We start from the raw sequence: 922,746 nt of genomic DNA, 5'->3' as shown, positions 1-922,746 counted from the left end.
GATGGTACGCAAATGGGACCTTTCTATGAAGTAGAATCTTCTTCCGATGCCCGCGCGCTGAAACCGGGAGAATCCCTGCGTTATCAACAAGTGACCATGCATTTTGAAGGCGACCGCAAAGCCATGGAAGCCATGGCTGCACAGCTCTGGCAATTACCTTTACACGATGCCGAAAATTTTCTGCATCACAAATAGCTTTTTCATATGGACATCATCCGCATCTATAAAACTTCTGCTGCCTTGCTGGTTTCCTACCAGGATCAATATTATACGGTAGCTGCCAACTGGAATACCTATGTAAACAGAACCGGCCTGTTTGATTATGTACTGGCTGATTTAAAAGGTAAAACACCTGTACCTGCTGCCATTGCAGAACAACTATTAACGGCTGACTTACTCCCCCCGATTGGTGTACAGGAAGTATGGGCCGCTGGCGTTACCTATTACCGGAGTCGTACCGCGCGCATGGAAGAATCGGAAATCTCCGGTGGCGCTACCTTTTACGATAAAGTGTATGTAGCAGAAAGACCGGAACTATTCTTCAAAGCCACGCCACACCGCGTTTCCGGCCATGGGCAAACCGTGTATATCCGTGAAGATTCTTCCTGGGATGTACCGGAACCGGAACTTACTTTGTTCATCAGCAGCCAGGGTACCATTGAAGGTTATACCATTGGCAATGATATGAGTTCCCGTAGTATAGAAGGCGAAAATCCCCTGTACCTGCCGCAGGCAAAAGTATATGAGAAATGCGCCGGACTTGGCCCCTGCCTGATGGTACCCAGTGTACCTATTCCACCGGATACCGTGATCAACATGGCTATTTACCGCAACAACGAAGTACAATACGCCGATAGTGTGCCCATTAGTCAAATGAAACGCAGCCACCAGGAGTTAGTGAATTTCCTTTACAAGGGCTGTGCCTTCCCGGAAGGTTGCTACCTGATGACGGGCACCTGCCTGGTACCGGATAATAGCTTCACGCTGCAAGACAACGATCGTGTAGAAATCAGTATAGATCATATTGGCCGGCTGGTCAACGAAGTGCAGACCTGCCGGCTATAACCCATCATCAAACCCGCTTTTATGGATTCCACTACGATTGATGTAAAGAAAGGGGCCACCGCGGCCCCTTCCGGCAACAGCTCCGTGAAAGTTGCTACTGTACTTATTATCAGCCTTTTCTTCCTGTGGGCGCTTACCGGCAACCTCATTCCTGTACTCATTCCTCACCTGAGAAAAGCCTGCCAGCTGAATGATTTTCAATCCGCCTTCATTGACGCCGCTTATTGGATCAGTTACTTTTTCTTTGCCCTGCCCGCCGCATGGCTTATGCGTAAATGGAGTTACAAAACAGGAATCATCACCGGGCTGTTAATAGCCGCTGCCGGTGCCGTATTATTTTTTCCTGCGGCAGAATGGCGCTCCTTCGGGATGTTCCTGTTTGCCCTGTTCCTGGTAGCCGCCGGTATGACCTTCCTCGAAACAGCGGCCAATCCCTATATTACCATCATGGGATCGCCGGAAACGGCCGTGCAGCGGCTTAATTTCGCACAAGCGTTTAATGGGCTGGGCGCATTTGTGGCGGCGTTTTTTCTCAGCAAGGTTATTCTCTCCGGTAAAGAGTTTACACATGCGCAACTGAACAGTATGCCGCCGGATGTGCTCAATGCCTACCTGTTGTCTGAAGCACGTTCCGTACAAGTGCCGTATCTCGTTATTGCCGGTGTATTATTACTTACTGCGGTACTGTTTATGGTGGTGCGTTTTCCACCCATCCAGGAAGAGCATAGTGATGGCCTGCAAATCAATTTTCGTGTATTCAGACACGTGCATTTTCGTTGGGGCGTGATCGCGCAATTTGCGTACGTAGGCGCGCAGGTATGCATTTCCAGCTTCTTCATCCGGTATGCGGGGTATAGCGGGCATATGCCGGAAAAAGAAGCAACTACGCTGCTGGGCATCCTGTTGTTATGTTTTATGATAGGAAGATATGCCGGTACTTTCCTGATGCGGAAAATTGCCCCCCGTCGTTTATTGTTGTGGTATAGTATGGCCTGTGTATTACTACTATGTTATAGTGTAGGCGTTGGCGGTAGAACTGGTGTATACCTGCTGCCTGCCGTGGAATTTTTTATGTCGATTATGTTTCCCACCATTTTTTCGTTAGCTATCCATGATCTGGGCAATGAAACCAAATCGGCATCGGCCTTCCTGGTGATGTCTATTGTGGGCGGGGCATTGATACCGCTGGGTCTGGGAGCCGTTAGTTATTACAGTAATGTGCAGCTGGGTTATATTGTACCGTTGATTTGTTTTGCGGTAGTGGGTTATTATGCCTGGCGACATGCACTCCCGGTTATTAAACAATGATGCCACAACAGGCCACGCCTAAAGCGTGGCCGTCGTGGCTATGTGAAAGGTTAAACGGTTACTCCGACAACAATTGTTCGACGGTTTTGCGGGTGAGGCCAAAATAAAATTGCTGGCCACTATGATATTGTTGTCTTAATTCAAAGTTTTCGAAAGAAGGGCCACCGGGAATATTGATGTATGCGGATGGATCGCCGTTGGCGCCACTCCAGTATTTGGCGCGCCCATTCACTCTTGTCTGTAGCGAAGGATCTACGTGTGCCGCTGCTACCCGCCAGTATTGTGTTAATTTATAAAACGGGCGATAGCGCCAGCCCCATTTAGCGGTATAGGCCGGTGTTTCCGGCCAGGCACTCAGTTCATTTAATGTTTCATCGGGTTGTGCCATCACGATTACATCGCCGCTATGATTGCGTAATAATTGTGGTAATGGATAAGCCGCCTTCTCTATAAAATTAATATCCTGGTAGCCCGCGTATAATTTACGGGCATTCACGATGGAATCCCGCAGGAACAAATTTCTCAGGCGGGAATAATTGCCCATGGTAGCCGTTACCCCACAACGCTCCATCACCGCGCTGCCTGGCTGCTGAAATACTTCTATGCACAGTTCTTCCGGCCGGCTGCTATGAATACTCAACCGGAGATAAGGATGCGCTCCATGGATGAATTTCTCCATAAAAACATAGAGGTACAAAATGGTATTCCCCGGATGTTGGGCATCTGCAACGATCTGGCTCAGTGTATCTGTTACGATTACACCGCGCGTGCCTGCACCCGCTAAAAACCTTGCGGGGTCAGCGGTTTCACCGGCCCACATCAGCTTGCCCCATTTACCATCAACCTGCGAAGCGGATATTTCACTGAATTCCATTTTTCCATTTACTATCGGCTCAATAGCAATATAGTTGATATGGTAAATGATACGTTGCCATTCATAACCTATCCGTAACAATCCCCTGGGACCGCCATCATTGCCGAGCCGGGGGTTCTCAATAGCAGCAGGCCAGAGCGCCACCACGATCCCGTTGCGGATACCCCATACCGGCGGGCTTTCCGCATGCTCCGGCCGTATCCATTCCGTAGTAGCCTGTTGCGCGAAAAGTCCTACCGGTATACTAACGATCACGAGTATACTAAAAATCCGTCTGCTTAGCCTGCTGATACCACAGGGGTGGATGGCGTTTTTCATCTTACAAAAACCTGATATGACAAAATAGTTTACCAGCCTGGATTCTGCACCAGGTTAGGGTTTTTATTGATTTCCGTTTGTTGTAACGGCCATAAGTAATGCTTAGGCGATACAAACACGCGTTTTTCTATGACTGTTCTTTTATAAAAATTATCGTCGTTGAGTGCAGCACCGGCGCCAATGTTCATGCCGTGTATTTCTTTGTTGTCTATATCCCCGGCGGTTTTCCAGCGATGGGTATCAAAGTAGCGATGCGCTTCAAAAGCCAGTTCAATACGGCGTTCATGATGAATACGTTCCCTCATTTCGTTCTGCGACAAGCCGGTGGCGAGTCCTGGTAAACCAGACCGGTCGCGGATCGCATTTACATATTTGTATACATCTGGTACCGGGCCATCTGCCTCATTGAGGGCTTCTGCATAGTTTAAATATACTTCACCCAAACGATAATAGATCCAGGTATTTAGCGAGAACCTGTTTTGGAAGATATCGGAGGTAGGGTTCACCATTTTCTTCATCAGGTAACCGGAGATGCAGTAATCGGAACCAGCCCTCCTTCTGCCGTCCAGCCCCTCATTCCAGAATTGTATGCCACGATTTTTCCAGATGGCGCCATTAAAATTGATGCTTGCATAAAAGCGGGGTTCCCGTTTCACGTACATATTCCGCACGCCGGCAGGATAGTAATCTTTCGGATGTTTATCAGTTACATAACCGGTTTCCACATATCCGGATGCGGCATTGATAATAGGTGAACCATCTGCCTGGTAGCCGGTTATAGGGCGCAGCCCATTTTCCATTTCATAATCGTCTACCAGTTCCTGGGTAGGGCAAAAAATGGAGTAACCACCATAACTGATTGGGTTGCTGCAGCGTTCAAAATGCGAGTGTTCACCAGCATTACGGGCAAACAATACTTCTGCATTATTCCGTTCTATAAATACTTCCTGGTAATTGCGCACCGGGTCGTTAGAAGCAGAGCGATACAGTTTATAGCCGTTGGCTTCTGCCCCGTCTATACAAAGTTTAGCAGCTACTGCGGCGGCTCTCCATCTTTCTTTATCATACCCCGGAAAAAGAGAGGTACCGTCTTTGTCTTTGATACCGGTGTAATCAGGGTTCCCATTCCACAGAGGGCTGGCCATGTACAGCAGGGCTTGTGCCTTTAAAGCCATGGCAGCGGCTTTGGTAATGCGGCCGTATTTATCGGGTGTAACGCTCCAGTCCAGCAACCCGGCTGCCTTATCACATTCGGAAGTAATAAAGCCAATCACTTTATCGATGGGGGCGCGGCGTATTTTCGTATAGTCTTCACTGAGGGTATAAGCGTGATCACCAATGGGTATTGGGCCATAAATGCGGGCCAGCATAAAATGATAAAAGGCTCGTAAAAAAGTAGCTTCTCCTATCCATTTTTTCCGGTCTTCTTCCGGCATGGGCACCAGTGCTACATTTTCCAAAAATATATTGGTTTTACGGATGCCTTCATACATATATCCCCAGATATCCGGGTAGTAATCGTTGGCGCTCCAGGCGCCTGAATTCAACAGGTGTGAATAGGCGCCGAGGAAAGTGATCTCCATTTCATCACAGGCGCCAGTAAAGGGATTGCGCTGATCCCAGTCTGCCGCCCCCAACATTACGGGAATATTGCTATAGGCGGAAGAGAGAAAGGCTTCAGCATACTTTCTTTCTGAGAATACTTTTTTAATATCCAGGTCTTCATCCGGCGCCTTTTTCAGGTAGTTTTTGGAGCAAGATGGCAGCAGGAGCATGCTCAGCAGCAGCAGGCAAAGTTGTTTTGATAAGATGGCAAATATATTTTTCATCATGGAATGAGTTAAAAGGTGAGCTGGGTACCAAAATTCACGCTACGCTGCAAGGGATATCCGCCGGTACCATATTCTGATTCCGGATCTATGGCTTTTATTTTATCCCAGGTTACCAGGTTGAAGCCGTTGATAAATATTCTTATTCCCTGCAGGCCTGGATTCCGTCCTGGTTTCAGGTGAATGTTATAAGCCACTTCGGCGCTTTTCAAACGCAGGTAGGCCGCATTTTGCAGGAACAAGGTAGAGGTGCGGTTGTTGTTGGGATTTTCCAACGGCGATACCCGCGGGTATTTGGCGTTGGGATGGTCAGGTGTCCAGCGGTTATCATAGTATTCATGCAGGATATTGAAAGTACCGAGGCCCATCTGGAAGGCGTACATCGAAGGACCATCTACAAAAAGGCTGGCTTGTGCTGCGCCTGTGAAGAAGAAACTCAGTTCAAATCCTTTGTAACCAAAGCTGGCGCCGGCGCCGTACACTATTTGCGGCGTTCTTGGATAGCCGATAGGAACGCGGTCGTAGTCATCAATCACATGATCCCCATTCATATCCTGGTATTTGATATCACCAGGTTTTACCCGCTCCATGAAATTTTGCTTCGGACTTTTGTCGATATCTGCCTGATCTTTAAAGAAGCCCAGCGCTACCAATCCCATGGGCTGATCGATGGGTTGGCCTACAAACGACTGGTAGTCGTACTTCGGAATGGGATCATCATTTTGTGTGCAGATACTACGGGCATAGGTAAACGTACCCCTGATGTTATAATAAAGTCCGCCGCGGGTGGTACGCTTTACTTCCAGCATTGCATCTACGCCGCTGTTCTTTGCTTTACCCAGGTTCGCATACGGCAGGATGCCCGGGTTATAACCCGTTACCCGCGGAATCACACCGCGCTGAATTAAAATGCCGGTTCTGTTTTCTTTGAATCCATCTATCTGCAGGGTGATGGCGCCATTGAGCAATTCGAGATCCAATCCCAGGTTAGATTTAGTGGCTACTTCCCAGGTGACATTATCATTTCCCAGTTGCGCTTCATCGAATCCCTGGTAGAAGCGTTGGTTATCTCCGAAGAGGTAAGACTGGCCGTTGCGGTTAATGGTAGTGAGAAACAGGAAGCGGCGGATGTCTGTACCGATGCTGATTTGGTCGTTACCCACCTGGCCGTAGGAGCCCCTGATTTTGAGGTTTGAAATAGCTTTGATGGGCCAGAAATTTTCGTTGCTGATCACCCAGCCTGCTGATACGGAAGGGAAGAAACCATATTGTTTTCCTTCGGGAAAATTCTCGGAGCCGTTGTATCCTGCATTTACTTCTGCGAGGTAACGGTTTTTAAAATTGTAGGTGATGCGTCCGGCGAGGCCCTGGCGGCGATAAGGCAGGTTGTTAATGGTGCTATTGGCCGTTAAATCGATGTATTCGCGGCGATTACCGAGGATCATGCCTGTTACGTTATGCGCGCCGAAGCTGCGGTTGTAGTTCACCGCCAGCTCCGTATATACGGCACGGTTAGCCCGGTTGATGACCCTGTATCCCATGGGTTGTTCTTCCCGGATGATGGCATATTTGTCGTTGCCGCTGTTGTCTTTGCCCAGGTATTGCTGAATGGCGTACTGTTTATTTCTTTCTGTGGAAGCAAAGTAAGTATGATCGTAGGAGAACATACCCCGTACGGACAGGCCTTCTGTGACGAGTGACGACAAGTCCCATTTACCGCTGAACGTACCTTGCAGCGTATTCATATCCTGCCGGGTGTAACCCGCGCGGGTAACGAATCCCCAGGGATTGTTCTGCAGGTACGACGTAGAGGCGCCGGCAATAGAGTTATCCGGATTTACTTTTGGATAGTTAATGGGAGAGGTAATTTTCAGGGCGTCAAAAATATCAGGCGCACGGGTGCCCGGGTAGTTACCTTGTTGAATCACGCCACCAACGCCCAGTTCCAGGCTGATGGTTTTGGATACATTGATATCTACATTGGAGCGGAAGTTATAGCGCTTCATTTGCGCGTTGGTTTTGTACGCATTGGCAGGATCCTGTTTGTAGATACCATTCAAAATCGTATAGCCAACATTGGTATAGTATTTTATGATTTCATTACCGCCGGTTACGCTGAGATTATTGATGCTCTGGAAGGTATTTTTCTTCAGTACTGCATCGGTCCAGTTAACATCGGGGTAGAGATACGGGTCGGAATGATCTTTAAATTTTTGCAGTTCTTCCGGTGTATATTTTAGGGGAAGATTATCATTCCCCAATGCTTCATTTATCAGGCCGGCATATTCGCCGCCGTTAATATAATTGGGCAGGCGCAGGGCGGTGAGACTGGCATTTTCTGTACGGAATATAACTTGTGGCTTCCCGGTTTTCCCTCTTTTGGTGGTGATGAGGATAACGCCGTTGGCGCCTCTCACGCCGTATACGGCGGTAGCAGAGGCATCTTTCAGGATAGAGAAGCTTTCAATTTCCTGGGTGTTGAGATTGTTGATATCCCGTTCTACGCCATCTACGAGGATCAGCGGACTTCTGTTGGCCCAGGTACCGAAGCCGCGGATAAATACGGCAGCGCCATCGTATCCGGGTTCGCCGGAGCTCTGGCGGGTAATGATGCCGGGCATACTGCCGGCTAATGCATTTGATAAAGAGGGTGTAGCAATGCGCTGCAGGTTATTCACCGGTACGCTGGAAATGGCGCCTGTTACAGAGATTTTCTTCTGCTTACCAAATCCAACTACTACCACATCTCCCAGGGTGCTGGATTGCTGCTTCAGGGCAACATTTAATTCCGTTTGATTACCTACTGGTATTAGCTGGGTTTCATAGCCCACGTATGTAAATACCAGTGTTACATTTGGTTCTACTTTAATAGCGTAGGTTCCATCGGGATAGGTAGTAGTACCTACCGGTGTACCTTTTACCACTACATTCACTTCCGCCAAAGGCTTGCCGGTGGCGAATGCGGTGACTTTCCCGGTGATTACTTTTTGTGCGGATACGGTATAGATGATCGTGAAAAAAAGGAACAGGAAAACCAGGCCTGCTTTTTTAAGGCATCGCGACATGGATGGTCTTCCTTGCTGGGAAGCTTTCATAAACGTGTGGATTTTGGTGATTTTCTTTTACTTAATCGTTTAAGCAACAAAACCTTACAATCTGTCTAACGGGAAATGCCTGTCTTATGAGTCCCTGAAAAAGATGTGTACTATACGGATAACGGTATTTTTTTTCCATTCACGATGGCGTGGGTAGCGGGGATAGCGCCATAGGCCACCTGCAGCGAGGGAATACCTTTTTTCCAACTGACGGTACCGAAGCCTTTCTCTGTGGCGAGGAAACTGCTGAAATCCCCGATGCGTGAGTCGATGTAAAGGAGGTTTTCTACCGCATCGTAGCGCAGGCCGGTGAGTCCCTGCAACAGTCCGTAGCTGGACATGGCCCGGGCGTACCAGTGGCCGCATTCGTATTCATTGAAAGGATTGCGCACCGTGCCGTCGTAGCGTTGTCGGCAAGCCTTTACTATCTCCAATCCTTTTGCTACCTCTCCCTGGAACATCAGGTGAGACGCCACCTGGTATTCGATGCCGGTCCATACTTCATTGCTGTATACAAACGGGAGCGACAGCATGCCACCTTTAGGCCAGGAGCATAGCAGTAGTCCGCCTTCGTTGCCGAGGGCATAGGTAGAGCGTTGTGGGTTTACGTGCTGGCTTAAATCTTTCTTGAGGTTATAGCGGTGTACTGCCAGTAAATGACTTTTTGTTTTTGCAGGATCTGCGGGTTCTTCCATGCCGCATACGCGGGCCATCCAGCTGCCGAGAATACCGTCTGACAAACAGCCATCGCCGTACTGGTATTTAGGTCCTTCTTTTTGTAGCAGTGCCACAGCCTCCTCTGCATACTGCGTACTGAAAGACTGTGCCTTTACGGGATCGGGCGCATTTAGGCCGGTCCATTGAATTTTTTGGATGAAGTATTCCCCGTTGTAGAGAGTGGTTTCCAGTTGTTGTTTTCCTTTCTGATAAAGCGCAGTGTAGGTGGCCACATCTTTACCCAATGCAGTGCCCATTAATGTAAATGCCTGCAAAGCACCGAGGTAGAAACTGGTACACATCCCGGTGGCACCCCAAAATTCAATGTCATAGGTGTTGTGATGGGGTTCTTCCACCAATCCCTTGCCGCGGGGATCCCAGGTGCGGATGCAGTAGTCCATGCTTACTTTCACCAATGGATACATTTGTTGCAGCCATGCAGTGTCGCCACTGATGCGCCATTCGCGGTATACTTTCATGATACCGCCCAGTTGTCCGTCTGCTGCGGAGTGAAAATTATGTACCAATGGGGAAATGGGGATGTTGGCCCTGAATCCCTGGTGGCCTTCGTTATTTTGATTTTCGTGGAATTCGGTGTGGCGTAAACTTCTTTCCAGCCGGGGAAATAAATGTGGTACGGCCTGTGCGTAATTCCATACGTGGGTGCAGGTACCATGGCAACTCCCCCAGTTATCGCCGGATCCTTCCCAGCACCAGAAGCGGCCATCGTATTGGCGCATGACCGTAGCTGATTTCAGGATGGTGAGATTGGCGGCCACTGCTTCTACTACTTCCGGTGGTAACGTGCTTTTATAGAAAGTGTCGGTGAATAATGCGGTTTTTTTATACAGGTCGGCATAATTCATCTTCCAGTAATCTGTTACTTCGTTTATATTCTTAAACCGGTTACTGTACCAGGGTTTGTAATAGTTGCCGAATGTGCTGGTAGCGTTATCGCCTATACGAAGTTTTGAATCGGGTACATACCAGGCCATCATCAGGCGGATAAATTTCTTTTCACCGGGCTTCAGCCGGAAAGGCACAAAGAGGGACGCACCAGGAGCGTCCTTGTCGACCGGCGGCGTATTCCGCGTGTTGCCATCTTTCAAGGTATTCCATACCATGGTCAATGGATCAAACCAGCCACCGCGGAACCAGCAGTGATCGACCACCGTTTCCGGTTCGGTAGTGAAAATGGCAAAGTGGCCTTGTTTCTCCACCGCTTGCTCTGGCGCTTCCTGCGATAAAATAAATCCATTGGGCATGGCTTTCACGGTGTGCCCGGTATCGGCTTGTCGCATAAAATTGCGGGCATTATAAGAGAAGATATAATTTTCTGTTTTGCTGCCGGCGTTGGTGAAATGATATTCCATTGCGCCTATTGGCATGCTGGCATGGTCTTCATCGCCGGGAATGAAAGGACTCCAACCTTTTACGACCACTTGTAGTGGAATGGCAGGATCTTTCAGTTGTATATCGGCAAAGGGAAAGCGGGCTTTCATAGTGGCGTCCTTAAAGCGGGGCAGTCCCCAGGTAGCGCCACCCGTGCCGCCTAAGCCGGCATCGCGTTGTCCAAATTTTTTCCAGTCGGGCACCGCACCTTCCAATACGCGGGCTGCGCCGCCTTTGATGCTGATAGCAGCAAACATGGCGGGTTCGTAAAACATTTCCGGGTTGTGCCGGATAGACATATGAGAGATAGCGCCGGTGCCTTCCAGGCAAAACATGCCGGCGCCAATACCACCAATGGGAAAGGCGATGCGGTTATTATATTTTCCTGCGTAGGCGTCATTAAAGCGGCGGCCATCAGCTGGCGAGGGTGTGGGCTGTTCTGTTGTTTCATCTTCCGTGGTGGGCTTTCCCAATGCTATTGCTGGCAGTGCAGAAATTCCCAGGCAGGCTACGCCCATATTTCTCAGAAAAAAACGTCGGTTGTTACTTTTTTTCATGTATCTGTGGTTTTATAAAAGCTGCCGGCAGATGTGGTGGCCGGCTATTATATAAGTGCAGCTCCGGAGCTGGCGTGTGCTACTTCTTCCCTGTTTTTCATACCCGTGGCACCCATTTGCTTAAACGTTTAAGCAAATGGACAATAAAAAAAATTACTTTATGCAATGAAACTAAAATAATTTATCTGAGCATCCAAATTTTTTTTGAGATCAGGATCGTTGTTTCAGCATTACTTCGGTATCAATACCATCTTCATTGATTTCGATAATCCGATAGCCGAAGAATTTATAATCCATTTCCAGGGTAGCCGCCTCTTTTACAAATTGTACAGAAACGGCTGGTGTCACATACTGTTGAATATGCCCCTGCGTTTGTTCATCATCGAGGTGAAGATGTCCGCAGAAAATGTATACGTTGTGTGGATGTTGCTTCAATACGGCGGCAATATCATCGCGGCCTTTCAGCGGATAGGCGCGGTCTACTTCTGCCTCAACGCCGAGGATAGGATGATGTACAAACAGGATTATTTTTTTATTGGTCTGCATTTCCTGTTTGAACCATTCCAGTTGTGCAGCACTGATTTCTTCTGAGGAAGAATCCAGGAAAATGTGTTTGTAGCCGTCGTGTTCCTCTGAATAGTACATCTCCTCCCTTCCCGATGGCAAAGGGTTGTAGTAGGTAATTACTTCTTTGAATTTGTCGTGATTACCCAGGGTAATCTTTACACTACCGGCATATTGCCGCAACAGATCGAAGGTAAAAGTATGCGAAGCTTTATCTCCTATATCGCCGCCAATCACCACATTTTTAATACCGGCAGCGTGTACTTCCTGTAGCATATTTTTGATGTCTTCCCTTACATTCACGGGAAAATTTGCGAGCCCGGCTTCATCGAGGTGGGGATCTGTAATGTAGGCGATCACATTTTTCATATGAGTGGATTATGATTAAATATAAGAATTCCTTTTCTAAAAAAACAGGCAGCCGACCCACAATAATGTAGGTCGGCTGCCTGCTTAAATTTTCGGATTTTTACTTAAACCAGGCGGCATAGTCCTGCACAAAAGCTTCCGCTGTGCGTGCCGGTTTCCGAAGAATATCTGACACCGCACTACTCACCATTGCGGCCCCGCCATTGCGTTGCACTTCTATGTACGCCATAAACGTTTGTACCGCCCAGGGAGGTAATCCTTTTTGCTCCAACTGTTGCCGGCCTTCTTCCAGCGTGAGCGGGATATACGTCACCAGCTCCGCTGTCAATGCACTCAGCATTGTTGCCAACTGTGCATAATTGATGGCCTCCCCACCTGTAAGCATATACGTTTTCCCGTCATGACCTGCCGGTGTTTTTAAAATCGTACCCGCTACTTCTGCAATATCTCTCACATCAATATATGCCCGCTTTCCATCGCCGGTAGCTTCCCCAATCGTACGCTGCGTTTTCACCCGCTGGGAAAATTCTCCCAACCAGTTTTGCATAAATCCTGTAGGTCGCAATATGGTCCAGGGAATACCGGCCGCTTTCAGATAATCCTCCACGGCGCCATGCGACGCGGCAATAGCAGAACGGTCAATGCTGCTACCCACCGCAGCAGAAGAGAGCTTCACAATATGCGTCACGCCTGTTTCCGTGGCCACCTGGATAACCTGTTGCTGCTCTGTCACGAAATTAGCACCCATACCCGATGACAAAAACACCGCACTACTATGATCCATCGTTTTGTATAAACTGGCTTTATCAAACATATCTGCTTCTACCCACTCCACAAAAGGCAGTGCTACTGCCCTACTTTTATTACGCGTCACGGCAATAGCCGGGATACCCGCCGCTGATAGAAATTTGAGCAATGCACTACCTATCTTCCCGGTAGCCCCAAATACGGTGACATACTGATTGTTTTCCATTTTATTGATTTAATTTAGTAGGCCAAAGTTAACCGCCTGCTGCCCCCACCGGTTAACGCAAAAGGAAGTTTCATCAACGCAAAAAGAAGTTTTATGCTCAACAGTTGCCACACAGGTAGTACCAGTTCTGCCCCCGTACAGGAAAAGCAGGTTCGCCTCCATGACGGCACCGGGTTTCAGATCCAACTGGAAGAATTATCCCTCCGGGAAATTGATTTTCGCTGGGGGAACTACCATAACCCTGCCTCCAAAGTGATGACCTTCCAACCCGCTAAAAAAGCCATTGTATCTCATTTCCGGCTACAGGATGATACGCCCGCTGCGGCTGCCATACCGGAAAAACAATTTGTGATATACCGGGAATCACCAGCCTCTTATGAATTAACGGTAGCAGCTACCCCTCACAAAAACCGTTTATTTTTTGAGCTGATGTTCTCAGAAAATTTCTATCAGCAACTCTTCACAGAAGAAAGTCCCTTTATGCGGCGCTTCCTGCAGGATGCTACCTTTAACCAGCCCTCCCCTGCCTTCACCGCTCAAATGCTGCCTGCCATGCAGGGTATCATTAACAACCTGCAACAAGCTCCTTACCAGGGTCATCTGAAAGCAGTATACCTCGAAGCCAAAGCCATCGAGCTATTTCTGCTGCAAGTGAAACAACTGGATGATATACATCTCCCTCCAAAAAGCACCTTGCCGGCAAAAGATATAGCAGCCCTATACGCTATCCGCGATTACATCACCCAACATTTTGACCAACCATTATCACTCATACAACTGGCGCGCAAAGCCGGTATCAACCAGATGAAACTTAAAACAGGTTTCAAAGAGTTATTCAACACCACCGTATTTGGATACCTCAGCGATATCCGGATGCAGGAAGCCAGACGATTATTACAAGAGGAGAAACTATATGTGAGCGAAGTGGCAGACAGAATTGGATATAAACATCCACATCATTTTACAGCGGCATTCAGGAAGAAGTTTGGAGAGCTACCAAGGGATATACGGAAATAAAAAATTAGCGACAGTAGTATATTACGATAGCAACTACTATCCCGGTTACTATCATACCAATTACGCCGTCTATATCATTATCGTCGAGGAGTACTTCTTTGTATGTTCGTTTTCTTCCGGTAAATATCCATCTGAAGAAAGCACCAGGAATGGCGAAGATAATGAAAACGAAAGCCTCGATGACTATTTCCAGGAGATGATGCATAGCTAAATATTCATGCTGAGAAACTTATTTTTTGGAAATCAGCTGAGTGTCAATGACAGGAATATCAATAACATCGACACTACAAACTGTATATAAAAAAGATATAGACAAACATTCCCTGTCTTCAATAATAAATTCATCTTCTGCGGCTGCTCTTTACTAATAGGGCTGGGGATGATGTACTTTACACTTCTGACATGCTTCCCAATAGAGAAAAATACATATCCCAAGGATCGACCATGCGCCCGGTCGTAAAAAATGATCCTTAACATAAGGAAAAAACATGTCAATATTATTGCCGTGTTTAAAATGAGATCCATACTAATGATTTAAATATGTAACGCAAGTTCCTGCACTAGTCCGGCTCCCTTGCTGATACTCCCTACATTGGCGTATCCGTTACTTGTACTTTTCAAAGCGACAAAATCAAATTGTCGCAAATATTTATCAGGATTTGTCTGCCTTTTTATTAACTGTACTTTTTTCAATTAACATATCCAATGTGCTTCCATTTCTTCTTTACTGTCAGTTCAAAAGCCTCTGTCATTCCATCATCTCCGAATAGTCCCAGGAGAACGATAGATTCAAATATTACCTCGGATAAATTGCATGGGTAAATATTGGATTAGTTAAAAAAGTGATTTACTTTCGATATCTCGTCACTAAAATATCCATTAATAATCCTTCCATCTCCTTATATAGTATTTCAATACTTTCAGCTGGTAACTCATCTGCCAGTTCAAATGCTATGGTCTTCTCCTGAAGAATTTCCCCAGATGACCGGATAATTAAAAACTCCAGATGCCAGTTTTGATCTGCCTTGTCAAGGGAAACTGTCAGTGTCGGACCATGATCTTCCGTGGTATACCCCTCCAAATTATCCTGGTACATTAAATCTATTACTTCCACAATATACTGGACTCCTTCATTCAGATAGTGATTTTCCTGCCTGACACTGATATCTCCCATATCTTTATCCCGAAGCCGCGCCTCAAAACTAACAACCAGGTTATTAGTGAGAAAAGATAATCTATTATCCAGTTCCGGCATACTAAACGCCTTAAATACGACTCCAATACTTTGATAAAAACCTGGTAACAGCTCCATTAAGTTCTCCTCTTCATGGCTATAATATTCTGCATCCAATTTATCCAGTATCGAAACAGAAGTATCATTATGGAAAATAGCCAGGTCCCCGGAAAGCATCTTTTGCATAAAAACGTCTTCCGGATCTTTATCTGCATTTACTATTGCGAACGCACGTTCAACAATCGCCATCTTTTTAAATGCTCCTACATGCTTCAACGCCGCCACAGTTGCAGCGGCGAATATTCCATATCGATTTGTAAAATACTGATGGAATCCACCATTATATACCTGCCCTTCCAGCACTATCAGCAAGTAAGTCACGCTATGCTGAACTGACAGGTTCATAACATACTGATACCAGCTATCATCCTCCAGTTCAAACCATTCCTCCCTCAATCCCTCTATAGCGATAGAAAATGCCTGATGAACTTGTCCTTTACCATCCATATACTATTTTTTACATCAATCACTTACCGGATCATTATTGGCAGATTAAAACGATCCAATCTCAATGCAGCTCTTCTATACTTTTTCAAAATAAAGGGCGAATTATATGCTGCTAAATATGCAAACACTTTGTAGCTTCTTCCTACTACAAAATCATACCTCAACAGATGATCAGATATAATCAATTCCATCATTATATAATCAGGAATATGTCCGAAGTCGCCCTTTAGTCTTGATAATATTTTAATATTAACAATGGCGACCTTATCATCTCTTTTTCTTTCAAGCTGGTATTTTGGATTTATCACGTTAACAGTATCAATACTATATACTTTTGCCGTGAATTCATGCGTATAACTCTCTTGTTCTTTAACTGTGGGAGATTGCGCATATAGGCAGGATATAGTAAAACAGATAAGCAGCAGTATAAGAATTCTTCTATGCATAATTAAAGCCCTGGTCTGAACAGGTATGGCCGTAGCAGCAAATTATCATGATAAATACAGGCATTATCAAAGATTTATGAAGGCTTCTCTTGTTGGCATATATCCTATAAACATACACATAATACATGTGCGTCAACAACGAAAACCTGGTATCAGGATGAAGGTATAAAAATATTCACACCTTATAAAACAAATCCACCATTTCGTTATGCGAACTACTAATACAACGGATTCTGCACTATCTTCGGATCCGTCTGTGTTTCTATATACGGAATCGGCCATAAATAATCCCTTCCCGGGTTAAACGTCCGCACTTCTACTACACGCATATTCGCCCTATTCGCCACCTGGCTGTAATCCGCGATGCCATTGGCATCTATCACCGGTGCACTGGCCAGTAATCCTCTCGGTACGCGGCCATACAACGGGCCTTTCATCACTTTCTCTGCAATCTTCCAACGACGGATATCAAATAAACGGAAACCTTCGTATGCTAACTCGTACATCCGCTCTTTGCGCACAGCAGAACGTAATTCCGCTTGCGTGGCAGTTACAGGTATTGCAGGCATGTTTACACCAGGCCGTTGCCTTACCGCGTTAATCGCCTGAAACGCGGAAGCATCCAGCTCTCCGGCTTCCATCTTCGCTTCGGTATAGGTAAGTAATACTTCGGCATAGCGGATCAGCGTGAGGCTCATAGTAGACTGACGCATGTTGTCTTTATCTTTCAAATCTATATACTTACGCCAGCAATAGCCGGTGAAAGAAGCGTAAGCATTCACTGCGTCCTGGTTCACAATACGGGTGGCAGGAGTAGTGTTATAATTCCAGCACATGAGGCTGTCTTTATGCGTTTCAAACTGGTAGTTAAAAAATATGGACCCCGGTAATGCAATCGTGTAGGCCAGCCTGGGATCCCGGTTCTCAAAAGGATGCGCCGGATCATAACGGGGCGATTTATCGATGGTTAGTCCGTCGGTGCATTCATAGCTGTCCACTAAAGATTGCGAGGGCACTTTGTTGGAAGCACCGCCGGCATTGCGGCATAGAATAGGATAAGGCCCTCCCCAGTTGATAACGGGTAATTGATATTGCAGGGCAAGAATGACTTCGGCGGAATTTTTATTATCATAAGAAAACAAGCGAGGGAAATTATCTTCCAGTTTATACACGTTCAGATCTATCACCGCTTTGGCTGCGTCGGCAGCTACTTTCCATTTCTCATTGTACAAAGCTACTCTGGCTTTAATAGCCAGTGCAGCACCCTTGGTAGCCCGACCGGCATCTACAGCAGTGTAGGTAGCTGGTAGCGCAGCAGCGGCGCTGTCTAGTTCCTGGAAGATAAAATCAAGTACTACCTGTTTATCACTACGTGGAATTTGCGCTGTTTCCAGTGTAAGCGTATGCGTTACCAATGGTACGCCACCGAATAAGGAAATAAGTTGTTCATACATGTAGGCACGGACAAACTTTGCTTCGCCTATGCTGCGCCTGAACAAAGTAGCATCTGTGACAGATTTCACTTTATCCGCGTTGTCGAGGATATAGTTACAGCGACCAATCACCTTGTAAAAATCCGTCCACAGCCCTTGTGTATAGGTGTTGTTGGCGTCATGGTTGCCGGTACCAATTTTCTGCAAGTCGCTGGCATTGCGTTCATAACCAATATCAGTGGCGGCATCCAGCATGAAACTGATGTTTGGGCCTTCCAGCTGCCCCGGGTCATATTCGTCCATCGGCTTGTTCATGGCGCGGTACAGGCCATTGACGGCCAGCAGCAGTTCATCCTGGTTTTTGAAATAAGCGGCATCAGAAGGGCCGTTAAGCGGACTTTTATCGAGATAATCTTTATTGCAGGCTTGTGCGGCCAGCAGTGTGATCAGGAGTATGTAAAGAAGATAATTTCTCATAACGATGGTTTTAGAAATTTACATTAACACCAAAACTGTAGACCTTCATCACAGGATAGTTATCCGCCACACCCACGGCGGTTTCTACGTCATATCCTTTCCAGAATTTATTGGCGGTAAACAGGTTTGAGCCGTTTACAAAAACACGAAGACTACTGAGCTTCATCGATTTGGTCAGGTGAGGGGGCAGGGTATAACCAATTTGCAAATTCTTCAAACGCAGATAGGCAGCGCTTTTCATCCAGAAACTGGAAATCTGTTGGTTGTTGGTACCACCGAATACCAATCGAGGAAAAGCGGCGTCTTTATGTTCCGGTGTCCAGTAGTCTTTGAACCTTTCCTGTGCAGTACCACCTACAGAGCTTACATAAAACGGCATGATGCCGGCGCCATAAATCAGTCCGTCTACTTTACCTACACCCTGCAGAAATAAGCCAAGGTCGAAGCCTTTCCAGGCAGCATTCAAACTTATACCATAGGTATAACGGGGAATGGTGTTGCCCAGAATTACTTTATCGCTTTCATTGATGATGCCATCACCATTCTGATCTTTGTACTTGATATCTCCCGGCGCAATGGTGCCGAATTGGGTAGCATGTTTGGCTACTTCATCAGCATCCCGGAAGAAGCCTTCTGCCTGTAGTCCGAAGATGGCATTCACGGGATAACCTTCCCTGCTCACGGTAACCGCCGATTGATTAATACCGTGCATGTCTACCACTTTATTTTTTACATCCGATACATTTACACCGATATTGTATTTAAAATCTTTGATGGCGCCGTCGTAGTTAACACCCAGTTCCCAGCCTTTATTGCTCACTTTACCTGCGTTCTGGTAGGGTGCTTTCAGGCCGGTGATCAGCGGGATATTCAGCAGCAGGAGAATATCTTTTGTTTTGCTGCTATAATAATCTGCTGTTATAGAGAGATGTGAAAACAAGGTGACATCTAATCCTACATCACTCATCTCGGTAGTTTCCCAGGTGATATTTTTGTTCGCCAATGCGTCCATTGCGGCGGCATTTACAATTTGTCCGCCGATGGTATAGGAGCTAAGATTCACCACCGTAGCCGATGGGTAAGTGCCTATGTTCTGATTCCCCAGCTTTCCCCAGGAACCACGCAGTTTCAGTTCATTCAACGCAGGCTTCAGCGCCGCCATGAAATCTTCTTCTGAAATACGCCAGCCGGCAGATGCAGAAGGGAATACGCCCCACTTCCTGCCTTCTGCGAAACGGGAAGAACCGTCGTTACGAATATTCATTTCCAGCAGGTACTTTTCTTTATAGTTGTAATTCACCCTGCCGAAAAAAGAGCGCAGCGACCATTCCGATCCACCCCCTCCATTTTTCATATTGCCCGCGCCGCCGGCGTCCAATACCGGGTAATCGGGTAATACGTAGTTATCGCGGGAGGCAGATAATATATCCTGCCGGTAGTTGTTTTGCTCAGCACCGGCCAGTACTTTTACATCATGCTTACCCCAGGCTTTGTGAAAGGTGAGCGTACCACGCATATTGTTGTAAAACTCGCGCTGACTGCTTACCTCCAGTGCGCTGATCTGTGGATTCCTGTTAGCCAGCGTACCATCGGGATGATAGGTTTGCAGCGCTTTGGTAAATTTATTCGTATAGGTTTGTACGTATTTGGGCGCGATATTAAAAGAGGCGGTCAACCATTCTACCGGCTGATAATTAATGGTGGTATTAATGCTACCCCAGGGAGCGCTTAGCTTCTTTAATCCCCCTTCTTTTGCGGAAGCAGCGGGGTTGTTGCCTACCCATCCATCGCCACGGGTGCCGTTGGAGTTAACAGCCAGCTGATTGGGCGAGATGTTATTCATATAGGCAAAGATGGCGTCTACACCAGCGGAAGGTTCTGTAGTAACAGGACTGATATATTGCAGGTCAAACTGCATATTCAGCTTTTTAGAAAAAATGATGTCGTTGTTAGCGCGAATGGTAAGGCGCTTAAACTCAGATTGTTTAATCAACCCTTTCTGATCAAAATATCCTACCGACAACAACATTTTCACTTTATCGGTACCACCGTTTACGGTTAAGAAATGACTTTGCTGAAAGCCGGAACCGGTAAGCACTGCTTTCTGCCAGTCTGTGTTAGGTAACGAATCTGAACTGCCGTTGCCTTGCCGGCGGTAGCTTTCCAGCAATGATTCCGCGTAGAGTGGCGTACGGCCTGAGTTTTTATAGGCTTCATTCGCCAATAACATATAGTCGAGTGCGTTAGTCAGGTCTGGCAAGTTGGTGGCACGTTGCCAACCTGCATAATTGTTATAGTTGATGGAAAGTTTGCTGCTCTTGCCTCTTTTGGTTGTTACCAGTATCACGCCGTTAGCGGCACGGGAGCCGTAGATTGAAGCGGATGCAGCGTCTTTCAACACGGTAACAGACGCAATCACATTGGGATCGATGTTGTTAATAGATCCTTCTACTCCATCTACCAGTATCAGCGGATCCGGGTTTTTCAATGTTCCCCAGCCGCGGATGCGGATGGAGCCGCCATCGCCGCCGGGTTTACCATTGCCTTGTGTGATGGTAACGCCGGGCATGGTGCCTTGCAGCCCCGCAGAGGTTTGTCCTACCGGCCTGGCCGCCAGTGTTTCACCGGATACGGTGGCTACGGCGCCGGTGAGGTCTACCTTTTTCTGCGTGCTATAGCCTACTACCACTACTTCTACAAGCGACTTAGGCGTAGGAGATAACCGGATATGAAAAGTAGATTGCTCCTTTACCGGCTCCTGTACGGTTTGATAGCCGATGCTGGAAATCGTGAGTACATCCTGGTCGTTGATATTGTTAATAGTAAAATGTCCGTTAACATCTGTTTGTACGCCTTTCGACGTAAACTTCACGCCAACGGATACACCGGGCAAGCCCATGCCGGTGCTATCCGTGATGGTACCGGTGATGGTTTTACCCGGTAGCTCTTTTCCATTTACGGGCGCCGCTTTAGCGCCAGCGGCGCTTTTTTTTATCACTACGGTACCGTATTTAATCAGGTAAGTGAGTGGCAGGTCTTTCAGACATATCTTCAGGGCCTCTTCCAACGTTTTGTTTTTGATATCTACACTCAGCGGCGGCGTATTTTCCAGTAGTTTTTCATCACAGATAAACTGGTAGCCGGTTTGTTTACTGAGCAAATCAAATACCTTGTCTAACGGCATTTTACTGACCGATAGTTTTACGGTTTGTGTTTGTGCATGGGCGGTGAAAGCACCTGCCAGCAACACGCAGCCAAGCAGCCATATTTTGAGTGTAGCCGACATGCGACTCCTCCTTCCCTGGGAGCGGGAAATGGTAAGCAATTCCATATTATCTTTTGGTTGAGTTTTACATATATTCAGGCAGGTGTTGAACGTGGAAACACCGCTGACAATAACTATTTCATTTCTGCCGGCATCACCGTGATACGATTCCCGATGGTGCTGAAATGTACCATCCCGGTTTGTTCCAGCAATTCCAGCAGTTGTGCAACATTTTCTTTGCGGGTCATGCTGCCATATAATTTAATACCAGATAAGTCTCCTTTGTAGGCAATCTCTACATCGTACCAGCGGGCTATTTGCCGCATGATCATCGGTATATCTGTTTTGTGAAATCTGAATTCACCGTTTTTCCAGGCTACTACGTCTGAGATATCCGGGCGACTGATACGAAACGCCTTACCCACATCATCTATACTGGCCTGCTGTCCAGGTTGCATCAGCGAAGTAGCGTTACCTTGCGATACACTCACCGCACCTTCCAGCAGCGTAGTTTTCACGGGGCCTTCATCGGTATAAGCCATCACGTTGAAGTGCGTGCCCAATACTTTTACGGCCATACCGCTGGTGTGCACCATGAAAGGTTGTTGGGCATTTTGCGCCACTTCGAAATAAGCTTCTCCTGTGAGGGTAACCGATCTGCTGTTACCGGTAAATGCTACCGGGAATCGCAGGGAAGAGGCGGCATTCAACCATACCTGGCTACCATCCGGTAATTCCACCTGGTATTGGCCGCCTTTAGGGGTGCTGATGGTATTATATTGCGGCGCTGTCGTTGCATGGTTGCTGCCGGCAGCATACGCTAAACGGCCGTGTTGTAGTTTAATAATACGGGTACTCCCCTGTTGTCTCAAAGCGCCATTTTGCGCGCTATCGAGTTCTATCACACTGCCATCTGCCAGTGTCAGTATCGCCTTATCTCCTGCCGGGATGGTGGCGGGCATTACGTGATCTGCAACAGTGGTTTTAACGGGGATACTCCGGTACCACCAGGCGCCTGCCCCCAGCACTAACAGGAATATAGCGGCAGCGGCCAGTTTATAGAGAATATGAATACCGGGAGATGTGGAAGCAGTAGCCGGCAATTCCGCTACAGATTCTTTTCCCATCGCTTCTCGTATAGACGCTACCGTTATTACCTCGTTGAAAGCCTGTTGTACATCTTTTTTAGGTGTGGCCGTATAGCGATCCTCTGCCAGGATAGCGGCAATCATATCACCCAGTGCCGGTTCATGGTCTGTCTTCTGCACCTGTGCCTGCAAACATTGCAACTCTTCCGGGGTGATGTGATCGCCCAGGTACTTTTCCAACAATGTTTTTAATTCCTCGTTTGACATAAAACCAGATAACAGATCAGCACACTCTCATGAAGGGCTGTTATAATAAAGACGAAAAAAACAGGCGTCCGAATCCTTGCCTCCCCAACTTTTTACTTCCCTAACCACAGCAATAATAAGATCCCGGTAAGGTGACCGGCTTTGGCCGACAAGTGTTTCCGGATTGCGGCAATAGAACGGGCAATATAGTTCTTGGAGGTAACGCGTGATATGTTCATCTCCCGCGCAATTTCATCATGCGACATGCCCTGGAAGCGACTCAACCGGAACGCCAGCTGCATCTGCGTTGGCAACCGGTCGATCGCTGCATTCAACTGTATTTCTACATCCTTGAATTCCAGTTTATCCTGCGCGGAAGGGAGATCTGATGGCAGATACACATCCTGGCCGTTTTCGGGCACTGTAGGCAACACGCGCTTACGGAATTCATCCAGGATCATGTTTTTGGACATGGTATATAAAAAGGCATCAAAGCGGTTGACAGCCGTTAACCGCTCCCGGCTCATCCACACCTTGATAAATATTTCCTGTGTGAGATCCTCCGCTTTGGCTGCTGACTTCACAAACTGCAAGGTGTTGGCGTACATCTTCTCCCAATAACGGTCAAACAATAGTCGGAAGGCCTGTTGGTCTCCGGCAGCCACACGCTGCAACAGCTCTCTTTCAGTATGTAAGCTATCTTTCAGCAAGGAAGGTCATGGAATTTATTACAAAATAATCATTTTGTGGAATTACCTCAGTTTATGCCCGCTATTCCTAAAGACGGGAAAAAATAGCTTCCGAATCCTTCCGGCTCATTATTTTTTTTAACGGGGGATAAATAACACGGCATCGGCCACCACCACGCCCCCGGTTTTATGGTTGTCTATTTCCACATACGCACTGTTGCCAGCCGGTAAATCATAAGTGCCCAAATTCACCCATTCCCCGGAAGTTTGTCCCAGCACTTTCACCGTAGCCGCCGCTACCTGTTTTTCGGTTACCCGTTTGCCGTCGCTCACTTTTACCTGCATATTGCCATCTATTCCAGGCACACGCGGTACGTACGTGTACACATCGTATTTACCTGCTTTCTTCACTTCTGGTGTAAAGCGCACTGATTTCGCCACCGCTCCCTTGCTGTCGTCTGTCAGGAAAGTGGCGCCATATCCCCCATGGATGAGCGTTTTCCATTCGCCCGTAATGGTTACATGGGCGGCGTCATTATCATCTACCAAAATCTCCGGTGTGCTGTTATTCGCCAGCGGATCTGCTGTTAACAATTGTTGCACTTTCTTTACATCTGCTTCCTGTACGGAACGGTTTTGATCAATCGCCACTGCCGCTGCCGTGGCCGCGGATTGACCCAGCACCATAAATACCGGCTCCATACGAATAGAACCATAGGCAATATGCGAAGCCGATAAACATACCGGCACCAGTACATTGCGTGCATCGGTAGATTTAGGGATAATAGACCGGTAAGCAATGGGATAAGGACTCAAGTTGCCAATCTCCACATCGCCTTCATTTTTTACCATACCGTTTACGACTATACGCTGGCAATTATGCGAATCCATACCATAAGCGGCCATACCTACGCCATCAACTACTTTCTCTTTGCCCTCGCAATTGGCTTGCGTCATCACGTAGTCGCCGATCATGCGCCGTACTTCCCGTACGTACATTTGAGGCGACCAATGGCCATTGTCGGTATATTCGTCTTTCGGATAGCCCCAGGTAAGCATTTCCTCCCGCAGGTGGGCCGGTACCCGTAGATCATGTCCAATAAAATATAGCAATCCTTTCGTGTATACTTCGTGATCATGAATGATTTTCCGGCGGGTAGCATAGTCTGCTTCCGGATAATTGTAGTTCATCCCGATCATATCGGTGGAAAAAGCGCCTTTATTGTTGATATCCGTTTTACCATTGGGCATCAGGTCCAGCTTCAGCATGGGCCCCAGGCTTTTAGGCTGGGTATGTTCCAGCAGGCGGATTAATAATTCATACTTAGTGGGATCATATCCTTCCGGCGCGGTAATCGGGATCCGGTTGTTGGGCTGATTACTCAGGCAAATCCGGAAGTTGTAGGCCTGTACAAATTTATCGCCGGAGCCATGATCCGCGAGGGTGCCGCTGCTGATGCCCCAGAGCAGGCCACTTTCCGGCTTACCAGGTGTTTTGTAGGGATCAATGCCATCAGGAAACTGGTGCATGTCCCGGAGCTGCACGCCGTTATAGGTTTCGTTATACTGGCTGTTAGCTTCCCGGCCCACTGTGTAGGGAATGCCAGCTTTGGCCATCAGGTCGCCTTCGTAGGAGCAGTCAATAAACATTTTGGCTTTCACCACGCGGGTATCAGCGCCATTGATCACGATTTGCCGGATATACCCATTTTCCTTTTGTGCGCTGCGGATGGTATACTCATACAGCACGGGCACTTGGGCGCTGCGGATGTATTGCTGGAAAATATTTTCCGCTACACCCGGCTCAAAAATCCATTGTTCCAGCTGGCCATAGTGCTTCCCGATGCGACGGTAGAAGTCGCGCGATAACCCCGTAATCGCATACTTATTGCCGATATCGGTGTAGCCCAGTCCCCCGGTAGTAAGGCCACCTAAATGCTTGTCCGGCGATACCAGGATAACAGACTTATGTAATTGTTTGGCTGTATAAGCGGCAATAACGCCGGCGGAGGTACCTCCATATACACAGATATCCACTTCCACAGGAGGGGTGGCATATACCGCGTGACCAGCGGTTAACAGGCCACAAATGCCCAGTAGCCTCCATTTCAGGGAGGAAAAGATCTTGGTGCTTGTTTTCATACGCAGAATGACCATTTGGAAGGTCTTATATCCTAAAGACGAAAAAAATAGCGGTCCGGATTCGTGGGAGGAAAAATAAATTTTGCCCGGGGAGATATCAGGCGTTCCAAATTATGGCTTGTTAAGTATCTTTGTGCCCTTCAATGATTCGCAGATACCGCAACAAATAACTAAAAGATTTTAATATGACAGCAACATCTGTATTGCTAGACGGGAAAGGTTTATCCAAAGAAATGGAAGCTGCTTTAAGTGTCAGGGTAGCGAAAGTGATTGCCCAAACAGGCGTAGTACCGGTACTGGCAACGATCCTGGTAGGTAATGATCCTTCTTCTGAAGTATATGTAAAAATGAAAGGCAATGCCTGTGAGCGAGTAGGCATGAAATCCCTGCGGGTACATTTACCGGAAGCAACCACCACGGAAGAGTTGCTCGCTGAAATTGAGAAATTAAATAACGACGATCAGATTTGCGGTATCCTGTTACAGCACCCGGTTCCTCACCAGATTGATGAAAGGGCCTGTTTCGATAAAATCGCTATTCATAAAGATGTTGACGGCGTTACCTGTTTAGGGTTTGGCCGTATGTCGATGAATGAACCTGCCTATGGTAGTGCTACTCCGGCTGGTATCATGGAACTGTTGAAACATTACAAATTACCTATTGCCGGCAAACATGCGGTGGTAGTGGGTCGTAGCCCTATCCTGGGTAAGCCTGTTGCCATGATGCTGCTGAATGAAAATGCTACCGTTACTATCTGCCATTCCAAAACCAACAATTTACCGGAGCTGATCAAACAGGCCGACATTGTGGTGGGTGCAGTAGGCAGACCAGAATTTATCAAGGCGGAATGGATTAAAGACGGCGCTATTGTAGTCGATGCCGGCTATCATAAAGGCGGACTGGGTGATATCGAAATCAATAAAGTGAAAGATCGTGCCGCTGCTTACACCCCGGTACCCGGCGGCGTTGGTCCAATGACCATTGCTACCTTAATTGCGCAGACAGTGGCATCTGCCGAAAAGAAAATTACTGCTTAATAACACAACAACGATTAACGACGCTACCGGCAACAAACCGGTAGCGTTTTTCTTTGTCGCTTTATGCCAGCTATATTGGCGTATTAACCCCCGCTCCAAATCAGGATATCCGTTTAAGTTTGCAGCAGATAAAACATGCTGTTATGAGAACTGCACTCCTCCAAGATATTGATCACACCGGCAGCACCTTACTTCGACTGCTTTCGGCTTTAAGTACCGAACAATTGAATACGCTGCCTTTCGAGGGTAGCTGGACCGCCGCACAGCTGGCAGAGCATATCTGGAAAGCGGGCGACTGCAGCCTGCTCTATGGCCCTACCGCCCCTACTGACCGGATACCGGATGAAAAAGTAGATGCTATCAAGGCCATGTTCCTGAACTTTAGCTTTAAGATGCAATCGCCTGAAATGATACAGCCTGGCAATGACTATCATACCCGGGAAACCGTACTCGGTAACATTCACCAGGTATGGGAAAAACTTACAAATGCCGCTAACACGCTGGATTTAGAAGAGGAGTGCACCAGCTTTGAAGTGCCGGGGTTTGGGCCGTTCACACGGTATGAGTGGATACAGTTCATTAATATTCATACGCAACGACATATACACCAACTGCAAAATATACAATCGCATTTATTGCGCGCCTGATGATCCGGTTAAACGGTGCTTCATCCTTTCTATTTGCCGCCGGTGACGTAGTATATGAACAATAGCATGTTCCATCAATTGCTCAATATCGTACCACTGGCCCCAGTTCGTCAATATTTTTTCCGACTGGGCCATGCGTTCCAGCTCATCATCTTTTACTGCTCCCAACACCTGTGTGGTAAAATGAAAGGCGTCCTGTATAGTAGCAATAAACAAGGTAATGGTGGCATGCAGCGTTTTCTCCGGTTTCGTATAGGCATTGCCTTTAAAACGGTGAATATAACCAGCGTAGGAATACATGGAATTGGCGACATGTGCCAACACCGTTTGAATAGAGCGACAATCCGGGTTTTGCGTAACCGGGTCAACAATGGCCACCAACGCTGTATCCGGAATATCCATGATACAAAGAATCAGTTCCCCTATGGCTCTTTCATATTCATCTAGTAAAGCGCCAACAGCGCCTTGTCTATATACTTTATACATGTTGTGCCGTTCCTTTAACGGAACAGCACAAAATTAATTATTTAAAGTTAATCCCCAATCCTACCTGTGCCTGCTGTGTTTTCCACTGATAGCGATCATCAATGTTATTCACATTAGATAACCCATATACATACCGCGCATACACATGTAAAATATCAAATGTAAAAGTAGCGCCGGCAGTAATGCCCAGGTCGCTGCGTTTAAAAGCCGATTGATTATAAGTGAGCAGGTTTTCATTGGCATAAAACAAATAACTGTACTCCGGACCCGCATTGATGGTGATCTTTTTATTGATGTTATAACGCAGCAACACCGGCAGCGTGAGGTAGCTCAGTTTAATATTTTTGTTGGCCTGGTCATTACTGTTGTGAATATAGCGGGAGCTGAAATCATCGCCACGTTTGGGTCCTGCCTGTGAAAATAATAACTCCGGCTGAATACCCCACTTTTGTGTAAAATCATAGATGGCAAAAAAACCGATTCTGCCCCCCATCGTGTAGTTCGATTTAATACCTTCTCCATTCAGCTTAAACATATTCAGATCAGCTTTAAGGCCATAATGCAATTGCTGTGCGTTGGCTACGGCAACCGCCGCGCACAGGATAGTGATAGCGAATAATCGTTTTTTCATAGTGATCAATTTGACCGTAAAGAAACGAATTGATCACATGGCTATTGCAGCGCCAAAGCTACTAATAGATGATCCTGCTGTTTTTCACTATCATGTACGGAAATTCCTCGGCCAATCAAAAAGGCTTAAAGCTGCAAATTCACTTTTTGCCCGGTTTTTACTGCTTTATAGATGCCGTCAATGATTTTTAAGTCCTTCAACGCTTCTTCTCCGTTCACAGGTACCACCGGTTGTTTGCCTTCCAGCAGGATGCCCGCCATTTCTTCCATCTGCACGGTTTGATGGGTAACATGCGGCTGCGTTAACTCTCCCTTATTGGTGCGTCCCTTAATAGGACCATAACCGGTAGATGGCCACAATTCAGCAAACCCCTTCTCCCCGTTCAGAAAGAAGCGGTCCAGGTTGTTCATGTTATAGGTAGACAGGCACGACGCCACCGCGCCACTGGGAAAGCCCAGCTGGAATTGAATCGTTTCATCCACACCAGGCTTAAATTTCACCGGGTCTGTTTTGGTTTCCTGCGCCGTTACCCACACCGGTTCTTCTCCCACCATATAACGGGCGCCGTTAATCGCATAAATACCAATATCCATCATAGCGCCGCCACCAGCCAGTTGCTTGTTCAACCGCCACTGCGTGGGGTCGCCAATACGGAAACCACATTGCCCCTGGAAAAACAGGATCTTTCCCAGCTCCCCGCTATTTCTCATCCGGATGATCTCCAGCGTTTTGGGCTCAAAGTGCATCCTGTACCCTACCAACAGCTGTACTCCGGCCTTTTTACAGGCATCGATCATTTCCTGCGCTTCCTTTGCATTCACCGCCATGGGCTTCTCACAAATTACCTGCTTACCGGCAGCGGCTACACGTATTACCTGGTCGTGATGCAAGCCATTGGGCGTGGTAATATATACCGCATCAATGTCGGGGTTGTTTTTGATCTGGTCGAAGTTGTCGTAGTTATAACAATTCTTCTCCGGGATACCGAAACGGCCCTGCCAGTCCTTTATTTTAGCGGGGGTACCGCTGATCACCCCGGTAAGTTTTGCTTTTACACAAGCTTTCATCGCTTCTGCCACCCGGTTGCCATAACTACCCAATCCCATGATGGCTACTTTTAGAACAGGCCCATCATAGCGGTTAGCACGGGCAGCCCAGCCAGCCAGTGGCATTAACGGCATCACAATAGCAGAAGCGGCAATTTTTTGCAGGAAATCGCGACGTGAATTCATAACGGGAATATTTTGGGTTTCAGATAGAATAATAATACAAAAAATATTCTGCTATGTAGCGGATTTTGTCTTGGGACAGGATTATACTGATTATACTGATTTTCTGTTTGATTGTAAAAGATTAGGGGAGATATAAGCCGCTTGCTTATGTCTCCCCTAATCTTTTATATCCAATAAAATCAACAAACAAAATCAGTATAATCAGTATAATCCTGTCCCAAGACAAAATCCGCTACTGTTTCACATCATACAGGATCACAAACTCCACTCTCCTGTTCTTCGCTTTACCGGCTTCTGTATCGTTGGTCGCAATAGGATCACGGTCAGACAAGCCCCAGGTAAACATCCGGTCGTTGCTCACATTAAAACTGTTCAGCAATTGTTTGGCGCCGGCTGCACGTCTTTCTGATAAATCACGGTTATAAGTGGCGGCACCGGTATTGTCGGTATGGCCGGTGATCAGGATCTTTGTTTTGGTATACTTGTTTAGTACTTCCGCAAAATGACCAAAAGTAGGCTTCACACTTTCATTCACCTGGTCAGAGGCGGTTGCAAAAAGAACATTGTTGGGGAAAATCACTTTGACACTATCTTTGATAATGCTTACTTCCGCTTCATTCAACACATTTTTCAGCTCTACATACTGCTTGTTCATATATACCTGCTGACTACTGGTTTTCTTTGAAGATGCGCAGGAAGCCATTACAACAATGGCCATCAGAGCCAGCAAACAATAGCGTGAGGTCAATAACATTCTTTTCATGATCAGACGTATTAGGCCACAAAGGTATGTAAAATAGGCATTATCAAGCTGTTGCGGGGACAATCTATCATATTATCAAAACAGGATATATATCAAAAAACCCGGAAAATGTCATTTCTTTGACCCTTATCTTTATCAAACAGTAACAGCAACAGCGGGTAAGCTACCTTTACTACTGCTGATTTTAACGGTGAACAATACATGAAAAAACTACTGCTATTTGTTTTTTTAGCTTTTTCGGGTGCAATCACTTTTGCACAAACGTCAGAAAAATCCAAAGTTTTCTGGCAGGAAAGTTTTAAATCCAACAACCTTCCCAATGGATGGAAAAATGTGGATTCCAGTAAAAAGGATCTCAACTGGATTGTAACGGATCAGCCCTATCCCGGCTCCTATCAATACCAGCAACAGGCGCCGCCCATTGCTTCCCGCAGCCGCGGGTATCACCTGCAATTCCAGGCAGGCTACTTTGTAGACGAAGACCAACCATCGTGGGTGAAAAAGAAAGAATATCCGGACACCTGGGTACAAACCGGCGCTATCGACTGCGCCAGCAAATCTTCTGTGATATTGCGCTTCCAGCATACCTTCCGGTACAACAGCGAATTTGCTGCTCCCGGAGCCGCCCTGCTGGTAGGTGTTAGCACCGATGGCATAAAATGGACCGACTACAACGTCATGAACAATATGCCCGCCGCCAATGATATGTTTATCCCGGTTAACCAGGAACTCAATATCACAGCAGTAGCGGCGCATCAGCCCCACGTATATATCCGTTTCTACTGGAAAGGATTTTATAGCTGGTATTGGATGATCGATGATATTGAACTGGCAGAAGCCTATAAAAAAGACCTGGCTATTACCCGCCTGACTTCCCACCAGGAACAAAAAAACACCTTCACCAACGCCGATGCACTGGCGGTGACCGTTAAAAATACGGGTATTGAAACCGTAAAAGCTGGCTTTAAGGTAAGTTGTAAAATAGATCAGCATAGAGAGATCAGTACCGCCGTACCCGCCGGTAAAAAAGGACTGGCGCCAGGAGAAGAAGTAACCGTGAAATTTCCAGCCACTGATTTAACAGACCGCACCATGCACGCACTCACTTTTGTGTTGCAGGACGCCGGCGATGAAAACGCCGCCAATGATACGTTGCGTGCACGGGTGAATGCCAAAGAATCACATATCGGTAACCTCACTGATTTTAAAGGCAGCGGCCATGAATTTGATATCAAAGCGGGCTTATCGGCTTTTAAACTGATTTTCTATACAGATGATATCTTCCGTATCTGGATGGCGCCGGACGGCGAATTCAGCAACCCTGCCGGCAATGACATCGTGGTAGATTACACACCCGGTAAATCAACGGTAACGGCAACGGATAAAGGAAATTACTACCAGGTAAAAAGCAAATCTTGCGTAGTACGGGTATACAAGCAGCCATTGCGCTTTGCCATGTATGATGAAAATGATACCCGGGTGATCTGGGAAGAAGCAGCGCCCTTATCTTTCGGCGCCAGCACTACCCAAACCATGCATCGCCAGCCGGAGGAATACTTCTATGGCGGCGGTATGCAGAATGGTTACTTCTCCCACCGTGGCCAGGAAATATTAATCGAAAAAGGCAATGGATGGGATAATGGCGGCAGACCCAATCCTGCCCCGTTCTATATGTCCACCGCCGGCTATGGCGCCTTCAGAAATACCTTTGATGTAGGCCGCTATTCCTTCAAAGAGGAGCTACAGTTTGCACATAATGAAAATCGTTTCGACTGCTTCTATTTTTACGGGCCTTCTTTAAAACAAATCCTCAACGGCTATACGCAGATCACCGGACGTCCCTTCTTAATGCCCCGCTGGGCACTGAGCCTGGGCGATGCCAACTGCTACAATCGCGGTGGCACCGGCACAGACTCCAAAGCATATAAAGGCACCGGTACCACCGGTACTACGCCGGACGTAATTCAACTGGTAGCTGACAAATACATTGAAAACGATATGCCCCGTGGCTGGATATTGCCCAACGATGGCTACGGTTGTGGCTACACGAAACTGGATTCCACCATTATGGAATTACATAAACGTGGCTTCTACACCGGCTTGTGGACAGAAAACGGTGTAGATAAAATGGCGAGAGAAGTAGGTACCTACGGCTCCCGCCTCGCCAAGCTCGACGTAGCCTGGGTGGGACCCGGCTATAAATTTGCGCTGGATGGTTGCAGGGCTGCCTACGAAGGCATTGAAAATAACAGCAATGCCCGTGGCTATATCTGGAGCGTAATGGGTTGGGCCGGCACCCAGCGGTATTCCACGGTTTGGTCTGGTGATCAGTCGGGCAACTGGGAATACATCCGCTTCCACATCCCTACCATTATTGGTGCGGGACTGTCTGCGCAAAATGCCGCCACCGGCGACGTAGACGGTATCTTCCGTGGCAGTGATTCCACCTATGTTCGCGACCTGCAATGGAAATGCTTTACACCGGTATTTATGGTGATGAGTGGCTGGGCAAAGAAAAACAAACAACCCTATTTGCAAGGTGCTGAAAATACAGCCACCAACCGCAAATACCTCCAGCTGAAAATGCGGATGACGCCTTACATGTATACCCTTTGTGCGGAAGCACATGCTACCGGCATACCTGCTTCCAGGGCGATGGTATTAGAGTTTCCGGAAGATGTGGTGTGCAAAGGTACCCAAACGGAATACCAGTTCATGAACGGGCCTTCCCTGCTGGTAGCACCAGTATATAAAAGCGAAGGAAAAAGAGACAGTATCTACTTGCCCGCCGGCACCTGGTACGACTACTGGGATGGTACCGCCTATAGCGGTCCTACCGTGATCAATAACTACCATGCCCCGCTGGATAAATTGCCGCTGCTGGTAAAGCAAGGTGCGATCATTCCAATGTATCCAGTCATGAACTTTGATGGAGAAAAGAAAACGGATACACTTACACTGGATATTTATCCTTCCGGCAAATCTTCTTTTGACTTATATGAAGATGATGGACTGACACGTGCCTATAAAACCGGCGCTTTCGCCCAAACCCTGCTGGAAGTAGATGCTACCAAAGGCGTACAGGTAAAAATCAATGCCGCCAGAGGCGCCTTTGATGGCATGCACGCAAAAAGAATCTATCTGCTGGATATACATCAACCGGCGAAACCTAAAAAAGTAACCGTGAACGGACAATCCGTAAAAATATTCACCGATCAGCAGGCATTCGATAAAGCCGCCACTGGCTGCTATTTCAATGCTAACGAGAAAAAAGGTATCCTGCATATCAAAACCAACTGGCTCAGTACTACTGCTGCGCAGGAATTACGAATTACGAATTAGGAATTACGGATTTGTGGGTAGATAGTAAACGAGAAAGTCAACTTCTCGTTTACTATCTACCCATAATTCATAATTCCCTATTATATTTATCCCCATCAATCTACTCACAAATCCGTAATTCGTAATTCGTAATTCGTAATTTTTTATGAAAGGTCTTATTCTGTCACTGGGTGCGCCTAATGACAACGCCGGCAACCTCAGTACCATTGCACAAGACAGGCTCAATGCCGTATTGCAGATTTACCGTTACAATCCTCAATTCATGATTGCCTGTACCGGCGGCAAAGGCGCACATTTCAACGAAACCGACCATCCCCACTATTACTACTCCCATCGCTATCTGCTATCGCATGGCATTCCGGAAACAGCCCTCACTACCCCGGTCGATTCCGTGAATACTATAGACGATTTTGTACAGGCGAAGGCACTCATCTATAATATGGCGCCGGACATCCTCTGGGTAGTCACCTCCGATTTTCATGTAGCACGGGCTACACTCATCCAGGCGCAACAGGTAAACTATCCGCATACCATTTTCTGGGGAGCGCCCTCTACCCTTCCTGCACCAGCATTACAGGCATTGCAGGCACATGAGCAAAAAGCTATCGCCCGTTTACAGGCAGGGTAACCCGAAAAAATAAATGATTATCTTGTATCACTATGAACACCGTTCCACTGATACAAAGCATACTGGGCTTACTGGCGGGCATTGGCCTCATTGTATTGCTCACCGCCCGGTTCAGGATACATGCCTTCTTTGCTTTATTACTCGCCAGCCTACTCACTGGTTGCATTTTGGAATTGCCAGTAACGGAAATCATTGACAGCATCAAAGCAGGTATCGGAAAAATCATTGGTTCATTAGGATTACTGATTGTACTCGGCACTACGCTGGGATTAATACTGGAACATAGCGGCAGTACTACGGTACTCGCTAACTATGTATTGCGTCTCACCGGTACCCGCCGCGCTTCCATGGCCATGAATATTATTGGTTACCTGGTAGGTATGCCCATCTTTTGTGATTCAGGATTTATTGTATTGAGCGGGTTAAACAAAGCACTGGCCAAACGTTCTGGTATTCCTATGGTGGTGATGGCTTCTTCATTAGCCACCGGGCTCTATGCCGTGCATTGCCTGATGCCGCCGCATCCCGGCATTACCGCCGCTACCGGTACCTTACAGGCGGAAACCGGGAAAGTGATGTTATATGGTTTATTGATTGCTATTCCGGCTTCTATCAGCGGATATTGTTGGTCGGGGTTTGCCGGACGCAGGGTAGCCGTTTCGGTTAGTGAGGACACCACTGCTACTGCCGATGCCGGAAAGGGGCCTTCCGTATGGATGGCAGTGCTGCCCGTGGCGTTGCCTGTTTTACTCATTGCCATCCGTTCACTCAGCGGGCTTGAAGTAAGCCACCCTTCCCCCGCGCTGCAGCTCCTGGCCATCCTGGGGATCCCGGAAGTAGCGTTGAGCACAGGTATCCTGCTGGCGTTGACCCAACTGAAAAGTAATATGGGAAAAATATTAGTGGAAGGAGCAGAAAAAGCGGCCGGCATACTGATTATTATCGGTGGCGGCGGCGCCTTTGGCGCCATCCTTGCCAAAGCAGATATTGGTAGTCATATAGCACAAAACCAATCTATTGCCGCTATGGGGTTACTCCTTCCCTTCCTCGTCACGGCATTACTGAAAACTGCCCAGGGCTCTTCCACTGTTGCGGTGATTGCGGCAGCAGCTATTATGCAGCCGTTGCTACCACTCATGGGCCTGGATACCGCCAATGGGCGTATTCTTTGTGTATTAGCCATGGGGGCTGGTTCTATGATGATATCACATACCAATGATGCCTACTTCTGGGTGATATCGAAATTCTCCGGACTGGAGATTAAGGAAATGTTGCGCGTATATAGCACCGGAACCATTGTAATGGCAGTGTTGTCTATGGCAGGGGTGTATGTATTGTCCTTGTTACTGTAACTATTTTCCCCTGGCAATTACGTCGCCATCCGTTGATCCTCCACCTCAGGGAGCGGCAATTTTTTTGCAGTCAGGTGATGACCGCAGACAACGAAGACCCACACCCAGCGGGCTATTTACAATAATTTACATTGTTTACATTTTAATTTACAATCCTAATCCTTCCAGCTGAAAGGATTAAAGTAGGTTCGCTGTATCATCAAATTTCAGTATGAAAAATCAAAGAGATGCCTTTAGCGGATCTGATTTATCAGGAGATAGATCTTTGTTAATTAAAACTACAAAAAATATGAAAAAAGCTATTTATGCGCTGATCTTACCGCTGGTAGTGGTAGGCGGACTAGTATTTGCCAATCGCGCAATCAAAAATGAAAATGCTAAAAAACCAATCCCAAAACCACTCTCTGCGGAAGAAATGAAAGCAGAACGGTTAAAATGGGAGGCTACCCCTGCCGGTATAATGTTCAAAAAATGGCAAGTCTCTCCCGAAGGCCAAAAAGTGCTTGCGGGTGCTGCTAAAATAAGCAAGCCTGTACGTGATTTTACCAATATGGAGGCGGTTGTAACTTCTCTTACTCTTCCGCCAGGCTCCCGGTTAGGTTTCGGAGTGATGACCAGGATTAATGGAGACGATTATATTCTTAGTTTCGGGCTGGAAAACGCTAATGAATTTCAGCAATTGCGTAGCCTGAAAGTTAACGACAAGATAATTATAAGAAGCCACAACGTATCGTACGCCCCCAAGTATACATATCCAATAGTAGCGGGCGACTATGTAGAAAGAGATAGTAAACTACTATATAAGCGTCCCCCTCACAAAGGTGGTTGCTGAGTATAATTTACTTCATCGGGCCTGAAGGTCTTCGTGGTCTTCAGGCTTTTTTATGCTTCCATCTTTTCGTTTTACACTACTCAAATATTTGTTTTTGCCCTGGCATACGCTCCTAATGTTTCAACGCCTGTTCCAAATCATTCAAAATATCCGTTATATCCTCCAACCCGACACTCATGCGGATCAATCCATCAGAAATACCTGCTTTCTCCCGGTCTTCTTTCTTCATGCCGGAATGCGTCATGGAAGCCGGGTGAGAAATCAGCGTATCCAAGGTACCCAATGACACTGCACGCAAGCACATTTGCAGGCGGTCGATGAACCGTACGGCCGCATCAAATCCGTTTTTCAGTTCAAAACTCATCACGGCGCCGGGGTGGCGCATCTGCCGGGCGGATAATTCATAATCCGGGTGTGAAGTGAGGCCATTGAAATTAACGGCAGCAACCGCAGGGTGCGCCTGCAGGAACTCCGCTACCTGCTGGGCATTGCTGCAATGTTGCTTCATGCGTAGCTCCAGTGTTTTAATGCCTTGTATGAGCAGGAAGGTATCGAAAGGATTGGCAGTGCCTCCTAACAACTTCGCTGTTTTATTTATTTTCTGCATGGCGGCCAGGTCCTTGCCCAGCAGTACACCGCCGATGGCAGTACCGTGTCCGTTCAGAAATTTGGTGGTAGAGTGGAAAACGAAATCGGCGCCATAGCGGAAGGGCTGTTGCAGGTAAGGTGTGGCAAACGTATTGTCTACACTTACTTTTACGCCATGGGCATGGGCAATGTCGCAAATGCCGGCAATATCCACGCAACGCATGGAGGGATTGGCCGGTGATTCAATATGAATCATGCGGATATCCGGACGCGTTTGCAGGAGCTGTTCTACTTGTGGCAGGTCGTGCAAATCGGCTATCAGCGCTTTTACGCCGAATTTCGGGAGGAAATCAAACAGGAACTCATGGGTACCGCCGTAGAGGGAATAATGCGTTAATACGATATCTCCGGATGCAATATTAGCCAGGAACAGGGTAGCCATTGCGGCTTGTCCACTGGCATGAAGGATGGCTTTCAGCGTCAAAGGGCTTCCATCTTCCTGTACAATACCAAAAGATTCCAGGGCCGCTATCAGCTGCTCCGCCACGGTAACTGTTGGATTACCAAACCGGGAATAAATATACCCCGGCGCGGTACCGGAAAAACGGTCCATGCCTTGCTGCGCATTGTCGAATGTAAAAGTAGAAGTAGCGTAAACGGGTACCAGGTGGGCATTTTCGCCCATACCAGCCTGCGCGGCATGAATAGCGGCAGACGCCATGGCGGTAAATTGCGGATGATTTTCCATCTTGTAAATTAACCGTTTCCCCTCTTTATATCCAACAAAAAAATACGCCGTGGAAAGAAAGCGCTTGCTGGAAAAGCGGAAATGATATAATATTGATGAGATAAAATACCGCACAGACATTGATTTCAACAGAGGACAGGCTTCTTTTTTTTCAAATTGCAGATGGAGATGAAACAGCCTTCCGCTCCTTATATCATCGTTACAATGCCGTACTGCTGGGGTCTGTAAAAAAGTTACTGAAATCAGATACCGCAGCAGAAGAAGTGATGCAGGAAGTTTTCCTGAAAGTATGGCTGGTACGGCACACCTTACGGGATATCGACAATCCCGGTGGCTGGCTGTATACACTGGCCACTAACTATTCCCTCTCCGCCCTCCGGAAACATGCCAGAGAAAGAAACCGGCAGGATGATATAGAAGAAGTGGCGGACCAGGAAGATGCTTCCGCCGGCATTTACGCGAGAGAACTACAGGCCCTTATTAAAGAGGCGGTAGAAAAATTACCTGCTTCCCGCAGGGAAGTATTTATGATGAATACCCAGGAAGGCAAATCCCGTAAGGAAATAGCCGATACCCTGGCCATTTCTGAAAATACTGTCAAAAACCAGTTGGTGACTGCCCGCAAATTTATACGCGAATACCTGGAAAAGCAAACAGGCACGCGACTTCCTATCCTGCTGATTATACTCCTATCCAGGTTTTTTTAATTTTTTTTCCAGACGCATAGTACACTTGTTATTTCCTGGCGTCTAAGGAGCAAAAGAAGGGATTGTATCGTGGAAGCAAAAGAGTATTACCGGTTTTTATTGCATCGTTATTATAACGGTACCGCTACCGCCGCGGAAGAAGAAGAATTGTTTGCCGCACTGCGTGCAGATGAGGACGAAGACGCATGGAGTTCATTAATCAGCGAACTCCATGCGTCTGCCGTGCCCGATCCTGCCTATAATCCCGCGCAATATGAAGACGTTATTCAGGCCATCCTTCAACCGGCAATACCGGTAAGAAAAATCCGTTCGTTCCGCTGGTATTATGCCGCTGCTGCCACTATATTACTGCTGATAGCAGCAGGCGGCTACCTGCTGCAACGCCCGGCTACCAAAGCGCCGGCAGCAGTGCTGGCCACCAATGCCAACGATGTAAAACCAGGTAAAAATGGTGCTATACTCACCCTTGGCGATGGCAGCCAGGTGGTACTGGACAGCCTAAATAATGGTATCATCAGCACCCAGCAAGGCACCAAACTCCTGCTCCAAAACGGGCAGCTGAGCTATGACGCCTCCGGGGCCGGCACCGTTAATTATAATACCATGGCCACCCCACGGGGCCGTAAATTCCAACTGCTGCTACCCGATGGTACACATGTATGGATGAATGCTGCCAGCACCCTCACCTTCCCTACTGCCTTCACCGGCAACACCAGGAGTGTAACACTTTCCGGAGAAGCTTACTTCGAAGTAGCGGCCCGTCCAAACGCACCCTTCATCGTAAAGTTGAATAATGAAACCGCCGTTGAAGTACTCGGCACACATTTCAATATCAGCGCTTATCACGACGATGCCAACATCAGCACCACCCTGCTGGAAGGCGCTGTACAGGTAAACGCACAACAACAAATCAGGCGGCTGCAACCCGGTCAGCAACTGGATATCAATCAAACTACCGGCACAGCTACCCTCAACAAACTCGTAGATACCCTCGCCGTCATTGCCTGGAAAAATGGGATCCTGAATTTCCAGGATAAAAAACTGGCCAATGTTATCAGCATCATTGCCAGGTGGTACGACATTGAAGTAGTATATGAAACAGTGCCACCGGATATCACTTTTGTGGGAGAAATCAACAGCGATGTAACACTCGCTGCGGTACTCAATTTCCTGCGGGAATCAGGCATCCACTTCCGGTTAGAAGGTAGAAAATTAATTATAAGCGCATAAAAATCACCAGATCAGACAACCAAAAAGAATGTTATAGAAAAACAGTGAACTGACGTTCCACCATCAACGCAAGACTACCTGTAATAAAAAAGCCGAAGGTGTTTCGACCACCTCCGACCCAAAGATTACAGCTGTACAAAGCAGTTGAATATTCCGGACAACTATCTATTTACAAGCCAAATCAATGCAAAGCTATGCAAAAAATTGCTCTTTGTAACCAGGCCCGCTATGTACCTACACCAACAAAAGTACTGGACCGGCGCTGGTTTTCAACCAAAATGCTGTTAGTTATGAAACTGACGTTTTTATTACTTACCACCGCACTATTACAGGTACACGCTGCCGGATACGGACAGCTGATTACCTGGTCAGGCAAAAATGTGCCGGTGGAAAAAATCTTCCCCGTTATCCGGGTGCAATCCGGCTACACCGTAGTAGCCAGCAGGGAAGTATTGGAAAAAGCCAATCCCGTTACCATGAAGGTGGAAAACGCGCCTATACAGGCTTTCCTGGACCTGATGCTGAAAGGACAACCACTGAAATACGAAATCGTGAACAAATCGATTTTCATTTCACCCAAAGTAACCACTGCGCCTGATAATATCGTTGCCGCACCGCCAACAGATGTAAAAGGAAAAGTAGTGGATGAAGCAGGCGCCCCTTTACCCGGCGTATCTGTAAGGGTAAAAGGTACCTCCCAGGGCGCCAACACCAGCACTGATGGCACTTACGCCCTGCACATCACCGGCGAAGGGCCGCATGTACTGGTATTCTCTTACCTCGGTATGACACCACAGGAAGTAACCGTTACCGGCAGCGCTACTTTCAACATCGTGATGAAAATGTCCGTAGAACAACAAACAGAAGTGGTAGTAGTGGGCTATGGTACCCAGAAAAGAAGCGACGTTACCGGCGCTATCGCCTCCGTACCCAAAGAACGCCTGCAGAACCTTCCCGTTACAAACGTTTTGCAATCGATTCAAGGAACCACTCCCGGCGTTAATATCGTGAGCAACAGTAGCAAGCCAGGCAGCTCTCCTGCCTTCTATTTACGCGGCCTTAAATCCATCAATGCCAGCAATGCTCCCTTAATTGTATTGGATGGAATCCCCTTCGCCGGTTCTTACAACGATATCAATCCAAATGATATCGCTGCCATCGACCTGCTGAAAGATGTATCCGCTTCCGCCATCTATGGCGCCAGAGGTGCTAACGGCGTCATCATGATCACCACTAAAAAAGGTAAAACAGGTAAAGCCGTAATTTCCTACAACGGCTACGCCGGCCCGGAATACCAGGCCAACACCGTTAAACAAATGAATGGCGAACAATACCGCACCAAAAATCACTGGTACAATATCCAGGCAGGACGTCCCGATGCACCCGACTTGCCTTACCTGTCTGAACAACAAAATTTTGCTGCCGGTAAACCGGAAGTAGACTGGCTGAAAGAAATCGCGCAACAAGGATATATCCACAGCCATGAACTCAGTATCTCCGGCGGTACCGACAACGTGAAATATTACGTTTCCGGCACTTACCTGAAAGAAGAAGGCACGATCAAAGGATTTCAGTATAACCGCGCCAGCATCCGCGCCAACATCGACGCAAACGTGACACCGTGGATGAAAACAGGGGTGAATATGTTTTTCGTAAACAACAACCAGGACGGCGGAAAAGCCACCCTGTTTGATGCCAACGCACTCAGCCCGTATGGTACACTGTACAATGCTGCTGGCGACTATGAAGTATATCCCATTGCACCGCAAACATTGTATATGAGTCCGCTCATCAACCTGTACAATCCGGGACTGGACCGTGGTAAAAACATCACCAGCAGCGGTTATGCGGAAATAGCACCGCCTTTCCTGAAAGGATTGAAATACCGCGTAAATGCCTCCTACTCTTTCCGGCCCAACCGCACCAGCGACTATTCCGGGCGTAAAATGGGCGACATGCAGGGAACCGCTAAAGTGTATAACGAAGAAAATAAACAATGGATTGTAGAAAATCTCCTGACCTATAACCTGCGCGTGAAAAAACACCAGCTGGATTTCACCGCTTTATACAGTGCACAACAAGACGAACAATTCACCTCACAACTGGATGCAAATTCCTTTGTGAATGATAACCTCGACTTCAACAACCTGAAAGCGGCACAGGTACAAAAAACTACCACATCTTATACCGGTAGTTCCCTGGTATCACAGATGTTCCGTGCCAATTACAACTACGACAGCCGCTACCTCTTCACCGCTACCATCCGTCGCGATGGCTACTCCGGGTTCGGCGCCAACAACAAATATGGCGTGTTCCCCTCTGTTGCTGCCGGCTGGAATATCCAACAGGAAAAATTCATGGCGGCTATTCCTACCATCTCTCAACTGAAGCTGAGAGCTTCTTATGGTAAATCCGGTAACCAGGCAGTAGGCGCCTACCGTACGTTAACAAGGCTCAACACCGCCAACTACGTATATGACGGCGTTACCTCCATCGGCCTGGTGCCTAACACACTGGGTAATCCAAACCTAAAATGGGAAACTACCGCCGGGTTAAATGTGGGTATCGACTTCGCCGTACTCCATGATCGTCTCAGTGGTAGCATCGAAGGCTATAGCACACATACCAGCGACCTCCTGCTCAGCAGGAAAATCCCTGCTATCAACGGCTATACTTCTGTATATGATAACATCGGCGAAACTGCCAACAAAGGATTGGAAATTTTGCTGAACAGCCGCAATATTGAATCAGAAAACTTCACCTGGCAAACTTCTTTCAATATCTCCTTTAATAAAAATAAAGTAGTGGCCCTGTATGGTGATAATAAAGATGATATCGGCAACAACCTGTTTATTGGTAAACCAATGCTGGGTGTTTACGATTATACAATGACAGGCATCTGGCAGGTAGGTGAAGATGCGAAAATAGATCCGGGTGCAAAAGCAGGCTACATCAAATTTAAAGACCTGGATAACAGCGGTAAAATAGACGCCGCCGACCGTTCCTATCTTGGCACACAATTACCAAAATATGTAGCCGGTTTAACCAATACCTTCCGCTACAAAAATTTTACGCTGAACATCTTTGTACAGGATGTACATGGCGGCATGCGCCCTAACAGCATCCTCGACAACAGGGACCAGGCCGGCATCGTTAACCTGCCTGCCGACATTCCCTACTGGACTTCCGACAACAAAATCAACACCAACCCGGCGTTGTTTTACACGAATCCTAAAGGATACAAATACGCGCAGGATGCCTCTTTCGCGCGTTTGAAAGATGTAACACTGAGTTATAATTTTGATAAACACACTTTACAACGGTACAAAATTTCGAACCTGCAGGTATATATCAGCGGCCGTAACCTCGCCACTTTTACCAAATGGCAGGGCTATGATCCGGAAACAGCGCCTTCTTCACTGGCTACCTCAGGAACCACCAAAGACCTGCGTTTAGCGAATGGACAAGGGCCTGATCAGCAGAGTTCAAATTTCTACCCGCTTAACACCACCATCATCCTGGGGGTAAATATCAGTTTATAACCTAAAAAGATATGACGATGAAAAAGAGTCTATATATATACGGAATGCTGGCAGCGGGTGTGTTCATCACCTCCCTGTCATCCTGCAGCAAAAGCTTTCTCAACGAACAACTGAAATCGGATTATGCACCAGCCAATACCCTGGTAGATCCACTCGGCTTTGAAGCCGCCAGCACCGGCCTGTTAAGCAATGTACGCAACGACTATGGCGATGTACAGGGATTACTGGCTACCTTTTACGTAGGCACCGATATGGCGATTACCGGCCAGCCCAATACCGTGCAGGCTCCTTACGAAAACTACCAGAACCTGAATTCACAAACCGGTTCCCTGGTAAGCATCTGGAACTATGGTTATAAAGTCATCAATACCGCCAATGTAATCATTGCAGCGGCAAAGAATCCTGCTGCCACCCTCTCCCAAACGCAACGGGATTTTTATACCGCCGAAGCCTGCTTCTTCCGCGCCTATGCATACAACCATCTCTCTATCCTGTTTGGTGGTGTGCCACTGATTACCGCACCGGTATCTGTGCCACGCACCGATTATACACGGGCTACAGAAGATGCCGTAATCCAACAAATCATCACTGACCTTACCTTTGCAGAAGCACACCTGCCAGACCCGGCGACTGTGATCAAACAAGGACGTATCAATAAGTTTGCGGCTACACAGTTACTAGCTGAAGCCTATCTCCGCGCCAACAAACCAGCAGATGCAGAAGCAGCCGCCAAGCGTGTTATCGACAGCAAATTCTTTACCCTGGTCACCAGCCGTTACGGCGTAAAAGCCTCCCAGCCCGGCGATCCGTTTGCTGATATGTTTACCTACGGCAATATGCGCCGCAGCCAGGGCAATACAGAAGCTATCTGGGTATTGGAACAAACATATAATGTAACCGGTGGCGGTTCTACGTTCGACCAGCGTCGCCGCGAATGGGGACCTTTCTACGTAAACGTATCCGGCATGAAAGTATGTGACTCCCTCGGTGGACGTGGCATCGGAAGAATCCGCCCTACCAACTGGTGGACGTATGAACTGTACGAACAAAAAGATATGCGTAACTCTCCGTACAATATCCGCCGCAACTATTACTACAACGATCCCGCTTCTCCCAAATACGGACAACCGGTAATCGTAAGCGGATTCGATACCATACAGAACATCTACGCACATACTACCAAATGGTACGAGTTCCAGCCACAAGATATCCAGGGTGCACAATCGTACAAAGACCGCATACAAATGCGTTTGGGAGAAACCTATCTCCTGATGGCAGAAGCACAACTGCTCCAGGGGCGCCCCGGCGATGCATCCACCAGTATCAATGTAATCCGCAACCGCGCCAAAGCGACGCCTGTACAGGCCGCTGACGTCACCATGGATTATATCCTCGATGAAAGGGCACGGGAACTGACCGCAGAAGAATTACGCCGCCTAACGCTAATCCGTACACGAAAATTGGTGGACCGCGTGAAGAAATACAACCCGAAAGTGGCACCTACTATTAGCGACTTCAACATACATTTGCCTATTCCACAATCGGAAATAGATGTGAACAAAGACGCCGTACTGCAACAGAACGACGGATATGGTAAATAATCAGCGCTGAACAATGAATAAACATACCTTTATTACATTCCTTTCTGTACTCCTGTTTTTACAGGGGTACGGACAGGAAGGAAGACAAGTACTTCCTTTCAACGACGGATGGGCCTTCAGAAAAGGGACGCTCACCACACCTGCTAACGCCACAGATACCAACTGGACGAATGTCGCTGTGCCGCATACCTGGAACAATAAAGACATGCAGGAAGGAAAAAATTTCTATGCCGGCGATGGCTGCTATAAGAAAATTTTCACCGTAGCTTCTTCCCTGAAAGGGAAAAGATTATTTCTCCGTTTCGATGGCGTTGGCTCCGTAGCTACGCTCTACGTCAACAATCGCCTGATTGGTGAGCACAAGGGGTCTTACGCCGCCTTCTGCTTTGAAATCACCCATTCTGTGAAGTATGGGGAAGAAAATACGATTGTGCTCAAAGCCAACAACCAGGCCAGGGAAGATGTATTACCCATCAACAATTTTCTATTCGGCATTTTCGGTGGCATCTATCGCCCGGTGAATCTGCTGATTACGAATGATATTAATATCACCACCACCGACTACGCCTCCTCCGGCCTCGCCATCACCCAGGAAAATGTAAGCGATAAAAACGCAGACATACAGGTAGTCGCTAAAATTGAAAACAAACAACCGCATCATACTAACGTACAGGTACAAACGGAAATCAGGGACCGGCAAGGAAAGCGTGTAGCCATCACCGTTAAAGAAGTTATACTCAGTCCACAAGGTATCAACATCATCCGGCAGGTCCTGCCGGTAGCGCGTCCACACCGCTGGAACGGCGTAAAAGATCCATATTTGTACTCGCTCACCACGTCCATCTTATCCAAAGGGCAAACACTCGATGCCGTTACACAGCCATTTGGCATTCGTTGTTTTGAAGTGATCCCGGGCAAAGGCTTCTTCCTCAACGGCCAACCCTACGCCATGCACGGTGTTACCCGCCACCAGGAATGGCAGGACTGTGGTAACGCCCTCAGTAACCAGCAACACAAAACAGACCTGGATCTGATCCGCGAAATAGGCGCTACTACCATCAGGTTCGCGCACTACCAACAATCAGACTATCTCTATTCGCAATGTGATACCATGGGTTTTGTGATCTGGGCAGAGATACCGTTTGTGAACAACTTCTCCGGAAAAGAAAGTGAAAATGCCCGGCAGCAACTCACAGAGCTCATCCGGCAAAACCGCAATCATCCGGCTATTTATGTATGGGGCATGCACAATGAAGTATATGCCAAAACACCGGATGAACACGTGGCCGTATTAACAAGGCAACTAAATGACCTGGCTAAAACAGAGGATCCCGATCGCTATACTGTGGCCGTGAGTGGCTACGGTGAAATGAATCGCCCGGCTAACCTGGCGGCCGACATACAAGGCATGAACCGCTACTTCGGCTGGTATGAAGGCAAAATAGATGATATTGAACCATGGGTAAGTGGATTGGAGAAAAACTATCCCGACTATAAACTAATGCTTACCGAATACGGCGCCGACGGCAATATCAATCAACATACAGATAGTTTGAGTACAGATTTCGATCCTGTAAGCGGCCAGTTTTTCCCGGAAACTTATCAAACTGCCACCCACGTAAAACAGTGGTCGGTGATAGAAAAACACCCTTATATTGCTGCCTCCTATTTGTGGAATATGTTCGAATTTGCGGTACCCATGTGGAACAGGGGCGGCGTTAATGCCCGGAATCTGAAAGGATTGATTACCTACGACCGCAAACAGAAAAAAGACGCATTTTACTGGTACAAAGCCAACTGGAATCCTGCGCCCATGATCTACATTGCAGAACGCCGGAATAATACGAACCGGCCCGCACAGGTAAAGGTAGAAGTATTCAGTAACCTGGAAAACATCACACTGACCGTCAACGGCAACCAACCGGTAACGGGCCACCCGGGCGCCAATAAGCGGGATTTCATTTTCGATAACATTACGTTGCAAACAGGGGTAAACACCTTGCAGGCATCGGGCATTCATAACGGTAAAGTATATACCGACACCATTACCTGGACGCATTAACTGATTACTATGAAGAAACTTTGTACGGCCGCAGCCAGCGCATTGCTGTTGTTACAACTACACGGACAGGCACAAACGGCCACTCCAGGAAAAGATACCATTCCATTGGTCCATGGCGCCCACCGCACTGGCAACAGAACAGATGCTGATATGGCGCGCTGGAGAACCCTCCGCCTCGGACAGTTTATCCACTGGGGACTCTACGCCATTCCCGGCGGCGAATGGAAAGGAAAAACTTATAACGGCGCTGCAGAATGGATTCGCTCCTGGAAGGAAATGCCGCAAGCTGATTACGACAACCTGTATAAACAATTCAACCCGGTAAATTATCAACCGGAACAGTGGGCGCAACAAGCCAAAGACATGGGCGCCGGCTACATGATCATCACCACCAAACATCACGACGGCTTTTGTTTATGGCCCAGTAAGTATAGCCGCTACACGGTAGCTGCATCTCCCTGGAAAAAAGATATCATCGGCCCCATGGTAAATGCATATAATAAACAGGGCATCGACGTATATCTCTACTTTTCTATCATCGATTGGAACAACCCGGACTGGCGCACGTCGTTGAAAACGCCGGAAGATAGCGCGGCTTATGGTCGCTTTAAAGTTTTTGTAAAGAACCAGTTACAGGAGTTATTGGTAAGATATCCCACTATTAAAGGTTTCTGGTTCGACGGTACCTGGGACAACTCCTGGAAACAGGACGGCGCTTTCTCTGATGAACTGGAACAATATCTCCAGAAAATTCATCCGGGGCTGATCATCGGCAGCCGCCTGCGCGCCGATGAAAAAGGCGCCCGCCACTTTGATAGCAATGGTCACCTCATGGGTGACTACGAACAGGGCTGGGAACGTAAGCTACCTGCGCAGTTCGCCGATATACACGGCAACGACTGGGAAGGCGTGATGACCATCCCCGAAAATCAATGGGGCTACAATGCCAAATGGGCCGGACACATCAAAACATCGAACGAATTAATTGAGATGCTGGTGAAATCCACCTCCCTGGGCGGTAACTTCGTCATCAACTTTGGTCCTAAAAGCGATGGTACTTTCCGTACAGAAGAAGTACAATGCATGCATGAAATCGGGCAGTGGATGAGAGTAAATGGAACGGCTATACGCGGTGGCGGTTACGCGGGGTTCGAGAAACAGGACTGGGGATACTATATCCGCAAAACCGGTACCGACAGCGTTTTTATGGTGGTATGCAATGTACCCGTATCCGGTAGTTTGCGCGTAAAACTACCAGCCAACACCACGCTCACACAGGCCAGTTACCTGGAAAATCCCGGTGTAACCCTGACGCCGGAAGTGATTGGTGCGCATGAATACTTCCTCCACCTGGATACCAATAAGCATTTCCAGGCACCGGTAGTTATCCTGCTAAATACCAGTAATACAACTGCAACAGACAACGGACATTTTGAAAAGGCGAAAACATAGCGATTTTTTGTCTTGTACAGGATTATACTGATTAAACTGATTTTTGTTTTAACCTCTTTTTTAATCAAAAAAACAATCAGTTTAATCAGTATAATCCTGTACAAGACAAAATCCGCGGCAACAACAAAAACCAACAATAAAATACCGGCAGCCCGCAAGGCTGCCGGTGTCGTTTTCATCCAATTCCGTTGCTCAACTTTTCGCTACCTTCGAAAAAAATTCAAGTTTATGATAGCATTCTTAGGCATGGGCCTTCTGGGATCAAATTTCGTGAGGGCGCTTATCAAAAATGGCGAAACGGTACAGGTATGGAATCGCACCACCGCTAAAGCCACTGCGCTGGAACAATACGGCGCCAAAGCATTTGCCGATGTAACAGCCGCTGTAAAAGGAGCCCATCGCATACATATTACACTTAAAGATGATCATACGGTAGATGAAGTACTGGCGGCAGCCGCTGCCGGACTTACACCGGGTGCCATCATCATTGATCATACTACTACCTCCGCCGATGGCGCCATTCAAAGAACCCAAGACTGGGCGGCCCGTGGATTTACTTATGTACATGCTCCTGTATTCATGGGTCCATCCAATGCATTGGACGGTACCGGCTACATGCTGGTTTCCGGTGACCAGGCCATCATCAACAGCATCCTACCGGCGCTTGAAAAGATGACCGGCAAAGTGGTTAATTTCGGTGACACAGTGGGTAAAGCGGCTGCCATCAAACTGGTCGGCAACAGCTTCCTCGTAGGTTTAACGGCCAGCCTCTCTGATACCTTATCACTGGCCAAAGCATTGAATATTCCCAACAGCGATGTGGCTGGTTTGTTTGACCTCTGGAATCCGGGTGCAGGCTTACCTGTCAGGCTGCAACGCATGACCAGCGGCGATTACAGCAACCCTTCCTGGGAACTGAGTATGGCCAGGAAAGATACCCAGCTGTTTATAGATGCCGTAGAAAAAGGAAATGGCCACCTGGCGGTATTACCGGCTATTGCAGCAGAAATGGATCGCTGGATAGCGAAAGGGCATGGTAATGAAGACTGGGTTGTGATTGGGAAAGATGGCGTTTTGTAAAAATAATCGCATAAAACGCAAAGGCTGTCTCCATAGTTAGGGACAGCCTTTGTGATGATTATTTATTAATCAGTACTTACGTGTTCTTATCCAGCAAGAGGCTTATCATGTCTTGCAACATCAGTTGCGCTTCCGGAGTTTGAATCATAAAATTGGAGAAGATGATTCTTCCCTCCTGGTCTATCAGGAAGTTACTGGGTGCTCCTCTTACAGGCAGGTTTGTGCGGGCTGTTTCTTTGTCTCGCAACGCTGTAAAAGTATACTTACTGGATTTTAGAAACGGAATAACATATTCGTCCTGTTCTGCCAGTATATTCACTCCTATATAATTGACGTTATCCCGGTTGAAATGTTTCAACACTTCTTCGAAGTGAGGGAATTCGCCCCTGCATGGCCCGCAGCCGGGAAACCAGAACGTAAGCAGTACTACTTTTCCACTGTAGTCCTTCATGGTTTTTTTACCAGGTTCCATATAAGCGTCGAAAGAGAAGATGGCAGGTTTGGAGGTATTGAGTAACCTGGATTTAATATCTTTTTCAATCGCTTCGTTTGTTTTACCGGCTTGCCGTCCGTAGCTGTATAGCGGTTCTTTCATCACACGGGCCGGCTCTTTAAGGTAGTACTTCATCAGCGTATCATATCCCTGTTGCGGATTTACAGCCGCTGCAGCTTTCGCTTTCGCCAATGCTACAATACTAATGGTTGGCCCCCAGCGCTTGGCTTTCAGGTTGCTAAGCAAGGTGATGGCGGCAGCATTCTTGCCTGTCTGTAGCAGTTCATCTGCTTTCAGCAACTGTTCTGCCATTAATTTATTTTTTGCAAACTCGTCTTTTGTAGAGGCTTCAATACCTGGTGTTGCCGCCAGTTCTCCTGCCAATGCCGCCGCTTTTTCGGGGCTATTGCTTAGCAATGCATCAAAGTAATCACTCATACCTGACGCCCCCCATCTTGATTTATTGATAGGATAATGCTGCTTCATATCTTCATAAATGGCTACTTTCTCGTTAAAGTCTGTAGTGCGTAAAGCTTTCCAGTAAAGCGCCTGGGCGCCACGGTCGCTCTCCGGAAATTTGGTTCTCAACTCCTTCAACAGTGCTGCATATTTAACAGGATCTTTGGTTTCAAAATGGTACATGTAACTAAACAGGTAGTCTGGGTTATCCGGGCTTGCTTCATAAGCTTTCCGTTGAAATTCAGCGGCCTGATCAAACTCGCCCCATCTTTCTGCGTCAATGGCCAGTTCTGCGTAAGCGACCGATAACTTAGGATTGAGAGCTACCGCTTTCAACAGGTAGGGACGGGCTGCCGGGCTTTCCTGGTTAGTATACAAAGTTCCCATGCCGTAGTAGATGCCAGCTGATTGGGGATACTTTTTCATCCAGGTTTTATAATACCGCAGCGGGAGCGTGGTGTCGCGGTTCATTGATTGATTAAATTCATCAATAGCAGCAATATTATCCGGCTGCTTGCTAATCACTGCCACAAGGCTATCCACCTTCTTTTGGTTGATCTGCTGTGCGGCAGTTATACATGGAATAGCCATCAATGTTATTGCGATGGCTGTATTTCTGGAATAAAGTTTCATGACTGATTTTTTTAGGATGAATATTTTTTAAGACCAATCACCAGCCCTGGTTTTGTTCAGGAACTTTACCAGCCGGATATTTTTGCAGCTGCGATTGCGGGATTGGGAAATAATACATTTTGTCGCTCCAATGGCGCTGTTCCAGCGGAACCGTTTTGTAACTGCGTACTCCATTCGTTTCGCTGATCTGCATGGCCGTAATAGCAGTACCTATCATGGTGGCGCCAGTACCCCAACGACGGATATCATTGAACCGTTGCCCTTCAAAAGCCAGTTCCACAGTGCGTTCACGTACATAAGTATCCCAGGTGAGTTGTCCGGATGGTATTACGGGCATGCCTGCACGCTGACGCAGCAGGTTGATATACGTGCGGGCTTCTTCCGGATTGCCAAGTTTCAATTGGCATTCGGCGTAGTTGAGATATATCTCCCCTAAGCGCAGCATGATACAGTTTTGATAATTATTATTAGTTCCATTGAAGATGTATTTCGGATTAAGGAACTTCCGCAACATGTAACCTGTAATGGCGGTGCTGTAAGTAGCCGGATTATACTTTGATCCCAGCTGCAGGTCCATGGTTTCATTCATCCAGTTGGTGCCATCATAAATAATGCTGGCATGAAAACGCGGATCCCTATTGGCATATGGGTGTGCCGGATCAAATTTCGGCGATTGATTCCAGGGCAACCCATCTGTCATCAGGTACTGATCCACCATATTCTGGGTGGGGCAATCTACCAGGCTACTGAATCCTGTAAAAAAAGCCGCATTATCGTATGCATCCAGCGAATGTACTTGTCCACTTAAATCACCGGCAAACTCTTTATTGAAAATCACTTCCTGGTTGTCGTCGTTTTCAGGGTAGAACATGGCCCCGTAGTCCGGGAACAGGCTATATCCTCCTTTATCTATCACTTCTTTTGCAACAGCCGCAGCCCCCTGGTAGTCCTTCTGGTTCAGCAGCAGCCGGCATTTCATGCCTAATGCAGCATACCTGGTAGCACGGCCCGCTTCCGTTTTGGGATAAGTAGCAGGTAACAAAACTGCCGCCTGGTTAAGATCATCCAGCATCAGCTTTACGCAATCATCCGCAGTACCTCTTGGCACGGTAAGGTCATCGGTGAGTGACAATACTTTTGTTATAATTGGAAAGCGACCAAAAATGGAGTAGAGATCCATATAATGCAAGGCGCGCAGGAAAAGCATTTCACCTTTGATCCGTTGTTTCCCGGCTTCACTGAGTGTCATATCCGGCAAATGTTCCAGCACATTATTACAGTTCCTGACCATGGTATAGGTATTAGTCCATACATCGTCGTAAATACCGGTAGATGCCGTGTATTGCCCGGTATTGATCAGGTTGGATTCAAGAAAAGATCTTGCTGACTTACCTTCATCGGTGATGTCCATGGGCATCCAATTGCCGGCATCATCATAAATACTATGAATACCGTCATATGATTCCAGCACCACACGGCTGATCAGTGCGCTGTCTTTCCAGATGTTACTGTCGCTATAAAGATTCAGCGGCCCTTTGTTCAAAGCCTCCTTGTTGCAGGCAACCACCCCCATTATCAGTGTTCCTGTTATATAGGCAATAATTTTTTTCATGTCAGTTCAGATTAGAATTGCAAAGAAATACCGGCTGTATACGACTTCATCAACGGGTCACGTACCTGTCCGGCGCTTTCTGGATCAAACAGTTTGAAGTGAGTGAACGTGTATACGTTGTTGGCGGTCACGAAAATTCGCAGGGCATTGGCGTGAATAGGTTTTAAGATGCTTTGTGGTAAAGCATATGCCAACTCAATATTTTTCACACGCAGGTAGGCCGTGTTGCGCAGCCAATAATCGGAATCCTCCTGGTTGTTCTGGTTATTGTACCACAAGCGGGGCCAGGACGCACCTGGATTTTCTGGTGTCCATCTGTCAAGCTTGGCGGTTGTTGCCGGTAAACTGTTGTAAGCGTAGCCTTTAACATTTCCTGCGCCCTGCAGGAGTACATTTAGTTCCAGCCCATTATACTTTGCACCGAAACGAACACCGTACTGAATTTTTGGGAAAAGTTCAGCACCCATCAGTACACGGTCTGCTGCCGTGATCTTACCATCGCCATCTATGTCTTTATAGCGTATGTCTCCTGCTTTTGTATCCGGGTACAGTGGTGTGGGACCTTTTACCACTTCATCGTCCGACTGGTAAAGCCCGTCAGCCACATATCCCAGCCCATGCTGGCCCACCGCGTTATAGAAATAACCGATAGATTTTCCACTTACTCTCTGCCAGTCAGGAATACTTTGGGATTCGGGATAGTGTATTACTTTGTTTTTTGCGAATGTGATGTTCGGTGATACATAGTAACTGAATTTGCCAATATGCATCGTGTGTGTCAGATTAAGTTCTATCCCCCTGGTATCAACAATCCCATCGTTGGTAGACGGCAGCCCGATACCGATGACGGAAGGCACCTGCGCTGCAGGCGGCGCCAGGATATCCTGGGTACGTTTATAGAAATAATCCGCCTCTATGGTCAGCAGGTCGCCCTTAATATGCATTTCCAGGCCTGCATTGGAAATATTGGCGCGTTCCCAGGTAAATACCGGGTTAGGTAATACGCTGGGGCTAAGTGTCTGGTAATAGGTGGGCGATGCGCCTCCCAGTGAATACCCCGCCGTACGGCCAAGATTATAGGTAGTCAGAAATTGATAGGGATCTACCCGGTCATTACCCAACTGTCCCCAGGAAGCACGTAGCTTAAGGAAATCGATCTTATCTGCTATTCCCCGCATAAATGGTTCATCTGATATTACCCAGCCTGCAGAAAAGGAAGGGAAGAAGCCAAACCGATGATCTGGTGGAAAGATGTCAGATCCATCGTAGCGGAAGTTAAACTGAAACAGGTAGCGGGTATCGAAATTATAGTTCAGTCTTCCCACCAGGCCCCTCCTGGCGTTCTGCGTAGCTGAGCCGGCATTCGTAACCCTTGTCGGGTCGCCAAGACTCAGTTCTGACAAACTTGAAGATACAAATCCATTCCGCTGGGTATTGAAATTATCAGATTTCCCATTTGTTTGCGTGTACAACAAGGTACCGGATACCTGGTGTTTACCGAAGATATTATCGTACTGCAGGCCGCCCTCCAGTGTAACGCTCTGCGTTTGTGTAAAGTATTCCCTCAGGAAGGGTTCCGTTGGATAAGCTGCCACTTTCGTATAGTTGCCGGAGGAACTGATGGAGTACATGTCGAACGGCGTGGCAAAACGTTTACCAAAAGTATAGAGTTTATCGTAGGCAGCATTCCCTTTCAGAGACAGCCCTTTAATAAAAGGCAGATCATACTGCAAGGTGGCTACTGAGTTGAAGATATTGGTATTGGTAGACCAATAACCGGATTGCCCGACAGACTGCTGATAAGCGTTGCCGCGTTGCTCCGGCACATAGGCGTATAGTCCGTTGGAAAACCTGTTTACACGGGTTGGTGGTGTACCATAGAGATTCTCTATTACATATTCTGTGCTGTAAACGGCTTCCCCGTCTGTATTAGCGAATGAACCGTTGATATTCAGGGACACTTTCAGATCACGTGTGATGTTTGCATCCAGGTTGCTGCGCAGATTGTATCGCTTGTAACCTTCCACATTCACCAGGCCATTGTTTTTCGTATAGCCACCGGAAAGATAATAGCGGACCTTTTCTGCGCCACCGGAAATAGCCAGGTTGTAGTTCTGCTGCCAGAGGGATTTCGCGAGAATTTCATCCACCCAGTTTGTATTGGGGTAATGATCTGGATCAGTACCATCTTTATATTTCTGCAGCATCTCGTCAGAGAAGCCCATCCCCTGGCCTGGATTAAAAACATCTTCATTCTTCAGTGCCTCATTATATAGCCTGGCATAGTCATATGAATTCATTTGTTTGTAATACTGGGTGGGGCGCTGGTTAATGGCATTCGCGGTAAATGTAATAGTGGATTTACCCAGGCTCCCTTTTTTAGTAGTAATCAATATTACCCCATTTGCTGCACGCGCTCCATATACCGATATGGCAGATGCATCTTTCAACACGGAGATGGTTGCTATGTCGTTCGCATTCAGGTCATCCAATCTTCTGTCTGGTATACCATCAATCACCACCAATGGAGTAGAATTGTTAAAGGTACTTAGACCGCGTACGAACAAGGTGCTGCCGGCGCCGGGTGCGCCACCGGATTTCAGCGCATACAGTCCGGGCAACTGGCCTGAGAGCATGTCTGACACCGCAACACTGGCGTGATTCTGCATCAGCTCTTCTGATTTCAGCGTAGCCATGGATTCTGTTTTAGCACGCTGCGTAGTGGTACCATAGCCAACAACAACAGAGGCATTCAGCTCCTGCAGCTCGGGTTTCAGGGCTATACGCAGTGTTACTGCACTTCCGTCCACACGTAGGCTGTGCCGGTAACTACCGTATCCAATAAAGCTGACGGTAAGCTGGTATTCGCCGGGGGGCAGGTTTTTAAAACTGAATGAACCATCTTCCGCAGTAACGGTGCCTTTATTGAAAGGCCTGATAGCAACAGTGGCGCCGAAAATTGGCTTTCCCTGTTCATCCACCACTACCCCATTAATGCCACCATTTACGATCGGTACAACAAAAACAGTATTGGCAGGCGGCTGTCCGATGGTTACCAATTTGTGTTCCTCATCGATGTACCAGGTAAGTGGCTGTCCTTCCATTATAACCGACATCGCGTTTTTGAGCGATGTTTTCTGCAGACTGGAAGTTACTGGCAGTGCAGCTTTTAGCTGCTGTGCGTCATAAAAGAAATGGTAATTGCTTTGCTTTTTAATGTTGGCGAGTACCTGTTCCAGGGGGGCCTCTTTAACGGATATGGAAATATCCTGTGACAGACTCTTAGCGCTCACATGCAAACACATTACCAGGATCAGGAAGAAATTGATCTTCATAATGAGCATCGTTTTTTTTAGTAGGGAACGGGCAAAAAAATGCCGGTAGCAATTTGTTAATTGCATAAATTTGTCTTGTTTGGGTGAAGAGATAAGCGTTCTTGGTCGGATGACTATCGACGAACCCGAATAAATGAACAGAAGCGTTGCAACCGCTTCTGTTTTTGTTTTTTAAGCGTTGTGTTGTTGTTTAAGTGCTGTTTTTTTTCATAATAACAAATGGTTGATTTTTGGTTGATGCTATTTTGGTTGGTATACGATTTAGTGCTGGTTGTAACAATATCGCTGTGTGTCGGCTTTGATTTCCTAGTCAGTGATGGTTACCGTTCTCCCTTTGATGGTATAATTAATTCCACTATGTTTTAAAATACCCATGGCTTGCTCCAATGTTACGCTCCTGGGTATTTCTCCTACGAACTGATGTGATTTGGTTTTAGTTTCAATAACAATATTTATATCATACCACCTTTCAAGCTGCCGCATGACGGCGTCAATATTTGCTTTATTAAAAGAAAAGTAACCATTTTTCCAGGCCATGGCCGCATCGGTGTCAGCACTTTGCAACACTTGCCAGCTGTTCCTGTTATGTTGTAATTGCTGACCTGGTAGCAGTACGGCTGATTTATCACCAGCACTTACCTTCACCTTTCCTGTAATCAGCGTGGTACTGATCATTGTTTCCTCTTCATAACCGCTGATGTTGAAGCTCGTACCCAATACCTGCACCCGTTGGTTCCTGGAGTTTACAACAAATGGATGATCGGCCGCACCTGCTATTTCAAAGTAAGCTTCTCCCGATAGTGTTACGGTTCTCTCCTGGCTGCTGAAAGCAGAAGGGAATGTAAGCTCGCTCATAGCATTCAACCATACTTTCGTACCATCCGGAAGAATAATACTGTATTGTCTGCCCTTCGGTGTGATCAACGTATTGAGCACCTGCTCACTGCTATTTGCCGTTCCTCTGAAGGCCAGCAGTCCACTATCCAGTTTCACAATACTCATACCGCCTTGTTGGGACACTATGCCATTGCTGGCATCAGACAGCACAATTGTTTTACCATTGCTCATCCGCAGAATGGGTTTACCAGCAGCCGGCACAATCGTTGCCACTGGTTGCTTCACCGTTGATACCCGCTGCTGCCTATTCAGCCAAAAGCCTCCTGCTACCACCATTACGGCAACAGCAGCAGCATATTTCCACCAAGTACCGAAGCCCTTTCCAGGAGCCGGATCTATTGGTATTACCCTGCCGGTGGCGGGTCCATCAGCACTTAATACCCGCTGCAATACCGGTTCCCACTGTTGTGGATCCACTCCTTCCCCAATGAGAGCATCCGTATTTTTTTGCATTTCCAGGTCAAAGACTTCACGGTTAGCTTCATTTAAAAAGAACGCATGCAGTTCTTTTTCTTCGTCCTCTGTGAGCACTGTATCCTGACTCTTTTTTATCAAAAAGAATATTCGCTCTTGCATATATGGTTTTCAAAACTAATAGATAGAATTACAGGCACGCTATAACAGCGTTATATAGATAAGAATGAAAAAAAGGGAAATGGTACCTATCGAATAAAAAATATTTTTTTGGGGAAACCGGGAAAGTGCTAGCTAAGAACAGGGGGCCCGGCGAAAGTTAATGGGGAAGATTGCTTACAGGAACGGAATTGACTTCCCCGCTGCCTGCAAAAACTGCCTGATATTATTGAGTGCGGCGCTTAAAGTATTTTTCACATAACTCTGCGACAACTGTAGTTGATCTGCTATTTCCTGTGTTTTGAGGCCTTGTTCCCTGCTCATCAGGTATATTTTCCGGCGTTGGGGAGGAAGCAGTGCTATTGCTTGTTTGATGAGATGAAGGGTTTCTCTGCTGGCCACCAGTTCTTCCACCTGGTTAGTTGTTGCTTCCGGCAAAGCATCATGAAGGGCCATCGTCATACGGGCGGCTGCCTGCTTATGAAACCAGGTAAAGCATTCATTGCTGGCCACGCGCATAATCCATGCCCGGAGGTTTTCAATGCCAGGTAATTTGTCCCTGCTGATCCAGATACGGATAAATGTTTCCTGTATTACCTCTTCCACGCTATCGGGGTCCCGTATTACTTTCTTCACATAGGGAGTCAGCCATGGCAGCACCGCAAAGAACAATTGCCTGAATGCGTCCCCATCACCTTCCGCTATATTAACAAGTGTTGTTGTATCAATATGAAACCTGGTACTATCCAATATTCCTCCATTAGTCTGGTGCTAATTTAATAAAAAAGAGGGTCGATTTATACAGAAAATACCGTTAGGCTGGTAAATAGCCGATGGATGCTGTTTTAGTGTGTTAAAGTTGAGCACTTATTGGAAACTCGTCTTTTAATCAAAAAATCAATCTAAATTTTCCCTTTATGTATAATAATGCAGCCGGCGCCTCAAATAGTTTTGAGACGCCGGCTGTAGGCTATGCTAAAAGAAAAAATTAATCTGCCTTCAGGCTTACTCTATACTCACTTCCCACAAACGTTTCCGTTTTAGGCTCGGTAATCACCTGTATATTCATACTACCGGGAGCCGGCGCGGTAAGTTTATAATGAATAATCGCCTCATGATCTGCGGTAAAATCAATGCGGGTTACCTGTAACACGTAGCCACCGGTTGACTTTTGTCCGGCAGACAGTACCACACTGTTCACATGGTCATTCACTGGTGTAGTGGTAAAGCTAATGGTACCATCGGTGGCGGGTAAGTCACCGGCATGTGCTTTTATGGTATTGATAAAGTCTGCTGCTTTTTTTACCATGGCTGCCGCTTCTGCTTTGGTGATAAATGCTTTAGGACGGAAATGACCGTTTTCCAGCGTTACTACTTTAGATTTAACAAGAGATTGAACGGCATTGAGGCTGTTCCCTGAAAAAGACTTTTCATCTTTTACTACTATCCACATCATGTTTTCCGGGTATGGGCCGGTATGCTGAATGGCCTCGTGCAGTGCCAGTGCAAATTGCTCCCTGGTAGCAGGTGCTTCGGGATTTAAATTGCGACCAGATTCAATACCGTTATTACCGGCAATGATGAGCGACTCCGCATAAGGTGCTTTGTCGTTGGCCTTTTTAAAATAGTCGCTGGCTTTGGGCGCCTTGATAAAGCGGATATTGTCGATATTCAAACCCAAACCTTTTACGATCAGGTCAATACCACTGCCAAAAGATATGCGTGTTTGAGGTTTTGGGGCGGTATATTCCGTTACAGGTTTGTCTTTGCTGTAAAGGTCCTGGGTGGTTAGGGTCAGGAGAAATACCGGTAATGCTACGGCCGTGTAAAGTTTCATATAAGCAGGTTTTATTCAATGCACCGAAATTAGGCATTTATGGGAGGTTTAAAAAATCTCCGGATTAATAAGACAACGTTCGCACCCGCGTATCCCTCCATTGTGATTTAAAAAAGGTATATTTAGTCATCATCCCCTTACTATAAACATTCCGATACTGTACCAGCAATGAAAGAAAACACCCTACCCTTTAAAAAAATTTTGTACGGGACCGGTTTGTCCCTGACGGCAGGGTGGTTATCCCTGGTACCCGCAAAGGCCGCTCCACTGCTGTACGCCGCAACAACAGATACCTTTATGGTAAAAGGTACTGTTCAGATTGTAAACAACGCTACTGGTAAGATAGAAGGACTGCCGGCCACCACTATCATGGTAAAAGGTACCCGCATCGGCGTTCTATCCGGTGGCAACGGAGACTTTCAACTCCAACACCTTCCCGAACAAGATACCATCACACTGGTATTTTCCTCTGTCGGTTTTTTTAATAAAGAAATTACCATCATCAACCGGCATGCAGAAAATGAAATGAACCTGGGGAACATTACGATGAATGTCCGACCAGCTATTGGCTGCCCTGTTATAAAAGGAGAAAAACCTATCAAAAAACATTAACGCTTACTTTTTCGGCGTATTCAATACCTGTAGCGCTTTATATGTAGCGTTATGCAAAATAGTGAGGTGATCTTCCGCCGGCATAGGTACAAACGTTACTGCCGCTTTTTCTGCCTGTAGCTTTGCTGCCAGGGCTTTTGCATCATCTTCCATCTGCTTGCCTTCTGTACCCACGGCAATGAAAATCTGCGCATTGGCAAAAGGAGGTTTTATTTTAGTGAGTAGCGATTCATTATCCCACCACAAACTGGGACTAATAATCACATACCTGCTGAACAACTGCGGGCGTTCAGCCAGCACCGTAGTTGCTAGTAATCCGCCTAATGATTGTCCGATCAAGGTAGTAGTATCATTGGTCCGGAAATGCTGCTTTACATAAGGCTGTAGCTCCTTTTCCAGGAAACGGATAAACGGCGCGGCATGTCCCGTGCTAGGATATGCTTTTTTATCTGCTTCAATGGTGGTAGGAAAAGTGAAGTCCCGCTTACGATCTACATTGGCGATACCCACCACGATGGTAGGTGGCATTTGTTGTATCATTGTTAAGAACTGTACCAGCCCTGTAATATGCACAAAGTCTTCGTTAGCCGATCCATCCAGCAGGTAGATCACCGGGTACTGTTGTTGGGTATTTTGCTGATATCCCTCCGGGAGATAGATATTCAGTGTACGTGTTTCGTTAAGTTCATTGGAACGAAGCTGCTGTACCTCGCCAATGGAGAAAGGAGTGGTTTGTGCGTGGGCGGTGCTAATAAACAAGATGCCAAACAATAAGAATACCAGGCGCATTTTTTTCCTTCAAACTTACGTATAAAATCCCTTAACAATGGCATAACATGCCCCGGTTATATTTGTATGTCCTGATACCATGATGAAAGCGTGGACCTTTCTAATTCCAACAACACTTTACTATGCAACAGATGAAGCGAAGAAAATTCCTCGGCAACTTTCTCAAAGCCGGCAGCCTGCTCCCGTTTGCGGGTGGTGCAGCGTTGCTACAGTCGGCCGCCGTTCCCGGAGAACCGGCACCACTGGCTTATCCGGCAAGCAATACCCCCGATCGTATTATACTAACGGTAACGGATAAACCGGCTACATCGGTAACCCTGAACTGGCGTACGGCCAATGCTGCCGGCGGGCATTTTGCGGAATATGCTGTGGCAGATGCACATCCGTCTTTTGCCACCAACGCCACCCGTATAGCTGCTGATGCCCGCAGCTTCCGGTTTGAACAGGTAACCGCTGCCCATCACCGGGTTACCCTGCAACAACTGCAGCCGGCCACAACTTATACTTACCGCGTGGGCAACGACACCGGCTGGAGTGAATGGATGACTTTTCGTACAGCCGCCACCGATAGCAGCCGTTTGTCTTTTATCTACCTCGGAGATGCCCAGGTAGGCATCCGCCCCTTCTGGAGCCGTGTGATCCGCAAAGCCTATGCGCAATTACCCGATGCACAGCTGATTATTCATGCCGGCGACCTGGTAAACCGCGCCAACAGCGATGAAGAATGGGGCCAATGGTTTGAAGCAGGTGGCTATATTCATGGCAGCATCCCTGCTATCGTTACACCCGGCAACCATGAATACACCCATGAAAATGACCAACCACATTTATCAGTGTACTGGAAAGAACAGTTTGGCCTGCCGGCCAATGGCACAGGAGATGAATACCTCGATGGCAGTGTATATTATACAGATATCCAAAACGTACGTTTCATTTCACTCAATACCATGATGATGGAAGATGCCACCAGCGAAACACAAATACGCCGCCAAACCGCGTGGCTGGAAAACGTGCTGAAAAATAATCCCTGCAAATGGACCTGTATCACCATGCACCACCCGGTGTTTTCCACTAAAAAAGGACGCGATAACAAAGCGGTAAAAACCTGGTTCAAACCACTCTTCGATCAATACAAAGTGGATATTGTATTACAGGGACATGACCACGCTTATGGCAGGGGCATGCAAAAGGTGGCGCCGGGAGGCACCATGTACCTGGTGACCGTAAGCGGATCCAAAATGTATGAGTATGACAACACCATCGAATGGACCGATGTAGTTACCGGCGATATTCAGCTATACAGCCTGATCACGATTGATAACGATACCTTGTCGTTCCGCTCCTGCCTGGCCACCGGGGAAGTTTTTGATGCCTTCGACCTGGTGAAGCAACCCGGGCGTACCAACCGGCTGATAAACCGCAAGCCCTAACAACGACACCTATACGTAAATCGGCTTCTTTTTATCATGTACCACGGGAATACCCATTTTTGATACGTTTTATCGAAACAATGAGTCATTTGGGATAACAGCCGATCCGTATTACGGATAAATTAGCCAGGAAAAATTGCGCTGACCGTTCATGAAATTCGTTGCTATTATTTCCACGCTATGGCTGGGTCTTTCCTTAGCCACCCTGGCACAGGGGAAAAAAAGTACTACCCCTGTGCCTTCTTATCACCCGAACCGCTCTCCACTGGCACCCAGGCCCTACCTGGCACTTCCCCTGGGCGCTATCACGCCCAAAGGCTGGCTGCTCCATCTGTTGGTACAACAAAAAAATGGCGCCACCGGGCAACTGGATCAGCTATATCCACAGGTAATGGGCCCACGCAATGGTTGGCTGGGCGGCGATGGCGATCAATGGGAACGGGGTCCCTACTGGATAGACGGCCTGCTTCCACTGGCCTATATCCTGAAAGACACCGCCCTTATTGCCAAAGTAAAGCCCTGGGTGGAATGGTCCGTTAAAAGTCAGCAACCAGACGGCTATTTCGGACCGGCCAAAGACTATCCCGCGGAACCTGGCATCCAAAGAGACAATAGCCGGGACTGGTGGCCTAAAATGGTGATGCTGAAAGTATTGAAACAATACTATGAAGCCACCGCCGATCCCCGTATTATTCGCCTGCTCACAAATTACTTCCACTACCAGTTAAAAGAACTCCCGCAACACCCACTGGACCACTGGACCTTCTGGGCGCGTTACCGGGCCGGCGATAACCTCATGGTAGTGTACTGGCTTTATAATATCACGGGAGATGCTTCCCTGCTGGATCTGGCCACGCTGTTACACCATCAGACATTTGACTATACCAACGCATTTCTGCATACCTCCCTCCTGTCTACCACAGGCAGCATCCATGGTGTAAACCTTGCCCAGGGCATGAAAGAGCCAATGATCTACTATCAGCAGCAACCAGATCAACTATATATAGAAGCCACCCGTAAAGGATTGGAAGACCTGCGCCGGTTCAATGGCACAGCACAGGGCCTCTATGGCGGTGATGAAGCATTGCATGGCAACAACCCTACCCAGGGCGCAGAACTTTGCACTGCCGTGGAAATGATGTTTACACTGGAAAGTATCCTCGAAATAAGTGGAGACGTGAGCTATGCCGATCAGCTGGAAAAAATTGCGTTCAATGCGTTGCCTACGCAAATATCGGCCGACTTTATGACCCACCAGTACTTCCAACAGGCCAACCAGGTAATGGCTACCCGTCATATCCGCAACTTCGATGTGAATCACAGCGGCACAGACCTCTGTTATGGACTACTCACCGGTTACCCCTGCTGTACGTCCAACATGCACCAGGGCTGGCCCAAATTCACACAAAACTTATGGTATGCCACCACCGACAGTGGAGTGGCGGCTCTGCTGTACGCACCCAGTGAAGTAAAAGTGTATGTGGGCGCACAAATACCGGTTACCTTCAAAGAAGAAACCAACTATCCCTTCGAAGAAAGTATCCGGTTCACCCTCAGCAGCCCGAAAAAAATAAACTTTCCTTTCCACCTGCGCATACCCGCCTGGTGCAACAAAGGCATCATCAAAATAAATGGCAAGATATGGCAGGAAGCTACCGGCAACCAGGTAGTGAGGATTGCGCGGGAATGGTCACCCGGTGATGTCCTGACCCTGGAACTCCCCATGCACCTGTATCAGCAAACCTGGCAGGAAAACTCCCTGTCAGTTGAACGCGGCCCGCTCACCTATGCCTTGCAAATCGGCGAAGCAGAACAAGTCATCAACAATACAACAGATCCGGCCGAATACGGTGAAACCTACACGGAAATACGCCCCACAACACCCTGGAACTATGGCCTGATGAATGGCCCGGGTCATGGTCAATATAAAATAGAAAAAGCCGCAGTAATACCCGTGGATCCATGGTCCTCCAAACAGGTGCCCATCTCCATAAAAACAACCGCCAAAAGAATCCCTTCCTGGCAATTGTATAATGACATGAGCGGGCCTATTCCTAATATTTCGTATGGTATGGAAAGCGAGGCTAAAGAAGAGGAAATAACACTCATTCCCTATGGCTGCACCCGATTACGGATTTCTGAATTTCCGGTGTTGGGAAACCGGTAGACATAAAAAGGGACGCTTCATCAGCGTCCCCACTTTTTAAATTTATTTATTTTTATGCTGCAATTTTGTTTGCATGCTCGTCGTCAGGTTTAGATCTACTTCAAACTTGGACTCTGCTAAAACAAACAGGCTGCGGATCTTGTAGATATTCTCCAGCTTGGATAATTTACTGAGGTTAAACTGCTCATAGGCTTCCATATCTGCCACCAGTACTTTCAGCAGGTAGTCAAACTGTCCGTTCATCTTATAACATTCCATCACTTCGGGGAAAGAGTTGATGGAATGCTCGAAGGCCAGCAGCCGATCATGGCCATGCTCTTTCAGCGTTACGCTGGTATAGGCCACGAGGTTTTTACCCAACTTATTCCTGTTCAGTACAGCTATATAGCGTAATATATACCCTTCTGCTTCCAGTCGTTTTACTCTTTCAAAAATGGAAGTAACTGACTTACCTAACCTGGAAGCAATCTCTTTATTGGTTGTTCTGGCGTCTTCCTGCAATATGTCCATTATACACATATCAATCTGGTCAGGTATGAAACTCATGCGCGTATTTTTATCAAAAATAGGGGAACTGTCACGGATTTAGGAAAAAAAATCTGTGGCAACCAATTTTTTTAGTTTTCTTTTCGCTTTTCTCCGGCTTGTCGTCGTTACACCTCTACATGGCATAATTTGCCGTTACAGAATCAAACCACGTTTGGAAGACATACATCATCCTTCCATATTTTTTATTCATTAAACTCATTTTTATATGAGAGAAAGTATTGTACTGCCGCTAAAAGCGGTGGGCATGGATGCTATTGCCCTGGTAGGCGGGAAATCTGCCTCGCTGGGAGAAATGATTGCCAACCTCGACAAAATGGGTGTAGCCGTACCCGATGGATTTGCGATTACCACTACCGCCTATTATGAATTTATGAAACAAAGCGGGCTGGAAAAATTTATCGCCGAACAGGTAGCCACGGTCGACTTTAACGATATCCTTACCCTGCGCAGAGCTGGGCAAAAAATAAGACAAGCCATCAGCAACACCCGGTTCCCTCACGAACTGAGCGACCACATCATTGCCGCCTATCATGAATTATCACAGGAATACGGGCAGGAACAAACGGATGTTGCCGTAAGATCTTCCGCCACCGCCGAAGACCTCCCGGACGCCTCCTTCGCCGGGCAACAGGAAACCTTCCTCAACGTTAGAGGTCCTGCCGCATTAATTGATGCCGTAAGAAACTGTTTCGCGTCTCTCTTTACCGACCGCGCCATCAGCTACCGGGCGAACTTCGGCTATGATCATTTTAGTATAGGCTTGTCTGTTTGTGTACAAAAAATGGTCCGCTCCGATCTCGGTGCTTCCGGCGTAGCCTTCTCCCTAGATACCGAATCCGGGTTCAAAGATGTAGTAGTCATCAACGGCTCTTTCGGATTAGGTGAAATGGTGGTACAGGGCGCCGTATCTCCCGATGAATTCATCGTATTCAAACCTTGCATGCAAGCCGGCTATACACCCATCATAGAAAAAAAGCTGGGCGTGAAAGACAAGAAAATGGTGTACGGAGAAAGCAGTGATGAAAGAACGAAAATTATACCGGTAGAAAAAAAGCAACAGCAACACTTTTGCTTAAGTGATGCACAAATCATGCAACTGGCTACCTGGGTACGCAGCATTGAAACTTACTACTCCGATAAAAAAGGCCGCTGGTGCCCGATGGACATAGAATGGGCTGTGGACGGTCTCACCAATGAATTGTACATTGTACAGGCTCGCCCGGAAACCATTCACTCCCGGAAAGATCATAGCCTGATCACCTCCTATTCGATTGATCATACCGACACCGCTAAACAATTATTAAAAGGTATTGCCGTAGGCGATAAAATTGCTGCCGGTAAAGTGAATATTCTCTTTTCCCTCGACAACCGCTTAATTACCGGTAGTGAATTCAAACCCGGCGATGTACTGGTTACCGACATGACCGACCCCGACTGGGAACCGATCATGAAAATGGCTTCCGCTATTGTAACCAATAAAGGCGGACGTACCTGTCATGCTGCCATCGTGGCGCGTGAAATGGGCATCCCAGCTATCGTTGGTTGCGGCGACGCCACCGAAAAATTAAATGATGGCCAGGAAATCACTGTCTGCTGCGCACAAGGCAGTGAAGGCATCGTATACGAAGGACGGTTGCCGTTCCGGGAAGAACAACTGGATCTCACCAAACTCCCCGCTATACGCACACCGCTGATGCTCAACGTTGGCTCTCCTTCTATGGCCTTCCAGTTTGCACATCTGCCTAACAAAGGCGTGGGTCTTGCCAGGGAAGAATTCATTATCAACAACTACATCAAAGTACACCCGCTGGCGTTACTAAAGCATAAAGAACTGCACGATGCAGAGCTCTCTGCCAGTATCGCCCAACTGATACAAGGCCACGATAACGAAACAGACTACTTCGTCAACAAACTGGCCTACGGCGTGGGAAAAATTGCCTCGGCATTTTACCCGGAAAAAGTAATCGTGCGCTTCTCCGATTTCAAAAGCAACGAATACTTCAATCTCCTGGGTGGTAAATACTTTGAGCCAACAGAAGAAAATCCCATGATCGGCTGGAGAGGCGCGTCCCGCTATTATTCCCCGCAATACAAACCTGCCTTTGAACTGGAATGTAAAGCCCTGCTCAAAGTAAGACAAACCATGGGGCTCAAAAATGTAGTAGTGATGATTCCTTTCTGTCGCACCGTAGAAGAACTCCAACTGGTACTGGCAACCATGGAAGAATTTGGATTGCGCCGCGGCGACAACGGATTGGAAGTATACCTGATGGCAGAACTCCCCTCCAATATTATGATGGCGGAAGAATTTTCCGCTTTCATTGATGGATTCTCGATAGGATCAAATGATCTGACGCAGCTCACACTTGGTCTCGACAGGGATTCCTCCCTGGTGGCCAATCTTTATAATGAGCTAAACCCGGCAGTACAACGGCTCATTGCGCATTTGATCAAAGTAGCAAAACAACAGAAAGTAAAAGTAGGTATCTGCGGACAAGGACCATCCGATTTTCCGGAGTTCACAAAATTCCTGGTACAACAAGGCATTGACAGTATTTCAGTTACACCAGATGCAATCATAAAAACGGTGAGAGCGATTCATGAGGCGGAAAAGTAAGAAAAGTTAGATGCTGATGAAACCCTGTATAATACAGGGTTTCATCATTTTAACAACCTATTCTTCCAACTGGATAGAATTGATCACCTCCATCACCTTCCTTACAAACAGTTTTCCTGCTGCATCTTCCTCTTTCGATAAAAACTTATATAATGATTCTAAATTTCAAAAAACTTACCTTTTACCTCGGCATATTAATCACCTCCATAAACTGTTTCATATAGGCGTCTCCGATAGGAACATTATAAGTTCCTGTAAAAATACGTTGTCGTTCTATGCTATCTATTTTATCCAGGGAGATGATATAAGATTTATGTACCCTGAAAAACCGGAAGGGCGCCAGGATTTCTTCAAAGCTACGAAGGTTTTGCAGCGTAAGAATTTTCTGTTGGGTAGTTTGAATGGCAACATAATTACGCAATGCTTCCACGAAAAGAATGTCTTTTACATCTACGCGGACAATACGTTTATCGGTGCGCACAAAAATATAATCCGTGCCGGCAGGTTGTGAAATAGCAGGCGTAACTTTGGCTTGTACCCGTTGCACAGCCCTGGCAAAACGTTCAAAAGATACTGGCTTCAGGAGATAATCTACCGCTTCCCGGTCGAAGCTTTCTACGGCATATTCATCATAGGCAGATACAATGACGATCTGTATTCCCGCTGGCGCCAGTTGCATAAACTCTATGCCGCTGAGCTCCTGCATTTGTATATCCAGGAATACCAGGTCTATTTTTTCCTGCTTTAGAAAAAGCAATGCTTCCTGCGGATGCAAAAATGTTTTTACCAACTGCAGATCCGGCGTTTTATTGATAAAGGAAACCATTACCTGCGCTGCCAAAGGCTCATCGTCTACCACGATACACTTTACTGCCATATCATTACCAGTTAATCACTAAGTTACTATAATATTCATCTTTCTGATCTACCACCTCCAGCGTATGTTTGCCGGGATAAATCAACTGTAAACGCTTACGCACATTATCTAACCCAATACCCCCTGTTTTATCACGCTGTTGCCCTAATACATGGTTATGCACCCGGAATACCAGTTGCTGCGGGTCGCCCATCAGGGTAATGGTAACCGGTTTATCCGGGCGGTTACTCACACCATGCTTAAATGCATTTTCTACGAAAGGTACGAGCAATAAAGGGGCAACTATCTTATCTGGCAATGCTTCCGGGAAGTCAAATACCACCCCTTCTTTGCAGCCGGTACGTATGCGTTGTAAAGTTACAAAGTCCTGCAGATAACGCACCTCTTCTCCTATAGGAGCACGGTATGAAATATCGGACGATTGATTGACCATATAGGCCAGCAAATCAGTAAGGGTTTTATGCGCAGTAATCACTTCCGGTGAATCCATGAGTGCCAGCGAATAAATGCTGTTAAGACTGTTGATCAGGAAATGAGAATTTAACTGCATCTTCAGAAAACCTGATTCCGCTTGTTGTTGCTGTTGTTGTAAAGTAGCTCTTCGTTTATCTTCCTGTAACCATAAAATAAAAAAGCAATAAGCGAATGCTGCCAGCAGGATAATAACACCACTCCACAAACCATTCACGAAGTAGGTCCCGAAAGATTGGTACAGCTGTACCTTTTCCTTATTAACATAATGGTAGCCTCCATTTAAGATCGTATCCCGGAAAAAGGTATCCGCTATCACATATTTCAGTACAATGCTGCCAACCATTAATGGCAATACCGCCATCAGCAGGTGACCCCAATTATTATGTTGCAGGAAAGGAGGTACCACCCAACGCAGATATACATAACATACCAGGAAGTTGAGTATACCAAATAAGCCATAATTAATATGGAAGCTATGCATTATCAGCGGGGTACGTTTCACCAGGGTGATGGCATTCAGTCCGTATACCAACAGCATCCATACCAGCAGTAAGGCAAAAAACTCAACGATATGTTTACGGACATTACTCATTTGCGGGCCATCTGATTATTTTATCCTGGGAAACCAAACCGGTATTTTCTCCTGTCACCAACATCGTTATCACTTCCCGCTCAATATCAAGCCTAATCAACAGGCTACCGGGAACATCCTGCAGTTCCTTTAACTTTCTGTCCACCAGGTATTGCAGGCGCGATGCATCCACCAATCCTGCCGGTTCTTCACCGGTTATGTCCAGGGTAATGGACTGCGTAGCGCTACAAAGATTACGTAGTGTGATGTATCGTTCAAAATTCAACAATTCTTTTTTCAAACTCACTTTATCCTGCTCCATTGCCTTATCATACAACATATATCTCAGCAGATCCGACAATAGCAACATCGCCTGTGTCCCTTTCTTTTCGCGGGTTTGAGGATTTTCCAACAGCGGTCCCAGTTGTTGCAGGTTATACAATAACTGCCTGGATCCTTCCTGCATGCGTTCATACCGGCGCCGTGCCTGGGCAGCGGTAGTAGCCAGTAGCCGGTCGCCCGGCGCGGCATTTCGCCATTCCAGGAAGAGCCGGTAACCATAGGCCAGTAGCGCTACCCCAGTGCCTAGTTGTATGGTCAGGGGCAAATACTGCATAAAGGTCATGGGCTTCGGCAGTGGCGCGTTCATGGAAAGCATTCTCAGTGGAATAGCCCGGAACAATACGATATCGGGAAAAAGAAAATAACCAATAAGATATTTAATAACAGAAAAACCCAGGATCGATGCAATGGTATATAATGCCATCCGGGTGTACTGCCGCTTTCTTACTACCGTAGGCAGGAGCACAAACACCAGCAGGTAAAACAACTGGAAATTAATACAGCCATACAGCAGGTATTTTACACTGGTCCATTTCAACAAATGCGCATTCGCCAACGCACCCTTTATCTGTGGGTATATATATAGCAGTAGGAGGGCCATCCAAACAGCCAGGTGGGCAAAATAGCGGTATGTTTTATTGTGTCGCATATACACTTACAACATTGAAGATAATATTTACCACCACCGTTTCAGCATAAATAGGCGCTTATTTTTTTCGTACCTGTTTAATGCCCGTTCGTACTCACAAAGCCCCTAAAAGTACTTACCTGTGGCTATTTCACGCATATTTCAGCGCTATGGCGTTAAAATTATTTCATCCATGTAAAAAGTCGGAATGTACTTTCTGCTGCCGGGTATGTCCATTATCTGGGAAATTAAATAACAGGATAAGTACTTTGGATTTTCATTCTTGTTCGGGACCGTTCACATATCGTAAAAATCAACCAACTATTGTATGAGAAAGTCATTTTTATTTATCCTCCTATGCATGTCGGGCATGTCTGTATATGCACAACAGGTATTAAAAGGAACCGTGAAGGACGCGGTATCCCACCAGCCGGTGCCCGGAGCCACGGTAAAAGTAATTGGTGCATCCAAAGGAGCTACCACCAACGACAAAGGAGAATTTGAGCTCAACGTGCCCGCCAACGCACAACTGCAAATCACTTCTATTGGTTTTGAAAATGTAGTGGTAGCTGCCAGCCTCGTAAAGGCCGGCCCTGTACTGATGCAAATGAGGGCCATCAGCCTGGTGGATGCTGTTGTAGTAGGCTATGGTACGCAGCAAAAATCCAAGGTGACTACTTCTATTTCCACGGTAAAAGCCGATGCTTTATCGCCGGAAAAAAACATTGCCAGCGATTTCGGAAAAGCGCTGACGGGCAGAGTAGCCGGTGTATTTGTGGCATCCAAAGACGGAAGCCCGGGCGGTACTCCCAATATCCTCATCCGGGGCGCACAATCGGTAAACACTACCGGTACCAATCCCCTCATTGTGATTGATGGATTGATTGTAGACGGTAACACCATCTCTATCAATAACATTAATCCGCAGGATATTGAATCCATAGAGGTTCTCAAAGATGCGGCATCTGCGGCGATATACGGCGCCAGGGGTTCCTCTGGTGTGATTATTGTCACTACCAAAAAAGGAAAACTGAACAGCAGACCCACTTTAAACGTCAACATGTACACGGGGGTAAACAATGTGCCAACCTCCCGGCATATGCTCAATACGGATGAATATAAATCTGCCTTCAACGATTCCCGCAACAACCGGATAGGCGATATTGATGCATTACTGGCCAACCCGGACGGCCTTCCCCCTGCCAGAATCAGCCAGCTAAAAAATGAAAAAACAACGCTGCAAAACCAGCTGAATGGCTTGCAGATGGCTAATCGCAGCACCGACTGGTTGGAGCGTATCAAAAATAAAAATGCACCTGTCAATAATATGCAGGCCAGTATGAGCGGCGGCAGTGATAAAAATAATTATTACATGTCCCTTGGCCGCTATTCCGAAGCAGCCAGCATGGGTGCCGGTACCTTTGAAAGATATACCGGTCGCCTGGACCTCACCCAACAAATCAACAACTGGCTTAAAGTGAATGGTAACATCAACATTACACAATCTGTCAGAAAAAATATCAGCTTCCCTTTAGTATCTGCATTCAACGCCCGGCCTGATACCCCGGAAGATCCGGTGCTCAACCCGGACGGCTCACTGGGTTACTATGTAGGCCAGCAGCAACATCCATTGGGCGTGATGAGGGATAACAACAACAAAGATAAAAACAACGTGTACCTGGGTAGCCTGTCTGCCGACGTAAAATTGTTAGAGGGTCTTTCTTTCCGTTCCTCTTTCAACGCTACCAAATTTAATGATCTCGCCATTACCTTCTATCCTGCCTCCGGCTACCTCGGCGCCTTCAACAATGGTGTCTTCAAAAACCTGGGCGTGGATAATTTCTCTTATAACTTCGATAACTATTTCACCTATACGAAAAGAATTCACCACCTGGGTATCAATTCTACCCTGGGTTATACCTTCTATAGCAATGAAATGAATAGTTTCGGTTATGATCTCAATGGCTTCCCGAAAGTAGATGGTATTACGGGCGGCGGATCCGGCGCCACTTACGGCAGCCCATTTAGTATTGGCAGCAATAACATCAACAACAAAGAAGTATCTGACGCCTATTTCCTGCGCACCGGTTTCGACTGGGAGGGTAAATACCTGCTCAATGCCTCTATCCGCCGCGATGGTTCTTCCAAGTTAAGTGGCCAATACCGCTACGCCTGGTTTCCTTCCATTTCCGGCGGATGGGATATCGCCCGTGAAAACTTCCTGGCCGGCAACCGTTTCATCAACCAGTTAAAGATCCGCAGCAGCTACGGCATGAGTGGTAACATCCGCCCACTGCAATACTTTGATGCACAAAACCTGCTCAATGCTACCTCCTATATGGGTAATTCCGCCCTTATACTCGGCACCATCATTGGTAACCCTGGTATACGCTGGGAGCGCACCAAACAGGCAGATGCAGGAGTAGATGTAGCCCTGCTCAACAACCGGGTTACTTTTACGGCCGACTACTACAATAAAACCACCGATGGTTTACTGAGTAGCAACAATGTTTCCTATATCTATGGCGCAGGCAGTATTCCCGATAACATTGGCACCATCCGCAACTATGGAGTAGACCTGGAACTGGCGGTGAGCAGCCGCGCCAGCGCCGCCTTCTCCTGGAAAGTGGAAACCAATATGAACATCAACCGGAATATACTCGTGTCATTAAAAGACTCCCTCACCAACTACGGCGCCTTTGTTTTTGGTGGCCCGCAAACCAAAGCCAAAGTAGGGCAATCAGTGGGGTCTGTACAGGTATATGAATCATTAGGCGTAGATCCTCAAACCGGTGATATGATGTATAAAGATCAAAACAAAGATGGTAAATGGGATAGCAATGATCTGATCACCATCCCGGTGGCACTACCCAAATTCACCGGGGGCACCAATATTACCCTGTCTTACAAAAAAATCACGGTATCCGCTTTATTCAACTACGTGGTAGGCAACAAAGTATATGACTTCTATGAGCAAACACTTCGCAACTATAGTTTAGACGCCTATGGTGTAATGCCTAATAAATTTGATATCATCAACAAACGCTGGAAGCAAAAAGGCGATATCACGGATGTACCGAGAGCGATTACAGGCCCACACGGCGCCGGACAAACCACCGACTGGAACTCCCGGCCCTCCACCCAATTCATATATGACGCCTCTTACGTACGCCTGCGCAATCTTAGCGTAAGCTATGAGTTGCCAACAACTTTACTGTCGAAAGCTAAAATTACACGGGCACGCATCTACGCATCTGCACAGAATGTATTCACGATCACCAAATATATCGGGTTTGACCCCGAAGCCGCTGCGAACAACGGCGTTGTTAGCACCAACGTGCCCAATCCTCGTTCCGCTGTTATTGGTATAGATCTTTCATTTTAATACGCCACCACATGAAACAACATACTTTATTACATATCGCGGCTACCTGCATCATCGGCTTATCTGCCTGCAGCAAGCAACTGGGTGAAGTAGTCCCTAATACAAAGATTGCCTTTTCACAAATCAACAAAAATAACCTGCCACTGGTGATCAATGGCGCCAAGCTGGCCCTCACCAACAACAATGCATTTTATGCCTACTACGGGCTGCAGGATATTATGAGCGATGATTTTCAGTCGGTGGGTTTCATCCCGTATGAAAGCAATAACATCCCTTCTAATGACAACGCCCTGGTACCCGTTTATAAACAACCTTACCAATGCATTGCCAATGCCAATATGGCCATACAATATGCGGTACAGTTTCCCGGCGACAGCAGCATTAGCGCGGCCCTCGGCGAAGCCTACCTCCTGCGTGCATACTCCTATATGCTCCTCACCGAAAGCTTTGGTGATGTAGTTATCGTATACGGTGGCGAAGATCCCAGGAGCCGCCCTCCCCGCAACCCGGTAACGGAAGTAAATCAGCTGATTGAAGCGGATCTTAAAAAAGCAATCGATCAACTACCCGCCTATACAAGCCCGGTAAGCGGTTCCAAACAAGGCGCACAACTGCTGCTCGCCAGGTATTACCTGAACCAGGGCAGTTACGACAACGCCTTGTTGATGGCTAACGCAGTGATTAACTCCGGGAAGTTCAGCCTGCAATCCAATTTTGGCGATATTTTCAAATCGGCTGTAAACAGCGCCGAAGCCGTTTACAAAATCAATGAAACCAGCACCAGCACGTTCTATGGCCTGCCCAATTTGTACGGACAGGGAGGTAGCGGGCTGGCAGGTTCCGGCACTACCTGGGCCGACAGCAACCTGGTAAAATCATACGACCCAACAGATACCCGCAGGAACTACTTTGTTCGCGCCAAAGGCAGTTCTCTGGCAGATACCGTTTACTTCCTGAACAAATTCCCATCGGAACTCACGCCCTCCTACCCGGTATGCCGCTATAGTGAAGCATTTCTTATCGTGGCAGAAGCAAATGCCCGCAAAGGCGTAGTTGATGTTACGGCATATAACCAGTTACGCACCGCAAGGAAAGCCAGCACTGCTAATAACAGCGACTTTGCCAGCCCGGCCGCTTTCCTCGCTACTATTGAACAGGAAAGAAGAAGAGAGTTCATCGGAGAAAGACTCAGATGGAGCGATATGCAACGCTTTGGTAAAATGAATTCCTGGCTGCAATCATTCGGACAACCCATTACACATGTATTGATGCCCATTCCATCCAGGGAGTTTTTCATTAATCCGAACCTGTCACAAAATGCCGATTACAGTAAATAAAAACGGAAATCAAATAAATTAAAATTAATAACGATGAAGAAAACAGTAGTTAAATTTTGCGCACCGATGATGCTATTAGCCGCTCCGGCAGCACTGATGGCGCAACAAAACAAAATAGTAAAAGCCATTACGGTAAAAGGTAGTGTGGAATTCACTGATCCTAAACAGAGTGTTAACAAAGTATTCCTGTTAAAAGATAACCTGAAAGGAAAACCGGAAGTGGTAGATTCCTGCGTAGTAGGGAAAGACAATACCTTTTCCTTCCATGTCAAACAGGATCACCAGGGTATTTACCAACTCAATGCCATGAACTGGGATCATGCTAGTTTCTGGAGCGATGCGGATGTAAAAGTAGCGATGAGAGGTTACGATACTGCCAGGTACAAGGTAAAAATCCCCCACTACAATTATGTAGAAGGATCTTACGATAATAATTTCATCAACCTGAGTTCATTGAACAATGAACTTAACTACCGGCGGTTGATCGATGAATATAACATGGAATATTATGCCAAGAAAGCAACGGATACTACCTGGTACGGTTATATGAAAAATACCAAAAAGTATAACCCGATGAGAGAAGATTACAAAATGCGGGAAGAAATTTTGATTAAATCTTATGCAGACCGTCCGGTAATCATAGCTGCTATCCGGGGCATGGCAGGTACTGAATCTGGTGAAAAATATGATAACGCTATGAAAATGCTGGATGCATTGATGGTCCGCTACCCATGGTTAACAGAAGCCAAAGATTTAAAACAAACCATCATCACCAACAAAGCACAAGCCATGCGCCTGAAATCAGGTCAGCCAATGCCGTCCGTAAAATATCCGGATGCAAACGGTAGCCTGGCAGGATTGGAAAAATACAAAGGCAAATACCTGCTGGTAGACTTCTGGGCAAGCTGGTGTGGACCATGCAGACAAGCCATTCCAAAGGTAAAAGAACTGTATACCAGCTACAAAGATAAAGGATTTGAAGTGGTAAGTATTTCTATCGACACCGATAAAAACGCCTGGAAAAAAGCCATGAAAGAAGAAGAAATGCCATGGGAACAAATGCTGAGCGATAATAAAGATAAAACCATGGAACAATTCCAGTTCTCCGGCATCCCTACCATGTACCTGGTAGATCGCGAAGGTAGAATTATGGAGCGCTTCACTGGCTTCACCGAAGAAGCAGCCACTAAAATAAAGGAAAGTCTGAACAACGGCACCAAGGCAGCAGCACCCGCTCAAAAAGCCGCATCTATGTCAATGACCAGTTTCTAACGATCATACACCAACCATGACAAAAAACACCCTCCTGATGGCCGGCAGCTTGCTGCTGGCCTCTTTTCTCCCGGCAGCGGCGCAGAAAAGCTACAAAGTAACTGCTAATATCAAAGGACAGGGCGACTATCGTCTCTCCCTTTCGTATGTAACAGCAGACGGTCATAAAACAGATACCGTCATCTCCCGTAATGGTGACCAGTTCACTTTTTCCGGCAATGTAAGCGAACCCGTAATAGCCACTTTCATGAGCCGTCATCCGGCCAATAAATTCGAAATTGTAAAAGGCGGAATGTTTATGCCTGCACCTGGCCTGGAAATTATCTTGTCGGACAAAACGAATGTGCAGATCACGGGAGATGCAGAAGAATTATACAAGGCAACCGTAAAAGGCGATAAAGCCAATGAAGAAATGAACGCATTCCGGCAAAAAGAAATGCCGCTGATTGAAAAGGTATGGGAACTACGTAAAAAATCTGCCGGGATGCGCAAGCCGGAAGACAGTACCGCCAAAAAAGCCGCGATAGCGGAAATGCTGGCAGCCAACGAACAACTCACCGCCATGCAGAAAGAATTCGTTGCCACCCATCCCAAGTCATTTTTGAGCGTTAGCCTGCTCACCAGGCTGCAAGGCGATTTTGACCCGGTAGCTTATGAACAGGCATTCAATAAACTAAGTGATACTTACAAAGACACTTACCTCGGTAAATACCTGTCTTCCCGCATCACAGGTGCCAAAGCCACCAGCGAAGGGGCCATCATCAATTTTACCAAAAAAGACAATCACGGCGACCCGTTTAGTTTAGCCTCCCTCAAAGGGAAATATGTGCTGCTCGACTTCTGGGGTAGCTGGTGCGGTCCCTGCAGGGCCAGTCACCCTCACCTGAAAGAAGTATACGCAAAGTATAAAGACAAAGGGCTGGAAATAGTAGGTATTGCAGATGAAAAATCAGATGACATCAACGACGCCAAAGCCGCATGGCTAAAGGCGATTAAAGATGACGGCATCAACTGGATACAGGTTCTTAACAACTACGACAGATCCACCAACAACCTGGCGATGTCATATGGTATCACCGGTTTCCCAACTAAAATACTGCTGGATAAAAACGGCAAAGTATTATTTAAAATCATTGGTAGCGGCGGTGATGAACTGGATCAGAAATTAAAAGCCACTTTAGGCATGTAAAAAAATAAAGGTGTACCGGCATTACCCGGTACACCCTTTTATCGTAAGCCCCCTCAGGCATTACCTTCCTGTTATTTCACCGGCGTAAGCTCCAGCACTTTCACTTCAAACGGCGCCAGTTCAATAGTAACATTTTCCTCGCTATCCATATTCCCCATCCCCGTATTAGTGACTACATTAAACACCGAAAAACGCGTATGATAGTCTTCCGGCAATTCCAATACCTCTTTTAACCGGAAGGTAATTTTTGCCGTTCCGGCAGATGGATTCCGCCATGTCAGCGTTCCTTCTTTATGATTCCAGGCCGCAAAGCCATATACTGCTGCTTTACCAGGGTCGCCGCCTATCCAGTGTATATCGGATAATACATCCTGGTGTTGCGCAGACCACTTCATGCCCTTCGCCAATACATTCCAGCCGGCCGTAGTCACCAGGTGCGGATTAATATACAATTCCTGCATACCGGTGCCGTTCCCAAAAAATGTCCATACATCTTCCGCCAAACCAGCATCATCATTGGCAAAGGAAGCACCCAGGCCGTTTTCATTATTCACTACAATGCCATGATACATCAACGCATTGAGTGGATACAGGCGGGAACGCTGTACTACATTCTTATATACTTCCGCATCGCGGTAATTGATCCATTGCTGTCTTTTTGTACCTGCACCCAGTAGCCCCATGTCTTCCCCCGCTCTCCAGATGGCATCGCCATAATTCAGCCAATAGGGAGAAGGCCACGTACCTACGGTCAGGTTAAAATACAGATCCGGCTTTATTTTGCGTAAGTCCGTGATCACCCGCAGGAAAGATTCCACGTCTTTTGCATATTTCTCTCCTGCTCCTCCAACGCCATTGCCAGCGCCTACACCGTCAAATTTGAAACTCACCACCCCCTGGTGTTGCACAAAGCCGGTGGTCAGCTTCCTGAAATAATCGAAATAATGCGGGTCAGCCAGGCTTAAACCATTGTCGTTCGGCGTAAACGGTAAATGCAGGGTTTTAATACTGGCCAGGCGACTGATCTTCTCCTGGTCATAACCTCCCCAGGGAGATACCCACACACCCATCGCTGCGTGATACTGCCGGGCCAATGCTTCCATCTTTTTAAAGCCATTGGGTAGCTTGCTACTGAAGTACCAGAGACGGTTATAATCGTCCCAGCCACTATCCCATAAAAAAGCATTCAGCTTTGCCTTACGTTTCACCACCAGGCTATCACCAAACATTTTGATGCGATCCAACGCATTGGCTTCTGTAATTTCGCGGCCATCATATCCTACATCATACCAGGAATTATAATGCGGAAACACCCGGTAAGGCACCGCCCTTACTTTCTCGAGGTAAGTTAAAAAACCCCGCCGAAGTTGCCCCGCAGGCGTAACACCCCAGGCTACACTAACATTAAAACCGTCGCCAGAGCGCAGTGTGGCCGAAGCGGCTACGCTGCTCTGCGTAACAGTTGAACCTTCCTCCTGGTGCGCCATCGGGTGCTCCAGGGCAAAAAACAGGTTGTCTACCAATACCGGTGAACCATCTACCGAACCGGAAAGCACCGGTTTAGCCGCAGCTGGAATATTTACCAGGGATAAATCTTTGATCGCATGTTGTGGATCCGTGATATGAAAATGTTGCTGAATAAAATTGCAGTTGTCGTGTAATACAATGCGCCACACGATATTGAGCTGATGCGCTTTGTTGAAAAGCCCAAACACCAGCTGTTTTCCCGGCAAGCGGTCTATGCCACTGATTGCTGCCGGTGTTGCGGCCACGGATGCTTCCCGCCGGCTCGTTACGGTGAAATCTGATGGCAATAAGGCCGTACCATCATCCAATTTTAAAACAAACAACTGGTTAGCATCGAAATGCACCTGCGTGGACGATAGTTTATCGCGAAACGTTACGGGGCCTAACTGTGCTTTAACCGTTCCCAGGTTTACTTCGAGGACCTCATTTCCCAATATATTCTTTCCCGGTACTATCACCGCTTTTGCCGGTGCCTTGCCCGCATAAAACACCTGCGCCTGTACAGGCAACTGCATGGCCAGCAACAGGGCAACCGCCAGCCCGCTGATGAGATTTTTTTTCATGATTCATCTGTTGAACAGGATAATGTTAACAGATTTTACCCAGAAATACCGGAACAAACGATTGCGCAATTTAATTGGCTCAATATGCCATTCAAATTGTCGTGTTTACCCCGTATAAAAGCAAGGGATACCTGCTACCTTTAGCTTACTAAACCACCATACCATGCAACCCATTACGCTGGATCATGACATAGAAGTATTTTATGTAAAAGCAGACTCCTTTCCAATGGGCATTAAGCCTGCTTTCGAAAAGCTAACCACCCTGCTCGGAGATATGACCGGGCGGCAGCTATATGGTATCTCCCGCCCGGAGAATGGAAACGGCGTTGTATACAGGGCTGCAGTAGCCGCACAAACACCCGGGGAAGGGGCTAACTATGGCCTTGATAGTTTTATCATCCGGAAGGGCACTTATATCAGCGAAGTATTACGGCATTACGAACAACATATCATGGAAGTCACCCCCACCTTTGCCCGATTGCTGGATACGCCTGGTATTGATCCGCAAGGCTATTGCCTGGAAGACTATTTCAACGACACCGACATACGGTGTATGGTGCCGTTGAAATAACTATTACCAACGCAACACCTTACCATCTTTGATCACCATCACCGGCGTAAACAGGCTGGCCAGGTTCGTGTAAGGATCTGTGTTAGTAACCAGCAAATCGGCGCGTTTACCTGCACGCACTACACCGCGATCCTGCAAACCGGTAACGGCAGCACCGTTGAGCGTAGCGCATTGAATAGCGGCAGCGCGACTTAAGCCGCATTTGCTTACCAACAATTCCAGTTCCTGTTCCAAAGGCACCGCCTCATTTTTTTCAGGATATATCCAGTCGGTACCAGTAACAATCTTCACGCCCAATTGGTGCGCCATGCGGGTAATAGTGAGTGCATTCCACATTTTATTATTGGTGGCATGAAAGACCGTGGGATCCAGGAAAATATGCTGCTGCTGCATACCTTGTAGCAACTTCTGCTGCACCCCGGTATCCAGTACAAAGTTCTTATAGATTTGTTCCCATGCTTTGCTGACGTTCAGGGTATCTCCTTTTAGTTGCTGAAAACAAAGGTCTGCCGCATGGGATAAACTATTCACACCGGCGGCCACGCCATCAGCGGGTTTGGCGGGAAACACCGTGCCATGGCTCCATACCTGTATGCCCTGTGCGTGCGCTTCTTTGGTAATAGCTGCCATTTGTTTTTTGGTAAGATCGGCATACACTTTAATGCCGGTAACGCCCGCCCCTTTGGCTTCGGCGATCGCCAGCCTCAAATCCGTTTCGGGTGTAATAGCGCGGTACCAGGGCGTTGTGCCCAGGTCTTTGTCACCACGGGAACCACCTTTCATCATCTCAAAATAACCAGGACCAGCAAACTGCGCAGCATAAAAAATATCCGGCCCCATCAGCTGCCCTGTGGCCGTTTTCCTTTTATACTCTGCCAGGAAAATGGCATCACCAGCCATATCCCGCACGGTAGTAATACCATGCCGGATCATGTTTTCCAGGATACTATCTGCTTTCAGGTGCATACCTTTCTGATCATCCATATCTACCGTAGCCAGGTGTACGTGCGCGTCCATCAGCCCGGGTGTGATAAACTGACCACTACAATCAATGACGGTTAATTTTTCAGTGGGAACGGCACCATCAAAAATCAGTTTTTCGATGATCCCATCGCGTACTAATACAGATCCCTTCCGGGGCTTTACCGCAGCATCGCCGTCGATGATGGTGGCATTTTTCAGCAATAACTGCGCACGGGTGTGCGGCGCGAAGCCAAGCAACGCGAGTAATAACAATATACCTTGTTTCATAAAAAATATTTACAACTTTTCCAGGTCGGCGATTTCAATATGCTGCTGAATAATGGTACCGCTTTTGTCAACCAGGAAGGTAGCCGGCAATGATTGTACTTTGTATTGCTTTACAAAATCGCTGTTCATACCATGAGGACTTAACAACTGGGTCCAGGGAATATTATCTGATGCAACGGCTTTCTCCCATAGTTCTCTTTTCTCATCTACAGAAACAGATACAAAGCCTATTCCTTTCTTGCTGAATTTTTCGTACAGGGGTGCGAGTTTGCGGTTGGTGGCGCGGCAAGGTGTACACCAGGAAGCCCAAACGTCCAGTAATACGTATTGATGTTGTTTAAACAAACTATCCAACGCGATATTACTGCCATTCATTGCAGGTAAAGAAAACACCGGTGCTTTTTTTCCGGTCATGTTAAACGCGGCCGCGGCTTTTTGCTTCTCTGATAAAACCTGATAGGTGCTTTGGGCGGCTGCTTGCTGCTGAAATGCCGGCACTAATTTTTCAAGGTTATCCGGTGACCAGGCAAACGCATAATAGTAGCCCATCCAGGCACCGGCTAAATTACCCGCATTGCTCAATACAAAAGCCAGTCTTTTTTGCTGCACTTTTTCCGCATACCGGTTACTTTCGGCGTTGGCTTTTAATTTTTCATCGAGGTTAGGTGCAGTTTCATATTTATGTCCCCATTCATTCCAGGCTTTTTCATCGGGCCTGATGGCTTTTTCAAAATCGCTCCATTTCGTTTGTAGCGCACCACCGTTTACTAACACAGCAGAATCTTTAGTAACATTGATAGTCACCTTCTCCCCTTCTTCTAATAATACCGCATCTACAAAAGGCTTGCGTAAACGCACGGAATATACACCGGCGCCAGTTGGCAAGGTGTAAGTAACTTTTCCGCTGGAAAGCCGCAGTGTATCTATCAGTTGCCGGGTAGGCCACTCCCGGTAAATGGTCACTTTTTCATTCTCTGCATGTAACGCAGTGGTAAATGTTAACTGCTGTGCGTGGGTGGCAGTACCGAGTAATAGTATGGCGGAAAGAGCACTTAAAAATTTCATATCCGTTTTTTTTAAAAAGGCTGACTAAAAAATTCATTTTTAGCCAGCCTGTGAACAGGTGATTACCTGGGATTTTGTATAATGGCTGGGTTTATGGTAATGATCTTTGGCGCAATCTGCAGCAGGTAGCGGGGATCATTCGCGGTCAGCGTATAAGTAACGCCTTTATAACTGCGGGTCAGCTCCTTTTTGAAGCGGGGATCACGGTTTAACCTTTTCAGGTCAAACCAACGTACCCCATGATACATCAACTCCCTTCTTCTTTCCTGCAGCACCTGCACCAGGGCTTCTTCTGCTGTATTAGCCGTTAGTGCGGTGTATTCCGTTGGCTTAAACCTTTTCTGGCGAAGGGTATTTAGCAGGTTGATGGCTTCGTCTTTATCATTGCTGCGGGCCAGGCATTCTGCTTTTGTTAACATCATTTCAGGCACACCTATGCTGTAATTGATATAGTTACCAAAGTAATCAGGATATGGATTTACAGGAGCAGTAGAATTCCTGAGAATTCTTGTAAACGAATATACATAGCGCAAGTCCTTCTCTCCTAAAATCCCGAGTAAATCCGGGTTAATCATAAAACGCGTGATAACGCCACTCTGGCTCGTAGTCCGGGAAAGAATATTCTCCGGGTTGGCATCAACTGTAGGCTGGCCTTTTAAACCACTATATGGTTTTGCAGGATTAATGAAGCTGATGGTATTGTAATCCAGCAAAGTATTTTTTAATGCCAACGCTGCTGATGCCGCCTTCTGTGCCTGCTCATAGTTACCCATAAACAGGTATACCCTCGCCTGTAACGCATAAGCACCTGCCTTCCCAGGATGCACATAATTCCTGCCCATATCCGGCAATCCACTTTCTGCCAATGCTTCCGACAAATCCCTGATGACCTGGTTAAGCACTTCCTGTACAGTAGCCCGTTTCGTTTTAGCTTCCAGGTCCGGTGTTAACAGTATAGGCACTGCCAGATCGGTATTGGCGGTAGCTGCCTGGTAATCATTACCAAACAGATTGGCTAAGTGGAAGTAACAAAAAGCGCGGTGAATCTTTGCTTCCGCGGTGAGACGACTTACATCGGCAGGTGTACCACCCGTAGCAGTACCTATCTCTTGCAACACCAGGTTACAGTTATAGATATTACGATACAAACCATTCCATTCTCCATCATCTTCTGTTGCCTTGAACAAATCTTTCACCCAGAGATAACTACGCGCGCTACGTCCATCACCCAGTAAGCCCATCCCGTAATCTGTATAGGCTACATCATCCGTCATCATTTCTTCATTTCCATAGCAGGCATCGGCTATCAACGGATCATTCATAAACAGTTCATATTCTGCCACTGTTTTCGGCAGGAATTTCCCTTTAGGGGTTACGTCCAGGAATTTTTTGCAACTGCTGGAAAACAGCGCCAGCAACGTTATTGAATATATCGCTAATTTTTTCATGAGCTCTTTTTTTACAGTTCAACACGAATGGTAATCGTTGTTACCTTAGGTTCCGGTAAATAATAACCTCCATTGAGAGGGTCTATCGCTTCCGGATCTATACCATACTTATTCTTCTTCCATAAAGCCACATTGTTCATCTGTGCAATCAGGTGCACACCTCTCAGGAAAGAACCTTTCAGTAAAGAAGCCGGTAAATTATACCCCAGCTGTATTTCACGTAAACGGATATAGTCGCCCGGAATAATGCTATTAGAAGAATACTGCATGGCACGTTCCCTTCCATCGTAGAAGTCTGCCGGATCAAAAGACGGCGTGATCGCTGCAATATCTGTTTTGGCTTCATCGCCTGGTTTACGCCAGCGGTCCCTGACCTGGTAATTCAATGCATTAGAGAAAGAATAACCGTACATATCCGGCATTTCACGACGAAGTACATTGCCAAAATTGAAAGTGGTTAACGCACTCGCAAAAAATCCACGATAAGTAAATACGTTGGTAAAACCACCGGAGAAAGGTGCCCGGTAAGTACCACTATGTACCAGTGAAGAGAACTGCGCTACTTTTACTTTCTCTCCTTTATCGCCATATACCTGCGGGTTACCATGATCATCCAGTCCTGCCCATTGATAGCTCCACAGGGATTCCCGTGCATATCCTTCTACATATTGCGTAGTGCCGGATACCCGGTTCAACTCAGGATTGGCATCCGGTATTTTATTATCCAGGATCACATTTTTATTATAGGCAGCATTCAAGCGGCTGTTCCATTTGAATTGCCTGGTTTCAATAATATTGCCCTGTATAGCCAGCTCAATACCTTTGTTCCTCATTTTAGCCGCATTAATTTTCATATTGGTAAATCCTACGGTAGGATCCAGTGTAGTGGTACCCAACAAGTCATAACCATATTTATTGTACACATCTGCACTTACCTGTAAGCGCCCTTCATACATTGCCAGGTCTACTCCCAGGTTAACGGTACGGGTTCTTTCCCAACGCAACTTTGGGTTATAGCTGCTTACCCTGGCATAAAATTCATTGAGTTTTGCTGAAAAGAAACGGTTAGCTACCAGCAATGGTGTAGTGGTACGATCAAAGTTACCGGTGAGACCCACGGAACCACGCAACTTCAGCATGCTGACATTATTAATATGGAAAAACTTTTCCCGTGCCATATCCCAGGATCCACCTAAAGACCACAACGGCGTACGGCGGTATTTAGGATCGGCGCCAAACAAGTTCGACTGATCCACGCGGTAACTACCGGTAACAGTATAGCGATCATCATAAGTGTAGGCGCCAGTACCATAGTAAGATCTTTCTCTTGTATCGTTATACGAAAACAGGTCATTCCGGGTGGCATCATATATAGGAATAGCATTCCCATTCCACCATCTGAGGTTATTGCTCAGTAACATCTTCTGATCGATCGGTTGCCAGGATTGTAAATCATCATTATATCCAAATTTGGTAGCGGTAAACCCTTCGTTCACGTAACGTTTTACCTCCGTACCAGCAATAAAATTCACAAAGTGCTTTCCCTGAAACAGGTTGGTATAACTCAACTGTGAACGAAAAGCCCAGTTGTTGTTGGTATATTCCGACTGATTCAAACGATCGCCCTGTGGCAGGTTATACACCGCTTTGTTATTGGCATCCAGGGTAGTAAACTGGTTAATATAATTACGGTTATCATAGGAATACTGTGATACGAGATCGCGCCCACTCTGCTTCATACGATCATACAGGAATCCGGCATTCAGCGTCAGGCCTTTGATAATTTTCCATTCACCACCTACATTGGTTCTCAATCCAAAGTTTTTACTCCGATTGTTAGATAACCTCGCATCCTGTAATAAATTCCGGCCATTCTCTGCATAGCCCAGGGGTTTCAGCTCATCATTCGCCGCTTTATTGAAACTCGTATAGTCGTACAGGTAGTTCCCACTACCATCTACCAGTAACTGGTAAGGCGCCAGTTGTTGTATATCTCCGCTGATATTTGGCGCCGTCTTCAGATCCTGGAACACGCCATTAATATCTACATTGAAGCGCAGGTTGGGATTCAGTTCAAAATCGCCGCGGGTATTCAGTTGCATAGATTCAGTTTTATCCGTGATATACACGGATTTCCCCTTATCATAAGAACCGGATACCATGAAGCGATACCCTTTACCACCGCCGGAAAGCGACAGGTAATGGTTTTGGCGTACACCCGTACGCAACAACAAATCGCTCACCTGCGACCGGTTAGAAATACTGCCCAATGAATCCTGTTTACGTTTAAATTCCGCATCAGTAATCAGGCCTTTATTCAGTTGGAAGAGAAGGTCAAAAGAAGGAGAATAACCACTGGATGATCCTTCAAAAATCTCTGGTATAATGAATCCTTTATCATACAGCTCTTTATCATAATCCACCAGGTCCGCGCTATTGGCGCGTTTCAGGGTGGAATAGTCCGGGCGCTGGGTAAAGTACATATTGGTAGCGTAGTTCACTTTCAGTTTTCCTTCTTTCCCTCTTTTGGTGGTTACCACAATTACGCCATTGGAAGCTCTCGCTCCCCAGATAGCAGCTGCGGCAGCATCTTTCAGCACATCCACTTTTTCCACATCATTCATGTTATCTGGTAACTGGTTCACCGGAAACCCGTCCACAATAATTAGCGGCGCACTACGCTCTGTTTGTATGGCGCTGCCACCACGCACCTGGATATTGATACCATTCTGCTGACGATCTTTACTGGTACCGGAATAACCCGTTGCCAACGTTAATCCAGGGATGCTTCCCTCCAGTAAACTGGTGAGTGACTGGCTGCTTCTGCGTTGTATTTCCGCACTGCCAATCTGGGAATAAGCGCCGGTAGTGTTCTTCCGGGCCAGCGACTGGTACCCGGTAGAAATCACTACTTCCGGAATATTGCGCAGGGACTGGCGCAGGGTTACATTCACCATGCTTCTGTCGCCTGCTTCCAGTTCGCTCGTTTCATAACCCACGCAACTGATGCTCAGCTGTGCTTCCGCGGTTTTGAGCTTCATGGAAAAATATCCTTTATCATCTGTGATAGCCGCATTGGTGCTACCTGCTTCGCGGATGGTCACCCCTGCATTGTACACAATGGCATCGTTTTCATATAGGCCAACACGTCCACGAATACTGCGTTCTGCCTGGGCTGGCGTAGCAGGCGTTACCCGGCTTACACTGATCATATTATCATTCCTGCGAAACGCATAATGATAATTCGCTGTCAGGTATTGCAATACTTCCTCCAGTGATTTTTCTCCCGCAGGAATGGTGATCACTTCATTGGAATGAACAGCAGAACCCGCGTAAAAAAAGCGGACTTTGTACAAGGCTGATAAGCTGCGAAAAGCCTTCTCAGCGGGCACTTTTTCCAACACCACTTGTTTCTTCATCTGCGCTTGTGCAGGCATTAGCGCCAGCGTAAGTACTAACACCATCATCATCGCAAACAAGGCATGAGAATGTCTACTCGTTATCCTCGCGGATAACCGGCAAATACGTAAATACATAATACTACGAATGGTTTTGGTTGATTATTTAATTAATACATTGGTTGAATCAACGAATTGATATTGCTTGTTTAAAGTAAAACACAGTACATCCAATACGGCTGGCAGTGCGTCATTTTTAAATCGTCCTGAAAAAACTTCCTTTTGTAACGTGCTATCGCTTATCTGAATCTGAATATTATAACTGGCCTCGAGTTGCAGTATCACATCGCGTACCGGGGTGTGATCAAATACCATTTCCTGTGCTTTCCAGGCATTCAGGGTGGCGGCGGTAAAATGTTGCTGCTGTTGTTTGTTTTGGTGAGACGGATCTATCAGCAGGCTTTCGGTAGGCTGCAAATAAGCCACCAGTGTACGTGTGCCGTTCCGGCTGTTTTCTACCATCACCTTTCCCGTTTCTAATAATACGTGCAATTTGCCATTGGCGGCTGTCATCCGGAATGCGGTACCCAAGGCAGTAACGATGTAATCGCCACCCGTTACGGCGAAACGATGCATTGGATCCGGGGATATTTTAAAATAAGCGGTCCCATTCAACACCATGCTGCGGGTGGTTTTGCCGAAGGTGCTGTCCAGTTGTAAACTGGCGCCACTTTCCAGCAGTACATAGCTGCTATCCGGCAATACAATTCCTTGTATGGCACTACTGGTATTGCTGTAGTATAGTTTAACCGGCGTTGCCACTGTTGCCAGGCCGGGTTGCGTAACCGCCGGCGCAGGCCGGAAGTACCAAACGGCAACAACTATCAATAGTACTGCGGCGGCAGCGGCAGGATAATACCAGCGTATACGGCGCACCGGCGTGGCTGTTTGTAGCAACCATTCGTCCATTTTAGCCATCGCCGCTGGTTTCTCCTTTTCTGCTACTAACAGCCAACCAGCGGCTTTCACCATGTCAGTGGCCTCCCGAACAATAGCTGCCTGCTCCGGATGAGCGGCTATCCAGTTATTCCAATAGCGTACATCGTCTTCATTCGTATGAAAACAATAATTAATAAAAGACGGCTGTCCTATTAATCGTTCTACTGAAATATCGGCCATGCAGGGATGCTTTTTCTATACAGAGGGGAAAGCGGGTTGGATTTACCACAGAAAAAAAATATTTTTTTTACCCACCTCCTGCCGGAGTTGTACAATCGCCCTGTGGGTAAGATTATAGACCGTACGGAGACTGGTATTTTTGGCATCTGCAATTTGTTGGAGGGACATATTTTGGAGGAAACGAAGCTCAATGACCTCCCTTTGCGCCGGGGTTAATGTTTGTAAGGCCTGTTGGATGCGGTTAAACTGTGCAGTGAAAATATCGGTATCTTCCTCCCCGTCGGCGGAAAGGTTAATCAGGCTGCTAACGTCTGTCAGCTTCTTTTTCCGCCCCCATTGCTCAATTAAACGACGTTTAAAGGCGGTGAGCAGGTAAGCCGATACGTTGATATCGGACGATAAATTGGCGCGCTTCTCCCAGAGATAAATAAAAAAATCGTGCAGATGATCTTTCACGAAAGCCGTGTCACCATCCAGCCATTTACAGCCCCAAACAAACATGCGCGAATAATATGTATCATATAATTCGCGGAATGCAGCTTGTTCACCGGCACAAAATTTCTTCCAGATATCGCGTTCATCAGGCATACCACTTCGCTCCTCAGGCGTTTCTCTCTTACTTTGGTTGAGGCCAAAGATATATAAAAAGAGCAGAAAGCTTAAAGCAGAAAGCAAAAAGCTATTTTAGCGGATGATCAACGCGGATTTTGTCTTTGTACAGGATTATACTGATTATACTGATTTTTGTTTTTTTGATTCTAGAAGATAGGAAAAGATCTTAGCGGGTATATCCTCGTCAGGGTTCCTATATTTTTCTAAATATAAAAATCAAATATAAAAATCAGTATAATCAGTATAATCCTGTACAAAGACAAAATCCGCATTGATCATCCGCTAAAATAGCTTTTTGCTTTCTGCTTTAAGCTTTCTGCTCTTTTATAATTTCTCTTTCTTCCTTATTTCGGCAAACAATGCCTTAAAGGTGTTTACGTTGTCCATCGTTCCCGGACGTACGCCTTTACGCCCGTAATAGCCATCTATAAACTCTTTGGTATTGACCCACATAGTTTCAAATATGCCGGGCATACGTTCCGCCAGCGTACGGGAGAAATCGGCCTGCAGCCCATTTTTGCGGGCGGCATATACCTGCTCCAACTGCGCCATTGCAGAAGATACTTTACCACACGAAGAAGGCAACACCTGGAATCCTTTCACCGCAAAATAGGCAGGCGTAGGAGGTGCATCTTCATACTTCCAGTCACAAATCATAATATCTTTCGGTATCATATCTATCGCCCTGGCGGTATTGTTCATACTTGCCTGCCAGGCCAGCAGGTTGGTTTCCTTACCATCTATCAGGCGATCACTCCACATCCACATCTGGCATTTTTTTTCTTTGAGATGCTGATGCAGGGCCGTTACATAGGCCCCAAATAATTCCGCCGGGTCTTTGCCACCACAGCGTGGACATTTATTGTACCCGATAATCCAGGCTTCATCCAGGCCCACGTGAAAAGCATCCGCACCTGATACATCAATCAGCTCATCTACCAAAGGAAAAATGACTTTCAATAAATCCGGATGCTGTGTACAAAGGCATTTACTGTAGAAATCGAACATACCACCATTTTTCCAGGGCACCGGCGGATTATAATCCGGTGATTCGTCCAGCTGTGGATACTTCTTTAACAGCGGTCCTATCTCCGTTTGTTCTGATTGATGCGCCAACAGGTTCATTGTCGGAATAAACCGGATCCCCGCTTCTTTGCAGGCCTGTACAATCTGTTTCAGATCATCTTCGGTAATCCCGTTCCACTCCGCTACTTCGGGATCAGATTTAAATTTGTAGGCCAATTCAATTCTCAATGCCAATGTATTCACTCCTTCTGCTACCAATGCTTTTTTAATAAAATCACAGAGCAATGGTACGTCCTGTCGTTGCGGTACACTCAACAATAATCCTTTTACCGGAAGCACATTCCATTTAAAGGGAGCGGGTTGCTGTGCGCGTGCATGAAAGAGCGTTAACAGCAAACATCCCACTAATATTATCTTCTTTAACCTCATCATATTTATTCCCCAATTACTTTTCGAATCCTGTTATTATTTCTGTCCAGTACGTATACAACACCGTTTTTATCTACCGCTACACCGGTAGGTGCATTAAACAGTGCGGAAGCACCCGCACCATCTGCAAATCCGGCGGTACTGCCACCAATATAAGTAGTCACATCCCAGGTGTTGGCGGTGATTTTACGAATGCATTGGTTGGTGTTCACAGAAGAACCGTCGCCGGTACCATTACCCGCTACAAACAGGTTGTTGTTTGCATCTACGGCAATCGCCCATGGATAATCAAAACGCGCCGCAGCGCCTGTTCCATTCACCAGGCCAGTTTGGTAAGCGGCACCTGCAATCACCGTAGGCTCCCAGGTATCAGCAGCAAACTTCTTAATCATAGAAGTACCATTCTCTGATACATACAGGTTGCCTTTATCATCTACGGCTACATCTACGGGATAAACAAGGTTCTTAATAATCTCGGTGGCAGTACCTGCAGGTGTTACCTGGAAAATACTCCCGGAACCACGGGCATTGGCATAATAGATATTGCCATTACGTTTATCAATACCTATTCCCCAGGCCTCTCCCCACGCAATCAGGGAAGTAGTACCATCGGCGGTCACCCTGCGGATGGTCCAGTCGGCCGGATCTGCTACAATCACGGTACCGTCTTTGTCTACCGCCACGTCCAGGGGGAGTGAGAACTGTGCAGTTTCTCCCTTACCTTCCATATAGCCCCAGTTGCCATTGCCTGCCAGCGAAGTCACGGTACCATCCGGCGCTATCTTACGTACCCGGCGGTTATCGCCATCTGCTACGTACACGTTACCAGCAGCATCTACATCCAACCCACATCTTTTACCAAAATTGAAAGAGGAGAAAATGCCTTTTCCATCTGCAAAACCCGCGGCCCCATTGCCGGCCAGCGTGCTTACTTTATAAGAGGTAATATATCCAAATTCCTTTGCTGTGGTAGTTGTTTTTCCATTAATGGTGACGGTGATTTTACCACTACCTGCTTTTTCCGGTATTACCATGAGGATATGATCGCCGATAACTCCTTCTACCAATGCTTTTACACCATTTACGGTCACGCTTACCGCGGCGGTATCCGTGGTGAAATTGCTGCCGTAGATGAGCACTTCTGTGCCCGCGGCTCCCGATTCAGGCGTAAATTTATCTACTAAAATCGGGGCATTGTTGTCGTGCACAAAACCCTTGTCTTTTTTACAGGCAGCTGCTACCACTATCAGCAACAGTATTTGCAAACGATATAATATAGTTTTCATTCGTTCTTGTTTAAGTGAAACAGTGACAGTTACCAACCCGGATTTTGTGTGAAGCCTGAATTGTGGCCACTCACCTTGTCGATCTCGCTTTGCGGAACAGGCAACCAGTAATTTTTACTTGCATCAAATACGCGTTTCTCTATCACGGGATAAGTATAGGTAACATTTCCGGTACCGGAAACGGCTACGCCATGTACATCTTTATTATCTACCTGTTCAGCTATTTTCCAGCGGCGAACATCCCAGAAGCGATGATCTTCCAGCGCCAGCTCTATCCTTCTCTCATGACGGATTTTAGCGCGCAAAGATGCCTTATCACCACCACTGAAAGCTGGCATCCCGGACCGGGCACGTATCGCGTTCAGCGCATTGTATACATCTGCCTGCGGGCCTGTAGCCTCATTCTGTGCCTCTGCATAGTTGAGATACAGTTCTGCGGTTCTGATCAGCACCCATTTACGATCGCTTCCACCGGTACCGGAAAACAGATCCACCGAAGGCAGCAGGTATTTACGCTGCCAGTAATTAGTGGAAATTTGTCCGGAACGGGGTGCATCCGCACCATTGGGATCAAGGACCTTTCCTTTCCAGGTAGCGCCAGGATACAGGATGGTAGCATAAAAGCGGGGATCTCTTCCCTCGTAAGGTCTTTGCGCAACATAGCCGGAAGCAGGATCCGTAATTGGCAAACCGGTAACTTTCATTTCATAATCATCTACCAACTCCTGTAAGGGTGTAACGTTGCCATAACCGTTGGCACTGCGGGGATTCATTTCGCGGTCGATGCCACCATCGCCGAAAGCACCGGGCGCCGGGCGGCTCCAGATCACTTCACGATTAAAATACTGCGTAAAAATATCGCTGTAGTTATCGTTCAGCGTATAGCCGTTGATGACAGCCGTATCTAATGCAGCGCGACACGCTACCGCCGCCTGTTGCCAGCGGGTAGCGTCATTGCCGGGATTAAACAATGGGCTGGCATAAAACAAACGTACACGTCCTTCCAGTGCCATGGCAATCATTTTGCTGGCACGCCCCCAGTTAGATGGCCGGTCGGCATAAGTAACCGGCAACAACGCACCGGCTTCCTGCAGATCTTTCAATATGCTGGCAGTTACTTCGTCGATGCTGTTACGTTTATAGTAAAGGCTGGCCGGATCATCAAAAGGACTCTTTTCCGTCAACAACAAAGGTAATCCGCCCCAGGAACGCATCAGCTCAAAGTAATAATATCCACGTAACAGCAACACTTCTCCTTTGAGGCGGCCACGGCGTTCCGGATAGTTAGGATCCATGGGCACCAGGTCGTAGTTAGCCAGGAATTTATTGCAGGCGCGGATTTTTCCATAATAACTGCTCCACAAATCAGACATCGGGAAATTCGACGGACTCATAGATCCGGTGTTGAAATTACCTGCATCGGGATAAGAAGCAGAGTTATCAATACTCTGGTTGGTTTCATCTGTAGCACTGTTTAAACCCCAGGCAGACCCTGGTTTAAACATATTCGGTAAGCTCTGGTAAATGGTATTGACAAAGCCTTCCGTATTTTCAATATTGGAAAATACTTCCTTTTCTGTGATCAGGTCACTGGGCTTCCTGTCGAGATAATTTTTACTGCAGGCAGTTGCACACAGCAGCACGGCAGCGATCCCTGTTTTTATGAATACCTTTTTCATCATTATAATTTATCTCCCGTGATTAAAGATTGATTGTAATACCTGCGTTATATATACGCATAATCGGATAAGGTTGCCAGCCCCAGCGTCCGCCGGTGTTGGATTCCGGATCTATACCCAGGTCTTTTACATTATCCCAGCTAATCAGGTTCATACCATTCACATAAATGCGCGCGCTCTTTATTTTTACTCTTTTCAATAAATGAGCAGGTAAGCGATAGCCGATTTCCGCATTCTTTAACTTCACGTAATCTGTTTTTCTGATCCAGTACGTAGAGCTCACGAAATTATTGGCCATGTTGCTTTCTGAAAGGTGCAGGGCCGGGAACGTTGCGTTGGCAGCATTTTCCGGTGTCCATCTGCCCTCGTGAATAGGACGATAGCTTTCGCGGTAGTTGGCGGTGAGCTGCGAAGAATAGATCTGACGGCCACCCGTAGCACCCTGGAACAACACACTCACATCTATCCCTTTATAATCAATGCCGAAGGTGGCGCCGAAATAGCCGGTAGGAACATTCAACATCGGTAACATAGTTCTGTCGGCCTCGTCAATTTTGCCATCGTCATTGAGATCTTTGTATTTGATATCACCAGGTATCAATGGGGCAAAGGTTTGTCTGGGGCTTTTATTGATTTCGTCCTGGCTCTGGAACAGTCCTTCTGCAATATATCCCAGGTCGTAGCCGATAGGCAGTCCTATCTGGCTCTGGTAAGGGTAGGCCAGCTTGGGTTCATCCAGTTCCAGGATTTTATTTTTCACAAACTGGTAATTCAGTTTTGCAAATAAGCCTACCTGTCCCGCGTTGGCGTTGAGATTTAATTCTGCTTCTATCCCTCTGTTCTGGATACGTCCCATATTTCTGTTCAGGTCTGCTGTAATACCCATATAACCGGGGATAGTGCGGGCCGCTACGAGGATATCTTTACGCAGTTCATTAAAGAAGTCCACAGAAAATTTCAGCTGATCTTTCAGGAAGCCGGTTTCTATGCCAAGGTCTGTTTTGGCGGCCTTCTCCCAGGTAATGGCGGTATTGCCAATCCTGTTTTCATAATAGCCCCCTACGCCGGAAGCCACGCTACCAAAGGTAAATCCACCACCACGGGAGTAGTCAGATAAATACAACCAACGACCTCCGTTCACCTGGTCGTTACCCACATATCCGTGTGAGAATCGCATTTTCAGGAAGCTGAATGCATGTTGATCTTTCATAAAATTTTCCTGGCTTACTACCCATGCAGCAGAAATGGCAGGGAAAAATCCATAGCGCTTGCCCGAAGGGAAGTTCTCAGATCCATTGTAGCCGGCATTGAATTCCAGGTAGTATTTGGTGGCATAGTTATAGGCAATTCTTCCCACATACCCTTCGTATACCCGTGGCAGGTTGCCCGACTGGGAACGATAGTTACGGTTAAAGAGAAGCAAACCGCTGACAGCATGTTTACCGAAATCGCGGTCGTACATGAGTTTCAGGTCGTAGTAGTAATATCTTTCTCCGCTGGAATAGCCAGAGCGCTGTAAGCTGGTAGCTTTGCGGTGTTGGGTATAGGTGCCGTCTCCACCGGGAGTGGATTTATAGCGCCAGGAATCAAATTCCTGGTCCAGTGCAAAGTTGATATCACCATAGTTTTCAAAAGTAAAGAGACCTTTTACTTTCAGGCCGGGCGTAATAAAATCCAGCTTACGCGTCAATGCCACACTACCATTGGTGCTATGCCAGTAGGCATCGAGGTAGCCGTTGCGGGTGATGATGCCATAAGGATTGTAAAAATCCTCGCGCATGGTGCCGGAAGCTATACTACCGTTGGGGTTGAGCCGCGGCGTAAGGCGATTGGTCATCTGTGATAATACCACCCAGAAAAATTCATTATTACCACGGTCGCCGGAAGGACTGGTTCTGTTCTCCAGTCGCGATGCCAGGTCTACCTGCAGCGTCGTATTTTTATCCAGTGTAATATCTACGTTAGAGCGGAAGTTGAAACGATCGTATTTATATTTGATGCCATAAATGTTCTCATTGGCGTGGTTGTAAATAGGCTCCTGGCGCAGGTAAGAGCCGGAAACAAAATATTTTACATACTTGGATCCACCGCCGATATTAATATTCAGTGTTTTCTGCGGCGAATTTTTCCGGATCATTTCACTGTACCAGTCGGTGTTGGGGTAATCATATGGTTTCAGGCCGGTTTTATAATATTCCAATTCCTGGTCCGTAAATACAGCAGGCATGCCATCATTTTTAGCAGCTTCATTTTCCAATACTCCAGACTCATAAGAGCTGAGGAAGCGGGGGAAATTGGTAGGCTGCTGCAAGGCGTATTGCATGTTTACCTGGATATTGGGAGGTCCATCCTTTCCACGTTTGGTGGTCACCAGTACGATTCCGTTGGCGCCTTGTATCCCATACAAGGCAGTAGAGGAGGCATCTTTCAGGATAGAAACGGATTCTATTTCATTGGGGTCCAGCTGGCCAATATTAGCATCCCCCCTGGGCAAACCATCAATCACCACGAGCGGGTTAGTGGCGCCGGTAGTACCAATACCACGGATGAACAGCTGCGAATCATCACTACCCGGGCGACCCGAATGTTGTGCCGTGATCAATCCCGGAAGCCTTCCGGCCAGGGCATTGGATAAGTTAGCCACCGGGCTTTGTTTCAGCTCTTTTGTTTGGATGCTGGATACTGCACCAGTGATACTCTGCCTGGTTTGTTTTTGTCCGTAGCCCAATACCACTACCTCGTTGAGGCCCGATTCCGCCGCCTTCAGCCTGATTTGTAACTGGGTATTCCCTTTTACCGGTACTTCTTTGGTTTCATACCCGAGATAGGAAATCACCAGGATACCATTTTCCGGTACGGTCATTTTAAAATTACCATCCACATCGGTAGCAGTTCCTTTACTGGTACCCTTCAACTGCACACTCACGCCGGGTAACTCCTGACCATTTTCCGCCATTACCTTACCTGATACTGTTATGTCCGCCCTACTCTCAGAGATAGCCACCAGTCCACCTTCCAGCATTTTATAGCGAAAGTTTTTGTCCAGCACCTGGTCCAGGATTTCAGGAAGGGTGGCTTCTTTGAAATTCACATCTACCTTTTCATCTTTCGGAAAGGTTTTGTAGTTGTACAGGAAACGGTAGTCGCTTTTGGTTTCCACCCACTCCAGCAGCTTATGCAAGGCAATTTGCCGGCTGTTAAGCGTAAACCGACTCTGTGAATGCACATCGGCACGCGCCTGTAGAATGAAAGCCGTAATCAGGATGAGGCAAAGCTTCATACACAAGAATGTTTTTCTCACTAAATAGTTGGAAAGGGCTGTTTTTAAACACAGCGTTTTTTTCATACATTTGAATTGAACGTTAGACATTTGAAACAATAAAATCCCGCACGGACTATTTGTTTCGTTCCATGTTTAGCTTTTAAAAGGGAGGTGTGGCGACACTTCCCTCTTTTTTTGGCGGAAAGAGTGTGTTATACAGGTTCCAGTGGAATCGGTGTATTGTTTTTCATCGTGTTACTGTTTTTGTGATCTGGTTGATTAATGATGTATGTAAATAGTATCTCCTTTTATCGTATAATTAAAATCGGCCGTTACCTGTAATGCTTTCAGGACGTCGGTGACAGTTTCTTTCTTAAAAGTGCCCTTGAATTTATAATCTGACGGGAACGTATCTGTTAATATAATTTTGCGATTGTACCAGCGGCTCATCAGCTTTACCAGCTCCGGGAAGGTTTTATCTTTAAACTCCAGCCGGTCGTCCATCCATACCAGTTCACTGACCTGCTGACTGCTCACATTAGGGGTTACTTTTTCCACGATGAGTAATACATCGCCCCAGTCTACCATACGCCCGTTTACCGTCCCTTCATGGGTCCTGGTTGTCTTCTTTTTCAGGATGGCCTTTTCACCTGGCTCAAGTACCAGGCTGTTACCGTTGCGGCTAAGGGCTACGCGGCCTTCTACCAGTGTGGTTTCTATGCTACCTTCTCCCTCATACGCTTTTATGTTAAAGCGGGTGCCAAGCACCTGCACATTCAGATCGGCAGTGTGAATCACAAAAGGATGCGCCGCTTTTTGCGCTACCTCGAAGAATGCTTCTCCTTTCAAATACACTTCCCGGCTGCTGCTACCAATGTTGGCGGGATAGGTAAGATGACTGCCCACATTGAGCCATACCTGGGTGCCGTCTTCCAGCGACACCTTTTTCCGGATACCTTCCGGCGTGTCCAGCACCAGCTGACGATTACTTCCGGGCGCCCACATCCATATGGCGGCACCTGCTACCAGCAACAATACAGCCGCGGCGGCCGCCATTTTCCACCATGTAGCGGAAGAACGACGCACCATCGTAGCCGGAGCCTCCTGCCACGCTCCTTCCTGTTTCAAACGATCCGTAATATCCGTGTACATCCGCAGCAAATCCGGCTGCACATCACCACTATCAGGTATCTGAGCAGATCTGTATTTTTCATACCAGGATTCCAGCGCCGCTTGTTCGTCTTCCGTACAATGGCCCTGCAGGTATTTTTCCAATAATCCTATCAGTTGTTGGTCACTCATTATTTTGGTTGTCTGCTGATATAGACACGGCATTTATCACCTACCCTACCCCCATCCTGAAATTTATTTTTACCCTTTTTTACCGGGAACCCCCTATTTTTTTATATCTTTTACGCTTTATAGGCAGCCGGATACCAAAACAATACCGGCGTAAGTGGTAAGCATGACGGAGTATATTGCATTACAGGATGAGGCATTAATAGCACTACTGGCGAATAACGACAACAAGGCATTCGAAACCTTGTACCAACGTTATGCTGCCACCCTGTACAATCATGCATACAAAAAATTTCCGGTACCTCACTTGCTGGAAGACATGCTACAAGACATTTTCACGACCCTTTATAAAAAACGCGCTACACTTACCGGCATACAAAATCTCTCTGCATACCTTCACGGCGCCCTGCGCAACCGCATCCTCAATGAATTGCGTAATTCGCTGCTGCATCAGCAGCATCATCAACATCTCCCCGTAACCAAAACAGCAGAAAATGACCATGCATATGATTACAAACTGCTGGAAAAAAGATTTACACAGGCACTGGACAAACTCACAGAACGTAGCCGGGAAGTATTCCTGCTCAGCCGCCGTGACCACCTGTCCAATAAAGAAATTGCACAACGTTTAGGCATTTCCGTGAAAGCGGTAGAAAAGCATATGGGAAAATCACTACAGGTGATGCGTGGGGAATTCAAGGACTATGGCCTGCTGCTGGTGGCACTCTCTACCGTTTTTTATCATTGATAGCAGAAAGCGGAAGACATAAAGTAAAAAGCCATTGTAGCGAATAAACAGTGCGAACAGGATACTCGCAACAATCATCTGCTACAATGGCTTCTTGCTTTCCGCTTTATGCTTTATGCGCTTTATGAAGCAATACCATCGCTAACAACATCAAAGCTACGCCGGCCCATTGCCAGCCATTTACCGGTTCCTGTAATACCAGGTGAGAACAAACAATGGCCACCGGCAACTCCGCCGTCATGATCACCGCACTGATACCCGCCCCAATTTTGGGAATCCCCTTCGCAAATAATAACGGAGGGATAATGGTACCGAACAATGCCAGGAATAAAGCCCATTTCAACAGCCCCGTATCAAAATGTGTACTCGTCAGCAACGGTGCAGCATTCACCAGCAAAATACCAGCCGTAGATCCCGTCATAATCACCGCACCTTTTTCTAATGGCGCTAATTGTTTTCCTACCCGGCTATTGGCAATTACATACACCGCGTACAAAAAGGCAGATGCACCGGCATAAAGCAATCCCTTAATGGACAACGCCAGTGAGCCTCCGGTGGCCAGTCCGCTGCCCAGCCAGGTACCTGTGAGAATCAGGGCGGTTGTGGTCAATTGCAGCCAGGAGGGCCGCTTTCCGAATAACAACCATTCAAGCAACAGCCCTATCCAGGTAAACTGCATCAATACCACAATGGCTACGGAAGCCGGAATATAAGCCACAGATATATAGTACACGAAACTGGTGAAACCAATGCTGGCGCCGGTTAACAACAAGCCACCCCACTGCCGCGCATTCATGGCAATTGTATTTTTACGGCATATCCACCATAGTATCCATAATACCATCATGCCTGTAAAGGCTTGTGTAGCGGATATCTCAGCGGGCGTATACCCTTCGCGGTAAGCTAATTTTACAAATGTAGAAAGTATGCCAAAGCTGCACGCCCCGGCGAAAACCATTAATATATACCTGGTCATTATTTTCGCTTAAATAAAAAAGAAAATGGGAATTAAAGGGCACGAAAAAATAACCAGGTCAAACAGACTTAGACAGATATAACAAACCTGCTGCTTCCGACAGGCGGAACAGCGGCTAAGCAGAAGAAATGCTGGTTATTTTTCTTAGAAAACAACAACAGCAGGAGGAGGTGTACTGGAATAAATGCGGTGCATATGGTTTATATTATTAAAGCAAGATAGATAAAAAATCGGGTTCTTCCTATGTTACAATAAAAACGCCACCATTATTGGAACGGTGGCGTTACTAGTAAAAGTCGTTCCCCGTTAAAGGAAAGGCCGGGGATCAAAAATTACCTTCAGTGAGGTAACCTTACCTGCATCCAGGTGGTACCAGCCGCAGCCAAAAACGGTTTTACCTTCCATGGTGAGTGAATAGAACAGGCATACATCTTCCTGGTCTACAAACACCTTCTGTACGTCATATTTCAGCTTCATTTTCCTCATATCCCCGAAATAAGCGGCGGCTCCCTGCCGGGTGCCCAGTACGCCTTCAAAGGTCATATCTTCTTTTGCAAAATGCTCCGCAGCATCGAAATCTTCCTCGTTAATGGCTTGTATCAGGGAAAGCACCACTTTCGCATTATCAGATACCTGGTTAATCTTTTCCATCATACCTTTACTTTTACCCATTACTGCGAAAAAATCGTACCGGTACTTTTATGGGCAGATATGGGCATTTCAGGGTACAAAATTCCGCAATCGGGGTATCTGTCGCGGTGTAGGCTACTCATTTAATGCATAAAAAGGGGCGCATCCGAAGATGCTGCCCCGTTCAAATCTACGACGGATTGTAAATTATACTTCAGCCACCCGGACTTTTTTCCCGGCTGGCGCTGACTTCTTCTTCCGGCCTTTTCCCCACCAGATAATAAACCCGGTAACAGGTAAAGTAGCACCAATCAGGCTGGCAAAAAACGCCAGGAACTTACCCGGTAAGCCCAGTATGCTGCCTACATGAATGTCATAATTCATACGCCGCAACTTGCCGGCGAAATCCGCTTCGGCATATGACTGTTCATATAGTTTGTTGCCGCTAAGTGGTTCCAGGGTATGCTGATCATATGCGTAACGACGGTTGTTGTAATATTGCCCCCTGGAAGGATACACGATCACGGTTATCGTCGCCTCGCTTTTAGTGGTATCCGGCAGGCCAAGATAAAAACCGGCTGCCTCCGGATGCTTGCCAATAGTCTTTTTCCAGGAGATATCCATCTTTTGCCCCAGGTTGTCAAAATGATGTTTCCCTGCCTGTAAGGAATCTGATTTCAGTTCCACAAACCCAGGGAGGCTTTTACCCCCGGAAGTAGCCCAATACAGCCCTTTACTCCACCATTCCAGTCCGTACACCATGCCGGTCACCCCAATTGCGAAAAGGAGCAACAATGCGTAAAAACCCAGTACATTATGTAAGTCGTAGTTGACACGTTTGGTACTGGCGCCCCATTTTATTTTAAAGCTTTGGTTGCGGGTACTTTTATTCCATTTTTTGGGCCACCACAATACCAACCCGCTGATCAGGGTAATTACACAAACCAGCGTACTGTAGTTGATAATCGGGCGCCCTATTTTGTACGGCAACCAAAGAAAGCGATGCCCATTCAATACCCAACGAAAAAAATTCACCTCTCCCTCTTTGCGGGCTACCTTGCTGATCACCGCGCCGGTATAGGGATGCAGCTTCAGCGTAGAGCCGCCACGTCGTCCGCCAATATTCGCTTCTACCGCTTTACCTTCTTTATACAGGAGGTATCCTACCGATTTCCCGGGATACACTTTTTCCGCCACCGCCATGGCCTGCGAGGGCGTAATCAGGGCCTGTGATTGTACCGGGATATTGGCCTCCGGTTCCATCCAGCTGGTAATTTCTTCATTAAATACATAGATGCAACCGGTAATACAAATGATCACAACAACGATGCCGGACACCAGCCCCAGCCACAAATGCAGCCAGGCGGAAATGCGGTAAAACAACGACCGGAATTGGGTTTTCTTCCTGGTCGATTTTTTTGAACTATTCATTTTCTTCCCTGCTTAAACAGATGATTAATATTCCACTTTGGTAATCGCGGTAATTTTGCCTCCTTCTACTGTTAAACCACGTGTAGCCGTTGCCGTTGCAATGTCTACTTTATATACCCAACTGCCGGTAGTGGTATTTAAACCGATGTAACCGGTTTTCCCATTGGTCGACAATGTATTATTGTTATAAGCGGCCGAGGTACTTAAAATCTCAGCAGGCGCACCATTCACCCAGGTAAAGGTTTTCCGCACCACGTTCACCATGGCCATGCGCAGGCGCCCGCTTACGGCATTGGGTTGCTCATACATCATCAGCAAAAACACGTTATCGCCCAGGTAAGTTTGTGTGGCCACATGATGCCCACCAGATGCCTCTTCCAGGTTGAAGAAATAGTTTTTGTCAAACTCCTTTGCACCTTTCAGCACCCGTAACACAGCAGAAGGTTTGGTAGTGGTCACTTTCCCATTGTTGGTAGCAGCAGCAGCCGAAAAACCATATACATCCCCATTTTCCATTACGCCTAAACCATTGTTGAAATAAGCGCCCAGGTAACTGGTACGGTTATCCCGGATGATGTGCTGTAGTTTCAGCTCCGGGTAAGAAAATACGGCTATCCAGCTGCTGTCGGGGTACTGGGTGCCAAAGGCATCATTGCAACATCCCCTGATACTCATATACGGTGCAAACACTTTATCTCCCACTTGTGTAAACCAGGTAAAATGCGCCCGTTCTCCATTGGCGGCCAGCTTCACGATGTTAACGCTGTCGTTCCCCACAATTCTTGATTTCAGCGCATCAATGCGATACATGGTAGCGGTTTCATTGGCGCCGCTTCTCGGTATTTTCACCAGCAGCAGTTCATCATTCACGCGGGTAAATGCCTGCACGGTTTCTGTCTGGAAATTGGACGTTTTCACCAGTTTACCGGCCGGGGTGAAACGATAGGTAGTCACGGCGCCCGGGTTTCCCTGTCCGTACAACAAACTAAAAAAACGTCCCTTATGTGTCAGGTAATAACGATAAGATCCGTCTTGCTCTTTACCGTTATGGGCGGTGGTAATAGATCCGCCACCCAAACTATCTGCGGTGAGCAGGATGTCTGCGATGCCCGTAGTACCTATAGGCGTTACCGTTACCACATATTTGGACAGTCCCTGGAATTCCCCTTCTACAAAATCAACACTCTCCAGCTGGTCTTCCTTATCACATGAAATACCCGGCAAAGCCATGCTGCCAATCAGTAATATGCATTGGGTTATTTTTCTCATTCCTTTGGTTCTTTGTTTTATTTACTGATAAAATATCTCAGCTTGGCATAGAAGGCACGACCTGGTTTCTGCAAACTGAAGTTATCATAGAGCCTGTTGTCTACCAGGTTCTTACATTCTACGGCGATATTGTACCGGCCATTCGCCAGGCTGTATACCATGTTCACGTCCTGGCAAAACTGCCGGGGAATTTCCTGTTTTTCAGCGGCCTGTCCGGGCCAGGAGAGATAGTAAGTATGTACATACAGGAAGTTGTAGCCCAGTGTAAGGGTATTACCTTTTTTCAGCACATTCCGGAAAAACAGTGAAGCATCTGCATTCCCGAAGAGATACGGCATATTCGGAATGCGATCCCGGTACAGCGGACTCACGTTCTTCTGCTCTTCTTCATACTTTGTATTGTTACGCAGATTCTGGTAGGTAACATTAAATCCGGCGGTAAACAACTGCAAAAACGAGTACCTTACTTCTGCATCTACCCCCATATTGGTAACGGCGGCCTGGTTGAAATTGGTTTGCTTACCGTGATTATTCTGCAATCCAGGGCGGATAAAATCCTTTGCATTACGATAAAGGAAATTAGCGTCGAAGCTGAAACGATGTGCCTGCCGGATATGTGTTTGATAGTTTACACCAAAATTAAAGTTGTCACTTGTTTCTGGTTTCAGGCTTAGGTTACCATCCAGGTTCACCACATCTCCAAACAACTCTTCCGGCTCCGGTAAACGGAAACTTCTTTCAAATGATGTTTTCAACTGTAGTGCCGGCAATAAAAAATAAGTAGTGGCAGCGCCATATCCCAGCTTATTAAATTTCGTTTCCATCTGCTGGTAGGCAATATCTCCCCAGTTACCACTGGGATTATAAGCAAGCGAAAAACGGTTACGCTGCTGATAATTTTTTACAAACAACGACGTATTCCATTTCTCATTATAATCGAATTTATAGCCCAGCCCGAGTATATTTTTATTCACTTTTTTGGGCTGCCGGTATTTTTCATCTGATGGGAACAACTCATCCGTTCCTTTGCGGTTGAAGGTGCTGTACACATTATTCAGTACAAAGGAATGATGTGCATCCAGCCGGTAACTCAGGTTAGCGGTACCTAAGCCGTTGTTATTGGAATATTGATACATGCTCCGGTCTCTTTCTCCGCCGGCATGTGGCACATATTGTTGATACCAGTTATAGCGACGGTCCACCGTGTCTATGTTATTCTCCTTACCCAGGTTATAATTACCGGTTAAGCTGAAATTCAGTCCTTTTACAAACAGGTCTTTCACCTGGTATTTTATGCTGGGCATGATGATATTACCATGGCGGTGCCAGTTTCCAAAAACAGTGACCATTCTGGCGCCGGTTTGTATTTCCGCATAGTTTTGCCCCATGGTGATACCGAAGAGTAATTTATCTGCATACTTCTTTCCTACCACCCCTACGTTAGCCATCACTGTTTCATTATGATAAGTATCGTGAAACCGCCGTACCCATTGACGGGGATAATATTCACCGGTTACCAGGTCGGCTACGTCAACGCGTACACGATAATTATTATCGGAATAATTCTGAAATGCATTCAGTTGTACGGTAAAGCCGGATTGGGAAGTATAACCTGCATTTACGGCGGAGCGGTGTGTATTGAAGGAGCCAAAGGAATAAGATGCATCCACATAGCTACGTTTGCTGTTGCTGGTAACAATGTTGATAGCGCCCCCCAGGGCATCAGCTCCAAGCCATACCGGCACCACGCCTTTATATACTTCTACCCTTTCTGCCAGGTTGATAGGAATATTATTCAACTGAAAAGAAGAGCCGAAGTTATCCATAGGAACGCCGTCGAGAAAGAACTTTACCTGGCGGCCGGTAAACCCGTTGAGAGAAAAGTTCATCCGGGAGCCCAGGCCGCCGTCTTCGCGCACCCGTATGCCCGAAACGCGGTCCAGTGCATGAGAAATATCGAGCGTGGAATTGTACAGTTTTTTAGCGTCAATCGCGGTAACATTGAAGGCCTGCCGGTTCACTTCCTGGCTGGCGGAACGCCCGATTACTGATACAGCATTTATTTCACTTACTGCCGGCATCAGCGTAAGCTGAAGCTGATTATGCTCTCCCGCTTTTACTTCTGTTTTCCGGGCTATGGGAGAAAATCCCACCATGGAAATACGCAACATATATTTACCTGGCTTTACCCGGGTGATCGTGAAATATCCCGCAGCATCTGCCACGCTGCTGCCGTGGCCAGGTTCCAGTTGTACGGACGCACCTACTACTGCTTTACCAGCAGCATCTTTAACGTATCCACTCACAGTAGTGGTAGTATCTTTTCGGGCATAGGTGTAGAGGACAAGGCATAACAATATGCTTGTCAGCAATAGTTTTCTGATGTACATTTTAAATGGTCTTTTAAATTTTTCCCGTACGGCAATAGTCACCCGCAGGTGCCTGTTGTCCTGTGTTTGCTTAATTCCGTGTGTATGTGTAGAAAAGGTATAGCCCCGCCCTGTAGCAGGCGTTCACATACAGTAATGACTATAGGTATTTAATTGCTGTGGCAAAAGTATCAGAAAAATTAACAAACCATTTTCGACATCGGGAATTTTTAATGACGGGAATTTTTCCGGATTGCGCAGGGAGAATAATACGTTGATGCGTATACGTTATTATTCCTGAAAATAATCAGGATAACGTACTAAAATTACCAGGTACAAAAAACAACCTTAACATATAACTTATAAACAATATAAGTTCATATTGTTTATAACCCCGTTAAAAATGTGCGTTTCTTGTGAAGATCTTCCATGGATAACTTTAAACTTCTCGTAAAACAACTATGTTGTTAACAAAGAATTTACACTTGATAATCTGCATTCTTCTACCTTGAATGCAAACAGTAAACTATGATCTGCACCCCATTTTGTATTCGAAAACCTGGAAAACTATGGAAATGACTACTACACTACCCAGGACAACCAGTCAGAGTGCTGAAGCAGCGGAAACAACGGAACGGATTATAAAGATTGTTAATTCCCTGGCCATTGGAGCCAGTTTACTTGCCCTGGTATTGGGCTGCTTACTCTATTATATGACAGGGTATAAAAGCATCCTGTACCCGGCACTGGCAGAAAGCGCCTGTTTTATGTCTATCCTGCTAATTACCCGGTACAGCAAACCGGAATACGGGCAGCAGCTCATGTTCCTGCTACACAGCCTGTCTATTTGGTATTTCGGTATTATATTAGGGCCTGCTTCCCAGATCTACCTGTTTGCTCCCTTCCTCGCGTTTTGTGTATTCCTGGTATTTCACCGGCCACTGGCCCAGGTCATCGTTTTAACCACCAGTGCAGCCATGCTGTTGCTCATTGAAATGAATTACCGGCGGGGCATTATTCCGCCACTGGTATTAACGAAAGACACCGAAGCCGGCCTGCACTGGCTGGTGATACTGGCCGCCACCTTCCTGAACGGCACCGCCCTGTATTACTTTACCCGGGAAAGCCGCTTTCAGAATAAACAGCTGCAACTGCTGGTGAACCAACTGGACAAAACCAACCAGGCCATGCGCATCTACGTGCGGGAAACCACCCATGAAATCAGGTCACCCCTGAATGTTGTGAACAGTATCCTGCAAAACTATATTGAAACTGCCGACAGGGGCAAACGAACCGTCCAGGTAGGCATTGCCCACCTGGAAGCGGTTCACTTCGCCTGCCAGGATATGCAGCTCGTGATGAGCAACGCCCTTGGCTGGTCAAAGATTGAAGCCGGGAAAGATGAAATCAGTAAATCTCCCTTCCTGTTCACCGATTGGATACAACAACTCTGCGATACCTATGAATATCTCGCCAAAAGAAGATCCGTACATATTAATATTGCCTTCAGCGATAACCTGCCCGAATATATCCTGGCAGATAAATCAAAACTTCGCACCATCATCGTTAACCTCCTCAGCAATGCCATTAAGTTTACCACCTTCCGGTCTATCATTACAGTACAGGCAGTGATGAAAAACAACCAGCTCCGCCTGTCAGTAACGGACCAGGGAGCAGGCATTTCGGCAGATAAAAAGGAACATATTTTTGATCCGTATGTAAGCGAACAGGGACAACAAACGGAATCAAGCGGACTGGGACTTCCCATTGCGCGACACCTGGCACGTATGATGGGGGGCGACTTAACCGTTTCCGATAACACAGACGGCGGCGGCAGCATGTTTACCCTGCAACTGCCTGTAGAAAGTATTGCACCGCCGCCCAGCGCTAATACAGTAATCGACTACTCCTTACTCAGCGGCCTTAAAGTATTGGTAGTCGACGATGACCATCTCAACCACCTCGCATTTTCACTGGCACTCAAACGCATGGGCATTGAGGTAATCCTCGCAGACTCAGGCCCGCAAGGCTTTACCAAAGCCACTTTGCATCAGCCCGACGTAATCCTGATGGACATGATCATGCCACATGTAAGTGGCATAGAAATGCTGGCGAAATTTAAAGCCGACAGAACACTCCGGCAAATTCCGTTTATCCTGGTATCCGGCAACTGCTACAGCGAAGTAAGGGAAGAAGTTATCGCTTCCGGAGCAGATGGCTTTTTAAGCAAGCCCGTAAATATGGAACAATTGTATAACACCCTGAAAGAACTTGTCGTGATGGCATAAACATTACTCCTTACCCGCCAAAACGTTCGCATAAAAATCAGGCACAGGACTATTGCGGATCCCTGTAATGGTAGCTTCCACCGGATAGTCTACCTTACGGATCTCCGGTATTACCCCGTCGACGCTAATCGTTAACTGCAAATAGGTCGCCAGCCGGTCCGGCTCTTTAGATCTGCCCACTGATCCTGTATTCAGCACCATCTTGCCTGCCAAAGGCAATGGCCGTATATACGATATATGCGTATGACCCGTGATTAATACATCTGCCTGAAAATCGTTTAACATACTTAATATATCCTCCGCATCATGCTGCTCATAGATATACTCATCATTACTCCGGGTACTGCCATGCACTAACAGGAAGGTAATACCATGGAAATATAATTTTATAAAACGGGGTAAATCGGCCAGGAACGCTTTGTTGGCAACTGTAATACTATCTTTTGTATACTGGATAGCAATGTTCCGTGCAGCCTGCTCCTCTTTACTGTGCTTACTAAGTGGCACTACCGGATGATCATACGCAATACGTTCATCATGATTCCCCATGATCACCGGCATGTGCCGGCTCCTGATCAGCGTAATTACTTCATTGTGCCAGGGCGCAGCATCTGTTAAGTCGCCCAAACAATACACCTGGTCTGCTCCGGATAACCTTATATCCTCCAGCACCGCCCTCAACGCCGGCAAGTTGGCGTGAATATCGCTGATGATCGCTATTTTCAACATACTAATGATTCATTGATCGGTTACAAGATTACATCATTCTTGCCCCTGTGTAATAACCGCCTGTAAAAAAACACAACGTTTACCCTAAAAAACACCAGTACCTGTTTTCCCCAACACCGCAAGAACCGGGTTTTCTACCGCGCAACACGGGGGTAATTTTACCATTCAATATAAATGATGACAGATGAACAATATACATCAACGCCTGCTATCGCACAACTGGTCCGCTACCACGGAACAATTACTGGAGCAAGGCTACGCCCTCGCGGAAGGCATGCTCTCAAAAACGGAATGTGATGCCCTGATCCAGGATTACAACGCAGACAATACTTACCGGAAAACGATTGTCATGGAACGATACCGCTTCGGCAAAGGGGAATACAAATACTTTCAATATCCGCTGCCACCGCTGATTACCGACATCCGGGAAACCGTATACGCCTTTATTGCGCCGGTGGCGAATAAATGGATGGAGGTATTACAGATCGATAAAAAATTCCCCGCCACACATGCGGAATTAAAAACCTACTGCCATGAAAATGGTCAAACCAAACCTACTATCCTGATATTGAAATATGGGGCCAACGGGTTCAACACCCTGCACCAGGATCTGTACGGCGACATTTACTTCCCAATGCAGGTAGTACTGTTTTTAAATGAGCCGGAAGAAGATTATACGGGGGGAGAATTTGTACTCACCGAACAAATTCCCAGGGCGCAGTCTAAAGCCAATGTGCTCAAACCTAAGCGGGGCGACCTGTTGATATTCACCACCAACTTCCGGCCGGTAAAAGGCAGCAAAGGCTACTACCGCGTAAATATGAAACATGGGGTTAGCCCGGTACACAGTGGTAACCGGCATACATTAGGCATCATTTTCCACGATGCGCTGAGCTGATAAAATGAAACAATATGGTGTATCATGAAAAAATATCACGGATACAACTGGGTAAGCTGATTCACCGGGGAGCCATCAAACTGGGAGGTAATCAGTCGCTCAAAATATACGGAACCCTTTCCTGTGCCTCCGGTAAGCGCATGAAAACATCCAATCGTGTTTTCTTCGCAGATGAAGCGGAAGCCTGGCAAAACGGGTACCGTCCCTGTGGACATTGTATGCGGGTGGCCTACAAAAAGTGGCTCGAAAGATAATATTATTCTCCCCAGGCGGTCAGCATCAATCTACGCGGGCCGCCATCATTGCGGTGCTCACATAAATATACGCCCTGCCAGGTACCCAGTGCCAGCCGGCCATTCCGGATCGGGATCATCACCGAACTACCTAACAAACTCGCTTTCAGGTGAGCCGGCATATCGTCCGGTCCTTCATCGTCGTGCAAATAAGCCGGATCGTTTTCCGGTACTGTTTTGCTGAAGTACATTTCAAAATCCAGTCGCACTGTGGGATCTGCATTTTCATTGATCGTCAATGCCGCTGAAGTATGCTGGATAAATACCTGCAACATCCCTGTTCTTATTTCCGCGAGTTGTGGAAATGCCTGTACCAGTTCGGCTGTGATCAGGTGAAATCCTCTCTTTCTTTGATGTAGTTGTACCGGTTGCTGGAATATTTTCATACGGATTGATTTAAAGTAATGATGGTAATACGTCTGCTTTCCTAACAAAGTCTACCATACGTATTATTAAATATTTAATTCGAATACTCTCACATTTTTTATTATCTTCATATTTCCCGCCAAGTGACCGAACGAATGAAAATCCATTATCTTTTAAAATTTTAACCATGACAAAGCCGCAAAAAATAATGATTATTGATGACGACGCGGATGACCGAAGCTTCTTCCAGGAAGCCATTCACAACATCTCACCCGTAATAGAAACGCATATTTGCGACAGTGGCATCCAGGCACTGGCCATGCTGGAGGAAAACAAAATCCAGGCGCCGGACTTTATATTCCTCGACTTTAACATGCCGTTGATGAATGGGAGGGAATGTTTGATAGAGCTAAAAAAAATACTGCAACACAAAATTACCAATATCATCATCCTCAGCACTTCTGATATGAAAGAAGATATGGAAGATGCATTACGTTTAGGTGCTAAACTATTCCTGACCAAGCCTAATACTTTCCAGGAACTATGCAGCATGTTAAAAGGCGTATTGGAAGGTAGCTGGCAAAAGTTATTCTCCCATACTGCGGGTCCGGATACACAAGCTTAACTGACCTTCATCACGCTTTTATTATACTTATTCCTATACTCTAATGGTGACAACCCGGTAGTTTTCTTAAAAATAGTTCTAAAAGCTTTGGTATCAGAATAACCCACTTCCCACATTACTTCATTGATATTTTTTCGACTGCTTTCAAAGCCTTTTTTTGCTACTTCTACTTTAACCCGCTGAATATATTCAGATACTGTGTTGCTGGTTGCTTTTTTAAATCGTCTTTCCAGGCTGCGACGGCCTACAGCAAACATGGTCGACAATTGTTCCACTGTGATCTTTTCCTGGAAATTTTGCTCAATAAATTCCTGGGCCTGTTTCACCGATTCATCCTGGTGCTCCCGCTGTCCTTTGAAGATGGTAAAGGAAGCCTGGCTTTCGCGGTCTATTTCTATCTCAAAATATTTAGACGCCAGGATGGCCATGTCCCGGTCAGTATATTTTTCGATCAGGTAAATCAGGAGGTTCCAGAATGAGTTGGCGCCACCGCTGGTATAGATGCCATGTTCATCGGTGATAATTTTTTCAGATACCAGTTCCACATCCGGGAACATGCTCCTGAAATCATCTGCTGCCAGCCAGTGAGTGGAACAACGCCGGCCCTGCAATAACCCGGTAGACGCCAGCAAAAAGGCTCCTACACATAAACTGGCTACCTCTGCTCCCGCTTTATGTTGCTGTACTATCCACGGATAAAACGCCTGGTTGTCGCTAATGGCTACTTCCCGCTCTCCATTCACCGCCGGGATAATAATCAGGTCCGCCTTATGAGGTTCTGTGATCAGCACATCCGGCGAAACACGGAAAAGCCGGTCGTATACCTGCGCCTCTTTAGTCAATCCCACCAGCTTCACATTAAACAAGGCAGGCCTTCCCAGGCTTTCCAGGAAATCATTCGCCTTGGTAAAGGCAACAAAAGACCCTTCAATACAACTGAGCGCCACCGCGCCTTTTGGAACAAGAATAGATATCTGCTTCATATACCAAATCTAAGATAAAAGAATGTCGGAATCAACCCTTTTTAAGTCGTGCCGCCCCCCATCATCATTTTAACCGGCAACTTACTTTTGAATCAGCGAAGGTAACCACCTTAAACTGTTATAAAAATATGAAAAAGACTAAAATCATTTACTGGATCTTTACCGGTATCTTATCTGCTTTAATCTTGCTGGGCGCCATTCCTAACCTCCTGAGCGCACCAGAGGCACAAACTGTGTTTAAACACCTGGGCTATCCCATGTACCTGCTGCCCTTCCTGGGACTGGCTAAAATACTGGGAGTCATTGCAATTCTTATTCCCCGCTATCCGCGACTGAAGGAATGGGCCTACGCAGGTCTTTTCTTCGATCTCACCGGCGCCATGTACTCTGGCTTTTCCGTAGGCGATCCTGCTTCACAATGGGCTCCTATCCTGGTGGGTTACATCCTGATTTTTGGGTCCTATATCTGCTATCATCAATTAGCGGCCGCCAAAGAAAAAAGCAGTCGTCAATTTAATATAGCATAAGTGATTTCATACGCCTGGACGTCTGCCCCTTTTTCTTAACTAAAGAAACAATAGCTGAGGCTGAGCCTCAGCTATCTGGCTCCTTACAGGGCAGAACGGTTCTGCATTTATCCGAAATTCGTCCGGATGTTGTACATTGTTTCAGGTGGCAACAGGCCCCTTACCTAAACGATCACACAACCTCTTTTTATTCAATCACTTACTACATCTTAGTCAGCAATATTATGAGTAAAATTATTTTTGACGGCGGCCTATCATTGGATGGCTTTTTTGCCGGCGATAACAGGAGTCCCGCCAACCCGATTGGTGACAATGGCCCCACCATTCATAACTGGATGTACAAACAAAAAGCATTTTGGAAACACATCAATATGGAGGGCGGTGAGGAATATGGTACTGACAGCAAATTAATTGATGACGTATTTGCCAGAACAGGTGCTTACATTATGGGCAAACGAATGTTTGAAGAAGGCGAAGTCCATTGGAAAGAAGATTTGTACAAAGCCGATGTATATGTGCTGACCCACGAAAAACGGCCCCCCTGGGTACAGAAAGGAACCACTACTTTTTACTTCATCAATGACGGTATACAAAGCGCATTGGAAAAAGCAAAGCAATCCGCCAAAGGAAAGGATATCAGAATACAAGGTGGTGCAAATACGATTCAACAATTTCTCAATGCCGGACTTATAGACGAATTTTTCATTCACATTGCGCCGCTCTTCCTGGGAAGTGGCATCCGGTTGTTTGACGGCATCGACAAAAATAAATATGATATTCAAATTATGGAAGTAATTCCATCGGACCTGGCTACACACCTGAGATATAAATTAACCAGGAAATAGCGGGGCTTCGTAGTAAGAGGTATCCGCTTTGCGTGATGCACCATCGGGAAAATTTAAAACGGCTGCCTCATGATCAGGAAGGCAGCCGTTTATTGTTTTACGCTTCTGTAGCAACGGCCACTGGCGCAGCGCCTGCACCCCGTGCTATTTTATTTTTCACCACTACACTTACGCGATATACCAGGAAAATACAAGGGACCGTGAGCCCCACTACCACCCAACCCAGCGTATCATAATTGGTCAGCGGGCTGAATTTATCTTTTTGCGATACAATCATACCGCCAATTACCGCGGCAATGCCACCTGCAATTTGCTGCAGGGAGGAGTTAACACTCATAAAGGCGCCCCTGTCTGCCAGTTCGGGAATACCGGTGGTGAGCGCGGTAAAAGGGATCATACGCCCCATGATACCACCCATCATCAGCACGTTGATGCCCATGACGATCCACAGTGGTTGCGGCGATAAATGCGTATAAATAATCACAATCACCATCATGTATACCGCTGCCGCCGCGAACAACTTAAACTTATCTATCTTATCACTTACCTTTCCTAATACCGGCATGATGAACAGGCTACCAATGCCGGCTACCATAAACAGCAACGGTAATTGCTCCGCAGTAACATGCAGGTTATTGATGGCAAACGCACTACCGAAAGGCATCATCATAAAACCGCCGATAGACATCAGCGCAGTAGCGGTGAAGCCTATACGATATTCTTTATTCATGACCGTATGCAGCAAATGTTTGAAGGCGCTCTTATCCCGCTGCACCGCCAGGTGCGCAGTAATGGGTTCCAGTTGTATACCGATTACCAGCATCACCAATACAGCAATACCAGCAATCATAAAGAAAGGTGCTTCCCAACCCCATGCATTGGCCAGGTATAAACCAATAGGAATGCCCAATACCTGGCTGGCGCCGAAAGCCATCTGTACAAATCCCATTACCCGGCCGCGCTGTGATAAAGGAAACAAGTCTGTGATAATAGCCATAGAAATAGATCCCATTACGCCGCCAAATAAACCGGTGATGACGCGTGCCGCCATCATCGTATAATAGGTGTTGGCCAGGCCACAACATAATGTTCCCAGGATAAAGCCGCCGTAAAAAAACAACAGCAGTTTTTTGCGGTCGAAACGGTCCGCAAAACCGGCAGTAAGTAACCCGGATATACCGGCACTGAATGCATAGGCAGATACAATCAAACCAAACTGGTTAGGCTTGATACTCATCGATTTCATGAGCATATCGCCAAGTGGCGACATCACCATAAAATCCAATACAACGGTGAACTGTGTGAAGGCCAATAGGGCAATCACCAATTTCTGGTGGGCGGAGAAGGCAGGTGCTTGTTGTTTCATATAAAGGATATTAATACATATTAGTCTTCTAACTCTGCGCATTGGTAGGCGCAGGCATTTACCAGGGCAATTACGCGGTCGGTCACCGGCGCTGTGGCCACTACCCGCAATACACGGTCTACATCTTCCAGGTCTACTGTCCATTTGCTAATGCCCGGCTCCAGGTCCAGTACCTGCGCCACTTTCCGGCGATCTTCCTGGTTGTTGATGTTAGTTCTGAAAATGAGAATGTAAGCGATAGACATATTTATAAGCAAGCGCTCATTTATTTAATTAAGCAAAAAAATAGTTAAACAGATAGCCCTTTCAACACACAATCAAATGTTTCTTTCATCACCTGCTCAGAGAACTTAAACTTGCGTCCATCCAGGCTTTTTCCTTCATTGTGAAACTTAATCAGCGAATACAACGGCGCAAAAGCCACAGACCAGTATACTTCCAGCGACATCCGTTTTATGTCACCCCGGATAATAGCATTCTCCACAAAATTGCCCATATTCCGTTTAAACTCATCCCCAATAAATTCCACCATTTTATCCTTATAGGTAGAGTTGCGAAGTTGTTCAAAAAAAGCAGCCGACTTATGATTATCCAATGAAAATGCCGCACGGTTTTGCCATTGCTTCCATAATCCGTCTTTAAACGACATGGTCGGATCAAATCCTTTCAGGGTAGCACGGGTCATCCTAAGCCCTTCTTCTATGCTGATACTGGTGAGCAGGTCTTCCTTGTCCTTATAGTAGATGTATATAGTAGCCGGAGATACCCCTGCTGCTTTTGCCAGGCGGTTGATCCCGAAGTTTTCCAGCCCATCGCTGGCTACCATGTCGATAGCAGCTTCCCGGATGGCCTGCACCTTATTTTCGTCTCTATATCTCATCTGGCACAAAGATAAGTGAGCATTTGCTCATTTAAAAATATTTTAGCTGTTTTTTTTAAAATTGAGGGCAAAGTCTACAATTTGTAGCGAACGAATTACATATAAGCCCTAATTATTTGAGTGATATGCTGCGCGTAACGTAAGTACAATGTCGTATACTATAAGATCCGTATAACTACCGACAAACCGCCCCCTGGCATGCACTAGTTTTGCTGCACTTCCAACACGTTATTTATGATGCCATCACCATTACCAACCGCCGTTGTAACAGGCGGCAGCAGCGGAATCGGATTCGCGCTTACGCAAAAATTACTGCAAGAAGGGTATCATGTATTTGCCACCTCCCGGTCCGGGAATATTGCCGGCATTGTACATCCATCCTTAACCGTTATTCCATTGGACATTACCGACTTATCCATGGTACAGGCGGCCGCTGCTACCCTGGCAGCTTCCGGCAGGAGCATAGACTTGCTGGTTAACAATGCCGGCGCGGCGCCGGATGTATATAACCTGGCACCTGAGTTTCATGCCTTTACGCAAACCTTTGCCACCAACGTGACCGGGCTTGTTTTTTTCACAGAAACATTACTGCCGCATCTTAGTCCGGGTGCACAGGTGGTAATGATGTCATCGGCGATGGGACTAATTAAAAATGCAGGCATCAATGGCCCTGCCTACCGGATGTCGAAAGCGGCGGTGAATATGTACGCAGCCATGTTGGCGAAACGATTATCAGAAAAACAGATCCGGGTAACAGCTATGCACCCCGGCTGGGTAAAAACAAAACTGGGTGGAATGAATGCTACCCTTACTCCCGGCCAATCTGCGGAAGCAATTTATACCGGTATCCGCAACAATACCGCTACCGGGCAGTTCTGGAACACGGATCTCAATGGTGTGGAAACCTTTTAACTAACGGAACAGGCTACACGTAAATAGTGCAGCCTGTCATTATTTTTTTAGGGAGATGGATACCGCTGCAGTATCACATCTCCCTAAACTATTCTCCTTCCCCCCGGCTAATGCGAGGCATCCGGTGGCGTTAATTTCTTTGATAGGCCACCATCTACTGTAATTTCTTCGCCGGTAGTAAACGTGGCGTCAAATGCCAGGAACAACACCGCTTTGGCTACCTCTTCTGCCCTGCCATTACGCTTTAGTGGCGTGATGGCTGCCCCTAGCTTTTCAAACTCCTGCAGGGTTTCTTTCGATACCCCCGTTACCCCCATCGTGGGCGTGTGGATGAATCCCGGACTCACCGCATTCACGCGGATACCACGGGGCAGTAACTCCGCCGCAAACCCTTTTACAAAAGCAGCCAACGCCGCCTTCGCGCCTGCATATACACTCATGCCTGCATAACCAGACTGGTTCGCAATAGAGGTGGTAAACACAATAGCTCCATGATCCTTTATCAACGGCGCCAGCTGCTGCACGGTAAAGAAAGCCCCTTTGGTATTGATGTCAAATGTTTTGTCGTAAGATGCTTCCGTTACCTGACCATATAACTCCAACAGGGAAAAACCAGCGTTAATAAACAGGAAATCAATTTGTCCGAATTGCGCGGCTACCAAGTCTGCCAGGATACGGATATCTTCCAGGTTGGCGGTGTCAGAGGCAACTACCTGTACCGCCGGTCCTAACTCTGTTTGCGTGGCGGCTATATTTTTTGCATTATAACCGGTGAGCAATACTTCTGCGCCGCCGGCTATCAACATCTTTACGGTAGCCAATCCCATGCCATGGGTACCGCCGGTTACCACTACTTTTTTTCCTATATACGGTGTTGTCATGTTATTTTCTTTTTGATGAACAATACCGCAAAGGGACATCGTTTCATTCAGCGGAACAATAACGGTAAGAATGTTCCGGTATAGAAAATTTTATCCGGATAAGAAGTAGATAATGAAAGTACAGCAGCTACCACCAGGCAGTTTGTTGAAAAAATGCCTGTGGGGTTTTTCCGGTAAATGCTTTAAAATCTTTGATAAAATGCGCCTGATCAAAATAGCCAGCTTTATAAGCCGCGTCTGTTAAACTTTCCTTTCCATCAAAATGATCGAGCAAACGTCGTAATCGTACAATGGCAGCAAACTGTTTGGGGCTACAACCAATATGGCGCCGGAAACGCTTTTCAAAGGCATCCTGACTGATAAATAAATCGGCTGCCAGTTGCTTGATTTTGATATTGCCGTAACTGTTTTTAATTTGTTCTACGGCATGACGCACCAGTACATCTGGTGCCTGCATGTTTAACACGGATAACAGGAAAGCTTCTACCACCGCAATTCTTTGGGCATGATTCGCCGCTTCTTCCAGCTGTTCCTCTACTTCCCTGATCTGTTGCAAACGGATTAAATCATCCAGGGGCTGCTGGGCTTCAAACAATTCATGCAAGGGTGTTTTAAAGAAAGCGGCAGCGCCACCTTCCTCAAATAATACCAGCAAGTTACCGGTATCGGGTTCGTATTTCCACTGCCTCACGGATTTGCGCAAACCTGATAAACCAGCACCTGGCAAAGGATCGGTGAGGGTGGGCGTAACACAGGCCACACTTCCTTTAAACCGGAAACTCATCACCACAGACGTATCCGGCAAAGTGCTGTTCTCCATCCCGTCACTGCTTTCTATAATCAGGAAAGCTTTGACGAAAGGCTTCAGAGCAGCAACAGGCAGATGACGTTCCATTTTCATATAACACCCGGTTTCTGGAATAAAGATAGGCAATAATTAAAGCACTGCCTGTGCACTCATTCCCGTTTAACCGCAAAGGTTGTTAATAGCAGCATATTGCAACAGCATAATGGTTTTCCCGTCTCTGATCTCGCCGGTACGAATCATATCCATGGCCGCAGTAAACGGCAGTTCCAATACTTCGATATTTTCCTGCTCATGTTCCAGGCCTCCGCCCGCATGCACCTGCTGCTCTTTGGAATAGGCCGCCACAAAGAAATGCAGGATCTCCGTCACCGAGCCTGGCGACATATACGATTCAAATACCTTGCGCACATCAGTGATGTTGTATCCGGTTTCTTCCATCGTTTCGCGGCGTATACATGCTTCGGGATTGTCTTCATCCAGCAAACCCGCACAGCATTCTATCAGCATCCCACTGGGATTACCATTGATGTAGGTGGGCATACGGAATTGCCGGGTGAGTATCACGGTTTTATTTTCTTTATTATATAGCAAGATGGTAGCTCCGTTGCCCCTGTCGTATGCTTCGCGCTCCTGTCGTACCATCACGCCATCAGACCCCTTTATTTCATAAATCACTTTTTTCAGAGTATACCAGTTATCAGACAGGATCACCGTGTCAAGGATATTTATCTCTTTCATATTCAATTGATCGTTTTTGATCGTTTTTGATTATTTTTGATCAAGTTAAAGCTTTAAAATGAATTTCCAATTACGCAAGCAAAAAATTCTGGCCCAGCTGGCTACAAAGGGAGAAGTAGATACCAAAGACCTGGCCCGGGCATTAGGCATTTCGGAAATCACCATCCGCCGCGACCTGAACCTCTTATCAGATCAGGGACTGCTTTATCGCACCCACGGCGGCGCTATCCCGGTAGAAGCGCCGGAAATGCCACATCGCTTCGTTAACAAAGCCGCCGCCAACCTGGCCGCAAAAGATAAAATAGCCGCCAAAGCCGCCAGCTATATTGAAGAAGGAGATATCATTTTCATGGACTGTGGCAGCACCGTATTTCGCTTATGCCAGTTCATTAAAAACAAACGGATCAAAGTCATCACCAACTCTATGCCCGTAATCAGTGAACTACAAAACAGCCAGGTATCGCTCAACATCGTTGGCGGTGAATACGATGCAGAACGGCAAGCCATTCACGGCAGCATGGCCATAGAACATATCCGCAGATACCAGGCAGGCAAAGCATTTATTGGCGTAGACGGCTTATCCGCACAAGGCTTATTTGCCCACAGCGAAAAAGAAGCTGCCATGGCATTGGCCCTCGCCGCACAAAGCACACAAACCTACCTGCTATGCGATGCCGGTAAAATAGATAAGCCCTCTTATCTGCAATTTGCGCCGTTGGAAATAGTACATGCTATTGTCACCAATGCCGATCCTACACAGCTGAAGTATGCGAAGAAAAAAGGCGTAAAAATAATAGGGGTTTGAACCGATAATGAATTGACTACTCCAATACCCGCGACAACGCCGCCTGGTAATCCGGGTGATCCGTCATGTTGTTGTGCCCCTGCCCATGCAAGGTAATCAGCGTATCTTCCGGCTTCAGGAAGGGTTTCAACTTAACCGCTGATGATTCGTAATAGATCACCTCATCCCGGTCACCGTGGAAAATAGTAACGGGTACCGTAACATCCTGCAGGTAGTAATATGTAGGGAATTTATAGCGTAGCAAAAAAGAAGGGAGAAAAGGATAATGATGAGCCGCCATATCTGTCATGCTATAATAGGGCGCCTGTAAAATCAATCGCTGCGGATGGTTGGTGGCGGCCAGTTTCGCCGCCATACCCGTACCAAGCGAATAACCAAGTAGGGTGATGAGATGTTCCGGGTACCGCATTTTCAGTTGGTCATATACCGTTTGTACATCTTCATATAACTGGTTTTCACTGGTAATATGCCCCTCGCTTTTACCATAACCGCGATAATCCAACATCAACACATCATATCCCAAACGGGTATACGTAGTAGCTACGTTTCCCCAGGTATTGAGTGCCCCGCCATTACCATGAAGATAAAAAACCAGCCCTTTAGCGCTATCTCCCGTAAACAATAATCCATGTAACCGGGTACCATCCTGCATGCGGAAGGATTGTTCCTCAAAAGGCGCCTGAAAATGAAAGGTGTAATCAGCGGGCAACCGCTGCGGAAAGAAAAGCAAACGTTCCTGGATAAAATAAACAACGATACATATACCGAGGTATAGCAGCAATAATATAGCGCCGGTCTTCCAGAGAATCTTCATCTTACTAATATACAAACAAAGTCACTCCTTCCCTCAATGAAAATAATGCTTCAATACCTGGTCGGCGGTTAATGCACCGGTGGTCATATTCAAAGAATCTATTTTCGACAATTCCTGCTTTGCCAGCGAAATGGTGCTGCTTTCCAGCATACGTTTCATAATCGGCTGTTTCGATGCAGGCAACGTATCACGCAGGTATTTTTCCATCATCAGGTTAGCAATAGGCACCGCAAAGGCAGATCCCATGCCGGCATTCTCCACAATAACGGCAATGGCAATACGCGGATGCTCGCGGGGTGCAAACGCCACAAACACTGAATGGTCTTTGAGGTCCACTACTTTACCATCTACGATCCCCCTGTTTTGTGCAGTACCGGTTTTACCGCATACGTCAATACCGTCCATATGCGCCCCTCTTCCTGTACCATGTTCTATCACATCTTCCATTCCATAAATCACCGCGCTATACGCTGTATCAGATACATTACCTACCGCATGCTTTTCTTTGAATTTCTTCAGCAGGTCAGTATTGTCCTGGTCTATCGACTGCACCAGGTGCGGTAAATAATAGAAACCCCTGTTGGCAATCAAACACATGGCATTGGCCATTTGTAGCGGCGTAACAGCTACCTGCCCCTGTCCCATTCCTACATACAATTCAGAGCAGGAGCTCCAATTGCCGTGATATAACCGGTTCAATACGGCGGTATCTGCCACAATGCCGGGGTTTTCTCCGGGGATATCAATACCCAGTTTATGCCCCAGTCCAAACTTCGACATATACTCTTTCCACTTGGTGTGTCCGTTTTTTACGCCGCCCCATTTGCCGGCGTCTACTTCCAGCCGGTACAGGTGCATAAAATAGGAGTTACAGGAATGCGCCATTGCAATACGCAGATTGGCAGCGTGCCCCGCTTCTGCGTGCATGCAACCTACTCTGTGGCCACAGGCGTAATACCCGCCGGTACAGGGATATCCAAAGGCGGGTGTAATCAATCCTTCATCCAATGCCACAATGGCCGTTAAAGGTTTCATGGAAGATCCCGGCTGATAGGTAGCTTGTATGCCCCGGTTCAGGAACGGTTCTGTAGGATCGGTGAACAGCTTGCTCACATTGCGGGTGCGGGAACTACCCGTTAACAGGTTTGGATCAAAAACAGGCCCGCTCACCATAGCCAGTATACCACCGGTTTGTGGATCAATGGCAACAATGCTGCCTATCTTATTACGCATCAGCTGCTCGCCTAACACCTGCAATTCAATGTCGAGTGATAGCCGCAGATTCTTCCCTGCAATCGCCGCGGTGTCATAAGCCCCGTTTTCCAGTGCACCCTGCGGACGGTTCAGGTTATCTTTGATAATGTATTGCGTACCCCGTTGTCCCATTAAAACAGACTCGTAGGTTTTCTCCAACCCGGTAAGACCAATATAATCACCCGACTGGTAATCGCTGTAATTTTTCAACTTCAGCATGGCCGGCGATATTTCACCAATATACCCCAATATGTTGGCCGCTGCTTTATAGGGATAGGAACGTATAGGCCGCTGCACCAGCTCAAAACCGGATTGAAACAAGTACATACTTTCCTGTAAACGGCTGTAAGTGGTAGCCGACAACAACCCCGCGAAAACGGAAGGACGTACCCGCCCGTTCTTCTTAACGGCATCGGCTATACGCGATTTGAATTCATCGATATCTATTTGCAGGATATTGCAGAGATAGGCGGTATCTATCTTTTTAACAGCCGCCGGGATAACTACCAGGTCATACAAAATATCATTACTCAGAATACTCCGGTTCTGCCGGTCAAAAATAATTCCCCTGCTGGGGTATACAATTTTTCGGGTAACGGCATTGGCATCGGCCAGTCGAACATACTTTTTTTCTACGACCTGCAAATAAAGTAAGCGGATGATCAGTATCAACGTTAATCCTGTGACAATGAGCATCAGGACACGTTTTCTGGGTTGATTGTAAGCGGACATGGTAAGTAATGACGGGCGTCTTTTAACATCACAAAACTATTTCATAAAAACAGCTTTATGTGAAAAAATAGATGAGCGGCCATTACACCGGATGAAAAGCAGAAAGCAGAAAGCAGAAAGCAAAAAGCTATTGAAGCGAATGATCCAAGCTTATTAACATCCGCTATAGGAAATCGCCTCAATAGCTTTTTGCTTTCTACTTTCTGCTTTCTGCCTTTTTATAGATTCCATTCACGCCATCCCAGCTATAGCTAAACGTAGCTTTTATTTCCTTCATGACAGGGTCTCCGTTCTTATCCGTCTTCTCTGTCGCCTCTCCATCTAATATGTCACAGCGGATGATATCCGGTTGCCCGTTCTTCTCTGCCGGGAATGTAAATGTTTCGTCGTGATAATAAGCTCCTGCATCTCCTACACTCATCCTCGAAGGCAATGGTACCAGGCGGCTGTCATTCAGCCATGCAAAATAAAAGTAGTTGCTTTCAATGCCGCAAGCTTCTCCACCAAACGTGAGTACCACAATATTTTGTACATTGGATAATCCGAGGCCACTCATGACTTTCGCGTCACCAAAATTCGCGCTTTCCCCGTCAAAGATCTTAAAGGCACTCATCGCTTTCACCTGGCCGGCCTGCACTATTTTCAGCTTTACTAAAAAATACTTCATCAGTGTTTTCACGCCATCTTCTACCACGGTGCTGTCCATACGACGATCAATCGCATATATATACTTTGTATCTCCCCTGCGCAATTGCCGGAAGGAAATAAGCCCCTGCCAGAGATAACCTTCTTTATCTATCCCATCTTTTTTATACTTAACCTGTATCCAGGGTGCAGTAAGCCCTTTCAGGTTCAATAGCTTATCGGTAATTTTCACTACCGTAATTTCTTCACCGGTTAACAATGTATCTACCGGCGCCTGTTTCGTGTCGGCGCTGATACGCACAAATGCAGTATCTGCAAAAATATAACGGGTGTCATTTTCCGCCAGGCTCCAGGTACGTACATCATCCTGGGCAAAAGAGGTCATGGTGATGCAAGACAGGCAACAAACAAACAGTACAAAGAAAAGCTTTCTCATGAGGTATCTCCAAATTTGAGCCGCAAAAATAAGGGTTTATGCGCTGAAAAAAGAAAGGCCCCTATTTCTCAGGCGGACAAACCTGCATCAGGTACACTGCGCTGCTGGCCTCGTACGATTGTAACACCCCGCCTACACAGGGAATAGCATAGTTGCGGTAGGTAAGATTTCTTTCCGGATCCCGGTTGCGCCAGGCGGCATCAATATTTTGGCGTATCCAGGGCAGCCACTGCGTTTGCTTTCCGGTAGTAATCAATGTCATCACATACTGCCCGAGAATCGCTTTTAATACCCCCTGCTCGTTCCAGTCGCCCTCCGCCGGCAATATCCCTTTAACGCCCATGTTTTGTTGCGTATACCTGGCTGCCAGGTTAGCCTGTTGCAGGTATTCCATTACACCGGTAGCCTTATACAGCATCACGGCCGCCCCGATAAAAGTACCCTGGTTATAGGTATAATCCGACCAGCCCTTACGGCCATTTAGATAATTGTCGGCCACCCTGCCGGTGGCGGTATCAAACAGGTGTTGTGCTCCCCAATGATATACCGTTTTCGCCCGTTGTAAGTAACTGCTGTCACCAGTGCCCTGGAACAAGGTCATGGCAGCAATCACCGTAGGAAAATTGATGCAGGCATTTTTACCACTGTGCTTAAAGTCCCAGAACATCCCACCACCTGCAGGATCGTAGGAGCCTTCCCATACCCGCTTAAACCCCGCCACTGCCAATGGCAGATACGCTTTATCTCCCATGAGCTGATGCGCCCGGGCCAATGATATCACCCACCACATGATATCATCATAAATAAACCATTCTTTCGTATTGTTCCAGTTGTATTTATCGTAACGGCGGTAGCCTCCCTCAAATATATCCCTCACCCTCTTCCGGTCTGCCGCTGCATGGGTACGCTGATATACATTCATCGCCATATCCCAGTAAATCGCCTGGGTCCAGATGGCACCGATACTTTTCCGTTCTGTATTGGCATAATACAGCTGGTCCGCTTCACTGTAGAAATACTGATTAAAGGCCGCATAAGCTTTGGCTGCATCTTTCTTCGTAAAAGACGACGGCGTGTTATAGGCGCATAACAACAAAGCCGTGAAAATTATACCGGTTACCTTTTTCATACGATTGGGTTAAAGTAGCTTTTAGCCATTAGCTTTTAGCATTTAGTAAAGCGAGGACCAATATATTAATTTTCGCTGCATTTACTAAATGCTAAAAGCTAACGGCTAAAAGCTATCTTATTGTTTATCCCACCATACGCGGCTGCTCAGGTCGTCCGGGCTGCCCATCCGTTGCACGGCTTCATCATAATGTTGTTTGTTCAACAATGCTTCCCGGGAGGGATATCCATGCCGGCGGGGTATTTGTCCGTCGCGGGTTTGCGCATTGGCAGGTGGCAGCAATTTCGGGAAACCGGTTCTTCTCCATTCGTGCCATGCTTCCCAACCGTTGAGGAATAAGGCGACCCATTTCTGTGTTCCAATCTGCTCCAGCGCTTTCGCCGGATTGTATACTACATTCGGAGATGCAATGCAGGCCGCATAAGCGGCATCGGTATATACGCCAAATTGTTGCATAGACGCCTTAATACCGGCCAGGTAATAGCCTTCTGTTTCTACGTCACCACCTGCTATCCATCCCAGTTTCACCGCTTCTGCCAATGCAAACTGTACTTCGGCGGCGGTATAAAAGTAAACCGGTGTTTCCGGCTTGCGCATCGCTGCTCCCAGCAGGGACATGGAAGAGAAATTGGTATTAATTACGCCATAGGTTTGTCCGTGATACAAGCCATCACCGGCTTTATCTGCAAACTTTGGCAAACGGGGATCATTGTTGGCCTGCAGGTTATCTACCAGCGTGCTGGATAAGGCATAGGGGTTGTTGTCTACCCGCCAGCTGAAAGACCAGTAGCTTTCATTGTTCTGATCTCCTGCCAGATAGTTATACACCACGTTATCTTTGTTATCCAGGATCACCCCATCCGTGAGTGCGGCATTAAATTCTGCTTTCCCCTTTACGGCATCTATTTTGGAAAGGCGCAGTGCCATTACCAAACGCATGGTGGCCGCAAATTTCTTCCACCTGCCAGGATCACCACCAAACAGGATATCGCCTTTTACGTTGACGCCACCATCAAACTGGGCGGCTGCTTCTTTTAGTTCTTTAAACAGGTCGTTGTAGATATCCTGCTGTTTATCATACGCGGGAGTAAGATTATCACTGCCTTTCAGGGCATCCTTGTAAGGCACGTCGCCCCAGCGATCAGTCAGGTGCAAAAAGAAATAGGCCCTGATAATGCGGGCTACTGCGAGCTGGTTGGCATTGGAACCAAATGTAATAGCCTGCAGCTTCGTGGCCGGATCCTGGTTAGTCTTTATCACCACCTGCACATCATTTAACGGTCCCTGGTAATAACCGAAATCCCAGTTACCTTTTACGTATACTCCTTCCCGTTGGTAAGTCATTTCCGCCAGGTGCTGGGAATACAACGGCGCCTCGCGGATAGGGCTACCACTGCTGCCTCCAATGGTGGCCGCCATATCGCGGATAATATTGGTAATCATATAGCCCGTATAAGGCCGCTTCGGCATGTTGGGATTGGTGTTAATATCCCCGAAATCGCCCGGCTTACAACCATATACGGTCAGTAATAGTAAAACTATATAGGTAATTGATGAATGCTTCATAAGTCAATGTTTGATGGTTATAATACCAGTTTCAGGTTAAAACCAATGGTGCGGGTAGCCGGCACCTGTCCTCTTTCTTCCCAGAAACTTTCCAGCTCGGAAGTATCAATGCCTTTCAGGGCGGTATAAATCAACCAAGGATTTTGCGCATATAAGGCCACATTCAAACTGTTTACCCCCAGGCGTTTAGTCCAGGGTCTGGCAGCGAACGTATAGCCCAAACGCAACTCCCGCAGCTTCACATAGCTGGCATCATAAATGAACGGTGGCGCTACTTTGTTAAACAGGTAAGTCCAGTAATACGTACGTGCTTCCACGTAGCCATTAAAAGGGGTACCATCTGCCAGCACGCCGTCTGGCTTAATACCACCACCCTGCGCTACCGGCAGGCGCCAGTCGTTGCCTTTATCATTGGTACCTACCGTAGATGGGTCCAGGCCCGTTCCCAGCAGGAACATCTTGGTGAGCGACAAAAACTTACCACCTACCTGGTAGTCGATGGAGAAAGTAAAGTCAAAGTTTTTATATACAAAGGTACTTCCCAAACCACCCGTAAACTTAGGCAGAATAGATCCCAGTGGCTGGTTTTCGTTGGTCAGGTACGCGCCGTTGGCGTTTACAATCGGTTTGCCGTTAGACGGACTTTCAATATTCTTACCATTGGCATCTTTTGCCTGGTAGTACTGGAAGGTAGGGCCTACCAGCAATCCCCACTCTGCTCCCTTGCGGTGATCGAGTTCCAGGCGCAGCCCATTTTCTCTCGACGCGGCGAGATAGTTGTCCATGTTGGCCGCCAGGTCTATTACTTTAGATTTGTTGGTAGCGGCATTCGCATACAAATCCCAGGAGAAATCCCGCTTGCGTATAGGCGTGGCAGTAATGGCAATGTCCATTCCCTTGCTCTGAATTTCGCCGAGATTGGTCAGGTAACTGTTGTAACCATTCGTTTCACTGATCTGCAAATTAGCAATCTGTTTGGTGTTTTTATTCTTGTAGAAGCTAACATCTACCCCTAAACGATTATTCAGGAGCTTCAGTGCTACACCGGCTTCAATGCTGGTGCTCAGTGATGGCGACAACCGTGGATCTACCAGTTGATCCGGGGTATTCAACGCTGGTGAGCCATTGTAGGAATTTTGCAGGTTATAGCCGGTATTAATAGCAAAGATGCCCGCATCAGAACCTGCTTGTGCTACCCCCAACCGCACTTTACCAAAGTTCAGCCAGTTGCTTTTAGGCAGCAGCTCCGTGAAAATAAAGCTACCGGATACGGAAGGGTAGAAATAATAATTCTTCGCCGTAGGCAAGGTAGAGGACCAGTCGTTACGACCGGTAATATCCACATACAGTAAACGCTTATACCCTACGGATACTTTACCATACACACTTCTTATTTCCTGCTCAAAATAATCGTTGAAGGCGTTGGGGCGCTGAATAGAAGCGGTAATGGCGTACAGGTTAGGTACACTCAATCCACCTACGGTATTGGCTTCATTGCGGGTCAATTTATAATGGCGGATGTTGCCCCCCACTAATCCGTCAATGGAAAAATCGCGCAACTGTTTGTTATAGTTTAGCGTCATTTCATAGTTGAACTCACGGGGCAGCGACTGGCCGGACTTATACATATCCTGTTTTACGGTGCCGGAGGCGATGCGGTCATCGTAATCATCTACCATGATATCCGCGCGTATCAGCGATTGCAGCTTCAGGTTAGGTAATATTTTATAATTGAAACCGGCATTACCAAATACACGGAAATTGGCGTAGCGACGATAGCTTTCATAATACACGCTATAGGGGTTATCGCGTTTACGGGGACGTAAGGTGGTGGCGGAGTCATTGCCGTTAGGACCTACAATATTCCAGGTGCGGTAGGTACCGTCGGCCGTTTTGTAATCGCGTAATCTTTTCATGTCTACAGAGCGCTGAAACTCCTGGTTAAACTGCGCCATGATACTACGTTGATTGGAGTTACCACCGTCGTAAGGTTCTGCGATCTGTTTGGTACTCACTACATTGATATCTGCAAAAACAGAAAACTTGTCGGTCACATCAAAAGTACCGGCAAAATCAATGAAGTTACGTTTACGGTTGGCATTGGGATAAATCAGGTCACGGTATTGATTGGCGTAAGACAAGCGATAGGACGCTCTTTCAGAGCCACCGGAAAAAGCCACGCTGTTATTAAGATTGATACCGGTTCTAAAAAAATCACGGACATTGTTGGGATGTGATTCGAAGGGGGTAAGCTTTCCGAAATCTTCTCCGGGATACCAGCTAAACCATTCCCGCACCATGGTACCATCCATTTTTGGGCCCCAGCTTTGGTCCATATAATACTGAACCATTTTCTGACCGTCAAATTGTTTCCAGGTAGCGGGATGTTTGTTGGCGTCATAGTGAAAAACATCGAAGTTCATGTTATCGCCGGCGCCATAGATATTCTGGTATTGCGGGATCACGGATAATTTTTCAAACGCAGTACCGGAATTCACTTCTACCCGCATGGGCTGATTACGTTTGCCTGTTTTGGAAGTCAGCAATACCGCGCCGGCAGCCGCGCGGATACCGTATAAAGCGGTAGCCGCTGCGCCTTTTAGTACAGAAATAGATTCTATATTATCCAGGTTGATATCGGTATGGGAAATGATGGTACCATCCAGTACAAAAATGGGAGAGCCTCCACTTAAGCTATTAGCACCCCGTAAACGTATGCCCGCGTCGCGAAAAGTGGAGCTGGGCGCGCCTACCAGTTGAGCGCCGGCAATTTTGCCTGCCAGGGCTGTTTTCAGGTCGGTGAACTTGGCATTATCGACCTGTTCTCCGCCAATTTTCTGGATGGCATATCCCAGGGAACGTTCTTCTCTTTTAATACCCAGTGCGGTCACCACTACTTCTCCCAGTTTCTGAAAATCACCTTCCATGTTTACATTCAGTGTACCTTCTGCTGTTACAATTTGCTCCTGCTTTTTCAAACCGGTGATGCTGAACTGCAAGGTAGCCGGGAGATTCTTCAGCTTAATGGTATAGCGGCCGTTTTCATCAGTGATGGTACCATTGCCGGTGCCTTCTTCCAGTACGGTAACGCCGGGCAGGGGGCCGGTTTTATCGCTGACAATACCACTGGTTTTGCGGACTGGTTTGGTAGCAGGAGCAGCGGGTGTTTCTCCGGGAAGAATCACAATCACGCCGGATTGCTCGTTGACTACCGTTTTGGTATTTTTCAGGATGCCGGCTAATATTTCCCGTAAACTCTTGTTGTCATAGGTTTGGTGATTAACGGTGAAAGTCTTTAGCTGGTTGGCGTTGTAGGCAAAATTAAGCCCGGTAATTTTTTCAATTTCTTTCAGGGCGTCCAGGGCATTGCCTGCCGGGATGGCCACATGTGGTATTTTCTTATCTAGTGCGGGGCTGGTTTGCCCTAAAACGTTGCTGCTAAAGGCCAAAGGTAGTAGCCATAGCAACAACCGGAGTACTTTTGCCTTAAATAATTGGCAAATAGGTATCCTTTTTCTAATTTTAGAAATGAGAATCATGAGCTTACATTTTATGTGAGAGTTTTCAGCAGCATTCGTTAGGGCGAATGCTGTTTCATTTTACATACAAGTGGATTTTGTTTTGTTGGTCTTTACTGCTAAACCGTACATTACTTATTTTCTCTACAATCGAGAGCACGCTCTGCAAAGGCATGCCGGCATTAAAGGTGATTGTCCGGAGTGAATCATCGGATAGGGTATACTTATCAAACTCCACCCCATAGATCATCTCCAGTCGCTCCAGTATATTAGACAATGGTTCTTCCCGCATTACAATACGTCCACTGGTCCATTCATCGCCGGCCAGTCCGGCTTCATGGCTGCTGGTAAAACGATAGTCTTTGCTGCTGATCAACACCTGGTCTGCCGGCAGCAGTTGACAAAATGTTTGCTGTGCTTTGCCCACGCCTACCTTACCTGTTTTCACGGTGATCTTCACGGCAGCACTGTGTACATACCTGATCACATTGAAAGAGGTACCCAGTACGGTAGTCACGATGCTATCGGTCAATACTTTAAATGGGCGGGCAGGCTGTGGTTGCACATTGAAAAAGGCTTCTCCTTTGTGAAGGGTAACGATGCGGTCTTCTTTATTGAAATGGTTGCTAAAACTGATTTGTGAATTGGCGTTGAGGGTTACTACAGAGCTGTCTGGTAACAACACCCGTTTCTGTTCTTTAATACCGGTGCTGATCCAGGTAAGGGATACTTTTTCTTCCCGGGCGGGTCCCTGTAACGCATAACGGAAACCTAGAAAAAGAAGTACCGCGGCGGCGGCGCTGCCGGCAATACGATACACCCAGGTAAGCGGACGAACCCTGGCTTTTGCCGGTGCGGCATTAGCGAGGATAGACTGTAGTAAGCGCTGCTTTGCCTGCTCTTTCTCTGCTTCAGAAGCAAAGGGCGCGGCCTTATTTTGTTGACTCAACTGGTCCAGCCAATCGGATATTTTCTTATCATGTTCCCCCATAGTAACCCGTATGTGTATACGAAGACAACTACGCCATCCTTTTTTGATCAGACGAAAACAGCAATTAACATTTCATTAACAATATTATTTATTTGCGCAGCAGCCGTCGTTTTACGTTGTTGAGTTGATTACGCACGGTATGTTCAGACAGGGAGAGCTGGTCGGAGATTTCTTTAATATTAAGGCCATCCATCAGATAGAGGCGGGCAACTTTCCTCATTTTATCGGGGAGTACTTCCAGGTGGTACAGGAGCCGTCGTACATACTCTTTTCGTTCCATCACGGCATCTTCCTCCGCAACATTCCCCATGTTGTTGAGCAGCGCCTGATAGTGGGCATTTTTTACCGCATTGGCTTTCAGGAAATTGTAGATCCGGTTTTTTAAGCTCCGGAATAAGTATCCTTTTACGTTAGTATCTATCTCAATGGTTTCCCGTTTATCCCATATATGCAGGAAAAGCTCCTGCAGTACGTCTTCCACATGATCTTTATTACCCAGGATCTTCCAGGCGTAGTCATACAACGCTTCCCAGTGGCGTAAGTACAACTCCGTAAAGCCTTCTATGCTGCCAGTTTTAACCAGGTGAAACAGTGCTATGTCTGTTAAATAGGTAGTCATATTAATTGAATGATCGCACCTGACGAAATTACTTTTATCCGCTAAACCGGTAAACGGCAAGCGTATTATCAAAACATTAATTCAGTTGGAATGATTAATTTATAGGACCCGGAATGGCGCGGATATTGCTTTTCATAACGTCAAAAATACATTTTGGCTGTACACTTATCTTTTTGAAAATTAATCAAATTGTAAGAAGAATACCAAAAAAAATTACGAATTACAGATTACGGATCAACTGAAGATAATACCCGGCAATATCTCCCCGCCAATTCGTAATTCGTAATTCGTAATTCTTGCCTTAAATTCGTTATATGTCAACAACCGGAACCCGAAATCTGTTAGAGCGTGTGAAAACATTTTCACTGTATATTATTGGAGATCCCCTGCACTTCACCCTTGAAAACCGCATCTTTAATGCTATTTGTGCTATCTCACTGATCATCATTGGATTTAATGTGCCATATAACTACTTTACAGGGCTCACAACTACCTCGCTGATTTTTTTGATGCTGGTCATTATTTTTACCGGTATCTATTATTTATCAAGAGTAAGGAAGATGGTAGATCTGTGTATTGCCATTGCCGTAGTCATGATCAACATCGGTTTCGCAGTAAATTATTTCTATAGCGGTGGTATCAGAGGCGCCTCCCTCCTCTCTTTTACCCTGGCCTTCTTCCTTACCATGCTGATCTCCCCTGCCAAACAATACTACTGGTGGATAGTGTTAAACCTCGTTACCGTACTGGGACTTATCATCTACGAATATTACCATCCCAACCTGATTGCGGATGTTTACCCTAAGCGGGGCGACATCTTCGCAGATATGACACCCACTTACATTATTAACGTAGTGGTTATTTTTGTAGGTACTGTTTATTTAAAAAACGCCTACAATAAGGAGAAGAAAAGAGGGGAAGAAAAAACCCGTTCCCTGGAAATCATGAATACAGAGAAAAGTAAACTGTTCTCCCTCATTTCCCATGATCTCCGCAATCCACTGGCATCTATACAGTCTTACCTGCAACTATTGCGGGAAATAGAAATAGACCCGCAAAGCAAAGTACAGATAGAAACAGAACTGCTGTATGTTGTCAACAGTACGCAGGAAATGCTGTATAATATATTAGTATGGTCTAAAACCCAAATGGATGGCCTCAATGTAAACCTGGCTCCTATAGAGGTAGCTGCCGCCATACTACCTATTCTCAAAATCAATAAAATGGCGGTAGCCAAAAAGAATATCAGCCTGGACACCAATATAGATGCATCCATTAAGGTAATGGCCGACCTCAACATGTTGCAATTAATTGTACGTAACCTGGTAGGCAACGCGTCAAAATTCACGCCTGCAGGAGGTGCTATCTATATCCTCACCACCCGGAATGGCGGCAAATGCCGTATCGAAGTAAAAGACAGCGGCGCCGGCATAGATCCCTCCCGGCAACTGGATATCTTTTCGCTGAAGGTAAGGTCTACCTTTGGTACGGATAATGAGAAAGGAATTGGATTGGGACTTTTCCTCTGTAAAGAATATACGATGGCGCAACAGGGAGAAATCTGGTTCGAAAATAATAAAGAAGGTGGCAGCTCCTTTTACCTGGAGCTACCACTGGCTGATTAATTATTCTGCTTTCAGGCTATTCACAGGGTTCGCTAATGCGGCCCTGATAGCCCGGTAACTCACGGTAAGCATCGTAATCAGGATGGCAATACCAGCAGCAGCAATAAATACTGTCCAGCTAATCTGCACCCGGTAAGCGAAATCCTGTAACCACCGGTTCATCATAAACCAGGCAAGCGGTGTAGCAATGACAATAGCTACGAATACCAGTTTCAGGAAGTCTTTCGATAACATCGTTACAATACCCACTACAGAAGCTCCCAATACTTTGCGAATACCTATTTCCCGGGTACGCTGCTCTGCCGCATAAGTAATCAGTCCCAGCACACCCAAAGCCGCAATCAGCACCGCCAGCACCGCAAAAGATATAAAGATCCGGCTGGTACGCTGTTCTGCCAGGTATAACCGGTTAAAGTCATCATCCATGAAAGAATAAACAAATGGTTGTCCACTCATACCATCCTGCGCTTCATAACGACGTTTCACCTCAGCGATGGTACCCTGCAGATTACCCGTACGCACCCTAAACACCATTTTACGATGATACTCACCCAAACGGAAAATAATAGGCGGTATCTTCTTTCTTAAAGAGCCGGTATTGAAATCCTTCACAACACCAACAATCTTTAACGGCAACATGCCCTCATTGTTGGCATAGAGATATTTGTTCTCCAGGTCTGTAATTCCCAGCAAACGCGCAGCGGTTTCATTCATCAGTAACCCGGTGGTATCAGAGGGCATCTGCGGCGAAAAATTTCTCCCACGCGCCATTTCCATCCCCATGGTTGGAATATAATCCGCATCGATATACCATTCATTCAAACCCGTTACCTGCCCGTTGCTTTTCGCGGCATCTTTGGAATAAATGCTGGTGTTCATGGCAATCTCCGTAGGCAGGTTGGCCGTCATAGTACCCGCTTCCACACCGGGAACTGACAACACTTCATCCCGGAAGCTTTTGGCATGAGTACCTAAAGAAGCTGTATTTCCCAATACCAGCATCTGCTCTTTGTTATATCCCAGTTTTTTATGACGGATATAATTCAACTGGTTGTTGATCACCAACGTACCTACAATTAGTAATATGGCTGCCGCAAACTGGAATACCACTAAACTGTTTCTTAGCCAGCTACCTTTAAAACCTGTAGTCAGCTTTCCTTTCAATACTTTCATAGGATCAAAGGCAGATAGGAAAAAAGCGGGATAACTACCGGCCAGCAAACCTATCACGGTTGCGGTTACCACGAGGAAAGGCAACAGCCAAACCAGGTAAGCCATTTTCAACGTAATATGTTTATCTGATAACTGGTTCAAAAAAGGCAATAACAACAGGGCCATCGCCAACGCAAGTATCAATGCAAAAAAACTGGTCAGGATAGATTCTGTCAGGAACTGAAACACCAAGGCAGAACGTTGGGAACCTAATACCTTCCTCACTCCTACTTCTTTGGACCTTCCGGCAGAGCGGGCAGTAGAAAGATTCATAAAGTTCACGCAGGCAATAAGCAGGATAATAATCGCTACCACAATGAAAATATATACATACTGTATGTTACCGGAAGGCTCTACCTCATTGGCTAAAGGAGATTTCAAATGAATAGCAGGCAAAGCAATAGGTGCATACCTGAAATGTCCGCCCGATTTTTCCAAATCGGCCATCGTGCTCCCCGTCATTTTCTGCAGGGAAGTTTCCATATACTTCCGTGTTGTTTTACTGAGATAGTCACTCAGCTGCGCAGTGGTAGCACCGGGACGCATTAATACATACGTGGTATAATTATCTGCCATCCATTGGGTATTGCGACTATCTTCCAGCTCAGACATGGCACGCACAAAATCGAAATGCAGGTGCGACTGGTCGGGCACATCTTTCATCACACCGGTTACCTGGTAGGTATTGGTATTATCGGTGAGCAACGTTTTTCCCAGCACATCAGTACTGTTAAAATACTTGCGGGCCATCCGCTCAGAAATCACGATGGAATGTGGTTGTGTCAATGCCGTTTTGGGATCACCGGCCAGCAGGGGTAAAGTAAATACATCAAATAAAGAAGAATCGGCAAAGCTGGCGTTCTGCTCTACCAGGGTGGAAGTACCTTTTCTTACCAGGATATTACCCTGCTGAAAAAAACGTACGTAATTTTCTACCTGTGGGAAATCCTGCGCCAAAACAGGCCCTAACTGACTGGGAGAATATCTTTCGTGGAACGCATTCCCATTCACTTCGAAATCTGCATCCAGCCGGAAAATACGATCCGCTTTTTCATTAAACCGGTCGTAACTCAATTCATCGGTTACAAATAATGTAATCAGCAAACAAGTAGCCATCCCAATGGCTAATCCAAAAATAGTAATCGCAGAAAAACCTTTGCTTCTCCAAATATTCCGTAATGCGATCCGGAAGTAATTTTTAAACATAGTGTAATGTTATAGCCGTTCAACGTATAGACACGTGATCCGGCATATAGTTGCTCCAATAAAATGCCGAAACAAAAACACTATGGTTATCAAGTAATTACAATCAACTACGCCCCACCAAATGCCCGCTAACAGCACATTTCATGTCCGATTCCGGACAATACTACCGGCTGATAGGCCGCGCTCTCAGGGCCGTCCAGGTATCATCAATAGAGATGCTGGTAACCGCCTCCAATCCTGCTGCCTGAAAAGCTGTCCATACCGTTTCCCGCTTGATATCACTTTTTATACTACCGGTGCCTTTGGGATAACAGGCCCAGAAAATACAATCCGGTTTACCGGATGCAACATGCACCTGTACCAATTTTTCAAGCGCCGATTGTTGCGTGGCAAATACCTGCACAAACTCATAGGCGCCCTTCTTTTTAGCAGCGGGTTTGGTATCGTAAGCTACATCGCCAATAAGGGCAATATATTCATCAGGTGCACCCACTATCAAAGCAGTAGCAGCTTTATGAAAGTATAGTTTCTTTAATACAGGAGTTCCGGGCATTTCGTTAGCATTTCAAATATAAATATAAGCAGAAAGCAGAAAGGCGAAAGCAAAAAGCTATTTTAGCGAATGATCAAAGCGAGTAAATATTCGCCACGGTCATTCGCTAAAATAGCTTTTTGCTTTCGCCTTTCTGCTTTCTGCTATAAAAACATCCCACCGGAGGCTTCAATACGTTGCGCAGTAATCCAGCGGGCTTCTTCTGTGCAAAGAAATGCTACGATACCACCAATATCATCAGGCACGCCCGTGCGACCCAGCGCTGTTTGTGCAGAGATATGTGCAATGGCCTGTGGCGCATGATCAAATACCGCTTTGGTAAAGTCGGTTTCAATAATACCTGGTGCTACTACATTGGCGGTAATACCACGCACTCCTACTTCTTTTGCCAGGTAGCGGGTAAATACTTCAATAGCACCTTTCATAGAAGCGTAGGCCGCATAACCCGGTGTAACAAAACGTGCCAACCCGGTAGAAAGATTGATGATACGGCCGTTGTCTGCAATAAAAGGCAATGCCTTCTGGGTAAAGAAGTATACACCTTTTAAATGTACGTGATACAAATCGTCAAAATCAGCTTCTGTTGTTTGCGGAATCAGGGAACCACGATCAATACCGGCATTATTAACCAGGAAGTCAAATGTGCCGCTACCGGTTTTTGTTTGCAGATAGCCGGATACGGTATCGAAGAACCCGTCAAAAGCGGTTGTATCCGCGGTATCCAGTTGGAAAGCAGCTGCTTTTCGGCCTAACGCCTGTATTTCTGTTACTACTTTTTTAGCTTCTGCCTGGTTGCTTTTATAAGTGATAATGATATCATGCCCGTTTTTAGCAAGATGTAAAGACATGTTCCTGCCTAAACCACGACTACCGCCCGTTACCAGGGCTACTTTAGTTTTTGCTGTCATTTGTTGTGCTATTTTTTTTGATAACACAAATGTCAGTCATTCCATTGGACCGGTTATGGTGATAGTTTAAGTATTTATAACGAAGCCGGCCATTTGACCTCATATCAAATGGCCGGCTATACAATCAGCGGTTATTATTCCGCCAGCAATAAGTCTATTTGTTGCTTTAATTTATCGGCCAGCTCCGGGCCTTCAAATCCAATGTTGCTGAACTGAATATTACCCGCCTTATTGATCAGGTACGAGGCCGGAATAATATTAAACCGGAACTGGTCTCCGATAGCAGGATCAGTGTTGTAATACACCGGGAACGTATACTTTTTATGTCCGCTCCAGCCCTGCGCATCCGCCAGTGTATTTTTTGCACCACTGTTGGTAATCATAAACACTATATCCGGGTGATGCTGGTATTGCTCATACAACTTTTGCAGATACGGCATTTCCTGCATACAAGGCACACACCAGGTGGCCCAGAAGTCTATCAGCACAATTTTACCTTTGAGCGATGTTGCAGACACCGGCTTTCCCTGCATATCCACGAAGCTGGCCAGCGATGGCGCGGGCCTGTTAATCCGCTGCCGGGTTACTTTCTCCAACAAACGTTGCTTCCGGAATGCTTCCAATGCCATTAGCCCGGCTGTATTGTTGGTTTGTTGATAATAAGCCGCCACCTTGTCCAATGTTTCCTTATCTGCCTCAACTCCTATTGCAGCTTCCATGTATTGATTTGCAGCAGCAACATGTCCCTGTTTCAAAGCGATCCATCCTAATATGGATGACAGGTGTCGACTCGCTTTGCGAATGGTAGCCTGTCGCGTGCTATCATCTACCGCAGGATAGATATATCCTGTTTCCGGGAAATAACGGATCACGCCCACCGGAAAATCCCCCACACTATCCAGTGCTTTTTGCGCATAATAACGGGCAGTATCCAATGCCAGGTTGTTATCCAGCAGGGTTTGTGCAACCTGTTGCCAGGTAGGTCCCCGGTAGGGATCTTCCTTTTCGTTTGTCAGGAAACGGGCATGATATAAGGCTTTGTTGCTGTCTTTTGCTACGGTGTAATATTGAAACAACACTTCGTGCATACCGGTGAAAGATGCCGCATTGCCGGCTGTTTCCTTTTTTAATTCCCGTTCAAAAAAAACGATTTGCCGGGCAGTATCCTTTCCTTTTGCCACGGCGGCTGTCACCAGCTCCCGTCCCGGTGCGGAGTCAGGGTAACGCTCCCGGACTACGTTGCGGATGGAATCCAGCCGGCTATTTTCGCCGATGATCAGGTACCCCATGGTGACTTTGTTGAGGTTCCCGCTGTTTGTTGGTGCTGCATTAAACCGATCTGCTATTACTTGTTGCGCTTGTGTTCTGAACGCCGCTTTGGCTTTATCCGTGGTGGCTTTGCTGATTTCATATGCCAGTAAACGCAACTTTGCTTCGTAGTTATCCGGGTAACGTTGCAGTTCTTCTTTGTAGCACGCGGCCTGTTGGGCCGCCAGTAGCGGCGACTTCCCCATTTGCGCGCTCATACTATATCCCTTGTAAAGCGATACATCGGGTACCGGTACTTTATTTTTATACACTGCTATTTCATAATGCCGGTCTTTTGCAGGCTTATCTGTTGCGGTACTGCTTTCCAGGTAAAAAGTGGCAAACGTGCTGTAGTTGGCCAATACAAAGGAAGTTGTCCATTTGCCACCATGCCGTTGCATGGGCATTCTCCACGGTTGGTTGTAAAAATTAGAATAGGAGAACACCACCGTAACAGGACTATCAACCGCCGGAATACCTGCGCCCGGCGCACCTGGATCATAGGTGATCGTCACCCGTTGACCACGTTCGGGGTAAGCAGGTGTAATCACCACCCGCTGTTGTGCTATAGCGATCTGCGTTGCCAGCAATACCGGCAAAAGCAGGAAAACAAAGTATTTCATTTTGCTACGGTTATTTGTACCCCTCATTCTGGGTCAGGTTCACATTGGTTCTGATAGCATCAGATGGAATAGGATACAAGGTATCCGTTGACTGCCAGTTCGCTCCTTTCAATGGCCCCAATACCGCGTCTGATCTTTTGGTACGTTTCAGATCAAACCAGCGATGTCCCCACTCTGCAAAGAGTTCTACTTTACGCTCCTGTTCAACCGCCAGTAGTAAAGCCGGTTGTGTAAGCCCCGTAGCAAGGTCGGGTATGCCGGCACGTTCACGAACTGCGTCCAGGTCATCACGGCCTTCATTTAATTTACCTTGCTGTATGCGGGCTTCTGCGCGAATCAGGTATTGCTCTGCTACCCGCATCACCATGGAGTATTCGGTAACGGTTCCCGCAGTACCCAATCGTACTTTATATTTGTAAGGGAAATAATAGGTAGCACCAGCCGAGGTTTTCCGGAAGCCGGTCCAGTTGGCAAGGCGTTGATCTCCCGGCTCAAATTTGCGGATCAGCTGCAGGGTATCCAACCGGAATAAGGCGCTGGCTGTAGCATTGGGGGGTGTAGAGGTAAATCCTTCCCAGGTATTGCGTCCCCCGCTTAGGTTCACCGGTTGCAGTTGCCAGATAGCTTCCTGGCTGTTAGCGAGGAATACAGTATTCAGGTCTTTCAACAACGTATAACGGCTATTATTGATCACGAGTGAAGCAGTGGCTTCTGCCTGCGCCCATTGTTGATTATACAGATAAACCCTTGCCAGCAATGCATTGGCGGCCGCTTTATTAGGGCGTACCCGCGTACCGGTGGGATAATCATCTGCCATCAGCGTCACAGCCGATTTCAAATTGCTGATAATAGTATCATACACGGCGGCCCTGGGTGCACGGGGCTTCACGCCATTTTCTTTGTAATCTGTGCTGGTAATCATCGGTACATCACCATACATATTTACCAGGTAAAAATATAAGAAAGAACGTGTAAAATAAGATTCTCCCAATAACTGGTTTTTCACCGCCGGCGATAAATTAGTAGATGTGGAAATACCTGCTATACAGGCATTCATCTGGTAAATGTAACTATACACATCTGCAAACATGCGCGTTACAAACGTACTACTTGGTATCAGTCTCGTTTCCCGAAACACGTCATAGTCGGCATAGGTGGTGTAATAGTACATTTCATCCGACTGCATGGCCGGCAAATAATTCATCAGCACATTGGCAAACTGGTAGTTGTAGGCATTCATGGTGCTATACAACCCGGTAACAGCAGCCGTGGCAGTTTTATCATCCGTAAAAACCAACCCCGACACCAGCTCATTTTTTGGTAAAGGCGTATCTACATACTTACTGCAGGCAGCAGTTCCTATGATGATCAAACCGGCTAAAAATATATGAATACGTTTCATGTGATATCTTTTTATCTGCTAAACAGAAATAATACTTTATAAACCCAACTGTAATCCGATTACATAAGATTTCAGCGGAGGCATTACCATACCCTGTGTTTCAGGATCCATTCCTTTATAGTTGGTGAAGGTGAGTAGGTTTTGCGCCAACGCATAGACGCTCAGGCTACTGATTTTCCATTTCTTCACGAACTTTGAAAAATCATATTTCAGGGAAACATTTTTCAAACGGATGTAAGAGGCATCGCCCCAATTAGCCGTAGAAAGACTGTAATTACGATAGTCTGTAATCCCCGCTACCGTGGTAGCTCCGGGAACCGTAGTGATATCTCCTTTTTGTTTCCAGCGGTCCAGTGCCCGAAGGTCCTGGTTAGCGAAGTTGCCAATAGCGGGAACATTATAGCCATAGTTAATACCAGGGCCTTCCTGTTTCACAAACTGGAACAGGAAATCCAGGCTGAATTCCTTCCAGGTAAAACCATTCGATATACCGCCATAAAACCGCGGATCACGGTTGCCCAATATCACGTAATCAACAAATTCCGAAGGTGCAGCATTACCGCTGTTGCTAAAAAAGTTGGGCCGGCCGGTTTCCGGGTTAATACCCAGGAACTGGTAACCTTTTACCACAGATAAGGGCTGTCCTATTACGTATACATCTTTATAGGCAGAGGCTTCAATATCTGGAAATGATTTGAGTTCATTTTTACTCACCGTCAGGTTCACGGATGTTTTCCAGGAGAAATGCGGGCGTATAATATTGGACGTATTTATTTCAAACTCCCAGCCGCGGTTCATTACACTGGCCGGCAGGTTGGCCGTAATGGAAGGAAAACCTACCTGTGGACTCAACTGTAAATCCACCAGCTGATTATTGGAAATATTATAATAATAGTTGGTATTGAAGAAGATGCGGTCGTTCAGGAATCCCAACTCCAGGCCGATCTCTTTTTTATGGCTTTCTTCCCAGCGGTACAGGGAATTAGGAAGACGGGATGGCGTCAATCCCGGCACACCGTTATAAGGGAAATTAGTAGAGCTCCAGCTATCCAGGTATTGATAGTCTCCTACTTTATCATTGCCGGAGTTACCGATGCTACCCCGGAGTTTACCAAAACTCAGGAAGTGCAGGTTTTTCATAACATCTTCCTTGCTGAATATCCACGCGGCACCTACTGCACCGAAGTTACCAAAGCGGTTACCCGGCCCAAACCTGGTGGAACCATCGCGGCGGAAAGAAGCATTAACGATATACTTTTCCTCCCAGTTATAATTTACCCGGCCAAATACAGAGGTATAACGATAAAACGCATATTCCGACGGACGGGGTGTAATCAGGCCAGCCGCTTGCTGGTCTTCCAGCAACGCATCACTGGAAAAACCATCTGCAATTACCGATTGCCCTTGTGTGATACTCTGCTGCCAGCTGCTTCCCAGCAACACCTGCAAGTTTCCTTTAGCAATGGTTTTATTATAATCCAGTTGTGGTTCTACGATATAGGATCCAAAGCTGGAGTTGCCAAAGTAAGACTGGCTACCGGTACCTTCTCTGGGATTAAAGCTGGCATTTGGTGTAATCCGCATCTGTTTCATATCTGTGCGGGTATATCCCAGGTTGGCTTTTATATTTAAACCAGGCAGCAATGTATACCGGATCACACTGTTAGCCACCAGGTTATTGCTGCGCACTTCTGATTTACGCAGCAGGTAGGCCGCCGGATTCTGTTCATTGGAAAACCAGTACAGTTTACCAACAGAATCATACAACGGATAATTAGGTGGCAGGTTATAAAACATCACCAGGTCTGTAGGCAGGGAATTATCTACACTGGCGGAGTAATTGACAGACGCCATGACATTGAATCTGCCGTTCGCGCCGGAATGGTTGACGTTTATATGTCCGGCGCCGCGCTGAAACCCAAGGCTACCTGGCATTACTGTTGTTTCCTTATGCCAGGTACCGCTCAACAGGAATTGTGTTTGCTCATTGCCTCCTGATACAGATCCCTGTGCTTCGGTAATATGGGCGTTATTCCCCATAAAAAATTTCTGCCAGTTGGTGGTTTGTTGCTGGTCCCACACGGTGAGATCCGGTGCGGTTTCTGCGTCATAGGGTTTATTGTCATTCTTAAACGCTTCCTTCCGCATCGCTACATACTCCGGTGTGCTCAGCATGTTCATCATATGCACCGGCTTACCTAATCCCGTATATACGTTAAAGTTAGTCTGCGTTTTACCGGCCTTTCCTTTCTTCGTGGTAATGAGGACCACACCATTTGCGCCCCTGGAGCCATAGATAGAAGTGGCGTCTGCATCTTTCAATATATCAATCCGCTCTATATCTGCCGGATTAATAGACGCCATGGGACTTTGGTTCCCATTAGCAGAAGTAAATTGGTTGATAGGATCTGCATAAAAAGGTACGCCATCTATTACGTACAGCGGATCGTTGGGATGCAGGATAGAGCTTTGTCCCCGGATCAGTACTTTAAAATTGGAACCGGGCAATCCGCTGGAAGAATTAATAAACACTCCGGATACGCGGCCCTGCATAGCGCCCAGGGCGTCCAGCACAGGTTGCGAAGCAATGTCGCCGGCTTTGATACTGGCCACAGATCCGGTATTATACCGCTTACTGGTAGTACCATAGCCAATTACCACGGTTTCATCCAGGCTGCTGGTTTGCCGTTTTAAAAATAGCTGATAAGGATTGTTATGGGCCACCCGGAATGTCATGGGCTGATATCCTACATAAGATACTTCCAGTTCATCTCCCAGGCTGGCTACAATAGAAAAACGGCCCTCCTCATCGGTAACCGTACCAGTACGGGTGCCTTTCACTTTGATGGTCACCCCAATGAGTATATTGCGTGCTTCATCTTTGACAACACCTGTAACCGTGTGTTGCTGCGCGCCTTCATCTACCATATGGGTAGCCGGTTTCTCCGTGGCGGGAAGCTTTTGCTTAATAAAAATGGTTCTGTCTTTCAGGGTGTAATCCAGCGGTTGGCCTTTAAACACTTCCTTCAGAAAGTCTGCCAGCGGTTGGTGATCCGCCTTCACCGTTACTGGTTTGGCTACTTTCAGCATATCCCTGTCATAAAAGAAGAAATAGCCGGTTTGTTGTTTTACGGAGGAAAAAATATCCTCCATCGGTGCGTTTTTCACCGACACCGTCACTGTTTGCGCAAAAGCACCTGCTGATACTTTCAAGGTCGCCACCATCATGAGAACAATCGTTAATCTCATAGTAAGTGCAATTTTGGTTGGGAAAAGTCCGGGCATAGAAAGGACTTTTCCATGATAAGTCAATTGCATAAATTTGCATTTGTTAGGATGGATAATCTGTATTCGAGTATGTACACGCTTAATGCGGCTATCGTCCGGACATTTTTCCGGGGGTGGGTCCAATCACCTCCGGCTTTTTTTTGCCCGGACAACCGCGTATAAATGCTAAAGTTGGTGGTGCATAATATTCAGTTGACATCGCTAAAATAAATCCCCTATAGCTATGGCTCCACAATAATACTGCGTCCCTGGACGCGGAAATGGATGCCGGTATTTTCTAATCCTTCCAATACATCCGACAGCGGAAGATTCCGTTGAATTTCGCCCCGGAACCTGCGAACAGGAATATTACCGGCATAAACAATGGATACATCATACCACCGCGCCAATTGCCGCATAATGGTGGGGATGTCTGCATCATGGAAGTAAAATTCATTCTTCTTCCAGGCCAGGATGGCTGCTGTATCGGCTTTAGCCACTATATTCAGCTGATCAGGCCCGGTAACCTGTGCCTGCTGCCCCGGTAATAATACCCTGGAAACCTGTCCCGTATTTACTTTTACGGCACCCTGTATCAGGGTGGTTTGAACGCCCGGCTCATCCGTGTAGGCGTTTACGTTAAAGCTGGTACCTAATACTTCTATGGTAGCATGACGGCCAGCCTTCACCAGGAATGGCATTTTCGCTTTTGCCGCCACTTCAAAATAAACTTCTCCTTTTATTTCCACTTCTCTTTTTCCTTCGGAAAATACCGTAGGATAAGTAATAGCAGCAGCTGCATTCAGCCATACCTGCGTACCATCCGGCAGTGTAAGGCGAAACTGTCCACCTCTCGGCGTGGTAAGGGTATTGAGGGTGGCTGACGCAGAATAGTCCTGCGTATTATATTGTAACTGCCCATTTTGTAAACGAATCAGGGCGCCCTGTTGCCTGATCACCTGTTGACCATTACTATCCAGGGGAACCACTGAACCGTCTGCCAGCGTCAGCGTGGCTTTGGTAGATCCCGGCAATATCCGGGCAACGGGTATGGCGGATCCCGTTGTCGCCGGAGCTGCCTCACGATACCAATATATACTGCCCGCCAATAAGAGCAACACCGCAGCAGCGGCACTCCACCACCAATGGGCACGGGATGACCGCACTACTTTGGCTGCGGGAAAATGCTGCGCACTAAAGGTGGCCCAGGCGGCGGTCATATCAAATTTTTCGTACTGCGCCAGCTTGTTCCGGAGTATATCCGGATCCGTTAGTCGTTCAAACAAACGCTGGTTATCCGCAGACGCAGCGATCCATGTCCGCAGCTCATCTTCCTCTGCAGCAGTCAACAACTCCCGGTGATACCGGGATACCAGGTACGCGATTCGTTGCAATATTGGATTGGTTTCACTGTTTTGATCTGTTGCCAATTCGTTCCTTTACTATAGAAACAACGAAAGTTTATTTTCGATTAAAGCTTTTGGAAAAAATATTTTCCGGGTCAACAGATCCGTTAATAATTATGGTAATGTTTCATCAGGGCTATATACAGACCCAACAACGGTAATATATTCTTTTTAATCAGGCTGCTCCGGATGAGTTTAAGCGCCCTTAACTTCTGCGCCCGCACCGTGTTATAAGAGATGTGCAAGGCATTGGCAATATCTTCATTCTTCTGACCTTCGAGATAACTCATCTTAAAAATACGCCTGCACTGTGAAGGTAAACCTTCTATTTCCTCATACAGCTGCTGAATAATTTCTGTTTCCGTTAACACCGGGTCAAAACCACTCATCTCCTCAACAAACGCCGCTTCCTGCAAATAAGAAAACTCCTTTTCTCTGACAGAAAGCCGTTCCCGGCTCTTCAGAAAATTAAGGCCCGCGTTTTTCGTGGCAATAAAAAGAAATGCTTTGATATTGGTGGCAGAAGTAAAATCACCCCGTTTATGCCATAGCTTCGAAAAGGTTTCCTGCACGAGGTCTTCTGCCTCTTGTTCGTTATCTACAATCGTAAAAGCAAAATAACAGAGCGCCCGGTAATGCTGATTAAATATGTATTGGAACGCAGATTGTTCTCCTTCAGCAAATTTTTGCAGTAATAAGTGCTCATTCTTGGTATACTCGGCTATCATCCCCTCCTCCTGACAATATAAACGATGATTTATCGGAATAAAAATACCGATAAAAGCTGAGTATTCATAGCCGTCCCGGAAAAACAAGCACAGACAGGCTTCACACGGATGTAATGATATTGCTGATAAACTCATTGTACTCGTCTTTCATCGGCAGCTCCATATTGCAGTGCAATTGCCGCCTTTTCACGATCACTGGTACCTGTGCCTTTATATCAAACCCTTCTTTTGCCACCTCCGCCCAATAAATACCGCTGCCTCTCTTCTGCCACTGTGGTAACTCATTAAAGTTAACACCCAGCGAAAACAACAATTCATTTTTCTCCGCGGTACTCAACCGCTCTATCTGCTGCGTGGCATCTGCCTTGTTGGCTCCCTCCTGCCGCAAACGCCAGTAACAATGGGCATTCAGCGAGTTGCGGTGCGCATCCTCATTACGCCAGCGAAAATAATCGATGACCAGGCTAGCATTAGGCAATTCGGAAATACGACAGTCGAAAGCGGCCACACCTCCCAGCAATACCGAGAATTGTGCGCTGGCTTCACCTGCCAGTATGGAAATGAATTTCCGGCGCTTGCGGGAAAACGCGGATTCATTCAAATCAAACAATAACGATATCTCATCGCTTTGTGTATATCCATAAATAACTTTAAAACCGCAAGTCATCAGGTGCTCCGTGGTAGCAATCATGTAATCACGGAAACGCGTGTCGAAAGGCGCCTCAAAAGAGTGTGTCTCTTTAGTAAGCCGGGTAAAGCCACGGCCATCAAGCCTTGCTACCATGTACATGCCGGGTACTACATGCGCGTCATTGGCGGTTTCATATACACGCATTTTGGCATCTAACTCATCAAATTTCATCGGTCCAGGGTTTAACAACAAATGTATCGTTTATAATAGCTACCACATATAATTCATCAAAGCCTTCCTGCATGGAAGGTAGTTCCAATCGCTTATAAGTACCACGGACGCCCACTTCCGGAATTAACGCTTTACCAGACCGATTGTTATTGCGCTGCAAAGCATCCATTAAGCCTGATTGGAAATAGTATCCCGTCACTTTAAATTTATGCTGCCTGGCAAGGGTAATATATTTCTCCCGGTCGGCTTTACCAGGGTTGGTGTTGTCTACTACAAATGCCTGGTGCAGGGAAAAGCAATACTCCAGTAACTTCCCTTCTTTATTCCGTGTATGCAGCTGATCCATCGAGATCCGCAAATGGGTATCGAAAAAATGTTGCTTGTAAAAAGTGGATTTGCCGGTGGCCTGAATGCCACAAAAAATAACTGCTTCCATAGGTAATATCTTTTCCGGGATCATCCCTACATCAGATCAGGGCACAAAAACAGCACAGAGGTATTTATCTCCCTAAAAATTACTTTCCTGTAATCTCATATACACAACGACGTTGCCCTTCAGTAATGTGTTCTGTACGTACAATAACGGCGTGTTTCCCGAGTACGGTACTGAAAATTTCCTGTTCCAGCTGGCAAAAATAGCCGCAGCATTTTGCAGCCGCCTGAATAGGACAATGATTTTCTATCAGCAACAACGTATCTCCTTCTTTTTTAAATTCTGCCATATACCCTTCGCGTTTGCGGATATCGGCCAGCAAGATCACTTTACTTTCCAGGTTTTTGCAGTCTTTCAGCTCTTCCTGGTATTTCTCCAGTGTACTTTGTGCGGTAGCTTGCAGTACTTCTCCCATCTTGGCTGGTTCCAGGGTTTTACTCATGTTACAGAGTAACTTCAATGCCAGGTCCTGGTGACGGTCCGGGAAACGTGCATTGCCGGCTTCCGTTAGCCCCCATATCTGCTTGGGTCTTCCCCTGCCCTCAGATATAGTAGTGGCAGTTACCAACCCTTCATTTGCCAGTTTGAGCAATTGAAAACGCGCACCTTCCATGGTTACCTTCAACTCGTCTGCTAATGCCTGCAACGGTTGTGGCCCCCTGGTTTTAAGTATCCATATCGCCCGCTCATTGTCGGCAAAATTATTATTCATAATAAACAAAGTGTTTATTTGGTTTATTCAGCAAAGATACTATCTTTGTCTCAGAAATACGATGAATAGTTCCGTACCACCATACCGGTGCTGCCGCGTGTATACCGTGCGCAGTAGCTGTATGCGGGGCACAGCGGACCACTACCTCCGGCAGGGCCCTCCGGAGGGTAAAATAACACATACGAACCAACAATTGCCGCTGCGGGGTTCCCTGCAGTACCAGGCAACATGTGCATACTAAAACATAAATAACAACTCCATGAAAATAGCTATCATAATCGGCAGCATCCGGCAGGGACGGCAATCCCAGAAGATCGGCCATTATCTGCAACATAAACTGGCGGCGCAAAACCACCATATCGACCTGGTAGACCTGGCCGCCATATCGCTCCCTATGCTGGAAGAGCGGGTAGGCAAACATCCGCAGCTGCCGGCGGCCGTACAGGATTTAAGTAACCGCCTGCATGCCGCCGATGCCTTAATCATGGTCACACCGGAATACCATGGCAGCTTCTCCGGTGTACTGAAAAACGCACTCGATTATTTTTACAGCGAATTCTCGAGAAAAGTAGTGGGCATTGTTACCGTCAGTGCGGGCAAACTCGGTGGTATCAACGCCGCTACACAACTGCAACATGTCATCCTCAGCCTTGGCGCGTTCCCGCTTCCCACCAAATTACTGGTACCGGAAGTATATGGCGCCTTCAACGAGGCACAGGAACTTACCAGCGACATCACCACCCGATCGGCACAAAGATTTATAGATGAATTCCAATGGTTCGCCAGCGCTATCTGCGAAAAGAAACAATCCGCAGTCGGCATTTAAAACAATCACGCTACAGCGGAGAATACGGGCATTCTCCGCTGTATGCATTTAAATGAACTATACCGTTAAAAAATTAATATCTTGCTAAATATTTCTACAATATTTGCAGAACGCAATCGTCTTCAAAAAAGGAAATCCTGTTTTTTAGCCACACCCTGCAAAAAATATATTATCTCGTAAGATGAAACAAGACGCTGGTACTAAAAAGAAAGAAGCCGGCATATTCAGTCTGCTACGGCCATACATGGGGATGGTTGCTTTGCTGATACTGTTTACGCTGTTGAGCAATGGCCTCAATTTATGGCTGCCCAAAATTATCGGAAACGGCATCGATGCTTATGAACATGGCACGTTTCAGCTTAACCCGCTACTGATAAAATTCGGCGTCGCCATTTTTATCATCCTGGTGTTCACCTATCTTCAGAATATCATACAAACATATGTGTCTGAAAAAGTGGCCCGGAATCTCCGCACGCAAATATCCAACAAGATATCCGGCCAAAGCTACGCATGGGTGGAACAAGCCAACCCTTCCCGGTTGCTCACCAACCTGATTGCGGATGTAGACTCCATCAAATTATTTGTATCCCAGGCCATCGTATCACTGGTATCCTCCCTGTTTATCATCATCGGCGCCAGTATATTACTGATCACAATCAACTGGAAACTGGCACTGGCCGTGATTGCTACACTCCCGGTAATTGGCGTTACCTTTTTCCTGGTATTACGTAAGGTAAGAGCCGTGTTTATCAAAAGCAGGGAAGTAATGGACTGGCTCAATAAAGTCATCAACGAAAGTATACTGGGCGCAGCCCTTATCCGCGTAGTGAATTCCCAGCAACTGGAATATGAAAAATTCCTCGATGCCAATACCAAAGCCATGAACTTTGGCCTCACCATTATCCGGCTCTTCGCCGGACTGATTCCCGTGATCACCTTTACCGCAGGCCTCGCCGGGCTGATCATCCTTTCTCTCGGCGGACATTTCGTGATCACGAATTCCATGAGCCTCGGCGATTTTGCGGCGTTCAACAGCTACCTCGCCATGCTCATTTTCCCGATCCTCGTTATCGGGTTTATGAGTAATGTGATTGCCCAGGCCACCGCGTCTTACCAAAGGATCAGCACCGTGATCAATATGCCGGATGTGATGCCATCCGGTACCATTAATACACCTGTTAAGGGAGATATCCACTTCAGCAATGTATCTGTCAACTACGGTCAGAAGCCCGTGCTGAAAAATATTTCCTTTTCCGTAAAAGCAGGATCGAAAGTAGCCGTGATAGGACCTACCGCCGCTGGCAAAACCCAGCTGCTCTATTTACTCACCGGCCTCATTAAACCAACCAGCGGAGAAGTACTGATAGACGGCCAACCCGTTACCGCCTACAACTCCGAAGCTATTCACAAACAAATAGGTTTCGTATTCCAGGATAGTATCATCTTTAACATGAGCATCCGCGAAAACATCGCCTTCAATGAAACGGTAACTGATGCCGCCATGGAAAAAGCACTCGATACTGCTGCCTTAAGGGAATTTACGGAATCACTCCCCGAAAAACTGGATACCATCGTATCAGAAAGAGGAACCAGCCTTTCCGGCGGACAAAAACAACGTCTTATGCTGGCCCGCGCACTGGCCATGAATCCTACTATTCTCTTGCTGGACGACTTCACAGCAAGAGTAGACACCAATACGGAGAAGAAAATACTGGACAATGTACAGTCAGCATACCCAGGCATCACCCTGTTGTCAGTAACACAGAAAATTGCCTCCGTAACGCATTATGATCAGATCATCCTGCTCATGCAAGGTGAAATTATTGCCAGCGGTACCCATCATGAACTGATCAATTCCAGTCCTGAGTACATCCAGATTTTTAATTCCCAACAAAGTACCAGCAACTATGAATTACAATCTTAATAAATATACCGGCAAGGAACATAAAACGTCCAACTATACGGCATTCAGAAACCTGCTGCAACTCATTACGCATGAGAAAAAGAACCTGTACATTGCGTTGCTGGCAATTGTACTGAATGCAAGCCTTAACCTCTCCGGCCCACTGCTGATTGGTTATACCGTGGATCATTATTTAGTACATAAACAATATCATGGTGTACTGCTGTTCTCCGGCATACTCCTCTGTATGTACCTCGTGGCATTTGTCACCAGCTACTTCCAGACCAAACTGATGGGAGGTGTGGGTCAGCGTACCCTCTTTACCCTACGCAATTCTATCTTCAGTAAAATACAACAACTGCCGGTAGCTTTTTTTAACCAGAACAAGGCAGGAGATCTTATTTCCCGGGTAAATAATGATACGGATAAACTCAACCAGTTTTTTTCTCAATCACTGATGCAGTTTGTCGGCAATATTATGATGATGATTGGAGCCGGTGTGTTCCTGATCATCATCAATTATAAAATAGGTATTGCCGCGCTGGCGCCGGCGGTGCTCATCCTTTTGTTTACCCGCGTATTATCACCCTGGATCAAAAGAAAGAATGCCGCCAACATGAAAACCGTGGGCGGCATGAGTGCGGAAATCCAGGAAAGCCTGAGCAATTTTAAAGTGATTGTTGCCTTCAACCGCCGCGATTATTTTAGAAAACGCTTTGACGAAGCCAATACCCAAAACTATGAAACAGCTATTGGTGCTGGTTTGGCCAACAACGTCTTCCTCCCTTTCTACGCCATGTGCGCCAGTCTGGCACAACTACTGGTACTTACCGGTGGTATCTACCTGATTGCACAAGACGAATTCTCGATAGGGCTCCTGGTAAGCTACCTCGCGTATGCCAACTATTTCTATAACCCATTAAGACAACTCGCTACCCTTTGGGCAAACTTCCAGGTAGCCATGGCCGGATGGGACCGGATCTCTGAAATACTGGTGCTGGAAACAGACCTGGTAACCGTACCGGCTCCTGCTACATCCATCCCCAATGCACCGCTGCTGGAGTTCAAACACGTACACTTTGGCTATCCTGAAGGCAGGGAAATACTACATAATATCAGTCTTACCCTGGAAAAAGGAAAAACCTATGCCTTGGTAGGCCCTACTGGTGGCGGTAAAACAACCACCGCCTCTCTCATTGCACGCCTGTACGATCCCACACAGGGAACGGTATTGCTGAATGGGAAAGACATACGCAGTTACGATGCCAATGAACGCTCCCAAAAAATCGGGTTTATTTTACAGGAACCATTTTTATTCACAGGTACCGTAAAAGAAAATATTTTATACGGCAATCCGCAATACAAGGAGTATTCTAATGAGCAGCTCACGGATGTCATTAAGGAAGCGAACCTGGAAAAACTACTGGCCATCTTTGAAGAGGGACTGGAAACAAAAGTAGCCGCCAGCGGCGATGGTGTAAGCCTCGGGCAAAAACAGCTAATTGCCTTTATGCGGGCCGTTCTGCGCAAACCAGACCTCCTGATTTTGGATGAAGCCACCGCCAATATTGATACAGTAACCGAACAATTACTGGGTGAAATACTGGAGAAATTGCCAGCTACTACCACCCGTGTAATTATTGCCCACCGGTTGAACACGATAGAAAATGCAGATGAAATATTCTTTGTGAATTCAGGAGAAGTTACCCGTGCAGGATCGCTGCAAAATGCGATGGAGAAACTATTGCACGGCGTAAGAGTTAGCTGATACCATTACTTAGGGTAGCTATCCTGTAGTACCCGATCTATATATACATATTCCGGCAGCGATTGTAACTTTTGTAACAGCGTGGCCGGAATTTTTGTTGGTCCCAATAGCGCTCCCGCTACTTGTCCGGCGATGGAAGCGTTGGTATCTGTATCACCACCGGCTGCCATGAGGGCATCAAACATCTCCTGCATGCCGGTTTGCGCTACGCGCGAAGCCGCAAATAAAGCCAGGGGCACGGAGTTAACCACATAACCATTATTGCCCAATGCGGCCACCTCCTTTATTCCTGCTTCCTTTCCCAATTGTTGTATCCCGATCAACCGATCCCGTATGCGCGTATCCGGTAGTTGGGGTATCACAATATCAAAGAGATCAGTAGTGATAGTCCAGGCGCCTGACAATGCCGCGCGTATAGCCAATACCACTGCCAGTGCACCAATGTAGGCTTCCTCGTGTTGATGGGTAATGCGGCAGGCGTCCCTGATATCCTCACGGGAACGACTATCCCAAAATGCAAAAGGAGCTATTCTCATAGCTGCGCCGTTGCCAGCACTATATTCCCCACTATTGCCGGCATAGCGCCAGTGTATACCTGCCGCTAAATCCCGCATGGCTTTTAAGGTACTGGCCCCAATACCTGCTATGCTGCCTGCTTTAAAGTATTGCAGAAATTGTGCAGCCAGGGCATCTGTATTTTTATCGAGCGATAATATTTCGCAGGTAGCCAACGTGAGCCACGTGTCATCGGTCAACGTCCACCGGGGCAGTGGAGCTGATATTTCTCCCAGGTAAAAAGTCCTTGAATTGGGCTGTGGGGGCGTATTTTCAAAGCAGCTTCCCCAGGCGTCGCCAATAGCGCCTGCTAAAATACAGCCTTCAAATCGTGCCCGCTTGCTTAATGTCATATGGTAAAATACGGTTATTCCGGGTGCCTTTCCCCACTCATACCAGCTTTTTTCGGTATATTCACTGCATGTCAAAATTTAAAGATGTAGTGGTAACACTATCAAAAAAGCACCCGCAAACAAGTGAACCGGTACAAGCGGGGCACACGTTTGTGATTGGCGTATTAGGCAAAAAAACTGCCTTCTACGAAATCGCCACCGAGGCGCTGAACAACCTTCACAATGATGATCTGCAGAAAGCGTTGTTCCAACTCCTCCACCCACAAACCCCACATCACTAATTAATTTATTTCCAATGTTGAATTCGCCTGTACAGGGTTTTCAGCATTGGGAAAAATTTTGTACTATTTGGTAAAGAATATACCTTTACCTGTAAATTCATGTAGCATGTCAGGCAGACCTAAGATATTTGATGAGCAGGAAGTGATCAGTAAAGCTGCGGACCTTTTCTGGCGGCAAGGGTACGAAGCCACTTCCACAGAAGACTTGCTGGCAGAAATGGGCATTGGCAAAGGCAGCTTTTACCTCGCTTTCAAAGGAGGTAAAAAAGAATTGTTTGAAAAAGCCCTGACCCAAAACAGTGAAAAAGCGATCACCCGCTTTAAAAAAGAAGTGGCGGAAGCCGCCGATCCGATCGAATATATCCGGCAATTCTTTCGCAGCATTACCGATAGCCCCAAAAAAATACATCAACGCGGCTGTATTATGGGCAACACCGTAGCCGAGTTGTCGAATACCGACCTGCTCCTGATGAAAAAAGCCGCCCATCACCTGCAGGAACTGGAAGGACTTTTCCATCAGGCACTCCTGCGCGGGAAAGAACTGGGCACCCTGCATACCAAACAAGATCCCGCACTGCTGGCCCGTTTGCTGCTCAATAACTGGAATGGCCTGGGCATCACCCGCCGGATCTATCCCGATAATGAAGCCCTCGGGGAACTCATAGAAATGCAATTAAAAATCCTGGATTAACCCAGGTACTTGTGCGAATAACATTTTATAAACGCATACTTAATTTTGTACCAATCAGTACAATATAAATACTTCAGCATGGAAAAAGTAACACCACTCACCACATCTACCGCTTTATTATTTGCCATCGCCAGCGGATGCGCCGTTGCCAACGTATACTACGCCCAGCCATTACTCAACACCATGAGCCAGGATCTTCAGATCCCGGAGGCAGATGCGGGTATCATAGTAACCGTCACCCAAACCGGTTATGCAGCCGGCCTACTGTTGCTGCTGCCACTGGGCGACTTGTTCAATCGCCGCAAACTGATTGTAACCCAGCTCCTGCTGGCCATGGCAGCACTCGGACTCGTTGCCTGGGCGCCTACACGCCTCCTCTTCTTCGTAGGAATGGCCGCCGTAGGCATGCTGGCAGTGGTCACCCAAACATTGGTAGCCTATGCGGCCACGCTCGCAGCACCGGCTGCACGCGGACGCATGGTAGGATTGGTCACCAGCGGCGTAGTCCTCGGCATCCTGCTGGCCCGCACCATTTCCGGCACCCTGGCCGATCTTGCAGGATGGAGAGCCGTATATCTTTTCTCTGCGACGCTCATGCTGCTCACCGCCATCGCCCTGTTCCGCGTGCTGCCCCGTGAAGATCCCCATAAAGTGGTAGCCTCCTATCCGCAACTATTGGCCTCCGTTTTTCAACTGATGCTGCAGGAACCCATACTACGCACCCGCGCCGTGCTGGCGGGATTTATCTTCGCCTCCTTCAGCGTACTATGGACTTCCCTGGTGTTACCACTCAGCGCACCACCTTATGGATTCAATCATATAGTGATCGGCCTGTTTGGACTCATCGGCGTAGCCGGCGCACTGGGCGCCGCCAAAGCCGGACAACTGGCCGACCAGGGCCGCAGCCAATGGACTACCGGCATAGCCCTCACCCTACTCCTCCTCTCCTGGATACCACTTGGCTTCACGACCACTTATCTCCCTGCACTCATCATCGGTATTATAGCGCTGGACCTCGCGGTACAGGCAGTACACGTCACCAACCAAAGTCTTATTTATCAAATTCGCCCGGAATCGCGAAATCGCCTTGTAGCCGGATACATGCTTTTTTACTCCATTGGAAGCGGTATTGGGAGTATTGCTGCTACAACTACCTATGCTCATGCCGGCTGGACAGGCGTATGCATACTGGGCGCCGCTATCAGTGCCGGGGGACTCCTCTTCTGGGCCATCACCGTTCCCCGCACCCGCACGCATAAAAAAGCAATAACTTTAGGGTACCGTAAATAACCCATGTCATGCCACATATTCCCATTTACCAGGTAGATGCCTTCACAGACGAATTATTCCGCGGCAACCCGGCAGCGGTGTGCCAATTGGAAACCTGGCTACCCACCGATATCCTGCAGAAAATTGCCGCCGAAAATTTCCTGCCGGAAACAGCCTTCTTCCTACCCACCGCGCAGTCCGGGCATTATGAACTCCGTTGGTTCACACCCGAAATAGAAATGGATCTCTGCGGACACGCCACCCTCGCTACTGCACATGTGCTGTTCAATCATCTGGGCTGGGACTTCCACCAGCTGACGTTTCATACACAAAGCGGCGAGCTGGTTGTCAGCAAAAATAACCAGCTACTCACCCTGAACTTCCCGGCAAGGCCGGCCACCACCGCCTCTCTGCCGCCGGAAATTCTCAAAGGCATCGGTGCATATCCGATGGAAGTGCTGAAAGCCCGCGACTATATACTCGTATACCACGATGAAAATATAGTGCGCCAGCTACAACCCGACAAAGCCATCCTGGACCAGATCAACCTGGACCCCGGCGGTATTATCGTCACCGCAAAAGGAAAAGAAGTTGATTTTGTGTCCCGTTTCTTTACCCCACAGGCCAGCATCTTCGAAGATCCTGTTACCGGATCGGCGCACTGCTCCCTTATCCCCTTCTGGAGTGCACAACTCGATAAGAAAGAAATGATTGCTTTACAGGTATCTGCAAGAACCGGGAAATTGTATTGCGTAAATGCCGGAGATCGCGTATTCATTGGTGGCCACTGCAGAACCTATCTCGAAGGAAATATTTTTGTACCTTAAACAAATGACACGCTACCTTATACCGCTGCTGATATTACTTTGCTGTACCACGTTAGCCCCTGCACAAAGCCTGCCGGCGATAGATAATACCGTAAACGCTTTTATGACCAAATACCAGGTGCCCGGTATGGCCATCGCAGTGACCCATCATGGAAAGCTGGTATATGCCAAAGGTTACGGATACGCGGATACCTCACACCACACGGCAGCAACCTCCAATAGTCTCTTTCGCATTGCCAGCGTATCAAAGTGTATAACAGCTACGGCTATACTAAAATTAGTGGACGCAGGGAAATTGTCACTCGACGCAACCGTATTTGGAAAGAATGGTATACTCGGTACTACCTACGGACAAGCACCGTATGCGGAAAATCTGCGGAAAATTACGGTACGCCAACTACTGCAACATACAGCCGGCGGCTGGACCAACAACGGCACAGATCCCATGTTCAGTCATCCCGACTTATCTGCCAACGAACTGATTTCCTGGACTATCACCCATCAACCGCTGGAAAATACACCCGGTACTGTATATGCCTATTCCAACTTCGGCTATTGCATACTAGGCAGAATCATCGAAAAAGTGTCCGGTATGCCTTACGATGCCTATGTGAAAAAAGCCGTACTGCAACCCGCGGGCATTACCGATATGGAGATTGGCGGCAACACCCTGGCACAGCAAAAAACAAACGAAGTCACTTATTACGGTCAACATAGCGAACAACCCTACATCTACAACATCACCCGTATGGATGCACACGGCGGGTGGATTGCTTCTGCCACTGACCTGGCCCGCCTACTGGTACAGGTGGATGGATTTCCTTCTCCCAAAGATATCCTCTCTGATAGCGCCATCACCGCCATGACTACCGGCTCTGAAGCTAACCCGGGCTATGCCCTGGGCTGGGCGGTAAATCCTTACCACAACTGGTGGCATTCCGGCTCGCTCCCTGGTACCGCCAGCGAAATAATCCGCTCCCATCACGGATTTACCTGGGTAATGCTTTGCAATACCCGTACGGACGATAGCTTCTTCAACGATCTGGATGGTTTACTGTGGGGCGCCGTCAACGATCCGGCAACCCCATGGCCTGCAGCAGATCTTTTTACGGGTAAATAATGACTACTTAACAGCGGCCCACAAAATAGCCTGCTGTAACAACTGCGTATAAGCCGGGTTATGCAATAACGCGGGACTATGCCCCATAAAAATGTAGATATTCTTTGCTTTCACCTGCTCATTGGTCCATACCACAGGATGATCCCCCATTTTCCGGTCTGATGCCGGCATATAGGTAGCCTCATCTACACTGGCCAGCACATGCACCGCACCCCTGGGGCTTTTATCATAGGTATACCATTCTTCTTTTTGAATAAGAAAGGTCGAAGGAATGCCTTTCATCACCGGGTGCTTTTTATCTTCCACCATAACGTTACCATCCGCAAAATCCGGGATGTAGTTAGTAAAACGGATCCCGCCCATAAAGCCGGAAAACCAGTTCCACATGGGGAAACCGTCAAATTCTCCCAGCAATGTGGCATGATGCAGTCCTACCCAGCCGCCACGCCCGCTGGTAATATATCGTTCAAAAGCAGCTGCTGCAGCTGGCTTCCAGCCATAAGGCGCATAATCCAGCTGTATAAACAACTGGAACTGTGCCAGGTATTCATCGGTGATCACGTCGGGAGTTTGAATGTATTGTACTTCAAAATGATGCGTGGCCGCCAGTTGATCCAGCCACGTACGGGCTGCCGCCGAAAAGGCCACGTGATGCCCTCCGTTTTCATACAACACCAATGCCCTGAAAGCAGGTTGATGGGAGGATGCTCCGGACAACACCGGCCATAACAATAACAGGGAAAAAAAGTGTATCCGTAATAAGCGGGTAACGTTGTTGAACATAGCGGATAGTTATGTATACCCAAGATAATGTTATTCCCTTGTCCTTGTATGCCAAAAGAATTTATCAACATTATGGGCATTAATCCACGCAATTAATGCTTTGTTAACGCTGCTGTTAGGGCTGTCCGCTTTACTTGCAGCTTATTCCGGTATAATGTACCGGTATAACAAGAGGTGAATGCAAAACCTATGGAGAATCCGGACTGGCCGGGTTCTCCAATTTTTACCGTCACCCGGATTCCACGTTAATAAAAACAGTACATATGAAGCGTATCTTAACGGCTTTCCTGCTGCTGATAGCAGTACCCGCCCTGGCACAATTAAAACACAGCAAAGCATCGCAGTACCCTACTTACCACGGGTTGATCATGGCCGGCTACCAGGGCTGGTTTCGCGCCGCCGGCGATGGCTCCGGCGTCCAACACTACGCCTATGGTGATGAAACCCGCAGCGGCATTGATATGTGGCCGGATGTCAGCGAATATGAAAAAACATATGCCACGCCCTTTAAGCTGGCCAACGGACAGCCCGCCCATTTCTTTAGCTCTTACGATAAAAGCACGGTAGACCTCCATTTCAAATGGATGCAGCAATACAATATCGACGGCGTTTTTATGCAACGCTTTTTTAACAACGCCAAACTTCACGACAGCATCTCCGGCACTATTCTAAAAAATGCTTTTGCGGCGGCTTCGAAATATAAAAGAGCCATTGCCATTATGTATGATCTCTCCGGCCTGAAAGCATCCGGGGAAGATTGTTCCGCGATTATTGAAGACTGGAAATACCTGGTAGACCAGTTGAAAGTGACTAATCAGCCGGGAGCCAAAACTTATCTACAGGAAAATGGTAAACCAATTGTGGCGATCTGGGGCATCGGTTTTCCGGATCGGCCTTACCAGCTCCGCAATATTGGGCTGGACCGGCTGATTAACTTCCTAAAGAATGATCCGGTATACGGAGGTTGTGCCGTGATGCTGGGTGTACCCACTGCCTGGCGCACCCTGCAGGCTGATTGCCTGCCCGACCCCTACCTGCATACCATCATAGAACAGGCAGATATCGTGTTGCCATGGACCGTACAACGCTATTCTCCGTTGTTACACAACGACATGGACCGGTTCCGCGACAATACCATTGCCGACCTGGCCTGGTGCCGCGCCCACAAAGTGGAATACGTTCCCTGTGTATACCCGGGATTTAGTTGGCATAACCTGAGTCGCTACGAATTTCCGGACGATGTAAAGCCCTCCGGGTCAATTCCCAGGCAAGGCGGCCGCTTTTATTGGCAGCAAATCACCACTGCACTCGGCGCCGGTGCAGATATGCTCTATGTAGCCATGTTTGACGAGGTAAATGAAGCAACGGCCATCTTTAAAACGACCAACCAGCCCCCTGTCAGCAATACCACTCCCTTTATTGACCTCGACGGTAAACCCTCCGATCATTATTTATGGTTAACGGGAGAAGCCGCTAAAATGCTGCGCAATGAAATACCGGTCAGTGTAACCATGCCGGAAAGAAAATAAAGGGGCACAAAAAAGGCTGATTAAAGTATCCTTTTAATCAGCCTGGTTATTCTCTATCATTATGAAACAAGCGTATTATCAATACGTTATTTAATCACCTGTACTCCCAGGTATTTACTTTTCGTTAACAAATAAACACCACCCAGGTAAGAAGCAATGCCTACCAACGCAAACATTACCAGCATCCAGATAATTTTACGCCGGTTGCCTTTACGTCTTTCATCCCTGGTCAGGATCATCTGCTCTAATTCCAGCCAGCATTTGCCTGGATCACCGCATTTGAAACGCTCATCCAAACTGCCTGATTTTATCATTTTCTGATAAGCCGCTGCTACTGATTTGGCGTTGGGTATATTGTCCATTAACGCTGTCAACTCTATGGTTTCCGCATCCGCTACGCGCCTGGTTACCGTTGGCTTTTCTGGCAACTTTCTTAGCCCTATACTATCTGCAATCATTTTAAAATAAGAATTCATAATAATGCCTGCATGATTAAAATTGATCTCGGTAATGTATGTACGATAAGTAAGCATGCATAGTTTTAATTTTCCTAAGAAAAACCATTTAGCTATGGTGGACACCGTTTTATCATTTATATACTTTATTTACTTAAATATTGATACCCAGGCAGCTATCTCCTGAAATCCATCACACTAATATGGACACCTAACCATAAAGCCATAAACCATTTACCAACAAGCATTTCCGGGAATCACCCCCCTCAATCCCGCCACTACAGATTTCCTTTAGGAATTATCCCTATTTTTAGCCCATGAAAGTGCTGATTATAGAAGACGAACCTGCGCTCAGAACCAGTATACAGGAATATTTGGAACACCAGGGCTATATCTGTGAACTGGCCGCCGATTTTAAGCAGGCCATCGATAAAGTCAATGAGTTTGACTACGATTGTATTGTAGCAGATATTGGTCTTCCCTTCGGAAACGGACTGGATGTGGTAAAGGAGCTGAAATTACTGGAATCCAAAGCGGGCATCATCATTATCTCTGCCAAAGATTCCCTGGAAGATAAACTCAGTGGCCTGGAACTGGGTGCAGATGATTATCTCACCAAGCCTTTCCATCTATCTGAATTAAATGCCCGCGTAAACGCCATTTTACGCCGTAAAAACTTTGATGGCAATACCACCATCACGTTCGCGGAAATTGTAATCAAACCCGCCTCCAAAACAGTGCTGGTACACAATAAATCTATCACCCTCACCGGCAAAGAATACCAACTATTGCTGTACTTCATCGCCAATCAACACCGGGTAGTGACCAAATCCGCACTGGCCGGACATCTGTGGGGAGATGAATACGACCAGGCCGGCTCCTACGATTTTATCTATACCCACATCAAAAATCTCCGTAAAAAAATGCTGGAAGCTGGCGGAGAAGATTATATCAAAACGGTTTATGGCACCGGTTACCGCTTCGGATAAACCCCGCCCGTAATAAATAAATATACACCGCTATCATGAAGTTGCTGACCAAAACAACCGTTTACTTTTTACTGATCATGTTACCTGTTTTTACAGCAGGCGCTTTCTTCTTCTATACTAAATTCAATAAGGAGATAAAACATGAAACAGATGAAGAACTAATCAACGATAAATTACAGTGGATGCGTTACCTGGATACCGCCAGTGTTAACAATCCCGTTTTCAGCATCCATACACCGGAGTTTAATTTGCAGCCAACAGAAAATACGGCACAAAAAAAACATAAACTAAAAGGCATCAATATTTACCAGGAACCGGAAAATACCTACGCTCCCTTCCGGCAACTATCGCAGGTCATCACCCTGCACAACCAGAACTATGAACTCACGCTGCGCAAGTCGCTCATTGAAAAAGATGACCTGATCAAAAACGTAGCTTATGTAATGCTCACCGCCTTCGGAGGATTATTGATCTTTGTACTGATCACTAACTGGCTGATCAGCAGAAGCGTATGGAAACCATTTTATCACTCCCTCGATAAAATACAACGCCTGCAGTTGAATAAACTGGAGAATACCGTATTTGACCGCACCGCCACACACGAATTTAACCAACTCAATGCGGCACTGAATAATATGACGAGCCGCATTCACCAGGACTATACCAGCATCAAGGAACTCACAGAAGATGCTGCCCATGAAATGCAGACCCCACTTGCTATTGCACAAAGTAAACTGGAATTATTATTACAGGATGATACCCTTTCTGAAACACAGCTCAATGGCATCCTGATGAGCTATGAAGAACTGCAACGCTTATCCAGGCTTAATCACAACCTGCTGCTGCTGGCCAAAATAGAAAATCAGCAATACCCGGTTACCGAACAGCCAGACCTCTGTACCGTAACAGAAAAATATCTACTGCTTTTTGAAGAATTAATCCGGGAGAAGGAAATCAGTATCCATAAAGAAATGACAGACAATGCCCCCTGGCCCCTGCACCCGGCACTCACCGATATCCTTGTGAGTAACCTGCTCGGCAACGCTATCAAATACAATTATCCCAAAGGCAATATTGATATCCGGATCACCGCGCAAACGTTCGTCGTCACCAATACCAGCGAACTACCGGAAATCCCTGCCGCCATGCTGTTTCAACGCTTCAAAAAACAAACTACCGGTTACTCCAATTCCAATGGCCTGGGACTCGCCATCGTAAAAAAAATAGCAGATTCCTATCACCTGCAGATCCGCTATGAGTATAGCAATGGACAACATACCTTTACCGTAACAGCATAATTGCTCAGATTTACTCCAGATTCACTGCTTTACTTTGTGCAGTAAATTATAAGCGCCGTTATATGAAACAAATACTACTGGCCATCACTGTACTCAGCACAGCCCTTCCATTGGCTGCTCAAAATCGTGTAGCCGCTCCCGTTAAGGACACCGTCAAACCTGCCCCGGCAGACACCATCAGCAAAGTGTCCGATCTCAACGAAGTGATTATTACTTCTACCCGTAATAACAGTCGCATTGAAGACCTACCCATGAAAGTAGAAGTGCTGGGTAAAGAAGAAATGCTGGAAGAAAGCGGTATCAAACCAGGTAACGTAGCCAGTATCCTGGGCGACTTATCCGTTATACATATTCAGAACACCTCTGCAGTGAGCGGCAACAACGCCATCCGTATGCAGGGACTGGATGGCAAATACACCCAGTTGCTTCGTGATGGTGTGCCTGTGTATGAAGGCCTCAGCGGCAACTTCGGCGTACTCGCCATTCCGCCATTGGATCTCAAACAAATAGAAATCATTAAAGGATCAGTATCCACCCTGTACGGTGGGGGCGCTATTGCCGGCATCATCAACTTCGTAGCCAAAACACCGGGTAGCAAACCCGAACTCACCATCCTGGCCAACCGCAGCACCCTGAAAGAAACTAACGTAAACGCTTTCTATGCAGAACGATATGGCAAAACAGGACTGACCCTCTTCGCCGGCGTAACTACGCAAAATCCTGTAGACGTCAATAAAGACGGCTTCAGCGACGTACCCCGCCTGCGCCAATACCTCCTCCATCCCCGCTTCTTCTGGTACATCAACCCACAAACTACCCTGGTAGCAGGTTATACCGGTACCATCGAGAAAAGAGAAGGCGGCGACATGCGGGTACTGGAACATCAGGCCGATAATACGCACCAATACACAGAAGTAAATAACAGCGATCGCCACAGTGTAGACCTCCAGTTTACCCGCAAAAACCTGGGCGGCGGTACCCTCGCCATCAAAGGCGTGGGTAGCTTCTTCCACCTGCAAAACGATCAGGGCACCTTTGCCTTGCTGGGTAATCAAACCAGCACCTACGCAGAAGCTTCGTACAACAAAAAAAGCGGCAAACACGACTGGGTAGCAGGACTCAATAACACCGGCGAAATTTACCGTCGCGCCACCGGCGACAGCACCCTGTTAGGCAACTACACCTACAACACCATGGGCGCCTTTATACAGGACGGCTACCACATCACTGATCAGCTCCTGGCGGAAGCCGGACTACGCGCCGACTACCATAACGTATTCGGATGGTATGTATTGCCCCGCCTGGCCTTTGTATACAAACCGGTAGACGACCTTTCCCTGCGACTGAGCGCTGGTACCGGGTATAAATCACCCGCTATCTTTACCGCACAAACACAAACCATCGGCTACCGTAACCTGCTGCCACTGAGCGCAGGTGTAAAATCAGAAAGAAGCCAGGGCATCAACTTCGATGGCAACTACCGCGCCTCATTGGGTAAAGTAGAAATGACCATTAACCAGGCACTCTACTACACCCATATTAAAGACCCCATATTGCCGGTAGCCAGCGCCTCCAATTCAAACATGCTCATGCTGGAAAACATGCCTTACCAGGTAAACAGCCTTGGTACAGATACTTACCTCCGCTTTGCATTGGATCACCTGGAATTATACCTGGGCTACAACCACACCGTTTCCCGGTATAACAACACCGGATCCGTTAATATTCCTTTTGCACCACAGGATAAATTCGCCAGCACCCTGGCGTATGAAATAGAAGGCAAATGGCGCTTTGGCATTGAAAACAGCTGGATAGGTAACCAATACGATTACAACAACCAGAAAACACCTAACTATTGGTTCTGGGCCGCTATGATTTCCCGGCAGTTTGGAGAACATATCACCCTCGTACTGAATGGTGAAAACATCTTCGATGCCCGTCAGGGTAAAAATACGCCGCTCTTTACCGGACCAGTTAGCAATCCATCCTTTGCTAACCTCTGGGGACCTATCGATGGCCGTACCATCAACATGTCCGTAAAATTTAATTTATAGATAATATTGAGAACGGCGTACCTTTGCGATCCTAATTTTCTGTATTAAGATGAAATTCGCAAAAAACAGGTACGCCGTTTTATTTGGCTTCGGCACCCTGCTCCTTATACTGTCATTCCTCGTAAGAACTGCGCTGCTGATCTGGATTTACCCGCAATCCGGCCTCCACTTTTCTGATGTACCGGTTATTTATGGTAAGGGTTTGATATACGATATCGGGGTGGCTTTGTTCTTTACTATCGCCTACGCCTTCTATCTGCTGATATTGCCGCAGCGACTGAATAACACTTTATTCAACCGGCTGTTTACCTATATCGGCTGTTTCCTGGCCCTCATGATCCTCATATTTTCCTTCTTTGCAGAATTCACTTTCTGGGGAGAATATGCCGGTCGCTTCGACTTTATTGCGGTAGATTATCTCATCTACACGTACGAAGTAATCAGCAATATCAACGAATCTTACCCGCTGCCCCTGCTGATTGGAGGCGTATTGTTGTTTACCTTGCTGCTTACCTGGGGCCTTGCCCGCCGTGGTACTTTCCGCCGGAGCTTTCAATCCAATACCTCTTTCGGGAAAAGGCTTTTCACCTTTGCAGGCCTCCTTGGGTTATTATTGCTGCATACTTTTCTGATCAGCAACACCTGGGCTGAGCAAAGCAAAAACCGCTATGCACAGGAGCTCTCCAAGGCAGGTGTGTACTCATTTGTATCTGCCTACCTCAACAATGAACTGGCATACGACAAATACTATTTACAGGAAGATAATAACCGTGCTTTTGAACACCTGCGTACCCTGCTGCAATCACCCGATAGCCGCTACCTGGAAAACGGCAACAGTATACTCAGAAGCATTACAGATACCACCACAAAGGTGTCGCCCAATGTGATCATGGTGACTATCGAAAGCTTCAGCGCCGACTTCATGACACGCTTCGGTAATACGCAACATATCACACCAGTACTGGACAGCATCGCCAAACAGGGTATCTTGTTTACCGGGATGTACGCCACGGGCACCCGCACCGTGAGAGGCATGGAAGCCCTCTCCCTCGCTGTGCCGCCTACACCCGGACAAAGTATTGTACGCCGCAAAAACAATGAAGGCCTGTTTTCTATCGGGCAAATCTTTGAACAGGCCGGCTACGAAAGCACCTTCTTCTATGGCGGCGACGGATACTTCGATAACATGAACAAATTTTTTGGCAACAACGGCTATGATATCACCGATCGTCTCCGCAATAAATTTGTGCACGATGAAATCACCACTACCCGCACCAATATACCAGACAGCGACGTGCATTTTGAAAATGCCTGGGGCATCTGCGATGAAGATATTTACAACGCTGCCATCAAAAGCGCGGATGCAAAGTATGCCGCCGGAAAGCCGTTCTACGACTTCATCATGACCACCTCTAATCACCGTCCTTACACATACCCTGCCGGCAAAATAGATATTCCATCCGGTACCAGCCGCGAAGGCGCCGTGAAATATACCGACTATGCCATCGGGGAATTCCTGAAAAATATCAGCACCAAACCATGGTTTAAAAATACGGTAGTCATCTTTGTAGCCGACCATTGCGCCAGCAGCGCCGGCAAAAATGAAATTGAAATCAGTAAATATCATATCCCCTGCATCGTGTACAATGTGCCAGGGGTTGCACCACAGGAAATCAACGCCATGTGCTCCCAGATCGATATTTACCCTACCCTGCTCGGTTTACTGCATTGGAGCTACAATAGCAAGCTCTATGGTAAAAACGTGCTGGAACCAGGCTATCAGCCACGTGCCATGGTGAGCACCTACCAGAAACTGGGCTACCTGGAACCCGGCAAGCTGCTCATCCTCAGCCCGCAACAAAAAGCTGAATGCTTCAACTGGAATGAGGCCCACAATGAGCAACACCCTGCTCCGATGGACAGCTCCCTGCTCAAAAATAGCATTGCCAACTATCAAACTGCTTACTTCCTGTTTAAAAACGGGGGAATGAAAAAATAATAAAATAAGGCCGGGGTAATAAAATACCCCGGCCTTATTTTTAAACAAATTATCAGGAAACCCACAAAAATTTCACCCTATTTCTGCACTTAATTCCCTAAATTTATTTTTCCGGTATTCTTAAGATTGTTTTTGTACCCACCGGCACGCATAATCTGGCCTCTTTTTTAAGTTGCATTCAAATGATGTATAAAAGCACTGTCCCTGTTGACAGCCATACCGCATTTATGTATTTGTTGGAACAGCAACCGAAACTATAAAATTAATATTATTCATGCTGGCTACTACTTTTACAGATCCCTTCCGTCATGATCCTGCCAATGGGGAACTGAAAAACAGTGCGCAAGGCCATGAACAAAATATACACCAGCAATTACTGGAAATAATTGGTCGCATACACGTGGATTTTCCCGCATGTCATCATTTGTCCGAAGCATATGAACGCCTGCTGCCAGCCCTGCTTTCACTGCTGAATGGTACACATGGTTTTGTGGGAGAAGTCACCAAAAGCCGGGAAGGCGGCATTCGCCTACAACCGCTGGCCGTTATCAATCCCCTGCCCGAAAGCGAAGGGAGTGTGGTAGCCGCGTTGCAGGGAGTGGCACATACCGGCCAACCACAAATCAGCCACCTCAATAACACCGCTACTTTTATCGGTTTGCCGGTGATTTTTCAACAGGAAATATTGGTAGTCATTGGCCTGATCAGCCCCACCACCGCCTACACGAAAGATACCCTTCTTTTCCTCCAGCCACTGCTGCAGGTATTGGGCTATCACCATGTAAACGCGCAGGCCGTTCGTCACTATCAACAACTGAAACAAAACCATATTGCCCTCAAATCAGAATGGGAAGCACTCATGCTGACACTGGATGATATCGTGTTTGAAATGAATGACCAGAAAGCTTTTACCAAAATATGGTGCAACCAGGAAAGCCTCCTGTTTCGTCCACGGGAAGAAGTAATTGGCAAAACCATTTCGGAAGTACTCGGCCAACACGCCGTTGCTTTTAATCGCCTGGCAGATAAAATTCTTCGCACAGGAGAATCACAACAATATATCTACCCCGATATCCGGCACGACCTGGAACATTGGTATGAAATAAAAATGACGCTGATCAAAAGCCCCGGACCCAAACGCATACTCATCCTGATCAGAAATATTTCTGCCAGGGAAAGACAACACCTGGCCTACCAGCAGGCACAGTCAGAACTTAAACGGAGTAACCAGTTGCTGGGTATTTGTCAGCAGATGGGAAAAATGGGCGGCTGGGAATTTAATGTGGTTACCGGAGAAATGTACTGGACCCGGGAAGTATATGCCCTGAGAGAAGTGCCAAACGATTACCCTGTTACGCTTCAGGGCGCAGCCAGTTTCTATCATCCGGACGACCAACCCACTTTCATCGCCGCCAGGGATCGCCTCTTCAATGAAAAGATTCCCTTTGACCTGGAAATACGCCAGGTGTCTGCCAAAGGGAAAAAAACCTGGGTGCGTTCAGTAGGCAGGCCGGTATATAATAGCAACGGTATCCTCACCCACTTCCGGGGCATTATCATGGATATTACTGACAAAAAAGATACAGAACTGGCGCTCACCACCGCCAGGGATAACGCACAAAAAGCAGCACAGGCCAGAAGCGAATTCTTATCTGTGATGAGCCATGAAATCCGTACCCCTTTAAATGCGATCATTGGCATTGCCAACATACTGGAGGGCAGCCCGGTGACGGAAGATGCAGATATCATTCATAGCCTGCAATTCTCCGCCAACCATTTGCTGGGCCTCATCAATGACATCCTCGACTTCAGCAAAATGGAATCCGGAAAAATTGAGTTGGAAAAAATCCATTTCGATCCGGCCACGCTGATACAAGGCATTTGCAACAATTATCTGCCATTGACAAAAGCCAAGGCGATTGCCTTACACACACATATCGATAAAAGGCTGCCAGCCCGCATTACCGGTGACCCGGTACGGCTGTCGCAGATCATCAACAACCTCCTCAGCAATGCCATCAAATTTACCAAAGAAGGCAGTGTAACTGTATCCGTGCAACAGGAAGTAACGACTGATAATTACTGCCGGATTTCCTTCCAGGTAAAAGATACCGGGATTGGTATTGTACCCGAAATGCACGATAAAATATTTGAAACCTTTGTACAGGAAGATTCCGCCACTACCCGCCACCATGGCGGCACAGGATTGGGACTCGCCATCACTAAAAAACTGGTCACCTTGCACAACAGCGACATTACACTGGAAAGCAAAAAAAATGAAGGCACCTCCTTCCGCTTTGAGATAGATTTTCCCGTGCCGGAAACCAACGCCAACCTGCTCCGGCAAAAAGAACCGCATACACCCGGATTCCTGGAAGGTATGCGCCTGCTGGTAGTAGAAGACAATGCCATTAACATCCGCATTATTGGCTTGCAACTGAAAAGCTCCGGCGTCACCATCGTTACCGCCAACAACGGCCGGCAAGCACTGGAAAAAATGCAGGAGCAATCATTCGATGGCGTCGTCCTCGACCTCCATATGCCGGAAATGAATGGCTATGCCACCATTCCGCATATCCAACACCTGCAACCCAATGCATTCATTATTGTACTGACCGCCGATGTAATGCCCGAAGTAAAAGAACGCCTGGCGCAGCTGCAGGTAAAAGATATGCTGCCCAAGCCTTATGCCGCTGAAGATCTGCTGCATATGCTGGCGCAATACAGCAAAGTATCATCGCCACGGGATTGATGTGTTTTGTAGTACCTTCGCGCCTGCACAAAAGCCAACAATATGCTTACATCTTCTTTGTCGGCCCGCGATCTCGACGTGATCTGGCATCCATATACACAAATGCAAACAGCGCCTGCGCCCATTGGGATTGTACGCGGACAGGGCGCCCTCCTTTTTGATGAACAAAACAATGCCTACCTGGATGCTACTTCCAGCTGGTGGGTAAATATACACGGTCATGCACATCCGCATATTGCACAGCAACTGGCCGCCCAGGCGCTACAATTGGAACATTGCATCTTTGCCGGATATACGCACCCGCCGGCAGTAAACCTCGCCGAACGCCTGCTGAAAATCCTGCCGGATAACCAACGCCGCGTTTTTTACTCCGACAACGGATCCACCGCCATTGAAGTAGCACTGAAAATGGCCATACAATACTGGGATAACAAAGGAATCCGCAAACAAAAAATACTCGCATTTAAAAATGCCTACCACGGCGATACCTTTGGCGCCATGAGCGTGAGCGGCAGAAGTGTATTCACCCGCGTGTTCGACGACCTTCTGTTTGACGTTCATTTCATCGATGTCCCCACCGCGGACAACATCTCCCAAATTATAAATACTATTGCCGCGCTACAACCGGAAGATATTGCCGCCTTTGTTTTTGAGCCATTGCTGCAAGGCTCCGGAGGCATGATCATGTATGAAGCGCCCGCGTTCGAACAACTACTGCAATACTGTGCAGCCCAACAGATACTGCTCATTGCTGATGAGGTAATGACGGGCTTTGGCAGAACCGGTAAAAACTTCGCCATGGAATATGTGCACACACAGCCGGATATGATTTGTTTGTCCAAAGGGCTTACCGGCGGCAGTATGGCGCTGGGCGTTACCACCAGCACCGCAGCAGTGTATGAAGCCTTTCTGTCCAACGACAAGCTAAAAACGTTATTCCACGGCCACTCTTTTACGGCCAACCCACTGGCCTGCACCGCTGCACTGGCCAGCCTGGATCTCTTTACCGATCCTGCCTGCGCCGCCAACCGGCAACGGATACATGAAAAGCATGTGGCATTCCTGGCAGAACTGCAACAGATACCCGTCATCAAAAATCCCCGGCTATTAGGCACCATTCTCGCGTTCGAAATTATTACTACTAACGCCGATGGTTACACGAATGCATTGGCAGATCACCTGCATCGCTTTTTCCGGGAAAAAAGAATCATGCTACGTCCATTAGGTAACACCTTGTATATACTGCCTCCCTATTGTATTACCAACGAACAACTGGACCAGGTTTATGCCAGTATCCGGGAGCTGATACCAACGCTTTAATACGCATAAAAAGGGCCGCAACTATTTAGCTGCGGCCCTTTTCAAATGCATTCACCTGTATCGTTATTTTACCGGCACAGCAATTTTAGTATCATCCCACTCAAATACCACGGCATTACCAGGCAATGTGAAAGTGAGTTTTTCAGCGGGTGTAGACAGCGCTTCGCGCTTTACTTTCACCGCTACCACGTCTTCACCTTTATTCTTTTCATAATCGTACGCACCCCATTGTCCCAGTTTACCATTGAGGATCACAGTCCAGGTTTTAGGATCCGGAATAGAGAACAAAGTGTAAGTACCCGCTTTAACAGGTTTGCCGCCAAAAACCACATCTTTACTGAAAGTGATTTGAGTAGCTTCATCTGCACCAGTACGCCATACTTTACCAAATGGTTCCAGGGTACCAAAAATTACGCGGCCGTTTTTAGACGGTTGTCCGTAAACTACTTTAATACCGTTGGCTTCTGTTGTAACGTGAGGGCTTTTACGCGGTTTTTCCTGTGCAAAAACGAGGCTGGTAACGGCCAAAAATAAGGTTGCCAAAAAGAAATGTTTCATTTTGTTAGTTTTTTCTGGAATAAGAAGAATTTTTCAAGAAAGCTTTATCCTTTAAATTAAACCATTAAATCTGTTGTAAACAAAACATTGGGATCAATGGTAAAATAACTCCATATTATTTCTTCTCACAGCTATTGCTCAGCTTCGTCAAACCAGCTTCCATGGCAGGACCATAAATCCGGTCGGTCACAAAGCCCCTTAATTTCCACCAGGGCAGCATGCCCAGCTTAATTTCCATATGCCAGAATATAGCCGTACCGGTGCCATCAGCCGTAGGTTTCAGCTCTATGCCACCATGTACTGGCCGGGCATTTTTAATGTCCAGCAGGTAATGTATACCTTTCGTAGAATCGCTATCCAGGATGGTTACCTTTCCACTGCTTTCTTTACCCTCCCAGCTGTACCAGGCGCCAGTGCCCGCTGCGGGTGAAGAAAATACCAGGTTAGCTGTAGTATCCGGCCGGGTCCAGGGATTCCAGGACTCCCAGGCCTTCAGGTCGCCCACATGGGCATACACCACACTGATAGGGGCCCGGATCACACCGGTACGCTCCACTACGCCCGTGGAAGGGAATAATAATGACAACAAAAAAATCATACTGCCCAAAATAACTACACTGAGCAGCAATAGCTTAATAAAACGCATAAACAGAAATTACAGCTAACGAATGCATGCCCAAAGCCGGCATGCTTATGATCTGGCGGCCGACAACCGCTTTATATTCTCTAATCCTTTTTCAAAATCTTTCCCTATCCACTTATCCATCATCAGCCCCATGACCTTTCTCAGCGGATGCTGACCAGTATTACAAACCATGCCCCAGGTAACCAGTGTGCCCCCGGCAATGGCATCAAAACGAAAATAGCCCCTGGCAACGCCCATGGCCATAAAATCGTTATCAGTGGCAATGTATTGATCCTCCCTCGATTCCGTCACAGACATATGGCCCCGTCCTACATTACGGTTATTACTTTCCCAGCTGTATCCCGCACCTACTCCACTCTCCTTTTCACCATACGTGATCTTCGTGGCAGGGTCCAGCTCCTTCCAGGGCGACCATAACTCCCAGTTACGGACAACATTCACCAATGGGAAAATAACCCCGGGCGCTGCCGGCATTACCAGGGAACGCTCCACTTTAACAGTGGGTGACAGGAAAAAACTAAAAATGAAAAGCCCCAGCACAAGGACGATAAATGCACCCAGAATAATGAAAAAGGCTTGCATCTGACTGGATTTTAGATAGCACAAATCTACTAAAATCAGACTACTCCCATTTGAATACTTTCACGGCTACCGCATACACGATAATACCCCATAAAGTCAAAATGGCAATATCCCAGCCCACATGCCACAGATGCTGCCCCTCAAAGGCCACTTTACGCAACGCATCAATCAGGTAAGTGAGCGGCATTATTTTACAGATAGGCTGCAACCAGCCCGGGAAAGAGTCGATCGGGAAAAAGGTGCCCGCCAGCAGGAACTGCGGCAAGGTAACAATATTCGCCAGCGGTGGAATGGTGCTTTCGTTCTTGGCTAAACTACTCACCACAAAGCCAAAGCCCATAAATACCAGCAGCCCGAATACGGATAATACCAGCATTTCCAGGAAAGTGGCAAAACCGTGCACCAGCGTAAACCCAAAGGCAAAATGCCCCAGTGCAATGATCACCACAGAGCTGATCAGCTGGAAAATCATCCGGCTCAGCGCTTCTGCCAGTACAATATAGGTGCGCTTGATCGGAGTAGCGAAGAAACGCTTGAGTACCAATGTTTGACGCATATTATAAAACAGGAAAGCGGTGCCAAATACGGCGGCACTCATGAGCGCAAAGCCCAGCTGTCCGGGTAAAATAAAGTCGATGGTCTTGAATTCACGTCCGGGGATCTCTGTTTGCTTGAAAACAGCCACAGATGGACGTTTATAACTTACATCATCCAGTTGGGTGGTCACACTCTTCAATATCCCCATCAGGATCATTTTCTTACCGGCATCAGAAGCGGTGGAAGTACGGATATTGACCTCATAATGGGGTACGGAATCATTCCCAGGAACCGGCACTATATTTAAAATGGCTACCAGTCTGCCTTTCTTCAGATCATCCTCCATTTCGGCTGCTGGCTGAGTGGTGACCAGCTTCAAAGTACCCGCCTGCTGTAACCCCTGGTAAAACTTGGTAGTAATATCGGTTTGGCGGTCTACGCCTACTTTTACAGAAACAGAACTCCCCCCAATAAACCCAAACACCAGGATAAATACCAGCGGGAACCCCAAACTAAACACCACGGCGGAAGGACTGCGGAATATACCCCTTAAACTTCCTTTCGTTATAGCCAACATGGCCCTCAACTGATTGTACTTAGCTCCTTTCATCCTATTTTCTAAAGTTGCAGGCAAAACTACAATAAAAATGCAGAAGCTAAAAGCACAAAGCACAAAGCTATAAAAGCGAATGACCGGAGCGTATGAGTTTAAGTACTCGCTCCGGTCATTCGCTTTTATAGCTTTGTGCTTTAAGCTTTCCGCTTTCTGCTCGTTTTAGAAACTGGTATATTTAAACGGCAACATCCTGGCCTGTATCCGGCCATGCAGCTGCTGTACATCTTTTAACTCCTGGTACAATTCGTAGTTTGTGCCCAGCTCTTTTTTCACCATGCTGGTACGGGCTTCTGCGCCTAACCCTCTCAGGAAACGGCCAATCTTGTTCTTTTTGGCTTCCGGATATTCCCTCAAGCGATAATCAGACAGCTTAGCCAAATGGGCAGCACAAGCCAGTGCTTCTTTTACACCACCAATACGGTCTACCAGTCCCAGTTCTTTTGCCTCCAGGCCGCTCCATACGCGTCCTTGTGCAATGCTGTCTACCACCGCCGGGTCCAGCTTTCTACCCGCTACTACGCGTGATTTGAAGGAGGCATAAGTGCTGTCAACCCCATTCTGGATAAAGCGCTTCTCTCCGTCTGTCAGCGGACGCCCCATGCTGCCCAGGTCAGCATACTGTGCGGTTTTCACCCCATCAAAAGTAACACCCAGCTTATTTTTAAAGAAGTCCTGCATATTAAACATCACACCAAATACGCCGATAGAACCGGTTAAGGTATTCGGTTCCGCAAAAATGCTGTCGGCCATACAGGAAATATAGTAACCGCCGGAAGCAGCGTAATCCCCCATGGAAACAACTACAGGTTTTACTTTCTTTGCCAGCGACAACTCCCGCCAGATCACTTCAGAAGCCAATGCACTACCTCCACCGGAATTCACACGGAACACGATGGCTTTTACACTTTTATCTTCCCTTACCTTACGGATTTCGCTGATATAATCTGCACTGGCAATATTAGTCCCCCTGTCGGATTCTCCATCTACGATATCTCCTTCCGCGTAAATCAGGGCAATTTTTCCATCAGCGGTACTGATTGGTAAGTCTGCTGCTACATTGTATTTTCCGAGGGAAACAAAATTGATGGCATCATCTGCTTTGGTAGCGGTTTTGCTTTTCAATTCTGCGGTTATTTCATCATCATATTTCAAACCGTCTACCAACTTATATTTCAGGGCATCATTCGGTTCCTGGATCATATTTTCGTTAGCATAGCCATGCAACGCAGCAGTATCTATATTACGCGCCTTACCAACGCCTGCCAGGAAATGACCATATAACTCACCCAGGAACTGGGTAGTCTGAACACGGTTAGCCTCAGTCATCTGCGTTTCACGTAAGGGTTCTGTGGCACTTTTAAATTTACCACAGTAGAAAATTTCAGGCTTTATTTCCAACTTTTCCAGCAAACCTTTTACAAAAGGTATTTGCGTGGAGAAACCCGTGAAATCCAGTCCTCCTTTGGGATTGAGGTAAACTTTATCGGCAGCAGACACCAGGTAATAAGCCCCCTGGCCAATTACTTCGCCATACGCATATACGAATTTACCTGATTTACGGAAGCGAAGCAGGGCATTACGCAACTCTTCTGTACTGGCAAAACCACTGGGGTTACCGTTTACTTTCAGATAAATACCTTTGATATTATCATCATTGGCGGCGTTTTCGATTAATCGCACGGCCTGAAACAAACCGGGAGTTTCTCCTTCGTCATCCTGCAGGAAGGTGCCCAGCGGACTTGACATCGTTTGTTCCTTGTACGATTGACCGGTTTCCAACACCAGGACAGAATTGGGGCTAATGGTGATTTGATTGGGGGCTAAAGCCTTGCCTAACATCACCAGCAATACGATGACGCATATACCCGCAAATGCAATAAATGCAAGCAGGGCGGCCAGAAAAACTTTGAAGAAACGCATATTCTTTTGTTAAGATGAAACTGAGGTGGAAAGATACATTTTTTCAAAAATAAGGAATATGGCTACTTTTGGGATTCGAAATCTACATGAATACAGCAATATTACTTATAGGTGGCAATTTAGGCGACCGTACCGCGAACCTTGAAAAGGCGGTACAACTAATCGCCGAAACAGCCGGCGAGGTCGTAAAGATCTCCTCCTTATACCAGACCGCTCCATGGGGAGCCGTAGACCAGCCTGATTATCTGAATCAGGGGGTAGCAATCCGTACAACAATGGATGCACTAACGTTACTGCATACACTGTTGGAAATAGAAAGAAAAATTGGTCGGATCCGCCAGGAGAAATGGGGTTCCAGGGTCATTGACATTGACCTCATCTTCTTTAACGACAGTATCCTGTCGTTGCCGGATTTAAAAATACCTCATCCACAGATGCAGCTACGGCAATTTGTACTGGTACCTTTACTGGAAATTATTCCGGACTATGTACATCCCGTGCTGCATAAAACCGTAAAGGAACTGGCGGAGAACTGCCCGGATACTTTACCCGTTAACCGCTACCAGCTTCCCTAACGGACTGGCTAGCTTACACACTAAACAAAATATTCATGCATTATAAATTTATTACGGTAGAAGGAAACATTGGCGCTGGCAAAACTACATTGGCCAATATGCTGTCTGCTCATTTTTCTGCCAAATTAATCCTGGAAGAATTTGCAGACAATCCATTTCTGCCGCTGTTCTATGAACGCCCCCAGCAATACGCCTTCCCGCTGGAGTTGTTTTTCATGGCAGAACGTTACAAGCAACTCAAGGAAATGCTGCAGTCAAAGGATCTTTTCAGTGATGTCATCATCTCCGATTATCTCTTTATCAAAAGCCTGCTATTTGCAAAAGTAAACCTGCCGGAAGAAGAATATGCCTTGTACCAGAAGTTATTCGATATTATTAATCCGCAATTGGTACAACCCGATTTGCTGATCTTCCTGAATGCCCCGGTAACCAAGCTGCAGGAAAATATCAAACACCGCAATCGCACCTACGAACAACAAATTCCGGATGAATACCTGATGAGCGTACACGACACCTACATGCAGTATATCAAACAACATCCTGTACGTACACTTGTGGTAGACACTACCAAAGTAGATTTCATCCGTCAGCCGGACGATTTCAAAAACCTGTTGGCGGCGCTGGAAAAGGAGTATGCCCCAGGGGTGCACTATTTGAAACTGGAGCAGAAAGCATAAAGCAGAAAGCAAAAAGCTATTGTAGCGAATGATCAAAGCGTATCCGCAACTGTCATTCGCTACAATCGCTTTTTGCTTTCTGCTTTACGCCTTCTGCTTCCCAGCAATAGCTGTCGCGGCTACAAAGCCGCTGGTCCATGCGTGCTGAAAGTTGAAGCCACCGGTAATACCATCTACATCCATCACCTCTCCGGCGAAATATAAATCAGGCACCAGCTTACTTTCCATGGTAGCCGGGTCTATTTCACTGAGGGTAATCCCCCCACAGGTCACAAACTCTTCTTTGAAAGTTGTTTTACCTTTTACCGGGAATTCCATGCTCACCAACAGTTTCATCAAACGATTCTGGTCTTTTGCCGGCAGGTCGGCCCAGCGCATATCTTCGGGGATGCCTACCTGTTGCAGCAAAAACTGCCAGAGCCGTTGTGGTAAGCCGAAAGGATTTTTATGATGCAGTTTTTGTTTTCCTAACTCAAAACGCAGATGTTGCCAGTCTTCCCGCAGGCTATTCTCATTATACTGTGGCAGCCAGTTCACAATAGCAGTAAATGTATACTGTAACTGCTGCAGCTCCCGGGCGCCCCAGGCAGAGAGTCGGAGTACAGCAGGACCGCTCATGCCCCAGTGAGTAATCAGCAGCGGACCTTGCTCCTGTAGTTTGGTGCCGGCAATTTTAACATGTGCGGTATGTGCCACGCCCATCAGGCTGGTAACAGGATTCCCCGGCATATTAAAAGTAAACAGGGAAGGCGCCGGAGGCACTACGCTATGTCCACTCTGCAACAGCCAGGCGAATTTATCCGCCTGCGCATATCCACCAGCGGCAATACACAGGTAATCGGCTGTGAGAGTGCCACCATTTTGCAGTTGCAGCTGCCAGCCACCGCCAGGGCCTTTCTTAAAGGAAGTTACTTCGGTATTGGTACGGATACTTAAGCGGTATTTATCTGCCTCACGCAACAGGCAGTCGATAATCGTCTGGGAACTATCTGTCACCGGGAACATACGGCCGTCGTCTTCTGCCTTCAGTTTCACCCCTCTTTCCGCAAACCAGTTGATCGTATCTGTCACAAAAAAGCGGGAAAATGATTTTTTGACAAAATTTTGCCCCCTTGGATAACGTTTAGCCATATACGTAATATCCGGTGCGTTGTGGGTCACATTACACCTGCCGCCTCCACTTACCTTCACTTTGGATAGTAGCTTGCCTGTTTTCTCCAACAGCACTACTTCCAGCTGCGGGCAAAGTCGGGCTGCATTTACCGCACAAAAAAATCCGGCAGCTCCACCGCCTGCCACCACTAAACGTTTTTGTTCTGAACTCATTAAAATCTTGTTAAAACCATGGCTTGAACACGCAATAATAACAAACCTGCGATTAATTACCGATTAATCTTCCGAAGTTTATATTTTTACATATATTATACTGGCTCAAAATATATTACATGCAACCGCACCTGAAGAAAAAGAGACATCACCTGAAATGGATGATCCCTGCCGTTCTGTTGACCGGCGCAATGAGTGCACTGGCTATACTACCTTCGCCCAACGATTGGTCCGATCGCATAGTAAAGGCATTACAAACATTCGGCGCCCGTTACCCTGCCGAAAAAGTATATCTCCACCTGGATAAAGACTACTACGCTGCTGGTGAAACCATCTGGTTTAAAGGCTATATCACCCTGCAGGGAATGCCTTCCACCACCGCCACAAATCTTTATGTGGAGTTGCTGGATAAGAATAATAACGTTGTACAAAAGAAACTGTTTGCGGCCGGTAATGCCGGATCTCCGGGCAACTTCGACCTGCCGGAAACCCAGAAACCCGGCGTATACCAGCTCCGTGCTTATACCGCCTGGATGCTCAACTTCGATCCCGCTTTCAGCTATAGCAGAACCATACAAATATTTGATCCTTCCCAAAAAACGGTTGCTCCGCCCGATAGCGTTACTACGCCCGACTTTGCCGTACAGTTTTTCCCGGAAGGAGGTAACCTTATCGCCGGTCAGCCTAACGTCGTAGCGTTCAAAGCGATCGACAATAACGGCTACCCCACTGAAGTTACCGGTACCGTGAAAGATGCCAAAGGCGCCAACCCGGTAGCCCTCAAATCCGTACACGACGGGATGGGTACCTTCGATATCACCCCCGCCAACGGACAGGATATTTTCCAGGCAACCATAAAAAATGCCAAAGGACAAACCAAAACATTTGCCCTCCCCGCGCCCGTTACCACCGGCGTTTCCCTGAAAGTATTCAATAAAGGCAGCCGCATCTTCTACCAGGCCGTTCCTGCGAATGTAAGCGACACTGCCTTCAACGACCTCGTAATCGTTGCCCAGATGGGCTCCCAGCTGGTATACAAAGCCACCCTGGATATCGGCGAAGGCCGTATCAGCGGCTTTATCCCGGCAGACCACCTGCCCTCCGGTATCTTACACATCACCCTCTTCGCTAAGTCCGGTCTGCCGCTCTCTGAAAGGCTCTCCTTCGTCCGCAAAAATGACCTCCTCCAAATGGATGTACTGGATGCCGACACCCACAAAGAGCCCAGAGCCAAAAATGCCATAGAAATACGCCTGCCGGATTCTATGCAAACCAGTATCTCTATGTCTATCACAGATGCAGATGCCGTACCGGTAGATAAAAATTCCAATAATATCGTATCTACCTTCTTACTCACCTCCGATCTGAAAGGCTACATATACAACCCTTCCTGGTACTTCCGCAACGAAGCCGATTCCACCCTCCGTGGCCTCGACCTCGTGATGATGACCCATGGTTGGACACGATTCAGCTGGGAAAAAATCGTGAAGAACGAATTCCCGGAAATCAGGTTCCCTTACGAACAAGGACTGCTCATGAAAGGACAGGCTACCATGTTGAATGGCCGCCCAATGCCTACCGGTAAACTGGATATGATCATCCGCCTGCCAATAGACAGCTCCTCCATGTTTGCTTCCGCTCCTATCAACGAGAAAGGAGAATTCGAAATTGCCAACATGGTATTCCCGGATACCGCCTACATCTACTACCAGGGAAATGACCTCGTGAAAAAAGGAGTAGACGTAAACGTGAAGTTCGATAACCACTTCTTTGAACGTCCTACACAAATTAAAATACCTTATCCACTGCGTATACCACCTGCAGTAGATAATAATGCACTGAAACAATTCCTCACCAGCGCCTCAGAAGGCAATAAGGTAAACCGTTCTATCAACAATAAAATGGTATACCTGAAAGAAGTAAACGTAAATGCAGCCAAAGTAAAACCGGAAGAAACCACGGAGAAACGTTATACCTCCGGTATGTTCTCCGGCGGCGATGGCTACACCTTTGACCTCACCAAGGAAAATCCGATTGCACTCAACGTATTCCAATACCTGCAATCAAAAGTAGCAGGCCTCCAGATTACCGGCGACTACAACAATCCGTCCCTCTCCTGGCGGGGTGGTAAACCAGGCTTATACCTGAATGAAATGCAAACAGATGTGAGTATGCTGAGCACCCTCTCCATGCAGGATATTGCGCTCGTTAAAGTATTCCGTCCTCCGTTTATGGGTGGCTTTGGCGGCGCTAATGGCGCTATCGCAGTATACACCAAAAAAGGCGGCGATAACGCCCCTAAAAACGATCCAAGTATCCGCGGTTTCAAATTGTATAAAAAGGCCGGCTATACCATCGTAAAACAATTCTACTCCCCGGACTACTCCGTGAAGAAAGAAGTACATGCTTTACCTGATAAACGCCTCACCCTCTACTGGAACCCGAACGTAGCAGTGGATACCCTCACGCATACTGCGAGAATACAATTCTATAACAACGATTTCACCAAACGTTTCCGTCTGGTAGTGGAAGGTATTGCGGATGATGGTAGCGTAGGCAGACTGGAACAGGAATTATAAAAGCGGATTTTTGTCTTTTCCAGGATTATACTGATTATACTGATTTTTAGTTTTTTTGATTATAAAAGATTAGGGAAGATGAAAGCGAATATCCGCATTCATCTTCCCTAATCTTTTATAATCTTCCAAAATCAAAAGTAAAAATCAGTATAATCAGTATAATCCTGGAAAAGACAAAAATCCGCTTTTATAAAATCAACAAGGGCGTCACAATCCCCACAGAGAAACGGAAGTTATCATTGTTCACCATGCCAAATTTCGTTTGTGCGTAATTGCTATAACGGTACACCCGTCCTATCATATTAGCATACACTTTTAAATTGACGGTCTTAAACGGATATACCTCTACCCCCGGTATATATCCCCAGGCGGTACGCAGCTTTTTATCTTTGTTAGGATCGGGATTGCCATCCCAATAAGCAAAATCCACCATCCCGGTTAAGGCCAGGTGTACAATGCGACTCAGTTTAATATCCACACTCAGCCAATGGCCCATGTACCGGACACCCTGCACCGCTTTCTTATCGGGTGTAAAGCTGCTAACTAATAACTTACGATCCAGGTTCTCCAGGCTTAATTTAAAATCATATTGCAGCCGGAAATTATGCAACGATAACTGGTTACCGAAAGCAAAATAATTCATGTACTGGTGCGTAGCTTCTTTAAAAATACTGTAAGACCAGATAGTACTAAACTTGCCATCAAATAAATTGCCCCGCCAGTTAATCACGGCAGCGAAAGGAAATTTACTTTCAGTAATACCGGGAATGGTGTCGTATAATTCCTTGAATGTTTTGGTGCGGCTGTTTAATATCTGGAAAGTAAACTCATTGTTCTTGTCTGGCAGAAAGCCCACCCCGGCGCCGGTCAGGAAGTTATCTGCATACTCAATGATGTCTGAGTATTCATAAATGTCAATAGGGTTTAAATCAAATTCATAACCGCCCCAGTCGGCACATAACTTACCGGCATATATTTTCCATTTCTCATTCGGATCAAAACGTACATATGCCAGGTCGGTGGATCTGCTGAGATTATCAACTGATTGCGTGGCGGGATCACGGGTATAGCGGTCGCGGAAACGGAAATACAGTTTATCCGATACTTTACCTTTGATTTCCAGCCGGAACTGTTCATTCACAAAACGGGAACCAGTATACGTTCCATTTTGGAAATCATTGCGGAAGGCAACACGCATATTGGCAAGCACATCTACGTTATTCAATAAAGATTGCTTGCTGACAGGAATCAACGGGGTATGCAGGGTATCATTTTTTGCTTCCTGCTGCTGTGCAGATGCAGTAATAGCGCACAATAGCAGGCACGCCATCAGCCATTTGAGGATATGCATAATCAATAGATTTCGGAAGTAACCAGCCTGTATATTGTATTACCACAATATTCCTGCGAGGACGAAGCCCACTGCTACAGAAACCGCCACGCTCACAATACCAGGTATCATAAAACTATGGTTCACCAGGAATTTACCAATATGTGTACTGCCGGTACGGTCAAAGTTAATGGCCGCCAGCAGTGTAGGATAGCCGGGTAAAACGAAGTCACCATTTACCGCCGGAAACATGGCTACCAGGTGAGGAGGAATAATGCCAAGCGATAATCCCAACGGCATCAACGCCTTGGTAGTAGCGGCCTGGCTAAAGAGCAGGATGCTCAGGAGGAACAGGGCAATAGCAAATGTCCAGGGAGCAGAACGAACCATGTCTCCCAGCGTATGTTCTATAATGTCGGTATTGGTTTGCATAAACGTAGCACTCATCCACACTACGCCAAAAATAGACACCACTGCCTGCGCACCGGAACCAAACAAACTTGCTTTGGCTACGGCTGCAGTAGAGGTTTTACACAGCAGCATAATAGCCGCGGCAGCAGCCAGCATCACCAGTTCTATCACAGCAGCCATTTTGATATTACCTGCCCCATCTACAGACAGGTTGCTGGTACCAGGACCAAAAGAAGGCAACATGGCCGGGAAAGCACCTACCAATACAATCAGCAATACTGCTAATCCAAAAATCAACACGGATGATTTTGCACCAGGTAACAAAGGCGCTGCTGCAGTAGCCGAATCTGCATTAATACTGGCCGCAAATTCAGGGTCTTTCATTTTTTCGAGAAACAGCGGATCCTGGTCCAGCTCCTTCCCTTTTTTCCAACATACCACCACGCCTGCCAGCGTGCCAATCAAGGTAGCCGGAATACATACTTTCAAAATTTCCAGGAGCTCTACCTTACCACTCAATATCGTTAATAACGCCGCGGTAGCAGCAGATATAGGGCTGGCCGTAATGGCCAGGTGGGAAGAAATCACCGATATACTCAAAGCCCTTTCCGGACGTATTCTTTTTTTGGTAGATACTTCTGCAATAATGGGCAACAGCGAATACGTGATATGCGCAGTACCCGCAAACAACGTAAACATATAGGTGACCAATGGCCCCAGTAATACAATCAGCGAAGGCTTGCTGCGCAATATTTTTTCGGCCAGCCGTACCAGGTAATCCATTCCCCCGGCTGCCTGCAAAGTAGCTGCCGTGCTCACCACCGCGAGAATAATCAGCATCACATCAATCGGCGGATCGGCAGGACGCATCCGGAACAGGAATATATAAATGGCCAATGCCACCATTCCCATCACTCCCAGGCCGATACCTTTCATACGGGCACCTACGAGGATAGCCCCCAACAAAATTGCAAATTGTAACCAGATCATATGAAGCGTGTATATCTGATGATTAGCTGTTCCTACACTGCAAACCGGCTCCAACAAAGCAATAGCGCCGGAACTAAAACAGGCAGTCAGCCGGCATAACCGGGCGACTGCCTTCGTACTTTATTGTATAAATTGGGGTCTGATCAGGTTGTCAAAAGTGAAAATCTCATCCCACTTCTCTTGTGTTACCCACTTCTTTTCCTTTACTGCCAGGTCATGCACAGATTTGCCTGTTTCCAGTGCTTCCCTTGCAATCGCAGAACATTTTTCATAACCGATAATAGGATTCAACTGTGTAACAATACCAATGCTGTGCATCACCATTTCTTTGGTACGGTCTGCATTGGCAGTGATCCCCACCACACATTTATCTTTCAACGTTTGACAAGCATTATTCATATAAGTGATGGCCGTAAATAACGCAAACGCGATAGTGGGCTCCATTACGTTGAGCTGCAATTGTCCGGCTTCGGCGGCCATAGTGACCATCAAATCGGCGCCAATCACATAAAATGCGGTTTGGTTCACCACTTCCGGGATCACTGGGTTTACTTTACCAGGCATAATAGAAGACCCGGGCTGCATAGGCGGCAGGTTAATTTCGTTTAAGCCTGTACGTGGGCCGGAAGATAATAACCGCAAATCGTTACATATCTTGGAAACCTTTACCGCAGTACGTTTCAGCACACCGGATAATTGTACATACGCGCCGGTATCATAAGTAGCTTCAATCAGATCGCCTGCCAGGATGAGCTCCAGGCCGGTGATAGTGGCCAGGTGTTTGGTTACCAGTTCTGCATATCCTTTGGGGGCATTTACACCGGTACCAATAGCGGTGGCCCCCATATTGATTTCAGAGATCAGGCGTTTGCTTTCTTCCACGCGTGCCAGCTCTTCGTTGATATTGGTAGCGAAAGCTTTGAATTCATCGCCCATGCTCATTGGCACCGCATCCTGTAATTGGGTGCGTCCCATTTTCAGTACGTTCTTAAACTCTTCTCCCTTGGCAGCAAAGGCATCTGCTAGTTGTCCGAGGGTTGCTTTATACCCGGTGAGTTTATTGATGAGGGCTATACGAAAAGCAGTAGGATATGCGTCGTTGGTAGACTGGGAACAGTTTACATGGTTGTTCGGATGACAGAATTCATATTGCCCCTTTTCTTTGCCCATCATTTCAAGCGCCACATTGGCTATCACTTCATTGGCATTCATATTCACAGAAGTACCGGCTCCGCCCTGTATCAGGTCGCTCAGGAACTGGTCGTTGAACTCGCCGGCTATCACGCGATCGCAGGCCTTAATAATATGTTCTGCAATATTTTTATCAAGTACGCCCAGGTCGCGATTGGCCATGGCTGCACCTTTCTTTACATAGCCCAATGCCTGTACGAAAATGGGTTCTACCTTCAGGGGAATACCCGTAATATGAAAATTCTCAATTGCACGCAGGGTTTGAATACCGTAATAAACGTTTTGTGGTATTTCTTTTTCACCAAGGAAATCATGCTCAATTCTCTTTGCCATATTTAAAGTAATTTAGGCTTGAAAGTTAAACGCATTTACAACAATGAAACAATGCGAATTGTTTTATTTTATCTTAAAGAGGAGCGCTTTTATTAGTATTTTACTTGTTGTTCACGAATTGTAATTCATAAATTTCCATGATCTACCGCCTTTCACTGTTTGGTTTTCTATTTTTATTTTTCGGGAGAAATGTTGCTTTTGCCCAACACCTCCAACCTCATTTTAACCCATCCGAATATGCAGAACTATTGAAAATGGTGGACCGGCTGGGCGATACCCCCTGGACGAAAGTAAAAAGCAGTCCTCCCCGCGATTGTGAACTGGTATATCGTGCCGCCGAATCAGGACTGGTGAATCGCTGGGATCTGTGGAAACGAAAAGATGGTGTGGGTATTATTGTGATCCGGGGCACTGTAGGCAGCAGCACCTCGTGGCTGGAAAACTTTTATGCGGGCATGATTCCGGCGCAGGGTACTGTTAAACTCAACGACAGTACTTCCGTTCCTTATAAAGTAGCCGAAGATCCCAAAGCCTATGTGCATGCGGGATGGATGCTGGCCGTGGCGGCTATGGGACCGGACATGATCCGTAAAATAAACGAGTACTATCAGCAAGGCATACACGAATTTATCATCTTCGGTCATAGCCAGGGCGGCGCCATCTCTTTCCTGATGCGTTCCTATTTTGCCTATACCGACAGACTGCCAAAAGACATCGTATTTAAAACATACGCCAGTGCAGCACCCAAGCCCGGTAATCTTAACTATGCTTACGACTATGATTATATTACACGGGACGGCTGGGGTTTGCGCGTAGTCAATACGCGCGACTGGGTACCGGAAACACCGTTTTCCCTGCAAACCACCCGGGACTTCACGGCGGTGAATCCTTTCGCCAACATAAAGGCTTCGATGAAAGATCAGAAATGGGCGGTTCGTTGGGTACTTAGTTATATGTATGGTCGGCTGGATCGTCCTGCGAAAAGGGCTTCGCGGCGTATGCAAAGGGTATTGGGCAAATTTGCCTATACCCGTGTAAAAAAGATACTGCCGGAGTATCAGCGCCCGGATTTTGTAACCAGTCACAATTATACGCCGGCAGGTACGCCTGTTATTCTATATCCCGTAAAAGGATACGATGAAAATTTTCCGTTTGATGGCAAAAACATTTTCAGGCACCATATGTTAGAGCCGTACCGGTGGGAGCTGGAACAGATTTACCACGTAGATGCCCATTAATCATTACCGCTCTTCTCCCCGGTAAACCAATGTTCTTTATCTCTGAACAATACGTTGAAAGTAGTGAGTGAGCCGTAGATACGGGTGATGTATTGCTGCATATTTACCTTTTCTTCATCAGTGAGCACTTTGTGGCTGTTGATATTTTGCTCAAGTACACGGAGGCGGTCACGTAGCATTACTATTTTATGGAAGAAGGTATCAATCGGCAGCTCTTTCGCTTTCAGCGATGGGTCGCCAGGCTGAAGAATAAGGTTACCACCTTTCCAACGATCACCCAATGGCACTACTTCTGCAATGCCTCCCCATAAACGCAGAATTTTCAACAACGATGTTTCCACCTCTGAAGCGGTTTCCACTTCCGGGGTGGTGTTTTCTGCCACCAGTACTTCAAAGAGCGGATCTGTTTTATCGATCATCTTAATGCCATGATCCATAAAAGTAACACGGTACTGGGCGTATTTTACCGCCACAATTACACCAGGGCCATAATGAGCATGCTGTACTCTGGAGCCAACGCCGAGGGTGAGTTCTTCCATCTTTTTTCCTCAAACATAAAAAATTCCGGCAAAAGGAATAAACTAACATTTGTTAGGGGATATGGGAAGGGAAGCATTTACTATTACCGCTGCTAAAAACAACCGATATGACTCCTGCAGCCAAACTGATGTGTGGCCTTATTCTCATCACCATTCCGACTATTGAATTCGGGGGCTATTTCCTGTTAAAAATACGCAGTGGCCAAATGAAACAATTGCCACTCACCCCTTTCCAACAGTCCATGTTCCGTGCAGGACATGCCCATGCAGGAGTGTTGGTAATATTATCCCTGGTTTGTCAGTTATTGGCAGATGAGGCGATGTTGGGCGCCACCTTGTTGTGGTTGGTACGAATAGCGATTCCTTTCAGCACCCTGTTGATTAGCGGAGGGTTTTTCACGGCGGCAGCGGGCAATGCCCGCACGCAGCCTAATCAATGGATTGGAATACTGTATGCGGGGGTGATCCTGTTGGGGTTAAGTATCATTACACTTGGGTTAGGATTGCTATAAAAAAAGTGAGATGAGCTATTGCTCATCTCACCTAATAACTATTCTTTTACTTTATTCAGAAAGTAGGACAATTTAAATAGTAGTTCGTCCTGTAAACCGGCACGCAGTTTGGCTTCATCATCGGTGATACCTAAGCGGCGCAAGCGCTGATAGTATACATAAGAACCGCCGATGAGTTCAAGGCATTCTGTTATTTTAGTTTTCACTTCTGCCTCTTTGGAGCGTTTTTCAAATTCTTTTTTAGTGAGAATTTTATCTACGAAGTAGAAGTTGTCTTTATCTTCTACCCACTTCTTGCCTTCCCTGTGTTGTGGCTTATACACTTCGAGGTAGCAGTTATCCAGCTTCAACACATCTCCAAATTCTGCGCGTATATCTATCACCGTTGGTTTCTCTGCAGCGGGTTTAGCCAGGCGTTTTTTGATGTGATTGCTGATGGTAACACCCAGTTCATCGCTGCTCATCAGGATCTGGTTCAGTTCTGAAAATTCCAGGCTGATGGTGATGCGGGCATAGCCTCTGCCGCTTTTTATCTTACCAAATAAACTAGGGGTGGTTTGTTCATCAAATATGATGTCTTCCACCTGTACTTTGGTAATAGTTTTATAGTTAGGTGTATACCCTTCTTCCAATGGGGTAGCGCGTTTGTTTACCAGGCGGGAAGGTTCCTGGCGGCGTGCAAACTGTATGAATTCATCAATAAAACGCAGCTCCTGTTTTTTCAGTTTAGCATAGAGTTCATGCGTAGTATGATTATGTATTTTACTCAGCAGCATCAGGTCATTCCAGCTATCGAAATGCTGCATTTTTTTCAATTCATCCAGGATATCTCCTGCGTCCATATTACGACGATAGAAGAGTTCTCCAATGAGAAACAATGCGTATTCCTGGGCCGGGTATCCCAGTTCAGGTAATACGTCGTAGGGACTGCGTTTCTGGTCGCGTCCACTTTCTAAAAGATCAATATCTGACATAACCGGTGCCAAAAGGTACTTACGTGCTGCCGCACGCAGTTTCTTGCTCACATAATCTACCAACTGATCACTTACGTGTCCATGATGCACAAAGTCGTGCAGTATTTGCACAAAGCGCCGTGAAGCAGGCAATCCAAATTGTGAAAGAATATCGTTTTCCATGTCCAGCACGTCCTCAAAACCAGGCTCCTCCTTTCCAGGCTTCACCCGTTGATCCATTTGCTGGTAACGCTGATAGTACTCCTGCAACTTCAGTTTAAGCTGATCCATAATGTATATACAATTAAATATTAAACACTTATTTTAAACACTCCTATAGCGCAACCGAATTTCAAAAAAATTTTCGCGCTGGTTAACATATCCAGCCTAAACAGGCCGCAAATTGCCGAAAATACGGGCGCGCGGATGCTTGAAAAACAACATATAGTTGATTACCAACAACTTATAAAAATGGGAATGGAATGGGAAAGTGCGCAAAGATACGATATTTTTTGAAGGAGCAAAAAGCTGGAAGAAGAAAGCGGAAAGAGAATCTGCGCGTATATTCAGTTGATTTTTGATATAATACCTAACCCCTTATGTTTCAGGTAAGAAACAGGTGAAACCTATACCAGGAAAGAGAATGGAACAATCACAACCGGGCACTTGTAAGCCCCTCCGCACTCTCCGGTTATCCCACTTTTTCATTTGGCAAATTATTCACATGTATAATACTCTGAAAATTTTTTATTCAAAGTATTTGGAATTTAAAAATAGTTTCGCTTATCTTTGCACTCCCAACAACGGAAATACGGTGGTTGTAGCTCAGTTGGTTAGAGCATCAGATTGTGGTTCTGAGGGTCGAGGGTTCGAAACCCTTCAATCACCCAAACGTTTAAAAAGGCTTCTGTAAAAAGAAGCCTTTTTTGTTTTTATACCTGCTCCAAAATAGCTTCGCGCTTGTTTTTTTACCTAAAAGCCATCAAAAAACCTCCTTTCTCCCGGAAGAAAAATATTATCTGAAAAAACATCGAAAAAAATTTCTTTAGTAGAAAAAGATTCTCTTATATTTGCACTCCGAAAAACGGGGTAACCGTTGAAACACGGTGGTTGTAGCTCAGTTGGTTAGAGCATCAGATTGTGGTTCTGAGGGTCGAGGGTTCGAAACCCTTCAATCACCCAAAATTTAAAAAGGCTTCTGTAAAAAGAAGCCTTTTTTGTTTTAAGGAATCGCATGGAATATGCCCACAGCAAAATGAAAGTTGTTATATTGACAACTCATTCTGCAACGCACTATCCAAGAAATAAAAGCCTGCAAACAACACCACCAGGTCATCTGCCTCCAATACACCGGTTACTTCAACAACACCTTCAAACGCTTTGTCAATAATGTTATGCCTCCTGGATAAAGTAGGATCAATGTGAAAAGAATAAGTGCATTCCATCCCTTCCCTTCTTATCTGGTATTTATAGTATCCCCATGTATCTCTGTCGAACAACGAAGAAAACACGCTGAGTTTCTGAAAAGCATATCGCTGGTCATTTAGCAGTATGGTGCCTCCATTTCGTAACGACTTCCATCCATCATGCCTGTATTCACCAACAATTTTATCCGTGCAGGCATCCACGATACACATGCGTTGAAATAACCGTTCTCCGGCACGCATTACCTTCATCCGTATTTCACCGATATTAAAAAATCCTTGCCAGGCATTGCAATAAACTTCACCGACTAACTTGTCTGCTGTATTATACACACTGAATAAATGATACTTGCCAGTATTAATAAACCCATTATTGGGACCGTCAACAATAACTCTTTTAGTGAAATAATACTCCATAGATAATAGGTATTGATGATAACTCCCCTAAATTTAACCACAGTTTTTACTTTTTCAAGTACTTGTTTTGCATCGCAATACCCTACATTTGTGCAAACATGAAAATTAACTACCGATAATGATCTTTTTCCTCCCACTTCTCGCTGCATTTATTGGCTGGCTCCTCAATAGCCTTGCTGTCACGGTGTTTTTCCGCCGTGTTTTTCCCAAAAAACAAGCTCAACTGGCGAGCAGCATCGGCGCTATGGTAGGCAAACAATTGTTCTCTTTTGATGATATCAAAAACAAGCTCACTGATCCCGAAAAGATCAAAAAAATTATCCCAATGGTAGAAGCACACCTGGATACTTTTTTACGGGAGAAGTTACCTAAAGCAATGCCTGTACTCTCCATGTTTATCGGCGATAGTATCGTGAACCAGATCAAAACTCACCTGGTAGCGGAATTGGATACCCTGTTTCCTTTAATGATCGGTCAATACCTCGATAATGTGCAACAGGACCTGGACCTGGAAAAAATTGTTTCTCAGAAAATTGCCGGCATCTCCGCCACACAATTTGAAACTGCCGCCAACAACCTGTTGAAAAACGAACTGCAAAGCTTCAAACTCCTCGGCGCCATCAGTGGATTTATTACCGGGTTAATCTGCATAGGCATCTCTGTTATAACCCACATACAACAACTCTGTTAAGTAGTGTTAAAGCGCCTGATCTGTTAACTACTGTTAAGACCTCTTAGCGGCTGTTTTTGCAATTTCCTGCGGATAATCATTCCGCTCATCACAATCTCAAACCATTCATACCAGTACCCCGATACATTTGTCCTTATCTGAGAAGAAAGTCCGGATAAAAAACGATAAGGATGAAAAAAAGCTACGTAGTACTTGCTGCTATACTGTTGTGGCACACAGGCGCTTTTGCACAGGCGCCTAAAACAGCAGGTACCCAGCAGGGACCAGGACAACAAGGACGACCCAACATGCCACAGATTGGCCACTTATACGGCAAACTGGTAGACGCCAAAACGGGGAAACCCATCGAATACGCTTCCGTTACATTACTCAAACAACGGGACTCCTCACTGATTACCGGCATGCTCACCAAGCCCAACGGCGATTTCAGTCTCGAAAATCTTCCCTTCGGTCCGGCAATACTGCGCGTTAACTTCATGGGCTATACGAGCCTCCAGAAAAAAGTGCAGATCACGCCACAAACGACGGAACAGGATCTTGGCAATATAAAACTGGCACAAAACGTAAAAACATTGCAAAGCGTAGAGGTAACCGGGCAAAAAAGCGCGTTTACCATGGGCATTGATAAAAAAGTGTTTAACGTAGATCGTAATCTCAGCAGCGTAGGCGGTACCGCACAAGACGTACTGAAAAACGTACCGTCTGTAAACATAGACCTGGATGGTAATGTTACAGTACGGAATGCCGCACCTAATATTTTCGTAGATGGCAAACCATCTACCCTCACCCTGGACCAAATCCCGGCAGACGCTATCGAAAGTGTGGAACTGGTAACCAATCCATCTGCCAAATACGATGCGGAAGGGATGTCAGGTATTCTGAATATTGTGCTGAAGAAAAACCGCAAATCCGGCTTCAACGGCGCGGTGAACGCAGGCATCGGTACCGGCAACAAATACAACGGTGGTGGCAATATCAACATCCGCCAGGGAAAATTCAATGTGTTCGCCAACTACAACATCAACGCCAACCGTAACTGGGCCGATGGTACTACTAGTCGTAGTAACTACCGCAACGGCGCCGCCGCAGATACCAACTACCTCTTCCAAAACAGCAACAGTACCAGCAAACCACTGTTTCAGTTCGGACGATTCGGATTAGACTATATGCTCGACAACCGGAACACCATTTCCGTGGCACAAAACATCGTAGCCGGCGATTTCAAAAACACAGAAGACCTGCGCAGTACCTTCTCCGATAAAACACATACCATCACTGGTATCAGCGATCGCTTAAACAATAACAATTTCAACTTCCGGAACTACACTACCACGCTGAGTTTCAAACATACTTACGCCCAACCTAACAAAGAATGGACGGCAGACCTCAACTATAATAAAAGCTCCAATACCCGCAACGGCGACTACCTCACACAGGCACAAGACCCACTCGGCAAGGCGATCGGGCAAGCGATGCTGCAAAATAATACCAGCAACGGTAAAACCACTTTCATGACTTTCCAAACAGATTATACCAATCCGATTGGGAAAAATGGCAAGCTGGAACTGGGGGCCAAAGCTACTATACGCAACTATACCAGCGCCTATAATGTATACGATAAAGACACGATCACCGGAGAATTTGTCAACAACCCGTTGCTATCCAACAACTATAAATACAATGAAGAAATATATGCCGGCTATGCCAACTTTGCCAATACCATTGGCAACTTCGGTTACCAGGCAGGCTTGCGTGTAGAACAGTATGTATATGCCGGAGAAAATGAAGGCACTAAATACAAACCTACCAAAGCCGTACCCGGATTGTATCCCAGCCTGTTCCTCTCCGAAAAATTAAAGCATGACCAGGAGCTGCAGCTCAACTACTCCCGCCGTGTTAACCGGCCTAATTTCTTCCAATTGATTCCCTACCGCGATTACAGCGATCCGCAAAACCAACGCGAAGGAAATCCGAACCTGAAGCCGGAGTATACCAACAGCTTTGAATTTTCCTACGTAAAGAACTGGGCGAACAGCAATTTCCTCGGTAGCATTTACTTCAGGAATACTAACAATATGATTTCTACCATCAGTACCCCTATTGGCGCAGATACCCTGCTGACACAGTATATCAACGCCAACAGGAGCAACTCTTACGGTGCGGAATTCACCATGAAAAACCAGATCATTAAAGGATGGGATGTTACCAGCAATGTAAACCTGTATCAAACAGACATGAAGGTAAATACCAACGGACATAACTTTGATAACAATGGTTTTAGCTGGTTTGCGAAAATAAATTCAGAAACTAAACTGCCCGCTAATTTTACCTTCCAGGTAAATGCTACTTACCAGGCGCCTACCATTGCATTGCCCTCTTCCGGCGGTGGTGGCGGCCGTGGCGGCGGCGGTGGTGGATTCAACCAGATACCATCTTCTGCACAGGGTACCATCAAAGGCTTCAGCACGGTAGATGTAGCCGTGAAAAAAGACTTTCTGAAAAACAAAGCCGCTTCTGTAACGCTGAGTTTATCAGATGTATTCAATACCCGTCAGTACGAGCTGAACCAGTCGTCGCCTGAGTTTGCACAAGATTATATCCGCAAACGCGAATCACGTATCCTAAAACTGAACTTCAGCTACCGCTTCGGTAAATTCGATGCGTCACTGTTTAAAAAGAAAAAGAAAGATCAGGGAAGCGACTCGCAAATGGGTGATCCTATGCAAAGCTTCTAAAAAGAAATAGAAGAAGGTGAATGCAAACCACAGGCCGGTTAACCACGCTGTAGCGGGGTTGCCGGCCATGTTTTTTTAGCTACCACTCATCATATTTCGCTGATGTTTACACTTTCGCCTGTTACTTTTATGGTGTTGTTGTATCACTTGTAAAGTTGCTAAATCCACGCATGCGAAGTTTTCTATCACTCATGTTCGTGTTGATTGTTATGTCTTATAACGTCAACGCACAAACGACAATTCCGGCGGCCCTGAAAGTCACCGGAAAAGTAGCGGATATTGTCACCGCAAAACCCATCGAATACGCTTCTGTGGTATTGCTCAAACAGGCCGACTCCACCATGGTTACCGGCGCTTACACTACTCCCGCAGGCCAGTTCACGCTGAATAATATTGCTCCCGGCATTTATATTTTACGCATCACCTTTATGGGATACGAAAAACTGGAAAAAGCCATCCGGGTAACAGAAGGAAAAAATACGCTCGCCGGCACCCTACGCCTGCAATCGGCCGGTAAGGTATTGAATGCCGTGGAAATCAAAGCAGAAAAACCTGCATTCTCCATGCAGATAGATCGCCAGGTATTTGATGCCGGCAACATGATCAATGCAGAAGGAGGCACGGGAACGGATATACTAAAAAATATTCCCAGCGTTGATGTAGACATCGACGATAACATTACCCTGAGAGGAAAAAGTGTAACCATCTACGTAGATGGCAAACCTTCCCCTTTTGGCGATGCTAAAACAGCCCTGCAAATGATTCCTGCAGAAAGCATTGATCGCGTGGAAGTAATCAATAACCCTTCGGCTAAATTTGAAGCAAACGGCAGCGGTGGTATTATCAACATCGTGCTGAAAAAAGATAAAGCCATCGGGTATAACGTGATGTTCAATGCCGGCGGCGCCACCCGCGGTGAAGCCAATGGTAGCGTCAATGCCAGCCTTCGGATGAAGCGCTTTAACTTCTTTGGCAACTATAACGGTCGCTACGAAAACGTGAACGGTAGCGGACTAAGCTCCCGTCAAAACCTGGTGCCCGACAGCAGCCATACTTCCTTCTTCTCCCAATCCAGCAAAAACGAAAACACCAACAGCAATAATGGCGGCCGCTTTGGATTTGACTATTTTATGGATGACCACAATACCTTCACCATCTCACAAGGTATTAACAACAACAGGAGCAATAATGAGGACAATATCTACCTCAACTACATGGATGAAAAAAAAGAAACCCTGCGTTATGGCAACCGGAATAATACCAGCGATAACCGCAGCAGTAACAATAATACCAACCTGAACTATAAACACACCTTTGCTAAAGAAAACCAGGAATTAACAGCCTACATCAGCTACAGCGGTAACAAAAGCAATGGCAACAGTGGCTATAATACCCAGTATCACTACACGGGGGTAGATACCCTGCCAAACGCCGATAAACAACGGAACACCAGCAATAATGGCAACCGGTTCTGGAATATACAATCCGATTATACCTCTCCCATAGGGAAAAAAGGTAAGCTGGAAGCGGGCGTAAAAGGCACCATGCGGCATATCGACAATAACTACGTGGCTACCTTATACGACTGGACCACCAAAGATTACCTCGTAAGCCCGGTGTTATCTAACCAGTATAATTATGAAGAAGATATTTACGGCGGCTATCTCAACTTCGCAAACGCCATCGGTAATCTTGGCTACCAGGTAGGTGTGCGGGCCGAACAATCGTTCCTGAAGGGCTACTCTGTGACCCGGGATACCACGGTCAACAACCGTTTTTTTAACCTGTTTCCCAGCGTATTCCTGAAATATAACTTACCGAAAAACCAAAACCAAAGCCTGGTATTCAACTACTCTACCCGCATTGATCGGCCCAATTTTGACCAGTTACTGCCGTATATCAATAACTCCGATCCCCAAAACATCCGGACCGGTAACCCGGAACTGCAGCCAGCCTTGTCGCATAAATTTGAAATGAGCTACTCTGTATATTATCCTAAAACCAATAATTACCTGAGTACCAGCACTTACTATGCACAAACCAACGACAACATTGACCGCATCAGTACCCTGGACACTATTTCCGGCGTTACTACCACCAAACCCATGAACCTGGCTACCCAGCAAAATATTGGTGGCAACGTATCCTATAGCTTAAATCTCAACAAATGGTGGAAAATATGGGCCAACCTGAACCTGGAATATAATAAACTCACCAGCATTACGGTGAATAACGAAAATTTCAGTTACGGCCTAAACGGCAATACCCAATTTCGTTTACCCGGCAGGGTAAGTATTGAGTTGGGCGGCCACTTCCGCTCTCCACGGATACAACCCCAGGGTACCTTTAAAGCCATGAATGGTATGGACCTGGGCGTTCGCAAGGAATTCCTGAAAACAAAGGCGCTCGTAGTAGCCCTGAATATTTCCGATATCCTGAATACACAGCAATTCAACTCCCATTACCAAACAGCTACGTTCATACAGGACTATGATCGCAAAAGGGCCACCCGCTTTATCCGGCTGAATGTCCGGTACCGGTTTGGCAAAATGGACCCTAACCTGTTTAAGAAAAAGAAACCACAACCGGAAGAAGAAGAAAAGAAAGACGAGGAGAAAGAAAAACCGAAGGAAGGAACAGGAAGATTATAACAGGAGCAGAAAGCATAAAGCGGAAAGCATAAAGCTATTAAAGCGAATGACAAGAGCGAGTATACGCTTATATCATTCGCTTTAATAGCTTTATGCTTTCTGCTCTTCCAACTACTTCTTCCCTGCCAGCATGGGCACAAAAGAAAAGTTATCGAACAGCTCCTGTTCGTTTTCTGTATCGCTTATTTTAGTAATCCGTAGCATCCGCTGGATTTCCTGTCCTCCTACGGGGATCACCATTTTACCCCCTATTTTCATCTGCTGCAGCAGTTTTTCCGGGATATGCGGTGCGGCCGCAGTTACCAGTACCTTATCGAAGGGGGCATAAGTAGATAGGCCTTCGTAGCCGTCTCCGTAAAACAGCCGGAGATTGGGATACTGGGACTTAAAAGGAAATACCTTTACCTGGTCAAACAGTCTGCGTTGCCGTTCTATGCTAAAAACATTGGCTTTCAGTTCTGCCAGTACACAGGCCTGGTAGGCGCTGCCGGTACCGATTTCCAGCACTTTTTCATAAGGCTTTACTTCCAGCAACTGGGTCTGGTAAGCTACCGTATATGGCTGTGAAATGGTTTGTCCCTCTCCGATTGGGAAAGCCCTGTCGTCATAGGCTATACTTTCAAAAGCCGTATCAAGGAAAAAATGCCTGGGAATATTGCCGATAGCCGCCAGTACACTTTCATCTGTAATACCTTTCTGACGGATACTATCAACTAACTGTTTGCGTAATCCTTTTTGTTTATAAGTATCTTCATACCGCCTCATGGCCGCAAAATTAACCATTACGGGACGATTTTCAATGTATTTTGAAATCTGTAATTTCCCACATTCGGTTTTTTATTTTTACTTTACAATCCATTTTAGCATTTACGGCTTACAAAATAAGAACCATGGATATCAATATTCAAAACAAAGTATCGCAATGGCTCAACGGGAATTACGACGCTGAAACCGTTGCCACACTGAAGAAAATGCAGGAAGGTAACCCCGATGAACTAAACGACGCCTTCTATCGTAACCTCGAATTTGGTACTGGCGGCTTACGTGGTATCATGGGCGTAGGTACCAACCGCATGAATAAATATACCCTCGGTATGGCCACCCAGGGCTTTGCCAACTACCTTAAAAAAACCTTTACCGGTGAAATTAAGATAGCCATTGCACACGATAGCCGCAATAATGCCCGCTTTTTTGCAGAAACCGTTGCCAACGTGTTTGCTGCCAATGATATCAAAGTATTTCTGTTCGAAAGCCTCCGGCCTACGCCAGAATTGTCTTTCACCATCCGCCACCTGCAATGCCACGGCGGCGTGGTACTCACTGCCTCCCATAATCCCAAGGAATACAACGGCTACAAAGCTTATTGGAATGATGGCGCCCAGCTGGTACCACCACACGATAGCAACGTGATCCGCGAAGTGGAAAACATTGCTTCCCCCGATGAAGTGAAATGGACCGGCGGTGAATCCAATATTACCCTCATCGGCAAAGACGTAGATGCCGCCTACCAGCAGGAACTGGTAAGCCTGTCTATCAACCCGGACATCATTAAAGCACAACACGATCTTAAAATAGTATATACGCCTATTCATGGCACCGGCATTACCCAGGTACCTGCCGTATTGCAACAATATGGCTTTACCAATGTAAACATCGTACAGGAACAGGCTACCCCGGATGGTAACTTCCCTACTGTAGTATATCCTAACCCCGAAGAATCGGAAGCCATGAGCCTTGGCCTGAAAAAGGCAAAGGAACTGGATGCAGACATACTGCTGGGTACTGACCCTGATGCGGATCGTGTAGGCATCGCCGTGAAAGACCTGAAAGGAGAATGGATCCTGCTCAACGGGAACCAAACCGGTGTACTGCTGTTCAACTACATTGTGGAAGCACGCAAACGCAAAGGCCTGGCTAAACCCAACGATTATATCGCCAAAACCGTGGTGACCTCCGACCTGATCGATGTATTTGCCGCTAAAAACAATATTACCTGCTATAATGTACTCACCGGCTTTAAATGGATCGCTGACCTGATCCGTCGTAAAGAACCACTGGAAAACTTCATCTGTGGCGGGGAGGAATCATATGGCTATATGATAGGGAACAACATCCGCGACAAAGACGCCATTTCTTCCGTCGCCATGATTTGCGAAATGGCCGCTGTTGCACGCAGCCACGGCAAAACCTTGTTCGAAGAACTGATCGACATCTACGTACGTTACGGTTATTACAAGGAAAGCCTGATCTCTATTACCAAAAAAGGAATGAGAGGCGCCGAAGAAATTGCGGAGATGATGCGTGGATACCGCGAAAACCCACCGGTAACCATCAATGGTTCCCCGGTAGTAACGCTCTACGACTACCAGTTACAGCAAATCAGGGATATCAAAACCGGCGCTGTCAAAGCACTGGACTTGCCTAAATCTAACGTATTGCAGTTTGTACTGGCAGATGGCAGCAAAATATCTGCCCGTCCTTCCGGTACAGAACCTAAAATTAAATTCTATTTCAGCGTAAATGCACCACTGAATAGCGCGGCAGACTATGATAAAGTAACGGCTGAACTGGATCAGAAAATAAATGGTATTATCCAGGACATGCACCTGAAATAAGAATTACGAATTACGAATTACGAATTACGGATTTGTGGGTAGACCTAAGCATATCCTTAGCCCGTAATTCGTAATTCGCAATTCGTAATTTTTATGAAAAAACCACTGTTGATCCTGATCCTGGCGCTGTCATTCCTTTGCAGCACGGCACAAAAAAAAGTGCCTTTCTTTGCCATTCCGGATACTACTGTTAACGCCCACGTATGGCTACTAAGCGGCACCACCGTTGCATTATACGGGGCCAGCCTGGCAGCACTCAACACTGCCTGGTATAAAGGCTATCCCAGGTCCAACTTCCACTTTTTTAATGATATGGCAGAATGGAACCAGGTAGATAAAGCAGGGCATGTTTTCAGTGCTTATTTTATAGGAAAATACAGCCGGGAGATGTGGCGCTGGTCGGGGCTTCCCAGGAAAAAACAAATCTGGATTGGCGGACTTAGTGGCCTGGCCTTTCAATCAGTGATTGAAGTACTGGATGGCTATTCTTCTGAGTGGGGATTTTCCTGGGGCGATATGGGCGCCAATGCTATTGGCTCCGCCTTGCTGATCAGCCAGGAGCTGGCCTGGGATGAGCAACGTATTCAACTGAAATTCTCATCGCACCCGCAGCGCTACGATGATCCGGTATTACGGGAAAAAGCAGACCAGCTTTTCGGCCAATCCTACTGGGAAAGAACATTGAAAAACTATAACGGCCAAACCTATTGGTTGTCTGTCAATCTATATTCCTTCAATAAAAACAGTCACCTGCCCCAATGGCTGAATATCGCCGTTGGATACGGCGCCCAGGGCATGATCGGTGGCAGGGATAATACCTGGACAGATAACAATGGGCATTATTACGACTACAGCCATCTTTCGCGCATACGGCAATTCTACCTTTCGCCTGATGTGGATTTTACCAAAATTCCCACCCGCAAAAAGAGCATGAAAGTATTGTTCCAGGTATTAAACATGGTAAAATTCCCTGCACCAACGTTAGAAATTAACTCACAGGGACATGCGAAAGTACATGCAATCTATTTTTAAGGCAGCTTATTCAAAATAGGCGGAAACAATTTCCTCCCCGTTCATTTCTACCAATACCATATCCTGTAAGGTAGTGGCGAGAGAATAGCCTACAAAGTCGACCGATAGCGGGAAAGATTTGTGCTTACGGTCTACCAGCACGGCCGTCTGGATTTTTTTAGGCAGGAATTTCAATAATGGTTTCAATGCATACAGCATGGTGCGGCCAGAATTGGCCACATCATCTACTACCACGACTACTTTATCGTTAAAATCAATGTCTTCAGATACCGCTACCTCTCCCGGATTTTGTTTATCCAGTCGCAGTTCTATAATATGGGTTTTCAGGGGAGATATCTGCTCCAGTATTGCCGCTATTTTATGCGCAATGATCACGCCCCGGTCCCAGATGCCGGCCAGGATAATATCCGTACCATCGCTGTTCAATTCATAAATTTCGTAAGCGATACGTTCAATTTTCTTTTGAATGATATCCTGCGTTAGAATGATATTCCTGTTTTCCATAGTTGCAAAAATAAGTAATTCACTATTAGCTTTTAACTATCCAAAATCAGTCATCGATAAAAAGTCCAATATACTAAAAGCTAAATGCTAACAGCTAATAGCTAAAAATGGCCTAAATTAGGGAGTCAAATCTGAGATAATGCGAATTGTACAAGAATTATTATTTGTAATCCTCTTCGGGGCAGCCCTGTATCTTTTTGCCCGGAAGGCAGGACAGATAAGGAAAAACATATTGCTGGGAAGAGATAAAGACCTCAGCGATCACCCCGATCTTCGATGGAAAAACCTCCTGCTGCTGGCCTTCGGACAGAAAAAAATGTTCCGTAACCCGCTGGTAGCTGTCCTCCACTTTTTTGTGTATGCCGGCTTCCTGATTATCAACCTGGAAATACTGGAAATTATCCTGGACGGGATACTGGGCACGCATCGTTTATTCGTTCCCGTATTAGGTAGTTTATACCCGGTATTAATCAGTCTTTTTGAAGTATTGGCTGTATTGGTACTTACCGGCTGCGCCATTTTCCTGGTACGCAGAAATATTTTGAAACTGAAACGCTTTATCAGCAAAGACCTGGATGGATGGCCGCGTTCCGATGCCAACTATATCCTGATCACAGAAATTGTGTTAATGGCTTTGTTCCTGATCATGGATACCGCCGATCAAACCCTGCAGGCAAGAGGCGTTGCTCATTATATTCCTACCGGTTCTTTCTGGGTATCAGGCATGTTCACACCATTATTCAGCGGCTTGTCTGATGGTACACTGGAAGCCATAGAACGTGGTTGCTGGTGGCTGCACATCACAGGTGTACTGGCCTTCCTCAACTACCTCCCCTACTCCAAACACCTTCATATTATACTGGCCTTTCCGAACGCTTACTACGCCAGCCTGGAGCCTAAAGGCGAAATGGAAAATATGCCTGCCGTACAACATGAAGTACAGCTAATGCTGCAGCCGGAACTGGCCGCTAACGCCCCCGCTGCGGATGCCATGCCTAAGTTTGGCGCCAAAGACGTGATGGACCTGACCTGGAAAAATTTACTCGATGCCTATAGCTGTACAGAATGTGGCCGTTGCAGCGCCGCCTGCCCTGCTAATATCACCGGTAAACTGCTGTCGCCCAGGAAAATCATGATGGATACCCGCGACCGCCTGGAAGAAGTAGGCCGTAATATTAAAGCCAATGGCAGCTTTACAGACGATAACAAATCCCTGTTACGCGATTATATTTCTGAAGAAGAACTCCGCGCCTGCACTACCTGCAACGCCTGTGTACAGGAATGCCCCGTGAGCATTAGCCCACTGGACATCATTCTGCAACTACGCCGCCACCTGGTGATGGAAGAATCCAGTGCCCCGGCAGAATGGACCGGTATGTTCAGCAACATTGAAAACAACATGGCGCCGTGGAAATTCAGTATGGACGACAGAGATAAATGGGCAACTGAATAAGCTGCTCCCGTCCTCATTTTCACTATTACTTTAAAAAAATCAGCATGCATATTAAAACAATGGCAGAATATGCCGCAAATGGAGAAACCCCTGAAGTCCTTTTCTGGGTGGGTTGTGCAGGTAGTTTTGATCAGCGCGCCCAAAAAATCACCAAAGCATTTGCCACCATCCTCGATAAAGTAGGCGTTCAATTTGCCATTTTAGGAAAAGAAGAAAGCTGCACCGGAGATCCTGCGAGAAGAGCAGGAAATGAATTTATTTTCCAGATGATGGCCCAGAATAATATCCAGCTCCTTAATATGTATGGTGTAAAAAAAATAGTAACCGCCTGCCCACATTGCTTTAATACACTGAAAAACGAATATCCGGCCCTGGGCGGCAACTATGAAGTCATTCACCACACCTCTTTCCTGCAATCGCTGATCGACGAAGGAAAAATTAAGATGCAGGAAGGCGGCACTTTTAAAGGTAAAAAAATCACTTACCACGACTCCTGCTACCTCGGTCGGGCCAATAATATATATGAAGCGCCCCGTAAAGTACTCGAAACACTGGATGCAGAGCTGGTAGAAATGAAGCGCTGCCGCAGCAAAGGCCTATGCTGTGGTGCCGGCGGTGCACAAATGTTCAAGGAAGAAGAAAAAGGTACTGCCAGGATCAATTTCGAACGTGGACACGAAGCGGTGGCCACTGGTGCATCCGTCATTGCCGCCAATTGCCCTTTCTGCATGACCATGCTCACAGATGGCGTAAAAGAAGCTGGTAAAGAAGAAGACGTAAAAGTGCTGGACATAGCTGAACTCATTGCCCAGAGCATGAAATAAAAATTACGAATTATGAATTACGAATTACGGATTTGAGCGGGTATATCCGATGTTATCTCCCCACAAATCCGTAATTCGTAATTCATAATTCGTAATTGTTTAAATTTGTACCATGAATACTAACAACATCTTCCCTTCAGGCTTTTCTCCAGCCTCCAGGGTGTGGATATACCAGAGCAACAGACCGTTTAATGAACAGGAGACAGTCGAAATCAATGAACAACTGAACCAGTTCACAGCGCAATGGAATGCACACGGAGCACCCGTAAAAGGCTGGGGACAGGTAGTCTTTAACCAACTGATTGTGTTGATTGCAGACGAAACGAACACAACCGTAAGTGGTTGCAGTACTGATAGTTCTGTTCGGATCGTCAAAAGCATCGAAAAACAGTACGAAGTAAATATGTTTGATCGCCTACTGCTGGGCTTTATCGTAAAAGATAAGGTACAGCTCCTCCCTATGGCCCAGGTAGCCTATGCGCTGGAAAAAGGCTATATCGACGAAAACACCATTTACCTCAACAATACCGTACTCACCCGGCAGGAATTAGATACCCACTGGCTGCAACCGTTGAAAGACAGCTGGATAGCTAAAAAACTGGCGGCGAAAGCTTAATACAATCTATTATTGATAAAATGGCCCTGTAACAATGCAGTTGTTACAGGGCTTTTATTTTTAAGGCGACTGCTGACATTCTGTCATTTTGTTGTTTTTATTACCTATTTTTGCCTTCCTAAATTTTTTGTCAGGATGCTGGATCTGGATACCAAAGTGCATGATGAAAGTCGCCAGGGAGAAGCCTTTTCTCCGGTAACGACAGGCACCCAAACATATACTAAAAAATTCTACATCGAAAGCTATGGTTGTGCGATGAACTTCAACGATAGCGAAATAGTGGCGTCTATACTCGGAGCAGAAGGTTATGGCCCTACCCGTAATACGGAAGAAGCCAACCTGATCCTCCTCAATACCTGCTCTATCCGCGAAAAAGCAGAGCAAACCGTACGTAAACGTTTAACCGAATTCAAAAAGCTAAAGCAACAAACACCAGGCATGCTGGTAGGCGTGTTAGGCTGCATGGCGGAACGTATCAAAGGCAAACTGCTGGAAGAAGAAAAACTGGTAGACCTGGTAGTAGGCCCCGATGCCTACCGCAGCCTACCGGCGCTGATCGCTGAAGCAGGTGCCGGTCAGAAGTCCGTCAACGTGTTATTGAGCCGGGAAGAAACCTACGGCGACATCAGCCCCGTACGACTGGATAACAACGGTGTTACCTCCTTTGTATCTATTATGCGCGGCTGTAATAACATGTGTACTTTCTGTGTAGTACCATTTACCCGTGGCCGGGAACGCAGTCGTGATGCCTACTCCATCGTAAAAGAAGCCGAAGAACTGTTTGCCAGCGGCTACCGCGAAGTAACCCTCCTCGGCCAGAACGTGGACTCCTACTACTGGCATAGCGACGATGGACAGGAAACGGTAACCTTTGCCATGTTGCTGGAAAGAGTAGCCCTCATCAATCCTTTACTCCGCGTACGCTTCAGCACTTCTCACCCTAAAGATATTACAGATGAAGTACTCTTCACCATGATGAAGTACGATAACATCTGCAACTATATTCACCTGCCGGTACAAAGCGGTAGCTCCCGCATATTGCAACTCATGAACCGCACGTATACACGTGAATGGTACATGAAAAAAGTAAACCGTATCCGCGAGCTGATCCCCGACTGTGGCCTCTCTACCGATATCATCACCGGTTTCTGCACAGAAACAGAAGAAGACCACCAGGACACCCTCAGCCTCATGGAATTTGCAAAATATGACCTGGCTTACATGTACTTCTATTCTGAACGCCCTGGTACCCTGGCAGAACGCCGCTATAAAGATGATGTACCGGAAGAGGTAAAGAAAAGAAGGCTGGCAGAAGTAGTAGAATTATACCGCGGCCACTCACAGGCCACCATGGAAAAAGAAGTGGGCAAAACCTTCAGGGTATTGGCAGAAGGTACTTCCAAACGTTCTGATGAAGACCTCTTTGGCCGTAATGATCAGAATAAAGTAATCGTCTTCCCGAAAGAAAACTTTAAAAAGGGCGATTATGTTTTGGTAAAAGTGGAAAGCTGTACCTCCGGTACTTTAATTGGAAAAGCCGTACAATAGCAGTGCTCCGGTAACGGAGATGATATTTTTAACCATCAAACACATGAACAACCGCTTATGGACATTCAGGCTATAAAAAACAGGTTTGGCATTATCGGTAGCAGTCCGGCACTCAACTATGCATTGCAGGTGGCTGTCCAGGTAGCTAATACTGATCTCACTGTATTAATCAATGGAGAAAGCGGGGTGGGTAAAGAGGTGTTTTCCCAAATCATTCATGCCCTCAGCGCACGTAAACATAATCCTTTTATAGCCGTTAACTGCGGCGCCATTCCGGAAGGAACCATCGACTCAGAGCTGTTTGGCCACGAGAAAGGCTCCTTTACCGGTGCAGTCGACAGCCGCAAAGGCTACTTCGAAACTGTAAACGGCGGCACCATTTTCCTCGATGAAATTGGAGAAATGCCCATGGGCACACAGGCACGCTTGTTGCGTGTACTGGAAACCGGCGAATATATCCGTGTAGGTTCTTCCAAAGTACAAAAAACAGATGTACGCGTAGTAGCCGCCACCAACCGCGATTTGCTCGAACGTACCCAACAGGGTAAGTTCCGCGAAGACCTCTACTACCGCCTCAACACCGTACCTATCCGCGTTCCCGCCCTGCGCGACCGCAAAGAAGATATTCCCTTATTGTTCAGGAAATTCTCGGTAGACTTCTCTGAAAAATATAAAACCCCCTCTATCCAACTGGATGAAGAAGCACGTAACATTCTCGTAAACTATCCCTGGAGAGGTAATATCCGCGAACTGAAAAATATTGCGGAACAAATTTCAGTATTGTCGTCTGACAAGCTCGTAACTGCCAACGACCTGAAACGCTTCCTGCCAGAGCAACCGGAGATAAACCGCCTGCCTATGCTGGCAGCACCGCAGCCTAACAACGATTTCAATAGCGAAAGAGATATCCTGTACAAACTTTTCTTCGACATGAAAAAAGATGTCACCGAAGTAAAGAAAATGTTCTTCGATATTCTCCAGAATCCGAATATGCCACACCCTTCTGAATACCCGGTAGATAACCACGTGATACACAGTTATGCATCACCTGCGGAAATGACACCTTCTCCGGGTCCGGGCATGGGCAATACACAGCCTATTATCCTGGCCGATAATAAAATTGATCATCACGAAGAAGTAGAGGAAACGTTATCCATTGCCGACAAAGAGAAAGAACTGATTGTGAAAGCGCTGAAAAAACATAAAGGCAAGCGTAAAGATGCCGCCCTTGACCTGGGCATCTCCGAAAGAACACTTTACCGCAAACTGAAAGAATATAACATTGCCGAATAAACGAATTTAATATCAGCATAACAATGATAACCAGTATCAAAGCATTTATATCCATCGCATTGCTGACTGTACTAGCCGGTTGCAGCGTAAAATATTCTACCACCGGCGCCAGTATAGAAAAGGAAGCAAAGACGGTGAATATCCGTTTTATTGAAAACAGGGCGCCCATTAATAACCCCACTTTAAGCCAGAAACTGACACAGAAACTGCGCGATAAAGTGACCGGTCAAACCAGTTTAACACAGGTAAACGAAACAGAGCCGAGAGCAGACTACGAATTTAAGTCTACCATCACCGGTTACTCGTTTTCCAATGCGGCGGTAACAAATGTAGACCAGGCGGCTACCTCGCGTTTGAATGTGACCGTAAACGTTACTTTTATTAAACGTGTAGGCGATAAAAAAGGATTTACCCAGTCATTTTCCCGTTCTGCCGAATTCCCGGCTACCCAGTTGCCCAGCACCGTAGAAAATAACCTGCTGGAAAACAATATCATTCCGGGTATTACAGATGATATCTTTAACAGGGCTTTTGCCAACTGGTAAGGTGTAGTCGTTTTTTTTATTACATTAGCAACCTATGACGGCAAACAGGATTATAGCGCATGTGTTTCTTCAGCCCTCCCTTCATTTAGTAAATGAAGCGGCGATGGAACAATTGGTAGCGGATCACCCGTATTTTTCTGCTGCCCGCTTGCTGCTGGCCAGGAAAGTGTTCCAGAAAACCGGCGACCTTCAAAGTCCCGCCGTGAAAAAGGCCTTGCTTTATACCAACCAGCATCATTACGCGTACCAGGTGATTTCAGAAGAACAAGTATTACAGGAAGTAGAGAACAGGATTGCCCCGGCCATCCAGGAAGATACATTACCCGTTGAAACAATCACTGCTCCCGTAGCAGTAGCCGATACCCCTTCCCTTGTGGAAGAAATAGCAGCCACCACTGCTTTACCCGTGGTGGAAGACCGTATTCCGGCGGTCATCCCGGAAGATGCGCTCCCCGTTGAAACGGCGCCATTACCCGAAGCAACAACTGCTGTTACAATCGAAACAGCTTTACCTATAGAGGAAAACCATGTTCCGGTGACCATTCATGACGAAGTGGTGCCAGTGGATATGTCAACATCAGTAGCAACCGAAATAGCCGCTACCATTGCCTTACCGGTAGTGGAAGACCGTATTCCGGTGGCTATTCCTGAAGATGCCCTTCCAGTAGGTGCTACCCCGGAATTTACTACTACCATCGCTGATGAGGAAGTACACCATTTTTCTGCTGTTACGGAAGATGTGGTGGACAATGCCACTACCGCCGCTGCAACAGTGATCACGGAACTACCGGAAACACCTGCGCCGGTAGCAGCACAAGCCCCGGTTGAAGCGGAAGCCGAGGTTGATGCAGAAGCAGCGCTACCCATTAAAATCTTCCCGCTAACAACCGCTACAGAAGAAACGGAACTGATTTTTCAACCACTCTATACAGACGACTATTTTGCCTATAAAAGATTGAAAAATCCGGAAGAAGCAGATGAATTGAATGCGCAGGGCGCCGCTGAAATGAAGAGCTTTACCTCCTGGCTGCGGCAAATGAAGGATAACTTTGTTGGCAAAACCAGCAAAGACTGGTACCACCAGCAATTACACCGGATTTATGAAGAAGAGGATGAACCGGAAGTTTCTGAAACCGTAGAGAAAATGGCGATGGACTCGATTGTGTTTAACAACGATATCGTGTCTGAAACCCTCGCGGAAATCTGGGTACGTCAGCAGCAATATAGCAACGCGATTAAGATATATCAAAAATTAAGTTTGCTTAATCCCGACAAAAACGCTTATTTTGCGCAAAAGATATTAGAATTAAAGTCACAAACAGACAAAAAAAATAAACAGTAATTTACTATGTTGATAATTTTTGGTATCCTGATCATATTAGCCTGTGTGTTGTTAGGCTTCTTCGTGCTGATCCAGAACCCTAAAGGTGGCGGACTCTCCGGCGCACTTGGTGGTGTTGGTAATCAGGTGATTGGGGTGCGTCAGACGACTGACGTATTGGAAAAAGGTACCTGGATCCTGGCTATACTGATTGCTGTATTGTGCCTCACTGCTCCGTTTTTCATTGGTAAAAGCAGCAAAACTCAAACACTGGCTCCCAGTGCAGTAGAAAAAGCAGGTGCAGGCGCGCCAATTACACCGTCAGCTCCTTCAGCTCCGTTACCAACTGGTGGTGCAACTCCAGCTCCAGCTCCGGCTCCCAGCAAATAAGCAATTTATTGAATAATAATATTTGAAACCTCGCCGTTAAAAGCGAGGTTTTTTTTAATGGCGACTGACGAGTATATTGAAGAACCTTACACATCACGACTTTCGCTCATTTGTAACGACCAATACTATCTATGGCTAAAAAAAGCAAAGCATCCAGCGCAAAATCCATCTGGATAAGACGGATACTGGTAATAGCCGGCTGCCTGGCCGCCGGAGCCCTGGTATATACTTCTTACCGCGTATTTGGTCCCAACACCAAAGCATTCGGCGATAATAAATATTTCTACATACGTACCAACAGTACCTACAGCAATGTGCTGGATGGCCTGGAAGAACAGGGCATTATACGTAACCGCAGCAGCTTTAACTGGGTAGCTCAAAAAATGGACTATCCTTCCCGTGTTAAAGCCGGCCGCTACAAAATCACCAGGGGCATGAGCAACTTCGATATTGCCCGCCTGCTGCGCTCTGGTAAACAATCACCGGTAGTACTCGTGATCAATAAACTACGCACCAAAGACGATTTTGTCAGAAAGGTAAGCACCAACCTGGAAGCTGATTCCGGTGTACTCCGTTCCCTCATGCACGATGCGGTATACCTCCGCCAGTTTGGCCTGGATACCAACACCGTAATGTGTGTAGTAGTCCCCAACACGTACGAATTTTACTGGAACACCAGCGCAGAAACCGTCTTCAAAAAACTGGAAAAAGAAAGAGAAGAATTCTGGACACCGGAAAGAAAGGAAAAAGCAGATAAACTCCACCTCACCGAAAACCAGGTCACCATACTGGCCTCCATTGTGGAAGAGGAAAGTAACAAAAACGATGAGAAACCACTCATCGCCAGTGTATACCTGAACCGCTTCCGTAAAGGCATGCGCCTGCAGGCAGATCCTACGGTGAAATTTGCATTGCAGGATTTCGGTTTGAAAAGAATACGGGAAAATCATACCCTGTACGATTCTCCGTATAACACTTACCGTTATGAAGGTTTCCCGCCGGGCCCTATCTGTACCCCATCTGAAAAAACGCTGAACGCTGTTTTAAATACTCCGGAAACAGACTACCTTTATTTCTGTGCCAGGTCCGATTTCTCCGGATATCATGCTTTCGCTGCCACCTACGCAGAGCACCTGGTGAATGCCCGGAAATACCAGGCAGAATTGAATAAAAGAGGATTCTAAAATATGAATTACGAATTACGAATTACGAATTACGGATTGGTGGGAAGATTGTAAACGTGAAGATTAACGTCGCTGCTATCTCCCCACCAATCCGTAATTCGTAATTCGTAATTCGTAATTTTTAATTCTTAAACATTGGCTTTCAAACCCGAAAACATCATCTTTCGTTCCCGCCCCTACCGCCGACTGGTAGAGCGGACCAAAACCCTGATCCTTCCCGGATTTGAAGGGCTGCCGTTATATGATGTACTGAAACATTTCGGGCAGGAAACCAAAAACAGGGGCCTGGGCGACCGCGCCAGGGCTATCTCCTTCAACTTCCTGCTGGCCATTCCACCCTTTTTCATCTTCCTGTTTACACTCGTACCCTATGTACCGGTAAAAAACATTGAATCCACCCTCTACGACCTGGCGGAAGACCTTACACCTAACTACAACACCTATATGATTGTGAGAGGAATGATCCACGACTTCCTCTATACACATCGTAATGGATTGCTCTCTATCGCCTTCCTGATGGGTTTTTTCTATTCTTCTAATGGTGTAATGGGTATACTCCGCTCCTTCAGCAAAATTCAGGGCGCAGGGTTCCGCAAAAGAAAATGGTGGCAAAATCGCCTGATTGCATTGCAATTAACTGCTATCCTGGTGGTATTGCTGCTCATCACCGTAACACTGATTATTGCCCAGGGTGCCACCCTGCGCTGGGTATTCAACCACATCGGCATTAAAAGTACCTGGCTCAGAAACCTGATTGATATAGGCCGCTGGGTGGTGATTGTAATGCTGTTTTACTCCGTAAATGGCTTTCTGTACCGTATTGGCGCCGCCACTACCCGCAGATGGAAGTTCATCACCGCTGGTGCTACGGTGGCTACCATTTTCATGATCGTAGTAACAGTGGGCTTCTCCTGGTTTGTTAACAACTTTGGCAACTACAATAAAATTTATGGCTCTATCGGTACCATCCTGGTACTCATGCTCTGGATTTTCCTCAACTCCCTCATTCTCCTGATTGGTTTTGAACTCAATGCCAGCATCAGAACCGTCAGTGACGCAAGACAAGAAGATAGAAAAAAGCAACTGTCTGCTAATCAATCTTAAGCATTCCGGTACGGGTGTTATACTTACCAGATATTTTTATTTTATATTTTTTTATTATATTTTACTTGATTATTTGCTATCAGAAAAGCAAAACGATACTGCCGCATTTTACTATATTTAATCAGGACCTGAAAAACATTTGTTATGATCAAGGCCAGCTTTTATTTATCCTGTATTGCCGTTTCATTATGCGCTTTCCAGCCCAACATAGAAACACCGCTGGAACCGGGCGCACTGCTGCCAAAGTCTGATGTAAGCCTGATGGACATTTCCGGGAAGAAAATCACCCTGGCAAGTGCCAAAGGCAGTAATGGATTGCTGGTTATTTTTGGCAGTAATAGCTGCCCATATATCATACGCAATGAAAGCAGGCTCCAGGCCGTTTGTCACCTGGCGCGTAAAAACAATATTGGTGTAGTGATCGTCAATTCCAATGAAGCGGAACGCCACGACCGGGAATCTTATGCCGCTATGCAAAAGTATGGCACTGCACAAAATTTCGCCTGGTATTATGTGGTGGATATGAACGCGGTACTAGCCAATGCTTTTGATGCCAACCATACCCCTGAATGCTATCTCTTTGATAAAAACAGCCGGCTGGCTTATAAGGGAGGAATTGATGATAGCCCCGGTAACGCGGAAAAAGTGAAAGTAACTTTATTGCAAAATGCCATCAATGAACTATTGGCAGGGAAAGCCGTTACAGTTAACAGCTCCAGCAGTTTAGGCTGTAATATAAAAAGAAACCTGTAGGTGATTTACCAGGTAGTGAATGTTGGGAGATAAATACCGCCATCCCCTACCTGGTATAAAATATCTTCCCTATTGCCCCACGAGGAATACGGCGTTACTAAACAATAGCTTACCATTTTCCCAGAAACTTCTGAACAACGGGTTATCTGCCAGGATCACCACAGATCCGCTACCCATCTCTTTCACACCAAACAACAATCCATCTTTCAATTGCTTCCGGGTGTCTGCTCCCACAAAACCACTCAGGTAACTATCTTTCTTCAACACACCTACGTTCCAGCCTCCGCTTTCTATAAACTCGTATAAGTGTGCATCCTGTTTCAGCGTGTAGTAGGAACCGTTATAACCGAAAGCTAAAGGATGTGTGGTATCCAGTTGTACTTTATAAATAGCACCCGGAATAAACTGTTTGATACTCTCTCTTTCGCGGTTAGCATAAGGTTTCAGGGCATTGTAGGTATCGGCTGCAGTTCCTTTTTCTTTACCTTCTTTATCCTTCTCTTTCTCTTCTTCTTTCTTCAGCTTAATACCCCAGTCTGCACCGGCAATCTGTGCGGCGGCGCCTTCCAGCGCTATCAGCTTACCACCATTATTCACCCAGTCTTTTAAACGCTCTGCGGCAGCTTTATCACCAAATACTTTGTAGTCGCCATCTGTTAATATTAGCACATCTGTTTGTTCCCAGTTGATATCGCTCATATTTCGTTGATTCACCACCGTTAGTGGGAAATCCAGTTGCTGTTCAAAGAAATGCCATACTTCCCCTACCCCCAGTGAACCAATGCCATCGCCTGCGAGCAGTACTACATTGGGCTTTCTGATAAACCTGATTTTGTCGGAACCAAAATCAGTTCCTTTATCTACAAAACCACTGCTTACCGCATCCAGGGTAATTTTAAACCGGTTGGCCTGGGTAGTTATGTACTGGTCAAACTGATCGCCTTTGCCGGCATTACCGGAACGGGTAATGATCAGCGTGCCGGCCGGGAAATCTTTCCCACTCACGGTAAACGGCGCTTCCGTAAATCGTACCTTGATATCGTTTTGCAATAATGCAGATAAGAATTTCACATCTCTCACACTATTCCACTGCGCCAGGTAAGCATAAGGCTTCTGTGCCATCAGCGCCGTATTATTACGCATCACCGGTGCACCGGCAGCTGGTGTCAGTGGCTGTTTCACCGCATAAGACGTTAACCCGTATGCATAAGGCAAAGCCCAGGCAGTAATATCATAGGTTACAGAATCCGTGAGGTGAGATACTGGTTCAAACAATACCCGCAACATATTGGAATGTGGCTGAAACATGCTGATCACCATGTCTTCTTTGTCAATGGTAAATGTTTCGGTTTTGCCGGTGAAATAATTGAACCCGGCAGCAGTACCTGTATTGGCGCCATAGCCAAAAGCAATATTGTTTTTGCGCAACAGCTCCGCCAGTGTGTTCAGCTTTTCGGTATTACCACCCGCTTTTACCACGTAGGCTTTATATCCACCCTGTGGCGCTTTTTCTGCTGCTATAAAATAGTTGTTGTACTCACTGATAATTTTTGGCGCATTCTGCGAAGCTACTTCTATGGTAGACATCCCAGTGGTATAGTGATGCGCAATCCGGTCAGACAGCGTTAATGTATCCCCGTCTTTTTTCAGTACTGCCACACCAGCGTGGCCACTTCCGCCCTGCTCATAGGTCATACCCAGGGAGCCATTGTACATCGGATAGGTATCACCATAGCTGGGATAGAATAAATCAAAGCGTTCTTTGGTAAAATACAACCAACCCTGCTGATCAAAATACTTCGCATTATTCTTACCGATCATCACCTGCAACTGGCGCTGCCAGGGCGTTACGGCATCATGAAAAGGTTCTGCTGCCGGCGCGAAATAATACGGCGCCTCTATTTCCTGTTCGTGGAAATCTACGTGCAGCTGTGGCATCCATTCATTATATTTTGCCACCCGCTGCTGCGACTCTTTTTGTGTTTGCCAGGCCCAGTCGCGGTTCAGGTCAAAATAATAGTGATTGGGTCTTCCACCGGGCCAGGGTTCATTGTGTTCCCTGGAATAAGGGCTCACATTGGGTTTTACGGCACGGCTGGCGTTGTAAAAATTCACATACCTGTCGCGTCCATCGGGATTCAGACAGGGATCAATGATAACAACCGTATTCTTTAACCACTCCTGCGTTTGTGCATTCCCGTTATTCACCAGTTCATACAGCGTTTTCATCGCTGCTTCTGTAGATACCGCTTCATTACCATGTACGTTGTAACTTAACCATACAATGACCGGCTGATTGGCCGTGGTATTGTTACGGGCATTAGACATGTCCAGGCTATGCTGACGGATCTCATCCAGCCGGGAAAAGTTCTCTTGCGAGGCCACGATAGCCATAATGAGTGGTCTGCCTTCATAGGTAACGCCATATTGCTCGAATTTCACATTCTTAGCCGTAGCGGCTACCTGTTTAAAATAATCCACCACCCGGTAATGTGGGGTAAATTGGGTCCCCAGGGGATAGCCAAGGAATTGATCAGGCGTTGGTACCTGGGCTGATGTAGTCATAAAGCCCAGCATAGCGAAAGCCAGTAATAGATATTTGCGCATAAAAGCCCGCGATTAGATGCCGTAAGTTAGGAATTGTTTTCCGGTTATGGAGGTGTCGGAAAGCGTTAAAATATCTTCCGGCTCCTGCCAGCGTCATTAAAATATTTTAATTTCCTATAGTTGCGGGCATGTCTTAATTTAGACCCAAACACGATAACCCATGCGTTTCCTGATCCTGCCAGGGCTGCTGGTATGTATGCTTCATACTGCCTGTGCCCAACAAACGATAGACGATTTACACCCATACGACTACACTACTGAGAAAGATATCAAGGTGTTACATGGTGCGGTGGTATCGGCGCATCCGCTGGCCAGCCGGGTGGGTGCAATCATATTGCAGCAGGGAGGTAATGCCGTAGATGCGGCCATTGCCACACAACTGGCGCTTGCCGTGGTATACCCCGGCGCCGGTAATATCGGCGGTGGTGGTTTCCTGGTAGGCCACCTGAAAAACGGGCGCAATATTGCCATCGACTTCAGAGAAACCGCTCCGGCAAAGGCGCAGCGCGATATGTACCTCGATTCACTCGGCCAGCCCATCACCCAGCTAAGCCTGGATGGCCACCTGGCCGCAGGTATCCCGGGTACGGTAGCCGGCCTGTTTGCCTCCATGAAATACGCCAAACTGCCCTTCAGTAAACTGATTGACCCAGCTATCCGCCTGGCAGAGAAAGGGTTTGTGATCACTGCCGCTGATGCCGCACTCCTGAATGAAACAAAAGCTGATTTCGAAAGACTCAATACCGCCAAAACAGCCTTCGTAAAAGATATTCCCTGGAAAGCCGGCGATACGCTGATACAAAAAGAGCTGGCACATACGCTCACGCTTATACGAAATAAAGGTGCCGCCGGATTCTATGAGGGGGAAACAGCCGCCAACATCGTAGCCGAAATGAAACGCGGCCACGGCATCATTACCCTGCAGGACCTGAAAAATTATAAAGCTAAAGAACGTACCGCCGTGGCCTTTAACTATAAAGGCTACACGATTGTAACCATGCCGCTCCCCTCCAGTGGCGGCATCTGTTTGCAACAACTGATGGGCATGGTGGAAAACTACCCCTTGTCGCAATGGGGATTCCAGTCGCCCCAGGCCATACAACTCATGGTGGAAGCAGAAAGACGGGCATATGCCGACAGGGCCCAATTTCTGGGCGATCCGGACTTTGTAAAAGTACCCGTAGCGAAACTCACGGATAAAAAATACCTGGCAGCACGCATGCAGGACTTCACCCCGGGCAAAGCCGGCTCCAGTGAGCAAACCAAAGCAGGCGTTTTCCCGGAAAGCGAGGAGACCACGCATCTCAGTATCATCGACGAAGCCGGCAACGCTGTTGCTGTAACCACCACGCTCAACGGCCACTTCGGCAGCAGAACCGTGGTAGGTAAATCCGGCTTCCTGCTCAACAATGAAATGGACGACTTCAGCGTAAAACCCGGCGTTCCCAATATGTACGGACTGGTAGGCACAGAAGCCAATTCCATTGCACCCGCCAAACGCATGCTCAGCTCTATGACCCCTACCCTGGTACTCCAGGGCAACGAGGTATTATACACCCTGGGTACTCCCGGCGGATCCACCATCATCACCTCTGTATTTCAAACCTTAATGAATACACTGGAATTTGGTTTGTCGCCTTCAGAAGCCATCAACAAACCCAAATTCCATCATCAATGGCTGCCGGATGTAATCGCCGTGGAACCTGGTTTCCCCGACAGCACCATCCAAACCATGCAGAATATGGGCTATAAAGTGGTAAAACGCGGCCCTATAGGACGTACCGAAATCATCAAACGGGCGCCGGAAAGCCGCTACCTGGAAGCCGCTGCGGATAAGCGCGGGGATGACGGCGCCGCCGGATATTGAGAAAGCTATTAGCAGTTAGCTTTTAGCAGTTAGCAGTTAGCAAGCGACTATTAGCCTGACTTTTTGTTTACTTTTACTTTTGGGAGATATAACTCCCTACAACAAAATCGGATCATGTCTATCCAATCTATTTATTTACAAAGTGCATTACAACGGCTGGAAATACACCGCCAACTGGGTCTTAAAACCATAGAAAGACTCAACGGCGAACAGTTGCAATGGCAACCGGAAGGACAGCCTAACAGTATTGCCCATATCATCAAACACCTGCATGGCAACATGTTATCACGCTGGACCGACTTCCTCACCACCGATGGAGAAAAGCCCAACCGTAACAGGGACCTGGAGTTTGAAGACAGCCACCAAACGGCCGAAGAACTGCGACAGTTGTGGAACACGGGCTGGGACTGTATGATGAATGCCATCCGCAGCCTGCAGGAAACAGACCTCGACAGAACCGTTTTCATCCGCAATGAGCCACATATCGTGATAGATGCCATTAACCGGCAACTGGCACATGTACCTTATCATGTTGGACAAATCGTGTACATTGGTAAAATGATCCTGAAAGATCAGTGGGAAAGCCTGTCCATCCCCAGAGGTGGATCTGAAGCCTATAATAAAGCAAAAACAGGGAACAAATAATTCATGAAAATACGTATTGCCTTCACCGTTATTACAACACTATTGGTGCTCTCTGCCTGCCAGGGTAAAAAAGCCAACGACCTGCTGATGAACAAAAAGTGGCGGGTATATGATGTGAGAATCCCACCGGAATCTCCTATCAGCAACACCCAGTATATCCAGGCCGAAGATCTGAAAAAAGGCTACTACCGCGATGCCTACTACCAATTCCTCGACAATAATGTTTTTGTAGCGACCATCGCCAATAAATCAGATACCGGTAAATACTTTATCCTCAGCAATGGCGCCATGATTTCTGTAACGGCGAAAAATGGAGACCGTAAAGTGGAAAACCTCGTGACTATTACCAAACTAACGGAAGACTATTTCGACATGCAGGTCACCTCTACAGATTTCCAGTTTATCTTATGTACTAAAAAAGAATAAAGGCCTATGTTGTCTACCCACCATACCCCAGGCAGAACAGTAGTACAGGAAGGCCGCACCTGCCTGTTCTTCTCCGGTTTCGCTTACCTGGGCCTGCATCAGTTACCGGCCTTCAAAGCGCTGCTGATACAGGGCATAGAGCAGTATGGTACGGTATTCCCTTCTTCCAGGGCAGGCAACTTACGGTTATCGATATACGAAGAGATAGAACATGCGTTGTGTACCCTGCTACATCAACAGGCAGCAACAGTGTTCTCTTCCGGCTACCTGGCCTCACAGGCCGCGGTACAATATGGCGCAAGCCGCGGAGAATTATTATATGCTCCCGGCACCCACCCTTCCTTATGGCATCCTGCAGTGGCGCTTCCATCACTCAGCCGGGAAGACTGGATCACCCAAACCATTGAAAAAATAAATACACATCCGGACCATCACTTCGTGATAGTTACGGATACCGTGAATCCACTTACCAGTACTATTCATTCTTTTCACTGGCTGGAAGCCCTGCAACGCAAAGTGTTGGTCATTGCCGATGACTCTCATGGTATTGGCATATTAGGACCCATCGGAGAAGGCAGCATTCATTTTTTACCGGTATTACCACCCGTACGTTACCTGCTCACCGCCTCGCTGGCCAAGGCTTATAGCGTACAAGGCGGTGTAGTGGCGGGTCATGCGGCCGATATCATGGCATTAAAAAAACAACCGTTACATGCGGGCAGCACGCCCATGATGCCTGCCAATGTATACGCCTGGCTACATGCCGGTGAGTTAATACAAAAAATGCGCAGATCACTGCAACAAAATGTTGCTTATTTACTACACCTGACGGCCGGTTCGGCGGTACATAATCCGCATGGATTACCGATGTTCATATTACCAGAGGGAGAAGCTATTGTGCAATATCTGCTGGAACGGGATGTGATTATTTCGAGTTTCCCTTATCCACAGCCACATAGTCCGGTGGTGAACAGGGCGGTGGTATCGGCCTTGCATTTGCAGGAGGATATGACAACGCTGCAGCGGTTTCTGAAGGAATATAATGTTTTATAATGCTTCTTCCGCTAGCACTTCCTTCTTTAGCGTTTATGAATTTACAAATATCAATAATAAAAAGTCATTAGAAAACGTGGTAAATAGTCTAACCCCTTCCGATCTCCAAGCTGTAGTATAACGAGTGTTTTTTATACACTTGACTCGTTCATTAAAAGCCTTAAACTTAAACGGATGCAAAACTCCGCAAGGTTGCTTGCGGAGTTTTTACTAAATTTATACCCAACAGAAAGATTAAAATGTACTACTATAATTTATGCAATCATTCTCCGGTATACTCTTCATTATAACCATCACTGCCTTTTTTACTGATCTTTGGAAAACTTCTATAAAAAGAAATTGTAAATGCCACAATCGTTATACAGCCATTTATCACACCGTACTTATCAATATGACGTTGAGAAGTCAACTGGGTAAAAATAAAATACTCTCCAACCAACACCCCATACAAAATTACAATAAAGTAGATCAAAGGAACTTTAAAAGCGTAGTATAATGGAGCCGATAAAAATAAAATATTTAATATCGGAAGTGGTAACATTATCAATACAAGAAAGATAACTCCTTCTATACTTACAGATGTAGATACGCTGGAGGCGTCATAAGTCAAGATAGTAAATACAAGATAGTATACAAGATACTTAATCAATATAAACCATACAATATTTCCATAGGAAGCTTTAAACATAATACTTACTGTCTTTTCTCATTAACTAAGTTAAACTGATCATCAAATAAAACAAAATTAAGATAGGCTTAAGCTAAATATAGCGATCCGGCCCATGATTTAGCTAACAATCTTTTTTAGGAATTGAAGTAATTAAAGTAGCAAGTTATCTTTATAAAAAGAGGAAGAGACATAATAATGTCTCTTCCTCTTTTTATATCAACGTTCTATAAACGATTCTACTTACTTGTCTTTGTTGTTTTCTGCATTCTAATCTCCACCAAATAAGTTCCTGCTTTCATCAAACGGAATGATATGATAGGATTCACACTGCCTATCTTGGTTGTCAGGCTATTATCTACTGATAAGAAAGCCGAAGGAAGACGATAATACATCAGGAAATTCCATTGGGTTCCATTGGCGTAATATCTGCTCAGCGGAAATGGTGCAATCTCAAAATTACAAATCATGGAAGTATCGGTGTACTCTATCGGATGAAACCGTGCATAATTCTCAAAAATAGGGCGATCACCACGTTTAATAATTTCTCCCTTCTTTGGATTAAATGCATTGCCATTCTTATCCGCTAATTTTAAGATAACAGAATTACCACTTTCACTTACACGCGTGATGGTCATACTAGGTTTCGGCATGGGCACGGTTTTAGAACCATCATCCGGGAACAAATTACAACCAGTAGACGTATCAGTCAGCAATGGCCCGTCAACGGTGAACATTTTACCAATATTCTTATACACCTTTGATCCGGTAACGTTGGATACTTCTACATCGTACTCGTAATTTACATCCACCGGTAAACTATCTGTAGCACCATTAAATACAAACTGCCCGCTTTCCAGAAATGTAAACGGCTGCAGTGTTTTTTTCTCACGCTTTTTGTTCACCTGTTCAATGGTAGTATCTACAGCAGGATCAACTGCTGCATTATACACCCACACGGGATATTGCTTAAAAAATTCATCCGCATGTTTCTTGGTATCTGCTCTGCGGACGTCCAACAGTTTCACGCTCATTGGGCGTGTACTACCATCCGGCAGGATAGCGGCAGTTTTCTGGAAAGGGGTACCACGTTCTATTTTAATGGGTGAATCTGGCACGTACAACTCATCACTCAAAAAACCTTCATCGATTTTCTTACACCCTACCACCAGCACACCTAGTAGCGCTGCTGCTCCCAGCAATTTTTTCAAATTATATTTGTCAAACATACTTTTAAGTTTTTTGATGATCATTATTTCCAGTAAAACACGTGACGATTTTCGAGTACATGCAATACCCCGGTTTTAGTGATGATGCCACTGGTTTGTAATACATTGATCTTATCTTTGTCATCATCAGGATATTTTTCCGGCAGCGGATCCGGATCAAGACCATTAATAATCTTGGCAACCGTCATGTAACGTACACCAGCAGATAAAACATCAGAAAAATCAGTAGATTTTACAAGTCTAAAATAAAACGGTTCACCTACTTTATTCTGATAGAAACTAGCGTCCAATGAAAGATCTGCTCTTACAATAGACCCATTAAAAATATATGCCGACAGTGAATCCCTTAACTCCGGTGCTTTCAAACTATCAAGCGTGTATTTAACGTTTTCATCATTGGTCGCCTTTTGTAACGCGGTTGTCCGTTTAGCTAACAATGCCTTAATTGCGTAGTCAGTCGGTGCTACAAAGGTGACATTACTATTAATGGTTTCTTTTAATCCTGCTTTATCAATCAGCAATATCAGCGTATCAAAAAGCGGATTCTGTTTCAGATAGTCATAGGTCGTAAGGTCCGTATGGTCATTAGTGGGGCTACCACCAATGAAATGGTCATCTTTTTTGCAGGCTGTAAACAGGAGTGCGATCAGCACTATCGCCCATCCTGCAGACTTATCCCATATTTTCAGTTTTTTCATGTCGATGCTTTTAAAAAAGTTCAAAATGTTAATTCACTTTACCCAACCAGAAATCATTTTGGGTAATCACGCTGTTATTGAGAAACAAGGCGCGTCCTACCGGCCACTTCCAACCACCCGCATCATACCGGCTTTTTGGAAAGCTACTCCCGGCGTTCATATCCTGCTCAGTTAGGAAACCGGTGCGAACCAGGTCATACCAGCGTTGCCCTTCTGCATATAATTCCCTGGTACGTTCGCGAGACACTTCTTTTTTAATATCATCTATATCATCGGCCGTCAATGTGGTGGCATGTGCACGATCCCTTACTTTATTAATATCCAGCAACGCAGCGCCCATATTTCCCTGATCGGCATAAGCTTCGGCGCGCAACAATAATAAATCCGCATAGCGCATGATAATGATATTCGCGTCAACCGCAGGATCTGTAAAATTGCCCGGATTTCTGTAGTTGATATTCTCTCCGTTAGGTCCGGCAAATTTGCAAATCACCGCATTGTATTGGTTATCTGCATTCAAACTCGAAAAGTAATATTTAGGGCGAACATCAGCCGTATCCCAATCATACAATTCACTGATCAGATCTATATTAGGAGCATCAGATTTATTCAATTTATTCTGGATAAACGGCGTTTTCAAGATGTAATAGTAGAAACCTTTTGCCACCTGTTGTTCCCCATTTCCCACCTGCATATTGATTTCAAATACACCCTCTGTTGACTTTCCATGAAAAATTTTTGGATATTCTGTCGCCGGCGGCAAATCATATTGTCCGCTGTTCGCCACAGAATCTATCGCAGCAATAGCATTGGTCAAATCCGACGCTACCTGGCCTTTATTCAGAAAGTTCCTCCACATGTATGCATGCGCCAGTAAACCCAATGCAGCCCCTTTGTTGGCTCTTACCGCTCTCTCGCTACCTGATTGATAAGCCATTGGCAATAAACGGATAGCATTGCGGAGATCGCCAATCACGGTGTCCAATACCGCTTTTTCATTCACACGTGGCAAATTCACTGCACGTGCAGGATCTTCGTCATATTTGGTTACCAGGGGCACATCTCCCCATATACGCACCATGTAGAAATAAGCAAACGCACGTATAAAGTAAGCCTCACCCAGGAAACGATTACGCGTACGGGTAGCATTATCTGTGAACTGAGCATCCGGGATGTTAGGAATATTATGCAACATAATATTCGCCTGCGTCACTATTTTATAATAAGGCGACCAGTTGTGATAAGGATCCAGGTAAGAACCTATAAAATCAGCTGTATTAAACCCATCTCCCCCTTTTACCAGTGCACGCACATCATATAAGTTGAAGTCGGTAAACTCAAATGCTGGTATAGAGCCATACGCAAAATGCGACAGATTCTGATCCCAGTCTGTATTCGTAGTCAATGCCTTGCGTATTAATGCATATCCGCCCGCTACGCCTTGTTCAGCATCCCGCTGGTTTTGCCAGAAAACCGTATTATAAGGTGAGTTGATAGGATCCTGATTCAGTAACTTCTTACAGGATACGAACGGCGATAATGCCAATCCCGTTACCACTACTGCACATATATTTTTAAGAAAATTCATAACTGCTGCTTTTAAAAATTAAAAACCAATATTTACACCCAGGGTGAACTTACGCGGTATAGGGTAGCCTCCACCGGTATAAGTACCCTTTTCGTCCACCGCTTCTGCATCCGGTACACTGGATTTCTGGAACATCTTCACGTTATCAATCACTCCATATATCTGCACTTTATTCAGTTTGGTGCGCTCCAGGAGTTTAGGACTAAAATTGTAGGCCAGATTCAGATATTTAATACGCAGGTAAGAGCCATTTTCTACGAAAGCAGAAGAAAAAGGCAGGAATTGATAATAGTAGTGCTCATTGTAAGGAATGACTTCTCCATATTTACTGTTGTCTCCTTCTTTACGCCAGCTATTAACACCATTGGGATCAATAGCCGCAATCTCTGCATAAGCAGTCGTTAAACCGATCAGGCGATCAGACATGAATTTGTTGTAAATATCACGCTTCAGGGTGAAAGTCATGTATATCTGCGCACTCCACGGACCATAAGAAAATGCGTTGGTAAAACCACCGGTACAACCTGGATTGGGGTTACCACTACGTACTTTATCATTCCAATCCCACACGTCATAATCTCCATTCTGATCTACCCAGATGAAATCACCAGCTTGTACCGTGTGATTACCATTCCAGTAAGTCAGCTTTTCACCGGTGTAAGGGTTAAAAGGAATATCCTTCGCATTGGCATATACGCCCTTACTTTGTATCATGTAAAATTCATTGATCGGTCTTCCTTTAGTCAGGATATAAGTCATACCGGTATTGTCATCGTTTACCACCAGGTCACGGTTACCATTTGGCAATGCTGCAATCTGGTTTCTGATAAAGGATAATATCAGCGTGGTATTCCATTGGAATTTGCTCTGAGGCGGCATAATACGTCCCTGGATAGTAAACTCTACCCCGGTATTACGGATATCCACCGCGTTAGTATTTACCTTATTATATCCGGCAGTAGACGGCAGCAATAAGTCAAATAATTTTTTGGAAGTACCACGGTTAAACGCATCTACCGTAACGCTTAAACGACTATTGAAGAAACTTGCATCAATACCGACGTTCGACTGTATCGCCTGTTCCCAGGTTAAGCCCTTTTGTGCCACACCATCCGAGAAGTTAGGCGTTACCGCATTTATACCGTTGTAAGTTCCTCCGGTAGAACCACCGTAAGTACCCTGGTTAATGCTATAAGTATTAAATGGCATATAGTAGCCATTAGGTAAGCTACCCGTTACCCCATAGCTTCCACGGATCTTCAGGAAGTCCATCCATTTTTTGGTGGGCGCCATGAATGGCTCTTCTGAAATATTCCAACCAGCAGAAAACGACGGGAAATATCCCCATCTGCTGTCTGCACCAAAGCGGGAAGAAGCATCCGCACGATAAGCCAATGATAACAGGTATTTCTCCTTATAATCATAGTTAATACGGGAGAAGAAAGACAACATACCAGCTGACTGATAATCGGATCCGGATACAAGGCCACCGTACACATCTCTGTATAACAGGTAATTCAGATTATATCCCTGTACCACTTTCACATTGTCATTACCCAATGATCCACTACCAATACCAGTATACTCATTTCTGACGTTGTTTATCGTATTACCTAACAGTACATTCAGGTGGTGATCCCGGTTGATAATATTTGTATTGAAGTTCAGGGTATTATCCAGGTTCACATTTTCATAACGTGATTTGCTGCTTTGTGCAAAAGATAATCCGGCAGTATTCAATTCTCCCGGGCGGAAGATATCACGCGTATTTACACTCGACTGAATTGATCCTACAGAAGAAAAACGGAGCTTCGGCGTAAAATCGTAGTTCAGTGTGAGGCTGGCGGTAATATCATCATTGAGATTCTTATCACGGCCGGAAGTTAAGTCACCGGTGAAGTTCTTCTTGTCTACATCCGACAGATTAAACAGGGAAGATGCATACTGGCCTTTATACAACGGGATGATGTTTTCACCAGGAAATACACCTCTACCGCGGGATCTGTCGCCCCGGCTTAAGCGGAACAGGGAAGATATATTCAGTTTTGGTGTTAATTTCACGCCCATCGCACCAGAAACGGTATAACGTTTAAAGCCGGTACCTTTGATAGTTCCTTCTTCGTTATAGTAGTTACCACTTACACGGTAGTTAATGGTTTCAGAAGCGCCTGCGGCAGACAGGTCATAGTTTTGGATCAGTGCATTCTGATAGAACATATCCTGCCAGTCAACTGCTCCGCTGAAAGCCGGATTCAAACTATCTGTCAGCATCAGTGGTAAGGTACCATTGGCTATCTGATCATCAGTCAGGTATTTTTTCAGGTAATCCATTTTAAACCATCTTTCTTCTGCACCACCATATACCGTTTCAAACTTTGGTTTCTGAATCAAACCAGCATAGGTAGAGAAGTTAATCTGTGGTTTACCTTGTTTACCACGTTTGGTTTTTACTATTACTACGCCATTCGCACCACGGGAGCCATAGATAGCCGCTGCAGAAGCATCTTTCAGGATGTCGATAGACTCAATGTCATTTGGGTTGATGCCTGCAATGTAGTTGGTACCGGTGTTATCGAATGCCGCCGCATCATCCATAGAGATGGGAATATCATCAATTACAAATAACGGAGAACTTAAAGTACGGGCAGCATTAGCGCTACGGTTGATAGACGTATTTCCTCTTACCACAAAAGAACCACGTACACCTGGCTCTCCGGTAAAGTTCTGTACGTTCAAGCCGGCTGCACGTCCTTGTAACAATGCATCAAAGCTGGGAGAAGGTAAGTTTTCTATGTCTTTACCTTTCACGCTGGAAACCGCTGCGGTTACCGTTTTACGCTTTACTTCCTGGTACCCGATTACCACTACATCTTTTAAACTCTTCGCATCGGGTTTCAGGCTGATACGAAAAGAAGTTTTACCTGCTATCTCTACAGTTTGTGTTTCAAATCCAATAAATGAGGCAGAGAGTTTGTTGGAATTACCTTTCAGGGTAAGGGTAAACTTTCCATCCGGAGAAGTAGCAACACCGTTGTTGGTACCCACCTCTTTTACAGATACACCGGGCAATGCGCCCCCTTTGTCGTCTGTAACGGTTCCCGAAATTTTCCGCTCCTGGGCCCATACCTGTAGGCATAGCAATCCCATGAGCGCTAATAGTAGCAACTTTTTGTGCATAGATTCTGGTTTAATAAATTACGCTGGAATAATCAGATCGGCTAACGCTAATGCTAATGATACCTGTGCTTGTTCACTGTTGAATAAATAACGATTGCTTTTTTGGAACTTGGTTAATAGAAATTTGTATTGAAAAATATCCTGGTTGAATGATTGATAAGCAAAACACTGATGTACTCTTTGATACGCTCTGATCGGATTTAGAATGAGTTTAATAATTTGTTTTTCGGTTGACCTAAACTTGCTACGATTGCAATACTACTTATTCACTGTTACGGTACTTTGTTCACTTACTTTATTGTTCTGGATGGAAATTATAATTGTTAAAGTTTTCCTAATAGGAAAATAAAAACAACTGACAGAATAATGACAATTTGCTTTATACGATTAAAAAATGAGCTAAACACGATAAATATATGATAATTAGCATTCAAGAAAAGAAAATTCCTCTATATGCGTCAATTTACATTAAAATAATATCACAAAACAACAATTTAATACCATTAAATTTTATCTCAGGTAGACAATTCCATGATATTTACTTGTCAAGCTACAGATTGTTGTTCACTTTCGCTGCCATACTCACTGTTACCTATATACGAAAACGATTGGCGGCGGAATAATTTCCCCCCTGCTTGCCTCACTCATTATTAATTCATAATGATCGTGTTGTAATATGGCCCTGATTGACAACTATTAATTATTTTTGCCGGATAAACTTTGCAGCCTGAAAAAAGTACGGAAAATATTATCTGTCGTGTTACTATGTTTGTTAGGCCTCGTCATTCTCATTGGAATACTGGTTAACATACCTGTGGTACAAAACTTCCTCGTGGGAGAAGTCACCAGCCGCCTGGCTTCACAGCTGAAAACAAAAGTACAGATAGACAGGGTCAGCTTCCGGCTGTTTAACAGCATGCAGCTGGAGGGCGCACTCATAGAGGATCAACACCGGGATACCCTGCTTTACGCCGGCAAATTACAGGTACGCATTACCGACTGGTTCTTTTTCCAGGATAAACCCGTCATCAAATTCATTGGCCTGGAAAATGCACAAGTCAACCTGCTACGGTCACGCAAAGACTCTGTCTGGAACTACCATTTCATCGAAGCAGCCTTCGGCTCCTCCACCCCGGATACCAGCCATACCCCCTCCCCCGGTATTTCCCTGGACCTGAAAAAAATTGATCTTAAAAACATTCAACTCAACCAGGTAGACGCCTGGGTAGGTGAAGATATGCGGGCATCCGCCAAACGCATCTACCTGGACGCCAAAAACCTGGACCTGCAAAAACATAATATCGATATACAGGAACTCACCCTTACTGAGCCTTACTTCGTCATCAGCAGCTATGCCTCCTCTCCACTCCGGCATAAAAGACACCATACCCCCGATAACTCCGTTTCCGATACCAGCCATCAATTACGATGGAATGGCGCTAACTGGAAACTCATGGTAAAAGAAATTAATATAAAAAACGGCATCTTCGGAGTAGATAACCCGGACGATAGCACGAAAATAGAACCCGGATATTTTGCCCCCCATCATATCCGCTTCAATGAAATTAACCTGTCGCTCACCAACACCAGCCTGGTGAAAGACAGCATCATCGGGGACCTCAACCTCACCACCAAAGAACGCAGCGGCTTCGAAGTAAAAAAACTCAGCAGCCGGTTTAAAATGTCGCCCGTGGAAATGGAGTTCTCCCAGCTGGACCTGGAAACAAACCGCAGCCACATTGGCGACTACTACGCCATGCAATACAACGACATCAACGATATGAGCGATTATATCAACGATGTATTTATGCAGGCCCACTTTAAAAATTGTAAACTTTCTTCCGACGATATCGCATTTTTTGCTCCGCCCCTTTCCTCCTGGAAAAAAGAAATCACCCTCAACGGAAAGGCCCGTGGCCCTGTCAGCAACCTGAAAGCATCCGAAATTGAACTGGAAGCCGGCAACACCACCCGCATGAAAGGAAGCTTCGAAATGCGCGGCCTGCCGGATATCTACGAAACCTTCATCGATTTCCATGCAGAAGAACTGGTCACCACCGGGAAAGATGTGATGCAAATCATGCCCATCGTAAAAGATATCGTGAATACCGTCCGGATCGATCGCCTCACTGCCATCCGCTTCCAGGGTAGTTATACCGGCTTTATCAACGACTTTGTGGCCTATGGCCAATTCCAGACCAACCTGGGCAAACTCAATTCGGATCTGAACTTCAAAACCAGCCGTGATGTGCCCGTTTACTCCGGAAGCCTCACTGCTACTAAATTTGATATCGGTAGCCTTTTTGATAACACCAACCTCTCCACCATTTCCCTGGATGCAAAAGTAGACGGAGCCGGGTTTAACTTCAAAACGCTGAAAGCCAGCGTAGACGCCAATGTGCAGGAAATTTCCCTCTTCGGATACAATTACCAGCACATCAAAACAAAAGGGGAAATGAGCCGCAAATTCTTTAATGGCTCCCTCACCGCCAATGATCCTAACCTCGATTTGGATTTTGCCGGTACCATCGACTTCAACGAAGCCCTGCCTGTATTCAATTTCAATGCAGACGTACGCAAAAGCGACCTGAAAGCATTACATATCACAGAAGATTCTGTTACCCTGCAAGCCAAAGTAGACCTGAACTTCGCAGGCAGCAACATCGACAACTTCGACGGCATTGCCCGGATGTATGAAGTATTTGTATTTAAAGATAAGCGCCGCCTGGAATTCGACTCCCTCAATGTGTCGTCTCATATGGTAGACAACCAAAAAGTACTGGAATTTGCCGGCAGCGAAATTTCCGGCTTTGTAAAAGGCCAATACAGCTTCCTCCAACTGCCGGACGCTTTCCACCTGCTGCTCTATAAATATTACCCCAGCTACTTCAGTGCGCCTATGCATATCAGCGATAACCAAAACTTCTCCTTTGCCTTTAACCTGGGAGAAGTAGACAAATTGCTGAAAGGCTTTACCCAACAGTTTTCCGGCTTTAACGACAGTAAAGTTACCGGCGCCCTCAGCACCATGAATGGCGGCAATCTGGCATTAAACATCGATATACCGGAAGCCGGCTACCTGAATTATCATGTACAGGATTTGCAGGTAAAGGGAGATGGGAACTTCAACAAAGTCAACATCAGCACCAGTATAGGCAAGGTGCTCTCGGGCAAAAATGTAATCCTCGAAAATCCATTGATATTGGCCAGTTCCGGCCATGATACCTCTTTTGTAAAGGTAGACCTGGCCGCAGAAGATACTTCTTCCCTCGATGGTTTCTATGCCCGGATCATTACCGTACCAGAAGGGCTGAAAATAAATTTCCTCAACAGCGCCTTCACGGTAAATGAGCGGCAATGGAATGTAACACCCGGCAATGAAGTTTACTGGAGCAAACACTTTCTCACGGTAAAAAACCTGCGCGTTACCCGCAACGACCAGAGCATTACCATTGAAACCAATGAGTATAATCCGGACGAATCGAAATTTATTGTTACACTCAAAAACATAAACCTGGCCGACGTCATCCCGGCACAACTTATCACCACCCGCATCGAAGGTATTACAGACGGTACCATCAACATCGCCGACCCTACCCAAAACCTGGACATCAACACCGCGCTCAGAACAAGGGAACTGCGTATCGATAATGATTCTATCGGTATTTTAAATGTGGATGGTAGCTATCATCACCAAACCGGCATTGCCACCTTTAATATCCAGTCAGATAATGAAGGGAAAGCATTCCTGGCCCAGGGCAAAGTAGGCCTGCTGGCCGCTAACCGGGATATAGATGCCAACATCAAACTCAATGGCACCTCCATCAGCCTGCTGAATAAATACCTGGCCGGATATGTATCCCAGCTAACCGGTAGTGTAGCCGGTAGCCTGAACATCAGCGGTACCACTACACTTCCCTCCGTAAAAGGAACGCTCACACTGGATACCCTCGGCGTCAAGGTAGATTACCTGGGCACCCATTACCGGATTCCTAAACTCACGGTGAATGTAGATGATAACCTGATAGAATTCGGCAACTTCGTACTAATCGATAAAAACAACACCAAAGGCAACGCCAGCGGCTATATCAGCCATGACCACTTCGACAAACTCAATTTCGATTTTGACGTAACCGGTCGTGGATTCGTATTCCTGAATACCAGCGCCGCCGACAACGACCTGTTTTATGGAGATGTGATCGCCGATGGTAAAGTATATTTTTCCGGACCGCTGAATGATATGCAAATGCATATCCTCGCCCGTCCCATCAAAGGCACCCATTTCTACCTCCCGATGTCCGACAGTAAGGATATTGGTAAATACGACTACATTACTTTCAAAACTTACGGAAAAGAAATAGTAGAAAAGAAAAAGAAGAAAGACAACACCAAACTCACTGTAAAACTGGACATCGCCGCCAACCCGGATGCACAGATAGATGTCATCCTGGATGCCACCACCGGCGATATTATTTCAGCTAATGGTACCGGTAACCTGCAAGTCACCGTGAACACGGAAGGCGACTTTTCCATGTTTGGTAACTATGAGATCAATAATGGATCTTACAACTTTACTTTCCAACGCCTGACGAGCTGGAAATTTGATATCGAGAAAAACAGTACCATCACCTGGAATGGTGATCCATCCGAGGCCAGGGTAAACATCATGGCGAAGTACTCGTTGCCTAAGGTGAGCCTGTACAACCTGGTCGGACAAGGTACCAATGCACAAAACGATAAATTGGCGACCCGCACTGAAAAAGTAGATGTGGAAATCAACCTGCGGGGCGCATTGCTGAAACCAGACATTACCTATTCCATTCAATTGCCGGAAGTAGGTAGCCTGGCGTATGAAAGTGGTGTGGCTGCTCACCTGAAAGAAATTAACAATGACCAGAATAAGGCTTTATTCCAGGTATGGGGGCTGCTGTTCTCCAACCAGTTCCTGCCGGATGATGCCTCTTCCACGGCTGCCGCCAATGTAGGTATTACCGGTAAAAACAGCGTGGGACAAGCGCTCTCCGCGCAGGCACAAGCCATTTTGAATAATATTACCGGCGCCTTACTCAAAGGCAGTGGCATCGGCGTAAACGTAAATTATCGCGCCTATAACGTGGGCGGTCCATTGGATAATTCTTCCGTAGACCGTAACCAGGTGAGTGCCGGTATTACCAGTAACCTGTTTAATAATCGCTTCCGTTTGTATGCAGGCGGGGACTACGACTGGGGTAAAACCGCTACCTCTGCCAATACCAACCGGTTTGCGGGCGACTTCCGTATAGAATACCTGCTTACGCCCGATGGCCGTTTCCGTATTAATGCGTTCAGCAAAACGGACTACGACGTATATAACCTCAACAACCGTACGAAATCTGGTGTGGGCATTTCTTATATCAGGGAATACAATCGCTTCAGTGAATTATTTGGCGGCAATCGCCGCTCCCGCACACCATTGATGGATTCGCTCCGCAAGGCAGCGGCCCTCAAACAAGAGCAGGAAGACGCCGAGAAAGTAAAGGCAGACACTACCACCACTAAATAGCAACCGCCCGAAAACAGCAAAGGAGCAAAGCCTGTCTGTGCAAGCGTTGCTCCTCTGTGTGGTTTAAATGATATTGCCGTATTTTCAGATACGGCAACCTCTTACGCGGTTCACCAATGAATCGTCTTATCCTTTCAGGATCTCGTGTCCTAATTTATCTCTTTTTGTTTTCAGGTAAATTTCGTTATGCGGATTGGGATGAATTTCGATCGGCACATTTTCCACTACTTCCAAACCATAACCGCTTAACCCGGCGCGTTTACGCGGATTGTTGGTTATCAGGCGCAGTTTGCTGATGCCCAGCTGACGAAGGATTTGTGCCCCCACGCCATAATCGCGTTCATCCATTTTAAAGCCCAGCTCCAGGTTAGCTTCCACGGTATCCATTCCTTCTTCCTGCAGCTTATAAGCTTTCAGTTTGTTCATCAGGCCAATACCTCTTCCTTCCTGGTTCATATATAATATAAGGCCTTTCCCCTCTCTTTCTACCATTTGCATCGCGGCATGCAGTTGTTCACCACAATCGCAACGCAGGGAATGAAGGATATCGCCGGTTACGCAGGAAGAGTGTACCCGCACCAGTATTGGTTCATCTTTTTTCCAGTCGCCCTTCTTCAACGCCATGTGAATTTCACCGGAATTGATTTGTTTGAAGGCAATCAGTTCAAAATTGCCGTATTTGGTGGGCATCTGCACTTTTACGCCTTCTTCTATCAGCGTTTCGGTGCTGAGGAGGTAAGCGATCAAATCTTTTATGGAGATGAGTTTCAGGTCAAACTTGTCGGCTATTTCGCGCAGTTGCGGCAAACGGGCCATGGAACCATCTTCATTCATGATTTCCACCAGTACACCGGCAGGTTCGAATCCAGCCAAACGGGCCAGATCGATGGTTGCCTCGGTGTGGCCGGAACGGCGTAATACACCACCGGTTTTTGCTTTCAGCGGAAATATATGGCCGGGTTTACCCAGGTGTTCCGGTTTGGTAGTTGGATCGATCAGTGCCTGTACGGTTTTGGCCCTGTCGTGTGCGGAAATACCAGTTGTACAGCCATGCCCCAGCAAGTCAACCGATACGGTGAATGGGGTTTGATGCAAGGCCGTATTATCCCGTACCATCAGTTCCAGTCCCAGTTCCTCGCAACGTTCTTCCACTAATGGAGCGCATATCAGCCCACGTCCGTGGGTACTCATAAAGTTGATAATCTCAGGTGTTACATTGCGCGCTGCTGTTATAAAGTCACCTTCGTTTTCACGGTCCTCGTCATCTACTACGATCACCAGTTTACCGTTTTTTATATCTTCTATTGCTGCTTCTATTTTATCTAACATATTAAATTCCCTCCGGGTCAGTAATGTTGAATTGCGCAAAGTTACGACATATACATGTGAAAAACTGAGGCAAGGGGTTCGGGTTTTGAGACAAAATACCTACTGTAATTATGTAGGTTATACTCACTAACTTTCACATATAAAAAATTAGCATCATCTTTGATTGCCGCATACATTTAAAACCCCATAAAGTTCACTCTGGTTAAAGGTTTCATTCATTATTAATAACGTCAATTTGAGAATTTATAATTTTTAACCGAAATCTTGAAAATTTCGCTTGCGAATCCGCAATCAGCTAGATGCCATGCAATTTTTTGTTGACACGTTGAGATATTCACAGTGTACTTAACAATTTGTTAATTTCAAGTTAAAATTATAAGAAGAAAATTACCCACCTTTGCGGCTGATTCAACAACATCTTTGCTTTATGGGGTTTAAAAAATTACTCTTAACAACATTAGTTCTGTTTGTTTCCATCCTCACTTTTGGCCAGGTTACAACTGGTAGCATGACCGGTTACGTAAAAGACGAAAAAGGAGAAGGATTAATTGGTGCAACAGTTAAAGCCGTACACATTCCATCTGGTACTATCTATGGTACAACCACGCAGGATGGCGGCCGTTACAACATCCCTAACATGAGGGTAGGTGGACCATACACCATCACCGTATCATTTGTCAGCTTCCAGGAACAAAAGGAAGAGAATGTAAGCCTGCCATTGGGCCAGACATTCAAAATTGACTTTAAATTGCAGTCCTCCACTACCGCACTGAAAGAGCTGGTAGTTGTAGGTAAGCAAAGCACCACCTTTAACAGTTCCCGTACCGGTGCTGCTACTTATATCTCCAGAGAGCAGTTACAGAATCTGCCATCTTTAAACAGAGGTATACAGGACTTCACCAAACTGACTCCTCAGGCAGGTAAAGGCCTCACTTTTGCCGGCAGAAACAACCTCTACAACTCCTTTACCGTAGATGGTTCCCTGTTCAGCAATGCCTTTGGTTTATCCGATTTACCAGGTGGCGCTACCAACTCTCAACCTATCAGTCTGGATGCGATTGATCAGATCCAGGTGAACCTGGCGCCGTATGATGTTAAACTGAGTGGTTTCACTGGTGCAAACATCAATGCTGTCACCAAATCTGGTACTAACGAGTTCTCCGGCTCTATTTACACCTTTATCAGAAGCACTGACCTCACTGGCGGTAAAGTAAAAGGTGCAGATGTTAGTAACGATCAATACAACCTTAAACAATATGGCTTCCGTGTAGGTGGTCCGATTATCAAAAATAAATTGTTCTTCTTCCTGAATGGTGAGTTGGAAAGACAAAGCACTCCAGGAAGCAACTTCCGCGCTAACCGCGGTACCGATGGCCCTGGCATTTCCAATGTGAAGGCATCTGATCTGGACCAGGTTAAAACTGCCCTACAGAAATTAGGCTATGATCCTGGTGCTTATGAAGGCTACGAGTTTCAACAGAATAACGAAAAGATAACCGCGCGTATCGACTGGAACATCAATTCCAAGAATAAGTTCAACTTCCGTTATTCTTACATGAACGCATTCCGGGATATCAATTCGAGTACTTCCAACTCCAACACCGGTCGTGGTCCAAGCCAAACCAGCTTACTGTTCCAGAATACCAGCTACCGTCAATACAACAAGATCAATTCTTATGTAGCGGAACTGAACAGCTCCATCTCCAACAAAATGTCTAACAACCTGTCTGTAACCTATAGCAGGTTCCGTGACTACCGTACTGCACCAGGTGGCTTGTTCCCTCTGATAGACATCGAAGATGGTAATGGTAAAAACTACATCTCTGCCGGTTCTGAACCTTTCAGCGCAGTGAATAAACTGAGCCAGGATCTGGTACAATTTGCCAATAACTTCAACCTGTATTCAGGTAAACATACCTGGACATTTGGTATCGCTGGTGAATACTTTAAATTCAGCAACGCATTTGCTCAGTTCTACCTGGGTCAGTTCCGTTATAAAGACATGACCTCTGCACTGGCTGCACTGGGTGGCGACCAAACGGTTCAACCTACATTGTACCAGCTGTCTTATTCTGCCATCAAAGGTAATCCGGCTCCGTCTGCAGACTTAAGCGCAGCTACCGCTTCTGCTTATGCACAGGATGAATTCCAGATCAAAGACAACTTCAAATTAACTTATGGAGTAAGATTTGATCTTCCTTTCTACCCTACCAAACTGGATAAAAACCCAAATATTGATGCGGTATCATTCCGTAACGGTGAACACCTGGACGTAAGCGTTCTGCCTAAAGCCAAACTGATGGTTTCACCTCGTATCGGTTTCAACTGGGATGTTAAAAATGACCAATCCTTACAGATCCGCGGTGGATCTGGTATCTTCACTGGTCGTATCCCTTATGTTTGGGCTGTTAACCAGGCTGGCCAGAATGGTTTGCTGTATGGTAACGACAAAATCACCAACTTTGCTGGTGCAAATGCCCGTCCATTCAATCCTAATCCAGGTGCATACATTCCAGCAAATCCGTCTGCTCCAAACAGCGTGCTGATTAACGTAATGTCTCCTGATTTCAAATACCCACAGATCTGGCGTACGAACCTGGCAGTTGACGTGTTATTACCAGGTAAAATCCTGGGTACCTTCGAAGGTATCTACACGAAAGATATCAACGCAGTATACCACAGAGATGCGAACCTCGTAAATCCAACCGGTAAATCTGTAGGACCAGGTGCCCGTGACACTTTCCCTACGACTACTAACCGCGTAAGCCCGAAAGCAACCAACGCTATCGTACTGGATAATACCTCCAAAGGCTGGTCTTACTCTTTGTCTGCACAGTTCTCCAAAACATTTGACTTTGGTCTGTATGCTTCTGCTGCTTATGCTTACCAGAATGCAAAAGACGTTACTTCCAGCCCAGGATCTCAGGCTGCCAGTGCGTTCAATGGTAATGCTATCGTGAACGATCCAAACAACCCGGTATTATCTTACACCGGATTCCTGGTGAAACACAGAGTAGTAGCAACCCTGTCTTACAAAATTCAGTATGCGAAAATGCTCGCTACTACGGTATCTGTTATCTACGAAGGATCTCCATTCTCTGATGCATTTAGCAATACCCGTATCAGCTACGTATATGCTGGTGACATGAACCACGATGGTTCTACCACTAACAACGACCTGATCTACGTTCCAAAAGATAAAAACGACATCATCCTGATTCCAAGCAAAGTACCGGCTGGTGCTCCTGCTGATACCCGCACCCCAGATCAAATCTGGAGCGATCTGGATCAGTTTATCTCCAAGGATAAATACCTGAACAGCCGCAGAGGACAGTTTACTGAAAGAAATGGTGGTCAATATCCATGGTGGAATCACTTTGATGTGAAATTGATCCAGGATATCGATTTCGCTAAAATTGCTCCGAAAAGCAAAAGCAAATTGCAGGCAACCCTCGATATCATCAACTTTGGTAACCTGCTGAACAGTAACTGGGGTGTAGCAAAAACTGTTGCGAACCCTGCTTTCTTAACCTACCGTGATAGCAACGGTCCAGGTGGACAAGCCCGTTACTCTTTCAACAATATCAAGAGCCCATTCATTGACTTCACTTCTGTGTTGTCCAGATGGCAGATGCAGGTTGGTGTAAGATATATCTTCAACTAATCTGTTATAAATTGACTTTAACAAGAGGGCGTCCCATCAGGGACGCCCTCTTCGTTTTATAATAAATCTACCTCCCTCCCCGTTATACCCCAAATCCTGACCCTTGATACGTATTCTTATCCTGTCACTCACTTTCCTGTTGCCACTCCAACGCCTGCACGCGCAAAATATCGTCGCCAACCCGGGCTTCTCCGATGTCAACATCTGCACAGAATACAACTTTCCCTGTGCTCCCAGTGCCTGGGAATCCGTAGCTCCCAATACCAGCAAAATTATGTACACGGAAGACAGGGGCAACCGTTACATTACCCTCACCCTCTATAGCAGCATTGATCCCAACTTCCGCTCCTATAGCGAAACACAGCTACTATGCCCCCTGCAGAAAGGGAAAGAGTACCGGTTGAAATTATATACCCTGATGGAAGAAGACCGCCCCTACCCACTTCCCGGCGTATTATTTGACTCCGGTCCCATACACCGCTGGACACCCCGCCCTTTGGCCATGCCCGCTACATTGTACTTTTCAAGAGACTCCGATAAACACCCGGAAAAAAAATGGACCGTACTGGAAAAAACATTTGTGGCTCCAGCCGATGCCCGGTACATGATTATCGGCAACTTCGATTCCATCACCAACAACTATCCCCGCAATGAAGCGTTTTACCTGAACATCGATAGCGTATCACTCATACCCTTATCCGGTGGTAGCTGCGCGAATACCAAAGAAACCGCCGCGAAACTATACGCTATGCACGACCGCCATCACTTTATTTCACCGGACAACGACCTGCAACCCGTGGAAACACCCAAACTACAAACCGTTTTTTATAATCCCGGCAGTTGTGATACCCTGGTGCTGAAGACCGACTTCTTTCTCCCTAAAAGCAAAAATATCAACCCCAACTATGCCGGCCAGCTGGAAACAGCGCTCAAGCCTACAGGGGCCGTACTACGCCGCAAAATCAAACTCACCGGATATGTATTTAAAAACCCCAGTGAAAAATACAACGAGGTGATGGCGCAAGACCGCGCACAAGCAGTAGCCAGCTTCCTGGTATACAAAAAAGGCTTCAGCTTCGACGACTTTATCATTACCGGTATTGGGAAATTACCTCCCGATGGCGACTCCACCGAACGCGTGGAGCTCGTAAATTGCCAACCAGCCGAAGAGGTAACGGTATCGGTTACACGTACGGATACCCTACTCATCCCCGACCTCCTGTTTCAGGTAAACAGCCATGAACTGGAAAATAAAATGCAACAATCCCTGGATAGCCTCATCGATAAAATTCCCTCCGGAGATCATATATCCATCAGCGTTACCGGACATACCGATAATACTGGTACGAATATCTACAACCAGGAGCTATCTATGCGCCGCGCCTTTACCGTAGCAGATTACGTACGCAATAAAAAACCAGGCAGCAATATCTCTGCAGTAAATGGAATGGGAGAATCCATGCCCGTAGCCGATAACCGCACCCCGGCAGGCCGGCGAAAAAACAGGCGGGTAGAAATTGTGATCTATTACCTGTCGGAATAATTCCGTAAACCACCATCGCCAACCGTTATGGTGGCTTACCCGGCTAACAAAAACGGAATTTTTTCCGGCTATTTTCTATCTGAAATTTTCCCGATTGCGTAAACGGGCCGGAATGCTTTTGTCTAATTTTGCTCCTCGGAAATCAATACTCCTACAGCAAACCAGGAAAGCATTTACATTATCTAAACGGCTATGCACAATTCATTCAACGCAAAATTATTGGTGCTACTCTTCTCCGGATGCAGCATCACCGCTCCGCTAGTAGCGCAACAACGCAATCACCACAACGAACATAAAAAAGACAGCATCCCGGCTACCAACACCGACCAAAAAGTTTTGGGCGAAATTGTAGTAACCGCCAGCAGGAAACCCGTTTCACTCGATAACGTTCCTTCTTCCGTAACCGTTATTACCCGCAAAACACTGGAAAACGACCTGAGAATCAATACCGATGTAACAGACATCCTGGCAAAGGAAGTACCCGGACTGGCCCCGGGCACACAAACCAACAGCAACGTGGGGCAATCACTCCGCGGACGTTCGGTACTGATCATGATTGATGGCATTCCACAATCCACACCACTCCGCAACGGAGAAGTAGATATGCGCTCCATAGACCCGGCCGTACTGGAAAGAGTAGATGTGCTCAAAGGCGCTACCGCCATCTACGGCAACGGCGCTACCGGTGGTTTGATCAACTACATTACCACTACACCAAAAGAAGATAAAATACTGTCCGGCAGAACCAGCATCAACACCACCGGCTCCCTTACCAACCTGAAAAATAGTGTAGGCGGCCGCGTTGGCCAGTTGTTGCAGGGAAAATATAAAAAGTTCGATTACATCGTGAGTGGTGTAGCCGAAGAAACCGGCGAATACAAAGACGCCAAAGGCAAGCTGGTAGGGCCTAACTATAGCCTGGGAGAAACCAACAGCTATAACGTATTTGCCAAAACCAGCTATCAGATTAACAGCCGGCAACGCTTACAGCTGATGTACAACTACTACCGCAGCCAGCAAAACTCCAACTATACCGTGGTAAACGGCGATATTGCCAAAGGTATTCCTTCTTCCGGCGTACTGGGGCAACCGGCCGGTGTACCTACGGGTTCCAGAGGAAATCATAACCTGCACCTCACCTACCAGGCCGACAGTCTCATAGGTGGTACCTCGCTGAATGCCGATGCCTACTACACTTCCCGCGACGATATCTTCTATGTATCCTTCGGCCGCTTTGAAGGCGGCGATGGACAATCACATACACTGGATAAAAAGAAAGGATTGCGCCTCCTGCTCAGTTCTCCACTGTCCAACAAATACGATTTTTCCGGAACCCTTTCCTATGGTGCTGATCTGCTGAATAATGTCACCTCACAGCCACTGGTAGATGGTCGCATATGGGTACCCAAAATGAACATGCTGAACTATGCCCCTTTTGCAGAAACCCAGTGGAATTTGTGGCAAAACCTCATCCTTAAAGCAGGCGTAAGAATAGAAAAGGTGCATGTAAGTGTGGACGACTATAACACGCTGCCCCTCACCAGCAACAATGGCACTGTACCTCCCAGCATCCGGGTAACAGGTGGCAGCCTGGATTATACAGCTACCCTGTTTAATGCCGGGATCCGCTACAACCGCCTTCCCGCTTTCATGCCCTACGTGAGCTTTTCACAGGGATTCTCGGTAGCAGATGTAGGCCTCGCATTGCGTGATGCAAAGGTAAATGACCTCAAAAAGATTAATACAGAAGCCGTATTAGTGAATAACTATGAACTGGGCTTTGTAAGCGAACATCAAAAATTCCGCTTTGAACTCAGCGGCTTCCTCAGCACCTCCAAACTCGGTGCAGACATGATATTTGATCCAAATACCGGTCTGTTTAATGTAAGCAGAACACCTGAACGTATATACGGTTTTGAGGCCGCTATCACCTACCAGCCCCTGCGTAACCTGGACATCAGCGCCAGCTATAGCTACGTGGAAGGGAAAGCGGATACTGCCAAAACCGGCGGACAATATAACGTATACCTCAATGGTAGAAGAATTGCACCACCTAAAGTAACCGGTAGCATTAACTACCGTCCACTGAAAGAACTGGAGCTCCGGCTGCAATACATGGGCATCAATGGAAGGGATCGTTTTGAGAAGAATGCCAAAGGCGTGTATAATGGTAACGAAGGCCGCGTGAAAGCCTACAACCTGTTTAACTTCAACGCCAACTATAAAGTAACGCCACGCACCATGCTGACATTAGGCATAGAAAACCTTTTCAACGAAGATTATTTCCCGGCCCGTGCACAATGGTTTATGATTCCCAATCAATACGCTAAAGGAAGAGGTGCTGCGTTTAATATAGGCGTTATCGTTAACTACTGATAAAAGAAAGGCAGTTGTAAAAACACATCCATAGCAATTTTCCAGGTGGCGGTATCGTGCCGGCCACCTGGAATCTCCAGGTAAAAAACATCTTTATCTGGCTTATATCCCTTCGCCAGCAACTCTTTCACCAGGTCCCGCGTATCATCAATGCTGTCAATTACCCCATTCTGATTCCTGTCGGCCGTTTCATCGGCAGTCCCACATTCAAAGAAAAACTGCTGCCCCGGATGCCGATGGCCCTGCCGGATCAACTGATGCATGATACGATGTTGATGATCGTCGTAACCGGCTCCCAGCGGCCTGCTCCGCCACCACAATGCACCTGAAAACACGCCTGCCAACTGGAAAAGATCGGGATAACGCCAGGTAATATCCAATGCTGATAAGCCTCCCAGGGAGAAGCCGGCAAAAGCCCGCTGCCGGAGCTGCATAGCGGGATACTGCTGTTGCAGAAAAGGCAGTAACTCCCGGAGAATAAAACGGGTATAATTTTCCGCTAAGGCCCCCTGGCCCTGGTAATCCAATATGCCGGCAGTACCATATTCCGCCCGGCGTTGCGCACCGGCGTGAATGCCTGTTATCAACACCCCGGGAGGAATTTGCCCCAGCATATTGCCCAGTTCCTGTCCGTCGTTTACCAGCAATAACACGGTGGGGGCTGCCCCGCTGAAATAAGTATCCAGCACTACTTCCCGCTGCAGGTACAAAGAATTGATATAATGTTGACACGTTTGCACGCCAACAATTTACCAATAAACCAATAATCTTCTTTAAATTTAACTAAATGCTTCCCGTGACCGAAAACTATTTGAAATGGCATTCTCCCAGCCTGGGAAAGGAATTTGAAATGCTGGTATTCGGCGACAGCGGATATCCGTTACTCCTCTTTCCCACCTCTATGGGACGCTACTATGAAAGCAAAGATTTTGGCCTGATTGAAGCCATCCGCTGGTTTATTGAAGAAGGCAGAATCAGGGTATATTGCCCCGACAGCATCGATGTGATGAGTTGGTATAACAAACAAATCACCCCGGAACAAAGAGCGTATAATCATACCTGTTATGACAAACTGCTCATGGAAGAAATTCTGCCCCGTATGGAAGCGGAAACCGGGCAACAACGGATTGTAGCCGCCGGCTGTAGTTTTGGTGGGTATCATGCTGCCAACTTCGCCTTCCGCCACCCGGAAAAAGTTTCTTATTTATTTAGCCTCAGCGGTGTTTTTGATATCAAACCCCGCGTAGATGGCTATTACGACGATAACATTTACTTCAATAATCCAACAGATTACCTGCCCGACAATCAGCATGCTGATCTATGGCGCATGGGCATTGTACTGGGCGTAGCTGACCGGGATGTTACCCGGCCGCAAAACGAACAATTATCAGGATTACTGGCAGCAAAAAAAATCGCACACTGGCTCGACATACGGCCGCAAACAACGCACGACTGGCCCGTATGGCGGGAAATGCTGCCACATTATATATCACTTATCAAGTAAGTTCTGTATGAAAAAAATAGGCATCCTCTTCGGACAGGAAAACACTTTCCCTCAGGCTTTTGTAGATCGCATTAACCGCATCAATCCGCCTGGTATCTTCGCTGAATTTGTCACTATCGATAAAGTAATGCAGGGAGGAGATAGCGGCTATGCCGTTATCCTGGACCGTATTTCACAAGATGTGCCCTTCTACCGGGCTTACTTAAAAAACGCAGCGGCCGCAGGCACGGCTGTTATCAATAATCCCTTCTGGTGGAGTGCGGATGATAAATTTTTTAATAATGCTTTGGCAGATAAAATAGGCATCCATGTGCCTAACACCGTACTGCTCCCCTCCTATAAGTTACCGGACGACACCACCGATAAATCATTCCGTAACCTGATTTATCCGTTCGACTGGAACACCATTTTCGACTACGTGAGCTTCCCCGCCTACATGAAACCATACGCCGGCGGTGGATGGAAACATGTGTACCGGGTAGAAGATAAAGAGGATTTTTTCCATAAACACAGCGAAACCGGGCAACTGGTGATGATGCTGCAGGAGGAAATTAATTATAGCCAGTATTACCGCTGCTTCTGCATTGGCGGTAAGCACGTTCGCATCATGCCTTACAATCCCAAGCACCCGCATGAACGACGCTATGACGCCAGTTATGAGCCGAGCCCTGAACTGGCCGCACAAATCACCGAACAGGTATTGGCATTGAATCAACACCTGGGTTATGATTTTAATACCGTGGAGATGGCCGTGCGCAGTGAAGTACCTTATGCTATAGACTTTTGCAATCCTGCTCCGGATGCGGACCTTCACTCTATTGGCGAAGAACATTTTGAGTGGGTGGTAGAAACCAGTGCGCGTTATGCTATTGAAAGAGCCATTGCACAGAAGCCCGGAAAAGATAATCTTACCTGGGGCAAGTTTGTGCAACGCAGTCCGGCAAAAACAACTAAACCAGCCGCCACTCCTGAAAAAAAGAAAGCGGAAGCTCCTAAACCAAAGAAATCCGCTGCAGAAAAGGCGCCCAAAACCACCGCCAAAAAAACAACCGCTAAAAAAAGCGCTGTTAAAAAACAACAAAAAGAAAAATGAGACCGTTTACTGCACTAAATTTGTTCTGGCTTTTAGCTATTAGTTGTTAGCTGTTGGTAAATGCAGCAAAGACCATCATATGCTTACCTTCGCCGCATTTACCAACAGCTAACAGCTAATAGCTAAAGGCTGCTAAAAAGTATCCGCTATGTTAAAAGCCTTTACGCTGGGAATTGAAGAAGAGTACATGGTCATTGATCCCGTTACCCGGGAACTCAGGTCTCATGAACAAAAAATAGTTGAACAGGCACATAAAGTAATCAGCGACCAGGTAAAGGCTGAATTTCACCAGGCAGTAGTGGAAGTAGGTACCCGCATTTGCGCGAATATAGACGAAGCCAGATCCGACGTAGCCCTGCTCCGTCGTACCATTGCACAAATTGCCGGCGACCTGGGATTCAATATCGGCGCTTCCGGTACCCACCCCTTCAGCAAATGGGAAAAACAACTCATCACGGATCATCCCCGCTATTTCGAAATCGTGAACGAAATGCAGGATGCCGCCCGTTCTAACCTCATCTTCGGGCTACACGTGCATGTAGGCATGGAAAACCGGGAAATGGCCATTCATATAGCCAACTCCGTTAGATATTTCCTGCCGCATATTTTTGCCCTCAGTACCAACTCTCCTTTCTGGGAAGGCCGTAACACCGGTTTTAAATCGTTCCGTACCAAAGTATTTGATAAATTTCCGCGCACAGGAATCCCCGATTACTTCGCCAGTATTGAAGAATACGATAACTATATCAAACTGCTGGTAAAAACCAACTGTATAGATAACGCCAAAAAAGTGTGGTGGGACCTCAGGGTACATCCCTTCTTTAATACCGTGGAATTCCGCATTTGTGATGTGCCGCTGACCATTGACGACACTATCATGCTGGCAGGGCTTTTCCAGGCAGTATGCGCCAAAATATACAAGCTGCGCATGCAGAATCTTAACTTTATCATCTACAACCGCGCCCTGATCAATGAAAACAAATGGCGGGCCTCCCGCTATGGTATTGATGGCTACCTGATTGATTTTGGGAAAGAAATGGAAGTCAATACCCGCTCCCTCATCTTCGAACTGCTCGACTTTATTGATGATGTAGTAGATGACTTAGGCAGCAGGGAAATCATACAAGCCACCACCCGCATCATGGAAACTGGTACGGGCGCCGATAAACAACTCCAGGTATTTGCAGACACCAACGACCTCGTAGCCGTAACAGACTTCATTCATGATCAGTTTCTGCAGGGCTGCTAATAAGCGATTTTTTGTCTTATCCAGGATTATACTGATGATACTGATTCCCATTTTTTAATCTTATAAAATAAGAATCCGTATCATCAGTATAATCCTGGGCAAGACAAATTCCACGTATTTCGTAATTTTGCGGTATGCATCCAATTAAAAAAAGCTGGAAGGTAGCTGTGCTGGATATGTACGAGGGTGTTCCTAATGAAGGGATGCGCTGTATTCGTGAAATATTAACGAAATATGCCAGCATGCATACGCTGGACCTCCAATTCGATGAGTTTGAAGTACGGCAGCAAATACAGGTACCAGATACGTCCTACGATATTTATATTTCTACCGGAGGCCCCGGCAGCCCGGTAGCCAGTGAAGGCAGTGCCTGGGAAACCGCCTATTTTTCCCTCATCGATGAATTATTGGAATGGAATCGCGTACAGCCTGTAAAAAAGCCGGCATTCTTCATCTGCCACTCTTACCAGATCATGTGCCGGTATTATAAACTGGGCAATGTATGCAAACGTAAATCACCCGCTTTTGGCGTTTTTCCTGTGCATAAAAGCGCCGCTGGTTTGCGGGAAAAAGTTTTCAGCGCACTCCCCGATCCTTTTTTTATTGTGGATAGCCGCGACTGGCAAGTGATAGAACTGGACTACGAAAATTTGCAGGCGATGGGCGGACATGTACTAGCACTGGAAAAAGAAAGGCCGCATGTACCCCTGGAAAGGGCTACTATGGCCATCCGGTTTAATGAGCATTTCATAGGCACCCAGTTCCACCCGGAAGCAGATGCCGCCGGCATGCACATGTACCTTCAACAGGAAGAAAAGAAAAAACAAGTGGTTAATCACCACGGACTGGAAAAATATAACAGCATGATCAGCCAGCTCACTGATCCGGACAAGATTATGCTTACACACGACCGCTTCATTACCGCCTTCCTGGACTATGCTATTTATGGCGGACTGTCTGACCGGCTGGCGGCTATTGAACGCCTGGTACAGGTGGCCTCCCACACAGATAATGAGCACTCGTTCTTTTAATTAAAAGACATCATGATCCCATTTATCAGAACAGCATATAACGAACAATTTACCACCGCCAAATACCGGGATTTTTTAGACGGTATCGCGGCGGATACGGGTGTGGTGCCTGCATTCCGGATTGCGGAAACCCCGGTGTTTGTGCCGGCTACCCTCGGCAATAAATTGGTACAGGCCTGCGAGGAAATTGTCAATGTTATACTTCGCCCCGACTTCAAAACCATTACCCAGGATGCCATTCCGGCGGCCATGAAATTACCGCGCGAAAATGAGCATCCTCACTTCATTGTGATCGACTTTGCAGTATGTAAAACATCCGACGGAGAACTGATACCACAATTGATTGAACTACAGGGATTCCCTACCATGCTGGCTTTCCAGGAAGTGATGGCCCGCCGCTTTAAAACACATTTCAATATCCCCACCGGCTTCAGCAATTTTTTCAACGGACTGGATGAAGCGGCCTATTATCAACTGCTTCGTGAAATGATCGTAGGGCCGTATCAACCGGAAGAAGTGATATTGCTGGAAGTAAAACCGGAAGCGCAAAAAACCCGTATTGACTTTGCCAGTACCCAAATAAATCTGGGTATTCCTACCATATGTTTAACCGCTTTAATACAGGAAGGAAAGAAATTATTTTATTTGAAAGATGGCGTTAAAATGCCCATTCAACGCATCTATAACCGCATCATTTTTGATGACCTGCAACGGCAATCCGCGGCACTGGGCGAATATGTAAACCTCTTCCAGGACCTGGATGTAGAATGGATCACGCATCCCAACTGGTTTTACCGGATCAGTAAATACATGATGCCTTTTATTCATAGTGAATATGTGCCTAAAAGCTGGTTCCTTCATGAACTACCCGTTATCCCGGCCGACCTGGAAAATTATGTATTAAAACCACTCTTTTCCTTCGCCGGGCAAGGTGTATTGATAGATGTTACCCAGACGGATATCGACAACATAAAAGATCCTGAAAACTGGATCCTTCAACATAAGGTAAAATATGCCCCTGCTATTGAAACGCCCACCGGTCCTGCCATCTGCGAGATAAGAATGATTTACATCTGGCTGGACGGCGCCGCACGGCCCGTATTGGTGCACAATCTTGCCCGTATCAGCAAAGGCAAAATGATTGGCGTGGGTTATAATAGTAAAGATACCTGGGTGGGAGGCAGTACTGCCTTTTTTGAAGAGCTGAAAGCATAAAGCAGAAAGCAAAAAGCTATGGTAGCGAATGATTAAAGCGGATATAATATTCGCAATGTTCATTCGCTACCATAGCTTTTTGCTTTCTGCTTTATGCTTTCAGCTTCTACAACTCAAACTCCTCAATTAAAGGACCATGGCTGTATTCACTCCTGCTGCCTAATCCAATCGCCAATTCCTGGTTCTCACTGTTTTTTACGATCAGGAAAGGTTGTCCGTATTTTTGTTTACCGGCAAAAATTACAGCCACCTCTGTACAGGAAAAAACATCTGACTGTTGCAGTGTAATTTCTTTGTTATCGTCGAGTACATTTTCCGTCTTGCGACTGTCTTTCTTCAAGCGTAATTGCCTGCCAACATACCGTTGCTTCAGCCACTCATAATTGGCATTAATGATGACGGGCGTATTCGCGAGGTTTTCGGCAGGCACCTGGAAAAGGAGCAGTTTACGATCTTCATCACGCAGCGTGAATATAAGCGTATTTATACCGCCATCTAGGCTTTTACGATCGTAGTCAACAATGCGGAATGTTTTGTTCTCTACCGCTTTGTAGGGCGTATAAAAATGGCCGCCTTTGAGCACACTTTTATAAGGTACTTCTACCACTGCTTTCACCTTAATGTTGTCCAGGAGACTGTCTTCTTTATTTCTAACCGCCCGTCTCGGGTTGAGCTTTAAAAAGGTGATATCCTGCCCTATCAGCGTAAGCTGTGCAATGTTGGGCGAAAGGCGCTGAAAGGCAATGCTGCTGTCGTAAGGAACTAAAGTCGGCTTCTTCTCTGTATCCCTGTATTTGATTTGTGCGGAAGCGCTGCAAGCCGCTACCATCAGAAAGCACAGGGCTAAATGTTTCAATTTCATATGATCAAAATATACGCAAATATAGAATGTATTAAATATTTTCATCTTCTATGCGGGTAAATACCGGCATAATTAAAGATAACGACGAGTTCACAAATACATTGCGTAGTAGCACTCTAACTTGGCAATAATAACATATTTTTATGTGTATATGTCAACTTAATACCTATCCTTATGTTTAGTAACCTGGCCATAGATGTGGCCCTTGGCCTTATTTTCATTTACCTGCTCTATAGTTTGCTGGCCTCTGTTGTGCAGGAATTAATCGCCCGCATCTTTAATTCCCGGGCCCGTGTATTAACCAAAGGCTTACGCCGGATGTTGGAAGAAGATGACCACAGTAAAGACCTGGGCTGGTTCGGAAAGTTTACCTTTTTCAACTGGTTTTATGAGCTGGGTTGGAGCGTTGTTTATTTTTTTGCTCCTTTTCACCGCAGCCCTTTTCTGAAACAGTTTTATGGCGCTCCGTCCATCCGGCATCTCGGGGAAAACAGCGCTGCAGCGAGGCCGGCTTATATCAGCCCGCAAATTTTTTCCCAGACTATGGTGCACCTGTTGCGTAGCAGTATCAAGGTGATCAGTAACAGGCCTGCCACCACAGAAACAGGCGCCTCATCCACTGCAACAACACCGCAGCTCACTGACGCAGCAAACATCAAATCCGCGCTTACACAAAATTATCTCCAACTGGCGCCCGATGTACAGGATCACTTGCTGCAACTCTTTGAAGATGCGCAACAGGATATCCCGGCATTCCGGGTGAACATGGAAAGCTGGTTCAATGAAACCATGACCCGCGCCAGTGGCTGGTATCGCAAGCAAACACAAACCTGGTTGCTATGCATCGGCATTGGCATTGCAGCTTTGTTTAATGTAGACTCCATTGCCATTGCGCGCATTTTAATGAAAGATAAAAACGTTCGCACGGAAATGGTACAATTGGCCAGCAGCCGGACGCCTGCCTATACAGCTATAACTGATACGCTTATACGTAAAAACATGCTGCATAAAGACAGTGCCTTTTTCCATGCCGATACTTCACTTCGTGTATTCGTAAACGATACCTCACTGATAGGCGTATATGCCATGCTCCGCAACGATGCCGGCGATGCCAGGAATGTGCTGGGCATTAGCCGGGGCTGTATCACCGACAGCAGCAGCGGACACCCGGTTATACGTTGTGGCTACACCCATCCTTTCCAACAAAACGGCGGCCTCGTTTTCGCCGGCTGGTGTATTACCGCACTCGCCATTTCTTTGGGCGCACCGTTTTGGTTTGATTTGCTGGGAAAAGTAGTAAAGTTCAGAACAGCTACACCTCCGGACGATAAAACACGTTAGCTTATACTGCTACCCGTACTAAAGAAGATGTTGTAACTTTGCGTATCTCCTCACTTCTTTAAACAATACTATGAAACGCACCAATTATTCCTCCGGAGCCATCTGGGAAGGTAAAGTCGGCTATTCAAGGGCTGTAAGAGTAGGCAATATCATTGAAGTATCCGGTACCGTGGCAACGGACAACGACAAAGTAGTAGCAGAAGGTGATGCGTATGAACAAACAAAGTTTGCACTGGCCAAAATTGAATCGGCCCTCATCAATGCCGGCGCCACCCTACACGACGTAGTACGCACCCGCATGTTTGTAACAGATATATCCCGGTGGGAAGAATATGGCAGGGCCCATGGCGAATTCTTTAAAAGCATTAAACCCGCCACCTCCATGGTAGAAGTAAGTAAACTGATTGATCCCCGGTACCTCGTGGAAATTGAGGCAACCGCTATTATTGAGCAGAAAGCATAAAGCAGAAAGCAAAAAGCTATTGTAGCGAATGAATAGTGCGAATATATCCGCTTTAATCATTCGCTACAATAGCTTTTTGCTTTCTCTTTTATGCTTTCTGCTATTTATACAATTCTGTCCATTTCAGCATTCCACCTACCAGGTTTTTGGTATTGGAGAAGCCCATAGAGTCCAGCAGCATGCAGGCCTGACCGCTGCGGTTGCCGCTACGGCAGTAAACAATCATTTCTTTATCTTTCCAGTCTTCGATTTCTTCTACATCCATCTGTTGAATGAAACCTAATGGAATATGTTTGCCTCCGATATTGAATTCTTCGCGTTCATGAGGTTCTCTCACGTCTAATATATAGAGCTCTTCGCCGTTATCTATGCGCTGTTTCAGCTCTTCTGCGGTGATATTTTGCATGTTATAGGAATTTAAAATCAAATCAAATTACGTCATTTTCTGTTATTCCTGGTTGGCCGGTTTCGCGGTGGCAGTGCTATCCACTACCGGCTTGGTAGCTGATAACCAGAAGTCTACGCTCTCTCCTGCCCTTAGCATATTGAAATCGCCGATTTCATTTTTGCGGGTAGGCACCTGCTTAATAATATAGGCATTAGCGGTATCTGTTACATTAGGATCAATGATCACCGTACCTGCATTCAGGTTGCTGGCACTCAGGATTTCGCGGGCTTCGGCATACGTGAGTCCGATGAAACTAGGCACCGGGTTTTCCACACTGCCAGTACCGCTACCTAATATCAGGGTAATGTTGCTACCTTCTGCAACAGGGGTACCTGGTTTTATTTTCTTGCCATTCAGCAACTGTTGCAATACAGAGTTGGTGGCAATATCCGGGCGATAAATAGTATCTCCTACATTGAGGCGCATGCTTTTCAGCATCATTTCAGCACTACGGAAAGTCAATCCTTCCAGGTCCGGCATTTTCACCATAGGCGCCACTACTTTATTGACGGTCAGGTAAATAGTTCTGCCCACTTTCACCTGCGCACCTTTATCAGGTGTTTGGGCATATACGGCCAGGGCAGGGATAGAGTCCACATAGATGGAGTCTCTTACATCCGCTTCAAAACCGGCTTTTTCCAGCAGTTCAATGGCTTCCTTTACATTTTTTCCATGTACATCGGGTACTGTCAGCTGTTGGCCATGTTTGGTAATAAAGCCCAGCATAGAAAAGAACAGCAAGGCCAGCGCAAAAAACATAGCGATAACTGCTAACAGATTGACGACAAATGAACGTTTGGTAATAAAGTCGAACACGATAAATATATTAAGTGTGATAATCCTTATTTCATGCTCTCTTCCAAAAGCAAGCCATAAAATTCCTGCAGGGTTTTGCCTGCCGCCCTAACCTGCTGTGGTACCAGGCTATTTTCTGACTGTCCGGGCATGGTATTTATTTCCAGGAAATATAATTTCCCGGTACCTTCTTCATAGATAAAGTCTACCCGTACAATTCCTTTACAGTTCAACTTATTATACAATACAGCAGATATTTCCTGTACCTGCCGGGCTACTTCAGCAGCAACGGGCGCTGGGGTAATTTCGTTGGATACACCCGGCGTATATTTTGCCTCATAGTCGAAAAACTCCTTGCTGCTAACCACTTCAGTAATGGGCAGGGTAGTAATAGCGCCATTGGAGCGATACAGCCCCATAGTCAGTTCCCGGCCTTTAATAAACTCTTCAATCAGTATCTGGCAATCCTCGTTAAACGCTTTATCAATGGCTGGTTGCAGTTCTTCCGCCGTTTTTACCTTAGACATGCCAATGCTGCTGCCACCTTCTGCCGGCTTCACAAAAACAGGCAGGCGCAGTTGCTGCAATATTTCAGCGGTATTATAAGGCTGATCACGGAAAATATGCACCGATTTGGATACATTCACCACGTTCAGGGCATCTACCACCTTGTTACAATAGCTTTTATTGAATGTCAGGGCTGACGTCACCATACCGCAGCTGGTAAAAGGAATACCGAGCATTTCAAAATATCCCTGCAAACGGCCATCTTCTCCCGGTGTACCGTGAATACCAATGAATACCGCATCAAAAGTGATTTTCTGGCCATTGATGGTTAAAGAAAAATCATTTTTATCAACCGCTATCACTTCTCCTCCGGCACTGGTATAGCTCCAGCTATCCCTGGTAATAATAATCTTGTAAACATTATATTGGTTACTATCCAGGTTATTTTCAATTGTTACTGCACTCTGAACAGATATCACATATTCCCCGGAATATCCACCGGCTACCAAAGCTATATTCTTCTTCATAAGATATTTTACAATAAGCGGGTAAAGTTAAAGGTTATTTGTTAATTGTCAAGAGACACGACCTGCTCTCGTGTTGCTGTTCAAATTACATAAAAAAAACCGTCACCACCAAAGCGGGAACGGTTTTTTAAGCTTCTTTAAGAATATATTAAAGATGCAGTTTCGCCTGCTTTCCAAGCAGCTCTTCTACGGTTTCCTGGTACATCTCGTCCGGAACGCAGCAATCTATCGGGCAAACCGCTACACATTGCGGTTCTTCATGAAATCCCTGGCACTCTGTACATTTATTGGGTACAATATAGTAGGCGTTTGCATTAACAGGGGCATTCCGTTGTTTAGCATCCATTACTGTTCCGTCCATCAGGGTATAGGCGCCTGTTAATGTGGTACCATCAGCCATCGCCCATTCAACACCTGCTTCGTAGATCGCGTTATTGGGACATTCTGGCTCGCAGGCGGAGCATCCGATACATTCATCTGTGATCTTAATTGCCATTGCGTAAGTTTTTAGGTGAGGGACTGGGGCATTATCAGGGTTCAAATTACATAAAAAAACCGTCCCAGCCGGAGCTGTGACGGTTTTTTAAGCTTCCTTAAAATTATATTAAAGGTGCAGTTTCGCTTTCTTTCCAAGCAGCTCATCCACTGTTTCCTGGTACATTTCGTCCGGAACGCAGCAATCTACCGGGCAAACGGCAGCACATTGTGGTTCTTCATGAAATCCCTGGCATTCTGTACATTTGTTGGGCACAATATAGTAGGTATCTACGCTGATAGGGGCATTACGCTGATCAGCGTCCATAACACTACCGTCCATCAGGGTATAGGGGCCTTTTACAGTGGTGCCATCGGTCATGGCCCACTCTACACCGCCTTCATATATCGCATTATTCGGGCATTCCGGTTCGCAGGCGCCACAGTTTATACATTCGTCTGTTATCTTAATTGCCATAGTGTAAACTTTTTGGTTAAGTAGTAAGCCATTAATTTTGTGTGACAAAAATAAAATTTTCCCGGTTTAATCAAGTCAATTATTTATATAGTTTCATGAACATAGCAGAAAAAGAAGCCGCATTGGTGCGCCTGGGGCAGTATCTGGCGGAAAAAAGCCCGGAATTGGAAGCAGTGAAAGAGCGTGCTTATATTGCAAATGGTTGGTTTATCCCTTCCTTTATAGACAATGCCCTGGACAATATCACCCAATATTTCCTCTCTCCTGCCCCCTTACAGCAGTGGTTAGCAGGCTATCCGACCGTGGGCAACAGCCGTACTCCTAAAACCGTGGGAATCGTATCTGCCGGTAATATTCCCCTGGTAGGCTTCCACGACTGGCTTTGTGGCTTCATCAGCGGACACCGGGTAAAAATGAAACTTTCCGGTAAGGATGAAATCCTGATGAAACACATCCTGGAGAAGATGAGCGAATGGTACCCGGAAGAAGCCCATCAAACAGAAATACAGGACATGCTGAAAAATTGTGATGCCTACATTGCCACCGGCAGCAACAATTCTGCCCGGTATTTTCACTACTATTTCGCCAAATATCCCAACATTATACGCCATAACCGTACTTCGGCCGCCATACTAACCGGCAAAGAAACACCGGAAGAATTATCCGCACTCGCAGATGATATCATGCTGTACTTCGGGCTTGGGTGCCGAAACGTTACCAAAATATATGTACCGGTAAACTATGATTTTGTACCGCTGCTGAAGGCTTTGGAGAAATACAGCTACCTGGCCGATCATCATAAATACAAGAATAACTACGATTATAACCTGGCACTGCTCCTCCTGAATGCCAGCCCATATATGACCAATGGCGCTATACTGCTGCAGGAAAACACGTCCCTGTTTTCCCCGCTCAGTGTATTGCACTACAGTTATTATATAGATATGGCCCAGCTGCAACAGGAGCTTTCCGGTGAAGAAGCGCTGCAGTGCCTCGTAGGACAATCATTTACGCCCTTTGGCAACGCACAACAACCTTCCCTCAGCGACTATGCAGACGGGGTAGATACGATGAAATTTTTCCTGGAAATATAGCAGGAGAGCAGAAAGTACAAAGCTATTGAAATGAATGACGATGGTGGACATACGCTTTAATCATTCGCTTCAATAGCTTTGTGCTTTCCGCTTTTTGCTTTCTGCTTCCTAACAAATTGTCGCATTTACTTGTTATATTGACATAGATGCTGACAAGGTTGTCAGCCAGACATTAAGCCGCGTTTAACGATTACGATAAAAATGTGTTAAAACAAATCATGGGTATACCGTTTCATTCTTCCCGCAGGTTAAATTTGTAGTAAGGGCATGTAAATTGATCATATCCCGGCGTTATTATCTCATTAATTATCACGCAAACACACTATAATATGAAATTCAAGCAAATCGTTACAACTGTTCTTATCAGTGCTGTAACTGCCGCTGCCTCCATATTTGTGTATGGCAAATATATACAGCAAAGGCAACCTATGGTTTTCCAGAATGGCACAGAAGTCCCCGTAAATTACGCGCGCTACATGCCAGGTACAACAGGCAATGTAAACGCAACCCCACCCTCTGATTTTACGACTGCAGCAAAAGCAGTGGTTCCCGGTGTAGTGCATATCAAAACAAAAATCAATCCCCGTCAAGTCACGAATGGCAATAACCTTCAAAGAAAGCGCAGCATTTTACAAGATCTTTTTGGAGATGAATTTTTTGGAGATGAATTCAATGGCGGTGGCGATGGCCGCAGATACTACATTCCCGGCCAGATGGCATCCGGCTCCGGTGTGTTGATTTCTTCCGATGGTTATATTGTTACCAATAACCACGTGATTGCAGATGCTGATGAAATCAGTGTCACCCTCAGCAACTCCACCAAAACATTCAAGGCCAAGCTGATAGGTACGGATCCCAGCACTGACCTGGCCGTGGTTAAAATTGAAGCTTCCGGCCTCCCCTACCTGATTTATGGTAATTCCGATAACGTGGAAATTGGTCAATGGGTACTGGCAGTAGGTTATCCACTGAACCTGGATGCTACAGTAACCGCGGGTATTGTGAGCGCCAAATCCCGCTCTATTGGTATCAACAAAAGCGGGGGTAAAGTAAACAGCGCCATCGAATCCTTTATACAAACCGATGCTGCCGTGAACCAGGGTAACAGTGGTGGTGCGCTGGTAAATACTGCCGGTGAGCTGGTGGGTATTAACTCCGCCATCGCCTCACCTACCGGGTCTTATGCAGGGTACTCCTATGCCATCCCGGTAAACCTCATCAAAAAAGTGGTGAACGATATCCTGAAATATGGTAACGTTCAAAGAGCTTACCTCGGTGTAAAATATGCTCCTTCTTCTCTCATCGCCAATATGAGCGACGAACAACTGAAAGATGCAGGTATCAGAAGAGATGTAAATGGCGTACAGATAACAGAAGTAATGCCTAACAGTTCTGCAGCTGCTGCCGGTCTTCGCACAGGTGATGTGATTACCGCCATCAATGGCGTGAAAATCCCTACCACTTCTCAACTGAGCGAACAAGTGGCCCGGTACAAACCAGGCGACAAAATTTCCATCACCTACCTGCGCGACAACAAAGAAGTTACCGCGGAAAATGTAGTTCTGAGAAACCTGAAAGGTAATACAGACCTGGTGAAGGTTACCACGCTGGATCGCCTGGGTGCAGATTTATCTGAACTGGACAAAGAACAGGCTGCCCAACTCGGTGTAAATGGAGGTGTAGTGGTAAATGATATAGGTAACGGTATCCTGAAAAAACAAACTACCATGGCCCCAGGCTTCGTTATCCTGAAAGCCGGCAACGTTCCTGTTACCTCTGTGGATGCGCTGAGTTCTGCGGTGGAAAAACAAAAATCTCTCAAACTGATTGGCTTCTACCCTGAAAAAGGTAGCAGCATCTATTACTACAATATTACTACCGGTGCCGGTAGCGAAAATCTCTAAGCTTACTTTAGAGGGCTTCAAAAATTTAAAAGTCCCGTTCCCGGATAAACCGGGGCGGGACTTTTCCATTAAGTCGTACATGCATTGCCTGGAAAAGCATATCATGCAATTAGCCAATCTATGAAAACCCATTATGAAAATAATATAAGTATATGACATTACTTTCCACGATTCCGTGAAAGCAGAGAAAGAACCAGCGAATGATAGAAAATGCATGTTAAATGCGAGGAAACCTGGATTATTCGTTACCCAAAATGACGGAAACAGCCCTTAACAAGCGTCTTTTAACACACTAAAAGCAACAGGCCCACGCGAAGCGCAGGCCTGTTAATATAATTTTTCCAGCTAACTGCTATAAGTTAATCACTCCTTTCAGCTGGGTAAAGAATTCATCTTTTTTACGGGAAGAGATCGGAATATTCTTCTGATCGCTCATCACCACGGCTGTTCCCAGGCCTTTGATGATTTTTACGATATGGTGAATATTGATGAGGAAAGACTTATGCACCCGATAAAATCCTTTATCAGAGAGCATTTCTTCGTATTCCTTCAATGATTTTGAAATAAGATGGGAAACATTGTTGATGAGCTGAATCTTGGTATAGCTATCAAATGCTTCGCAATAGATAATGTCTTTCAAATCAATCACATTATACCCATCGTTGACAGGAATAACGATTTTTGAGAAAGCGTTATCATTGTTTTTGACATAATCTTTCAGGATAGATGCCAATTCGTTGAGCCGGCCCTTCTTGCTCTTTTTTACCTTTTCCAGGGCATCTTCCACCTCACTCACCTTGATTGGTTTCAACAAATAGTCCAGTGCTGCAAACTTAATGGCCTGCAGGGCATATTCCTGAAACGCGGTGATAAAAATGACTTCAAAATTCAGTACAGGAAACATTTCCAATAGCTGAAACCCATTGTGTGGTGGCATCTCAATGTCAAGAAACAGTACATCAATGGGGTTATTCTTAATCATTTCTGCCGCCTCATTGATATTCTGCGCTTCACCGACAACCGTTACATCCTTGCAGTAGTTCTCCAGTATATTGCGTAAAATATGAATGTTGCGGACTTCATCGTCTACAATGGCAGCTTTTATATTACTCATAACATCTTAACAATGGGAATCAGTATTTCAACTAAGGTACCTTCCTTATTGCCGAAACCAGATTTAAATTTATCAATAATTTCTAACTTTCCAACACTTCCATTAAAAGATTTTATAATCTGCAACCGCTCCTTAATCACGCTAAGTGCGGTAGACTCATGTTTAATGAGCCTTGAACTTTTAATGCTATTTGACTTATCCCAGCCTATACCGTCATCATCCACGGAACAATATAAGAGATCATCTACAATTTCCAGCTTAATTTCCAGGTAACCGCTAATATTCTTTGGTGCAAGGCCGTGTTTAATGGCATTTTCCACGATGGGCTGGATAATCATTGGTGGAATGTAGATGGTATACTCCTTCAGGGCATCTTCGAGAATGAAATGATACTTAAAGGAATGTGCAAACCTTATTTTCTCCAGTTCCAGGTACCGTGTCAGGAACGCGATCTCTTCTTCCAGCGAAATATAGGATTTACGGGAGTTATTGAGCATCTGCCGCATCAGTGTGGCAAAATCTGCCAGGAAATTAAGGGCTTGTTTTTCCTCTTTCTCCAGGATAAGATGCTGCACGGAGTTCAGGGAATTGAAAATAAAATGCGGGTTCATCTGGTTGGTCAGCGCTTTGGCTTCCAACTCTGCGATGCGCCGGTTGTATTCCGTTTTTCGCTTTTCTGCCTGTTTAATACGCCGGATGATGTAACGCAATCCTACCAACACCAGCAGCAGTCCTGCCAGCAGCAGGATGCCTCTTGCCCACCATTGCTGATACCACCGGGGCAGGATATTCACATCTATGTTCAGCGTGCTGGACCAGTCGCTTTTGTATTTGCGGGCCCTCACCATCAATTTATAGCTACCTGGTTGTAAATCAGGGAACGGGATAATGTTCGACATGGTAGTGATCCACCCGTTAGTCGTATCTCCCGAAAAATTATACTGGTATTCCACCAGCTCCGGCAGATCAAAAACGATGGTACCGAATTCTGCCTCAAAAGAAGCCTTTCTTTTATACAGGTGCAGGAAAGCATTGGCTGCCAGGAAGGTACTGTCGCCGTAGCGGATATTATTCAGGTAGATCACCGGCGGAACCGTGTCTACCGGGATATGATCCGCATTGAAATAGCACAGCCCATTGGAGGTGGCTATATACAGGATATCATGATCGGCGTATACCCCACGGATATCGTCAGACATCAGGCCATCGTTGGAGGTGATATTACGTGTAATGGATTGTGTTTTCACATCAATCACAGATACGCCGCGGTTGGTAGCCACATACAGGCGGCCCACGCCATCGTAGTAGAGTTGCTGGCAAATATCACTGGCCAGGTTGTTGGCGGAGGCAAGATGTTTCACTATCGCATCATGCTGCATCACATAAATTCCCTGGTCGCTGGTACCAATCCACAGAGCGCCGTTGATCCACTTCAGGTCTTTGATATTTACCTTACGCAGGGTATCCGGACCGGCAGGCTGCAGCTGCTTTTTGCCATCTGTGCAAGCATAAAGTCCGTTGTTGGTTCCAACATAGTAATCGGAGTCATTGACGCTGGCGATGGAGGTGACCAACATATCCAGGTCGCTGATGGTATAATCATCCAGGGCGATTACCTGGTTTTTCGCTGCCACCCTGATTTTGCCGGCGGGCGATATATCTACATCCTTCAGCATTTTTATACCTTTCAGGAGAGATGTTTTATGCGTCCCGGTATTAAAATCATACAGTCCGTTATCGGTGCCTATAAGTACATGATCGTCTTTTAGCGGCATCATGGTTAACAGGCTATTGCGCCCGGAACTGGTGTCTATTGTATACTGATTGCTGATGTGGCCTTCCCCATCCATTGTATTGAGCACGCCTGCACTTTGCCCGATTAGCAGCAGGTTATTCTTTTTATCCTTGCTGACGCTGAAAATGGAATGCGAGTAAAGGCCATTGGTATTATCGAGATAGCTGAAATAAAAATTTTTATAGGGGATATTATACACGCCATCTCCAAAGGTGGTAATCCAGATGTTACCATCCCGGTCTTTCAACAGGGAGGTGATGTAGTGGTTGTCGAGTAACTTGATCTTCTTTTTTTCGTTTTTAAAATATCCCTTCAGGAAAAACAATGCGCGCTGGGTACCTACCCACAGGTTATCATTGTCTACGCACATATGGCTGATATCATCATGGATCCCCCATTCTGCTCCGTTAAAAAAGCACAGGGCATGGGAGGCGGTATAGGACCAGATGGTATTCCGCATAATAACAATGGCGCTGTCTTTGATGCGGGCGCGCAATCCCGGGTCATCTAACGGATACGGACATACGGGATCTATTTTCTGACCAGTGTTAGCGGGATCAGTCAGACTTTCCAGGTGAAAAAAGGCATCCAACGGGTGGAAGATGTTGTAATTTCTCATCATGAAAAGCAGATCCGCACCGGATTTGCCGAATTTATCGTAGGTGGTTTCTTTACCGTTGTACTGAACAATCCGGTTGTTGGTATTCAGGAACCAGATGAGCCCTCCTCCTTTACCTTCAAAAGCATACTGCATGTAATGGCTGCGGCTGTTAAAGATCAGTGAGCTATCATTTTCTTCACTGTGGATAACGGATTTTTTGTAGAAGGACGGTTTTCCATTGAGGGTAAAAAACCATACGCGGCCTTTGGAATCGGCGGCCAGTTTTACGACGTCGTTATCTGTAAGACCATCTTTTTTAGCGTAGTTACGGAATCGTTTTCCATCAAACTTACTGACGCCGGTGGGAGTAGCAAACCATATGAAACCGTCTTTATCCTGCACAGCAGCATAAACAGTGGCGTTGGCCAGTCCGTCCTTTACATTATAGTTACGGATCATCAGCCCCTGGGCCAGCGTATTAGTAACAGTGCAAAAGAAAACCAGCGCCCATAACATTATGTAACGGTTCAAGGGCATCGGATCGTTTTAATGATTTATTGAAGAATTACGAATTACGAATTACGAATTACGGGTTTGTGCGGAGATGGTAAACGCGAATGATATTCGTTATAATCTACCCACAAATCCGTAATTCGTAATTCGTAATTCGTAATTCTTTCTAGTACGCTCTTGCGAACAACACCCTTTCTTTGGACGGTTTGCCGGTCAGAATACAAGTGCCTTCTTCCTGCGGATTGTTGAGCGGAATGCAGCGGATCGTAGCTTTGGTACGTTCTTTTATCTGTTCTTCTGTTTCGGCGGTACCATCCCAGTGCGCAGAGATAAAGCCACCTTTTTCCTCCAATACTTTCTCAAATTCTTCGAAAGTATCAACACGGGTTATGTGGCTATCGCGATACGCTTTAGCTTTATTGAAGAGGTTGAGTTGAATTTCTTCCAGCAGTTCCTGAATGCGGGCAGGTAAACCATCCAGCGACAGGCTCATTTTTTCCTTGGTATCACGGCGGGTTACTTCCGCCACGTTATTTTCGAGATCTCTCGCGCCAATGGCTATACGAACAGGTACGCCTTTCATTTCGTACTCTGCGAATTTCCATCCCGGACGGTTGTTGTCGGAGTCGTCGTATTTCACGCTGATACCGGCTTTCCTCAGTTCCTGTACGATAACATTTACTTTTTCATCGAGACCGGCTTTCTGATCAGGGCCTTTATAGATAGGGACAATCACTACCTGGGTAGGTGCAATTCTCGGAGGCAATACCAGTCCCTGGTCGTCGCTGTGTACCATGATGAGTGCACCGATGAGGCGGGTAGATACGCCCCAGGAGGTAGCCCATACATAGTCCAGTTTATTTTCCTTGTTGGAGAACTGTACATCAAATGCTTTGGCGAAGTTCTGACCGAGGAAGTGGGAAGTACCTGCCTGTAAGGCTTTACCATCCTGCATCATCGCTTCAACGCAGTAGGTTTCTACGGCGCCGGCAAATCTTTCGCTGGCGGATTTGATACCACGTACTACGGGTACAGCCATATAGTTTTCAGCAAAATCAGCGTAGATGTTCAGCATCTGTTCTGTTTCTGCGATGGCTTCATCGGCCGTAGCGTGTGCGGTATGTCCTTCCTGCCAGAGGAATTCGGTGGTACGGAGGAAAAGGCGGGTACGCATTTCCCAGCGCACTACGTTGGCCCATTGGTTGATGAGCAGTGGCAAGTCGCGGTAAGACTGGATCCAGTCTTTATAAGTATTCCAGATAATTGTTTCGGAAGTAGGGCGAACGATCAGTTCTTCTGCCAGTTTGGCTTCCGGATCCACGATTACGCCACCGCCATCGGGGTCGTTTTTCAGGCGATAGTGGGTTACTACGGCGCATTCTTTCGCGAATCCTTCTACGTGTGCAGCTTCTTTGCTCAGGAAGCTTTTAGGGATGAACAGCGGGAAGTAGGCATTCTGGTGGCCGGTTTCTTTAAATTTACGGTCCAGTATATCGCGCATGGCTTCCCACAGGGCAAATCCGTATGGTTTAATTACCATACATCCTTTTACTGCGGAATAGTCTGCCAGGCCGCCTTTCAATACCAGGTCGTTATACCACTTTGAATAGTCTTCTGAACGGGCTGTAATCTCTTTACTCATAAAAATTATAACTTATTTATATCTCGTTATTTTTAACTCCTTTCCGACTCAATTTGTCGTGTCAAAATTAATTTCACCTGACAGCCGGTAAAAGCTGGATTGGCTTAGTTTTTGTCACTTTAATATGCAAGAGGAAAATTCCACAAACATAGATGAAAAACATAACTGTGCAAATAGTTATCAGAAAATAATATCACCTAGACTATGTTATTGTAACTTTCTTCCACTGAAATCCGTTAAAAAGAAGTAAATTTACTACACGAATCACGCTTAAAACATATTTCAAATGAAGCCTATATTATACATCGGACTGGCCGCATCGCTCGCACTGGGAGCGTGTTCCAGTACCTATAAAACGGCTCAGACTCCGGATGATGTTTACTATTCTCCGCGTCAACAGCAGCGTACCTATGCCTCTAACAATGGTTCGAATGGCAATAGCCGTCAGGATGAAAATGATGCGAACTACGTACAGGGCACCCAGGATGATGGTGGTACCTATGTGACTTACCAGGATGAGGACCAGGGAGATTATCAACGTCGTCTGAACAGATTTGGCAGTAACGGCAATAACTATTCCGGTAGTTACTGGGATGGTTACAATGATGCTTCCAGCATGTATATGATGAATAGCTTTGGAATGGGTTATGGATATGGCAGCGGCTTTGGACTGGGTTTCAGCCCATACAGCAGCTTCTACGGACCTTCTTTCAGCATGGGACTCGGCTGGGGCATGGGCGGTTATTATAGCCCATGGAGCATGGGTTACTATGGTGGATTTGGTTATCCATATGTTGGTAGCTATTGGCCTTCTTACTACTACCCCTATTATGGCGGTGGATACTATGGCGGTGGCTATTACGGACATGGCTTCTATGGTGGTGGATACTATCCCAGCCGTCCGGCCGGATCTTACGGTCCTTCCCGTTCCAGTGGAGAAAGAATCATTTCCAGACCTACGTATACCAGTGGTGGTAATGTGAGTGGCGGCGGTGGATATACCCGTCCTAACAGAACCGGTACTTTCCAGCCAGTTAATGGCGGTAATGGTAGCGTAAACCCAGGTGGTGGCAGCACAGACAGACCACGCCGGGTGTTCCAACAGTCCAGCTCTGAAAGACCAGTGACCAGACCAGTTTACGAAAACAACGGCGGCAACAATGGTAATAGCGGTGGCTATTCCCGTCCGCAACGTGTAGAATACAGCAGACCTGCTCCTTCTCCTGCACCCAGCTATACTCCACCTAGCTCCGGCGGTGGCCGTATCGGCGGTGGTAACAGCGGTGGCGGCGGCGGCGGATACAGTCGCCCATCCAGGGGAGGCCGTTAATAAAACATTGACAAGATAAGCGTAGCCTAAAAACCTACGCTTATTTTTTATCTTCGCACAAGGTTTTACCCATATAACCGTTATACTCATTGCAGCACACGTCAGCATCAGTAGAATAGCCTGCAAAGCAAATCTCATTTATTAAGTTTTCAGATCATGATTAAAAGACTTTATCCTCTTTTAGGCGGCTTGTTTTTATCTGCGACAGCCATGGCCCAGAGCTCAAACGACGCATTACTTTATTCACCCAACCAACCTCATGGTACGGCCAGAACACAGGCATTAGGTGGTGTTGGTGTGGGCCTTGGAGGAGATTATTCATCCGCACATCTTAACCCGGCGGGTATCGCCATCTTTAAAACCGGAGAATTTCATATCTCCGCAGGCGTTGGTATCTCCCAGTTTACTTCTAATTACCTTGGCAACGGCCAACTTGATAATAAAGGCAACCGCACTAATTTCCAGCTGCCTTCCCTCGGTGTGGTAATGGCTACCAATAAAAATGATGGTGCCAGCACCTGGAATAACATCACCTTTTCACTGGGTATGGAACGCCTCGCGAACTATAACAATGAAATGGCCATTGCCGGACGTAACAACGTATCTTCTCTCAGCGATGCATGGGTAGATGACTTTTTTGACGCTGGTAAGCCTGCCCAATCACTGGGTGCTGACCTGGCAGATGCCACCGGCCTGTTTGCTGATTACCAGCCCACTACCGGCAATAAACAATTAATGACCCTGGCTTCACCTTCCCGGCAAATAGGTAACCTCGCTGGTATCCAGCAAAGAGGCATCCTGAAAACAGAAGGCGGACTGAATGAATATGCTTTTGCCATTGGTGGTAACTACGGTAACCGCCTGTACATCGGCGCCAGCCTGAACCTGCCCAGCATTAACTATAAGGAAACACTTTCCTGGTCTGAAGATGATGCCACCGGGGATAAAAACAACCACTTTAACTACTTTGACTATACGAAAGTGTTAAGGCGCACTGGTCTTGGATTTGGTGGTAAATTGGGTATCCTGTACAAGATATCAGATCACTTCAGATTAGGCGGTACCTTTGCAACTCCTACCTGGTACTCTCTTCACGACAGCAAAACAGCAGAACTGTATTCTGATATAGAAGATAGCAAAGGAGAAGTAGGCGCCAGATCCGTTGATCTCAACAATGGCTACGCCACAGAATACGACTACAACTATACTGCGCCATTGCGTGCTGCCGCCGGCGCATCTTATTTCTTCGGCGATTTGTCTGCTCCTAAAACCACACAAGGATTTATCTCCGCTGATTACGAATTCGTAAACCAGTCGTCCGGTAAATTCAGAATGAGTGATGCCAGAGGCGTACAGGACGATTTGAACAATAATATCAGTGCTATCTATAAATCTACTTCCAATATCCGCGCAGGTGCTGAGGTAAGATTCCAGGCCATGTATGCGGTAAGACTCGGTTTTGCAGCCTTTGGCAATCCATATAGCAACGATCCTTACAACGCTGGTATCGACGCTTCCCGCAAAGTATATAGCGGTGGTTTAGGTTTCCGTAACAAGGGTTTCTATGCAGATCTTACCTATAGCTATACCCAGGGTGATGACAGATACCAACCGTATAATGTGTTTCACGAAGCGGGCAAACCTGATCTGAGCCCCAAAGCAGCTACCCTGGCTTATAACAGAAGCAATATTATACTGACATTAGGATTTAAGTTCTAAGATTATTGTACATCTTTATAAGAGAAAGGCCCCTCACAATGAAGTGAGGGGCCTTTCTCTTATAAACTTATGAATTATTCATTACTCCATCCGCAGGCTTTTTACCGGGTTCTCCAACGCCGCTCTTATGGACTGAAAACTCACGGTGAGCAAGGTAATCAGTAGTATCGCGCCGCCCACCACTGCAAATACGTCTACGCCTAAACGAATATGATAGGCAAAACCCTGCAACCAATGATCCATGAAATACCAGGCCAGTGGTAGGCCTAAGATGATAGCAATAGCAACAGGACGGAAAAATTCTTTCGATAACATCATCACCACATTTGTAACAGTAGCGCCTAACGTTTTACGGATGCTGATTTCTTTACGCCTGCTTTCCGCAGTGAAAGTAGCCAAGCCAAATAACCCCAGGCAGGAAATGAGCAATGCCAGGCCGGTAAAGTATTTCGACAGCGCGGCTACCCTTTTTTCCGCTACGTATTGCGCCTGGAAATCATCATCCAGGAATTTATAATCGAAGGTAAAACCAGGGTTATACGTATTATAAAAGGACGCAAGTCGATCCAGTACTACTTTGGTTTCACCGGCTTTTATTTTCACCATCACGGTACTGTTGTGAAAATCCATCATGAAAAACTGCGGCTTGATGGTTTCGTGCAGCGACTGGAAATGGAAATTTTTCACGACACCGATAATAGTGGTGGTCATGCCATTGAACTCAATTACTTTTCCTACCGGATCCGTAATACCCATAGCGTTGATGGCCGCTTCATTAAAAATAATGTTGGTACTATCTGTAGCAAAATCGTGGGAGAATGGCCGGCCGGCCGCCATTTCGAGGCCCAATGTTTCAATCATATCATAATTAACCAACACCGGGCGGCAGAGAATCGTTTCTTCCGTACCTCTCCCCTTCCAGCTATAACCCATGCCCGGCGCGCCCAGCAGGTTGCCTACCATACCGGAGGCATTCACTACACCCGGGATTTTCTTTACGGCGGCCAGGAAAGCCGGCATCCCTTCTTTCGCCACCTTTCCCTCTGCATCAAAATATACTACATGATCCTTATCGTAACCGGTTTTCTTTGCCTGTACATAAGCGATTTGGCGGTAGATGGTTATCACGGCCACCATAAATAATACAGAGAGCGTAAACTGAAATACCACCAGCCCTTTGCGCGCCAGTAGCTGACCAGTACTGGTTTGTATTTTTCCTTTCAGTACGGCCAGCGGATGAAAGCCGGAGAGGTACAAAGCCGGGTAACTGCCTGCCAGCAGGCCGGTGAGTAGTGTGATACCCAGCACGGACAATATCATGGCCGGTTGCATAGTGATATGCAGCGTTTTACCGGTAATATCATTGAAATACGGCAGCAGCAAGGCTACCATTCCCAGTGCAATGATTAACGCAGCAAAAGTCAGCAGCGTCGATTCGCTGAGGTATTGCCCGATCAGTGTGAGGCGGTTGGCACCAATGGCTTTGCGGATACCCATTTCTTTCATTCTTTCGGAAGCCCTGGCAGTGGAGAGATTCACGAAATTGATGGCCGCAATCAGGATAATGAACAGGGCGATCAGCGAAAACAGTTTTACATAGCTGATACGGCCGCCTGCCACTACCCCATTTTCGTAGGTGCCATACAGGTAGCTATCACTGTAATGTTGCAGGAACATGTTCCGGTTACTGCCGGCACCTTTGGTGATACCGGTCATGAAGCTGCTCAGCTTCGCATTAAATGCGGGTACACTGGTACCGTTTTTCAACACGAGATAAGTGAGAAAAGGCCCCTGTGGCTCCATGCCGGTAATGTTCATGATATCTTTGAAGGCATCAAAGGGTAATATAAAGTCGAATTGTGTGGAAGAGTTAGCGGGTGTGTTTTTCAGGACACCTGTTACAATGCTGCTCTTTTTAATTGCATCAAATTGCCAGCTAACCGTTTTGCCCACGGCATTTTCTGCCTGGTGAAAAAGTACCTGCGCGAGTTTCTCGGAAATAACGATGCCGTTTTTATCCTGCAATACCTGCTGTGCGCTCCCTTGCAACAGTGGATAGGAGAAAACGCGGAGATAATCTTTCCCGGCGAAGATGCCGCCTGCCTTACTGCGTTGTTCGCCTGCAGACAATATTACTTTAGGAAACCAGGAAGGCGGTGTGCTTGCCGTTGCATATTCCACTTCCGGCATGTTGGCGGCGAGTGTTTCCGCTAGCAGAGCGGGTGTTTCTCCTGTGGTAACAATACCTTTTTCGTGTGGTTTATTTTCCATTACCTGGAACAGGTGCTGGTCGTTCTGGTGAAAATGATCAAAAGCGCGTTCATCCTGTGCCCATAGGTAAATGAGCAGGGTGCAAGCCAGGCCGGTAGACAGGCCGATGAGATTCAGGATAGTAAAGCGCCTGTTTTTTACCAGTTGGCGCCAGGCGATTTTCAGGTAGTTTTTAAACATAAGCGGATGTTTGTGTGGGCGAACAGCTTTGAAAAACGTGAAGCAGCGAAGAAAATGCCATGATAGCATCTGCCTAAAAACAAATCATATACATATTTTATATAAAATAAATTTGTTCGGTTTTAGTACAATGGCTGTTCGTATTTGTTTTCCGGGAGATCATCCACGCGGTGAGCATACTGCTGCTACGTCATTTCGCGTGGCATCTACAGCAGTTGTTGCTGTACATATTCCAGGATCGGTGTTTCCTGACGGGAATCGAACCATTGGAAGGCGGGATCCTTGCGGAACCAGGTCAACTGGCGTTTAGCATATTGGCGGGTATGTATTTTCACCTCTTCAATGGCCTGATCGAGGGAGATATGGCCATCGAGGAAGTTAAAGATTTCCTGGTAGCCTACTGTGCGCAAGGCATTATGTTCCCGGTATGGCTCTACTTCTCTTACTTCTTCCACCAGGCCGGCGTGGATCATCTGGTCTACCCGTTGATGAATGCGTTGGTGCAATATTTCTTTGGGTGGGGTAATGCCTATTTTAATGATCCTGAAGTTACGCTGGGCGCGGGTAGCACTGCGGAAAGTGGTAATAGATTGTCCGGTGGCATCGAGTACTTCCAGGGCGCGGATGAGACGTTGTGGATTCTGGGTTTCGGCGGTAGCGTAAAACCCGGGATCGCGCTCCTGCAGTTGCTGTTGGAGCCAGGAAAGGCCATGGAGGGCAAATTGTTCATTGAGGTGGGTACGGATGCCGGGGGGAATATCGGGCATATCGTCGATCCCATCGGCAAAGGCCCTGATGTAAAGGCCGGTACCACCGCACATCACGGCGATGTCGTTGTTTTGAAAGATATCGTTCGCATAGCCGAGGGCCAGTTTTTCGTAGATGCCGGCATTTACTTCTTCCCGGATGCTATGTGAATCGATGAAATAGTGAGGTACGGCCGCCAGCTCTTCTGCGGAGGGTTTTGCTGTACCGATACTGATTTCACGGTAGCATTGCCTCGAATCGGCAGAGATAACAGCGGTATTAAACAGTTGTGCCATTTGGACAGACAACGCTGTTTTACCGGAAGCTGTTGGCCCTGCAATCACAATGACGGTCTTTTGCATAAATCCTAAATTAAGAATTACGGATTACGAATTACGAATTACGGATTTGTGGCTAGATAGTAAACGCGAATGATCTCCTTCGCTTATATCTAGCCACAAATCCGTAATTCGTAATTCGTAATTCGTAATTTATTAAAAGCTGTTATCCTCTTCTGCGCCGAATTCTTCGCCGCCGTCGCTGCCGAGTGCGTCGCTTTCTTCGCCTTCTTCGCCGAATCCGTCGGCGTCCATGCCTTCTTTATTGAGATCGTATTTTTCCTCCATTTCCACGAGTTTATCACCTACGAGGCCTTTAGTACCGTATTGGCTGGGCGCGAGGCCTTCTTTACGTACGCAGGCAGGATATACGATTTTACTGTTTTCGTCTTTTGAAACGCCGATCAGTTCTACCAGGAAAGACCAGTTTTTGGCGAAGTCGTACAGGTAGATAAATTTCTGATTGGGATCTTTTACGGCGACGCCAATCATGGTATCGGCCATGAGCAGGGGTTCTACTTTGCGTGGCTGATTGTCGGCTTCCAGAATAATTTCCCGGCCGCGTTGCCAGTTATCATTGCTACGGAAAAAGGTAGCCTTATGTTTTGAATCAAATTCGAATGCTTGCAAAATTGCTTGGTGAAATACTAAAAACGTCTGATTCGGCTTAATGGCAATGTCTCTGTAGACACTTTCATCTTCTTCCCAGTAAACTCTGAATTTTAAAACCGGCATGACAAAAAGGTTATAAGTTATATAATGTTTAAACAGGCCGCTGTAGGCGGTAGCATTTTGAATGCTAGTGAATACTTATTATGGTGATGTAAAATTACCAATTTTATTTAACCGGGCTTAGGTTCAATGCGCTGGCTTTTTCCAATAAAAAAGCGTATGCGGCATCATAGGTATTTGGGATTTCGCCATCCAGGATGGCTTCTCTGATGGCACTTTTCAGATCACCTACGATCCTGCCGGGTTTCAGCCCAAATGTTTCCATGATCATTTCGCCGGTTACAGGGGGTTGCCAGTTGCGGATCCGGTCGCTTTCCTCTACTTCTTTCAATCGTCTGCGGACCAGTTCAAAATTTTCCAGGTACCGTTTTACCTTGGCTTTGTTTTTTGAGGTAATATCCGCTTCACAGAGCATCATGAGCCCTTCTATGTCATCTCCGGCATCGAACAGTAATCTGCGGATAGCCGAGTCTGTTATATTTTCTTTTGTGAGACTAATAGGCCGCAGGTGTAATTCTACCAATTTTTTCACCAATTTCATTTTGTCGCTCAGTGGCAACTTCATTTTGGTAAAAATACGCTGCACCATTTTACCTCCTACCGCATCGTGGCCGTGAAAAGTCCAGCCGTGACCGGGTTCAAATTTTTTGGTAGCGGGTTTGCCAATATCATGTAAAAGCGCTGCCCAACGTAGCCAAAGATCGCGGGTATTGGCCGAGATATTATCTACTACCTGCAAGGTATGATAAAAATTATCTTTGTGCCCCTTCCCTTCATTCATCTCCACACCCACCATATCAATCATTTGGGGGAAAATGATTTTCAGCAGGCCGGCTTTATATAAAAGATCCAGTCCTACAGAGGGTTTAGCTGAGAGCATAATTTTATTAAACTCATCGGTAATTCTTTCCTGGGAAATAATACGGATGCGTTCTGCATTTTCCTGTATTGCAGTAAAGGCGGAAGCTTCGATGGTGAATTGCAGCTGTGAAGCGAAGCGAATGGCCCGCATCATGCGCAATGGATCATCACTGAATGTTTGTGCCGGCGCCAGTGGCGTGCGAATAATTTGCTTATCGAGATCGGCCAGTCCCCCGAATGGATCGAGCAGGGAGCCATAGTCTTGCTCTCTGAGGCTGATAGCCATGGCATTAATGGTAAAATCACGGCGGTTTTGGTCGTCCTGCAGTGTACCTGCAGATACTTCCGGGTTGCGTGATTCCTGGCGATAACTTTCTTTACGGGCGCCAACAAATTCAATTTCCAGCTCATTCCATTTTACCTGTGCAGTACCGTAGGTTTTGAAGAAACTTACGGGAATATTATCGCCCAGGCTTTCTGCCACCTTATGCGCGAGGGCAATACCATCGCCTACGCACACAATATCCATATCTTTTGTTTTCCTTCCCAACAGTTTATCCCGCACAAAGCCACCGATCAGATAGGCCGGCACCTTTAATTCATGGGCTGCCAATGCTATCTTCTCCAGCACTTTTCTTTCCTGCAGGGAGCAGGGGATGTCCAACGGCTTACTGCTGATCATATAAAAATATTCCTGTTAAATGTATTCCTTTCGCTGAAATCAGGGCGCAAATGTAATAAATAAACGTTTTTAATCCCGGATTATCGCTACTGAACCATCTTTGTTTATCCTGATAATCCTGGAGGCTATGCCGGGAGTTGCTTCCTCCTGGCGGTGTTTGACGATATAATCCACCCCATTACGGATGGCGGGACTTACGTCAGCAAAGCTTGCCGGAGACGGCTCGCCGCTGATATTGGCGGAGGTTGACACCAATGGTTTCCGCAGTCTTTTTATCAAATGGCGGCAGAAAGGATCTTTCACAATACGGATAGCAATACTGCCATCTTCGTTGATCACATTGGGGGCCAGGCCCAGGGCACCTTCATAAATAACAGTGGTAGGACGGGTGAAACCCGCAATAATATCCGCCATGTCGGGCCGGGGATTGGCGATAAAGTGCAGCAAATCTTTCACATCTGCCAATAATATTACCAGGCTTTTAGCTTCACTGCGCTTTTTCAGCTCATACACTTTCTGTACCGCCACCTCGTCGGTAGCATCGCAACCAATGCCCCAAATGGTATCTGTAGGATATAGGATCAGTCCTCCGTTACGCAGCACGGGCATCGCCGCACTGATATCATCTTCAAACATTACAGTAGGTTATTTTTTAGTTACGGATTGATAAACTTTCATCATGGCGGCTGCACACTTTTCTGGTGTAAAATGTTGTGCATGCTGTACGCCTTTTTCCTGCATCTGCTTTACCAGCGAAGGCTGACTGACTACCCGTTTCATTGCATCGGCAATGGTGGCCGGATCCAACGGGTCCACATACAGTGCCGCATCTCCCGCAGTTTCCGCAAAACAGGATCCCCGGGATGTGATCACCGGTGTACGGCTCCACAATGCTTCCAATATCGGAATACCAAACCCTTCAAAAATGGAAGGATAAATCAGCGCTAATGCCCCCTGGTACAGCCCCGGTAACTCACTGTTCTCCAGCCGCACCTGTTCATTCAGGAAAACAACCTGTTGGGTGAGGCCATGAGCCGCCAGGTATTCCTTTACCTTCTTTTTATATCCGCTGCCATTGCCCAACACCACCAGCGGAATATCGAGTGTTCCTTTTAGTGTATTCATGGCCGTTACAATGCCCAGCAGGTTCTTACGCTCTATCAGCGAACCCACATATAAAAAATATTGGGAAGGCAACCGGTATCTCGCACCCAAAGCGGCAATATCATCATCCTGCCAGGTAATACCAAAAGCGGGATCACAACTTTGATATACCACGTCTATTTTATGCGCCGGCGTATGATAATAAGTAATGAGGTCCTGTTTGGTTTGTTCGCTGATGGCGACCACCCTATCCGCCTGTTCACAGGCATAGCGGGCTTTACGGCGGTACGTGAGCACATCTATTGGATTATACTGCTCTGGGTATCTTTCAAAAATAAGATCATGCATGGTTACCACCGACTGTACCCCACTTTTATGGATACCAAAAGGCAGCTCATGGCTGAGGCCATGGTAGATATCTATCCCATAGCGCAACAAATCCTTTACCACAAAGCGGCTTCGCCAGGCCGACTTAAACCAGCGATGGAGCTGTTTTTCAGGCAATACCACGGTCAAATCCGGTGAAGGATCGTACATCGTGGTTTGCTTAGGAGCAAACAGGTAGTACGCTTCTCCCGGAAAATCCTTTACCAGGGAAGATATCAGGGTACGGCTATAGTTTCCTAAACCTGTATTATTCTGGAACGCGCGCTTGGCGTCGAATCCTATTTTCATAATGCTCCTTCTTCAGACGAACGACAAAATTACGAATTACGAATGGCGAATTACATATATCTGAGAAGATTTCCGGAATTCGGTGGCCGGTTATTCGAATTTATCCGTTTCAGATATTATGTTTGCAAAAAAAACGACAATGGATTTACAACAACAAATACTGGCTGCCTGGGCTGATCGCAGCCTCTTACAGGAGACACAGTACACAGATGCAGTAAAAACGGTGATAGAAGCAGTAGATAAAGGACATCTGAGAGTTGCGACGCCAACAGAAAATGGCTGGCAGGTGAATGAATGGGTAAAACAAGCTATCCTGCTGTATTTTTCCATACAACCCATGGAAACCATGGAGGTACCTCCATTTGAGTTCTATGATAAAATGAGATTGAAGTCTAACTATAAAGACCTGGGCGTAAGAGTGGTGCCACACGCGGTAGCCCGCTACGGTGCTTACATCGCTAAAGGTTGTATCCTCATGCCTTCTTACGTAAACATCGGCGCTTATGTAGATGAAGGTACCATGGTGGATACCTGGGCTACTGTAGGCTCCTGCGCACAAATCGGTAAACACGTACACCTGAGTGGTGGCGTAGGTATCGGCGGTGTACTGGAACCATTACAAGCCAGCCCGGTGATCATCGAAGATGGTTGCTTCATCGGCTCCCGTTGCATCGTAGTAGAAGGTGTAGTAGTAGAAAAAGAAGCGGTGTTGGGTGCTAACGTAGTACTGACTCAATCCACCAAAATCATTGATGTAAGCGGCAGCGAGCCTATCGAATACAAAGGCCGCGTACCAGCCCGCAGCGTGGTAATTCCTGGTACTTATACCAAGAAATTCCCTGCCGGCGAATACCAGGTATCCTGTGCACTGATTATTGGTCAGCGTAAAGCTTCTACCGATCTGAAAACAAGTTTGAATGATACACTGCGTGAGTTTAATGTAGCCGTATAATTATATTTCTTTTAGAGATCGCGCCATGTAGTTAACTACGTGGCGCGATTTTTTTTTGTGAGAAATGAAAAAAATTTGGCAGATTTAAAAAAACGTGTACTTTTGCAATCCCTTAACGGGGACACTGCGATGCCCAGATGGCGAAATTGGTAGACGCACTGTGTTCAGGTCGCAGCGCTCGCAAGGGTGTGCTGGTTCGAATCCAGTTCTGGGCACACAATAGGGTTGTAAGTCTTTGACTTACAACCTTTTTTGTTTGTACAAATGTCGAAAATTCACGCTTTTTAGCACTTCTTCCCACTATTTGCGACACTCACAATGACACTCTGTCTTGTAAACATCGTATCTGATAACAGCAGATACAATTGGAAGAAGTTGATATTAATTCATGAACCTAGTAATCCACCCTCCCTCCAGAAATCCATTTATATTATTGGCAGTTATTTAAGCGCCGAAATGTCACAACTGACAATAATTACAAGCAATCTTTCATCATGTTTCTTTTGCACTCTTATTAACAGCTTCTCGCTAACATCAACGTCTAGTACAGCTTACGACTCACTTCTGACTGGCATGGCACATACATTGTGTATCCTTTTTCCTAATCCTAAAATGCTCAACCTATGAATATTGGAGAAAAACTAGACCGGAAGGGCGACAAAATTTTCTACTTCTATGATTTAGGAAGGAAGCCAGGGCAAAGACCATCAACAGGTATATTTACTTATGCACATCCAAAAACGCAGGAGCAGAAAAACTTTAATAAAGAGGCTTTAAAGATTTTGGAAACAAAGAAAGCCCAGCGGACGATTGAGCAGCAATCTATTGGTACTCCTATTATTCCCGCCCATAAGTTTAAAGCTAACTTTTTTGAGTACTACGAAACTTATGTTGAGCAGCATAAAAGAAAGGGAAATCGGCATCTCTCTAATTCACTTTCACAGTTTAAAGCATTCCTTAATAAGGATTTCATATCGCCTGTCGATATCACCGAAAATCTATGTGAGAGGTTTAGACGTTACCTGTTAGATAAATATTCGGGGGATACACCGGCCAATTACTACTCTCGTTTTAAGCAAACATTAGAGGCAGCAACAAAGGATAAATATTTTATTGATAATCCTACGGAAGCAATAGCTGCAAAAAGCAATCCTAGTACCGCTCTAAAAGATAATCTCGAGGTAGATGAATATATCGCTCTCTTAAAGACTCCCTGTTTAAACCAACACGTAAAATTGGCATTTATTCTTTCCTGTTACTCTGGCTTACGTTGGGTGGATGTGTATTCATTAGAATGGCCAGATGTAATGAACCGAAATCTAACAACAAGAATAATACAACACAAAACTGGTCAACCCGTTGTTATAACCTTACATCCTATAGCCTTGGCTGCATTTAATCAAGTTAGAAGTTTGGCATCAGACCCAACACAACTAACAGGCAAAATATTCAGATTGCCAAGTGCTGACGGGGCAAATAAAGTGCTTGGACAATGGGTAAGCGATGCTGGTATTGAGAAACATATTACCTGGTCCTGTGCTCGTCTTAGCTTCTCAATCTTGCTCAAGGACCGAAATGTTGACGATCCAACCATCGCCTACCTGTTAGGGCATACAACAACAGACCAGGTGCAAAAAGTTTATAAGAGACATAGGTCAAAAGGTCAAAAGATCAAAAAAATACAATAGATAACTTACCATCGTATGAGATGGATATTTTTTAACAAAGAAGCCGGCCACTCCCGGGGGCTTTTTATATCTATGTCCACTATTATTTTATTCCGATTACTGTTGTTGCAGGCTGTAACCCTACGGTTGGCGTAGTAACAAATGTGCCCCAGTTGGCTACATGCACCGCATTGGTTTTTACCAGCCATACATGACGGTAGATGCCGGCGCCCGGGTACCAGCGTGAATCCCAGCTTTCAGTATCCAGCCGTACCGCAATTACGTTTTGCTTACCAGGTTTCAGGTAAGCCGTAATGTCCATCCTGAAAGAGTTGTAGCCGTAGGCCAGGTGCCCGCGTACTGGCCATTCACCCATACTTTAGCATAGGCCATGGCGCCATCGAAGTCTACAAAAATTCGTTTATCCGCATCCGTTACCGGGATACTAAAATATTTCCTATATCAGCCAATCCCTTTCCATGGCAGCTTGCCGGTGTTACCTTCCAGGTCTATCCGAAAGGGACCCTGGATGGCCCAGTCGTGCGGCAGGTTCAGGTGTTGCCAGTCGGTATCAGCCAGCTCCGCTGCTTCCAGGTGTGCAGGTTCTTCTTTGCGGGTACCATCCGGCTGTAGGCCAAAGCGGCTGAACAGCCAGCCATCGTCGAACAGACGCGTATCGGTGGTACCCATCCTGTTGACAGGTGATTGCGCCTGAGCGGCGGTGCCCCACATTAAAAAGCAAATGCAACCCAACCATAGCAGGGGCCAAGAAAATTTGTTACTCATTGATCTGTAAAACTGATAGCTTGAAGCCGCGCAACCCAACAACAGCAATATGCAAATCAACGAAAAATAAGATCGCGGCAGTGCCACTGGTTTAACAATTTCTGCTGTTATATTGACATCCCTGCCTGCATCACCGCCCTTCCCCTACCGCCACCGCTTATCCCAGGCAGGCTTAGTTATCACCTAATTATTTATCTCAGTAGATCTACTTAGAATTCCACCAAAGTATCCCGGTAATTTTGCCGGCAGTAACAACACCCCTGAAGTCATGCAATACTTAAAACATTTGATGAAGGCCAGTTTGCTGGCAGTACTCCTGGCCGCGTGCCAGGGCAAAGAGATAGTAGCGCCGCAACCGGCACCAGATCCAATCCCGGTAGATACCGGCGTAGCAGTGCCGCCAGGCGTTGTTGACGGCGATCCGGTCACCAAAACCATCGGCGCTGCCGGCGGCACCATAGCCACCACAGATGCACGCATCTCCATAAACATTCCCGCAGGCGCGCTCACCAGCGAAACGGTTTTTACAATCCAACCTATCACCAATACCAACAATGCCGGGCTGGGCAAGGCTTTCCGCATCACGCCGCACCTGGCATTATCTAAACCTGCAACTATTACATTCCATTACGAACAGGAAGATCTGAGCAACACTTTCGCAGAAGCGCTGGGCATTGCCTACCAGGATAACGCCGGCAAATGGAAAGCCATTGGCGGTATTCAACTGAATAAAGAAATGAAGTCCGTTAGTGTGAAGACCACTCACTTCAGCGACTGGAGCTTCTTCGAAGCCATTTCACTGGAACCGGCAGACGCCTATATCGATCCGGGAGCCAGCCAGCAGCTGGCCGTGAAAGCCTATTTAAATGCCGGTGCAAAAGACATCCTGGCGCCGCTAACCGAAGAGGGAACAGAATCGTATATCACCAGCGGCAAAAATGATTTACTGCCAACGTTCATCGACAAGTGGGAATTGGCCGGCGATGGCCAGCTGACAGCCAATGGTAGTCATGCCACCTATAAGGCGCCGGCCATATTGCCCGCTGTAAATCCGGTGATCGTAAGCGTAAAAATTAAACTGAAAGATGGCGCATTAGGCATCCTGCTCTCCCGGATATTCGTGATGCCGGAAGGTATCGCCATCAGGATCGATGGCGGCGAATGGAACCTGCTGGGAGCGGCATCCGGCACCAGCAGCAACGGTGTGAACCGTGTTGGCGCTATGCTGGAAGACGGGTCTCTCCCCTCCTGCAATATTACGTGGATGGGCGCTGCCACCGGCCGCAGGAGCTGGTCGGATAAAACATATTTCACGCTTCAGGTATGGAACAATCAAATCTACCAAAGTGGATATCAGATAAATGAAGCCAGCTTCCCCAGCCCCGGCTCCCTGCAGGTGATCGGTGTAGATCCGGCAGGCGGTTACATGATTGGTAAGTTCCACATGGACCGCGCCAGTTCACAGAAACCCGTCGGCGATAAAGTGATTTACAAAGAACACGTCATTGATGGCGTATTCCGGGTAAAAAGACTTATTTAACAAAGCGTACAGATTTGGAATGTAGCAAACGGCCTGCGGGTTTTCCTGCAGGCCTAATTATAACCAAGTAGTTGCTTATATTTGTTGGGACAGGTGAAGAAGCGCCTAAAAGCGTGTAAAAGAACACACTTTTTAGGTTTTTGAATGAATGCGACAATTATTTGACACTCAAAGATTATAACTAATTGGTAGCCAGCCGGATAAGGATCCAGTTCTGGGCACTAGAAAGGACAAACTTCGGTTTGTCCTTTTTCTATTTTGGCAAAGGCATAACTCAATATTTTCCTATCTTTGTGCCTTATGACACGCCAATCAACATATTACCTCCTGTCGATCATTGTTGCTTAACGCAGGCCCACAAAGCACTCCCGCTTTAATGTTCCCCGGCTACCTGCGTTGAAAGTCTTCAATTAATTTATTGAAACCGGCTTGCTATGCCTGACCGCATATGCAATACAGAATTGTTATACCATGCCGACACTACAATTGTACGGTTGGAATGAGCATTTTATGCATCATTTCGAAACAAACACATCTCAGAACCTCGAAGCTGCGAGGGTGCTGTCTATACAAGGATTTAAACATCTGCTGATCACCGGAACAGGTGACCTGGAAGCGCAACTTGCAGGCGCACTTATCAATAGCCGCGAACAGGAGGCTTATCCCAAAGTAGGCGATTGGGTGCTGGTGAAACGTTATGATGAGGAAGGTATCATCATCGATACGCTGCCACGGATCAACCAGCTCAGTCGCAAAGCTCCCGGTACGCAAAGTACCCGGCAGGTGCTCGCCGCGAACATCGATACGGCTTTTATTGTGCAGGGGCTCGACCGCGACTATAATCTCATGCGTTTGCAACGTTATGTGCAGCAGGTACTGCAGTGCAATATTCAACCTGTCGTCATTCTTAATAAAGCCGATCTCGTACCCGATCCGGAAATGTACCGGCAAGCGGTACAGGAAATGGGGTACAATTGCCCGGTAGTGCTTACCAGCGCGCTGAATCAGGCAATGCAGCACGAGTGGATGAGTCAATATCTTCTGCCCCGACACACTTACATTCTACTGGGATCGTCAGGCGTAGGTAAAAGCACACTGCTCAATAGCCTGCTGGGCTACAGGCTACAGGAGGAAGGCACTACCAGCACCGCCAACAACAAGGGAAAACATACCACCACCGCCAGGTATCTCGTATTACTTCCCAATGGCAGTATGGTCATCGATGCGCCTGGAATGCGCGAGTTCGGCGTTACAGGAGAGAGCGGAAGTGAAGGTGTACATCACCCGCTGATAGATGAGCTGGCATCCAAATGCCGGTTTGGCGATTGCACCCATCAACATGAGCCAGGATGCGCCATCATAGCAGCTGTCAACGATGGCACATTGCCTGAACAGGTATACCGCAGCTATCTGAAACTATTGCGTGAGCAACACCATTTCCAGGCCAGCGAAGCGGATAAAAGGCGAAATGAAAAGCACTTCTCTAAAATTGCCAGGCAGGTATTCAAACACCGCAAAGACAGCAAATATTGATGCCCGTAATAATAAAAACAAGCGGCCTGTAAATACACAGGCCGCTTGTTTAAAATTGCAATTATGTTTAGAACTATGAGGAAGTGGTTCGAGAAAAGTGCACTCCGGTGCGCCAGAAAGGACAAACTTCGGTTTGTCCTTTTTCTATTTTAGCCAGTTCCATATGCCGCATGGCATATTCACCCATCAGGCAGGTAACATTCCGGGTACAGATTCACTTCAACATGCCTGCATTGGAAAGTCCTTTCTGTAAGTCTTCCCCATTCATAACAGGACAAAGTTCTACTTTGGCATTAAGTACTGTGAAGAAAGGCTCTGTAATACCTGGCAGTTCTGACGAATCTTTAAGATCAAAGATGAACAACATTGCCCGACATCCATCTATTGGAAGAAAATAACTTGCTTCCGGGTTTAATTTTTCCGTCGTTGATTTAACAATTTTTGATAGTGTTCCATCTGCCAGGGCTTTATTTGAGGTTTCTACCGGGCAAATCACTTTTAGTAAAGTACGCATTGTAATTGCTTTTTTAAGAGGTAAACAAGTAATCAAAATTCTGAGAGGGAATTACAGTTGTATTGTGTCATCTGTTATTTATTATAACAAAGCCTATCTCTTTGGGGCATTTAGTATATGCAATACTCATTAAACAAATGAAACAGAGAAGTGGTTGGGTGGATATGCCTGGTATGTTGCTTTATATTGTTAATAACCTGTTATTCCCCGTGTTCTAAAGTTGGTTGTAACGAAAACCGGCACATAAACCAGGCCTACCTGATTCATGTGCCGGCATTAAAACGATGCTGGCGGTGGCCAATATATTAACTCATTAATGCAGTGTAATACTACCTATACTTATTGCCTGCCCTACGGTTACATTCACATTAGTCACTACGGTATCTTTCAGGATACCATTCCCGGCAATGGCTACATTATAAGCGCCTGCGTTCAGTCCTGCCATCAGGAAGGCGCCTGTGGCTACATCCGGAATAGCGGAAGCGATTGTATCAGTACCTTGAATAGCAAATACTCCCTTCACAGCCAACGGAGGCAATGCTATCCCTTTAATGGAGCCACCCATTGCCTGGGTATAGGTGCGGATTACAGGTTTGAGGATGTATTTGTTACTGCCGGTTACAACGATGGAGCGGTTGGCATCAAAATCCAGCCATAAACGATATTCCACACCGGATACTAAGGTGGCATTTACATTTAGCTTAAGGCCGGATTGTTGTGCAGACGGCGTTTCCAAAGGATGCGCCACGCCACCAATTACCACGCTGTTGTTGCTGCCCAGCACCAGTCGGATCTGAGATATTTTGCCGGCGGGCAATTCCTGGGAAGCAATCACGGTATCCAGTCCATTCCTGAATTTCAGGAGATCATACACACCGGGGCGCAATACATGCAATGATTGCCATCCGGTAGAAATGTTGGCATCTGCAGAAACATTCACCTGTATATCCTGTACATCTACCAGCACTGCATCATAAGGAGCCGGTGCGTCTGTCAGGTAAACGGTCATGCGGGCATTTCCGCCGCTGGTATTGCTGTCGTCCTTGGAACACGAAGAGAAAAAAGTAGCAGCAGTAGACAACGCCACTAAAGTAAGCACGATTTGGTTTTTCATGATTGTAGGTTTTATTCGATACTTACCTACTTATCAAGTACTATGCCATATGAAAGAGGCTGCTCGTATGAAGTCCTTTACTGTGGCCGATAATTGACAGCCCAGTTGTCCAAATATTTCTCCAGCACCTGCAACGGCATATCTCCATAGGCCAGCAGCGCATCGTGGAAGTCGCGGAGGTTAAAGCGCGGGCCCAATTGTGCGGTGAGCTTATCTCTTAGCGCTTTGATGCTTAATTCGCCGATTTTATAGGACAGCGCCTGCCCCGGCATCGCCATATAGCGTTCTACTTCTGCGGTAGCAATCGCTTTGGTAACGGATTCATTGGCCATCATGTAGTCAATCGCTTCTTCGCGGGTCATTTTACCGGTATGGATGGCGACGTCTAACACCAGCCGGATGGCACGGTGAATTTCATTGTTCAGGGCCCCCATTTTTTGATACGGATCCGTGTAACAGCCTAATTGTTCTCCCAATGATTCTACATACAACGCCCACCCCTCAAAATAGGCGCTGAAGGATGGTTGTCGCCGGAAGGCGGGGATGTCCTGGTTTTCCTGTTGCAGCGCTATCTGGAAGTGATGCCCGGGTATGCCTTCATGAATAAATGTGGCCTCCATGCCATAAAAGGTAACATTCACCTTGCTGGCATCAGGTACCGGCACATATAAAATAGCAGCGCGTTTTTCTGCTATATTTCCTTTTATGTAGAAAGGTCCACCGCTGGCTGCCTCCCGGTATGCCTCCACCCTGCGGACATCCATCGGAGTTTGTGGCTGATGCCCAAATAACGCGGGTATATGGGGCAGTACTTTCTGATAAATAGCCCTGTAAGCATTCAGTACGTCTTCCGGCGTTTTAAAAGGCATCAGTTGAGGGTTCGCTTTCAGATATGTAAAATACTCTGATAAACTGCCTGTAAATCCTGTTTTTGTTTTTATCTGTTCCATCTCTGCATGAATACGCGCTACCTCTGATAACCCAGTCTGGTAAATTTTCTCCGGGGTAAGGGTGGTAGTGGTAAAGGAACGTACATAATGCTGGTAGATCCGGTTGCCGCCAGGCAGGGCAGAAAGTCCTGCTTTTTTCGTTGCCACAGGAAGGTATTGGTATTTCAGGTACCTGGCTAACTCCCCATAGGCGGGGCGTAGTTGATTCGCTATTACCCTATGATACAGCTTTGTTATCCGTTGCTTGTCGGCCGCCGTAAAGGAAGCAGGTAATTTCGCTAACGGTTTATAGAAAATATTTTTGGCCGTATCTTTTTCTGCCAGTGATTCCATTTGAGGGATCATCCGTTTAACCAATGCTTTGGGCAGTACGATGCCCTCCGCTATACCTTTGTCGAAATTGGCGATACAGGTGTCTGTCCATTCCCTGAATGCCGCCATCCGTTTGGCCCAGTTCTCGTAATCCTTCACAGTATTAAACGGTTGATCACCATCTCCGGAACCAAAGGCAGCCAGTTCCAATGGAGTGGATACAAACTGATTCATCGGCAGATATTCCAGGTGAAGGGCTATGCCCTCCAGGGCTGACCGCAATGTATAGGTAAGGATGTCTGCAGAAATCCGGTCGCCTGTATTCAATGTTACCTGATCAAATTTTTTCAGTTTACGGAGATAGGTCCGGTAAAATGCTTCTGTAGCTTCGAGATAAGGTTCCCCGCCTTCAATAGCCAGGCGATCATCATATTGGTGGAAGCCAGCAGCTGTGGCTTCCGTGGGAAACAATTCCATCCGCTTCGCATAATAATCATCAAACAGCTTATGGAGTGCCTGATTATTTTCCTGTGCATTGGCGGCTATGGTACCTAATATGGCGGCTAACACTAACAGGCTGGCCGTTAATTTTCTCATCATCATGGTTATACATCTTTCCTTTCACAAAGCTAACCTGCAGCCGGTGTTTAAAATTGTACGGGATTAACCCGTGGTCAGATCTTCCTGTATTGATTAGGACGCATACCGGTAATACGGAGAAAGGTTTTGGTGAAGTGGGCCTGGTCCGTAAATCCGCATTCATAAGCAATGTCTGTAAGAGAAGTTTGCTGTTTTTTGATCAGGGAAATGGCCCGCTCTATTTTTATTTTACGAAGATATTCACCCGCAGAGCAGCCAAAATAGCGGGAGAAATAACGGGAGATCGTTACCGGATGCAAATCGAGTTGTGCTGCGAGTAAAGGCAATGACAATGGCATATCCCAGTGATCATGCATGATATCCCGGATTTTCTCCGTCCATTCAGGGTAGCAGCGAAAATCCTGCTGGCAGGGTGCCACGAGGTCAATACACAACTGGTCCATGGCGATGAGCGAGTCTGTATCATGGAGATAATGTTCTTTCATGATCCGGATCAGACCACCGGTATTCAGTTGCATCTTATCTGCCTGCATCAGCGATGGCGGCGGAGACAACAACTCATATGTTTCAAAGAAATCGTTGGTCAGCTCTATATTAAAAATGCGGGTACCGGGAAGATAATTTATATTCTGATGCGCTACACCGGGATGGTAATAAAGACCTGTGCCAGCACATTGCCTGTCTGTTCCTCCTTTTCTCAGTTCGTTGCTCCCTCCTTCCAGGATATGCGAGAAATGCGGGTTAACATGAAAATGCCAGTCGGACGCCATGTTGGGCGCAAAGGTAGTTTCACTGGTGATGACCGCACCAAACGTGCGTTCTTTCACCTTGGTGCCAACATAAGTACCTGCTGCAAGCTGAACCGGCGTAAGACCCAACATATTCGTTCATTGATTGAATCTTAAAAGTAGAATATTTTCCGGTTTATAAGAACGTAAAGGGTCTTACTCAAAGAAAAGGGCCGACCGTATTGGTCAGCCCCGCTCTTAACGAATCCGTCAGCATCAACAATTACTGCAAAGGATCAAAATCTCCGCCCCAGTTATTATTCTGTTTCAATAATGGGTTTCTGTCTAAATTAATTTTAGGAATACCGTAAATATAGTATTGATCTTTAATAGCGATGTTAGTAGCATCGGTGGCAATCACCGTAGAAGTAAACCTGTTGTATACCGTGTTGATATCTGACAGTGGCGTTACGTCCGGTTGACCCGCTTTCAGTAATAAAGCAATGCCATGACGTTGCGGTAAGGCTCTCAGGTAGTCAAACATTTTCCAACGACGTAAATCATCCATACGTTTGCCTTCAAAGCAGAACTCTATAAAGCGTTCCTTTTGAAGTACACTACGGATGTCCGGTTGCGTGGTGGCCGTAATACCATAGTTGCTGGCAGCACCAGGTAAAACACCTGCGCGGCTCCTGATTTGTTTTAATGCATCCAGCGCTGCGGCGGTATTATTTACTTCGTTGGCGCATTCTGCATAGTTCATTAATACTTCTGCATAACGGATTTCAATCCAGTCGACCGCAGCATTATACACCGTACCCTTATCAATGTTTTTATCAATGGCTTTGATGCGATAAAAACTGGAATTAGACCATAGTGGATCCAGGGTAATGGAGTTGTGCACTCCTTCCAAACCGGTAGCACCGTTATAATTGGTGATGCTTGTAAAGTAGGTCCACAGATAGGTTTTATCATCCCGCATTCCTTTTAAATATTGATTGGGGGCGCCGTTGTAATAGATATTCGCATAGAAGCGATCGTCCCTGTTTCTAAACAACGTATCATAGCTTCTTGTTTGCGATGCCCAGCTGGAGCCATCCTTCATAGGGAAGGCGTCTACCAGCTCAAGAGAAGGCCGGTCGTATCCCACATCATCTTTAGACCAGTCCAGGGGAATCAAACCTCCCTGGAAATAAGTTGATTGTGGGTAGTTGAAGCGACGTACCATCACCACTTCTTTGTTTAACTCATCATCCCATATTTTGCTGTAAGGGCTATAGAGACCTTTACCGCGGGCATCTAAAAATTCTTTGGCTGTTTTATTGGCATCGAAAGCTTTTTGCCAGGAGGCCACGCCACCTAAACCGTTAAACAACGGGCTGGCATAAAATAGTAATACTCTTCCTTTGAAAGCCAGGGCAGCACCTTTATCTATTCTACCCATGTCATTGTCTGTAAAGGCATCGGGTAATAAGGCAACAGCATCATCCAGGTCTTTTAAAATCTGTGTAACGCATTCAGAGGTCTTATTACGGGGCTTTTGCAGCGCTGTTAGATCTGTTGTAGGTGTTTGTGCCTCGAGAATCAGTGGTACGCCACCATAGGTACTTACCAGCTTGTGATAAGCCCAGGCTCTCCAAAACAAGGCCTGTCCTTTAATTTTATTTTTATCATCTTGTCCAAAGGTGGCTTTCTCAATATTCCCCAGCAAAATATTAATGGTGCGTATACTTGTATACATTCCAAAATTATCTTTGGAGTCAAAGGTAGCGGTGCCTCTAAACCAGTCATTGGTTTGTTTCTGGTAAGGAACACCTTCATCCGTTTCGTTACCTCCACCGCTGGTATTACGAGGCATCAAACCTGCATAAATCTGATTCAAATAGGCGGTGGACATATTTACGTCTGTCCATACCTGGTCAGGGCCAACAGCAGAAAGGTTTGTTTTATCGAGCACCTTATTACACCCCATCATCAGGAAGGGAACGAACAAGGCGAGTTTGGCTATATTTAACTTAGTCTTCATTTTTTAAACTTTTAAAATAAACACACCTTTCTACAACCTGATATCAATACCAGCGGTGAAAGTTTTCGTGGTAGGGTAGCTCATAAATCCAGCTATCTCAGGATCGTACAGCTTAAACTTGGTGATATTAAAGAGGTTGGAACCTGCTAAAAATATTTTCACATCTTTCATACCCAACCTATTTAACACTACCTGAGGCAGGCTGTAGTTAATATTCAGGTATTTCATCCGTAAAAATCCGCCGTTGTACACATTGAAGTTAGAAGTCCAGGTATAGCCTGCTGAATGAGGGTCTCCCCATGGATATATCTTAGGCGTAGTGCCGTTCGGGTTATCTGTAGTCCATGAATCAGCATGGTAAGCAGGTACTTTTCCGCCGCCACCAAAATTTCTGCCCCAGGCATCGTTATACGAAATCTTATATCCGGTAAGGCCAGATACTAACGCCTCTACTGCAAAACCTTTATACGACAGGGCAATATTCAGTCCGTAGGAAATAGGTGCATTGTCTGCGCCGAAATAATTGCCCAGTATCACTCTATCGTAATCGTCTACTTTATTATCAGGTTTCCCGCCTGGTCCGCTCAAATCAGCGAACAGCATATCGCCCAGCGCAGGAGCAACACCATTGATGGTATAACCAGCCGGTAATTTATCCAGGTCTTTTTGTGTACGTATAATACCTAAAGCCTGATAGCCCGTTCCATATGCCAGGGTTTTCCCGTTGGGATTATTAAAATCCTGGGTATTGGCGGCTACATCTTTCCTGATCACTTTATTGGCAGCATAGGTGAATACCCCCTTTATATTATAGCTAAAATCTTTGCCGATATAGTTATTGTAGCCCAACTCAATTTCGATACCCTGGGAATTCACCTGGCCATAATTCTCTGGTGGCAATGTTCCTCCGAACTCGGAAGGCACCGCTAAAATCCTTGTTCCTAAGATATCATAAGAGTGGCGTTTCCAGTAATCAAAGCTGAACCGAACATTCTTAAATAATGTTGCATCCACCCCGATGCCAGCGGAATTTGATTTTTCCCAGGTAAGATTGCTGTTGGGAAGCCCCCCGTAAGATAAACCAGGTACAGATCCTCCGTTAGCGCCCAGGAAATAGGAACTGCCTGAAATAATATATTGTTCCATCCATCTCCATCTGCTATTGGGGTCATCTTTATCCAGCACATCATTACCGGTGGTAGCATAGGATCCTCTCAATTTTAAGAAATCAATGGCGCGCCCCACTGATGATGTACTAAAAAATTGTTCCCTGGAAATTACCCAGCCAGCTGACACCGATGGGAACCAACCCCAGCGCTTATCCGGCGCAAAGTTGGTAGATCCATCTCTACGAACAGATGCTGTAAAAAGGTATTTGGAATCGTAGTCATAGTTGATTCTTCCGATGTAAGACATTCTTCCACTCTCACTTTCACTACCACCGGTTGACCAATCCGCATTGTTGGCACTGGTATATAAAAATTGATCTTTTGCAACCAGCGGGAAATTGTTCCTGGTTACACCAAACCTATTCCAGTAACCTTCAAATTGCTCATATACCAACAGGCCGCCTACGGTGTGTTTACCGAATGTGCGGTCATAATTCACCTGTGCGTTTAACTGGTAATTATTAGTACGCTCATAAGAATTTCCTAAATACGGCGTACCTGGATCACCACTCATAACACTGCCTACCAGTGTATCCGTGTAGATGAGACCATTGGGGCCTGTTTTCTTGAAATTATACAGGGTTTGTTTTTTTGCAAATGTTTTTACAAAGTTGTTATCATAGTTCTTGCTGTAAGTACCTTTTATACTCAGTCCTTTCACCTGCGGTATTTTGTACTCGGCAGTCACCAATGCATCCAGTTGTTGGTTGTTGTTATGCCAGTAACCACCGTTTTTCATCATCTCAATAGGATTCCCTAACCAACCCGGGTTATTTGGTTTACCATCGATATAAGGCGAGGCAAACACGTCCCAGTACAGTAATTTACCCCACAGGTTATTCAGGTCATCGGAACCGTAGTCATAGGTAAAATTGAAACGGCTTCTGGTGCCATAGCTGGTGCTCAGGTTTAAGCCGATCGTAAGGTTTTTCACCAGGTTGGCTTCCACATTGCCGCGCAGGTTGTACTTCTTATAATTTACCTGTGGCAAAAATCCATTTTCACTCACGTAAGAACCTCCTACATATGCTTTTATTTTTTCACTACCGCCAGACACACTCAATGCATAACGCTGACTGTTAGGATTTGTATAAGCGGCTTTGTAATAGTTATCACCGTTGGGATTATTTTTCAATACCCAGTTAATTTCTTCATCGCTTAAGCCGCCATTCACAGATTTACTTAAATTAAGACCATCCTTTACCGGCATATATTCCGGTAGTGCACCCACCCGTTGTGTATTATAGGTAGCATTGAAATTGACTACTGCCAGGCCGGTTTTGCCGGTTTTGGTAGTAACCAGGATGGCGCCATTAGAAGAACGGGAACCATAAATAGCAGCAGAAGATGCATCTTTCAGAATAGTGATATCTGCTACTTCATTAGGATCCAATGCGTCAAAACTAACCTTATCCCTTACGATTCCATCAATCACATACAAGGGTTCCACGGCACTGTTACTAAATGAAGAGGCGGAACGCACTTTCACTTTTGATCCAATACCAGGAGTACCTGTTGGCGAGCTGATAAAAACGCCGGACATACGGCCTGCCAGTGCATTCGATAAATTGGTGGTGGGAATCAAAGCGATATCCTTTGCATTCATGGAGGAAACCGCCGCCGTCATTTTTGCCTTTTTCTGTGTACCATACCCTACTACTACCACGTCTGTTAAGTCGGTGGCTGCGGGATGCAATACAATTGTTACTGGTGTAGCACCAGCCATGGCAAAAGCCGGTCGAAAGCCAGTCATAGTAACTTTCAGCCGGCTACCGGAAGGCACATTCAATTCAAAGTGCCCTACCCCATTGGTAACGACTCCTACCTTAATATTACCTTCCTGGCTCACCGTGGCGCCAGGCAGTGGCGACCCGGTGGAATCTGTAACTGTACCTTTGACAGTAATTTTGTCTTGAGCGTGCAAACGCATACCCTGTAGGACCACGCACAGCAGTGCGATCGCCCACAGCAACGATTTAGATTGGTTCATAGTGAAAATTGTGTAGCTATCTAATTTGTGGAATTATTCATTCATTGTTCCGGTTGATAAAATTCTGAATCTGTTCTAAAGGTCTAATTATCTTGTTCAGAATACCACCCATAATTTGACCATTACAAATACTATTTTTGCAGGCCGGGATTAGCCAATGTGTAACGATCTTTCAAAACAAGCCATGGTAAAGGGTTACATAGAAACGCAAACAATAATCAACTAAGATCTTAGGTGAAAAAACAATAACTATCTAATCTGAAAATTAAACTGGCCGGTACCCAGCAGCCCTTCATCCGTAACTCCTTCTGCTATACCAATGAACTGACGGGTAACATCGGAACAAAAAAACTGAATAGTAGCTTCCCCGTTTTTATCGGTGACCACTACAGGTTTCCATACTAACGTATTTCTTGTGTCAATACCGGGGTTGGTGTCTTTATCATAATCCGGTTCATAAAACTCCCTGCTTTCATAGTAGCCTTTTGTGATGTCCATCTTAGTTAGTCTAAGTAATTCTTCTTCTGTATACTTTGGATAATGATACACCACCTCTTTATGATTATCCCTGGTTAAAATTACTTTGCTTCTATGACTGGTGACCTCTTTTGAAAAGACATGGTAGGTCTTCCCTTCTACCGGCTTTATATTTGTGCGGCCATCCGGGCAATTCAGCCAACCGCATTCACCTACGTAATCGGTATTACCTTCAAACTTTGCGATGCTATCCAGATATCCCAGGTAACGATCTGTATATGCAGGTCCCTTAGCCGCAATAGTGACTTCCTTTAGTGTTTTCCCATAGGGGATATAAGTGGTGTCTACCTGCTTCTTTTCCGCAATAGGGAAGCTATCCGGTAACAGGTACATAACAGGAGGCGGGTTATTGGCTTTCCGGATAACGTCAAATGGATTTACCACCTGGATACTATAAGTATTTTCCTTCTCCGGAAAATACTTAATAAAAAAACGGGTACCCATGGTCAGATCAGCAGGTGTGAGATAAAATTTCCCGGCTTCATCTACTGTAACAAACTGACTCTTTGTTTTATCATAATTATACAACATGAGGGACAGGGGCTTTTTGTCTCTGCCATTTCTTTTATCCGGCGTAACCCATGCCTGTAAGGTATCTGATAAAACAGGCGATGGAGGGCTTTTACGCCAGGTGTAATTACGCCAGCCCTGCGTTAATAAGAGGAGGTCCAGGGCTTCTTTACGGTTAGCATGCGTGCTATCAAAATAATAAGCGGGATGATAGATTGCACCACGTATTTGTGTAGAGAGATAATAATAGCTGTGTATATTGCCTGTATGCGCTGTACTGTGGAACAAGTTGTCGTATATACACAAGCTGAATACCGCAGCAACCGGGGCGCCATTTGCATCCGTGGTTTTAATTTTTAAGACTACTTTTTCTTTTGGATGATATTCGTTTTTCACCTGGCTGAAGCTGATACGAAGGGCCTGCTCTGAATGCAGGTATACCAGGCGCTCTGCTGCTGGTCGTAACAGCTCATCGAAAAGCGTTAACTCTCCCACACCAGCCGGTGCATTTTGAAGCGGAATTTTTACTGTCATACTATCGCTTACTTCACCGGCAGCAACAGACATGACGGTACCTCTGACTTGTAGCCGGAGATAAAATTTACTTTTGCGGGGAAGGTCGTGTGCCAGTATTCTTACCACTAAACTATCTTCTTCTGCCTTCAGTAGCCGCATACTCAGTCCTCCTACTACCGCTGTGGGTAACAGATACAGGCTATCGTTATTGTTATGCAGTTTTACCTGGTAGGTAACGTTTTTTTCCGGTGTAAACAGGAAGCTTCCCATCCCGGCATGCACTGTATTAAAATTCAATACAGGCACCTCTCCTCTTAGCAGCGTTCCTGTTACTTCCAGTGGCTGTCCATTTTGACTAACGGCTTTAAAAGCCACGTGGTTAGGCACCCCTGCCAGCAGGCTTCCTCCTTCCGGAAACAGCTGAAACCGGATAGCGCCAGGGGATGTTGTAACACTTTGTAACTGACGGATTTGCCGGCCTCTGATGTCTTTCGGGTCATTGAACAGGCGGATACGGGCCATGGCATAATAATAACGCTGACCAGCAAAAAAAGAATGAGCGGTATATCCTTTCAGCAGGTATTCCCCATCGGGCAGGGTTTGAGGCAAGTATACGTGACCATAAGACAACCCGTTATTCACCGGGTACATTTCTTCCCATAAAACACTGTCGGAACCTGTTGCCTGTAGTTGCAGGTATAACGTTTTATCAAGTGATGATAAAGTAAAATCCGCGGCATTTAATACAAAAGCATTGAACCAAAGGTCTTCCCCGCAGATATATCTGTCCTTGCTGGTTCGCAGATAAAGCGCCGTTTGCTCAAACGGTTTCAGCGTATCCAACTGGTGAGCCAGCTGATCCATCGGGTCCCGGTTGCCCTGGGAAAAGGAATGGCTGGTAAATAAACACAACGTAAAGGCCAGGCATACCAGGTACTTCATGATACTATTGTACTTTATAAGAAGGTTAACCGACTACTCATTTGTTAAAATAAAAAATATCCGGTAAAATCAATAGCGTTGTTTTAAAAAATTGCGCTCCGGAAAATGTCAATATCCATTCTTATTTTCGTGACATGAACTAAACGTATGTTTTGATGATCTATGTAAGTGAGCCTATCACCACTGCTCCGGCAGTATTTAAAACGGTACTGCAGGAAATGGTGTACCAAACGTTACAAGCGCTGTCCGTGCCCTTTGAGCGCGTTGATACCGATGAAGCCATTACGATGGAGGATTGTATACGGATCAATGAGCAACTGGATATGAAAACAGTGAAGACCTTGTTTCTCTGTAATCGCCAGCAAACAGATTTCTACCTGTTCGTCACTACTGCGGATAAACCTTTTAAAACGAAGGACCTGAGCGCCGCATTGAATATTTCCCGGCTATCATTTGCACCGGTAGCGTTGCTGGACAGTATGTTAGGTACTTCCGTAGGCGCAGCTACTATTTTTGGAGTAATGCTCGACAAAGAGAATAAGATACAAGTGGTTATCGATAAAGATATTCTTTCAGAAGAATGGTATGGTTGCAGTGATGGTACTACTACCGGCTATATGAAAGTACCTATGCATTGGATCATGCCACATTTTCTCGATTATGCGAAGCATGAACCGAAGGTGATTGAGCTATAAAAAGCAGTTAGCGATTAGCTGTTAGTAAAGATGATATTTACTAACAGCTAATCGCTAACTACCTATGAGTTCCTAATATCCTGGGTTAGGTACCAGGTTAGGGTTCAGGGCCAGCTCTATAGCCGGAATTGGGAAAACGCGGCGGAAAACATCGTTATCGGCCGGTTTAAAGCCCCACTTACCTTCAAACTTACCAAAGCGGATCAGGTCATTTCTTCTCCAGGCTTCCCAGGCAAATTCGCGGGCGCGCTCTTCCAGCAGCATAGGCAGTGTAGTACCTACCCATGGTGTAGTGCCTGCACGTGACCGGATTTTATTTACCAGCACATCTGCTGTTTGCAATTCACCTTTTACCACAGTAGGTGTGGCACCGCGAAGGATGGCTTCTGCTTTCATCATGATCACATCTGCCAAACGAAGTACCGGTAAATCGGTGTTCTGGAAACGGGTAGAAGTATTCACGTTCTTGTCAGGATAATACTTAATAGAACGAACGCCTTTCAACTGTCCTTTCAGGTCGTTACCCACATCCAGTTTCGCTTCACCACCTGGTTTCACCGTAAGATCGGGGTATATTTCCACCCACCAGTCGATCGGTGTATCCGGACCTGTGGAAGAAGCATCCAGGGTTTTGGTAGTGGTATGTACAATGTTTTGTGTACCGTCTTTATTATACTGTTTACCAGACAACCAGGTGCCGTTGCGCACATCATTGGGCTGATTGAAGTAAGCATAAAAATCAGGGATGGTGCTTAATGCTACGCTGGGACCAAATGCATCCGGCAGGTCGAAACGTGCCTTCAGGAAAGGATGCAGGCAGAAACGTGTAAAGTGGCAACCAGGGATCAGGTTAGCATCGTAAGGAATGGCAAAGATGGTTTCCTTAATCTGCGGACCATTATCCGGTTTGAAGATGGAAGTATAATCTGCATCGAGCGAATAAGGGGCGTTAATGAGGATACTATCTGCCATCGCTACCGCGTCGGCATAACGTGGTGTACCGGTATAGTACTCTGCATTGAGGTACATTTTCTCCAGGAGGGCAAATGCCAGCCATTTGGTAGCGCGACCGTAAGTGCTGCCATCTACTTTGGTAGTCAGGTCAGGTAAAGCGGCCTTCAGTGTTTTTTCAATAAATGCAAATACTTCTTTACGCGGCTTGGTAGCTGGTGGCGTGGTTACCGGGAAGGAGTCCAGCACCGGAATATTACCATAGAGGTCCATCATAAAGAAATAGAACAGGGAGCGCATTGCCTTCAACTCTGCTACAGACGAAGTTTTGTAAGCGCCGGCAGGTAAGGCATTCATTAAGTTGATGGTGTTATTAGCGATGTTGATACCACCAAATCCCCACTGCCAGGCACTGATAACATAGGGGTGACTGCTGCCCCAGGTATGCAAATGCATGAAGCGGTATTTACCACCATCGTCATAGTTACCATCGCGGGCCGGGATGATGGCTTCATCCGTAGAAAACTCCTGCAACATCCAGTAATCTACTCCATAGCTGAAGCCGGCACCATTCATCCAGTAGGTAGCGTCTCCTGATTTGGTGTTGGCCAACTGTGCGTACACTGCACCAATAGCAGCGGCATAGGAAGCGTTGTTAGAAGGGAAGTTTGAAGGCGTATATTTTGATTCCACATCCACATCCAGCTTGCTGCATGCGGCCAGCGCCGTTAGGGCAAGGAGGAAAATGCAAAGGATTTTTTTAGATCTCATATCTTGATATTTAAACAAACTGATTGATTAGAAAATAGCATTCAGACCAAAGATGAAAGACCGGGTTTTAGGGTAATAGTTCCTGGCGTCAATACCTGGTGTAAGGCCACCGAGGTCTATTTCAGGGTCTATGCCGGTGTATTTGGTGATGGTAAATACGTTATTCACGTTACCGTATACACGTAATTTGCTGATGTAATTGCTCTTGATATTGAATGTGTATCCCAGGGTGAGGTTATCCATACGCAGGTAGGAACCATTTTCCAGGAACCTGTCGGAGATCATGAAAGAGTTCTTATCGTTGTAAGATTCTCCTGCTGTGAACTTCAGGATGTTAGTCACTTTGGCATCTGTTGGTGTATTCAACGCGGCCTTGGTAGCATTCAGGATTTTGTTGCCGGATACGCCACGGATAAATATATTCAGGTCAAATCCTTTCCAGGTGAAGGTATTGCTCCATCCGTACGTGAGGGTAGGCTGTGCGTTGCCTGCACGCATCAGGTCACCGATGGCAGGAGAAGTAGTGACGGTACCATCCGCTTTCTGGTAAGTGGATACACCGTCTTTATCTTTACCCAGGTAGTGGAACAGTGTGAAAGTACCGATAGGTTGGCCTTCCAGTACTTTCTGGCTCCAGTTACCGGATTGGCCTTTACCACCCAGGATGGCCGTAGGGATGTCTTTCAATGTAAAGCGGCCGTTAGACAAAGAGCTGATGCTATTGGTATTGTGCGAAACGTTGGCCGATGTTTTCCAGGAGAAATTTTTGGTGCGTACCGGTTCCGCGTTCAGTACCACTTCCACACCTTTGTTGCTTACTTTTCCCACGTTGGCCAGCAAGGTAGTAGTGATATACTGGGTAGTGGTTACCGGGTAGTTCCAGATAAGGTCAGACGTTTGTTTGTCGTAGTAGTCAACAGCACCGCTCAGTCGTCCGCCAAAGATGGCGAAGTCGATACCGGCGTTGAGCATGCCGGTACGCTCCCATTTGAGGTCGGGGTTGGCATTCTGTACTGGTGCGATGGCGTTAATCAGGTTACCATTATCGTAGTAACGGCCGGTGGTGCTGTATTGCAGTTGTGCCGCCAGCGGATCGAAGCCGAGTGAGTTACCGGAGCTTCCGTAGCTCACGCGCAGCTTCAGGTCGTCGAAGAAGCCATTCTTTTTCATGAAAGGCTCCTGGCTGATACGCCAGCCGGCTGATACTGCAGGAAAATAACCCCAGCGGTTATTTTTACCAAATGCGGAAGATCCATCATTACGCAGGGAGACGAGGAAATAATATTTATCCGCGTATTGGTAGTTGATCCTGCCGTAGTAAGAGATGAGGCGCAGTGTAGTGAGGGTGGTAGAACCGGAGTTATCAAATACGACCGTGCCTGGAGGCGGGTTGCTGAGCGCCAGGTTATTCCAGGTGAGTGCATCGCTACCGAACCCTTGTGTGGTAACACCGAAGCCGTCGCCGTTGTGGTCTTCCTGCCAGGAGTAACCGGCCAACACTTTGAAGTTATGTTTGCCTACTGTTTTATCGTAGTTAAAATAAGATTCGATGATATTGCGTGCATTGGTCCAGGCAAGGCGGGTAGCTTTACCGTTCAGGCCTTTTGCCAGTACCGACAGGCTGTTGTAGTATACGTTCCTGGTTACCTGGTCACGTTGTGTGGTGAGGCTTAGCGTATAAGTGAGGCCGGGCAGGATCTTTACTTCTGCCAGTCCGTTAGCGAGGAACTTATTAATTTTTGTTTCGTCGTTGTTATTCTCAATCAGCGAAACCGGGTTATTACTTCCCCGGATATTACCCGCATAATCTTCTGTATAGTTACCATCGGGGCGTTTAACCAGTACCGTTGGCAGGTAGTTGAGCATGTTGCCGAAAACGGCATCGGGTACGTTGTTCTGGGTAGTAGACGTATTAAAGAGATTTAAAGACAGGCGGAGGCGGTCATCAAACGCACGCTGATCGATGTTAGCCCGCACTCCCAGTCTGTTCAGCGACGAAGTTTTGATGATACCCGGATTATTGAGGTAGTTTACGCTAAAGCCATAGGTGGTATTTTTAGCACCGCCCATTAAGGAGAGGTTATGATTCTGAGAAACGGCATCACGTTGTACTTCCTTTTGCCAATCGGTGTTTACAGGGGTGGTAGTACCCGGGTATACATCGTTGTTGGCGGCTGCCAGCACCTGGCCATTATCGGCGAGGTATTTACGTAGTTCGTCGCCGGTGAGTACTTCCAAACGTTTCGATACTTTTTCCAGTCCCACGTATGCGTTATAGGCAATACGTAGCTGATCTCCTTTAGGGCGACGGGTGGTTACCATGATTACACCGTTTGCGGCCCTGGCACCATAGATGGCTGTAGACGCACCATCTTTGAGTACGTCGATAGTAGCAATATCATCCGGTGCCACCATATCAATAGGTGCGCCGGGCACGCCGTCCACTACGTAGAATGGCTCCTGGGCGCCGCTGCGCAGCGTAGAAGGTCCTCTTAATATAACGGTTGGGTTTTGGTTCGGGTTACCACTTTTAGTGATGGTCAAACCAGGCACCTTACCCTGCAGCAGCATAGAAGGGGAAGCGATGACCCCCTGTGTAAATTCACCGGAATTTACAGAGCTGATAGCGCCAATAACGTTCTTCTTGCTGGTTTTACCATACCCGGTGATCACCACATCGTTGAGTTGTTTCAACTGTGGAGCCAGTGATATGTTGAGGGTATGGGAGCCATTTACGGAAACCTCTTTGCTTTCATAACCCACAAATGCAATGTGCAGTGTGCTGTTACTACCGGCAACGTCTAAACGATACTTGCCTTCTGCATCTGTTACTACCCCCGTACGGGTGCCGGCTTCAGAGATGCTCACGCCGGGAATTGGTTGATTTTTGTCGTCGGTAATTTTGCCCTGGATCCTGAATTTGTCCTGCGCCTGTACCGGCGACAGGGCCAGACAAAGGCAGGCAATCCAGCACAGGAAAGCTGGCAGCAGTTTTACAGGAAACCGCAATAAAAACCTACATTGATAGATTTTGTTCATAAAGCAATCTTTAAGTGGCTTGTTTGTTTTAAATGTTAATGGCTGCTGTTCTTGAATGGAAGATGCATTAGCTTAAAATTCGCCAGGCGTAAAGCATTCGGTGCAATTTTGTTAAATACGTTCATGTTTGATCGATAAGGAGTATTTACGCCATAAAACTAAATATGATGCTGTTGAATTAATAGCAGATCGTGTTATCAGATTATTATCTTAATATCAACTGGTTGAATTTGCTTACCTGTAGTGCTTTTCAGACAAACCTATGCCGTACTGCGGACTTTCCTGTACACAACGACGATATACGTACTACTTATTTCTGAGGAAGGAATTATTGGCTACATCCCGCCACAGGAATAGATTTCATCGAAACAGATGACTATTGAATTTTATTGCTCAAAAAAAATTGCCTGTAACTGCTGATTGTTATTTTTGATAAGGGTGTTCCAAATGCACAATGCCGGATATAGAAATTGGTGTTCATGAACAGCAGGCTACATAAAAAAATGTACACAGCGAAAAGGCCTGCTGGCAATCAATTCAGCCTAAGCTTCGACTGATCATTGCCTGTTATGTCCCTCCCGGGCAGCTGACCAATACGGTGAAAAGATGTTAATTCCTCATAAAGCAAATATGATTTCTTTTTTTAAGAAACAGTACGTGGAACCAACTACGACCAAATTAGTATTTCACTTGGAAGAAAGAAAAAAAAATTTTGTTTTCCGGGAGATCCGAAAGTGTAAAATATTGCGCCGTTGGGCCATGCAGGCTAACGAAATCGGTTTCGTAATATGCAGTGAGCCCATGTAACAATGGCTATTTTGTACCGCTTTTTCCGGTAGAAAGAAAATACCTGTGCCAACATGGATTGGAAAGAATGGTGTTTGCTTTTTTAAATGGTGGAATAAAATAGCCCACATGATTTCCGGCATATTATTTAATCTTCCCACATCCATCTAAATATCCTAATTTCGATCCGATTTTATTCAATTCACTACCATTGGCACAACCATACAAAATAGCAACGCTATCCTCTTCCGATCTTTTAAACGGCCTCAAAGAGCCCTATTATCATATCCTGTTTTTCGAAGGAACCGCGGATTTTTCTATCGACTTCAATAGCTACACCGCCTCCGGGAAAACCATTATTTTCCTGTCGCCCTACCAATTTTTTAAATGGATAAGTCCCAAACCGGTTGACGTGAGCGCCATTATTTTTCACGGCGATTTTTACTGCATAGAATATCATAAAAAAGAAGTGGCCTGTAATGGTCTTCTCTTTAATAATATTTACCAGCATCCGCACATTACGGTATCCGGGGAGACTTTTACAGAAGTGAGCTATATTATTGAAAAGATGAAGGCTTATAATAATGAGCAGGACGGATTTGATATTGCCATCCTGAGGTCATACCTTCAACTGGTGTTGGCCCTCTGCAGTAAAGAAAAGCAGCAACAGCTCGAAAAACGCACCGTTGATCATAACGATCATAAAACGATCACGGACTTTCAAAATACATTGGAAGCCCATTACCTGCAATCCAAAGATGTTTCTTTTTATGCCGCCATGTATGGATTATCTGTAAATGCCTTCAGCAAGAAGATTAAACTTTATTCCGGAAAAACGCCTACGCTGCTTATCCGGGATCGCATTGTACTGGAAGCTAAAAAATTATTGCACTTAACGAACAAACCTATCAAAGAAATTGCCAGCGACTTGAATTTTGAGGATGAATTTTATTTCAGCCGGTATTTCAAAAAAGAAATAGGGGTATCCCCGAAGCAGTTCCGGGAAACGGTAGGTATTTCCATAGTGGCTAAATAGTCTAGGTTATTTCATCTTTCGTCCATTTGCTATGATGCCCAAAGGGCCGTCCTTTGTATAAAAAAGTTATGAAGGAGTATAGCAGCAAAGCCCCCTGGTTATTGACATTACTGGCAGCCGGACAAACGAAATATATTCACCTGGTGAGAATAAGCATCTTTGTGGTGATGGCCTGGATAGGTGGGCTCAAAGCGTTTCCCTATGAGGCAGAGGGCATTGTTCCATTTGTCATCAATAGTCCTGTTATGCAATTTTTTTATCATCATGCGGGCGAAACGGCGGTCAATGATAAAGGCCTCTCCGTTCCGGCGTATACGCTGTATAAAAACCCGGAAGGAAAGATGGTGGCCAAAAATATCGCCTGGCACAAAGAAAACGGTACTTATACCTTCGCTTATGCACTGGGAACGGTTATTGTGGCTATTGGCGTACTGGTGTTAGCCGGCATCTGGTTTCCCAAAGCCGGTGTAGCAGGTGGCATACTTACTTTCGGGATGTCATTGGTCACCTTATCGTTCCTGGTAACTACCCCGGATGTATATGTACCCAATCTCGGAGGAGATTCTCCCACCCTGCAATATGGTTTCCCTTATTTATCGGGTGCCGGACGTTTGGTGTTGAAAGATGTGATTATGATGGCTGCCGGCCTCATTACGGCCTCTGACAGTGCCGGCAAGATCCTGAAAAACCATCGTTGAAAAACGGTAGCCGGTGCGATATCACATCTCCCCAAAAACAACTCCGCTAAACTTTACTTTATTCTTTTTGTTAAACGGATAGCGTAACATTTTAAATTCCTGGTATGCAAAAAGCCGCTGCAACAAATAATCCATGGCCCGTACTTTCCTTTAACGATTGGAAAGACACCCTCGCCACTGTACACCTCTGGACACAGATAGTGGGAAAAATCCGTTTGCGTAAAATGCCCTGGTTAAATCACTCCTGGCATGTTACCCTGTATGTAACGCCGGATGGCTTAAGTACGGGGAGTGTACCGTACCAGCATGGTATATTCCAGATCGACTTTAACTTCATGCAGCATCAGCTGATCATTATAACGAGTATGGGTAAACGGGAGATGGTAGCACTACAACCCAGAACAGTGGCCAGTTTCTACCAGGAGCTTTTTGAAAAGCTGAATGCCCTGTCCATTGACGTGCGCATCAACACCATGCCCAGTGAGATCCCGGATGCGATTCCTTTTGAAAAAGATACCATACATCAGTCGTACGATGCCGGCAAAATGGAAGATTTCTGGTTGGCGCTGGTGAAAATACATAATGTGTTTACCCGCTTCAAAACCCGGTTCACCGGCAAATGCAGCCCGGTACACTTCTTCTGGGGGGCTTTCGACCTGGCAGTTACCCGGTTTTCGGGCAGGGACGCGCCCCCGCACCAGGGACAGGCACCTAATATGCCGGCAGCAGTTATGCAGGAAGCCTACTCCAAAGAGGTCAGCTCCTGTGGCTTCTGGCCAGGCAGCGAACAGTATCCGCACGCGGTGTTTTATGCCTATTGCTACCCCACTCCTGCCACCTTTGCGGAACAGCCGGTTAAGCCGGCCGCTGCTTTTTACAGCACCGATATGGGAGAATTTATGCTGCCTTACACTGCCGTGCAAACGGCAGAAAATCCAGAAGCCACCTTACTGGATTTCCTTCAGTCGACCTACGAAGCGGCAGCCAATACCGCCCACTGGGACCGCGCGGCCCTGGAATGCGACCTCTCCCACCTGGAAACGGCCTTTGGCTGCTTTAAAGAAGACACCTGATTTATTTCTTTAACAACTTATTATTGACGATTTTTTCCAGCACCTCTTCTTTCTGGTATTTACTGATAGGGACTTCATAAGTCCCCATGTGCAGGATATTACCTTCAATAGCGCTGATATGATTCATGTTCACCAGGTAAGACTTATGCGGTTGAAAGAACTGTCGTGGCGGCAGCTTTTCCTGTACTGACTTCAGCGTGGCATGGGTTACTATCTTTTTATCTACCGTATAAAAAGCCACATAATTCCCCAAGGCTTCGGCAAACAGGATGTCGTTGAATAACACCTTTTCGAGTTTGGTATCAGACTTAATAAAAATATAAGGCTGATCACCGGGTTGCTGCACGCTGAAATAATCGTACGCTTTATTGGCGGCCTTTAGGAAGCGCTCAAAAGAAATCGGCTTCACCAGGTAATCCAGTACATCCAGCTCAAAGCCTTGTATAGCGTATTGCTCGTAGGCCGTAGTAAAAATCACCTTGGGTGGATGCTGGAGGCTCTTCAGGAATTCGATACCTGTCATATACGGCATTTCGATATCGAGAAACAACAAATCTATCGCGGGCTGTTGTTTCAAAACAGTGTTTAGCTCTATCGCATTTTCGCAGGTAGTAACTACATCGAGGAAACCTGTTTTAGCTGCATAGCCTTGCAATCCTTTAGCGGCCAGTGGTTCATCGTCGGTAATGATACATTTTATATGAAGGCGTTCCATCAGTTCAATGTTAATTTTAATTCAGCAAAAAAGGTATCTCCCGTTACCTGCGTGGTAAGCGTATGTGCGTTGGGGTACAATAGCTGTAGTCGTCTTTTCAGGTTATCCAGTCCTATGCCGCCTTTACGGGTGATGCCAATATTTTCCGGAATGGCGTTTTCAACTGCAAAACAGATGGCTCCCCCTTGTTTGGTCATCTGCATACGGAGATGAAAATGACCGCCTACGTATTTAAAGGCATTTTCTACCAGCGGCAAAAACAACAACGGATATACCTGTTCTTCGCGAAGTTGTTCATCGAAATATACACTTAATTGCAGCTTTTTAGAAGACCGTATTTGTTGTAAGTCGATGAAGTTTTGCAGGTATTGTATTTCCTGCCTGATACTTACTGTTTGCTGCTGGTCATACAACTGGTATCGCAGCAATTCCGAAAACCGTTCCACCGTTTTCTTGGCGGCGGCAACATCCTCATCCATCTGGAAGTAAATCGTATTCAGGGCATTAAAAAGGAAATGCGGATGATATTGGGCCCTTAAAAATTTCAGTTCCGTTTGCAGCTGATCGTTCGCTATTTTTTCCAGCTGTAATTGATTTTGTACGTATGCCTGCAGAAAGATGTTACTCCGCCGCACGCCATAATAAATCAACGAATACAGCAAGGGGATAATGTTGATATCCACCACATCGTACCATTGCAAACCGTCATCTGTAAAGGCGGCCATGGGAAGCAAGGTTACATTTTGTACTACCAGGTTGAGCAGGCAAACATATCCCAATTCATTGGCGACACTTCTATAGGAAAAGCCAGCGGCTCTTTTCTCATCAAAAAAACGAAACAACCTGTTGAGCAACCATATGAAAATGTAGCCCATAACAATACTGCACAGTATCTCCGTGGTATTGAGCAACAGCGGCCGGTGCCAGAACCGCATTCCAGAGCTGCTGTCTGCCAGGAGACGGATAGTATAATATACCAGCATCCCATACAGCGCAGGGAACAGATATGTCCAGAATGTCCGTTTCATCATTGGTGAAAGTTACAATTTATTATACGGTTACGGCTTCAGCGGGTATTGACAGCAGGGTATCTTCCTGCCGTTTCTTCCTTTCCTTCCGTTGCCGGGGTTTCATGCCAAACAGGAAACGCATCACGCCGAAAGGCCGGATAAATAAATGAAAGATCCCCATACTCAATATCAACGTTACCACAACGGTAAACACATATTTCAATGCTATCTCATCCTGCGTTTGTGCGATGTAGTAAGTGAGTATCACAATCACCGTTTGATGCAGGATATAAAAAGGATAGGCAGCTTCGTTGAGATAGGGTAATGCCGGGCTTTTCCGGTTGAGATATTGCTTACCATATCCAATAATAGCAAATACCCACATCCATGCTGCTATCGCCGAAATTGCCAGGAATACAAAAGTGCCGGCTGCATGTTTGTAGTCATCAAATACCATCCAGGGCTCCAGCTTATTCCAGCGCAGGTAATTGATCACGAGGGTTAACAGAAAGGCAATGGTCAGTGACAGGCGGCGATTGCGCTCCAGGCTATCCATCCATGTGGGATTGGCAATACAGAAAAAGCCGGCGAGTACGTAAAATAACCAATAGAGCAGGTAGGCGTAATCGCCGACCAGCATATTGGTTTCAGGAAATTTCAATGTCATAAAGGTGTACACCAGCACACCCGGGATGATCAATAAATAAACAAATGCACCGCGGGACATCCAGTTGGCCTTTTGTAACAATGCCTTTCCTTTGGCGGAAGTAAACCATACAAATACGGGGGCAAACACAATATCATAAGCCAGCAGATAACATATAAACCACAGGTGATGCCAGCTGATATTTCCTTTAGGGTAAGTACCAGAAGTAAACATATGCCGGAAAAAATCCCAATAATTACCATGAAAGCCCTGTGTGAGTCGCTCCATATATATCTGCGGCGGTACAATTACCAGCATTCCCATTAGCAGTGGAACAAACAACCGCCGGAACCGCAAACCAATAAATCCACCGCCGGATCTACGTTGCAGCATGTAATAGCTTACTGTTCCGGAAATAAAGAACAGCAGGGGCATACGGAAACGATGGGTAAAATCATTGAATTCCAGCAGCATATAGCTGGTTTCTTTATTCTTGAGATGCCAGGACCATTCGGCTACATAAGGCATGGCGGAGTGAAAAAATAGTACACAAAGGATCGCTAATACTCTCAGCCAATCCAAATAAGCCTGTCTGTCGGGTGATTGTGGTTGCATAAAACAGATTTTATACAAACTTATTGGTGGCGGGCGGGGTGTTAAAAGATATTTGACGTTTGGGCGGATTCTGGTGGTGAAAAGTTATTTCTTAAAAAAAGGGCTTCCTTCGAATGGTTCGGTTTGTTGTATCCATTGTGGTGGAATAGTATGTTCTCCGGCAGATAGGATCACGATGCTGCCTACGATGGCGGCAATCGTATCGCGGTCGCCCAGGCCGCTGACTGCTTTCCATAGAGCGGCTTCCATATTATCATTATGATGTGCCACGCACCAGAGGGCAAAAGGAACGGTATCCTGGGCCGTTAGCTGCGTTCCATTCCCCAAAGCCGCTACAATGGTCCGTATATCGTAGTTCAGTGGCAGGGTGGCCGCTTTCTTTATCTTGTATTTTACATCGCTTTCCGGTGTATGCGATACTACCCATTCAAAGAAATGGTTCGCCGGTATAGGGCCTTTGCTGGCACAAACAGCTGCGGCTACAGCCACTGCTACCGCCCCGGCTACTGCTTCGGGATGGGCGTGCGTTACGGCTGCTGCTAACGTGGCCTGTGTGATGACTTGTGGTATATGATGGTGAAAGTACGCGCCAATCGGACCAGAACGCATTGCGGCGCCATTCCCCATAGAACCCATCCCGTCAAAAACATTGTTGCTTACCTCCTGCCAATGTTTACCAGCGCCAATATCTTTCAGAATAGCATGGGCAGTACCTCCATATCCACGATAGTCGTCCAACTGATAATTACTGGCAAACATCTTCGCTAACTGATCCTGACGGATCTCTCCATATTCGGCCAGGATACGATATATACCAATACCCATCACCGTATCATCCGTAAATAACCAGGTACCTGGCTGTAATTGCCGGTGATAAATCCTTTCAGCAATGCTATCTTCCTTTCCAAAAAAAGTTTCGCCGAAGGCATCTCCAATGGATAAGCCCAGCAGAGATTTCCTGGCAGATAAAAGCGCGTCATTTGTCAGCATATAAAAAGTAATCATCAAATATACTTTACTCTACCCAAAAAAAATCCGCCACCACCGGGCATTTCCCATAAAAAACCTGTTTTTTTAAAAAATTTTCGCCATTGGATGTCCAATTTGATTTAAGTCAGTCATTATTCCTGTATACAAACAAATATTCAACAAATAAATAAACGTATCATGGAACCAAGAATTAACTATTTTCAGAAAGGACAGGGCGCATTCAAGGCATTAAACGGTATTGGAGCCTATCTCTCTAAATCCATTATTGAACAACCACTGTTGCACCTGATTTACTTCCGGGTATCCCAAATCAATGGTTGTGCTTTTTGCCTGGACATGCACTCTAAAGATCTGCGCGCCATCGGGGAAACAGAACAACGCCTTTATATGTTAAATGCATGGAGAGACTCTCCTGTTTATACTAACCGCGAACGGGCTGCCTTTGCATGGGTAGAAGCTGTTACCAAGGCACATGTACCGGATGAAGTATATGCCAGCTGCAGGGAAGTATTTTCTGAAGAAGAACTGGTCGACTTAACCATGGCAGCAATTGCAATTAACAGCTACAATCGCCTGAATGCCGCCTTCCTCCCTACAGCAGGGGGTTATCAGCCAGGTATGTTCACCAGTAAGTAAATTAAATTCGTACATTCACTCACTTTTTAAATAGATTATGTCATGAAAGAATTCATGTTAATATTTCGTCAGCCAAGTTACGATTACTCACAGGCCACACCAGCAGAAATGCAGGCCCTCGCCAAGAAATGGGGCGATTGGGCAGGTGGTATTGCAGCACAAGGAAAATTAGCAGCACCTGGTCGCCGGCTGGATTTGAATGGTAAAGTATTGAAAGCAGGCGGTGTGATTACCGACGGACCTTTTGTTGAAATCCGCGAACGCCTGGGTAGCTTTATCATTGTGAAAGCAGATTCGTTGGATGAAGCCACTACATTAGCACATGGTTGCCCGGCGCTGGACGCAAATGGCAGCGTGGAAATAAGACCTATTATGGGTTAGCTAAAAGCAGAAAGCTATTATGGAGAATGATTCAAGCGAACATTATCAATAACATTTTTTCAAAATCCACTCCCTCCCGGGAGTGGGTTTTGTTGTCAATATGGAAAACCAACAGACTTCTTTAAAGCATTTATTTCAGCAGGAATTTTCCAAAATGGTGGCGGTGATCAGCCGTCGCTACGGATTACAGCATATTGAAATAGCGGAAGATATTGTCAGCGAAACCTTTTTGCTGGCCACGGAAACCTGGGAAGAGAAAGGTATTCCCCCCAATCCTACCGCCTGGTTGTATACCGTTGCCAAACAAAAAACACTGTATTACTTCCGCAGAAATGACATCTTTGAAAAGAAAGTAATGCCGGTATTAACCGCCAGGGAGGAAACTACCATAGAAAATGATGACTTCAGCTTTTCTGCCCAGCAAATAAAAGATAGCCAGCTGCAAATGCTTTTTGCCATCTGTACTCCCGCCATTGCCAGCGAGGCACAAATAGGGCTGGCATTGCGGATCCTTTGCGGTTTTGGCATCGATGAAATTGCAGAAGCCTTTTTATCCAATAAAGAAACGATCAATAAACGATTATTCAGGGCCAAAGAAAAGCTGCGTACCGAAAATATCCGGATGGAATTACCCCCCGAACGCGAAATCGTGAACCGGCTCGATAATGTACTGCACATCATTTACCTGCTTTTCAGTGAAGGCTACTACTCACAAACACAGAACCAGATCTTACAGAAAGATCTCTGCATAGAGGCCCTGCGACTGGGGTTGATGCTCACCGACTACGACAGCACCAATCTCCCTAAAACCAATGCCCTCATTGCATTGATGTGTTTCCACGCCTCCCGGTTTGACGCCCGGCAATTGAACGACGACACCGTTGTGTTGTATGAAGAACAAAATGAAGCCCTGTGGGATCAGGCGTTGATCAACCAGGGACAATACTTCCTGTCGCTCTCTGCACAGGGAGATGAAGTGAGCTCTTACCACCTGGAAGCCAGGATTGCTTATTGGCATTGCATTAAGGAAGATACCCCTGAAAAGTGGGAGCACATTCTTCAATTGTATAACGAACTGCTGATGATCAACTATTCTCCCAGTGTGGCGCTCAACAGAACCTTTGCCCTGTATAAAGCCAACGGGGCTAAAGTAGCGCTGGCAGAAGCAGAAAAATTACAACTGGAGAATAATCATTTTTATTTTTTACTGCTGGGGGAATTGTATAAAGAACTAGATGCTAAAAAAGCGCTGATGAATTGGCAGAAAGCGTATGATTTGGCAAAAACGCCCACAGAAAAACAAGGCATTAAAGAAAAGATGAACACCCTTCTCTAATAGGCGATATCTCCTGTGAGCGTTTTAATTAAGCTTCCAGTCCATGTACCAACGTCATGGTGCAATTACCTGTAGATCCCCATCGAATGGCCTTTAACGGCTGGTATTCGGGATCATTGTAACATTGCAGCGCGGCTGCTTCCGAAGGAAACTTAATAATGGCATTCATTCTTTTTACCCCTCCTTCTACGGGTATTGCTTCCAAATCGGCTGCCAATACTTCTGCTCCATATTTTTGGAGTAAGATGATGACCGGGGGGCCATATTGTCCATATGCTTCCATATCGGTAATGTCGTAGCTGTTGACATAATAAACTGGCATAAACTTATTTTTTTACCTTAAAAGATATATTCCGGCGGTGTAATCCCATTGCTGCGCAGGTATACTGTGGCTTGTCCACGGTGGTGGGTTACATGATCAATAGTGGCATAAAAGCCGGCGATCACTGGCTCCGACAAGGTGCTGCTATCAATGCTTTTTTGCAGCGCAGCAAAAGCCTGCTCCAGGTAGGCCATGGTAGCTTCTTTACCAATAGTTGCTGCCGGTGGGTTCCAGTCGGCAGCCTGTTGCCGGATATAATTCTCTTCCCACCAGCCTATGCCATAGCCAATATGGTGTAATAATTCGCCGAATGTCCATACTTCCGGAACGGGTTTAAAGTCAAATTTTTCTGCCGGCATCGCCGCGGCTACGCTAAGGGTATAATCTCTCGCATTGCCCAGTGTGGTTAATAATTGTGCTTTCATAATACTCAATTTGATAAGCCAAAATTAACTGGCTTATCTTCCTTGTATTTAAGGAAAATTGCTGTTTTTATGAACGCATTGCAGCCGGAGATTTCCCAAACCGTTTTTTATAGGCCGCAGAAAAATGTTCGAGGCTATTGAAGCCGGTAGAGAAAGCAACATCGGTAACAGGAAGGCTGGTATTACAAAGTTGTAGTTGCGCTTCTTTCAGTCGCACTTGTAACATATAGTTATATGGCGCCGTGGAGGTTATCTGTTTAAACAGCCGGTTAAAATGAAAGGGGCTCAAATTGCCGATGGCAGCTAATTGTGATAAGCTGATATCGTCTGCATAATTTTCGTTGATAAACGCTTTTACGTTTTCAATCACCGGCAAATAATTACGTTTCTGCTTATCATTCAGTACTGGTAAAGGCAACTGCGGGCTGCCTGCCGCTAATATCAGCAAAAAGAGCGATGTCATGAGTTGTTCTGCGCTCAACTGGCTGTAACGGGGTTGTTGTAATAAAGTAAATATTCTCTGATGCAGTAGTTCCATTTCCGGCGTTGCTTTCACGAGAATGGATTGTATATCCGGGTTATCAAAAAACCAGGAAAACGTGTGGGCATAGGGCATCAGGCTGGCAGCGCTTTCAGCGCTAAAGGAAAAAATGGTGCATTGATCCGGGATATCGTGTACATGTGCTACCTGGTGTTCATAACCAGGTTTACAAAGCAGGAACAAGCCGCTGTAAGCATCTAAATCATTTCTGAATACTTTGAACCGGAAATTACCTTTACGGATATAGGCCATAGAAAAAGTAGCCTGGTATTCCTTTGCTGATACCGTGCATTCCCGGCACTGGCATAAAAAATTATGTACCGTGCAGATAGGTGACTGAAAGAGGGTTTGAATATCCGCCTGCATATGTATAAAGTTAGTCTTTGTAGTTGAATAAAGACCAAATTTAACCCGGCGTAGTGACAGCCCTATGTCAGGAGCGGTGATCCGTTAATATTATGGCACGGCCGGCAGCTTACTCATATCTATCTTCTCCTTTCCAAAACCTAACGTTACGCCAAACATGGCCAGTATACGCGATTTATCGAGGCCAAAGTCGTTTCCAAATGCGCCGTTGATATACAGGTCCTTAGCTACGCGGTAGTTAACAAAGCCCACCACCCGCTGCGATTTCAGGTGATCGCCTACCGTATAATTCCGGTAAACAGCTTCCATTCCCAGGCTCAGGGGATCGAATTCGAAAGACAAGCGGGCACCTACATCCACGCTGTTGGCGGGGGTAATGCTGCCATTGGCCAGGGCATAGGCATCATACATATACCGGGTATAAGCTGCCACGCTGAAATAGTTGATATTGGCGGCGCCCGGACGTTGACTATTCAATGGTGTATTGAGTGCCACTGTACTCCAGATGCCTGCTCTTCCAGCTTTCCAGGCGGTATCGGCGATGCCGTAGGTGGCATATGCACCTGCTACTTCCCATTGGAAAAGTGGCTTCTCGGTGAGTTGATTTTTTACCCGGTTCATTAAAGCGGTTAAGGCCTCGTTTTTCCGGGCAGTATATTCCCGGAAGATGCGGGCAATAGTGGCGGTATCTTCCTGTTGCACGGCCCGGCTGTAAGCCGGATCTGCGTTAACGGCGTTCAGTATATCGGCTTGTTGTTGTTGGGTAAGGGTATCTACCGTTGCCTGCAGACGGGCTGCATAGCCACGCCGGTATGCGCGGAGTACGGTACTGCGAAACCCTATGGAGAATACCTTCTGCGAGGTGCTGACGGTATCAGGAATCATGTCTTTCTTAATGAACGCAATGGAAATCGTGGAAAATTTCAGGGCGGAGAATGGCTGTGTTTTCCACACTTCTTTGGAAGTACCCGTTTGCTGCCGTGTAATGCCGATAAAGCGGAAGACATCCCGTTTTTTTGGGAGTGCCCACCAGTAAGGGGTAAACTGTGCTGCATAATTTTGCGGCCAGCCGTCGCCACTAAAGTTTTGCAGCACACTGAGTCCGAAAGCTTTGGGGGTAGCGGGTGATTCTATAAGTGTTGGAGAGATATCTACCAACTTAAATGCGCTGGAAGCGGGCACACTGAGCTTTTCAGCGGGAACTTCCTGTGCCAGTACATGCTGTCCCATCAGCAATAATAACAGCAGGGCGAACAAACGGGTCAATGGCTGCATGGTTAGTCCAGTTTTACAGTAATCAATAAATAAATAGTGGTGAAATCGCCACTGGCATTGATGATTTGATCCGGGGTGGTCAATGCTTTGTGGCCGTCTGCGCCGTTATCAAATATATAGCGGGCGCCTATCTTTCCAAATTCAATTTTCCGGGTGGCCAGGTCTTCCCAAAATAATTCTATTTTGGTGACCACATGCACACTTTTACCCTGCAAGGCAGCTGCCTGCCCCAGCGCCAGCTGTGGAATGTCGCCGGTTGCATCGGATACACCAGCGGGCACGGGAAATTTAGTGCCATCAGGGAGTAACATAAATACCCTTGTCCATGCAAATCCATTTGTAGTAATGTCAACCGCCAGCTTAATCTGCTGATCGCCATTTCCGGCCGCATAGTGAGTCATAGGATGATTGATTAAAGCATGATTTAAATTCCGGTAAGGCATACTCCCGGTGGCATTTCGCATAGGTTGATACTTGCCGGGCGTATAGGTTAATGTCAATGCAAAATAATAAAGGGAATTGACATAAAAAAAGCGAAAAGCATAAAGGCGAAAGCAAAAAGCTATTGTAGCGAATGGACCAAAGCGAATAAAATATCCGCAACCGTCAATCGTTACAATAGCTTTTTGCTTTCGCCTTTATGCTTTCCGCTCCAGCACTACGCCTTTGTTTGCGGGAAAATTGCGCGGAGCGCAGGGATACGCAGGTAAAGGCTCACCCATATCAGGACACCGAAAACGATGGGGAAGTAATAAGGGGCATTTACGCGCGACATAATTGCCACAGCGCCACCCAGGTAGCAGCTCAGGAAAACCGCGCCCAACACAGCAGTACGGGGTATTGCATATAACAGGGTGCAGAGCAGCAGTACAATGCCTAAGCCTTGTACCTGTGATTCAGGCCAGCCCAGTTCAACGCTGCCTTTTACAGATACTGCTGCATTAACTGCTTTCATTCCACCATCTACCAGGAGGAACAGCAGGCAGAGAATAGTGATCACCCAACCGGTGATATTAGCGCTTTTTGAAGGTGTTACGGGTTTCATATAAATTGTTTGCGTTTCCATATAAGTTGATTTTTTTGTTTGATTGATGATACAAACTTAGGCTGATTCCGGATTACAGGTCGTGGTCGAATCCGACATTCTTAATGGCCGATTGCGACAAATGCAGAACACCTTACCTTTGCACCATGGATTATTTCAAAAAGCAGCTTGATTTACTCAAATTAGAACGGGAAACGGACCGACAATCTTATCAGCAAATGACCGCTACCTCTTCTGTGGCAGAGCGCCGGGCAAACGGACTTACCTGGTATCCGATTGCCATCCGGGGGTCTGAAATGAGCCGGGGGGATTATCTGACCGTAGAAGTAGAACGCACCACTCACCAGGATATTCCGCATCAGCTGCGCTTTGGCGCCTCCGCCATGTTATTCTCCAACCATGATCCTAAAGAAGATCACCTGGAAGGTACTATTTCCTACCAGGGTGGCAACCGCCTGAAAATCACCCTGCGCACCGACGAGCTGCCGGAATGGGCCAATGATGGCAAGCTGGGAATCGATGTATTGTTTGATGATAACAGCTATGATGAAATGCAAAACGCCCTTAAACAGGCAGACGCATTACAGGATAAATCACCGGAAGGTAAACTGATCAAAATATTAACCGGCTCACAAAGGCCCTCTTTTCATACAGAACTGCCTCCCTATGTGAATCCCCGGCTAAATGCCTCCCAGCAAGCCGCCGTCACAAATATATTACGTGCCAACGACCTGGCTATTGTACACGGACCTCCCGGCACCGGTAAAACAACCACCCTGGTACAGGCTATTAAAGCGTTGATTCAACAGGATCGTCAGCAGATATTAGTAGTGGCTCCCAGCAATACAGCCGTGGATTTGCTCAGCGAAAAGCTGTCGGATGAAGGATTGAATGTGCTCCGCGTAGGTAATCCGGCCCGCGTGTCGGAGCGACTCAGCTCCCTGACGCTGGATAGCAAAGTAGCTGAACATAGCAGTATCAAAGAAATCAAACGGCTGAAAAAGCAAGCCAATGAATTCCGCGATATGGCCCATAAATACAAACGCAATTTCGGCAAAGCAGAAAGAGAACAACGCAAAGCCTTGTTCGACGAAGCCCGCAAAATCATGAAAGAAGTGGGCAACACCGAACAATATATTATAGACGATGTGATTGCCAAAGCACAGGTCATTACCGCCACCCTGGTAGGCGCCAATCACTACACCGTCAAAAATCTGCAATATCATACCGTGGTCATAGATGAAGCAGGACAAGCCCTGGAACCTGCCTGCTGGATTCCCATCCTGAAAGCACAAAAAGTAGTGCTGGCAGGTGATCATTGTCAGCTCTCCCCTACTATTAAATCGGAGGAAGCCGCGAGAAAAGGGCTAAGTACTACCCTGCTGGAAAAGTGTACACTATTGTATCCGGAAGCGGTAACGCTGCTGGAGGAACAATATCGCATGCACGAAACCATTATGGGATATTCCTCCGGTATCTTTTACGGAGACAGGTTAAAGGCACATGCTTCAGTAGCGCATCATTTGTTGTTTTCCGCCGATAGTCCTTTGGCATTTGTAGATACCGCCGGCTGCGGGTTTGATGAAAAATCAGAAGGTACCAGCACCACTAACCCGGAAGAAGCGGCTTTCTTATTCAAGCACCTGGCTATGCTGGTGACCGAACTAAGTACACATTACCAGCCGAAAGACTTTCCTACAGTGGCAGTTATATCTCCCTATAAACAACAAATACAACTTTTAAAAGAACAACTGCTGCATACACCGGCCCTACTGCCTTATGCAGATAAAATTTCCGTTAATACGATAGATAGTTTCCAGGGACAGGAACGCGATATTGTATATATCAGCATGACGCGTAGCAATACAGAAAATAAGATCGGATTTTTATCTGATACGCGGCGCATGAATGTGGCGATGACAAGGGCGCGTAAAAAGCTGGTGGTCATTGGTGACAGCGGAACCCTTTCCCAGCTGGACTTTTACGCCGGTTTTATCAGCTACGCGGAAAATAAAAATGCTTACCAGAGCGCATGGGAATTTATGGATATGTAGCAGCGATATTCATTTCTTCCATGAGTTGCTTATTAAATTCCGATGCTTGCTCAAACATCGGGAAATGGCCGGCGGCTTCTATCCATCGCAGTTTAATTTCCGGCCGGATGATCTTCAGTTCATAGGTATAAAAAGCCAGGGCATCCTGTCTGCCGGAAATAATTGTAACAGGCCCCTTGTACTGGTGCAGGTTTTTACTCAGGTCGAAATGTATCCGTCTGAGGTCATTTACCATCAGCTGCTGCATCACCAGGTTGGATTTTGCTACATTTATTTTTTTCAACATACTATCAATCTGCGATTTGTCATAGATATAGGACAGTCGTATGGTATTGAAATAAAGCTTCATTTCCTTGTTGGTCCCCTTTCCCGTATCCAGTATCTTTTCCAGCGAATCTATTAAATGTGCATCTGTAGCAGACAAGCGGCTGCGCAGATTATGCGTGTGTGCAATCATCAGTTCCGTCGAATATTTATAATATCCCGGATCTACCAGTACGAGGGCGCTTACCTTATCCGGGTAATTGGCAGCAAAGCTCATGGCTAACATGGCGCCCCATGAATGCCCATAAAATACTGCCTTCTTCAGGTGCAGGTGTTCCAGCAGGCGGCGTAAATCCTTCATTGCTGCGTCGAGGTTGATCGTGGTAGAATCAAAAGGAACCGGAACAGACAGGCCGGTGCCTCTTTGTTCCAACAAAATACTGTGGTATTTTTTACTGAGCGTAATGGCTACCTCTTCTTGCTGCAGGCAGGAATTTCCAGGGCCGCCGGATAAAATAATGACGGGTGTGCCGGTGCCATAGGAGTGAAAATAAAGGTACCCATTCTGGTAATTGATCGAGTCCAGTTGCTGCGTATGGGCCGTAAAGGCGCATAACAACAGCATGGTTAACAACAGGGGAAATCTCATAAACAAGCAGGTTGAAAAAGTTACTATTAAAGTACAACAAATCCCGGACTACAGCAACTTATTTACCGCTACCACTACCAGTAACAACTCACAGTTGGTGAGTAAATCGCGTTTAAGCAAACGGATGGCTTTACTCATGTGTTTTTCTACCATACTAACGGATATAGACATACGAAAAGAGATATCGCGGTAGGATAATCCTTCTTCCCGGTGTAGCAGGTATACCTGCCGGCAATTATCCGGCAACTGTGCAATGGCGGTATCGAGGGCCTGTAGCGGAGCACGGGAGTTTTCTGCCGGCGTGGTGAGCAACTGTTCTACTTCTTCCTGTACGGTTTCCAGCCAGGCAGTATCTTCTTTCATGCGTTTGCGTATCACATCAATGAGCTGGTGACGGGCAATGGTTTTAAGCAGGGGCAACGCAGCTTCTACGTCATAGATGGTATCCATACGTTCCCAGACCTTGAGGTAGCATTGCTGCATGAGGTCTTTGAGCAAATGAGTATCCCGGGTATAATGATGCAGGTAATTATACAGCCTGTTGCGGGAGGCATGATATAACCGGTTAAAGATTAGTTCCTTGTCATACGTAGCAGTATCAGACATAGCGGTACAAATATAGGGGGCCGTTGAGCGAAATGCGATATTACCAAATTGTTAATTGATGCTTTTCCGGGAATTCTGCGTTGAGGTAATCTTCATTTTTCACGTGCTGATAGTAGTACGTAAAACTATTGGCATATGATAGATTCTCATACCTGGCAAAGATATATCGACAATATCTGTACCGCAGCAGAGCGCAAAGCCGTATTAGCGTGGCTGCAAGCGCAGGACGAGCAGGAGTTGGATACGCTGTTGGAACAGGAATGGGCGGTATCACCACCGCCTATGCCGGCAGATATAGCCTGTATGCTGGACCAGGATCTGGCGCACTTACTGCAGCCGGCCCGTCGACGCTCCTTATTTTACTTAAAATGGGTAGCTGCGGCGTGTGTGACAGTACTTGCCGGCAGCCTGTTGTGGTTACAACGGCCTGTAAAATCTGGTATTGTGGTAGCTTCCCGGCAAATTTCCAACACCTCCGGTCATGTACGTAAAGTGACCCTGCCTGATGGCAGTGGGTTGTGGCTGACACCCGGATCAGTACTTAGTGTTCCGGATGATTATAATGTAATGACCAGGGAGGTAATACTTTCGGGAGAAGCCTACTTCGAGGTGGCGCCACAAGCCGCTCCTTTCCAGGTGAATGCAGGCGGGTTGCGGGCTACCGTATTAGGCACTCATTTTAATGTAGAAGCCTACCCGGGAGAAACCACCACCGGCATTGCGTTGTCTTCCGGAAAAATTGCCGTGCAGTTATCACTGTACAACCGTCCGGATAGCACCCTGGTGCTCACGCCCGGGCTGAAACTCTCCTATAAAAAATCAACACAAAGCTTTAGCACCAAACGTTTTTCTCCTGATAAAGAAACCGCCTGGAAGCAGGGGGCATTGGTACTGGAAGATGTGCCGCTGCAGGCGGCATTTAACCGTTTGGGAAGCCGGTATCACAAAACGATACTTGTCTCCACAGATGCCCTTAAAACCGCCCGCTTTACGGCTACTTATAGCCAGCAAACATTAACAAGCATACTCGATAACATGGCCTTCATTTATGGGTTCCGCTACCGGGAAACACGTGACTCCGTCATCATTCACTAATTCATAAAAAATGTCCCGCCTGGCAGCGGGACATCAAAAACAATTGTTTTTAAAGTTTACGTATGAACAAATTTAGACAAACCAAAGCAAACCTGCCCAAAAGAAAATGGTGGCAGGCCTGGTGCCTGTGCTGGTTGCTGATGACGGGGTATGCAAATGCACAGTTGCCGGCGATGAACCAACCGGTGACACTCACACTCAGCAACACCAACCTGGCTACGGTGATGGCAGAAATAGATCGTCAGAGTGATTATAACTTCTCTTACAACCCTACCTCCCTGGGCGCTGTAAAGCTGAGTGTACAATGGAAAGCTGTACCACTGAAAAATGTGCTCAACGAATTAACTAAAACCTATGGCATTTCCTACCAGCTCACCGGCAACACGGTGGCCATAAAAGCCGGGCCCAACACTCCAAAAAATGGAGGCAATGGTAATATACATGGGCGTATAGTAGATTTTGAAACGGCGACTCCCCTCCCTGGTGCTACCGTACAGCTACAGGGCACGTCGTTTGGCGCCATTACCGATAGTAAAGGTTATTATCAGCTAACCAATGTTCCCGTAAATGCCTATACGATGTTGGTCACTTTTGTGGGCTATCAGCGCAGCACCATAGCACGGGTACAGGTAGAAAAAGATAAAGCCGTTAGCTACGACGTAAAAATGCAGACAGGTGGCGCACTCAAGGAAGTGGTGGTGGGTAGTGGTCCCCGCAAAGTGAGAGCCGTAACGCACAGTACCGAACAACAACTGTTGCAGGAAATCAAACAAGCCACCGGCGTGGTATCCGGCATATCCAGTGAATTGATTAGCAAAACTGCCGATCGTAACGCAGCGGAAATCGTAAAGCGCATTGCTGGTATCACAGTAGTAGATGACCGCTTTATAGTAGTTAGGGGAATGAATGAAAGATATAACCTTACCTATCTGAATGGTAACGTAGCTCCCTCTACGGAGTTATACACCAAAGCATTTGCCTACGACCTGCTGCCCAGCAGTGTGATTGATAAAATACTGGTGTATAAATCGCCCGTAGCGGACCTGGTGGGTGAATACGGCGGTGCAGCGGTGAAGATATTCACCAAAAATGCGATGCCTGTGAAGCATTTTGATATAGGTGCGCAAGTGGCATACCGGGAAAACGCCAGCATGACGAACGTGAATAGTTACAATGGTGGCAAGCTTGATTTTCTGGGTATTGATGATGGTACACGTAAGCTACCGTCTTTTTCACCGGGCGTTTTTCAGAGTAATCACCGGGTAGACGGGCTGTCTCAATCCGGATGGCTGAAAGGGTTTTCTCCTACCCTTTCTTCCGGTGAAAGATATATCCTCCCGGATATGCAGTTGTTTGCCAATTATTACAACAGTTGGCATATCGGTAAAGCAAAACTGTATGACCTTACCTCTGTCACATATACTAAAGAAACTACTGCCAACAAAGTATACCGGCAAACCGGCAATACGGATGCCTACAACCTGAGTGACATATTAGGCCAGACCAATGGTACTGCCAACAAAATTACCCATACGGAACAAACAACAGAAACCGGCAAGGTGAACATATTGGAAAACCTGACCTTAAAGCTGAACGACCGGCATCAGCTATCCCTGTTAAACTTTTTTGTCAATGATGGAAAACGATTCACCAGCAATACTGAGTCCAGGCTCAATTCTGTACCATACTACCTGGAAAGGGGGAATGGCTTGTTCAAAAAAGACCAGGTACTTTCTTTCCAGCAACGGATGCTTTATTCCGGGAATATAAACGGCGTCCATGCACTGGACAAGCAGCGTCGTCATGAGCTGACCTGGAATCTGGGGTATACCCATGATCTGCAAAATGTACCGGATATGCGCCTCATACATTTTAGTGGTTCTATGCCGCTGACTATTGATTCCAACCTCTGGTTCTCTACCGGATCCAATGGAGATGCCAATATGACCAAAGCCGGAATGCTGGCCCGCTTATATGTCAAAAATTTGGAACAGGTATATAACGGATCAATAGATTATACCTTTCATCTGCATCCCGATTTTTATATCAAAACCGGCGGTTATCAATTGTTTAAAACCAGACAGGCGGGTCGGCGAACTTTTCGTGTAAACCGGGCCGGACTTCAGCCGGATGAACTGGAAGTTCAAAATGGTTCCACCGATTACCTGAAATGGTGGACCGGGTATGACGTCAACAATATTAATTCGCTTAACTATCGTCCCGGAGATCTTCCCAAACTATGGAGCAGTCAATTCTTTCCAGACGATAATACCGGGCTGGCAGTATATGACGCCACCTCCCCCGTAGATGCCTATACTGCAAGTGAACAATATAATTCCTTCTACCTGATGGGCGATTGGAAAACAGCGCATAACCGGCTTACCATAAATGCAGGATTAAGGGGAGAATACGACCGGCAAAGGCTTTCCGGTGCCAAAGAAGGTGCCACCGGTCATCAAACTATTGAGTTTGTGTCTGTAGATCATAAAAAAACAGTACTCCTGCCATCGCTTAATATTGGCTACCGGCCCGACAGCAACTTTGTCATCCGCACCAGCTACGGCCGCACTGTTAACCGGCCGGATTTCCGTGAGATCAGTCCATTTAATGATTTTGACTATCAGCGAAACGAAAGAATACAAGGTAAACCCCGTGTAGTCACTGCAGTTATTGATAACTATGACCTCCGGGCAGAATTATATCCACGCAATGCCAATGAAGTGATTAATGTCGGCGTATTTTATAAACACCTGCAACATCCTATTGAAAAAATGCGGGAAGAAGCCACCAACAATGAATACAACGATGGTTGGAGCTACACCAACATTAGCTACGACAACTCCGTAAGCGCGGAAATTTACGGTGTAGAAGCCGAAATTAAGAAGAGCCTGTCTTTTATTCGTGGTAATCTTTTCCGTCACCTTTCCGTAGTGCTGAATGGTTCTTATATTAAAAGCACTACAGAAAGACGAAAAGCCCGCGGCGACAATGCCCCAGATACTGCGCATAAAGCAGGAGGACCGCTGCAGGGGCAGGCACCCTACATCGCCAATGCCGGTTTATTTTATGAAAACATTGCCACCGGCACCAAAGTGGGGCTGGTATACAACGTAAGTGGCCCGAATATCTATGCGAAAAGCACACGTACCATAGCAGATTCCAGTGCAATCGACACCTATTATCGCGCCGACCTGTTACAATTGCCCATGCACCTGCTCGACTTATCCATTACCCAACGATTGATTAAGTCGCTGCAACTAAAACTGAGTGTACAAAACATCCTCGATCAGAGCTATCAGATAGTGGAAGATAACAATTTCAATCAGCGCTATAATCAAGAGGAGCAACATGTTCTTCCCGATGGCCGCCGGTACTACAAAGGCGATAATATCTATACAAAATACAAACCAGGCCGGTACATCCTGTTACAGTTTACCTATTCATTCTAAAAACCTGCTATAAAGCACAAATGCATATAACATGAGAAAGTATCCTATTTACTGGCAGGCGGTTCTACTATTCCTTACTTTTTCAGGAAGTGCCTGTAATAAAGAGGTCACCACACCAGAAGAAGTGGCAGAAGGACAGATAAGTTTTTACTTCGCCTCCACCGCTATATTTAATGGTGCCAGTGCGCCTGGCTCCAAAGGATATAAGGTATTGATCGACAGCCGGGATAGTACTTATGAACTGCCGGAGCTCTACTATCAGTCCCTTTATCCATATATCATTTCTCCGGATAAGGACCGGCCCATTTACCCCAACTCTATTTCTGAGTGGGTGAAGTTAATGCGGTTATCTGCCGGTACACACCAGCTATACCTGGTGGATACCGCCCATCGCATACTGGACAGTGCCAGGGTAACGCTTCCTCCCACCGTTCCGGCGATGATATTCCTGGGAGATAGTATCGGGCATTTCCGCCATATCATCGCAGGGGATCCTTATACTGCTGTGGCTGGAAAAATCGGGCTAAGAATTATTAACCTCAGTGCATTCACCGGGCCGGTATTTGTAACCATCAATAAAGAAATACCCACCACCCTGCCAGCCTCTACGTCCTTCATGGATCATACCGGGTTTATACCGGTAGATTTTCCGGCATCAGCGGCTGTCAATATAAAGGTTTTTCAACCGGGTGATACTACACAGTTCCTCGCACGTGTTAATTCCAATATGATGCCCGGCCACGCCTATACGTTGCTGATAAATGGCTATACAGATGCTGCTCCCCGTACCTATGTGGATCCCCTTACGGGAAGAACAATAACGGTGAACAGCAATTTCTCTCTTACTCTTTTTAAAAATTTCTAGGTGATGAAAAAAGTTTGGCTACTTTCCATACGGCTATGTCTCTACACAGTATTGGCTGCCGGTTTATTAGCTGGTTGTAAAAAGGTAGATGATCATGCTACCATAGTGTTGTCGCAGCCCTGGCTATCAGATAGCTATACACAGATGAGTGGATCCAGGCTAACGCCTGTTACCTGGACATATCCCACCAGTCTTGTGGTGGGTGATACGGTGATGCTTATCGGAAACCTGTTTCCTTACCGGCCAGGTACACAGATAATGATTGGGGATGTGCCGGTAAAGATTATTGATACTGCACAATACACCCCTAACTTTACGACTTATACACCACAGCTCAAATTGGATGGTGTACGATTCATTGTCACCAAAGAAATGGGTATAGGAAAAAACAGGCCGGTTACCATTACCGCCAATGGTATTACGATTCATGGTAATCCTGTTTCCATTAATTTCCTGAATGGAAATCTTTCCCGTACGGATACAACGCTGTGGGTGGACCGACTGGCACAATGGCTGCCTGATAACGTATCAGATTATCTACCCAATGGTTATTTACTTGTACGTTCCATCCATAACGACAAAGATGGGAACATGTATTTTGATAACAAATTTTCCGTCCAGGCAGTAACTAACGGTACCGCACATACGCTGATAAAAGCCGGTGATCATCTGCAGGACGATAAGGGCAGCAATTTTACCATCAAACAAATACTGGGCAGTACCGTCACTTTTGATGGAGACGCTGTTTATTTCTCCGCAGAAGTATTGGATAACAAAACAGATGAAGCAACAAAATATATATTCCGGCTTTGCAAAATGAATCTGGCCTCCAAAAGCATCACCACAATCAACCGCACCCTGGTAGCTAATGGTACTGCTGACAGTGAAGACGGGAGTCCGTTCCAGGGGAATGTTGCCTCGTTAAAAGTAGTGGCTATTAACCTTACCACGGACATTAACAATAATCTTTATTATGCCAACGTGTATGCGCCCGGCAGCTCCTGGGATGATCATAGTTACTGGTACAACGTTGGCATCAGCATAGGTACCACAGATGCAGATTTTACCAGCGGCATTATACTCATTTGCCGATTGGATGTGAATGGCAAAGTGCATGGATTAATGAGTGCTGATTATAGCTATCCATCTACCGGATTCCCGGTATCCGCTCCTACTTACACCGCTGACCCTTCCGGCAAATATTTGTATGGATACTATACCAATGATTTATTACGATTTCAGCTATTGCAATATGATATTATGGAAGATGAAAATGGAGGTCTGCTTAAAACTTACAATTTCCCATACAGCTTCCATTCCTACGAAAGTGATCCTGCCTACAAGAAAACGCAGGACGTGGGCTTTATTGTTGATCCTGCTTCTCCGGAGTTGTGTAGCATGTTGCAATTTGCTGATGGTACCATATTAGCATCATCGAATGCCTCCCTTGGTAATTATAACATCATCACCAAAAGCGCTTATTGCTATGCCGGCACTGAAATTGGCCTGGGTGGAAACGCCCCCCAGCCCGCGCAAAATCAAACAACGGGTTCGGCAAAGTGGGTCAATTTTTCAGGTATTACGCTGATAGGCCAGGATAAGACAGGCGCCGTATACTACTGTAAAGGTATCAGGGACTATACCGGCGGAGTTATTTTTTACAAATTACATCCTAAGAAAAACTAATATCTTTTCAATCACAGGTCCTTCCGGTTATCACCGGGAGGGCTTTTTAATTTCCGGAAAGCGGTATCTTGTGTTTTCTTTCTCTTAATTGTGATATCATGATACCGATTAGCCAGCTGCTTCTTTTTGCCTTCACGGCATTGCTTATGGTGTTAGTGCCTGGGCCGAATATGGTTTACCTGATTTCCCGGTCGGTAACACAGGGTCGAAAAGCAGGATTTATTTCCCTTTGTGGGGTAGCTTGTGGGTTCCTGTTTCACATTACCCTGGTATCTTTTGGCTTAACGGCCGTGTTAATGGCAGTTCCTTATGCCTATACGGTGCTTAAACTAACCGGTAGTGCCTATCTCCTGTACCTGGCCTGGCAAACGCTTAAACCGGGTGGGAAAAGCCTGTTTGATACCGACCGGCAGCTAGAAGCGGATAAGCCATTAAAATTATTCAGCATGGGTTTATTCACTAATATGTTGAATCCAAAGGTAGCGGTGTTTTATTTGTCTTTTTTCCCACAGTTTATTAAGCCGGAATACGGATCTGTGCTGGCGCAAAGCTTTCTGCTGGGGCTTACACAGATTACCGTCAGCTTCACAGTCAATTTTTTCATTATATCTTCAGCTGCGGGCGTAACGCGTTGGTTTGCCGCCAATCCGAAATGGGTACGTATGCAAAAGTGGCTAATGGGCGGTGTTTTCGGTGGTTTAGCCATCAAAATGGCGCTGGACAAGGGCAAATAAAAGCTTGGCTACCGCCCAAAAAAAGCGTAACTTTGCGGACTTTTTCGGGGAAGATAAATGGTAGCCTGCTCATAGTGATCAGCCTGTTTATTTTTTGAACAAAGACATTATGAGTAAAATAGTTGATTACCGGAAGTTGCTGGGTGTTACCAAAACTACGGAAGTAAAAGAATTGAAAACCATCTACAGGAACTTAATGAAGGAGTGGCATCCTGATAAATTTGAGGGACTGGAAGAAGAGAAAAAACTGGAAGCTGAAGTAAAAAGTAAAGAGCTGATCGAAGCTTATCACTTCCTGGTGAGCATTGCACCGGAAACAATTGCAGCAGCACTTCCCCAGTATACAGAAACTATCTCTGCTTCTACCATTGTAGATTTCAGTTATTCCAAACAAACCTTACAATTGCACTTCCAGGATGGCAGCAGCTATGAATACCTGGAGGTTCCAAAAGCAATATATGTGAAGCTGATTAACTCAGATACACCGGGCAGATTCTGCCGCAGACACGTGTACCATGAGTTTGTATATCGTAAGGTAAGCAAAGCCATGGAGGTTTAAAACCTTAGCAGCACAGGGTTTCAGCGAACTATCATTTTAAGTACGCTGATTTTTTTTCAGGATTTTTTGAAAAAAATTTGGTGAAATGCTTTGTCTGCTTATCTTTGCAACCCCTGACACGATATCAGTTGCCCAGATGGCGAAATTGGTAGACGCACTGTGTTCAGGTCGCAGCGCCTGCAAGGGTGTGCTGGTTCGAATCCAGTTCTGGGCACTAAAGGCTTGTAAGTTATTGACTTACAAGCCTTTTTTAATTCTACAACCCTGTCAATTTTCGCGCTTTCTCCACAATTACCGACCTGCAGGTAACGCGCCGAAACACTGGAATGCTGGCGGTATACTATCACTTCAGGTGCATTGAAAAAACATCTCACAAAAGTTGAAGAAGCAATGTTTGAAAGCGCCCAATGTTATACGATTTCAGCAAATTTCATCTCACCGGAATATCAGTACCCACAATACTTCCAGATGACTTACAAAGAGTTTTCTTACACGCCCCTTTACACTGTTTGGGAAACGTTTGTAGAAACGAAGCAAACAAGATGCTGACACTGTTTACCATGACGTATTTATTGTGCTACATACTCCTAAAAGCAGGCGCCTATAAATTTATTAAAACGATTGCCTGCAAAAAAAGATCATGTTACCTTCCGGCTACTGTATTTATAGTCGCGGCCCCGGTCGTTCTGCAACAGAAATATCTTTCTGTAAGCATCCCATTGATCAGACCCCGAAAGAACCGTACTTAATCAGAGCTTGATTGATTTGATGACAGAAACAGTATACTGTTTAACTCAAATAGTCACGGCTTAATCTGACAATAAAGGATTAACGCTAAGTGCTATTACATATAGCATTTCTCTATTGGAAAATTAACTGTTTATGTAGCATTCTCCACGTTTTCCCTTATCTTTGGCAGTAAAGTGGGGTAGGTTACAACCTTCACTGTCAGTTAATAATATTTTGGTCAGAAAAAGAAGCAGGGTTTAGACATCCCTCTGGGATAAAATGTGTTATCATTTGTTTGGGTAGTGTAAGATGACGATATTGCTGAAGGGTGCATTAAATCATAAAGGACCATTTTTGTGAAAATGCTTAATAGCCCTAAGAAATAAAGAATAATTTATTTGTATAATACCAAAATGTTAAACCTGAATTATAAAAATATGGAAATTCAAAACTTTGTAAAGCACTTCGCAGATCAGTTTGAAGAAACAGATCCTTCTGATATCACTCCAGCGACTAAATTTAAAGAGTTAGGTGAATGGTCCTCTTTGACTGCATTAGCTGTTATTGCAATGATCGATGATGAATATTCGGTGAAAATAACGGGCGATAATATTAAAAATGCAGATACCGTGGAAGACTTATTCACGCTGATTAAAGCCAAATAAGTTTATTAGTCAAATCATTTACAACATTGTCGTGTACAATCCCTTTTCATTATTAGGAAAAACCGTATTTATCACAGGAGCGTCTTCTGGAATAGGAAGGTCTGTTGCCATTGTATGCTCAAAAATGGGCGCAAAGGTTATTATAACGGGCAGAAATGAGGACAGATTAAAAGATACGTTCAACAGTCTTGAAGGCGAGGGGCATCAATATCATATTTGCGATTTAAATCAGGCTGATGAATATAAAAATATGGTTGAGACATTACCCGATTTGGATGGTGTTGTGCATAGCGCCGGAATCTCCAATTTTAAGCCCATTCAGTTTCTTAAAGAGGGTGATTACAGCGAGATGTTTGGTATTAATGTTTTTGCTCCTGCCCAAATTACAATAGCCTTATTGAAAGCCAGGAAACTGAAAAAAAACGCTTCCATAGTATTTATAACATCCATCAGCGGCATTTTAACTTCTTATTATGGGGGATCACTTTATTCTTCTACGAAGGGGGCATTAAATGGAATGCTAAAGGGGATGGCATTGGATCTCTCAGCTAAAAAGATCAGAGTAAATGGTGTAATGCCTGCCATGATTAATACTGATATATTAAATAATGGGACATTAACGAGTGAGCAAGTAGAAGCGGATGTTAAAAAATATCCGTTGGGCAGATATGGAAGTGTCGAAGAAGTGGCATACGCAGTAATCTATTTATTGTCAGAAGCATCATCATGGACAACCGGGACGAATATACTTTTAGATGGTGGGCGAACAATTTCTTATTAATATGAAAGCATTTATTAACTGTATATCCTATTATTTACCAGAAAAGATTGTTACCAATCACGATTTAGTGAAGGAGTTTCCTGAGTGGACTGCTGAAAAAGTGGCTGATAAGGTAGGAGTTAGCAAAAGACATATCTCGGCAACGGGCGAATTTGCTTCTGATTTAGCTGTTAAGGCAACAGAAAAACTTTTTAGCGAGAATAATATTGACCGCTCCAAAATTGATTTCATACTTTATTGCACTCAATCACCAGATTATATTCTGCCAACCACTGCTTGCCTGTTGCAATCCCGTCTTGATTTACCTACCACTGCAGGAGCTTTGGATTTTAACTTAGGTTGTTCGGGATTTGTTTATGGTTTATCATTGGCAAAAGGATTAATAGCCGGAGGGATCGCGAAAAATGTGATCTTAATTACCTCAGAAACCTATAGCAAGCATATTTATTATAAGGATAAAGGTAATAGAACAATCTTTGGTGATGCAGCAGCTGCCACTTTAATTTCAACGGAGGGCTTTGCAGAGATAGGAGATTTCTCATTGGGTACAGATGGCAGAGGTGCGGAGAATTTAATGATAAAAACCGGAGGTACCCGGTTTAATGAAACATTGAATGATCTGCATTTTGACGAGAGTGGCAATCCAATCTCTTCAGATCATTTGTATATGAATGGAACTGAGATTTTCAATTTTACACTGGAAGCTGTTCCTGTATTGGTAAAGGATACCCTGGAGAAAAATAATTTACGCCAGGATGAAATAGATTTATTCGTGTTTCATCAGGCTAATAAGTTTATGATGAACTTCCTTCGAAAGAAGATTAAAATTGAAGAGAGCAAGTTTTACTATTATCTTAACGAAGTCGGAAATACAGTATCATCTACCATTCCAATTGCACTTTATCACGCGCAACAAGATAAATTATTGCGTGGCAATATACTTTTGGCAGGATTTGGTGTTGGGTATTCATGGGCTGGAAATGTTTTAAAAATCGTCGGATGAGTAATAGTGTAAGTATTTATGATATTAGACAGTGTAGGGCGCAGGATTTAGATAAAGTTAAGCATTTCATTGATGTCCACTGGAGAAAGGGTCATGTATTGGCAACTTCTCAGGAATTAATGGACTTTTGCCATAAAAACAGAGAAGGACTTTACAATTATATCATAGCTATAAATAAGACTTCGGATGAAATAGACGGTCTTATAGGATTTATACCTACTTCCCATTATGATAAGGAATTGGCAGATGAAGGAGATTGCTGGGGCGCCATCTGGAAAGTAAGAGAAGACATCGTTAATGACGAAATAAAGACGCTGGGACTATTCCTTTTTGAAAAGTTTACTGAGACTACAAACCTCAAAACATATGGCGCAATTGGAATCAGTAAAATTGCTAAAAAAATATACAAAGCATTAAGATATAAGACGGGTACCTTAAATCAATACTTCATTGTTAATGAATCCCTCAGGGAATTTAGTATTGCCCGCATTAATACCTATAGCCGTACAACCTCGGCGGAAACCCCAGGTGGTGCCACTTTAAAATATATTGATGATTTAAGGCAGGTCAATAATATTGAGTGTTTATACAGTCCGAAAAAATCTATTACCTATTTCATAAATAGATATGCGAACCATCCATTTTACAAGTATCGTTTCCTGGGTGTGTATGAAGATGATGTGCTCATCACTATTTTAGCATTGAGGACAATCACTATTGAAGGGGCAAAGGCCATAAGAATTGTTGACTTATTAGGCGAATATGATTCTCTGCCAAACTTATATAATGAATTTCAATCTGTTTTGGCAGCAGAGAATGCCGAATATGTAGACCTGGTTAATTATGGCATGCAAGAAGAAACCTTGTCGAAAATGGGTTTTCATAAATTAATGGTGGAAGAAGCTACAATTATTCCTAACTATTTTGAGCCCTTTGAATGTAAAAATGTTGAATTGGAGTTTGCTTTCAAATCACCCCGTTCATATATGATCTTTAAAGGAGACTCAGATCAAGACAGACCTAATATCTTATGATGCAAAAGTCAGATTTAACAGTGGTGATGTACCATTATGTGAGGGATTTACAATTCTCAAGGTACCCCAAAATAAAAGGCCTCGATTTTTCCCTTTTCAAAGAACAGGTGTTGTATTTGAAAAAACACTACAATTTTGTTACTGTAGAACAAATTATTGCTGCTTATAAGGGGGAAGGAAAACTGCCGGAAAAGGCGGTAGTGCTCACCTTTGACGATGGCTACATCGATCATTTTACACATGTATTCCCATTTTTAATGAATGAGAAAATACAAGGTGCATTTTATCCACCCGTTAAAACGATCACTGAGCATACAATATTAGATGTCAATAAAATTCATTTTATACTTGCTGCGGTTAACGATGTTCAAATATTAGTTGAAGAAACGAAGAAACAGTTAGCGCTATACAAGGAAGAATATAATCTACAGCCTTTTCAATATTATTACGATAAACTGGCTGTTGCTAACAGATTTGATCCAGAGGAAGTTGTTTTTTTTAAGAGATTATTGCAGGTGGAGCTTGACGAGGGTTTACGGGCTAAGATAGCACAACATTTCTTCACTAAAATTATTGGGGTTGATGATAGTGTTTTCAGCAGAGAGCTTTATATGACAACGGAACAGCTGAAATGTATGGTTGCATGTGGTATGCACGTGGGAAGTCATGGTTATGACCACTACTGGCTTGGCTCGCTAACCAGAGAAGGACAAAGAATAGAGATAACAAAATCTATGGATTTCATAAAGGAAATTGGCGGAAATTTGAATTTGTGGAGCATTTGTTATCCTTATGGAAATTATAATGAAGATACCATATCCTTATTAAAGGAATATAATTGCTCTCTTGGATTTACAACAGTAGTAGATTTGGTGGATATTAAAAATGATGGCGACTCACATCTTAAAATATCCCGGTTAGATACAAATGATTTACCCAAAGACCGAAATGCTGAACCTAACGAATGGTTTAATAAGGCGCGTTAATGGTGAGTGGTAAAGAGACTAAATATAGGTTCCAGGCAGTGTTATAGTACCAGAACATAAAGTATCCGGTTTCCGGCACGAAAAAGGACAAATCGAAGTAAACTCCGGTTTGTCCTTTTTCATTTTTGAGAAACACTGATCACTGATTCCCGGAAAATTTCCTGGTAAAGTCCCAATACCCCAGCATGGTAAAAACAAAAAAAAAACCTACACTATACCATTCATGCTCGGGCAACGGCCCCCATTGGGATTCATGAAAAAGAATGAAATACCTATTGGTAACAATTACAAGGATGCCATGCTGAAAAAACTGGGACTTTAACATCAAAAAATGAAAGGGACCTACCTGGCGCTATCCCGATCTCCAACATCAAAGCAAAAAACATAACTTTAAGGCCTGAATATCTATCATTTCTATACGCTTTTAAAAGTCTTGTCTATGGAGATAAATGATGCCGGCAATGGAAAATTAGTAACCCTATCAACCGCATTTGATACGAGGCCCAAGATGCTGCATCTCTTCTATTTCATCGTTTTATTTTCGACAGGGACGTACATGCTCCGTTCTATTTTGACATTCAGAGATAATGCAATAATATTCCTAATTGTGTTCGGCTTCATTATATCCGTAATTTATATAGGGGCTTACCGGCTTGCAAATAAAGCTGTTATGACGGAAAAGGTGCTCGTTACCAAGGATGCTTTGACGTTAATCAGGAAGGGAATTTTCAGATCCGTAAAGCAGGTATTTGATATACAGAAAATATCCCGCTTCAGACACCTGGTAAAACCAACTTTAACACAGCATCCGTTAGGAGGAGAAGGATTTGATTATCTGGGATTTGAGACTGAACAAAAGGTAATTAATGATATGCATGGGGATAATCAACTTGCTTTTGATTATGAAGGGAGAACTATTAAATTCGGTAATAATATCCCCTCGTGGGACTTTGATGAACTTGCATCAATAATTCTTATCCTAACAGGAAAAGATCTCACGGTGGTTGAAAAAAAAGAAGGCTATTATTTTGAGTGATAGCGCACGCTATAAGTATCACATCAGGTAGAGGGTGATCTCAAAAGTAAGATTCCGTTTCACCCTTTACTACTTAAATTACTCCCATGGATTCTGCTCCATATCTGTATTAAACAGCATCACCGCCGACGGGATCTGTAACGTATATTTTCTGGAAAAAAGTAGGTTTGGGGAGATGGCAGGCTGTCTATCACTGCTATTAATGAGATTCAAGTCAGGTCATTCTCCATATCCCATTGTGATTCATCAACAACAGTCATTCAGCACACGGTCATGTACAATCACAAATGTCATCCATAACAAAACCAGGATGACGAGCAAATTAATAATGGTGAATATTCTATAATAGCGTCTCCGAAAATCATTGGGTTTGTCAATAATTCTCTTTGCGTAAACCTTTGACGCAACTGGAATCAGCACCATTAGCCACAACACAATAAGCCCCGGATACAGACCAGTGACAGCGATGCCAACGATACCAAGCAGGGCTGCCGTAAGCGTTAATATCATTGATATAGTGGTAACAATGCTAAACGTTTTCATGTTGATGCTGGAACTATTCGAAAACCAGAGAATAACACACTTTGAAATTACGTTATTTTTCCAATGAATGCCTGTTTGAAAGAAAATGACCGATGTACAAAACATACATCGGCCATTTTCCATATAGAATTGTTCAGTAGGGGCACATAAAACAATCGTTTCTCTTTTATTGTGCGTTTAACGCTTCTTCAATTCTTGCAGGCGTTTTATCTTCGCTAGGTCTGGATGCATCAGCGTCGAATATTTTGCCATCTTTTCCAATGATGATATAGCGGGGAACACCCTGAATATTAAAAGCATTGGCAACGGCGCTTTTCATGCCACCGGCAGATAATAAGTGAATACCTTCTATTTTATCATCTGCAATAGCTTTTTTCCAGGGTGCTTCTTTGTCATCTACACTGATATAAAGGAAAACTACTTCCTTATTATCCTTAAATTTCTCATGCAGTTTAGGGCTGCCATTTTTCATTTCATAGCGGCAGGGGGCGCACCAGCTGGCCCAAAAATCCATATAAATTACTTTGCCGGCAAAGTCCTTCAACGTCACAGCTTTGCCATTAATATCTTTCAGTGTAAAGAACGGAGGCACTTTACCCGCTGCCAGGGCGAGCGTTTTACTATAGGACTCCTGTATTTTTTTAGCGTCTTCCCGGGTGGCGTATTTAGCTACGTAATCATCTATTGCCGGTTTCAGGGAGGTAATATCTTTCTCCATTCCTACCAGGCTATTCAACGTAATTTCCATCGCCATACTACGCACCTTTCCTGTATACCGTTGTTCTATCAGTTTTAACCGCTGCTTTAACACCTGGGGATATGTGAAGGTGCTGTCCAGTTTTCCTTGTTCAAGTAATTCACGCCAGCCCATAAAGGCGGGATAGGCGCCTCTCATAAAACTATTATAAGACTCATTGCCCAATAAATCATCTCTCATCTCTACGTTATCTGCAATCTTCCAGAAATCATCCGGCAATACTTCCGACATGGGTTTCTTGAAACCAAGATGATAAAAATACGGCGACAATACAAGAGAAGCTAATTTTCTGTACTTAAGGTTTACCGACTGATCTTTATAAAAGGCCGGTGTCACCTTTTGTTTATTGGCCTCCAGTATATCGATGGATTTCTGCTCTATGCGATTCACCATCTCACGGTATTCCTTCACTGTCATCTTAGTGGCATCGATGTTCGTATTATCCAGTACATATGCATAGAAGTATTCCCAAAATACTTTTGCATTTGCAGCGCCAGGGCCGGAGAACGTAGTATTTGCCTCAAAATCAGTTTTGATATTCAGTTGATCGCCGGATTCCAGGAACAAATACATCTGCCCTTTCTTAGGTGTATCTATACCCAGCCTGATTGTCTTCGGAAAAGTTCCTGCAAAGCGATGCGTAAATTTCCCTTCTTTATTGGCCCCAATCATGATTATATTTCCACCATCGACCAACCACATAGAGTCTACCTTCAGGGGGGCGATATCTATTACGATGGTCGCTTCCTTCTTTTGTCCAAAGATGACAGCAGCATATAAACAGCATATCACCAGTATGATACTTTTCTTCATCATTTTGTTTGTTTTATTTTTATAGATAATATTTTATACTTAACATAGCTTCCGTTCAGGCAAAGCCGTGCCAGGACTGCCGCTCAGCGCAGACAATCAGCTAACAACCAGATCTGTTATTTAAGAAATGCGGCTACGGATTTTGCGGCATATCCGGATTAGCATTCGCGATATACAATGGGATACGGAATGTTAGTCGTTCCGGACGCAGTGTATACGTGTTTTTCACGGTACCATTCATATCATAAACCAGGTGTGTGGTCCCAACGGTAGATTTATACACCGGATCTACAGAAAGGCGGCGCATATCAAACCAGCGGTATCCCTGTATGGGGAACTCCCGGATTCTTTCATTGAGAATAAATGTGGTTAGTGCTATCTTATCCGCTGCAATAGCTGTAGGTACAGTGGCTTCTCCGGCAGGCATACGCATTCGCCGGAATGCTTCCATGTCGGCCACCGCACCGGCCAGGTCATGTCCGCGCGATTTACATTCTGCTCTCAGCAGGTAGATGTCGGGGATACTGACGCCAGCATTATTTACTGCGCCACTTCCCCATGTTCTGAGCATCCCCTTGGGATATACGTTTGCAAAATCTGCAAACGGATTCGCTGTCAAAAATGCACGGCGATAATCACCGGGCAGGTAGAGACCCACTGTTTTGGGATTTAGTACAACACCGGAAAATACGTAGCTAAAATAGTTAGGGCTTTGCCTGAGAAAGAGTACTTCCTGGTCAATATTCAGGTTACCCCTGGCAGGCCCTGTGATCGGACTTACAGGCGTAAACGCGCCTCCGGGTGCCAGCTCTTTCTGAAAATCGTATAGCCCAACGGGGATGCTGGCGCCTGCAAGGTCGTTGATAGCGGCATTCAATTGTGGCAGCGCTTTATCGTATTGTCCCATGAAAGCGTATACCTTCCCCAGCAAGCCTTCTGCAGCCGGCTTCGACATCCTGATACGGTTGGTCAGCGCGGTAGGCAGATATGGTATAGCGCCTGTCAGATCCTCTACAATGAGATCATAGATTTCTTTTACCGTTGCCCGGGTAAATTTTGTTTGAGATACATCAGCGGTCAATACTTTCGGGACGGCCAGATCTGTAGCGGCAGTAGCTTCATTATAGGGCGCACCATAAAAATTAACCATCATAAAATATCCCCAGGCACGGCAGGCACGTGCTTCGGCTTTCAGCGATTGTTTTTGCGCTTCACTTCCTCCATTGGCGGTCATCACCTCATTGATGATTTTATTGTATTGATACATCACCCGCATAATCATTGTCCATTCCATGGAGGTGGCATCCGGCAGGTAAATATCATTTTCCCAGCGGAAAGGTTTTTGATTCTCCAGTAATATTTCACCCGTAAAATAAGGGTCTATGCCCGCCGCTTCATCACCGGACACCTGGTAGGAGGCGGTGGTGACCGTGGTGAGCGCGTTCAGCAGCTGATCATAATCCGCTGTTTTTTCTGCCACCAATACCCCTTTGGGATTAACTTCCAGAAAATCCTTCTTACATGCGGACATGAGCATCAATGCAACAAAAGGATAAATATATTTTCGATTCAGTAGCCCCATTTCATTAATTTTTAAAGTGTTAAATGAGCACCCAAAGTGATAGCCCCCTGGTTTACCGGCATAGCAGCCCTGGAACCAAACCTGGCATCCTGGAACTCCGGATCAATACCATCATGATTCGCTTTCCACAACATCAGGTTAGATACCTGCAGCCGAAACGTTAATTGCTCTGCGTGGATCTTCTTTACTGTAGCCACGGGCAGCGCATACGATAATGAGATATCGCGGATCTTGGCGTAGGAAGCATCTACTACATTATTGTTACCATATACGTAGTAGTCGGTATTGCGCCTGCTATAACTCTCCAGGGTACTTACAAACGAAGGGATATCCGTATGTGCTTCATCTCCCGGTTGCTTCCAGCGGTTAACAAAATCGGCATGCAAATTACCGGTGGTAAAATTCTGCGCCTGGATAAAGCTGTAACCGGTATAAGTGCGGTTCACATCGCGGAACATTTTGTTGCCGAGGTTGTAGATAATATTAATGTTCAGCGAAAATGATTTATAAACGAAAAGGTTCGATAGTCCCCCACTCCATGGTTGCTGATAAACGCCCATGTATACTACATCCCCTGCTTTTATGCCAACAGGATCTTTCGTAATACTTTTATCGTTCAATCGCACTTGTGGGTCACCCAGGTGATCCAGGCCCTCAAAGTTATAAGCCCAGAGCGCAAAGGCAGGATGTCCCTCCATATAATTGGCACTATTGATCATCTGCGCTCCGGTAGTATATGGGAACCGTTGCGCCAGTTTATCTATCTTGTTTCGGTTATAAGACATTGTCAACATAGTGATCCACTTGAATTTCTTTGTCAGGATGTTACCGGTCGACAACGTCAGTTCAATGCCCTTATTGGTAATATCCCCGGCATTGCCGAATAGCGTGGTAAAACCAGTGAGTGGATTAACTGGTACACTACCCAGCAGGTTGGAAGTTTTTTTCCGGTAGATATCAACGGAACCAGTAAGCCGTTCTCCGAGAAATGCGAAATCAACGCCGAGGTTGATGGTTTTGGTACTTTCCCAGGTCAGGTTGGGATTAGCCGGTGCAGAAACATATAAGGCTTTTCCGCCGGGAGCATTGGCCGAATTAAGCGCCGTCAGTACATCAAATGAAGCAGCGCTGCCTGGTATGGGTGAAATGCCGGTGATGCCATATGTCGCTCTCAGCGCCAGGTTATTTACCCCTCTGACGGCTTCAAAGAAAGGTTCATTACAGATATCCCACTTACCTCCTATACTCCAGACCGGCTTGCTCTGTGCCGCTTTATTTTTACCAAACAGGTTGCTCTGATCTCTACGCCAGGAGGCATTGAGGGAATATTTACGATTGTAGGTATATGCCGCGTTCAGGTACCAGGAAGTAAAACGGGACATAATTTCTTTTTGCATAAAAATTGAATCCGCGTTTAAGAAGGATCCGTTTGTAGAAGATGGCATAACAGGACTCGCTACGCCTTTAGAAGTTAATAGCTGATAGTTTACCAGTGAGTAGGTTTGTAAGCGCTGGTCGTAGCCGTATTGCTGGTTACTGTTATAAATGCTTTTTTGTTCCTGTGCTTCCTGTCCGGCCATGGCGGTAAACTGATGCTGCCCTTTCATCCAGTTGTGATCATAGACGAGTTGATTCCTGACTACCCAGTTATCCTGGTTGGCATTGATCAGGCGGTATTGTCCGCCGGTGGCAGGCAAATTATACACCGGGATATTACTGGCCGTAGGTACTACCGTAAAGTTGACCACTTGTACCCGTTGGTTGTAATTGGTATTATCATCGTATAGGGTAGTCCGGGTGTTCCCCTTTACATATCCGTACATGCCTTCAAACCGCAGGTCTTTCAGCAGGTTGATGGTCATACCGGTATTGATGCGGGTGAGTAATCCATTGCTTTTTGTTTCGCCGGTATGGATGTTGTCGATGGGATTATAATTCAGGTTGATCTTACTGCTAGCCTGCATCGTTGCCCGGGCTTCTTCGCTGAGATAGCCCATATACGGCATATCGATGCTTTTACCGGATCCGTCTCTGAATAGCTGGTAAGGCAGAAAGCGGGTATCCGGTGAAACAGCACGATTGGAAGAGGTAACGGTGTTGGTGATGTCTGCCAGTAAAAAAACTTTCAGGTATTTATTAAATTTAAAATCCTGCCGGGTATTTACTTTATACACATTGTTAGCATTACCCGGTGTATTATCCGTGGTACCTGTATATGCCAGTGATCCGTAAAAAGCGTATTTCTCAGCGCCGCCGGCAACAGAAAGTGTATGATTCGTTAATCTTGCCGGACGATACCAAACATCTTTTATCTGGCCGTGGTTGTTGATATGCGATAAGCTATCCAATTTAGCATTGCCTTGGGAAGCTGTCAGCACGCCTCTGTACATATCGTACAGTATTTGCCTGTCGGGCGACAGCCCGGTGGAGCTACTGTTTCCCGGATCATAGGCAGTAGCCGCGCCATAGGGCCGGTTTACCGGATCAAAAGTTTCTTTGGATGCCTGGATATATTGCTGACTATTTAATACCGGGAAATAACTAATATCGGGCTTGCCGCGAAAACTGATAAACCCATCGTAGTTCACTGACAAGCGTTCATTAGCTATTCCTTTTTTTGTAGTGATTACGATTACACCATTGGAAGCACGGGCGCCCCAGATAGAGGCCGCAGTAGCATCTTTTAACACGCTGATGCTTTCCACATCCTGCGGATTAACAGAAGATATATCATTGATAGGCATCCCATCTACTACGTACAATGGATTTTTATCTGCGTTGATCGTACTGAGTCCGCGGATCTGAAACATAGTTCCATCGGTAACGGCGTTGGGGGAATTATTGATCACCAGGCCAGGCACCAGGCCTTCTATCCGTTGCAGGATGTTCATGCTGGTACTACGGTCTCTTATCACGCCCATATCTGGGTTAGAAAAAGAGCCGGCGCTTCGTTCTTTTGAGATTTGCTGATAACCGGTATTTACGGTAACCACATCCAGTTCCGTGGGATCTGCCTCCAGTTCAATGATGGCGCCATCTGCGGTATTGAGCAGCGTTTTTCCTGCTCTCTTTCCTCCGTCTGTCACCATTGTTAATGCCCCTGCGGCATTCACACTAACGGTAATGTTGCTGAACCCCAGGTAGGTGATGTTCAGCAAATCGTTTTCTTTTACGGTAATTGTAAACTTTCCATTCGCATCTGTAACCGTACCGTGATTAGAGCCGGCGACCCTGATAGACACGCCCGGGAGCGGGTTGCCATCGGGGCCACGTACGATTCCTTTTACCGGTGGTACTGATACAAAAGGTGAAAGCGCCCGTTCTGGCAACGTGATTTTCCGGCTGATAATGATAGACGTATTTTTGATGGTGAAACCCAGGGACTGATCCCTGAATATTTCTTTCAAAAATATTTCCAATGGTTGGTTGTTGGCTGTAATGGTAACAGGGTGGGCATTTTTCAATACTTCTTCGTCGTATAAAGCAACGAAGCCCGTTTGTTTTTCCACTACTTCCAATACCTTTTCCAGTTTTATTTTACTCCCGGTAAAAGTGATGTTTTGGGAGAAGCTCCTGGCAGAAATGTGCAGGCAGCAAACAAGTATGATGATAGTGGTCAGTTTCATGACTCGCAGCATTTGGTTGATAAACCAGCGGTTTGTTAAAACAACACGCTCCTGGTTACAATAAGTACTTAATTGCATACATTTGCATCAGTTTATTGGTTGATAATAAAGCATTCCTGTATTGAGCAATACAATTGTTTTTGGGATCAGCCAGCACTTTATACCGGAAGTGGTGCAAACACTTCCGGTTTTTTTCTGCGGTTATCCCTGTTCCGGATCATCAGGGCATAGTTGTTTTTTTAATGGTGAATAAATGATTTTAATGGTGGTTTATTGTATCGTTAATGTTTTCCCGGTTAATGTATATGATATATTAAATTGAGAAAGTACATCGAGCATTTGCGACAATTGCAGGTCTCTCCCTAACTTCCCATGAAACTTCTTATCCGGTATTGGTCCCTTGTATACGATGTCCAGGTCGTACCACCTGGCCAGCTGGCGTAAGAAAGCGGCTGTCCCTTCTCCTTCCAGGTCGAATATTCCTTTTTTCCAGGCCATTGCTTTAGCGATGTTGGCGGGCTGTATATGGATATCTGCACCGGGCGTGGTGCTGGCTTCCTCTCCTGGCTTCAGCATACCGGCGGCTTTTCCATTTACTATTTTCACGCTACCCTGCAGCAGGGTAGTTTTAATGACTGGTTCATCGGCATATGCGTTGACATTGAAACTGGTACCTAATACTTGTATGGTAGTTTGTTTGTTGATACTCACGTAAAATGGTTGCTGTGCATTGGCGGCCACTTCCAGGTAAATTTCTCCCGTAATTTCTACGCTTCTTTCCCGGCCATTAAATGCAACCGGATAGGTAATGGAAGATGCTGCATTCAGCCAGGCCTTTGTGCCATCAGGTAATACCACATTGAACTGCCTGCCTTTGGGTGTAGACAATACATTCGCAGCAGGCGCACCGGTGTGTTGCCCATCCGGCGCATACGTAAGCGCATTATTTTGCAGTGTCACTTTGGTGCCGTTCTGGTTCGCTACTTCGCCATTGTGCATACTATCCAATACTACCACGGAACCATCAGACAGGGTTAATACAGCGCCATTTCTCCCGGGGGTAATGTCTGGATGCGTAATCACCTGCTGCGCCATTTCAGGCGATTTTTTCCGCCCGGCAGGTACCAGGAAATAAATACCGGTTGCCAGCAAGAATAATATCGCTGCTGCTGCTGCCCACCAATAGCCGTATAATGGACGTACTTTTGAAACTGTAACGGTTCCCTGCCGGAGTTGTTGCAACCTTTCCTGTAGCGCCAGCAGGTTCTTCTCCCGGCGATTAATATCTTCCGTGCCTACCAGGGACCGGGCCGCTGCCTTTTCGGCTATCACCTGATCCAATATATCACTGTTGCCTTTATCCTCCAGCATATCGAGGAAAGCAGCCGTTTGTTCCGGCGTCAGTGAATCGGTCAGATAAGCATCAATCATTTCAACAAATGGCGTGTTCATGAACATACTTTTATGGATCGGGTGTACCTGCTTGTAGAGATAAGACGTAACACAGAAATGATACTCCCGAAAAAAACAAGATTATTTTTCAAAATACAGGCATATAGCTACCAGTAACCATTCCGTGAGATACCCTTTCTGGTTCAGGTAATCCCGGATCTGGTTCAGTGCAAGTGTGATGAGGTTGGCCACCGTTTTTTTAGACAGCTGCATTTGTGCCGCAATCTGATCATGTGTAAGCCCGTTGTTACGGCTCAGGAGAAAGGCTTCCCGTTGTTTTGCGGGCAATGTATGCAATGCTGCCTGCACCAGGTCGGCCGTTTCTTTGTTATGCAATAATTCTTCCTGGGGTGGGTGCCCGGGTATATCCATGTCCGGATGCAGTGTGCGGAGCAGCAACTGCCGTTTGCTTTGCCGCATGGTATTAATAATTTCATGACGCACCATCGTCATAAAGTAGGCCCTGAAATCCTTCCATTCATGAATGCTTTCTTTCTTAAGCCAGAGCTTTACAAATACTTCCTGGATGGTATCCTCAGCCAGGGCAGGAGATTTTAAAAACGATAAAGCAAGCGAGTACACCTCATTCCAGTAATGCCGGTATAATTGCGCATAGGCCAGTTCATCACCGTCCGCAATAGCATTAAGGAATTCCTTCTCGTTGTATGAAGAAATATCCGACAAATAAAATTGATTTAAAAAAATTTGACAACCCTGTATTCTTATCCCCGATAGCGTTGCTTCACCTTATTTTAATGATCTCTTCTTTCTGCTTGCAATATAATAATATCAGGCTGATAAAATAGAATGAAAAGGTTTGTTTCCTTTTTCCTCAAAACAACTCACCATTCATTCTCCGCGTAAAATACAATTGCCGCAAACCTTTACCCCTGGCTATTCTCCTCTTTTAAAAAAAGATATTGTTTTTTCGGGACTATCATTGATCATTCACGTCTTATGTACGGGTATTCACCGGTTGTTGATAAACAACGGGAGAAGAATACTTGTGTGGTGTATCCATTTAATGATAGAAGCCGGGGAAAGTATGCCCCGGTAAAGAAAAAAGGACAAACCGGATTTCATCCCCGTTTGTCCCTTACATATTTTTATGAATGATGCTGAAGCATCAGCTATTGCATATAGTTACCATTGCCCATGTCCGCCTACCGGAGAAAATGCCGGAGAAGACATTGGTGCATAAAAAGGAGAATACCCGTTGTAAGTACCTCTACCTACGCCCACACTACCAGAAATAGAAAATGTTCTGTCATTGCTGATATACATCACTCCTATTTTTGCATCTGACCAGGCGGAGAAATTGTTGGTCTGCATCCAGCTATTACCACCCTTGTTCATGGCAGGTTGGTAAAACACGCTATTGGAGCGAAATACCGCTGGTGTGGCCGATATGGCGCCAAAAGCAAACAAGTTATTCGTCAACTGACGGTTCAGCTGCAACGACAATGGCACTGATAAGAAAGAACCACCCCCTCCTTTAAATGCTACAAAGCCGGCAGAAACGCCCGCATATTTTGTAACAAACCATTTCCTGGGAGCACGACTGGTATCATTTACGGGTTGCACGCGATTGAAGCCAGATTCCCAGCGGTTCATAGCACCGAAAGTCGAATCTGTCTGCGCTTTTACAGCCAAACCCGACATTAAAACAGCAGCAAGAAAAATTATCCGTAACATATGGATAAAGATAAGCATCCTTTTTTTATTAAAATGCTAATAGAATCATAATATGAGGAGTGAATCATCCGGTAATAAACCTACGACTTCAACAACTTAAACGCATGACTCCAGCTATTATGCAAAAAACCGGGGATACACCATAACATACAAAGCGGCTCTATTGCCCTGGCAGCCGCTGCTACCCCCATATCTTCCGTTTCCCAGCCAAAATCCGTTAGTATCCCCGTTACGGTTGTTTTGGCAGCAGCATCGTTGCCACAAATAAACATAGTAGGTATACCACCGGGTAGCTGCGGTTTATACATCAACGTATTCCCTACGCTGTTAAATGCTTTTACCACATGGGCCTTGGGGATAATCTCCTGGATCTTTTCCATCAGTGAACTATTTTGCGCTGTAAAAAATTTCAGCACCCCATTTTCCGGTGGTGGCCCCTCAATCGGGTTGGTTGTATCAATCACCACTTTACCAGAGAAGTTGGCAACACCAGCTTGTGCTACTGCCGATTCCGCAACACCACCGGCTACACAAAGAATCAATAATTCACCAAATTGCGCAGCCGCTTCAAAGGTGCCTGTTTGTCCTTTAGGATTTTTATTCTTCCATGCCTGTACAGTGTCTTTTTCAAGGTGGCGGGTACCCAGCATTACATTGTGCCCTTCCGTTAAAAATGCGGTTCCAAGCGTTTGGCCAACTTCGCCGGAGCCAATTACACCAATTTTCATTATTGCAAGTTTTTGAGGATTTTTTTGTAATACGTATTGGTCATCGTAGAGGAATGCCGGTCTGCATATTACTGCCAGAACTGTAAGTATGGAGAAGATACGAATTTAGTACCGATAATTTAAGCGCGGCGCCCGCTCCATTCATACATTCCCTCCTCCCTCCCACACAAAAATTTAGTACCTTAACGGATGGCGACGGCCATGCCATCGTAAACCAGCACGTTATGAAGCGATTGTTCCTGATCTGTACCCTGCTGATCTGTCTATTCTCCTGTGCATCCGCTGCTTCGGCGGGTGATACAGCATCTTACTATACCCAACAACTGGATAACCGCAACGGGCTTTCCAACAGTGCCGTTAACGCCCTGTTCCTGGATTCCGATCAGCTACTATGGGCCGCTACCTGGGATGGGCTGAATATGTACGATGGCACCGCATTCCACATATTTAACTATAGTAAAGATAACCCGCTGCACAGCATCGGTAACAACGTAGTACTCCAGGTATTGGAAGACAGCCGGCGACATATCTGGCTCAGTACCATCGAAGGCGTATCCCGGTATGACAAACGAAGCGGAAAATTTTATCATTACTTTTACAGCCGCCAGCAACACAGTCGTATCAGTGAACAGGAATACCGGCTCATGGCCGATACTGCCGGACAGCTGTACTGCCTGAGCCTACAGGAAGGCCTTACACGCTACAACGCAGCAGCAGATTCCTTCACAGTTTGCCCCCTTCCCGCGGGTAATAGCCGCATCAGCAAAGCCGTATTCGACGGCGCCAACCACCTGTGGGTACTCCGCAGCGATGGCAGCCTGGAAATATATGCCGACTGGCAGGCACAATGGCCCCTGTTACAACGTTACACAAATGTACAGGCCCTGTTTGCCGTGAATGGCAGGATTTTCTTTACCACTACCACGCATGAACTGATGGCCGTATCACCCGGCACGCACCAGGCACAACTGCAAACGCAGCTCCCGCATGCCGTAAATGCCATGACCATCTATAATCAACATTACCTGCTGGCCTGGACCACACAGGGATTCGGAGAGTACAACGCACAGTTCCAACCTACGCATCTTTTTCCGGAAGCCACCCGGCAACTACAGGACATGAAAATCACATCCTGGACTACCAGCCATGAACAGGTGCTGTGGTGCGGTACCGATGGCAATGGCATCATTAAAATATATCCGCAAACAAAATATTTTGGTACCGTAAACCGCAATACCGGCGGCGCCGCTTTTAATAAGCCCATACGAGCCTTCTGCGCCAATGGCAACGACCTTTGGGTGGGCACTAAAGGTAGTGGCATTATCTCCTTAACCAACTTTATCCGGCAACCCGCCACCTCCCGTCAGCAGCTGTTTTCAACAGAACTGGATGATAATTCCGTTTTTGCCCTTGCTCCCGGCATGGATAGCATGATCTTTATAGGCACAGATGCCAAAGGACTCGCTATTTATGACCAGCTGCATAAACATTTCATTTCCTGGCAAGCGGTAACCGGTAGTAATAAAGTGCCTGTATTTGGCTCTGTATATGCCATATTACCAGACACCGACAGTTCCCTCTGGCTGGGTACCAGCGGATATGGGCTCATACACCTTCGTATTCAGCGGCAGGGAGCTGCATTGGCAGTTACCGCTTTCCGGCAATATACTTTCAACGGCAGCAACAGCGGCCCTGCCAACGATATCATTTATTCGCTGGCACCCGGGCCTGACAACTCCCTGTGGATAGGCTGCCGCTACGGTGGACTCAACCTGTTCAATAAAAGCCGGCAGAAATTCCAGTTGTTTAAAGCCTTTAGTTATGACGGTGGCCTGTCACATAATGATGTACTGGCACTTTACCGCGATACCCAACAACGGCTATGGATAGGTACCAGTTATGGATTGAATTGCCTGGCAGAGAAAGATATCCATCAGGCCAGGCCGGCATTTACCCGGTACAATACCGGTAACGGCCTGCCTAACAATACCATTCATGCTATTACACAGGATAACGACGGACTCATATGGGTAAGCACCAATAAAGGATTGGCGCGCATCAATCCCGCAACTACAGAGATATCACATTTCCAGGAGGCCGATGGATTACAAAGCAACGAATTCAGCGATGGCGCCGTGTGGAAAGATCCCGGCGGCCGCCTTTATTTTGGCGGCATCTATGGCTTCAATTATTTTATTTCCACCAATATACAGGAACGCCGCGTATACCCCAACCTGCTGATATCAGGACTACAACTGGCCGGTAAAACAAACGAGAACGGACTACTGGTATTGCAGCCAGGGCAATATAACGCCACCGCCTATACGCTGGCAAGACGCGATAACTTTTTCGAATTGCAGGGCAAGGCAGTAAGTTTTCTGCATGCAGAAAAATGTGAGTACGCCTGGCTGCTGGAAGGCTACGATAAAACCTGGCAATACATGGGCGGTAACGGCCGGATCGCCTATAGCAATGTTCCCCCGGGCAAGTATACACTAAAAGTAAAATGGAGTAATGGAGAAGGTGTATGGACGCCACCCAGCGTACTGCTGACACTTACCATACAACAATATTTCTGGCTCACCTGGCCGGCCTTCTTGTTGTACCTGTTGCTGGCAGGCGGCGCCGGTACTGCATTCTGGCTATACCGGAAAAATAAGCTGGAAATGAAACACCAGCTGGAGATGGAACACCTGTTGCGTAAAAAAGAAGAAGAAGTACACGAAGAACAACTTCGCTTTTTCACCAACATTGCACACGAACTGCAAACACCCCTTACGTTAATTGTAGGTGCAGCAGAACGCAGCCGCGAGCAACCCGGCGATCCTTATCACCAGGCACTTGTACATCAGCATGCTTCCCGGCTGACCTACCTGGTGCAACAACTCCTTGAGTTCAGAAGGGCCGAAGCCGGCTTCCTGGAAAACGAATACGCTCCGCTGCATATTTCCGCCCTGCTGGAAAATATTGCCGCTTTATTCAAACCCATGTGCCAGCAAAAAGCACTGCGCTTTGAAACCGATATTGCACCAGCCATGATAGCCGCTATGGATAAAGATAAACTGGAGAAAATCCTGTTTAACCTGCTGAGCAATGCCTGTAAATATACCAGCCGCGGAGAAACCATCCTGTTCCGCGCCCATCAAACACACAACTGCCTGGACCTCTATGTATATAATTCTGGTACTCACATCCCGGCTACCCAACTGGAAAACCTCTTTACCCGTTTTTTCAGTACCGCCACCGCCACACATGGAAAGTTTGGCACCGGTATCGGACTGGCTTTCACCCAACAAATGGTACACTTGCTCCAGGGCAGCATCCGCGCAGTGAATGAAAACAAAGGCGTGGCCTTTTATGTACAGCTCCCTCTTTCTTCGCCGGCACAACAAACAGCGCCAGCCAATCCCGTTCCTTCTTACCTGTTGCAGTCTATTACAGCGCAGCTGCTGCCACAGGCACCGTCCATAATAGATCCTAACAAGTTATCCCGTATCCAGAGCGTGCAGGAAGCGGGTAAAAAAAGTATTTTGTTAGTGGAAGATGAATACGCCATCCGGCAATTATTAAAAGACCTGTTGGCCGATCACTATATTATTTATGAAGCCGGTAATGGCAACGAAGCGCTGGAACTGATCCGCCAAACCCTGCCCGACCTGATCATCAGCGATATCATGATGCCCGATATGAACGGCCTGGAACTGTGCGACAAAGTGAAAAATGCGGCCAGTACCTGCCATATTCCTTTTATTATCTTGTCGGCCCGCGGCACCATCGACCAGCAAACAGAAGGGTACGAAGCCGGCGCAGATGCCTATCTCCCCAAACCCTTTCATGCCACTCATTTACAGGTAAGGGTACGCAAACTGCTGGAGTATCGCCAACGCCTGCACGAAATTTTCAAGAGAGACCACCCGCTGGGACAACTCGATGAAACCGGTATGCCAGACGCCGATAAACAATTCCTGCAGGAACTGGTACAGGTAATTGAAGAACGGATAGATGAAGAAGGACTCAACGCTGAAGCATTGGAAAAACACCTGCTCCTCAGCAAAATGCAGTTATACCGGAAACTGAAAACACTCACCAATATGACACCGGCAGAATTCATCCGTTATATCCGGTTAAAACAAGCCGCACAACTCCTGGTAAAAACCCAACTCACCGTAGCCGAAATTTTTTATAAAACCGGTTTTAATAACCAATCCTATTTCTTCCGTGAGTTTAAAAAGATGTATCAATGTTCTCCCAACGAATACCGCGAACAACAAACCATGGTGTAGTAAGACACATTATGCAATATATTGATTATCAATAAATAATAACCTAAAATCCCTACAACTGTACAGTCCTTTGCAACTATAGTACAGTCCCTTCCTGTTCCTTACGCCTATCTTTAGCTCATCAAAATCAATCAAAAAATTAATTCAACGTATGAAAAAACAGGAGATGCACCACCTGTAAATTCCATTCAAATCCAACGTTAAATACATTTTTAAAACCGGTTCACGGAACCTTTAAATTCTTACGAATGAAAAACTGGACACAACTAATGTCAGCTGCCATACTGCTGCTGTTACTTAGCGGGGCTACCTATGCCCAGGTTAAAGTAAGCGGCCGTGTAAGCGATGCACAAGGTGGCGCCCTCCCCGGCGTGACCGTGATACAGTCTAATACCAAAAATGGGGCTGTTTCAGGGGTGGACGGCAGTTACAGCATTACCCTCAGTGGCAATGGCCCTGTTACTCTGCAATTCTCTTTTATGGGATTTCTCACCCAAACAGTTCCCTACTCCGGCAGCGGCCCCCTTGATGTGACCCTGCAAAGAGATGAAGTAGCCCTGAAAGATGTGGTAGTCATCGGCTATGGCACGCAACGAAGAAGCCAGGTAACGGGCGCCATCTCCTCTATAGACGGGAAAAGCCTGGCTAAAACACAGGCCGTAGATCTCAGCACAGCCCTGCAGGGACAAGCTTCCGGCGTTTCTGTGACCTCCCCCACCGGCGCCCCCGGTACGGAAGCCGTGGTACGCATCAGGGGTATAGGCTCCCTCAGCCAAAGCAGTAACCCGCTCTATATTATTGACGGTGTACCCATGAATAGCGGGCTGAATACCATTTCTCCCAACGACATCGCCTCTATTGAAGTACTCAAGGATGCCGCAGCAGCAGCCATTTATGGCTCCCGTGCGGCCAACGGCGTTATACTGGTGACCACTAAAACAGGACAAGCCGGTAAAAACGAAATCAATCTCGACATCGCCTATGGCATCGCCAATGCCAGCGGGCTGCCGCGTATGCTCAGCACCAGCCAGTTTATTGAACTGCAAAATGAGGCGTTTACCAACGACGGCGCTACCACCCGCAACCAGGACGACCCTTCCAAATTGCCCAACACCAACTGGCTGAACGCAATCTTCCGCCAGGCCCTCACCCAACGATATAACCTGGCCTTTTCAGGCGGCTCCGATAAAACCCGCTACTACCTGGCAGGGAACGTGGTTAACCAGGATGGTACCATCGTAAACTCCAACTTCAAACGATATGGACTCCGCTCTAATGTAAGCAGTGAAGTAAAAAGCTGGCTGCGCGTAGGAGAAAACATGAACCTCACCTACGACCGTACCCAGGAAATAGGCGCCTCCGGCGATGGCGCCCGCCCTGGCAGCCTGCCGGGCGTAGTTCGCTATGCATTGATCCGGCCTAACGCCATTCCGCTCTATGATGATAAAACCGGTTTCTATACCGACCTGCCGCCTGCCGGTCTCTATAAAAATGCTTTGTTATATGGAGATGGAAAAAACCCACTGGCCATCGCCGATTACCGCACCCGCACCATGAGCAAATACCGCCTGCTGGGTAATGTGTTTGCCGAAGCATACTTCCTGAAAGATTTTAAACTGCGCACCGATCTGGGTACCGATTTCTTTGTCACTGAACAACAGCAATACAGCGGACAAATACCCGGCGACCGCACATTAATGCAGGATAAAGACAAAGGACTCGATAAATACCGCAATCGCTATACTACTTATAACTGGACCAATGTGCTCAGTTATAATCACCTCTTCAACGAAAAGCATAATGTAGGTGTAACACTGGGCACTGAATATATTTCTTCCAAGGTAGATTATCTCTCTGCCTCCCGCAACGGCTACGATAACCGCGCCGATGCCTCTCCCAGCCTGCGCTACCTCGACTATGGCTCCGGTCAGCAATTTAATGGCGGCAACCTGGAAGAATGGGGATTGATGTCGTACTTCGGCAGGGTTACCTATGCCTACGATAACAAATACATGCTCAACGCCAACATGCGTACGGATGCCTCCTCCCGTTTTGGCGCAGATCACCGCTGGGGTTATTTCCCTTCTTTCTCCGCCGGATGGAACATTGCGCATGAAAACTTTATGAAAGACATCACCTGGCTGAGTGACCTCAAAATCCGCGGTGGCTGGGGACAACTGGGCAACCAGGATATTGGCCTCTATCCATTTGCCACCATCTACTCTACCACCAATAATATTTTACAGGTGATCAGTCGCGGTAACCCCGATGTAAAATGGGAAACCACCACCCAATCTAATATCGGTGTGGATGCAGGTTTTCTGAAAGGCGCCCTGACGCTGAGTGTGGACTACTTTAATAAACAATCTTCTGATATCCTCATACAGTTGCCTTCTTCCTATACCAATGGGGATGCAGCGCCACCGTATGTGAACGGCGCTAAAATGAGTAATAAAGGACTTGAAATTACCGCTGCCTACAAACAGTCCCTGCAGAAAGATCTCTCTTTTAATATAACCGCTAACGTTACCACCCTGCGTAACAAGGTAGTGTCGTTATACAAAGGTCGCGAGCAAATCTTTTCTGCCGGCTCCGGTCGTGTAATCCTGCGGGAAGGCCAGCCTATCAGCTCTTTCTACGGTTACAAAACCAATGGCATTTTCCAGAACGCGCAGGACGTTGCCAACTATAAAAACAGCAAAGGAGAATTATACCAGCCCAATGCCCAACCCGGCGACATCCGTTTTGTTGACTACAATAACGATGGGAAGGTGGATGATGCAGACCGGACTATTATCGGCAATCCTAACCCTAAACTGCTCTACAGCCTGAATGCAGGTATCAGCTACAAACAATTTGACCTCTCGCTGTTCTTCAATGGTGTACAGGGCAACCAGATCTACAATGAAGTAGATAATATCATTAACAGCTTCGATGGAAGAGGATTTAATAATAAAGAAGATTTCTATAAAGAACGTTGGCACGGCGAAGGCACTAGCAATAAAACGCCCAGGGCCACCTTCCTGGATCCCAACAACAACCGCCGCACCTCCGACCGCTATGTGGAAAATGGCAGCTACCTGCGGCTTAAAAACGTGATGCTGGGATATACCTTGTCGCCTGTGCTGCTGAAACGTATCGGCTTTAGCAATGCACGCATCTACGCCAGCGCACAAAACCTGTTTACCATCACTAAATATGGTGGCATGGATCCGGAATTGTATACCAACGAGAACCTCGCCAACTACGGCGATATGGCCGTGGGTATTGACATGGGTACTTATCCGCCTTCCCGGACCTATACTTTCGGGATACAGTTCGGTTTCTAGGAATGCCATTCATTAAAATCAACACACCATGAAAAAACTAATTGTTATTATATCCGTTGCCGTTAGTATGATCGCTTGTACCAAGCAGCTGGAAAAAAATCCACAGGGGAAACTAACCGGGGGGAATGTATTTACAGAAGCCAATGATTTTGTGATGGCGACGGATGCTGCTTACCTGCCGCTGACCAACCGTTTCCGCGGCGACTGGGGCTGGGACGACGGCAGCAGTATACCGCGCGACTGGGTAATAGGCGACCTGATGAGTGATGATGCCGTAAAAGGCGGTGGTAGTTTGGGCGACCAGGAAGATATGCGACGGATGCAGACCTTCAGCATCTTCCCTGAAAACAATAATGTGCTGGGTATCTGGCGTTTTAACTACAAAGGCGTGGATGCCTGTAACACGCTACTGGCACAGGATGGCGCCAACGTTCCCGGGCTTGATCCGGCGTTGCTGAAACGGATGAAGGGCGAAGCCTATTTCCTGCGCGCCTTCTATTACTTCCGGTTAGTGCTCAACTTCGGCGATATTCCTTTGCTGGTACCGGAAAAAAAGATGACGGACAACACCGTGCGTACGCCCGTAGCCCAGGTATATGAACAGATAGAAAGTGACCTTACACAGGCCCTCAGTAGGCTGCCGCCCAGTTACGATGCCGATAACTACCAACGGGCTACTACCGGCGCCGCACATGCGTTGCTGGCTAAAACCTACCTGTACCGGCAGCGTTGGCAGGATTGTTTGAACCAGGTAGCTGAAGTAGAAAAAGGTAATTACCAGTTGCTGGATCATTATGAAGATAATTTTAACGGCGTGGGAGAAAAAAGCGGTGAGATCATTTTTGCGGCCCGTCATGATGCCGGCAAAGTTCCTTCCCAGGGATCTGTGCTGAATGCCGTATTTGCGCCACAGGGAAAAGGCTGGGGCTTTGAAATTCCCACAAAAGACCTGGTAGATGCCTTTGAAACCGGTGATCCGCGCAGGGGCGCCACCCTTTTCCAGGCAGGCGACAAATACCTCGATGGCAGTAACTATGATCCCGCATGGTCACCTGTTACCGGTTTTAATATGCGCAAGTTTATGAGTAATGTAAACCCCATCGATGATGGCGGTGTTGACTTTGTATATATCCGTTTGGGAGATGTGATACTGTGGAAAGCTGAATGTCACGCCAACCTGGGCGCATTGCCGGAAGCACGCACCGACCTCGAAAGGATACGGGCACGGGCACGCAAGTACGCAATTAACCCGGCAACCAATTTACCCGCCGTTACCACCAACGATAAAGCAGCGCTCCTTTCCGCCATTCAGCATGAAAGACGCGTAGAACTGGCCATGGAAGGCCATCGTTATTATGACCTGGTGAGATGGAATCTCGCACAGACCGTACTTGCCAAAGCTCCTGATGCCTATCCCCTGAAAGGATACAAGGACCATGGTAACGGCTGGCAACCTTTTAATAAGCTATTACCTATTCCTCAACGGGAAGCAGACTTATTAAAACTTACGCAAAACACCGGCTATTAACCCGCTTTACTGAACACGGAAACTTGTTTGTTGTCCGCAGCACTGCAAACAACAAACAAGTACCTTAAGCATCTTCACATGAAACCAGTCACCATCCACCGCTTTGCGGAAAATCCATTGCTAACACCCGCAGATGTGCAGCCCAGCAGGCCGGGCCTGGAAGTGGCCTGTTTGCTGAATCCGGGCGTTTTTGAATACGACAACAAAATATGGCTCATCATCCGCGTAGCAGAAAGGCCACAACAACAGCTGGATATCATTTCTTTCCCCGTATTACAGAACGGCGGAATCACTATTATAGAGATCTTAAAAAATGATCCCCACCTCGACGCCACCGACCCGCGGGTACTACGTTACAAAGGTGACGATTACCTGACCACCCTCTCCCATCTCCGGCTGTTTTGCAGCGAAGACGGTATTCACTTCCACGAACCGGAAGGCTATCCCCAGCTACATGGAGAAGGACCACTGGAAGCCTTTGGGCTGGAAGATTGCCGGGTAACAAAAATAAACGACGTTTATTATCTCACTTTCACGGCCGTATCATCAAACGGGGTAGGCGTAGGCATGCGTACTACGCGCGACTGGAAAGCATTTTCGGAACCCTCCATGATCATTCCGCCACATAATAAGGACTGCACCCTATTTGATGAAAAAATAAACGGGAAATACTATGCGCTGCACCGCCCCAGCAGCGTAGATCTTGGTGGCAACTACATCTGGCTGGCACAATCACCCGATGGAGAACATTGGGGTAAACATCAATGCCTGGTCCGTACCCGCCCCGGCTATTGGGACAGCGCCCGGGTGGGCGCAGGTGCAGCCCCTATTAAAACAGCTGCCGGATGGCTGGAAATATACCACGGCGCCAACGCTCATCATCAGTACGGACTAGGCGCTATTCTGCTGGACCTGAACGATCCCGCTAAAGTGCTGGCCCGCAGTGAAGATCCGATCATGATACCGGAAGCCCCCTACGAACTCACCGGCTTTTTTGGCCAGGTAGTTTTTACCAACGGGCATATTGTGAAAGACGATACACTCACTATTTATTATGGCGCTGCCGACGAAGTAGTATGCGCTGCCCGGCTTTCTGTCCGGGACATACTTTCATCCTTAAAAAGTTAACCGCTTATGCTCCGGAATCTTTCTGCAGAAATAAAACATTTTAACCAGCAGCCACACGACTTCCGTATACTGGTACTCACCAACATGATTTATGCACTGGTGCTACCCGTCATTGACATCTTCGTGGCTGCCTATGTGATGCGTAACTCCAACGACCCTACGAAAGTAGTGATCTACCAGTTAACGATTTACACTGGCATTCCACTGACATTTTTATTAAACGGTTTTTTACTGAACCGCTTCCATATTAAAACATTGTATTCCGCCGGCATGCTGCTGAGTGGGGTATCTATGATCGTGATGATGTCGCTGAAAACGCTTGACCTCACCGGTATTGGGATAGCAGGTATTATTATGGGCATGTCGTTCGGCTTTTACTGGGCCAACCGCGACTACCTGGCGTTATCCATCACCAATGATCAGAACCGCAATTATTACTATGGCCTGGAAACATTTTTTTATACCATCATCGCCGTAATAATACCTATTTGCATTGGCTGGTTTATAGAATCGGGGGGGGAAACCTTTGTTAACAACGCCTACCGCATCATTACGGGGCTGGTGTTTGTGATTACCGTACTGGCGTCCATTGTATGCTTCCGGGGGCATTTCCAGAACCCGGATAAAAAAACATTCCTGTACCTGCGCTTCCATCCCTATTGGCGTAAACTATTGGTGTTGGCCTCCCTGAAAGGACTGGCGCAGGGATACCTCGTAACTGCACCAGCGATGCTGATCATGTTACTGCTGGGAAAAGAAGGCGCATTAGGCACTGCCCAATCGGTGGGCGCCATCATTGCCGCGGTATTGATGTATATTATAGGCAGGGCCGCTAAGCCAGAACACCGCATCACCATTTTTGCAGGAGGACTTATTTGTTTTGCACTGGCCGCCATTTTCAACGGCGCCTTTTACAATGCTACCGGTGTGGTGATTTTTATGTTGTTCCTATTGCTCGCCAAACCATTACTGGACATGGCCTATTTTCCAATTCAGTTCAGTGTGATTGACATTCTTTCAAAAAAAGAAAAACGCAATGAATACGCTTATATTCTCAATCATGAAATAGGACTCTATGCAGGCCGCTTCCTGGGCGCCGGTACCTTTATTTTCCTGGCATATTACTTTTCCACAGAAGTAGCGCTTCGTTATGCCATCATCATTATTGCCGTATTACAACTGCTTTCTATTGTAGTAGGCAAAACTATTATTAAAGAAGGGAAAGCGTTGATAAAAGAAATTGCTGAAAAAAACACGATAGTGATATAAATTGTATACAGCATGGTAAAACTAATAACAACGGGTATTGCGCTTTGCTTAATGTGGATGGCCTGTAAAACAACGACACCTCCCACACCGGTAACACAGCGCCACCTGCTCCGACTGGATTCCATGGCCGATGTGCCGCAACCACTGCAAATCATTGACTGGTACACCCTGGCCCGGCAGTTCGACAGCACCGCTTATAACTTTAATACTACCGGTCCGCACTGGCCACTGGTATGGTGGGACAGCAGCCGGCATAATTTTGATCAGCCGGTAGTAGGTCTTTATACTGCCATGGATGACCAACGGCAAGGTCCTCAGCATAATAAAGGGATTTTTCATGAAGCGCTGGCTACTATGGGCGCCACGCTGGGAGCAACCTTGGTGGGTGTCGACAAAAGCAGGCAGGGCGATCTCAACTACGTGGCCATGCTAAAAAATTATTTCAACCGCGAAACCGGTTGGGATATCATGATGAATAATACCTGTCCGGAAGTAGCACAGCTGGGTGGCGGCTATGGCCGTGACTGGTGGTATGATGTATATCCAAACGTACTTTTTTATGGCATCTACGATCAGTATCCCAATACACCGGGTTTTGATACGCTGGCACGTCGCATCGCGGAAAAATTCTGTGCAGCAGATTCTGTGCTGAATGGCAACTATGATCATTCTTTTTTCGACTATGCACAACTGCAACCCAAAGACAATTGGATTTGTAAGCAACAGGACGCCGCGGCAGGTCATGCGTACGTATTATATGCTGCATACAAAAAGTTTGGTGATCCGCGCTACCTGCAACACGCCATCAAAGCACTGCAAACATTGGAGCAACAGCCACATAACACCAATTACGAAGTATTGATGCCTTTTGGCGCTTATATGGCTGCCAGGCTGAATGCCGAACAAGGCAAGCAGTTTGATGTACAAAAATTTATGGAATGGACATTTAACGGCAACCCCGAATGCCGCCTGGGTTGGGGAGTGCTGGTGGGCAACTGGAATGGTATTGATATCTCTGGTATTGTAGGCAGCACCACAGACAGGGGTGGATACGGTTTTCTCATGAATACCTTTGATGCCGCCTGGCCACTCGTAGCCATGGTACGTTATGATCCCTCCTATGCTGCCGCTGTTGGTAAATGGATGCTGAATGCCAGCAACGCCGCCCGTTTCTTTTACACCCAGTACATGCCGGATGATCATGAAACCATCCCCGAAAAAGCCGCTATTACCAAAGGTGTAATCGGCTACGAGGGTATTATTCATACGTCGTCTTACCCGCAGTATGCACACCTCAAAGCCCCGGTAGCACAGGGCGACGGACCACAATGGGCCAAAGGAAATCCAGATGTGTCCCAATTCAGTGTATATGGCAGCGGGCATGCAGGCATCTTCGGAAGTATTATCCGCACTACTGTTGTACCAGGTATATTACAACTGAATTTGCTGGCCACCGATTTTTTCAGGGAAAAGGCCTACCCTTCTTATCTCTACTATAATCCTTACCCGGAAGAAAAAAAGGTAACGGTAAATGCAGGTAATCAACCAGTAGATATCTACAACACGATTACCCAGCAGTTCATTGCACGCAAAGTGAAGCAGTCGTATGAGCTGGTATTGCCGGCACATAGCCCGGCGGTACTGGTATTCACACCCGCAGGCGGTAAAGTGAGCAGGGAAGGAAACAGGTTGTTGGTAGATGGGGTGACGGTTAGCTTTTAGCTTTTAGCCGTTAGCTTTTAGCTTTTAGCAAATGCAGCGAAGGACATGTTATGTTTATTTTCGCTGCATTTGCTAAAAGCTAACAGCTAAAAGCTATAACAATTCCCCGAGTATTTTTTCCAATTGATCTTTTTTGGAGTAGTCGAGCGAGGCGGCGATTTTTCCATCTTTCCCCATCACAATCACGTGAGGAATATAGAAGATATGCAATGCCTCTTTCACGCCCTTTCCATCCTGAAATCCGCCGGCTGCGAGCGTTTGGGTCCATTCCATTTTCAGCTCTTTCATGGCTTTATGCCATTTGTCTTTGTCGTCGTCTACTGAAATGCTCACAAATTGCACGCCCTTGGCTTTGTATTTCTTATAGTGCTCCCGCAGGGTAGGGATGTATGCACGGCAGGGCGAACACCAGCTGGCCCAGAAATCGAATACCACTATTTTGCCTGCGAAGCTTTTTACAGAAAAAGGGGATCCTTTGGCATCTATCATTGCCAGGTCTGGGAAAGCATTGCCGGCACTGGCTTTTGTTAATTTAGCGATGACAGCTTCCAGTCGCAGGCCGGACCAGGTATTCAAAGCTTCCTGATTCAACAGGGCGCGGGCCGCAGTGGCTCCTTCCAGCGTGCCGGTATGATCCCGCAGTGCCAGGTAAGCGGCCACTTCACTGTTGGGATGCAATGGGATATACTTCAATGAAGGGAGGTTCATTGCCAGGAATTGTTGCCAGTCATCATTCAATTTACCGCCTTTCAGTTGTGCACCGGACAACGAGTCAAGGCTACAATCCAGTGTGTAATTAGTATTTTCCAGGTATACCTGCATCGACCTGGTGCTTACTTTTATCTGCACCAGCGCCGGGTGCTCCAGCTTACCTGCGTAAATGAATTCCCCGTTGATGATGCGCACTTTCGGTGGTACTTCGGGATTCTTTTCATCTGCAGTAAGATGAACAAACTGCGTGATCTCCACGGCACCACTGATAACCCCGGTTACCTTTCCCTTGATCACAAACCCCTCTTCTGCAATGCTCAGTAGGGGTAAGAGTAACAGGAGCGCTATGTTTAATAATTGCCTTTTCATAACAGCCATGTTGTGATACAACGGCCCCACACAGCAAGCGCGGGGCCGTTGTACAGTGTTGCAGGAATAGTTTTCTTATAGTATCGTAGCGGATAATTTTTGCTCGAGCTGATCATCCATAAGATCCATGGCTACCACTTTACCGTTGGGATCTATCAGTATGTTGGATGGGATAGCTGTAACACCATATAGTGTGGCGGCAGGGTCTCCCCAACCTTTCAGACCAGATACATGGAGCCAGTTCAATTGTTCTTTATCGATAGCTTTTATCCATGCGTCTTTTTTGGAATCGAGGGAAACGCCGAGGAGTACAAAGTTTTTGCTTTTATACTTTTCATTGGCTGCTTTCAGAAAAGGAATCTGGCCTTTGCAGGGGCCACACCAGCTGGCCCAGAAGTCTATCAGTACATATTTACCCTTAAAATCAGCCAGGGATACTTGTTTACCATTCACGTCGGCGAGGGTAAATACGGGTGCATCAGCGCCTACCTTAGGACGTTTCGAGGCGTTGGCCGGGGTACCTTCACCCAGGCCGAGGCTTACCGGAGCCGTATCTACTTTACCCGGATGTTTATAGCGCATCAGAATGCGGGATGCCTTTGCATGTTCACCGAGGCCTTCGTAAAGGGCCTCTCTTTCTTTATCGCTTTTGATATAGCAGGTCAACAGATAGCCTGTAAGACCGGAGTTGGGATTGGTTTTAATCCACTTTACCAGTTTTTGATGCAGGGCGCTATCCAATACCATACTTTTCCGGGCAAGAGAATCCGCCATATCTTCATCTCCCAGCTTTACTGCGGCAGCATAAGCCTGTTGCAGGTTTTCCAGTTCCTTACCTATTCCTTTCCCGTTATCCACCATATCCATCACTTCTTCATTTTCCTTTACCCAGGAAGAACCGGTGAACTTAGCACCGGTGAGGCCATCGCCTTTCCCGGTAATCTTCATATCTCCTTCTTCCACATACATCACGTTTGCACGGTTGGGGGTATAAGAGGTGCCGATGATCAACAGATACATGCTGCCGCCTTTAGCCATCGGCATATTGATGTTGAAACCATGGTTCTTGATACGTGCGCTGTCTATATCGCCGGAGTAGGGCTCATACAGGTATACCATGGTATCATTCGGCAGCTTGTCAATTTTTGCGGTAATCCTGGCTACTTTTTTATTGTCATTCTTGAAAGTGATGGGTTGTTCCTGCGCCAGTGCCTGCAAGCTGCCGGCACAAAAGAGAAATACAAGCAATTTTTTAATCATAATGCTATGCTTTAAGTGATTTTAAGTGTCTATAACTGATTGGCCAACATATCATCCAGTACGGATACTGTTTGATCCAAATAAATATCCTTGCTGAGTTTTTCTAACCAGGCTTTGCTGCGTAATTCGTCTCCGGGTGTGGTTTGAAGCGTGGCAGGATTAACACTGCGTGGCAGCGCGGGCAGCACCTGCAACGTATGACCTACAGGTAGTAATTTGTTTTGCTGAATAAGCTTTTCGCAGCGCTGTAATGCGCTATATTCCTTTCTGAAGTCTTCCAGCTGGAGTGGCATTACTTTACTACGGAGCCACTTTAGCTGCGCCATATTATTGTCGATATCCATTAGCGCTGGTGTGGCTTTGATGCGTGCATTCGCCAACTGGATTACTTTCGTAAAATTGTAGTTGCTTTTCACTCTTTCAAAAGGCAGCAATTTCATGGTATCATTAGGTAATGCAGCGCTGTAATCCTTCTCCATAATGGATTCCAGCGACATTCTTTTTTGCAGGATAATATCCGGTGTAACGCCATTCAATTGTGTAGCGGTGCCGCTGATACGATAGAATTTTTGCAGGGTGAGGTTCAGCGTGCCATAGGCGGTATCTGGTATATTTTTAGCAGCATCGCCGGATTTACCCAGGGCGAAGCCGGATTGTGCGGTGCCTTTGCCAAAGGTAGAACTGGTACCAATGATAATACCACGGCCCAAATCCTGCATGGCAGCAGAGAATATTTCTGAAGCAGACGCACTGCTTTCATCTACCATTACGGTAAGCGGACCATCATACAGTGGTGACATAGCGGGAGAAGTATATCGCTGCAGGCTATCCCTGGAACGTAACCAGGAAACGGGGCTGGAAGGTACAAAGCCGGCACACATCCGCACTACTTCATGGAGGGCACCGCCAGGGTTGCCGCGAAGGTCCATGATGATACCATCTATTTCATTTTCCTTCAGCTTTTCTATTTCTGTCCACACATCGCCGGCACAACCTCTAAGGCCTGTTCCGGTTGGATCAACGTAAAAATTGGGCAGATAAATGTAGCCGTATTTTTTGCCATTCCTTTCAATCAGTGCACTCTTTGCCCTGTTTTCGGTATCCAGTACTTCATCTCTTTTCAGGGTAACGGTTCTCACCTGTTCACCCGGCTGCTGCAATTTCAGGGTAACAGAAGAGCCTTTATCACCTCGGATCATGGCGGTAACATGAGCAGCATCCATGCCATTCACGGGTACCATTTCGCCATGACTATCCATGATAGCTACTACCATATCATTCTCTTTCACTTCTCCGCTTTTATACGCGGTACCGCCTGGCATCATTCTTTTCACAATGAAGTCCGCTTCTTTGGTACCCAGCTCGATGCCAAGACCATAATAACGCTTGGTGAGCCTTTCCTGGTAGCTGCGATCATCCGGCGCAGCAAACGAGGAATGTGGGTCTATTTCTCCCACCATTGTGGACATGTATTGCGCGAACTTCTCTTTCATAGCGTCTTTTGACGTGCATTGACGGAAGTATTCTGCATACCATTTACGAACGCTTTCCCGTGATTGGGCTTCAATGGCAGGGTTGAATGCTTTAGTTTTTTGCGTAGCAACGGTATCTGCTTCCATGTAACGACGCAAAGTATAGTACTTGAGATTGCGGCGCCACAAATCTTCACGGGTCTGTTCATTAGCCGGGAATGGCCAGTTTTTATTCCAGGCCACTTCTACTGATTCCCTTTGCTGCATATTGAATGGCTGCTGCAGGATACGCGTACAGATACTTTCTGCTTCCCTGATGCGCTTGCTGTAAATGGCATAAACAGCGTCAAAGAAAGCACTGGATCCTACGTTTACTTCGTCATCAATCTGATTTTTATAGGCAGCTAACTGGTGAATATCTTCCTGTAAAAAAATATCATTGCCGGGATCCAGCAGATGAATAAATTTCTCCCAAACCTGCTGGCTATATGCATCGGTTACTCCCTGATAGCTGAAATGATCTTTCTTTATTTTTTTAAATGCAGACGCAATGGCGGTGCCACGATAACCGGGCTGGCTCACTTCCATCATGGGTGGTATAACCGGTAAAGATGACTGTACCGGCATTCCCGTGGGTAATGGTATGGATGCACGTGACTGCGCTATCACACAAGATCCTGTGAGGGCTGTAGCTGCGGCCAACAGCAGGATTTTTGTTCCCTGGCAAACTTTCATACGCTTTTTAATTAAGGCTGATAATTAATGAAGGCATTTCTATATAAAAGACAACGGTGGTCCTCAAAAGGGTGATGCAGGGGGAAAAAATAATAAAAAAAAGATACCTCCTGAAAAGGAGGTATCACTGCATGTATAATAGAATGGAAAAATACTTTAAGGAAGATTACCAATCGCCTGCAAATCGGTACCGTAATAATTTGTAAAATAATTAAGGATGATATTATACCGCTTCCTAACCAATCCTTTCACATCAACAGCCGGGTTCAGTGGCTGCCCTGGCGACGTGAGCGCTGTATAGGAATTACCTGTAATCATTTGAATATATCCCAGATAGTCGGTAGCCACATTCAGCTGTGGTCTTTGTCCAACGAATTCAACGACGCCGGATGCATATTTATTTACATCGTTGATGCTGCCATAGGCCGTTGGGGCGGTAGTCAAAAAATCGTCGGGTATCACCAAAGCGCCCGCGCGATAAGCCCGTTCCATGTAAGTCCGGTGGGTTTCTGCACGCAATTGCTTCAACTCTGCGGCCGTTTTCGTTTGCAGCGTACTATTGGTACAACCGAAAGCCAGCATGCTACTGGTAGATGCGCCGTCTTTCAACCTACCGAGGGTATCTACTATACGGCTGGCCAGCAATATCTTTAATGGCATTGTTTTTTGTAAGAACGCTTCCGAATAACCATGGAACACTTGTTGCTGAAGAAATATCAATGCCGGCGAAATATAAGCAGGATCTCCCATATAGGCCGTATCTGTCCTTTTGTCGATATAGTTATAATTGAAATCGCGTTGTGTAAATTTATATAGTATGTAGCTACCATATTGTTTATGAAAAGCAACGATGGTATCATCATAACTATGATTGCCCTGCGGCAATTCATACATTGGCGGTGGCGTAGGATCTGGTGTGATGCTCGCTTCTTTATGGCAGGCCGCTAATATTATGAGTGTGGCTATCAGAAAATATATTCTCATCACTGATGTTTTACAATTGGAAATTTTATTGAGGCATCCTGGTACCGCTAAACAAAGGATTTTGCACCAATGACGTGTTGCGGGAAATTACCGCATCCGGAATGGGCACTACATAGGAAGGATCATGCGCCTTCAGCCGGAACACCTGTGTGGTAGCCGGATCAGGCATAAAGATGTGCTTGATGGATGGCATCCCGTAACGGCGAAGATCCATCCAGCGATGATTTTCTTCCATGAACAGTTCCCTTCTCCGTTCGGTACGGCACATCTGAAGCAGGGTATCGGCAGGGCGTATGGTCCAGGGTTGGTAAGAGGCCTGGTCCATCCTGGTGACGCGAAGTGCGTTGAGATTAGCCAATGCTTTGTTAGCGGCACCTGCATCGCCGGTAGCTTTATATTGCTGGATAAATGCTTCTGCACTGTTGAGGTATGCTTCCGCACTGCGCCAGGAAATGCCCATTTCCTTTGCACCGCTGTAGGGCTGCGCTTTGTTCGATGCATAATCCGTGGCAATAAATGGTTTCATGAAAGGAGGCGTTGCTGAAAAAGCTACCTGCGCCCGGAGATCATCTTCCGCGAAACAACCCGCCAGGTCTGCTGACACGTCATAGACGGCCGCAATGCCTGTGGGACTAAATTCAGGCGGCCCGCTATAGGTAAATATGCTCTCCACATTTTTGGCACCAAAATACGGCTTGCTAATAGGATCTATATCACCCCAGGTATTCAGGTTCATGAGCTGGGGATGGTATGCCATCACCACCGCTGCATGCTCAATCACTTTGTCCCATTTCTCCATGTAGAGATAAATTCTGCTGGCCAGCAAATGTGCCGCGACAAAAGAAATGCGATAAGGTGATGCATTAGACTTTCCTTTATCCAGGAAATAAATAGCACTATCAATATCTTTGGAGACCTGATCATATACTTCTTTTACCGAATTTCTTGGCAGCGGAACATCTGTGAGGTTGCCGCTGATTCTGATGGGAATTCCCGGACTTTTATCCGGCGTGGTAGTAGAATCGTTGTATGGCTTTGCATAAATATTCACCAGCATAAAATGATAAAATGCACGCAAGGCATATGCCTCTCCTTTATACTGGTCTCTTTCTGCTGCGGAGCCCGGGGCACCATCAATATACTGCAACACCACATTGGGACCGAGTATATAATGATAATACTTTTCCCAGGTGTTCAGCTCTGCTTCCTCGTACCCTGCTCCTGTGCTCTTCGCCACAAAATCGGGCTGCCATTGGTAGATGGCACTTGGTACCATAATATCTGAGGCGGTACCGGCATTTACGGGAGACACATAACATTGTATATCATCATCAAGAAGAAGTCTCCATGTTTGAATAGCAGCAGTCATCGAAGGATATCCATCTGAATATAATATTTCGCCATAGTCACTCACTGTTTTAGGAACCAGATCGGTTTGAGAGTATTCGGCCAGGAATTTCCTGCAGGACATCATACACAAGGCACCTGTTATAACGAGCAATATTTTTTTCATGTCAGCAATTTGAATAGTTACATTATAAAGCAGCACTGAGAGAGAACGCATAAGTTCTGGACAGCGGTAAAGCACCGTAGCCGGAATTTACATCGCCTACTTCCGGATCTTGCCCATTCAGTTTACGATTGGCAATCGTGAAAACATTGTTCACGTTAAATCCAACGGATAAATTCTTTACGCCTTTCCCAACCAGGTACTTTGTTGGAACCGTATAGCTTACCGCCATCATATTGCAACGGAGATAATTATTGCGAATGGTTCTGATATCAGAAAGATTGTAAGCCGCATAAGGATTGATGTTGATGGCCGCCCCTGCCGTGTTGCTTAAGCTGGCTTGCTTGAAGTAAGGCACCACCAACCACATGTTAGTGGGAATATCACTGACGATACCCGGAATATTTGTTGTCAGCTCGTCTCCCGGTTTGCGCCAGCGATCGAAATAGGAAACAGGTACATTTGCATACGGAGAAGGAACAGAGTTATAATTACTCCCCAGCACAAACGGACTGTTCAAACGTTTGGTACTACCTAAACTAAGATAGAATGCACTGGTGAAAGAGAATGATTTATAACGGACCGTGGGCGACAGGTTCATGTAAATTTTAGGCAGGCTTTGTCCGGAATAAACCAGGATATCATCGGGATTGGAGGTGACCACTTTCCGATCCATCTTACCGAACAAAGGCATCCCGTTTTTATGGTTCAAACCAGTAAACTGGTAAGAATAAAAACCACCTACCGGACGGCCAGGCAAATGTCCGGAGCCATCAAACAAGGAGGCGTAAGTAGGTTGACTTACCGCACTGGCCAGTGTACTCTCCGTTTTGGAGGCCGATGCGGTAAGGGAAACTGTGGTATTTTTTCTCCTGATGGCCATCACGGTGGCAGACAGCTCCCAACCCCGGCCATCAATTACACCTATGTTTCTATACATCGAGTTCCTGCCGTATTCATAGGGAATACTTACATTGTCGAGCAAATCCACGGAGTGTTTGATGTAGTAATCGAAGGCTGCTGTTAGGCGGTTATCAAAAAATCCTATCTGCGTTCCGATATTCCACTGATAGGTTTTTTCCCAGCGGAGATCCGGATAGGGCAACGATTTAATCTGCATATATGGCAACAGCGTACGGCTGTTCTTATCATTATCGTTCATATAACTTGCTACCAGGTTAGGCCCTACCGCTGTTACAGCATTGCCTTGTGTGCCATAGGACGACTTGATCTGCAATGCGCTGATTCCTTTGGTAGGGAACCATTTCTCTGCAGATACATTCCACTGTCCGGAGATATCCCAGTTAGGTAAAAATTTTGATTTCGTGTATTGTCCGAAACGATTGGTAGCATCGGCCCTGATAGTACCATACAAGGTATAGCGCCCCGCCATGTTATAACCCGCAGTCGCAAAAACCCCCATACTGTTATTACGTTGGTCTACTTCTACCTGGCTGTTGATCCTTTCTCTCCCAAGTGGAGACGCGTAAAAGGTTTTTCCACGGTCCGGAAAATATCCGGCCTCCCTGCTGATAGTCCCATCAATTTTAGTGGAAATAAGCTCCTGGTTCAGGCTAATATTGAACAGGTCACGGCCTTTGAACAAATCAAGACTATAATCAATTGTATTGGTGGTGGATACCGTCACCATTCGCTGATTGTTAAACGTTGCCACGCCGCCAACAGGTAGCTGTGAAAGGGCCACCTGCATGTCTGTAGGCGTAAAATCCAGGTTCCATCCACGAGTCAGGGCTGCGGCGTATGACTGCTGGTCGTACCCTACCCGCCCCGCTGTACTGTTTATCACTGCGCTGGATTTGTTACGCAGGGTGAGTCCCTGGGTCAGTTTATAATCCAACTGAACGGACAATACGGTGTTCTGTGTTTTGCTGGCGTTAAACGTATGTTGCATGTCGTTCAACATATTAAATACAATCGGAGGATTAGCAATTGGCTTTAAATCATGTCCGCCTGAAGCCACCTCACTACCCTGGAATACACGCGCCATGGGATAAAAGTCGTTGGGATTAAAACCCCGGTTAGTCTGTAATGCATAGGTCATTGGCGCCACCGTGGGGTAAAAGCTGTTGGCATCCATATAATCTCCACTCATAGAAAGGTATATGTTCAGTTTCTTTCCTACCTGACTCTGTAAGTTGAATAATGCATTATATTTTTTGTTGCCATCACCAATGGCGCTGGATCTATTATTTGCATATCCCATAGAAGCACGGTAAGTAGTTTTGCCTGCACCTCCGCTGATGCTTAAGTTATGCTGCATATTGAACTGATTCCGGAATAATACCTTGAACCAGTCTGTATTACGCGCTTCCATCTGAGCCACATTACTATTGAACTGATCTTCTGTAATCTGCCTCATATACAACGCACGCAGCTGTCCTTCGTAAGAAACTGTTTCCGGAAATCCGGTGTAAAACCCCGAAAAAATAACGCCATCGTCCTGCAGCTGTTTAGACAATTCCACGCGCTGTTTCGAGTTCATGAGGTTAAGATGGCTATAATCAGGACGCTGCTGGAAAGAAAGATTTGTACTATAATTCACCTGCATGGGACCCGCCTTTCCTATTTTGGTGGCCACCACAATCACCCCATTGGCAGCTCTTGTACCATAGATAGACGTAGCCGCCGCATCTTTCAGGAAAGTGATGCTTTCCACATCAAAAGGACTCACCCCACTGATAGCATTGCCCATCAGCTCAAAGTTAGATGCTGCCGCCCCATCAATCAGGTTATTGAGTAAAGCGTTGGACACGTCTACCGGCTCAGGGCGGATCACGCCATCTACCACCCATAATGGCGATGCATTACCCAACAAAGTGGATGTTCCCCTGATACGCAGGGTAGCCTTGGCATTTACGCCCCCGGAAGTATTCATCACCATCAGGCCTGGTACCTTTCCCTGCAACATTTTATCGATGGTAGGCATCCCTGGCTGCATGATTTCTGCAGCGCTTAACTTCGTCACCGCACCGGTAAATAAACGTGGGTCTATCTTCTGATAACCATTTACGATTACCTCTTTTATTTCCTGTACTACCGAGTCCATCTTAAACACCATTGCTCCCCCTACTTCTTTGTCTACTTTGTAGGTAATGGTTTTCATACCTACACGGGACAGGCTGATCTGCTCATCCACCCAGGGCATGAGCAAAAAAGTTCCATCCCCCTGGGTAATGGTCATCTCTTTGGATGTAAGCCCTTTGATACTTACACCCGACAAAGGGTTACCAATTTTATCAGTAACCCGGCCCTGTATGATCCTCGCTTCTTTGCCAGGCACCTTGCGCTTGTCGGTTTCGTAAATCACTACACCATCCATCACGCCACTGAAGCCAAGACTGGTATTACTCAATATCTGCCTTAGCAACGCTTCCAGCGTTACGTTAGTCACCTTCACGGTAACCTCCGGCTGCCGGCCTATCACCTCTGTATTATAGGTGAATCGTACCTTCATCTTTTCCCGGAGGTCTTTCAATACTTTACTAAGGGACATATGACTGGCTTCGTATGTTATTCGTCTCGACAAAATTTCCTGTCCGGAATTATCCTGTGCTGTTGCTGTATTCAGGAACAACAACAAGAGGAAGAACGGACCATACAAGACAAAGCTCTTCACATCCTTCCGGAGGAAGGACAGCGCGGTTAGTTTTCTCATTAGTGGTTGATATTACGGTTTAATCAGGGCAACGGACTGTTGCCTGCATGCTGCCTGATGACTGATTTTTAAATGATGTTAAGGCTTTTTATTTTTCATTGTTACATGTACAGTTCTGTCTTCCACCTTAAATAAAAGGTCGCTGCTACTCCGGTTAATCTGGATAAGCACTTCCTGTAAATAAGAAGGCCTGTGCATAGCTAGCGTAAATTGCATTTTAGCAGCAGCCGGATCATCGAATATAAAATTGTATTCGTAGCTACGGGATAATACTTTAGCGATATCTGACATTGGTGCATCATCGAAGAATAGCTCTCCATCTTTCCATGCAGTAAAGGTGCCGGCATCCACCGTATGTTTACTCAGGGCGCCTTTACTGTAAACGGATTGTTCTCCGGGCTGTAAGGTAACCTGGTTACTATTGGCAGCTACCAGGAGCTTACCACTGGCAAGGGTAGTGACTACATTTCCTTCATACGTATTCACATTAAAAGCAGTACCCAACACTTTCATTGACAACTCTCCCACATGCACTATAAATGGCTGATGTGAATTGGGCGCTACTTCAAAAAACGCTTCTCCGTTTACATATACATCACGTGTACTGCCGTGGAATGCTTCCGCATACACCAGTGTGGTAGCCGAATTCAGCAACACGTTGGTACCATCAGATAATTCCAGGCCATATTGACGCCCCAGTGGCACCACCAGTGTATCCTGCAAGGGCGGTACTTCCTGGCTGTTTCCTTTGGTATAGGTGATAGCGGCAGAATCGGACTGAATCTGTGTGCCGCCTCCCTGCGGGATGGATTGTACACTATTACCAAGCGTGACTACACTACCTGCACGTTTTAATATTATATTGCCGGAGGGGGTAGCAGTGGCCAGTTCATTGGGGCGATGCTTGCGCCAGGGCGCCAGCATCCATATCCCTGCACCTACCGTGAGTACCAGCAAGGCCGCTACCAACCGCCTGATGATGACCAAACGGCGTACGCGTCCCCTTTCTTTTGCTGCCACAAACCGTTTCCACATTACCTCTTCAGAGAACTTGTCTTCATGTAATCTTACCTGCATATCCACCGTTGCAGCCAGCAACTCCCGCTCCTGTTTATTCAGCGACTCCACAGCGCCGTTGCCATCCAGCACTTCCAGCAGCTTGTCCCAGTCTATCTGCTTATCATCGTGGTCATTTGTATGCATCATACCTTATAATTAGGGCAACCAATTTTTCAAAAAGGGTGAAAGTCGTCATCATTCTGAGAAATAAACCCAGGAAAGTGGCGTTCACCATCCAACCACACTCCTTCCGCATGAACTGTAAGGCCAGTTTTATCTGTGTTTTTACTGTGTTGATAGAAATGTCCAATGCCGTTGCTATCTCCTTATACTTCAATCCATCACGGTTGCTGAGCAGAAATATCCGGCGGCGCTGCTCGGGTAAGCGGTTAATAGCTCCCCATAATGCAGCTTTACGCCGCTCTTCTTCGGAACGATCTGCTTCCGGCGTATACGCTATCAGCTCTTCCATCTGATGTACCTCCATTAACTTTATTTTGCCGTTTTTTTTCAGATAATTGAGCGCCGTATTACGAATAGCATACACCGCATAACTCTTAAAGTCATACCTTACCTGCAGCACATCCCGCTTCTTCCAATAATTCAGAAAGAAATCCTGTACAATATCCATGGCGATATCTTCATCCTTCACCATATGATATGCTACCGCACACAAATATTTACAATGAAGCCTGAATTGTTCCTCAAAAGAAACTGCTTCTTCCAATCCCGGTTGATGCATAGTACACTTTGTGTCTTCATTTTTTCCGCGAACAAAGTATTGAAAATTCCCGAACTATTCTTGTCGACGACGGCCAGCAGCCTTTCAAATGATCTTCATTTTGCCTTTCTAACCTACTCCTCTCTTAAAAAGACAATGGATGAGTAAAAAACGGGTGAAGGCTGCCCCACTTTTTTTAAAACTTTTTTATTTTCCGTCAAAATGGCTCCGCTCACCCCTGCAATTTCTTTATGGCTTATGGTAAAACGGCCGGCTGGCAGGAAAAGGTGGGAGCAGCTGCTTCCACCTTTTTTGTTATAGCAAACCCGCCAGGAAACCGTCTTTCTAAATTATTTTTCAAAATCCCGATCGTTTTGCGCTGCTCAATCGTCAAAAAGAGAAAGCAAAGCAACATGAACAACTTAAAAGACAAAGTAGCCGTTGTATTTGCGGCATCGGGAGAAGTAGCAGGCGCCGTTGCCCGCGCATTCGCCCAACATGGCGCAAAAGTGTATGTAACCGCCCGGAACCTGGCCGCAGTGCAAACATTGGCCAACAACATCATCGCCAATGGAGGCCTTGCAGAAGCCGGCAAAGTGGATGCCCTGCAGGAAACTGAAATCGACCAATACCTGAAACAGGTAGTGGCAGACAACGGGCGACTGGACATCGTGTTCAACGGTATCGGCAGCTACTATAAAGATGCCGGTAGTGGCATTCCTACCACCATCGCCACTTTTGAGCAATTCTTAAACCCGTTACAAAGAATCTGCGGATCACAGTTTCTCACGTCGAGAGTAGCCGCCCGGTATATGATCCAAACCCAATCTCAAGGCACCCTCCTCTTGTTTAATGCTTCCATGGCAAGAACAAAAACCCCTAACATGGCAGGATTCGCGGCCGCCTGTGCCGCCATTGAAGGGCTGACAAGAGTAATGGCCACCGAGTTTGGCCAACATGGCATCAAGGCTATCTGTATTTGCTCCGGCGCCCTCATGGAAACCCATAAGATCCAGGAAATGATCACCGATTTTTCCCAGAACGCCGGCATACCAAGGGAAACAATGGCGCAGCACTACACCAAATTTAATATCCTTCCCTCAGGGCCTACCTTAAAACAACTGGGCGAAACCGCCGCTTTCCTGGTTTCCGAAAATGGTAGCGCTTTTAATAGTCATATTGTTGACTTTGATGGCGGGAAAATAAATTTATTATAATATGTTTACAGGGTTGCAGATTAACTGCAACCCGCTTTATCACAAAGCACAAAACCGATCAAATGGAAAACACAGCCATCCTTCAACAAGCTTTAAATGGGGACATCAATTCTTTTCAATCCCTGTTTGCCGAATTTCAATCACCTCTGAAATCATATCTATATCGTTTATTAACCGATCGTAACGATGTAGATGACCTGATGCATGACACCTTCATCCGGGCATTTGATAAGATATCCACTTTTCACCAGGATTCCTCTCTCAAAACCTGGGTGTTTAAAATAGCCACCCATCTGGCCTATGATCATCTAAAGAAAAAAAAGAGATGGCCGGCAGATGCCCAGGATCTGGGAGCCACACTGGCAATTGGTACACCAGATATCCAACAATCATTCAGACTCGTTCATCAAACCAGTCCTACCGGTACTTATGAGATGAAAGAACATATCGATTTCTGTTTCACCTGTATCTCCAAAACCTTACCCATAGAAAACCAGGTAGCATTAATTTTAAAAGACATCTATGATTTCCCGGTCAAAGAAATTTGCCTTATTTTAGATAAAACAGAGGGAGTCATCAAACATCTCCTGAATGATGCCAGGAATACCCTGACCGATATCTTTGAGAACAGATGTGCTTTAGTAAACAAAAATGGTGTTTGTGACCAATGCAGCCAACTGAATGGAATATTTAATCCGAAACAAAATCAACAGGAAGAACGGATGAAACTGGAGCTGGTGAAAGCCTCCAAAAAATTCAACCGGTCAGAATTGTTTCACCTGAGAACTTTACTGGTAAAGGCGATTGACCCCCTGCATAGTGCGGGTACCGATTTGCAGGATATTATCATGAGATGTACCCGGACAGCCGTTGGCGATGTCAGTGATTTTTTTGACGCCACCCAAACCAAATAGTCATTTCATCTTAAAAAACAAAACCCTCCACATGAAAAAAGTACTGTTGCTCGTTCTTTTTTTCTCTGCTTGTTTTTCTTTCCGGATGCAGGCACAGGAACTTAATTCCGCGTTTTTGTTCAACCTGGAACTCACCCTTAACCCACCACAGGTAATTGGACCCGTATTAACAGGCACCCGGCTGATTTTCCCTTTCAAAGCAGGCACTGTAAAAGGTGACAATATCAACGGTAAAATAATTGACTGTGGCGGAGAATGGGGACTTAAAGTAGATTCGAATACGTTTAAAATGGATGTTCGTGCCACTATTCAAACCGATGATGGCGCCCTTATTTACATTACTTATACCGGCTATAGCTACGCCAGTGGAAAAAATGCCGCGTTAATGCGCGAAGGAAAAGGTCATGAATTGTCCCCGAACGACTACTACTTCAGATCAGTGCCGGTATTTGAAACCAGCGCCCCCCAATATGCCTGGTTGAATCATACCGTGGCTGTTGGCGTAGGAAGTTTTCCGGCACCGGGTAAATTGATTTATCGCATTTATGCTATTAAGTAAGTACTGATTATTCGCTCGTTGGTACTAACTTTACATCGATATGGAAACACCACTTATTGATGCCGAAGTATTACTCGAACGTTTTGACGGCAAGGGCGGCTGGACATTTATCCGGCTGCCCGATCTGCCCAAAAGCCAGAGCTATTTTGGCATGCGTAAAGTTCGCGGCTTCATTGATCAGTATGAATTAGCTCCCTGTAATCTTATGCCCATTAAAAACGGCGTGATGATGTTACCGGTCAATGCTACTATCAGAAAACATATCAAAAAAGAAGCTGGCCAACAAGTAAAACTGATACTCTACTCATTAAACCCAACAAAAGAAATTATACCCGCAGATTTCCTGGAATGCCTCCAGGACGAGCCTGATGCGCTGCATCATTTTAAAGCCCTACCTACAGTAGAACAGGAAAAATGCCTGCAATGGATTATGGAAGTAAGCGTACCCGATGCGAGAATACAACGCATGGCAGATGCGATTAATCACCTGGCGGCAGGAAGAAGTTATTTGGGTACAAAAAGTAAATAAACATCGCATCATAAACAACAAAGCCGCCAGCTCAAAATAAGCACTGGCGGCTTTGTTATTCGTACAAAAATATATACCTCCCAATTACAACCCCTGAAACTTAAACGGCTTACTATCCACAAATGCCCCGACTGCATTACCCGCATACGTTTCTCCATTAATGAGCATCAATTTCTTTACGGGCGCATTAGCGGCGAAATTCACATCTTTAAAATTTACCCAGAAGGTATTAGGCGTAATAGTGGATTCAAAATAGTATACCAGGTTCTTTTGGTCTGCCACAGTTCTCCAGCGGGTAGAAGAAATATTGGGCTGATCCGGCGTTGAAATACCTAATGGCACAGAACAGTTCCTGATCACGCTGAAAACGCTGGCTGCTGCCAGGCGCATATCGGCTGTTTTGGGGATGGCTTCAATATAAAAAGAAGCTCTTACAAAGCGATCCGCCGCCCGGTTGGTGCCAGGTAACATCACGGTACCACCAATCTCCCGCCAGTATTCTTCTAATGCCAGCTGCTTCTCGAAAATTGGTGAATTGGTCATCACAGTATATTTTTTATCTTCATGGATCACCAGTTTTCCATCTACATATTCAAAAACAGCGTTATCGCCGGTGGCGTCAGAAACAGATAAATGGAGGGTAGCCGTTCTTTCCATGCCAGGTACATTGTCTGTTACAATAGTAAAAGGTTCGCTTCTCATGGCAGTGACTACTTCGCTCACGGTAGCATAATTATCCAATACATATTGTACCCAGGCGGCGATTGTAAGCCCCGGTTTACGATGATCCCATTCGGGGTACTTTGATTCTGCCAGCCAGAGTAAATTGGCTACCAATCCTTTTTCATTCATACCATCGGTACTGGAGATCTCGTAAGCAGATGCGATGACGCTGCCGTATTTGGAAGTCCATTTCACCGTATTGGTGCCTGTTTCCCCATTGCGGGCCATCCCACGCGGAAAAATCCAGAGATTGGTTTTAATATCTTCCTTCCAGTCCATTGAGCGCGCGGTTAATATCAGGCCATCCAGCCCTTTATACACCACTCTTGTACATGCTGAAACACGCTCCTGCCGGGTAACTCCCAACAATATTCCCAGTGTTAAAAATGTAAAAAAGAAGTATCTCATGTGAACATCATTTTTCATTTCTAAACAACCAATTTGTTGAAAAGTTCTGACAGGTAAACTATTAATCTTGTAAGATGCAGATTTTTTTTGGGTCCTCACTAGTTCATTTCCTTCCTACGCGTGTTTTACCAGCTATAGATTATTTCATAGCCAAATTTATGATGCTGCTTAGAAAAATAAATTATCTGCAGAAGGGAGCCCTGCTGCTATTCACCGCCACCACGTTGTACAGTTGCAGCAACGCCCGGAACGGCGCCCCTGGTGGCATAGAGATGCCAGAAAGGAGTATGTTGCCGGATAACCATGTTCCTAATATCGGAGATGACGCGGAAAGCGGTTCACTGGAATTAGCACCACCCGCCTTCCCGTTTGCCACACAATACGGCACGCTTCCTGTATCCGGCAGCCGGCAGCGCTTCGTTTTAATATCGTTACCGGATTCCGGCAGTGACGCCAAAGTAGCCGCCCTGGCAGATCGCTACCATTTCCTCGCTAACTCCCTGGTGGATCAGTGGGCCGGTCAAAAAACCGGTATCCTGCTCGATTTACGCAGCACGGGCCAACATGTTCAACATGCCAGCTTCATTACCCGCAACGCCCGCGCCGCATTCCCGGTGGTGTTGCTATGGGATGATGCTGCTGTTACAAGAGTAACCGGTTATTTCAGGATCATGGAAATAGTACCAGGCCTGCAACCTACCACATCATCCCTGGTAAATGACAGCACACTGGCATTATTGCCATTCGTTAGCGCACCTGCCAGACCACAACTCACCGCAGATCCCGTGGGCAGCTGTTTCCGGTAAAACGCTTATCCTGACTTCGTTTCCCCGAATATTTATTACCAACATCAATTTTTATTCCCTGATGAATCGCTATGCATATATTCCACTGGTAGTGGTACTGTCGTCCTGCGCTGTACTACAAGGTGGTAACAAAAAGAATAAAAAAAAGACGGTAGCTGCCACACCCACGTTTACGCCCGGGAAAAATGGCATCAGACCCTATCGTGAGGTGATTACAAAAGACCTGGTATCCCAACCGGGGCTATTCACGGTACATAGCACCAAAGAGATGGATACGGTTTACTTTGAAATCGGGCAATCCCTGCTGGGCAAGGATATACTGACCATCAACCGCATTCGCAAAGTGGGAGCAGGTTTGAAGGTATATGCAGGAGAAGAATTGGCCAATACTACCATCTCTTTCGGGAAAGGCCCCAATGAAACCCTTCTCCTGCAATATTATTATCATCCATCCCGGTCTGATTCGGGTAACATCATCGCCCGTGCCGTTAAAGGCGCCAACACGCCTGCGGTGATAGCTACGCTGCCCATCCGTGCTTATGGCAAGGATAGCGCCAGCTATGTGGTAGATATGACCGCTATACTGAAAGATCCGAACAGCTTTGTGAATAAATCTGACAACGGCGAATTAGAAAAGTTCCTGTCGGTGAGTGGCATGAAAGAACACGAGGTCATGGCAATCCGTGCCTACCCTGCCAACGTGGAAATTGCCATCAGCAAAAATGGTACAGCCTCCAAAACGCTGTACAGCAAAGAACCGGTGCCGGCTTCCCTGGAAACAAATACCTCCTTCATTGCACTGCCGGATAAGCCCATGCAGCCGCGATTTGGCGATGAACGCGTAGGATTCTTTTCTGATAATTATGTGGAATTCAGCGACCAGCAACAAGCCATTAAAAACCGGGACATCATTACCCGCTGGCGCCTGGAGCCTAAACCGGAAGACCGCGAACGCTACTACAAAGGTGAACTGGTAGAACCTGCCAAACCCATTCTCATCTATATCGATCCGGCTACACCCAAACAATGGCGTAAATACCTGATCATGGGGATCAACGACTGGCAGGCAGCCTTCGAACAGGCCGGGTTTAAAAATGCGATCTCCGCAAAGGAATGGCCGGAAAACGATACCACCATGAATTTGGAAGATGTACGTTATTCGGTACTCCGCTATTTACCATCCAACATCACCAATGCATACGGACCTAATGTACATGATCCGCGCAGCGGGGAAATCATTCAAACAAACATCTGCTGGTACCACAATATTGTAGAGTTGTTGCACGACTGGTACCTGATCCAGGCCGGGCCCAATGTTCCCGGCGCACAGCAGGCCGTATTTGATGAGGCACTAATGGGACAACTGATCCGCTTTGTGTCCAGCCATGAAGTAGGCCATACGCTTGGATTACGTCATAACTTCGGCAGCAGTAGTCAAACGCCGGTGGATAGCCTGCGCAGCATTACCTACCTGCGCAAACATGGCCACACCGCCAGTATCATGGACTATGCACGTTTCAACTATGTAGCGCAACCCGAAGATCATATCCCGGAAGAACTGCTGTTTCCCCGTATCAATGAGTATGATAAATGGGCGATTGAATGGGGCTATAAACTCACCAAAGCCACTACGCCGGCAGCCGACAACATCATCATGAGTGATCTCATCACCCAACGTCTGGCTGCCAACAACCGGCTGTGGTTTGGAGATGGAGAAACCCGCACGGGAGATCCCCGCTGTCAAACCGAAGACCTCGGTGATGATAACGCCAAAGCCAATGAACTGGGCATGAAAAACCTGGAACGGGTAACCACCCACCTGGAAAAATGGTCGGAAGAAGAAGGCATGACGCGTAAAAATATGAATCGCGTGTATGAAGCCATCATCAGCCAGTATATGAACTATATGCGTCAAACCGTTAACGTGGTAGGCGGCGTGAACTATACCACCGGGCTGGACGCCAACAATAAACCCTCTTATGAACCGGTGGCAAAAGAAAAGCAACTTGCAGCCGTCGATTTTGTGTGCCGGCATTTATTCACTACCCCTATGTGGCTGGTGGATTCCGCATTACTCAATAAATTCCAACTGCCCTATACCCGGAACTATATTGAAGATATGCAAATCAGGGGAGTCAGCATGGCATTAAGTGCGGCGAAGATCATTCCGCTACTCGACCTCACGAGGCGCTTCGGCCCGGAAAAAACCGTTACCGTAGAAGAGCTGATGCCCATCTTACGCCGGGCTATATGGCCTGATATGGACAGGGGCAACGTTGCCATAGACGCCTATCACCGCAATATGCAGAAAGCTTATATCGGTGCACTGTTCACACTGACTACCTCGAAAGAAAGTGAAATCAGTATGTCGGAAGCCGCCAGCATTGCCTACACAGAAATAAAAATTGTCACCACCATGATCACGAAAGCATTGCCACTGGCGGCTGATCCGGTTACCAAATTACACCTGGAAGATCTGCAGGACCGCATCAGGCGCTTATCTACCCTGGTTTTGTAAAAATACCACGACGCACTAGTTCAATCTTTCATAGTAAGTGTTATAAGACAGATACACATTAGTCACCCACATCCAACGTACGATTCCCCGATTATTACTTACCAAAAATCATTTCGTTCTCATACAATGAAACGCTACTACTACGTTTATATTCCGCTTGTTGCCGTCATGGCTTCCTGTGCCGTATTCAAGGGTGGAAACAAAAAGACAAAGAAAGCAACTACCGCAACCACACCAACGGCTACCGCTAAACCTGTTCCTGTACCGGGAAAGAATGGTATCAAGCCTTACAGCAGTGTCATCACACCCGGCCTGATCACACAAAAAGGGCTCTTCACGGTACACAGTACCAAAGAAATGGACAGCATCTTCTTTGAAATCAGTGATCAGCTGTTAGGCAGGGATATCCTCGTAATCAACCGCATTAAAAAAGCCCCCGGCGGCACTGCCTATCCCGGCGAAGAACTGGATAACAACACCGTTATTTTTGAGAAAGGACCCAATGAAAGTATCCGGATCCGTTTAAACCTGGTGATCAGCGATGCGGATTCTTCCAATGCAATTTATCGCGCGGTAACTGCTTCCAACCTGAATCCGGTAATCGCCACCTTCCCTATCAAAGCCTATGGTAAAGACTCTGCCAGCTATGTAATTGACATGAGCAAATTCCTGCGCGATGTGAATGCCTTCGTGAATTCAGGCGAAGGATTACAATCCATGAAAGCAGTACTCGATGTAAAAACCATGAAGGACCTGGAAGTTTCTTCCATCCTCGCGCTACCGGAAAATGTGGAAATTGCGATTACCAAGAATGGCATCACTAAACCTGTATCTACCGGCTTTTTTTCTCCACCCATTCCTCCACGCCCTGCTACACTCGAAACCAACACCTCCTTCATCGCATTACCTAAAAAGCCCATGCAGCGGAGATTTGTGGACGAACGCGTAGGCTACTTCGCTGACTACTATACACAATACGGCGATGCACAACAGAAAGTAGAAAAACGGGAATTTATTAATCGCTGGAGACTGGAACCCAAACCGGCAGACCTGCAGCGCTACCTGCATGGTGAAGTGGTGGAACCCGCCAAACCGATTGTATTATATATTGATCCGGCTACGCCTAAACAGTGGCGCAAATACCTGATCATGGGCGTCAACGACTGGCAGGCCGCCTTTGAACAGGCCGGGTTTAAAAATGCCATCATCGCGAAGGAATGGCCGGAGCACGATACTTCCATGCATATGGAAGATGTACGTTATTCGTTTATCAATTACTTCGCGTCGGAAGTATCCAATGCTTACGGACCTAATACCCACGATCCACGCAGCGGTGAAATCATTCAAACACATATTGGCTGGTATCATAATGTAATGCAGCTGGTGCACGATTGGTACATGGTACAGGCAGGCCCGAACGATCCGAAAGCACGCGCAGCTACCTTCGATGAAGAAACCATGGGGCAATTGATTCGTTTTGTATCCAGCCATGAAGTAGGCCATACACTGGGCTTACGCCATAATTTCGGCAGCAGCAGCCAAACGCCGGTAGACAGTCTGCGTAACGTCAACTACCTGCGTAAACACGGTCATACTGCCAGTATCATGGACTATGCACGTTTTAACTATGTAGCACAACCGGAAGACCACATCCCCCAGGAGTTGTTATTTCCACGTATCGGTGAATACGACAAATGGGCCATTGAATTTGGTTACAAGCTCAATAACGCGCCCACAGCGGAAGAAGACCAGAAAATCATGCGCAAGCTGGTCACTCAGCGCCTGGCGGCCAACAACCGCCTCTGGTTTGGTGATGGCGAAAGCCGTAAAATTGATCCACGCTGCCAGACCGAAGACCTCGGCGACGATGCCGCCAAAGCAAGTGCTTACGGTATTAAAAACCTGAAACGGGTAATAGCGAACCTGAAAACATGGACGTATGTAGAAGATGGTCACCGCGAAGCGTTAAAGAGCATGTATGAAAATGTAAACCAGCAATATCACCGCTATATCGTACATGTAGCTAAAAATATCGCCGCCGTACAGTATACTGTACGTGGCGACAATGATGATCAACCGGCTTATGTGGCCGTGCCTAAAGCCAAACAGGTGGCAGCGCTTAACTTCTTCAATGAAGAATTGTTTAATACCCCTATGTGGTTAATAGACCCTGCTATCCGGGACCTGGTAGCAAATCCGGCCGATATATCACCGGTAGATATCATGCAAACCAATACAGTTAACAGCATGTTGGATGTAAAAAGACTCAACTATGTGATGATGCTTGAACGTCGATTTGGTGCGGAGAAAACACTGGGCATCGCTGAATACATGTCGATTTTACATAAAGGGATCTGGTCTGATCTGAATAATGGTACCGTGAAAATTGATGCCTTCCATCGCAACATGCAGCAAACCTACCTGGGTGCGCTGTACAAAATTACCCGTGATGCGAAGCCGGAAGTAAGCGAGTCGGAGGCGTCTTCCATTGCGGCAGCCGACATTAAATATGTAGCTGCCCTTATTAAGAAAGCCATTCCACGCGCTACAGATGCCGCTACCAAAGCGCACCTGGTAGCCATGGACGAGAAGATCCAGTTACTCGGAAAAAAATTGTAATAAGTTTTCATAAGCAATCAACTATCCGGAAAATTACCTATGAATGTAAAGCCCCGCCGGTTTATACCGGTAGGGCTTTTATTTTTAGGTGTTTTGCTGACATTTTTTTTTAAATGACTAGTTCAATGCTTTCATCTGCGTGTTTTAATAAGTAATTTGCAGGGCAGTGAACAACCGCCATGCTAACAATATAACGGATAAGTTAGAATTGCCAACATCTACGTCAGCAGACCAGCAACGGATGGGCCAATTACAGTATCTCAGGAAAACGGGTACCGTAGCACCTGAAACTAACAACCAATAATCTAAACAGGGTTTAGTTACATGCGAAAAAAGAATGTTTTACCTCTCGTTGCAAAGAGAGGAGCTATGCAGCGGATACTGCATATGCCTTGCTTATTCCTTGCCGCCATGATACCGGGTACATTGCTGGCGCAAAAGGTGACTTTATCGGTGAATAAAGCACCACTGGAGAAAATATGTAAAGAAGTAGAGAAGCAAACCGGCTATTACTTCGTTTATTCCAAAGATCTGCGCGACACTGATCAAAAAGTCAGTGTGGAGCTGAAAAATGTGGAAGTTACTACCGCTTTACAGCAGATATTTCAGAACACGCCCTTTCGTTATGAAGTAACGAATAAGGTGATTTCTGTGAATACCAAACCTAAAGTAGTACGACCGGACAAGGCCACAGCTCCCGCGGCAGACAGCTTTACCATTACCGTGAGGGGGAAATTATATAACGGCATCAATACCGTACCACTGGAGAATGCTTCCGTTTCTTCTTCCTTTACTAAAAGAACGACGCTCACCAATGAAAAAGGCGAATTTATACTCAAGGGGGTGTTGCCGGGAGAAGAGATCATCGTGAGCTATGTAGGATATGAAAAATACCGGAAAGTAGTTACGGAACCGGAAATGGCCATCTTCCTGACGCCTTCCAACAACCTGTTGGACCAGGTAGTGGTAAAGGCTTACGGAACCACCAGCAAGCGTTTCAACACCAGTAATATTGTGACAGTAAGTGGCAAAGAGCTGGCGGATCTTCCCATACAAAATCCGTTACTGGCATTGGAAGGCAGGGTGCCAGGCTTACAGATTACCCGGGCTAATGCCTCTCCTACATCTCCCATAAAAATAGAAGTGAGGGGCAGGAATTCCATCAACAAATTTGTTTCCTCAGAACCATTATATATCATAGACGGCGTACCTCAAACAGTGATGGATCTAAATACGCGGGGCGCCGCCGATGCTGCCAATCCTAATGCCAGTATTATCTCCTTCGGTCTGGATCAGTCTATGGGTATGGGACAAAGTCCCATATTTGGTCTGAGCCCGGCCGATATAGAGTCTATCGAAGTATTGAAAGACGCGGGGGCCACCGCTATTTATGGTAGCCGCGGTGCGAATGGTGTGATCCTGATCACTACTAAAAAAGTAAAACCTGGTAACACCAAATTTTCACTGGCATTGAACCAGGGCGTAAAAAGTGTGATCCGTTACCAACCGATGCTGGATACCAAACAATTTGTGGCCATGCGCCGGGAATCTTATGCCAATGCAGGCTTAGTTCCTTCCAAAGTGCCAGGTAGTGCAGGTTACGCCCCCGAAATCATGGTAGCAGATACGACCCGTTATACCAACTGGCAAAAATACATGTACGGAGGTACCGGCCTTTATACCAGCGTGAACCCGCAACTTACGGGTGGTACCGCAAATAGTGCTTACCTCGTATCTGCTAACTATACCAAACAAACAGATATTACGCCTTCCAATTCCAATACCCAATCTGCCAGTGTGTTACTCAAACTGGATAACCACAGCAACAATAACAAATTAAAAACCGGTATCAGCGCCTTCTATCTCAGCTCCAACAATACTTCGCTGGGCAATGTGGGACAATCGGCTATCATGGCGCCGAATGCACCTGATGTGTTTGACAGTTTGGGTAACCTGAATTATGTGGCGTATAAAAAAGCAGGGATGGCCTTCCCATTTGCCGGGTTAAAACAAACAATGGTATCCAAAACTTCCCGCCTGAATGCCGGGTTTAACGTGGGCTATACATTGGCACAGGGATTAGACATCTCCACACAAATCGGCTACAATATATCTCATAATTCCGGCGACAATATCTCACCGGTAGCAGCTGCAGCACCGCAATCCGTAAGTGGTACACCCGCTTACGGCATTCATAGTAAGGGCACCACTCAGGTAAACAATCTCAGCGTGGAGCCACAATTGAACTGGAATAAGTCGTTAGGCAATGGCATACTAAATGTACTGCTGGGCGGCACCTACCAGGCTAACACCACTCAAACCACCTACATTCAGGGGTTTAACTACGTATCGGATGATATGATCAACAGCCTTGCCGCCGCCCCCACGGTAACAGTAAAAAATCAAAGTGGTCAATATAAATACATAGGGGCCTTCGCCGGCATTAACTATAACTTAGCAGATAAGTACCAGCTGAACCTGAGCGGCAGAAGAGATGGCAGCAGCCGCTTTGGACCAGGCAAACAATTTGGTAACTTCTGGTCGGCAGGTGCAGGATGGATTATCAGTGAAGAATCCTGGGCCAAAACAATATTACCTAAAGTACTCAGCTTCCTGAAAGTGCGTGCCAGCTATGGCCTCACAGGCAGCGATGGTGTAGGAGATTACCAATACCTGTCTCAATGGGAATACCTCATTAGCACCAACGTAGCTACCAATGTTATTTCCGAGTACAATGGCGTCACGCCTTTAATGGAAACACTGGCTGCCAATGAAAATTTTCACTGGCAATCCAATAAACAGCTGGAAATCGGTCTGGAATTCAGCTTCCTGGATAAATGGAACTTTACAACCGACTGGTACCGCAACCGTTGCAATAACCAGTTAATCGGCTATCCATTACCGTTTTTCACCGGCTTTAATAGTATCACCGCCAATTCAATAGCCAATGTACAAAACTCCGGTTTTGATTTTATGGCCAACACCTCCCTTATCAGAAACAAAAACATTTCCTGGGATGTCAACTTCAATTTCAACATCCAGCGAAATAAGTTACTGTCCTATCCTGGCCTGGAACTCTCCCCTTATGCCACTATATATAGAATTGGAGCATCTTTAAACAACATCGCCTTATATCATTACCTGGGCGTAGATACTAAAACTGGTTTAGGCAACTATGTAGATGCGAATAATGATGGAAAAATCAATACCAACAATAGCGAAGCTCCCGGCACCGGTACGGATGACAGGATCCGCTTCCTGGATCTGAATTCTGTATTCAGCGCAGGTTTCTCCAGCTCATTCCGTTATAAAAACTGGAGCATCAGCCCTACATTTAACTTCAAACGGGGGTATAAAACCATTGGATACAACCAATACGGGATGATTAAAGATGTGAATATGTCTGCCTGGCAATATAATAACCGCTGGACACCGGAAAATAACCAGGCGTTACTTCCTCCATTAAATGCTGCAGATGCAACAGAAGCGAGCCGATTTACTTCGTCTGATGGAAACTATACGATGACCAATATACTACGGCTATCCAGCATGCGGTTATCCTGGTCAATGCCTACTGCTAAAGCCATGAAAGCACATATGCAGGGGCTGTCATTTCACCTAAGCGCTGATAACCTGTGGCTGCTGACCAACTATAAATCCAGTATAGATCCTGATATTCTGGGTGGAGTACCATCGATCCGCACTGTTACTTTAGGTTGTAATGTTTCTTTCTAATACCAATCACCGCACTCATGATATATCGCAATAAAAAAAGGATAGCTATCTTATCACTCGGCATGCTGCTCTCCACCAGCGCATGCAAGCAACTCATAGAAATTGATCCTCCCATCAGTTCCATTAATACATCCACGGTCTTCAACGATCCGGATAAAGCAACAGCAGCACTTTCCGGCATCTATTATACCTTGATGACCAATAACAAACAACCTTCTTTCAGCAGTGGCGCCACCACCTTCTATGGTGGCCTGATGTCCGATGAACTGGTCCCTTTTGCAGGCGCTTCCAATCCGATAGACTACCAATTCTATACGAATAAACTACAGATGGACAACCCACAGGTAATAGGGCCATTCTGGAATACCGCCTACAAAGCAGTATACACGGCCAATTCCGTATTAGCCGGTGTGGCTGCCAGCACAGCACCTACTATGACGGAAAGTATAAAGCACCAGTTAAATGGAGAATGCCTCTTCGCCCGTGCTTATTGCTTCTTTTACTTGTCGAATTTTTTCGGAGAAATTCCACTGCCACTTACCGCCAGTCCATTGGCCGAATCTCAGCAAAAACGCCAATCAATGGAAAAGGTACACCAGCAGATTATTTCAGATTTGACAACGGCCATTCAATTACTGCCAGACAATTTCGCGATAACAAATGGCACCAAAGTACGTCCTAATAAATATGCTGCCATCGCTTTGCTGGCCAGGCAATACCTGTATAATAAGCAATGGAAAGAAGCGGAAGAACAAGCCTCCCTATTAATCAACAGCGGGCAATTTAGTCTCCCGGCAATAGATCAGGCCTTTAGCGCCACCAGCCAGGAAGCCATCTGGTGCCTCAAGTACTCGGCTGTCAGCATGGGTAATGCGGCTATGCCAGAATCAGAGGGATTAATGCCGCAATTCAGCCTCTCCATGATTCCCCAGGATCAGTGGGAGTTCTTCATGGATCCAGCAAACTTTGAGGGGTTAAGCTACATGTTGATCCCTACCTATTTCATGTCTGATCAGCTGACCAGTGCTTTTGAATCCGGCGACCTGCGTAAGGATAAATGGACCGACAGCCTGACCGCTCCGGCAGCGGCGCCGTGGAATGGTACCCGGTATCGTTTTGTGCGCAAGTATGAGCGAATCTCTGCTACCGGGGATCCTCATCCCTACTACACCGTGCTACGCATGGCAGAACAATACCTGATCCGCGCCGAAGCCCGGGCCCAACAGCAAAACTTCACTGGTGCAGCAGCTGATATTAATATGCTCCGCTCCAGGGCCGGATTGCCCAATACCAAAGCGGCATCCCAACAAGCATTACTGGACGCCATTGCACATGAACGGCAAATAGAATTATTCGGGGAATGGGGACATCGTTGGTTTGACCTGAAACGTACCGGCAAAGCCAAACAGGTACTAGGCGCCTTACCACAAAAGCAGCCCTGGTCAGATCATCAATTGCTGCTGTTTATTCCGCCAGATGAAATAAAAAATGATCCGGCATTAACACAAAACCCAGGCTACTTCTGGTAACACCTCCATGATAAAAAATCCTTCTCTTTCGTGGAAAGAGAAGGATTTTTTTCTTACGTATATACATCCCCGTTATTCCGCTTCTGCACTCCTCTTTCCAAACCTCCGTGGGAACCAGGCTACGCTTGCCATAAAATATTGTTGCAATACGCTCACCTTACCATACGTCATGATATTATTGTTTCCATAATTAATAATGCTGGTATTCTGATGCAACAAATCCATTGCAGACAGCTTCAATTCCAGGTTATTTCCTTTCATGAAACGATAGGCTGCATTAGCATTCCAGATCGTAAAATTGATAGCACCCGACTGTGAAGCAGTGTTCTGATTAAAGTTAACATTACTACTCAGGGAAAGCCGTTTTGTGCAATTGGCACTGGCGCTAAAAGTAGTTTCGTTGGTACGATTGCGTAACTCGTTTCCGTTAATGCCTGCCTGCTTCGAATGATACCAGTTAAAGCGCCGCCCCAGGTTGGCACTAAAAATATCTTTAAAAGAATAATACAGCTGAAGCTGGTAGTTATTCATCGTGTTGTTGGAAACATTCCAAACACCACCAATATTATTAGGAGTACGACTGACTTGAAGGGAAGCATTGAAACTTGGTTGCAGCTGATGATTTTTGAACTTAAATGCCCTGCTCACATTACCACTTCCATTCAGGTAGCGATTACCATTTGCATTTACCAGGTAATGATTACTACGTCCCTGCTGGTCAGTAATACTACTATCGGCAAAACTATTATCAATAATACCTGCGGTTATCACTACATTATAATTGAATTCGGTATTCCGGTCCATGGTGTAATGAAAGAAGTTAAACGATAACTCCTTCTTTTTTGCAGGCTTTAAATCAACGTTACCATACTGGATATAATACTGGTTGGCACTATCCACCAGCGGTACCAGTTGCGCTACCCCAGGGTATTCGCTGGTAGCTGCAAACTTCAGGGTATAATTGTCTGAAAACGATCCCATTTGGTAATTGCGATATTCGATGCTGGCGGTAGGTATAAACTGCTGATAGCTCCGGTTGATATTTTGAAACGCCTGGTCGGAGTGATTTTGCAGGTGATAAAATTGCGCCTGCGCGCTCAATTGAACCGTCAGCGATTTATTATATCGATTGGGTAACCACTTCGAAAAAGTTCTGTTTATATTCAATGCGGGCCTTTCATCCAGGGTGGTATACCGGCTGTCATTCGTCAGATAACGGTTAAGTATATACGTATCCTTTACCCGGTCTTTATCCGCCACCTCATTTCTTTCGTGATGGGTATTTACGTCCAACGTATTCTGTAGTTCCACTACCAACCGTCCGGATGAGTGCCTGAATATCCAGGGGGAAAAATTTCCCATGCCCAATACCAGGTGTTGTTTGATATCGCTGCTGTGGGTGTTATAACGGCGATCAAACAATTTATTTTGCGAGGGATCTGCGATAGCGGTAAACTGGCTCTGTTGCAGCTTGTTATTGTCGTTATCAGCAGCAATAAAGGAATACCCGATTTGATAATCACCAGGTCGCCTGTTCCTTTGTTGTCTTGACTTGAAATGTGTAGTCCCGATTTCGAGTATCAGGCTCTTTGCGTCACTATTGCTTTCATTGCTTTCCAGGTTGGTACTTTGTAATATCTTCCCGCCATTGTATACACTACTTTCGCTGTTGCTGTTGTCATGGGTAGCATCTGTATTGAACGCAGCGCCGGCGTAAAAGATCCTATTTTCGTTACGTTTATCGTACCTCGACTGAAAACGCTGACTGGTATTAGAAGAGCGGCTATTAAACTGATCATCCCGCGCCTGGGTACTATCCTTCCCCAGTGATGTAATCGTTTGGGTATTGCGTACTACGTCATTCAAATTATTCTTTAGAAAATAGCTCATATTCAGCCTGTTCTCGTGGAAGTAATCCGGGGTTGGTATAAAGTCACGCTGAAACACAACGCCGCCCGATCTGGGCTGATTAATGCCTGGCGCATTAAATTTCGTTTGGTATTCTGTTCCTGCCCCCACGCCTTTAAAGGTACTGTTACGTAGCAGGTCGTCTGCACTACTGGCTTCTTTATTAATATTATTGGCAGCGCCTACTATGCCCAGTTGCACACCTGGCGCAAAAAAGTTCAAACTAGCATCGGCTTCAAAACGCTCTCCGGAACCATAGCCGGCAGACACTTTCCCAAAATGTCCCATCCGCTTATTGGCTTTGAGCTTTATATTGACCTCTGTTACAGAGTCCAGGGCATTTTTCGGATCCTTGCTTTTTTGATACACCTGTATTTTATCCACCGCATCTTTCGGAATATTTTGTGTAGCTACTCTTTTATCACCTCCAAAAAAAGGTTTACCGTCTACCAATACACTCTTCACCTCTCTGCCATTGATGGTAATAGTGCCATCGCCCCATAAGGTGACACCCGGCAATACCCGCAGCAGGTCTTCGGTTTGGGCATTAGGATCCATCTTAAAAGCATCGGCATTAAACTCCAGCGTATCTCCATTCATTTGCACCGGTGGCACAGCTACTACTTCCACCTCTTTTAAGTTATTTCCCCCGCGCTCCAGGTTTAGTGATTTTAAATCGACCTGTGCATCGTAAATCATAAATTTCTTTGCGAAACTACGATAGCCCATATAGCTGACAACAATCCGCAACGGCTGCTTTACCGGCAGCGCTGTAAATTGAAATTCTCCGAAACTATTCGATAACTGGTAACTGACCAAGCTGGAATCTTTCACCAGGTAAATCGCCAGGGTGGCCGCCGGCAAATTATAATCGTGTACAGAATCCCGCACCATTCCTTTGGCAGCACCAATCCAGGTACTATCCCGCTTTTGTGAAAACGTAACCGTGGTTATCAGTACAAAAATGCTCAGCAAGAATAGTGGCTTCATTCTTCTATAAATTGTCTTTAGGTGTTAACGGTATAGACTGGATTACTTCCTTTTCATGTGGGCCATATGCACGAACATTTAAATGTAATGGAAAATTTCTTTTATTTATTTTATTTCGGGAGATAGATAAATTCAGGGAACAAAAAGCCCCCCACGCTAAATGCGCAGAGGGCTATAATACTTAACGGTGGATATTATTGTACAATAGCAGTTTTACCATCCAACATCCACTCCGATCTCATTTTCATTCCCATCCAGGCCAGCACATTTACGGCGAGATCCATGGAATGCGGTACTAATAAGGTAGCATCCACATCAGAAGGATTCAGGATATCTTTTTTCGCATCCCAGCGCAATCCGTTGGAGATGGTCAGATCTGCGGCACTCGGACTATCATCTTTGATAAAATTACCGGCAGGTACTTCATTGGCTTTCCAGTAACCAATCAGCGAGGCATAATTTGGATGCGCTTTGCTCACCGTTCTGAACGACCAATCATAAATCACCGACTCAGTGAGTACACTGTTCCATACCCGGATATCGGCGATATAATTATCTCCGGAACCATTCGCCCCATTGTAGCCGTAATTAAGGGTACCATCGGTCCCTACTACAAAAGGTAAACCGGCATCAACGGTGCCCAAGTCTTTGATGCTGGGACCAGACACAAAAAACTTTCCATCTTTATAAAAACTCACTACTCCTTTCCGGTCAAAAGTAACAGAGATATGATGCCACTTGCCATCTGCTACCGGAGGTCCATTCCGCACATCTACCCTGGACCCGCTGGCCCCTTTGTAGTTCAGACGCAAATTACCATTGGTCTTGTAAATTACCCAGCCGGTATTTCCACCACTGCCCCAGTTTTTATTGGCAATCACCCCGTGGTCATCGTCGCCATCATAGGTAGTTTGTATGTTAAACTCAATAGTGAAGTCTTGTGCAGCACCGAAGTGGAAAACCGGATCATTGGAATAAGCAGCGTGATCTTTTCCATCTTTCCGGTAAAAAAAAGGAAAGGAACCTTCGTACGGCACATTCACCGGCGGCAGTTCCAATACCTGCCCGGTAAGACGCTGGTTGTAGTACAAAAGAAAGTTATTACGCTCCGGGAAAGAACTGCCACCATAGGTACCGGCATCAGTGCCTCCATGGTTAGAACCAATCACAATGAGCCAGTCTTCCATGTTATACTTGTTCCTCGCCCGCAGTGCACCCAGTATTTCACCGATGTAGGCATCCACCTGGTGAATAGCATCCGTATAGGCGGTAGCGTTAGCCGTGAAACCATTCGTTACACCGGCTGTATTTACTCCACTGAAGGCCACTACCAGCACATCAGGATCGCTGTGCTGCAGCCGTCCAATCGCGGAATCTTTTGCAGCTACATCATTGCCGATAGTTTTCACCAGGGTAGTTACTCCTGCCAGCGTATCATTAAAGGAAGCGCTGCTGCTGATACTGGTAATATTGAGTGATTTGGCAGACAAACGTTGTGCAAAAGAGGGATAAGTCGCCAGGTTATTACCTGCATAAGCGGTGCCTGTCACCCCATTCTTGTAGTTAACAGTTCCCGTAAACAAACTGGCCCAGGCAGCCGCATCGTGTGTAGACGTATCCGTTACTGCATCCCAACTATATACGCTATTGGGTAACAAGGCCGTTATGTTAGGGATGGCTGCCTCCTTAACTACCTGCCCCCGGGCGCCTTCTATAGCTATGACCAGCACTTTCTTTTTGATGGCAGGCGGTAACGAATCAGGCGTTACCTGGTGATCAAATAACTCCGGCTTGTTACAACTGCCGGCAAACAACAACACACCAACTAAAACAGGCAATAATATATATCTGTTCATGATAAATCTTTAAAGTCACTGATAAATTAAGGCAGCCAGGAAATACCATCTAAATTCCAACCCGGATCAACGGCGATGTGCAACCAGGATAACAAGGTTGGCATGATATCCACGCTTTGCGGTACTGGTGCAGGTATCGCTCCATTACAGAAATCAATTTCCTGGGATACCCATTGCGGCACATTATTAAACGTCAGGTCTTTTTTAAGCGGACCGGCGTCTGTTAAAGTACCGCCGGTATTATCTACTCCTTTCCACCAGCCGATCATACGGGAGTAATAAGGATTACCTGTTTGTACGGTATCGCAATGACTATATTTAGCCATATCTGCTTTTGCCCAAACGGTATCCCATATACGAATATTCGCAAGCGAAAAATCGCAGTTACCATCCGTATCCCGGTAGGTGCCGGAGATATCGTCTCCTACCACCAGTTTCAGGTCGCTCTTTGGCGCAAACGGCGACAGGTTATTGAGTGAACTTGTACCTACCTGTACGCCATCCTGGTAAAGAACAACGGTGCCAGGCGCCGTGCTCCGGTCGATGGTCACGGCTACGGTATGCCATTGATTATCGGTAATGGCAGGTCCGCTGGAGGTGACGTCCACACGGGCGCCACCAGCGCCGTCACCGGCCTGAAATTTCCATTTATCGCTGCCTTTTGGACATAGCAGCCAACCCGCATTATTCCCGCTGGCCCAGCTCTTGTTCCCAACAAAAGGAGGATCGCCGCCGGCAAAAGTGGGAGACCTTACTGATATGGCTACTGTGAATTTCTTAATGCGCTCGAAATCATAGAAAGGATCTTTGGAATAGCTATAGTCGCCGATAGCCGCATAACGAACCGCCTTTAAGGAATTCAGTGGTGGCGTTACCTCATGTTTGGCAAATTTTGCGTTAGCGAAAAGGGTGAAAATATTACGCTCCTCAAAAGAGCTGCTACCTTCGCTGGTGCCGGTGCCGCCATGGTCAGATGTAATGATCACCAGCCAGTCTTCCTTGTCTTTATTAGGCCGGCTGTTGACGGCTGCCAGTAAGTCCCCTACGTAGCTGTCAACAGTGGTGATAGCTGTCATATATTCCGGCACATCCGGACCGTAGCCACTTTGATGGGCAGCGGTTTGTACGCCGCTGAAGCCTGCTACGATGATATCGGCATTATCCGTTTTAATACGGTTCACCGTGGTGTCACGCACGGCGGCATCGTTATCCGGCAGGTTCACCGTTACATCTGCCTGGCTGAACAACTGGCTGTTTAAGATGGACCAGGATTGTACAGAAACCGTATGCAGCTGCGGTGCCAGTGTTTTCAGGTATTTGAGCCCAATAGGGTAACGGGTAAAATTGCTGCCTGAAAAGGTATTATTCTTTACACCGTGTTTATTGCTCCATACGCCGGTCAGCAACGTGGACCAGGCAGCGCCACTGTTGGTAGGCGCTTGTGTAAGCGCATCAAAACTATAGATGGCATTGGGGAGAAGTCCCAGCATATTGGGCGCCTGTGCTTGTCGCATAGCATCTCCGCGAACACCGGAAATACCGATGAACAATACCTTCCGTTTCACCGTAGTGGTAGTGGGGGCAGTGGTAGTATCTTTAGGATTGATGTCCACCGGCGAGTCCACTACCGCCATTTTTTCTTTGAAACAGGCTGCCAGTAACAGCAGTAAGCCTGCCAGCAAGGGGAATAATCTTTTCATCATAGCTATTAATATCGCAGTAACATAATACGGTTCTGTGGCAGCATATCATACTGTGTAAAAGCACCTACCATGATGGCGCCATTACCATTCGGTATGTTGATCATATCCAGGATGGAGCCGTTGATGGCGCCCATGGAATTATATCCTTTACTCATTTTCCCGTCTTCATCCAGGATCACGGTGCCGCCACGTTTCACGCCTGAGAATGTGTCAAAGAATCCATTCACGAATATCTTCCCGGTTTTCAATTGCAGTGCAGAAGCAGGCATGCTGTTAGGTCCGGCTTCCGGGCCGGTGCCTACGCTGAAACCGTCGTACAGGGAACCATTGGGATTTAATACCGCCAGGCGATGCGCTTCTTTTCCATTCACTTTGGAAAACAAACCGCCAATCAGGTAGCGGCCATCTTTCAGTGGTGCTAACAGGGTGACCCTGTCGTCGGGCCCTGCGCCGGTATTAAAGGTGGGATCAATTTCACCATCCGGGTTTAACCTGACCACGCTGCCGGTTACCTGACCATGGTAGCGGGTAAAGCTTCCAGCCAACAGGATTTTACCATCGGCCTGTATGATGGCAGCATTGATGTATCCATTGGTGCCTTCGTAACTGCGACGACGCGCCGCATCATAGTTAAAAGTGGAGTCAAAGCTGCCGTCTTCATTTAACCGCATAATGCCTTCCATACGGATACTGTCTACCAGGATAGAATCCCGCTTACCATCTGCGGTGATGCCGGCAAAATTTTTCCGCATAAAATATTTAAATGCACCCACCAGTACCAGCTTACCGCTATCGGGTGTTTGCAGTACTTTGCCAACAGGCGCATCCAGGTAAGCATTCAATGCCGGGATAGTATCATGGTTGCCCAATGGGGTAACAATTACAGTACTATCATACATACCGTTGGGATGCAGCCGCAAAATGTGACCAACATAACCACCTTTAAACCGCTCGTTATAGTTAGCAATATCACCGGCGATAATGTATTTGCCGGATGCCTGTACAGCAATACTGTTTACTCCCCCATCAATACCTTTTCCTACTTTAAAATCACGGTCCAGTGTTCCGTCGGCGTTGATACGTGCCAGTCCATGGTAGCCATTTCTGGCGCCAGAGTTATCATAATCTTTAAAATTACCACCTACCAGGTATTTGCCACCCGGTACGAAAGCGATCGTGGTCACTATGTTGTCGGCGGCGCCTGGTACGGCGTGGAAGTTTTGATCGATACTAACGGGGCCTATTACACGAAAATTAGGCCCGGCAAATAATTGCCGTTGTACCGTTAATGAAATAATACCGGTGCTGGCGTTATCAGGAACGGTAGCGGTGATACTGGATTCAGTGACCGCAGTAATCTTGCCCGGTACATCATTAAACCTGATGACCATGCCACTATCCTTGTACTTCAGAAATCCACTACCATTAATGGTTACCGTGGCGCCAATCCCCCCGGATACCGGTGCGGACGCCGACTTATCAATCTTTATGTTCAACGGCTCTTTAGCGTTGGCATAGGGATCTTTCCCGGTATAATTATCTTTTTTGCAGGCAGTGTATAACAGCAACAGGCATGCACCACTCCACAGCGAAAGTTTTTGTATGTTCCTCATGATAAATGCGTTACTTTAAATATTCCCTCACAATATTTGCGAAAGCAAAAGGGTTAAATCCCAGTATGTGATCCGCGTTTAGTACATGCACAATGCCGTTACGGGTTTGCATATCAGAACTGGCTATCCTGGCGCCAATGTCCTGCGGATTCCCCAGGTCACCGATATCTCTCAACAACAAACTACGGGGGCCTACGTCATGCGTTCCGTTATAGTCGGAAAATGTTACGCCCAGGTTCATCACATAGCCCTCCCAGGATTCCATGTTCATACCGGGAAATAATTCCCGCTGATTAGGATCATAGCGGGGTACATCTTTCAACATATATTTATCACGGAATATATAGCGCGATAAAAACTTCCGCCATACTTCGCCGGGTACTTCGGTTAATTTCAGGGAGTCCTGGAAATGCTCGTAGCGATCTGAATTAATGACATTCATGGCCACTTTCACGGAGTAGTCTGTAGGCGCAAAAAAAGTAACTGAAGAATCGCGCAACACGGACTCTAAACCAGCCAATTGCAGAATGGTTACTACTGTATCAAAATAGTAAGGTTTCGTTTGCAGGTACTCATAACTGGAGCCGGCAAATTTTCCCTGCTGCAGCCCCGAATCTTTATAGTAATCCTTTTTACAGGCGCTGAAACTGGCTGCCAGTAATAGCAGGAGCAGTCCTATCAGCCGGCCTGTTCTTCCAGGTGATTGTGTAGCCGTCATCATTTTGTCCAGTAAGTGTTTAAGGTGATGTTAGGGTTGTTTTTACGCGCTCTGTCGTCAATAGGCCAGGTCCAGGCACCGCGGGCAAACTGCTCCGGTGTAAGCCAGCTTTTACATTGGGTAGGATCTGTTACCCTGCCGGTGCGTACGAGATCGTACCAGCGTACACCTTCTCCTATCAGTTCACGTTGGCGTTCCAGGAAAATATAATTTTTCAGCGCATCGTTGCTGCCACCGCCATAAGCAGGCGCCCCGGCACGTTTTCTCACCACATTCAGTAGTTTAATCGCTTCGGCATCCTGGCCCAGGTTGGCCAGTGCTTCCGCACCTAACAACAGCTCTCCGCCGTAGCGGAAAATAATCAGGTCATCGTCCAGCAGCCAGGAGGTAGAAGTGATCTTATTCACCACGTTGCTATACTTTACAAACATGGCGCTGGTATTATTGGCATAGGGAGAAAAGAACCACAGATCCCGGCGCTTGTCTGGCGCGTCTATCGGAAAAATTTGTTTGAGATAATCGGCATCGAAATAGCAATCGCTGCTGGAGTAGTCAAATACCAACGGCGAATGTAATGTCCACTGACCAATACTTACATAGCGGGTAGTAGTACCATAGTTGGCGTTTACCGAAAACTCAAATAAACTTTCTTTGGTACGGCCTTTGAAAATTTTGCGAAAATCTTCTATCTGCAATAATTCAAAAGCATTGGAATCATAGATGGCTTTAATCGCAGCAGCGGCATCTCTCCAATACTGTTGCTGATTGGCCTTATCGAAACCGGCGGCCCACATATTCACATTGGCAATCAGTGCATACACGGCGCCCCTGGCGGCACGTACGCCCCATTTGGATGGCTCATCATATTGCCAGGGCAGGTCATTTTTCACCGCCTCCATCTCCGATAAACAAAACTTCAGCACATCAATCATCGGCGTGCGCGCCAAAGGACGCTGATCATACGCCTCCACATACAGTGGTACATCTCCATAGATACGTGAAATATAGAAATAGGTAAAAGCCCTGACAAACCGAAGCTCCGCCTCATATTGTTTTATTTCCGTTGCAGAAAGCGACTTCACACCCGGTACCCTTACCAGGTTGATATTACAGGCGGCAATAGACTGATAAAACGGATACCAGTCGCTCAGCTTATACATGTTATACCTGCTGAGGCGACTATTGTTGGTTAAATCCTGCGCTGCAACCGCCGCAAATACATCAAAGCCATTGGGATTAAATTCCCCTGCCCGGATATCCCCATTACACGGTACATAAGGCCCGTCTGTGAGAATGTCGAAGATAAAACCGTACGCATTGGCAATGGCCGATTCCACATCTCCTTTTGTTTTCCAGAAAGCAGCATCACTCATACGATCCGGTGGCGACACTTCCAGGAATTTCTTACAGCTGCCGGTGGTCAGCAGCACCACCATTATCAGACTTATATAAATAGTACGCTTCATACCCTGATTTTTAAAATTCCACATTTAAACCAAATGATAAGGTTCTTGCAATCGGATAACTGTCTAACCGGTCACGACCCAGTTCTGTTACCGCTTCCGGGTTAGGACCCGTGTAGCCGGTAAACATAAAAGGATTGGTAACGGTTGTGTAGAAACGAAGTGCGTTCATATGATACTTAGAGATCCACCTACGTTTGGCAGAATAACCGAATGTGATGGCGTTGATTTTAATGTAACTGCCATCTTCCTGGAACAGTGTCTGCAATTCCCGGTAAGCATCTGCCTTCGATTTATAATCATAGGGATTAGGATACCGCGCTACATCGCCAGGCCGGGTCCAGTAGTTGAGGTCTCCCAGGTTCACGAGGGTACCTTCATCATATGGAGAACGCAGGTTCAACATACGCTCATACAATGCACTGTTGATTACTTTCCGTTGAAACAGGATGGTGCCGTTGAAATTCAGGCTAAACCCTTTGTAAGTCAGGTAGGAGTTGAAACCACCCGTGATTCTTGATACCGGAGAACCAGCCACCTGGCGGTCAGTACCATCTGTAACATAGTTCCCATCTACATCCTGGAACTTTACATCACCTGCTTTGTAATAGCCGTTCTTGCCATTACTATAGCGGTATCCCGTGATAGGATCTACCGGTACATCTGCATCGGTACGATACACGCCCTGCGTTACATACAGGTAATTAGATAAGGCGCCATAACCTACGCGGTTAATAATAGATCCGTCATCGGATAACATCTGGGTAGCACCACCCGGCAGCGATAACAGCACATCGCGGTTAATCGCCGCATTCAGGCTGATACTCCAGCTGAAGTCTTCCCGGGTTCTAAACGGCCGGAACGTAATACTACCTTCGTAACCATAGTTGTACAAAGAAGCATCATTGGTAGTAGTGGTGGAGAAACCTGTTGACGTTGGCAGGTCACGGGAATACAGCATATTATATACTGTTTTCGTATAGGCATCGAAGGTAATTCCTATTCTTCCTTTGAAAACACTCATATCAAATCCATAGTTAAACTGCTCTACCTTTTCAGGCTTCAGCGATGGATTTGGCATCTGTCCTAAGTGTGGAGAAATACGCGTAACTCCATTATAGTTACCTGCTACATCATACCATCCCAGTGATGCATAGATATTGGTGCTGGGACGCAGGTTGATACCGTAGCTAAAACGTAGGTCGCCAAAGTCCAGCCATTCTTTATTCTCGAGTATTTTCTCCTTATTGAAATTATACCGTACCCCAATAGAAGGGTTCTTTGCCCAACGTTCATTTACGCCGGAATAAGAGTTACCATCCATGCGGTAGTTCAGGTTGATTACGTATTTTTTGTTGTAGTCGTAACTAAGGTTGGCCGCCAGCGCCACGGTATGTATTTCAGAAAAACCACCTGCTACAGGAATACCAGATACTTTGGAATAATAGGTGCTGAATCCCAGTGGTCCGCGGTAATAATCGTTGGGTGCGTTTTCCATATTCAGCACTTTCGTTTGCGACTGTGCAATAGTGGCTTCAGAGAAAACAGCGCCGTAAATGGTATGCTTATCGTTGAAAATACGATTGTAGTTAATAGCCGTACGATTATACAGGTTGTTGGTACGTCCCGTAAAACCATACACCTTCGGCATTTCCGAGTTAGCCAGTGCAGGCGTAAACGTATCTTCCTGGTCGGCGGTGTAGTCGTAGCTGGTATTGGTGGAAATCTGTATATGCGGCAGGATTTCGTACATGATGTTCAGGTAGGTACGGATGTTATACGTGCGCGTATCATTCTTGCTCAGCATGGCCCCGGTGAAATGCCCTACGTTGTTGAAGTAGGAAGGGCCCGGCAACAGGGAGGAAGTATAGTTCTTTCCAGCTCCCACATCGGTTAAACCATTACCACTCCCCTTCAACTTTTTACCCAAACCTGCGGCCAGATAACCTGATACCTGTAACCGGGAATTAGGATTGAAGTTAATGTTCTGGTTAAGGGAGTAGCGGTCAAAACCTGTGTTCTTAATCACCCCCCGTTCATTGTAGAAATTCACGTTGGTTTTATAGTTCAGCTTCTGATCACCGCCACTCACGGATACGTTATGTGTTTGGTTGTAGGTTACCTGGTAATAAATATCCTGCCAGTTGGTAGAGTTATTGAAGAAGGGATTTAAACTGTCTGCCAGAAAGGGTGTTTTAGAAATCTGTTTAATCTCCTCTTCATTCAGCGAATTCATGATCATGCCCACCCGGTAGTCGCGCTCCGCCATGCCTCCAATCGTGTTACGCAGGGAAGGTGGGAAATTAATAAACATATTACCGGCGTAGCGTATAATGGGTACCGCCGACTGGCCACGACGGGTAGTGATGACGATTACCCCGTTTGCACCACGGGAGCCGTACAATGACGTGGCTTCCGCATCTTTCATGACATCAATTGTTTCTATATCTTCCGGTGGAATAAGCGACAAAGGGCTGGTACCGGGACCATTGGACTGAAAGCCATATTCGAATCCGGCATTGGCATCTACAGGCACCCCGTCAATTACATACAATGGCGATTGCGGCGTAAGGTAGGCATCACTGCCACCGCCCTTTACCATTACCTGCGACAAACCACGGATGGAAGCAGATCCACGGAAACCCGGTGCACCGGTAGTTTGTTGGATATTCAACCCCGCTACACGGCCCTGCATCAGTTGCTCAATATTAGATACCGGCACGTCCTGTATTTCCTTCGCAGTAATACGTGTAACCGATCCCGTTACCGTTTCTTTGGTACGTTTCTGATAACCTACTACCACCGATTCTTTCAGCGAGGTAGAAGAAGGTTTCAGCGAGAGGTTAATGCTGGTCCTGTTGTTTACAGCTACCAGCAGTGATTCAAATGAAATAAAACGCAGTTCCAGTTTGGCATCAGGCGCTACTCTCACATTGAATTCACCTTTGGCATCGGTTACCCCAATAGCTTTGGGTTTGCCGCCAGGCACCTGCAACAGTACAGATACACCCGGCAACGCACTGCGATCCACGGAAGACAACACCCTGCCTTTTACGGCAATCGTTTTATCCTGCGCCACTACTGCCGTTCCAATACAAAAGAGTAGTAATAGTACTTGTATATATAATTTCATAAAAGGCATTGTTTAATCATCATTGAAAATGGGATTCCGGCGGAAGTAGAAAGTGATGGACCAGTCGCCGGGTTCGTAGATGGCGAAACTCAAACCGAAAGCGGCATCTACCCTATTACCACCAAAACCTTTACGGCTATATCCAAACTGACAATTGGCCTTCCCATTGGAAGCATATAAGGTAGTAAGCCCAGTGAGTGGGATAGGATATGCTACATCATATACCACGCTGCTATCGGTTTGTTTCCGGTTAAAGCCATGTACCAGCTGTTCCCATTTGGTGTTGTTAAACAGGGCCGGATTCATGGGCTTCAGGTTTTGATCCAGGAATTTAAATGTGAGAGAATGTCCTGATTCACTGGTTTTATTAAAGTAAACAGATACCAGTGTATCCTTCATCACGCTATCCTTCGCATATACCATCCCCTGCATGAAAGTAGGGTGAATGGTATAGGGTACCATATAAGCGGGGCCATTGGGTTGCTGCCTGCTTTCCAGCATACGTTGACGGGTATACTTATCATATTCATAAGGTTCATAAGGCACTTCTTTCAGCGGGCGCAGTTTAAAATCTTTGATCGTGCGTTCATTACCTTTATTCACAATTTTCACATCAAAAGCATAGCCGGTATCCGGGTAAGTTTTGATCATGGAAGAGGGGGCGCTACGGAAGATAAAATCGCCTGATCCTTTGCGTATCTCCAGGAAAGGAGCGTTTACCCATACCCGTTTGGCTTCAATTTCGTCGAGTGATTTTTCCAGGCCGGTATAGTCCCGCTGCCATTCTTTCACTTTCAGGGGTGTAAAGAGTTCGTTTGCCGGCTTGCCACTGCTCAGATCCCGGGCGTTTTCAATGGAAAACAGCATAGGATAGGTAGAGCCATCGGGGCTGAACTGTGTTAATTCCAACAGGGTACGACCCAATACCGGCTCATATACATCCTTCTTGTTAAAGTTGGCGTTGTTACTGAGATAGTCTTTTTTCTCAGGCAGCTTTTTACAGGCAGTAGTGGTGATGGTCACTACCAGTGCGCATTTTAAATAATCTTGCCATTTCATCTGAAAAACATTTGTCGTTTATATTATTTATTGCTCCCTGATAGCGATGTAGCGAATCACTTCCATCACTTCATATGTCTTACCATTCGTATCTGTGTAGGTATAATTCAGGTTAAACAGGCTGGCAACCGGATCAAAAAAGCAGGCGCCATTGTTATGAATTTGCTGTGTGGCAGAAGTGGGTGCGGCGGATACCTCCACGGTATTGTCTGCATGCACGGTCAGCCGCATCAGGTAGTTCTTACTTAATCGGTTGGCCATTTCTGTTTCTACGGTAGTGGCATCAATGGCTGTTAACTTCTTGGGGTAGAAGTTCCATAATTCAATGTTGCCATTGGGTAGCGTAGCGGAACCATCTGCAAAAATTACTTGTTCAGAATAGCTGTTCTGGTATTCGCTGGCTTTGCCGAAGAAAGTGTTAAAACCCACTATATGACTGGGTTCCAGCACATACACCATTCCGTTTTTTGTTTTAATTTCCGTGGTGGTAGCATAAGCGGATACCCAGTACTTCGTAAAGCGGGATCCACTCATGTGAGAAAGGCGTACCACTTCTGATCCCAATCCTTCCACTCCGGCGGCCCGGCGGTTCACCAGGCGCAGGTCCATCACCCTGAGTGCTTTGCTGATGAGTGTTTTTCCATCCTGACCTGCGAAGTCGCTGCTACGCCAGCTTCCGGAGAAGAGATAGTTTCCCATGATCGCACGCCAGGAGGAAGAGTCAATATCATTCAGTGTAACAGGTGGCTGTTGCGCAGCCTGGCGATATACATTATAATTATCCAAAGCAGCTTTCAGGCTCTGGTCAGTAGGTACAAAAAGGGTCATGGTATCTGTTGCCAGCAGCTTACCAAGTCCGCATCTGTCCAACACCTGTAATACGTCTTTGAAATTACCGGGCTGTGACCGCAGGTATTCGTATACGGTACCGGTATAATTTTGTGTGGGTAGTGCCTGTCGGTAGGTATTGTCTTTTTTACAGGACGTTAGCACTACACCACAGAGCAGCAATAAAACAACGCTGATTTTTCCCTGCATAATGTATGATTATTGTTGCCAGAATTTAGTTTGTGTAATTTCTTTTCCGGACGACAGCACCTCTTTGGCTACCGGCCACCACTGCGCACCCTGCGCAATGTCTGCCGGCTTGAAGCCGGTATAGGTGGTGAGTTTTTCAAACCGCACGAGGTCGTACCAGCGCCACCCTTCTCCCAGCAATTCTCTTCTTCTTTCCTGTAGAATGGCATTGGCCAGGTTGCCGGTTTTGAAGTCAGGCAAATTACGTTGCGCTCTTACGGCATTCAACTGGAAAATGGCGTCTTCGTTCTTACCGAGAAACAGTAGTGCTTCTGCACGCAGCAGCACCAGCTCTTCATAGCGAAAAACAACGATAGCTGATTGAAACATGCGTAACGGATCCACGCCATCTACGCCCGGCACCTTGATTTTGGTGAACATGGGAAAGGGGTTACCAAACCCGGTGAAATAACTGCCGGTAGCAATGCCGTCCAGCCCTACTTTAAAGCGGCTATCGTTTGGTTCATTAAATATCTTCAGTATACTATCGCTGGGCACGTAGATATCCGGTGTAACCCTTGATATATAAGGGCTTGCCAGCGTCCAGTCTTCAATATGTCCGCTACCGGACGACTCCTGGTAAATACTTTTAAACGGCAGGGCGAAAATCACATTCGTTCCCTGTCCGCTGAAAGTGCCTGCATCACTGGAAGCCGTGAGCGTTGCCAGGTCTGCGAAATTGTATCCGCCACGTGCTTTGTTATCCATTGCCGTATGTGCATATTTTTCTGCGGCCAGGTAATCTCCTTTCCACGCGGAGATATGCGCCAGCAAAGCATAAGCGGCGCCTTTACTGCCAATAAGTCCATGCCAGGTAGCTCCTGGTTGTCCCCAATAACTGGACAGCAACTCCGGTGAGGTGGTATAATAATCCCATGGCAGGCTGGCTAATGCAGTTTGCGCATCCTGTGCAGCCAGTTCCAATACTTTATCCTGGCTTTCTCTTTTTACAGATGCAAAGCTGCCATCACTGGTGTTGGTGATCAACGGCACGTCTCCCCAGATGCGCACCAGGTAGAAATAAGTGAGGGCACGCAGAAAACGCACCTGTGCTATATCGAGTTTCATTTCTTCCGGGGTATAGCGGAAGTCGTGCTCCCTTACCAGGGCTAATTTCTCCAGGCATAAATTGGCTTGCGCGATGGCTGCATAAAACCGACGCCAGCTTTTCCAGCCTTCCAGCGTAACAGCCGATGCATTGAGCTGATTGGTAGTAACGGCTGTCAGATCTGTGCGGGCAGCGCTTTTAAAGTCGCCGGCGCGCAACTCGCCGTACACGAGGTAGGCGTTGTTATCTGCCAGCGCCGCACGAAACAAACCAAAAGTGGCAAATACCGCGGAACGGGCATCGTTCCTGGTAGTCCACATATTTTTTTCCGGCACCAGGTGAGTAGGATTCACCTCCAGCGTATGTTTACAGGCGGTAGTCAACATTGCTGCCACCAGTAATATTTTTATAGGTAAACGAAGTGTTGTCATGTACAGTGCTTTTAAAAATCTGCGGTGATACCAATGGTGAAAGTGCGGGGTAACGGTTGCGCATATCCGCTGCTGTAACCGAAGTAGTCTACCAGCGATGGATCACCACCAGAGTAAGGCGACAACGTGAACAGGTTGGTAGCGGTTACATAAGCCTGCAGCTTACGCATGCCGGTACCTTTGGTAAAGCCATATGCCGCCAGATCATGTTTCAGGGTGAGGGCCTGTAATTTCAGCCAGGAAGCCCTTTCATAAAACAAGGTTTGTTCTGCCTGGTAAGGTTTCACCAGGCTCCAGGGATTGTAACGCAGGTATTGGTCGGCCTTCGGAATCTGTTGCCAGAAAGTAACTTCTTTTACGCCGGCCAAACCTTCTGCGCCTTCCCGGTTGGCAAAGTCGAAACGGTTGGCCACCGCACTGTTCAGCAGGTAGTTACCCATCGCATAGGAAAAGGCAACATCCATGGTCCATTTTTTATAACGCAGGGTATTATTCCAGCCACCACGTAACGGCGGTGTGATATGTCCCTGCATCACCCGGTCTTTATCGTCAATCACATAATCGCCGTTCACATCTTTCCAGCGTGGATCACCGGCATGCAAGCTCACCCCGTTGTAGGTAAGCGGCTTCCCCTTATCAGATACCGGGATTTCACTATCATTTTTGTAGATGCCTTCATTTTGTAACAACCAAAACTGGTCTACCGGTTTACCCACTTCCAGGTGCCGTTGTCCATAATCGATAGTAGTAAGCCCTTCGGGTAGCTGCAGCAGTTTATTCCGGTTGTACGACATCACAATACCGGTGGACCAATACAATTCCGGCGACAGCCTGAAATTGCCCTGGAGCCCCAGCTCTATGCCACTGTTGCGCACGTTCATTCCATTCACAATTTTGCTGGAAAAGCCATAGGCTGCATCTACCGGAACTGCCATCAGCAATCCTTTACTGGTACGGGAATAACCTGTCAGTGAAATGTTGAAATGTTGAAAGGCAGTAGCCGTAACGCTGATATTCAGATGTTCATCATAAGGCGATTTAATACCACCGCCCGTATAGCCGTCGCCGTAAGGCATGCCTAAAGTAGGCATAGAGGCGTAGGTAGACACTTTTCCGGCGCCGGTCCAGCCGATGCCTACGGTATAATAAGGACCGTAGCCATTCATATCTTCGGCCAGCAACCGGGCAGTGCGGCCTGCGCTAACGTTGAGTTGCAGGGCGTTAATAGCAGCAGCGCTATGCAACCAGTTTTCTTTTTTCAGATCCCATCCAAGCGACAGAACCGGTGATACCGTCCACCAGTAACCATTACCGAAGAAAGAAGCACCATCGCTGCGTAAAGAGGCGGTAGCGCTGTATTTATCCAACCATTTGTAGGATACATTCCCATAAAAAGATAAAGTACGCTGCCGCTGATAATCTTTATAAGGATACGTTAGTTCTCTTCCATGCGTGAGCCAGAATGAGCTATCCGTATTCACTTCCGGTATTTTGATGAAATCGGAGGGACCGCGGTAAGCACGCATATAATCATACTTCAGCTGGTCTTCTTCCAATGTTTGTCCTACCTGTATATGCAGTTCTTTTCTATCGTAAGCGAGGAAGTTATTCCAGCGCAGCCGCCTGTTTACACCGGTAAACAGGGAGTTATAGCTATTGCCATCATTCACTGCCGCAGGTACAAACAGGTCACGGTTATTATCGTTGTAATCAATAGATCCCTGCGTGTGTATGCTCAGTGTGCGCCATAGCTGGTATTTCACATCAATGATAGCCTGTGCAGCATTGGCCAGGTTGCGGTCTACGCCGCCATCCTGCAATTGATAGTATTGTTGGAGATAAGATTTATTGGGTGATAAAGGATACTGCTGGTTGGTATAATATTCTTCTTCGGCCAGGCGATCGAGTATATTATTATTACGGTTACGCTTTGCCGTGAGTGCCTGCACATAGGTGTTGATGGTCAATTGTTCAATCGGTATAATGCTCATATCATAAAACACATTATAACGATGCAGTGCGCTATGGTCGGCTACCCCATTCTCTGTACGTTCTCCTACGCCAAAACGAAAGCTGGCGCGGTTGGTACCACCGGCGATACTCAATCCTACGCCATGTTGAAACGCGTTGCGATAATAAATATCATCCCAGTTAGCGGGCCCGAAATAAAGCGACTGGGTGGAGTCAGCGAGATAGGCCGGGAAGTTTTTCCACTGGGCAGGTGTGGCGTATTGGTTATAAAAAGGCAGCAGGAAGTCGCGTTGATAGCTACCATTTGCCGTATTAACGGTTGGCTTTACCGCCACGCCGCCGTACATATTCAGCCCAATATGATATTTACCGGTTTCGGGGTCGGTGGTGGTAATAAGAATAGCGCCATTAGCAGCTTTGCTGCCGTACAGTGCCACCGCTTCGGGACCTTTGAGCACATGCACTTCCTGGATATTGCTCATATCCGGCAAGGCATCAACGTCAATACCACTGCCTATGTCCGTAAAATCAGCCGCTTTAATACGGAGGGCATAAGGATTGTTATTGCCGATCAAAGGCACGCCATTAACTACATACAAAGGCCGGTTGGCGAACACGTCTTTGTAATGACCAATAGGCGTAGCCAGGCCGCGGATAACAGGTAAAGGTGCTACACCTGGTTCGCCGGAATTACGCATTACACTAACACCGGCTATTCTGCCTTCCAGCATTTGCCCGGTATACATATAAGGTAATGCCCTTACAGTGCGATAAGGAAGCGTATCTTTTGCCTGCGGAAAGAAGGCTGTATTCTTCCAAACAGTACGCTTATACAAAGAATCAGCGGGTGTTTGCCGGGCAGTAACGGCCTGCGTCCGGAGCATTCCTGCCAGTAGTAGTAAGATACTGAGCCGGTTAAAAGGTAAAGGTGAAATCATCAGGCTACATAAAATTTATCCGGTATAAAAAAATGTAAATGCAATAACAGGCCAGGAAGGCCCCGCCTGGGCGGAGTCAGTCACTATCGCGTTATGTAAAAATTTTAACTGCTTAAATATTGTTCACTGTCCAATTGATCGATAAAGTCCTGGCTAAAAAATACAGGTTGATGTATAAGGGAGACAGAAATTTGCAAATACCCCTAAAGCGTTTTAATTTTTTTTTCGATGATCCGTAAAAAAAGGGAGCGATCATGGCATGGGAAGATCTCCGGCTGTTTTCCGCCGGTAAAAAAAGATGCCTGTTATTTACTTATTGCAATAGCCACATCACGCCATTAATGTTATCGGCGCCGTTATATTGCCTTCGCAGGGCATCAGAGAGGTGATACAGGTTATCGATTGATTCGGAAGCGGGATAAATCCAGCGTTTGGGTATGAGGCCGTTGTTTTGATTGGCAGGACCAACCGCAAAAGCCGGGATACCGGTTCTGCGTTGATTATAAAATGCTTCCCAGCCCGACTGCTGAAAAAAGGCCAGGTATTTCTGTTGCAGGATCTGTGTTAATCCCGCAACATTATTGCCAGCATATTGTACCATGGGTTGCACCAGGTATGGTTCAATAACGGCGGTGGGTATTTCATAATATTGCATGTTGGCACTAATACCAGCCCGGTAATATGCAGCAGCATCTTTACCTGTGATCCAGCCACGGTTAATGGCTTCTGCTATGGTAAAACTAACTTCCGGGAATCCCAGCAAAACAGTGGGATGACCCACCGGGGAAGAAAACCAGTAACGGTAATCAGGTAACGAAAAATATCCTTTGCTGGCAGAATCATTCAACGCTCCCTGTAACGTACCGGTAGATGCGCCACGATATGCATCGAAGTTATGCGCCGCTGCACTGTCGCTGCCGTTGATAGCGGCGGGCATCGCTACTACGAATAAACGCGGATCCCTGAATTTTTTCAGCAAATCTACATAAGTAGCTCCCAGTGGATTACGCTTGGCACTGGCTTCTGGTGTGAGCGAATAAGCCGGGTAATAATTGCTGACTTCTGCTGTACTGTATACAATTTCCAGGTTATCTGCATTGCTTTCCGGCAAAGGGAGTTGCAATATGGCATTAAAACTTTCGGTCACTTTTAACCCGGCATCATTGGTTTTATTACTCAGACTAATCAATACCCGCAGCCGGAATGCATTCACCATTTTCTGCCATTGCTTCAGGTTTCCTTTGAAGAAAAAGTCGCCATCAATCCGGTAGTATCCGCTGCTGTTCAATTTTGCCAGGGTATCCTGTGAACGCTGCAACAGTTGTAAACATTGCAGGTACACATCGCGTTGCGCGTCATATACCGGGCGATCTATTCCCTGTTCTGCCTTCATGGCCTGACTCATGGGGATATCGCCGGTTTGCACCGTCATTTTGATATAAAACCAGGCCCGCATAAAATCGGCCAGCGCATAATATGGCCGCATGGCATCTGTTCCATTGCGACGCGCTTCTTTCACCAGCTGATCTACATTTCTAAGTACATCGTAATAAAAGCTGGCGGCACCAAAACTATAACTCTGGTCACCGTAATAGCTATACGTCATACAATGATATTGGGCGCTACGCTGCGCATCTTCCCAGGGCGCTACAAACATGGACTGTGCAATACCTGAAAATATCACTCCCGGCTGGGCAATGGTCGCTTTATTGGGATTCTTACGGAGGTCTTCCATCTTCCCACAACCTGCCAGCAATACCAGTAACAACCATGCAAAGCGTTGCATAAATCAGAATTTAACGTTGAGATTAAAGCCAATACTCCTCATCGACGGTTCCTCTAATTCGCTTTGTGAGCTATAGGACCAATGATCCATATCTATTTGTTTCATCTGCGCAAAATACATCAGGTTACGCACCACCACTGACACGCTGGCGGCACTCAGTCCTTTCATCTTTTTAATAACGGGCGGGGGTAAACGATACGTGAGCGTCATGCCCCGTAACTTAAAATAAGTTTTACTCTGGTACCTACGTTCATCGGCTGTTTCATAACTGTTGGCCCAGTTTTGTTCCAGCACCGGCGTGGTATTGGGCGCAAAAGTGCGGGTATCGGATATAACCTTTCCGTTGGCATCATACTTCACTTCCCCGCTCACTACTTTATCGCCAACGCCTATACGTGTTCCTTTGTAATTGGGATCATTCCGGTGCAGCCAGTCCTGGTAACGGAATTCATTATCCGATTGCGGATGGGCGCCCGACTGCCACATTTTATAATCCAGCAGGTTGAAAATTTTCCCGCCAAAGCTGCCATCAAATTCTACGGTAAGTGATATATTTTTCCAGTTCAGGGTTTGTGTGGTACCCATGATCCAGTTGGGGTTGGCATAGCCGCCAAATTTATATACCTGGTCATTGATGATAGGCGTACCGTCGTTATGATACAGGATAGCGCCGGTAGCAGGATTTCTTTCAAAAGGATTAATAAATAACTGGTCTACCCGTTCACCCGGTTTTATGCGGATATAGTTAGCCAGCGAATCATATACTTTCCGGAGGTAGCTGATATTGCTGCTCCAGTTCACCCCCATGTTCCACCTGAAATACCTGGTTTCTATGGGCACGGCTTCGAAAGTAAACTCCATTCCCCTTCTTTCCGTTACCAATCCGTTTACTTTCCGGTAACCATAGCCGGAAGCATTGGATATAGAAACATTAAAAATCTGCGGCCCGTCAATGGTGCTATAGACCTGTGTTTTCAGCGACACGCGGTTTTGCAGCAATCGTATATCCATCCCTACTTCATAGGCAGTATGAAATTCGGGGCGGATATCTTTACTATACAACACGTTGTCAGTCGCATAATTTACGGAAGGGAAGCCTTGCCAGGTAGTGCCTTTATCATAGGTTTGTTCCAGTGAATAATTTTGTGTGATGGAAGACGTCAGCCCCTCTCCCAGCCGCGCTACAGAAGCCGATAGTTTCAGAAAAGATACTGCTTTCGGCAAACGCAGAACGTCCGATAACACGGCGCTCAGGCTGGCCTGTGGATAAAAGTAAGTATCCCGTTCCACGGGCATACTGGAATTACGGTCCACCCGGCCGGAGAGATCCAGGAACAGGAAATTTTTATAACTCAGATCGGTCATAAAAAAAGCACTGAGCATTTGCCGGGCCGCGCGGTAATTGGTAGCGTTATCAATTGGCTTTACAGAATTCTGGAGATTATAGACGCCCGGCATGACCAGTCCACCGGAAGTATGCGCACTGTTACTTTCATAACGGATGCTTTGTATATTGGCTCCCAGCGTTGTTTTCCAGGCGAAGTTGCTATCCAGCCTGGTACTATGATTCAGCAACAAGGAATTATTCACCTGGCTATAGCGGTTACCGGATTCGGCATAAGCACCTACCTGGTTGAAATCGGCGCCATAATACAACCCCGAAACCGGGTAGTTGGTATGCTGGTTAGTGAAATACCCGTTAATGGCGGTTTTTAGCTGCATATCCAGGTGATCGCTCACGCGATAGGCTACACTCGTATACCCGGTTAGCACGTCCTTATAAAACGCCTTTTCATATTCGTAGGCATTGAACCAGGGATTATTATACCGGGTATACTCCACCCATCTTTGTTGCACGCCTTCTTTACCGGGGTACCAGTATTGCCGGAGATTGGGGTCCCGGATATCAAAGTTGCTGCCGCCCCATATTAACAGTTCGTAGATGGGACTTTCAGGGCCATATGAAATCTGCGGGTAGTTGGGGGCATACTGTTTATTGTACGACAACTGCGCCTCTACCCGTACTTTTTTGCCCAGGTTATAGCCACCGGATAACATGGCGGTGGTGATACCCAGGTGTGTGTTAGGGATACTTCCCCGTTGATTCAGTTGTGTAACGGAGAGGCGGAAATCGCCCTGTTCATTATTGCCGGTCACGGCTATGTTATTAGTGGCCAGGATACCGGTGCGGAGGAAATGTTCCAGGTTACGTGGATTTTTGGATACCCAGGGAAGGGGAACCAGTTCGCCGTTGGCATCGCGGGGGCTATCCCACTGGGTAATCAGCTGGCCTTCGAACCGGGGGCCCCAGAGGTTATAGTCGTAATCGTAAGTGCCACCACCTTTTCCATCTACGAAAGCGTATTTAAAGTAATCGCCGGGGCCGTAATGATGTTGTGCATGGGGCATGGCGATGGCGCTGCCCTGTAGCTCTGTGGTAGCATTAACCGATACTTCAAATCCACGTCTGCCGCTGCTGCCTTTTTTGGTAGTTACCTGGATCACGCCACGGGCGCCTTCCTGTCCGTATAGCGCGGCGGCAGCAGCGCTTTTCAGCACCACCATCGACGCAATATCTTCGATGTTAATATCCCAGGAGTCGGAGTTTACGGGTACGCCATCCACTACAATGAGGGGTTGTTTACCGCGGAGGTAGAGTTGAGGGTCGTTGTAGAGGTAGCGGGAATTGCTGACAGCCAGGCCGGCCACTTTTCCAAAGAGGGAGCTGTAGGCATTGGCTTCCCGGGCTTTTACCATTTCCGTGCCTTCAATTTTTATTTCCTGCAGGGCATAGCCTACGGCGCGCGATTCTTTTCGTATACCCATGGCAGTGATCATTACTTCCTGCAGGTCTTTAATACGTTCCGGCGGGGCCTTTTGCAGTGAAGTATCTATGGCTGTTGTGGGACGCGCCAGCGCAGCAATCACCACCAGTTTATTATCGAGGATGCGGTAGGTCAGCGAATCTCCCAGCAACCGGTTCAATGCGGTGGCTAATGTAACGTGGCGTACTTTCAGGCTTACGGGCGAAGCAGGCAGCAATCTGCTGTTATACAGAAAGCGGTATCCACTCTTTTCTTCGATGGCCGCCAGTATTTTTTCCATACGGACCTGTTTGAACGAAAAGCTGAATTTCTGCTGTGCCGTGGCGTAGTTGGTTACCAGCATAGCTATAAGCATGCAAATCACTATAAGCGACTTCATATCTGAACGCGGTTGGGATAATTATCACCCTGCTTTCTTAATATATATTTCTGATCCTGATTGATAAAACGTAAATGGTGTTGCAATTTGCAGGGCTTTCAGGGCCTCTGTCACATTCTCTTTTTGAAAGGCGCCGTTGAATAACTCTTTTTCAAGGGAGGCGTCCTGTATATGAATATTCACATTGTACCAGCGTTCCATTTCTTTTGACAGCGCGGCGAATGTTTTGTCCTTAAATATGAGTTGGTTGTGTATCCAGGCCGTTTCATCACAGGAGTTGCCATTGACATCCAGGCGGAAAGCGGTAACAGTCAGGGGTTGTTGTTGCAGGCTATCGGGGGCGGCGGCCGACCAGGCCGTTATTTTCTGACCAGGATCCAGTTGCAGGGGTTGTGGTTGCCGGGTAGTAGCCACGGCTACTTTACCAGACAGGAGTACCAGTTCCAGCTGCGGATCTTCCGTATAGGCTTTCAGGTTAAAAGTGGTTCCTAATACCTGTACCGTCATATTGCCGGCATGCACAATAAAAGGTTGTTGTTCATGCTGGCTGACCGTGAAGAAAGCTTCTCCCTGGAGAAATACTTCCCGCTTACCATGTGCAAATCCGTCACTGTAACTAAGCCGGCTGCTGCTGTTGAGCCACACGGTGGTACCATCAGGCAATTGTACGCTGGAGCGTGCACCTTTGCGCATCACGATGGTATTGCTTTCCGGGTTGGGAGTCGTTGTTTTTATGTTGGACGGACGGAATATAAAGGTGGCGGCAGTGACTACAGCGGCCAAAACGGCGGCGGCGATCATCCAGCGGGGGAAAAAGCGTATCACTTTACCCGTTGGGGGGATGGTGGTAAGCGGTGTTTCTTCCGGCGCCGCTTCAGGTGTATTCATGGCAGCTTCCAGGGCGGCCCAGCTATTGCCGGCCCATTCCTGGCTATTGGCAGGGGGTACAGATTGTGTTGCATTAACCACCTCCATCACAAAACCGGTTTCAGGATGGTCTTTCAGCCATTGTTGCAGTTCCTGCAACTCAGCTTCCGTGGCCTCTCCTGAAATTTTCCTGGCTAATAGTAAATCGATTCTTTCTTCCATTAATGTAATTACTGTATCAAGGACACCATTTTCGGCAAAAACCCCCAAAAAGGATTATAATTTGGACAAATGACCCGCTTTTCGTTGTTCACCGGTACAAAGATATATTTCCGCGCTGATTTTCCGGATAGCAATGGTTAGCTGATTCTCCACTGTTTTAATGGAGAGGTTCAGTATTTCCGCTACCTCCCGGTATTTAAGTCCGTCTTCCCTGATCATTTTAAAGATAACCTGGCATTTGGGCGGGAGACTGGCTACCGCGCCTTCAATGCGTTTGCGCAATTCGGCAGTGATCAGTTGTTGTTCGGGATCTGTGGTGAATTCCAGGGATACTTCCGACACCGTGTCTATATCCACGTGCTGCCAATCTTTGTTGCGACTAAAATAACTGGAGATGCCGTTACGCACGCCTACATACAGGTATACGCGGAGATTCGCTATTTCATGAATGCGCTGCCGCGTACGCCACAGGTTCATGAACACATCGTTCACCACTTCTTCCGCAATAAATTTGCTTTTTATGTATACAAATGCAAAGTCGAGCAGCTGCGGCGCATGTGCCAGGTAAAATTCCCGGAAGGCCAACTGGTCACCTTCGTACTGAATACGGCGCAACAAATCATCCATAGCGATTTATAAAAATTCTGGTCTACACAATATAAGCATGCTCCGTTAACTTTTTACAATATTTTCTTCGCCTCCCGGTCGCACATGGATGGCATGCGGCCGCATATTACATTATACTTGTCGCTTTTTCTTAATTTTAGTGTTTTCTTATTCTTAATATTTCCAGGTAAGGTTATGAAAGAGAACAAATACGATGATCCTGCCTTCTTCCAGAGTTACAGCCAGATGGCCCGCTCTGTAGATGGATTGAATGCTGCCGGAGAATGGCAAACTTTCCGTGCTATGTTACCCGGACTACAGGATAACAGCGTACTGGATCTCGGATGTGGCTTCGGCTGGCATTGCCGGTACGTGCGCGAACAGGGCGCCGTCATAGTAGTGGGTGTAGATATTTCAGAGAAGATGCTGGAACGGGCGCGGCAAACCACGCAGGATCCAGCTATTACTTACCTCCAACAAGCCATAGAAGATATTGACTTTACCCCCGGGTCTTTTGATGTGGTGATCAGTTCCCTGGCGTTGCATTATGTAGCTAATTATGACCAGGTATGCCGTAAGGTATTCGACTGCCTGCGGCCCGGTGGTACTTTTGTACTGTCGGTAGAGCACCCGGTGTTTACCTGCAACGCGGCGCAGGACTGGTACTACGATGCCGCCGGCGCGCGCCTCCACTGGCCGGTAGATCATTACCAGGCAGAAGGTTTACGGAAGACCCGGTTCCTGGATACAGATGTAATAAAGTATCACCGCACGGTGGCTACCTGGCTGAATAGCCTGCTGGATGCAGGTTTCCGTATCCGGCATATTTCAGAACCACAACCCACCCCGGACATCCTCGCACAATATCCCGAAATGCGGGACGAAACCCGGCGCCCCATTTTCCTGATGATGGCGGTGGACAAACCTTAAGCTCCACTTTTCCCATCTTCTTAAAAAAAATACTATTTTTAATACCAAATGGTATATTTTTGTTCCGGTAAAGGACATGGTGTATGAACAAAGCAGAGAAAACAAAACAGTTTATTGTGGAAATGACGGCGCCTGTATTCAATGAAAAAGGCTATACCGGCACTTCTCTGAATGATATGACCAATGCTACCGGGTTAACAAAAGGAAGCATTTATGGCAATTTCGCGAATAAAGACGAAGTAGCCCTGGCAGCATTTGATCATAACATACAAAAAGTAGGAGCCATTATCCGGCAGGAAATGGATAAAAAAACCAGCGCCCGGGACCAACTGATGGTGTACGTACATGTATATGAAAACTTCCTGAAACACCCGTTCCCCGCAGGAGGTTGTCCTATTTTGAACACCGCTACAGAAGCCGATGACACCCACCCTGCCTTAAAGCAAAAAGCAGCAGATGCCATACAGCGATGGAAAAATACCATCACCGGAATTATTGAAAAAGGCATACAACAGGGAGAGTTCAGCAAACATGCCCATGCAGAACAAACGGCCCTCACCATGATTGCCCTCATTGAAGGATGTATTATGATTGCCAAACTAACCGGTAAAATGAACTACCGGAAAGCTATTATGCAATCTGTCGAAAAAATCATCGACGAACTATAATCAAAAATTTTCTTCACAAATATACCGATCGGTATATTAATTATATACAATGAAACGGACAGTATTAATACTGGCGGTCATCACAGCAGCCATCATGGAGCTGATAGACACCTCTATTGTAAATGTAGCGCTATCGCACATGAGCGGTAACCTGGGCGCCACACTGGAAGACACCTCCTGGGTCATCACCGCCTACGCCATCGCCAACGTAATTATTATTCCCATCACCGGCTTCCTCGCCGGCAAACTGGGCAGACGTAATTATTACATCGGTTCTATCATTGCCTTTACCTTCTTCTCCATGATGTGCGGACAAGCCACCAATATATGGGTACTCGTGGCATTCCGCTTCCTGCAAGGCATTGGCGGCGGTGCCCTCCTCTCCGTATCACAGGTGATCATCTTTGAACTGTTCCCCAAAGAAAAACGCAACGTTGCCAGCGCCCTGTTTGGCGTAGGGGTATTTATTGGCCCTACTATAGGCCCTACCCTTGGTGGCTATATCACAGAATTTTATGCATGGCCATGGATCTTCTACATCAATATACCAATTGGTATAGCTGTAGCCGCCATCTGCTATATATTATTGCAGGAACCCCGCGAAACCGCTACCACCAGCAAAATCGACTGGACAGGCATCGCACTGCTGGCAATAGGTGTGAGTGCTTTACAAACCGTGCTGGAACGCGGCGAAACAGATGATTGGTTTGAAGCCCCGTATATCACCTGGCTCACCATCATCGCTACTTTATGCATTACCCTCTTTGTCTGGTGGGAACTTCGTATCCTGCACCCCGTAGTGAACCTCCGCGTACTTAAAAGCCGCAACCTCAGCATTGCCGCCCTGCTCACCTTTGTATCGGGCATGGGCATATTCAGCTCCGTATTTCTCACACCGGTATTCGCACAACGGCTCCTTAACTTCACACCCCTGCAAACCGGGATGCTGCTGCTTCCCGGCGCCTGCCTGGCTATTGGCGGCCTTATCATTTCAGCGCGACTACTGCAACGGGGTGTATCGCCTATCTTCCTCATAGTAGCCGGCATGGGACTATTTGTTCTTTTCAGTTGGCAGATGTCGCAATTAAACCAGAACGCCACTGCCGCGGATATCACGGTATCACTGATCTGGCGCGGCGTAGGACTTGCCCTCGTCACCGTCCCCCTCACTACCCTGGCCGTATCCTCACTACCACTAACAGACATCCCACAAGGCGCGGCACTCAATAACATGATGCGACAACTCGGTGGTTCCTTCGGCATCGCCATGGTCAATACTTATCTTGCCAACCGCAACGCCCAACATCGCTCCGACCTCGTGAGTAACCTGCATACAGACAACCCCGCCGTCATTGCCCGTATCAACGGATACACCCATTTCTTTCTGAACAAAGGCGCCACCGTTACAGACGCCCACGGCAAAGCACTCAAACTGCTGGACTATACCGTGACCCGCCAAAGTACCCTGCTCAGCTTCAGCGACACCTTCCTGCTGGTAGGCCTCATATTCCTGGCAGCACTCCCCCTCCTACTGATGGCCTCCTCCAGGCAAAAAGCAGCAGCACCTGTTGTGGTAATGGATCATTAATGAATTTGTACTGCCATGTATCCGCAGTACAAATTCGTTATCTTAGTATAAAAAAAATGCATCGTCTGTTTTACCTCTTCGCCCTATTGATTACCCCCGCCCTCACCGTATCTGCACAAACACCAACAGATGCTGTGAAAGCAGCGGTTACTCAACTGTTTACCGCCATGCGCAATGCCGACAGCGTTGCCCTCAAAGCCTGCTTCGCCCCGGATGCCCGGCTCCAGTCCGTCACCACCAAAAGCAAAGACATACAAACCACCAGCGTGGACGAATTTGCGGCCATCATCGGGAAACTGCCTGCCAATGCAGCGGATGAACGTATCGAGTTCGGCAACATCTCCATTGATGGTACCCTGGCATCCGTGTGGACTCCTTATCGCTTCTACTTCAAACAACAATTTCACCATTGCGGCGCCAACTCCTTCCAACTGGTACAACTAGATGGTAAATGGAAAATCCAGTACATCATAGACACCAGACGAATGGATGATTGTGGCGCAGAAAGCGCAGCTAAATAACATTGCCTGCAAAGACCAACCATTTCCCCCGTTTACTTTTCTGTTTTGTATCAACAGAATAATAGCCTACTTTTGCCCCGTTATGGTTTATTCATGTCCACTCCGGCCGTGAATAATTAAAAGGGAACCAGGTGTAAATCCCGGACAGTCCCGCTGCTGTAAGTCTCCTACAATGCAAAGGCACATCACTCATGACCACTGTTGATCATTCAATGGGAAGGTCGCCCGAAGCAGAGATAAGTCAGAATACCTGCCATACCACTCATTTTTGAGCTTTCGTGGAATGAAGCTTAGGGATACTAGCAAGCTACAGAGTACACCTGTACATTGCCGCTTTCCTAATTATTTTTTCTCCTGTCGAAGGCTGTTGATGGAATATTAACAGACAAAAAAATTATGCAATTCACTGAACAAACGGGTTCATTGATAAGGGGATGTTTATGCGTGATACTAATTATCATCTGGCCATTCACTTTCATTAAAGCACAACAGGCAGATACCACTACCACCCAACATCTCAAAGAGGTATCCGTTACCGCAACCCGGTCAGGCAAAGAAATAAGCCCGGGGCAAAAGATGCAGGAAAAAGAACTCAGCAGGCTGGGCACACATTCTGTGGCCGATGCTATCCGCTTTTTTTCCGGCGTACAAATCAAAGACTATGGCGGCATCGGCGGCCTCAAAACAGTGGATATCCGCAGCATGGGTTCCAACCACACCGGCGTATTCTACGACGGCATAGAGCTCGGCAACGCACAAAACGGACAGGTAGACCTGGGTAAATTTTCACTGGACAACCTGGAAGAAATTGCCCTGTATAACGGACAAAAAAGTAACATCTTCCAACCAGCCAAAGACTTTGGCTCCGCAGGCTCCATTTACCTGACATCTCTCAAACCCAAATTTGCCCCCGGTGAAAAAACGCATGTAAGAACAACGATAAAAACAGGCTCCTTCGGCCTCTTCAATCCCTCCCTGCTCTGGCAGCAAAAAATCAGTGAGCACACCTCCGCTTCGTTTAGCACAGAATGGATCAACGCCACCGGCCGGTATAAATACACCTACAAAACATACGACTCACTCAAACACCTGGCCTATGATACCAGCGACTACCGCAGAAACAGCGACATCAACGCCGTAAGAATAGAAGGTGGTCTCAATGGTACTGTCAAAGGCGGCGAATGGAACACGAAAGTATATTACTATCAATCCAACAGGGGGCTACCCGGCTTTATTGTCAATAACGTATTTGGTCACATAGACCGGCTCCGGGACCAGAGCTTCTTCGCGCAATCTTCCTTCCGCAAAGAAATTACACCCCGTTACAGCATACTGCTCAATGGCAAATACGCCTACGACTATACGCATTACAAAACACAGGATACCGCTCAGTTCCCGGCCAATAATCATTACTACCAATACGAAATGTATTTCTCCGTGGCCCAGCAGTATGCACTCACCAACTGGTGGACCCTCTCCCTTTCCGGCGATTTTCAATGGAATAAACTAAACGCCAGCCTGGACAGCTTCAGCTATCCGGTCCGGTATACTACCCTGGTTGCCGCTGCATCTGCCGTAAATTTCAAACGGTTTAGCGCACAGGCCAGCCTGCTGGCAACACTGGTGAATGAAACGGTAAAAGTCAACACCGCAGCACCTTATCAGCAAAAATTCACCCCGGCGGTATTTCTTTCCTGGCAGCCCTTACCCACACCCGACCTGAAAGTGCGTGGGTTTTACAAACGCATTTTCCGCATGCCTACTTTCAATGACCTCTATTATACCGAAATCGGCAACCACCTGTTAAAACCAGAGTTTGCCACACAATACGACGCCGGCATCACCTGGAACAAAACATTCACCAATAAATGGTTGTTGCTCGCCGGCGTAGAAGTAGATGGCTATTACAACGAAGTCACGGATAAAATTGTAGCCGTACCCGGACAAAACCAGTTTGTATGGACAATGATGAACCTGGGCAAAGTAAAAATCACGGGCCTCGACGCTAAAATCAGCGGCAGCTGGTTAATTAAACAACAGCTGCAATTGAATACCAAAGGCACCTATACTTTCCAACAGGCATTGGATTATACGAATCCAAAAGATGGTTACTACGGCCAACAAATTATTTACATTCCCCGCCATAGCGGCACCTTGCTGCTGGGGGCCGATTATAAATCCTGGGAAGCTAACTATAGCTTTATTTATACCGGCGAAAGATATAACGGCAAAGATAATGCAACAGAAAACTACGTACCCGCCTGGTATACCAGCGATATTTCCTTTGGCAAACAATTCAGCTATAAACGTATACACGTTCACGTTACTGCACAGGTAAATAACCTGGCTAACCAGTTTTATGAAGTGGTACAAAGCTACCCTATGCCGGGTAGAAACTACCGCTTCATTGTAGCGGTCAACATTTAATCTGATTCGTCATGATGAAACCAATAAAACATATATTACTCGCAGCCGCCATGATCAGCATGGCCACGAGCTGCAGGAAAGAAAAAACCATTGTACCACCGGCGCTCACCCCGGTAACACCTGCTGAACCTAATGCACCTTATGTAGGTATGTACCTGCTGAACGAAGGCAATATGGGCAGCAACAAAGCGTCCCTCGACTACTTCGATTATACCAACGGCGTTTATACAAAAAATATTTACGCGGCAAAAAACCCCACTGTAGTAAAGGAATTGGGAGATGTGGGCAACGATATACAAATCTATGGCAGCAAACTATACGCCGTGATCAATGTGTCCAACAAGGTAGAAGTGATGAACGTAGCAGACACCAAACGCCTCGGACAAATTAATATCCTGAACTGCCGCTATATCACGTTTGCTAACGGTAAAGCCTATGTGAGTTCTTACGCGGGTCCTGTAAAAATAGATGGCGACGCGCCCATTGGCTTTGTGGCAGAAATAGATACCAGCACCCTGCAAATTACCCGGAAAGTAATTGTAGGGTATCAACCAGAAGAAATGGCCGTAGTAGGTAACAAGTTATATGTAGCCAATTCCGGCGGCTATCGCGTACCTAACTATGACCGCACCGTTTCCGTGATTGATTTACTCACCTTCACCGAAACGAAAAAAATTGATGTGGCCATCAACCTCGACCGCCTGAAAGCCGATAGTGATGGCGACTTATACGTTACCTCCCGCGGCGACTATCGCAGTATTCCATCAAAACTTTTTGTCATCGACACCCAAAAAGATGAAGTAAAGAAAACATTCAATATCGGCGCCAGCAACCTCTGCATCATGGGTGATACGGCGTATGTATATGGCTCTGAATTCAGTTATAACACGGGCAAATGGACGGTTACCTATAACATGATCAATGTTAAAACGGAAACGCTTCTTAACACCAACTTCATTACAGATGGCACCGACAAAATGATCAGAATGCCCTATGGCATTATCGTGAATCCAGCCACCAGGGACTTTTTTGTAACTGACGCGAAAGACTATGTGTCTTTCGGCACCCTGTACTGCTTTGATAAAACAGGGAAAAAGAAATGGTCAACCGTTACCGGAGATATCCCCGGCCACATGGTGTTCGTAAAAGCAAATAAATAATCACACTAATCAACTATTATGAAAAGAAAATTTCTACTCGCAGGTATGATTACGGCTATGATAGCCACCAGTTGCTCCAAAAGCAAAGATCAGGAAGTAACACCCCCGGATCCTGAACCAACCGGCCCTTTCTTAAACAAGGTGACCAAGGTATTTGAATACTTCCCTGCCCCCGGACAATTCATCAATACCCTACCTGAGTGGAAAACAGGCGACGACGATAAAAAAATGGCCGCTTACGCACTGGATGCAATATCTAAGGAAAATATGATTTCCCTTGGCGGCTTCGGTGGCTACGTAGTGATGGGCTTCGACCATACCATCAAAAATGTATCCGGACAATATTCTTTCGTTGTACTGGGCAATGCCTTTACCAATTTTGCGGAACCAGGTGTTATCTCTGTTTCTGTTGACAAAAACAAAAACGGCTTACCAGACGACGAATGGTTTGAAATTGCGGGATCTGAATACAATAGCTCCAAAACTATTAAGAACTACCAGATCACTTACTACAAACCCAATGAAAATAAAACCCGCACAACAGATCCGGATGATTCATATACCAGCGACAACACTTATATTAAATGGAAAGATAACCAGGGCGACAGTGGATTTATTGTGAGAAACATGTTCCACGATCAGCCCTACTATCCACAGTGGAAAGGTGATAGCATCACTTTCACCGGCACCAAACTTTCTGCTGCCAATGTTAAAAATACTTCCAGTGATCCAGGTTCCCCTTACTATGTAAGTCTTCCTTTCTCGTGGGGTTATTCAGATAACCTGAGCAATGATGACCCGGATGCAAAAATTAAAATCGACTGGGCAGTGGATAAAAATGGTAACCCGGTGAAGCTCTCCGGCGTTGACTTTATTAAAGTACATACTGGTCAGCGCGCAGAAGCAGGCTGGTTGGGAGAAATATCTACAGAGGTATTAGGTGTAAGAGATTTGAACTTAAAATAAACGATTCCCCATTTTCTATGTATAAACCTACCCTCAAATAACAATAGGCTGTATCACACCTGATACAGCCTATTTCTTTTTTTCCATTTAACTGTTGATGGGCACCGGGTGCTTATCATCTCCAATAGCCACCAGGCTGAAAGTGCCTGAAATAGCCTTCTCCCGGCTATCTGAGTACATCTCTTCTATATACAGCTCCACCAATACCTTCAGGCTCGTATTACCCACTTCCGTTACCTTGCCAATTAATTCCACGATAGTACCGGCAGGAATGGGCCGTGTAAAATCAATCTGCCCAGAGGATACCGTCACCATTTTTTTACGGGCAAAACGGGTAGCCGTGATGAACGCCACTTCGTCCATGAGCGACATGGCCGTACCACCGAAAAGGGTGTCGTAATGGTTAGTAGTACTGGGAAATACTGCTTTGAATATCCTGGTTTCTGAGTGAAGAATCTTCTCTTCCATTGTCATCGTGGTACTTTTTTATAGTGATTACAATACTGCCTTTTCTCTCATTACCTCCGCGGCTTTCACCATGTTAGTCAAAGCTACTTTAGTTTCCGGCCATTTACGGGTTTTTAATCCGCAGTCGGGGTTTACCCACAGGTTCCTGGCAGGCAGCGTTGCTACCGCTTTTTCCAGTAACGTAATCATTTCCGTAGCAGATGGCTGCCGCGGAGAATGAATATCATATACACCGGGACCTATTTCATTCGGGTATTTAAAGTCGGCAAATGCTTCCAGTAATTCCATTTGCGACCGCGAGGTTTCAATCGTGATCACATCGGCATCCATCGCGGCGATATGTTCAATGATATCATTGAATTCGCTGTAGCACATATGCGTATGGATCTGTGTTTCATCTTTCACACCACTGGCAGCAATACGGAACGCCTGTACGGCCCATTCAAGATAAGCCGCCCAGTTTTCCCGGCGCAATGGCAGGCCTTCCCGGATGGCAGGTTCATCGATCTGTATCACTTTAATACCTGCTGCTTCCAGTGCCACCACTTCATCCCGTATCGCCCAGGCAATCTGGTTGGCGGTAGCAGACCTGGGCTGATCATCCCGTACAAAAGACCATTGTAAAATGGTAACAGGCCCCGTCAGCATTCCTTTCATCAGTTTATTGGTGTGTGCCTGTGCAAAACGGCTCCAGCGAACCGTCATGTCTGCCGGGCGACTTACATCCCCGAAAATAACCGGTGGTTTTACACAACGGCTGCCATAACTCTGTACCCAACCATTTTTAGTAAACAGGAATCCTTCCAGTTGCTCACCAAAATATTCCACCATATCATTGCGCTCAAACTCGCCATGTACCAATACATCGAGACCAATTTCTTCCTGCCAGCGAATCACTTCTATAGTCGCTTTTTCAATGGCCGCTTCATAGTCTGCTACCGTCAGCTCACCTTTTTTCAGCCGGGCTCTTAACTGCCGGATATCATCTGTTTGCGGGAAAGAGCCAATGGTAGTGGTGGGAAACAATGGCAGGCCAAATTGTTGCTGTTGTATCGCCTGGCGCACGGTGAAGGCACTTTTCCGGCTGGCATCAGCTACTGTAAATGCTGCTACCCGGTGTTTTACTGCTTTACGATGAATCAGCCCGGAAACCGCACGTTGGCGGATCGCCTCCTCATTGGCGATTAATAAAGCCGTATTGCCGTGTATAATCTCCCGTAATTCTTTTATTTCCTGCAGCTTTTGTTTGGCAAAGGCCATCCAGTTTTTTATTTCGGGAGAAATAGCTGTTTCGTCATCCAGGTCACAAGGTATGTGCAGCAGGGAGCAGGAAGGCGCAATGGCTACCCGGTGTTCTCCTAATGCATGGATGGCACGCCGTATAAAAGTGAGTGAGGCAGCGTAATTATTCTTCCACACATTTCTGCCGTCTACTACTCCCAGTGATAGCTGTAGTGTGCTGTTTACAATGTCTGTCTGCAATACATCGTCCAGTTGTGCCGGGCAGCGTACCAGGTCCAGGTGCAGCGTTTGTACCGGCAAAGACAGTACTGTTGGCAGGTGTGCCCCGTAGCATTCAAAATAAGAAGCCAGCACAATATGCAATTGCGGGAACGCTGCATGTATCTTGGTGTAAGTGCTGATGATGACTTGTAACGCTTCTGCAGACAAATTAAGCGATAAGCAGGGCTCATCCAGTTGTACTACGGTGGCGCCGGCAGCGGTAAGTTCATGCAGTACTTCCAGGTATACCGGCAGTAATTTATCTATCAGCGACAAGCGGTTAAAACCGGCTTCTTTCTCTTTACCCAATAACAGAAAAGAAACAGGTCCCAGCAATACTGGTTTGACTGCGTATCCGGCTTGCTTTGCTTCCTGGAATTGATCCACCACTTTACGGGAAAACAGCTGAAACTCCTGTGCGGCAGTGAACTCCGGAACAATATAATGGTAATTGGTATCAAACCATTTGGTCATTTCCATGGCGGTGATATCGTCTCCATCACGTTGATACCCTCTGGCCATAGCAAACAACAAGTCTGTTTCAGACAATTGTTTGGTGGTAAGGGTATGATAACGGGCGGGAATAGCGCCGGTCATCAGGGAAGTATCCAGTACCTGGTCGTAATAAGAAAAATCGTTGCAGGGAATCCAGTCAATGCCCGCCTGTTTTTGCAGCTCCCAGTTTTGTAAACGGATGCCTGCGGCTACTTCCTGTAATGCAGTAATCGTAATGTTGCCTGCCCAATAGCTTTCACAGGCCTTTTTTAATTCACGCCGGCTACCTATCCTCGGATAGCCTAAGTTGTGGATAATCATTGCAAATGATTTAAAAGGTGATACTTGATGTTCACGCTCTTGTACCTACTATGCAATGCTTTAACGGGAGAGAATAAGAGAGGAGAAGACTGTCAGCAATTATTTTCACAGGCAGCTCCATAGCCGGCTCTTTCCACAAAGATGCCTGCCATATTATGCCTGTTCTAAAAATTACTACAATCAAAACCTGACCTGCCTCAATCCGCGAAAGCAGCGTCAAAGTGAAATAAAGGCAGGTCTCCTGGCTCGTTTCGCCGGTAAACACCTTCCCATTCCGGAGCGGAACAGTGGCATATTGTTTACCGGTTGCAGACTAATTAGCTGCTCAAAACTTACAGTTGCGGGACAGCCTGTGATTTACACACAGTTCCCTTTTAATCCCGCCTTTCGGCGGGAACCATTACTTGCTTCGATGGTAATACGTAAAGAACAGCGGCGAAGATAGTAAATCCCCGCAACTATCAAATTATATCCACGAGGAGTTTGTCTTACCCAGGATTAGACTGATTATACTGATTATATTTTTTAAGATGATATCTTTTAAAAATATAATCAATCAAAAAAAATATAATCAGTATAATCAGTATAATCCTGGATAAAGACAACCTACGTGACAATCCCCAAAAATTCCGGAAAAATTTATCGCCAATTGCTTATTTTAGCTTTAAATACCAAGCCAGTGGGTAATGAAGAAGCGGTTCTGTTGAAGAAACTGCAGCAAGGGGATGCAGCAGCTTATATTACATTATACAACCAATACTACCCCTCACTTTACACCTACATACTCCATTTTGTTAATATCCCTGCTTTCGCTGAAGACGCGCTACAGGAGGTATTTATAAAAATTTGGGAGATCAGGGAACGTATCAATCCGGAATTGTCCTTCAGTGGATACCTGTATCGTATTACCCGAAACCAGGTATTCAAATCATTAAAAAAGATTGCCGCCGATGAAGCCCTGCGCTTACAGGTAATGCAGGAATTACAACGGCAGACCAATGATGCGGACACCAGCCTGATATGGAAGGAATATGAAGCGCTGTTGCTGGAAGCCATCCGTCAATTGCCTCCACAGCGGCAAAAAGTATTCAGGCTATGCCGGGAAGAAAGCAAGAGTTATGAAGAAGTAGCCATAGAACTGGGCATTTCCCGGAATACGGTGAAAGAACATATGGTCATGGCCATGAAAAGTATCCGCTTTTATTTCTATACCAACGCAGATGGGCTACTTCCCATCTTCCTGCTATCTGGTTTTATGATAACCAGGTCGTAGCAAAAAAAATATTTTCATCCCCACCCACCCTACCAGTCGTTTTCAGGATAGTATAGATATGTCCAGAGAAAAGAACGACGCTTACTACCAGGAATTACTCCTCCGTTGGCAACAACGGACCTGTACGCCTACGGAGGCCCTTGAGCTAATGGACTACCTGCGGCAGGATATTTCCAACCGCACCCTGCTAAATGAATTACAGGCCGCGTTCCGGCAGATAACACCAGATGCAGCACCTCCGGCCTCCGATGCGGGCGATAGGGTCAGGAAGGCGCTTTTAAAACATATACAGGCAACTCCTGTGGCACCGGTGCAACAACGGGGAAAATACCGCATGCTTAAACTGGCGGCAGCAGCAGCCATCCTGCTGGCTATTGTCATTCCGGCTACCTCCCTGCTACGAAATGATCGTCAACCTGCCGCCCCGGTAGCCCATATATCAGCCCCGGTGCCAGCAACAGCAGAACGCCACAAAGCAGTACTGACCCTGGCTAACGGAGAAAAAATTGTTCTGGACGAAAAAGGCATGCAGCAACTCGCCCAACAAGGCAACAGCAACATCCGGACAAAAGACGGACAACTGATATACGAAAAAACAAACGGCCAAACAGCCACCTCTCTTTATAATACACTCACTACCGCTGCCGGCGAAAGTTACCCACTGGTACTGGCCGATGGCAGCAAAATATGGCTCAACGCCTCCTCATCCATCCGTTTCCCCGCCACCTTTGCCGGCGATGAGCGCAAAATAACACTGACCGGCGAAGCCTATTTCGAAATTGCACACGATGCCCGCAGACCCTTCCGCGTACAGGTAAAACAAATTACGGTAGACGTACTGGGCACCCACTTTAACATCAACGCCTACAATGACGAGGCTACTATCAATACCACCCTGCTGGAAGGCGCCGTGAAAGTCAACAGCGATAAAGGCAGCCTGCAACTGGCGCCCGGTGAGCAATCACAGGTAAACAACAACGGCAGCCAGAAACGGGTAACCGGTATTAATACCGACGAAATTGTTGCCTGGAAAGAAGGCTACTTCCGGTTCGAAAGCGCTGACCTGACTACCGTATTAAAACAATTTGCACACTGGTACGACCTGGAAGTTGTATATGAAGGTCCGGTAAAACCAAGGAAATTCTTTGGTATGATCAGCCGCCGAAGCCCGCTCGTGAATGTATTAAAACTATTAGATGCCAACAATGTAGCGTATAGCATAAACGGAAAAAAACTGATTGTCAAAGGAGAAGAATAACCAATTACCGATTAGCAAGTGAGCAGTGACAGCAATCGATGAAAGGCACTAAGCCATTATATTTTTTTTGAAGAAAGATAGCATAAGAAAGCAACCATTTATCTAAATCAAAATCAGCACAAGTATGCAATTAAGTACTGATGCCTGTACCCGGTATGATAGTAACCGGCGCTCCACCAAACATCTAAAAGTTGGTAAGCTACTGACTTTGTTCTGCCTGGCCACCGGGATGCAGGTGCAGGCAGCGAAATCACAAAACCAGGTTGTGAACCTGTCGCTCAAAAACGCCTCTGCCAAAGATGTCTTCCGGGAAATCAACAAACAAACCGGACTCAACATCCTCGCAGATGAAGCACTACTGGAAAAAAGCGGCAGAACCAACATCGAGGTAAAAAACATGACCGTCAACGATGCGCTGAATATTTTCATGCGTAATCAACCGCTCTCCTACAGCATTGAAGGCGGCGCCATCATCGTTAAAACCAAACCTGCTGTACAACCGGCCACCACACCACCACCGCCGGTAGAAATTCATGGTACGGTAACCACCGCCAAAGGACAACCACTGCCAGGCGCCACCATCACGGTGAAAGGCACCAAACATGGTACAGTGAGTAAGGCAGACGGTAGCTTCAGCATCTCCGCCAATCCCGGAGAAACGCTGGAATTCTCTATGGTAGGCTTCAAGCCCTGGTCTGTAAAATTCGATGGCAGCACCACTGCTTATAAAGTAGTGCTGGAAGAAGATGTATCCAATCTTACAGACGTGGTAGTAGTAGGTTATGGTACTTCCAAAAAGAAAGACCTCACCGGTTCTATCAGCTCTATCAGCAGCGACCAGATGAACAACGGCGGTGTTACCTCCAATGCGGCACAAGCCATTCAGGGCCGCGCTGCGGGTGTACAGGTGAGCCAGTCGAATGCAGCGCCCGGCGGACAAACCATCGTTCGTATCCGTGGTGGTAACTCCATCAAATCTACCAACGAACCCTTATACGTGGTAGATGGTTTCCCTTCTGAAACCGGTAAAGATATCAACCCGAATGATATTGATGACATACAGATCTTAAAAGACGCCTCTTCTACGGCTATTTATGGCGCCCGTGGCGCCAATGGCGTAGTAATGATTACTACTAAAAGAGGTAAATCCGGGAGAGCGGCGATCCAATACGATGGCTATTATGGTACACAACGCATCGTAAAGGAATACGATAAAATGAATGGCCTGGAAAACATGCAGGTCACCAATGCCAAAGCCATTGAAAAAGGACAGCCTGCTTATTATACAGCGGAAGACCTGGCCAGCGGCCGGAACAACGACTGGTTCAAACTGGCTACCCGTCCCGGTGTGGTGCAAAGTCATAACATCAGCGTAAGTGGTGGTACACCGGAAGATCGCGTTTCTCTCTCCGGCAGCTACTTTAAACAGGACGGTGCCTTGAAAAACACTTCTTTCGAAAGATACTCTGTACGTCTTAACTATGACCGGCAATTTTCCAAACGTTTTAAAATAGGTGCCAATGTTTACGGATCACGTGCCTACACCAACTTCAAAACCTATGATGGTAACATCGTACCGTCTAACGTGATGTATGGCGTATTAACCGCCTCTCCCGCTATTCCTGCATATAATCCAGATGGCTCCTATGCCAGGTTTAAGGGGAGAGATAATCCACTGGCCTGGTTACTGGCACCCACCAACGACCGGTATGAAAACAAAGTAAACATCAACGCATATGCCGACTACCAGATCCTCGACGGATTTAATTTCCGTGTAAATGGCGGTACGGAATATACCACCACAAAAGAAGGTACCTACCTGCCCCGCGACCTGGTAGACGGTGAAAAAGTAGGTGGTAAAGCCAGCCTGAACGACCTGGCACTTACCCGTAACCTGATAGAAGCTTACTTTACCTATAAAAAAGTATTTAATCAGATACATTCCTTCAACCTCGTAGCGGGTGTCTCTTATCAGACAGACAGGTATTCCAGACACTATTCACAAGTACAGAAATTCAGTACAGATGCATTCCTGTATCATAACCTGGAGGCTGGTTCAGAACGCCTGTCCAGCATCAGCCTGGATGTGCCTGTCCCCCTCGCCTCCGCCTACGGCCGCTTAAATTACTCGTTGAAAGATAAATACCTGGCCACCTTTACTTTCCGCCGGGATGGCTCTTCCAAATTTGGTGGTAACACGCGCTTCGGAAATTTCCCCTCCGGATCTATTGCATGGAGAGCCGGTGAGGAAGATTTCATCAAAAACCTGAATGTATTCTCCAACCTGAAAGTAAGAGCAGGGTACGGTGAAACCGGTAACGACCGTGTGGGCGAAAACGCCAACTATATCTACATGGCCCTCTTTGGACCTACCAATGTATCATTAGGCACAGGTAGCGACAGCTACGGCGGCACAGTGATGACCCGCCTGTCCAATGAAAACCTGGGCTGGGAAAACACGGCACAATGGGACGTCGGCGTGGATATGGGCTTCTTCAACAACCGCATTTCTGCTACACTCGACTTCTACCGGAAGAGAACTAATAGGTTGTTGTTCGATATACCTATCGGCGACTGGAATGGATTTGCCACTCAAACCCTAAATGCCGGCACCATTGAAAATAAAGGATTGGAATTAGCCATCACCACAGAAAATATTATCAACCACGCTTTTACCTGGAATACTACTTTAAATATTGCTTATAACAAACAGAAAGCAATAGACCTGGCTGGTCGTCCATATGTGATCACCCAAACGGCTAACCTGTATGGTGGTCGTGGTATGGACTTTACCAAACTGGAACCCGGCCAGGAACTGAGTACTTTTTATGGCTATGTGTACGATGGTGTGATAAAAACCGGTGAAGCGCATCCTGCACAACCTAACTCAAAACCTGGCGATCCTAAATTCAAAGATATCAGCGGACCGGATGGAAAACCGGATGGTATTATCAATGCCAATGATCGTACTTACCTCGGGCATGCCAATCCGCACTATATTTATGGGATCAGCAACAGCTTTACCTACAAAGGTTTTGAACTAAATATATTTCTGCAGGGCGCATTAGACTACAGCCTGTACAATGCGACTGCCCTGGTACTGGAATCTGGTCCTGGTAAAGCAGCGCTGAACAGATGGACCACCACCAACGAAAACACAGATATTCCCAGAGATGGATATGCAATTTCCTATGGTGGGTTGATGAACTCCCGCTTCGTAGAAAATGCTTCTTATCTCCGTTGCAAAATGATTACACTTGGTTATAATATCCCCGTAGCTAAAACCTTTTTGAAGAGTCTCGCAGGCATCAAAGTATATGGCTCCGTACAAAACTTATTTACCATTACTAAATATACAGGAACAGACCCAGAAGTAAACTCTAACCTGAACAGCAGCGGCAGCAATGCAAACCTTTCTTCCGGATTGGATTACACCGCCTTCCCTGCTTATCGCACCGTTACTATGGGGCTTAAATTAAATTTCTAAACCTGTAAATTCCGGAACAAATGAAATACGCATATATCGCACTTACCGCCCTACTGCTTGGCGCTACTTCGTGTAAGAAACTGGTGGAGCCAAAAGTATATAGTTACCTGACAGACAACAATGCTTTCCTCACCCTGAGCGATGCCAAAGCTGCTGTCAACGGGGTATACTCAAGACTAAAACAACCCAGCGGCAGATCTGATGCCTGGATGTATTACGCAGGTTTCCAGGTTACCATTTCCGATCTCACCACCGACATAGGTCACGCCAGCTCTGGTGGAGATGTAGGCCTGATGTCTGATTGCCAATGGGCACCGGCCAACACCTACCTGGCTTTCGCCTGGCAGCATCAGTATAAACTGGTAACAGATGCCAACATCGCGCTATATTATATTCCTAAAATGAGCAACATTACTGATGCGCAGAAAAATCAGTTTACCGGCGAACTCCGGTTTCTGCGCGCACTGGGCTACGTGGATCTCACAGATGCTTTTGGCCCGGTTCCCCTGGTGACGGAAGAAACAGTAGCAAAAAACATTGCCCAACCGGATTATGAAGCAGCCCTGCCTACCACACCTGTAACAGAGATCAATAAACTGATCATCAGTGACCTGGAATTTGCTGCACAGCAATTACCAGCCGATTACCTGAACAGCCCTATCTACAAAACTAATGATATCGGTCGTGCTACCAAAGGCGCTGCCATGTCATTACTCTGCAAACTATATATGCGGGAACACCAATGGCAGAAAGCGCTGGACCTCACCACTGAAATCATGAAACTGGGCTACGGATTATATCCTTCTTATGCAGGATTGTTTGCCGAGAAAAATAAATGGTGCCAGGAAAATATCTTCAGTGCCCTGGCCGACCCACTCAATGACGCTGTGGAAATCATGAACCACTTCGGTCCCATTAACAATCCTGTTGTTACGGACAGATGGCAGTACTTCGCGGTTACCTGGTATTTCTGGAACTCCTTTGGTGATAATGACGATCGCAAACAAATGTTCTACTACAGTTACAAAGGAACAGATGGCCTCCAATACATGCAGGCGCCAGCCGGACAAACCAATCCGCCTGCAGGGTTCTACTACATGCCGGATGTAGCCACCACCAAATTTGCGGATCCGAAAGGTTCTACTACTTACTACGACGGACACGTGTTCCCGATTCTTCGCTATGCAGATATCCTGCTGTGCAGAGCAGAAGCACTGAATGAGCTGAATGGTCCTACCAGTGAAGCTATTGGTCTGATCAACCAGGTAAAAGGACGCTCTCATGCCACCCTGTTAGGAAATGCCAGCACCTTCAGCAAAGAAACCCTTCGTGACGCTATCCTGCAGGAACGTGGCTGGGAGCTGTTCTTCGAATGCAAACGCAGACAAGACCTGATCCGCATGGATAAGTACGAAACTGTTGTAAATACGTATCTTACTGCAGTAGGCAAAATACCCAGTATCAAAATCGCAACAGATAAGTATTTCCCTTATCCGCAAGCGCAAACAGATCTGAACAAAAGCCTCAGTAATAGTGGCCGTCGCCAGTAAATCACTGCACATTGATGAAAAAATGGAATAACATACAACGCCTGCTGCCATTGCTCCCAATGGCAGCAGCGTTGTTCCTGCAAAGCTGCGGAAATAACAATGCCGGTAACATCTCCGAAATTGTACTTGCACCCAAGGGACAAAATGCCCTCAAGGTAAAAGTAGATATACAATGCACCGATACTGTGGATGCTGCCGTGGAATACTGGCCAAAAGGGCAACCAACCCTGCGCACTACTACACCACTGTCTTTACATCAGTTACACCACACCATTGTGCTCACCAACCTGGTGCCCGTACAAAGCTATGAATACCGGGTACGCACCGGTCATGGCCAGGATCTCCAGGACAGTAAGGTATACACTTTTAACACCAACGATTATCCGATGTGGATGAAGGACATATTCAACGTAATCTGTCCCGATAGCACCGTGTTACCTGCCAGCTTCCGGAAAGGCTATGTCATGGTTTCCCGCCGCGATGATCCCGGTGTATTGTTTCTGTTAAATGCCAAAGGGAAAATTGTATGGTATCACCAGGTGAGTGGTACCGGGTTTAAAGTTGCCCGTTTTACAGACAACCATACATTCCTGTCGCTCCTGGGTGGCCCGGGCTACGAAACCAGCTACGGCGATGAAATACTGGAAGTTTCCCTCACCGGCGACACCCTGGCAGACCTCAAAAAAGGACGGGATTTTGCCCCTACCATCCACCATGAAATTTTACTGACACCGAAAAATGAATTCGTCACACTCTGCGTGGAAGACCGTGTCACAGACCTCAGCAGCAAAGGCGGCAGTAAAACAGATACCGTTCGCGGCGACGGCATTTTAGTAATGGATAAACAAGGCAAAACAATCTGGAAGTGGACAGTATTTGATGCGCTCAATCCCCTCGATGATAAAAACATCTTAAAAGAAAAAAAAGACTGGATGCACGCCAATTGCATTGCGTTAGATAAAGATGGTAACTACCTCATCTCTTTCTATAACAATGGCCAGATCTGGAAGATAGATGCCCGCACCGGCAAACGCATATGGACGTTCGGCAAAGACGGCGATTTCGATATACCGGCAGAAGCCATCTTTGATCAGGCCCATGCCGTACATATCAATGAACACGGAGACCTGATGTTCTTCGACAACGGGGTGAGCAAAAAAACTTCCCGTACCCTCTCCTTTAAAATCGATGAAGCAGCGAAGAAAGCCTCACTCGTCATAGATACCAAACTGCCGCCGGAAAACTTTAATGAAAGAATGGGCAGCAGCTACCTGGTGGGCGACAGCACCTTGCTCTCCTGCGCTACCAAACGTAACACCGTTATCCTGACCAACCTGCAAGGCAGGTTTCTCTGGCTGATGAGAACAGGCATGTCGTCTTACCGGGCGTCTTCTATCCCGGCAGAAAGCCTCGCGCCTTACGTATCACAACCGGGTTATGTGCATTAATGTCAACATAAAAAAACAACACATGAGAAATTTAATAGTGATAGGTTTAGCCAGCATCAGTGGGTTCGCCATTATTTCCTCCTGTGGCTCCGCGGTGGAAGGCAAATCAGCCAAAGCTGCCACACCCGCCGCTGAACAAATAATTATGGCTGATACGGCTCTCATTCCACATGATCAATTTGGGGAGTCTGTACGTTATGGCCGGGAACTGATGATGAACACGGCCGTTTTAATAGGTCCCGATGGCAGCGCAGGCAAATACCTGGGTAATAAAATGAATTGCACCAACTGCCACCAGGATGCCGGTACCAAAGCTTTTTCCTTCAACCTCATGTCCTCCCATGATCATTATCCGCAATACCGTGGCAGGGAAGGCAAAGTATTAACGCTGGCAGAAAGAGTCAACAACTGCGTTACCCGCCCGCATAACGGCAAACCTCTGCCGCTGGACAGTAAAGAAATGGTGGCGTTCCTCTCGTACTTTAAATGGCTCAGCACTTTTGTACCCAAAAACCAACCCTTCAAAGGCGCTAAAAACCTGACCGTCGCTTTTCCTGATATCGCCGCTAATCCGCAACACGGACAGCTGTTGTACCAGGAAAACTGCTCCCGCTGTCATGGTCCCAATGGAGAAGGGCAATGGAATGCAGACAAAAGCACTTACGTTTATCCGCCACTCTGGGGCAGCACCGCTTATCAGCCCGGCTCCAGCATGCACCGGGTCATCAAGCAGGCTGAATGGCTGAAAAACAATATGCCATTCGATAAAGCCATGCCGGGCAAACCTTTCCTCACCGACCAGGAAGCCCTGGATATCGCAGCATTCGTTAACAACGATGATATCCATCCCAGACCCAATCCTAAAAGCTTCGACTATCCACATATAGCAGAAAAAGCCATCGATTACGACCATGGCCCCTTTGCAGATACCTTCTCCGTAGCACAACATAAGTATGGACCTTATCAACCTATCATTAGCTACTGGAAAGAAAAAGGCTGGAAAGCGGTGTATTAGGGCGATTTTTTGTCTTGGTACAGGATTAGACTGATTATACTGATTTTATTTTCTTGATTTTAAAAGATGTTGGAAGATATTCACCAACATCTTTTTTTTGTTTATTTATCAAAAACCAAAATCAGTATAATCAGTCTAATCCTGCACCATGACAAAAATCCTATATGATGAGATAAATAAATTCGATCCGTCGGCGTGCATTATTGTCCTACTTTTGCATTGATAGCACCAATAAGTCAGTAGAAAATTTGAATCAATGCCAGTTAGTAAGAATGAAACAGGATATACCCGCAAACAGGAAATCGTCAATGGTCTGATACATGGATTGGGCATTATATTTGGCGTAAGTGCATTACCCATGCTGGCAGGGATTGCCGCTACGCACAATAACACCCCGGGCATTGTAGGTGCCTGTATCTATACCTTCTGCTTTATCTTACTTTTTACCAACTCCACGATCTATCATTTATCACAGGAAGCCGCCATCAAAAAGCTGTTCCTCGTGTTTGACCATATCAGCATTTATTTTTTAATTGCCGGCACCTATACCCCATTTCTGTTGGTGTATATGAATAATGCTTTTGGTATTACGCTGTTATCGGTACTCTGGGGATTAACGCTGGTAGGCGTATTCTTTAAAACCTGGTTTACCGGCAAATACGATATTGTTTCTACCATTATTTACCTCGCAATGGGCTGGATCATGATTGCAGGCGGGCGGCGGTTTTTCGATACACTGCCATTGCCGGTAATGATCATGCTGGCCATTGGTGGAGGATTATATACCATTGGGGTTATTTTCTATATCTGGGATAAGTATACCTATACCCATGCCATCTGGCATTTCCTGGTACTGGCAGCCGCTATTTGCCACTATGTGGCCGTATTGCTGGCCATGTAAAGATCAGCCGCTCATACCCGGCTGGTAATTCTTTTCTGCCCACATCTTTTTCCGGAAATCAGTAGGATTAATGCCGGTATGTTTCTTAAACGTTCTGTTTAAGTGGCTTTCGTCTGTAAAGCCCAGCTCTTCTACGATTTCACTCATCCGCATATCGCTGTACTGTAAGCGCGTTTCTACCAGCTTCAGCTTATAACGCGTTACGTACCGCTGTATGCTTTCTCCGGTGACCTTCTTCACATATTCACCTACATAATTTTGTGAGATGTTAAACTTCGCAGCCAGTTTATCGGACCGTAACATTTCCGGGTAGTAGATATTCTGGTGTATGTAACTCATTAAGTCGTTGGACTGCTCAATATTCACCGCCGGCTTCTCCGGCTCTACCATCGCTACATTTCGGGCTACAATGGTAAGAATAGTATTCACCAGTTGTTGTACCACCTCGTTACGCAGGGATTGCTCCCTGGGATACTCCAGGATCAATGCATCTATCAGCGCTTTGATCACCGGTTTATCGGCTTCATTACGCAGGATACAGCCCGGAAAATGATGATTATTCAGAAAAACATATTCCAGCTTACGGGCCCAGTCGCCCAGGTTGCTATGAGAAGTACCGGTACGTTGTGCTTCCAGGTAAATGCCGTTGAAACGGATAAAGAGGAAGGTAGTTCGCTCTTTTATCCGGGTGTAATGCGTATCCTGGGGCATAAACAGGAACAGTTGTTCCGGCCCATACTCAAAGGTATGCTGATTGTTATGCAGGGTTCCCGTTCCCTTGAGAATATACAATAGCTCAAAGAAGGTGTTCCGGTGCTGTCCCATCGGGCAACTCCCTTCTTCTATCATGATGATATCAAATGGTTTAAAGAGATTCAATACTTGCATAACCTGATATTGTACAAAATGAACCCCTGTTTGTACAAGGGCTTACCCACAAATTTATTGGAATTTTGATTCATCAAATCACAAAAACAAATTTATCTGATATGAAAGCAATCGTATTACAAGCCGTAGGTGGTGTGGAAAACCTGGTTATTAAAGACGTTCCTGTTCCAACTATAAAAGACAATGAAGTACTGGTACATAACAAGGCTATTGGTATCAACCCGGTAGACAACTTCGTACGCGCCGTTGAAGCAGCCCTGAATGCCTATGTACAGCCTACTCCCGGCGAAGACATTATCCTGGGCTGGGACATCTCCGGCAAGGTAGTAGCCGTGGGTAAAGACGTGACCGATTTCAAAGTGGGAGATGATGTATTTGGTATGGTGAACTTTGCGGGCCCTGGTAAAGCCTACGCAGAATATGTAGCTGCTCCGGCCAGCCACATCGCCCTGAAACCAGCCAACACCTCCTATGAAGAAGCAGCGGCTGCTTCCCTGGCGGCACTCACCGCCTGGCAGGCACTGGTAGATTCTGCCAAAATACAAAAGGGTGAAAGAGTACTGATTCACGCAGCAGCTGGTGGCGTAGGACACTATGCGGTACAAATCGCCAAACACTTCGGCGCCCATGTTATCGCCACGGCTTCTGGCTCCAAGAAAGACGCCGTAAAACGCCTGGGCGCAGATGAATACATCGACTATACCCAGCAAGACTTTGAAACCCTTGCCAAAGACGTAGATGTGGTGATTGATGCGATTGGCGCACCCGGCCATCTCCAACGCTCCCTCAACACCGTTAAACCCAACGGCCGCCTGGTGAGCCTCCTCATACATTTCGATGATGACTTAAAAGCTAAGGCCGCCGCTAAAAATGTATACATCGATCGCCTCACCGTAAAATCCGATACCACCGGTACCCGCTCCATCGCCGCACTGCTGGCGGAAGGCGCCCTCCACTCTGATGTTTCCCACACTTACTCATTCGAAGAAATGGGGAAAGCACATACACAAGTGGCTTCTGGTAAAACACAAGGCAAAATTGTGGTAAGAGTGTAGCAGAAAGCAAAAAGCGGAAAGCAAAAAGCTATTGAAGCGAGTGATTAGCGCGAATATCCGCAATGGTCAATCGCTTCAATAGCTTTTTGCTTTCCGCTTTCCGCTTTCCGCATAAAAAAAGCTGTTGCAGGCGCAACAGCTTTGTAACAAGTAGACAGCGAGTATATATACAAACTTTACCAGAACCTGATATAAATAACCGACAACAACAATAAAATGGTGACGATTAATACCACAGAAGAAGGTTTTAGTTTAAACATTTCATAATCCAGCGCAAAGGCTTTGTCGCTCACTTTCGGACCAGCCAGGCTGATACCCACCATCACCAGCACCGTTGTCAGGAAAGACCATCCCAGGCTGATAAAAAATGGAATTTCATAATCGCCACTCGCATTATGAAAAGCACTGTACAGCATCGTTTCCGGACCAAAAATCCGCACCGCCAGCTGGTTGAAAAACAATGACGCCACAAAGCCGGTAATGATCCCTGCGATGGCGGCAGTACCACTGGTACGTTTCCAGAACATACCTAAAATGAAGGTGGCAAATACACCCGGGCTGATAAAGCTGGAATACTTCTGCACAAAAGTATATCCTCCGGCGCCACCAATGCCCAAAGCATCATTCCAGGTGAATATTACGCCAACAATAATCGCTACGATAATCGTCACTCTTCCAATCCATACCAACTGCTTTTCATCAGCGCCGGTATTGATATATTTCTTGTACACATCCAGCGTAAAAATGGTGGAAATACTGTTCGACTTGCCCGCCAGCGATGCCACAATAGCCGCAGTTAGAGCGGCAATAGCCAATCCTTTCAGTCCCGAAGGCAGTAAGGTAAGAATTGCAGCATAGGCGCCATCTTTATGGCCGCCTTCCAACTGAGGAAGATGTCCATGCTGGTACAATACATAAGCCACTATACCTGGCAACATCACAATCACCGGCATCAGAATTTTCAGCAACCCGGCAAATAAAATACCCGTGCGGGCAGTTTGCAAATCTGCACCCAGCGCACGTTGTGTAATATACTGGTTACAACCCCAGTAATTCAGGTTGCTGATCCACTGCCCGGCAATATACATCCCAAAACCAGGCAAAATCAGGTATTTATTTACATAGTCCTGCGGCGCCGTGGCAGCAGGTTTCTTTAACATCATATGAAAATGATCGGGCGCTTCCCGTATCAACACATTAAACCCGGCGAGTACATCTTTCCCAAAACCAAATTTTTCACTCACTACCGTTAAGGCCATATACGTAGTAGCCAGGCCGCCTACAATCAGTACCCCCACTTGTATTACATCGGTGTAACCAATTACTTTCATACCGCCCAGGGTAATAATAACGGAGAAGACCGCCAATGCCACCATCACTTCATGAAAGTAAGCCCCGCCCAATAGTCCGTTAATAGCCAATGCGCCCAGGTAGAGAATGGATGTCAGGTTAACAAATACATACAGGAATAACCAGAAAATAGACATGATTAAGGCCACCGTTTCATTATACCGGGTTTTCAAAAACTGGGGCATGGTATATATCTTGTTTTTGATATACACCGGCATCAGGAATACCGCTACAATAATCAGTGCAGCCGCACCTACCCACTCATATACCGATACGGCAATTCCCACAAAAAAACCGTCGCCGCTCATACCAATGAACTGCTCTGCCGAAATATTGGAAGCAATAATAGAGGCGCCAATAGCCCACCAGGTAAGTGAGCCTTCTGCCAGGAAAAAATTCTTGGAAGCACTCACCACTCCCTTCTTCTTCTTTTTATAAATCCAATAACCGTAGGAAGCAACAATAATAAAATATAATGCAAATACCAGGTAGTCTTTTAAGACAAGTTGATTACTCATGAGTGGTTCGTGGTTGATCAGCAGTTGAATGACGTGGATATAAATACCTGGATGGAATATAAGACTTTCCCCCGTGGAAAAAATAAAAAAGGATTATCCGGATGGATGTTATGTTGTATCACTGCGTGCATCCATCCCCGATAATCCTTTGTTAGCCTGCGCTACTATCAGAATTTTAAAGTAGCGGGCAAATATTTGGCAACAAGATCTTCATAATAAGGCTTCAACTCTTTCCAGTTGGGTGGCACCGGGCTTTTTGAATACAGGTCATATGGATTAAACAGATCTACCCATTTAAACATTTCCACATCATGTGCATTCATCAGGTGACCGTAGGCATGCTCTCTGTGCTGCGGATAAAAAGAGTGGTAACGCAGCATATACAGCGCAGGTTCCGGCAAGTGATCCTTCATCATCTGGTAAATATATTCATCGTGGCCCCAGCTCAGGTGTACATTGTTTAAGCCGCAGTTAGGCTCATATACGCCGTATTTGGTATTATAATCAGGATTGTTGATATCCGGGTTATTTTTGAAGAATTCGTGGAAAACAATTTTGTCGGAAAATGCGCATCCTACCGGGAAGGTATCTCCTACTACTGCCCATTGTGGTTCTCCAAACAGGCATAATACTTTTCCCATATCATGAAACAAACCGGTTAATACCATCCAGTCAGGATGACCATCCGCGCGAATAGCTTCAGAGGTTTGCAGCAGGTGTTGAAACTGATCCAGGTCTGTATCCGGATCTGAGTCATCTACCAGCTGATTCAGGAAATTAAAGGCATCCCATACCGACATTTCCTTTTTATTGAAAGAAAGAAATTCCTGTTCTTTCTGTTTTACGAAAGCATATGATTGATAGGTATGATTCAACCGGTAAAATTCACGTACCGTGTCTCTGGGAGGCTCCGCATAATTACGGAACTCGGCAGTGCTTTTATCTTTGTTGATGTTGGCAGGATCGGGATAGCGCTCCAGCAAATCATCTTCCCATTGATCCAGCGATTGGAGTGGTGCAGGGTTGGGCTGTCCATTAACGTTATCCATAATACATGATTTTAGAAGTTCGTGGAAAAGAAGGAAATTATCCTGCTCTAAATATGCGATCTTTTTAAAAATCTTCCGCATAATAGAATAACTTTATTTACTTAACCGATTAAGTAACAAGGCCATCATATGGAAAACGTCACGATCAGGATGCTCGCGGAAAGACTGCAGTTATCAACCGCCACTATTTCCAAAGCGTTGAGTAACAGCCATGAAATCAGCGAAGAAACCAAGCAGCGGGTGCTGGCACTGGCAAGAGAACTCAATTACGTGCCTAATCCTTATGCCAGCAGCCTGAGAAAGAAGGCCAGCCATACCATTGCCGTAGTGATTCCGGAAGTAGCCGACAGCTTCTTTGCAGAAGCCATTAACGGTATAGAATCTGTTGCCCAGGAAAAAGGTTATCATGTACTGATTTACCTCACCCATGAGAATTCCGGGAAAGAAAGAGGCATTCTGAAAGACTTCCAGAGCGGGCGGGTAGATGGCGTACTGATTTCTGTGACCACAGAAACCGCTTCGGCCCCGCATGGACTGGATCAACTGGTCAAAGAAATACCTATCGTTTTCTTTGACAGGGTATGTGAAGATGTTGTCGCCGCCAAAATTACCACCGATGATGCTACTGCCGCTTACAAAGCCACCAGCCACCTGGTAGCGGGTGGATGCAAACATATTGGATTATTGGCCGCTTCCCCACATTTGTCTATCAGCAACAGGCGGGCAGAAGGATTCCTGCTGGCCCTGGCTGCCCACGGACTGCCGCAAAGCAACGCTGCCATCACCTACTGTTCTAACGATCACGCCGCTACGAAACTACTGCTGAAAAAAATATTCCGGGAACAACAGTACGATGGCATCATTGCCACCACAGAAAAACTGGCTACCGCCGTATATGAAGTATGTGAGGAATCAGGACTGCGTATTCCACAGGATCTGCAGGTTATCGGGTTCTCAAATCTCTCCACTGCCCGGTTTTTAAACCCATCCCTCACCACCATCTCCCAACCGGCTTTTGACATGGGTAAGGCCGCCGCCACCCTGTTATTCAAGGCATTAAAAAATAGCAGTTTTGCATTGTCCGAACAACAACAGGTGATTCCTTCCTCCCTGATTGTAAGAAAATCCACCACCGCTACCTGACTTCAGCCACAGCGTCCCGGCGTTCTGCCATCTGGATAACGGTTGCCTGTGGCCGCGCATGCTGATAAATCCAGCGGATGCAATACCACATATTCCGGGGCTTCTCCATGTCTACAATCAAGGCCTTACGTGGCAAACTGCGCAAATCCGGCAACGCCGGAGCATTGCCCTGTATTTGTTGCAATTGCCGGATAGCCATGGCTCCTACGGCACAAATGCCGATGATGGAAACGGTCAGATGCCGTTTAGCTGCCGGCGGAAAAGGCAAATGGGCGACTTCTCTTTTGAGCCGTTCCACCAACTCCATGTAGTACAACTGAAACGCATAAGCATCGGTCATCCGGTTCGGCAAAGTAGCAATGCCGTCCTGGTAATCCCTGTAAATATCGAATAGGTCATTGATCAGCTGAATCATGCCGCCCATCTGGTACCAGCACTGCTGCTCGGGTTCCGAGGCCCCGTCGTCCAGGTAAAAATGGCAAAGCAACACCGCATACCCTCCTTTTCTGAACGTAATTTGCCGGATTTCTTCATTACTGATGGCGGGATTGAATTGCTTCAGGGAGTCTACCTGTGATTGGAATATACCCTGCATTACCTGTTGATAGCCCACTTTATCGGGTACTTCTCCGCATAAGAAAAGATGTGCCTGCCGGAATAGCTGCTCATCAAAAGAACCCGGTGTATAGGTGGCTGGTGAAAATGTAATCTGGTGCAGTGCCTCCTGCGTTAACTCATTTCTATCGCAGAAATTATCAAATAAGGAACTACAGATGAAGTATTGCAGCATGCGTTCCTTCTCTGCATCACGGGAACGCCGGTGTCTTAATGCGGTAAACGCTTCGCAAATAACGGGGTTATAAATAGCATAACTATTCACGATTTTGTAAAAAGTGGCATCATCCAAACGTCCTCCCAGAGCAGACTCCAATGTCCTGACCCGTTGGCTGGCCCATTTCACTTCCCTGGGTTTTACATAGAAAAAGTAAACTACTTTACTGACAATACACCTGACAATACTAAAAAAATACATAGTTCGGGATAAGGACCTTTAAGATATAAAACATATATCTAAAAACAACTATCCCTCAGCATTTTCATGTAAGTAGTTCCTTTTTCACGGGCGAAATTAATATTGTGTTCCGGAATCTGTTCCGGGGGATGAGGATAAAACGCTAATGCTTTCCTGATATCTGCCTCCCGCAAAATATGCAGCATGGGGTAGATAGAGCGGTTGGTATAATTGGCGGCGTCTTCGGGAAGTGTGCCGGCAAACTGGTACAGTGGATGAAACTCCGCTACCTGGTAGATACCCTCGTACTTCTTTCGCCGAAGCAATTGCCCCGCAGCGGTGATCATCTTCAGATAATCTATGAATATGGGAAAGGCGGCTGGTAAAATAAGCAACGTGGTGGCTATCTCCCGGTCTTTATCCAACAACCGGCATTCCTCCAGGAAATGGTCCTTCACCGAAAGTAGTGTAGTGGCTTCACTCACCCGGTAGCGTACACTATTACGCTTTACCTCCCTGCTGGCAAACGGACAAAAATTACAACCAATCACCAGTTTCCTGATCCAGTTCTGCGTTTGCGTAATCACCTTTTGTGTGTATTCCGGATCATATCCCATGCGGTGAAGGTAAGCAGAAAGCATAAAGCGGAAAACAAAAAGCAAAAAGCTATTGTAGCAGATAGATCAGCGCGAATAAGTATACGCAACAATCATTCGCTACAATAGCTTTTTGCTTTCCGCTTTATGCTTCCAGCTCCTAAGGATAGGTAATCCGCACAATCCGGTTAGCCACCCGGTAATCAAACCGGGTAAAACTACCTACTACCAACATGGACTTTTCACCTGCCTGTTGCACCATCTTCATGATGCCACCCCGGCCCATGGCAGAGTTAAGCGTAATGCCACCATTGCTATTATACGTAGGATGAATAGACCCATTGGGATTCAGTATAATGATATTGTTCCGCTGCAGGTCACCAAACTTTGTGAATGCGCCACTGAGAATAATTTCCCCACCCGGCATAAAACTAATATTATATAAGAATCCGTCGCTGCCCTTACCCACATTGAAGGTAGGATCAATTACCCCATTGTCGTTAATACGGGCAATATGCGGTACGGGTATACCTCCAAAGTTATTAAAGCCTCCCACCAACAGAATTTTTCCATCTGCCTGCCGTTCCATATTGTCAATGCCCTGATCCGCTCCCACCCCGGGCGTAAAGGAAGGATCCAGCGAACCGTCCGTATTCAGCCGTGCAATACGGTTCACGGCCTGGCCATTATACCTGGTAAAGGTACCGGCTATCAGCAGCTTGCCATCGGGCAACAGGATAGAGCGCGTAATAACACCATTAGGACCTTCTTTGCCTATATGCTGTGCCGCGTCATAGTTGTACGTACTATCCAGGCCACCGGCCGGCGTTAAACGCACCAACCCGTTGATCTGTATGGAATCCAGGTGCACAGAATCCAACCCCAGCGAGCTGGTCAGCTGAAAATTGGGTTGCACAAAAAAGCGGAAATTACCCGTCAGTAAAATATTCCCATCACTTTGTACATGCATATTGCCCACCGATCCGGAAATACCACCTTTTAAAGCAGATATCGTCAAATCCTTCCCGGACGGCAGAATAATTCTCTCTGCTGCCAGAGAACCATTGTTATTCACCAACGCAATACTATTCACATAGCCAAGGCCTTCATAGTTATTGAAAGACCCCGCTACCAGGTATTTACCGGATGACAATGCCACGGCTGTGCGTACAGTGGTATTGGTACCATTCTTTTTATCCGGTCCAAAACTGGCATCTACCGTACCATCATGGTTAATTCTTGCCACCCTGCTTAGCTTTCCTTCCTTACTGCTGTTGCCATAGTTCGTGAAATTTCCTACAATCAGGTATTTCCCATCTTCCACCGGGATGATATCGTTAATCCCATCATCTGCACCTATCTGCGACGGATACAGCGTATCCATTTCAAAAGATCCCAGCACCCGGAAAAAAGGACCGAAAAAGTACTGCTGCTCTACCTGTGCCGCCACATTCCCCGTAGCCGCCTGCGCAGGTATTTTTACCCGTACAGTCGTATCCGTTAGGGAAATAATGGTGGCCTTCACCCCATTAAACAGGATAGATAATTTATCCTTATGCTGCTGAAATCCCTTCCCCGCAATCACCACCTCATCGCCCGAACGTCCGGTACCCGGACTAATCCCATCCTTGTTAATATAGATGGCCGGCAATACCGTTTCCTGGTAAGGGTTCTTCCCTTTGGTGCTGATGGCTTCTTTCTTACATGCACCTAAAACGGCCACCAGCGCTATTAAATAAATATATCTTTTCATAGTAAATGCGTTAAGTGATTATTGATGCTGTAATGCCTGCTCTGCTATTCTTACAAAATCGCCCCGGAAGCCAAGCGTATGGCGGATATTCAACGCATGTATCACACCATTGGTAGGTTGAATATCTGAGGAGGCTACATTTACATTGCTATTATTCCTGAAAGTCACCGGGTCAAAAGTGATGTCGGTCAGTAACAGCATACGTGCCCCCACCGCTTCCACGTTGTTATAATTCTGATAAACCAGCCCGATGTTCAATATATAATCGCCGGCCATTACATAATTAATTCCCGGATAGGCGTATATGTTATTAGGATCCACCCGGGCAAACTGGTTGGCAGTATGTTTTCCTTTCATGATATAACGCAACAGGAATTCCCGCCATACTTCACCCGGAATATCCGCCAGGTGGGCACTATCCTCTACCGACCGGTAACGCAGATCGTTTAGGTCCAGCAATGCATCTCCCACACTCTGATCTGTAAAGGCAAAGAAGGTAACCGAATCATGCTCCAGCATGTCTTTCAATCCTGCTTTCTCTACAATGTAGGCTACTGTATCAAACAGGTAAGGATTCTTTACCAGGTAATCATAAATAGTACCGTTGTAGTGAGGATTTGCCAGCCCTCCATCTACATAATAATCTTTCTTGCAGGCCGACATACACAATGCTACTAACAGCAGGATGCCAGCCAAAGACAATAACTTGCGCATAGTAATTATTTTAGTAGTTACTGTATCCAATATTGATTCCTGGTCACCAAAGGATTATTAGTGACCGCTGAATTTGAAATAGGCCAGGTCCATGCCCCCATCTCCAACTGTTGCGGGGTCAGGGAATTTTCTGTGACGTTTTTATCCGTAATCCGGCCGGTACGAACAAGGTCATACCACAAATGCCCCTCTCCCATCAGCTCTTTTTCCCTTTCCAGGAACACCGCATCCTGCAAGGGTTTGCCGCCACCACCGTTATATAGTTTTGCACTGGCCCGGTCTCTTACCAGGTTCAGCATCTTAATCGATTCACCGGTTTCACCCAGGTAAGCCAATGCTTCTGCTCTCAACAAAATCACATCTGCATAGCGGAAAAAAATCAGGTTCGCATCATAGTCTCTTGTTTCAGGATCCGTGATGGCAGAATACTTCAGGAACATCGGCGTTTGATCAGTACTATATGGGTTATAAAACCAAAGCTCCAGGCGTTTGTCATACTCTCCCCTGGGATAAATCCGGTCCAGGTGACGGATCATAGGCGTAATCTCACTTTTGCCGCCTATCTTATCATGGATATAAGGTTCATGCAACGTCCACTGACAAATCAGCGAGTGGAACTTACCGCCATAGTTAGCATCCAGCGACAATTCAAAAATGCCTTCTTCAGAACGGCCTTTAAAAATAGCCAGGAATGTTTCTTTGGTATATGGCAGCAGCTTATATACATTCAGGTCCATCAGCTCCTTTACCAGCGCAGCAGTTTGTGTCCAGTACTTTTTCTCATTGGCCTTATCAAAACCTGCGGCCCACATGTTGATATGCGCCATCAATGCCAGGGCACCTCCTTTGGTGCCTCTTACAGCGCGATTGGTAGGATCGTCGTAAGAAAGCGGTAAATCGTCTTTGGAAGCTGCCAGGTCTTTCAAACAAAAATCCAGTACGGTCAACATCTTTTCCCGTGGCTGCAATTTTGTATCGTAGGCATCTGTTTGCAAAGGCACATCGCCATACAAGCGGGTCATATAGAAGTAAGTAAACGCGCGGATAAAGCGGGCTTCCGCTGTCAACGCTTTTTTATCCCGGTTGCTGAAATTGGGATCCTGTATACCGGAGATACGGTCTATACAAAGGTTAGACAATGCGATCGCTTGGTAAAATTCGCCCCAGTCCTGCGGATTATCTGCACCATCACCGCCACCGGTGGCCAGCATCTGGTTTTGTCCCAGCATACGCAGGTTATTCTTGTTGAACCAGTTCCAGTTACCGGCCCGGAAATCGCCTGCGTTATATAAAATACTGCGGGTAAACTTTGTCAGCAAAATACCATACGCACCATTGATGGCACTCTCGGCATCCCGCTGTGTTTTCCAGAAATCTTTCCCGGAAAGAGTATCCAGCGGCTTTACTTCCAGGAACTTCTTACAGGCGCCTATCGCTGCCAACAGGCAAACCAGGAGTCCTATTTTATACCATTTATTCATCTGAAAATAATTTAAACGTGATTAAAATTGAGCGCCTATACCAAAGGTGAAACTGCTGGCAGCAGGATATCCATTGATATCATCCCTTCCCAATGAGGTAACCGTTTCCGGGTTAGGACCGGAATATTTGGAGAAGATGGCCACATTATAAGCGGTGAAATATGCCCGCAATACCCGTAGCTTCAAGCGCTTCATAAAATCAAAATTGCGGAACTGGTATGCCATGGTCACCTGGTTAATCTTAAAGTAAGATCCATCTTCCATTACCAGGCTTTGACTCATACGGTTAGGTTGTACCAGCATATCGTGATCAAACGAGCCTACAATAGCCGGACGGGAAGCCACATCGCCCGGGCGTTTCCAGTAATCCAACCGGCTGATATCATAGAGGTTTACCGGCCCTTCTGCTACACCCGTGATCTTCTGTTCACCCGGCGCCTGCAAACGGTAAATTCTCGCCGCAATGGCATTATTCATAATGCTACGATCGAGCAGGTAAGTGCAGTATACACTCAATGATAAGTTGTGATAGCTGAACGTATTATTAAAACCACCGGTTACCAATGGCTCAGGATTTCCCATGATCACATAGTCCGCGTCGCTCAATGCATAGTCGCCATTCAAATCCCTCCAGATAGGATCTCCTGCCTGGAAAAACTGCGAACCTGGTCCTGCACCTGCTTTGTAACGCACTCCCCTCACAGGATCAATGGGTACATCGGCAGTACTTTTATACACGCCATCTGTCTGGAATAAAAAGTTACTCTGTGGATTTCTACCTACCCGCAAAGCAATGAACTGTTTGTTCCTGTCATCTGTAGAAGAGAGGAAAAATTGCGAGCCTCCCGGTAATTCTGTTAACACGCCCCTGTTATATGCACCATTTATGCTCACGGTCCATTGAAAGCCCAGGGGATTCACATGCACCACCGGCCGGGCAGTAATGGACAGCTCGTGTCCATAGTTTACAATGGCGCCACCATTTACCTGCATCTTTTTATAACCAGTGGAGTTAGGTAAATACGCATCTCTTACCAGGTTATAGTTGTTCTTGTAATAAGTGTCGTAAATCACTTCTATACGGCCTTTGAATAAGCCCAGGTCTACCCCGAAATTGAATTGCGATGATTTCTCCGGCTCCATGGAAGGATTCGCTAACATGTCAAACTCAGGTATAGTAGCGATGTTGTTGTTATACCCGGACACACTTTTATACACACCCAGCGAATTCAAAATTGTAGCCGTAGGGCGACTGTTCAAACCATAGGTCACACGAACAGATCCATAGTCCAGCCAGTTCAAACGGCGCATCAGATTTTCTTTGTTGAAGTTCCAACGGAAACCTACCGAAGGGTTTTTCGTATAGGGATTGTTGATACCCGCTGCTGAACTTCCATCCAGCCGGTAAGCCAAATCCACACTATATTTGGTATGATAGTTATACGACAGGAAACCCGCCCACGAAGCAGCATGATACACATAAGATACCGGCGTACCATTTACATTTACTTCATTGGCATTGTTCCAGACGTTGCCCGGATAAAAGCGGGGAGAATAACCACGTGGTCCCCAGTAATAATCATTCGGACCGTTGCGCACATCTCTCACATGCTGGTCATCTGACTTGATATTTATTTCGCTGAAAACACTCGCGTAAACATTGTTCCCTTTCTCCAGGTCCGTTTTATTGGAACTATAGCTATAGTTCACGCCGTTACGGGTGTTCAGTTCATCATGCCGGCCTACAAAGCCATACAACTGGGTGGCATTGTTATTGGAAAACGACATTTTAAACTGATCCCTGGTATCTGTATAGTAATCGTAGGAGGTGGTGGAATTGATCCGCAGGTTATTGATAATTTCATAGTCTACATCCACGAAACCGCGGAAGTTGATGGTATTATTATCATCCACATTATTCTCGTATCCATCCAATTGCGGATTACCTATAAACTTGGAAGGACCTGGTAACAAGGAAGTGGTAAAGGCATCGCCGGCGCCGTTGTTGGTAAGCCCGCCACCATTGCCGCGCTGCTTTTGTCCCAAGGCACTGAATAACTGTGCCCCGATGCGCAGCTTTTTACTTGGCTGCATATTCAACTGCATATTCAGGCTGTACTTATTAAAACCGGTATTCTTCAATACTCCCTGGTTCATCTGGTAGGCAAAGTTGGCTTTATAGTTCATCTTGATATTACCACCGCTTACCTGTACGTTGTTGTTGGTATTAACCGTTGTCTGATAAAACAATCCCTGCCAGTTGGTAGAGTTGTTGTAAAAACTATTCAGGCTGTCTGTCAGGAACAAGGCGTCCAGGTCTGATAACCGGTTTCTCGCATCCTGTATATCGCGGGAGTTGGCGAGGATGGAATTAATACGATACTGCCGTTCGGTGTTACCTCCAATGGTAGGCCGCAGCTTAGGCGGAAAGTTCACGAAAATGCTGCTGTTCACATCAATGATAGGTGTGGGAGAATTACCACGTTTGGTAGTGACTACAATTACACCATTAGCGCCACGGGAACCATACAAGGCGGTGGCCTGCGCATCTTTCATCACTTCAATAGACTGCACATCTTCCGGTGGAATCAGCGCCAGTGGGCCGGTGGCTGCACCCGGCTGTAACATCGACTGGGAAATACCACCGTCGAAATCTACCGGCACATTGTCTATTACCAGTAAAGGGTTATTACTGGCCAGGTACGCCTGATCACCACTACCGCTTACATTCAGCTGAGATACTCCTCTAACGGACATGGTACCACGAAAACCCGGCGCGCCGGAGTTATTCTGGATATTCAACCCCGCTACTTTACCCTGCAATAATTCCTGGATATTGGATACCGGCACGTCCTGCAAATCCTTCCCGGAAATAACGGCCACCGAACCTGATACCGTTTCTTTGGTACGCTTCTGGTAACCCACTACCACCGTTTCTTTCAACGATTTATTCTCCGCTGCAAGGGTCACATTCAACACACCTGACTTGTTCGTTTTTACTGTTTCAAACCGGTAGCCGATATAACGGAACTGGATCGCTAAATCCGGCGCTGCTTTAATCGTAAAATGACCCGTAGGATCTGTTACACCCAATCCCTTATTATTCTTGACATCAATAATGGTAACGCCCGGAATACCTTCTTTGGAAGCAGCATCCGTTACTCTACCTTTTACAGTAATAGCCTCCTGGGCATATACCGTATAACTGGCGCCTGCCAATAGCAGGAACATGACCAGCAATATGAAGTACCGTTTATTCATGGCACAGAAATTTTAATGTTTTCAGAATAGGATTAGTCGTTGGCAAACTTGGGACTCACGTTAAACTTGAAAATCACATCCCAACTGCCCGGCTCAAAAATGGCGAGCTGCATCCCCAGTGCGGCCTGCGTGCGTACCCCATAGGATACCCGCTCATAAATGAATCCAATACTGGCCACTTCACTAACCCCTACATCTGCCAGCACCGGAAACGGATTGGTAATATCCCAGGTCACTACCGTACTATCATTCGTCATTTTCCGGTTGAAGGCAAAAGGCACCATCTCCTGGATCGTATTACTCCGGTATACCAGGCTATCCCACCTGGTGATGTTGAAAGCGGGCAAACGAATAGGCACAGAATCTGCATCGAAAAACTTCATGGAAAGCGTATTCTTACCGGTACCTGTTTTCCGGAAATAAACGGTTACATTTTCTGCTACAATGTTATTATTTAGTTTATCCTTCACTCCTATCAATACCGTGGGATGCAGGATGCCGCCCTTATCCAGCGGTTTCCTTAACCCGGTAAAATCATCAAATTCATAAGGTTCGTATGGACGCGGAAGTGCCAGCTGCAGCTTCCTTTTCTGAAAGGTTTTTTGACCACCATTGTTCTTCACAAAGATGTCGAAGGTGTAAGTGCCTGGTTTTATTTTAGAGGTATCAGTGGTCCAGAAAATAAGGTCGCCTGAATTAGGCCGGATATCTAGCAGTGGCCGTTTTACCAGTATGCGCTTGGCATTGATTTCTTCCACACTTTTCTCCTTACCACTATAATATTCTTTCCATTGCCAGGTATTCACTTCCTCTCTTAATGCCGGTACAGGCATCCCATTTTTATCTGCAATATTTTGTAGTTCGAACGTGAGTGGCTGGGTAGAATAATCGGGATTAAACTTGCCATAGAACACGTTGGTACGGCCAAAATTAGCGGCATACAGATCGCCGTCGAAGCTGGCATTGTTGCTGAAATGGTCTTTATCTTTTGGCAACAGACTTTTGTAACAGCTACTTACCAATAGCGTAAGCAAGCCGGCCAAAGCATATTTATATATTTGCGGGTACATGGCGGATTAGTTTATTTTAGTGAGAATAACACGATGCAAATTCAGATTGGCCTTCTTGATCATCACTTTCATCAGGTGCTTGCCTGCTGGTAAGGTAGCAGTGCCAATAGCGCTCTTCCAGTTTTGCCAGCCACCGGTGCCGGGAATCGCAATTTCATCAGACACTTTTACGTCATCTATCATCAGGTAAATAATCCCCCCGCCATTACCAGCTATCCGCAAGTCCACTTTGTATTGCCCGGCTTCCTTGATATTCACGGTATATCTTACCCAGTCGCCATCACTGGTCCAACCGATGTTATAGGCACCTCCGGGACTTACTTGTGTATCACCATCGGAGCAGTTCTCGGTACCAGGTGCGTCCGGCCGGTAAGCATGGTTACCGCCGCCATTGTTGTAATGAAAAGCGATGTTGGCAGGACCTTCATCGTAGTCGGCGGCGTTGATAATACCCGGTATCTCCAGCGGATAGCCCAGGTACGGGCCTTGTATCGGTTCGAGCGACTTAGGATATGCTTTCCCTACAAAAGAGGTGAAACCGAATACATGCCGGGTTTCCAGGATATGCATCAGTCCATTATTCGTTTTGATATCCACGTTCTGTGTAAGCGCAGTAGACCAGTCTTTAATAAACCGGGAACCATTTCTATCGCTGAACATCACGACTTCCGTACCGCCGCCTACGGCGCCGGAAGCATTGGTACGACTTATTTTCCCGTTCATATCATGCTCGTATAATGATATGAGGTCTACACCATCGGCATAACGCAGGGAATCGGCATCTACAATACCAGGTAAAATGTAGCGGCGTAAGAGGCTATCCCATACCTTCAGAGGAATGCTATCCATCGTCCAGTTACCGGGATCGCCTAAACGAATCCGCGCGATATTAACATTACGCATAGCGGTTTCTATACTATTGTCCTGTGGTATAAAAAAAGTGACCTTCTGGTTTTTTAAGACGTCGGTAAGCTGTACCTTATCAATGATCCATAGCAATGAATCATACAACGTGCCCTGTTGCTTCAGGAAGTCGTAAGTGCTTACTCCCACGTCAGATACAGGCTTCGCATGGCGATACTCCTGCATTCCCTTTTTGCAGGCAAAACATCCGGTGATAGCCAGCAGTAATAAAATCTTTTTCATGGCAGTGATGATTATTTCCAGAAATTATTTTGTGTGAGTGCAGGATTGTTAGATAATGCATCCTGTGATATCGGCCAGAAAGCTGCTCCTTTGTCTACATCTGCCTGTGTAAGCGGCGTGTATTGAGGAATACGTTTGAAATGCACGAGATCATACCAATACCAGCCCTCGCCCATCAGCTCCCGCCGACGTTCCAACAAAATGGCATCCAGCAATGCTTCTCCGCTTAATGAGCTATTTACATTTTTTAGGGAGCGACTGCTACGGATACGGTTCAGGTCTTTCTGTGCGTCCGCAGCTCTTCCCAGGCGGGCTTTCGCTTCTGCACGCAAGAGGTATAATTCTTCATAGCGGAACACAATAATGCAGGAAGAATACATTTTCAATACCGGGTTCGTTACACTGGTATTAATCTGTTTCATCTTGAAAAAGATGGGATAAGTATCATCCAGCTTGGTGAAGAAGTAGGCCGGGCGCTGTTCATGAGGTTCGTTATAAATTTTCAATATGGTATCACGGGGAACATATATCTCCGACTCACGTTTAGGGATATACGGATCCCGCAGCGTCCAGTCTTCCAACTGACCAGTGGAAGAAATCTCCGCGTGGTCAAAGTTCATATCCACCTGGAAAATATTACAGTCGTAACGTCCGCGGAAAGCACCATCCAGCTTGGTCAGGTCATTTACGTTTACAAAGTTGTAGCCGCTGTTGGAGGTGGTATTCACCACGATGTCTGCATACTCCAGTGCTTTATCATACTGGCCCTGCCAGCTATAAATATGCGCCAGCAACGTATATACCATCCCTTTAGTGATGGTGATCGACTTATGATGCGATTCCCCCTGGCCACGGTATTCCCCTTGTTGTTCGGGCGACTTCCCATCATATCTCCAGGGTAATCCGTCAATACAGGTTTTGGCCTCCGCCGCGGCAAAGTCCAGCACTTTCTCCCACTTCTCGCGGGCAATCGTTTTGGGGGTACCATCTGCTGCTTTGGTAACCAGTGGTACATCTCCCCAGATCCTTACAATATAGTAATAGAGGAAAGCACGGATATAGATGGCTTGTGAGATATCCAGTGTCAGATCGTTTTGTGAATACCGGTAATCCGATTTAGTCACCTGTGGTAATTTGGCTATCGTGAGATTGCATTGGGCGATAGCAGCATAAAATCTGCGCCAGTCACGCCATTGTGCCATAGTGGTAAACGTGGCATTCAGGTTACTTTCCACTACTGCTTTCAGGTCGCCCCTTTTGGAAGATTGGAAATCCCCTGCCCGCAAATCGCCGTATACCCAGTGTGCATTTTCGTTACACATGGCGGCTCGCATCAGTGCATAACAGGCCGACAATCCCGCACGGGCATCATTCTTTGTCTGCCACATATTTTCTTCTGACAATGCCCTGCGGGCAGGCACGTCCAGCATCTTTTTACAAGATAACATACCTACCGCCAGGCATAATAATATTCCGGCAACAGCAATATTTTTCATGATCAGGTATTTTAACATCAGAATTGAAAATTGAAGCCCAGGGTGAAAGTGCGCGGGGCCGACCAGTTGTAATAACCTTCATCGTAACCGAAATAGCTGACTGCTTCCGGATCACCACCTTTGTAATTAGTCCAGGTAAGCAGGTTATTACCGGTGGCGTATATCCGCAGGTGATCTACACCGGATCTTTTCATCCAGGGCGTATGCAGGTTGTAGGCCAGCGTTACCGCACGCAGCTTCACGTAGGAAGCATTCTCAAGGAATAGCGTTTGATTGGGCTGATACGCATATACTGCGCTCCAGGGATTATACTGCGGAATTTTATTGTAGTCGCCCGGTACCTTAGACCACCAGCTGATTTCTTTGATACCTTTCGGATCATCAATGCCTTCCCGGTTAGCAAAATCGAAACGATCTGCCAACACCTGGTTGATAACCTGACGGCCAAAAGCATAATTCAATAATATATTCAACTCCCATTCGTCGTAATGAAACGTATTGGTAAACCCGCCCTGTGCAGCCGCTACCATGCGTCCCTTCATCACCCGGTCTTTATCATTGATATCAAAGTTGCCGTCCAGATCTTTCCATTTAGGATCTCCTTTTTGCAGTGCTACGCCCAGGTAAGATAATTTCTTACCGGTAGCGGGGTTCACAGGTACTTCTGCATCTGAATTATAAATGCCCTCATTCATCAGCAGCCAGTAGCGGTCAATCGGCTTGCCCACCATGAAACGGCGACTGCCGATCACCAGGTTGGTAAGGCCATCCGGTAAGGCGATCAATTTATTCTGGTTCGTGTATACATTGATACCTGTAGTCCATTGGAATTTTTTATTCCGGATCACATCTGCCGCAATGGATAATTCATAACCGTAGTTGCGGATATCCATGCCGTTCTTTACAATACCATTAAAGCCTTCTTCTTCGATGGTAGGGATTTTCAGCACCAGGTTCCTGTCTGTTTTGGAATACACATCCAGCGACGCCCGCACACGGTCATGAAACAAGCCAATGTCAATACCTCCGTTTAACTGCTCCACTACCGGCCAGGAAATACCGGGGGTAATATACCCGGTAGTATAAGCAGCATTAATCGCCGGGAAAGCGTTGTAGGTCGACATATTCGGTACGCCATTCCAACCAGCGTCCACGTCATAGATGGCGCCGGATTTATAGATTTCATCCATCATCAGGCGCCCTACACGGCCCCAACTACCTCTTACATTCAGATTGCTCAGCCAGTCTATACCGCTGGCAAAAGCTTCATTGGTCACCTTCCAGGAAGCAGATAAGGTAGGCGATACCAGCCAGCGGTGATCCGCACCGAGATAAGAAGTACCATCTCTTCTTACATACAGTGTTACAAAATATTTTCCGTCGTAATTGTAGCCAACGTTGGTATAGAAAGAAGCCAGTCTCGACTGGGTAAAATCTTTCGTGTTAAACATCAGCCGGAAGTTGCCGAAACGCCCGGGCTTATTATTGTCATCTCCCGGCTGGTATATCTTCACAAAATCACTGGATCCTTTGTAAGCACGGCCATAGTCGTAGCGCCATTTATCCCACTGGCTGTATTGTCCAAGACTGATGTCCAGGTGATGTTTACCGGAAAAAGTATTTTCATAATGCAGGGAGTTATCAAGGAGTAGCCGTTTATTCAGCCCATCAAAATTGGAGACATAACTATTTCCTTCCCCCAAAGCAGTGGGCACAAAAAAGTCACGGAAGTTTTGGCCGTAGTCAATCGCAAAACGGGTGTTCCAGGAAAAATGCGACAAAAAGCTATACTTCACATTCGCAATAATGCGGGCGGAGTTATTCTTGTTGCGGTTAATGGTATTATCCAGGTCTGCGTAATATTGTTGGAGGTAAGATTTATTGGGAGATGGAGGCGCGTCATAGCTAAACAGGTAATCTTCGTCTCCTGCGCGGTCGCGGATAAATTCGTTACGCTTGCGATTCAGGTTGGCAATGGCCACATATGTGCTAAACACGAGGTTCCGCACCGGCTGGATGTTGATACCAAAATTAACATCATAGCGACGGATACCAGTTTTATCATATACGCCCTGTTGCGACATCTGCCCAATGCTAAAGCGGAAGTTGGCATAAGGCGTACCGCCGCTTACCGCGGCCTGTATACCATCTGTAAATCCGTTCCTTACATACAAGTCATCCCAGTTTGCCGGCCCAAAATACCGGGCCTGCGAGGAGTCTGCGAGGTAGCGGGGGAAATTGCGCCATTGTGTTTCATCCGCATACTTATGGTAAAAGGGCAAACGAAAATCACTTTCATATTTTCCATTCACCGCATCTACCGACGGACGTAAAGACACACCGGCATAAGCATTGACCGATACCTTCATAGGACCCACGCGGGGTGCTTTGGTAACAATATTAATAACGCCATTCGCCGCATTGGGTCCGTATTTCGCACTGGCAGCGAAGTCTTTCAATACTTCAATGCTTTCAATGTCGTTGACATCCAGGAAAGACAACAGGTTGGTTTCTGTGCCCATCCTGTTAAAATCAAAACGCTGTATGTCATAAGCAAACGCATGATCCATGATCAGCGGCACCCCATCTACCACGTAAGTAGGTTGCGCATAAAAGATATCGCGGTTGCTTAGTAACAAAGAGGCCGTACCACGAATAAATACGCTGTTTCGTTTGCCCGGTTCAGCGGAAGGCGTTCGTATATCCACTCCCGTTACCCTCCCTATCAACATCTGGTCAAGACTGGTATAGGGCATTTTTTTAACTTCCATCATATTCACGGAAGAAACCGCGCCATTCGGACTGGTTTTAAAAAAGAGTTCATTGTTGGGAATATATCCCATGGTGTCTCTTTTGGAAGAAGATACTCTGGAAAAGGCCAGTGAGTCGGCGTTTACGGCGACCGTATCTTTTGCCTTTTTATACAGCGTACTCTGTGCCTGTGTATTGGTAGCAACCAGGCACACCGCTGCAAAAAGATACATACCCTTGTGCAGGATCAGGTAAATGTGTTTCATACATGCAGTGTTTAGGCATGAAAATCCCATGGCGTAAAGAAGCTTTACACCAGCAGTAGTGTTGTTTTCGACATATAGGGGCATAGCAAGCCCTGCTCCTTTTCAGGAGTATGCCATTTACGGTTAGTTTAGAGATAGTTAGGGTTAAGGCAGCGCAATATACTATCAGGCCCAGGTGGTATACCGCATGAGCGTAATAATGATAACATATAAACCGCGAAAACGTAACGTATCAGCCACTTTTAGGGGCAGCGTGCATCCCTAACAGGTTGCGATGAACGATGAGTCATGGAACAAAAGATTAACGTGAAATTTTTAAATCGGTCTGGAACTTCTTTTGGTTTTCAATAATTGTTAATACTAACAAACAGCGGGGAAGCTACAGGAAGCACGGGTCGGGTTCACACTGTCTATGAGTACTATCAATGCTCTTTAAATTCTGGTTGTTTATTTAACGCTACATACCAAATGTAATTAGCTAAAAGGATTTTTCATAGCTTTTTGCTAAAAATTTTTCAAAAATTAATCCGCGGAAAAGCCAAAAGTGGAGAGGGAAAAGCCAAAAGCAATGGACCAGTGCGGATTTTGTCTTTGTACAGGATTAGACTGATTATACTGATTTTATTTTTTTGACTAAAAAGACCAGGGAAGAGAGATGAAGGTACTATTCACCTCTCTTCCCTAAAGTATACCTATCTTTCAAAATTCTAAAAATAAAAATCGGGAAAATCATATAATCAGTCTAATCCTGTACAAAGACAAAATTCGCACTGGTCAATCATTTCAATAGGCATCCCCTGTTCACTAATAAGCCCGATCGGTAGTATACCGTACTAACTCTTCCAGGGCTGCACGAACAGGCGAAGCAGGGAACGTGTATAATAAAGCAAATGCTTCATCACGGTAAGCCATCATTTTCTCCGCAGCATATTGCAGTCCGCCTGATTGGTTAACTATGTTGACTACAAAATTTACCTGCTCTTTATCCGTGTGCTGATGTTTAACAATGTGGAGTATCTTTTTCTTTAACAGGGGATCTGCATGTTTTACAGTATAAATAAGCGGCAGGGTTACTTTCTTCTCTTTAATATCGTTGCCGGTAGGTTTACCAATATCGGCAGTTCCATAATCAAACAGGTCATCTTTTAATTGAAAGGCCATGCCTACCTTTTGGCCGAAGTTGTGCAGTGTTTGCACTACCGCCGGATCTGTAGCCGTAGAAGAAGCACCTGCGGCACAGGCCGCCGCCAGGAAAGAAGCGGTTTTGGCGTTGATCAGGTCGAAATAATCCGATTCTTCAAAGCTCAGTTTATTCGCTTTGGTCATCTGCAATAATTCTCCTTCTATCATTTGCTGTATAGCATCCGCATAAATTTTCAGCAGGCCTGGATCATTATTGTCGAGTGCCAGCAGTACACCTTTGGTAAAAAGCTGGTCACCTACCATCACGGATACACGATTTTTCCACAGGGCATTCACAGAAAAAGCACCCCGGCGCTTCATCGCATCATCTACCATATCATCGTGCACCAGGGAGGCCGTATGTAATATCTCTACCAGCAAAGCAGCCCGGTAACTGCCGTCATTGATGGCGCCGCATAAACGGGCGCAAAGCAACACGAACATAGGTCGCATCTGTTTGCCCTTATGGGCAACAATATCTGCCATGATCCTGTTCAGCAACGCTACATCGCTTTGCATGGCATGATTAAATATTTCCTCAAATTGCTGTAATTCGCTACCTATCGTTTCCCTGGCTAACTGCATTGTAAATGGTCACTATGAATGGGGCCGAAATTACTACATCTACATGAAAATCCCTTGAAAGCTATTTTATAGCTGCTTCAAAACTGCTATAAATGCCATTCTTCGTTTTTTTCACAATGGTATATTTACCCTGATAAAGCAATAATGGCGGTTGTTGGCCGGCATTATTCATGTACACTACATCTATAGCAATCGCTTTTTCGCCCTGGGCTTTTAATTCTTCCGGCAGATAGGCCGCAAACATGCAGGGGTAATCTGTTAACTGCTTCGCCGGAATACGATACACCCTTCTGGGTTCCACATCCCGGAAAAGATAACCAGGCCGCAACAGCGAATCTTTCCATTCAACATTCAGCACCGAACAATCCACCGAGTAACTCCCCCGGTAATACCTATGTGTACGGCGGTTTTGCAGCACATATGGGCGGAACTGCCGCAGGGTATCTTTTGTCAGTGAGTCAATCACACAAGTACGCAACGTCATATCCTGGTCTACGGCCAATATAGGTACATCCGGCGCCAGGCTCGCCAACTGCGAACCCATCATGGTACCGTCCTTACTTAGATGCCCATGCCCTACATGGATAACAAACTTACTTTTAGGGTTCGCCTGCATGACTTTATAAATATTCGCCGCCTGCCCTTTCTCCCGGGAAAGTGTATAATAAAAATACCGCTCCCCATTAGGCTTTACCGTTATAATCATGGAGTCTGGCGGATCGAAGGCCAGATATTTGACAGAACCATATTGATCCAGCTTTACGCTGTCGTCCCAGGTAGGCTTGGTGTAGTATTCATAGGATTTTACCTGGTAGCTGGACTTAAACGCAAAACGAATTAACTCACCATAATTAGGCTCGTTCAGATAAGTGCCGTCAGCACTAACCGGGTAATGATTTTTATCGAGATCATTAATCGCCCAAATTCCTTCCGCCATAAAAACATTGTATCCCTTTTTATGCAATGCCCCCAATAACGACTTGGTAAATAAGCGGTGTTCCGGGCGACTATGCGCCTCATTGATCATAATAACGCGGTATTTGTCTGCCTGATCCAGGACATATTGCCGGGCATTTATGATCCTATCTTCCTGCAAATTAACCCGGATATCTTCACCACGCCCCAACATGGAATCCTCATAGATGGCCGCCTCCCGGGCATGCCCTGCCACAGATAACTTGTCCATGTTATAACTCAAATGCCAGTAAGCATTTCCACTCCGGGCCTTTATGCTATCTGCAAAATCATATCGGGGATTACCCATCGGGGGATTATCATGAAAAGAAAACAAGAACAGGAGCAATATGCATACAGCAGTTTTCACAGGGGGTAAAACTTTGGTTGACCTTTAAAACGATCAACTACTCATTTTATTTCCTTTCCAGGAAAAAATCAGCGCCAATACGGCCACCGCCAAATACGAACAGGGTAAACAACATCACGATATAGTAAAGCGGAATTTCAAAACCGTTGTCGCCGGCGGCAAAGCCGTTATTCCAGTGCACCGTTGCAATGGCCACAATCATGCTGAATATAAGCGGGATGGTAATATAACGAACAAACAATCCAAGGGTTAACAATATTACACCGGCTACTTCCGTAATCCCCACCAGGTAGGCGCTGATATAAGGCATGGGAATATGCAGCTGTGCAAACCAGTCGCCAATACCATGTATATCATTCCATTTCATTTTTGCCGGTAAATAAAAACCGTAGGCCAATACCAATCGCATGAACAGCAATGGCAAGTCTTTCAATGCCGACAAACGGCGGGCGAAAACAGCGTAGGTGCGCATATGTTATAGTTGAAATCCTAGTACAAAATGTTGTTGTCGCATCTGTTTCAAAAAGTTCAACGTATCATATTCCAGTGTGTCCGTATCCGTTATATTGAGCTGCGGGGCATAATCCAGTATATCCTTTACCGTTATTCCCAATACCAACTGCTCTGTTAAAAAAGCCAGCCAGGGCGATAAGTCCGTAAACTCTACGTTCCCTGTTTCAGGATGCCGGTATAACAGCACAAAATAAATCCCTTTGTTCGCCAGCAACGCCTTCGGCCTGGCCATCAGGTGCACCGGGTAACTGAACGACAATAACCGGTGCTCCGGATTGAGTACCAGCGGAGCTTCCAGCCAATCTCCGGTAAGTGTAAATGGTTCGGCGGGGATGTCTTCCATGTTATACACTTCCATTTCCGCCCACTCAAAAGCAAGGAGGTCGTGGAGGTAAGGCAGTTCGTACACTTCTTCCCAATTATGCTCTACCGCATAGGTATAAAACTCCAGTGGCAGCTTCCATACCTGGTACGACTGGCAGGCATGATGCGAAAAAAAATCTTTCACCATCGCCTTCCATTTCCGCGCAGGAATATTATTAAACGCAATGGGATAAGCGTTTTCCATGGTATCATTGATCATATTGAATACCAGGCGGCGATAATGTTTCAGCCTGTCTGGCGCTACGCCGGGCAGCTTTACTTTTTCACCTGTTCTGCAATAGGCGGAAAAAGTTTGCTGTATATGATAGGTGTCAGGCAACAAGTTCATTTTTCAATTTCCATTGTTTGTGACAAATACTTTTCAATCTTGATAATTCTCCCTGCAACTCGGCCATTTCCGGTATGTTAAAGTCGCGCTCCAGCAATACCGGTACCGGCTGTAAATGTTGCAGCGTCCATTCAAACAGGTCATACACCGGGTCAATAATAGGCTCTCCATGTGTATCTATGATCAGGTCGGGCGCTACCTGCTCATGGCCAGCCATGTGGATATAGGCTACTTTATCCAGCGGTAACTGGGTAATAAATGCTTTGGCATCGTACTGGTGATTGAAAGCATTTACATAAATATTATTCACATCCAGCAATAACTGGCAGCCAGACTGCTTCACTACTTCTTTAATAAAATCTATTTCACTCATTTCTGCCGCCACCGGCGTGTAGTAAGACACAATCTCCATCACCAGCGGACGTTGCAGGTAATCCTGTACCTGCTGTATCCGGCCGGCAATATGCTTTACGGCATCCATTCTGAAAGGAATGGGCAGCAGGTCGTACATATGCGCATTATCACATTTGGAATAACTCAGGTGCTCAGAATATAACTGTACGTTATATTCGTTCAGGAAATTTTTGATGTACTGTAAAAATGACTTATCCAGCGCTTCCGGGCTGCCAATCGACAACGAAAGGCCGTGGCATAAGACCGGATATTTTTCTACCACCCGGTGTAATACCTTCTTCCAATAACCTCCTATATTCATCCAGTTTTCAGGCGCAAACTCAATAAAGTCGGGCCTGATATGTTCGCCGTTGATCAATTCTTCGGCAAATTCTCTGCGAAAACCTACGCCTACCATGATCGTAATATTTAATTGGCAAGGAAATAAAAATAGTGAAAGGCCGGCTGTTGCGTACCATACCGGCCCTTGCAACTATTTACATCATTATTTACCAGATTTGGTAGAGTCAGCGCCTTTCTTGGTACCTTTTTTACCGCCTTTTTTATTACCGCATTTACCTTCACCACATTTGCCCTGACCACATTTACCTTCTTTGGATTTACCAGCGGTGCTGTCTTTTTTTGCGCCACAAGTCAGCTCCATAGTATTAGCAGCAGTGCTGGCAGTACCTGCCAACGCATTTCTTACCGCAGCACCTGATCCAAGGTTAGTATAACTAACTGGTTTTGCAGATACCTGCAGAGAAGCTAAACCCAGTATGGCACTGGCAACGAGAGATCCGGAAAACAATACTTTTTTGCTGATTGAATTGATGTTTTTCATTTTTTGCTGATTTAAAAGTGGAGTGAAAAAATTTATGTGTTTGATAGTATAGACGTGGTGATGTAAAAATCCTTACAGGTACTCCTTTATTTTTTGTTGTTTTCCGCAATCATCTTTTCCCATTTTTCTTTGAGAGATGGGTCAGGGAATAAGTCTGTTTGCGCTACAAATCCATCCAGGTGCTGATCTATCCTCTTGCTTTGCTGTGCATACCGCCGGCAATAAATACAGTATAATAAATGCAGTTTCAATCCCATCCTTTGCCAGAATGATAGCGACGATTGCTGCAGTTGCTTTTCCACCAGCATAGTGGCGTCTTTACAACAGGGCGGCCAGTTATGTTTTTTTGTTGCCATTATCAATTACTGAACCAGTTTTTTTCGAGACAACTTCTCAGTTGTAACTTTGCGCGGTGAACAATCACCCAGTAATTGGACGTAGTAATAGATAATTCCTTACAGATATCAACAGATTCTTTTTCTTCCAGGTACTTTAGATTAAACACTTTTTTGCCGATATCGTTCAATTTATTCATGCAGGCCCGTAAAATGCTATAAAAATCAGTCTGCTCCTGTTTGCTGTTAATATCCGCTATCCAGGCTTTGGGGGCCATTTCTTTACGCCAGTGTCCCTTTTCATTAAAAAAGAAATGATGCGGATCACTGTCGCCGGTTTTCTCTTCGTCTATGCTAATGGTAATAGCTGTTTTACCGGATTTGCGAAAGTGATCTATAATCTTATGCTTCAGGATAGTCATCAACCAGGTTTTCTCACTGCTTTCGCCCCGGAACTGCGCTACCGCCTGTAAAGCGCTGAGAAAAGTGTCCTGTACCAGGTCTTGCGCCAATACGCTGTCTGATACCTTGATAACCGCAAACTTATACAAATCATCTGCGTATAACTTTACCCATGTAGCGGGATTACAGGTTGTCATTGGTAGTGCTCTTGAGTTAAACGCTTCTTTCATCATAAACCTATTTTGCGTATTATGTTGTAGAAAGCTTACGGAAATTTAGCTGTTTTAGTTTTCTCTCCACCCCAAAAAAATGTTAAAGACGGATGACCGGTGGTTAAGGAATGGTAAATGGCGCAGCGAGTTGGCCAGTATTCGCCATTTTATACTATTTTTGGCCCGTACCCAATGAAATATGAAATATTAGGCCAATGAAAAATGAAATGTCGCCTGTAACATCCGTATATTTTGTTACTTTATTAAAGGCATATTTACGTGGGACTAAAACCAGACAGGAGGTAATAGCTGAGCTACGTGGTGTAACCCCTATGCAACATAAAGAGGAAGATACCCACACCGAAGTGAGCAGGCTGTTGTTAAAAACCGCCAGCGAATTAAATGAGAACTATTACCAGGACATAGTGACCGCTATTTCCAACGCTGGCGATACCACGCCCAGCCGGGAAGGTGTTATTCATCAGCTGGAAGCCATGCTGACGGGCTTCATCACGCCCCAACAACTGTTTCAATGGGCCACCTGGCACAATGAACCGGATGCGGAAGACGGCGCCAGCTTCTTCAACGATATTGCCGTAGACTACTTCTGCACCCAGCTCCTGCCCGCTTCATTCGATGATTTGACGCTCACCCAGTATAAACAGGCCCTGAAAATATTCCAGTCAGGGGCACATAACAGCCTGAAAGACAAGGTGGCCCTGGTGCTGCTGTCGGAAAAAGAAAGACAACGGTTCCTCTTTTACCTGGGCGATTATATCCAGGGACATACTTCCCCGGAACAACTGGATGTATACCTCCTCCATAAATTTGGTATGGATCATCATTCATTTCCTTACATGTCGTCACTTTCCACGATCATGCACGAACCAGGCAAACTGCCCGCATTGCTGCAGATGGCCGCTATGGAGTCATAAACACTACCTGATAATATCTGCCACCCGGACGGCGCGGCGCTCACCACTCACAATATCAGTGGTATAAGTAATCACTTTGTCCCCATTACTATATACCAGCTCCATTTCCAGGGGCATGGCCACCGGGGGATAACTACCGGCAACCAACATCGATTCAATCTGATCTTTATAATACTCCGGCATAAAAGCATAGCCAGGGAAAAGCGTATGTGGCTGTAAAGGCACCCACACCCGGGCACCCACCAAAGCACGACTCGTCACCTTCACCCGGCCGGAATCAGTAACGGTATTATTAGCCGTGTATTCTTCACAAGCCACGCCAGCAATCACTTTCTTAGCGCCCGTTTTTACCAGCTGGTTCAAATACCCGGTTTCACCCGGATAGATAGGCTCCATCGTAGTAAGGTCCAGCTTTTCTTTGGTGCCACTCCCTATTTGATGGATAGCCGTCACACTCAACTGTGCCCCCTTCGCAAAATCTGCGTAAAACTGGTACCTTGCCCCGGTTCCCTTACTCAGTAAATGTATGGCCATTGTTGGTGCAGCACTGCTGTAATAAATTACCACCTGCTCTCCCCCATTGATCACCCGCTGATTACCCTGCCAGGCTTCCATTTCCTGGTACACCGCCACATCAAACTCAAATACAGAATCCATCATTATCTGCTCATCTCCTCCAATAATCAACGATGGATGCTCCGTCGCCGCCTTAACGTAAGTCGCCTCATACGGTCCATCTGCCGAAAGGGTATCAGTTTTTGCAGTAGTGAGGTCCCGGAATTTATCCTTCACTTTCCGGAGAAATTGTGCATGTAAAACAGTGGTGCATAGGATCAGCGCCCCGAGCAGGAACACCCGCTTATTCATAGGAATAGATTTATCCTCAATATACAGTAAATTATTATAATATATCTTAAAGAGCAGAAAGCATAAAGCGGAAAGCAAAAAGCTATTGTAGCGAATGACCAAAGTGTATAATCATTCGCTACAATAGCTTTTTGCTTTCCGCTTTATGCTTTCTGCTCTTTCCTGCTAACTCACCATCAGGCTACAGCCCCGCAACGCAGAGTTATCCAACCGGCCTAATATTTCAAAACGGCCATCGGCATGCATTCTTCCGATATCTTCTGTGGCAATAAAAGCGCAGGAGTATATATTAGCCAGGTCAATTACATTAATCACCCCCGCCCCTTTGCCGGTGGAGATCTGGAAAGGATCATTTTCATCACGCAGCAATACCTTCATCCAGGGCGGGGTTTGAAACAAGCCATCACCTTTGGAATACGCCTGCGACAACAACTCTGTCATACCATATTCCGCATGAATAACGGCAGCGCCTAATCGTTCTTTCAGGAACTGGTGTACTTCCTGCCTTGTCCACTCTTCCCGGCGTCCCTTCATCCCCCCGGTTTCCATCACAATGGTATGGCGCAACTGCAGGGTGTACTGCTCGGCAAAATCGAGCAACCCGAAGGTGACCCCTATCAGCAGCACTTTCTGTCCGCGGGATTCCAGGGCCTGCAAATGATGGAATAGCTTATCATGTTCATACAGGTAAAAGCCACTTTCAGCATGGCCGCTGCGCTCCACCATTTCCTGCACCATCCTCACCAGGGAGGAATGTTGCCGCTCCAGGTAGGAAGGCAATAAACCCAGGATCACATAATCACCCACCGGCCCGTAAAATTGCTCAAAGGCCGTCATAAAGCTCTGGGTATAAATAGCAGCTTCCTTTACCAGGTGACGGCTATTCACCGTTTGCGTGGTGCCACTGCTCTCAAATAGCAATTCCGGCTCAAAATGACCGGCTACCACGGTATGGGATTTAAAAAATTGTATAGGCAGATAAGGAATTTCCTCGATGCTTTTCACCGACACGGGCGACTTATGCAGGGCATCTACATAGGCTCTGTACAACTCATTTTCCTGGTACTGATACCTAAAAACAGCCAGGGCGGCAGGTTCAAACCCACTTTCCTGCAATGAAAAAATATATTCCGGAGATACCGCGGTCATGTAAATCTTTCTTTAAAATCACACAAAGTTAGGGAGAAGAATAAATCTAGCCGCAGTAAGTAACAATTGTAACAAAAAAACGTTTTGACAAAGGGATAGCGTGATGACTGAATATTTGTATATTTCCTAAATTAATGTAGGTTTGTTTTATGAAGAAAATTCTGTTTTTGTTCCTGGTGGCCGGTTTCATTTACGCCTGTAAAAAGGATAAAATTGGGTCAAAACCCGTCCTCTCCTTCAAAGGCTATTCAGTAGATAGCATTACCCCACTCACCGACGGGATGATCGTTACGCTGAACGTGGAAGACGGAGATGGAGACATTGAGGATACCCTGCTGATTGCACCAATAATCATCAGTCATGGAAAGGATACCCTGTGGATCGGAAGGAAGATGCCACGCATCGGGGCTAATAAGGGTAACAGAATAAAAGGAGATATACAGATCCAGCTGGATAACAACGATATCAAATTTGGACAATCTACCTATCCGGCAATCCCCAAGGATAGTATCCACTTCGCCGTATTCATCCGGGACAATGCAGGAAATATCAGCGATACCGTCTCTACACCTAAAATTGCCTATCGGTGGAAATGATAAGGTTAAAAACATTACATTTACAACATAGCAAGGATTCCTTTAGTAAAGGAATCCTTTTATTTTTAGCGTTCTTTTGATTTTTAGGCATATGGATAAAATAACAGAATTACAGGCAAAGATGGCCGAAGCAATGTTGGGTGGCGGTGAAGTACGGATTGCGTCCCAGCATAAAAAAGGTAAATTAACCGCCCGGGAAAGGCTGCAACTCCTCATGGACGAAGGATCTTTCGAAGAACTGGATATGCTCGTCACCAATCGTAACCGCGGACTCACCACCGACCAGGAACAATTCCTCGGCGACGGGGTAGTAACCGGCTATGGTACCATCAATGGCCGGCTTACCTATGTTTTTTCACAGGACTTTACCGTATATGGTGGCAGCCTCTCTGAGCCACATGCCCGCAAAATCTGTAAGGTAATGGACCTCGCCGTGCAAAATGGCGCGCCTATTATTGGGTTGAACGACAGCGGCGGCGCCAGGATCCAGGAAGGAGTTGTTAGTCTTGGTGGCTATGCAGACATCTTCTACCGCAATACCCGGGCTTCCGGCGTCATCCCGCAACTATCCGCTATCATGGGGCCCTGCGCAGGCGGCGCTGTATACTCCCCTGCCATCACCGACTTTATCCTGATGGTAGAACAAACCTCCTATATGTTCGTTACCGGGCCTAACGTAGTAAAAACCGTTACCCACGAGGAAGTGACTTCCGAAGAACTGGGAGGCGCGCAAACCCATGCCGCTAAAAGTGGCGTAACCCACTTTGCCTGCGCCAACGAAATAGAATGCATCCAATATCTCAAACAGCTGTTGAGCTATATCCCGCAGAACTGTGAAGAAACCGCGCCCGTATACCCTTACGAACCTGGTAACGAAATCAGGGAAGCCCTCAACACACTGATACCGGCTCATCCCAACCAGCCGTATGATATGAAGGACGCCATTGCACAGATCACGGACACCGACAGCTTCTTTGAAGTACATAAAAATTTTGCAGAAAACATGATCGTGGGCTTTGCCCGCATCGCTGGCAGAAGCATCGGCATTGTTGCCAATCAACCGGCCCACCTGGCAGGTGTATTGGACATCCACGCTTCTGTTAAAGGCGCCCGGTTCACCCGTTTCTGTGATGCCTTTAATATTCCCCTGCTGGTACTCGTAGATGTTCCCGGATTCCTGCCCGGCACTGACCAGGAATGGAATGGTATCATCACCAACGGCGCTAAATTATTATACGCACTCAGCGAAGCCACTGTACCCAAACTGACCGTGACTACACGAAAAGCATACGGCGGCGCCTACTGCGTAATGAACTCCAAACATATCGGAGCCGATATGAACTTTGCGTTCCCACAGGCAGAAATCGCTGTTATGGGCGCAAAAGGAGCCGTGGAAATCATCTTCAAAAAAGAAATTGACGCCGCTCCCGACCCTGAAACCCGCATGAATGAACTGGTAGCCGACTACCAGGAAAGGTTCGCCAATCCCTACCTGGCAGCGGAAAAAGGATACATCGACGAAGTCATTCAACCGGACCAAACCCGTATTAAACTCATCAAGGCTTTCAAAATGCTGGAGAATAAAGTGGTGAGTATGCCAAGGAAAAAGCACGGTAATATACCGCTCTAGCTGTTAGCTGTTAGCTGTTAGCAAATGCAGCGGAGATGGCAGGATATTTTCTTCCCTGCATTTGCTTATCGCTAACTGGCGATATACCTTTGTAGCTGTTAGGAAAGGTAGCAGGTTATATCATGTGATCTCCGCTGCATTTGCTAACAGCTAAAAGCTAACGGCTAAAAGCTAACTCCATGTTTCGAGGTATTTTCAATTTCATACTCTTCACTTCGATCTATATTTCGTTGTGCGCGCTGTTGATGATCTGGCAAACCAATCAACTGCTGGAGTTACATTACCCCGAAAATACCTTCTATCTCTTTGTTTTCTTCTCTACTATCTGTAGCTATAATTTTCACTGGTACCTGACACCCGGCACCTATTCCGCTTCTGAAAGAATCCGCTGGGGCGACCGTCACCGTACGCTGATGTTATTACTCTGTGGCATCGGCATCATTGGCTCCCTATGGTTCTTCTGGCAACTTCGCGAACATTGGCTGGTACTTTCCGGTAGCGCCATCCTTACCTTTTTGTATTCAGCGCCCAAAGTACCACATCCGACTTTCCGCTGGCTCAGCAAAGTAGCCATTGGTAAAACACTGTTTCTTACTTTTGTATGGACCTACGTTACTACGCTGCTTCCCGCACTGGTAGCCGGAAAGTATGCTATTACACCACTAGTGTTACTAACCCTGCATCGCTTCTGCCTCATTTATGGCATCTGCATTTTATTTGATTACCGCGACCTGGAATCAGATAAACAGGAAGGTATCCGGAGCCTGATTACCATGCTGGATCTTAAAAATCTGAACCGCCTTTACTATTTTACTTTATTAATGGCAGCCGTATGTGCTGGACTCATGGGCCCTTTCACCACTTTGCCCGCCATTATTTCCCTGATGATTCCCGTAGTAGTTACTGCCCTGCTAACCAACAGGGCTCACCTGAACACCTCAGATTACCTGTTTTATTTTACGCTGGATGGGTGTATGGCACTATCTGCTGCCATTTACTGGGTGATCATCCGCATTTAGCCGTTAGCCAATACAGTGGAGATCTCCTAATATCATTCGCGGCATTAGCTAAAAGCTAACTGCTAACAGCTAATAGCTAAATCGCTATCTTTGTCCGATCAAAATTTCCACAGAACATGTCCAAAAAACAAAAATCAATATTCAACAAGGAATCATTAACATTCCTGGAAACGTACCTGAATAACCCATCTCCTACCGGTTTTGAGAAAGAAGGACAAAAGCTTTGGCTGAAATACCTGGCGCCTTACATTGACGAACATTTTGTAGATCCATACGGTTCTGCGGTGGGTGTAATCAATCCTAAAGCGGAATTCAAGGTGGTGATAGAAGCACACGCGGATGAAATTTCCTGGTTTGTCAACTATATTTCTCCTGAAGGGCTGATTTATGTAATCCGTAATGGTGGCTCCGATCAACAAATCGCGCCTTCCAAACGGGTGAATATCCATACAGAAAAAGGTACCGTAAAAGCTGTTTTTGGCTGGCCGGCTATCCATACCCGTATGCGTAGCGGCGACGGTAAAGAACCACAACCTAAAGTAGACAATATCTTCCTCGATTGCGGTGCACGCTCCCGTAAAGAAGTAGAAGACCTGGGCATACATGTAGGCTGTGTATGCACGTTTGAAGATGGTTTCGAAGAACTGAACTACGACTACTACATCTGCCGCGCTATCGATAACCGCATTGGTGGCTTTATGATTGCGGAAGTAGCCCGCCTGCTGAAAGAAAAGAAACAGCAACTGCCTTTCGGTTTATACATTGTAAATGCGGTTCAGGAAGAAGTAGGATTACGTGGTGCGGAAATGATCGCCAAACGTATTAAACCCAACCTGGCTATCATCACCGATGTTACCCATGATACCACTACTCCAATGATCAATAAAAACATCGAAGGGGAAATCAAATGTGGTGGCGGCCCGAGCATCACCTATGGTCCTGCTGTTCACAACATCTTACGTGATCTCATTATCAAAACAGCGAAGAAAAACGATATCCCACATCAGCTGCATGCCGTAAGCCGCAGCACCGGTACTGATACCGATGCTTTTGCCTACAGCAACGATGGCACCCCCTCTGCGCTGATCAGCTTACCATTGCGGTATATGCACACTACTGTGGAAATGGTGAAGAAAGATGATATTGAAAACACCATTCAGCTGATTTATCAAACCCTGCTGAATATTACACCGAAAACTAACTTTCAATACTTATAGTTGAGCGGAAAGCATAAAGCTATTATAGCGAATAATCAAAGCGTATTAATATCCGCAATGATCATTCGCTATAATAGCTTTATGCTTTATGCTTTATGCTTTATCCTTTCTGCTTTATGCTTACTTAAAAAAATCCGCCGCCCGGGTGGTTTTCTCTACCCACGCCCCGGAAGCAGTCTGTAATACATACTCGCTCAATCCTACCCTGTTCGCTCCTGGCGCCCAATCATAGGTATATCCCATTCTTGTCCATGGATAATGCGCATCTGTAGCGGATGTCAACGGACGATAATAAGCGTAAATAATATAGTTATTAAACCAGGTGGAATATGCCGGCGTTACCGTAGGAAGCAATACGGCCCCACTGGTGTTGGTTGTAATGTCCGGGTTACCGGCTGGCCGGTACAAGCGTTCTGCTTTCACCCACATGGTAGCAATATGCGTATTGGTTTTGGAATTAACCGGCGGCAATCCTAACAACTGGCAGATACGCATAACGGTGTCGGAAGTGGCAGAGAAAGAAGGACCGATTTTGTTCTTCATCTGTTTGGGTATAAACAGCCAGGATTCGCCCCATACGTTGGTGATGGAATCCCCTGCCGGATAACTGTCAGGATAACGCATAAACGTTGCCATTAACACATACGACTGGCCATTAATTGTTTTCCATTGCAGATCCGTGTTGGCTGCGGTGATGGGCCATAAAGCAGTAGAAATCTGGCTGCTGTCTGCCACCATCGCATTTTGTATGGCCTGCCCATATAACTGGTCCATGGAAGGTGTTGGGGTTACAGGCGTGTCATCATTTTTATTACACCCTGTAAAGGCTACTGCTGCCATTAAGAAAGCAGCGGGCAGTATACTGCCGGAGAAGAATTGTTTCATAGAAGTGGTTTTCTGGATGCTGGTTATTTAAATCGAGTGCTGCAATTAAATGTATTTCAACGATATAGACAAATATTGTCTGGAGCGGAAAGCAGAAAGCAGAAAGCATAAAGCTACTATAGCGAATGACCATTGCGGATTTATGAAATGCCCCCTAAAAGTTGGACACTTTTAGGGGGCATTTTTATGGCAGGAAAGATTAAATTCAGTTTAAACCAGAAGCTTCGAGCCGTGCAGGCCGTGCTTTCAGGTAAGGACCATATAGCATCAGTAGCTCGCAAGCTAGGAACGACCGATACATCGGTGCATCGGTGGTTACATCTTTATAAGTATCATGGTGTAGCCGGATTGAAACCTCGTGCGGGAGTGATTTATAGTGGTGAGTTTAAACTGGAGGTTATCCGAACAGTATTCAAAAAGCGATTATCTTTATTGCAGGCAGCGATGATATTCGGAGTCGCGCAAGATCATACTGTTGGTCTATGGTTAAAACAATATGAAGGTGAAGGGGCCATAGGTTTACTTAAAAGTAAACGAGGATCAAAAAAGAAGCAAATGGCAAAAAAGAGTAAATCCACAGAAGTAGCAACGGACCCGGATACGGCCAAACTAGCCGCTTTAGAAGCTGAGTTACAATACCTTCGAGCTGAAAATGCACTTTTAAAAAAGTTAAAGGCCTTAATTCAAAAAGAACAAGCCGGTCAAAGCAAACGGCAGAAGCCATCAGGGAATTAAGGCCGCTTTATCCATTAGATTTGCTGTTAAAAGCAGCGGATATGGCACGTAGTAGCTATTATTACAATTTGAAGTTATTAACCCAGCCTCAAAAGCATGCTGCATTGCAAACTGAGATAATGACCATTTACAATCGGCATAAAGGCAGATATGGCTATAGGCGAATAACAAGGGATATACGGCAATCGGGGAGATCTGTTAATCATAAGACGGTATTAAAAATCATGCGATCGGGTAATATTAAAAGCCTGGTCAGAATGAAGAAGTATAAGTCATATAAAGGAGAGCAGGGTAAAATAGCTCCTAATCTGCTAATGCGTGACTTCAATGCCGAAAAGCCTTACCAGAAGTGGGTCACAGATATAACAGTATTCTCTGTTGGGGGTAAAAAATTATATCTTTCTCCAATTATGGACCTGTATAATGGAGAAATAATGAGTTATAATATATCAGAACGGCCAACGTTTGGTCAAATTGTTGATATGCTGCAAAAAGCATTTTCCCGGCTACCGAAGAAAAGCAATTTGATATTACACTCTGACCAGGGTTGGCAGTATCAAATGAAGAAATATCAGACAATTCTTCGAGACAATAAGATCAAACAAAGTATGTCTGCAAAAGGAAATTGTCTGGACAATGCCGCTATGGAAAGCTTTTTCGCTATCCTCAAAACAGAACTATTTTATCTTGAAAATTTTGATTCGCTATCAGCTTTAAAGCAGGGGTTAATTGAATATATACACTATTATAACAACGATAGGATTAAATTAAAACTAAACGGCTTGAGCCCAGTTAAATACCGAACTCAAGCCGCATAACTTTTTAACATTTAAAAAAACGTCCAACCTTTAGGGTGCACTTCATTAATACGCTTTGATCATTCGCTATAGTAGCTTTATGCTTTCTGCTTTATGCTTTCCGCTCTTTATAAATCGTTCATTCCGAAATATTCCACGCCCAGCTGGTATCCTTTCAATCCGAGACCGCAGATACAGCCAATACATTTGGGTGCTATCAGGGAAGTATGCCGGAACTCTTCCCGTGCATATACATTGCTGATATGTATTTCCATTACCGGCGTTTTAATGCCTGCAATGGCGTCCCGGATGGCAATGGAAGTATGTGTATAGGCGCCGGCATTCAGCAGGATACCATCATAAGAAAAGCCCACTTCATGCAGATAGTTAACCAGCTCCCCTTCTACATTACTCTGGAAGTAAATAAAATTAACTGCCGGAAATTGTTTTTGCAGATGTTTAAAATAATGTTCGAACGACTCACTGCCATAGATGCCTGTTTCACGCTTGCCGAGCAGGTTTAGGTTAGGTCCGTTGATGATAGCTATTTGCATGATGATAGATATAAATTGAAAGATGAACGAAGGTAATTAATCAGCTTTATTATTACTATCACTACCCCAGCGGTAAGTTTGTTGTTCAATGCCAGCCAGGTCAATGATACGGTCTACCACGGTGGCGGCCATTTCTTCCAGGCTGTTGGGTACACTGTAGAAAGAAGGGGTGGCCGGGCAAATGATACCGCCCGCCATAGTCACGGCTTCCATGTTTTTAATGTGAATCAGGTTGTAAGGTGTTTCCCGTACTACACAGATCAGCTTTCTGCGTTCTTTCAGGACTACATCTGCGGCGCGGGTAATGAGATCGTTGGAGATACCGGTGGCAATGCGTCCTAAAGTCCCCATCGAACAGGGGCAGATGATCATGGTATTAAAACGTCCGGAACCGGAAGCGAAAGGTGCGTGGAAATCCTGTTGGGTATAAAAGCGGAAAGGTAGTTGTTTGTAATCTTCATCTCTCAGTTCCGTTTCCCAAACCGTTTTGGCATTTTCGGTCATCACTACGGCCACCTGGTCCAACTGGGCATGCGCCGCCTGCAGCTTTTGCAGCAACTGACGTGCATAAATGGAGCCACTGGCCCCGGTAACTGCTACTACTATACGATGTTTCATTGGCTATGCTGTTGATAGTGCAAAGCTAGCCTATTTGCGGGTATTGAAAGCACTTCTTTATAACCGGGCAAAGCAATATGCCCGGCAGGTATAAAGCGGGAAAGACTATAACCCTGCCTGGGCTACAATTTCATCCATCAGGATGCCGCTGTGACTTTCATTGTAAATACATTCGCCATTACGGATTACAAGTACCTGCGGAGATTCATGCTCCACGTCATACATTTCCGCAATTTTGTTGGATACCGGACGATAGGAGATAAGGTCCAGGTAGTAAAACGTTAACCCTTCCGGCTCCGCTGCCCGCTCCAACCTGGCTTTGGCCATCGAACTGATAGAGCACCGTGTACTGTGTTTAAAAATAGCTACCGGCTGATCTGCTGACACCGCATTGATTTCAGATAGCTGTTCCTCGCTGGTTAACGTTTTCCAATTCATTTAACATGCTTTATTATGTTCTATCGCAGGCGTTTTGGCCATTCCCCTCATTGGACACCCTAACTTCTGATGGCTTGCGCAGGACGTTAAGAAAACAGCAAAGATACAAACCATAGCCGTGTAGCCCAAAATTCTTACATAAGATTGCATACTGGGAGATTTATAATTTATAACTAAAACGAAATTTCACAGGAAATATGATACGACTACTTTTTTAATCGTTCTTTGTAACGTTATTTTGCAAATATAGAAAATACATTAAAAAAAACAACAATGTAATTTTCGGATCTTCCGAAAATCTCCAGCGTTATGACAAAAGTACATTTTATTGCCATAGGCGGCAGCGTAATGCATCAATTGGCCATTGCGCTCAAAAATAAAGGTTACCACGTAACCGGTAGTGACGATGAAATCTTTGAACCGGCACTATCTAACCTGCAACAGGCAGGCATTTTACCCGCCACCACCGGTTGGGACGCCACCCGGATAACGCCGGATTTAGACGCTGTCATCCTCGGCATGCACGCCAGGGAAGACAATCCCGAACTGATAAAAGCCCGGGAACTACACCTGAAAATCTATTCTTTCCCTGAATATATCTTCCAGGAAAGTAAAAATAAAACCAGGGTAGCCATCGGCGGCAGTCACGGTAAAACCACCACCACCGCCATGGTCATGCACGCCTTACAGTATAACCACCAGGCATTCGACTACCTCGTTGGCGCTAAACTGGAAGGCTTTGCCCAGTCCGTGAACATCACCAACGCACCGGTGATCGTGTGTGAAGCAGATGAATACCCTGCCTCCGTGATCGAAAAAAGACCCAAATTTCATTTCCTCCACCCCCAGATTGCCGTATTAACAGGCATCGCCTGGGATCATATCAACGTATTCCCAACTTACGATATCTATAAAGAACAATTTGCCATTTTTATCCGGCAAATGGAACCCGGCCAGGTATTGATTTATAATGCGGGAGATGACGAACTCGTTCAGCTGGTGACCGCTACGGGCAACCACCTGCAGCTCCTACCCTATGGCCTGCCCAAACATACCATCGAACAGGGCATTACCCGGGTGTATTTCGGGGAAAACAGCACCGCACTGGAAGTATTCGGCGACCATAACCTCCTGAACCTCCACGCCGCCAAACTGGTATGCAACCAACTGGGCGTATCTGACGCGGATTTCCTCACCGCTATTGCCTCTTTTAAAGGCGCCGCAAAGCGACTGGAACTGGTGGCAAAAAATGAACATAGCGTTATTTATCGTGATTTTGCACATGCCCCTTCCAAGGTGAAAGCCACCATGGAAGCCACCAAACATCAGTTCCCCCAACGGAAACTGATCGCTGTACTGGAATTACATACCTATAGCAGTTTGAATGCTGATTTCCTGGAACAATATCATCATGCTTTAGATACTGCTGACATCGCCGTAGTATTTTACAGCAAACATGCCCTGGAAATCAAGAGAATGCCCGATCTTGCGCCAGAATTGATTGCTCAACGCTTCGGAAGAAACGACCTGCACGTATTCAACAACCGGGAAAAGCTGGAAGCCTTTTTATCCGCTCAAAACTACCAGGACACCAACCTGTTATTAATGAGCTCCGGTACATACGATGGCCTTGATTTCAGCAAATTGAAGGAATTACTGCCGAACAACTAATTCAACTCACTAATCAATTACTAAATACTAAATAATGCCTTCTTTGCTCCTCAAAAGGCCCCTGGCCGTCATCGATCTGGAAACCACCGGCACCAACGTGGCCGCAGATCGTATCATTGAAATTGCTATTATCAAAGTGTTTCCGGACAAAACTACCCAGTCCAAAGTGAAACGTATTAACCCCGGAATGCCGATCCCCGCAGGATCTACAGCAATTCATGGTATCAAGGACGAAGATGTAAAAGACGCGCCTACCTTCAAACAGGCCGCCCACGAACTCAAACAGTTCATGGACAACTGCGACCTGGCAGGATACAACTCCAATCGCTTCGACATCCCCCTGCTGGTGGAAGAATTCCTCCGCGCAGAAATAGAATTCGACGTATCTAAACGCAAATTCGTAGACGTACAACGGATCTTCCACCTCATGGAAAAACGTACCCTCGGCGCCGCCTACAAATTCTATTGCGATAAACAACTCGAAAACGCCCACAGCGCAGAAGCAGACGCACTGGCTACCTACGAAATACTGGAAGCTCAACTGGGCCGGTACGAACAACTACAACAGGATATCGATTCCCTGGCCGATTTTACCAGGGAAGAAGATTATATCGACTTCGCCCGCCGCCTCGTAATGCAGGGCGGTGTAGAAGTATTTAACTTCGGTAAATACAAAGGCCGCCCCGTAAGAGAAGTACTGAAAGCAGAGCCACAGTACTACGACTGGATGATGAAGGCCGATTTCCCCCTCAATACGAAACAGAAACTGACGGAAATCTTTCATAATATGATGTTAAAAAAAATGTAATGTTATCCGGGAACGTCATATCTTGCGCCGGAATTGAATTATTTTCGCAGTCCAAAAATATCATCTGCTGAATTGGAAAAGCTTGTCATCATTCCTACGTACAATGAAAAGGATAACATCCGTAACATCATTGACGCTGTATTTTCCTTACAGGAGAATTTTCATGTGCTCATCGTGGATGACGGATCACCAGACGGTACCGGCGCTATTGTAAAAGGTTTACAGGAGCAACATCCGAACGAATTATTCCTGGAAGAAAGATCCGGCAAACAAGGTCTGGGTACTGCTTATATCCATGGCTTTAAATGGGCGCTGGCCAGAGGTTATCAATACATTTTTGAAATGGATGCCGACTTCTCCCACAACCCAAAAGACCTGGTACGCCTGTACGACGCCTGCGCCAAAGGTGGTGCAGATGTAGCCGTAGGCTCCCGCTATGTAAAAGGCGGCAAAACAGAAAACTGGCCATGGGACCGTGCCGTATTATCCTACGGCGCCTCCATCTACGTAGGTATGATTACCTGGATGCCCGTAAGGGACCCAACAGCAGGATTTGTTTGCTATCGCAACACCGTACTGGAAGCCATTAACCTGGACCAGATACAGTTTGTGGGATACGCATTCCAGATTGAAATGAAATTCACCGCCTGGAAGCTGGGCTTCAAAATCAAAGAAGTGTCCATCACTTTCAAAGACAGGAAAGAAGGATATTCCAAAATGAGCAAAGGCATTGTAAAAGAAGGCATCCTCGGCGTGCTCAAAATACAATGGCAAAGCCTTTTCCGGAATTATGCAAGAAGAGTAAAGAATTAATTATTATACATAAAATGAGTGTTTAGGGATTTGTTCATTTTTATCAAATGAACAAATCCCTAAATACATTAAGTGGGTTCATGAAAAAGGCGTTTCTCCAGCTACATCTCTCTGTATTTCTGGCTGGTTTCACCGGTATTCTCGGTAAATTAATTACCCTGAACGAAGGATTGTTGGTGTGGTACCGGTTACTGATTACCTCCGTTACTTTATACGTATTATTCCGCCTGCAGGGCACCTTTAAAAAGCTCCCCTGGAAAGATATACTGCCCATCGGCGCCACCGGCGTAGTAGTAGCCGCCCACTGGCTTTTCTTTTATGGCAGCATTAAGTACTCCAACGTATCCATTGGCGTCATCTGCTTTTCCATGACCAGCCTGTTTACCGCCATCTTTGACCCGCTCATCAACCGGCGCCGCTTCGATGCAGCGGAAATGCTCCTCAGCATGCTCACCCTGTTGGGCATCCTCCTCATTTTCCACTTCGACACGCAATATCGCACCGGTATTATCCTCGGTATTGTTTCCGCCATGTTTGCCGCCCTCTTTACCATATTTAACAAACGACTCATCAAAAGATTTGATACCTCTACCATCACCTTTTACGAGTTATCGGTAGGATTGGTGGTATTAACACTTTTCCTCCCCCTCTATCTCCACCGCTTTCCCGTGGCTTCCCTCCTGCCTTCCGGTATGGACTTCTTCTACCTGCTCATACTGGCCTGGTTTTGCACGGTACTCATGTACCTGCTGAGCATGAACGCCCTAAAGAAAATTTCTCCCTTCACCGTCAATCTCTGCTTCAACCTGGAGCCGGTATACAGCATCCTGATGGCCTTTGTATTGTTCCAGGAAAATAAGTTCCTGAACAATGCTTTCTATGCGGGACTGGGCTGTATCATGCTTTCTGTAGGACTACAAATGCTCCGGGTAGCCAAGGGCCGTACATCAAACTAATGCGGACGATTAGCAGCAATTACGTATTTTACCCGCTGTATTTATACTTTAGCACTTATGAGAAAAGTTTTTTTAGGAATATCCTTCCTGGGGTGTTCCCTTTTTACCTATGCACAACAAGCAGCTAAAAAGCCGTTAGATCACAGTGTGTACGACAGTTGGCAAAACATTGGCGCTAAACTGATTAGTAATAACGGACAATGGGTGGTGTATACCGTAGCCGTTCAGGAGGGAGATGCCAACCTCGTGATTTATGACCGTAAAACCGGTCAAACCACAAACATTCCCCGTGGCGCTAATCCACTCATCACAGAAGATTCCCGCTTCCTGGTCTGTGCTATCAAACCATTTTTCAAAGATACCCGCGACGCGAAAATCAAAAAGAAGAAAGCCGCAGAAATGCCAAAGGACTCCCTGGCCATCATCACGTTGGGCCAGCCGGGTATGCTGAAATTCCCTGCACTGAAATCTTTCAAAACACCGGAAAAAGGCAGCGGCTTCCTGGCTTACCTGGTAGATAAACCAGCCGCCGATACCGCCAAAGGAAAAGGTAGTAAAACACCGAAAGACTTCTCCGCAACAGATCGTGCAGACGATGATAAAGCCGGCGACAAAGCCGCAGAAAGTGGTTCCCTCGTAATCCGGCAGCTCTTGTCCGGTAAACAGGATACCGTGAAAAATGTGAAAGAATATACTTTCAGCAAACCCGGTAACCAACTGTTAATAGAAACCGGTACGGACAAGAAAGACTCCCTCTCCCGCAATAGCGTACTCCTGTGGCATACCGCCACCGGTAAAGCAGATACCCTCAGCCGCAACGCCGCCGACTACAAACAATTTGCATTCGATGAAAAAGGAGAACAAGCAGCCTGGATAGCTACCGCCGATGGCGAAAAAGTATTGCAACCACTCTTTAAACTCTGCTACTTCAAACCCGGCCAGGACAGCGCCCGCGAAGTAGCCGCCAAAAACAGTTACGGCATTCCGGCCAACTGGAGCGTGAGCGGCAACGGTAACCTGTCTTTCAGCAAAGACGGACTACGCCTGTTCTTTGGTACGGCCCCCCTGCTCCCGGTGAAAGACACTAACGTCGTGGACTTTGAAGTAGCCAAAGTAGATATCTGGAATTATAAAGATGACTATCTGCAACCCATGCAATTGAAAAATGCAGATAAGGAACTGAAAAGAAGCTACGCCGCAGTATTTTATCCAACCAGCAACCGCATCATACAACTGGGTAACGATAACCTGGAAACCGTGCTCACCACAGCAGAAGGCAACAGCACTAACGCACTCGGCTATACGGATAAAGGCGAACGTATTCCCCTGCAATGGATAGGCCGCACTAAAAAAACAGCTTTCCTCATCAACATAAATGATGGCACGAAAAAGCAGATCAAAGAAAAACTGGATGGCAACTTTTTCATCTCTCCCAATGGTAAATACATGCTCTGGTACGACCTCGTAAACAGGCAATGGTTTAGCTATGATAACGCCAGCGGTACTACGGTAAATATCAGCAAAGACATTCCCACCAAAGTATTTGATGAGGAAGATGATCATCCGGATGTGCCCGAAGCCTATGGTATTGCTGGATGGATGAGCAATGATGCCGCAGTGTACATCTACGATCGTTACGATATCTGGGAAACAGACCCCTCCGGTAAAAAAGCACCGGTGAACATCACGCAAAATACCGGACGTAAAGAAAAAATCCGCTTCCGCTATCAGCGCCTCAATCCGGAAGAAAGATTTTTCACTCCCGGCCAAACGCTGATGCTCACTGCATTCCAGGAAACAACGAAATACAACGGTCTGTATCAACTGGAGCTGCCTGGTAAAAACGGTAAAGTAAAACCAGCGAAACAAATCGTATTGGGGCCTTACGCTTATGCCGATTTACAGGAAGCTAAAAACGCCCACGTCTATACGTTAACACGCAGCAACTACGAACAATCACCCAACGTATTTACCGGCGATAACATAGCGCTGGCCACGCAAATCAGCCAGATCAATCCGCAACAGCAAAGCTATAACTGGGGCACCGCTTCCCTGTATAAATGGACTACCTTCAGCGGCAAGCCGTCAGAAGGTATCCTGTATAAACCGGAAGACTTTGACTCCACCAAACAATATCCCGTACTGTTCTATTTCTATGAGAAATTAACAGACGGCCTGTATAGTTATCAGGCCCCGTCTCCTACGCCATCCCGGCTGAACATTTCGTTCTTTGTTAGCCGTGGTTACATCGTATTTGCACCGGATATCAGCTACGAAAACGGCTACCCTGGTAAAAGCGCGTACGATTATATTGTGAGTGCCGCAGAAAACCTCGCAAAACAACCCTGGGTAGACGGCAAAAATATGGGCATACAAGGCCAGAGCTGGGGCGGTTACCAGGTAGCTTACCTGATCACCCAGACCCACCTGTTCAAAGCTGCCTGGGCAGGCGCTCCGGTAGCCAACATGACCAGCGCCTACGGAGGTATCCGTTGGGAAAGTGGTATGAACAGGCAGTTCCAGTATGAGCATTCTCAAAGTCGTATTGGCGCTACCTTATGGGATAAACCGGAACTCTACATCGAGAATTCTCCGCTCTTCAACCTGCCCCGTGTAACTACACCGGTAGCCATCATGTCTAACGATGCAGACGGCGCAGTTCCCTGGTACCAGGGCATTGAAATGTTTACCGGTTTACGTCGTTTAGGCAAGCCCGTTTGGTTGCTGAACTATAACAACGAAGCGCATAACCTCATGCAACGTCAAAACCGTAAAGATATTCAGCGCAGGGAACAACAGTTCTTTGATCACTTCCTGAAAGGGGCACCGGCGCCACAATGGCTGGAAAGCGGCGTACCTGCAACAGAAAAAGGTATTAACTGGGGCTGGGATTTACAACAGTAAAACATAGTCTTAATACAGTAACGCTACAAGTGCTTCGGTGCTTGTAGCGTTTTTTATTTTATAGGGAGATGGGAAGAGCACGGATGCCACTGATAAAACGATATTCAACAGGGGGCTTGTGAACCTTTAGAATAGTTATGATAAAGCAATAATCATATGGCTACAATTATTTACCACGGCCAGTTACAGGCGTATGTTAATACGTAAAATTTACGATGGGAATAGCCGGCAATGGTGGTAGATATTGAACCTTTACAACATGCCTCAGCTATATATTATTGCTGGTTGTAATGGTGCGTATTATGAGCAGTAAAGAAAAAGAACTCATGGAATTTTCTGACAAAGTGATGCAAGGCATGAAAAAGGCCATGCGCAAGCTTGTAGAAACGACTGCCGCTCAAAATAAAAAATTGATTGTAGGTGATAAAGATGGTAATCCCATAAGCCTTCCTGCAAAAGACTTATTAAAAACACTCAAATAGAAACAGTTTCTGCTATCCTTTCCTCTCACAAATATATTTTTGATAATATAAAACATTTAACATATATTTACAATAATGTCGCCACTTTAGTATTTGGTGTGAATTGCAGCGATAGCGATATCCCTTAACACCACATTATTGTACCTATGAACTTCCATATCTACCACCCTGCGGATGCATTACGTCCTTTTGTAAAGCAATACTATTTCTGGGAAGACAATACCAGGGGAACTATTCAGTTGCCACAAAACCTGTTTGCACTGGGCGATCAGTACATGGTTTTCATCCTGGAAGGAACAGCAGAAATCAAACCTTTACATCACCGGGCATTTACGTTACCAGCTACTGCTGTATTGGGACATCTTACCTGCGCATGCCAGTTACAGGTACAAGGTCCTGTGAAAGTAGCGGTGGTACAGTTAAATGCGTATGGTTGTCACCGGCTGCTTGGCTTCGATGCCGCCAGCTTCACTAATTATTACCGCAACCTGTCTTGCACGGAGCAACCACTTTGGTGCGAACTACTCAACAACTTATCCGGAATAACGGAGCCTAAACAGGTAGAAGCCCTGCTGGACGATGCTTGTTTACAGGCGCTCCACAGCCAGTCAGATAACTTGAAAACGGTAGATGACATGGTAGATTACCTGCTGATCATGCAAGGCAATGTGGAAGTAAACGCGCTCTCTACCCGCTATGGCATTTCCCGCCCTACGCTGGAGCGTTTGTTCAGCACTATTGTAGGTATTCCACCACAGCTCTTTGCCCGGATGATCCGGTATAAAGCGGCACTCAGCTCCTTACGGCAACTGAATCTGCCGGAGTGGCAAACACCTATTACCGCCACCGCCTATTACAACCAGGCGATGTTTATACAGGACTACCTGATGTTTAATCACGAAACACCTTCTTACTTTGCGCCGGCTGCCGCCGCTACTATTGCGCATATGCCAGCTGCCGGACACCACGTGGCAGTAGCCAGTTAGTGGGCCCGGAATAAAAATATTGCGTTACTTTAGTGAGCTAATGCTAACTAAATATGGAAACCATTGCAGTAAAAGAGGGGGCTTACCATATCAGCACCGACAAAGCCCTGTTAGACCTGAACGCTATTCACGACTACCTGTCTAAAGAATCCTACTGGGCGCAAAACGTTCCTTTCGATATCATTGAAAAATCAGTGGCGGGCTCTTTGTGTTTCGGGGTATTTGAAGATAACAGGCAGATAGGTTTTGCCCGGGTTATCACCGATGGTGCGGTATTCGCCTACCTGGCAGATGTGTACATACTGGAACCTTATCGTGGCAAAGGACTCTCTAAATTCCTCATGCGCACCATTTTAGCCCACCCTGATCTGCAGGGATTAAGACGTTTCTTACTGGTAACATCAGATGCACATGGATTATACCGGCAGTTCGGATTCACCGATATACCCAACCCGGAGAAATTCATGCATCGCCATAACCCTGACCCATATACGAAACAGGCATAATAATCCCGCTTTTTCCTTAATTTACGACGATAACAAGCCTTTATGGAATATTCTGCCGCCCATTGGCGTGAACAACTGAAATTACAATCGCATGTAGAAGGCGGCGCTTTCCGCGAAACCTATCGCTCCGAATGGGTGTTAGACCTGGCTACGCTGCCGGCTGGCATGGGTGGCAGCCGCAACGCATCTACCTGCATTTATTTCCTGCTGGAAGCGGGCGAATTTTCCGCTTTTCACCGCATTGCGGCAGATGAGATCTGGCATTTTTATGATGGGCACACGCTCACCATCTACGAAATATGCCCGGGAGGCAAGCTCCTGGTACACAAACTGGGACGTGATATTGCCAATGGAGAAAACCTGCAGGTGATTATTACCGCCGGCAACTGGTTTGCCTCCCGCGTGGAAGTACCCGGTGGTTATGCCCTTACCGGCTGCACCGTGGCGCCAGGATTTGATTTCGCAGATTTTGAACTGGCAGAGAAAGCTGCCCTGCAAGCGGCCTATCCGGAACATGCGGCGTTGATCAACAGCCTTACCCGGTAACGGATACGCATACCCACTCCCAACTTTTCATTAATTTACAGGCATGAAAAAAATCTTTTTCGTCGTTATACTGGCAGTGTTAGCCGTCCTGATATTTTGGCTGGGCAAGCGATTCGGCACCACCAATGTTAGCCAGGAGGTCATCTCCAATAGCCTCATCGTCAAAGAAATTGCGGAACTGGCCAGCCTCGATGTGCAGGGATCTTCCAGTATCAAAAGAAGTAATGTGGAGAATAATGGCGAGTGGACCGATAATTTCAAGAAAGCCTTCCTGGAGAATACCATCTGGGTCACCATTCCTTATGAAGCCAAGTTTGGCGTGAGTTTCGACGAAAAGCCGTTTAAAGTACAAGCCACCGATAAAAAGATTATTCTGCAACTCCCCGCTCCGCGGCTGCTGAGCTACGAACTGAAAATGGACAAGATGGAAACTGCTAATCGTAAAGGATGGCTGTTGTTCCAGGACGATGAAACCTATACAGATGTACAAAAGAAATTGTACCAGACTTCCCGCGCCCAGCTGGAAAATAATGCCCTTTACATTCAACAGTCAAAAGATAAAATCAGGAAGGTGATGGAGCAATACTATGCCCCTTTCCTGAAAGACCATACACTGGAAATACAGTATGAAGGCGATACCAAAGCGCCCGCATTGAAATAACTGGGGCCACCTATATCCATTACCGGGATAACAGGTCTCCGGCTATACCAGGTCGTCCTGTCAATAAGCGTTTACGCTGCCTGTTCAGCAATATATTTCACCAGGCTTCTTTTGGCCACGGGCAGCAACGTTTCGTCTACCGGCAATACCAGTGGCGTTTCCACGCAATACACCGCAGGATTGGGCAGGTGATGCCGTTCCCGTATCAGCATGGTTTTGATATGCCCGATGGTATGCACAAAATCCTTCTTATACTCCTGTACATACTCGGTATGAATGCCCCGGAACTTCTCATCATGCCGCTCAAAAATAGTGAGCCGGTAGGTGTATACGCGGGTATAGCTGCCCCGCCCATCGCAGAGCAGGAAGTAGCCCTCTGTTGTTTCCAGCGGAATAAGTCCTACCGGGAAAATGCTCAGGTTCCCTGCCACATACTCATAAATCTCCGCTCCTTCTTTAATAGTGTTGTTCAACTGCGGTAATGAGTATTGGATAATAGATTCCAGTTCGGCCATTAATTCATCATCTGCAATGAGCTGTTCGTACAATAACTCCAGCTTTTGCAGGTTAATGGCGGTGAGCCGTTTGGGGAATTGCTGCTGTAAAAATTGCTTGTTGTCCCGAAAGGCGACGAGGTTATTGTAATGGAAAATGATGTCGGCTAACTGCGGGTACAGCTTGCTTTCGTTGAAGTAACGGTTGATGTCCTGTAAGTAGGCCAAAAGGGTATATTTTTTCAGCTCAAAATCAATATAACCGTCAGCGAACCAGGTTTCACTTAACGCTCCCATGTTAAATAAATTTAATGGATCTTGTCCTGAATTTACGAAAAAAAAACCGTAAAACAGCGGGTTTAAGGGTAGTGCAAGGGGATTTTAAATAATATTTATATCCTTATCAAACTTCACCCTATAAAGGATCTAACCCATAATAGGGTAGTAAAAAAGAGGGTAATAACAAAAATATTTTAAACGCAACTTTTTTATTAGCGTAATTTTCATAACTTCAGTATATTATTTTTCATTTTTTTAATTTCAGTTATCATGAACATTTACGTAGCCAACCTGCACTATAGGTTGAACGATGAGGATCTCCATCAGATTTTCAGCGATTTTGGAGAGGTTACCTCCGCTAAGGTTATCAAAGACCACGAAACTGGCCGCTCACGTGGTTTTGGCTTTGTGGAAATGCCTAATCAAGAAGAAGGAGCAAAGGCTATGGATAGTTTGAACGGCAGCGAAATCGAAGGTAAGCAATTGATGGTAAACGAAGCAAGACCTAAACAACCGAATAATAATTTCAAAGGTGGCGGTGGCAACAACCGTGGCGGCGGAGGATATGGTTCCCGCGACCGTCGTTATTAATAATCCCCTTTATTCGGCACAAAGGAACTGAGAGGGACGCTTCGTAAGAAGTGTCCCTTTTTTTAGCCGAAAGCATAAAGCCGAAAGCATAAAGCTATTAAGGCGAATGAACTTTGCGAGTTAATATACGCATTGGTCATTCGCTTTAATAGCTTTATGCTTTCGGCTTTATGCTTTCTGCTCTTTATTATATTCCTCTTTTAGGATCGAAATTCTCCAGTTCCTGCGCTACAGCAGTCAGGAAAGTAGCTCCCAGGGAACCGTCTACAATACGGTGATCATATGACATAGACAGGTACATCATGTGGCGGATACCAATGGTATCGCCTTCTGCAGTTTCTATGACCACCGGGCGTTTCTTGATCGCACCTACCGCCAGGATGGCTACCTGTGGCTGGTTGATGATAGGTGTTCCCATCAGGCTACCAAAAGTACCTACGTTGGTCAGGGTAAAAGTACCGCTCTGGGTATCTTCCGGCTTCAGTTTATTGGAACGGGCGGCATTTGCCAGTTGATTCACCTGTTTGGTAATGCCTACCAGGTTGAGCTGATCCGCACTTTTAATTACTGGTACAATGAGGTTACCGCTTGGTAATGCGGCCGCCATACCGATATTGATATCTTTCTTAATAATAATCTTATCACCGTCCAGGGAGCAGTTAATCAGCGGAAAACGCTTGATGCACTTCACAATCGCCTCAATAAACAGCGGTGTAAACGTGAGCTTCTCTCCTTCGCGTTTTTCAAAATCACCTTTCACACGGTCGCGCCATTTCACCAAATTGGTGACATCGGCTTCTGCGAAACTGGTCACGTGCGGGCTGGTTTGTTTACTCATCACCATGTGGTTGGCGATCAGCTTACGCATACGGTCCATTTCCACAATTTCCACGTTACCGTTATAAGTAGGCGATGCCACGGTAGTAGGTGTGGTAACCACCGGCTGACGGGAAGTGGCCACTGCGGTAGCTGACGGTTCAGGCGTTACATCCGGGATGACCTTTCCTTCTTTCCGGTCTGCCACGTATTGCAGAATGTCTTTCTTGGTAACGCGGCCATCATTGCCGGAACCCGGAATCTTTTCCAGGTCAGCAAAGCTGACACCTTCCTGCTGTGCAATAGTGAGTACCAGCGGAGAGTAAAATTTAGCGCCACCAGCGGATACCGCGGTTTCAACAGCCGGCGTATGTGCCGGTGCCGTGGTAAATTTAGGTTCCGTAGCCACTGCAGGTGCTGCAGGTACCACAGGTGCAGTTGCCGCCGCTGCATCGGCATTGGTATTAATACGGGCAATGACAGTACCTACTGCCACCACATCATTTTCGTTAAAGAGCACTTCCGTGATCTCCCCTTCTGCGATAGAAGGAACTTCGCTATCCACCTTGTCAGTGGCAATTTCAAGTACGGTTTCATCCACTTTTACGTGATCGCCCGCCTTTTTATGCCAACGCAAAATGGTGGCTTCCATGATGCTTTCCCCCATTTTTGGCATTACCAATTCTACAATGGCCATAAGATTGATTTTTGCTTTAGTGCGCGACAAATTTAAGGGAATTGTACCAATTCAGAAGGTCTCAATATCCCTATTCCAGAATGAGTTTGCGCAATTCATTCATGGCATAAACAGCGGTCATCTGCGTATTCCGTTCCCGGTCGTACCGCAGCTGAAATTTTACCGCATTGACTTTGTCTTTACTGCCCACGGCCACCCACACGGTACCCACCGGCTTTTGCGGTGTACCTCCGTCTGGTCCCATAATACCGGATACCGCAATGGCATAGTCTGTGTCCAGCACCTTTAAGGCCCCGGCTACCATTTCCCGTACCACCGCTTCACTTACCGCACCTTCTGCCTGCAGGGTGGCCGCTTTCACGCCTAATACTTCTTCCTTTGTCTGGTAAGCATAAGCCACTACACTGCCTTTGAAATAAGCCGAACTACCCGGAATAGCCGTGATCCAGCTGGCTATCAACCCACCGGTACAGCTTTCAGCGGTACCTACGGTCTTTCCTTTCTCTTTCAACAATTGCCCCAATACCTCGCCCATGGTAATATCCTGGTCTGTTACCGCAATATCTGCCAGCAAGTCTTTCATTTCATGAAACAATATACTTACTTCCGCCGCTACGGAAACTTTGTCTTTACCAAAAGCGGTTAAACGCAACTTCAGCAGGCTATAGCTGGGCAGGTAGGCCAGCTTTACATGTGCCGGCAGTTTCGCTTCAAAGTTCACTAAACGCTCGGCTACAAATGATTCTCCCATGCCGGAAGTAATCAGGGTTTGATGTATTACCACAGGTGTCCGGAAATGCTGCGCTAATTGCGGCAACACATAACTTTCCATCATGCCCTGCATTTCATGAGGTACACCCGGCATTGACACATAGATCTTCCCGTTTTTCTCAAACCACATTCCAGGCGCGGTGCCCCTGTGATTGTCGATCACCGTACAGGACTCCGGCACCATGGCCTGGTCCAGGTTACGCTGCAGAATGGGTAGCCCCCTGCTTTCAAAAATATTCAACACATTGGCGAGCGCCGTTTCATGCTGCACCAGCCTGGTATTAAAATAAGTGCAAAGCGTGGGCTTGGTAATATCATCTGCCGTAGGCCCCAATCCCCCGGTTATCAACACAATATCAGAAACCGCCGCTTCCTTTTCCAGTGCTTCCAGTATATCTTCCTTTATATCGCCAATGGCTACACGGCGATGTACCCAGATCCCCATAGCGTTCAATTGCTGGGCAATCCACGCGGAATTGGTATCAATTGTTTGTCCTATCAGCAACTCATCCCCGATAGTTATAATACTGGTCGTGACTTTATCCATGACGCTAAAGGTTATTTTCAGGAAAAAATGGCAACAGCCGTTTCTTCAATTCTTCCGGTAAACCGGCTTTCTGCTTCGTTTTCACATCAATGAATACCAGTGTAGTCACTCCTACATTCAGCAATTCATTCTTTTCATTATACAACTCGCTGTGAAACTGTATCTTAGAACTCTTTGGCAACTCCCGGAGTGTAGTCTTCACCGTTATAAGGTCATCATAATACGCCGGCCGCAGGTATTTCACATTTAATTCGGCCACCGGCATAATAACACCCTGATCTTCCAGTTCCTTATAGGTAAAACCCAGCTCCCTGATGGCTTCTGCTCTTCCTACTTCATAATACAGTCCGTAATTACCGTAATAAAGATACCCCATCTGGTCTGTTTCACCATAGCGCACCCGGATCGTTGTTGTACTGATAAACATGGTCCTTCCTCTTTTATGCCTGAAAATTTACTTGAAAACTTTATTTACCCAATGCGCCGTCAATAGAAAATTTGCCGGGACCTGTGAATAACAGCGTCACAAATGCTGCCAGGAAAAGAATCGGTAACTCTTTTTCTGGTATCGGCTTAGCCGCCTGCATCATAAAAATAATGACACTCATACAAATCACCAACGGAATGGAAGCCAGCCTGGTTAAGAGTCCCATGATGAGCAACACCGCACAGAACACCTCTGCAAAAACGGTCATCCCCAAAGAAATTTTATGACCTACCCCTAAAGGATCCGGAAAAGAATTCATTTTGGCAGTAAAATTGATCAGCTTGGGCCAGCCGTGCATTAATATCATTCCTCCGAATACTAACCGGAGTACCAGCATAGAAAAACTTACGGCGCCATTAGTGTAACCGGTTGAGAACAGTTTTCTCATAGTAGGTAAGGTTTTTGTACTTAAAATTATTTTTCGCAAGATAAATGAATAGAGTTTGCCTTGCCACCGGAGTTATCCACATTGTTGGAAACGCAATCTGAAAAGAAGAGATATAACTTTTATATTTGCGGGTGCCCGCAAAAACAGGATGATTCCTTTGCCGCTCAACATCTTTGCGGGGAATGCAGGAAATATTTTGCCGGAACATTCGTTTTAAACGCATATTCAAGAAATAACAGCTATAGCATGCACTTTATAAGAAAAGTTTTAGTACCCGGACATCTGTACTTATCGCTCGTGGCATTCGCCGGCGCAGGACTGGCAGGAATGCCCGCCGCACAGGCGCAACAAACACGCGTTTATACAGACCCGGAAAAAGTATTCAAGGATGCCCAGCAATATTTCCAGCAGGAAAAATATGCGGTGTCCATGCAGCTTTTCAAGCAAACAATTGATAACATCGATTATTTTCATGAAACGAACCGCGACCTGGTTAAAACAGATGCGTTCTACTACTATACCATCTGCGCCCTTAAACTGCAACAGGATAATGCAGAAAAAGAAGCACTCCGGTTCCTGAAATTGGCCAATAACAACGCCCGCGAAGAACTCGTGAGCTACCAGCTGGCCAAATATTATTTCCGCCAGAACAAACTCAAAGAGGCCATTCCCCTCTATGAGAAAGCCAATATCGAAAACCTGTCTAACGCAGAAATCGCAGAAGCCAAATTCGAACTGGCCTATTGCTATTTCAACCTGAAAGACTTTAAAAAAGCACAGCCGCTCTTCTCTTCCATCAAAGAAGTACCCGGTAAATACAGCCTGCCCGCCAACTACTACTATGGTTTCATCGCCTACTATAATCACCAGTACGGAGAAGCCCTCAACAGCTTCCAGAAAGTAGTCAACGAACCCAAATACAGCAATGTAGTTCCTTACTACATCGCTGAAATTTATTACTTCCAGGGCAAAACAGACCAGCTCATCGCCTACACGGAACCCCTCCTCAATAAAGGCGGCCAGTACTACGAAGCAGAGCTGAAACAACTCCTTGGTAAAGCTTATTTCGAAAAGAAAAATTACCAGAAAGCATTACCCTACCTGCAAGACTTCCAAAACAATGCAGACGAGGTAAGAAATGAAGATATCTACCAACTGTCGTACGCCTACTACCAGACCAACAACCTGAATAAAGCAATCAGCGGATTTAAACAACTGAGCAGCTCGAAAGACTCACTGGGGCAGAACTCCATGTACCTGCTGGGCGACTGCTACCTCCGCACCGGCCAGAAAGCAAATGCCCGCAACGCTTTCGCTTTTTGCGCCAACAACAGCTCCAATGCACAACAACAGGAAATTTCCCGCTTCAACTACGGTAAATTATCCTATGAACTGGGCTATCCCGATGCAGCACTCAATGAACTGACACAGTTTGTAAAAACATACCCACAGTCTTCCTACAATAAGGAAGCCCGGGAAATACTGGTGAACCTTTTCATGAATAGCAACAACTACAAAGATGGTTTAGCAACCATTGAAATGATCACCGATAAAAATCCCACCGTACTGAAAGCCTACCAGAAAGTAGCCTACGGACGCGCCACCCAGCTGATCAACGACCAGCAACTGGCAGAAGCCGATCGCCTGCTGGACATCGCTATCAGCAACCCTTACGATCCACAGATTAAACAACTGGCGCACTTCTGGAAAGCAGAAATTGCCCTCCGCCAAAATAAAACAGACCAGGCCATCACTAACCTGAACGCCTACCTGAATACCACCGCCCCCGTTTCCGGCGAAGCCAATGCACAAACCGCCAGCTATAACCTCGGTTACAGCCTGCTGAAACAAAACAAATACGCGGAAGCATTGCCCTACTTCGAAACGGCTCAGAAAACCGGCGGACCCAATGCACAACGTATTGCTACAGATGCAACACTCCGTAGCGGCGACTGCTACTACATGCTGCGTCAATTCCCTAAGGCACTGACACTGTATGATCGTATCATCAGCAACAACGAACCCGGCGCCGATTATGCCACCTATCAGAAAGCCGTGATCCTGGGCCTGCAGGGAAAGCAAAGCGAGAAATTAAACCTGCTGAAACAACTGGGTAACAAGTTCCCCAGCTCCGGCTTTAATAACGAAACAGATATAGAAATAGCCAATACTTATCTCTCAGAAGAAAAATATACAGAAGCTATTCCTTACCTGGAAAATGTATTGCAGAAACAACCCAACGGACCTAATGCACCAAGAGCATTGCTGAAATTGGGTCTGAGCTATTATAACAAAGACAACGACAGTAAAGCCCTGGCCTATTACCGCCAGGTAGTGGAAAAATTCCCCGGCTCACCGGAAGCGAATGAAGCCCTGCAGAGTATGAAATCGATCTACGTAAGCCAGGGTAAAACAGACGACTACCTCGCTTTCCTGAAAGCCAGCGGCAGAACAGTAACCGCTACCGCGGAAGATTCCCTCACCTATGCAGCAGCGGAATCACGCTTCAGCAACAACGACTGCACAGGTGCTACCACCGGGTTCAATAACTACATCCAGAAATATCCAAACGGGCAATTCATCTTACCCGCTTACTTCTATAAAGCAGAATGCGCCTATAACAATAAAGACTATACGGCCGCGCTGCCTGCGTACGAATTTGTATTGTCACGCAACAACAGCCTGTATGCAGAAAGATCTGCCCTACAGGCCGCCAATATCAACTTCTACCAGACAAAAAATTATGAGAAGTCGAGAACTTATTACCTGCAACTACAGGATCTCGCTACCAGCAAAGAAAACAGCCTTTCTGCCACCAGGGGCTTACTCCGCAGCAACTATCAGCTGAAACGCTGGGATGAAGTATCCAACTACGCGGAAATGCTGCTGGCCGCCGCCAACATCAGTACTGATGACCAGATCATCGCCCACTTCTATCGTGGTAAAGCACTGCAACAGGCAAAGGATTATGCTGCCGCACTAACGGAATTCAAAACCGTTGCCAACATGACGAAATCTGAAACAGGCGCCGAAGCCCGCTACAACATAGCCGACTGCTACCTGCAACAGAATGAACTGGATGCTGCGGAAAAAGCTGGCTTTGATGTGATTAAAAATACCCCATCCTACGAATACTGGGTGGCAAAATCATATATCCTGCTGGGAGATGTATATGCCCGTCAACAGGACTATTTCAATGCAAAAGCTACTTACCAGAGTATCGTTACCAATAGCACCATTCCTGAACTGAAACAGGAAGCTAAAGAGAAACTGGCAAAAGCAGAAGCAGAGGAAAAAGCAGCCGGTAAAAAACCAAAGAAATAACATTCATTCCGGATGTTGGAATTTTGACATTTAAGCGCAACACAGCATGAACATTCAAGCAATATATAACAAACGTACTTTCATCACCACCGCACTGGGCGTAGCCGGACTGCTGTCTTCACAAAAGACATTCGCCCAGGAGCCGCTGAAACAGGAAACGATTGACATCATTTCCACCAATCAGCCCAAACTGCGGGATGCCTATAAACTCAACCTCACGGCCAGTTTACCGGGCATTGACACCAGCAGGCCCTCGCTGAAATACCAGATCCCGGCGCTCAACCTGAATTTCATGTACCAGGCCACCCCGCTGAAACCACTGGCGTTGGGAAAGGATTCGCTTTCTTACCTCCAAAACAACTTCCTGAAACTGGGTTATGGTAATTTAAAAACACCTTACGTACAGGCAGGCTTCGGCAGCGGCAGAAAAGACATGTACAACTACGGTTTATATGTGAACTACACCGGCTCCCAGGGCAAAGAAATTTCAGACCAGATTTACAGCAACCTGAATGTACTGGCCGCCGGTACTTACCTGTTGCCTAAACTCCGCTTTGACGCGAGTATCGGGTACGACCGGAACACCGTACATTACTACGGTTATGGTCATGATACCGCCAGCTATAAAAAAGAAGATACCCGCCAAACCTTCAACCAGCTGACCGCTACAGTAGGTATGCAAAACCGCCCGCAGAACGACTGGGCATTTACTTTCCAGCCACAGGTGAAATTTATTCTCTTCAACGATGCCTTTAAACGCACAGAGAATACCTTCCTGTTGAAAGTGCCGGTACGTAAGCAGGTATTTGAAGATATCTACATCGGCGTGGAAGGCGTATTTGATTTATCTACCTACAAACAGGATAATAACCGCGCCATCAACAACAACATTGCGGCCATACATCCGGCAGTAGACATCATCAAGCCTGGTTTTGTACTGCATGCAGGCGTAAATCCTACCTGGACCGACAGTAAGTTTTACCTGCTGCCAGACATCGTGAATGAGTCGCACCTGGTACGCAAAAAACTGATCCTGAGCAGTGGATGGATCTCCTATTTTGAAAAGAATTCCTATCGTAACCTGGCCAACAAAAATCCGTTCCTCGCTGGCTTACCCGGCGACCTGCTGAATACCCGTGTAGAAGAAAAATATACCGGTATCAAAGGCACTTTAGGCAGTCACTTCAACTATAACACCAAATTCGCTTCCGTTACCTGGTACAATACGCCGCTGTTTGTAAACGACAGCGCCGACACCAAGATGTTTACCACCCGTAACGAAACCATGCTCCGCGCTTTCCAGCTGCATGCGGAAGTGGGATATATTGAGGAAGAAAAATTCCAGGCACGTGTTACCTTCGACTGGTACAACTATAACAAACAGGAAAAAGAAGTACAACCCTGGCACCTGCCCGCTTTCCAGGGCGACTTATTTATGCAATATACCATTGCTAAAAAATTACGCCTGAATGCGGATCTCTTTGCCCTGAGTGGTAGCTATTACCTGCTTCCCAACAAAGATTTCAACAAAACCAAAGGTGCATGGGACCTGAATGCCGGCGCATCCTATGATATCACGAAAAACTTCGGCCTTTGGGTGAATGCAAATAATATTTTCAACTCCCACTACCAACGCTACTACCTGTATCCAACTTATGGATTCAATGTGGTAGGCGGAGTACTGATAAAGTTCTAAACGGGATACAACCCATTCATATCAGCTTTTAGCGATTAGCTTTTAGCTTTTAGGAAAATGCAGCGGAGATAAACATATGATATGTTCTCCGCTGCATTTTGCTAAAAGCTAAAAGCTAATCGCCAAAAGCTCTCAAAAATTCTTAACTTCCCTTTTAGCAACACAGCAGAAAGCACCAGAAAAACACCATATCCTGCGTTCTCCGCTGCATTTACTAAAAGCAAACAGCTAAAAGCCAATGATGTTACAACTATATATCCAGGAAGTGCTGTTTAAACAGCGGGTTTGTGTAGTACCACAGCTGGGCACTTTTTCTGTACAACATTTTCCGGCACATTATAATTCCCAAACACAAACGCTGACGCCTCCCCGTGAACAAGTGATGTTTACCCAACAATGGCAGGATGACGGCTCATGCGTAGAGTGGATAGCACTCAAAGAAAACCTGGTACCAGCAGTAGCGCAACGCAAATTTGAAAAGTACCTGGAAGAACTGAAAGACAGCCTGAAATCCGGTACTCCATTGGTACTCCCGGGCATTGGCCAGTTACAGGGCGACTTCACCGGTAATATCCATTTTCACGCAGAAGAGCTGCCCGTGGAAAAGGTAAGTTTAGATATCTCCCCTATTGATCGTCCTGAACATAAAACAGATAGTAAGCCGGCTGACTTTACGCCGCCAACGGAACCCATTCCGCCAGTGGAGCCGATCATGACAGAAGAAGTAGAAGAAACACTGGAAGCGGTAACAGAAGAAAGTGGGTTCAAATGGTGGTGGGCTGCTGTTCCTGTTGCGGCAATTGTCATCGGAATAGCCGCATGGCTGTATTTCTCCAATGTACCTGCTACCGGCAGCGATGCAGTTACCGTTGCAAATACGGATTCTATTGCAAAGCAACGGGCCATCGACTCCCTGAAACAGGTAGCCATTGCCGATTCAATAGCAGCCGCCAATACAATACAGACTTATTACGCGGTGATTAAACCCTATAAAGACAGTAATGATGCAGTAAAAGAACAGAAGAAACAGGCTAAATGGGGAAGAATGCTAACAATTTATAAGAAAGACAGCCTATTCAAAACTGCCATAGAATTGCATGTATTACCAGCGGATACCACGCCACACCTGGATACCATCCGACGGGAATTTAAAAGAGCTGATATCTACCTGGAACATTAATCTTACACTTTAATTTCACCCGCTACAATCTCCAGCCCCTCTGCAAAAGTATGGGGCTGGTAGCCCAGTTCTTTTGCGGCTTTGTCGATCACTAACCCTGTTTTAGCAGGACGGGCTGCTGGTTGCGCCAGCGTTTTGGAACTAATCTTTTCTATCAATGAAGTATCCAACTGGAAGAATTCTGCTGTTTTAATAGCCATATCATACGGTGTCAGTACTTCGTTACCGGAGATATTAAAGAAACCGCCGGCCTTTTTATCTGCAATCAGCAAACAGCCTTTTGCCAGATCATGACATAAAGTGGGCGTACGCCACTGGTCATCTACTACTTTCACTTTTTTACCCTGCTGCAAATTATTTTTCACCCAGGTAATCATATTACTACGATGCGGATCGGCTACTACCCCATATACCAACACTGTTCGCACAATAGCCCATTGTAATTTACTGTTGGCAACCAGCCTTTCTGCGGCCACTTTACTGGTACCGTAGTAATTGATAGGATTCACCGTAGCGTCTTCTTCATAAGGTCCCTGTAAACCATCAAAAACAAAATCAGTAGAGAGAAAAATGAAGAAGGCATTCACACTTTCTGCCGCATGTACCAGGTAACGTGTAGCCCCTACGTTAGTATCCCAGCAAGCATCTTTATTTTTTTCGCAATCATCTACCTGCGACATAGCGCCACCATGAATAATCACATCGGGTTGGTGCTTTTCTACCAGTTGCTTTACGCTACCGGCATCGCGGAGGTTTACGGCCTCATAAGTGTAATTATCCCGCAGGGGGAAACGATTCGGGCCTCTGCCTGTAGCTATTACATCATACTTTCCATCTTGCAGAAAAAGCGGGATCAAATGCTGTCCCAATAATCCGTTACTACCTGTTATAAGTACCTTCATATTTATTTGTTAGCCTATTTTTAAAGATAAGGAAAAAAGGAAGAATTACGAATTAGGAATTACGAATTACGGATTTGTGGGGAGATGTATGCGACTCTTATCATTCGCGTTTACCATCTCTCCACAAATCCGTAATTCGTAATTCCTAATTCGTAATTCTTCTGTTATTTACCCATACCCAGGTTGTACATCGTAAACGCCCAGATATCTGTGGCCTCATCAATCAGTTTTGAGGTAGGTTTACCAGCACCGTGTCCTGCCTGTGTTTCAATACGGATCAGGGTAGGATTGGGTCCTGCATTATCGGCCTGCAGGGTGGCTGCAAACTTGAAAGAGTGCGCAGGCACTACACGGTCGTCGTGATCACCGGTAGTGATTAATGTAGCAGGGTATGACGTACCGGGTTTCAGGTTATGTAGTGGTGAATATTTCAGCAGGTATTTGAACTGTTCCGCATGGTCGCTGCTACCATACTCCACCGCCCAGGCCCAGCCGATGGTAAATTTCTGGAAACGCAACATATCAAGTACGCCTACGGCCGGTAATGCTACCTTAAACAGGTCAGGGCGTTGCGTCATGCAGGCACCTACCAGTAATCCTCCGTTGGAACCACCGCGGATCGCGATCTTCGAAGGATTAGTATATTTCGTTTTAACCAGGTATTCCGCAGCTCCGATGAAATCATTGAATACATTTTGTTTCTTATCGAGCATACCGGCTTTATGCCATGCCTCTCCATATTCGCTACCACCGCGCAGCCCTACTACCGCGTAGATACCGCCCTGTTCCATAAAATACAAATTGGAAACGCTGAAGCCTGGTGTTTGCGGAATATTAAAACCACCATAGCCATAGATTAACACGGGATTATTGGCATCCAGTTTTATTCCTTTTTTGTAAGACAGGAACATCGGAATACTTTCCCCATCTGCACTTTTAAAGAAGACCTGTTTGGTTTCAAAATCGCCCGGATTAAATTTCACGGCTGCTTTATCATATAAAACAGACCCGCCGGTTTTGATATCATATTTATAGATGGTAGGTGGTGTCACGAACGATGTATAGGAATAGAAAAACTCCTTGTCTGTTTTCTTTCCGCCAAATCCGCCGGCAGCGCCGATGCCAGGTAGTTTTATTTCGCGCACCAGCGTCCCCTGGTAATCATGTTGATACACCCTGGTAGACGCATCTTTCAGATAAGAAAGGAATAAATAGCCGCCGGCGGTACCTACGCCCTGCAGGGCTTCTTTCTTTTCCGGCACCACTACTTTCCAGTTGGCTTCTTCGGGATGAGCGGGATCAATCAGCACCACCTTATAATTAGGTGCGCTGTGGTTAGTACGTACCAACAGTTTGTCGCCGTCGTTATCAATCACCTGTGGTTCAAAGTCAAATCCTTTCACCAGCAGGGTAAAGTCTTGCTGTGCAGGGTTTTGCGTGTCTTTATAATGGAGTTCCGCGCCGGATGTCCCTTCGGTGAGGGAGAGAATGAGGAAGCGTTCATCTTCAGTTACCTGTATGCCGGCGTTGCGCAAGGGATGCGCATCATCTTTATATATGAGCTGGTCTTTATCCTGTGTATCGCCCAGTTGATGATAATATACTTTCTGGTATTCGTTTTTACCGGAAAGTTTGCTTTGTTCATCTGGTTTATCGTAGCGGCTGTAGTAGAAGCCGTTTCCTTTCCAGGCGAGGCCGCTGAATTTTACCCATTCGAGTTTATCGGACAGCAGTTGTTTGGTGGCTACGTCGATGACGAAGCCTTCCTGCCAGTCGGATCCTGCTTTAGCGAGCAGGTAGGCGGCATATTTACCATCTTTTGAAAAGCTGAGGGTGCCTAATGCGGTGGTGCCGGCGGCAGAGAGTTTGTTGGGATCCAGGAAAACTTCGGAAGGACCGCCCAGGGTAGCAGCGCGGTAAAGAACGGCCTGGTTCTGTAAACCATCATTTTTAAAATAGTAGTAATAATCGCCATGTTTAACAGGCGCACCATTTTTGGGATAGTTCCAGAGTTCTTCCAGGCGTTTCCGGATTTCCGCGCGGAAAGGGATGTGCGAAAGGTAGTCCTGCGTAACCTTGTTCTGTGCGGTTACCCAGGCTTTTGTTTCCTCGCTGTGGTCGTTTTCGAGCCACCGGTAAGGATCTGCGATTTTAGTACCGTGATAATCATCTACCGTATCCACTTTCTTGGTGTCGGGATAATGAATATGTTGTTGTTGTCCCATTGCCTGTAATGTCATAAAACTCACGCTCATAAAGATCCACCTCCTATTATATATTTTAAACATGCGTAAAATTTTTTAAAAATTTTGGCTACTTTGTTTGACGGAAATTAAAAATTTAGGTTATTTCATCAGATAACAGTTAGAAAACAATTGCAAAATGTTATTTTTGTGCGCCTTTAAGATATTTTTTTAGCAATTTATATGAAAAAACTGAACAACATTGCAGTCCTTACATCGGGAGGAGATGCTCCTGGCATGAACGCCGCAGTTCGTGCAGTTGTAAGAACGGGCATTTATCATCAGCTGAATGTGTATGGCATTATGTACGGCTATAGGGGAATGTTGAAGAACGAAATTTTCCCAATGGAGTCCAAGTCTGTTGCCAACATTATACAGCGCGGGGGCACCATATTGAAGACCGCCCGGTGCAAAGAGTTCTATGAATATGAAGGGCGAAAAATGGCTTACGAAAATCTGAAAAAACACAACATTGACGGGCTCGTAGTTATCGGTGGAGACGGCTCGTTCAATGGTGCGCAAAAGTTCAGCCAGGAATTTGACATTCCGTGTATAGGCTTGCCTGGTACTATTGACAAGGACATTGCGGGGACTGATTCTACTATTGGTTTTGATACGGCGGTGAATACGGCGGTAGAAGCGATAGACAAAATCAGGGACACAGCGGATGCGCATGATCGCTTATTTGTAATTGAGGTAATGGGCCGTGATGCCGGTTACATCGCTTTACACAGCGGCATTTCCACTGGTGCGGAGCATATATTGCTGCCTGAACGCAAAACAGAAGTAAATGACATTATCGAAGAACTGCAGGCTAATGAACGCCGCAGGAAATTGGTTAACCTGATTGTAGTGGCCGAAGGTGATGAAACCGGCGGTGCTACAGAAGTTGGTCGCATTATTAAAGAAAGGTGCCCTCAGCTGGACACCCGGGTAAGTATCCTGGGACATATTCAGCGTGGCGGCGCTCCCACCTGCACAGATCGTATTCTGGCCAGCCGCCTGGGCTATGCAGCCGTAGATGCCCTCCTCGAAGGCATACATAATGTAATGATTGGCGTAGTAAACGACAAAATTCATTACACTCCTCTTGATAAAGCTGTTAAAGCCAAACAGGAAATTGACCCCGAATGGTTTAAGATTGTTAAAATTCTAGCGAGTTAAAAAATTAGACTTATGAGTACAAAGGATCTTTCGAAATACTACCACAAGCAGATGGATAACGCTGCAGGTAGGGAACACTCTTCGCACAAAACAAAAATCGTGGCTACCGTAGGCCCAGCCTGTGATACCTATGAAGGATTACTCACCCTGGTAAAAGCAGGTGTGAATGTATTCCGCCTGAACTTCTCTCACGGATCGCACGAAGACAAAGCACGCATCATTGAATATATCCGTCAGATTAACAAAACTGAACCTTATACCGTAGCGATCCTGGCCGATTTACAAGGTCCAAAGCTCCGTGTAGGTGAAATCGAAAACAATGCCCTGCCGCTGAAAAAAGGTGACCTCCTCACCTTTGTGAATGAGAAGCTGGTAGGTAACATGGAAAAAATTTACGTTTCCTATCCCGACCTGTATAAAGATCTTCGCATTGGCCAGAAAATTTTGCTGGACGATGGTAAAATTGAAACCGTAGTAAAAGATATCACCGCAAACGGTGAAATCAAAGCAGAAGTAACTTTACCAGGTGTACTGTCTTCTAAAAAAGGCTTCAACCTGCCAGATACTAAAATATCCCTGCCAGCACTGACTGACAAAGATATTATCGACCTGGAATTCATCATCGATCACGAATGCGACTGGGTAGCTTTATCTTTCGTAAGAAGTGTAAAAGATCTCGCAGTATTGCGCAAACGCCTGGAAGCCCGCAATTCTAAAATCAAGGTGATCTCTAAAATTGAGAAACCAGAAGCCATCCAGAACCTGAAAGAAATTATCTGGGAAAGTGATGGCGTAATGATTGCCCGTGGTGACCTCGGTGTGGAACTGCCCGTAGAGCAGATTCCAATGATTCAGAAAGACATCATCCGCAAATGTATTCACCGTGCAAAACCTGTTATCGTGGCTACACAGATGATGGAGAGCATGATGGACCGTACCCGTCCTAACCGTAGTGAAATCACCGACGTGGCCAACGCAGTACTGGAAGGCGCCGATGCAGTGATGCTCAGCGGTGAAACAGCTACTGGTATGTTCCCTGAACTGGTGATTCAAACCATGAATAAAATCATCCAGGAAGTGGAAAAAGAAGCGATCATTTACAACCGTAACCTGATCCCTCACCGCCACTCTCCTACCTTCCTCTCCGATGCACTGTGCTACAACGCCTGTAAAATCGCGGAAGACCTGGATGCAGATGCCCTCATTGGTATGACCCAAAGCGGCTACACCGGCTTTATGCTGAGCAGCTACCGCCCACGCAGCCCACTCTTTATCTTCACCAAAGAAAGATCACTGGTAAATCAGCTTAGCCTCAGCTGGGGTGTACGTGCCTTCTACTACGAAGAAGAAGAAAGCCTAGATGATATCGTTTTCGATCAGATCAATATCCTGAAAGAAAGAGGTTTCATTAAAGCAGGTGATGTGTGCGTAAACACCGGTAGTACGCCTGTAAAAGACCACTTACCTACTAATACGTTGAAGATCACGAAAGTGGACTAACATTTAGATATTAGCTAATTGGATTTAGCAAAAGCAGCGAAGGAATTCTTCGCTGCTTTTTTTATGCACTTTCAAAAATATATACAGACTTGTCTGTTTTTAAAAAATAATCCCTAATATTGCCCTATGAAAGAAAATGGCGCTAAAGAAAGAATCTTAAATGCCGCCGGCGAATTGTTCTATGAACAAGGCTACCTGGCCACCGGCATCAATCAGATTATTGAAGAAGCAGGCATCGCCAAGGCCAGCCTGTACCAGCACTTCCCCTCCAAGGATGCGCTGCTCACCGCTTACCTGCTCAGAACCCGCCTCCATAATCATGAGTTAAGGATGCAGTTCCTCAATACACTCGCCCCCGGAAAAGACAGGCTCATGGGACTGTACGAATACCGGCTGCAACATATGAAAAGTAACCAGTTCAAAGGCTGCGCCTTTATCCGCATCGCCTACGAACTACCCGGACTGAGTGAAGACGCTATGACACAAATACGCACCCACAGCCAAACCATCCGGACCTTTATTGGTACACAATTACAAGTGATTCGCGACAACTTCCCGGAAGAAGAGCTCGAAGAGATGACAGACATGCTGCTCAATCTCTACGAAGGCGCCGGCCTGCAGGGATATATCCTGAAATCCGCCAAGCCCATGGAAGACACCAAAAAAATAGTAGCCCGGCTACTCAACACCTTATAACACACTTTCCTTAACAGCACAATACCCGGCGGCTACGGCCGCTGGTAATATACTTTTCACTGCATCAAAAATTTTGCACACATGAAAACAGACCAGTCTGTATACATCAATAAGCCAACGATCAACCCATGGATCACCCTGGCCGTCATCCTGCTGGCGCCACTCATCACCGTGATAGACATCTTCATCGTCAACATCAGCGCACCAGCCATCAAAGCCTATTTTCACAGTACAGACGCTGCACTCGAGCTGGTTATCGCCTCCTACCTGCTGGGATATGCCGTATTCCTGATATCCGGCAGCCGTACCGGTGATTACCTCGGCAAAAAAAGAGTGCTGATCACCGGCCTGGCCGCCTTTACCATCACCTCAGCGATGTGCGGCTTTGCCACTTCCATGGAAATGCTTATCGTTTCCCGCCTGCTACAGGGCATAGCAGCCGCATTTACGGTACCACAAACCATCACCCTGATTCAACTGAACTTCCAGTCGGCCACTGACCGCGACAAAGCCTATGGCCTCTATGGTGCATCATTAGGCACCGGCGCTACCATCGGACAATTTCTTGGTGGCTACTTCACTTCCTCCCACCTGATTCAAGACGGCTGGCGATTGATATTCCTCGTCAACTTACCCATCGGCGCAATAGCCATGATACTCGCCTGGTTCTTCGTGCAGGAATCCCCACAAAATAAATCGACCCGTTTTGATATCCCTGGCACCCTTTTGCTCACCCTGGCCCTGTCTCTCTTAATATATCCCATTATACAAGGCACAGAACTGGGCTGGCCTGCATGGACCATCGGCATGTTAATAGTGGCATTCCTCCTGCTGGCTGTTTTTGTACGATATCAATACCGGATGGGGATTAAACAACGCGATCCGCTCGTACCGTTGGACCTCTTTCGTATCCGGAGTTTCAACACAGGCATTATCAGCGTATTGTTTTTCTTTGGTGTGAATACCGCGTATATATTCATTGTCTCCATCTATTTCCAGTCAGGCCTGCATCTTCCTTCTTTCAAAACGGGTAATTACTTCGTGCTGCAAACGCTGTCTTATCTGACCGCTTCGCTGTGGTCCATCAAAAATGCGGGACGCTTTGGAGTCCGGTTGTTACAGGCAGGTGTTATTGCTATTGTGCTGGCTTTTATCCTGCAATTAATTTTATTCCAGGGAGATGAGATCACGCCCTGGGCTATTTTCCCCGGTTTGATCATTTACGGCATGGGCTCCGGCTTACTGATGCCTTCTTTGCTAAAAATAGCCATGTGGGATGTTCCTGTTGCCAAAGCAGGAGCAGCCAGTGGTGTTTATTCCACCATCCAGCAAATTGCTTCTGCTTTGGGCGTCAGTATTTTGGGTGGCATATTTCTACACCTGGCCCGTACTTCCGGCAACTACTACCTGGCGTACAAAGTAGCCCTGTTCTGCATGATAGGCTACCTCGCTGTTGTGATGTATATGCTGCGCCGGGTTAAGCGTTAACTACTTTTGTTTCCTTTTTATAGGTCAGCACATAAATGAGAAAAGCGATAGCTATTAAGGTAGTACCAGCAATACATACGCCTGTCCATTGTGCAATTGACCATACCCACAAACCAATACCGGATCCGAGCGAGGTACCAATAAAACTGGTGGTCATAAACACCGTGTTTAAACGGTTCCTTGCTTCCGGTAACAGCGTGTAAATGCGCGTTTGATTGGAAACATGGATGCCCTGCAAACCCAGGTCAATGGCGATGATGCCGGCGATAATGCCGATGATATCCGCCCGGAAAACATAAAACAGGAAGTAACCCAGGAACAAGCAAATGATACCATACCCAATGGCTATACGAGGATTTTTCTTATCCGCAATCCGGCCTATCAACGGTGCACCTAAAGCGCCTGCTGCCGCTGCCAGCCCCATCAAACCAATTTGTTCGCTTGTATAGTGAAAGGGAGCATCTGATAACAGGAAAACCACCGTCGTCCAGAACATACCAAACATTGCAAAGCAACAGGCGTTAATGGCCGATGCCTCTCTCAACATAGGCTGTTCTTTGATCAATGTGAGCAACGACTTCATCAAATCGCCATAAGTGCCCTGGAAGTTGGGTTTACTTGAAGGAAAGGACGTAATCATGATTACCGCCAGCAACGCACTGATCCCGGCTGCAATCCAAAACATGGCGCGCCAACCGAAGTGATGTCCTACCACGCCGCTGAGGGTACGCGATAACAAAATACCTACCAGCAAACCACTCATAATAGTACCAATCACTTTACCACGGCTTGCAGGATCAGAAAGATTCGCCGCCAGGGGCAGTATCAACTGAGGTACTACCGATGTAAAGCCAATCAATAAACCTGTTATTTTCAACATGGTGATATTCACCGACTCCGCAGCTGCAATCAACGCTACTACAGCGGCCAGCGTCATCACCACAATCTGGCTTTTCCTTTCCAGCTTATCTCCCAACGGCACACAAAATAACAGCCCCAGCGCATAGCCTACCTGCGTGAAAAAAGTGACTTGTCCGGCGTTACTCTCACTAACACCAAATTCTTCGCTCATCAGCACCAGTAAAGGTTGGCTGTAATAAATATTTGCCACAATCAGCCCGGTACAAAGGGCCATAATTAATATATTCCATCTGCTAAGTGCCATAAAGTCGTGCTTTTTTTAAACGATGCAAAGATAGCAAGTTCGCTTTTACGACTTCGCTTTTAGTGGAAAACGGTAAATTTGTGTGACTATTTACTTAAAGCCACCAGTATGTTTACAAGCATTAATCCATTTACGCAGGAAACCATTGCTGCATATACAGCACATACGCCCTCCGAAATAGAGCAGAAATTGCAGTTGGGGCATAAAGCCTGGCAGCAATTAAAGGAGACAACACTGGAACAACGCCGGCAATGGATGATGCAGGTTGCACAATCCATGAAAGACCAGGTAGATATGCACGCAGCCATCATTTCACAGGAAATGGGGAAAACGCTGAAAGAAGCCAGGGCAGAAGTATTGAAATGTGCCACCTCCGCGGAATATTATGCAGAAAACATCACGGAGATGCTGCAACCTAAACCGATCCGTTCTGACGCCTATAAAAGTTATGTATCTTATGAATCCAAAGGTATCATACTGGCGATCATGCCATGGAACTTCCCCTACTGGCAGGTGTTTCGTTTTGCCATCCCCAATATACTGGCGGGCAATGCCGGCCTGTTAAAACATGCCAGCAACGTAAGCGGCTGCGCATTAGCCATCGAAAAAATATTCACCGAAAGCAATTTTCCGGCAGGTACTTTCCAATCCCTGCTGGTATCTTCCAAAGATATTACGCCGGTAATTGCAGACGACCGCATACAGGGCGTTACCCTCACCGGTAGTACACCGGCAGGCAAAAGCGTGGCCGCCATAGCGGGTCAATACCTCAAGAAAACGGTACTGGAGCTGGGTGGTAGCGATCCGTTTATTGTTTTGAAAGATGCGGACCTCGAAGCCGCCGCTAAAACAGCCGTACAGGGCCGCATGCAAAATGCCGGGCAATCCTGTATTGCTGCCAAGCGCTGGATTGTGGAAAAAGAAATTGTGGCCGATTTTACAGCGGCAGTAAAACGCGTTATCCAGGACATCAAACAAGGCGATCCTGCCCTGGAAACCACTACGATGGGACCAATGGCCCGCCCCGACCTCGCGGAAGATCTCGCAAGACAGCTACAGGAAAGCATCCAACAAGGTGCAAAGCTGGAGTTGGGTGGCACGTATGAAGGCTGTAACTTTGCACCCACCCTGCTAACCGGGGTAACCAATCAAATGACTGCTTTTAAAGAAGAAACATTTGGCCCACTGGCCGTTATCATAGAAGCAAAGGACGAAGCACATGCCATTGCCCTCGCCAACGAAACTATTTTCGGATTAGGCGCCGCCCTGTGGACCAGTGACCTCGATAAAGCAGCCCAACTAGCTACCCGGATAGAAAGTGGTAACGTTTTTATTAACGCTATGGTACGTTCTGATGCCCGTTTGCCCTTTGGTGGCATCAAGCAATCAGGCTACGGACGCGAACTATCACTGGAAGGGGCACACGAATTTCTGAATATCAAAACTGTCTATATACAACAATAAAGCTTTTGGCCATTAGCTTTTAGCGTTTAGTAAATGCAAACAAGACTAACCTTTGATCCTGCTGCATACACTAATAGCTACTGCCTCGAAAGATAACCAACCGTTATCTCCGTTGCATTTACTAATGGCTAACCGCTAAAAGCTAACAGCTAGTACAATGACCACTTCTCTGAAACGCGACCGCTACTCTCCCTATATCAGTTTCTCCCGTAAAGACTGGGCAGAAAGAAGCGGTGATGCTTTGCTGCAAATGCAGGACTATGACCTGGAGGCACTGCACGGCATGAACGAACCACTTACACAGGAAGAAATTACACAAGTATATCTTCCCCTGGCACATCTGTTGAATTTGTATGTAACCTCCTCGCAAAAGTTGCATACCGCCACCAGCAATTTTCTGAGCAGCCAGGCACATAAGGTACCTTATATCATTGGCATTGCAGGGAGTGTGGCCGTAGGAAAAAGCACCACCGCGAGAGTGCTGCAGAAATTACTGCAGGCATGGCCCAATCATCCACGGGTAGACCTGGTCACCACCGATGGATTTTTGTATCCGAATAAAATACTGGAATCGCGGAATATCATGAACCGTAAGGGTTTCCCGGAAAGTTATGATATCAAAAGACTCATACATTTCCTCGCAGATGTAAAATCCGGCAAAGAAAAAGTGGCAGCACCACTGTACTCCCACCTGGAATATGACATATTACCCGGCCAGCTGCAATGGATAGAGCAACCAGATATCGTAATTGTGGAAGGCGTGAATGTGTTGCAGGTACGTCCACGTCAACAACAGAAAGACCCCGCCATTTTCGTATCTGACTTTTTCGATTTCAGCATTTATGTTGATGCAGCTGAAAAAGATATCCGCAAATGGTACATTGCCCGGTTTGAATCGCTGCGCAGAACAGCGTTTCAGAACCCGGACTCCTTCTTTCACCGGTACGCACACCTCTCCGATACCGCCACCGTGGAATTAGCCACCCAAATCTGGGATGATATCAACAAACCTAACCTGGAGCAAAACATTGCACCTACCCGCTATCGCGCCAGTTTGATCCTGGAAAAAGGACATCATCATTTTGTTCAATCTATTCAACTGAGGAAAACCTAATGCCAGGTACCGAAAGCATTCGTAAACAGCTGCAGGCATTGCTGAAAGCCACTATGGTGGACTGGACACAGTTTGAAGCCATCCTGCAGCCGGTTACCTTCCCCGCGGGAAGTTATCTCTCCGAAGCAGGAAAAACCGCTCATGCCATTTTCTTCATTGAAACAGGGATTGTGCGGGTATATACACTTCACCAGGGCAAAGAAATCAGTATGGACTTTGCTTTCCCTGGCTCCTTTACCGCTTCCTATGCCTCGTTTATTACACAACAACCGGCCGCCGTATACCAACAAGCCATTACGCCCGTAACCGGCTATGCTTTCCATTACAAGGATTTACAGGCACTCTATGCTACCTCCCATGAGGCAGAGAAAATTGGCCGGCTGATGGCAGAATACCAATATCTTCAGAAATACAACCGGGAACTCTCTTTCCTTCAGTTTACCGCACAGGAAAGATATGCACAACTGTTACAGGAACACCCGGAAGTGATCCAACATATTACCATCAAACAAATTGCCTCTTACCTGGGCATTGAGCCGGAAAGCTTAAGTCGCATCCGTAAAAATATGAGCCTCCCGGATTAACTAACATTTGTTAGTAGTAATTGTCCGGGAGATATGGACCTTTGAAGTCTAAAATGATTTACAAATGGCTTTCTTTTCCGGCTTATGCAGCATCGCGCTTTTGTTACTGGCAATTGGTTATATTTTTTCGATCGAGGTGTTAAAAATATGCTCTTTTGATGCGCGTATATCCGCTGCCGTTATGTTTCTGCTAATTGGCTTTTTCCACCTCGCAAAACCTGGTAAACTTATTTACATGATTGAGGGATGGTTTCCATTCCCGCGCTTTCTCATTCTTTTTACGGGTGTACTGGAAATGTTACTGGGCATAGGTTTGCTGTTTCCCGCCACTCAATACTATGCCGGGTGGGGATTAATGCTGCTGCTGGTAGCCATGTTCCCTGCCAACATTCGTGTAGCCATACAACAATTGCCAGCGCCGGGTGGATTACCTGCCAAACCCTGGTATACCTGGAGTAGATTATTATTTCAACCTGTCTATATTGCATGGATATGGTGGGTGATTAATTAATATCTTTATTCCATTCTTTAAATTTCATCACCATGCGCATACAATTTTTACGCAATGCTACATTGCTATTAGAATGGAATAATAAGCGGATATTGGTTGATCCTATGCTGGGCGCTAAAGACAGTCTCGATACCGTTCCCAACGCCGCCAACGCTCTCCGTAACCCTTTGGTCGATCTCCCTCTCAGCGAAGCAGCCCTGCAGGAGTTGCTGACTACCCTGGATGCTATTATTGTTACACATCGTCACCGTGACCACTGGGACGTAACGGCACAAGCCATATTACCGAAACATTTGCCGGTATTTTGCCAACCCGCAGATGTAACGGCACTCACCGAACAGGGCTTTACGCACCTGCATCCCGTTGATACCACTGTAGTATGGGAAAACATCACTATTACCCGTACCGGCGGGCAACATGGTACCGGTGAAATTGGGAAGAAAATGGCGCCTGTTTCCGGTTTTGTGTTGCAGGATGCACACATGACTTTATACATCGCCGGCGATACTATCTGGTGTGAAGAAGTGAATGCTGCTATGGATACCTTCCAACCTAATTATGTAGTGGTAAATGCTGGCGCTGCGCAATTCCTGCAAGGCGATCCTATCACCATGACTGCCGCTGATGTCATCACTACCCTGCAACATCCGGCAAAAAGCAAGGTGGTTGCGGTGCATATGGAAGCTATTAATCACTGCTTCCTTACCAGGAAGGCACTGGCACAGGCCGTAAGCGTCGCCGGATTATCGGCCATTATACCTGAACAGGGAGAATGGATAAATTTATTATAGCTTTTAGGAATGAATAAACTGAACAACTGCTCATGCGGGGATTATGATTACATTTATCAGCGATAAAATGGCTCCTCCTGATATCTTACACTGCATAATAACTCCAGAATGACAAAGTTGGTAAAATCCGTGAAAAGCGTCTATGTATGGCTGTTTGCCAGAAAAGCATTTTACAGGTTCAATTTATTCTGCTACAAGCTAAGTATGTGTGGGCTCGGCATCCGCAATTTTGAAAACGATACCGTGTCCGGAGAAAAAGCATTCATCCGGTACCTGATCAGGAACCGGAAACTGCATTCCGGCGTCATCCTGGACGTAGGCGCCAATATAGGCAACTATACGGTAATGCTTCGGAAAAACAAGATATCACTACCCATCTTTGCCTTTGAACCACATCCGGTGGCATTCAGGAAACTGGAGGAAACTGCCCGCACACACCAGTTTACCGCAGTGCCTGAAGGCGCCGGAGAAACGGCTACCACCACCACTATTTATGATTATAGCGGTGATGGCGGTTCAGAACATGCCAGTATGTATGAAGACGTTTTCAACACCCTCCGCCATCGTCCCGCAGAGGGTGTTGTTATACACCTGACCACTATAGATGAATTTGTAGCAAAACATCAAATTGAACAGATTGCACTCCTCAAAATAGATACGGAAGGAAATGAACTCAATGTACTGAAAGGGGCTGTTAACACTATCCGACAGGGTTTGGTGGACGTGATTCAGATTGAGTTTAATGAGATGAATGTTATTTCAAGGACTTTTTTCAGAGACATAAAAAACATCCTGGTTAATTACGATTTTTACCGGCTGCTGCCAAATGGGCTACTACCACTTGGTACCTACAATGCCACCGAGTTCGAAATATTTGCATTCCAGAATATTGTAGCTGTTAAACAATAGCATTTTCAATAAGCATGCTTATCTCCCTTTATCATATTCATGATCGTCTGGAATATAATCTGGCAATCGAGCCAGAAACTATAATTTTCTATATACCACAAGTCCAGATCCACCCGTCGCTGCATTTTACCAGGCTCCCTCGTTTCTCCACGGCATCCATTTACCTGCGCCCAGCCGGTAATACCGGGTTTCACTAAATGCCGCAGCATGTAATGCTGAATCACATTTTTCGATTCATCGTGTAAAGGAATGGGGTGAGGGCGGGGTCCTACAATAGACATATCTCCCATTAAAACATTAATGAACTGAGGTAACTCATCCAGGTTCGTCTTACGCAAAAACCTTCCGATACCAGTTACCCGCGCATCCCGTTGGGTAGCCTGTAAATAATGTCCATGTTCATCTACCACATCACTATTCACCACCATCGATCGGAATTTATAACAGGAAATACGCTTGTTCTTTACCCCCCACCTTTCCTGCTTATAGAATACAGGACCTTTCGATGTCAGCTTAATCAGCAACGCGATAATAGGAAACAACCAACTAAATACCGTTATAAATAACACCAACGTAAATACGATCTCGAACAACCGCTTAAAATGTTGCAGGGTAATGTCATCCAAAGGTGAGGTCCGGACGGTAAACAAAGGGAAGCTCCCCATAAAATGCATGCTGGCGGTAGGCGTACAGTACCGGTGACATTCCGATATAATCCTTACCCGTTTGGCTTCCTTCTCACTGGCAACAATTATTTTCTCTACCTGGTCATTCAACCCTCCCGGGATGGCCACCACTACTTCATCAATGTCTGTACTTTCCAGGATGCCTGGCAAGTCGGCTAATTTGCCCAGGTATTGTCCATTCATCATGGCCATGCGCTCATCGTCCAAAAATCCCACACAGCGGTAACCAAAATGATCATTAGCCCGCATGGTTTTGTAAAAATTCCACCCGGTTTCACCCGCACCGATGATCAGCACATTTTTAAGATTATACCCTGCTGTTCTTAACTGCAGGAGGATTTGCTTTACCGTGAATTTAGCCGTCACAATACCACCAAAAATCAGGCTGGTATATAACAGCGTAAATGTTCTGGGATAGGGATACCATTTAAACACATAGAAAAATAAAAAAGTAAAAAAACAGCCGTGCAACAAAACCGTTTTCAGGATGGCTATAAACTCAAAAGAAAATGATTTCGTTCTGAAATCATCATACAAATGCATAAATAAACCAATAATAGTCCAGGAAAAAATGCTGAGCCCTAACAACATAAAATTAAATGGCGACATAAATACATCTCCCTTGATGGCGATGTATTCGCGGGTAAATAGGAAAAAAGCCGCCAGCACAATGTAATCAATGATCAATCTTACAAAGAAATTGATGGTGATAATCTGTTTCATAGAATGCGTATGTTGAAATTCCTAAAATGAATTAGGTTAAATAGCCGCTACTTTAAACAGTTTTATTAAAAACCTGTATAAACTCCTTTCCAATCTTTTCTATATTGAATGTTCTTTCTGCATATGCTCTTCCATTGTTGCCCAGTTTCGTTCGTAACACCTTATTCTCTACCAATAATTCCAGGTAACGGCAAAAACCAGCTTCATCATCCGGCGATACACAGTATCCCACCTCGTTGTTATGTATAATGGCAGCGCTCAGATTGGAAAGTGGCATTGCTGCCACAATCGGTTTTTGTGCGCACAAATAAGTCAACACTTTAGAAGGAACGGAATACACACCCGCTTCTTTCTCCAGGATAGCTAATAATATATCTGCTGTGCCCAATACTTCGCTCATCTGCCTGAAGTCCTGGAAGGGCAATAGCAGGAGATTGTCCAGTCCATACCGTTGTTGTTCTTTCTTCAGATAATCTGCGCCCAGTCCCTCTGAAATAACAATCAACGCCACTTGTTTATTTGCCTGAAAATGGCGCGCTGCTGCTACCAGGATAGCAGGATTGTGTTTCAATCCCAATGTGCCGGAGTATACCAGGCAAATCTTATCTGTAAGGCCATACTTTCCGGCCCAGCTGTTATGCTTTTCTACCAGCGTGATCTCCGCAATTGGCGCCCAGTTGGGAATACAGGTCACCTTCTTTGGATGTACATCCCACCGGTAGAAAATGTCATTGAAATCACGGGTAATACTTACCACGTGATGACTTTTACGCAGCAGTCCGGATTCCAGTTGTTTGAAATAATACCAGATCGGATATCCCAAAACGCCCAGCTTCTTTCTCGCAATCTGTTGGATGGCCACAGTATATATATCCTGGCACCAATAAATGAATTTGATCCGGCGCTGCCGGCAGTATCGCTGCAGATGCTGTTGCACAAACAAAGGAGTAGTGCCGCTCAAAATTACTTCCGGCAGAAATCTGTCCAGCTCCACCGCTAATTGACGCGCATACTCGATCTCCTGTTTTCTTCGTTTCAATAACGAATATTTGTCAAAAACACCGGTGATCGTAATCGGTAATACATGCAGGTTACCAGTGGTATCCATCCTTGAAAAATCGCCTTTGGGCGATTGAAAAGAAGTAGAATAGGCATGTAATACCTGGTGACCATCTTCAGCTAATTGCCGGCTTAGCTGCAATGGAAAAGCATGTCCCGAATGATCGTTAACAACTATTTTCATGAGTCAACCTGTTTTCAACACTAATTCTCCCGGTAGCAAAAAACTTTTCTAATGTTTCCGTCTATATAAAAGATCCATTTGAAGGATCTGTAATTGTTCTGATTGTAAAAAACCTACGGGGCCAATGAATTCAAAACCTAATTCCTTCACAAAGCTGTGCATCTCATCAAACAGTGGCTCCCCCTCATACATGGGAACAAAAGAGGCCTCAAAAAGGAGGTATTCGATCTGATGTAAACAAGCAGCTGCTCCTTTCAAAATCTCTTTCTCAAATCCCTGTACATCCATTTTAAGTAGTACCGGCGGTACCAGGGCAATCTCTTCACTGACCTCATCCAGCTGTTTTACTTCTACCGTTATCTGCTCTACCATGGCTGTTCCCGGGATCAGGTGCTGCTGCAAATCTGACATCGGCAACGCTGAACTGGCGTGCGAATAAGCGTTACTATAAAATACCAGTGCACCGGACGAACTACCCAATGCATAGTTATAGGTATGTATCTCTTTTACCTTACGGGTATTATGCTGCAACAGGTGATAAACTTCCGGTAGCGGCTCAAACGAATGAATTTTACAACCCGGATAGAAATAACTGGCTGCCAGGGCAAACTGTCCCTGGTTAGCGCCAGCGTCCAACAGCGTATTCAATTGTGGGATATGGTGCCTGCAATTATGCAGGATTTGTGTGGATGCCACAGAAGCGCCCTTTTCCAGCAAAGAGGAAAAGCCTCTTCCTGATTTCAGGAACACCTTCATGGTATCAGCTATTTTAAAAAGCAAACTCATCTTGAAAATTTATGATCCCAACAATCTTTATAAAATCGAATCGTTTCCGAAACACTTCTATCCCATGTAAACATCTTTGCCCGTTCCAGGCCTGCCGCTATCACCTGCTGCCGGTAATGATCATTTTCCAGCAACCTGATTTTTTCCACGAAAGCGGCAGCATCCACCTTGTCTACTAACAATCCGGCGGGTCCTGTTACTTCCGGCACAGACGATATATTGGCCGCTACCACCGGACAACCCGCTTTCATCGCTTCTCCCGGAGGGAATCCAAATCCTTCGTAAGCAGATGGATACAACAGGCAAAAAGCATGATTATAAAACAGGTTGAGCGTATCGGCATCCACACTTTGAAAAATATGAAATCGTTGCCGCTGTGCCGGATGGATACACTGCATCTCTTTGTCTGTCCATGTTTCACCTCCCACTACTACCATGTGATAACTATCCGGTAGTTGTTGCATGACTTCCGTTGCCACCTGGAAATTTTTATAATTTCTCCTGGCCCCTACATATAAAATATACGTTGTCTCCGGAGCCACAGGGAGTTTTGGGTGCGTTGATGAGCGTTCCCACACCGGGTAAAAATCATCCGCTATGCCATGTGGGATGATCTTGATGCGGTCCGGATCTGCATCGGGATAAAAATGGAGCAGGTCATTTCTCGTATGTGCCGAAATACAAATAATGCCATCAGCATGTTTGATTCCGTAGGCCTTCTGCCGGATATTTGCCCAGGCCCGGGGAAAAGCCGTAGCCAGTTTTCTTTCATGCGCGAAGTCGTGCACCGTAAGAATATTCAGGATATCCTTCCGGGGCGCAACACGCAGGTACCCTCCGTGAAAAACAGCACGGGAGGGAATATGGTAGCGAATGGGCATATAACGCAAATATTTATCCGGTATCCAACTTTCCTTTATACAATCAAAACCGCTATAATCAATTCTCTGTTCGAATATATTGTCCGATGCTTTTCGTGCATTCAAAAAACTAACTGCCAAATCACTTTTACAGATGCCAGTTATCAGTTCATACCAGTAAACGGATACGCCACCGCTCCGCTGAATAGAAAAAACCAGGTTATCCAGGAATAACTGCATAGCTCTTTTGTTCATTATATCCACATGTGTAGCATAACAGGGTTACCGGATAAATAATGTATTCCTTTTACCAAATGATTATATTCCGGTACAACTCCTTTTATGAGACCAATCAGTGTATGATAATTTTGTCCCTTGTGATAAGTAGTAATCGCAATTTTGGGTTTGCTGATACGGATCGTTTCCAATGCACCACGGATCATGTTCTCCTCAAATCCTTCGATATCCGCTTTCAGGTAATCAATTTTAATTCCTTGTTCAGCAAATAAGCTGTCGATCGTTACCAAATTCACTTCCAGTGAATGCCCGTTATGGGCGTATGTCTGAACGGTAGCATCCAGTACGGTATTCCCTGATGTTATTGCCAGGTAGGCCTTCTGACAGGTAGCTCCTGCTGCTACTGGCAAAATAGTGATCGCTTTATTCTGCTGAAAAAGCACTCTCAGGGAATCCACGAATAACGGCAACGGCTCCATGATAAAAATATGTTGGGCGGTATGCTGGTGTCTGAAAGCAAAAAAGCCTTCCGCACTACCACAATCCACTACTACATCGCCTACCGCTACTGCCGTTTGCGGAATTTCATAATAATGCCAGTGCCAGGGCCTCGATTCCGCCAACACCATGGCAAAACTATACATCGGTGCAGTAGCCGGATATACAAACAGGTCATCATATCCCCTGATCCGGAAATATTTGTATTGATCATTTTCCTTCACCAAAGCCGACTCCTGCGCCGCTACGGCTCTCATTGAAGGCGAAAACAAATGGCTGATCATCTCACGCATGGATGTTCTTCTTCTTATGCTATTATTTACCAGGTAATGATATAACAGCAGTAAGCGAAACTTACACCCCCATATGATCCTGCTTAACCGCTTCATTCTTTTTGGTTATTTTAAGCGTCATTTTCTCCATAAGCACTTAACATGGTCACCATAATCATAATCAGATCTATCTGACTAAAGAAAAAGCACACCGCTACAAATGCCAGGTAATTATTCTGAAACCTGCTAATATGCTCATTTCGCTTCATCAACACCAGGAAGAATACGATCAACGCAATGCCTCCAAACTCTGCGAGGATAAAAAACCAGCGCATATTGAGATTGTTTCCCCCAATACCAGCCACCCGGTTTTCATAATTCATTTGCCCAAAGAAGTATTTTGGAGGAATAAAAGTACTGTTACCTCCACCGTATCCCGACACCAGCAGATAAGGTTCATCTTTCAAAAAATCTACTACCGGCAACTCCAGATCTCTCTGCAATGGCATCCCCAGGATGATATTGTTCTTTCCCCATATCTCCGTGTTATACCGGTAAGACGATCTCTTAAATATCAGCTGATACACCGCGTTATTTTGATTCTCTGTATACTGCTTGATAAAGTATTCTTTTGAACTGGCGACTCCCATAAAAAGGCCTACAATAGCCGCCAGCGATAAAACAACTTTACTCCGTACAGAGGATACGCCTTTAAAAACAAAGAATATCAGTGCTCCCGCCAGGAGATTAATCCAGCCCGTTTGTGATACCGTTAGCAAACAAGTGACAAAAGAGATGATAGCCATCTTATAATTCCTGTCCCTCAAAAATACCGGGATCGCCAACGAGAGAAAAGCACTTAACATTTTAGGTTCAGAAAACAATGCCTGCACACGAAGGCTCAATACGTCATTGGACTGCTCCATCAGGTAGCGGTGCTGTAATCCCAATATTTCATCCAGTTCCAGGCTATTGAATGCATACTCCGCAACAATCTGTACAGCCGCTATAGCACAGGAAAATTTTGTAATCTTCTTCACGGTAGTCAGGAAATCTTCAAAAGAATAAGTATCCTTTTCCTGCACAATTTTACTACCGATAGCAAATAAAGGCAGGTACGTTTTCAGATAGAAGTAAACCGGCCGTGTGTAAAAAAGGTAGTACTTACTCCCCGGGTAATAAAACGGATCTTTATAAAACTGAATAATCAGGAATACCGCAATACTGGATAGCAAAGGCAGCACCAGCAATAGCAAATACTCCCTCCGGATATACAATTTGCCCCGCACCAACTGATGTACCTGGTCGATTAAAAACGCCAGGCTGATGAAAAAGGTGGCCGTGAACGTGGGGCCAATCATTACCATAGAATAAGCCTCGCCCGCAAATGCATATAACAAACAATCTACCGCCGAGATTCTTTTGTTATAATACAAATACAATAAAGTACCGGCAATCAGGACAGGCATAGCCTCCCTGAAAGTTTCCACATAAACGTTATCACTAATTAAAAGGCCGTATCCGGTGGTATCCATATCTTGGCTTATTTATCTTAGTATTCCTCCTTTATTTATTTACCAGAAAAAACGCTTGTATATTTTATTCAATATCCGCACATTTTGTAACGCTCCTTTTATCCTGACATGTAATGCGCCTATATAAAATATTTTGTCACTCGTAAACTTATCTGCCGTTTCATTGATCTCAGCCTTATCGGGATGTATCACGCGTGGAATACTCCCATAATGCATCTTTTCCAGCCAGTAGGGCACGTGCCGGGTATGTGTGGCGTTCTTTCCATAGCCAATGTTGCTGATTAAGTTGATATCAGGCGTAATGCCACAACCATTGTTAAACCATATCACCAGCACCCACTGAATATCCCAGGTATCCACCTGCCTGTAAAAAATGGATAGAAAATACCGGACTATCGGATCAAGATTCCTTTTCTTCATTAAATGATGATAAGGGCGAAGCGAAAAGTCGTATTTCTTCCAGGCTCTCCGCCAGGTAGCCCAGCCCCAGACATGTATATGCCGGGAGAAATAATAAGATGCATCAGAACGCCTGGCACCTAACTGGAAATTACTGCCGCCAATATGCATCACGTGATGTTGATCACGATAGCGCGCTAAAAGCTCTGTGCAAAATGAAAAGAAGGTAATATCAGGTAGACAATCATCTTCCAGTATAATTCCCTCTTCCACCTCTTCAAAAAACCAGTCTATAGCGGAACTAACCGCCCTACCACATCCCAGGTTATTGGTCCTGAACAACGTTTTTACTTCACAAGGCCAGTCGATATGTTCCAGTATATATTCACGTGTTGCCTGGCACAATGCGTCTTCTCCAGGTACTGCCGGTCTCGGTCCATCTGCGGCAACAAACAATCGCGTTGGTTGTTGCTGCCTGATTTGTTCGAAAACCTGGGTTACCTCTTCCAAACGGTTAAACACAAGGAATAGAATCGGTGTCTGTAACATTACTTTATAGCTTCTAATGCAACCGCGTTATTAAATCGGGCCTCCTCTTCCACTAATTGAAACATGTTGTCTGCGCAATCATTAAAGCCGCATGATCTGATGCTTTTAAAGCCTGTTTGTTGAAATAAATGCGTCAATGAAATCCGGTCCCACATGTATAAATGCTCGCGGTTCCCAAACGCATGTTGCATCAGTTGTTTAAATCCGGATGGTCTTCTTTGTTTGCCCAACATGGTTTCTTCCAGGAACTTAACATTCGCTTCCTGGTCATTACTGTCCAGGTTTTCCAGGTAACGTCTGCTCGCTGATTCCAAATCTGGCACCACACAGCGGAAGTAACCACCAGGTTTCAGGAGCAACCAGGTATTCCTAACGGCCAAACAGCAGTCTTCATACGATAAGTGCTCCAGTACGTGACTACAATAAATACCGTCGCATGAATTTTCCGGTATGCGCGGCAACCCTTTCCTGATATCTCCCAATAACACATCCGGGTGAAAAGACACGTGCATGCCGGACCTTAACAACTTCCCAATTACCGGGAGTTGCTGTAGTCTCAGGGTAGGCGAAGCATCATAGTTCTTCCAACCGGCAGGCGCAGAAAATGGCCCACAACCGTATTGTATGTATAGCTTATTCTCTGACATACTCATTCCTGCTATTTTTGAAGAAATAAGTGTAATAAGTTTTAGCAAAAACCGTGTATTCCATACTTTGCATAAACTGCAACAGTTCACTATTGCCCATATGCTCCAGCTCAAATGGCTGCGACTCCACCAATACATAAGCCGGCCGGTACTTTTCCCAATTATTTGAACGCAACACTTCCATATCAAATCCCTCGGCATCTATGGTCAAAAAATCAATCGATACGCCAGCAGGGAGATGCTGATCAAGTATGTCTGCCAACGGCCAGGTTTCTATTTTCTTCTTCTCCACCACATGATACTCCGGCGCCTGACTATATTCCGTTACTTTCTCGTTTGAAAAAGTACTCAACGCCGGATCGTTAAAAACGTTGTAGGTCAGGTACTGCCTGGTAGCAGACACCCCAATTTCCAGGTTGGTGTCTTGTGGCCTGTATTTATCAAATAACATCATAGAACCCGGCATAGGGTCTATGTTGATACCTCTCCATTTCATTTTATAAAACAGGTAGGTATTAGAAAACCGGAAAGGATGATGTGCGCCTACATCCACATAGGTGCCATTCGTTTTTTCATGAAAGATCCTTTTCAGAATCAGGTCTTCACCTTCTGAGCTATAGGCCTTCCTGCGATACCTGATCTGCGGAAACATACCGGAAATGGCCTTTACTGCTATGGCTTTCATCCAGCTCATTTAGTCATAGATTTTTCAGGTGTAACGGAGAAATACTGGAGAGCGAAATACTTTAAGGAATAACATGCCTGCTTCACATCTTCATACGCCAGCAATGGATTTAACATCCTTCTCGTAAATAGCCATCCCTTTCCACTTTTATCAAATGCTACTAACGACAGGTATACCGCCGAATAAGCAATAACGGTGGCTATGGCTGCTCCTACGCCACCATAAGGACGAATCAGCACAATATTGAGCCCCACATTGATAATAAGCCCCATCATATTCCCATAAAGCGTGATTTTATAGCTGCCTTCAATAACCAGGTATTGGGTAAACATAGAGCACAAAAAAACAGGTACACTCGCCCACACATGGATCATGAGAATAGCGGATGCCGCTACATATTGCTGTCCGTATAAAAAAGGAATAATCAGGTGTGCGGCTAACATCACCAACAGGGAAATGGTAAAGCTTGTCCAGAAAGATAAACGCATGCATTTTTCCACACCCCGCCAATAGGCGGTCATATCGGCCTGTCTTTTTTTAATGAGGTCCGGAAGTATGGCTGTAGCCAAAATAACCGGTATAGCGTACCATAACTCCGATATCCTTGCAGCTACCACATATTCCCCCACCTGCAAGGTAGATCCCAACGTATCCAATAACAACAAGTCTATTTTTACAAATAAAACCACTACCAGGTTAGAAAAAAGCAATGGCCATCCCTGTGTCAGCAAAGACTTCCCTAAAGTATAGTCGATATTAGACAACCATCCGGAAGTGTAGCGACGCCGGTAGTTATCCATAATAACCGCATAGGTAACCACACCTTCTGCCAATGTTACCCACAGAAAATCCGACAATGTTCCATTAGCAAAAACAACCAATAATTTGATGACACAGAAAAGCAGGAACACCACTACTTTAGGAACAATTACTTTTTTTACATCATTTTGTGCCTGATAGAAATAATCAAATACATCAAAAGATTGCAACACAATTGTTAATGCCGTAAAAATGGTGCAGTAGAGATAGATCTCCTGGTTAGGCTTCGAAAGCACCACAAAACCAATACTTATCACCATGCTGATAATGCCCGCGGATATCCGCATGAAAATCAGCGTAGCCACAATGGAAGGCTGTTTATTTTTGCTGTTCAACAATTCTTTCACCGCTATTTTATCCATTCCCAGCAAAGCAAAACTGCCCACAATAGTGGTAAGGGCCAGGGCATAGTTCCAGATCCCGAATTCTTCGGGCCCCAAATGCCGGGCTATCACGGCCAGGATAATGATTCCCGGAAAAAGCTTACTCAGTTTATCGATGAGTAGCCAACCGCTATTTTCAAATACTTTATGCAATTCTTCTTCTTATTTTCTTAAATATTGACACGCCCTTTGCTTTATGCTGCCGGTTGGCGGCATATCCGTAATGGTCGTAATAGTCGTACGGATGAAAAGCATCCTGCTCAATGCCGTTAAAAATGATTCCCTTCTTTCTACGGAACACTTCATTCAGGTTTTCTGCCACCGTGGATAACCTCGATTTAAGCGTGAAATTGTAGCGCACCACGAAAAGCGTACAGTCCACATAAGGAGAGATGCTCTTGGCATCCGATACAATACCAATAGGCGAAATATCAATGATGATATAATCGAATCGCTCTCTCAGCAATGCGAGTAAATCTGCCATCCGTTTTCCTTCTATCAGCTCTACCGGGTTAGGTGGAATAGGCCCGGAAGAAACGAGATAGAGTCCCTCCTTATCTGGTATCTTTTTGATGATTTCATCTGCTGTTTTATTGCCGATGATATAATTGGTAAGACCAATCGTATTATCCTGTCCGATCGACCTGGACAGTTTAGGTTTTCTGAGATCCATTTCTACCAACACTACCTTCTTACCTCCCACCGTTAATGCATTGGCCAGATGAGCAGATATAAAAGTTTTCCCCTCACCGGATACACTGGAAGTAATCATCACAGTAGCAGAGCCATTCTGTTCCGCCAATACGAACTTCAGGTTAGTACGCAGGTTAAATATCTGTTCTTGTATAATAGACCTGCTTTGGGCAGATATCTCATGTATGATAGGCACATCTTCATGTTGTTGAAACACTTCGGCCATAACCGGAAGGTCAAATATCTGTTCAATTTCTTTTTTGGTAAGTACCCGCGGATTCAGGAAATACTTCAGGTAAATGTAGGCGATGCTGAGTACGAGGCCCACCGCAATGAAGCCAACAAATACAAATGATTTCTTCGGCGAAATAGGCTTTTGCGGAACAAAGGCCGGCGCAATTATTTTATTGTCCGTAACATTACTGGCGTAAGACACGGATGCTTCTTCTTTCTTCTTTAACAGGTATAAATAGAGATTCTCTTTTACGCCCTGTTGTCTTTTAATGTTGATGTACTCTCTTTCATAAGCCGGGATATTGGCAATTTTGCCCATGATCTGGTTCACCTTTGTCTGGGTTCCCTGCTGTATCACACCTGCATTTCTCCGATAACCTGCAATGTAGTTCCGGATGGTGTTCCGGGAATCTGTGATTTGAGCATCCAGGTTTTGGATAATATCACTGGTAGGCTGGAGTGAAAGAGATAGTCGTCGCTTTTCCTTCAAACCTTCCTCATAACGATTGATGAGGGAAGTCAGCGTTTGATCAACATTGGTAGAAACAGGTGCAAAAGGGTAGTCGCTGCCAGGATGATTGATATAGTTTTCCACCTGGTTAACAACAGACAATTGCATATTTGCTTCATTCAGGCGAACATCTGCATCCTTTACCTGCTCCAATGCCAATTTGGAGCTTGCATCTATATCGGTGATACCGCGCTGTACTTTGAAATTTTCTTCCTGTTTTTCCAGCAGTCCCAGTTCATCGCGCAGCGAATCAATTCTGACAGTTAAAAAGTTAATGGTTTTCAACGCTACTCTATTCTTATCATCCAATGTGTACTGGTTATAAGTTTCCAGCAATGCATTGAGGAATTTTGCGGCCCTGTCGGCCACCTGGTCTTCGTAAGTAACTACTACCACAGTAGCATCCTTATTTACCAGGCTGGTACCAATATGCTCTATTTTTTTATAGGCGAGATCCATTACGGAATCTACCTCTATGCGAAAAGAACTACTCACCGGTTCCTGTTCGTCCGGCGTGTAGGAGATGATAAACTTGTCCTTATTAATGGCAAAAGGTACCCCTGGCTTAACCTGCAACTGTGTTACCAGGTGATCATCTTCATCAAAATATTTTACTTTCAGGGACGCCTCTCCAGGGGTAACATCAAACGTATAGTTACCAACGTTACTACTATCGCCTAATACCTGGATACCCAGCACGGGCTGATTATATATTTCTTCGTCCCTCACTGCTCCTTTTTTATAATACCGGATATTAAAATGATTACTTTGAATGGCTTTCTCCAATAGTATGGGAGACTTCAGCACTTCCATTTCATTTTCAATGTTCTTATTATTGTTAAACAGCGACAGGGATTTCAACATATCCATTTCTTCCCCACCAGGTTTCTTTTCATCTTTCAGATAAATCTTCGTACTGGACAAATACATGGGCTTTTTATACTTCAGGTATGCGAATGCACCACCCACGGCCAGCAGTGAAATAATGATGAGCAAAGGCCAGTGAAAGACGATTTTCTTGACAAAATCATTCAAATCGATCACAGCATTTTTATTGACTGCATTTCTATCTGCCATAAGAACATGTTTCATTTGCGGAGAATAACAATCGTTGTAACAAGAGAAATAAAACTCAGTATCGCAGGCAACAACAGTAATGTTTTTGACGAGCTAAAAGAGCGGTTAGGACCTGGTTTTACGTATACCACATCGTTGTTTCCCAAATAGTAGTAGGGGGAAGTGAGCGTTTTAGCATCATTCAGATTCACAGTGCCATAGGTTTTCACCCCATTGATCTCTCTTATGACGGTAACGTCATTTCGTTTAGCCGTTATATTAAGGTCACCGGCCATACTCAGGGCATCGAGGATAGTAAACCGTTCTGACGATACTTTATAAGAACCCGGGCGGGCTACATCTCCCAATACAGACACCTTGAAGTTGAGTAACCTGGTAGACACATATACATTTCGTATTTCCTTTTCCAAAGCATGACGGACTGTTTCCGTGACGCCTGTTGTAGTTAATCCTTTCACATATATTTTACCTGCCACCGGCATAATAATATTCCCGGTACTGTCAACCAGGTATCCCTGTTCAATATTACCACCCGCTGCCGCTGTATTACTCAGCATGTTGGGATTAAAAATCATCGATACATCTTTATCAATGGTGGTGACAGTAATTTGCAAAACATCTCCGGCCTGTACTCGCAACTGTTGCGGGATATTTATTGAGTCGCTGCCGTTGACAGTAGCAATGTCATTGAAATAAGTAAGCTTTTTTGAGCTGGAACAGCCTGCCAATAGGATAAATATGACAATCGTGGAAAGATAAAATCTGGATTTCATATGATATGATTGATGATGCCTGATATATGATCAATGGCAGCACATGTCTACGGTTACAACAAGTTTACATCACAAAATTAATGGCAGTTAAATTCGGCACATGACTTTCGATATGGCTATCCTTACTCCTAAATCGTTGCTGGCCAATGTGGCCACTCCCCAAAAGATGTCTATACCTTGAAAATACCCGGGACTATTGTTACTTAGTAGCATATGTCTATTATTCAGAGGGAATATTTAAGTAATTGTAATTATCAAACTGATTTTTAAAACATCAGAACTAAAAAATATGTTCTTAAAATGTCTTGTTTTCGTGCAAGAATGTAAAAATGAACAGAACTCAAAAAAATGAACAGAAAAAACCCGGCAAAAAAATGAACAAATAATACATATAATATTTTAAAAATCTGTTTCAACAGCTATTATGGCAACTATAATTCCAATCAACCTCATGCATATTATCAATCAACCTCATGCATGCAAACCGCTTATTTGACAATATTTTTCCGCTCAAAAAAAGCATTTCATTGGCGTCATTACATTCGTCAGCCGAGAGAACATTTCATATATGGGCACAAAAAAAGCCGGTTCATACGAACCGGCTTCTTTCTGCATAATGTCAGGAGTTATCACACCCATTCATTAACATGTTTTGCGTTACCCATGCTAATTTCACGGGCAGAAATGGTAAAGGAGATCACCATTGGATTTTTGTTTTCGTAGTCGAAAGACTCTTCAAACTTCACCAGGTAACCTTCTTTAAATTCCAATGTTTTCAGTTTGGAATCAGTGTCTCTTTTGTAGAAGGTGATGGAACCATCTTTTCTTTCGAAATTGTTTACCATCCACTCAAAGAGTTCGGTTTTTCCGGTAGATTCTACCGTCAGTTTGATGCGTCCGCCGCGGGTAATTGCCGATGGGCGTCCTGTTGCATCTGTTTCCTGTGTGAGATCGTAGGCTACGTGTTGTACGTTGTACTCTTCACCGCCTGATGTAAATTTTGCCTTGAAGGACATGTGGGTTAATTTTTAAGGTTACAATAAAGAAATAAAAATTAGAAAACTATTTATTGATTTATAAGTACCAAATATAGGATGATTTTTCTGATTAGTCAACACTCCTAACAAATAATTTAACACTAGATCAGAAAAAACAAATACAGCCGTGATCGTTAGTGAGCGCGGCTATTCAGCAACATCATCTGCCGGCAGTTATCCAAATCCCTGCTTTTGCTTTCTACTTTTGCGTTCAGATCTGCCACCTGCATTTTCAGGTCTGCAATACTTTGCTGGGCGTTCTGTAATTCACGCAATTGTTGTTTGGTTTGTTGCAATGACAGACAATTTTGCACAATATTATCATACAAACCATAATGGGTAACTGCTTCTTTAGGAATAGAATTACGCATATCTGCCAGGGAGGCGGCAATCACCTGGTCCATATAATTTGCATTCTGATTGGGCAGGTTAATAGAATCGAGGTTATGTTTTACCTTTTCCAATTTCTGCAGAAACTCAGCCTGGAATGCCTGTTCCTGCCTGAAGCTGCTCAATTCTTTGCGCAAGGAAGCGTTTTCCCTGGCGGGTACCTGGTAGTTGAAAAATACGGCCAATACAAACAAGCCTACTGTTATGATAAAAAATAGGAGGAACCATATAAATGAAATGCTTCTTTCCTGTCTGTTCAATACTTGCATACTGCGAAATGTTTTTATTTTAAGTTATCGGGACACGACCTGTTGTTAAGTGATCAGTCTGTAAAAAACCAGCGTTTGGTTTTGTGTTTACGCAGGTATTCTGCATCTTCTGCTGATTCTTCTTTTACAAAGATGTTGCTATCCTGCTTGCGCCCGATATAATCCAGTCTGCTCAGGCTTTCAAACAATTTATTCACGGCACGTACAAACGGAATCATGGGTTGCAGGCATTCTCTTACATCGAGGTGTTTATACCGGATATTGGCGCAATTGATCATCAGCGTTTCCAGTTCGCCCTGCCGCAATTCACACCATTCAGACAGGTAGTTCAGCAATTCTTCTTTACCAGCACCGGCACGTTGATCTATGGCATTCTTCATGGTGCGGGCCAGTCCGGCAATCACTTCCAGCATTTGCGCAGGCGCCTGGTTGAGGCCCAGCCAACGAAACTGCGTGATACGGGTACCCAGGAACTGCACCATTTTCTCAGTGATATATAGCACCACCAGCGCCAGATCATTGTTCTGATTTCTGCCGTAAATTTTTTGTACGATATGTACGCCGTAGAGTTCCATTTGCCCCAGGAACTGATCCAGCTCATGATGCAGGTCAATCAACGACGGATGAGCACTAACAATACTGCAAGGTGGAATATAATCATCATCCATCTGCGGACGGCCATCCGCTACATTAATGCGACCCAGCACCATCTGGTAGCTGCCTAACTGGCCGGAGGGCAACTGGGAAGCCGGCGCTATATATAGGTTATATTCTGGTGTAGCATAAGGTAGTCTTGGCGGATCTTCATCCAGTAAGGGTTCCCCACTGGGTTGCCGGTTAAACGGATTTACCTGTATCAATACATAATAAGCGCTTTCTGTATGTTGCGGATCCCAGGTGTAGGTAGCTTCCGGGAAAGTAGTCGCATACTTCAGGGAGTGCACTGTATGCTCAGGCACTTCAATCCTGCCACCACCGGGAGTTAACGCCCGGCATTCTGTTAATTTAACACGCCACAGCTGTTGGTTATCACTAACAAACCAGCAACGAAGTGATTCTTTATTTTCTGCTTTAGGAGGTAGCAGGCCATAGTTGAGTGCATGTATACTACAGGACAATGCGTCCCTGATCTGATCCAGCAGTGCATTTTCTGTATCTATAAAATGTTGCTTCTTAATCTTCATGCCATCTACCCAGTTAACGGGAAAATGCTTTAGCGGTTCTGCCATAATACGCTGCTTTTAGGATAACATAATTCTGTTGCAAATAATCACACTGTTTTCTTTAATACCATTCATAAAAACGGCTTTATGCGGGTCCAGTGTTTTGGCTCCCCCAAACCAACGTGGTTTGAGGTGGAATACCCAACCATAGGGCTGTCCCGTGCTATCTACAAAATCAATGGGGGTGTTGGGATAACGGTCGTTATAGTCGTTAATAAAGTGGTAGAATAAATCGCCCAGGTCCATTTTAATAGGTGTGCGCGCCCTGAAGTAGGTACGGCTGTTATCCATAGGGCCTTTCTCCATTTCCAGTCCAATTACAATCAGGTCTTTCATCTCCTCTTCATTCACTTCCGGCATATCTTTATACATAGGATATTGCCACCACTTATGCACCTTTACCGGTATGGCCATCATCCGCTCAAACGTCTTATATACAAAAGTGGGAAGTACAAAGGAGAACATACTGGTGAGCATCGGATAATACAGGAAGGTATCTTTATCCAGGAAGCGGTTAACCAACACAAATCCCACACCTCCAAATAACCAGATAGCTACTATAAAGGCCAGTTCAGATACCAGGGTGGTTTCATTTGCCCAGAAACGGGTGTACATAAAATGGCAATGCACTACCCCCAGTCCCAGGAACCATATTTCATAGAAATAATATTGGTTCATCAGGTTTTGATGGGTAAACAGGAAAGGGATGGAACTGATAACGGCAAATATCAGCGTCATACACATTAAATACAACAGTGCTTTCTTCTTGTAAAGGCTGAAATTCTTAATGTATCTGCTGAGCAAAGCCACTATAAGAGATCCTATGGCCATAACGCCGGCCAACATAAAATAAAACTTAGCAGTGTATCTCATAGTTCTGTTTGGTATGTCCAGGTTTTTCGGGTTTGGGTACTAACATTAGTTTCGGTTTTTCAGATGCCCCGTAACAGCAAAAATAATTCCATAATAGCTAGCGGTCGTTACTTAGAGGAAAAAATTATATCCCATGATTCCCTGATCAGGCTGCTTGTCAGACATCACCACCTGCTTGTCTCCTACCGGCGGCAACAGCTGTGTAGTCACCTCCACATCTGCCGGCAGCAGGTAGCCGTAACAAGTTTCCAATAATTTTCCATAAGGCTGCCAGGGCAGGTAATCGTATATACGTTGGCGTTTAACCGGGCCTATACTGACAGTCAACACCGGCATATCTGTATAACATTGCGTACCTACCATGGCATCTACTCCCAGCGCACATTCACCCAATGGCACCGTATTTCCGGTGCTTACCAATTGAGGGGTCCGGTTCATGGAAATAGCAATCGGTTCCTCGAACACCTGTTCCAGGCACAATTTCACCAGGCTCATATTACCAGCTATATGATGCATATAAGGCAATAACTTTACTAACCGGTTAGCCGCTGCTGCGGGAAGCCCGGCTGGCAACTCCCAGAAGGCATGAAACAACTGGTCGGCATCTTTCCCAAATACGTCAAACAACAAATGCTTTTCCCGCTGCTCCAGGTATACCCGTTGCAGAAAAAATTCATTTTCCAATGGCTGAAAGAATTTCCGGGCCTGCTGTTGCTGCTGTTGCTGCTTCTTATACCGGGAAACCATTTCTGTAACACCACTCTGACGGGCAGAAGGTTCCTGCTTAAACTCATGAAATATACCCTGCGGCAAACGGTCATAAATACCATCCCGCGAAAGGGAGAAACTAATAAACGGCTGATAAGGCTGACTATCATCCAGTTTTACATGAGTAATATCTGTGGTAAACGAACGGGTAAATACATTCTTCATCTGCACCACCACTTCTTCTTCCCGCACATGATTTTCCAGTAACTCTCCTACCACCACTTCTGCCCGCACATCATAGGGCAATGCATTGACATGATCAATCACCTCATCCAGTGCGGCAGCCTTCTCTGCATTATTTACCATAAGGTATGATTTAGGTTTTTCTTATCCAGCTAATGACCGTTAGCATAACTATCATTCGTCTATGGTTCCGGGCTAACAACTCCAGCCCCAAAAATAGGGGTTTGCTTTTATTTATTGTGGCTTAAATTTTGAACCGTGAAAAAAAATTTCCCGGGTGAATTAACTTTAGCAATTTATCCAAAAAAACACTAAAATTGTAAATCTGAATTGTAAAAACCTGAAAAACCGATGGCCCCCCGTAAACCCGAAAATGAACGTAAGGTTAACTCATTCCGACCTTTTGGTAAAATCGCCAGTCATGTAGATCCAATGGTGCTGTGGACCTTTCTTGGCCTGTTCCTGATCAGCGCTGCACTGCTTGCTTTCCAGATGGATGGCAGGGAAGACTGCAGTAACACCAACATAACACTCAGCCATATACAAAGCAGCAACAGCAAAGCCTATGCAGTAGGTGAAGTCATTACTTTCAATGCAGAAAGTCATGATAAAAAAACAGGTATCTATACCTGGGAGTTTGGCGACTCCAGTGCAAAAGCAACCGGTAAACAAGTATACCACTCTTTTAATAAAGCCGGGAGCTACCTCGTTACACTGACCTCCGGAAAATGTACCTGGAATAAAGAAGTATTGGTGGTAATGAATACACCTGCCGCCGCCGCCAATAACAATGCAGACGTATTCCCCGTGATTGATGGCCCTTCTGAAGCATTTGCCGGACGCCCTGTTACCTTCAGCAATAAAACACCCTCCGCCACTAAATGGAGCTGGCACCTGTTGCAGGATAACGCCGAAGTACATACCGGCTCCTCTGTTTCTTATACGTTCTCTTCCCCGGGTGAAAGAACATTGTCACTGATCATTAATGGCGACAGCAGTCATATGGTGCTTAAGCATATTACCGTATTCCCTGCCCGCCCGGCAGAGCGTCCGGACGCGCCACAGCCCATTATTGATCCAACACCAGTACCCGCGCCGGCTCCGGCCCCAGCGCCGGCTCCGGAAAAGAAACCATCTATCTCCGATGAGGAATTTAAATATCTCCTGATACAGGTAACACAGAAACAAAAGAGCGCTGCAGATTTCGCGCAGTACCTCTGTAATAACATGAACGCCCGGGTAGTACTGAATGCAAACGATGTTGATAACTTCTCACATTTCTGTTCCCGTATTTATGGTAAAAAGAAATTCAAGATAGAAAGGGTCAATCTGACTAAAACACCCGATGGCTGTATCAATGAAATCCTGATCATGTACGACCGCAAAAAAGTATTGGGCATATTTTAAGCTACCATCATGAAAGGAAAATATTATAAGCTACCAATAGACTTCTCGCAATTGCTGCAGAAAAAAGATATGCCCGCCATTGCATTGGAAGAATCTATTGAACAACATATTCATTTGTTGATTACCACAGTTTTGGGAGAAAATAAAGATGATGCCCAGTATGGCTGCCAGTGGTGGGACAGCGATTTTGATATCAAAGCCTCCAACAATGAGGTAAAAGAACAAATAGAAAGTGCCGTAAAAGCATCTATTGTTCGTTACGAAAAAAGAATTGCACAGATAAGGGTGGTGGCCGCTGTGAACCAGGAAGAACTGCTGATGCCGGCCACCCGCAAAATGAAGAAGAAAATCCGGGTAACCGTTACCGGTACCATTGCCAAAAACAACAACTCATTTCAATACAGCAGCTTCTTCTACATCAGCCCCCTGTCGTACGATTAATCATTTGTTTATTAACGCCACATGAAAGAAAAGAAAGAACGAATAAAAGACCGGATGCTCAAAACCGCCGCACGCCTCTGGGGATACCCCGATGCGGAAGTGGAAACCTCCTTTGACCCGGTAGTGCAACTGCTGTTGGAAGCCTGCGCCAGCGAACTGGAAAAAATTTCAGGCGAAGTAGATGTTTCACACGCGCGATTGGTAGAAAGACTGGCCCAAATCATGATGCCGGAACCAATTACCAGCAGCCAGCCTGCCTATGGCATCCTTCATGCCGTTGCCACAGAACCGGTAGCAGATATTCATGCAGACCATCAGTTTTATCAACATACCAAAACGGGTACCCAGTCCCGCGATCTTTTCTTTTCGCCCGTTACCCATCACCGCCTTTTCCGTGGCCAGGTACAATACCTCGCCATCGGCAACAAATTATACGAAACACGCGATAACTGGTTCAAAGAGCAAATCCTCCAGGGACAATCCTTTCCTGACATGGCCCCCAATCACTTATGGATCGGTCTTTTGATGGATGAAGTAGCCCATTCCTGGGAAGGCATGTCATTTTTCTTTGACCTCCGCAATGTTCACCAGCAGGAAATGTTTTATCATTACCTCCCATTGGCCCGCGTATTCCTGGATAATAAAGAAGTATCTGTAAAGGCAGGCTACCACCATAGCCGCAGCGCCGCAGAAGAAGAAGTTGACAGCATGATACAGGTGGCCGTGAATAACAATGCCCGCTACAGTCAACATATCCTGCAACGTTTCCGCAGGCATTTCCTCACCGTTACAGATGCCCCGCCCACCGGCGCTCCCGGTTTGCCCGAAACACTGCAACGAATTTTCGGAACTGACAGTAACCGGCTCAACAAAGAAGTACAATGGCTGCGAATTGAATTCCCTGAAGCACTGCACCATACGTTGCTGGAAGACCTGTATTGCAGTATCAACTGTTTCCCGGTCATCAATAAAAAAAATAACGAACAGTCGATGAAGCTGAATCGTTATCTGAACATCATTCCGATGCAAACACCTGATATCTTTTTTGATATCAAACGTGTATACGACCTGGAAGGCGCCGACTACTACGTACGTAACTTCTCCACCGCCGGACAAATGCAGGAAGGCGAGCTCGTGATCCGCAGCAGCGGTATTGGCCGCTTCGATACCCGCGAAGCCAAAGAAGTAATTGCTTACCTGGTAGAAGTAATCCGGGATGAAAGCTCACTGTTTGAAGAAGTAAAGAATGATTATGTTACCAACCGCATGCGGGAATTACATCAGCTCATTGCTTCCCTGGAAGAGCAACTGCAACCCAGCGCCAACAAAGGCAACATTCCTTATGTGATGGTGAAACCGAAAGAAAATGCGGAGTACATCTTCATAGAATTCTATTCCACAAACGGCGCTGCGGCCAATAATATCCGTATGGGTACCCGCCTGCTGGAATATGGCAGCATCAACACCCGACCCAATACTATCACTTTACTCACCAATACACAAGGTGGCAAAGACCGGCTCAACATTGATGAAAAAATCAATTTGTATCGTTCTCATTTATTGTCGCACAACCGTATTGTAACACCCGAAGACATTAAGGCACTCTGCAAAACTATCTTTGGGAAAGAAATGAAAAGTGCCACCATTGTAAAAGGCATTGCACTGCAACCGGGCGATGGCGCAGGATATAGTCGTACACTTGATATCCGGATCACGTTACATCTGCCTACCGAGCGATATCCCGCTGCTAATCTTCACTATATGAAAGAAGAATTGCTATTGCAACTGGAAGAAAAGTCCAGTAATACTTTTCCTTACCGGGTATTTATCAATGAAGTACTGGCATAAGCTAAAGCCGCATAGATATTATAGGGCGCGTGATTAATCTGCCGATGGTTGGTTAATCACGCGTCAGTTTTATTAGCTCTTTCTGCGCCGTCTTATACAGGGTGTCCAATTGCTAACCGTTCATATGTGGCCCTGCTACTTCCGCATCGCTATTCCTGTTTCCTCCCAACGGAAGTCCAGCGCCGTGCTTTTATTATCTGTGGTACCGCGCAGTTGTACCGTCCCACCCGTTTTCAGCAAATCTGCCGGCACTCCTTTTTTTCCATCTGCTGCATATAGCACCACTGTATTACCAAAGCCCAGATCTACATATACCCGGTTGCTGACTAACCAGCCCTTTCCGGAGAGACTGGAATTTTTACGTATATACACCCCGTTAGCCTGGAGGTCGTCCAGCAACTGTATACTGATCAACTGCCCGTCTTCGAAGTGGTTGTTATTTTGCAGGCGTGCTGCATATACTATAGTACCTGCTTTGGCAGGGGCTGTTTTGCCAATGGCGATACGGATGGTATTAAAATCTTTATCGCCTGATTTATTGACGGGGGCCGGTGTGGCAAACACGGAGCCATTGTTGGTATGTTTGGCAAATACATTGTAACCAAAGCCGGGCATATATAATTCCGGGCTTTCGAAAAGCTGTTTGATCGCAATGATTTTGTAAATATACTGGGCGGTTTCATTGTTGAGCAGTAACTGGTAGTAGTCGCTGCTCCCCTGTCGTTTTATATTCCGGGAGATATTGCCTGATCCGGCGTTATAGGCTGCAGCGGCCAATGTCCAGGAGTTGAGCTGATCATGCAAGAGGCGTATCAGTTTACAGGCGGCGTGGGTGGCTTTGATCAGGTGATTGCGTTCATCATAGCCTGCGCTGACCGTGAGTCCAAGTTCCGCTGCCGTGCCGGGCATAATTTGCCATACGCCCTGCGCGCCCACGGGAGAGGTAGCATTACTCAACCCACTTTCCACAATAGGCAGGTATTTGAAATCCAGTGGTACCTGGTATTGTTGCAGGATAGGTTCTATGATGGGGAAATACTGCTCCGCTTTCAGGCGCAGTGCGGGCAGGTATCCCTGGTAGCGCAGGTTGCGCTTAATCACATCCATCAGCCGGTAGGAAACAAAATCTCTTTCCATAGGAACTACTTCTCCGCAGAAATCTATCTGCTGCGCCTGCCCGCCACGGGCTAGCAACAGGAGGCATCCTACTATGAAAAAAAGAGGTTTCATCATTGTTTAGCCAACATATATTTGGGGAGTACTGTTACCGGCAGGTACAATACCAGCTGTTTTTTCCCTTCTGTTGTTTGTAGCACGATAATTACTTCATCGTCCTTTCTGAATTGTTTGGAAGGCACTACATACACTTCACTGGCTTCCTCTTTAGGTGCGATAATAGCCGGTCCCTTTCTGTAGAGGATGGGCATGGTATGCAAGAGGGAGGTATCTTTCTTCTCTTTGTGAATCAGGCTGGCTTTTAAGATTTCAAAGGGTTCTTTCCCTTTGTTCCGGATATGGAAGCTGAAGTAGTTCATATTGCTCAGGGTCATGGCTTGTGCATATCCCAGGCTTACGCCTTCTACTTTCACTTCATATTGGTGATTTACTTTATGATCTTTTCCGAAGTCGCCTGCAATTTTGCCCACGGTGACGGTATCTACGCTGATCAGGTTGCCGGTTTCTTCAGGCAGATTTGTCAACTGATCGTCGCCACTCCGTTCTCCTCTCCCGGCACGGGGCGCCTGTGGCGTTGCTTCCGGTGTGGTGAAGGCCCCGGTGGTTTTAGACTTGCCGGACAGGGTATATTTCAGGCGTGATAAATCAGCTTTATCACGATAAGCAATGATCATGTAATGAATATTTTCTCCTTCCCTTACAATCAGGTTGGTGGGGTGCGGGGCTGCTGTTACAGGCCGCAGAAATACCATATTACCATCTACAATGCGGTAGTCGTAGTCGGTGTTTTTTCCGTCACCGATCTGGAAAGTAGTAATGGGGGCGCCGGAGGTAATCAGCGTTACCGCGCCTTTGGTGGTCAGGATACTATCTGTACCTGTTTGGGCATTTACAGACAGCCCTGTGATTAACAAACAAAGCAGTAGACTGCACAGCACTCGTTTCATCGTTACGTCAGCTTTAACCTTTAAAAAATGTAGGGATAAGTTTATACGGACAGCTGGGGGGCATCTGAACGATCATCACAACGACCATTCAAAGCCCCAAAGCTGCCCAAAATGACTATTTACCATCCTGTTCGTAGGTAGTATCCCAATCCGTTGCGTCATCGCCTTTTTGGCCTTCCATTTTGATCAGGAAGTTTTTAGCCGGGAAATAAGGCTTCAGATGGATATCCAGGTGGATGCGATCTTTCTGTATCGGATCCTGTTCAAAACGACGGATATTGAAATCTTCAATCAGTTTATCCGGCCCGGTAATACCATCGAGGAAGCGGATAATCTGCTTCATGAGATCCTTGCGGGTATTGGCGTTGAAGTTTTCGAAAGCCCGGCGGTTCAGGAAGTCCATCAGCACTTTGGTGACGAAATCGAATACACGCACTACTGAGTAGGTTTGAAGCCCCAGGTTGTCTCCATTGAACAGCGTTTTGGCACTGAAGGCCATTACTTTGCCATATTCTTTCACCATAGGTACCAGTCCCATTTTTTCCAGGCTGGCGATTTCGCTTTTCTTCAATTCAAATTTCACCCCGTCTACTTCGTTCATGCCACCGAATTTTTTACCGGCGGTCACCTGCGACATCAGGGTTTTATATATTTTTCCTGCCAGCGCACCGGAAGGAGGTACATAGAGGTGATCCTGTTCTCCTACTTCATCAAATTTGCCACGGCCTACCAGCCAGTTGCAGGACATGATAACATTGGAGCGATGAATTTCACCACCAGTCAGGTTGGCCAGTTCAAACATTTCCATCACATCATCCGGGGCATCCAGGTGAGCAAAGTCGGTGACCAGCATCGCTTTATTCTCATGCGCTATTTTGGCCCATTTTTCTATGACCTTGTTAGAGCCCAGGTAGCCGGGGATTACCAGCAGGCTGTAATTGGTACGCAAATCCAGGCGATCGTAATTGCTCACCAGCTCGTTGTGTACCGCGTCTATAAAGCGGGTATTATCGAGGTCTTTCAATTGTTCCAGTTCCACGTTGATAAAGGAAATGTTCTTCACTTTATCAGATTCTGTATTCTTGTAGAAGAGGGCCACGTTGCGGTACGACTGCTCCAGTTCCCTCGTTGAATCTACTGCTTCTGCCAGGTTGTTCGACAGTACCTTTCCTGCTTCTTCCGCATGGGAGGTGCAGTAGTCTACCATTTCAGGCAGCTCGGTGGTTTCAGACAACATCTTCTCCCAGAGGGATAGTACTTTCTTTAATTTATCTCTTTCTGCTTTTTTACCAGCTTCCGTTAAAAATATATTACGGCGCGCTTTCCTGTCGGGGTTGAGGTTTTGCGCACCTTCAATCGTGCCTTCCAATAAATCGAAGCCACCATACTTTGCAAGATCTTCAATATTACTGCTGAGGTTAACTTCCTGCTGTGACGACAGGCCATCATTTTGCAGTTCCTGGTTTTTCTGTAATTCTGCCATAATCAGTAAGGTTATGTTCCTGGATTGGGGGGAACTGTTAATTATTTGGTATTAAGGTCATTCATCATGCCGCGAATAGCGCCTAATAACGCTTTGCGGGCATCGGGATCGGCCAGGGCTGATTTGAGGATCTTATTCGTTTTCAGTTGTTTCATAATTTTCAGGTATTGTTCCTTTTCCGTTGCCAGGTCGTTCAGGAAAGCGCTTTGCGCCGTAATTCCTTTTACACCGAAATCACCCAGGTGATGGAACTGTAATTTTTCAGGTACCGTACGGCCTTCAGCATCATGAAAGGTGACATTTACGGCCGGTTTGAAGTGTTCAAAAACAGCTTCTACGGAAGTAAGCCCTTCCACAATTTCAGGTTTAACAGGCGCCTGCTGGGTTAACTTTTCAGCAAACAAGGTACGGTTATGCGATATTTCCGCGATGGCTTCGTTGGCGTCCAGCTTCACTTCTGTGCCGCCAATTCCGTAGTTGTCATTCATTTGATATAGAATTTAGAATTTTGGAATCTGACAATCAATTTATGGTCCAGTCTAACTGATCATTTTTTATATCCAGTGTTACCGTCATATCTTTCCGCAGGCTACCTTCAATGATCATACGCGACAACGGCTTACGCAACTGGCCGCGAATCACTTCCCGTAGCGGTCTTGCCCCATACTGGGGAGAATATCCCATCAGCGCCAGTTGTTGACGGGCTGGTGCAGATACGCTGAGTTGTATGCCCTGCTGTGTTAACAGCTGCAGTAAATGTTGTAAATGGATATCGAAGATTTTTTCCACATTGCTTTGCTGAATAGGACCAAACGGAACGATCTCCGTTAACCGGCCCAGGAATTCCGGCCGGAAATGACGGGCCATCAGCTCCATCAATTGCTGCGATGCAGGGATCACATTTTCCTGGAACGACCTGGCAATTACTTCACTGCCGATGTTGGAAGTAAACAATACCAGGGCATTGGAAAAATCGCCTGTTTTACCGAGGCGGTCATGCAGCTTCCCTTCATCCATAATCTGCAAAAAGATATCGAACACAGAAGGGTGTGCCTTTTCAATTTCGTCGAACAACACCACTGCGTAGGGCTGTTGCCGTATTTTGTTCACCAGCAGTCCTCCTTCTTCATATCCCACATATCCCGGAGGCGCGCCATACAAGAGGGCGGCCGCGTGTTCTTCTTTAAACTCCGACATATCGAAGCGAATCATACTGCGCTCATCCTGGAACAGGAAATCGGCGAGCGACTTTGCCAGTTCCGTTTTACCGGTACCGGTGGGGCCCAGGAAAAAGAAGGAACCTATGGGCTGTCCCGGCCGGCTCAGGCCAGACCTGGATTCCAGTATGGCATCCGCTACGGCTTTGAGTGCATGATCCTGGCCTACTACCCTTTTGCGTAGTTGTGCTTCCATGTTGACCAGCCGTTCTCTTTCCCCCGACTGTACTTTTCCCAGCGGAATACCCGTGATGGCGGCGATCATGGTGGCCAGGTCTACCGGGCTTACTGCCTGCTGTTGTGTAGCGGTGGCCACTTCCAGCTGCTCCAGTAACTGTTGCAGGTAGGGTTGCAATTCCGCTGTCGACATTTTAGCGACATCCTGTGAGATATGCAGGCGGGCGGTCAGTAAGGTACCCAAACGCTCCGTCATTTGCCGGTAGAACCATTGCAAATCTTCCACTGGTAAGGCCTCCTTACTGGTGATAGCAGCAAAAGAAGCCTGCAAACTTTTGGTGAGGTCAACACCGGTATCCTGCATGGCCCGTATAGCAGCCATCGTGCGGTCTACCAGGTTGATAGCGCTGTCTGGCAAACACCTTTCTTTTACATAGCGCCGTGATAGCCGGATGGCTTCGTGTATGCTTTCGGGTGGTAACTGCAGCTGGTAGAAGTTCTCGTATATGGGTGCAATGGCTTGCATCATGTGACCAGCCAGCACTTCATCAGGTTCTGCCAGTGTAATGGTTTCAAAACGATGCCGTAGCATCGCATCGGGTTCGATGAGTTTGCGGAAGCTTTCCGGTGTGGTAGTACCAATGAGTACTATTTCACCCTGGCCCAGTGCTGCTTTGAGCACATTAGCCATTCCCCCGCCAGATTGCTTATCCAGCAAGCTGTGCAGGTTGTCGATAAAAAGTATATGCCTGCCCGTTTGTTTCAGTTGCTGAATAATTTGCAGCAGGCGGTCTTCCAGTTCATTTTTATAAGCGGCCCCGGCTATAAATGCGCCGTAGTCAAGTGCATATAATTGAGAGGATTGTAAAGACAGGGGAACTTCCTTTTGTACAATGGCACGTGCCAGCCCTTCCACCAGGGCGGTTTTACCTACCCCTCCTTCGCCTATCACCAATACATTGGCCCGGTCTTTTCGTGTAAGCACTTCCGTGATCGCTCTTATATCGCCATCACGGCCTATTACTGGATGAAATGTTTTCAGGAGCTGGGGATCTGTAATGCGGTACACATATTTAAGCGCTCCCGGTTTGATTCCTTTTCCTGTATTGGTGTCAGGAGGCGTATCCTTTCCACTTTTCCCGGCCGCCTTTAATTGCTCCCTGGTAAAAGGAAATGTTTTCAGTTGTTCGTAAGAGAACCCTACACCAGGTGTACACAATGCGGTGAGCAGACTCCAGGCATCTGCTTCTTCGTTATCGTTAGTGATACTGAGTGCTTCATTCAATACGGCTGCCGCCGCTTCATCAGGAGTGGGGTCCTCGGTGATACGTGGCGTTCTGGGCATTTCATCCAATCGCACATCCGCCCATTCTTCCAGATAGTATACGTCAAAGTTCAGCTGATGCAAAGCAGTTACCAGCCCTGTTTCCTTATGCAAACAGGCGCGCAGCAAATGTGCAGGTGTATACTGCGGATGATGATAATCTTTTGCAATGGCTGATGCAATCCTTACTGCAGACTGCAATGCAGGGCCAAATATGGTTAATGTTGACAGGGCCATTTGGATGATTCCAGGTTTTTCTAATATTAAGTTAACAATTACAATTCCGGTTTGGGTGCTCCACTTATGAAGCGTGGTAAAGATACAGCGAAAATATATACATAGAATTCAATCGAAAAAAAAACTATCGGCTGCGCCCATATTCTATATCTAACCGGATATTATTCGTAGGCACATACGCATAAAATCAGCCACCATCGATAGTTACATCGAATACAAAAAATATCGTAACATATTATTTAAATTTATTTTTTGACACAAAACCGGGCAACAAAATCTTTTCCTGACCCCTCATAATGGGGAGGATGTCTACCTATTAAATAGGTATCGCGCGTTATTTATCTCTCTAAAAAATTATGACCTGGAAAACGCATGGGAGGTCCAGATATTTTTATTGGATGTCAAATCTTCGGCTAACTGTAACAAGGATACGAAATCAAGATAGAAATTCTTCAATAGCTGCCGGTCTTCCAGCGATTTATGAAGGGTTGTTTCAAAATAATCCCTGCCGTGACCAATACCTATATAAACGCGGTTGCTGTAAAAAGCAATAAACAACTTAGCGCTGCTGCGTTCCTGCAGTCGGATAATTTTCTCCATCAATACCGGTGTCAGCAATTGCTGCGCTTCATTTACATCTGGCGCGTAGGCCATGAACAATTTATTGAAAGCGGCATCTGCCGGTAACACTTTTTTACCAAGATCCCAGGTTTGAATGAATCCGTTGTCGGTGGCAGTATTGGAAAACAGGCTTTCCATCGTACTGTTACGGGAAAGTATATACACGGGCGTGCTAAAATACCGCGGGAACTGCCCGATAAAATAGCTGCCGCAAAAAACGGTGTCAGGTCCCTGTCCGCGTACAGTGATCAATGGCGTATGTGTTACCAGCAAATCACAAACCTGGAAGTTCATGTCACCTAATTTACCATACACCTGGTCGTTACCACTGATATGGTAATTCTTCCTGGCAAACAGGCCGTTCTCTGTAAACTCCTCATAGCTGGCGTGGTTGAGGGGTTGATAAGTATATGCCGGGTTAATGAAACCAATGATGGGCTTCACAATCCTGTTTTTAAAATGATGCTGAAAATCTACCGCATCATTCATCCCTTTTCCTTTCATCATAAAATAGCTGACAGCGTATCCGCCCAGCGAAAACAAGACGACTATCCCGATGATCAGTAAGGTTGGATTACTAGTTCCATCTGCCTGTTGTTGGGTAGAAAACCTAACCATAAAAAAAATGAAGATGGCAAAGGGTATGATGCACGCAGCCCACATCCAGCGCATCCAGTTACGACCGGACTTACGCTGTTTTTCCATGGCCAGCAGCTCGTCATGGAGCTGCTGGTCCAGGAAGCTGTTAAATTCTTCCAGTGTTTTCATCGATGTCCTGTTATCAGTTAGAAGACCAATTGGCAGAAGTGCCACCGATGGTACTTGCCATAGGTATTTGTTGGCTGATCAGTGCTTTAAAAGGCTGCACATTTTCGGCAGATAAAGGCAACTTGAAAAAAGAACGGCTCTGCCCGATTCTTATATGTGCATATTCCATGGGAAACAGGCGTAACCTGATAATACGCAAAGGCAGGGTAAGTTTATAATCCGTATAGGTGTCAACGTTATTAACAGATTCTCCTTTTTCCAGGAGGCTAATGAAGTCATGAATTTTCTCCGGCCGTTTTTTTGCGCCGTTCAGCATAATCAGGTAGGGAATCAGTACCCCTATAGGTAAACATAATAAGATGTACAAAACAGCGGTAGGCGTTTGATCACTTTTCCCGGCAAAAATGGTATAGCCGATGAGGCCAAAAACGAGCACAGCTAATACTTCTGCAGTAATAAGGGCGGTAATGGTTTGCTTTTTATCCTTTTCATGGATGTCGAGCAGGATGCTTTTCAGTTCGGAAAGGTTCTTCATTTAGTATGTGTTTAGGAATATGGTCAGATCATTTTGATTTCAGCTTGGTAAAATTACTGATAGCGAGATAGAAGCCTGTCAGGGCCACCAAGGCATAAGCCGCAATCAGCGCCCAGATGCTTTCGCCGGTAACTTTATAAATCAGCATTTCAATTTTGGTGATACTGATTGTTTCATCTCCGGGGCTATGAAATTGTTTATACCGGTAGAAGATCAGCACGATACCGGCTATGCCCAGTAACAATCCTACGATAACACCTCCCCAGGAAGGCGCGTCGTCATCATCAGTAGATTTGTTGATCTCCTCTTCCTTTTGGGAATCCTGTAAATTGCTCATTAGGATGATGGTTAAGGGTTATAAATAGCTTTTAGCTGTTAGCTATTAGCCTTTAGTGACAAGGGGTTACACCACTGCTACCTGTTAAAATTCTCCTTTCCTACATTAGCCTGACAGCCAAAAGCTAATTGCTAAAAGCTGATCGAATCATTCACTGGGCGAAAATAAACGAAAAAGAAAGAAATCACAAAATTACCAGCTCACATGATATGTACTTCCGGCGGATGTACGTATTCTTCCCAGGCCGCCTCTGCTTCGGCAGGTGTGATATCCCCACTAAACACCATCACCCTGTATTTAAGCTGGTAGCGCGCTCCGGGGTATAGTTGCCATGCTTTCATGCGGGTGGGTGTGTAGTTAAACATGAGTTCACCGCCTTCCATATTTTCCGGCCAAACCCGCAAAGGCTCAGGGGAATCAAAATTATCAGGATAATTCATAATCAGCATCCCGGCCTTTCCTTTAGTGGTCGTGCCTGATATTTTTACCCAACGGGCACGGGTGCTGTCTGCCTCATTGCGGGTTTTGCCTTCGGAGGTAAGTACCTGGCTGGTTTGAGCGGTAAACTCCGGTGTAGTTCTCAATCCAAATCCACCACCATAACGGTATTGCAATAGGGTGATGCCATTCGGCGTAGCAGGTGCAAAGGTGGTTGTAAAGTCCCATTGACGGCGGGTTCCCTCCTGTGTAGCGGGATAAGCCTGTACCAGCCAGGTTTCCCGGATGGCTGTTTTTTCTGTACCATCTTTCAGAAAAGCAATATGATCCTGTCCGGCGCTGAAGCCGCACCATACATTGCCAGAGAGGGTTTCGAGGTCGCCGTTAAAACGCACTTTCCCCTCTTTCTTCTGAACATTCCAGAAATCAGTTTCCCTGCCTTCAAACAGTGTATGTGTCCACGGATTCCAGATACCCATATGATGCAGGTGTCCGGCGTTGGGAAATACGTTGGTGAGCACAACGCCATTCGGCGCCCAGAGCGGATGAATAAATGCACTGCGGCTATACACTGTATCAGCGCCTGCCGGCGCGGACACGGTTTGGAAATTATATTGAAGAATAGGTTGCTGCCGTTCTTCCAGCAACAAATGACCATCCTGTAAAACAGTTTTCATAATGGGCTGTGTAACCGACATCCCCTTAATTAGTTCATATTCCCGCGTTGTACCGGCAGGCGTATTGCCATCCAGTATCCAGCTAAGCTGGCCTTTATATGCATTAACGGCAACGGGCGTACGTTTTCCATTTGTCACCTCTTCCATACCCACCGGGGTGTTACCAGCGGACGCCGGCAATGTCGTATATACGATACTGTTATTCCTGGCGAGCGGACCTGCTTTTACAAGAAAGCGGGCAATGACCTGCGCCTGTACATGGGCCATCATAAGGAATAGCAAAACGAAGAGACCGTGGAACTTTTTCATAAACGCTGCATAGATTCTCCGAAAAATACGGTTTACTTTTCCAGTATGCAAATAGGATGCGCAGCGAAATAATAATATTGTTGCAGTGTGGGTAGCTTATTATCTTTTAATTCAATATTTTTGAACGCTAATAAGGATACTATGGCATCCCCCAATATAAATATGCTGACTACCAAACTCATTATAACCAACAAATCGGCCCTGCAACAAAAATATGGGGAAACACACCAGCAGATACTGGATGATTTAACGGCGCTGCAAGCTTTTGATAACAACCGGCACCTGGATGCACATATTATTTTCATAGATGATCCCGTGCAAATGCAGGCCTGTCAATCCACACCCGTTACTGACAACACAGACGATGCACAAAACAAAAAAGCCATCGATGACTTATACCGCTTCTATTCACCTGGATACCTGCTGTTGATAGGATCACAGGATATCATTCCCTTTCAGCGTTTAAAAAATCTGCTGCCAGGCGACAATGATCCCGATGGCAACATCCCGAGCGATTTGCCCTACGCCTGCGATACACCTTATGATACAGATCCCGGAAAATTCATCTCCCCTACCCGCGTAGTAGGACGATTACCAGATATTCCGGCGGTAAATGATGCAAACTATTTACATACCCTCATTACCAATATACTGGCAGCCACCCCTGCACAACCGGGCGACTACCTCCCTTACTTTTCCCTGAGTACCTTTGACTGGCAAGACTCTACCCAGAACAGCCTGCAGAATATTTTTGGCAACCATAACAGCCTGTTACTTTTTCCGGGAGATGCCGCCCTCACCGGCACCAACTGGACGGCAGATCAGTTAAAAGCTAAAACACATTTCATCAACTGTCATGGTGCTATTAACAATCCTTCCTACTACGGTCAGAAAGCCGGGGATTTCCCGCTGGCACTCCGGTCAGATGTACTCACCGACAAAATCACCCATGGCACTATTGTAGCGGCGGAATGTTGTTATGGCGGGCAATTATTTGATCCAAAGAAAAACAGTGCTAAAAGAATGAGTATGGCTAACAGCTATATGCTCAATCATGCACTGGCTTTTGTAGGCAGTTCCAACATTGCATACGGCCCGCCTAAAGGACAGGGACTGGCAGACCTGCTGACACAGTATTTTGTGATCAATGTATTAAACGGGGCTTCTACCGGTAGGGCTTTACTGGAAGCCAGGCAGCGGTTTCTCAATGAAATGGGACCTACGCTGGATCCCTACGAATTGAAAACTGCCGCACAATTTTACCTGCTGGGCGACCCATCCTGGCAACCGGTGATCAACCAGAAAGATCCCAGCACCGCCGACGCCGAACAACCGTTTGTCAATGCCTTACAAAACCGACGTGACAACCTGGAAGCAAGGGGGAAAATGCTGGACGACTTTATCGCCATTCCTCACCCTTCTGACGATACACACGCCACAGATCCCGCCCTGCATACCGCTATGCATCAATTGCTGGATGAAAAAGACTTCGCCAAAGAACGGGCACCGAAAATTTTTGTCAGCAGGAAAAAGAACCATACCGATGGTAATACCATGCCATCTGTAAAATTTCATGTATTTTCGAAATCTGCCACCATCGGGGAAATACCTTTAACTAAGGTTATCGTGGTGAAAGAAAAAAATAATCAAATACTGGGGTATCGTGAATATGTCAGCAGATAACACCAACAGGGATCAAAACAATCCCTTCATTACACTTGCCGGACGCCTGGTGTTACGCACTTTTGGCAAACATAGTAAAAGTGAACACCTCGGCGTATTCCTGGTAACCGATCAGGGAGACTACCTGATACGCCCTGCCGGCGCCAATCCATTTATGCAAAATCCACTTATGCCGCTGGCGGGCAAAACCATTATTGCCACCGGCTACATAGAGGATTATGTATTTCTGGCCCAAACCTGGAAAGAAGAGGAATAAAGCGGATTTTGTTTTTGTACAGGATTAAACTGATTATACTGATTTTTAATTTTATGGATTTAGAAAGATGAGGAAAAAGGGAAGACTATATACCCGCTACCATCTATTCTCATCTCTTAAAATCTTAAAAATAAAAATCGGGGAAATCAGTATAACCAGTTTAATCCTGTACAAAAACAAAATCCGCGCTGATCATTCGCGAAAATAGCCTCCCGCTTTATCCTTTCTACTCTTTATTATTGCTTTTTTTACTATTTTGGCCCGCCAACGTAGTCCGCTATTGTTGCGGAATACGAACGGTCAAATGTTTACCTATGAATTTAGCTGCGTTTATTAACCACCTTGTACGCGAAGGACAATTTACTGTAGTCAATCCACTGACCCCATTTACGCCGCAGGAATTACAGGATACGCAAACAATACTGAACGACTACTACCAACATGATGTGCTGGAAATACCTGATACCGCACCGGCATTTGATGCGGCAGCAGCCCTGTGGTCGGCAGGTTATATTTACCGGATCGTACAACTGGCGATGCCGGAGGAAGCAGGTGCAGCAGCTATACAGGAATGGCTAACACCCTATCCTATGTCACATACTGCCGCCACTATCTATAGCGCAGACCTCTGCCTGCGATACCTGCCAGATTTACTAAGCCTCTGCAAAGGGCTGACACGAGACCATCCACTGGTACAACAAATCAGGGCAACCGCTATGCAATGGCCCTTTTCTTCTACCGGCATGAATCTCCCTGCACAGGGAGATGTCAATGCGATCATTACATCTCCCTCTCTGTTGCAAGCCTATGCCGACAGAATTATTGCCACCCGCGATTTGGGCAGGTGCGATATTCCCGCAGTGCAACGAACCGTCACCACTTCACTAGGCAACTATACCAGCATCCTCTGGCCCGGTTATAAATACTAATGATCTTTAGATATAGCGGGAATGATATCGGGGAGTTAAACGTGTATGACCTGCATCCATCATCCGCGCAGTAATACCGCGCCGGTGCCATTGCCCGCTGCGTAAATAATGCGGCCATTTTCCATTTTAATACCAGTAGCGGTATCTTCTGCCAACAACAGCGGACCATCCATATCTACATAGTCCAATAATGGCAACAGGTGCGCTACCGCGGAAGTACCCACGGTGCTTTCATTCATGCTGCCCGTCATCACCTTCATGCCGGCTTGTTTTGCTGCAGCAATCATACGCAAAGCAGGCGTGATGCCACCACATTTTGTGAGTTTGATGTTAATGCCGTGGAAATAGCCCTGGCATTGAGCTACGTCCGATTCTACGATACAGCTTTCATCGGCGATCACGGGCAATACTACGTTTTCATATACCTGTTTCATACCTGCTTTATCTGCCGCCGGCATCGGTTGTTCGATAAACTCCACGCCCAATGCTTTTAAGGCAATGGCATTGCGGAGGGTTTCTTCTACCCCCCAGGCACAGTTGGCATCTACCCGGAAAACCGCGTCTGTATGCTTTCTCAGCTCCCTGACGATAGTAATATCTTCTTTGGTACCTAACTTAATTTTATAAATAGGCCAGGGAAATTCCTTTAGTTTACGCACCATATTTTCCACCGTATCAATACCGATGGTATAATCTGTCAGTGGATTATGGTGGATATCGAGTCCCCAGACCTGGTAAAGTTTCTGATGCTGTTGTTTTGCATACAGATCCCAGGCCGCGATGTCCAGGGCGCAAAGCGCAAACATATTGTCTTGCAGCAAAGGATACAGATCTTGCCAGAAAGCCGCCGGTGAGGTGAGGTGATAATTTTCAATAAAAGAACGGTGTTGATCAATGGCGGCCATAAGCCGGGGCACCGTCATGTTGTAATAGGAGTTATCGGCTGTTTCCCCCAACCCGCAAAAGCCATCCTGTTCCAATGCCGCTACCAGCAATGGTTGTACGTCTTTCGATTTCCGGGAAATCGTAAATGTATGGCGGAATTTCAGTTCAAAAGGATAAAGAGTCAACTTCATGTACTGAAAATACTACGATTTTTTTTCATCTGCACTATCCAAAATATTTTGTGGGATGCGGTATCGCCAGTAGTGCGAAGCCACGGCAGGAATATTGATCCTTTCGGCGTCCGGATGGCCGGTGGAGCGGCCTTCAGCAGCCAGCAGGTCCTGTACCTGGAAAATACGCCACATGGCCGGCGCCTGCATATGCTGCACAATAATTTCGCGGATCAGCGCAGGGCTGGCATCCAGGGGAGCGATACCTGTATGCTGTAGTTCCTGTTGATAATATTTTCGGGAGATAGATAAGTTTTCCTTCCACCACCCCCTCAATGTACTCATATCGTGTGTAGAAGGGGTTAATACGGACAGATAGGGTGCCTTTGACAGGTTGGTAAAAGCAACATCGTGTTGCTTGGGCATTCGTGCTACCTCAAGGCTCAGGATGCCCTGTGCCTGCATCACACCAGGTACACAATCCGGCACCATGCCCAGGTCTTCGCCACAAATCAGCATGTTGGTAGCCCTTTTGATCAGGGGCAGTTTGCTCATAGCTTCTTTTCGCCAGCAGCTCTCCTGCCGCACATAAAAATAATCATGGTACAATGCCTGCAACGCCGCACGGTTTTTCTGATCCAGGGCTGCAAAGGAATGCGTTGCGGCCAGGTCATAACGGGGATGGTACAACGTACGGTGGCCGTTAGTTACTTTGATAAACAACACGTCTGCCAGGAGGGTATAAAGCACATTTTTCACCGCTTCCGGCAGGGCGGATGCCTGTACCTTCCGCTGGGTATTATATGCTGGCAACAGCTGGTAACGGCCGCCGGAAAGGGGTTGCATCAGTTCGTCTTTCAACATGCCGGCATAGTTGCCAAACGCATTTTCCAGGATGGTATGGGTGATGTAAGGCAGGCAAAAACGTTCTTCGTCAAAGTCGATTCCACGTTGCAGCATTTCTTCCCAACTAACGGGAACGGCTGGATGAAAATAACCGAGCAGCCCTTGTATAGCATCCAGGGGTATTTGCCAGATGCGGAAAAATCCCAGGATATGATCGATACGGAAAGCATCGAAGTAAACAGACATGTGCCGGAGCCGTTGCTGCCACCACTCCTGGCCATTGGTGGCCATTTGTTTCCAGTTGTAAGTGGGAAAGCCCCAGTTTTGTCCGTCGGTAGTAAAGCTATCGGGAGGTGCGCCGGCCTGCATATCCAGGTGAAAGTATCCGGGATGCATCCAGGTGTCGGCGCTATGGCGGGCCACGCCAATAGGGATATCGCCCTTGAGTGCTACGCCCTGCTGATGCACTGCAGCCGTGGCCGCAGCCAGCTGTTGATGCAGGTGATACTGCACAAAAAAGTGATAATGCGCAGCGGCGGCAGCAGCTTCATCTGCCATAATCAGCTTATTAACAGCCGTGTAATCGTATACGTTATATTGCGGCCATTGGGTAAAATCGCCGGTTTGATACTTATCCCGCAGGTAGCAATATACTGCGTAGGGTAGCAGCCAGTATTCGTTGGCCGCGAACCATTGCCAGTATTCCCGGGTTTGCAGCCGCTCTCCTTCGGATTCGTATAGTGCCCTCAGATAGGCTATTTTATACGACATCACGGTTTCATAATCTACTGTCTCTTTTTCGTTTAACCACTGTCGTAACCGGTCAAATTGTCGTTGTAGCGGATGGGCATCGGGCAGCACACCTACTTCCTGTAATCGTATATACAGAGGATGCAGGGCAAAGGAAGAGATAGCAGCGTAAGGATAAGAGTCTTTCCAGGTATTGGTTTGAATGGTGTCATTAACAGGCAATAGCTGTATCAGCTGCAGGTTTCGTTGCTTCGCCCAATGAGCCATAAGCGGTAAGTCGGCAAATTCGCCGGTGCCAAATCCTGCTGCGCTGCGCAGGCTGAATACCGGCACTGCTACGCCGGCGCCTTTCCAGGGGGTGTAATTCATGCGCAATATGCCATCATGCAATACCACTTGCCGGCCTGTTACAGCCACGGTGTGTATTTCCCGGTTTTCACCTTCTTCGTACTGTACAAACTGTTGCTTTTCCAGGTTGTAGGTCGCGTATTTATAATGAAGTGGAGTGGCCACACCGGAGAGGTCCAGTCCTATAGAAAACCAGCCCCGGGTATCGTATTGCAGTAATACCGGTTGTAAAACGTTCCAGTTACCTGTTTGCGGGTGGCTGCCCAATAAACAGACAGTGGTATGGGCATCCAACAGGGGTGCCTGAATGCGGAATATATGCGTAGCCGTTAGTAGTCCCGGGATCGCTGCACCAGGACGGGGATAAAACACCCGGGTAAATGGTGCCGTAAGCCAGGCATTTTCCGGGCGGTGGGCATCATTCCAGGTATCTGTAAATACGATTTCTGTGGGTTGTCCGGGAGTGAGGGAAAATTCGCGGGGGGCGCCTTCGAATACCATTTCCTCCAGTTCTTTCAGGATATACTGGTATTGCAGCAGGGTTGTTTCTCCAGGAGCCAGCTGAATATCGGCATACCACCAATCTGCATTGAGCCATTGCATGCGGTGGGCATGCCTGGGAACATCACTGCCCAATGCAGGCAAATTACCGAGCAGATAAAGTTCCTGCCCGTAATAAGTATGGTAACGGAGATAAAAACGTAGTCTATAATTCATTGGTCCTGGCTAAAGCAGGAACAAAGTAAGAAAAATTAGCTTGTCTTATTCAGGATTGTAGGGAATATGCTGATTTACAGAAGACAAAAAAAGGCGAAGAGAAAACAGCTGGTGGCTGCTTTCATCTTCGCCAATCATATAAAAACCAATCATCAGTTTAATCAGTATCACACTGAATAAGACTAACTATGCTTATTTCACTTCTTCGAACTCAGCATCTGTTACGCCATCGTTCGCAGCGTTAGGTTGACCCTGTTGCTGACCGCCGGCCTGAGCACCTTCTGGCTGGCCCTGAGAAGCTTTGTAGAGCTCTTCAGAAGCAGCAGTCCATGCAGCTTCCAGTTCAGCAGTAGCGGTATCCAGCTGCGCACCGTTCTGAGATTTATGTGCTTCTTTCAATTTGTCCAGTGCAGTTTCGATCGTTGCTTTTTTATCAGCAGGCAGTTTGTCGCCGTATTCTTTGATCTGTTTTTCGGTTTGGAAGATCAGGCTATCTGCTTTGTTCAGCTTTTCGATCTGCTCACGTTGTTCTTTATCGGCAGATTCGTTGGCTTTCGCTTCGGCTTTCATCTTTTCGATTTCGTCTTTGCTCAAACCGCTACCAGCTTCAATCTTGATGTTCTGAGTTTTACCGGTGCCTTTATCTTTCGCTGTTACGTGCAGGATACCGTTGGCATCGATATCGAAAGTTACTTCGATTTGCGGAACGCCACGTGGAGCCGGAGGAATATCACCTAAGATAAAGCGGCCCAGTGTTCTGTTCTGGTTAGCCATTGGTCTTTCACCTTGCAGTACATGGATTTCCACGCTAGGCTGGCTATCTGCTGCGGTAGAGAAAGTTTCAGATTTTTTGCTTGGAATAGTGGTATTGGATTCGATCAGTTTGGTCATTACACCGCCCATTGTTTCGATACCCAGTGACAGTGGGGTAACGTCCAGTAACAGTACGTCTTTCACTTCACCTGTCAGTACACCACCCTGGATAGCAGCACCTACGGCTACTACTTCATCCGGGTTTACACCTCTGTTAGGTTTTTTACCGAAGAATTTTTCAACTACTTCCTGGATTTTAGGAATACGGGTAGAACCACCTACCAATATCACTTCATCAATTTCGGAAGTGTTCATACCGGCATCTTTCAGCGCTTTGCGGCAAGGTTCCAGTGTTCTTTCCACCAGTTCGTCGCTCAGTTGCTCAAATTTAGCACGGGTTAATTTTTTCACTAAGTGCTTAGGAACACCGTCTACTGCAGTGATGTAAGGAAGGTTGATTTCAGTTTCCTGGGAAGAAGACAATTCAATTTTGGCTTTTTCCGCAGCTTCTTTCAAACGCTGCCATGACATTGGATCTTTATGTAAATCTACTGCTTCATCTTTCTTGAATTCGTCTGCCAGCCAATCCATGATCACTTTATCGAAGTCGTCACCACCCAGGTGGGTATCACCGTTGGTAGATTTTACTTCAAATACGCCATCACCTAATTCGAGGATAGAGATATCGAAGGTACCACCACCAAGGTCAAATACTGCGATTTTGCTATCCTGGTGTTTTTTGTCCATACCATAAGCCAGTGCCGCAGCAGTAGGCTCATTGATAATACGGCGAACCGTTAAGCCGGCGATTTCACCTGCTTCTTTGGTAGCCTGACGTTGTGCATCGTTAAAGTAAGCTGGTACGGTGATTACGGCTTCGGTTACTTCCTGGCCTAAATAATCTTCCGCAGTTTTCTTCATTTTCTGCAGGATCATTGCTGAAATCTCCTGCGGCGTATATAATCTGCCGTCTATATCGATACGAGTGGTGTTGTTATCACCTTTTACCACTTTATATGTAACGTGCGTCAGTTCATTGGCTACTTCATTGAAGTGACGACCCATGAAACGCTTCACTGACATAATAGTGTTTACGGGGTTGGTAATAGCCTGACGCTTTGCAGGGTCACCTACTTTCCTTTCTCCGTTCTTTAAAAAAGCCACTACAGATGGGGTTGTTCTCCTGCCCTCATCATTGGCAATCACTACCGGTTCGTTACCTTCCATTACGGCAACGCATGAATTGGTAGTTCCTAAGTCAATGCCTATTATTTTTCCCATAGTATTAAAGATTATCCTTTAGTTGTAAGTATGTTATTGTGTTTGTCGTTCGTTTGTCAATGATTATGCCAACCAAAAAAATATGAAATTATGTCAGTCAGGTGCCCTATATTTGATTGAAATATTTAGTTATTAAGCCGTTTAAGCTATTTTACCTGCTCCTGATAACTAAATAACCCAACACACAAAATTGTTCATAACCTCGCCCTTCTTTCAGCTATTTCATTCCTGACCTACCCGTTTTATTGTCAAAATTGTATAACCTAACGTTATTCTTATGAACAAATCCATGCTTTGGAAGGCTGTATGCTTGCTGCTAGCAATCTCCCCAATGATTAGCCAGGCCCAGGATCAACCATCCACCAAATCTGCCGCTGGCGCAACTCCATCTGTACGATTATTCCGTGGTCCGAGCGACTACAAAACCTGGTCCATTGGCGTCAATGGCGGTATGCTGGCCCCTGTGGTACCTACCGGTGGCAGTAATGACTTTACCAAATGGAAGGGGGACTTTGGTTATGGCGGCTACGTGAAATACCAGATCCTGCACTTCCTGGCGTTAAGAGCTGACTATGTAGGCGGCAAATTACAGGCAGATAACAGTAAAAACCTGGGCAATGGAAACCCGTTAGTCAGCCCCTACAAATCTTTTGAAACCAAACTCCCCTGGTCTGCCAGCTTAAACGCGGTGTTTAATATTACCACGGTCAACTGGTTGTTCCGGGAAAACTTTGTATCCCTGTATGCCTCTGTGGGCGGTGGTTTAGCCGGTTACAAACCCACCCTGGAATTAAACAACGGTACTAAAGTAAACTATACATCAGACGACAAAGCCATTAAGGAACTGATTATCCCGGTAGGCGCCGGCCTGAAATTCAGGCTGTCAGAGTTTATCAACCTGGATCTCGGTTATACGATGTATTATACTGACGGCGACAACCTGGATGGTTATCCGCATGGCCCCAACAAGGATAAGTACTCCTATGGCTATGCCGGGCTGGAATTTGCTTTGGGCAAGAAAGGCAAAAAACAGCTCCAGTGGCATAACCCTGCCAGCGCCATGTACGATGAACTCCAGGCACAGAAAGCCACATTGGCAAGCGCCCTGGATGCCGCTAATCAAAACAATGCCAGGTTGACGGCTGACGTGGATAAACTGACAAAAGACAGCGACGGCGATGGCGTTTCTGACTTCTTCGATAAATGCCCCGGCACACCGGCTAATACCAAGGTAGATGGCTCCGGCTGCCCACTGCCAGAACCGGTAATAGAAAAGAAGGAAGAAAAAATAGTGATTACGGAAGAAGACAACCGTATTGTTAAAGAAGCCATCCAGAACCTGGAATTTGAATTCGCCAAAGCCAGTATCAAGCCTCATTCCTACCCTGCGCTGGACAGAGTGGCGGAACTCCTGAAACGTAAGAACCTGAATCTGAAACTCAGCGGCCATACTGACAATGTTGGTAATAAAGAACGCAACCTCGCCCTGTCAAGAGAAAGAGCCGAGTCTGTGAAAGCCTACCTCGTGGGCAAAGGTGTAAATGCTTCCAAAATTGAAGCCGTAGGTTATGGCATGAGCCAGCCTATTGCCAGCAATAAAACCGCTGCAGGCAGACAAAAGAACAGAAGAGTAGAGTTTACGATATTCTAGAATTAAGAATTACGAATTACGGATTACGGATTTGCAGGGAAATGGTAAACGCGAAGATTATTCGCTATTATCTCCCTACAAATCCGTAATTCGTAATTCGTAATTCGTAATTTTATTTTATGGAAATCACAATCAGAACGATAGTCTCCGCCGATGACCCAACACTAGCCAACATCGTAAAAACCACCCTCACCGAATTTGGCATGAATAAGGCAGGTACTGCATTTTCAGATCCTACCACGGACCATTTATCTGTAGTGTACAGCATTCCCCGCGCCACTTACTATGTGGCTGAAGCGGAAGGCCGCATTATAGGCGGTGCCGGTATTCACCCACTGGATGGCGGAGAAGCGCATGTATGCGAACTGCAAAAAATGTATCTGCTCCCGGAAGCCCGTGGTAAAGGCCTGGCAGGCAAACTAATTAGCCTGTGCCTGGACTTCGCTAAACAAAATGGCTATACGCAATGCTACCTGGAAACGGCACCTGAACTTGCCCGTGCAAGAAAAGTCTACGAACAATTTGGCTTCCGGTACCTGACAGGCCCCCTGGGAAATACCGGCCATTTTGGCTGTGACAACTGGATGTTAAAGGATTTATAAGTTTTCTACATACGGGGTATCCCCCGCTACTTTTATTAAACGGCATGTTTATTGACGATTGGGCCGGTACATAAAAGACATATCATGAAAAAACTTATTCTGTGTGGCATCCTGGCCATCGGAACTATGCTGACAGCCAAAGCGCAAGAAGTAAGCTTTGGCGTAAAAGGAGGATTAAACATTGCGAAACTCACCGCTTACGACGATTCCAAGGCACTGGCAGGCTTCCATGTAGGTGGTCTGGTACACATCGGGCTCAATGACAGCTGGGCCATTCAGCCTGAATTACTGTATTCTGCACAAGGCACGAAACGGACTAACGTTCTCGGGATTGGAAACATTCCGGGCACGGTGAAACTCAACTATGTAAATATACCCGTAATGGTACAATACACCATTGCAGACGCATTCTTCGTGGAAGCAGGTCCGCAACTGGGCATCCTGGCAAGCGCCAAATACCGGGTAAACAACCGTACATCAGATTATAAAGACTATACGCAGTCTATCGATTTCGGACTAGGCTTTGGTTGTGGTTATCAGTTTGATATGGGCCTGGGGGTGAATGCCCGCTATAACTTTGGCCTGACCAATGTTTTCGACAACGACAACACCAATCATAAAAACGCTGTAGCTCAAATAGGGCTGTTTTATCAGTTCTAATAGAGCAGAAAGCGTAAAGCAGAAAGCATAAAGCTACTATAGCGAATGAACTTTGCGAGTTTAATATACGCATTGATCATTCGCTATAGTAGCTTTATGCTTTCTGCTTTACGCTTTCTGCTCTATCCTTTCAGCTTTCTGCTTTGCACTATCTGCTTTTTGCTATCTTTGCCCCTCGCATTAATCATTTTCAGCATGAGTGTTGTACAATCCATCAGAACGGCCGCTGTGGCCGCCATTAAATCACTTTACGATCAGCCAGTGGTTGAAACAGATATTTCAATCAATACTACCAAGCCTGAATTCGAGGGTGAGTATACCATTGTTGTTTTCTCTTTCACCAAATTCAGCCGACAAAAACCGGAAGAAACCGGACAACGCATAGGGGAATACCTGACTACCCACTACCCTGAACTGGTTACCCGCTTCAACGTAGTAAAAGGGTTTTTAAACCTGAGCATCAACGATGCTTACTGGACACAATTCCTCCAAACCAGCTACCAGGATGTAAACATTGGTATACAGCCCGCCAATGGTAAAAAGATCATGGTGGAGTATTCATCTCCCAATACCAACAAACCATTGCACCTGGGGCATCTTCGTAATAACTTCCTTGGTTATTCCATCGCGGAAATTATGAAGGCCAACGGTTTTGAAGTTATTAAAGCTAACCTGGTAAATGACCGGGGCATTCACATCTGCAAATCCATGCTGGCCTGGCAGTTATTTGCCCATGGCGATACTCCTGCCACTACCGGTATTAAAGGCGATCACCTGGTAGGCGACTACTATGTGAAGTTTGAATCTGTTGTAAAAGAACAGGCAGAACCTATTATTGACCGGGTACTGGAAAGTAACTTCAGCGACTTTGATGGCGCTGAAATCGAAAAACTGGAAAAGCTCGTTACCGCCCTGCATAAACCGGAAGTAAAAGAGGATAAAGAAAAGACCGGCAAGATCATGGACGACATCAAAGAGATGTCGCGTAATAAAACTGAGATCATGCAACAGGCCAAAATCATGCTGCAGCAATGGGAAGCCGGCAACCCCGAAGTACGGGAACTGTGGGCAACTATGAACAGCTGGGTATATGAAGGTTTTGACCAGACCTACAAACGCCTCGGCATTGATTTCGATAAGATGTACTATGAGAGTGATACCTACCTGTTAGGTAAAGATCTCGTGACAGAAGGACTGGAGAAAGGTGTATTATTCAAAAAAGAAGATAACTCCGTATGGATAGACCTCACCGCAGACGGGCTGGATCAGAAGCTCCTGCTCCGTGGTGATGGCACCTCGGTTTATATGACACAGGACCTGGGTACCGCGCGTTTAAAATACGAGGATTACCACATGGACCAGAGTGTATATGTAGTGGCAGATGAACAAAACTACCACTTCAAAGTATTACAGTTGATCCTGGAAAAACTGCATGAGCCTTCTGCACCAGGTATTCTGCATCTCAGCTACGGCATGGTGGAATTACCACATGGCCGTATGAAAAGCCGGGAAGGAACGGTGGTAGATGCAGACGACATGGTAGTAGAAATGGTGCAGGCTGCGGAAGAACAAACCAAAAGTTCCGGCAAAAACCTGGAAACTTTTTCTGCAGACGAACTACATGACCTGTATGACATCGTGGGTTTAGGTGGTCTGAAATTCTTCCTGCTGCGGGTAGATCCTAAAAAGAAAATGATCTTTGATCCAAAGGAATCTATCGACCTGCATGGATTTACCGCTACGTTCATTCAATATGCACATGCGCGTATTAAATCTATAATCAGGGAAGTAGGCCCGGTAGCTGATCTTGACAAATTCCAATACACCGGTGAATTATTACCATTAGAAAGAGAGCTGATAAAACTGAATGAACAGTTCCCGGCTGTATTAGCAGAAGCTTCTCGTGAGTTGAGTCCATCCGTGATTGCAAATTATATTTTCGCTATTGCGCAATCATTCAATTCTTTTTATGCTGAAAAGATAGATGGTATTTATACCTATTCTGTTACAAGAGCCGCTACAGAAGAAAAGAAAAAATTACGGTTACAAATCATCATGCTCACTGCCAATATCATTAAACAGGGCATGAAGCTAATGGGTATACGCGTACCTGAACGCATGTAGAAAAGAAAAGTATATTATAAAAATAGGGTGGCCTCATTTACTGGCGAAAGAGCAATCTTCCGGCGATAAATGAGGCCACCCTGCTTTTTAGGCAGGTAGTCAAAACAAAAACGCTGCGATCCTTTCGGTTCGCAGCGTTAGCAACCTACAGCCATTGCAGACCGAAGTTGCCGAAAAAAATACCACAGTAAGCAGCAACGAAAAAAGGAGCTTGCCTTTCCTTTATGCGCCGTTTAAAATCCTTCTACACTGTGGCAAATAATTTTATCGGGTATCTCTTTTTTTTCTTCTACCAGGAGTGCCTTATCACACCATGCGGCGCCTGTTGTGGCATCACCCGCACCCATATACGATTTCCCCAGCATAAACATAGCAAATGCATTCCCGGGTTGCAAATGTAACACCTTCTTCCATTGTATTATTGCCCGCTTATACAATTTTCTGCTATATAGGTCATGCGCCTGTTGTTCATATTTTGTGGCTGTAGCTGACGTATCTTTTACAACGTATTGGCTTGCCCAATCGTTCACTGCCGGCGGCTGTTTTTTATAAAACACACCTGCTGCTGATACACTATAGCATACCGAAAATAACCATATGATAAGGATACTGGTGAGCTGGCAGGGTTTCATGAGTCGCGGCACTTATGGGGTGCCTGACAAATATAGATAATATATAATTTATATACAATAAATTATATATCCATTTTTTTACAGGTTAAGCTCATCGCCACTAAAGGAAAGTGGTAATAAATCATTCGCACGGTTTACCACATATACTTTTCCACTTAAACCGCCCATCACTAACCGGATGGGGGCATCTTGTTTATTTTCATATTCTGCCAGGGTTTGCCGGCATATACCACAGGGTGAAATAGGGTGTGAACTCTCCCCGTTGATATTATGATAACTAATTGCAATGGTATCAATACCGATATTAGGATATACAGAAGCCGCAGAAGCCAGCGCCACTCTTTCTGCACAAAGGCCAATAGGGAAAGACGCATTTTCCTGGTTAGATCCTGCTATAATTTCCCCGTTATCCAACCGGATGACCGCGCCTACCTGGAAATGAGAATAAGGTGCATAAGCATGTGCTGTTACCTCCCTGGCTTCTTTCAGCAACCAGGCATCCGCATCATCAAGCCCATTGATATCATTATAAACGAGGTATTCAATATGCAACAGTTGTTTTTCCATATCAGCGTTTTTGGGTTATCTACGGCCGCGAGCCTGCCGGGGTAAGACAACTACGGACCGGCTATATGCCGGTCCGTAAGTTACTTTAAATTATTTTCAGGTACAATTTACTTACTTGATATTTCTGAAGATACGGCTCCAGCGGATACCGCCTTCTCCGTAACTCATCCAGATCAGCCACGCCTTACCTACTACGTGATCTTCCGGTACAAAGCCCCAGAAGCGGGAATCGAGGGAATTGTTGCGGTTATCCCCCATCATCCAGTAATAGTTCATTTTGAAAGTATAGCTATCAGCAGCTTGTCCGTTGATGAGGAATTTACCCTCTCTTCTTTCCAGGGTATTGCCTTCATACACACGGATGATACGGTCGTACAGGGCAATATTGCTTTCATCGAGTTTCACCGTAGCACCTTTCTTCGGCACGTACATAGGACCAAAATTTTCATCTGTCCATTTGAAATGTGCAGTATCGTGTGGGAAAACAGCGTTATAGTTGAAGTCTGCGAAATTCGCTTCTTCGTAAAGTGTTACATTTTTAACAATAGGGAATTGTTTGATAGCTGCAACGTTTGCCGGAGTAAGGTTGTACAGGAATTTGCTGCCATCTATCTGGTAGAAGTCAGGCGCAGTAGTAGCTATGCCTAATTCTTCCAGGCGGCTGGAATTCAACTGATCACCGGTAGTTTCCACAATGTATTTATGCTGGCTGCCAGGAGGTACCGGCGCCGCTTTTCCATTGATGTAAACAGCACCGTGAATGATTTGCAGGGTGTCGCCCGCCTGTGCCATACAACGTTTGATATAATTCTCACGTTTATCTACCGGACGGGTAATAATTTGATAAGAGTTCTGTACTGACTGCCAGCCCGTTGCTCTTACCATGTTGTAATAACTTGGATCCGGTGAATCTATTGCTACGGTATCACCTTCCGGGAAGTTGAATACCACTACATCATAGCGTTTGATATCGGAGAAGCCGGGTAAACGTCTGTATTTCCATTTTACGGCTTCAGAGTAAGCTTTAGCGGATTTAGTGAACGGCAGGGTGTGATGTACAAAAGGTACTGCCAGGGGAGTCATCGGGATACGTGGACCGTAACTGATCTTGCTTACAAACAGGAAGTCGTTTACAAGTAAGGTCTTTTCCATGGAAGGGGTCGGGATCGTATAGGCCTCAAAAATGAAGGTGCGGATAAGCGTGGCTGCTATGATAGCGAAGATACCAGCGTCTAACCATTCTCTAACCGCAGATTTCTTTTTCTTTGGCTGACTGTCTTTGTTTTTTTTCCAAAATGCCAGGTTCATTCAGTTACGCTTATTAGATGCTTAAAAAGGCAAATATAATATTCTGTCGTTAGCCAGTAGCTTTTACTTTCGAAAAGTTTTCTTAAAAATAGATTAAAACGGACTTTATTATAATTTTCACCTATATAGAGCTGCCACGGATGAATTAATTACATTTGGCTTTTACTATACCAGCGTTGAACACATTTACTATAAAGGATATTGAAAACTTTACCGGTATAAAGGCCCACACGATAAGAATATGGGAACAACGTTATCCACTTTTTCTGGCCCGAAGGAAGGACACTAACCATAGAACCTACGATAGCGAAGATCTCAAAACGTTATTGCGCATCGCCTACTTATACCACCACGGGGTCAAGATCTCGCGCATCGCTGCTTTGTCTGATACGGAACAGCAAGCGCTTTCGCTGGAGATTGGTACAACAGGTACATCTTCCCTGTTGCAGGTCAACGAGTTAATTGCCGCTACCCTGGACTATGACCATGCCCGTTTTGAGCGCATTTTTTACAACCAGGTACTACACCTCGGATTTGAAAAATGTATTACCCGGGTGGTATATCCTTTCCTTGAAAAGATTGGCCTGCTTTGGCTCACCGGCCAGGTAATTCCCGCCCAGGAACATTTTTCGTCCAATATTATCCGCACTAAAATCATGACTGCTATTGATGGACAGCCTATGAATATGGCTTCCACAGCGCATTTCCTGTTATTTTTACCGGAGGGGGAATTGCATGAAATACCTTTACTGTATGTACAGTATCTCTTAAAAAAACAAGGTAAACTGGTCACCAGCTTCGGTCCCAATGTGCCTTTAGACGACCTGGAATCGTTTATAACAGCGAAAAAGGTCACGCACATTTATACCCATCTGCTCACCAGTATCTCTCCGGCTGCTATCAATGATCTGGCACAACAACTGAGCAAACAGTATCCGGCTGTGCATATCCTGATGGCGGGTCCTCAAACGAAGCAGCTCACGCTTCCCTTGCCGGGAAATGTGCATATAGTAGATAGCCTGGAAAAACTACTGGCATGTATCGCCGGTTTAGAGTACGCCGGCTAATATCTGGTTGATTTCGTTGGCCCGGTTTAGCACCATAAAGTGGCCACCATCGGGAATCAGGTGGGTAGGCCGTAGGTATTTGATGGGGAAAGGCATGTCTTTGGCGCCATGAATATGTACCAACCCTTCCGGCACTTGTTCATTTTCCCAATGCAGGATAGCATTCACTGCCCAGCGCATATAGGTATAATCGCGCTTCGCGAGATATTCATTTACCAGTGCCCGCTCTTCATTCGTTTCAATATTGAGGAATTTCCTGACAATAATATTCCTGCGTTGGTAAAGAATACTATCCGGGAGTTTATGCAGGCCTAATCGCTTTACCCAGTTGTAATACGGGGGTTTTTCTGAAGTTTGCTTGATGCTGGAGAGCAGGATATTTTTTTCTACGGGGATATGCCTGGCTATTTCCAGGCTCATGATTCCACCAAAGGATACCCCGATGATGGAAACAGGCCCATCGGCCGTGATGCCTTTCGCCATGCGGGCGGCATACTGGCCGATGGGTTCATCCTGCAGGGGAGCAATCCAATGCAGGTGATGCACCTGGTAGTTGGAGGGAAAGCGCAGGTTATTAAAAATGCGCTCATCCGCTCCCAGTCCACTGATCAGATACAGGTGTTTTTGCATATCGGTTAAGAGCTTACTCTTTTCTTATCACGGTTAGGTACCACGAAGTCGTCCACGTCTTCGGTTGTAATGGTTTTACCTGACAGAATGATCAGGCGTTCCACTACGTTGCGCAGTTCGCGGATATTACCGGTCCAGTTATGATTTTGCAGGGCCTTCATGGCATCCTTATCAATGGCTTTGCGGGAAATACCGTATTCACTGCAAACGCTGTCGAGGAAGCTGTCTACCAGTAAAGGAACGTCTTCTCTACGGTCGTTCAGGGAAGGTACATGGATCAGGATCACGCTGAGGCGGTGATACAAATCGAGGCGGAAGTTCTTTTCTTCCACTTCCTGCAGCAGGTCTTTATTGGTAGCGGCTACTACGCGCACGTCTACACTGATTTCTTTATCGCCACCTACGCGGGTAATTTTACCTTCCTGTAAAGCGCGCAACACTTTGGCTTGTGCGCTCAGGCTCATATCGCCTATTTCATCCAGGAAAAGGGTACCGCCGCTGGCTTGTTCGAACTTGCCGATACGTTGTTTTACCGCAGAAGTAAAAGATCCTTTTTCATGACCAAACAATTCACTTTCTATCAACTCGCCGGGAATGGCTGCACAGTTTACTTCTACCATAGGACCGGAAGCGCGGTTGCTGCGTTCATGCAGCCAGCGGGCCACCAGTTCCTTTCCTACCCCGTTTTCGCCGGTTACCAGTACGCGGGCGTCTGTAGGCGCTACCTTTTCGATGGTTTCCTTAATTTTCAGGATGGGGTTGGACTGACCAATCATTTCCGGCACCTTATTGACTTTGCGGCGCAGGGTTTTGGTTTCCGTTACCAGCGTAGTTTTATCCATGGCATTACGCAGGGTAATGAGCAGGCGATTCAGGTCAGGGGGTTTGGAAATATAGTCATAGGCGCCTTTTTTCACTGCGTCTACTGCTGTATCAATGTTACCGTGGCCGGATACCATGATAATAGGGATATCGCCGTTCACTTCTCTCGCTTTCTCGAGGAATTCCAGTCCGTCCATTTTAGGCATTTTGATGTCGCACAAAACGGCATCATATGATTTTGCCTGGAACATTTTAAACCCTTCCAGGCCGTCGGCGGCCTCATCTACCTTATACCCTTCATAACTTAAAATTTCCGTGAGCGTTTTACGAATGCTTTTTTCGTCGTCTATTATCAGAATATTAGCCATAATCAGTTTTGATTTTGCATTGTCTGCAATCGGTGCAATTTACACAACGGGCAAAAATAAAGATTAATCAGTTAAAATTGCAGGATATCTAAGAGGATTTAACATGTCCGAAACAATTGAGATTGTACCTTATAACGCTCTTTGGCCGGAAGAATACCAGGAAATTGCGTTACAATTGCGTAATGCCCTTGGCGACTATGCCTTAGCCATCGACCATATTGGTTCTACCAGTGTACCGGGATTACCGGCCAAAGATGTGATGGATATACAGGTAACCGTTACTTCGCTGGACCTGCCGCTGGAGCCATTATTGACGCAGCTGGGCTATAAGCCGGCGAAACACCTTGTTGACCACCGGCCACCAGGCCGGGAAGACCTGCCGGCAGCGGAGCTCATGAAACATTTTTATTCCCGGCAGCACCGGCGTGTTAACCTGCATGTACGGGTATTGGGCCGGTTTAATCAACGTTATGCCCTGTTGTGCCGGGACTACCTGCGCACCCATCCCTTTGCGGCGAGGGCTTATGCAGAGATAAAGCAACAACTCTCCCGCTATTTCCCGGATAATGCGGACGCCTATTATGATATCAAAGATCCGGTGTTTGACCTGATTATGGAGGGTGCTTATGAATGGTCCCGCGAGCGTTTATAGCTGTAGTGTTTTAGCAGCCGGTTTAAGGAACTTACACTCCGGGCTTTAAAGTTGAAATTTAACTAATAGTCTACTACCTTTACAGAGTATTAAAGCGAAATTTCAATACAGTGCCAATACCTGTAATATCCATCCGCATATGACGAATGATTTTTTGGAAGAGCTGAAACGGCGGCACCAACTGGCAGCAGCGAGTGCTTATCCGGCTACCGATGCAGTAGATGAATTTGTGAGCAACCTGGTAAACTGGTTATTTCCGGAGCATAAAGGTCAGGTGATTACTGATCCGGCCGTGCTGGAGCAATACAGCCATCAACTGGATCTGCAACTGCAACGGTTGTTACAATCTATGGAGCACCAGTTGCCGGCAGATGCGGGTACGCTGAGCACTACTTTTATGAATAAAGTGCCGGTGATTTATGATGAGTTAACGAAAGATGCCAGCGCGATGTACCAGGGCGATCCGGCAGCTTCCTGTATATACGAAGTAATCCGCGCCTACCCCGGCTTTTATGCTATTGCATTTTACCGCATTGCGCATGCCCTGTATAACCTGCATATACCGGTATTACCGCGTATGATTACGGAACTGGCGCATTCCCGCACTGGTGTGGATATTCACCCTGGCGCAGTGATTGCACCCTGGTGTTGTATAGATCATGGTACCGGCATTGTAATTGGAGAAACCACCGTGATAGGCCCGCATGTAAAGCTGTACCAGGGCGTTACCCTGGGAGCTTTGAGCATAGAAAAAAGTATGGCGCGCAGCAAACGGCATCCTACTATTGAAGAGCATGTAGTGATTTATGCCGGCGCCACTATTTTAGGGGGTGATACCGTAGTAGGCCATCACAGTGTAATTGGCGGTAATGTGTGGCTGATTAAAAGTGTAGAACCTTTCTCCCGGATTTATTATAAAGCAGAACATAAATTTTCAGATACAAACCAGGACTAGTATAATGGCTTCCATCATAGATCTGATCGGTAATACACCGATGGTAGAATTAAAGAATATCTCCGTAAATCCGGCAGTAAAAATATTTGCCAAGCTGGAAGGTAATAATCCCGCCGGCAGTGTTAAAGACCGCGCCGCTTACAACATGATCAAATGTGCGCTGGACAGGGGGGATATTAAACCCGGGATGAAATTAATTGAAGCAACCAGCGGCAATACGGGTATTGCGCTGGCCATGATCGCCAGTTTATTCGGGCTGGAAATAGAGCTGGTAATGCCCGCAGATGCTACCCGCGAGCGTGTACTCACGATGGAAGTATATGGCGCAAAAGTAACGCTTACGCCTAAGGAACAGTCTATGGAAGGCTCTATAGACTATGCCAACAGCAAAGTAGCGGGTGGTGGTTATTTCATGCTGAACCAGTTTGCCAACCCGGACAACTACGGTATGCACTATAAAACGACCGGTCCGGAAATATGGAAGGATACCGCAGGCCAGGTCACCCATTTTGTAAGTGCGATGGGAACTACCGGCACTATTATGGGGGTATCGCGCTATTTAAAAGAACAAAATCCGTCGATACAGATAGTAGGTTGCCAGCCCACAGAAGGATCCAAAATTCCAGGCATCCGTAAGTGGCCGGAAGCTTATCTCCCTAAAATATTTGAAAGACCAAGAGTAGACAGGATCATGGATATTTCAGAGGCAGAAGCCAGAACCATGACCAAACGGCTGGCAAAAGAGGAAGCCGTGTTTTGTGGTATGAGCAGTGGTGGCGCCGTAGCGGCGGCGGTGCGGGTATCGCAGGATTTAAGCAGCGGCATTATTGTGTGTATTATCTGTGATCGTGGCGACCGGTATTTATCGAGTGACTTGTTTTCCTGAGCAGAAAGCTAAAAGCATAAAGCAAAAAGCTATTAAAGCGAATGATATAAGCGAGTATTTATTACTCATATGCTTAAATCATTCGCTTTAATAGCTTTTTGCTTTATGCTTTTAGCTTTCTGCTATTTCTTCATGTACATTACTTCTTTCACCAGTTTCACGGTACGCTCAACATCTGGCAGGTATAATTTCACCAGGTTAGGCGCATAGTGCATAGGAGCATCCTGTGCAGTGATACGGCGGATTGGTGCATCCAGGTAGTCGAAACCTTCTTTCTGGATACGGTAAGTGATTTCAGAAGAGATGCTCGCAAAAGGCCATTGTTCTTCTACGATTACCAGGCGGTTGGTTTTCTTCACAGATTCCAGGATAGTGAACCAATCCAACGGACGGATGGTACGCAAATCGATTACTTCTGCTTCGATACCTTCTTTTGCCAGTTCTTCTGCTGCACCCAGTGCTACTTTCATCATTTTGTTGAAAGATACAATGGTAACATCTTTACCTGCACGTTTGATATCTGCTTTACCGATTGGAATGATGTATTCTTCTTCAGGCACTTCACCCATATCGCCGTACATCATCTCACTTTCCATGAAAACAACCGGATCGTCATCGCGGATAGCCGCTTTGAGCAAACCTTTTGCATCATATGGGTTAGATACGGATATTACTTTCAGCCCCGGGATATTGGCATAGTAGCTTTCGAAAGCAGTAGAGTGCTGAGCACCGAGCTGTCCTGCAGAACCGTTAGGTCCACGGAAAACGATCGGGCAACCTACTTGTCCACCACTCATCGCGAGCATTTTAGACGCAGTATTGAGGATCTGATCCAACGCCAGTACAGCGAAGTTCCAGGTCATGAATTCAAGAACCGGACGCAGACCGTTCTGAGCGGCACCAACACCAATGGCAGTAAATCCAAGTTCTGCAATGGGCGTGTCAATTACGCGTTTTGGACCAAACTCATCCAGCATTCCCTGGCTCACTTTATAAGCACCATTGTATTCGGCTACTTCCTCCCCCATAAGGAATACCCGTTCATCACGGCGAAATTCCTCCTGCAGGGCTTCTCTTATGGCTTGTCTGAAAGCTATCTGACGCATGCTATTCTTATTGAAAGTTTAAATGCCTTTATTGAAAGGCAGGGCAAAAATATTGTTTGTTCACGAAAAAGCAAAGCAAACACCCGATTAATAATTATTATACCGCTGGCAGGCACATTGTTGGTGATTAATTAAAATAAATACATATATTTATATTTTAAACTTTATTGAAGCCCGCCAACAATTTCCCGCTGTCATGATTACGATCACTATCCTCACCTTATGCTTTTTAGCAGCCCTATCCTGCAGGATTAAAAAAGTGAAAGCACCGGTTTTACACGCCCTTTTATGGTATGCACACATAGTGCTGGCCTGCTTTGCGGTGATCTGCCTGTTGTTGATGCTGAATAGCTATGGCTTTAAAGGCACCCAAACAGAAAGGATTTTCTTTACCCTGTATGCCGGCACTGGGATGTTGCTATATGGATTAACAAAACCAGACAATGACGCCAAATACGCCTACCTGCTCTGCTTTTTCGGGTTCCCGTTTGTGCTGCTACTGGGTTTGCTCTTGCCGTTTACGCGTACCATCACGCTGGTAGCCGCTATCACGCTCCTGAACGACAGCGAGTTTCATCGCTATAATATCGACGATGATTATGCCCTGCAAACAAAAACCACCAGTATCTTATCTACTTATCCAGCTTATAGCCTGGTGGCCGATAAATATTTATTCTTTGAGCAGGTGATACCGGATGTGGTTAATCCTATGGCGCCCGTACATTTCCTGAAGACGACAAAACGTGGGGCAGACAGCGTGCGGATACAGTTGAATAACCTGGATACAGTACTCACAATTAACCGATAGCTGAAAGCCGAAAGCATAAAGCACAAAGCTATTGTAGCGAATGAACTTTGCGAATATTAATAAACGCATTGATCATTCGCTACAATAGCTTTGTGCTTTATGCTTTCGGCTTTCAGCTTCTACTATACTTTCTCGATAATAATAGCACTGGCGCCACCACCACCATTACAGATACCTGCTACCCCATAGCGGGCGTTTGTTTCGTGTAAAATGGAGTTGAGCGTTACCACGATACGTGCACCACTGCAACCAATCGGATGGCCCATGGCTACTGCACCGCCCCAAACATTTACTTTGTCCATAGGCAGGCCCAGGTCCTTCGCATTCGCAATCGGTACGCAGGAAAATGCTTCGTTTACTTCTGCATAATCCATATCGCCGATTTTCATACCGGCTTTTGCCAATGCATTATTAATAGCTTTTACCGGTGTGGTGGTAAACCATTCCGGCGCCTGGGATGCGTCTGCAAAGCTTACGATTTTAGCCAGTGGCTTTAAACCCAGCGCCTTCAGTTTTTCGCCGCTTACCAATACCATGGCAGCTGCACCGTCGTTGAGATTGGAAGCATTGGCGGCCGTGATGGTGCCAGCTTTCTGGAAACTTGGTTTCAGGGTAGGCACTTTTTCAAAGATGACTTTTTTATAGTCTTCATCTTCTGCCACGGTTACTACCTGTTTGCCAGGCACCTGTACCGGCACTACTTCGGCTTTGAAATAACCTTTCTCCCAGGCAGCCGCTGCACGCTTGTAGCTTTCTATCGCGTAGGCGTCCTGGTCTTCACGGGTGATTTTATATTCGGTAGCACACAGTTCTGCTGCGTTCCCCATGTGGAAATCCTTGTAAGGATCCCAGAGTCCGTCGCGGATAATACCGTCGATAATGTTACCGTGACCCAGCTTATATCCGCTGCGGGCTTTGTCGAGGTAGTAAGGTGCTGCGCTCATGTTTTCCATGCCGCCGGCTACTACTACGTCGTTATCGCCCAGCATAATGCTTTGGGCACCCAGCATAATGGCTTTCATGCCGGAAGCACACACCTTATTGACGGTGGTACAAGGCACGTTGTTGGGAACACCTGCCGCGAGGCTGGCCTGGTTAGCCGGAGCCTGACCCAGGTTGGCGCTGAGTACATTCCCCATATACACTTCATTCACTTCTGCCGCAGCAATACCGGCTCTTTCGAGGGCGGCTTTGATCACGGTAGCACCGAGTTGCGTAGCCGGAACGCCTGCCAGCGCGCCATTGAATGAACCTATAGGGGTGCGGGCCGTAGCTACTATAAATACTTCTTTCATCTGATAAATAAGATTGATTTGGCTAGTTTATAATCTACCAAATATAAGGAAAGATGAACGAACAATAATGGCGCTGCAGATACGGTCTGCTGCGCCATTACTATTTATCGTTTTATACCTTACTGAATCACTACCGGGATTGCCTTTTCCTTTCCGGCACCTTTATGGAGGATGTAATACACCCCTTTGGGCTGTGCGCCCAGGTCCAGCGCCAGTTGCTTGTCTTTCATTATTTCCGTTTGCACCAAAGTGCCATTACTGCTGAACACCTGTATCAGCAACGGTGTGGCAGGTGCTTTGGCCAGCTGCAGGTACACATCGCCGGCAGATGGGTTAGGGAAAACGTTGAGTTTAGTGGCAGTAAGTCCTGTTGCTGTGGAGCTGCTCACCGGGTCTGCCTGGTGTAGCGGTGGTATTTGTAGTGTATCTCTTTGTATAGCAGCATCAGCTTTGGCTGCATTATTGAAAATCAATACACTAAGCACAAATAGGAGTAGATGTTTAATCATAGGGATCGGTTTTTATTTTGAGGATATACGATAAAATTATGCAATTTTTCTCTCATTTAATTTTTTTAACATATTTATTATCTGGTATAGCCAACTTTCCGGCTTCGTCAATTTCCCGTATGTTTGCAGTTGGATTATTTGCATCGTGATATCTCAAAACTCCATACAACAGATCCTCAGTCGCATTGACATTGTGGAAATAGTGGGTTCCTTCGTAAAGTTGAAAAAGAGAGGCGCCAACTACCTGGGTTTGTGTCCGTTTCACAACGAAAAATCCCCATCTTTCACCGTATCTCCCGGCAAAGAGATTTATAAATGTTTTGGTTGCGGCGCCAGCGGCAATTCCATCAGCTTCATCATGGAGCATGAGAAATATTCTTATGTGGAAGCGTTACGTTGGCTGGCACAACGGTACCAGGTAGAACTGGAAGAAACGGAAGTAAGTCCGGAGCTGAAGCAACATCAGCTAATGGCAGATAGCTTGTTTATTATTAACAGCTATGCCCGTGAATATTTTACCGATACCCTTTTCAATAAACCAGAAGGACAGAATGTAGGTCTCAGTTACTTTGAAGAACGCGGATTTACGGAAGAAACGATCAAAAAGTTTCAACTGGGTTACTGTCTGAATACTTTTGACTCCTTCGCAAAATCAGCACTGGACAAGGGTTACAACCTGGAATACCTGCAAAAAACGGGCTTGGTCACTATTCGTAATGATCAGCCGGCAGATAATTACCGGGGCCGGGTTATTTTCCCTATTCATAATCAGTCCGGGAAGATTCTCGGATTTGGGGCGCGTATCCTGGTGAAATCGGACCGGGCGCCGAAATACATCAATTCTCCCGAAAATGAAATCTATGTAAAGCACCGGGTCCTGTATGGTACTTACTTTGCCAGGCATGCCATTGACAAGCTCAATGAATGCTTGCTGGTAGAGGGTTATACTGACGTAATTTCCCTGCACCAGGCAGGCGTGGAAAACGTGGTAGCCTCCAGTGGTACTTCCCTCACACAGGATCAGTTACGGCTGATAAAGAAATACACCAACAACCTCACTATCCTCTATGATGGCGACAGCGCCGGTGTGAAAGCCGCATTGCGCGGACTTGACATGGCCATTGAGGAAGGGCTGAATGTGAAGCTGGTACTGCTGCCGGACAAAGAAGATCCGGACAGTTATGTACAGAAAATAGGCGCCGCTGCTTTCCGTGAATTCATCCAGGACAATAAACAGGACTTCGTACTGTTTAAACTCCAGTTGAGCATGCAGGAAGCGGGCACCGACAGCAATAAAAAATCTCAGCTGGTCAATGAAATTGCGGAAACCATTTCCAAAATTGACAAGACAGAAGATTTTACCCGGCAACAGGATTATATCCGTCAATGCAGCCAGTTATTGCACATTGATGAGCAGGGGTTGATACAGTTGGTCAATAAGTTTATCCGCGACCGGCTTGTAAAACGGGAACAGGCGCACGCGCGCAACAATCCCGCTCCTGATGATGATGGATTAAGTGAAGAAGCCATTGCAGCCATGGAAGCGGCCGAAACAGGTATTTCGGTAGAATCCCTGATCAACGGGCATGAAAAACAAGAAAAGGCGCTCGTAAAAATCCTGTTACGTTTTGGCGATAAGTCTTTTAAAGAAGACGACAATAGTACGGTGGCAGATTATGTGTTTCATTTGCCCTACGACTTTGAGGCGCTGGCAGAAAGTGAGCTGGTGAAAAGGATTTTAAGGGAATACAAAGCTTTGTATGATGCCGGGAATCTCCAGGATAAACGCTGGTTCCTTTATCATGAAGATCAACAGTTTTCAAAAGAGATTGCCAATATCCTCGAAGATCAGGAAGCCGATCTCAGTATGAAATGGAAAGAGGAATTTGAAATTGATACGGTTTATGGAGATAATGCTTACCTGCAGGATACCATTTCCACGACCAATTACCTGATACTCCGGAAAATCAAAAAGCTGATTTACGAAAACCAGGAAGAGGCAAAGAAAGCTACTGACATGGATCAGATTATGAGTTGCCTGGAAATGCAGAAACATCTTAATGCACTGGAAAAAGAACTGACCAACGGTATGGGTACCGTTATTTTCAAATAATAATTACGAATTACGGATTTGTGAGTAGATATAAGCGAATGTTAATTTTCGCGTTTACTATCTACTCACAAATCCGTAATTCGTAATTCGTAATTCGTAATTTCTTTACACCCTTTCCCATACCTGGAACGAAAAGGGGTATTGATTTTTTTCATCTTCCTCATGACGTTCGTCGCTTACCAGTTCAAATTCTTTTCCGTCCAGTTGCGGGAAGAAAGCATCGCCTGGGACTACGGCATATACACGGGTCAGGTAAATACGATCTATCTGCGGCCAGGCCTGTTCAAAGATCTGGGAGCCGCCGGTAATGAATAACTCATCGCCTTCAAATGTTTTTGCTTTAGCAATGGCAGCTTCGATAGAAGGGACTACATAAGCGCCTTCCGGCTGGTAGTTGGTTTGCCGGGTGATCACAATATTGGGTCTGCCTGGCAAAGCCTTTCCGAGTGATTCAAACGTTTTACGTCCCATTACAATGGGTTTGCCCAAAGTAGTGGATTTGAAATATTTCAGGTCTGTTGGTAAGCGCCAGGGGAGCATGTTATTGATGCCAATAACATTGTTTTCTGATGCTGCCACGATGATGGATATACGCATAAAGAAAATTATATCGCTACCGGTGCTTTGATGGCAGGATGAAACTGGTAGTTGACCAGTTCAAAATCCTCGTAGGTAAAAGAAAAGATATCTTTCACTTCCGGGTTGATTTTCATCACCGGCAGTGGGAATGGTGTTCTGCTTAATTGCAGGTTCGCCTGTTCCATATGGTTGCTATAGAGGTGTACATCGCCGAAGGTGTGGATAAAGTCGCCCGCATCGAGGTTACATACCTGTGCCATCATCATGGTTAGTAATGCATACGAGGCGATATTGAAAGGCACGCCCAGGAATACATCTGCGCTACGCTGATAAAGCTGGCAGCTTAGTTTACCGCGGGTTTCTCCTTTTGCCGGATCTGCCGGGGTAACATAAAACTGGAACAGGCAGTGGCAGGGGCTGAGTGCCATTTCCGACAGTTCACCCACATTCCAGGCATTCACGATAATGCGGCGGGAGTCAGGATTGTTTTTAATGGTATTTACAGCCTCCGTAATCTGGTCAATTACTTTTCCGCTACGGGTTTCCCAGCTACGCCATTGCTTGCCGTAAACAGGCCCTAAATCGCCATTTTCGTTGGCCCATTCATCCCAGATACTTACCCCATGTTCTTTGAGCCACTTGATGTTGGTATCTCCATTTAAAAACCACAATAATTCGTATATGATTGATTTAAGGTGCAGTTTTTTGGTAGTCACTACCGGAAATCCTTCCTGTAAATTAAACCGCATCTGGTAGCCAAAGCAGCTGGTGGTACCGGTTCCGGTGCGGTCAGTTTTAACGGTGCCTTCTTTGATAATATGCTGTAATAAAGATAGATACTGATCCATATGGCCGCAATTTACGAAGTTTCAGCGTCGAAAAATATAACATAATTAAGTCAAACAAAAAAAATCGATATACCTGTAAAATTTCGTAATCTGCCAACCGAATATTTTACGTTACGACAAAATCGGCTTAGTGAGAAACCCTACCGGATGCTGTAGTGAAAAACCTGTGTTTGCCAATTCCGGCAGGATATGATGAAAGTCCTTATAGACCCAGACAACCAAAATCGGAACAAAATTTAATCACCAAAATCTATTTATCGGCTTATATGATCAGATAACCGCTTTTACCACATCATCATCATTTATCTAAACCAAACAAGCTATGCTTCTACCAAAATCCAGCTTGCTGGTACTGCTATGCCTGTGCAGTACCCTGGCACTATTTGCGCAACAAAATATTTCAGGAAAAGTAAAAGACGCCGCCAGTGGAAAACCCATACCTGGCGTTACTGTCCGGGTCCCCAATACCAATAAGGGTACCATCACAGATGCGGGTGGCACTTACACACTGTCCGTTCCTGCCGGTACCACCAATTTACTCGTAAGTTATACGGGATATAAAAGTCAGACTGTAGCCCTGAAACCCGGTGAAACAGCCATCAATATTGCATTAGAAGAAGATTTTGCCCGACTGGAAGAAATTGTAGTTACCGGTTTGGCTACCACCGTAAAGCGAAGTAACCTCGCCAATGCGGTAGCCACCATTTCGGGTAAAGAACTCACGGGTGTTGCACCTGCACAAACATTTGACGCTGCACTCAGTGGTAAAGTACCCGGTGCCCTGATTACCGCCAACTCCGGCGCACCCGGCGGTGGTATCTCTGTAAAAATGCGGGGGATTACTTCTGTATTTGGTAACTCGCAGCCACTCTATGTGGTAGATGGTATTTTCTTCAACAACAGCAGTATTCCCGCCGGCCTCAATGATGTTACCGGTGCGGCTACTTCCGGTAATCCTAACAACCAGGATAACCCTTCCAGCCGTATTGCTGACCTCAACCCGGAAGACATTGAGAACATCGAAATCCTGAAGGGAGCTTCTGCTGCTGCCATGTATGGCGCCAAAGCGGCTGCCGGGGTAATTATCATCACCACCAAAAAAGGTAAAAGCGGCAAAACAAAAATCAGTGTCAACCAGGAAGTAGGTTTCACACAGGTTCGGCACCTGATGGGCGTTCGTACCTTCACCGCAGAAGCCGCCGCCGACCTGGCAGGAAGCGCCTCCAACCCCGATCCTAAAGTAAAACAGAAACGGCTGGAGTACGCCGCCCAATACACCGCTGCCAAAAATGCCGGTAAGATTTTCGATTATGAAAAAGAAATGTTTGGTCAAACCGGCCTGGTATTGAACTCCGGCGTTTCTCTCAGCGGCGGTAGCGAAAGAACTACCTTCTATCTCTCCGGTAACAGAAGACAGGAAGATGGTATAGTAAAAAACTCCGGTTACTTCAACAACTCCATACGCCTGAACGTAGACCACAAAATTAATGATCGTATATCCCTCAGCGTTACCACCAACTATATCGGTTCTTCTGCCGACAGAGGGATCACCAATAACGATAACAACGGGGTTTCTTATGGTGTGGCATTATCTTCCACCCCTGACTTCGTAGACCTTCACCCTAATGCACTGGGAGAGTATCCGGACAACCAGTTTGCGCCTTCCAATCCGTTGCAAACACGCGACCTGGCCTCCAACAACGAAAAAACCAATCGTTTTGTAGGCGGCGCCAACCTGGATATCCGGTTGCAACAAAATGAACGGTCTACCACCCGTTTCATTGGCCGTGGCGGTATTGATTACTTTAATTTTAAAACCGCTGCGCTGTTTCCCCGTAACCTGCAATTTGAAGCGAATAACCTGCAGGGACACTCTATACAGGGAAATACCAATAACAGCAATACCAACCTGGCTGGCTTCATCGTAAACACTTTTACACCTAATAATAACCTGAGCTTAACCAGCACCGCCGGCGCCACACTGGAAACAGGTTTCATGGATTACATCCTCACTTCCGCCACCAACCTGATAAACGGTCAAAGCAACCTCGATGCCAGTGCCAATACCACTACACATCAGTTCCGGCAGAAATTCCGGGACAACGGTATCTTTGTACAGGAAGACCTCTCCCTGATAGAGGCGATCACCCTTAGTGCAGGCGTACGTTTTGACCGCTCTACCAACAACGGCGACTATCTTAAATACTACGTGTTCCCCAAAGGCGCCCTCTCCTGGAATTTAACTAAAATGAAGTTCTGGAATATTACAGGGATAGATAACCTCAAGATACGCGCTGCTTATGGTCAATCCGGTAACGTACCGCCTTACAGCAGTAAGTTCACTGGTATGCTGGGTAGTAATATCGACGGTTTGCCCGGTGTATTGGTAGATAACCTGAAAGGGAACCCGGAAATCAAACCTGAACGGCAGGCAGAATTTGAAACCGGGCTGGATGTGAGTGTACTGAATGGCCGTATCAACCTGGAAGCCACTTACTATAACAAAAACATTTACGACGTACTGTTGCGCCATGCCTTGCCCGGATCTTCCGGTTATGCCAATGAGTGGAAAAACAGTGGTGACCTGAAAAACCAGGGTATAGAGCTGGGCCTGAATGTGATTCCGGTAAACAACGCCACCATTCGCTGGAACAGCACCATCAACTTTTGGTTCAACCGTTCCAAAGTAACCAAACTGGTAATACCTCCTTACGCTATTGGTGCCTTTGGTAACTCACTGGGTACTTTCTACCTGGAACAGGGACAGCCGGCAACGCAAATCAAAGGGACTGTGGGTGACGACCTGAAACTGATCGGTAACTCAGAACCTAAATTCCAGATGAGCTTCTTCAATGAAGTTACCCTGTATAAAAATCTCTCCCTTCGCTTCCTGATCCACTGGAAAAAAGGCGGTGACAATATCAACCTCACCCAGCTGTTAACAGACCTGGGAGCTACTTCTCCGGACTTTGATGAACCAATGAAAGGTACCAAAGCAGGGCTTTATCGTCCGGGCGCCGGCGATGCTTCCATTTATGTGCAGGACGCTTCGTATGTGCGTATCCGTGAGATCGGTTTATACTACAATCTCCCATTAAAAAACACCAAAAATATCAAAGCATTAAGGTTTGGAGTATCTGCCAACAATTTCTTCACCTGGACAAAATACATCGGGTATGATCCGGAAGTGTCCAACTTTGGCAGTAATACCATTACCACTGCGCAGAGCCGCGGCAGTATTGGCTTATCTACCGGTGTAGACGTGATGTCATTCCCTGCATCCAAAAGAGCCAGCTTTCATGTGGGCATAGATTTCTGATCATTTCCTTTCTGCTAAAATCATTACATATGAAAAAGTATATCTCCAATATTACTGTTGTCATTTTCCTGCTGGTGTTGAACGCCTGTCAGAAGGGAGAAATCAACAGTTTGAATACACCCGTTGTAGACGTTATCAGTAAAAATCCAACGAAAAGTGATTTACTTAACCTGGCAACAGGTGCAGAATCCGGTATGCGTAACAGTTTGGCCGTTTACCTGGATGGCGAGGGTATTATAGGCCGGGAAATTTATCGTTTCTCTGGTTCAGAGCCCCGTTATACCACTGACTTGTTAGGTGGCGGTACCAAAACGCTGAACAATAATACATTTTACCTCACCAACCCCTGGGTGGCCCGGTACCAGGTAGCCCGCCAATGTTTCATCCTGCAGGATGCCATCAAAAACACCAAGCCGGAAATAGCTACAGATGCGCAGAAGAAAGCATTTACCGGCTTTGCCAAAACATTGATTGGATATCAGTTGCTGCTGAACATCAACATGACCAACACCAATGGCGCCCGTATTCCGGTAGCCAATGATGATGTGCTACGTGACGTGATTACGGATCCCAATGTGGTGATGGATTCTATCCTGAAGTTCCTGGATGCGGGTAAAGCAGATCTTACCGGATCAGAAGTGATCTTTCCATTATCCGCTGGTTTCACCGGGTTTAAAGATGCGGCCGGCCTCATTAAATTCAACCGCGCCATTGCTGCCAGGGTGCATATTTACCGGAAAAACTGGGCAGATGCTTTAACGGCGTTAAATGAATCTTTCTTTGACCTGAATGGCGCCTTTAACACAGGCATTTATCATACGTTTTCGACTAATGGCGGCGACCTGGCCAACACCATGTATATCGCGCCTAATGGAAATGGAGAAGTAAGGGTATCGCATCCTTCTTTCGCCACAGATGCACAGGCTAACGATGACCGTGTAAACCTGAAAACAGCGACCCGTATTTCTTCCGCCAGCCAGTCCGGCCTCACCGGCGACCGGGATGTCATCATCTGGACTTCTCCCAACTCTCCCATCAGTATTATCCGTAACGAAGAACTGATACTGATTTACGCGGAAGCCAAAATCCAACTGAATCAACTCCCCGATGCAGAAGTCGCCATAAACAGGATCCGGGTAGGACATCATCTTGCTCCCTACAGTGGTCCCAAAACGCAAGCTGCATACATCACCGAACTGTTGTATAACAGACGTTATTCCCTGTTCATGGAAGGACACCGGTGGATTGATTTGAGAAGATATAACCTGTTAAATACTTTGCCCATCGACAGAGCCAACGATGATGTGTGGGCTAAGTATCCACTGCCACAGAGTGAAAGTAACCTGTAGTGTAGCGCCGAAAGCATAAAGCATAAAGCATAAAGCTATAATAGCGAATGAGCAAAGCGTATTAATATCCGCAATGGTCATTCGCTATTATAGCTTTTTGCTTTCTGCTTTATGCTTTCCGCTTTATGCTTTCGGCGCTACAATTATATCCCCCTTCTCTTCATTTCTTTTCTGATCAGCGCCAGTTCACGTCCCATTTGACCGGCGATAGACGTATTTTCCTGGGCCCTGCGGAGCAGGTAAGGCATTACATCTTTTACGGGGCCATAAGGCAGGTATTTGCTGACATTATAACCCGCGTGAGCCAGGTTGAAGGTAATGTTATCACTCATGCCCAGCAGTTGTGAGAAGCTAACATGTGGGTGATTATGGGTGATCCCTTTTTCATCCAGCATACGGGCAGCCAGCATACAGCTGTTTTCATTGTGAGTACCAATAAATACGGCCAGTTTATCGAGGTTATCAATACAGAATTTCACGGCTGCATCGTAATCCTTATCTGTAGCGGCTTTGCTGGGCTGAATAGGTGTTAGATAATTATTCTCCGCTGCGCGTTTATTTTCTTTTTCCATGTAAGCGCCCCGAACTAACTTGGCGCCCAGTAAGTACCCTTCCTGCTGTGCTTTTTGCAGAGATACCTGCAGGAAAGCATAGCGATCATGGCAATATAACTGAAAAGTGTTATAAACAACTGCTTTGCCTTTGTTGAACAACGACATCATTTCATTGGTGAGCTGATCTACCGGATCCTGGATCCAGGATTCTTCGGCATCCACCAGCACAGCCACACCATGTTTAGCAGCAGCTTCCGCAATGCTGTAAATACGGTTGCGTACACGGGTATATTCATCCTGTTCTGCAGCAGATAAGGTTTCCTTGCGGTGTACTTTTTCCAGCAAATCAAACCTGGCAAAACCAGTGATTTTAATAGCGATAAATGGAATATCGGGTCTGCTGCCGGCATATTGAATAGCGCGGATAAATTCCGGCACAGCGGCATCATAGCTGTCTTCCCCTTCCATGGCTTCTACTCCGTAGTCCAATGCTACTCCTACGTGATAGTTGCCCAGTTGTAATGCAGTAGTAGCTGCTTCTTCCAGGCTTTCTCCGCCACAAAACTGTGAGAAGATGGTATTTTTAATAATCCCTTTAATAGGTAAATGTAATTTAAATGCGATCGGTGTCATCACTGAACCGAATTTTACCAACCAGGGCTTCCCGATATTACTAAAGAGAAAGTTGGCTTTTTTCAGTGCTTTGTCGGTCTTTGCCTCAAATGCGATAGCGGTATTATCAAATGATAAAGGTAGCTGCTTTTCCATGGGCCGCAAAGTTAGGGTGCGTCCGGCTTTTAAACAAAAATCATTGTTATATCAGCGCATCTTTTTAACAGCGTTATCAGATATTGTCTATTGCTTCTCAGAAATTGTTTAAGCATACAGGGTTACCGCTGTTTATTTTATTACTTTTAGGTCTTTTCTGTTACATACAAAATTCCCGGAATATGCTATTTAAATCTGATACTACTGCCTGGCCAAAGACTTTCATCGGGTTGATCCTGGGAGGGGTAGTATTCACCGGTTGCCAGCCAAAAGCGCCGGAAACCAAGGGCGTGAACCTGCAAATACCGGGCGTACATTACCAGTCGCATAAGGGCGTTACTGGTCAAAGAACCGTGGTAAAACTGCCAGACAGCTCTACCGTTATCCTCAATGCCGCGTCGGTACTGGAAGTACCAGAGAACTACCTGCAGGGCAACCGTGCCGTGATATTAGACGGAGATGCGTTTTTTGACGTAAAGCCCACAACGGATAGTTTTACCGTTACCAGTGATAAGTTGAGAGCTACCGTATTGGGTACGTCTTTCCGGATGCGTTCTTTTGCCAGTCAGCATGGCGCCACCGTTTACCTGCTTACCGGCAAAATCCGGGTGGGCAAATCTTATCATTCTCCTACCGACAACCAGCCGGAAATACTGGAACGTGGACAAATGATCCTCGCCAATAATGAAATAGACCTGATGGAAAAAGAAACTTACCATCCGGAAGAACTGGAAGCATGGTTATCTGATACCCTGCATATTCAAAATGCTACTCCAATGGCTTTAAGCCGGACACTGGAAGAGTGGTTTGGTGTGGAGATAGAAATGAAGGGAGATGCATCCAAAGCGCCTGTTATTGCAGACGAGCATTTTTATCATGCCAGCCTGGAGGAAGTATTGCGTCGTTTGGGTGAACAACAGCGTTTTAAATACAAAATCGCAGATAATAAAGCGACTATCACGTTTTAGTAAAGTCCGCGATTTTTTGTCTTGTTCAGGATTAGACTGCTTAAACTGATTAGACTGATATTATTTTTAAAGATTTTAAAAGATGAACGTAGATAATAGTGAATATTATTCATTGTCCATCTTTTAAAATCAAAAATGATAATCAGTATAATCAGTCTAATCCTGAACAAGACAAAAACACCCGCTCTACATCGCTCCGCCTACTCTTTGCAACAGTGCTTTTGTTTTCCGGATACCTTCTTCTTCAGATAGTTTTTCTCCTTCGTATTCAATCCCCATGAACCCGGTAAATCCGGCATCTTTCACGGTTTTAAGGATGCGTGTATAATCAATCGTAGTTTCGTTGCCGTTAGCATCGAAGTCGTAGGTTTTAGCGCTCACCCCTTTGGCAAACGGCATCAGTTCTACTACGCCCTGGTAACGATCATATTCTTCGAGGCAGGTGGTTTTAGCCCAGGCTTCCGGTGTATCATTTTCAGGTTTACTTCTCTTGATACAGAAATTGCCCAGGTCAGGCAGGGTACCACAGTTAGGCATGTTCACGGTTTTCATGATGCCGCTCAGCCATTTACCGTTAGACGACATACCGCCATGGTTTTCTACGATGACACCAATACCATGCTCCTTACCGAAAGTGGCGAGTTTGGTTAAGGATTCAGCGGCCGCTTTGGCTACATTTTCCGGAGTACCTTCTCCGGCGGCATTTACACGAATAGAATGACAGCCCAGGAAGGCGGCGGCTTCTACCCATTTATAGTGATTTTCTACGGCCTGTAAGCGTTTCTTTACATCCTGGTCACCCATTTCCCCCTCTCCATCGCACATGATTAATACGCTGCGTACGCCCTGGTCGTCTGCACGTTTTTTCATTTCAGCCAGGTAGGTTTTGTCTTTCGCTTTGTCTTTGAAAAACTGGTTAACATACTCGATGCCCTGGATACCGAATTCATTTTTAGCGCGGGAGGCAAAGTCCAGGTGGTTCATTTTACCGGCAAACAAAGCTTTGTGAAAAGACCATTCCGCCAATGATATCTTAAAGAAAAGTTCTTTGGCGTTGGCTTCGCCTTCTTTGGAGGCAGCGGAACTATCTTTGGCTGTTTCGTTGGTAGATTTGCCATTGTTACAGGCGGCCAGTACAGCGGGCAACATACCGATTCCCATCGTGTATATTCCCATTTGACGCAGGAATTGCCTGCGGTTGTTTACATTACTCATATCCGTGGGTTTTAAAATTCGTCTTCCTAAAATATTCTTTTACGGGGGGGAATGCAAGTGTAGGTCCATAAAATTTTGGTACAGAACTATTCAAAAGGAATCCTGGAAGGCAATCCGTATGGTGCGGCGGCGGCCGCTGCACCAGCCTGTAAGGCGCTGTTGTATTCGGACGGCACGCCCGTATGCTGCGAAAAAAGCCGCTGATAGTATGCACTAAGTTGTGGATAATATTGTTGTATAGCCTGGAGCACCAGTTGTTTGCTATCTGCCTGTTCTTCTCCCCATAAGGTAATAGAAGCGGGAAATACATAGCGGGCGCCGTGCTCATGAAAAGCTGCGTACATGCGTGCCAGTTGTTCCGGCACATCAGTAATAAAAGGCAGCAATGGCATGAGGCTTACACCTGTCATCAGGCCTTCGGCGGCGCAGCGCTGCATGGCTGCCAGTCGCAGGGCCGGGTCCGGGGCGCCGGGTTCAAATTGTTTACCTATCACCGGGTCAATGGTGCTGAAGGAGAAAGTAATAAATGTGCGATGGCTGTATTTGGCTAAATCAGGGGGTAAAACGGCGTTTTCGTTGATGCGGTGGAGTAAGTCCAGGTCGCGGAGCACCAGCGGCGATTTGGTGATAATATGTACCGGAAAACGATATTCCAGTAGCAGCTCCAGGATGCCCCGGGTGAGTTGTTCTTTTTCTTCTATCGGCAGGTAGGCATCCGTAACGGACGACAATACCACGATTCCCTGTTGTTGCTTTGCCGCCCTGGCAGCCAGTTGGCGACGCAGCAACGGTAAGGCATTTTCTTTGACCGATAGTTTATCGGCCATATTAATGCCGTATTTGCTGCCGCGTATATAACAGTACAAACAGTTGAACGCGCAACCGCTGTAAGGGTTAATGGTATAGTCGTCCAGGAACCACGGATCCCGTTTCTTTGTTTTATTCAACAGTGACGTTACAGTAATATACCTGGGCATAATAAAGCAATGTCACCGAAGGTCCGTATTTTATTTCATCTCTTTGATTTCATCCAGTTCTTTTTGGGCAATTTTCTGGATTTTGGATGTTTCCAGCAATGACAACTGGTAGGCTGCTTCTGCTGCTTCGAGGGCTTCCGCTTTATTTCCAAGTTCCTGGCATATTCTAGCCAAGGTACCTTGGTTACCGTATTCTTTCGGGTTGATATCCACCGCACGTTTGGCCAGCTTATAAGCTTGTTGCAGGAAGGTTTTATTACCACCCGCCAGGTATTGGCAACGTCTGCCAAGGAAGCTCAGGCCGGTATCATCCTTTTTCATCACGCCTTCCAGGGCGATGTCTGTTACCTTCACAAAGTTCTTTGCATCTGCAGTAGTCAGGTAGTATTCGGCTTCCATCATCAGCGCTTTCTTTTTTGTAGCCGGGTCAGTAGCATTGGACCAAGGAGCCAGGCGTGTAAAAAATGCCGTGCTGTCTTTTTTGCGAATCAATCCATAGAGGGCGGTATTAAGCAAACGCTCCTGCACCTTACTTACTTCCGCTGCTTCATACTTTTTCGTGTATTCATTCAGGTGAGTTGTAAAAAATTTGCCCAACTTTTCATTTTCGTCCCAGGCAAAGGCCTGAATGGTTTGCCAGCCCAATGGGGTCAGCATATCTGCTGCTGTTAATTGTGCAATCAGCAATTCGCTGATGGTATCTCCTTTATTGCGGTCTGTTTTCTGCAATGCCTTTGCATAGGCCAACAAAGTCTCCTTACTGCGGTTACCGCTGTTAAACGCTTTCTCCATGGATGCCAGGGAGCGTTTCGGATCCAGGGCTTTCTTTCCTTCTTCTATAAACTCGGGCAACTCCATGCGGGAAGTAGCTTTGTGTACCAGGTCCCCTTTGCTGTTAATAAACAAGTAGGTAGGAAATACCTGTACGTTGTACCGTTTCCGTAGTTCCGGCCCCTCTCCTTTCTCCATATCAATTTTATAATTGATAAAAGTGGTGTTGTAGTATTTGGCGGCGGTATCGTTTACAAATACATTCTTCTCCATCCATTTACAAGGCGAGCACCAACTGGTGTAGCAGTCGATAAACACCAGTTTGCCGGTACGGGCGCTTTCCTTTAATACATCGGCGAAGGCGTCTTTACGGAAAACGATCCCGGTTTCCGCTTGCTGTGCCTGTACCGTAATGCTGCCACCGAGCAGGAGGCTCAGTGACAGCATGTTTAATAAGCATAACTTCTTCATATAGCTATTGATTAATACCCTTGGTTCTGTGCCACTACTTTACCAGCGGCCTGAATAGACTTTAATGGGATGGGCAGGATATAACGCTGTTTGCCCATAAACTGCGGCTTCATGGTTTTGATATCAAACTCCCCTTTGCTGGCATACCTTACCATATCAAACCATTCTTCTCCGCTTTCACCACCCAATTCATGCAGCTTTTCCAAGCGGATCGCTTTCAGCAAACCGGCGGCATCATTATCTGTGATATCCGGCATCCCGGCACGTTTACGAATTTTGTTCAATGCAGTTCTCGCATCTTCCAGCGATCCTCCGCTTCTTACAATGGCTTCTGCCTGGATCAGGTAAATTTCCCCGAGGCGGAGAAAATATTCGGTATCTGCATTGGAAGGAGCACCGTCTATAGTGCCAGCCATGAACTTACCGTTGCGAACGCGGGTACCACTCACTTTAATGGCCATGGTATCCCGTTTATCTCCCAGCATGATTGCCCGGTATAGGGCAGACGGTTTAAACCAGTTACTAAATGCATAGCACTTGTTATTGATATTGGTGCTGGCATCATAAGGCGTTTGGAAAATGGCTTCTTTTGTATTGTATATTTTTTTGGAGAAGATGATCTTGAAGGTATCTTCCAGGTTACGCTGTGTGCTCGTAGTTACTTGTTGGGCCATAGCGGCAGCTTCTGCGTATCGTTGCTGGTAGAGCAACACTTTCGACTTCAGCGCACGCGCCGCAATTTTAGAGGCATAAAAAGTGCTGGAAAAATCATTCGTTTCGAGGATGGCTTCGTCCAGGTCTTTGTTGATCTGATCATACACAGCGCGCACACCGGAACGCGGAATGGCGTCTCCATCCTTTATTGGCGTGGTGTGGATAACCAAACCATAAGCAGAAGTGGTATCGTAGAACTCTCCAAATAGGCGTAACAGGTAAAAATAGCTCATCGCGCGGAGGAACTTTGCTTCTCCGATGATTCTTGTTTTACGTGGATCATTACCCGGCAGCACCGCGGTTTTGGTAATAATATGATTGCTCATATTAATCAGTTTATAACCGCCAGCGTACATGGATTCCAGCCAATAATCACTGGTGCGTACGTTGTTGGCGGCATAATCAGCCCCCATCTGCAGGGGCTCCATGGTCCCTCCCATCAGCGCGGCGGCAGCAGGCATATAGTAGTTAAAGGCCAGCGTGGTTCCGTTCAGGATGCCATAGGTACCATACAAGGTACTCTGTGCTTTTTCTACGGTGGTAATGGCATTGGCGTCTTCCAGCTGGTTTACCGGCGCCACGTCGGTGACGTTCACCAGCTTGCAGGAAGCAAATAAGAAGGTAGTGGTTATAGCAGCTATAATATATTGTTTCATGATTTTTTCGTTTACAGATTAACGTTAATACCTGCGGTAAATGAACGGGTCATTGGATAGCCACTGGCATCAATGCCTTGTGCAAAATTGTTGGCGCCGGCATTATTAACTTCCGGATCCAGTCCACTATATGGTGTTAACGTAAACAGGTTACTACCGGTCACGAATACACGGATATGATTAATACGCACACGATTCAGGGCGGGTGTATTGAATACATAGGCGACCTGCAGGTTTTTCAGTTTAAAGAAACCCGCTTTTTCTATGAAGAAATCAGAGTCACGGCCATTATCATTGGGATCGTTGGAAACCAATCTGGGCAGCTTGCCGCTTTTATTGGATTCAGACCAGGAGTGGGTTAAGATATCGCGATTATAATTGTAATAATTAGTGGTGAATATCATCATGTCTTTACGGGTCTGGTTGTACAGGGAGTTACCGATGCTAAAGTTGAAGAATGCAGTAATTTCCCATTTACCAATGCGTACAATGTTGTTCCAACCACCATAAAAATCAGGTTCTGATTTGCCGATAATACCGCGATCTTCATCGGTAATACGGCCATCTCCGTTAACATCCACAAATTTAAAGTCACCAGGAGCGGTTTCTTCGGATTGGTAATAGCCGCCCGGTGCGTTCTTATTGAGGGCATCAATTTCCGCCTGCGATTGGAAAATACCAGCTGTTTTGAAGCCTTCGAAGTAGCCCATGCTTTGTCCTTCTCTCAGTACGCCATTCAGATCAAATCCACCATTCAGTTTTTCTACCCGGCTACGTATACGTGTGATGTTTACATCTGTGATATAGCTGAATTTCTTACGGCGAATCACATCACTTCCCACCTGGAATTCCCATCCACGATTAGAGAAGTCACCTACGTTGTAGTATTGTTGCCGTGCACCGGTTTCCATGGTAATGCTACGATACAGGATCATATCGCGGGTATACTTTCTGAAGTATCCGATGGTACCTCTTAATTTGGATTTGAGCATAGAGAAGTCTACTGCTACATCCAACTGACTGGTAGCTTCCCAGCGGATATCCGGGTTCGGTACATCATTTACAATCATCCCGTTTTTACGATTGTAGAAGCTACCGGAAGTAAACAGGGTGGTATATTGGAAGTCGGCGAAGTTAGCGCTACCGGTTTGACCTGTAGACACGCGCAGTTTCAGGTCTTCCAGCCAGGTAGCAGATTTCATAAAGCTGGCTTCTGTCAAACGGTAGGCCAGACCTACAGATGGGAAGAATGCCCAGCGGTGCCCCGGTGAGAACTTCGTGGACTCATCAGCACGACCGGTAAAGGTGAAATAATATTTACCTCCAAAGTTATAGTTGGTACGCAGGAAATAGGATTGGAATCCACTGATGGTACCGCCACTGGCCCAGGTGTTGAGGATGCTGGCGCCACCTAAGTGATTGAGCGCTTCGTCGTCAGAGAAGTTATTGGATTTGATCGTCGCAAAATCACTCTTGGTTTGCTGGAATGATGCCCCCGCTACAGCGTTGATGTTATGCTGACCAAAGCTTTTCAGATAAGTCAGGGTATTATCGAAATTACGGGCAGTACTGTTATTGGCATAATCTTCTCTCGATCCGGTACGATTGTTCCGAATTTCAAATACATCAGAAGAAGGAGTATAGTTTAACATATCTCCCTTTACAATATTGTAAGAGAGTTCAGAACGCCATCTTAATCCTTTCAATATTTCCAGTTCTCCAAAAAATGACATCATCATATTCTGGCTTCTTTCGCGTCTGGTATAATCCAACTGAGATACGGGGTTAGGCTGAGAGCTATCCGGAGTGGCGCCATATCTTCCGAGATTATCAAATGGTGGTACATCAGGACGATAGCGGACAATTGTGTAATAACCCATACCGTTGTTGGTTTCCATCATAGAATAGTTCATGATGGTACCGAGGCGCAGGCGATCAAACAAGGTGGTTTCCAAACGGCTTCTCAGGTTATAACGTTTAAAGCCGCTTCCTTTAATAACACCTGCCTGATCGGTCACACTACCCGAAACAGAATACAGGGTACTTCCATTGTTGGAACCTCCGTTGATGTTCAGGTATATATCGTTGGTCATGGCGTTGCGAGTCATTTCCCTTGCCCAGTCGGTGCTGGTACCTGGGTACAGTACTGAGTCCTTAGGCGTAGTATTACCTGCATTTTTATACGCTGTTTGTACAGTCATCAAATAATCTGCTGCATTCAGCGGATGATAGGTTTTGGCAAACTGATCAACGGAGGCGGTGTATCCGACAGAGATATCTGCTTTAGGACCAGAGCGACCACGTTTGGTAGTAATAATCACTACGCCGTTGGCAGCACGTGAGCCGTAAATCGCCGCAGAAGAGGCATCTTTCAGGATATCCATGCTTTCAATATCTTCCGGATTGATGCTGGCCAGTGGGGATATTTGTCTGCTTACATCAGCAGCATATTGTTTATTACCCTGACCATTACCCACTTCTACCGGGATACCATCAATCACATACAGCGGTTCATTGTTGCCATATGCAGAAGTACCACCGCGGATACGGATAGCTGCTACAGCACCGGGAGCGCCGGTAGTTTTCACCGCGTTAACGCCAGCGGTGCGACCAGCCAGTGCCGCATCAAAGGAAGTAGTGTGCATTTTGTTCATATCATCTGTTTTGATAGAGGATACGGAACCGGTGAGGTCTTTTTTGTTGACTTGTCCATAACCCACTACCACGATGCTTCCCAGTGTTTTAGGATCTTCGGCTATTTGCACATCCATGTTTTCGCTGGTAATCACCACTTCGCGGGATTGCATACCTACCGCGGAAAATACCAGGATATTTTTATCGGCAGGTACTTTAATGGTGAAATGTCCGTCTTCATTGGTAGCGGCGCCGCGGGAAGTACCTTTTACCAATATAGAGACGCCTGGCACCACGCTCTTGTCCTTCGTGCTGCTAACGGTACCGGAAATGGTACGCATGGCCACATTTTCGGTACCTTCTTTCTTAAAAATCACAATACCATCGTTCATTGTCCGGTATTGCAAGTCTGTATTTTTGAGTAACATCTCCAGGATGATGACAACAGACTGGTCATTAAAGTCCATTATGTTAACCGAATACTTTTTCACATCGCTCTCATTATAAGAGATGTTGATGCCACTTTTTGTCTGTAATTTCTTCAGACAGGAAGCAATTGTTTCGAAGCTGAAGGAAATGGTAGCTCTCTTTTCCAGGTACGACTGTGCATAGGTGCGCAACTGAGTAGCTGAGCATAAAATCACGCATAGCAGCAAGACTTTCGCCCATTTTTGGTTGATGGTTGGTAAAAACCCATTGTTCATAAATAGTCCGTATTTAGTATTAAATGGTAAAGTGTGCTATCAGCAAGGCTTACCGCTGATAATTATTTCCCCGTTGTTGATGGTGTACGTAATGTTGTCGATTATTTTTAGCAGGTCCAGGACCTTGGTGACAGGCTCTTTATCATTAAAATGGAGACTGTTGATACATCCTTTCATTTGATTGTTGGTGAATATTACTTTGTAGCCATAGATATTTTCCAGTTTGATAGCCAGTTCAGCGAGACTTACGTTGGTGAGATAGATATCTCCGTTGCGCCAACTGTTGGCGCGGGCAGCATTGACCTGTTGCGTAGAGAACGCCGCTTTGCTGCTGTTATACACAATTTCCTCGCCGGCGCCAAGGATCACGTCGCACTGGTGCTGATCCTGCACCTGTATGGAGCCGGAGGCTACGGTAACTTTTTCCTGCACTAATTCCGTATAGGCAGATACGTTAAAAGAGGTGCCCAATACCTTTACAGCAAGGCTTCTAGTTTTTACAATAAAAGGATGATGAGCATCTTTGGCTACTTCAAAAAATACTTCTCCGTTGCGGACATTGAATTGGCGTTGCGCTGCAAAATCGGGGTTATACTGCAAGCTGGAGCCGCTGTTGAGCCATACTACCGAATGATCCGGCAGCACCATTTTCAGGCGTTTTCCGGCGGGGCAATCCAGGGATACCCACCTGGCTGGTGGTGTTGGGGGCTTTTCCCGGAAGAAAAATTTAAGTCCGGCTAATAATAACAACGCGGCTGCGGCAGGCCACGCAAAGCGCTTCCAGCGCGGCATACGTTTAATGACCACCGGCGATACTGTGGTGGTGGTTCCTTCGTATATCGCCGACAGGTGTTGCCAGGATTGTTGTTTCAATGCTGATTGCTCCGCTGCCGAAGGCATTTCCGCCGGCATCGTGTCCAGGCTTTCATACCATTGCTGCAAAAAAAGCTCTTCTTCCGCGCTGAGACCCTCTTCCAGCTGCTTTTGTAATAAGAAACGAATATATCGGTAATTGAGCATAGTCATTGGTTGACAAGGTTAAGTACAGGGAGCTTAGGCGATCGTACCAGTCGTTGGAAAAAAAATTTCCGGTATAAATCAAAATGCCGCAGGGTTTCCCCCGCGGCACTTTAAAAGGATGCAAAAACAACACTATTCGTCTAACAACGGGTTGTTCGCAACGGCATCCATAGGAATACGTATCGTATAACGCGGGTCGCCAGCTTTCAGGGTAGTTGATTTCCCTTTCAGCGTATGAACGATTTCCGGTTGTGTAGTTCTGCGGAGATCAAACCAGCGATGTCCTTCGAAAGACAACTCACGGGCCCTTTCATCATATATTTCCTGCAACAGGGCTTTGCCGGACAGCGTAGCCAGGCGGAGCTGTTCTGTTGCATAGAACGCCGGCGTCAGGCGGCGTTGTGTTAACTGGTTAATATAATCGCGGGCTACATCCGGCTGATTCAGCTGTGCTGCTGCTTCTGCCGCGATGAGGTACATTTCCGCCACGCGGAAAGACTGGCGATAATTATTACCTGTATTGATTTTAGCAACAATGTTTTTATTGTTCTTATCCTTTCCGTAGAATATTTTCAGGCGTAAGTCGCCCAACGGATTGTATAACGCCATCAGTTTATCCGATACAAAGGCGGTTTGTATGGTGGTAACGTTATAGTTCTGATCGTATGCCTGTATACTTTCAATAGAATTATACAGGGTTGGCAGGGTGGTACTGGTGTTAAAATCTATCAGGGTATTCTTTTTATCCAGTACTGCTTTAGCGGCATTCAACGCTTTATCCCACTGGTGGGTATACAGGTAAACCCGTGCTGCCAGGGCCAAACCCGCTGTTTTGCTGAACTTGTAGGATTGCGCCGTTTCATAAATATCTACATTTACGAGCGACAACCCCTTTTCGAGATCTGCCAGTACCTGCGTGTATACTTCCTTCACCGTATTACGACGGGATACTTTTTCCATATCCACTTTGGTAATCACCGGTACTGCTTTATCGGTAGCTGCGGTAGACTCACTATAAGCGTTACCATACAGATTTACCAGGTTAAAGTGCGTATAAGCACGCATCAGGTAAGCTTCTCCCAGCAGTTGGTTTTTCTGTGCTTCGGTACCGCCGGTGGCAGCAGGTGCTGCACCAATGATGTGATTAGCATAGAAAATCCGCTGGTATTTGCCGCGCCAATCGTAGGTAAGTCCTTTGGTAGGGCCATTCTCATTCCAGAGGAAGTTGTTTGACACCAAATCCACATCGCGGCTTTTGGCTTCATTCACTGTCAGTTCGTCTCCACGATAGGACGCCAATCCTTTGTCCAGGTCCGTCATGGCATAGGCGGCATCCAGTTCCTTGGTAAAATCTTCTACCGTAGTGGGTACTACTTTACCTACGGGTACAATGTCGAGGTATTTTTTGCAGGAGGACATGGAAGCCATTGTTAACACCAGTCCTGTGGCATATATTACTTTACGCATTTTACTGAGTTTTAGAAAGTGGCGTTGAGGCCAATGGTAAATGTTTTAGGAATGGGCTGTGCATAGTTGTTACCCATTGTTTCCGGATCGAGGAAGCCATCGTAATTTTTCGCAAATACGAATGGATTCCGGGCTTCTGCTGTTACCTTCAGTCCTTTCATCCTGATTTTATTGCTGATGTTTTCCGGCAAACGATAGCCCAGGGTGATATTACGTACCCTTACATAGCCGGCATCTCTAATCCACAAACCGAGCGCCTGGTACTGGTAGATTTTATCTTCCAGCCAATGCCCCAACAGTTTCAGCTCCGGATCTGTTTCCGCTGTATTTCCGAATAATGCGGGATATTTTCCATGCGGGTTAGCCGGTGTCCAGCGATCGAGAATAGCAGTGCTGCTGTTCAAACCGCGGTTGTAGAGTATCGGGCTGTAAGGTGGATCTATCTTCGCTTTCTGGCCGAGGTTAAACATCAGGCCAATAGACAGATCAAATTGCTTATACGTAAAGTTGTTATTCAACCCACCAGTGTACAATGGATCACTGCTGCCCATATTTTTGAATAAATCACGTACCTGTGCATTGGTGAGGTTAGTATAAGGGAACAGCCCGCCCAGGTCCGGATCGCCGGCAAAATCGTCTTGTAACTGCAGCAGTTCTGACAAGGATTCTACTTTACCATTATAGTTCACCATGATCATACCCTTTTCACTCAGCCCTGCATATGGCAACCCCCAGATGGTGCCAATGGCATTACCTTCGCGGGAAGGGAATCCTGCGTTATCCGGCAGGGTTTCACGTAAAACAGTATTCTTGTTATAAGCGAAATTAAAGTCGGTAGACCAGCGGAAGTCTTTACGGATAATATTCCGGGTATTGATGCTTACTTCCACCCCACGGTTACTTATTTCTGCCCAATTCACGTTCATAGATTGGAAACCGGTTTCCAGTGGCAATGCCAGGGCATTGATCAGGTCTTTACCATGACGGTCGTAATAATCTACCGTTACATTCACCCTGTTTTTCAGCACCGCGAAATCAATTCCGATATTCTTATTGATCGTTTTCTCCCATCTCAGCTTCGCGTTAGGAGGACCGTCAACCAGGATCATCTGGGAGGTATTACCCGGCAATATGGCTGCATTGATGTACCGGCCCACTACGAAAGGAGAAGTATTTTTGTCGATGTTTCCCTGTAAACCATAGGAAGCACGTACGTTTAACATGTCAAGGAAGCGTACATTCTTCATGAATGGTTCTTCCATTACCCGCCATAAACCGCTCACAGACCATAAAGGCAGGTATTTGTATTTCGGGTCTACACCAAACAGGTCTGATCCATCGAAGCGGATACTTCCTGCCAGGGTATAGCGATTGTTGTAAGTATAGCTACCAGTGCCGAAAAATGATACGAAAGCATTTTCTGCATATTGATGCCTGTCTTTATACAGTGCATTTATTTCATTATCGTTCAGGTATTTTGGTGGCTGTGTGGTCAGCGTTTTAGGATCATAACCATAACCTACGGTAGTATTGAGCCGGTCTTTGATTCTTCTCAACTCATTACCGCCCATGAAGCTAAAATCATGCTTTTTATTGATATTGAAGCTATATTCCAACAGGGTTTTGAGCGTATATTGCTGCAGCCGCTGTTCTCCGTTATCAATCATTCCACCTTTAGGCAGGAAAGTGGATTTAGTACCGGTAGCCGGGTCATAACGCTGGCGGATATCTGCCAACTGGCGGATATAGTAGCTATTTTCCAGGGCTATTTTTTCGGAAGATGTATTCTCCGACTGGATACCCAACTGCGAGCTGATGTGCAGTCGTGGAATAATTTCGTAGTCCAGTTTAAAATTGGTATTTACTGCCTGTGCCTTCACTGTTTTGCCAGTATTGGCGCGTTCTTCCAGCACGTTGAAATTAAGTACGCCTTCGTCCCCAACCACATTTTTATCGTATACATAGCCACCGTTATTATCTAAGGCTGGTGTGTATGGATTAGCGGCCCTGGCGTATCTCATGGGGTTGGTTACCGCCATGTTATCGGTCAGGAATGAGGTTTGCGAACGCTGATTCGCGAAGATGCCGGCAGAAAACTTCAGTTTATCGGTCAGGTCATAATCTGTTTTCAGGGTGATGTTATAGCGTTGCGCACCGGTACCAACAGCGGCACCTTTCTCATCATAATACCCGCCACTGAAATAGTAACTAGACCTATCTCCGCCTCCAGACACGCTTACGCTGTGTTCCTGAGTAAAAGCGCTGCGGAATAAGAGGTCGTTCCAGTTAGTATTAATACCTCTCAGCGCATTAATTTCGTTGCGTGCGCTGGCGTTGATACCACCAAAACCTTTGTTGGTCAGCTCTTCCGGTGTAACACCATATTTGCTGAGGATACGGGATACTTCCCCATTATCTGGCAGATAAGTGAAGTCAGACTTGAAGAGATCCAGTTCCAGGTTTACTTTCTGGTCGCTGTTCATCAGGTTCAGGCGATCCAGGTTAGGTTTTTGCGTGAACGTAAAATTATTGCGGTAGTTGATGCTGAGGCGTTCGTTCTTCTTACCGGATTTAGTGGTAATTACAATAACACCGTTGGCAGCGCGTGCACCGTAGATGGCTGTAGCAGCCGCATCTTTCAGAACCGTAATGCTTTCAATATCTGCCGGGCTATAACCTGCAATAGAGGAAGTATACAACTGGTCGATTGCTTTTGCATCATCCAGCTTTGGCAGGTTGGTACCTTCAATTGGTAATCCATCGATTACCCATAAAGGGTCCTGGGTACCTTGTAAAGAGGAAGTACCACGGATACGGATTTTTGCTGCCTGGCCAGGTGCACCGGAGAGTGGGGTTACAGCCACACCAGACAGTTGTCCCTGCAGCATTTGCTCCACGCTCATTACGCCGCCGATGTCTATTTTTTCCATGCTGATTTTATCCGTAGCGCCGGTAGACTTATTCTTACGGATTTGCTGGTAACCGGTAAATACAAACTCATTGAGGTTTTTACCGGAGGTAGCTAACGTAATATGATAGGTATTGCTGGCAGTGATGGTGACCAAACGGGTTTCATATCCCATATAGTTCACCGTCAGTTGCTTTACTTTCAGGGAGTCTGGCAGGTTCACGGAGAATTCGCCTTTCTCGTTGGTGATAGCGCCTATGCTGATATTTTCTATGATGTTATCGGTGCCGGTGGTAGTGCCGATGGTTTTGTTGCTGGCATAGATAGATACGCCGATGAGGGCGTCTCCGGAAACAGCATCTACTACTTTACCCTTAATAATACGCGGGCCGTTTTGCGCCTGCGCCCACCATGGGAAAAGACAAACTGCCAGTAACAGGCATAATGTCTTTTGTAAAATTGAACTTTGTTTCATGTAGAGAGATGTGATTATTTATTATTTAAAGCCTGGTTGATACGAATAATAAGATCGCCGTAGTGGTCTGCTGTAGCCCTGTCGGCGTTGTTCTTTTTGCTGTTGAGCAGTTGTAGCAGGCGGCTCAGTTCTCCGCGTTTTGCACTTACGGCATCGGATACACGATTTACCGCGAAGTACATCATGTTACGAGAAGCGCGTTCCTCTTTCTGTTGTTGTGGTTGCAGGGAGAAGGTGCAGAAATCGTTGATACCCGCTATTGGTTCACTGGGTTGCAGTTTCTTCACATCTGTGCGTATCACCGATTTGTCGATGCTGATGATGAGTGCGTCTACAAAACCTTTCTGGCTGTTACGTTCGTAGATATCGAGCGACTGGCCACGCAAGGTTTTAGCGAATATACCCTGGTGCATATCGCTCATCAGGTCAGACACGGTGTAAGCGGATTTGCCGTTGGCAGCTTCATTTTCCAGCATACGTGACAGGCGTTCATCGCGGAGCAGATCATAGTACACATACGACTGTAAGCTCTTTGCGTATACCAGTGCACCGTATTCGATATTGCCAATAGGGCTCTCCTTAATCGGATAGCTCTTGGTGTAGATATCATTTTTGAACAGCCATGCCGGTGTATTGAATACTTCCGCGATGAGGTAATGCACCGCATCCTGTTGCTTTTTCTTTTCTACGTGTTCGTAAGTATTTTGTTTTTGTCCGTATACCGTAGGGGTAATGTAGATACCGCCTACATTGGCTAATACGTGATATGCATATTGATTCCACTGGCCAATAGCGCTGTTCAGCATTTTACCGGCTTCGTCATAGTTATCACCTTCTTCTTTGGTCCAGGTTAAAATTTGCGGTACAATACGTTTCAGGTTCATGAGGCCATAGCGGCTGGCTTTCATCGCGTCGTTACCGAGGTCTTCTATCTGGGAGCGGGGATCGATGGCGTCGCGCACTTCCTGTTGTTCACCGAATGCATACATACGGTCATTTTCGTGTGCACGTAACTGTTTGTTCAGCGGCGGCAGTTCTTCATGCGGTGTTTTAGCGCCGGTGTATTGGTAGGCCCAGCCGATGGCGAATTTATCGTATACGCCGATAGCGGGCGTGATTTGTGTAACGTTATCACCGGGTTGTGCCACATAGTTAAAGCGGGCGTAGTCCATGATAGACGGTGCAGTACCACCCATGCGGGAAGTGAAGGCAGGTGAGCGCAGGGAGTCTACTTCAAAAGCGTAGGAGCTGCCCATGTTATGTTGCAGGCCGAGGGTATGTCCTACCTCATGGCTGGAAACAAAGCGGATGGCGTGTCCCATCAGGGAGTCGCTGAACTGGTTGCCACGGGCGCGCGGATCGATGGCGCCGGTTTGGATGCGTACCCAGGAGTGCAGGGTGCTCATCACGTTGTGCCACCAGATGATATCGGCTTCGAGGATTTCGCCGGAGCGGGGGTCAATCACAGAAGGGCCCATCGCGTTGGCTTTGGAAGAAGCGGCATAAGTTACTACGGAGTAGCGTACGTCATCACCATCGAAATCAGGATCATTTACTGGTGCATCTTTGGCGATGATGGCATTTTTGAAACCGGCTGCTTCGAAAGCTTTCTGCCAGTCTTCAATCCCTGCTTTGATGTAGGGGCGCCATTTTGCCGGGGTGCTTGGATCGATGTAATAAACAATTGGCTTTACTGGTTCTACCAGTTCCCCGTTGCGGTAGCGTTGGAGGTCTTCCGGTTTTGGTTCCAGGCGCCAGCGGGTGATCAGTTCTCTTTCTTCCAGCTTATGCTGCTCATCGCTGAAATACCAGCGGGGAGTGGTGAAGAGTCCTACCCTTCTGTCGGCGAAGCGGGGTGTCATGGGCTGCTCGCTCAGTAATACCATATTCGTGGTGGTTTCAATAGACACTTCCACGCCAGTAATTTTTGCAGTCAGCTCTGACTTGGCAACGATGTTATCTTCAAAAGCTTTGATGACGCGGATGCGGGACAGGTCTCTGATGGGAGAGCTACCCATGCCGAGTGCATCAAACACGTTGTTGATACTGGTGTTGGAGCCGTCGAATATCTTGGATACGTTTACCACCACAGCGGTAGTATCTGTATTATAGGTTTCTATTTTGAAGTAGTCGATCACTGAGGGAATGAAGTTATCTGCCACAGATTGCGCGATGGCGTTATTAGCAGGTACTTCCAGGAACGGGTTTTGTTTACGCAGGAATATTTTGTTGAGCAGGGTGTCTCTTTCGAAGGAAACCACCAGGTTTGCATAGTTCATTCCTTTATTCACGCCGGCGTCGTTGAGCTGTTCCGGTACTTTGGAGAGCTTGTTGACAACGAGGATCTGGCGGCCCAGGAGCTTCAGGGGGATTTCAAAGTAGTAGTCTGTTTTTACGCGGTGTACTTTAAACAGGCCTTCTTTAGAAACGGCATCGGCGGTAATCACCTCTTTATAAGGTTTCAGTCCTTTGGTATCCGGTTTCTTTTTAGTAGCCGTATCCGCTGCTGGTGCCGGTGTTTTTTTGCCAAACAGCCAGCTGCCTTTTTTCTTTGACTGGGCCTGGGCTTCCATCGAAGATAGGCATAGTGCCGAAAGGGCTACACATGGGAGTAGCCATAACAGTTTCCTGTAACTTGCGTGCATAGTTGGAGCGTTATTAGTGATATATACTAAATACTAATACAGGGGCAACAATGATCCGGACGCGTTGCTGGTATAAAAGGGATGTCCTTTGACGGGTGGTGACCGCACAGGAATCCTGACGGGGTGTTACCCCTACAGTTAAGCCCAGCAAGGGCCGGGCTACAAAGGACGATCGGGTGCTACAAAGCTGTGTGCAGGTTTAAATACTACAGACACTGATAAATCTTCACAAGCAATAATTCCGTGTGTTAACATTTTTTTAACCACAGGGATGCAAAGCTATTGAAAATATTTACAGAAAAACGGTTTGCTTTTATTTTTATTCAAAAGAGGAGCACAACTTTGCTAAAACGTTATACTACTCAGCACTTCAGGAAAAAATTATTTTTTTGAGATGATAACGGGAACGGGGGTACGTAATATATTTTCAATTCGCTTACCCTGACGTCCTCTTATATGACAAAATTTTTACTTGCCGGTCAGGATGGCAATAATGGTGAGGAGCAGTGTAGGATCTACCTTGCTGCGCAGGTGTTCGCGCATTTTTTCGGTAGCGCGGTGCAGTTGATTTTTTACAGTTTGTACAGACAGGGAAAGGTGTGCAGCTATTTCGGCGGGGGTAAGCTGATCTTCCCTGTTCAGCAGGAATATTTCCTGCATACGGGGTGGTAACTGGGCGATGGCATCGTTCACGATGTCCTGTAATTCTTTGAGGGTGAGTTGCTGTACGGCGTTATTGTGAGCAAAAGTGGCCTGCCATTGTGCTTCCACAATATATTTTAACTTCACTTCATTGCGGGCGTATAAATTAAAGATGCGATTACGGAGGATAACCTGCAGGTAGGGCAACAGCGATTCCCGTGGTTGCAGCTGCGCGCGCTGATCCCACACCGTTACAAACACTTCCTGTACTATATCACGGGCCTCCTCTGCATCCTGCAGTCGTTTAAAAGCGATATTAAAGAGCGGATCCCAATACCTCTGGTATATGAGCCGGAACGCCTCTAAAGGTTGCGAATGCACGAGGACAACCAGGTCTCTGTCTGTTATATCATGCATATCACCAGCGAATTAACGGGAAGTATGCAAGATATAACAAACAAGCCGGATTTGCATTTTTATTTTATCATGATCAGGCTGCCAGGAAGGCCAGCATGCCCGTCAGTACGGCTTCGTGGCGCATGATCCGGAAGTGCCCTTCGCCTGTAAACCGAAGTGATTGTATGGCCGGGTATTGCTGCAGGTAATCATCTATTTCAGTGGCTTTGGCCAGTGTATCGGTGGTATCATAGGCAATCCATATACTGCCGGCTTTGATACCATTGATATAGCGGTGCAGGTCCATGTCGGTGAGATCTTCCCGGAGGCGCTCCCGGACCAGTGTGGTGATTCGTGGCATCACCACAGGATGTATGCGGAACAAACGCAGTGCCTCGTCGAAAAACACCGGGGCACTGAGCGCGGCACCCAGCAACACCAGTTTAGGCACACTGACCGACTTTCGGGAAAGGGTCAAAGCCGCATTTAAAGCGCCGAAGGAATGTCCTACAATAGCATATAATTCGCCTTCCTGCAGCATTACCTGCTCCAGTACATGCATCCATTGTACCAGGTTGGTACGCTTGCCGCCGGAACGGCCATGCGCCGGGCCATCGTACGCCACTACCTGGTAACCGTTTGACACCAGCTTGCCAATCAGCTGTTTAAAATGCAGGGGACTGCCTCCCCAGCCATGCAGCAGCAATATTTTAGGGCCGGAGTTTCCCCAGCGATAAGTCACGATATCCAACGGGGTATCATCAAAAGGATAGCTGCTTACTTTCAGCGGCTGCACCACGGCCTCATTGCGCAGCTGTTCATGGGTAGCATGTAGTTTTCCGGCTGGTGGTGTACTGTATAAACGGTAAAATAACCTGGCCGTTAAGCCGGGAAAAGGGCGGCTCATCAAGGATAACAGGGTGCTTGTCATCCGTAGCGATAGTGGTAAAACCTGGTGTTGCATGATTTTAGACCGATTGGTTTATTTTTATCGTAAAAAAAAGTCACAGCGAGTGACGTTTCATTTCTTCCCTTAGCGCGTCCAGTATGACCAGCATTTGCTTGTTATGACCCAGCACACTACTTACCAGGATAGCGCCTTCCAGCATGGTGAACATGCGCACGGCAAATTGTTTCTCGTCCCAGTCGGGGTGGAATTCCCCGTTATCTTTTCCATACTGCACCATTTTGGCAATGCGGGACTGGTAATACAGCACTAACTCACTTACTTTCTTTTTCAGGCCCGGATTGGTATCATCTGCTTCCACGCCGAAATTGAGCATGGGGCATCCGCCGGCTACCCGTTGGTTCTTCGGAAAAGTAGCGTAGTAGTCGAACAGCGCTTCAAACTTGCCGGCAGAAGTATTGGCCGTAGCCGTTACTTTTATGAGCTGCTGCTTTTCGGCTTCCGCGATATAGTCAAATACCTCCATCACGATTTCCTCTTTGGAAGTAAAGTTGCCATAAATCCCTCCCTTGGCCAGCCTCGTGGCTTTCAGGATATCACTGATAGAAGTACCTGCCACCCCTTTCCGGTTGAAAATAGGCGCCGCCTGCTCAATGATAAACTGTCTGGTCTTTTCTGCTTTTCCCATGGCCCTACCAAATTAGACCAATTGGTCCAATTTTTCAAAAAAAGTTTTGTCTTGTCCAGGATTATACTGATTATACTGATTTTATTTTTTGATGAATAAGATTTTGAAAGATCTGCGCAAATTAATTCGCTTTCATCTTCCCCAATCTATTAAAACAAAAAAATAAAATCAGTATAATCAGTATAATCCTGAAAAAGACAAAATCCGCGCTGATTACAGGCTTAGAATACGCTCTACAGCTGTGGCATAAGCGGCTCCAATGGGGATAGGAATGTTTTTAATATAGAGTGAGTTCCTGTCCGCCCGCTCAATTTTATTATTAGCTACAATATAAGAGCGATGCACCCGGGTAAAAGCCGCAATGGGCAACAGGTCTACCGCCTCCTGCATAGACAGGCGGGAAATAAGCTTACGGTCGGTGAGGATGAAATTCACGTAGTTACCGGCACTTTCCAGGTAAAGGATATCTTCCAACACAATACGAAACTGTTCATACCCACTTTTCACGAAAATATATTCCGGCTGGTCTTTAGGTACCGGCGTTCCGTTTTGTTGTTTCAACTGCAGCAGGTTATTGGCTTTATTGCAGGCTTTCATGAAACGTATCAGGGAAAAAGGTTTGAGCAGGTAGTCGATGGCATCCAGCTCAAAACTTTTCACGGCATGTTCGGAATAGGCGGTAGTAAACACCGTCATGGGAGGATAAGGTAAGCTGGACAAAAAATCCAGTCCTGAAATATCCGGCATTTTGATATCGAGAAAAAGCAGGTCAACTTTTTCTTTGCTTAAAAAATCAATGGCATCAAACGCATTGGTAAAAAACCCTTTCATTTCCAGGAAGGGCACCATGGCGGCGTGATTTTTAATAACAGCCAGCGCCACCGGTTCATCATCTATTGCAATAGCAGTCAGCTTCATATGGCTATTTTAGGCATTAGCAAGATAGGGATTTACTAAATTTTCCCGAGCAACAATTTTTTAGCCTGTTGCCAGAGATGTTGGTACTGGTTATGTTCACGGCTGCGCCACTCTTTCACCAGGGCTTCTGCCTGTTCTTTCCGGATATCCCGGGTAGATTCAAACAGGTGGTCTACCGTTTCTTTATCCGCCTGTAACGCGGCTGCCTGGTAGTGTTCCTGCAACTGCTCACTATTAGCGGTTTCCAGTTGTGCAGCTATTACGCCCTGTTCTGTGGCAGCGGCCAGCTTTTCATCGTACTCACCTTTAGGCATCAGGATTTTACTGAGCAGGGGCATTACTTCAATGAGGGTGATAATAAATACAATCAGCCGGTAACGTTGTTTTACCGGCGGGTGTGTTTCTGTTAGTTCATGTAATGCTTCTACCTGTGCCAGGAACCCGTTGGTCAGTGTACTGACATAAACCGTTTCTTTCAGGCTGTCTACACTGTGCATCTTATTGATCTGTGCCTGCAACTGTTGCTGCTGTGGTTCCCAGGCCCGCTGCATCACCTGGTATTCTTCCTCTGATTTGAGATAAGCCGATTTTTTCACCCGGGCAATATCTGACTCTCCTATTCTGCCGGAACCGCCGGTACCGTCGGTTTCTTTGATGTAGCCATCTTTATACACTTTCAGCTCTGCCGCTTTCTGCGCCAACTGCGCCTTGCCCTGTTCCATGGACTGCTGCAAAGTGCCCAGCTGTCCGGCATTGAGCTTCACCAGTTGTTCCCGGTAGGCGTCGAGTTTGGTTTGTTTACTCAGCTCCAGCTGGGCATCAATGTCTTTCTTAAATAACATTAATACTACGGGCTGTGATATAAACAATCCAATTGTAACGGCCAGGACTAAACGAAAAATTACCGGCAACACTTTGATGCTGCCATTGGTACGCGACATGGCCGCAATCAGGGTACGGTCAATGGATAAAATAGCGAAGCCAAAAAACAGGGCCAGCCCCGTTACCACCATATCATCATTGACGATGGTAGAAAAGAAATACCCCCAGGCTAAGGTGGCAAACATCCAGGTAACGAGTACGGATATACCAATAATGCGATATCGTTCTTTTTCCGTTCTGCAATCCTTTAATATATCTGCGTCAGCAGCGGCCAGCCACCATAAAAAGCGGGTCATGCCATCGGGTGCAGGTACGGCTGGTACTTCTTCTTTCTTCATCTTATTGTTTATTAACATCAATGGTAAGGTGGATAAAAAATTCACTGCCGGTTTGACGGATACTCAGTTCATGCCGGTTAGGATATAACAAAGCGAGTCTTTCTTTTACATTATTCAGGCCAATACCCATGCCTTCGCGCTCCGGATCATTCTCCGGACGGGGATGCACACTGTTATACACATCAAAGAAAATCTGGTCAGGCGTACAACTCAAAGAAATCACAATCCGCGAGCGATGTCTTAAACTGATACCATGCTTGAACGCATTTTCTACAAAAGGGATCAGCAACATCGGCGCTATTTCATGCTGGCATTGGCTTTCATCTATATTTATTTCTATAAGAATATCTGGAGATGATAATACACGCAGGCGTTGCAAAGCAATGTAATTTTGCAGATAGGCCACTTCTTTGTCCAATGGTATTTTCTCCAGGTTATTGTCGTGCAGCATAAAGCGCATCATATCTCCCAGCTTCTGAATACCTTCACTGGTACGGGCAGCTTCTTCCTGTAATGCAGTACCATACAGGGTATTGAGTGCATTGAATAAAAAGTGGGGATTAATCTGGGAACGTAAAAAGTCCAGATCGGCAGCGGAACGGCCCAGCGCTTTTTTCAGCGTCACCACCGTTTGCTGATGCTTTTTACGCGACCGGAACAGGAACCAACATACCGGGACCACGGCCAACAACGATACCACTACGCCGGTAGATCCAAGTGCCGCAAACCAATCTCCCCGCCTATGCCCAATGGCGCGTGTAATTAATGCCATCAATATATTACTGGCAAAAACCGTCAGGGCAATATCTCTTACTAGTAAACGCTTGTCGTGATGCCCCTCTTCAAAATCCGGAAATACTTTATAACGTAGTATGAAAAACACTGTAATCTGCGAAGGACCAAAGAACAGGATCATCAGCGCCAGATCCCTGGAATCGCCAAACGACAAACAAAAAATCACAACAAATAAACCAGTGGCCCAGAATATTTCCATCATCATTTGCCGGAAGGACATATCCCTCGTGAAGCGGGTATACAACGTATCGTAGAACGCTTTCTTGGCAAAATAATACACCACATACATGAGCGTGGAAAAAACAGTGGTAATAAAGGCCGATTTTACAAAATGCATATGCGCACCCCGCACGGTATTATATACCCCAAACAAATAGCCGTTATAGTAGGAGTTACAAACAATAGAGATCAGGAAATATAATAGTCCTAATGGAATCAGCAGCGCCAATCCCCCTACCCATCGCCCCTTCTCCAGGAACATGGGTACAATGACAAAATTTACGAGGAGAAAGGCCACATATACCATGGCCATCTGCCCCATTATTGGCAGTAAATAATGGATATAGTAGTCAAATACCTGGTGGTACATAGCGAACTTGGTACCATAAATGTCCTGCAGTTCAAATACATTATACACCAGGCTTGGATAAAGCACGGAAAATAATAGCAATAGAAAAATGCCGGTGGCGATGCCGAATTCAATTTTCTTAAATTGATTCATAAGGGATCAATATTTACAGCAATATTAGCGATTGCAGCTTTCGGGCAAAGCAAAATGGGATGAAAGTGCCGGAATACGGTATGAAATCTATAATAAATCGCAGATCTTTATTATTTTCATCGCCTTAACCGGCCGATTATGAGCACGTCAAACAGAAGAACATTTTTAGGAACCGCTGCAGCACTGGCCGCAGGTACAGCCGCTGCAGCAGCAATCCCCGCTACAAATATGGAAAAGAAATATCCAATCGTACATCATGTATTCTTCTGGCTGAAGAATCCTACTTCACAAGAAGACCTCGATCAACTGATAGCCGGCGTGAAAACGCTCTCCAAAATTGAAACGGTACGCGACCTTCGTGTAGGCGTAGTAGCGAGTACGGAAAAGCGTGAAGTAGTAGACAGCAGCTGGTCAGTATCGGAGCTGATTTTCTTCAGTGACCTGGCCGGACAAGCTACCTACCAGGATCATCCTATCCACCAGGAGTTCATCAAAAACTGCAGCCACCTCTGGGAAAAAGTAGTAGTATACGATGCAGTAGCAGTATAAACCCGTTACTATGGCCACTGAATATTGGATGAGCGGGCCGGTAGATCATATACCGGCACTGCTGCAACCTGCAGCGCACGCATTGCTGCAGGCCAACCTCGAAATAAATAACCTGATGCAGGACTTCCCGGAAGAGCGGCTATGGGAACAACCCAAAGGCGTTGCTTCTCCCGGCTATCACCTGCAACACATCAGCGGAGTACTGGACCGGCTCCTTACTTACGCCCGCGCCGAAGCTTTGACACCGGAGCAATTCGCCTATCTCAAGGCCGAAGGCCAACCGGGCCAGTCGTTGTCCGAACTACTGGATGCCTTTAATGCGCAAACGCATAAAGCCCTGTTACAATTGTCTGCTACGCCGGAAAACACCCTCACCGAATTCCGGGGCGTAGGCCGTAAACAGCTGCCATCAACAGTACAAGGCCTGCTCTTTCATGCGGCAGAGCACACCATGCGTCATACCGGGCAACTGTTGGTGACGGTGAGAATAATGCTTTAAATTAGCTGGATGAAACGCTTACTTTTCCTCTTCCTGTTACCCGTAGCTTTCACTGGTATACAGGCCCAGCAAACGCAGAAGCCACCACTACATGGCAAAAACTGGATGGCTGTTACCGGTAAACCATTGGCTGCCACTGCCGGCGCCATGATATTCCAGCAAAACGGGAATGCCGTAGACGCCGCCTGTGCCATGTTAGCTGCCACCTGCACCATGTGGGATGTACTCAGCTGGGGAGGCGAAACACAAGCACTCATCTACAATCCCAAAACCGGGAAAGTAATTGCTATCAATGCACTCGGCGTAGCTCCCACCGGCGCCACCCCCGCTTTTTATAAAAACAAGGGCTATGACTTTCCACCGGAATACGGTCCGCTGGCGGCCGTTACACCCGGCACCGTGGGCGGACTGTGCTACATGCTCGCCGAATACGGCACCATGAGCCTCAAAGCGGTACTGGCCCCCGCCATGGAAATGGCCGCCGGCTATCCCATAGAAGCACAAACAGCCAACAGCATAGAACGAGGCAAAAAATACATCAAAGAATGGCCTTATAGCAAAGCCGTCTTCCTGACTCACCCTGGTGAAAAAAGAGAAGCTCCTGAAGCCGGCGAAATCTTTGTGCAGAAAGACCTCCTGGCCACCCTCACCAAAATGGTGGAAGCAGAACAGGATGCGCTCCGTAAACATAAAAGTCGCAAGGAAGCCATCATGGCGGCTTACGACCGGTTCTACAAAGGTGACATCGCCAAAGAATTTGTACGTGGTTGCCAGGAACAGGGTGGCCTTATTACCCTCGAAGACCTGGCCAAATGGAAGCCCATAGAAGAAGCACCACTACATACCAACTATAAAGGCATCGAAGTATATAAGTTACAGGAATGGACACAAGGCCCCATGCTCCTGCAAAGCCTTAACATCCTGGAAAACTTTGACCTGAAAGCGATGGGATATAACTCTGCCAACTATATCCATACGCTGTATCAAACCATGAACCTTACCTTTGCCGACCGTGATTTTTACTACGGTGATCCTGCCTTCAACACCAATCCTGCTATCAATGGACTGTTGAGCAAAGCATATGCAAAGGCCAGGGCGCAACAAATCAATCTCACTCAAAACGATGCCAACGCAGGCCCTGGTGATCCCTATCCGTACATGGGAAAAACCAATCCTTACCTGCACTTTTTATCTGAACGACAACAGCTCACCGATACCAGCAGCGGGCGTAAGCCAGGCGGATTTGTACCTAAACATGACGCCACTACGTTTTTACCCGCTGTTGACCTGAACCAGTTATACGCCAACAACACACCCGACAGCGCCTATATGGATCGCCTCTGGAGAGGCACCACCAGCGTAGAAGCGGCAGATAAAGACGGATGGGTAGTATCTATTACCCCCAGCGGTGGTTGGCTCCCTGCCTGTATTGCCGGCAAAACCGGTGTAGGCATGAGTCAGCGGGCACAAAGCTTTGTGTTGGATTCCGCAGTTTGTCCCTTTAACGTAATAGCGCCGGGCAAACGTCCACGCGTTACCCTCACCCCTTCCCTGGCATTGAAAGACGGTAAGCCCTTCCTTTGCTTTGGCGTACAGGGAGGCGATACGCAGGATCAAAACCTCTTACAGTTTTTCCTGAACATCGTAGAATTTGGCATGACCGTACAACAGGCTACAGAAGCGGCTAATATCAATACAAACCAGTTGTGGTTGTCATTAGGCGGCAGCACTGTTAAAGACAGGGAGCCTCGTCCGGGAAGTATTTTACTCAACAATAATACATCTGAAAAAACAAGGCAGGCGCTGGAAAAAATGGGGTATCACCTGAGTTTCGGAGAGCGTACCAGCGGACCGATAAACGCTATTTTTATAGATCGCACGCATGGAAGTTTGTGGGGAGGTAGTAGTAATCACGGAGAGGATTATGGCATAGGATGGTGATGTAGCTGTTAGCCATTAGCTTTTAGCTTTTAGCAAAATGCAGCGGAAACCATATCATATGTTTATCTCCGCTGCATTTTGCTAAAAGCTAAAAGCTAACTGCTAAAGGCTATTTCTGCTCCACACTTCATGAATAGGTTGTCCTTTTGAACTGAGGCCACTATGATCCCAGTTTTTACCATCCACGGTTCCTTTGAAAGAGAGTACAGCACCTACACGGGAGCTGTCGCGCGAAAAAAACTCGATTTTTTCCGTATAAGTACCATTTTCAAAGGTATAGGTGCCGCCGCCGGAGCCAAAAAATTCGCCGGTATCGAGGTTGAGTGCTACCCATTGAAAGCGGGTGCCGGTCAGTATTTTAAAAGTTTGCCGGGGACCGTTGGGGATGGGATTCATTTTTCCATCGGTTTCCCGGGCAGTGATTTGCCAGTTGCCGGCTAAGGTACCATTGCCATCATCTACACGGGTCCATTCCTGTTTACCCCCACCCGGTGTACTGGTGATCAGGTGATCATTCTCCATTCCAACGGGAACATTGGCACTTTGTCCTGCTTGTGAAGGATTGGTCGTGTTGAAATAAATAGTCACACTGCTTTGGCCGTTTCCGGCATTTTTCCAGGTGCCACCGTAGCTGGATAAAAAAGTTTTTTCCTTGTAATCCGTAACACTAAACCATTCGGGAGTAATCAGCAATACGCTGTTTACGTCTCCGGATACCGATTTCCAGGCGCCTACCGGGTTTTGTGCTTTCAATATACCAATGGAAGAAAGCAATAAGGTGAAGAAGACGGATAGCCTTTTCATAACATGGGTTTTTAGTACCAAAAGATAATACATCCATTGCAGAAAGGAAAGGGATTGGGTTTTTCGTTTTCCTAAAATTTCAGGTATTAGTGCATTTACATCGCGTTTCTTCGTACTTTCCGGGATGCAACAAAATGCTTTCCTGCTTTATGGCGCCAACGGATATACGGGTGAACTGATCGCCAGATATGCCGCCCAATATCAACTTCAACCTGTGCTGGCTGGCAGGAATGAAACAGCGCTGCGGGCGCTGGCGTCACGACTTCAACTCCCCTACAAGGTAATTTCGCTGGAAGATACAGCTACATTAGTGGAGGCATTGAAAGCAGTTAAATTTGTGATCCATGCGGCGGGTCCGTTTCACTTAACGGCGGAACCTATGATAGCGGCCTGTATACAGGCCAAAACCCATTACCTCGATATCAATGGCGATATTACTGTTTTTGAAATGTTGCAACAATATGATGCCGCTGCGAAAGCCGCCGGCATTATGTTATTGCCTGGGGCCGGCTTTGATGTGGTACCGACGGATTGCATCGCCCTGCTGTTAAAAACATTATTACCGGATGCCAGCGATCTCAAACTGGCTTTTGCTACTTCAGGTGGTGGTGTATCACATGGCACGGCCATGTCTATGGCATATAAATTAGGAGAAGGTGGCGCCGTAAGAAGAGGGGGACGTATTATCCACCGGCCACTGGGGCATCAGGGGCGCTGGATTGATTTTGGCCAGAAGAAGCTTTTCACCATGAGTATTCCCTGGGGCGATGTGGCTACGGCTTACGTGAGCACGGGTATTCCCAATATCACCACTTATACCGCTGTGCCGGTAAATGTGCATCGTTTGTTAAAACTGCAACAGTTGTTTAACTGGCTGTTGCGGACTACGCTTGTCCGAAACTTTATTAAGAAAAAAATTGCGCAACGTCCTGCTGGTCCTACAGATGAAATGCGAAGTACAGCTTATAGCCTGGTATGGGGACAGGTGTATAATATGGCGGGCAAAAAAGCCACAGTGCGGTTAAAGTGTCCTGACGGCTATACGCTTACCATGCTCAGTTGTTTACTGATGGCGCAGAAAATATGTAATGGCCAATGGAAGGCGGGGTATCAAACACCCGGCACCGCTTATGGTGCGGAATTTATCATGGAGATCCCTGGCGTGGAGCGGGAGATTATTACAGCAGAACATAGCTGAGTGGTCGGCAATGTTGCAGTTTTACGCCTTCATTTAAGCATGCCTATTGCTGTTACATTACCTTTTCTTCCCCGGCATTTGTTTATACTATTCCACCACATTTATTTATACAAATGCTGATCCTGTATATAATCAATCCCATTTGTTTTCAGGTAGCCTATTCCCCACTCGCTGGCGAATTCATACAGTGGGGCCAGGCTTTTGCCCATAGGAGTTAGTGCATATTCGACCCGGTAAGGCTTTTGTGTCAGCACATTTTTTTCAATGAGCTGATCACGTTCCAGGTCTTTTAACTGCTGGCTCAGCATTTTCTCTGAAACACCGGGTAGGTTATTCCGGATGTCCACATAGCTGCTTTTGGTGAAATGGTGTAGATGAAAAAGGATGAGCAGTTTCCATTTACCTCCAATAAAACCCAATGTTACATCAACAGGACAAGTGTATACTTTATCGTTCAGCGTGATCATGAGCAGGCGTTGTAATACAGCTACAAGTTAACAAATTTGGCAGTATTCTTTTGCTACGCATCTTCCAATACGCGTTTCATTATATTCAGGTAACCGATATGCTGTTCTGCATACGACCAGCTTTCTGAAAGCAGCGCCCAGGCGATTTGCCGTTCCAATGCAATACTGATAATGGTTTTATTATCTGCCTCAATAACACCTTCATCTACCAGTTGTCCAAATCCGGTGGCGATGATAGCGGTGTCCAATGTGAATATATAGTAGTTGTCGTCATAATCGGGATCTTCCATCAATGCTTTCATATGATCCCTGTCGAGCAGGTCTTCGTTATAGTCTTCGATGTTCATTTCCCCTATAGATTCAATCACCCATTTCAGGCAGTCCATCACTGGTTTATTTGGATTAGCATTACGCCAGTCTCTGAACTCCGCCAGGGCTAAATCGCCTTCATCGGAACCAAAGGGGGCTAATTCATCCACACAATCCCAGAAAAAATCTTCCGGGATTAGTTCGATGGCTCTTGGATGTGCATGTTCTTTATTAATCCCGTACAGTTTTTCGTCTTTCATGTATATGGTTTTATTGGCTTTCCCAACCACGGGCATTGGAGCAGGTTTCAATACAATGCACGGTGTTGCGTTCAAATTCCTCGCCAAACATTTCCTGGTATACGATATAGCCTATGAAGCCTACAATTTCGGCTTCTGCATCGTAGGTTGCTTTGGAGGGGGTTTCATCAATCATTTCATAATATTCCCTGCCCATTCCAACAATGAAACATCTGCAGTAAAGAAAACCATCGTCTGAACCATCGGTGTATTGATGGATATCTTCCCGGTCTATATGGAATAATTTTTCCTCCATGATATGGTTAAAGGCAGTGAGTTCTTCCTTATTCAATTCCAACAGTAAATCCCTGATATTATTGGTGATAGTGCCATACACTTCACCAGCCAGATCTTCTATTAATGCAGCGTCATTGGTTTTCAACGCTGTATTCCGCATTTCAAGTAAAGCAGGAGCAGCCTCCCACGCTTCTTCAATAATATGCCAGAATTTGAATTCACTCATAAGATAGCAGTTAGTATTATTTACTGCGTAAGATATACATACCAAACGCAATGTACATGCGTAGTAATAAAACGTTTATTATGGAAAAATATTGGCGAAATAAGCGGAGACTGCGGCCACAATGGCGGTGACATCTGCTTTATAAAAACCTGCAGCATTCATACAATTACATTCCACAATATAATACTCATCGCCACAAAGACATACGTCCATTACAAAAACTGCCTGTGGCATATATTCCCTGCAACGACTTTCTGCAAACGCAATAACTTCCGGTGGACATCCAGGTGCAGGCGTAAGTTTAAAATAGGTCCGGTATTTTGACGCAGCGATTACTTTTCCATTGACAATCCACAACCGCCATTCAGACTGAATACTATAGGGCGTAGATACCACAATGGGGGAATGAAGTGATAAGTTGGTGTTTTCCACCATCTTCAACTGCTCATACCAGGTTTTAATGTCGCCAAAAGATTTCGTTTCTCCCGCAAAAGATTTACTGTCATCATCCGGGCGAATAAAAAACAACGTCTCCGGTGCTGCTGACCTGCTCATTAACGCTGCAAACGTGGTCACAACAGCGCCATCATTCAGCATATATTTTCCCCATCTGCTTAAATAATTACCGATGGAAAACAATGCAGGGTCAAAAAACAATCCTTCCTGTAACTGCTTATTTTCTGCTACCAGCGCGCAAAGCGTGGTAGATCCGTAAAAAATACTCCGGCGGGTATTATCAAAGTCGGGTAAGGCAATGGAAAATGGAATCATATCTATCAGCTGGCAACGTACACCCGTTATTTCGCAAGCCCGCTGCAAATTCTCCAGGTCTGCTTTATTCGTCAGATTTCGTTGCACTACCCATTGTATTCCGGGATAAAGGTCTGGCATATGCTGAAATTACATAATAATTTTTTTAATTTAAAAAACCAACAGCAGCGATAACAACCGGGATAAATTATTTTATTATTAATTTCCGGTCCACTAAATTTACCTTGTTTATTGATTTTGTCAGGGCTTCTAAACCGCCAATGTTGTCAAACTTCACCTTAACAGATGAACATGAGCTGCTACAAAAAGTTGCCCAGGGCGACGGGGAAGCCTACACCATCCTTTTCCGGCATTATAGTCAACAGGTGTTTGATGTAGCCATGCTTTACCTGAAAGACAACAGCCTGGCCCGCGAAATAGTACAGGAAGTATTTATGAAGATCTGGCTGAAAAAAGCGGAGATGCACCAGGTAAAGAATTTCAAAGACTATCTTTTTATACTTACCCGCAATCATATTTACGATGGTTTTAAAAAGCAGTTGGTACGATTAAAAGTATACGACCTGCTGGGGAAAAACCAGCCTGCTTCTCAGAATGATACCGATCATCTTTTACTCCAACGGGAATACGATGCTATTCTTGATAAGGCCATTGCCGGCCTGCCACCGGAACGTAAAAAAGTATATTTAGCCCGTAAGCAAGGCTGGAGCAACGAAGAAATATCCCTGCAACTCAATATCTCTGTACATACCGTTAAAAAGCAAATGAGCCTGGCAATGCATGCTGTACGGGCCTTTGTGAAAGCCCGGATCCATAACGATATGCTGCCTTTCCTGCTGGCTATTCTTACCTTGTTCAAATAACCCGGCTCCCGTCAAAAAAAAATTTTCGGAGAGGATACTCCTTTTTTGTTTGTCGCGCGTCTTTACCCACATCACCCTTTCCAAACTTTGTATATGTCCATTTCGGAAGTACAGTTACTGCTTGAAAAATATAAACATGGCCAGATCAGCCAGGAGGAACTGGAGCGCTTAAAAGCCCTGGTAGCCAGCGATGATTATGAGCCGGAAATCAAAGCAGATATCCTGATGGCCTTATATGGAGAAGTACGTGACAGTGGCTGGCAGCGCGAAGATGAAGCAGCGATCCTTCAGCAGATCCTGCACGCCACAACGCCCGTAAACACTCCCCGTCGCTTCCGGCTGCTACCCTATGCCGCAGCTGCGGCCCTGGCAGGCGCTATGGTGTTTGCCGGCGCCCGTTACCTGGCGAAGCCACCAGTACATTCCCCTGCGATAGTTGCCACCACTCCTGCTCCCCTGGAGCCGGGTAGCAACAAAGCCATGCTGGTGCTGGCTGACGGAAAAACCATTCCGCTCGACAGTGCCAACCTTGGGGCCCTGGCCCAACAGGGTAATACCCGCGTGCTGAATACACAAGAAGGACTCGCCTACGAAGCGGCAGGTAAACCTGCCGAAATAGTATATAATACCGTGGTAACACCCCGCGGAGGTCAATACCAGCTTACCCTGGCTGATGGCAGTAAGGTATGGCTGAATGCCGCCAGTAGTATCCGCTTCCCTACTGCTTTTACCGGGAAAGAAAGAACCGTGGAGATCACAGGAGAAGGTTACTTCCAGATTGCGGCCAATGCCCAGCAGCCTTTCCGGGTCAAAGTAAAAGGCGCACCTGACGTGGCTATTAATGTATTGGGCACCAGCTTCAATGTGATGGCCTATTCAGATGAAAAAAACATCACCACCACCCTGGAAGACGGCGCCGTACAACTGGTATATGGTAACAACAAAAGTCTGCTGAAACCTGGCTACGGTGGCAGCTTATCAGTGGGCGATAAAGATTTTGTCATTGAAAAAGCCGACATGGAACAGGCACTGGCCTGGAAAGAAGGCAAATTCCGCTTCCGCAATACAAGCATAGAAACCATTATGCGCCAACTGGCCAGGTGGTATAATATAGAGGTAGTCTACCAGGGCGACCTTTCAGATGTCCGATTAACAGGGATCATTTCCCGGAGAGAGAATGCATCCTCCTTATTAAGCATTTTATCAACAACAAAACGCGTTCACTTTGAGATTAAAGACAACCGGATCCTGGTAAAGCCATACGATCCTGAATAGCAGCTATTTTGTCCACTTATGAATTCATCATTTTAAAACTATTGAAAGTTATGAAGACGTAGTTTAATTCCACTACCGGTTGTAAAAAAACCGGAAGCACTGCAATGCTCCCGGCTATAGAAGGCAACCCAACTCCCAGCATCACGTTAGAAATTGAATTATTAAGCCAACAACACAAAAGTATGGAACTACTTGGTACCTGCAAAGTCCCCTGTAAAGGAGGGACTGTGCAAAGAAAATTACTGTTAATTATGCGATTAACTGCAATACTGACACTAGTATTCACCCTTCAGCTGAGCGCCAAAACATATTCTCAGTCTGTTACCATCAAAGGAAAGCGGCTCCCGCTCTATGATGTGTTCAACAGCATTAGCCGCCAAACCGGCTACGAATTTATCTACGATGAAAAATTACTCGAGAAAGCGCCCCCGGTCAACCTGAATATGAACCAGGCTTCGCTCATCGAAGTCCTGAATGCCTGCCTGAACAACAAATTGTTTGCCTATAACATCATAGACAAAACAATTGTGATCAGTCCTAAATCCGCCGCGGTAGCAGCTCCTGCTGCTGCCCCTATACAGGGTAAAGTGACTGATGCCAAGGGACAACCGCTTATCGGTGTATCTATCCAGATAAAAGGTACCAGCAAAGGCACCATGACCAATGTGGAAGGAACTTTCAATATCTCCGCCAATCCCGGTGATGTGTTGATCATCAGCTTCATAGGCTATGAAACCAAACAAATTACCGTAGGCACAGAGAACAATATCACTGTAAGCCTGGCTATCCAGGATAGTCAACTGGGCCAGGTGGTAGTAACGGCGCTTGGTATTAAAAGGGCGGATAAGTCCATCACCTACTCCACCCAGCAACTCGACGGTTTGGAACTGACCAAAGCGAAAGACGCGAACCTGGTAAATACCCTGAATGGTAAAGTAGCAGGTTTGACTATTTCTTCCAGCGCTTCTGGTGTAGGTGGCTCTGCGAAAGTAATTCTCCGTGGTAGCAAATCCGGCCTGGGAAGCAACCAGGCACTATATGTGATTGACGGGGTACCCATGAACAATAACCTGACCAATCAACCTACAAGTATCTACGGCGGCAGCAGTGCCTATGATGGAGGCGACCCTATCTCTAACCTGAATCCTGAAGATATTGAAAACATCTCCATACTGAAAGGTGCTTCCGCAGCTGCATTGTATGGTAGTCAGGGGGCCAATGGCGTAGTGATTGTAACCACCAAGAGTGGTAAAGCAGGTCGTACAGTGGTAAACTTCTCTTCCGGCTTTAATGTAATGCAGGCCGCCTATCTTCCTAAATTCCAGAACAATTATGGCGCTACCAGCGATGGTTCTCCTCAAAGCTGGGGAGCTAAAATTAACGGTGCCTCCAATAATCTGTCTTCCTTTTTCCAAACTGGCACTAATCTTACCAATGCTATCAGCCTGTCAGGCGGTACCGAGAAAATGCAAACCTATTTCTCGTATGCGAACACTTCTGCCAGGGGTATAACACCCGGTAATAAACTGGGCCGTCACAACCTTGATTTCAAAGAAACCGGACATTTCCTGAATGATAAACTGACCGCCTCTGCAGATGTGAACTATATGACCCAGCAGATTGATAACACCCCACTTTCCGGCTTGTATTTCAATCCGCTGACCGGCTTATACCTGTTTCCACGTGGTCGCGACCTGAGTCCTTTTAAAGATCAGTTTGAAAAACCGGATCCGGCCAGGAATTTCTTACCGGTACAAAATTGGGCTTTTGATGAAGATATTCAACAAAACCCATGGTGGATCACCAACCGCAACAACAACAGCCTTACCCGTAACAGGATACTGGCCAACGCCAGCCTGAAATACGAGCTGTTCTCCTGGTTAAATATCCAGGCAAGAGGAAGTATAGACCGCATTGCCGATACTTACGAACAGAAAATTTATGCTGGCTCACAAAAAGCAGTGGCACCCAAAAACGGCTTATATAATTACAACAATAATACTACCACACAACAATACGGCGACCTGATAGCCAACTTTAATATTCCAGCTAATGATTTTAAAATTATCGGTGTGGCTGGAGCCAGCATCCGCGATGTAAAATCTTCCGGTGTATTTGCCAATTCAGGACAAGACGGCTTGTACATACCCAATATATTCACGCTTCAGAATTTCGTAGCATTGAATGCCCGCAACTCTGGTAACCAGCTGGAAAATCACGGGCAATGGCAATCCGTATTTGCAAGTGCTAACATTTCTTATAAAGAATGGTTATACCTGGATGTAACTGCTCGCAACGATTGGGCTTCCAACCTGGCATTTACTCCTCAGCTTTCTTATTTCTATCCTTCAGTAGGTTTGAATGTCATGTTGAGTCAGCTGGTAAAAATGCCGGCACAAATAACCTATGCTAAAGTCCGTGGTTCTTATGCCATTGTAGGTAACTCCCCTTTGAGCTACCAAAGCCATGCTGCTGAAAACCTGTTGGGTACCAGTGGTAACCCTTTACCTGCAACGGCTGCTCCTTTCCGCACACTGAAACCAGAAAAAACGAAGTCGCTGGAATTGGGTACCGAGTGGCGCTTCTTTGATAGCAGGCTGAGTGTAGATCTCACCTACTATAAAACCAATACCACCAATCAAACCATGCAGATTATTGCTCCTAAAGCCAGCTTCTATGATACTTACTTTATTAACGCAGGTAATATCCAGAACCAGGGCGTGGAAGCAGTTATTCGCTATGATGTATTACGTCACACTAAGCTGCAATGGAACACCGGCCTGAATTTCGCTACCAACGATAATAAAATCATAGAGCTGTCTCCATTATCAGACCGCTTTACACTGAGTGGCGCTTCCGGTGCTAACTATGCTTCCCAGTTTAAAGTAGGTGGCTCTTTTGGTGATATCTATGGTACCGTATTGCAACATGATGACCAGGGTAGAATAAAAATTGATAAAGATGGTAAGCCAATGAAACAAGGCGGCGACATGGTATACCTGGGCAACGCCAATACCAAATGGCAACTTGGATGGAACAACAACTTTATCTACAAAAACTTCACCCTCTCCTTCCTGATCGATGGTAAATTTGGTGGTAATGTAATGTCTGTTACCCAGGCCATGATGGACATCTATGGCGTATCTAAAACTACCGGAGATGCACGTGATGCCGGTGGTGTTCCCGTAAATGGTGTAAGTGTGGTAGATAACAAACCTGTAACCAGCGTAAAAGCACAGGATTGGTATTCTGTGGTAGGTGGAAGAGAAGGCGTTTCTTCCGCTTATCTCTATAGTGCTACCACTGTAAGATTAAGAGAAGCAGCTATCGGCTATCTCATACCGGTAACCAATCCTAACACTTTTGTGAAAACACTGAAGTTGTCGTTGACTGGCCGTAACCTGCTTTACTTCACAAAGAAAGCTCCATTTGATCCTGAACAAACCATGTCTACCGCAAATGGACTGGGAGGTGTAGATGTGTTTATGTTACCAGCTACCCGTAGCTATGGTCTTACATTAAATGCTTCTTTCTAAATCATTCACGCAAAAACTGACAACGATGAAATTTCAATATAAAAAGCAAGGCTACACCTCTCGTTTATGGATAGCAGTAGCTGTGCTGGTGGCTGGCCTGAGTGCATGTACAAAGAATTTCGAAAGATATAATACCAATAATACCGGCGTAACAGACCAACAACTGGGCGCAGATTTCATTGCGCTGGGCTCCTATCTCAAATCAGCCCAGATGGCGATTTACAACTTTTCGGGAGGAGGCGACCCTAACTCCTTCCAGGTTCAACAAAACCTGAACGCCGATTGCTTCTCCGGCTACTTCATGTCGCCTAACCCATTCGGAGGAAATACCAACATGAACTATGGCCTGGTGAGCGGCTGGAATGGCGAAGCTTATAAAGCAGGCTACCTCAGCGTAATGCTGCCCGTTGCCAAACTGAGAAGAACAGGAATTGAAAAAACCTATCCTGCTATATGGGCAGTTGCACAAATTGTGCAGGTAACCGGTATGAGCAGGGTAACAGATATTTACGGCCCGGTTCCGTATAGCCATGCTGGTGAGGTAAGCCCCGGTGGTGTTCCCTACGACAGCCAACAGGATATTTACAAACGTTTCTTCCTGGAACTGGACTCTGCTACCAAAGCATTACGTACACAAATCAGCAGTGGCACTGCCTTACCTTTTGATTTTGGTAGCTTCGATGCAGTGTATGCCGGTAACTTTACCCAATGGCTGAAGTTTGCCAACTCCCTTCGTTTACGCCTCGCTACCCGCATTCAGAAAGCAGACCAGGCATTGGCTAAGTCAGAAGGCCAAAAAGCACTGGACCCTGCCAATGGCGGCGTACTCACTGACAATGCAGATAACATGACCGTGAAAGTAACCGGTAATTTTACCAACCCACTGGTATTTATCGCCCAAAACTGGGCAGATACCCGCATCTGTGCCACTTTACAATGCTTCCTCACCGGGTTTAAAGATCCACGTGTTGGCAGGTACATGGATAAATCGACAGATCCTGCTTTCCCGGCACAGTATATTGGCATCCGCAGTGGTAGCATCACCGGTGCTGATACCAAAGATGCACATTCCGGTTATTCATCTTTGAATACCAGCAATGGTGCTTCCCCTTCCTTCAGTTTAAAAACACCTGTACAATTAATGACTGCTGCCGAAGTATATTTCCTGCGCGCAGAAGCAGCCCTGAACGGTTGGGCCAATGCCGGCGGAACGGCACAGCAACTGTACGAACAAGGTGTAACTACTTCGATGACACAATGGGGCGTAGACCCGAAAGGCTACCTCAATGATGATACCAGCCACCCGGCTCCATCTATTGATCCAAAGGCAAAAGATACCATCACCAACCCTTCTAAAATCACCATCAAATGGAATGATGCAGCGCCAGACAGTATTAAACTGGAACGTATTATTACCCAGAAATGGTTGGCAACGTTCCCTGAAGGACAAGAAGCCTGGTCTGAATTCCGCCGTACCGGGTACCCAAAACTTTTCCCGGTACAACATAACAATAGCGGTGGCGTAATTTCTTCCTCCTTACAGGTTAGAAGATTACCGTACCCGCAAGATGAATACAGCACAAGTGCCACTGCTGTAGCCAATGCACTGAAACTGCTGGGAGGCGCGGATAACGGCGCTACCCCGCTGTGGTGGGATACAAGAAAATAAACACATTACCTGTTACCCGGTGGTTGGCCCATTAGTCGCCACCGGGTCTCTATCATATTCAACGTTAGCCCGGTATCATTACCAGCATATCTGTCGTTAGACCCATTAGTCAGGAAGCCCGCAACCAAAACTGAACCCGGATTATTTAAACCACTAAAATGTTGTTATGAAAACAAAGCTCCATTTCCCGCGGCTAACCGCCGCCGGTACTGCCGCTGCTATTACCCTCCTCTTCGCAGCCGCCTGTAAAAAAGAAAATGAAAAAGGCCTACAGCCTGTTACGGCCAATAATGCTGCCGTTACACACGCCAGCGCCAAAACGGTGACCAAAACTGGTGGTATATCGGTTTGTTATGTAGAAGTAAATAGTAACAGTTTATTGAATACCGGTAAATATACGCTCACCACCGGTGGACAACAACTGTTTGATATCGCCATCATTTTTGCGGCAAATATCAACTACAATACCACCACCCATCAGGCGGTATTATCCAACAACCCCAATGTATCCAATGTGCTGGTCAATAAAGCCACACAGATTGTACCTCTGCAAAACAAAGGCATGAAGGTGTTGTTGTCTATTCTCGGCAATCACCAGGGCGCCGGTATCTGCAATTTTACCAGCAGAACTGCCGCCCATGCTTTCGCGAAGCAATGCAGCGATACGGTGGCCTATTACGGATTAGATGGAATTGATTTCGACGATGAATATGCAGAATATGGCAACAATGGCACCACACAACCAAACGACAGCTCCTTTGTGATGCTGGTAGATGAACTACGGAAACTAATGCCTTCCAAAATCATCTCCTTCTATTATTACGGACCAGCCGCTTCCCGCTTATCCTGGGGTGGCAAAAAAGTGGGCGATTGGGCCAACTATAGCTGGAATGCGATCTACGGTTCTTATTCGGTACCTAATGTAGCCGGATTGCCCAAAAGCAACTTAGGCCCTGCAGCAGTGGATATACAGAGCACCAGCCAAAGCACCGCCAACTCCCTGGCTACACAAACCAAGAATAACGGCTATGGCGTATACTTATGGTATAACCTCACCAGCACCGATAAGCATACTTACTTCTCCGGTGTGTCTAATATTCTGTACGGTAGCAGCGTGACATACACACCGTAAGGGAAATTACGAATTACGAATAACGAATTACGGCTTTGTGGGTAGACAGTAAACGCGAGTAACACTCGCTTAAATCTACCCACAAAGCCGTAATTCGTAATTCGTAATTTCTACTTAATGCTTTCTTCTCTTGCCGACAACCGGAACCAGTCTTTTGCATAAGGCTTTAATAAAGCCGTTGCGGCGGTAGGTCCCCAGGTACCTGCTTTGTACAAATGCAGTTCTTTGGCGGGATACTTCTTCCAGGTATCTACAATCGGCATCACTACTTTCCAGGCAGCTTCTACCTGGTCAGCGCGCATAAACAATGTAGGGTTGCCATCCAACACATCGAGCAATAATGCTTCGTATGCTTCCGGAATAGTTTCTGTATAGGATTCCTGGTAAGTAAAGTCCATTTCTACCGGTTTCAGCCTCATTTTCAGGCCGGGCACTTTACTTTCAAACAGTAAACTGATTTCCAGTTCCGGCTGTATGCTAATGATCAGGCGGTTGGGCGTCAGGTCATCTTTGAAAATCTTGTTAGGCGAATCTTTGAACTGTACTACGATAACGGACGACTGTACCGGCATAGATTTACCTGTGCGTAAAAAGAAGGGTACGCCTTTCCACCTGTCGTTGTCAATGAACAGCTTCGCGGCCACGAAGGTTTCGGTGTTAGAGGCAGGCGCTACATGGTCTTCCTTACGGTAAGCCACACGAGGCCCACCGTGTACATTGCCGGCGGTATATTGCCCGCGGATCACGTTTTTCAGCACCTGTGCCGGGGTATAGGGGCGGATGGCCTTTAATACCTTTACCTTGGCGTCGCGGATCAGTTCTGATTTGTAGAACTTAGGTGCATCCATCGCTATAATACAAAGTAATTGCAGCAGGTGATTCTGTATCATGTCGCGCAGGGCGCCGGCGCCATCATAATAGCCGCCACGTTTGCCTACACCCACTTCTTCTGCTACGCTGATCTGTATGTGATCGATATATTTTTTATTCCATAATGGCTCGAATACGTAGTTGGCAAAACGGAATGCCATGATGTTTTGTACCGCTTCCTTACCCAGGTAGTGGTCTATACGGTAGATTTGCTTTTCTGCGAAACGCTTGCCTAAAAAGCGGTTGAGCTTCTTGGCCGTATCCAGGTCGGTACCAAATGGCTTCTCCACCACAATACGGTCCAGGTCTTCGCGACAGCAAAGGCTGTGTTGATACAGGGCTTCCGCGATGATTTCAATAAAACGGGGCGCTACAGCGAAGTAAAACACACGGCTACTATCCTTTTTCTGCTTCTTTTCAAAAGCGTCCATCCTGGTTTTCAGCCCGGTGTACGTCTCAGATTTCATGAAGTCGCCCTGCAGGTAGGTGATGTTTTTAGCAAATCCTTCCCATTCCTTTTCATCGGCCTTTCCGTTTCGGCTAAATTCGTTGATGCCAGCCAGCAGATCAAGTTTGAAGGCGGCTTCATCTTCCGGCAGAAAGTCTACGCAGTAGATATTAAACACCGGCGGCAGGTGCTTGTCTGTATACAAATTATAAAGTGCCGGGATCAGTTTCCTCTTTGTCAGGTCCCCTTTAGCACCAAAGATGGTGATAGAAGCGGGGATTATTTTTCCAGGTTTCATCTAAGCATCGGTTTAATAGTGCTGTAATTTAAGCATCAATTCCCGGAATATGCGAATACAATTTCCCATCTGCCCTATAAATAACCCTGTAGTAACATGTGCTACAGCAGTTTCGGGGAATTAACCTTACATTAGCAAGTGCATTTTGTGGCCGTAAACTGATATGAGTACATCAAAAACTACCTTACAACAACTATTATTTGACCTGGCCGGCGTGTTGCCCGCCGATACTGCTCCCCTGTTTTCCATGACCAGGACGGTAAAACTGGAAGCCAACGAAGTATATATCCGGGAAGGAGAAACCGCCCGGCGCCTTGCTTATATTGAACAGGGCATTATGCGGGCGTACATTATCAAAGCTAACGGCGACGAAGCTACGTTGTTTCTCCGCTGGGAAGAGCAGTTCATCGCTTCCCACGACTCTATCATCCACCGGCAACCTTCCCGTTTTATCTACCGGGCGCTGGAACCGGTTACCCTGCTGGAAATGGACTATGATGTGCTGGAAGCAGTATTAAAAACCCATCCGGAATATGAGCCGTTAAGGAACTTCTTCCTGATGCGCATGCTGTCAGAGTCGTTACAGATGATGGAATCTTTTGTAACGTTGTCGCCGGAAGAACGTTACCTGAACCTGGTCACCGGGCGTTTCGACCTGGTAAACCGCGTGCCGGATAAGTATATCGCTTCTATGTTGGGTATTACGCCCGTCTCCCTCAGTCGCATCCGGAAGCGACTTCATACCAAAGGCAAAGGCTGAAATTAACCTTTGTTAAGATCGGAAGTTATCCTTTGTTAACCACATCTGCCAGACGTCTACGCTATTTTTGAAACATAAAAAATGAGTGGTTTATGGATCAAATAGTAACGGCGGCAGGTAGAATTTTCCTGCTTTCTGCCCTGCGGTATTTTTTGCTGGCAGGTATTCCCTTTGCATTATTTTACCTGTTGATGCCTAAGCGCTGGAACCGTTTCAAGATCCAGCAACGGCTCGCCTCCAAAAAAGATTTCCTTCGCGAAATATGGTATTCCATGCAAAGTACCCTGGTATTTACCGGTATCACCATGGTGTTGCTGTTTACGCCCATCCGGCAGTATACCCAGATTTACACCAACCTGTCAGACTTCCCGATCTGGTATGTAGGCGTGAGTGTGGCGCTGAGCCTGGTGGTACATGATACCTACTTTTACTGGATGCATCGCCTGATGCACCATAAAAGCCTGTTCAAGTTAACACACGTGGTGCATCACGAAAGCACCAACCCTTCTCCGTGGACGTCTTATAGCTTCCATGTAGCCGAAGCCGTAGTAGAAGGCGGTGTACTGGTAGTAATTGCGTTTGTAATGCCGTTACATCCGCTGTCTATTTTACTGTTTACCATCAGTGGTTTTATCATCAACGTATATGGCCACCTGGGCTATGAAATTATGCCCAAAAACTTCCGCCATTCCTGGCTGTTTGAAGTGATCAATACCTCTACCCATCATAACCTGCATCATAAAAAGTTCAGGGGGAATTATGGACTGTATTTCCGCTTCTGGGACCGTATGATGGGGACTGAAAACCCCGACTATGTAAAAGAGTATGACCGCTTACAGGCCATCCGGTTTGAAAAGGAAGCTTTTTGCAGTTAGCTTTTAGCTTTTAGAAAAATGCAGTGGAGATATAGGCAAAGTATAATAACACTTAAGCTTATATCTCCACTGCATTTTTCTAAAAGCTAAAAGCTAACTGCAAAAAGCTTCCTTATTAGTATTATCTTTGCCCCTGATTCATCATACACCCTGACACCTCATTTTTCCAGCTTCCCTTTTGGTTCCGTGTTTTTGTTATTGCAGCAGCGGTAAGCATTTTTTCACCGTTATTCAAAAATAGGAATAACGCAAACCAGGTACATGCAAAGGATCATTCTGACAGCCGGACTCCTCATCGGCAGTATGACACACCTCTTAGCCCAGCTAAAACAAGACAGCAGCAAGGTATTTTCCCTTGGTGAAATAGTGGCCTATGGCAGTCGCCCGGATTCCGCCGGCACTATTACCATGGAACAAATCAGGCAGTTTCACCGGCTCCAGGTAGCCAATGCCCTGAACCTGCTGCCCGGTGTTAGTCAATCGAACGTAGGCCCCCGTAATGAATCCATGATTTATCTCCGGGGTTTTGACCTCCGGCAAACACCCGTATTTATTGATGGGGTACCGGTATATGTACCCTACGACGGCTATGTGGATCTGGCCCGTTTTACCACTTTTAATCTCTCTAAAATAGTAGTAGAAAAAGGCGGTGCCTCCGTCTTATATGGTCCTAACACCATGGGGGGCGTTATTAATCTCATCTCCTCAAAACCTACCCATGCACTGGAGGTAAATGCTTCCGCCGGATGGCTCAGCGGAGGAAGTGAAGCTGCTGTTAACATAGGCAGCCGGCTGAAGAAATTTTACCTACAAGGGGATGCATCCCGCTATCAGCGCGACTACTATAACCTTTCGCATGATTTCACCCCTACTAAAAACGCACCCGGTTATAAAAGAGAGAACTCCTATAACAACGACTGGCGATATGGCTTCAAACTAGGTTACACGCCCAATGATAAACACGAACTGGCCATTGGATATGTACACCAGGAAGGCAGCAAGGGATCACCGGTATATACGGGAACGGATACACTGAATTCGTTGTACAAAAGCCCCCGGTACTGGCAATGGCCCAAATGGAACAAGGAAAGCCTGTATTTTCTCTCTAACAGTGAGCTAACAGCAAAAAGCAGTTTGAAAACACGCCTCTTCTATGACCGCTTTGTGAACCTGTTAAACAGTTTCGATGATGCCAGCTACAGTACACAAAAGAGACCTTATGCTTTCAGTAGTCACTATAACGACTATACGTTTGGTGGCAATATGGAATACGGGCAGACGTTGTCAGCGGCCAATCAGTTAAAGGCAGCTGTTCACTTTAAACAGGACGTACACCGCGAGCATAATGAAGGGGAGCCGGAAAGGCGGGCGGCCGATAATAATGTTTCCGTTGGCGTTACCGACCACCACACGTTTGATCCACACTGGACCTTATTGGGAGGCGCCGCTTTTAACTATCGCCAGAGCCTGAAGGCACAAAACTATAACAGTCAAACCAAAGTGATCACAGGTTTCCCGGCCAACAACAGCCACGCCGTTAATGCACAGCTGAAATTGCTGTACACTTTTCTCCCCGGGCGTATCCTCCAATTTTCCGCCGACCGGATGACCCGGTTTGCCACTATCAAAGACCGTTATTCTTATAAGCTGGGTACCGCTATTCCTAACCCGGACCTGCAACCCGAGAATACCGTGAATATGGCACTGCAATACACCGATACCCGGATTAAAAAAGTAAGCCTGGATGGATCCATTTTTTATAACCGTATTCAAAACGTTATTCAGAATGTCAGCAATGTGCAGTATGACACGGTGAAACACCAGTGGCTGTCGCAGTCGCAGAACAAAGGCAAAGCGGTGTATTACGGCGCAGAAGTAGCTGTTACCTGGGAGGTGGCTACCCACTTCACCACCGGGTGGAATTATACCTTTATTAAACGTAAAAACCTCGATAACCCTCACCTGCACTTCACCGATGTGCCGGAGCATAAAGCCATTGGCTGGCTGCAATATCATATTTCGCGTGTAGGCGTTCTCGTGAATGGGGAATACGATGCAGACAGGTACAGCACCAGCTATGGCACCAGGGTGCCTGGCTTCTTCCTGCTGCATGCCAGTGCGCAGGTAAAAATTACCTCCTGGCTGGAACTACAGGGTGGCGTTAATAATATCTTTGATAAAAATTATATGCTCACAGAAGGCTATCCGGAACAGGGTAGAAATTATTTCGCCAAAGTGCTTTTTAATTATAGTTATTTTTAGGGAGATGCATACGCGGTGGCTACTCATTTTACTGGTACTGGCGGCCCTACCTTTCGTAGGCGGCAGGATGGCTTTTATCACCGAGCCATATGCACTGGTATACCCTGTCTATTTTGGTAACAGAACCAATGTTCCGCCCGACAATCCGCTCACCCGGCAGGGCGTTGAGTTGGGCAGGCGACTGTTTTACGAAACAGCCCTGTCTGCCGGTAACAAAATTTCCTGTGGTAGTTGTCATCAGCAGCACCTGGCCTTTACAGACGGAAAAGCTTTCAGCACCGGTATAGACAGCATCCCCACCGATAGAAGTGCCATGTCGTTAGCCAACCTGCTATGGGTAAGACATTTCTTCTGGGATGGACGGGCTGGCAGCCTGGAACAACAGGCCATCACGCCCCTCACCGCCCCTCATGAAATGGGACAATCGCTGACCATAACTGCCGAAAAACTACGCCATAAACGGGGCTATACGGCCCTTTTCCAGGCCGCCTTTGGTACGGACAGCATCACCGGCGAAGCGATCATAAAAGCCCTCTCACAATTCGAAAGAACGCTTATCTCCGCCAGCTCCCCGTACGACCGCTACCTGCAAGGCACCTTTCAACCGGAGGCAGCGGCGCTGCACGGCATGCAATTGTTTTTCACCGCGCCTGACCCCGGGAAAAATATTCGCGGAGCCAACTGCGGGCATTGCCATGGCGGTCCAAAGCTATACCTGGAGCTGTTTCACAACAACGGTCTGGATAGCCTTCCCGCAGATGCCGGCAGGGAAAAGCTTACCGGCCTGGCCACCGACAGGGGGCGGTTCCGGGTGCCTACGCTCCGCAACATTGCGCTTACCGCGCCCTACATGCATGATGGCCGTTTTCAAACATTGGAACAAGTACTGGATCATTATAGCGAACACATTATCAGCAGCCCTTCTTTAAGCCCGGTGCTGCGTAATACATCGAATGAAACTGGTGGTACTGCGCTGCAACTCAGCAGGCAGGAGAAGAAAGACATCATCGCCTTCCTGCACCTGCTCACCGATTCTGCCTTTATTACCAATCCACAATTTTCTAATCCCGTTAATTAAACGATATGTTATATAAACAACTCTCTTTGCTGGCCTCCACACTGCTGCTGTCTTCCTTTGCCTGGGCACAATCCATTTCCATAGCAGGAGAAGTGACCCATCCGCTAAAGCTTACGGCTACCGATATTGCCGCGATGAAAAAAGTAACGGTGTCCGCTACCGACCGCGATGGGAAAGCACATCAATATACCGGCGTGCCGGTATATCAACTCCTGCAACAAGCCGGCGTTACCCTCGGGCCTCAACTAAGAGGGGAAAACATGGCAAAATACCTGCTGGTAAAATCGGGCGATGGATATGAAGTATTATTTTCCTTACCGGAACTGGACAGCACCTTTACAGACCGGGTGATTATATTGGCGGATACAGTAGACGGACAACCGCTGCCAGCTGGCAAAGGCCCTTTTCGTATAGTGGTGCCCGGTGAAAAGAAACCAGCCCGCTGGATATGGGAGGTAACGACTATGACTGTACGATTTGCAAAAGAATAATTGTTTATATGGGTTTATTTAAGCCCGCCATCGCATTGCTTAAAAATTCCTGGAAGGCGTTATTTAACTGATGAAACAGTGCGATGGCTGCTTTACCTTCTGTTGTCAGGGAAGCGCCGCCGCCATTCCTCCCGCCTCTTTCCATTGTCACCAGTGGGTGACCGGTACGTTTATTCATCTGGTCTACAAAATCCCAGGCCTGGCGGTAAGAGATTTTCATCGCCGTAGCCGCCTTGCGCAAGGATCCTAACTCCCCGATTTTTTCCAGCAACTCAATTCTGCCATATCCTAAAAAAGGACCCTCTGCTGTTTCAATCCATATGCGGCCATTAGCGATCAGTTTCATGTTGTCATGTATAGTATTGTTATGAAAATGTCCTTCTCTTCTTATTATTCTTCTCTAAAATACTTACTATAAAAATATTTTATTTTATGTTATATTACGGTACACACCATTAAGATCTTTCTAATGACACAAAACAAGGGCTTAAAGAAAACACTGACTCCCTTTATGCTGTGGGGGCTTGGAGTAGGATACGTAATTTCGGGTATGTACTTTGGTTGGAATCTTGGGCTCGAAAAAGGGGGCACCGGAGGAATGGCCCTCGCCACCCTTGTGATCATGGTCATGTACGTTACCTTTACTTTTAGTTATGCAGAACTGGCCTGTGCCATCCCTAAAGCCGGCGGCGTATTTGATTATGCCAACAGGGCCATGGGCAAAGATATCGGCTTCATTGCAGGTATTGCCCAGGTGGTAGAATTTATCCTGGCACCTCCAGCGATCGCCTTTGCCATCGGTGCTTACTTCAACGCGTTTTTTCCCCAGGTACCTATCTTAGCCAGCGCTATCGCCATCTATTTTGTGTTTACCGCCCTGAATGTGTATGGTGTAAAAGCAGCAGCTTCCTTTGAAGTGGTGGTTACCATCCTGGCAGTAGGAGAACTGTTGCTTTTCTCGGGTATATCACTGCCCAAATTTCAGACGGTTAATCTTACGCACAACGCATTGCCGAATGGCTGGGGCGGTGCCTTTGCCGCCATCCCTTTTGCCATCTGGTTTTTCCTGGGCATTGAAGGTATTGCCAACGTAGCCGAAGAAACAAAAAATCCGCAACGGGATATCAGTAAAGGATTTGGATGGGCCATCCTTACGCTGGCTATTTTATGCATACTCATCTTTGTGGCCGCTACCGGCATTGCCGGCTGGGAAGCCATTGTATATAAAAATGGTGTCAGCGGCGATACCTCCGATTCTCCGCTGCCGTTAGCCCTTGCAAAAATTACGGGCAACGACCACCTGATGTATCATCTGCTCATCACCGTCGGTTTATTTGGACTGGTGGCCTCTTTCCATGGCCTCATTCTCGCCGCCGGACGCTCTACCTTCGAAATGGGAAGGGTGCATAACATGCCCGCTATGCTGGGCAAAATATCACCCCGTTTTCATACACCGGCCAATGCCCTCATCGGGAATATGGTGATTGGCATCCTGGCGCTGCTTTCCGGTAAAACGGCCGAAATTATTATTGTATCTGTTTTTGGCGCACTCACACTCTATATCATTTCTATGGTGTCTATTATCATATTGAGAAAACGGGAGCCGGAATTGCCTCGTCCGTTCAAAGTAGCATTCTACCCGGCTTTCCCGCTGATTGCACTGATCATTGCCACCATCTCCATTATCGCCATGTTCTTCTTCAATCCCTTACTGGGAGGCATTTATTTTTCCATTTTAATCATCGCTTTTTTGTTGTACAAAATATTTAAACCGGCCCATACATGACTACATCAGACATATTAGCCTACGTAAAGCAGCACTCCTCCGGGAAAGTGAAGATCGCAGTAACAGACATTGACGGCGTATTAAGGGGGAAATATATTGCTGCCGAAAAATTCGCTTCCGTAGTGGAAAGCAGACTCGGATTCTGTGACGTGACCTTCGGCTGGGATATGAGTGACGTGGTGTACGACAATGTGAAATATACCGGCTGGCATACCGGCTATCCCGATGCACTAGTTAAAATAGATCTCAGCACCTTCCGGAAAATTCCCTGGGAAAATGATGTTCCTTTTTTCCTCGGCGACTTTGTGATGGAAGATAATACCGCTACCTATACCTGCCCCCGGCAGCTACTGCGTAAAGTACTGGCCGATGCCACGCAAAGCGGCTTTATTCCTTACTTCTCCCAGGAGTTTGAATGGTTCAACTTTGCAGAAACACCGGATACCGCCCACCAGAAACAATTTCGTGAGCTAACACCTATGACACCCGGCATGTTCGGTTATTCCATTTTACGCAGCGCGCTGAAAAATGAATACATGAGCAGCCTGTTTGAACAACTGGTAAAATTTGATATCCCGGTAGAAGGATTACATACGGAAACCGGTCCCGGCGTATATGAGGCAGCCATCAAGTACGCCAATATATTACCCGCCGCTGACCAGGCCGTATTATTTAAAACAGCAGTAAAAGAAATTGCCTACAAACATGGTATACTGGCCACTTTCATGGCCAAAATAAACGAAAACCTTCCCGGATGCAGCGGTCACGTACACCAAAGCTTATGGGATGCCGATAATAAAAAGAACTTATTTTACGATGAGCAAGATCCCCGTAAAATGAGTGCACTGATGAAAAGTTATATCGCAGGACAACTACACTGCTTACCGCAGATACTCCCCATGATAGCCCCTACCATCAACAGCTACAAACGACTGGTGGAAGGCGCCTGGGCCCCCACTACGCTCACCTGGGGCATCGACAACAGAACCGTGGCCCTGCGGGCATTACCCGGTAATCCAAAAGCCACCCGCCTGGAAACAAGAGTGGTAGGATCAGATACCAACCCTTACCTCGCGCTGGCCGCCTGCCTCGCAGCAGGTTTGTACGGGATAAAAAATAAATTGTCACTGGAGAAAGAAGCTACCATTGGCAATGGGTACAAAGATACCAGCAATGGTGTATTACCTCAGAACCTTCATATTGCCACACAGCAAATGAAAGGATCTGCCCTGGCAAAAGAATTATTTGGCGCTGATTTCGTAGAACATTTTACCTTAACAAGAGAATGGGAATGGAAACAATACGCTAAAGCAGTCACCGACTGGGAACTTAAAAGATATTTCGAAATCATCTAAGCAGCAGCATATGGCATTTCAGTACAACTTTCCAACTACTATCCGTTTCGGCGCAGACGTTATCAAAGAATTACCGGCGTACCTGCAAAAAAACGGCCTTAAACGTCCCCTGATCGTTACCGACCCCACTGTGGCCGGCCTCTCCTTTTTTAAAGGCATTGTGGCAGACCTGCACGCCCATCAGTTGTCGGTAGAAGTATTCAGCGATATCCATAAAAACCCGGTAAAAAGCGACGTATATAAAGGTACCGATCAATGGGATGCCACGCAACGCGACAGCATCATCGGCATCGGCGGAGGCGCGGCCATAGATGTGGCCCGCGCCATTGTATTACGCATCCACCACCGGGAAGACCTGTTTAAATACGACGACCTCATTGGCGGAGATATCTACGTAACCAACGATGTACCGCACTTCATTACCGTACCCACTACTGCCGGCACCGGCAGCGAAGTAGGCAGGAGTGCTATCATTGCCGATGACGAAACCCATCAGAAAAAAATATTGTTTTCGCCTAAACTTATGGCTAAAATCGTATTTGCTGATCCCATGCTCACCATGGAATTGCCCGCCTTTATTACCGCCGCCACCGGCATGGATGCATTGACACATAACATGGAAGCATTCCTCGCAAAAAATCCACATCCCCTGTGTGATGGCATTGCCCTGGAAGGCATCTATCTCATTAATAAATCATTGGTAAAAGCCACTAACCACCCCGACATAGAAAGCAGAAGTAATATGCTGATGGCTTCTATGATGGGCGCCATCGCCTTTCAGAAAGGCCTCGGGGTGGTACATTCCCTGGCGCATCCGTTGTCGTCCTTACTGGATACTCACCACGGCCTCGCCAATGCTGTAAATATTCCTTACGGCATGCAATTCAACATTGCAGGTTTTGAAGATAAATTCCGCCGCATCGCCAGAACCCTGGAGCTGAAAGAAGAAACCGGTGCCGCCGTAGTGCAATACCTGTTCGATCTCAACAGCCAGGTAAACATTCCGCATCACCTCCGGGAAATCGGCGTAAAAGAAACACATATCGATACGCTCGCAGACCTGGCAGTGGCCGACTTCGCACATCCTAACAATCCTAAACCAGTTAGCCGCAAAGACTTCAAACAATTATATTTAAATGCGTTGTAGCTATGAAGAAAAAAATAGGGATCAGTTTAACGGAAGCCAGCGCCCCCAATTATCAACATTGGTTCACACCCGCGGAACTGGGCGAAGACCTCGAACTGGTGATCCTCTCTTATATCGACAATAACATACCCGATATTGCCACCTGCGATGGATTTGTGATGACTGGCGGGGTGGATGTATTGCCTTCTTATTACGGCGGCACTACTCCCTATCCACATCAGCCGGACCACTTTTCACCGGAAAGAGACGCATTTGAAAAAAAGATTTATGAATACTCGCAGCAACAGCACCTCCCGGTGCTCGGCATCTGCAGAGGATTACAATATATCAATATCCTGGAAGGTGGTAAAGTATATGAAGACATCGGCGAAGCCGCCAACAACATCCATAAAAAAGATACCGCCGATAAAATACACGACGTCACCATCCGTGAAAACACGCTACTGCACAGCATTACCGGCGTCACCAACGGGCAGGTTAACAGCGCACACCATCAGGCTATTCACCCTGACTACCTGGGCCGCAACCTGATGATCAGCGCTACCTCTGCAGATAATATCATTGAAGGCATCGAGTTTGAAGATAAAACCAACAAAGCCTTTATGCTTTGTGTACAATGGCATCCGGAAAGAATGCCCAACAAAGAAGCAAATCCGCTTTCGCAGAAAATAAAAGCACAATTTATTCAAGCTGTAAGAAACCATTAACCATGAAAATTATTAATCCGGCTACAGGAGCAACCATTAAAATCCTGCGTGACGACTCCTCCAACGTGCTGATGGATAAGTACATGTTTCTACGGGTAGGGCAAGTGCATTGGGCTGCTGTGCCTTTGACCGAACGCATAAAAATTATTGACAAGTTCAATGGACTGCTGGAAAAAAACATCGAAAAACTAGCCGCCATCCTCACGTCTGAAACAGGCAAGCCCCTGCAACAATCACGCAATGAAATCAATGGCGCCAGAACCCGCATACAGTGGATGCTGGACAACGTGGAAAAATACCTGGCAGACGAATGGGTAACGAACACGGATACACTAAAAGAAAAAGTAACGTACGAACCACTCGGCGTTATCTGTAATATTTCTGCCTGGAACTACCCCTACCTGGTAGGTGTTAACGTTTTTATCCCCGCCTTACTGGCTGGCAACGGGGTGCTCTACAAACCTTCTGAATACGCTACCCTCACGGCTTTGCAAATTGACAACCTCCTGAAAAGAGCAGGTGTAGAGGAAAACGCTTTTAAAGTAGGCATCGGTGGTAAATATGCCGGCGAGGAACTGCTGACCATGCGATTTGACGGCTACTTCTTCACCGGCTCCTACAAAACCGGCAAATACATCTACGAAAAAGTAGCACCTAAAATGGTGCCTTGCCAGATGGAGCTGGGTGGCAAAGATCCACTCTATGTAACAGACGATATCACCGACATTGCCGCAGTAGCCGCAGCTACCGCCGATGGCGCCTTCTACAACAACGGACAAAGCTGCTGCGCGGTAGAACGGATATACGTACACGAAAAAGTGTACGACGAATATGTAACCGAATTTGTAAAAGCAGTGCGCTCGTGGAAACTGGGCCTTCCCACCGACGAAGGCGTTTACTTTGGCGCCGTAACCCGGCCCGAACAACTGGAAGTGCTGGAAGCACAGGTAAAAGATGCCCTTACCAGGGGTGCTACCTTACTACTGGGCGGCAAGCGCATTGAGCATGATGGCAATTTCTTTGAGCCGACTATCCTCACGCACGTGCACAATAAGATGAAAGTGATGCAGGACGAAAGCTTTGGCCCCATTATCGGTATCATGAAAGTGCAAACAGATACAGAAGCTGTGGAACTCATGAATGAAACAGACTATGGACTTACCGCATCTGTATATTCCAACAGCCAGGAAAGAGCGGAAAATGTGCTGTCGCAGGTGAACAGCGGTACCGGCTATTGGAACTGCTGCGACCGCGTTACCGCCGGATTACCATGGGCGGGCAGGAAACATTCTGGTTTTGGCGCAACGCTATCGCATCAGGGACTGCGTGCTTTTACGAGAACAAAATCCTGGCAAATGAAGCAATAGCAGAAAGCAAAAAGCAGAAAGCAAAAGTGCTAAAGCACCTGTAAACAAAGCTATAATAGCGAATGATTAAAGCGAATATTATTTACGCTTAGATCATTCGCTATTATAGCTTTGTTTACAGGTGCTTTAGCACTTTTGCTTTCTGCCTTTTGCTTTCTGCTCCAATTCACGTACGTTTGCATCCACAATTGGTTCCCGCCGTAGGCGGGATTAAAAGGGAATCCGGTGAAATACCGGAGCTATCCCCGTAGCTGTGATCCTGCATTCATTTTCGAATGAATCGTTTTTTCCGGATACTCCATACCACTGTCTGCCTGCCGGCAGATGGGAAGGTTACCGGAAAAGCAGGAGAGCCAGAAGACCTGCCAGATGTGAGCAATCATTCAGCGCTTTCGGGTGAAAGGCCAGGGATGTAAGCCTAACGGCATATATTCTATTGTGTAAATTATTATTTACCCCAGGGCGCCTTATGCAGATGTACTAACATCGGCCTTTTTGATTTGTTGTTTTTTTTCCGGACTAATCATCCGGACAGGGAAAGGTATGTCATCAATCCAAACAATTATTATATGAAAAAACAGTTATTGTCCTCCTTATTTGTAGCGTTTGTCCTCTTAATGGCATCCTGTAAGAAAGAAGATGCACTCACCCCATCACCGTTACAAAAGCTGGATCTCAATGCTAAAACCGGCGTTACCGCTTCATTGATCACCGGTAAATATGCCAATGGTTTCTTTATTGCCAACGAAGGCTGGTTTGGGCATGGTACCGGCGACCTGCATTTTTATTCCTATAGCGGCGATAGCCTGGTGCAGAATGTGTATCAGCTGGAAAACCCCACCGGCGCATTAGGTGGTGCCTCCAACACCTTACAATTTGCGACCTTCTTCAACAACAAATTATACATCGTAGTGAAAGCGGGTGGTCCGTTGGTAGTGACCGATGGCGGCAGCATGGTAGAAACAGGTCGTATTACTACCCTGCCTGGCAACGACGGACATGCCTTCCTGGGCGTAGACAGTACCCGTGGCTTATTAAGCGCCAGCGACGGCGTATACCCGGTTACGTTACCATCCCTGGCAGTAGGCACTAAAGTAAGCGGCGTATCCGGCTATACCGGCGATATGTTGAAAACAACCAACTACATCTTCGTATTATCTCAAACAGATGGTATTGTAGCACTGAACCGCAGTACTTATGCAGTAGTAAAAAAATTCGGCGCAGCCAACCTCGCCTTTGCAGCTGGTAAAGATGGTGCGGTATATGCTACTACTGCTGACTCCCTGGTTCGTATTGATCCATCAACCCTGACCCGTACGGCCATAAAGCTGGGCTTCACGGTGCCTTCTCCATGGGGCGCATGGCGTCATGCCGGCATCAGTGCTTCTACACAGGATAGCGCTATTTACATTGTACGTAACAATAACTTTGCCGGTGGTACACAATTATATCGTTATGTAATTGGCAACGCTGCTTCTTTAACTACGCCATTTATTACCCTGCCTACCGGTCAGTATTTCTATGGCGCCGGTGCTGCGTATAACAAAGAAAAAAATGAACTGGTGGTGACTACCCTCAATGGATCTATGACCGGTAATATCAACCGCGTATTGATTTACGACGCTACCACTACTACCCTGAAAAAAACATTGACTTACAACGGCTGGTATTTCCCTGCTATGCCGGTGTTTCATGAATAAATCACAGGAGATACCAATAGAAAAGGCTGACGGAATCGTCAGCCTTTTCCATTATTGTTCAACACTTACTGTTTCCAGCAGGGAATAATGTACATCCGGGAGCGACTGCAATTTCTTAGCTGCCCATTCCGGCGTAATATCACGCTGCGGACTGGCCAGTAGCTCATATCCTACCATGAATTTCTTCACAGATGCAGAGCGTAGTAATGGTGGATAGAAATGCATATGCCAATGCCATTCCGGATGATCGCCGCTATTCACGGGCGCCTGGTGCATACCGGCGGAATATGGGAAAGATGTTTCAAAAAGATTATCATATTTGGTGGCCAGTATTTTCAATATCGCCGCCAATGCCTGCTTCTCTTCCCCGTTAAAATGCGTCATATCGGGTACATGCCGCTTGCTGACAATCATGGTTTCAAAAGGCCATACTGCCCAGAAAGGCACCAGCGCCACAAAATGCTCATTTTCTACCACCACGCGTTCCTGCTTTTCCAACTCCTGGGCGATATAGCTTTGGAGTAAACTTTTACCGGTAGTATCGTAATATTTTTTCTGGTGAGATGTTTCTTTAATCAGTTCTGCCGGTAAATCGCTTGTTGCCCAGATCTGGCTGTGTGGATGCGGGTTACTGCACCCCATGATCTCGCCTTTGTTTTCAAAAATCTGGACATACTTAATCGCTGGATCAGCAGACAGCTGGCGAAATTCTGTTTCCCACAATTCAATCACTTTGCGGATATCAGCTACTTCCATCAAAGGCAGGGTAAGGTCATGCCTGGGAGAGAAACAGATAACGCGGCAAACACCTTTCACGCCACGTGCATGCAATAACTGGTCAACCTGCTCCGCCCCGGCAGGGGTGTCTGGCATCAGGGCGCCAAAATCATTGGTAAAGGCAAAGGGTGCGGTATAGTCAGGATTCAGGTCGCCTCCCATCCGGCTGTTGCCCGGACATAAATAACAGGTGGCATCGTAGGCAGGCAGGGGTTCCTTATTTACTTTCTCTACTTTGCCATTCCATGGCCTTTTGGTACGATGTGGAGATACTAATACCCATTCACCTGTTAAGATATTCAACCGCTGGTGAGGGTGCTCTTCTAACTGGAATTCTTGCATAAATTAAGGTGCTTCGTTGATTTGGAACCATACTTACCCGGTGGGGCAGCTATGGTGAACTGATTAATAAGCGTCAAAAATACGCGTAAAAATAACATTTCCGTAAATAGTTGCACCTTTTGCGTAAAAATATTGATGTCTTTCAGACAAAAAAACAAAGGAGCGCCTTTACCAGGGCGCTCCTTATCATTTCGTTGTCAGTTATTCTTCTTCCAGATAATCACTATAGGCTTCCATGGCCTCTGCCTGTAGTTTCTTCCGATCTTTGATCACTGCCGGATCTTTGATCCAATGCATCACGCCCGGTTGCAGGTTAAGTTTAGTTTGATCCAACGGGAAAGGCCCGTTTAGCACATATTCCCAGTCTTCGTTACCTTCTACTTTATAGCGGAATAACAACAACCACTGGGCGGGTTGTTTACCTTCCTGCACTTTAACCCGGGTTACCGGTTCAATGGCGGTTAATTCGTTGTCATCTGATAGGTAGTTAGCCACATAGCTACGTCCCACCACGTCCTGGCTAAGCAGGTGACGGATGCGAGGCAAGAGCTTATCGTCATTTACAGCCAGGATGAAGTAGTAGCCTTCCGTATTATCTTTTATAATGCTACCTAACATTTTATCGTCCACCTTGACACCTTTGTTCATTAATCCCCGTGCTCCCAATGCCCGTATCGTTACCACGGTATCCGCCAGTAATTGGCGAAAAAGCGGAATCGTAGCCTGTGGCATCCCAGGTAGGGCGAGAATTTCTCCTGTTTGCAGTAAGCTGTTTTTCCATGCCCATCCCATATTTGCACCGACTTTCTGTTGTTTCCAGGCTTTCAGCTGCCGTTCAAATAATTGCATGGTGGCGGGTAACAGCGTCTCCATCCCATACCGGCTATACCGGGGAGCCAACCAAAGGGAATCTCCATTGGTATATGCCGTAAAAGCCTGCAGGAAACTCAGCGATTGTTTGGCTGTTGCAATCATTGCTGGCAAATATTGTTGAAATAAGCTATCCTTTCTAAAGTCGTAGGAAAAGATGCTATTTCCCTCCGGACGTTCCGGCATTTCCGGAGCCAAACGGATGAATGTCCGAACAGCGGTATCCAGCCCCACGTTCGTAAGGAAATGTAAAATATTTACCTTCCCCTGATAATTAGTGTTTGCAAAAAGCTGCTCCGCTATATGTACCACATCGGCATCTGCCGTTTTCTTCAGGAGCGACAGCAATTTTATTTTCACACGGTACTTACCCGTATCAGACGGGAATGGGCGGGAAAGCGCAGACAGGATCGCTTCTTTGCGGGTGCTGTCTGCATAAAAATTTTCCAGATAAGCACTGGCCCTTTGAAATACCACTGTATCTGCACTTTGCAGGTCTGACAGTAACCAGGGAAGTTTGTCTTGCTCTAACCGGAGTGTATCTGCTTTTTCTTTAGGTCCGGGATGGAAGCTGGCCAGGAATTGTTGCGCATTACCAGTCTTCATGACTTCTTCCGGCTCAATCACATACAGGCGGTATATGGTATGCCCGGCCACAATTGCCTTCCTGTACATATTCAAACCGGTATAACGTCCTTTCATCATTGTTTCATACGCCGGTAAACCATCCACGGTAGATTGCTGAATCCCGGTGGTGATAAAAGAAGAATCAATATTATGCAGGAACCTGTGCATTATTGAATCCAGGTGCTCATGGTAATAACGGGAGTATCTATCTACTTCTACAATATACATGGCATGAGACGCACTGTCCATCGCATTGTAGAGATGAATATTCACCGGAGAGGAAGCCTTACGCTCTCCAAAAGCGCCACCAACAAATTGTTCCGGACCGCTCACGGTAAAAGCATTGTCGTCCGCAACAAAAGGCACTACAGGCGCTTTTGTCAGCAAAGGCGTTATCTTAAATCCATCGAAGAAACGTTTCCAAACGCTGCTGTCGGTACGTGCGCCATCATACACACAAAGCAGGCAGTATCCAAGGTTACCACGCGGTATATAATGCAGGCGGGAAATAAAACCATTACGATGCCGGTAAATGAGCCGGTATAAAGGCAGCCCATTTTGCGTTGTCACCGTTGAATCTATCAGTTCCCGGGTGCTATCGCTCAACAACAGCTGCGAACGCAAGCCCTCAAAGAGTTCCTTATCGCTGGTATTATAATATCCCCGTTGCATCTTCTCCACGCGTAACACAAAGGAAACGTGGTTGACATCATCCAGGCCAGACCAGGCCTCTTCCGGACGGCTCTCCTTTTGGGGGTTGGTGATGATATGGCTGGCATCCGAAGGTACCACCGCAGTGAATCCCAGTTGCGGACGATACAACGTATCATATTTTGCTACGGGGCGGGCAATATCATAAAAACGGACAGAATTAAAGAAGTCTTTCCTGGCGATACTATCCTTCCCGGGGGTAGCATGCATAAATACAAAAGACCGGTGGTTGCGGATAAATACGCGTATATAGAACTGTTGTTCTCCCTGTTCCAACAACGCTTCTGTACCAGAGATATCACGGTATACTATTGGATAGGATTTTTTTAATACCGACTTCCCCTGCCTGGCCATGTTGGCCACCATGCTGTTTTCCAACTGTTGCTTATCGGTTGCTAACTGTGGCAGATCAACAGAAAGCGCAAATCCCGTTTCGTTTTCACTGGTACCAATATACATGCTGCGGTTGCTGTTGGGTACCGGGTATACCACCGTTGTTCCGGGCAGCATCACGCTATAGCCATCTGCAATTCTATTGAGCAAGGATCCTTTTATACTATCCAGTCGTTGCCGTTCATGTTTGGTGACGCCGGTAAAGGTAGCTTTCACGGGCGTCACGGTAAATCCTTTTGCACGCAGCAGGGCCAGCATCCCTTTGTCACCCGGTAAATGCGCCACACCTACCGCCGCAAACACACCACCTTTGCCAGCCAACAAAGCCAGGTTGTCTGTCATCTCGCGGTTACGCGCTTCCAGGCCCGGGCCTTCCTCATCGCCCCTCCAGCTGTCTACCAGCTTAGCGATCTTTTGCAGATCGGCTTCATAATATAAATTCACAAGCGAGTCCAACGCCGATACCCGTTTGGTAAACCGATCCGCCATTTCATTTGCATCACCACTGCCATAGTCATGGTAGCCGAGATTCCATAAAAAAACTTCCTTCTGTACCTCCGAAACTTCTGCACTCATGATGTGCATCTGGTTTTGTATCCGCTCCAAACTATGTATAGGCTTACTAAGTGCGGTGGCTTTCTGATGCAACCAGGCATCCAGGAAAATATCCTCCTTCTTCTGATTAGCACCTGCCTGCTTACCAAGTTCCTTCACTTCATCCAACAACAGGTTTTCAATAAACCATAAACGCTTCAGGTTCAGTTGTGCAATAGGCACTCCCACCTTTTGCACCACCAGGCTGTCTACATACCGGTATTCTTCCGGCGTAAACAAGCGGCGCATATGATTCACCGTGTCCAGTAAAGGTCCTCCCGGTGAAAACATATAAGACATCATGGAGTCCATGTCCACTTCCATGGCAAAATCTGACGCATTACGCAGCGCAACAAGTACAGAATCGCTAAAATCAAAGACCCGCTTTTCCGTTAAGTGCATGGTACCAAACAGGTAAGAGGGCGCCTTCTGCCCATGGCCATCAATACGCCAAAGTAATTGGTAGTTAGTCCGGTTTACATTTTGGGCACGTAAACAAGTAGTGGGGATCAGTAAAAATAATAGTAACAGGGTAACTATTATATGGGTACAACGCGGGGCAAAACGTTGCCGCCGATAGATATAGGTATATAACATGCATCAAAAATAGTAAAAACGGGGAATGTGTGGAAATCCACCTCTCATGCGTTATCGCCCTCTTACTTTTCCACACTTTACCTGATGTTCTGATATGATTAACGTGTCATTACCATTAGTGAATCCACCATCACTTTCTTTACATCTCCTGAAAAGTCAATCTCATACCGGGAAAACCGGACGGTATCTGAAAGAGGGGGATTCCCCTTCCCAACAGTCAATGTTATCTTCTTACGCCCGGAATCAATATTAACATAGTTTTCTGCGAAGTCATGAGATACAAATGCTCTAACAAAGTGTTGCCCATTATTTTCAAAACAAAAACCAATATACCATAAATTGCGCTCCCGCATTCCTGTCGCAAAATATAGTAACCGGTTACCCAACACCTGGTTTGTATACAAGGTATCTGGCTCAGACAAATGAAAATGATCACCCACAAAATATTCTCCTGCATTATGAATGGTGCTTTTATCCAGCCTCAATAATTGGTCCCCGATAAACAGTACAGAACCTCCCGGGCCAGCTTCTGCCTTTTTTATCAATCCTCTTTCCTTACGCGGCCATGAGGTAACTTCTACACCACTGGCGCTGGCAGGAGACAGCCGGTTATAAAAACGGACATCTGTAGTTTCATATACCGTTAAACGACTTAATTGCCCATTCTCCGATATCATGTAGGTTTCTTTGAGAGGAGTAGTTTTTTGAAGAGGAGAGGTGGGATGGGAACAGGAGAAAAAGGTTAGCAGTAGCAATAAGCAACAATAACAGATACTTTTTCTATCTACAGGTGATCTCATTGTATAAATGATTTATCAAAATGATGCTACTTTTTCCCGGATGCAGGATATTCTTCGTCTCTTTTATTTCCCTAAAAAAGAATTACGCAGTGACACCACGCCATTCCGATAGGCCAGCTGAAGATATTCAATAAAGCCTTTTCGCATCTAACTTTATCTCACTGATATTATATTCTTTATTCTTCCCGGGATAAATATCTTCCACTATTATCTTAATCGTGTCCTTATGTCCACTCAAATTATAAAGTGGCTTAAAGGAAAAATTAAGGTCCTGACACTTGTAGGTATTTTGCAAAATGATTCCTGTATCAAGTACCTTCTGGTTTATCGCTAATGACATCTTTTTAATACCTCCTGATTCCTTCCATACCTGGTAATTATTTCTGTTTCCATTAAAAAGACTTAGCCCACTTATAGATATCAGCGGTTCCTTTCTTGTCGGATTTACCAATCCTGGGAACCAAATAACCAGTATAATCGTATCGCGTCCGCCAAACATGCTTTTCACCGCGGTGGTCAGGCGATAATCATTTACCTGTTTAAGATCCTGAGATACGCTTCCATCCTTAATGCGATAGACTTTAAAATCGGCCGCGGTAAATGCATCGTCATCACCAATACCGTAATCAGCATCTGCTTCAGAATTCATGGTATCGCTTTCGTTAATGCGCACTACCACCTTATTCACAGCTGGTAACGTATCTGTTGATGGCTGCAGCATACTCCCTGTTGTATCAACTGCTACCATCTTATCCGGCAAAATACTATCCCTCTCTGCCGCCCTTTTTTGATGACTACTCCCCTCATTACACGCAAAAAATATTGTCCCAATTAGCATTAAACAGGTGATAAATTCGCTACATCTGATTTGTTCTTTTATCATATATCAATTTCATCCGTTTTTTCAATCAAAAAACCGGGATAACCAATCACCCAGCCCACCTGATTCTTCCATCTAACCTGGTACCATACCCAATGCTTACCCTTCCAACTACCAACTTCCCTGGCAGACCGTAAATACTGGACCTCATCCCCTCTGTTTAATTGGTATAGCTCCTGTGAAGCAGTATCCTGCTGTTGATATACACTCAACTTTCCCAAAGCAGTTAGTGTCAATCCCCTTCCAGTTGGTTGCTTACCTAATAAAAAATCATAACCCTGATACGACTGTATCAAATCATACACCGTCTTTCTCAAATCTGTGGCAAGATTAGTATTCAGAGCGGTATCAGTACTTGTATATTTATAACTACCCTCTTTATTCTCTTTAGAAAAGCTGTGATAGCTACCATCAATAAGAAGTACCTTGTATGATAAGCTACCTTCTATTTCATACTTTAAAATCACGGTTGAATCCGGAAGGAAATAAAGATAACCCAGACACTCAGCAGTACCACCATCTCCTAACATGGTATATTCCAATTTATGGGCCTCCTTGTTGGTATAAAACAACACAGTCCATACGGTATCTTGCCCGGCTACCGGTTCCAAAAAAGCTTTGCTTATATCATATGACTCCTGATCAATTGCGTTCACCACACTATCCACCTGCATCATGCCTGCCAATGGCCCGGTTTCAGTAGCTTTTGGGGGAGTTGATGATACGATGGTATCAACTTTGGCTTGTACCACCTTTTCTTTATGCTGTTCATTACAGGAAATAAAAAAGAGGATGGATAAGCTAAAAAATATTTTAAGGTAAGAAGGCGGGATAATCATCTTTATTTTCATATTTCAGTGACGGTCATAGGGACAGATACTCTTTGCCAATACTGGTTATTCTAAACTGATCTTTATGTAATCTAACCTCCACCAGGTTTTCCACCTGGATACCAGCAACTTCCGCATCAGCCATTATAATGCAACTCATACCTATTCTTAAACAAAGCACATCATCTTCATCTATACTTTCTACACGTGCAACCACCAGGGTGTAGTCTCCCTCCTGATAAAATCCAGGTTTACGTAAACTACCAATGGCAGTGTTGCTGTCAATACTAAGTATGGGATCAATATCAAATTCGACACCGTGTTTTTCTCCGGTTACGAATTTTTGCGGCAGTGTATAGGCGATACCTTTCCCATATTCACCGCTAAATACAACGTATTTATCAATAGTGTTGGCAACAAGTATATTCATGTTTCTTTTTCGATTAATTTACAGCACCTCCCCCCTTATTAGGTATTATAGAGATCGTGCAAAAACGCTTCCTCAAAATCATTTAATAATACACTTTTATTCTTACCCTCATTTTTATACCACAATTCCAATCGTCCTTTACCTGGTCTATTCTCAACAGATCTAATGCCGTCGAGGGCACAGAAATTTTGTCCCGCGGCAACCAAAAACGCCTTTTCACATCTTTTCATAATAACCACTAAATATATTATATTTAATCTAATACTAACAGACAACTTATTTCATCGTTACCCTCATTATTTACAATCCAATGAACAACAAAATAAAAATACTGAGCCTTGTACTGGGCCTGTGGTCAACTACAACAGTCGGCCAATCTAACGTAAACGACTATCTCCATATTCCTGGCCCCATTCAGTTGAACAACGGCAGCTATCAACTGGTATGGACCACTCATCCCAACAACAACTATTACAAACAGGAATATCTTATGGCAAGTGATAACCTGGAAAAGTTCAAGTCACTTGTGACGGTTGATTTTCTCCAGGGCGATTTCCAACCCAAGGACCTTATAGGCGCGAAAATGGAAGAATTAAAGAAATTGAAGACCACCAATCCAGTGGTGAATTACAATGTCTATGAAAAGAACCATGAATATATACTGGACTTCCTCATCAGTCAAAATACTGCCGATGGGAAAGTCGCTATTGTAGAAAGAAATGTATACCGCTACCATGCCGTTAATAACAACGGTATAAAAGGAGTGCTGCTTTTTGCTGGCAGCGAGCGTGCCTATGGTGATGATGTGACGCCCTTTTTGAAAAACCTGCCAAAAGAAAAAAGCAAATTGTTAGAGGCGGTGGCAGCGTATAAATTGCCGGAAGTGAGTATTAAATAAGGAGAATGTGTTGATGCAAATGCTGTAAAGGTAGCATGCTGTTGAATGAGGCACTAAACCTGACAGGATATTATAGAAAACAAAAAAGCCGCTATTACAGCGGCTTTTAAGCTCTTTTACTCGTGGAGATGGCGGGAATCGAACCCGCGTCCAAACATATTCGCCGAAAGCTTTCTACATGCTTATTTACGCATTGCTTTGTCGGGACGTGGCAGGGGCGTAACGAACCAACCCTATCCGTATCCGTTGTAGCTTCAGCATTCACTCACAGAAACCATGAATGCCTATCCCTATGGGTTTATGATTCGGCGGCGGGAGTCGCATAAGGCAACAACTCCGGGCGGCTATAATGGGTGTCTAATCTCTGATTAGGCAGCCATGGCGTAGTTAGATTCGCCAATTATAGTTTGAATATTCAGATTATCGTGCTAATTATCCAACGCACGGCATGCTTACACTTTCAAAGATCTATGCTGTCAAAACCAGGCATCCCCGGTATATTAGCCCACAAAGATACGCTTTTTTTCTCCTGCGTCAAAACAAAAAAAATTGCAGAAGGAAAAATATCCCCCTGCAACTTTCTTTATTACAATAACTTATCTACTGATCTCAGGAAAACCACTTACTGATACTTCTCCAGATATCCAGTCCGTTTGCAAACAGGAGCAAACTAAACAGTAATACCATCCCTACTATCTGGGCATATTCCAGGAATTTCTCGCTGGGTTTGCGGCCAGTAATGATCTCGTACAACAGGAACAATACGTGTCCACCATCCAGTGCCGGAATAGGCAGAATATTCATGAAAGCCAGGATAATAGAGAGGAAGGCGGTCAGCTGCCAGAAAGATACCCAATCCCATGCTTCCGGGAACAGGTTGGCGATACTGCCAAATCCACCAAGTGATTCAGCTACCTTTACTTCTTTGGAAACAAAGATTAAGCGGAATTGTCGGATATAATCCACCAGCTTATCTACTCCCTTTTGATAACCAGCTGGGAAAGATTCGAAGAAAGTGAAGTGCTTGGTGCTGTATTTAAAAGGAATCTTCGCAAATACACCAAATTCCCCTTTCGCGGATAATGTGGTAGAGGTGCTCAGGGTATCGTTGCCACGAAGCACGGTAATGATGACGTCTTCGTTCTTATGCTTGCGGATTTCTTTTGCAAAGTCAGTATAAAAAGGCGTAGCAGTACCGTTGATAGCAATCAGCTGATCTCCTCTCTGTACCTGCACCTTAGCTTTGGAAGCAGGACTGCCGGGCAATACGCTGTCGGCCACAAACGGGAAACGAGGTACGGCAAAAGGTACTTTCTGCTTCAGCAGGGCCCGGATAAAACCGGCGGGTACAGGAATATCTACTTCCTGACCATCCCTGGTCACCTGGATGCTTTTGGCTTCATGTAAAATGACTTCACTGGGAATAGACTCAAATGACTTAACCGGACGGTGGTCAATAGCGATGATATTGTCGCCATCTTTGATACCGATACTGTGTGCCAGCGAATCTGCTTCTACCCCATATTTCACTTCGCTTACCGGCAAATAGCTTTCGCCGTAGTGCCATAACAGCATCGCATATATGAAAAATGCCAGCAGTATGTTTACGGTCACGCCGCCAATCATAATAATCAATCGCTGCCAGGCTGGTTTAGCGCGGAACTCCCAGGGCTGTGGCGGTTTGGCCATCTGTTCTTTATCCATGCTTTCATCAATCATACCGGATATTTTTACATATCCGCCTAACGGCAACCAACCTACGCCATATTCGGTTTCTCCCTTCTTAATTTTAAAGAGTGAGAACCATGGATCAAAGAACAAATAGAATTTTTCCACCCTGGTTTTGAAAAGTTTGGCCGGGATAAAATGGCCTAACTCATGTAATACTACCAAAATAGAAAGTGACAGTATCAACTGCCCTGCTTTCACCAATATTACCTCTGTAGTCATTTAGTTGTTTCTGCTTTAATCTGCCCAATATATTAGTTTTAATACATATTCAGGCAAAACTCTTTGTTAATTTTTACCGGCAATTTTATATAACGATAGAATTGATAAGGGATGCAGCGTGTTCACGTGCGGCATTATCGCATTCATAGTAATCGTGCAGTGTAGGTGTTTCGATAAATGGTATTTTAGCCAGTGTTTCCTCAATTACTTCGGTCATCTGCAGGAAACCGATCCTGTTTTTCAGGAAGGCATTTACTACTTCTTCATTGGCGGCGTTCATTACGCAGGCGGCATTACCACCTTTTTGCATCGCTTCTATCGCGATGGCCAGGTTGCGGAATGTTTTGGTGTCCGGTTGCTCAAAAGTAAGGGAAGGGTAGTTTCTGAAAGAGAAACGGGGAAAATCATTGGCCAGGCGGTCAGGATATCCTAATGCATACTGAATCGGCAGTTTCATATCCGGTAACCCCATTTGTGCTTTCAGGGAACCGTCTACAAACTGTACCATGGAGTGGATGATAGATTGTGCATGTATCACCACCTCAATATTTTCAGGTGCCAGTCCAAACAGCCAGCGCGCCTCAATCATTTCCAGCCCTTTGTTCATCAGGGTAGCAGAATCGATCGTTATTTTGGCGCCCATGCTCCAGTTAGGATGTTGCAGGGCATGATCTTTCTTCACATTTATCAGGAAATTGGGCTTTTTACCCAGGAAAGGTCCTCCGGATGCGGTGAGGATCACTTTTTCCACTTTGCTGAAGGGTTCTCCCAACAGGCATTGGAAAATAGCGGAATGCTCAGAATCTACCGGGATAATCGGTACATTCTTTCTGCGCGCAGTGGCCATTACAATATCGCCTGCTACTACCAGGGTTTCTTTGTTGGCCAGTGCCACGGGAGTTCCCTGTTCAATAGCGGATAAAGTAGGCGCCAGGCCGGCAAATCCCATAATAGCGGCCAGCATCATGTCAATAGAACTCCATGCGGCTACTTCTACCATGGCTTTAGGGCCGGCAAATACTTTTATGCCTTTATCAAATAATATGTCTTTTACCTGCTTGTACTTTGCCTCGCTTCCTATCACGACGGCATTAGGCTTGAATTTCAAAGCCTGCTCAATCAGCAGATCAGCGTTCTGCTGTGCAGTCAGTACTTCTACACTAAATCTGTCGGGGTGTGCTGCGATCACCTCCAGTGCCTGTATGCCAATAGATCCGGTGGATCCGAAGATGGCAATCTTTCGTTTATTCATTACGGTGATTTACTTTTTTTACAGTTAACAAAGAATGAAGAATCAGCTGCCGGCAATGACCTGGCAGCTGTTACAGCTTTGAATCGCCGGTTATTGCTGTAAGTATGCCGACAGTTCATCTGCCAGCTTTCTGTCGTTACTCAATCGAGGTACTTTATTTTGTCCTCCCAGTTTTCCAATAGCTTTCATATAGTCGATAAAGCCCTGTTTACGAACAGTCCTTATCTTCAGGGGTTGCAATATATTACCTGTCAGCAGATCATCGTAATAAATATTCTTCCGACGCATATTTTCATCTACTTTCTTCGCGAAGGCAGCCAGGTTTTCCGGCATATTCTCAAACTCTACAAACCACTCGTGGTAAGGCAACTCGCCATTGGTTTGTACCATAGGCGCTACCGTAAACTCGGTAATGTGCACATTTTCCTCCGCGGCTGCTTTCATCAGGCTGTATTCTACCTCCTCCCCAATCACATGTTCTCCAAAGGCGGAGATAAAGTGTTTAATACGGCCGGTCACAAGCAAACGGTAGGGGTTGGTAGAAATGAACTTCACCGTATCCCCGAGGTTATAGCCCCATAATCCGGCGTTGTTGTTAATCACCATGGCGTAATTTACACCTGTTTGCACATCTTTAAGCGACAAACGCGTCGGATTTTCGTTGAAAATTTCCGCTGCAGGGATAAATTCATAAAAAATTCCCGAATTGGTGTTCAATAATAGCCCTTCCTTTTCCTGGGAATCCTGGAAGGCAAAAAAGCCCTCTGAGGCGGGAAATGTTTCCACGGTATGAATGGGAGCGCCGATGGAAGCCATCAGTTTGGCCCGGTATGGCTCAAAATTCACCCCTCCATATACCATAACGTCAAAATTCTTGAATATTTCCTTGATCCGCTTGCCATTGCTACGTTCCATCAGGCGGTCGAAATACATCTGTACCCATGGTGGTATACCGCTGATCAGCGTCATGTCCTGGTTGATGGTTTCTTCCACAATCCTGTCCAGCTTGGTTTCCCAGTCTTCAATACAGTTGGTTTCATAAGATGGCAGCTGGTTGGTACGCAGGTACCGTGGAATATGGTGGTTCACAATACCACTCAGGCGGCCTGTAGGGATCCCACCTACTCTTTCCAGCTCCGGGGAGCCGGATAAAAAAATCATTTTGCCATCTGCAAATGCCGTATTACCCGTTTCTCCCATATAATTGAGTAAGGCATTACGGGCAGTATCTATATGATTATTAACAGATTCTTTGGAGATGGGAATATATTTTACCCCGCTGGTAGTACCGGAGGTTTTGGCGAGATATATAGGTTGGCCCTTCCACAGTACATTCTGTTTCCCTTCCTTAATCCTTTCTATATATGGCTTATATTGTTCATAATCCCTTATTGGCACAGCCTGCTTAAACTCTTCGTGGGTTTGTACAGCGTTGAATTTATGCTCTGCTCCGAATTCTGTCTTTTTGCCTGTCTTTATCAGCTCCTGCAGGATAGTATCCTGATCTTCTACCGCCCTTAACATTTCCTTCTTTATCTTATTATGTACGATAGAAGCAAATGGTTTGGCCAGCAGTGATTTAAACTTCATGCCCGTTGTTTTATGATTGAGAGACTAAAGATTGGAATATTTTCTTATTTAATTACCCCGAAAACCGGTCTTTTTCCCCGAAAAAGGGGTTGCCGGGAAAATAAATGACTAAATAATTAAATAAAAAAATGCGCCCATCCTATCTGTATTTAATTCGTGTAAACGACAAAAGTATACAAATTTGCGTTGGTTTGCACAGCAAGATAGCTGTTTTTAAATGATCCGGAAATAGCATAAAGATGTGGATACAGCGGCCCGGCACCGGGAAGGATAATTTGTTAAATTAATTTAAAATTCAAGAAAGTATGTATCTTTGAAAAGATTAAGCTTTTGTCGGTCCTTCATAGATGTTTATACATTGTGATTTAAAAAAGACCGAAAAACTTTGTCTATTAAAAAACAAAAGGTTACTTTTGCGGAAATTATATTTTGGATAATTATGTTTGCAGTTGTAAAAATCGCAGGTCAGCAATTTAAAGTACAAAAAGACCAGGAAATTTTTGTACAGCAGTTACAAGGAAATATTGGAGACAAAGTGGAGTTTTCCGATGTACTGTTAACCGATAACGGTGGTAAGCTGTCCGTAGGAACTGATGTAAAATCAGTAGTAAAAGCAGAGATTCTGGCTCATGTTCAGGGTGATAAAGTCATCGCTTTCAAAATGAAGAGAAGAAAAGGCTTCAGAAAGAAAGTTGGTCACAGAACCCATTTTACAAGAATCAAAATCAATGAAATAGCTTAATTTGTTTTAGGCTAAATTTTTTATTAGACAAGTTTAAAGTAATTATACAATGGCACATAAAAAAGGTGAAGGTAGTGTAAAGAACGGCCGTGACTCCCACAGCAAAAGGCTGGGAGTGAAAATCTTTGGTGGTCAACCTGCTATTTCTGGTAACATTATTGTTCGCCAGAGAGGTACTGTTTACCATCCAGGTCAAAACGTAGGCGTTGGTAAAGATTTTACCATTTTCGCAGTTGCAGACGGTGTAGTGGAATTCAGAAAAGGTCGCGAAAACAAAACTTACGTTTCTGTTAAAGCATTTGATACCACTGCTCAGGCGGAAGCCTAATCAGTGTTAGCCATAAAGTTTTTTTTAATACCCAATTATTTTTACTAACCCAAATTCAAAAAACAATGGCAACAATTAAAAAAGCGGCTGCTAAAAAAGCTGCGCCTAAAAAGAAAGCTGCTCCTAAAAAAGCCGCTGCAAAGAAAGCTGCTCCTAAAAAAGCTGCTGCTAAGAAAGCTGCTCCTAAAAAGAAAGCTGCTGCTAAGAAAGCCGCTCCTAAAAAAGCTGCTGCTAAGAAAGCTGCTCCTAAAAAGAAAGTGGCTGCTAAAAAAGCTGCTCCTAAGAAAGCTGCTGCTAAAAAAGCTGCTCCTAAGAAGAAAGCTGCTGCTAAGAAAGCCGCTCCTAAAAAAGCTGCTGCTAAGAAAGCCGCTCCAGCTAAGAAGAAAGCCGTTGCGAAGAAAGCTGCTCCAGCTAAAAAACCAGTTGCTAAGAAGAAAGCTGCTCCTAAAAAAGCACCAGCTGCTCCTCCAGCAACTCCTGCAACTCCGGCTAACTAAGATCGGAATTACAAAATGTAGTTATAAGGATCCTGGCATTTATGTCAGGATCTTTTTTTTGTGCCCACCCTCAACGAATTTTTGCCTTACCCAGGATTAGACTGATTCCCCTGATTACCCGATTTTTGTTTTTTGATTTTTGAAGATGAGGAAGATGTTGGCAGATATCAACCAACAAATCCACTCCTATCTTCTGGTATCAACATAAAAAATCAGTATAATCAGTCTAATCCTGGGTAAGACAAAAACTCGCAACATCTCCGTATTTTTACTTCATGGATAACTATTCAATCGCCGATAACTTCTCCCTGCTCTCCAAACTGATGGACATTCACGGAGAAAATAGCTTCAAAGCCAAATCCTTTGCCTCCGCGGCATTTACGATAGAAAAACTGCCCTCGCAGCTGAAAGAAATACCGAAAGACGAGATATTCAAGATCAAAGGCATCGGGGAATCTACGGGCAAAAGCATCATCGAAATGCTCGACACCCAGGAATTTACCCTCCTCAACCACTACCTCGGCATCACCCCCGCAGGGATCCTGGAAATCATGAAAATAAAAGGCCTGGGACCCAAGAAAATTGCTACCATCTGGAAAGAACTGGAAATAGAATCCATGGGAGAACTGCTCTATGCCTGCAATGAAAACCGCCTCATGCTCCTCAAAGGCTTCGGCGCCAAAACCCAGGAAAGCGTTCGCCAAAACATAGAATTCTATCTCTCTAACCGCCATCGCTTCCTCTACGCAGAAGTTGCCAATACCGGTCAACAACTGGAGAAACAATTACAGGAATTGCTCGCACCAGCCCCCGTTTCCCTTACCGGCGCCTTCCGCCGCCATAGCATTATCATCGACGAAATAGAAGTGCTCATCGCCGCCCCCGTAGCAGTGGTATCCCAACAACTGGCTGCCCTCCCCGGCTTTGAACTCACCGCCACCAACGATGATCACCTCGTATGGCAGATAGATGGAAAACTCAAAATAGTAACACATAGCTGCGAGCCGGCCAACTTCTACACGCAGCTATTCCTGACCACCGGCTCCCCCGCTTTTATAGATAAATTCAATGCCAACGGTGGCGCCGCCTTCCTGCACCAGGCTACTTCTGAAGAAGCCATTTTCAGCGCGGCAGGAATGGCCTACATTCCGCCCTTCCTACGGGAAGGCATGAACGAACTCGCACAGGCCCGTGCACAACAACTGCCGAACCTCATTACTACCACCGATATTAAAGGCATTATCCACTCCCACAGCAACTGGAGCGATGGCGAATCTTCCCTCGAAGAAATGGCCACCGCCGCCAAAGCACAGGGATTCGAATACCTCGTTATCAGCGATCACTCCCGCACCGCTTTTTATGCCAATGGACTACATATTGAAAGAGTGCTGGCACAACACGCCGAAATAGATGCATTGAATAAAAAACTGGCGCCATTTCGCATTTTTAAGAGCATAGAATCCGATATTCTCAATGATGGTACACTGGACTACCCGGATGAAATATTGGCCAAATTTGACCTGGTAATTGCCTCCGTACACTCCAATCTTAAAATGACAGAGGAGAAAGCAATGGCCCGCTTACTCAAAGCCATCGAAAATCCATATACCACTATCCTCGGACATATGACCGGCCGCCTGTTACTCAGCAGAAATGGCTATCCGGTTGATCATAAAGCCATCATCGATGCATGTGCCGCCAACCAGGTAGTGATAGAACTAAATGCCCACCCGCGGCGCCTCGACATCGACTGGACCTGGCTGCCTTACGCCATAGAAAAAAATGTGCTCATCTCCATCGATCCGGATGCCCACAGTATCCACGGTTTCCAGGATATTCACTATGGTACGCTGGCAGCGCAGAAAGGCGGTATCACCAAAGCAAACAATCTGAGTAGTTACACTGTTGACATGCTGAATGACTACCTGCAACAACGCAGACAATCCAAAAACCTGCTCCCATGATGCTACTGGCATTGGCCGTGGCGCCCGGATTCGCCATTTGTTTGTTCATCTACCTAATGGACAAATACGATCGGGAACCTACCGGCTTATTACTAAAAAGCTTCCTGCTCGGCATGGGCTGCGTTGCTTTACCATTGCTGATACAAGGACTTGCCATGGCGATGGGTATGCGGGAAAACGATGGTACCCTGCTAGGCACCGCCACCTTTGCCTATGGCGTAGTAGGCGTTTCAGAAGAACTGGCCAAATTCCTGGTCCTCCTGCTCTTCGCCTATCCCAAAAAAGCATTCAATGAACCCCTCGATGGCATTGTATATGCGGTGATGATAGGAATGGGATTCGCTACCCTTGAAAATATTGCGTACGTAGGCAAATATGGCTTTGGCACCGGCGTAGCAAGGATGTTCCTTTCCGTACCCGCCCATGCTACCTTCGCCATCCTGATGGGCTACTATGTGGGGTTGGCAAAATTTGTCCGGAACAGAAGTACCTCCCTGCAGTTACAGGGACTACTGATCGCTATTTTCTTCCATGGAACATTCGATTTCTTCCTGTTTCTCGGTAATAATATCTTCCTGATGGGAGCATCTGTTATTACCCTCATTTTTGCAGTAAGGCTATCTATCAAGGCTATACGAAAAGATAAGGCCCTCTCTAAAAAACTATATGAACAGCACTTTTTTGAAGAAGCAGAAAGCGAAAAGCAAAAAGCAAAAGGCGATTTTAGCGAATAATCAGTTTAATCCTGTACAAAAGGAAAAAATCCGCTCTGATCATTCGCTAAAATAGCTTTTTGCTTTCCACTTTCTGCTTTTAGCTATCTTTGAAAAAAGCAGATTTATGCGCTTCACTTATATATACGATCCGCTCTGTGGCTGGTGTTATGGCTTTACTCCCGTAGTACAACAACTACAGGAACGTGCCGGCCACAACATGACATTCGATATCCTCTCCGGGGGAATGATCACCGGCGATAACCGGCACCCGTTTTCTTCTATGGCCAGCTACATCCAAAAAGCGCACGTCAATGTAGAAAACATGACCGGGGTGAAATTTGGTCCCAGCTTCCTGGAAAAACTATTGCCTTCTGAGGAAATCATGGATTCAGAAAAACCCAGCATCGCACTCACGGTGTTCAAAGAATACCAACCGGAAAATGCTATCACGTTTGCACATGATATGCAGGTAGCGCTGAACTACGATGGACTCAGCCTGAACAACGACAGCACCTACCGCATGCTGATCAAAAAATTTAATTTGCCGGAAGAGGAATTCATTACTAAACTTGGGGAAGAACACTACCGGTACCAAACTAACCAGGAATTTCAGTTGATACAAAACTGGGGCATCACCGGGTTTCCCGCTGCCATCCTGGATACCGGCAAGCAACTCTACCTGTGCGCCAGGGGATATACACCGCTGAGCCAACTGGAAGAAACCATCAACAATATATTAAAGGAAGAAAATAGTTTATAACACCATGTATCAAATCAATGCCGCAACAGTGAATGATATTCCTGTTATACAAGCACTGGCAAATAAAATATGGCCGCCAACTTACCAGTCTATTCTAACAGCTGCACAGCTGGAGTATATGCTGGACATGATGTACAGTACTGCCGCACTCCATCAGCAAATGACCGAAAAGCAACACCGGTTTTTAATCCTGCTGGATGACACACAGCCTATCGGTTTCGCTGCGTATAGTATTACTACCACGCCAAATGTGTATAAGCTCCACAAAATTTACCTGGACCTTGGTTACCAGGGAAAAGGCGTGGGGAAATTACTCTTACAGGAAGTGATTGACCAGGTAAAAAAACTGGGTGCCGACATCCTGGAACTGGACGTTAACAAATACAATAAAGCAAAATTCTTTTACGAGAAACAAGGCTTCAGCGTATATACAGAGCGGGATACAGACATTGGGCAGGGCTACCTGATGGAAGATTTTGTAATGCGGAAATCATTATAAAAGAAAGCCCGGTAAGGACATACCAGGCTATTCCCAAGTTAACCATTAAAAGACACAACTCTTTAAAAGTAAAATAACATTGTTTTATAAGCGTATGTACGATAACGAATAGGGCACGGTTTTTCAATTCATAAAAAAAGCAGCATCTTTTATATTGTAATATAAAAGATGCTGCTTTTAAGTTTATTAATATTTTATAAAGATTTTAAAAAGCTGATGAGGTTATTGCGTTCGTCCGCAGATAGTTGTACATACTGCTGTTTGCTGTCTTCCGCCTCCCCGCCATGCCATAAAATAGCTTCCGGTAAACTTCTCGCCCGGCCATCGTGCAAATAGTAAGGAATCCCATTTGTCTTTTCAAACAATCCTATTCCCCATAACGCCGGCGTTTTCCATTCACTGCCATTGGCCAGGAAGTCCGGGCGACCATCCGCCAAACCGGCGCCCATATCATGCAACAACAAATCCGTGTAAGGATGAATACGTTGATTGCTCAACGCTTTAAAACGTACATCCGTCCCCGTTTGTACCGTAGGAATATGGCAACTGCCACAGCCAATCTGCGTAAAGAGGACCTCTCCCTGTTTCACAGCAGGATCGGTTGTATTTCTGCGCGCCGGTACGGCAAGGGTTTTAATATAGAAAACCGTAGCGTCCAGAATGGTATCTGCCAGCAACGGATCTGCCGGACGGCCCTGGTTCTGTACTTGTCCATCACAACTTTCTTTCGGGAAAATACGGCTGGTAATGCCCATGTCCTGCTGGTAAGCCGCGGCTACCTGCGTGAGTAAAGTGGCAGTATTGGCTTTCATACCGTAACGTCCCAACATCATTTTGCCACTGGCCGGATCATATACATAGTTTGCCTTTCCGGTGATACCACGGCCTTCCTGCGCCTGTTGTGCAGCAAACCCTGTGATGGTAGATGCAGGAATCATATCCAGCAACCCAAGACCAAAAAAAGGCGGCGCCATACGGGCCGATAACATTACATTGCCCGGTAACGGCAGATACGCATTAGTCAACAGATACGCTGGCTGATGTAATACCGTGATGGTGCCATCCGGATAGATGTAATTCTTATCTGTATAAACGATATTCACTTTCGCTTCCGGTTGCTTCCCTAATATCGCCAGGTCCTGCAATTGCAAGCCAAAGCCAGGTACAGCTACGGGGCCGCCATGCTCGTCGGTCCCCGGCATGCTGAGACGCACCAGCATAGACGAAGTAGTTAACCCGGTAGTGGGGTTTCCTTTACCATCGTTATGGTGACAGCTTTTACAACTCACGTTATTGTAAACTGGCCCCAGTCCGCTGTTGACCGGCGACGGTGCGGTTACAAATGTTTGATCCGACTGCTCGTCCCCTACATCGTGTACATGCTGGTCCTGTTCATTCAAACCGGGAATGGGATGTCCGAAAGCTTTGCTCGTGATATCGAAAAAGGTGGCTTCGCCCCCACTTAACCGGGGGTCGTAACCGCTTTCGTCAAAAGTATCCGGCTTTTTACAGTGCATCAGCCATATAGGCGATGCCAGTAACAAAGCCACTACGTATATTTTTCTAATTTGCATTATCGCTTAGTCAGTGATGTTTTTAACGACAAAATCTCTCAGCTCTGTATCCAGTAATACTGCCAGCGCATTAATTGATTTCATGGCATCATCACATTTTATACGCTGTTGATCATTGAGAATGGCTTTCTCATAAGGCAGCGTGATAGGATCAAAAGCGCCAATAGCTGCCTGGAATGCTTCCACTATCTTTTTATTCAATGCCGCATTTTTGGCCGATACGACCTGGTCTAAACCCACACCTTTGTTATTCAGGAAATTGGCAGTATATACATTATACGCACCTACCAGGTTGTTTTTAAAGTCGGTGAGTGAGTTGCCGCTGAAAGGAGATTCTACTTTGGTACCATCTTTCTGGTCAAATGGTTCCTTCATTTTTCCACCACCTACTTCATCGCAAATACCTTTCATACCGTCTACAATGGCGATATAAACATCCTGTTTCTTAGTATAAATATTACCGCTGGCGCCAATGGTCAGCAGTTTATTACCGTAGTTCCCTCCTGCTGGTGCCCAGCTGTCGGCTAATTTGGTACAGATATTTTGCAGATCCTGGGTAAGACTAACAATATATTTCATTTCGCGGGCGGTGATATTGGCCGCTTTACGCTGACCATCGGCACCCCATAAAATATATTCAATCGGGTGATAGCCTTTTAACGCGTCTGTCAGCGCTTCGATATCTTTTAGTTCTAACTTGTTATTATTATCCGCTATCACGGCATCCAGTGCAGATTTATCTACCGGCCAGGTATCCATTGCCGGATCGAGGTTATCATCTTCCACGGGACCAAAGAGAAATCCCTCGCATTGTTCCCAGGTGGCACGCATATCACGCCAGGCTTGCTTTGCAGCGGCCAGGTTTTCTTCGGTAGGCGTAGTGCTCAGGGTGGTTACCCTGGTGCTGAAGCTGCGGGATTTAGTAGCTAAATCATTGTAACCAGGTATGGCTGTTTTGCTAACAAAATCGGTGATAAAAGTAGCTTTCAGGGTATTGAAGTCCGCAGTTGGCGTAGTATCCGGTTTATCGCTTTTAGCGCAGGACACAGCTCCTGCGGCCACTATTCCTAACAGGGCTAATTTTAAATATTTCATGTAACAGATGAATTATGACACGTGAATAATGAGATTACTTTGTTGTACTTCCGTTTTCAGTTGCAACAGGTGCTGATCTGCCGGACCTTTCTTTACATTGCCATCTTTATCAAACTGGCTGCCATGCACGGTACACATATAGCCGTTACCGGTAGGGGTGAGTGGGTTATGCTGATGCGTGCAACGAAGCAGCAGGGCTTCATAAGTATTATCCGGCAACTTGCGCACAGCTATTTCGTAAGCATAGCTTTTGGGACTCACTACTTGTACCGGGGCGGTATCAAACAAATTCAGGGGCACTGTTACCTCGTTGCCATTCATGGCTGCGCGGTAACTTTTCACCGTACCGCAGGATTCCAGGAAATCTACCATAGAAATACTCACAGCACCTACCAGGCAAGCTTTGCAGGTATCTTTTAAAAAGTTTCTTCTGTTCAGTGGACTCATATCATTAAGATTTGAACATTAAAATGAATAACCGATACCGATATTTAAAAAGGAGTTGTTTGTTTTATATGGAATCCGGTTGGGGCTTGGGTTTACCACCAGGTCGGGGTTTTCATCGCCAGTGTGCATCAGTCGTACATCTGCTTTGATCACCACATTCGGGATGGGCAGGTAGCTGAAACCGGCAATGAGGTGTTGTTGTTTTTCGGTGCCATCGTAAATAGCATTTACCGGGGTAGCACTGTTGAGATCAAACATCTCATAGCGGGCAAATACATTGAATTGTTGTCCTGCCATACGGCGGCTCTTTTCGAAGAGGTTATAGGCTCCTTCGAGGTAAGCGCCATACATGCCTTTAGCGGTATTGCTGGCATAGGCTTTATTCACCTCTTTTGCATCCGGGAATACAATAGAGGTTCCCAATAATTTAAAGGCAAAGCCGTTGCGGGCATATTGTATGTCTGCTTCACCCAGGTACACTGGCATTGCGGCCATACCATAGCTGATTTCCAGGCTGTCTGATTTTCGTTTATTGAGACCGTTAGTGCCACCGGCATAACCGGATACCTGGAACTTAAAGTCCTGCCAGAAGTATTGTACGGCGGCAGTAATGGCCAGGTTGTTGGCAAAAGCCCCTTGTCCTTCTGCGCGTCCTTCTTTTAAACCGGTACCATGAGCAAACTTGCCGGCATCCAGTCCATTCACTACTGCCACGCTATAGTTGATAGGGAGGTTACGTAAACGTCCGTAGAAGCCTACTCCCAATTCACGCCAGGTAGCGGGTATCACTACCTGTTCTACCAGTGGGCGTTCTACCCCGTTGAAGTTTACCGGCAGGTGATTTTCGTTCAGCAATCCGATACGAGGTGTAAACAACCCGGCTACCAGGTATTGACGTGGGTTAAGGTTGAAACGCAGATAGGCTTGTTCAAAGGCAATTTCTCCCGTAAACCCATTGTTCTCCTGCCCTATCCCTGCCTTGGCATTTTCGAGTTCCAGTTCGCTGAAGAAGGCAATTTTGCTGTTAAATTGGTGTCCTACAAATAATACGGCCCGTTCCAACGTGGCGAAAGACATTTGCTCATTAAAGTTTCTTTGGTAGTAAGCAGACCCATAACCGGAGATCACTGTTTTACTTTTGGCGATACCTGCATTCAGGGAATCTTCACTGGTAGTAAGTACTAATTTTTGTGCGGCTGTTAATTGTTGAGCACTGGCTGATGACAGGGCAAACAGGCAACCCAGGAGCGTAGAAATGACCGTTTTCATTGCACAAATTTTGTACAATAGCGAAGATTAATAACTATCGTAACCGGAAAATTTTATGGGGAGATGGGGAACTCCGGCAACATTCAACCAAACATATTAATTATCAATATTTTAATACTCCGGCATACAACAATTACTAATAAATCCTGACATCAGTCGCTCAAAAGCGGAAAATTGTTGCGCCTTTACCGCAAAAAAATTCCCGCATAGTAAACTATGCGGGAAGTAGGTGTGCCTGAAGCGCGTATATCGGTTATTGATCCAAGCCGTTATTATTTAGCTGTCAGCACGGTGCCTTCATCGTTATCATCATCGTGGATGATCGCTACGGCTTTATTGAGTTTCAGCTCAGGGGAAATTTTCAGCACCCCTGCATTCGCTGCTGCGGTGGCGTCACGCAGTTTCACTGCTACCAAAGCATCTGCTTCTTTAACACGGTCGTTTACCAGGGCTACCTGGATATCTGTTTCACTGAATGCACAATCGCCGGTAATCTTCACCATGTCGCCATTCATGATTACATAGTCCTTACCGTAAACAGCGGTGCTGGCAGAGTCAACGCCGAAGAAGATATTAATATCGCTGCCGGTACAGTTGGTTTGTACGGATTGGTCAGCAGCTTTTACGAGGATACATTTAAACATACTCACCGGAGCAGTAGCAGATTCGTTCGCATCTGTCAGTTTTACCAGGGTGATATAGGCTGCCTGGTCCTGTATGTATTGGGAGGCAGAGATAGAGGTAACGTCGCCGTTGTAACCTACTACCGCTTCATTTTCCGCTTTAATTTCGCTCAATACCAGTACTACAGTTTCCGCCAGTTCAAAACGGTTATCGTCTTTTATTTTTACATTCAGGCTGGCAGTAGTAGCACCGCTGTCGATCACAAAAGGCGCTTTAATGCTGCTTACGAAGTCGGCACCCGGTAAAGCGGTACCATTACCAAACTTATACGTTAAACGCACTGGTTTGGAAGTAGCATTTACCAATGGGGTGTTATCTCTCTTAAATAAGCCGGCAGAAAATACTACGTCCGTATTAGGTTCCGCGCCATTGTTACCACCAATAAATTTCACCATTGCCGGCTGATCCAGGATGGTTACTTCACCTTTGGATTTAGTCAGGTACAGGTCTGATGCATCCAGTACTTCCACATGGAAAGCTTCTTTTCCTTCCAGCAGGTTATCGCTTTTAATCGGAATCTGGATGGTTTTGGAGATAATAGCACCAGCAGCAAATTCAGATGGTACAAAAGAAATGGTTCCTTCTGTTACATCGAAGTCGGCAGCACCAGCGCTACCTTTATGCGGGATAGTTTTGTAATGTACGTTAACGGGTGTACGAACACCATTGCTTCTCAAAAATCCGGATAAAGTAATGGTGAGGGTAGCGTTAGATAAACCGTTCAGTGGTTCTGAAACCGCGATATCATTGATAGATACGCCGTGGCTGATTTTAATGATACGGTTACCATCTTCATCACCGCCGCCGGCAGCAATGATTTCGCCGGAAGGGCTCATCAGCAGGGAAGCGAGACTGGTTTTAGCATCATATTTACCCAGTTGTTTGTCGAACATCATTTCACCATCAGGGCTTACTTTAATCATGCGGTAGCCATCTTTTGCCACTACGCAAATTTCGTCGTCTTCGGTGAGTAACAGGTGTTGAAAAACGGAGCCCATGTTTTTATTTACTACCATGGTACCATCAGGCAACAGTTTTACAATTTTACCGGTGTTAGTGCTAACGTTACCGCCGGCAGCTACTACTTTACCATTTTTCCCTACTTCCAGGGCGTATAAAGCGGCATCGGTTTCTTTGTTAAACAGCTCAGTGCCATCCGGGCGCAGCTTTACGATGCGGCCTTTATCTTTTTCTTCAGCACAGGCAAAGATCTGACCGAGGTCATTTACTTTGATGGCATTGAATTTACCGTCTACCGTGCTGTACTCTTTGTCGAATACTACCTGGCCTTCTGCATTCACTTTAGCGATACGGCTGGCATTGCCGGTGCCATAAGCGCCGCCGCCCATGGCCAGTACAGCGCCATCTTCCAGTAATAACATTTTTTCAAAAACGGCGCCTGGCTTACCAAAGGAAAGCTCAAATTGCTTTTCTCCTTTACCATCTACCTTTACCATGTATGCTTTACCCTGTCCATCACCTACGTCGCCACCTACAGCAACGATATTTTCATCTTCATCAATCAGTACATTGGTAAAAACGTTGTGTGTACCAAAGCCTTTATCAAATTCAATTTTACCGTCGGCACTCATCTTAGTGATACGTGCCTGGGCGGGTTTGCTACCATCTACCCCAACGGTGATATAATTACCATGACGATCCGTAATTATTTTAGTGAAATAACCACCCTGACCGTTGCCTATGCTCTTGTCGAAGATAACTTCACCGGTAGCCGAAAGTTTGGTAATACGTGCATTACCGTAAGCAATGGTACCGCCACCCACTGCCACCAATTCATTTTTAGGTAATAAAAGCAGGTCCTGGTAAGCTACCAGGCCACCTTTATTCAATTTGGCATTATAAATAAGGTTTCCTGTTGCAGATAATTTGGTAATACAACCATTATCTGTTCCGCCGCCGATAGCAACAATAGCATTGTTTTCCGCAATCGCCAGCTTCTTATACTGGTTTTTGGGAGCACTAAAGCTCTTGTTAAACACAACAGGCATTTCCTGTGCGAAGGCTTGTGTGCCTACCGCCAGTAAAAGCATTAGTGAAGAAATTTTGTTCATTTGTGTTAGTTTGATATACGCAAAAAATAACCGATAAACATTTTATTGAATCCTGATCTCACATCTCCGGTTCACCCCCTGTAGCTGAATGAAGATGTCTCTGTCATTATCCAGACTATATTGCTTTGCTATCCACACCGGCCGTGTAGAGCCGAAGTAGTTGATTCTTATTTTATCTGCATCTACTCCCCTGCTCAGCAAACATTCCTGTATGTATACCGCCCGGTTCTTCGACAGGGAGAGGTTGTATCTTTCTGTACCAATGATATCTGTATGGCCGTTCACCAGGATTACCCGGTGTGGATTGGCTTTCCAGATGCGGAAAATGGAATCCAGCTTCCGCCATTCCTGGTCTTGTGGTACATAAGAATTCAGATCGTAATAAATGAAGCCCGGCACTTTCCAAAGTCCTTCCAGCGTCTTTAAGGCACTATCTTTCCCCAGTGCATAACTGCTACCCTTATACGCAGCAGGTACGCTTGCAGGCTGGTGCCAGCTTACCACTTCCGGGCTGCTATAAGCGGCCTGGCTGGTTTGTATGGTTTGGGTAGTAGTGGTATTGGAAGATGTGTACGCCGGCGTAGTGCTGCCTGCGTTGGTCGTTTGCCAGGGGATGTTCTCTGGTGAGCTATCTATGATTTTTTCGGAATAATCTACCACGTTGCGATCCGGGGTAACGGCCACGGCTACTGTAGCTACGGTTGGCGCCACAGCAGGCGCCTTCACTGTTTGTTCCACAGGAAGGTTGTCATACTGTTTACTACCTACTAAAGTTAGCTGTTGGCGGCTATCTGTCTGATTCGTGGTATAAGGCACTTTATCGTCTTCTTTTACTGGCTTACCGGGATAAGGCAAATCCAGCTGTTTCAAAGGATTTTTCTTCAGGTTTAATACATAAATATGATCATTGTCATGCGCTCCCGAACGATCTGATGTAAAATATAACAGCAGTTTATTTTCGTCTAATACCGGGTTCAGATCATCGAACTGGGTATTCACAGGATACGGCAAATGTACAGTACCTTCTTCTGGTTTTTTAATATTGATCATAAATATATCCAATCCGCCAAAGCCGCGAAGGCCGTTGGAAGAAAAGAATAACTTATCGCCCACCACAAAAGGATACAGCTCATTGCCATTGGTATTTACCCCAGGACCCATATTCACAGGTGTTTTCCACCGCTTCGCTTCCTTGTCCCAGTCGGCATAGTAAATATCCGTACCGCCCTGACCGCCAGGCATATCGGATGCAAAGTACAAACGTTTACCATTAGCTGCAACAGAGGGATGCAGGAAAGAATAAGATTCCATGTTTTTTCCCAGCCTCACTGGTACCGGCTTACTCCACATATCATGCTCCGGTTGATAAACAGCCGACAGCAACTGGGTACCATTATTATAATTGATATAAGAGTTTTTATCGTTTTTCACATCCGTGAACCGGTTGGAAGTATAAATTACCTTCTGCCCGTTATCAAAAAAGGAAGCCGGTCCCACCTGTAATACACCCCGCAGGCTGTTATTAAAGGGCTCAACCCCATCTTCAGAAACCTGGTATAATTTGGAGTTGGTATAGAAAGTTTGCTGTTCCTTCTTCTTAAAATCATTGGAAAGAAAAACAATGTTGCTCTGGTACAAGGCAAGTCCGTATTGATAACCCGGCAGGTTTAACCGTAAGCTGTCTACCCGGATATTCTCCATGGAGTCGCGGTTAAAGAAACTGTAATAGTTTACCAGTGAAGCCTGTAAATTGGCAAAGCGGGCGTTACTCTTATAGTTATTGGCATATACCGCACTTATTTCCTGGGCTTTGACTACCCTTCCGGTGCGTTTCAGCAGGTCTATATAATTGGTGACATCTGTAACCTGGATGTCTTTTTCCGGCTTGTACAACAATTCATCATAAAGACTAATCGTTTTTTCAAACTGCCTGGTTTCAAAATAGGTTCTTGCCAATTGCAATTTTGCCTGGCGCAGCACGTCTTCCGTAGCACCATTATTAATCACATCATTGCACAACGAGATGGCATGATCATATTCCTGTCTCTTATACAAACGCTCTGCGCGTTTTACCTTGGCCTTACTCCCCAAGCCACCTATTTGTACGTGATCCTTTACAAAACTGCAGGAAACAAACAGGGAAACAATGCTCAGAAAAAGTATAAGCGAAGAGAAACTAATTTTTCGCATACTATTCTTGATTTTAATATAATTAGAAATAACGCGGCGCTACCACTTTCCATTTAGACCATGCAAACCGGTAGTTCACCATTAACTCATGCGACACGGTTTGTGCGCCCTTCAGATTCGATTGCATAGGGGTATCATAGGAATACCCTATCTGCAGATTCTTGGTAATCTGTACCTGTACCAACCCCGTCACCGTTTTCTCTGAACGCCAGGAAGCCCCCAGCCATACCACGTTTCTCAACAGGATATTTGCATTCAGATCGTATTGGAAGCCGGCGCCTTTTACCTGCCGTAATAACACGTTTGGCTTAAACTTCACATCGTCGTTGATATTAATCAGGTAGCCCGTTTGCAGGTAGTAATGCGATTCTACTTTCACCTTATTCACACTATTACCTAAATCGAAGCTTTTGAAAGTAGGCGATGATAACCCAATAAAGAACCGGTCTGTGAACAACATAAAACCAAACCCGATATCTGTTTTCCAATAGCTCTGGTTATGCGCAAAAACAGGATCCGTAGTAGACAGGGAGCTGTTATCCTCCCGGAACTGCGACATCCCGCCCTTGATCCCCATAGCGAGGTAGATTTTTTCGTTGAGTTTTACCCGTTGGGACACGTTAAAATTGACCGCCGTTTGCGAATTCACCGTGATTTTTTCATTCATCAGCGACACACCAAAACTGGTATTGGTAGCTTTAATAGGCGTATAAAAAGATGCGGTAGCCGTTTTAGGCGCTCCGTCTACACCCACCCACTGGTTACGACCAACGGCAGTAAGACTGGACGACTCGTCCATCGAAGGATAGGCCGGGTTTATAATCATACCATTGAACATGTACTGCGAATACAACGGTTCCTGTTGTGCGGTCGCTTTCAGACCACAACAGCAGCATAGAACAACAACCCCTAAAGCTTGCATAAGACGCTCTTTCATAGGTATCAGCTTAAATATTTTATTAAACTCATCTTACTAATAAATTCATGTATGCGTTAACGTTTAATCACGATAAAGCCAGTGTAACGCTCTTTCTTACCATCTATCATTACTTCAATATTGTAGAAGTAAGAACCATCCGGTACATCATTACCTACACTACCACCTGCATTGGCACGTCCCCTGAAGTTGTTGGACTTATTGTCGTAGTTCTTCAGTTTAAAGATGGTGCCGCCCCAGCGATTAAATATTACCACTTCATTATTCGGATACTTTTCAATGTTTTCGATATACATCACATCATTACCCAAACCATCATTGTTTGGTGAAATAGCAGGATGTACACGGATTTTACCACTATTGCTGTTAATCACACGACCATCCGTAGTAAACTTCTCTACAGCATCAGGTACACCATCACCATCAGAATCCAGATCCAGGAAGTTTGGAATACCATCGCCATCCGTATCATCATCAAATGGATCACCATTACCATTGATATCTTCCTGTCCGTCGGTTAATCCGTCGCCGTCTGTATCACAGGTTTTGCACATCGCGTCGTCATTCAGGATAACACCCGTCGCCTTGGCCGGATCACCGATAAGCGGTGTATTTTGTCCGGATGGTACTGATACGGAAGATAACTTCACGATGAATGTTTCGTTTTGTTCAAACGTTGTATCACCCTTGATATTCACGGTAATCTGTCCGATGGTTTGCAGTGGCGCAAATACCGCTTGTTTAATCGTGTTATCGAAATCAACACCCGGCGTAGCTTTGAAATCCATGTAAGGATAAGATACGCCATCAGTAGATGCTTCAAAGTCGTAGTTAACGGTAATCTTACGGGAGCTTTGTCTGCTCAGCTGTACGTTAAACCGCAGTGGTGTATTTTCTCCCAGGTTACCTTCTTTCACGCTGAATTTATCAGCGGCAAAAGACAGGGTCAGCGGATCATTGTCTGTGATAGTTACCCTGGCGGTATCGTTATCACCTGGTTTGTATACCAGCGTGCTGCTACCTCCGTTCAGGAATGGCAATACCGTTGTTTTCAGATAACCATCATCGTCGTTGATATCGTTATCAGCGGTAGTGAGGGTAAAGGTATGCTGCTTCACGTGGGCCGGCATCGTAATGGTCACTACGTTTCCATTCACGGTACCTTCACCGGCAGTGAACGTCCGGGCCGCATCCTGGTTCACCCGTATCCTGATGGGAATATCATGTGCCGCAGACGATGGAGAGCTAAGCGTGAACTGTACCGCTGTACCTTCTGCTACGCTGGCAGCTTTCGCGGCTATTTCCACTATCAGGGTATCATTGTCATGAATGATCACAGTAGCCGATGCGTTGGCAGACAACGGCCAGGTTACACCCGGAATGCTGCTGCTGACGGTGTTTAATTGCGTTACAACATCTTCATCTCCCTCTACAATATCATTGTCAATTGGTGTAACGGCAATATCAGCACCATGTTGACCGGCAGGGATCACCACTGTACCACTGAGTTTGCGGTAACGGGTATCTGCTATCGCGCTACCAGACACAGTGTAGTTTACAGTCACATCTTTGGCAGCTGATAACTGGGTATCTGTAAATTGTACCCGGAAAGATCCTGCGGTAGCTGGTTCAGAAGCATCTGCCGTTTTCAGGATAGTCATTTCACGCCCCACAGCATCCGCGTCATCATCATGTACGTTCAGGCTAACGGAATCGCGGTCATCTACATCCAGTGGCAGGTTTCTGCTAAAGCGTTTCATCTGTGCCAGCATCAGGGATACTTTCACCGTTTCATCTCCCTCAATCACTTTATTATCAATCACGGCAACGGGAACGGATATACTGTTCCGGCCGGCTGGTATCACAGCGGAGGTTTGTATAGGCGAAATATTGGTAGTACCTGCAAGGCTGCCGACAAAGAATACAACTTTCACATCGGCGGCAGCCGTTAAATTACCCGGCAGTTTCACCAGGTAAGCACCGTTCGTAGCAGGCTCTGATGCGTCTTTATCTTTCTGCAGCACCACACGCATATCACCTGTTTCAGGAATGAGTACAGTACCTGGTTGTACAAGGGTATAACCTGCTGTACCCAACTGGGCAGTGAATTGCAGTTGCTCATCACCTTCCAGTACCTGGTCGTCGGTAATCTTTAATTGATATACTTTATTATGTTCTCCTGCTGTCAGGGTTACCTGTGCCGGTACCCCGCTGTAGTCTGCGTCATCTGCCGTAGCGTTGATATTCCTCGCAATATTGATCACCACATCTTCAGAAGAAGTAATCTGACTATTCACAAACCCAACGGTTACATTGCTGGCGTTGCCTTCATGTACCAGGGAAGAGTCGATACGTACTTCCATCTTCAGGTTATCCGGATTCAGTCGGGTAGCATCATCAATGGTCACCGACAATGAATCTCCTTTCATACCCGTGTACTGTGGTGTTGCTTTAATCCACAACAGTTCCGGCTTTTCGAGGATGAAATCCGTTTTGGCCTGGAAGGTAAAGTTCACACCTGGCTGCCCAGCCGGGATAGTCACGCTAACAGGCAGGTTGTCGATGTCTCCGGCAGTAGCCACGGACCGTGCACCGATATTTAATGTTACGTTGATAGGCTTACCAGAAGTTACTCCCGGCGCCAACGCCACATTCATGGTATAGTTATTACCCTCCAGTACATGCGTACCTGTAGTAACTGCCGTGAGGTGTATAAGCCCGGTAGCCGGATCATCATGGGTTCTGTCGTTAATGGTAACAACGGTATCTTTTACAACTGCTGCACTGAACACCGGATCAGTAATATTACCGGTGAACACCACGGTTTCATCATCTTCCAGGATCATATCTTTCACTGCTTTCAGCGCAAAAAGATGGGTACCGGTGTTTTGTCCTTTTTTAATAATGATATCGTAAGGAGATGGCAGGGCATTATGATCTGCATTGATCGCCGTACTCAGGGTATTATCCTTATTGATATGTACAATGATGTCTTTGCCTGCCTGTAAATTGGCCGGTAACTGCACACTCAGCTGAGCTCCTTTTGTTCCGCCTTCATCGATAGCCGCAGCAGTGGTATGTATCACAACAGGACCTGGTAACGGATACTGCGTTGGATCGTCCTGGATAGTCAGGGTGGGTATGGTTATGCTGTAAGTACTGATACCATCTCCGGCAGTTGGGGAAAGGGTAATTGTTTCCGGACCTTCTGTGAAGTTATCTTTCTTAATGGTCAAGCCAGTCACTACACTACTGCTGTCTATGGTGAGCGCCGTGGCGAGGGTATAATCCAGGCCGGCTTCTGCAGTACCACCTGTTTGTGGCAGTTGTATGTGGATAGGAATAGCAGTAGTCACGCCAGCGGGCAGGCTAATGGTCACTGTACCGTTATCGCCTTCTACCAGCGGTGATTTGAAGATATTCACACTCAACTGCAGGTTAGCCGGATTGGTACGGGTGAGATCCTGGATTTGCAGTGGCAGGTTATTCACCGTATAGCCGTTAGTTGCAGTAGCATTCACTACCAATGCTTCATTATTCTCCAGTACTTTATCTGCTACAGTTTTCAGCAGTTCAAAATCTGCTGAAGTGGTGCCATGCGGCAATACAAATGAAGTAGCAGACATCGTATAGTCGTCTACGTTCTTAGCCTTTGTCAACGCATTATCCACGGCCAGGTGAATAATTACATCTTTAGTAGATGCATAGGGTACAGATACATGCACCATTACTCTATTGCCTTCCGGAACCAGGGTCGCGTCTGGCGTGAGTGTTATGGTTCGTGCACCTGGCTGAAGTTGGGTGAGGTCTTTAATGTAAATAGCGGTGCGGGTAGCAGGCATATTTACATTACCATTATTACCATCCACTACAATCGCACCTTCATCATCCAATATAGCGTTGGTACTGGTAGTAATAGCAGGAGTAGTACCGGAGGCTGCGTTATTGGCAATGGTGATAGTAGCAGGGATGCTGCTGTGACGGCTATCAGCCACCGTAGACAACGCCGCGTTTTTGGCCAGATTGATGGTCCAGGCTTTACCAGCTTTCCAACCATGCGGGAAGGTAGCGGTAATCACGGAGCTCTGTCCTTCGTTAATGCTATCCGGTGCGCTGCTCAGTAAAACAGCGTCTCCCGGGGCAAACGGATACTGCGCATCTTTGATCGTCAGATCAAGTGTGGCAGGATTGAAGGTATAAACCGTATTATAAAGGTCACTGATCGTTGGCGTGATGTGGATATCTTCTACATCTTCCACCAGGATATCACCGGCTACTTTCACTTCAATTGATGCTGAAGCAGTGGTGAAGGAGGTATCCGTAGGCAGGCTGTAATCGGTATTACGGATAGCCGTACCGGTTGCTACTGGCAAGGATACTTTAATCGGTATTTCAGTAGTCACACCTACGGGCAGGGCAAAGCCAATTTGTTGGAGCGTGTTTTCCGGCATACCTGCTGCTGGTGGCGTAAACGTAATGATCGTTTTAGTAGCATCTCTGCGGGTAGCGTCATTGATCTTCAGCTGCACATCTGGCAACGTATAGCCCGGAGAGTTAGTAACGGCAGCGGAGATATTCAGTTGTTCATCTTTCTCTATGATCTGGTCAGTTACTGCTTTGATGACCGGTGCAACAGTGACAAACACCGAGGTATCCTGCGGGAACGTAATGGTAGATTGCAGGTATTGATAATCGGTGGTAGCTGCTTCTGTTCCGGCTACTTTGGTAGTCAGCGCAATGTTCAGCGGTTTGGCAGAATGGTAACCGGTTGGCAGCGTCATTTTGAAACGGGTGCTGTTGCCTTCTGTCAATGCGGAGCTGTCTGATACGATGGTCAGTATTTTCTGTGCAGGATCAGTACCATCTTTTATGTAAAGACGGGTGCTGCTGGCCGGCATCTTAACATCTCCTTTGTTGCCATCTATAAACAGGGGACCTTCATCACTAAATACTTTGTTGGTAACTGTTTGAATGGTAGTAGTACCGTTAGTGCCATTCACCGGGATGATAATGCCGGATGGGAAGCTGTTGTAGCGGTCGTTGCCAATAGTGGACTTCACCACATCTTTTGTCAGGTTCACCGTCCAGGCTTTACCAGCTTTCCAACCATGAGGGAAGGTAGCGGTGACGACTGCACTTTGTCCTTCAGTCACGCTGTCCGGTACACTGCTCAGTATAAGGGAGTCACCGGCAGGGAATGGATACTGCGCATCTTTGATCGTCAGATCAAGTGTGGCAGGGTTAAAGGTATAGGTAGTATTATAAAGGTCACTGATCGTTGGCGTGATGTGGATATCTTCTACATCTTCCACCAGGATATCACCCGCTACTTTCACTTCAATCGATGCTGGTACAGTAGTGAAGCTGGTATCGGTTGGCAAACTGTAATCGGTATTACGGATAGCCGTACCGGTTGCTGCTGGCAAGGATACTTTAATCGGTATTTCAGTAGTCACACCTGCGGGCAGGGCAAAGCCAATTTGTTGGGGCGTGTTTTCCGGCATACCTGCTGTTGGTGGCGTAAACGTAATGATCGTTTTAGTAGCATCTCTGCGGGTAGCGTCATTGATCTTCAGCTGTACATCTGGTAACGTATAGCCCGGAGAGTTAGTAACGGCAGCGGAGATATTCAGTTGTTCATCTTTCTCTATGATCTGGTCAGCTACTGCTTTGATGACCGGTGCAACAGTGACAAACACCGAGGTATCCTGCGGGAACGTAATGGTAGATTGCAGGTATTGATAATCGGTGGCAGCTGCTTCGGTACCGGCGGCTTTGGTAGTCAGCGCAATGTTCAGCGGTTTGGCAGAATGGTAACCGGCTGGCAGCGTCATTTTGAAACGGGTGCTGTTGCCTTCTGTCAATGCGGAGCTGTCTGATACGATAGTCAGTATTTTCTGTGCAGGATCGGTACCGTCTTTTATGTAAAGGCTGGTGCTGCTGGCTGGCATCTTAACATTTCCTTTGTTGCCATCTATAAACAGGGGGCCTTCATCACTAAATACTTTGTTGGTAACTGTTTGAATAGTGGCGGTGCCGTTAGTACCATTCACCGGAATAGTAATAGTACCCGGGAAGCTGTTGTAGCGATCGTTGCCAATAGTGGACTTCACCACATCTTTTGTCAGGTTCACGGTCCAGGCTTTACCGGCTTTCCAGCCGTGAGGGAAGGTAGCGGTAATTACTGCACTTTGTCCTTCAGTCACGCTGTCCGGTACACTGCTCAGTATAAGGGAGTCACCGGCAGGGAATGGATACTGCGCATCTTTGATCGTCAGATCAAGTGTGGCAGGATTGAAGGTATAAACCGTATTATAAAGGTCACTGATCGTTGGCGTGATGTGGATATCTTCTACATCTTCCACCAGGATATCACCCGCTACTTTCACTTCAATCGATGCTGGTACAGTAGTGAAGCTGGTATCGGTTGGCAAACTGTAATCGGTATTACGGATAGCCGTTCCGGTTGCTGCTGGCAAGGATACTTTAATCGGTATTTCAGTAGTCACACCTGCGGGCAGGGCAAAGCCAATTTGTTGGGGCGTGTTTTCCGGCATACCTGCTGCTGGTGGCGTAAACGTAATAATCGTTTTAGTAGCATCTCTGCGGGTAGCGTCATTGATTTTCAGCTGTACATCTGGTAACGTATAGCCCGGAGAGTTAGTAACGGCAGCGGAGATATTCAGTTGTTCATCTTTCTCTATGATCTGATCAGCTACTGCTTTGATGACCGGTGCAACAGTGACAAACACCGAGGTATCCTGCGGGAACGTAATGGTAGATTGCAGGTATTGATAATCGGTGGTAGCGGCCTCTGTTCCGGCGGCTTTGGTAGTCAGCGCAATGTTCAGCGGTTTGGCAGAATGGTAACCGGCTGGCAGCGTCATTTTGAAACGGGTGCTGTTGCCTTCTGTCAATGCGGAGCTGTCTGATACGATGGTCAGTATTTTCTGTGCAGGGTCAGTACCGTCTTTTATATAAAGGCTGGTGCTGCTGGCTGGCATCTTAACATCTCCTTTGTTGCCATCTATAAACAGGGGGCCTTCATCACTAAATACTTTGTTGGTAACTGTTTGAATAGTGGCGGTGCCGTTAGTACCATTCACCGGAATAGTAATAGTACCCGGGAAGCTGTTGTAGCGATCGTTGCCAATAGTGGACTTCACCACATCTTTTGTCAGGTTCACCGTCCAGGCTTTACCCGCTTTCCAACCATGAGGGAAGGTAGCGGTGATGACTGCACTTTGTCCTTCGATCACGCTATCCGGTACACTGCTCAGTATAAGGGAGTCACCGGCAGGGAATGGATACTGCGCATCTTTAATCGTCAGATCAAGTGTGGCAGGATTGAAGGTATAGGTAGTATTATAAAGGTCACTGATTGTTGGCGTGATGTGGATATCTTCTACATCTTCCACCAGGATATCACCCGCTACTTTCACTTCAATCGATGCTGGTACAGTAGTGAAGCTGGTATCGGTTGGCAAACTGTAATCGGTATTACGGATAGCCGTTCCGGTTGCTGCTGGCAAGGATACTTTAATCGGTATTTCAGTAGTCACACCTGCGGGCAGAGCAAAGCCAATTTGTTGGGCCGTGTTTTCCGGCATACCTGCTGCTGGTGGCGTAAACGTAATGATCGTTTTAGTAGCATCTCTGCGGGTAGCGTCATTGATCTTCAGCTGCACATCTGGTAACGTATAGCCCGGAGAGTTAGTAACGGCAGCGGAGATATTCAGTTGTTCATCTTTCTCTATAATCTGATCAGCTACTGCTTTGATGACCGGTGCAACAGTGACAAACACCGAGGTATCTTGCGGGAACGTAATGGTAGATTGCAGGTATTGATAATCGGTGGTAGCTGCTTCTGTACCAGCTACTTTGGTAGTCAGCGCAATGGTCAGTGGTTTGGCAGAATGGTAACCGGTTGGCAGCGTCATTTTGAAACGGGTGCTGTTGCCTTCTGTCAATGCAGAGCTGTCTGATACGATAGTCAGTATTTTCTGTGCAGGGTCAGTACCGTCTTTTATATAAAGGCTGGTGCTGCTGGCTGGCATCTTAACATCTCCTTTGTTGCCATCTATAAACAGGGGGCCTTCATCACTAAATACTTTGTTGGTAACTGTTTGAATAGTGGCGGTGCCGTTAGTACCATTCACCGGAATAGTAATAGTACCCGGGAAGCTGTTGTAGCGATCGTTGCCAATAGTGGACTTCACCACATCTTTTGTCAGGTTCACCGTCCAGGCTTTACCAGCTTTCCAACCATGAGGGAAGGTAGCGGTGATGACTGCACTTTGTCCTTCAGTCACGCTGTCCGGTACACTGCTCAGTATAAGGGAGTCACCGGCAGGGAATGGATACTGCGCATCTTTAATTGTCAGATCAAGTGTGGCAGGATTGAAGGTATAGGTAGTATTATAAAGGTCGCTGATTGTTGGCGTGATGTGGATATCTTCCACATCTTCCACCAGGATATCACCCGCTACTTTCACTTCAATCGATGCTGGTACAGTAGTGAAGCTGGTATCGGTTGGCAAACTGTAATCGGTATTACGGATAGCCGTTCCGGTTGCTACTGGCAAGGATACTTTAATCGGTATTTCAGTAGTCACACCTGCGGGCAGGGCAAAGCCAATTTGTTGGAGCGTGTTTTCCGGCATACCTGCTGCTGGTGGCGTAAACGTAATGATCGTTTTAGTAGCATCTCTGCGGGTAGCGTCATTGATCTTCAGCTGTACATCTGGTAACGTATAGCCCGGAGAGTTAGTAACGGCAGCGGAGATATTCAGTTGTTCATCTTTCTCTATGATCTGATCAGCTACTGCTTTGATGACCGGTGCAACAGTGGTAAACACCGAGGTATCCTGCGGGAATGTAATGGTAGATTGCAGGTATTGATAATCGGTGGTAGCTGCTTCTGTACCAGCTACTTTGGTAGTCAATGCAATGGTCAGCGGTTTAGCAGAATGGTAACCGGCTGGCAATCGCATGGTGAAAGTAGTGGTCTTACCTTCCGGTAATGCCAGGCTGTCTGAGGTGATGGTCAGTTTCTTCTGAGCAGGATCAGTACCATCTTTTATATAAAGACGGGTGCTGCTGGCCGGCATCTTAACATCACCTTTATTACCATCTATAAACAGGGGGCCTTCATCGCTGAATACATTGTTAGCTAACGTCTGAATAGTAGCAGTACCGTTAGTACCATTCACCGGAATAGTAATGCTACCCGGGAAGCTGGTGTAGCGGTCGTTGCCAACAGTTGACTTCACCACATCTTTTGTCAGATTCACGGTCCAGGCTTTACCCGCTTTCCAGCCGTGAGGGAAGGTGGCGGTGATGACAGCACTTTGTCCTTCGATCACGCTATCCGGTACACTGCTCAGTATAAGGGAGTCACCGGCAGGGAATGGATATTGCGCATCCTTAATGGTCAAGTCAAATGTGGCAGGACTGAAGGTATACGTAGTATTATAAAGGTCACTGATGGTTGGGGTGATGTGAATAGCTTCATCATCTTCCACCAGGATATCACCTGCTACTTTTAATTCAATTGTAGCAACTGGTGTGGTGAAGCTGGTATCGGTCGGCAAGTTGTAATCCGTATTACGGGTAGCTGTACCGGTTGCAGGCAGCGATACTTTAATCGGTATTTCGGTAGTCACACCAGCAGGCAGGGCAAAGCCAATCTGTTGAGTACTATTTTCTGTCATGGCCGCTGCGGGTGGCGTAAAGGTGATCACTGTTTTAGTGCCATCTCTACGGGTGGCATCATTAATTTTCAATTGCGCATCCAGCACGGTGTAACCGGTAGCACCACTAACAGTACCGGATATATTTAGTTGCTCGTCTTTTTCTATAATCTGGTCGGCCAGGGCTTTGATGACTGGTGCGGTGGTAGTAAATACAGCGGTATCTTTCGGGAAAGTGATAGATGTCTGCAGGTATTTGAAATCTGTAGTAGCTGCTTCGGTACCTGTTGCGTTGGTAGTCAACGCAATCGTCAATGGTTTGGAAGAACGGTAACCAGCTGGCAGCGACATTTTGAATGTTGTACTATCTCCTTCTTTCAGCGCCAGGCTATCGGCGGTCAGCGTCAGCACTTTCTTTGAAGGATCGGTCATATCCACAATTGTCACTTTCACACTGTCTTTTACCAGGATGCCATTATCAGGAGAATTTCCTACCAGCACCAGGTCGCGGGTATCATCAAAAACAGTATTCGCTGTATTGGTAATAAAAACGGTGTCAGAAAGCGTACGATTAGGCAGAATAGTTACCGAGTCTTTTGCAAAAGTATAGGTGCCGGGCAAAGCAGTAGAAGAACCGCCTGTTTTAAATTTCACTTTGATAGGAATCTGGGTGGAAAGACCACCGGGCAACTCTGCCCATACATAAGGTGAAGTTCCTTCATTGGCGCTGTTCGCAGAAATATGTAAAATCACCGGCGCGGTCATTGGCAACTGCGCATCCAGGAGGTCCAGCGTTACAGGCGCACTGGTTAACGCTGTATTGGCAGTACTTTCTGTTAGCCCAAGGGAAAGGTTCAACTGTTCTGTTCCTTCAATTTTACTATCATCTATAATCTTGAATACAGCTGTAGTATCATGGGAGATAATTACTGCGGTATCCGGTAACTGATAATCTGCATTATTAGTGGCCGTAGAAGTTCCCAGTTTATTTATTTTAATGCCTATGGGTAAGTCGGTAGTAACATGCGGAGGCAAGGTAAATGTCAACTGTCCATTATATGGCTCTTTCAGGGAGGCCGGTGGATCAGATTTAATGGAGACGATAGTGAGAGATGGGTTCAACCGGGTAGAATCCAGCAGGATCAGCGATTGTGAGGCAGTTTGTGCTTCTCCCATTACAACCGCATCTGCCTTCAGCTTAATGAGCTCGTCTTTTTCAATGATACTGTCAAGGGTGGCTCTTACCGGGATATTTACCCCGTTGGCGTTTATTTCAATATAACCGGTAGCGTTATAAGTGAAATCAGTACCCGCCAAGGCTTCGGTACCACTTTGAACAGACAGGTTTACTAATGTTCTTTCTGAAGCAAGTACGCCGGGAGGCAAAGCTACGCGCACGCTATCAATAAAACCTTCCTTAATTTTTGCCGGAGCGGTTAGTGCGATATTTTTAGGCTCATCATCCTTAATCGTGTAAGTACAGGTAGAAATACTTTGGGAGGGGTTAGTTTCAATGAGTAACAACTGGTTTTCCGGTACCTGTTCCAGTTGCAGTGTAAAATGGCGGCCATACTCCAGCTTATTGTTTCCAATTATATTAATATTCTTCAGCTCTATAAACTCCCCTGTAGCATAGCTCTTTGCGGGAATCATATACCCTCCCTGGAAAGTAAAGTCAGTGCCCTGCACTGCCGCGCGGGGATCACCAGGAGTAGCCGGCAGCAAATTTATCTTTACATAAATGGGGACTTTCACCACGCCTCCATTGGTTACCTTAAGACGGAGGTTATATGGAGCATGTACATCACCCGCTGCACCTTCCAGGCCGGAAGTATCTGCTCTTTCAAATGTTACGGTGATAGGGGTACTACCCGTACTCACAGGCGTACCATTCAGTGTAATAGGGGGTGCTGTTGAATTATCGCCATAAGCAATGGCCATTCGGGTCCCCATTGCACTATTCGGATCAGTTTTCTCTCCCAGGTTCATGTGCGCAGCCATCCCTTTCCTTACGCCGTCTTTTACATCTAAGGTGGACATCGCATTATTCAATAATTCATTGCTGCGGGTCATCCGGGCATTGGCGTTACCTACTGAAAAGGAAGTAAAGGTGGTATATGCATGATAAGTGTGGATCAATGGCCCCGGGGTAGCGGTAGTACCGTGCACGTCACTACTCCTGGTAAGTCCTATTACTGCGGGGTTAGAGGAGCTCCCTGAATAATAACCATATTGCATGGTGTTATTGTCAGGATTGGGAACAACATAGCTGTTATCCTGCAGCGTGGCAAATTCGTGTACGTAAAGATTCGGCCAAAAATAGGAATTGGTGTTATAAACAGTATAGTCAAGCGTGTAATACCCATTGGGTGCTACATAGGTGATGGTCATAATGACCGTGGTAGGATAAACATCACCAGTGGATGGATCCACATTGTTTAGCATACCAATCATACTTACCTGGTATGGGTCGGTGGCAGTACCGCTACCCATGAGAGGAGAGATGGCAGTGTACTTAACCGACATTGTATCTCCAACAATAATCGGGTAGTCCGCTGTAAAGGAGATATGTGTCTTGATTCCCAGGTAGCTTGTGTTGATATCTCTGGCTGTTTCCGTTTTCCCTTTCCTGAATATCGCGTAGCTTCCGTCGCTATTGATGGAAATTCTTAATCCATCGGTAGCGGTGTTACCTCCACTGGCATTTATCACCACAGGAAAAGTTTGTGCATTTACACCAATGCTTATACTAAAAAACGCGATGATCAGGTAGATGGCCCTTAACAGCAATGTGTAGATACGAGAGGGCATACCTTGCTTAATCAATTTCATAGGATGGGAAAGGAGTAACATATAAGCGTGTAAATTTCTATTTATACATATAGATTTTTAGTCAAAAATGCGTAAAACAGTCCTTTGTAAAACCCTATATGTGAATCTCTAAATTGGCTCTCCCGGTAGCACCAATAATGTTTCTTTCTATCTTCTGATGAAACTGAAAAACCAGCTACCGGCAATTATATATAATGTCTCTTTCTGATGGTGGAGGGGGTGCCTGAGACGTATTTATGGCATTTTGATGATTTCGATAATTATTTTATACCCTTCCACCTGTCGCACATTTCCAAACAATTAAATATAAAATCATATATTTTAATTAGCAAATCTATAATATTATTTATATTAAATCAAAATAATTTATTGATTTTGGAGTTGCAGGGGTAATTGCCGGGTGATTAACAAAATTTTAGACCCCTGCCTGCGATAGGAGCACAGTATCATTATGTTAAAAGTTAAAATAACCCTAGATTTGCAAAAAATAATTCAGCATGTCAACAATTGCAAAGTCCAATATTGATTTTAGCCTCGAATACAAGGTAAAAGATATGTCCCTGGCAGCCTGGGGTCGTAAGGAGATCGAACTGGCAGAAGCAGAAATGCCCGGTCTGATGTCATTGAGGGAAGAATATGGTAACACCAAACCATTGCAAGGCGCGCGCGTTGCCGGTTGCCTGCACATGACTATCCAAACCGCTGTATTAATTGAAACATTGGTTCACCTGGGTGCGGAAGTACGCTGGAGCTCCTGTAATATATTCTCTACACAGGACCATGCTGCTGCTGCTATTGCCGCTGCAGGTATCCCTGTATTTGCCTGGAAAGGCTTAAATGAGGCCGATTTCGATTGGTGCATTGAACAAACCCTGTTCTTCGGCAGCCCTGACCGTCCACTGAACATGATCCTGGACGATGGTGGCGACCTCACCAACATGGTATTCGACAAATACCCTGAACTTATCCAGCACATCAAAGGATTAAGTGAAGAAACCACTACCGGCGTTCACCGCTTATACGAGCGTATGAAAGCAGGTACCTTACCAATGCCTGCTATCAACATCAACGACTCTGTTACCAAATCCAAATTTGATAACAAATACGGCTGCCGCGAATCCTGCGTAGATGCGATCCGTCGTGCTACCGATGTAATGATCGCTGGTAAAGTAGCTGTTGTTGCTGGTTTTGGTGACGTAGGTAAAGGTTCTGCTGAATCACTGAGAGGTGCCGGCGCCCGCGTAATCGTTACTGAAATTGACCCGATCTGCGCTTTACAGGCTGCTATGGAAGGTTATGAAGTAAAGAAAATGAACGACGCGGTAAAAGAAGCTGATATCATCGTAACCACTACCGGTTGCCGCGATATCATCACCGGTGAACACTTCAAACTCATGAAAGATAAATGCATCGTTTCCAATATCGGTCACTTCGATATCGAAATTGATGTAGCCTGGTTAAATAAAAACTACGGCAATACCAAAGTAGAAATCAAACCACAGGTAGATAAATATACCATCGATGGTAAAGATATCATCCTGCTCGCTGAAGGCCGCCTGGTAAACCTGGGTTGCGCTACCGGCCACCCTTCTTTCGTAATGAGTAACTCCTTCACCAACCAGGTACTGGCTCAGCTGGAACTGTGGCTGCACTCAGAAAACTACGAAAACAAAGTATACGTACTGCCTAAACACCTCGATGAAAAAGTAGCACGCTTACACCTGAAAAAAGTTGGCGTAGAACTGGATGTCCTCACTACTTCCCAATCCGAATACCTCGGCATTCCGGTAGCTGGACCATTCAAACCAGACTACTACAGATACTAATAGCTGACGGCATAAAGCTGAAAGCAAAAAGCTATTTAAGCAATTGATTAGAGCGAATAATTGAAACGTCTGCGTTTTGATTATTCGCTCTGTTCTTTTTCGCAGTAATCATCCCCGTCAATGGCTTTTTGCTTTCGGCTTTCTGCTTTGTGCTTTCTTCCATAAGAAGTATTTTTGCATCATGACAAAGCTGAGTGTAAACATCAACAAGTTTGCTACCCTGCGAAATGCACGGGGAGGCAACCTACCGGATATTTTGAAAGTGGCACAGGATTGCGAACGCTTCGGTGCCGATGGTATCACCGTCCACCCACGCCCCGATGAACGTCATATCCGCTATCAGGATGTTAGAGACCTGAAACCATTAGTGACCACAGAATTCAATATCGAAGGATATCCCTCACAGGACTTTATGGACCTCGTACTGGCCGTTAAACCCGACCAATGCACACTGGTACCCGATCCTCCCAATGCCATTACTTCTAACACCGGCTGGGATACCATCGCTTACCAGTCGCAACTGAAAGATGTGATCTCCACCCTCAAAAAAGCAGGCATACGGGTATCCATTTTTCTGAATGCTGATGTCACCAAAGTAGAAGGCGCTAAAACCGCCGGAGCAGACCGCATCGAATTATATACCGGTCCCTACGCAGAAGAATATACGAACGCACGGACACAACCGCAAAATCTGCAATTGTTCAACGACTATAAAAATACAGCGAAAGAAGCCACTGCTATTGGCCTCGACCTGAACGCCGGTCATGACCTCAATCTCGATAACCTCCGCTTCTTCAAACTGCATATCCCGCAACTAAAAGAAGTATCTATCGGACACGCACTGGTGGCAGACGCCCTTTATTTCGGCCTGGAAAATACCATACAACTGTATAAACGCCAGTTGGTAGATTAAGCAGAAAGCGCAAAGCAGAAAGCATAAAGCTATTAGAGCGAATGACCTTGGCGGATATCATACGCTTTGATCATTCGCTCTAATAGCTTTATGCTTTCTGCTTTGCGCTTTCTGCTCAATAATAAAGCCATTCCCGATCAAGGAATGGCTTTATAACCCTTAAAACAATCAACATGAAGTTCATAGCGGGGTCACAACAAAACCGTTATGAACAGTATATAAATCGCCACCATGACTGATGGCAATGTTACGTGTACTTACTTCTTTAATAACGCAATATCCAGCACTTGGTTCATTTCACGTACATAATGGAACTTCATTCCTTTTATATAAGCAGGATTGATGTCCTTAATGTCTTTCTCATTTTGCCAGCACAGAATAATTTCCTTAATACCTGCCCTTTTGGCCGCCAGTATTTTTTCCTTGATACCACCTACTGGTAATACCTGCCCACGCAAAGTAATTTCCCCCGTCATTGCCAGGTAAGACTTTACTTTACGCCCTGAAAAAATGGAAGCCAGCGCTGTCATCATCGTGATACCCGCGCTGGGGCCATCCTTTGGTACAGCTCCTTCCGGAATATGCAGATGTACACTTTTCGTGGTGAATAACTTCGGATCCAGCTTCAGCTCTGCTGCATGAGAATGCAGGTAGCTCAATGCGGTGACAGCCGACTCTTTCATCACATTACCCAGGTTACCAGTCAGTTTCAGGTCTCCTTTCCCTTCACTCAAACTACTTTCTATAAACAGGATATCGCCTCCAACATAAGTCCAGCCCAGTCCTACCGCTACTCCCGGAGGATTACCCACCTTATACATCTCATTCGAATAACGGGGTTTACCCAGTATACGCTGCAGATCTTCCCCGGTTAAAGCCGTTGGTAATTCTTCTTCCATGGCTACCTGTTTGGCCAGGTTACGCATGATGGCAGCAAATTGCCTGTCCAGCTCACGCACCCCACTCTCACGGGTATAATCTGATATCAATTGCTCAATAACAGGGTTTCCAATCTTTATTTTCGTAGTTGCCAAACCATGTGCTTCCTGTTGCTTGGGCAACAGGTGCCTTTTCGCGATTTCTACCTTTTCTTCGATAGAATAACCACTCAGATCAATGATCTCCAGCCTGTCGCGCAGCGCAGGATGAATAGAATTGATGTTATTGGCGGTAGCAATGAACAATACTTTGCTCAGGTCATATTCCAGTTCCAGGTAATTATCGTAGAAAGTGCTATTCTGTTCAGGATCCAGTACTTCCAGTAAGGCAGAACTAGGATCGCCACGCATATCATTACCGATTTTGTCAATTTCATCCAGGATCATCACCGGGTTGGATGACTTGGTTTTACGGATAGACTGTACCACCCTGCCTGGCATAGCGCCGATATAGGTTTTACGATGTCCGCGGATTTCACTTTCATCATGCAAACCACCCAGGCTTAAACGTACATATTTACGTCCTACTGCATTGGCAATAGAGCGCCCCAGGGAGGTTTTACCAATACCCGGAGGGCCTACAAAACACAGGATCGGAGATTTCATATCTCCTTTCAGTTTTAAAACGGCCAGGTATTCCAGTATACGTTCCTTGATTCTTTCCATGCCGTAATGGTCATGGTCCAGTATTTTCTTCGCCTTTTTCAGGTCGTAGCTATCAGTGGTGTATTCGCCCCATGGCAAGTCCAGTAAGAGGTCCAGGTGATTATATACCACGCTGTAGTCGGGCGTGCTGGGATGCATACGCTCCAGTTTCTCAATGCCTTTGGCAAAAGCTTCCGCAGCGGCAGCAGGCCATTTCTTTTCTTCTGCCTTGCGCTTCATTTCTTTCAGCTCCCGGTCGTTGGCGTCACCTCCCAATTCTTCCTTGATAGACTTCATCTGCTGCTGCAGGAAATAATCCCGCTGCTGCTTATCCAGGTCTGCCTTGGTTTTGTTGGTAATCTTATTTTTAAGCTCTGCCAGCTGTAATTCTGTTTGCAACAGCTTCATCAACAATTCTGCACGGGTGCGCAGGTTGTTAATTTCCAGTAATTGCTGTTTGTCTTTCAGGTCAGAATTAAGGTTAGAAGATACGAAATGCACCAGGAAAGAGGGATTTTCGATATTCTTCAGGATAATGCTGGCTTCTGAGGGCAGGTTAGGCGACAGCTGAATAATCTGTGCGGCCAGGTCCTTAATAGAAGAAATATAGGCTTCAAATTCAGAGTCGTCTTCTGCAGCTTCATCCTGCAAAACACTGATTTTGGCCTTGAAGTAAGGATCTTCTGATACAATTTCATCTATTTTAAAGCGCTTGCGGCCCTGGATAATAATGGTGGTGCCACCATCGGGCATTTTAATGAGCTTAACAATACGCGCCACTGTACCTACATCACTCAGGTCTGTTACTGCCGGATCTTCTATGGTACTGTCTTTCTGCGCCACTACACCAATTGATTTATCGGTTTTGTAGGCGTCATTAACCGCTTTTATTGATTTATCCCGGCCTACCGTAATTGGCAGTACAACACCCGGAAATAATACCGTATTTCTTAATGGTAATAATGCCAGTTCATCGGGAATCTTTTCATCCTCCTGTCCTTCCCCATCTTCATTCAAAGGGATAATAGGCATGAACTCCATTTCATCTTCCGAATTTCCTAAATAAAATCTGTTCATCTGAGATATTTAAAGCCTCATGAGGACATTCTGTCAGACAATCCTGTATAAGTCCTCTATTTTTTATGTATCCCTACATTGTCAAGTTTAATGCCAAGTGACGAAGCGGCAGTGGGCAGCTAAACAGCTTTTAGCCATTAGCGTTTAGCTTTTAGAAAAAAATGCCGCGAAGAAGAACGTGATATACATTCCTCTTCGCGGCATTTTTTTCTAAAAGCTAAACGCTAACGGCTAGAAGCTAACCCCAACGCCCAATTGTATGCTCTGGTTTTTCCAGTTGCTGGTACTTACCACGCTGTTAAAGTCTTTCACATCATTGAAGCCAATAATGTAACGGGCGCTAATATTAATAATTGGTAATTGCAGCCATAAACCAGCTACACCGGAAATTTCGCCACCTTTGAAAGCCTGATTGGCAGCACCAAGTACTTTTTTGTCACTTACCAAAGCGCCAAACTGAGGACCTACCTGGAGTTTCAAACGTGGAGTACCTAAGTCAATATTTGCCAGTAATGGAATGCTCAGGTAGTTCAGTTTAATGTCTTTGTTATTATCCTTCAGATCTCCGGTAATATCACTCATTTTGTCTGTTGTTTTGGTTTTGGTAGAAGAAAAGATCACTTCTCCCTGTACACCAAATCCTTTAGCCAGGTTTACCTGTGCAAAACCACCCAGGTGGTACCCTAATTTGAACCCGTCCTGGAAACCGGTTCCATCCAGCTTTCCGAGGTTAGCACCTCCTTTAACACCGAAGCGGAGGAATTTAGTCTGAGCATTAACGGTCGATACAGCAGCGATCATCAGCACTGCTACGGCTAAAAACAGTTTTTTCATAATTATCTTTTGTTAGTAATGGTTAAAATATAGACGTCTCTGGAACATGATACCCCTATTTTGTAATTACGCTTCCCGTAAATACAAATTCCGTGCTATTTGTTAAAAGAAATCAAAAACTGTATGCCATGCGGGCCGTGAAATAACTCATAATTCCCTCGTTGGTTCCGCCGAGAGACTTGAAAACAGTGAAGGATGGCGCCAGGTTAATACGCCCTATAAAGTAAGACAAATTCATGGTAACATCTACCGCGCGGGGTTCAAAATCAGTATGATCTTCAAAGTTTAATTCCTTACCCGGATGCTTTTTATCTTTCATCAGCTTGGGTGATCGGGAGATATACTGGAATGCTTTGAGATTACTATAGTAGTTGGCCGTACCCATGGTAAGGTTTACAGAAGGGGTGAACATGACAACATCTGTCCTGGCCATAACGCCTGAATAAATGAAAGGATGCCTTACGGCGGCAATAATGTTAAAGTCGTTCCCCCGGAGGGTTTGCAGCACATGTACCCCTCCTGATATCTCTTTTCCCCAACCGTAATCCAGGCTCAAACCCGGTTGCAGCCACCATTTGCGATAATAGAAATAGGCAAATACTTCATTCTTAATCGGCGTGGCCGGTACATCACTGGAATCGGAATATATGTAGCGTGTATAAGAAATCCCGGTGAGGAAATTCTTGTTTTTCGTATAGTCGTAACCAGCAGTCAGGTCCCATTCAAACCATGGGGTGCTGTTAGCATTAAAGAGATAATAACTGCTAACACCGGCATAAAAACCGCTCTTATGATAATAGCTAAGCGAAGGAGACACAAATGTTTTTAAAACGATGGGCGTTTCAAAGTTGGCCACTTTACTCCCGTATGCAGGGTTATTACCATATCCGATACCAACCACTACCTCGCTTTTTTGCTGTTTCTGCAACAGCGAATCCAGCTGTTTCTCCAGCTCTGCTAAAGTCTGTCCCGTTGCAATACGGCTACATAACAACAGGAAAGTTAAGAAGTATAGGCGCATGTTTAATGAGTACGTAGCCGCAAGATAAGCGTAAATCCCCATTAAATGCCCCTGACCCCACGAATAGGACGAATGTGTGGTTAAACACTGCTTTTCTGTCGGTCAACCCTTTTTATGCCAGGTCTATCACGGTAATTTCCGGTAAAATACCTACTCGTCCCGGGTAGCCCAGGAAGCCAAATCCGCGGTTTACATAGAGGAATTGCTCCCCTTTTTTATATAATCCTGCCCATTCCTTGTAGAAATACTGGGCAGGGCTCCATTTCAGCCCGGGAATTTCCACACCGAACTGCATGCCATGGGTATGGCCGGCCAGCATCAGGTTAATGTCCGGGAATTCCGGGCGTACCTGTGCACTCCAGTGGGTGGGGTCGTGCGATAATAATATTTTAAACGGAATATGATCTACTCCTTCGTAGGCGCGTTTCAGGTCGCCATAGCGGGGGAAGCGTTTGATGGCGCTCCAGTTTTCCACACCCAACAGGGCTATTTGTTGTCCGTTGCGCTCCAGTACCGCGTTCTCATTCAACAGCAGCTTCCAGCCCAGTTCACCGTGTACTGCCTTAAGGCGTTCCAGGTTAGCATGCTGCATGGCGCTATAGCCATTCGGCGTTTTATCGGGCCAGGGAAAGTATTCTCCATAATCGTGATTTCCGAGAGAAGAATATACGCCCATCGGCGCTTTTACCTGGCTGAAGGCATCCATCCACTGGGCCATTTCATCCGCCCGGTCGTTCACCAGGTCGCCGGTAAACAATACCAGGTCAGGCTTTTGATCGTTGATCATTTTTATCCCTTTCAGCACTGCTTCGCGGTTGGCGAAGCTGCCGGAGTGAATATCGGAAATCTGCACGATGCGCATCCCTTTAAAGGCCGAAGGCAATTGCTTAAATGCCAGTTTTATTTTATGTATGCGGTAATTGTATTTGTTGGAAAAGCCATACATCAGTGTGGCAAAGAAAGTACCGCCCGTAATCAATCCCAGTCGGCTCAGGAACTGGGAACGGGTAATGCCGCTCACTACGCCGGGGGCCACATCTGCGGTGGGGGCACCGGAAAAACGGCGGATGATCCATACAATACCCCTTCTTACGTCATCCAGTAACAGGAATACGGTTACCAGCAACTTTGCTATTACCAGGCCCATGAAGATAGCAGTCAGGGTAGATTTAACCGGCGCCGGCCAGTTGTGCCAGTTGATATATGGTAACAAGGCAATGATCAGCAGGCAGGTAACAGATATAAACCAGTAAACGGAAAATGTAATGTTTCTTACCCGGGGAGCGGACATATAAACCATGGCTCTCACAGCCTGGAACACGTAAATGTCCAGCAACAGAATAACAACAATGAGAATAATAGAATTTAACCCAGGTCGCATTATAAAATTTTGATATAGTATATAATAATCAGGCAATTTAGTGCAAGTAATCTGGTAATAAAAGTTAAAAGTTGATTACCTGCTGGTATACAGACGAATAACAACGGGAAACATTGTATGTTTTTATTTTTTTTATTAAGCTGGCAGAAACTGTACATTTGCTGGCTGACCGGCATACAATAGATAATTTTAATATTTTAATAATATATTAAACTTACCCCTGCTTAAACTGGCTAAAAACGAACCCGTTAACAAATTGAGTGATCTGTTCTGCGAACAGTTTGTGTATAAATAAATATACTACAGCGCCTGATTTTTATGTAATCGTTGTATTTTTGTCCGATTAAGCTACTTTTAGAAATTCCGCAATAAAACGGTTATTATGAAGTATACTTGCTATGGACATTCCTGTTTTGCAGTGGAAATAAAAGGTAAAAAAATTCTTTTTGATCCTTTTATCACCCACAACGAGTTGGCGCAAAAAGTAGATATTCATGCCATTACGGCGGATTACATATTTGTGTCGCATGGTCATGAGGATCATACGGCAGACTTGCTGGACCTGGCAAAACGGACCAATGCTACTGTGGTATCCAATTATGAAATTGTGACATGGGCGGGAAAACAGGGGGTAGAAAAGCTGCATCCGATGAATACCGGTGGTAAATGGAAATTTGATTTTGGCACTGTAAAATGTGTGGTAGCACAACATTCCAGCAGTTTACCCGATGGCACTTATGGTGGTAATCCCATGGGATTTATATTTATGACGGAAGAAGGCAATTTTTATTATTCCGGCGATACTGCGCTCACATTAGACATGGAGCTGGTACCGGCCATTGCCTCTCTGGATTTTGCCGTACTACCCATTGGTGATAATTTTACCATGGGTATTGAAGATGCGATAGCAGCGGCAGAATTAATTGAATGCGATAAAATAATTGGTGTACACTACAATACATTTGGCTACGTTAAGATTGATGTACAAGAAGCATTACAACAGTTTGAAGATGCGGGGCTGGATTTGTTACTTCCTGAAATAGGCAGTACTATAGAGGTTTGAGGAAGAAGTGATCATTCATGATTTATCCTTTATCCTATAAATAACCTTTGAATTTTTAAATTACACAATGGCTAGAATAATCGCAATCGCTAACCAAAAAGGTGGCGTAGGAAAAACTACAAGTGCAATAAACCTGGCAAGCAGCCTGGCTGTGCTGGAATTTAAAACATTGCTGGTAGATGCGGATCCTCAGGCAAACAGCACCACAGGACTGGGTTTCGACCTGCGTAATGTGCAGCAGAGTTTGTATGATTGTATGGTGAACGATGTGCATGCCAAAGACGTGATACTGGAATCAGATACCCCTAACCTGAAAGTGCTGCCCTCCCATATTGACCTGGTAGGTGCAGAACTGGAACTCATCAATCACCCTACCCGGGAAAGAGTGATGAAACAGGTAATAGATAGCGTGGAAGCGGATTATGATTTTGTGATTGTAGACTGCTCCCCTTCCCTTGGCTTGATCACCGTAAATGCGCTCGTAGCATCCAACTCCGTGATCATCCCCGTACAATGTGAGTTTTTTGCATTGGAAGGATTGGGCAAATTGCTCAATACCATCAAAATCGTACAAAGCCGTCTGAATACTGACCTGGAAATTGAAGGTATCCTGATGACCATGTACGATGGTCGTTTGCGCCTTAGCAACCAGGTAGTGGACGAAGTAAAACAACACTTTGAAGAAAGTGTGTTTAATACCATCATTCACCGCAACACCAAACTGGGCGAGGCTCCCAGCTTTGGTAAATCTGTAATTATGTATGATGCAGCCAGTACCGGTGCTATTAATTACCTGAACCTGGCGAAAGAAATTCTGCAGAAACATAACTACACTAAAATTAAATCCAAAGACAAAATCCTAGCTATCAACGATGACCAATCCAAGTAAGAAAGAGGCATTGGGTAAAGGCATCCGCTCACTGCTTCAAAACATTGACACAGATCTGAAGCAGACTGCCGGCTCCCTGGGTGATAAGGTAGTAGCTACTGCTACCGGTATTGAACGCATTTCGCTCGATCAGATTGTTACCAATCCGAAACAGCCGCGTCGTGACTTCGATGAGGTTTCCTTACAGGAGTTAAGCCAGTCTATTAAACTCCATGACATTATACAGCCGATTACCGTTGCTAAAATCAGCCTGAAAAAATACCAGCTGATTGCCGGTGAACGACGCCTCAGAGCCAGCAAATTAGCCGGCCTGAAAGATATTCCCGCTTATGTGCGCCAGGTTAACGACCAGGAACTGCTCGAACTGGCACTGCTGGAAAACCTGCAACGTGAAAACCTCAATGCCATTGAGGTGGGATTAAGCTACAAACGGTTAATGGAAGAATGCTCCCTTACACAGGAGCAGGTAGCCGACCGCATGGGCAAAGAAAGAAGTACCGTTACCAACTATATACGCCTGCTCAAACTGCCACCGGATATCCAGGTAGCCGTACGCAATGGTCAGCTTAGCATGGGACATGCCCGTGTACTCACCGGCGTGGAAAATGTGGAAAACCAGTTGTTCCTTTACAACGAAATCCTCAAAGGCGGCCTGTCTGTTCGTCAAACAGAAGAGTTGGCGCGCAGAATGAATCAATCTGACAAAAATCCTCAGCAGAAATCTGCTAAACTGAAGCTGGCTCCTGCTTTCCAGAAAATTCAGGACCAACTGGCTTCTCACTTTTCGACTAAAGTAAAACTGGACAGAGGGAAAAGCGGCAAAGGCAGTATTTTAATTGAATTCTATTCAGATGAAGAACTGGATAGCATCCTGGAAAAAATAGATATATACGGTGGCTAATAAGTCGGAATACATACTTCATCTACTACAACGTGGCTGTTTATTGTTTTTGCTTACAATGGTAATTGCTGTTCCCCTCCGGGCACAACAAGATACCCTGCGGCCAATAGCCAAAACAATGGATACCCTGATACGGCCAATACCCGCACCAGGAACAGATACGGTGAAAGCGAATAAAGCGATTTTCAACGATTCTTCTTATGTACCCAATTCCAAATTGCCACACAGCCCGCGTAAAGCAGCACTTTATTCGGCGGTAGTACCAGGACTGGGACAAGCTTACAACAGGGAATACTGGAAAATACCACTGGTATACGCTGCCATTGGTACCTGTACCTACTTCTTTGTGGATAACATGAGCACTTATAAGTTGTTCCGCGATGCCTACCGCCTCCGGATGGATGGCAACCCGGATACCGAAACAACAGATACCCGTATTAAAAATTATCCTACCGAGGCGTTAAAGGTATACCGCGACCAGTACCGCCAATACGTAGATTATTCCGTACTGTTTTTCGTACTGGCCTATGGACTGAATATTGTGGATGCCACTGTATTTGCACACCTGCGCAATTTCGATATGTCCGACGATCTCAGCATGCGTATTTCCCCCACACTGATCAATAACCGTACACTGGGCATTGGCGTACACCTATCTATAGGTGGCAAAAAAAGTAAGGGGGTCCGCTACATTGCCGGCCTTTAATCATTCGTTTATCAATCAATCTAAATACAACTTTTAAGGGTCATGAAAATTGCGCTTATCGGATATGGTAAAATGGGAAAGGCAATAGAAACTATTGCTACCGCTAAAGGGCATGAAATTGTTATCCGGGCTACCAGTAAGGATATCCTGACAACCGAAGCACTGAGCCAGGCAGATGTAGCCATTGAGTTTACTGTGCCTGAAACTGCCTACGAAAACGTATTAAAATGCTTTGCCGCCAACGTTCCTGTTGTTTCGGGTACCACCGGGTGGCTCGATAAACTACCTGAAATAAACGCCCTTTGCATCGCAAAAAAGCAAGCCTTTTTACATGCCACCAATTTCAGTGTAGGCGTTAATATCTTCTTTGAACTGAATAAAAAACTGGCAGCCCTGATGGCTAACCAGCCGCAATACAATGTGTGGATGGAAGAAATTCACCACACACAGAAAAAGGATGCCCCCAGCGGCACCGCCATTAGCCTGGCAGAACAGTTGCTGGCGGCTGTTACCCGCAAAACCAGCTGGGTAAATGAGGAAACCAGCCAACCCGAAACACTGTCTATTATTTCCAAAAGAATAGACCCTGCACCAGGTACCCACATCATCAACTACACCTCTCCGATCGACGATATTACCATTACCCATACCGCTCACTCCAGGGAAGGCTTCGCTGCCGGCGCTGTAGTAGCGGCAGAATGGCTCAAAGGCAAAACCGGTGTTTTCACTATGAGCGAAGTACTGGGATTTTAGGTAGCTGTCAGCTTTTAGCCGTTGGCTTTTAGCAAAATGCAGCGGAGATGAATATATGATGTGTTCTTCCCCGCATTTGCTAAAGAACAGCTAATGGCTAACAGCTAAAAACTGCTTATCTTTGCAGGAATATTAAGTGTGCACCGCACTATTTTTTCATCCGGGAGGGATGCAAATCAGTCAATATGTTATCGAAAAAAACACAATACGCATTTCACGCATTAGTACACCTGGCAGAGAATGTAGATAAAGGTCCTATCCTTATCTCCGAGATCGCGCAGGAGAAAAGTATCTCTATCAAATTCCTGGAGAATATCTTGCTGGAATTGAAGAATGCCGGTATCCTTGGCAGTAAGAAAGGAAAAGGCGGTGGGTATTACCTCATGCGTCCTCCTAAAGAGATCGCGTTGGCGAAAATCATCCGTCTGCTGGACGGTCCTATTGCCTTGCTTCCCTGTGTGAGCCTGAACTATTACGAACGTTGCGAAAACTGTCGTGATGAAGCCGTTTGCGGACTCAATGAGGTGATGGGAAAAGTGAGGGATTCCGCCCTTAAAATACTGGAAAACAAAACATTGAAAGATATTCTGACCCGGAGCTAATGTCCGGGTTCAGGGACTGATAACAGCCGGCTTTTCAGGCCGGCTATCCCCTATGGTTACCCCCGTTCCCCATCTCCCTATATTCCTACCCCCACACACTCATTAAGAATTAAAAGCATATTACAGGCCGGATAACACCCGCTACCATGGCTTCTTTATAAGAAATTGGCAAATTTTTATTTTATTAGTCTATCTTTTTTATAGGTTTTATGTATTTTTGTTACAGGAGTAACCATAATTGCTCCGCTGGCACTAGACATATCAATTAATAAGGAAGATCTACATGACAGACATTACCACTGCGTTGGCCAACAAATCAGTGGAAGAAGCTATACAGTACCTGTTAGAACAATACCCGGGCGCTGTAGCCTTTTCCACCTCATTTGGCCAGGAAGACCAGGTAATAGCAGATATTATCTGGCGTAACCAATTGCCGGTTAGAGTTTTTACCCTTGACACGGGTCGCCTTTTCCAGGAAACATACGATGTAATGGACCTCACTATGGCCCGTTATAAACAACCCGTAGAAGTATTTTACCCCGAAACCGCTGCCGTTGAAAAATTACTCGCCGCCAAAGGACCTAACAGCTTTTACGAATCTGTGGAAAACCGCAAAGAGTGTTGTGGTATCCGCAAAGTAGTGCCCCTCAACAGGGCGCTGGAAGGCGTGAAAGTATGGATTACCGGCTTAAGGGCAGAACAATCTGATAACCGGCAAGGCATGGAAACCCTGGAATGGGACCCGCAACGCCATCTTTACAAATACAATCCGCTGATCCACTGGGGCTATGATGAAGTACTGGCCTACCTGGAACAACATAAAGTGCCTTATAACAAGTTGCACGACAAAGGCTTTGTCAGCATCGGTTGCGCCCCCTGTACAAGGGCCATAGAAGCAGGAGAACATCCCCGCGCCGGCCGTTGGTGGTGGGAACAGTCACAAAAAGAATGCGGCCTGCACGGATAATCGTGCGCCCATAGCCGTTAGAAAATTAGGTTTTAGCATAAATTATTATAGTCCATGACTCATCAAATAAATTGGGAATTTCCGCAGGCATTGGAAGATGAAGCCATTTATATACTTCGTGAAACCGTTGCACAATTCGAGAAACCGGTACTGCTGTTTTCCGGTGGAAAGGACTCTATCACCCTGGTACGCCTGGCACAAAAGGCTTTTTATCCCGGTAAAATTCCTTTTGCATTACTCCATGTAGATACCGGACATAACTTCCCTGAAACCATCGCATTCCGCGACTGGCTCGTGAATTCACTCGGACTCGATATCATTGTCAGAAATGTACAGGATAGCATTGACCAGGGAAAAGTACAGGAAGAAACTGGTAAATACGCCAGCAGAAACGCACTGCAAACAGTGACTTTGCTGGATGCCATCGAAGAAGGAAAGTTCGACGCCTGCATTGGCGGCGCCCGCAGAGACGAAGAAAAAGCCCGCGCCAAAGAAAGAATATTCTCTGTGCGCGATGAATTTGGTCAGTGGAACGCCAAAATGCAACGCCCCGAATTATTTGATATCCTCAATGGAAAAATTAATATAGGCGAAAACGTAAGGGTATTCCCTATTTCCAACTGGACCGAACTGGATGTATGGAATTACATTGTTCGCGAAAAACTGGAAATACCTTCTATCTACTTCTCCCACGAAAGAGAAATTATAGAAAGAGATGGCTTATACTGGCCTTACTCCCCTTACCTCAATACCACTGCGGATGAAGTACCTTATCGCCAGAAAGTACGGTTCCGTACGGTAGGCGATATGACCTGTACCGCTGCCGTTATTTCCGAAGCCGATAAACTGGAAGATATTATTGCTGAAATCATGGAAGCAAAAATATCTGAACGTGGTGCGCGTATCGACGATAAACGCTCTGAAGCCGCCATGGAAAAGAGAAAGCAGGCAGGATATTTCTAAACAGCAGTTAGCTATTAGCCTTTAGCTATTAGCGTTTCTGAGCAAGGAGTCCTTAATTAATTTTGAACAAACTTTTTAGCGGCAGCACTAACTGCTAACCGCTAAATGCTAAAAGCTAAAAAACAATGGAGGTTTTACGTATAGCCACTTCCGGTAGTGTTGATGATGGTAAAAGTACCCTGATAGGCCGTTTATTATACGATACCAATTCTATTCCCCAGGATAAAATGGAGGCGCTTCATGCTGCCAGCAAACGTAAAGGACTCGACTTTACGGACCTGTCGCTGCTCACCGATGGCCTGGTTGCTGAAAGGGAACAGGGTATCACCATTGATGTGGCACACATTTACTTCTCTACGCCTACACGTAAATATATTATTGCGGATACACCCGGGCATATTGAATATACCCGTAACATGGTGACCGGCGCTTCCAATGCACAGGTATCCCTGATTTTGATTGATGCCCGCAGAGGAATTGTAGAACAAACGCATCGTCACTTTTTTATCGCTAACCTCCTGCGTATTCCGTACCTGGTGGTATGTGTGAATAAAATGGACCTGGTAGAATACAGCGAAGCCCGTTTTAACCAGATAGTGGAAGATTTCCAGCAAATGCTGGATAATGCAGGCTTTAAAGGACAAGAAGTAAAATTCATCCCGATCTCTTCGCTGTATGGCGAAAATGTGGCCTCCCGTACCGGCGCTATCACCTGGTACCAGGGCGATACCCTGCTGGAATACCTGGAACAGGTATCCTTTGATCATGAAGACCGTCTTCATCCGGCACGCTTCCCCATTCAAAGCGTAATCAGACCAAGAACCACCGAATACCACGACTTCCGTGGTTTCGCCGGCAAAGTGGCCAGTGGTCATTTTTCAGTAGGCGACGAAGTAGTGTCCTTGCCTGCTGGCACCAAAAGCCGTATTAAAACCATTGAGCAATTTGAAAAGCAACTAACGGTGGCGCATGCACGTGAAAGCGTGGTGATTACACTGGAAGATGAAATAGACAGCAGCCGCGGTAATATGCTGGTGAAAAGCGCAGAAATACCTGCACAACAGAAGGAAGTCAGTGCGCAGATTTGCTGGATGGACCAGCAAAAGCTGGTGGCTGGCAAAACCTATTTACTGCAACATGGCGTAAACCGGGTAAAAGCAAAAGTACAGCAGATTCATTATGTAACGGATGTCACCAATCACGTACAGATCGCCGGCAAAACGGAAATGGGCTTAAATGATATCGGTAAAATATCGCTGAAAACAGCCGCACCGGTATTTGCAGATGCTTATCATATCAACCCTGCCAATGGTGCGTTTATTCTCATCGATGAATTTAACAACACCACAGTGGCAGTAGGATTTATTGAGTAATCAGCCATTAACATAAAAAAGAAAAGCAGTCCCGCCATGGCAGGACTGCTTTTCTTTTTTATAGACATGCTTTAGATATTCTTCAGCATATCTTCCGTCATCCGGGCCAGATCATACTCTGGTTTCCAGCCCCAATCCTGACGAGCCTGGCTGTCATCAATGCTGTTAGGCCAGCCATCTGCAATTTGCTGACGATAATCAGGCGCGTAAGACATTGTAAATTCAGGAATATGTTTTTTGATTTCTGCACCGATTTCTTTCGGAGAGAAGCTCATGGCAGAAAGGTTATATGCAGAACGGATCGCAATTTTAGACGCATCGGCTTCCATCAGTTCAATGGTAGCCCTGATAGCATCCGGCATGTACATCATCGGGAGGTACGTGTCTTCTGATAAGAAGCTGCTGTATTTTTTGTGTTCTTTTGCTTCATGGAAAATTTCGATCGCATAGTCGGTAGTACCGCCACCTGGCGCTGACTTGTAGCTGATCAAACCAGGATAACGCAAGCTTCTTACATCAACGCCGAAACGGTGGTTGTAATATTCGCACCAGCGCTCCCCAGCAAATTTGCTGATACCATAAATGGTGGTCGGCTCAATAATGGTGTGCTGCGGGGTTTCCGCTGCCGGTGAATTTGGTCCGAATACCGCGATGGAACTAGGCCAGTATATTTTATCAAGATTCTCTTCTTTGGCAATGTCCAGTACATTGAGCAGGCTTTGCATATTGATATGCCAGGCCAGTAAAGGATTTTTTTCACCGGTGGCAGACAGGATTGCCGCCAGCAGGTAAATCTGGGTGATGTTATGACGGATCACCAATACATGCAACATTTCCTTGTTCATCACATCCAGCGACACATAAGGACCTGTTCCTTTCAGTAAATCGTGCTCTTCCCGAAGATCTGAAGCAACTACGTTGGTATCTCCATACATCTTTCTTAAAGCCAGGGTCAGCTCTACGCCAATTTGTCCACAGGCACCAATGACCAGAATCTTATCTTTCTTCATACAAAAATATAATTGTAAGCTATTTTTTAAATTGGACCGTAATATTAACGGGTTCGCCGCTATTTCCGTTCACCATGGCTCAGCGCATGACAATGCTATAACAATAAAAACAACCATGTGCTTTATGCAACGTTCCGGATTACAATATTATGACAATAGTGCAAAAAAAGCAGAAAGCGGAAGGCAAAAAGCAAAAAGCTAGTGAAGCGAATGACTAAAGCGGATTTGTACGGCAGATATCCGCGCTGATCACCCGCTTCAATAGCTTTTTGCCTGCTGCTTTATGCTTTCAGCTCTATATAATTGCCTATCTTTGCACCTTCTATTAAATGACCCAATTTTTTCAAGATATGAAGCACTTAAAATCATTATTCAAGGAACAATACAACCCTGAAAATTTTTTCCTGATTGCAGGCCCCTGTGTTATTGAAGAGGAAGAAATACTGATGACAGTAGCAGAGAAAGTAACGAGCATCTGTAAACGATTAGCGATTCCTTATATTTTCAAAGCATCTTACCGTAAAGCCAACCGTACCAGCGTACATTCTTTTACTGGTATTGGAGATGTAGAAGGACTGGAACTGCTGCAAAAAATAGGTAAAACATTTAATGTACCTGTTACTTCCGATATTCACTCCGCCGCAGAAGCTGCTATGGCAGCCGCTTACGTGGATGTATTGCAGATCCCTGCCTTCCTGTGCCGTCAAACAGATATCCTGTTGGCTGCAGCAGAAACAGGTAAAGTGGTGAACGTAAAGAAAGGTCAGTTCCTCAGCGGCGAATCCATGAAATTTGCCGTAGAAAAGATCAAAGGCGCTGGTAACGATCACATTATACTGACAGAACGCGGTACTACTTTCGGCTACCAGGACCTGGTAGTTGATTACCGTAACATTCCCATCATGAAACACCTGGGAGAGCCGGTAGTAATGGATTGTACCCACTCCTTACAACAGCCTAACCAAAGCAGTGGCGTAACCGGTGGTAATCCGCAAATGATCAGCACTATTGCCAAAGCAGCTATCGCTACGGGCGCAGACGGACTGTTCATAGAAACGCACCCGGATCCATCCAAGGCTAAGTCTGACGGCGCTAACATGCTGCGTTTAGACCTGCTGGAAGAACTGCTGGAGAAACTGGTAGAGATTCGTAAAGTGGTAAGATAAGCAGCAAGCGAAAAGCAGAAAGCAAAAAGCTATCGAAGCAAGTGACCAGGGCGGATATTAAATTCGCTTTTATCTACTTGCTTCGATAGCTTTTTGCTTTCTGCTTTTCGCTTTCTGCCATCCCTGTATTCTTTTGGCTTTTTTTTTCGTACATTCATTTCACACAAAATTCTGCTCACTATGATTAACATCCACGATTTAAAATCAGGTGATACCGTTATCACAAATTACGGAGGCGAGGAAAAAGAGGGGAAGATTTTACAGGTAGATCATGAGGACAAAAAAGTGTTGGTGGCTACAGATGAAAATGAGTACTGGTATGACCTGGACAATCTTTTACCGATTCATTTAACGGAAGCAACACTATTAAAATGGCAGTTTCACAAAGATGAGGCAGCATCTTCTCCGGCGGGAGGTACGCTGTATGTAAGAGGGCCTTTTTCCGTTCGCTGGTTTGAGGCGGGACATAAGCCGCTGATACAGCTGCATTACCGCGATGAAACCAGGAATTTGAATACCCCGATTACGTTGAATGAATTACAAAACCATTATCATGGTATGACCTTATTCCACATGGAATAGGCAATATTATAAAGCAAAAACCGGATGATGAATAGCCAGGGCTGTTTCGTCATCCGGTTTTTTTTATCTGGAAGTATTATAAATAGCGCAGGGGATTTCTCCGGGCATTCTGGATATAATTTTTCATATTAACCCAGAACGCGAGAATCATGTATACAATGAGTGGGGATCCCATTGTCAGAAAAGTGGCATAGATGAAAAAGATGCGTATGCGGTAGGTGGCTACTCCCAGTTTTTCTCCAATGGCAGCACAAACACCGAACGCCTTCCATTCCACGAAATCTTTAATCCGGTTCATAGATCAAATTTATCAAATTCCGGCTGGAAAAACAAGCAAAAAACGGAGTGGGGCAATAGATATTTAGGCGGTTGAATATCAGCATCTTTACTGCCGTTGCGCGTTTCTACCCATGATTACGGTAAAAAAAGCAGGCCCGATTAATTTAATATAACAATTTTTAATAATTTTTAAACCAGACAAAAACCGGTTATTTCCTTGATCTGTGGGTATTTAAAGGAATTGTTAAAGTACGGGGAGTTTATGCACAGTTGGCTATATCTTAAGTATTTAATTTAAAAACTTGTTGTTTTTAGTTAATTTTGCGTGCAATTTTTAACCGCTCTTAAATAATTTTTTTCCCATGGTGTTTGATATTGACATGATTAAAAAAGTGTATGCGGCACTACCGGGTAAGGTGGAAGCAACCCGTAAGATGTTAGGTCGCCCGCTCACGCTTGCCGAGAAGATTTTGTACGCTCACCTGTATGCACCTACTACCACGCCCTACGAAAGAGGCAAATCCTATGTTGAATTTGCGCCGGATCGCGTAGCTATGCAGGATGCAACTGCCCAGATGGCATTGCTCCAGTTTATGACCTGCGGCCGTGATAAAGTTGCGGTACCCTCCACAGTACACTGTGATCACCTCATACAAGCCAAGGTAGGCGCTACACAAGATCTTGCGACTGCTATTGACACCAATAAAGAAGTTTACGATTTCCTTTCTTCAATTTCTGATAAGTACGGCATTGGTTTCTGGAAACCAGGCGCGGGTATCATTCACCAGGTAGTACTGGAAAACTATGCGTTTCCTGGTGGTATGATGATCGGTACTGACTCCCACACTCCTAATGCCGGCGGTTTAGGCATGGTAGCGATTGGCGTTGGTGGTGCTGATGCAGTAGACGTAATGGCTGGTTTACCATGGGAGCTGAAAATGCCGAAACTGATCGGTGTGAAGCTGACTGGTAAAATGAGTGGCTGGACTTCTGCAAAAGACATTATCCTGAAAGTAGCGGGTATCCTCACTGTAAAAGGTGGTACTGGTGCTATCGTGGAATACTTTGGTGAAGGTGCTGATAGCTTCAGCGCTACCGGTAAAGGCACTATCTGTAACATGGGTGCTGAAATTGGTGCTACCTGCTCTCTCTTCGCTTACGATACCAAAATGGCGGATTACCTGAAAGTAACCGGCAGAACGGAAGTAGCTGCCCTGGCTGACCAGGTAAAAGAACACCTCCGTCCGGATGCTGAAGTATATGCTGATCCTGCTAAATACTACGACCAGGTAATTGAAATTAACCTGGACGAACTGGAACCTTATGTAAACGGTCCATTTACACCGGATCTGGCATGGCCTATTTCCAAATTTGCGCAGGCAGTAAAAGAAAACAACTGGCCTGAGAAACTGGATGTAGCCCTGATTGGTTCCTGCACCAACTCTTCTTACGAAGATATTTCCCGCTCTGCGTCTCTCGCTCAACAAGCGATCGACAAACAGCTGGATATGAAATCTGAATATACCATCACCCCAGGTTCTGAAGTAGTACGCTACACCATCGAAAGAGATGGCTTGCTGAATACTTTCGACCAGGTAGGCGGTGTAGTACTGGCAAACGCCTGCGGTCCGTGTATCGGTCAATGGGCCCGTCATATCGACGATCCTAACCGTAAAAACTCTATCATCACTTCCTTCAACCGTAACTTCGCGAAGAGAAATGATGGTTATGCTTCTACCCACGCTTTCGTAGCTTCTCCTGAAATCGTTACTGCGCTGGCCATTGCAGGTAATCTTACCTTCAACCCGCTGACCGACAAGCTGAAGAACAAAAATGGTGAAGAAGTAATGCTGGATGAACCAGTAGGTTATGAACTGCCTCCAAATGGTTTTGCTGCTGAAGATGCAGGATACCAGGCCCCTGCTGAAGATGGTAAAGGTGTACAGGTAATCGTATCTCCTACTTCCGACCGTCTGCAACTCCTGGCACCATTTACTGCATGGGAAGGTACTGATCTGAAAGGTCTGAAACTCCTCATCAAAGCAAAAGGTAAATGTACCACGGATCATATCTCTATGGCTGGTCCATGGCTGAAATACCGCGGTCACCTGGATAACATCTCCAACAATATGCTCATTGGTGCGGTAAACGCATTCAACGATAAAACTGATACCGTAAAGAACGCCTTAACCGGTGAATACGGTGCAGTTCCTGCCACTATGCGCGACTACAAAGCGCATGGCTTTGGTGCAGTAGTAGTAGGTGATGAAAACTATGGTGAAGGCTCCAGCCGCGAACACGCTGCAATGGAACCCCGTCACCTCGGCGTTCGTGCTATCCTGGTGAAATCTTTCGCCCGCATCCACGAAACCAACCTGAAAAAACAAGGTATGCTGGGTCTGACTTTCGCTAACAAAGAAGATTACGATTTAATCCAGGAAGACGATACCATCGATATCGTTGGACTGACTTCTTTTGCACCAGGCAAACAGCTGACTATTGTGCTGCATCATAAAGACGGTAGCACCAACGAATTCCCTGTAAATCACACGTACAACGAACAACAGATCGAGTGGTTTAAAGCAGGTGGTGCGTTGAACGTAATCCGCGCCGAAGCAGCGAAGAAAGCGTAAGCTGACAAGTAAAACATACAAATATTATAGCGAATGATCTGAGCAAATGCGAGGGTTGTTCGCTATAATAGTTTTATAGATCTTATCTTGCATTCATATCTTTATAAACTGCTTTAAGCCCGCACTTATGCTGCACGATAAATGGACCCAACTCCACGCTAACCTCGTTGTGGATACTTCCCTGGTAACCTATCAGTTTGAATATCTCACTATGATGTATAGTGGAGAGGAACGCGCCTATCACAACTTGTCACACCTCACGCAGATGATCGCCCTCTGGGAAAAGTTCAGCGTACACCTGCAAGCGCCGGAAGTGGTGCTTTTTGCCATCTTCTTCCATGATATGGTATATAATCCCCTGCTAAAAGATAACGAAGCAGAAAGCGCTGCAGCAGCCGAAAAATACCTGCGGGAAATTCAGTATCCGGAAAATGAAATCACCTTAATCAGTGAATTTATCCTGGCTACCAAAACACACATCAACACCCTGAACAATAAAGACCTGGATTATTTCCTGGATTTTGACCTGCAGATATTAGGTACGTCGCCCGAAGCATACCAAACCTATGCACAACAAATCAGGAAAGAATACCTGATCTACCCTGACCTGGTTTATAAACCCGGTCGCAGAAACTTATTACAACATTTCCTGCAGGCCCCCTCCATTTACCATACTTCCTTATTCCGAGAATTGTATGAGGCCAATGCAAGACAAAATATTCAAACGGAAATCAATAGCTTATAAACCATTCAGATGAAAAGTATCGTTGTTTTTTGCGGTTCAAGTGCAGGAGAATCGCCTGTGTACATGGAACAAGCCAGGTTATTGGGAGCAGCACTGGCACAACGCCAGCTTACACTGGTATACGGTGGCGCCAAAGTAGGATTGATGGGCGCTGTAGCAGATGGCGCCTTGCAGGCTGGCGGAAAAGTGATTGGGGTATTACCTCATTTTCTGCAACAGAAAGAACTGGCGCATAAGGGCCTCACCGAATTAATCCTGGTAGACACCATGCACGAACGCAAAACTAAAATGAATGAATTGTCCGATGGCGTTATTACATTGCCCGGCGGCTTTGGCACCATGGAAGAATTGTTTGAAATGCTTACCTGGGGACAACTCGGCCTGCACCAGAAACCTATTGGCCTGCTCAATGTAAACGGTTTTTACGATACCCTCATCGCCCTGTCTGCCACCATGACCAACCAGGGCTTCCTCTCCGCAGGTAACCGCGACAGGCTGCTGTATAGCGACAATTTGGAGCAATTACTGCAACAAATGGAACAGTATCAGCCTTCCGTAGATATCAAGTGGATTTCCAAGTCGCAAAGCTAAATAGACCGGGACCTCCATATTGGCTTCTCCAGGGTAAATCTGCGCACCAGGCTTACCCTGAAATTACCGGTACCAAAGGTCTGATAGGTATGCGGTATGGGCATACCGCTACGCGTAGTCATCCCTACATAGTGTATACCTGCAAAATACCGGCTGGAATTATAGCCCAGGGACGCCCGTACGGTATTACTAAACTGTAAGCCTACCTTGCGGCGAATGCTGCCATCTTCCATGTAAAGACTGGTTACGTTACCTCCCAATCCGCCGGTAAGCGACAGCGATAAAAAGAAGTGTTGTTTCAATACAAATGTATACGCATACCCTGCATTGGCTGCCAGCGAGGAAATACCTGTTTTATAATAATGCTCATCCCGCAGGAAGAAAGTATCTGCCATGTTGGAAGGCACCAATGAAGAATCTCCTTTTATTCTTCCCAAAAACATTTCCCCTCCTAAGAGGAAAGAGCCGGCGCTTTTCTTCTGGTATTCATTCTGCAGATTGGGCGCCCGGTAGGAAAAGCGTTTATCGTTAAAAATATACTGCACATTCAGGCCGAAATCAATGTTCCGGATATCCGGCCGTTGTGGATAAGGGTGCTGAGCGGCGTATTCCTTACCAAATACCTTTTCCGGGTTAGCTATATAGTATCCTTTATAATATTGCCCATAGAAATCCACCACTATTTTCCGGAGATAGATATGCGACTGGAGATCGAGGTACTTTGTTTTCCCATACTTATCGTTCTGCCGGTTAATAAAGGGCAGATTAAATCCCAGGTTCAGTCCTATAAATCGGTAGTTGGCGCCAAAACCGATGTTAAACGGCGTGTTGGGGCGGTATAAAATATCTTTTTTCTGTTTCCGGTCGTTGATATCAAACTTGGTGTATTTACGGGATCCGTAAAGCCTGGCGGTGATATCTTCTGTATGATCTTCTATATACGCAGTGTCATTCTCTGTTTTCAGCCATTTCCAGAACTTCCCCTGCGCATGTATTTGCGTAGTGCCACTCAGCAAAATGATGGTCCATACTATAATTCGTATATTCATAACTGTTGTAGGTTAATTGGATCAGCCAGGTAGTTCAACGACTTCCAGCTGTTGAATATTGCCTGCGTCCAGTTGAAAGCGCAGGAGTGTTTTTACTTTATGCCACCCCTGTTGGCCACATGCCCCCGGATTCATGTGTAACAAATGAAGTGCCGCATCAGGCATTACTTTCAGGATATGAGAATGCCCGCTGATAAAGAGTTTAGCGGGATGCTGCTTTAGCTGTTCCTTTACGCCGGGGGCATATTTCCCCGGATAACCGCCAATATGTGTCATCATCACCTCTACTCCTTCCAGGTTGAAGCGCAGGGTTTCCGGATAACGGATACGGATATCTGCACCGTCGATATTGCCAAACACGGCCCTGAAAGGCTTAAAAGCTTCCAGTTTATCGGCCAGTTCCACATTTCCTATATCGCCGGCATGCCAGATTTCATCCACATCTTCAAAGTATTTAAATACCTGCGGATGCAAATAGCTATGCGTATCCGACATGAGTCCTATTTTTTTCAAGGGAGAAGTATTATTTTGGTAGTTATATGTCAAAAGAAAACGCTTCTAACATTACTGCGTGTTTACTTATTTGCTGTCCAGATCGTCCCGGCATAGTGGCGGGCGTATCCCAATTTTTATATCAATTGGGTGCAAATATACTTGATGCAAGTCAACACAGTACCGATCCCCGGGAAGGTTTATTTTTCATGCGCATGGAATTTCAGGTGGAAGAGCTTGATAAATCCGCGCTGGAAGCTGCTTTTCAGCAGCAGGTAGCCACCCCGTTACAAATGGAATGGAAAATTAATTACAGCGATCAGCGGATGCGGATGGCCATCATGGTATCTGCCTATGATCATTGTTTGCTGGAACTTTTATGGAGATGGAAAAGCGGGGAATTGCCAGTCGATATTCCGCTCGTTATTTCCAACCACTCCCTGCTGGAAAAAGAGTGCACCGCCATGGATATCCCGTTTCATTACCTACCGGTTAGCAACGCTACCAAGGCTTTGCAGGAACGTACCGCGATCCGCCTGCTGGAGGAACACCGGGTTGATTTTACGGTATTGGCGAGATATATGCAGATATTATCCCCGGAGTTCGTCAGTCTTTATCCACAGCGTATCATCAATATTCACCACTCCTTCTTACCGGCTTTTGCAGGCGCCAGACCTTACCTCAATGCCTATACGAGAGGCGTGAAACTAATAGGCGCCACTGCGCACTATGTCACCAATGAACTGGACGAAGGCCCTATTATTGAGCAGGATGTAGCCAGGGTAAGCCATAAACATACGGTAGAAGACCTGGTGATGCTGGGCCGTGATATTGAACGGCAGGTGCTGACCAGGGCGGTAAAAGCACATGTGAGCCACCGCGTGATTTTACACGGTAATAAAACGATTGTATTTTAAGCGGGAAACTATTAAAGCAAATGATCAGAGCGGATTTTGTCTTTGTACAGGATTAGACTGATTATACTGATTTTTATTTCAGGATTAAGAAAGATAGGAGATAGAAGCCGGTATAACCACTTTCATCTCCTATTATCTTTTAAAATCTTAAAAATGTAATCAGTATAATCAGTCTAATCCTGTACAAAGACAAAATCCGCTCTGATCATTTACTTTAACAATGCTATCTCTCCATAAACTTAGCCAGCTTTTTTCCGGCTACCGCATAGGATTCCATAATCCGCATACCGGTGTCAAAATCGAAGCCCATCATGCGGCCCGGGGCATTATCTACTGAAATTTTAGCCACCACTTTACCGGGATTGGCTGTTTCCACGATGGAGATTTCTGCATCGATATAGGAGTTTCTACGTGCCACTCCTACGTTAAATCCTGGCTCAATAAAGGTGGTGTGGAAAATCAGGGTGTACTTTGCATTGGGGAATTTACCGGCTTTCAGGTCGCCATTGTCGTTAAACAGGGAGTCAAATTTCGGCTCATACCTGTTGGCGCGGTCATCTTTCCAGGCTTTGGCCCAGGTATCACCTTTTCCAGCCTCCTTGTTGTTGTACTCCGTTGTTTTCTTCCGGATATAATCCTCTTCGCTGTCTTTGCCTACAGACAGGTGATCATAAGTAAATTCCACATTGATTTCCTTCTGATCTTTCAGGGGAGCGAGGTCTCCATCCACCAGCTTGATTTTTTGCGCCATGGCGGGGATGCATAGCGCTGTAAACAGTACCGTGACTGCTACTTTTGGGATTAGTTGCATAACATAACAATTTGACGCAAAAATATTGAAATTATCCAGTTTCCGGCCAGGGCCGGAAATTTTATTTTATCTTTAGAGAGATGCTACACGCTGCTTTATATCACTATCTCCGTAAGGAATGCGACAATATTATCGCCGCATATGCCACCCTGCAGGAAGCTCCCGGCGATGCCAATGCGGTGCATGCGTTACGGGTAGGGGTAAAGAAACTCCGGGCATTCTTTTCCCTGGCGCAACAACTACCTGGCTACACCTTCGGCGCAGGCAAACATCTGCACACTGTACGGCTGATACAGGCAGTGGGCGGGGCTTCCAGGGATACCCACCTGCAGGAAAAGTACCTGCGCAGTTATGAAAAAAAAGTTAAATGGCGCTTCTCTGTTGCTCACTTATTGCTACGCAATAAACAAACTACCGCCAATGCCTTGCTCCAGGCGGTTATTCAACACAGCTCGCTGAAGAAGTTAGGAAACCTGCCAGAAAAATTCAGGGACGCCATTGCGGATATAGATGCAGTTAGCGCCACCATTGCATTAGAGAAATACCTGCAACAGCAACACCAGCGCATTACTCCGCCTGCCAGCCGCGCGCATCATCATATATGGCATGGCGTGAGAAAAGATACAAAAGCATTATACTATCAACTTAGCATCCTGGAACAGGTGCTCCCTTCCCATCAAACGAAGGCGCTGATTCCCCACACCAAAAAGGCCGGCGAACTACTGGGACAATGGCATGATACCAGCGAATTGCTATTATTTACAAAAGCGACGATAGCACAACTGAAGAAGGAGAAAATCACGTTGCCGGTAAATGCAACTCAGTTGGTACAATTACTACAAGTAGATATGAAAGAGCAGCTGGCATTATGTGCAAAACAACTGAAACAGTTGCAAACCGTTAATTTTTAGCAAATGCAGCGAAGATCATTATATATACATCTTCGCTGCATTTGCTAAAGGCTAAAAGCTAAAAGCTAATAGCTAACTACTAAAACGGTTCTTCCCCGGAATAAGCCATTACAATTTCAAAAATCAGGGAAGCGGCAAGCTTCGCGGTACGATTGTCTATATCCAGTGAAGGATTCAATTCTGCAATATCTGTGGCCGCTACTTTTCCACTCTGCAATATCCGGCGGTAGCATTGGAGGAACAAACCTCCGGGCATGATGCCATTATAGGCAGTTGCGCTTACGCCGGGCGCAAACGGCGCGGCAAATACGTCTAAACAGGTAGTCAGGTATACTTTATCCACCTGCCCCAGGAAGTGCTGAATAGCGGCAAATAAAGTGTCTTTATCCTGTAGGTGGAAAGCATCTGCACTCACATAGGTGGCGTCTGCTTCCCCGGCGATATTAAACAGTTGGCGGGTATTCCCGTTTTTCTGGATACCCAGCGCCAGGTAATGGAAAGGCATACCGGACTGCTTACAGTCCTGCGATAATTGCCAGAAACCTGTACCAGAGCTGGCGCCGGCTTCTTCCGGCACACGGATATCGAAATGAGCGTCGAAGTTGATAAAGCCCACCTGTTGCTTTCCGGCAAAACGGCGTAACCCACTGGCATGACCATACGTAATTTCATGACCGCCGCCCAGCAACAGGGGCAGGTAGCCGGCTGTGAGGATGGCATTGACGGCTTCACTCAGTACTTCCTGCGCATTTTCCAGTGCTCCGTCTACACAAAGAATATCCCCGGCATCCAATAAAATGGTTTGTTCACTGAAGTGAACGGGGAAGTTAGCGATGGCTTTACGTAAAGCCACGGGGCCCTCTGCCGCCCCGGTTCTGCCTTTATTACGGCGTACCCCTTCATCGCTGGCGAAGCCCAGTAATACGATTCCTTTGCCTTGTGGTGGCAGTGCAGGCAATGACTCCTGCAAGAGGTCCACCACTTTGATGACCTGGTGCCAACGCAACAAATCGGCGGTTGTTCCATCCATACGACCCGTCCATGCGTTGGCGGCCGTTGGCCGGTAGCTATCCTTTGTTATCATACATTACGATACTAATTCTCCTTTTTTCCAGACCATAGCAGGTTTCATCTTTCCCTGGTAATACAGGATGTCGCGGTAGTCGTTGGTAGGATATGCCTGCAGGTCTGCGGCGTATCCGGCCAGTATCATGCCGGCATCTTTCAACTGTAATGCGGGGGCAGCTCTTACGGTAAGCGCTGCCAGCACTTCTGCTGTGGATAATTTTTCTGCGGCACTCATTATGGCAGCCTGGATCAGCAAATCGCCCATAGGCGCGGATCCGGGGTTCCAGTCGCTGGCGATGACCACACTGGCCCCCGCATTCAGCAACTTCCTGGCGGGTGCATATTGCATCCCCAAACCTAATGAAGCACCTGGCAAAACTACGGCAACTGTATTTGAATTTGCGAGTAAAGCAATTTCTTTTTCATTGCTGGCTTCCAGGTGGTCGGCAGATAAGGCGCCGGTATTCACTGCTACCTCCGCCCCACCGGCGCTGAACTGGTCGGCATGCACCGTAGCGGCAAAGCCCTGCTGCATGGCCTGTTCCAGGAATACCGTAGCGGCGGCGGCAGAAAAGGCCGTTTCTTCTATGAAAATATCAACTCTGTTGGTCAGCTGCTCCTGTTGTAATAAAGGGAGCAGTTCTCCGGATACCCATTGCAGGTACTCCGTTTCTGTACCGGCATAATCACGGGGTTTCATGTGTGCAGCCAGGCAGGTGCTGATCAGGGTCGCTTTCGTATGCATACCCGCCTGTTGTATGGCACGCAACATTTTCAACTCCCCTTCCAGGTTAAGCCCATAGCCACTTTTCACCTCTATGGTGGTTACGCCTTCTTTCAAATGACGGTTAGCTCGGGCCACCGTGTTTTCGGTGAGGGTAACGATATCGGCTATACGTGTTTTAGTCACAGAATCCCATATCCCCCCACCGGCACGCGCTATTTCCAGGTAACTTTTACCGGCTATACGCATGGCGTAATCGCGGTTGCGGGTACCATCGTAACAGATATGTGTATGGCAGTCGATGAAGCCCGGCAACAACACCATCGGCGTATCTATAAAGGCAATCTCACTGTCCGGATACTTTTTGAGCAACGACTTATAGTCCGCTACGGCAATGATTTCTCCATCTTCCAATACTACCCCGCCTTTTTCTATTACCGTTAACTGTTCGTCCTGCAACGTGCCTTTCAGCGACAACCCTGTCATAGGAAGTATCTGTGCAAATGGACCTAGTAAGGTTTTCATGAGCTATTGGCTTTTAGCTGTTAGCTTTTAGCAGTTAACAGTTAACAGTTAGCGAATAACCATCCGCTATAGGTTAACTGCTAAAAGCTAAAAGCCAACAGCTTAGTAAATATTGATGTTGAATTTATTTCCCCACTCCTGCGCTTTTTCATAACCGGCATCTGCATGACGGAAAATACCCAGGGCCGGATCATTAAACAGCACGCGGCTTAAGCATTCAGCTGCACGGTCGGTACCATCGGCCAGTACCACCATGCCGGCATGTTGAGAGTAGCCCATCCCTACACCACCACCGTGATGGAACGATACCCAGGTAGCGCCGCCACCGGTATTGGCCATCAGGTTGAGCAGGGTCCAGTCGCTCACAGCATCAGAACCATCTTTCATGGATTCTGTTTCCCGGTTAGGAGAGGCCACAGAGCCACAGTCGAGGTGATCGCGACCAATCACGATCGGCGCTTTCACTTTACCGGTTCTCACCAGTTCGTTGAAAATACGGCCGGCTTTTTCTCTTTCACCCAGTCCCAGCCAGCAAATGCGGGCGGGTAATCCCTGGAAGGCCACTTTCTCCCTGGCTTCCTTCAGCCAGTTGATCAGGTGGGTATTCTCCGGGAATGCTTCTATCAGCGCCTGGTCGGTAGTATAAATATCTTCAGGATCACCGGAGAGTGCTACCCAACGGAAGGGCCCTTTTCCTTCGCAGAACAGCGGACGGATATAGGCCGGGGTGAATCCCGGGAAGTTGAATGCATTAGGTTCACCACCTTCACGGGCAAACTCACGCAGGTTGTTACCATAGTCGAAGGTCACGGCACCTTTTTGCTGCAACTGCAACATCAGGTTTACGTGGCGGGCCATACTTTTGAGCGACAGCTCACGATACTTCACGGCATCGCTTTTACGCAGGGCCAGTGCTGCTGCCAGCGTCATACCGTTAGGTACATAGCCGTTCAGCGGATCATGGGCAGAAGTTTGGTCCGTGAGGATATCAGGGATGATGTTATCTTTCAACATCCTTTCCAGCATATCGCCGGCATCACTTACCAAACCGATAGATAGAGCCTCTCCTTTTTCCTGGGCTTCTTTCGCCCATTGGATGGCTTCCTCGTAGGAATAAGTCATGCGATCAATATAGCGGGTATCCAGTCTTTTCTGGATGCGGGTAGGATCAATGTCGGCGCCGATAAACACCGCACCGGCCATGGTAGCAGCCAGAGGCTGCGCGCCACCCATACCGCCAATACCGGCGGTCACCAGCAGTTTGCCGGCGAGGTTGCCATTGAAATGCTGACGGCCGCATTCCATAAAGGTTTCATAGGTTCCCTGCAGGATACCTTGTGTACCAATATAGATCCAGCTGCCGGCAGTCATCTGGCCGTACATCATCAATCCTTTTGCACGTAGTTCGTTGAAGTGTTCCCAGGTAGCCCATTTAGGTACCAGGTTACTGTTGGCCAGCATTACGCGGGGCGCTTGCGGATGGGTACGGACAATCCCTACTGGTTTGCCGGATTGCACCAGCAAAGAATGGTGATCGTCCAGCTCCAGTAATATTTCAATAATTTTCTGTAGTGATTCCCGGTTACGTGCAGCCTGACCGATACCGCCGTACACCACCAGTTCATCGGGGTTTTCGGCTACTTCGGCATCCAGGTTATTAAGCAACATGCGCAAAGGCGCTTCGGTTTGCCATGATTTGGCGTGCAGCTGCGGGCCACGGGGAGCTTTATAATGTGGGTGCGCTGCGTATGTTTTAATAAAGTCCGAACTGGTCATTATAAATTCCGTTTAAGTTAAGTTGATGTTGGGCCGCAGCTTCGTTGGCTACGCGCACCAGTGACTGATCTTTGACGATGGTATGTAAAGCGGCGATGTCGTAGGCGAAGATGCGGTCTTTGTCTGCAAAGGTTACTTTTTCGCGGGTGTACCGATGTACGGCTTCAAGCACCGGGCCTGATTTCAGCGGACGGCGGAAATCTACTGCCTGCGCAGCATACAGCAATTCAATTGCCAGTATATATTCCAGGTTATCAATAACCTGGTTCAGTTTACGACCGCTGATGGAACCCATGGATACATGGTCTTCCTGGCCGAGAGAGGTAGGCACGCTATCCGCGCTGGCAGGGAAACACAGCGTTTTATTTTCGGTTACCAGGGCGGCGGTAGTATATTGAGGAATCATGAAACCGGAGTTCAGACCGGCGTCCTGGATCAGTAATTTCGGCAGTCCATATCTTCCTTCAATCATCATATAACAACGTCTGTCAGAGATATTACCCAGTTCCGCAGCGGCTACGGTAGCATAATCCAGCGGTAAGGCCATTGGCTGGCCGTGGAAGTTACCTCCACTGATGGTATCTTCTGCACTGAAAATAATCGGGTTATCGGTAACCGCGTTCAGCTCTATGGTAGTGAGTTGCTGCAGATGTTGCCAGGCAGTACGGGAAGCACCATGCACCTGCGGCATACAGCGCAGGGAGTAAGGATCCTGTACACGGCCACAGTCCACATGTGACGACATAATTTCGGAATGATCCAGCATGGCTTTCAGGCGGTGTGCCACCAGCTGGTTGCCGGGAAACGGACGGATGGCATGTAAGCGGGGATCAAAAGGTTTAGCAGTGCCCATGAGTCCTTCGAGTGATAACGCGCCGATGATATCTGCCGCTTCCAGTGCGTTGTGCAGGCGTTGTACCGCTTTTACAGCAAACGACAGGATGAACTGTGTACCGTTGATCAGCGCCAGGCCTTCTTTAGGGCCGAGTACTATCGGGGCAATGCCTTCCTGTTGCATCATGGCCGCAGTGCTGGTTTGCTGTCCTTTATAGTATACCTGGCCAAGGCCAATTAATGGCAGGAACAGGTGTGATAAAGGCGCAAGATCGCCGGAAGCGCCTACAGAGCCTTTTTCGGGCACCAGTGGTGTTACCTGGTGATCTATATGCCAGATGATACGTTCCAGGGTAGATAATGCGGCCCCTGAAAAGCCTTGTGCCAGCGCATGTACTTTGGTGATGAGCATGATGCGGGCAATTTCTTCCGGAATAGGATTTCCTACGCCTACGCTATGGCTTTGCAGGATGTTATACTGCAGGGCGCGGGTATCTTCTTCTGAAATTTTAGTATCACACAAGGGACCAAATCCGGTGTTGATACCGTATACCGTCGTATGCTGTGCTACGATAGTTTGTACATATCCGAAGCTGGTTTGTACACGGGTAATGACTTCCGGTACCAGAATCCCTTTCACTTTGCCTGCCGCAATATCGATGGCGGTGGCCACAGTGAGCTGGTCTATACCGTACTTAAAAATATCACTCATGGTCAGTCAATTTTTTTGGTGTATGATTATAGCTGTTGTTTTATTCTTTCTGATAGTGGTGTTTGCTGTACGGCCTGTTCTATTTGTGCAATGGCGGCGAGTATTTGCTGGCTTTGTTTATTTTCCATGACCAGTGCTTCCATGCTTTCGGTGATGGCTTTCCAAACGGGCTGGATCTGTTGCAGGAGTTCTTCTCCTTTTTTGGAGAATGCCACCAGCTGGCGACGTCCGTCTTCTTTGCAGGGCGTGGTTTTCAGCAGTCCTTTCTTTTTGAGGTTGGTGACCATCTGACTCACGGCGGAGTGGGAAATTTCCAGTTGGTCGGATATCTCTATCATAGATATCGGCTGTTGTTTGGATAGCAGATAAAATACCGGAAACCAGCTGGCATCAAAGGGAATCCCAGCCTGTTCATATACTTTATTCACTTCCATAAGGAAGTATTCACTCAGGCGGCGCAGGCGGCTGCCGAAAACAAGATAGCCTAATGATGGATAGAACGACATGGGAAAGAATTACGAATTACGAATTACGAGTTAAGGATAGATATAAGCGAATGTTTTTATATTTCTCCAAAGACTGTATCCATAAATTCTTGTTGGTAAATTTATATAAGTGCTTATACAATATTACGAAAGAAAAATGGAAATATAATCACGGTGAATAAATTATATAAGCACTTATACAATTTAGTAAAAGAAAGACGAAATACGCAGGCTGGCAGTTAATATTCATTACATTTTCTGTCCTTCGTAATTCGTAATTCCTGTTATTTGGCGGCTTTTTTCTTCTTGATATCAAACCACAGCGGAGAGGTATCGGTCACATCACCATTATAGTTAATGGACAGTTCTTCTCCTTTTTTGATATCGCGGCGGGTGATAATACTCATGGTTTCTTCCTTGAAGTCCATTTCATACTCACAGTTGGGCTGATAATCGTGGTTGTAAATAGAGCAGAAGCCGAGCGCTACGCAGGAACGTGTTTCTTTTGCGCCCCAAAGAAAAAGATAATTATGGAGTCTGGTTTGATCCGCAATTTCTGTATCATCAAAAGAAAGGACAAGTACAGGGGAAGTTTCGATTCTTGTTCCGGCCGGAATATTTTCTTTGGTATACACTCCTCTGCCTCTTCCCTTAGACTTATCAACATACAAGTATGGCTTAATCATAGCTCAATTTCAAATAATAGAAGACGTAAAGTAAAGTTAAAGGAAGAAGTTATCAAAATCATGTTTAAAAAATTTAGGTTTGCGGCCCGGAAATTATTTTTTTTGCGGAACATCAAGCAATACATATGATTAATTATAACCCGAAAGAGTGGTTTACCTTTATTTTTCGCATTCATAAAGCAGACACAGTAAGAAAGCTGTTTCCCATGTTCATCGCGCTTTCCATCTATTCGGGATTGATTGCATGGCTGGAGCTGGAAGTATGGAAGTTGTCGGCCAACAGTGAGGTTTCCAAGATATCGCTGATGCATGGGTTGCTGAGCTTCGTGATTTCCCTGCTACTGGTATTCCGGACCAATACCGCTTATGACCGTTGGTGGGAGGGCCGCCGGCAATGGGGGGCGCTGGTAAACAGCAGCCGCAACCTGGCCATGAAAATACAGGCCATGCTGCCTGCGGATAACCACGCCGACAGGCACTTCTTCAAAGTGATGATTCCCAACTTTGCCTATGGCCTGAAAAATCATTTGCGCAAAACCTACCTGTCAAATGAGATGGAAGTGTTACCCGGACAGGAATCGCTGCACATGGATATCAGTAAGCATGTACCTAATCAGCTGGCACAGTTGATGACCAGTAAAACCATGGAGTTGTACCGTAACGGGCAGTTAACCGGTGATCAGCTGATCCTGCTGAATCCAGAACTGCAGTCGTTTGCAGACGTATGCGGCGCCTGTGAGCGGATCAAGAACACCCCTATCCCCTTCTCCTACAGTGTTTTCATAAAGAAATTTATTTTCTTCTATATCATGACCATGCCTTTTGCGTACGTATTTAGTCTGGGTTACCTGATCATCCCGATGGTGGTGTTTATCTTCTTTGTACTGGCAAGCCTGGAGCTGATTGCAGAAGAAATTGAAGATCCGTTTGGTAAAGATGCCAATGATCTGCCCATTGATACCATTTGCAGCAATATCCGCCTGCACGTATCAGAATTATTATAACGACTGTCCCGGCAGCGTGCTATTTTAACTTATTTTCGCAGATAGAGGCAATTGTACATGGAAAATGAAGCTTTACTGGAAAAATTCCAGACACTGACAGATGAGAAAAGTTACCGTGAACTGTCGGTATACCTGGATGACCAGCTGATAACGGATATAGCCGAATTGATTCACGAGGATCCCGATCAGGCAGATGTCATCATCAATAACCTGTCGATCAGTAGAGCGGCAGCGGCTTTCCGTATCCTGGATTTTCCATTACAGGAAGATGTGATCCGCACTTTATCGGCGGGCAAAATAGCGGAACTCATGAATGAGTTGCCGGCGGATGACCGTACCGCATTCCTGGAAGAACTTCCCAGTGAGGCTGTGAAAGAACTGATTAAGCTGCTCGATCCGGAAGAACGACGGATTACCCTTTCCCTGCTGGGTTACAAGGAAAACAGTGTGGGCCGTATCATGACGCCCGACTACATTGCGGTCCGGGAAGAATGGACGGTGAAAGAAGTGCTGAACTATATCCGCGAGCATGGTAAAGACAGTGAAACGATTGATGTAATATATGTCATCGATGAAAAAGGCCACCTGCTGGACGATTTCCGGATCCGGGAGTTCCTGCTGGTGTCGCCGGACACGGTGGTGCATACCCTGATGGACGACCGCTTTGTATCGCTCCATGCCAACGACGACCAGGAAGAGGCCATCCAGGTTTTCCGGATGGAAAACAGGGTAGCCTTGCCGGTAGCAGATGACCAGGGCATCCTGTTGGGCATTGTGACCATCGATGATATGTTATGGATCGCCAACGAAGAACATACCGAAGATATTCAGAAGATAGGTGGTACCGAGGCCCTGGATGAGCCTTACCTGGACATGCCTATTTTCAAACTCATTAAAAAACGTGTAGGCTGGCTGGTGGTATTATTTATCGGAGAAATGCTGACGGCTACTGCCATGGGCTTTTTTGAAGATGAAATCGCCAAAGCAGTTGTGTTAGCGCTGTTTGTACCGCTCATTATTTCCAGTGGTGGTAACAGCGGCTCCCAGGCTTCTACCCTGATTATACAGGCCATGGCACTCGGTGAAATTACCGTAGGCGACTGGTGGCGGGTGATGCGCCGGGAAATCATTTCCGGCCTGATATTAGGCGGCTGCCTCGGTATGATTGGATTTATCCGCATCCTGCTATGGAATACCTTCTTCCATACCTATGGGGATCATACGGTGCTGATAGGCGCTACAGTAGGCATTTCCCTTGTAGGAGTAGTGCTCTGGGGAACCCTCTCCGGTTCTATGTTGCCGCTGGTATTGAAGAAATGTGGGGCGGATCCGGCTACCTCTTCTGCTCCTTTCGTAGCCACCCTGGTGGATGTGACGGGATTACTGATTTACTTTACCGTAGCTTATACCCTGATGAAAGGAATTTTGTTATAGCCGTGAATTTTGTCTGTAAGAGGGATTAGACTGATTATACTGATTTCAATTTTATACGATTTATCAGAGATTCGGGAAGATTTAAGCGAATTTGTTCGCTCAGATCTTCCCGAAATCTTTTTAAATCAAAAACAGGCATCAGTATAATCATTCTAATCCTGCTTACAGACAAAATTCGCTAGTAACATATTTCCTTCAGGGTTGTTCCGTCTTTATTTTTCCTTACAATAAATAACCGGTCATATTCATGTTCACCGATAGAATCCACGCGTGGCGTAGCCCGCAGGCTATGCAACAAGGGGATAATCGTATTGGAATGTCCTACTACCAGGAGGCGTTTGCCCCAGTCTTCATGACGGGTTACCTGGTAAATGAAGGACTCTCCGCTGGTATCTGCTGCATAGATACAGGTATCGAGGTGCTGATATATCCGGAGGCTGTCGGCGGTAGCGATGCTGCGTTTATAAGGGGTGATGTAAATTTTATTCAGCCCGGAGTCTTTCAGCAGGCGGTATAAGGCGCCCGCTCTTTCCTGTCCTGCCGGTGTCAGGGTAGAATCAACTCCCGGATGCCTTTCAGCATGTCTGACGATGTAGAAAGTACCGGTTAAAAACGTAGTGTCTTCCGTTACAGGTATTGGCTGCCGGGCAGGTCTTTTGGGCTTACAGGCCACAAAAAGCAGGAGGGAAAGTAAGATAGGCAGTATACGCATAGACCGGATTTAGAGCAGATGATGGCCCTACGTCCATCCAAAAGTTACGGCAATTTATGATTAAACCGTTACATTTATTCCCCAACAAATTAATGAACCGCTATGAGAAAATGGGTAATACCCGCCATTATTTTTTTATCAGCCAACCGCATCTATGCCCAACAGGCAAGCCCGCTCACTGTAGAAAAGATCATGCGCGATCCTAAATGGATAGGAACTTCTCCAGATAACGTTTTCTGGGGTACGGATAACCAAACCGTTTATTTCAGCTGGAATCCGGATAAAAACCTGACCGACTCCCTGTATTATACCGGCATTAAAGACAATACGCCCCGTAAAACAGCCGCCGCTGAACGGGCCCTGATCAATGCGCAGGCCGGCGGCACCTATAATACCGATAAAACTTTACTGACCTATAGCTATGAAGGGGATATTTATTTACTGGAGATAAAAACCGGTAAAATCACCCGTATCACGCATACCACGGCCACTTCCCTCAACCCGGCCTTCAGCTTCGGGGGTAAACAGGTGGTGTTTCAGCAAAACCGTAACCTGTATGCATGGGAACGGGCATCGGGGCTTATCAGCCAGCTAACCAACTTCAATACCGGCAATAAACCGGCAGAAAAGGACGAAAAGCAGACCGGTAATGCAGAAGAACAATTCCTGAAAGCACAGCAACTGGAACTGATGCAGGTGGTCCAGGACAAAAAAGCTAAAAAAGATGCCGCCACGGCCTTTAACAAGGCCCATGAGCATAAAACATTACGCACATTATACCTGCAGGGGAAGCAACTGACTAACCTGCAAATCAGTCCGGATGGCCGTTTCATCACCTATCATCTTTTCACAGCCCCGGCAGATGGCGGCAGCACCATTGTACCAGAATTTGTAACAGCCTCCGGTTACACGAAAGATATTCCTACCCGTGAAAAGGTGGGCTCCCCCCAGGGCAGCTATGAAAGCTATATCTACGACCGGCAGGCAGATACCGTATTATCTGTTAATACCACTACACTGCCGGGGATTAAAGACCAGCCCGATTACGTAAAAGACTATACGCGAAAAGATAGTCCGCAAGTCAGAAGCGTACTGGTAAACGGTCCTTACTGGTCAGACCAGGGCACCCATGCCGTAGTGGATGTCCGCTCGCTCGATAATAAAGATCGCTGGATAGTACTGCTGGATGCTGCCACGGGTACTTTAAAGACATTGAACCGTCAACGGGACGAAGCCTGGATAGCCGGTCCTGGTATCGGCTGGACAGAAGGCGGCGGCAATATTGGCTGGATAGATGAAAACACCTGCTGGTTCCAGTCGGAAGCCAGCGGTTATTCACACCTGTATACCAGCCAGGTCAACACCGGCGCCGTTACCCAGCTCACCAGCGGTAACTATGAAGTACAGGATGCACAGTTATCTCCGGATAAAAAATATTTTTATATCAGTACCAATGAAGTGCATCCCGGGGAAAAACAATTTTATCGTGTAGGCATCACCGGTGGCAAGGCAGAAAGGATTACCAGTCTTCCCGGCGCCAACGAAGTGAGCATGTCGCCTGATGGAAAATGGATTGCTTTCCGCTACTCCTATTCCAACAAGCCCTGGGAACTGTATCTGCAGCCTAATACGCCTGGCGGTAAAGCAGTACAGGTAACAGCGCTGGCACAGTCGGACGAGTTCAAAACGTACCACTGGCGCGATCCCCAGGTGATCACCTTCCTGGCCCGCGACCAGCAACCTGTATATGCACGCCTGTATACGCCTGATCCTGCAAAGAACAATGGCGCAGCCGTGATCTTTGTACATGGTGCCGGCTACCTGCAAAATGCGCATAAATGGTGGAGCAGCTATTTCCGTGAATATATGTTTCACAACCTGCTTACCGACAAAGGATATACCGTATTAGACATGGATTACCGCGGCAGCGCCGGTTATGGCCGTAACTGGCGGACCGGTATCTATCGCTATATGGGTGGCAAAGACCTGGACGATGAAGTTGATGGCGCAAAATATCTGGCAGAAAAATTGCACGTGGACGCGCAACGCATCGGTATTTATGGTGGTAGTTATGGTGGCTTCATGACCCTGATGGCCATGTTTACCAAACCCGGCGTATTTGCAGCAGGAGCGGCGTTACGCTCAGTAACAGACTGGGCACATTATAACCATGGTTATACCAGCAACATATTGAATGAACCATTTACAGACAGTATTGCCTATCGCCGCTCTTCGCCTATTTATTTTGCGGATGGACTCAAAGGCAAATTACTGATGTGCCATGGTATGGTAGATACCAATGTACACTTCCAGGACATCGTACGTTTATCACAACGTTTAATTGAACTGGGAAAAAATAACTGGGAACTGGCCGTGTATCCGGTAGAAGATCATGGATTTATTACGCCCAGTAGCTGGACAGATGAATATAAAAGAATACTTTTGTTATTCGAGAGTGCGCTCTTGAAATAATGGAGCATTTTTAATTTTTTTTATTTAGTAGACACGCGATAAAGGAAATAGAAAAGGGAACACAGTGAATGATGCCGGTGAATATTAAGTTATCTTAATCTTTACCGGAATCGTTTTCTGTGTTCCCTTTTTCATTTTACATTGAATGTAGTGTAGAATGCTATGCTGACCATATCTTAACTTAAACAATATTCACATTTCCTGATGTGATTTTAACAATTAATGCGATATTGCAATGATAAACCTTAGCACAAATCCAAAAACCTTATGTGTGGAATAGTAGCTTACATCGGGCAGAGAGAAGCCTACCCGGTCGTATTGAAAGGCCTCAAAAGACTGGAATACCGCGGCTATGACAGCGCGGGTGTAGCCCTGATTAACAATGGGCTGCAGGTATACAAACGAAAAGACAAAGTGGCTGCCCTGGAAGAATTCGTGGCAGGCAAGGATATGCGCAGTCATATCGCCATTGGTCATACCCGTTGGGCTACACATGGTGAGCCCTGCGATCGCAATGCCCACCCCCACTTATCCGGCGATGGCAAACTGGCCATGATCCACAACGGTATTATCGAAAACTATGTACAACTCAAACAGGAACTGGTAAAACAGGGCCATGTATTCCAGAGTGATACCGACACAGAAGTATTGTTACACTTCATTGAAGAAATTAAAAAGCAGAATCAGTGTTCACTGGAAGAAGCCCTGCGCATTGCTTTAAAGCGGGTGGTAGGCGCTTATGTGATTGTACTGATAGATGAAGAAAATCCGGATACCCTCATTGCCGCCCGTAAAGGCAGCCCGCTGGTAATTGGCGTGGGTAAAGGAGAACACTTCCTGGCATCAGATGCCTCTCCTATTGTGGAATACACCAAAGAAGTAGTGTATGTAAACGACTACGAGATCGCTATCATCAAAGCAGATGAACTGATCCTGAAAAACATTTCCAATGAAAGACAAACCCCCTACATTCAAAAGCTGGATATAGAGCTCGCAGCAATTGAAAAAGGCGGGTATGATCATTTCATGTTGAAAGAAATATTTGAACAGCCACAAACCATCTTCGATAGCTTACGCGGCCGCCTGGACGCTAAGAAAGGAACACTAACAATGGGTGGTATGCGGGAATACGCAGAAGTACTGAGTAATGCCAAACGCATTATCATTGTAGCCTGTGGTACCTCCTGGCACGCCGGACTGGTGGCGGAATACATGATTGAAGAATTATGCCGCATACCGGTGGAAGTGGAATACGCCTCTGAATTCCGCTACCGTAATCCCGTAGTAGGCCCTGGTGACGTGATCATTGCCGTATCACAATCCGGCGAAACAGCTGATACCCTGGTAGCCATTGAAAGCGCGAAAGAAAAAGGTGCTATCATCCTGGGTGTTTGTAACGTAGTAGGTTCTTCTATTGCACGCCTTTCGCATGCCGGAGCCTACACCCATGCCGGCCCTGAAATTGGCGTAGCCAGCACCAAAGCATTTACCGCCCAGCTGGCGGTGCTGTGCCTCGTTGGTCTGAAACTGGCTGCCGATAAAGGTACCATCACCACACAACGCTTCCAGCACCTGCTGGACGAACTGGAACAAATACCAGAAAAAGTAGCCACCGCCCTGAAACTGGACGACCAGATCAAACAGGTAGCAGCTAAATATAAAGACGCACGTGATTTCCTTTACCTGGGCCGCGGATACAACTTCCCGGTAGCCCTGGAAGGCGCATTGAAGCTGAAAGAAATTTCCTACATCCACGCAGAAGGATATCCTGCAGCAGAAATGAAACATGGCCCCATTGCACTGGTAGATGAACATTTACCCGTGGTAATTGTAGCCACCAAAGACAGCTACTATGAAAAAGTAGTGTCTAACATACAGGAAATTAAAGCCCGTAAAGGCAAGGTAATAGCAGTAGTAACAGAAGGCGACAACACCATTCCTCCTATGGCGGATGACGTTATTTTTGTGCCTGCGGCAGATGAAATGGTAGCCCCTATCATCTCTGTCATTCCTTTACAACTGCTCGCCTACCATATCGGCGTATTAAAAGGCCTGGATGTAGATAAACCCAGGAACCTGGCAAAATCTGTTACAGTAGAATAGGTAAAGGAATTACGAATTACAAATTACGAATTACGAATTTGTGGGTAGATATAGCGAAGTTAATCATCGCGTTTACCATCTTCTCACAAATCCGTAATTCGTAATTTGTAATTCGTAATTCCCTCAAAAAAATTCCTCATGAATAATATCCAAAAAAGACCCCTCTCCGAGCTGGGGTATAACTTCATTGAAGCCACGTTACCGAAAGGAAAAGACGAATATTATCTCCGTAATGAACAATGGAGCAGACAAGATCAGTACAGGAAATTAACCGCATATGAAGTAGAGGCGCTGGTTCGCAATGACAACACTTCCGACGACTGGAATATTATTTTTGTGTCCAATGAATTCAATCCTCAACTGGTACAACACTGCCATTTTTTTGGCATGGTTCGTATCGGTAAGCTGGAGCCCTACTATCTCGAATTTCACAACCTGCGCATGCCGGTAGGGCTGTATAACAGTACCATCTGTGCCTGCGACTTTGGCGACAATGTAGTAGTGCATAATGTGAACTATCTTTCTCACTATATACTCGGTAATGAAGTGATTGTAGCCAATGTAAACGAAATGGCGACAACGGACTATGCCAAATTTGGTAATGGTATTTTGAAAGAAGGTGAAAATGAAAGTGGCCGCATCTGGATGGAACTATGTAATGAAAATGGCGGCAGAAGCGTGATGCCATTTGATGGTATGCTCCCCGGAGATGCTTACCTGTGGACCCGCTACCGCGATGACATCCAGCTACAGCAGCAGTTTAAATTATTTACTGAGAAACAATTCGATAAAAGGCGTGGTTACTATGGTATGGTAGGTGATCGCACCGTGATCAAGAATTGTAAAATGATCAAGGATGTTACCATTGGTACTGATGCCTATCTGAAAGGCGCCAACAAGCTGAAAAACCTTACCATCAACAGTAACAGCGAAGCTTCCTCACAAATCGGGGAAGGCTGCGAAATGGTGAATGGCGTGGTGGGCTATGGTTGTCGTGTTTTCTATGGCGTGAAGGCCGTTCGTTTTGTAATGGCTTCGCACTCACAACTGAAGTATGGCGCCCGGCTGATCAACTCCTACCTGGGTAACAACGCCACCATTTCCTGTTGCGAAGTGTTGAATTCATTGATATTCCCCGCACACGAACAACATCATAATAACTCCTTCCTTTGCGCCGCATTGATTATGGGCCAGAGTAATATGGCTGCCGGTGCCACCATTGGCTCCAATCACAACTCCCGCGGCGCAGATGGTGAAATCATTGCCGGCAGAGGGTTCTGGCCGGGCCTTTGTGTAAGCCTCAAACATAATTCCCGGTTTGCCAGCTTCACACTTATTTCCAAAGGTAATTACATGTCGGAACTGCACATCCCCATTCCATTCAGTTTAGTGGTGAATGATGAGCATGAAAACCGCCTGAAAGTGATGCCTGGCTACTGGTTCCTTTATAATATGTATGCCATTGCCAGGAACTCCTGGAAGTATGTAGACCGTGATAAACGCACCGAAAAAATACAACAGATAGAATACGACTACCTGGCGCCCGATTCCGTGGAGGAAATGTTCGAGGCGCTCGCTATTATGGAAACAGCCACCGGGAAAGCCTGGTACGCGTTACCTGAAAACACATCCAAAAAAGAACTAACGGAAAAGGATATACGCAAAAAAGGGAAAGAATTATTAAAGAATAATTTGGAAGAAGTAGCCCAATTAAAAATCCTCACCAAAGGCATGGAGAACAGCTCCCGGGAAGTGGAACTGCTGAAAATCCACCGCGCCTATCCGTTGTTCCGCGAAATGATTGTACTATACGGTATCAAAAATATCCTCGCGGCGAACAAGCCATCCTTCCTCGCTTTACAGGCAGCAGTAAAAACCGCCAAGCGCGGCGACTGGCTCAACATAGGCGGACAGCTGATGAAAGCGGAAACCGTTGCCACGCTGAAAACAAAAATAAAAAAGAACAAGATCAATGGCTGGCCACAACTGCATGCCGCTTACGAGGAAATAGGCAACGATTATGCCGCAGAGAAACTGGAACATGCTGTTGCATGTTTACTCGAAATTAAGGAAACCACCCTTAAAAGCATGACCACTGCAGATTTAGCGCAATGGATGCAGGAGTCTGCCACCACCATGGAATGGATCACCGGACAAATAAAACGTTCCAGGGAAAAAGACTATAAAAATCCTTTCCGTCAAATGACGTATGAAAGCGAAAAAGAAATGAATGCCGTCATCGGCAGCCTGGAAGATAATAGCTTCATTAACCAAACAATTTCCGATCTTGAGACCTATAAATCAAAGGTTAACCAAATTATAGGAGAATGGGAACTGTAGAAAAAACAAGGTGTGCCTGGTCTACCAAAGATAAACTATACCAGGACTACCACGATGAAGAATGGGGCGTCCCTAATCACGACGACCAGCATCTCTTTGAAATGCTTTGCCTGGAAGGGGCTCAGGCCGGCCTGAGTTGGTATACCGTACTCACCAAAAGAGAAAACTATCGCAAAGCATTCGATAAATGGAATGTAAAAAAAATCGTGAAATACGACGAAAAAAAGGTGGAAGAACTGATGCAAAATGAAGGCATCATCCGCAACCGCCTGAAAATAAATTCCGTTATCACCAATGCGAAAGCTTTTCTCGAAGTACAGAAAGAGTTCGGCAGCTTCGATCAGTACATCTGGTCATTCGTGAACCATACCACCATCGTGAATCATTACAAAAGCATGTCTGGCGTACCTGCTAAAACAGCGATATCAGATGCCATGAGTAAGGATTTGCTGAAACGTGGGTTTAAGTTTGTGGGATCTACTATCTGTTATGCGTATATGCAGGCAGTAGGGATGGTAGATGATCATTTGGAGGAGTGCTGGAAGAAGGCGAAAAAGAAGTAAGTATTGGTGAGTCTAACTTCAACCTATACAACGTTCACAATACTTCAAAACACTGATGACTAGTCCTAAATACCTGATACCGTTTTCAGGACTAGTCATCCATTGAAAAGCTATATCACTAATGGAGTACCTGATAAGCTCTCATGCGTATAGGCAGTAACTGAAATGTTGGTATTTTCACCACATTCTTCCTTATATCTTCCTTTAACATTTTCATCATTCGGCTATCAGGAATAGAGTCCGGGCATGGAATCAGGTAGTAATAATAGTATACATATGGCTGGTAAACTTCAAAATTGGGGCCAGCGCCCGGAGCTGCATGCATCCAATCCGTCTCCTTATAGAAAGGGATCACTCTGGCAAACTCCTCCCGGAAGCCATGTGGCAAATCTCTTGAATAATATACAAATTATAATTCCCATTGTATTGACCCGTTGCATCATTGAATCAACGAAGAATTTCATAGGCTCTCAGTCGCATCGGGAGTAATTGAAATGTTGGCATTCTCACCATATTTTTACCTATATCTTCTTTTAACATTTTCTTCATTTGGCTATCAGGAATGGAGTCCGGGCATGGAATCAGGTAATAATAATAGTATACAAAGGGTTGATAAACTTCAAAATTAGGACCGCCGCCTGGGGCTGCATACTTCCAATTGGTTTCTTTGTAAAAGGGAATCACCCGCGCCAACTCATCTATGAATCCTTGCGGTAAATTTCTTGAATAGTCAATACTATCCAGCATCTTTCCGTTTCGAATGTGAAAGGTTATTGTTGAATAAGCGGTGCACTGTGTATCTTCTGGCATTGGTGCCGCCATCAGCTCTCCAACTTTTTTAAATAATATTTTTGTCTGCTTGTTATCGATAAGCTTTGATTGACAAAAAGAGAGAACTCAAAAAAGCAATTGCGAACAAATTAATAATCGTGTTTTGCTGATTCTTTTCATGGGTTATTCTTTGGATAAAACTTCAACTCAATAACCGAAAATCAGCAAGTAAGGGTTATCACATTCAGGGAATTAACTCCTTTATTCTAAAGAAAAAACTAAATATACACTACTCAATCAACACTTCACTCAACCCCTGGTTATTAATAAACGCGTTATCCGTCAGCGTATTCAAAAAGAAATACAACTGCCGTTTTTCTCTATCCGATAACGGAATCCCATTCTTGACTAATGGATCGGTGGTAGCAGTTACCTGCACACCATGATCGTAGAAGTCAAAAACCTGGTAAATATCGAAGAAACGTCCATCGTGCATATAAGGGGAGCTTTTCAGGATATTGCGCAGGGAAGGCACCTTAAAACGCAAATTATCGTCGGTGTTGCCGGTGATCTTCATGCGACCCACGTCATTTAAAGCGGGGAGATAAGGCAATCCATTACTCCGGTAGGTAAGATCCGTAAACAGGGGTTCTTTATGACAACTGGCGCATTTCTCCTGGAAGATAGTGTACCCGGCTTTTTCCTCTTCTGAAAAAACCGCACCCGGTAGCTTCAACACGACACTATCATATTTGGAACTGGCAGATACCATGGTGGCGATAAATTGCGTAAATGCTTTGAACATCCGTTCACTGGTGATTTCTTCCGAGCCAAAAGCGGCGTTGAATTTATGACGATAGTCTGGATCTGCCTGCATTTTTTGCAGCAGCTCTTTCAGGTCCATTGCCATTTCGTTGCGGTCTGTTAGTGGCGTCAGCGGTTGCACTTCCAGGTGATTCACCCCTCCGTCCCACATAAATGCTTTTTGCCAGATCATGTTAAACAACACGGGGACTGAGCGGGTGCCCTGTTGCCCGGCCACCCCATGTGCCAGCGCATGATCAAAATGACCAAAGGCTGCAAACTGCTGATGACAGAAGCCACAGGACACCGTGCTGTCTTTTGAAAGGCGATAATCATAAAACATAAACCGCCCCAGCGCTACGCCTTGTTTGGTAAGTGGGTTGCGGGAGAAGTCGTATACCGGTTTAGGGAAATTGGCCGGCAATGGCAGTAGATACGGTTCAGGGCCTTCGGCAGTTTTCTTCTTTGCCCCCGCTTGTACCAGGAGCAACCACCCACAGAAAATGGCTACTATGTAGATGCCTTTAGTCATTGGTAACACCCGTTATGCTGAACATATGCTGATAGTTTCCTGCCACCTGCCTGGCTTTTACGCCCGGCGCCATGATCACCACGGTATTTTTAAAGCTCACCGTATCCGGTAAAAACCACTTTGCCACATCAGCCGTGAGATGTACGCGAGGTTGTTTACTCCCTGCAATAGTCAGCGTTTGGGAAAAGGGCAGGGATACATATTTCAACACCTGGTCTCTTGATTTATAACCGCCGGCATGAAACAAAAACTCTTTCATGGGCGTATTGATAACGGGTGAATGTCCTTCCAGCTGTGCCATAATATATCCGCTGTTCCAGGTCCAGAACATCCCCGATTCTACGGCTAGTGCACCGGATTGCACACCGCTCATATTGCGGATACTGTCTACACCAACCAGGAATTGAATGCTTTTATAACGGCCTGCAGGCACACTATCTAACCGGATTATTTTAGTGGTGTCAATCGCATCATCTACCAGGAAATAAGTAACGGGCAACACCACCCTCTCCCCACTAACAGACTCTAAGGAAAAATTACTGAGGAAATAACGGAAACGGGTAATCGTAAATGGTTCTCCGGAAGGATTGGTATACGTAACGGTTTTTCTTACCAGCGGCTGTGCTCCTACTACATGGGTAACCGACAATTGCAGGGTAGTCACTGCCGGACCAGCAGGGCGCGGCGACTGCGCAAACAAGGCGTTTACCAGCAGGAACCAGCAAGCATAGGAAATAAAAAACCGCAAAACCATGGAATCCTCTTTTGTATAAGGAAGTTACATGATTTTGCGGATTAAGTATTAAAAAGAAGTGACGGATCTATACCCTTTTATATCCTTTCCAGCCGTAAAGGAATACGATCACAAAGCAGATAGTAGGAATGCCGTAGGAGATAGCCAGTGACTGCCACTCTGTTACGATGCCCATTACATAAGGAACGGAGGCACCACCTACAATAGACATTACCTGGAAAGAAGCGCCGCGTTTGGTATGTTTTCCCAGGTCTTTAACGCCCAGCGCAAAAATGGTAGGGAACATAATAGACATAAAGAAAAACACCGCGATCAATGCGTATACAGAAGCGGCACCGCTACCGGTCATCACAAAGGCGCATAAGGCCACGTTGATAAATGCATAGATAGCCAGCAATTGATTTGGTGCAACTTTACGCATCAGTGCTGTACCCACAAAGCGACCGCCCATGAACAGTGCCATGCCTACTGCCAGCAGATAAGAGGCTTTTTCAGTAGTAATGCCATGCCAGTAAGCTGTTACATAGTTGATAAACAAAGCGCCCACACCTACCTGTGCAGCCACATAAAAGAATTGCGCTACAACACCCAGTACAAAATGACGGTGTGCAAAAAGCGGGCGGGTATCTTCCATTACCTCTTTGCCTTCCTGCTCTGCTTCTTTAATTTCAGGCAAAGGCGTTTTGTAGAAGAATCCTGCAATCAGTAATACTACTACGCCGATAGCGATGTAAGTCAATTGTACGGTAGTCAGATCTCCTTTGCCACTACCGAAAAACAATTTACCGCCAATGATAGGACCAAGGAAAGATCCCAGCCCGTTAAAGCATTGTGATAAATTTAAACGTTGCTCAGAAGTTTCTTTAGCACCCAATACGGTTACATAAGGATTAGCAGCCGTTTCCAGGCAGGCCAATCCGCAAGCCAGGATGAACAGCGCCAGCAAAAAGAAGTCGAAATTCAGTGCACCTGCAGCCGGATAGAAAAGGAAAGCACCGGTTGCATAAAGCAACAAACCAAGGATAATCCCCTTCTTATAACCGAATTTATTCATAAACATACCCGCTGGCAGTGCCATTAGGAAGTAAGCACCAAAATAGGCGCCCTGTAATAAAGTGGAACGCTTGGTGGTAATGTTCAGCACTTCCTGGAAATGCTTATTCAGCACGTCCAGCAGCCCGTAAGCCAGGCCCCATAAAAAGAACAGGCTGGTCACCAAAATAAACGGGAACAGATAGCTACCCGGCTTTGCACCGGTATTAGTATTGCTGGTATAGGTGGAATTACTTACTGCGCCTCCGGCCATAACGAAGAATTTAATATTTCAGGTGAATGTAAAATGATAACGTGTGTTGGCTCTTTATGCTTAGCTGATGGATCTGTCGAGATGAGTGTAACCACCATCTACGTATACTATTTGTCCGGTTGTATGTGATGAACGTGGTGACAGCAGGAATACAGTGGCATTCGCAATTTCTTCTGACGTGGTCATTCTTTTTTCCAGCGGAATTTTAGCGGTAATAGAAGCCAGTTTCTCTTGTGGATTCGGTAAAGAGTTGATCCATGTTTCGTACAGTGGCGTCCATACTTCTGCAGGAATCACGGTATTGATACGGATGGAATACGGCAGCATTTCCACGGCCCACTCACGGGTCAGTGCATTAATAGCACCTTTGGAAGCCGCATAACCGCTGGTATTACCTTGCCCGGTGCTGGCTACTTTAGAGCCGATGTTCACGATATTGCCTTTGGTGGCTTTCAGGTAAGGTAATGCGAAATGAGCGAGGTTATAGTAATGCGACAGATTGTTTTGCAGCGATGCCATAAATCTTTCCGGGCTACCATTTTCAAGTCCTACCCCATCATTAGCGCCGGCATTATTTACCAGGCCATCAATTTTACCATACGCAGCTACAGTTTCAGCGATCACTTTCTGACAATCTTCCACTTTCCCCAGTTCTGCAGTAACCGCCAGGGCTTTACCACCGGCAGCAATAATTTCATTCACTGTTTTTTCGTTATCTGCCGTGCTTCTGCCAGCAATTACTGCAATGCCACCTTCAGCGGTGATCAGCCGGGATATTGCTTCTCCGATGCCTTTAGCGCCGCCGGTAACGATAATCACTTTCTCCTGTAATCCTAAATCCATAGTTAGTATGATATTATTTTTTATAGATGATAGAATGAGAGTGCGTTTCCTCCCATTATCTGGTTTTGTTCTGTTGTTGATAAGGTGCTGATGAAATCTGTTACAATTCCTTTCACCTCGTGGTATTCCGCAGCCAACAGGCATACGGGCCAATCGGAGCCGTATACTAAACGATTTGCTCCAAAGGCTTCGAGCGCCACTTCCAGGAATGGTGTGAAGTGCGCAGGCTCCCACTGCTGCCAGTCGGCTTCTGTTACCAGGCCACTCAACTTGCAGTATACGTGCGGCGACTGTGCAATACGGCGCATATGTGCGGCCCATGCCTGGAGTTCACCGGCTTTGATATCGGGCTTGGCCAGGTGATCGATGATCAATGCCTGCTCCGGAAACTGCAATACAAATTCTTCTACTGCAGGTAACTGTTTCGGATATACAAGAATATCATAGGTGAACTGGTGCTGTGCCAATGCTTTTACGCCACGGCAAAAATGTTCTCCCAGGATAAACCGGTTATCTTTTTCTCCCTGTACAATATGCCGGAAGCCTTTCAACTTAGGATGGGCCGCATATTGTAACAGTTGTTCGTTAATATTATCGGCGCGAAGGTCCACCCAACCTACCACTCCTTTAATGATATCGTGCTTGTCTGCAAGCGATAATAAAAAGGCGGTCTCATCCGGCGACTGGTCTGCCTGTACGGCAATGCAACCATGAACACCGTTTTGTTCCAGCACGGGCGTCAGATCTTCCGGTAAAAAATCCCGGCGGATTACCTGCATGGATTCATCTATCCAGGCATCGCGGATAGGCTCATATTGCCAGAAATGTTGGTGTGCGTCAATAACCATATAAAGAAAAAATTACGAATTACGAATTACGAGCCTGTAGCGAAGATCAATAGGAAGATTATTTGTCAAAATCTACCCACAACTCCGTAATTCGTAATTCGTAATTGCCTTATAATGCAAAGATTTGATCCATAATAATCCACTTCTCTCCTTCTTTCGCTACCGGCAATGCCTGCTGGTATTTCCACATCAGCTGCTCCCATACCTTTACGGCAGGATTAGCGGCATCCATGGCATCTTTACGTTCAAAAGAGAAGGTATCGTCTACTTCCATGATCATAAACAACCGGTTACCAGCACGGTAAATATCCATTACAGTAATACCGGCATCTGTGATGCTCTTCTTAATTTCAGCAGATACGTTGCGGTGATAACCTTCATATTCGCTGATCAGTTGCGGATCATCTACCAGGTCTAATGCCAGACAATATCTTTTCATAATTCTTATTTATAAGCTACTGCCGTTTGTTTGGAAGTACCCAGACCATCAATACCCAGTTCAATTACATCACCCGCTTTCAGGAATACCTGTGGATTCATACCCAGACCCACACCTGCTGGTGTACCGGTAGAAATCACATCTCCCGGGAGCAGGGTCATGAACTGGCTCAGGTAAGACACTACAAATGGTACATTGAAGATGAAGTTAGAAGTGTTACCATCCTGCATTTTCTGGCCATTTACGGTGAGCCATAAACGAAGATTGTTGACATCAGCTATTTCATCTTTGGTGGCTAACCACGGGCCCAGGGGAGCAAACGTATCGCAGCTCTTTCCTTTTACCCATTGTCCGCCTCTTTCGATCTGGAAGGCTCTTTCGCTATAGTCGTTGTGCAGGCAGTAACCGGCTACATAGTCCAGGGCATCCTTTTCTTCCACATAGCTGGTTTTCTTACCGATCACCACTACCAGCTCCACTTCCCAGTCTGTTTTCTGGCTGTTGCGTGGAATCACCAGGTCATCATTAGGTCCTACCAGTGCGGAGGTACTTTTGAAAAACACAATTGGTTCTACCGGAATAGCTGCGTTGGTTTCCTTTGCGTGATCTGCATAGTTCAAACCAATGCAGATAATCTTGGATGGACGTTGCAGCGGTGGTCCCAGACGGGTACCAGCAGGTACCTGCGGACACTCACCCGCATGTGCTGCCCACCATTTGGACAGGCGGTTGAGCCCATCGGTACCAAAGAATTTTTCTCCGTAATCTTCTCCAAATGCACTCACATCAAACATGCCTGCATCTGTTACAACGCCCGGTTTTTCTTCTCCCGGTAAACCAAACCTGATCAGTTTCATTTCAATATTTTTTGATTGTTATGCTTACTTTAATTCTTTCAATGCTTTTATCTGGAGTCTTCCGTTTTCCACATGCAGGTCTACTACCGGCTCTGCTTTGTTGTCTGTTACAAAAGAGAAATACACATGATCCTGCGCTGCTGTTGGCTGAATCACTGCTTTAGATCCTTTAGGAACAGGGACTGTCATTGTTTTATTAAATCCACCATATTCCACATACAATTCAACGTTATCCGCGGTGGTACCTGGTTTGATGTTGGCAATGAAGTCCGCCAGGATTTTTCCTGACTGGAAGTTCTTTTTATATTGTTGCAGCAGTTCACCGCTGGCGGCTATTTTACCCAATCCCATGCTATCTTCCATGTAGCTCCAGATACGTTTATCGGGAGAAGCAAACCATAATATTTTCAGGTCATTTTTATCACTGATAGAAGCATGATAATAACGTGGCTGATGATTCGCTTTCATAACGCCTACATAAGCACTGTTGGGAGCGTCCCAGAGCACTTTAAACAGGTCTGCCTCTGCAGCGCCTTTCAACAGGCTTTGTTCAAAGGTCTTTTCTTTTTCCTGACCGTTTATTTTAAACTTAATGGTTACCTGCGAGGTATCCTTGTCGCGGTCCTTAATGGTAACATCTATGGTTCCAGCTGGTGTGGCAGGATGTACAGCGGCTTCTTCATTTGCTGTGTTACCATTTGCATTTTGATTTCCTGAGTTACAAGCAGATAATACGGCGATTGCAATGGCAAGCCCTATTCGAAAATGTTGCATGATGTAAGTAAAAATTAATGAATGAATAACTTGAAAGATACGGGTAATCGTCCGCACTTTGAACAGCCATTGCATTAATTATTGAGCCTGATAAATCCACCATCAATTGGATAATCGGTACCGGTAATAAATCCGGCCTCATCAGAACAGAGGAATAAAGCCAGATGTCCTACTTCCACCGGCTTCGCCATGCGGCCAATCGGTTGTGTTTTGCTCAGTTTCTCAAACATCTCTGCTTCTTTGCCCGGATAGTTCTTGGCAATAAATCCATCTACAAATGGCGTATGCACCCTTGCAGGAGATACACAGTTGCAACGGATATTAGCACCCAGGTAATCTTTGGCTACAGATAACGTCATGGTCAATACTGCACCTTTACTCATAGAGTATGCAAATCTATCCGGTATACCTACGCTGGAAGCAATAGACGCCACGTTGAGGATAACCCCGCCGCCCTGCGCTTTCATTTGTTGAATAACTGCATACATACAGTTATAAGTTCCTTTTACATTTACCTGGTATACCCGGTCGAAATCCTGTTCAGCGGTGTTTTCCAGGCTTCCCACATGGGCAATACCGGCACAGTTCACCAGTATATCCAGCTTCCCTGCTGCTTTCACGATACTATCCATCACTCCTTTCACGGCAGCCTGGTCGGCCACATTACAGGCATGCACGGTAGCCTGGCCACCCGCCGCTTTAATGTCATCCGCTGTAGCTTTGCCCCCCTCTTCATTCAGTTCTATGATATGCACCTGTGCACCCTGTGAACCAAATGTCTTCGCTATTGCCTGCCCTATACCGCTACCACCACCCGTGATAACCGCCACTTTATTATCTAATCTGAACAGTTCCATCATTAAAAATTTTAAGGGTTCTAAAATACCTATTAAAACGAGGTGATTGCAATCCTATTTTCACCGTATTCTGTACTTTCTTGCCTAATTTTTGCAAAATTCAATAACAAAGCGCGAATTTGAGCCTTTTTTATGATTTTTAGCCCATGAGAATATTCGGGATCATCATCGGCTTATGCGCCTCCTTTTTCCAGGTGACAGCACAAAATATACCGCTTAATAAGTATGGACTCGCGGTATTGAACAACAAAAAACAATATGAACAGCTGATAAAAGCAGACAGCAACCAACAACTGGTGAACCTGGAACATTATATACCAGGCATCCGGAAAGATGTGCGGTATGCCACTACCAACAACTTCACGAAACAAAAACTCTATACCGAAACGGCTATCTACCTGCGACTACCAGCCGCCAAAGCGCTGAAAGCCGTGCAGGAAGCATTGCGTAAAAAAGGCTATGGATTATTAATATATGATGCATACCGCCCCTATCACGTAACAGAAGCGATGTTTAAAATTGTTCCTAACGACCTGTATGCCGCCGATCCCAGGAAAGGATCAGGACATAACCGGGGAGTAGCCGTAGACCTGAGCATGGTATCTCTCAAAACAAATCAGCCCGTGGCCATGCCCACCGACTTCGATGATTTCACCTTCAAAGCCCATCAAAACTATCAGCCTGCAGACCCCGTAGTAGCGGCTAACCGCAAGCTATTACGCGATACCATGAAACAATTTGGCTTCAAAGGCAGCAGTACTGAATGGTGGCATTATTATTTACCGGACTATAAGAAATATCCCCTTATGGATATATTCTTTTGAGCATTTAGCCATTAGCTTTTAGCTTTTAGCAAATGCAGCGAAGGCCGACATATTATAGTCTTCGCTGCATTTGCTAAAAGCTAAAAGCTAATGGCTAAATGCTTCTTTAATATATTTTATTCAGCGCATCCACGTAAGCATGCACGGAGGCATTTACGATATCGGTAGAAATGCCAAAACCGTAGTAGGATTGCCCATTGTGCTTTACGCGCATGTTTACTTTGCTCACATCATCGCTACCACCGCGCATAGACTGGATATTAAATTCATCCAGTTCAATATCATCTTTGATAATATTATGGATCGCGTTGATGGTGGCGTTTACAGGGCCATTACCTGCAGCGCTGGCTTCTCTTTCTTCGCCGTTAACACGCAGTTTTACCGTAGCCATTGGACGCAGCGGATCGCCACATACTACCTGCAATAAAGTTACCTTGATCGCATTTTCGTCGTATGTTTTGGAATCACCATCTCCCATCAGTTCTAACAGGTCGGCGTCGTTGATTTCTTTCTTGGTATCTGCCATCAACAGGAAGCGTTGGTATACTTCATCAACGTTGATACGCTCCAGGTTATAGCCCAGGCGGCTCAGGTGATGTTTCAGCGCATGACGGCCGCTACGGGCAGTCAGGATGATGGAGTTGGAGTTGATCCCTACATCTTCCGGGTTCAGGATTTCGTAGTTCTCGCGGTGTTTCAGCACGCCATCCTGGTGAATACCGGAGCTGTGTGCAAATGCGTTACGGCCTACAATAGCTTTGTTAGGCTGTACCGGCATGTGCATCATGGTTTCTACCAGGTTGCTGATTTCATAAATGCCTTTGGAATTGATCTGGGTATGATAACCCAGCGCATGATGCGTTTTCAGGATCATGGCTACTTCTTCCAGGGAGGTGTTACCTGCGCGTTCACCGATACCATTAATAGTACACTCTACCTGGCGGGCGCCGTTGATAATACCAGCAATGGTATTAGCGGTAGCCAGTCCGAGGTCGTTATGACAGTGTACAGAAATAATGGCTTTATCAATATTGGAGACGTGATCAACCAGGTACTTAATTTTTGCGCCATATTGATCCGGGAGGCAATAACCATTGGTGTCGGGAATGTTGACGGTGGTAGCACCGGCCGCAATCACGGCTTCGATCATTTGAGCGAGGTAAGCGTTATCTGCGCGGCCTGCATCTTCGGCATAAAATTCCACATCATCGGTAAACTTACGGGCATACTTTACAGCGGCTACGGCACGCTCCAGTATTTCCTCACGGGTGCTGTTGAATTTATATTTGATGTGCATATCGGAAGATCCGATACCCGTATGAATACGGCTGCGTTTAGCAAAACGGAGCGCATCGGCGGCGGCATCAATATCTTTATTATTAGCGCGGGTTAAAGCACAAATGACCGGCTCTGTTACCGCTTTGGAAATTTCCACTACGCTCTGGAAATCGCCGGGGCTGGAGATAGGAAAACCAGCTTCTATAATATCTACGCCTAATGCTTCGAGTTTTTTGGCTACTTCAATTTTTTCTACGGTTGTCAGCTGACAGCCAGGGACCTGTTCTCCATCACGCAAGGTGGTATCAAAGACGTATACACGATTTTTATCCATGATAAGTGTAAATAATTTTTATGAATGATTAATTCAGATTCTCTAATACTTTAGCACCCATTGCATCGGTACCCATAATGAAATCGTTCACAATATGTTTGTTTGCGATATCCATTGTTCTGTAGCCTTGTCTGAGCGTAGCTTCCACCGCTTTAATCACGCGCTGGGATTCTGTTTTCAGACCGAAGGAAATATCCAGCATCAGGGCTGCAGATAAAATAGAAGCCAGCGGATTGGCAATACCCTTACCGGCAATATCATGTGCAGATCCGTGGATAGGTTCGTAGAAACCAATGCTGTCGCCTACAGAAGCAGATGCCAGCATCCCCATAGAACCTGCAATCTGAGAGGCTTCATCCGTGAGGATATCCCCAAACAGGTTACCGGTAACCACTACGTCGAAGCGTTTTGGATCTTTGATCAGCTGCATGGCAGCGTTATCAATGAACATGTGTTCTGTTTCCACATCCGGATATTCTTTTGCTACTTCCTGTACTACTTCTCTCCAGAGGCGGCTGGCTTCCAGCACATTGGCTTTATCCACAGAGCAGAGCTTCTTGCGGCGGGTACGTGCGGCCTCGTAGGCTTTACGGGCAATACGCTCTACTTCATAGCGGTGATAAATCATCAGGTCAGAAGCGGTGTTACGGTCTGCTGTTCTGATTTTTTCACCGAAGTATACATCACCGGTTAATTCGCGGAAGAAGAGAATATCTGCACCACGTAATATTTCCGGCTTGATGCTGGAGGCTTCCAGTAGTTCATCAAATAACTTTATAGGGCGAAGATTGGCATACAATCCCAGTTCTTTCCTGATCTTCAGCAAGCCTTGTTCTGGTCTTACTTTCAGGGTAGGATCGTTGTCGTATTTAGCGTGACCAATGGCACCAAACAGGATAGCATCTGCGTTCCTTGCTTTCTGTAGTGTTTCTTCAGGTAGCGGATCTCCGGTAGCTTCTATAGCAACGTGGCCCATGATGCCTTCTTCGAAGGTAAAGGTGTGATGATAATTTTTTGCAATTGTCATCAGCACTTTCTGGCCCCATGCGGTTACTTCCTGTCCGATTCCATCGCCGGGTATTACTAGTATTTTCTTCTCAACGCCCATATATGGTTTTAGTGTTTAGCTGTTATTTAGCTGTTAGCTTCCAGCTGTTAGCCTTTAGCGATTAGCGATTATTAAAAATTGAATGGTCTGGTAGTTTCGTATTGTTCGATTTCCTTGCGGAGACTGAGCAGGTAATCAATATCATCATAGCCGTTTAACAGGCACGTTTTTTTGTATTGGTTGATATCGAAGCTTTCTTTTTCGCCGGTAGCTACAATTTTGATAACCTGGTTTTCCAGGTCTACTTCCAGTGCTGCCTTAGGATCGGCTTCGATGGCTTTGAAGATATTATCCAGGAAGTTTTCAGATACCTGGACAGGGAGAATGAAGTTGTTGAGGGCGTTGTTCTTGAAGATATCTGCAAAAAAACTGCTCACTACTACTTTAAAACCTGCATCTGCAATGGCCCAGGCGGCGTGTTCGCGGGAGGAGCCACAACCAAAGTTTTTACCGGCTACCAGGATTTTACCACCGTAGATGGGGTTGTTCATCACAAAATCTGCTTTCGGCTGATTGTTGGCATCAAAGCGCCAATCACGAAACAAATTCTCTCCAAAACCGTCTCTGGTAGTCGCTTTCAGAAAGCGTGCCGGGATGATCTGGTCGGTGTCTATATTTTCGATGGGTACAGGTACCGCAGGTGAAACGAGGTGTTGAAATATTTTACTCATGGTGATTTTTACAATTTAAATTTTTGTGGCGGCTACCCGTAACCGCACATAATCAGCATACAGCGCGCCATTTCTCATCAGCTGAGGCGCCAGCTCCTGCTGCACCTGTTGCAAAATGGCTGTTTTATCTTTTTCCGGTACGTTGGCAAAAAAGTGGCCGCCAAACATTTCCAGCCAATCGCTGATCCCAGTTGCAGGATCTACCAGTTTGGAAGGACGGTCAAAGAAATGTACGCGGTCTATTTTGAACCCGGCCTTTTCCAGCAGGGTCGTATATTCTGCCGGAGAAGGGAAATACCAGAATGGTTCGTAGGTATATCCCCGTTGTGCCATGGCTTTTTCCAGTGTAGCCAGGATCTGCTGTACATTGCCTTTACCTCCCATTTCCAGCACCAGCCGGCCACCGTGTTTCAGGTGGGCATACATCCTTTCGATGGCTTGTTCTTTTTGCCGTACCCAATGCAGGGCGGCATTAGAGAAGATCGCATCAAACTGTTGTGATAAAGAGAAGTTGGTTGCATCTCCCACCACAAAAGTTACTTCCGGGAAGTTGGCGCCGGCGCTTTGTATCATGGCCGGAGAAGCGTCTATCCCGGTAACAATGGCGCCATGTTGTGCCAGTTGCGCTGTGAGTTCGCCGGTGCCGCAGCCCAGGTCCAGTATAGTTTCTCCGGCCTGGGGTTGCAGCCAGGTATCTACCAGGCTGTTACCATATTCAAACACGAAGGCGTGCTTTTCTTTATACAAATCGGCGTTCCATTGATCCATAGCTCTTAGCTTTTAGCCTTTAGCTGTTAGTGTTTCTTATTATTGGTCTACGACATTTTTCGACGCTGTACCGGAAGTCCCGCCAGCTAATAGCTAATGGCCAGAAGCTAACAGCTCCCTCACATCTGTTACTTTACCGGTAATGGCGGCTGCCGCTGCGGTGAGCGGGCTGGCCAGGAAGGTGCGGGCATTGGGTCCCTGGCGGCCTTCGAAGTTCCGGTTAGAGGTAGAGATGCAGTACATACCGGCAGGTATTTTATCTTCGTTCATGGCCAGGCAGGCAGAGCAACCTGGTTCACGCAGCTGGAAGCCTGCAGCGGCAAATATTTTATCGATGCCTTCTTCTATGGCCTGGGCTTCCACTTGTTTGGAGCCAGGCACTATCCACACCACCACATCATCGGCTTTTTGTTTGCCTTTCACGAAGTCAGCTACGAGGCGCAGGTCTTCGATACGGGAGTTGGTACAGCTGCCTATGAACACGTAATCCACTTTCTTGCCCAGCAAAGCGGCGCCGGGTTGGAGTTCCATGTATTCAAGAGATTTTTTGAAAGAAGGTCTTTCTTTCTCGTCCAGTTGCTCCAGGGCCGGAATGTGGCGGGTTACGCCCATTCCCATGCCTGGATTAGTGCCATAGGTTATTTGCGGCTCAATATCGGCCGCATCGAAAGTGAGTACTTTGTCAAATTCGGCGTCCTGATCGGAGTACAGGGTTTTCCAGAAAGCGAGCGACTGGTCCCAGTCGGTCCCTTTAGGTGCGAATTCGCGTCCTTTGATATATTCAAAGGTGGTTTCATCCGGTGCAATCAATCCACCACGGGCACCCATTTCGATGCTCATATTGCAGATAGTCATGCGTGCTTCCATGCTGAGGCTGCGGATGGCTTCCCCGGCATATTCCACGAAATAGCCGGTAGCACCGGAGGCGGATATTTTAGAGATAATATATAGAATGATGTCTTTCGAGAGTACGCCCTTGCCCAGCCGACCATTCACTTCAATTTTCATGCGTTTGGGTTTGTATTGCAGGATACACTGGGTAGCCAGCACCTGTTCTACTTCGGAGGTACCGATACCAAATGCTACTGCGCCAAAAGCGCCATGGGTGCTGGTATGGCTATCACCGCATACGATGGTCATACCCGGCAGAGTGATGCCCAGTTCCGGTCCAATCACGTGCACAATGCCCTGGAACCGATGACCCAGGCCATACAGTTCTACTCCGAATTCGGCAGTATTTTTAGTGAGCATTTCTACCTGGTGGCGGCTCAATGCTTCTTTGATAGGCTGATCCTGGTGCAGGGTTGGTACGTTGTGATCCGCGGTAGCCCTGGTTTTGGCAGGACGAAATACCGGGATGCCACGCTTACGTAGTCCGTCAAATGCCTGGGGGCTGGTTACCTCGTGAATAAAGTGCGTATTGATGTACACTGCATCGGGATGCCCCGGCTTATTTGCCACCACGTGACCATCCCAGATTTTATCAAATAACGTTTTTCCCATCCTTTTGCTTCCTTTTAGAATTATTTATACCTTCAAATCTAACGGTCATTAATTAATTGACATATCGTTAAATTTGCTTTAATTACAACCTTTAACAGCCTCCGATACACATTAATATATTGTTTATCAGCATTTTACAAGATTTTAATAACGATGCCCAACAGTCAAAGTGACGCCTTATTCATATTAATAAAAACACTAACAAAAGCCGAAAAACGCAATTTTCAGCTGGCGTTTAATAAAAACAATACCAAAGAAGACGTATTATTCATCCAGCTTTTCACCACGTTGGACAAAATGAAAGAGTACGATGAGGAGCAGATATTAAAGAAAATCACCGATATCAAAAAGCAACAGCTGTCGAATGTAAAAGCCCATCTTTACAAACACCTGTTGTCCAGTTTGCGACAGCTATACAAGCAGAAAGACCCGCTGATTGATCTCCGGGAACAATTGGATCATGCACGGGTACTTTATAATAAGGGGTTGTATAACCAGAGCCTGAAGATCCTCGCCAAAGCCAAAACCATGGCGCTGGAGCAGGAAGAAGTAATGCTGACGTATGAAATAGTGGAATTTGAAAAGCTGATAGAATCCCGACATATTACCCGTAGCCTGGAAAACCGCGCCGAGGTATTAAGCGCCGAGTCCAGGCAAATAGAGCAACAGCTCACCAATATCAGTCGCCTTTCTACCTTGTCGTTACGCATGTATGGCCTGTACCTCAAGCTGGGACATGCCCGCAACGAACGGGACGGGGAAATGGTGAAATCCTTTTTCGAAAGCCAGTTGCCCGCGTTACAGCATGCACACATGAGCTTTTACGAGAAAGTATATATGTACCAGGCTTCCAGCTGGTATTATTATATTTTGCAGGACTTCGTGATGTATTACCGCTACACCCAGAAATGGGTGGACCTGTTCCGCGCCTATCCGTCGTTACAGCATACCGATATGGACCTGTACATCAAAGCGCAGCATAACCTGCTGACCGCCCATTTTTATACCTCCAACTCAGAGAAATTTAAATCGGCCCTGCAGGACCTGGAAGACTTTATCAAAGAAAACCAGGACAACTTCCATGAGAATACCCGGACCTCGGCATTTGTATATTTATACACTGCCAAAATAAACCGATACTTCCTGGAAGGCACGTTCAGCCAGGGTTTGGCGATGGTGCCGGAACTGGAAACAGAGATCAGCAACCATACGCTGAAAATAGATCAACACCGGGTGCTGGTATTTTATTACAAGATAGCCTGTTTGTACTTTGGTAGTGGAGATAACAGCAAAGCCATTGTATATCTTAATAAAATCATCAACTTAAAGATTGGCAACCTGCGGGCCGACATCCAATGCTTTGCCCGCATCCTGCACCTGATTGCCCATTACGAATTAGAAAATTACAGCCTCGTAGAATACCTGATTAAATCGGTGTATCACTTTATCTCTAAACATAAAGATCTGGGATTGGTGATGGAAGAAATTATGAAATTTTTACGCCGTTATATTTATGCCAATCCGAAAGCCCTGCGCAATGCGTTCGTAGACCTGAAAGACCGGCTGGAGCAGATTTCACAGGATCCTTATGAACGCCGTTCCTTTCTTTATCTCGATATTATTTCCTGGCTGGAGAGTAAAATTGAAAGTATCCCTGTACAGGAAGTGATTCACCGGAAATTTGTGAATAAAGAGAAGCGGATATAAATATTTTTTCCATCAATAAAAATCTATATTCGCGGACATAAAAATCTGAGCATATGTCTGCTAAAAAAGAGTATCATTTTATTGCTATCTCCGGAAGTCTCCGTAAAGGATCCTATAACACCATGGCGTTAAAAGCGCTGCAAGGGTTGGCGCCATCACACATTAAAATTGAACAGGTACATTTTGATAATATCCCCTTCTACAATGCGGATTTACACACCGAGCAATTACCTGAAGAAGTAGTGCCGCTGGTCAACAAAATCAAAGCAGCAGATGGTGTGATCATTGTTTCTCCTGAATACAATTATTCTATCCCGGGTGCGCTGAAAAACTTTATAGACGTAGTTTCCAGGCACCCCGACAAACCTTTCAGTGAAAAAGCGGTCGCCATCATGGGCGCGTCGCAGGGACAAATAGGCACGGCGAGAATGCAGTATCATTTACGCCAGGTAATGGTTTTCCTGAATGCTTATGTGGTGAACAAACCGGAAATCATGATTGGTCATGCCCAACATAAATTTAACGAATCAGGCAACCTTACAGACGAGTTTCTGCTCACACAATTCCCGCTGTTGCTGGATTCGCTGGCAAAACTGAGTGATAAAATGAGTTCAGGAAGTTGATTCGATATACGGTTCGTACTGACGATATTTTTTAAAGAAGATAATGGCCGATGCTGCCTGTAACAACAGGATAGCCGGCCATTCGTAATTTCCGAGGACCATGAATAATACGATGAAAGAGGTGAGCAGGGTGTACCTGACATGTATTTCAGGATTCATTTTCGGAAAAAATAAAAGGACGCGGAATAAGATGAGCAATGATAACGCGGTAGCAAATACAGTAACCAGTCCGGCCGGGGAAGTTTTCGTATAGGCGTTAGTGGTAATGATGATCATCTCCGGTAAAAACATAATCACATACACACCAATTAACCGGGAATAATGCCTGAATAAGGAGACCGGCAAATTTTCCATAAAATTGAGATAGGTATCATCAAAGGCGCGGTGATGTACCATTAGTTGCATGTGTGTGAGCACGCTTACCATGACGCCAATCTGCAGTCCACGGAGGTCAAAATATTCCCCCCTGCGCATAATCAGGAAGGTCAGCCATAGCACGCCGGCAGAAACCAGCTTGGCGCTGACAATGCGGCGTGGAAAATTAGTGAGCAGTTCATACAGGAAAAACAGTACCGGCGGTTTGGTGAAATGCCGGTTGATCCATCGTTGCAGGTGACCGGTAAAAAAGATGATATCCGGCTGCAACAATTTTCTTTCATATAACGTTAACGGCCATATGCAGTTGGCGATATTCAGTATTACTATACAAACGGCCGGCACATAATAGTGGTGCTGTATGGCCACTATTACAGCAATCCCCGCATATATCAGCACAGGCATATAAATAGCGGTTTGCAGCAGCAGCCAGATGCGGATGCGGGCGGGTTTATCGATGCTGCCCATGGTAGGAAACAGGAAATCGTATCCCTGGAGGTTAAATGTTTTCAGGATAAATCCGCTGCATTTCAAGGCGTAGGCCGTCCATAGCAGCAGCACCAACACGAGGAAGGTGTAGTTTCCCAGAAATCCGAGCATGAGTCCTTTATGGTAAGCCAGCAGGTTACCGCCATTTACCACACCGAACAAGCCATAAAACAGGACGAGGAAAAAGCCGGTATTTTCAATATAAAATCGTTGGGTAAATATCTTACCGAGTATTGCTGAAGTGGTACGCATATTAACTGAGCGTAATATTTTTATGAGCCACTTTCAGTGTGCCCGTTATCGTTAATTCTTCCGGATCCAGGGGTTGGTGGGAAGTGATACAAAAAGAAACGCCTTTAGCGCTATAGGTGCGGATCAGGTCATATAATACAGCCAGCGCCCGGGTATCGATGGTGATCAGGGGCTCATCCAGCAGGATGATGGCCGGGTTGCCGGTGAAGGCCAGGAGCAGCGACAGCTTTTTGAGCATCCCACTGGAGTAGCTGCTTACTGAGTTATTCACAAAGATATCCACACCCAGGCTTTCGCTGATTTCCCGGATAGCGTCTTTATCCCCACCTTTTGTCTGGAGGTAAAGGTCGAGCAAGTCGCGCCCGGTAAGGAAAGAGGGGTAAAGCGGCTCTGCTTCTGCATAATTGATCAGGCGCCGGAAGCGGACCGGGTGTTCGCGGCTGCTTACATGGCCCTGTAGTACTATTTCTCCTTTAAAAGGGATCAAACCCGCCATCACCTTCATACAGGTGGTTTTACCTGCGCCGTTTTCGCCCTGCAGCCAGTAAATGCCGGCAGGTAGTTCCAGCCGGGCAATATCCAGGATGGGGACATCCTGGTAGTTCTTTTTCACGGCACGAAGTGCGATAACGGGTTCCGACATAATGCAATAGCTTAAAATGTAAATATGAAAAATTAACGCATATATAGATATAATACCTGTGCTTTTTAACAAAAATTTTTTCTGACCCTTTTTAGATTGACCATCATACGTTTAGCCGTAACAGCAAAAAAAATATCATATATGCCAGTGGGTGGGCGATTGTTTTTTCACATGCTAATGATATTACATATAGAAAGGGTGTTTTACCCGTGAAACATGCTACGCCACTGCACCGCGAGAATGTTTTATATCTTTTTCCACACCTGTTGAAAACTAAAAAGTGACGCCCTAAACTGGATGCTTACATTTGTAATCCTGAGCGTATGGATTTTAGGATGCAGGAATGTTGAAATATGTTTTAGTGAGGAGATGAGTGTAGATTTCAGTATGCTGACCCCAAACAGAAAAACCAAAAACCTTCGACAGTACCCATAAATTAATTAACAGATGAGTAACGAGAATGAAATTCTTTTAAAAGAGAACAAGGATCGTTTTGTGTTATTGCCGATCAAATACCCTAAAATTTGGGAGCAATATAAAAAGCACGAAGCGAGTTTCTGGACCGCAGAAGAAATAGATTTAAGCAGTGACCTGAAGGATTGGGCAGGGTTGAATGACGGTGAACGTCATTTCATCTCTCATGTATTGGCGTTTTTTGCGGCCAGCGATGGTATCGTAAATGAGAACCTGGCAGTAAACTTTATGAGTGAGGTACAGATTCCGGAAGCCCGTTGTTTTTACGGTTTCCAGATCATGATGGAAAATATCCACTCTGAAACATATGCTTTGCTGATTGACACATATGTGAAAGATCCGGCAGAGAAAGATCGTTTGTTCCATGCTATTGACACGGTGCCTGCAGTGAAAAAGAAAGCTGAATGGGCTTTGCGCTGGATTGAGAACGGCAGTTTCGCAGAACGCCTGGTGGCTTTCGCGGCAGTAGAAGGTATCTTCTTCAGCGGTAGCTTCTGCTCTATTTTCTGGTTAAAGAAAAGAGGCCTGATGCCAGGTTTGACGTTCTCTAACGAACTGATCAGCAGAGACGAAGGACTGCATTGCGAATTTGCCTGCCTGCTGTATAGCATGCTGGAAAATAAGCTGAGCCAGGAACAGGTACACACCATCATCCGTGATGCGGTATCTTATGAAAAAGAATTTATCACAGAAGCCTTACCAGTTGGTTTGATTGGTATGAACGCTGACCTGATGTCCCAATACATTGAATTTGTGGCAGACAGATGGTTAGGTGAACTGGGCTACTCCAAGATATTTAATGCGTCTAATCCTTTTGATTTCATGGAAATGATTTCATTACAGGGTAAGACAAATTTCTTTGAAAAACGTGTGGGCGATTACCAAAAATCAGGTGTAATGGGCGGTACGAAAGAATCACAGACATTCACCCTGGAAGAAGATTTTTAAACTAATTGAATTACTAACCTCTTAAATTCGCAAACCCATGTTCGTAATTAAAAGAGATGGCAGAAAAGAAGCAGTGAAATTCGACAAAATCACTGCCCGTATTGAGAAACTTTGTTATGGTTTCAATACGGAATATGTAGATGCAATTGACGTAGCAAAGAAAGTGATACAAGGTTTGTATGATGGGGTAACCACCAGCGAACTTGACAACCTGGCTGCTGAAACAGCCGCTTCCCTCACGACCAAACACCCGGATTATGCCCTGCTGGCTTCGCGCATAGCAGTAAGCAATCTGCACAAAAATACCATCAAGTCGTTTTCTAAAACGATGAAGAAACTGTATGATTATATTGATCCTAAAACCGGCAAATCAGCTGCATTATTGTCTGATGAAATCTGGGAGATCATTGATCAAAATGCAGACCTCCTGGATTCAAGCATTATCTACGACCGCGACTTTGCGTTTGATTACTTCGGTTTCAAAACCCTGGAGCGTTCTTACCTGCTGAAAACAGACGGTAAAATACAGGAACGTCCACAGCACATGCTGATGCGCGTATCTGTAGGCATTCACAAAGAAGATATTGAGTCTGCCATCAAAACGTACAACCTGATGAGCGAACGTTGGTTTACACATGCCACACCTACCCTCTTCAATGCTGGTACACCCAAACCGCAGATGTCTTCCTGCTTCCTCCTCACCATGCAGGATGATAGCATCGAAGGTATCTATGATACCCTGAAACAAACCGCTAAAATTTCCCAAAGCGCCGGTGGTATCGGTTTAAGCATTCACAACATCCGCGCTACAGGTTCTTATATCAGTGGCACCAACGGTACTTCCAATGGTATCATTCCTATGCTGCGTGTATTCAACGATACCGCACGCTATGTAGACCAGGGTGGTGGTAAACGTAAAGGCGCTTTCGCTATTTACCTGGAACCATGGCATGCCGACATCTACGAATTCCTGGATCTGCGTAAGAACCATGGTAAAGAAGAGATGCGCGCCCGTGACCTGTTCTACGCCCTCTGGATGCCAGACCTGTTCATGAAACGTGTAGAAGCCAATGGCGAATGGTCATTGTTCTGCCCTCATGAAGCACCTGGACTGCATGAATGCTGGGGAGAAGCATTTGAAACGCTCTACGAACAATACGAGAAAGAAGGTCGTGCCCGCAAAACTGTCAAAGCACAAGACCTCTGGTTTGCCATCCTCGATGCACAAATTGAAACCGGTAACCCTTACCTGCTATATAAAGATTCTGCCAACCGCAAATCCAACCAGCAAAACCTGGGTACCATCAAGAGTTCCAACCTGTGTACAGAAATCATCGAATACACAGACGCAGACGAAGTAGCCGTATGTAACCTGGCTTCCCTCGCCTTGCCACGCTTTGTAATCGACGGCAAATTTGACCACGATAAATTATACGAAGTTACTTACCAGGCTACGCTGAACCTGAATAAAATCATCGACAACAACTACTACCCTGTTGAAGAGGCCAGACGCAGTAACATGCGCCACCGCCCTGTTGGATTGGGTGTTCAGGGCCTCGCCGATGCGTTTATCCTGATGCGTTATCCTTTCGAAAGCGATGAAGCCAAGAAACTGAACAGCGAAATATTTGAAACCATCTACTTCGCCGGCTTAAACGCTTCCAACGATCTCGCCAAAAAAGATGGTGCATACGAAACCTTCCCGGGCTCTCCTGCGTCTAAAGGTATCCTGCAGTTTGATATGTGGGGGGTAACACCTTCTCCACGCTGGAATTGGGAAAAACTGAAAAAGTCCATCGTAAAAGACGGTATCCGCAACTCCCTGCTGCTGGCGCCAATGCCTACCGCTTCTACTTCTCAGATCCTCGGTAACAACGAGTGCTTTGAACCATACACTTCCAACATCTACACCCGTCGTGTACTGAGTGGTGAGTTTGTGATTGTAAACAAGCACCTGCTGAAAGACCTGGTAGAACTGGGCCTGTGGGATAATGACATGAAAACAAAGATTATTTCGCACAATGGCTCTATCCAGAACATTGCCGAAATACCTTCCAATATTAAAGAACTGTACAAAACAGTATGGGAAATCAAACAACGTAACCTCATTGACATGGCAGCCGATCGCGGTGCTTTCATCTGCCAGTCCCAGTCATTGAACCTGTTTGTTGATACCCCTACCAATGCCAAACTGACCTCTATGCACTTTTACGCCTGGAAGAAAGGTTTGAAAACAGGTATGTATTACCTGCGTACACAAGCCGCCGCACAAGCCGTACAATTTACGGTGGAAAAACAAGGCGGTCAGCAAATGCAACCTGTGGTGGCTGCCGGTAGCGGCAACCAGGAAGAAGAGATTATTGTGGGTGCTGTATGCACCATGGAAGAAGGTTGTGTTACATGTAGTGCATAAGGGTTTATGTAAGTATAAATGCAAATGCCCTCCGCTACAGCGGGGGGCATTTTTTTTGTAACAAAAACAACCAGCCACTGCTATTTTTTGTTATTACTACTCACCCTCTTACTTACTGATTATGAAAAGCGCTTATCTTCCCCTCCTCGCCTTCTTTTTCCTTGGTTGTCAACAAAATAACAGCAACCTCCAGGCAAAAGTAGATTCACTCCAAAAAGCCCTGCAACAGGCTACTGCCAACGCCGGTGGTAATGCAATCATCACCGAACGCTTACAGCGCTTCGACTCCCTCGACTTCGATTTCTATAGTCACCAAAAATGGGACTCTCTCAGTATCAGCCACGCAGGTGATATCATAGTCACCTATCCCGACGGACACCAAACCAAAGACCTGCCCGAACATATCAAACAACTGGAACCCCTGTTCGTTTTTGCACCCGATACTAAAATAATCAGCCACCCGGTGAAATTTGGCTCCGGCGACTGGACCTGCGTGATTGGTGAAATGACCGGTACCTTCTCTAAACCAATGCCCATTGGTGACGGCAAAACCATTCCTCCTACCGGCAAATCCTTTAAGCTCAGTATGTGTACCGTAGGACACTGGCAAGGTGGTAAAATGATAGAAGAACTATTGTTCTGGGATAATGCAGCACTAATGCAACAGATAGGCTTGGGGAAATAAATATTTTGGATATTGCTAATCATCAATTTCACCTTCACCTATTTGATTTTTTTTCAGATCTATCTTATAATAATCCACATTAACAATCCTGATATGCGTTGGACTAAAAACCGTTATCCAACAATCATCCAATTCTTTTGGATCAGCGATCGCTATCTCTTTTGATTTTCCGTTTTGAATCGAAAAAGTATTTCCATCAATACTATCGGCCATACCAATTTCACCTCCTTCCAATACCGTTTTGCCTGTAATAGTGAAACAAAGCAGCTCTTTATCCAATCGATATTTCCCCGTCAATTTCAGTATCACTACCAAATCCTGTCTGTCATCTCCTGTATGAAACACAAATCTGCCATCTTTAAAAAACCTGAAATACTGCCCCAGTCCATTTCCAACCACAGGTGAATATCTTTGCCATACGCCGGCTAATTGCTTATGAGTAAGGTAAACGCCTTTAAAGGCTGCCGGTTTCTGTTGTGCCCAGGCAGGGAACGTTAAAAGGAGTCCCAGGAAAAGTATCATTGGCTTTGGCATCTGCTTAGTGTTTGAAGGGTATAGGTTAATTTTTTGGGAGAAGACTGGATTTAATGAAGAAATTTGCTATCTGACATGAATGGTATGGCATCTGATCAAAACTAGTCACAAACTACCATTATTTGCGGATATTTAAAAATAGAAATCAACGAAAAAAATGCAGCTACAATGCGCTGAAGTGTTAGTGTTTATGTGGATCTTACACATCACTTCTTAGTACTAAATCTATACCCGGTTTTTTAAATGCAAGTGTACTATTCGCGTTAACTTTTTCCCACCTATAGCATAACAAATCATTGAGTTCTGGCTATTTCAAAATATTTCTTCCCTCACTACGTAGTTCGGTCTTCGCAAACGTATACTTATTTGTCAGCCATACATAGCCTGAGATAATGAATCACCGATAGTTCCCGTTACCACGTATTGTGATATACTTTATTGAAAATAAAGCCGCTGTGCTGTGCCTTGAAAGGCCTTACCAACATCATTTATATCAATTCCATATAAATTCCACAAGCGTATGAAAAAAATCTGCTACACACTATTCCTTACCATTTTCTGCCTGGCTGCTTCGCAGGGACTGCGTGCCCAAACCTATACCTGGAACCAGGTTCGATTAGGCGGCTCCGGAGCGCTTCCTAATTTTGTGGCACATCCTAAAGTGCCGGATCTCTATTTCATCACCACTGATGTTGGCACTCCTTACCGATGGAATAAGAACCTGCAGAAATGGGAAGATTTAATGTTATTTAAAAAGATGCCCATCGAGTATTGGGGCTGGGAGTTTAGTCAGCGTTGCGGCAGTATCGCTGTAGATCCCAATGATGCTACCGGCAACATCCTGTATGCAACCGTAGAACATGTAGCCGGCGCCAGCCCTGGCAAAGGCACCAGCGCAGGTACTATCATGAAAAGCATTGACCGGGGCGATTCATGGACGGATTTGCACGTACCCATTTTGGTCAATCCCAATGGCGCACAAACCTTCGGAGATCGTATACAGGTAGATCCGCTAAACAGTAACCGGGTATGGGTAGTAACAGACCAGAATGGCGCCTGGAAATCGGAAGATGCTGGCGCCAGCTGGGCACAGGTTAGCGCCATCACTACGCCAGGCAACTGCTCTTTCCTGGTTTTCGACAAAAGCGCAGGTACCATTGCCATTAATGGAGTAAATGTCGGCAAGCGTATCTACATCGGTCGTCCTACAGGTGTGTGGGTATCTGATAATGGCGGTGATTCGTTCACCCTGATGAGTAACAGCCCGTTATATCCCGTCCGGGCGGTGATTCACGCCGATGGAACCCTGTATATTTCTGCCGGGGCCGAAGATCTGAAAAAAGGCGTCTACAAGTATAAGAACAGCACCTGGCAAGAGATTACGCCTATCACTTTAGAACCCGATCTCAATAAAGGCGACCGGTACTTCACCAAGGTGGCCGTAAATCCTGCTAATTCAAATCATATTATTGTAGGTGTTCGCGGCTCCTGGCAAAAAGATCCCTATTTCATTTCAAAAGATGGGGGCGCCCCGGGCTCTTATACACCCGGAGTCATTAGACGTGATAATACAGAAGCGCCGCATTCCGCGAATGACGGAGTACCATTTAATGATCCGGGACATAATACCTATGCATTTACCTGGGATCCCTTTTATCCCAACAGGGTATGGATTAATGATCTCACAGACATACTCTCTACTGATAATATCAACGACGCGATAAATGACTGGAAGATCCGTGTAGTTGGATTGGAAGAAGTAATGGTAACCGGCCCTATGCTGGCACCTCCCAGTGGCAAGAACGCGCTGCTCACCGCTACTGCGGATGTGGGAGGCGGCTCTCACCGTTCCCTGACGGAGCCGCTATTCCAGGGCGCAGTTTCTAATACGGTCCTGCATAATAACGTCTTTAGCGCATTCAATATGAATGGTATCGGCTTCCAGTATACCGATCCCAATTTCATAGTACGCTGTGGTTCCGATGGGGCCGGTACATCCAACATCAGTGACTCCCGCTCGGGTTACTCCACTGACGGTGGCGATACCTATACGCTCTTTCCTAAATCACCGGGATTACGTGGACGCATGGCCGTATCTGCGGATCGCCGGAATATTGTATGGCTCACGCAAATGGATGGCAACAATCTGGGCAACGTGTACTGGTCGTCCGACCTGGGCACCAGCTGGACCAAATCCACCGGCCTTTCTTCAGGGATCTTACCCGCAGGCGGACAATGGATGGTATATCCCGGGGAAAACCATCTGGCATCAGATAAAGTAAACGGTAATTATTTCTATGTGTGGGACCGCGGCTCCTTTTTTGTGAGCTCCGATGGAGGAAAATCATTCTTAAAAACAGATGCCACTGGCCTTACAGCCAATGGTGGTAATAATCCTTCCAACGGCTCCGCTTATGCCACTACTTCCAATGTGGAAACAACACCGGGAAAAACGGGAGATGTTTGGATTGCTTATCACAATGAAGCGTATGCTCAAAACAGTGGTCTTTATCATACTACAGATACCGGCAAAACATTTGTGAAGGTAGGCGGTGATAACTTTAAACCTAAATGGGTAGCCGTGACCATGTCCGACACTACGCCTGCTGCGCATCTGACATTATTCGTTACCAGCCAGGCCATTCCCATCAATGGCACTTATTACGGTGCCTTCCGTTCTGATGATACCGGCCGTACCTGGACCACCATCTTAGACCGCTTACCAGGTGTAGCACCCAGCATTGCCGCCGATAACAAAGGCAGAATGATTGTTTCCGCCCACGGAAACGGTATGTACTTCGGTGCACCGGTAACAGGCCCCGTGCAATCTGTAGCAATCATCAACCCTTCCTCTGACACCATTGTAAAAGGATACTCCATAAAACTGACTGCGAAGTTAACCCCTGCTTATCCTACCAATCCATCCGTTACCTGGAGTTCTTCCGATACCTCGGTAGCGAAAGTGGATCCGTTCGGAAATGTAAGCGCCGTCAATACAGGAACTGTCACGATTACGCTTACATCGGTGGATGGTGGCAAAACAAATTCGCGACAACTGCTCATCATTCCGCCCACGATATCTACTGGCATTACAGTAGACAGTGTCGTATTTGGCACCATGAATACGCCCAGACAGATAGCCGTTACCGTTATACCCGCTAATACCACCAATAAAACATTGAGCTGGTCAGTGGCGGATACCACCATTGCACAGGTAGATGCCAGCGGCATCGTAACTGGCTTAAAGACGGGTACTACCACACTCACTATTACTGCGGCAGACGGCGGGTTTACCAAAACGGTGCAGTTGGTAGTAAATACTACGGTGATTGCCATCAATGCGGGAAGTACAGGTAACCCGGCAACCCCTTATCAGAATAGTAATGTAGGTCAATACATACCGGAAGGCATTGCCGGTACCGACAAACTATGGCATGCAGGATTTACCGGTAATGTTAAAATCACCGCAGCCGTAGATCTGAGCCAGGTTACCTTGCCCGCCCCACGTCAGGTGTATGAATACATGCGCATCTCCAGGTATAATCAAACTCCAATGCGCTATTATTTCCGCAACCTTATTCCCAATGCTAATTATTCTTTGCGCCTGCATTTTATTGAGCCCAGTGATGCAGATAAAGCTAACCGGACATTTAGTGTAAAAACCGGCGGCGACAGCCTCATTAACTTCAACCCTTACCAGGCGGCTGGCAACAAGTTAAATACCGTGGTCATACGTACTCTGGAAGCAAAAGCAGATAACCAGGGGCTAATAACAGTGTACTTTTATCCTAATGGCGTTATCAATGGTCCTTACAGCGCCTCTATAGCTGCCCTGGAAGCAAATATCATCCCACTGCAGGGAATAAACATCTATTCAGACAGCAGCAATTTGTATGTCAGCTATAAAGACACGCTGAAACTCACTACCACACCCACCAATGCAACCAACCGGAACCTGGTATACAAATCCTCCAACGATTCGATTGCTACCGTAGACTTAAACGGCATTGTAACAGGAAAAAGAGCAGGCACCGTGACTATCACGGCAAAATCTGCAGAAAGAGGTTTGATAGCTACCAAAACGTACAACGTCATATACATACCCGTTACCACAATTACATTAGACACCACCGCTGCCAATGTATTTGTAGGATCTTCCCTTCAGATAAATGCAACCGTTAACCCGCCGAAAGCCAGCAATAAAGGCGTGATATGGACTTCTTCAGATACTACCCTAGCTACCGTCAGTGGCACCGGCCTTATCAGCGGTATCAAACAAGGTAATGTTGTCATCAAAGCTTCGTCAGCTGACAACCCGGCTATTGCAGCACAAGCCAATATCCACGTAGCAAATGTACTCGCTACCGGTCTGACACTCCAACCATCTCCTTTCATCATCGGAGAAAAAGATACGGCGCGGATAAATGTTACTTTTATACCCGCTAATACTTCTGTTAAAAAAGTCACCTGGAGCAGCGCTAATACTACATTGGCTACCATCGACAGTACCGGCCTGGTCACTGCTGTTAAACAAGGTACACTTACCATCACCGCCAATACTACTGACAGCTCCGGTGTTTCTGTTACGCTGCCTGTAACCGTGGTGCCGTTTGATTCCTGTGGAGGCATCCCTAACTACGGTTTCGAAAGTGGCCTTGTTAATTGGCTGTCATACAAAGACACCACACTTACACCAGGTGCTGTGTATGCTGTGAATGGCAAAGGACATTCCGGCAATAAAGCCGCCACATTGGGTTACACTACTACGAAGACGGCACTGAATATGCAAGGCGCTATCCCTGTGCGAGGCGGTAGCATCATCGTATTTACCCAATGGATTAAAGTAGAGAAAGATGCTAATGGCTATCCCTGGTGGTCAGGCTATGGCGTTGGGTTTATAGATAGCCTTGGCACCTCAACCGGTAATGCGTCTTACGCAAAAGATGTGTACAATGTACCTGCCTATCGAGATAACTGGGCCCAAATCAGCGATACGATTAATGTGCCCGACAGTGCAACAGGACTTACTTACTGGATAGCCAAAACAGGAACCGGCACCGTATGGGTGGATGATTACTGCATAGAAGTACTAAAAACCAACAAATCAGCTGTCCTCGGTATCAATGCCGGTACTACAAACACACCTCCTACGCCGTATGCCAATACCACTTTTGCACAATACGTTCCGGAAGGTCCAACGGGCACGGATAAACTATGGCATGCCGGTTATACCTGGATACAAAGAGTATCTTCACCTGTAGACGTGTCTCAGGTGATTGATCCTGCTCCACCACAGGTATATGAGTATATGCGGGTATTCAAAGACAATATCACCCAGATGCGCTACTACCTGCGTGGCCTGAACCCCAACACCGTTTATGCGATCCGCATGCACTTCGTGGAACCAGATAATGCACAGAAAAACAACCGGATATTTAGCGTAAAAGCTACCAATGGTCTGGACAGTCTCACTGACTTCAATATATACCAGGCCGCAGGCAACAAACTGAATACCGCGGTGATAAAAACCATCCGGGCAAAAACAGATGCTAACGGTTTGATCATGGTATTCTTCTATCCTAAAAAGGGCTTGTATGATCCTTACAGCGGCTCCATTGCAGGCATTGAAGTGCGGACTACAGCACCGGGAGATACCCTGCAAAGTTTGAATACCAATCCAAACGCCATGGTACTGGCCAACAACAAATTAAACACCCAAAACAAGGTGGATTTTACAACCACTGTATATCCCAACCCTTCCAGCAGCGTGTTTAATGTGAGAGTGGCAGCCACTTCGAAAGCTCCGGTACTGTTGATGATGATGAATAATGCCGGCAACGTTATCTATTCTGCAAAAATAAATAGCGGCATCAATTATCAACTTGGACAAAACCTGGCTCCGGGTATTTACTATCTCCATATCAGTCAGGGTACACAAAGCAAAACAATGAAAGTGGTGAAACAATAACCCATTCTCTAAATAAAGAGGCTGCCAGGAAATTCGGGGCAGCTTCTTTATTGTATGCTATTTCACATCATCTTAATTCCATCCGTCCGTTTGTGCCAGATTATTGTTGAGTTGTATTTGCTCCAAAGGAACCGGCTCCAGGTAGTATTTATCTAACCACCCCACCGGCGCCGGGTAAAATACTACGGACCCGTTACTGCTTAAAGTAATCGGCGTACCGGCACCATAATCGGATACTTTCACTTTAGCACCCAGTAATTGTTTATTAAAATATTCTCCTTTCTTCCATCTTTTTAAATCATTAAATCTAAATCCATCTCCCATCAATTCTACTCTTCTTTCTCTTCTGATTTCCCATAATACAGGATCAACGGTGGCATCTCTTTTACTATCAAATGCGCCATTGATATCTGCCACCACCATATTAGGCAGACCCGCTCTCGGACGCAGCTTATTAATCGTTTTATCGGCAATGCCCTGATCGAATTGTCCGAGTTCCCACATGGCCTCTGCATAATTAAGCATCACTTCTTCTATCCGGAAAATGGGGAAGTCGGTAGTGGCTACACCGGTAGTACTTACATCTGTGAACGTATTATAAGGCTTGTAATAGTAATACCCCGTAGAAGTATTCATGAAGCCTTGTGCGCCCGGCGTTTTATCATTCAGGAAATGCGGCGCCCTGTACAGGTAATACCCTGCCCAGTTGGCAACAGGTAATCTTTTCCGGTTGGCATCATTCCCTGGCAACGTCGCCATAAAATCTATAAATTCATTATCGGAGGCATTGGCAGTACGGGTAAACGTTGTTACCTGGCCAGATGCAATCACCCTGTAAGGAGGTAATGCAGTGAAATATAACCTCCGGTCTCTTTTCCTGAATTCTGCATTCATGGTAGAGTCGCTGTAACCGGTAGTAGTAGTGGAAACAGGCTTACCATCAGCACATAAATAACTTTCTATCGCATCTTTCGACAAATCACTGCCCCAGGAAGAAGTACGCACATAACGTGCTGCATTATGACCTGCTTGCCCGGTGATATACTGCCGGGCCAGGATAATGCCCGGTTTACCTACCAGTTCATCGGAATTAAATACATCATCATAGCTGTTCATTACATTCGGGAAAGAAGCCAGCAGCTTTTCTGAATATGTTTTACTGGCATTGAGATATGTGTTTGCATCCGGCATATTCCGGTATTTACGCCAGGTGCCTTCAAATAATCCAAAGCGTGATAATAACGCCCGTACCGCATGTACGTTAATGGTATTAGGCCCGTCACCATCTGTTTTGATATGTGCTTCTGCCCAAACCAGGTTATCGAGGATATTCTTTGCTACCTGGTCTCTGGGTGTACGGGGACCATATAACACACTGGTGGAAGTATCAGACACCTTGTGCTCAATCCAGGGCACATCTCCATAAGCCGCCATCAGGTCATAATATCTCATGGCCCTGAAAAAGTAACCCACACTTCTCCAATGATCTTTATCTGCCTGACTCATGGCAGACTGGTCAATATTATCCAGGGCAATATTCACCCGGCGCACAAAGCTGAAATCCCATTGTGTACCTCCTGTCACCGCAGGGATAATCTTTAATTGAAAGGCATAAGGTGATTTATTGGCAACATTATATCCATTGACAAAATTATCGGAATTGAACTCCCCGGAAGGTACATCAATATCATAGTTAGGCAGGTACTCATAACAGCCCCACATATACGTTTTAAAGTTATCAGCTGTTTTGAAGGAAGTAGCTTCCGTCATCTGATCCAATGGTAATTTATTGAGATAGTCTTTATTGCAGGCCGCTGCCGTAAGCAAAGACAATAATAGAAATGTATTTTTTTTCATTACACACATTTTAAATAATCAGTCATTAAAATGAAGCATTAACACCAAAAGAGAACATCCGCATCATCGGGTAATTGATACCATAACCTTTATCGATGGTAGAAGTAGGATCCAGGCCCTTAGGGAATTGGCTGAAAGTAAAGAGGTTTTCTCCGCTGAAGAATACCTGTAGTTTATTGAAGGAGATTCTTTTCAGCATAGACTCAGGAATACTGTAAGCAAGGCTAAGGTTCTTGATACGCATGTAGGCAGCGTTTGTCATATACCTGGTTTGCACCAGTTTGTTAATGGCGGAATTACCGGCTGCTTTGGCGTAAGTACGTGCGTAATGTGCATCTGTATTGGTAGGCGTCCAGTAATTCAATTCATGTTGAAAAATGGTACCAAATTCATAGTTGTAAGGGAAGGTGAGGTTATTGCTGATCCAGAGATCACGTTTACCTACGCCGGCAATAACAAAGGAGAAGTTCCAGTTTTTATAACCTACACCACCATTGATACCATACTGCAAAGCCAAACGGTTGTTACCGATAATGGCCAGGTCGCCGTGGTTAGCCAGGGTATTTTGTCCGTTGGTAATCACCCCATCGCCATCAAAGTCTTTATACAGCACATCTCCGGGGTTAGGTGTTACAAGGTTGGAACCATTCCTGATCTGTTTAACGATACCGGATTTGATCACACCATTATCGAAGTCAGATTCCTGGTATAAGCGATCTGTTGTGTATCCCCATATTTCGGCCATGTCTTTACCTACATAATAAGTGCTGAGAGAGCCGGCTTTATTATTATCAAATTTAGTAATCTTTGATTTGAAGTCGTAGAGATTAGCGGAGATATAATAATTGAAATCGCCTACTTTATCTCTCCATTCCACTAACAGTTCATATCCCTGGGATTGCAGGTTGGCAGCATTTTGCAGTGGAGCGCCGGTGCCTAATACGGCTGGCAATTGAATAGCGCTGGTCAGCATATTCAGGGTTTGTCTTCTATACCAATCGGCCGATAAATTGAGGCGATTATCCAGGAAGCCGGCATTAAGACCAAAGTTCAACGTCCTCACTGTTTCCCAGGTGAAATTGGGACTGATTAAACCAGGCGTGCTTAACGTAGTTGGACGCGTGCCTCCACTCAACCAACCTGTCAATGCAGGATTCATGGCATCCAGGAAGCGATAGGGATCAATATCCTGGTTACCTACTTCGCCCAGTGAAGCCCTGAGTTTCAGCTCAGATAAAACAGGCTTGAAGCGTTGCATGAAATTTTCTTCTGAAATACGCCACCCGGCGGAAGCAGAAGGAAAGAAGCCCCATCTGTGACTGGCAGGAAATTTAGAAGAGCCGTCTGTTCTTCCATTTATTTCCAGCAAATATTTTCCTTTGTAATCATAGTTGATACGGCCGAAAAAGCCTTGCACACTCCATTCCAGGTAATTATCATCGGCGGTAAGATTGCCTACTGCCGTAGAGATAGAAGGAAGATCAGCAGATATCATCTGGGTTTTGTTTGCCCAAAGCGATTCCCGGTGAAAATCATCCTGGTTATAACCACCCATCACGGTGAAGTTATGATTGCCGAACGACTTGTTATAGTTCGCATACAGGTTGAGCGTCCGCCTGCTGTCGGATTGATTAAATTTATAGAATGCCGCATTGTTAACAGGTACGGTTGTTTTTACTACAAATTCAGAAATGTCGGCATAGTTGAACGACTTATTATAACTGGTAACTGTTTCCCTAAGATTTTCAAAGAGATATTCACCGGTAAGCGTCAGGCCTTTCACTGGTTTGGCAATCACTTTTCCCATTAAACGGATGTCATCAATTTTATCGGTGGTTGGTACGGAGTTCAGTAATAAATTTTTAGGTGTACCAGTAGGATATAATATTCCACCAATGGTCATTGTATCTACTGTTGGCACATAGGAAGGGCTATTGCTGGCCGTATTCCATAACCAGGAACTATTGGGGTCTGATTTAATGGAGTTATAATAGCTGGCATCCAGTTGGGTAGTGAGCCAGTTGGTGACATCTGTGGTAACAAAAGATTTTACATTGTAACGTTTATAAGAATCGGCGTTGGACACCATGATACCGTCTTCATTAACGGTACCCAGAGACAGGCGGTAGGCTGTTTTTTCAGATCCTCCGCTTACGGCAAAGTCGTGCATCTGTTGCACACCGGCGTTATCAAATAGCTGACCAATCACATCTGATGGTGCCAGCTGATACCTCACACCGGCATCGGTAGTATATCCCAGCGGATATTTAGCAGGATCAGCTTTGTAGTCGTTCAGGAATTGCAGCCATTTGTCCACGTTCTGACCGGTCCAATAAGCGCCATATCCCATGTCTTTATAAGCTTGCACGGTGGCCAGCGGACTGGCCGCTTTGGGGATAGAGCTGGGAGTAGAAAATGTGAAGTTGTTGCTATAATCGAATTTTATCCTACTGTTTTTGGTTCCTTTTTTTGTAGTGATCAATATAACGCCAAAGGCTGCACGCGCACCATAAATAGCCGCTGATCCGGCATCTTTCAAAACGGTTACACTTTCAATATCATTTGGATTCAGCATATTCATCGGGCCACTGAAAGGGATATTGTCTACCAGGATCAAAGGGCCGCCACCATTGATACTGGTGGTACCGCGGATATTGAAATCAAACCCGCCACCTGGTTCGCCGGTACCGGAAGTTACCTGTAACCCCGGCACAATACCCTGTAAGAGGGTACCGGTGGTACTGGCCGGACGGTTGCCCGCTACTTCGTCCATTTTAACTACGTTGACCGAACTGGTAAGATTTGTTTTCTTCTGCGTACCATATCCCACTACTACAAATTCATCCATTTTTTTGTCGGCCGATTTCAGGAAGATGTCGAGGTTGCCTGATTTGCTGACAGGTATTTCCATCACTTCATATCCTACGAAAGAAATGACAACAATGCCACCCTTGTCAGGAATCTGTAGCGTGAAAGCGCCGTTGGCATCTGCGGTAGTTCCTTTGCTGGTACCTTTGAGCGACACTGTAGCACCGGGCAATGCCTGTCCTTTTTCATCGGTAACACGGCCTTTAACAATAATATCCGCCAACATTACCAGTGGAATCGCCGGCCGTTCTTTGATAATAATTATCTTATCAAGAATTTTGTATTCAAAGGGCTGTCCAATGAAACATAAGGCCAGCGCCTTTTCTACGGGCATGTCACGAATCGTCAGGTCTACTTTGTTGGCGCGCTCCAACAAATGGCTGTCGAACCAGAAGTCATACCCGGTTTGCCTGGTAATAGACCGCAGGACTTTCTCCAATGAAGTTTTATCTGCCGTAATTGTCACATTCTGGGCGCTGATTTTGGCCGACAATTGCAGGCAGACAGATAATAGGAATAACACCGTCAGTTTCATAATCAATAGCTTCTTTAGTAAAGACCATTGGCTGAATTCCCTTTTTTGAGAGGAATGCAAGAAAATCATACTTTTGTTTTTAGGCGTGTCAAAAAATAGCTTCTTACCAGGAAGCCTTGTTTTACGATCAGATATTTTGGGCATGCCTGAACCGGGCCGGCAGTCTTACCAGGACTTCCGGCTTTTATATTCAAGCAATTACTGTAGCAGCGCCTAACGCTATGGCAGGACTGTCAACTTTTTACCTTCGAGCTGGAAGTTCATTCCATATAGCTCCATGATTTTTAATACGGCTGTTAAACTCTTGTCTCTTGAAATTTTTACAGTGAAGAAGCGATCAGGTATGGTTCCTTTATAGACGATCTCTACATCATACCACCGTCCCAGTTGGCGCATAATAGATTTCAGGTCTTCATTCCTGAACTGAAATACATTGCTTTTCCAGGCAATGGCGTCGTCTACATCGACATCCTGATTGACTGACATTTGTCCTTCTGCCGTTGATATCACTTGTTGCCCGGCAGTGAGCACTTTCATTGTTCCTGATTTACTTTGGTTGACCTGAATTTTTCCTTTTACTAACGTAGTTTTTATAGTTGACTCATCATCATACGACTTAATATTAAACGAGGTGCCTAACACCGTTATCTCCTGTCCCTTACTTTTTACAACAAAAGGTTGCATAGCCGCCGCTACATCAAAATAGGCCTCTCCGGAGATGCTGACTAATCGCGTGTTCCCGGAAAATGGTGTTTCAAATGAAATAGTAGACGCCACATTCATCCATACCTGGCTACCATCCGGTAAACCTATCAGCAATGGTTTACTACCCCTGGGAACCGTGATAACAGCCAGTTCCGGGGCGGCAGCCCTGGCATTATTTGTATATTCAATTTTATCAGGCGATAATTTCTGCCCACCATTACTACCAGGAGTAATAGCGGCACCATTTTGTAAGCTGTCGATATACACCCTTTTACCATTACCTAACGTTACGTAAGCCCTGTTGACAGCAGGCGAGGGAATATTGACATACTCCTGGTGTTGCGTATTTACCTGCACCGGTGGCCGCGTGCGCCAACGTGTTACCAGGTAAACGGAAGTACTTATAACCAATACGCAAATACTGGCCGCATACAATGCCATCTTCCGGTAATTGCGGACAGGGCGCATACCCTTTGTGGTATATTGATCCAACTGTTGCCAGACACGTGTTTTGGCCTGATAGATATCCAGCAGCTCCTGTTTCACCACTGCTTCATTGGACAACTCGGCCATTAATGCGCGGTTGTCAGCATCGGCTTCCAACCAGGCATCCAGTTGCCATTGTTCTTCCGCAGTGAGTTCCCCGGAAAGATGTTTCAGAATGAGTGCTACTATTTGTTCCTGTTCTGACGGCATTCGTCGCGATTTAGTACTGGTTGTACTATATAAACACCGCCGGTATCAAATTGTCCCGAAGTTTTTTTATTTTTTTTAGTGAGATAGCAATAACACCAGGTGCAACAATTCGTTCTTCAGCAATTTTGTACGCAATTGTTTAATGGCTTCCGTTTTAAGATTCCTGACTGTTTTTTCGCTGATACCTGTCTGTTGGGCTATTTCAGCATTTTTCAATCCCTTAAGGCTCAGTTGGAGGATGCTGCCCATCTTTCCAGGGAGTTTTTCAACTTCCTGGTACAGGTGTTGGTAAATTTCCTCCCTCATGGTGCTAAATGATTCCAGTTGCAATTGTTCATGCGATTGTTGCCTGGCCAGTTCTTCATGTCGCCGATTCATCCGGTCTTCGTTTCGCAGATGATTCAGACAGGCATTTCGGGCAATTGTATATAATAATGCACTAATATTGGATTGGGCTGCCAGGCTACTACGTTTGTCCCACAGTTTTACAAACGTTTCGAGTGTAATATCTTCCGCCACCTGCCGGTCCTCCACGAATTTCATTGAGAAAGAAAATACTAACAGGAAGTAGTCATTGTACACTGTTTCAAATGCTCCCCTGTCACTATCTGACAGTTGACGGAGCAATAATATTTCATCAATTGGTAAGTAGGCAGACATTTAATAATCAATCCAGTATCAGTGGCTAATATAATCAATGCCCTTGTTCCAGGCAATTAATCTTTCCTAGATATCTCCTTCCTTAAAGCCCCATTCTGTCAGGAGGGCATTGTACCGGTCGTTCGGTAGTCCCTGCTGCTGGTAATGTCCGGCGATTGTTTTCTGACGCATGGCTTCATAAATGCTGACCGCGCATGCCACTGAAATGTTTAAGGAACGGATGATACCCATTTGGGGAATGATAAAATTCCCATCCGCCATGGCCCTGGTGGCATCACTCACACCATTCTGCTCATTACCGAACACCAATGCTACCGAACCGTTAAAATCAATATCATATAAGCTCACCGCATCTGCGGCCAGGTGGGTGGTCAGTATCTTGTCGTAATGCTTGCGCAACTCGGTAAAACAATCTGCGGCATTGTCAAAATCATGAATGGTCAGCCATTGTTTGGCACTGCTACTGCTCCGGTGGCCCCAGTTCTTATCCCGTGGCGGCTTTGAGGTGATAATATAAATATCCTGTATCCCCACGGCGTCACAGGTACGCATCACGGCTGCTACATTGTGGGGGTCCTGTACATCTTCCAGCACCACTGTTAAATTGATCTGCCGTCTCTTTAATACCGACAGTAACCGTTCCTTTCTTTCTGGTGTCATGGTGCAAAAGTAAGAAAAAGCGGAAAGCAGAAGGCTATTTTGGAAGATGACCAGAGCGGATTTTGTCTCTGTATAGGATTATACTGATTATACTGATTTTTGATTTTTGATTTTAAAAATTTAACAAGATGATGATATCCATAGGAATATCCACTTCGATCTACTATCATCTTTTAAAATCTAAAAAAATATAATCAGTATAATCCTGTACAGAGACAAAATCCGCTCCTTCTGCTTTCTGCTTTTCCTTATCTTCACCGCAAAAAAAGCCTATGCTCAAAAAGATCCTGAAAATTGTGGGCATCACAATAGTGGTCTTGATACTGGCAGCGATTGCCATCCCCTATTTCTTCAAAGACAAGATCATTGCAAAAGTTAAAACGGAACTGAACAACCGGCTCAATGCCAAAGTGGACTTTAAAGACGTGGACATCAGTTTGTTCCGGCATTTCCCACGACTGGCCGTTGGACTGGAAGACTTACAGGTAATTGGTACCGGTGAGTTCTCTGCAGATACCCTGCTGGCAGTAAAACAAATTGATGTAGCCCTGAATCTCATGAGTGTAGTAAAAGGCGATAAGATGGATATCTATAATATCGCCCTGATACAGCCACGGATACACGCTATTGTAAATAAAAACGGCGCCGCCAACTGGAATATTACCAAACCAGATACCAGCGCAGCTTCGCCTGCTGATACCGGCAAAAGTAAATTTGCCCTGAGCCTCCAGCAATATAAAATTGAGGACGCCCTGATCAGCTACGACGACCGCCAGGGAAATATGGCTTTGCTCATTACCGGCTTAACCCACCAGGGTAAAGGCGATTTCACGCAGGATCAATTCCTGTTGCAAACCAACACCGTGGCCGAAGGCATTACCTTCCGGTATGGACTCATTCCTTACCTCTCCCAGGTAAAAACCAAACTGGATGCCGCTATCCAGGTGGATAATAACAGCAACACCTACACGCTGAAAGACGGTAAAGCTGCCATCAACAACCTGGAACTGGCCCTGCAGGGATTCTTTAAACTCGTAAATGACTCTACCTATGGTATGGACATGAGCTTTAAAGCCCCTTCTACCAACTTTAAAGACCTGTTGTCGCTGGTGCCTGCTGTATATAAAACAGATTTCGATAAGATAAAAACCAACGGTACGGCTGCTTTCGACGGGTTCGTAAAAGGCAATTACTCCCCGGTGCAAATGCCTTCGTTTGGATTGAACCTGGCCGTAAAAGATGGCTTCTTCCAATATCCTGACCTGCCTAAACCGGTAAAAAATATCCAGATCGCCATGAAGATCAGCAACCCGGATGGCGTACCTGATCATACCGTGATAGATATGCCTACCGGCCACCTGGAAATGGATAACACCCCACTGGACCTGCGCTTACTGGTAAAAACACCTATCTCCGATCTGTATGTTGACGCTGCCGCCAAAGGCAAACTGGATCTGTCTAAAATCACCCAATTCGTGAAACTCGAATCCGGTACCAATTTATCCGGTTTACTCGATGCGGATATCAGTGCCAAAGGCAATATGAGTGCTATTGAAAAACAACAATACGATCGCTTCTACGCCGCCGGTACCCTGCAGCTGAGCAATATGCTCTATAAAAGCAAAGACTACCCCGATGGCGTGAAAGTAAATAACCTCTCCCTCCAGTTTAACCCTAAAAACGTAACGGTAAAAGACCTCAACGGACAATACATGGGTACCAACTTCGAAGCCAATGGAGAAGTGAATAACCTGCTCGCCTATACGTTCAAAAATGCGCCACTGGATGGTAAAATGAACTTCAAGGCAGATGAAATTAACCTGGACAAATGGATGGGCACTACACCTACCGCTCCGGATCCTGCTACTGCTAAAAAAGACAGCGCTGCTGCCGTACCATTTGCTGTTCCTGCTAACCTGAACCTTGGCCTGGTAGCTAACGTAAATAAAATTCATTACGATAAAGCGGACCTGACCAACGTAAGCGGTAACCTCCTGGTGAAAGATGAAACCGTTACCATGCAGCAACTGAAAGCCAACGCCCTGCAAGGTACCATGGAAATAAACGGTAGCTACAGCACCAAAGCCAGTAAAGTAAACCCGGATATCAACCTGGCTTACAATGTACAAAACCTGGATGTGCAGCAAACCTTCAACACCTTCAACACGGTACAGAAGTTAATGCCGATTGGTAAATTCCTTTCCGGTAAAATCACTTCGCAGCTAACCATGCATGGTAAGTTAGGTAAGGATATGTCGCCCGACCTGAACACCCTTACCGGCGACGGTAACCTCCTGCTGATACAGGGCTTCCTGAAACAGTTTGCACCGGTAGATCAGCTGGCTAATACCCTGAATGTATCTCAACTGAAAGATATTTCCCTGCGTGATATTAAAAACTACTTTGCTTTTGAAAACGGCCGCGTAAAAGTAAATCCGTTCAAAGTAACCGTAGGTGGCATCCGCATGGATATTGCAGGCTCACACGGCTTTGACCAGTCGCTCGATTATACCCTGCAACTCGCGTTACCCCGCAGCCTGATGGGTTCGGCTGGCAACACGCTGGTCAACAACCTGGCATCACAGGCACAAAGCAAAGGTATCCCGGTAAACATTGGAGATAGCGTGCATCTGCAGGTATTAATGGCCGGCAACATTCTCAAACCAAGTGTAAAAACAGACCTGCGTGAATCTGCCAACAACCTGAAAGCACAGGCGGCTGAACTGGTGAAGAATAAAGTAGATTCTGTAAAACATACGGTAAAAGACAGCCTCAACCAACTCAAAAACACCGCAGTGAATTCCCTGAAAGACGAACTGAAAAATCAGCTCAGCGGAAAGAAAGATTCTACCCACACCGGCAAACCATTGGATAATGTGGGCAAACAAGCCGGGGAAACGGTGAAGAATACACTGAACGGATTGTTTAAGAAGAAGGCCACCGATACCACGAAACATTAAAGAATTACGAATTACGAATTACGAATTACGGATTTGTGCGTAGATGGTAAACGCGAAGATCATTCGCTGTCATCTACCCACAAATCCGTAATTCGTAATTCGTAATTCGTAATTCTTTCGTAACTTATGGTAACCAAAAGCCCCGGACCATGTTGTTGCGTTTCCTCCATTCCACCTACTGCAACGCTGCTATCTTCGCCGGCGTACTATTTTTCCTCATGGGATATGTTATTCACCGTTTTCCACCGAAAACGACCAAATCCTGGTATGGCTACCGCAGTGTCCTGTCTACCAAAACACTGGAAATGTGGCATTCCGCCAATGAATATGCCGCCGGTATTTCCAAACGGATCGGCATTATACTGCTGGCCGCCGGGCTGGCCTGTGCCCTGCTATTCGACAGCCAAACCGATTGGTTCCTGTACATCACTGTAGGCGCCGTGGTAGCCGGCACCATGTATATGGTAGGCGACACCGAATGGCAGTTAACAAGGCATTTCGACAAAGACGGAAAACGCATCCTGCCGGAATAAAAACAGGAAAGGCGCCGCTTGCGCAACGCCTCCCTGCTTATATATAATTATAAACCCTTCTTTTTTGCCTACAGTTTTCCCTGTATATCATGCTCAGGTACTGACTGGTAGTTCTCTTTCATTTTACGTAGCTTCTCTTTACCATACGCCAGGCGGGTAATCACCACATACAATACCGGCACAATAAAGATGGCCAGGAAGGTAGCCGTAAACATACCACCTAATACGGTCCAACCCATGGTTTTACGCGCTTCCGCACCTGCACCGGAAGAAAACACCAGCGGCAGGATACCTAACAGGAAAGCCATAGACGTCATGATGATAGGCCGTAAACGGAGCTTCGCTGCTTCTACTGCCGCCGTTACCAGGTCCATCCCCCTGTCTACCCGCTCTTTCGCAAACTCCACAATCAGGATGGCGTTTTTGGCCGATAAACCAATCAACGTAATCAAACCAATCTGTGCATATACGTTATTACTCAGCTTAGGCAGGAAGGTAAGCACAAGGATGGCACCAAAGGCGCCAATAGGGACCGCCAGCAGTACCGAGAAGGGTACGGACCAGCTTTCATACAAAGCTGCCAGGAACAGGAACACAAAGATGATAGAGAGGGCAAAGATGTATACCGTCTTGGAACCTGATAATAATTCCTCACGGCTCAAACCGGAGAACTCATAACCATATCCGTCTGGTAACGTTTCCGCTGCTACTTCCTTCAGCGCATTGATAGCATCACCACTACTATATCCTGGCGCTGGTCCACCGTTGACTTCCGCAGAGCGGAACAGGTTATAGTGAGAAATCACCGGCGCTGTTTCTATCACTTTATAAGAAGTAAGCGCACTGATGGGCACCATAGACCCGGCACTGTTGCGTACAAATAACTGGTTCAGGTTTTTAATATCTCCCCGGTAAGTAGAATCCGCCTGGGTTACCACGCGGAAGTTACGCCCGTAAATGGTGAAGTCATTGATATAAGCACTACCCATATACGTTTGCAGGGCAGACGCAATATCTGATATTTTCACGCCCATTTTCTTTGCCTTCTCACGGTCTATATCCAGCTGGTAGCCTGGTGTACGCGCGGTGAAGAAGGAAAAAGCCTGCGCTATTTCCGGCCGCTTGTTGGCAGCAGCCAGGAAGTTCTGCAATACCCCTTCAAAGGCTTTGATTTCCCCGGCGCCTCTTTGTTGCAATACAAAAGAGAAACCGGCTGTTTGACCTAGCCCCGGGATAGCCGGTGGCTGTATTACCACCACATTGGCTTCTTTATACTTACTCAGCTTTTTCTTTACGGTAGCCACTAACGCGGTAATCTGCAGCGAATCTGCCTTACGTTCTGCCCATGGCTTCAGGGAGCAGAAAATGGTACCACTGTTGGATTTAGAGGCAAAGCTCACCGCATTCAAACCGCCCAATGCTGCATAGTGCGCAATACCCGGCGTTGCTTGCAGGTCCTTCATCATTTGCGACATCACTCCTACCGTACGCTCTGTAGAGGACGATTCCGGTAAGTCGAAAGTGATAATCAAACGACCCTCATCTTCTGTAGGAATAAAGCCGGTAGGCTTGGCCTTGAATAACATCATCGTACCTACGAAAATGCAGATCAGGATCACCACTGCAAAACGGAAGTAACGGATACTTTTCTTCACCCCTATAGAATAACGGGAAGTGGTATGTCCGAACCAACGGTTAAATTTAAAGAAGAACTTGTTCAGCCCTTTTGAATCCTTATCCAGGTGCATGGGCTTCAGCAACAGGATACACAAGGCCGGTGTTAATGACAATGCCACAAAAGCAGAGATCATTACGGAAATGGCAATTGTGATAGCAAACTGTTGGTACAAACGGCCTACGATGCCTGGTATAAATCCTACCGGCACAAACACCGCAGCGAGAATCAACGCAATCGCGATCACGGGGCCGGAAATTTCTTTCATGGCCTGCGCCGTAGCATCCCTGGGCGTCATTTTCTCATGGTCAATATTATGTTGCACCGCTTCCACCACCACAATGGCATCATCCACCACAATACCAATGGCGAGTACAAACCCAAACAAGGTCAGGGTGTTGATGGTAAAGCCAAGCGGGATGAAGAAGATGAACGTAGCGATAATAGATACCGGGATAGCCAGGATAGGAATCAGGGTAGCGCGCCAGCTCTGCAGGAACAGGAATACCACAATTACCACCAGTATCAGGGCTTCTACCAGGGTATGCACTACTTCTTCAATAGATACTTTTACCACAGATACCGACTCAAACGGCACTACATATTCCACATCTTTCGGGAACTGTTTTTTCAGTTCTTCCATGGCGGCGGTTACATTCGCGGCTGTTTCCAGCGCGTTACTACCCGGCGCCTGGTACACGAGCAGGTAAGCGGCACGTTTACCATCCACATAGTTATTACCTGCATAGTTAAATTTACCTAACTGCACGCGGGCTACATCTTTCAGGTATACGAGCGTTCCATCAGACGGACGGGTTTTCACCACGATATTGCCGAATTCTTCCGGTGTGGATAAACGTCCTTTTGTAAAGATGTTATACTCAAATGTTTGCCCGGTTTGTTGTGGCGGCGCACCAACAGATCCGGCGGTAATCTGCGCGTTTTGTTCTGCCAGCGCAGCGCGGATATCGTCTGCGGTAACGCCCATTTCAGCCAGCTTATCGGGTTTCAACCAGATGCGCATACTGAAATCATCCGCACGGGTGAAGATATCCCCTACTCCTTTTGCTCTCAGCAACGCATCTTTTACATATACGTTGGTGTAGTTATCGAGGAAGGTAATATCGTGTGTGCCTTTGGGTGAGTACAGTGCCACCAGCATCAGGATACTGGGGTTACGTTTTCTAACGGTTAAGCCTAAACGCTGCACTTCCTGCGGCAGGGTAGGTTGTGCAATACCCACACGGTTCTGCACATCCAGGGCGGCAATATTGATGTCGGTACCTACTTCAAAGTTAACCGTCATACTCATTTGTCCGCTACTGGTATTGTTGGTATTGATGTAAGTCATACCTGGCGTACCATTCACCTGCACTTCCACCGGGGTGGCCACGGTTTGTTCCACCGTTTGTGCATCTGCACCGGTGTAGGTACCGGTTACCTGTACGGTGGGGGGTGAGATCTCCGGATACTGGCCCACGGCCAGGTTCATCATCGCCAATATTCCCACCAGCACCAGCACAATAGATATCACTATGGCCGTTACGGGTCGTTTTATAAAAGTATCTGCAATCATGATCTTCGCTGTTGATTCTACTGATAAACTATTTCTTCGCAGGCGCGCCTTGTGGTGCGGCTGGTATTCCTATCTGTATTTTGCCACCATCGCGTAAGCGCTGGAAGCCTTCAATAATGACCTTATCACCTGCCTGTACGCCGTCCATGATCACTATTTTATCACCGATTTTTGGTCCCAGGTGTACTTTCTGTTGGGCAGCCACAGAATCTTTGGCTACAAATACAAAGTATTCGCCCATTTGCTCGGTCACTGCTTTATAAGGGATGATCAGTCTTTCGCCGGACTGGTCATTGAGTACGCGTAAAACACAGCTCATGCCATCTTTCAGCTTATCGTCCGGGTTATTGAATTCAATACGCACGCGGATGGTAGCGGTTTGATTGTCTACTCCACGGTCGATGGCAAGTATTTTACCGGCATGCACATAGGCCGTACCATCGGACAATTGCAGCCTAAACGTACTATCGTTGCCGTTACCTTTGCCCTGCATCGCTGCAAAGCGGGGGATATCATTTTCTGTTACTACAATATCCACTGCTATAGGATTTTCACTGGAGATGGTATTCAGCAGGGTGCTACCAGGGCTCACCTGTGCGCCCAGTTTCACCTGGGAAATACCAATGCGTCCGGTAAACGGTGCTTTGATGAGAGAGTAATCCAGGTCGGTACGTACCGCTGCCAGGTTAGCTTCGGTGGCGGCCAGCTGGCTACGGGAAGTTTCGAGTGTAGCTTTGGCGTTATCGAGTATCTGTCGGGCTACCGCATCCTGGTCGGCCAGGCGCTGATAGCGATCGTCATCTTTCTTTGCTCTTTCAAAGCTCGCTTTTGCACTGGCCACATTGGCCTGTGCCGAAAGAACGGCGGCTTCATATTTACGGCGATCTATTTCATACAATGTTTTTCCCTTCTGCACAATTTCTCCTTCTTTGAAAAAGATGCCCGTAATAAACCCGGCCACCTGGGAACGCAGTTCCACCTGGTTAATAGCTACCACTGTAGCGGGATACTTATCGTAGTAAACGGCCGGTGCTACAGTTGCTTCCGTAATATTCACCGGTGTAGGGGGCATCACAGGCGCCGTTTTTTTAGCAGGACCACTGCAGGCCGATAAGCCCAGGATACTGGCAGCGCTGATTAAGATAATGTTGTTCATTTTTTTCATATCCGTTCCGGTTACCATTTAATAATTAGCTGTTAAGGTTCCTAATGCTTTTTGCAGGTCTATCCTGCTGGACAGCACCTGGTACATAGAATTGTAGTAATTCAGTTGCGCACTCCGCAAGTCTGTTTCAGACACAATGACATCGAGATACGTTTTGATACCTTCTTTATATTGTAACTGTAACATATCGTATACATCCTTTGCCATCTGCACATTTTCTTTCAGGGTGAGATAGTCGTTGTAATTACTCTTGTACGTGGCCATCGCCTGTACATATTGGGAGTTAATCTGACTTCTCAATGCGGCGTAGTCCCACTGTGTACGCTGTAGTTGCAGTTCTGCCATACGGATGTTATGGATCCGTTTTCCTCCCTGGAAAATGGGTAAGGATAATTTCAATCCCAGCAATGAGTTGGGATAATCATGACTATATAACTTGCTGAATTCCGCATTCTGATAAGCGAAGGAATAGTTAATAAATGCCGATACGGTAGGCAGAAAGCTCCATTTATTATATTTCAGATTGGCCTGTAGCAGGCTTTCCTGTGTTTGCAGCAATTGGTATTCAATACGGCTTTTATAGTCGGCCACCTGTAAGGTATCATCACCGGTTACCTGTGCAGCTACGACAGAAGAATCGGAGGTGAGCGGCACATCACCGGCAGTAGCAGGATATCCCATTAAGTCTTTGAGATACGCCTGTTTGGCGGTAAGCAGTTCACGCGCGGACTTTTGCTGGGCGCGGGCATTATTCAGGGAAATGGTAGCGCGTTTGGCGTCTGTTTTATCCACCAATCCGCTGGCATACTGGTTGTTCGCATCTTTCAGGCTGCGTTCCAGGCGGGTGATATCTTCACTCAGCACCTTGATTTGTTCGGTGGTGAGGAGTACATCATAGTACGCTTTGCTAACATTCGCTACCAGGTCTATCTGGTTGCGGGCAGTGGTTTGCTGGCTTTGTTTTCGTACATCCTTTGCCGTATTACTGGCCAGTAAGAGGTCGCGGGTAAAGATGTTTTGATTTAACCCAAACAGTGCGGCAGAAGAATTGGCTACACCGGCCTGAATAGGATTCCCACCTAAAATAGAGGTCGGTATTTTCAGGTAGTGCTGGATGTTGTAATCCAGGTTGATCTGCGGATACCAGTCGGCCAGCTTACTCTTCACGGTTCTATCGGTAATTGCCTCATCAATCAACGACTGGCGGATGACCGGCTGATGCGAAATAGCATACCGGATACATTCCTGCAGGGTAGCGCTGGTTAACAGGGAGTCCGAAGATGACTGTGAAAATAACTGCGGTGCTATTAACAATCCGCAGGACACAGCTAACAAATAAAATGCTCTTTTCATAAAAGGCTTTTGACATTCAGTTCATCATTGTACCAATCGAAAGAAAATAATACCAGTATGCTGCTAGCAGTTAGCTTTTAGCAGTTAGCTATTAGCAGCTGGCTTTTAGCGAATGGCTAACAGCTAACTGCTAATAGCTAGGCATTAATATTCTTTTTTTGTCAGGTAGTGCTTCACTACGCAACAATATTATTTATTACTGCAAAACATGTTAAGCTGTAATAGCTACAGTAAACAGGTAGGTTGATTAAAAAAGTTGCTTATTCAAAAGGATCTGAAACGTTAGCTGCACGCATCCGGGTTTTGATTCCAGGTATTTGAAAACAACGTATAACTGAGAAGTAGGTTAGACAACAAACATTTTGTTGTTAGGTAAAAGTAATTCGGGCGCTAAGATAACGTTATGAAAACAAAAATCCACCCTTTCGGGTGGATTTTAACAATTACATGAAAATCAGTTCCGGTCATCCTTTATTTCGACCGCTAACAATATGTTTTTCTGCGTGATAAGAGGACCTAACTAACGGTCCGGACTCTACGTAGTCCAGTCCCATGTTATATCCAATTTCGCGCAGTTCTGCAAATTCATCGGGATGTACAAAGCGTGCTACCGGCAGGTGCTTAGGAGTAGGCTGCAGGTACTGACCCAGTGTGACTACATCACAACCGTTGTCGTACAGGTCTTGCATGGCTTGTACTACTTCTTCCTTGGTTTCACCCAGGCCGAGCATGATACCGCTTTTGGTACGCATACCACCTTCTTTAAGGCGACGAATCACTTCCAGGCTGCGGTGATATTTGGCTTGTATCCTTACCTGTTTGGTTAAACGTTCTACGGTTTCCAGGTTATGTGATACAATTTCAGGCGCCACATCAATGATACGCTGGAGATTTTCCCATTGACCGCGAAAATCGGGGATCAGGGTTTCCATGGTAGTGTCGGGGTTTAAGGCCCTTACCGCGTTGATGGTATTTGCCCAGATGATAGAACCACCGTCTTTCAGCTCGTCTCTGTCAACAGAAGTGATCACCGCATGTTTTACTTTCATGAGGTAAATGGCTTCTGCCACACGCTGAGGTTCATCAAAATCTACGGCTTCCGGGCGGCCGGTAGCTACGGCACAAAAGCCGCAACTGCGGGTACAGATATTTCCCAGGATCATGAAAGTGGCCGTACCAGCTCCCCAGCACTCTCCCATATTAGGGCAGTTACCGCTTTCACAGATCGTATGTAATTTATGGGTATCTACCAGGTTCCTCACCTGCTTATAGTTCTCGCCTATCGGTAATTTAACGCGCAGCCAATCAGGCTTTTTTACTCTTGTTGTAGCCGGTTCGGCGGCTATTACGGGTAGTTCTTGCATCGCTTATTCCTTTCTTTAGAAAAGCAAAGTTAACACTTATCTCTTATTCCAGCGCTTCCCGAATTGAAGGCTTATATATCCGCCAAAAAAGAACTGTTTATTATAGTCCAACCCATTGTATACCACCATAATTGGGATTTTTTTGGTATATACCTCCGCATTCATCCCCACTTCCAGGGCACTTACCACCTCGTTAAAGTGCGCCCAGTCGAAGCGCATCCCCAATTTGGCGTGCAAACCCGGTACTACAGTCAGGTTATTCCAGCCCTTGCCAAAACCACCGGCGCCATTAATATTAGCCACAGTCAGGAATTGTTCCGGATTGGAGGGGTCATATTTTACGTCTTTATTATCTCCATCAATTGCCAGGTTCAGGTAGTAAGGCTTCAATAACCCTACAGATAAGCCACCATAGTAGATCAGGTCTACTTCTACCCCGTTTTTGTTGGCTTTTCCACCAATCATATAACGCTGACCCACGCCCAGCTTAGCCTGGTAAAAATTATTCTGTTTACCAAATATATAAGGCCGCTGGGTAAAGTAAGCACTGCTTTTCTTCACCTCCTTATTACTCTTCTTCTCCGAAAAATCAAACTGGAAATAAGTGACCTTCTTTCTGCTCTTGCGATAGCCCATTTCCACGAAACCGGTCCAGCCATCGGTGTTGACCCTGCCACCTACCGAAAAGTCACGCTGAAAAACGTTCTCTCCTTCTTCCTGCTCACGGAAAATAGAGATTTTCTTCAGCTTACGCTTTTCCTTATCACTTTTCTTGCTTTGTTGCGTGGAAGTGGTATTGGTAGTGGATTGTGCAAACAAGCCGCCGGATATCATTGCCAAAAACAGGATTAAGTATATTTTTTTCACAGTGGGCTATTATTATAATAAGTAAACGCTTGAACAAAGGTATTGTTATGTATATATTACAAACGTAGCTAATTTTTTTTTAGTTTAACAGCACCCCACACTTTCCATCTTGCACTTATCCTCAAAATACCTTTAATTTTACTGTCAGATCATAAAAAGAATCAATATGCAAACGGCATCTATCATCTATAACGGGGAATTACGCACTACCGCTACCCATCTCCGCTCCGGCACTGTAATTGAAACAGACGCACCAGTAGATAATAAAGGGAAGGGAGAAAGGTTTTCCCCAACCGACCTGGTAGCCACAGCACTGGGCTCCTGCATGCTCTCCATTATGGGTATCAAAGCCATGGAAAACAACTGGCCCATTGAAGGCACCAAAGTAAGTGTACTGAAAATCATGGGTACAGAGCCCCGTCGTATTACCGGCGTAACCATCGTATTTGATTTCCCCGCCGGCCATAACCTGGGCGACAAGGAAAAAACCATCCTCGAAAGAGCTGCACATACCTGCCCGGTAGCACAAAGCGTACACCCTGATATGGTGCAGGATGTTACTTTTAATTGGTAAGGAGAAAGAACCTTGAATCAAGAATTACGAATTACGAATTACGAATTACGGAGTTGTGGGTAGATATCAGCGAAGACTATCCACTATAATCTACCCACAACTCCGTAATTCGTAATTCGTAATTCGTAATTCGTAATTCTTTCTACATCCCCCCTATAATTTTTATCCCCACCGCGCAATGCAGGCACCGCTTCTCATCACAATAGTATTGCTTCAGCTGCAACAATGCCTGTGACTCCATCGCGCTTTCCTGTGTTACGCCCAATTGCTCCCATTCTTCCGTGATACGGTTTCTTTCCGGTGGTAGCTGCTCCAGGAAATGCAGGGCCTTTTCCTGGTAATATTTCAGTTGCTTCTGCTGTCCATACAGGAATAGCAAAGGCAGTACGGTATTAATCAGGATGCTGTGTATGGCCTGTTTTCCCGGCAGCTGCGTATGCTTTGCTACCTGCCCAAACCGGTAATGGGTATGCCAGTACGCCGACGGCTGCACGAAGAATAGCTGCTCCAGTGCGGTTACATCATTGGCATCGAGTATCCGGGAAAACAGGCGGGGACTGTGTTCCAACAAGGCCGCAAAAGCAGCCAGCCGCATCGTAGGAAAGGCCGCCGGACGCATCCGCAGCCAGTTCCAGTGATAGGCGGCGATAGGACTAAGCCCATATTTATGCCGCAAATGCCCATAAATTCCCTGTAATTGTGCGGCATACTGGTCTGCCGGCGCATAGTCTAACATACCCGCCTGCCCAAACAGCAGGGCTTCCAGCTGCAACCGCTCCTGCCGGTGCCGCATCAGCACCGTATAAGAAAGCGATTGTGCCACTTCCAGCATAGGTACCCCATTAACCGGCATCCCATAACTCTGCGCCACTGCCCAATAACACACTTCTTCCCAGTTGGATTGACTGCTTTGCAGCCAGGCCCGCAACACCCCTAACTTCCGCTCCCATCGTTCGGCCAGCAGCCGCTCTTTCCAGCTTAGCCAGGTAAGCGGCGGAACAGTAGCAACGTAAGCCGCACAGGGAACAAAAGGTGCCAGTTGCCGCAACTGCTCGTAACGCTGTAACAGCAGTTTGGGAATATGCTGTTGCAGTTCCAGGCAGGGTACCCCCGGAATACGGTCGGCCGGCATGTCATGCACAAATACCACGTGCAGAATGACCCGCCCGTACTGCGGATTATGCTGATGCTTATGCCGGAACCAATCGGATGTACGCAGGTGCAGCTCCACCTGTCCTACCCATAAAGTGGCACCAATCCTGATTTTTGCAGCAGAAAAATCAGGACCACCGTGATGATTATGTAGTCCGGGATATAAAATCTGTACCGGTTCTCCACCGGTAGTCACCAGGTGATCCTGCTTAAACAGCCGGAACGCCCAGATGTACTGGAATAGCTCTTCTGAGAGCAACGGGTTAACAAACATAAAGATATGGTTGGATACAAAATAGTATCAGCTAAAGGTAATAAAACATCGTTTAATAAATAAATTCAAACTTCAATTTGGAAATCTGATGAAAGTGACATTACCTTTGCGCCAGTTCTTACACATCACTTATCCAGAAAGGCGGAGGGACTTGGCCCTGCGATGCCTTAGCAACCTTTCCTGATTATATGATCAGGAAAAAGGTGCTAATTCCTGCCCACAACACTGTTGTGGGAAAGATAAGTTGGCAGAGATAATACTTCACAGATATATATAACTTTCTAAGAAAGCTCTTCCAACACACGGGAGAGCTTTTTTTATGCCCTCTCCACCCCCTTTTCATGGATTTGTTGTTGTTTAAGTTGATCTTTAATGATAAAGTTGCAGCAGATTATTGTGCATATTGAACATCATTAAAAATAATTTATAACATGAAAACAGCTACACAACTGATTCATAGCATTCCGGTAGACGAACTGACAGGCGCCATCTCCGTGCCTATCTATCAAACATCCACCTTTGTGCAGGAATCACCGGGCATCAATAAAGGCTTTGAATTTTCGAGGGCAAACAATCCCACGAGAAAGGTGCTGGAAGACCTCATCTGCAACCTGGAAGAAGGGTTTGCCGGGTTTGCGTTCGCCAGTGGTATGTCGGCTATTGATGCGGTACTGAAGCTGTTAAAGTCCGGCGATGAAATCATGGCGGTGGAAGACACCTACGGCGGCATCTTCCAGATCTTTAACCACATGTTTGAACGCTTCGGCATCAAAGTTAATTTCGTAGATACCAGTAACATCGACAAAGTATTGGCTGCTATTACACCCAATACCAAAATCATCTGGCTGGAATCCCCTACCAATCCAACATTACGCATTTCTGATATTAAGTCTATCAGCAAAATTGCCAAACAACATAATATCCTGCTGGTAGTAGACAATACTTTCAGCACCCCACTGTTACAACAACCTATTACCCTGGGTGCGGATATCGTTATCCACAGCGCCTCCAAATACCTTTCCGGTCACAGCGATGTGATTGCCGGACTGGTGGTGGTGAACAGCAAAGTACTGGCAGACCAGATCCGGTACAACCAGAATATTTCCGGTAGTATACTCAGTCCATTTGAAGCATGGCTCACCATCCGCGGCATAGAAACCTTATACCTGCGGCTGGAAAAACAATGCGCCAACGCCAACGCTATCGCTAACTGGCTGGCCGCACATCCGGCGGTAGATAAAGTGTTTTACCCAGGACTGGCTACGCATAAAAATCATCACATTGCCCGTAAACAACAGAAAAATTACGGCGCACTGGTAAGCTTTTCCCTGAAAAGCGACAATATCAAAAATGCGATCCGCATCGTAAACGCTACCAAGTTATTTAAACTGGCAGAAAGCTTTGGCGGCGTGAAAAGCATGCTGGCCCATCCGGCCACCATGACGCATAGAAACATACCGGAGGAATTCCGGAAAAGAACAGGCTTACAGGACTCCTGTATCCGTTTATCAGTAGGCATTGAAGATGCCGAAGACCTGATCAACGACCTGAAACAAGCGCTGGATAAACTAAATCATCCGGCTGGCAAGCAAATTACTGTTTTACAATAAAGCCCTTAGTGATTAACCACCACTTTGACTTTCAGAAACTGATCATCTCTGCATCGTTAAAGACTAATTGCTGAAGGCTGCAAGCTCAAAAAAAAGTATGGAAAATAAGATCATCAATTTAGGTATTTTCGGATTCGGCGTCGTAGGACAAGGACTCTATGAAGTTTTGAACAGAACAAAAGGTATTAATGCACGGATCAAAAAAATCTGTATTAAAGACCCTAATAAATCAAGACCTATCGATAGCAGTTATTTTACTACCGATAAAAATGAAATCCTGGAAGATCCTACCATTGACGTTGTAGTAGAACTGATCAATGAAACCGAAGCAGCCTTTGAAATTGTGAGCACCGCCCTGCGTAACGGCAAAGCGGTGGTAAGCGCCAGCAAAAGAATGATCGCTGAAAACCTCCCTGCCCTGTATCAATTACAGGCAGAGAACAAAGTACCGTTCCTGTATGAAGCCTCCAGCTGCGCCAGTATTCCCATTATCCGCAACCTGGAAGAATATTATGATAACGACCTGCTCAATGCAGTAGAAGGTATCTGTAACGGCTCTACGAATTATATTCTTACCAAAATATTTGAAGAAAACCTCAGCTTCCAAACCGCCCTGCAACAAGCACAGGACCTGGGTTTTGCCGAAACTGACCCTACCCTCGACATTGAAGGATATGATCCGAAATTTAAAATTGTGATCCTCCTCCTCCATGCCTTTGGTACTTTCGTAAAACCGGAAGAAGTATTCAACTTCGGTATTCACCACCTGAATGATTTTGATATACAATTCGCCAAACAACGCAATTGTACCATCAAACTCATTGCACAATGCCGCCGTCAGAACGGACACGTATTCTCTTACGTACTGCCACACCTGATCAAGGAGCATAACCTGCTCTACGATGTATACAATGAATATAACGGCATCCTGCTGGAAAGTGCTTTCACCGACAAACAATTCTTTGTGGGTAAAGGCGCCGGTGGTACCGCTACCGGTAGCGCTGTACTGTCCGATATTTCGGCCCTGTTATACAACTATCGCTACGAGTATAAAAAGATTAAACAAAACAATCAGCCCAGCTTTACCAATGATGTAAATCTGAAAGTATACCTGCGCTATAAAACACCAGACCAGGTAGACCTGGCAGAGTTCTTCAATATCTCTGAAAAATATGAATCCAGCGAATGGCGTTATGTGGTAGGCACTATTAACCTGCAGAAGCTGAGAGAAGCAGGCTGGCTGAAAAATAAAGATGTGAATATTCTGGTATTGGAATAAAGAAATGTAAATAAGCAAAAACCAATCGTAAAAACGGCGCTGATCACAGCGCCGTTCTTATTACTAAAAGTTTTCCAGTTCTTCCACTACCTTGCTCACCGGCAGCCCCATTACATTGTAAAAGCAGCCGTTAATGCTGTCTATTCCCACTGCGCCAATCCATTCCTGTATGGCATAAGCGCCGGCTTTATCGAAAGGTTTGTATTGATCTACGTAATACGTCAGCTGCTCCAGGTTCAGTGGCTTAAAATGTACCGACGTAATTTTGGAGAAAGTCACTTCCTTTGCCCCATCCTGTATAATAACGCCAGTGACTACACGATGTTCACGTCCACTGAGGCGGGCAAGAATATCAATGGCATCCTGCCGGTCTTTCGGCTTGCCAATAATATTATTATCCAATACTACTACTGTATCTGCGGCAATGATAATGTCGGAAGGCGCACAAAGATGACTTACTGCGGCCGCTTTCTGCCGGGCTATATACACCGGGATATCTGGTATAGCCAGTTCCGGAGGAAAGGTTTCGGCGGTTTCTACTACTTTCACCTCGAAAGGAATGCCGGCCTGCTCCAACAACTGCTTTCTACGGGGCGACTGCGAGGCTAGAATAACGGGTTTCCCTTTATACATCTCTATAAATAAATTTTAAAAAATATCATAGACAAAATACCGGTCAGCATCACTACTTTCACGAAGGTACTTACCTTATGATAGTGCTCCGGCAAGTGTGCCTTCTTCAGTTGCAAATAAATATATCCACAAGGTACCTGTACAAATAACAACAGGTAAGCAATCGCTATATACCAGCCCAATATCCATACCCTGATTTCCACTGCCAGTATGATAATGACCAGTGCCAGCAGCAGTATATTGCAGAAGCGTTTGGCCGCCAGTACGCCCCAGGCAATAGGTAGCGTGCGGCAACCATCTTTGCTGTCGCCCATCATATCTTCCAGGTCTTTCACAATTTCCCTGACCATGGAAATTAAAAAAGCAAACAACGCATATACGCCGATAATCTGTATCAGCTTTCGGCCGGTAGCCGACATAATGGCTTCAAAACTATGGTAGATCTGTTTCTCGTAAAATCCTACCACTACTACCGCGAGCGCTGTCAGCAGGGAAATAACCACGTTGCCAATCAACACCTGCCGTTTGAACGAAGTAGAATAAAACCAGAGTAAGAGGGAACAAATAACCTGGGTAAAACCTAAATAGAACTGCCCCGTTTTAAAGGCCACCATAAAACCAAGGGATACGCCGGCCATATTCAGCAGGGTATGCCAGGCCATGGCCCAGCGCCGGCTGATGATTTTGTCCAGCACCATTTTATCCGGTTTATTCACAATATCAATGTTGATATCGAAATAGTCGTTGATAATATAGCCGGCAGCCGCTACCAGGATGGTAGACAAACTCAGTAATACAAATTGCGGAACGGGCAGCGACGGCTCTTCTCCAGAGCTGCGCAACACGGGTTCCACTACGCAGTATTGCAGTAAAAACTGGGTAAGGCCAATATATATCAGATTCGGGTACCTGATTAGTTTAAAAAATGCAGCCCAGAGCTTCATAGTTTTCTCTTTTATTATTTCGATGCAATGCCTTCATCCATGAGCCAATGTCCGTTCAGTTTCAACACTTTTTCCATTACTTCCCTTACGCAGCCGTGGCCTCCGGGCAAAGGGGATACATACTTTGAAATACTTTTAATTTCCTGGGCAGCATCGGCCGGGCAAGTAGGTAATCCCACCAATTGCATGGGCAGATAATCCGGTATATCATCTCCCATATAAAGTAATTCGTCCCAGCGCAGATCATTTTCAAATACATAATCCTGCAGTTTCTCCTGCTTATCATGTATGCCGGTATAAATATCTTTAATGCCAAGTCCCTGTAACCTGCTTACTACGCTTTCTGATTTTCCTCCGGAGATGATAACCACCCGGTAGCCTTTTTTTACGGCCAGTTGCAGGGCGTAACCATCTTTGATATTCATTCTGCGCGACATCTCTCCACCCGGCAACAATTGCAGGGTACCATCAGTTAGTACGCCGTCTACATCCAGCACAAATGTGGTGATAGATTTAAATAAAGCCAATACGTTCATGGGACCAAAAGTAAAGAATTACGAATTACAAATTACGAATTACGGATTTGTGGGGAGATATTAGCAAATGTTATCACTCGCGTTCACGATCTCCTCACCAATCCGTAATTCATAATTTGTAATTCGTAATTTCTACTTATTATGGAATTGATAAATCGCATCAGACATCACCTGGTATACTAACTGCAAATATTCATTACCAGCCAGTAAGTCGCGGTGCAGGCTCATGGTAATTTCATCCTGCCGCAAGGCCGGCCCTGTTTGTACTGCTTCCGGCGGGAATTTCTCCAGGCGGTCAAATGTTTCTTTTATAATAGGCTGCAACAAGGTAAAATCCAGCTGCTCTTTTTCACAGTAGGCTTTCGCCTGGGCAATCAGGTGATTGGTGAAATTATTACAAAGCACCGCGGTGAGATGATACTTCAGCCGCTGTGCGGAGGTGGTTACCGTTACACTCCCTGAAATACTCTGTGCCAACGCCTGTAACCGCCGCAGTACATCATCGTTGCTCGCCTCCAGCATCACCGGGATAGGTGGGTAACTTTTAATTTCCTTACGGATAGACTGTAACGGATAAACGACACCGGTATTCGACGAAATCCTGGAAATAGCATCCAGCGGGACTGCTCCTGCCGTATGCGCCACGAAACGCTTCCCCAGGCGCAATTGGTCATTCAGTTCGGCAATAGCACTATCGCTCACCGCCAACAGGTAAATATCTGCCTCCATATTAATATCCTGCAAATCGTCGGTCCAGGCAGCATTCAACATTTCTCCCAACTCCTGCGCATGCGCCTTTTGCCTGCTCACTACCTGCTTTACCTGGTGCCCATGAATCTTTAAAAGATGTCCGAAACAATGTGCCACATTGCCCGTACCCACAATGACTATATCCATTATAATTTGTTTTTTAATAATAAGCCGCCGGAAATCAGCCAGCGTGATTCATCCTTTCTAATATACGCGTTTTAGTGCGTCAACGTTCTTTACTTTTGGAATAACAGTAGATTCATATGTGATTAATCCTTTAATATTGCAAAACTTTCATGCATACGGGTACGGTAACAGCCAGCTAAATAACACCTGGTTGATAACCATGTAGCAGTTATATTATATATTAAATACCATCCCTCGATGAATCTGTTTAAAAAATTATTACCGCGTCGCCTGCGATCATCAGGTCCGGCCTACCAATACCAACCACTTGATTCAGGGGTAGAAGTACTGAACTTCTGGCCAAGCCAGGCGCCGGACGAGATTTGGTTATATCACTTTTTTAAAAACCGGTTGGAGGATATAGATCTATCCGGTCAAAAGCTTACCATTGCTTCCCTCTTTGGCCCAAAAGATTTTATCCGGCAAAGTCCCGGCAAAACAAAAATCTTTTTTAGCGGCGAAAACCTCGACCGGTTTCCCGAATATAAAGACTATTGCTTAGATACAGTGGACCTCGCACTGGGGTTTGATTATCTTCAACATCACAAATACCTGCGTTTTCCGCTGTGGCTGTTGTATATTTTCCCGGCTACACCGCTCCGCCAGGAAGAGGTACAAAAGAAACTGGACGACATTATGTCCACAGCCAGGGCTAATTATAAAACAGGTAAAAGATTTTGCGCCCTGATTTCCAGTCACGATCAGAACGGGGTACGTTCCCGGTTAATGGATGCTATCAGCACCATTGCCCCCGTAGATAGCGCCGGAAAATTCCGCAACAATACCAATATCCTCAAGGAACAGTACCAGGATGACAAACGGCTGCTGTTGGCAGACTACCGCTTTAATATCTGCCCTGAAAATTCTGATAAAACGGGCTATGTTACGGAAAAGCTGTTTGAGGCCATCCAGGCCGGAACAATACCTGTTTATTGGGGCAGCGATAACCATCCGGAGCCAAATGTCCTTAATAAAGATGCTATCTTATATTATAATGGTCGCTCAAAAATGGATACCTTACTGAAACAGATCTCGGATCTCCATGGTAACGAGCACGCCTATAGGGAATTTGCGCTGCAGGACCGGTTTGCCCCTCACGCAGCAGAATATATTGTAGAAATGCTGAATACAGTGGAAGCAACTGTCCGGAAAATGATAAAGGGATAATCCGGGATACGCTGCTTTTTTTCAGAATGGCTATATTAATAGTTTTGTTATCTTTAACAGCCTTGATTCCAGCTGATACCGGTACGTTTGTTATCATTTTGCCGGTCAGGTCAGGCAGTGTTACTATCTGAACTAAACGGGGAGGCCTTTTTCAAAGACTCCATAGTTAATTATTTGATAACTAAACACATCTGGTGGTTGGAATCACAAAGCCGGTGTGTGCTATCCCTGCGGAAAATATCTAACCGTAGCCGGGCCATACAGGCCAATATCAATATAATTTTATATCATTGCAAAATTCATTGAAGTAGTTATTTCACAGAATTTTGCGTATTTAGCAGCATATTAAAGAAGCATACATGGCAAAAAATTTAGTTATAGTTGAGTCCCCGGCGAAGGCCAAGACCATAGAAAAAATATTGGGCAAAGACTTTGAAGTCAAGTCTTGCTTCGGTCACATTCGTGACCTGGAGAAAGATGACATGGGGATAGACATCGAAAATAACTTTAAGCCGAAGTATGTAATCCCGGAGGATAAAGAAAAGGTAGTAAAGGAACTGAAGAAGCTGGCAAAGGAAACCGAAGAGGTTTGGCTGGCAACGGATGAGGACCGTGAAGGAGAAGCCATTTCCTGGCATTTATGTGAGGTGTTGAAACTGGATCCTAAAACGACCAAACGCATTGTTTTCCATGAAATCACCAAGCCTGCCATAGAAAACGCCGTACAACATCCGCGCAAGCTGGATATGGACCGTGTAAATGCACAACAGGCCCGTCGTATACTGGATCGTATTGTGGGATTTGAAATTTCCCCGGTACTGTGGCGTAAAATGAGCATGCGCAACTCCCTGTCTGCCGGCCGTGTACAATCCGTGGCAGTAAGGCTGATCGTAGAGCGTGAAAGAGAAATTAACCACTTCCAGTCTGTCAGCACGTTTAAAGTAGAAGCCTACTTTACTGGTAAAGACATCAACGGCAAAAGCATTTCCTTTAAAGCAGAAGGTCCCGGCAAATTCAAAACTGCCGAAGACGCTGAAAAATTCCTGGAACAATGCGTAGGTGCTGCCTATACCGTTAAAGACATACAGGTAAAACCTGGTAAAAAATCGCCCGCTGCGCCGTTTACCACGTCCACCCTGCAACAGGAAGCCAGCCGCAAACTCGGCTACAGCGTTTCCAAAACCATGTTGCTGGCCCAAAAGCTGTATGAAAGCGGTAATATCACCTACATGCGTACAGACTCTGTAAACCTGTCTGATACAGCCGTTTCCGAAATAGAAAAAGCCATTAAAAGCAGTTTCGGCGACAAATACCACCAACACCGCAAATTCAAAAATAAAAACGAGTCCGCACAGGAAGCGCACGAGGCCATCCGCCCCACCTACATGGAAAATACCACGGTAGATGACGCAGATACCCGCCGCCTGTACGAACTGATCTGGAAACGCACCATCGCCAGCCAGATGGCCGACGCGGAACTGGAAAAAACCATCGCTAAAATCGATATCTCTACCAACCACGAAGAGCTCTCTGCCAGCGGTGAAGTACTGAAATTCGATGGCTTCCTGAAAGTATACATGGAAAGCCACGATGATGAAGAAGAACAGGAAGAGCAGGAAGGATCTTTACCTCCATTAGCGGTAAAACAATCGCTGGACCTGAAAGAAATGAAAGCTACCGAAAGATTCTCCCGCCCGGCCCCCCGCTATACGGAGGCCAGCCTGGTAAAGAAACTGGAAGAATTGGGTATCGGACGCCCCTCTACTTATGCACCTACTATTACCACTATCCAGAAGCGTAATTATGTAGAAAAAAGAGAGAAAGAAGGCATTAAAAGAGATTACCGCATCCTGATACTCAAAGCAGATAAGATCAGCAAACAAACTGAATCAGAAAATACCGGCGCAGAAAAAGCCAAACTATTCCCTACCGATCTGGGTATGATCGTAACCGACTTCCTCAACCAATACTTTAATAATGTAATGGACTACGGCTTTACCGCCAAAATTGAGGAAGAATTCGATGAAATTGCCAGTGGTAAGAAGGAATGGAATAACATGATCAGCGATTTCTACTTCCCTTTCCATAAAGATGTGGAAAACACGCTGGAAAACGCGGAACGTGTAAAAGGCGAGCGTCCATTAGGCGTAGATGCCGCTTCCGGCAAACCTATTGTAGCACGTATGGGCCGCTATGGTCCTATGATTCAGATAGGTAGCGTAGAAGACGAAGAAAAACCACGCTTTGCCAAATTAAAAGCCACACAAAGCATTGAAACCATCACCATGGAAGAAGCCATGGAATTATTTAAATTGCCCCGTAACCTGGGTCAGTTTGAAGACGCTGATGTGATTATCAATATTGGCCGCTTTGGTCCTTACGCACAACACGATAAGAAATTCTATTCCCTGAAAAAGGAAATGGACCCATATACAGTAGAACTGGACGAAGTAGCACCGCTCATCGCGGAAAAACGTACTGCCAAAGACGAGCGTACCATCAAGATATTTGAAAAAGAAAAAATACAGATCCTGAAAGGCCCTTATGGCCCTTATATTAAACAAGGACTGAAAAACTTTAAAATACCTAAAGAAAAAATTGATACTGCTGCTGACTTAACGGTAGAAGAAGCCAAAGCCATTATAGAAGAAGCTAAAGCAAATCCGCCTAAGAAAAAAGCGCCACCCAGGAAGAAGAAAGCCGAATAAGACAGTGGTACGAATAGGATGAAAATGGAGGCAATGATAATAACTGCAGTGTGAATGATATGCTGATTATTTAATTTGCCAACAGGATCACATCATTCGATGATTGCCAACTGATGATAGATAATGGTATGAACGAAAACAGAGAAATAAACGCTTTGTTCCACCTGTTGGATGATCCTGATCTGGAGGTATTTGATACTGTTGCCAGTAAAATATTACTGTACGGTAAAGATATTATTCCAAACCTGGAGAATTTGTGGGAGAATACAATTGACGAAGCTATCCAGGAAAGGATAGAACTGCTCATTCATCGGGTACATTACCAGGATTTGCAGGCAGCATTGCGTATATGGGGACTTTCAGACATGCAGGACCTGATGCAGGGCGCCATACTGGCCGCCAGATACCAGTTCCCTGACCTGATCGATTCCCAGATCATCACAGAAATAGACCGCATCAAACGTAATATCTGGCTGGAGCTCAATAATTACCTCACTCCACTGGAACAGATCAATGTGCTAAACAGCATGATCTATAATTATTTCGGACTGAAAGGAGAAGAAGTTTCCTACCAACGTAAAAATCAGTTTTTCATTAACCAGGTCATAGAATCCAAAAAAGGGAATCCTATTACCAATGGTATTATCTATCAGAGCCTCTGTGCTATGCTGGACCTGCCCGTATACGCGGTAAATATACCCCGGCAGTTCATCCTGGCTTATTTCGATAGCTATGTTGATTTTTCCGTTCCGATAGAACCTGATGACCACCGGATCTTATTTTTTATAGATCCTATCCAGGGACAGATCTATACCCAACAGGATGTGGATACCTACCTGAAAAGAGTACAGGTACCCTCCGTTCCCTCCTACTTTAAACCACAGTCTAACAAACGACTGATACAATTCCTGCTGGAAGAACTGGCCAAGTGTTTCCAGGACGATAAAGACGCCTATAAACAAGACGAATTGATGAATTTGTCGAGTATATTGGAAGAAAGCTGAAAGCAGAAAGCAAAAAGCAATTGAAGCGAATGATCACTGCGAATTACGCTTTAATCATTCGCTTCAATTGCTTTTTGCTTTACGCTTTCTGCTTTCAGCTCAATTAAAAAGCCCACCGCTTAGCGATGGGCTTTTTAATTTCTTGCAAGAAAGATATATTATGTGATATAATAATCTCTTACTTAGCTGGAGTTGCAGCAGCTGAATCAACGTGAGTTGGAGCAGTGATAGCAGCAGAATCAACGTGAGCAGCAGAATCAACTGGTTGAGCTACTGGAGCAGCGTTCATAGTGTCAACTGGAGTAGTTGCAGCAGAATCAGTACCGTTAGAAGCACCACCATTACAAGCTACGAAGAACATACCAGCAGCTACAGCGAATACGAATAATTTTTTCATTTTGTGTTTGTTTTATTTTTTAAAACCGGCGCAAAGGTATGGAAATTTTATAAATTACAAAATCCTACCATCTCTTTTTTAGCGCAAGGGTCTATTTTTGTCTGAAGAATATTTTCAATGGTACACCGGTGAAATTAAAGTTCGTACGGATCTGGTTTTCCAGGTAGTTACGATACGGTGATTTCACATCATCCGGCAGGTTACAGAAAAAGGCAAATGCCGGTGTATGCGTAGGCAACTGCGTAACATACTTGATGCGGATAGGTGTACCCCTTACTACTGGTGGATGATACGCTTCAATCGCTTTCAGCAGAATTTCGTTTAATACGGAAGTCTGAATTCTGCGCTGACGGTTATCAAATACTTCCAGTGCCGTTTCTATCGCTTTGAAAATACGTTGTTTCTCTGTTACAGAAGTAAAGATGACAGGAACATCGGAGAATGGCGCCAGGCGCTTCTTCAGTTCTTTTTCATAATCTCTTGCAGTGTTGGTACCCTTTTCCATCAGATCCCACTTGTTCACCAGCACTACGATGCCCTTACCTTTACGGGTAGCCAGACTAAAGATGCTGAGATCCTGTGCAGTCACGCCTTTTTCAGCATCCAGCAACAGCATCACTACATCGGATTCATCTACTGCTTTGATAGCACGTATCACGGAATAAAACTCCAGGTCTTCATTTACCTTGTTCTTGCGCCTGATACCTGCAGTATCAATCAGCATGAAGTCTTTCTGGAACATATTGTAACGGGTGTGAATGGTATCACGGGTAGTACCGGCAATATCAGAAACAATATTACGCTCCACACCTACCAGTGCATTCAGCAGGGACGATTTACCCACGTTAGGCTGACCAATGATCGCGATTTTCGGGAGATCATTATCGAGGGTAGCATCTCCCATTTCAGGAGTAATATGCGTCACTACTTCATCCAGCAATTCACCGGTACCGCTACCGGTCATGGAGGAAAGGAAGTAAAGATGTTCAAAACCAAGGCTGTAAAACTCGGTGGCTTCCAGCTGACGTTGGTGGTTATCTACTTTATTTACCACTACGTATACCGGTTTGGAAGTGCGGCGCAAAATATTGGCAACATCCTGATCCAGATCGGTAATACCTGTAGTTACATCACACATAAAGATGATCAGGTTAGCCTCTTCCATGGCTACTTTCGCCTGCTTGCGGATTTCCCGCTCAAATACATCATCACTGTTGGTTACAAATCCACCAGTATCAATTACGTTAAAGGTTTTGCCATTCCAGTCGGCAACACCATATTGTCGATCACGGGTTACACCGCTCTGGTCATCCACGATGGCTTTGCGTTGTTCAAGTAAACGATTAAACAACGTTGACTTGCCTACGTTCGGGCGTCCCACTATAGCTACTGTAAATCCTGCCATTTTTAATTATATTTTGTCGTACTAACCTGGATAATACACCCAGGAATTTTTCATTATTAATATCCGTATTCCTTCAGGAAGGTGTCGTTATCACGCCATTTACCACGTACTTTCACAAACAGTTCCAGGAATACTTTTCTTTCAATGAATTTTTCGATTTCCTGGCGTGCCAGGGTACCCAATTCACGGATAGATTTACCTCTTTCTCCCAGGATAATTCCTTTCTGGGTGTCGCGGGTAACAATGATTTCCGCGGTTATTTTGGTGAGGGTATCCTTTTCCTGGTATTGTGTTACAATAACGGTGGTGTGATAAGGAATTTCTTCTTCGAATAACTGGAATATTTTTTCGCGGATCATTTCTGCCACAAAAAAGCGTGTAGACTTATCCGTTAGTGTGTCATCAGGATAGAATGGATTTGCTTCCGGTAAGAGTGCTACTATTTCAGTGAGTAGTTCTTTGATACCTTTTTTCTGCATAGCAGACACGGGTACTACGGCTGCTGCTTTGCCCCAGGCTTTTGCCCTTTCTATTAAAACGGCCATCTCCTCTTTGAGGATGTTATCCATTTTATTGATGATGAGGATAACGGGGACTTTTAATTTCAGTGAGTCAAATAACTCCAGGTTTTCTTCCAGAGAGTCTTTGGCGTCCATGATCAGCAGGGCAACATCGGCATCTTCGAGGGCAGATTTTACCGCACCCATCATTTTCTCATGCAGCTTATACTTGGGATCAATAATACCAGGCGTATCAGAAAATACAATCTGGTACCCCGGGTCTGTTAATACCCCTGTAATACGGTGCCGCGTAGTTTGCACTTTAGGAGATATAATAGCCAGCTTTTCGCCGATAATGGCGTTCAGCAATGTACTTTTCCCCGCATTGGGCTTACCGAAAATATTTACAAAACCTGCTTTGTGCATGATGACAATTAAACGCTGCTTTCACAACTCAAACTTATAGAAATAAAAAAAGCCGAATTTCTTCGGCTCTTAAATCTTTGGACGCTCTTTAGCGCTTTTTTTGTAGCGAGGAGCGGATTCGAACCACTGACCTTCGGGTTATGAGCCCGACGAGCTACCTCTGCTCTACCTCGCAATGAGGGTGCAAAGATAGGATTATTTTACTTCTCACCAAATATTTTTTAGAAAAAACATAAAAAGCCAACCCTAACAGGTTGGCTTTCATATCGGAATGCTTCATACACTTTTAGAATGGAAGATCGTCAGCGGGCTGTTCCTGTACCGGTTCGGCCTCCGGAACCGGGGTTTCTGTTAACGTTGCAGTCCGTTTTTCCTCTTCCCTACGGCTGAGTAACTGCAACGAAAAAACCCTCAGTCTTAATGCGCCAGATAATACACCTGTACTGTTGCTTACATAAGCCTCCACTTTTGGAGCACCTTCTACATAAACCATGGTACCCTGTGTTAAATAAGGCGCTACGTTGGATTTGTCCCACAAGGAGCAATCTACCCACGTGGTTCTTTCTTCCAGTACGCCCTGTGCATTCTTAAAACGCTCATTTACGGCTACCGGGAAATTAAAAACAACTGCCCCGTTGACTTCTTTTTTCAATACATCGCGGCCCAAATGCCCGATTAACTGAAGCTTGATCATCAGAAATAAAGATTTAAATGGTTAAAAATTTATAAAAGATGATTGAGAGAAGTAGCTATGGAAATTACGCAATTTTCTTTCTTCCAAAAAATAATTCCCGGTTTTTATTACAATCCATTATACCTTTGTTCCTGCAAATGTTCCCGCAAAGAATCCGGAACAGGCGCATGAACCACATGGGGTGCCTTACTTTCAGGCTGAGATCACACCCAATGAACCTGGACCAGGTAATGCTGGTTAGGAATGAGCTAACAGAAAACAGACATATTTTACATGAAACAGCTAATGTTATTAGTGCTGCTATCTATAGCAGGCACTTTGCATGCACAATCCCTGGTTACCGGTACCGTTACCAGTAAAACCAGTGGCCAACCTTTGGAAGGCGTCACTATCGCCATCAATCAAACAGGCGCACTCACCGACAGTAAAGGCCATTACAGCATTCATCTTCCTAAAAAAGGAAGCTATACCTTAACCGCCAGCTTCATTGGCTTTAAATCTTTCAGCACCACCATCCTGAGTAATAACCATTCCCAACAGGCAGACATTTCCCTGGAAGTATCTCCCCTCTTTGTAAAGCCGGTAGAGATCAGCAGCTTGCGTGCAGGTAAAAATGCCCCTTTTGTAAACACCACCATCTCTGCAGCAGATATTAAGAAATCCAACCTGGGACAAGACTTGCCCCTTTTGCTGGATCAGCAGCCGGGTGTTGTTACCAACTCCGACGCCGGCACCGGCATCGGCTACACCGGCATGCGCGTACGTGGCTCCGATATTACCCGCATCAACGTTACCGTGAATGGTATCCCGGTAAATGATGCTGAATCACAGGGTACCTTTTTTGTGAACATGCCCGACTTTGCTTCTTCTGTCAGCAGTATTCAACTGCAACGCGGCGTGGGTACTTCCACCAATGGCGCGGCTGCTTTTGGTGCTACCCTCAACCTCAGCACCAACGAATTCAATGAAAAAGCATACGGCGAAATCAGCAACAGTTACGGCTCTTTCAATAGCTGGAAACATACGGTGAAAGCCGGCTCCGGACTCATCAACGATCACTTCACCATTGATGCACGCCTCTCCAAAATTTCTTCCGACGGATACATAGATCGCGCTACCTCCGACCTGCGCTCCTTCTATACCTCCGCCGCCTACATCTCTAAAAAAACCGCCATCCGCCTGAATGTTTTCTCCGGAAAAGAAAAAACATACCAGGCCTGGTACGGCGTACCAAAGGCTATGCTGGATACAGACCGGACCTACAACGCCGCCGGTACAGAAAAGCCAGGCACTCCCTACGATAACCAAACAGATAATTATCAGCAAGATCACTACCAGCTATTCCTCAACCAGGAAATTAACTCCCACCTGAATTTCAACGTAGCCTTCCACCTCACCCGCGGACGTGGCTACTACGAAAATTATAATGGGTTTCAACCGCTCGCCAATTTCGGTATTCCCGGCGCCACCATCAATGGTGCAAAGGTTGATACCGCCGATGTCATCAATCAATTATGGTTAGATAACTATTTTTATGGCAGCGTATTCTCCATTAACCGCACCGGCGAAAAATTCAACTGGAGCCTCGGTGGCGGTTGGAACAGGTACACCGGCGACCACTTCGGTAAAGTAATATGGGCCGCTGTTCCCTTCGAAAAAGATCACGAATACTACCGCTACCCGGCAGCCAAAAATGATTTCAATATCTACTGGAAAGGAGAATATAAAATCACTACCGCTTTAAGCCTCTTTGCCGACATGCAATACCGCAACATCCACTACAACATGGATGGCTTTGAAGCAGCACCTGATTATTTTGCACACGCCAATTATAATTTCTTCAATCCCAAAGCAGGTGTTTCCTATAACATCAATGCTACCAACCGCGTATTTGCCTCTATCGCTATTGCGCACAAAGAGCCTAATCGCGGCGACTTTGAAAACAACTATGGCGTAAATGCCCCCCAGCCGGAAATACTCCGCGACCTGGAAGCCGGATACTCCTGGAACAATAGCATCGCCGCTATACAAGGCAATGTTTACTATATGAATTACAAAAACCAGTTGGTACAAACTGGTAAACTCACTAACGTAGGCGCCTATATCCGGACTAATATCCCTAAAAGCTACCGCCTGGGTGTTGAAGTAAATGGTACCGTAAAACTGGGTAGCCTCGTGAGCGTGGCTGCTAATGCGGCCCTGAGCCAGAATAAAGTATTGGACTACCGAGCCGTTACTTACGATGCCGCAGAAGCTGAACATATACAGGTGTTTAACAAAACCAATATTTCCTTCTCTCCCTCTTTCGTAGGTGGATTAACATTATCGGTGAAACCAGTAAAGAATCTGAACATCGACTTACTGGGCAAATATGTAAGCCGTCAGTATATGGATAATACTTCCAACATCGATGGTAGCCTTGATCCATACCTGGTGAGTAACCTGCGTATTAACTACGTTGTACCACAACCGTTATTCCGTGAATTAGGACTACAGTTCATGCTGAATAATATATTCAATACCAAATATGCACCGAACGGCAGTACCTATAGCAATTACGACCTGGGCAGTAACCGGGTAGTATATGATTCTTACTATTACCCTATGGCTGGCATTAACTTCTTTGCAGGAGTGACTATTGGATTGTAGCGGAGCAGAAAGCGTAAAGCAGAAAGCAAAAAGCTATTAAAGCGAATGATAAGAGCGGATGAGTATTTTTTTACTCGCTTTTTATCATTCGCTTTAATAGCTTTTTGCTTTCTGCTTTACGCTTTCTGCTATTTATTCACCGGTACCAGGCGAATATTCCGCAGATTCATTACGCCTAATCCTGGTTTCGTAATTGGCTTAACTACTACTTTACCTACGCCTTTCTTAGACAACACAACGGTACCTAAATCCCAGTCCTGGTAGTCGCCCCAACTGTTGTTAGTCCCTTTCACGATACCCGTCAGCGTGGTGTTACCGGCAGTCACCGCAATCTTTGCACCGGCAGAAGCATCGGTACAAGCGGTGCTTAAAACCAGCTTATACTTACCGGGTTGTTTTACCTGTATATTCCAGGCAGCGGTGCCTTCTGCTTTCATCCAGTTATACAACACAGCGGGGTCTCCAACTGAAAGACCTACACCATCAGTAAGTATCGCATCGCCGGCTACTAAATTATAGCTACCATCCGTTTCAGGAAAAACGCCCTGGGCGAGCAAAGACGTACCGGTTGCATCCAGCTCTATCACGGTAGCTTCGCTATTTTTAAATGCTTTGTTGCTCACGTCGATAAATAATCCGCGTTCATCCGTGTCTATTTTCAGCGGCGTATGTGCAGCATCCCCCAGGAAGAAAGCCTGTGGCGTTACACCTGCATCTGGTGCCAGCGGTACATGCAAACGGTTATCTGCCGGCCAGTTGAAAATGTGCAGGAAGTATTTGCCGGGCTTGGTGGTGATACGTCCCCAGTTTACCCTACCAATTGTATTGGCCCGGGAACCATAGATGGATTCACCATTGACGCGCATCCAGTCGCCGATATTATGCATCAGCTCCACACTCTTGTCCGGTATAGTACCGTCTCCCATCGGTCCTACGTTCAACAGGTAGTTACCTCCTTTTGATACGATATCAATCATGTTATGTACCAGTTCTTCTTTGGTATGCCAGTTATGGTTAAACTTGCTGTACCCCCAGGTACCATTCATGGTCATGCAGGATTCCCAGTCCATGCCTTTAAAGCCGGTTTCAGGGATAAACTGCTCAGGCGTTACCAGGTCGCCATTGGCGCGGGTATATTCGCTGTTATGATCAAAAGCATACAGGCGATTGTTCATGATGATATTGGGATGATGCTGTTTCACCATCGCTACCAGCTTATTAGCGCCCCATTTTTCGCCCTGAATCTCTTTGGAGCTATAATCCCACCAAACCACGTCGATAGGGCCGTAATTGGAGAATATTTCCTTTGCCTGCTCATACATGTAATCTACATACTTCGCGTTATCGCGGCCATCGTTTTTAGCGCCGCCCGGTGCGGGCAAACCATGCTCTACATAAGCATCCGGATGGTGCCAGTCGAGCAATGAAAAATAAACGCCTACTCTCAGCCCTTGTTCATGCAGCGCATTTACAATTTCGCGGAACAGGTCGCGGCCGGTTACGTCCATGCCATCAAAGGTGGTGGTTTTACTGTCGTGTAAAGCAAAGCCTTCGTGGTGTCTGCTGGTAAAAACCACATAACGGCAACCGGCGTCTTTCGCGGCTTTAGCCCACTCTCTCGCGAAGTCTTTTTTAGGTTTGAAGAGCGGCATCAATTTAGCGGCATATTCTGCGGCAGGCACATTGGCAGCGCTTTGTATCCACTCTACACAACCGTCGTAGCTTTTCCCATTCCATTCACCGGCGGCCGCACTATAGAGGCCCCAGTGTACAAACATACCAAAGTGGGCATCGCGGAACCAACGCATCCGGGCATCCCGTATTGCTTCCGGTTCGTTGGCATTTGCCAGCAAACCGGCATCTTGCTGTGCATAGGTAGTGGCGGCAGATAATAGCAAGGCGCCGGAGAGGCAAGCTTGTAGAAATCGCTTTTTCATTTGTTCGAACTGTTGATGTTATTTAGATGATTCGTTTTTCACCGTGTATGTTGCGCTGGTTGCACGCCTCCCAACTTTTCATGACACCTGTTACTGCAGTGCTCCGATATCTAATTAACGAATAACCCACCATATCCCGCTATCATTGCTAATATTAGCTCATACTCCGGGAAGATAATATTACTGAATCCTTTAAATCACTAATCTTGAATACTTTAAGCCACCGCCTCCCTACGCCGAACCGGGCATAAAAAAACCGCCTCTTTCCGGAGGCGGTTTCTTCAAAATATATCCGCGGCATTATCAGCTATTCAACAACTGCTCTAACGCTTTATCTACTGATTCAAAAGGAAAACCTTTCACTACCCCTTCCATCTGCGCAGCAATCTGCGCTGTACAAAGATTACCAATACTACCCGCATGCGTATGCCCTACGATTTTTTCCGGCGCAAAAGTACCGGCCTCTATGTCCATACCCACTTTCTTATACGCCTCGCGAAACGGCATCCCCTGCAATACCAGGTTATTCACTACTTCCACACTGAAAAGATATTGATACTTCTCGTCATCGAGTATATTTTCTTTAATACGGACATTTTCCAACATCAGGCGACTCATACGGAGGCAGTCTTTCAGCGTTTGGAAAGCCGGGAATAAATTCTCCTTCAGCAGCTGCAAATCACGGTGGTAGCCGGAAGGCAGGTTGGTGATCATCATCGCAATTTCATTCGGCAACGCCTGTAATTTATTGCCATGCGAGCGAATCAGCTCCCAAACATCCGGGTTCTTTTTATGCGGCATGATGCTGGAACCAGTGGTCAGTTCATCCGGAAAACTGATGAACCCAAAATTCTGATTCATGAACAAACATGCATCCATCGCCATTTTCGCAACGGTAGACGCAATGCCTGCCAGCGCAAAGGATACTATTTTTTCCGTTTTACCACGGCCCATCTGTGCATATACCACGTTATAATTCAGCGTATCAAAACCCAGTAACGAAGTAGTTAACTCACGGTCAAGGGGGAACGAAGAACCATAGCCGGCAGCAGATCCAAGCGGGTTTTTATTCACCACTTTATAAGCACCCTGCAACATGGTCAGATCATCCACCAGGCTCTCTGCATAGGCCCCAAACCACAGTCCGAAAGACGAAGGCATGGCAATCTGCAAGTGAGTATAACCAGGGAGCAAATGACCTTTATATTTTTCGCTCTGCTGCTGCAACAGGTGAAACAGCGCCAATACTTCTTCTACCAGCGTTTGCAATTCATGACGAAGGAACAACTTCAGGTCCACTAACACCTGGTCATTACGGGAACGGCCGCTGTGAATCTTCTTGCCTACTTCGCCCAAACGACGGGTCAGCAACAGTTCTACCTGCGAATGAATATCTTCTACTCCATCTTCCAACTTAAACTCACCCGCCTGTATTTCCTTATAGATATTTTTCAGTTCACCCTTCAGGATAGTCAGCTCCTCCGCCTCCAACAGCCCGATACTTTGCAGCATGGTGATGTGCGCCATAGAGCCTAACACATCAAATGGCGCCAGGAAGGCATCCATCTCCCTGTCTTTTCCAACAGTAAATTGTTCTACTGCTGCCAGAGAGGCTTTATCTTTTTGCCACAATTTCATAATGCTATATTTTTTTTCACGTAAAACCGGTCAGTAATGGACTGCTTTACGTTCTCTCAAAAATCATATTTGCCAAAAACACGTTGCTTCACTTCCGGCCACTCTTCTTTCAGCATGCTGAAGTAAACCGTATTACGCACTCTTCCCTTACTGGTAATCATATGCCGTCTAAAAATCCCTTCCTGCGTACAACCCAGGCTCAGGATCGCGTTGCGCGACTGCGTATTCAATTCATCTGTTTTAAACTCTACGCGATTCAGGTCCATCCCCTCAAATGCATACTGCAACATCGCATATTTCATGGCTTTATTCAGCCCTGAACCATGCAATGCCGGATCAATCCAGGTAGCCCCAATCTCCGTGCGTTTATTCGGCAACGATACCCCCATATAACGCGTAGACCCGGCAATGCGGTTTTCCTTTTTATCAATGATCACAAAAGGAATCGATTCGCCGGCAGTCCTTTCTCTCAATGCTTTTTGAAGATATTGCTCCAGGTCCTGCTTCGTATTGATCTCATAAAGTTGTATCGCCCACAAGGAAGCATCTGATGCAATGTTCCACAGATCGTCCAGGTGTTCCGCCTGCAACGGCTGCAGCAATACACGCTTATTTTCTAAAACAGGTTGAAAGTTCATATTACTGTATCATTTCGAGTAACTGAATATAACTATTGATGCCATCCCTGATTTCATGCAGGTGAATATATTCATCTGCAGTATGAGAACGGGCAGAATCACCAGGTCCCATTTTCACAGACGTAGCAGGAATCAACGCCTGATCAGATGTGGTGGGCGAGCCATAGCAGGTTTTACCTACACTCACGCCGGCCAGTACAAACGGATGATCCATCGGAATAAAGGAAGGCCGCATACGCATAGACCTTGGCTTCACTTCGCAGGATACATTTGCCCGGATAATTTCCAGCAATTCTTCCAATGTATATTGATCGGTAGCCCGCACGTCTACTACAAAAGAGCAGTCGGCCGGTACTACGTTGTGTGCTTTGTTAGTGGTATTGATCACGGTAACACTCATTTTCACAGGTCCCAGTGTTTCAGATACTTTCGGGAAACGGAAGTCTTTGAACCAGTTCAGGTCAGGCAATGCTTTGTACAAAGCATTCTCTCCTTCTTCCCTGGCAGCATGTCCGGCCTTACCCACGCTGTTGCAGTCCAGTACCATCAATCCTTTTTCTGCGATGGCCAGCTGCGTTAAAGTAGGCTCTCCCACAATCGCGAATTCAATGGCGGGCAACTTGTCTAAAATACTTTCCACGCCATTGGGACCGCTGATTTCCTCTTCCGCGGTAGCGGTGAGAATGATATTATAACTGAGGTCATCGCGGTGATAAAAATGCAGGAACGTAGCGATCAAACTCACCAGGCAACCTCCGGCATCGTTGCTTCCCAGGCCATACAGCTTACCATCTTCCACATCCGGGCTAAAAGGATCGCGGGTATATTGTGGATTAGGTTTTACGGTATCATGGTGGGAATTCAGCAGTATATTACGCCTGGAGGGATCGTAATGTTTATTCTTCGCCCAGATATTGTTGAGATGCCGCTCATGCGGAATATCCATGGCCGTCAGGAAATCGCTGATCAGTTGCGCGGTGCCGTCTTCTTCGCGGCTTAACGATGGGGTGGCGATCATTTGCTTCAGCAACGCCACGGCCACATCATATAGTTTTTCGTTCCACATAGGTTAGCATATTAGGGTACCTGCTACGGTGGTGGTGGTATTACTCAACACATCGTCTGCATGTCCTATCAATACTTCTTTTACGCCGTTATCAATGGCGCCGAAAGCGTTTTGCAGCTTAGGCAATATGCCGTCTGTCAATATTTTTTCTGCCAGCAATTGCTGGTAAATGTCTTTGTTGATCAAATTAATCACGGCATCATCATCTGCCGGATCGCGCAATACGCCTTTTTTCTCAAAGCAGTAGATCAGTCGAACGCTGTAGGCAGCAGACAGCGCGATAGCTAATGAAGAGGCAATCGTATCTGCATTGGTATTCAGGATTTGTCCGTTGCCATCATGTGTCAGCGGCGCAAATACCGGGGTAATACCTGCTTCCAGCAAGGATTGTAATGGGGCTACGTTTAACTTCTCCGTATATACGTCGCCTACAAAACCGTAGTCGATTTCTTTTACCGGTCTTTTCACGGCGGGAATGATATTAGCATCTGCACCCGTTAAGCCGATGGCGTTGCAGCCATTGGCCTGCAACCGGGCTACCAGCTGTTTGTTCACCAGGCCACCGTATACCATCGTTACTACGTCGATGGTAGCCGCGTCGGTGATACGTCTGCCATCTACATATTTGGATTCAATCCCCAGCTTATCGCCGATACGGGTAGCGATTTTACCACCACCATGTATCAGGATTTTTTTGCCGGGTATTGCTGCAAACTTTTCGAGAAAGGTTTGCAGCAATACCGGGTTATCTATAACGTTTCCGCCTACTTTAATGATAAATAAATCGATCATAATTATCCTTTCAGTATTTCACTCAAAACAGCCTGTGCAGCCCATACGCGGTTACCGGCTTCCTGGATCACGATAGATTGTGGTCCATCCAGCACTTCATCTGCAATCACTACATTCCTTCTAACCGGCAGGCAGTGCATTACTTTTGCGGAATTGGTGAGCTTCAGTTTTTCGTTGGTAAATGTCCAGGATGGATCTGAGCAGGTAATTTTACCGTAGTCTTTGTAAGACGACCAGTTTTTTACATACACAAAGTCCGCGTCCTTCAGGGCTTTATCCTGATCGTATTCGATGGTGGCATTACCGGAAAATTGCTCATCCAGTTCATATCCTTCCGGATGTGTAATCACAAAGTCTACTTCTCCCCATGCATTCATCCACTGTGCAAAAGAGTTAGGTACTGCCTGTGGCAATGCTTTCACGTGTGGCGCCCAGGTCATTACCACTTTAGGTTTACGGGCTTCGTGCCAGTGTTCCTTAATGGTAATTACATCCGTTAAACTCTGCAAAGGGTGCAGGGTAGCGCTTTCGAGGCTTACTACCGGCACACCGGCATACTTAATGAACTGATTAATGTACTTCTCTGTATAATCTTCTTCTTTATTCTTTAAACCCGGAAAAGTGCGGATAGCCAGGATATCGAAGTATTGTCCCATTACCCCTGCCGCTTCTTTTACGTGTTCGGTGGTGTTGCCATTCATGACTACACCATCATTCATTTCCAGCGCCCAGCCTTCCTTATCAATGTTAAAAACGATCGGCTCCATACCCAGGTTTTTAGCAGCTACCTGTGTACTTAACCGTGTTCGCAAACTGGGGTTCAGGAATATCATTCCCACTGTTTTATTCTTTCCTAATTCCTGGTCCCTGAAAGGATCTTTCTTGTAGTTCAACGCAATGTCCACTAACCGCGGGACACTGGGAACATCTGCTGTAGAAATAAATTGTTTCATTTCGCTTATAGGCTTTAAACAGATAGTGGAAAGATATAAAGGCACACTATCTGCCAATCATGGTTGTTAATCTTTATTTTTTCAATTCTTTTCCAAATGCTTCGAGGAACTGATCCGCATGTTCCTGAGTCAATGCCAGGGAAGGCAACAGCCTGATCACATTTGGCTTTGCTTCTCCGGTAAAGATCTTATATGTATGCAAGAGCTCTTTTCTTACATGTGCCAGCTCTTCCGGCAGTTCAATACCAATCATTAAACCACGGCCTCTTACTTCTTTTACTTTGTCAAAGGTCCGCAGTTGTTCCATGAGATAGTTACCTATAGAAGCGGCATTGCTGATCAGGTTTTCGGCCTGGATGGTTTCCAGTACTGCCAATGCAGCCGCACAAGCCAGGTGATTACCACCGAAAGTGGTACCCAGCATACCATAGGCAGGCTGAATTTTAGGAGCAATGATAATGGCGCCTATCGGGAAACCATTACCCATGCCTTTGGCCATGCTATAGATATCGGCATTTACGCCGGCAAAATCGTGAGAGTAGAATTTACCACTTCTGCCATAACCACATTGTACAGCGTCTGCAATGAATACAGCGTTATGGGTATCACACAATGTGCGGATTTTCCGGAGGAAAGATTCGCTGGCTACATTGATGCCACCTACACCCTGTATCCCTTCAATGATCACAGAAGATACTTCATGCTGCTGGAAAGCCTGCTCCAATGCGGCTTCATCTTCCCATGGTAAAAACACGATGTTATCTGTTTCATTCACCGGTGCTACAATTTTCGGATTATCTGTAGCCGCTACTGCCAGTGAAGTTCTGCCGTGGAAAGCTTTCTTAAAAGCAATTACTTTCTTTTTACCATTGTAAAAAGAAGCCAGCTTCAGCGCATTTTCATTGGCTTCCGCACCGGAGTTACATAAAAACAGCTGGTAGTCTTCTTTGCCTGACACCTTACCCAGCAAAGTAGCCAGTTCTTCCTGTAAAGGCATCTTTACAGAGTTGGAGTAGAAACCCACTTTATGCAACTGATCTGTGAGGCGTTTTACATAATGAGGATGCGTATGACCGATAGAGATCACAGCATGCCCGCCATAAAGATCCAGGTATTGTGTGCCGTGGTTGTCCCAAACATGGGAGCCGAGGGCTTTTTCTATAATGATATCGTTAAGAGGATATACGTCGAACAATTTCATGTTGGCCAATAATTGAAAAATGATAAAAACAATTAGAACACGATGGACTTCAGTTTCAGTCCTGCCGTTTCATCCAGTCCGCACATCAGGTTCATGTTCTGCACTGCCTGACCGGAGGCGCCTTTCAACAGGTTGTCTTCAATGGAATGGATCACCAGTTTATTACCGGTTTTTTCCAGTTGAATTAAACACTTGTTGGTGTTGACTACCTGTTTCAGGTCTATCTGTTTATCGCTGACATGGGTAAACGGATGACCGGCATAAAAGTCTTTATACAGCTTCACAGCTTCTTCGAGTGATAAGTCGGTTTGCAGGTAGGAGGTCACCCAGATTCCTCTTGGGAAATCGCCCCGTACCGGTACAAAGTTCACGTCTTCACTGAAGCCCGGCTGCAACAGCTGAAGGCTTCGTCGTATTTCCTTAAGGTGCTGATGATTCAGCACTTTATAGGTAGAAATGTTATTGGCTCTCCAGGTGAAGTGGGAAGTAGCCTGCAGGCTTTGTCCTGCGCCGGTGGATCCGGTGATACCGGTGGTATGTACTTCTTTCAGCAAACCAGCTTTCGCCAGTGGCAGCAGTCCCAGTTGAATACCAGTAGCAAAGCAGCCGGGGTTAGCGATGTTTTGCGCTGATTTAATCAGGTCGCGCTGCATCTCTGGTAAGCCATATACAAAAGTGCGGTCTTTTACGGTTTCGCCTAAACGAAAATCCTGGCTCAGGTCAATTACTTTCACATGCGACGCTACATCTGTAGCTTCCAGGAACTTCTTAGATTCTCCATGCCCGAGGCACAGGAACATTACATCAATATCGTTGCTCAGTTCCCCGGTAAACAGCTGTTCTGTTTCACCCAGTAAATCTGCATGCACCGCGTATAATGGGTTGCCCGCATTACTACGACTATGTACAAACGAAATAGTAACATCCGGGTGATTCAACAGCAGGCGTATCATTTCACCGCCTGTATAACCGGCACCTCCTATTATAGCTGCTTTGATTTTTGATGGTTTCATTTATGATTTGATTACGCTAAAAAAGCTGAAAGCATAAAGCATAAAGCTATTGTAGCGAATGATTATGCTTTTTTCTACTTTTCTAACTCATGATATTCTTAAAGCTTTGATAAAGGCTATTAACATTGCCTTTACCTCGTTTATCTTTTTATTGAGATCAATATAAACTGGCTCCTCCAAAAATTTCAAATCAAAAGCCAGGAGCGCACAATATTCTACTTCATGTACCGAACCTAACGCATGGTCTAAAAATCTCGCAAAATCCATTTCAGTTGCTCTGCCACATCCTTCTACAATATTCAGCGGCACACTGTAGGCGGCTCTCTTCATCTGGCTTACCAACGCAAACATTTCATCCTTCGGCAATTGTGTAACCACATCCCTATAAACAAATGTTGTCATCACATGTGCCTTTCTCCAGACCTCCAATTTTTTGTAATCTCTCATATAATCCTTGTTGAAACATAAAAAAATGTCTTAAAACCGGACTATACTAAAATCACAATCTCCAACACAATAGCTTTTTGCTTTATGCTTTCTGCTTTATGCTCTCCTTTACCTGATGCCAGATCATTGTCTGGTTACCAAAGATTTTGCTAAAGCCTCTTACGTCTTCTCCGCTCCAGCCACTGTTCATTTCGCCATATTTGCCGAATTTGCTGCTCATCAGATCGTAAGGGGAGCTGATACCGGTTACCTGGAAACGGTAAGGCATCAGTGTTACAAATACTTCACCAGAAACGTTTTCCTGGGTATTTTGCAGGAAGGCTTCGATGTCGCGCATTACCGGGTCCATGATCTGACCTTCGTGCATATAGTTACCGTAGAACTGCGCCAGTTGGTCTTTCCAGCTCAGCTGCCATTTTGTTAACACGTGTTTCTCCAGCGCGTGGTGCGCTTTGATGATCACCATCGGTGCTGCTGCTTCAAAACCTACGCGGCCTTTGATACCGATAATGGTATCGCCTACGTGGATATCGCGGCCAATAGCGAATGGACCAGCAATGGTTTGCAGATATTGTATGGCTTCAGAAGGGTGACCGAATTTTTTATCGTTTACGCCTGTCAGCTCGCCTTTTTCAAAAGTTAATTTCACCTGCTCTTCGCCTTCTTTCGTCAGCTGGGTTGGCCAGGCTGCTTCTGGTAACATACCGTTGGAAGTAAGGGTTTCTTTACCACCTACGGAAGTTCCCCACATACCTTTATTAATAGAGTACATGGCTTTTTCGAAATTCACTTCCACACCTTTTGATTTCAGGTAGGAAATTTCTTCTTCACGGCTCAGTCTCATATCACGGATGGGAGTAATGATTTCCACACCTGGAATCATGATATGAAATACCATGTCGAAACGCACCTGGTCGTTACCGGCACCGGTGCTACCGTGTGCTACTGCGTCTGCGCCAACTTCTTTCACATATTCTGCGATGGCCAGTGCCTGGCTCATGCGCTCTGCACTCACGCTCAGCGGGTAGGTATTATTCTTCAGTACATTACCGAAGATGAGATATTTGATGACGCCATCATAATAAGAACGTATTGCATTAACAGTTCTGTGACTTTTAACGCCCAGGTTGTAAGCGCGCTTTTCTATTTCCTGCAGCTCTTCTTCTGAAAAACCACCAGTGTTCACGATCACTGAATGCACTTCATATCCTTTTTCTTCAGTCAGATATTTAACGCAATAGGAAGTATCAAGTCCTCCGCTAAATCCCAGTACAACTTTTTTCATTATGACATCTTTTTTTATAATTCCAGTAACAATATTGAGAGATCCTGTTTTCAGAACAGGAAGAATTTCTTTTTAGATCCGGTAGCGCCACCTTCTTTTTTGCTCTTCAGCAAAACAAATCTTTTAAAACGCAACCATCGCTCATACAACTTTATGTTTCCTTTAAATCTCCGGCGACGTCTTTCGTGGTGCATGTCGCCGCTGGCGGTCACATGCAGCTGAGGCTGTTTTACGGCGGCCGCTGCTTTTTCAGCCATCGCTCTTTCTTCTGCTTCCTTCAGCTTCTCTTCCGGGTTGTACAGCATGGCGGTACACAAACAGTTTTTCCTGTTTTTGGCGGTGAGAATGTCGAAGTTAACGCAGCTTCTGCAGCCTTTCCAGAACTCGTCATCATCGGTGAGTTCTGAATAGGTAACGGGTTCATAGCCCAGTTCGGAGTTGATTTTCATCACCGCCAAACCCGTGGTTAAACCAAAGATTTTGGAATCAGGGTATTTCTCCCGGGAGAGTTCGAATATTCTTTTCTTAATCGATTTAGCGACGCCATGACCTCTGAAAGCGGGATTCACAATGAGTCCGGAATTGGCTACAAACTTGTCGTGGCCCCAGGCTTCTATATAGCAAAAGCCTACCCAGTCGCCCTTGTCTGTAACCGCAATTACGGCTTTACCTTCCTGCATTTTCAGCTCTACATAGGCAGGGGAACGCTTGGCAATACCGGTTCCTCTTGCTTTTGCAGACGATTCCATCTCATCAGTGATGGTATTTGAATAGTGGATATCGTCAGGAGTGGCTACCCTAACGATGATATGTTGATTTTCCAACTTTTTAAATTGAAATCGTGAATCAATAAACTAACTTGAAATTCCATTACTGGAAAGGCTCACCGGAGGATTGGGGAATCACGGTGCGATAGCGGTTATATGAGAATAAGCGCTATCAAATTCTAGGTCGTCGGGAAAGAAATCTAAAGACATTGAACCCAACAGAATATACCCCTTTGTTTAAAGCGGGATGATATGCAGAAATGTTGGTATGAGTTGCGGTTTTTTCCAACTTCAGTTCAGCGTTAAATTGTTATAAATATTGTCTTTAGTTTAGAATATCCGCAAAGTTATAACAATATCTTTTTAAATGGTCGAATTTTTTTTCGTAAGGACACAATTTTAACAAAGGCTGACATTGGGTTGGCCGGGATGGGGCCTGTTGACCGGCACAAGGGGGTTATATATTATTATTTTTCACATTGATTATAAAAAGATTAGCGGAGACAAGAGCCGTCAATCCGACACTTATCTCCGCTTATCAGGTCATTTTTCCTTACCGGGTGATGACACCCAGCTCAGCAATTCCTGCCTGCAAATCTGACTCACTTGCCGGGCTTACCGCCACAAACCGGATAAACCGGGCTTTGGTTACCTTGAAAGGAACGGACTGTAACACCGGGTTATTCTTAATATTGGCAAACTGACCGCTGGCTGCCGGGTTCCCCCAGTTTTTGCCGTCGGCACTGGTATAAAACGCATAACCATATACCACGCCTTTAGCGCCATCTCCCGCAGGGGGTAGATAAGTAAATCCTTTGAGAGACAGGGTCTCGCCCAGGTCTACCTGCAATTCGTGCGGATATTTCGAAGCATCTGTACTATATATGGTACTGGCATCTCCATCTATTGCGCTGGCTGCGGCCTCGCCGGCACCACCATCCGCCTGTTGCACGGTCCATTTGGCCGGCGCCACATCAAAGGAAGCTTTCACCATTTCACTGCTGCTGCCGTCTTTTCCGAAGGCTTTGGCTTTCACCACACCACCGCGGGGCAACACTACCGCCACTACCTGTTCCTTTTGGGCAACCGGGTATTTAGGTGACTTTTGTGTAGGGGTGGTACCATCCAGGGTATAGTGAATGTTCACATCTGCAGATGCACAGGTAATGGCTACGTTTCCATCTTTACCCCGTACTATCTGCGGCGTAGCCAGCAGCTCCGGCGCTTTGTATAACTGTACCTCACTGATCACCGGCGCCGCTTTGGCATCCAGGATATTAATCCGCACCTGTGTGGTAGTATAATCCGGCAAACGTAAAATACGTTTGTGACCAATGGTCGTTTCTTTCGCTATTTCCTTCCACTGTCCATTTTCCAGGATCTCAACGGAGAAGTTTTGTACCCGCTGTCCCAGCGCAATGTACTCCTGTAACACCACACGGTTAAAGGTGATGGCCTTCTGATAAGTCAGCGTGATGGCAGTCGATTTCGCCTCATCAGTAGTAGCCCAGTAAGTAGCATTGGTACCATCCGTCAGGTGCGCCACTTTCACGGCGGCATTATTACTGCGTGTATTCGTTGCCGTTACTACCGCCTTTTTAGCGAGGTTATCTTTAAAAGAAGCGTCCAGCACCTTCCGCAGCTCCATCAAACGGGTGGAATCATTGGGGTGAATCACGCCGTCTTTATCTACCGGCACATTCAGGATCAGGTTGCCATTGCGGCCTACAGAACCATAATAAATATCTAATAAATGAGACACCGATTTTACTTTATCATCGGTTTCCGGGCTATAGAACCATCCCGGACGAATAGATACATCACACTCCGCTGGAATCCATTGTTCGCCATCCTCATTACCTTCGTTGAGCGATTTGGTAGGCGGGCCACCTGCACCGGGTGTAAATCCTTTTACATTCAGCGTACTCCAGTTAGTAGTACCGGCAATCCCGTTTTCATTACCTACCCAGCGGCAACCAGGACCCACGTCACTGAAAATAACCGCGTTGGGTTGATGTTTATATACTACACCACGAAACAGGTTCCAGTCGTACGGCTGCTTGATATTACCGCCATTGGCGCCATCAAACCACTGTTCAAATACAGGTCCGTAATTAGATAACACCTCTGTGAGCGTATTCGCAAATACCTGGTTGTAAGTTTCAGTTCCATATTCAGGATGGTTACGGTCCCAAGGCGACAAATACACGCCGAATTTCAGGCCGTACTCTTTACACGCTTCCGATAATTCTTTCAGGATATCCCCTTTACCATTTTTCCAGGCGCTTTCGCGCACGGTGTGGGTGCTGTACTTACTGGGCCAGAGGCAGAAGCCATCGTGGTGTTTGGCAGTGAGTACAATCCCTTTCATACCGGCCAGTTTAGCCGTACGTGCCCATTGACGGGCATCTACATGCGTAGGATTAAACACTTTCGGATCTTCATCGCCATGTCCCCATTCTTTGTTAGTGAAAGTATTAGGACCAAAGTGAATGAACATATAATATTCCAGGTCATTCCAGGCTACCTGTGCTTTGGATGGTAATGCGCCATAGGGTTTGATATCCTGCGCCATCGCCATATTAAAACCCAGCAGCCCAGCCAGGAGTAATGTGCTTTTCTTCATTGCCGGAAATAAAAATTTTATGAATTACAGATGCTAGCGAAGATAGAGCAGATAATTGTACTGAATCAATCTCAAATTCACTATTATTAATTCTAAATTGACTTTGCCGGAAACCGCAGTGGCAACTTTAGAAGAAGAACTTGACAGTTTCTTCACCGTTTATCACAAAAATGTAAGAATATTCCCCATAGGGTTGGTTTAGATAAATCAATTTTTATAAATTTAGTGCCTCCTTACCGTATAACAGTGTACGCTAATAAACTTTGAACAATGAATAAACAACCACTGCATCGCAGAAGTTTCCTGAAAAACACAGTAGCAGCTGGCGTAGGTATTTCTATGCTGGGCTCTTCTGCCAAATTATTTGCCAACGAGAAGAAGCCGAAAGTAAGAATTGGTGTAATTGGCGTAGGTGCCCGCGGACTGGGCCACCTGAATTTCTTCCTTCACCGCGAAGATGCTGAAGTAATCGCTTTCGCTGATCCCGACACGGCTTTCACTGTACCTAAAGCTAAAGCAATGATTGAAAAAGCTTATGGTACAAAGAAGAAAGTAGCGGAATATACCAACGGTCCGGAAGATTTCCGTAACCTCCTGAAACGTGATGATATTGATGCGGTGGTAATTGCTACGCCATGGGAATGGCATACCATCATGGCCGTTGCTGCTATGAAAGCCGGTAAAACACCTGCTGTAGAAGTATGTGGCGCCTCTGATATCCAGGAATGCTGGGAACTGGTTAACACCAGCGAACAAACAGGCATCCCGGTATTTGGTATGGAAAACGTATGCTACCGCAGAGACGTGATGGCCGTATTAAACATGGTGCGCCAGGGTTTATTCGGTGAATTAACGCACCTGCAGGGCGGCTACCAGCACGACTTACGCGGTGTTAAATTCAACAACGGTAAACAATACTATGGTGGTGGTGTGGAATTTGGCGAAAAAGGACTGTCTGAAGCCAAATGGAGAACTGCGCACTCGGTACACCGCAACGCTGACCTCTACCCTTCTCATGGTCTGGGTCCTATCAACAACATGATCAACATCAACCGCGGTAACCGTTTGCTGTCGCTCACTTCCGTGGCGACCAAATCCCGTGGCCTGCACAAATATATCGTTGACAACGGCGGCGAAAGCCATCCAAATGCCAAAGTAGAATTCAAACTGGGTGATATCGTGTCTACCCTGATCAGAACCAACAATGGCGAAACCATCATGCTGTCGCACGATACCAACTCTCCACGCCCTTACTCCCTGAACTTCCGCGTTCAAGGTACGAATGGCCTCTGGATGGACGACCAGAAATCTATTTACGTAGAAAAGAAAAGTAAATTCGACGAATGGGAACCCACCGGCGATCCAAAAGATGCCAGCAGTTACTTCGGCAAATATGACCACCCACTGTGGAAAAAATATGCCAACGACGCTGCAGGCGCTGGTCACGGCGGTATGGACTGGTTTGTACTCAACTCCTTCCTGGAGTGTGTAAAACGCAATGCACCATATCCATTGGACGTATACGACATGGCTACCTGGTATGCGATCACACCACTCAGCGAACAATCTGTAGCAGAAAGCGGCAGCGTACAATTCATTCCGGACTTCACCCGTGGTCGCTGGATGAACAGAACACCGATCTTTGCACTGGATGATCAGTACTAACAGAGAGCTGAAAGCATAAAGCGGAAAGCAAAAAGCTATAAAAACGAATGACCAGAGCAAAGGAATAATATCCGCTCTGGTCATTCGCTTTTATAGCTTTTTGCTTTCCGCTTTATGCTTTCAGCTCTCTGTTACGCGTTTTGCGTTACTTTCTTTTCCTGCACAGACACGCCGTCTTCAATAGTAGTTACGTATACTTCCGGCTCCTTACCATATTGATCCTGGTAACGTGATTTGATAAAGGCTACATAATCAGCTACCTTCTCTGCTTTTACCAGGTTGATGGTACAGCCACCAAAACCACCACCCATTACACGGGCACCAGCCACTTCTTCCCGCTCACGGGCCAGTGATACCAGGAAATCCAGTTCAGGGCAACTCACTTCATAGAGTTTGCTCAGCCCTTCGTGTGTAGCATACATCAGCTCTCCGAACTGTTGCAGGTTACCTTGTTTGAGCAGTGCCGTAGCATCCTGTACGCGTTGAATTTCCGCGATCACATATGCACAACGGTCGTATACTTTCGGAGCAACCTGGTTCCGCACTTCTTCCAGCATGGCCATAGTCGCATCCCGCAGCGATTTCACCGCCGGATGATTTACCTGGATTGCCTTTACCCCTTCCTCGCATTGCTGGCGACGTACATTATATTCAGAAGACGCCAGGGAGTGGTGTACCATGGAATTGCACAGCACCACTTTGTAGTCGGGGAAGTTGAAGGGGAAATATTCAAACGCGAGACTGCGGCAGTCCAGGCGCATTACCTGGTCTTTTTTACCGTGCAGGTTCGCAAACTGGTCCATGATACCACATTTCACACCAGGGAAGGTATGTTCCGCCTTTTGGCCAATGAGTGCCATCTCCATCCGGTTTAGCCCATAGCCCATCAGGTGATCCAGGGCCGCTACCAGTCCGCCTTCCACTGCAGCAGAAGAAGACATCCCCGCTCCTACCGGGATATCGCCCGATACCACGCAGTCAAAACCTTCTACAACGAAACCCCGCTCCTGCAGCTGGTTTACCACACCCATCAGGTAATTGATCCATCCTGGCGTAGGCTTCACACTGTCCAGCGAAAAGGAAACGGTTTCATTAGTGAAAACAGCATGTGCATTACATTGCTGTGTGTTGTTGAGCGCAATAGCGTACACGATTTTTTTATCAATGGCTGCCGGTAACACAAAACCGTCATTATAATCGGTATGCTCGCCAATCAAATTGATTCTGCCGGGGGAAACGACCATCAGTGGCTCTTTCTCAAATAAGTGGATAAACTGCTCCCTGGTTTTTTGTATCATTAAAAGAAAATTAAACGTAAAATTTACACCTAAAAATATAAAAATGATTTGGAAAAGCAAAAAGCCGAAGGCAAAAAGCATAAAGCTATTAAAGCGAATGACCGGAGCAACTATTTTACTAGTTTCGCTCCGGTCATTCGCTTTAATAGCTTTATGCTTTCGGCTTTATGCTTTCGGTTTTCCTATCTTATCACCTACCAGTGCATAAAACAGGATATACAGGTAGCAGGGTACCATACAATACAGGAATGCATGTCTGAAGTCGATGCTGGCGCTGTACAGGAAATTAAACATACTGTGTTCATTAAACATACCAGCATATACCTGTGGCAGTACACCACCGCCCACAATACCCATTACCAGTAAGGCAGAGCCTATCTTGGTAAAACGGCCCAGGCCATCAATTGCCATCGGGAAAATAGCAGGCCACATCAGGGCGTTTGCCAGACCCAGTAAAGCGATGAAGGTTACGGCAGAAGCACCGGTATTAAAATAAGCGGCTACGGTAAATAACACACCCAATACAGCAGAAATCTGTAGTCCTTTTTTACCGCTGAGGTATTTAGGAATAGTGGCAATACCTATTACATACCCTACCAGCATGGCTACCAGGGTGAAAGAGGTAAAGTATTTACTGTCGTCCACGCTCATACCCAGGGAGGTACCATATTGACCAATCACGTCTCCTGCCATTACTTCCACACCCACATATACGAAGATACAGAGTACACCCAGCACCAGCTGAGGGAACTGGAATACACTTGTTTTACCAGAGGTAGCTGCTGCCGTGGTAGCATCTTCCGCATTGGTATCTATTTCGGGTAAAGAAGAACGTTTCAGGAGGAATGCCAGTACCGTTAATACAATGGCAATTACCAGGTAAGGCCCGATTACGCGGGAAGCCAGGCTATCCAGCAAGGCATTTTTCTGTGTGGCATCCACTGCGGCAGCAATATCTGCCTCCAGCTTTTCCGCTCCTTTTAATACAATAGAGCTGAGAATCAATGGCGCCAGTGCACCGGCACTTTTGTTACAGATACCCAGGATACTGATACGCTTGGCGGCACTCTCTTTAGGCCCAATGATACTGGCGTATGGATTGGATGCTGTTTGCAGCAATGCCAGTCCGGCGCCCTGTACAAATAAACCAGTCAGGAAGATACCAAAGCTGCGCGCGTTGGCGGCAGGAATAAAGATCAGGGAACCAACAGCTATGATCAGGAGTCCTAAAGCCATCCCGTTCTTGAATCCTGTTTTATTCAGGATAAAAGAAGAAGGAATTGCCAGGAAAAAATAGGCCATGAAAAAGGCCATGGTTACCAGCAGTGCCTGGGCTACGTTCAGTTCACACACAATTCTGAAAAACTGGATCAAGGTTCCATTGAGCCAGGTAACAAAGCCGAATACGAAGAACAACATGCCTATAATAGCCATTGACTGAGCATATCCCGCCTGCTTGGGAGGTAAGTTCATTGTTACTGTTTGGTTGGACATAAGCTGTCTGAATTATTTTTTTTGATAAGCACGAACATAATTAAACTTCTGCTATATTTCGTGTATATTTCGCAAATATTTTTGCTAAAACGTTTTACCTAATTACCAAATGCAAGAATAATTTTACTTTTTAAAAAATTTTAAAAAATTCTTTATACATTTATCCGGCAAAATTTCACTGTAACTTAACACGTTTATGACTCAGCAATCAAAACAAAACGCGCAAAGTACTCATCCATCGTTCTTTGTGCTCATTCTGGTTTTCTTTTTCTGGGGATTTCTGGCTGCGTCCAACAGTATCTTTATCCCTTTCTGTAAATCGCATTTTAACCTTACCCAGCTGGAGTCTCAGCTGATAGACTTCTCGTTCTACAGCGCCTACTTTATAGGCTCGCTGATTTTGTACCTGGCATCTGTTGCGAGGAAAGTAGATATACTTAACAAGATCGGTTATAAGAAGGGTATTATTTACGGTTTATTAATTTCCGTACTCGGATCTGTTATTATGATCCCCTGCGTGAATAAGGAAAAGATTGTTCCGATTAAGGAAACCGTTGCCGACATCAGTAGTTTCCAGGTAGAACAACAACTGCAAACTTCCGACAGACAGGTAAAAATCCGTCGTGAGAAAGAGGCAGATACTTATTCCCTGCTGATCAGCGATAATGCTGCCGCGGAAAAGTATACCACCCATCCTCAGTTAACGGCTGCCGTTTCCGGCGCTTTCACCAAAGACGCAGAGCACCATCAATATGCTGCTACCTTCACCAAAGCTAACCTGGACAAGGTGCTCACCGTGTTGGATACAGACTTTAAACAAACAGTTACTTTCGGATATTTTGCCCTGATCCTGATGGCATTATTTATTGTTGCCTTAGGATTTTCCCTGCAGCAAACTGCTGCCAATCCATTTGCTATTTTATTAGGTGACCCTGCCAAAGGCGCACACCGTCTGAACCTGGCAGGTGGTATCAACTCCTTCGGTACTACCATCGGTCCTATTATCGTGAGCATGCTGCTGTTCGGTAATATTAAAGGTGGCGATGTAAGCACCGACATCAGCAAAATCAATACTTTATACTTCTTATTAATTGCCCTGTTCCTGATTGCGGCGGCTATTTTTGCTTTTGTGAAGATGCCCGAAAGCCAGGACACTGAAGCATTTGAATCTTCTCCCAAAGCTACCAAATCGTTACTGGGTATCACTTTCATGTTTGTCCTGATCCTCATGGGCCTGGTCCTGAAATTTGAACTGCCTATGTTTATTGCCGGTATCATTGGTATTGTGGGCATTCTCTTCTACTCTAAAACAGTATCTGCCGGCAACAGCGAAGGCTGGGGCGCGATGAAATATCCACAGCTGATCCTCGGTATGCTGGCCATCTTCATCTATGTAGGCGTGGAAGTATCTGTTGCCAGTAACCTCGGCGCATTACTGAAACATCCCGGCTTCCTGACCGCAAAAGGTTTGGCAGAATCAGAACTGGATCCTTATGTTTCCCTGTTCTGGGGTAGTATGATGATTGGCCGCTGGACAGGTGCTATCAGCGTTTTCAATGTATCTAAATCCGTACGTAACATACTTTGTGTGGTAGTTCCTTTTGTGGCATACGGCGTTATTCTTGGCGCTAACAGCATTAAAGGGAACGACATCTCCGTGTTATATCCTTATGCTATCTGTATAGTGGTGCAGATCATAGGTTTCTTCGCCGGCCAGGATAAACCTGCTAAAACCCTGATGGTCTTCGGTCTGCTGGGTGTTACTTCTATCCTGATCGGATTATTCTCTACCGGCCAGCTGGCTACCTTCGCATTCATCAGTGCTGGTTTATACTGCTCTGTAATGTGGCCTAGCATTTTCGCATTATCTATCGCCGGTCTGGGCAAATACACTGGTCAGGGATCTGCCTTCCTGATCATGATGATCCTCGGTGGATCGCTCATTCCTCCTGTACAAGGTGGTCTGGCAGATATTCCAAGCATTGGTATTCACGCCTCTTATGTTATTCCGGCGTTGTGCTTTGCTTATCTCGCGTTCTTCGCATTTAGAGTTAAAACCATTTTAAAATCTCAAGGAATTGATTATGAGTCAGCAGTTAGCGGTGGGCATTGATATTGGAGGCACTAACACCAAATTCGGTATTGTAGATCGCAGAGGCAATATTTTATGTGATGGTCGTATGTTGACCAACCAACATGAAGATGTAGATGGCTTTCTCGATGAATTACACGGACATATGTCTGCCCTTATTGAACAGGCAGGCGGTATCGAAAACATAAAAGGTATTGGCGTAGGCGCCCCCAACGGCAACTACTATACCGGTAATATTGAATATGCGCCTAACCTGCGCTGGAAAGGGGTAGTACCTTTAGCCAGCCTGCTGGAGCAGAAATTTGGCTTGCCCACTGTACTCACCAATGATGCCAACGCGGCCGCACTGGGAGAACTGATCTATGGCGCTGCCAGGGGAATGAAAGACTTTATCGTGATCACCCTGGGTACAGGCGTAGGTAGCGGTATCGTTGCCAACGGACAACTGATTTACGGTCACGACGGTTTTGCCGGTGAACTTGGTCACTGTATCGTGATCCCTGAAGGCCGCTACCATTCCGGCACCGGCGCGCACGGTTCGCTGGAAGCTTATGCTTCCGCTACCGGTGTTACCAACACAGCCCTGGAATTCCTGGCCACCCGCCCGGATACCGACAGCCTGATGAGGGAACATACCAAAGAAGAGATCAATTCCAAACTCATCTACGAAGCTGCTATGAAAGGCGATCCGCTGGCGATGGAAGTTTATGAGTTCACCGGTAAAATACTCGGTGCCGCCCTCGCCAATTTCGTGATGTTCTCCAGCCCGGAAGCCATTGTGCTGTTTGGCGGCTTAACAAAAGCCGGAGACCTTATCATGAAACCCGTGCGGGAGCATATGGAAAAGAACCTGCTTCCCATTTTCCAGAATAAAGTTAAATTGCTGTTCTCAGAACTGAAGGAAAGCGATGCAGCCATCCTGGGCGCCAGCGCACTGGCATGGGAAATGAAGGACTGAACGGCGGTTAGCTTTTAGCCATTAGCTTTTAGTAATTGCAGCGATGATCATCTTGTATTACTAAGGGCTGAAAGCCAGATCAAACTAAAAGTTATTTTATGAATAATAATCGAAGATCATTCCTGAAAACAGCGGCCCTAAGCGCCGCTGTTTTCTCTTTGGACGGAGTAACGGGAACGGCTGCACGTTCCCAGGGTAAAGGCAGCCCTGTAAAGGGAAAGCCTATCGTGGTGTCGACCTGGGACTTTGGTCGTGCTGCCAATGCGGCTGCCTGGGAAATACTGAAAAAAGGCGGTCGCGCCCTCGATGCTGTAGAAGCAGGGGTGAGAGTACCCGAAGCGGATCCCAACAACCACACCGTAGGTTATTCCGGCTACCCCGACCGTGATGGTCGTGTAACCCTGGATGCCTGCATCATGGATGAACATGGCAACTGCGGCTCTGTAGCCGCGCTGGAACATGTTACCCACGCTATTTCCGTAGCACGCCTGGTAATGGAAAGAACACCCCATGTGATGCTGGTGGGTGATGGCGCCCTGCAGTTTGCGCTGGCAAATGGTTTTGAGAAAGAGAACCTGCTCACACCAGAGTCTGAAAAAGCCTGGAAAGAGTGGCTGAAAACATCTGAATACAAACCAGTCATCAACATAGAAAATAAATCATACACACCTACCAATGGCGCTACAGCGTTTAATCCGCTGATGTTGCCAGGTAATGTGTATAACCACGATACCATTGGTATGGTAGCCCTCGACGCGGAAGGCAACCTCTCCGGCGCCTGCACCACCAGTGGCATGGCGTTTAAATTACATGGCCGGGTAGGCGATTCTCCTATCATTGGTGCAGGATTGTATGTAGATAATGAAATCGGCGCTGCCACCAGCACCGGTGTAGGTGAAGAAGTGATTAAAATTGTAGGTAGCCACCTGGTAGTAGAACTGATGCGTCAGGGATACCCACCGGAAAAAGCCTGCAAAGAAGCAGTTGACCGTATCGTGAAAAGAAGTCCTTCCAAAGCAAAAGAAATCCAGGTAGGATTCCTGGCGCTCAACAAAAAAGGAGAACACGGCGCTTACTGCCTGCAGAAAGGGTTCAGCTATGCAGTATGCACCAGCGATACCAGCAATATTTTAATTGATGGTAAACATCATTTTTAAAAATTACGAATTACAAATTACGAATTACGGATTTGTGGGCAGATAGTAAACGCGAGTATTCTCTCCCCTTATATCTACCCACAAATCCGTAATTCGTAATTTGTAATTCGTAATTCCCGAAAAACAGCTCTAACATAAAAACCTTGTTTATGTCCTTCACCCTCGAAATATGTGCTGCCTCTGTAGCTTCGTGCATTGCTGCAGAACAGGGCGGTGCCAACCGGATAGAACTTTGTGATAACCTGCTGGAAGGTGGTACCACTCCCAGTTATGCCACCATCGCGGTAGCCAGGGAAAAAGTAAAAATAGACCTCTACCCCATCATACGCCCCCGTGGCGGCGATTTTCTTTACTCCGAACTGGAGTTTGAGGTCATGAAAAAAGACATTGAATTATGCAAACAATTGGGCTGTAATGGCGTGGTAATCGGTATTCTCACCGCCGATGGACGCGTAGATAAAGAACGCTGCAAAATACTCACATCGCTGGCATGGCCGATGGGCGTTACATTTCACCGGGCCTTCGACATGACGGATAACCCGTTTGAAGCCCTGGAAGATATTATCTCTATCGGTTGCGAACGTATCCTCACTTCCGGCGCACGCAATACCGCCATAGAAGGCGCTGCCCTGCTGAAAGACCTGGTCATACGGGCCAACGACCGCATCGCCATCATGGCAGGATCAGGCGTGCGGGCCAATAACATCGCTCAACTGATCACAGCCACCGGTGTAACAGAGTATCATACCTCTGCCAAAGCCTATGAAGAAAGTAAAATGGTATACCGCAATCCGAATGTCAGCATGGGCGGCATTCCCGGCGTACCAGAATACGGTATCTCCGCTACACAACAAAAAGAAGTCGCATTAATCCGTGAAATTGGCGAAAAAACATTACTATCTTAGCCGCTATTGTTTAGCTAAGTATTGATAAATATCCGTTATTAAAAAACGAAAGCGCTGGCACATTAGCAGCGACTTTAAAAGTGAACAACGAAATGAAAAAACTGATCATTGCAACAGGCTTGTTGCTTGGCGGACTCTTCGCGCAGGCACAAGTCAAAGGTGTAAAACATGTTATCCTGATAGGCATGGATGGATTTGGTTCCTATTGCTTTCCAAAAGTGGATAACCCTAACATGATACAAATGATGCAGGACGGCGCATGGACCTTACAGGCCCGCAGTGTATTACCTTCTTCCAGTGCAGTGAACTGGGCTTCCATGGTAATGGGCGCTGGTCCGGAAATACATGGATACACCGAATGGGACAGCCAAAAACCGGAGCTACCCTCCCGTGAACTGGATCAATATGGCATGTTCCCCTCTATCTACACCCTGTTGCGTGAACAAAAACCAACCTCTGAAATAGGCGTTATCTATAGCTGGAACGGTATTGGTTACCTGTTCCCCAAAGCGGCTGTTAACAAAGACATGGCCTGCCATGACAACGACAGCCTCGCTACGGCCGCCTCCGTAGATTATATTAAAGAAAAGAAACCGGACTTCCTCTTCATCCATTTCGATGAACCAGACGGCACCGGGCATAATATTGGTCATAATATTCAGCCTTATTTTGACCAGGTACACAAGAATGATATTTTGCTGGGCAAAATATTACAGGCCGTGAAAGATGCCGGTATGTGGGACAATACCATCATCCTGCTCACGGCAGATCATGGCGGTATCAAGAAAGGACATGGCGGCAAAACCATGGAAGAAATGCAGATCCCGTGGATTATCCGTGGACCTGGCATTGCAAAGAACAAAGAAATTAAAAGCAGCGTAATGACTTACGACACCGCTGCTACCCTGGCATGGATCTTCGGATTAAAAACTCCGCAGGTTTGGACCGGAAGACCCGTGAAAGAAGCGTTTAAATGATTTTGAAGTGCCGGAAAGCAGGAATATAGGAAGAATAATAACGATTTGGTATTACCCTCCGTTACTACGCTTCCCACACAAATGCCTACTTTCCGGTATCTGCAAATCCCTAAATAATGATGCTATGAAAAAAATGCTGCTAATCACCCTGGTATGCTTTACAGGCGTTACACTTTTTGCACAGGTACAAAAAGTAAAAATACTGACCTATAACATCCACCATGGGGAAAACATGAAACAGGTACTCGACTTGCAGGGTATTGCCAATGTAATACTGGCTACCAATCCTGACCTGGTGGCACTACAGGAAGTGGATAGCTTCACCTCCCGCACCCAACAGTCGGATCAGCTGAAAGAACTGGCATCCATCACCGGCATGTACACCTATTTCGTGAAAGCCATGGATTTTGACGGCGGAGGCTATGGTACCGGCATTCTTTCCCGGTTTCCTATTAACAGCGGTATTACACTGCCCCTGCCTTCTTCGAAAGACAATGAACCCAGGGCAGCAGGCATCGTTACCATCAAATTACCTGGCGATAGCAGTCTCCGCTTCGTGACCACCCACCTGGACGCCGGCAAACGCGCCACCGACCGGGTAGCACAAGCAAATGCACTGGCAGATTATTTCCGCGAAACAGGTACCCCTGTGATCATGGCGGGCGATTTTAACGCGCTGCCCACCTCAAAGGAAATCACCGTACTGAAACAAGTATTTACAGATGCTACGCACCAGATGGGACCTACCTTCCCTTCCGATAGCCCCAGGATCAAACTGGACTATATCATGGTAGCGCCCAAACATAAATGGACCGTTGTAGCCGCCCGCATTATCGAAGAAACCGTTGCCTCCGATCACCGCCCTGTGCTGTGTGAACTGGAGCTGCGATAAGGAGAAAATAAACCACAAAAAACAAACAAAAGATATGACAATGAAAAAAACGCTCCTGTGCTTAGTAACCGCAGCAGCACTGTGGGGGTGCTCCGGCACCCAGCAGACGTCTGCTCCCAAAGGCAAAGTGAGCATCATTCCTATGCCTGCCAGCATCAGCGAAAAAGCAGATTCCTTTTTATTGGATAAGCAAACGGTGATCGTTGCCACCAATGAAAGCGATAAAAAAACAGCCGCCCTGTTTAACGCATGGCTGAAAGAATTAACCGGCTATGAACTCGCCATCAAAGACCAGGGCGATAAAAATGCCATTGTATTACATACCGGCAAAGACACTACTAACGTAGAAGGTTATACGCTGAATAGCGATCACAATACTGTGACCATCAATGGTAACAGCAACAGTGGCACCTTCTATGGCGTACAGACGCTGATTCAGCTGCTGCCCGTAGAAAAAGCCAATGCCCTGTATATCCCGGGTGTAAGCATTACCGATGCTCCCCGCTTCGCTTACCGTGGCTTACACCTCGATGTAAGCCGTCACTTTTTCTCTGTAGAATTTGTGAAGAAGTACATCGATCTGCTGGCATTACACAAAATGAACACCTTCCACTGGCATCTGACAGATGACCAGGGCTGGCGCATTGAAATCAAGAAATACCCGCGCCTGCAGGAAATATCTTCCAAAAGGAAAGAAACCATGGCTGGCCGTTATGCAGATAACAAGTACGACGGCAAGCCTTATGGAGGCTATTATACACAGGAACAAATAAAAGAAGTGGTACAGTACGCAGCGGATCACTTTGTAACGGTTATTCCTGAAATTGAAATGCCAGGTCATGCGCTGGCCGCACTGGCCGCCTTCCCTAACCTGGGTTGCACCGGCGGTCCTTACGAAACCGGCACCCACTGGGGCGTATACGACGATGTATATTGCGCAGGGAACGACAGCGTATTTCTTTTCCTGCAAGATGTGCTGGATGAAGTATTACCACTGTTCCCTAGCAAATACATTCACATCGGCGGTGATGAATGTCCGAAAGTACGTTGGCAGAAATGCCCTAAATGCCAGGCCCGCATGAAGAAAGAAGGCCTGAAAGATGAACACGCGCTGCAAAGCTATTTTGTGCAACGCATGGAAAAATACCTGAACAGCAAAGGCCGTCAGATCATTGGCTGGGACGAGATCCTGGAAGGTGGCCTGGCTCCTAACGCCACCGTCATGAGCTGGAGAGGTATTGAAGGCGGCATTACCGCAGCACAGCAAAAACATGATGTGATCATGACACCGGGTGAATTCTGCTACTTTGACCACTACCAGTCCAAAAGCCCCAATGAACCACTGGCCATTGGCGGATTCCTGCCGGTTAACAAAGTATACAGTTATGAGCCGGTACCTGCTGAGCTGAATGCGGATCAGGCTAAATATATCAAGGGAGCACAGGCCAATCTCTGGTCTGAATACATTGGCAACAACGATTACATGGAATACATGGTATATCCGCGTGCCTGCGCCCTGTCGGAAGTACTGTGGTCTCCAAAGGATAAGCGTAATTACGACAACTTTACCGAACGCCTGAAAGTACACGTAAAACGCCTGGAACTGAAGAAAGTAAACTACGCCAAACACGTATTTGAAGTAAAAGGCGCCGTAACTGATAATGGTAAAGGCGGCGTACAGGTAACCTTCAGCAGCCAGCTGGAAGGTGGTAAAATATTTTTCACCACCGATAGTACTGCTCCTACCCCTCAGGCGACTCCTTACACGCAGCCTGTTTCCATCAGCAAGGCAGGCACTATTCGTGCACAGGTATTTTCAGACGGTAAACCATTTGGCAATGAATTTAGCCAGACATTTATCTTCCATAAGGGGATGGCTAAAAAAGTAACCCTGGCTACTGAAGCAGATAAAAGTCACCGCCCTGCCAGCAATTTCGCCATGGTAGACGGGATAGAAGGTTTGGCATCCTATGACGATGATGGTCAGTGGTTTGGCTTTAAAGGCACCAATATGGAAGCGGTGTTAGAACTGGACAGCATCCAGGATATTCACGTAGTAGGCATCAATACTATCAACGCAAAAGGCGACTGGATTTATCCGCCCAAACAGGTGGTATTTTCGGTATCTGATGATGGCAAAACCTATAAAGAAGTATACAAGCAAACCACCTTTACGCAAGCCGGCATTAACAAAGTACGTGGCAAACTGCAACAGGTACGTGGTCGTTTTGTAAAAGTGCAGATGCAGAACTTTGGTAAAATTCCAGCTGGTGCAGAAGGAGCAGGCAATGGAGCATGGTTGTTTGCTGACGAGTTCATAATTGATTAAAAATCAGAAAACCGTTCGCGCAATTGCACGGACGGTTTTCATCTTATGACTCCTACACCAAAATATGTAATACGGCCTTCAGCCGCTGTATGCTAAACATATTAACGAGATCCAATATTAAAAGGTTCACTACAAGCTAAAGAAATATAATTTAAATATTGCTAAATAATAATGCTCATTAGCAGTAAATTCTTTAATTTTCCGGCTCGTTTTTAAACCGCATCTAATCAAAAACGTTTACAAATGACGATTAATCATCAGGAAATTGAACTGATCGACAGCTTTGAACAAATCGCTGTGGAGATACACCCTTCTGCCAAAGAGGGTTCCAAAGCAGTGGCGCAGGAAATTGCCGCGTTAATTCGCGAAAAAGAGGCTGCCGGTCAAAAATGTATTTTAGGAATGGCCACCGGGTCTACACCTAAATATCTCTATGCAGAACTGGTACGTTTGCACAAAGAAGAAGGGTTGAGCTTCAAAAATGTAATTACATTTAACCTGGATGAATATTATCCGATAGAGCCAGATGCTTTACAGAGCTATAACCGCTTTATGAAAGAACACCTGTTCAATCATATCGACATTCCGGAAGGACAGTTCTTTATTCCGGATGGTACTATTCCAAAAGATCAGATTAAAAAATATTGCGAAGACTACGACAAACGTATTGACGCATTAGGTGGTATTGATCTCCAGATCCTGGGTATCGGTAACAACGGCCACATTGGTTTCAACGAACCAGGTGCCAACATCAACTCACACACCCGTCTCGTTACACTGGATAACAGCACCCGCTTAGCCAATGCATACGAGTTCCCTAATATGAGCCAGGTGCCTCGTTTAGCGATCACCATGGGTCTGAGCAGCATTTTCAAGGCAAAACGCATTGTGCTGATGGCCTGGGGCTCTCATAAATCCAAAATTGTACGCCGCTCTGTAGAAGGTCACAGCACCGACCAGGTACCTGCTTCCCTGCTGCAACAGCATCCTAACTGCAAATTCATCATTGATGAGCAGGCAGCGGCCGACCTCACCCGCTTCAACGAACCATGGCTGACCGGCGATTGCGAATGGACCCCCGGTTTGACCCGTAAAGCGGTAACCAGCCTCGCACTGAAGCTGAACAAGCCTATCCTGATGCTCACAGATAAAGACTATAACGAAAATGGTTTGAACGACCTGATCGTACAGTATGGTTCTGCTTATGAGCTCAATATCAAAGAATTTAATGCTATCCGCGACACCATCACCGGCTGGCCTGGTGGAAAACCTGGTCCACAGTTACCCAACCATCCGGAACGCGCTGAACCAGCTAAAAAACGTGCGCTGATCTTCTCTCCGCACCCGGACGATGATATCATCTCTATGGGTGGTACCTTCATCCGCCTGCACGAACAAGGCCATGATGTACACGTAGCCTACCAAACCTCCGGCAACATTGCCGTTACTGACGAATTCCTCCTGCGTTTCATCGATTTCGCCGTAGGATTTGAAGGTATGTTCGACATCGATAAGAGCAAAAGCTCTATGATCCTGGACGAGGCGAAAGCGTTTATCCGCACCAAGAAACCAAGCCAGAAAGATACACCGGAAATCCGCGCCATTAAAGGCCTGATCCGTCGTTGCGAAGCGAAAGCTACCTGCCGCTATGTAGGCGTGGAAGATAACGCACACTTCATGAACCTGCCTTTCTATGAAACCGGCCTGGTGGAAAAGAAACCAATGGGTCCTGAAGATGTAGCCCTGACGGTGGAATTACTCCGCAAACTGAAACCACAACAGATCTTCTGCGCGGGTGATCTCGCCGATCCACATGGTACCCACAAAGTATGCCTGGACATTATTTTCGCCGCACTCGATATCGTAAAAACAGAAGATTGGGCGAAAGATTGCTGGGTATGGCTGTACAAAGGTGCATGGCAGGAGTGGGATATCCACGAAATTGAAATGGCAGTGCCTATGAGTCCTGACCAGGTAATGCAGAAACGCCTCGGTATCTTCATCCACCAGAGTCAGAAAGACGTAGTGCCTTTCCAGGGTACCGATTTACGCGAATTCTGGCAACGTGCGGAAGACCGTAACGCCAATACCGCTGATCTCTACGACCGCTTAGGCTTACAGAAATACGCAGCTATGGAAGCATTCGTACGTTATCACTTTATGTAGAATAATTTTTTTTTGCGAGTTTTGTCTTGTTCAGGATTAAACTGATTATACTGATTTTGTTTTGATGGTCTTTAAGATTAAAAAATAATAATCCGTATAATCAGGTTAATCCTGAACAAGACAAAACTCGTTTTTTTTAATATAACCATGAGCAACACCATCACCATAACCGTTATCCAGTAGAAGTTTTTTTCAATACCTTCCAATTAAACTATTAAATTACAGTAGAAAATAGAATAGCCATCAATGGAAAACGATATCCTCATTGACTTTAGGTTCGCCAAAGAAAAGCCAAGATTCGGTGAATTATTCTTGATTACAGGAGAAGAGCATCCTAAATTTCCGCCCAGGAACAAACTTTTTGCCCAACTGGCGCCATTGGGTTTCGAGCAACTCGATGACTTTTTTGGTATCCTCAACAGCGAAGATACTGGTGACGATGTATTAGTATGGCTTTTCCCCATGCTTAACGGGGAAGAAGTATTTCATAACAGCGGCCCTTTCGATGCCATCCGCTTGTCTTACAGCGCATTACGCAATGCTCCGGCCAACATCTCTGTGCTGCAGGACTGCTTTAACGCCATTAAAGGCATGCCCGACGTGGAAATAACATTTGAAGACAATCCCGTAGGCGACTTCGCTCCTATCCAAAAGAAAGCAGATGAAATTGTAGCACACTGGCGCGACAATGACATAGAACCTGGTTCTGAACAAAGCCTGCTCATTGAAGAGGAGGAAGAAGATTGGGAAGACGATGACGATCAATGGGATGAAAACGATGATTGGGAAGAAGAATCAGACACCAACGGGAAAAAATAAACATAAAATTTTTATATATAAGGGTGTCTTCCAGCAAGGCACCCTTTTTTTTGTAAATCACTGCGAGAAGAATGCAGCCTGATTTTATACAGATTTTCGTAAATTAACTGAACTGTACCTAACCTATTTACGCCAACGGATCATGAATAAACAAACCAACAAAAAAGGTATCGCAGCACTGTTGCTCGTAGCCGCTTTAATACTGGTATTGCTCATTTCCGGTATTCCATCTGCCCGTAAAGCCAGTAAAAAGAACTGTATACCCACCAGTGGTATTGTACAGGAATTGAAAAGTGGCCCTCCTGGCATCATTATTCACCTGGAGAACGACCCTAAAATTTATTACATCTCCCATAAAACCCATCCCGGTATCTCCCTACATACACTGGAACAGGAAATAAAAGGTAAAAAAGTCCAACTATATACCAGCCAGGACTGGTCTCCGCTGGATCCGTTTTCCAGCATGAAACAAATTCACCGCCTTCAAATAGCCGATACCGTTATATACGCCGAATTCTAGGCCCAATCTTTGCGCGGATGCTCAACGGCCGGAAGCCAGAGTCACTTCCAGCCCATAAACAGTAATTTTACCATATGCATCTCAACAAACATCTGTCCTGCCTGGCATTGGCAGTATTATTGGCATCGTGCCACCTGAAGGATACGCATAACAAATACGATAACGAAGAAAATACCACCACCGGTACTGGTAAAAGCACCCCCAGGAAAAACAATACCCCTAAACTGGCCGGCGCCATGGCGCCCATTATAGGTGAAAGAATCAGCGGCAACGCCGTCATATATAACAATCCCAATGGAGATCCCATTGTATCGCTGGTAGATTACATTCCCCTGCGCTGCGCCCCCGTAAAAAAAGACTGGTACCCGGTGAGCCTCGATTTTGACATCACAAAGGAAGAATTCAGCAAACCCCTTTTCCGCAAAGGCCAGAAAATAAAAGTAAACGGCGTAGCCGCCGGCGTATTACAACGCGATATCAAACTACCCGTGTCTACCAATGGCGAAAAAATGTGGGCTACCATTAACGGCTATACGGAGAAGAAAAACATCCGGAATGGCTCTATTATCGAAACAGCACTCAGCAGTTACCTGAAACAACATGCCGGCCGGAGCACAGACGACCTGCAACCCTTTATCCACAGCTTTAAGCTGGAAGAAGAAACTACACTGAAACCCTATATACTCTACTTCAACTACGAAAGTGGTATTGATGATCCCAGTCCACTGTACCGGCTGGCACTCATCTTCCAGGGAAAACAACTCATTGGCGTACTCCATGCCCGCCCACTGCAATTGGATGGCAGTACCACACGTCGCCTCCAACGCGGATTTACCGTGAGCTACCTCAATGGCATCGACAAAATGCTCAAAGAAGATTTTGCCGGAAAATTCAACAAGTTCATTCTCTCCGTTGATTAAGCTCATAACTTTTAGTTATCTGATATCACTAATCACCATTTGACTTCGGCCCCGCTGGTACGGAACTTTGTGTCTCATTACAAATGTTTCGTGTATGCAACAAGAGAAAATAGCTGGCGCCTGGTTACCCGAAAACACTTGCAGGATAATATTCCTGGCGGCAGCGGCCATTACCCTGCTGCCTGTCGTACAACCACCGGTAGCGCTGCTCCTGGGCTTTGCCCTGGCACAAACTACCGGCAACCCATTTCCCGTGGCTACACCGCGTATCACCCACTGGCTGTTACAACTGTCTATCATAGGAATGGGGTTTGGTATGAATATCCACAGTGCCTTACAAGCCGGTAAATCCGGCTTGCTCTTTACCATCACGGCTATTGCCGCCACACTGTTCATGGGTGCCTTGTTGGGAAAACTGCTGGGCATCGATAAAAAAACGTCCCACCTCATTTCCTGCGGTACCGCTATCTGCGGTGGTAGTGCCATCGCGGCAATTGCCCCGGTGATGAAAGCTGGCGAAAAACAGGTGTCTGTAGCCCTTGGTATCATCTTTTTACTCAATGCGCTCGCCCTGTTCATATTCCCTGCTATTGGTCACCTGTTCCATTTATCCCAGCAACAATTTGGGTTATGGTGCGCCATCGCCATCCATGATACCAGCTCTGTAGTAGGTGCTGCCAACAAATACGGGGAAGAAGCCCTGCAAATAGCCACTACCGTGAAGCTATCCCGTGCACTGTGGATTATTCCCGTGGCATTTATCACCACCCTGCTCTTTAAAACGGATACCGGTAAAATCAAAATTCCCTGGTTCATTGCCATCTTTGTGCTGGCGATGCTACTCAACACATGGGTGCCCTGGGTACAGGAAATAGGTCCTTTTATGGTACATAGTGCCAAAACAGGTTTATCCTTAACGCTCTTCCTGATTGGTACCAATCTTAGCCGGGAATCTTTACGGGGCATTGGCCGCAAACCCTTGCTGCAAGGCGTGTTATTATGGGTATTTATCAGTGTGGTGGCACTGGTAGCTATTTGTGCACTGGTATAGCATACCGGGGAAAAACCCTGATAATGTAATTCTCATTTTTACATATATTTGATCATGGACACAACCAAAATAGCCGTCTAAAAAGGTATACAATAACGTGTATGAGTATTACTAATTCATGAGCCGTTTACCTGCCACCAAATCGGGCACTTACATGGCTGCATTCCGTGCCCTTGAAAGTACCAAACCGGAAAAGGAACGCTTGTTCCAGGATCCGTTTGCAGCCGTATTCCTGTCTAAATTCTACCAGCTTTTGCTGGCCTGTTGCAGTATTTCCTTATTCAGAAAACTGATCATCGCCGGCATACAGTTTCGTTGGCCTGGTACCTTCACCTCCGGCGTGGCCAGAACCAAGTTAATTGACGACATGATTACGGATGCCGTTAGGAATGATGGCATTAACCAGGTCATTATCCTGAATGCCTCTTACGATACCAGGGCACATCGCCTGAATATCGGGATGCCATTACATTATGTAGAACTGGATCACCCGGTGTTACAACATCGCAAACGCACACAGCTGGCCACTATCAAAGGTTTGCCGCAAGTACCGATTGATTATGTACAGCTGGATATGAATACACAACAGATCTCCGATGTGATTCCCCAATTATTCTACCGCAAGCATTATAAAACATTGTTTATCTGGGAAGCCCTTACTACAGAACTGGAAGCCCGTTTGGGTGAAACTATCTTTCACCATGTAAGGGAGTTCAATCCGGGTACACAAATCATCCTGAGCTATGTAGATAAAGCGGTGCTGGAAAATCCTGCCACATTTTATGGTGCTGACAAAGTAAATCGCTTACTCCGTCGCGCCGGTGAAAACTGGGATTTCGGTATGGATCCGAAAGTACTACGCGATTACCTGGAAGCACACCAACTCATTGTTCGCTATGATGGTGGCGCCGCAGACTACCGCCAGCAATACTTCGGCAACAAAAGCGCTCACATGAAAGGCCATGAATATTTAAGGGTAATAAGAGCAGAAGTGAAATAGCAGGCGTATCTTCGGTACTTCATTTTACCCATCGCATATGCATATTCACTACTTCCAACATGTACCTTTCGAAGGATTAAGCTGCATTGCCAACTGGGCGGCCAAAGAAAATCATACGGTCACCCATACCCGCTGGTACGAAAACACCGACACGACTGCACTGGCTAACGCTGATTGGCTCATCATTATGGGCGGCCCCATGGGCGTATACGAACAGGATCAATATGCCTGGATGCCCGGGGAAATTGCGCTCATAAAAGAAGCTATTCAACAAGGCAAAAAAGTACTGGGCATTTGCCTGGGCTCGCAGCTGGTGGCAGCAGCACTCGGCGCTAACGTATACCCACATACGCAAACAGAACTGGGCTGGTATCCCCTGGATCTCAGCTTCCAGGATAAGGCGGCCCCCTTACAAGCCGTGCTCCCGCAACATTTCAACACCTTTCACTATCACGGCGATACCTTTGATGTACCGGCAGGCGCTACCCGCTTCGCCGCATCGGCGGCCACCAGCCACCAGGCGTTCATCTACGGAGATCGTGTCATCGGCCTCCAGTTTCATATGGAACTCACGCCCACCAGTTTGCGGGAGATGGTCCAATTCGGTGCAGCCACCATTGCCGCCGGCGGACCTTTTATTCAAAGTGAAGAGAAAATATATCAGCATGAAAATCTGCTGACTCAAAATAATAATATCATGTATCAGCTGCTGGATTATATGGCCGCGCTTTAAAAATCTGATTGTATGAATGCTGCGTTTGACGTGTTGATTATCGGCGGAGGCCCCATTGGCCTCGCCTGCGCACTGGAAGCTAAGAAAGCCGGGCTTAACTATCTCATCATAGAAAAAGGCTGTGTAACAAATTCTCTCTATAACTACCCGTTATACATGACCTTCTTTTCTACTTCTGAAAGACTGGAAATTGGGAATGTTCCTTTTGTATCCATCAACCCTAAACCCACCCGGCCGGAAGCACTGGAATACTACCGCAGGGTAGCTACCTCCCACCACCTGAACATCCGGTTGTTTGAAGAGGTAACACAAATAATACCTAACGCCGGCGCCTATACGGTAACAACCAGCAAAGCTACTTATCATGGCCGGCACATCATCATCGCCACCGGCTTTTATGATATTCCTAATCTCATGAATATACCGGGCGAAAATTTGCCCAAAGTAACCCACTACTACAAAGATCCACACTTCTATGCCACACAGCACGTGGTAGTAGTAGGTGCCCATAACTCCGCGGTGGATGCGGCATTGGAAACCTACCGCAAAGGCGCTAACGTTACCATGGTGATCCGGCAATCTGAAATTGGCTCCCGTGTAAAATATTGGGTGAAACCTGATATTGAAAATCGAATTAAAGAAGGTGCTATCAAAGCTTATTTTCATTCCTCCCTGCAGGCTATCCGCGAGCAGGAAGTAGATATTGCCACACCAGATGGTACCATCACCATTCCGAATGATTTCGTGATCGCGATGACTGGCTACCAGCCTAACTTTCACTTCCTCGAAAAAGCAGGCATCGTGTTGTCCGATGATGGATTGAAAATACCCGCGTATAATCCCATCACCATGGAAACAAACATGCCCCGCATTTACCTTGCCGGCGTGGTTTGTGGCGGCATGAATACCCACATCTGGTTCATTGAAAATTCAAGAGAACATGCAGGGAAAATTATAGCGGATATAAAAGGGAGAGCGTAAAGCATAAAGCCGAAAGCAAAAAGCAAAAAGCTATTGAAGCAAATGACCTATACATTTTGATCATTCGCTTCAATAGCTTTTTGCTTTCGGCTTTATGCTTTATGCACTACTTTATATCTACCTGATTGTTTCTCCTTTCTTCATTTTCTCCAGCACCTTTTCCTCGTATGTAACCAGGTATTTGTTGTCAGATGTGTTACCATACTTATCAATGGCCGCTTGCTGCAATGCAATAGCATCCGATGTTTTTCCTAATTTATACAGCAGGCTGGCTTTGGTAGTCATACAATCAGGCGTCGCATCTTTCTGTAAAAGTACATCGATCCATTTAAGCCCAAGCTGCAAGGAAGCGGTATCGGATGGGCGTACACCCATCGCGTGAGCATATCTACTCATTTCAGTAGCATTGATTTCCGACTGATGATCCCTTACAAATGCTTTTACCGCAGGAATAAATTTGTCATATTCTTTGTTCTGCAAATAGCACTGCAACTCAAATTTCCCATACGCCAGCGCAGCAAAATCCGGGTACTTTTGTTGAAGTATACGCTTAACCGCAGGAAGATCTGGCATCTTTCCATCCTGCATCTTTGAATAGATTTCTTCCGACATAATAATCTGTTCCAGTTTAGCATCTGCATAACGATCTCCCATCAGTTTATTAATCCGGACTCTATTCTTTCTAAAGAGCACAAAGCCGGTATCGGCGCTACTCCTGGTAAATGCTTCTATAAATTGAATGGTACCAGTGGTATATATGGTAGGTAACGCCTGTAAATAACGGCAGGAAAAAATGCTGGCGTATTGTCCGTCATAATTTCGTTTAGCTTCCAATGCCAGACCACGCAGTACTGCTGTATCATTGCCTGCCCCCTTTAATGCGGCGGCCATTTTAGTATAGTACTGGGTTTCTGGTTGAAGCGCCTGGGCAGAAGCAGCAATAAAAGCATCCGTTGTATCACCACCTACTTTGATGTGCACCAGTTCTCCTGCGGGAGAAAAATATAAAAACGTAGGATAAGCCATGATTTTATAATCATGGGCCATGGCGTCTGCATCTGCATACCATTGCTTTACCGCTTCATCGTCCTTACCTGTTTTATCCATCTGCGCTTTCACACTGATGAATTTGTCGTTAAAGAATGTTCCCACTGGTTCAAGTGGAAAGATCTCTTTACTCATCCATTTACAAGGCCCGCACCAGGTGGTATAGCAGTCCACGAAAATGAACTTATTTTCCTGCTTTGCTTTGGCTTTGATTTCTTTCCAACTGAGTCCATGTTCGAAGTGAATGCCTTTGTCCTGTGCATTTACTTTAAACACAGCCAAGAGCAATAGCAAACTTAATATGCGTGTATACATAAGCGTTGTATTATTGGGCCTGCTGCATAGCAGCAGGCCCGGTTGTAAATGGTTGGTTATAAATGTTCGTTAAGCTCAATTTCCGGGTTCAGCTGGCGCAGCTTTGGTGCAATAGGTAACAGGTACATAGGGGAATTGGGCTGTATGTCGTATTGCTTTCCATTGTAGCTATGATGCAGCGTTTTAGCAAATTTCGGATCTTTGTTCAATCGTTTCAGGTCAAACAATCGCATTCCACGGAAACATAGTTCTCTTCTTCTTTCTTCCAGTACTTTCACCAGCGCATCTTCTGCAGAAGTAGCAGTAACAGGCTGATATGATGCTTTGAGAATACGCGCCTGCCGTACTGCATTCATATCATTCATGGCGGTAGTGGCATCGCCTGCTCTGGCTTCACACTCTGCTTTTACCAGGTACATTTCTGCTACAGTTGGGCCCAGGTTCCTGCTATCGAACGATAAAAACTCACCATTGTAATACAGGTATCCTCTCATTGGATCGGTAGTAGAAGTAAAAAGTATCTGGTAGCGCAGGTCATGCAGTGAATCTTTAAACGCGGTTTGCAGATCCTTGCTGACAGAAAACCAGCTGTAGGAATTATCTGCCAGTTTCATCAATAATGTTTCGGGATTGGCACTGTTGATGGGAAATGAAGAGTGGTCATTTGCAAACTGGTTATAGTCTGTTAGTTTATTCCTGATAGCCAGGGAGCCATTAGCCGCTGCCAGAGCGTCCTGGTATTTACCGGCAGCTAGTGCAGCCCGTGCCAGCACTGCGTAGGCAGATGCCAGGGAAGGTTCAAAGTAACTGGTACTGGTATTGCCCAACAGCGTAACTGCCAGGTTAAGATCTGTAAATACCTGGTCATATATTGCCTGAACAGAAGCCCTGTTTAATTTTTGATCAGTAGTAGGAGCCAATAACAACGGCACTCCCAGAGCTTTGGTCGCAGTGGTGGCATCATATTGCGCGCCATAAAGATTTACGAGAGAGAAATAAGCAAACGCCCGGTGTACCAATGCTTCTCCCATTACCTGGTTACGTTCTGTTGCGGATCCATCTGTCACAGTTTTCATGCCTTCCAATACAACATTGGCCAGGTATACCTGTTTATACAGGTCATTCCACATATCATCTTCATCACTGCTCACATACACATTATTCTGCCAGGTATGCAGTTTGAAGGTACTGTTGCCCAGGTAAGTTAATCCTATAGGGTCATAGAATTCCACATCATCCGTTATCCATTCATCGGAACCGTAAGAAGTAGGTAAAGTATAGGCGTCATTGAGCAGCAGCCGAAAATCTTTGTAAACAGAAGGTATCACCTTACCCTTGGGTTTTATATCCAGGTAATCACGTCCACAGCTGCTTAGCACAATGATAGCCAAAGCAATCCGGCATAAGTGTATATATTTCATGAAACGTTCTTTAATATGTTAAAATGTTGTACGTAAACCAATAGCAAATGACCTGGCAGGAGGCAGCATACTGTAATAGGCGGAAGGAACATAATCTGGATCAATACCCTCTTTGTTTTTAGTCCATAATGCCAGGTTTCTGCCATAAGCGAGTAAGGATAATCTTTGCAGATGTATACTGCGCAGGAGTTGCTGTGGAAGATCATACGATACCGAAATCTCTCTTAGCCGGATATGTGATCCACTCTCAATCAGCTGATCAGACAATGAATACCACTGGTCGGAGTAATTCACACCTGTGGAAGGCATTACTGGTACAATCGTTTTACTTTCATCACCCGGTTGTCTCCATCTTAAGGCCACATCTTTGTGAATAGATTTCTGTGTGGAATAACTGAAATATGAAACACTTGGTCTGCGGAATATATACCCTAACTTGAAAGTCACCAGTGCAGAGAGTTCCAGCTGTTTATACCGGAAGGTATTGGTCCAGCCACCAAAATACTTAGGCACTGTACTACCGCTATAAGTAATCGTAGAGAGATCTGCAGAGATGTCATCTTCCGTCAGCATTCTTTTACCTGCTCCATTCAATACCGTTGGCCGGCCTACGCTGTCAAGACCACCAAAACGATAACTGTATACCGCCTCAATAGGCTTCCCTTTTACCGGGTTGGAACCAGCGCTACTGTTAACATAATAGGTTACCAATTCTCTTTGCAAGTTGGAAGAGGCTACCTTATTCACATTATAACTCAGGTTCAATGTAGATTTCCAGTTGAAGGCCCTGGTCCGGATAACATCAGCAGTAACATTGAGATCTACCCCGCGGTTATCCACTTTTGCCGTATTTACAATCAGCGTGGTAAAACCGTACGTTGGATTAAATTCGGCTGGGCCCAGCAAGTCGTAACATCTTTTAAAATATGCGTCCACACTCATTTCCAGCCGGCTATTCCAGAAGGAAGCATCTAATCCGAAATTCAGGGTTTTTGTTTTTTCCCAACGTAGTAGTGGATTGGCCGGGTTACTGATATTAGCATATGGCAACCCGTTATAATAACCAATAGAAGAAGGAATAGTCGCTATCAGGTAAGGACTGGTGGTTTTATCCACATTTCCGTTCACGCCATAGGTAGCGCGAAGATTCAGCCTGTTCATCACAGGAATATGCAGGAAATTTTCTTCTCCCAATTTCCACATACCTCCTATCGACCATAACGGTGTGGCCCTGTATTTCTTACTGGCGCCAAACAAATTGGAGTCATCCAGCCTGGCACTTCCGGACAGCACATATTTCTCTTTGTAAGTATAGTTCGCATTGGTATACCAGGAAAGATACCGGTCGCGCGCATCTGATAAAGTATTTGGATTGGATGGTTTATTCTGATAATTGGTAACGGCGGTTTTGTAATACAGGTCATAATTCACCAGGCTGGAAGTCAGGGTTTGATCATCATAACCATACAACCGGCTGCTGGCGCCTGTTGACCATACCTGCCTGATTTCTCCACCTCCTACGGCATCAATTCTGTGATTGGCACCAAGTGATTTATTCAGGTTCAACTGCCCGCGAACATCGTAGTGTTCCATTTCTGCGTTGGAAAAATCCAGTATGCCCCCTTTGGGCAGTCCGTATACCAGTTTGCCCGCTTGCACAGAGGTGGCATTGTTCACCGCGCTTCTGCTCGTATAGGTGTTAGGGTTATAATAATTCCTGTTACGGGAGAAAGACTTCTCATACAGTCCGCTGATAGCAGCGCTCAGGCCAGGCAGTATCTTGTAATTGACACCTCCATTGAAACGATAAAGATTAGTCCGGGAAGTGTTATCCGCATTGGCCAGTTCATCGATATAATTGTATTTCCATGGCTGGTAGCCCATTTTCTCCAGGGAGTCCAGTGTACGCCTGTTGAAGGCCCGTGCATACTGCATAGGAGCGCCATTGTCGTCCACAATCCGGTCGTAAGGCAACAGGGTGCTGGTGCCTGGCTCCAGTGGCCGAAGTCCCAATCCGTTATTTTTGTTGGTAGTCATTACGATCATGAAACCTATATTGGCTTCCAGCTTTTTGGTAAGCTGAAAGGTATTGCCGGAATTAAGCGTGACACGTTGATTACGGTTGCCCTTTGCTACCGGTAATTCATCGCTGTAAGAACCAGAGATAAAGTATTTGGCCACCTCACTACCACCAGCAAAAGAGAGATTGTATTGCTTTATTTGTTGCTGTTGGAGGAGGTATTTATTGTACTGGGATTTAAAGTCGTGGGAGGCCAACTGTGCAACCAGCGCATCTCTTTGCGCAGCGGTAATTTCACCGCGTTTAAAGCGGAAAAAGATATCAGCGCCGGCGGAGGTAGCAGGTAATGTTCTCCCGGTGGGATCTGGTAGCAGCGACTTATTCACCGCTTCCTGCTCAAAATTGAGGTAGTCGGCGCTATTGGCCACAGGGCGGTATCCCAGGTCTGGCCTGCCGCCAATGGTATAATTAGTAGAGAAGTTAATCTGTCCCCGTTGATTCTTTCCTTTTTTCATTTCGATGACCACGACGCCATTAGCGGCTCTTACTCCCCAAATAGAAGCTGCCGCTGCATCTTTGAGGAAGGTGATCCTGGAAATATCTTCCGGGTTCAGCATAGCAAGGTCGCCTTCATAAGGGAAACCATCAATAACAATCAGCGGATCCTGTTGTGCGCGCAGGGTATTACGCCCACGGATGGTGAGCGATGTTTTGGTAGTAGGGCGTCCGCTGGCATCCGGCGGATTGGCAGTTACCAATAATCCGCTAACAAGTCCTTCCATTTTATCGGCTACATTCACGGTCACCTTCTTCTCCATATCCTGGTCTTTAATCTGCGAGAAGGAGCCTGTAGCCCTTTCTTTGGCGATGGTTTGGTAACCGGTAGATACCTCTACGGCGGACAACTGGATATTGGCGGGATACATACTGATATTAAGGCGTGGGCTGGCAGACACCACCTGGTTCTGGGTTTTGTAGCCCACAAACGTGCATGCGAGCATATCGCCGGAATGGGCATATTTCAGCGCATAATAGCCATTACCATCGGTCAGGGTCCCTTCTTTATTACTTAGATTTTTCACGGTAACACCTGGCAGGGGGCGATTATTTTCATCAGTAATAGTACCGGAAAGAGCTTTCTGCTCAATGGTTCCGGTTACATTGCCTGTAAGCGCGTTTTTCTTGCGCACATCCCGGATAATGGTGTAGGTGTTGTCATTGACAAACAGGAATATCAACCCTTTCGGATATAATAATTCCTTTAACGCCACTTCCACAGACTTCCCGGAAAGCGTAGCCGGGTCAAAGCTAACAGTGATATCTTCCAGCAAACTGTTTTCAAAAACAAAGCTGGTACCGAAGGTTTTTGTAATCTGCTTTAATGCAGCGGTAACAGGCATGTTTCTGGCCTGGGCAGCGATACGCTGTGAGCCGGCCATTAACAGGCATGCCATGGTCACCGTCTGAATGATCTTCAGCACTCTGTTCATAAACTGATTGATTTTTTGGTTGGTAAATGAGGCCTACTCCTTATTGGTAATAAAAAGAGTATCCTGATGTTGGTTGATATTTACGTCCAGTATCCTGGATAAAACGAATAATAAATCTTTCTCTCCCTGCATAGGAATCCTGCCCTCAATTTTCCTGTCAAGGATGGACGAATCTTTCGTCATGATAGTATACCCATAGCGCTCTTCTAAAATGTGAATGATCTCTTTTATTTTGGTACCATTTAATAACAGTTCATGTCTTGTCCAGGCGGTAACCGCGAGTGTATCCACCTTTGTGGGCACATTGTTCTTTGCGGTATTGTTCCAGCCTTCTCCAGGCTGCAGAAAAACCGGTTGCTGTGGCGCATTGAAACGATCAATACGTACCCGGCCTCTTTGGAGTACCACAGACAATGTTCCATTGCGGGCATGTACATTAAAGGCGGTTCCCAGCACCGTTACCATAGCGTTACCAGCCATTACGCGAAAAGTATCTCCCTGGTGTTTTACATCAAAGAAGGCCTCTCCCTGCATCTCAATATTCCGTTTGTGGGTGAAATACCAGGAGCGTGCATACGTTACGGTTGTATTGGCGTTCAGTATTACCAGGGAATGGTCCGGCAGGATGATTTGCCTGGTTTCTCCATACCCCGTTCGAATACTGACGGAAGAAGTCATAAACCAGGCAACACCGGATACCATCAATAGCAAGATGGTAGCGGCCACTGCCCACCATTTCCGCTGCAAATAAAATACGCGTGCGGTTGGCTCCCTGGCAATTTCCACGAGTAACTTTCCCCAATTTTCGGGTATAGCGCTTTCGTTTCGCTGAATAGCAGACGTAGATAAAGCATACACCATTTCCCGCGCTTCCTCCATCTTCGCTACAGCAGCGGGGAAATCAGTCATTACTTTCTCCCAGTAAGCATTCGTTTCCGCACCGGGATATTTTACCCATTGAATGAAATATTCATCCAACAGGAAGTCTTCCGACAGATAATTCTCAAAATCTTTTGCTCTATTCATACGCGGCTATCCGCAGGTTTACAAATACAGACGCAGGGTAATTCCGGAATTACCCCATTTTCAAAAAAATATTTTTATTTTTTTTACCGGCGCTGAAGCAGCAGCAAAAATACAAGTAGTGAAAACCCTCCTAATTGCTCGCGCAGGCGCTCCAGCGCCCGGTAGATGAGCTTATAGGTAGCGGTGGTGTTTATTTCAAGAATATCCCCAATTTCCTCGTAAGAGAGGTCTTCGTAAAACTTCAGGAAAATGGCCTCCCGTTGCCTGTTGGTAAGGGTATCTAATAACTTATCTACTTTGTTTTTTAACTCGCTGGCTCTCTCGGCCCGAATGAGCGGGTGTTCGTAGGTTAGCTCCAAATTGAAAGGAACATATTCTGCTGATATGGATTCCTCCTGGCGGGAAGGACTGTAAGATAATTTCCGCGTCAACATACGACGGAAAGACAATAGCAAATAGTGTTTGGCCACCTGCGGTGTGTTGATAGATTCCCGGTTGCGCCACAACTTCAAAAAAAGATCATTGATGCTTTCTTCTATGAAAGACTTATCCAGTGTAAACTTCAGCCCATAATTAGACAAAACCGGAAAATATTCCCTGTATAATCCTTCCAACCCGGTGATCTCACCGGTCTTCAACAGTGTCCATAATTCAGCATCAGGCATATCAGGTAGGAATGCAGTTCAGCACAATAATACAAGAAATTTTTATTAATGGGGACGGGAGGCAACATCAAAATTACGAATTACGAATTACGAATTACGAATTACGAATTACGAATTACGAATTACGAATTACGAATTTATGGGGAGATAGTAAACGCGAAGAATATCCGCTATCATCTCCCCACAAATCCGTAATTCGTAATTCGTAATTCGTAATTTTCTATACAATATTCACTTCTCTTTCCAACGCTACCCCAAATTTCTCTTTCACACTATCCAATACTTCCTGGGATAAATCGTAGATCTCGCTGCCTTTGGCATGTCCGTAGTTTACCAGTACCAGCGCCTGTTTGGCGTGTACACCGGCATCACCTTTACGATAACCTTTCCAGCCACATTGCTCTATCAGCCAGCCTGCTGCCAGCTTGAACTGCTCACCTGCTACCGGGTAAGCCACCAGCTGTGGGAAAATTTCATGCAACGCAGTGTACTGTTCTTTGCTGATGGTCGGGTTTTTAAAGAAGCTGCCCGCATTGCCAATCTTAGCGGGATCTGGCAATTTAGACGACCGGATATTAATCACCGCCTGGCTGATAGCCTGTATCGACAAATCAGCTACGTTCATCCGTTGCAGCTCTTCATTAATAGCACCATAACTGGTATTAAAATGAGGTTGTTTACTTAATCGGTAAGTAACCGATAAAATGGCAAACTGCTGCCGGTATTCTTTTTTGAAAACGCTTTCCCGATAACCAAAATGACAATCGGCATTATTGAAAGTAACGATCTTATTATCTTCGAGATGCAACGCTTCCAGCTCGTGGAATACATCTTTTATTTCCACGCCATAAGCGCCGATATTCTGCATAGGACTGGCACCTACATTACCCGGTATCAGCGACAGGTTTTCCAGTCCTGCCAGGTTCAATCCAATACAATGTTGTACAAACTGGTGCCAGTTTTCCCCGGCTCCCGCTTTTACATATACATAATCGCTATCTTCCTTTACAACGGCAATACCTTTGAGGTCATTCTTCAGCAGCCAGCCGTTAAAGTCCTGTGTAAACAGGATATTACTCCCTCCTCCCAGTATCATCAGCGGTAACTGTTGCGTACGTTGTTGCGCTGTCAGCTCCTGCAAGGCTGCTACAGAAGAAAAAGCCGCGAAATAACGCGCTTTGGCATCAATACCAAAAGTATTATATGATTTGAGCAGAACATTTTCTGATACCTGCATAATAACCTAAATTTATGGTCAGCAAAGATAACCGCAAATCATTTAGAAATTTCTACATCACATAATCCATTTTCATGAACAAAACGGCGATTGTTATAGGAGCAACAGGACTAACTGGCACCCACCTGGTGGCAGCCTTACTCCAGGATGCTTCCTTCAGCAAGGTGAAGGTATTGGTTCGGCAGCCCTGGGCACATGCAAGACCCAGGCTGGAAAGCATTATTGTAGACTTTGATGATACGGAAAATCTTACCGCCGCTTTACAGGGTGATGTGCTTTTTTGCTGCATCGGTACCACTATTAAAAAAGCGGGCAGCCAGGAAAAGTTCAGGGCTGTAGATTACGGCATCCCGGTAAAATGCGCCAACATAGCGCATGAACAAGGGGTGTCGCAACTGGCTATCATGTCTTCGATTGGCGCCAATGCACAGTCCCGCAATTTCTACCTGAGAACCAAAGGCGAAATGGAGGCTGCCGTGGAGGCTATTGGATTCAACAGCCTGTCTATATTCCGGCCTTCCGTATTAATTGGTTCCCGGAAAGAATTCCGCCTGGGCGAATGGCTGGGGAAATTACTTATCCAGCTCTTTTATTTTTTATTACAGGGGAGATGGAAAAAATACCGGGGTATTAAAGCAGCCACCGTCGCCAACGCCATGATAGCAGCCACAAAGCAGGCCCACACCGGCATCAGTGTATATGAATCTGATGCCATCCAGGCGATGGGCGCTTCATGAAATCCGAAAATTCAGTCTTATCTTTAACGGGTATGAAAAAATGGGTCCTTCTTCTGGCTGTTGCAACTATTGCAATGCTCCCCTGTTCCCTGCAGGCACAGGTCAACAACTATTTTCCTGAATTATGGAAAGAAAAGCCAACGCCACATGCCATCGCCTCTACCGATCATCCCTATACGATACTGGATTACCGGGTGGTAAGGGATTTCAATGTAAACCGGGCCGATAAAGCCAATAATTACACACATTACAAAACCATCTATAAAAGCGTAAAAGTCAATACGCAGGCAGCAGCGGACAGTCTTACCCAACTCATTATGACGATGGAGTCCAACGAAGAACTGCGGGGCATGCGCCTGCGCATTATATCTCCGGACGGACAGGTAACCGACCTTAATAACCAGGTACGCATGCTGCCCCTCACAGACGCCCGCAGAGCAGTGGTCATCAACAACCTGGCACTGCAAACCGGCTCAGAAATAGAATATGAACTAAGCGTGAAAGTTGCCTACGATTACGCCAGCAGTGAAATACTGCAATCGGCCCTTCCCGGTAACCAGGCGAGCTTTCTGCTGATAGCCCCCAAAGAGCTGGAATTCAGGTTTAAAACCAGCCCGGGGGTGCCCGCTATTGCCGATAGCACCAGTGGCATCAGCCGCTATTACTGGCTGAATATGCAGCCCGTACCAGCCCTTAAAGGCGATGATCTCTACTATTTCCTGCCACAACTGCAACGCGTAGATTTTGCACTCCAACAGGTAGTAGACGGCAAAGACACTACCCGCATGAACTGGAAACAATTCGGAGACGATAACTATATCCCGTTTGTAGCCATCTCAAAAGCAGAATACAAACAACTCGAAAAAGAACTGCCGAAATGGAATTTCACCCAGCAACGGATGCCCACTACACAAATGATTTACCTGGTAGAGCAGTTTGTAAAAACCAACTTTACACTCACCGCTCCTGTGGAAACCGGCGAAACCGTTGACATCATCTCCATTCTCAAAAGCAGGCGCGCTGATAAAACAGGCATGACCCGCCTGATGAATGCTGTGTACTATATGCTGAACATTCCTACACAAGTGCTCTTTACTTCTGCCCGCGACAGCATATTAATCGATAGTCAGCTGGTGAACAGGCAGCTGCCCCGCAATGTATTACTGTATTTCCCTACAGTACAACAAGCCCTGTCGCCAACGGAAATGAATACACGCTTCCCCTGCTATCCGTCGTTATGGGCCGGTATACCTGCCCTGCGCTGCCGCGACACCCTGGTTGGCCAGGAAAGTAAAGTACTCACTGATTTTGTTACCACTCCCGTGCCGCCTTATACGTTAAGCAATATTACACTGGATGCCACCCTTAAATCTATCACAGAACCTACCTGGGAGGTCAAACAATCCTTTGGCGGTTATCCGGCAGCCAATATTAAAACGGCATTTGGTACCACAGGAAACAATACAGAGGGCAAGTTCAGGCTATACAACGCGCTCTTACCTTTTGAACCAGGCGTGAGAAAACCTACCTCGGTAACCACAGAAAATGAATTGTTCAATAACCGCATGTTGGATAAACCGGTGCGGGTAAACAGTACACTGAATACGCCATCTCTCGTAGAAAATAAAAATACACAGGTCATTATCCACCTGGGGCAGCTGTTGGGAGGTACTATAGCCACAGAAGCCGTCATGCCACCCGGTAACCTGCCCGTGCAGATTTCTTTTCCTTACTACCAGGAAAAAAGAGTCAACATCCCTGTTCCGGAAGGATATAAAGTATTGAATAAAGGGGATTTTTCGGAAGATATCACCGATTCCGGCACCCAACCGGCGCTGGGTTATAAAATGCGGTGTGAACAGGAAGGCAATATGCTGCACATTTTCATTGTAGAATGGTATCGGCAAACTGACTTAAATGGTGCACAGAAAACCCTGTTCGGAAAAATGCAGCAAAGAATAACCCGGGTACAGCAACTGAACCTGGTGCTGCAAAAAGACTAGCCATCTTTATACACCATCTACATCGGGTACAATCACCACAGAACGGAATGTTTTTTCCGCTTTCAGCTGGATAATAAACTCCTGCAATACCTGCTTGATATGTGCAATCATACGGGCGTCGCGCGGGAGTTTAATCAACATCTCCTGCAAATAATTATTGCGCACCCTGGCTACCAGCGGCGCTGCGGGGCCTACCAGCTGCGTACCAATATGAGGCTGTAACCAGCTGGCCAGTATCATGGCTGCCTGTTCTGCTACCTGCTGATTTTTATGACGAATGGTTAACTTCAGTAAACGGAAAAATGGCGGATAGCCGAACGCCTGGCGTTCCTCAATTTCCGCAGCATACATCGCTTTATAGTCGTGCGCCATAACATAATGCAGCACCGGATGACGGGTATTACTCGCTTGTATCAACACCTTCCCCATTCCGTGTTTGCGGCCGGCCCGGCCACTCACCTGCTCCATCAGTTGAAACGCCCGTTCATTCACCCGGAAATCCGGGAATCCCAGTAAATTATCTGCGCTCAGAATGCCTACCAGGTTCACGTTTTCAAAGTCGAGTCCCTTCACTACCATCTGGGTGCCTACAAGTATATCAATATTGCGTTCCTCCAGCAACTGAATAAGCTTATTATGGCTATCCTTGTTACGGATGGTATCCATATCCATGCGGGCAATGCGCGCCTCCGGGAATACCTGTTGCAGATCGTCTTCAATTTTCTCGGTACCAAAACTTTTAGGTTCCAGCGTTTGTGCGCCACAGGCCACACAGGTATGAATATAAGGATAACGCGTACCACAATAGTGACACGTAAGTTTATCCTGGTTACGGTGATAGGTAAGCGATACATCACACTGCTTACAATGCGGAATGGTGCCACAGGTAGTACATAACAGGAAAGGCGCATATCCACGACGGTTCTGGAACAGGATCACCTGCTTACCGTCTGCCATACTTTGCGAGATGGCATTTTTTAACACCTCGGTGAAATTGCCATCCATCGTTTTCTCTGCCATTTCCTTCTTGATATCCACAATCTCTATGGCCGGCATTTCCATGCCACCGAAGCGCTCGTTCAACTCTACCAGGCCATATTTTCCCTGTTGGGCATTATAATACGATTCCAGGGAAGGTGTGGCAGAACCCAGCAATACTTTGGCTTTGAATAAACCTGCGTAATAAATGGCAGCGTCCCGGGCGTGGTAACGGGGGGCAGGATCCTGTTGTTTATAAGAGGCATCATGTTCCTCATCCAGTATAATCAGCCCCAGGTCCTTAAACGGCAACAACAGGCTGGAACGCGCGCCCAGTATAATTTGCAGTTCGCCCGTTTTTACCTTATTCCATATCTCCACGCGCTCATTGTTATTAAAGCGGGAATGGTAGATACCAATGCTGCTGCCAAAATGTTTCTGCAAACGACGTATAATCTGTGCCGTTAGTCCTATTTCCGGCAACAGGTACAGTACTTGTTTTCCACTGGCCAGGCATTCTTCCATCATCTTCACATATACCTGTGTTTTACCACTGGAAGTGACGCCGTGCAACAGGGTTACCTGCTTATCTTTAAAGTGGGTATGTACTTCCGCTAACGCGGTTTCCTGCGCAGGGCTCAGATTAAAATCTATCTGTGTTTCTACTTTGCCGGTAGGAATACGGTCTACCGTACGTTTTTCTATCCAGAGAATATTTTTATCTACCAGTCCTTTCAGTTGTGCCGTAGTAGCGCCGGACTTTTTGAGTAATTCATTTTGCAATACGCTGCCTTGTGTTTTCTGCAGATGCAGATAGGCCAGCAGTAATTCCATTTGTTTGGGAGCGCGGCCCATATCATTGAAGAGAGCTGCCAGTTGCGCTTCTTCCTGGTATTCCGCGTGCAGTTGCACGTAGTTTTCTTTCTTCTCTTTATATACTTCTTTTAATTCTTCATATACCAGCAGTACTTTTTTCTCTATCAATTTTTTGATAACAGAATATACTTCGGATTTATCAAGAATAAGCTGAACTTCTTCAATACGCAGCTCTTTACGGATCAGCAGTGCTTCCGCTACCAGGTATTCATCATCGTCCAATGCGCTGAAATCGTCGCCGTAGGCGTCGTTGAACAGCAGCAAGGTTTCGCTGGAAAGCTTGAGATGGGCGGGCAGTGCGGCATTCAGCACTTCTCCTTCTGTGCACATATAGTAAGCAGCTACCCAGGTCCAGAAGGCTAACTGTGTAGGATATACGACGGGATCTGCATCCAGCATATCCAGCAGTGGCTTGGTTTTATAAGGAGGGGCCTGCTCATGAACCGCTTTTACAATCCCTGCATATTTTTTTTGTTTGCCCAATTGTACGGCTACACGGCAGCCTGGTTTCAGCACATCCTCCATGCTTTCCGGCACCGCATAAGTATAATTTCTGGGTAACGCCAATGGCAATATTACATCTGCGTACTTCATCCTATTGGCTGCAGGGTTGGGTATTCGTGGTACTTGCGTAATTCTTTATCCATTACCTCAAACACCTGTTGTTTGAGGGTATTAATATCATCCATGGTCATTCCTTTAACAGGAATAGCCGGCAGGAATACTACGCGGCATTTACCAGGGTTGAGGTGCATAGGGCCTTTATGCGGTAAGCGATGACCGGCATCCAGGTACAGCACTGGTTTAATAGGCATCTGTAATTCAATAGCCATCCGGAAAGCCCCGTTGTGGAAAGGGCGCAAAGGCTGGTTGCTTTCGTTGGTGGTGCCTTCAGGGAATACGAGTATAGAAATGCCTGCTTTGAGGGCGGTCATCATTTCACGCACGCTTCTGGCTCTGGCAGCCGCATTGGAGCGATCTACCGGTACCACAGAATTCTTATAAATAAATCCGAAGAAAGGAATCTTAGACATTTCTACCTTACCCAATGGGCGAAAAGGGAGGCGCATTACTTTCACTGCAATAGCAGCATCCAGATAAGAGCGGTGGTTCACTACGAATATGCAAGGCTCATTGTCACGCTCACATTCATATTTACGGGTTACCGGCATACCTACCATTGGAAACCAAACGTGCGCCCAGAAACGTAGAAAATAAAAAATAATATTCCCACCTTTTTGCTTGCCCAGTAAAGACGCCAGGAAAATAGGCGGCAATATCAAAAACATGATACCCAAAAAGATGGCAGCGGCGTATATCACATAAATAACACGCAACGGTTTCATTAAAAAATTCATAAACGCCTCTTGATTAGAGTGGAAAACTACGACAAAATCTGGAAAAGCAGAAAGCGGAAAGCGGAAAGCAAAAAGCTATTGAAGCGGGTAACACACGCTTTGATCATTCGCTGCAATAGCTTTTTGCTTTATGCTTTTAGCTATTCGCAATTGCAACTCCAGTCTTTGTCCAGGTCTATGCAGGTAATGACTTTAGCATTTTCGCTATCACAGGGGGCAAATACCACCCGGAGGTGTTGCCCTTCACTGGAGTATCCTTCCAATGCATAGGTAGGACAAGGGCGATCGGCAGGGTTAGACTTTTCGGTATTTATTTCGCCACCTTGGAGGATCTCCTCCACTTCATTTTTGGTCACCTGACGGCACCCCATCCGACAAATGGCATGCTTCGTATATTCCAGGTGGGCATGCCTGTTAATGGCTTCCCCACCTATGGCGGGTTTATTGGTAGCTCCCCGGGCTACTACCGGCCTGTTACCGGGCGCAGGAGGCGTAGTGGTGTTTTTCCACCATTTCTGCTGCCAACCGGCCAGCAACAAGAGCGACAGGAGTAATACCGGGAGATATTTTTGTATGGACTTCATATATACACTAGAACGCCGCGCAAAATAGTCAAAATTCCTTACCTAACTATGACATAAAAAGTTCCTACCTTTGCCTCCCTTTATGGAACAGGTAAAAACAGTAGCATTTCATACACTCGGCTGTAAGCTGAATTTTTCAGAGACCTCTACTTTGAGCAGGTTGCTGGAACAGGATGGGTTTGTAAAAACAGATTTTGATAATACCGCAGATGTGTATGTTATCAATACCTGTTCGGTAACAGACAATGCTGACAAGGAATGCCGTATGCTGGTACGTCGGATACAACGCCGCGCACCCGGTAGTATGGTAGTGATCACCGGCTGTTATGCACAGCTGAAACCGGAAGAAATTGCCTCCATTGAAGGTGTAGACCTCGTATTGGGCGCCGCCGAAAAATTTAATATTACCGAACACCTCAAAACACTCACCAAGGGCGACAGTACCAAAATCTGCTCCTGTGATATTGAGGACGTAAATAGTTTCCATGCCTCTTACTCCCTGAACGACCGCACCCGTACCTTCCTGAAAGTACAGGACGGCTGTGACTATACCTGCGCTTTCTGCACCATTCCAATGGCCAGAGGTAAAAGCCGCAGTGATAGTGTGGCTAATGTAGTGGCACATGCCCATACCCTCGCGGCAACCGGCGTAAAAGAAATTGTACTCACCGGTGTAAACCTGGGCGATTTCGGTAAAGGCTTCGAAGGCGGTAAAAAAAGAGAAGAATCCTTCTTTGAACTGGCACAGGAATTAGATAAGGTACCCGGCATTTCCCGTTACCGTATCTCCTCTATAGAACCCAATCTGCTGACCAATGAGATCATTGAATTTGTGGCCAGCAGCCAGAAATTTATGCCTCATTTCCATATTCCGTTACAAAGCGGCAGCAATGAAATACTTGGCCTGATGCGCCGCCGCTACCGTCGGGAGCTGTATGCGGAGAAAGTAGCGCTGATCAAACAATTCATGCCGCATTGCGCCATCGGCGTAGACGTGATTGTAGGCTTCCCCGCTGAAAGTGATGCACATTTCCGGGAAACGTATGATTTCCTGAATGAACTGGATGTTTCTTATCTCCACGTATTCACCTACTCTGAAAGGGCTAACACCCATGCGCTGGAAATAAAGCCAGTAGTACCGGTACACATCCGCAATGAACGCAATAAAATGCTGCGTAACCTCAGCCATAAAAAACAACAGTTCTTCAATGAACAACACCTGGGGGAAACGAGAAAAGTATTATTTGAATCATTAGGGAAAGATGGTATGATGGAAGGTTATACCGACAACTACATTAAAATCACCACCCCTTTCCGCCAGGAATGGCATAACCAGATTATGGACTGGGAACTGAGATAGAGCAGAAAGCGTAAAGCATAAAGCATAAAGCTATTGAGGCGAATGATCAATGCGGATATTAAACTCGCAAAGTTCATTCGCCTCAATAGCTTTATGCTTTCTGCTTTACGCTTTACGCTTTCTGCTATTTCGGAAATCCCGGATCTGCCTTTACTTCCTGTAGCTGTTGTGTGTGCCGGTTAGTATGCGCAACATCCAACAGGAGCATCTGGTAAGCGTCGATGGTTCCCAATGGCGTTTTGTCTGTTACATGATTCCGCAGGTCATCGGTAGTGTTGGTGACATAAGCAATCAATTTGTTCCTGGAGTCGGTGAAGTTCTTAATCGCTTCGGCATCAGACGCGTAGTTATGCTTAGGTATACCATACTCCGGTGCTTTGAATTTGTGACTGCGGTCCTCTATACCTTTGAGGATTTGCTCATCTGTAATTTTAATATCCTTTCTCATTTCAGGATTAGCAGGCTGTTGTACCAATTGTTGCTCTCCATCCATAATGGATTTTTCGATGAGCATAATATGCTCTACACATTCAATCACTGACCAGCGATCCGGCGCAGGTTTGTATTCCAGTTGTGCATCGCTGAGTCCTTGTACTTCTTTTAAGAGGCTGTCCCTGGTTTGTTCCAGCTGGGTAATTAAAAGGGCTTTATCATCTCTGACTGCTTTTATTGCAGGGCCGGGAGATGTAAACGCGGAAAAGGTTGCCAGTGCCAGCAACAAGCTTAACTTTTTCATTGGGGGAAGATTTTTAGTGCCAGTAAAACTTACTAGAAAAGAAAGTTACGAAAAACCGATGATCTCCAGAAATTCTTCCCGTGTGATAAACCCTGCGCCCAGGGAGGCCAGGTGATCGGTATGTACCTGGCAATCAATCATATCCAGTTCGGCTGCATAAGTTTGTACAAACGTGATAAAAGCCGCTTTAGAGGCATTGCTGACCTCCGAAAACATAGATTCACCGAAAAAGAAACGGCCTGTTTTAACGCCATAGAGGCCACCTACCAGGCGATCATCCTGCCAACACTCTACAGACAGGGCGTACCCGGCTTTATGCAAACGAATATACGCGGCCTGCATCTCGGGAGTAATCCAGGTGCCTGCCTGCCCTTCACGGGGAATGCTGCTGCAGCGGGCAATTACGCCGGCAAAATTTTCATTGAAGGAAATGCGGAATGTCTTTTTGCGCAGCACCTGTTTCATGCTGGCTGATACCTTCAGTTCATCCGGGAATAGTACAAAACGGGGATCAGGGCTCCACCACAGAATAGGCGGTTCATCATACCAGGGAAAAATACCAGAACGATAGGCCAGTAACAATCTTTCTACAGATAAATCGCCGCCCACGGCGAGTAATCCGTCTGGCTCAGAGAGCTGTACAGGAGGGAATTTTAATTGCTTGTTAAGACGAAAAACGGACATATCAGCAAATCAGCTACCGGCCATTTCTTCAATAGTAACACTGAGTCCCCTTTCCTGCAAGGCTTCGCATAAAGGGCGCAGTTTGATGTATTCTCCCTGCTTTACAGCATATTTCCCGTTGAAATGAATGATCAGGGCACATTGTTCGGCCTGCTCATGCGTATGGCCGCATACTTCCATAAGGGAAGTAATCACCCAGTCAAATGTATTTACCTCATCATTCCAAACAACCAGGCTAAAGGGAAACTGCTCATCTTCCGCTACCAGCACGTCTATCTCTTCTTCCGGTAATCCTTTGGTACTTGTACGATCGCTCATCTTTAAAAAAAGCTTTACACAAAATTACATGGATTATTCGTTAATTTATCCATATTTAAAGCAGGGGTTGCTGATTTTAGAATACAAAAATGGTTAGAATGAAAGGACTGGTTTTACTGATGAGTACAAATTTGCCACTAAAAGATCCTATTCCGATCTTTTCGCTGGTACTGTTTATTATACTGTTAGCCCCTATTCTGTTGCGTAAACTGCGGATACCCAGCATTATAGGCCTGATTATAGCGGGCATGGCCATTGGGGATCACGGCTTTAACATCATTGAAAAGGGCAGTATTTCACTATTTGCCAATGCAGGATTACTATATATTATGTTCCTGGCGGGATTGGAGCTCGACATGACCGAGTTCCGGAAAAACCGCTACCGGAGCATGGTTTTCGGTGCTTTCACCTTTTTTATCCCGCTGATCATGGGATATGTGGTATGCAGTTATGTACTTCACTTCAATTTCATGGCCACCCTGCTGGTTTCCAGCATGTTTGCCACACATACGCTGGTAGCCTATCCGCTGGCCAGCAGACTGGGTATTACTAAAAATGAAGCTGTCACCGTAGCCGTAGGAGGCACCATTATCACGGATACGGCCGTGTTACTGATACTGGCCATCATCACCGGTGCACAGGCCGGCAACCTCAATACCTACTTCTGGACGCGACTGGGCATTTCCCTGGCCATTTTCGCCGTGATCATCCTCTGGTTGATGCCGATGTTAGGCAGGTGGTTTTTCAAGAAAATAAAAGACGATAAAACCTCGCATTTCATATTTGTAATGGCATTGGTATTTGCCTCCGCCTTTCTGGCCGAACTGGCCGGTGTAGAAGGCATTATCGGGGCTTTCCTGGCGGGGCTGGCATTAAACCAGCTGATCCCGCATACCTCGCCCCTCATGAACCGTATTGAATTTGTAGGTAATGCCATCTTCATACCCTTTTTCCTGATCAGTGTTGGTATGCTGGTAGATCTGCGGGTATTACTAAAAGGCCCTGAAGCCCTTATCATTGCAGGCGCCCTCACCGGTATGGCGCTGAGCAGCAAATGGCTGGCAGCGTTTTTCACCCAGCTGTCGTTCAAATACAGTCCCACCCAACGCAACGTGATATTTGGATTGAGCAGTGCCCATGCAGCCGCCACTATCGCGGTGATACTCATTGGTTACAATATGGGTATTGTAGATGAAAATGTGCTGAATGGTACCGTGATCCTCATTCTTATCACTTGTCTCACAGGCTCGTTTGTAACACAAAACGCCGGACGCCGGCTGGCCATCCAGGAAGCAGAAAGCAAACCCGAAGCATCCGAAACGCCGGAACGTATACTGGTACCCGTGTCCAACCCGGATCGTATTGAAGCCCTGCTCGACTTTGCAGTGATGATCAAGGATACCAACGCACCAACGCCGATTTACCCACTGGCCGTAGTACAGGACAATGAAGAAGCCAAAGAAAAAATACAACTGACCAATAAGATGCTGGAAAAAGCGGTAATTCATGCTGCCGCTACTGAAAGCCCTGTACAGGTGGTCACCCGTATAGACCTGAACGTATCGGATGGTATTACCCGTGCCACCAAAGAACTGCTGATCAGTGATGTGGTATTGGGCTGGACAGACAGAACCAGCACCACAGACCGCTGGCTGGGCAATATCTTTGGTACTACCCTCGACAACGTACTACAACGGGTATGGGAAACGGTGTACGTTTGTAACTTTCATTCTCCCTTAAATACCACCAAAAAAATGGTGCTGGTAATGCCGCCTAATGCGGAATATGAGCTGGGCTTCCTGCATTACCTGCAAAAAATGTTTATGCTGGCCAAACAAGCCGGGGCACGGCTGCTGATTTTCTGCAGTGGCAAAACACAGGTAATCACAGAAGCTTTTGCAGAAAAGTCCAAGATGAGCGTGGATCTCAGTTTCCGCCGCTTTGATACCATAGAAGATTTCCTGGTTCTTTCGCGGGAAATCACCCGCGATGACCTGGTAGTAGTGGTAACTGCCCGTAAAAGCACGCTTTCCTATCATGCTTATATGGATGGTATTCCCGCCAAACTGGAGCGTCATTTCAGGGATAATAATGTGATTCTGCTCTATCCGGAACAAAGGGAATTCGAGTCCCTGGAGGCAGGGCTGCAACCAGAAGATCTCACACTGGCGCCTATACAGGAACAAATTGCGAATCTGAATAAATTAGGTAAAGCAGTAAGAAGAATATTTAAGAAGTAGTTAGCTATTAGCAGTTAGCTTTTAGCAAATGCAGCGAATGACTAACAAATATTGGTCTTCGCTGCATTTGCTAAAAGCTAACTGCTAACAGCTAATAGCTAAAACAAAAAGGTCCCGCATTTCTGCAGGACCTTTTTATTGATGTGTAGTGTGGGAGCTACTGGATTCGAACCAGTGACCCTCTGCTTGTAAGGCAGATGCTCTGAACCAGCTGAGCTAAGCTCCCGAAGATCTTTAAGGGTGTTATTACTGTGTAGTGTGGGAGCTACTGGATTCGAACCAGTGACCCTCTGCTTGTAAGGCAGATGCTCTGAACCAGCTGAGCTAAGCTCCCTCTAAAGATCTCGAAAAATATGTCAAAAAAACGGATGTGGGAGCTACTGGATTCGAACCAGTGACCCTCTGCTTGTAAGGCAGATGCTCTGAACCAGCTGAGCTAAGCTCCCTTTTTGTTTCTTACCGATCGTCCCTTTTGTTCGATGGGATTGCAAAGGTATAAACTATTCTTATTCTACCAAATATTTTTTGAAAAAACAGAAAAAAAGAGTGCGCAACACTTCTTAAAAATACGCATCAAACCCTTTACCATCCATCATTTCATCAAAAATAAATTTTCATCTTCACAAAATAAAAAAGCATACACTTTTTTGCACTTACATATATTTTGCAGCAATAATGTGCAGGCAAATTTTTAAAGCGGAAAGCATAAAGCAGAAAGCAAAAAGCCTTTGAAGCGAATGATCAATGTGGATATTATCCTACGCTTTATTCATACGCTTCAAAGGCTTTTTGCTTTCTGCTTTCTGCTTTCAGCTTAAAAAGCTACTTCTTTTTTTTCTTTTCTGCTTTCTTCACAAAGCCGCCTTCAAAGAAACATTTGATGCCTCTGTAAGCGCCACAACCGCCAATTTCACGGATGCTCACCCTGCCGGCAGAAAACTGGAATGATATACCACAGGAAGATTCTTTGTCTTTATACTCACCGCGGTTGCCAGCCAGGTAATGGCCTTTACCACTCAGTTCTCCTTTACAGTTACCATTGTCTTTGGTAAACGTAATAAAGAACTGGAACGACTTCGCATCTTCTCCGTCCCGGATAGATACAATATTCATATCTCCCGAAGTATAGTCGCCGGAAAACTTATGTTTACGAGGCAGGGTATCTATCGGGTTAAATATCTGTCCGGCATTCGTTGGTCCGTTTGAGTTAGTCATGATCAGCGTCACGGAACCATCGGCATTCACCGTATAAAAGTCTTCTTTCAATGCACTGCGGGTACCGGAAAGTCTTTTTTCACTGCTGATTTTAATCACATTTTTGTTGTCCAGCAACAACGACATCACGGTGCCATCTGCACTACCGGTATTGGCTACCTTCATCCGGCTCAGGTACTTCCCTTTTTTGTCCATGAAGCAGAGGTAACCTACTGATTGCGATCTGCCCACCGCCTTTACCACCATGTAATTCACCGTACTACCCGGAATACGTTGCAGGGGGAAATAGTTTACACGATCACTTTTAGTGAAATCACCTTTGGTCAGTGTATCGGTCAAAAACCGCATCGCTGAAGTATCCAGGGACAAGGAATCAGCCATTTTCAACTGCAGCGTATCAGCTGTAAGTTTGTAGGGCAAGGTGCTGGGTGTAAATAATGCCTGAAATTCTTCGAGGGTCATTGGCTCATCACCACTACCTGATTTCTTCTTCGATTTGCAGGCCGCTAAAACACCAATAGCCAGTAATAATAAAAGGAAACGCTTCATTGAACAGTTAATTCTTGGCGAAAAGTTAGATATAATTTTTATATATGCGCCGCAAAAATCAAAAAACATACCGGATAGGGAAAAGTTCAGATTTATTATTTAGATTTGTCTAAATAATATTTTAGATAGCATGAATTTATCAGTGGCAGAGGAAAACTATATAAAGTCTATTTACAAGCTCCAGGAAGGCGATGAAGCAGTAAGTACCAACGCACTGGCCTATGAATTGGATACCAAACCGGCATCGGTAACAGACATGGCAAAAAAGCTAAAAGAAAAGAAACTCATCGAATATGAAAAATACCAGGGCATCCTGCTTTCCCCCGAAGGCAGAAAAGCCGCCCTGCAAATTGTAAGGCGTCACCGGCTGTGGGAATGTTTCCTGGTAGACAAGCTGGCCTTCAGCTGGGAAGAAGTACACGAACTGGCAGAAGAACTGGAACACGTACGGAGTGAGAAACTCACCAACCGACTCAGCGATTTCCTCGGCAACCCGGTGCTGGACCCGCATGGAGACCCTATTCCTGATGCCAACGGTAAACTGGCTAAGCCCAGGCCCCAAACATCACTGGATCAAACCAATGCAAAAAGACTGGTAGTCACGGCCGTTACAGACCAATCTACTACCCTCCTTGCCTACCTGAATGCCAAGGGAATCAAACTGGGTACCCAGCTCGAAATCCTGGCGCATTACGAATACGACAACTCTATCGAAATAAAATTGAAACAACAACCTGCAATCACCATCAGCGAACAGGTAGCCAAACACATTATGGTCAGACCTGTTTAAAGGGTATGATTCAGGAACTCCTTTATACATGAGCATGGAACATTTACATTCATCCACATCGCTAAGTGAAGTACATCAGAGTGTAGAAACCAATGGAAAATCCAGGTGGAAAAAGATATTTGCCTTCTTTGGACCGGCCTACCTCGTTAGCGTAGGCTATATGGACCCTGGTAACTGGGCCACGGACCTGGCCGGCGGTAGTCAATACGGTTATAAACTGCTTTGGGTACTCCTCATGAGTAACCTTATGGCCCTGTTGTTGCAAAGCCTGAGCGCACGCCTCGGCATTGTCCGCGGCCGCGACCTGGCGCAGGCCAACCGTGAAACCTATCCACCCGTTGTCAATTTCATTTTATATGTACTGGCGGAAATTGCCATCGCTGCCACTGACCTGGCCGAAGTACTCGGTATGGCCATTGGTATACAGCTGCTCACCGGGCTGCCACTCATATGGGGCGTGAGTCTTACCGTACTCGATACCTTCCTCTTATTGATCCTGCAACGTTACGGCATCCGTAAAATGGAGGGATTTATTATTTCACTGGTAGCCATTGTGGGCGCCTCTTTCCTCGTGGAATTAATTTTGGTAAAACCACAAATGGGCGAAGTCGTCAAAGGCTTTGTGCCGTCAATTCCTGATAATACTGCTTTGTACATTGCCATTGGTATCATAGGCGCTACCGTGATGCCACATAACCTGTACCTGCACTCTGCGTTGGTACAAACCAGGAAAATAAAAAGAGATGACGCCGGTATTAAGCAGGCCATCAAAATGAATTTCCTCGACAGCACCATTGCACTAAACCTGGCATTCCTGGTCAATGCAGCCATCCTCATCCTGGCCGCCGCCGTATTCTTTAAAAGCGGCCGTACCGATGTTGCAGAAATACAGGATGCACACAAATTGCTGGATCAGCTATTGGGTAGTAAACTCGCCCCCATCCTCTTTGCAGTAGCATTGATTGCCGCCGGACAAAGTTCCACGGTAACCGGTACGCTCGCCGGGCAAATCGTGATGGAAGGATACCTCCGTTTGCGCATCAATCCCTGGCTGCGCCGGCTCATTACCCGTTTGCTCGCTATCATCCCTGCGCTGCTAACTATCCTCATCGCCGGCGACAATGAAGTAGGCGCCCTGCTGGTATTTAGCCAGGTATTATTGAGCCTTCAACTGGGATTCGCCATCATTCCGCTGATCCATTTTGTGAGCGATAAGAAAACCATGGGCAACTTTGCCATTTCTACTACTACCAAAATTTTCAGCTGGGCAGTCACCATTTTATTGGTGTATCTTAATATGCGGATGGTATTTACAGAAGCCTTCAGCTATATGTCAGGTACGGGAAATATTTGGATAGATGGTCTTATTATCACGGGCTGCGCCGGCTTTGTGGTACTACTGCTCATCACCATCATATACCCGCTGCGCCGCCGCTACCGCGAAGATGCCGCTGCCGGTATCCATACCACACAGGTATCACTCGGCAATATGGAAAAACCAGTATATAACTGTATCGCCATGGCGCTTGACTTCACCAACAAAGACCGGGAAGTTATCACCAATGCTATTGCACACGGTAACGAACACACGCATTATATCCTGATCCATATCGTAGAAAGTGCCTCGGCCAAATACTTCGGCCACGACTCAGACGATCTCGAAACACGCCGCGACCAGGAACAACTCGATACTTATGTGGCCCTGCTGAAAAGCCGTAACATCAACGCCAGGGGCGTACTCGGCTTCCGGCGCCGTGCCCGGGAAATTGCCCGTATCGTAAAAGAAGAAAATGCCGACTTCCTCGTACTCGGCGGTCATGGACACAAAGGATTCAAAGACTGGCTATATGGCGAAACCGCCAACCAGGTACGACACCAGGTACAGGTGCCTGTACTGGTAGTACAATGGTACCAGGATCCAGGCGAAAAATAACGTAAACGGTTATACGAAAAAAATGCAGCATATCTTCAAACCTGGTGACACCAGGCAATTCAGCCGTATAGTGCGTACGGAAGACAGTGCCGGATTCGACAGTGGTCATGTACATCCTGTATACGCCACCTTTGCCCTGGCCAGGGATGCAGAATGGTGTTGCCGTTTATTTGTGCTGGAAATGAAAGATGCGCAGGAAGAAGGAATAGGTACCAAACTTACAGTAGAACACCTGCGCCCGGCGCTGGTTGGCAGTGAAGTGATTTTTACCGCTACTATCACCCACTTACAGCACCATGAAATTACCTGTAGCTATACAGCTGTATCCGGCGGCAAAGTAATTGCCACCGGCATACAGGTACAAAAAATATTAACAAAGGAAAAACTGGAAAGGCTGTTCGCAGGATTGTAGGAATTACTCCTACAATCCCAGCGCTGCCTTTAGTCGGGGATAACCCGTTTTACTTACTAACACCCTGGCGCCACTGCGTAATATCGCCAGATGGTTTTCTTTTTCGTAAGGATCAATACGGGTTACCTGATTTATATTGAGGATGTAAGAACGGTGTACCCTGGTAAACTGCTGCGGATCGAGCATTTTCTCAAAAAACGCCATGGTTTTATTCTTCAGAAAACTGCCCTCCTGGGTAATAATTTTCACATAATCATCTGCTGCCTCGAGATAATGGATATCCTGTACCGGGATGATTTTTATTTTACCATTCAGCTTAATTACCACGCGGTTACTTTGCGCCGGCGTAGCCGCCGCTGTTTCCAACAATGCGGTGGTATTCGCCGTAGCAGGCGCCTGAAACTGATCCAGCCATTTTTGTACCGCCTTATCAAAACGGTCATTGGAAAAAGGCTTCAGCAGATAATCCACGGCATGTACCTCAAATGCGCGGATAGCATGTTCTTCAAATGCGGTAGTGAAAATAACGGCCGGCATATTTTCTACCAGCTCCAACATTTCAAAACCGGTAATCTTAGGCATTTGTATATCCAGGAAAATGAGATCAGGCTGATGTTGTTGTATCGCTTTTAATCCTTCAAATCCATCATTACATTCCTGCATAACGGTGATCTGCGGGAAGTTTAGCAGGTATTCTTTTACTACCTCACGGGCCAATGGTTCATCATCAATTATTACTGCTTTTATCATGGGTCTGTGGTACTTTGATAGTGGTGGTAAAAATATTTTCGTGTGTGGATGTTTCCATTAAATCCTGTCGGGCAAATAACAGATAAAGTCTTCGTTGTATAGATGTCAGGCCAAATCCGGTGCCTTTATGTGGTTGTTGCAATTCGTTGTCAAATGGGTTTTGTATGGATATATACAGCATATTATCTGCTACCCATGATTTTATGCTGATAGTAATATCACCGGTCGTATCATATAAGCCAAACTTGATAGCGTTTTCTACAACCGGCTGCAGCAGCATTGGCGGCATCGTTTTATTTTCTGTCCCTTCACCGGATATAATATCCGTTGCCAACCGATGGCCGAAGCGTACCTTCTCAATATCCAGGTACAGCTCTAAATACTTCAGTTCTTCTGCAAAAGAAATCCATTGATCATCTTCCCGTTTCAGTGAACCTCTCAGAAAATCAGAGAGCTTCAGCACCATTTCCCGGGCCTCTTTTGGCCGCAACATAATCAATGCGTTGATCGAATTCAGGCTGTTAAACAGAAAATGTGGCTGCAATTGTTGCCGTAATTTAAACAGCTCTGCCTCTCTCACAATTTTCTCTGTTGCTTCCCGGCGTTGCAGCGTTTCCCGTTGTTCTTCTGCATCGTACCATATCTGGCTTCTGAATCCGATGCCGTAAGTCATCATCCAGCCCACCAGTGTATGAATCGGGATGGCATTGTTGAGCCATCCCTGGTATACCGGGTCTTTTGGAAAGGCATTGATCAGTATCCACCGACTCAAACATACCCACAATACAGACAATGCAAAGCTCACTATTGCTACATAACCAAACTTCATGGAGCCTGCAGCCGGCCGGTAATAAGCCACATTGTGGTTGATGATCACGCTGGCAGCTGCCAGCAATATCACGTGTACAAGACTGTCGGTGATGGACTGCCCCAACGGAATATCAAACCAGTAGTATAGTAGTCCTCCGTAAATCAGCAGCCAGATAAGGAAGGAGCAAACGAAAGACCACCAGGCCGTACCTTTTATGATTTGCTTTACCAAAAGTTAGGTTTTATACGTTGAGTTCAAAATATTGTTGTCCCTGTAACTGGGCAGATTTCATTTGCAACCAGGCAATATAAGAATTGGGGTCTCCCGGTTCTTCGATGCGGGAATACAACTCCATACCGTCTGTCAGCTGATCCAGGGTGTATACTTCCGGAACGTTAATGAACTTCCATTGTACCAGCTCCTGTTGTTGATTTTTAAAAGCATATTGTTCCTGTATACCAATTTCACGGGCTTTATCGCAGGCATCTTTTTTGGTAACAGCGCTAATCAATCTTAATTGTTCATCAAATTGCGGGGTATGATTACCTTCTCCGCAGATGATCTGATATACTACTTTCGCAACAAACCAATGCATAAAATAAGATTTAAAAGTTGGAAATAGAAGAGTGAGATATGGTGATTTATCAGGCGTAACTTTTGATTTCAATTCCTCCCATCACACAGGTTCCTTTGAGTATCAGCAGTTTTCCCTGCCCGGCCGGAGGTATCAGGTCCAGGAATCGTTTATCATCCACACCACCCATGATAGAGTTGATATCCACTTTCACGTTCCAGTTGGCCGGTACAATGATTTCGCATCCCCCCATAATAGCCGTTACATCCAGGGTAGCCGTGCCTTCTATATCTGCCTTCATGAAATTAATCACCGAACCGCCCATGATAGCTGTTACATCGCCCCCTCTGAAGGTTTTGGAAGTCACTACTCTATCTACGCTTCCGAAGATGGCGGTAATATCCAGTACATCATCTCCGCTGGCAGAAGTAATGGTGGCGCCGAACTGCTTTTTCTTCTCGGCCCATTCCCGGGTGGAAAAATTCCGTTTGAAAATCACCATCAACCCAATACCGATCATGATTACCGGCCAGATAAACCGGGCCGAATCATAAGGCCAGTTTTGTATTTCGCCCAGGAGGAACACTGTACCTACACCTACCATTACCATCCATCCACCTACCCGGAATCCATGCCGAACACCTAATACGATACCTATTGCAATGAGGATCACCTGCCACGAAAGCCAATAGCTGGGGATATTCAGGTCTAAACGCTGTAACAATAGCACCGTACCTATAATGATCAGGATAAAGCCCCCAACGGACCGGCTCTTTCTTCTTGATTCCTCGATATCTTCGTTTTTCATTGTTTTAATATTTATGATACAAATGTAGAGCGGGCCACGGGCTTTCAAAAGAGGGTTTAGGCTAATCAGGTACACTTACCGGTAAAAAGCAGGAAATTACCGGTAAAAACATCCGGTAATAATTGGCCGGTCATTATCCGCCCCTTATTACCGGATATTATATTAACAGCTAATTTATATTTCTACTGTAACCAGGGCTTCATTGCCGGCCAGCCGGGTAAGGATGCCTTTCAGTTGCTGCACCATTGGATCAGGGCCACAGATATAGAAATGCTGGTTGAAATCGGTAATCTTTTCCTTCAAATAGGCTTCATCAATCGTATGATGATCGTAACCAGGTACTTCCTGCGCGGTCAGCGTATTAATAAAACGCTTACCTAACATACCTTCAAACTCATCTTTCAAAATGATATCTCCCAGGGTTTTATTGGAACAAATCAACTGGTTAGTGCCCAATTGTCCTTTATGTTGTAAGTCACGGAAGATGGCAATAAAAGGGGTGACACCGGCGCCTCCGGCAATAAACACACCGGGTCCTTTATAATGTATGGTACCCCATACATCGTGGAGAATCAGTTGATCACCGGCTTTCAGTTGTCCCAGTTCATGGGTGACACTGTTATGCTCATCATAAATTTTAATGGTAAACTCCAGGTGTTCCCAGTTGGTAAGGCTGGTAAAGGTAAAGGGGCGTCTTTCTTCCTCCCAGCCGGGTTTGTTGATAGACACTTCCGTGGCCTGCCCTGGTACAAAGGTGTATCCCTGGGGCTTTTCAACGGTAAACTGACGAACGTTATGCGTTACGGGGGTAACCGCGAGAATTTTGACGATATGGCTTTCCATGGTGTAGGTTTTCTGATATATGAATGTAGCTTATTTTTTGCCTCCCTGCAAAGCTTGTTGCAACAAGGGGGCCAGGGCAGCCGCCCAGCGACGGTAGTCTTTTCCGGAGGGGTGCAGGCCATCTCCTGCTACCAGTTCCTTATCATGTGCCGCTTCCCGGGTGAAACCGGTGATATCCAGGTAAGGCACCTGCATACGTTGTGCAATGGCCTTATTGGCGGCATTAAAGGCATCTATTTCCCGGGCAATCTTTTCCTGGTCGCGATCCGCGGCAAACGGCGTCACGCCCCAGTCGGGAATAGAGAGTACCACCACATGAGCGGGCCTGTTGCCGGCAAATGCAATGGCCTGTTGCAGCAATGCCGCAAATTCCGTTTCATAGGATAATAAAGCATAGCCCCGGTATTGGTTATTCACGCCAATTAGCAGGGTTACTACATCATATGTTTGTTTAATATGTGCAGCGGTAATCCCCGTGGCCAGTTCATCGGTGGTCCAGCCGGTGGTGGCAATAATTTCCGGAGTTTCCACGGAATAGCCTTGTTGGCGCAGTAAAGTGGCGGTTTGTACGGGAAAACATTCTGCATAGGCTACCTGTTCACCAACGGTATAACTATCGCCCAGCGCGAGATATGTAATGGGAGTCATGGTGGTATCTAAGATTTTGTTGCTACCGAAAAATGTGTAGCAAAATAACATTAATCCTAACATAAGCAAAAAGTTATATGCAGCTGGAGAATTTGTGCAATTAAGACAAGAAACTGGCCCGTCTTTAAGGGGAAAAGCGTTACCTTTGCACCCGATTACAACAATTACGTAACGCATAAAGAAACCGTTTTATGCCGGCAGAAAAAATATCGATGAACAATGGCCTGTTACAGGTCCCCGCACAACCAATCATCCCATTTATAGAAGGCGACGGAATAGGTCCGGACATTTGGAAAGCCAGTGTTCGTGTATTCGACGCAGCTGTTGAGAAAGCCTATGGTGGTGATCGGAAAATTGAATGGAAAGAAGTACTGGCAGGTGAAAAAGCCTTCCAGCAAACAGGTGAATGGCTGCCTAAAGAAACGCTGGATGCACTGAAGGAATACCTGGTGTCTATCAAAGGACCACTGTCTACCCCTGTTGGTGGCGGTATCCGCTCCCTGAACGTAGCAATGCGCCAGGAACTGGATCTCTACGCTTGCGTAAGACCTGTACGTTGGTTTAACAAAGTACCTTCTCCTGTGAAACATCCGGAGAAAGTGGACATGGTGATTTTCCGTGAAAATACAGAAGACATCTATGCCGGCATTGAATACATGACAGGTACGCCTGAATGTAAAAAACTGCTCGATTTCCTGCAAAATGAAATGGGCGTTAAGAAAATCAGGTTCCCGGAAACTTCTTCACTGGGTATCAAACCCGTATCTATAGAAGGAACGGAAAGACTGGTACGTGCTGCTATCAGCTACGCACTGGAACACAAACGTCCTTCCGTTACCCTGGTACATAAAGGCAACATCATGAAATTCACAGAAGGTGGTTTCAAGAACTGGGGCTATGAACTGGCGGAAAAAGAATTCGGCGATTCAGTATACACCTGGGAACATTGGGAAAAAACCAAGAAAGAACTGGGTGAAGAAGAAGCTAACAAAGAACTGAAAGTAGCACTGGCGAAAGGTAAATTGCTGATTAAAGATGTAATCGCAGATAACTTCCTCCAACAGATTCTGCTGGCGCCACAGGACTATTCTGTAGTAGCTACCCTGAACCTGAACGGTGACTATATTTCTGATGCACTGGCTGCTGCAGTAGGTGGTATTGGTATTGCCCCTGGCGCCAACATCAACTACAATACCGGTTATGCCGTATTTGAAGCTACACACGGTACTGCTCCCCGCTTCGCCAACACCAACACCATGAACCCATCGTCAGTAATCCTGAGTGGCGTAATGATGCTGGAGTATATGGGCTGGAAAGAAGCCGCTGAAATCATTGTTCACGGCCTCAGCACCGCCATCATGCGTAAACGTGTTACCATCGACTTCTACAACCTGATGGATGATGCGACCCTGGTTAAAACCAGCGAGTTTGCGGATGAAGTGATTAAACAAATGCAACACTAAGCAGAAAGCGTAAAGCAGAAAGCAAAAAGCTATTATAGCGAATGACAGAAGCGGGTATTAAGTTACTAATACGCTTCTGTCATTCGCTATAATAGCTTTTTGCTTTTTGCTTTACGCTTTCTGCTTTTAACTTAATATTGGGTTAATTTTGTTTTTTACACAGCTATTCGTATTTTTCGTGATTATCCCGCAAGGGACTCGCTTGAATAATTGTTGTGAATCGCTTTTAATCTAATTTTTTAAAAAACCCGAAATGGCAGAAAAAATTAAAGTTGCTAATCCGGTAGTCGAACTGGACGGTGATGAGATGACACGAATCATCTGGAAATTCATCAAGGACAAACTGATACTTCCATACCTGGACGTTGAAATTAAATATTATGATTTGGGCATGGAGCATCGTGATGCTACCAATGACCAGGTAACCATTGATGCTGCCAACGCTATCAGAGAAGTAGGCGTAGGTATCAAATGCGCTACCATTACACCTGATGAAGAGCGTGTAAAAGAATTTAAGCTGAAACAAATGTGGAAATCACCGAACGGCACTATCCGTAATATCCTGGATGGTACTGTATTCCGTGAGCCTATTGTGATGAGCAATGTTCCACGCCTCGTGCCTAACTGGACAGCGCCTATTTGTATTGGTCGTCACGCTTTTGGTGATCAGTACCGTGCTACCGATTTCGTTACAAAAGGAAAAGGTAAACTCACCATCAAATTTGAGGGTGAAGATGGCCAGGTAATTGAACACGAAGTATACAACTTCAAAGGCGACGGTGTTGCACTCGCTATGTACAACACCGACGAATCTATCAAAGGCTTTGCACGTGCATGTTTCAACCAGGCACTGATGAAAAAATGGCCTTTGTACCTGAGTACTAAAAATACCATCCTGAAAAAATATGATGGCCGCTTTAAAGATATCTTTGAAGAGATCTATCAACAGGAATTCAAAACTGCTTTCGATGCAAACGGCTTAACTTATGAGCACCGTTTGATCGATGACATGGTGGCCAGCGCACTGAAATGGCATGGTAACTTTGTATGGGCTTGTAAAAACTACGATGGCGACGTACAATCTGATACCGTTGCACAAGGTTTTGGTTCCCTCGGTCTGATGACTTCTACCCTCATCACACCAGATGGTAAAACCATGGAAGCAGAAGCAGCACATGGTACTGTAACCCGTCACTACCGCGAACACCAGGCAGGTAAACCTACTTCTACCAACCCCATCGCTTCCATCTTCGCATGGACCCGTGGCCTGGAATTCCGTGGTAAACTGGATAACAACCAGGCACTGATCGACTTCTGTACTGCACTGGAACAAGTTTGTATTGAAACTGTAGAAAGTGGTAAAATGACCAAAGATCTGGCCGTTTGTATCCATGGTAACAAAGTAGAACATGGTAAACACTACCTTTATACAGAAGAATTCCTGGATGCGCTGGATGCAGCTCTGAAAGCGAAGCTGAAAGCATAAGGCAGCCAACATAAAGCTATAAAAGCAGATGACCAAAGCAAGGAGTAATATCCGCTTTGGTCATCTGCTTTTATAGCTTTTTACTTTCTATATCTTCATCTTCTTACGTAATACTTTATCTTCTCCATAAATATCATCAAAGAAAATAAGATTACCATTTTGCCCTTCTGCGGTAAAGTAACGCAGGTAAATAGGAATATGTTTAGGTAGATCTACCTGTTTCTTTTCTTCCCGCGCCAGCCATACACGGATGCTATCACCACTGTGTCTTACGCTATCCGCACGCACCAGGTACTGCGCCAGGCTATCCCATTGCTGTACCCGCACACAACCATGGCTCATGGCGCGCATCGAATTTTTGAATAACCCGCGGTTATTGGTATCATGCAGGTATACACTGTATTTATTACGGAAGTTAAACTTCATCACCCCCAGGGAGTTATCAATACCATCCATTTGCCGCAATACGTAAGGGAAATGCCCTTTGCTTAATTTGGCCCAGTCAATGGTGGCCGGATCTACGGTATTACCATCTTTATCAATTACCTCCAGGTTCTTGGAAGCCAGGTAACCTACATTCTTCTTGATGGCTGGCAGCATCTCTTTAAACACAATACTGTATGGAACGCGCCAGTATGGATACATCATGAAGTTAGTCATGTAAGAGTTCAGCAATGGCGTACGTGTACGTGGTGCACCCACAATTACCCGCGACTCCAGCCTCACTTCTCCGCTATCCATTACTCTCAATGTATAGCCTGGCACATTGACCATGATGTATTGTGTTGGCAACGTATCCGGCAATTTACGCCAGCGGTCCAGGTTTACTGCCGCCTGCATGATCCAGTCGTGCATAGAGCGGTTGAGCGCCATTACCGTTCTTTTGCCCGCTACACCATCCGGATAAATATTAAACTCTTTCTGAAAAGCTTTAATCCCTGTTTTAATCAGCGTAGTATCTACGCTACGTCCGGTAGTATCCAGATGTCCGCTTTGCACCAGGCGATTTATCACCAATTGTTTGAAAGCCACGGTATCCGTGTAGTTCAACGGCAAGGTGTCCCAGTGATAATGGCCGTATTTGGATTTAAAAGTCTGTATCCCTTCCTTGAGTGCGAGGTAGCCTGCATGTACCGGTTCCTGCGCGTGCAGTACAGTGGCTACATTTTTATCGGCTAATGCCTGTTTCAGGGAAGCTATCAGCTGGCTGTCAGTAAACAGTGAATCTTTTTTAAGGGTAACACTGTCGCGTGGCGCCACGCCAAAACGCAGGTCGGAGGCCATTTTCATGAAGGCGTCTGTCATCAGCACGTCCACTTTGGCCCATAATGCGGCGTCTTTTTTAGCAGTAGCATCGCCGTTAATCTGTTCCAGGGCGGCAGTCAGCGCAGGACCATGGTACTGAGCCGGCAGCAATCCAACGTCTTCTGCATGTTGTATCATATACAACATGGAGTCCGCAGCAGGATTCACCACCCCGTTCTTAGACCATTGTCCGGTGGGCTTATCGGCGCCATAAAATTCCTGAATAGCAGAAGGACGGAACGCTGTAATGCTGTCTTCCAGTTCACCTTCATTGTCTTTTAGGGCAGACAGACGTTCTGTGATATTGTCTGTAATCACTTCGTCCAGTTGTCTGATGTTTGCTACAATCTGTTTTTGTTTGGGGGCGGTATGCTTTTTTTTATTGACACAGGCTAACAACAAGCACACTCCAGATCCGCATAACAAACTGATAATAAAATTTTTGTTCTTCATCTGCAGTTAATCGCTATAGTAAAGATAGGCATTTACAAATACTGTGCAGAAAATTTTTGTCCGGGATCAGGATTAGACTGATTACACTGATTTTATTGATCTTGTAAAAAAAAAAGAAGGGAGATATAGGCATCTGCGTATATCTCCCTTCTTCCTTTAAAATCAAAAAATAAAATCAGTATAATCAGTCTAATCCTGATCCCAGACACCATCCGCTACCTGCAACAGTCTTTCTTCATAAACAACGACTGCAATACTTTCAGTATACCTGTTAATATCTTTTTCATGTGAAGATTTTTTAAAAAAGAGGCTACGATGTGCAGCAGCCTCTTTTTAAACTAAAACTAAAACAACTAACTTTTATATCTTACGCCAACGGGTATACTATATCTTGTCTAATGGTATACGCCCGGGGGCCTTCAATTGTTTAAATTTGCTGGGTGTTAATCCGGTTACTTTTTTGAACTGAGCCGATAAATGCGCTACGCTGCTGTATCCCAGCTTATAACTGATTTCACTTAAACTTAATTCATTATATACCAGCAACTCCTTTACTTTCTCTATTTTCTGCTGAATAATATACTGCTCGATGGTAGTGCCTTCTGTTTCAGAAAAAAGATTACTGAGATAATGATAATCTTTCTGCAACTTCCCTGCCAGTAAAGTAGAAAAGTTTTCTTTCATTTCATCCAGCTCAGAATGATGTACCGCCTGTACCACAATGCTTTTGATACCGGCAATCAACTGCTGCTTTTTATCATCTATCAGTAAAAATCCTTCCTTTTGCAGGGTGTCTGCCAACACTTGTAAGGTTTTGTCCGGCACGGTACCCGCTACTGTTACTTTGCCCAGCTGAATATCCTTAATTTCCAGTTTTTCCGCGGTGATGGCTGAGGAAACCACCTTGATGCAACGCGGACAAACCATATTCTTTATAAACAGATCTGTTGTTGCCATCATTTATTTTTTTATAATATTAAAGATATTGTGTTCAAATCGTATTAAAAAAGAATTGAACGTATTTCGTGGCATGTCCCCGGCTACCTGCGCACGATAGGATAAATCCAGCCTCGTTGTGCTGTTAAAAATAAACTGTATGGCCGGAGCTACATCCAGGTAGGATCCGCGGCCCACCTTATCTGTATTGGTTTTACCCAGCAGCTCCACATATAAGTTCAGGTTGGTTTGCTGAAAGTTTTTATACTTTACCGGCAGCACCAGGTATCCGGCGGAAAGACTATAATTGACCGAATTTTTTGAGAAATCTTCGGGGATATTATCTTTCACATTGTTCATATAACGGGAATACCCCAACGTTGTTGATAAAGCCAGCTTGTGTAACAGTTGTGTAGCAATAATACCACCGCTTGCACCAGAAGTAGCTCCTTCCAGGTCCAGTTCCCTATTGTTATAAGGGCGTGCCGGATGTGTACCATCGGCCATTACAGGATAGTAAGGGTTATCTACCAGGGAGCCTCTTACATAAGCCGCCATCCGGAAATGGGCATGCTGCTGGTCGAGCGACAGGAAGCGGTATTTGGCATATACACCTCCCCCCTCTGCGCGGATAGACGACTGCATCATATTGGATGCATAGCCCAGTACATGCACCATCAGTTTTTTATTGACGCCCCACATCACTTCCGGCTCCAGGCGCATCCCGGTTTCGCGGGTATGCTCCATGTTAAAGAACTTATTGGTGAGTCGTATGCCAAGAGAATTAGCGGGCATATTGCTCGCAGGTTCTGTATTGACATATAATTCCTGCGCGGTTGCTCCTATTCCGGCCATGAGGACCATGGCTATCATTATAAATTGCTTCATATACCCAACAAGTATTAAATGGTCACGTGATAAATTCTGCCAGAAGTATTACCTGTATTGGTTTTGCAGCAGTCACCCATCATACCCGTTTTATAGCAGGGCATACTTGTTTCAGTACTGAATTTTTTAAATTGTTTAGCGGAAACAAAATTCTTGTCGATAACGGTAATGTCTTTATCGCCACTTAATACCTGGTTTTTCACATCCATAAAATGAAGGGTACTACCGGCAAAGCTAACGTGCGTGTCATTTTGCACAGACAGCGCATCAAAATTAGCGGTCATTACCAGTTTGCCGATAGAGAAACCGGCGTCTTCCACTTTGGCTTTAATGGCATCAATATTTACTGGTACACCGGTTTTGAAAGTCAGTATAAAAGTAGTGTTATCGAGGTCGGTATCTATTTTATCCACAAAAGGCAATGATTGCAATGACTCATAAGTAGCTTTCGAACACATAGCACAGGTAAGGCCTGTAGCATGTACCGCCGCTTTTTTGAATTGCGCATTTGCGCCAAAAGATAAACCCAGTGCGAGTAATATAACAGTGATTGTTTTCATGATCTGATTCAGTTAAATAAATGAAGAAAATACGGCCACGTAGTGATGGCTCCGCTCCATGCGGGCATTACAAATACAGCCGGATCAGATCAGGAAAGTGCAGTTTCGGATAAAAATGGGGGTCTTGAGGAGATCAGGCGGATCATGGTGATAATCGCCTGCCAGGATGTTTGATTCTGCCAAAATTGGTACTGCCAGCGTTTTTACCGGCAATTCCAGGGCGATGTCCAGGCTGAAATTCTGCTGCAGGGCTTTGGCAGCCTGATGCGACTCTGTTACCTTACAGAACTTAAACTCATCTTTACAACAATCCATGCCCTTTGCCGGCATTTTGCATATCCGGCACTCGTGTGCCTCGGCTTCCTGCCAGTCAATGCCCGCCAGTTTGCCCATGCAATAATGCACGTTGATCGTAAACCCGCTGGTGAGCGTGGTATACAATACGGCAAATAATATGACAAAAAATCGCTTCATGATGAAGTCCCAAAGATAGCGAAAAAAGCCGATAAAGCTTTTAGCCGTTAGCTTTTAGCTTTTAGCAAAATGCCACGGAGATTAACATATCACATGTTCTCCGTGGCATTTTGCTAAAAGCTAAAAGCTAACGGCTAAAAGCTTAATTGATAAACCACCACCGCAGCCCCACCCTAAAGGCAAAGTTGTTCAAAGGATACAACGGCGCTGCATAGTTATTATTGGTAATGAAAGTATTTAAGTTTTCTGCTCTGACATAGGCAGAGAAGGATTTGATACGGAAATTGGCAAATGCCGCCATATCCGGTAACGGATTATTGATCTTTTGTGTTTGCTGGTAGATGAACTGACCTGTCAACGGGGAATAGTCATCCGCATAATAGCTGGTATTATAACGGAATTCCAGGCCGGTGATGAGGTTCAGGTTCGTATACAGCTTCTTCTCAAAAGTAAAGCGGTTACGGGTCCAGAGTGTGGGCACATTCAGTGGTCCGTTGCCATGTAATTGCTGGAAGGCAACATCCAGGTACCAGGCAAACGGTGCTACCACAAACTTCTTGCTGAACGTGATTTGCAACAGGTTGAACAGGGAACCATACTGTTCGCTGTGATAATAATCTTTGAAATAGGTGTAGTTCGTTAACAGGAAATAATTTACCGCCAGGGTGTATTGCAACTTTTTATTAACAGAGGCAAATTGCAGCTGAGTGGTATTTTGCTTGGCCAGCGAGGTATTATACCAGGCATCCTGGTTGCTGTTAAAATACTTATACACGTAAGATGGCTCGCGGTTTACGTTATTCACCGACAGTTGTACATCTCCAAAAAGATCATTAATGTGCCGGCTCAAACTACCATATACGCCGTAATCACCAATATTTTGTCCCACCACATAAAACTCTCCCTTTGCAGAGAAGTCCCATTTCTGGTTACGGGTTCTGTTACGGTATTCTCCATGTACCGCCAGGTTGCTGAAATTAATGTCGGCATCGAGGAAGGTGCCTGTTATACTTTCAAACCGGGCCCCCAGGTTAATAAAGTGGGCCTGGTTGCCACGAACCGGGAACTGTATCAGCGACAGGTCGTTGGAAATCATTTTCCATTTATGCTGGGCATTCACGGTGTCTGCCGGTACAAAATTGTAATGTTTGGTATAGAAAGCGGTGTCTGGCTGACTGTCAATAAACCCGTAGTCGTCGTTCTGGTAATTAAAGGTGTATTGCACGCGGAATACCGGGTCATATTTGTAAATATCCAGGGTATCATTCACGTGAATACTGTCGCCGCGGCCCCAGTCGTACTGCTGCTGAATCAGCAACCCGGTTTCCCGGTAGCTGGATTTCACGGGCAGTGTGCCTCCTCCAAAGAAAGAGTAGGTTTGGGAGGCGTCGGTTCCCAGGTTTACCGGCAAACTTTTACGTTGTTTGTAATCCGGGTTCTTTAACAGGGAATCGTATCTAAGCCCTCCATTCTCCCCTCCATTGATCTTATTGTAGTAGAAGCTGAAGTAGGTATTGGCGCGTTTATTTTTGCTCTGATAACGGGCGGTAAAACGATAAATATCGTGGTTGGTATTCTGGGTCCGGTAATATCCCGGCGCATTTATTTTGCGGTAGTCGAACGCAAAGTTGAAACGTTCGGTCCGGTTTTGCGTATGCGATAGCCCGATTACCTGTTCCTGCTTGCTACCTACCAGGTATTGCAATTCCGTATAGGGGCGGGTGGTATAATAAAATTTCGCGTCCTTATGGGTGTTGGAATAGATATCGTACGAGTGAAAACCGGCGTCAAATCCGGGTTTCATAAGTGGCGTATAGATAATATTATACTCTGCGCTACCGGTATTACCGAGGGTCACGTAATTGGAAGGTACCCGCAGGTAGTTCGACTGGAAGTCGGCTACAGAAGAATCTATTCTATAACGTACCGGGTCGCCGAGCAGCTTATAGGTCAGGGTGATGGTATCCAGCTCGTGTTCATGCTTTCCGGTATCCCGCTGCATTTTGCTGCTGCCACCTCCGCCTCCGCCCATATTGCCGAAGCGGCCGGAGTTAAACTGGGCCTGTACTTGATTCCCGCAAAAAAACAGCAGGGCTATGAAAATGAAAATTTGCCTCATCCGAAAGTAACAAAAGCGTTTATAGTTGCCGGATTAATTCACTAAAGATAAGCGTAAGCTTAGGTTCTGCTGCTTTGGCAGCCGCCAGTACTTCCTCATGAGTAATCACATTCTCTTCTTCCCGGATACCGATATCGGTAATCACACTCATGGCAAATACTTTCAGGCCGGCATGCGCCGCTACAATTACTTCGGGTACGGTGCTCATACCTACGGCATCGCCTCCTATGATATGCATGTATTTGTATTCTGCCCTGGTTTCAAAGGTAGGGCCCTGCACGCCTACATATACGCCGCTGTGTAAAGATATATTGTTAGCAGCAGCTATTTTATTAGCGGCTTCAATCAGTGTTTTGGCGTAAGGTTCGCTCATATCCGGGAAACGGGGCCCCAGGGTATCTTCATTTTTACCGCGCAGCGGGTGTTCCGGCTGCAGGTTAATATGATCCCGGATAATCATCAGGTCACCCACGTTAAAGGCCGGATTCATGCCTCCGGCGGCGTTGGAAATAAATAATGTATGAATTCCCAGTGCTTTCATGACACGAACAGGAAAAGTCACCTGCTGCATGGAAAATCCTTCATAAAAGTGAAAACGCCCTGCCATGGCCACCACAGGCTTTCCCTGCATGTATCCCAGGATTAATTTACCCGAATGCCCCTCTACGGTAGATTCAGGAAAATGTGGGATATCGCTGTAAGGAATTTCTATGCTACCGGTTATTTCCCCTGTCAGGTTACCTAGTCCGCTACCCAGTATAATCCCGGCTACCGGCTTATCCTGCCAGAATTTGCTGATATATTCTCCCGCTGCTGTGATCTTTGCTGTTAGTTCACTCATCTGTTTATACATTAATTAAAAGTCGGATTTAAAAAACAAACCCGCGCAAAGTTATTTTTTAATTCACAAATGACTGCAGTTTTATATTTAAATCATAATGACCTAATTTAGCGGCAAATTTTATTCCGATGAACTTACACGAGTACCAGGCTAAAGAACTGTTGAAAAAATATAATGTACCGGTACAGGAAGGCATCCCGGTGGATACCCCTGAAGCGGCTGCGGAAGCATATAAGCAGCTGAAAGTGCAATTTGGTAATGAATTTGCCGTTGTAAAAGCCCAGATTCACGCGGGTGGACGCGGAAAAGGTAAGATCCGTGGTACCGAACAAAGAGGTGTGGCCGTAGGAAAAAATGCAGAAGATATCAAAACCATAGCAGGCAATATACTGGGCGGCACCCTGGTAACCATCCAAACCGGCGACGCTGGTAAACTGGTGAATAAAGTGCTGGTGGCACAGGATGTTTACTATCCAGGCGCTAACCCGGTAAAAGAATTCTACCTGTCTATCCTGTTGGATCGTGCTAAAAGCCAGAATGTTATCATGTATTCTACCGAAGGTGGTATGGATATCGAAGAAGTAGCACACAGCACCCCTGAGAAAATATTCAAAGAATGGGTAAAACCAAATATGACCCTGCAGCCTTTCCAGGCACGTAACATTGCTTTCAACTTCGGTTTAAGCGGTGAAGCGTTCAAAAACATGGTGAAATTTGTGACCAACCTCTATAACGCATACGTAGGACTGGATTGCAGCATGCTGGAAATCAACCCACTGTTCAAAACCAGCGACGAAAAAATCATTGCCGTAGATGCGAAAGTAAACCTGGACGACAACTCCCTGATGCGTCATCCTGACCTGGAAGCACTGCGCGATATTTCAGAAGAAGATCCTACTGAAGTAGAAGCCAGCAAATTCAACCTCAACTTCGTAAAACTGGATGGTAACGTAGGCTGTATGGTAAATGGCGCCGGGCTGGCCATGGCTACCATGGATATGATTAAACTGAGCGGTGGTGAACCAGCTAACTTCCTGGACGTAGGCGGTACTGCTAACGCACAAACCGTAGAAGCAGGTTTCCGTATCATCCTGAAAGATCCTAAGGTAAAAGCAATCCTGATCAATATCTTCGGTGGTATTGTTCGTTGCGACCGTGTGGCACAGGGTGTAATTGATGCTTACCAGTCTATTGGCAACATCAACGTTCCGATCATTGTTCGTTTACAAGGTACCAACGCTGCAGAAGCAAAGGCACTGATCGAACAAAGCGGTCTGAAAGTACAGTCAGCTATCCTCCTGAGCGAAGCTGCTGCACTGGTTAATAAAGCAGTAAGTGCATAATTAAGTGCATCCATCATATAGAAAATGCCGCCACGCGTAACGCGTAGCGGCATTTTTTTTTACCTCCTGCCTAACTGTTCAATTTCGCCAATTCTTGCTCGTAACCGCTTGCGGATTGACCCATGATCCGGGCTTTTGCTACCAACCAGGTAAAATAGGTCTTCGCCAGGTCCCTGCGATTTCTCTCCAGGCACATATACGCTACCGCATTCAGGGCCTCCAGGTTGGAAGCTTGCGTGAGCGCCGGTTCTGCCCATTTGATATATAAATCTTTCAGGGAAGGATCCTTCCCCATTTCATTATTCAGGTAAAACACCATATAACGAATCCGGTTGTTGTCCCGGTCATGTTGTGCGATCGCAAATTCCAGGAACGCCTTGGCATTCTTACAGGTTTTAAAGAGATAATTTTCCGCATAGTACATCTGTGCTTCGTGCCAGTCTCCTGCATTATAAATACCCTGTTGCTTCACTAAAAAAGCGTCAAATGCCGGTACATCATATTGCTTTGGTAAAGCTGCTATATCCTGCTTCAGCAACTTTTTAAAGATATTATCTGTCAGCATTTTACCGAAACGGGCTTCGTAGGTAGTTTTATTGTTGAGATAAAATTCCCGGTAGGTATCCGGCAGTTTCCCTACTACCTGCATAGCCTTGAACACGGATTCCTTATAAAAATCCTGTTGACCCAACAGGTATTTCGTTACCACTTCTGCCTCAGGATATTTGCGATCCTTTGCAAAGAAAAAAGCGTTGTAGAATTCCGGGTCATCTCTTTTCAGACTATTCCCGAAGCCCGTTAATGAAACGCCTGCTTTATACTGATCAGTACAGCCCTGCAGGAATTTCAAAAAGTCAGGGACTTCCTGGTAACCGCTGCTGGTGCTAATCAAGTTACCATCACCCGAAATAATGAGATAGGTAGGAAATCCGGTCATGAAATACTTGGCGCACAGCTCTTTTCCGAATTCTTCTTTAAATACATCGTAGCCGGTGCATACAAAGTTTTCTTCCATGTATTTTTTCACCTCCGGGCGCGGAAAAACTTTGACTTCCATGTCTTTACAGGCATGGCAACCTTCAAAATACGTGTCAATAAAAATGGGTTTGTGTTCTTTCTTTGCTTTGGCGGTCAGTTCTTTCCAGGAGCCTTTGATAAATTGGGTGCTATCCTGTGCCAGGGCGGCAAAGGGCAACAAGCCCGCCAATAGCAGTGCTTTTAATGCATACTTCATGATACTTTTTTTAATGGTTTGGTTTGGTAACGTGAAGCTAATAAACAGGATGACAATCCCTACAGCAGTTTGTTTATTGGCCAATAAAATATATAAGCGGTTATATAAGCGAAAAGCAAAAAGCTATTGCAGCGAATGATAAGAGCGGAAATTAATACTCGCTCTTATCATTCGCTGCAATAGCTTTTTGCTTTTCGCTTTATGCTTTCTGCTTAATAAATTAGTCGTTTTTCTTAGGCGGAGCCGGCATCGTAGCCTTGGGCTTGTCCTTCTGTTCCTCTTTTGGTTTAGGCGCCGGCGCAGGAGGCGGCGTTGTTTCCGGTTTGTCTGCACCTGGTGTTGCATAATCACTGGCATCACCGGAGCCATAATCATCTGCCGATCCATTACCTACATTTTCTGACTCTGCACCTGGTTTTACGTTAGAATCATAGTTCATATAGATATCGTCCTCGCTCATGTTAGCAGGAACCGGGAAGTGATCATTAGAACTGATTTTCAGGGTTGGATCTGCATATACCTTCTGCATGAAATACGCCCAGATAGGCAGGCCGGTATTAGCACCCTGTCCGATGGCAGTAGTGCTGAAGTGGATAAAGTTGTTTTCACAACCTACCCAGGCGCCCGCCAGGATCTTAGGGGTATAACCCATGAACCAACCATCGGTATTATCGTTGGTCGTACCGGTTTTACCAGCTATTTCACCCTGGATGTTATAACGGGAACGCATACGCGCACCGGTACCGCCCGGCGCTACCACTCCTTCCATCATTTTTACCATGGTATAGGCCTCTTTCTCACTGATCACTTCACGTTTTACCGGGGCAAATGTTTCGAGGATATTACCGTTTCTGTCTTCTATACGGGTAATATAAATAGGCTTGGTATTGATACCTCTTGCCGGGAACATGGTATAGCCCTGCAACAGTTCATACAAAGAAATCTCCACCGCACCCAGCGCAATAGCCGGATAAGCCGGGATATCGCTGCTGAAGCCTACTTTATTTTTAGCAAAATCGGCAAATGGTTTGGCGCCAATCTGTTTAATCAGGTAAGCAGCTACCAGGTTGAGCGATTTTGCTAACGCACCCGCCATTGTAATACTACCACCTGTGCTACCTTCCGAGTTATGCGGGGTCCAACCATTAATATTAATAGGTTCGTTGGGCAATACCGTATTAGGCGACATACCATTCATGATCGCAAAGCAATACAGGAATGGTTTGAAGGTAGAACCCACCTGCCGGCGTGTTTTAGCTACGTGGTCATTTTTGAAATAACGGAAGTCCGGTCCGCCTACCCATGCTTTTACCTCACCACTTTCGGGATCCATTGCCATAAAGCCTGCCTGTAAAATAGCGCGACTGTATTTGATGGAATCCAGTGGGGTCATCACGGTATCAATTTCGTTCAGATCTGGTTCTGTGGCACTTCTCCAACCAAACACCTTCATACGGGTAGGGGTGTTAAAGACCCGGGCAATGGTAGAATCATCCACTTCCTCTTCTTTTAGGGACTTGTAGCGGTCAGATTCTTTCATGTATTGATCCAGGTATTTTGGCCATTTCTTCCAGATACTGCCTGTTTTTACATCATTTTGAGCGTTGAGCGACTTTTGCAGTACTGCCAGGTGTTTAGCCACAGCTTCTTCTGCATACAACTGCATTCTTGGATTGATGGTGGTATATATTTTCAACCCATCCCGGTAAAGATTATATTCATGGCCATCTGCTTTTTTATGGTTCTTACACCATGCTTTCAGCTCATCTCGTAATACTTCACGGAAATAAGGCGCCAGTCCTTTATTATGGTCAATTTTATTATAGTGTAGTACAATCGGTTTGCTCTTCGCGGAGGCAGCTTCGCCTGGTGTAATAAAGCCGGCAGCCTGCATATTGTCGATCACCTGGTTACGGCGATTGAGCGCCCATGCCGGGTTACGACGGGGATTATAAACGGTATTTCCTTTCAGCATACCTACCAGGATAGCAGCTTCCTCTATGGATAAGTGACCGGCATCTTTACTGAAAAACGTTCTGGCGCCATTTTCAATGCCATATACGTTATCACCAAATGCCACGGTATTAAGATAGAGCGTCAGAATTTCCTGCTTGGTAAAGTTTCTTTCCAGCTTTACGGCAATAATCCACTCTTGTATTTTCTGAAAAGCACGGCCAATAGGGTTCCCGGAACGTTGTTTACCCAGGTTATCTGTTTGCAGGTTCAGGGCCAGCTGCTGGGTGATGGTACTGGAACCACGTTTTTTACCGAGCATCAGGTAAAAAGGAATGGCCAGTGTGCCTTTAGCGTCAATACCGGAGTTATCGTAAAACCTGGTTTCTTCTGTTGCAATCAGCGCGTTGATCACGTTTTTGGAAATCTCATTGTAATCACTACTGGAGCGATCTACCTGGTAGTATTTACCCAAAATGGTACCATCGTCTGCAATCACTTCTGCTGCCAGTGCTGCACGGGGATTTTCCAATTCTTCCATAGAAGGCATACTGCCAATCACACGGAAATTAATGAGTAAAACAAAGAGAACAAGTAATGCTAAGATACCAAAAGCCACCCGCCACAATATTTTCACCGATTTTTTCATGCGCTTATATGATTTGTTTTATGGCCAAATTGCCGGATTCCTGTCAAATGAATGGCAATTTATTACTATCCGTTGGCTATATATGTAAATTTTTCAATAAAGTTCTACTGCAATAAATAAGCCCGTTTATAAGAGCCTGACCGACAAAGCTATTTAAATTTCCAAACATACTTACTGGGTCACATAAGTTTCTGTAAAAAACTTACGGTACCCGGTGAGGTCTTTAGTGCTGTTCAACAGGATAAAGTTATCTCTCGAAATAACAAAGAAATGGTATTCTGTAGGCCGGATCTTAGGTATAATACTTGTCGCTGCAACATCCCTGATTTCATCGAAGTATTCCAGTGCTTTGTCTTCATTGGGGAATATCCTGAAAATGAGCATCACATCATTGGGGGTCAGCACAAAGCTGCCCACTTCAATTTTATCTGCTGCATGTTTGGTGGAATTATAACGGGTAAACTGGTTCAATCCTTCATCCATCAGCTCTTTCGATACCCTGTCAAAGGAAAGTACCACAAAATAAGGATTGTTAGCACTTACTTTATATGGTGTCACTGGTTTTGACGGGGCCACCGGCGCAATAGGTGCAGGCAATGGGGCTACCATACCTGTCGCGATTTTCAATGAATCGGCATGTGTTTTTGCCGTTGCCACCTTATCTGCCAGCACTGGTTGCGGGTTTTGCCACGGATAGCGCATCGTAATATTTTCGTCCAGCAGTTGTCCGTTAGCATCTTTCTTCCGTACTTCCAGCTTAGCCAGGTAGTTGGTCAGTTCTGCTCTATGATCCAATGCATCCATCAGGGCCTGGGCCTGTTGACGGATCGGCTCATCTGCGGCGTATTTGGTCAGTACCGCCTGTACTGCTTTGCGCGATAATTGCAGGGAATCTGTGGCAAACGCCGTATCTGTTTTCACAATCAGCATGGCTTCCAGCAGGTCAAACTTAGGCTTCAGGAAACTAAACCCGAAGGTGCTGTCGGCCTGGCGCTTCATGGCCATGGCTTCTGTATAATTCCCATTCCGGAAAGCGGTGTACGCTGCATCATATGCCGCACTGATTTGTTTCTTTTTAGCGATATCCACATCATTATTCAATCCTCCGGAGCGAATAATGTCAGCAAAATTCGTATTGCCGTACTGGTTAAGCACCATCGTTTTAAACTGATTAGCCTGCGCGGTACGATTCAGCTTACTGTTCCAGATATAGAGGGAATACAGTACTTCCGGTTTACGCGGATGATCCGGGAAAAGGAACAACAGTGAGTCGTAAGTTTCTATGGCCAGGGGATAATTTTCCAGTTTATCGTGATAGAGTTTGCCCAGGTCAAACCAGGCTTCCTGAACTGCCTTCCGGGAAGCATCCAGCTTTTCCGGGGTCAGGGGAAGACCAGCCGCCAGCAAATCCACGCTTACGCTATCCGGGGCCACACCATTGGTGGTATTGGTTTTATTATCATTTGCTATTTCAATGGGCGCGTTGCTGTTAACAGCATTTACTACACCGTTCTGGCTTCTGCGCCAGTTATCACCCGGTTGACGATTACCCCATCTGCGTTTAAACTCGGAGTACCCAGCAGATTTACTGGCAGGGTTATAGAAATACCAATCGCCTTTTTCCTCTTTCGGTCCATAGGCGCCTCCTCCATTCATGCCCATGGAAGTAACATCCAGGGGATTAGCTGCTTCGAGTTTTTCTTTCTTTTTTTTGTCGGCCGCTTCATTTTTCATTACCGCCGCCATTTTCGTCAGGAATATATTGCGATCGGCGGGCGACATAATAGCGATCCGCTGCAAACTATCTTCCCGGTGAATGGTTTCCAGTTTGGCTACCACATCTGACAGTACTTCTTTCCTGATATTCACGGTAGCCACATCCATGAAGTCTTTGGTCATCACACCGGCGGTGCTGTCGTAATATTTTTTGGCAGCCAGGTAGTTACGTTGATCGTAGTAAATATCGGCGATGCCTTTATAGGTCAGGGTGCGTTGCATGAGGTTATCACTGGGTGCTTTCAGTGATTGTTTCATGTAGCCGATGGCGGCATCCGGATCTTTGGGATACATAAGGGTACCCATGGTATAATAGATACCATCTTTGAACCGGGAAAAGCGTTGTTTTCTCAGCATATGATGCAGCCCGGCAATGCTTTTAGCGATATCGCCGGTGGTTTGTGCATTTGTTTTGGCAATCTGGATCCGGGCCTGGAAGTCCATCATAGGATCGGGCTTCATGCCAATCACATCACGGAACCTTTCCAGTGCGGAGTCGGGATTGTGTTGCTGTACATAGAGTTGACCAAGGATAAATGACATCCTGGCCCTGGCTACGCGGTTGTTACTTTTATCAATCGCCAGTTTCAGGGGATCTATGGTTTCAGGATATCTTTTCTGTATGTAATTGCCGTAGGCACGTACTTCTGCGAGATCGCCCTCGAGGCGGTGCGGGAAGTTCGGATCGTTATTGAGCAGGTTCAGGAGTGCCTGTACCTCATCATATTCTTTCTGTTCGAGCAGGGTTCTGGCGCGCCAGAGGAAGGCATCGTTACGGGCCTTTACGTGCTTCATACGTCCAAAGAAACCTTTTCTTTTTTCGTTGGTAGCAATGGATATCTGGTCATTTTCGCGGGCCCCTACTACGGTTTTGTATTCCGACTTTTGTTTGGGAGCGAATTTGATGTTAATATACTGGAATGTTTTATTGGCATTATCGAGGTCGCCTTCGTAGAAGTAGGCACGGCCCATGAGCAGAAAGCAATCGTCTATCCATTTACCACGGGGGTCATGCAATTGAATGCCCATGGTTGTTTTATCAATCACGGAATCCAGTTCTCCTTTGCTGAAGCCCTGACTTTGCAGGCTATATGGGTAGAAAGGCAACAGGGTATTATAATTATCCTGGCCATCGCGGTTGGCGGTTCTGACTACCCGGTCAAGTTTTTGTTTGGCGTGGAAGTAATAGTTGAAGCGCGTAGCCATGTTCTGGAAAAACTGCCGTTTCCAGGTCCATTTCTTTTTCTCGAGCATTACTTCAGATGGCGGCCGCCGATCCTGTATACGAGGTTCCTTTGGTTTAAAAAGGGGTTTAGCAACCGGTTTTTGTTGCTGATTATCGGGGTTTTGACTCTGAGAATTATATTGCTGCGATTGATTTCTCGGCCTATTCTGTGCCCAGACCGCCGGCAAACCCAGGCAAAATGATAATGTACTAATTCCCAGATATTTAAGTAGCAGTTTGATGCAATTCATGGATGCCAGGGTGTATAGGCTAAATATATATAACTTACTGTTTGAAAAAATATTTTAAAGATAGGATAATTTTTTAGCAGAAAACGGAAAGGAGTAAGCAAAAAGCGATTTTAACAGATGGTCAGAGCGGATTTTGTCTTTGTACAGGATTAGACTGATTATACTGATTTCGTTGTTGGGGATTTTAGAAGATGAGAAAAGATTGTAGCGGGTATAATTATAACTGCTAAAATCTCCCAATATCTTTCTTAATCTAAAAAAAACAAAATCAGTACAATCAGTCTAATCCTGTACAAAGACAAAATCCGCTCTGAGCATCTGCCAAAATCACTTTCAGCTTTTTGCTTTCCACTTTCTGCTTTGAAAATATTGATTAACTTTAGCGCGCCTTAATTTTCGTTAAGTACCACAAACATGGCCAAGAAGGGGAATAAAAACAGCAGAAGAAACCTGGAAAAACTCAGTCATAAGTACCGTTTGGTGATTATGAATGATGATACCTATGAAGAAGTGACATCGTTCAAACTCTCCCGTATGAGCGTGTATATTGCTTTCAGCACCCTGTTTGTGTTACTGGTTGCCATTACGGTAGCCACTGTGGTATTTACGCCATTGCGCTATTACATACCTGGCTATGGAGACCTGAAACAGCGTAAGGAATTTATCCGTCTCAAAATGCGGACTGATTCATTGGAAACAGCCATTAATGCCCGTGATCAATACCTGAAAAACATTAAACAGGTGATCAATGGGGATTTTACCGGAAAACTGGATACCACCATGTTAAAAGTGCCAGCTGTAGATAACAGTACCTACTAACTTTATTATTTAAGTATTTAATAATCAACGTGAATAGTTCATGTGCATGTGGATTTAGATATCTAAGTACATAAAAACCAAAATATTTAATATTTTATTTATATTACACACTAAACTTGAAAAACCTAACTCCCTATGTTTAACAGCAATCAGAAATCGAAAGGTGACAATAAATCCATGTTACCTACCTCTACAGTAAACATTATAGGCAATGGCACTACTATCCAGGGGGATATCGTGTGTGAAGGCGACATCAGAATTGACGGTCAGGTAAACGGGCTGGTATCTACCAAAGCAAAGATTGTGGTAGGTCCGGAAGGTGATATTGTTGGCGACCTGGTATGCCAGAGCGCAGACATTCTGGGTAAAGTTACCGGTATTATCAAGGTAGAGGAATTATTGTTCCTGAAAGGGAATGCTTTAGTAAAAGGCGACGTATATACTGCTCATTTTGAAATGGAGCCTACCGCTAAATTCAACGGCCGTTGCTACATGGACGATCAGCAACCAGATAATCAGAAACATGGAAAATCCGTCCTCCAGGAAGCAGAATAACCGTAACGTTTTATTTCGCTACGCCGGGTTGGCCTTCCAGATGATGGCCACCCTAGGGTTGGGTGTGTTTGCAGGGTACAAACTAGACCAGTGGATTGGCTGGCGGTTCCCTGTATTCCTTATCATTTTTTCTTTAATTGCATTAGCCATACTTTTGTGGCAAATTATAAAAGACACCCGACGGCATGAGTGACAGATTTTTTATACGGCTATTCGCAGTTTTTGGTATTATTAACGGACTTCTTATCATATTCAAACCCAGGTTGCTGGACCTCGGCACGCATGTCAATGTGCTCATGGCCGGTAACCTGATTATGGCCATTATTTCCCTGGTGTCTTACCTGATGAGCCGCCAGGGGCTAGCTTCCTCCAACCATAATGCATTTATCCGGGCCGTTTACGGCGCCACCCTTAGTAAACTTTTTCTTTGTGTAATAGGTGTTGTTGTATATGTGCTTATTTATAAGCCCAATGTCAGCAAATTGACTATTTTCATGCTGTTGTTCCTGTACCTGGTGTATACTGTATTTGAAACACTCAGCCTTTTCCGGCTGACAAGGCTAAAAAAGTAATCTATTTGAAAAAAGAGGCGCCTCTAAATGCTTTAGCGTCCTACTTACCCGAAGGCACCTTCGGACAGGTCATGGATTTCCTGGTTACCTATAAGGTACATCTCACCGTTTCCAAAGAACGGTCCAGTATACTTGGCGACTATCGTCACCCGGATGGACAAGGTAAAGGCCACCGTATCAGCATCAACGGCTCCCTGAATAAATACGCCTTCCTGCTGACACTCCTCCACGAAATTGCGCACCTGACCACCTTTAACAAATACGCCAACCGCGTAGCCTCCCATGGTAAAGAATGGAAACAGGAATTCAGCTATATCTTACACGGATTTGTAGGTAAAGACCTGTTACCTCCTGACGTGGAATTGGCCGTACGTCAAAGCATGGCCAACCCGGCTGCCAGCTCCTGCGCAGACGAAAACCTCATGCGCGTATTAAAAAAATATGACCGGCAAAAAGAAAATCACTTTTTTGTAGAACAGGTACCCTTAAACGGTTTATTCAAAACCAAAGACGGACGCATATTCCGCCGGGGTGAAAAAATAAGAAAACGCTACCGCTGTGAAGAGGTAGCGTCTAACAGATGGTATCTGTTCAGTCCCGTTTATGAAGTGGAACTCCTTGCTTAAGACTTCTCTCCCACATAATGTAATGCAGGATACGCCATTGCACGGTTGATCAGCTGAATTTCCAACTGGAGAATAGCTGCTTCTGATGTTGCCTGTAACTTAGGCGCATCATCTGTAGGCTTGTGATAATCATCGTGCCCGCCGGTATGAAAGAACATCACCGGTACGCCATTTATGTAAAAATTATGATGATCTGATGCCCCTTTGCCGGCGCCATCTGTGAAAAACTTAATACCTGGCTGTTGTACATCTTTAAAAATAGCCGGCCATTCTTCCGCACTGCTATGACCACCAATACCAATGCCCCGCTCCGGGTTATAACGACCAATCATATCCATATTAAGCATGAAATGTACCTGGTTCAATGGCATCAACGGATGATCTGTATAATACTTAGAACCTTGTAAGCCTAATTCTTCTCCCCCAAAAGCTATAAACAGGAAATTAAAGGGCTCTTTTTGTCCGTTTTTTCCATAATGGCGGGCTAATTCCAATAATCCGGCTACGCCAGAAGCGTTATCATCTGCGCCGTTGTGAATTTCCCCAATGGGATATTTCCCATCAAACAAAGCGGCGGTGCCGAGGTGATCATAGTGAGCGCCAATGATAATCGTACGTGCGGCGCCGTTATCCAGGAAGCCAATAACATTGCGGCTTGGGATATCCTTATGCGCTTTTTTGTCGAATGTAAAATCCTGGAAGTAGCTGTTGCCGTTCACGGTTTTGAGGCCCAGTTTTTTAAACTGCTTCGCCACATAGCGACTGGCTTTCAGGCCACCTTTTTCTGCCGTGCCCCGGCCTTTCAGCTTATCGGAGGCCAGGTAATTCACGATGCCCTGAATCCGGGCGGCATCAGGAATTGTATCCTGTGCGTATGCGCCGGCACTGATGCCCACGGCGCATATAAGTAATAACCAATTCTTCTTCATATCTTTTTTTAGCATAAAGCTGAAAGCATAAAGCAAAAAGCTATTAAAACGAATGACAGAAGCGATTGAATAATTAAATATTCGCTTCTGTCATTCGTTTTAATAGCTTTTTGCTTTATGCTTTCAGCTTTATGCTTTTATTCATTAATCTTATTTTTTCTTCTGCTGCATTTCCTGCTGGCGTTTCTGGACTTCTTCCAGTTTCTCCTGCCATTTGGACTTGCTCTTCGGCTTCTTCTTGTTTTCCTGGATCTGTGCATGAATTTTATCATGGTTGATGATAAACTTCTGGATCACAAACTGTAACAGGATACTGATTACGTTAGACAGGAAGTAGTAGAATGTGAGGGCAGCCGCCAAACGGTTGAAGATACCCAACAACATGATTGGCATCACATAAGGCATGTACTTCATTACCGGGTTGCTTTGATCTGTCATTCCACGGTTGTAGAAGGCCAGGATCAAGCTGGTAATGGTCATGAGGATGGTGAACAAGCTGATGTGGTTACCATAGAAAGGTATGTTGAATGGCAGGTTCAGGATAGAATCGTAAGTGGATAAATCCTTTGCCCACAGGAAGCTTTCCTGACGTAATTCAATGGAGGATGGGAAGAAGCTATACATCGCTACCAGGATTGGTAACTGTAATAAAGCTGGTAAACATCCGCCCAGAGGGTTTACCCCGGCGCTCTTGAACAATTTCATCTGCTCAACACCAAAACCTTGCTGGTCATCACCAAACTTCGCTTTCAGTGCATCGATTTCTGGTTTCAGCACTTTCATCTTAGCCTGAGATACATAACTCTGATAAGTGAACGGCGCGATCAGCAAACGAATAAAGAGTGTCAGCAAAATGATGATGATACCGTAGTTGCTGATAAATCCGCTGAGGAAGTTAAACACCGGGATAATGATAAAGATGTTTACGTACTTCACGAAAGCGAAAATACCTGTACCCAGCGGGATGATTTTCTGCAAACCAATATCAAATGATTTCAGTGTTTTATAATGGTTAGGACCATAATAAATTTCTACCGGGTAAGAGAAATCATTTGCACGGTTGTACGGAATCTGGATGGTAGTAAAGGTTTGACCAACGATATTTGGGCTTTCCGGTACTTTGGTATTTACATCCGCGTTATTGAAAAGCTCATTTTTAGCGATGAGGGTAGTATTGAAGAACTGTTGTTTCACGCTCACCCATTTCAGCTTCTTGTCCAGTTTTTCGTGGCTGGTGCGGTTCAGCGTGAAGTAATCGTGTTTATCTTGTTCCTGCATGTAATGCACCTGGTTGTTCAGGCGCTCATTCTGCATATCATGCTCCTGTTTGTCTTCCTGGCTGTTCCATTGGAGGTTCAGGTAGTTCTGATTGCCTGGGAGCAGTCCTTGCATACCCACGGCGTGAATGGTATAATCTACCACGTAGCTGCCGGGTTTCAGGGCATAAATAAATTCCAGGTAAGCATTAGGGTTGCTGGTATTGAGGCGGTAAGCGATGGATTTAACGCCGCCTGCCAGTTCCTGGGGTTGTCCGGCGGTAAAGAACAGGTCAGCGCTGTTCAGTACTTTGGTTACGCTGGCCGGTACTTCCACAGATAAACGGTTGAAAGAGCCTTCCACTAACATGAGGGGACCGCCTTCGTACGTTTTGTATTGTTTCAGTTGAACAGTTGATGGTTGTCCACCTTTATTGGAGAAAGTGATTTTCACCACATCGTTTTCCAGTACGGTGGTTTGCACATTGCCGGTAGCAGCAGCGGCGAAAGTACCGAACTCTCCGCTCAACATGGCCTGATGTGCTGAGTCCAGCTGGCCACCATTGGCAACAGCAGCAAGACTGGCTGTATCTGCCGGAGTAGTTTTAGGCTTATTAAGTTCTGCTATGGAATCTTGCCTGGCTTTTTCCCTTGCGGCTCCTGCCTGTTGTTTCTGGTTGAAGAATATGTATCCTACCAACAAAACGCCCAACAGTAAAAACCCAATGACCGAATTTCTGTCCATGAAATGCAATTAAAATTTAGGCAGCAAAGGTAAGCATGATTTTATGAATTGACCATGCTTTTTAGGTGAAACCCCTGTTAATTGCGGTCAAAATAATAAATAAGTGGTGTAAATATGTATGTAACTGAAGATCAGTGCGGATTTTGATTTTTTAAAAGAATTGGGGAGATGACAGCCAATGTATTGGTTATCATCTCCCCAAATAATATCAAAATCTTTATTATTTCACGATGGTTTCTTCCATTTTCGCTTTACCATTCTTGCTTTCCGCGTATTGCTTAGCCGCTTTGATAAAGGAAACGAATACCGGCGCAGGGCTTTCCACGGTGCTTTTCAGTTCCGGGTGGAATTGTACACCTACGAAGAATGGGTGTTCTGGTAACTCCACGATTTCAACGAGACCGCTTTCAGGGTTCTTACCGGAAAGTACCAGTCCTGCTGCTTCAAAGTCTTTAATGAAATCATTATTGAACTCATAGCGGTGACGGTGTCTTTCGCTAATAGTGGTTTTACCGTATATTTCTTCTGCTTTGGAGCCAGGTGTCAGTTCGCAGCTATAAGCGCCCAAACGCATGGTACCACCTTTAGCGGTTACTTTCTTCTGCTCTTCCATGAGGTTGATAACCGGGTGAGCGGTATCAGGGTTCATTTCTACGGAGTGAGCATCTTTCCAGCCAAGTACATTACGGGCGTATTCTACCACGCTCATCTGCATACCCAGGCAGATACCGAAGAACGGCAGCTGGTTTTCACGGGCATACTGGATAGCGGTGATTTTACCTTCAATACCACGGTGACCGAAGCCTGGCGCTACCAGGAGACCATCGAGGTTTTTCAGCTTTTCGCATACATTTTCCGGTGTGAGGTGTTCGGAGTGGATATTTTGTACCACTACTTTGCACTCATTCAGCGAACCGGCATGTATGAAAGACTCCAGGATGGATTTATAGGCATCCTGTAATTCTACGTATTTACCAATCAAACCAATGGTTACCTTGGATTTAGGATATTTCAACTTATCCAGGAATTCACGCCACTTTACCAGTTCTGGTTCTTTTTCCACAGGTAATCCCAGTCTTTTCAGTACGGAAACATCCAGTTTCTCGCGCATCATTTCCAGGGGAACTTCGTAGATGGTAGGTACGTCATTGGCTTCAATAACGGCATCTACCTGTACATTACAGAACAGGGCGATCTTCTTCTTCAGATCGCGGTATAGTGGTTCTTCGGTACGGCAAACGATGATATCCGGATGTACGCCATATTCGCTGAGGAGGCGTACGGAGTGTTGCGTTGGTTTGGTTTTCAGCTCTTTGGCTGCACGCAGGTACGGGATAAGGGTCAGGTGTACTACCAGGCAATCTTCTTCTCCCAGTTCCCATTGTAACTGACGAACTGCTTCAATATACGGGAGCGACTCAATATCACCCACGGTACCTCCTAACTCGGTGATCACGATATCGAACTTACCATCTTTACCCAACAGGAGGATACGGCGTTTAATTTCATCCGTAATATGAGGGATTACCTGCACGGTTTTACCCAGGTAGGCACCTTCTCTTTCCTTGTTGATTACTGTTTGATAAATACGGCCAGTAGTAACATTATTGGCCTGAGACGTGGGCGTATTCAAAAAACGCTCATAGTGTCCAAGATCCAGATCGGTTTCTGCGCCATCTTCCGTTACATAACATTCACCATGTTCATAAGGGTTTAACGTTCCCGGATCCACATTGATATATGGATCAAATTTCTGAATAGTCACTCTAAAGCCGCGCGCCTGCAATAATTTTGCAAGTGAGGCAGCTATAATTCCTTTACCCAAAGAGGAAGTAACACCTCCTGTAACGAAGATATATTTTGCCATAAAAACTAAAATTCTGCTAAGAATACTTGACCTATAAACGGGGAAGTGCCGGACTGCATTTGGTGTATAACCGATCAAGTAAACAACTTCCGAAGGTCATGCAAAGTTACACAAATTTGCTTCGCTCCCAAGTTTTTTACGGAATCGCTTTATTTGTTTGTTAATTTTTGGGAGAATATCTTCAGCTCTCATCACTGATCTACAGGGCGTTTTAAAGAATTTTCAAGTACTCGAAATTATTTGTTAAAAACCTTTATCTGGTACCCTATCTCCGGAAATGGCTACACTACTATAAATATATAAACAGTAAATTTGCGTCCGAAATACATAAAAGATGACTTTAACGCCAAAGAGAGCTCAAGACTCGCTGATACAAATGACTGAACTGGTTTTACCGAATGATACCAACACATTCGGTAACCTGATGGGCGGTCGTTTGATGTACTGGATGGACATTGCGGCTGCACTGGCCTGCATGAAACACTGCAGCGCGCCGGTAGTAACTGCTTCCGTAGACAACATATCTTTCGAAAATCCCATTAAACTGGGTAATGTGGTACATATTGAATCCAAAGTAAGCCGTGCCTTTAAGACTTCTATGGAAGTACATATGAGAGTATGGGGAGAAGATCCTGTACAGCAATATCGCTATAAATCCAATGAGGCTTTCATGACGTTTGTTGCCCTCGATCCAAATGGTAATTCCCGGCCGGTACCCGGTATTATCACTGATACAGAAGAAGAAAAAAAATTATATGAAGGTGCTTTGCGCCGCCGTCAGCTCAGATTGATACTCGGTGGTAAAATGAAACCGGAAGATGCAGATGAATTAAAAGCACTGTTCTTCGAAAAGATCTAGTTGAAGGGGATCCGCCCAGGGCGGATTGTCTTTTCCCCGATTATACTGATTATACTGATTTTCGGAATTTGATTTAAATAGATAAAGGGAGATGGAAACGAATGTGTTTCCATCTCCCTTTATCTATTTAAATATCTTTCAAAATCATATAATAAAAATCAGTATAATCAGTATAATCGGGGAAAAGACAATCCTATCCTACATCTCTCCCTCCCACTCTTTATAAAACCGCTCCAGGAAAACCTCCATAAAAGCATGTCTTTCTGCCGCCAACTCCCTGCCGGTGACTGTATTCATCCGGTCTTTCAGCAGTAATAACTTCTCATAAAAATGGGTAATGGTAGGCGCTGTACTATTTTTATATTCCTCTTTCGTCATATTCAAATTAGGCTGTACCGCCGGATCATAGATAGCCCGGTTTTTAAATCCGCCATAATTGAAGGCCCGGGCAATTCCCATGGCGCCAATGGCATCGAGCCGGTCGGCATCCTGCACCACGGCCAATTCTATCGAATAATATTTTACTTCCTGGTTGCCGCCTTTGAAAGAAATATGACGGATAATGTCTTCCACAGCGGTAATGATATCGGCGGGCACTTCCAGTGATTGGAGGAACGCCACTGCCTTTGCGGGGCCTATATGCTCATCGCCGTTATGAAATTTAGAATCGGCGATGTCATGTAATAATGCCCCCAACTCTACCACTAATGAGTTCACTGTTTCTTTCGCTGCAATATGTTTCGCTTGTTGCCATACCCGGTAGATATGCCACCAGTCGTGGCCTCCTTCTGCACCCGCTAATTCCTTCTTCACAAAATCTACTGTAGCTGCTATAATCGTTTGTTGATGCTCCATAGCTACAATGATATTTAATTTTCAGCACTCTTTTAAAAGCAAAAAACAATATTCTTGTGCGCTGCGTTAATAAAAGTATGATACAGATTAAACGCGTTTATGACGACTATGCAGACACCGACGGCTATCGCATACTGGTAGACCGGTTATGGCCCAGGGGCTTGTCGAAAGAACGGGCCCATGTAGATGAATGGGTAAAAGAAATAGCTCCCAGCAACGAACTGCGGCAATGGTTTCATCACGATACCACCCGGTTTGCTGAATTCAAAACGAAATACTTACAGGAATTACAGGAGAAAAAAGATTTGTTGGCTGCTATAAAAAAGAGAGCGCAGCATCAACGGGTAACATTGGTTTACGGGGCGAAAGACGAAACAAACAACCAGGCGCAGGTGCTGTTGACACTGCTAAAAAAATAACTTACACTTCTTCACTTTCGGGCTTTACCAGCACATCTGTAATGCTGTTCAGCTTTCTTACCTTACTGGCAAAATCGCCGGATAACTTATCACGGATCAGTGATAATTTGTTGAGCACTTCATCCAGGGTATCCGGAATGGCTTCCTGCAATACCTGTTTGAGGCGCTTGGCAATGGTAGGAGATTTACCATTGGTAGAGATGGCGATTTTAAGGTTTCCTTTTCTGACAATAGAACCCAGGTAAAAATCACATAATTCGGGTGTATCCGCCACATTGATCAGCACCTTGCTGCATTTGGCTTTCTCCCATACATGATAGTTAAAGTCTTTGTCGTTGGTAGCAGCGATGACCAGGTCTTTCCCCAGCAAATCGCCACAGGAAAAGGATTTCTGCACCAGGGTAATATTTGGATACTGGTGCGTGAGTGCTTTCAGCTCAGACAAAAAATCCAATGACACGATGGTGATAGTTGCATCCGGGCAATTCTCCAGCATGGCATTGGCTTTTTCCAGTCCGATATTCCCACCGCCTACCACGAGTACATGCAGGCGGTGTAATTTGAAAAACACCGGGAATAATTGGTTTTCTTCCATTATACGGCAATTTTAAGTTCTTCTGACACCTTGCTTTTTAAGGCCTGGAAGGCTTCGTGGAAACTTACCACTTCACCAATTACCAGTACCGCAGGGTTGTGCAGATCGTGCGTAGCGGCTATTTCCAGCAGGTCGGCCACCTGGCCTACGCCCATTTTTTGCGTGGGCAAAGTACCATTCTGAATAATAGCGGCAGGGGTATTCCCTTTTCCTGCTGCGCTGTAGATCTGGGCAATCTCTGCTAATTTACTCATTCCCATCAGGATTATCACGGTTGTATTTGCACTGATGGCATGATCCAGGTCGCGCGATAAATTCCCGTTCTGTGTGTTGCCGGTAATCACCCAAAAGCCTTCACTGACGTTACGGGCGGTTACAGGAATTTGATTCACGCCAGGTACGGAGATGGCGCTGGAGATACCGGGAATTACTTCGGCGGCAATACCAAACTGACGCGCAAACGCGATCTCTTCCTGACCACGGCCAAACACAAAGGAGTCGCCTCCTTTCAGGCGTACTACGCTGCCATAAGTCAATGCATATTTTACAATCATCCTGTTTATTTCATCCTGTGAATAAACGTGCATGCCTGCACGCTTACCTACAAAACGACGCAGGCAGTTAGCCGGCGCATGGTCCAGCAGTTCGTTGCTGGACAATGCGTCATAAAGGATTACTCTGGCGTTTTGAATGGCTTTTAACCCTTTAACAGTGATCAATTCCGGATCGCCTGGGCCTGCACCTATCAACGTGAGTTTGGGTTGTATATTTTGCATGAGTTGTTTTTTGTGTAGATAAATGAAAAATTACGCCTGTACCAGTTCGCTTGTTTTCTGACGGTATGCCTGTGCTGCTTTATAGAAAGCGTGGGCCTGTTCGAAATACGTTTTCGCGAAACTTTCCGTTGGTTCGTTACCGTTAATCTGCAATACCGTTGTTTTGAAATCCGGCTCGAAGCTGAATTTACCGGTTGCCACAAAGTGTTTATCGAAATCATTGATGATACCGATTTGTGTATTACCGCTTACCCCTTCTCCCAGCAGCAGGGCTTTTGCACCCTGTACAAAAGAAGAATAAGTGTGGTAGATGCCATCAGCATAAGCACCATTAACGATAGCGGCGCTAGCCAGTTCCACCTTTTCTTCCGCTTCCAGCAACAGGGTAGCTACCAGGTCGATGATTACTCCCGCACACTCTCCGACGCCAATGGCTGTGGCGTAATCCTGTGCCTGGCCCCAGTCCACAAAGTCGCCGGCAGTGAGAGTAGTGAGATCTGCCAAAGGTTTCAGCAGTTCATAGAAATATTTTTCGCCCTGGCGATCGTAATATTCATTGAACAGTTCGTGTTCCCCGCCATTAATTTCGTAGTCGTGCAGCAAGCTGCGTAATACATCCGGACCGCGGCGGCTGGGCACTTTTATCACCTTATCGGCTACACGACCCGCACCATCCCCTACAATACCACCACCTAACAGTACCTGCAGGGCGGGTAATACTTTACCAGCGCTTTTCATGGAGCTACCATGGAAGCCAATGCTGGCAATACCGTGCTGGCCGCAGGAGTTCATGCATCCGCTGATTTTAATTTTGATGTCTTTATTATATACCAGGTCGGGGAATTCTTCTGTAATCACATTTTCCAGGACTTTGGCAATACCGGTGCTGCTGGAGATACCGAGGTTACAGGTATCTGTACCGGGGCAGGCGGTAATGTCTGCGATGCTGTCGAATCCTGGTTCTGCGAAACCGGCGGCTTCCAGCGCGCTGTATACATATGGCAGGTGTTCCGGCAGTATGTATTTCAGCAGCAGTCCCTGGTTGGCGGTTACCCGTACATCGTCTGCAATCACAGGGCGCAGCGCTTCAATCAGCTGGCGGCTGATAGCAGAACCGATGTTGCCCAGGGTGATTTTCACGTAAGCGCCGAAGTAACCTTTTTGTTTTTGTTCGAAGACGTTGGTGATTTTCCACGCTTCGTATTTTTTGGGATCTTTTATGCTGTAAGCAGGTATAGTACCAACTTCCGGAGGAGTTGTGGCTACCCAGGCATCCGCATCAATGGGTACGCTTTTTACTTTTACCGCTTTATATTCTTCTTTAACCAGGCGATCAAATTCTTCTATCCCTATTTTCTGGATGAGGAACTTCATGCGGGCTTTGTTCCTGCTGGTTCTTTCGCCATAGCGATCAAATACGCGCAGTACATTTTCTATGTAAGGGATGAGCAAATCTGTTTCGAGGAACTCGTGTGCCGTTTTAGCGAGAAAGGGTTGTGCGCCCAAACCGCCGCCTACCAATACTTTGAAGCCGCGTACTTCTTTGCCGTCAATGATTTTAACTTTAGGAATCATACCAAAGTCGTGCATAAACGACCAGGCCGTATCTTTTTCAGAAGACGAAAAAGAGATCTTGATTTTACGTCCCATTTCCTGGCTTACCGGGTTGCGGAGGAAATAACGGAAGGTAGCATCTGCGTAAGGTGTTATATCAAATGGTTCTTCCGGGTCAATACCGGCGCGGTCTGAAGCGGTTACGTTACGAACGGTATTACCGCAGGCTTCGCGGATGGTGATACTATCTTCTTCGAGTTTTGACCAGAGTTCAGGTGTTCTGTCGAGGCTAACATAGTGAATCTGCACGTCCTGGCGAGTGGTGAGGTGCAGGTTGCTGGTTGCATATTCATCAGAAACTTCCGTGATGCGGTTCCATTGCTGGAGGGTCATTTTACCGTAGGGTAATTTGATGCGCACCATTTGTACACCAGGCTGACGTTGTCCATACACTCCTCTTGCCAAACGGAGGCTGCGGAACTTTTCGTCCGATATGGCGCCTTCGCGGAACAGGCGAATCTTCTTTTCCAGGTCTATAATATCTTGTTGTACGATCGGATTTTCTAGTTCTGTTCTGAAGCTTTGCATAAAATGTATTTTCAGGTGGTGGTAAAAGCAATTTTATAATCCTGGTTGGGGGTTGTTGGTCGTTTTCTATTAAAATCAAAAGCCCCCGGGTATTTGCGGAGGCCTCGTATAATGATGATTTACAGTAAGCTGATCACTGGTATTCCTTATTACACGCGCCTCGCAGGTGTTGTAAAACAACAATTGTTACTGCGACACATTTTCAATTCATTACCCATATTCCCTATAATTTTAGTAGAGTAATACAAAGATATACATGCAGCCCATCTTTCCAAAACTTTTTTAGGATTTAATAAGGGTCCAAAAAGGGGGGAAATTGGCGGCTGGCGTGGGAAATTATAGGATAATGTGTTAAAAGGTGGTACCACAAAGGAATTGACGGGAATATGGCGATGGTCAGGTGCAGCGGGGTAATAACCAAATCTTATCCGGTATAACATATTGTTATGGGGGAGATGGATAACGCCCGGCTTGTTCCGTAGCTACGTATCAATTCCACTGGCATCTGCCCGCAGTTCTTCTTATCTTTGCCGCGCATTAAAGGAAGTATATGATAGACACGGTAATATTTGACATGGATGGCTTGCTGATAGATTCAGAACCATTGTGGGGTATCGCTTTGCGGGAGGTATTTGCCACGGTAGGTGTGCAGCTTTCCCCGGAGCTGACCCATTTAACAACCGGGTTGCGCACCAAAGAAGTGGTCAGCTATTGGCATAACTATTATAAATGGGAAGGGAAAAGTTCGGAGCAGGTAGTCAATGAAATCATCGACAGCGTAATCGCGAAGATCATTGCAGAAGGTGTACCTATGGAGGGTTTACATTATATTCTTACTTATTTTAAGGAGAAAAATTTCAAAATTGGCCTGGCTTCTTCTTCTCCTTTACGCCTGATCAACGCTGTACTGGAACATTTACAGATAAAAGACGCTTTCCAGGAGGTATACTCCGCCGAATTTGAAGACTACGGCAAGCCCCATCCGGCTGTATACCTGGCCTGTGCCAAAGCATTGGGTAGCGATCCGCTGGACTGCATTGCTTTTGAAGACTCCGTTACCGGCATGACGGCCGCCAAGGCAGCACGTATGACCACGGTGGTGGTTCCTGAAGCGCATAACCGGAAAGATCCGCGGTATGCGTTGGCGAACTTACAACTGGATAGCCTGCTGGACTTTAATGATGCTACACTATCTTTATTGATAAAATAATTTTTGTGTCTTAGGGCAGGATTAGACTGATTAAACTGATTATATTTTGTTGATACCATACACTATCAACAAAATATAATCAGTTTAATCAGTCTAATCCTGTCCCAAGACAAACAAAAAACCTTCTCAACAGCTATGAAAATCATCGACCTCTCCAAAACGATTGCTTATAATAAGCAGGATCCGTGGTTTATGCGGATCAAAATAAAGCACAAAACACACAAACAGAGTAAGGGCCTGATCCGCTTCTTTATTGGGCTTCCTGCAAAGCTGTTCCCTAAAGGATTTGAAGGCTGGGCAGACGATAAAATTATGAGTATGGGCGTTCATGCGGCCACCCATATTGATGCGCCGTGGCATTATGCGCCTACCGTGAATGGCGAGCCTGCCAAAACCATTGATGAAATACCACTGGAATGGTGCTATGGTAATGGTGTAGTACTGAACATGACGCATAAAGCAGATTTCGAGGAAATAACGGTAGCGGATATACGTGCCGATCTGGAAAAAAGCGGTGCGGTGATTACCCCGGGCACCATTGTACTGATTCATACTGGTCGTGATCAATATATCGGCACAAAGGAGTACCCGATGCGCGGCACGGGCATGAGTGCGGAAGCCACCCATTGGCTGATTGACCAGGGCGTGAAGGTGATGGGTATTGACCAATGGGGATTTGATCTGCCATTGAAATACATGGCGCAGCAGGCAAAAGCTAATCAACGGGATAATTATTTCTGGCAGGCACACCTGGTAGGGCAACAAAAAGAATATTGCCATATGGAGCAGTTAGTGAACCTGGGCGCTTTACCGGCTTACGGGTTTAAAGTGAGTGTTTTCCCCCTGAAGATAAAGGGGGCGAGTGCAGCGCCGGCAAGAGTGGTAGCGATATTTGAATAAAGCAGAAAGCGGAAAGCATAAAGCAAAAAGCTATTGAGGCGGATGACCAGAGGGGAAGTTAATATTCGCTTACATCATCCGCCTCAATAGCTTTTTGCTTTATGCTTTCCGCTTTTGGCTCAAAAAAAAATCCCGCTCCGATGTTACTCGAAGCGGGATTTATTATTTAATGAAACGGGATCTTATTGTGCGCTTTTTTCTTCGCCACCTTCAGATTGTTTCAGTTTTTCTCTCAGTTCAGCTAAAGCGCCCAGATCACCTAAAGTAGCTTTTTCTACTTTACCCTGGATGTTTTTCACTGCTTTACGAGTTTTGTCTGCTTCTTCTCTCTTCTCTTTCACTACAGCCTGTTTTTCTTCAGCCTGTGCTTTTTCCCAAACTCTGGTATGAGAAACCAGGATACGTTTTTCGCTGCGATCGAATTCGATGATCATGAATTCTTTCACGTCTTCAACGTTGATTGGTTTTTCATCTTCAGTTCTCAGGTGACGAGCAGGAGCGTAAGCTTCCAGACCGTACTGCAGTTGAACAGTAGCACCTTTATCATCTTTCTTCACAACTGTACCTTCGTGGATAGAGTTGATCGGGAAGATAGTTTCGAAGGTGTTCCATGGATCTTCTTCGATCTGTTTGTGACCGAGGCTCAGTTTGCGGTTGTCCTTATCAATACCCAGGATTACTACATCTATTTCGCTACCTACTTTAGTGTATTCAGATGGGTGGTTGAAACGTTTAATCCAGCTCAGGTCAGAGATGTGGATCATGCCACCGATACCAGTTTCCAGTTCAACGAATACGCCATAAGGAGTGATGTTTTTCACGATACCTTTGTGACGGCTTTCAACTGGGAATTTAGTTTCGATAGTAGACCATGGATCTTCTGTCAGTTGTTTGATAGACAGGCTCATTTTACGCTCGTCTTTGCTCAGGGTAACTACCACTGCTTCGTATTCTTCTCCTAATTTGAAGAATTCTTTAGCGTTGATAGGGGTAGAAGCCCAGGAGATTTCAGATACGTGAACCAGACCTTCAACACCTGGCATGATTTCCAGGAATGCACCGTAGTCTTCGATGTTAACTACTTTACCTTTCACTTTAGCACCTTCGGTGATAGTAGCTGGTAAAGTATCCCACGGATGCGGAGTCAGTTGTTTGTAGCCGAGGCTTATGCGACGTTTTTCGTCATCGAAGTCAAGCACAACAACGTTGATTTTCTGATCCATCTGGAGCACTTCGCTCGGATGGGAGATACGGCCCCAGCTGATATCGGTGATATACAGCAAGCCGTCCAGACCACCCAGGTCGATGAACGCACCGAAGTCGGTGATATTTTTGATGGTACCTTCCAGAACCTGGCCTTTCTCCAGTTTGCTGATGATATCCACTCTTTGTTGTTCGATATCGCTTTCGATGAGCGCTTTGTGGGAAACAACGGCGTTGCGGATGGTTTCGTTTACTTTCACCACCTTGAACTCCATAGTTTTGCCTACAAACTGGTCGTAATCGGTAACTGGTTTCACATCGATCTGTGAACCTGGTAAGAATGTTTCCATACCGTACACGTCTACGATCAAGCCGCCTTTGGTTTTGCTGGTAACGGTACCAGTAACCACTTCGCCTGTTTTGTAAACTTCCACGATTTTTTCCCATGCACGTTTTTGACGAGCTTGTTTACGGCTCAGGTGCAGGTTACCATCGCGGTCTTCTTTTTCTACTACCAGTACTTCTACTTCGTCGCCGATGCGCAGACCTGGTAAATCACGGAATTCGTTCAGAGAGATCAAACCATCAGATTTGAAACCGATGTTGATAACTACGTCTGTGTTGGTTAAACCTACAACAGTACCTGTCAGCAGGCTGTTTTCTTCAAACACTTTGAAAGTGCTGTCATAAGTTTGGTCGTACTTTTCTTTCTCTTCTTTGCTGTAAGAAGAAACGTTACGTTTGTCAACGCTCCAGTCGAAATCGTCGTGTGCGGTTTCAACTTTAGCTACAGGTGCCTTTGGTGTCGCTGTTTCAACCGCAACTGCTTGCGGAGCCTGTTGTTCAGCGTTTTGTTCGTTAGAAATGTTGTTTTCGCTCATAAAAAATTGAAAATTTTAGCCGGAATACCCGGACTCCCTGTTTTATGGGACGGCAAAAATACGAAAATTTCCCTTTTTATCCGCATTTTTATTGAAGAAAAGCCCTATTCCCTGCTATACAGGCCGCAGTTTTCAGATATTTTTTAAATGCATGATTATTTTTTATACTACGATAAAAAATTAACCTGTGTAAACGGGCATTTTTTTTGACAAAAAAGCAACCAGAAACGGGATTTATTGTTGATATAACAGGAAGATGAAACTGTTATTTATTTGCAGTGGGGCGGCTTATTTTTCCTCCATTCAAAATGTTAATTACTATTATTAAATCCCGGATTTTATTTTAATTTGTGTATATGAACGGGACCTCTTTTCAATCGGATATTCGCTATTGGCTCAGGCAAGGTAATACGGTGAACCATTTGTTATTCTGGAACATCGCTATATTTCTGGGGATCAACATTCTACGTCTTATTGCTTTTCTGACCAAACAACCCGCTCCACTTATCTGGACCTATGATCAGCTGGCCATGCACGTGCCGCTGAGTGCATTTATATTAAAACCCTGGGGCTTATTCACCTATATGTTTACACACGAGGAAATATTCCACGTGTTGTTTAACATGATCAACCTTTACTGGTTTGGTAATCTTTTCCGTGACTTCCTTGGTAATAAACGGGTACTCCCCATTTACCTGCTGGGAGGTATTGCCGGCGGTCTGTTATACCTTTTAAGCAGCGCCTTATTTCCCGGTTATGTAGGCAGTACAATGGTAGGTGCTTCCGCCGCCATTATGTGTATTTTAGTGGCCGCCGCTACTTTGATGCCCAACTATGAAATAGGACTGATGTTCTTTGGAAGCGTAAGACTGAAGTGGTTGGCTATGGCGCTGGTGGTATTAGGCTTAATTTCCATTCCCAATGGCAATATTGGTGGACTGATTTCCCATATGGGCGGTTCCCTGCTTGGTTTCTTCTATGTCCGCATTTTACAGGCAGGCACGGATCTCTGTAAACCACTTATCTGGTTATTTGATGCCAACACCCGTCGGGAAAACCGGCAGGCTGCCCGCAAATTCAAGCCTAAAAAGTCGCCGCTGAAAGTAGTCAAGAAGGCCGACGATAACAACTCTTCCCGGCTGGATCAGCTGCTGGATAAAATCAATGAAAAAGGCTATTCGAGCCTGAGTGCAGAAGAAAAAGCCTGGTTAGACAAAGTGAGCAAAGAAAACTGATTAACTTTGTCGCTCAATTTCCGCCATTAACATGAAGACATTTAACGTTCCCGTCATATATCGCAGTCCGCTGATCAGCGCCATTAAAAACCAACGCAAGCAGCAAGACCGCATGAAGAAAGATTTTTCTCCCACTGAACTGAACTTTGGTCCGCTCAGAATTTTACTGGCCCGTCACTTTGGATTTTGTTACGGGGTAGAAAATGCCATTGAGATTGCTTTCAAAACGGTAGATGAAAATCCGGACAAACGTATTTTCCTGCTCAGTGAAATGATCCACAACCCGCATGTGAACAATGATTTGCTGGACAGGGGTGTGCAATTTATTATGGATACATCGGGCCGTCAACTGGTACCCTGGGAACAACTGCAGCCCGATGATATTGTGATCATCCCTGCTTTTGGCACTACCCTGGAAACAGAAAAACAACTGGCTTCGCTGGGCATTGAGCCGCTGAAATATAATACCACCTGCCCTTTCGTAGAACGGGTATGGAATAAAGCAGAACAAATAGGGCAAAAAAACTATACCGTTATTGTACATGGTAAGCCTAAACATGAGGAAACCAGGGCCACCTTTTCCCATAGCCAGGCGGGTACACCTACAGTAGTAGTGAAAGATATCCAGGAAGCTTCCCTGCTGGCAGAATTTATTACTGGTCAGCGGCAACCGGCCGAGTTTTATGAACTGTTTAAAGGGCAGTATTCAACCGGTTTTGATGCCGCCAAAGACCTGCAGCGCGTAGGTGTAGTTAACCAAACTACTATGCTGGCTACGGAAACACAGGCCATCGCGGATTATATACGCCAGGTAATGGTGAATACTTTCGGACTCACTGAAGCTACTACCGGCGAAAGATTTGCTGACACCCGCGATACGCTGTGCTATGCTACCAATGATAACCAAACTGCCGTTACCGGTATGTTGCTGGAAGTAGCCGACCTGGCCATTGTAGTGGGTGGCTATAACAGCTCCAATACTTCGCACCTGGTGGAACTGTGTGAGGAAAAATTGCCAACGTATTTTATCTCATCTCCCGAACATATACTTTCCAGTACGGCTATCAATCACTGGGATTTTCATCATAAAAAAGAACTGAACAGCGACACCTTTTTGCCTCAAAAAGACCAGGTGACTGTGCTGCTGACCAGCGGTGCCTCCTGCCCGGATGCGCTTGTTGAAGGAGTGATCCGCCGGCTGCTCTCTTTCTACGGACTAGAGCACAAGGCCGATGAAATGGCTACAATTGAATAATATAACTTATGTGTAAATAATTATTATTTTATAAGATACAACAAAAAAGACACCACGAAGGTGTCTTTTTTCTTTGGGGCTAATCACGCTAGTAATGCAGAGTATAAAATCTTTATATTGTGTTAATATTGAAATCGTAATTCAAAAGTAGTCTATCTATAATATGCCCGCAATAGCCATTTATTATATGGTAGGTAAATAGCTATAACTGGCATAAAAACGAATAAAATCGGAACAGGCTTTTTAAAATCCAGTTTAGAACTGCATTGCTTTCTTTAAAAAGTCGGCCTTTCGCCTTCTCGAAACTTCTACCTGTGTACCATCGCTCATCAGTGCAAAACCGCCCTCACCTTGTATATAAGACTGCATTTGCTGCATATTGATGAGATGTGAGTTATGCACCCGGAAGAAATCCACATCCGACAACAGCTCTTCGAATTCTTTCAGCGGACGGGATACCATCAGGTTCTTTTTATCCGTGAAGAAAATGCGGGTATAGTTGCCGGTAGACTCGCAACGCACAATGTTTTGCACCGGCATAAACACCAGGCCATTGATGGTAGGAAGAGCAATCTTTTTATGTGTTTGCTGCAATGTTTTCATGTTTTGCAGGAACACCTCCATCGGAGAATTTCCGGATTGATCTTTGACGCGGGTGTTCTTTCTTTCCCTGCATTTATCCAGCGAATCCTGCAATTCCTTTACACTAAAAGGTTTCAGCAGGTAATCCAGGGCGTTAAACTTAATGGCTTTTAACGCGTATTGCTCATACGCTGTTGTGAAAATGACGTCAAAAAATACTTTTTCAAATAATTTCAACAGTTCAAATCCATTCTGGTAGGGCATTTCCACATCCAGGAATACCAGGTCTGGTTGTAATTCATCTACCAGTTCTTTCGCCTCCCGTACACTTTTAGCAGTACCTATTACATTTACACCGGGACACTTTTTCTGTAACATTGTTTGCAGGGCATCTATGCAATGTTGCTCGTCGTCAACAATGATAGCTTTGATTTCGCTCATACAAGTAGCTTTTAGCTATTAGCTGTTTTATGGTTTAAGGATGAAGTGTCTTTAAATAAACTACATCTGGCTAAAATATAAATTCAGCGGGCAATACAATTGTCACGGTGGTCCCTATCCCCTGCCCTGCTTCATCTTCCAGGTCTGTTACCATTACCCTGGCGTCTTTATTGTTGATTTTCCGGATCAGGTCTATCCGTCCTTCTGTTACCTTCATACCTACCGAGTTGTGCAGGCGTCCCTTCCTGTCCTTTATTTCCATGGCTCTTTTGCGACCTATCCCATTATCGGTAATGGTACATACGAGGCTTCGCTTCTTTAAAACGATATCGATCGTCAGCAATCCTTTTTCTTCCGGTAACTTATGTACGAGTCCGTGCCAGATAGCGTTTTCCACATAGGGTTGCAGGATCATAGGTGGAATTAGTACTTCTTCGTCGTTAATTTCGGGATCGATGTTAAAATGGTAGTCAAAAATACCATTACAGCGCAGAGACTCCAGGTCAAGATACAACCTTAATGATTCCAGTTCCTTATTTAGTGTAACAAAAGTATGCTGTGTATTATCGAGGATGAGCCGCATGAGCCGGGAAAATTTGGTCAGATAATCTGACGCTTCTTCCTGGTTATTACTCCAAATATAGCGATGAATAGAACTAAGTGAGTTAAAAATAAAATGTGGATTCATCTGTGAACGCAGCGACCGCAACTCCAATTGTAAGGTTTGTTTCTTTGCCTGCAGGTTACGGTGACGGATATAGAAAAATCCGCCCACTACCGCCATCAGCAGGAAGGCTGCCAGGAAGAAGGTGGTTACTACATTACGTTTGGTGCGTAGTTCGCTGATCACTTTATCATGCTCCAGGCTGCGAATCTGGTTGTCTTTCCGGTCTACCTCGTAAATGGTTTGCATCTGTGTGAGGGCCATAGCAGAGCGTTCATCGAGGATACTATCTTTATATAACAATGATTTGTCGGTAGCTTCCAATGACTTTTTAAAATCGCCACTCTCTTTGTAATCCTGCGCCAGGGCTTTATAAGCATCCATCAGCATAGATTTAAATCCCCAGAAAGTACTGATTTCAATGGATTTCATCATGTTATCCCGGGCCTCCTCATGCTTTCCCTGTGCACCTAATAATTTCCCGATACTCAAATAGCTTTCAGCCACGTGTATTTTATCATCTACCTTATCATTTACCTCCAGCGCTTTTTTCAGGTATTCCATGGCGGCAGGATAATCTTTCTTTTCTTTGTAAGCGGCTCCCAGGGCATTATAACAAATGGCCATCCCGATAGGGCGGTCCATTTTAATATTCATATTAAGCGAGCGTTTATAATACTGAATAGCCAGGTCCAGTTTATTTTGCCCCTGGTAGGCATATCCCAGGTTGCCCAGGTTAATGGCTACGCCCAGTTCATTATGGCTTTTTTCTTCGAGCTCCAACGCATGATTAAAATGGGCAATGGCGTCATCATACTTTTCGGTGGTGAGCTGTATATTACCGATACTATTGGTAGCTACGCAGATGTTACGGATATCATTGATTTTCTCGGCCAGCACCAACGCCCTGACGTGGTAGTCGAAGGCCTTTTGCAGCTTATCCTGCCGGCGGCAGTCGACCCCGGCATTATTGAGGGCAAAAACGATGAGGAAAGTATCCTTTGCTTCTTCTGCGGCTTTCAGGGCTTTTTCATGATAATCTTCCGCCACAATATAAAGGGACTTATTCCGCTTATTGGTGCCGATTTCGTTATATGCTGCGGCCACTCCCTTCGTATATCTAATGCGCTGAGACAGATTCAAAGCCTCCTGCAGAAAGGGGTTCTCCTGTTTATGTGATTCGAAGTAGCGGTTGTTGGCTGTTCCTGATTTGAGCAACAAGGATACTTTAGCCGTATCATTGGGGAGCGTACGAATAGAATCCATCAACCTGGACATCCGCAGGGAATCCTGCGCTATCGTTCCTCTTACAGCTCCCAGGAGGAGCAGGAACAAAAAACATACACCTTTAATAGACATTGGCTGGCCTGTGAGACAACACAATTTAAAAAAGAATTATGAATAACCCGCACGTAGTACTACGCATAATAACCGGTTGACAATCAAAAAGTTTTAAAAAAGCGAAAGGGCGAAAGAATTCGCCCCTTCTTCCTATTAACCGAATACACCTACTGAAAATATGGGACAGCCATGGCGAACCACGCCATCCCACATTACCTTTAACGCCTGAAAGTAGCGGTGATACTACCCCTGACTGAATTTTATATAATAGCAATTTATAATCGGTTAATAGCAAAGGGTCCTTATGGATATAGCTAGGATAAGACCTTTTTCGAAAGCACGGCATATTGATAACGCGCATTACGCACCTGTTCTATTGTCTTATTCAGTCGGGTCAACAGCACGGTTGTCGTTGGCACGAATGACTTACTATATGAAAATTACCTAAGCAGTATTTTCAGAGAGGATAAGGTTGGGTATGCAAAATGTGTCTACAAAAGAGACAAGCATTTGACATGCAAATAAGTTCTGTTGGAAATTCGGGAGGATGTGGAAAAATTATCGGGTTGGTAACATTAACAGCTACACAACAAATGTATAAAAGAGTTTTAATAAAAGAAAATAATATTTTATGAGGAGTGCGCCATTATTGCATCTTCCACCCATTGCATGACCAGTTGCAGTTGGTCTTCCAGGTTTAAGTGGCTGTTATCCAGGATAATAGCGTCATCTGCTTTCCTCAATGGACTTATTTCGCGGTTAGCATCTATATAATCTCTTAATTCGAGGTTCTGTTTTACTTCTTCGAGGGTAATATTCTTGTTCTTTTCGTATAGTTCTTTGAAGCGGCGCTGTACGCGAATGGCGATTTCAGCGGTCATAAAGATCTTCAATTCTGCGTGGGGGAATACAACAGTGCCAATATCACGGCCATCCATGACGATACCTTTGCGGGTGCCCATTTTCTTTTGCTGCGCCACGGCGAAGTCGCGGACTTCCTTTACAGCGGCTACTTCACTCACTTTCTCTGCCACCACCATTTCACGGATCAGGTGTTCCACATTCTCATTGTTCAGGTACATTTCGCATAAACCTGTGAGGGAGTTGGGCACAAAATCCAGGTGTACATCTTTCAGGGCCATAGCTACCGCCTCGTGCGACATCCAATCGATGCGGTTTTGAATAAAATACAGGGTCACAGCACGATACATGGCACCACTGTCTATATAGGTATAGTTCAGCTTTTTAGCCAATTGCTTGGCCAGGGTGCTTTTGCCACATGAAGAGTAGCCATCTATCGTGATGATTATTTTTTTCAAAACTATCTGTTTAAATGAATCGTCTATAGGGAAGAACGCTACAAAATTGCGCCAAATCAGCGAGAAAAACAAAGGAAAATTAGGAATTACGGATTTGCCGGGAGGTGGCAAACGCGAAGATTTGCTATCCTCTCCCTACAAATCCGTAACTCTTGCTATTGAGTGACTACCACCTTGCAGGTGTAAAGCACTTTCATGGTGTCTTTATGATAAATCACCAGGAAGTAAACACCGGAAGGTAAGCCGGAGATATCGATATCCTTATCTCCTTTCACATCATACTTCCGCATTACCTGGCTCCATACGTCATGCAGCTCTATTTGCATGTCGCCGCGGATACCACGGACTTTGACTGTAAAGCGGCCGTTGTTCGGGTTCGGGAATACGTTAATTTGTACAAACGGTGGTACTGCGCGGACTTCCGAATAGGTGACCTTACCGTTTTTACCTACTGCCTTGATGCGATAGTAGGTCCAGTCGTCGTAATCATTCGGATCCTGGTAGGTATAACTGAGCGGCGAGCTGCTATTGCCATTGATGGCTTTTGTAGGCACCGTTGCAATTTTGCTGAAAGACTCTTCCCGTTCATAGCGACGTTCCACTTCAAATACCGCATTGAATATTTCCTTGCTGGTGGTCCAGTCCAGCTGTACCATGGCCGGTGCAATGCGATATGCTTCGAAGCTCAGGAACATGGCCGGTTTAGCTGAACCGAAGAGCGTTGTTTTTGCGAAATATTCGTTGCTGCCCAACTCTGTGAAGTGTCGCAGGTGCATGGTAGCGGGGCTGGACATGGAGCTGGTGGTGAGCGTACCCGCCAATGGTTTATTGGGAATAAATGGTACGTTGTCCCATACGCCGGTTACAAAGCGGGTAATGAAGCTGCTGTCGCGATAAGTAGCATAGGCAGGTAGTTCGTCGGTATCCATGTGTTGCAGGATCACGTCTACCTCTCCACCGGTGTTATCATCGCGGCGGACATTCCAGGTTTTATTCACGAAGCTGTCGGGGTAAGAAGTACCGCCGGCGGCTACTGTGAATACGCTGTCGTATACCCGTGCACCAATCATATCTTTTCCGCCGGTCATCAGGACTGCGGCGGGTGCATAGCTGTTATCGTCTGTTCCAATAGGGAATACTACTTTACCTGCGGCATTGTTGATGGCAGCGCGGTACAATAAACCGCCGGCAATACCTTTGCCAGTCACTACGTAGCGGGCATCCGAATAGCCGGTGATGGTGCCGGGGCTTTTATCGCCCACCTGCAGGATCCAGCCATTCAGGTATAAACGGCCATTATTAAATTGCAGGGTATTGCGGATTTTCAGATCACTCAGATCATCGAGCAGCAAACCGGCGCTGTTACTGAGTTGCAGGTTAGGGAAGCTGGTGCCTGTTTTGGTGATGAAGCTATAGCCACCGAATACTTTTTGTTGCCCAACGCCCGCGCCACCGAAAAAATTGAAAGTACCACCAGTACCAGAAACGCCATCGGCGCTTTCGTCTGGTAGCGTAGAGCCGCTTCCGTTAGTCCATAATTTGCTTAGAAAGTAGAAGGTGGTATTAGGATTAGAACCGAGGATTCCGTTGTTGGTCATGTCAGCGAAGATGCCTACGTTGGTATTGCCGGAGAGCCATACGGTGGCTCCGGACGGGATGTAGACGCCTTGCTGGGCGGAGAGTTGAAGTCCGCCGAATAACAATAGTAATATGAAGGAGAATCTCAGCACAATAGTTATGTTCTTATCGTATTAGAGGGCAGCTGTTGATAATGAATACCAGTTACTTCCATCAGATTGCAGTATGGCTGAATATTTCAAAGCAGCTCCATAAGTCAATGAAGCGGCTCCGTCAATAGTTCCTGCGCTGGCAACATTTATTGTAAAAGTGCTGGTTGTCGCGTTTATTTTTCTTATAATAAATATTTTTCCCGGAACAGTTGAGGCAGCTGGCAACGTTACTGTAAATGCTGCATTTCTATTTACTACCACTGAATAATCTGCTGCTGTCGCAGTATATGTACTACCTGTGGTAATTACTCTTATTGGAAAAACGCCTGGGGTGGTTGGCGCCCACTGTGTTCCATTGTACTGCAATACCTGACCATTGGTTGGTGCAGTAGTGCTTACGTCCACACCCTGGATATCACCTGCATTCCAGATATTGGAAGTATTGTTAGCTGATAAAGAACCTGCGCTCATCGTCAGGGTAGTCGCATCTGCTGCCACATTATTGACATCTCCATTACCATCGCGGCCCAGCATAGATGTGGGTGTACCGGCACTGCCTGTTACCCGCATAGTTCCTGCAACATGTAATAATCTGGCAGGAGCGTTGGTTCCGACCCCTACGTTTCCTCCATTCTGCAAAAAGAGTCTGTAGTCCTGTACGTTTGTTTCCACAAAGTTCAATCCACCACTCAACAAGTTCCAGTGCCATTTGGGGACCCCTGCATTGTCTTCAAACGCCAGTACATCATTCCCATTAGCACGTACAATCAGCGGGTGACCGTTAAACTTAGTGGCGCCATTGAAGAGCGTTAATGTGTAGGCAGAAAAATCAGCTCCACCACTTTCCGCGGCTGTTTGGCCTCTTGATCCTCTGAAAAGCTCTTTGCTATTGTACTTCACCACCATATCCACCGCATTGGTTGTACCCAGGAACTGTGTAGCAGTAGCGGCGTTACCACCAGTTAACCAGTTGGTGGTTGAAGGATTGTCTGTCAGGATCACATCGCCGGAACCGTTGATAGAAAGTACTTTGGAGGTTGCTGGTATTGAGGTTGCGAGCGCACCCACTAAATTTGTTAACCGAAGACCTGAAATATTAAATGGCGCAGTAGGAGCAAAAGAAGGACCGGTGATTTCCACTTTATTTCCCGGCGTAGCAGTACCAACACCAAGTGTTCCTGCAATCACACCGTTGCCGGATATATTGAAGTTTGAAGTTGCCTGTTGTGTTGTTGTATTCTGAATATAGGCGCCCAGGTTAGTGGGTATATCCCCTGCTCCCAATGAGCGGAAAGTCGGTGCCGCGGCTCCACCTGAGGCCGGCCCGGCAAACACAAGATTAGCGTTTTGATTAGCCAGGTTAGCTGTGATAGTACCATTGGCCGTAAGTGGTGAACCTGTTACCGTAAACAGGGACGGTAAAGAAAGCCCTATAGAGGTAATACCACCTGTTGCTGCCTTCGCGATCCATTGTGTGCCATTAAATGTAAGCACCTGGTCTGTGGCGGGTGCAGTAGCGAATAACACATCGTAATCCGCTATTTTATTGGCATTCCATAATTTGGTGGTGTTGTTAGCTTTTAACGTGCCTGCGGTAAGTGTAAGCGTTGATAAAGGATCCAATGTCAGGGCGGATACATCACCGTTAGCATCTTTACCCAATACTTTTGTGGGGGTGCTCAAATCATTGACTACACGCAGATTGGCGGATTGCAGTCCATCTGTAAAATTCTTCAGTCCTTTGAACGACTGGGCGCCGATGTTCATAAAACCTGCGGCGGTTAACCCTGCATCGGGAATGGTGAGGGTATGTGTTCCTGCTGCGGTAGTGATGCCAAATGTGCCTGCGGGGGTATAGCTGGCCACTATTTTCTGGGCGGGTGTAAGGTCGCTGTTGATAGATTGAATAGCGCTTGCTGCTGCCTTCGCGATCCATTGTGTGCCATTAAACGTAAGCACCTGGTCTGTGGCGGGTGCAGTAGCGAATAACACATCGTAATCCGCTAGTTTATTGGCATTCCATAATTTGGTGGTGTTGTTAGCTTTTAACGTGCCTGCGGTAAGTGTAAGCGTTGATAAAGGATCCAATGTCAGGGCGGATACATCACCATTAGCATCTTTACCTAATACTTTTGTGGGGGTGCTCAAATCATTGACTACACGCAGATTGGCGGATTGCAGTCCATCTGTAAAATTCTTCAGTCCTTTGAACGACTGGGCGCCGATGTTCATAAAACCTGCGGCGGTTAATCCTGCATCGGGAATGGTGAGGGTATGTGTTCCTGCTGCGGTTGCGAAGCCAAATGTACCTGCGGGGGTATAGCTGGCCACTATTTTCTGGGCGGGTGTAAGATCGCTGTTGATAGATTGAATAGCGCTGCCTTCCGGAATTAACTTATTCCAGTAATTATTAGCTCTGACACGGAAGGAGTTGTCCGTGGTCAGGTAAATGATCATCCCATTAATTGGACTGGTGATCTGGCTGGTATCTGCGATGCGGGTAATTAACAAAGCCTGCTTTGTACTTTCCAGTTCCAGTAAAGCAGATGGTTTCAGCGTGGAAGGATTAGTTCCCAGCTTTAATTGCTGTGCCAGCAATGGATGGCTGCACAGGCAGCACAATACTATAGCACATACTTTCGTAAGCCCTTGCAGCTTCATACATCATCATTTAAGTAGCACAAAAAAGGGATGAAACGGCTACGGTTATACGTAGCCGTTTCAAATACAGTTCAACCTTATTTCTTAATAATATACCAGGTATCAGTACCGTTTGATTGTACAGTAATGAATGTCCAGTCGTTGTAGATAGCGATGGAGTTGCCATCTTCAATGAACTGACCTGCTGTGGCCTTCACGGTTACAGCATTATTAAGATTATTGGTAGCGTCTGCGGCTACTTTCTTGACAGTATAGATACGGCCTTTGATACCGGCTGCGCTAGGCAGGTTCACGGTTACAGCAGATGTATTTTTTACGATGATGGTATAGTCGTCAGCAGTAACATTATAGTTGGTACCTGCAATCTCGTTTAACGCCATAGACACGGAACCTTGTACCTGTAAGGTGGAGTTAGCCGCAGCAGTAGTGTCACCCAGCATTGTTTTACCTTTCACCGCTGCATCATTTGCAAATCTTTTGTTACCAGCGAAAGACTGAGAAGCATTGCTTACCAGACCACCTGCAACAGATGGATCTGCCATTGGAATGCTTACGTTTACATTGTTGGTAGTGGCGTCTTTTACTACTTTCAAATCTGTACCGGCGTGATCTGAACTGAAAGTCATGTCTTTAAATGCCGTTAAGGGAAGATCTCTGGTGATGATTTCTTTAGCACCATTGAGCATCAACACAGACACCTCATTGGTACCTGTAGCTACGTTACCCAGTTTTACGGTATTATCGAGGTTAGATTTACCGGTTACATGTACATCCCCGGTGATATCTGCACCACCCGAGGTGATGGTTAACGTGTTATCCAGTTTAGTCGTATTAGTTACATTGAATGTACCTGTTACTTTAGAGGCGCCATTTATATCTGCACCGCCTGCCGTTACTACGAGACCGTTGTTACCGGTAATTTTTCCTGCAAAGGTTTTATCGCCACCAAAGGTTTGTGTTCCGGTTGAAACACCACCCGGAGTGCTTGCTGTAGCAGCATTTAACGCGATGGTTGGGTTGGCTCCTGAGTTGTCAACCGTTAAACCTTCCGCACTGCCTGCAGCGCTGAAAGCGGCTACCTGTAAAGCTTTACCAGCAGCGGCATTAAATTTATCCCAATCTGCTTTGGTGAGTAAACCCACAGACGGGCCACCTGCTGTGGTACCAGTTTGTGTAGCGATGCTGAGTGTGTGTTCAGTACCACCACTACCTGGTGCAGTTGTAAATTTATAATCGCCTGCAGCGTTATCTGTTTTGATAAATTGCTTTAATTCAGCGGAACCGTTGATGGTTAAATCAGCAAGCGCGGCTTTGGTCAACTGGCGTTTGTATACTTTTCCAGTTCCATCTACGATGACTGCTTCCATTAAACTGGCGGTAGCATCTGTAGTGATACCACTCAAAGTCAGGTCATTTTTCACTGTCACGTTACCATTATCGATCCGCATTCCCTCCACATTATTAGCTTTCATTACGAAAGGAATATTGTTGGTGCTTCCAATGAATTGAGTAGCGGCATTGGTGAGGGCGTTACCTAACAGGTCCCAGGAAGATGCTTTGGTCGCCATTTTTTGCCAGGCCCCCTGATGTCTTACATAGAATCCTTCGGCGCCGGTTGCAGTCAGATAGATAATCATCCCATCCGGAGGGGTCAGGGTGTTTATCTGTGTAGTATCTGCCAGGCGTGTCAGCAGTAAACCTTGTTTATCGGATTCCAGTTCCAGGACAGCTGATTTTTGGATAGAGGTAGGATTCTTACCTACTTTCAGCTGGGCATGTGCTTTTGTAGCCATGAAGCTTACACCACCTATTAGCATAACACGAGCTACATTACGTAGAGATCTTCTCATAGATATAAGGATAAATAGTTAGTCAAATACACTTCCGGCGCGTCATTGCCGGTGTGAGGATATAAGAATAAAATGAAAAACCGAGGTATAAAGGCGTTTATCTAAGCTAGCACAAGTCCGTTCGAACTAATATCAAAAAACATAAATTATTTTAATCTAATAAACATAAGTTTATACAGATCATATAGAATACATACTGCAAATGTGATATATTAAATGTTTTTAAAAAATGACATGATCATACCATTTTTGGTATGTACTAACTGGTGAGGGGAAGGAAGGGAACCGGTAGTAAGTGGTTGGATACCGGTTGCAGCAGGGGTATTTCAGGGGTGTAGGTACAGGATCAGATTAATTCCGGTGCAGACCGTTACGTATTAGCGTAGGAATTAACATGTTCATGTTATAAATAAAAAGCCCGTCAAGGTAATTTACCATTGACGGGCTATGATTTTATGATGAGCGCAGTTGATTACGCTTCTGATTTTTCGGACTTACTCTTGGAGGAGTTATTTTTTAAGGTAAAGATCAGTTTTTGATTTTCCTTGTCCAGGTCAGCTACGAGTATATCGCCATCATGGATATTCATGTTGAGGATTTCCTCTGCTAATGGGTCTTCCAGGTATTTCTGGATGGCTCTGTGCAGTGGTCTGGCGCCGAATTGCTGATCGTAGCCTTTATCTGCGAGGAAGCCTTTGGCTTCATCGGTGAGTTCGAGGCTAAATCCGAGGTTATTCAGGCGTTTCAGTACGCTCTTCATGGTGATGTCAATGATCGTATAGATGTGTTCTTTCGCCAGTGAGTTGAAGATGATCACATCATCGATTCTGTTGAGGAATTCAGGAGAGAAGGTACGTTTCAGTGCTTTTTCGATCACTGATTTGGTATTCTCTTCTTCATTTACGGCTCTTGCACTGGTAGTGAAACCAACGCCGGCGCCGAAATCCTTCAGTTGACGGGCTCCGATATTGGAGGTCATGATGATGAGGGTATTTTTGAAGTCCACTTTACGGCCGAGACCATCAGTGAGGATACCATCATCCAGTACCTGCAACAGGAGGTTATAAATATCCGGATGTGCTTTTTCAATTTCATCCAGGAGGATTACGGAGTAAGGTTTGCGGCGCACTTTTTCAGTGAGTTGTCCACCTTCTTCGTAGCCTACATATCCCGGAGGTGCACCAATGAGGCGGCTTACAGAGAATTTCTCCATGTATTCACTCATATCGATGCGGATAAGTGCTTCGTCTGAGTCGAACATGTAGCGGGCCAGTGATTTGGCGAGCTCTGTTTTACCTACCCCGGTAGGGCCGAGGAATATAAATGTACCGATTGGCTTTTTAGGATCTTTCAGACCTACGCGGTTACGCTGGATAGCTTTGGTGACTTTGCTGATGGCATCGTCTTGTCCAACCACGGCGCCTTTAAGATCTTCGCCCATGCGGCGTAATTTTTCAGTTTCTGCCTGTACCATCCGTTTAACGGGGATACCGGTCATCATGCTGACTACTTCTGCGATGGCTTCTTCATCAATTGGGTAGCGTTTGTGCTTCACTTCTTCTTCCCACATAGCTTTTGCGCGTTCCAGGTCTTCACCCAGTTTCTTCTCTGTATCGCGCAGTGCAGCGGCTTCTTCGAAGCGTTGGCTTTTCACTACTTTATTTTTTTCCTGTTTGATATCTTCAATCTGTTTTTCGAGATCGAGGATATTTTGAGGAACATTGATGTTTTTCAGGTGAACGCGTGCGCCTACTTCGTCGAGTACGTCAATAGCCTTGTCTGGCAGGAGACGGTCGGTCATGTAGCGGTCGCTCAGTTTCACGCAGGCATCAATAGCAGCGTCGGTATAGCTAACGTTATGGTATTCTTCATAACGCGGCTTGATGTTGTTGAGGATCTGAATGGTTTCATCCACGGTAGGTGGTTCCACCATTACTTTTTGGAAACGACGGTCGAGTGCGCCATCTTTTTCGATGTACATGCGGTACTCATCGAGGGTAGAGGCTCCAATGCATTGGAGTTCGCCCCTGGCGAGTGCGGGTTTAAAGATGTTGGAGGCGTCCAGGGAACCGGAAGCGCCACCAGCGCCCACGATGGTATGAATTTCATCGATGAACAGGATTACATCCCTGTTTTTCTCGAGTTCATTCATAATGGCCTTCATTCTTTCTTCAAATTGGCCGCGGTATTTGGTACCGGCCACCAAGGCGGCGAGGTCGAGGCTTACCACGCGCTTATCGAAAAGCACGCGGGAAACTTTACGCTGCACAATTCGCAGCGCCAAACCTTCCACGATGGCGGTTTTACCCACACCGGGTTCACCAATAAGAATAGGATTGTTTTTCTTGCGGCGGGAAAGTATCTGGGAAACCCTTTCAATTTCCTGCTCGCGGCCAACAATCGGGTCTAAGCTGCCGCTTTCGGCCAGCTTGGTAATATCTCTACCAAAGTTATCCAGTACGGGCGTTTTGGATTTGGTATTTGTTTGCTTGGCTTTGGAAGCGTAACTCTTTCTTTCGTCCTCAAACTCTTCTTCGCCCGGATCATCAAATTCTGATTTAGGGTCCGCTGACTTTACAAAGCCCAGTTCGTTTTTAAAAGTATCGTAGTCCACGTCAAATTGTTGTAAGATTTGTGTACAAACGTTTTCCTTATTCTTAAGTATAGAAAGCATGAGATGTTCCGTTTCCACTGTTGCACTTTTCAGTGCTTTAGCTTCTAATACGGTAACACGTATCACTTTTTCTGCCTGTCTGGTAAGCGGGAGGCTATTAATGTTAGCAATATTCTTTCCGGTCTTATCTTTTACAGCCAGTTCTACTTCCTTGCGTAACTCATACAGATCTACGTTCAAAGCCTGCAGAATCTTTACGGCCGTGCCTTCGCCTTCCCGAATAATACCTAACAGCAGATGTTCAGTACCTATGAAGTCATTTCCCAGACGTAAAGCTTCCTCTCTGCTGAACGAAATGATCTCCTTAACTTGCGGTGAAAAATTCTGGTCCATTGTGAGATTATTAAATTATCAAAAACCCTTACGGGGGCTTGCTTAATACAATAATAACGAATAATTCTGACTTAAGATTACCGCATTATGTGTTGGAATGAAGTTATTCCTTTTTTAGATTTAAACAACTTACACTTTAATAGTATAAGAATTATTTTTGCGGTGATGCGGGTACGTTCGTTTAAAAATATCTACGAAGAAATGACCTTTTTTGTTTTGATCTCTTGCGGTTATATTTTATAGGCGGGTTCCCTCTGTTCAAAATTTAATTTTATTAAAGTATAAAACAACGTCCAACGCATGAAATTCAAAATTGATACCAAAGAAAAAATAGTGGTTTTTTGTCCTGAAGTCACCGATCTGGATGCTAATTTGTCAGCCGACTTCCTTGCTACGGCTACCGCTTTGCCGGAGCTAAAAGGGCGGAATCTCATACTAGACCTGACATTGGTAGAAAAATTTGATACCACCGGCGTTGAAGCCATTTTAACAGTATACCAGCATATGTATGACAACCAGCTTTCCTGTGCCATCACCGGCCTTAACAACACCTTAACAGCTGCGCTGAAAACAGCGGGTGACGATATGCTGAATATTGCGCCCACCATGGCGGAGGCGATAGACCTGGTGATGATGGAAGAACTGGAAAGAGAATTACTGGATGGAATGGAATAGATAACGGCTTTTTTTCCGTGAACTTACGCCTATGGGCGAACGTAGCGGATAAAAGTTAACAGCTAACGGCTAAACGCTAAAGATATGTTTGCAGTAACCATTTTAGGTAACAATTCCGCTATACCCACCCTGGACAGGCATCCCACCGCCCAGGTAGTTACCTGCAACGAACAGTTGCTGCTGGTAGATTGCGGGGAAGGCACCCAGATACAAATCGCCAAGTACAGGATAAAACGTAGCAAGCTGAGATATATCTTCATCAGCCATCTTCATGGAGATCATTATTTCGGGCTGATAGGCCTGTTGAACACGCTCAGCCTGATGGGGCGGACAGAGCCTCTCAGCGTATATGCACCACCGGAATTGGAGCAGATTATCCAGCTACAGTTGGATTGTTCAGGTACGGTGTTGAAGTTCGAATTGTCTTTTGTTCCTCTTCAACCCGGCTACAGTGGGGTTATCCTGGAGGACAAAGATTTACGGGTATCCTGTTTCCCTACCCAGCACCGGATTTCCTGCTTTGGGTTTTCGTTTGAACTACAAAAAAGAAAGCGTAAACTGATTCCTGACCAGGCCCGCGCCTATGAAATACCGGCCGCTTATTTTGGCAAATTGCAGGATGGCGCTGATTACCAGCGGAAAGACGGCACGCTTATTAAAAACGATTGGGTGACCCTCCCTCCTCCTCCGGGTAAACGATATGTGTATTGTGCAGATACTCTCTATGATGTAAATCTGCTACCATGGCTCAAAGATGCGAACGTTATGTACCATGAAACCACGTATTTGCACGATTTACAGGAGCGGGCAGCCGAACGTTACCATAGCACTTCTGTGCAGGCGGCGTCCCTGGCGGCATCGGCTGAAGTAGGGCAACTGCTGATCGGGCATTTTTCTTCCAAATACACTGAATTACAGCCTTTCCTGGATGAGGCCAAACCCGTTTTTGAAAATACCGCTATTGCGGAAGAAGGGGTGACATACATTATTTGAGCAGAAAGCTGAAAGCATAAAGCAAAAAGCTATTGCAGCGAATGATCAGCGCGGATATTAATCCTACACTTTGGTCATTCGCTGCAATAGCTTTTTGCTTTATGCTTTCTGCTTTCTGCTTCTGCTAGTATTGTTTCAAATACGCGCCTATTTTGCTGTAGAGCGCATCAGTAACCGGCATCACGGGGAGGCGGAAATAATTTTCGCAAATACCTGCGTGGTGCAGGAATGCCTTGATACCGGCCGGATTATTTTCTTCGAACAGCATATCAAATGCCGGAAGCATTTTGTAATTCAGTGCACGGGCTGCCGGGTAATCATTTACCAGTGCGGCATGTACCATGCTGGAGAAATCAGTGGCGAAATAATTAGCCGCCACAGAAATAACGCCATCCATACCACAGCCCAGCTGAGCGAGTGCCAGCGCATCGTCGCCACTGATTACGAGAAAATCTTTCGGTTTGTTGCGGATAATCTGCATGCACTGCATCATATCGCCGGAAGCTTCTTTCATGGCCACGATGTTTTCTACCTCGTGCGCCAGGCGCAGGGTAGTTTCCGCCGTCATATTACGACCGGTACGTCCGGGTACATTATACAGGATAATGGGTTTGGAAGATGCGGCCGCAATGGCTTTATAATGCTGAAAAATCCCTTCCTGGGTAGGCTTGCTGTAGTACGGCGCAACGCTGAGTACTGCCGCTGCCTGGTCCATTGTTGGGCATGTTTCCAGCTTCTTCACTACTTCCCGTGTATCATAACCACCAATACCAATCACTACAGGCACCCGCTTCGACACCTTTTCGAAAGTGAATTTTATCAAATCCAGCTTTTCATCTGCAGAAAGAGTAGGTGTTTCACCAGTTGTGCCTAACGACACAACGTAGTTAACGCCGCCATCGATCACGTAGTTGATCAACTTTTCCAAAGCATTCCAATCTATGCTTTCATCTGCTTTAAAGGGTGTTACTAGTGCCACCCCGGTGCCTTTTAGTTGTTCCATATTGTGTTTACGGGAAAATAAAAATTTCGAACTTCAGAGGCCGAAATTCGAAATTTTTATTGTGATCTCTAAATATTTTTTATTTTTCTTCGTAAAAACCCATTCTGGAGAATTTATCGATACGTTGTTCGATACGGGTATCGGGATCTATTTTCTTTAGTTCTGCCAGTGTTTCCTTGATGCGCACTTTTAATAAATGTGCCATTTCATCAGGGTTTACGTGGGCGCCGCCGAGTGGTTCTCTTACAATACCATCTACCAGGCCAAACTGGCTCATATAATCGGAGGTGAGTTTCAGTTCTTCTGCTGCTTTTTCCTTGAAATTCCAGCTACGCCACAGGATAGTGGAGCAGTTTTCAGGAGAGATAACGGTATACCAGCTATTTTCCAGCATAAATACACGGTCGCCGATACCAATGCCCAATGCGCCACCAGACGCACCTTCGCCAATAATGATGCAGATAACGGGCACACGGAGTTTTACCATCTCAAAAAGATTACGGGCAATTGCTTCTGCCTGACCTCTTTCTTCTGCTTCCAGTCCGGGATAAGCACCGGGAGTATCAATTAAGGTAACGATGGGCTTATTGAATCTTTCGGCCAGTTTCATGAGCCGGAGAGCCTTGCGGTAACCTTCCGGGTTAGCCATACCGAAATTTCTGAGCTGGCGCATTTTAGTGTTTACGCCTTTTTGTTGGCCAATAAACATCACTGTTTCGCCATCAAGGTCGGCGAAACCGCCTACCATGGCCTTATCGTCTTTTACATTCCGGTCGCCATGCAGTTCCGTAAAGTTGGTACACATCTTTTCGATGTACGCCAGCGTATAGGGCCTATCCGGATGACGGCTCAGCTGTACGCGCTGGAAGGCGGTGAGGTGATCGTAGATGTGCTGGCGGGTATCAGCAATTTTTTGTTCATACTCGCTCACGGTAGCAGATACGTCTACGCCTGATTTTTCACCATTTTCCTTCAGCTTCTCCAGCTGCTCATATAAGTCAGCGATAGGTTTCTCGAAATCCAGGAATTGCATAATTTGATTAAATTGGTTAAAGATCGGGTGTAAAGATAATGCTGAAAATATTTTTTAAAAAAGATTTGCTTAATTGGGAACTTTGTTGCTATCTTTGCAATCCCAAAACGGAACAACACAACGGATTGGGAGACAGAAAGATAAGAGATTCTTATTAATATGTCAGGAATGGATCGGTAGTTCAGTTGGTTAGAATGCCGCCCTGTCACGGCGGAGGTCGCGGGTTCGAGTCCCGTCCGGTCCGCAAAATCTCGAAGAAACCCGCGCTAGTCGCGGGTTTTCTATTTTAAGTCGAGTTCCGATTAATTCTCTCCTCGTTAAAAACGACACCTGACAAAGGAAAAGAGTCACCGTTGCAACCACAAACAAAATCCTTTTTCCCATTTTTTAGTTTGTACTACGGCGGGATGGTAAGCAGAATGACGCCTACACCAACAATCCTTCAACCCATTGCGATTGACAATATTATTTTCTTCACACGTTTAATGCTTGATTTGACAATGCAAAAGTCTGTAGACGTATAATGACTGCACAGGAACTAAATCGCAGGTTCAGTGTGTGGTAAATCACATGATACAAATCTTCATCGTTACCTCATGGGCCGGCCCCAATTGCTAACAGTTCTTGTTACTATATCCCATCCGGGAGGTTTATGAAGGAAGGGTATAACCAGAAAATTAAGTGGAAAATTCAGCTTGGGTTGCTGCTATGCCGTACATACGAAAGTAAAGCAAAGCTACAAACTACTTAACGTATTTTGCGGCTTTGCTCTTCTCCTCTCTTAACAGATAAAGGTAATCGACGTTTTAGAACATCCAACTATTAGTATCTGGGTCTAAATCCAGGGCCTGGGCCGGATCTGGAGAAACGATTATTTTCTGGTCTTTCAGGTTTTGGACGAGCCTCATAGACTACTATTGTCTTGCCGGCAACTACTGAATTATTCAATTCCTTAATTGCCAGTACTGCATTGGAATCGTCTGGCATTTCAACGAATGCAAAGCCTTTAGAACGGCCACTGTACTTATCATAAGCTACATTAATACTATATACAACTCCAAATGGGTCAAATAAAGACCATATCTCATCTTCAGTTGTTCTGTCACTTATATTACCTACAAAAATATTCACAAATATAATTTTAATTAAATATACAAACTACTGAAAAAACAGGGGCTGAGGAAGAAAAAGAAACCCAAACTAAATCAGAAGAAGCCAAATGCAAACGTGCTAAAGTTAGAGCAATAAATCGGGTATTACAGGATTAATTTATGGAGATATTACAAGTAGTTAAAAGTTAGCTTCTTGCAACGCTCACGCTTTGTAGAGTAAAAATGGCTGTGACGGCGGGTAGGACTGGATAAAATAACCGGGGCATTCCCGTAGGGTGAAATTGGCTTATTCTTCCGTTATTCCAACGGATCCGCGCTTTTATCAAAAAAGGTACATTTTACGTTTATAACTATATTTTTGCTATTTTACGGCTAAGTAATTGGCTAACAATGGAGGATAAAATGCTTTTGCTTGCGATAGCTGAGGGTGACGAAACTGCATTTGTCAAGCTATTTGAAAAACATCGCGCGAAAGTATATTTCGTCGCTCAAAAATTATTGAAATCAGACATTAACAGTAAAGATGTATTGCAGGAAGTATTTACCAGCATTTGGCTCAACCGTGAATCACTTCATGACGTAGCGCACTTTGATGCCTACCTGCATACCATGGTGCGGAATAATATTTATAGCAAATTAAGAAGAAAGAAAGCAGAGGGAAAAGTGATCAGGGCTATTCATGAAAATAGTGTTGATACGGATAGTGGCACTGAAGAATCTATTAAGTTGCGCGACCTGCAGGCCAGTTTATCGATGGCAGCGCGTTTATTAACCCCTCAACAAAAGCATGTATACCACTTAAGCAGAACTGCCGGATTTAGTCATGATGAAATTGCTGCGCAACTAAAGATATCCAAAGAAACCGTCAAGAAACATATTATGGCTGCCAACAAAATTGTACAAACCTTTTTGCGGGACCAAAGTTTCTTACTCGTCATTTTCCTGTGTGTTTGCGATTACACCAACAATTTTGGTGAATACTACACACCTCCTACTAAAGCTCCTTCTCTTTCAAGTGATGTTAATATATTGATTTCAAGTACGTTAGACGACAACATCGTTTTCTGAAAAAAAATATTTTAATTCATCTACCCCTTTGCATAAATGCCGTGCGTCTATTACTGTTAGTGGCACTTTATATCAGCGTTTATGCAGGATCGATTATTAACGTTATTCCACAAGTATGTAAATGATAGCTGTTCAGCAGAAGAGCTGGCAGAGCTATTTGAATTATTTTCCCTTACCGGCAATGAAGTGGCGGTAAAGGAGCTGATTGCCCAAACGATTGAGGACATCTATCGGGATCCTGCACAAATAACTACCTTCCTGAGTGCCGCGGATGCTGAAAAGATATTACATAACATTCTTCCGGATAAACCGGGGATTGTTCCTGCCAAAACCAGGACATTATTCCCGGGCTGGCGGCGCTGGGCGGCGGCTGCCGCAGTGGCGGCGCTTATTGGCGTATCAGGTTACTATTACCTGCAACATTCCATTCCTTCCCCATTGCCCAAAGTAGCCTCCGTACATCCGCCTGAGCAGCAAATCCAAAGCGGCAACAACAAGGCTACACTTACCCTGAGCAACGGGCAAACCATTATACTGGATAGCGCACAAAACGGACTACTGGCTATGCAAGGCGCCGGGCGTATTGTAAAAACCAAATCCGGTGAAATTATTTACAGCGGATCCGAAAATCAAGACCAACAAATACTGTATAACAACATCACCACACCCCGTGGTGGTCAATATTTCCTGCAATTATCAGATGGCAGTAAAGTGTGGCTGAACGCCGCTTCCTCTATCCGGTTCCCGGTCACATTCCCGGCAGGGGAACGCAAAGTATACATTACCGGGGAGGCTTATTTTGAAGTTACACATGATCAACCTGTTCCCTTTATTGTGGTAGCCGCTGATCAATCAGCCGCCAATGGCGGCTGCAGGGTGGAAGTGCTGGGCACCAAATTCAATATTAACGCTTATACCAATGAACCGTTTGTAAGTACCACCTTGCTTGAGGGAAAGGTAAAAGTACATACATATAACAACCTGCAATCGCAGGTATTGTTGCCTGACGAGCAGGTAAATATCAACCGTAAAGGAGCCATGAATCTTACCAGGCCGGCAGATGTGAATGCCATCATCGCCTGGAAAAACGGGTATACCCAGTTTTCTGCGGTACCCCTTTCTGCTGTCATGCGCCAAATAGAAAGATGGTATGATGTACATGTTCAGTTTGAAGACCAGGTGGCCGACATCAAATTCACCGGTAAGTTAAAACGCAATGAAAATTTATCTGAATTCTTAAAAATACTGGACCTGAACAACATCAAATATGAAATAAATAATTCCACCATTATCATTAAAAATTAAACATAATTCCCCCTCGCGGGATCAATCGAAAAGGGATCACTGAAATACCAAAAGCGCTTTTGAATTAAGAGAGACCAAAGTCTATTGCTCATTACTCAACCGAAAAAATATGATTTTCTTAAACCATGTATTTGAGAGAATACAGCTATTTGCACGCCCTAACCTAACGCTACACAAGATGAAAACGATCTTTGTTTTTCTGTTGGCCGTCAGTTTGCAGCTGAGTGCCAAAGCATATTCACAGAACGTTACGTTGAAAGGAGAGAAACTGAACATTCCACAAATTTTTGCGGCGATAGAACGCCAGACTGATTACGTTTTCTTTTATAAAGATGATGTATTGAAATCCACTACTCCCGTCACCGTAAGTTTGAATAATGTTTCCGTAGCCGATGCATTGGCTACCTGTTTAAAAGGTCAGCCGATCTCCTACTCTATTGTAGGACACAACATCATCATAACAAAAACGAGTGTCACCACGCAACAATCTTCCCTGTTGGTGAAGGGTATAGTAACAGACGAGAAAGGTACTCCATTAACCGGTGTAACTATCCGGATTAAAGGCACTCCGCTTGGCGCCAGCACAGATGCCAACGGCCGCTTTCAATTGTCTGTTCCCGCCAATAGTTCCAAGATCCTGGTGTTCAGTTATATTGGAATGGAAACGCAGGAAGTTACTGTGAGCAATGAAGATCCCCTGGTAATTCATTTAAAACAAAACTCTAATATCCAGGAAGTGATTGTAACCGCCTATGGTATTAAGCGCCAGCCAAAAGAACTCGGATATGCCGCTACTACTATCAGCGGTAAAGAATTAAACCAGGCAGAAAATATCAACGCCACTTCCGGCTTAATTGGTAAAGTATCTGGGTTGTCTATTCAAACGCAGGACAACAACCTGGATCCCTCTTATAAAATCAACTTACGCGGTAACCGGTCTATTACCGGAAATAACTCTGCTATTGTTGTATTGGATGGGGCTATTGTGCCACCATATATCCTGAACAATATCAATCCGAATGACATTGAAAGTGTGAACGTGTTGAAAGGCAGTGCTGCTGCTTCCCTGTATGGAGCCAGCGGTAGTAACGGCGCTTTGGTAATTACTACCAAGAAAACCCCTGCCGGTAAAACAGAAGTAAATTTTAAAACCAGTGTGCAATGGGAAAGCATTTCCAAGTTACCCGACCTGCAATACACCTATGGTGGCTGGGGAGGAGAATTTAACTATGTAGATCCTGTAACTGGTCAAACCGTTAATGTTCCCTACGAAAATCAGCAATTCGGTCCTAAATACGATGGTAGTATGGTGGATGTAGGTACTCCTAAGCGGATATTGTATAACGATGGTACCTATAAAGATACCGTTATCAGAACTACTTATTCTCCGAAAAAAGGATCTCGTACTGATTTCTTCCAGACAGGGATTACCAAACAGTATGATCTGTCGCTGGGTACAGCCACGCAAAATTCATCTACTTATGTAGCTTACCAGCGTACTGACCGTTCAGATATCATCCCTGGTAACAAACTGGCGAAGAACTTTTTCAAACTGAATGGAAGCACGAAGTATAGCATTGTAAATGTGGATTACGCATTGGGTTATACCAATACCTCTAAAGATGAAGTATGGAACAGGGGAAGCATCTACAACCAAATCCTGAATTCTCCCGCGCACGTTGATTTGAACTGGTTTAAAAGTGGGTTCTTCTCTTCTCCGGATAACTATTTCAACGCGTGGAATGATAATCCGTGGTGGAATCTCGCCAACTTCAGATCCAAAAGCACCGACAATAAATTTGTAGGAAATGTGGGAGCCCGACTGGCAATTACAGATAATATCGAAGCCAGTTACCGTATCGGGTATACTTACAGCGCGTTTAACTACAAAAACACTGGTAACGGCTGGAAATATTCCGATTACGAACAATCCAATCCTTATAATATTCCGGGGGGGACCCAGGCCTCTAACAGAAAAGTATTATTACCTACTGCCGGCGGTGGATCCACTTTTGAATCACATTTAACCGGAGACCTGTTAGTGACGTTTAAAAAGCAGCTGTCAAAAAACATCAGCTCCAAACTCTTGTTAGGCCATTCTATTGTGCAGGATAAATACAATTTTGAAAACTATAATGCCAGCACACTCGCGTTTAACGACTTTTATAACGTATCCAGCTATATTGGCCAGCAAACTGCCGGCGAAGGCAAAGCAGAAAGAAATCAACAGGCTGCTTTTGCTGATTTATCCCTGGGCATCAACAAATATCTGTTTGTACACGGCAGTTATCGTTTTGACTGGACCTCTGTGCTGACAGCATCTAACAGAAGATTCTCCTATGGATCAGCTGATGCGGCATTTGTTCTTTCAGATGCATTGCCTAAATTCTTCAACAATGATGTGGTGAATTTTGCAAAGATAAGAGCTGCGTACAGCCAGACAGGTCAGGTGAATTTAAGCAATATCAGTACTTACGGTGCTTACCTGACGTCTCCTTCCTTCAACGTATCATCTGGTTATCCATATAATAACAGCGTTGGTTATAGCAAAAATTCGCTGGCACCTAATCCTAATCTGAGAGATGAACGTACCACGGAAATAGAAGGTGGTATTGAACTTAGTTTCCTGAGAAACCGGATTAATTTCACAGGAACCGTCTTCAAACAAAAAACCAAAAACCAAACCATCCCTTCCCAGGTATCCCCTGCAACAGGCTATGGATCTATGCTGGTGAATGGTGGTGAAACCTCCAACTTTGGGGTAGAAACCGATGTTAAAGTAACGCTTATTGATAATAAAGCGGCGGAATTCAGATGGGATATAGGCGCTAACTTCACTTATATCAACAACAAAGTAATTTCCCTACCTAATGGTGGTGCGGATTTGTCGATGACCAATGATGCGTATGCAGTAGTAGGTTATGCTTTCCCTGCGCTAAAAGTAACTGATTTCAACAGAGATCCTGCTACCGGAAAAGTAATTGTTGATGGTAACGGCTACCCCACCCGTGCGGCAGCTTATAAATTCATGGGTTCTATCTTCCAACCCTATCGCCTGGGCCTGACCACCTCTTTTGCTTACAAAAATTTCGGACTCACCGTAGTAGCTGATTACAGAGGTGGTGGCGTACTGTTTAACCAGATTGGTCAAACATTGGACTGGACCGGTTCTTCTGCGCACTCTACCTATGGCGACCGCCAGCGTTTTGTATTCCCGAATTCTGTTTATGACGATGGAAGCGGACATTATGTAGATAATAAATCAAGACAAATAGCCAATGTGTACCAGTTCTGGCAGGCGTACAGCACTATGGGAACACCTTATGTTACCAGCAATGCTTTCTGGAAACTGAGGGAAGTAGTATTGTCTTATACATTACCCGCTTCTTTGTTCAACCGATTTAAAACTATCAAAGGCGCTTCTGTAGCTGTTACCGGCAGGAACTTATTTATGTGGAGACCCGCAGAAAATATCTGGACAGATCCTGAATTTAATCTTGGCGGCGGTTATAACGCAGATGGTACTACGAACACCGGGCAAACGCCACCAACAAGATTTATGGGTGGAAGTATCAGCGTTAGGTTTTAATTTTTTCAACAGGAAACTTTTACAAAATGAAAGTACTCACTAAATATTTGCTCGTTCTGTTGTTTACAGCAGGAATGTCGGCTTGCTCAAAATCATACTTTGATATAAATGACAATAATCCAAACAATCCCAACAACGTAGACGTCGAACTGGTACTGTCTCCACAACTGAAGAACATTGCCTACATCCAAAATATGGGGTCGGATGACATGTCGTACTGGATGGGTTACTGGACGATAGGTGGTGGTTCCTTTGTGAACTCTTATGTGTTCAACTATACCTTTGACAACAAATGGTTCCAGGGTATGTGGACCAGCTATTACAGCTACCTTGGCAACTTACAATATATAGATCAACATGCTGGAGGTAATAACTTTTACAGAGGTATTGTGAAAACGATGAATGTAATTTGTTATCATAACCTGATCGACCTGTTTGGAAATGTTCCATATACACAGGCATTGCAGATCGATAAATACCCTACGCCTGAATATGACGACGCTGCTACTATTTACAATGACCTGTACCAACAACTGGACAGTGCCAGGGACCTGATTAAGAACTGGACCGGTAACCTGCCCAAAGGTGACATTATGTATAATGGAAATAAAGCTAACTGGATCAGGTTTATCAATACGCTTCAGTTAAGACTGATACTCCGTGTCAGCCAGTTAGGCACCAAACCTCCCTACTACGCCACTGCCTTGCAAAATCTGCTCACCAGTGCTGCTGCCGATGGATTCATCACCGGTGTGCAAAACGAAGGCAATGTGAATCCAGGGTTCTTCAACCAAAGTGGAAAAGGCAATCCGTTTGTAGAAAGATTCTGGAATATCAGCCAAAACCAGCAAACCTCGAACTACAACTATTTCCGCGCAAATGCAGCGGCTGTTAATTTCTACTGGGATGGTTTCAATGGCTACGGCGACTGGCGTTTATACAGGATGTATGCACCTTACGACGGTGATCCCAATCATTTTAAAGGCGGCTATTTTGGGGTACCTACCGCTAATAATGATACCTTATCCGGTTTATCGTGGGGAGATAAAGTAAATGGCAACTTCTCCGGCGCAAACGGCTTTGGTATTATCAAGAATGTTAATCAGCCTATACCTATGATTACCACTTTTGAAAGTTACTTCCTGCAAGCGGAAGCTGCTTTTAGAAATATCATTCCGGGAGATTATAAAGCATTGTACAAAATGGGGGTTCGTGCTAACTTCACATACCTGTACAAAGGCTCTCTGCCTGACCCATCCGGCGGGCAGTTCTACCAGCCCAGCGATGCCATTACAGATGCTGATGGTTATATGACACAAACGTCCGGAAAGGTGAACAACTTCAATATAGATCTCACTACGGATCCGCTGCAAACTATCTTATCTCAAAAATGGATTTCCATGAATGGGGTGAATCCATTTGAGCCTTATGCAGATTTCCGCCGTACCGGATGGCCCACCTACATCTATGGCTCTAAATATCCCGGTGCGCCCCCTTTACCTAAAAGAGTGTTCTATCCGAGCCTGGAATATGCTACCAATCCAACGAACGTAAAGGCTCAGGGTGAAGATGTACTCACCAGGAAAATATTCTGGGGTAGATAATTCTAATCTTATTTACAAAATATTGAAAGATGAAAAAACACTTTAACCTGCTATATATAAGTCTGCTGGCACTCACAACATCCTCCTGCCTGAAAGACAAAGAAGGTATATCTCTCGCAGATATTCCGGGTACCAATATCGTAGAACTGGCGCCATTAGATGATGGTAACACCACTTCGATAGATAGCCGTATGAATACGATCAACCGACTGCCTTCTACCCTGAAAGCGGTAGATACCATTACCATCCCGGTTTACCTGGCCAGCACTACCGGCGTATCAGATAAGGATATAACGGTAACGCTTGCACGGGATACCGCTGCCATCACCAAGTATAATCTTGCTAAAGGCACTCATTGGGCCTTCTTCCCGGAGAGTACTATTGTGAATGAAAATTTAAAAGTGACGATACCAGCCGGCAAAAATGTAGGTTACTTTAAACTGTTAGTGAATACGAAGGAAGTAAAGTCGGATGACAAATACATGGTGGCTTATAATATTGCGGAAGTCCCTAAGCCGCTATCCATCAGTGCTGACCGGTTTTATGTGTATTACAAGCTGGTGGTTAGAAATAAATACGATGGCTATTACTCCTTCCGGCCCGGTGGCATGACCGATTACCAGGTGTCGACGAATGTAGTGATCAGCAACACTACAGTAGACCTGGTAACCATAGATGATTCTACCTGTATTATGAGAGATGCTTACGCATTTGCTAATGGTAACACAGATCCTTATGGTAATCCATTGAATGCAAAGTTATTCTGGAATGCTGCCAACAATAGCTGGACCTGGTATGGTTACTTCTGCCCGGTATTACATTTTGATCCAAATGGAAGTGGCCAGATCATACGCGTCACCAATTATTTCGGACAACCGGACCCGGTAAGAGGGCGTTATGCAGCTTTAAGTCCTGCTCCCAATGAGGCAGCCGCCTCCAAATGGGATCCCGCCACCCGGAATGTAAAAGCCTATTACTTAATGTACGATGGTACTTTTAAAGGCGGATGGCAGGGATGCAAAGTATGGTTCTACGATAACCTGACTTTCATCCGCGACAGACCTTAAATTATCTCTTCACCAGGAACACGTTTTTATGCAACATAAATATATTATCGCTGCAGCATTGGCACTTTGCAGCTGCTCCAAATCACCCAAACAACAGGAGATGTCTTACGACAATAACCTGACCGTTATTAAGCCATCCGACAATATCTGGTTTAATAAAAAAGTAGATTTTGCCAAAAGCAAAAACATTACCGTATTTGTTGATAACCGGCTTTCCGGCGCTGATGGGAATGTTGTTGCCAAAGCCATTAAAGATGCCATTCCCGTAGCTCAAAAATATCTAAGCCAGATATCTCCCAATATAAATATTACCAGTATCACCTGGGGAGATGCGCTCCCCCCGTTAGGTACCGCCTACACGGTAGTACTCAGAGCGGATAACAGTGGAACAACTGCCGCACCTGCATGGGCGCATATTCCTGATGGTAACGGAAATGTGGGAGATCTGATTTCTATCAACCTGGATTTAAATCAAACCAGCTTAAGCTGGGCGCATGTATACTATACCCGGTTGCTTGTTCATGAATTTTTACACACGCTTGGCTATGGACATACCGGTGCTGTATCAGGTGGCGACTACGACTCAAATGTAGCAGAAATGGCGATTCCCAATAAGCACAATACGGTGCAGGATCCTTTGCTGGCGTTAATGTCGAGTTACAACTCCCTTTATTCCCTGACGGGATATAACGGGGCACCTGCCGACTTTGATGCAGGTACCAATCCGTTTTATGTTTTTACCAAGGGAGACCTGGCACAGTTGAACTGGTACTATACGCTGAAGTCGCCATATGATGTTTATTAGTTTAGAATTTGCGGTACAAAAATGAGGAGGGAGGCTGCATCATGAATGATGCAGCCTCTTCGTTTTTGCCGATATACCTGGCAGGTGAGGTAGCCAACATCCCCTGTCAAAACAAAATATAATGACGCTGATTGCTCTGTATATGTATATAATGATTTATAATTATAGTTAATACGAATTTATTTATTAAATAATAATATTTGTTACTAATTTATGCAGCAGAATTGATGGCCATTGCCTTTGGGAAACCTGGCTTTTTTCTAGCCATATAAATTGTATTCCACGATATGATTTATATAAAAGGAGAAATATGAACATACTAGATGCTGAATTGGTAGCGCGATTACAAAACCACGAAGTAAGCGCCTTCGATGCCTTGTACTGGAAATATCATCAGGCGGTGTACCGCAATATTTTCAAGTTTGTGAAAGATGAGGTGGTAACAGAAGATATCCTACAGGATGTATTTGCGCGCCTGTGGGAAAAGCGACAAGATATACAATCCGATCAATCCGTCGGCGGATGGCTGTTTGTGATCAGCTTTAACATGTGCGTATCTTTTGTAAGAAAGAAGTTGCGTGAGCAGGCTTTTCACAAAAACATTTTCCAGGCCGACGCCGATGACCCGGTAGCTATTGAGCGAAAGAGCATCGACGAAGAACAATATCATCTGCTGGAACAGGCCATTTCAAAACTATCTCCTAAAAAAAGAACAATTGTTACCCGCTGTAAACTGGAAGGTAAAACCTATGAAGAAGTAGCCCATGAACTCAATATCTCACGGAATACCGTAAAAGAACATCTATCGGCCGCCATGATCAAACTGAATGATTATATGCAACGCAACGGGGACCATAAATATATTGTGTTGCTACTCCTATTTCTAAACTATCATGATTCGTAATCCAGCCAACGGATTTTATATTATATTTTAATTAATGTTTTGATTTTTAAAAAAAAGTCCGAAAAGGACCCACCCTTTTTTATCAACTGCGCGTATTTAAATTAAACCATCACGCTAGTGCCCAACAGAAAGGAATATCTCAAACAACTGTTAAAGAAAGATATGTGGACTGCCGCAGAGCAGGAGTGGATGGCGGATTACCTGGAGGCCAACGATCTTTCAGAGCTGGAAATGGCAGCCACCGAGTATTTTGAAGCCGACTTAGTAACGGTAAAACAGATATTAGATAAACGCCTGTCTGAACGGATGCTGAAAAATATCCATCAGCGTATGGGCATCAACGATAGTTCTTTCAAAGGTATATTCCGTTTATATAAACAAAAAATTGCCGCAGCAGCCGTGGTATTGCTGCTGGCCGGCGCCGCCTGGTATATGCTATGGCAGGATCGGGTGAAACAAAAGGTATTTGCCACCACCACAACGCGACAAACAGTGAAACTACCGGACGGCTCCGTTGTTCATCTTGAAAAAGCCTCCAGCATCAGCTTTCGGGAGAACTTTGACAATAAGAAACGCGAAGTAGTTTTAAAGGGGGAAGCTTTTTTTGAAATCAACCATGACGCGAAACATCCTTTTATTATTTCTTCTTCGCTGATAAATACTACCGTTTTGGGCACCTCCTTTAACATGGAAGTACACGAAGAAAATATAGCCAGGGTGGTGGTAGTATCCGGAATGGTGCAGGTAAACACGCACGGAAACCAGGCCCGGAAAAACGGTCAACTGGTGCTAACAGCCAACAAGGGCGCGGTATACAACCCGGTATCGCAGGACCTCCGGCTACAGGACGCCACCGAAGACGCCAGGTTTTTTACGCAGAAAATGAGTGGCAAATTTATTTACAAAGGAGAACCCTTATCTAAAGTAGCCGTTGACCTGCAAAGATATTATAACATACCCGTAGTAACAGATCAGCAATCTGCACAGTGCAGGTTTTACGGCTCTTTTAACACAACAGATGATTTAGACAAAGCGCTTGCGCTAATTGCATTTTCATTAGATACCAAAGTCAGGAAAGACAGCGCCGGCAACGGATATATTATCGTTGGTGGCAACTGTAAATAGAAAAAAAGACCGCAATATCGTTAACCAAACTATATTCAAGATGAACTGCTATCAACAAAACTGAACCCGATTCTAAGAAAGAAAATATTTTAAGTCTGGTATACTATCCTGGTGGCCTTTAGCCTGAATGCACTTCATGCTGGTTAACTGATTGATCAAATGTAATACATTGGATCAGATGGCTGCTTGTTGCCCATACTTACCATAGCTATAGACAGTAACTAATTTTTCAACCAAAAACTGCATCGCACATGATACCGATTACTTCTTTATTGTCCGGCTAACAACAGCCATCATATGATTGATTAAAAAACACTCCTGCTCATGCAGCAGGCCGTCTATTGCCCGGTTTCAGCCAGAAACCGGAACGGAGATCCTATGGCCCGAACGAAACCAATAAAACACACTTATGTTCCGCAAAAAAATTTCATTTATTTATTGTTTACTGCTCTTGCTTGCAGTCACAAAAGCCCATGCCAGAAACGGTTTGCAAGATGCGCTTGACAAAAAGATTACCATTGAATTAAAGAATGTTATTCTTAAAGACGCACTGGAGAAAATCGGGAATCTCGCTGAAGTATCCTTTGTATTTGTAAGCAACGAGGCACTGGATGTTAATAAGGTAAGTGTGAACGCACACAACGAAAAAGTAGGCGATCTGCTCGACAAGCTGCTTACCCCCTATGCTCTTTCCTACAGTGTAATGTACGACCGCGTAGTCATCAAACATGACAACAGCAAAAAGCCGGCTTCACTAGCTGTAACAGGTACGCTGATGCGTATATCCCTTCCCGTTACAGACGTAAAAGGTGTGGTTACCAATGAAAAGAAAGAGCTGCTGCCAGGTGTAAGCATCATGATCAAAGGCACTTCCCGCGGTGTAACCACAAATGAAAAAGGCGTATTTGAACTAAAAAAAGTCGCCAACGATGCCATCCTGGTATTTAATTATACTGGATACAAAACAGAAGAAATCAGTGTTGCTTCCTTCAGAAGCGGCACTCTTACCATTGTGTTGAAAGAAAAACCCACCCGCCTCCAGGAAGTGGTAGTCACCGGTTTTCAGAGCATCGACAAAACAAAATTCTCCGGCGCCGCCACTCGTCTGAAAGGTGAAGACGTAAAAATAGACGGGCTCACCGATGTAAGCCGTATGCTGGAAGGACGGGTTGCCGGCGTGGCCATTCAAAACGTTTCCGGCACCTTTGGCACTGCGCCTAAGGTACGTATCCGCGGAGCAACTTCTATTAATGGCGATAACAAGCCATTATGGGTAGTAGATGGCGTGGTACTGGAAGACGTGGTCAATATCTCCAACGACCAGCTCTCCAGCGGCGACCCAACTACCCTGTTAGGTTCTGCAGTAGCCGGCCTTAACTCCAACGATATCGAAAGCTTTGATATCTTAAAAGACGCGGCAGCAGCAGCTTTATACGGCGCCCGCGCCATGAACGGCGTAGTGGTGATCACCACCAAAAAAGGCCGTGCAGGCAAGCCCGTTATTAACTATAGCGGCAACTTCAGCACACAGCTGAAACCTAACTATAAGAACTTCAATATAATGAACTCCGGACAGCAGATGTCTGTGCTGGCTGAACTGGAAAGAAAAGGAATTCTCAACTCGGATATACTGTCCCAGGGCGACATTGGCGTATTTGGTAAATTATACGAAAAGCTCGACGCGGATAATAACGGAAATTTCCCTGTGGAAAACGATCCTGAACACCGTAAAGCATTTTTATTACGCTATGCCAAAGCCAACACCGACTGGTTTGGCCTCTTATTCCGGAATAACTTTGTACAAGAACACTCCCTCAGCATTTCATCAGGAACTGATAAAGCGCAATCTTATTTCTCTACCAGTTTTTTCAGTGATAACGGATGGACGCTGGCTGATAAAGTTACCCGCTATACGCTCAACTACCGCAACAGTTATAAACTTTCCGACAGACTCTCCGCCGGATTTTCTACACTCGCCTCCGTGCGCCGTCAGAAAGCCCCCGGCGCACTAACCCGCAGCAGTAACCCGGTAGAGGGCCAGTACGATCGCGATTTTGACATCAATCCTTTCAGCTACTCTCTCAATACCAGCCGCACGCTGACCGCCTATGATCAAAACGGGAAGTTGGAATACTTCAGAAGAAATTATGCACCGTTCAATATCATCAACGAACTGGAAAACAATTATCTCGACCTTAATATGATGGACCTGCGCCTGCAGGGAGACCTCTCCTGGAAACTGACGAAGAATATCCGCTACGAGTTTACCGGCGCCATCCGGTATGTGAAATCTTCCAGGGAACACCAGATCACGGAAAATGCCAACATGGCCAACGCCTACCGTGCAGCCGGCAACGCCACCATCGCCGAAAGAAATAAATTTTTATACCGCGATCCGGACAACCCCGACGCATTGCCGGTAATCGTATTACCTGCCGGAGGTTTCTATAACCGCACTGAAGATCAGCTGCTGAACTACGACTTCCGCAATGGTATCAACTACTCCGACACCTTCGCGCAAAAACATAATCTCAATATACTGGTTGGACAGCAGGTAAAATATGCTGACCGCCAGAACGCCTCCAACACCGGCTATGGCTATCAATTCGATAACGGCGGCGCCACCTTCACCGATTACCGCATCCTCAAACAAACCATTGAAAGTAACTTCCCCTACTTCGGTATGGGCAGGGACTATGATCGTTTCGCTGCATTTTATGCCACTGGCACTTACGCCTATAATAACAAATACAACTTCACGGCTACCGGCCGTTACGATGGTTCCAACCGCCTCGGGCAATCCCGCAAGGCTCGCTGGCTCCCTACCTGGAGCGTGGCAGGTTCCTGGAATATAGACAGGGAAGATTTTGCTGCCCGCATCCGTCAGCTGGACTATCTGACGCTTCGCGCCAGCTACGGTTTAACCGCCAGTATGGGTCCTGCTACCAATTCCAACATCGTATATCAAACCGTTAATACCAACCGTCCGCATCTGTCGGAAGTGGAATCGGTGATCCGGTTGTCGCATTTACAAAATGATGATCTCACCTGGGAAAAATTATACACTACCAACATCGGTATCGACGGCGGATTCTTTAACAACCGCCTCAACTTCAGCATCGACGCATACACTCGTAAAAGCTTCGATCTGATCAGCCGCATCAAAACTTCCGGCATCGGTGGCGAAATGTTTAAAGCCGCCAACTATGCAGACATGGACTCTAAAGGACTGGAAGTAATGATAGGCGGAGATGTAATCCGGACTAAAAACTGGAACTGGAAATCCAACGCTACTTTTGGTTACAGCACCAACAAAATTACCAACGCAAAAAACATTCCGGGCATCTTCGACCTTGTGGTAGCAGAAGGAGGCAACACAGAGGGATACCCGGTACACAGTCTTTTTTCTCTCCAGTATACTGGCCTTGATGCTAAATCAGGCGCGCCCTCTTTTATCAACCAGAATGGTGTAAAGAGTGCTGACGTAGACCTGCAATCATTAAACACCAGTCACCTCGTATACCAGGGACCTGTAGATCCACCTATTACCGGCGGATTCTCCAATACTTTCCGCTATAAAGCTTTATCACTGAATATATTTTTTACTTACCAGTTTGGCAATAAGATCCGCTTGTATCCTGCCTTCAAAACCAGTTACTCTGACCTCGATGCTATGCCCAAGGAATTTTACGATCGCTGGGTAATGCCGGGTGATGAGAGCTCCACACATGTTCCATCTATACTGGATGCTTTTGAGCAAATACTGCTTAACGGCGCCCATCCTTACAACAACTACAACTACTCCACAGAGCGAGTGGCCAAAGGGGATTTTATCCGTCTGAAAACAGTATCGCTGACTTATCAGCTGCCCGGAACACTTACCAGGCGTGCGGGGTTGAGCAACATAGCAGTTAGCGCTGCCGCTATCAATCCGTGGCTGCTCTATGCAGATAAAAGGCTGCAGGGCCAGGACCCTGAGTTCTTCAATGCAGGTGGTGTAGCCCAGCCTATTCAGAAGCAATTCACATTTTCATTAAAAGTTGGTATTTAAAAAAGGATATATGTCAACCTGCTATATAACGTTAACAAATAAACGGAAAATAAAACCGGCTCTGATCGGTGTACTGGCATTGACCACGCTGATCGCCGGCGGATGCAAAAAATACCTGGAACAGGTGCCCGACAGTACCTGGACGGATCTCGGCACACCCGCCAAAGTGAGCAAGCTATTGGGTACCGCGTACCCGCAGGCCAGTTATATCACCATGTGCGAGGCGATGTCCGACAATGTGGGCGATAAAGGCGTAGGCATATACTACCGTCCTAACCTGGATGCATATGCATTTAATGATATCCAGTGGATCGAGGAAGACTCTCCAGAAGCCTATTGGAAAGCCTGCTACACAGCTATAGCCGCCGCCAACCAGGCGTTGACAGCATGTGAAAAAGCAGCGGACCCCACCGCTTATACCCGTCAGCGGGGTGAGGCCTTGCTGGCAAGAGCTTACGCGCATTTTATGCTGGTAAATATTTTTGCCAAAAGCTATGACGCTGCCACCGCCGCCAATGATCCCGGTATCCCCTATGTAACTGTGCCAGAAACGGTGGTCATCAAACAGTACGAACGCAAAACGGTAGCTTATGTATATGATATGGTGGAAAAAGACCTGCTATCTGGTCTTTCGCTAATCAATGACGATGCGTATAGTGTTCCCCGTTATCATTTCAACCAGAGCGCAGCCTATGCATTTGCCACCCGCTTTTATCTTTTTAAGAAAGATTACCCGAAAGTCATAGCCTATGCTGATCATACCTTTTCCAATAACGACGTAGCCAACAACATGCGTCAGTGGAACAGCACCTATGGCAGCATGTCGCCCGCACAGATCTTCGACCTGTATGCCAACGCCAACGAAAAGGCCAACCTGCTGATTGCAGAAGCCCCTTCCCTGTGGGGGCGCAACGCCGGCAGGATGCGGTATGACCTCGACTATGTACACCAGGTGCAGATACTGGGCCGTAATGTAACCGGTGGCACCTGGTCGTACCCGTTATACTACTATGGCTCACAGGATTATTTTGTTCCCAAACTATCGGAATACTTCGTAAAGAATTCTGTGAACGCCACCATCGGACAGCCCTACGTGATGATCCCCTTATTCACCACGGAAGAAGTGTTGTTTAACCGTGCAGAAGCCAATGCCTGGCTTAACAATACCAGCGCCGTATTAGCAGATCTCAACCTGTTTGCCAGCAAACGTATCCGGAATTACAACGCTGCGCAACATACCATCACACTGCCGGCCATACAGCAATTCTACGGCATCACTGATGCCAGAAGCGCCTGCATCCGTACTATCCTGGACTTTAAGCGGGCAGAATATGTACAGGAAGGACAACGCTGGTTTGACCTGCAACGATACAAAATACCGGTGGTACATACTACCAGGGAAGGGCAAAGACTGGAGCTGAAAGCCGACGATAACCGCCGCGTGTTCCAGATCCCGGCAGCTGCCACCACTTCCGGAATAGCCTTAAACCCGAGATAATAACATAGCGATACAATCCACATTAATACATCAACAAAATGAAAGCATTATTACTCATCCTCCCCCTATGCTTGCTGTTAGCCTGCAGCAAGAAAGATGACCCGGGCAACGTGGAAAATATTCCCGGCCTTGGCGGCGATACCTGGGTGAACTCACCATTGGACAAATGGTTACACGATACCCTGACGGTGCCTTTCAATATTGCGGTAAAATATAAATGGGACCAGTTCGAATTTGAACTGAACAAAACGCTGGTGCCGCCCAAGGAAGAAAAGATCATACCGGTAATGTCGGCTATCCAAAAAGTTTGGATGAATACTTATATCGCCGAAGCCGGGGCTACTTTCTTCAAAAAATATTGTCCCAAGTATTTTATCCTCTCTGGCAGCGCCAGCTGGAATGAAAACGGCACCATTACCCTCGGAACCGCAGAAGGGGGCCGCAAAGTAGTGCTGTACCTCGTCAATGATTTTCTGACAAAAGGAATGGAAGGGTATCGCCCTTCGGATTCTGCCAACGTAAAACAAATGTTCCATGTAATAGAACATGAGTTTGGCCATATCCTGCATCAGACTGTCATGTATCCCGTTGCTTTTAAACGTA

The 922,746-nt window shown here is 46.0% G+C and carries 714 protein-coding genes, 9 tRNA genes, 1 other RNA gene and 5 riboswitches (2 of these 729 cut by a window edge); of the genes, 319 read left to right on the top strand and 405 right to left on the bottom strand.

Features of this window, described 5'->3' with window-relative positions:
* The 3 genes in view from AC5ZC7_RS06815 to fucP are tightly spaced (at most 21 nt apart) and all read left to right on the top strand, a layout consistent with a single transcriptional unit that may run on beyond the window.
* Nucleotides 1-195: the 3' end of a DUF6786 family protein gene (locus tag AC5ZC7_RS06815; protein ID WP_496160339.1), read on the top strand. 1,038 nt of this gene lie to the left of the window's left edge; only the last 195 of its 1,233 coding nucleotides appear in the window; its start codon lies off the left edge, out of view; its stop codon occupies nucleotides 193-195.
* Nucleotides 196-204: 9 nt separating this feature from the next.
* The gene (locus tag AC5ZC7_RS06810; protein WP_496160340.1) at nucleotides 205-1,065 is read left to right on the top strand and encodes a fumarylacetoacetate hydrolase family protein; all 861 of its coding nucleotides are present in this window, start codon (nucleotides 205-207) and stop codon (nucleotides 1,063-1,065) included.
* A 21-nt stretch (nucleotides 1,066-1,086) separates the two neighbouring features.
* A complete protein-coding gene (gene fucP / locus AC5ZC7_RS06805) occupies nucleotides 1,087-2,373 on the top strand; it encodes an L-fucose:H+ symporter permease (protein ID WP_496160341.1) in 1,287 nt (428 codons plus the stop codon).
* A gap of 58 nt (nucleotides 2,374-2,431) precedes the next feature.
* On the opposite strand, the gene AC5ZC7_RS06800 is transcribed toward fucP, so the two are convergent.
* From AC5ZC7_RS06800 to AC5ZC7_RS06775, 6 genes are all read right to left on the bottom strand, one after another.
* Complete coding sequence (locus tag AC5ZC7_RS06800) at nucleotides 2,432-3,565, bottom strand: hypothetical protein (RefSeq protein ID WP_496160342.1); 1,134 nt, start codon at nucleotides 3,563-3,565, stop codon at nucleotides 2,432-2,434.
* Between the two features lie 29 nt (nucleotides 3,566-3,594).
* A complete protein-coding gene (locus AC5ZC7_RS06795) occupies nucleotides 3,595-5,397 on the bottom strand; it encodes a RagB/SusD family nutrient uptake outer membrane protein (protein ID WP_496160343.1) in 1,803 nt (600 codons plus the stop codon).
* A gap of 8 nt (nucleotides 5,398-5,405) precedes the next feature.
* The gene (locus AC5ZC7_RS06790) at nucleotides 5,406-8,489 is read right to left on the bottom strand and encodes a SusC/RagA family TonB-linked outer membrane protein (RefSeq protein WP_496160344.1); all 3,084 of its coding nucleotides are present in this window, start codon (nucleotides 8,487-8,489) and stop codon (nucleotides 5,406-5,408) included.
* Nucleotides 8,490-8,599: 110 nt separating this feature from the next.
* The gene (locus tag AC5ZC7_RS06785; RefSeq protein ID WP_496160345.1) at nucleotides 8,600-11,155 is read right to left on the bottom strand and encodes a GH116 family glycosyl hydrolase; all 2,556 of its coding nucleotides are present in this window, start codon (nucleotides 11,153-11,155) and stop codon (nucleotides 8,600-8,602) included.
* Between the two features lie 210 nt (nucleotides 11,156-11,365).
* Nucleotides 11,366-12,088 (bottom strand): metallophosphoesterase, encoded by a 723-nt coding sequence (locus tag AC5ZC7_RS06780; RefSeq protein ID WP_496160346.1) that lies wholly within the window; start codon nucleotides 12,086-12,088, stop codon nucleotides 11,366-11,368.
* 100 nt (nucleotides 12,089-12,188) lie between these two features.
* On the bottom strand, nucleotides 12,189-13,061 hold the full coding sequence (locus tag AC5ZC7_RS06775; RefSeq protein ID WP_496160347.1) for an NAD(P)H-binding protein: 873 nt from the start codon (nucleotides 13,059-13,061) through the stop codon (nucleotides 12,189-12,191).
* A 93-nt stretch (nucleotides 13,062-13,154) separates the two neighbouring features.
* Between AC5ZC7_RS06775 and AC5ZC7_RS06770 the strand changes: the two genes are divergently transcribed.
* Complete coding sequence (locus AC5ZC7_RS06770; RefSeq protein WP_496160348.1) at nucleotides 13,155-14,078, top strand: helix-turn-helix domain-containing protein; 924 nt, start codon at nucleotides 13,155-13,157, stop codon at nucleotides 14,076-14,078.
* A gap of 4 nt (nucleotides 14,079-14,082) precedes the next feature.
* On the opposite strand, the gene AC5ZC7_RS06765 is transcribed toward AC5ZC7_RS06770, so the two are convergent.
* The 8 genes from AC5ZC7_RS06765 to AC5ZC7_RS06730 all read right to left on the bottom strand — a co-directional run bounded on the left by AC5ZC7_RS06765 (nucleotide 14,083) and on the right by AC5ZC7_RS06730 (nucleotide 25,605).
* Nucleotides 14,083-14,283, bottom strand: a complete 201-nt coding sequence (locus AC5ZC7_RS06765) for a hypothetical protein (RefSeq protein WP_496160349.1) — start codon at nucleotides 14,281-14,283, stop codon at nucleotides 14,083-14,085.
* A gap of 642 nt (nucleotides 14,284-14,925) precedes the next feature.
* Complete coding sequence (locus AC5ZC7_RS06760; RefSeq protein ID WP_496160350.1) at nucleotides 14,926-15,819, bottom strand: DMP19 family protein; 894 nt, start codon at nucleotides 15,817-15,819, stop codon at nucleotides 14,926-14,928.
* Nucleotides 15,820-15,842: 23 nt separating this feature from the next.
* A complete protein-coding gene (locus tag AC5ZC7_RS06755) occupies nucleotides 15,843-16,265 on the bottom strand; it encodes a hypothetical protein (RefSeq protein WP_496160351.1) in 423 nt (140 codons plus the stop codon).
* Nucleotides 16,266-16,483: 218 nt separating this feature from the next.
* A complete protein-coding gene (locus tag AC5ZC7_RS06750; RefSeq protein WP_496160352.1) occupies nucleotides 16,484-18,175 on the bottom strand; it encodes a RagB/SusD family nutrient uptake outer membrane protein in 1,692 nt (563 codons plus the stop codon).
* A 10-nt stretch (nucleotides 18,176-18,185) separates the two neighbouring features.
* On the bottom strand, nucleotides 18,186-21,506 hold the full coding sequence (locus AC5ZC7_RS06745) for a SusC/RagA family TonB-linked outer membrane protein (RefSeq protein ID WP_496160353.1): 3,321 nt from the start codon (nucleotides 21,504-21,506) through the stop codon (nucleotides 18,186-18,188).
* Nucleotides 21,507-21,574: 68 nt separating this feature from the next.
* Entirely contained in the window at nucleotides 21,575-22,795 is a 1,221-nt protein-coding gene (locus tag AC5ZC7_RS06740; RefSeq protein ID WP_496160354.1) for a FecR domain-containing protein, read from the bottom strand.
* A 92-nt stretch (nucleotides 22,796-22,887) separates the two neighbouring features.
* A complete protein-coding gene (locus tag AC5ZC7_RS06735) occupies nucleotides 22,888-23,484 on the bottom strand; it encodes a sigma-70 family RNA polymerase sigma factor (protein WP_496160355.1) in 597 nt (198 codons plus the stop codon).
* 117 nt (nucleotides 23,485-23,601) lie between these two features.
* Entirely contained in the window at nucleotides 23,602-25,605 is a 2,004-nt protein-coding gene (locus AC5ZC7_RS06730) for an FAD-dependent oxidoreductase (RefSeq protein WP_496160356.1), read from the bottom strand.
* A gap of 185 nt (nucleotides 25,606-25,790) precedes the next feature.
* Between AC5ZC7_RS06730 and folD the strand changes: the two genes are divergently transcribed.
* Nucleotides 25,791-26,642 (top strand): bifunctional methylenetetrahydrofolate dehydrogenase/methenyltetrahydrofolate cyclohydrolase FolD, encoded by an 852-nt coding sequence (folD, locus tag AC5ZC7_RS06725; RefSeq protein WP_496160357.1) that lies wholly within the window; start codon nucleotides 25,791-25,793, stop codon nucleotides 26,640-26,642.
* A gap of 143 nt (nucleotides 26,643-26,785) precedes the next feature.
* A complete protein-coding gene (locus AC5ZC7_RS06720; protein WP_496160358.1) occupies nucleotides 26,786-27,289 on the top strand; it encodes a DinB family protein in 504 nt (167 codons plus the stop codon).
* Here AC5ZC7_RS06720 and AC5ZC7_RS06715 read toward each other — a convergent pair.
* The 4 genes from AC5ZC7_RS06715 to AC5ZC7_RS06700 form a co-directional block, all read right to left on the bottom strand.
* Complete coding sequence (locus AC5ZC7_RS06715; RefSeq protein WP_496160359.1) at nucleotides 27,275-27,775, bottom strand: DinB family protein; 501 nt, start codon at nucleotides 27,773-27,775, stop codon at nucleotides 27,275-27,277. The genes AC5ZC7_RS06720 and AC5ZC7_RS06715 overlap by 15 nt on opposite strands.
* Nucleotides 27,776-27,812: 37 nt before the next feature.
* Nucleotides 27,813-28,406, bottom strand: a complete 594-nt coding sequence (locus AC5ZC7_RS06710) for an outer membrane beta-barrel protein (RefSeq protein WP_496160360.1) — start codon at nucleotides 28,404-28,406, stop codon at nucleotides 27,813-27,815.
* Between the two features lie 125 nt (nucleotides 28,407-28,531).
* Nucleotides 28,532-29,638 (bottom strand): Gfo/Idh/MocA family oxidoreductase, encoded by a 1,107-nt coding sequence (locus tag AC5ZC7_RS06705; protein WP_496160361.1) that lies wholly within the window; start codon nucleotides 29,636-29,638, stop codon nucleotides 28,532-28,534.
* A gap of 232 nt (nucleotides 29,639-29,870) precedes the next feature.
* On the bottom strand, nucleotides 29,871-30,401 hold the full coding sequence (locus AC5ZC7_RS06700; protein ID WP_496160362.1) for an OmpA family protein: 531 nt from the start codon (nucleotides 30,399-30,401) through the stop codon (nucleotides 29,871-29,873).
* A 201-nt stretch (nucleotides 30,402-30,602) separates the two neighbouring features.
* Here AC5ZC7_RS06700 and AC5ZC7_RS06695 point away from each other — a divergent pair, with 201 nt between their 5' ends.
* From AC5ZC7_RS06695 to AC5ZC7_RS06680, 4 genes are all read left to right on the top strand, one after another.
* On the top strand, nucleotides 30,603-33,743 hold the full coding sequence (locus tag AC5ZC7_RS06695; protein WP_496160363.1) for a glycoside hydrolase family 31 family protein: 3,141 nt from the start codon (nucleotides 30,603-30,605) through the stop codon (nucleotides 33,741-33,743).
* A gap of 145 nt (nucleotides 33,744-33,888) precedes the next feature.
* Nucleotides 33,889-34,371 (top strand): ElyC/SanA/YdcF family protein, encoded by a 483-nt coding sequence (locus tag AC5ZC7_RS06690; RefSeq protein ID WP_496160364.1) that lies wholly within the window; start codon nucleotides 33,889-33,891, stop codon nucleotides 34,369-34,371.
* 32 nt (nucleotides 34,372-34,403) lie between these two features.
* Nucleotides 34,404-35,723, top strand: a complete 1,320-nt coding sequence (locus tag AC5ZC7_RS06685; RefSeq protein ID WP_496160365.1) for a GntT/GntP/DsdX family permease — start codon at nucleotides 34,404-34,406, stop codon at nucleotides 35,721-35,723.
* Nucleotides 35,724-35,934: 211 nt separating this feature from the next.
* Nucleotides 35,935-36,555 carry a hypothetical protein gene (locus AC5ZC7_RS06680; RefSeq protein WP_496160366.1) on the top strand — a complete coding sequence of 207 codons (621 nt, stop codon included), beginning with the start codon at nucleotides 35,935-35,937 and terminating at the stop codon, nucleotides 36,553-36,555.
* A gap of 112 nt (nucleotides 36,556-36,667) precedes the next feature.
* Here AC5ZC7_RS06680 and AC5ZC7_RS06675 read toward each other — a convergent pair whose 3' ends face one another.
* Complete coding sequence (locus tag AC5ZC7_RS06675; protein WP_496160367.1) at nucleotides 36,668-37,891, bottom strand: PLP-dependent transferase; 1,224 nt, start codon at nucleotides 37,889-37,891, stop codon at nucleotides 36,668-36,670.
* 119 nt (nucleotides 37,892-38,010) lie between these two features.
* Between AC5ZC7_RS06675 and AC5ZC7_RS06670 the strand changes: the two genes are divergently transcribed.
* The 7 genes from AC5ZC7_RS06670 to AC5ZC7_RS06640 all read left to right on the top strand — a co-directional run bounded on the left by AC5ZC7_RS06670 (nucleotide 38,011) and on the right by AC5ZC7_RS06640 (nucleotide 49,565).
* Complete coding sequence (locus tag AC5ZC7_RS06670) at nucleotides 38,011-38,598, top strand: RNA polymerase sigma-70 factor (RefSeq protein WP_496160368.1); 588 nt, start codon at nucleotides 38,011-38,013, stop codon at nucleotides 38,596-38,598.
* A 69-nt stretch (nucleotides 38,599-38,667) separates the two neighbouring features.
* Entirely contained in the window at nucleotides 38,668-39,828 is a 1,161-nt protein-coding gene (locus tag AC5ZC7_RS06665; RefSeq protein WP_496160369.1) for a FecR domain-containing protein, read from the top strand.
* 194 nt (nucleotides 39,829-40,022) lie between these two features.
* Complete coding sequence (locus tag AC5ZC7_RS06660) at nucleotides 40,023-43,370, top strand: SusC/RagA family TonB-linked outer membrane protein (RefSeq protein ID WP_496160370.1); 3,348 nt, start codon at nucleotides 40,023-40,025, stop codon at nucleotides 43,368-43,370.
* Nucleotides 43,371-43,387: 17 nt separating this feature from the next.
* The gene (locus AC5ZC7_RS06655) at nucleotides 43,388-44,971 is read left to right on the top strand and encodes a RagB/SusD family nutrient uptake outer membrane protein (RefSeq protein ID WP_496160371.1); all 1,584 of its coding nucleotides are present in this window, start codon (nucleotides 43,388-43,390) and stop codon (nucleotides 44,969-44,971) included.
* A gap of 13 nt (nucleotides 44,972-44,984) precedes the next feature.
* Complete coding sequence (locus tag AC5ZC7_RS06650; protein ID WP_496160372.1) at nucleotides 44,985-47,033, top strand: glycoside hydrolase family 2 TIM barrel-domain containing protein; 2,049 nt, start codon at nucleotides 44,985-44,987, stop codon at nucleotides 47,031-47,033.
* Between the two features lie 9 nt (nucleotides 47,034-47,042).
* Nucleotides 47,043-48,485, top strand: coding sequence for an alpha-L-fucosidase (locus tag AC5ZC7_RS06645; protein ID WP_496160373.1), 1,443 nt, complete (start codon nucleotides 47,043-47,045; stop codon nucleotides 48,483-48,485).
* Between the two features lie 228 nt (nucleotides 48,486-48,713).
* Nucleotides 48,714-49,565, top strand: a complete 852-nt coding sequence (locus tag AC5ZC7_RS06640; RefSeq protein ID WP_496160374.1) for an NAD(P)-binding domain-containing protein — start codon at nucleotides 48,714-48,716, stop codon at nucleotides 49,563-49,565.
* A 76-nt stretch (nucleotides 49,566-49,641) separates the two neighbouring features.
* Here the strand turns inward: AC5ZC7_RS06640 and AC5ZC7_RS06635 are convergent, their stop codons facing one another.
* The 6 genes from AC5ZC7_RS06635 to AC5ZC7_RS06610 form a co-directional block, all read right to left on the bottom strand.
* On the bottom strand, nucleotides 49,642-51,150 hold the full coding sequence (locus tag AC5ZC7_RS06635) for a redoxin domain-containing protein (RefSeq protein WP_496160375.1): 1,509 nt from the start codon (nucleotides 51,148-51,150) through the stop codon (nucleotides 49,642-49,644).
* Nucleotides 51,151-51,187: 37 nt separating this feature from the next.
* Nucleotides 51,188-52,762: a RagB/SusD family nutrient uptake outer membrane protein gene (locus AC5ZC7_RS06630; protein WP_496160376.1), complete on the bottom strand. Its 1,575-nt coding sequence runs from the start codon at nucleotides 52,760-52,762 to the stop codon at nucleotides 51,188-51,190.
* Between the two features lie 11 nt (nucleotides 52,763-52,773).
* The gene (locus AC5ZC7_RS06625; protein WP_496160377.1) at nucleotides 52,774-56,097 is read right to left on the bottom strand and encodes a SusC/RagA family TonB-linked outer membrane protein; all 3,324 of its coding nucleotides are present in this window, start codon (nucleotides 56,095-56,097) and stop codon (nucleotides 52,774-52,776) included.
* Nucleotides 56,098-56,403: 306 nt separating this feature from the next.
* Entirely contained in the window at nucleotides 56,404-57,525 is a 1,122-nt protein-coding gene (locus AC5ZC7_RS06620; RefSeq protein ID WP_496160378.1) for a FecR domain-containing protein, read from the bottom strand.
* Between the two features lie 219 nt (nucleotides 57,526-57,744).
* Complete coding sequence (locus tag AC5ZC7_RS06615; RefSeq protein WP_496160379.1) at nucleotides 57,745-58,317, bottom strand: sigma-70 family RNA polymerase sigma factor; 573 nt, start codon at nucleotides 58,315-58,317, stop codon at nucleotides 57,745-57,747.
* Nucleotides 58,318-58,555: 238 nt separating this feature from the next.
* A complete protein-coding gene (locus AC5ZC7_RS06610; protein ID WP_496160380.1) occupies nucleotides 58,556-59,404 on the bottom strand; it encodes a protease complex subunit PrcB family protein in 849 nt (282 codons plus the stop codon).
* Nucleotides 59,405-59,572: 168 nt separating this feature from the next.
* Here AC5ZC7_RS06610 and AC5ZC7_RS06605 point away from each other — a divergent pair, with 168 nt between their 5' ends.
* On the top strand, nucleotides 59,573-60,016 hold the full coding sequence (locus AC5ZC7_RS06605) for a carboxypeptidase-like regulatory domain-containing protein (RefSeq protein WP_496160381.1): 444 nt from the start codon (nucleotides 59,573-59,575) through the stop codon (nucleotides 60,014-60,016).
* A 3-nt stretch (nucleotides 60,017-60,019) separates the two neighbouring features.
* Here AC5ZC7_RS06605 and AC5ZC7_RS06600 read toward each other — a convergent pair whose 3' ends face one another.
* A complete protein-coding gene (locus AC5ZC7_RS06600; RefSeq protein ID WP_496160382.1) occupies nucleotides 60,020-60,805 on the bottom strand; it encodes a YqiA/YcfP family alpha/beta fold hydrolase in 786 nt (261 codons plus the stop codon).
* Between the two features lie 131 nt (nucleotides 60,806-60,936).
* Here AC5ZC7_RS06600 and AC5ZC7_RS06595 point away from each other — a divergent pair, with 131 nt between their 5' ends.
* Nucleotides 60,937-62,235, top strand: a complete 1,299-nt coding sequence (locus AC5ZC7_RS06595; protein WP_496160383.1) for a fibronectin type III domain-containing protein — start codon at nucleotides 60,937-60,939, stop codon at nucleotides 62,233-62,235.
* A 151-nt stretch (nucleotides 62,236-62,386) separates the two neighbouring features.
* Nucleotides 62,387-64,402 carry a beta-L-arabinofuranosidase domain-containing protein gene (locus tag AC5ZC7_RS06590; RefSeq protein WP_496160384.1) on the top strand — a complete coding sequence of 672 codons (2,016 nt, stop codon included), beginning with the start codon at nucleotides 62,387-62,389 and terminating at the stop codon, nucleotides 64,400-64,402.
* Nucleotides 64,403-64,444: 42 nt separating this feature from the next.
* Here AC5ZC7_RS06590 and AC5ZC7_RS06585 read toward each other — a convergent pair whose 3' ends face one another.
* Nucleotides 64,445-64,948, bottom strand: a complete 504-nt coding sequence (locus tag AC5ZC7_RS06585) for an Lrp/AsnC ligand binding domain-containing protein (protein ID WP_496160385.1) — start codon at nucleotides 64,946-64,948, stop codon at nucleotides 64,445-64,447.
* 208 nt (nucleotides 64,949-65,156) lie between these two features.
* Here AC5ZC7_RS06585 and ppsA point away from each other — a divergent pair, with 208 nt between their 5' ends.
* Nucleotides 65,157-67,568, top strand: a complete 2,412-nt coding sequence (gene ppsA, locus AC5ZC7_RS06580; RefSeq protein WP_496160386.1) for a phosphoenolpyruvate synthase — start codon at nucleotides 65,157-65,159, stop codon at nucleotides 67,566-67,568.
* Between the two features lie 181 nt (nucleotides 67,569-67,749).
* Here ppsA and AC5ZC7_RS06575 read toward each other — a convergent pair whose 3' ends face one another.
* From AC5ZC7_RS06575 to AC5ZC7_RS06565, 3 genes are read right to left on the bottom strand one after another with little or no spacing between them, the layout of a single operon-like run.
* Nucleotides 67,750-68,445, bottom strand: a complete 696-nt coding sequence (locus AC5ZC7_RS06575; RefSeq protein ID WP_496160387.1) for a LytTR family transcriptional regulator DNA-binding domain-containing protein — start codon at nucleotides 68,443-68,445, stop codon at nucleotides 67,750-67,752.
* Nucleotides 68,446-68,449: 4 nt separating this feature from the next.
* Nucleotides 68,450-69,511: a histidine kinase gene (locus tag AC5ZC7_RS06570; RefSeq protein WP_496160388.1), complete on the bottom strand. Its 1,062-nt coding sequence runs from the start codon at nucleotides 69,509-69,511 to the stop codon at nucleotides 68,450-68,452.
* Nucleotides 69,504-70,481, bottom strand: a complete 978-nt coding sequence (locus AC5ZC7_RS06565; RefSeq protein ID WP_496160389.1) for a LytS family sensor histidine kinase — start codon at nucleotides 70,479-70,481, stop codon at nucleotides 69,504-69,506. Before AC5ZC7_RS06565 ends, AC5ZC7_RS06570 begins: the two co-directional genes overlap by 8 nt.
* 307 nt (nucleotides 70,482-70,788) lie before the next feature.
* Here AC5ZC7_RS06565 and AC5ZC7_RS06560 point away from each other — a divergent pair, with 307 nt between their 5' ends.
* From AC5ZC7_RS06560 to AC5ZC7_RS06545, 4 genes are read left to right on the top strand one after another with little or no spacing between them, the layout of a single operon-like run.
* Nucleotides 70,789-73,845, top strand: a complete 3,057-nt coding sequence (locus AC5ZC7_RS06560) for a SusC/RagA family TonB-linked outer membrane protein (protein WP_496160390.1) — start codon at nucleotides 70,789-70,791, stop codon at nucleotides 73,843-73,845.
* Between the two features lie 11 nt (nucleotides 73,846-73,856).
* Nucleotides 73,857-75,182 carry a RagB/SusD family nutrient uptake outer membrane protein gene (locus tag AC5ZC7_RS06555; RefSeq protein WP_496160391.1) on the top strand — a complete coding sequence of 442 codons (1,326 nt, stop codon included), beginning with the start codon at nucleotides 73,857-73,859 and terminating at the stop codon, nucleotides 75,180-75,182.
* 33 nt (nucleotides 75,183-75,215) lie between these two features.
* Nucleotides 75,216-76,454 (top strand): redoxin family protein, encoded by a 1,239-nt coding sequence (locus AC5ZC7_RS06550; RefSeq protein WP_496160392.1) that lies wholly within the window; start codon nucleotides 75,216-75,218, stop codon nucleotides 76,452-76,454.
* A 16-nt stretch (nucleotides 76,455-76,470) separates the two neighbouring features.
* Nucleotides 76,471-77,643, top strand: coding sequence for a redoxin family protein (locus AC5ZC7_RS06545; RefSeq protein ID WP_496160393.1), 1,173 nt, complete (start codon nucleotides 76,471-76,473; stop codon nucleotides 77,641-77,643).
* 71 nt (nucleotides 77,644-77,714) lie between these two features.
* Here the strand turns inward: AC5ZC7_RS06545 and AC5ZC7_RS06540 are convergent, their stop codons facing one another.
* Nucleotides 77,715-79,733, bottom strand: a complete 2,019-nt coding sequence (locus tag AC5ZC7_RS06540; RefSeq protein ID WP_496160394.1) for a hypothetical protein — start codon at nucleotides 79,731-79,733, stop codon at nucleotides 77,715-77,717.
* Between the two features lie 163 nt (nucleotides 79,734-79,896).
* On the opposite strand from AC5ZC7_RS06540, the gene AC5ZC7_RS06535 reads away from it, so the two are divergent.
* Nucleotides 79,897-80,304 (top strand): hypothetical protein, encoded by a 408-nt coding sequence (locus tag AC5ZC7_RS06535; protein WP_496160395.1) that lies wholly within the window; start codon nucleotides 79,897-79,899, stop codon nucleotides 80,302-80,304.
* A 3-nt stretch (nucleotides 80,305-80,307) separates the two neighbouring features.
* Here the strand turns inward: AC5ZC7_RS06535 and AC5ZC7_RS06530 are convergent, their stop codons facing one another.
* From AC5ZC7_RS06530 to AC5ZC7_RS06480, 11 genes are all read right to left on the bottom strand, one after another.
* Nucleotides 80,308-81,555 (bottom strand): amidohydrolase family protein, encoded by a 1,248-nt coding sequence (locus AC5ZC7_RS06530; RefSeq protein ID WP_496160396.1) that lies wholly within the window; start codon nucleotides 81,553-81,555, stop codon nucleotides 80,308-80,310.
* A 9-nt stretch (nucleotides 81,556-81,564) separates the two neighbouring features.
* A complete protein-coding gene (locus tag AC5ZC7_RS06525) occupies nucleotides 81,565-82,620 on the bottom strand; it encodes a redoxin domain-containing protein (RefSeq protein WP_496160397.1) in 1,056 nt (351 codons plus the stop codon).
* 62 nt (nucleotides 82,621-82,682) lie between these two features.
* Nucleotides 82,683-84,068 (bottom strand): RagB/SusD family nutrient uptake outer membrane protein, encoded by a 1,386-nt coding sequence (locus AC5ZC7_RS06520; RefSeq protein ID WP_496160398.1) that lies wholly within the window; start codon nucleotides 84,066-84,068, stop codon nucleotides 82,683-82,685.
* Nucleotides 84,069-84,079: 11 nt separating this feature from the next.
* Nucleotides 84,080-87,604: a SusC/RagA family TonB-linked outer membrane protein gene (locus tag AC5ZC7_RS06515; protein ID WP_496160399.1), complete on the bottom strand. Its 3,525-nt coding sequence runs from the start codon at nucleotides 87,602-87,604 to the stop codon at nucleotides 84,080-84,082.
* A gap of 24 nt (nucleotides 87,605-87,628) precedes the next feature.
* Nucleotides 87,629-88,645 carry a FecR domain-containing protein gene (locus tag AC5ZC7_RS06510; protein ID WP_496160400.1) on the bottom strand — a complete coding sequence of 339 codons (1,017 nt, stop codon included), beginning with the start codon at nucleotides 88,643-88,645 and terminating at the stop codon, nucleotides 87,629-87,631.
* A 42-nt stretch (nucleotides 88,646-88,687) separates the two neighbouring features.
* Entirely contained in the window at nucleotides 88,688-89,320 is a 633-nt protein-coding gene (locus tag AC5ZC7_RS06505; protein ID WP_496160401.1) for a sigma-70 family RNA polymerase sigma factor, read from the bottom strand.
* 261 nt (nucleotides 89,321-89,581) lie between these two features.
* A complete protein-coding gene (locus AC5ZC7_RS06500; protein WP_496160402.1) occupies nucleotides 89,582-90,715 on the bottom strand; it encodes a family 20 glycosylhydrolase in 1,134 nt (377 codons plus the stop codon).
* Nucleotides 90,716-90,717: 2 nt separating this feature from the next.
* Nucleotides 90,718-91,998, bottom strand: coding sequence for an IPT/TIG domain-containing protein (locus AC5ZC7_RS06495; RefSeq protein WP_496160403.1), 1,281 nt, complete (start codon nucleotides 91,996-91,998; stop codon nucleotides 90,718-90,720).
* 29 nt (nucleotides 91,999-92,027) lie between these two features.
* Nucleotides 92,028-93,677, bottom strand: coding sequence for a RagB/SusD family nutrient uptake outer membrane protein (locus AC5ZC7_RS06490; RefSeq protein ID WP_496160404.1), 1,650 nt, complete (start codon nucleotides 93,675-93,677; stop codon nucleotides 92,028-92,030).
* Between the two features lie 22 nt (nucleotides 93,678-93,699).
* Nucleotides 93,700-96,957 carry a SusC/RagA family TonB-linked outer membrane protein gene (locus AC5ZC7_RS06485; RefSeq protein ID WP_496160405.1) on the bottom strand — a complete coding sequence of 1,086 codons (3,258 nt, stop codon included), beginning with the start codon at nucleotides 96,955-96,957 and terminating at the stop codon, nucleotides 93,700-93,702.
* A gap of 261 nt (nucleotides 96,958-97,218) precedes the next feature.
* Complete coding sequence (locus tag AC5ZC7_RS06480) at nucleotides 97,219-98,241, bottom strand: FecR domain-containing protein (RefSeq protein ID WP_496160406.1); 1,023 nt, start codon at nucleotides 98,239-98,241, stop codon at nucleotides 97,219-97,221.
* Between the two features lie 163 nt (nucleotides 98,242-98,404).
* On the opposite strand from AC5ZC7_RS06480, the gene AC5ZC7_RS06475 reads away from it, so the two are divergent.
* Nucleotides 98,405-98,986 (top strand): sigma-70 family RNA polymerase sigma factor, encoded by a 582-nt coding sequence (locus tag AC5ZC7_RS06475; protein ID WP_496160407.1) that lies wholly within the window; start codon nucleotides 98,405-98,407, stop codon nucleotides 98,984-98,986.
* 106 nt (nucleotides 98,987-99,092) lie between these two features.
* Here AC5ZC7_RS06475 and AC5ZC7_RS06470 read toward each other — a convergent pair whose 3' ends face one another.
* The 5 genes from AC5ZC7_RS06470 to AC5ZC7_RS06450 form a co-directional block, all read right to left on the bottom strand.
* Nucleotides 99,093-99,962 (bottom strand): EamA family transporter, encoded by an 870-nt coding sequence (locus tag AC5ZC7_RS06470; protein WP_496160408.1) that lies wholly within the window; start codon nucleotides 99,960-99,962, stop codon nucleotides 99,093-99,095.
* Nucleotides 99,963-100,268: 306 nt separating this feature from the next.
* Complete coding sequence (locus AC5ZC7_RS06465; protein WP_496160409.1) at nucleotides 100,269-100,616, bottom strand: nuclear transport factor 2 family protein; 348 nt, start codon at nucleotides 100,614-100,616, stop codon at nucleotides 100,269-100,271.
* A 183-nt stretch (nucleotides 100,617-100,799) separates the two neighbouring features.
* Nucleotides 100,800-102,023 carry a PepSY domain-containing protein gene (locus AC5ZC7_RS06460; protein WP_496160410.1) on the bottom strand — a complete coding sequence of 408 codons (1,224 nt, stop codon included), beginning with the start codon at nucleotides 102,021-102,023 and terminating at the stop codon, nucleotides 100,800-100,802.
* A 24-nt stretch (nucleotides 102,024-102,047) separates the two neighbouring features.
* Nucleotides 102,048-103,292 (bottom strand): DUF4374 domain-containing protein, encoded by a 1,245-nt coding sequence (locus tag AC5ZC7_RS06455; RefSeq protein WP_496160411.1) that lies wholly within the window; start codon nucleotides 103,290-103,292, stop codon nucleotides 102,048-102,050.
* A gap of 17 nt (nucleotides 103,293-103,309) precedes the next feature.
* Complete coding sequence (locus tag AC5ZC7_RS06450) at nucleotides 103,310-105,682, bottom strand: TonB-dependent receptor domain-containing protein (RefSeq protein ID WP_496160412.1); 2,373 nt, start codon at nucleotides 105,680-105,682, stop codon at nucleotides 103,310-103,312.
* Between the two features lie 548 nt (nucleotides 105,683-106,230).
* Between AC5ZC7_RS06450 and AC5ZC7_RS06445 the strand changes: the two genes are divergently transcribed.
* Nucleotides 106,231-107,949: an ATP-binding protein gene (locus AC5ZC7_RS06445; RefSeq protein WP_496160413.1), complete on the top strand. Its 1,719-nt coding sequence runs from the start codon at nucleotides 106,231-106,233 to the stop codon at nucleotides 107,947-107,949.
* Nucleotides 107,950-107,952: 3 nt separating this feature from the next.
* On the opposite strand, the gene AC5ZC7_RS06440 is transcribed toward AC5ZC7_RS06445, so the two are convergent.
* On the bottom strand, nucleotides 107,953-108,678 hold the full coding sequence (locus tag AC5ZC7_RS06440) for a metallophosphoesterase family protein (protein ID WP_496160414.1): 726 nt from the start codon (nucleotides 108,676-108,678) through the stop codon (nucleotides 107,953-107,955).
* 184 nt (nucleotides 108,679-108,862) lie between these two features.
* Here AC5ZC7_RS06440 and AC5ZC7_RS06435 point away from each other — a divergent pair, with 184 nt between their 5' ends.
* Together AC5ZC7_RS06435 and AC5ZC7_RS06430 are read left to right on the top strand one after the other, a co-directional pair.
* Nucleotides 108,863-109,576: a 2OG-Fe(II) oxygenase gene (locus AC5ZC7_RS06435; RefSeq protein WP_496160415.1), complete on the top strand. Its 714-nt coding sequence runs from the start codon at nucleotides 108,863-108,865 to the stop codon at nucleotides 109,574-109,576.
* A 14-nt stretch (nucleotides 109,577-109,590) separates the two neighbouring features.
* On the top strand, nucleotides 109,591-109,830 hold the full coding sequence (locus AC5ZC7_RS06430; protein WP_496160416.1) for an Ada metal-binding domain-containing protein: 240 nt from the start codon (nucleotides 109,591-109,593) through the stop codon (nucleotides 109,828-109,830).
* 2 nt (nucleotides 109,831-109,832) lie between these two features.
* Here AC5ZC7_RS06430 and AC5ZC7_RS06425 read toward each other — a convergent pair whose 3' ends face one another.
* A complete protein-coding gene (locus AC5ZC7_RS06425; RefSeq protein ID WP_496160417.1) occupies nucleotides 109,833-110,255 on the bottom strand; it encodes a secondary thiamine-phosphate synthase enzyme YjbQ in 423 nt (140 codons plus the stop codon).
* Between the two features lie 167 nt (nucleotides 110,256-110,422).
* On the opposite strand from AC5ZC7_RS06425, the gene AC5ZC7_RS06420 reads away from it, so the two are divergent.
* The gene (locus tag AC5ZC7_RS06420; protein ID WP_496160418.1) at nucleotides 110,423-110,860 is read left to right on the top strand and encodes a response regulator; all 438 of its coding nucleotides are present in this window, start codon (nucleotides 110,423-110,425) and stop codon (nucleotides 110,858-110,860) included.
* Here AC5ZC7_RS06420 and AC5ZC7_RS06415 read toward each other — a convergent pair.
* The gene (locus AC5ZC7_RS06415; protein WP_496160419.1) at nucleotides 110,857-111,843 is read right to left on the bottom strand and encodes a helix-turn-helix domain-containing protein; all 987 of its coding nucleotides are present in this window, start codon (nucleotides 111,841-111,843) and stop codon (nucleotides 110,857-110,859) included. The genes AC5ZC7_RS06420 and AC5ZC7_RS06415 overlap by 4 nt on opposite strands.
* A 128-nt stretch (nucleotides 111,844-111,971) precedes the next feature.
* Between AC5ZC7_RS06415 and AC5ZC7_RS06410 the strand changes: the two genes are divergently transcribed.
* Together AC5ZC7_RS06410 and AC5ZC7_RS06405 are read left to right on the top strand one after the other, a co-directional pair.
* Nucleotides 111,972-112,370: a DoxX family protein gene (locus AC5ZC7_RS06410; protein ID WP_496160420.1), complete on the top strand. Its 399-nt coding sequence runs from the start codon at nucleotides 111,972-111,974 to the stop codon at nucleotides 112,368-112,370.
* 224 nt (nucleotides 112,371-112,594) lie between these two features.
* Nucleotides 112,595-113,215, top strand: a complete 621-nt coding sequence (locus tag AC5ZC7_RS06405; RefSeq protein ID WP_496160421.1) for a dihydrofolate reductase family protein — start codon at nucleotides 112,595-112,597, stop codon at nucleotides 113,213-113,215.
* Nucleotides 113,216-113,312: 97 nt separating this feature from the next.
* Here the strand turns inward: AC5ZC7_RS06405 and AC5ZC7_RS06400 are convergent, their stop codons facing one another.
* Genes AC5ZC7_RS06400 through AC5ZC7_RS06390 form a run of 3 tightly spaced genes read right to left on the bottom strand, consistent with a single transcriptional unit; the run spans nucleotide 113,313 to nucleotide 115,461 of the window.
* The gene (locus AC5ZC7_RS06400) at nucleotides 113,313-114,581 is read right to left on the bottom strand and encodes an MFS transporter (protein ID WP_496160422.1); all 1,269 of its coding nucleotides are present in this window, start codon (nucleotides 114,579-114,581) and stop codon (nucleotides 113,313-113,315) included.
* Between the two features lie 20 nt (nucleotides 114,582-114,601).
* Entirely contained in the window at nucleotides 114,602-114,826 is a 225-nt protein-coding gene (locus AC5ZC7_RS06395) for a hypothetical protein (RefSeq protein WP_496160423.1), read from the bottom strand.
* A gap of 44 nt (nucleotides 114,827-114,870) precedes the next feature.
* On the bottom strand, nucleotides 114,871-115,461 hold the full coding sequence (locus tag AC5ZC7_RS06390) for a TetR family transcriptional regulator (RefSeq protein WP_496160424.1): 591 nt from the start codon (nucleotides 115,459-115,461) through the stop codon (nucleotides 114,871-114,873).
* A gap of 234 nt (nucleotides 115,462-115,695) precedes the next feature.
* Between AC5ZC7_RS06390 and AC5ZC7_RS06385 the strand changes: the two genes are divergently transcribed.
* Nucleotides 115,696-116,373, top strand: a complete 678-nt coding sequence (locus tag AC5ZC7_RS06385) for an SDR family NAD(P)-dependent oxidoreductase (RefSeq protein WP_496160425.1) — start codon at nucleotides 115,696-115,698, stop codon at nucleotides 116,371-116,373.
* Nucleotides 116,374-116,480: 107 nt separating this feature from the next.
* Here AC5ZC7_RS06385 and AC5ZC7_RS06380 read toward each other — a convergent pair whose 3' ends face one another.
* The 3 genes from AC5ZC7_RS06380 to nudK form a co-directional block, all read right to left on the bottom strand.
* Entirely contained in the window at nucleotides 116,481-117,254 is a 774-nt protein-coding gene (locus AC5ZC7_RS06380; protein ID WP_496160426.1) for an SDR family oxidoreductase, read from the bottom strand.
* Nucleotides 117,255-117,381: 127 nt separating this feature from the next.
* Nucleotides 117,382-118,155, bottom strand: a complete 774-nt coding sequence (locus AC5ZC7_RS06375; RefSeq protein ID WP_496160427.1) for an AraC family transcriptional regulator — start codon at nucleotides 118,153-118,155, stop codon at nucleotides 117,382-117,384.
* Between the two features lie 66 nt (nucleotides 118,156-118,221).
* Nucleotides 118,222-118,800: a GDP-mannose pyrophosphatase NudK gene (gene nudK, locus AC5ZC7_RS06370; protein WP_496160428.1), complete on the bottom strand. Its 579-nt coding sequence runs from the start codon at nucleotides 118,798-118,800 to the stop codon at nucleotides 118,222-118,224.
* A gap of 58 nt (nucleotides 118,801-118,858) precedes the next feature.
* On the opposite strand from nudK, the gene AC5ZC7_RS06365 reads away from it, so the two are divergent.
* Complete coding sequence (locus AC5ZC7_RS06365; protein WP_496160429.1) at nucleotides 118,859-119,605, top strand: DeoR family transcriptional regulator; 747 nt, start codon at nucleotides 118,859-118,861, stop codon at nucleotides 119,603-119,605.
* A gap of 16 nt (nucleotides 119,606-119,621) precedes the next feature.
* On the opposite strand, the gene AC5ZC7_RS06360 is transcribed toward AC5ZC7_RS06365, so the two are convergent.
* The 8 genes from AC5ZC7_RS06360 to AC5ZC7_RS06325 all read right to left on the bottom strand — a co-directional run bounded on the left by AC5ZC7_RS06360 (nucleotide 119,622) and on the right by AC5ZC7_RS06325 (nucleotide 131,309).
* Nucleotides 119,622-120,419, bottom strand: a complete 798-nt coding sequence (locus AC5ZC7_RS06360) for an alpha/beta fold hydrolase (RefSeq protein ID WP_496160430.1) — start codon at nucleotides 120,417-120,419, stop codon at nucleotides 119,622-119,624.
* 33 nt (nucleotides 120,420-120,452) lie between these two features.
* Nucleotides 120,453-122,369: a penicillin-binding protein 2 gene (gene mrdA, locus AC5ZC7_RS06355; protein WP_496160431.1), complete on the bottom strand. Its 1,917-nt coding sequence runs from the start codon at nucleotides 122,367-122,369 to the stop codon at nucleotides 120,453-120,455.
* Nucleotides 122,370-122,601: 232 nt separating this feature from the next.
* Entirely contained in the window at nucleotides 122,602-123,486 is an 885-nt protein-coding gene (locus AC5ZC7_RS06350) for an SH3 domain-containing protein (protein ID WP_496160432.1), read from the bottom strand.
* Between the two features lie 61 nt (nucleotides 123,487-123,547).
* Complete coding sequence (locus tag AC5ZC7_RS06345; protein WP_496160433.1) at nucleotides 123,548-124,615, bottom strand: glycoside hydrolase family 76 protein; 1,068 nt, start codon at nucleotides 124,613-124,615, stop codon at nucleotides 123,548-123,550.
* A gap of 117 nt (nucleotides 124,616-124,732) precedes the next feature.
* On the bottom strand, nucleotides 124,733-126,181 hold the full coding sequence (locus AC5ZC7_RS06340) for a SusD/RagB family nutrient-binding outer membrane lipoprotein (protein ID WP_496160434.1): 1,449 nt from the start codon (nucleotides 126,179-126,181) through the stop codon (nucleotides 124,733-124,735).
* Between the two features lie 17 nt (nucleotides 126,182-126,198).
* The gene (locus AC5ZC7_RS06335; RefSeq protein WP_496160435.1) at nucleotides 126,199-129,720 is read right to left on the bottom strand and encodes a SusC/RagA family TonB-linked outer membrane protein; all 3,522 of its coding nucleotides are present in this window, start codon (nucleotides 129,718-129,720) and stop codon (nucleotides 126,199-126,201) included.
* A gap of 55 nt (nucleotides 129,721-129,775) precedes the next feature.
* The gene (locus tag AC5ZC7_RS06330) at nucleotides 129,776-130,690 is read right to left on the bottom strand and encodes a FecR domain-containing protein (protein WP_496160436.1); all 915 of its coding nucleotides are present in this window, start codon (nucleotides 130,688-130,690) and stop codon (nucleotides 129,776-129,778) included.
* Between the two features lie 88 nt (nucleotides 130,691-130,778).
* Nucleotides 130,779-131,309, bottom strand: a complete 531-nt coding sequence (locus tag AC5ZC7_RS06325; RefSeq protein ID WP_496160437.1) for a sigma-70 family RNA polymerase sigma factor — start codon at nucleotides 131,307-131,309, stop codon at nucleotides 130,779-130,781.
* Nucleotides 131,310-131,623: 314 nt separating this feature from the next.
* Here AC5ZC7_RS06325 and AC5ZC7_RS06320 point away from each other — a divergent pair, with 314 nt between their 5' ends.
* Nucleotides 131,624-132,934, top strand: a complete 1,311-nt coding sequence (locus AC5ZC7_RS06320) for an ATP-binding protein (RefSeq protein ID WP_496160438.1) — start codon at nucleotides 131,624-131,626, stop codon at nucleotides 132,932-132,934.
* Here the strand turns inward: AC5ZC7_RS06320 and AC5ZC7_RS06315 are convergent, their stop codons facing one another.
* The 11 genes from AC5ZC7_RS06315 to AC5ZC7_RS06265 all read right to left on the bottom strand — a co-directional run bounded on the left by AC5ZC7_RS06315 (nucleotide 132,935) and on the right by AC5ZC7_RS06265 (nucleotide 147,554).
* Nucleotides 132,935-135,352, bottom strand: a complete 2,418-nt coding sequence (locus AC5ZC7_RS06315) for an ABC transporter permease (protein WP_496160439.1) — start codon at nucleotides 135,350-135,352, stop codon at nucleotides 132,935-132,937. It abuts the gene before it with no gap.
* 163 nt (nucleotides 135,353-135,515) lie between these two features.
* Nucleotides 135,516-135,905 (bottom strand): hypothetical protein, encoded by a 390-nt coding sequence (locus tag AC5ZC7_RS06310; RefSeq protein WP_496160440.1) that lies wholly within the window; start codon nucleotides 135,903-135,905, stop codon nucleotides 135,516-135,518.
* Nucleotides 135,906-136,048: 143 nt separating this feature from the next.
* The gene (locus AC5ZC7_RS06305) at nucleotides 136,049-136,813 is read right to left on the bottom strand and encodes an SDR family oxidoreductase (RefSeq protein WP_496160441.1); all 765 of its coding nucleotides are present in this window, start codon (nucleotides 136,811-136,813) and stop codon (nucleotides 136,049-136,051) included.
* Between the two features lie 134 nt (nucleotides 136,814-136,947).
* Nucleotides 136,948-138,744, bottom strand: a complete 1,797-nt coding sequence (locus AC5ZC7_RS06300; protein ID WP_496160442.1) for a redoxin domain-containing protein — start codon at nucleotides 138,742-138,744, stop codon at nucleotides 136,948-136,950.
* Between the two features lie 10 nt (nucleotides 138,745-138,754).
* The gene (locus AC5ZC7_RS06295; protein WP_496160443.1) at nucleotides 138,755-140,146 is read right to left on the bottom strand and encodes a RagB/SusD family nutrient uptake outer membrane protein; all 1,392 of its coding nucleotides are present in this window, start codon (nucleotides 140,144-140,146) and stop codon (nucleotides 138,755-138,757) included.
* Nucleotides 140,147-140,182: 36 nt separating this feature from the next.
* Entirely contained in the window at nucleotides 140,183-143,395 is a 3,213-nt protein-coding gene (locus tag AC5ZC7_RS06290) for a SusC/RagA family TonB-linked outer membrane protein (RefSeq protein ID WP_496160444.1), read from the bottom strand.
* A gap of 260 nt (nucleotides 143,396-143,655) precedes the next feature.
* Nucleotides 143,656-144,843 (bottom strand): FecR domain-containing protein, encoded by a 1,188-nt coding sequence (locus AC5ZC7_RS06285; protein WP_496160445.1) that lies wholly within the window; start codon nucleotides 144,841-144,843, stop codon nucleotides 143,656-143,658.
* An 83-nt stretch (nucleotides 144,844-144,926) separates the two neighbouring features.
* A complete protein-coding gene (locus AC5ZC7_RS06280) occupies nucleotides 144,927-145,547 on the bottom strand; it encodes an RNA polymerase sigma-70 factor (RefSeq protein WP_496160446.1) in 621 nt (206 codons plus the stop codon).
* A 100-nt stretch (nucleotides 145,548-145,647) separates the two neighbouring features.
* Nucleotides 145,648-146,409, bottom strand: coding sequence for a tRNA(His) guanylyltransferase Thg1 family protein (locus AC5ZC7_RS06275; protein WP_496160447.1), 762 nt, complete (start codon nucleotides 146,407-146,409; stop codon nucleotides 145,648-145,650).
* Nucleotides 146,399-146,845 (bottom strand): ATP-binding protein, encoded by a 447-nt coding sequence (locus tag AC5ZC7_RS06270; RefSeq protein ID WP_496160448.1) that lies wholly within the window; start codon nucleotides 146,843-146,845, stop codon nucleotides 146,399-146,401. Before AC5ZC7_RS06270 ends, AC5ZC7_RS06275 begins: the two co-directional genes overlap by 11 nt.
* Before the next feature lie 79 nt (nucleotides 146,846-146,924).
* A complete protein-coding gene (locus tag AC5ZC7_RS06265; RefSeq protein ID WP_496160449.1) occupies nucleotides 146,925-147,554 on the bottom strand; it encodes a helix-turn-helix transcriptional regulator in 630 nt (209 codons plus the stop codon).
* Between the two features lie 259 nt (nucleotides 147,555-147,813).
* On the opposite strand from AC5ZC7_RS06265, the gene AC5ZC7_RS06260 reads away from it, so the two are divergent.
* The 3 genes from AC5ZC7_RS06260 (at nucleotide 147,814) to AC5ZC7_RS06250 (ending at nucleotide 152,051) form a co-directional block, all read left to right on the top strand.
* Nucleotides 147,814-148,380, top strand: coding sequence for an NAD(P)H-dependent oxidoreductase (locus tag AC5ZC7_RS06260; protein ID WP_496160450.1), 567 nt, complete (start codon nucleotides 147,814-147,816; stop codon nucleotides 148,378-148,380).
* 181 nt (nucleotides 148,381-148,561) lie between these two features.
* Nucleotides 148,562-150,304, top strand: a complete 1,743-nt coding sequence (locus AC5ZC7_RS06255; RefSeq protein ID WP_496160451.1) for an ABC transporter transmembrane domain-containing protein — start codon at nucleotides 148,562-148,564, stop codon at nucleotides 150,302-150,304.
* Nucleotides 150,288-152,051 carry an ABC transporter transmembrane domain-containing protein gene (locus AC5ZC7_RS06250; protein WP_496160452.1) on the top strand — a complete coding sequence of 588 codons (1,764 nt, stop codon included), beginning with the start codon at nucleotides 150,288-150,290 and terminating at the stop codon, nucleotides 152,049-152,051. The genes AC5ZC7_RS06255 and AC5ZC7_RS06250 overlap by 17 nt, the downstream gene beginning before the upstream one ends.
* Before the next feature lie 5 nt (nucleotides 152,052-152,056).
* Here the strand turns inward: AC5ZC7_RS06250 and AC5ZC7_RS06245 are convergent, their stop codons facing one another.
* Nucleotides 152,057-152,959, bottom strand: coding sequence for an ADP-ribosylglycohydrolase family protein (locus tag AC5ZC7_RS06245; RefSeq protein ID WP_496160453.1), 903 nt, complete (start codon nucleotides 152,957-152,959; stop codon nucleotides 152,057-152,059).
* A gap of 68 nt (nucleotides 152,960-153,027) precedes the next feature.
* On the opposite strand from AC5ZC7_RS06245, the gene AC5ZC7_RS06240 reads away from it, so the two are divergent.
* The 5 genes from AC5ZC7_RS06240 (at nucleotide 153,028) to AC5ZC7_RS06220 (ending at nucleotide 157,147) form a co-directional block, all read left to right on the top strand.
* Nucleotides 153,028-153,240: a hypothetical protein gene (locus tag AC5ZC7_RS06240; protein WP_496160454.1), complete on the top strand. Its 213-nt coding sequence runs from the start codon at nucleotides 153,028-153,030 to the stop codon at nucleotides 153,238-153,240.
* 106 nt (nucleotides 153,241-153,346) lie between these two features.
* On the top strand, nucleotides 153,347-153,931 hold the full coding sequence (locus tag AC5ZC7_RS06235; protein ID WP_496160455.1) for a TetR family transcriptional regulator: 585 nt from the start codon (nucleotides 153,347-153,349) through the stop codon (nucleotides 153,929-153,931).
* Nucleotides 153,932-154,009: 78 nt separating this feature from the next.
* Complete coding sequence (locus AC5ZC7_RS06230) at nucleotides 154,010-155,221, top strand: MFS transporter (protein ID WP_496160456.1); 1,212 nt, start codon at nucleotides 154,010-154,012, stop codon at nucleotides 155,219-155,221.
* An 8-nt stretch (nucleotides 155,222-155,229) separates the two neighbouring features.
* Complete coding sequence (locus AC5ZC7_RS06225; protein WP_496160457.1) at nucleotides 155,230-156,027, top strand: PhzF family phenazine biosynthesis isomerase; 798 nt, start codon at nucleotides 155,230-155,232, stop codon at nucleotides 156,025-156,027.
* 4 nt (nucleotides 156,028-156,031) lie between these two features.
* Nucleotides 156,032-157,147, top strand: a complete 1,116-nt coding sequence (locus tag AC5ZC7_RS06220) for a serine hydrolase (RefSeq protein WP_496160458.1) — start codon at nucleotides 156,032-156,034, stop codon at nucleotides 157,145-157,147.
* A gap of 3 nt (nucleotides 157,148-157,150) precedes the next feature.
* Here the strand turns inward: AC5ZC7_RS06220 and AC5ZC7_RS06215 are convergent, their stop codons facing one another.
* Nucleotides 157,151-157,930 (bottom strand): ThuA domain-containing protein, encoded by a 780-nt coding sequence (locus AC5ZC7_RS06215; RefSeq protein WP_496160459.1) that lies wholly within the window; start codon nucleotides 157,928-157,930, stop codon nucleotides 157,151-157,153.
* 263 nt (nucleotides 157,931-158,193) lie between these two features.
* Here AC5ZC7_RS06215 and AC5ZC7_RS06210 point away from each other — a divergent pair, with 263 nt between their 5' ends.
* Complete coding sequence (locus AC5ZC7_RS06210; protein WP_496160460.1) at nucleotides 158,194-159,459, top strand: glycoside hydrolase family 99 protein; 1,266 nt, start codon at nucleotides 158,194-158,196, stop codon at nucleotides 159,457-159,459.
* Nucleotides 159,460-159,545: 86 nt separating this feature from the next.
* Here the strand turns inward: AC5ZC7_RS06210 and AC5ZC7_RS06205 are convergent, their stop codons facing one another.
* Entirely contained in the window at nucleotides 159,546-159,935 is a 390-nt protein-coding gene (locus AC5ZC7_RS06205) for a hypothetical protein (protein ID WP_496160461.1), read from the bottom strand.
* A 296-nt stretch (nucleotides 159,936-160,231) separates the two neighbouring features.
* Here AC5ZC7_RS06205 and AC5ZC7_RS06200 point away from each other — a divergent pair, with 296 nt between their 5' ends.
* From AC5ZC7_RS06200 to bioA, 6 genes are all read left to right on the top strand, one after another.
* On the top strand, nucleotides 160,232-160,903 hold the full coding sequence (locus AC5ZC7_RS06200; RefSeq protein WP_496160462.1) for a response regulator: 672 nt from the start codon (nucleotides 160,232-160,234) through the stop codon (nucleotides 160,901-160,903).
* Between the two features lie 35 nt (nucleotides 160,904-160,938).
* Nucleotides 160,939-162,201: a PorY family sensor histidine kinase gene (locus AC5ZC7_RS06195; RefSeq protein WP_496160463.1), complete on the top strand. Its 1,263-nt coding sequence runs from the start codon at nucleotides 160,939-160,941 to the stop codon at nucleotides 162,199-162,201.
* A gap of 62 nt (nucleotides 162,202-162,263) precedes the next feature.
* Nucleotides 162,264-164,255, top strand: coding sequence for a TonB-dependent receptor domain-containing protein (locus AC5ZC7_RS06190; RefSeq protein ID WP_496160464.1), 1,992 nt, complete (start codon nucleotides 162,264-162,266; stop codon nucleotides 164,253-164,255).
* 49 nt (nucleotides 164,256-164,304) lie between these two features.
* Nucleotides 164,305-166,254: a sulfatase-like hydrolase/transferase gene (locus tag AC5ZC7_RS06185; protein ID WP_496160465.1), complete on the top strand. Its 1,950-nt coding sequence runs from the start codon at nucleotides 164,305-164,307 to the stop codon at nucleotides 166,252-166,254.
* Between the two features lie 274 nt (nucleotides 166,255-166,528).
* Nucleotides 166,529-169,006: an ATP-binding protein gene (locus tag AC5ZC7_RS06180; protein WP_496160466.1), complete on the top strand. Its 2,478-nt coding sequence runs from the start codon at nucleotides 166,529-166,531 to the stop codon at nucleotides 169,004-169,006.
* A 42-nt stretch (nucleotides 169,007-169,048) separates the two neighbouring features.
* Nucleotides 169,049-170,326, top strand: coding sequence for an adenosylmethionine--8-amino-7-oxononanoate transaminase (gene bioA / locus AC5ZC7_RS06175; protein WP_496160467.1), 1,278 nt, complete (start codon nucleotides 169,049-169,051; stop codon nucleotides 170,324-170,326).
* Between the two features lie 63 nt (nucleotides 170,327-170,389).
* Here the strand turns inward: bioA and AC5ZC7_RS06170 are convergent, their stop codons facing one another.
* The 5 genes from AC5ZC7_RS06170 to sppA form a co-directional block, all read right to left on the bottom strand.
* Nucleotides 170,390-170,884: a DUF2911 domain-containing protein gene (locus tag AC5ZC7_RS06170; RefSeq protein WP_496160468.1), complete on the bottom strand. Its 495-nt coding sequence runs from the start codon at nucleotides 170,882-170,884 to the stop codon at nucleotides 170,390-170,392.
* A 115-nt stretch (nucleotides 170,885-170,999) separates the two neighbouring features.
* Nucleotides 171,000-171,530 (bottom strand): SRPBCC family protein, encoded by a 531-nt coding sequence (locus AC5ZC7_RS06165; RefSeq protein ID WP_496160469.1) that lies wholly within the window; start codon nucleotides 171,528-171,530, stop codon nucleotides 171,000-171,002.
* A gap of 45 nt (nucleotides 171,531-171,575) precedes the next feature.
* Nucleotides 171,576-172,112, bottom strand: coding sequence for an SRPBCC family protein (locus AC5ZC7_RS06160; protein WP_496160470.1), 537 nt, complete (start codon nucleotides 172,110-172,112; stop codon nucleotides 171,576-171,578).
* Nucleotides 172,113-172,152: 40 nt separating this feature from the next.
* A complete protein-coding gene (locus tag AC5ZC7_RS06155; protein ID WP_496160471.1) occupies nucleotides 172,153-173,259 on the bottom strand; it encodes an ABC transporter permease in 1,107 nt (368 codons plus the stop codon).
* A gap of 165 nt (nucleotides 173,260-173,424) precedes the next feature.
* On the bottom strand, nucleotides 173,425-175,185 hold the full coding sequence (sppA, locus tag AC5ZC7_RS06150) for a signal peptide peptidase SppA (RefSeq protein WP_496160472.1): 1,761 nt from the start codon (nucleotides 175,183-175,185) through the stop codon (nucleotides 173,425-173,427).
* An 86-nt stretch (nucleotides 175,186-175,271) separates the two neighbouring features.
* Between sppA and folK the strand changes: the two genes are divergently transcribed.
* Together folK and AC5ZC7_RS06140 are read left to right on the top strand one after the other, a co-directional pair.
* Nucleotides 175,272-175,760 (top strand): 2-amino-4-hydroxy-6-hydroxymethyldihydropteridine diphosphokinase, encoded by a 489-nt coding sequence (folK, locus tag AC5ZC7_RS06145; RefSeq protein WP_496160473.1) that lies wholly within the window; start codon nucleotides 175,272-175,274, stop codon nucleotides 175,758-175,760.
* 35 nt (nucleotides 175,761-175,795) lie between these two features.
* Complete coding sequence (locus AC5ZC7_RS06140) at nucleotides 175,796-176,437, top strand: deoxynucleoside kinase (protein WP_496160474.1); 642 nt, start codon at nucleotides 175,796-175,798, stop codon at nucleotides 176,435-176,437.
* Between the two features lie 84 nt (nucleotides 176,438-176,521).
* On the opposite strand, the gene AC5ZC7_RS06135 is transcribed toward AC5ZC7_RS06140, so the two are convergent.
* Nucleotides 176,522-177,763 carry an aminoacetone oxidase family FAD-binding enzyme gene (locus tag AC5ZC7_RS06135; RefSeq protein WP_496160475.1) on the bottom strand — a complete coding sequence of 414 codons (1,242 nt, stop codon included), beginning with the start codon at nucleotides 177,761-177,763 and terminating at the stop codon, nucleotides 176,522-176,524.
* A gap of 119 nt (nucleotides 177,764-177,882) precedes the next feature.
* Here AC5ZC7_RS06135 and AC5ZC7_RS06130 point away from each other — a divergent pair, with 119 nt between their 5' ends.
* Nucleotides 177,883-180,342, top strand: a complete 2,460-nt coding sequence (locus tag AC5ZC7_RS06130; RefSeq protein ID WP_496160476.1) for an MG2 domain-containing protein — start codon at nucleotides 177,883-177,885, stop codon at nucleotides 180,340-180,342.
* 187 nt (nucleotides 180,343-180,529) lie between these two features.
* On the opposite strand, the gene AC5ZC7_RS06125 is transcribed toward AC5ZC7_RS06130, so the two are convergent.
* From AC5ZC7_RS06125 to aspA, 3 genes are all read right to left on the bottom strand, one after another.
* Complete coding sequence (locus AC5ZC7_RS06125) at nucleotides 180,530-181,693, bottom strand: porin (RefSeq protein ID WP_496160477.1); 1,164 nt, start codon at nucleotides 181,691-181,693, stop codon at nucleotides 180,530-180,532.
* A gap of 39 nt (nucleotides 181,694-181,732) precedes the next feature.
* Entirely contained in the window at nucleotides 181,733-183,073 is a 1,341-nt protein-coding gene (locus AC5ZC7_RS06120; protein WP_496160478.1) for an anaerobic C4-dicarboxylate transporter family protein, read from the bottom strand.
* Nucleotides 183,074-183,193: 120 nt separating this feature from the next.
* On the bottom strand, nucleotides 183,194-184,597 hold the full coding sequence (gene aspA / locus AC5ZC7_RS06115) for an aspartate ammonia-lyase (RefSeq protein WP_496160479.1): 1,404 nt from the start codon (nucleotides 184,595-184,597) through the stop codon (nucleotides 183,194-183,196).
* Nucleotides 184,598-184,734: 137 nt separating this feature from the next.
* Here aspA and AC5ZC7_RS06110 point away from each other — a divergent pair, with 137 nt between their 5' ends.
* Complete coding sequence (locus AC5ZC7_RS06110; protein ID WP_496160480.1) at nucleotides 184,735-185,835, top strand: lipase family protein; 1,101 nt, start codon at nucleotides 184,735-184,737, stop codon at nucleotides 185,833-185,835.
* Here AC5ZC7_RS06110 and AC5ZC7_RS06105 read toward each other — a convergent pair.
* Nucleotides 185,832-186,374: a DUF8685 domain-containing protein gene (locus AC5ZC7_RS06105; protein WP_496160481.1), complete on the bottom strand. Its 543-nt coding sequence runs from the start codon at nucleotides 186,372-186,374 to the stop codon at nucleotides 185,832-185,834. The two genes, AC5ZC7_RS06110 and AC5ZC7_RS06105, sit on opposite strands and share 4 nt — an antisense overlap.
* A 107-nt stretch (nucleotides 186,375-186,481) precedes the next feature.
* On the opposite strand from AC5ZC7_RS06105, the gene AC5ZC7_RS06100 reads away from it, so the two are divergent.
* Entirely contained in the window at nucleotides 186,482-186,886 is a 405-nt protein-coding gene (locus AC5ZC7_RS06100) for a hypothetical protein (RefSeq protein ID WP_496160482.1), read from the top strand.
* Between the two features lie 38 nt (nucleotides 186,887-186,924).
* On the opposite strand, the gene AC5ZC7_RS06095 is transcribed toward AC5ZC7_RS06100, so the two are convergent.
* A complete protein-coding gene (locus AC5ZC7_RS06095; RefSeq protein WP_496160483.1) occupies nucleotides 186,925-188,130 on the bottom strand; it encodes a hypothetical protein in 1,206 nt (401 codons plus the stop codon).
* A gap of 523 nt (nucleotides 188,131-188,653) precedes the next feature.
* Here AC5ZC7_RS06095 and AC5ZC7_RS06090 point away from each other — a divergent pair.
* Both AC5ZC7_RS06090 and AC5ZC7_RS06085 read left to right on the top strand, forming a co-directional pair.
* A tRNA-His gene (locus tag AC5ZC7_RS06090) sits at nucleotides 188,654-188,727 on the top strand.
* Nucleotides 188,728-188,945: 218 nt separating this feature from the next.
* Nucleotides 188,946-189,019: transfer RNA gene (locus AC5ZC7_RS06085), tRNA-His, on the top strand.
* A gap of 85 nt (nucleotides 189,020-189,104) precedes the next feature.
* Here the strand turns inward: AC5ZC7_RS06085 and AC5ZC7_RS06080 are convergent.
* Nucleotides 189,105-189,680 carry a hypothetical protein gene (locus AC5ZC7_RS06080; protein WP_496160484.1) on the bottom strand — a complete coding sequence of 192 codons (576 nt, stop codon included), beginning with the start codon at nucleotides 189,678-189,680 and terminating at the stop codon, nucleotides 189,105-189,107.
* 118 nt (nucleotides 189,681-189,798) lie between these two features.
* Here AC5ZC7_RS06080 and AC5ZC7_RS06075 point away from each other — a divergent pair, with 118 nt between their 5' ends.
* The 3 genes from AC5ZC7_RS06075 to AC5ZC7_RS06065 all read left to right on the top strand — a co-directional run bounded on the left by AC5ZC7_RS06075 (nucleotide 189,799) and on the right by AC5ZC7_RS06065 (nucleotide 195,757).
* Nucleotides 189,799-190,371: a DUF445 domain-containing protein gene (locus AC5ZC7_RS06075; RefSeq protein ID WP_496160485.1), complete on the top strand. Its 573-nt coding sequence runs from the start codon at nucleotides 189,799-189,801 to the stop codon at nucleotides 190,369-190,371.
* 170 nt (nucleotides 190,372-190,541) lie between these two features.
* Entirely contained in the window at nucleotides 190,542-193,106 is a 2,565-nt protein-coding gene (locus AC5ZC7_RS06070) for a TonB-dependent receptor domain-containing protein (RefSeq protein ID WP_496160486.1), read from the top strand.
* A gap of 170 nt (nucleotides 193,107-193,276) precedes the next feature.
* Entirely contained in the window at nucleotides 193,277-195,757 is a 2,481-nt protein-coding gene (locus tag AC5ZC7_RS06065; protein ID WP_496160487.1) for an outer membrane beta-barrel protein, read from the top strand.
* Nucleotides 195,758-195,868: 111 nt separating this feature from the next.
* On the opposite strand, the gene AC5ZC7_RS06060 is transcribed toward AC5ZC7_RS06065, so the two are convergent.
* Complete coding sequence (locus AC5ZC7_RS06060; protein ID WP_496160488.1) at nucleotides 195,869-196,522, bottom strand: protein-L-isoaspartate(D-aspartate) O-methyltransferase; 654 nt, start codon at nucleotides 196,520-196,522, stop codon at nucleotides 195,869-195,871.
* A gap of 125 nt (nucleotides 196,523-196,647) precedes the next feature.
* Between AC5ZC7_RS06060 and AC5ZC7_RS06055 the strand changes: the two genes are divergently transcribed.
* Both AC5ZC7_RS06055 and AC5ZC7_RS06050 read left to right on the top strand, forming a co-directional pair.
* Nucleotides 196,648-198,372, top strand: a complete 1,725-nt coding sequence (locus tag AC5ZC7_RS06055; RefSeq protein ID WP_496160489.1) for a phospho-sugar mutase — start codon at nucleotides 196,648-196,650, stop codon at nucleotides 198,370-198,372.
* A gap of 93 nt (nucleotides 198,373-198,465) precedes the next feature.
* Nucleotides 198,466-199,404 carry a DUF2279 domain-containing protein gene (locus AC5ZC7_RS06050; RefSeq protein WP_496160490.1) on the top strand — a complete coding sequence of 313 codons (939 nt, stop codon included), beginning with the start codon at nucleotides 198,466-198,468 and terminating at the stop codon, nucleotides 199,402-199,404.
* A gap of 6 nt (nucleotides 199,405-199,410) precedes the next feature.
* On the opposite strand, the gene AC5ZC7_RS06045 is transcribed toward AC5ZC7_RS06050, so the two are convergent.
* On the bottom strand, nucleotides 199,411-199,908 hold the full coding sequence (locus AC5ZC7_RS06045) for a phosphoribosyltransferase family protein (protein ID WP_496160491.1): 498 nt from the start codon (nucleotides 199,906-199,908) through the stop codon (nucleotides 199,411-199,413).
* A gap of 139 nt (nucleotides 199,909-200,047) precedes the next feature.
* Here AC5ZC7_RS06045 and AC5ZC7_RS06040 point away from each other — a divergent pair, with 139 nt between their 5' ends.
* The 11 genes from AC5ZC7_RS06040 (at nucleotide 200,048) to AC5ZC7_RS05990 (ending at nucleotide 210,939) form a co-directional block, all read left to right on the top strand.
* Entirely contained in the window at nucleotides 200,048-201,361 is a 1,314-nt protein-coding gene (locus AC5ZC7_RS06040) for a 4Fe-4S dicluster domain-containing protein (RefSeq protein WP_496160492.1), read from the top strand.
* A gap of 44 nt (nucleotides 201,362-201,405) precedes the next feature.
* Nucleotides 201,406-202,185 carry a heterodisulfide reductase-related iron-sulfur binding cluster gene (locus tag AC5ZC7_RS06035; RefSeq protein WP_496160493.1) on the top strand — a complete coding sequence of 260 codons (780 nt, stop codon included), beginning with the start codon at nucleotides 201,406-201,408 and terminating at the stop codon, nucleotides 202,183-202,185.
* Nucleotides 202,186-202,297: 112 nt separating this feature from the next.
* A complete protein-coding gene (locus AC5ZC7_RS06030; protein ID WP_496160494.1) occupies nucleotides 202,298-202,801 on the top strand; it encodes a hypothetical protein in 504 nt (167 codons plus the stop codon).
* 135 nt (nucleotides 202,802-202,936) lie between these two features.
* A complete protein-coding gene (gene miaB, locus AC5ZC7_RS06025; protein WP_496160495.1) occupies nucleotides 202,937-204,349 on the top strand; it encodes a tRNA (N6-isopentenyl adenosine(37)-C2)-methylthiotransferase MiaB in 1,413 nt (470 codons plus the stop codon).
* 57 nt (nucleotides 204,350-204,406) lie between these two features.
* A complete protein-coding gene (locus AC5ZC7_RS06020; RefSeq protein WP_496160496.1) occupies nucleotides 204,407-205,642 on the top strand; it encodes a sigma 54-interacting transcriptional regulator in 1,236 nt (411 codons plus the stop codon).
* A gap of 23 nt (nucleotides 205,643-205,665) precedes the next feature.
* Nucleotides 205,666-206,187, top strand: coding sequence for an LPS assembly lipoprotein LptE (gene lptE / locus AC5ZC7_RS06015; protein ID WP_496160497.1), 522 nt, complete (start codon nucleotides 205,666-205,668; stop codon nucleotides 206,185-206,187).
* 34 nt (nucleotides 206,188-206,221) lie between these two features.
* Nucleotides 206,222-207,529 carry a DUF8458 domain-containing protein gene (locus AC5ZC7_RS06010; RefSeq protein WP_496160498.1) on the top strand — a complete coding sequence of 436 codons (1,308 nt, stop codon included), beginning with the start codon at nucleotides 206,222-206,224 and terminating at the stop codon, nucleotides 207,527-207,529.
* A 6-nt stretch (nucleotides 207,530-207,535) separates the two neighbouring features.
* Nucleotides 207,536-207,898, top strand: coding sequence for a preprotein translocase subunit SecG (gene secG / locus AC5ZC7_RS06005; RefSeq protein WP_496160499.1), 363 nt, complete (start codon nucleotides 207,536-207,538; stop codon nucleotides 207,896-207,898).
* Nucleotides 207,899-208,029: 131 nt separating this feature from the next.
* Nucleotides 208,030-209,082, top strand: a complete 1,053-nt coding sequence (gene mltG / locus AC5ZC7_RS06000; RefSeq protein WP_496160500.1) for an endolytic transglycosylase MltG — start codon at nucleotides 208,030-208,032, stop codon at nucleotides 209,080-209,082.
* 135 nt (nucleotides 209,083-209,217) lie between these two features.
* Nucleotides 209,218-210,186, top strand: coding sequence for a YhjD/YihY/BrkB family envelope integrity protein (locus AC5ZC7_RS05995; RefSeq protein WP_496160501.1), 969 nt, complete (start codon nucleotides 209,218-209,220; stop codon nucleotides 210,184-210,186).
* A gap of 144 nt (nucleotides 210,187-210,330) precedes the next feature.
* Nucleotides 210,331-210,939, top strand: coding sequence for a redoxin domain-containing protein (locus AC5ZC7_RS05990; RefSeq protein WP_496160502.1), 609 nt, complete (start codon nucleotides 210,331-210,333; stop codon nucleotides 210,937-210,939).
* A gap of 69 nt (nucleotides 210,940-211,008) precedes the next feature.
* Here the strand turns inward: AC5ZC7_RS05990 and AC5ZC7_RS05985 are convergent, their stop codons facing one another.
* The gene (locus tag AC5ZC7_RS05985; RefSeq protein WP_496160503.1) at nucleotides 211,009-213,546 is read right to left on the bottom strand and encodes a M14 family zinc carboxypeptidase; all 2,538 of its coding nucleotides are present in this window, start codon (nucleotides 213,544-213,546) and stop codon (nucleotides 211,009-211,011) included.
* Nucleotides 213,547-213,706: 160 nt separating this feature from the next.
* On the opposite strand from AC5ZC7_RS05985, the gene ggt reads away from it, so the two are divergent.
* From ggt to AC5ZC7_RS05965, 4 genes are all read left to right on the top strand, one after another.
* On the top strand, nucleotides 213,707-215,413 hold the full coding sequence (gene ggt / locus AC5ZC7_RS05980) for a gamma-glutamyltransferase (RefSeq protein WP_496160504.1): 1,707 nt from the start codon (nucleotides 213,707-213,709) through the stop codon (nucleotides 215,411-215,413).
* Nucleotides 215,414-215,527: 114 nt separating this feature from the next.
* The gene (locus AC5ZC7_RS05975; protein WP_496160505.1) at nucleotides 215,528-216,058 is read left to right on the top strand and encodes a DUF1572 family protein; all 531 of its coding nucleotides are present in this window, start codon (nucleotides 215,528-215,530) and stop codon (nucleotides 216,056-216,058) included.
* Between the two features lie 3 nt (nucleotides 216,059-216,061).
* A complete protein-coding gene (locus tag AC5ZC7_RS05970) occupies nucleotides 216,062-216,484 on the top strand; it encodes a hypothetical protein (RefSeq protein ID WP_496160506.1) in 423 nt (140 codons plus the stop codon).
* Between the two features lie 6 nt (nucleotides 216,485-216,490).
* On the top strand, nucleotides 216,491-217,537 hold the full coding sequence (locus AC5ZC7_RS05965) for a hypothetical protein (protein WP_496160507.1): 1,047 nt from the start codon (nucleotides 216,491-216,493) through the stop codon (nucleotides 217,535-217,537).
* 262 nt (nucleotides 217,538-217,799) lie between these two features.
* On the opposite strand, the gene AC5ZC7_RS05960 is transcribed toward AC5ZC7_RS05965, so the two are convergent.
* From AC5ZC7_RS05960 to AC5ZC7_RS05940, 5 genes are all read right to left on the bottom strand, one after another.
* Nucleotides 217,800-218,225 carry a hypothetical protein gene (locus AC5ZC7_RS05960; RefSeq protein ID WP_496160508.1) on the bottom strand — a complete coding sequence of 142 codons (426 nt, stop codon included), beginning with the start codon at nucleotides 218,223-218,225 and terminating at the stop codon, nucleotides 217,800-217,802.
* 218 nt (nucleotides 218,226-218,443) lie between these two features.
* Entirely contained in the window at nucleotides 218,444-219,433 is a 990-nt protein-coding gene (locus AC5ZC7_RS05955) for a hypothetical protein (RefSeq protein WP_496160509.1), read from the bottom strand.
* A gap of 23 nt (nucleotides 219,434-219,456) precedes the next feature.
* Entirely contained in the window at nucleotides 219,457-220,131 is a 675-nt protein-coding gene (locus tag AC5ZC7_RS05950; RefSeq protein ID WP_496160510.1) for a fasciclin domain-containing protein, read from the bottom strand.
* A gap of 28 nt (nucleotides 220,132-220,159) precedes the next feature.
* A complete protein-coding gene (locus AC5ZC7_RS05945) occupies nucleotides 220,160-221,719 on the bottom strand; it encodes a RagB/SusD family nutrient uptake outer membrane protein (protein ID WP_496160511.1) in 1,560 nt (519 codons plus the stop codon).
* A gap of 18 nt (nucleotides 221,720-221,737) precedes the next feature.
* Entirely contained in the window at nucleotides 221,738-224,896 is a 3,159-nt protein-coding gene (locus tag AC5ZC7_RS05940) for a SusC/RagA family TonB-linked outer membrane protein (protein WP_496160512.1), read from the bottom strand.
* A gap of 757 nt (nucleotides 224,897-225,653) precedes the next feature.
* Here AC5ZC7_RS05940 and AC5ZC7_RS05935 point away from each other — a divergent pair.
* Nucleotides 225,654-230,438, top strand: coding sequence for a translocation/assembly module TamB domain-containing protein (locus AC5ZC7_RS05935; RefSeq protein WP_496160513.1), 4,785 nt, complete (start codon nucleotides 225,654-225,656; stop codon nucleotides 230,436-230,438).
* Between the two features lie 126 nt (nucleotides 230,439-230,564).
* Here AC5ZC7_RS05935 and AC5ZC7_RS05930 read toward each other — a convergent pair whose 3' ends face one another.
* The gene (locus AC5ZC7_RS05930) at nucleotides 230,565-231,767 is read right to left on the bottom strand and encodes a bifunctional 3,4-dihydroxy-2-butanone-4-phosphate synthase/GTP cyclohydrolase II (protein ID WP_496160514.1); all 1,203 of its coding nucleotides are present in this window, start codon (nucleotides 231,765-231,767) and stop codon (nucleotides 230,565-230,567) included.
* A gap of 508 nt (nucleotides 231,768-232,275) precedes the next feature.
* Between AC5ZC7_RS05930 and AC5ZC7_RS05925 the strand changes: the two genes are divergently transcribed.
* The 3 genes from AC5ZC7_RS05925 (at nucleotide 232,276) to AC5ZC7_RS05915 (ending at nucleotide 239,350) form a co-directional block, all read left to right on the top strand.
* On the top strand, nucleotides 232,276-235,431 hold the full coding sequence (locus AC5ZC7_RS05925; protein ID WP_496160515.1) for an outer membrane beta-barrel protein: 3,156 nt from the start codon (nucleotides 232,276-232,278) through the stop codon (nucleotides 235,429-235,431).
* A 103-nt stretch (nucleotides 235,432-235,534) separates the two neighbouring features.
* Nucleotides 235,535-236,974: an OmpA family protein gene (locus AC5ZC7_RS05920; protein WP_496160516.1), complete on the top strand. Its 1,440-nt coding sequence runs from the start codon at nucleotides 235,535-235,537 to the stop codon at nucleotides 236,972-236,974.
* A 192-nt stretch (nucleotides 236,975-237,166) separates the two neighbouring features.
* Entirely contained in the window at nucleotides 237,167-239,350 is a 2,184-nt protein-coding gene (locus tag AC5ZC7_RS05915) for a TonB-dependent receptor domain-containing protein (protein ID WP_496160517.1), read from the top strand.
* Here the strand turns inward: AC5ZC7_RS05915 and AC5ZC7_RS05910 are convergent.
* Complete coding sequence (locus AC5ZC7_RS05910; RefSeq protein ID WP_496160518.1) at nucleotides 239,344-240,090, bottom strand: alpha/beta hydrolase-fold protein; 747 nt, start codon at nucleotides 240,088-240,090, stop codon at nucleotides 239,344-239,346. The two genes, AC5ZC7_RS05915 and AC5ZC7_RS05910, sit on opposite strands and share 7 nt — an antisense overlap.
* Before the next feature lie 56 nt (nucleotides 240,091-240,146).
* Between AC5ZC7_RS05910 and AC5ZC7_RS05905 the strand changes: the two genes are divergently transcribed.
* The 5 genes from AC5ZC7_RS05905 to AC5ZC7_RS05885 all read left to right on the top strand — a co-directional run bounded on the left by AC5ZC7_RS05905 (nucleotide 240,147) and on the right by AC5ZC7_RS05885 (nucleotide 245,442).
* Complete coding sequence (locus AC5ZC7_RS05905; protein ID WP_511911423.1) at nucleotides 240,147-240,854, top strand: esterase family protein; 708 nt, start codon at nucleotides 240,147-240,149, stop codon at nucleotides 240,852-240,854.
* A 7-nt stretch (nucleotides 240,855-240,861) separates the two neighbouring features.
* Nucleotides 240,862-241,947 (top strand): ATP-grasp domain-containing protein, encoded by a 1,086-nt coding sequence (locus tag AC5ZC7_RS05900; protein WP_496160520.1) that lies wholly within the window; start codon nucleotides 240,862-240,864, stop codon nucleotides 241,945-241,947.
* Nucleotides 241,948-242,095: 148 nt separating this feature from the next.
* Nucleotides 242,096-243,196 carry a carboxylate-amine ligase gene (locus tag AC5ZC7_RS05895; protein WP_496160521.1) on the top strand — a complete coding sequence of 367 codons (1,101 nt, stop codon included), beginning with the start codon at nucleotides 242,096-242,098 and terminating at the stop codon, nucleotides 243,194-243,196.
* Nucleotides 243,197-243,330: 134 nt separating this feature from the next.
* Nucleotides 243,331-244,227 carry a glutamine amidotransferase-related protein gene (locus tag AC5ZC7_RS05890; protein WP_496160522.1) on the top strand — a complete coding sequence of 299 codons (897 nt, stop codon included), beginning with the start codon at nucleotides 243,331-243,333 and terminating at the stop codon, nucleotides 244,225-244,227.
* Nucleotides 244,228-244,239: 12 nt separating this feature from the next.
* A complete protein-coding gene (locus AC5ZC7_RS05885; RefSeq protein ID WP_496160523.1) occupies nucleotides 244,240-245,442 on the top strand; it encodes a hypothetical protein in 1,203 nt (400 codons plus the stop codon).
* A 106-nt stretch (nucleotides 245,443-245,548) separates the two neighbouring features.
* Here the strand turns inward: AC5ZC7_RS05885 and AC5ZC7_RS05880 are convergent, their stop codons facing one another.
* Nucleotides 245,549-246,304 carry a hypothetical protein gene (locus AC5ZC7_RS05880; protein ID WP_496160524.1) on the bottom strand — a complete coding sequence of 252 codons (756 nt, stop codon included), beginning with the start codon at nucleotides 246,302-246,304 and terminating at the stop codon, nucleotides 245,549-245,551.
* Between the two features lie 174 nt (nucleotides 246,305-246,478).
* Between AC5ZC7_RS05880 and AC5ZC7_RS05875 the strand changes: the two genes are divergently transcribed.
* Nucleotides 246,479-247,645: a hypothetical protein gene (locus AC5ZC7_RS05875; protein ID WP_496160525.1), complete on the top strand. Its 1,167-nt coding sequence runs from the start codon at nucleotides 246,479-246,481 to the stop codon at nucleotides 247,643-247,645.
* Between the two features lie 70 nt (nucleotides 247,646-247,715).
* Entirely contained in the window at nucleotides 247,716-248,108 is a 393-nt protein-coding gene (locus AC5ZC7_RS05870) for a Rid family hydrolase (RefSeq protein WP_496160526.1), read from the top strand.
* A 100-nt stretch (nucleotides 248,109-248,208) separates the two neighbouring features.
* Here the strand turns inward: AC5ZC7_RS05870 and AC5ZC7_RS05865 are convergent, their stop codons facing one another.
* The 5 genes from AC5ZC7_RS05865 to AC5ZC7_RS05845 all read right to left on the bottom strand — a co-directional run bounded on the left by AC5ZC7_RS05865 (nucleotide 248,209) and on the right by AC5ZC7_RS05845 (nucleotide 251,337).
* Complete coding sequence (locus tag AC5ZC7_RS05865; protein WP_496160527.1) at nucleotides 248,209-248,514, bottom strand: rhodanese-like domain-containing protein; 306 nt, start codon at nucleotides 248,512-248,514, stop codon at nucleotides 248,209-248,211.
* 42 nt (nucleotides 248,515-248,556) lie between these two features.
* Nucleotides 248,557-249,372, bottom strand: coding sequence for a PASTA domain-containing protein (locus tag AC5ZC7_RS05860; RefSeq protein WP_496160528.1), 816 nt, complete (start codon nucleotides 249,370-249,372; stop codon nucleotides 248,557-248,559).
* A gap of 26 nt (nucleotides 249,373-249,398) precedes the next feature.
* Nucleotides 249,399-250,385, bottom strand: coding sequence for a D-alanine--D-alanine ligase (locus AC5ZC7_RS05855; RefSeq protein WP_496160529.1), 987 nt, complete (start codon nucleotides 250,383-250,385; stop codon nucleotides 249,399-249,401).
* A 148-nt stretch (nucleotides 250,386-250,533) separates the two neighbouring features.
* Complete coding sequence (locus AC5ZC7_RS05850; protein ID WP_496160530.1) at nucleotides 250,534-250,881, bottom strand: 4Fe-4S dicluster domain-containing protein; 348 nt, start codon at nucleotides 250,879-250,881, stop codon at nucleotides 250,534-250,536.
* 108 nt (nucleotides 250,882-250,989) lie between these two features.
* Nucleotides 250,990-251,337, bottom strand: a complete 348-nt coding sequence (locus AC5ZC7_RS05845) for a 4Fe-4S dicluster domain-containing protein (protein WP_496160531.1) — start codon at nucleotides 251,335-251,337, stop codon at nucleotides 250,990-250,992.
* A 95-nt stretch (nucleotides 251,338-251,432) separates the two neighbouring features.
* Here AC5ZC7_RS05845 and AC5ZC7_RS05840 point away from each other — a divergent pair, with 95 nt between their 5' ends.
* Together AC5ZC7_RS05840 and AC5ZC7_RS05835 are read left to right on the top strand one after the other, a co-directional pair.
* Nucleotides 251,433-252,431, top strand: a complete 999-nt coding sequence (locus tag AC5ZC7_RS05840) for an acyl-CoA reductase (RefSeq protein ID WP_496160532.1) — start codon at nucleotides 251,433-251,435, stop codon at nucleotides 252,429-252,431.
* Between the two features lie 329 nt (nucleotides 252,432-252,760).
* On the top strand, nucleotides 252,761-254,335 hold the full coding sequence (locus AC5ZC7_RS05835; protein ID WP_496160533.1) for a trypsin-like peptidase domain-containing protein: 1,575 nt from the start codon (nucleotides 252,761-252,763) through the stop codon (nucleotides 254,333-254,335).
* 352 nt (nucleotides 254,336-254,687) lie between these two features.
* Here AC5ZC7_RS05835 and AC5ZC7_RS05830 read toward each other — a convergent pair whose 3' ends face one another.
* From AC5ZC7_RS05830 to proS, 3 genes are all read right to left on the bottom strand, one after another.
* Complete coding sequence (locus AC5ZC7_RS05830) at nucleotides 254,688-255,449, bottom strand: LytR/AlgR family response regulator transcription factor (RefSeq protein WP_078672331.1); 762 nt, start codon at nucleotides 255,447-255,449, stop codon at nucleotides 254,688-254,690.
* Nucleotides 255,446-258,376, bottom strand: coding sequence for a histidine kinase (locus AC5ZC7_RS05825; RefSeq protein WP_496160534.1), 2,931 nt, complete (start codon nucleotides 258,374-258,376; stop codon nucleotides 255,446-255,448). The genes AC5ZC7_RS05830 and AC5ZC7_RS05825 overlap by 4 nt, the downstream gene beginning before the upstream one ends.
* A gap of 148 nt (nucleotides 258,377-258,524) precedes the next feature.
* Entirely contained in the window at nucleotides 258,525-260,000 is a 1,476-nt protein-coding gene (gene proS, locus AC5ZC7_RS05820) for a proline--tRNA ligase (protein WP_496160535.1), read from the bottom strand.
* A 286-nt stretch (nucleotides 260,001-260,286) separates the two neighbouring features.
* On the opposite strand from proS, the gene AC5ZC7_RS05815 reads away from it, so the two are divergent.
* Both AC5ZC7_RS05815 and AC5ZC7_RS05810 read left to right on the top strand, forming a co-directional pair.
* Entirely contained in the window at nucleotides 260,287-261,330 is a 1,044-nt protein-coding gene (locus tag AC5ZC7_RS05815; protein ID WP_496160536.1) for a hypothetical protein, read from the top strand.
* Between the two features lie 210 nt (nucleotides 261,331-261,540).
* Nucleotides 261,541-263,049, top strand: a complete 1,509-nt coding sequence (locus AC5ZC7_RS05810; RefSeq protein WP_496160537.1) for a hypothetical protein — start codon at nucleotides 261,541-261,543, stop codon at nucleotides 263,047-263,049.
* Nucleotides 263,050-263,130: 81 nt separating this feature from the next.
* Here the strand turns inward: AC5ZC7_RS05810 and AC5ZC7_RS05805 are convergent, their stop codons facing one another.
* The 6 genes from AC5ZC7_RS05805 to AC5ZC7_RS05780 all read right to left on the bottom strand — a co-directional run bounded on the left by AC5ZC7_RS05805 (nucleotide 263,131) and on the right by AC5ZC7_RS05780 (nucleotide 270,639).
* Nucleotides 263,131-265,500 carry an ABC transporter permease gene (locus AC5ZC7_RS05805; protein WP_496160538.1) on the bottom strand — a complete coding sequence of 790 codons (2,370 nt, stop codon included), beginning with the start codon at nucleotides 265,498-265,500 and terminating at the stop codon, nucleotides 263,131-263,133.
* 206 nt (nucleotides 265,501-265,706) lie between these two features.
* Nucleotides 265,707-266,609 carry a tRNA (adenosine(37)-N6)-dimethylallyltransferase MiaA gene (gene miaA, locus AC5ZC7_RS05800; protein ID WP_496160539.1) on the bottom strand — a complete coding sequence of 301 codons (903 nt, stop codon included), beginning with the start codon at nucleotides 266,607-266,609 and terminating at the stop codon, nucleotides 265,707-265,709.
* Between the two features lie 132 nt (nucleotides 266,610-266,741).
* The gene (locus AC5ZC7_RS05795) at nucleotides 266,742-267,320 is read right to left on the bottom strand and encodes an IS1096 element passenger TnpR family protein (RefSeq protein ID WP_496160540.1); all 579 of its coding nucleotides are present in this window, start codon (nucleotides 267,318-267,320) and stop codon (nucleotides 266,742-266,744) included.
* A gap of 103 nt (nucleotides 267,321-267,423) precedes the next feature.
* Entirely contained in the window at nucleotides 267,424-268,860 is a 1,437-nt protein-coding gene (locus AC5ZC7_RS05790; protein WP_496160541.1) for a tRNA nucleotidyltransferase/poly(A) polymerase-related protein, read from the bottom strand.
* Between the two features lie 69 nt (nucleotides 268,861-268,929).
* Nucleotides 268,930-269,496 carry an L-threonylcarbamoyladenylate synthase gene (locus AC5ZC7_RS05785; protein ID WP_496160542.1) on the bottom strand — a complete coding sequence of 189 codons (567 nt, stop codon included), beginning with the start codon at nucleotides 269,494-269,496 and terminating at the stop codon, nucleotides 268,930-268,932.
* Nucleotides 269,497-269,505: 9 nt separating this feature from the next.
* Nucleotides 269,506-270,639: a glycosyltransferase gene (locus AC5ZC7_RS05780; RefSeq protein ID WP_496160543.1), complete on the bottom strand. Its 1,134-nt coding sequence runs from the start codon at nucleotides 270,637-270,639 to the stop codon at nucleotides 269,506-269,508.
* A 139-nt stretch (nucleotides 270,640-270,778) separates the two neighbouring features.
* Between AC5ZC7_RS05780 and AC5ZC7_RS05775 the strand changes: the two genes are divergently transcribed.
* The 3 genes from AC5ZC7_RS05775 to AC5ZC7_RS05765 all read left to right on the top strand — a co-directional run bounded on the left by AC5ZC7_RS05775 (nucleotide 270,779) and on the right by AC5ZC7_RS05765 (nucleotide 273,279).
* Nucleotides 270,779-271,591, top strand: coding sequence for a 2,3,4,5-tetrahydropyridine-2,6-dicarboxylate N-succinyltransferase (locus AC5ZC7_RS05775; protein ID WP_496160544.1), 813 nt, complete (start codon nucleotides 270,779-270,781; stop codon nucleotides 271,589-271,591).
* Nucleotides 271,592-271,722: 131 nt separating this feature from the next.
* Nucleotides 271,723-271,806: transfer RNA gene (locus AC5ZC7_RS05770), tRNA-Leu, on the top strand.
* 408 nt (nucleotides 271,807-272,214) lie between these two features.
* Nucleotides 272,215-273,279 carry a phage integrase SAM-like domain-containing protein gene (locus AC5ZC7_RS05765; protein WP_496160545.1) on the top strand — a complete coding sequence of 355 codons (1,065 nt, stop codon included), beginning with the start codon at nucleotides 272,215-272,217 and terminating at the stop codon, nucleotides 273,277-273,279.
* 82 nt (nucleotides 273,280-273,361) lie between these two features.
* On the opposite strand, the gene AC5ZC7_RS05760 is transcribed toward AC5ZC7_RS05765, so the two are convergent.
* Nucleotides 273,362-273,634: a hypothetical protein gene (locus AC5ZC7_RS05760; RefSeq protein WP_496160546.1), complete on the bottom strand. Its 273-nt coding sequence runs from the start codon at nucleotides 273,632-273,634 to the stop codon at nucleotides 273,362-273,364.
* 86 nt (nucleotides 273,635-273,720) lie between these two features.
* Nucleotides 273,721-274,044: a hypothetical protein gene (locus tag AC5ZC7_RS05755; RefSeq protein WP_496160547.1), complete on the bottom strand. Its 324-nt coding sequence runs from the start codon at nucleotides 274,042-274,044 to the stop codon at nucleotides 273,721-273,723.
* Between the two features lie 268 nt (nucleotides 274,045-274,312).
* Here AC5ZC7_RS05755 and AC5ZC7_RS05750 point away from each other — a divergent pair, with 268 nt between their 5' ends.
* Both AC5ZC7_RS05750 and rsgA read left to right on the top strand, forming a co-directional pair.
* Nucleotides 274,313-275,584 carry a hypothetical protein gene (locus AC5ZC7_RS05750; protein ID WP_496160548.1) on the top strand — a complete coding sequence of 424 codons (1,272 nt, stop codon included), beginning with the start codon at nucleotides 274,313-274,315 and terminating at the stop codon, nucleotides 275,582-275,584.
* A gap of 471 nt (nucleotides 275,585-276,055) precedes the next feature.
* Nucleotides 276,056-277,117: a ribosome small subunit-dependent GTPase A gene (gene rsgA / locus AC5ZC7_RS05745; protein WP_496160549.1), complete on the top strand. Its 1,062-nt coding sequence runs from the start codon at nucleotides 276,056-276,058 to the stop codon at nucleotides 277,115-277,117.
* A 214-nt stretch (nucleotides 277,118-277,331) separates the two neighbouring features.
* Here rsgA and AC5ZC7_RS05740 read toward each other — a convergent pair whose 3' ends face one another.
* The 7 genes from AC5ZC7_RS05740 to AC5ZC7_RS05710 all read right to left on the bottom strand — a co-directional run bounded on the left by AC5ZC7_RS05740 (nucleotide 277,332) and on the right by AC5ZC7_RS05710 (nucleotide 289,025).
* Nucleotides 277,332-277,631, bottom strand: a complete 300-nt coding sequence (locus AC5ZC7_RS05740) for a hypothetical protein (protein ID WP_496160550.1) — start codon at nucleotides 277,629-277,631, stop codon at nucleotides 277,332-277,334.
* A 313-nt stretch (nucleotides 277,632-277,944) separates the two neighbouring features.
* Nucleotides 277,945-278,745, bottom strand: a complete 801-nt coding sequence (locus AC5ZC7_RS05735) for a DUF4382 domain-containing protein (protein WP_496160551.1) — start codon at nucleotides 278,743-278,745, stop codon at nucleotides 277,945-277,947.
* A 77-nt stretch (nucleotides 278,746-278,822) separates the two neighbouring features.
* Complete coding sequence (locus tag AC5ZC7_RS05730) at nucleotides 278,823-280,604, bottom strand: DUF885 family protein (RefSeq protein ID WP_496160552.1); 1,782 nt, start codon at nucleotides 280,602-280,604, stop codon at nucleotides 278,823-278,825.
* 77 nt (nucleotides 280,605-280,681) lie between these two features.
* Nucleotides 280,682-281,488, bottom strand: coding sequence for a helix-turn-helix domain-containing protein (locus tag AC5ZC7_RS05725; RefSeq protein WP_496160553.1), 807 nt, complete (start codon nucleotides 281,486-281,488; stop codon nucleotides 280,682-280,684).
* A gap of 130 nt (nucleotides 281,489-281,618) precedes the next feature.
* Nucleotides 281,619-283,361 (bottom strand): RagB/SusD family nutrient uptake outer membrane protein, encoded by a 1,743-nt coding sequence (locus tag AC5ZC7_RS05720; RefSeq protein WP_496160554.1) that lies wholly within the window; start codon nucleotides 283,359-283,361, stop codon nucleotides 281,619-281,621.
* A 30-nt stretch (nucleotides 283,362-283,391) separates the two neighbouring features.
* Nucleotides 283,392-286,520, bottom strand: coding sequence for a SusC/RagA family TonB-linked outer membrane protein (locus tag AC5ZC7_RS05715; protein WP_496160555.1), 3,129 nt, complete (start codon nucleotides 286,518-286,520; stop codon nucleotides 283,392-283,394).
* A 249-nt stretch (nucleotides 286,521-286,769) separates the two neighbouring features.
* On the bottom strand, nucleotides 286,770-289,025 hold the full coding sequence (locus AC5ZC7_RS05710; RefSeq protein WP_496160556.1) for a hypothetical protein: 2,256 nt from the start codon (nucleotides 289,023-289,025) through the stop codon (nucleotides 286,770-286,772).
* A gap of 155 nt (nucleotides 289,026-289,180) precedes the next feature.
* Here AC5ZC7_RS05710 and AC5ZC7_RS05705 point away from each other — a divergent pair, with 155 nt between their 5' ends.
* Nucleotides 289,181-289,720, top strand: coding sequence for a YbaK/EbsC family protein (locus tag AC5ZC7_RS05705; protein ID WP_496160683.1), 540 nt, complete (start codon nucleotides 289,181-289,183; stop codon nucleotides 289,718-289,720).
* 72 nt (nucleotides 289,721-289,792) lie between these two features.
* Here the strand turns inward: AC5ZC7_RS05705 and AC5ZC7_RS05700 are convergent, their stop codons facing one another.
* The gene (locus AC5ZC7_RS05700; protein ID WP_496160557.1) at nucleotides 289,793-291,442 is read right to left on the bottom strand and encodes a RagB/SusD family nutrient uptake outer membrane protein; all 1,650 of its coding nucleotides are present in this window, start codon (nucleotides 291,440-291,442) and stop codon (nucleotides 289,793-289,795) included.
* Between the two features lie 27 nt (nucleotides 291,443-291,469).
* On the bottom strand, nucleotides 291,470-294,481 hold the full coding sequence (locus tag AC5ZC7_RS05695; RefSeq protein ID WP_496160558.1) for a SusC/RagA family TonB-linked outer membrane protein: 3,012 nt from the start codon (nucleotides 294,479-294,481) through the stop codon (nucleotides 291,470-291,472).
* 997 nt (nucleotides 294,482-295,478) lie between these two features.
* Here AC5ZC7_RS05695 and AC5ZC7_RS05690 point away from each other — a divergent pair.
* The 3 genes from AC5ZC7_RS05690 (at nucleotide 295,479) to AC5ZC7_RS05680 (ending at nucleotide 298,074) form a co-directional block, all read left to right on the top strand.
* On the top strand, nucleotides 295,479-296,303 hold the full coding sequence (locus tag AC5ZC7_RS05690; RefSeq protein ID WP_496160559.1) for a helix-turn-helix domain-containing protein: 825 nt from the start codon (nucleotides 295,479-295,481) through the stop codon (nucleotides 296,301-296,303).
* A 68-nt stretch (nucleotides 296,304-296,371) separates the two neighbouring features.
* Entirely contained in the window at nucleotides 296,372-297,001 is a 630-nt protein-coding gene (locus tag AC5ZC7_RS05685; RefSeq protein ID WP_496160560.1) for a DUF417 family protein, read from the top strand.
* A 104-nt stretch (nucleotides 297,002-297,105) separates the two neighbouring features.
* Complete coding sequence (locus AC5ZC7_RS05680) at nucleotides 297,106-298,074, top strand: DUF5996 family protein (RefSeq protein WP_496160561.1); 969 nt, start codon at nucleotides 297,106-297,108, stop codon at nucleotides 298,072-298,074.
* A gap of 1 nt (nucleotide 298,075) precedes the next feature.
* Here AC5ZC7_RS05680 and AC5ZC7_RS05675 read toward each other — a convergent pair whose 3' ends face one another.
* From AC5ZC7_RS05675 to AC5ZC7_RS05660, 4 genes are all read right to left on the bottom strand, one after another.
* On the bottom strand, nucleotides 298,076-298,789 hold the full coding sequence (locus tag AC5ZC7_RS05675) for a LytTR family transcriptional regulator DNA-binding domain-containing protein (RefSeq protein WP_496160562.1): 714 nt from the start codon (nucleotides 298,787-298,789) through the stop codon (nucleotides 298,076-298,078).
* Entirely contained in the window at nucleotides 298,789-299,820 is a 1,032-nt protein-coding gene (locus AC5ZC7_RS05670; protein ID WP_496160563.1) for a histidine kinase, read from the bottom strand. The genes AC5ZC7_RS05675 and AC5ZC7_RS05670 overlap by 1 nt, the downstream gene beginning before the upstream one ends.
* A 19-nt stretch (nucleotides 299,821-299,839) precedes the next feature.
* The gene (locus AC5ZC7_RS05665; protein ID WP_496160564.1) at nucleotides 299,840-301,060 is read right to left on the bottom strand and encodes an acyltransferase family protein; all 1,221 of its coding nucleotides are present in this window, start codon (nucleotides 301,058-301,060) and stop codon (nucleotides 299,840-299,842) included.
* 84 nt (nucleotides 301,061-301,144) lie between these two features.
* Nucleotides 301,145-302,065 (bottom strand): ADP-ribosylglycohydrolase family protein, encoded by a 921-nt coding sequence (locus tag AC5ZC7_RS05660; protein WP_496160565.1) that lies wholly within the window; start codon nucleotides 302,063-302,065, stop codon nucleotides 301,145-301,147.
* A gap of 162 nt (nucleotides 302,066-302,227) precedes the next feature.
* Here AC5ZC7_RS05660 and AC5ZC7_RS05655 point away from each other — a divergent pair, with 162 nt between their 5' ends.
* From AC5ZC7_RS05655 to AC5ZC7_RS05645, 3 genes are all read left to right on the top strand, one after another.
* Entirely contained in the window at nucleotides 302,228-302,686 is a 459-nt protein-coding gene (locus tag AC5ZC7_RS05655; RefSeq protein ID WP_496160566.1) for a carboxymuconolactone decarboxylase family protein, read from the top strand.
* Nucleotides 302,687-302,728: 42 nt separating this feature from the next.
* Nucleotides 302,729-303,067: a YciI family protein gene (locus AC5ZC7_RS05650; protein WP_496160567.1), complete on the top strand. Its 339-nt coding sequence runs from the start codon at nucleotides 302,729-302,731 to the stop codon at nucleotides 303,065-303,067.
* Nucleotides 303,068-303,167: 100 nt separating this feature from the next.
* Nucleotides 303,168-304,403, top strand: coding sequence for a DUF6596 domain-containing protein (locus tag AC5ZC7_RS05645; RefSeq protein ID WP_496160568.1), 1,236 nt, complete (start codon nucleotides 303,168-303,170; stop codon nucleotides 304,401-304,403).
* A 28-nt stretch (nucleotides 304,404-304,431) separates the two neighbouring features.
* On the opposite strand, the gene AC5ZC7_RS05640 is transcribed toward AC5ZC7_RS05645, so the two are convergent.
* From AC5ZC7_RS05640 to AC5ZC7_RS05615, 6 genes are all read right to left on the bottom strand, one after another.
* Entirely contained in the window at nucleotides 304,432-304,725 is a 294-nt protein-coding gene (locus AC5ZC7_RS05640) for a DUF1330 domain-containing protein (RefSeq protein ID WP_496160569.1), read from the bottom strand.
* A gap of 17 nt (nucleotides 304,726-304,742) precedes the next feature.
* Nucleotides 304,743-305,150 carry a DinB family protein gene (locus AC5ZC7_RS05635; protein WP_496160570.1) on the bottom strand — a complete coding sequence of 136 codons (408 nt, stop codon included), beginning with the start codon at nucleotides 305,148-305,150 and terminating at the stop codon, nucleotides 304,743-304,745.
* A 67-nt stretch (nucleotides 305,151-305,217) separates the two neighbouring features.
* Entirely contained in the window at nucleotides 305,218-306,057 is an 840-nt protein-coding gene (locus tag AC5ZC7_RS05630; RefSeq protein WP_496160571.1) for a helix-turn-helix domain-containing protein, read from the bottom strand.
* A 90-nt stretch (nucleotides 306,058-306,147) separates the two neighbouring features.
* A complete protein-coding gene (locus AC5ZC7_RS05625; protein ID WP_496160572.1) occupies nucleotides 306,148-307,332 on the bottom strand; it encodes a hypothetical protein in 1,185 nt (394 codons plus the stop codon).
* Between the two features lie 2 nt (nucleotides 307,333-307,334).
* Nucleotides 307,335-307,733 carry a hypothetical protein gene (locus tag AC5ZC7_RS05620; RefSeq protein ID WP_496160573.1) on the bottom strand — a complete coding sequence of 133 codons (399 nt, stop codon included), beginning with the start codon at nucleotides 307,731-307,733 and terminating at the stop codon, nucleotides 307,335-307,337.
* A gap of 257 nt (nucleotides 307,734-307,990) precedes the next feature.
* Nucleotides 307,991-308,398, bottom strand: a complete 408-nt coding sequence (locus AC5ZC7_RS05615; RefSeq protein ID WP_496160574.1) for a DoxX family protein — start codon at nucleotides 308,396-308,398, stop codon at nucleotides 307,991-307,993.
* Nucleotides 308,399-308,523: 125 nt separating this feature from the next.
* Here AC5ZC7_RS05615 and AC5ZC7_RS05610 point away from each other — a divergent pair, with 125 nt between their 5' ends.
* Nucleotides 308,524-310,431 (top strand): AAA domain-containing protein, encoded by a 1,908-nt coding sequence (locus tag AC5ZC7_RS05610; protein WP_496160575.1) that lies wholly within the window; start codon nucleotides 308,524-308,526, stop codon nucleotides 310,429-310,431.
* Here AC5ZC7_RS05610 and AC5ZC7_RS05605 read toward each other — a convergent pair.
* Nucleotides 310,418-311,344: an alpha/beta fold hydrolase gene (locus AC5ZC7_RS05605; RefSeq protein WP_496160576.1), complete on the bottom strand. Its 927-nt coding sequence runs from the start codon at nucleotides 311,342-311,344 to the stop codon at nucleotides 310,418-310,420. The genes AC5ZC7_RS05610 and AC5ZC7_RS05605 overlap by 14 nt on opposite strands.
* Nucleotides 311,345-311,392: 48 nt before the next feature.
* Nucleotides 311,393-311,950: a sigma-70 family RNA polymerase sigma factor gene (locus AC5ZC7_RS05600; protein ID WP_496160577.1), complete on the bottom strand. Its 558-nt coding sequence runs from the start codon at nucleotides 311,948-311,950 to the stop codon at nucleotides 311,393-311,395.
* Between the two features lie 135 nt (nucleotides 311,951-312,085).
* Between AC5ZC7_RS05600 and AC5ZC7_RS05595 the strand changes: the two genes are divergently transcribed.
* The 13 genes from AC5ZC7_RS05595 (at nucleotide 312,086) to AC5ZC7_RS05535 (ending at nucleotide 326,572) form a co-directional block, all read left to right on the top strand.
* Nucleotides 312,086-313,045: a FecR domain-containing protein gene (locus tag AC5ZC7_RS05595; RefSeq protein WP_496160578.1), complete on the top strand. Its 960-nt coding sequence runs from the start codon at nucleotides 312,086-312,088 to the stop codon at nucleotides 313,043-313,045.
* A gap of 62 nt (nucleotides 313,046-313,107) precedes the next feature.
* Entirely contained in the window at nucleotides 313,108-316,494 is a 3,387-nt protein-coding gene (locus AC5ZC7_RS05590; RefSeq protein WP_496160579.1) for a TonB-dependent receptor domain-containing protein, read from the top strand.
* A gap of 31 nt (nucleotides 316,495-316,525) precedes the next feature.
* Complete coding sequence (locus AC5ZC7_RS05585) at nucleotides 316,526-317,359, top strand: hypothetical protein (protein WP_496160580.1); 834 nt, start codon at nucleotides 316,526-316,528, stop codon at nucleotides 317,357-317,359.
* Between the two features lie 3 nt (nucleotides 317,360-317,362).
* Nucleotides 317,363-319,045: a hypothetical protein gene (locus AC5ZC7_RS05580; protein ID WP_496160581.1), complete on the top strand. Its 1,683-nt coding sequence runs from the start codon at nucleotides 317,363-317,365 to the stop codon at nucleotides 319,043-319,045.
* A gap of 98 nt (nucleotides 319,046-319,143) precedes the next feature.
* Complete coding sequence (locus AC5ZC7_RS05575) at nucleotides 319,144-319,779, top strand: LysE family transporter (RefSeq protein WP_496160582.1); 636 nt, start codon at nucleotides 319,144-319,146, stop codon at nucleotides 319,777-319,779.
* Nucleotides 319,780-319,888: 109 nt separating this feature from the next.
* The gene (locus AC5ZC7_RS05570) at nucleotides 319,889-320,338 is read left to right on the top strand and encodes a KTSC domain-containing protein (protein WP_477078379.1); all 450 of its coding nucleotides are present in this window, start codon (nucleotides 319,889-319,891) and stop codon (nucleotides 320,336-320,338) included.
* Between the two features lie 130 nt (nucleotides 320,339-320,468).
* Nucleotides 320,469-320,552 (top strand) — tRNA-Leu (locus tag AC5ZC7_RS05565).
* A 952-nt stretch (nucleotides 320,553-321,504) separates the two neighbouring features.
* A complete protein-coding gene (locus AC5ZC7_RS05560; protein ID WP_496160583.1) occupies nucleotides 321,505-321,732 on the top strand; it encodes a phosphopantetheine-binding protein in 228 nt (75 codons plus the stop codon).
* 31 nt (nucleotides 321,733-321,763) lie between these two features.
* Nucleotides 321,764-322,513 carry an SDR family oxidoreductase gene (locus AC5ZC7_RS05555; protein ID WP_496160584.1) on the top strand — a complete coding sequence of 250 codons (750 nt, stop codon included), beginning with the start codon at nucleotides 321,764-321,766 and terminating at the stop codon, nucleotides 322,511-322,513.
* Nucleotide 322,514: 1 nt separating this feature from the next.
* Complete coding sequence (locus tag AC5ZC7_RS05550) at nucleotides 322,515-323,516, top strand: beta-ketoacyl-ACP synthase 3 (protein ID WP_496160585.1); 1,002 nt, start codon at nucleotides 322,515-322,517, stop codon at nucleotides 323,514-323,516.
* Nucleotides 323,513-324,550, top strand: coding sequence for a hypothetical protein (locus AC5ZC7_RS05545; protein WP_496160586.1), 1,038 nt, complete (start codon nucleotides 323,513-323,515; stop codon nucleotides 324,548-324,550). The genes AC5ZC7_RS05550 and AC5ZC7_RS05545 overlap by 4 nt, the downstream gene beginning before the upstream one ends.
* Nucleotides 324,550-325,536, top strand: a complete 987-nt coding sequence (locus AC5ZC7_RS05540) for a polysaccharide deacetylase family protein (protein ID WP_496160587.1) — start codon at nucleotides 324,550-324,552, stop codon at nucleotides 325,534-325,536. The genes AC5ZC7_RS05545 and AC5ZC7_RS05540 overlap by 1 nt, the downstream gene beginning before the upstream one ends.
* Before the next feature lie 439 nt (nucleotides 325,537-325,975).
* Nucleotides 325,976-326,572, top strand: coding sequence for a hypothetical protein (locus AC5ZC7_RS05535; RefSeq protein WP_496160588.1), 597 nt, complete (start codon nucleotides 325,976-325,978; stop codon nucleotides 326,570-326,572).
* Nucleotides 326,573-327,281: 709 nt separating this feature from the next.
* Here AC5ZC7_RS05535 and AC5ZC7_RS05530 read toward each other — a convergent pair.
* The 7 genes from AC5ZC7_RS05530 to AC5ZC7_RS05500 all read right to left on the bottom strand — a co-directional run bounded on the left by AC5ZC7_RS05530 (nucleotide 327,282) and on the right by AC5ZC7_RS05500 (nucleotide 337,768).
* On the bottom strand, nucleotides 327,282-328,688 hold the full coding sequence (locus AC5ZC7_RS05530; protein WP_496160589.1) for a redoxin family protein: 1,407 nt from the start codon (nucleotides 328,686-328,688) through the stop codon (nucleotides 327,282-327,284).
* A gap of 130 nt (nucleotides 328,689-328,818) precedes the next feature.
* Nucleotides 328,819-330,267, bottom strand: coding sequence for a RagB/SusD family nutrient uptake outer membrane protein (locus tag AC5ZC7_RS05525; protein ID WP_496160590.1), 1,449 nt, complete (start codon nucleotides 330,265-330,267; stop codon nucleotides 328,819-328,821).
* 11 nt (nucleotides 330,268-330,278) lie between these two features.
* On the bottom strand, nucleotides 330,279-333,893 hold the full coding sequence (locus AC5ZC7_RS05520; RefSeq protein ID WP_496160591.1) for a SusC/RagA family TonB-linked outer membrane protein: 3,615 nt from the start codon (nucleotides 333,891-333,893) through the stop codon (nucleotides 330,279-330,281).
* Nucleotides 333,894-334,163: 270 nt separating this feature from the next.
* On the bottom strand, nucleotides 334,164-335,345 hold the full coding sequence (locus tag AC5ZC7_RS05515) for a FecR domain-containing protein (RefSeq protein WP_496160592.1): 1,182 nt from the start codon (nucleotides 335,343-335,345) through the stop codon (nucleotides 334,164-334,166).
* An 81-nt stretch (nucleotides 335,346-335,426) separates the two neighbouring features.
* On the bottom strand, nucleotides 335,427-336,029 hold the full coding sequence (locus tag AC5ZC7_RS05510) for a sigma-70 family RNA polymerase sigma factor (RefSeq protein ID WP_496160593.1): 603 nt from the start codon (nucleotides 336,027-336,029) through the stop codon (nucleotides 335,427-335,429).
* A gap of 459 nt (nucleotides 336,030-336,488) precedes the next feature.
* Nucleotides 336,489-337,040 carry a hypothetical protein gene (locus AC5ZC7_RS05505; RefSeq protein ID WP_496160594.1) on the bottom strand — a complete coding sequence of 184 codons (552 nt, stop codon included), beginning with the start codon at nucleotides 337,038-337,040 and terminating at the stop codon, nucleotides 336,489-336,491.
* An 80-nt stretch (nucleotides 337,041-337,120) separates the two neighbouring features.
* Nucleotides 337,121-337,768, bottom strand: a complete 648-nt coding sequence (locus AC5ZC7_RS05500) for an NAD(P)-binding domain-containing protein (RefSeq protein ID WP_496160595.1) — start codon at nucleotides 337,766-337,768, stop codon at nucleotides 337,121-337,123.
* 224 nt (nucleotides 337,769-337,992) lie between these two features.
* On the opposite strand from AC5ZC7_RS05500, the gene AC5ZC7_RS05495 reads away from it, so the two are divergent.
* The 6 genes from AC5ZC7_RS05495 to AC5ZC7_RS05470 all read left to right on the top strand — a co-directional run bounded on the left by AC5ZC7_RS05495 (nucleotide 337,993) and on the right by AC5ZC7_RS05470 (nucleotide 351,027).
* A complete protein-coding gene (locus tag AC5ZC7_RS05495; protein WP_496160596.1) occupies nucleotides 337,993-342,051 on the top strand; it encodes a two-component regulator propeller domain-containing protein in 4,059 nt (1,352 codons plus the stop codon).
* 248 nt (nucleotides 342,052-342,299) lie between these two features.
* Nucleotides 342,300-345,380 carry a SusC/RagA family TonB-linked outer membrane protein gene (locus tag AC5ZC7_RS05490; protein WP_496160597.1) on the top strand — a complete coding sequence of 1,027 codons (3,081 nt, stop codon included), beginning with the start codon at nucleotides 342,300-342,302 and terminating at the stop codon, nucleotides 345,378-345,380.
* 28 nt (nucleotides 345,381-345,408) lie between these two features.
* A complete protein-coding gene (locus AC5ZC7_RS05485; protein ID WP_496160598.1) occupies nucleotides 345,409-346,908 on the top strand; it encodes a RagB/SusD family nutrient uptake outer membrane protein in 1,500 nt (499 codons plus the stop codon).
* A gap of 78 nt (nucleotides 346,909-346,986) precedes the next feature.
* Nucleotides 346,987-348,036: a glycoside hydrolase family 130 protein gene (locus tag AC5ZC7_RS05480; protein WP_496160599.1), complete on the top strand. Its 1,050-nt coding sequence runs from the start codon at nucleotides 346,987-346,989 to the stop codon at nucleotides 348,034-348,036.
* Between the two features lie 6 nt (nucleotides 348,037-348,042).
* Nucleotides 348,043-349,305 (top strand): MFS transporter, encoded by a 1,263-nt coding sequence (locus tag AC5ZC7_RS05475; protein WP_496160600.1) that lies wholly within the window; start codon nucleotides 348,043-348,045, stop codon nucleotides 349,303-349,305.
* 12 nt (nucleotides 349,306-349,317) lie between these two features.
* Entirely contained in the window at nucleotides 349,318-351,027 is a 1,710-nt protein-coding gene (locus AC5ZC7_RS05470; RefSeq protein ID WP_496160601.1) for a hypothetical protein, read from the top strand.
* A gap of 93 nt (nucleotides 351,028-351,120) precedes the next feature.
* Here AC5ZC7_RS05470 and AC5ZC7_RS05465 read toward each other — a convergent pair whose 3' ends face one another.
* The 8 genes from AC5ZC7_RS05465 to AC5ZC7_RS05430 form a co-directional block, all read right to left on the bottom strand.
* Nucleotides 351,121-352,107: a redoxin family protein gene (locus AC5ZC7_RS05465; RefSeq protein WP_496160602.1), complete on the bottom strand. Its 987-nt coding sequence runs from the start codon at nucleotides 352,105-352,107 to the stop codon at nucleotides 351,121-351,123.
* A 75-nt stretch (nucleotides 352,108-352,182) separates the two neighbouring features.
* Nucleotides 352,183-353,367 (bottom strand): redoxin domain-containing protein, encoded by a 1,185-nt coding sequence (locus tag AC5ZC7_RS05460; RefSeq protein ID WP_496160603.1) that lies wholly within the window; start codon nucleotides 353,365-353,367, stop codon nucleotides 352,183-352,185.
* Between the two features lie 29 nt (nucleotides 353,368-353,396).
* Nucleotides 353,397-355,574, bottom strand: coding sequence for a carboxy terminal-processing peptidase (locus AC5ZC7_RS05455; RefSeq protein ID WP_496160604.1), 2,178 nt, complete (start codon nucleotides 355,572-355,574; stop codon nucleotides 353,397-353,399).
* Nucleotides 355,575-355,730: 156 nt separating this feature from the next.
* The gene (locus AC5ZC7_RS05450) at nucleotides 355,731-356,558 is read right to left on the bottom strand and encodes a hypothetical protein (protein ID WP_496160605.1); all 828 of its coding nucleotides are present in this window, start codon (nucleotides 356,556-356,558) and stop codon (nucleotides 355,731-355,733) included.
* A 25-nt stretch (nucleotides 356,559-356,583) separates the two neighbouring features.
* The gene (locus AC5ZC7_RS05445; protein ID WP_496160606.1) at nucleotides 356,584-358,071 is read right to left on the bottom strand and encodes a RagB/SusD family nutrient uptake outer membrane protein; all 1,488 of its coding nucleotides are present in this window, start codon (nucleotides 358,069-358,071) and stop codon (nucleotides 356,584-356,586) included.
* Between the two features lie 22 nt (nucleotides 358,072-358,093).
* Nucleotides 358,094-361,744, bottom strand: coding sequence for a SusC/RagA family TonB-linked outer membrane protein (locus AC5ZC7_RS05440; RefSeq protein ID WP_496160607.1), 3,651 nt, complete (start codon nucleotides 361,742-361,744; stop codon nucleotides 358,094-358,096).
* Between the two features lie 78 nt (nucleotides 361,745-361,822).
* A complete protein-coding gene (locus tag AC5ZC7_RS05435; RefSeq protein WP_496160608.1) occupies nucleotides 361,823-362,950 on the bottom strand; it encodes a FecR domain-containing protein in 1,128 nt (375 codons plus the stop codon).
* Nucleotides 362,934-363,545 (bottom strand): RNA polymerase sigma-70 factor, encoded by a 612-nt coding sequence (locus AC5ZC7_RS05430; RefSeq protein WP_496160609.1) that lies wholly within the window; start codon nucleotides 363,543-363,545, stop codon nucleotides 362,934-362,936. The genes AC5ZC7_RS05435 and AC5ZC7_RS05430 overlap by 17 nt, the downstream gene beginning before the upstream one ends.
* Before the next feature lie 392 nt (nucleotides 363,546-363,937).
* Here AC5ZC7_RS05430 and AC5ZC7_RS05425 point away from each other — a divergent pair, with 392 nt between their 5' ends.
* From AC5ZC7_RS05425 to AC5ZC7_RS05410, 4 genes are all read left to right on the top strand, one after another.
* Nucleotides 363,938-364,741: an SDR family oxidoreductase gene (locus AC5ZC7_RS05425; RefSeq protein ID WP_496160610.1), complete on the top strand. Its 804-nt coding sequence runs from the start codon at nucleotides 363,938-363,940 to the stop codon at nucleotides 364,739-364,741.
* Between the two features lie 62 nt (nucleotides 364,742-364,803).
* Nucleotides 364,804-365,655, top strand: a complete 852-nt coding sequence (locus AC5ZC7_RS05420; RefSeq protein ID WP_496160611.1) for a sigma-70 family RNA polymerase sigma factor — start codon at nucleotides 364,804-364,806, stop codon at nucleotides 365,653-365,655.
* Nucleotides 365,656-365,686: 31 nt separating this feature from the next.
* Complete coding sequence (locus AC5ZC7_RS05415; RefSeq protein ID WP_496160612.1) at nucleotides 365,687-366,214, top strand: DUF3237 family protein; 528 nt, start codon at nucleotides 365,687-365,689, stop codon at nucleotides 366,212-366,214.
* A gap of 40 nt (nucleotides 366,215-366,254) precedes the next feature.
* On the top strand, nucleotides 366,255-366,743 hold the full coding sequence (locus AC5ZC7_RS05410; RefSeq protein WP_496160613.1) for a DUF1905 domain-containing protein: 489 nt from the start codon (nucleotides 366,255-366,257) through the stop codon (nucleotides 366,741-366,743).
* An 84-nt stretch (nucleotides 366,744-366,827) separates the two neighbouring features.
* On the opposite strand, the gene AC5ZC7_RS05405 is transcribed toward AC5ZC7_RS05410, so the two are convergent.
* A complete protein-coding gene (locus tag AC5ZC7_RS05405; RefSeq protein WP_496160614.1) occupies nucleotides 366,828-367,874 on the bottom strand; it encodes a linear amide C-N hydrolase in 1,047 nt (348 codons plus the stop codon).
* A 158-nt stretch (nucleotides 367,875-368,032) separates the two neighbouring features.
* Here AC5ZC7_RS05405 and AC5ZC7_RS05400 point away from each other — a divergent pair, with 158 nt between their 5' ends.
* The 5 genes from AC5ZC7_RS05400 (at nucleotide 368,033) to AC5ZC7_RS05380 (ending at nucleotide 379,081) form a co-directional block, all read left to right on the top strand.
* Nucleotides 368,033-368,680, top strand: a complete 648-nt coding sequence (locus tag AC5ZC7_RS05400; RefSeq protein WP_496160615.1) for a hypothetical protein — start codon at nucleotides 368,033-368,035, stop codon at nucleotides 368,678-368,680.
* A gap of 61 nt (nucleotides 368,681-368,741) precedes the next feature.
* Nucleotides 368,742-371,198 (top strand): zinc-dependent metalloprotease, encoded by a 2,457-nt coding sequence (locus tag AC5ZC7_RS05395; RefSeq protein WP_496160616.1) that lies wholly within the window; start codon nucleotides 368,742-368,744, stop codon nucleotides 371,196-371,198.
* A 126-nt stretch (nucleotides 371,199-371,324) separates the two neighbouring features.
* Entirely contained in the window at nucleotides 371,325-373,817 is a 2,493-nt protein-coding gene (locus tag AC5ZC7_RS05390; protein WP_496160617.1) for a zinc-dependent metalloprotease, read from the top strand.
* Nucleotides 373,818-374,141: 324 nt separating this feature from the next.
* The gene (locus tag AC5ZC7_RS05385) at nucleotides 374,142-377,552 is read left to right on the top strand and encodes a SusC/RagA family TonB-linked outer membrane protein (protein ID WP_496160618.1); all 3,411 of its coding nucleotides are present in this window, start codon (nucleotides 374,142-374,144) and stop codon (nucleotides 377,550-377,552) included.
* 17 nt (nucleotides 377,553-377,569) lie between these two features.
* Nucleotides 377,570-379,081 (top strand): RagB/SusD family nutrient uptake outer membrane protein, encoded by a 1,512-nt coding sequence (locus AC5ZC7_RS05380; RefSeq protein WP_496160619.1) that lies wholly within the window; start codon nucleotides 377,570-377,572, stop codon nucleotides 379,079-379,081.
* Nucleotides 379,082-379,153: 72 nt separating this feature from the next.
* Here AC5ZC7_RS05380 and AC5ZC7_RS05375 read toward each other — a convergent pair whose 3' ends face one another.
* The 15 genes from AC5ZC7_RS05375 to AC5ZC7_RS05305 all read right to left on the bottom strand — a co-directional run bounded on the left by AC5ZC7_RS05375 (nucleotide 379,154) and on the right by AC5ZC7_RS05305 (nucleotide 405,695).
* Nucleotides 379,154-381,979, bottom strand: coding sequence for a hypothetical protein (locus AC5ZC7_RS05375; RefSeq protein ID WP_496160620.1), 2,826 nt, complete (start codon nucleotides 381,977-381,979; stop codon nucleotides 379,154-379,156).
* Nucleotides 381,980-382,173: 194 nt separating this feature from the next.
* A complete protein-coding gene (locus AC5ZC7_RS05370) occupies nucleotides 382,174-383,835 on the bottom strand; it encodes a LamG-like jellyroll fold domain-containing protein (protein WP_496160621.1) in 1,662 nt (553 codons plus the stop codon).
* A gap of 26 nt (nucleotides 383,836-383,861) precedes the next feature.
* Nucleotides 383,862-385,538, bottom strand: a complete 1,677-nt coding sequence (locus AC5ZC7_RS05365; protein ID WP_511911404.1) for an alkaline phosphatase family protein — start codon at nucleotides 385,536-385,538, stop codon at nucleotides 383,862-383,864.
* 5 nt (nucleotides 385,539-385,543) lie between these two features.
* On the bottom strand, nucleotides 385,544-387,151 hold the full coding sequence (locus AC5ZC7_RS05360) for an IPT/TIG domain-containing protein (RefSeq protein WP_496160623.1): 1,608 nt from the start codon (nucleotides 387,149-387,151) through the stop codon (nucleotides 385,544-385,546).
* A gap of 10 nt (nucleotides 387,152-387,161) precedes the next feature.
* Complete coding sequence (locus AC5ZC7_RS05355) at nucleotides 387,162-387,872, bottom strand: fasciclin domain-containing protein (RefSeq protein WP_496160624.1); 711 nt, start codon at nucleotides 387,870-387,872, stop codon at nucleotides 387,162-387,164.
* Nucleotides 387,869-389,335 carry a RagB/SusD family nutrient uptake outer membrane protein gene (locus AC5ZC7_RS05350; RefSeq protein WP_496160625.1) on the bottom strand — a complete coding sequence of 489 codons (1,467 nt, stop codon included), beginning with the start codon at nucleotides 389,333-389,335 and terminating at the stop codon, nucleotides 387,869-387,871. The genes AC5ZC7_RS05355 and AC5ZC7_RS05350 overlap by 4 nt, the downstream gene beginning before the upstream one ends.
* A gap of 10 nt (nucleotides 389,336-389,345) precedes the next feature.
* On the bottom strand, nucleotides 389,346-392,465 hold the full coding sequence (locus AC5ZC7_RS05345; RefSeq protein WP_496160626.1) for a SusC/RagA family TonB-linked outer membrane protein: 3,120 nt from the start codon (nucleotides 392,463-392,465) through the stop codon (nucleotides 389,346-389,348).
* Nucleotides 392,466-392,477: 12 nt separating this feature from the next.
* Nucleotides 392,478-393,524, bottom strand: a complete 1,047-nt coding sequence (locus tag AC5ZC7_RS05340; RefSeq protein ID WP_496160627.1) for a DUF5007 domain-containing protein — start codon at nucleotides 393,522-393,524, stop codon at nucleotides 392,478-392,480.
* Between the two features lie 27 nt (nucleotides 393,525-393,551).
* Complete coding sequence (locus AC5ZC7_RS05335) at nucleotides 393,552-394,562, bottom strand: BT_3044 domain-containing protein (protein WP_496160628.1); 1,011 nt, start codon at nucleotides 394,560-394,562, stop codon at nucleotides 393,552-393,554.
* 9 nt (nucleotides 394,563-394,571) lie between these two features.
* Nucleotides 394,572-396,080 (bottom strand): RagB/SusD family nutrient uptake outer membrane protein, encoded by a 1,509-nt coding sequence (locus AC5ZC7_RS05330; RefSeq protein ID WP_496160629.1) that lies wholly within the window; start codon nucleotides 396,078-396,080, stop codon nucleotides 394,572-394,574.
* A gap of 11 nt (nucleotides 396,081-396,091) precedes the next feature.
* Nucleotides 396,092-398,989 carry a SusC/RagA family TonB-linked outer membrane protein gene (locus AC5ZC7_RS05325; RefSeq protein WP_496160630.1) on the bottom strand — a complete coding sequence of 966 codons (2,898 nt, stop codon included), beginning with the start codon at nucleotides 398,987-398,989 and terminating at the stop codon, nucleotides 396,092-396,094.
* A gap of 313 nt (nucleotides 398,990-399,302) precedes the next feature.
* The gene (locus AC5ZC7_RS05320) at nucleotides 399,303-400,775 is read right to left on the bottom strand and encodes a SusD/RagB family nutrient-binding outer membrane lipoprotein (RefSeq protein ID WP_496160631.1); all 1,473 of its coding nucleotides are present in this window, start codon (nucleotides 400,773-400,775) and stop codon (nucleotides 399,303-399,305) included.
* A 3-nt stretch (nucleotides 400,776-400,778) separates the two neighbouring features.
* Nucleotides 400,779-403,955, bottom strand: a complete 3,177-nt coding sequence (locus AC5ZC7_RS05315; protein WP_496160632.1) for a TonB-dependent receptor plug domain-containing protein — start codon at nucleotides 403,953-403,955, stop codon at nucleotides 400,779-400,781.
* 48 nt (nucleotides 403,956-404,003) lie between these two features.
* Nucleotides 404,004-405,068, bottom strand: coding sequence for a FecR domain-containing protein (locus AC5ZC7_RS05310; RefSeq protein ID WP_496160633.1), 1,065 nt, complete (start codon nucleotides 405,066-405,068; stop codon nucleotides 404,004-404,006).
* 54 nt (nucleotides 405,069-405,122) lie between these two features.
* Nucleotides 405,123-405,695 carry an RNA polymerase sigma-70 factor gene (locus tag AC5ZC7_RS05305; RefSeq protein ID WP_496160634.1) on the bottom strand — a complete coding sequence of 191 codons (573 nt, stop codon included), beginning with the start codon at nucleotides 405,693-405,695 and terminating at the stop codon, nucleotides 405,123-405,125.
* 174 nt (nucleotides 405,696-405,869) lie between these two features.
* Here AC5ZC7_RS05305 and AC5ZC7_RS05300 point away from each other — a divergent pair, with 174 nt between their 5' ends.
* The 7 genes from AC5ZC7_RS05300 to AC5ZC7_RS05270 all read left to right on the top strand — a co-directional run bounded on the left by AC5ZC7_RS05300 (nucleotide 405,870) and on the right by AC5ZC7_RS05270 (nucleotide 413,934).
* A complete protein-coding gene (locus tag AC5ZC7_RS05300) occupies nucleotides 405,870-406,604 on the top strand; it encodes a methyltransferase domain-containing protein (RefSeq protein ID WP_496160635.1) in 735 nt (244 codons plus the stop codon).
* Nucleotides 406,605-406,687: 83 nt separating this feature from the next.
* On the top strand, nucleotides 406,688-407,272 hold the full coding sequence (locus AC5ZC7_RS05295; protein WP_496160636.1) for a TetR family transcriptional regulator C-terminal domain-containing protein: 585 nt from the start codon (nucleotides 406,688-406,690) through the stop codon (nucleotides 407,270-407,272).
* Between the two features lie 49 nt (nucleotides 407,273-407,321).
* Nucleotides 407,322-408,860, top strand: coding sequence for a DHA2 family efflux MFS transporter permease subunit (locus tag AC5ZC7_RS05290; RefSeq protein ID WP_496160637.1), 1,539 nt, complete (start codon nucleotides 407,322-407,324; stop codon nucleotides 408,858-408,860).
* 56 nt (nucleotides 408,861-408,916) lie between these two features.
* Nucleotides 408,917-409,381: a nuclear transport factor 2 family protein gene (locus AC5ZC7_RS05285; protein WP_496160638.1), complete on the top strand. Its 465-nt coding sequence runs from the start codon at nucleotides 408,917-408,919 to the stop codon at nucleotides 409,379-409,381.
* A gap of 66 nt (nucleotides 409,382-409,447) precedes the next feature.
* Nucleotides 409,448-409,653, top strand: a riboswitch (cobalamin riboswitch).
* Nucleotides 409,654-409,825: 172 nt separating this feature from the next.
* Nucleotides 409,826-411,808, top strand: coding sequence for a TonB-dependent receptor (locus AC5ZC7_RS05280; protein ID WP_511911401.1), 1,983 nt, complete (start codon nucleotides 409,826-409,828; stop codon nucleotides 411,806-411,808).
* Between the two features lie 11 nt (nucleotides 411,809-411,819).
* The gene (locus tag AC5ZC7_RS05275) at nucleotides 411,820-412,968 is read left to right on the top strand and encodes a YncE family protein (RefSeq protein ID WP_496160640.1); all 1,149 of its coding nucleotides are present in this window, start codon (nucleotides 411,820-411,822) and stop codon (nucleotides 412,966-412,968) included.
* An 18-nt stretch (nucleotides 412,969-412,986) separates the two neighbouring features.
* Nucleotides 412,987-413,934, top strand: a complete 948-nt coding sequence (locus AC5ZC7_RS05270) for a hypothetical protein (RefSeq protein ID WP_496160641.1) — start codon at nucleotides 412,987-412,989, stop codon at nucleotides 413,932-413,934.
* An 87-nt stretch (nucleotides 413,935-414,021) separates the two neighbouring features.
* Here the strand turns inward: AC5ZC7_RS05270 and AC5ZC7_RS05265 are convergent, their stop codons facing one another.
* Together AC5ZC7_RS05265 and metE are read right to left on the bottom strand one after the other, a co-directional pair.
* The gene (locus AC5ZC7_RS05265) at nucleotides 414,022-414,402 is read right to left on the bottom strand and encodes a hotdog domain-containing protein (RefSeq protein ID WP_496160642.1); all 381 of its coding nucleotides are present in this window, start codon (nucleotides 414,400-414,402) and stop codon (nucleotides 414,022-414,024) included.
* A gap of 27 nt (nucleotides 414,403-414,429) precedes the next feature.
* Nucleotides 414,430-416,721 (bottom strand): 5-methyltetrahydropteroyltriglutamate--homocysteine S-methyltransferase, encoded by a 2,292-nt coding sequence (metE, locus tag AC5ZC7_RS05260; RefSeq protein ID WP_496160643.1) that lies wholly within the window; start codon nucleotides 416,719-416,721, stop codon nucleotides 414,430-414,432.
* Nucleotides 416,722-416,935: 214 nt separating this feature from the next.
* Nucleotides 416,936-417,138: riboswitch (cobalamin riboswitch) on the bottom strand.
* A gap of 232 nt (nucleotides 417,139-417,370) precedes the next feature.
* Here metE and AC5ZC7_RS05255 point away from each other — a divergent pair.
* From AC5ZC7_RS05255 to trhA, 7 genes are all read left to right on the top strand, one after another.
* On the top strand, nucleotides 417,371-417,994 hold the full coding sequence (locus tag AC5ZC7_RS05255) for an RNA polymerase sigma-70 factor (RefSeq protein WP_496160644.1): 624 nt from the start codon (nucleotides 417,371-417,373) through the stop codon (nucleotides 417,992-417,994).
* 58 nt (nucleotides 417,995-418,052) lie between these two features.
* Nucleotides 418,053-419,252, top strand: coding sequence for a FecR domain-containing protein (locus AC5ZC7_RS05250; RefSeq protein ID WP_496160645.1), 1,200 nt, complete (start codon nucleotides 418,053-418,055; stop codon nucleotides 419,250-419,252).
* Between the two features lie 124 nt (nucleotides 419,253-419,376).
* Entirely contained in the window at nucleotides 419,377-422,739 is a 3,363-nt protein-coding gene (locus AC5ZC7_RS05245) for a SusC/RagA family TonB-linked outer membrane protein (protein WP_496160646.1), read from the top strand.
* A gap of 20 nt (nucleotides 422,740-422,759) precedes the next feature.
* Nucleotides 422,760-424,289 carry a RagB/SusD family nutrient uptake outer membrane protein gene (locus tag AC5ZC7_RS05240; protein WP_496160647.1) on the top strand — a complete coding sequence of 510 codons (1,530 nt, stop codon included), beginning with the start codon at nucleotides 422,760-422,762 and terminating at the stop codon, nucleotides 424,287-424,289.
* Between the two features lie 14 nt (nucleotides 424,290-424,303).
* Nucleotides 424,304-425,737: an aryl-sulfate sulfotransferase gene (locus AC5ZC7_RS05235; protein WP_496160648.1), complete on the top strand. Its 1,434-nt coding sequence runs from the start codon at nucleotides 424,304-424,306 to the stop codon at nucleotides 425,735-425,737.
* 22 nt (nucleotides 425,738-425,759) lie between these two features.
* A complete protein-coding gene (locus AC5ZC7_RS05230; RefSeq protein ID WP_496160649.1) occupies nucleotides 425,760-426,752 on the top strand; it encodes a c-type cytochrome in 993 nt (330 codons plus the stop codon).
* A gap of 256 nt (nucleotides 426,753-427,008) precedes the next feature.
* Nucleotides 427,009-427,653 (top strand): PAQR family membrane homeostasis protein TrhA, encoded by a 645-nt coding sequence (trhA, locus tag AC5ZC7_RS05225; protein ID WP_496160650.1) that lies wholly within the window; start codon nucleotides 427,009-427,011, stop codon nucleotides 427,651-427,653.
* 3 nt (nucleotides 427,654-427,656) lie between these two features.
* On the opposite strand, the gene AC5ZC7_RS05220 is transcribed toward trhA, so the two are convergent.
* Nucleotides 427,657-428,541: a helix-turn-helix domain-containing protein gene (locus AC5ZC7_RS05220; RefSeq protein WP_496160651.1), complete on the bottom strand. Its 885-nt coding sequence runs from the start codon at nucleotides 428,539-428,541 to the stop codon at nucleotides 427,657-427,659.
* Between the two features lie 101 nt (nucleotides 428,542-428,642).
* Here AC5ZC7_RS05220 and AC5ZC7_RS05215 point away from each other — a divergent pair, with 101 nt between their 5' ends.
* Nucleotides 428,643-429,596 (top strand): zinc-binding dehydrogenase, encoded by a 954-nt coding sequence (locus AC5ZC7_RS05215; RefSeq protein ID WP_496160652.1) that lies wholly within the window; start codon nucleotides 428,643-428,645, stop codon nucleotides 429,594-429,596.
* A gap of 176 nt (nucleotides 429,597-429,772) precedes the next feature.
* Here the strand turns inward: AC5ZC7_RS05215 and AC5ZC7_RS05210 are convergent, their stop codons facing one another.
* Nucleotides 429,773-431,464: a sodium:solute symporter family transporter gene (locus AC5ZC7_RS05210; RefSeq protein ID WP_496160653.1), complete on the bottom strand. Its 1,692-nt coding sequence runs from the start codon at nucleotides 431,462-431,464 to the stop codon at nucleotides 429,773-429,775.
* Nucleotides 431,465-431,631: 167 nt separating this feature from the next.
* Nucleotides 431,632-432,513: an inositol oxygenase family protein gene (locus tag AC5ZC7_RS05205; RefSeq protein WP_496160654.1), complete on the bottom strand. Its 882-nt coding sequence runs from the start codon at nucleotides 432,511-432,513 to the stop codon at nucleotides 431,632-431,634.
* 129 nt (nucleotides 432,514-432,642) lie between these two features.
* Here AC5ZC7_RS05205 and AC5ZC7_RS05200 point away from each other — a divergent pair, with 129 nt between their 5' ends.
* On the top strand, nucleotides 432,643-433,656 hold the full coding sequence (locus AC5ZC7_RS05200) for a substrate-binding domain-containing protein (protein WP_496160655.1): 1,014 nt from the start codon (nucleotides 432,643-432,645) through the stop codon (nucleotides 433,654-433,656).
* Here AC5ZC7_RS05200 and AC5ZC7_RS05195 read toward each other — a convergent pair.
* From AC5ZC7_RS05195 to AC5ZC7_RS05110, 18 genes are all read right to left on the bottom strand, one after another.
* A complete protein-coding gene (locus tag AC5ZC7_RS05195) occupies nucleotides 433,649-434,617 on the bottom strand; it encodes an isoprenoid biosynthesis enzyme family protein (RefSeq protein ID WP_496160656.1) in 969 nt (322 codons plus the stop codon). The genes AC5ZC7_RS05200 and AC5ZC7_RS05195 overlap by 8 nt on opposite strands.
* Nucleotides 434,618-434,727: 110 nt before the next feature.
* A complete protein-coding gene (locus AC5ZC7_RS05190) occupies nucleotides 434,728-435,330 on the bottom strand; it encodes a DUF1415 family protein (protein ID WP_496160657.1) in 603 nt (200 codons plus the stop codon).
* Between the two features lie 94 nt (nucleotides 435,331-435,424).
* Entirely contained in the window at nucleotides 435,425-437,017 is a 1,593-nt protein-coding gene (locus AC5ZC7_RS05185; protein ID WP_496160658.1) for an IPT/TIG domain-containing protein, read from the bottom strand.
* Nucleotides 437,018-437,035: 18 nt separating this feature from the next.
* Nucleotides 437,036-437,731: a fasciclin domain-containing protein gene (locus AC5ZC7_RS05180; RefSeq protein ID WP_496160659.1), complete on the bottom strand. Its 696-nt coding sequence runs from the start codon at nucleotides 437,729-437,731 to the stop codon at nucleotides 437,036-437,038.
* A gap of 17 nt (nucleotides 437,732-437,748) precedes the next feature.
* On the bottom strand, nucleotides 437,749-439,212 hold the full coding sequence (locus tag AC5ZC7_RS05175) for a RagB/SusD family nutrient uptake outer membrane protein (protein ID WP_496160660.1): 1,464 nt from the start codon (nucleotides 439,210-439,212) through the stop codon (nucleotides 437,749-437,751).
* A gap of 21 nt (nucleotides 439,213-439,233) precedes the next feature.
* On the bottom strand, nucleotides 439,234-442,473 hold the full coding sequence (locus AC5ZC7_RS05170; protein WP_496160661.1) for a SusC/RagA family TonB-linked outer membrane protein: 3,240 nt from the start codon (nucleotides 442,471-442,473) through the stop codon (nucleotides 439,234-439,236).
* A 32-nt stretch (nucleotides 442,474-442,505) separates the two neighbouring features.
* On the bottom strand, nucleotides 442,506-443,543 hold the full coding sequence (locus AC5ZC7_RS05165) for a DUF5007 domain-containing protein (protein ID WP_496160662.1): 1,038 nt from the start codon (nucleotides 443,541-443,543) through the stop codon (nucleotides 442,506-442,508).
* Between the two features lie 6 nt (nucleotides 443,544-443,549).
* Nucleotides 443,550-444,689: a carbohydrate-binding protein gene (locus tag AC5ZC7_RS05160; protein ID WP_496160663.1), complete on the bottom strand. Its 1,140-nt coding sequence runs from the start codon at nucleotides 444,687-444,689 to the stop codon at nucleotides 443,550-443,552.
* Between the two features lie 11 nt (nucleotides 444,690-444,700).
* Nucleotides 444,701-446,185, bottom strand: a complete 1,485-nt coding sequence (locus AC5ZC7_RS05155) for a RagB/SusD family nutrient uptake outer membrane protein (RefSeq protein WP_496160664.1) — start codon at nucleotides 446,183-446,185, stop codon at nucleotides 444,701-444,703.
* 17 nt (nucleotides 446,186-446,202) lie between these two features.
* Nucleotides 446,203-449,202 carry a SusC/RagA family TonB-linked outer membrane protein gene (locus AC5ZC7_RS05150; RefSeq protein WP_496160665.1) on the bottom strand — a complete coding sequence of 1,000 codons (3,000 nt, stop codon included), beginning with the start codon at nucleotides 449,200-449,202 and terminating at the stop codon, nucleotides 446,203-446,205.
* Between the two features lie 804 nt (nucleotides 449,203-450,006).
* Entirely contained in the window at nucleotides 450,007-450,969 is a 963-nt protein-coding gene (locus AC5ZC7_RS05145) for a polyprenyl synthetase family protein (protein ID WP_496160666.1), read from the bottom strand.
* A 61-nt stretch (nucleotides 450,970-451,030) separates the two neighbouring features.
* On the bottom strand, nucleotides 451,031-452,155 hold the full coding sequence (locus AC5ZC7_RS05140) for a hypothetical protein (protein WP_511911399.1): 1,125 nt from the start codon (nucleotides 452,153-452,155) through the stop codon (nucleotides 451,031-451,033).
* Between the two features lie 184 nt (nucleotides 452,156-452,339).
* Nucleotides 452,340-452,765 (bottom strand): HvfX family Cu-binding RiPP maturation protein, encoded by a 426-nt coding sequence (locus AC5ZC7_RS05135; protein WP_496160668.1) that lies wholly within the window; start codon nucleotides 452,763-452,765, stop codon nucleotides 452,340-452,342.
* Nucleotides 452,766-452,768: 3 nt separating this feature from the next.
* Nucleotides 452,769-453,518, bottom strand: coding sequence for an HvfC/BufC family peptide modification chaperone (locus tag AC5ZC7_RS05130; protein WP_496160669.1), 750 nt, complete (start codon nucleotides 453,516-453,518; stop codon nucleotides 452,769-452,771).
* Nucleotides 453,502-454,329, bottom strand: a complete 828-nt coding sequence (locus AC5ZC7_RS05125; protein ID WP_496160670.1) for an HvfB family MNIO-type RiPP peptide maturase — start codon at nucleotides 454,327-454,329, stop codon at nucleotides 453,502-453,504. The genes AC5ZC7_RS05130 and AC5ZC7_RS05125 overlap by 17 nt, the downstream gene beginning before the upstream one ends.
* Before the next feature lie 87 nt (nucleotides 454,330-454,416).
* Nucleotides 454,417-454,755: a hypothetical protein gene (locus tag AC5ZC7_RS05120; RefSeq protein WP_496160671.1), complete on the bottom strand. Its 339-nt coding sequence runs from the start codon at nucleotides 454,753-454,755 to the stop codon at nucleotides 454,417-454,419.
* Between the two features lie 86 nt (nucleotides 454,756-454,841).
* Complete coding sequence (locus tag AC5ZC7_RS05115) at nucleotides 454,842-455,111, bottom strand: hypothetical protein (RefSeq protein WP_496160672.1); 270 nt, start codon at nucleotides 455,109-455,111, stop codon at nucleotides 454,842-454,844.
* 2 nt (nucleotides 455,112-455,113) lie between these two features.
* The gene (locus AC5ZC7_RS05110; protein WP_496160673.1) at nucleotides 455,114-455,725 is read right to left on the bottom strand and encodes a sigma-70 family RNA polymerase sigma factor; all 612 of its coding nucleotides are present in this window, start codon (nucleotides 455,723-455,725) and stop codon (nucleotides 455,114-455,116) included.
* 194 nt (nucleotides 455,726-455,919) lie between these two features.
* On the opposite strand from AC5ZC7_RS05110, the gene AC5ZC7_RS05105 reads away from it, so the two are divergent.
* Nucleotides 455,920-456,639 carry a hypothetical protein gene (locus AC5ZC7_RS05105; RefSeq protein WP_496160674.1) on the top strand — a complete coding sequence of 240 codons (720 nt, stop codon included), beginning with the start codon at nucleotides 455,920-455,922 and terminating at the stop codon, nucleotides 456,637-456,639.
* 3 nt (nucleotides 456,640-456,642) lie between these two features.
* Here the strand turns inward: AC5ZC7_RS05105 and AC5ZC7_RS05100 are convergent, their stop codons facing one another.
* Together AC5ZC7_RS05100 and AC5ZC7_RS05095 are read right to left on the bottom strand one after the other, a co-directional pair.
* Nucleotides 456,643-457,506: a hypothetical protein gene (locus AC5ZC7_RS05100; RefSeq protein WP_496160675.1), complete on the bottom strand. Its 864-nt coding sequence runs from the start codon at nucleotides 457,504-457,506 to the stop codon at nucleotides 456,643-456,645.
* Nucleotides 457,507-457,671: 165 nt separating this feature from the next.
* Entirely contained in the window at nucleotides 457,672-458,655 is a 984-nt protein-coding gene (locus AC5ZC7_RS05095; protein WP_496160676.1) for a LuxE/PaaK family acyltransferase, read from the bottom strand.
* Nucleotides 458,656-458,804: 149 nt separating this feature from the next.
* On the opposite strand from AC5ZC7_RS05095, the gene AC5ZC7_RS05090 reads away from it, so the two are divergent.
* The 4 genes from AC5ZC7_RS05090 to AC5ZC7_RS05075 all read left to right on the top strand — a co-directional run bounded on the left by AC5ZC7_RS05090 (nucleotide 458,805) and on the right by AC5ZC7_RS05075 (nucleotide 463,117).
* Nucleotides 458,805-459,251: a hypothetical protein gene (locus tag AC5ZC7_RS05090; RefSeq protein ID WP_496160677.1), complete on the top strand. Its 447-nt coding sequence runs from the start codon at nucleotides 458,805-458,807 to the stop codon at nucleotides 459,249-459,251.
* A 91-nt stretch (nucleotides 459,252-459,342) separates the two neighbouring features.
* Complete coding sequence (locus tag AC5ZC7_RS05085; protein WP_496160678.1) at nucleotides 459,343-460,881, top strand: carboxyl transferase domain-containing protein; 1,539 nt, start codon at nucleotides 459,343-459,345, stop codon at nucleotides 460,879-460,881.
* A gap of 179 nt (nucleotides 460,882-461,060) precedes the next feature.
* Entirely contained in the window at nucleotides 461,061-461,900 is an 840-nt protein-coding gene (locus AC5ZC7_RS05080; protein ID WP_496160679.1) for a UbiA family prenyltransferase, read from the top strand.
* A gap of 116 nt (nucleotides 461,901-462,016) precedes the next feature.
* Entirely contained in the window at nucleotides 462,017-463,117 is a 1,101-nt protein-coding gene (locus AC5ZC7_RS05075; RefSeq protein WP_496160680.1) for a M20/M25/M40 family metallo-hydrolase, read from the top strand.
* Nucleotides 463,118-463,237: 120 nt separating this feature from the next.
* Here AC5ZC7_RS05075 and AC5ZC7_RS05070 read toward each other — a convergent pair whose 3' ends face one another.
* Entirely contained in the window at nucleotides 463,238-464,002 is a 765-nt protein-coding gene (locus AC5ZC7_RS05070; protein WP_496160681.1) for a hypothetical protein, read from the bottom strand.
* A gap of 186 nt (nucleotides 464,003-464,188) precedes the next feature.
* Here AC5ZC7_RS05070 and AC5ZC7_RS05065 point away from each other — a divergent pair, with 186 nt between their 5' ends.
* Complete coding sequence (locus AC5ZC7_RS05065; protein WP_511911284.1) at nucleotides 464,189-464,737, top strand: transposase; 549 nt, start codon at nucleotides 464,189-464,191, stop codon at nucleotides 464,735-464,737.
* The gene (locus AC5ZC7_RS05060) at nucleotides 464,725-465,555 is read left to right on the top strand and encodes an IS3 family transposase (RefSeq protein ID WP_511911597.1); all 831 of its coding nucleotides are present in this window, start codon (nucleotides 464,725-464,727) and stop codon (nucleotides 465,553-465,555) included. The genes AC5ZC7_RS05065 and AC5ZC7_RS05060 overlap by 13 nt, the downstream gene beginning before the upstream one ends.
* A 107-nt stretch (nucleotides 465,556-465,662) precedes the next feature.
* Here AC5ZC7_RS05060 and aroQ read toward each other — a convergent pair whose 3' ends face one another.
* The 3 genes from aroQ to ytxJ form a co-directional block, all read right to left on the bottom strand.
* Complete coding sequence (gene aroQ / locus AC5ZC7_RS05055; RefSeq protein ID WP_496162642.1) at nucleotides 465,663-466,088, bottom strand: type II 3-dehydroquinate dehydratase; 426 nt, start codon at nucleotides 466,086-466,088, stop codon at nucleotides 465,663-465,665.
* 36 nt (nucleotides 466,089-466,124) lie between these two features.
* Nucleotides 466,125-466,706, bottom strand: coding sequence for a UbiX family flavin prenyltransferase (locus tag AC5ZC7_RS05050; protein ID WP_496162641.1), 582 nt, complete (start codon nucleotides 466,704-466,706; stop codon nucleotides 466,125-466,127).
* Between the two features lie 105 nt (nucleotides 466,707-466,811).
* A complete protein-coding gene (ytxJ, locus tag AC5ZC7_RS05045; RefSeq protein WP_496162640.1) occupies nucleotides 466,812-467,144 on the bottom strand; it encodes a bacillithiol system redox-active protein YtxJ in 333 nt (110 codons plus the stop codon).
* Nucleotides 467,145-467,453: 309 nt separating this feature from the next.
* Here ytxJ and AC5ZC7_RS05040 point away from each other — a divergent pair, with 309 nt between their 5' ends.
* From AC5ZC7_RS05040 to AC5ZC7_RS04995, 10 genes are all read left to right on the top strand, one after another.
* A complete protein-coding gene (locus tag AC5ZC7_RS05040) occupies nucleotides 467,454-468,815 on the top strand; it encodes a Mur ligase family protein (protein WP_496162639.1) in 1,362 nt (453 codons plus the stop codon).
* Between the two features lie 34 nt (nucleotides 468,816-468,849).
* Nucleotides 468,850-469,623, top strand: coding sequence for an exonuclease domain-containing protein (locus AC5ZC7_RS05035; RefSeq protein WP_496162638.1), 774 nt, complete (start codon nucleotides 468,850-468,852; stop codon nucleotides 469,621-469,623).
* A gap of 72 nt (nucleotides 469,624-469,695) precedes the next feature.
* Nucleotides 469,696-470,436, top strand: a complete 741-nt coding sequence (locus tag AC5ZC7_RS05030) for a glycosyltransferase (protein WP_496162637.1) — start codon at nucleotides 469,696-469,698, stop codon at nucleotides 470,434-470,436.
* 80 nt (nucleotides 470,437-470,516) lie between these two features.
* Complete coding sequence (locus tag AC5ZC7_RS05025; RefSeq protein WP_496162636.1) at nucleotides 470,517-471,392, top strand: EamA family transporter; 876 nt, start codon at nucleotides 470,517-470,519, stop codon at nucleotides 471,390-471,392.
* A 57-nt stretch (nucleotides 471,393-471,449) separates the two neighbouring features.
* Nucleotides 471,450-474,296, top strand: coding sequence for a prolyl oligopeptidase family serine peptidase (locus AC5ZC7_RS05020; protein ID WP_496162635.1), 2,847 nt, complete (start codon nucleotides 471,450-471,452; stop codon nucleotides 474,294-474,296).
* Between the two features lie 302 nt (nucleotides 474,297-474,598).
* Nucleotides 474,599-474,778, top strand: a complete 180-nt coding sequence (locus AC5ZC7_RS05015) for a DUF8506 family protein (protein ID WP_496162634.1) — start codon at nucleotides 474,599-474,601, stop codon at nucleotides 474,776-474,778.
* A 146-nt stretch (nucleotides 474,779-474,924) separates the two neighbouring features.
* Nucleotides 474,925-475,764 carry a DUF6597 domain-containing transcriptional factor gene (locus AC5ZC7_RS05010; RefSeq protein WP_496162633.1) on the top strand — a complete coding sequence of 280 codons (840 nt, stop codon included), beginning with the start codon at nucleotides 474,925-474,927 and terminating at the stop codon, nucleotides 475,762-475,764.
* Nucleotides 475,765-475,817: 53 nt separating this feature from the next.
* Entirely contained in the window at nucleotides 475,818-476,270 is a 453-nt protein-coding gene (locus tag AC5ZC7_RS05005; protein ID WP_496162632.1) for a GNAT family N-acetyltransferase, read from the top strand.
* A gap of 42 nt (nucleotides 476,271-476,312) precedes the next feature.
* Nucleotides 476,313-476,816, top strand: coding sequence for a cupin domain-containing protein (locus AC5ZC7_RS05000; protein WP_496162631.1), 504 nt, complete (start codon nucleotides 476,313-476,315; stop codon nucleotides 476,814-476,816).
* Nucleotides 476,817-476,859: 43 nt separating this feature from the next.
* A complete protein-coding gene (locus tag AC5ZC7_RS04995) occupies nucleotides 476,860-477,477 on the top strand; it encodes a DUF4230 domain-containing protein (protein ID WP_496162630.1) in 618 nt (205 codons plus the stop codon).
* 71 nt (nucleotides 477,478-477,548) lie between these two features.
* On the opposite strand, the gene AC5ZC7_RS04990 is transcribed toward AC5ZC7_RS04995, so the two are convergent.
* Nucleotides 477,549-478,268 carry a hypothetical protein gene (locus AC5ZC7_RS04990; RefSeq protein ID WP_496162629.1) on the bottom strand — a complete coding sequence of 240 codons (720 nt, stop codon included), beginning with the start codon at nucleotides 478,266-478,268 and terminating at the stop codon, nucleotides 477,549-477,551.
* Nucleotides 478,269-478,520: 252 nt separating this feature from the next.
* Here AC5ZC7_RS04990 and rbp point away from each other — a divergent pair, with 252 nt between their 5' ends.
* Nucleotides 478,521-478,841, top strand: coding sequence for an RNA-binding regulator (rbp, locus tag AC5ZC7_RS04985; RefSeq protein WP_079468754.1), 321 nt, complete (start codon nucleotides 478,521-478,523; stop codon nucleotides 478,839-478,841).
* A gap of 187 nt (nucleotides 478,842-479,028) precedes the next feature.
* On the opposite strand, the gene AC5ZC7_RS04980 is transcribed toward rbp, so the two are convergent.
* From AC5ZC7_RS04980 to AC5ZC7_RS04965, 4 genes are all read right to left on the bottom strand, one after another.
* On the bottom strand, nucleotides 479,029-480,354 hold the full coding sequence (locus AC5ZC7_RS04980) for a 2-oxo acid dehydrogenase subunit E2 (protein WP_496162628.1): 1,326 nt from the start codon (nucleotides 480,352-480,354) through the stop codon (nucleotides 479,029-479,031).
* Nucleotides 480,355-480,424: 70 nt separating this feature from the next.
* On the bottom strand, nucleotides 480,425-481,672 hold the full coding sequence (locus AC5ZC7_RS04975) for a CinA family nicotinamide mononucleotide deamidase-related protein (protein WP_496162627.1): 1,248 nt from the start codon (nucleotides 481,670-481,672) through the stop codon (nucleotides 480,425-480,427).
* A 4-nt stretch (nucleotides 481,673-481,676) separates the two neighbouring features.
* A complete protein-coding gene (locus tag AC5ZC7_RS04970) occupies nucleotides 481,677-482,099 on the bottom strand; it encodes a YbgC/FadM family acyl-CoA thioesterase (protein WP_496162626.1) in 423 nt (140 codons plus the stop codon).
* Nucleotides 482,100-482,139: 40 nt separating this feature from the next.
* The gene (locus AC5ZC7_RS04965; protein ID WP_496162625.1) at nucleotides 482,140-482,547 is read right to left on the bottom strand and encodes a DoxX family membrane protein; all 408 of its coding nucleotides are present in this window, start codon (nucleotides 482,545-482,547) and stop codon (nucleotides 482,140-482,142) included.
* Nucleotides 482,548-482,793: 246 nt separating this feature from the next.
* Here AC5ZC7_RS04965 and AC5ZC7_RS04960 point away from each other — a divergent pair, with 246 nt between their 5' ends.
* The 3 genes from AC5ZC7_RS04960 (at nucleotide 482,794) to AC5ZC7_RS04950 (ending at nucleotide 488,747) form a co-directional block, all read left to right on the top strand.
* The gene (locus tag AC5ZC7_RS04960; protein WP_496162624.1) at nucleotides 482,794-485,871 is read left to right on the top strand and encodes a tetratricopeptide repeat protein; all 3,078 of its coding nucleotides are present in this window, start codon (nucleotides 482,794-482,796) and stop codon (nucleotides 485,869-485,871) included.
* 46 nt (nucleotides 485,872-485,917) lie between these two features.
* Nucleotides 485,918-487,567 carry a hypothetical protein gene (locus AC5ZC7_RS04955; RefSeq protein ID WP_496162623.1) on the top strand — a complete coding sequence of 550 codons (1,650 nt, stop codon included), beginning with the start codon at nucleotides 485,918-485,920 and terminating at the stop codon, nucleotides 487,565-487,567.
* A 238-nt stretch (nucleotides 487,568-487,805) separates the two neighbouring features.
* Nucleotides 487,806-488,747, top strand: a complete 942-nt coding sequence (locus tag AC5ZC7_RS04950; RefSeq protein ID WP_496162622.1) for an HU domain-containing protein — start codon at nucleotides 487,806-487,808, stop codon at nucleotides 488,745-488,747.
* A gap of 2 nt (nucleotides 488,748-488,749) precedes the next feature.
* Here the strand turns inward: AC5ZC7_RS04950 and AC5ZC7_RS04945 are convergent, their stop codons facing one another.
* Together AC5ZC7_RS04945 and AC5ZC7_RS04940 are read right to left on the bottom strand one after the other, a co-directional pair.
* On the bottom strand, nucleotides 488,750-489,649 hold the full coding sequence (locus AC5ZC7_RS04945; protein WP_496162621.1) for a sugar nucleotide-binding protein: 900 nt from the start codon (nucleotides 489,647-489,649) through the stop codon (nucleotides 488,750-488,752).
* Nucleotides 489,650-489,813: 164 nt separating this feature from the next.
* Nucleotides 489,814-491,904 carry a prolyl oligopeptidase family serine peptidase gene (locus AC5ZC7_RS04940; protein ID WP_496162620.1) on the bottom strand — a complete coding sequence of 697 codons (2,091 nt, stop codon included), beginning with the start codon at nucleotides 491,902-491,904 and terminating at the stop codon, nucleotides 489,814-489,816.
* Nucleotides 491,905-492,075: 171 nt separating this feature from the next.
* On the opposite strand from AC5ZC7_RS04940, the gene pfkA reads away from it, so the two are divergent.
* From pfkA to AC5ZC7_RS04920, 4 genes are all read left to right on the top strand, one after another.
* Nucleotides 492,076-493,056, top strand: a complete 981-nt coding sequence (gene pfkA / locus AC5ZC7_RS04935) for a 6-phosphofructokinase (RefSeq protein ID WP_079468763.1) — start codon at nucleotides 492,076-492,078, stop codon at nucleotides 493,054-493,056.
* 12 nt (nucleotides 493,057-493,068) lie between these two features.
* Complete coding sequence (gene pyk / locus AC5ZC7_RS04930; protein ID WP_496162619.1) at nucleotides 493,069-494,556, top strand: pyruvate kinase; 1,488 nt, start codon at nucleotides 493,069-493,071, stop codon at nucleotides 494,554-494,556.
* Nucleotides 494,557-494,682: 126 nt separating this feature from the next.
* Nucleotides 494,683-495,252, top strand: a complete 570-nt coding sequence (locus tag AC5ZC7_RS04925; protein WP_496162618.1) for a TetR family transcriptional regulator — start codon at nucleotides 494,683-494,685, stop codon at nucleotides 495,250-495,252.
* An 81-nt stretch (nucleotides 495,253-495,333) separates the two neighbouring features.
* The gene (locus tag AC5ZC7_RS04920; protein ID WP_496162617.1) at nucleotides 495,334-496,740 is read left to right on the top strand and encodes an MFS transporter; all 1,407 of its coding nucleotides are present in this window, start codon (nucleotides 495,334-495,336) and stop codon (nucleotides 496,738-496,740) included.
* Here AC5ZC7_RS04920 and AC5ZC7_RS04915 read toward each other — a convergent pair.
* Entirely contained in the window at nucleotides 496,730-497,905 is a 1,176-nt protein-coding gene (locus AC5ZC7_RS04915; protein ID WP_496162616.1) for an MFS transporter, read from the bottom strand. The genes AC5ZC7_RS04920 and AC5ZC7_RS04915 overlap by 11 nt on opposite strands.
* Before the next feature lie 108 nt (nucleotides 497,906-498,013).
* Here AC5ZC7_RS04915 and AC5ZC7_RS04910 point away from each other — a divergent pair, with 108 nt between their 5' ends.
* From AC5ZC7_RS04910 to AC5ZC7_RS04885, 6 genes are all read left to right on the top strand, one after another.
* Nucleotides 498,014-499,369 (top strand): aldehyde dehydrogenase family protein, encoded by a 1,356-nt coding sequence (locus tag AC5ZC7_RS04910; RefSeq protein WP_496162615.1) that lies wholly within the window; start codon nucleotides 498,014-498,016, stop codon nucleotides 499,367-499,369.
* 157 nt (nucleotides 499,370-499,526) lie between these two features.
* On the top strand, nucleotides 499,527-500,483 hold the full coding sequence (coaA, locus tag AC5ZC7_RS04905) for a type I pantothenate kinase (protein ID WP_496162614.1): 957 nt from the start codon (nucleotides 499,527-499,529) through the stop codon (nucleotides 500,481-500,483).
* Nucleotides 500,483-501,067: a cyclic nucleotide-binding domain-containing protein gene (locus AC5ZC7_RS04900; protein WP_496162612.1), complete on the top strand. Its 585-nt coding sequence runs from the start codon at nucleotides 500,483-500,485 to the stop codon at nucleotides 501,065-501,067. Before coaA ends, AC5ZC7_RS04900 begins: the two co-directional genes overlap by 1 nt.
* A 235-nt stretch (nucleotides 501,068-501,302) precedes the next feature.
* Nucleotides 501,303-501,578 carry a DoxX family protein gene (locus AC5ZC7_RS04895; protein ID WP_511911398.1) on the top strand — a complete coding sequence of 92 codons (276 nt, stop codon included), beginning with the start codon at nucleotides 501,303-501,305 and terminating at the stop codon, nucleotides 501,576-501,578.
* 32 nt (nucleotides 501,579-501,610) lie between these two features.
* A complete protein-coding gene (locus tag AC5ZC7_RS04890) occupies nucleotides 501,611-502,369 on the top strand; it encodes an MBL fold metallo-hydrolase (RefSeq protein WP_496162609.1) in 759 nt (252 codons plus the stop codon).
* Nucleotides 502,370-502,477: 108 nt separating this feature from the next.
* Nucleotides 502,478-503,278, top strand: a complete 801-nt coding sequence (locus AC5ZC7_RS04885; protein WP_496162607.1) for an FkbM family methyltransferase — start codon at nucleotides 502,478-502,480, stop codon at nucleotides 503,276-503,278.
* Nucleotides 503,279-503,283: 5 nt separating this feature from the next.
* Here AC5ZC7_RS04885 and AC5ZC7_RS04880 read toward each other — a convergent pair whose 3' ends face one another.
* The 17 genes from AC5ZC7_RS04880 to AC5ZC7_RS04800 all read right to left on the bottom strand — a co-directional run bounded on the left by AC5ZC7_RS04880 (nucleotide 503,284) and on the right by AC5ZC7_RS04800 (nucleotide 521,754).
* Nucleotides 503,284-504,687, bottom strand: coding sequence for an undecaprenyl-phosphate glucose phosphotransferase (locus AC5ZC7_RS04880; RefSeq protein WP_496162606.1), 1,404 nt, complete (start codon nucleotides 504,685-504,687; stop codon nucleotides 503,284-503,286).
* 52 nt (nucleotides 504,688-504,739) lie between these two features.
* Nucleotides 504,740-505,930, bottom strand: coding sequence for a glycosyltransferase (locus AC5ZC7_RS04875; protein ID WP_496162605.1), 1,191 nt, complete (start codon nucleotides 505,928-505,930; stop codon nucleotides 504,740-504,742).
* Between the two features lie 48 nt (nucleotides 505,931-505,978).
* Nucleotides 505,979-506,716: an FkbM family methyltransferase gene (locus tag AC5ZC7_RS04870; protein ID WP_496162603.1), complete on the bottom strand. Its 738-nt coding sequence runs from the start codon at nucleotides 506,714-506,716 to the stop codon at nucleotides 505,979-505,981.
* Nucleotides 506,713-507,831: a glycosyltransferase gene (locus tag AC5ZC7_RS04865; RefSeq protein ID WP_496162601.1), complete on the bottom strand. Its 1,119-nt coding sequence runs from the start codon at nucleotides 507,829-507,831 to the stop codon at nucleotides 506,713-506,715. Before AC5ZC7_RS04865 ends, AC5ZC7_RS04870 begins: the two co-directional genes overlap by 4 nt.
* Nucleotides 507,831-508,700 carry an FkbM family methyltransferase gene (locus AC5ZC7_RS04860; RefSeq protein WP_496162600.1) on the bottom strand — a complete coding sequence of 290 codons (870 nt, stop codon included), beginning with the start codon at nucleotides 508,698-508,700 and terminating at the stop codon, nucleotides 507,831-507,833. The genes AC5ZC7_RS04865 and AC5ZC7_RS04860 overlap by 1 nt, the downstream gene beginning before the upstream one ends.
* Nucleotides 508,701-508,714: 14 nt before the next feature.
* Nucleotides 508,715-510,118 (bottom strand): O-antigen ligase family protein, encoded by a 1,404-nt coding sequence (locus tag AC5ZC7_RS04855; protein ID WP_496162598.1) that lies wholly within the window; start codon nucleotides 510,116-510,118, stop codon nucleotides 508,715-508,717.
* Between the two features lie 39 nt (nucleotides 510,119-510,157).
* Nucleotides 510,158-511,066: a hypothetical protein gene (locus tag AC5ZC7_RS04850; RefSeq protein ID WP_496162596.1), complete on the bottom strand. Its 909-nt coding sequence runs from the start codon at nucleotides 511,064-511,066 to the stop codon at nucleotides 510,158-510,160.
* Nucleotides 511,066-511,713 carry a methyltransferase domain-containing protein gene (locus tag AC5ZC7_RS04845; protein ID WP_496162595.1) on the bottom strand — a complete coding sequence of 216 codons (648 nt, stop codon included), beginning with the start codon at nucleotides 511,711-511,713 and terminating at the stop codon, nucleotides 511,066-511,068. Before AC5ZC7_RS04845 ends, AC5ZC7_RS04850 begins: the two co-directional genes overlap by 1 nt.
* Entirely contained in the window at nucleotides 511,700-512,407 is a 708-nt protein-coding gene (locus AC5ZC7_RS04840) for an FkbM family methyltransferase (RefSeq protein ID WP_511911395.1), read from the bottom strand. Before AC5ZC7_RS04840 ends, AC5ZC7_RS04845 begins: the two co-directional genes overlap by 14 nt.
* A complete protein-coding gene (locus tag AC5ZC7_RS04835) occupies nucleotides 512,404-513,753 on the bottom strand; it encodes an oligosaccharide flippase family protein (protein WP_496162592.1) in 1,350 nt (449 codons plus the stop codon). The genes AC5ZC7_RS04840 and AC5ZC7_RS04835 overlap by 4 nt, the downstream gene beginning before the upstream one ends.
* Nucleotides 513,746-516,130 (bottom strand): polysaccharide biosynthesis tyrosine autokinase, encoded by a 2,385-nt coding sequence (locus tag AC5ZC7_RS04830; protein WP_496162590.1) that lies wholly within the window; start codon nucleotides 516,128-516,130, stop codon nucleotides 513,746-513,748. Before AC5ZC7_RS04830 ends, AC5ZC7_RS04835 begins: the two co-directional genes overlap by 8 nt.
* A complete protein-coding gene (locus tag AC5ZC7_RS04825) occupies nucleotides 516,127-516,888 on the bottom strand; it encodes a polysaccharide biosynthesis/export family protein (RefSeq protein WP_496162588.1) in 762 nt (253 codons plus the stop codon). The genes AC5ZC7_RS04830 and AC5ZC7_RS04825 overlap by 4 nt, the downstream gene beginning before the upstream one ends.
* Nucleotides 516,889-517,517: 629 nt before the next feature.
* Nucleotides 517,518-517,904: a type VI secretion system tube protein TssD gene (gene tssD, locus AC5ZC7_RS04820; RefSeq protein ID WP_291926631.1), complete on the bottom strand. Its 387-nt coding sequence runs from the start codon at nucleotides 517,902-517,904 to the stop codon at nucleotides 517,518-517,520.
* Between the two features lie 155 nt (nucleotides 517,905-518,059).
* Complete coding sequence (gene tssO / locus AC5ZC7_RS04815) at nucleotides 518,060-518,584, bottom strand: type VI secretion system TssO (protein WP_496162587.1); 525 nt, start codon at nucleotides 518,582-518,584, stop codon at nucleotides 518,060-518,062.
* 53 nt (nucleotides 518,585-518,637) lie between these two features.
* The gene (locus tag AC5ZC7_RS04810; RefSeq protein WP_496162586.1) at nucleotides 518,638-519,813 is read right to left on the bottom strand and encodes a hypothetical protein; all 1,176 of its coding nucleotides are present in this window, start codon (nucleotides 519,811-519,813) and stop codon (nucleotides 518,638-518,640) included.
* Nucleotides 519,814-519,825: 12 nt separating this feature from the next.
* On the bottom strand, nucleotides 519,826-520,680 hold the full coding sequence (locus AC5ZC7_RS04805) for a TssN family type VI secretion system protein (protein ID WP_496162585.1): 855 nt from the start codon (nucleotides 520,678-520,680) through the stop codon (nucleotides 519,826-519,828).
* Between the two features lie 111 nt (nucleotides 520,681-520,791).
* Nucleotides 520,792-521,754: a type VI secretion system baseplate subunit TssG gene (locus AC5ZC7_RS04800; RefSeq protein ID WP_496162584.1), complete on the bottom strand. Its 963-nt coding sequence runs from the start codon at nucleotides 521,752-521,754 to the stop codon at nucleotides 520,792-520,794.
* A gap of 228 nt (nucleotides 521,755-521,982) precedes the next feature.
* Here AC5ZC7_RS04800 and AC5ZC7_RS04795 point away from each other — a divergent pair, with 228 nt between their 5' ends.
* Genes AC5ZC7_RS04795 through AC5ZC7_RS04785 form a run of 3 tightly spaced genes read left to right on the top strand, consistent with a single transcriptional unit; the run spans nucleotide 521,983 to nucleotide 525,327 of the window.
* The gene (locus AC5ZC7_RS04795; RefSeq protein WP_496162583.1) at nucleotides 521,983-523,038 is read left to right on the top strand and encodes a PKD domain-containing protein; all 1,056 of its coding nucleotides are present in this window, start codon (nucleotides 521,983-521,985) and stop codon (nucleotides 523,036-523,038) included.
* 9 nt (nucleotides 523,039-523,047) lie between these two features.
* Entirely contained in the window at nucleotides 523,048-523,479 is a 432-nt protein-coding gene (locus AC5ZC7_RS04790; protein ID WP_496162582.1) for a GPW/gp25 family protein, read from the top strand.
* Between the two features lie 21 nt (nucleotides 523,480-523,500).
* Nucleotides 523,501-525,327, top strand: a complete 1,827-nt coding sequence (locus AC5ZC7_RS04785; RefSeq protein ID WP_496162581.1) for a hypothetical protein — start codon at nucleotides 523,501-523,503, stop codon at nucleotides 525,325-525,327.
* A 135-nt stretch (nucleotides 525,328-525,462) separates the two neighbouring features.
* Here the strand turns inward: AC5ZC7_RS04785 and AC5ZC7_RS04780 are convergent, their stop codons facing one another.
* The 9 genes from AC5ZC7_RS04780 to AC5ZC7_RS04740 all read right to left on the bottom strand — a co-directional run bounded on the left by AC5ZC7_RS04780 (nucleotide 525,463) and on the right by AC5ZC7_RS04740 (nucleotide 535,573).
* On the bottom strand, nucleotides 525,463-526,560 hold the full coding sequence (locus AC5ZC7_RS04780; RefSeq protein ID WP_496162580.1) for a transglycosylase SLT domain-containing protein: 1,098 nt from the start codon (nucleotides 526,558-526,560) through the stop codon (nucleotides 525,463-525,465).
* On the bottom strand, nucleotides 526,557-527,450 hold the full coding sequence (locus AC5ZC7_RS04775) for a hypothetical protein (RefSeq protein ID WP_496162579.1): 894 nt from the start codon (nucleotides 527,448-527,450) through the stop codon (nucleotides 526,557-526,559). The genes AC5ZC7_RS04780 and AC5ZC7_RS04775 overlap by 4 nt, the downstream gene beginning before the upstream one ends.
* Before the next feature lie 115 nt (nucleotides 527,451-527,565).
* Nucleotides 527,566-528,933 carry a DUF5458 family protein gene (locus AC5ZC7_RS04770; protein WP_496162578.1) on the bottom strand — a complete coding sequence of 456 codons (1,368 nt, stop codon included), beginning with the start codon at nucleotides 528,931-528,933 and terminating at the stop codon, nucleotides 527,566-527,568.
* Between the two features lie 41 nt (nucleotides 528,934-528,974).
* Entirely contained in the window at nucleotides 528,975-529,421 is a 447-nt protein-coding gene (locus AC5ZC7_RS04765; protein WP_496162577.1) for a hypothetical protein, read from the bottom strand.
* 34 nt (nucleotides 529,422-529,455) lie between these two features.
* Nucleotides 529,456-531,888: an AAA family ATPase gene (locus tag AC5ZC7_RS04760; RefSeq protein WP_496162576.1), complete on the bottom strand. Its 2,433-nt coding sequence runs from the start codon at nucleotides 531,886-531,888 to the stop codon at nucleotides 529,456-529,458.
* Between the two features lie 354 nt (nucleotides 531,889-532,242).
* Nucleotides 532,243-533,277 carry a DUF3137 domain-containing protein gene (locus AC5ZC7_RS04755; RefSeq protein ID WP_496162575.1) on the bottom strand — a complete coding sequence of 345 codons (1,035 nt, stop codon included), beginning with the start codon at nucleotides 533,275-533,277 and terminating at the stop codon, nucleotides 532,243-532,245.
* Between the two features lie 13 nt (nucleotides 533,278-533,290).
* Nucleotides 533,291-533,812 (bottom strand): hypothetical protein, encoded by a 522-nt coding sequence (locus AC5ZC7_RS04750; RefSeq protein WP_496162574.1) that lies wholly within the window; start codon nucleotides 533,810-533,812, stop codon nucleotides 533,291-533,293.
* A gap of 28 nt (nucleotides 533,813-533,840) precedes the next feature.
* Nucleotides 533,841-534,149, bottom strand: a complete 309-nt coding sequence (locus tag AC5ZC7_RS04745) for a hypothetical protein (protein WP_496162573.1) — start codon at nucleotides 534,147-534,149, stop codon at nucleotides 533,841-533,843.
* Nucleotides 534,150-534,349: 200 nt separating this feature from the next.
* Nucleotides 534,350-535,573, bottom strand: coding sequence for a DUF6807 family protein (locus tag AC5ZC7_RS04740; protein WP_496162572.1), 1,224 nt, complete (start codon nucleotides 535,571-535,573; stop codon nucleotides 534,350-534,352).
* Between the two features lie 141 nt (nucleotides 535,574-535,714).
* Here AC5ZC7_RS04740 and AC5ZC7_RS04735 point away from each other — a divergent pair, with 141 nt between their 5' ends.
* The 3 genes from AC5ZC7_RS04735 (at nucleotide 535,715) to AC5ZC7_RS04725 (ending at nucleotide 538,441) form a co-directional block, all read left to right on the top strand.
* Nucleotides 535,715-537,256: a C25 family cysteine peptidase gene (locus tag AC5ZC7_RS04735; protein WP_496162571.1), complete on the top strand. Its 1,542-nt coding sequence runs from the start codon at nucleotides 535,715-535,717 to the stop codon at nucleotides 537,254-537,256.
* Nucleotides 537,237-537,512 (top strand): hypothetical protein, encoded by a 276-nt coding sequence (locus AC5ZC7_RS04730; RefSeq protein WP_496162570.1) that lies wholly within the window; start codon nucleotides 537,237-537,239, stop codon nucleotides 537,510-537,512. Before AC5ZC7_RS04735 ends, AC5ZC7_RS04730 begins: the two co-directional genes overlap by 20 nt.
* 314 nt (nucleotides 537,513-537,826) lie before the next feature.
* Nucleotides 537,827-538,441 carry a conflict system bpX4 domain-containing protein gene (locus tag AC5ZC7_RS04725; RefSeq protein WP_496162569.1) on the top strand — a complete coding sequence of 205 codons (615 nt, stop codon included), beginning with the start codon at nucleotides 537,827-537,829 and terminating at the stop codon, nucleotides 538,439-538,441.
* Between the two features lie 59 nt (nucleotides 538,442-538,500).
* On the opposite strand, the gene AC5ZC7_RS04720 is transcribed toward AC5ZC7_RS04725, so the two are convergent.
* The 3 genes from AC5ZC7_RS04720 to dnaK all read right to left on the bottom strand — a co-directional run bounded on the left by AC5ZC7_RS04720 (nucleotide 538,501) and on the right by dnaK (nucleotide 544,251).
* A complete protein-coding gene (locus AC5ZC7_RS04720) occupies nucleotides 538,501-539,517 on the bottom strand; it encodes an enolase C-terminal domain-like protein (RefSeq protein ID WP_496162568.1) in 1,017 nt (338 codons plus the stop codon).
* A 12-nt stretch (nucleotides 539,518-539,529) separates the two neighbouring features.
* The gene (locus AC5ZC7_RS04715; protein WP_496162567.1) at nucleotides 539,530-542,157 is read right to left on the bottom strand and encodes a 4-alpha-glucanotransferase; all 2,628 of its coding nucleotides are present in this window, start codon (nucleotides 542,155-542,157) and stop codon (nucleotides 539,530-539,532) included.
* A gap of 192 nt (nucleotides 542,158-542,349) precedes the next feature.
* Entirely contained in the window at nucleotides 542,350-544,251 is a 1,902-nt protein-coding gene (gene dnaK, locus AC5ZC7_RS04710; protein ID WP_496162566.1) for a molecular chaperone DnaK, read from the bottom strand.
* A gap of 331 nt (nucleotides 544,252-544,582) precedes the next feature.
* On the opposite strand from dnaK, the gene AC5ZC7_RS04705 reads away from it, so the two are divergent.
* From AC5ZC7_RS04705 to AC5ZC7_RS04690, 4 genes are all read left to right on the top strand, one after another.
* Nucleotides 544,583-545,902: an OmpA family protein gene (locus AC5ZC7_RS04705; RefSeq protein WP_496162565.1), complete on the top strand. Its 1,320-nt coding sequence runs from the start codon at nucleotides 544,583-544,585 to the stop codon at nucleotides 545,900-545,902.
* A gap of 119 nt (nucleotides 545,903-546,021) precedes the next feature.
* Entirely contained in the window at nucleotides 546,022-546,504 is a 483-nt protein-coding gene (locus AC5ZC7_RS04700) for a GNAT family N-acetyltransferase (RefSeq protein ID WP_496162564.1), read from the top strand.
* A gap of 84 nt (nucleotides 546,505-546,588) precedes the next feature.
* Complete coding sequence (locus AC5ZC7_RS04695) at nucleotides 546,589-547,164, top strand: TDE1717 family outer membrane beta-barrel protein (protein ID WP_496162563.1); 576 nt, start codon at nucleotides 546,589-546,591, stop codon at nucleotides 547,162-547,164.
* Between the two features lie 195 nt (nucleotides 547,165-547,359).
* The gene (locus tag AC5ZC7_RS04690; protein WP_496162562.1) at nucleotides 547,360-549,288 is read left to right on the top strand and encodes an arginine--tRNA ligase domain-containing protein; all 1,929 of its coding nucleotides are present in this window, start codon (nucleotides 547,360-547,362) and stop codon (nucleotides 549,286-549,288) included.
* Between the two features lie 233 nt (nucleotides 549,289-549,521).
* Here AC5ZC7_RS04690 and AC5ZC7_RS04685 read toward each other — a convergent pair whose 3' ends face one another.
* The 3 genes from AC5ZC7_RS04685 to lepB form a co-directional block, all read right to left on the bottom strand.
* Nucleotides 549,522-549,920 carry a hypothetical protein gene (locus AC5ZC7_RS04685; protein WP_496162561.1) on the bottom strand — a complete coding sequence of 133 codons (399 nt, stop codon included), beginning with the start codon at nucleotides 549,918-549,920 and terminating at the stop codon, nucleotides 549,522-549,524.
* Nucleotides 549,921-549,998: 78 nt separating this feature from the next.
* Nucleotides 549,999-550,487 carry a cytidine deaminase gene (gene cdd / locus AC5ZC7_RS04680; RefSeq protein WP_496162560.1) on the bottom strand — a complete coding sequence of 163 codons (489 nt, stop codon included), beginning with the start codon at nucleotides 550,485-550,487 and terminating at the stop codon, nucleotides 549,999-550,001.
* Nucleotides 550,488-550,598: 111 nt separating this feature from the next.
* Nucleotides 550,599-551,795 (bottom strand): signal peptidase I, encoded by a 1,197-nt coding sequence (gene lepB / locus AC5ZC7_RS04675; RefSeq protein ID WP_496162559.1) that lies wholly within the window; start codon nucleotides 551,793-551,795, stop codon nucleotides 550,599-550,601.
* Nucleotides 551,796-551,971: 176 nt separating this feature from the next.
* Here lepB and AC5ZC7_RS04670 point away from each other — a divergent pair, with 176 nt between their 5' ends.
* Nucleotides 551,972-552,862, top strand: a complete 891-nt coding sequence (locus tag AC5ZC7_RS04670) for a MerR family transcriptional regulator (protein WP_496162558.1) — start codon at nucleotides 551,972-551,974, stop codon at nucleotides 552,860-552,862.
* Here the strand turns inward: AC5ZC7_RS04670 and AC5ZC7_RS04665 are convergent.
* Together AC5ZC7_RS04665 and AC5ZC7_RS04660 are read right to left on the bottom strand one after the other, a co-directional pair.
* Complete coding sequence (locus AC5ZC7_RS04665; RefSeq protein WP_496162557.1) at nucleotides 552,845-553,492, bottom strand: alpha/beta fold hydrolase; 648 nt, start codon at nucleotides 553,490-553,492, stop codon at nucleotides 552,845-552,847. The two genes, AC5ZC7_RS04670 and AC5ZC7_RS04665, sit on opposite strands and share 18 nt — an antisense overlap.
* Nucleotides 553,493-553,497: 5 nt before the next feature.
* Nucleotides 553,498-554,682, bottom strand: coding sequence for a sigma 54-interacting transcriptional regulator (locus AC5ZC7_RS04660; RefSeq protein ID WP_496162556.1), 1,185 nt, complete (start codon nucleotides 554,680-554,682; stop codon nucleotides 553,498-553,500).
* A gap of 103 nt (nucleotides 554,683-554,785) precedes the next feature.
* Between AC5ZC7_RS04660 and AC5ZC7_RS04655 the strand changes: the two genes are divergently transcribed.
* The 3 genes from AC5ZC7_RS04655 to cysM all read left to right on the top strand — a co-directional run bounded on the left by AC5ZC7_RS04655 (nucleotide 554,786) and on the right by cysM (nucleotide 557,175).
* Nucleotides 554,786-555,334: a GrpB family protein gene (locus AC5ZC7_RS04655; protein WP_496162555.1), complete on the top strand. Its 549-nt coding sequence runs from the start codon at nucleotides 554,786-554,788 to the stop codon at nucleotides 555,332-555,334.
* Between the two features lie 139 nt (nucleotides 555,335-555,473).
* Nucleotides 555,474-556,289 (top strand): serine O-acetyltransferase, encoded by an 816-nt coding sequence (locus AC5ZC7_RS04650; protein WP_496162554.1) that lies wholly within the window; start codon nucleotides 555,474-555,476, stop codon nucleotides 556,287-556,289.
* 4 nt (nucleotides 556,290-556,293) lie between these two features.
* The gene (cysM, locus tag AC5ZC7_RS04645; protein WP_496162553.1) at nucleotides 556,294-557,175 is read left to right on the top strand and encodes a cysteine synthase CysM; all 882 of its coding nucleotides are present in this window, start codon (nucleotides 556,294-556,296) and stop codon (nucleotides 557,173-557,175) included.
* Between the two features lie 122 nt (nucleotides 557,176-557,297).
* On the opposite strand, the gene AC5ZC7_RS04640 is transcribed toward cysM, so the two are convergent.
* A complete protein-coding gene (locus tag AC5ZC7_RS04640; RefSeq protein WP_496162552.1) occupies nucleotides 557,298-558,281 on the bottom strand; it encodes a pyruvate dehydrogenase complex E1 component subunit beta in 984 nt (327 codons plus the stop codon).
* Nucleotides 558,282-558,477: 196 nt separating this feature from the next.
* Here AC5ZC7_RS04640 and AC5ZC7_RS04635 point away from each other — a divergent pair, with 196 nt between their 5' ends.
* The gene (locus AC5ZC7_RS04635) at nucleotides 558,478-559,089 is read left to right on the top strand and encodes a hypothetical protein (protein ID WP_496162551.1); all 612 of its coding nucleotides are present in this window, start codon (nucleotides 558,478-558,480) and stop codon (nucleotides 559,087-559,089) included.
* 122 nt (nucleotides 559,090-559,211) lie between these two features.
* On the opposite strand, the gene AC5ZC7_RS04630 is transcribed toward AC5ZC7_RS04635, so the two are convergent.
* Complete coding sequence (locus AC5ZC7_RS04630; RefSeq protein ID WP_496162550.1) at nucleotides 559,212-560,384, bottom strand: acetyl-CoA C-acyltransferase; 1,173 nt, start codon at nucleotides 560,382-560,384, stop codon at nucleotides 559,212-559,214.
* 119 nt (nucleotides 560,385-560,503) lie between these two features.
* A complete protein-coding gene (locus AC5ZC7_RS04625; RefSeq protein ID WP_496162548.1) occupies nucleotides 560,504-560,893 on the bottom strand; it encodes a T9SS type A sorting domain-containing protein in 390 nt (129 codons plus the stop codon).
* Between the two features lie 145 nt (nucleotides 560,894-561,038).
* Here AC5ZC7_RS04625 and dnaG point away from each other — a divergent pair, with 145 nt between their 5' ends.
* Nucleotides 561,039-563,006 (top strand): DNA primase, encoded by a 1,968-nt coding sequence (gene dnaG, locus AC5ZC7_RS04620; protein WP_496162547.1) that lies wholly within the window; start codon nucleotides 561,039-561,041, stop codon nucleotides 563,004-563,006.
* Nucleotides 563,007-563,111: 105 nt separating this feature from the next.
* On the opposite strand, the gene AC5ZC7_RS04615 is transcribed toward dnaG, so the two are convergent.
* Nucleotides 563,112-563,603 (bottom strand): dihydrofolate reductase, encoded by a 492-nt coding sequence (locus AC5ZC7_RS04615; RefSeq protein ID WP_496162546.1) that lies wholly within the window; start codon nucleotides 563,601-563,603, stop codon nucleotides 563,112-563,114.
* An 8-nt stretch (nucleotides 563,604-563,611) separates the two neighbouring features.
* Nucleotides 563,612-564,433 carry a thymidylate synthase gene (locus tag AC5ZC7_RS04610; RefSeq protein ID WP_496162545.1) on the bottom strand — a complete coding sequence of 274 codons (822 nt, stop codon included), beginning with the start codon at nucleotides 564,431-564,433 and terminating at the stop codon, nucleotides 563,612-563,614.
* A 322-nt stretch (nucleotides 564,434-564,755) separates the two neighbouring features.
* Here AC5ZC7_RS04610 and AC5ZC7_RS04605 point away from each other — a divergent pair, with 322 nt between their 5' ends.
* On the top strand, nucleotides 564,756-567,752 hold the full coding sequence (locus AC5ZC7_RS04605; protein ID WP_496162544.1) for a SusC/RagA family TonB-linked outer membrane protein: 2,997 nt from the start codon (nucleotides 564,756-564,758) through the stop codon (nucleotides 567,750-567,752).
* A gap of 29 nt (nucleotides 567,753-567,781) precedes the next feature.
* Nucleotides 567,782-569,101, top strand: coding sequence for a RagB/SusD family nutrient uptake outer membrane protein (locus tag AC5ZC7_RS04600; protein WP_496162543.1), 1,320 nt, complete (start codon nucleotides 567,782-567,784; stop codon nucleotides 569,099-569,101).
* 143 nt (nucleotides 569,102-569,244) lie between these two features.
* Here the strand turns inward: AC5ZC7_RS04600 and AC5ZC7_RS04595 are convergent, their stop codons facing one another.
* On the bottom strand, nucleotides 569,245-570,423 hold the full coding sequence (locus AC5ZC7_RS04595; protein ID WP_496162542.1) for a proline dehydrogenase family protein: 1,179 nt from the start codon (nucleotides 570,421-570,423) through the stop codon (nucleotides 569,245-569,247).
* 182 nt (nucleotides 570,424-570,605) lie between these two features.
* Between AC5ZC7_RS04595 and AC5ZC7_RS04590 the strand changes: the two genes are divergently transcribed.
* On the top strand, nucleotides 570,606-571,391 hold the full coding sequence (locus AC5ZC7_RS04590; RefSeq protein ID WP_496162541.1) for a FecR domain-containing protein: 786 nt from the start codon (nucleotides 570,606-570,608) through the stop codon (nucleotides 571,389-571,391).
* A gap of 186 nt (nucleotides 571,392-571,577) precedes the next feature.
* On the opposite strand, the gene AC5ZC7_RS04585 is transcribed toward AC5ZC7_RS04590, so the two are convergent.
* The 15 genes from AC5ZC7_RS04585 to AC5ZC7_RS04515 all read right to left on the bottom strand — a co-directional run bounded on the left by AC5ZC7_RS04585 (nucleotide 571,578) and on the right by AC5ZC7_RS04515 (nucleotide 594,335).
* The gene (locus tag AC5ZC7_RS04585; RefSeq protein WP_496162540.1) at nucleotides 571,578-572,606 is read right to left on the bottom strand and encodes a TIM barrel protein; all 1,029 of its coding nucleotides are present in this window, start codon (nucleotides 572,604-572,606) and stop codon (nucleotides 571,578-571,580) included.
* An 86-nt stretch (nucleotides 572,607-572,692) separates the two neighbouring features.
* Nucleotides 572,693-573,583, bottom strand: coding sequence for a radical SAM protein (locus tag AC5ZC7_RS04580; protein ID WP_496162539.1), 891 nt, complete (start codon nucleotides 573,581-573,583; stop codon nucleotides 572,693-572,695).
* Nucleotides 573,584-573,613: 30 nt separating this feature from the next.
* The gene (locus AC5ZC7_RS04575) at nucleotides 573,614-574,825 is read right to left on the bottom strand and encodes a thioredoxin fold domain-containing protein (protein ID WP_496162538.1); all 1,212 of its coding nucleotides are present in this window, start codon (nucleotides 574,823-574,825) and stop codon (nucleotides 573,614-573,616) included.
* Nucleotides 574,826-574,836: 11 nt separating this feature from the next.
* Nucleotides 574,837-576,195 carry a RagB/SusD family nutrient uptake outer membrane protein gene (locus AC5ZC7_RS04570; protein WP_496162537.1) on the bottom strand — a complete coding sequence of 453 codons (1,359 nt, stop codon included), beginning with the start codon at nucleotides 576,193-576,195 and terminating at the stop codon, nucleotides 574,837-574,839.
* A gap of 11 nt (nucleotides 576,196-576,206) precedes the next feature.
* A complete protein-coding gene (locus AC5ZC7_RS04565) occupies nucleotides 576,207-579,533 on the bottom strand; it encodes a SusC/RagA family TonB-linked outer membrane protein (protein ID WP_496162536.1) in 3,327 nt (1,108 codons plus the stop codon).
* A gap of 39 nt (nucleotides 579,534-579,572) precedes the next feature.
* Nucleotides 579,573-580,553: a FecR domain-containing protein gene (locus tag AC5ZC7_RS04560; protein WP_496162535.1), complete on the bottom strand. Its 981-nt coding sequence runs from the start codon at nucleotides 580,551-580,553 to the stop codon at nucleotides 579,573-579,575.
* 132 nt (nucleotides 580,554-580,685) lie between these two features.
* Nucleotides 580,686-582,020: a RagB/SusD family nutrient uptake outer membrane protein gene (locus AC5ZC7_RS04555; RefSeq protein WP_496162534.1), complete on the bottom strand. Its 1,335-nt coding sequence runs from the start codon at nucleotides 582,018-582,020 to the stop codon at nucleotides 580,686-580,688.
* 11 nt (nucleotides 582,021-582,031) lie between these two features.
* A complete protein-coding gene (locus AC5ZC7_RS04550) occupies nucleotides 582,032-585,403 on the bottom strand; it encodes a SusC/RagA family TonB-linked outer membrane protein (protein WP_496162533.1) in 3,372 nt (1,123 codons plus the stop codon).
* 14 nt (nucleotides 585,404-585,417) lie between these two features.
* Nucleotides 585,418-588,048: a zinc-dependent metalloprotease gene (locus tag AC5ZC7_RS04545; protein ID WP_496162532.1), complete on the bottom strand. Its 2,631-nt coding sequence runs from the start codon at nucleotides 588,046-588,048 to the stop codon at nucleotides 585,418-585,420.
* A 468-nt stretch (nucleotides 588,049-588,516) separates the two neighbouring features.
* Nucleotides 588,517-589,107, bottom strand: coding sequence for an RNA polymerase sigma-70 factor (locus AC5ZC7_RS04540; RefSeq protein WP_496162531.1), 591 nt, complete (start codon nucleotides 589,105-589,107; stop codon nucleotides 588,517-588,519).
* 73 nt (nucleotides 589,108-589,180) lie between these two features.
* Entirely contained in the window at nucleotides 589,181-590,050 is an 870-nt protein-coding gene (locus tag AC5ZC7_RS04535) for an alpha/beta fold hydrolase (RefSeq protein WP_496162530.1), read from the bottom strand.
* A gap of 40 nt (nucleotides 590,051-590,090) precedes the next feature.
* On the bottom strand, nucleotides 590,091-590,681 hold the full coding sequence (locus AC5ZC7_RS04530; protein WP_496162529.1) for a TetR family transcriptional regulator C-terminal domain-containing protein: 591 nt from the start codon (nucleotides 590,679-590,681) through the stop codon (nucleotides 590,091-590,093).
* A gap of 213 nt (nucleotides 590,682-590,894) precedes the next feature.
* Nucleotides 590,895-591,599: a response regulator gene (locus tag AC5ZC7_RS04525; protein WP_496162528.1), complete on the bottom strand. Its 705-nt coding sequence runs from the start codon at nucleotides 591,597-591,599 to the stop codon at nucleotides 590,895-590,897.
* 35 nt (nucleotides 591,600-591,634) lie between these two features.
* Entirely contained in the window at nucleotides 591,635-592,819 is a 1,185-nt protein-coding gene (locus tag AC5ZC7_RS04520) for a DUF4407 domain-containing protein (RefSeq protein ID WP_496162527.1), read from the bottom strand.
* 1 nt (nucleotide 592,820) lies between these two features.
* Nucleotides 592,821-594,335 carry a histidine kinase gene (locus AC5ZC7_RS04515; RefSeq protein ID WP_496162526.1) on the bottom strand — a complete coding sequence of 505 codons (1,515 nt, stop codon included), beginning with the start codon at nucleotides 594,333-594,335 and terminating at the stop codon, nucleotides 592,821-592,823.
* A gap of 138 nt (nucleotides 594,336-594,473) precedes the next feature.
* On the opposite strand from AC5ZC7_RS04515, the gene AC5ZC7_RS04510 reads away from it, so the two are divergent.
* Genes AC5ZC7_RS04510 through AC5ZC7_RS04500 form a run of 3 tightly spaced genes read left to right on the top strand, consistent with a single transcriptional unit; the run spans nucleotide 594,474 to nucleotide 597,324 of the window.
* Entirely contained in the window at nucleotides 594,474-594,884 is a 411-nt protein-coding gene (locus AC5ZC7_RS04510) for a Dabb family protein (RefSeq protein ID WP_496162525.1), read from the top strand.
* A gap of 10 nt (nucleotides 594,885-594,894) precedes the next feature.
* Entirely contained in the window at nucleotides 594,895-595,383 is a 489-nt protein-coding gene (locus AC5ZC7_RS04505; protein WP_496162524.1) for a DinB family protein, read from the top strand.
* Between the two features lie 9 nt (nucleotides 595,384-595,392).
* A complete protein-coding gene (locus tag AC5ZC7_RS04500) occupies nucleotides 595,393-597,324 on the top strand; it encodes a gamma-glutamyltransferase (RefSeq protein ID WP_496162523.1) in 1,932 nt (643 codons plus the stop codon).
* Nucleotides 597,325-597,426: 102 nt separating this feature from the next.
* On the opposite strand, the gene AC5ZC7_RS04495 is transcribed toward AC5ZC7_RS04500, so the two are convergent.
* A complete protein-coding gene (locus AC5ZC7_RS04495) occupies nucleotides 597,427-598,128 on the bottom strand; it encodes a DUF4488 domain-containing protein (protein WP_496162522.1) in 702 nt (233 codons plus the stop codon).
* A 124-nt stretch (nucleotides 598,129-598,252) separates the two neighbouring features.
* Here AC5ZC7_RS04495 and AC5ZC7_RS04490 point away from each other — a divergent pair, with 124 nt between their 5' ends.
* Nucleotides 598,253-599,326, top strand: coding sequence for a saccharopine dehydrogenase NADP-binding domain-containing protein (locus AC5ZC7_RS04490; protein ID WP_496162521.1), 1,074 nt, complete (start codon nucleotides 598,253-598,255; stop codon nucleotides 599,324-599,326).
* A gap of 101 nt (nucleotides 599,327-599,427) precedes the next feature.
* Here the strand turns inward: AC5ZC7_RS04490 and AC5ZC7_RS04485 are convergent, their stop codons facing one another.
* The 4 genes from AC5ZC7_RS04485 to AC5ZC7_RS04470 form a co-directional block, all read right to left on the bottom strand.
* Nucleotides 599,428-599,793, bottom strand: a complete 366-nt coding sequence (locus tag AC5ZC7_RS04485) for a winged helix-turn-helix transcriptional regulator (protein WP_496162520.1) — start codon at nucleotides 599,791-599,793, stop codon at nucleotides 599,428-599,430.
* A gap of 53 nt (nucleotides 599,794-599,846) precedes the next feature.
* Complete coding sequence (locus AC5ZC7_RS04480; RefSeq protein ID WP_496162519.1) at nucleotides 599,847-600,362, bottom strand: hypothetical protein; 516 nt, start codon at nucleotides 600,360-600,362, stop codon at nucleotides 599,847-599,849.
* A 10-nt stretch (nucleotides 600,363-600,372) separates the two neighbouring features.
* A complete protein-coding gene (locus AC5ZC7_RS04475; protein WP_496162518.1) occupies nucleotides 600,373-600,864 on the bottom strand; it encodes a DUF4240 domain-containing protein in 492 nt (163 codons plus the stop codon).
* Nucleotides 600,865-600,942: 78 nt separating this feature from the next.
* A complete protein-coding gene (locus AC5ZC7_RS04470) occupies nucleotides 600,943-601,755 on the bottom strand; it encodes an ATP-grasp domain-containing protein (RefSeq protein ID WP_496162517.1) in 813 nt (270 codons plus the stop codon).
* Nucleotides 601,756-601,895: 140 nt separating this feature from the next.
* Here AC5ZC7_RS04470 and AC5ZC7_RS04465 point away from each other — a divergent pair, with 140 nt between their 5' ends.
* The 5 genes from AC5ZC7_RS04465 (at nucleotide 601,896) to AC5ZC7_RS04445 (ending at nucleotide 610,110) form a co-directional block, all read left to right on the top strand.
* Entirely contained in the window at nucleotides 601,896-602,498 is a 603-nt protein-coding gene (locus tag AC5ZC7_RS04465) for a sigma-70 family RNA polymerase sigma factor (protein WP_496162516.1), read from the top strand.
* 93 nt (nucleotides 602,499-602,591) lie between these two features.
* Nucleotides 602,592-603,773, top strand: coding sequence for a FecR domain-containing protein (locus AC5ZC7_RS04460; protein WP_496162515.1), 1,182 nt, complete (start codon nucleotides 602,592-602,594; stop codon nucleotides 603,771-603,773).
* Between the two features lie 251 nt (nucleotides 603,774-604,024).
* Nucleotides 604,025-607,309, top strand: coding sequence for a SusC/RagA family TonB-linked outer membrane protein (locus AC5ZC7_RS04455; RefSeq protein ID WP_496162514.1), 3,285 nt, complete (start codon nucleotides 604,025-604,027; stop codon nucleotides 607,307-607,309).
* Between the two features lie 25 nt (nucleotides 607,310-607,334).
* The gene (locus AC5ZC7_RS04450) at nucleotides 607,335-608,978 is read left to right on the top strand and encodes a SusD/RagB family nutrient-binding outer membrane lipoprotein (protein ID WP_496162513.1); all 1,644 of its coding nucleotides are present in this window, start codon (nucleotides 607,335-607,337) and stop codon (nucleotides 608,976-608,978) included.
* Nucleotides 608,979-609,144: 166 nt separating this feature from the next.
* Nucleotides 609,145-610,110: an endo-beta-N-acetylglucosaminidase H gene (locus AC5ZC7_RS04445; protein WP_496162512.1), complete on the top strand. Its 966-nt coding sequence runs from the start codon at nucleotides 609,145-609,147 to the stop codon at nucleotides 610,108-610,110.
* A gap of 110 nt (nucleotides 610,111-610,220) precedes the next feature.
* Here the strand turns inward: AC5ZC7_RS04445 and zwf are convergent, their stop codons facing one another.
* The gene (gene zwf / locus AC5ZC7_RS04440; RefSeq protein ID WP_496162511.1) at nucleotides 610,221-611,726 is read right to left on the bottom strand and encodes a glucose-6-phosphate dehydrogenase; all 1,506 of its coding nucleotides are present in this window, start codon (nucleotides 611,724-611,726) and stop codon (nucleotides 610,221-610,223) included.
* Between the two features lie 163 nt (nucleotides 611,727-611,889).
* Between zwf and AC5ZC7_RS04435 the strand changes: the two genes are divergently transcribed.
* The 5 genes from AC5ZC7_RS04435 (at nucleotide 611,890) to AC5ZC7_RS04415 (ending at nucleotide 617,192) form a co-directional block, all read left to right on the top strand.
* Nucleotides 611,890-612,486: a cyclic nucleotide-binding domain-containing protein gene (locus tag AC5ZC7_RS04435; protein WP_496162510.1), complete on the top strand. Its 597-nt coding sequence runs from the start codon at nucleotides 611,890-611,892 to the stop codon at nucleotides 612,484-612,486.
* Between the two features lie 92 nt (nucleotides 612,487-612,578).
* Nucleotides 612,579-613,361, top strand: coding sequence for a sterol desaturase family protein (locus AC5ZC7_RS04430; protein WP_496162509.1), 783 nt, complete (start codon nucleotides 612,579-612,581; stop codon nucleotides 613,359-613,361).
* Nucleotides 613,362-613,622: 261 nt separating this feature from the next.
* The gene (locus tag AC5ZC7_RS04425) at nucleotides 613,623-615,623 is read left to right on the top strand and encodes a TonB-dependent receptor plug domain-containing protein (protein WP_496162508.1); all 2,001 of its coding nucleotides are present in this window, start codon (nucleotides 613,623-613,625) and stop codon (nucleotides 615,621-615,623) included.
* Nucleotides 615,624-615,627: 4 nt separating this feature from the next.
* Entirely contained in the window at nucleotides 615,628-616,701 is a 1,074-nt protein-coding gene (locus AC5ZC7_RS04420) for a cytochrome c peroxidase (RefSeq protein ID WP_496162507.1), read from the top strand.
* Nucleotides 616,702-616,706: 5 nt separating this feature from the next.
* Entirely contained in the window at nucleotides 616,707-617,192 is a 486-nt protein-coding gene (locus AC5ZC7_RS04415) for a molybdopterin-dependent oxidoreductase (RefSeq protein WP_496162506.1), read from the top strand.
* 4 nt (nucleotides 617,193-617,196) lie between these two features.
* Here the strand turns inward: AC5ZC7_RS04415 and AC5ZC7_RS04410 are convergent, their stop codons facing one another.
* Nucleotides 617,197-617,538 carry a LysR family transcriptional regulator gene (locus AC5ZC7_RS04410; RefSeq protein ID WP_496162505.1) on the bottom strand — a complete coding sequence of 114 codons (342 nt, stop codon included), beginning with the start codon at nucleotides 617,536-617,538 and terminating at the stop codon, nucleotides 617,197-617,199.
* Between the two features lie 123 nt (nucleotides 617,539-617,661).
* Between AC5ZC7_RS04410 and eat the strand changes: the two genes are divergently transcribed.
* The 6 genes from eat to AC5ZC7_RS04380 all read left to right on the top strand — a co-directional run bounded on the left by eat (nucleotide 617,662) and on the right by AC5ZC7_RS04380 (nucleotide 625,254).
* Nucleotides 617,662-618,978: an ethanolamine permease gene (gene eat, locus AC5ZC7_RS04405; protein ID WP_496162504.1), complete on the top strand. Its 1,317-nt coding sequence runs from the start codon at nucleotides 617,662-617,664 to the stop codon at nucleotides 618,976-618,978.
* Nucleotides 618,975-620,333, top strand: coding sequence for a glutamine synthetase family protein (locus tag AC5ZC7_RS04400; protein WP_496162503.1), 1,359 nt, complete (start codon nucleotides 618,975-618,977; stop codon nucleotides 620,331-620,333). The genes eat and AC5ZC7_RS04400 overlap by 4 nt, the downstream gene beginning before the upstream one ends.
* A 10-nt stretch (nucleotides 620,334-620,343) precedes the next feature.
* A complete protein-coding gene (locus tag AC5ZC7_RS04395) occupies nucleotides 620,344-621,480 on the top strand; it encodes an iron-containing alcohol dehydrogenase (protein WP_496162502.1) in 1,137 nt (378 codons plus the stop codon).
* Between the two features lie 2 nt (nucleotides 621,481-621,482).
* Nucleotides 621,483-622,187 carry a gamma-glutamyl-gamma-aminobutyrate hydrolase family protein gene (locus AC5ZC7_RS04390; protein WP_496162501.1) on the top strand — a complete coding sequence of 235 codons (705 nt, stop codon included), beginning with the start codon at nucleotides 621,483-621,485 and terminating at the stop codon, nucleotides 622,185-622,187.
* Nucleotides 622,188-622,189: 2 nt separating this feature from the next.
* Nucleotides 622,190-623,554, top strand: a complete 1,365-nt coding sequence (locus AC5ZC7_RS04385) for an aldehyde dehydrogenase family protein (RefSeq protein WP_496162500.1) — start codon at nucleotides 622,190-622,192, stop codon at nucleotides 623,552-623,554.
* A gap of 172 nt (nucleotides 623,555-623,726) precedes the next feature.
* Nucleotides 623,727-623,938, top strand: a riboswitch (cobalamin riboswitch).
* 185 nt (nucleotides 623,939-624,123) lie between these two features.
* On the top strand, nucleotides 624,124-625,254 hold the full coding sequence (locus AC5ZC7_RS04380; protein ID WP_496162499.1) for a DUF5074 domain-containing protein: 1,131 nt from the start codon (nucleotides 624,124-624,126) through the stop codon (nucleotides 625,252-625,254).
* 51 nt (nucleotides 625,255-625,305) lie between these two features.
* Here the strand turns inward: AC5ZC7_RS04380 and AC5ZC7_RS04375 are convergent, their stop codons facing one another.
* From AC5ZC7_RS04375 to AC5ZC7_RS04350, 6 genes are all read right to left on the bottom strand, one after another.
* Complete coding sequence (locus AC5ZC7_RS04375) at nucleotides 625,306-626,373, bottom strand: UDP-glucose--hexose-1-phosphate uridylyltransferase (protein WP_496162498.1); 1,068 nt, start codon at nucleotides 626,371-626,373, stop codon at nucleotides 625,306-625,308.
* 201 nt (nucleotides 626,374-626,574) lie between these two features.
* Complete coding sequence (locus AC5ZC7_RS04370) at nucleotides 626,575-630,165, bottom strand: TraB/GumN family protein (RefSeq protein ID WP_496162497.1); 3,591 nt, start codon at nucleotides 630,163-630,165, stop codon at nucleotides 626,575-626,577.
* 98 nt (nucleotides 630,166-630,263) lie between these two features.
* Nucleotides 630,264-630,965, bottom strand: coding sequence for a hypothetical protein (locus AC5ZC7_RS04365; protein ID WP_496162496.1), 702 nt, complete (start codon nucleotides 630,963-630,965; stop codon nucleotides 630,264-630,266).
* 127 nt (nucleotides 630,966-631,092) lie between these two features.
* A complete protein-coding gene (locus AC5ZC7_RS04360) occupies nucleotides 631,093-631,848 on the bottom strand; it encodes a hypothetical protein (RefSeq protein WP_496162495.1) in 756 nt (251 codons plus the stop codon).
* Nucleotides 631,845-632,696, bottom strand: a complete 852-nt coding sequence (locus AC5ZC7_RS04355) for a hypothetical protein (protein ID WP_496162494.1) — start codon at nucleotides 632,694-632,696, stop codon at nucleotides 631,845-631,847. The genes AC5ZC7_RS04360 and AC5ZC7_RS04355 overlap by 4 nt, the downstream gene beginning before the upstream one ends.
* Before the next feature lie 13 nt (nucleotides 632,697-632,709).
* Entirely contained in the window at nucleotides 632,710-633,105 is a 396-nt protein-coding gene (locus tag AC5ZC7_RS04350; protein ID WP_496162493.1) for a hypothetical protein, read from the bottom strand.
* A gap of 310 nt (nucleotides 633,106-633,415) precedes the next feature.
* On the opposite strand from AC5ZC7_RS04350, the gene AC5ZC7_RS04345 reads away from it, so the two are divergent.
* Nucleotides 633,416-634,003 carry an HI_0983 family protein gene (locus AC5ZC7_RS04345; protein WP_496162491.1) on the top strand — a complete coding sequence of 196 codons (588 nt, stop codon included), beginning with the start codon at nucleotides 633,416-633,418 and terminating at the stop codon, nucleotides 634,001-634,003.
* Between the two features lie 120 nt (nucleotides 634,004-634,123).
* On the opposite strand, the gene ssrA is transcribed toward AC5ZC7_RS04345, so the two are convergent.
* From ssrA to AC5ZC7_RS04325, 4 genes are all read right to left on the bottom strand, one after another.
* Nucleotides 634,124-634,497, bottom strand: a transfer-messenger RNA (tmRNA) gene (gene ssrA, locus AC5ZC7_RS04340).
* Nucleotides 634,498-634,612: 115 nt separating this feature from the next.
* Nucleotides 634,613-635,953: an RIP metalloprotease RseP gene (gene rseP, locus AC5ZC7_RS04335; protein ID WP_496162490.1), complete on the bottom strand. Its 1,341-nt coding sequence runs from the start codon at nucleotides 635,951-635,953 to the stop codon at nucleotides 634,613-634,615.
* Between the two features lie 85 nt (nucleotides 635,954-636,038).
* Nucleotides 636,039-637,205, bottom strand: a complete 1,167-nt coding sequence (locus AC5ZC7_RS04330) for a 1-deoxy-D-xylulose-5-phosphate reductoisomerase (RefSeq protein WP_496162489.1) — start codon at nucleotides 637,203-637,205, stop codon at nucleotides 636,039-636,041.
* Between the two features lie 90 nt (nucleotides 637,206-637,295).
* Nucleotides 637,296-638,795, bottom strand: a complete 1,500-nt coding sequence (locus AC5ZC7_RS04325) for a GH3 family acyl-acid amido synthetase (protein ID WP_496162488.1) — start codon at nucleotides 638,793-638,795, stop codon at nucleotides 637,296-637,298.
* 385 nt (nucleotides 638,796-639,180) lie between these two features.
* Here AC5ZC7_RS04325 and rplU point away from each other — a divergent pair, with 385 nt between their 5' ends.
* From rplU to AC5ZC7_RS04290, 7 genes are all read left to right on the top strand, one after another.
* Nucleotides 639,181-639,537: a 50S ribosomal protein L21 gene (gene rplU / locus AC5ZC7_RS04320; RefSeq protein ID WP_291929311.1), complete on the top strand. Its 357-nt coding sequence runs from the start codon at nucleotides 639,181-639,183 to the stop codon at nucleotides 639,535-639,537.
* 49 nt (nucleotides 639,538-639,586) lie between these two features.
* Nucleotides 639,587-639,865 carry a 50S ribosomal protein L27 gene (rpmA, locus tag AC5ZC7_RS04315; protein WP_079468897.1) on the top strand — a complete coding sequence of 93 codons (279 nt, stop codon included), beginning with the start codon at nucleotides 639,587-639,589 and terminating at the stop codon, nucleotides 639,863-639,865.
* A gap of 65 nt (nucleotides 639,866-639,930) precedes the next feature.
* Entirely contained in the window at nucleotides 639,931-640,362 is a 432-nt protein-coding gene (locus tag AC5ZC7_RS04310) for a hypothetical protein (protein ID WP_496162487.1), read from the top strand.
* A 275-nt stretch (nucleotides 640,363-640,637) separates the two neighbouring features.
* Entirely contained in the window at nucleotides 640,638-642,326 is a 1,689-nt protein-coding gene (locus tag AC5ZC7_RS04305; protein WP_496162486.1) for a helix-hairpin-helix domain-containing protein, read from the top strand.
* Nucleotides 642,323-643,060 carry a PrsW family glutamic-type intramembrane protease gene (locus AC5ZC7_RS04300; protein ID WP_496162485.1) on the top strand — a complete coding sequence of 246 codons (738 nt, stop codon included), beginning with the start codon at nucleotides 642,323-642,325 and terminating at the stop codon, nucleotides 643,058-643,060. The genes AC5ZC7_RS04305 and AC5ZC7_RS04300 overlap by 4 nt, the downstream gene beginning before the upstream one ends.
* A gap of 106 nt (nucleotides 643,061-643,166) precedes the next feature.
* Nucleotides 643,167-643,802, top strand: coding sequence for a DsbA family protein (locus AC5ZC7_RS04295; RefSeq protein WP_496162484.1), 636 nt, complete (start codon nucleotides 643,167-643,169; stop codon nucleotides 643,800-643,802).
* Nucleotides 643,803-643,806: 4 nt separating this feature from the next.
* On the top strand, nucleotides 643,807-644,301 hold the full coding sequence (locus tag AC5ZC7_RS04290; RefSeq protein WP_496162483.1) for a GNAT family N-acetyltransferase: 495 nt from the start codon (nucleotides 643,807-643,809) through the stop codon (nucleotides 644,299-644,301).
* Nucleotides 644,302-644,495: 194 nt separating this feature from the next.
* Here AC5ZC7_RS04290 and AC5ZC7_RS04285 read toward each other — a convergent pair whose 3' ends face one another.
* The 8 genes from AC5ZC7_RS04285 to AC5ZC7_RS04250 form a co-directional block, all read right to left on the bottom strand.
* Nucleotides 644,496-645,875, bottom strand: coding sequence for a di-heme oxidoredictase family protein (locus tag AC5ZC7_RS04285; RefSeq protein WP_496162482.1), 1,380 nt, complete (start codon nucleotides 645,873-645,875; stop codon nucleotides 644,496-644,498).
* Between the two features lie 6 nt (nucleotides 645,876-645,881).
* Nucleotides 645,882-646,970, bottom strand: a complete 1,089-nt coding sequence (locus AC5ZC7_RS04280; protein WP_496162481.1) for an imelysin family protein — start codon at nucleotides 646,968-646,970, stop codon at nucleotides 645,882-645,884.
* A gap of 12 nt (nucleotides 646,971-646,982) precedes the next feature.
* Nucleotides 646,983-647,417: a Rieske 2Fe-2S domain-containing protein gene (locus AC5ZC7_RS04275; protein WP_496162480.1), complete on the bottom strand. Its 435-nt coding sequence runs from the start codon at nucleotides 647,415-647,417 to the stop codon at nucleotides 646,983-646,985.
* An 18-nt stretch (nucleotides 647,418-647,435) separates the two neighbouring features.
* A complete protein-coding gene (locus AC5ZC7_RS04270) occupies nucleotides 647,436-648,686 on the bottom strand; it encodes a porin (RefSeq protein ID WP_496162479.1) in 1,251 nt (416 codons plus the stop codon).
* A 272-nt stretch (nucleotides 648,687-648,958) separates the two neighbouring features.
* Nucleotides 648,959-651,442 (bottom strand): Calx-beta domain-containing protein, encoded by a 2,484-nt coding sequence (locus AC5ZC7_RS04265; RefSeq protein WP_496162478.1) that lies wholly within the window; start codon nucleotides 651,440-651,442, stop codon nucleotides 648,959-648,961.
* A gap of 42 nt (nucleotides 651,443-651,484) precedes the next feature.
* Nucleotides 651,485-653,632: an OmpA family protein gene (locus AC5ZC7_RS04260; RefSeq protein WP_496162477.1), complete on the bottom strand. Its 2,148-nt coding sequence runs from the start codon at nucleotides 653,630-653,632 to the stop codon at nucleotides 651,485-651,487.
* A 22-nt stretch (nucleotides 653,633-653,654) separates the two neighbouring features.
* The gene (locus AC5ZC7_RS04255; protein WP_496162475.1) at nucleotides 653,655-654,569 is read right to left on the bottom strand and encodes a PorP/SprF family type IX secretion system membrane protein; all 915 of its coding nucleotides are present in this window, start codon (nucleotides 654,567-654,569) and stop codon (nucleotides 653,655-653,657) included.
* A gap of 56 nt (nucleotides 654,570-654,625) precedes the next feature.
* On the bottom strand, nucleotides 654,626-667,093 hold the full coding sequence (locus AC5ZC7_RS04250; protein ID WP_511911387.1) for a Calx-beta domain-containing protein: 12,468 nt from the start codon (nucleotides 667,091-667,093) through the stop codon (nucleotides 654,626-654,628).
* Between the two features lie 497 nt (nucleotides 667,094-667,590).
* Here AC5ZC7_RS04250 and ahcY point away from each other — a divergent pair, with 497 nt between their 5' ends.
* A complete protein-coding gene (gene ahcY, locus AC5ZC7_RS04245) occupies nucleotides 667,591-668,919 on the top strand; it encodes an adenosylhomocysteinase (protein WP_496161958.1) in 1,329 nt (442 codons plus the stop codon).
* A 31-nt stretch (nucleotides 668,920-668,950) separates the two neighbouring features.
* On the opposite strand, the gene AC5ZC7_RS04240 is transcribed toward ahcY, so the two are convergent.
* Nucleotides 668,951-669,082: a hypothetical protein gene (locus tag AC5ZC7_RS04240; RefSeq protein WP_496161959.1), complete on the bottom strand. Its 132-nt coding sequence runs from the start codon at nucleotides 669,080-669,082 to the stop codon at nucleotides 668,951-668,953.
* Between the two features lie 18 nt (nucleotides 669,083-669,100).
* On the opposite strand from AC5ZC7_RS04240, the gene AC5ZC7_RS04235 reads away from it, so the two are divergent.
* Nucleotides 669,101-669,832: a pyridoxine 5'-phosphate synthase gene (locus tag AC5ZC7_RS04235; RefSeq protein ID WP_496161960.1), complete on the top strand. Its 732-nt coding sequence runs from the start codon at nucleotides 669,101-669,103 to the stop codon at nucleotides 669,830-669,832.
* Nucleotides 669,833-670,089: 257 nt separating this feature from the next.
* On the opposite strand, the gene lon is transcribed toward AC5ZC7_RS04235, so the two are convergent.
* The 4 genes from lon to AC5ZC7_RS04215 form a co-directional block, all read right to left on the bottom strand.
* Complete coding sequence (gene lon, locus AC5ZC7_RS04230) at nucleotides 670,090-672,492, bottom strand: endopeptidase La (RefSeq protein ID WP_496161961.1); 2,403 nt, start codon at nucleotides 672,490-672,492, stop codon at nucleotides 670,090-670,092.
* Nucleotides 672,493-672,723: 231 nt separating this feature from the next.
* Complete coding sequence (locus AC5ZC7_RS04225; protein ID WP_496161962.1) at nucleotides 672,724-673,326, bottom strand: outer membrane beta-barrel protein; 603 nt, start codon at nucleotides 673,324-673,326, stop codon at nucleotides 672,724-672,726.
* Between the two features lie 112 nt (nucleotides 673,327-673,438).
* Nucleotides 673,439-674,347 (bottom strand): TorF family putative porin, encoded by a 909-nt coding sequence (locus tag AC5ZC7_RS04220; RefSeq protein WP_496161963.1) that lies wholly within the window; start codon nucleotides 674,345-674,347, stop codon nucleotides 673,439-673,441.
* A gap of 112 nt (nucleotides 674,348-674,459) precedes the next feature.
* Nucleotides 674,460-675,728 (bottom strand): metallophosphoesterase, encoded by a 1,269-nt coding sequence (locus tag AC5ZC7_RS04215; RefSeq protein WP_496161964.1) that lies wholly within the window; start codon nucleotides 675,726-675,728, stop codon nucleotides 674,460-674,462.
* A gap of 382 nt (nucleotides 675,729-676,110) precedes the next feature.
* Between AC5ZC7_RS04215 and AC5ZC7_RS04210 the strand changes: the two genes are divergently transcribed.
* The 9 genes from AC5ZC7_RS04210 (at nucleotide 676,111) to AC5ZC7_RS04170 (ending at nucleotide 683,945) form a co-directional block, all read left to right on the top strand.
* A complete protein-coding gene (locus tag AC5ZC7_RS04210) occupies nucleotides 676,111-676,791 on the top strand; it encodes a metal-dependent hydrolase (protein WP_496161965.1) in 681 nt (226 codons plus the stop codon).
* 67 nt (nucleotides 676,792-676,858) lie between these two features.
* Nucleotides 676,859-677,680, top strand: coding sequence for a ParA family protein (locus tag AC5ZC7_RS04205; RefSeq protein ID WP_291929091.1), 822 nt, complete (start codon nucleotides 676,859-676,861; stop codon nucleotides 677,678-677,680).
* On the top strand, nucleotides 677,664-678,581 hold the full coding sequence (locus AC5ZC7_RS04200) for a ParB/RepB/Spo0J family partition protein (RefSeq protein WP_496161966.1): 918 nt from the start codon (nucleotides 677,664-677,666) through the stop codon (nucleotides 678,579-678,581). Before AC5ZC7_RS04205 ends, AC5ZC7_RS04200 begins: the two co-directional genes overlap by 17 nt.
* Before the next feature lie 58 nt (nucleotides 678,582-678,639).
* Nucleotides 678,640-679,287, top strand: a complete 648-nt coding sequence (locus AC5ZC7_RS04195) for a DUF5683 domain-containing protein (RefSeq protein ID WP_496161967.1) — start codon at nucleotides 678,640-678,642, stop codon at nucleotides 679,285-679,287.
* Nucleotides 679,288-679,329: 42 nt separating this feature from the next.
* Complete coding sequence (gene dapB / locus AC5ZC7_RS04190) at nucleotides 679,330-680,040, top strand: 4-hydroxy-tetrahydrodipicolinate reductase (RefSeq protein ID WP_496161968.1); 711 nt, start codon at nucleotides 679,330-679,332, stop codon at nucleotides 680,038-680,040.
* Nucleotides 680,041-680,225: 185 nt separating this feature from the next.
* Nucleotides 680,226-680,642: an RrF2 family transcriptional regulator gene (locus tag AC5ZC7_RS04185; protein WP_477074682.1), complete on the top strand. Its 417-nt coding sequence runs from the start codon at nucleotides 680,226-680,228 to the stop codon at nucleotides 680,640-680,642.
* A gap of 283 nt (nucleotides 680,643-680,925) precedes the next feature.
* Nucleotides 680,926-681,609, top strand: coding sequence for a phosphoadenylyl-sulfate reductase (locus AC5ZC7_RS04180; RefSeq protein WP_496161969.1), 684 nt, complete (start codon nucleotides 680,926-680,928; stop codon nucleotides 681,607-681,609).
* 54 nt (nucleotides 681,610-681,663) lie between these two features.
* A complete protein-coding gene (gene cysD, locus AC5ZC7_RS04175) occupies nucleotides 681,664-682,572 on the top strand; it encodes a sulfate adenylyltransferase subunit CysD (protein ID WP_496161970.1) in 909 nt (302 codons plus the stop codon).
* A 125-nt stretch (nucleotides 682,573-682,697) separates the two neighbouring features.
* The gene (locus AC5ZC7_RS04170; RefSeq protein WP_496161971.1) at nucleotides 682,698-683,945 is read left to right on the top strand and encodes a GTP-binding protein; all 1,248 of its coding nucleotides are present in this window, start codon (nucleotides 682,698-682,700) and stop codon (nucleotides 683,943-683,945) included.
* Nucleotides 683,946-684,016: 71 nt separating this feature from the next.
* On the opposite strand, the gene AC5ZC7_RS04165 is transcribed toward AC5ZC7_RS04170, so the two are convergent.
* On the bottom strand, nucleotides 684,017-684,955 hold the full coding sequence (locus AC5ZC7_RS04165; protein WP_496161972.1) for an NAD-dependent epimerase/dehydratase family protein: 939 nt from the start codon (nucleotides 684,953-684,955) through the stop codon (nucleotides 684,017-684,019).
* A gap of 350 nt (nucleotides 684,956-685,305) precedes the next feature.
* Here AC5ZC7_RS04165 and kdsA point away from each other — a divergent pair, with 350 nt between their 5' ends.
* Together kdsA and AC5ZC7_RS04155 are read left to right on the top strand one after the other, a co-directional pair.
* On the top strand, nucleotides 685,306-686,121 hold the full coding sequence (gene kdsA / locus AC5ZC7_RS04160) for a 3-deoxy-8-phosphooctulonate synthase (protein ID WP_496161973.1): 816 nt from the start codon (nucleotides 685,306-685,308) through the stop codon (nucleotides 686,119-686,121).
* Nucleotides 686,122-686,301: 180 nt separating this feature from the next.
* Entirely contained in the window at nucleotides 686,302-686,703 is a 402-nt protein-coding gene (locus AC5ZC7_RS04155; RefSeq protein WP_496161974.1) for a hypothetical protein, read from the top strand.
* A 76-nt stretch (nucleotides 686,704-686,779) separates the two neighbouring features.
* Here AC5ZC7_RS04155 and AC5ZC7_RS04150 read toward each other — a convergent pair whose 3' ends face one another.
* Nucleotides 686,780-687,001 (bottom strand): PspC domain-containing protein, encoded by a 222-nt coding sequence (locus AC5ZC7_RS04150; RefSeq protein ID WP_291929051.1) that lies wholly within the window; start codon nucleotides 686,999-687,001, stop codon nucleotides 686,780-686,782.
* A gap of 343 nt (nucleotides 687,002-687,344) precedes the next feature.
* On the opposite strand from AC5ZC7_RS04150, the gene AC5ZC7_RS04145 reads away from it, so the two are divergent.
* The 3 genes from AC5ZC7_RS04145 (at nucleotide 687,345) to AC5ZC7_RS04135 (ending at nucleotide 690,951) form a co-directional block, all read left to right on the top strand.
* A complete protein-coding gene (locus AC5ZC7_RS04145; protein ID WP_496161975.1) occupies nucleotides 687,345-689,615 on the top strand; it encodes an aconitate hydratase in 2,271 nt (756 codons plus the stop codon).
* A gap of 127 nt (nucleotides 689,616-689,742) precedes the next feature.
* Nucleotides 689,743-690,360, top strand: coding sequence for an HD domain-containing protein (locus AC5ZC7_RS04140; RefSeq protein ID WP_496161976.1), 618 nt, complete (start codon nucleotides 689,743-689,745; stop codon nucleotides 690,358-690,360).
* A 9-nt stretch (nucleotides 690,361-690,369) separates the two neighbouring features.
* On the top strand, nucleotides 690,370-690,951 hold the full coding sequence (locus AC5ZC7_RS04135) for a TIGR00730 family Rossman fold protein (RefSeq protein ID WP_496161977.1): 582 nt from the start codon (nucleotides 690,370-690,372) through the stop codon (nucleotides 690,949-690,951).
* Here the strand turns inward: AC5ZC7_RS04135 and AC5ZC7_RS04130 are convergent.
* Together AC5ZC7_RS04130 and AC5ZC7_RS04125 are read right to left on the bottom strand one after the other, a co-directional pair.
* Complete coding sequence (locus AC5ZC7_RS04130; RefSeq protein ID WP_496161978.1) at nucleotides 690,948-692,000, bottom strand: DUF4421 family protein; 1,053 nt, start codon at nucleotides 691,998-692,000, stop codon at nucleotides 690,948-690,950. The two genes, AC5ZC7_RS04135 and AC5ZC7_RS04130, sit on opposite strands and share 4 nt — an antisense overlap.
* A gap of 21 nt (nucleotides 692,001-692,021) precedes the next feature.
* The gene (locus AC5ZC7_RS04125; RefSeq protein WP_496161979.1) at nucleotides 692,022-692,495 is read right to left on the bottom strand and encodes a YfcE family phosphodiesterase; all 474 of its coding nucleotides are present in this window, start codon (nucleotides 692,493-692,495) and stop codon (nucleotides 692,022-692,024) included.
* Nucleotides 692,496-692,539: 44 nt separating this feature from the next.
* On the opposite strand from AC5ZC7_RS04125, the gene purU reads away from it, so the two are divergent.
* Nucleotides 692,540-693,409 (top strand): formyltetrahydrofolate deformylase, encoded by an 870-nt coding sequence (purU, locus tag AC5ZC7_RS04120; RefSeq protein ID WP_496161980.1) that lies wholly within the window; start codon nucleotides 692,540-692,542, stop codon nucleotides 693,407-693,409.
* Nucleotides 693,410-693,632: 223 nt separating this feature from the next.
* Here the strand turns inward: purU and AC5ZC7_RS04115 are convergent, their stop codons facing one another.
* Nucleotides 693,633-694,220, bottom strand: a complete 588-nt coding sequence (locus tag AC5ZC7_RS04115) for a hypothetical protein (protein ID WP_496161981.1) — start codon at nucleotides 694,218-694,220, stop codon at nucleotides 693,633-693,635.
* 80 nt (nucleotides 694,221-694,300) lie between these two features.
* Between AC5ZC7_RS04115 and AC5ZC7_RS04110 the strand changes: the two genes are divergently transcribed.
* Nucleotides 694,301-695,131, top strand: a complete 831-nt coding sequence (locus AC5ZC7_RS04110; protein WP_496161982.1) for a CHAD domain-containing protein — start codon at nucleotides 694,301-694,303, stop codon at nucleotides 695,129-695,131.
* A gap of 79 nt (nucleotides 695,132-695,210) precedes the next feature.
* On the opposite strand, the gene hutG is transcribed toward AC5ZC7_RS04110, so the two are convergent.
* The 6 genes from hutG to AC5ZC7_RS04080 form a co-directional block, all read right to left on the bottom strand.
* Nucleotides 695,211-696,215, bottom strand: a complete 1,005-nt coding sequence (gene hutG / locus AC5ZC7_RS04105; protein WP_496161983.1) for a formimidoylglutamase — start codon at nucleotides 696,213-696,215, stop codon at nucleotides 695,211-695,213.
* Between the two features lie 3 nt (nucleotides 696,216-696,218).
* Entirely contained in the window at nucleotides 696,219-697,448 is a 1,230-nt protein-coding gene (gene hutI, locus AC5ZC7_RS04100) for an imidazolonepropionase (protein ID WP_496161984.1), read from the bottom strand.
* A gap of 102 nt (nucleotides 697,449-697,550) precedes the next feature.
* Complete coding sequence (gene hutU / locus AC5ZC7_RS04095) at nucleotides 697,551-699,224, bottom strand: urocanate hydratase (protein WP_496161985.1); 1,674 nt, start codon at nucleotides 699,222-699,224, stop codon at nucleotides 697,551-697,553.
* Nucleotides 699,202-700,770 carry a histidine ammonia-lyase gene (gene hutH / locus AC5ZC7_RS04090; RefSeq protein WP_496161986.1) on the bottom strand — a complete coding sequence of 523 codons (1,569 nt, stop codon included), beginning with the start codon at nucleotides 700,768-700,770 and terminating at the stop codon, nucleotides 699,202-699,204. Before hutH ends, hutU begins: the two co-directional genes overlap by 23 nt.
* Nucleotides 700,771-700,796: 26 nt before the next feature.
* Entirely contained in the window at nucleotides 700,797-701,276 is a 480-nt protein-coding gene (locus AC5ZC7_RS04085) for a MarR family transcriptional regulator (protein ID WP_496161987.1), read from the bottom strand.
* 263 nt (nucleotides 701,277-701,539) lie between these two features.
* On the bottom strand, nucleotides 701,540-701,941 hold the full coding sequence (locus AC5ZC7_RS04080; RefSeq protein WP_496161988.1) for an SET domain-containing protein-lysine N-methyltransferase: 402 nt from the start codon (nucleotides 701,939-701,941) through the stop codon (nucleotides 701,540-701,542).
* Nucleotides 701,942-702,066: 125 nt separating this feature from the next.
* On the opposite strand from AC5ZC7_RS04080, the gene AC5ZC7_RS04075 reads away from it, so the two are divergent.
* Nucleotides 702,067-702,945, top strand: coding sequence for a bestrophin family protein (locus AC5ZC7_RS04075; protein WP_496161989.1), 879 nt, complete (start codon nucleotides 702,067-702,069; stop codon nucleotides 702,943-702,945).
* Nucleotides 702,946-703,002: 57 nt separating this feature from the next.
* Nucleotides 703,003-704,379, top strand: a complete 1,377-nt coding sequence (gene mgtE, locus AC5ZC7_RS04070; protein ID WP_477074704.1) for a magnesium transporter — start codon at nucleotides 703,003-703,005, stop codon at nucleotides 704,377-704,379.
* Between the two features lie 178 nt (nucleotides 704,380-704,557).
* Here mgtE and AC5ZC7_RS04065 read toward each other — a convergent pair whose 3' ends face one another.
* Nucleotides 704,558-705,091, bottom strand: a complete 534-nt coding sequence (locus AC5ZC7_RS04065) for a histidine phosphatase family protein (RefSeq protein ID WP_496161990.1) — start codon at nucleotides 705,089-705,091, stop codon at nucleotides 704,558-704,560.
* Between the two features lie 102 nt (nucleotides 705,092-705,193).
* Between AC5ZC7_RS04065 and AC5ZC7_RS04060 the strand changes: the two genes are divergently transcribed.
* The 4 genes from AC5ZC7_RS04060 to AC5ZC7_RS04045 all read left to right on the top strand — a co-directional run bounded on the left by AC5ZC7_RS04060 (nucleotide 705,194) and on the right by AC5ZC7_RS04045 (nucleotide 712,569).
* Nucleotides 705,194-707,563 carry a prolyl oligopeptidase family serine peptidase gene (locus AC5ZC7_RS04060; RefSeq protein WP_496161991.1) on the top strand — a complete coding sequence of 790 codons (2,370 nt, stop codon included), beginning with the start codon at nucleotides 705,194-705,196 and terminating at the stop codon, nucleotides 707,561-707,563.
* 267 nt (nucleotides 707,564-707,830) lie between these two features.
* A complete protein-coding gene (gene glmS / locus AC5ZC7_RS04055) occupies nucleotides 707,831-709,666 on the top strand; it encodes a glutamine--fructose-6-phosphate transaminase (isomerizing) (protein WP_496161992.1) in 1,836 nt (611 codons plus the stop codon).
* A 138-nt stretch (nucleotides 709,667-709,804) separates the two neighbouring features.
* Nucleotides 709,805-712,006 carry a DUF4954 family protein gene (locus AC5ZC7_RS04050; RefSeq protein ID WP_496161993.1) on the top strand — a complete coding sequence of 734 codons (2,202 nt, stop codon included), beginning with the start codon at nucleotides 709,805-709,807 and terminating at the stop codon, nucleotides 712,004-712,006.
* A complete protein-coding gene (locus AC5ZC7_RS04045; protein WP_496161994.1) occupies nucleotides 711,994-712,569 on the top strand; it encodes a DNA-3-methyladenine glycosylase I in 576 nt (191 codons plus the stop codon). The genes AC5ZC7_RS04050 and AC5ZC7_RS04045 overlap by 13 nt, the downstream gene beginning before the upstream one ends.
* Nucleotides 712,570-713,016: 447 nt before the next feature.
* Here the strand turns inward: AC5ZC7_RS04045 and AC5ZC7_RS04040 are convergent, their stop codons facing one another.
* The 10 genes from AC5ZC7_RS04040 to AC5ZC7_RS03995 all read right to left on the bottom strand — a co-directional run bounded on the left by AC5ZC7_RS04040 (nucleotide 713,017) and on the right by AC5ZC7_RS03995 (nucleotide 721,354).
* Nucleotides 713,017-713,391: a hypothetical protein gene (locus tag AC5ZC7_RS04040; RefSeq protein WP_496161995.1), complete on the bottom strand. Its 375-nt coding sequence runs from the start codon at nucleotides 713,389-713,391 to the stop codon at nucleotides 713,017-713,019.
* Nucleotides 713,392-713,629: 238 nt separating this feature from the next.
* Nucleotides 713,630-714,676: a cytochrome c peroxidase gene (locus AC5ZC7_RS04035; RefSeq protein ID WP_496161996.1), complete on the bottom strand. Its 1,047-nt coding sequence runs from the start codon at nucleotides 714,674-714,676 to the stop codon at nucleotides 713,630-713,632.
* Nucleotides 714,669-715,430 carry an MbnP family protein gene (locus tag AC5ZC7_RS04030; protein WP_496161997.1) on the bottom strand — a complete coding sequence of 254 codons (762 nt, stop codon included), beginning with the start codon at nucleotides 715,428-715,430 and terminating at the stop codon, nucleotides 714,669-714,671. Before AC5ZC7_RS04030 ends, AC5ZC7_RS04035 begins: the two co-directional genes overlap by 8 nt.
* 67 nt (nucleotides 715,431-715,497) lie before the next feature.
* Entirely contained in the window at nucleotides 715,498-716,736 is a 1,239-nt protein-coding gene (locus AC5ZC7_RS04025; RefSeq protein ID WP_496161998.1) for an MFS transporter, read from the bottom strand.
* A 60-nt stretch (nucleotides 716,737-716,796) separates the two neighbouring features.
* Nucleotides 716,797-717,579, bottom strand: a complete 783-nt coding sequence (locus tag AC5ZC7_RS04020; RefSeq protein ID WP_496161999.1) for an L-fucose dehydrogenase — start codon at nucleotides 717,577-717,579, stop codon at nucleotides 716,797-716,799.
* A gap of 20 nt (nucleotides 717,580-717,599) precedes the next feature.
* Nucleotides 717,600-718,427, bottom strand: coding sequence for an amidohydrolase family protein (locus tag AC5ZC7_RS04015; protein ID WP_496162000.1), 828 nt, complete (start codon nucleotides 718,425-718,427; stop codon nucleotides 717,600-717,602).
* Between the two features lie 109 nt (nucleotides 718,428-718,536).
* Nucleotides 718,537-718,866 (bottom strand): L-rhamnose mutarotase, encoded by a 330-nt coding sequence (locus AC5ZC7_RS04010; RefSeq protein WP_079468948.1) that lies wholly within the window; start codon nucleotides 718,864-718,866, stop codon nucleotides 718,537-718,539.
* A 5-nt stretch (nucleotides 718,867-718,871) separates the two neighbouring features.
* Nucleotides 718,872-719,723, bottom strand: coding sequence for a fumarylacetoacetate hydrolase family protein (locus AC5ZC7_RS04005; RefSeq protein ID WP_496162001.1), 852 nt, complete (start codon nucleotides 719,721-719,723; stop codon nucleotides 718,872-718,874).
* 24 nt (nucleotides 719,724-719,747) lie between these two features.
* Entirely contained in the window at nucleotides 719,748-720,497 is a 750-nt protein-coding gene (locus tag AC5ZC7_RS04000; protein WP_496162002.1) for a hypothetical protein, read from the bottom strand.
* 74 nt (nucleotides 720,498-720,571) lie between these two features.
* Nucleotides 720,572-721,354: a glucose 1-dehydrogenase gene (locus AC5ZC7_RS03995; RefSeq protein WP_496162003.1), complete on the bottom strand. Its 783-nt coding sequence runs from the start codon at nucleotides 721,352-721,354 to the stop codon at nucleotides 720,572-720,574.
* Between the two features lie 146 nt (nucleotides 721,355-721,500).
* Here AC5ZC7_RS03995 and AC5ZC7_RS03990 point away from each other — a divergent pair, with 146 nt between their 5' ends.
* Nucleotides 721,501-722,178 (top strand): M15 family metallopeptidase, encoded by a 678-nt coding sequence (locus AC5ZC7_RS03990; RefSeq protein WP_496162004.1) that lies wholly within the window; start codon nucleotides 721,501-721,503, stop codon nucleotides 722,176-722,178.
* Nucleotides 722,179-722,284: 106 nt separating this feature from the next.
* Here the strand turns inward: AC5ZC7_RS03990 and AC5ZC7_RS03985 are convergent, their stop codons facing one another.
* The 5 genes from AC5ZC7_RS03985 to leuC form a co-directional block, all read right to left on the bottom strand.
* Nucleotides 722,285-723,790 carry a 2-isopropylmalate synthase gene (locus AC5ZC7_RS03985; RefSeq protein WP_496162005.1) on the bottom strand — a complete coding sequence of 502 codons (1,506 nt, stop codon included), beginning with the start codon at nucleotides 723,788-723,790 and terminating at the stop codon, nucleotides 722,285-722,287.
* 28 nt (nucleotides 723,791-723,818) lie between these two features.
* On the bottom strand, nucleotides 723,819-724,898 hold the full coding sequence (leuB, locus tag AC5ZC7_RS03980) for a 3-isopropylmalate dehydrogenase (RefSeq protein ID WP_496162006.1): 1,080 nt from the start codon (nucleotides 724,896-724,898) through the stop codon (nucleotides 723,819-723,821).
* Nucleotides 724,899-724,969: 71 nt separating this feature from the next.
* Nucleotides 724,970-725,569 (bottom strand): 3-isopropylmalate dehydratase small subunit, encoded by a 600-nt coding sequence (gene leuD / locus AC5ZC7_RS03975; protein WP_496162007.1) that lies wholly within the window; start codon nucleotides 725,567-725,569, stop codon nucleotides 724,970-724,972.
* A gap of 15 nt (nucleotides 725,570-725,584) precedes the next feature.
* A complete protein-coding gene (locus AC5ZC7_RS03970; protein WP_496162008.1) occupies nucleotides 725,585-726,337 on the bottom strand; it encodes a methyltransferase domain-containing protein in 753 nt (250 codons plus the stop codon).
* A 93-nt stretch (nucleotides 726,338-726,430) separates the two neighbouring features.
* A complete protein-coding gene (leuC, locus tag AC5ZC7_RS03965; protein ID WP_496162009.1) occupies nucleotides 726,431-727,840 on the bottom strand; it encodes a 3-isopropylmalate dehydratase large subunit in 1,410 nt (469 codons plus the stop codon).
* Between the two features lie 153 nt (nucleotides 727,841-727,993).
* Between leuC and AC5ZC7_RS03960 the strand changes: the two genes are divergently transcribed.
* On the top strand, nucleotides 727,994-729,547 hold the full coding sequence (locus AC5ZC7_RS03960) for a hypothetical protein (protein ID WP_496162010.1): 1,554 nt from the start codon (nucleotides 727,994-727,996) through the stop codon (nucleotides 729,545-729,547).
* Nucleotides 729,548-729,600: 53 nt separating this feature from the next.
* Nucleotides 729,601-730,170, top strand: coding sequence for an NAD(P)H-dependent oxidoreductase (locus AC5ZC7_RS03955; protein ID WP_496162011.1), 570 nt, complete (start codon nucleotides 729,601-729,603; stop codon nucleotides 730,168-730,170).
* Here AC5ZC7_RS03955 and AC5ZC7_RS03950 read toward each other — a convergent pair.
* Together AC5ZC7_RS03950 and AC5ZC7_RS03945 are read right to left on the bottom strand one after the other, a co-directional pair.
* The gene (locus AC5ZC7_RS03950) at nucleotides 730,159-731,286 is read right to left on the bottom strand and encodes a hypothetical protein (RefSeq protein ID WP_496162012.1); all 1,128 of its coding nucleotides are present in this window, start codon (nucleotides 731,284-731,286) and stop codon (nucleotides 730,159-730,161) included. The genes AC5ZC7_RS03955 and AC5ZC7_RS03950 overlap by 12 nt on opposite strands.
* Nucleotide 731,287: 1 nt before the next feature.
* Nucleotides 731,288-731,929, bottom strand: a complete 642-nt coding sequence (locus AC5ZC7_RS03945) for an ATP-binding cassette domain-containing protein (protein ID WP_496162013.1) — start codon at nucleotides 731,927-731,929, stop codon at nucleotides 731,288-731,290.
* 447 nt (nucleotides 731,930-732,376) lie between these two features.
* Here AC5ZC7_RS03945 and AC5ZC7_RS03940 point away from each other — a divergent pair, with 447 nt between their 5' ends.
* From AC5ZC7_RS03940 to AC5ZC7_RS03930, 3 genes are all read left to right on the top strand, one after another.
* Nucleotides 732,377-733,351 (top strand): ribonucleotide-diphosphate reductase subunit beta, encoded by a 975-nt coding sequence (locus AC5ZC7_RS03940; protein ID WP_496162014.1) that lies wholly within the window; start codon nucleotides 732,377-732,379, stop codon nucleotides 733,349-733,351.
* A 37-nt stretch (nucleotides 733,352-733,388) separates the two neighbouring features.
* Nucleotides 733,389-735,764, top strand: a complete 2,376-nt coding sequence (locus tag AC5ZC7_RS03935) for a ribonucleoside-diphosphate reductase subunit alpha (protein WP_496162015.1) — start codon at nucleotides 733,389-733,391, stop codon at nucleotides 735,762-735,764.
* Nucleotides 735,765-735,885: 121 nt separating this feature from the next.
* Nucleotides 735,886-736,449 carry an ester cyclase gene (locus tag AC5ZC7_RS03930; RefSeq protein ID WP_496162016.1) on the top strand — a complete coding sequence of 188 codons (564 nt, stop codon included), beginning with the start codon at nucleotides 735,886-735,888 and terminating at the stop codon, nucleotides 736,447-736,449.
* A gap of 15 nt (nucleotides 736,450-736,464) precedes the next feature.
* Here AC5ZC7_RS03930 and AC5ZC7_RS03925 read toward each other — a convergent pair whose 3' ends face one another.
* On the bottom strand, nucleotides 736,465-736,983 hold the full coding sequence (locus AC5ZC7_RS03925) for a hypothetical protein (RefSeq protein ID WP_496162017.1): 519 nt from the start codon (nucleotides 736,981-736,983) through the stop codon (nucleotides 736,465-736,467).
* A 520-nt stretch (nucleotides 736,984-737,503) separates the two neighbouring features.
* Here AC5ZC7_RS03925 and AC5ZC7_RS03920 point away from each other — a divergent pair.
* Nucleotides 737,504-742,951 carry an Ig-like domain-containing protein gene (locus AC5ZC7_RS03920; protein ID WP_496162018.1) on the top strand — a complete coding sequence of 1,816 codons (5,448 nt, stop codon included), beginning with the start codon at nucleotides 737,504-737,506 and terminating at the stop codon, nucleotides 742,949-742,951.
* A gap of 72 nt (nucleotides 742,952-743,023) precedes the next feature.
* Here the strand turns inward: AC5ZC7_RS03920 and AC5ZC7_RS03915 are convergent, their stop codons facing one another.
* From AC5ZC7_RS03915 to AC5ZC7_RS03895, 5 genes are all read right to left on the bottom strand, one after another.
* Nucleotides 743,024-744,808, bottom strand: coding sequence for a RagB/SusD family nutrient uptake outer membrane protein (locus tag AC5ZC7_RS03915; RefSeq protein WP_496162019.1), 1,785 nt, complete (start codon nucleotides 744,806-744,808; stop codon nucleotides 743,024-743,026).
* 25 nt (nucleotides 744,809-744,833) lie between these two features.
* Entirely contained in the window at nucleotides 744,834-748,280 is a 3,447-nt protein-coding gene (locus tag AC5ZC7_RS03910; protein WP_511911384.1) for a SusC/RagA family TonB-linked outer membrane protein, read from the bottom strand.
* A gap of 150 nt (nucleotides 748,281-748,430) precedes the next feature.
* Nucleotides 748,431-749,612, bottom strand: coding sequence for a FecR domain-containing protein (locus AC5ZC7_RS03905; RefSeq protein WP_496162021.1), 1,182 nt, complete (start codon nucleotides 749,610-749,612; stop codon nucleotides 748,431-748,433).
* 75 nt (nucleotides 749,613-749,687) lie between these two features.
* Nucleotides 749,688-750,272: an RNA polymerase sigma-70 factor gene (locus tag AC5ZC7_RS03900; RefSeq protein ID WP_496162022.1), complete on the bottom strand. Its 585-nt coding sequence runs from the start codon at nucleotides 750,270-750,272 to the stop codon at nucleotides 749,688-749,690.
* A 66-nt stretch (nucleotides 750,273-750,338) separates the two neighbouring features.
* Nucleotides 750,339-750,932 carry a TrmH family RNA methyltransferase gene (locus AC5ZC7_RS03895; RefSeq protein WP_496162023.1) on the bottom strand — a complete coding sequence of 198 codons (594 nt, stop codon included), beginning with the start codon at nucleotides 750,930-750,932 and terminating at the stop codon, nucleotides 750,339-750,341.
* A gap of 272 nt (nucleotides 750,933-751,204) precedes the next feature.
* Between AC5ZC7_RS03895 and AC5ZC7_RS03890 the strand changes: the two genes are divergently transcribed.
* Nucleotides 751,205-753,892, top strand: a complete 2,688-nt coding sequence (locus tag AC5ZC7_RS03890; RefSeq protein ID WP_496162024.1) for a hypothetical protein — start codon at nucleotides 751,205-751,207, stop codon at nucleotides 753,890-753,892.
* Between the two features lie 149 nt (nucleotides 753,893-754,041).
* Nucleotides 754,042-754,425 carry an SdpI family protein gene (locus tag AC5ZC7_RS03885; RefSeq protein WP_496162025.1) on the top strand — a complete coding sequence of 128 codons (384 nt, stop codon included), beginning with the start codon at nucleotides 754,042-754,044 and terminating at the stop codon, nucleotides 754,423-754,425.
* 68 nt (nucleotides 754,426-754,493) lie between these two features.
* On the opposite strand, the gene AC5ZC7_RS03880 is transcribed toward AC5ZC7_RS03885, so the two are convergent.
* The 5 genes from AC5ZC7_RS03880 to AC5ZC7_RS03860 all read right to left on the bottom strand — a co-directional run bounded on the left by AC5ZC7_RS03880 (nucleotide 754,494) and on the right by AC5ZC7_RS03860 (nucleotide 762,425).
* Entirely contained in the window at nucleotides 754,494-757,676 is a 3,183-nt protein-coding gene (locus tag AC5ZC7_RS03880) for a multidrug efflux RND transporter permease subunit (RefSeq protein WP_496162026.1), read from the bottom strand.
* Between the two features lie 28 nt (nucleotides 757,677-757,704).
* The gene (locus tag AC5ZC7_RS03875; RefSeq protein ID WP_496162027.1) at nucleotides 757,705-758,841 is read right to left on the bottom strand and encodes an efflux RND transporter periplasmic adaptor subunit; all 1,137 of its coding nucleotides are present in this window, start codon (nucleotides 758,839-758,841) and stop codon (nucleotides 757,705-757,707) included.
* A gap of 18 nt (nucleotides 758,842-758,859) precedes the next feature.
* Entirely contained in the window at nucleotides 758,860-760,194 is a 1,335-nt protein-coding gene (locus AC5ZC7_RS03870; protein WP_496162028.1) for a TolC family protein, read from the bottom strand.
* Nucleotides 760,195-760,658: 464 nt separating this feature from the next.
* The gene (lipA, locus tag AC5ZC7_RS03865; protein ID WP_496162029.1) at nucleotides 760,659-761,558 is read right to left on the bottom strand and encodes a lipoyl synthase; all 900 of its coding nucleotides are present in this window, start codon (nucleotides 761,556-761,558) and stop codon (nucleotides 760,659-760,661) included.
* Nucleotides 761,559-761,594: 36 nt separating this feature from the next.
* On the bottom strand, nucleotides 761,595-762,425 hold the full coding sequence (locus AC5ZC7_RS03860) for a hypothetical protein (RefSeq protein ID WP_496162030.1): 831 nt from the start codon (nucleotides 762,423-762,425) through the stop codon (nucleotides 761,595-761,597).
* 166 nt (nucleotides 762,426-762,591) lie between these two features.
* Between AC5ZC7_RS03860 and AC5ZC7_RS03855 the strand changes: the two genes are divergently transcribed.
* On the top strand, nucleotides 762,592-762,999 hold the full coding sequence (locus tag AC5ZC7_RS03855; protein ID WP_496162031.1) for an OsmC family protein: 408 nt from the start codon (nucleotides 762,592-762,594) through the stop codon (nucleotides 762,997-762,999).
* 142 nt (nucleotides 763,000-763,141) lie between these two features.
* Here the strand turns inward: AC5ZC7_RS03855 and AC5ZC7_RS03850 are convergent, their stop codons facing one another.
* A complete protein-coding gene (locus AC5ZC7_RS03850) occupies nucleotides 763,142-764,425 on the bottom strand; it encodes a DUF2851 family protein (protein WP_496162032.1) in 1,284 nt (427 codons plus the stop codon).
* Nucleotides 764,426-764,551: 126 nt separating this feature from the next.
* Nucleotides 764,552-764,671: riboswitch (SAM riboswitch) on the top strand.
* Between the two features lie 185 nt (nucleotides 764,672-764,856).
* Between AC5ZC7_RS03850 and AC5ZC7_RS03845 the strand changes: the two genes are divergently transcribed.
* Both AC5ZC7_RS03845 and AC5ZC7_RS03840 read left to right on the top strand, forming a co-directional pair.
* A complete protein-coding gene (locus AC5ZC7_RS03845) occupies nucleotides 764,857-766,035 on the top strand; it encodes an aminotransferase class I/II-fold pyridoxal phosphate-dependent enzyme (protein ID WP_496162033.1) in 1,179 nt (392 codons plus the stop codon).
* Nucleotides 766,036-766,132: 97 nt separating this feature from the next.
* Nucleotides 766,133-767,314 carry a homoserine dehydrogenase gene (locus tag AC5ZC7_RS03840; protein WP_291928893.1) on the top strand — a complete coding sequence of 394 codons (1,182 nt, stop codon included), beginning with the start codon at nucleotides 766,133-766,135 and terminating at the stop codon, nucleotides 767,312-767,314.
* Nucleotides 767,315-767,377: 63 nt separating this feature from the next.
* Here AC5ZC7_RS03840 and AC5ZC7_RS03835 read toward each other — a convergent pair whose 3' ends face one another.
* The 4 genes from AC5ZC7_RS03835 to AC5ZC7_RS03820 form a co-directional block, all read right to left on the bottom strand.
* A complete protein-coding gene (locus AC5ZC7_RS03835; RefSeq protein WP_496162034.1) occupies nucleotides 767,378-767,947 on the bottom strand; it encodes a Maf family nucleotide pyrophosphatase in 570 nt (189 codons plus the stop codon).
* Nucleotides 767,948-767,949: 2 nt separating this feature from the next.
* Nucleotides 767,950-768,891 carry a UbiA family prenyltransferase gene (locus AC5ZC7_RS03830; protein ID WP_496162035.1) on the bottom strand — a complete coding sequence of 314 codons (942 nt, stop codon included), beginning with the start codon at nucleotides 768,889-768,891 and terminating at the stop codon, nucleotides 767,950-767,952.
* 14 nt (nucleotides 768,892-768,905) lie between these two features.
* Nucleotides 768,906-769,427 carry a KdsC family phosphatase gene (locus AC5ZC7_RS03825; protein ID WP_496162036.1) on the bottom strand — a complete coding sequence of 174 codons (522 nt, stop codon included), beginning with the start codon at nucleotides 769,425-769,427 and terminating at the stop codon, nucleotides 768,906-768,908.
* A 132-nt stretch (nucleotides 769,428-769,559) separates the two neighbouring features.
* Nucleotides 769,560-770,324: a DUF2520 domain-containing protein gene (locus tag AC5ZC7_RS03820; protein ID WP_496162037.1), complete on the bottom strand. Its 765-nt coding sequence runs from the start codon at nucleotides 770,322-770,324 to the stop codon at nucleotides 769,560-769,562.
* A gap of 237 nt (nucleotides 770,325-770,561) precedes the next feature.
* On the opposite strand from AC5ZC7_RS03820, the gene AC5ZC7_RS03815 reads away from it, so the two are divergent.
* The 3 genes from AC5ZC7_RS03815 to AC5ZC7_RS03805 all read left to right on the top strand — a co-directional run bounded on the left by AC5ZC7_RS03815 (nucleotide 770,562) and on the right by AC5ZC7_RS03805 (nucleotide 775,242).
* Complete coding sequence (locus AC5ZC7_RS03815) at nucleotides 770,562-771,530, top strand: glycosyltransferase family 10 domain-containing protein (protein WP_496162038.1); 969 nt, start codon at nucleotides 770,562-770,564, stop codon at nucleotides 771,528-771,530.
* A gap of 359 nt (nucleotides 771,531-771,889) precedes the next feature.
* Nucleotides 771,890-774,238: a type I DNA topoisomerase gene (gene topA / locus AC5ZC7_RS03810; RefSeq protein WP_496162039.1), complete on the top strand. Its 2,349-nt coding sequence runs from the start codon at nucleotides 771,890-771,892 to the stop codon at nucleotides 774,236-774,238.
* A gap of 128 nt (nucleotides 774,239-774,366) precedes the next feature.
* On the top strand, nucleotides 774,367-775,242 hold the full coding sequence (locus AC5ZC7_RS03805) for a transglutaminase family protein (RefSeq protein ID WP_496162040.1): 876 nt from the start codon (nucleotides 774,367-774,369) through the stop codon (nucleotides 775,240-775,242).
* Nucleotides 775,243-775,420: 178 nt separating this feature from the next.
* Here the strand turns inward: AC5ZC7_RS03805 and AC5ZC7_RS03800 are convergent, their stop codons facing one another.
* From AC5ZC7_RS03800 to AC5ZC7_RS03780, 5 genes are all read right to left on the bottom strand, one after another.
* Nucleotides 775,421-775,639, bottom strand: a complete 219-nt coding sequence (locus AC5ZC7_RS03800; RefSeq protein WP_496162041.1) for a hypothetical protein — start codon at nucleotides 775,637-775,639, stop codon at nucleotides 775,421-775,423.
* 91 nt (nucleotides 775,640-775,730) lie between these two features.
* The gene (gene der / locus AC5ZC7_RS03795; RefSeq protein ID WP_496162042.1) at nucleotides 775,731-777,044 is read right to left on the bottom strand and encodes a ribosome biogenesis GTPase Der; all 1,314 of its coding nucleotides are present in this window, start codon (nucleotides 777,042-777,044) and stop codon (nucleotides 775,731-775,733) included.
* A 56-nt stretch (nucleotides 777,045-777,100) separates the two neighbouring features.
* Nucleotides 777,101-777,970 carry a GTPase Era gene (gene era, locus AC5ZC7_RS03790; RefSeq protein ID WP_496162043.1) on the bottom strand — a complete coding sequence of 290 codons (870 nt, stop codon included), beginning with the start codon at nucleotides 777,968-777,970 and terminating at the stop codon, nucleotides 777,101-777,103.
* Between the two features lie 103 nt (nucleotides 777,971-778,073).
* A tRNA-Met gene (locus AC5ZC7_RS03785) sits at nucleotides 778,074-778,145 on the bottom strand.
* Between the two features lie 111 nt (nucleotides 778,146-778,256).
* Nucleotides 778,257-778,664 carry a single-stranded DNA-binding protein gene (locus AC5ZC7_RS03780; RefSeq protein ID WP_496162044.1) on the bottom strand — a complete coding sequence of 136 codons (408 nt, stop codon included), beginning with the start codon at nucleotides 778,662-778,664 and terminating at the stop codon, nucleotides 778,257-778,259.
* A gap of 167 nt (nucleotides 778,665-778,831) precedes the next feature.
* Nucleotides 778,832-778,925: riboswitch (TPP riboswitch) on the top strand.
* 12 nt (nucleotides 778,926-778,937) lie between these two features.
* Here AC5ZC7_RS03780 and AC5ZC7_RS03775 point away from each other — a divergent pair.
* A complete protein-coding gene (locus tag AC5ZC7_RS03775; RefSeq protein WP_496162045.1) occupies nucleotides 778,938-781,313 on the top strand; it encodes a TonB-dependent receptor domain-containing protein in 2,376 nt (791 codons plus the stop codon).
* Between the two features lie 128 nt (nucleotides 781,314-781,441).
* Here the strand turns inward: AC5ZC7_RS03775 and AC5ZC7_RS03770 are convergent, their stop codons facing one another.
* From AC5ZC7_RS03770 to AC5ZC7_RS03715, 12 genes are all read right to left on the bottom strand, one after another.
* Nucleotides 781,442-783,250 carry an alpha-L-fucosidase gene (locus tag AC5ZC7_RS03770; protein WP_496162046.1) on the bottom strand — a complete coding sequence of 603 codons (1,809 nt, stop codon included), beginning with the start codon at nucleotides 783,248-783,250 and terminating at the stop codon, nucleotides 781,442-781,444.
* A 303-nt stretch (nucleotides 783,251-783,553) separates the two neighbouring features.
* Nucleotides 783,554-784,888, bottom strand: coding sequence for an argininosuccinate lyase (argH, locus tag AC5ZC7_RS03765; RefSeq protein ID WP_496162047.1), 1,335 nt, complete (start codon nucleotides 784,886-784,888; stop codon nucleotides 783,554-783,556).
* 56 nt (nucleotides 784,889-784,944) lie between these two features.
* Nucleotides 784,945-785,526 (bottom strand): GNAT family N-acetyltransferase, encoded by a 582-nt coding sequence (locus tag AC5ZC7_RS03760; RefSeq protein WP_496162048.1) that lies wholly within the window; start codon nucleotides 785,524-785,526, stop codon nucleotides 784,945-784,947.
* Nucleotide 785,527: 1 nt separating this feature from the next.
* Nucleotides 785,528-786,592, bottom strand: coding sequence for a M20/M25/M40 family metallo-hydrolase (locus AC5ZC7_RS03755; RefSeq protein WP_496162049.1), 1,065 nt, complete (start codon nucleotides 786,590-786,592; stop codon nucleotides 785,528-785,530).
* Nucleotides 786,593-786,595: 3 nt separating this feature from the next.
* Complete coding sequence (gene argB, locus AC5ZC7_RS03750; RefSeq protein WP_496162050.1) at nucleotides 786,596-787,384, bottom strand: acetylglutamate kinase; 789 nt, start codon at nucleotides 787,382-787,384, stop codon at nucleotides 786,596-786,598.
* Between the two features lie 2 nt (nucleotides 787,385-787,386).
* A complete protein-coding gene (locus AC5ZC7_RS03745; RefSeq protein ID WP_477074767.1) occupies nucleotides 787,387-788,337 on the bottom strand; it encodes an N-acetylornithine carbamoyltransferase in 951 nt (316 codons plus the stop codon).
* Nucleotides 788,338-788,410: 73 nt separating this feature from the next.
* Nucleotides 788,411-789,538, bottom strand: coding sequence for an aminotransferase class III-fold pyridoxal phosphate-dependent enzyme (locus AC5ZC7_RS03740; protein ID WP_496162051.1), 1,128 nt, complete (start codon nucleotides 789,536-789,538; stop codon nucleotides 788,411-788,413).
* 32 nt (nucleotides 789,539-789,570) lie between these two features.
* On the bottom strand, nucleotides 789,571-790,551 hold the full coding sequence (argC, locus tag AC5ZC7_RS03735) for an N-acetyl-gamma-glutamyl-phosphate reductase (RefSeq protein ID WP_496162052.1): 981 nt from the start codon (nucleotides 790,549-790,551) through the stop codon (nucleotides 789,571-789,573).
* A gap of 87 nt (nucleotides 790,552-790,638) precedes the next feature.
* The gene (locus AC5ZC7_RS03730) at nucleotides 790,639-790,998 is read right to left on the bottom strand and encodes a four helix bundle protein (RefSeq protein WP_496162053.1); all 360 of its coding nucleotides are present in this window, start codon (nucleotides 790,996-790,998) and stop codon (nucleotides 790,639-790,641) included.
* A gap of 82 nt (nucleotides 790,999-791,080) precedes the next feature.
* On the bottom strand, nucleotides 791,081-792,283 hold the full coding sequence (argG, locus tag AC5ZC7_RS03725; RefSeq protein ID WP_496162054.1) for an argininosuccinate synthase: 1,203 nt from the start codon (nucleotides 792,281-792,283) through the stop codon (nucleotides 791,081-791,083).
* Between the two features lie 50 nt (nucleotides 792,284-792,333).
* Entirely contained in the window at nucleotides 792,334-793,107 is a 774-nt protein-coding gene (locus AC5ZC7_RS03720) for a GNAT family N-acetyltransferase (RefSeq protein WP_496162055.1), read from the bottom strand.
* Between the two features lie 496 nt (nucleotides 793,108-793,603).
* Nucleotides 793,604-795,676 (bottom strand): alpha-L-fucosidase, encoded by a 2,073-nt coding sequence (locus AC5ZC7_RS03715; RefSeq protein WP_496162056.1) that lies wholly within the window; start codon nucleotides 795,674-795,676, stop codon nucleotides 793,604-793,606.
* A 270-nt stretch (nucleotides 795,677-795,946) separates the two neighbouring features.
* On the opposite strand from AC5ZC7_RS03715, the gene AC5ZC7_RS03710 reads away from it, so the two are divergent.
* Complete coding sequence (locus AC5ZC7_RS03710; protein WP_496162057.1) at nucleotides 795,947-797,341, top strand: Gfo/Idh/MocA family oxidoreductase; 1,395 nt, start codon at nucleotides 795,947-795,949, stop codon at nucleotides 797,339-797,341.
* Between the two features lie 131 nt (nucleotides 797,342-797,472).
* Here the strand turns inward: AC5ZC7_RS03710 and galK are convergent, their stop codons facing one another.
* Complete coding sequence (galK, locus tag AC5ZC7_RS03705) at nucleotides 797,473-798,639, bottom strand: galactokinase (protein WP_496162058.1); 1,167 nt, start codon at nucleotides 798,637-798,639, stop codon at nucleotides 797,473-797,475.
* Between the two features lie 165 nt (nucleotides 798,640-798,804).
* On the bottom strand, nucleotides 798,805-800,133 hold the full coding sequence (locus tag AC5ZC7_RS03700; protein WP_496162059.1) for a glucose/galactose MFS transporter: 1,329 nt from the start codon (nucleotides 800,131-800,133) through the stop codon (nucleotides 798,805-798,807).
* Nucleotides 800,134-800,329: 196 nt separating this feature from the next.
* Between AC5ZC7_RS03700 and AC5ZC7_RS03695 the strand changes: the two genes are divergently transcribed.
* The 15 genes from AC5ZC7_RS03695 (at nucleotide 800,330) to AC5ZC7_RS03625 (ending at nucleotide 817,633) form a co-directional block, all read left to right on the top strand.
* Complete coding sequence (locus tag AC5ZC7_RS03695; RefSeq protein ID WP_496162060.1) at nucleotides 800,330-802,246, top strand: MFS transporter; 1,917 nt, start codon at nucleotides 800,330-800,332, stop codon at nucleotides 802,244-802,246.
* Nucleotides 802,218-803,183, top strand: a complete 966-nt coding sequence (locus AC5ZC7_RS03690; protein ID WP_496162061.1) for an ROK family protein — start codon at nucleotides 802,218-802,220, stop codon at nucleotides 803,181-803,183. Before AC5ZC7_RS03695 ends, AC5ZC7_RS03690 begins: the two co-directional genes overlap by 29 nt.
* A gap of 98 nt (nucleotides 803,184-803,281) precedes the next feature.
* Nucleotides 803,282-804,340 (top strand): isoaspartyl peptidase/L-asparaginase, encoded by a 1,059-nt coding sequence (locus AC5ZC7_RS03685; protein ID WP_496162062.1) that lies wholly within the window; start codon nucleotides 803,282-803,284, stop codon nucleotides 804,338-804,340.
* Nucleotides 804,341-804,489: 149 nt separating this feature from the next.
* Complete coding sequence (locus AC5ZC7_RS03680; RefSeq protein ID WP_496162063.1) at nucleotides 804,490-805,245, top strand: copper homeostasis protein CutC; 756 nt, start codon at nucleotides 804,490-804,492, stop codon at nucleotides 805,243-805,245.
* 92 nt (nucleotides 805,246-805,337) lie between these two features.
* Nucleotides 805,338-806,222 (top strand): alkaline phosphatase family protein, encoded by an 885-nt coding sequence (locus AC5ZC7_RS03675; RefSeq protein WP_496162064.1) that lies wholly within the window; start codon nucleotides 805,338-805,340, stop codon nucleotides 806,220-806,222.
* A gap of 124 nt (nucleotides 806,223-806,346) precedes the next feature.
* On the top strand, nucleotides 806,347-807,114 hold the full coding sequence (locus tag AC5ZC7_RS03670) for an endonuclease/exonuclease/phosphatase family protein (RefSeq protein ID WP_496162065.1): 768 nt from the start codon (nucleotides 806,347-806,349) through the stop codon (nucleotides 807,112-807,114).
* A 40-nt stretch (nucleotides 807,115-807,154) separates the two neighbouring features.
* On the top strand, nucleotides 807,155-809,443 hold the full coding sequence (locus tag AC5ZC7_RS03665; RefSeq protein WP_496162066.1) for a family 20 glycosylhydrolase: 2,289 nt from the start codon (nucleotides 807,155-807,157) through the stop codon (nucleotides 809,441-809,443).
* Between the two features lie 243 nt (nucleotides 809,444-809,686).
* Nucleotides 809,687-811,609, top strand: coding sequence for a glucosamine-6-phosphate deaminase (nagB, locus tag AC5ZC7_RS03660; RefSeq protein ID WP_511911379.1), 1,923 nt, complete (start codon nucleotides 809,687-809,689; stop codon nucleotides 811,607-811,609).
* Nucleotides 811,610-811,855: 246 nt separating this feature from the next.
* Nucleotides 811,856-812,428, top strand: coding sequence for a hypothetical protein (locus AC5ZC7_RS03655; protein WP_496162067.1), 573 nt, complete (start codon nucleotides 811,856-811,858; stop codon nucleotides 812,426-812,428).
* 142 nt (nucleotides 812,429-812,570) lie between these two features.
* A complete protein-coding gene (locus AC5ZC7_RS03650; protein ID WP_496162068.1) occupies nucleotides 812,571-812,948 on the top strand; it encodes a hypothetical protein in 378 nt (125 codons plus the stop codon).
* Nucleotides 812,949-813,022: 74 nt separating this feature from the next.
* Nucleotides 813,023-813,868 (top strand): hypothetical protein, encoded by an 846-nt coding sequence (locus AC5ZC7_RS03645; protein WP_496162069.1) that lies wholly within the window; start codon nucleotides 813,023-813,025, stop codon nucleotides 813,866-813,868.
* A gap of 94 nt (nucleotides 813,869-813,962) precedes the next feature.
* Nucleotides 813,963-814,919 carry a putative sulfate exporter family transporter gene (locus AC5ZC7_RS03640; RefSeq protein ID WP_496162070.1) on the top strand — a complete coding sequence of 319 codons (957 nt, stop codon included), beginning with the start codon at nucleotides 813,963-813,965 and terminating at the stop codon, nucleotides 814,917-814,919.
* A gap of 118 nt (nucleotides 814,920-815,037) precedes the next feature.
* Nucleotides 815,038-815,919, top strand: a complete 882-nt coding sequence (locus tag AC5ZC7_RS03635; protein WP_496162071.1) for an SAM-dependent methyltransferase — start codon at nucleotides 815,038-815,040, stop codon at nucleotides 815,917-815,919.
* A 37-nt stretch (nucleotides 815,920-815,956) separates the two neighbouring features.
* Nucleotides 815,957-816,652 carry a glutamine amidotransferase-related protein gene (locus AC5ZC7_RS03630; protein ID WP_496162072.1) on the top strand — a complete coding sequence of 232 codons (696 nt, stop codon included), beginning with the start codon at nucleotides 815,957-815,959 and terminating at the stop codon, nucleotides 816,650-816,652.
* A gap of 12 nt (nucleotides 816,653-816,664) precedes the next feature.
* Nucleotides 816,665-817,633 (top strand): YpdA family putative bacillithiol disulfide reductase, encoded by a 969-nt coding sequence (locus tag AC5ZC7_RS03625; RefSeq protein WP_496162073.1) that lies wholly within the window; start codon nucleotides 816,665-816,667, stop codon nucleotides 817,631-817,633.
* Nucleotides 817,634-817,750: 117 nt separating this feature from the next.
* Here the strand turns inward: AC5ZC7_RS03625 and AC5ZC7_RS03620 are convergent, their stop codons facing one another.
* The 6 genes from AC5ZC7_RS03620 to murB form a co-directional block, all read right to left on the bottom strand.
* Entirely contained in the window at nucleotides 817,751-818,995 is a 1,245-nt protein-coding gene (locus tag AC5ZC7_RS03620; protein ID WP_496162074.1) for a thioredoxin fold domain-containing protein, read from the bottom strand.
* A gap of 56 nt (nucleotides 818,996-819,051) precedes the next feature.
* Nucleotides 819,052-820,416 (bottom strand): RagB/SusD family nutrient uptake outer membrane protein, encoded by a 1,365-nt coding sequence (locus AC5ZC7_RS03615; protein WP_496162075.1) that lies wholly within the window; start codon nucleotides 820,414-820,416, stop codon nucleotides 819,052-819,054.
* Nucleotides 820,417-820,434: 18 nt separating this feature from the next.
* On the bottom strand, nucleotides 820,435-823,926 hold the full coding sequence (locus AC5ZC7_RS03610) for a SusC/RagA family TonB-linked outer membrane protein (protein ID WP_496162076.1): 3,492 nt from the start codon (nucleotides 823,924-823,926) through the stop codon (nucleotides 820,435-820,437).
* Between the two features lie 33 nt (nucleotides 823,927-823,959).
* Nucleotides 823,960-824,952 (bottom strand): FecR domain-containing protein, encoded by a 993-nt coding sequence (locus tag AC5ZC7_RS03605; protein ID WP_496162077.1) that lies wholly within the window; start codon nucleotides 824,950-824,952, stop codon nucleotides 823,960-823,962.
* An 83-nt stretch (nucleotides 824,953-825,035) separates the two neighbouring features.
* Nucleotides 825,036-825,617: a sigma-70 family RNA polymerase sigma factor gene (locus AC5ZC7_RS03600; RefSeq protein ID WP_496162078.1), complete on the bottom strand. Its 582-nt coding sequence runs from the start codon at nucleotides 825,615-825,617 to the stop codon at nucleotides 825,036-825,038.
* 220 nt (nucleotides 825,618-825,837) lie between these two features.
* Nucleotides 825,838-826,854 (bottom strand): UDP-N-acetylmuramate dehydrogenase, encoded by a 1,017-nt coding sequence (gene murB, locus AC5ZC7_RS03595; protein ID WP_496162079.1) that lies wholly within the window; start codon nucleotides 826,852-826,854, stop codon nucleotides 825,838-825,840.
* A gap of 74 nt (nucleotides 826,855-826,928) precedes the next feature.
* Here murB and AC5ZC7_RS03590 point away from each other — a divergent pair, with 74 nt between their 5' ends.
* Nucleotides 826,929-827,591 (top strand): NAD(P)H-binding protein, encoded by a 663-nt coding sequence (locus AC5ZC7_RS03590; RefSeq protein WP_496162080.1) that lies wholly within the window; start codon nucleotides 826,929-826,931, stop codon nucleotides 827,589-827,591.
* Between the two features lie 32 nt (nucleotides 827,592-827,623).
* Nucleotides 827,624-829,594: a DUF3857 domain-containing protein gene (locus AC5ZC7_RS03585; RefSeq protein WP_496162081.1), complete on the top strand. Its 1,971-nt coding sequence runs from the start codon at nucleotides 827,624-827,626 to the stop codon at nucleotides 829,592-829,594.
* Between the two features lie 6 nt (nucleotides 829,595-829,600).
* Here the strand turns inward: AC5ZC7_RS03585 and priA are convergent, their stop codons facing one another.
* The 3 genes from priA to AC5ZC7_RS03570 all read right to left on the bottom strand — a co-directional run bounded on the left by priA (nucleotide 829,601) and on the right by AC5ZC7_RS03570 (nucleotide 833,390).
* On the bottom strand, nucleotides 829,601-832,042 hold the full coding sequence (priA, locus tag AC5ZC7_RS03580) for a replication restart helicase PriA (RefSeq protein ID WP_496162082.1): 2,442 nt from the start codon (nucleotides 832,040-832,042) through the stop codon (nucleotides 829,601-829,603).
* Nucleotides 832,039-832,806, bottom strand: a complete 768-nt coding sequence (locus tag AC5ZC7_RS03575; protein WP_496162083.1) for a 1-acyl-sn-glycerol-3-phosphate acyltransferase — start codon at nucleotides 832,804-832,806, stop codon at nucleotides 832,039-832,041. Before AC5ZC7_RS03575 ends, priA begins: the two co-directional genes overlap by 4 nt.
* A gap of 140 nt (nucleotides 832,807-832,946) precedes the next feature.
* Nucleotides 832,947-833,390 (bottom strand): DUF4258 domain-containing protein, encoded by a 444-nt coding sequence (locus AC5ZC7_RS03570; RefSeq protein WP_496162084.1) that lies wholly within the window; start codon nucleotides 833,388-833,390, stop codon nucleotides 832,947-832,949.
* A gap of 82 nt (nucleotides 833,391-833,472) precedes the next feature.
* Here AC5ZC7_RS03570 and mtaB point away from each other — a divergent pair, with 82 nt between their 5' ends.
* Nucleotides 833,473-834,750 (top strand): tRNA (N(6)-L-threonylcarbamoyladenosine(37)-C(2))-methylthiotransferase MtaB, encoded by a 1,278-nt coding sequence (gene mtaB / locus AC5ZC7_RS03565; RefSeq protein ID WP_496162085.1) that lies wholly within the window; start codon nucleotides 833,473-833,475, stop codon nucleotides 834,748-834,750.
* 124 nt (nucleotides 834,751-834,874) lie between these two features.
* Here mtaB and AC5ZC7_RS03560 read toward each other — a convergent pair whose 3' ends face one another.
* Genes AC5ZC7_RS03560 through AC5ZC7_RS03550 form a run of 3 tightly spaced genes read right to left on the bottom strand, consistent with a single transcriptional unit; the run spans nucleotide 834,875 to nucleotide 836,488 of the window.
* Nucleotides 834,875-835,486, bottom strand: a complete 612-nt coding sequence (locus AC5ZC7_RS03560) for a DinB family protein (RefSeq protein WP_496162086.1) — start codon at nucleotides 835,484-835,486, stop codon at nucleotides 834,875-834,877.
* 45 nt (nucleotides 835,487-835,531) lie between these two features.
* Nucleotides 835,532-836,170, bottom strand: coding sequence for a leucyl/phenylalanyl-tRNA--protein transferase (gene aat / locus AC5ZC7_RS03555; protein WP_496162087.1), 639 nt, complete (start codon nucleotides 836,168-836,170; stop codon nucleotides 835,532-835,534).
* Nucleotides 836,171-836,179: 9 nt separating this feature from the next.
* A complete protein-coding gene (locus tag AC5ZC7_RS03550; RefSeq protein WP_496162088.1) occupies nucleotides 836,180-836,488 on the bottom strand; it encodes an ATP-dependent Clp protease adaptor ClpS in 309 nt (102 codons plus the stop codon).
* Between the two features lie 98 nt (nucleotides 836,489-836,586).
* Between AC5ZC7_RS03550 and AC5ZC7_RS03545 the strand changes: the two genes are divergently transcribed.
* Nucleotides 836,587-838,728 (top strand): cation:proton antiporter domain-containing protein, encoded by a 2,142-nt coding sequence (locus tag AC5ZC7_RS03545; RefSeq protein ID WP_496162089.1) that lies wholly within the window; start codon nucleotides 836,587-836,589, stop codon nucleotides 838,726-838,728.
* A gap of 151 nt (nucleotides 838,729-838,879) precedes the next feature.
* On the opposite strand, the gene AC5ZC7_RS03540 is transcribed toward AC5ZC7_RS03545, so the two are convergent.
* From AC5ZC7_RS03540 to AC5ZC7_RS03525, 4 genes are all read right to left on the bottom strand, one after another.
* A tRNA-Val gene (locus tag AC5ZC7_RS03540) sits at nucleotides 838,880-838,954 on the bottom strand.
* Between the two features lie 33 nt (nucleotides 838,955-838,987).
* Nucleotides 838,988-839,062 (bottom strand) — tRNA-Val (locus AC5ZC7_RS03535).
* A 37-nt stretch (nucleotides 839,063-839,099) separates the two neighbouring features.
* Nucleotides 839,100-839,174 (bottom strand) — tRNA-Val (locus AC5ZC7_RS03530).
* A gap of 376 nt (nucleotides 839,175-839,550) precedes the next feature.
* Entirely contained in the window at nucleotides 839,551-840,492 is a 942-nt protein-coding gene (locus AC5ZC7_RS03525) for a hypothetical protein (RefSeq protein ID WP_496162090.1), read from the bottom strand.
* Between the two features lie 130 nt (nucleotides 840,493-840,622).
* Here AC5ZC7_RS03525 and AC5ZC7_RS03520 point away from each other — a divergent pair, with 130 nt between their 5' ends.
* Genes AC5ZC7_RS03520 through AC5ZC7_RS03510 form a run of 3 tightly spaced genes read left to right on the top strand, consistent with a single transcriptional unit; the run spans nucleotide 840,623 to nucleotide 843,627 of the window.
* Complete coding sequence (locus AC5ZC7_RS03520; RefSeq protein WP_496162091.1) at nucleotides 840,623-841,282, top strand: iron dependent repressor, metal binding and dimerization domain protein; 660 nt, start codon at nucleotides 840,623-840,625, stop codon at nucleotides 841,280-841,282.
* A 34-nt stretch (nucleotides 841,283-841,316) separates the two neighbouring features.
* Nucleotides 841,317-843,215 (top strand): Nramp family divalent metal transporter, encoded by a 1,899-nt coding sequence (locus AC5ZC7_RS03515; RefSeq protein ID WP_496162092.1) that lies wholly within the window; start codon nucleotides 841,317-841,319, stop codon nucleotides 843,213-843,215.
* A 22-nt stretch (nucleotides 843,216-843,237) separates the two neighbouring features.
* Nucleotides 843,238-843,627, top strand: coding sequence for a thioesterase, FlK family (locus tag AC5ZC7_RS03510; protein WP_496162093.1), 390 nt, complete (start codon nucleotides 843,238-843,240; stop codon nucleotides 843,625-843,627).
* 9 nt (nucleotides 843,628-843,636) lie between these two features.
* On the opposite strand, the gene AC5ZC7_RS03505 is transcribed toward AC5ZC7_RS03510, so the two are convergent.
* From AC5ZC7_RS03505 to AC5ZC7_RS03480, 6 genes are all read right to left on the bottom strand, one after another.
* The gene (locus AC5ZC7_RS03505) at nucleotides 843,637-844,377 is read right to left on the bottom strand and encodes a LytTR family transcriptional regulator DNA-binding domain-containing protein (protein WP_496162094.1); all 741 of its coding nucleotides are present in this window, start codon (nucleotides 844,375-844,377) and stop codon (nucleotides 843,637-843,639) included.
* Complete coding sequence (locus AC5ZC7_RS03500) at nucleotides 844,355-845,419, bottom strand: histidine kinase (protein ID WP_496162095.1); 1,065 nt, start codon at nucleotides 845,417-845,419, stop codon at nucleotides 844,355-844,357. Before AC5ZC7_RS03500 ends, AC5ZC7_RS03505 begins: the two co-directional genes overlap by 23 nt.
* Before the next feature lie 10 nt (nucleotides 845,420-845,429).
* On the bottom strand, nucleotides 845,430-845,783 hold the full coding sequence (locus AC5ZC7_RS03495) for a DUF4288 domain-containing protein (RefSeq protein ID WP_291923432.1): 354 nt from the start codon (nucleotides 845,781-845,783) through the stop codon (nucleotides 845,430-845,432).
* 49 nt (nucleotides 845,784-845,832) lie between these two features.
* Nucleotides 845,833-846,570: a LiaF transmembrane domain-containing protein gene (locus AC5ZC7_RS03490; RefSeq protein WP_496162096.1), complete on the bottom strand. Its 738-nt coding sequence runs from the start codon at nucleotides 846,568-846,570 to the stop codon at nucleotides 845,833-845,835.
* 174 nt (nucleotides 846,571-846,744) lie between these two features.
* Nucleotides 846,745-847,413 carry an FAD-binding oxidoreductase gene (locus AC5ZC7_RS03485; protein WP_496162097.1) on the bottom strand — a complete coding sequence of 223 codons (669 nt, stop codon included), beginning with the start codon at nucleotides 847,411-847,413 and terminating at the stop codon, nucleotides 846,745-846,747.
* 30 nt (nucleotides 847,414-847,443) lie between these two features.
* A complete protein-coding gene (locus AC5ZC7_RS03480) occupies nucleotides 847,444-848,061 on the bottom strand; it encodes a GDSL-type esterase/lipase family protein (RefSeq protein ID WP_496162098.1) in 618 nt (205 codons plus the stop codon).
* Between the two features lie 191 nt (nucleotides 848,062-848,252).
* On the opposite strand from AC5ZC7_RS03480, the gene icd reads away from it, so the two are divergent.
* Both icd and AC5ZC7_RS03470 read left to right on the top strand, forming a co-directional pair.
* On the top strand, nucleotides 848,253-849,524 hold the full coding sequence (gene icd / locus AC5ZC7_RS03475) for an NADP-dependent isocitrate dehydrogenase (RefSeq protein WP_496162099.1): 1,272 nt from the start codon (nucleotides 848,253-848,255) through the stop codon (nucleotides 849,522-849,524).
* A 253-nt stretch (nucleotides 849,525-849,777) separates the two neighbouring features.
* Complete coding sequence (locus AC5ZC7_RS03470) at nucleotides 849,778-851,010, top strand: NADP-dependent isocitrate dehydrogenase (protein ID WP_477074818.1); 1,233 nt, start codon at nucleotides 849,778-849,780, stop codon at nucleotides 851,008-851,010.
* An 87-nt stretch (nucleotides 851,011-851,097) separates the two neighbouring features.
* Here the strand turns inward: AC5ZC7_RS03470 and AC5ZC7_RS03465 are convergent, their stop codons facing one another.
* From AC5ZC7_RS03465 to AC5ZC7_RS03435, 7 genes are all read right to left on the bottom strand, one after another.
* Nucleotides 851,098-852,768 carry a L,D-transpeptidase scaffold domain-containing protein gene (locus AC5ZC7_RS03465; RefSeq protein ID WP_496162100.1) on the bottom strand — a complete coding sequence of 557 codons (1,671 nt, stop codon included), beginning with the start codon at nucleotides 852,766-852,768 and terminating at the stop codon, nucleotides 851,098-851,100.
* A gap of 384 nt (nucleotides 852,769-853,152) precedes the next feature.
* Entirely contained in the window at nucleotides 853,153-853,725 is a 573-nt protein-coding gene (locus AC5ZC7_RS03460) for a helix-turn-helix domain-containing protein (RefSeq protein ID WP_496162101.1), read from the bottom strand.
* A 3-nt stretch (nucleotides 853,726-853,728) separates the two neighbouring features.
* Nucleotides 853,729-854,592 carry a hypothetical protein gene (locus AC5ZC7_RS03455; RefSeq protein ID WP_496162102.1) on the bottom strand — a complete coding sequence of 288 codons (864 nt, stop codon included), beginning with the start codon at nucleotides 854,590-854,592 and terminating at the stop codon, nucleotides 853,729-853,731.
* A 14-nt stretch (nucleotides 854,593-854,606) separates the two neighbouring features.
* A complete protein-coding gene (locus AC5ZC7_RS03450; RefSeq protein ID WP_496162103.1) occupies nucleotides 854,607-855,152 on the bottom strand; it encodes a cation transporter in 546 nt (181 codons plus the stop codon).
* An 84-nt stretch (nucleotides 855,153-855,236) separates the two neighbouring features.
* Complete coding sequence (locus AC5ZC7_RS03445; protein WP_496162104.1) at nucleotides 855,237-855,626, bottom strand: HYC_CC_PP family protein; 390 nt, start codon at nucleotides 855,624-855,626, stop codon at nucleotides 855,237-855,239.
* Between the two features lie 142 nt (nucleotides 855,627-855,768).
* Entirely contained in the window at nucleotides 855,769-857,745 is a 1,977-nt protein-coding gene (locus AC5ZC7_RS03440) for a putative porin (protein WP_496162105.1), read from the bottom strand.
* A 19-nt stretch (nucleotides 857,746-857,764) separates the two neighbouring features.
* Nucleotides 857,765-858,586 carry a purine-nucleoside phosphorylase gene (locus AC5ZC7_RS03435; RefSeq protein ID WP_496162106.1) on the bottom strand — a complete coding sequence of 274 codons (822 nt, stop codon included), beginning with the start codon at nucleotides 858,584-858,586 and terminating at the stop codon, nucleotides 857,765-857,767.
* Between the two features lie 128 nt (nucleotides 858,587-858,714).
* Between AC5ZC7_RS03435 and sucC the strand changes: the two genes are divergently transcribed.
* Nucleotides 858,715-859,929, top strand: a complete 1,215-nt coding sequence (gene sucC / locus AC5ZC7_RS03430) for an ADP-forming succinate--CoA ligase subunit beta (RefSeq protein ID WP_496162107.1) — start codon at nucleotides 858,715-858,717, stop codon at nucleotides 859,927-859,929.
* 70 nt (nucleotides 859,930-859,999) lie between these two features.
* Here sucC and AC5ZC7_RS03425 read toward each other — a convergent pair whose 3' ends face one another.
* From AC5ZC7_RS03425 to porW, 3 genes are all read right to left on the bottom strand, one after another.
* The gene (locus tag AC5ZC7_RS03425) at nucleotides 860,000-861,163 is read right to left on the bottom strand and encodes a thioredoxin fold domain-containing protein (protein ID WP_496162108.1); all 1,164 of its coding nucleotides are present in this window, start codon (nucleotides 861,161-861,163) and stop codon (nucleotides 860,000-860,002) included.
* A 220-nt stretch (nucleotides 861,164-861,383) separates the two neighbouring features.
* Nucleotides 861,384-863,765 carry a transglycosylase domain-containing protein gene (locus AC5ZC7_RS03420; RefSeq protein ID WP_496162109.1) on the bottom strand — a complete coding sequence of 794 codons (2,382 nt, stop codon included), beginning with the start codon at nucleotides 863,763-863,765 and terminating at the stop codon, nucleotides 861,384-861,386.
* Between the two features lie 171 nt (nucleotides 863,766-863,936).
* Complete coding sequence (gene porW, locus AC5ZC7_RS03415; RefSeq protein ID WP_496162110.1) at nucleotides 863,937-866,795, bottom strand: type IX secretion system periplasmic lipoprotein PorW/SprE; 2,859 nt, start codon at nucleotides 866,793-866,795, stop codon at nucleotides 863,937-863,939.
* Between the two features lie 636 nt (nucleotides 866,796-867,431).
* Here porW and AC5ZC7_RS03410 point away from each other — a divergent pair.
* The 5 genes from AC5ZC7_RS03410 (at nucleotide 867,432) to AC5ZC7_RS03390 (ending at nucleotide 869,589) form a co-directional block, all read left to right on the top strand.
* The gene (locus AC5ZC7_RS03410) at nucleotides 867,432-867,836 is read left to right on the top strand and encodes a hypothetical protein (RefSeq protein WP_496162111.1); all 405 of its coding nucleotides are present in this window, start codon (nucleotides 867,432-867,434) and stop codon (nucleotides 867,834-867,836) included.
* Between the two features lie 135 nt (nucleotides 867,837-867,971).
* On the top strand, nucleotides 867,972-868,391 hold the full coding sequence (locus AC5ZC7_RS03405; protein WP_496162112.1) for a polymer-forming cytoskeletal protein: 420 nt from the start codon (nucleotides 867,972-867,974) through the stop codon (nucleotides 868,389-868,391).
* Complete coding sequence (locus AC5ZC7_RS03400; RefSeq protein ID WP_291923395.1) at nucleotides 868,360-868,584, top strand: AtpZ/AtpI family protein; 225 nt, start codon at nucleotides 868,360-868,362, stop codon at nucleotides 868,582-868,584. The genes AC5ZC7_RS03405 and AC5ZC7_RS03400 overlap by 32 nt, the downstream gene beginning before the upstream one ends.
* The gene (locus AC5ZC7_RS03395) at nucleotides 868,577-868,963 is read left to right on the top strand and encodes a hypothetical protein (protein ID WP_496162113.1); all 387 of its coding nucleotides are present in this window, start codon (nucleotides 868,577-868,579) and stop codon (nucleotides 868,961-868,963) included. The genes AC5ZC7_RS03400 and AC5ZC7_RS03395 overlap by 8 nt, the downstream gene beginning before the upstream one ends.
* A 5-nt stretch (nucleotides 868,964-868,968) precedes the next feature.
* On the top strand, nucleotides 868,969-869,589 hold the full coding sequence (locus tag AC5ZC7_RS03390; protein ID WP_496162114.1) for a SprT-like domain-containing protein: 621 nt from the start codon (nucleotides 868,969-868,971) through the stop codon (nucleotides 869,587-869,589).
* Here AC5ZC7_RS03390 and AC5ZC7_RS03385 read toward each other — a convergent pair.
* The 3 genes from AC5ZC7_RS03385 to pyrG all read right to left on the bottom strand — a co-directional run bounded on the left by AC5ZC7_RS03385 (nucleotide 869,586) and on the right by pyrG (nucleotide 874,386).
* Nucleotides 869,586-870,518, bottom strand: coding sequence for a M20/M25/M40 family metallo-hydrolase (locus tag AC5ZC7_RS03385; protein WP_496162115.1), 933 nt, complete (start codon nucleotides 870,516-870,518; stop codon nucleotides 869,586-869,588). The genes AC5ZC7_RS03390 and AC5ZC7_RS03385 overlap by 4 nt on opposite strands.
* Before the next feature lie 150 nt (nucleotides 870,519-870,668).
* Nucleotides 870,669-872,519: a membrane protein insertase YidC gene (yidC, locus tag AC5ZC7_RS03380; protein WP_496162116.1), complete on the bottom strand. Its 1,851-nt coding sequence runs from the start codon at nucleotides 872,517-872,519 to the stop codon at nucleotides 870,669-870,671.
* A gap of 220 nt (nucleotides 872,520-872,739) precedes the next feature.
* Complete coding sequence (pyrG, locus tag AC5ZC7_RS03375) at nucleotides 872,740-874,386, bottom strand: CTP synthase (RefSeq protein ID WP_496162117.1); 1,647 nt, start codon at nucleotides 874,384-874,386, stop codon at nucleotides 872,740-872,742.
* 334 nt (nucleotides 874,387-874,720) lie between these two features.
* Between pyrG and AC5ZC7_RS03370 the strand changes: the two genes are divergently transcribed.
* Entirely contained in the window at nucleotides 874,721-875,245 is a 525-nt protein-coding gene (locus tag AC5ZC7_RS03370; RefSeq protein ID WP_441577435.1) for an acyl-CoA thioesterase, read from the top strand.
* Between the two features lie 198 nt (nucleotides 875,246-875,443).
* Here the strand turns inward: AC5ZC7_RS03370 and AC5ZC7_RS03365 are convergent, their stop codons facing one another.
* On the bottom strand, nucleotides 875,444-876,100 hold the full coding sequence (locus AC5ZC7_RS03365; protein WP_496162118.1) for an HD domain-containing protein: 657 nt from the start codon (nucleotides 876,098-876,100) through the stop codon (nucleotides 875,444-875,446).
* A gap of 77 nt (nucleotides 876,101-876,177) precedes the next feature.
* Here AC5ZC7_RS03365 and AC5ZC7_RS03360 point away from each other — a divergent pair, with 77 nt between their 5' ends.
* A complete protein-coding gene (locus AC5ZC7_RS03360) occupies nucleotides 876,178-876,519 on the top strand; it encodes a DUF488 family protein, N3 subclade (protein WP_496162119.1) in 342 nt (113 codons plus the stop codon).
* 1 nt (nucleotide 876,520) lies between these two features.
* Here AC5ZC7_RS03360 and AC5ZC7_RS03355 read toward each other — a convergent pair whose 3' ends face one another.
* From AC5ZC7_RS03355 to AC5ZC7_RS03345, 3 genes are read right to left on the bottom strand one after another with little or no spacing between them, the layout of a single operon-like run.
* The gene (locus AC5ZC7_RS03355; protein ID WP_496162120.1) at nucleotides 876,521-877,114 is read right to left on the bottom strand and encodes a siroheme synthase domain-containing protein; all 594 of its coding nucleotides are present in this window, start codon (nucleotides 877,112-877,114) and stop codon (nucleotides 876,521-876,523) included.
* A complete protein-coding gene (gene cobA, locus AC5ZC7_RS03350) occupies nucleotides 877,114-877,890 on the bottom strand; it encodes a uroporphyrinogen-III C-methyltransferase (protein ID WP_496162121.1) in 777 nt (258 codons plus the stop codon). The genes AC5ZC7_RS03355 and cobA overlap by 1 nt, the downstream gene beginning before the upstream one ends.
* Nucleotides 877,891-877,920: 30 nt before the next feature.
* Nucleotides 877,921-880,032 carry a ferredoxin-like domain-containing protein gene (locus AC5ZC7_RS03345; RefSeq protein WP_496162122.1) on the bottom strand — a complete coding sequence of 704 codons (2,112 nt, stop codon included), beginning with the start codon at nucleotides 880,030-880,032 and terminating at the stop codon, nucleotides 877,921-877,923.
* 550 nt (nucleotides 880,033-880,582) lie between these two features.
* Between AC5ZC7_RS03345 and hxpB the strand changes: the two genes are divergently transcribed.
* Entirely contained in the window at nucleotides 880,583-881,242 is a 660-nt protein-coding gene (gene hxpB, locus AC5ZC7_RS03340) for a hexitol phosphatase HxpB (protein ID WP_496162123.1), read from the top strand.
* Between the two features lie 135 nt (nucleotides 881,243-881,377).
* Entirely contained in the window at nucleotides 881,378-882,142 is a 765-nt protein-coding gene (locus AC5ZC7_RS03335) for a cyclase family protein (protein WP_496162124.1), read from the top strand.
* Between the two features lie 182 nt (nucleotides 882,143-882,324).
* On the opposite strand, the gene rpsA is transcribed toward AC5ZC7_RS03335, so the two are convergent.
* A complete protein-coding gene (gene rpsA, locus AC5ZC7_RS03330) occupies nucleotides 882,325-884,226 on the bottom strand; it encodes a 30S ribosomal protein S1 (RefSeq protein ID WP_496162125.1) in 1,902 nt (633 codons plus the stop codon).
* A gap of 356 nt (nucleotides 884,227-884,582) precedes the next feature.
* Between rpsA and AC5ZC7_RS03325 the strand changes: the two genes are divergently transcribed.
* Together AC5ZC7_RS03325 and AC5ZC7_RS03320 are read left to right on the top strand one after the other, a co-directional pair.
* Nucleotides 884,583-885,461 (top strand): rhomboid family intramembrane serine protease, encoded by an 879-nt coding sequence (locus tag AC5ZC7_RS03325; RefSeq protein WP_496162126.1) that lies wholly within the window; start codon nucleotides 884,583-884,585, stop codon nucleotides 885,459-885,461.
* A gap of 31 nt (nucleotides 885,462-885,492) precedes the next feature.
* Nucleotides 885,493-886,716 (top strand): 4-hydroxy-3-methylbut-2-enyl diphosphate reductase, encoded by a 1,224-nt coding sequence (locus tag AC5ZC7_RS03320; protein WP_496162127.1) that lies wholly within the window; start codon nucleotides 885,493-885,495, stop codon nucleotides 886,714-886,716.
* A gap of 255 nt (nucleotides 886,717-886,971) precedes the next feature.
* Here AC5ZC7_RS03320 and AC5ZC7_RS03315 read toward each other — a convergent pair whose 3' ends face one another.
* From AC5ZC7_RS03315 to AC5ZC7_RS03285, 7 genes are all read right to left on the bottom strand, one after another.
* Nucleotides 886,972-887,739: a response regulator gene (locus tag AC5ZC7_RS03315; protein ID WP_496162128.1), complete on the bottom strand. Its 768-nt coding sequence runs from the start codon at nucleotides 887,737-887,739 to the stop codon at nucleotides 886,972-886,974.
* 70 nt (nucleotides 887,740-887,809) lie between these two features.
* On the bottom strand, nucleotides 887,810-889,762 hold the full coding sequence (locus tag AC5ZC7_RS03310; RefSeq protein WP_496162129.1) for a tetratricopeptide repeat protein: 1,953 nt from the start codon (nucleotides 889,760-889,762) through the stop codon (nucleotides 887,810-887,812).
* Between the two features lie 611 nt (nucleotides 889,763-890,373).
* A complete protein-coding gene (gene cmk, locus AC5ZC7_RS03305) occupies nucleotides 890,374-891,063 on the bottom strand; it encodes a (d)CMP kinase (protein WP_496162130.1) in 690 nt (229 codons plus the stop codon).
* 155 nt (nucleotides 891,064-891,218) lie between these two features.
* Entirely contained in the window at nucleotides 891,219-892,793 is a 1,575-nt protein-coding gene (locus tag AC5ZC7_RS03300; protein ID WP_496162131.1) for a T9SS type A sorting domain-containing protein, read from the bottom strand.
* A gap of 21 nt (nucleotides 892,794-892,814) precedes the next feature.
* Entirely contained in the window at nucleotides 892,815-895,454 is a 2,640-nt protein-coding gene (locus tag AC5ZC7_RS03295; protein WP_511911372.1) for a beta strand repeat-containing protein, read from the bottom strand.
* Nucleotides 895,455-895,531: 77 nt separating this feature from the next.
* Nucleotides 895,532-897,304: a phage tail-like protein gene (locus AC5ZC7_RS03290; RefSeq protein WP_496163123.1), complete on the bottom strand. Its 1,773-nt coding sequence runs from the start codon at nucleotides 897,302-897,304 to the stop codon at nucleotides 895,532-895,534.
* A 472-nt stretch (nucleotides 897,305-897,776) separates the two neighbouring features.
* The gene (locus tag AC5ZC7_RS03285) at nucleotides 897,777-900,311 is read right to left on the bottom strand and encodes an AAA family ATPase (RefSeq protein ID WP_496163122.1); all 2,535 of its coding nucleotides are present in this window, start codon (nucleotides 900,309-900,311) and stop codon (nucleotides 897,777-897,779) included.
* Nucleotides 900,312-900,611: 300 nt separating this feature from the next.
* Between AC5ZC7_RS03285 and AC5ZC7_RS03280 the strand changes: the two genes are divergently transcribed.
* Nucleotides 900,612-900,986: an STAS domain-containing protein gene (locus AC5ZC7_RS03280; RefSeq protein ID WP_496163121.1), complete on the top strand. Its 375-nt coding sequence runs from the start codon at nucleotides 900,612-900,614 to the stop codon at nucleotides 900,984-900,986.
* Between the two features lie 84 nt (nucleotides 900,987-901,070).
* Nucleotides 901,071-901,979 (top strand): ribonuclease Z, encoded by a 909-nt coding sequence (locus AC5ZC7_RS03275; RefSeq protein WP_496163120.1) that lies wholly within the window; start codon nucleotides 901,071-901,073, stop codon nucleotides 901,977-901,979.
* Between the two features lie 124 nt (nucleotides 901,980-902,103).
* On the opposite strand, the gene dapA is transcribed toward AC5ZC7_RS03275, so the two are convergent.
* Nucleotides 902,104-902,982 (bottom strand): 4-hydroxy-tetrahydrodipicolinate synthase, encoded by an 879-nt coding sequence (gene dapA / locus AC5ZC7_RS03270; RefSeq protein ID WP_496163119.1) that lies wholly within the window; start codon nucleotides 902,980-902,982, stop codon nucleotides 902,104-902,106.
* A 79-nt stretch (nucleotides 902,983-903,061) separates the two neighbouring features.
* A complete protein-coding gene (locus AC5ZC7_RS03265) occupies nucleotides 903,062-904,015 on the bottom strand; it encodes an acetyl-CoA carboxylase carboxyltransferase subunit alpha (RefSeq protein WP_496163118.1) in 954 nt (317 codons plus the stop codon).
* A gap of 170 nt (nucleotides 904,016-904,185) precedes the next feature.
* Between AC5ZC7_RS03265 and AC5ZC7_RS03260 the strand changes: the two genes are divergently transcribed.
* A tRNA-Asp gene (locus AC5ZC7_RS03260) sits at nucleotides 904,186-904,259 on the top strand.
* Nucleotides 904,260-904,837: 578 nt separating this feature from the next.
* On the opposite strand, the gene AC5ZC7_RS03255 is transcribed toward AC5ZC7_RS03260, so the two are convergent.
* Nucleotides 904,838-905,146 carry an RNA recognition motif domain-containing protein gene (locus AC5ZC7_RS03255; RefSeq protein WP_496163103.1) on the bottom strand — a complete coding sequence of 103 codons (309 nt, stop codon included), beginning with the start codon at nucleotides 905,144-905,146 and terminating at the stop codon, nucleotides 904,838-904,840.
* Nucleotides 905,147-905,517: 371 nt separating this feature from the next.
* Here AC5ZC7_RS03255 and AC5ZC7_RS03250 point away from each other — a divergent pair, with 371 nt between their 5' ends.
* The 11 genes from AC5ZC7_RS03250 to AC5ZC7_RS03200 all read left to right on the top strand — a co-directional run.
* Complete coding sequence (locus AC5ZC7_RS03250) at nucleotides 905,518-906,195, top strand: sigma-70 family RNA polymerase sigma factor (protein WP_496163102.1); 678 nt, start codon at nucleotides 905,518-905,520, stop codon at nucleotides 906,193-906,195.
* A gap of 81 nt (nucleotides 906,196-906,276) precedes the next feature.
* Nucleotides 906,277-907,500 carry a FecR domain-containing protein gene (locus tag AC5ZC7_RS03245; RefSeq protein WP_496163101.1) on the top strand — a complete coding sequence of 408 codons (1,224 nt, stop codon included), beginning with the start codon at nucleotides 906,277-906,279 and terminating at the stop codon, nucleotides 907,498-907,500.
* 178 nt (nucleotides 907,501-907,678) lie between these two features.
* Nucleotides 907,679-911,089, top strand: coding sequence for a SusC/RagA family TonB-linked outer membrane protein (locus AC5ZC7_RS03240; RefSeq protein WP_496163100.1), 3,411 nt, complete (start codon nucleotides 907,679-907,681; stop codon nucleotides 911,087-911,089).
* A 26-nt stretch (nucleotides 911,090-911,115) separates the two neighbouring features.
* Nucleotides 911,116-912,693, top strand: coding sequence for a SusD/RagB family nutrient-binding outer membrane lipoprotein (locus AC5ZC7_RS03235; RefSeq protein WP_496163099.1), 1,578 nt, complete (start codon nucleotides 911,116-911,118; stop codon nucleotides 912,691-912,693).
* A 29-nt stretch (nucleotides 912,694-912,722) separates the two neighbouring features.
* Complete coding sequence (locus AC5ZC7_RS03230; RefSeq protein WP_496163098.1) at nucleotides 912,723-913,760, top strand: BT_3987 domain-containing protein; 1,038 nt, start codon at nucleotides 912,723-912,725, stop codon at nucleotides 913,758-913,760.
* A 28-nt stretch (nucleotides 913,761-913,788) separates the two neighbouring features.
* Complete coding sequence (locus tag AC5ZC7_RS03225; protein ID WP_496163097.1) at nucleotides 913,789-914,565, top strand: zinc metalloprotease; 777 nt, start codon at nucleotides 913,789-913,791, stop codon at nucleotides 914,563-914,565.
* Between the two features lie 310 nt (nucleotides 914,566-914,875).
* On the top strand, nucleotides 914,876-915,469 hold the full coding sequence (locus tag AC5ZC7_RS03220) for a sigma-70 family RNA polymerase sigma factor (protein WP_496163096.1): 594 nt from the start codon (nucleotides 914,876-914,878) through the stop codon (nucleotides 915,467-915,469).
* 117 nt (nucleotides 915,470-915,586) lie between these two features.
* Entirely contained in the window at nucleotides 915,587-916,594 is a 1,008-nt protein-coding gene (locus AC5ZC7_RS03215) for a FecR domain-containing protein (RefSeq protein WP_496163095.1), read from the top strand.
* A gap of 409 nt (nucleotides 916,595-917,003) precedes the next feature.
* Nucleotides 917,004-920,645, top strand: coding sequence for a SusC/RagA family TonB-linked outer membrane protein (locus tag AC5ZC7_RS03210; protein ID WP_496163094.1), 3,642 nt, complete (start codon nucleotides 917,004-917,006; stop codon nucleotides 920,643-920,645).
* A gap of 10 nt (nucleotides 920,646-920,655) precedes the next feature.
* Nucleotides 920,656-922,143: a RagB/SusD family nutrient uptake outer membrane protein gene (locus AC5ZC7_RS03205; RefSeq protein ID WP_496163093.1), complete on the top strand. Its 1,488-nt coding sequence runs from the start codon at nucleotides 920,656-920,658 to the stop codon at nucleotides 922,141-922,143.
* Nucleotides 922,144-922,181: 38 nt separating this feature from the next.
* A protein-coding gene (locus AC5ZC7_RS03200) for a substrate import-associated zinc metallohydrolase lipoprotein (protein WP_496163092.1) crosses the window boundary here: on the top strand, nucleotides 922,182-922,746 show its 5' portion. Its footprint extends 335 nt past the window's final position; 565 of the gene's 900 nt are visible here — the first part of the coding sequence; its start codon is at nucleotides 922,182-922,184; its stop codon lies off the right edge, out of view.

The organism is Chitinophaga sp. 9-1-y (genome assembly GCF_059511905.2).
Note: the sequence above shows the minus strand (reverse complement) of the source record. Positions and strands in the feature narration are given on the sequence as shown.

Coding starts and splice junctions, on each gene's coding strand:
- AC5ZC7_RS04845 (WP_496162595.1), bottom strand. CDS start 511,713: ATGTCAGAGAATAAGCTATACATACAATACGGTTGTGGGCCATTTTCT.
- AC5ZC7_RS03550 (WP_496162088.1), bottom strand. CDS start 836,488: ATGAGCGATCGTACAAGTACCAAAGGATTACCGGAAGAAGAGATAGAC.
- AC5ZC7_RS05930 (WP_496160514.1), bottom strand. CDS start 231,767: ATGTTAGATAAAATAGAAGCAGCAATAGAAGATATAAAAAACGGTAAA.
- AC5ZC7_RS05605 (WP_496160576.1), bottom strand. CDS start 311,344: ATGAGATTTCCCCTGTTGTTAACCATGCTGTTGTTATGCGCCTTTACG.
- AC5ZC7_RS05245 (WP_496160646.1), top strand. CDS start 419,377: ATGCAATTAAGTACTGATGCCTGTACCCGGTATGATAGTAACCGGCGC.
- AC5ZC7_RS03290 (WP_496163123.1), bottom strand. CDS start 897,304: ATGAGAAGATCTCTACGTAATGTAGCTCGTGTTATGCTAATAGGTGGT.
- AC5ZC7_RS05650 (WP_496160567.1), top strand. CDS start 302,729: ATGAAAGAATTCATGTTAATATTTCGTCAGCCAAGTTACGATTACTCA.
- AC5ZC7_RS04920 (WP_496162617.1), top strand. CDS start 495,334: ATGAAAACAGACCAGTCTGTATACATCAATAAGCCAACGATCAACCCA.
- ahcY (WP_496161958.1), top strand. CDS start 667,591: ATGTCAACAATTGCAAAGTCCAATATTGATTTTAGCCTCGAATACAAG.
- AC5ZC7_RS04655 (WP_496162555.1), top strand. CDS start 554,786: ATGTCCGAAACAATTGAGATTGTACCTTATAACGCTCTTTGGCCGGAA.
- AC5ZC7_RS05425 (WP_496160610.1), top strand. CDS start 363,938: ATGAACAACTTAAAAGACAAAGTAGCCGTTGTATTTGCGGCATCGGGA.
- AC5ZC7_RS03955 (WP_496162011.1), top strand. CDS start 729,601: ATGTCTGCTAAAAAAGAGTATCATTTTATTGCTATCTCCGGAAGTCTC.
- AC5ZC7_RS05430 (WP_496160609.1), bottom strand. CDS start 363,545: ATGCATCAACCGGGATTGGAAGAAGCAGTTTCTTTTGAGGAACAATTC.
- AC5ZC7_RS06045 (WP_496160491.1), bottom strand. CDS start 199,908: ATGGAAAACAGGAATATCATTCTAACGCAGGATATCATTCAAAAGAAA.
- AC5ZC7_RS03845 (WP_496162033.1), top strand. CDS start 764,857: ATGAAAACAGCTACACAACTGATTCATAGCATTCCGGTAGACGAACTG.
- AC5ZC7_RS05495 (WP_496160596.1), top strand. CDS start 337,993: ATGAAGCGATTGTTCCTGATCTGTACCCTGCTGATCTGTCTATTCTCC.
- AC5ZC7_RS05420 (WP_496160611.1), top strand. CDS start 364,804: ATGGAAAACACAGCCATCCTTCAACAAGCTTTAAATGGGGACATCAAT.
- AC5ZC7_RS04135 (WP_496161977.1), top strand. CDS start 690,370: ATGAAAAGTATCGTTGTTTTTTGCGGTTCAAGTGCAGGAGAATCGCCT.
- AC5ZC7_RS06720 (WP_496160358.1), top strand. CDS start 26,786: ATGAGAACTGCACTCCTCCAAGATATTGATCACACCGGCAGCACCTTA.
- AC5ZC7_RS04685 (WP_496162561.1), bottom strand. CDS start 549,920: ATGAAACCCTGCCAGCTCACCAGTATCCTTATCATATGGTTATTTTCG.
- fucP (WP_496160341.1), top strand. CDS start 1,087: ATGGATTCCACTACGATTGATGTAAAGAAAGGGGCCACCGCGGCCCCT.
- AC5ZC7_RS03970 (WP_496162008.1), bottom strand. CDS start 726,337: ATGGATCAATGGAACGCCGATTTGTATAAAGAAAAGCACGCCTTCGTG.
- AC5ZC7_RS03710 (WP_496162057.1), top strand. CDS start 795,947: ATGAATAAACAACCACTGCATCGCAGAAGTTTCCTGAAAAACACAGTA.
- AC5ZC7_RS03630 (WP_496162072.1), top strand. CDS start 815,957: ATGCATATTCACTACTTCCAACATGTACCTTTCGAAGGATTAAGCTGC.
- AC5ZC7_RS04720 (WP_496162568.1), bottom strand. CDS start 539,517: ATGAAGTTGACTCTTTATCCTTTTGAACTGAAATTCCGCCATACATTT.
- AC5ZC7_RS04040 (WP_496161995.1), bottom strand. CDS start 713,391: ATGGCGGCACCAATGCCAGAAGATACACAGTGCACCGCTTATTCAACA.
- AC5ZC7_RS05815 (WP_496160536.1), top strand. CDS start 260,287: ATGAAGCCTATATTATACATCGGACTGGCCGCATCGCTCGCACTGGGA.
- AC5ZC7_RS06300 (WP_496160442.1), bottom strand. CDS start 138,744: ATGAAATACTTTGTTTTCCTGCTTTTGCCGGTATTGCTGGCAACGCAG.
- AC5ZC7_RS05345 (WP_496160626.1), bottom strand. CDS start 392,465: ATGAAATTATATATACAAGTACTATTACTACTCTTTTGTATTGGAACG.
- proS (WP_496160535.1), bottom strand. CDS start 260,000: ATGAGTAAAGAGATTACAGCCCGTTCAGAAGACTATTCAAAGTGGTAT.
- AC5ZC7_RS04270 (WP_496162479.1), bottom strand. CDS start 648,686: ATGAAAACGGTCATTTCTACGCTCCTGGGTTGCCTGTTTGCCCTGTCA.
- AC5ZC7_RS05870 (WP_496160526.1), top strand. CDS start 247,716: ATGAAACGCACCAATTATTCCTCCGGAGCCATCTGGGAAGGTAAAGTC.
- AC5ZC7_RS03935 (WP_496162015.1), top strand. CDS start 733,389: ATGTTCGTAATTAAAAGAGATGGCAGAAAAGAAGCAGTGAAATTCGAC.
- cdd (WP_496162560.1), bottom strand. CDS start 550,487: ATGGAAAAACAACTGTTGCATATTGAATACCTCGTTTATAATGATATC.
- AC5ZC7_RS05480 (WP_496160599.1), top strand. CDS start 346,987: ATGAAACCAGTCACCATCCACCGCTTTGCGGAAAATCCATTGCTAACA.
- AC5ZC7_RS06550 (WP_496160392.1), top strand. CDS start 75,216: ATGAAGAAAACAGTAGTTAAATTTTGCGCACCGATGATGCTATTAGCC.
- AC5ZC7_RS03220 (WP_496163096.1), top strand. CDS start 914,876: ATGAACATACTAGATGCTGAATTGGTAGCGCGATTACAAAACCACGAA.
- AC5ZC7_RS04455 (WP_496162514.1), top strand. CDS start 604,025: ATGCGATTAACTGCAATACTGACACTAGTATTCACCCTTCAGCTGAGC.
- AC5ZC7_RS03515 (WP_496162092.1), top strand. CDS start 841,317: ATGGAACATTTACATTCATCCACATCGCTAAGTGAAGTACATCAGAGT.
- AC5ZC7_RS04380 (WP_496162499.1), top strand. CDS start 624,124: ATGAAAAAACAGTTATTGTCCTCCTTATTTGTAGCGTTTGTCCTCTTA.
- AC5ZC7_RS05950 (WP_496160510.1), bottom strand. CDS start 220,131: ATGAAAAAACTGAAAATATGGGATAAGTCTGCAGGATGGGCGATAGTG.
- AC5ZC7_RS05070 (WP_496160681.1), bottom strand. CDS start 464,002: ATGAAACAATTCTTCTCCGGCAGTATACTGCCCGCTGCTTTCTTAATG.
- AC5ZC7_RS05830 (WP_078672331.1), bottom strand. CDS start 255,449: ATGAGTAATATAAAAGCTGCCATTGTAGACGATGAAGTCCGCAACATT.
- AC5ZC7_RS03325 (WP_496162126.1), top strand. CDS start 884,583: ATGAACGGGACCTCTTTTCAATCGGATATTCGCTATTGGCTCAGGCAA.
- AC5ZC7_RS06430 (WP_496160416.1), top strand. CDS start 109,591: ATGGTGTATCATGAAAAAATATCACGGATACAACTGGGTAAGCTGATT.
- folD (WP_496160357.1), top strand. CDS start 25,791: ATGACAGCAACATCTGTATTGCTAGACGGGAAAGGTTTATCCAAAGAA.
- AC5ZC7_RS06105 (WP_496160481.1), bottom strand. CDS start 186,374: ATGGAAGAACTCACCCTCGGCGTTGGCTCCAGAGTACAGCATGCTCAT.
- AC5ZC7_RS06530 (WP_496160396.1), bottom strand. CDS start 81,555: ATGAAACAAGGTATATTGTTATTACTCGCGTTGCTTGGCTTCGCGCCG.
- AC5ZC7_RS06225 (WP_496160457.1), top strand. CDS start 155,230: ATGCCACATATTCCCATTTACCAGGTAGATGCCTTCACAGACGAATTA.
- AC5ZC7_RS03590 (WP_496162080.1), top strand. CDS start 826,929: ATGAACAAAACGGCGATTGTTATAGGAGCAACAGGACTAACTGGCACC.
- AC5ZC7_RS05050 (WP_496162641.1), bottom strand. CDS start 466,706: ATGAAACATCGTATAGTAGTAGCAGTTACCGGGGCCAGTGGCTCCATT.
- AC5ZC7_RS05005 (WP_496162632.1), top strand. CDS start 475,818: ATGGAAACCATTGCAGTAAAAGAGGGGGCTTACCATATCAGCACCGAC.
- AC5ZC7_RS04400 (WP_496162503.1), top strand. CDS start 618,975: ATGACTACATCAGACATATTAGCCTACGTAAAGCAGCACTCCTCCGGG.
- pfkA (WP_079468763.1), top strand. CDS start 492,076: ATGAAAAAACTGAACAACATTGCAGTCCTTACATCGGGAGGAGATGCT.
- AC5ZC7_RS03205 (WP_496163093.1), top strand. CDS start 920,656: ATGTCAACCTGCTATATAACGTTAACAAATAAACGGAAAATAAAACCG.
- icd (WP_496162099.1), top strand. CDS start 848,253: ATGCCGGCAGAAAAAATATCGATGAACAATGGCCTGTTACAGGTCCCC.
- AC5ZC7_RS04360 (WP_496162495.1), bottom strand. CDS start 631,848: ATGATAAAAGAACAAATCAGATGTAGCGAATTTATCACCTGTTTAATG.
- hutH (WP_496161986.1), bottom strand. CDS start 700,770: ATGAGTGATATTTTTAAGTACGGTATAGACCAGCTCACTGTGGCCACC.
- AC5ZC7_RS06135 (WP_496160475.1), bottom strand. CDS start 177,763: ATGAGTTCAGAACAAAAACGTTTAGTGGTGGCAGGCGGTGGAGCTGCC.
- AC5ZC7_RS05115 (WP_496160672.1), bottom strand. CDS start 455,111: ATGGCAACAAAAAAACATAACTGGCCGCCCTGTTGTAAAGACGCCACT.
- AC5ZC7_RS05020 (WP_496162635.1), top strand. CDS start 471,450: ATGAGAAAAGTTTTTTTAGGAATATCCTTCCTGGGGTGTTCCCTTTTT.
- AC5ZC7_RS03835 (WP_496162034.1), bottom strand. CDS start 767,947: ATGTATAAAGGGAAACCCGTTATTCTAGCCTCGCAGTCGCCCCGTAGA.
- AC5ZC7_RS04610 (WP_496162545.1), bottom strand. CDS start 564,433: ATGGATCAGTATCTATCTTTATTACAGCATATTATCAAAGAAGGCACC.
- AC5ZC7_RS04625 (WP_496162548.1), bottom strand. CDS start 560,893: ATGATTAAACATCTACTCCTATTTGTGCTTAGTGTATTGATTTTCAAT.
- AC5ZC7_RS06365 (WP_496160429.1), top strand. CDS start 118,859: ATGAATTTCCAATTACGCAAGCAAAAAATTCTGGCCCAGCTGGCTACA.
- nagB (WP_511911379.1), top strand. CDS start 809,687: ATGACGATTAATCATCAGGAAATTGAACTGATCGACAGCTTTGAACAA.
- AC5ZC7_RS06065 (WP_496160487.1), top strand. CDS start 193,277: ATGCGAAGTTTTCTATCACTCATGTTCGTGTTGATTGTTATGTCTTAT.
- AC5ZC7_RS05215 (WP_496160652.1), top strand. CDS start 428,643: ATGAAAGCAATCGTATTACAAGCCGTAGGTGGTGTGGAAAACCTGGTT.
- AC5ZC7_RS06695 (WP_496160363.1), top strand. CDS start 30,603: ATGAAAAAACTACTGCTATTTGTTTTTTTAGCTTTTTCGGGTGCAATC.
- AC5ZC7_RS05370 (WP_496160621.1), bottom strand. CDS start 383,835: ATGAACAGATATATATTATTGCCTGTTTTAGTTGGTGTGTTGTTGTTT.
- AC5ZC7_RS03960 (WP_496162010.1), top strand. CDS start 727,994: ATGCCCAACAGTCAAAGTGACGCCTTATTCATATTAATAAAAACACTA.
- AC5ZC7_RS05615 (WP_496160574.1), bottom strand. CDS start 308,398: ATGGAAACGCAAACAATTTATATGAAACCCGTAACACCTTCAAAAAGC.
- AC5ZC7_RS05145 (WP_496160666.1), bottom strand. CDS start 450,969: ATGCAGTTAGCCAGGGAAACGATAGGTAGCGAATTACAGCAATTTGAG.
- AC5ZC7_RS04470 (WP_496162517.1), bottom strand. CDS start 601,755: ATGCCAGACCTTTATCCCGGAATACAATGGGTAGTGCAACGAAATCTG.
- AC5ZC7_RS05240 (WP_496160647.1), top strand. CDS start 422,760: ATGAAATACGCATATATCGCACTTACCGCCCTACTGCTTGGCGCTACT.
- AC5ZC7_RS06690 (WP_496160364.1), top strand. CDS start 33,889: ATGAAAGGTCTTATTCTGTCACTGGGTGCGCCTAATGACAACGCCGGC.
- AC5ZC7_RS06660 (WP_496160370.1), top strand. CDS start 40,023: ATGCAAAAAATTGCTCTTTGTAACCAGGCCCGCTATGTACCTACACCA.
- AC5ZC7_RS05285 (WP_496160638.1), top strand. CDS start 408,917: ATGCATCGTCTGTTTTACCTCTTCGCCCTATTGATTACCCCCGCCCTC.
- AC5ZC7_RS03830 (WP_496162035.1), bottom strand. CDS start 768,891: ATGAAGCTCTGGGCTGCATTTTTTAAACTAATCAGGTACCCGAATCTG.
- AC5ZC7_RS04330 (WP_496162489.1), bottom strand. CDS start 637,205: ATGAATAAACGAAAGATTGCCATCTTCGGATCCACCGGATCTATTGGC.
- AC5ZC7_RS06265 (WP_496160449.1), bottom strand. CDS start 147,554: ATGAATAATAATTTTGCCGACAATGAGCGGGCGATATGGATACTTAAA.
- AC5ZC7_RS05155 (WP_496160664.1), bottom strand. CDS start 446,185: ATGAAAAATATTGCTGTTGCCGGAATATTATTATGCCTGGCGGTAGGT.
- AC5ZC7_RS03605 (WP_496162077.1), bottom strand. CDS start 824,952: ATGAATAGAGCAAAAGATTTTGAGAATTATCTGTCGGAAGACTTCCTG.
- AC5ZC7_RS03815 (WP_496162038.1), top strand. CDS start 770,562: ATGAATCTGTTTAAAAAATTATTACCGCGTCGCCTGCGATCATCAGGT.
- AC5ZC7_RS06380 (WP_496160426.1), bottom strand. CDS start 117,254: ATGACAACACCGTATATAGGAAAAAAAGTAGTGGTAACCGGCGGTACC.
- AC5ZC7_RS05350 (WP_496160625.1), bottom strand. CDS start 389,335: ATGAAGCGTACTATTTATATAAGTCTGATAATGGTGGTGCTGCTGACC.
- AC5ZC7_RS06470 (WP_496160408.1), bottom strand. CDS start 99,962: ATGACCAGGTATATATTAATGGTTTTCGCCGGGGCGTGCAGCTTTGGC.
- AC5ZC7_RS06400 (WP_496160422.1), bottom strand. CDS start 114,581: ATGAAACAACAAGCACCTGCCTTCTCCGCCCACCAGAAATTGGTGATT.
- AC5ZC7_RS06130 (WP_496160476.1), top strand. CDS start 177,883: ATGCAACCGCACCTGAAGAAAAAGAGACATCACCTGAAATGGATGATC.
- AC5ZC7_RS03695 (WP_496162060.1), top strand. CDS start 800,330: ATGACTCAGCAATCAAAACAAAACGCGCAAAGTACTCATCCATCGTTC.
- AC5ZC7_RS04700 (WP_496162564.1), top strand. CDS start 546,022: ATGGAAATCACAATCAGAACGATAGTCTCCGCCGATGACCCAACACTA.
- AC5ZC7_RS06770 (WP_496160348.1), top strand. CDS start 13,155: ATGCTCAACAGTTGCCACACAGGTAGTACCAGTTCTGCCCCCGTACAG.
- AC5ZC7_RS05720 (WP_496160554.1), bottom strand. CDS start 283,361: ATGAAGACTAAGTTAAATATAGCCAAACTCGCCTTGTTCGTTCCCTTC.
- AC5ZC7_RS05740 (WP_496160550.1), bottom strand. CDS start 277,631: ATGCGTACTTTACTAAAAGTGATTTGCCCGGTAGAAACCTCAAATAAA.
- AC5ZC7_RS06435 (WP_496160415.1), top strand. CDS start 108,863: ATGAACAATATACATCAACGCCTGCTATCGCACAACTGGTCCGCTACC.
- AC5ZC7_RS04445 (WP_496162512.1), top strand. CDS start 609,145: ATGAAAACAAAGCTCCATTTCCCGCGGCTAACCGCCGCCGGTACTGCC.
- AC5ZC7_RS04145 (WP_496161975.1), top strand. CDS start 687,345: ATGGTGTTTGATATTGACATGATTAAAAAAGTGTATGCGGCACTACCG.
- AC5ZC7_RS04345 (WP_496162491.1), top strand. CDS start 633,416: ATGAACAACAAAATAAAAATACTGAGCCTTGTACTGGGCCTGTGGTCA.
- AC5ZC7_RS05315 (WP_496160632.1), bottom strand. CDS start 403,955: ATGCTTATAGCTATGCTGGTAACCAACTACGCCACGGCACAGCAGAAA.
- AC5ZC7_RS03665 (WP_496162066.1), top strand. CDS start 807,155: ATGAAAAAAACGCTCCTGTGCTTAGTAACCGCAGCAGCACTGTGGGGG.
- AC5ZC7_RS03610 (WP_496162076.1), bottom strand. CDS start 823,926: ATGAACAGAGTGCTGAAGATCATTCAGACGGTGACCATGGCATGCCTG.
- AC5ZC7_RS05610 (WP_496160575.1), top strand. CDS start 308,524: ATGGATTATTTCAAAAAGCAGCTTGATTTACTCAAATTAGAACGGGAA.
- AC5ZC7_RS03805 (WP_496162040.1), top strand. CDS start 774,367: ATGAACGAAAACAGAGAAATAAACGCTTTGTTCCACCTGTTGGATGAT.
- AC5ZC7_RS06245 (WP_496160453.1), bottom strand. CDS start 152,959: ATGACATTAAGCAAGCGGGCACGATTTGAAGGCTGTATTTTAGCAGGC.
- AC5ZC7_RS06485 (WP_496160405.1), bottom strand. CDS start 96,957: ATGAAGCTTTGCCTCATCCTGATTACGGCTTTCATTCTACAGGCGCGT.
- AC5ZC7_RS05540 (WP_496160587.1), top strand. CDS start 324,550: ATGCAAAAGTCAGATTTAACAGTGGTGATGTACCATTATGTGAGGGAT.
- AC5ZC7_RS05895 (WP_496160521.1), top strand. CDS start 242,096: ATGTTAAAAGCCTTTACGCTGGGAATTGAAGAAGAGTACATGGTCATT.
- AC5ZC7_RS03400 (WP_291923395.1), top strand. CDS start 868,360: ATGGAAAATCCGTCCTCCAGGAAGCAGAATAACCGTAACGTTTTATTT.
- AC5ZC7_RS05970 (WP_496160506.1), top strand. CDS start 216,062: ATGAAAATACGTATTGCCTTCACCGTTATTACAACACTATTGGTGCTC.
- AC5ZC7_RS05665 (WP_496160564.1), bottom strand. CDS start 301,060: ATGCAACCACAATCACCCGACAGACAGGCTTATTTGGATTGGCTGAGA.
- rsgA (WP_496160549.1), top strand. CDS start 276,056: ATGCCGACACTACAATTGTACGGTTGGAATGAGCATTTTATGCATCAT.
- AC5ZC7_RS06235 (WP_496160455.1), top strand. CDS start 153,347: ATGTCAGGCAGACCTAAGATATTTGATGAGCAGGAAGTGATCAGTAAA.
- AC5ZC7_RS04840 (WP_511911395.1), bottom strand. CDS start 512,407: ATGAGCTGGATGAAAGCCATAGCAGTAAAGGCCATTTCCGGTATGTTT.
- AC5ZC7_RS04695 (WP_496162563.1), top strand. CDS start 546,589: ATGAAAAAACTTATTCTGTGTGGCATCCTGGCCATCGGAACTATGCTG.
- AC5ZC7_RS03235 (WP_496163099.1), top strand. CDS start 911,116: ATGAAAGTACTCACTAAATATTTGCTCGTTCTGTTGTTTACAGCAGGA.
- AC5ZC7_RS06020 (WP_496160496.1), top strand. CDS start 204,407: ATGGACATTCAGGCTATAAAAAACAGGTTTGGCATTATCGGTAGCAGT.
- AC5ZC7_RS04555 (WP_496162534.1), bottom strand. CDS start 582,020: ATGCGTAAAGTAATATATGCCACAGGACTGGTGTTAACAATGGCTTCC.
- hutU (WP_496161985.1), bottom strand. CDS start 699,224: ATGACCAGTTCGGACTTTATTAAAACATACGCAGCGCACCCACATTAT.
- AC5ZC7_RS04505 (WP_496162524.1), top strand. CDS start 594,895: ATGGCCACTGAATATTGGATGAGCGGGCCGGTAGATCATATACCGGCA.
- AC5ZC7_RS03650 (WP_496162068.1), top strand. CDS start 812,571: ATGAATAAACAAACCAACAAAAAAGGTATCGCAGCACTGTTGCTCGTA.
- AC5ZC7_RS04415 (WP_496162506.1), top strand. CDS start 616,707: ATGTTATATAAACAACTCTCTTTGCTGGCCTCCACACTGCTGCTGTCT.
- AC5ZC7_RS03395 (WP_496162113.1), top strand. CDS start 868,577: ATGAGTGACAGATTTTTTATACGGCTATTCGCAGTTTTTGGTATTATT.
- AC5ZC7_RS04130 (WP_496161978.1), bottom strand. CDS start 692,000: ATGAATATACGAATTATAGTATGGACCATCATTTTGCTGAGTGGCACT.
- ggt (WP_496160504.1), top strand. CDS start 213,707: ATGCGTTTCCTGATCCTGCCAGGGCTGCTGGTATGTATGCTTCATACT.
- AC5ZC7_RS06315 (WP_496160439.1), bottom strand. CDS start 135,352: ATGTTTAAAAATTACTTCCGGATCGCATTACGGAATATTTGGAGAAGC.
- AC5ZC7_RS05675 (WP_496160562.1), bottom strand. CDS start 298,789: ATGGAACGCCTTCATATAAAATGTATCATTACCGACGATGAACCACTG.
- AC5ZC7_RS03425 (WP_496162108.1), bottom strand. CDS start 861,163: ATGAAGTATGCATTAAAAGCACTGCTATTGGCGGGCTTGTTGCCCTTT.
- AC5ZC7_RS06345 (WP_496160433.1), bottom strand. CDS start 124,615: ATGAAAAAGGTAACCGGTATAATTTTCACGGCTTTGTTGTTATGCGCC.
- pyk (WP_496162619.1), top strand. CDS start 493,069: ATGAGTACAAAGGATCTTTCGAAATACTACCACAAGCAGATGGATAAC.
- AC5ZC7_RS05250 (WP_496160645.1), top strand. CDS start 418,053: ATGTCCAGAGAAAAGAACGACGCTTACTACCAGGAATTACTCCTCCGT.
- AC5ZC7_RS03435 (WP_496162106.1), bottom strand. CDS start 858,586: ATGAGTGAACTAACAGCAAAGATCACAGCAGCGGGAGAATATATCAGC.
- AC5ZC7_RS06585 (WP_496160385.1), bottom strand. CDS start 64,948: ATGAGTTTCATACCTGACCAGATTGATATGTGTATAATGGACATATTG.
- AC5ZC7_RS04605 (WP_496162544.1), top strand. CDS start 564,756: ATGCTTCTACCAAAATCCAGCTTGCTGGTACTGCTATGCCTGTGCAGT.
- AC5ZC7_RS05165 (WP_496160662.1), bottom strand. CDS start 443,543: ATGTACCCGCAAATATATAAATATGCTTTGGCCGGCTTGCTTACGCTA.
- AC5ZC7_RS05220 (WP_496160651.1), bottom strand. CDS start 428,541: ATGCAAGTATTGAATCTCTTTAAACCATTTGATATCATCATGATAGAA.
- AC5ZC7_RS04185 (WP_477074682.1), top strand. CDS start 680,226: ATGTTATCGAAAAAAACACAATACGCATTTCACGCATTAGTACACCTG.
- AC5ZC7_RS05390 (WP_496160617.1), top strand. CDS start 371,325: ATGAAACGCTACTACTACGTTTATATTCCGCTTGTTGCCGTCATGGCT.
- AC5ZC7_RS05560 (WP_496160583.1), top strand. CDS start 321,505: ATGGAAATTCAAAACTTTGTAAAGCACTTCGCAGATCAGTTTGAAGAA.
- AC5ZC7_RS04305 (WP_496162486.1), top strand. CDS start 640,638: ATGGATAACTATTCAATCGCCGATAACTTCTCCCTGCTCTCCAAACTG.
- AC5ZC7_RS04385 (WP_496162500.1), top strand. CDS start 622,190: ATGAAAATTATTAATCCGGCTACAGGAGCAACCATTAAAATCCTGCGT.
- AC5ZC7_RS05175 (WP_496160660.1), bottom strand. CDS start 439,212: ATGAATAAATGGTATAAAATAGGACTCCTGGTTTGCCTGTTGGCAGCG.
- AC5ZC7_RS03360 (WP_496162119.1), top strand. CDS start 876,178: ATGATACAGATTAAACGCGTTTATGACGACTATGCAGACACCGACGGC.
- AC5ZC7_RS04850 (WP_496162596.1), bottom strand. CDS start 511,066: ATGTTACAGACACCGATTCTATTCCTTGTGTTTAACCGTTTGGAAGAG.
- AC5ZC7_RS04650 (WP_496162554.1), top strand. CDS start 555,474: ATGACGAATGATTTTTTGGAAGAGCTGAAACGGCGGCACCAACTGGCA.
- AC5ZC7_RS04740 (WP_496162572.1), bottom strand. CDS start 535,573: ATGAAAAAGTTCCACGGTCTCTTCGTTTTGCTATTCCTTATGATGGCC.
- AC5ZC7_RS06250 (WP_496160452.1), top strand. CDS start 150,288: ATGAATTACAATCTTAATAAATATACCGGCAAGGAACATAAAACGTCC.
- AC5ZC7_RS04295 (WP_496162484.1), top strand. CDS start 643,167: ATGCGCTTCACTTATATATACGATCCGCTCTGTGGCTGGTGTTATGGC.
- AC5ZC7_RS06780 (WP_496160346.1), bottom strand. CDS start 12,088: ATGAAAAATGTGATCGCCTACATTACAGATCCCCACCTCGATGAAGCC.
- AC5ZC7_RS03880 (WP_496162026.1), bottom strand. CDS start 757,676: ATGATTGCAGATACTTTTATAAAACGACCCGTAACGGCCATAGTGATA.
- AC5ZC7_RS06675 (WP_496160367.1), bottom strand. CDS start 37,891: ATGGAAAATCATCCGCAATTTACCGCCATGGCGTCTGCCGCTATTCAT.
- AC5ZC7_RS04715 (WP_496162567.1), bottom strand. CDS start 542,157: ATGAATTATAGACTACGTTTTTATCTCCGTTACCATACTTATTACGGG.
- AC5ZC7_RS03585 (WP_496162081.1), top strand. CDS start 827,624: ATGAAAAAATGGGTCCTTCTTCTGGCTGTTGCAACTATTGCAATGCTC.
- AC5ZC7_RS05465 (WP_496160602.1), bottom strand. CDS start 352,107: ATGAAAAGGCAATTATTAAACATAGCGCTCCTGTTACTCTTACCCCTA.
- AC5ZC7_RS04925 (WP_496162618.1), top strand. CDS start 494,683: ATGAAAGAAAATGGCGCTAAAGAAAGAATCTTAAATGCCGCCGGCGAA.
- AC5ZC7_RS03800 (WP_496162041.1), bottom strand. CDS start 775,639: ATGAAAAAATTATTCGTATTCGCTGTAGCTGCTGGTATGTTCTTCGTA.
- AC5ZC7_RS04615 (WP_496162546.1), bottom strand. CDS start 563,603: ATGCGTATATCCATCATCGTGGCAGCATCAGAAAACAATGTTATTGGC.
- AC5ZC7_RS04045 (WP_496161994.1), top strand. CDS start 711,994: ATGGGAACTGTAGAAAAAACAAGGTGTGCCTGGTCTACCAAAGATAAA.
- AC5ZC7_RS06445 (WP_496160413.1), top strand. CDS start 106,231: ATGGAAATGACTACTACACTACCCAGGACAACCAGTCAGAGTGCTGAA.
- AC5ZC7_RS04410 (WP_496162505.1), bottom strand. CDS start 617,538: ATGAAACTGATCGCTAATGGCCGCATATGGATTGAAACAGCAGAGGGT.
- AC5ZC7_RS04285 (WP_496162482.1), bottom strand. CDS start 645,875: ATGCAAATTAGAAAAATATACGTAGTGGCTTTGTTACTGGCATCGCCT.
- AC5ZC7_RS04065 (WP_496161990.1), bottom strand. CDS start 705,091: ATGCGTATACTGCCTATCTTACTTTCCCTCCTGCTTTTTGTGGCCTGT.
- AC5ZC7_RS03245 (WP_496163101.1), top strand. CDS start 906,277: ATGCAGGATCGATTATTAACGTTATTCCACAAGTATGTAAATGATAGC.
- AC5ZC7_RS05945 (WP_496160511.1), bottom strand. CDS start 221,719: ATGAATTTTCTTAAAAATATATGTGCAGTAGTGGTAACGGGATTGGCA.
- AC5ZC7_RS06755 (WP_496160351.1), bottom strand. CDS start 16,265: ATGCATAGAAGAATTCTTATACTGCTGCTTATCTGTTTTACTATATCC.
- AC5ZC7_RS04535 (WP_496162530.1), bottom strand. CDS start 590,050: ATGCAACACCAGGTTTTACCACTATCGCTACGGATGACAAGCACCCTG.
- AC5ZC7_RS05090 (WP_496160677.1), top strand. CDS start 458,805: ATGAAGAAAATTCTGTTTTTGTTCCTGGTGGCCGGTTTCATTTACGCC.
- AC5ZC7_RS06255 (WP_496160451.1), top strand. CDS start 148,562: ATGAAACAAGACGCTGGTACTAAAAAGAAAGAAGCCGGCATATTCAGT.
- AC5ZC7_RS06405 (WP_496160421.1), top strand. CDS start 112,595: ATGAGTAAAATTATTTTTGACGGCGGCCTATCATTGGATGGCTTTTTT.
- AC5ZC7_RS06280 (WP_496160446.1), bottom strand. CDS start 145,547: ATGATAGCCGAGTATACCAAGAATGAGCACTTATTACTGCAAAAATTT.
- AC5ZC7_RS03910 (WP_511911384.1), bottom strand. CDS start 748,280: ATGATTTTCTTGCATTCCTCTCAAAAAAGGGAATTCAGCCAATGGTCT.
- AC5ZC7_RS03385 (WP_496162115.1), bottom strand. CDS start 870,518: ATGAAGAAGAATTGGTTATTACTTATATGCGCCGTGGGCATCAGTGCC.
- AC5ZC7_RS04525 (WP_496162528.1), bottom strand. CDS start 591,599: ATGAAGCTGACTGCTATTGCAATAGATGATGAACCGGTGGCGCTGGCT.
- ppsA (WP_496160386.1), top strand. CDS start 65,157: ATGAGAGAAAGTATTGTACTGCCGCTAAAAGCGGTGGGCATGGATGCT.
- AC5ZC7_RS04110 (WP_496161982.1), top strand. CDS start 694,301: ATGCTACACGCTGCTTTATATCACTATCTCCGTAAGGAATGCGACAAT.
- AC5ZC7_RS03405 (WP_496162112.1), top strand. CDS start 867,972: ATGTTTAACAGCAATCAGAAATCGAAAGGTGACAATAAATCCATGTTA.
- AC5ZC7_RS04465 (WP_496162516.1), top strand. CDS start 601,896: ATGTTGTCAAACTTCACCTTAACAGATGAACATGAGCTGCTACAAAAA.
- AC5ZC7_RS04450 (WP_496162513.1), top strand. CDS start 607,335: ATGAAATTTCAATATAAAAAGCAAGGCTACACCTCTCGTTTATGGATA.
- AC5ZC7_RS05940 (WP_496160512.1), bottom strand. CDS start 224,896: ATGCACAAAAAGTTGCTACTATTAGCGCTCATGGGATTGCTATGCCTA.
- AC5ZC7_RS05750 (WP_496160548.1), top strand. CDS start 274,313: ATGCAATACTTAAAACATTTGATGAAGGCCAGTTTGCTGGCAGTACTC.
- AC5ZC7_RS04290 (WP_496162483.1), top strand. CDS start 643,807: ATGTATCAAATCAATGCCGCAACAGTGAATGATATTCCTGTTATACAA.
- AC5ZC7_RS03495 (WP_291923432.1), bottom strand. CDS start 845,783: ATGCATTGGTTTGTTGCGAAAGTAGTATATCAGATCATCTGCGGAGAA.
- AC5ZC7_RS05080 (WP_496160679.1), top strand. CDS start 461,061: ATGTTTCGAGGTATTTTCAATTTCATACTCTTCACTTCGATCTATATT.
- AC5ZC7_RS06610 (WP_496160380.1), bottom strand. CDS start 59,404: ATGAAACTTTACACGGCCGTAGCATTACCGGTATTTCTCCTGACCCTA.
- AC5ZC7_RS05385 (WP_496160618.1), top strand. CDS start 374,142: ATGCGAAAAAAGAATGTTTTACCTCTCGTTGCAAAGAGAGGAGCTATG.
- AC5ZC7_RS03740 (WP_496162051.1), bottom strand. CDS start 789,538: ATGAAATTGTTCGACGTATATCCTCTTAACGATATCATTATAGAAAAA.
- rpsA (WP_496162125.1), bottom strand. CDS start 884,226: ATGAGCGAAAACAACATTTCTAACGAACAAAACGCTGAACAACAGGCT.
- AC5ZC7_RS06810 (WP_496160340.1), top strand. CDS start 205: ATGGACATCATCCGCATCTATAAAACTTCTGCTGCCTTGCTGGTTTCC.
- AC5ZC7_RS06415 (WP_496160419.1), bottom strand. CDS start 111,843: ATGAAGCAGATATCTATTCTTGTTCCAAAAGGCGCGGTGGCGCTCAGT.
- AC5ZC7_RS06305 (WP_496160441.1), bottom strand. CDS start 136,813: ATGACAGCAAAAACTAAAGTAGCCCTGGTAACGGGCGGTAGTCGTGGT.
- AC5ZC7_RS04800 (WP_496162584.1), bottom strand. CDS start 521,754: ATGGTAAATAATGCAGAGAAGGCTGCCGCACTGGATGAGGTGATTGAT.
- AC5ZC7_RS03945 (WP_496162013.1), bottom strand. CDS start 731,929: ATGTCGGAACCCGTTATCGCACTTCGTGCCGTGAAAAAGAACTACCAG.
- AC5ZC7_RS03545 (WP_496162089.1), top strand. CDS start 836,587: ATGAAAGGACTGGTTTTACTGATGAGTACAAATTTGCCACTAAAAGAT.
- AC5ZC7_RS05530 (WP_496160589.1), bottom strand. CDS start 328,688: ATGATGAAGAAAAGTATCATACTGGTGATATGCTGTTTATATGCTGCT.
- AC5ZC7_RS06545 (WP_496160393.1), top strand. CDS start 76,471: ATGACAAAAAACACCCTCCTGATGGCCGGCAGCTTGCTGCTGGCCTCT.
- AC5ZC7_RS04960 (WP_496162624.1), top strand. CDS start 482,794: ATGCACTTTATAAGAAAAGTTTTAGTACCCGGACATCTGTACTTATCG.
- AC5ZC7_RS03575 (WP_496162083.1), bottom strand. CDS start 832,806: ATGAATTTTTTAATGAAACCGTTGCGTGTTATTTATGTGATATACGCC.
- AC5ZC7_RS05440 (WP_496160607.1), bottom strand. CDS start 361,744: ATGAGAAAACTAACCGCGCTGTCCTTCCTCCGGAAGGATGTGAAGAGC.
- priA (WP_496162082.1), bottom strand. CDS start 832,042: ATGAAGTACGCAGATGTAATATTGCCATTGGCGTTACCCAGAAATTAT.
- AC5ZC7_RS04365 (WP_496162496.1), bottom strand. CDS start 630,965: ATGAGATCACCTGTAGATAGAAAAAGTATCTGTTATTGTTGCTTATTG.
- AC5ZC7_RS05685 (WP_496160560.1), top strand. CDS start 296,372: ATGAAGGAGTATAGCAGCAAAGCCCCCTGGTTATTGACATTACTGGCA.
- murB (WP_496162079.1), bottom strand. CDS start 826,854: ATGCAGGTATCAGAAAATGTTCTGCTCAAATCATATAATACTTTTGGT.
- AC5ZC7_RS04910 (WP_496162615.1), top strand. CDS start 498,014: ATGTTTACAAGCATTAATCCATTTACGCAGGAAACCATTGCTGCATAT.
- AC5ZC7_RS04495 (WP_496162522.1), bottom strand. CDS start 598,128: ATGAAAAGGCTATCCGTCTTCTTCACCTTATTGCTTTCTTCCATTGGT.
- AC5ZC7_RS03850 (WP_496162032.1), bottom strand. CDS start 764,425: ATGTTTGTTAACCCGTTGCTCTCAGAAGAGCTATTCCAGTACATCTGG.
- AC5ZC7_RS05785 (WP_496160542.1), bottom strand. CDS start 269,496: ATGTTTGAAGATGATATCAGTGCGGCGATGCCCGTGCTGCGTAACGGA.
- AC5ZC7_RS05515 (WP_496160592.1), bottom strand. CDS start 335,345: ATGAACACGCCATTTGTTGAAATGATTGATGCTTATCTGACCGATTCA.
- AC5ZC7_RS06645 (WP_496160373.1), top strand. CDS start 47,043: ATGAAGAAACTTTGTACGGCCGCAGCCAGCGCATTGCTGTTGTTACAA.
- AC5ZC7_RS03335 (WP_496162124.1), top strand. CDS start 881,378: ATGAAAATCATCGACCTCTCCAAAACGATTGCTTATAATAAGCAGGAT.
- AC5ZC7_RS04940 (WP_496162620.1), bottom strand. CDS start 491,904: ATGAGCGTGAGTTTTATGACATTACAGGCAATGGGACAACAACAACAT.
- AC5ZC7_RS06100 (WP_496160482.1), top strand. CDS start 186,482: ATGACTCCTGCAGCCAAACTGATGTGTGGCCTTATTCTCATCACCATT.
- AC5ZC7_RS05325 (WP_496160630.1), bottom strand. CDS start 398,989: ATGATTTCACCTTTACCTTTTAACCGGCTCAGTATCTTACTACTACTG.
- AC5ZC7_RS05865 (WP_496160527.1), bottom strand. CDS start 248,514: ATGCAAAATATCACCGCAGAAGAGCTGAAACAGCGCATAGATAACGGC.
- AC5ZC7_RS05705 (WP_496160683.1), top strand. CDS start 289,181: ATGATCTATGTAAGTGAGCCTATCACCACTGCTCCGGCAGTATTTAAA.
- AC5ZC7_RS06340 (WP_496160434.1), bottom strand. CDS start 126,181: ATGAAGCATTCATCAATTACCTATATAGTTTTACTATTACTGACCGTA.
- porW (WP_496162110.1), bottom strand. CDS start 866,795: ATGCTCGAGAAAAAGAAATGGACCTGGAAACGGCAGTTTTTCCAGAAC.
- AC5ZC7_RS05840 (WP_496160532.1), top strand. CDS start 251,433: ATGAACATAGCAGAAAAAGAAGCCGCATTGGTGCGCCTGGGGCAGTAT.
- AC5ZC7_RS06570 (WP_496160388.1), bottom strand. CDS start 69,511: ATGAGTAATGTCCGTAAACATATCGTTGAGTTTTTTGCCTTACTGCTG.
- AC5ZC7_RS03920 (WP_496162018.1), top strand. CDS start 737,504: ATGAAAAAAATCTGCTACACACTATTCCTTACCATTTTCTGCCTGGCT.
- AC5ZC7_RS04955 (WP_496162623.1), top strand. CDS start 485,918: ATGAACATTCAAGCAATATATAACAAACGTACTTTCATCACCACCGCA.
- AC5ZC7_RS03890 (WP_496162024.1), top strand. CDS start 751,205: ATGCTCAAAAAGATCCTGAAAATTGTGGGCATCACAATAGTGGTCTTG.
- AC5ZC7_RS04050 (WP_496161993.1), top strand. CDS start 709,805: ATGAATAATATCCAAAAAAGACCCCTCTCCGAGCTGGGGTATAACTTC.
- kdsA (WP_496161973.1), top strand. CDS start 685,306: ATGAAGCACTTAAAATCATTATTCAAGGAACAATACAACCCTGAAAAT.
- AC5ZC7_RS06595 (WP_496160383.1), top strand. CDS start 60,937: ATGAAGCGAAGAAAATTCCTCGGCAACTTTCTCAAAGCCGGCAGCCTG.
- AC5ZC7_RS05575 (WP_496160582.1), top strand. CDS start 319,144: ATGATACCGATTAGCCAGCTGCTTCTTTTTGCCTTCACGGCATTGCTT.
- AC5ZC7_RS06490 (WP_496160404.1), bottom strand. CDS start 93,677: ATGAAAAAGGTATTCATAAAAACAGGGATCGCTGCCGTGCTGCTGTGT.
- AC5ZC7_RS05310 (WP_496160633.1), bottom strand. CDS start 405,068: ATGGAAGAAAGAATCGATTTACTATTAGCCAGGAAAATTTCAGGAGAG.
- AC5ZC7_RS03715 (WP_496162056.1), bottom strand. CDS start 795,676: ATGAAGAAAAGCACATTACTCCTGGCTGGGCTGCTGGGTTTTAATATG.
- AC5ZC7_RS04635 (WP_496162551.1), top strand. CDS start 558,478: ATGATTACGATCACTATCCTCACCTTATGCTTTTTAGCAGCCCTATCC.
- AC5ZC7_RS04075 (WP_496161989.1), top strand. CDS start 702,067: ATGATTAATTATAACCCGAAAGAGTGGTTTACCTTTATTTTTCGCATT.
- AC5ZC7_RS05850 (WP_496160530.1), bottom strand. CDS start 250,881: ATGGCAATTAAGATCACAGATGAATGTATCGGATGCTCCGCCTGCGAG.
- AC5ZC7_RS05725 (WP_496160553.1), bottom strand. CDS start 281,488: ATGTTGGGTCTTACGCCGGTTCAGCTTGCAGCAGGTACTTATGTTGGC.
- mtaB (WP_496162085.1), top strand. CDS start 833,473: ATGGAACAGGTAAAAACAGTAGCATTTCATACACTCGGCTGTAAGCTG.
- AC5ZC7_RS03490 (WP_496162096.1), bottom strand. CDS start 846,570: ATGAAAAACGAAGATATCGAGGAATCAAGAAGAAAGAGCCGGTCCGTT.
- hutI (WP_496161984.1), bottom strand. CDS start 697,448: ATGAAAACCTTACTAGGTCCATTTGCACAGATACTTCCTATGACAGGG.
- argG (WP_496162054.1), bottom strand. CDS start 792,283: ATGAAAAAAGTTGTACTGGGATTTAGCGGAGGACTTGATACTTCCTAT.
- AC5ZC7_RS05695 (WP_496160558.1), bottom strand. CDS start 294,481: ATGAACAAAATCTATCAATGTAGGTTTTTATTGCGGTTTCCTGTAAAA.
- miaA (WP_496160539.1), bottom strand. CDS start 266,609: ATGCAAAAGACCGTCATTGTGATTGCAGGGCCAACAGCTTCCGGTAAA.
- AC5ZC7_RS04180 (WP_496161969.1), top strand. CDS start 680,926: ATGACAGACATTACCACTGCGTTGGCCAACAAATCAGTGGAAGAAGCT.
- AC5ZC7_RS05160 (WP_496160663.1), bottom strand. CDS start 444,689: ATGAAAAAGATTTTATTACTGCTGGCTATCACCGGATGTTTTGCCTGC.
- AC5ZC7_RS03480 (WP_496162098.1), bottom strand. CDS start 848,061: ATGACTCCCATTACATATCTCGCGCTGGGCGATAGTTATACCGTTGGT.
- AC5ZC7_RS04915 (WP_496162616.1), bottom strand. CDS start 497,905: ATGGCACTTAGCAGATGGAATATATTAATTATGGCCCTTTGTACCGGG.
- AC5ZC7_RS06420 (WP_496160418.1), top strand. CDS start 110,423: ATGACAAAGCCGCAAAAAATAATGATTATTGATGACGACGCGGATGAC.
- AC5ZC7_RS04060 (WP_496161991.1), top strand. CDS start 705,194: ATGAGAAAATGGGTAATACCCGCCATTATTTTTTTATCAGCCAACCGC.
- topA (WP_496162039.1), top strand. CDS start 771,890: ATGGCAAAAAATTTAGTTATAGTTGAGTCCCCGGCGAAGGCCAAGACC.
- AC5ZC7_RS05085 (WP_496160678.1), top strand. CDS start 459,343: ATGGATAAAATAACAGAATTACAGGCAAAGATGGCCGAAGCAATGTTG.
- AC5ZC7_RS04570 (WP_496162537.1), bottom strand. CDS start 576,195: ATGAAACAATATATTATAGCTGCTATAACCACTACCTTCTTATTTGCT.
- AC5ZC7_RS06465 (WP_496160409.1), bottom strand. CDS start 100,616: ATGATGGAAAAGATTAACCAGGTATCTGATAATGCGAAAGTGGTGCTT.
- AC5ZC7_RS06140 (WP_496160474.1), top strand. CDS start 175,796: ATGCATTATAAATTTATTACGGTAGAAGGAAACATTGGCGCTGGCAAA.
- AC5ZC7_RS03275 (WP_496163120.1), top strand. CDS start 901,071: ATGTTTGCAGTAACCATTTTAGGTAACAATTCCGCTATACCCACCCTG.
- AC5ZC7_RS03355 (WP_496162120.1), bottom strand. CDS start 877,114: ATGGAAGAAAACCAATTATTCCCGGTGTTTTTCAAATTACACCGCCTG.
- AC5ZC7_RS04825 (WP_496162588.1), bottom strand. CDS start 516,888: ATGAAATCCAGATTTTATCTTTCCACGATTGTCATATTTATCCTATTG.
- AC5ZC7_RS04540 (WP_496162531.1), bottom strand. CDS start 589,107: ATGCATGATATAACAGACAGAGACCTGGTTGTCCTCGTGCATTCGCAA.
- AC5ZC7_RS04430 (WP_496162509.1), top strand. CDS start 612,579: ATGGATCAAATAGTAACGGCGGCAGGTAGAATTTTCCTGCTTTCTGCC.
- AC5ZC7_RS03730 (WP_496162053.1), bottom strand. CDS start 790,998: ATGAGAGATTACAAAAAATTGGAGGTCTGGAGAAAGGCACATGTGATG.
- der (WP_496162042.1), bottom strand. CDS start 777,044: ATGGCAGGATTTACAGTAGCTATAGTGGGACGCCCGAACGTAGGCAAG.
- AC5ZC7_RS06560 (WP_496160390.1), top strand. CDS start 70,789: ATGAGAAAGTCATTTTTATTTATCCTCCTATGCATGTCGGGCATGTCT.
- AC5ZC7_RS03655 (WP_496162067.1), top strand. CDS start 811,856: ATGGAAAACGATATCCTCATTGACTTTAGGTTCGCCAAAGAAAAGCCA.
- AC5ZC7_RS05730 (WP_496160552.1), bottom strand. CDS start 280,604: ATGAGAAAATTAACGGCCAGCCTGTTAGTGTTAGCCGCCATATTAGGT.
- AC5ZC7_RS06730 (WP_496160356.1), bottom strand. CDS start 25,605: ATGAAAACAAGCACCAAGATCTTTTCCTCCCTGAAATGGAGGCTACTG.
- AC5ZC7_RS06335 (WP_496160435.1), bottom strand. CDS start 129,720: ATGATTCTCATTTCTAAAATTAGAAAAAGGATACCTATTTGCCAATTA.
- AC5ZC7_RS05210 (WP_496160653.1), bottom strand. CDS start 431,464: ATGAGTAATCAACTTGTCTTAAAAGACTACCTGGTATTTGCATTATAT.
- AC5ZC7_RS04520 (WP_496162527.1), bottom strand. CDS start 592,819: ATGAAGAAAGAAGAAGTACCAGCCGTACCTGCACCCGATGGCATGACC.
- AC5ZC7_RS06785 (WP_496160345.1), bottom strand. CDS start 11,155: ATGAAAAAAAGTAACAACCGACGTTTTTTTCTGAGAAATATGGGCGTA.
- AC5ZC7_RS05335 (WP_496160628.1), bottom strand. CDS start 394,562: ATGCAGGGAAAAATCAGCGTTGTTTTATTGCTGCTCTGTGGTGTAGTG.
- metE (WP_496160643.1), bottom strand. CDS start 416,721: ATGATTATCCACAACTTAGGCTATCCGAGGATAGGTAGCCGGCGTGAA.
- AC5ZC7_RS06230 (WP_496160456.1), top strand. CDS start 154,010: ATGGAAAAAGTAACACCACTCACCACATCTACCGCTTTATTATTTGCC.
- argC (WP_496162052.1), bottom strand. CDS start 790,551: ATGAAACCATCAAAAATCAAAGCAGCTATAATAGGAGGTGCCGGTTAT.
- AC5ZC7_RS06715 (WP_496160359.1), bottom strand. CDS start 27,775: ATGTATAAAGTATATAGACAAGGCGCTGTTGGCGCTTTACTAGATGAA.
- AC5ZC7_RS03320 (WP_496162127.1), top strand. CDS start 885,493: ATGAAGACATTTAACGTTCCCGTCATATATCGCAGTCCGCTGATCAGC.
- AC5ZC7_RS05105 (WP_496160674.1), top strand. CDS start 455,920: ATGAAAAATGAAATGTCGCCTGTAACATCCGTATATTTTGTTACTTTA.
- AC5ZC7_RS05150 (WP_496160665.1), bottom strand. CDS start 449,202: ATGAAACACATTTACCTGATCCTGCACAAGGGTATGTATCTTTTTGCA.
- AC5ZC7_RS05475 (WP_496160600.1), top strand. CDS start 348,043: ATGCTCCGGAATCTTTCTGCAGAAATAAAACATTTTAACCAGCAGCCA.
- AC5ZC7_RS05680 (WP_496160561.1), top strand. CDS start 297,106: ATGCAAAAAGCCGCTGCAACAAATAATCCATGGCCCGTACTTTCCTTT.
- AC5ZC7_RS03240 (WP_496163100.1), top strand. CDS start 907,679: ATGAAAACGATCTTTGTTTTTCTGTTGGCCGTCAGTTTGCAGCTGAGT.
- aspA (WP_496160479.1), bottom strand. CDS start 184,597: ATGGCAAAGAGAATTGAGCATGATTTCCTTGGTGAAAAAGAAATACCA.
- AC5ZC7_RS04790 (WP_496162582.1), top strand. CDS start 523,048: ATGAAAGGAAAATATTATAAGCTACCAATAGACTTCTCGCAATTGCTG.
- AC5ZC7_RS03225 (WP_496163097.1), top strand. CDS start 913,789: ATGCAACATAAATATATTATCGCTGCAGCATTGGCACTTTGCAGCTGC.
- AC5ZC7_RS03460 (WP_496162101.1), bottom strand. CDS start 853,725: ATGGCAACAACAGATCTGTTTATAAAGAATATGGTTTGTCCGCGTTGC.
- AC5ZC7_RS03560 (WP_496162086.1), bottom strand. CDS start 835,486: ATGAAAAAGTTAAGCTTGTTGCTGGCACTGGCAACCTTTTCCGCGTTT.
- AC5ZC7_RS05500 (WP_496160595.1), bottom strand. CDS start 337,768: ATGAAAATTGGTGTAATTGGCTCCGGCGAAGTTGGCCAAACGCTTGGA.
- AC5ZC7_RS04280 (WP_496162481.1), bottom strand. CDS start 646,970: ATGAAATATTTAAAATTAGCCCTGTTAGGAATAGTGGCCGCAGGAGCT.
- AC5ZC7_RS03700 (WP_496162059.1), bottom strand. CDS start 800,133: ATGTCCAACCAAACAGTAACAATGAACTTACCTCCCAAGCAGGCGGGA.
- AC5ZC7_RS03755 (WP_496162049.1), bottom strand. CDS start 786,592: ATGTGGAACGAAAAACTATATGATGTGGCCGTGGCGTTGCTGAAGCAA.
- AC5ZC7_RS03345 (WP_496162122.1), bottom strand. CDS start 880,032: ATGCAAAGCTTCAGAACAGAACTAGAAAATCCGATCGTACAACAAGAT.
- AC5ZC7_RS05775 (WP_496160544.1), top strand. CDS start 270,779: ATGGATTTACAACAACAAATACTGGCTGCCTGGGCTGATCGCAGCCTC.
- AC5ZC7_RS04690 (WP_496162562.1), top strand. CDS start 547,360: ATGAGTGTTGTACAATCCATCAGAACGGCCGCTGTGGCCGCCATTAAA.
- AC5ZC7_RS04630 (WP_496162550.1), bottom strand. CDS start 560,384: ATGAAAGAAGTATTTATAGTAGCTACGGCCCGCACCCCTATAGGTTCA.
- AC5ZC7_RS04880 (WP_496162606.1), bottom strand. CDS start 504,687: ATGAAACAGATTATCACCATCAATTTCTTTGTAAGATTGATCATTGAT.
- AC5ZC7_RS06795 (WP_496160343.1), bottom strand. CDS start 5,397: ATGATGAAAAATATATTTGCCATCTTATCAAAACAACTTTGCCTGCTG.
- AC5ZC7_RS05375 (WP_496160620.1), bottom strand. CDS start 381,979: ATGAAGCCACTATTCTTGCTGAGCATTTTTGTACTGATAACCACGGTT.
- AC5ZC7_RS04370 (WP_496162497.1), bottom strand. CDS start 630,165: ATGTTATATACCTATATCTATCGGCGGCAACGTTTTGCCCCGCGTTGT.
- AC5ZC7_RS04900 (WP_496162612.1), top strand. CDS start 500,483: ATGCCAGGTACCGAAAGCATTCGTAAACAGCTGCAGGCATTGCTGAAA.
- AC5ZC7_RS03885 (WP_496162025.1), top strand. CDS start 754,042: ATGTTGTTGCGTTTCCTCCATTCCACCTACTGCAACGCTGCTATCTTC.
- AC5ZC7_RS04000 (WP_496162002.1), bottom strand. CDS start 720,497: ATGCAACATTTTCGAATAGGGCTTGCCATTGCAATCGCCGTATTATCT.
- AC5ZC7_RS06700 (WP_496160362.1), bottom strand. CDS start 30,401: ATGAAAAGAATGTTATTGACCTCACGCTATTGTTTGCTGGCTCTGATG.
- AC5ZC7_RS06325 (WP_496160437.1), bottom strand. CDS start 131,309: ATGACTACCTATTTAACAGACATAGCACTGTTTCACCTGGTTAAAACT.
- AC5ZC7_RS06740 (WP_496160354.1), bottom strand. CDS start 22,795: ATGTCAAACGAGGAATTAAAAACATTGTTGGAAAAGTACCTGGGCGAT.
- AC5ZC7_RS05300 (WP_496160635.1), top strand. CDS start 405,870: ATGAAAGAGAACAAATACGATGATCCTGCCTTCTTCCAGAGTTACAGC.
- AC5ZC7_RS06095 (WP_496160483.1), bottom strand. CDS start 188,130: ATGGATCAGCTTAAACTGAAGTTGCAGGAGTACTATCAGCGTTACCAG.
- AC5ZC7_RS04770 (WP_496162578.1), bottom strand. CDS start 528,933: ATGGCAGAATTACAGAAAAACCAGGAACTGCAAAATGATGGCCTGTCG.
- AC5ZC7_RS03900 (WP_496162022.1), bottom strand. CDS start 750,272: ATGTCTGCCTACTTACCAATTGATGAAATATTATTGCTCCGTCAACTG.
- yidC (WP_496162116.1), bottom strand. CDS start 872,519: ATGGACAGAAATTCGGTCATTGGGTTTTTACTGTTGGGCGTTTTGTTG.
- AC5ZC7_RS05975 (WP_496160505.1), top strand. CDS start 215,528: ATGTCTATCCAATCTATTTATTTACAAAGTGCATTACAACGGCTGGAA.
- sppA (WP_496160472.1), bottom strand. CDS start 175,185: ATGCGTTTCTTCAAAGTTTTTCTGGCCGCCCTGCTTGCATTTATTGCA.
- AC5ZC7_RS03620 (WP_496162074.1), bottom strand. CDS start 818,995: ATGTATACACGCATATTAAGTTTGCTATTGCTCTTGGCTGTGTTTAAA.
- rseP (WP_496162490.1), bottom strand. CDS start 635,953: ATGACTACAGAGGTAATATTGGTGAAAGCAGGGCAGTTGATACTGTCA.
- AC5ZC7_RS06510 (WP_496160400.1), bottom strand. CDS start 88,645: ATGGCCGATATTTCAGTAGAACGATTAATAGGACAGCCGTCTTTTATT.
- AC5ZC7_RS03670 (WP_496162065.1), top strand. CDS start 806,347: ATGAAAAAAATGCTGCTAATCACCCTGGTATGCTTTACAGGCGTTACA.
- AC5ZC7_RS05545 (WP_496160586.1), top strand. CDS start 323,513: ATGAGTAATAGTGTAAGTATTTATGATATTAGACAGTGTAGGGCGCAG.
- AC5ZC7_RS05295 (WP_496160636.1), top strand. CDS start 406,688: ATGAACAAAGCAGAGAAAACAAAACAGTTTATTGTGGAAATGACGGCG.
- AC5ZC7_RS03690 (WP_496162061.1), top strand. CDS start 802,218: ATGAGTCAGCAGTTAGCGGTGGGCATTGATATTGGAGGCACTAACACC.
- AC5ZC7_RS03625 (WP_496162073.1), top strand. CDS start 816,665: ATGAATGCTGCGTTTGACGTGTTGATTATCGGCGGAGGCCCCATTGGC.
- era (WP_496162043.1), bottom strand. CDS start 777,970: ATGCACAAAGCAGGTTTTGTAAATATTTTCGGTAAGCCCAATGCGGGG.
- AC5ZC7_RS05405 (WP_496160614.1), bottom strand. CDS start 367,874: ATGAGATACTTCTTTTTTACATTTTTAACACTGGGAATATTGTTGGGA.
- AC5ZC7_RS06030 (WP_496160494.1), top strand. CDS start 202,298: ATGAATACTAACAACATCTTCCCTTCAGGCTTTTCTCCAGCCTCCAGG.
- AC5ZC7_RS06450 (WP_496160412.1), bottom strand. CDS start 105,682: ATGTACATCAGAAAACTATTGCTGACAAGCATATTGTTATGCCTTGTC.
- AC5ZC7_RS04805 (WP_496162585.1), bottom strand. CDS start 520,680: ATGAGATACACTGCTAAGTTTTATTTTATGTTGGCCGGCGTTATGGCC.
- AC5ZC7_RS04225 (WP_496161962.1), bottom strand. CDS start 673,326: ATGAAAAAACTGTTTTTAGCCGTAGCAGTGCTGATGATCGCTGCTGTA.
- nudK (WP_496160428.1), bottom strand. CDS start 118,800: ATGAAAGAGATAAATATCCTTGACACGGTGATCCTGTCTGATAACTGG.
- AC5ZC7_RS04640 (WP_496162552.1), bottom strand. CDS start 558,281: ATGCGTCAGATAGCTTTCAGACAAGCCATAAGAGAAGCCCTGCAGGAG.
- AC5ZC7_RS04220 (WP_496161963.1), bottom strand. CDS start 674,347: ATGCGCCTATACTTCTTAACTTTCCTGTTGTTATGTAGCCGTATTGCA.
- AC5ZC7_RS04870 (WP_496162603.1), bottom strand. CDS start 506,716: ATGAGTTTGCTTTTTAAAATAGCTGATACCATGAAGGTGTTCCTGAAA.
- AC5ZC7_RS05380 (WP_496160619.1), top strand. CDS start 377,570: ATGATATATCGCAATAAAAAAAGGATAGCTATCTTATCACTCGGCATG.
- AC5ZC7_RS05015 (WP_496162634.1), top strand. CDS start 474,599: ATGAGCAGTAAAGAAAAAGAACTCATGGAATTTTCTGACAAAGTGATG.
- AC5ZC7_RS06705 (WP_496160361.1), bottom strand. CDS start 29,638: ATGAATTCACGTCGCGATTTCCTGCAAAAAATTGCCGCTTCTGCTATT.
- AC5ZC7_RS06385 (WP_496160425.1), top strand. CDS start 115,696: ATGATGCCATCACCATTACCAACCGCCGTTGTAACAGGCGGCAGCAGC.
- secG (WP_496160499.1), top strand. CDS start 207,536: ATGTTGATAATTTTTGGTATCCTGATCATATTAGCCTGTGTGTTGTTA.
- AC5ZC7_RS04375 (WP_496162498.1), bottom strand. CDS start 626,373: ATGCAAGAATTCCAGTTAGAAGAGCACCCTCACCAGCGGTTGAATATC.
- AC5ZC7_RS04975 (WP_496162627.1), bottom strand. CDS start 481,672: ATGGATAAAGTCACGACCAGTATTATAACTATCGGGGATGAGTTGCTG.
- AC5ZC7_RS06710 (WP_496160360.1), bottom strand. CDS start 28,406: ATGAAAAAACGATTATTCGCTATCACTATCCTGTGCGCGGCGGTTGCC.
- AC5ZC7_RS05460 (WP_496160603.1), bottom strand. CDS start 353,367: ATGATTAAAAAATTGCTTGTATTTCTCTTTTGTGCCGGCAGCTTGCAG.
- AC5ZC7_RS03505 (WP_496162094.1), bottom strand. CDS start 844,377: ATGATAAAAGCAGTAATAATTGATGATGAACCATTGGCCCGTGAGGTA.
- AC5ZC7_RS05735 (WP_496160551.1), bottom strand. CDS start 278,745: ATGAAAAACCAAATCGTGCTTACTTTAGTGGCGTTGTCTACTGCTGCT.
- AC5ZC7_RS03465 (WP_496162100.1), bottom strand. CDS start 852,768: ATGAAGAACAAAAATTTTATTATCAGTTTGTTATGCGGATCTGGAGTG.
- AC5ZC7_RS05275 (WP_496160640.1), top strand. CDS start 411,820: ATGATGAAACCAATAAAACATATATTACTCGCAGCCGCCATGATCAGC.
- coaA (WP_496162614.1), top strand. CDS start 499,527: ATGACCACTTCTCTGAAACGCGACCGCTACTCTCCCTATATCAGTTTC.
- AC5ZC7_RS06395 (WP_496160423.1), bottom strand. CDS start 114,826: ATGTCTATCGCTTACATTCTCATTTTCAGAACTAACATCAACAACCAG.
- AC5ZC7_RS04490 (WP_496162521.1), top strand. CDS start 598,253: ATGCAACAAAATGCTTTCCTGCTTTATGGCGCCAACGGATATACGGGT.
- AC5ZC7_RS03925 (WP_496162017.1), bottom strand. CDS start 736,983: ATGCCAAAGCCAATGATACTTTTCCTGGGACTCCTTTTAACGTTCCCT.
- AC5ZC7_RS06290 (WP_496160444.1), bottom strand. CDS start 143,395: ATGAGATTAACGATTGTTCTCATGATGGTGGCGACCTTGAAAGTATCA.
- rbp (WP_079468754.1), top strand. CDS start 478,521: ATGAACATTTACGTAGCCAACCTGCACTATAGGTTGAACGATGAGGAT.
- AC5ZC7_RS06010 (WP_496160498.1), top strand. CDS start 206,222: ATGACGGCAAACAGGATTATAGCGCATGTGTTTCTTCAGCCCTCCCTT.
- AC5ZC7_RS05795 (WP_496160540.1), bottom strand. CDS start 267,320: ATGCCGGTTTTAAAATTCAGAGTTTACTGGGAAGAAGATGAAAGTGTC.
- AC5ZC7_RS03775 (WP_496162045.1), top strand. CDS start 778,938: ATGAAACAGCTAATGTTATTAGTGCTGCTATCTATAGCAGGCACTTTG.
- AC5ZC7_RS03675 (WP_496162064.1), top strand. CDS start 805,338: ATGAAAAAACTGATCATTGCAACAGGCTTGTTGCTTGGCGGACTCTTC.
- AC5ZC7_RS05755 (WP_496160547.1), bottom strand. CDS start 274,044: ATGAGTAACAAATTTTCTTGGCCCCTGCTATGGTTGGGTTGCATTTGC.
- AC5ZC7_RS04200 (WP_496161966.1), top strand. CDS start 677,664: ATGACCAATCCAAGTAAGAAAGAGGCATTGGGTAAAGGCATCCGCTCA.
- galK (WP_496162058.1), bottom strand. CDS start 798,639: ATGATACAAAAAACCAGGGAGCAGTTTATCCACTTATTTGAGAAAGAG.
- AC5ZC7_RS04275 (WP_496162480.1), bottom strand. CDS start 647,417: ATGAGTCCACTGAACAGAAGAAACTTTTTAAAAGATACCTGCAAAGCT.
- AC5ZC7_RS03250 (WP_496163102.1), top strand. CDS start 905,518: ATGGAGGATAAAATGCTTTTGCTTGCGATAGCTGAGGGTGACGAAACT.
- AC5ZC7_RS06075 (WP_496160485.1), top strand. CDS start 189,799: ATGATCTTTTTCCTCCCACTTCTCGCTGCATTTATTGGCTGGCTCCTC.
- trhA (WP_496160650.1), top strand. CDS start 427,009: ATGCCAGTTAGTAAGAATGAAACAGGATATACCCGCAAACAGGAAATC.
- AC5ZC7_RS04310 (WP_496162487.1), top strand. CDS start 639,931: ATGGCAACAATTAAAAAAGCGGCTGCTAAAAAAGCTGCGCCTAAAAAG.
- AC5ZC7_RS04510 (WP_496162525.1), top strand. CDS start 594,474: ATGAGCACGTCAAACAGAAGAACATTTTTAGGAACCGCTGCAGCACTG.
- purU (WP_496161980.1), top strand. CDS start 692,540: ATGTCAAAAGAAAACGCTTCTAACATTACTGCGTGTTTACTTATTTGC.
- AC5ZC7_RS06125 (WP_496160477.1), bottom strand. CDS start 181,693: ATGCATATCCTCAAATGGCTGATGGCGTGCCTGCTATTGTGCGCTATT.
- AC5ZC7_RS06745 (WP_496160353.1), bottom strand. CDS start 21,506: ATGGAATTGCTTACCATTTCCCGCTCCCAGGGAAGGAGGAGTCGCATG.
- AC5ZC7_RS03365 (WP_496162118.1), bottom strand. CDS start 876,100: ATGGAGCATCAACAAACGATTATAGCAGCTACAGTAGATTTTGTGAAG.
- AC5ZC7_RS04165 (WP_496161972.1), bottom strand. CDS start 684,955: ATGAAGAAAGATAAGATTCTGGTCATTGGTGCCTGTGGACAAATTGGC.
- AC5ZC7_RS05985 (WP_496160503.1), bottom strand. CDS start 213,546: ATGCGCAAATATCTATTACTGGCTTTCGCTATGCTGGGCTTTATGACT.
- AC5ZC7_RS04395 (WP_496162502.1), top strand. CDS start 620,344: ATGGCATTTCAGTACAACTTTCCAACTACTATCCGTTTCGGCGCAGAC.
- AC5ZC7_RS05670 (WP_496160563.1), bottom strand. CDS start 299,820: ATGATGAAACGGACATTCTGGACATATCTGTTCCCTGCGCTGTATGGG.
- AC5ZC7_RS05330 (WP_496160629.1), bottom strand. CDS start 396,080: ATGACAACACTTCGTTTACCTATAAAAATATTACTGGTGGCAGCAATG.
- AC5ZC7_RS06575 (WP_496160387.1), bottom strand. CDS start 68,445: ATGGCAGTAAAGTGTATCGTGGTAGACGATGAGCCTTTGGCAGCGCAG.
- AC5ZC7_RS04035 (WP_496161996.1), bottom strand. CDS start 714,676: ATGACTAAAGGCATCTACATAGTAGCCATTTTCTGTGGGTGGTTGCTC.
- AC5ZC7_RS05490 (WP_496160597.1), top strand. CDS start 342,300: ATGAAAAACTGGACACAACTAATGTCAGCTGCCATACTGCTGCTGTTA.
- AC5ZC7_RS05205 (WP_496160654.1), bottom strand. CDS start 432,513: ATGGATAACGTTAATGGACAGCCCAACCCTGCACCACTCCAATCGCTG.
- AC5ZC7_RS04030 (WP_496161997.1), bottom strand. CDS start 715,430: ATGGTTTTGCGGTTTTTTATTTCCTATGCTTGCTGGTTCCTGCTGGTA.
- AC5ZC7_RS03990 (WP_496162004.1), top strand. CDS start 721,501: ATGAGAATATTCGGGATCATCATCGGCTTATGCGCCTCCTTTTTCCAG.
- hutG (WP_496161983.1), bottom strand. CDS start 696,215: ATGATAACAAAGGATAGCTACCGGCCAACGGCCGCCAACGCATGGACG.
- AC5ZC7_RS05845 (WP_496160531.1), bottom strand. CDS start 251,337: ATGGCAATTAAGATAACAGACGAATGTATAAACTGTGGCGCCTGCGAA.
- AC5ZC7_RS06775 (WP_496160347.1), bottom strand. CDS start 13,061: ATGGAAAACAATCAGTATGTCACCGTATTTGGGGCTACCGGGAAGATA.
- pyrG (WP_496162117.1), bottom strand. CDS start 874,386: ATGGCAAAATATATCTTCGTTACAGGAGGTGTTACTTCCTCTTTGGGT.
- AC5ZC7_RS05110 (WP_496160673.1), bottom strand. CDS start 455,725: ATGATGAAAGAAGCGTTTAACTCAAGAGCACTACCAATGACAACCTGT.
- AC5ZC7_RS05875 (WP_496160525.1), top strand. CDS start 246,479: ATGTTTAGTAACCTGGCCATAGATGTGGCCCTTGGCCTTATTTTCATT.
- AC5ZC7_RS05200 (WP_496160655.1), top strand. CDS start 432,643: ATGGAAAACGTCACGATCAGGATGCTCGCGGAAAGACTGCAGTTATCA.
- AC5ZC7_RS06185 (WP_496160465.1), top strand. CDS start 164,305: ATGAAATTCGCAAAAAACAGGTACGCCGTTTTATTTGGCTTCGGCACC.
- AC5ZC7_RS06495 (WP_496160403.1), bottom strand. CDS start 91,998: ATGAAAACTATATTATATCGTTTGCAAATACTGTTGCTGATAGTGGTA.
- AC5ZC7_RS06160 (WP_496160470.1), bottom strand. CDS start 172,112: ATGCAAGCCTTTTTCATTATTCTGGGTGCATTTATCGTCCTTGTGCTG.
- AC5ZC7_RS05620 (WP_496160573.1), bottom strand. CDS start 307,733: ATGACTCACTATGCGGCCGGAAATGGCGATCAGCAGATTAAGCTGGCG.
- AC5ZC7_RS06270 (WP_496160448.1), bottom strand. CDS start 146,845: ATGGAAGCAGTTATTTTTTGTGGCATTCAGGCCACCGGCAAATCCACT.
- AC5ZC7_RS05520 (WP_496160591.1), bottom strand. CDS start 333,893: ATGAAACTGACCACTATCATCATACTTGTTTGCTGCCTGCACATTTCT.
- AC5ZC7_RS06110 (WP_496160480.1), top strand. CDS start 184,735: ATGATCTACCGCCTTTCACTGTTTGGTTTTCTATTTTTATTTTTCGGG.
- AC5ZC7_RS04965 (WP_496162625.1), bottom strand. CDS start 482,547: ATGAGAAAACTGTTCTCAACCGGTTACACTAATGGCGCCGTAAGTTTT.
- AC5ZC7_RS04150 (WP_291929051.1), bottom strand. CDS start 687,001: ATGAACCGGATTAAAGATTTCGTGGAATGGAAGGCGTTCGGTGTTTGT.
- bioA (WP_496160467.1), top strand. CDS start 169,049: ATGCTTACATCTTCTTTGTCGGCCCGCGATCTCGACGTGATCTGGCAT.
- AC5ZC7_RS04390 (WP_496162501.1), top strand. CDS start 621,483: ATGAAGAAAAAAATAGGGATCAGTTTAACGGAAGCCAGCGCCCCCAAT.
- AC5ZC7_RS06475 (WP_496160407.1), top strand. CDS start 98,405: ATGACGGAGTATATTGCATTACAGGATGAGGCATTAATAGCACTACTG.
- AC5ZC7_RS06260 (WP_496160450.1), top strand. CDS start 147,814: ATGAAAATAGCTATCATAATCGGCAGCATCCGGCAGGGACGGCAATCC.
- hxpB (WP_496162123.1), top strand. CDS start 880,583: ATGATAGACACGGTAATATTTGACATGGATGGCTTGCTGATAGATTCA.
- AC5ZC7_RS04575 (WP_496162538.1), bottom strand. CDS start 574,825: ATGAAGAAGTTATGCTTATTAAACATGCTGTCACTGAGCCTCCTGCTC.
- AC5ZC7_RS04485 (WP_496162520.1), bottom strand. CDS start 599,793: ATGATCACGCTGAACGATAAAGTATACACTTGTCCTGTTGATGTAACA.
- AC5ZC7_RS06165 (WP_496160469.1), bottom strand. CDS start 171,530: ATGCGTTTTATTAAGCTATTGCTGCTCAGTGTAGTTATTTTGGGCAGT.
- AC5ZC7_RS03895 (WP_496162023.1), bottom strand. CDS start 750,932: ATGACACCAGAAAGAAAGGAACGGTTACTGTCGGTATTAAAGAGACGG.
- AC5ZC7_RS04005 (WP_496162001.1), bottom strand. CDS start 719,723: ATGAAACTGATCAGGTTTGGTTTACCGGGAGAAGAAAAACCGGGCGTT.
- AC5ZC7_RS04155 (WP_496161974.1), top strand. CDS start 686,302: ATGATTAACATCCACGATTTAAAATCAGGTGATACCGTTATCACAAAT.
- AC5ZC7_RS03950 (WP_496162012.1), bottom strand. CDS start 731,286: ATGCGTACCACTTCAGCAATACTCGGTAAGATATTTACCCAACGATTT.
- AC5ZC7_RS05710 (WP_496160556.1), bottom strand. CDS start 289,025: ATGAAGTACCTGGTATGCCTGGCCTTTACGTTGTGTTTATTTACCAGC.
- AC5ZC7_RS06070 (WP_496160486.1), top strand. CDS start 190,542: ATGAAAAAAAGCTACGTAGTACTTGCTGCTATACTGTTGTGGCACACA.
- AC5ZC7_RS05395 (WP_496160616.1), top strand. CDS start 368,742: ATGAATCGCTATGCATATATTCCACTGGTAGTGGTACTGTCGTCCTGC.
- AC5ZC7_RS05140 (WP_511911399.1), bottom strand. CDS start 452,155: ATGGACAAGTTATCTGTGGCAGGGCATGCCCGGGAGGCGGCCATCTAT.
- argH (WP_496162047.1), bottom strand. CDS start 784,888: ATGAAATTGTGGCAAAAAGATAAAGCCTCTCTGGCAGCAGTAGAACAA.
- AC5ZC7_RS05835 (WP_496160533.1), top strand. CDS start 252,761: ATGAAATTCAAGCAAATCGTTACAACTGTTCTTATCAGTGCTGTAACT.
- AC5ZC7_RS04460 (WP_496162515.1), top strand. CDS start 602,592: ATGTCCATTTCGGAAGTACAGTTACTGCTTGAAAAATATAAACATGGC.
- AC5ZC7_RS06310 (WP_496160440.1), bottom strand. CDS start 135,905: ATGCCCGGAACTCCTGTATTAAAGAAACTATACTTTCATAAAGCTGCT.
- AC5ZC7_RS05760 (WP_496160546.1), bottom strand. CDS start 273,634: ATGGGTGAATGGCCAGTACGCGGGCACCTGGCCTACGGCTACAACTCT.
- AC5ZC7_RS06455 (WP_496160411.1), bottom strand. CDS start 103,292: ATGAGAAAAATAACCCAATGCATATTACTGATTGGCAGCATGGCTTTG.
- mrdA (WP_496160431.1), bottom strand. CDS start 122,369: ATGCTCATTGTCACAGGATTAACGTTGATACTGATCATCCGCTTACTT.
- AC5ZC7_RS03745 (WP_477074767.1), bottom strand. CDS start 788,337: ATGAAACAATTTATTTCTACAGCAGATGTTCCCAGTGTCCCGCGGTTA.
- AC5ZC7_RS04020 (WP_496161999.1), bottom strand. CDS start 717,579: ATGGATTTAGGATTACAGGAGAAAGTGATTATCGTTACCGGCGGCGCT.
- AC5ZC7_RS05290 (WP_496160637.1), top strand. CDS start 407,322: ATGAAACGGACAGTATTAATACTGGCGGTCATCACAGCAGCCATCATG.
- AC5ZC7_RS06565 (WP_496160389.1), bottom strand. CDS start 70,481: ATGCGACACAATAAAACATACCGCTATTTTGCCCACCTGGCTGTTTGG.
- AC5ZC7_RS05880 (WP_496160524.1), bottom strand. CDS start 246,304: ATGAAATTGAAACATTTAGCCCTGTGCTTTCTGATGGTAGCGGCTTGC.
- AC5ZC7_RS04350 (WP_496162493.1), bottom strand. CDS start 633,105: ATGAATATACTTGTTGCCAACACTATTGATAAATACGTTGTATTTAGC.
- AC5ZC7_RS04235 (WP_496161960.1), top strand. CDS start 669,101: ATGACAAAGCTGAGTGTAAACATCAACAAGTTTGCTACCCTGCGAAAT.
- AC5ZC7_RS04970 (WP_496162626.1), bottom strand. CDS start 482,099: ATGTTTATCAGTACAACAACGATCCGGGTGCGCTATGGTGAAACAGAC.
- AC5ZC7_RS04250 (WP_511911387.1), bottom strand. CDS start 667,093: ATGAAATTGATTAAGCAAGGTATGCCCTCTCGTATCTACACATTGCTG.
- AC5ZC7_RS04265 (WP_496162478.1), bottom strand. CDS start 651,442: ATGAACAAAATTTCTTCACTAATGCTTTTACTGGCGGTAGGCACACAA.
- AC5ZC7_RS04830 (WP_496162590.1), bottom strand. CDS start 516,130: ATGAAACATGTTCTTATGGCAGATAGAAATGCAGTCAATAAAAATGCT.
- AC5ZC7_RS05230 (WP_496160649.1), top strand. CDS start 425,760: ATGAGAAATTTAATAGTGATAGGTTTAGCCAGCATCAGTGGGTTCGCC.
- AC5ZC7_RS04860 (WP_496162600.1), bottom strand. CDS start 508,700: ATGAAGCGGTTAAGCAGGATCATATGGGGGTGTAAGTTTCGCTTACTG.
- leuD (WP_496162007.1), bottom strand. CDS start 725,569: ATGAGTAAAATATTTCAACACCTCGTTTCACCTGCGGTACCTGTACCC.
- glmS (WP_496161992.1), top strand. CDS start 707,831: ATGTGTGGAATAGTAGCTTACATCGGGCAGAGAGAAGCCTACCCGGTC.
- AC5ZC7_RS03420 (WP_496162109.1), bottom strand. CDS start 863,765: ATGAAAAAATCGGTGAAAATATTGTGGCGGGTGGCTTTTGGTATCTTA.
- AC5ZC7_RS05990 (WP_496160502.1), top strand. CDS start 210,331: ATGATCAAGGCCAGCTTTTATTTATCCTGTATTGCCGTTTCATTATGC.
- AC5ZC7_RS04885 (WP_496162607.1), top strand. CDS start 502,478: ATGACAAAGTTGGTAAAATCCGTGAAAAGCGTCTATGTATGGCTGTTT.
- AC5ZC7_RS06055 (WP_496160489.1), top strand. CDS start 196,648: ATGGATATCAATATTCAAAACAAAGTATCGCAATGGCTCAACGGGAAT.
- argB (WP_496162050.1), bottom strand. CDS start 787,384: ATGATCGATTTATTTATCATTAAAGTAGGCGGAAACGTTATAGATAAC.
- AC5ZC7_RS04990 (WP_496162629.1), bottom strand. CDS start 478,268: ATGGGAGCGTTAAGTGAAACCTGGTTCGCTGACGGTTATATTGATTTT.
- AC5ZC7_RS05505 (WP_496160594.1), bottom strand. CDS start 337,040: ATGTTACGGATAATTTTTCTTGCTGCTGTTTTAATGTCGGGTTTGGCT.
- AC5ZC7_RS04355 (WP_496162494.1), bottom strand. CDS start 632,696: ATGAAAATAAAGATGATTATCCCGCCTTCTTACCTTAAAATATTTTTT.
- AC5ZC7_RS05320 (WP_496160631.1), bottom strand. CDS start 400,775: ATGCAACGCTTTGCATGGTTGTTACTGGTATTGCTGGCAGGTTGTGGG.
- AC5ZC7_RS05715 (WP_496160555.1), bottom strand. CDS start 286,520: ATGAACCAATCTAAATCGTTGCTGTGGGCGATCGCACTGCTGTGCGTG.
- AC5ZC7_RS06195 (WP_496160463.1), top strand. CDS start 160,939: ATGAAGTTGCTGACCAAAACAACCGTTTACTTTTTACTGATCATGTTA.
- AC5ZC7_RS06295 (WP_496160443.1), bottom strand. CDS start 140,146: ATGAAACGTATTCATATATTTTTAGCCGGTTTGATCATCATAGGAACT.
- AC5ZC7_RS04590 (WP_496162541.1), top strand. CDS start 570,606: ATGCTATTTAAATCTGATACTACTGCCTGGCCAAAGACTTTCATCGGG.
- AC5ZC7_RS05635 (WP_496160570.1), bottom strand. CDS start 305,150: ATGAAAGCACAATTATTAACCACACTGGGCAATGCGAGAGATTATACC.
- AC5ZC7_RS06520 (WP_496160398.1), bottom strand. CDS start 84,068: ATGAAAAAATTAGCGATATATTCAATAACGTTGCTGGCGCTGTTTTCC.
- AC5ZC7_RS03930 (WP_496162016.1), top strand. CDS start 735,886: ATGAAAAGCGCTTATCTTCCCCTCCTCGCCTTCTTTTTCCTTGGTTGT.
- AC5ZC7_RS06525 (WP_496160397.1), bottom strand. CDS start 82,620: ATGAAATTTTTAAGTGCTCTTTCCGCCATACTATTACTCGGTACTGCC.
- AC5ZC7_RS06460 (WP_496160410.1), bottom strand. CDS start 102,023: ATGAATAGTTCAAAAAAATCGACCAGGAAGAAAACCCAATTCCGGTCG.
- AC5ZC7_RS04875 (WP_496162605.1), bottom strand. CDS start 505,930: ATGAAAATAGTTGTTAACGATCATTCGGGACATGCTTTTCCATTGCAG.
- cysM (WP_496162553.1), top strand. CDS start 556,294: ATGGCTTCCATCATAGATCTGATCGGTAATACACCGATGGTAGAATTA.
- AC5ZC7_RS05955 (WP_496160509.1), bottom strand. CDS start 219,433: ATGTTTGACAAATATAATTTGAAAAAATTGCTGGGAGCAGCAGCGCTA.
- AC5ZC7_RS05415 (WP_496160612.1), top strand. CDS start 365,687: ATGAAAAAAGTACTGTTGCTCGTTCTTTTTTTCTCTGCTTGTTTTTCT.
- AC5ZC7_RS04980 (WP_496162628.1), bottom strand. CDS start 480,354: ATGGCCATTGTAGAATTGGTAATGCCAAAAATGGGGGAAAGCATCATG.
- AC5ZC7_RS04025 (WP_496161998.1), bottom strand. CDS start 716,736: ATGGCCGGAGGCGCAGTAAGTAATTCCACCTATACCAGCAATACTAAT.
- AC5ZC7_RS06515 (WP_496160399.1), bottom strand. CDS start 87,604: ATGTATTTACGTATTTGCCGGTTATCCGCGAGGATAACGAGTAGACAT.
- AC5ZC7_RS05400 (WP_496160615.1), top strand. CDS start 368,033: ATGATGCTGCTTAGAAAAATAAATTATCTGCAGAAGGGAGCCCTGCTG.
- AC5ZC7_RS04950 (WP_496162622.1), top strand. CDS start 487,806: ATGATGTTACAACTATATATCCAGGAAGTGCTGTTTAAACAGCGGGTT.
- AC5ZC7_RS05790 (WP_496160541.1), bottom strand. CDS start 268,860: ATGATCAGCAGTAAGCCGTTGGACATCCCCTGCTCCCTGCAGGAAAGA.
- AC5ZC7_RS04705 (WP_496162565.1), top strand. CDS start 544,583: ATGATTAGCCAGGCCCAGGATCAACCATCCACCAAATCTGCCGCTGGC.
- AC5ZC7_RS05660 (WP_496160565.1), bottom strand. CDS start 302,065: ATGATTACTTTTTATATGCTGACAAATGACGCGCTTTTATCTGCCAGG.
- AC5ZC7_RS04750 (WP_496162574.1), bottom strand. CDS start 533,812: ATGAAGAACCTTTCCGAACTGAAAAGCATCCTGCTCGACATCCATGAA.
- aroQ (WP_496162642.1), bottom strand. CDS start 466,088: ATGCAAATAGCTATCATCAACGGACCTAACCTAAACCTGCTCGGCAAG.
- AC5ZC7_RS03445 (WP_496162104.1), bottom strand. CDS start 855,626: ATGAAGCGATTTTTTGTCATATTATTTGCCGTATTGTATACCACGCTC.
- AC5ZC7_RS06180 (WP_496160466.1), top strand. CDS start 166,529: ATGCTGGCTACTACTTTTACAGATCCCTTCCGTCATGATCCTGCCAAT.
- AC5ZC7_RS04545 (WP_496162532.1), bottom strand. CDS start 588,048: ATGCACGCAAGTTACAGGAAACTGTTATGGCTACTCCCATGTGTAGCC.
- AC5ZC7_RS05900 (WP_496160520.1), top strand. CDS start 240,862: ATGAAAAAAATAGGCATCCTCTTCGGACAGGAAAACACTTTCCCTCAG.
- cysD (WP_496161970.1), top strand. CDS start 681,664: ATGACTCATCAAATAAATTGGGAATTTCCGCAGGCATTGGAAGATGAA.
- leuB (WP_496162006.1), bottom strand. CDS start 724,898: ATGGGCGTTGAGAAGAAAATACTAGTAATACCCGGCGATGGAATCGGA.
- AC5ZC7_RS03940 (WP_496162014.1), top strand. CDS start 732,377: ATGAGTAACGAGAATGAAATTCTTTTAAAAGAGAACAAGGATCGTTTT.
- AC5ZC7_RS05535 (WP_496160588.1), top strand. CDS start 325,976: ATGGAGATAAATGATGCCGGCAATGGAAAATTAGTAACCCTATCAACC.
- AC5ZC7_RS03600 (WP_496162078.1), bottom strand. CDS start 825,617: ATGCCTGATGCTGAATTATGGACACTGTTGAAGACCGGTGAGATCACC.
- AC5ZC7_RS06170 (WP_496160468.1), bottom strand. CDS start 170,884: ATGAAACATTTCTTTTTGGCAACCTTATTTTTGGCCGTTACCAGCCTC.
- AC5ZC7_RS06215 (WP_496160459.1), bottom strand. CDS start 157,930: ATGTTCAACAACGTTACCCGCTTATTACGGATACACTTTTTTTCCCTG.
- AC5ZC7_RS04775 (WP_496162579.1), bottom strand. CDS start 527,450: ATGAAACGAGTGCTGTGCAGTCTACTGCTTTGTTTGTTAATCACAGGG.
- AC5ZC7_RS04565 (WP_496162536.1), bottom strand. CDS start 579,533: ATGAACAATGGGTTTTTACCAACCATCAACCAAAAATGGGCGAAAGTC.
- AC5ZC7_RS06210 (WP_496160460.1), top strand. CDS start 158,194: ATGAAGCGTATCTTAACGGCTTTCCTGCTGCTGATAGCAGTACCCGCC.
- AC5ZC7_RS06535 (WP_496160395.1), top strand. CDS start 79,897: ATGCAACCCATTACGCTGGATCATGACATAGAAGTATTTTATGTAAAA.
- AC5ZC7_RS03265 (WP_496163118.1), bottom strand. CDS start 904,015: ATGCAATTCCTGGATTTCGAGAAACCTATCGCTGACTTATATGAGCAG.
- AC5ZC7_RS04260 (WP_496162477.1), bottom strand. CDS start 653,632: ATGCGAAAAATTAGTTTCTCTTCGCTTATACTTTTTCTGAGCATTGTT.
- AC5ZC7_RS06035 (WP_496160493.1), top strand. CDS start 201,406: ATGCATATTAAAACAATGGCAGAATATGCCGCAAATGGAGAAACCCCT.
- AC5ZC7_RS04515 (WP_496162526.1), bottom strand. CDS start 594,335: ATGAATCAATTTAAGAAAATTGAATTCGGCATCGCCACCGGCATTTTT.
- tssD (WP_291926631.1), bottom strand. CDS start 517,904: ATGTCCTTCAAGGCAAAATTTACATCAGGCGGTGAAGAGTACAACGTA.
- AC5ZC7_RS06320 (WP_496160438.1), top strand. CDS start 131,624: ATGTCAACAACCGGAACCCGAAATCTGTTAGAGCGTGTGAAAACATTT.
- AC5ZC7_RS05355 (WP_496160624.1), bottom strand. CDS start 387,872: ATGATGACGGCTACACAATCACCTGGAAGAACAGGCCGGCTGATAGGA.
- AC5ZC7_RS05855 (WP_496160529.1), bottom strand. CDS start 250,385: ATGAAGAAGAATATAGCTTTGGTAGCCGGTGGATATTCCGGGGAATAT.
- AC5ZC7_RS06630 (WP_496160376.1), bottom strand. CDS start 52,762: ATGAAAAAAATTATTGCCTATATAACAGGAACACTGATAATGGGGGTG.
- AC5ZC7_RS04205 (WP_291929091.1), top strand. CDS start 676,859: ATGGCTAGAATAATCGCAATCGCTAACCAAAAAGGTGGCGTAGGAAAA.
- AC5ZC7_RS03825 (WP_496162036.1), bottom strand. CDS start 769,427: ATGAACGTATTGGCTTTATTTAAATCTATCACCACATTTGTGCTGGAT.
- AC5ZC7_RS05125 (WP_496160670.1), bottom strand. CDS start 454,329: ATGGTAGGCGTAGGTTTTCGCAGAGAATTTGCCGAAGAATTGATCAAC.
- AC5ZC7_RS06540 (WP_496160394.1), bottom strand. CDS start 79,733: ATGAAAAAAAATCTCATCAGCGGGCTGGCGGTTGCCCTGTTGCTGGCC.
- AC5ZC7_RS06410 (WP_496160420.1), top strand. CDS start 111,972: ATGAAAAAGACTAAAATCATTTACTGGATCTTTACCGGTATCTTATCT.
- AC5ZC7_RS04595 (WP_496162542.1), bottom strand. CDS start 570,423: ATGGAAAAGCAGCTACCTTTATCATTTGATAATACCGCTATCGCATTT.
- AC5ZC7_RS04085 (WP_496161987.1), bottom strand. CDS start 701,276: ATGTCGTTCTATCCATCATTAGGCTATCTTGTTTTCGGCAGCCGCCTG.
- AC5ZC7_RS06790 (WP_496160344.1), bottom strand. CDS start 8,489: ATGAAAGCTTCCCAGCAAGGAAGACCATCCATGTCGCGATGCCTTAAA.
- AC5ZC7_RS05630 (WP_496160571.1), bottom strand. CDS start 306,057: ATGCAGGCGGATATTCAAACCCTCTTTCAGTCACCTATCTGCACGGTA.
- AC5ZC7_RS03985 (WP_496162005.1), bottom strand. CDS start 723,790: ATGGATAAAAATCGTGTATACGTCTTTGATACCACCTTGCGTGATGGA.
- AC5ZC7_RS05075 (WP_496160680.1), top strand. CDS start 462,017: ATGTCCAAAAAACAAAAATCAATATTCAACAAGGAATCATTAACATTC.
- AC5ZC7_RS03645 (WP_496162069.1), top strand. CDS start 813,023: ATGCATCTCAACAAACATCTGTCCTGCCTGGCATTGGCAGTATTATTG.
- AC5ZC7_RS06685 (WP_496160365.1), top strand. CDS start 34,404: ATGAACACCGTTCCACTGATACAAAGCATACTGGGCTTACTGGCGGGC.
- AC5ZC7_RS03615 (WP_496162075.1), bottom strand. CDS start 820,416: ATGAAATATATACACTTATGCCGGATTGCTTTGGCTATCATTGTGCTA.
- AC5ZC7_RS04660 (WP_496162556.1), bottom strand. CDS start 554,682: ATGGCTAATATTCTGATAATAGACGACGAAAAAAGCATTCGTAAAACG.
- AC5ZC7_RS06555 (WP_496160391.1), top strand. CDS start 73,857: ATGAAACAACATACTTTATTACATATCGCGGCTACCTGCATCATCGGC.
- AC5ZC7_RS03640 (WP_496162070.1), top strand. CDS start 813,963: ATGCAACAAGAGAAAATAGCTGGCGCCTGGTTACCCGAAAACACTTGC.
- AC5ZC7_RS04785 (WP_496162581.1), top strand. CDS start 523,501: ATGAAAGAAAAGAAAGAACGAATAAAAGACCGGATGCTCAAAACCGCC.
- AC5ZC7_RS06190 (WP_496160464.1), top strand. CDS start 162,264: ATGAAACAAATACTACTGGCCATCACTGTACTCAGCACAGCCCTTCCA.
- AC5ZC7_RS04255 (WP_496162475.1), bottom strand. CDS start 654,569: ATGAAAGAGCGTCTTATGCAAGCTTTAGGGGTTGTTGTTCTATGCTGC.
- AC5ZC7_RS06680 (WP_496160366.1), top strand. CDS start 35,935: ATGAAAAATCAAAGAGATGCCTTTAGCGGATCTGATTTATCAGGAGAT.
- AC5ZC7_RS04080 (WP_496161988.1), bottom strand. CDS start 701,941: ATGATTAAGCCATACTTGTATGTTGATAAGTCTAAGGGAAGAGGCAGA.
- AC5ZC7_RS06640 (WP_496160374.1), top strand. CDS start 48,714: ATGATAGCATTCTTAGGCATGGGCCTTCTGGGATCAAATTTCGTGAGG.
- AC5ZC7_RS05305 (WP_496160634.1), bottom strand. CDS start 405,695: ATGGATGATTTGTTGCGCCGTATTCAGTACGAAGGTGACCAGTTGGCC.
- AC5ZC7_RS04115 (WP_496161981.1), bottom strand. CDS start 694,220: ATGCAACTAATCCCAAAAGTAGCAGTCACGGTACTGTTTACAGCGCTA.
- lptE (WP_496160497.1), top strand. CDS start 205,666: ATGATAACCAGTATCAAAGCATTTATATCCATCGCATTGCTGACTGTA.
- AC5ZC7_RS03915 (WP_496162019.1), bottom strand. CDS start 744,808: ATGAAAAAAAATACATTTCTATTATTGTCTTTGCTTACGGCAGCGGCC.
- AC5ZC7_RS03485 (WP_496162097.1), bottom strand. CDS start 847,413: ATGGAAAGCCATATCGTCAAAATTCTCGCGGTTACCCCCGTAACGCAT.
- AC5ZC7_RS06350 (WP_496160432.1), bottom strand. CDS start 123,486: ATGAGAAAGCTTTTCTTTGTACTGTTTGTTTGTTGCCTGTCTTGCATC.
- AC5ZC7_RS04945 (WP_496162621.1), bottom strand. CDS start 489,649: ATGAAGGTACTTATAACAGGTAGTAACGGATTATTGGGACAGCATTTG.
- lon (WP_496161961.1), bottom strand. CDS start 672,492: ATGAACAGATTTTATTTAGGAAATTCGGAAGATGAAATGGAGTTCATG.
- AC5ZC7_RS03905 (WP_496162021.1), bottom strand. CDS start 749,612: ATGCCGTCAGAACAGGAACAAATAGTAGCACTCATTCTGAAACATCTT.
- ytxJ (WP_496162640.1), bottom strand. CDS start 467,144: ATGAATTGGAAAACGTTAACCAGCGAGGAACAGCTATCTGAAATCAAT.
- AC5ZC7_RS04580 (WP_496162539.1), bottom strand. CDS start 573,583: ATGCCCAGGTATATTACTGTAACGTCACTGTTGAATAAAACAAAGAAA.
- AC5ZC7_RS06220 (WP_496160458.1), top strand. CDS start 156,032: ATGACACGCTACCTTATACCGCTGCTGATATTACTTTGCTGTACCACG.
- AC5ZC7_RS04530 (WP_496162529.1), bottom strand. CDS start 590,681: ATGGGAAAAGCAGAAAAGACCAGACAGTTTATCATTGAGCAGGCGGCG.
- AC5ZC7_RS06500 (WP_496160402.1), bottom strand. CDS start 90,715: ATGATGAGGTTAAAGAAGATAATATTAGTGGGATGTTTGCTGTTAACG.
- AC5ZC7_RS05925 (WP_496160515.1), top strand. CDS start 232,276: ATGACCGGTTACGTAAAAGACGAAAAAGGAGAAGGATTAATTGGTGCA.
- AC5ZC7_RS05035 (WP_496162638.1), top strand. CDS start 468,850: ATGCCTTCTTTGCTCCTCAAAAGGCCCCTGGCCGTCATCGATCTGGAA.
- cobA (WP_496162121.1), bottom strand. CDS start 877,890: ATGCAAAATATACAACCCAAACTCACGTTGATAGGTGCAGGCCCAGGC.
- AC5ZC7_RS03685 (WP_496162062.1), top strand. CDS start 803,282: ATGAATAATAATCGAAGATCATTCCTGAAAACAGCGGCCCTAAGCGCC.
- AC5ZC7_RS03470 (WP_477074818.1), top strand. CDS start 849,778: ATGGCAGAAAAAATTAAAGTTGCTAATCCGGTAGTCGAACTGGACGGT.
- aat (WP_496162087.1), bottom strand. CDS start 836,170: ATGTCCGTTTTTCGTCTTAACAAGCAATTAAAATTCCCTCCTGTACAG.
- AC5ZC7_RS06080 (WP_496160484.1), bottom strand. CDS start 189,680: ATGGAGTATTATTTCACTAAAAGAGTTATTGTTGACGGTCCCAATAAT.
- AC5ZC7_RS05550 (WP_496160585.1), top strand. CDS start 322,515: ATGAAAGCATTTATTAACTGTATATCCTATTATTTACCAGAAAAGATT.
- AC5ZC7_RS06155 (WP_496160471.1), bottom strand. CDS start 173,259: ATGAAAGGAGCTAAGTACAATCAGTTGAGGGCCATGTTGGCTATAACG.
- AC5ZC7_RS05360 (WP_496160623.1), bottom strand. CDS start 387,151: ATGAGGAACATACAAAAACTTTCGCTGTGGAGTGGTGCATGCCTGTTG.
- lepB (WP_496162559.1), bottom strand. CDS start 551,795: ATGAACCTGGCATTTTGGAAAAAAAACAAAGACAGTCAGCCAAAGAAA.
- AC5ZC7_RS04300 (WP_496162485.1), top strand. CDS start 642,323: ATGATGCTACTGGCATTGGCCGTGGCGCCCGGATTCGCCATTTGTTTG.
- AC5ZC7_RS06120 (WP_496160478.1), bottom strand. CDS start 183,073: ATGATCTGGTTACAATTTGCAATTTTGTTGGGGGCTATCCTCGTAGGT.
- AC5ZC7_RS06425 (WP_496160417.1), bottom strand. CDS start 110,255: ATGAAAATATTCCAGCAACCGGTACAACTACATCAAAGAAAGAGAGGA.
- AC5ZC7_RS05130 (WP_496160669.1), bottom strand. CDS start 453,518: ATGAACTTGTTGCCTGACACCTATCATATACAGCAAACTTTTTCCGCC.
- AC5ZC7_RS05600 (WP_496160577.1), bottom strand. CDS start 311,950: ATGTCTGATACTGCTACGTATGACAAGGAACTAATCTTTAACCGGTTA.
- AC5ZC7_RS04665 (WP_496162557.1), bottom strand. CDS start 553,492: ATGCAAAAACACCTGTATCTGATCAGTGGACTGGGAGCGGATGAGCGC.
- AC5ZC7_RS05470 (WP_496160601.1), top strand. CDS start 349,318: ATGGTAAAACTAATAACAACGGGTATTGCGCTTTGCTTAATGTGGATG.
- AC5ZC7_RS06600 (WP_496160382.1), bottom strand. CDS start 60,805: ATGCGCCTGGTATTCTTATTGTTTGGCATCTTGTTTATTAGCACCGCC.
- AC5ZC7_RS06750 (WP_496160352.1), bottom strand. CDS start 18,175: ATGAGAAATTATCTTCTTTACATACTCCTGATCACACTGCTGGCCGCA.
- AC5ZC7_RS04210 (WP_496161965.1), top strand. CDS start 676,111: ATGAAGTATACTTGCTATGGACATTCCTGTTTTGCAGTGGAAATAAAA.
- AC5ZC7_RS03760 (WP_496162048.1), bottom strand. CDS start 785,526: ATGAACTTTCAACCTGTTTTAGAAAATAAGCGTGTATTGCTGCAGCCG.
- AC5ZC7_RS06360 (WP_496160430.1), bottom strand. CDS start 120,419: ATGAAGATTCTCTGGAAGACCGGCGCTATATTATTGCTGCTATACCTC.
- zwf (WP_496162511.1), bottom strand. CDS start 611,726: ATGAAACCTGGAAAAATAATCCCCGCTTCTATCACCATCTTTGGTGCT.
- AC5ZC7_RS05965 (WP_496160507.1), top strand. CDS start 216,491: ATGTTGTCTACCCACCATACCCCAGGCAGAACAGTAGTACAGGAAGGC.
- AC5ZC7_RS06330 (WP_496160436.1), bottom strand. CDS start 130,690: ATGGGGGAACATGATAAGAAAATATCCGATTGGCTGGACCAGTTGAGT.
- AC5ZC7_RS04600 (WP_496162543.1), top strand. CDS start 567,782: ATGAAAAAGTATATCTCCAATATTACTGTTGTCATTTTCCTGCTGGTG.
- AC5ZC7_RS06240 (WP_496160454.1), top strand. CDS start 153,028: ATGTCAAAATTTAAAGATGTAGTGGTAACACTATCAAAAAAGCACCCG.
- AC5ZC7_RS03315 (WP_496162128.1), bottom strand. CDS start 887,739: ATGAGCGAAATCAAAGCTATCATTGTTGACGACGAGCAACATTGCATA.
- AC5ZC7_RS03280 (WP_496163121.1), top strand. CDS start 900,612: ATGAAATTCAAAATTGATACCAAAGAAAAAATAGTGGTTTTTTGTCCT.
- AC5ZC7_RS03995 (WP_496162003.1), bottom strand. CDS start 721,354: ATGGAACTGTTCAGATTAGATAATAAAGTGGCGGTTATCACGGGTGGT.
- AC5ZC7_RS06655 (WP_496160371.1), top strand. CDS start 43,388: ATGAAAAAGAGTCTATATATATACGGAATGCTGGCAGCGGGTGTGTTC.
- AC5ZC7_RS05185 (WP_496160658.1), bottom strand. CDS start 437,017: ATGAAAAGATATATTTATTTAATAGCGCTGGTGGCCGTTTTAGGTGCA.
- AC5ZC7_RS05585 (WP_496160580.1), top strand. CDS start 316,526: ATGAGAAAGTATCCTATTTACTGGCAGGCGGTTCTACTATTCCTTACT.
- folK (WP_496160473.1), top strand. CDS start 175,272: ATGAATACAGCAATATTACTTATAGGTGGCAATTTAGGCGACCGTACC.
- AC5ZC7_RS04725 (WP_496162569.1), top strand. CDS start 537,827: ATGAATTTAGCTGCGTTTATTAACCACCTTGTACGCGAAGGACAATTT.
- AC5ZC7_RS06480 (WP_496160406.1), bottom strand. CDS start 98,241: ATGAGTGACCAACAACTGATAGGATTATTGGAAAAATACCTGCAGGGC.
- AC5ZC7_RS05625 (WP_496160572.1), bottom strand. CDS start 307,332: ATGCAGCCATTGACCCGTTTGTTCGCCCTGCTGTTATTATTGCTGATG.
- AC5ZC7_RS05595 (WP_496160578.1), top strand. CDS start 312,086: ATGATAGATTCTCATACCTGGCAAAGATATATCGACAATATCTGTACC.
- AC5ZC7_RS04240 (WP_496161959.1), bottom strand. CDS start 669,082: ATGGAAGAAAGCACAAAGCAGAAAGCCGAAAGCAAAAAGCCATTGACG.
- rpmA (WP_079468897.1), top strand. CDS start 639,587: ATGGCACATAAAAAAGGTGAAGGTAGTGTAAAGAACGGCCGTGACTCC.
- AC5ZC7_RS03875 (WP_496162027.1), bottom strand. CDS start 758,841: ATGAAAAAAATGAACAACATTATCTTAATCAGCGCTGCCAGTATCCTG.
- AC5ZC7_RS04895 (WP_511911398.1), top strand. CDS start 501,303: ATGATTGAGGGATGGTTTCCATTCCCGCGCTTTCTCATTCTTTTTACG.
- AC5ZC7_RS04475 (WP_496162518.1), bottom strand. CDS start 600,864: ATGAGTGAATTCAAATTCTGGCATATTATTGAAGAAGCGTGGGAGGCT.
- AC5ZC7_RS04995 (WP_496162630.1), top strand. CDS start 476,860: ATGAAAAAAATCTTTTTCGTCGTTATACTGGCAGTGTTAGCCGTCCTG.
- AC5ZC7_RS03770 (WP_496162046.1), bottom strand. CDS start 783,250: ATGAAAAAGCGATTTCTACAAGCTTGCCTCTCCGGCGCCTTGCTATTA.
- AC5ZC7_RS04480 (WP_496162519.1), bottom strand. CDS start 600,362: ATGAAAGACGAAAAACTGTACGGGATTAATAAAGAACATGCACATCCA.
- AC5ZC7_RS03410 (WP_496162111.1), top strand. CDS start 867,432: ATGGCCAAGAAGGGGAATAAAAACAGCAGAAGAAACCTGGAAAAACTC.
- AC5ZC7_RS03525 (WP_496162090.1), bottom strand. CDS start 840,492: ATGAAGCGTTTCCTTTTATTATTACTGGCTATTGGTGTTTTAGCGGCC.
- AC5ZC7_RS05025 (WP_496162636.1), top strand. CDS start 470,517: ATGAAAAAGGCGTTTCTCCAGCTACATCTCTCTGTATTTCTGGCTGGT.
- AC5ZC7_RS04015 (WP_496162000.1), bottom strand. CDS start 718,427: ATGGTTATTGACGCACACCAACATTTCTGGCAATATGAGCCTATCCGC.
- AC5ZC7_RS05410 (WP_496160613.1), top strand. CDS start 366,255: ATGGAAACACCACTTATTGATGCCGAAGTATTACTCGAACGTTTTGAC.
- AC5ZC7_RS06200 (WP_496160462.1), top strand. CDS start 160,232: ATGAAAGTGCTGATTATAGAAGACGAACCTGCGCTCAGAACCAGTATA.
- AC5ZC7_RS05340 (WP_496160627.1), bottom strand. CDS start 393,524: ATGAAATGGCAAGATTATTTAAAATGCGCACTGGTAGTGACCATCACC.
- AC5ZC7_RS04585 (WP_496162540.1), bottom strand. CDS start 572,606: ATGAGTAATGTAAACAACCGCAGGCAATTCCTGCGTCAAATGGGAATA.
- AC5ZC7_RS05100 (WP_496160675.1), bottom strand. CDS start 457,506: ATGAATAAGCGGGTGTTCCTGCTCGGGGCGCTGATCCTATGCACCACT.
- lipA (WP_496162029.1), bottom strand. CDS start 761,558: ATGCAAGAACTACCCGTAATAGCCGCCGAACCGGCTACAACAAGAGTA.
- AC5ZC7_RS05485 (WP_496160598.1), top strand. CDS start 345,409: ATGAAAAAACTAATTGTTATTATATCCGTTGCCGTTAGTATGATCGCT.
- tssO (WP_496162587.1), bottom strand. CDS start 518,584: ATGCAAGTATTGAACAGACAGGAAAGAAGCATTTCATTTATATGGTTC.
- AC5ZC7_RS06205 (WP_496160461.1), bottom strand. CDS start 159,935: ATGAATTCTTATTTTAAAATGATTGCAGATAGTATAGGGCTAAGAAAG.
- AC5ZC7_RS05580 (WP_496160581.1), top strand. CDS start 317,363: ATGAAAAAAGTTTGGCTACTTTCCATACGGCTATGTCTCTACACAGTA.
- eat (WP_496162504.1), top strand. CDS start 617,662: ATGACACAAAACAAGGGCTTAAAGAAAACACTGACTCCCTTTATGCTG.
- AC5ZC7_RS04125 (WP_496161979.1), bottom strand. CDS start 692,495: ATGTCGGATACGCATAGCTATTTGCATCCGCAGGTATTTAAATACTTT.
- AC5ZC7_RS04760 (WP_496162576.1), bottom strand. CDS start 531,888: ATGGCCCTGTCAACATTAACCATATTTGGCCCTGCATTGCAGTCTGCA.
- AC5ZC7_RS04560 (WP_496162535.1), bottom strand. CDS start 580,553: ATGCTCAATTACCGATATATTCGTTTCTTATTACAAAAGCAGCTGGAA.
- AC5ZC7_RS05805 (WP_496160538.1), bottom strand. CDS start 265,500: ATGTTTAAAAACTACCTGAAAATCGCCTGGCGCCAACTGGTAAAAAAC.
- AC5ZC7_RS05180 (WP_496160659.1), bottom strand. CDS start 437,731: ATGCGCAAGTTATTGTCTTTGGCTGGCATCCTGCTGTTAGTAGCATTG.
- AC5ZC7_RS05065 (WP_511911284.1), top strand. CDS start 464,189: ATGGCAGGAAAGATTAAATTCAGTTTAAACCAGAAGCTTCGAGCCGTG.
- AC5ZC7_RS06625 (WP_496160377.1), bottom strand. CDS start 56,097: ATGAAGATCAATTTCTTCCTGATCCTGGTAATGTGTTTGCATGTGAGC.
- AC5ZC7_RS05890 (WP_496160522.1), top strand. CDS start 243,331: ATGCATCCAATTAAAAAAAGCTGGAAGGTAGCTGTGCTGGATATGTAC.
- AC5ZC7_RS04780 (WP_496162580.1), bottom strand. CDS start 526,560: ATGATGAAACCTCTTTTTTTCATAGTAGGATGCCTCCTGTTGCTAGCC.
- AC5ZC7_RS04425 (WP_496162508.1), top strand. CDS start 613,623: ATGCAAAGGATCATTCTGACAGCCGGACTCCTCATCGGCAGTATGACA.
- AC5ZC7_RS04745 (WP_496162573.1), bottom strand. CDS start 534,149: ATGAGCAATTTACAGGATTCCCAAAAGGAAGAGGAGATCAACAAATCT.
- AC5ZC7_RS04435 (WP_496162510.1), top strand. CDS start 611,890: ATGAGTACATCAAAAACTACCTTACAACAACTATTATTTGACCTGGCC.
- AC5ZC7_RS03310 (WP_496162129.1), bottom strand. CDS start 889,762: ATGTCTATTAAAGGTGTATGTTTTTTGTTCCTGCTCCTCCTGGGAGCT.
- AC5ZC7_RS03570 (WP_496162084.1), bottom strand. CDS start 833,390: ATGAAGTCCATACAAAAATATCTCCCGGTATTACTCCTGTCGCTCTTG.
- AC5ZC7_RS05960 (WP_496160508.1), bottom strand. CDS start 218,225: ATGTTTAAAGCTTCCTATGGAAATATTGTATGGTTTATATTGATTAAG.
- AC5ZC7_RS06650 (WP_496160372.1), top strand. CDS start 44,985: ATGAATAAACATACCTTTATTACATTCCTTTCTGTACTCCTGTTTTTA.
- AC5ZC7_RS04140 (WP_496161976.1), top strand. CDS start 689,743: ATGCTGCACGATAAATGGACCCAACTCCACGCTAACCTCGTTGTGGAT.
- AC5ZC7_RS03285 (WP_496163122.1), bottom strand. CDS start 900,311: ATGGACCAGAATTTTTCACCGCAAGTTAAGGAGATCATTTCGTTCAGC.
- AC5ZC7_RS05810 (WP_496160537.1), top strand. CDS start 261,541: ATGGCCCAGAGCTCAAACGACGCATTACTTTATTCACCCAACCAACCT.
- mgtE (WP_477074704.1), top strand. CDS start 703,003: ATGGAAAATGAAGCTTTACTGGAAAAATTCCAGACACTGACAGATGAG.
- dapB (WP_496161968.1), top strand. CDS start 679,330: ATGAAAATTGCGCTTATCGGATATGGTAAAATGGGAAAGGCAATAGAA.
- AC5ZC7_RS03230 (WP_496163098.1), top strand. CDS start 912,723: ATGAAAAAACACTTTAACCTGCTATATATAAGTCTGCTGGCACTCACA.
- AC5ZC7_RS04865 (WP_496162601.1), bottom strand. CDS start 507,831: ATGAACAAAAGAGCTATGCAGTTATTCCTGGATAACCTGGTTTTTTCT.
- sucC (WP_496162107.1), top strand. CDS start 858,715: ATGAACTTACACGAGTACCAGGCTAAAGAACTGTTGAAAAAATATAAT.
- AC5ZC7_RS06590 (WP_496160384.1), top strand. CDS start 62,387: ATGAAATTCGTTGCTATTATTTCCACGCTATGGCTGGGTCTTTCCTTA.
- AC5ZC7_RS05010 (WP_496162633.1), top strand. CDS start 474,925: ATGAACTTCCATATCTACCACCCTGCGGATGCATTACGTCCTTTTGTA.
- dnaK (WP_496162566.1), bottom strand. CDS start 544,251: ATGGGAAAAATAATAGGCATTGACTTAGGAACTACCAATTCATGCGTT.
- leuC (WP_496162009.1), bottom strand. CDS start 727,840: ATGGGAAAAACGTTATTTGATAAAATCTGGGATGGTCACGTGGTGGCA.
- mltG (WP_496160500.1), top strand. CDS start 208,030: ATGGCTAAAAAAAGCAAAGCATCCAGCGCAAAATCCATCTGGATAAGA.
- AC5ZC7_RS05365 (WP_511911404.1), bottom strand. CDS start 385,538: ATGATGAAAAGATTATTCCCCTTGCTGGCAGGCTTACTGCTGTTACTG.
- AC5ZC7_RS03635 (WP_496162071.1), top strand. CDS start 815,038: ATGAGCCGTTTACCTGCCACCAAATCGGGCACTTACATGGCTGCATTC.
- AC5ZC7_RS03840 (WP_291928893.1), top strand. CDS start 766,133: ATGGAAAATAAGATCATCAATTTAGGTATTTTCGGATTCGGCGTCGTA.
- AC5ZC7_RS03210 (WP_496163094.1), top strand. CDS start 917,004: ATGTTCCGCAAAAAAATTTCATTTATTTATTGTTTACTGCTCTTGCTT.
- AC5ZC7_RS06605 (WP_496160381.1), top strand. CDS start 59,573: ATGAAAGAAAACACCCTACCCTTTAAAAAAATTTTGTACGGGACCGGT.
- AC5ZC7_RS06040 (WP_496160492.1), top strand. CDS start 200,048: ATGCGAATTGTACAAGAATTATTATTTGTAATCCTCTTCGGGGCAGCC.
- AC5ZC7_RS05765 (WP_496160545.1), top strand. CDS start 272,215: ATGAATATTGGAGAAAAACTAGACCGGAAGGGCGACAAAATTTTCTAC.
- AC5ZC7_RS04325 (WP_496162488.1), bottom strand. CDS start 638,795: ATGAAGTTTAAATCACTGCTGGCCAAACCATTTGCTTCTATCGTACAT.
- AC5ZC7_RS04855 (WP_496162598.1), bottom strand. CDS start 510,118: ATGGATACCACCGGATACGGCCTTTTAATTAGTGATAACGTTTATGTG.
- AC5ZC7_RS05040 (WP_496162639.1), top strand. CDS start 467,454: ATGACAAAAGTACATTTTATTGCCATAGGCGGCAGCGTAATGCATCAA.
- miaB (WP_496160495.1), top strand. CDS start 202,937: ATGCTGGATCTGGATACCAAAGTGCATGATGAAAGTCGCCAGGGAGAA.
- AC5ZC7_RS03510 (WP_496162093.1), top strand. CDS start 843,238: ATGCAGCATATCTTCAAACCTGGTGACACCAGGCAATTCAGCCGTATA.
- AC5ZC7_RS05455 (WP_496160604.1), bottom strand. CDS start 355,574: ATGAAAGTTTGCCAGGGAACAAAAATCCTGCTGTTGGCCGCAGCTACA.
- AC5ZC7_RS05120 (WP_496160671.1), bottom strand. CDS start 454,755: ATGAAAAACATCAATTCAATCAGCAAAAAAGTATTGTTTTCCGGATCT.
- AC5ZC7_RS06440 (WP_496160414.1), bottom strand. CDS start 108,678: ATGTTGAAAATAGCGATCATCAGCGATATTCACGCCAACTTGCCGGCG.
- AC5ZC7_RS05135 (WP_496160668.1), bottom strand. CDS start 452,765: ATGCGCACCTACGCTGTTTTCGCCCGCCGTTTGTCGGCATTGAAAGAC.
- AC5ZC7_RS04890 (WP_496162609.1), top strand. CDS start 501,611: ATGCGCATACAATTTTTACGCAATGCTACATTGCTATTAGAATGGAAT.
- AC5ZC7_RS05235 (WP_496160648.1), top strand. CDS start 424,304: ATGAAAAAATGGAATAACATACAACGCCTGCTGCCATTGCTCCCAATG.
- AC5ZC7_RS03295 (WP_511911372.1), bottom strand. CDS start 895,454: ATGAAGCTGCAAGGGCTTACGAAAGTATGTGCTATAGTATTGTGCTGC.
- AC5ZC7_RS06390 (WP_496160424.1), bottom strand. CDS start 115,461: ATGAGATATAGAGACGAAAATAAGGTGCAGGCCATCCGGGAAGCTGCT.
- AC5ZC7_RS04170 (WP_496161971.1), top strand. CDS start 682,698: ATGGAGGTTTTACGTATAGCCACTTCCGGTAGTGTTGATGATGGTAAA.
- AC5ZC7_RS05915 (WP_496160517.1), top strand. CDS start 237,167: ATGCACAATTCATTCAACGCAAAATTATTGGTGCTACTCTTCTCCGGA.
- AC5ZC7_RS03455 (WP_496162102.1), bottom strand. CDS start 854,592: ATGAAGCAATTTATAATGATAGCCATGGTCCTCATGGCCGGAATAGGA.
- AC5ZC7_RS05095 (WP_496160676.1), bottom strand. CDS start 458,655: ATGACCGCGGTATCTCCGGAATATATTTTTTCATTGCAGGAAAGTGGG.
- AC5ZC7_RS03370 (WP_441577435.1), top strand. CDS start 874,721: ATGACTTTAACGCCAAAGAGAGCTCAAGACTCGCTGATACAAATGACT.
- AC5ZC7_RS05270 (WP_496160641.1), top strand. CDS start 412,987: ATGAAAAGAAAATTTCTACTCGCAGGTATGATTACGGCTATGATAGCC.
- AC5ZC7_RS05885 (WP_496160523.1), top strand. CDS start 244,240: ATGATCCCATTTATCAGAACAGCATATAACGAACAATTTACCACCGCC.
- AC5ZC7_RS04735 (WP_496162571.1), top strand. CDS start 535,715: ATGGCATCCCCCAATATAAATATGCTGACTACCAAACTCATTATAACC.
- AC5ZC7_RS03680 (WP_496162063.1), top strand. CDS start 804,490: ATGTCCTTCACCCTCGAAATATGTGCTGCCTCTGTAGCTTCGTGCATT.
- AC5ZC7_RS05525 (WP_496160590.1), bottom strand. CDS start 330,267: ATGGGGCTACTGAATCGAAAATATATTTATCCTTTTGTTGCATTGATG.
- AC5ZC7_RS04195 (WP_496161967.1), top strand. CDS start 678,640: ATGGTAATTGCTGTTCCCCTCCGGGCACAACAAGATACCCTGCGGCCA.
- AC5ZC7_RS06635 (WP_496160375.1), bottom strand. CDS start 51,150: ATGAAACTTTATTCCAGAAATACAGCCATCGCAATAACATTGATGGCT.
- AC5ZC7_RS03820 (WP_496162037.1), bottom strand. CDS start 770,324: ATGGATATAGTCATTGTGGGTACGGGCAATGTGGCACATTGTTTCGGA.
- AC5ZC7_RS05445 (WP_496160606.1), bottom strand. CDS start 358,071: ATGAAAAAAATATTGCTCGTTATAACAGGTGCCTTGTGTATGATGTCC.
- AC5ZC7_RS05655 (WP_496160566.1), top strand. CDS start 302,228: ATGGAACCAAGAATTAACTATTTTCAGAAAGGACAGGGCGCATTCAAG.
- AC5ZC7_RS04810 (WP_496162586.1), bottom strand. CDS start 519,813: ATGGCAGAACCGCTAAAGCATTTTCCCGTTAACTGGGTAGATGGCATG.
- AC5ZC7_RS06375 (WP_496160427.1), bottom strand. CDS start 118,155: ATGAAAATGGAACGTCATCTGCCTGTTGCTGCTCTGAAGCCTTTCGTC.
- AC5ZC7_RS03855 (WP_496162031.1), top strand. CDS start 762,592: ATGCAAACGGCATCTATCATCTATAACGGGGAATTACGCACTACCGCT.
- AC5ZC7_RS04550 (WP_496162533.1), bottom strand. CDS start 585,403: ATGAAACAAAGTTCAATTTTACAAAAGACATTATGCCTGTTACTGGCA.
- AC5ZC7_RS03440 (WP_496162105.1), bottom strand. CDS start 857,745: ATGAGGCAAATTTTCATTTTCATAGCCCTGCTGTTTTTTTGCGGGAAT.
- AC5ZC7_RS04215 (WP_496161964.1), bottom strand. CDS start 675,728: ATGCGACCTGGGTTAAATTCTATTATTCTCATTGTTGTTATTCTGTTG.
- AC5ZC7_RS04795 (WP_496162583.1), top strand. CDS start 521,983: ATGGCCCCCCGTAAACCCGAAAATGAACGTAAGGTTAACTCATTCCGA.
- AC5ZC7_RS05435 (WP_496160608.1), bottom strand. CDS start 362,950: ATGATGCATACAAATGACCACGATGATAAGCAGATAGACTGGGACAAG.
- AC5ZC7_RS06760 (WP_496160350.1), bottom strand. CDS start 15,819: ATGGATGGTAAAGGACAAGTTCATCAGGCATTTTCTATCGCTATAGAG.
- AC5ZC7_RS04755 (WP_496162575.1), bottom strand. CDS start 533,277: ATGAAAACACTGGAAGAATTTAACAGCTTCCTGGACCAGCAGCTCCAT.
- AC5ZC7_RS03870 (WP_496162028.1), bottom strand. CDS start 760,194: ATGAAAAGAGCATTTTATTTGTTAGCTGTGTCCTGCGGATTGTTAATA.
- AC5ZC7_RS04420 (WP_496162507.1), top strand. CDS start 615,628: ATGCATACGCGGTGGCTACTCATTTTACTGGTACTGGCGGCCCTACCT.
- AC5ZC7_RS05000 (WP_496162631.1), top strand. CDS start 476,313: ATGGAATATTCTGCCGCCCATTGGCGTGAACAACTGAAATTACAATCG.
- AC5ZC7_RS06765 (WP_496160349.1), bottom strand. CDS start 14,283: ATGCATCATCTCCTGGAAATAGTCATCGAGGCTTTCGTTTTCATTATC.
- AC5ZC7_RS03450 (WP_496162103.1), bottom strand. CDS start 855,152: ATGAAAACAATCACTGTTATATTACTCGCACTGGGTTTATCTTTTGGC.
- AC5ZC7_RS05780 (WP_496160543.1), bottom strand. CDS start 270,639: ATGAAAATAGGATTCGACGCCAAGCGCGCGTTCCAGAATAATACAGGT.
- AC5ZC7_RS04010 (WP_079468948.1), bottom strand. CDS start 718,866: ATGAAAAGATATTGTCTGGCATTAGACCTGGTAGATGATCCGCAACTG.
- AC5ZC7_RS04500 (WP_496162523.1), top strand. CDS start 595,393: ATGAAACGCTTACTTTTCCTCTTCCTGTTACCCGTAGCTTTCACTGGT.
- AC5ZC7_RS03780 (WP_496162044.1), bottom strand. CDS start 778,664: ATGATCAAGCTTCAGTTAATCGGGCATTTGGGCCGCGATGTATTGAAA.
- AC5ZC7_RS06275 (WP_496160447.1), bottom strand. CDS start 146,409: ATGAAATTTGATGAGTTAGATGCCAAAATGCGTGTATATGAAACCGCC.
- AC5ZC7_RS05640 (WP_496160569.1), bottom strand. CDS start 304,725: ATGCCAGTTTATTATGTCAACAGCTACGACATTACCGATATGGAAGCA.
- AC5ZC7_RS05590 (WP_496160579.1), top strand. CDS start 313,108: ATGAACAAATTTAGACAAACCAAAGCAAACCTGCCCAAAAGAAAATGG.
- AC5ZC7_RS06800 (WP_496160342.1), bottom strand. CDS start 3,565: ATGAAAAACGCCATCCACCCCTGTGGTATCAGCAGGCTAAGCAGACGG.
- AC5ZC7_RS05450 (WP_496160605.1), bottom strand. CDS start 356,558: ATGAGAATATATTTTCTGATAGCCACACTCATAATATTAGCGGCCTGC.
- AC5ZC7_RS03520 (WP_496162091.1), top strand. CDS start 840,623: ATGAATTTATCAGTGGCAGAGGAAAACTATATAAAGTCTATTTACAAG.
- AC5ZC7_RS05170 (WP_496160661.1), bottom strand. CDS start 442,473: ATGAATAAACGGTACTTCATATTGCTGGTCATGTTCCTGCTATTGGCA.
- dapA (WP_496163119.1), bottom strand. CDS start 902,982: ATGGAACAACTAAAAGGCACCGGGGTGGCACTAGTAACACCCTTTAAA.
- AC5ZC7_RS05700 (WP_496160557.1), bottom strand. CDS start 291,442: ATGAGATCTAAAAAAATCCTTTGCATTTTCCTCCTTGCCCTAACGGCG.
- AC5ZC7_RS05645 (WP_496160568.1), top strand. CDS start 303,168: ATGGAAAACCAACAGACTTCTTTAAAGCATTTATTTCAGCAGGAATTT.
- AC5ZC7_RS05265 (WP_496160642.1), bottom strand. CDS start 414,402: ATGGAAGAGAAGATTCTTCACTCAGAAACCAGGATATTCAAAGCAGTA.
- AC5ZC7_RS04765 (WP_496162577.1), bottom strand. CDS start 529,421: ATGAATGACAACTACGGAATTGGCGGCACAGAAGTGAAGCTGGACGCC.
- AC5ZC7_RS06050 (WP_496160490.1), top strand. CDS start 198,466: ATGAAAAAACCACTGTTGATCCTGATCCTGGCGCTGTCATTCCTTTGC.
- AC5ZC7_RS06060 (WP_496160488.1), bottom strand. CDS start 196,522: ATGAGGCGGTATGAAGATACTTATAAACAAAAAGGATTACGCAAACAG.
- AC5ZC7_RS05570 (WP_477078379.1), top strand. CDS start 319,889: ATGAGTAAAATAGTTGATTACCGGAAGTTGCTGGGTGTTACCAAAACT.